The organism is Rhodococcus rhodochrous (assembly GCF_014854695.1).
Taxonomy (GTDB): Bacteria; Actinomycetota; Actinomycetes; order Mycobacteriales; family Mycobacteriaceae; genus Rhodococcus.
The window spans coordinates 3,317,558-4,240,303 of sequence record NZ_CP027557.1; the positions used below are offsets into that span (position 1 = coordinate 3,317,558).

The following is a 922,746-nucleotide window of genomic DNA, read 5'->3' on the forward strand; positions in this document are numbered from 1 at the left end:
GTCAATCGACCTGGAGGATCAACTTGCTCTCCGGTTCGGCCGACAGCGGCACGCCGTCGCGCTGCAGCAACCACGACGCGATGTTGCGGAACAGCGGCGCAGCCGATTGGCCGCCGCTGCCATCGGAGCTGCGGGTCGGGGCGTCGAGCATGATGCCCACGACGTAGCGCGGATCGTCGGACGGTGCGATGCCGGCGAAGGTGATCCAGTAGTCGGAGTTCGAGTAGCACTTGCAGTTCTGGTCGATCTGCTGGGCGGTACCCGTCTTGCCCGAGATCTGATAGCCCTCGATGGCGGCGCCCGCACCGGTGCCCTGCTGGTTGCCGGTGTCGGACTGGACGACGGAGCGGAACATGTCGCGCACCGTCGCGGCGGTCTGCGGGCTCACCACCCGCACCGGATCGGGGCGGGGCGTCTCGGTGCGCGTGCCGTCCGGCGCGACGGTCGCACGCACGACCCGCGGCGGGACACGCTCGCCGTCGTTCGCGATGGTCTGGTAGATCGCGGTCATCTGCAGCAGCGTCATCGACAGACCCTGGCCGATGGGGAGGTTCGCGAAGGTGCCGCCCGACCACTGCTCCCGGCTGGGCAGCAGACCCGCCGACTCGCCGGGCAGGCCGACATCGGTGCGCTGACCGAGACCGAACAGTCGCAGCATCTCGGCGAAGCGGTCCTCACCGATCCGCTCCGCGAGCATGAGGGTGCCGACGTTCGACGACTTCCCGAACACACCCGTCGTGGTGTACGGCACGACCCCGTGATCCCAGGCGTCCTTGACGGTCGCGCCGGCCATGGTGATCGTGCCGGGGACCTGCAGGACCTCGTCCGGGCGGGTCAGACCGTCCTCGATCGCCGCGGCCGCGGTGATGATCTTGTTCACGGATCCGGGCTCGAACGGCGAACTGACCGCGAGATTGCCCTGTTCGGCGTCGGGCGGGTTGTTCGCGACACCGATCGACGGGTCGAAGGTGCTGTCATTCGACATGGCGAGCACTTCGCCGGTGTGCGCGTCGAGCACCACCGCGGAGGCGTTCTTCGCCCCGGACAGGTCCTTCGCGCGCTGCACCTCCTGCTGCACGTGGTACTGCAGGTCGTTGTCGATCGTGAGCTCGACGGAGGAACCGTCGACGGCGGGCTGACGGTCGCGCCAGCTGCCCGGGATGACGGCGCCGTCGGACCCGCGGTCGTAGGTGGACGAACCGTCGGTACCCGCCAGCACGGCATCCATCGACGCTTCGAGCCCGATCAGGCCGTGGCCGTCCCAGCCGGTCGCGCCGACGAGATTGGCGGCGAGCGACCCGCCCGGATACAGACGGATGTCCTGACGCTCGGTGCCGACCTTGTCGTACTCGTCGACGATCTCCGCCGCGACCCCCGGATCGACGCCGCGGGCGAGGTAGACGAAGGTCTCGTCGCTCTCCAGCATCTCGAGCACGTCCTTCTCCGGCGCCGCAGCACCGAGCGCCTCGTGGACCGCCGACGCGACACCCTCGAGATATTCCGAGACCTCGGGCCGGGACGGATCCTTCGCGCGTTCCTCCTCGAGTTCCTTGCGCACCCGCACGGGTTGGAAGGTCAGCGCCTTCGCCTCCATGGTGTAGGCGAGCGGTTCGCCGTTGCGATCGGCGATGGTGCCGCGGGTCGCGGGTTCGACGAGTCGGGTGGTGCGCTGGCTGGCCGCTTCGGCGGACAGGGTGGGGGCCTGGACGAGCTGCACGGACAGCAACTGGGCGACGGCTACGCCCAGAACGCCGAACATGCCGATCCGGCCCCACTTGCTGCGGAACGCGAAACTCGTCCGGTCGCGCTGCTTGCGATCGCGCGGCGCGGGCATTCGAGCCCGGCCGCCGCGCGTCGCCGGAGTGGAACGTCGCTGCGGTGCACGCCGAGGGGTGGAGCGGTTGTTCACCGAGGCCCGCCCTCGGGTTCCGTCGGCACGGCCTGGACAGGTGCTTCGGGCGCCGCCTCACGGGGCGCTTCGGATTGCGGCAGTTCGCTCACGGGTACCGATTGTCCTGCCGCGGGCGGTACAGGTACGGCACCCTCGACGTCCGGCGTGGCGGCCGCGGGAGCCTCCGCCGCGGGTGCGGGCACGGGAGCCGGTGCCGGTTCCTCGCCCACCGGGCGGCCGTCGGCCGACGGCGCGGCCCGACGCGTGTCCTCGGTGTCGGTGCGCGGCCGGGGTTCCTCGCTCACGTCACCGAGCGGCCGCGGAGTCTCCGCCCCGGCGCTGCCGGCCAGCGGGGTCTGGACGCGGGCGTCCTCCCGGGCGGGCGGATCCAGCGGGACCGGCGGGGCACCCTGGGCCGGAACCGGATCGCCTACCACCTGCACCGAACCGTCCGGAGCGACGACGATCCGCGCGACCTGCCCCGTGGGGATCATCCCCAGTTCCGCCGCGGCGACCGCGAGCGCGGGAGCCGACTCGGCCGTGGCGACGTCGCGCTGGAGCACCGCGCGTTTCTGGGCGAGCTCCTCGTTGAGGGACCGCGCCGCGCTGAGCTCGTAGGAGTCCTCGGTCGCCCGGGTGGTCAGCAACAGCGTCACGGCCATGCCCACGCCCAGGAGCCCGATGATGGTGGCGACGAACGGGATCCGGGTGCGGACACGTCCGGTACCCGTCGTGCGCCCGCGAGTCTGCACCTGTTCGACCCCGAGCTGCGCTGCGCGCTGCGACCGTCGCTGATAGGCACGCTGCGCTGCGGTCGATCGCCCCGGGTTCCGGCGCTGCGGGGGTGCCACCTGTACGGTCATCGGTTACCTCCTGGCGATTCGTTCTGCAGCACGCAGGCGGACGGGCGCCGAACGTGGGTTGGCCTCGATCTCGTCGTCCGTCGCCCGCTCCGCACCGCGGGTGAGGATGCGCAGTTCCGGTCCCATCCCGGGCAGTTCGACCGGAAGCCCTTCGGGACTGCGGGACTTCGCACGCGGAGTCAGTTCCTGCTTGACGACCTTGTCCTCGAGCGACTGGTAGGACATGAAGACGATCCGGCCGCCCACCGCGAGAGCGTCGAGAGCGTCGGGGATCGCGTTGCGCAACGAGTCGAGCTCCGCGTTGACCTCGACCCGCAACGCCTGGAAGGTGCGCTTGGCCGGGTGACCACCGGTACGGCGGGTCGCGGCCGGGATCGTGCGGTACAGCAGTTCGACGAGTTCGCCGCTCGTCCGGAACGGGGTCTTGGCCCGGGTCCGCACGATCTCGGAGGCGATCTTGCCGGCGAAACGCTCCTCGCCGTAGGTGCTCAGGATGCGGGCGAGGTCGCCGTGACTGTAGGTGTTGAGGACATCGGCCGCGGTGATGCCGGTGGTGGCATCCATCCGCATGTCGAGCGGGGCGTCCTTGGAATAGGCGAAGCCGCGCTCCGCCTCGTCGAGTTGCATCGAGGACACGCCGAGATCGAACAGGGCGGCGTGGACCGAGCCGTACCGGTCGAGGCCGACGCTCTCGAGCGCGTCGGCGATCCCGTCGTAGCGGGTGTGGACGAAGTCGGTGCGGTCGGAGAACCGTGCGAGTCGCTCGCGGGCGATCGCCAGTGCGTCGGTATCGCGGTCGAGGCCGACGAGCCGCAGCTTCGGGTAGATCGTCAGGAAGTGTTCGGAGTGCCCACCGAGACCGAGGGTCGCGTCGACGTAGACCGCGCCCTCGCCGTCGGGACCGACGCTCTCGATGGCCGGACCGAGAAGGTCGACGGCGCGCTGGAGCATGACGGGCACGTGGCCGAATTCCGCCGCAGATGTCACATCGACACCGGTGGCCTCATCCGTACCATCGACGGATTCGCGCTCGCCGTCCACCATGTGTCCTCCGGAATCCTGCTCGGGCCGCTTACGGTCTGTGGGGTACTCGTCGGGTGGACGGTGGTGTGCCTCGTGCCTGCCTGTCGCTCGTCTCGATACCGTGCTCGCCGCCACGGGGGTGGATACGGAAGACGGCGAATGCCTCGAGGTCTCTGTCCGAGTCCGAAGAGACCTGACGCCGGGGAAGTGCGTCAGGGCCCTCCGGTCCGTACCTGGCGCTGGGGAAGTGCGTCAGGGCCGGCACATCGGGCAGAGGCCTCGCGGCACTCGCCGCGCAGCCCGAGCCGTAGTTACAAGATGTCGTGTAGTGCTTCGTCTCTCGCTTCCGAGAAGTCTTCTTCGTGCTCGGCGAGGTAGGTCTCCCATGCCGTCGCGTCCCAGATCTCGAGGTACCTGACCGAACCGATCACCACGCAGTCCTTGGTGAGACCGGCGTACTTGCGGTGGGCCGACGACAGCGTGATCCGGCCTTGTGAGTCGGGTCGCTGCTCCTCCGTCCCCGATGCGAGACTCCGCAGGAACGCACGTGCCTGAGGGTTGCTCCGTGAGGCACTCGCGGCGCGTTCGGCCAGAGCGGCGAACTCGTCGCGAGGGAACACGGTGAGGCTGTGATCCTGCCCCTTCGTGATCATCAACCCTCCCGCCAGCTCGTCTCGGTACTTCGCCGGCAGCGTGAGCCGGCCCTTGTCGTCCAACTTCGGGGTGTAGGTACCGAGGAACACTCGGCGCCTCCCCGCTGCCGGACGGATGCTTCGCGCGACAGGACACCTTGTCCCGCCGCGCCCCACATTACCCCACTTTGCCCCACCGGAAACGGATTACTGCCGCCCGGTCACGCGTGTTGTCGTCACATTCCCAGCTCAGAGCAGGTGGCGGAAAATGGGGACACGCGCTCGCGTGACGACGATGGATCCACCGCTGTCTGCACCCCGACGATCCGCCCCACCGGCGGAGCGAGGCGCGAGCAATCGGCGACCAGGGAAAACACTGCGGTCGGGGCCGAGGTGGGAGGCGGTGGGAAGACGGGGATCGCGCGAGTGGGGCGCGGTGGTGGAGGGACAGAGGGGCGGACGACGCCGGGTCGGTGAAAGGTCCGCAGACGAACGACGACGGCGCGACCCGTGGGTCGCGCCGTCGTCGATACACCTGATGGTCGAGGAGGTCAATCCTGCTCGAAACGCCTCCGGAACCGCTCTTCCATGCGGTTGGTGAAGCCACCACCCGAGGACTTCTTGCCGCCGCGGGAACTTCGACCGGTCTTTCCGGAACCGGAACTACCGCCCGTCGCTCCGGGAGTCGACGGCCGACGACCGCCGAGGAGCAACAGGACTCCGGCGGCGAACATCACGAGGAACCCGAGCAGACTGATGATCGGGAAGCCGCCCGGCTTGAGCGGCAGGGCAACGCCGGCGATCAACAGCGTCAGGCCCAACACGAACAAGGCGCCGGCCTGTAGCCGCCGCCGGTTCGACGCCATCCCCAACCGGCTGCCACGCACGGTCGAGGCGAACTTGGGATCCTCAGCATAGAGCGCGCTCTCGATCTGATCGAGCATGCGCTGCTCGTGCTCGGAGAGTGGCACGGTACCTCCCCCGGCACTAAACGGTGGCCACCGGATCCGTGGGGCGAATCCGGCGGGGGGCCGTCCGTACGGCCGCCTGAGTCAATAATACGAGCAGATGTCGCTGTGGACCACAAACTCCACACGTGAGTTCGATCCCCTCTTCGGCGAAGGCCCTCGTGAAGAGGCGAAAGTCACCCACCCACACCGACCTCCGGTTCTGCTTCGGCGTCGAGATAACCCTCCACGTCGTGCAGGAAGTGGCCCACCTCGTCGTAGAACGCACCGGATTCGTCGGCACCCACCGCCTGCGCGACCCCCGCCTCGACCGCGGTGCGAGTGGCGGAGCGATCGGCGAAGTAGTCGGCCCACACGGCGAAGGAGTCGTCGGCACGCGCCATGAGTGCCCATGCGTTGCGCGTGGCGGGGCGGCGGGGCCGGATCCCGGAACGCAGCTCCGCGGCGGCGACCACCGCACCGGCACCGCGCAGCGCCGCCAGATAGGCGAGACGGAACCGCTCGCCCGGATCGCCGGCACCGGCGGCAGCCGAGAGCAGATCGTCGGCCTTGCGCAGCAACGTCGCCGCGCGCGCCGAGGTGGCATGGTCGATGCATACGGACGGCCCGAGCGTGGGAGACGTTCGGCGCGGGCCTCGACTCGCGACCTGACCGTTGGCCATGTTCACGCACCTCCTCGGCGTGGTCTCACCACTCGTTACAACGAGCGGTATCCGGTGGCATTCCCGCCGAAACGCCGAGGAACGGAGATCACTGTCCTCGAGTGAGGCCCGACACGGACGCCGAGCGGGAGACCCCAGGGTGATCCGGGGATGTTCGCTTCCCTCGAACATCCCCGGATCACCGGTATCGAACATGCGTTCGACGTATTCAATATAGCTGGACCCACCGACAACCCGTCAAGAGAAAGTGGCCACGTCATCCCGAACGATCAGCGAGACCCGAGCACCTCCGACGCACCGCGAGCCACCCGAACGAGTCACGCATGACCACCGATCCCTGCCAGGACGCCCCGATCCTCACCGAGCTCTCCCCCGCGGACTTCCGTGCGCGCCTGCCCGCGCTGCTGACCGTCTACGTCGCGGCGATGCGATATCCCCGAGGCACGGAGTACCACCGCGCGCCGATGTGGTCCGAGCATTCGGCCCGCGCGGGTTGGCAGGCGTTCGCCGCGAGCCTCCCCGAGGATCCGGACACCGTCGTCGGGATCGCGTACGGCTACCGGGGCGACACCCGCCAGTGGTGGAACCAGCAGGTGCGCGCCGGCATGCGTCATTCGGGACGGTCCCCCGAGGAGATCGATCGCGTCCTCTCCGACTACTTCGAGCTCACCGAACTGCACGTCCGACCCGACATGCAGGGACGCCGCATCGGTGAACTGCTCCTGTCGGCGCTGCTGCGGGAACGCAGCGAAGCGGCCGTACTGCTGTCGACACCCGAGGTGCCGGGCGAGGACAACCGGGCGTGGCGGCTGTACCGTCGGTTCGGATTCCAGGACGTCGTCCGCCGGTTCGTCTTCACCGGCGACGCCCGCCCGTTCGCGGTCCTCGGCAGGAGCCTGCCCCTCGAGCCGGACCTCGTTCCGCACCACCATCACACGACCGACGATCCGGACGGAAGCGGTACCCCATGAACTCCACACTCGACGTCGTCATCGTGGGCTCGGGCCACAACGCGCTGGTCGCGGCGTGTTATCTCGCCCGCGACGGATGGTCGGTGGAGGTCCTCGAACGCGACACCGTGCCGGGCGGCGCCGTCTCCACCGTCGAACGTTTCCCCGGATATGCCGTCGACCGCGGCTCCTCGGCGCACATCATGGTGCGCCATTCCGGGATCGTCGAGGAACTCGATCTCGCCGCCCACGGCCTGCGCTACATCGACTGCGACCCGTGGGCGTACGCGCCACCGCCGGCGGACTCCGACCGTCCCGGCATCGTCTTCCACCGCGATCTCGACCGGACCTGCGCCTCCGTCGAGGCCGCCTGCGGACGCCGCGAGGCCGACGCGTACCGCCGCTTCGTGCAGGACTGGGGCCCGCGCAGCGCGGCGGTGATGAAGTCGTTCACCCATCCCCCGACCGGACGGCACCTGCTGTCCTCGTTCTGGGGACTCGACGCGGGTGAGGGCGGCAGCGCCCTGTCCCGCCGGTTCCTCACCACCGGCGACAGCCTGCTCGACGAGTACTTCGACGACGAACCCCTGAAGGCGGCCCTCGCCTGGTTCGGCGCGCAATCCGGCCCGCCCATGTCCGAACCCGGCACCGCGGCGATGGTGGGCTTCGCGGCCCTCATGCACACCCTGCCCCCGGGTCGTGCGATCGGCGGGAGCGGCGCACTCACCCAGGCCCTGCTGTCTCGGCTGCGGTCCGACGGCGGCACGGTGACCTGCGGCGACGCCGCCACCGAGATCCGCCGGACCGGCGACCTGTGGACCGTGCGCACCGAATCGGGACGCACGGTGCAGGCCCGCAGAGTCGTCGCCGGATGCCACGTGCTGACCACGCTGGATCTGCTCGACCGCGGCGGATACGACCGCGACCGGCTCGAGGGCTGGCGTCGCAGCATGCGGGTCGGCCCGGGCATCGGCATGGTCCTGCGCCTCGGCACCGACTCGCTGCCCCGCTACCGCGGCTGCGACGAGCCCGAACTGACGACCTCCGGTCTGCAACTGCTCGTCGACGACCGCGCCCACCTGCGCGCCGCGCACGGTGCCGCGATGGCGGGAGACCTGCCGCCGCGACCGGCAGTCCTCGCGATGAGCTTCTCCGCCCTCGACCCGACGATCGCACCCGACGGCAAGCACCAGATCACGCTGTGGTCCCAGTGGCATCCGTACGCGCTGCGCGGCGGACGTCGCTGGGCGGACATCGCCGGCGCCGAGACCGACCGCATCCTCGCCGAGATGGAGACGCGCTCTCCCGGCTTCACCGCGAGCGTGGAGCACTGCCACGTGCAGACCCCCGCGGACATCGAGAGCGAACTCGGCCTGCTCGGCGGGAACGTCATGCACGTGGAGATGTCGCTGGACCAGATGTTCCTGTGGCGCCCGCTGCCGGAGCTGTCCGGTTACCGGGTGCCCGACGCGCCCGGCGTCTACCTCACCGGCGCCTCCACCCATCCCGGCGGTGGTGTCTCCGGTGCGAGCGGACGCAACGCCGCCCGGGTCGCCCTCGCCGACGCCAAGGGAAGCCTCGTCGACCGCGTGAAGGGCTGGGTGTCGCGGTGACCGACACCCGCGTCCCCGCACCGCCCCGGCCGGCCCGTTGGCGGACGATCCTTCCGATCGTCCCGGCCGTCGCCGCGGTCCTCGCCCAGATCGCCTACCCCCTCACTGCGGGTGATGCCCGGGACGCCGCGACCGTCGCGGTCGTCACGCTGCTCACCACCGCGTGCCTCGTCCATGCCGCGCTGAACCGCGGCCTCACCTTCGCCGTCGTCCTGTTCGTCAGCTCGGCCGGCATCGGATATCTGTCCGAGGTGGTCGGCACGATGACCGGCTATCCCTACGGCTGCTACAGCTATGTCACCGACCGGCTCGGACCGGCCGCCTTCGACGTCCCGCTGGTGGTGCCGCTGGCGTGGTCGGCGGGTCTGTACCCCGTCTGGTGCGTGGCCTCCCGCCTCGTCCGCAACGGTCCCGGCCGGATCGCGGCGGTCACCGTCGGCATGCTGGGCTGGGATCTCTATCTCGACCCCCAGATGGTGGCGGACGGTCACTGGTCGTGGTGCAACGCCGGCGGCCTGCCCGGGATCGAGCACATCCCGCTCACCAACTACGCGGGCTGGCTCCTCGTCGCCGCGATCATGGCGACCGTGCTCGTGCTCGTCGACTCCCGTTCGGACCGCGCCGACACGCCCCGACACGACGCCGTGCCGATCGCGCTGTTCCTGTGGACGTGGCTCGGTTCGGCGCTCGCCCACAGCGTCTTCCTCGACGCTCCCGAACTCCGCTACTCCGCGGTGTACGGACTGGTCGTCATGGGTGTACTGGGTGTTCCCCTGCTGGTCTCGCTCGTCCGATCGTGGCGCGGACGCGTGTCCGGTCCCGGCCGGGACGAGGCACGACTCGCCGCGAGCGACCCGAACGACCGACGAGGATGACCGTGCCTGGCACCATGTTCTCCGTGCAGTCGTCCAACCTGTCCGTCCGCCGTCGTGTCGTCGCGGTCGTGGGGCTCGTGCTCCTCGGCCTCCCGCTCCTCACCGGCTGCCTGCGTGTGCAGGCGACGATGGGGATCTCCTCCGACGACCGTGTGTCGGGGCAGATCGTCGCCGCGACCATCCCCGCCGACGAGAACGATCCCGGTCCCGAGCTCACCGCTCCCTCGGCCCTGGCCGGGAAGGTGCGGGTGCAGGAGTACTCGCAGGACGGCTACGTCGGGAGCCAGGTCTTCTTCAACGACCTCACCTTCGGCGACGTCCAGCAGCTGGCCACGATGTCCGATCAGAGCGCCGGCATGTTCCAGCTCAATCTGCAGCGCTCGGGCGATCTGGTCGCACTGAACGGACGCGTGGATCTCGAGTCCGCTCCCACCCAGGGCACCGATGTGCAGTTCACCATCGCGTTCCCCGCCCGGGTGGCGACCACCAACGGCACCCGCGAGTCGGATTCGGTCGTGACCTGGAAGCTTCCGGCCGGTGAGGTGAGCACCCTCCGCGCGGAGGTGCGCTACGCCGACCCCAACACGCGCGGTTTCGCGGGCTGGGCCGGGATCATGGCCGGCGCCGCCTTCGGTGTCACGCTGATCATCGCCGGTGTGGCCTGGTTCACCCGCAATCCCGCGCCGCAGTGGTCGTCGGCGAACGGGACGCGGTCCTGACCCGCCTGCCGCGCGACCCGGCCCCCGGTCTCGCGCGGCTCGTCGCCGGTGGCACTCTCGTCGCCTCCTACGGCGCGGCCGTCGCCGTCGCGAACCGCGTCGCGCTCCCCCGTCTCGTGCCGGGTCCGGTGATCGACGAGCAGGTCACCGTCGTCGTCCCCGCCCGCGACGAGGCTCCCCGCATCGGCGCGATCGTCTCCGACCTGCGGACACAGACGGGACTGCGCGCCCTACGTGTGGTGATCCTCGACGACGACTCGTCCGACGGCACCGCCGACCTGGCCACGGCCGCGGCCGAGGGCGACGAGCGCATCACCGTCGTCCGATCGACGCAGCCGCCGCCCGAGGGATGGACCGGGAAGGCGGCCGCGTGTGCCGCGGCCGTCGCCCACGCCGGATCGACTACCGACAGCGGCATCGTCGTGTTCGTCGATGCGGACGTCCGGCTCGCACCCGACGCACTCGCCGCCGCCGTCGCTCTGCTGCGCCGCCAGGATGCCGCGCTCGTCTCACCGTTCCCGTACCAGCTCACCGGGTCGGTGCTCGAACGGCTCGTGCAGCCACTGCTGTTCTGGTCGTGGTTCTCGGCGCTGCCCGTCGCCGTCTCGCACCGCACCCACCGGCCGTCGATGGCGGTCGCGTGCGGACAGTTCCTCGTCTTCGACGCGCGCGCCTACGCAGCGATCGGCGGCCACGCCGCGGTCGCGGCGAGTCCCACGGAGGATCTGGATCTGGCCCGCGCACTGCGTTGCGCCGGACTGCGTACGACGGTCGCGGCCGCGGGCGGGCTGGCGTCGTGCCGGATGTACGACGGACCCCGCCCGCTGATCGGCGGTTACACCCGCTGGTTGTGGTCGGCGTTCGGCTCCCCGGTCGGGGCGGCCGCGGTGGTCGCGCTGTATCTCGTCGCCTATCTCGTGCCCCCGTCCGCGGCGCTTCTCGGCGAGGGGCGGACGCGGCGCTGGGGCGTGGCCGGTGCCGCGGCGGGAATGGCGTCACGGCTCCTCGCGCGCGTCACCGAACGGGGAGGACGCCGACACCCGGACGCTCCGGGCCGTCCCACCGACGACCTGCTGGACGCCGCGGCGCACCCGGCATCGGTCCTGGCCTTCGGTGCGCTCACGGCATCGTCCATCCGGGCCCGGCGCAGCGGACGCACGGCGTGGAAGGCCCGCGTCCTGCCCTGACCCCGAGCCGGGGCGGGCCGGACGTCAGGCCGGTTGAACCGCGGCGGGAGCTTCGAGTTCGTAACCGAGGCGGTCGAGCACCTCGCCCGTCGCGCGGGCGAAGTTGAGCGTGATGAAGTGCAGGCACGGTGCGCCTTCGGAGATCAGCCGCTCGCACATCTCCGTGGCCACCTCGATGCCCACCTCGCGCACGGCCGCGCGGTTCTCCTCCGGGCCGTCGCCCGCCGCGCGCCGCAGCCGCTCCTCGAGAACGGGGGGCAGATGCGAACCCGACAGTTCGAGGCTGCGTCGCGCCGACCGCAGCGACGTGATGGGCATGATCTCGGGGATGATCGGCTTGAGCCCCTGCTCGGCGTCGCACGCCACGACCCGGTCGCGCAGACGCAGGTAGTGCTCGACGTCGAAGAACATCTGGGTGATCGAGTACTCGGCGCCCGCGCGCAGTTTCTGCACGAGATAGCGGGTGTCGTGATCGAGGTCCGGGGACCGGTGATGTCCTTCGGGGAACGAGGCGACGCCCACGTGGAAGTCGCCGAGATCGCGCACCAGACGCACGAGTTCGTCGGCGTATTCGAGACCCTCGGGGTGCTTCTCCCACTCGCCGAGCGGGTTGCCCGGCGGGTCGCCGCGCAGGGCGAGGATGTTGGTGATGCCACGGTCGGCGTAGGCGCCGACCATCGCGCGCAGTTCGTCGATGCTGTGCCCGACGGCCGTGAGGTGCGCGACCGGCAGGAGGGTGGTCTCCTCGGCGAGACGTCCGGTGACCCGGACCGTGCGGTCGCGGGTGGAGCCCCCGGCGCCGTAGGTCATCGATACGAAGGCCGGGCCGAGACGTTCGAACGTCCGCACGGCGCGCCACAGTCGTCCCTCGGCCTCGGCGTCGCGAGGCGGGGAGAACTCGACGGAGAACGGAATGCGGCCCGAACGCGCAGACCCGAGACGGTCCACGATCGACGGGGTCCGAGAAATCCCGCCGTCCTCGGTTGCCCTGACGAAGTCGCTTGTCACCGGTCCAGCATAGGTGGCGCCCCCGGGGCGGTCGCTACCGGCGACGACTCGACTGTGCGGATAGGCTGGTCGCGGCACCTCCGGCTCACCCGCCTCCGAGGTGCCGTCACCCATCGACCTGGAGGTTTCGTCCTGTCTACCGGCGCCGATCATTTGTCTGCCGAGAAGCTCCCCCATCGGGTGGAGGACTCCCTCCGGCAGTTCTTCACCTCACGCTCCGACCTGGTCGACTCGGTGGGCGGTGGATACCGGCAGGCCGTCGACACGCTCGAGGCGTTCGTGCTGCGCGGCGGCAAGCGGGTGCGGCCGCGCTTCGCGTGGACGGGCTGGCTCGGCGCCGGTGGTGATCCGACCGGGCCGGACGCCGAGGCCGTCCTGCAGGCGTGCTCGGCGCTCGAACTCGTGCAGGCCGCGGCGCTCGTCCACGACGACATCATCGATGCCTCCACCACGCGCCGCGGGTTCCCCACCGTGCACGTGGAGTTCACCGAGCAGCACCGCAGCGCCGGTTGGCACGGTAAGGCGGAGCAGTTCGGCGAGTCGGTGGCGATCCTGCTGGGCGACCTCGCCCTGGTGTGGGCGGACGACATGTTGCACTCGGCGGGGCTCGACCCCGCGACCGTCGCGCGCGTGGTCCCGGCCTGGGCCGCGATGCGCACCGAGGTGCTCGGCGGGCAGTATCTCGACATCGCCAACGAGGTGGCGGCGGACGAATCGGTGGAGGCCGCCACGCGGGTCAACCGGTTCAAGACCGCGGCGTACACGATCGAACGCCCGCTGCACATCGGCGCTGCCCTCGCCGGCGCCGACGACGACCTCATCGATGCCTACCGCCGCTTCGGCACCGACATCGGCCTGGCGTTCCAGCTGCGCGACGACCTGCTCGGTGTCTTCGGCGACCCCGAGGTCACCGGTAAGCCCTCGGGCGACGACCTGCGCTCGGGCAAGAGGACGGTCCTGTACGCGCTGGCGCTCGAGACGGCCGACGCTTCCGATCCGGCCGCGGCCGAACTGCTGCGCACGACGATCGGGACCGATCTGTCCGACGCGCAGGTCGAGCAGCTCCGCTCGCTGCTCGTCGATCTCGGCGCGGTCGCCCGGATCGAGGACCGCATCACGGAACTGACCGACAGCGCGTTCGAGGCGCTCGAGTCGTCCGGCGCCACCGAGGAGGGCAAGGCCCTCCTGCGCGAGTCGGCGGTCGCGGCGACGCGACGGGTGGCGTGAGGACGGTGCGGACGGTTCCCGGCGCCGACCGGGTCGTCGTGGTCGGTGCCGGTCTCGCCGGTCTGTCGGCGGCGCTGTACCTGCGCGGCGCCGGTAGGGACGTGACGGTGCTCGAACGCGCCGATGACGTCGGTGGCCGGGTCGGCAGCTATCACGGCCCGGGCTACGAGATCGACAACGGCGCCACGGTGCTGACGATGCCCGAGTTGATCGACGACGCGCTCGCCGCGGTGGGCGCCGACCGGAATTCCGTCCGGCCGGCGCTGCACACCCGGCGACTGTCCCCCGCATATCACGCACGGTTCGCCGACGGCACCTCGATCGACGTGCACTCCGACCCCGACGCCATGGTCGCGGAGATCTCGCGGGTGTGCGGTGCGGAGGAGGCGCGCCGCTATCTGCGGTTGCGCGCGTGGCTCGCCGACATCTTCGACGCCGAGTTCGACCGCTTCATGGACGCGAGTTTCGACTCGCCGCTCGACCTGGTGTCGTCCCCGGCGGCGCTGCGCGACCTGGCGCGCCTGCTCCGGCTGGGTGGGTTCGGCAGGCTCGGCGCGCAGGTGAACCGTAGGATCACCGACCCGCGCCTGCGCCGCGTCTTCACCTTCCAGGCGCTGTACGCGGGGGTCGCTCCGGCGCGGGCCCTCGCCGTCTACGGGGCCATCGCGCACATGGACACCTCGCTGGGCGTGTACGCGGTGGACGGTGGTATGCGGTCGGTCGCCCGCGCGATGGCCGCGGCGTTCGTCGAGGCCGGCGGACGACTCGAACTCGGGCGGGAGGTGACCTCGCTCGATCTGTCCGGCGGTCGGGTCGACGGTGTCCGCACCCGCGACGGAGAGCGCTTTCCGTGCGACGCGGCCGTCCTGACCCCCGACACCCCGGTGGTCGACGGATTACTGCCGCGCCGACGGCGCCGTCGCACGCTGGCCGCGCCGTCGGCCGTGGTGCTGCACGGGTCGATCCCCACCGGGGTGACCCGCGGCTGGGCGGCGCAACACCACCACGTGATCGATTTCGGCGGCGAGTGGGACCGCACCTTCGCGGAGATCACCCGCAACCGCGGACGCGGTCGGCCGATGTCGGATCCCTCGCTGCTCATCACGCGACCGGCACTGTCCGATCCCGGCCTGCGGTTCACCCGTGAGGGCGTCGAGCACGAACCGTTGTCGGTGCTGGCGCCGTGCCCGAACCTCGACAGCGCGCCGCTCGCCTGGGCCGAGCTCGCGGTGCCCTATCGCAACGAACTGCTCGACGTCCTCGACCGCCGCGGATACGGCGGCATCGCGGACGGTTTCCGCGTCGACCACATCGACACACCGGCCACCTGGCACGCTCGTGGCATGCAGGCGGGCAGCCCGTTCTCGAGCGCTCACGTCTTCCGGCAGACGGGACCGTTCCGGCGCCGCAACCTCGATCCGGCCGTTCCCGGCGTGGTGCTCGCGGGGTCGGCGACGGTGCCGGGTGTCGGTGTCCCCACCGTGCTGTTGTCCGGAAGGCTCGCCGCCGAACGGCTCGGTGCTCCGCGAAGGCGGTGACACCGGGCGCACCACGCTCCGCGTCTCCACTAAACTGTCCTCGTTCGCCAGCTACCTGCGCGCCGCGCATCCACACGTCCACGGGGGAGGAACCGTACCGATGTCGTCCCCTGCCTCGCCCGACGCCGAGCCACAGACCTCGCCCGCGCCGGAGGGGACGGCCGCACCGAAGGGTGAGCGCCCGAAGCGCGCATTCCTGAGGAGTCCCGCCGGCCACGCCGCGCTGCTCGGCGCGTGGGGCGCGGTACTCATGACCTTCGGCAGTTTCGGGTCGGGCAGTGTCCGCCGGGTCGATCCGCTCCTCGAGGACATCTATCTGTCGTGGCTGCGGTTCGGCCACGGCCAGTTGCTCTCGCGGATCATCCTGTGGGTCGGTGTGCTCCTCATGATCGCAGCGTGGGTGCGTGTCGGCCGGGCGACCCTCGCCGGCCACGTCACGGTGCGCGATCTGTGGACGGTGCTGCCGGCGTGGACCGCTCCCCTGCTGGTCGCCACCCCGATGTTCAGCCGCGACGCCTACTCCTACCTCGCGCAGGGCGCACTGCTGCGCGACGGTTTCGATCCGTACGAGGTGGGCCCGGTCGTCAATCCGGGCGTCCTGCTCGACAACGTCAGCAATGTGTGGACGACGACGACCACGCCCTACGGGCCCGTCCACCTGCTGCTCGGTGCGGGCATCACGTCCATCACCGACGACAACGTGGTGACGGGCACCTGGTTGTGGCGCCTGACCATGCTTCCCGGCCTGGCACTGATGGCGTGGGCCGTGCCGAAACTCGCCCGTCGCATGGGCGGGAATCCCGCGATCGCCCTGTGGCTCGCGGTGTTGAACCCGCTCGTGTTGATCCACCTCGTCGGCGGTGTGCACAACGAGTTGCTGATGGTCGGTCTCATGATCGCCGGCATCGTGCTCGTGCTCGAGGGCCGGCACCTCGGCGGCATCGCCCTGGTCTCGCTCGGCGCCGCGATCAAGGCCACCGCAGGATTGGCACTGCCCTTCCTGGTGTGGGTGTGGATGATCCACGAACGCGATCGTGCGCTTGCCGAGGGACGCGAACCGGCAGCGCCCGTCCGTCTGTTCGTCAAGGCCGCCGGCCTGGGACTGGTGGTCTTCGCCGCAGTCTTCGGTGGCACCTCGCTGCTCGCGGGTGTGGGCATCGGCTGGCTCACCGCCCTGTCGGGCTCGTCGAAGATCATCAACTGGTTGTCGCTGCCGACGATGATGGCGCACGCCGTCACGTGGGTCACCCCGTGGCGACTCGGATCGGTCCTCGACATCACGCGCATGCTCTGCGCGATCGCGCTGGTGGTGATCCTCGTGTGGGCGTGGTGGCGCTTCCGCCGCACCGAGCGCGACGCGATCTTCGGGATCGTCGTGGCGCTGACCGCGGTGACCCTGCTCTCGCCCGCCGCGCTGCCCTGGTACTACTCCTGGCCGCTCGCCGTCGCCGCCGCCTTCGCGATGTCGCCTCGGGTGCTCATGGTGCTCGTCGGGCTGTCGACCTGGCTGATGTTGATCTTCAACCCCGACGGGTCGATCGGGATGTACAACATCGCGCACGTCGCACTCGCGGTGTTCGCTTCGATCGTCGCGGCCCGTTCGCTGGTCACCTACGACCCGCTGCGCCTGCGGTTACGACCGCGACCGGCATCGCCCGCCGGCGCTGCCCGGGACGACCGTGCCTGAGCGCCCCACGGGGATCGCGGCCGACGATCTCACCCGGGCCTACGCCTACTGCGCCGAGCTCACCGCCGAACACGGACGCACCTACAACCTCGCGACCCGGCTGCTACCCGCCTCGCGGCGACACGCCGTGCACGCGCTCTACGGCTTCGCCCGACACGTCGACGACATCGTCGACGTCACCGCCGTGGACGACCCGGAGGCCGCGATCCGCGGTGTCGACGACGCGCACACCCGCCTGCACGCCGCGCTCGCGGGCGATCCCGGCCCGCTCGACGACACGGGTCTCGTGGTCCGCGCGCTCGCCGACACGATCGAGCAGTACCGCATCCCGACCGGGTACTTCGAGGCCTTCATCCGTTCCATGCGCATGGACGTGCCGGGCACGCCCGAGTTCCGGCCCCGCTACGGGACCATGGAGGAACTGCGCGAGTACATGTACGGCTCGGCAGCGGTGATCGGTCTCGAACTGCTACCGATCCTCGACATCGACGATCCGGCCGCCCCGCCCGCCGCAGCAGCGCTCGGGGAAGCATTCCAGCTCACCAACTTCATCCGCGACGTGGGCGAGGACCTCGAACGCGGACGCGTCTACATCCCGCTCGAACTGTGGTCGGCGTTCGGGGTCGACATCGACCTGCTGCAGGAAGGCCGGCACACCGGCACGGTGGATCCGAAGGTCCGGCGGGCACTCGCCCACGCGGTCGCGTTGACCCGCGCCGAATATCGCAAGGCCGAACCCGGGCTGGCGGTACTCCCCGGCCGGATCCGACCGGGTATCCGCGCGGCCTTCACGCTCTACGGGCGGATCCTCGACGAGGTCGAACGCAGCGGGTTCCGGGTGCTCGACCGGCGCGCGACGGTTCCGCGCCGCACGCGCGCCGCGGTCATGCTCACCGAGTACGTCACCGGTTCGCTGCTCCGGCAGCGGTGACGATCTGCTGCTCGGCAAGCATCACGAACTCAGAAGGCGAGCGCCTGCGCCCGCCGCATGACCTCGCGCGCGGACTGCGTGTGCATCGCGGCCACGGGGCATCCACCGGGAAGAGAATCGTCCTCGGCGAAGAGCCACTGCAGGATCTCGTCGTCCTCGTAACCGCCGTCGTGCAGCACTGCGATCAGGCCGGGAAGACCCTTGAGAACGTTCCCCTCGTCGTCGAGGAAGGCCTCGGGCAGGACCGGCACGCGGTCGCGCTTGAACGCCAGCAACTGCCGGTCGCGCACCATCTGGTGCACGCGGGAAGTGGCGACGCCGAGGCTCTTGGCCACATCGACGAGCTGCACCACGGGGACGGAGCGGTCGAGAACGTCGTCGCAGTAAGGGATTGCACTCACCCCACCACGTTATCGCTGCGGCCGCGCGGGCAGCTACGCGGCTACCGTCCACGGGAGCTGGCTACGATCGACGGGGACGAAATCGCTCCGCACACGCGGAGCCGGACCTTCGTCACGTCGATACCTCGAAGGCCCGGGTACCGGCGTCCCACCATCACGCACGAGACACGGGGGTACACCGGGTGACCGCTGGAGGCGACCGACTGGTCGGCGTCGTGCTCGACCGGCGTTATCGCATCGAATCGCAGATCGCGCGGGGCGGCATGTCGACCGTCTACCGCGGCACCGACATGCGTCTCGACCGTCCCGTCGCCGTGAAGATCATGGATCCGCAGTTCGCGGCCGATCCCCAGTTCCTGGCACGGTTCGAGTTCGAGGCCAGGTCCGTCGCACGACTGACGCATCCCGGGCTCGTCGCGGTCTACGACCAGGGCCAGGACGGCGATCACGTCTTCCTCGTCATGGAGCTCGTCGAAGGCGGTACCCTGCGCGAACTGCTGCGCGAACGCGGACCGATGCCGCCGCACGCCGCGGCCGCCGTGGCCGCGCCGGTCCTCGGAGCCCTGGCCGTCGCCCACCGCGCGGGTCTCGTGCACCGCGACATCAAGCCCGAGAACATCCTCATCTCCGGCAACGGCGAGGTGAAGATCGCCGACTTCGGGCTCGTCCGGGCGGTCGCCGCCGCGACCACCACCTCGCGCAGCGTGATCCTCGGCACGGCGGCGTACCTGTCCCCGGAGCAGGTGACCGTCGGCAGCGCCGACGCGCGCAGCGACGTCTACTCCGCCGGTGTTCTCGTGTACGAGATGCTCACCGGTCGCACTCCCTTCACCGGCGACACGTCCCTGTCGGTGGCGTACCAGCGCGTGGAGAAGGACGTGCCGGATCCCAGTTCGGCTATCGACGGGGTCCCGCCGGAACTGGACGCCTTCGTCCGCCGGGCCACCGAACGCGAACCGTCGGAACGCTACGCCGACGCGCAGGTGATGGCCGACGCGCTCGGCGAGATCTGCGACACGCTCGATCTCCCCCGCTACCGGGTTCCGGCTCCGAGACGATCCGCGGTGCGGACGCCACCCGTGGTGGATCCCGATGCCGCGGCGCCGACCCGCACCGTCGACGGCGCCGCTTCCGGGCATGCCGATCCTGCTCCGCCGACGACGGTGCTCCCCGGCTCGGCCGCGACCTCGCATGCTCCGACGACCGTGCAGACCGCCGTGCCGGCCCCACCCGACCCGAATGCACCGGCCACGCCTGGCCCGAATACTCCGGCCACGCGCCCGCACCCGACCCGGGTCGCGACCCGCACCCATCCGCGTCCCGACACCGAACCGGTGGCGCCCCGGCCCGACTACGCCGCCGACCGTCGCCGTCAACGCCGGTCCGCCGCCGGCTGGATCGCCGCGATCATCGTGCTCGCGTTGTTCATGGGGATCGCCGGATGGTGGCTCGGCGCCGGCCGGCTCACCGACGTCCCGACCGTGCTGGGACTCGACCGGGCGGCGGCCGTGTCCGCGATCGAGACGGCCGGGTTGTCCAGCGAGATCCGGGGCGAGTACTCCGACGACGTTCCCGTCGACACCGTCCTCGGCACCGACCCCACCGCGGGCTCACGCGTGCCCGACGGCGACACGATCGCGTTGCTCGTGTCGCTCGGCAGACCCACCGTCCCGTCCATTCCCGGCGCCGGTGAGAGATCCGTCGTCGAGGACGAACTGCGGAGCCGCACCTTCGAACCGGTCGAGGGCGGTACCGCGTTCAGCACCACGGTGCCCGAGGGCGGAGTGGCCGCGCTCGACCCCGCGCCCGGCACCGTCCTGCCCGTGGGGGCGGAGGTCGCGCTCGTGATCAGCAAGGGATCGCCGCCCGTGACCCTGCCCGACCTGACCGGTCGGCCCGTCGACGAGGCGCGTCGCATCCTCGACGAGGCCGGCCTGACCGTCGGGGAGATCCGTGAGGTCTTCGACGCCGATGTCGACGAGGGGCGGGTCGTCGGCACCGACCCGGAGGAGGGCGAAGACGTCAGCGCCGGCGGAACCGTCACCCTCCTTGTATCCAATGCAGTGAAGGTGCCGTCGATGTTGGGACGCTCGGTGGGCTCGGCCCGCGACGAGCTCACCCGCCTCGGTTTCGAGGTCGAGGTGCGGCAACTCGGCGACTCCGACCGCTCGGTCGTGATCGGCCAGAATCCCGGGGCGGGCCGGAGAGCAGAACAGGGCAGCACGGTCACGCTGACCGCACTGCCCTGATCCGACCGCCTGTTCCCTACCCGCGGAGCATCTCCGCCACGAGGAACGCGAGTTCGATCGACTGCTGCGTGTTCAGCCGCGGATCGCACGCCGTCTCGTAGCGACCGTGCAGGTCGAGATCGGAGATGTCCTGGGCACCGCCGAGGCACTCGGTGACGTCCTCACCGGTGAGCTCGACGTGGATGCCACCCGGATGCGTGCCGAGCGCGCGGTGCACCTCGAAGAAGCCCTGCACCTCGTCGACGATGCGGTCGAAGTGACGGGTCTTGTAGCCGGTGGACGCCTCGTGGGTGTTGCCGTGCATCGGGTCGCACTGCCAGATCACCTTGTGACCGGAGGCCTCGACGCGCTCGATGATGCCGGGCAGCAGGTCGCGGACCTTCGAGTGACCCATCCGAGAGATCAGGGTCAGCCGGCCCGGCGTGTTGTGCGGATCCAGGCGCTCGACGTACTCGACGGCCATCTCCGGGGTGGTCGACGGACCGATCTTCAGACCGATCGGGTTCGACAGCAGCTCCGCGAACGCGATGTGCGCGCCGTCGAGCTGGCGGGTGCGATCGCCGATCCAGAGGAAGTGGGCCGACAGGTCGTACAGGCGCGGCTTGTCGCCCGAGTTGTCGAGGCGCAGCATCGCACGCTCGTAGTCGAGGACGAGGGCCTCGTGGCTGGCGTAGATCGTCGCCGCGCGCAGGTTCGGGTCGACGACACCGCACGCGTCCATGAACCGCAGACCGCGATCGATCTCGGAGGCGAGCGCCTCGTAGCGGGCACCGGCAGGCGAGGCCGAGACGAAGGCCCGGTTCCAGTCGTGCACGCGGTGCAGGTCGGCCTCACCGGCGGCGGTGACGGCACGCACGAGGTTCATCGCGGCGCTCGCGTTCGCGTAAGCGCGCACGAGGCGCGACGGATCGTGCCTGCGCACCTCGGCATCGGCGACCAGCGAGTTGACCATGTCGCCGCGGTAGGACGGCAGACCGAGCGCGTCGGTGTCGGACGAACGAGGCTTGGCGTACTGGCCGGCGATCCGCGCGACCTTCACGACCGGCGTCGACGCACCGTAGGTCAGCACCACCGCCATCTGCAGCAGCGTGCGGATGTTGCCCTTGATGTGCGGCTCGGTGTTGTCCGCGAACGTCTCGGCGCAGTCGCCGCCCTGGAGGAGGAAGGCCTCACCGCGAGCGACGGCGGCGAGCTGGTTCTGCAGCTCCTCGACCTCGCGGGGCACGGTGATGGGAGGCACGCTCTCGAGCACGGTGCGCATCGCCGCGGCCTGTTCCTCGGGCCAGCTGGGCTGCTGCAGCGCCGGCTTTGCGAGCGCCGCGTCGAGGTTGGCACGCAGCTCCTCGGGCAACGGGGGAAGTTCGGGCAAGCGGTCGATCGGCACGTCGACAGTCCAGTTCACCCGTCCAGGATATGGCGTGACGGCCGGAAGCGGCGCAGCACCCCGTTACCCGCGTCACCGCGACCGGCGAGCAGCCTCGATCGCTTCGAACTTCGCGAGGTTGTGGCGGGCGTCGGCGAGCGCGTCGTGGTTGTCGTCCGGCGCCGGGGGCAGGGGCGGTGAGCCCGAGTCCTCCCAGTACTGCCGGAGCTCGCGGGTGAAGCGGGGCAGGACGTCCGGGAGTTCGGGCATGGTGCCCCACAGCTGGACGAGCACGACGTGGTCGTAGGCCCCGATCCACGCCCACAGTTCGGGCCGGATGCCCGGTCGGGGCACGAGGAACTTCAGCAGGTCGTCGCGGATCCTCGATCGCGACTTCCAGGCGGGGTGCGCCGGGGGCGGGAGCTTCGGGAGGACGTTGCGGCGCACCCAGGCTCCGGCCCGGGTCGGGTCGAATTCGGTCGACACCGCGTAGAACTCGCGGCCGTCCTCGCAGGCGACACCGATCGAGACGAGTTCGATCGTGCGTCCGTCCTCGATGAACTCACAGTCGTAGAAGTAGCGCACCTGCTCACCCGGCACGCGTGTCGGGAACGCGGTCCGCGACGGAACCGTCCTGCGGCGGGGTCGCGGCACTGCCGTTCGTCGACGCGCCCGTGTCCCCGGCCCCCGACTCGTTCGCCGAGCCCTTGTTCTTGAGGGAGGCGGCGTAGATGTCGACGTACTCCTGACCCGACAACTGCATGAGCGAGTACATGACCTCGTCGGTGACGGTGCGCTCCACGAACCTGTTTCCGCCCATGCCCTCGAACCGGGAGAAGTCGATGGGCTCGCCGATCCGGACGGTGATCTTCGCCGGTCGCCACATCTTCGACCCGATGGGGTTCATCCGGTCGGTGCCGATCATGGCGACGGGGATCACGGGGACGCCGGTCTCCAGCGCCAGTCGCGCGAGGCCGGTCTTGCCCTTGTAGAGGCGTCCGTCGGGTGAGCGGGTGCCCTCGGGATAGATGCCGAGCAGCTTGCCCTGGCCGAGCACCCGGACCCCGGCGTTGAGCGCATCCTGCGCGGCGTCGGCGCCGGTGCGGTCGATGGGGACCTGCCCGACCGACGAGAAGAACCAGCGCTGGAAGGCGCCCTTGAGTCCGGTGCCGGTGAAGTACTCGCTCTTCGCGAGGAAGGTGATGCGCCGGCGTACCAGGAGGGGAAGGTAGAACGAGTCGAGGACGGCCCGGTGGTTACTGGCCAGGATCGCCGGTCCGTGCGCCGGAATGTTCTCGCCGCCTTCGAACTTCGGACGTCCTATGAGCCACAGCAGCGGTCCCAGGAGGACGTACTTGAACAGCCAGTACCACATGGCATCCTTCCCGAATCCGATCATCCCCCACACGGATCGGTGCAGCACCGCCCGCCGGTCGACTCTACGACGATGCGACTGCCACTCGCACATCGCCTCAGTGCCCGACCCCACCCTTTCCACGTCGACGTGACGATAATCTCACCTCCGGCGAATCTCACCTACAGGGAAATTCGACGACAGCGGTGGTCGTGAGGTTTCGATCGCGGAGCGGGCGAGATCGGCGGCACCGATGAGCCCGGCGGCGTCGCCGAGCTGCGCGACCCGGACGCGCGCGAGAGGACGATGGCCGGCGCCGGTGGTCACGGCCGCGTAGTGCTCGCGCGCGGCGTCGAGGAACAGCGGCGCGGAACCGGAGACCCCTCCCCCGATGACGACGAGCTCGGGGTCGTAGACGTCGGCGACGAGCGCGAGGCCGAGCCCGAGCCTGCGGGCGAAATCGTCGAAGGCCGCGAGCGCGACGGGGTCGCCGTCGTGGGCTGCGCCCGCGATCCGCCGGCCGGTGAGCGATCCGGGATCCGAGGCGATCTCGCCCGCGAGAACGGACCGCCCGGGTTCGGCCGCGAGCATCTCGACGGTCGTGTCCACGAGACCCGTTCCGCTGCAATACCGTTCCCAGCACCCCTGCTTGCCGCACGGGCAGGGCCGACCGTTGGGCACGACCTGCAGGTGACCGAGCTCGGGCGCCACACCGTAGGCACCGCGATAGATCCTGCCGTCGAGCAGCAGGGCGGCGCCGATGCCCGTTCCGAGCGCGACCATCACCGCGATCGTGCTGCCCGCGGCGGCGCCGAAGCGGTACTCGGCCCAGGCCGCGGCATTGGCGTCGTGTTCGAGGACGACCGGCAACCCGAAGCGTTCGGTGAGCGTCTCGGCGAGCGGCGTATCGCGCCAGGGCAGATGCGGCGCGAACCGCACGGTGGTGCGGTCCTCGGTGAGGAAGCCCGCGACCCCCAGCCCGACCGCTGCGATGTCGTTGCGGTCGCGCAGATGCTCGACGAGCCGGTGCAGCGCGTTCTCGAGGGCGACCGCGGAGGACGGCGTCTGCGTGCGCACACTGTCGACGACGTCGCCGTTACGGTCGACGGCCGCCGCGCGGATGCTCGTGCCCCCGATGTCGATCCCGACCGTGAGCCCGGGGTCGTGCGTGTTCACGTGCGGAGGTTGACGGAGATCGGCTCGAAGGCCGGGCGATCCCGCGTCGGCGGATCGGGTGTCGGCTCGGGCGGGACGCCACCGGTCGCGGGCAGGAACTGCGCGAGGAACTCCCGCAGCAGCGCGATCAACGCCGCCAGTTTCGACGCCAGCCTGCTGACCAGTTCGTGGTTCTCGCCGCGAACCAGGGCTGCGGCGGCGCAGAGCGGGCACCACGCGCACCCACTCGGGGTGGTTGCGGCCTCGGCGTCACCCGGCGCCGTCGAACCGGGCGCGGTATGAGCCGACGCGTCGCCGGTCGCGGCGACGAACTGCTGCACCGTGCCCTCGACGCGGTCGAGAACGGCGTCGGCGAGCAGCAACAACTCGGAGATCAGGGCTTCGTGATCGTCCCTCACAGCGGCCACACCGCCGGATCCGGTACGAATCGCACCACCAGATCGGTTCCGTCGAACTCGGCATCGGAGACGGTGCACCGGCGCAGCCCCGAAGCGAGTCGCACCCGGCGTCGCATCCCGTCGGCGCCGACGACGAGGTCGTCGCCGATCCGTCCGAGTGTCAGGGACGCGGGATCGGCGAGCGGCAGGTACATGCGCATCGCGTACACCGACTCCACCCCCGTTCCCGATTCGTGCTGCACCCGGACCGGCTCGTCGGTCTCCGACGAGGGAACGGGTGCGTCGCGGCGGAGCGCCGTGGCGAGCTCCTCCAGAGCTGCCAACCCTACCGGCTCCGCGGCGCGGCGCTCGCACACGATCACGGGAACGTCGGTGACGGCCGCCCCGATCTCGGCGACGATCGCCTCGTGCGCGGCCCGTTGGTCGGCGAGCAGCCGCGCGGCCGCACCCGAACCACCCACCGCGGGGACGACTCCGTTGACGACGACCGCGTCGACGCGCATGCCGGACAGAGCGAGCCACGACCGTACCCGTGCGAGCTCGGCACGACCGGCGCGGTCGGGCGTCGCCACGACCACCGCGGCGCTGCGTCCGCGATCGTCGAGCAGGTCGCGTACCGCGGTGATCCCCGACAGCAGCCGATCGAACAGCGCGACGAAGACACCCGTGCGGGGGTCCGGACCGGTGGCCGCTGCGACCCGGCTGTGCTGGGGCCAGATCCGTTCCAGCGAATCGGAGACCGTGCGCGGCGCGGTGAGGGTGCGCAGGGCGTCGGCGGAGGCCGGGGCGTCGACGACGACGAGAGCCCACCTCCCGCTGTCCGCGAGTCGCGCGACCTCGGTGAGCACGAGCAGTTCCTCGACGCCGGGAAGTCCGGTCAGTTCGTCGGGCTCGGGCAGGTCGAACCGATCGGCGTGCTCGTGCGTCCCGGCGAGCGCCGCCATCGACGCGAGGACCGCGTAGCGCGTGCGGAGCAGCTGCAGCGAGTCGATCTCCACCATGTCGAGGTTCTCCTCGACGGTGCGGATGTCCGTCGCGTCGGCGTCCCGGTTCGTGGCCGGGGGCAGGTCGAGCACGTCGCCGAGGGAGTGCGCCCGGTCGATGGACACGACGAGCACGGGCTCTCCCGCACGGGCGGCCGCGAGCGCCTCGGCCGCGGCAAGGGTCGTCTTCCCGGCGCCGCCCTTTCCGAGGAACCATCGCACGCGGGCCGGGGCGTGCCGGACGTTCAGCCCTCCACCTGCTTCTTGAGTTCCTTCAGCGCGGTGTCGGTGATGACCTTCTCCGCCTTGCGCTTGAACAGACCGATCATCGGGATCGTGAGATCCACGGTGAGCTGGTAGTCGACGACCGTCGTGCCGTCGGGGGCCTCGGTCAGCACGTACGAGCCGGACTGGGCCTTCTGGATCTCACCGCTCTCGAGCTCCCAGCTCACGGCACGGTTGTCGGGCGCCCACTTGTACCGCAGGACGTAGGTGTCCTTGACGATGCCGGCGTCGAGGACGAAGCGCACGCGTTCGGCCCGGCCGTCGGGTCGATGTTCCACGACCTCCACGGTCTTTGCCGCCGACACCCACGTCGGATAGGCATCGAAATCTGCGATGACCTCCATGACGCGCTCGGCCGGCGCGTCGATGGTGATCGACCTCTTCGTCTTCTCGGCCATGTGGTGACGGCTCCCTTTCTCGGTCCCTCGGGTGTGCACCGATCAGTCCCGCCCCGAGGGTCTATCACACCGTAGGAACAACGGTATCGGGACGACGCTCCTTCGGTGGCTTCAGTGTCGCGGCGGTTCACCGGCCGGACGACCGGCCTCGAGACGCTGCTTGACCTCGAAGGTCATCACCTTTCCCTGGACCCGGCGCGTACGGTTCATTCCCGCGAGGTCGAGCCCCGCCACCCGCTCGGGCGCGACACCGGCCGGTTCGCAGTGCAGGAAGTAGTGGAGCACCGCGCCGTCGAGAACCGGCTCGATCCACACCTCCATCGTTCCGTCGAGCGGACCCGACACCGTCCACCGGATGCCCTTCTCGGCTCGGTCCTCCCGCACGGTCAGTACGAGATCGGGCCACCATGCACGCCACCGATCGAGGGCCGCGATCTCCTCGGCGATGCGCTCCGGGGGCGCCGCTACGAAGGTCTGGTCCGCCACCTGAATGCTGCTCACGCAGGACAGCTTCACATATCGCGTCGGCGGCCCGTCCGGTCACCCCGCCGACGGCGTCACCGTCTCGTTCGGGGGCGCCGAGGCGTCGAGATAACCGCGCAATCTGGCGCCCAGGACGTCCCACCTCCAATCGGTGGAGACCCACTCGCGACCGGCCGCGCCCATCGCGGCGGCACGATCGGGATCGGCGAGGACACCGGACACCGCGGTCGCGACGGCCGTGACGGAGGTGCCGTCGACGACGTAACCGGTGCGACCGTCGCGCACCGTTTCCGGGGCACCGCCCGACCGGCCGGCCACGACGGGCACCCCGGTCGCGGACGCCTCGAGGTACACGATGCCCAGGCCCTCGACGTCGAGACCGCCGCCGCGGGTCCGGCACGGCATCGCGAACACGTCGGCGATGGTGTGGTGCGCGGCGAGTTCGGCCGACGGCACGGTGCCGGTGAACACGATGTGCTCCTCGACCTCCGTGCGGCAGGCGAGCTCCCGCAGACGCGACTCGTACGGTCCGCCGCCGACGATCACGAGGACGGCACCGTCGATCCGCTTCCGGATCGCGGGCAGCGCGCGGATGAGCACGTCCTGCCCCTTACGCGGCACCAGGCGCGACAGGCACAGCACGGTGGGCCGGTCGCCGAGACCGTAGCGTGCCCGCAGTTCGGCGCGTGCCGCCGGATCGGGCCGGAAGACGTCGGTGTTCACGCCGGACGGCAGGTGTTCGAGACCCGCTTCGGGGCCGAATGCCGAGGCGAACCGCCCCCTCGTGTAGCGACTGACGTAGGTGACGGTGTCGGTGTGCTCGCCGATCTGCCGCAGCGCCTGCCGGGCGGCGGGAAGCATCGACCATCCCACCTCGTGGCCGTGGGTGCTGGCGACGATGCGATGGGCGCCGGCACGGCGCAGCACGGGCGCCAGCAGAGCCAACGGCGCAGCCGCTCCGAACCAGACTGTGTCGCAGTCGTGTTCGGTGAGCAGCCGAGTGGCCCGTCGCGCGACGTCGGGGGTCGGCAGCATCAGCGTCGTGGGATGACGGACGACCTCGAAGGGGACCCGCGCGTCGAACTTCACGTGACTGTCGCCGCGCCACCGCGGCGCGTAGACGACCAGGTCGTCGGACGGCAGCTGATTCGCGAAGGCGTGCAGATAGGACTGGATGCCCCCGGGTCGGGGCGGGAAATCGTTCGTCACCAGCAAGGTCCGCGACATGGGACCACCGTAGAAGCAGCGCGACGGGAAGGCGTCGACGGGTCCCGGGCTCCGGACGGTGCCGATGGGCCCCGGTCCGGACCGTCCCGGTCAGCGGATGTCGCGGATGCGCTCCCCGAGCCAGCGGCTCCAACCGTCCACGAAGCCGGCGGTGTCGACGCCGAGCAGGTCGGTGAGCACGTCGTCGAGCCGCTCGTCGGTGACGGGACCCGCGGCGAGGGCGCGGTAGAGGGAGACGAGCCTGTCGTGTCCGAACTCGTCCGCGGTGTACGCGGCGATCGACCAGGAGCTCTCGTAGGCGAGCGCCGACCGGTCGCCGGTGAAGTCGCCGTCGGCGGGCAGCGACGTCGGTGCACCCGACGCCCGTACCTGCCGGGTCAGCGTCGGCGCGATCCGCTGCACGTCGAGTGGCCCTGTCTCGAGACCCTCTGCGGCCGTGCGGTGGCCGACGTAGTCGGCGAAGCCCTCGAGGACCCACATCGGTGAGCCGTCCACGGTGCCGGCGCGTGCGGCGACGTGCACCGTCTCGTGCGCGAGCACGATCCGGCGGGAGGTGTCGTCGAGCCGGTCGCTCGCGGCCGGGTTGAAGACGATGCGCTGCCCGGTGGCGATCCCGCGCTCGTGATCGACATCGTCGGAGACCGCGACGGCCGCGATGTCGTCGCCGTCGTGCCGGGGTCCGACGAGGTGCGAGAACTCCTCGCGTGTGGACGTCACGACCACCAGTGCGCGTCGCGGCCAGGAATCGCCCCACAGGTCGTCGACGGCCTCGACCACCGACGGCAGGTCGCCGGCCAGGTCGTCGACGAAGGCGGCGTTGTCCGGGTGTCCGATCACGAGCGAGCGACCACCCTCGGTCTGCGCGGTCGCGAGGTGGAGGCTGCCGTGGTCCCAGGGTCCTCGCCAGGTGACGGTCTGCGCCCCGGCGAGATCGGGTGCGTCGTCGGCGATCCGCCAGCCCTGCGGCCGGTGCACGAACAGCACGGTCACCGGCCGTCGGGTGGGTACGTCGTCGATTCCGTCCACGGCGTACCGCAGGTGGACGCGGTGCGCCCGTACCTCGTCGGCCGCGAACCGGGCGATCGTCTCGGGCGGCAGCGGCAGCGCGGGTTCGGAGGCGAGTTCGTAGCCGAGATCGGCGAGGGGAACGACGGCGATCGCTGCGATCCGCTCCCGTTCGGCGTCGAGGAGTTCCGGGGACGCGTCGTCGATCAACTCCGCGAGCGATCCGTCGTCGCCGGTCCGGACCGCATGCGCCCAGTCGTCGAGCACGACCTGCAGTTCGGCCCGTACCCGGCTGTCGGCGTCGTCGGTGTCCACCGGGTCGACGGCCAGTAGCAGTCCTGCCGTGACCAGCGCGACCACGAGTCCGGCCAGGCCGAGACGTTCCCACTTGCGGGTACCGGCGGTGAAGGGCGATCGCGCGGGCACCGCGTCAGTCTAGGTCGGCGTCCGAAGGCGGTCCCGTACGCCCTCGTCCACCGGCGGCGATCCCGCCTCTACCCGGTCAGTACCGCCGGGCGCTGTGGAACGGGAAGCGATCGATCGACTGCACCTTCACCGGCACACCGAAGGTCGAGGCGTGCACCATGTTGCCGTCGCCGACGTACATTCCGACGTGGGAGGCGTCGTCGTAGAAGATCACGAGGTCGCCGGGCTGCAGATTGTCGCGGGAGACGGGGATGCCGCCCTGCGCCTGGGCCTGACTCGACCGGGGCAGCGACTTGCCGACCTGCTGGTACGCCCACACCATCAGTCCCGAGCAGTCGAACTGGTCGGGGCCGGTCGCGCCCCACACGTACGGTGAGCCGATGCGCGACAGGGCGGCGCGCAGCGCGGCGCCGTTGCTGCCGGGGACGAGGTGCTGCAGGATCTTCTCGGCGTCGAGGCCCGGAGGGAAGGGAGTGCCGGCGAGTTCGGCCTTCTCCGCGTCGCTCAGCGCCTCGAAGGCGTTCAGGACCCCTTCGATCTGCTCCTCGAGGTCGGCCTGTCGCCGCTGGAGTTCGTCGCGGAGGGTCTGGGCCTGCTCGGCGGCGGCACGTGCCTCGTCGGCGGCATGCTGTGCGGCGACGGCCGCCTCGGCCGCAGCGGCGGTGGCCGCCCGGAAGCCCTCGACCTCACGCGAGGTCTGCTCGCCCAGGACGTCGAGCAGGACCATCTGGTCGAGCATCTGCTGGGGCGAGTCGCTCACCATCACGGCGAACAGCCGGTTGGTGCGCGCACCGCGGTAATTGGCCCGCGCGAGCTTGTCGACGGTGGGCTTGAAGCGGGCGATCTCGGCGCGAGCGGCGCCGAGCGCCTCGTCGGCCTGGCCGGCACGCACCTCGGCCTCGTGCTGCGCCGCGACCTTCGCTTCGAGATCCGCCCCGGCGGCGTGCAAAGCCTCGGTGGCCTGTTCGCTGCGACGTGACAGATCCGCGAGGTGCTCGAGGCGTGCGGCCGGACTCTCCCCTGCGGGTTGCGCCGTCGCCGGCGCCAGAGTGAAACCGAGGACCATCATCACGAGCGCGACGACGAGCACTGGACGGCCGGTCCGTCGCCTGTCCTGCACTCGTACGAGGTGCTTCGTCCTGTCGGAAACCACGTGGGCTCGCATCCTTTCCCAAAGGTCTCGATCAGGTTACGGAATTGCATAGGTTTGTGTCTACCTGCGAGTAGCCCTCCCACGCAGCGGCCGTTTGTGCAAGCAGTTCGCGCATCGGCAGGGACGTGCAGACACACGAGGAGGGTGGGTCCGGTACGTACCGGACCCACCCTCCTCGGCAGTGCGTCGGCGCTGGAGCGGGGGGGTGCTCAGACCGATCGGAAGCGACGGGGCGCCGTCGATCAGAAGCGACGGGCGCCGTCGACCGGCATCGAGTTCAGCGGTGCGATCTTGACCGGCTGGCTCGAGGTGGAGGCGTGCACGATGTTGCCGCCGCCGATGTAGATGCCGGTGTGGCTGCCGCCGTAGAACGACACGACGTCACCGGGCTGCAGAGCCGCGACGTCCACCGGGGCACCGGCGGAGGCCTGCTCGTAGCTGGTGCGCGGGACGCTCAGACCGGCCTGCTTGTAGGCCCACTGCACGAGACCCGAGCAGTCGAAGGAGCTCGGGCCGGCGGCGCCGTAGACGTAGGGGGCACCGATCTTCGACTGTGCGGCGTCGGCAGCGCGCTGGCCGACGGAGCTGAAGGGGGCGGTGAAGGAACCGGCCTGAGGCGCGGGGGCCGCCTCGGGGGCCGGCGGAACGATGTTGGCGATCTCCGGCGGCACGGTCACACCGGCCGGGAGGTCGAACGTTCCGACACCGGGAATGTTGATCGGCTCGGCCATCGCCGGGCCGGCCGAGACGGTGACTGCTCCGAGAGCAATGGCACCGGCGACGAGTGCGCGCCGGACGGTGCGCTTGCTGTTGTTCGAAACCACGAGGGGACGTTCTCCGTTTCTTCCGTTCACCCGCCGACCGAGTTAGCTGACGGGTTCGGGCCGGAAGATCAGCCCTACCCCTCCCCGCGAGCGGCGGAGGGGATTCACCCCGAGTACTACGTGTGGGTCCCCGGCTCGCTGCTCCCGCAGACGGGAGAAGCGATTAGGCGGTAACCGTGCGGCTCCGACCCGGGGGTGGGGCGGGAAACTCTCCGCTCGGTCTCGAAAAGATTACGAAACGGCATCGGTGAAGTCGACCGCCTCACCGTGCGGCCCGATCGTTTCGGCCCGCCCCTGGGGGAATGCCGCCGCGGGGCAACGGTCCGATAACGGCGCGGTAACGGGCACCGTTCGACGCGCCTCCACCAGAGGGAGGCTCGGCGCCCGTTTCATCCGAGTCCTTTCCGGAAGAACCAGGTCAGGACACCCTGACTCGCCGACCTTCGACGAGGCGATGCGCCCGATTCGCCGGAGTGCCGTCCTCGGAGGCCGATCGGTCTGTTTTCCGGCCTGCGCGTACCCCTCATCGAGCCGAAAAGAACGCAGTGTGATCCTCGTCTCCCCCTGCTTCGAACCCACTCCGAAGCCCGCTCGGCGGCGTGTCGGTGACGCTTCCTAGGCTCTGCCGCATGACCTCGCCGCGACCATCCGCCCTGGGCGTGCAACTCGGTTTCGACGAGCTCGACACTCCCCTGCGCGAGACCACCTTCGTCGTCGTCGATCTCGAGACGACGGGCGGGAAGGCAGCCGAGGACGCCATCACAGAGATCGGAGCGGTGAAGATCCGCGGGGGTGAGGTGCTCGGCGAGTTCGCGACCCTCGTCGATCCGGGACGACCCATCCCCCCGTACATCGTGCAGCTCACCGGCATCACCACCGCCATGGTCTACGCGGCCCCCAAGATCGAGGAGGTGCTGCCCGCCTTCCTGGAATTCGCGTCCGGAGCGGTGCTCGTCGCACACAACGCCGGATTCGACGTCGGCTTCCTCAAGGCCGCCACAGCGCAATGCGAACTCGCGTGGCCCCGCTTCCAGGTGCTGTGCACCGTCAAGCTGGCCCGCCGCGTCCTCGGACGCGACGAAGCGCCGTCGGTGAAGCTGTCCGCGCTGGCCGAACTGTTCCGGGTCTCCACCGTGCCCACCCACCGCGCCCTGGACGACGCGCGCGCCACCGTGGACGTCCTGCACGCCCTCATCGAACGGGTCGGCAACCAGGGCGTCCACAGCCTCACCGAGCTGCGCGACTACATGCCGGTGGTCACCGCCGAGCAGAGGGCCAAACGCGCACTCGCCGCGCATCTGCCGCGCAAACCGGGCGTCTACATGTTCCGCGGCCCGTCGGACGAGGTGTTGTACGTCGGCACGGCGGTCGACCTGCACCGGCGTGTCCGTACCTATTTCACGGGCTCCGAGACGCGACCGCGATTGCGCGAGATGGTCGCGCTCACCACACGCATCGATCACGTCGAATGCGCCCACGGGCTCGAGGCCGGCGTCCGCGAACTCCGGTTGATCGCGGCCCACACCCCTCCCTACAACCGCAGATCGAAGTATCCGATGCGCGGTTGGTGGATCATCCTCACGGACGAGGCGTTCCCGCGCCTGGCCGTGAGCCGCACCCCCGGACCCGACTCGGTCGGCCCGTTCTCGGTGCGCGCCGACGCCGCAGATGTCGCGGCACTGCTCGCGGAGATGTGCGGTCTGCGCACGTGTACGCGCAGGATCGGCCGTACGGCCCGCCACGGCGACCGCTGCCCGCCCGTCGCCGTCGGGGGCTGCGCCGCAGCCTCCTTCGGGGTTCAGGACGCCTCCGCCTACGCGGCCCAGGTCGAGCGTGCGCGCGCGGTCGTCCGCGGGACCACCGACGACGCCGTCGAGACGGCGCAGGAGCGCCTCGACGCCCTTGTGCGCGACCAGTTGTTCGAGAACGCAGCCCGCCTGCGCGACCGCCTCGCCGCCGCCCTCGTCGCGCTGCGGCGCACGCAACGCCTCGCGGCGCTGGCGGCCGTCGACGAACTCGTCGCCGCGCGACCGCGGGCCGAAGGCGGGTGGGAGTTCGCCGTCGTGCGCGCCGGTCGTCTCGCGTCCGCAGGGGTGGCGCCGCGCGGTATGCGGCCGATGCCCGTCGTCGACGCGATCGTCGCCGCAGCCGAGACCGTGCGGCCGTCACCCGGCCCGCTCCGGGGCGCGTCCCCGGAGGAGATCGGTCTGGTCGCTCGATGGCTCGACGGCGAGGGCATCCGCATCGTCCGGGCGAGCCAGGGCTGGTGCGAACCGACACGGGGCGCAGGTCGGTGGAGCGCGTGGGCCGAGCTCGCACGCGACGCCCGCGCGGTCCGCAGGCTCCTCTCCGCCGACGAGCCGTACCGCTTAGGCTGATGCAATCCCCGAGGAAGGTTGAAGGAGACCACATGATCAACGCGATCGTCCTGATCGACGCCGAGGCGAACCGTATCCCCGAGACCGCGCAAGCGGTGGCCGACCTCGACGGTGTCGACACGGTGTACTCCTGCGCAGGCGACGTCGACCTCGTGGCCGTGGTCCGGGTCCGCGACCACGAGAAGATCGCGGACGTCGTCACCCGGGGCATCAACAAGATCGACGGCGTGACGAAGACCGTCACCCACATCGCGTTCCAGTCGTACTCGAGCGCCGACGTCGAGGCCGGCTTCTCGATCGGGAACTGACACCCCGCAGCACCACCGACGAACGACGAGCCCGCACCGATGCAGTGCGGGCCCGTCGTTCGGTGTCCTTACTCTTCCCCGGTCACTTCTGTCCGGAACCGGCACCCAGCCGCGTGGTGACCTCTGCCCACTGCTCCAGGACGGCCGTGGCCCGGCCGCTGTCGATCGCCTCTGCCGCCGTCTCGAGCCCGGCCGTGAGGGCGTCCTCGAGAACGCCGTCGACGCCCCGGAAGGCTGCGATCGCCCCGGCGGCGTTGAGGAGCACGGCGTCGCGCACCGGTCCCGTCTCCCCCGCCAGGACGGCCCGCGCGATCGCCGCGTTCTCCGTGGCGTCGCCTCCGCGGAGCGCCTCGAGCGGAACCCGTTCGATGCCCAGATCGCGCGGATCGAGCGTCACGACCCGGACCTCGCCGCCGTGGACGATGTGCACGCGCGAGGTCGTGGAGGTGGTCAGTTCGTCGAGACCGTCGTCGCCGCGGACGACGAGCGCCGAATTGCCGCGCTGCGCGAGCACACCGGCGACGGTCGGGACGAGCGGTTCGAAGGCGCATCCGATCAGACCGGCACTCGGGCGGGCCGGGTTGGTGAGCGGGCCGAGGACGTTGAAGACCGTCGGGATGCCGATCTGCTTGCGCGGTGCGGCCGCGAAACGCAGCGCCGGGTGGTAGACCGGCGCGAAGCAGAATCCGATCCCGGCCTCGGCGACCGAGCGGGCCACCTCGTCGGGTCCGAGATCGATGTGCACCCCGAGCGCTTCGAGCACGTCGGCGCCGCCGCTCTTGGACGAGGCGGCGCGGTTGCCGTGCTTGACCACGCGGATACCCGCTGCGGCGACGACCAGCGAGGCCATCGTGGAGATGTTGACGGTGTTCGCCCGGTCGCCACCGGTGCCCACCACGTCGACCACGTCACCGTCGACCGGGACCAGCCGGGCGTAGTCGAGCATCGTGTCGGCGAGTGCCCGCACTTCCTCGGGTGTCTCGCCCTTCATCTTCAGAGCGACGCCGAAGGCCGCGATCTGGGCGGGGGTGGCGTTGTCGGAGAAGATCTCGCTCATCGCCCATCGCGCCTCGGCGGCGGACAGGTCCTGTCCGGCGGTGAGCACTCCCAGGACGGAGGGCCAGTTCTGCGTCACCTCGTCCGCGTCTCGCGTCGCGTTCATCGCACCTGCCCTCGCCGCATCTCGCTCCTCACCGGGCACCGGCGTGCCCTCCGACCGGTCAGCTTAGCCAGCGGCATCCTGCGGTTGCAGAGCGTCCCATCCCAGGGCCGTTCCACCGAGCCGCTGGGCGAGCGAGGCCATGCGCGACTTCTCCTGCGCACAGTGCAGTGCATCGAGGACCTGGACACGCTGCAGGATCACCGGAGCACCCTCGACGACGGCGGCGGGCGGGACGTTGCCGCCGCCGGTTCCGGCCACGACGTAGCCGTCCTGGCCGGCCAGTTCCACCGCCCGGTCCACCGTGTCGGCGGGCAGGACGAGGTGATGCCGCAGAACCGCCTCGTCCTCGGCCTGCCACGCAGGCGTCGCCTCGGCGGCGCGCTCGAGCGCCGTCGAACACGCCTCCGCGTCGTCGAATGACGAGACGACCACGACCAGGTCGGCCCGCTTCGCGTCGAGTGGTTCGCTGCGCCGGCCGACCAGGGACCGCAGCCACCCCCGAAGACCCTTTCCAGTACTCATGTCACCACGATCGCACGTGACCTCCGCGACCCTCCGAAATGTCCCGTGTGGCACCCTTCCGAGCACCCGCCACCGAGTGCCCACCTGGAGAAATGCAGGGCTGGGACCTGCACGGACGCGCCGATTTCGGCCCCGATTGCCCAAGACGTACTACGACGGGTCATACTAGCCAGCGTGACGAGCGCAGTAGGGACTTCAGGATCTGCAATCACACAGCGCGTGCACTCGTTGAACCGGCCCAACCTGGTCAGCGTCGGCACCATCGTGTGGTTGTCCAGTGAGCTCATGTTTTTCGCAGGGCTCTTCGCCATGTACTTCGTGGCACGGGCACAGGCCCCGGAGGGCATGTGGCCGCCCCCGCCCACCCACTTGAACCTGTGGTTGGCGGTACCGATCACCATGGTGCTGATCGCTTCTTCCTTCACCTGCCAGCTGGGCGTCTTCGCCGCCGAGCGCGGCGACGTCTTCGGCCTGCGCCGGTGGTACATCGTCACCCTCGGCATGGGCACCTTCTTCGTGCTCGGCCAGGGCTACGAGTACATCACCCTGGTGAAGGACGGCACGACCATCCCGGGCAGCGTGTACGGCTCGGTGTTCTACATGACCACCGGTTTCCACGGCCTGCACGTCATCGGCGGCCTCATCGCTTTCGTGTTCCTGCTGTTCCGCACGAAGGTCAGCAAGTTCACGCCTGCGCAGGCCACTGCAGCCATCGTCGTTTCGTATTACTGGCACTTCGTCGACATCGTTTGGATCGCGCTGTTTGCCACGATTTATTTCATCCGTTAGCCAGCTGAACGCCCAGGCAGCCCCCTGACGTCCAGTCCGTCCCGACATAAAAAAAGGGATACAGATGAGTTCATCCCCACCTCTCGCCTCCGAGGGTGACATGCCCGGTCGATCCTCTGCAGCCGATGCTGCGAAGTCCCGCCGCCAGCGCAAGATGCGCCGGCGCGTCACCGGAGCGTTGGTCCTCGCGCTCGGTCTCCTCAGCGCAGGCTTCATCGCCTCCGCGCTGACACCTGCCCCGCAGGTGGCTACAGCGCAGGACGACCAGAGCGCTCTGATCCGCGAGGGTCAGCAGCTCTACGAGACCTCCTGCGTGACCTGTCACGGTGTCAACCTCCAGGGTGTCCAGGACCGCGGTCCCAGCCTGATCGGTGTCGGCGAGGCCGCCGTCTACTTCCAGGTCTCCTCGGGCCGCATGCCGATGATGCGCAACGAGGCCCAGGCCCTCCGCAAGGACCCGAAGTTCGACGCCGCGCAGACCGACGCCCTCGGCGCGTACATCCAGGCCAACGGTGGAGGCCCGACCGTCATCCGCGACGAGAACGGCGAAATCGCCCAGTCGTCGCTGCGCGGCAACGACATCGGACGCGGTTCGGAGCTCTTCCGCCAGAACTGCGCGTCCTGCCACAACTTCACCGGACGCGGCGGCGCGCTCTCGTCCGGCAAGTTCGCACCGAACCTGGATCCGGCCAACGAGCAGCAGATCTACACCGCGATGCTCACCGGCCCCCAGAACATGCCGAAGTTCTCCGACCGTCAGCTGACGGTCGAGGAGAAGCAGGACATCATCGCGTACATCAAGTCCGCCAGTGAGACGAGAGACCCGGGTGGCTACGGGCTCGGCGGCTTCGGCCCCGGTGCCGAAGGGCCGACCATGTGGGTCGTCGGCATGGTCGCCGTCGTCGGCGCTGCACTGTGGATCGGAGCAAGGTCATGAGTGGCGGCGAAACGCCGAACAAGCACACGGTCGAAGATCTCGACCGGATGAGCCGGGACGACCTCGTCACGCTCGGCACGAACCTCGATGGTGTCGACGTCGCGTTCCGCAAGGACCGCTGGCCCGTCGAAGGCACCCGTGCCGAGAAGCGGGCCGAGCGCAACGTCGCCTTCTGGTTCGCCCTCGCGGGCATCGCGGGTGTCGCGTTCATCGCGATCTACCTGTTCTGGCCGTGGGAGTACCAGGGCATCGGCGACGAGAACTACGGCTGGTACAGCCTCTACACCCCGATGCTCGGCCTGACCCTGGGTCTGGCCATCCTCGGCATCGGTGTGGGCGCGGTGCAGTTCACCAAGAAGTTCATCCCGGAGGAGGTGTCGATCCAGGATCGGCACGACGGCGGCTCGCCCGAGGTCGATCGCAAGACGATCGTCGCCGAGCTCTCCGACTCGCTCGAGACGTCGACCCTGCCGCGTCGCAAGCTGATCAAGCGCACCGCGATCTTCGGTGGTGGCGCGCTCGGCCTCGGTCTGATCATGCCGCTCGGCGGCCTGATCAAGAACCCGTGGGCCGAGGGTGACCAGTCGTCGCTGTGGGTGTCGGGCTGGACCCCGCGCTACCCCGGCGAGACCATCTACCTGCGTCGCGACACCGGCCGCCCCCAGGACATCGTCCTGGTGCGCCCGGAGGACCTCGACGCCGGCGGTATGGAGACGGTGTTCCCGTTCCGCGAGTCCGATCGCGGCGACGACCACGCTCTGCTGCAGGGCCTGCGCGGCATCCGCAACGCCGTCATGCTCATCCGCCTGCGCACCGAGGACACCGAGCGTGTCGTCAAGCGCAAGGGCCAGGAGAGCTTCAACTACGGCGACTACTTCGCGTACTCGAAGATCTGCACGCACCTCGGCTGCCCGACCTCGCTCTACGAGCAGCAGACGCACCGCATCCTGTGCCCGTGCCACCAGTCGCAGTTCGATGCGCTGGAGTACGGCAAGCCGATTTTCGGTCCCGCTGCTCGCGCACTGCCGCAGCTTCCGATTACAGTGAACGAAGAGGGCTTCCTGGTCGCCAACGGTGACTTCATCGAGGCACTCGGCCCGGCATTCTGGGAGCGTCGCCCGTGAGTACTGCAACCCCGTCCCGCGCCGCACAGATCGGCGAGAATCTCGATTCTCGCTACCACCTGTCCGCGGGCATCCGCCGCCAGATCAACAAGGTGTTCCCCACCCACTGGTCCTTCCTCCTGGGTGAGATCGCGCTCTACAGCTTCGTCATCCTGTTGATCTCGGGTGTCTTCCTCACCCTGTTCTTCGACCCGTCGATGGCGCACGTCATCTACGACGGCGTCTACACGCCGCTGCGCGGTGTGGGTATGTCCCGCGCCTACGAGACGACCCTGAACCTCTCCTTCGAGGTCCGCGGTGGTCTGTTCGTGCGACAGATCCACCACTGGGCAGCACTGATGTTCGCAGCGTCGATCGTCGTCCACCTGCTGCGCGTGTTCTTCACCGGTGCGTTCCGGCGTCCGCGCGAAGCCAACTGGGTGATCGGCTCGCTGCTGCTCATCCTGGCGATGTTCGAAGGCTTCTTCGGTTACTCGCTCCCCGACGACCTGCTCTCGGGCACCGGCCTCCGCGCCGCGTTCTCGGGCATCACGCTCTCGATCCCGATCATCGGTTCGTGGATGCACTGGGCGATCTTCGGTGGCGACTTCCCGGGTGAGCTGATCATCCCGCGCTTCTACGTGCTGCACGTGCTGCTCGTCCCGGGCATCATCCTGGCCTTGATCGCCGCGCACCTCGCGCTGGTCTGGTACCAGAAGCACACGCAGTTCCCCGGCCCCGGCCGCACGGAGCAGAACGTCGTCGGCGTTCGTATCCTCCCGGTCTTCGCCGTCAAGTCGGGTGCGTTCTTCGCGATGACCTTCGCGGTGCTCGCCCTGATGTCCGGCCTGCTGCAGATCAACCCGGTCTGGAACATCGGCCCGTACAACCCGTCGCAGGTGTCCGCCGGCTCGCAGCCCGACATCTACATGATGTGGACGGACGGCATGGCCCGTATCTGGCCGGCATGGGAGCTGTACCTGTTCAACCGGTACACGATCCCGCAGCCGTTCTGGATCGCGCTGATCATGGGCCTGGTGTTCGTCGTGCTCACGGTCTACCCGTGGATCGAGAAGAAGTTCACGAAGGACGACGCACACCACAACCTGCTCCAGCGTCCGCGCGACGTGCCGGTCCGCACCGGTATCGGGTTCATGGCCCTGGCGTTCTACGCCGTTGCCACGATCATGTGCATCAACGACATCATCGCGTTCAAGTTCGACATCTCGATCAACGCGACGACCTGGATGGGCCGTATCGGTCTCGTCCTGCTCCCGCCGCTCGCCTACTACATCGCGTACCGGTTCTGCCTGGGTCTGCAGCGCAGCGACCGCCAGGTACTCGAGCACGGCATCGAGACGGGCATCGTCCGTCGCCTGCCGACCGGCGAGTACATCGAGATCCACCAGCCGCTCGGCCCGGTGGACGAGCACGGCCATCCCATCCCACTGGAGTACCAGGCGGCCCCGGTTCCGAAGCGTATGAACCGCCTCGGCAGCGCCGGCAAGCCCGGTGCCGGCAGCTGGTGGAGCCCGGACCCGGCCGACGAGGCCGCCGCTCTCGAGGCTGCCCACCACGAGGCCGAGCTCGAGCTGCGGAACACGCTCCGCGAGTACCAGGAGCGCGTCCACGGCAACGGAGACGGCGCAGCCCAGCTGCCCGACAAGTCGCAGCACTGATCCGCATCAGCGGCTCGTAACGGGGCCCCGGACCATCACGGTCCGGGGCCCCGTTCGTCGTTCGCGGGTCCTCCCCTCCCCCACCGGATATCGTCCGGAGCGTACGTCTTGACCTTGACACTGTGACAAGCGCTCGAATGGGTCGCGAAGGAGGTGCCTCCCATGCGCACACATCACGACCCCTCCACCCGCCTCGTCGAGGCCCTGTCCACCCGCCTCGTCGAGGCCCTGTCCACCCGCCTCGTCGAGGCCCTGTCCGCCGACGACGCCTCCGTGCGTCTGCGCGCCGCACTCGAGTCGGGTACGGCAGCCGAGTCCGGGACGGTGACGGCTCTCGTCGACCGTTGCGCGGTGGAGCCGGACTTCTTCGTCCGCGACATGCTGACCTGGGCGCTGTGCCGCCTGCCGGCCGGGGTGACGGTGCCGCGGCTGCTCGACGAGCTCGGTTCGGATGTCTCGCAGGCGCGCAGTCAGGCCCTGCACACGTTGTCGAAGATCGGCGATCCCGTCGCATGGCCGAAGGTCTCGGGGATGCTCCACGACGAGCACGACGAGGTGGCACGCAGCGCGTGGCGCGCGGCGGTCGCTCTCGTGCCACCGGGCTCGGAAAGCGGCCTCGCTGCGGCTCTCGGCGTCGAACTGGGCCGCGGCGACCACGACCTGCAACTGAGCCTCGGTCGCGCTCTCGCAGCGCTCGACGAGGCCGCAGTGCCGGTCCTGCACGCGGCGATGAACAGCTCCGACCCGCGCGTCCGTGCCCACGCAGAGGCCACCGAGCGGATCCGCGTCGACCCCGACAGCGCGTTCGTCCTCTCCGTGGAGTCGGCGAAACGCGTCGCCGCACTCGGCGCGGACGGGATCCGGGAGTGAGCCGGTGCTGATCGGTGAGGTCTCGCGGCGCTCCGGTGTCAGCACCCGCATGCTGCGGCACTACGACCGCCTGAGGCTGGTGACGCCGACGGGCCGCACCTCGGGCGGTTACCGCGAGTACACCGAGGACGACCTCCGGAGGCTCTTCCACGTGGAGAGTCTCCGGAGTCTCGGCCTGTCGCTGAACGAGGTCGGACGAGCGCTGGGGGAACCGGATTTCGCTCCGGTGGAACTGGTGCAGGAGCTGATCCGGCACACGCGCGAACGGATCGCCGCCGAGACCGAACTCCTCGCTCGTCTCGAAGGCGTCGACTCGGCCTCCCCCAGCGGTTGGGACGACGTCCTGCGCCTCGTCGCGCTGTTGCGCGCGTTCGAATCCGATTCCGGCTCCCGCCGCCAGCAGGCGATCCTGTCCCAGGACGAGGACACGACGCTGCCGGTCGCGGCGCTGGTCCGGGCGGCGCTGTCGGAGGAGGACCCGTTCGTCGCCGGCGCGTTGCGCTGGTCGCTCGCCCGAGCGGCGGACGAGGTCGACGCTGCGCTGCCGGCGCTCGCGGAGGGCCTTCACTCCGCCGAAGTGCCCGTGCGGCGACGGGCGATCGCGACACTCGCGGAACTCCGTGTGCCCGAATCGACGACGCTCCTGGAGAAGGCACTCGACGACGCCGATCTCGAGGCGCGCTCCACGGCAGCTCTGACGCTCGGGGCGCGAGGGGTGGACGCGGCCGTCCCCGTGCTCGTGGAGATGATCGTGAAGGGCCGGTCGGACGTCGAGGCCGCCGAAGTACTCGGCCTGCTCGCGGATCGGCCGCTGTCGTCCGCCGAGATCGTGCGGTCGCTGCAGCACGCGCTCGGCGGCTCGGACGATGCCGGTGTCCGGCTACGTCTCACGCAGGCACTCGCGGAGATCCCCGGGTCGGCCGCCGAGGATGCTCTCGAGGCTCTGACCGGCGACCCGGATCGCACGGTCGCAGCGACCGCGAGGGTCGTCCTCACCACCCGCGGGGCTTCCTGAAGAACGAAACCTCGAGAACGCCACCGGAAACGACACGGGCGCCGCACCCGAAGGTGCGGCGCCCGTGTGCGTCGAGAATGTCGGCTCAGTGCTTCTCGGGTCCGATGTGGTACTCGAACACCAGGCCGGCTGCGGCGGCGATGATGAGTGCGACCGCGAGGACGATCATCCAGGGCTGGTAGAAGGCCAGCGCGATGGCGGCGAAAGCGGCCGCACCGGCGAGCAGGATCGGCCAGTAGCTACCCGCACTGAAGAAACCGAGGTCGCCCGCACCGTCGCTGATCTCGGCGTCCTCGTAATCCTCGGGACGGGTGTCGAGACGACGCGCGACGAAGCGGAAGTACGTTCCGACGATCAGGGTCAGACCGGCGGAGAGGACGATGGCCGTGAGGCCGGCCCATTCGATGCCCTTGTCCGACAGCCCGGTGAACACGCCGTACACGATGGCGACGAGCACGAAGAACACCGTCACGACCTCGAAGAGCTTGGCTTCGATCTTCATATCAGCACTTGTCCTTGTCGGGTGGGGTGGCCGTCACTCGCCTGCGGCGACGGTCGCCGACCGGTCCGTGCGGTCGGTCTTGAATGGAGTCGTCGAGGTCGCGATCGGGCTCTGGCCGATGGCTTCGAGCGCACGAGCGTTCGACAGGCCTTCGCCGCCGTCCTCGACCGGCTTGCGGAGCTCGATGTAGCGGGCGAAGTCCTCCGGGCTGACGGCGCGGACCTCGAAGTTCATCATCGCGTGGTAGGTGCCGCACATCTCGGCGCAACGGCCGACGAACGCGCCCTCACGCTCGATCTCGGAGATCTGGAAGACCGGATCGGAGTTGTTCTCACGCGGGTTCGGGTTCACGTCGCGCTTGAACAGGAACTCCGGCACCCAGAAAGCGTGGATCACATCGGACGACGCGAGGTGGAACTCGATGCGCTTGCCGGTGGGAAGCACGAGCACCGGAATCTCTTCGCTGGTGCCGATCGTCTCGATCTTGTCGTAGTGGAGGTAGGACAGGTCCTCCGCCGGCTTGCCGTGGATGGGACCCGGAGCCTCGTGCTCGCCGCCTTCTCCACCACCGTGCTCACCTTCGGTGCCCGGCTCGTACGGCTGCAGTGCGACCGCGTCCTGGGCGACCTCGTCGGTGCCCTCGTACCGGGCGGTGCCGTCCTGCAGATCGATGGTCCGGTAACCGAACTTCCAGTTCCACTGGAACGCCGTCACGTCGACGACGACGTTCGGGTTGTCCTCCTTCTCCAGGACGTAGTTCTGGACCACGACCGTGAAGTAGAAGAGGACACACACGGCGACGAACGGCGCCGCGGTGTAAGCCAGCTCGAGCGGCACGTTGTACGCCGTCTGACGCGGGAACTCCGGATCGTCCTTCCGACGCCGGTAGGCGATGATCACCCAGAAGGTGAGTCCCCACACGAGAATTCCCATGACGAGGGCGGCGACAACCGACCACGTCCACAGTTCACGCATACGCTCGGCCTGAGGAGTGATGCCCTCCGGCCAGCCGAAACGAAGGATTTCTTCGCTCGAGCACCCGGTCAGCACCAAGGCTGCAATGCCGAGTGATGCTGCGAGCCCGAACCGCCGAAGGATCCGACCTTGCGCCACGTTCACGCCTTCCTGATCGCCGCAATTCCACTAGGGCACACCCGGAGGGCCGGCCCAATTACTACGCAGCGTAGACCAAACCCGGGCGCTATCCATCGCCGGGGCACGAAGAAAGTGTCGGACTGGGCGTTTCGACCGGAAGACCCGGCTCGTGACGTCGGTTTTCTCCTGTCGGGCGTGTGATCGTCGGTGGCGTCCGGGCGCGGCTGCCCGGTGTCGACCGTCTGCGGCATACTTCGGTAGAACCAACGCCGGACCCCGAGTGGTAGTTCCCGGTGTCATGCGCGGTGCGGTGTCCCGCGCTGGGCACCCACCGGGGTTCTTCGCGACACCCCCGACCGGAATGAGGTAACCCACGCGTGTGCGGATTGCTCGGGTTTCTGACCACTGACGGCACCAGCGACGACGCCGTCGCGAAGGTGGGCTCCGCGATGCACTGCCTGCGCCATCGCGGCCCCGACGAGCACGGCACCTGGCACGACGCCGACCTCGTCTTCGGATTCAACCGGTTGTCGATCATCGACATCGCGCACTCGCACCAGCCGCTGCGCTGGGGCCCGCCGGAACAGCCCGACCGCTACGCGCTGACCTTCAACGGTGAGATCTACAACTATCTCGAACTGCGCAAGGAGCTCACCGAGACCTTCGGCACCTCCTTCGCGACCGAGGGCGACAGCGAGGCGATCGTCGCGGCCTACCACCACTGGGGAGTGCGCGCGGTCCAGCGCCTGCGGGGCATGTTCGCCTTCGCGATCTGGGACACGCACACCCGCGAGCTGTTCGTCGCCCGCGACCCGTTCGGCATCAAGCCGCTGTTCCTCGCGACCGGCACCGGCGGTACGGCCTTCGGCAGCGAGAAGAAGAGCCTGCTCGAGCTCGCCGACGTGATCGGCATCGACACCGAGCTCGATCCTCGTGCGATCGAGCACTACACGGTGCTGCAGTACGTTCCCGAGCCCGAGACGCTGCACCGGCGGATCCGGCGCCTCGAGTCGGGCTGCTACGCGCGTATCACGCCCGGCGCCGAGCCCGAGATCACCCGCTACTTCCACCCCACCTTCCCGGTCCGGCCGTTCGCGGCGGGACGCGAGCAGGACCGCTACCGCGAGATCGCCGAGGCCCTCGAGGACTCGGTGGCCAAGCACATGCGCGCCGACGTGACCGTCGGGTCGTTCCTCTCGGGTGGCATCGACTCCACGGCCATCGCCGCGCTGGCGATGCGCCACAACCCGAAGCTCATCACCTTCACCGCGGGTTTCGAGCGGGAGGGCTACTCCGAGGTCGACGTCGCCGCGGAGTCGGCGGCCGCGATCGGTGCCCGGCACGTGGTGCGGGTGGTCTCCCCCAGCGAGTTCGCCGCGGCCATCCCGGAGATCATCTGGTACCTCGACGACCCGGTGGCCGACCCGGCGCTCGTGCCGCTGTGGTTCATCGCCCGGGAAGCCCGCAAGCACGTCAAGGTCGTGCTGTCCGGTGAGGGCGCCGACGAGCTGTTCGGCGGGTACACGATCTACCGCGAGCCGCTGTCGCTGCGTCCGTTCGAGTTCCTGCCGCCGGCGCTGCGCCGGGCCGCCGGGAAGCTGTCGGAGCGCATCCCCGAGGGCACCCGAGGCAAGAGCCTGCTGCACCGTGGCTCGATGACGCTCGAGGAGCGCTACTACGGCAACGCCCGCAGCTTCAACGACGCGCAGCTGCGCTCGGTGCTGCGCGACTTCCGTCCGGAATGGACGCACCAGGACGTCACCGCCCCGATCTACGCGCAGTCTGCCGGCTGGGATCCGGTGGCACGGATGCAGCATCTCGACCTGTTCACGTGGCTGCGCGGCGACATCCTCGTCAAGGCCGACAAGATGACGATGGCCAATTCGCTCGAGCTGCGCGTGCCGTTCCTGGACTCCGAGGTCTTCCGGGTGGCGTCGCAGGTTCCGCTGGACCAGAAGATCACGAAACAGACGACGAAGTATGCGCTGCGGCAGGCGTTGGAGGGCATCGTCCCGCCGCACGTGCTGCACCGCGCGAAGCTGGGCTTCCCGGTGCCGCTGCGGCACTGGCTGGCCGGCACGGAGCTGTTCGACTGGGCGCACGAGGTGATCGCCGAGTCGCAGACCGATCACCTGCTCGACAAGGCCGCGGTGGCGAAGATGCTCGACGAGCACCGGACCGGCCCGATCGATCACAGCCGTCGTCTGTGGACGGTGCTGTGCTTCATGGTCTGGCACGGCATTTTCGTGGAGAAGCGCATCGTGCCGCAGATCCAGGAGCCGGCCTACCCGGTCGAGATCTGATCACCCAACCCGTATGCGACGGCCGCGAATATCCCCAGGGATGCTCGCGGCCGTCGCGTTTCCAGGACGGGGTGTTCCGCCGCTCAGGCGCCGAGAACCGCGCCGATCTCGTCGGCGGCGGCGGTGCCGTAGGCGTCGGCGAGACGCTTGAGGGCGTCGGTGCGGTCGAAGGTCCATTCCTGCGTGCCGGTGGTCTCGAGGACGTGCACCGCGACCAGCGAGCCCAGCTGCGCGGCCCGTTCGATGCTCAGACCCGAGCGGTGTCCGAGCAGGAAGCCGGCGCGGAAGGCGTCACCCACACCGGTGGGGTCGACCTTGGCGCGCTCGGGCACCACACCGACCTGCACCTGGTTGCCGTCGCGGTCGACGATCTTTGCGCCGTCGCCGCCGAGGGTGGTGATACGCATGCCGACCTTCGCCTGCACCTCGTCCTCGGTGAGACCGGTCTTCTGCAGCAGCAGTCCCCACTCGTACTCGTTGGTGAACAGGTACTCGGCACCGTCGATGAGCTGCTCGGCCTGCTGCCCGTCCAGGCGGGCGAGCTGCTGGGACGGGTCGGCGACGAACGGGACGCCGAGCCGGCGGCACTCCTCGGTGTGCCGGATCATCGCGTCGGGATCGTTGGCGCCGACGAGCACGAGGTCGACGCCGTGCTTGCTCACCACGTCGGCGATGGAGATCTCGCGGGCCTCGGACATCGCACCGGGATAGAACGAGGCGATCTGTGCCATGTCCAGGTCGGTGGTGCACACGAAGCGGGCGGTGTGGGCGGTCTGCGAGATCCGCACCGACGAGCAGTCGACCCCGTGGTCCTCGAGCCAGGTGCGGTACTCGGTGAAGTCGGCGCCGACGGCGCCGACGAGCACCGGCGTTCCGCCGAGCACACCCATCGCGAAGGCGATGTTGCCGCCCACTCCGCCGCGCCGGACGACGAGATCGTCGACGAGGAAGCTCAGCGAGATGTGCGCGAGCTGGTCGGCGAGCAGCTGCTCGGCGAACCGGCCGGGGAAGCGCATGAGGTGGTCGGTGGCGATGGAGCCGGTCACGGCGATGGTCACGTGGCTGAGCCTTTCCGCGGATGTCGATGGTGTGGCTGCTCACACGGAGAGCCGTAGCGGTCCCACGGTACTACCGCGGAAACGACGGAACCCCGGCGCCGTGAAGCGCCGGGGTTCCGAAGTGCGTCCTCAGCTCAGTTGAACGAGTCGCCGCAGGCGCACGACCCCGTGGCATTCGGGTTGTCGATGGTGAAGCCCTGCTTCTCGATGGTGTCGACGAAGTCGATCGACGCACCCTCGACGTACGGCGCGCTCATCCGGTCGACGGCGAGCGTCACACCGGCGAATTCCTTCGTGAGGTCTCCGTCCAGCGTGCGGTCGTCGAAGAACAGCTGGTACCGCAGACCGGCACAGCCTCCGGGCTGCACGGCGATACGCAGTGCGAGGTCGTCGCGGCCCTCCTGATCGAGCAGTGCCTTCGCCTTCGCAGCGGCGGCCTCGGTCAGGATGACGCCGTGAGTATCGGTCTCTTGCTGCACAGTCATGGGCGCTCCCTGTCGTTCGTGTCGAAACCCGATGGTTCAACGGTACCGCGCCGGAATCTATTCCTCGTGGACGAGTCGGGCCGAGCGTGGTATGGCATATGGAATTTCCCGCTTCTCTCCACTATCCCATAGCCTGGTGGTGTGAAGTTGCTACGCCGCGGTGGTTCCGACGACTCCGCCGATCACCAGGTTCCTGCGACCGAGGACTCCCCGGCCGCGACTCCCGACGATTCCGCGTCCGCGAAGGCGACGACCGGTAAGGGGCGTCCGACGCCGAAACGGCGCGACGCCGAGAACCGTCGCCGCGGTCCCGTCGCCCCCGCTCCCCTGACTGCGAAGGAAGCACGCGAGCGTCGTAAGGCCGCGCGCAAGTCGCAGAGCAAGGAGGAGCGCAAGGCGGCCGCCGCGCAGCGTCGCGCCGACGCGTCCGAGCGTCGCAACCGGATGCTCGCAGGCGAGGAGAAGTACCTTCTCCCCCGCGACCGCGGCCCGGTGCGCGCCTACGTGCGCGACATCGTCGACAGCCGGCGCAATCTCGTCGGCCTGTTCATGCCGCTCGCGCTCGTGCTCATCATGTCGATGTTCCTCGGGCCGGTGGTACAGCAGTACGTCACGCTCGCGATGTTCGTGATGATGTTCCTGATGATCATCGAGGGCATCTACCTCGGGCGCATGGTCAACAGGAAGGTGCGCGAGCGCTTCCCGGATTCGACGGACGGTGGCTTCGGCCTCGGCTGGTACGCCTTCGTGCGCGCCTCCCAGATCAAGAAGCTGCGTGCACCGCTCCCCCGGGTCGGCCCGGGCGACGCCGTCTGACCGTCCGGCGACCCTCAGTTGTGAGGCGCCCCGCACACCACCGGCGGTAGCTGCCGGATCTCGGCCGCGGCCTGCATGTCCTGCGACATGCGGTGCCGCGGCCGAGTCGTCTGTGCGGGGCGTTCCCAGTGGAGCCGCCAGGGTGCGCGCCGGACCCAGGCCGGCGCGGGAGCGGTCCGTCGGCGGAGCACCTCGAGACCGATGATCAGGGTGGACAGGACCACGACGGTGACGGTGAGTTCGATCATGTCTCGATCCTCCGACCGAACCCGATCGCCGAAAAGTGGCAGTGATGACGCATAACGTCGAATTTCTGCCAGACCGGGCGGTTGATAGCGTTCTCGCGTGAAGATCCGTCCGAGAGGTGACCTGTGACCAGCGGTTCCGATTCCCCCGCCGACGTCGAGTTCCCGCGCGTCGACCTACCCGACCTCGAAGCACGCGTCGCCGCCGAGGAACGCCAGCGAGATCTGACGAAACCCGCCGGCTCACTCGGACGGCTCGAGGAACTCGGGTGCTGGGTCGCCGCCTGCCAGGGCGAGGTCCCGCCCCATCCCTTCCGCCGACCGCGGGTCGTGGTCTTCGCAGGTGACCACGGCGTCGCACGCAACGGGGTCTCGGCCTATCCGCCGGAGGTCACCGCGCAGATGGTCGCGAACCTGTCCGCAGGGGGCGCCGCCGTGAACGTGCTCGCCGCCGCCGCAGGCGCAGGAGTGCGGGTCGTCGACATGGCAGTCGAGAGCGACACCTCCCCCGAGGTGTCCGAGTTCAAGATCCGTCGCTCGAGCGGCAGCATCGACCGCGAGGACGCACTGACACACGACGAGACGGTCCGCGCGATCGAGGCCGGCCGTGCGCTCGCCGACCGCGAGGTCGACGAAGGTGCCGATCTGCTCGTCGCGGGCGATATGGGAATCGGGAACACCACTCCTGCAACCGTTCTCATCGCCACCCTTACCGCCACCGAACCCGTGGCCGCGGTCGGCCGCGGCACCGGCGTCGACGACGCGGGGTGGATGCGCAAGGTCACCGCGATCCGCGACGCCATGTGGCGGGCGCGGCCCCACGTACGCAATCCCGTCGCCCTGCTGCGCACCGCCGGTGGCGCGGACTTCGCCGCGATGGCGGGATTCCTCGCGCAGGCCGCGGTCCGCCGGACGCCGGTGATCCTCGACGGAGTCGTCGTCACCGCCGCCGCGATGGTCGCCGAGGAACTCGCACCCGGCGCGGCACGCTGGTGGGTGTCCGGTCACCGGTCGGCCGAACCCGCCCACGCCATCGCGCTGCGTCATCTCCGACTCGAACCGATCGTCGACCTCGGTATGCGCCTCGGCGAAGGATCGGGAGCCGTGACGACGCTGCCGGTACTGCAGGGTGCGGTCGCGATCCTCGCGCAGATGGCCACCTTCTCCGAGGCGGGCGTGAGCACCCGCGAGGAGAGCGCTCCGGCGACCGCGGACTGATGATCCGCGCCTGGATCGGCGGGGTCGCGCTGGCCCTGTCGTGGTTGACGGTCCTGCCCGCGCGAGGCCCGTCGGAGATCGACCGGACGGTCGCCGGACGTGCGATCTCCGCGGCGCCGATCGCCGGTGCCGTACTCGCCGCCGCGACCACGGCTGTCTGCCTGGTCGGTTCCGCCGTCGGGACGCCACCACTGGTGACGGGCCTGGTGTGTGTCGGGGTGTTGGCGGTCGGCACCCGGGGAATGCACGTCGACGGGCTGAGCGACACCGCCGACGGTCTCGGTTGCTACGGCCCGCCCGAGCGGGCGCGCGAGGTGATGCACAGCGGCGGCGCGGGTCCCTTCGGTGTCGCGGCGCTCGTCGTCGTCCTCGGTCTGCAGGCCGCCTCGTTCGGCGCGCTCGCCGACACCGACGCGTGGTGGGCGGTCGCGTTCGCAGTCTTCTCGGGACGTGTGGCCGTGGTCCTCGCGTGCCGGCGCGGTGTCCCGGCCGCGCCCGGCAGCGGCTTCGGCTCGCTCGTGGCAGGCACACAGGGCGTCGTGCCGATCGCGGTGTGGACGGTGGCCGCGGTGGCACTGTCGCTCGTGTGCCTGCCCGGTCCGCTCTGGGCGGGACCGCTCGTCGTCACGGTGGTACTGGTCGTCGCGGTGCTCTTCGCCCGGCACTGCGTCGCGCGCTTCGGCGGCATGAACGGCGACGTGCTCGGCGCAGTCACCGAGGGCACGGCCGCCGCCGTCGCGGTGGCAGCGTCGGGGCTCCTCTAGATCGCACTGCGTCCGGAAACGACGAAGGGGTGCTGCCGGAATCGGCAGCACCCCTTCGTCGTCGTTCGTGGCTACGTCACTTGCGCAGCGTCGTCATCCACCCGTGGGTGTCGGCGAAGGTACCGCGCTGGATGCCGGTCAGGGTGTCGCGCAGGGCCATCGTGATGGGGCCGGGCTCGCCGTCGGCGATGGTGAACTCGCCGTCCTTGTCCTTGACGCTGCCGACCGGCGTGATGACCGCGGCGGTACCGCACGCGAACACCTCGGTGATCTCACCGCTGCCGGCCTTCTCACGCCACTCGTCGGTGCTGATGCGCCGCTCCTCGACCGAGAGACCGGAGTCCTTGGCGAGGGTGAGCAGCGAGTCGCGGGTGATGCCGGGCAGCAGCGAGCCGGACAGCTCCGGGGTGACCAGACGCGCGTCGGCACCCGACCCGTACACGAAGTACAGGTTCATGCCGCCCATCTCCTCGACGTACTTGCGCTCGATGGCGTCGAGCCAGACCACCTGGTCGCAGCCTTGCTCGGCGGCATGCGCCTGCGCGACGAGCGAAGCCGCGTAGTTGCCGGCGAACTTCGCGGCGCCCGTGCCACCCGGGGAGGCGCGCACGTACTCGCGGGAGAGCCACACGTTGACGGGCTTCACGCCGCGCGGGAAGTAGGCACCCGCCGGGGACGCGATGACGAGGAACTTGTACTCCTTCGCGGGCCGCACGCCGAGAGCCGGCTCGGTCGCGAACGCGAAGGGACGCAGGTAGAGCGAATCCTCGCCGCCGGCGGCGGGAACCCACTCGTTGTCGACCTCGACCAGCTCGGTGATCGCCTTCACGAACAGCTCCGGCGGCAGGTACGGCATCGCGAGCCGCTCCGCGGACCGGTTCATGCGCGCGGCATTGGCGGTCACGCGGAACGACGCGATGCTGCCGTCGGCCTGACGGTAGGCCTTGAGGCCCTCGAAGATCGCCTGCCCGTAGTGCAGGACCATCGCGGCCGGGTCGAGCGGGATCGGCGCGTACGGCTCGACTTTCGCGTCGTGCCAGCCGATTCCGTCGGTGTAGGTGATCGACACCATGTGATCGGTGAAGTGCTGCCCGAATCCGGGATTCGACAGAACCTCCTGTCGCCGCTCCGCAGAGCTCGGTGAAGGATGCTGGACGCGGGCGAATTCGAGGACACCTGTCATGGGGGACAATGGTACAACCGCCCGCAGAACCGTTATCTGGTGTGGTCCTCGACGAACGGCGGAGCCACCACTTCGGCACGCAGCGATCGTCCGCGCACGTCCACGGCCACTTCGTCGCCCGGCTCGAGTCCGGCGGAGGTGTCGAGGAGCGCGAGGGCGATGCCGATCTTGAGGGTCGGAGAGAAGGTGCCCGAGGTGGTCCGCCCGACCTCGTCGCCGTCGCGTCGCACGGTCAGATCCTGACGCAGGACGCCGCGGTCGAGTGCCCGCAGGCCCCACAGTTTCCGCGCCGGGCCCGCCTCCTTCTCGCGGAGCAAGGCGTCGCGCCCCCAGAACTGCGGCTTCTTCCAGCCCACGGCCCAGCCGACCCGCGCCTCGAGCGGGGAGATGTCGACGGAGAGCTCGTGCCCGTGCAGCGCGTAGCCCATCTCGGTGCGCAGGGTGTCGCGGGCGCCGAGACCGGCGGCCTGGCCGCCCTGCGCACGGACGGCGTCGAGCAGGGCGCGGAAGACGCGTTCGGCGTCGTCCCAGCGCGGCAGCACCTCGTAGCCGCGTTCACCGGTGTAGCCGCTGCGGCACACGCGCACCGGAGCACCCTCGTACTCGGCGTCGGCGAAGCCCATGTAGGCGATGTCGGTGGGCAGGCCGAGCGCCTCGAGGACCTCGCCGGACTTCGGTCCCTGGACGGCGAACACCGCGTGATCGCGATGCTGGTTCGTCACTGTGACGCCGGCCGGCGCCGCGGCGGCCAGTGCTTCGACGACCGCCGCGGTGTTGGCCGCATTCGGAACGAGGAAGAGCTCGTCGTCGGAGACGTGGTAGACGATCAGGTCGTCGACGACACCGCCGTTCTCGGTGCAGCACAGCGTGTACTGCGCCTTGCCGGGACCGATCCGGGTGAGGTCGTTGCTGAGCGTGGTGTTGAGGAACTCGGCGGCACCCGGTCCGGCGACGAGCGCCTTTCCCAGGTGGCTGACGTCGAACAGTCCCACGTTCTCGCGCACGGCCGTGTGCTCGGCGACCGTCCCGGCGTAGGAGACCGGCATCTCCCAGCCACCGAACGGAGCGAAGGTCGCACCGAGTTCGACGTGCACGGTGTGGATGGGGCCCTGCTTCAGTTCCTCGTCGCTCATGGCGTACGACGCTATCCCACCGCCATGGTGTCCGACAGCGACGCCGGGCGTCGTTGTCATTAGGGTCGATGGCATCGAGGCGATTCCCCTCGCACCGAACGACGCCGCAAGAGAACGACTCGCTCGTTCCCGACCCAGCTCCAAGGAGATGCCCTGTGAGTGCACCCACTCCCGATCTTCCCGAACTCGTTCTCGCCGGTTCGGTTTCCACACGAGCCGATGTCCTGGTGATCGGCGTGACCTCTTCCGACGGCACCCCCGAGATCCTCGCGGGCGACGCCCCGATCGACGAGGCGGTCCTCGGCGAACTGCTCGACGCCCTGGTCGCCGTGGGCGCGAAGGGCCGCGGCGAGGAGCTCACCCGCGTGCCGGCACCCGCCTCCCTGCCCGTGGCGAGCGTGCTCGCCGTCGGTCTCGGCGACGCCGACAAGATCGACGCCGAGCAGGTCCGCCGCTCCGCCGGTACCGCGGCACGCGCACTGACGGGTGTGGAGACGGTCGCGACCACACTGTCCGCCGTCGACCTCGGTGCCGCGGCGGAAGGCTTCGCGCTCGGCGCCTACACCTACACCGAGTTCCGGTCGGAGAAGTCCGCACCCAAGGAGGACGCGCAGCCGGTCGCGCGGGTGGAGCTGCTCGTGCCCTCGACCCGCGACCGCGCGGCCAAGGCGGCGCTCACCCGCTCCGTCGCGATCGCCGAGGCCGTCGCGACGGCCCGGAACTTCGTGAACACCCCGCCGAGCCACCTGTTCCCGGCCGAGTTCGCCGAGCGCGCGAAGGCACTCGGCGAGGCCGCCGGTCTGAAGGTCGAGATCCTCGACGAGAAGGCGCTCGAGAAGAAGGGCTTCGGCGGCATCGTCGGCGTCGGCAAGGGCTCGTCGCGTCCCCCGCGTCTCGTGCGCCTGTCCTACTCGTCGAAGAAGCGCAAGGCCCCGAAGGTCGCGCTCGTGGGCAAGGGCATCACTTTCGACACCGGCGGCATCTCCATCAAGCCCGCCGCCGGTATGGAGGCGATGACCTCCGACATGGCCGGCGCCGCCGCGGTCGTCGCGACCGTCGTGCTCGCCGCGAAACTCGGTGTCGCTGCCGACGTCACCGCGACCGTGCCGATGGCCGAGAACATGCCGTCGTCGACCGCGCAGCGTCCGGGTGACGTGCTGACCCAGTACGGCGGAACCACCGTCGAGGTCATCAACACCGACGCCGAGGGTCGCCTGATCCTCGCCGACGCCATCGTGCGCGCATGCGAGGACGATCCCGACTACCTCATCGACACCGCGACCCTCACCGGCGCGCAGATGGTCGCCCTCGGCACCCGGACGCCGGGCGTCATGGGTCACGACGAGTTCCGCGACCGCGTGGCCGCGCTGTCCCAGGAGGTCGGTGAGAACGGCTGGGCGATGCCCTTCCCGAAGGAACTGCGCGGCGATCTCGAGTCCCGCGTGGCCGACCTCGCGAACGTCTCCCCCCACCGGTGGGGCGGCATGCTCACGGCCGGCATCTTCCTGAAGGAGTTCGTCGCAGAGGGCGTGCAGTGGGCGCACATCGACGTCGCCGGCCCGGCCTTCAACACCGGCGGACCGTTCGGTTACGTCGGCAAGGGCGGCACCGGCGTGCCCGTGCGCACGATGCTCGCCGTGATCGAGGACGTCGCCGCCAACGGATGATCTCCCGCACCGGTCCTCTCCCGACGGGCCCCGCCCGGGACGAGGGAGAGGACCGGTGTGATCGGCAACAGCGGAACCCCCGGTGTGAGGTGATCCGCCCCTCCCCGAACATCACCGAAAGATAGGTGCAAGGATGGGAGGGGCCATGCCCCGCCGGTATCGGCCCGACCGAACACGTGAACCAGCAGGCACGGGGTTCCTGCCCCGCGCACAATGGTCAACGACCACACAATGGTCGGCGACCACGAGTCGGTACAACTCAACACACACGAACACAACCGTCGAGGAGTCAACAGACATGGCCTTCTCCGTCCAGATGCCAGCGCTTGGTGAGAGCGTCACCGAGGGAACTGTCACGCGATGGCTCAAGCAGGAAGGAGACACGGTCGAAGTCGACGAGCCCCTGCTCGAAGTCTCCACGGACAAGGTCGACACCGAGATCCCGTCGCCTGCAGCCGGCGTGCTGGTCAAGATCGTCGCCCAGGAGGACGACACGGTCGAGATCGGTGGCGAACTGGCCGTGATCGGTGACGCCGGTGAGGAAGCCGGCGGAGATTCCGCACCCGCTGCCGAAGAGGCACCGGCCGAAGAGGCTCCCGCCGAAGAGCCCGCCGCGGAGTCCGCCCCCGCGCAGCCCGCATCCTCGGGTGGCAGCGGCGAGGGCACCCCGGTCACCATGCCCGCACTGGGCGAGTCGGTCACCGAAGGCACCGTCACCCGCTGGCTCAAGGCCGTCGGCGACGAGGTCGCCGTGGACGAACCGCTCCTCGAGGTCTCCACCGACAAGGTCGACACCGAGATCCCCTCCCCGGTCGCCGGCATCCTCACCGAGATCACCGCGCAGGAGGACGAGACCGTCGAGGTCGGCGGACAGCTCGCCGTCATCGGCAGCGAGGCTCCCGCCCAGCAGTCCGCCCCGGCCCAGCAGTCCGCCCCGGCCGAGGAGTCGGCTCCGGCCGCCGAGCCCACCACCGAGCCGTCCGAGGAGGCCGCTCCGGCTCCGTCCGAGCCCGCGCAGCCCGCATCGTCGGGTGGCAGCGGCGAGGGCACCCCGGTCACCATGCCCGCACTGGGCGAGTCGGTCACCGAAGGCACCGTCACCCGCTGGCTCAAGGCCGTCGGCGACGAGGTCGCCGTGGACGAGCCGCTCCTCGAGGTCTCCACCGACAAGGTCGACACCGAGATCCCCTCCCCGGTCGCCGGCATCCTCACCGAGATCACCGCGCAGGAGGACGAGACCGTCGAGGTCGGCGGACAGCTCGCCGTCATCGGCAGCGAGGCTCCCGCCCAGCAGTCCGCCCCGGCCCAGCAGTCCGCCCCGGCCGAGGAGAAGCCCGCGCCGAAGCAGGAGGCTCCGAAGCAGGAGACTCCGAAGCCCGCCGAGCAGAAGCCCGCCGCACAGCAGCAGGCCCCGAAGGTCGAGCAGGCCACCCCGGCTCCCGCACCGAAGCCGGTCGGAACCGCGGCGACGACCCCGAAGCCCGCACCTCAGGAGGAGTCCACCCCGAGCGGTGCGACCCCGTACGTCACCCCGCTCGTGCGCAAGCTCGCCTCGCAGCACGGCGTCGACCTGTCGACGGTCAAGGGCACCGGTGTCGGTGGCCGCATCCGCAAGCAGGACGTCCTCGCCGCCGCCGAGGGCGGCAAGGCCGCCGGTGGCGAGCAGCAGAAGCCTGCCGCTCCGGCCGGTCCGGCTCCGGGTGTCCGTCCCGAGCTCGCCAAGCTGCGCGGAACGACCCAGAAGGTCAACCGCATCCGCCAGATCACGGCGAAGAAGACCCTCGAGTCGCTGCAGACCACCGCGCAGCTCACCCAGACCTTCGAGGTCGACGTCACCAAGATCGCCCAGTTGCGGGCCCAGGCGAAGAAGACGTTCTCCGAGCGCGAGGGCGTCAACCTCACCTTCCTGCCGTTCTTCGCCAAGGCCGTCGTCGAGGCGCTGCGCGCGCACCCGAACGTCAACGCCTCCTTCGACGACGGCAAGAAGGAGATCACCTACCACGCGGCCGAGCACCTCGGCATCGCGGTGGACACCGAGCAGGGTCTGCTCTCCCCGGTGATCCACAACGCCGGCGACCTGTCGCTGGCCGAGCTCGCCCGCGCGATCGCCGACATCGCCGAGCGTGCCCGCAAGGGTGGTCTCAAGCCCGACGAGCTGGCCGGTGGCACCTTCACCATCACCAACATCGGTAGCCAGGGCGCATTGTTCGACACCCCGATCCTCGTGCCGCCGCAGGCCGCGATGCTCGGAACCGGCGCGATCGTCAAGCGTCCGGTCGTGGTGATCGACGAGACCGGCAACGAGTCCATCGGCGTCCGCTCGATGTGCTACCTGCCGCTGACCTACGATCACCGCCTGATCGACGGTGCCGACGCGGGCCGCTTCCTCAAGACGATCAAGCATCGTCTCGAGGAGGGCGCGTTCGAGGCCGATCTGGGACTGTAGGTTCCCGGGATCCGGACTACCCGTCCGGACGACCTCCGACGGGGGCATCACCGCTGCGGTGATGCCCCCGTCGGCGTCCGCGCCACAGCGGGTGCCCTCCCCCTGCGGTGCGGCGTAGAGTTCAGGAACATGAGTGATCCCTCGTCTTCCGCCCGTTCCGATTCGGCTCCCGTCGCCGTCGTACGGCTGGGAACCCTCGGTTATCTCGAGGCCTGGGAGAGGCAGCGCGAACTCGCGAACGAGCGCGCCGACGGCATCGGCGCCGACACCCTGCTGCTGCTCGAACACCCGCCCGTCTATACGGCCGGGCGCCGCACCGAGGACGGCGATCGCCCCACCGACGGCACGCCCGTCATCGACGTCGACCGCGGCGGCAAGATCACCTGGCACGGCCCCGGACAGCTCGTGGGTTACCCCATCGTCAAGCTCGCCGAGCCGATCGACGTGGTCGGCTACGTGCGTCGCATCGAGCAGGGTCTGATCCGCGTCTGCACCGATATGGGCCTGACCTGCGGCCGTGTGGAGGGACGTTCCGGCGTCTGGCTCCCCGCCGAGCTGCGCGACGGGCACTGGCTCCCCGAACGCAAGATCGCCGCGATCGGTATCCGGGTGCAGCGTGGGGTCGCCATGCACGGCTTCGCTCTCAACTGCAATTCGGCTCTCGACGCGTTCGACTCGATCGTCCCGTGCGGCATCCGCGACGCCGGAGTCGCGTCGCTCACCGGCGAACTCGGCCGGGAGGTCACCGTCGACGACGTGATCCCGGCCGTCACCGAGGCCGTCATCGCTGCTCTCGACGGTCGAATCCCCGTGACCGAGTGCGACATCGAGCGGGTCACCTTCGAGCAGGCGGTCGGGACGTCCGGAATTCCCACCACCACCCCGGAATTCACGACGCACCGGTTCTGAGGGGCGGTCGCACCCGCCGGGTCCGGGCGGGACCGGCGGCGTACGATCGAGGGCGTGACTGTGGCCCCAGAAGGACGCAAGCTGCTGCGGATCGAGACCCGAAACGCGCAGACGCCGATCGAACGCAAACCCAACTGGATCAAGACCCGGGCGAAGATGGGCCCGGAGTACACCGACCTCAAGGGCCTGGTGCGACGCGAAGGTCTGCACACGGTCTGTGAGGAAGCCGGTTGTCCCAACATCTACGAGTGCTGGGAAGACCGCGAGGCGACATTCCTCATCGGTGGCGAGCAGTGCACCCGTCGCTGTGACTTCTGCCAGATCGACACCGGTAAGCCCGCCGCGCTCGACCGCGACGAGCCGCGCCGTGTCGCCGAGTCGGTCCGCTCGATGGGTCTGCGCTACTCCACGATCACCGGCGTCGCCCGCGACGATCTGCCCGACGGCGGTGCATGGCTGTACGCCGAGACGGTGAAGCAGATCCACGCGCTCAATCCGGGCACCGGCGTCGAGAACCTCATCCCCGACTTCAACGGCAAGCCCGACCTGCTGCAGGAAGTCTTCGAGTCGCGTCCCGAGGTGCTCGCGCACAACGTCGAGACCGTGCCGCGGATCTTCAAGCGCATCCGTCCGGCCTTCCGCTACGAGCGGTCGCTCGATGTGATCCGGCAGGCCCGCGATTTCGGACTGGTCACCAAGTCCAACCTCATCCTCGGCATGGGCGAGACCCCCGAGGAGGTCACCGAAGCGCTGCACGACCTGCACGACGCCGGCTGCGACATCATCACGATCACCCAGTACCTGCGGCCCTCCCCGCTGCACCATCCGGTCGAGCGCTGGGTCAAGCCGCAGGAGTTCGTCGATCACTCCGAGACGGCCCGCGAGATCGGGTTCGCCGGTGTGATGGCCGGGCCGCTGGTGCGTTCGTCGTACCGCGCCGGTCGCCTGTACGCGCAGGCGATGGCTCACCACGGACGCGAACTTCCCGCCGACCAGGCGCATCTCGCCGAGGAGGGCACGGCGTCCCAGGAAGCCGGCGCCGTTCTCGCGCGCTTCGGCAACTGACCTCGCGCCGCTCGTCGCGGCAGGTCCTCAGGCGGCCCCGGTGGTGGTAAACGTGCCACCACCGGGGCCGTATCCTTGAGTACATGGCGAAGGGCAGCAAGACCGACAAGGAAGCGAAGGCTGCGGCGAAGGCCGCGCGCAAGCAGGCGTCGAAGGAGCGTCGAACCCAGCTGTGGCAGGCGTTCCAGATCCAGCGCAAGGAGGACAAGGCACTCCTGCCGTGGATGATCGGTGCCCTCGTCGGTTCGATCGTGGTGTTCTTCGTCGTCGGCCTGATCTTCGGCATCCAGTGGTTCCTGCTGCCGGTCGGTATCCTCGTCGGCGTCCTGTTGGCCTTCATCATCTTCGGGCGCCGCGTGCAGAAGAGCGTGTACGCGAAGGCCGACGGCCAGGCCGGTGCGGCCGCGTGGGCGCTCGACAACCTGCAGGGCGCGTGGCGCGTGAGTCAGGCGGTCGCGGGCACTACCCAGCTCGACGCCGTGCACCGCGTCATCGGACGTCCCGGCATCATCCTCGTCGGTGAGGGCAACCCCGGTCGCGTGAAGGGCCTGATGGCCCAGGAGAAGAAGCGGGTCGCGCGTCTCGTCGGCGACACCCCTATCTACGAGTTCGTCGTCGGCAACGAGGAGGGCCAGATTCCGCTCTCCCAGTTGCAGAAGCGTCTGAACAAGCTGCCTCGCAACATCGACACCAAGCGGATGGACACCATCGAGGGTCGCCTGTCCGCGCTGAGCACGAAGAAGTCCGGGCCGGCCATGCCCAAGGGTCCGCTTCCCGCCGGTGCGAAGATGCGCAGCGTGCAGCGCACCATGCGCCGCCGCTGATCTTCCGAAGTACGCCGGAGGCCGCCTCTCGTCCCGGGGACGAAGGCGGCCTTCGGTGTATGCGGAGCAGTTTTCGGGTGATCGGCTCGAACGGACGCGTGCGCGGTCAGCGCGAACGGACGACCGCGGTGCCCGTGGCGCGATCCTGCAGGCCGCGACCGTCGATGTCGGTGACGAGCGCCGGGGCGATGAACACCAGCAGCACCTGACGTGCGAGCGCGCGCACGATGCCGACCCGCACGGGGGCGTCCACTCGCACGACCTGCAGTCCGGCGACGAACTGGCCGGGGGTGAACGAGAACAGGCTCACGCATCCCACGCCCACCACGAACCAGATGATGAGGGTGTACGACGACAGCAGCGGGCTCTCGAGCGGGTTGCCACCGACGAGGCCGGCGGCGATCGCCATGGACATGAACCAGTCGACCGCGAGGGCGAGGACCCGGCGGACGGTGGGCACCATGGAGCCGGGGCCGTGTTCGGGGAGGCCGAGCAGTTGCCCGGGATAGTCCTGCTCCTGCTGGAGACCTTTGGGAAGCGCCGCAGCAGGCCCGGAAAGCCAACTGCCCGTCATGCGTGCCATGGCACCAGGATAAGCTCTCATGGGCGGACCAGCGTCGACCCGTGTTGGCCGCGGTGACTTATACCACCTTTTCGACCTCACAGCAGGACGAAAGCATGTGTAACACCCGCGAAACATAGGCTTGATGGACGGGCAACACCAGATCCATAACGTCTGATCCGACGCAGGCGCCCAGCACCCATGGCGCGCACCGACTGAAGGAGCACAAGCGTGGCGTTCACCACGGCCGAAGAGGTCATCAAGTACATCGCGGAAGAGAACGTCGAGTACGTCGATATCCGCTTCACGGACCTGCCCGGCATCGAACAGCACTTCTCGATCCCGGCGAAGGCGTTCAACGAGGACGTCTTCGAGGACGGCCTGGCATTCGACGGATCCTCCGTGCGGGGTTTCCAGTCCATCCACGAGTCGGACATGCTCCTGCTCCCCGATGTGACGACCGCCCGCATCGATCCCTTCCGTGCCGCCAAGACCCTGAACGTCAGCTTCTTCGTCCACGATCCGTTCACCCGTGAGTCCTACAGCCGCGACCCCCGCAACGTCGCGCGTAAGGCCGAGGAATACCTGATCAGCACCGGCATCGCCGACACCGCCTTCTTCGGTGCCGAGGCCGAGTTCTACATCTTCGACTCCGTCTCCTACGACTCGAAGATGAACGGCGCGTTCTACGAGCTCGATTCGATCTCCGGCTCGTGGAACACCGGCGCCGAGTACAACGCCGACGGCACCCCGAACCGCGGCTACAAGGTCCGCCCGAAGGGTGGCTACTTCCCCGTCGCTCCGTACGACCACTACGTCGACCTGCGCGATGAGATCTCCACCAACCTGCAGCTCGCCGGCTTCGAGCTCGAGCGCGGCCACCACGAGGTGGGCACCGGCGGCCAGGCCGAGATCAACTACAAGTTCAACACGCTGCTCTCCGCAGCCGACGACCTGCAGCTGTTCAAGTACATCGTCAAGAACACGGCGTGGAAGAACGGCAAGACCGCCACCTTCATGCCGAAGCCGCTCTTCGGCGACAACGGCTCGGGCATGCACGTGCACCAGTCGCTGTGGAAGGACGGCAAGCCGCTGTTCCACGACGAGTCCGGCTACGCGGGTCTGTCCGACCTCGCCCGCTGGTACATCGGCGGCATCCTGCACCACGCGCCGTCGCTGCTCGCCTTCACGAACCCGACGATCAACTCGTACCACCGTCTGGTGCCGGGCTACGAGGCTCCGATCAACCTCGTGTACAGCCAGCGCAACCGTTCGGCCGCCGTGCGTATCCCGATCACGGGCAACAACCCGAAGGCCAAGCGTCTCGAGTTCCGCGCTCCCGACTCCTCGGGTAACCCCTACCTGAACTTCGCGGCGCAGATGATGGCCGGCCTCGACGGCATCAAGAACAAGATCGAGCCGCTCGCTCCGGTCGACAAGGACCTCTACGAGCTCCCGCCGGAGGAGGCCAAGAACATCCCGCAGGCCCCCACCAGCCTGTCGGCCGTGATCGACAACCTCGAGCGCGACCACGAGTACCTCACCGAGGGCGGCGTCTTCACCACCGACCTCATCGAGACCTGGATCTCGCTCAAGCGCGAGCAGGAGATCGCTCCGGTCAACCTGCGTCCGCACCCCTACGAGTTCCAGCTGTACTTCGACTGCTGAGTCGAGTCCGGTAAGCACTCTTCGAGAGGCCGTTCGTCCCTTCCGGGACGGGCGGCCTCTCGCCTTGTCTGCGCCCCTTCCGCTCCGGGATCCTCGCGCGCCGAACCGGGGTTCGCCCCTGCTGCAGCAGTAGCAAGCCCCGGTTCGGCGCGCGAGATGCGTTCGTTCGTCATCGAATCCGGCGAAATCGCGACCGATTCCAGAAAAGTGGTCCATAGTGGGCACGTGCCCTCGACGCGGGATTTCTCCGAGCGGTTACGCGCAGCCGGTCTTCGCGTGACCCGACAGCGTCTGGCGGTGCTCGATGCGGCGCACGAGCACCCGCACGCCGATGCCGATCGCATCTTCGACGCGGTCGGCGACGTCGTTCCCGGCATCGGCCGGCACACCGTGTACGACATCCTTCACGCGCTCTCGGCACACGGCCTGCTCCGGCGAATCCAGCCCGCAGGTTTCCACGCGCGGTACGAGGTGCGTGTCGGCGACAGTCATCACCACCTCGTCTGCCGGTCCTGTGCCGCGATCTCGGATGTCGACCACACCATCGGCGACTCGCGTTGCCTGTCACCGGTGGACGACGCAGGTTTCGACGTCGACGAGGCGGATGTCGTCTTCTGGGGCCTGTGCCGCGACTGTTCGAGCGACGATCCACGACAACAGCCCTGAATCGGTCCGATCGACCCTGATCCGGAAGGAAACCGCAGTGTCCGAAAGCGAAAACCCGGCAGTCCCCTCCCCCGAGCCGTCACCGCACCGGCCGAGGACCAATCAGGACTGGTGGCCGGACCAGCTGGATCTCACGGTGCTGCACCAGCATTCACCGCTGTCCAATCCGTTGGAACCCGACTTCGACTACTCGAAGGAAGTCGAATCCCTCGACGTCGAGGCGCTCCGTCAGGATCTGATCGACCTGATGACGGATTCCCAGGATTGGTGGCCGGCCGACTTCGGTCACTACGGGGGTCTGTTCATCCGCATGAGCTGGCACTCGGCCGGCACCTACCGCATCGCCGACGGTCGCGGTGGCGGCGGCAAGGGTGCGCAGCGGTTCGCGCCGCTCAACAGCTGGCCCGACAACGTCAGCCTCGACAAGGCGCGTCGCCTCCTGTGGCCGATCAAGCAGAAGTACGGCCGCAAGCTCTCCTGGGCCGACCTGCTGGTCTTCGCCGGCAACTGCGCCTACGAGTCGATGGGGTTCAAGACGTTCGGCTTCGCGTTCGGCCGCGAGGACATCTGGGAGCCCGACGAGGTCTTCTGGGGCCCGGAGGACACCTGGCTCGGCGACGAGCGCTACGCCGGTGAGCGCGAACTCCAGGGCCCGCTGGGCGCCGTGCAGATGGGTTTGATCTACGTCAATCCCGAAGGACCCAACGGCAACCCGGAGATCCTCGCGTCCGGACGCGACATCCGCGAGACGTTCGCCCGGATGGCGATGAACGACGTCGAGACGGCTGCGCTCATCGTCGGTGGTCATACCGTCGGCAAGACGCACGGTGCCGCTCCCGCCGACAATCTCGGTCCCGAACCCGAGGGTGCCCCGCTCGAACAGCAGGGTCTCGGCTGGAAGAACTCGCACGGCACCGGCGCCGGTGGCGACACGATCACCAGCGGCCTCGAGGTCACCTGGACGCCCACTCCGACGAAGTGGGACAACACCTTCCTCGAGACGCTGTACGCCTACGAGTGGGAGAAGACCAAGAGCCCCGCCGGGGCGTGGCAGTGGACGCCGAAGGGCGGTGCCGGCGCGGACACCGTGCCCGACGCCCACGACCCGGCGAAGAAGCACGCGCCGGGCATGCTCACCAGCGACCTCGCGCTGCGCTACGACCCGATCTACGGCGAGATCACCCGGCGCTGGCTCGACCATCCGGAGGAACTCGAGCAGGAGTTCGCCAAGGCGTGGTTCAAGCTGCTGCATCGCGACATGGGTCCGATCTCGCGGTACCGCGGACCGTGGATCCCGGAGCCGCAGATCTGGCAGGACCCGGTGCCGGACGTCGACCACGAGCTGATCGACGAGAGCGACATCGCCTCACTCAAGGCGAAGGTCCTCGACTCGGGAGCGACGATCCCGCAGCTCGTCGCCACCGCGTGGGCGTCGGCGGCGAGCTTCCGCGGCACCGACAAGCGCGGCGGTGCGAACGGTGCACGCGTGCGGCTCGAGCCGCAGAAGGACTGGGAGGCCAACGAACCCGAGCAGCTCGCACAGGTGCTGCAGATCCTCGAGGGTATCCAGCAGGACTTCAACGGCTCGGGCGGCAACAAGAAGGTCTCCCTGGCGGATCTGATCGTGCTCGCCGGTAACGCCGCGGTGGAGAAGGCCGCCGAGGATGCGGGACACGACATCACGGTTCCGTTCTTCCCCGGCCGCACCGATGCGAGCCAGGAGTGGACCGACGTCGAGTCGTTCGAGGTGCTCGAGCCGAAGCACGACGGTTTCCGCAACTACCTGCGCGGTGGCGAGAAGCTTCCGCCCGAGAAGCTGTTCCTCGAGCGCGCCAATCTGCTGACGCTGACCGCGCCCGAGACGACGGTGCTCGTCGGCGGTCTGCGTGCGCTCGGCGCGAATCACGGCGGCAGCAAGCACGGGGTCTTCACCGACCGCCCGCAGACCCTGACGAACGATTTCTTCGTCAATCTGCTCGACATGGGGACCGAGTGGAAGGTCTCGCAGAACAGCGAGGGCGTCTACGAAGGACGCGCTCGGGGATCGGATCAGGTCAAGTACACCGCGACCGCCGTTGACCTGGTCTTCGGGCACAACTCGCAGCTGCGGGCGCTCGCCGAGGTCTACGCGACCGACGATGCCGGCCCGAAGTTCGTCCGCGATTTCGTCGCGGCCTGGACGAAGGTGATGAACCTGGATCGTTTCGATCTGAAGAAGTGACCGCGCCGGCGGTCCACGACCGCGCCTGACGCACCGTCCCGGAGCCACCCGTCGTGTTCGGCGGGTGGCTCCGTCGTGTGCAGGGGGTCGTGCGCAGGTCCGCCGAGCCGAAACCGACTGGACAGCCGTACTGCACACGGGTGTACCGTGAGGACACAGCTTTGGTGATGTTCGTCACACCCGCTCGCGGGGGAGTGGATGCGACGTGGTCCGTATCCGAACGACACGTCTCCTCGGGAGGCCACCATGCGTAGATCCCTCGTTTCGGCAGCATGCGCCGCTGTCATGCTGTCCCCCGTCCCTCTGTCCGTCGCATTCGCAGGCACCGCAGCGGCCCAGACCGACATCTCCGTCGTCGGCATGTCGCAGGAGCAGGCACAGCAGGTGCTCTCCGACGCGGGAGTCCCCTACATCATCCTCAACCGGTCCGGCAGCACCATGCAGAACTGCAGGGTGACCGAGCAACGCGACCGTGGCTACGACGTCGAGGTCGAGTACGACTGGGACCACGAGAACAAGGAGTGGGACAAGACCGAGGTCGAGGTCTGGCGAGGACTCGCACTCGTCGTCTTCTGCGACTGACGGTCCGTCAGTCCCAGAACACCCGCTCGACGACCGCCCGCGCCCGACGCGTGACGCGTAGGTAGTGGTCGAGGAACTCCGACGCGTCCTCACCACGCCACCCCGTCACGCGGGCAACGGCTTCGAGCAGCCGTCCCGGCCCCGGGAGCTGGTCGGTCGGTTTGCCGCGGACGAGCACGAGACAGTTCCGCGCATCCGTCGCGGTGATCCATGCCGTGCGCAGGAGTTCGACGTCGGTCGCGCTGAGCAGCTCGGCGGCGCCGATGCCGTCGAGGGCCTCGAGCGTCGAGGTCGTGCGGAGCGCCGGGAGCCGGTAGGCGTGCTGGAGTTGCAGCAGCTGCACGGTCCATTCGATGTCGGCGAGGCCGCCCCGTCCGAGTTTGGTGTGGGTGGCCGGGTCGGCCCCGCGCGGCAGCCGCTCGGAGTCCACACGTGCCTTGATGCGCCGGATCTCGCGGACGGCCTCCTGCGAGACCCCGCCCTCCGGATAGCGCACCTCGTCGATCATGTGCAGGAAGCGGGTGCCGAGTTCGCGGTCGCCCGCGACGGCGTGTGCACGCAGCAGCGCCTGCACCTCCCACACCTCGGCCCACTGCGTGTAGTACGCCCGGTAGGACGCGAACGTCCGGACGATCGGCCCGCTGCGACCTTCCGGACGCAGATCCAGATCGACCTCGAGCGGTGGGTCGGTGCTCGGCGCGCCGAGGAGTCGCCGCACCTGCTCGGCGATGCTCGTGGCCCACTTGACCGCATCGGTCTCGTCGGCGTCCGGCAGCGGGTCGCACACGAACAGCACGTCCGCGTCGGATCCGTAGCCGAGTTCGCCGCCTCCCAGCCGGCCCATCCCGATCACTGCGATACGCGCCGGCGCCGGTCCGCGGGACTGTTCCGAGCCCCGGATCACCGCGTCGAGCGCGGCTTCGAGGACACCCGCCCATACCGTGGACAACGCCCGGCACACTTGCGGCACGTCGAGCATGCCGAGGATGTCGGCACTCGCGACGCGCGCGAGTTCGGCGCGGCGCAGCGAACGCGCGGCGGCGATGGCGCGAGCGGGGTCGGAGTAGCGCGAGGACGATGCGACGAGGGCGCGCGCAACCTCGGGCGGGTTCGCCTCGAGCAGCCGCGGCCCGGTCGACGCGTCGGCATACAGGCGGATGACCTCGGGAGACTTCACCAGCAGATCGGCGACGTAGGCCGACGAGCCGAGCACCGTCATGAGACGTTCGGCGACGGCCGGCTCGTCGCGCAGCACCCGCAGGAACCAGACCGTGTCGTAGAGCGCATCGGACAGCCGCCGGTAGGCGAGCAGACCGGCGTCGGGATCGGTTGTCTCGCCGAGATATTCGAGCAACTGAGGGAGCAGCAGTGCCTGGATGCGCGCCTTGCGGGAGGCTCCCCCGGACAACGCCGCCAGATGTTCCATCGCGTGCTGCGGGCCGTTGTACCCCAGCGCGGCGAGCTGGCGGACGGCCGCGTCGGGCGACAACCGCAGCGCTTCCTTGTCGAGCTTGCTCACCGAGTCCAGCAGCGGCCGGTAGAACAGGCGCGCGTGCAGTTTCCGGATCCGCGACGAGTTGCGCTTGATCTCCGATTCGAGCACGCCGAGGGCGTCCTTGCGCCCGTCCGGCCGCATGTGCGCGGCGCGCGCGAGCCACCGCAGGGCCTCGCGGTCCTCGGGCGGTGGCAGGGTGTGGGTCCGCTTGAGCCGCTGGAGCTGGAGCCGGTGTTCGAGCAGGCGGAGGAACTCGTAGGACGCCCGCATGTTCGCGGCGTCGTCGCGCCCGACATAACCGCCGTCGGCGAGCGCGCACAGCGCTTCGACGGTGTTGGGCACGCGCAGCGATTCGTCGACGCGACCGTGCACGAGTTGGAGCAACTGCACGGCGAACTCGACGTCGCGGAGGCTGCCGCGTCCGAGCTTGAGTTCGCGTTCGCGTAATTCCGGGGGCACCATCTCCTCGACCCGGCGGCGCATCGCCTGCACGTCGGGCACGAAGTCCTCGCGTTCGGAGGCGGTCCACACCATCGGGCTCAGGGCGTCGATGTACCGGCGGCCGAGGTCGAGGTTCCCGGTCATCGGCCGTGCCTTGAGCAGTGCCTGGAACTCCCAGGTCTTGGCCCACCGGTTGTAGTAGGCGACGTGGGATTCGAGGGTGCGGACGAGCTCGCCGCGTTTGCCCTCCGGTCGCAGCGCGGCGTCGACCTCGAAGAAGGCCGACGTGCCGATGCGCATCATCTCGCCGGCGATCCGGCTCGCGCGGGCGTCGGCGGGTTCGGCGACGAAGACGACGTCGACGTCGCTGACGTAGTTCAGCTCGCGCGCACCGCACTTGCCCATCGCGATGACGGCGAGGTCGATCGGGCACGGGCCCTCCGGGATCACCGTGGACACGGCCACCGCAAGGGCCGCGGTCAGCGCCGCGTCGGCGAGGTCGGCGAGCAGCGCCCCGACCTCGAGATAGGGCAGCACCGGTTCGTTCTCGACGACCGCCGCGAGATCGGCGGCGGCGATCAGCATCAGTTGGTCGCGGTAGGTGGTGCGCAGCGCCGCGACCGCGTGCGGGCCGATGAGCCCGGCCCGGTGGATCAGCCGGCCGGGACGTCCGTCGGGCTCGGGTTCGGCGTCGACGCTGTCGAGCATCCGCGCCGTGAAGGTGTGCTTGTCGGGCAGCGCCGCGCTGCCCGCGAGCATCTTCCAGCGATCCGGGTTGGCGACGATGTGGTCGCCGAGCGCCGACGACGCCCCGAACAGACCGAACAACCGGCCGCGCAGGCGCGTGTCGGAGCGCAGCGCCGAGTCGAGTTCGGCCCAGTCGTCACCGAGCGCGTCTGCCAGGCGCGCGAGGGTGCGCAGGGCCAGGTCGGCGTTGGGGGCACGGGACAGCGCCCACAGCAGTTCGACGCTGTCGGCGTCGTTCCATCCGAGTCGAGCGAGCTCGGCGGGGGCGGTCGGCTCGACGAGGCCGAGCCGACCGGGGCCGGGAACTACCGAACGCGCGCTGGGCGGTCTCACCACGCTTCCATCGTCGCTTACAACCCCAGGTACTGCTCGAGTTCGAAGGGGGTGACCTGGCTGCGGTAGTTCTCCCACTCCCGCCACTTGTTGCGCAGGAAGTAGTCGAAGACGTGCTCACCGAGGGTTTCGGCGACGAGTTCGGACTTCTCCATCTCGCGCAGCGCGATGTCGAGATCGGTAGGCAGTTCGCGGTAGCCCATGGCGCGACGCTCGGCGGAGGTCAGCGACCACACGTCGTCCTCTGCTTCGGGGGCGAGCTCGTAGCCCTTCTCGATGCCGCGCAGACCGGCCGCGAGCAGCACTGCGAAGGTCAGGTAGGGGTTGCACGCCGAGTCGGGGGTGCGGATCTCCACGCGACGCGACGATGCCTTGTTCGGCGTGTACATCGGGACGCGCACGAGCGCGGACCGGTTCGACGGGCCCCAGCACGCGGCCGTGGGTGCCTCTCCCCCGTGCACGAGACGCTTGTAGGAGTTGACCCACTGGTTGGTGACGGCGCTGATCTCGTTGGAGTGCTCGAGGACACCGGCGATGAACGCCTTGCCGGTCGCCGAGAGCTGCAGCGGGTCGTCGGGGTCGTGGAAGGCGTTGGTCTCGCCCTCGAACAGCGACATGTGGGTGTGCATCGCGGAGCCGGCGTGGTCGCGGAAGGGCTTGGGCATGAAGGTGGCCCGCACGCCCTCCTGCATCGCGATCTCCTTGACCACGTAGCGGAAGGTCATGACGTTGTCGGCCATGGACAGCGCGTCGGCGTAGCGCAGGTCGATCTCCTGCTGGCCGGGCGCGGTCTCGTGGTGGCTGAACTCCACCGAGATGCCCATGGACTCGAGAGCGTCGATGGCGTGACGCCGGAAGTGCGGGGCCGAGCGGTGCACGGACTGGTCGAAGTAGCCGCCGATGTCGGCCGGGACCGGGGCGCTCCCCTCGGGGCCGTCCTCGACGAGGAAGAACTCGATCTCGGGGTGCACGTAGCAGCTGAAGCCGAGATCGGAGGCCTTGTTGAGCTGGCGGCGCAGCACGTGGCGGGGGTCGGCCCAGCTGGGGGTGCCGCCGGGCATGGTGATGTCGCAGAACATCCGGGCCGAGTACTGGTGACCCCGATCGTCGACCCAGGGCAGCACCTGGAAAGTGGTGGCGTCGGGACGCGCGACCATGTCGGCTTCGGAGATCCGGGAGAAGCCTTCGATGGCCGAGCCGTCGAAACCGATGCCCTCCTCGAAGGCTCCTTCGAGTTCGGCCGGCGCGATCGCCACCGACTTGAGGGTGCCGACGACGTCGGTGAACCACAGGCGCACGAACCGAATGTCGCGCTCTTCGAGGGTGCGGAGCACGAACTCCTTCTGGCGATCCATACTCGCGAGACTAGGCACAATCCGTTAATTCCGTGTTACATCAGGTGCCACTTGCGGATGGCGTGTCGCTCACGTTCGTCGACGGTCAGCAGTGAGGATCGTTTTCCGGCACCGTCGAATCCACAAGATAGCTGGTCACAGCGGTGTCGACGCATGCGTTGCCGTCCAGGACGACGGTGTGCTGCGTGCCCTCGAAGCTCACCAGGACACCACCGAGCCGGGCTGCCAGTTCGACTCCCGCATCGTAGGGCGTCGCCGGATCACCGGTCGTCGAGACCACGAGCACGGGCGGCAGATCGCGGACATCGGGGGTGTGCGGCTCCCCCGTGGCCGGAACGGGCCAGAAGGCGCACACGTCCAGGGCCGCCGATCCGGTGCCGCGGCCGTCGTCGAGGAAGGGCGCCGCCGTGCGGAACCGCATGTCGAGTTCGCCCGCGAGGGCGCGGTCGGTCACCGGCGGGTCGTCGACGCACCGGACGGCGTTGAACGCGTCGGTGATGTTGCTGTAGGTGCCGTCCTCACCGCGACCCTCGTAGAGGTCGGCGAGTCGCAGCAGGGTGTCGCCCGTGCCGGTCGTCGCGAGCGACTCCAGCCCGCCGCGCAGTGAACCCCACAGGGTCGGCGAGTACAGGCCCTGCTGCACACCGGTGATGGCGTCGCGGTGGCTCAACCCGCGCGGATCGGTGGTGGGTGCCGGAGCGTCGAGCAGAGGGTCGACGAGCGTACGGAACCGCTCCGCTGCCCGAGCCGGATCGCTGCCGAGCGGGCACCCGGCGTACTGCGCGCAGTACACCGCGAACTCGTCGAACGCCTTCTGGAAACCCTCGGCCTGCAGCACGATCTCCTCGACCGGGTCCTGCTCCGGATCGATCGCGCCGTCGAGCACCATCGCCCGCACCCGGCCAGGGAAGGCCTCGGCGTAGAGGGTGCCGAGCCGGGTTCCGTAGGAATAGCCGAGATAGGTCAATGCGTCGTCCCCGAGGACCCCGCGGAGGACGTCCATGTCCTGCACGACCTCTCGGGTGCCGAGGTGCGCGAGCAGATCCGTGCCGTTGCGTTCGGCGCACAACTCCGCGTACTCACGATTGCGTTTCTCCGTCGCGGCGATGCCCTCGGGGCTCGTGTCCCCGTCGTCCACAGCGCGGTCGGCGTCGAACTCGGCATCGGTGAGGCAGCGGACCGCCGGTTCGGACGATCCGATACCGCGGGGGTCGAAGCCGACCACGTCGAAGCGGTCGGCGAGGACGGTGCCGTCGGCCGCGAGCGCGGTGGACAGTCCCGAGGCGCCCGGGCCACCGGGGTTGACCAGCAGGGAACCGATCCGGTCGCCACCGGCGGGCAGTCGCGACACCGCGAGGGTGATCACCTCACCGTTCGGGTCCTCGTAGTCGAGGGGAACCTCGATGCGTGCGCACTCGACACCCTGCCGCACCATCATCGGCCCGTCGGCGCCGTACGGCCCGCACGACTCCCAGTCGACGTCCTGCTCGTAGAACCGCTCGAGTCCCGGAACCACTCCGACCGCCGACGGCTGTCGTTGTTCCTGCACCGTGTCACCGCACGCGGTCGCCGCGGCAGCGGCCACGAGCGCCAGGACGGACAGACGACGGATGCGCGCGCGAGCAGGGTGGGGCACGATCCGATCGTGCCACGCTTCGGCCGGCCTGCAGCGACACGACCTGCACTCCCCTCCGAGCGGTCGTGCGGTGTGACGAATCGCACCGCTGCGCGGCCTTCGCGCTCTCCGGGCGGAGTGGCAGACTGAGACAGTCATCACCCGACCCGGGGACCCCGAGGGCCTCGAGGAAGAAAGGGACAGTGATGTCCGACAACGTGACGTCCGTATACGGCGGCGCGGCCTCCGCTGCAGCCCCTGCCGACACCCCCAAGCGCAAGACACGAGTCCATCACCTGCAGGCGATGAAGGCCGAAGGCCGCCGCTGGGCAGAGTTGACGGCCTACGACTACTCCTCCGCCCGCATCTTCGAGGAGGCCGGTATCCCCGTCCTGCTCGTGGGCGATTCCGCAGCCAACGTCGTCTACGGCTACGACACCACGGTGCCCGTGACCGTCGACGAACTCCTCCCCCTCGTCCGCGGCGTCGTGCGCGGTGCTCCGCACGCGCTCGTCGTCGCCGACCTGCCGTTCGGCTCGTACGAGGCCTCGCCCGATCAGGCCCTCGCCACGGCCGTACGGTTCATGAAGGAGGGCGGCGCCCACGCGGTGAAGCTCGAGGGCGGCGAGCGGATGGCTCCGCAGATCGCCGCGATCACCGCCGCCGGCATCCCCGTGCAGGCCCACATCGGCTTCACCCCGCAGTCGGTGAACACGCTCGGCGGGTTCCGTGTGCAGGGCCGCGGCGACGGCGCCGAGCAGCTCGTCGCCGACGCGATCGCCGTCCAGGAGGCAGGTGCCTTCTCCGTCGTGATGGAGATGGTGCCGGCCGACCTGGCCGGGCAGGTCACCCGCAAGCTGAGCATCCCGACCGTCGGCATCGGTGCCGGCAACGAGTGCGACGCGCAGGTGCTCGTCTGGCAGGACATGGCCGGCTACACCAGCGGCAGGACCGCGAAGTTCGTCAAGAAGTTCGGGCAGGTCGGCGACGAACTGCGCCGCGCCGCCACACAGTACGCAGCAGAGGTTGCGCAGGGCACCTTCCCGGGGCCCGAGCACTCCTTCTGACGATCGCTCGTTTGCCGAGGGGCACCACCGACCGCGGTGGTGCCCCTCGTGCGTCCGGGATAACCGCCGTCCCGGGGTGCCCGCGGAAGCAACACTGAGTAAAGTATCGGTAATGAGCCACCCCTGGCACGCACTCGATTCCGGTGACACGCTCGCCCGGCTCGAGACCACCGAAGCGGGACTGACCACGGCCGAGGCGACCCGCCGGCTGGAGGTGTACGGACCCAATGCGCTGCCCGCTCCCCGCTCGGATCGCTGGTGGTGGCGACTGCTGCGACAGTTCCACAACGTCCTGCTGTACGTGATGATGGCAGCCGCTGTCGTCACCGCATTCCTGGGCCACTGGATAGACACGGCAGTCCTGATGGGCGCCGTGATCGTGAACGCGCTCATCGGTTTCGTCCAGGAGGGTCGCGCCGCGTCCGCGCTCGACTCGATCCGTGCCATGCTCGCGCCCCGGACGCGGGTCCACCGCGACGGCCGGATCGTCGACATCCCCGCGGCAGATCTCGTGCCGGGCGACGTGGTGCGCCTCGCCTCCGGTGACCGCGTCCCCGCCGACCTGCGGATCCTGAGCTCACGTGAGCTGCGCATCGACGAGGCCGCCCTGACCGGTGAATCCGTGCCCGTCGCCAAGACACCGGACCCGGTCGACGCCGACACCGAACTCGGCGACCGCAGATCGACGTGCTTCACCGGCACCGTCGCGGTTTTCGGCCAGGGTGACGGCGTGGTGATCGCGACCGGCTCCGACACCGAACTCGGCCGCATCAACACTCTGCTGTCGGGCGTCGACCGCGCGGCCACACCGTTGCTCGAGCAGATCGGCCGCTTCGGCCGGTGGCTGGCCGCGGTCATCCTCCTGGCGTCCGCCGTGACCTTCGTGCTCGGTGTCGTGTGGCGCGGCGAGAGCCCGGCGGAGATGTTCACACTCGTCGTCGCGTTGGCCGCCTCCGCGATCCCCGAGGGACTCCCGGCCGTGATGACCGTGGCCCTGTCCCTCGGCGTGCAACGCATGGCCCGGCGCAACGCCGTCATCCGGCGCCTTCCTGCCGTCGAGACCCTCGGCTCGGTGACGGTGATCTGCTCCGACAAGACGGGCACGTTGACCCGCAACGAGATGACCGTGCAGAAGGTCGTGTGTGCGCACCGCACCGTCGAGGTGGGCGGTGTCGGTTACGCGCCGATCGGTTCGATCATCGCCGCCGCGAGCGGCGATCCGGTCGATCCGCATACCGACCCGGCACTCGACCTGGCCGTCCGCGCCGGTGTCCTGTGCAACGACACCGAGGTGGTCGAGGAGGACGGCGTGTGGGAGGTGCACGGGAACCCCACCGAGGCAGCGCTCGTCGTCCTCGGCCGCAAGGCCGGCCTGCCCACCGCGGCGGCCCACGAGCGGTGGCCGCGCCTCGATGTCGTCCCGTTCGAATCCGAACACAAGTTCATGGCGACCCTGCACCCGCACGACGACGGTCGCCGCGAACGCATCCTGCTCAAGGGCGCCCCGGAGCGGGTCCTCGTCGCCTGCACCGGCCAGCTCGGCGCCGACGGCGTGGTACGCCCCGTCGACGAGGCCTACTGGACCCGCCGCGCCGACGAGATCGCGGCCCAGGGCCTGCGCGTGCTGGCCCTCGCGTTCCGCGACCGCGAACCGGAGGACGGCGTGCTCGCCTTCGAAGACGCCCGGCACGACTTCACGATGCTCGCTCTGGTCGGCATCATCGACCCGCCGCGCGAGGAGGCGATCACGGCAGTGCGCGAATGCCACCGCGCCGGGATCACGGTGAAGATGATCACCGGTGACCACGCCGCCACCGCCGCCGAGATCGGGGCGCAGATGGGTCTCGGCACGGGTTCGCGGGCGATGACCGGCGCCGAGATCGAGACCCTCGACGATGCGGAACTGCGCCGGGTCGTCGCGGAGACGGACATCTTCGCGCGCACCAGTCCCGAGCACAAACTCCGTCTGGTGCGTGCCCTGCAGGCCGGCGGTCACGTCGTGGCGATGACCGGGGACGGTGTGAACGACGCGCCGGCGCTCGCGCGGGCCGACGTCGGGGTCGCGATGGGCATGACCGGAACCGAGGCCGCCAAGGAAGCGGCCGACGTCGTTCTCGCCGACGACAACTTCGCGAGCATCGCCGCCGCAGTCCGCGAGGGCCGCGGCGTCTACGACAACCTGAAGAAGTTCGTCCTCTTCATGCTGCCCACCAACGGCGGTGAGGCGCTGGTGGTCATCGCCGCCATCCTCTTCCAGCTCACCCTGCCGCTCACACCCGCGCAGGTGCTGTGGATCAACCTCGCCACCGTCAGCACCCTCGGTCTGGCGCTCGCGTTCGAACCGACGGAGAAGTCGGTCATGCTCCGCAGGCCGCGACCGCCCGGGGAATCACTGCTGTCCCGCTTCTTCGTCTGGCGCGTGGTGATGGTGTCGGTGCTGATGATGGTCGGCTCGCTCGGCCTGTTCCTGTGGGAACTCGACCGCGGTGCACCGGTGGAGGTCGCGCGCACGCTCGCGGTGGACGCGATCGTCGTGGCCGAGATGTTCTACCTGCTCAACAGCCGCCGCATCCGCGACACGGTCCTCACCCGCGACGGGCTGTTCGGGAACCGGTACGTGCTTGCTGCGATCGCGGCGTGCGCCGCGTTGCAACTGTTGTTCACCTACGCCCCGTTCATGCAGGCGATCTTCGGGTCCGCCGCGATCTCGTGGGCGGACTGGGGCAAGGTGCTCGCGGCGGGCCTGCTGGTGTTCGTCGTCGCCGAGTTCGAGAAGTGGGTGGTCCGGCGCCTGCGACCGGCACCCGTGTCCTGACCGCCGACGGCCCCGTCCCCGGCCGGTGGCAGACTCGACGACGATCCGACCGTACGACCCGTGAGGTGTCCATGCAGATCCGCTCCAGTCTCGTTCCCGCCGTCGCCGTCGCGCTGGCAGGTGTTCTCGCGGCGTGCGCGCCGGCCCAGGACCCGGCACCGACCGGCACGTCCACCGAGTCCCCGGTGACGACGGAGACGACATCGGCTGCGGGGTCGAGCCCCGCGGAGGCCGGAGCGGGTGGCTTCACCGAGGCGCAGGCCGCAGATCTGTGTGCACGCCTCGAGGGCCAGCTGTCGAACTGGCGCACCTACACCCCCTCGGTGGGGCGCGGTGGCCTCAACATCCTCGTCGGCGAATGGGGTGCGGCGAACGGTGTCGACCTCGTCGCGCTCGCGGGCGACCGGGGCCGCATCGACGCGGCGACCTCCGCGCAGTGCCCGGAGGTGCGCGAGGAGGCCGTGCAGGCACTCGAGATCCCCAATCTCGCGTCGGGCCTCGTCGGGTTCTGATCCGTGGAGCGACGCGAACTGTATCCGCCGATCGAGCCGCACGAGACGGGCATGCTCGACGTCGGTGACGGCCAGCAGCTGTACTGGGAGGTCAGCGGTAACCCGCAGGGCAAGCCCGTGGTCTTCCTCCACGGTGGTCCGGGCGGGGGCACCGCGCCGCAGCACCGGCGCTTCTTCGATCCGGACGCCTACCGGATCGTGTTGTTCGACCAGCGCGGCTGCGGCCGGTCGCAACCCCACGTGGCCGACGGCGCCGACCTGTCGGTCAACACCACCGACCATCTGGTCGCCGACATCGAGCGGTTGCGCACCTTCCTCGGTGTGGACCGGTGGATGGTCTTCGGCGGGTCCTGGGGCTCGACGCTCGCCCTCGCCTACGCCCAGCGGCACCCGGAGCGCGTCACCGAACTCGTCCTGCGCGGGATCTTCCTGCTGCGCCGCAGCGAGATCGACTGGTACTACAACGGTGGCGCCGGGCAGCTGTTCCCCGAGGCGTGGGAGGGATTCTGCGCTCCGCTTGCGGCCGCCGGGCGGGGCGAGCATCCCGTGGACGTCTACCACCGTCTGCTGCACTCGACCGATCCGGACGTCGCTCTGGACGCGGCGATCGCGTGGTCCACCTGGGAGGGCGCCACGAGCTCACTGCTGCCGAACCCGGATCGCGTCGCGGAGACGGCCGAACCCCGTTTCGCGCTGGCCTTCGCGCGCATCGAGAACCACTACTTCCACCACCGCGGCTTCTTCGACGAGGGCGCACTCCTGCGCGACGCGCATCTGCTGCGCAACATCCCCGGGGTGATCGTGCAGGGCCGCTACGACGTGGTGTGCCCGGCGCGCAGCGCGCACGACCTGCACGAGGCGTGGCCGTCCTCCCGCCTGCACATCGTCGACGATGCGGGACACGCGGCGACCGAACCGGGGATCGTGCACCGGCTCGTCGAGGCCACCGACAGCTTCCGCTGACCCGGATCGGTCGGGCAGCCGCCGGCGCAGATAAGGCGGGCATCCGCCGGCGCGGATCAGGCGGGCAGCCGCCGGCGCGGATCAGGCGGGCAGCCGCCCGAAACCCACCACGGCGTCGTCCCCGGTCACGTCGAGTTCGTGGACGCGGATGCGGCCCATCTCGTTGCCGCCGACGGTGATCGCGGAATCACCGTCGACGGCGACGACGATGTTCGTGTGCTCGCGCTGACCGACGCCGATCCTGTTGTGGTACAGCACCACATCGCCGACCTCCGGCCGATAGCCCGTGCCCACCGGTTCGTAGCGGTCGGCCTGCTCGTAGAACTCACCGAGCGTGAACACGCCGGGGATCCGCCAGTGTCCCGAATGCGGATTGGACAGCGGCACACCGGCTTCCCGCATGATCCAGCTGACGAAGTCGGCGCACCACGGTTCGCGGACACCCTCCGAGTAGAACGTGCCGGGATTCTGCGCCTCGTGCTGTTCCTCGAGCAGTTCGACGATCCGCACCTGCGTCGGCGACAACGACGAGGTGTCGATCTCGGGGAATGCCGCACTGTCCCACGGGAACAGCCGGTTCGGCAGGATCCACCACACGAGCCCCGCGATCACCGCACACAGTGCGAGCACGACGGCGAGGACGGCAGCGACCGGCCGTCGCCGCCGCGTCGTCTCACCGGTCATGGTCGAAGCGGATCTTGCGTGCCTGCGGGTCGGCGAGCGTGAGCCGCACCCGCACCGTGCTGCCCTCCTCCGGCGCCCCGCCACACGGGCCGATGACGGTCTCGGAGGCGACGAACACCTCCGCGTCGCGCCGGTCGGTGGCCTCCTTCAGGACCGTCGCCTCGAAGGTCTCCCCCACCCGCGGCGCGAGGACGACGGCCTCGGTCAGGTCGACGCACGCTCGGTTCACCTTGCCGGCGAGCGAATCGGTCGACGACATGATCTTCGGCATCGCGGCCAGTGCTGCGCGGACCTCGTCCGGGACGTCCCGACCCGACGACACCGCGAGGCACACCTCGGTGGCGTAGCGGTCGGACAACCGGCGCAGCGGCGCGGTGACGTGCGCGTAGGGCGCACCGATCGCGCCGTGCAGGATCGTCTCGGGCAGGTCGCCGTCGAAGGCCGCGTAGGACGCGCCGCGCAGCAATGTCGGCGCTTCGCTCATCAGCACGAGTGTCTTCGGGTCGTTGGCGTCGAGCGAGGCGAGGAAGGCACCGACACCGAGCCCCGACGGCCACGGCACGTCGAGCGACCGCGCGGTGCGGCGCAGAGCATCGACCGCAGCAGGGTCGGCGGGCGGGAGCGTACGCAGCAGGCCGACCCGTGCGTCGATCATCATCTGCGCAGCGCACATCCCGGTGAGCAGCGAGATCTCGGAGTTCCACTCGTCGGCCTCGGTGCGCGGCTCGATCTGCAGCGTCCAGCCGTCGCCGTGCTTCACGACCTCCTGCGCGGGCAGGCGCAGTTCGATCGCCCCGCGGGCGAGCGCCGCGGCCGCTCGCAACCGCCCGAAGTCGGGCAACGCCTCGACGGACGGATGCAGCCGGCCCGCGTCGGCGTCGCGTTGCACTCCGGCGTAATCCATGCGTGCGACCGATCGGACGAGCACGCGTCGCACACTCACCGCGACGGGCTCGGCACGGTGGTCGGTCTCGATCCGCCACAGCGCCGCCGGGCGGACGGCGTCCGGCAGCAGGCTCGCGGTGCCCTCGGACAGCTCGCGCGGATGCAGCGGCACGGAGCCGTCGGGCAGGTAGAAGGTCTGCCCGCGGCGGTGCGTCTCGACGTCCAGCGCACCACCCGGTTCGACGAGTGCGTACACGTCGGCGATCGCGTAGTGCAGCACGAAGCCGTCGTCGGTGCGTTCGAGATGCAGGGCTTGGTCGAGGTCCATCGAGCCGGGTGGGTCGATGGTCACGAGAGGCAGATCGGTGCGGTCCTCACGGACGTCCGTGTAGCGGTCGGTCGCGTGTCGCGCATCGGCGAGGGCCTCCGGCGGGAACTCGCCGACGAGGTCGAATTCGGCGCGCACATCGGCGAAGTCGATCGCGGGCGCAACGACGATGGGAGTGGTCACCACGATGCTCGTGAACTCCTGGTGGTTCGGGTGCTCGTCGTCGAATTCAGCCGTTCTTCCAGTCGTCGTCGGCGGCGTCGGCCGCCTTGTTCCGTTCTGCCGCGATCTCCAGCGCCCGCTGAGCGGTCTCCTTGTCCGGGTAGGGACCCATGCGGTTGAGGGCGTGCGGATCCTTGCCCTGGGAGACCTTCCCGGTGCGCACGTCGTAGTACCAGCCGTCGTCGCTCATGGTCTCAGTGTGCCCGAATCGCGTCCGTCTGTACGGACAACCCGTCGGCAGGCGTGGCGCGGTACTGTCGGGCCGCACACCCGTGCTCGATGTCCGAACGAAGGAGCAAGCAATGTCCTACATCCTCTACGACGCGTTGCTGCCCTGGCTGGGTCCGGATGCGGCCTCGTACTGGGCGCACCTGCTGGTCATCGATCCGATCTGACCCGACCGGTAGCAACGCGGTGGGATCGGGAGACGCCGGGCGAACGAGCCGGCCTGTAAGCCGGATCCTGTCCCCCGCCGAAACGGGGTGGCGACCATCCATCTGGGCACACCGTCGCCGGGTACCTCGAGCGGTTCACCCGCAGGCTCGGGCGAGCAGCCCTCGAACACCTGCGCAGCCGCACCGCACGCGGTGCGACCTTCAACCTTGCTCCGGGCGGGGTTTACCTAGCCGCCCCGGTCACCCGGGGCGCTGGTGCGCTCTTACCGCACCCTTTCACCCTTACCTGCCGTACGGCAGGCGGTTTGCTTTCTGTGGCACTGTCCCGCGAGTCACCTCGGGTTGCCGTTAACAACCGCCCTGCTCTGTGGAGTCCGGACTTTCCTCGATTCAGGGCCTGGCACCGTGCGGTATCGGTTCCCTGCTCCGCGGCCGCCCGGCCGACTCGTTCGCTCGACCAGACTATCCCGCGGCGTATCGGCGCCGCCAACTACGGTGCACTCATGACGCGACTCGTGGCCCTGCTGCGCGGAATCAACGTCGGCGGCATCCGCATCCGAATGGCCGATCTGAAGGAGGTCTTCGGCGGCCTCGGATGCGAGAACGTCCGCACCGTCCTCGCATCCGGCAACGTGCTCTTCGACGCCGAGGACGACCCCGCCACCGCGAAAGCACGGATCGAGGCCGCACTCACCGAGCGGTTCGGTTACGAGGCCTACACCTTCGTCGTCGAGCAGTCGTATCTCGCACGGGTCGTCGAGGCGTATCCCTTCGACGACGCACGCACCGACCGGCATTCGTACGTCGTGTTCGTCTCCGATCCCGCAGTGCTCGAATCGCTGGTCGCCCTCGCGGACGATCTCGATCCGGACCTCGAATGCGTCGACGCGGGTGAAGGTGTCCTCTACTGGCAGGTCGTGAAGGGCTCGACCCTCGACAGTGCCGTGGGAAAGCAGTCGGGTTCGGCCCGGAACAAGGCGACGACGACCGTCCGGAACCTCAACACGCTGCGACGACTGGTGTGACGACCGTTGCATCTACCTACAGGCTGCAGGTAGCGTCCCTTCTCGACGTTCGTTCCGTTCGGAGGTCCAGGATGCGCAGACGCACCGGAGTATTCGCCTCGATCGCCGCGGCCGCACTCCTCGCGACCACACCGACGGTGGCGACCGCCGAGTCCGATACCGACTTCTACACGCCCCCTCCGGCCTTCGAGACGGCGCCGCTCGGCGACGTCCTGCGCACCGCACCGTCGGTCGCCGCCGTCGTCCCGAACACCCCGGCCGTCCTCGACGCGGCCGTCACCCGGGTGATGTACCGCAGCACGAACGCCACCGGAGGACCGGTCGCCACCGTCGGCACCGTGCTCGTCCCGTCGCAGCCGTGGACCGGTCCCGGACCCCGGCCCACCGTCGTGCTCGGTCCCGGCACGCAGGGCATGGGCGACCAGTGCGCACCGTCGAAGCTCATGACCTTCGGTCAGGAGTACGAGTACATCCACATCGGTCCGATGCTCGCGGCCGGTTACGCCGTCGCGGTCACCGACTACGAAGGACTCGGCACACCCGGCGTGCACCCCTATCTCAACCGCGAGTCGCAGGGACGCGCGATGCTCGACCTCGCACGCGCCACCCGGTCGCTCGGCGATCTCGGTCTCGACCCCGAGGGCCCGATCGCGTTCTGGGGATATTCGCAGGGCGGCATGGCGTCCGCCTCGGCCGCCGAACTCGCCGCGACGTACGCCCCCGAACTGTCGGTGGTCGGCGCCGTGGCCGGCTCACCACCCGCCGACCTGGGCGATCTCGCCGTGGCCGGCGACGGCTCCCTGCTCTCCGGCGGGGTCGGCTGGGTCGTCGACGGTTTCATCTCGGCCTATCCCGAGCACGCCCCGTCGCTACTGGCGGCGTTCGATCCTGCCGGACTCGACATCCTGCGTCGCGCCGAGACGGCCTGCGTCTTCGACGCGTTCACACTGAACCCGTTCGGGCAGACCTCGGCGTACACGGTCGACGGACGGCCCATCGCCGAGCACCTCGGCGACGAGCCGTGGGCGTCGCTGGTCGCCGAGCAGCAACTCGGCAACCGCACCCCGTCGATGCCGGTCTTCGTCGCGCAGAGCACCGGCGACGACTTCGTGCTCGTCCAGGGTGTCGACACGATGGTCGACAAGTGGTGCTCGGCCGGCGCCGACGTCACCTACCGCCGCTACGACGTCGGACCCGTCCTGACGAAGACCGGAACCGGCCACCTGATCGGCATGTTCCCGGCCGTCGTCGAAGGCCTCGACTGGCTCGCTCAGCGATTCTCCGGCCGGGAATCCCAGCCCGGCTGCACCGCCTGACATCCCGCCGGAAAAAATTTCCGGCAACCGTGTAACACCGTCGGTCGGCCGACAGATAAACCTGATGAGTGGCCGCGCAGGCAACCCCCCGACATGTCTGCGCGGCCACTTTTCGTTTGCGGCCGCTACCGGTTCACAGGTGCGAGGTGTCGTTGACGAGCCGCACCGACGACCCACCGTCCGCGTAGAACTCGGCGATGCTGAGCGACGCGAGATCCAGGTGCAGGCGGTACAGCAGCGATGGACCCGATTCGAGCGCCATCTGCAGGAACGTCTTGATGGGCGTGACGTGCGAGACGACCAGCACGGTCGTGCCGGCGTAGTCGGTCAGCAGGTCGTCGCGCACCGAGGCAATACGCTTGGCCACCTGGTCGAAGCTCTCGCCGTTCGGGGGCCGCACGGAGGTGTCGCCGAGCCAGCGCCGGTGCAGTTCGGGGTCGCGACGCGCGGCCTCGGCGAAGGTGAGACCCTCCCAGTCGCCGAAATCCGTCTCGATGAGCCCGTCGTGCACCGTGACCGGGAGATCGAGGGCGTCCGCCGCTGCGGCGGCCGTCTCCCGCGCGCGCCCCAGCGGTGACGACAGCACGGCGGTGATCCCACCGCGGGCACCGAGCCGCCGAGCCGCGGCGACCGCCTGCTCGCGACCGAGTTCGGTCAGTTCCGGGTTGCCCCGCCCCGAGTAGCGACGCTCGACCGACAGCGAGGTCTGCCCGTGACGCAGCAGCAGCAGACGGGTCGGTGTTCCGACCGCACCGGTCCAGCCGGGCGAGGCCGGAACAGCCGGGTCTGGCACCGGCACGACCGGCGGAGTGGTGACGTTCTCGGTCCGCGCGTTCACCTGGACCGGACGTGCCACGGTGTCGGATGCGACGTCCAGCAACGCTTCGGCGGCCGCGTCCATCGCGGCGTTGGCCAGCCGGTCGGCGTAGGCGTTCTCCGCACGCGGGATCCACGTGAAGTCGACGGTGCGGAACCGGCCGGCGAGCTCCCGCGCCTGCGCGGCCAGCGGGATCATGTCGGCATGCTTGACCTGCCACCGTCCGCTCATCTGTTCGACGACGAGCTTGGAATCCATGCGGACGTGCACCTCGTCGGCGCCGAGCTCGGCGGCGGCGGTGAGACCGGCGATCAGGCCCTTGTACTCGGCGACGTTGTTCGTCGCGCGCCCGATGCTCGCCTGGCGTTCGGCGAGGACGGTCCGATGGTCGACATCGAAGACCACGGCACCGTAACCGGCCGGTCCGGGATTCCCGCGGGAACCGCCGTCCGCTTCGACGACGACCGTCGTCACAGTCCGGATTCCTTGGTGCGGACCAGGATCGCGTCGCACTCCGGGCACCGGACGAGCAGATCGGCGGGTGCGGCCGCGATCCGGGCGATCTCACCGCGGTCGAGTTCGAGACGGCACGCGCCGCAGCGGCGGGCCTGCAACAATGCGGCGCCGATGCCGGACTTCTCGCGCTGCTTCTCGTACACCGTCACCAGTTCCGCGGGGAAGACGGCGAGCAATGCCTCGCGGTCGCTGCGGCACCGCTGCTCGGCCACCTCGATGTCGGCGAGCGCCTCGTCGCGGGCCCGGACGGCGTCGCCGAGCTGGTCGTCGACCTGCGAGACCTGCGCACCGGCATGGTCGTGGTCGGCCTTCGACGCCTCGCGACGCTCCATGACCTCGAGCAGGTCGTCCTCGAGTGCCGCCTGGCGACGCTCGAGGCTGGTGAGCTCGTGCTGCAGTTCGGTGAGCTGCTTCGATCCCACCGAGCCGCTCTGGAGCATCGACCGGTCGCGGTCGGCGCGCATGCGCACGGCCTCGATCTCGCCCTCGAGCTTCCGGATGTCCCGGTCGAGGTCGTCGAGGATGATCTCGACGGCCACCGCGGCGTCCTTGCGCGCGTTGCGCTCGGTCTGCAGGCGGTCCACCTCCTGCTGTTCGGGCAGTGTCCGACGGCGATGCGCGAGGCGGTTCAGCTCTGCGTCCACGGCGGCGAGGGACAGCAGCTTGGCCTGCACGGTGGGTTCGACGTTCACTCGGGTGGTTCCTGCTTTCGATGGTGTGTCGGTGGGCCGGGAGTCGGCGGCCACGCGGGACGTGTCGTAGCTGATTACCGTACCGCGCCCGCCGCGGTCGTCCAGGGATCGGTGCGCAACTCGCTGACCCGCGCCTGCCAGCCGTCCCGGTCGGCGAACGCCGCGTCGAGGACGTCGCGGGCCTGCGCGCACCACGGGTACTCGCTCGCCCAGTGCGCGACGTCCACCAGCGCGGGGCCTCCCGCGCGCAGATGTTCGTCGGCGGGATGGTGCCGCAGGTCGGCAGTGACGTAGACGTCGACACCGTGCGCGGTGGCGAGTCCGAGGAAGGAATCACCGGATCCGCCGCACACCGCCACGGTCCGCACCGGCCGGTCCGGATCGCCCGCGCCGCGCACGCCCCATTCGGTGGCCGGCAGAGCGGCGGCGACGTCGGCGGTGAACTCGCGCAGCGTGCGGGTCTGCGGCAGCTCCCCCACCCGGCCGAGCCCGCGATCGCTCGGCAGGTCGGCGAGCTCGATGATGTCGAAGGCCGGTTCCTCGTAGGGGTGCGCGTCGCGCAGGGAAGCGAGCACCGCCGCGCGCGACCGGCGCGGGGCGATGACCTCGATCCGGTCCTCGGGGACGCGCTCGAGGTCGCCGACCGAGCCGATGGCCGGGTCCGCGCCGTCGACCGGGCGGAACTGGCCGGTGCCCGTGGTCGACCAGCAGCATTCGCGGTAGTTGCCGAGGGCACCCGCGCCCGCCGCGAACAGTCCCGCGCGCACCGTGTCGGCGGCGTCGGACGGCACCATGACGACCCACTTGTCGGTCGCGGGTTCGGGCTTGGCCTCGAGCGGTCGCAGGCCGGTCAGGCCCAGCGCTCCGGCGAGGGCGTCCGAGACTCCGGGGTTCGCGCGGTCGGCGTTGGTGTGCGCGGTGAACAGGGCGCAACCGCCGCGGATGAGGCGGTGGATCAGCGCACCCTTGGGCGTGTGCGCGCCCACCGTGTCCACTCCGCGCAGCAACAGTGGGTGGTGCACGAGCAGCAGTTGCGCGCCCCACTCGAGCGCTTCGTCGACGACGGCCGCGGTCGCGTCGACGGCGAGCAGCACCTTGTGCACCGGCTCGTCGGGGTCGCCGACGACGAGTCCCACCGAGTCCCAGCTCTCCGCCAGCGACGGCGGGTAGGCCGTCTCCAGAACGTCGATCACCTCACGCAGCGTCGCCGCCGTCACGTCCACCTCCAGCTGATCCGCTCTCTCCTACGCGCACGACCCTACGCGGCGGAAGACCGGACGAACGGGGAGAATGGCCCGGTGACCGTTCTCGCTGCCACCCAGCCGCTCGTGCTCCCCGCTCCCGTCGTCCTGTTCGATCTGGACGGCACGCTCACCGATTCCGCGACCGGGGTGATCAACGGGTTCCTCCACGCCGCCGAGACGACCGGTTTCGAGGCGCCCGACGGCGACCTGCAGTGGCTGCTCGGACCGCCCATGCGCGACACCCTGCAGAATCTCGGGCTCGACGAGGAGCAGGTCGCTGCGGGACTCGCGGCCTACCGGGACTACTACTCCGCCACCGGCTGGGCGGAGAACGCGGTCTTCGACGGCATCGAAGCGGTGCTCGATGCCGTCCGGGAGGCAGGTAGTCGCCTGGCGGTCGCGACGTCGAAGTCCCAGACGTTCGCCGAGCGGATCCTCGACCACTTCGGTCTGACCGGATACTTCGAGTTCGTCGGTGGTGCGAGCGACGACGGCGCCCGGCGGCACAAGTGGGAGGTCGTCGCGCACAGCCTCACCGCTCTCGGGATCGATCCGCAGGATGCCGAAGCGGGCGGCACCACCGGTGTGGTGATGGTCGGCGACCGCGAGCACGACATCCACGGTGCAGGCCGGTTCGGCATCCCCACGGTCTTCGTCGAGTGGGGTTACGGGACCGAGACCGAGGGTCGTGCGGCGGCGCGGACGACCGCCTCGGTCGAGGAACTGCGCGAGGTACTCACGGGTGGACGCTGACGACCGCTTCCACGTGACCTTCGTGTGCACCGGCAACATCTGTCGGTCGCCGATGGCCGAGAAGATCTTCGCCGAGCACCTGCGGCGGGAGGGACTCGACGACCGGGTCCGGGTGAGCAGCGCCGGCACGCACGGCTGGCACGTCGGCTCCGAGGCGGATCCACGCACCGACGCGGTGCTGCAGCGGCACGGCTATCCCACCGGTCACCGCGCCGCCGAGCTCGGTGCCGAGCACCTGTCGGCCGACCTCGTCGTCGCCATGACCACCACCCACGAGCGGGCGCTGGCGCAGCTCGGTGTCCCGTCCGATCGCCGTGTGCTGCTGCGTTCGTTCGATCCCGACGCCGACGACGATTCCGTGCCCGATCCGTACTACGGCTCCCTCGACGAGTTCGAGCAGGTCCGCGAGCAGATCGAAGCCGCCGTTCCGGGCCTGCTCGAGCGGGTGCGGCAGCAGTGAGACGCACCTCACCGGCTACCGTGGATCTGTGCGCCGATTGACATTTCTCCTACGCCCCGGCTGGTTGGTCCTGGCACTGGTGGTCGTCGGCTTCGCCTACGCGTGCTTCACGGTCCTCGCGCCGTGGCAGCTCGGCAAGAACACGAACACCGAGGACCGCAACGGTCGCATCGCTGGGTCGATGGCACAGGATCCGGTTCCCGTCGGCGAACTGCTGGGCGGCGACGGTCCGACGATCGAGGACGAGTGGCGCCGTGTGCTCGCGCAGGGCTCCTATCTGCCCGAGTCGGATGTACTCGTGCGGTTGCGCAACGTCGAGTCGCGGCCGGCCTACGAGGTGCTGACCCCGTTCGTCCTCGATTCCGGCGGAACGATCCTGGTCAACCGCGGGTACGTGCGGCCCGTGCGCGGCACCGAGATCCCCGAGATTCCAGCCGCGCCGTCCGGCACCGTCACCCTCGACGCCCGCATCCGGATGTCCGAGGGAACGGTCGAGGACAAGGCCCCCTTCGTCGACGACGGCTACCAGCAGGTGTACTTCATCGACGCCCCGCAGGTCGCGTCCGTCACGGGTCTCGATCTCGAGGACGTCTACCTGCAGCTCGACGCCGACCAGCCCGGCGGTCTCGGCGTGATCCCGCTCCCCCAGCTCGATTCGGGCCCGTACCTGTCCTACGGCCTGCAGTGGCTGGCGTTCGGGATCATGGCCCCGCTGGGTCTGGGTTACTTCGTGTGGGCCGAGCTGCGGGAACGTAGGAAGTCCAAGGGTTCGCAAGACGGTGGTGACGCAGCCGAGGCCCCGGCGGAAGCGGCACCGCGCACCGCGAGCGAGAAGCTCGCCGATCGATACGGCCGGCCGCGGTGACCGAGCCGACCACCCTGCCCCGATTCGAGGAGCTCCCGATGTACGCGACCGTCGACGACTATCTGGCCGACAAGGATCCGGCCGCCGTCGATGTGTTCCGGCACGTGCGCGCGATGATCCTCGACCTCGGCGGCGACGTCACCGAGCACGTCCACGCGTCGGAGATCTCCTGGTCGCGGGGCCGTCCGTTCGCGGCGGCGTTCGTCTACGCCTCGCGTCTCGAGGTGGCCCTGGATCTGCCGCGGCGCATCCATCACGCGACGCTGCGTGAGGCGTTCCCGAAGAAGGGGACGGTGACGACGCACCGGCTGAGCGTCTCGTCGGTCGACGAACTCGACGACCACTTCGTGGAGTTGCTCGACGTGGCCTACCGCACCGCGGCGGAACCGCGCGACTGACGCCCCACGACTCCCTTCCGCACGAAGGAGACGAGATGGACGAGGTCAGCGGCGCGATCCGGTTCCTGTCGGCGTTCACGGCCATCGAGAACCACTTCAAGTGGCAGCTGCAGACGGACGAGGAGCACATGAGCTTCGTCCGGATGGCCAAGGAGTACGCCCGGCGCCACCGCACCCAGGTCGATCTGCCCGCCCTCCGGGCCTTCGCGGACCTGCGCAACGCGCTCGTGCACCAGGACTACTACGGGGGCAAGCCGGTCGCCGATCCGGTCCCGGAGGTCGTCGAGGCGATCGAGAGACTGCGCGACAGGATCATCGATCCGCCGAAGGTGCTGCAGGTCCTGCCGAGACGGGCACCCGCCGTGTTCGAGACGGGCACACCACTGAATCGGGTGCTCGACGAGATCCGGCGCCACGACTACTCGCAGTTCCCGATCTACGAGGACGACACCTATCTCGGGCTGCTGACGACGAACTGCATCGCCCGCTGGCTCGCGCATCGTCTCGCGACGGACGAGATCGTCGAGAGCGAGACCGTCGGAGCGGCCCTGGAGTTCGCCGAACCGCACGAGCGGGCCGCGCACCTGCCCCGAACCATCACGGTGCCGCAGGCGATCAAGAAGCTGTCCCCGCCCGCCGGCGGGCAACTGCCGCCGACGGCGTTGATCGTCACGCACAGTGGCAGCGCGAAGGAACGGCCGCTCATGATCGTCGTCGCCGACGACCTGCCGACGCTCGTCGCGGCGGTGAATGCGGGACATTAGATCCGTGCGGATCCGACCCCGCTGAGCGGGGCTCGATCCACTGGAATCGCACATGGGATTGTGGGCGCGGAGGGTTTCGAACCCCCGACCGCTGGTGTGTAAAACCAGAGCTCTACCACTGAGCTACACGCCCGAAAGACGGCGGCAGGTGCCGCCGACTTCGCATCAGGACTTTAGCGCGGCGAGCGCTCTGGCCCAAGCTCCCTGGTCACGGGCCTCTCCGGGCTGGTTCTCCTCCGCGAACTGCACGATGCCGTTCTTGTCGATGACGAACGTGCCGCGGTTGGCGAAACCGAACTTCTCGTTGAACACACCGTAGGCCTGCGCGACCTCGCCGTGCGGCCAGAAGTCGGACAGCAGCGGGAAGGTGTAGCCCTGCTCGGCCGCCCAGATCTTGTGGCTCGGCGACGGGCCGACCGACACCGCGAGGATGGCGGTGTCGTCGTTCTCGAAGGTGGGCAGGTCGTCGCGGACGGCGCACAGCTCGCCCTGGCAGACGCCGGTGAAGGCGAGCGGGTAGAAGACCAGGAGCACGTTCTTGCTGCCCCGGAAGCTCGACAGCGTCACTTCCTGGTTGTTCTGGTCCTTGAGGGTGAAATCGGGGGCTTCGGTGCCCACGGCGATCGGCATGCGTGTGGATCCTTACGTTCCGGGAGCCGGTTCAGCGGCGGGGACGGCCGGCCTTGGGCTGGACGAGGCGGCTGCCGATCCAGTCACCGAGGTTGGTGGCCGTGGTCTGGGTGAGGCCGGCCGTGGCGGCCGACTCGGCGATCTCGCTGGGCTCGACGTGATCGGGGCGCCCGGTCTTGGGGGTGAGCACCCATACGACGCCTTCGTCGGCGAGGGGGCCGATCGCGTCCATGAGGGCGTCGACCAGGTCGCCGTCGCTGTCGCGCCACCACAGCAGCACGACGTCGACGACCTCGTCGGAGTCCTCGTCGAGCAGCTCGGTACCGGTGACCTCTTCGATCGCAGCTCTCAACTCGTCGTCGGTGTCCTCGTCCCAACCGAGTTCCTGCACCACGTGGTCGTGAGTGATACCGAGCTTGGAGACATAGTTCTTGGCATCCGCCGCGGCGACCACGGTGGCTCCTCCTAAGGGTTGTGGTGCGCGAATCGGATCCGCGTACCGGCGTGACGATCAATTGGTCAAAGCGAACATCGTTGCGGGCCTCAACGCAACCCGAATCGCTGGGAAAAGCGGGAGAATCTTTCCAGAGGGACCCGTTGCACCGCCCCGCACCGTGTCCGATCCGTCCTGTTGGCCGGGCCAGGGCGTGATCCTTCGTCGCGGATGGGGGAAGATGAGGGGTGCATCATGTTCAGATGTCGATTGCGTCGGCTCCCACAAGAGCCGGCCGACGGAGAGGGCGCTCCACCTACGCGCCCACCACGATGAGGAGCAGACGTTGACAGACCTGATCCACGGATCCGACTCCCGAGAAGGCGCTGCACCGGGCGCGTCGGGACCGGATTCCTCGGCCAAGCCGGCATCGACCAAGGACAATCGTGTCCGGGTGATCCGCGAGGGCGTGGCCTCCTACCTGCCGGACATCGATCCGGCGGAGACCGAAGAGTGGCTCGAGTCGTTCGACGGGATGCTCGAGGCCGCGGGTCCCACCCGCGCGCGCTACCTGCTGCTTCGCATGCTCGAGCGTGCCAACGAGCGCAAGGTCTCGCTTCCCGCCCTGACCTCCACCGACTACGTCAACACCATCCCCACCGAGAGCGAACCGTGGTTCCCCGGTGACGAGGAGGTCGAGCGTCGCTTCCGCGCGTACATCCGGTGGAACGCGGCGATCATGGTCACCCGCGCGCAGCGCCCGGGTGTCGGCGTCGGTGGTCACATCTCCACCTACGCGTCGTCCGCCGCCCTGTACGAGGTCGGCTTCAACCACTTCTTCCGCGGCAAGGACCATCCCGGCGGCGGCGACCAGGTCTTCATCCAGGGCCACGCCTCCCCCGGTATCTACGCCCGAGCCTTCCTCGAGGGCCGCATCGGCACCGAGCAGCTCGACGGCTTCCGGCAGGAGCACAGCCACGCCTCGCTCGGTGGTGGCCTGCCGTCGTACCCGCACCCGCGCCTGCTCCCGACCTTCTGGGAGTTCCCGACCGTGTCCATGGGTCTGGGCCCGATGAACGCGATCTACCAGGCACGGTTCAACCACTACCTGCACGACCGCGGCATCAAGGACACCTCCGATCAGCACGTCTGGGCGTTTCTCGGCGACGGCGAGATGGACGAGCCGGAGTCGCGCGGTCTGGCGCACGTCGCGGCCACCGAGGGTCTCGACAACCTGACCTTCGTCGTCAACTGCAACCTGCAGCGTCTCGACGGCCCGGTGCGCGGCAACGGCAAGATCATTCAGGAGCTGGAGTCGTTCTTCCGCGGCGCCGGCTGGAACGTCATCAAGGTCGTGTGGGGCCGTGAGTGGGACGCCCTGCTGCACGCCGACAAGGACGGCGCGCTGGTCAATCTCATGAACGTCACTCCCGACGGCGACTACCAGACGTACAAGGCCAACGACGGCGCGTTCGTGCGCGAGCACTTCTTCGGCCGCGACCCGCGGACCAAGGAGCTGGTCAAGGACCTGTCCGACCAGGACATCTGGAACCTCAAGCGCGGCGGCCACGACTACCGCAAGATCTACGCGGCCTACAAGGCGGCGATGGAGCACAAGGGTCAGCCGACGGTGATCCTCGCGCACACCATCAAGGGCTACACGCTCGGTAAGCACTTCGAGGGCCGCAATGCGACCCACCAGATGAAGAAGCTCACCCTCGAGGACCTCAAGTACTTCCGCGACGTCCAGCGGATCCCGATCTCGGATACCGAGCTCGAGAAGGATCCGAAGATGCCGCCGTACTACCACCCCGGCTTCGAGTCGCCCGAGATCCAGTACATGCTCGAGCGTCGCCGGGCCCTCGGCGGCTTCCTGCCGGAGCGCCGCACCGCCGCGAAGCCGTTGGCGCTGCCCGCGGAGAAGACCTACGACGTCGTCCGCAAGGGTTCGGGCAAGCAGGAGGTCGCCACCACCATGGCGACGGTCCGCGTGCTCAAGGAACTGTTGCGCGACAAGGAGATCGGCAAGCGCATCGTGCCGATCATCCCGGACGAGGCCCGCACCTTCGGTATGGACTCGTGGTTCCCGTCGCTGAAGATCTACAACCGCAACGGTCAGCTGTACACCTCGGTCGACGCCGATCTGATGCTCGCCTACAAGGAGAGCGAGGTCGGCCAGATCCTGCACGAGGGCATCAACGAGGCCGGTTCGACGGCGTCGTTCACGGCGGTCGGGACGTCCTACGCGACGCAGGGCGAGCCGATGATCCCCGTGTACATCTTCTACTCGATGTTCGGTTTCCAGCGCACGGGCGACGGCCTGTGGGCGGCGGCCGACCAGATGGCACGCGGTTTCGTCCTCGGCGCGACGGCCGGTCGCACGACGCTGACCGGTGAGGGCCTGCAGCACGCCGACGGGCACTCGCTGCTGCTCGCGTCGACCAACCCGGCCGCGGTCACCTACGACCCGGCGTTCTCCTACGAGATCGCCCACATCTTCCGCGACGGTCTGCGGCGGATGTACGGCGGCACGGAGGGTGTCGACGGCTTCGGTGGCGAGGACGTCTTCTACTACATCACCATCTACAACGAGCCGTACTCGCAGCCGGCCGAGCCGGAGGACCTCGACATCGAGGGGCTGCTCAAGGGCATCTACCTGTACAAGCGGGGCCAGGAGTCGGGCCCGAAGGCGCAGATCCTGGTCTCGGGCGTGATGATGCCCGAGGCGCTGCGTGCGCAGGAGATCCTCGCCGACGAGTGGGGCGTGTCCGCGGATGTCTGGTCCGTCACCTCGTGGGGCGAGCTGCGTCGCGACGGCGTCGAGTGCGACCGGCAGGCGCTGCTGAATCCCGGTGAGGAAGCTCCGGTGCCGTACGTCGCGTCGGTGCTCAACGATGCGGCGGGTCCGTTCGTCGCGGTGTCCGACTGGATGCGCGCGGTGCCCGATCAGATCCGCAAGTGGGTTCCGGGCGACTACACGGTGCTCGGCGCCGACGGCTTCGGCTTCTCCGACACCCGTGGCGCCGCCCGCCGCGTGTTCAACATCGACGCCGAGTCCACGGTGGTCGCGGTGCTCTCGGCGCTCGGCCGCGAGGGCGCGATCGATCGTGAGAAGGCCGTCGAGGCGGCCCGCACCTACAAGATCGACGACGTGACGGCCGCCCCGGTCTCGATGGCGGATCCGGGCGTCGCCTGATCCCTCCGCCGGTCACGTCCGAGTGGCGTGACCGGCCGGCTCGCGGCCGCCGGGTACTTTCGTCCCATGGTCGACGAGCCGCAACCCCGCCGGATCGGGCAGGTACCGGGCGTTCACAGGGAGCGCCCGGTACCGCCGTCCCGTCCCGAGCGGGCACCGCTCCCCGACGCGCTGCTCCGTCGGGTCAAACAGTTCTCGGGGCGACTGTCCACCGAAGCGGTGCACGTCATGCAGGAGCAGTTGCCCTTCTTCGCCGATCTCGACGCGTCGCAACGGTCGACCGTGCAGCTGGTCATCCAGACATCGGTGGTCGACTTCCTCGAGTGGGTGCGCAATCCCGACAGCGACCTGCGGTTCAGCCTCGACGCCTTCCAGATGATCCCGCAGGATCTCGCCCGGCGGCTGACGCTGCGTCAGACGGTGGACATGGTCCGCGCGGCGATGGAGTTCTTCGAGCAGTGGCTGCCGGCCCTCGCCCGCAACGAGGAACAGCTCGTGGCGCTCACCGAGGCGATCCTGCGCTACGGGCGCGAGCTCGGTTTCGCCGCCGCGGCGGTCTACGCGGGGGCGGCCGAGTCGCGGGGCGCCTGGGACACGCGGCTCGAGGCCCTCGTCGTCGACGCCGTGGTGCGCGGCGACACCGGGCCCGACATGCAGTCGCGGGCCGCGACCCTCAACTGGGACGCGACCGCCCCGGCGACGGTGATCGTCGGAACTCCCCCACCCGACCAGGGCGTCTCGGTGATCACCACCGTGCACACCGTCGCCCAGGAGCACGGTCGCGCCGCCCTCGCGGTGGTGCAGGGCGAACGCCTGGTGATGGTCGTCAGCGGTGAACTGCACGGGACGGTCGACGCGGCGAACTTCCGCACCGAGTTGATGCGCGCGTTCTCCGACGATCCCGTGGTGATCGGTCCGACGACACCGACGCTGGCGACCGCACACGTCTCCGCCGTCGAAGCGCTCGCCGGCATGGAGGCGGTCGTGGGGTGGCCGGGGGCTCCCCGGCCGGTGCACGCCGCCGAGCTGTTGCCCGAGCGCGCGCTGCTCGGTGATCCCGGCGCGATCGCCGCGCTCGAGGACTTCGTCGTCGCCCCGCTCGCTGCCGCCGGGCCGTCCCTCGCAGACACGCTGGACGCATACCTCGACAGTGGGGGTGCTGTCGAGACTTGCGCCCGGAAGCTGTTTGTTCATCCAAATACCGTGCGGTATCGATTGAAGCGGATCACAGAAGTCACGGGTCGGGATCCCACAAATCCTCGCGATGCGTACGTGCTCCGAATCGCTGCCACGGTAGGTCGCCTGGCACGAAGCCATAACGAATTGAGATCGCCTGCACCACCTGCCACTCGATTCACAATTCGCGAATCGGACACGTAACGTCCCCGGCCTTTCCTCCGATAGCGAGCACCGACGTGCAGATTTGTGGGAACCCTACAAATCGAGGGGCAACCTTTCATCGCTACCGACATCTCGCAGGCACCCGCTCGCGGTGTTCCCTGGTGATCGTGATTTCGCTGCTTGCCCCCGGCCAGGGGTCTCAGACACCCGGAATGCTCGCCCCGTGGCTCGAGCAGTCCGGAGCGCGCGACCGCATCGACCGGTGGTCGCAGACGGCGGGACTCGATCTCGCGCGTCTGGGCACCACTGCCGCCGCCGAGGAGATCACCGACACCGCGGTGACCCAGCCGCTCGTGGTGGCCTCCGCCCTGCTCGCCTTCGAGGATCTCGACCGTCGCGGCCTCGTGCCCGCCGACACGATCGTCGCCGGCCACTCCGTCGGTGAACTCGCCGCGGCCGCCATCGCGGGTGTCATCAGCGCCGACGACGCCGTCGCCCTCGCCGCCGTCCGCGGAGCCGAGATGGCCCGCGCCTGCGCGCTCGAACCCACCGGAATGTCCGCCGTCCTCGGCGGCGCCGAGGACGAGGTGCTCGCGCGCCTCGCGGAGTTGGATCTGACCCCCGCGAATATGAATGCGGCCGGTCAGATCGTCGCAGCCGGGCGCCTGAGCGCGCTCGAGGAACTCGCTGCGAACCCGCCCGAGAAGGCCCGCGTCCGTGCCCTGCCGGTCGCCGGTGCCTTCCACACCCGATTCATGGCACCCGCCCAGGACGCCGTGGCCGCCGCCGCGGCGAAGATCACACCTTCGGATCCGACGCACACGCTGCTGTCGAACTACGACGGCAAGCCCGTCACCTCCGGAGCCGACGCCCTCGAACGTCTCGCAGCCCAGGTCACCCGGCCCGTCCGGTGGGACCTGTGCACCGCCTCCCTGCGTGAAGCGCAGGTGAGCCGGATCGTCGAGCTTCCCCCCGCCGGCACGCTGGTGGGCATCGCCAAGCGCGAGATGCGCGGCACGCCCACCGTCGCCCTCAAGACCCCCGCGGAGATCTCCGCTCTGGCCGAAAGTCTTCAACTCGGTTAGGTTGCTGCGCGCGCCGTCGCACAGCACGGGCACCTCACCGGGAACTCCCCGGACCCCCGGCCGGAAACATCCGGCCGGTTTCGAACGACATAGTCGACAGATCGAGAAGGGAGCCACATCGTGGCCGCCACCCAGGAAGAAATCATCGCCGGTCTCGCGGAGATCATCGAAGAGGTCACCGGCATCGAGCCCTCCGAGGTGACCGTCGACAAGTCCTTCGTCGACGACCTCGACATCGACTCGCTGTCCATGGTCGAGATCGCCGTCCAGACCGAGGACAAGTACGGCGTGAAGATCCCCGACGAGGATCTCGCCGGTCTGCGCACCGTCGGTGACGCCGTGAACTACATCCAGAAGCTCGAGGCCGCAGGCGTTCAGGCCACGAACGACAACGAATGAGTTCTGCTGTGACCTCCCCTTCTCCTCGGGCACTCCGCAACGTCGTCGTCACCAGCCTCGCGGCTACGACGTCGATCGCCGGCGACGTGGACGCCACCTGGAAAGCACTGCTGGCCGGTGAGAGCGGGATCGGCACCATCGACGGCGGTTTCGTCGACGAGTTCGACCTCCCGGTGCGCATCGGCGGAACCCTGAAGGTCAGCCCCGACGAGGGACTGTCCCGCGTGGAACTCCGTCGCATGAGCTTCGTCGAGCGCCTCGCGCTCACCCTCGGGCGCACCGTCTGGCAGAACGCCGGCAGCCCCGAGGTCGACCAGGACCGTCTCGGTGTGGTCATCGGTACGGGCCTCGGTGGCGGCGAGTCGCTCATCGACGCCGTCGACAAGCTCCGTGTCGGCGGCTACCGCAAGGTCTCGCCCTTCGCGGTGCAGATGATCATGCCGAACGGACCGTCGGCCACCGTCGGGCTCGAACTCGGTGCCCGCGCCGGGGTCATCACCCCGGTCTCGGCGTGCTCGTCCGGATCCGAGGCGATCGCCAACGCGTACCGCATGATCGCCTTCGGCGACGCCGACATCGTCGTCACCGGTGGTGTCGAGGGTCAGCTGGACGCGGTCGCCACCGCGGGCTTCGCGATGATGCGGGCGCTGAGCACCCGCAACGAGGACCCGAAGGGCGCCTCGCGTCCGTTCGACAAGGACCGCGACGGTTTCGTCTTCGGCGAGGCCGGCGCACTGATGGTCCTCGAGAGCGAGGAGCACGCCAAGGCACGCGGAGCGACCATCCACGCTCGTATCCTCGGCGCCGGCATCACCTCCGACGGTTACCACATCGTCGCCCCCGACCCGGAAGGTACGGGAGCGGCTCGGGCCATGCGGCGGGCGATCGAGACCGCCGGGCTCACCAAGGCCGACATCGGGCACGTCAACGCGCACGCGACGGCCACCCCGATCGGCGACGTGGCCGAAGCCAAGGCCATCAACGCGGCCGTGGGCAACCACGCCGCGATCTACGCCCCCAAGTCCGCGCTCGGTCATTCGATCGGTGCGGTGGGTGCACTCGAAGCAGTACTCACGGTCCTGACTCTGCGTGACGGGGTCATCCCGCCCACGCTGAATCTCGAGAACCAGGATCCAGAGATCGATCTCGACGTGGTCAAGGGCGAACCACGTTCCGGCCGGATCGATTTCGCGCTGAACAACTCGTTCGGTTTCGGTGGGCACAACGTGGCGCTCGCATTCGGTCGCGCCTGACCGTCGACGCCGGTCCGCCCCATGCGGTGGAGGCTCCACCCGGAGCCTCCACCGCAGCCCACCACCACCGCGTCTGCCCGAGGAGCACCCGATGACCATCCTGGATCCAGCCACCCCGCGTGAGACGACGGTGGACCCGAGAGATCCGTTGGCCCGTCTCGAGAAACTGTTCGACCCGGGCAGCCTGGAACTGCTGCACACCCGCGACAAGTCGGGCGTCCTCGCCGCCGTCGGCGAGGTCGACGGCATCCGCACCGTCGCATACTGCTCCGATGCCACCGTCATGGGCGGAGCCATGGGCGTCGAGGGATGCAAGCACATCGTCTCCGCCATCGACCACGCCATCGACCACGAGATCCCCGTGGTCGGCATCTTCCACTCCGGTGGCGCGCGTCTGGCCGAGGGCGTCGAGGCCCTCCACGCCGTCGGCCTGGTCTTCGAGGCCATGGTCCGCGCGTCCGGTCTGATCCCCCAGATCTCCGTCGTTCTCGGCTTCGCGGCCGGCGGTGCCGCCTACGGCCCGGCCCTGACCGACATCGTCATCATGGCCCCCGAGGGCCGTGTCTTCGTCACCGGACCGGACGTGGTCCGCAGCGTCACCGGTGAGCAGGTCGACATGGAGTCGCTCGGCGGCCCCGACACGCACACCAAGAAGTCCGGTGTCGCGCACATCGCCGCGCACGACGAGGCCGACGCCCTGCACCGCGCCCGCCGTCTGGTGTCGATGCTGGCCGAACAGGGTGAATTCGATGTCGCCGCAGCCGCGCTCGGCGACACCGACCTGCGGGCGTTGATGCCTGCGTCGCCGCGACGCGCATACGACGTGCGGCCGATCGTCCACCAGCTGGTCGACAACGTCGACGGCGAGTCCTCCTTCGAGGAACTGCAGGCCGGCTGGGCCCGCAGCATCGTCACCGGATTCGGCCGTCTCGGCGGCCGCACCGTTGGCGTCATCGCCAACAACCCGCTCCGTCTCGGCGGCTGCCTCAACTCCGAGAGCGCCGAGAAGTCAGCGCGTTTCGTGCGGATGTGCAATGCCTTCGGTGTTCCGCTCGTCGTCATCGTCGACGTGCCCGGTTACCTTCCCGGCGTGAGCCAGGAGTGGGAGGGCGTCGTGCGACGCGGCGCCAAGCTGCTCCACGCGTTCGCCGAGGCGAAGGTTCCCCGCGTCACGCTCGTGACGCGCAAGATCTACGGCGGCGCGTACATCGCGATGAACTCCCGGGCGCTCGGGGCCACCGCCGTCTACGCATGGCCGGAGTCCGAGGTCGCCGTGATGGGCGCGAAAGCCGCTGTGGGCATCCTCCACAAGAAGGCCCTCGCCGCGGCTCCCGAGGAGGAGCGTGAGGCGCTGCACGATCGTCTCGCCGCCGAACACGAGGCGATCGCCGGTGGCGTCGGGCGCGCGATGGCGATCGGTGTGGTCGACGAGATGATCGATCCCGCCACCACGCGGAGCACCCTGGCCGCCGCGCTCGCCGCCGCACCCGCGGTTCGCGGACGGCACAAGAACATTCCGCTCTGATCCGGACACAGCACGAGAACACCGGCATCGCTCCTCGGAGCGGTGCCGGTGTTCCCGTATCAGGAAGATGTGGGGGTGCGTTCCGGTCGTGTCGGACCGCGGTCAGCCGACGTCCCGGCGGAGCCACGTCACCTGCGCGCCTTCGTCGCCGCTGCGGTACGGCTCGAGCTCTTCGTCCCATGCCGTTCCGAGCGCGCGGTGCAGTTCGCTCGTGACATCGGCGGAGGACAGCATGGCGCGCAGACGCATCTCTCCTACGACGATGTCGCCGTTGGCGCTGGTGCATCCGCGCCACAGACCCAGTCGGGGGACGTAGCTGAAGCGTTCGCCGTCGACGCCCTCGCTGGGGTTCTCGGTGATCTCGAAGCGGAGCATCGGCCACGACCGCAGCACGTCGGCCAGTCGCGCGGCCGTGCCCACGGGCCCGACCCAGTCGACGCAGGTGCGCAGCAGCCCCGGTGCGGCGGGCTGGCCCGTCCACGCGAGATCGGGCCGGCAGTCGAGGATGTCGGCCAGTGCCCACTCGATGTGCGGGCACACCGCCGCCGGTGAGGAGTGGACATAGATCACCCCCGCCGTGGCATCCGCGAATTGGTTGGATGCGCGCATACATTCACCTCCGGTTCGACCAGGACGTCTTCCCCAACGACCTTCGTCGGCCAAGGCTTCTCCATGCAGGCTGCGTACAAGTGTGCCCGTGTGGCGTGTGTTTCGCCAGCGAACCAGAGAGGTTTATGTGAATTCGGTGATGATCGCGTCTCCGACGGCAGGCCAGAGCGGTTTCGCCCAGTCTCCGAAGGCACGATCAGTAAGTACCACAGCGGCGACGGAAATTTCGGGATCTACCCAAATGAATGTGCCCGATTGACCGAAATGACCGAAAGTACGCGGTGAATTACCGGTGGCGGTCCAATGCGGGTTCTTTTCGCCCCGGATCTCGAATCCGAGACCCCAGTCGTTGGGCTTGAACATCCCGTATCCGGGCACGAGTCCGTTCAGACCGGGGAACTGCACGCTGGTCGCCTCGGTGAGGGTTTCGTACGAGACCAGAACGGGATCGAGCAGCTCGCGCGCGAACAGTGCGAGATCGGCGACCGACGACTGCGCCCCGTGACCGGCCGGCCCCGGCAGGGACGAGGACGGCATGCCCAGCGGCTCGAAGACCGCCTGCCGGAGGTATTCCGGGAACTCGATACCGGTTTCCGTCTCGACGAGTTCGGCGAGCACTTCGAAGCCCGCACTCGAGTAGATCCGCTTCCGCTCGGGTTCGGTCTGCACCGTGCGCTCACCGAACGCCAGACCCGAGGCGTGGGCGAGCAGATGCCGCACCGTCGACCCCTCGGGGCCCGCAGGCTGATCGAGCTCGATCGCGCCCTCCTCGACGGCCACGAGCGCGGCGTACGCCACGAGCGGCTTCGTCACGGACGCGAGGGGAAAGACCTCGTCGAGGTCTCCCCTGGACGCGACCGTTCCGCCGTCGCGGGTCACCACCGCGGCGGCGGAACGGTCGACGGGCCAGTCGCTGAGCAGATCGAGGCTGTGCACGCGATCACCCTACGAGACGGCCCGGCGGGGCGGGGTCACCGGTCGGTACCGGTCACCAGTCGGCTTCGGTGTAGCGGATGACGCCGCGGATGTTCCTGCCCTCGAGCATGTCCCGGTATCCGTCGTTGATCTGCTCGAGGGTGTAGGTACGCGTGACCATGTCGGCCAGGTTCAGCTGACCGGACTTGTACAGGTCGAGCAGGTTCGGGATGTCGACGCGGGCATTGCACCCACCGAAGATGTTGCCCTTGAGGTCCTTCTGCAGCATCGAGAACAGGAACGAGTTCAGCTTGACGTCCATGTCGGACATGTAGCCCATCGCCGTGACGACGCACCGGCCACCCTTGGCCGTGAGTGTCAGCGCGGGATCGACCAGCTCCCCCTTCATCTCGCCGACGGTGATGATCGTCGAGTGGCACATGCGGCCCCACGTGATCTCCATGATCGGCACGATGGCCTCCTCGATGGAGGCGTAGGTGTGCGTGGCACCGAACTTGAGCGCCTGCTCGCGCTTGAACGGTTCCGGGTCGATCGCGAAGACGTGACGCGCACCGGAGGCCACGGCACCCTGCAGGGCGCTCATGCCGACGCCGCCGACGCCGATGATGGCGACCGAATCGCCGGCCTTGACCTCGGCGATGTTCGTCGCCGAACCCCAGCCGGTGGGCACGCCGCAGCCGACCAGCGCGGCGAGTTCGAAGGGTACGTCCTTGTCGATCTTGACGACCTGGCTCTGGTTGACCGTCATGTACGGCGAGAAGGTGCCGAGCAGGCACATCGCGATCACGTTCTGGCCGCGTGCCTGGATGCGGTAGGTGCCGTCGGAGATCGCCTGGCCGCTGAGCAGTCCGGCGCCGAGATCGCACAGGTTCGAGTGCCCCGAGGCACAGGACGGACACCGCCCGCATGCGGGGATGAAGGACAGCACGACGTGGTCGCCCACCTCGAGGCCCACCACTCCCTCACCGACCTTGGTGATCACGCCCGAGCCCTCGTGACCGCCCATGGCGGGGAAGGACGGCATCGGGGTTGCGCCCGTGACGATGTGGTGGTCGGAATGGCACATGCCGGCGGCTTCCATGCGGATCTGCACTTCGCCCGCGACGGGATCGCCGAGTTCGATCTCCTCGACCGACCACGGTTCGTCGATGCCCCACAGCACTGCACCCTTGGTCTTCATCTGGCTCGCCCTCCATCGCATTGCCGGTTGTGCACGTGACGATAGACACAATCGCACAGAATTGGAACAGGTTCTAGCCTTCGTCCCGGTCCGGTCGACCTGCGAACGCGGATACCGTGGGACCCGAGCACCGCGGGTCCCACCGCCCGACCGTCCGAGGAGATGCCGTGCCCGACAATCCGGAACTCACCTTCCACGGCGCGGCGAGAACCGTCACCGGCTCGTGCGCGATGATCGAACTCGCCGACGCCCGCATCCTGGTCGACTGCGGGATGTTCCAGGGTTCGCGCAGCCTCGAGAAGCTCAATGTCGCGGAGTTCGCGTTCGCTCCCGAGTCGATCGACGCGGTGATCCTCACCCACGCCCACATCGACCACTGCGGACTGCTCCCCAAGCTCGTCGCGCGTGGCTTCGAGGGCCGCATATTCTGCACTGCCCCGACGGCCGAGCTGCTCTCGTTCATGCTCGCCGACTCGGCGCGGATCCAGGAGTTCGAGGCCCAGCGCCGCAATCGGCGGCGCGACCGCGCGCACCGGGCGAAGTTCCAGCCGATCTACACCGAGGAGGACGCCCGGCTCGCCGCCGCGCGCGCCCGGCCGGTTCCACTCGAGGAGTGGTTCGAGCCGGCACCCGGTTTCCGGGTCCGCCTGTGGAATGCCGGACACATCCTGGGGTCGGCGTCGGCGGAGATCGAGGCCGGCGGTGTGCGCATGGTGTTCTCGGGAGATCTCGGCCCGGAGCAGAAGGCGTTCCACGCCGATCCGGAAGGTCCGACCGGACTCGACTACGTCGTCTGCGAATCCACCTACGGGGATCGCTCACGCCCTCGGCTCACGATCGCCGAGCGCCGCGACCTCCTCGCGCGGGAGGTGAACGAGGCGATGGAGCGCGGCGGCAACCTGATCGTGCCGTCGTTCGCTCTCGAACGCACCCAGGAGTTGTTGCTCGACATCGGATACCTGCTCGACGACGAGCACATTCCCGATGTGCCGGTCTTCGTCGACTCCCCGCTCGCGATCCGCGCCACCGACGTCTTCGCCGCACACGCCGGAGAACTCGAGGACCTCGACGGCCGGAACGTCTTCCGCCATCCGGGCATCCGATACACCGCCGAGGCCGAGGAGTCGATGCGGATCGACACCTACCGACGCGCGATCATCATCGCGGCCTCCGGGATGTGCGAGGCGGGACGGGTTCGGCACCACCTGCGGAACAACCTCGCCCGCCCCGACTCGACGGTGCTCTTCGTCGGCTATCAGGCGCAGGGCACGCTCGGCAGGGTGATCCTCGAGGGTGCGTCGAAGGTCCGGATCTCGGGTGAGGACATCGACGTCCGGGCGCAGATCCGGCGGATCGACAGTTACTCCGCACATGCCGACCGCGGCGAGCTGGTGCGCTGGGTCGGGCACCGCGCGCCGATCTCCGGCACGGTCTTCCTCGACCACGGCGAGCCCGATGCGCTCGCTGCCTTCACGGCGTCACTGCACGGACTCGATGCGGACCTGAACGTGGTCGTTCCGGAGATCGGTGCGCGGTACCGGCTCGTGGCAGGTGGCCCGGCCGAGTACGTCGCGACCGTCGCACCGCCGGCGCCGGTGCACGTCGGCCGCGACTGGCAGAACGAGTACGCCGAGTTCGCCACCGGCCTGCGCGACCAACTGCTCGAGATCGACGACCCGCGCACCCGGGAGCGTGCGATCGCTGCGATGCGGAAGGTGCTCGACGAATACCGCACGGGTGCCCAGAACCCGGAGGAGCACCGACGCCACTCGAGGCCGGGTCGACGCAAACCTCCACCCCGCCGGAGGCGCCGTTTCTGAGCCGCTCCTTTCACTTCCCGCGAGAATCGTCTCCCGCGATATCCGTCCTCTCATTGTAGAGAATGACATTTCCGTCTAACGTGATCCTCATGTTCGACCGCGGCGAGGGCCGCCGTATCGGCATCGGACAACGGAGGACGAACCATGACGACGAAGGCGCTCGCGCCCGACGTATCCACGTGGCCGGCAGAGAACCCGCAGCTCATCGGCAGCCGCTGCGACGACTGCTCCGCGACCACGTGGCCCACCCAGCCGCGCTGCCCCCGGTGCAGCGGGGCGAACATCTCGGAACTGTTGCTGCCGCGTCGCGGCACGCTCGTGGCATGGACCACGCAGGGATTCGTGCCGAAGCAGCCCTACGCGGGCAACGAGACGGCGGCGACCTTCACACCGTTCGCGTTCGGCCTCGTCCAACTCGATGACGTGGTCCGCGTCGAGGCCCGCCTCACCGAGACCGACCCCGAGAAACTGCACCCGGGCATGGAGCTCGAGCTCACCTTCGTCCCCTTCTACACCGACGAAGAGGGCACCGACATCGTCACGTGGGCCTTCGCGCCGATCTGATCCGCACACATCCCATCGAGGAGTTCCCGACATCATGAACGACGTTGCCATCATCGGGGTGGGCCTTCACCCGTTCGGTAGATTCGGCGCCAAATCGGCCATCGAAATGGCCGCAGACGCAATCCAGCTCGCACTCGAGGACTCAGGTGTCGCCTGGAAGGACATCCAGTTCGGCATCGGCGGCAGCTACGAGGTCGACAACACCGACGCCGTCACCCGCCTCGTCGGCCTGACCGGCATCCCCTTCACCAACGTATTCAACGCGTGCGCGACGTCCGCCAGCGCGATCGAACAGACCGCCGACGGGATCCGTTCCGGCAAGTACGACATCGGCATCGCGGTCGGCACCGACAAGCACCCCCGCGGCGCCTTCACCGCCGATCCCGCCATGCTCGGTCTGCCCGCCTGGTACGCCGAGAACGGACAGTTCGTCACCACCAAGTTCTTCGGTATGAAGGCGAACCGCTACGCCATCGATCACAACATCTCGCACGAGACGCTCGCACGGGTCGCGGCGAAGAACTACCGCAACGGCGGCCTCAATCCGAAGGCGTTCCGCCGCACGGAGTTCAGCATCGACGAGATCCTGTCGTCGCCCATGCTCAACTACCCGCTCACGGCGAAGATGTTCTGCGCGCCGGACGAGGGTGCCGCAGCGGTGATCATGTGCCGCGGCGACCTGGTGTCGAAGTACACCACGAACAAGCCGGTCTACCTGCGCTCCACTGCGATTCGTACGCGCACCTACGGCGCGTACGAGGTCCATGCGACGTGGGCGTCGGTCGAGGAGGACGTCTCCCCCACCGTCTACGCCGCCAAGGCCGCCTACGAGGCCGCCGGCATCGGCCCCGAGGACGTCGATGTCGCCCAGCTCCAGGACACCGACGCCGGCGCGGAAGTGATCCACATGGCCGAGACCGGCCTGTGCGCCGACGGCGACCAGGAGAAGCTGATCGCCGAGGGAGCCACGGAGATCGGCGGGTCCCTTCCGGTGAACACCGACGGTGGTCTCATCGCCAACGGTGAACCCATCGGCGCCTCCGGTATCCGCCAGGTCCACGAACTGGTGCTGCAGCTGCGCGGTCAGGCCGGCGAGCGGCAGGTTCCGGGCGAACCGAAGGTGGGCCTCGCCCAGGTCTACGGCGCACCCGGCACCGCCGCTGCGTCGATCCTGTCACTCTGAGTACCACGTAATCGTCCGAAAGTTCGGCCGCCGCACGAGATCCCGAGTGCGGTGGCCGAACTCGTCCCGGCGCCATCGCGAGTCCGGAATCACAACACCCCGGGGCGTTTTTCGCAACCGGAGGAAGGTACTGTCCAGCTCAGCGGGTCGAGTGTGGGGGAACGACTCATCAGCATCAATTCGAGTCGAGGAGTTCATCCGTGCGTCGATCCGTCGTGTCCCGTCGTGGCTTCCGCAGCCTTGCGATCGGTCTCGCAGGCCTCTCGGCGCTCGCGTTCGGCACCGCCACCGCGCACGCCGATCCCGAGCAACCCGACGCCGAGCCCGCTTCCGCCTACGTCGACGGCGTCGACGAGGTGACCGACCAGCACTGGACGGTCCGCGTCTACTCCCCGGCCATGGACACCGTCGTCCCTCTCGACGTCCTGCGTCCGGCCGATCCGAGCGAACCCCGGCCGGTCGTCTACGCCCTCGGCGGCGCGGGTGTCGGCGTGATCGACGGCACCGGATGGATGGAGAGCAGCGACATCGCCGAGTTCTTCTCGGACAAGAACGTCAACGTCGTCATCCCCGCCACCGGCAACTTCAGCTACTTCACCGACTGGGATCTCGACGATCCGGTTCTCGGTCGCAACCAGTGGCAGACCTTCCTCCTCGAGGAACTGCCGCCCGTCGTCGACGAACTGCTCGACACCGACGGCAAGCAGTCGATCATCGGGATGTCCATGAGCGCCGGCTCCGCGCTGGACCTCGCGATCCAGAGCGGCGACCTGTACTCCGGCGTCGCCTCTCTCAGCGGATGCGTGCGCACCAGCGACCCGGTCGGTCAGCTGTACGTGAGGCTCGTCGTCGAGCGCCGCGGCAAGGGCGACGTCGAGAACATGTGGGGTCCGGCCGACGGTCCGCGCTGGGCCGAGCACGACGTCTACCTCAACGCGGAAGGCTTGCGCGGCAAGGCCTTGTACCTGTCGAGCCGCAACGGCCTGCCCGGCCCGTACGACGTCCCCGGCCAGGAACGGGCGGCCGGCGAATCGTTCGCCACGCAGATCGTCGCAGGCGGAGCGATCGAGGCCGCCACGAATGCTTGCACGCACCAGCTGGTGGACCGCCTCGAAGCGCTCGACATCCCGGTCACGGCCGAACTCGATGCCGACGGAACGCATTCGTGGGGTTACTGGGAGGACGACCTGCGCAAGGCATGGCCGATCCTCGCCGAGTCGATGGGCGTCGAGGCCTGATCCCGAGGCGTCACTCGCCGGAGTCCAACCGGATCCGGGCGACCACCGAACGATGATCCGCCCCGGGAAGGTCGTCGGACTCGAACGCGACGGCCGTCCCGTTCCCGACGAGGATGTGATCGATCGCGACCAGCGGTGGGCCGGGTTTGTCGGTGGGGTAGGTACGCACCGTCCCCGCTCCCGCCTGCTCCGCGGCATCGGCGAAACGCCCCGAGAGCAACGCGCGGAACTGCGCATGGTCGTAGGTCGCGTTGAAATCGCCGCCCACGACTGCGGGGACGTCGGCCGGAGATCGATCGAGGATGTCCTGCAACCGTGACAGTTCGGCAGCCCAGTCCTGCGCGTCGAACACCGGTGGGACCGGATGGAACGCGTGGACCGCGACCGGTCCAGCTCCCGGTATGTCCGCGACCGCCGAGAGTTGGCGGAAGACGAATCCGTCGTGTTCGACGGTGTCCGACAGCGGAAATCGGCTCCAGATCCCCGTTCCCGACGCCAACTCTCCGGGGACGAGATACCGATGGGGCAACAGCGCGTCGAGACCGGCGCGGGTGAGTCCGTCGACCCCCGCAGAGGTGAGTTCGTTCACCGTGAGCAGGTCGACCTCGCGGTCCCGGACCCGGGACACCACGACCTCGGGATCGGCACCCCCGTCGAACAGGATATTCGCGTGCATCACCGTGAGGTCGGGACCGTCACCGGCCGCGGACGTCGCGACGTGGAGAGGCGCCTGGGTCCAGACCGCTGCCGCAGCAACCGCAAGCGCCAGGAGGGCCCCGAGTGGGCGTCGACGGACGGCGAAGACGATCAGCCCGATCACCGCACCGGCCATCAGATACGACGCGCCGGACGCTGCGAGCACCAGGGGCTGAGCCGACCACGTACCGAAGTGGAGCGCGAGACCGACCGCGCCTGTCGCGGTTGCCGTCCACCCGAGAACGTCCGATCCGAGTCGAAGCCACTTCGCTGTCACCACGCCACACAACCATGCCGTAGGTCCGTGCGCGAGGACCCGTCACCGATCGGAGCGGGAGACGATCGCGACGAGGCGCGCCGCGAGCCGATCCGCGGCCTCCCGAAGTTCGGGAGGCTCGAGGACGACCGCCTCGAAACCCATTCGCGCGACGTGCATCACGATCCAGTCCGGGTCGTCCGCGCCGACGACGAGTACGCACCACCCGTCCTCGTCGTCCTCGACCCGCCCGACCTGCGGTGGCACCATGTCGCGCACCTGGTCGGCGTCCGCCCGCAGGCGGATCCGCGCGATGTACCGGTAGGGCGACTCCGCCACGGACCGCTGGACGTACGACACCGGATCGGGATGCTGCCGCGGCCGGAACCTCCACGTCATGGGCGTCACGTCGCGCATCCGGTCGAGCCGGAAGGTGCGCCAGTCGTCGCGATCGACGTCCCATGCCATGAGGTACCAGCGCTGTCCGGCAGCGACCATCCGCACCGGTTCGACCGTGCGCTCGTCGTCCGCCTCCTGCCGGGTGGTGTACCGGAAGCGCACACGGGTCGCGTCGCGGCACGCGCGGGCCAACGCCAGCAGCGTATCGGCATCGATCTCGGTGCCCGCGCCGACGACGGTCTCGGTGGCACCGTAGATCGCCCGCACCTCCTCGCGCAGACGGGGCGGCATCACCTGGTCGAGCTTGGCCAGTGCACGCAGGGCCGCCTCGGCGGCACCGGCGATGGTGCTGCCCGACGCCAGTCGCAGCGACACCGCCGTCGCGATCGCTTCGTCGTCGTGCAGGAGCAGCGGCGGCAGTCTCGTGCCGGCACCGAGCTGATAACCACCGCCGACACCGGGGGTCGCGCGGACGGGATAGCCGAGAGCACGCAGACGATCGACGTCGCGGCGCACCGAGCGATCGGTCACGCCGAGTTCCGCAGCCAGTTCGTGAGCGGTCCACGACGGGCGGCTCTGCAACAGCGCCAGCACCCGCAGGACCCGTTCGGTGGTCGACTCGACGGTCACACGACGATCCTCGCATGGATCACGGACCGAATCTGTCCGGAATATGCGTCAGCCTGGTGCCATGACAGAACTCGACTGGAATCACCTACTGCGACAGCAACTCGACCATCCGGTACGCCGCCGCCTGGACGGCCTCACCGACGACGAATACTTCTTCGAACCCGCACCCGACTGCTGGAGTGTTCGGCCGCGCGGGACGGGCACCGCTCCCGTGCAGGGAGGCGCCGGGTCGATGACCATCGATTTCGCGTTCCCCGAACCCGATCCGCCGCCCTTCACGACCATCTCGTGGCGGCTCGGTCATGTGATCGTCGGCGTGCTGGCGATGCGCAACGCGAGCCATTTCGGACGCACCCCCACCGACTACATGTCGTTCGAGTACGCAGCGACCGCGGACGAGGCCCTCGCCCAGCTCGATGCCGAACTCGCCACGTGGATCGCGGGCGTCGAGTCCCTCGGGGAAGACGGACTCGCCCGGCCGTGCGGTGAAGCGGAAGGACCGTACGCGCAGTATCCGATGGGCGCGCTGGTCCTGCACATCAACCGCGAACTCATCCACCATCTGTCCGAGGTCTGCCTCCTGCGGGACCTCTACCTGCACACCCGTGCCCGAACCCGACAGGAGACGAGCTGACATGGCACGCGACATCCAGATCACGTTCGACTGCGCCGATCCCGCGGCTCTCGCGGATTTCTGGGCCGACGCCCTCGGCTACGAACTCCAGAAGCCGCCCGGCAATTTCGTCTCGTGGGACGACGCACTCGACGCGATGGGGGTGCCACTCGAACGACGCAACGACGCCTCCGGCATCGTCGACCCGGACGAGGCAGGGCCCCGGTTGTTCTTCCAGAAGGTGCCCGAGGGCAAGCAGGCCAAGAACCGGGTGCACCTGGACGTGCGTGCCGCCCCCGGACTCGACGGCGCCGAGCGCATGGCCGCTCTGGAAGCCGAGGCCGAACGGCTCGTCGCGCGCGGCGCCACGCGCCTGGAACGCCACGACCCGGCGCCGCCGTTCGGGGCCGGCCACATCGTCATGGCCGACCCCGAGGGCAACGAATTCTGCCTCGACTGAAACGTCGCGTGGTCAGGCCGGTTCCGAGACCCAGTGGACGAGCTGCCAGATGATCCCGTTGGGATCGGCGAACTGGCAGTACCGCTCGCCCCACGGCTCGGTCTCCGGCTTGGTCACCACCGTCGCACCGGCTTCCGCGATGCGCGCGAACTCGGTGTCGACGTCGTCGACGACGAAGGCGATGAGCATGCCCTGACCGGCTGGTCCGGCGACGGATTCCGGCTTGAAGGTCGACAGCCCGGTACGCAGGAACACGATGTTGAATCCTGCATCCGGGTGAGTCAACGAGACGAATCCGTCCGCCGACATCTCCTCGGTGAAACCGAAGTGCCGGATCGCGAAATCGGCCGATGCGGCCGTGTCGGCGACGTTGAGCGACAGTGCTGTGGACGTGATTTTCATAGGACCTCCCCGGGGCAGAAACATTGTACGAAGTATAGAGTAATCCCGAGAACGAGTTTTCGGGAGGCATTTATGGCGCGCGACCTGATCGACCTGCTGTGGCGCGAGCATCCCGACGCGCCGACCGGAGGTTCCCGCGGCCCGAAAGCCAAGGTCACCACCACATCCGCGGTGGACGCGGCCGTCACCGTCGCCGACGCGGAGGGCCTCGACGCGGTGACGATCCGTCGCCTCGCGACCGATCTGGGTGTCTCCGCCATGGCCCTCTACACCCACGTCGGGTCGCGCGACGACCTCCTCGTCCTCATGGTCGACCGGGTCCACGCCCGGCAACCCCGGCCGCCCTACGAGTCCCCGTCGTGGCGGGATCGGGTACGGCAGGTCGCCGAATCCGAACTCGAGCACTACGCCGCACACTGGTGGCTGCTGGACGTCAACGATCAGCGCACAGCCCTCGGCCCCGGCACGATCGCGAAGTACGACCACGAACTCCACGCTTTCGACGGGACATCCCTCGGCGACATCGATCGCGATGCTGCACTCACATTCGTCGCGGACTTCGTGCGCGGTGCGGCGCGAGCGCGACGTCCCGATCCGCACGCCGCCGACATCGCCGAGGCCTGGGTCAGGTGGAACGAGCGATTGGCGCACTATCTCGGTGACACCCACCCGCTCGCGCAGCGGGTGGGTGCGGTGGCCGGCGAAGCGATGAATGCCGCCTACAGCCCGGAGCACGCCTGGGAGTTCGGGCTGCGGCGCGTCCTCGACGGGCTCGAACCGCTCGTCTCGAATGGCGGGGTGCGACCCACGGGGGAATGATTTCCCCGAAGGTTCGTACGAGAGATTCGAGGTCTTCATGAAGCGATTCGCCGCGGGCGTGCTCGGTTGTGCCGCAATCGCCCTCGCAATGCCGGCCACGGCGTACGCAGATCCCGGCAGACCTACGCTCCCCACGGAGGACTACTCCGGGTGCCGTTTCGCGTCGATCTCCGCGGAATGCCGCTGGGAAACGCTCCTCGCCAGCTTGGCCGGCCTGTTACCGACCGGATCCGCGGAGGCCGGACCCGCCATCCGGTAAGAGCCGCCACGATTTCAGTGGATCCAACCCCGCTTTCCGGGGTCGGATCCACCCGAATCGCGTCACCCCTCGCGCACCTCTTCGAGCCTGCGGATCAGCGTCCCCGCGTCGAAAGGGCCGATGTGCCGGGTCAGATCCGAGCCGGTGACGCCGAGATAGAAGGTCGGCGTTCCGAACACCTCGCTGGTCTCGGCGTCGAGGTCATCGTCCTCGACACGGTGCCGGTGCCGTCCGAGGCGCAGGTCCTCGTCGAACCGGTCGATATCGAGACCCAACTGCTGTGCGTGTTCGTAGATCTCGTCGCGGGACAGGGCGTCGCTGTTGGCGAACAGATGGTCGTGCATGTCCCAGAACCGCCCCTGCGCCGCGGCGGCCTCGGCCGCTTCGGCGGCGAAACGCGCGTGCGGATGCGGCTCGTCGAGAGGCAGGTGCCGGAAGACGTACCGTAGGTCGTCGCCGAAGTGTTTGTGCACGTCGCGGATGCTGCCGGTGGCCTTGCTGCAGAACGGGCACTCGAAGTCGCCGTACTCGACGAGTGTGAGCGGAGCGTCGACCGGTCCCCGCACGTGGTCGCGGTCCGGGTCCACCGGACGCAGCAGCACGAGCCCGGCCGGTCCTTGCGGCGGATGCAGGCGGTCGGACAGCCGGAACAACGCCCAGCCCACTGCGGTGGCGAGAACCGCCGCGAGGAGTACGCCTATCCGGGCGTCGTTGGCTGCTTCGGGAGATTCGATTGCCAGATCCACGATGAACAGGGAGATCGTGAATCCGATGCCGGCGAGCGCGGCACCCCCACCGACACGCGAGAGGGTGAGTCCCGGCGGCAGGCTGCCCGGCCGCAGACTCGAGAAGACGGCGGTGGCCGCGGTGATGCCTACGAGTTTGCCGACGACCAGACCGAGGACGACCCCCCACGTGATCGGCGATCGGATGGCAATGCCGACGGTCTCGGCGGAGATCACCACACCCGCGTTGGCGAGGGCGAAGATCGGCACGACGAGGAACGCCGTGTACGGCTGGTAGAGCCGCAACAGCCGCTCGTTGACGGACACCGCGCGGAGCACCCCGAGTTGCGCGGCGCGCGCGTAGTCGGAGTTGGGCGATTGACGGAACGCCCGCGTGAGTTCGCCGGCGCGCTCCACTTCGCTGCGGCGCGGCGGATAGACGGGAAGGATCAACGCGATCAGCACACCGGCGAGGGTGGGGTGCACACCGGATTCGTAGAACGCCACCCATGTCCCTGCTGCGACCACGAAGTAGACGACGCCCCGCCACACCTCGAGTCGGCGGAACTGCAGGATCAGCAGTAGTCCGATCGCCGCGGGTATGAGGTAGACCGGCTGCAAGTTGTCGGTGTAGACGAAGGCGATGATGGCGAGGGCGCCGATGTCGTCGGCCACGGCCAGCGTGAGGATGAACACGCGCAATCGGGCCGGGCACCGAGGCCCGACCAACGCGAGCGCACCGAGCACGAAGGCGGTGTCGGTGGACACGACCACACCCCACGCTCCCGCGGCCTCCCCGCTGGGATTGAGCAGCAGGAACAGTGCTGCGGGCAGCGCCAGACCCGCGATCGCGGCCACGAGCGGGACCGCGGCGCGCGTCCGGTCGGTGAGCTCCCCCATGGTGAGCTCGCGTTTGACCTCGAGGCCGACGACGAAGAAGAACAGCGTCATGACGGCGTCGTTGACCCAGTGTTTGAGATCGAGGTCGATGCCGTAGTCGCCGATGCTGATGCTGAGCGGCGTGTGCCAGAACGCCTCGTACGAGTCGCCGAGGTTGGCCCAGACCAGAGCGATCAGGGTCGCCGCGAGTACGACGCCTGCCGCGAGCGTGTCGTCGTCCGTGCCGTCACGAACCCCTGCCAGCAGATCGGACGCCCGGCGGAGCGTCGTCGGTTTCTCGTCGACCGTCATGTGCTCCCTCGTTCCGCAGTCCGCTTCGAGCAACTCGGTGCCGGTGAGTACGCCGACGAAACCGCACAACGCCCGGCCCCGGGGCGATTATTTCCGGAACCGACCGTTCGGAACCGCATTGTCCGAACACAACAGTGCAACCGGATCTGCCGTCCAGGAGGCGGAATGCACCCCTCCGACTACCGTCCTCGTCCGAAACTAGACCGAATCGTTGTGCCAACAACCGACTTCGGCGGTTCGACAACCCGACCGTTACATTCCGCCGCTTCGTGTCACCTCCACGGACGATAGCCCTGCGCGTCCCCGCCGGGTATCGTCACGATCCACCGAAGCATCGGTTCCGAATAACCCTCGGCGAGAACAACTTTCCTAAGTTCTCTTACGGAGAGGAGGTGGATCCGTTGCTGCACAGGGGAACGATCCGAAGAACCCGATGGATGTTGATCACCGCAGCGGGAGCAGGGGTACTCGTCGCGGCGACGACACATCAGCCCGTCTCCGTGGACGGGACCGACCCGACGGTCGCGCATGCCCGGTCGTCGCACTCCTCGGTCCCGGCGTGTGCGCCGCCGGACGGCGCGCCCGCCTGGCGTCCGGACGAACTCGGCGACCACCCGGATCCACCGGCTGCGATCGGATCGGTGGCGAACGGGCGGATCGGAGGCGCCTTCCATCCGTCCACCACGGTTCGACTGATCGGCCTGGACGTGTGCGAGCAGTACATCGACCGCAGCATCGTCACCACGAACGAGGGTTGGTTCCTGTTCACCGGTCTCATGCCGGGTCGCTACACGCTGTTGGAAGACGACGGAACGGTGCTCACCGAGGTCGAGGTCTCCGTCGAGTCACCGGATCACTCCGGACTGGTGCTGGCTCCCGGCTAGGCCGTCAGCACGAGGAGGTAGCCGCCGCCGGCCGGCTCGATCCTGGTGTCGAACCGTACTCCCGGCTCGAGGCGCGACAAGCGGTCGAGGAGCCACTCGGAGGCTTCCTCCGCGTCCGACTTCTCGGGACACCGAGCGACGGCGACGCGACCACCCTTGCGCATGAGCTGCTCGACGACGCCGATGATGGGCGCCGGGTCGACGACGAACAGCCGGTCGGGCCACGGCACGACGGGTTTGACGGCACCCTTCTTGGTGTTGCAGGCGCGGTGCGCGAGCCGCTCGACTCCGCCCTTTCCCTTGCCACCCTTCTTGGCGGTGTTGATGCTGTCGATGCTGGGACCTCGCGGGTCGTTGACCGACATGTCGGGGTCCACGGGCTCGTCGCACAACCAGCAACGCCACGCCTCGCGCTCGCCGACTTCTCGAAGGGTGCTCATGGGGTCGAACGCTACCGTTCCGAGAAGGAGGAACATCTCGCGGCCACGAGCGGAGGATGTGGGGCGGGCGGGGCTCGAACCCGCGACCAGCGGATTATGAGTCCGCGGCTCTAACCGACTGAGCTACCGCCCCGTCGCGACGACACGCGTCGCACAGTGCCGCACTGCTCGCACGGCGCGATCGAATGCTACCCGGACACAGCGTGCAACACTCTGCCGGGTGCGGAGTAACAGAGATCACATCGGTGGATGTTCTGCCGCATAGGCGCCCCGGAAGCACAGAATCCTCCCACCCGTGACGGGTGGGAGGATTCTGTAGGCGCTCCCCCGGCTGGACTCGAACCAGCAACCGTTCGATTAACAGTCGAATGCTCTGCCAATTGAGCTACAGGGGATTGTCCTGCGGCGCTCCGCGGTTTCCCCCGGTGCGTGAAAAACCATAGCGTCCCACCCACCGCAGCACCAAATCGCCTGCTTGTGGGCATGCTGCGGGGTCATCGGGCAGGATGGGGACGACGCAGTCACGGGTGGAAGGACAACACATTGATGGGTTTGCTGGTCGGGGTCGCTGCGGGATACGTACTCGGCACCCGAGCGGGTCGCGCGAGGTACGAACAGATCAGCAAGACGGCCAAGGCGGTGGCCGCGAGCCCCGTCACGAAGAAGGCGATCGAGGTGGGCCGGCAGAAGCTCGCCGATTCGCTCAGTCCTCAGCCCAAGCTCGAGCCGATGAAGCCCATCGACGAGACGACGACAATCATGATCCCGCGGGACCAGTTGAAGAAGTAGACGGTCAGCCGGCCACGCCGTCACCGATGGCCTGGTCGAGCAGGCTCCGCCGGTACTGTTCGAGCGCCATGAGGTCGCCGAGCAAGGCGTGGAACTCCTCGGACTCGGTGGCCGGGGAGATCCGCTGCAGTTTGGACTTCAGTTCGGCCACCTGCTCGCCGACCCAGACCTCCTGCAGTCGGGCCAGCACGCCACCGATGTAGCGCGGCAGCCGGTCCTCTTCGGCGGGGACCGGTTCGACGGCGAGTTCCATCACGAGCGAATGCGCGACGGGGTCGGTCGCGGCCCTGCCGACGGCATCGACCCATTCGGCTCCCCCGAGCCCCGCTGCGGTTCCACCGGCGTCGGCGACGGCCTGCCGTACGGCCGCGTAGGCGGGGTCGGTGAAGGTTTCCGGCGGCAGGGAGTCGAAGACGGTCCCGGCGATGCCGGGATACTGCAGCGCGGCCTTCAGCGCGTCGCGCTGTGGCCACAGCGTCGGATCGTTGGGGCGGGGGCGTCGCAGGGCCGACACGGGCTCCGCCGTGGCCGTTGCAGGCCGCGTCCTAGCTTCCGGTGCACGGACTCCCCGTCGCGCTTCCTCCTGCACGCGCCGGCGCACGGTGGGGATGTCGTCCCATCCCGTCCAGTGCGCGAGTTGCACCGCATAGTTGTCGCGGATCGTGCGGTCCTTGATCCGGCCCACGACGGGGACACATCGGCGCAGGGCCTCGACGCGACCTTCGACGGTGTCGAGGTCGTGTTCGGCGAGAATCGATTTCACGACGAACTCGAACATCGGGGTGCGGCGGGCCACGAGGTCGCGCACCGCGCCGTCGCCCGACTGCTGCCGCAGCTCGCACGGGTCCATGCCCTTGGGGGCGATCGCGACGTAGGTCTTCGCGGCGGTCTTCTGGTCGCCCTCGAACGCCTTCATCGCCGCCGCGCGACCGGCGTCGTCGCCGTCGAAGGTGTAGATGACCTCACCGCGGAAGAAGCTGTCGTCCATGAGCAGGCGACGCAACAGCGCGAGATGTTCGTCACCGAAGGCCGTGCCGCACGCGGCGACCGCGGTCTTCACGCCGGCCAGATGCATGGCCATGACGTCGGTGTAGCCCTCGACGATCACGGCCTGGTGAGACTTGGCGATCTCGCGCTTGGCGAGATCGAGACCGAACAACACCTGAGATTTCTTGTACAGCACCGTTTCCGGTGTGTTCATGTACTTGGCGGTGATCTGGTCGTCGTCGTACAGACGGCGGGCACCGAAGCCGATGACGTCGCCCGCGAGATTGCGGATGGGCCACAGCAGCCGCCGGTGGAAACGGTCGATCGGGCCGCGCCGTCCCTGCCGGGACAGTCCCGCGGCCTCGAGTTCGGAGAAGTCGAAGCCCCGGCCGAGGAGGTGCTTGGTGAGCGCGTCCCAGCCGGCGGGTGCGTAGCCGCAGCCGAACGTCTCGGCGGCCGCCTGGTCGAAGTTGCGCTCGGTCAGGTAGTCGCGGGCGGCCTGGGCGTCGGGCGTGCGCAGTTGCTCGGCATAGAACTGCTGAGCGGCCGCGTTCGCCGCGACCAGCCGGGCACGCGTGCCCCGGTCGCGCTGGACGGATGGACCGCCACCCTCGTAGTTCAGTGTGTAGCCGACACGCTCGGCGAGCTGCTCGACGGCCTCGACGAAGCTGACGTGTTCGATCTTCTGCAGGAACGAGTAGACGTCGCCGCCCTCACCGCAGCCGAAGCAGTGGTAGTGCCCGTGATTGGGCCGCACGTGGAAGGACGGGGACTTCTCGTCGTGGAAAGGGCACAGGCCCTTGAGCGAGTCGGCGCCCCCGCGCTTGAGTGCGACGTACTCGCCGACGATGTCCTCGATGCGCACGCGGTCGCGAATGGCCGCGATGTCTCTGTCTGAAATACGGCCGGCCACGAGACGAGTCTAAGCCGCGCGGCAGACTGCCCGGCACGACGGTCCGGCGCAACCCACACCGGCGAGTGCGTCAGCGCGTCCCGCGGACAGATGCACCGCGCCGACCTCGTGCTTGTGTCCGTGAAGGGGTGCAAACGTCGGTGTCAGCCCCAGCTCGCCTGCGCGGCGAGGCTGTCGCGGTCGATCCGTTCGAGGCGCGATTCGGTGCACGAGGCGATCTGATCGACCACGACCCGCACCTTCGCAGCATCGTCGGGCGCAGCCTTCCAGGCGGCGACGAAGAACGGGTCGAGGCCGACCGGCGCGGTGCGCAGCAGCCACTCGGCGACGCGATGGATGCGTTCGCGTTGCGATTCCTGGCGGGTGCGGTGGGCGCGGTCGGACATGACGAACTGCAACGCCATCGTCTTGAGCAACGCGACCTCCGAGACCACGATCGGCGGGACGACGAGGTCGGCGTCGTACCGGGTGACGCGCCGGCCCTCCGTCGCCTCCCGAGTCCCGAGGATCGCTGCGTTGGCGAAGCGGCCCACCAGCTCGCTGGTCAGCTTCTTGAGCGCGACGGAGCAGGCGAGTGTGCCGTCGAAGGTGCCGACAGCCCGGACCACCGGCATGGAGGACAACCGCTTGGCCGCCTCGGTCAGCTCGGCCGGGTCGAGACCCGAGAACTCGCGCATACCCACCTCGATGAGCCCGGCGACATCGTCGGGTTCGTCGAGCATCCGCAGGTCGATGCGACCGTCGATCACGCCGTCCTCGAGGTCGTGCACCGAGTACGCGACGTCGTCGGACCAGTCCATGATCTGCGCCTCGAGGCACTTGCGGCGCTCGGGTGCACCTTCGCGGATCCAGTGGAGGACCTCGGCGTCGTCGTCGTACGAGCCGAACTTCGCGCCCGGGCGCGGACGCGTCCACGGGTACTTGAGCGTCGCGTCGAGGGAGGCCCGGGTGAGGTTGAGACCGGCGCTCGAGCCGTCCGGATAAAGGATCTTCGGTTCGAGGCAGGTGAGGATGCGCAGGTTCTGCGCGTTGCCCTCGAATCCGCCGCAGGACTCCGCGACCGCGTCGAGTGCCCGCTCGCCGTTGTGCCCGTAGGGCGGGTGCCCGATGTCGTGGGCGAGTCCGGCGAGGTCGACGAGATCGGGGTCGGCGCCGAGTCCTTCGGCGATGCTGCGGCCGATCTGTGCGACCTCCATCGAGTGTGTCAGACGGGTGCGCGGGGTGTCGCCGTCGCGGGGGCCGACGACCTGTGTCTTGTCGGCCAGGCGGCGCAGGGCCGCGCAGTGCTGCACGCGCGCACGGTCGCGTGCGAAGGCGGTCCGCTCGGATGCCGCTCCCTCGGACCCAGCGAGCGCTGAGGTCTTGCGCGACTCGGCGACGCGCCGTTCGAGATCGTGTTCGCTGTAGCCCTGCATCACACTGCCTTCCGTCACCGAAGACCCTACGTTCCGCCTCACTGCTGCGCCGTGTAGGGGAAATCGGCGGAGAAGTGGGTGATCTGGTACCAGATCAACGCGCCGGTCTCGCGGGCGATGCCGTGCAGCTGCGACTCGCGGGTGAACACCGCCGGACCCTGGCGGGTGGGAGCGGTCCAGGCGTCGAGACCGGCGTCGCGTGCCATGGTCCGGGTGCGCAGCGAATGCCACGGGTCGCTGACGAGCACGACCGACGACAGACCCAGATCCGACATCTCGCGGCTGACGGCCTCGACGCTGAGCAGTGTGTCCGAACCCTCCTCGACGGCGACGATCGACTCGGCGGGCACCCCGCGCGAGACGAGATAGTTCTTGCCCGCCGCGGCTTCGGTGAACAGGTCGCCCTCCTGCTTGCCGCCGACGGTGACGATCCGCGGCGACACTCCCGCTTCGTAGAGCTTGAGGGCCTGCTCGAGGCGTGCCTCGAAGACCGACGACGGTGTGCCCGAATACTGCGCGGCACCGAGCACGACGATGGCGTCGGCGGGGGTGCGGTCGTCGATCCGCGCGACCTGCCACACCCGCAGCGCCGTGCCGCCGACGACGAGGACGGCGGCGAGCAGCACCCCGACGATCAGTCGCCGGAGCCAGCGCGCGATGCGCGCGCCGACCCCGAGGTCGTCCCTGGTGTACGTCGCGGTGGTGCCGGTGCGGCGGGATGCGGTGCTCACCCCCTGATTCTGCCAGCGAACGAGAACGCGTCGACCGGACGACGCGCCGACCCCGTCCTCACCCCGCAGCCACTAGATTCGATTCCATGGCACACGTATCGGCCGCACCGCTCCGGCGACCTGCAGCACCGCTCCGGCGACCTGCAGCACAGTTCCGGCGACCTGCACGGTCCGCGCTCGCATTCGTCCCCGCCCTGCTGGCAGTGGCCGCGTGGTTGCTCCTTCCCGCGGCGGCCTCCGCGGAGCCACCTTCGCGGCTCCCCCAGCCGATCACCGACACCGCGGGCGTGCTCGACGATGCCGACGTCGCACGGATCCAGGAAGCGACGAACACCCTCTACGACGAGCACGGTCTGCAGCTGTGGGTGACCTACGTGTCGAGCTTCGACGGGCGCGACTACGACAGTTGGGCGCAGGCCACCGCGCAGGCGAGCAACTTCGGTCCCGACACCGCGCTGCTGGCCGTCGCGACCGACGACCGCGAGTTCGCGCTGTGGACACCGACGGGATCGGAGATCTCCGAGAGCGAACGCGACCGGATCAGCTCGTCCGACGTCGTGCCGGCCCTGCGCAACAGCGATTGGGCGGGCGCCGCCGTGGGCGCGGCCGACGGGTTGAGCAACGCCCTCACGCCGTCGGCTGCTCCGGTGACGACGCTGCTCGTCGGCGGCGGTGTCATAGCGGCCGGCGGTGCCGGTGTCTACGCCTACAACCGGCGGTCGAAGAAGAAGCGCGCCGAGGCCGGTGCCGCACAGGCCGCGCAGATCGATCCGGCCGACACCACGGCCCTGCGCGGTCTGCCGATCGAGGGTCTCGACCAGTACGCGCAGACCCTGCTGGTGGACACCGACAACGCGGTGCGGTCCAGCGCCGAGGCGCTCGAGCTCGCCCGGGGCGAGTTCGGGGATTCGGCGGTGGCTCCCTTCGACCGCGCACACCGGCAGGCACAGGTCGCGTTGGCGAACGCCTTCGAGATCCGTCAGCGCCTCGACGACGACATCCCCGAGACGCCCGAACAGCAGCGCGACATGCTCGTGCAGCTCGTCTCCTCGTGCGGGCAGGCGAACCGCGAACTCGACGCGCAGGTCGAGGCATTCGACAAGATGCGCAACCTGCTGCTCGACGCCCCGGCCCGGCTGGACGGACTCACGCAGCGCGCGATCGCGCTGCAGGCCCGCATTCCGGAGGCCGAGCGAATCCTCGGACAGCTGCACTCGGAGTTCCCCGCGGGCGCCCTGACCCCGGTGGTGGACAACGTCTCGCTGGCGCGGGAGGAGATCTCGTTCGCGGAGAACGCGATCGACCAGGGCCGCACCGCGGTGGCGCGACCGGTCGGTGAGCAGGGCGACGCCGTGCGCGCGATCCGCGAGGCCGAACGCGCGCTGGGGCACGCCGCGACGCTGCTCGACGCGCTCGACCATGCGGCGGAGGACATCCGGCGCGCGATCGCGACGCTCCCCGCCGCGGTGGAGGACGCCGAACAGGGCGTCGCCGACGCGAAGCAACTGCTCGACGCGGGCGGCCCCGAACTCGTCGACGCCCTGAAGGCCGTGCAGGAAGCCCTCGACCACGCTCGGGCCGAGCAGCACACCGACCCGCTGGGCAGTTTCACGCGGGTCGTCGAGGCCGATGCGCGTCTCGACGAGTTGCGTGCCCGGACGCGCCAGGCCAAGCAGCAGGCCGAGGAGATGCGTCGCCGCCTCCAGCAGGATCTGAGTGCGGCGCAAGCGCAGGTCACTGCCGCGGCCGACTTCATCGGGACGCGCCGGGGCGTCGTGGGTGCCCAGGCGCGCACCCGCCTGTCGGAGGCGCAGCGGCACCTGCAGGCCGCGCAGCAGGCAGCCGAGTCCGATCCGGCGGCCGCCATCCAGTACGCGCGGTCCGCCGCGTCGCTGGCCGCGCAGGCACTGCGCAGCGCGCAGAACGACGTGCAGCGCTGGAACAACCAGCACCGTCCGCCCCGCGGCGGTTCGGGCGGCAACGTCGCGGGCGCCGTGCTCGGCGGCATCCTCATCAACAGCGTGCTCAACAGCGGCCGCGGCGGTGGCTTCGGCGGGGGCGGTTTCGGTGGCGGCGGCTTCGGCGGCGGTGGTTTCGGGGGCGGCGGCTTCGGCGGATCGAGCGGAGGACGCTTCTAGACCATGCGCCCGATCGCAGCACGCGCACTGGGTGCCGGTCTCGGATCGACCGTCCGACTGTTGGATTCCGCCGCGTCGTCCGACGGAAAACCGTTCTCCGAACCCGACATCCTGCGCCCGCACGTCGACTCGCGCCGGTTCGGCTGGGTCCACTACGGCGTCATGATCCCGGATCTGCCGGAGCCGCACCGGTTCTTCTCGATGATGTCGCTGATCGGCGCGACCGGGTCGCTCGCCTTCGACAACGACCACGCGCTCGTGGCGCCGCCGCGCCGCAACGCCGCCGTGGTGACCGGCACGGCGGCGTCGCATCCCGCGCACTTCGGGAACTACGCCGCGGGCTACGATTTCGTGTCCTCCCCGGACGGGTCGCTCGTGAAATTCGGGGACGATCTGACCCTGACCGGACGCTACCCCCACTACGAACTCGTGGGCCGGCTCGGAACGGTCGATGTCGCGCTGACACTGACCAACACGGACACGGTCTCGTGGTTCTTCCGCAACCCGCTCTACAAGCACTTCGGGTTGCTCACCGAATACGAGGGCACCTTCACCCACGAGGGTCGCAGCGTCACGGCCGAGGGTCTGTGCTCGTTCGAGTACGGCGCGATGCCGAGCCCGTATCTGATGCGGTCCACTCCCCTGCCGCCCGCGGCGAAGGCTCCGCTCGACCATTTCGTCTACCAGATCGTCGATCTCGACGCCGACACGCAGATCCTGTTGAGCCGCTACGCGATCGGTGCCCGACCCTTCATGACGACGGCGATCCTGCGCACCCGCAGCGGCTACGGAACCCGTTTCCGGGACGTGGACTTCGAGATACTCGAACTGCGCGACGAACCCGAGCCGACTCCCTACGGCCTCCCGATGCCGGTGCCGAGCCGGACCCGGTTCCTGGTGAAGGACACCGCCGGTCGTCCCTGGCTGGATCTCGAAGGGATCATGGACACCCCGTTCACCTACGGACTGGGCACCGGATTCGTCACCGGTTTCGCGTGGTCGGCGACCTGGCGGGGTGAGGAGATCTCCGGCCGCGGGTATCTCGAGTACATCGATCGGCGCTCGGCGACCTGACCGTTACGGAACACCCGGCTACGAAGCGACAGATGCCCTCCGGTCCCGATGGACCGGAGGGCATCTGCGTCGATCGGATCGGTCAGCAGCCGATCAGGCGCTGCGCGAGGTAACCCTCGACCTGGTCGAGGCTCACGCGCTCCTGCGCCATGGTGTCGCGCTCACGGATCGTGACGGCCTGGTCCTCGAGGGTGTCGAAGTCGACCGTGATGCAGAACGGGGTACCGATCTCGTCCTGGCGACGGTAGCGGCGGCCGATGGCGCCGGCGTCGTCGAACTCGATGTTCCAGTTCTGACGCAGCTTCGCGGCGAGGTCCTTGGCCTTCGGGCTCAGGTCGGCGTTGCGGCTGAGCGGCAGCACGGCGGCCTTGACCGGCGCGAGACGGCGATCGAGGCGCAGCACGGTGCGCTTGTCGACACCGCCCTTGGCGTTGGGTGCCTCGTCCTCGGTGTAGGCGTCGACGAGGAAGGCCATGAGCGAACGGGTCAGGCCGGCCGCCGGCTCGATGACGTACGGCGTGTAGCGCTCGTTGGTGGCCTGATCGAAGAAGCTCAGGTCGGTGCCGGAATGCTTCGAGTGCGTCGACAGGTCGAAGTCGGTGCGGTTCGCGACGCCCTCGAGCTCACCCCACTCGCTGCCCTGGAAGTGGAAGCGGTACTCGATGTCGACGGTGCGCTTCGAGTAGTGCGACAGCTTCTCGAGCGGGTGCTCGTACAGGCGCAGGTTGTCCTTGTTGATGCCCAGATCGGTGTACCAGTTCATCCGGTAGTCGATCCAGTACTGGTGCCACTGCTCGTCTTCGCCCGGCTTGACGAAGAACTCCATCTCCATCTGCTCGAACTCGCGGGTGCGGAAGATGAAGTTGCCGGGCGTGATCTCGTTGCGGAAGCTCTTGCCGATCTGGCCGATGCCGAAGGGCGGCTTCTTGCGCGAGGTGGTGAGCACGTTCGCGAAGTTCACGAAGATGCCCTGCGCCGTCTCGGGGCGCAGGTAGTGCAGGCCTTCCTCGCTCTCGATCGGGCCGAGAAAGGTCTTGAGCATCATGTTGAAGTCGCGGGGCTCGGTCCACTGGCCCTTGGTGCCGCAGTCCGGGCAGACGATCTCGGTCATCGGCACGGCATCGGGGTCGTCGAGCTTGTTCTTCTCGGCATAGGCCTCCTGCAGGTGGTCCTGCCGGTGGCGCTTGTGACAGCTCAGGCATTCGACGAGCGGGTCGTTGAAGACACCGACGTGGCCGGAGGCGACCCAGACCTGACGCGGCAGGATCACCGACGAGTCGAGGCCGACGACGTCCTCGCGGCTGGTGACCATGTTGCGCCACCACTGCTTCTTGATGTTGTCCTTGAGCTCCACGCCGAGCGGCCCGTAATCCCACGCGGACCTGGTGCCGCCGTAGATCTCACCGCAGGGATAGACCAGGCCCCGGCGCTTGGCGAGGTTGGCGACGGTATCGATCTTGGATTTGGGTGCCACTCGGTTTCTCCATCTTCGATGCGGGTTTTCGCAGCATGCGTCGATCTGTAAGCCTATCGCTCCTCGTTCGCAGCTCGAATTCGCGCCGGTTGACATGCACAACTGTGCATATCAAAATGGAATCGATTTGCAATAAGGCCCGCCGACCGGCGGCCGTCCCCGCCCCGAGGAGCCCCGTGAGCATCGACGCCGATCCACGCGAGTGCAGCACGGGCGAGCGCGCCCGCGGCCCGATCGGCAGCGACGCCCTGCCGTCCCCGGTCGATGCCTCCCCCGCCGCCCTGATCGCGGCCGGTGAGCTGCTGCGCGCACTGTCGGCACCCGTCCGCATCTCGATCGTGCTCGAACTGCGCGAGTCGGCCCGCTGCGTGCACGAGCTCGTCGGCGCCCTCGGCGTCACCCAGCCGCTCATCAGCCAGCATCTCCGCGTGCTCAAGACCGCCGGCGTCGTGCGCGGCGAACGCTCGGGACGCGAAGTGCTCTACCACCTGGCCGACGACCATCTCGCCCGCATCGTCGTCGACGCCGTCGCTCACGCCCAGGAAGGACGATCGCAGTGACCTCCACCCGCAAACCTCTCGTGGGGGTCCGCTCGACCCGTCAACGCAGCGCCATCGTCGACCTGCTCGACAACACCGAGGAATTCCGGTCCGCCCAGGACCTTCACGACGAGCTGCGCAAGCGCGGCGAGGGCATCGGCCTGACGACCGTCTACCGCACCCTGCAGTCGCTCGCCGAGGTCGGCAGCGTCGACGTGCTGCGCACCGACAGCGGCGAGTCGCTGTTCCGGCGGTGCTCCTCCGGGCACCACCACCATCTCGTGTGCCGTCACTGCGGCTTCACGGTCGAGGTGGACGGCCCGGAGGTCGAACGCTGGTCGCACGAGGTGGCCGAGTCGAACGGCTTCGTCGACGTCAGCCACACCGTCGAGATCTTCGGCAACTGCCGCGATTGCGCCCTCGCTCAGGGCTGAACCGACCGCCCGCGGCCGTCAGCCGCAATCGCAGTCATCACAGCCGCAACCGTCGGCGAGCAGGTTCTCCTCGTCGTCCTCGGCCTCACCGTCGAAGACCGACGCTTCGCCACCGAGACGCTGCGCGAGCGCGCGTGCCTGCTCGACGACCGGCACGAGCGACGCGACGGCCCGCACGAGATGGATCGGGACGAGCGGCGACGCTGCGACCCGCAGTTCGACGGTGACCCGGTCCTTGTCGAGGACGAACTTCACCTCGGGGAACTCGACCTGCAGGTCGCCGAGGACCTCGGCGGCCCGGGTGCGACCCGTGATGCCCTCGACCAGGTAGGTGGTGAGCAGCACGAAGCCGCCCTCGGCGTCGACGGTCGCGTAGGTGAGCACATCGTCGATCCAGATCGGGATCTCGCCGTCCTCGTCGGGCTCGGGAGCTTCCTCGAGAATCTCCGACAGCGTCTCCACCACGGCAGCGCGCAGCGCGTCGTCGTCCTCGGTCGGGATCGCGACGGCGTGCGCCCCGTCTGCGGCGACGACCTCCTCGGTGGTGGTCTCGACGTCGATGTCGGTGGTGGTCACGAATTCTCCTTGGGGTCGGGGGTGCCGGCGACGGCGCCGCGCGCGTCGGCGGCACCGTCGAGCACGAGCAGCAGCATGGTGGTCAGCGCCGTGTCGTCGAGACCGGTCGCGGGGAACGAGTACCGCAGCACGACGTCGGCGTCGGTCTCGCGTTCGATGAGGTGGACCGAGCCGAACTGCAGGGCGTCGGCGGCGGCCGCGACCCGACCGCGCACGGCGTCGTCGAGCGGAAGATCCCACGCGAGCACTCCGGTGATGGAGACCACGTCGAGTCCTTCGGTGAGCGTGACGACCTGCAGGGCGAACGGCACAGCGCCGTAGTCGAATCCGAACGAGCCGTCGCCGTCGGTGGCAGACGACGGGGTGCGGACGTCGACGAAGGGCGTCAGCGCGCCCGCGATCCGCTCGCGCAGCGACGTCACTTCACACCACCGAACCGCCGGTCGCGCGAGGCGTATTCGACGCACGCCGCCCACAGATCGCGTCGGTCGAAGTCGGGGAACATCGTGTCCTGGAAGACGAGTTCGGCGTAGGCCGACTGCCACAGCAGGAAGTTCGAGGTGCGCTGCTCGCCCGAGGGCCGCAGGAACAGATCGACGTCGGGCATGTCGGGCTCGTCGAGGTACCGCGCAATGGTCGACTCGGTGATGCGTTCGGGATCGAGTTCTCCTGCCGCGACCCGGCGGGCGATCTCCCGTGCGGCGTCGGCGATCTCGGCGCGACCGCCGTAGTTGACGCACATCGTGAGGGTCATGACGTCGTTGTCCTTCGTCAGTTCCTCGGCGATCTCGAGTTCCTTGATCACGCTGCGCCACAGGCGGGGACGGCGACCGGCCCACCGGACCCGCACCCCCATCTCGTGCATCTCGTCGCGACGGCGGCGGATCACGTCGCGGTTGAAGCCCATGAGGAAGCGGACCTCGTCGGGGCTGCGCTTCCAGTTCTCGGTGGAGAAGGCGTAGGCCGAGAGCCACTTGACGCCCATCTCGATGCATCCGCACACCGTGTCCATCAGCACGGCCTCGCCGCGTTCGTGGCCGGCGGTGCGCGGCAGACCGCGCTCCTGCGCCCATCGACCGTTGCCGTCCATCACGAGCGCCACGTGCTGTGGGATCAGCTCGGGTTGCAGCACGGGAGGTCGCGCGCCCGACGGATGCGGGTCGGGCGGCCGGATCACCCGCTCAGGCGATGGGGGCGTGGTACGTCGTCGAATCACGGTCCCCATCCTGCCGGACACCCCGGGCGACGTCATCAACCCGGTTCCCCGTCGCAGGTTCGGTGCGACCGCGCTCGACGAGGGGCAGCGAGCGCAGTTGCCGTTCGAGATGCCACTGCAGGTGCGCGGCGACGAGGCCGCTGGCCTGGCGGCGCACCGCCGCGTCGGCGGCCTCGGTGTCGGCCCAGCGTCCGTGGTTGAGCGCGTCGAGCAACGCCAACACACCCGGGGCGGGGGTGGCCGCTCCCGGCGGACGGCAGTGCACGCACACCGCACCACCGGCGGCGACATGGAAGGCGGTGTGCGGGCCGGGACGGTCGCAGCGCGCGCAGTGGGTGATCGCCGGCGCCCATCCCGCGTAGGCCATGGCCCGCAGAAGATAGGCGTCGAGCACGAGTTCGGGCGGCCGGGTGCGGTCGCACACCGCGCGCAGCGCACCGACGGTGAGTGCGTGCAGGCGCGGCACGGGCGCGCGTTCCTCACCGGCGAGGCGTTCGGCGGTCTCGAGGATCGCGCACGCGGTGGTGTAGCGGGGGTAGTCGTCGACGATGCCCACCGCGAAGGCGTCGAGGGTCTGCACCTGGGTGATGACGTCGAGACTGCGGCCCGGGTGGAGCTGGACGTCGATGTGGGCGAACGGTTCGAGCCGTGCGCCGAACTTCGAGCGTGTCCGGCGCACGCCCTTCGCGACGGCCCGCACGAGTCCGTGCCGGCGCGTCAGCAGGGTGACGATGCGGTCGGCCTCGCCCAGCTTGTGCTGGCGCAGTACCACCGCGTTGTCCCGATAAAGCCTCACTCCCCGAGTCTGTCATGTCGCGGTGACAGGGGACGACCCGCGAAGGGACTCGACACCCAGAACTGGAACGCGTTATTGTTCGTTCGAACGAACGGGGGAACGAATGGACGCTCGAACCGACCTGCGCGACCTGAAGGCGACCGTCGAGGCACTCGACCGCGGCGAGACCACCTCCACGGATCTCGTCCGTGCGAGCCTCGGCCGGATCGACGAGTCGCAACCGCACCTGAACGCCTTCCGCGTCGTGCGCCGCACGGCCGCACTCGACGAGGCCCGCGAGGCCGACCGGCGCCGCGCGAACGGCGAGCGTCTCCCCCTGCTGGGCGTCCCCATCGCGATCAAGGACGACACCGACATCGTCGGTGAGACGACGATGTTCGGCTGCGCCGGCACCTTCAACCCGAAGGACACCGACGCCGAGGTCGTGCGCCGCCTGCGGGCCGCCGGCGCGGTGATCGTCGGCAAGACCCACTCCCCCGAACTCGGCCAGTGGCCGCTCACCGGCGGCGACGCCTTCGGGCACACCCGCAGCGCGTGGTCGCGCGACCATACCCCCGGCGGTTCGTCGGGTGGCAGCGCCGCGGCCGTCGCGGCGGGACTCGTGCCGGCCGCCCTGGGATCCGACGGCGCCGGATCGGTCCGCATCCCCGCCTCGTGGTCCAATCTCGTCGGCATCAAGCCGCAACGCGGCCGGATCTCCATGTGGCCCGACGCCGAATCCTTCAACGGACTCACCACGCACGGCCCACTCGCCCGCACGGTCGCCGACGCGGCCCTGCTCCTCGACGTCGTGTCCGGAAACCACCCCGGCGACCGGCACAGGTGCGCGCCGCTGACCGTCTCCGACGCCGTGGGACGAGATCCCGGCAGACTGAACATCGCTCTGTCGCTGAAGATCCCGTTCACCGCGACACCCACCCGCCTCGACGCCCGCGTCCGCACCCGCATCGCCGCACTCGCCGCGGTACTGCGTGATCTCGGCCACGAGGTGACCCTCGCCGATCCCGACTACGGAATGTCGTTCGGCCTCGCCTTCCTCCCGCGATCCATGGCCGGTATCGAGGACTGGCTGTACCGCCTGCCCGACCCGTCCCTCGCCGACGTACGCACCCGCGCCAATGCCCGCACCGGCCGATTCCTGCACGGTTATCCGCTGCGGGCGGCGCGCGCGATCGAACCGCGACTGCACCGTCGGGTCGGCCGCATCTTCGACCGGTTCGACGTCGTGCTCGCCCCCACCACCGCCACACCGCCGCTGCCGGTGACGGCGATCGACGGCATCGGCGGCTGGGCGACCGACAAGGTCATCACCGGGGCATGCCCCTATGCGTGGCCGTGGAACGTGCTGGGCTGGCCCGCGATCAACGTCCCCGCGGGTTTCACCGAGGAGCGACTGCCGGTGGGTGCCCAGCTGCTCGGCCCGGCGAACTCCGAACCGCTGCTGGTGTCCCTCGCCTCCCAACTCGAATCGGTGCTGCGCTGGCACGAACACACCCCGGAGCACTGGTGGTGACCACACGCGACGACACCCGCTCGCGGATCGTCCACGCCACCCTGTATCTCGTCGGCACCGACGGGGTCGCCGGGGTGACGAACCGGCGCATCGCGGCGCGCGCCGAGGTCTCGCTCGGTTCGATCACCTACCACTTCCCCACCCAGGCCGACCTGCTGCGCGCCGCGCTCGAGTTCTTCGTCGACGAGGAGACCCAGCGGCTGCGAGAGCTCGCCGAGCAGTATCGATCCCGGGTCCTGTCGCTGACGGAGGCCGCCGAACTCACCGAACGCGTCGCCCACGACCTGACCTTCACGGCCGAACGCATCGCCCCCTTCGAGCTCTACGTGCAGGCGGGGCGCGACGAGGAACTGCGGCGGGTCGCCGAACGCTGCTGGCGTGCCTACGACGCGTTGACCGTCTCCGTCCTTTCGGCGTTGGGAGTGCCGGATCCGGAGACGATCGCCCCGACGGTCGTCGCGACCATCACCGGGCTACAACTGCGCCGCCTGTCGACGGGTACGGAGCCGGATCTGTCGGAGGCCGTCCTGCTGTTGCTGCACGGCGCGACAGCCACCCGTCGCTGAGTTCCCCTCGGTCACCGGCCCCGGCGTGACGACGCGTTCACATCCGCCTCCGTGACGAAACACCCCCGTCACGAATTGTGCAGTGTGCACAGTTCTTTCCCGTCGCGAGTGGTCTGTCGGCCGATTGCCGAGTCCTGTCCGACTCTTCAAGATCGACATGTTCCGGCCGACGACGGCGGTGCCGCCCATCGATGTCGCGGCGCCCTTCGATCCGTCCACGGTCGTCGCCCGCCGCATGTTCACACGTCGAGGAGTCTCCCGTGACCGTCGCGCACATCGTCTTCCTGCTCGGACTGGTCGGCCTGATCGTCGCCATGGCACTACGCAAGAACGTCCTGATCCCGGCGGTCGTCGCCACTTTCGCCACCGCCCTCGCCTACGACGGCAACGTCGCCTCCGCCGTCATGGCGGTCTTCCGCGCCACCCTCACCGCCGGCGGAGCCCTCTTCGAGATTTTCGTCGTCATCGCCGCCGTGACATCGATGCTCGCGGCGATGCGCACCATCGGCGCCGACGAACCCATGGTGCGTCCCTTCGGACGCTGGATGATCAACGGCCGCGTCGCCTACATCGTGCTGTTCGTCGTCACCTACCTGCTGTCGCTGTTCTTCTGGCCCACACCCGCCCTCGCACTCATCGGTGCCGTGCTGCTCCCGGCGGCCATCAAGGCCGGGCTGCCGCCGCTCGGCGCCGCACTCGCCCTTGCGATCTCCGGGCAGGGCATGGCACTCGCCTCCGACTACGTCATCGGTCTCGCACCGTCGATCTCGGCGAGCGGCGCAGGTGTGCCGGCCGACGACATCGCCGACCGCGCGCTGGTCCTGTCCCTCATCGTGGGTCTGACCGCGGCCGTACTCGCCTGGTTCCTCACCATCCGCAAGGAGATCGTGCGCCACTCCGCGAATCTCGTGTCTGCGACGGACGATCCGGGCACCGGTGGCTCCGTTTCCGGAGGTCCGGCACCGCACCCGAACGGGGACCTCCCGACCCCCGAGAACGATCACACCGGGACCGACCACACCGCACCGGTGAGCACCGTGGCCGCCATCGACCTGCCCGGAACTCTCACCCCGGTCCTCACCCGCCCCACCCCGGCACGCGCCTGGGCTATCGGGGTTCCCGCGACCTTCGGTCTGGTGCTCGTCTACATGATGCTGGGGCGCTTCACCGATCTCGTGCCGTGGTCGGACGGCGCCGGTGCCTCGCTCGTCGGCGGCACCGCGCTCGTCCTCATGGCCGCCGTGACCCTGACGACGCGCCCGGCCGACACCCTCGAACACTGCGCCACCCATTTCGTCGACGGCCTGGTCTACGCGTTCAAGGCCATGGGAATCATCCTGCCGGTGGCCGGATTCGTGTACCTCGGCATCCCCGACTACTCCGGTTCGATCCTGGGACTCGAGGACGGCACCGGACCGGCCTTCCTGTTCGACACCGTCGAGAGCATCCAGACCTACATTCCCGACAACGGTCTCTTCGCCGCGTTCAGCATGCTCCTGATCGGCCTGCTCATCGGCCTGGACGGCTCCGGCTGGGCCGGTCTGCCGCTCACCGGTGGTATCGCCGCCGCCCTCGCCCCGCAGGCCGGCATGGACACCGCGACGCTCGCCGCCCTCGCGCAGAACGCCGCGACCTGGACCGGCGGCGGCACCCTCGTCATCTGGTCGTCGCTGATCGTGGTCGCGGGCTTCTGCCGCGTTCCGGTCGGGGATCTCGTGCGACGACTCGCGATCCCGGTGGTGAGCGGACTGCTCGTCGCCACCGTCGCCGCGGTGGTGATCTGGTGATCACCGCATCCGCACCGAACACCTTCGAGGAGAGGACCCCCGTGGACGAATCCGGTTTCCGCTACGACCCCCAACGCTGCGCCCTGGTCGTCGTCGACATGCAGAACGACTTCTGTTCCACCGACGGCGCTCTCGCCGGCTGCGGCTTCGACGTCTCCGCCGCGGTCGCCATGACACCGCGGCTGGCGGAACTGATCGACCGCGCCCGCCGCAGGGACGTGCCCGTCGTCTGGATCCGTACGGAGCACGACGAGACCACGGACACGCCCCAGTGGCTGGGCCGCGTCGGTACCGGTCCCGGCACGGCGCGGACCGCTCTGACCTGCCGGCCCGGTACTGCCGGAGCGGACTTCTACGGTGTCCGTCCGGAGCCGGGAGAACCGGTGATCGTCAAACATCGCTTCAGCGCGTTCGTCGGCACCGATCTCGACAGCGTCCTGCGGTCACGGGGCATCGAATCGTTGTTGTTCACCGGCGTCGCCACCGAGATCTGCGTCGAATCGAGCCTGCGCAGCGGCCTGTTCCACGAGTACTGGGTCTCGCTCGTCGAGGACTGCGCCGCGTCCTACAGTCCCGCCGCGCACGCCGCCTCGGTCGCGGTGGTCGCACAGAACTTCGGGACCGTGGTGACCGCAGACGACCTCGCGTCGATGTGGGTCGCCCGGCCGATCACCGCGTCCACCCCGTAGGGGCTCGACGTCAGAATCCCAGACGGCCCAGCTGTTTGGGATCTCGCTGCCAGTCCTTCGCGACCTTCACGTGCAGGTCGAGGTAGATCTTCACGCCGAGGAGCTTCTCGATCTGGGTGCGTGCGGCGGTGCCCACCTCGCGCAGCCGCGCACCCCCCTTGCCGATGACGATGCCCTTCTGGCTCGGCCGCTCGACGTAGAGCAGGGCGTGCACGTCGAGCATTTCGCCCTGCTTCTCGGTGCGACCCTCACGTTCGGTGATCTCCTCGATCACAACGGCGAGCGAGTGGGGCAGCTCGTCGCCGAGACCTTCGAGGGCGGCCTCGCGGATGAGCTCGGCCATCAGGGTCTCCTCCGGCTCGTCGGTGAGCTCGCCGTCGGGATAGAAGGCCGGTCCGGGCTCCATGTGCGAGACGAGGACGTCGACGAGGACCTCGACCTGCTCACCCGAGGCCGCGGAGACCGGCACGACCTCGCAGTTCTCGCCGAGGAGTTTCGACACGGCGAGCAACTGCGCGGCGACCTGCTGTTTGCCCACCTTGTCGATCTTCGTGACGATGCCGATAACCGGGGTCTTCGGCGCCATGTGGCGCACCTGCTCGAGGATCCAGCGGTCGCCGGGGCCGATCTTCTCGTCGGCGGGGAAGCACATGCCGATCGCGTCGACCTCGGAGTAGGTGTCCTGCACCAGATCGTTCAGCCGCTGGCCGAGCAGGGTGCGCGGGCGGTGCAGTCCCGGGGTGTCCACCAGGATGAGCTGGGCGTTGTCGCGGTGGACGATGCCGCGGATGGTGTGGCGGGTGGTCTGCGGGCGCGACGAGGTGATCGCGATCTTGCTGCCGACGAGTGCATTCGTGAGCGTCGACTTCCCGGTGTTGGGCCGGCCGACGAAACAGATGAAGCCGGAACGGAAGTCGGTGTCGGTCATGCATGCTCCTCGGTGGTGGCCGTATCGGTATCGGTGGGTTCTTCTTCGGGTGTCGCGCGCTGCACGAAGACGGTGCTCACACGCACCCGCCCGCGGACGTCCGGTCCGCCCTCGCCGCGGAGCAACAGGCCGTGGGTCCGTACCTCCGCACCCGGCAGAGGAACTCGGCCGAGTTCGTAGCCGAGGAGTCCGCCGACGGTGTCGACCTCGTCGTCCTCGATGTCGATGTCGAACAGTTCGCCGAGGTCCTCGACGGGAAGTCGCGCGGAGACGCGGTAGGTGTCGTCGCCGAGTTCCTCGACGTCGGGGATCTCCCCGGTGTCGTACTCGTCGGCGATCTCTCCGACGATCTCCTCGATGACGTCCTCGATCGTCACGAGACCGGCGATGCCGCCGTATTCGTCGACGAGGACCGCCATGTGGTTGCGGTCGCGCTGCATGTCGGCGAGCAGGTCGTCGAGGCGCTTCGAATCCGGCACGAAGACCGCCGGCCGCATGACGTCGGCAACGGAGACGCTGCGCCCGCCGTCGCGGTGGTAGTAGGTCTGCTGGACGAGATCCTTGAGGTAGACGACACCGCGGATGTCGTCGACGTTCTCGCCGATCACCGGGATCCGCGAGTGCCCGCTGCGGACGGCGAGCGAGGTGGCCTGACCGGCCGTCTTGGTCTCCTCGATCCACACCATCTCGGGGCGCGGAACCATGATCTCGCGGGCGGTGGTGTCGCCGAAGTCGAACACCGACTGGATCATCCGGCGTTCCTCGTCGGCCACGACCCCGCTCTCCTGAGCGAGATCGACCAGTTCGCGCAGCTCGATCTCGTTGGAGAACGGGCCGTTCCGGAAACCGCGACCGGGCGTGACCGCATTGCCGACGCTGATGAGGATCCGGCTGATCGGACCGAGCAGGACACCGAGGATCCGCAACGGTCCGGTGGCGGCGAGCGCGATCGGGTACGCGTGCTGGCGTCCGAGCGTGCGCGGACTGACACCGATGACGACGTAGTCGACGATGACCATCACCGCGGCGCCCACGACGAGCGCCCATGTGCGGTCGAGCACGGCGAGCAACGCGCCGACGAGCACGACGGTGGCGGTGATCTCGCAGAGGATGCGCAGCAGCACCGTCAGATTGACGTAGCGGGGCCGATCGTCGAGCAGACCGAGCAGGCGGCGCGCACTGGGGCGGCCCTCTTTCGCGAGTTCCTCGGCGCGCGCCGCGGATACGGTGTTGAGCGCGGAATCGACGGCGGCGAACAGGCCTCCGAGCACCACCAGGACGACCGCCAGGACGACGAGGGGCACGGTACTCACGCGATCGTCACTCCCTCGATCGGTGCCGTCCGATCACGATGGCTCGTACTGTCGCCGCTCATGATTCGGGGGTGTCGACGAAACCGGCCTTGCCCAGCAACTTCCGGTCGCGGGCGGCGAGCCGCGCCTCGTGCTCGGCGCGGCGGATCTCCTCGTACCACTCGGCGAGGAGCTGGTTCTGCAGGCCGAACATCTCCTTCTCCTCCTCCGGTTCGGCGTGGTCGTAGCCGAGGAGGTGGAGCATGCCGTGCACGGTGAGCAGGGCGAGTTCGTGGGCCACCGGGTGACCGGCCTTCGCGGCCTGGTCGGCGGCGAACTGCGGACACAGCACGATGTCGCCGAGCATCGACGGTCCCGGTTCGGGAGCGTCGGGGCGGCCGCCGGGTTCGAGTTCGTCCATGGGGAACGACATCACGTCGGTGGGGCCGGGCAGGTCCATCCACCGCACGTGCAGATCGGCCATGGTGTCGAGATCCACGAGCACCATCGACAACTCCGCCGCCGGATGCACATCCATCCGGGCGATCACGAAGCGGGCGACGTCGAGGAGTTCCTTCTCCGAGACGTCCATTCCCGATTCGTTCGAGATCTCGATGCTCATGACTGGAGTTCCTTCTGCACGACGGTATTCGGTTGATCTGCAAGGGTGTTCATCGACGCTGCACCCGCTGCGCGCGACGCTGGGCGCGGTTGCCGGGGATCCCGTCGCCGTCGCGGGTGGTGGCCTCGAAACGGCTGTAGGCGTCGACGATGTCGGAGACGAGCCGGTGCCGCACGACGTCGCTGCTGTCGAGGCGCGCGATGTGGATGTCGTCGATGCCGTCGAGGATCTCGGTGGCGGCGGCGAGACCCGAGCGGGCACCGCCGGGCAGGTCGATCTGCGTGATGTCGCCCGTCACGACGATCTTGGAGCCGAAGCCCAGGCGCGTGAGGAACATCTTCATCTGCTCGGCGGTGGTGTTCTGCGCCTCGTCGAGGATGATGAAGGCATCGTTCAGGGTGCGGCCACGCATATATGCGAGGGGCGCGACCTCGATGACACCCGCCTGCATGAGCTTCGGGATGGCCTCGGGATCCATCATGTCGTGCAGCGCGTCGTGCAGCGGACGCAGATACGGGTCGATCTTCTCGTGCAGGGTGCCCGGCAGGAAGCCGAGCCGCTCCCCTGCCTCGACGGCGGGACGCGTGAGGATGATGCGGTTGACCTGCTTGGTCTGCAGGGCCTGCACGGCCTTCGCCATGGCGAGATAGGTCTTGCCCGTACCGGCCGGTCCGACACCGAAGACGATGGTGTGGGCGTCGATGGCGTCGACGTACCGCTTCTGGTTCAGGGTCTTGGGCCGGATCGTCTTCCCGCGCCGCGACAGGATGTCGAGGCTGAGCACGTCGGCCGGCGACTCGGAGAGCCCCTGGGTGAGCATGCCCACGGTGCGACGCACGGCGTCGGGCGCGAGCGATTGTCCGCGACGGACGATGGTGACGAGCTCGGCGAGCGCACGTTCCGCGAGGGCGACGTCGGCGGGCGCTCCGGTCAGCGTGACGGTGTTGCCCCGCACGTGGATGTCCGCCGCCAGGAGGGCTTCGAGGGCGATCAGATTCTCGTCCGCGGCTCCGAGCAGGGGCGCTGCGGCCTCCGAGGGGAGGTCGAGGCTCGATTTGACCGTGGTCGGTTCGAATTCGGCGGGCTCGTGGGGTCGGTCTGGTTCACTCACGTGGACGGTACGTCCTGCTTTCGGTTCGGCTCCTGCACGACGGTCGTCGTGTTCGTGCCAGTCTAGCGCCGGACGAGGCGCACCCTCCCGCAACAGCGAGTTTCAGCGAGGTTCGGTTCCGCCTTCGCCTGAGGTGGCCTCCGCGAGCCACCGCCGTGCCTCGGCGAGGATCCCGGGTGCCCGGTCGGGTGAGACCCCGGCGAGCACGAGGTTGCCCAGGACGATCGTGTCGCCCGAGTCGTCCACCAGCCCGAGATTGGCCTGCTCGAGTGTGGCCATCGTCAGGCCTTCCATCATCCCCACGAGGACGGGCGCCGGCAGATAGTCGGAGAACTGGCTCTGCGCGAGGCCGCGTTCGACGTGTCCGAGGACACGCGAGCGCACCGGGGAGACGAGTTCGGCGATGCGCTGCTCTCCCATCTCCTTGCGCGCGAACGAGAGCAGCACGCGGTAGCGGTCGCCGATGGGCCAGGTCCGCAGCGCCACGACCGCGAGTGCGACCGCGGGATCGTCCGGTTCAGGATGGTCGAGAGCCTCGGCGAGTGCGGTCGAGGCGTCGTCGACGATCCCCTCGACGAGGGCTTCCCGGTTGGGGAAGTGCGCATAGACGGTGCGGCGGACGACACCTGCGGCCTTGGCGACATCGTCCATGCTCGCGTCGGAGTCGGCGGCGAAGCACATCACCGCAGCGTCGAGTATGCGCATGCGGTTCGCATTGAATCGGGTTCGCGGTCGTGTGACCGAGTTCTCCACGTTCTCGTCCTCTTCCGCCGACTGTGATCTGTCTTTCATTTTAGTTGCACACAGATGTGCAGCTGCGTAACTTGCACACCACCGTGTAGATCGGGGCTCCGGTCCCGGCCCGTGTCGCACCCGAGGAGAACCCATGACCACTGCCGTCACCCCCGCAGGAGGGACCGCAGCGAAGGAACCCTACCGGCTGCGCTGGGCCGGACTGGCAGTGCTGTGCCTGAGCCTGCTCATCGTCGTGATGGCCAACACCTCGCTCATCGTCGCCGCACCCGGCATGCTGCGCGACCTGCAGCTCACCAGCGCCGACATGCAGTGGATCATCGACGGCTACACCGTCCCCTACGCCGCGCTGATGCTACTGTTCGGCGTGCTCGGCGACCGGTACGGGCGACGCCGCGCGTTGCTGGCCGGCCTGGTCGCCTTCGCCGCCGGCGCGGTCTACGGATCGTTCGCCGACAGCGCCGGCGACGTGATCGTCGCGCGCATCGTCATGGGTGTGGGCGCAGCCGTGATCATGCCCGCAACGCTGTCGCTGCTCGTCGCGATGTTCCCCGTGCACGAGCGTGCCCGTGCGATCGCGGCCTGGGCGGCTACGTCCGGACTCGCCATCGCGCTCGGTCCCCTGCTCGCCGGATGGCTCCTCGAATCGAACTCGTGGGGTTCGACCTTCCTCATCAACGTGCCGATCGCGGCGTTCGCCGCGATCGCGGCCCTGATCCTCGTGCCGGCCTCGAAGGCGGACGATCTCACCCGCACCGACTGGGTCGGCGGCGCCCTGTCGGTCGCGGCTCTCGGCGGAATCGTCTACGCGATCATCGAGGGGTTCCACTTCGGTTGGGGCACCGGCGTGATCGCCACCTCGATCGGGTCGGTGATCGCCGCGGTGCTCTTCGTGGTGTGGGAACTTCGTCACCCCCGGCCGCTGCTGGACGTGCGCCGGGTCGCGGACCGGACCGTCGGCGGAGCCTGCGTGTCGGTGCTGTTGCTGTTCCTCGTCGCCTTCGGCGCCATCTACTTCGTCGCGCAGCAGTTCCAGTTCGTGCTCGGTTACGGCCCGCTCGAGACCGGCCTGCGTCTGCTTCCCCTCGCGGTGACGGTCTCGCTGGGTGCGGCGCTGAGCGGCCGGCTCGCACCCCGCCTCGGCGCGCGGATCCTCGTGGGCGCGGGCATGGTCGCTGCCGCGGCGGGCATCCTTACACTGACCGTCACGGACGCCGCGTCCGGTTTCACGCCCTTCCTGATCTCGTTGCTGCTGCTGGGGTTGGGCATCGGTCTGGCCACACCCCCGTCCACCGACCTGATCATGGGCGGTTTCCCCGACTCGGATCTCGGAGCTGCGGGCGGATTGAACGACACCGCAGTGGAATTCGGAGGTTCACTGGGCATCGCCGTGCTCGGTTCGATCCTCGCGACCACCTATCACCGCGAGATCTCCGGCTTCCTCGACGGATTGCCGCTCGCGGATCTGACGGGCCCGATGGCCGATCAGGCCGCGATGGCGATCGAGGCGGCCGGCGATTCGGTGGGCGGGGCGGCGATCGTCGCGGAAGAACTCGCGGCGAACCCGTTCGCGGCGTCGTACGCACAACCGCTGCTCGACGCGTCGTCCGCAGCGTTCGCCGAGGCGATCTCGTCCGCGAGCCTCGTCGCCGGCATCGTCCTGCTCGTCGGCGCCGCGGCGGTCACCGCGCTACTCCCCCGCGGACTCCGCACCCGCGCCGGCAGCGAGGCCGAGATCGGCAACTGACCGGACGGTGAGCAGGTCGAGCGATCGCGCCCAGGCACGGGTGGTCCGGTTCAGGAAGGCGACGTGATCCTCGCCGTCGAACAGTTCCAGCGACACCGGGTCGCCCGCCGCGTCGGCCGCGTCGACGTAACGGTGCGCGACACTCACCGGCACCTGCTCGTCGGCGGTGCCGTGCAGCACCGCGACCGGCACACCGATCGGCGGCCGGTGCGTCGGTGAGGCAGACCGGTAACGCTCGGGTGCATCCGCGTAGGACGCACCGAAGAGCGCCTCGAACGCCTCCACGCGACGACCACGTTCCCCGGCGGTGACGAGATCGAGCGCACCCGCCTGCGAGACCACGAATTCCGGTCGCACCGATGTACTCTCACCCGCGAGCCACACCGCCAGCTGACCTCCCGCCGAGTGACCGACGAGCCTCACACGGTCGAGATCGACCTCGACACCGCCGCGCTGCGCGTGCGGAACGACCTCGCTGAAGATCGTGTAGTACGCCGCGACCACATCGGCGGACATCTCGTCCCACGCGCCACCGGCCTCGAGACGGCGGTACTCGACGTTCCACGCCACCACACCGCGACGCGCGAGTTCCACGGACAGCGCGGTACCGAGGGTGAGCTGGTAGCGGCCGTGCCACGAACCGCCGTGAACGACCATGACGACGGGAACGGGCCCCGTCACCGTCGCGGGGTCGGGCAGGAAGACGTGCCCGAACTGCTGCGAGTGGGTGCCGTAGGCGATCTTCGTACGAGCCAAGAGAGGAAATTCCTTCGCTACAGAGAATCGGGACCCGCAAGCGATCCCTCAGTGCAAGGGCCTGGTCCGCCACCGGTCGGTCATCACACCGATCGCGCCGAGGGCGACGGCCGCGGCGGTCGAGGTGCGCAGCACCGTGGGGCCGAGACCGACCGCCACCGCTCCCGCGTCGACGAGGGTCTCGACCTCCGCGTCGTCGAGTCCCCCTTCGGGACCGACGATCAGCGTCAGCGAATCGGCGTCGCGCACCGGCAGATCGGCAAAGGGGATCGTGGCGGATTCGTGGAGCACCGCGACGACGTCGCCGCGCTCGACGGCCGAGCGGACCCGGGCGACGACCTCGGGTGTGCGGTGCAAGCCGACGACCGTCGGCACGTGCGCGCGCCGCGACTGCTTCGCCGCGGACGTCGCGACCGCCTGCCACTTGGCAACACCCTTGTCCGCCTTGGCATCCCACCGTGCGACGCAGCGCGCCGACTGCCACGGCACGAACTCGTCGGCGCCGGCCTCGGTGGCCAGTTCGACGGCGAGTTCGGACCGGTCGGATTTCGGCAGCGCCTGCACGACGGTCACGCTCGGACGGGGCGGATCGACGACGCGACGATCGAGCACGAGCGCTTCGAGCCGGTCCTTCGCGACCGCCGTGACCTCGACGTCGGCGACCTCACCGGCACCGTCGGACAACACGAGCCGCTCGCCGACCGCGATACGGCGCACCGTCGCGGCGTGCCGGCCCTCCTTGCCGTCGAGAACGGCCGTCTGCCCCTCGTCGGGCAGCGGGTCGAGGTAGAACAGTGTCGCGGCCACCCGAGCGACCTAGCGGGCGCTGAACGCGTCGCGCAGGCGCGAGAACAGGCCGCCGGTGTTCTGCGAACCCGTGGTCACGACCTCGACGTGCTCCCGGTCGCTGTGCCGGCGCAGGTCCTCGAGCAGCTTCGTCTGCTTGTGATCGAGCTTGCTCGGCACCACGACCTCGAGATGCGCGTGCAGGTCGCCGCGCGTACCCGAGCGCAGCTTCGGCATGCCGTGGCCGCGCAGCACCGAGACCGAACCGGGCTGGGTGCCGGGATCGATGGTGATCTCGGTGGGGCCGTCGAGGATGGTCTCGACCGTCACCTTGGTGCCGAGCGCAGCGTCGACCATGGGCACGCGGATGGTGCAGTGCAGGTCGTCGCCGTCGCGCACGAAGACCTCGTGCTGCTGTTCGAGCACCTCGACGTAGAGATCGCCGGCGGGTCCGCCGCCGGGGCCGACCTCGCCCTGGGCTGCGAGTCGGATGCGCATCCCGTTGCCGACACCGGCGGGCACCTTGACGGTGATCTCGCGGCGGGCACGCACGCGGCCGTCGCCGCCGCACTTGCGGCAGGGATCCGGGATCGTCTCGCCGACACCGCGACAGGTGGGGCACGGTCGGGAGGTCATGACCTGGCCGAGGAAGGAACGCTGGACGGACTGGACCTCGCCGGCACCGCCGCAGGTCTCGCAGCGCACGGGCTTCGAGTCGCCGTGGGTGCCGGAACCGGTGCACGCGTCGCACAGGATCGCGGTGTCGACCGTGACCGTCTTGGTGACGCCGCGAGCGCATTCCTCGAGGGTCAGGCGGGTGCGGAGCAGCGAGTCGGCGCCGGGCTGGACGCGGCCGCGCGGCCCGCGGGAACCGCCGGCGCCGCCACCGAAGAACGCCTCGAAGACGTCGCCGAGGCCACCACCGAAGCCGGCGCCGCCGAAGCCGCCCGCACCGCCGCCACCGGGTTCGAGCGGGTCGCCGCCGAGGTCGACGATGCGTCGCTTCTCGGGATCCGACAGCACCTCGTAGGCGGCCGAGATCTCCTGGAAACGCTTCTGCGCCGACTCGTCGGGGTTCACATCCGGGTGGTGCTCGCGCGCCAACTTGCGGTACGCCCGTTTGATCTCCTGGTCGGTCGCGTTCTTGGACACGCCGAGCGTCCCGTAGTAGTCCCGTGCCACGTTTGGTTCTCGTCCTTACGTCGTTCTACAGAGCAAAATGGACGGTGCTCAGCGTTCGCCGAGCACCTCACCGATATATCTCGCAACGGTGGCGACCGATGCGATGGTTCCCGGATAGTCCATCCGGGTGGGGCCGAGCACCCCCAGACCACCGAAGACCGTACCCGCGGCCCCGTAACCGGTGGACACGACCGAGGTGGTGCGCATCTCCTCGAACTGGGTCTCCTCACCGATGCGGACGGTGACCCGGCCGGCGTCCTGGCTGGACGCGAGCAGTTTGAGCACCACGACCTGCTCCTCGAGGGCTTCGAGGACCGTGCGCAACGAACCCGGCACTATCCCGTGGCCGTCGAAGTCGGCGGCGTTACGGGTGAGATTGGCGGTGCCTCCGAGCACGAGACGCTCCTCGGGGTGCTCGACGAGGGTCTCCACCAGCACGGTGGTGCACCGGATGAGCGCGTCGCGCAGATCGTCCGGTGCGTTGTCGGCGAGCTCGGTGACCGCGACGGAAGCCGCGGCGAGCCGCTTGCCCGTCAATGCCCCACCGAGCAGCTCACGCAGCCGCGACAGGCCGTCCTCGTCGATCACGTCGCCGAGTTCGACGATGCGCTGATCGACGCGGCCCGAGTCGGTGATGAGCACGAGCAGCAGCCGCGCCGGTGTCAGCCCGACCACCTCGAGATGTCGCACGGACGACGCCGAGAGCGTCGGGTACTGCACGACCGCGACCTGGCGGGTGAGCTGCGCGAGCAACCGCACCGCGCGGCGCAGCACGTCGTCCAGGTCGACGCCCGATTCGAGGAACTGCAGGATCGCGCGGCGCTCGGCCGACGAGAGCGGTTTGACCTCCGCGATCCTGTCGACGAACTGGCGGTAGCCCTTGTCGGTGGGCACGCGTCCCGAGCTCGTGTGGGTCTGTGTGATGTATCCCTCTGCTTCGAGCACAGCCATGTCGTTACGGACCGTGGCGCTGGACACACCGAGGTTGTGCCGGTCGACGAGAGTCTTGGAGCCGATCGGCTCCTTGGTGGACACGTAATCCGCCACGATGGCGCGCAAGACCTTGAATCTCCGCTCCTCGGTACTCGACAACCCGCCACCTCCGTTTCCGCCGCCTGCAGGACTGCACCTCTCGGGGCCGTACCCTGCCAGTCTAATCGCGCGACGACCTCGAAGGTGTCGGGCACGTGTGCGACACCACCCCGAACCGGAGGCGACGCCGTCGGCGCGTCCCCCGTAATGTGTCCGCATGATCTTCAAGGGCGTCCGGGACGGCAAACCGTATCCCGATCACGGACTGTCTCTGCGCGACTGGTCGAGGATTCCGCCCCGCCAGGTGCGCCTCGACGAGATCGTCACGACGACGAAGGTGCTCGAACTCGACCGGCTGTTGTCGGAGGACTCGACCTTCTACGGCGATCTGTTCCCACACGCCGTCCAGTGGCAGGGCGTGCTGTACCTCGAGGACGGGCTCCACCGTGCCGTGCAGTCCGCGCTGCGGAACCGGCCGGTGCTGCACGTGCGTGTCTTCGAGTACGACGTGCTGATTCCCGGTGGCGTGCCCGACCCGGGCGCCGAGGTTCGGGGCCCGTCTCCCGCATAGCCCGATCAGGGGTGGATTCGCCCCGTTTCGACCGACGTCCGACGGACCGCCCGAGCTCTCGGACACCGACCGGGAAGGAATGGCATGGGCGAGACGTTCGGCCGCTACGAACTGCAGACCCGGCTCGGCCAGGGCGGGATGGGTCAGGTGTGGTGCGCATTCGACTCGGTCACCGATCGTCAGGTCGCGGTCAAGGTCCTGCCGCCGGAACTCGCCGACGACGCCGGATACCGCGCGCGTTTCGATCGTGAGGCCCGGGCCGTCTCCAAGCTCCGCCATCCGAACATCGTCCCGATCCACAATTTCGGTGAGATCGACGGACGGCTGTACATCGACATGGCCCTGCTCGAGGGCGAGGATCTCGGCACCGTCCTACGACGTGAAGGTTCCCTGCCGCTCGACCGCACCGTGCGCGTGATCGGCCAGGTCGCTGCGGCTCTCGACGCCGCACACGATGCGGGACTGGTGCACCGGGACGTCAAACCGGCCAACATCGTGCTGCACCCCAGCGGCCATACCTATCTGATCGACTTCGGGATCGCACATGCCGACGGTCAGACCGCGCTCACCCGCGAGGCCGGGGCGATCGGCACTCTCGCCTACATGGCCCCGGAACGCTTCGACGGCCGATCCGGGCCGGGTTCCGACATTTACGCGCTGACCTGCGTGTTGTTCCAGTGCCTCACCGGACGAGCACCGTTCGCCACCGACAGCACCGCCCAGCACGTCGCCTCCCATCTGACGAAACCGCCGCCGCGTCCGACCGACCTCGTGCCCGGCCTCCCCGCCGCGCTGGACGGCGTCGTCGCACGTGGGATGGCCAAGCGGGTCGAGGATCGGTATCGCCGGGCCGGTGAACTCGCCGAGGACCTGGCTCGGAGCACGATGGACCGACGGCCGCCGCGCGGGGCACCGGTCCCGCTCCGGAAGGTCGAGCCCGGACCGCCGCCCACGGCGGTGATCCCGCCGACCGCGGTGAACCCGTCGAGCTGGACGGGCCCGCCGACCTTCCCGAACCGACCCCCGATGGGGCCTCCTCCCCCACCTTCGGCGCGTGCACCGCGCCGCGGTGCGGTCGTGGCACTCGCGGTCGCCGCCGCGGTGATCGCAGTGGGGGCGGTGCTCGCCTTCGTCCTCGGGCGGGACACCGGCGACTCGCCGTCCGCCGGTGCCACGAGTCCACTCCCGGCGGAGACCTCGACACCCTCCACCGTTCCGTCCTCACCCGGATCGACGTCACCCGAACCGACCTCGTCGGAGTCACCGCCGAGTTTCGAGCGCATGGCGACCTTCGTGCGGGACTACTACGCGTTGCTCCCGGACGACACCGAACAGGCCTGGGCGTTGTTCGATCCCCACTACGCGGGAAAGGTCGGCCGGGCCGGCTTCGAGGAGTTCTGGCCGACGATCCGGTCCGTCTCGGTGGATGCCGTGGAGCCCCGCGATGCGTCGAGTGTGATCGTCACCCTGACGTTCGTCACCGTCGACGGCCGGACCGAGTCGGAGAAGCGCTGGGTGTCGGTGGTCGAGAACCGTGGGCGGCTGTCGGTCTACGACTCGGAGCGCATCGGAGCGGCATGACGCGACCGGTCGGTCGGAGCGGCGTGACGCGACCGGACGGTCAGTCGTCCGCGCCGAGCAGGATGGTGCGGACCACCGCGTCGGCGAGCAGCCTGCCCCGGTCGGTCAGCACGAGATGATCGTCGCGCTCCACAGCGAGCCCGTCGGCGACCACCGTCTCCGCCGCGACGCGCTCACCGTCGTCGAGCTCCGACAACGGCAGGCCCGTGCGCAGCCGCACGGTGAGCATGACGAGTTCGGTGTGCCGGTCCTCGGCCGTGAGATGTTCGCTTCCCGCAACGGGCAGGGCTCCGTCGGCGAGGGTCGACGCGTAGCGGGCCGGATGCTTGACGTTCCACCAGCGCACGCCGCCGACATGGCTGTGCGCGCCCGGCCCGGCGCCCCACCAGTCGCCGCCGTCCCAGTAACCGAGGTTGTGGGCGCAGCGCGCCGACGGATCGTCGGCCTTCGCCCAGTTGGACACCTCGTACCAGGTCATCCCGGCGTCGGCGAGTCGCGCGTCGATCCGCTCGTACCGCGATGCGAGCACGTCGTCGTCCGGGGCCGGCAGCTCGCCGCGACGGACACGGCGGGCGAGGGCGGTGCCGTCCTCGACGATGAGCGCGTACGCCGAGACATGGTCGACCCCCGCTTCGAGCACGGCATCGAGGGAGGCGTCGAGGTCGGCGTCGCGCTCGCCCGGAGTGCCGTAGATCAGATCGAGGTTGACGTGGCCGAAACCGGCCGCGCGCGCTTCCTTCGCCGCCGCGACGGGACGCCCGGGTGTGTGGGTGCGGTCGAGGACCGCCAGCACGTGGGGCGCCGCGGACTGCATGCCGAGCGACACGCGGGTGTATCCGGCCTCGCGGATCGACGAGAAGAACTCCGTGGAGGTCGACTCCGGGTTCGATTCGGTCGTCACCTCGGCGCCGGGGGCGAGCCCGAACGAGTCGCGGATCGCGTCGAGTACCTGCGCGAGACCGTCCGCGCCGAGCAGCGAGGGCGTTCCGCCGCCGACGAAGACCGTCTCGGCGGCGGGAGTCCGTCGTCCGGATTCGGACAGCAGCCGGGCACCGGCGTCGAGTTCGCGGCGCAGACCCTCGAGCCAGGACTGCGGCGAGGCCGCGCTGCCGAGTTCCCCGGCCGTGTAGGTGTTGAAGTCGCAGTAGCCGCAGCGGGTCGCGCAGAAGGGCACGTGCACGTACACGCCGAACGGTCGCGTCCCCACGCCGGCGAGTGCCGAAGCGGGAAGTTCGAGACCGGCCGGACGACCCGCGATACCGATTTCCGTGCCGGTGCGTCGACCGATCTCAGTGCTGTTCACGCCCTCCAGTGTTCCAGAGACCCGAAGGGCGGTTCCGCGCGCGACGCCCCTACCTCGACATTTCCCGAAAATTGGGTGGAAATACCGCCCGCAATTCGGAATCGCCCCGGTGACATGGCACAATGGTCCGCATGACAGGACACGGAGTGCGACTCGTGGCGCGACGCCACGTCGACTTCAAGCGCGTCTGCGCATCCTGTTGTCTGCCTTGCGCCGCTTGTCTCTGCGCCGACTGTCTCTAGTCGGCACTCCCCGGCACATCCCAGATCCCGCCGGGTCGAAGCATGCGTGCACGAGGTCAGCCCCCTCCTGCGCTCGTCGATCCGGTTCCAGCGAATATCAGGAGACCCTGTATGTCGTCGACCACCGACGTCACGCCCGCCGACGAGTCGGCCACTCCCGCCCGCCGCGCGCGTCCCGCCAAGCGTCGCGCCGAGGGCCAGTGGGCCCTCGGTTACCGGGAGCCGCTCAACGCCAACGAGCAGACGAAGAAGGACGACAACCCGCTCAACGTCCGCAAGCGCATCGAGAACATCTACGCGCAAACCGGTTTCGACGGAATCGACAAGAGCGATCTGCGTGGCCGCTTCCGCTGGTGGGGTCTGTACACCCAGCGCGAGCAGGGCTACGACGGCACCTACACCGGTGACGAGAACATCGACCTGCTCGAGGCGAAGTACTTCATGATGCGGGTGCGCTGCGACGCCGGCGCCCTGAATCTCGCGCAGCTGCGGACGATCGCCGGTATCTCCACCGAGTTCGGTCGCGACACCGCCGACCTGTCCGACCGCGAGAACGTCCAGTACCACTGGATCGAGGTCGAGAACGTCCCCGAGATCTGGCGTCGCCTCGAATCGGTCGGCCTGAAGACCACCGAGGCGTGCGGCGACTGCCCCCGCGTCGTGCTCGGTTCGCCGCTCGCCGGTGAGTCCCTCGACGAGATCATCGACGGCACCCCGGCGATCGACGAGATCGTGCGCCGCTACATCGGCAACCCCGAGTACTCGAACCTGCCGCGCAAATTCAAGACCGCGATCTCCGGCCAGCAGGACGTCGTGCACGAGATCAACGACGTCGCCTTCATCGGCGTCGAGCACCCCGAGCACGGCCCCGGCTTCGACCTGTGGGTCGGCGGCGGCCTGTCCACGAACCCGATGCTCGCGCAGCGGGTCGGCGCGTGGGTGCCGCTCGAGGAGGTCGCCGATGTGTGGGAAGGCGTCGTCGCGATCTTCCGCGACTACGGCTACCGCCGGCTGCGGTCCAAGGCACGCCTGAAGTTCCTCATCAAGGACTGGGGCATCGAGAAGTTCCGCGAGGTGCTCGAGACCGAGTACCTGAAGCGTCCGCTGATCGACGGCCCGGCCCCGGCCGCACCGGAGCGTCCGATCGATCACGTCGGTGTCCAGAAGCTGCGCAACGGCCTCAACGCCGTGGGTGTCGCGCCGATCGCCGGTCGTGTCTCGGGCACGATCCTGTCGAAGGTCGCCGACGCCGCCGAACGTGCGGGTTCGGACCGGATCCGGTTCACGCCGTACCAGAAGCTGATCGTGCTCGACGTGGCCGACGACAAGGTCGAGCAGCTCGTCACCGAGCTCGAGGCGCTGGGTCTGCCGGCCTCGCCGTCGCCGTGGCGCAAGAACCTCATGGCGTGCACGGGAATCGAGTTCTGCAAGCTGTCCTTCGTCGAGACGCGCAAGCGTTCGCAGGCCCTCGTGCCCGAGCTCGAGGAGCGTCTCGCCGACATCAACGCGCAGCTCGACGTCCCGGTGACGATCAACATCAACGGCTGCCCGAACTCGTGCGCGCGCTCCCAGATCGCCGACATCGGCTTCAAGGGGCAGCTCGTCGACGACGGTGAGGGCAACCAGGTCGAGGGTTTCCAGGTGCACCTCGGCGGTGCGCTGGGCTTCGACGCGAAGTTCGGACGCAAGCTGCGCCAGCACAAGGTCACCAGCGCCGAGCTCGGCGACTACATCGAGCGGGTGGTGCGCACCTTCGTCAAGGAGCGCACGCCCGGCGAGCGCTTCGGCGAATGGGTCGTCCGCGCCGAGGAGGCAGACCTGCGATGACGGGCACTGCTGCAGCGGTCGACACGAAGACGGATCGGGAAGGGACGCGATGACGATCGATACGAACATCGACGAGCTCCGGAGTATTGCCGCGCAGGGGGCGGCAGAACTCGAGGGTGCGTCGGCGCAGGAACTCCTGCGGTGGACGGACGAGACCTTCGGTACCCCCACCACCGACGGTGGACGTAGCGGGTACATCGTCGCGTCCAACATGCAGGACGGTGTCCTGGTCCATCTGGCCGCGCAGCAGCGCCCCGGCGTGGACGTGCTGTTCCTCGACACCGGCTACCACTTCGCCGAGACGCTCGGCACGCGCGATGCGGTGGAGCAGGTGTACGGCGTGAACATCGTCGACGCCCGGGCGCAGCAGTCCGTCGCGGAGCAGGACGCCCTGCTCGGCAAGGATCTGTTCGCTCGCGACCCGAACGAGTGCTGCCGTCTGCGCAAGGTGGTGCCGCTGAAGGAGAGCCTGAAGGGCTACCGCGCCTGGGTGACCGGCATCCGCCGTGTCGAGGCGCCCACCCGCGCGAACGCACCGCTGATCTCGTTCGACGACGCGTTCGGACTGGTGAAGATCAATCCGATCGCGGCATGGTCCGACGAGGACATGCAGAACTACATCGACGAACACGGGATCCTCGTCAATCCCCTCGTCGACGAGGGCTACCCGTCCATCGGGTGCGCCCCGTGCACCACCAAACCACTTCCCGGAGCCGATCCGCGCAGCGGGCGCTGGGCCGGCCGAGCCAAGACCGAATGCGGGTTGCACGCCTCATGACACTCACCGATACGAATCCCACCGAGACCCGGACGCTGCTGGACGGCAACCGGTTCGACACCCTCGACGCCCTCGAGTCGGAAGCGATCCACGTCTTCCGCGAGGTCGCGGGCGAGTTCGAGCGCCCCGTCATCCTGTTCTCGGGAGGCAAGGACTCCACCGTCCTGCTGCACCTCGCGATCAAGGCGTTCTGGCCCGCGCCGCTGCCCTTCGCGCTGTTGCACGTCGACACCGGCCACAACCTCCCCGAGGTCCTCGAGTTCCGCGACCACGTCGTCGAGAAGTACAACCTGCGACTGCACGTCGCGAGCGTCGAGGACTACCTCGCCGACGGCCGGCTCACCGAGCGTCCCGACGGCATCCGCAACCCGCTGCAGACCGTGCCGCTGCTCGACGCGATCTCGGAGAACCGGTTCGACGCCGTCTTCGGCGGCGGCCGCCGCGACGAGGAGCGTTCGCGCGCCAAGGAGCGGATCTTCTCGCTGCGCAACGCATTCGGCCAGTGGGATCCGAAGCGTCAGCGTCCGGAGCTGTGGAATCTGTACAACGGGAAGCACGCACCGGGTGAGCACGTGCGGGTCTTCCCGCTGAGCAACTTCACCGAGCTCGACATCTGGCGCTACATCGCCCGCGAGAACGTCGAACTGGCGAGCATCTACTACGCGCACGAGCGTCCCGTCTACCGCCGCGACGGCATGTGGATGACCCCGGGTGTCTGGGGTGGTCCGGCCGAAGGCGAAGAGCTTGAGACGCGTTCGGTGCGCTACCGCACCGTCGGCGACGGATCGACCACCGGCGCGATCCTGTCCGAGGCCTCCACGAACGAGGAAATCCTCGCCGAGGTCGCGGCATCACGACTGACCGAGCGCGGCGCCACCCGCGGCGACGACCGGGTTTCCGAAGCGGCGATGGAAGACCGCAAGCGAGAGGGCTATTTCTGATCATGAGCGACCTTCACGAGCGGAGCGTGCAGAGCGACACGCAGCTGCTGCGCCTCGCCACCGCCGGTTCGGTCGACGACGGCAAGTCCACCCTGGTGGGCCGGCTGCTCTACGACACCAAGTCCGTGCTCGCCGACCAGATCGACGCCGTCACCCGCGCGTCGGTCGACCGCGGCCTCGACACCCCCGACCTGTCGCTGCTCGTCGACGGCCTGCGCGCCGAGCGTGAGCAGGGCATCACCATCGACGTGGCCTACCGCTACTTCGCGACGCCGAAGCGCAGCTTCGTCCTGGCCGACACGCCGGGTCACGTCCAGTACACCCGCAACACGGTGTCGGGTGCGTCCACCGCACAGCTCGTCGTCCTGCTGGTCGACGCGCGCAAGGGTGTCGTCTCGCAGACCCGTAAGCACGCCGCCGTGCTGGCCCTGCTCGGTGTGCCGAAGCTCGTCCTCGCGGTCAACAAGATCGACCTCGTCGAGGATCCGGCCTCGGTGTTCGCGCAGATCTCCGCCGAGTTCGGCGAACTGACGAGCTCGCTCGGCTGGGCCCCCGAGGACGTGCAGGAGATCCCGGTCTCCGCGCTGCACGGCGACAACGTGGCGGTGCGCAGCGAGAACACCCCCTACTACGACGGCCCGACCCTCATCGAGTACCTCGAGTCGGTCCCCGTCGACGCCGACGTGCACGGCCGGCACGAGACCGGTCTGCGCTTCCCGGTGCAGTACGTGATCCGTCCCCGCACCGCCGAGTTCCCCGACTACCGCGGCTACGCCGGTCAGGTCGCGGCAGGCTCCGTGCGCCCCGGCGACGAGGTCGTCGTGCTGCCGTCCGGTGTCCGCACCACCGTCGAGCGCATCGACAGTGCCGACGGCGCATTCGATGTCGCGCACGCCGGCCGGTCGGTGACCCTGGTGCTCGCCGACGACGTCGACGTCTCCCGCGGCGACATCATCGCCACCCCGGAGGCGGCACCCGAGCCGCTGTCGGAGTTCGAGGCCACCGTGTGCTGGCTCGCCGAGAAGCCGCTGCGTCCCGGCGCCCGGCTGCTGCTCAAGCACGGCACCCGCACCACGCAGGCCATCGTCGGCACGATCGACGAGCGGTTCGACGAGCAGAACCTCTCCTCCGTCCCGAGCCCGGACAGCATCGAGCTCAACGAGATCGCGCGCATCACGGTGCGTGTGGCCGAGCCGATCGCCGCGGACGACTACCGCGTCAACCGCCGTAGCGGCAGCTTCCTGCTCATCGATCCGGCCGGGGGCAACACCCTGGCTGCGGGTCTCGTGGGCGACGGACTCGCCGACATCGAGCTCGGGGACCGCGTCCCGGCATGATGCCGCTCGTCGCCGTCGCGCACGGCAGCCGCGACCCGCGTTCGGCGCGGGCCGTGGCTGCCGCGCTCGACACCGTCCGGGCCGAGAACCCCGGTCTGGACGTGCGACTCGCGTTCCTGGACCTGAACACCCCCTCGGTCGGGCAGGTCCTCGACGCGCTCGCCGCGGACGGGCATCGGCAGGTCGCGGTGGTGCCACTGCTGCTCGGCAGCGCCTTCCACGCGCGGGTCGATCTGCCGGCCCTGTTGCACGAGGCGCAGCAACGTCATCCGTTGCTCGAGGTGCTGTGCTCGCCGATCCTCGGCGACGATGATCTCCTCGTCGACGCGGCTCGCGACCTGATCACGGCCACGGGGGTGTCGGTCGATGATCCGTCCGTCGGTGTCGCGGTGTGCGCGGTGGGATCGCGGCGCCCCGAAGCGAACCGGGCGACAGAACTCGTCGTGCCCCGCATCCTCGCCGGGACGGCGTGGACGCAGGCCGCGGCGTGCTTCGCCACCACCGGCCCGTCGGTCGGAACGACCCTCGCCGATCTCACCTCCCGCGGCGCACGCACCGTCGTGCTGACGCCGTGGATCCTCGCCCCCGGACTGCTGTGGGACCGCGCCTGCGCCGAGGCCGAGAGTCTCGGGCACGTGCGGGTCGCGGAGACCCTCACCCGGCACGATGCCGTCGCGCGGGTGATCACCCAGCGCTACACCGAGGCCGTGCACCGCCGGCGCGGACTGCGCGTCGCCTGAGTCGCGTCCGACTCTCCGCCCGAGTTCACGCACGATTCGCATTCCTCCGCTACAACGGAGTCACAGTCGTCGTTCGACGACATCGGTGATCCGGGAGGACCTCGCGTGCAGAACGAACTCCGTCGCTACATCGACCGGCTCCGCACGGAGGGCTATTCGGTGCGCGACGACCACGGTGAGGACCCCGATCTGATCGACATCGAGGGCCGGGCCGTCGACACCTGGCGGGAGAACTATCCGTACGACACCCGGATGGACCGCGCCACCTACGAGGTCGAGAAGTACCTCCTGCAGATCGAACTGCTGAAGTTCCAGTCGTGGGCCAAGGACAACGGGTCCAAGCACATCATCGTGTTCGAAGGTCGCGACGCCGCCGGCAAGGGCGGCACCATCAAGCGGTTCCAGGAGTACATCAACGTCCGGCACGCCCGGACCGTCGCGCTCAACAAGCCGTCCGACCGCGAGCAGGGCCAGTGGTACATGCAGCGCTACATCCAGCACTTCCCCACCGCCGGTGAGCTCGTGCTGTTCGACCGCTCCTGGTACAACCGTGCCGGGGTCGAACGCGTCATGGGGTTCTGCAGCGACGACGAGTACGAACGCTTCATCACTCAGATCCCGATGTTCGAGCAGCTCATCGTCGACGCCGGGATCTCGCTGACCAAATTCTGGTTCTCGGTCACGCAGAACGAACAGCGCACGCGGTTCGCGATTCGCCAGCTCGACCCCGTCCGCCGCTGGAAGCTGTCGGAGATGGACCTCGAATCGCTCGACAAGTGGGACCAGTACACCGAGGCGAAGGAAGAGATGTTCCGTCGCACCGACACCGATCACGCCCCGTGGACGACGATCAAGTCGAACGACAAGAAGCGGGCCCGGATCAACGCGATGCGGTTCTTCCTGAACCAGTTCGAGTACGACGACAAGGACCGTCAGATCGTCTTCCCGGCCGACCCGAAGATCGTCCAGCGCGGCAAGGACGCCGTCGGCGACTAACTGCCGGGAGGTCGTGCTCCGGCGTGCCGAGGCGCGCAGGGCTGGCGCGCAGACTGTGATCCGTACCACACTGGACGGTGACGCGAGGAGGCAGCATGGGCACAGCCAATGTCGGTCACGGAATCGTCGTCGGCATCGACGGATCGGACAGCGCACTCGATGCGGCCCGGTGGGCCGCGTGCGTCGCCCGACGTCTCGGCGAACCGATCGACCTGGTGCACGTTCATCCCCCCACCTCCGACAACGGGACCGACCCGTCGGAGGCCGTTCTCACCGCCGCGGAAGCAGCCGTTCGTGGCGCAGTCGACCGGGTGGAGGTCCGGCGGTCCACCCCGTCGGGCAAGCCGGATCGCGTGCTCACCGACCTGTCGCGCGAGGCACGGATGATCGTCCTCGGTCACACCACCACCACCGAATGGCAGTCGATGGTGCGGCGCTCCGACGTCGTGTCGGTCGCCAACCACGCCGAATGCCCGGTGGTGACGTGGCGCAGCCGCGAGGGATTCCAGCCACCCGACGGCCGTCCGGTCGTCGTCGGCGTGGACGGCACCGAGGTCAGTGCGGAGGCCGTCGAGCACGCGTTCGCGACCGCAGCGGCGCTCGAGGCACCGCTCGTCGCGATCCACACGTGGACAGAGCAGTCCACGCTCACCTACGGCGAGGGATCACGGTTCACGGACTGGACTGCCTACGTCGAGCACCGGAGGGAGGAGATGAAGTCGCATACCTCCGGGCACACCGAGCGGTTCCCCGACGTCGAGGTCTCCTACCGGGTCGAGCGGGGCAAGCCCGACATCGTCCTGCTCGAGGAATCCAAGAGCGCCCAGCTCGTGGTGGTGGGCAGCCACGGCCGGAGTCCGCTGGCCGCTGCGGTGGTCGGCTCGAGCAGCCAGGGACTCATCCACCACAGTTGCTGTCCGGTCATGATCTGCCGGGCCCACCACCGGTCGGAGACCGAGGCCCACTGAGCCGACCCGCGTGACCCTCGAGTCCCCCGCTCGGTTACTGCGCGGCGGTACCGAGCGGGGCGGTCTCCGACGCGGCGGGAGCGTGCGCGTAGACCGTGTCGCCCGCGACGAGACCCAGGTCGTGGGCTTCGCCGCGGGTGATCTGCGTCGTGAACTGCTCACCGGTCGCGTCGTTGCGTAGTTCGACACGGACCTCGAAGCCCAGCCGGACCACACGCTCGACGGTCGCCCGCGTGACACCGACCGAACCGCCGGAGGTGTCGGAGAGCGCGGGTCGCCGGGCGAGCCGGATGTCGTGCGGCCGCACCAGCACGCCGTTGAGCTTGGACACCGTCCCGAGGAACGACATCACGAAGCTGTTCGCCGGGCGATCGTAGAGTTCCTCCGGCGTTCCGACCTGTTCGATGCGTCCGGCGTTCATCACCGCGATGCGGTCGGCGACGTCGAGCGCCTCTTCCTGGTCGTGCGTGACGAGCACGGTGGTCACGTGCACCTCGTCGTGCAGGCGGCGCAGCCAGGTCCGCAGGTCGGCGCGGACCTTCGCGTCCAGGGCGCCGAACGGTTCGTCGAGCAGCAGCACCTGCGGGTCGACGGCGAGGGCACGGGCGAGGGCCATGCGCTGACGCTGGCCGCCGGACAACTGCGCCGGATAGCGTCGCTGGAACCCCCCGAGCCCGACGATCTCGAGCAGGTCGTCGACCCGCTTCGTGATCTCGTCCTTGGGTCGCTTGCGGATCTTGAGTCCGAAGGCGACGTTCTCGCGCACCGTCATGTGCTTGAACGCGGCATAGTGCTGGAACACGAAACCGATGTCGCGCTTCTGCGGGGTGACGCCGGTGACGTCCTTGCCGGCGATGTGGACGGTGCCCGCGTCGAGGGTCTCGAGGCCGGCGATCGAACGCAGCAGTGTCGACTTCCCCGAACCGGACGGTCCGAGCAGGGCGGTGAGCGAGCCGGACGGGATGTCGATGCCGACGTCGTCGAGTGCGGCGAAGTCTCCGTAGTTCTTGCGCGCCCCGGTGACGGTGATCATTCGGTGCTCCTCTTCCGGTCGAGCAGGGTCATCAGCAGCAGGACGATCACCGCGATGGCCATGAGCAGGGTCGCGGCGCTGTAGGCGCCGAAGGTGTTGTGGTCGTCGATGTACCGGGCGTGCACGAGCAACGTCAGGGTCTGGGAGACGCCGGGGAAGCCGGACGAGACCATGATGACGGCGCCGAACTCGCCGAGGGCCCGGGCGACGGTGAGGACGATGCCGTAGGTCAGGCCCCAGCGGATCGCCGGCAGCGTGATCCGCCAGAAGGTCTGCCAGGTGTTCGCACCGAGGGTCGCGGCGGCCTGCTCCTGCTCCTCCCCGATCTCGCGCAGCACCGGTTCGACCTCGCGCACGACGAACGGCAGCGTCACGAAGATCGTCGCGAGCACCATGCCCGGCAGCCCGAAGATCACCTTGAAGCCGAGATCCTCGACGGCACCGAACCAGCCGTTGGCGCCCCACAGCATGATCAGGGCGACACCCACGACGATGGGCGAGACCGCGAAGGGCAGGTCGACGACGGCCTGCAGCAGTCCTCTCCCCGGGAATCTGCCGCGGACGAGGGCCAGCGCGACGACGATGCCGAAGATCACGTTCACGGGAACGACGATCGCGACGATCAGCAGCGACAGGTTCAGCGCCGAGATCGCGGCGGGAGTGCTGATCGACTCGGCGAACGCCACGATGCCGTTCTCGAAGGTGCGGTAGAGGATCACCCCGATCGGGACGAGCAGCAGCACGAACAGATAGGCGAGCGCGACGAAGCGCAGCGACAGTCGGGATGCGACGGACGGTTTCACCGGTCGTCCTCCTCTCGGCGCAGCCCCCGGTTCGCGACCAGGCGCAGGACGAACAGCACGACGAAGGCGATCACCAGCAGCGCGACGGAGACCGCGGCGGCGTTGACCGGCCGGTCGATCTCGATCTGCTGTTGGATGTACTGCGACGCGACCTGGGTCTTGTACGGGATGTTGCCGCCGATGAGCACGATCGAGCCGTACTCACCGATGGCACGGGCGAACGCCAGGCCGGTGCCGCCGAGGACGGCCGGTGCGAGCACGGGCAGCACGACCGTGCGGAAGATCGTGAAGTTGCCGGCTCCGAGCGAGGCGGCGGCCTCCTCGACCTCACGGTCGGCCTCGATGAGCACCGGCTGCACCGAGCGCACCACGAACGGCAGCGTGACGAATGCCAGCGCCACCACCAGTCCCGGCTCGGTCGCGTTGAGCTGCACACCGATCGGGCTCTGCGGCCCGTACAGCGAGAGCAGCACGATGCTCGCGACGATCGTCGGCAGGGCGAAGGGGAGATCGATGAGGGCGTTGACGAACTTCTTCCCCGGGAACTCGTCGCGGACGAGCACCCAGGCGATCACCGTGCCCATCACCGCGTTGATCGCCGCGACGACCAGCGAGACGACGACGGTGATCCGCAGGGTCGCCAGGGCGGCCGGAGCGGTGATCGCATCGACGAAGGTCCCGAGACCGTCCGAGACGGAGTGGAAGGCCAGGGCCGCGAGGGGAAGCAGGACGATCAGGCTCAACCACAGGGTGGCGATGCCGATACCGAGGGGCCCGACGGCGCCGGTGAACATCCGGCGACGCCGTCGGGCGGGGGCCGCGGCGGACGGCCCGCGACGCGAACCCGCCGGGGCGGGAGACGAATCTCCCGACCCGGCGGTGTGTTCCGAGATGGTCACGCGCGCGCTCTACTTCGTCGCGTTGTCGTAGATCACCGCGATGGTGCCGGTGCTGTCGGCGAACAGCTCCTCGTTCACGGTCTCCCAGCCACCGAGATCGGCGACGGTCCACAGCTTCTCCGGCTGCGGGAACTCGTCGGCGAACTCCTCGGCGACGGTCGGATCGACGGGCCGGAAGCCGGCCTCGGCCCACAGGCGCTGCGCCTCGGGGGTGTACAGGAAGTCGTTGAACGCCTGCGCGACCTCGACGTCCTTCGCGTTCTTCAGTACCGCTGCGGGATTCTCGATCTTGAAGGTGACGGGCGGGGTGACGTGCTCGACGGGGTCGCCGTTGCGCTCGATGAACAGTGCCTCGTTCTCGTAGCTCAGCAGCACGTCGCCGGTGCCCTGCAGGAAGGTCTCGGTGGCCTCGCGACCGGACTTCGGCTGCACCTTCACGTGGTCGGTGACCAATGCGGTGACGTAGTCGATGCCGGCCTGCGGGTCGGCGCCGCCGTTGCTCTTCGCGGCATAGGGCGCGAGCAGGTTCCACTTCGCCGAACCCGAGCTGAACGGGTTGGGGGTGACGACCTCGACGTCCGGACGGAGCAGGTCGTCCCAGTCGCGGATGTTCTTCGGGTTGCCCTCACGGACGACGATGGTGACGACCGATCCGAACGGAATCCCGTTGTAGGCGTTGTCGTTCCAGTTCTCGTCGACGAGACCGGCCTCGACGAGGCGGGTGATGTCGGGCTCGACGGAGAAGTTCACGAAGTTGGCCTCGGCGCCGTCGCGCACCTTGCGGGACTGGTCTCCGGAGGCGCCGTAGGACTGCTGGAAGACGACACCCTCGCCCTCTTCGGTCGCCTCGAATGCGGGGATCAGCGAATCGAATCCGACCTTGGGCACGGCGTAGGCGTAGAGGTTGATCGTGCCGCCGGACCCGTCGCCACCACTCTCGGCTCCGACGGTGTCGCTCGAACCGCCGGCGCAGGCGGTGAGGGAGAGGGCGGTGACCGCGGCGAACGCCGCGACGACGAACCTGGAACGTTTCATGACGAGCCTCCTGAGGGGCTGTTTCGAGGGGAATGAACGCGACCGGCACCGGACGAGGGGTTGCCGGAATCGGACCGGCCGGGATTCGCGAGGATGCGGCACCGACGGACGAGAGGGCCCGGAAGATGGGGACCGCGGAGAGAAGAAGGGTTCAGCGACAACAGTCGATGTCGGCGACCGAAGGCATGCCCACAGCGATCAACGCCAACTCGTGGCGGATGCGGGGCAGAGTGGTCGCGGACACGCGGCAGAGATTAGCAGAGGTCGAGGGTCGACCGAAATCGACGATTCGGACACCGGGCGTCGAGCACCGAACCGGATGCGCGAGCGGCGTGCTCACATGGAGACGAGCCATGCGACGACGACGATGATCAGCAGCGCGATCAGCGCCAGGGTCACGCGCGAACGCGGCATGTCAGCAATCCTCCGTCGTCGTGGCGGGCGAGTCCGTCTCTCCGCGGCCGAGCAGTGCGAAGACACCGGCCATCGCCCGATCGAGCAGCCATGCGACCCCGAAGCAGGCCGGCACCAGCACCGCCAGCACGAGGGCCACCTGGGGGACGAAGGACAGGCCCGCGAGCCACAGCTCGAAGCCGTCCCACCACGAAGCCACCCGATCCATTGCCTACACCCTAGTAGGTTCGGCAACCGCACTGCGATCCGCCCGGCCCGCAGTGATCATGGAGGAATGGATCACCACCACTCCTCACCGCTGTCGGGGTCACCCTTCCGACGGAGCGTGTTCCCGCCCATCGACGACTACGCATTCCTCTCGGACTGCGAGAGCACCTGCCTGATCGCGCGTGACGGCACCGTGGAGTGGATGTGCGTGCCGCGACCCGACTCCCCCAGCGTGTTCGGTTCGTTGCTGGATCGCAGCGCAGGTCATTTCCGGTTGTCGCCGCACGACCGCACCGTTCCCGCGGCACGCCGATACCTGCCGGGCGGGTTGGTCCTCGAGACGACCTGGCAGACCGACACGGGCTGGATGATCGTGCGCGACGCGCTGGTCATGGCGCCCTGGTACGACGTCGAGGAGCGCTCGACCACGCACCGCCGGACGCCGTCCGACTGGGAGGCCGAGCACATGCTGTTGCGGACGGTGCGCTGTGTGAACGGGACGGTGGATCTGTACGTCAGTTGCGAACCCGCCTTCGACTACCACCGGGGCCGCACCGAATGGCGGTACACCGGCAAGGTCTACGAGGAGGCCACCGCGGTGTGCCGGAACGCACCGGACGAGCATCCGACGCTGCGCATGACGACGGATCTGCGCCTCGGTATCGAGGACCGCGAGGTCCGCGCGCGACGCCGACTCCACAAGGGCGACACGGCCTTCGTCGCCTTGTCGTGGGCGGACTGTCCGATGCCGCACACCTTCGACGAGGCCGTCGCCAAGATGGTCTCCACCCAGGACTACTGGCGCGAATGGATCACGACGGGCCGCTTCCCCGACCACCCCTGGCGCACCTACCTGCAGCGCAGCGCGCTCACGCTCAAGGGACTGACCTACAGCCCGACCGGAGCGCTGCTCGCCGCGTCGACGACATCTCTTCCGGAAACACCTGGCGGAGAGCGAAACTGGGATTACCGCTATGCCTGGGTACGCGATTCGACCTTCGCACTGTGGGGTCTGTACACCCTCGGATTCGACCGGGAGGCGGACGACTTCTTCTCGTTCATCCTCGACGTCTCGCGCGACGCGGACGGCGTCCGCTATCCGCTCCAGGTGATGTACGGGGTGGGCGGCGAGCGCGAACTGCCGGAGTCGACCCTCGGGCATCTGAGCGGCTACGACGGCGCCACCCCGGTCCGCATCGGCAACGACGCCTATCACCAACAGCAGCACGACATCTGGGGCACGCTCCTCGACTCGGTGTACCTGCACGTAAAGTCCCGCGGACACTTCCCCCAGACGTTGCTGCACACCCTGCGGCGGCAGGTCGAGGAGGCGGCGGCCAACTGGCGCAAGCCCGATCGCGGCATCTGGGAAGTGCGCGGCGAGCCCCAGCACTTCGTATCGTCGAAGGTCATGTGCTGGGTTGCCCTCGATCGCGGAGCGAAACTCGCCGAGCTGCAGGGCCGCCCCGACTACGCCCGCAAGTGGGCGGCGATCGCCGAGGAGATCAAGGCCGACGTCCTCGAACACGGCGTCGACGAACGCGGTGTCTTCACCCAGCGGTACGGCCACCCCTCGCTCGACGCCTCGGCGCTGCTGATCCCCTTGTTGCGCTTCCTGCCCGCGGACGACCCCCGGGTGCGGGCCACGGTGCTGGCGATCGCCGACGAACTCACCGAGGACGGGCTGGTGCTGCGCTACCGGGTGGAGACCACCGACGACGGACTCGCAGGCAAGGAGGGCTCGTTCACCATCTGCTCGTTCTGGCTGGTCTCGGCGCTCGTCGAGATCGGTGAGGTCGAGCGGGCGGCCGCACTGTGCCAGCGCCTGCTCGACTACGCGAGCCCCTTGAAGCTCTATGCCGAGGAGATCGACACCGAGACCGGACGCCATCTGGGGAACTACCCGCAGGCGTTCACCCACTTGGCGCTCATCAATGCCGTCGTCCACGTCATCCGCGCCGAGCGGGAGATCGGGGCGGGCAACTTCCGGCCCGCGCATCTCGGGCCGTGAGCCGGTCTCAGGCGTTCGCGACCGCCTCGAGCTGCGGCCGGATCACGTCGAGCGCATAGTCGATCGACAGCGACGAGGGCGTGTTGAACGCGACGACCGTCGGGAAGTCGACGACAGCGAGACCGCCTCCGGTGACGGCGGGCAGCCGGTCGAATCCGGGCAGGGCCATCAGGTCCTGCTCGGTTCCGCCGCGCGGCAGGATGATCAGCAGATCGGCCACCAGAGCGTCGACGCGTTCGGGGCCGAGCACAACCCGCCCCTGGGACGCTCCGCCCTCCGCGACCAGCGTCGGCGGCAGCGTCATGCCCAGCTGCGTGAACAGCGCAGCGGCACCGTCGTCCGGATCGGCGACCACGACGACCTGTTGCTCGTTGGTGACGTACTGCGACAACGCGGCGGTCCGGCCCTCCAGTCCCGGCAGAGCGGCCTCCTCGATCTCGGCGTTGCGGTCGGCGATGATCCGCTCGGCGTCCTCGGTGCGGCCGAGAACCTCACCGAGCACGCGCACCTGTTCGTCCCAGCGGTCCACGCCGGTATCGCCGAGAGGTCCGATCGTCGGCGCGACCGCGGAGATCGTGTCGTAGTCGTTCTGCGAGACGATCTGCCACGCGCCGAGAATCAGATCGGGTTCGAGAGCGGCGACCTCCTCGACGGGCACCGACGTCTCCGCCGTCGGACTCAGCGCCACCGCATCCGGGGAGACGTCGGTCTGCCAGGGGTAGAGGCCGCGATCGTCGCCGTACGAGCCGGCGCTGTAGTACGCGACCGGCTGCACTCCGAGTTCGACGAGGGCGTCGAGCCATTGGCTGGAGGTCGCGACGATCCGCTCGGGTGTGCCCTCGATCGTCGTCGTGCCGTAGGAGTGCTCGACAGTGACGGTCTCGCCGCCGGCGGTCGCGGTTTCCTCGGTGTCCGACGAACACGCGACGAGACTCGGGACGGCGAACAGTACGAGCGCTACCGCGGAGAGAACGACTCGATGCATGGGCGACCTCCGTTTCAGGTAAGGCTCACCTTAACTCGAGTGGGGACGTCCGTGTGCCGATGCCGTCCTCAGCGGAAGCGGGACAGCAGGGTCTCCGCCTGCTCGGCGATACCCCGGATGACCTCGCCCGCGGGTCGCTCGGACCGCACCAGACCGGCAGCCTCCCCCGCGTAGACCACACCGATGTCGGGATCGTCGCCCGTGTACGCCGCGGCGAGGGCGTCCTCGTCGGCGCCCCGGCCGTGCCACTCGTCGGTGAAGGCGTTGCGCAGGGCACGTCCGCCCCAGCGCGCCGGCCACGGCTGGTGCCGGGCCTTGTCGAAAACATCGGTGTAGACGGTGTCGGCGCTGCCGGCCTCCACGAGTCGCCCACGGGCGTAGTCGGGGCCGACGGTCTCCGGGCTGGCGAGCAGCGCCGTCCCGACCAGAGCGCCCTGCCCACCGGCTGCGAGCACTGCTGCCAGACCGCGACCCGTGGCGATGCCGCCTGCGGCGAGCACGGGCAGCGACGTCGACTCGAGCACCTCCTGCAACAACGGGAGGGTACCGATCCGGCCCGTGTGCCCACCGGCCTCGTGGCCCTGCGCGATCACCGCATCGACACCCGCGGCCTCGACCACCCGCAGATCGTCGATCGTGTTGATCTGCGAGAGGACGACGGCCCCGGCCTCGTGGACGCGCTCGACGTAGGGCGCGGGATCGCCGAACGAGAGCGTGACCACCTGCGGCCGGTGCTCGAGCACTGCGGTGAGGAGGCTGTCGTCGTCGGCGAGCGCCCAGGTCATCAGACCGAATCCCACAGGCCCACCACCGATCTCGCGGGCGGTGCGCACCTCGCCCTCGATCCACTCGGCGGTGTTGTAGCGGGCGGCGCCGATGAGGCCGAGGCCGCCGGCCCGCGTCACCTCGCCCGCGAGCCGCCCACCGGCCCGGCCACCCATGGGCGCACCCAGCAGAGGAACGGAGATTCCGAGTTCACGGGTGAGCCAGGTGTCGAGCACGCGAATCCTTCCGGTGGGCGTCGCAGCAGGGACGACTACTTCTTCGGCTTGTCGGACGAGGCCTCGGACGACAGCGCGGCGACGAACGCTTCCTGCGGCACGTCGACGCGGCCGATCGTCTTCATCCGCTTCTTGCCTTCCTTCTGCTTCTCGAGCAGCTTGCGCTTACGGCTGATGTCGCCGCCGTAGCACTTGGCGAGAACGTCCTTGCGGATCGCCCGGATGTTCTCGCGGGCGATGATCTTCGAGCCGATCGCGGCCTGGACGGGCACCTCGAACTGCTGCCGCGGGATGAGTTCCTTGAGCTTGGTCGTCATCTTGTTGCCGTAGGCGGCAGCGGCGTCCTTGTGGACGATCGCGCTGAACGCGTCGACGGCCTCGCCCTGCAACAGGATGTCGACCTTGACCAGCGCGGCCTCCTGCTCGCCGGCCTCCTCGTAGTCCATCGAGGCGTAGCCACGGGTGCGCGACTTCAGCGAGTCGAAGAAGTCGAAGATGATCTCGGCCATCGGCAGCGTGTACCGCAGCTCGACGCGGGTCTCGGACAGGTAGTCCATGCCGCCGAGCTCACCGCGCCGCGACTGGCACAGTTCCATGATCGAACCGATGAACTCGCTCGGCGCGATGATGGTGCACTTGACGATCGGTTCGTAGATCTCGCGCGCCTTGCCCTCGGGCCAGTCGGACGGGTTCGTCACGACGACTTCCTGGCCGCCTTCGAGCACGACGCGGTAGACGACGTTGGGAGCGGTGGAGATCAGGTCGAGGCCGAACTCGCGCTCGAGGCGCTCGCGGGTGATCTCCATGTGCAGCAGACCGAGGAAGCCGCAACGGAAGCCGAATCCGAGGGCGACGGACGTCTCGGGCTCGTAGGTGAGCGCAGCGTCGTTGAGCTGGAGCTTGTCGAGCGCGTCGCGCAGCACCGGGTAGTCGGAACCGTCGACCGGATACAGGCCGGAGTACACCATCGGGCGCGGTTCGCGGTAGCCGGTGAGCGGCTCCTCCGCACCGTTGCGGGCGGTGGTGACGGTGTCGCCGACCTTCGACTGGCGCACATCCTTCACGCCGGTGATGAGATAGCCCACCTCGCCGACGCCGAGACCGGCGGTGGCCTTGGGTTCGGGCGAGACGATGCCGACCTCGAGCAGTTCGTGGGTCGTGCCCGTCGACATCATCTTGATCTTCTCGCGGGGCACGATCTTGCCGTCGACCACACGCACGTACGTCACGACGCCGCGGTAGGTGTCGTAGACGGAGTCGAAGATCATGGCGCGGGCGGGCGCGTCGGCGTCACCGACCGGCGGCGGCACCTGGCGGATCACGGCGTCGATGAGTTCGGGGACGCCCTCGCCGGTCTTGCCGGAGACCCGGAGCACGTCGGACGGCTCGCAGCCGATGATGTTCGCGATCTCACCGGCGTAGCGGTCGGGGTCGGCCGCGGGCAGGTCGATCTTGTTGAGGACCGGGATGATCGTCAGGTCCTTGTCGAGCGCGAGGTAGAGGTTGGCGAGGGTCTGTGCCTCGATGCCCTGCGCGGCGTCGACGAGCAGGACCGCGCCCTCGCACGCCTCGAGCGCGCGGGAGACCTCGTAGGTGAAGTCGACGTGGCCCGGGGTGTCGATCAGGTGCATCACATAGTCTTCGCCGTCGAGCTTCCACGGCAGACGTACGTTCTGCGCCTTGATCGTGATGCCGCGCTCGCGTTCGATGTCCATGCGGTCGAGGTACTGGGCGCGCATCTGCCGCTCCTCGACCACCCCGGTGAGCTGCAGCATCCGGTCCGCGAGCGTCGACTTTCCGTGGTCGATGTGCGCGATGATGCAGAAGTTCCGGATCTTTGCGGGGTCCGTGAACGTGGTGTCGGCGAAGGTGCTGATGTCGTGCTCCTGACTCGGACTGGCAGCGGCCTGCAGACCGCGGTCACCCTGCAGAATATCCAAGTCGGGTGGCGGCCGGGACTTCGCCCGGGTCAGGTCCGGTTAAGCTCGGTTCCCGTGGCCGGTACATGGAAGAAGTTGGGCAGGCAGCTGGGTCGTCTCGCCGTCGAGCAGGGTCCGAAGATCTACCAGCAGTTGCAGCAGTCCGGGGCGCTCGACAAGGCGCGCGCCGCGCTGAACGCGGCCGGCCAGGCCGGCGCAGCGAGCGGAACCTCGGGGAGCGGTACCACCGCGGCACCGAAGCCCGGCGCGGACCGGACGGCGGCGCCGAAGCCGGGTGCTGCGAAGACCCCGTCCGGTACGAAGCGTCCGGCCCCCGGTCGCCCGGTGGCGTCGCGCACCACGCCGACGGCGCAGCGTGCCCGCCGCCTCGAGTACTCCCCCGACCTCGACGGTCGCGCCGATCCGGGCGAGATCGTGTGGACCTGGGTGGCCTACGAAGAAGATCCGACGCAGGGCAAGGACCGCCCGGTGCTCGTCGTGGGCCGCGACGACTCGACGCTGCTCGGACTGATGCTGTCGTCGAACTCCGACCGCGACGGTCACCGCGACTGGCTCGGAATCGGCTCCGGACCGTGGGACGCGGAGAACCGCCCGAGCTGGGTGCGCCTCGATCGCGTGCTCGACGTCCCCGAGGACGGCATCCGCCGCGAGGGCGCGGTCCTTCCCCGCGCACGCTTCGATCAGGTCGCGGCCCGGCTCCGCACCGATTTCGGCTGGAGCTGAACCGGGCCGCGCCCCGAACGCAGGATCTCAGGAGGCCCGGAGCCCGTACCGCCGTCCGAAGAGGAAGGTGTAGACGAGGGCTCCGAGCGCGCCGCCGATGAGCGGGAACACGATGAACGCCCACAGCTGCCCCAGCGCACCGTCCTGGTAGAAGGCGACGGCGAGGCTGCGGGCGGGATTGACCGACGTGTTGTCGATCGGGATCGAGATCAGGTGGATCACGGCGAGGGTGAAGCCGATGGCGATACCGGCGATCGGTGCGTCGGCGACCTGATCGGTCGCGCCCAGCACCACGAACACCAGCACGGCCGTGAGCAGGACCTCGACGACGATCATCGCGCCGATACCGTAGCCGTTCTCGAGCACACCGCCGAGCGGGCCGTGCACCGCCGAGGGGCTGTGCGCGCCCCAGCCGTTCGCCCCGAGCCCGTCGGCGGCACGGTCGTAGCTCGGAAGCGACGACGCCACCGCGTAGAGCGTCAGACCGGCGATCAGACCGCCGACGACCTGCGCGATCCAGTAACCCACGGCGCGCACCGGGGTCACATGACCGACGATGAGCTGCCCGAGCGTCACCGCCGGGTTCACGTGACACCCGGAGATCGGGCCGATGGTGTACACGAGGAACAGCAGGGTCAGGCCGAACGCCAATGCGACGCCGAGCTGGCCGACATAGGTTCCGGCGAACACCGCGGTACCCACCGCGGAGAACACCAGGAGGAAGGTTCCGATCGCCTCCGCTACGTATTTCCGCAGATCGGAGAACTCACCGGGGTCTCTGATTTCCAGGGATGTCTGGCGTGCGAGATCTTCGTCGATTCGGGACTCGGGATCGCGTGGGGGTTCCATGGGTCACCTCGATGTTCGCGGTCCCGCACGCAGGCGGAACCTGGTGGTAGAACACTTCGAGTCGATGCACCGCAGCCGCGAACTCGCCGTTCGCGCTGTGAGGGAGATTACGCAAGCGCCGTGACCTCGACAACGACATCGTGCGCCGTGGCGTGTCCGCCCATGTAGATGCCCTCCCGCGGCGGCACGCAACAACAACAGTCAGGTGCGCGTCGTCCTGGCCGAAACGATCAGGCCGGTGAGAAGGGTGATTCGACGGCCGGTTTGGGCTTTGCGATCCATTCTTGGTAACCTTGTCCATCGGTGCTCAGATGCACCCAGAGCTTTCCTACCAGCTACCAGCAAGACGACAGGATTTTACGCGTGGCCAACATCAAGTCCCAGGTGAAGCGGATTCGCACCAACGAGCGCAACCGACTCCGGAATCAGTCGGTGAAGTCGTCGCTTCGTACGGCGATCCGTTCGTTCCGCGAGGCTGCGGCCGCCGGCGACAAGGACAAGGTCAACGAACTCCTCGTCGCCACCAGCCGTCAGCTCGACAAGGCTGCCAGCAAGGGTGTCATCCACCCCAACCAGGCCGCCAACAAGAAGTCTGCTCTCGCGAAGCTTGCCAACAAGCTCTGAGTTCATCGCTCCGAGGTAGTAGACGCAGGCTCTGCTTCACGAAGGCCGTCCCCCGCCGGGGACGGCCTTCGTGGCATTGAACGGCAGACATGACGCCGCCCCTGAAGCGGGATCGGCGCGGACGGCTCAGGCCGCCAGTTCGGAGATGACCCGCACGGCGTGCTCGAGAGCGTAGTCCGGATCGGCGGCCGCTCCCTTGACGTCGGCGTTGAGCGCAGCGACCACCGTGAGCGCGGTCCCGATCGACGCCGGCGCCCATGTGCGCGCCTGTGCCTGGGCCTTCTTCACCTTCCACGGCGGCATACCGAGCGACGACGCGAGGGAGAACGGGTCGCCGCGACCGGCGGAGCCGACCCGGGCGATGGTGTGCACGGCGTCGGCGAGGGCATCGGCGAGCAGCACGTGGGCGACACCGCGGTGCATCGCCCACCGCAGCGCTTCGAGCGCACCGGCCGTGTCGCCGGCCACGGCCTTCTCGGCCACGTCGAATCCCGACACCTCGGCCTTGCCCGAGTAGTAGCGCCGCACGGCCGCAGCGTCGATCTTGCCGCCGGTGTCGGCCACGAGCTGGCTGCACGCAGCGGCGAGTTCGCGCAGGTCGGATCCCACCGCTTCGATGACGAGTTGTTCGACGTCGCCCGAGACCCGTACGTCCGCGGCCTGGAACTCCTTGTGGACGAACGTGCGCACCCACGCGGCCTTCTCCCCCGCCTTCGCGGGAGCAGCGCACATGTGTTCCTCGGCGCCACACTTGCGCAGCGCGGGCACCATCGCCTTGGTGCGACCGCCGCCGCTGTGGAGGATCACCAGTGTCACGCCCGGAGGCGGATCGGCTGCGACGTCGAGGATCAGCGCCGCGGCGTCCTTCCCGGCGTCGGCCGTGGATTCGAGGATCACGATGCGTTCTTCCGCGAACAGCGACGGGCTCAGCAGCTCGGCGAGTTCGGGCACACCCGCGTCGCCGGCGCGGAGCCGGGAGACGGGGAGGTCGCCGGGAGTTCCGCTGCGCGTGCGGACATCGGACACGATCTGCGCGACGGCACGGTCGACGAGCAGTTCTTCCTCACCGAGGACCAGATGCAGGGACGCGTCGCTCACGGTTCGATCGTGCCACGCACGTCCGACACCACCGCGAGCGCCCCGGAACCGGCACGGACGACTGCGACGTCGCCGTGCAGGTCGGTGCGCAGCACCCGCGCTCCCATCCCGCTCAGGGTGGAGACGATCTCGGGATGGGGATGCCCGAACAGGTTGTCGCGTCCGGCGCTGACGAGGGCGACGCTCGGCCGCACGGCGGCGAGGAACCGTGCGGGTGTGGTGCGCGAGCCGTGATGCGGCACCTTCAGCACGTCCGCACGCACATCGGTGCCCGACCGCACGAGTGCGTCGAGCGCGGCCTCCTCCGCGTCGCCCGGCAACAGAACCCGACCGACGACGGTATCGACCGTCAACACGAGCGAGTCGTCGTTCTCGGAACCGCCCGTCCCGCGTCCGGCCGGACCCACCACCCGGATGTCGAGATCGCCTGCACGCAGAACCGCGCCGGCGCCCACTTCCCGCACGGGGACACCGATCTCGGTTGCCGGACCGAGCACGTCCGCCGCACCGTCACCGGCAGCGCCCGGCCCGACTACGACCGTCTCTACCGAGCGCCCTTCGAGGACACCGCGGACTCCGCCCACGTGGTCGGCGTGCAGGTGCGACACGACGAGCAGTGCGACGCGGCGAATCCGCAACCGGCGCAGGCACCGATCGACGGGTTCCGGTTCGGGGCCGGTGTCGACGACGACCGCGCGTCCGTCCCCCGTCGCCAGGACCAGTGCATCGCCCTGGCCGACATCGCATGCGACGAGAACCCATTCGGCTCCGGGCCAGCCCGGTCGCAGCATCCGCACCGGAAGCCACACCGCCGCGACCGCCACCGCGATCACGAGAGCCGTGATCCACACCCGCCGGTGACGAGCCACCGACCACACCACAGCGACCAGCACGGCCGCGACGAGTGCTCCCACCGGTCCGTCCGGCACCTCGAACTCGGCCGACGGCAACGACGCCGCCCGATCGGCCACCGTGATCAGCCACCACAGGAAAGGCCCGGTGCCGCGCGCGAGCACCTCCCCCGGCCACGGGACGACGGAGGCGGCCACCGCGACGAGTGAGCCGAGGACCGTCAGTGGCGCAAGTACCGGGGCCACGAGGACATTGGCCGCGACCGACACGACGCTCACCGTCCCGCTCACCCCCGCGACGAGAGGTGCGGTCGCCACGAACGCGACCAGCGACATCGCCGTGACCTCCGCGACGGGACGCGGCCACCCGCGATCGACGAGTCGGGTCACGACGGGCGGCGCGGCGACGATGAGCGCCGCCGTCGCGGACACCGACAGCGCGAACCCGACATCGACTGCGAGGTCGGGCATGAGCACGAGCAGCACGCCCACCGCGGTGCACAGGGCGGGAAGTGCCTGTCGCTCACGGCCCGTCACGAACGCCAGCAGCCCGATCGATCCCATCGCCGCCGCGCGCACCACACTCGCCGACGGACGGACCACGACGACGAAGGCGACGAGAGCCGTTGCGGCGAGGACGGCGCCGGAACGCGGGCCGAGTCCCACCGCGCGCACGAGGAGCAGTACCGCTCCGAGAACGATGCTGACGTTGGCTCCGGACACGGCCGTCAGGTGCGTCAATCCGGCAACCCGGAAGTCCTCGCGCACCTCGTCGGTCAGCGCCGTCGTGTCGCCCACCACGAGACCGGGCAGCAAGCCGGCCCGGTCGGCGGGAAGCACCGCAGAACTCACCTGCGCGAGGCGGTCGCGCACCGTGCCCGCCCACCGCTGCCACACCGGTGGCGGGCCGACAGCCGTCGGCGCCCGCTCCGCGCGGAGCACCGCCACCGTGGTGCCCGGCCCGGTGTTCGGCGCGACCCGCACACGTGCGGTGACCGACTGGCCGGGCAGGAGATCTCTCCACGAGTCGGCCGGCGCGAACACCACCACCGATCCCCCGGTGTCCATGGACCGTCCACCGACCGTCACGTGCTCGAGCCGTGCCGGAATGCGTACCCGGGGTGTGTCGTCGAAGGCCGCGGCCCGGATGCGTCGTGGGTCGTCGGTGGGGACGAGAACGACGCCGGCCCACGCTCCCCTCTCCGCTGCGGAGGCAATCGGGTGCTGGTCGGCGGCCCACATCCGGAGCCCGGCGGCCGGCCCGAATCCCGCGACGACGGCCAGTGCGGCGAGGAGGATCCGCGCACCTCCGCGAGGGATACGACCGGCCCCGACGAGACGGACCGTCACGGCGCATCCGACGACGGCCGCGACCGCCACGGCGGTGACGATCCGCCATCCCGTGTACAACCCGAGAAGCGTCACGGCCCACGCGGCCAGTGCGCACGGCACCAACCGGGCATCGACAACCGTTGCGGTGTCGGACCCGTCGTTCCGGACGGTCACACCGTCACCAGTTCACGCAGCCTGGCCAGGCGCGCCGGTCCGATCCCGTCGACCTCACCGAGTTGTTCGACGTCCGTGAACGGTCCGTTGGTGTCACGCCACGAGACGATCGCCGCGGCCGTCACAGGGCCGACTCCCGGCAGCGCGTCGAGCGCGGTCTCGTCGGCGGTGTTGAGGTTGACCAGCCCGCCTGCCTCCGGTGGAGCATCGCCCGGTGCCTGCGCCCCGACGATTCCACTGGCCTGCGGAACAGGTTGGGGCGGGGCGATTCCCACGACGATCTGGTCACCGTCGGCGACCCGCCGGGCCAGATTGAGGCCGATGAGGTCGGCACCGTCGAGGGCACCGCCGGCAGCGTCGAGCGCGTCGGCCACACGGGATCCCGCCGGCAACCGCACGAGTCCGGGCCGTGTCACCGCACCCACGACGCTGACGACGAACTCGGCGGAATCCGGCTGTGCCGTGTCCGTCTCCTTCGTGGCGGACGGCTCTGCGGTGTCCACGACTTCGACCCTCGGCAGCGGCGGTACCGGTTCGGGGACCGGCCGGTCGCGCCACACGACGACGAGGGCTACTGCGGCGGCGAGCACTCCGATCGCGGAGAGAGCAGCGGTCCCTCGTCGTCCCGTGTCCCATCGCGCAGCGGCCAGCCGATCGACGAAGCGTTCCCGGCCGGGACCGCTGCGGACGGGTTCGTCGCCGTCGTCGGGGTCCGCCCAGGGGTGGTCGTTCGTCGGCGTGTCGTCGGTCCAGGGCGGTTCCGCAGGCATCGCCGAGGAACGTGTGATCGCGCCGAGGCGGGTGCGCGCGAGATCACGGTGGTCACTGCTCGCCATGCCGCGACGCTAACCGCGTCCGCGACCGCCGGATTCGGTATCGGCGCCGATCCGCCCGGGGTTGTGGATGACCTCCACCCCTGTGGATGAATGCCCGGATCGGGCCTCTACCGGCATGGTCCGGGCCGGGAGGTGGTGTAGGTGGTCAGTCCTCGGAGACACCGGTCGCCGCGGACGCGACGACCACACCGACCGCGCCCGGTCCGACGTGCGCGCCGAGAACCGCGTCGAGTTCGGACACGACGATCTCGGTACCTTCCGGAAGACGCTGCGCGAGCTGATCGGCGAGGCTGCGCGCCCGTTCGGGTGCCCCGCGGTGGTGCACCGCGACGAGCGGTTCGTCGCCGACATCGGTTGCGGCTCCGTCGACGAGCTTGGCCATCGCCTTGGTCATCGTGCGGGTCTTCTCCCGCAGGACGAGCTTGCCGTCGGAGATGTGCAGCACGGGTTTCATCGCGAGCGCGGTACCCAACAGCGCGGTGGCCGTGCCGATCCGGCCACCGCGGCGCAGGTGGTCGAGCCGGTCGACGACGAGCAGGGTCCGGGCGGACGCCGCGACCTCCACGGCCCGCTCGTACACTCTCACCAGATCGGCTCCGGCCCGGGCGGCGCGCACCGCTTCGAGGACGGCGAAACCCGAACCCATCGCGGTGTTCCGCGAATCGACGAGCCGGATCCGGTCGCCCAGCGATTCGGCGGCGTGCCGGGCGGCGTCCCACGTCCCGGACAGCACACGCGAGAGGTGCACGGCGACGACGCCGTCTCCCCCGCTGGCCTCGAGCGCCTCGGTGTAGGCGTCGGTCAGTTCGGCGGGCGAGGGGCCGGAGGTGGTCACGGTCGACAGGTCCTCCGGCAACTCGTCGACGCCCTCGCGAAGGTCGCGTCCGCCCACGATGATGTGCAGTGGCACCACTCGGATGTCGTACCGACGGACCAGTTCGGGGTCGATACAACTCGACGAATCTGTGACGACGACGACGGACACGACGCCTACCGTAGGCCCTCCACCGGGACTTCCGCATCCCGATGCACGATCCGGACAGCGTCACCGACAGCGGCGGCGACGCGGCGGTGTCCTTCCCAACCCCAGTGGATCCCGTCGGGGTTGGCGTCGTCGGAGAAGACGTTCTCCCGCACCGCTTCGGCGAGATCGACGAGGGGAACCGACTTCTCGGCCGCCCAGTGGGTGATCGCGCGTGCCGCGGGGAGCCGGCCGGCATGCACCGACCGGTACTGCTCGCTGCGGTGCACCGACGGCAGGGTGCCGATGACGGGCAGGTCGGGTCGCATGTACGCCAGTGCGTCCCTGATCGTTTCGAGGTACTCGACACTGACCCGGGGCGGGAGCGCCACCGGGCGACCGAGCGGCGACAGTCGCGGCTGCAACCACCCGTAGGCGGTACGCGCCGCGCGACGCAGGGCCGGCGGGCGGATGTAACGCAGGCCTTCCCGCAGTGCGGTGGGCAGCGGGGACGGCAGGGTGTCCATCCCGCCCACGGCCAGGACGACGGCTCCGGCGTGCGGGATCGCGGCCCACACCCGCGGGTCCTGGGTCATGGCCCACCACGCGTCGCGTGTGGTCCACCCGATCCGGGCGACGAGTTCGACGTCCCAGCCGAGTTCGGCCGCGACCAGATTGGGCCAGATCTGCGGATGGTCGGCGGGCAGGCCGCCCTTCGGGCCGTAGTAGCTCAGCGAGTCGCCGATCACCAGCAGGACCGGGCGCCGCGGGGCGGCGTCGGTCTCGATCGGCGTCGGTTCAGAGGACGTCATCGGGCGCCACCATGGCCGACGCGTTCCACACGTCCAGGCGCCAGGACGGCACCTCTCCGTATCCGCTGAGCTGCACCCAGCCGGTGTTCCCGAGACCGCCGAGGACGGACCACCGGTCGACCGGCAGGTCGAGCAGGGCCGCGGTGAGCGCGGCGATCAGGCCCCCGTGCGCGACCAGCACGATGGGCCGATCGTTCCAGTCCTCGTACTTGTCGAGCAGTTCGCCGATGACGGCGATGCTGCGCCGCGCCACGTCGACGCGGTTCTCGCCTCCCGGGGGTGTCCAGGTCGCGTCGGCGCGCCACGCGCTGCGCGCGCCCGGGGCCACGGCGTCGACCTCGGTGTGGGTCAGGCCCTGCCATTCGCCGAGATGCGTCTCGCGCAGCCGCGTGTCGATCGCGACCGGCAGACCGATGCGGTCACCGAGCGCGGTCGCGGTGTCGTAGGCGCGGCGCAGATCGGACGAGACGACGGCGAGCGGATCGAACCGGGCGATCACGTCGGCGACGGCGAGCGCCTGCCGGCGGCCGAGTTCGGACAGATCGGTGTCGAGCTGCCCCTGCATCCGCCGTGTGGCGTTGTACTCGGTCTGGCCGTGGCGCAGCAGCACCAGCTGCCGCACCCGCGGGCTCTGCGCACCCTCCTCCGGACGGCTCACACGTCCTCCGGCGAGTCGGCGGCGTCGATCGCCGAACGGGGGCCACCCACACCGTCGACCTCGATGGTCGGGCAGTCCTTCCACAGGCGGTCGAGGGCGTAGAAGTTGCGCTCGTCCTCGTGCTGGATGTGCACCACGACGTCGACGTAGTCGAGCAGGGTCCACCGTCCTTCGCGGGTGCCCTCGCGGCGGACGGGCTTGTGGCCGGCCAGGCGCAGCTTCTCCTCGACGTTGTCGACGATGGCGTTGACCTGACGCTCGTTGGGTGCGGACGCGATGACGAAGCAGTCGGTGATCACCAGCTGCTCGGACACGTCGAGCACCACGACGTCGGTGGCGAGTTTCTCGTCGGCGGCCAGGGCTGCGATTCGGGCCATCTCCGTGGCTTCTGCCGTTGCGCTCACTGCGTGCTCTTTCTCTCGATGGTGCCGGGGGTGTTTCCGTCGAACACCGGGACGGGATCTCCGTCGAGGTGCGTATTCGTGCGGTAGAGCCGGCGTTTGCTGATGTACTGCACCACTCCGTCGGGCACCAGATACCAGACGGGACGGTTCTCGCGGGCCCTCCTGCGGCAGTCCGTGGAGGAGATCGCCAGTGCCGGGATCTCCACCAGGCTCACCGCCTCGGCCGGGAGATCGTCCAGATGCGGTGCCAGATGTTCGGCGTGCAGGTCGTATCCGGGCCGGGACACCCCGACGAAGCGGGCGAGGTCGAACAGGGTCTGCCAGTCCTGCCAGGACAGGATCGATCCCAGGGCGTCCGCGCCGGTGATGAAGTACAGATCCGCGTCGGGATACTGCTCGCTGAGGTCGCGCAGGGTGTCGACGGTGTAGGTGGGTTTGCGTCGATCGATGTCGACGCGGCTGACGGAGAACCGCGGGTTGGATGCGGTCGCGATCACCGTCATCAGGTAACGGTCCTCGGCGGGGCTGACGTCGCGCCCGGTCTTCTGCCAGGGTTGCCCGGTGGGCACGAAGATCACTTCGTCCAGGTCGAAGCTCGCGGCGACCTCGCTGGCCGCCACGAGGTGTCCGTGATGGATCGGGTCGAACGTTCCACCCATGACGCCCAGGCGGCGCCTGGGGGCCGAGGGCCGATCCGTTGGCTGATGCACGGTTGTCCAGCTTACGGGTTCACACGGGGAGCAGACTCGCCACCACCGTTGCGAGCTGCTGCGCCGACCGGCACTCGTGCATCGTGACGACCTCGCTGTAGACCCTGGCGGCCGAATCCCCCGAACCCCATTGTCCCTTCGGCTCGGGATTGAGCCAGTGCGCGTGCCGTGCGACGGACACGAGATGCTCGAGGACTTCGAGGTTCGGATTGCGGTAGTTCGTGCGGCCGTCCCCGAGGATCAGCAGCGAGCTGCGGCTGGTGAGGGCGTGGGCGTGGTTCTCGGCGAAGCTGCCGAGGGCGTGTCCGTAGTCGGAGTGACCGTCGTAGGTGATCAGCTCCGCTTCCTTCAGCATCCGCGACATGGACTCGCCCAGATCGGACCCCGCATTGAAATAGTGCGTGACCTCGTCGGCGGTGTCGATGAACGCGAACACGCGCACGCGGGAGAACTGTTCGCGCAGGGCGTGCACGAGCAGCAACGTGAAGTGGGAGAAACCGGCGACGGAACCGGAGACGTCGCAGAGCACGACGAGCTCGGGACGCGCCGGACGGGGCTTGCGGTTGACCAGATCGATGGGCACACCACCGGTGGACATGGACTTGCGCAGGGTGCGCCGCAGGTCGATGGCGCCGGCACGAGCGCGCCGGCGGCGCGCGGCGAGACGGCTCGCGAGCAGACGCGCGAGCGGCATGACGCTGCGGCGCAGGGCGACGAGTTCCGCGTCGGACGCGCGCAGGAAGTCGACCTCCTCGGCGAGCTTGGGCACCCCGTACTTCTCGACGCGTTCGCGCCCGAGCTGCTCGGCGGTGCGCCGGCGGGTCTCCCGTTCGACCATCGCCCGGAAATCGGCGATGCGCTGGGCGGCGGTGCGCCGCGCGACCTCGCTCTCGTAGGCAGCGTCGTCGCGTTCCTCGCGGGTGCCGTTGCCGAGCAGTCCCTCGAGGATCTTCGTGAGCAGGGTGTCCGGGGAGACGTCGCGCAGCGCCTGGTAGGCCGAGAAGGACGGACCGTTCGACGATGCGTACTGGCCGAGTTCCTCGACGATGGCGGAGACGAGCATCTCGGAGGCCTCGAGTGCCTCCGGCGACTCGTCGGACAGCAACTCGGCGATGAGGTCGCGCAGGGCCTCGAAGTCGACCTCCCCCGTGGGGGTGCGCGGGATGCTCACCTGCGGGCCGGTGGCCTCGCGACGTCCGATCGCGGGTGGGAACCACAGGTCGAACAGGGCATCGAAGGTCGGGCGGTGCGTGGACCGGCGGAGCAGGGTGCACGCGAGACCTTCGCGGAGGGCCTCCCGGTCGAGGAGATCGAGCACCGTCATGACCCGTCCGGCGTCGACCGTCTCGGACGGCCCGACCGCGATGCCGCGGCGACGCAGCGCCTCGACGAATCCGACCAGGTGCCCGGGCAGTCCGTGGGGAGCCGGGGGCGCCCCGGATCCGGGAAGGTGCGCGGCCGCCATGTCAGTTCAGCCGGAGCTCGGCGGCAGCGCGGACCTGGTCGGACTGGTGCTTGAGGATCACGCCGAGCGTGCTGCGCAGCGCGGTGTCGTCGAGGGTGTCGAGACCCAGCGCAAGCAGGGTGCGACCCCAGTCGATCGTCTCGGCCACCGAGGGCACCTTCTTGAGCTGCATGCCGCGCAGCACCCGGACGGTGCGCACGAGCTGTTCGGCGAGCGCGTCGGGCAGATCGGGGACCCGGCTGGCGAGGATGCGCCGTTCGAGATCGGCGTCGGGGAAGTCCAGGTGCAGGAACAGGCACCGGCGCTTGAGCGCTTCGGACAACTCGCGGGTGGCGTTCGAGGTGAGCACCGCGAACGGCTTGCGGGTGGCCCGGATGGTGCCGAGTTCGGGCACGGTGACCGCGAAGTCGCTGAGCACCTCGAGCAGCAGACCTTCGATCTCGACGTCGGCCTTGTCGACCTCGTCGACGAGCAGCACGGTGGGATCCTCGCGGCGGATCGCGGTGAGCAGCGGCCGCGACAGCAGGAACTCCTCGGAGAAGACGTCCTCCTTGGTGCGGTCCCACGACTCCCCCGCCGCGGCGGTCGCCCCTGCCGACTGGATGCGCAGGATCTGCTTGGCGTGGTTCCACTCGTACAGCGCGCGGGATTCGTCGACGCCCTCGTAGCATTGCAGGCGCACGAGTTCGGCCTCGGAGGTCTCGGCGACGGCGCGGGCGAGTTCGGTCTTGCCCACGCCCGCGGGTCCCTCGATCAGCAACGGCTTGCCGAGGCGATCGGCGAGGAACACCGCGGTCGCGGTGGACTTGTCGGCGAGATATCCGGTCCCGGCGAGGCGATCGACGACGTCCTGGACGTCCGCGAAGATCGGCGGGGTGGCGGGCAGCGCACGATCCACGCTGGTTCCTTTCGTCGGGCCGGTCTCGATCAGGCGGGGCGGGTGTGGCCGTCGCCCCACACCACCCACTTCGTCGACGTCAGTTCGGGCAGACCCATCGGGCCGCGAGCGTGCAGCTTCTGGGTGGAGATGCCGATCTCCGCGCCGAATCCGAACTGCTCGCCGTCGGTGAACGCCGTCGAAGCGTTGACCATAACGGCTGCGGCGTCCACGCGCGTCGTGAACTCCCGCGCAGCGGCGAGGTCCGAGGTGACGATCGCTTCGGTGTGGCCGGTGCCGTAACGGTCGATGTGGTCGACGGCGGCGTCGAGGTCGTCGACCACCGCGAGGGCGACGTCGAGCGAGAGGTACTCGTCGGACCAGTCCTGGTCGGTCGCGGGCACGAGGCCGGGCAGGTCGCCGTGGACCGTCACGCTGTGTTGCTGGAATGCCTGCAGGAGCTTCGGGACGGCGGTGTCGGCGATCGCCTTGTCGACGAGGATCGTCTCGGCGGTGTTGCACACGCTGGGCCGGCGGGTCTTCGCGTTGATCACGATCTTCTCCGCCATCTCCAGATCGGCCGCGGAGTGGACGTAGACGTGGCAGTTGCCGGTGCCCGTCTCGATCGTGGGGACGGTCGCGTCGCGGACCACTGCGGCGATCAGACCGGCGCCACCGCGCGGGATCACGACGTCGACCAGGCCGCGGGCCTGGATCAGATGTGTGACCGACGAGCGGTCGGCGCTCGGCAGCAGCTGTACGGCGTCGGCGGGGATGCCCCGGCTCTCGAGCGAGGCGCGCAGCACGTCGACGAGCGCGGCGTTCGAGCGCGCCGCGGACGACGAACCGCGCAGCAGCGCGGCGTTGCCGGACTTCAGGGCGAGACCGAAGGCGTCGACCGTGACGTTGGGCCGTGCTTCGTAGACCATGCCGACCACGCCGAGCGGGACGCGCACCTGGCGCAGCTCGAGACCGTTCGGCAGCGTCGAGCCGCGGACCACGCCGCCGATCGGGTCGGGCAGTCCGGCCACCTGGCGCAGGCCGGCGGCGATCCCGTCGATCCGGGCGGAGGTCAGGCGCAGCCGGTCGAGGATGGCCTCCTCGGTGCCACCGGCGCGGGCGGCCTCGATGTCCTCCGCGTTCGCGGCGAGGACGGTGTCGGCGGCGGCGAGCAGAGCGTCGGCCGCGGCGTGCAGAGCCGCGTCCTTCTCGGTGGTGGTGAGCAACGCGAGACGACGCGAGGCCACGCGGGCGCGACGCGCGGCCTCGTGGACGGCCTCACGGGTGTCCGTGCCGGCGTCGGTCGCAGCTGAGTCGGGGGTCACGGCAGTCATGTATCCAGCCTAGTCGGGTCCTGATGGAAGCCGACAGGCCGTGTGCCGTCAGCGCAGGCCGGTCCCCCGCGCGAGCGCCGTCTCCACCAGGATCGACAGCAGCTCGGCGTACTCCACGCCGGTGGCCTCCCACATCCGCGGGTACATCGAGATCGACGTGAAACCGGGCATCGTGTTGATCTCGTTGATCACCGGTCCGTCCTCGGTGACGAAGAAGTCGACGCGGGACAGACCGTGGCAGTCGAGGGCCCGGAACGCCCGGACCGCGAGCTCGCGGATCCGGTCGGAGATCTCCTCGTCGAGCTTGGCCGGGACGTCGAACTCGCAGACGTCGTCGAGGTACTTCGTATCGAAGTCGTAGAACGCCTCGTGGTCGCCGGAGGTGTCGGGCATGCGGATCTCGGCGACGACACTCGCGCGAACGTCGCCGTCCGGGAACTCGAGCACGCCGCACTCCACCTCGCGGCCGATGATCGCGGACTCGACGATGACCTTGGGATCGTGCTGCCGGGCCTTCGCGACGGCGTCGTCGAAGGCGGCCCAGTCGGCCACGCGGCTGATGCCGATCGACGATCCGCCGCGGGCGGGCTTGACGAAGACGGGCAGGCCGAGGCGGTTCTTCTGCTCCTCGGTGAGGTTCGCGGTGCCGGGACGCAGGACGATCTGGAAGCCGACGGGCAGGCCTTCGGCCGCGAGCAGTTTCTTGGTGAACTCCTTGTCCATCCCGGCGGCGCTGGCAAGAACCCCGGGACCGACGTACGGGATGTCCGCGAGTTCGAGCAGACCTTGGATGGTGCCGTCCTCGCCGTAGGCGCCGTGCAGGACCGGGAAGACCACGTCGACCGATGCGAGCACCCGGCCGTAGGAGCCCTCGTCGAGCGCGACGATGTCGCCGCTGCGGGTGGGGTCCGCGGTGAGCACGAGATCGGAGCCGTCACCGGCGACGACGGGCAGTTCGCGACCGGCCGCGGCGAGGCCGGCGGGGTCCGCGTCGCCGAGGACCCATGCGCCCTCGGGAGTGATGCCGATGGGCACGACCTCGTACTTCTCCGGATCCAGGTTGCGCAGGATGCTCCCTGCCGAGATGCAGGAGACGGAATGTTCGTTGCTGCGACCACCGAAGACGACGGCCACCCGGGTTCGGGGCGTACTCACGTGTCGAACGGTACCGGTTGACGATCTCCACGTGACGGGCGAGTCCTGCGCGAGTGGGATCGGACCCCTGCTATGTCTCCGCCGGCCCCGGTCCCCCTCAGTGCAGTGTCGTCTCCCTCAGCGCCGCGTCGAGATCGGCGAGCAGATCCGCGGTGTCCTCGATTCCGCACGACAACCGGACGAATCCCTCCGGCACCGCGTCGCCCCAGCGTGCGCGACGATCCGCTGTCGTGTGGATACCGCCGAAACTGGTGGCGGGTGCGACGAGCGTGGCCGCGCGGACGAAGCGGTGCACCTCGTCGCGGCCGGGCAGCCGGAACGTGACGAGGGGGCCGAAGCGGCTCATCTGGCCGGCTGCTACGGCGTGGGCGGGGTCGCCGGCGAGTCCGGGATAACGGACGTCCGTGACGGCGGGGTGCTCGAGCAGCATCCCGGCGACGGCGAGCGCGTTGGCGCACTGCCGTTCGAAGCGCAGTCCGGCGGTGCCGAGGCTGCGGTGCGCGAGCCAGGTCTCGAAGGGTCCCAGCACGGTTCCCGACAGCAGTCGTTCCCGGTCGATCGCGGACAGCAGGTCGGGATCGGCGACGGCGATGTATCCGAACAACAGATCGCTGTGTCCGCTGAGCGATTTCGTTCCGCTGGCCACCACGACGTCGGCGCCGAGGTCGAGCGGGAGCTGTCCGAGCGGGGTGGCGGTGGTGTTGTCGACGAGCAGCAATGCCCCGGTGCGACGGCACGATTGCGCGGTCTCACGCAGATCCACCGTGTCGAGACCGGGATTCGACGGCGTCTCGGCGAGGACCACCGCACCCCGGCCCGCACCGTCGAGCACCCGCTGCAGGGAGCCGTCGCCGAATTCGTCGACGGAGAGTTCGTGGACGTCGATACCGTGCGGCGCGAGATATTCGGTGGCGAACTTGCGCACCTGGTAGTAGCCGTCGGAGGGGACGACGACCGTGCCGCCCGGGGTCACGAGCGATCGCAGGGCGACCGTGATCGCCGACATTCCCGAGCCGACGACGCGGGCGGCCGAGGCGTGCTCGAGGTCCGCGAGCGCCGATTCGAGTGCGCGCCAACCGGGATTCGAAGCACGCGCATAGGTGTCGACGTCGTCGCGTTCGTCTTCCCCGAGTAGATACGGTGCGGCGAAGACCGGCCCCGCCTGCAGAGGAGAGCCCGGAACACCCTCGTGTGCAACCGCCTTCACACAACGTGTCGAATCGCCCGTCATGCCGCTCATTCCGGCTTGATCCGGCGCCCGAGCAACTGCCCGATCGCGTCCGGCACCGACATGCCCTCGTGGCACACACGGTGCACGGCGTCGGTCAGCGGCATCTCGACGTCGTAGCTCGCTGCGAGGGCGCGGACCGAGGTGCACGACTTGACCCCTTCGGCCACCTGACCGTGGGTGGCCTCCTGTGCGCTCTCGAGCGACTCGCCGCGGCCGAGGCGTTCGCCGAACGAACGGTTGCGGGACAACGGGGACGTGCACGTGGCGACGAGATCGCCGACGCCGGCGAGACCGGCGAGCGTGGCCGGCTTGGCTCCGAGGGCGGTTCCGAGCCGGGTGATCTCGGCGAGACCGCGGGTGATGATGCTCGCGACGGTGTTCTCACCGAGCCCGACCCCGGCGGCCATGCCGCACGCGAGGGCGATGACGTTCTTGCAGGCGCCGCCGATCTCGCAGCCGATGACGTCGGAGTTGGTGTACGGACGGAAATACTTTGTGGCGCAGGACTGCTGGATCTCCATGGCGCGGGTGGAGTCGGGGCACGCGATGACGGTCGCGGCCGGTTGCCCCTCGGCGATCTCGCGGGCGAGGTTGGGTCCGGACAGCACGGCGATCCGATTCTGCTCGGCGCCGGTGACCTGACCGATCACCTGACTCATGCGCATCAGGGTGCCGCTCTCGATTCCCTTGGCGAGACTGAGAAGTGTGACCTCCGGTCCGATATCCGCCTTCCACGCCTCGAGATTGGTGCGCAGGGTCTGGCTCGGGACGGCGAGGACCACGAAATCGGCACCCTTGACGGCCACCCGGTGATCGGCCGTCGCCTTCAGCGAGTGCGGCAGTTGCACACCGGGCAGATAGTCGGAGTTCTCGTGTCGTTCCGCGATGCCGCGCGCCACTTCTTCGCGCCGCGCCCAGATCGTCACGTCCGTTCCGGCGTCGGCCAGCACCTTGGCGTACGCCGTCCCCCACGAACCCGCGCCCAGAACTGCTGCTGTGGTCACGCGATCCTCACTCTCGTCCGATGCCCGGCACCCGCCGGTCGCGATCGGCCCGGAGCGGGCGGTCGCGACCGGTTCGGTCCGGGCGGTCACCACCCACGGTCGCACCCAGTATCGCGCAGGCGCCACCGACGCCGCGCCGGGTCGGAGGACGGACCGCACGACGCCGGTCGCAGCGGTGGTCGTGCGGTTCGTCACCTCGCACGATCGTGTCGTCGATCACTGATGGCACAATCGGGCAATGCCCGCGACGCACGTGCTCGTTCCCGTCAAGGCCCTCGGCCTGGCGAAGTCGCGGCTCTCGCACGTCCTCGACCCGGCGGCACGGGAATCACTGGTGCTCGCGATGCTGCAGGACACCGTCACGGCGGCCCTGTCCGCCGGAGACGTGACGGTCATCGTCGTCACCGCCGACGAGCGGGTCGCGGCCGCCGCACTGGACTGCGGCGCGGACGTCCTTCCCGACCCGGTGCGTCCCGACTCCCCCGACCCACTGAACTCCGCACTGCTCGCAGCGGCCCGCCGGGCGCGGGAGCACGCACCCGGCGCCGAACTCGTGGCGCTGCAGGCCGACCTTCCGTCCCTGCGGGCCGAGGAATTCGCGCTCGCACGCGAGACTGCGCGGCGGACCGGAACGGCCGTGGTCGTCGACCACACGGCGAGCGGTACGACGGCGTTGCTGCACTGCGTGAGCGGCACGCTGCCGCCACTGTCGTTCGGTCCGGGATCGGCCGGTCGCCACATCGATGCCGGTGCGTATCCGGTACCGGACGCCCTCCCCGGACTGCGACTCGATGTGGACACACCGGACGATCTCGCCGCCGCACTGCGACTCGGCGTCGGACGGGCCACCGCGGCCGTGCTCGACACGGTCGAGTTCCCGCTGCGCCATCGGTGCGACAGCGCTGCAGGGAGCCGTCGCTCTGCAACAATGAACTGGTGACCAACGGCGATTCCCCCGATCCCACGAGTTCCGAGCACGCGGCACCGTCCGGTGCCGCACGACCTGCCGGTCGCGTGGCGACCGCCACCAGCGCCCCTCCGGCCGCGACGGGACTGCAGTCGAGGACCGATCACGACAACACCCTTCCCGTCGACCGCTATCTCAACCGCGAACAGAGCTGGCTCGATTTCAACGCCCGCGTTCTCGCGCTCGCGGAGGACACCTCGCAGCCGTTGCTCGAACGCGCCAAGTTCCTCGCGATCTTCGCGTCGAATCTCGACGAGTTCTACATGGTGCGGGTCGCCGGGCTGAAACGTCGCGCCGAGACGGGGTTGTCGGTCCGGTCCGCGGACGGACTGACCCCGCGCGCCCAGCTCGCGCTCATCGCGTCGAGCACGCGCGAACTCGCCGGTCGCCACGCGCAGGTCTTCCTCGACTCGGTCATGCCCGCCCTGGCGGCCGAAGGCATCTCGATCATCCGATGGGCGGATCTGACGGAGGACGAACGCCGACGATTGACACAGTATTTCGCCGACCAGGTCTTCCCGGTCCTGACGCCGCTCGCCGTCGATCCCGCCCACCCTTTCCCCTACATCAGCGGCCTGTCCCTCAACCTCGCTGTCACGGTCAAGGATTCGCAGTCGTCCGGTGAACACTTCGCGCGCGTGAAAGTGCCCGACAACGTCGAACGGTTCGTCCGGGTCGATCGTGCGGGTTCGTCGCACGGACTGCCGGCCTTCCTCCCGCTCGAGGAGCTGATCGCCGCCCATCTCGACGTGTTGTTCCCGGGCATGGAGATCGTCGAGCACCACGCATTCCGCGTCACCCGCAACGCCGACTTCGAGGTCGAGGAGGACCGCGACGAGGATCTACTCCAGGCCCTCGAACGCGAACTCGCCCGGCGGCGCTTCGGATCTCCCGTGCGGCTCGAGGTGTCGGACGACATGACCGAGCACATGCTCGACCTCCTGTTGCGCGAACTCGACGTCGATCGGGTGGACGTCGTCCAGTTGCCCGGTCTGCTCGATCTGTCGTCGCTGTGGCAGGTGCACGCCGTCGACCGGCCGGATCTGAAGGACGCCCCCTTCGTGCCGGCGACCCATCCCGCCTTCGGCGAGCGTGAGACACCGAAGAGCGTGTTCTCCACCCTGCGCGAGGGCGACATCCTCGTCCACCATCCGTACGACTCGTTCTCCACGAGCGTGCAACGGTTCATCGAGCAGGCCGCCGCCGACAGCCAGGTCCTCGCGATCAAGCAGACCCTGTACCGGACGTCGGGTGACTCCCCCATCGTCAACGCCCTGGTCGCCGCCGCCGAGGCGGGCAAGCAGGTCGTCGCGCTCGTGGAGATCAAGGCACGCTTCGACGAGCAGGCCAACATCAAGTGGGCGCGCAAGCTCGAACAGGCCGGTGTCCACGTCGTATACGGACTCGTGGGTCTCAAGACGCACTGCAAGACCTGTCTGGTCGTGCGGCGCGAGGGTTCGATGATCCGCCGTTACTGCCACATCGGCACCGGCAACTACAACCCGAAGACCGCCCGTCTCTACGAGGACGTCGGCCTGCTCACGTCGTCACCCGAGATCGGCGCCGACCTCACCGACCTGTTCAACACCCTCACCGGATACTCCCGGAAGGCGCAGTACCGCAATCTGCTCGTCGCACCGCACGGAGTCCGCAAGGGCATCATCGAACGCGTCGAGCGTGAGATCGAGCACCACGCAGCCGGTCGCCCCAGTGGGATCCGGCTCAAGGCCAACGCTCTCGTCGACGAGCAGGTGATCGACGCGCTCTACCGTGCGTCGCGGGCGGGGGTACGGACCGAGGTGGTCGTGCGCGGGATCTGTGCCCTCAAGCCGGGCGTGCCCGGCCTGAGCGAGAACATCACGGTGCGCTCGATTCTGGGGCGGTTCCTCGAACATTCGCGGTTGTTCCATTTCCGGGGCAGCGACGAGTACTGGATCGGCAGCGCCGACATGATGCACCGGAACCTCGACCGTCGCGTCGAGGTGATGGTGCAGGTGAAGAACACCCGGCTCGCAGCGCAGTTGGACGGCATCTTCGATTCCGCGCTCGACCCGGTCACCCGCTGCTGGATTCTCGAGGGCGACGGCACCTGGACGGCGTCCCCCGAGCCGGGAACCGCTGCCCGCGACCACCAGGTCGAACTCATGCGTAGCCGTGCGTCCTGAGGTGGAGGGAACGTTGACCGAATCACGCGACAAGCCCGTGAAGGCCAACATCTTCGCGGCGGGCGCCGTCCTGTGGCGTCCTGTCGACGAGAACGCTCCGGGCGATGCACAGGTCGCGCTCGTGCATCGCCCACGCTACGACGACTGGTCCTTCCCGAAGGGCAAGCTCGACGCGGGTGAGACGGCCGTGGTCGCCGCGGTGCGGGAGATCGAGGAGGAGACCGGATTCCGCGCCGCACTCGGCAGTAGTCTCGGGAAGGTCGTCTACCCCGTGCCGGGGCACCGCAAACTCAAACGGGTGGACTACTGGGCCGCGCGGTGCCTCGACGGGCAGTTCGCGCCCAACGCCGAGGTGGACGAATTGCGTTGGGTGTCCCCCGAAGAGGCATTCGATCTGTTGTCCTATCCGATGGACCGCAGTATCCTGCGCCGGTTCCGCCGGGTGCCGCTGGACACGACCACGGCGCTGATCGTGCGGCACGCCAAGGCGGGTAGTCGCAAGAAGTACAAGGGCGACGACCGTTACCGGCCCCTCGATGCGTCCGGACGGGCACAGGCCGAGGCTCTCGTTCCGCAGTTGACGGCGTTCGGCGGCGACAGCGTGGTGTCCGCCGACCGCACGCGGTGCATCGCGACGGTCGAACCCTTCGCCTCCCGGAACGGGTTCGAGATCGCCATCGAGCCGGCCCTGTCGGAGGAGGAGTACCGCGCCGATCCGGACCGCGGCCGCAAGCGGGCGCTGGAGATCGCGTCCGGTCCCGGCACTCCCGTGATCTCCAGTCAGGGCAAAGTGATCCCGCCGCTGCTGGAGTGGTGGGCCGAGCGCGACGGTCTCGTGCTGCCTCCGGCACGGAACCGCAAGGCGAGCATGTGGGTGTTGTCACTGCGCGGCGATCGTCTCGTCGCGGCCGACCACATCGACAGCCCTCTTCCCACGGGCCGACCGCCGGCGGACGACGAGAGCATCTGACCGAGTACACACGACGGCGGCCACCGGATGTCCGGTGGCCGCCGTCGTCTCACCTGTGCGGCTCGCACATGTGCGAGCCGCATCGCGGGTGGGTGTTACTTCTTGGTGCTCTTGCGGGCCGTGGTCTTCTTGGCCGGGCTCTTCTTGGCCGCGGTGGTCTTCTTCGCCGCGGTCGACTTGGTGGCGGTGGTCTTCTTCGCCGGAGTCGACTTGGCCGCCGTGGTCTTCTTGGCCGCGGTGGTCTTCTTCGCCGCGGTCGACTTGGTGGCGGTGGTCTTCTTCGCCGGAGTCGACTTGGCCGCCGTGGTCTTCTTGGCTGCCGTGGTCTTCTTCGCCGGAGTCGACTTGGTGGCGGTGGTCTTCTTCGCCGCCGTGGTCTTCTTCGCTGCGGTGGTCTTCTTCGCCGCGGTCGACTTGGTCGCCGTGGTCTTCTTGGCCGCAGTCTTCTTGGCCGCCTTCTTCGCTGCCGCGGTCTTCTTGGCCGCTGCGGCCGCACCGCGCTTCACGGCCGGACCCGAAGCCGGAAGCTTCTGGGTGCCCGCGATGATGTTCTTGAAGGACTGGCCGGGACGGAAGGCCGGCACCGAGGTCGGCTTGACCTTGACCGTCTCACCCGTGCGCGGGTTCCGCGCGACACGAGCGGCCCGGCGACGCTTCTCGAAGACACCGAATCCGGTGATGGTGACGCTCTTACCGTCGTGCACGGCGCGAACGATCGCGTCCACGATGTGCTCGACGGCCGCGGTGGCGGTGCGCCTGTCCGAACCGAGTTTCTCGGTCAGAACGTCGATCAGTTCTGCCTTGTTCATTGATTTCCTCCGCACATACACGGTCCACCGTCAGACCGACTCCAGTCCACGGTAGACCCGCAAACGGGCAAGAGTCTATGTGCCACGCGGATTCTCATGCAAATAACCTCCGGGCCCGGCCCGACGGGAGCGTCGGACCGGGCCCGGAGAAGGCGCGTTCGGGGGGTGTTTTCAGGGCGCCGGAAGGGTACTCGGTTTCCATGACGGCCTTGACTTTTCGTACTCGGAAATCGCGTCTACCTGGCGCAATGTCAATCCGATGTCGTCGAGACCCTCCAGCAGACGCCACCGCGTGTAGTCGTCAATGGTGAACGGCACCACTGTGGTTCCGGCGGTCACCGTCCGGTTCTCGAGATCCACTTCCAGTTCGAGTCCGGGCTGCTGCTCGATGAGCTTCCACAGCAGTTCGACGTCGTCCTGCGAGACCTGAGCGGCGAGCAGACCGGCCTTTCCGGCGTTGCCGCGGAAGATGTCGGCGAAGCGGGACGAGATCACGACCCGGAATCCGTAATCCGACAACGCCCACACGGCGTGCTCACGCGAGGAGCCGGTGCCGAAATCCGGTCCGGCGACGAGAACGCTGCCGCGGTCGAAGGGCGGGGTGTTGAGGACGAAGGACGGGTCGTTGCGCCATGCGGCGAACAGACCGTCCTCGAATCCCGTACGGGTGACGCGCTTCAGGTACACGGCCGGGATGATCTGATCCGTGTCGACATTGGAGCGGCGCAGCGGGACGCCGATGCCCTTGTGAGTGGTGAAGGCTTCCATCGAAAATTCTCCTCGTCGGTCCTGTGGTCTAGTCCAGATCCGCCGGTGCGGAAAGCGTTCCCCGCACCGCGGTTGCGGCGGCCACGGCCGGCGAGACGAGATGCGTCCGTCCGCCCTTGCCCTGCCGTCCTTCGAAATTCCGGTTCGAGGTCGACGCGGAGCGTTCGCCCGGCGCCAACTGGTCGGGGTTCATGCCCAAGCACATCGAGCACCCGGCCTGCCGCCACTCGGCGCCTGCGGCGGTGAAGATCTCGCCGAGACCCTCCTCCTCCGCCTGTGCGCGCACCCGCATCGAACCCGGCACGACGAGCATCCGGACGCCGTCGGCGACCTTCCGGCCCTGCAGGACATCCGCCACGGCGCGCAGATCCTCGATGCGGCCGTTGGTGCACGAGCCGACGAAGACGGTGTCGATCTTCACATCGCGCAGCGGCATGCCCGGTTCGAGATCCATGTAGCGCAACGCCTTCTCCGCTGCAGACCGCTCGGTTTCGTCGGCGATCTCCGCGGGTACCGGAACGCTGGACCCGAGCGGAGCGCCCTGGCCCGGGTTGGTGCCCCACGTGACGAAGGGCGTCAGAGCGCTGCCGTCGATGTGGACCTCGGCGTCGAAAACCGCGTCGTCGTCGGTCTTCAGCTGCTCCCACGCCTCGACGGCGGCGTCCCAGTCGGCGCCCTTCGGGGCGTGCGGGCGACCCTTGATGAACTCGTAGGTGGTCTCGTCGGGGGCGATCATGCCGGCTCGGGCCCCCGCCTCGATCGACATGTTGCAGATGGTCATCCGCGCTTCCATCGACAGGGCGCGGATCGCCTCGCCGCGGTACTCGAGGACGTAGCCCTGTCCGCCGCCGGTGCCGATCTTCGCGATGATCGCGAGGATGAGGTCCTTGCTCGTCACTCCCGGCGCGAGGGTGCCGTCGACGTTGATGGCCATCGTCTTGAACGGACGCAGCGACAACGTCTGTGTCGCCATGACGTGTTCGACCTCACTGGTGCCGATACCCATCGCCAGTGCGCCGAAGGCGCCGTGGGTGGAGGTGTGGCTGTCGCCGCACACCACCGTCATGCCGGGCTGCGTGAGACCGAGCTGCGGGCCGACCACGTGGACGATGCCCTGATCGAGGTCGCCCATGGGGTGCAGACGGACACCGAACTCCTCGCAGTTGCGACGCAGGGTCTCGACCTGCGTGCGCGAGATCGGGTCGGCGATCGGCTTGTCGATGTCCACCGTGGGGACGTTGTGGTCCTCGGTGGCGATCGTGAGATCGGGACGCCGCAGCGGGCGTCCGGCCAGCCGCAGACCGTCGAAGGCCTGCGGGCTGGTCACCTCGTGTACGAGATGCAGGTCGATGTAGATCAGGTCCGGCTGTCGCGCCGATCCCTCTCCTTCACCGCGCACGACCACGTGCTGGTCCCACACCTTTTCCGCCAGAGTCTTTCCAGCCATCTTCTCCACCTTGTCGTACGTGACGAACGCGGGATCCCGGGGGCTGTCCGGCCGCGTATGGCGTCGTCCCCACCGTTCTCGGTATGCGATATGCTTCCCATTATGCGAGACGGAGGTATCGACCTATGAGACAGCATAGCGGGATCGGAGTGCTGGACAAAGCGATGACAGTCCTCCATACGGTTGCCGAACAGCCGTGCAACCTCAACGAGTTGTGCGCGCGGACCGGCCTGCCCCGTGCCACGGCGCACCGTCTCGCCGTGGGCCTCGAGGTCCACCGTCTCCTCATGCGCGACAGCGACGGACAGTGGCGCCCCGGCCCCGGATTGGCCGAATTGTCCGCGGGCGCAGGCGACACGCTCGTCGAGGCCGCCTCGCTCGTCCTCCCCCGCCTGCGCGAGATCACCGGCGAGAGCGTGCAGTTGTACCGCCGCGAGGGCACCCAGCGGGTCTGCGTCGCGGCTCTCGAACCGCCGACCGGTCTGCGCGATACCGTCCTCGTCGGCGCACGCCTTCCGATGACGGCCGGCTCCGGCGCGAAAGTTCTGCTCGCGTGGGCCGATACGGCGACCCAGCGCGCCATCCTCCCCGACGCGGCCTTCGGTGAACGCGTGCTCGTCGAGGTCCGCCGCCGCGGCTGGGCGCAGAGCGCCGCCGAACGCGAACCCGGTGTGGCGTCGGTCGCAGCACCCGTGCGCGACAACACCGGCGGCGTGATCGCCGCGATCTCCGTATCGGGCCCCATCGACCGCATGGGCCGCCGACCGGGCGCCCGCTGGGCAGCCGACCTCCTCGCCGCCGCAGAAGCGCTCCAGAAGCGTCTCTGAGGCCGACCGCATGACCGTGTCCCTCCCGTGTGGAGCCCAGGAGGGACACGGGCGGGACGGGAGGAAGACAGCCGTGCGGCCCCACGCTGTGCCAGAGTGCTTCGCATGGGAACCAACCGCCGCGCAGACATCACGATGACGGACTCGGAGATCGACGAGTTCCTCCGCCGCAGCCGGGTCGCGAACCTGGCGACCCTCGGACCGACGGGCACCCCGCACCTCGTCGCCATGTGGTACGCGGTGCTCGACGGGGAGATCTGGTTCGAGACGAAGGCGAAATCACAGAAGGTCGTCAACCTCCGGCGCGACGATCGCGTGACCGTCCTCGTCGAGGCCGGCGACACCTACGACCAGTTGCGCGGCGTCTCGATCGAGGGGCGCGCGGAGATCCTGGACGACCACGACCGCCTGTTCGAGGTGTGCCGCGATGTGTGGGAGCGGTATACCGCCCCGTACACCGACGAAGCGCGCCCCGCGGTGGAGCAGATGATGCACAAGCGGGTGGCCGTCCGGGTGGTGCCCGCGCGGGTGCGTTCGTGGGATCACCGCAAGCTCGGGATGCCCGCCATGGAGATCGGCGGCACGACGGCCGCCTATCTTCCGTCCGCTGCGCACTGACCGCACATACGCGAAAGGCTCTCCGATCGATGATCGGAGAGCCTTCGTTGTTGTACCCCCGATGGGATTCGAACCCACGCTACCGCCGTGAGAGGGCGGCGTCCTAGGCCGCTAGACGACGGGGGCCTGGAACTTTCCGAGGAATCGACGAATCGATACCTCCGAGAGAAGAACACCCACCGACCCGGAGATCGGTGGGTAGTCCGTTGTACCCCCGATGGGATTCGAACCCACGCTACCGCCGTGAGAGGGCGGCGTCCTAGGCCGCTAGACGACGGGGGCCTATGGAACTTCTTCTCTTCGCTTCCCGAAGGAAGCTCAGCCAGCATAGCTGGCCGAGACGTTGCGGGCAAACCGCCGCGTCTCAGCTGGGGTACCAGGACTCGAACCTAGAATGGCTGAACCAGAATCAGCTGTGTTGCCAATTACACCATACCCCAATGGTCTGTTCCTTCGGCCTGCCCTGCGGCGTTGTGGCCTCCGTTCCGAACCGAGAAGAAGATTAGCACCAACCCCGCCACCAACTACAAATCGGCTGGTCAGAGTCCTGAAATCGAGCTCGGAACGAGCTCGACGGCCCGAAATCGAGCTCGGAACGAGCTCGGCCCGTCGCCGGCGGGTGCCGACGACGGGCCGAGAGCAACCGGCGAAGGGTCAGGCGATACGAGCCCGTCCCGCACGCAGGCGCGCAAGGGTGCGCTCACGGCCGAGCAGTTCCATCGACTCGTAGAGCGGCGGGCTGATGTGCGAGCCCGTCACCGCGACCCGCACAGGAGCGAAAGCCTTCCTCGGCTTGAGTTCGAGACCCTCGATCAGTGCGCTCTTGAGCGCCTCCTCGATCTCCGGCGTGGTCCACTCGGACAGCCCCTCGAGGGCGGAGACGGAGGCGTCGAGTACGGGCGCGGCGTCCTCCTTGAGGTTCTTGGCCGCGGACGCCTCGTCGAGCGTGAAGTCGGCCTCGCCGACGAACAGGAACTTCAGCAGGTCCCATGCGTCCCCGAGGACGACGATGCGGGTCTGTACGAGGTCGGCGGCCGTCCGGAAGAGCGCCTCGTCGACGTCGGCCCCGATCCGGCCGTGCTCGACGAGATAGGACTTCAGCCGCGCCGCGAACTCCTCCGGCTCGAGCAGTCGGATGTGCTCGGCGTTGATGGCGTCGGCCTTCTTCTGATCGAACCGGGCCGGGTTCGAGTTGACCTTGGAGATCTCGAAGGCCGCGACCATCTCGTCGAGGGAGAACACGTCGCGGTCGTCGGCGAGACCCCAGCCGAGCAGGGCGAGGTAGTTGAGCAGGCCCTCGGGGATGAAACCGCGATCGCGGTGCAGGAAGAGGTTCGACTCCGGGTCGCGCTTGGAGAGCTTCTTGTTGCCCTGCCCCATCACGAACGGCAGGTGGCCGAACTCGGGTGTGAAATCGGTGACGCCGATGCGCTGCAGCGCCGCGTACAGCGCGAGCTGGCGCGGGGTCGACGACAGCAGGTCCTCGCCGCGCAGGACGTGTGTGATCTTCATCAACGCGTCGTCGACGGGATTGACGAGCGTGTAGAGCGGGATGCCGTTGCCGCGGGTGAGCGCGAAGTCGGGCACCGAGCCTGCCTTGAAAGTGGTCTCCCCGCGGACGAGGTCGTTCCAGGTGAGGTCCTCGTCGGGCATGCGCAGTCGCACGACCGGCTTGCGGCCCTCGTCGAGGAAGGCCTGCCGCTGCTCCGGGGTGAGGTCCCGGTCGAAGTTGTCGTAGCCGAGCTTCGGATCGCGGCCGGCGGCCTTGTGCCGCTCCTCGACCTCTTCCGGCGTCGAGAACGACTCGTAGGCCTCACCGGCGTCGACGAGCTTCTGCACGATCTCGAGGTGCAGGTCGCGTCGCTGCGACTGCCGGTACGGCTCGTACGGTCCGCCGACCTCCGGGCCCTCGTCCCATTCGAGACCCAGCCACCGGAGGGCGTCGAGGATCGCCTGGTACGACTCCTCGGTGTCGCGTGCGGCGTCGGTGTCTTCGATGCGGAACACGAAGGTGCCGCCGTGATGACGCGCGAAAGCCCAGTTGAACAGGGCGGTGCGCACCAGACCCACATGCGGGGTTCCGGTCGGTGACGGGCAGAAACGTACGCGTACTTCGCTGGTGGTCATGACTCGCTCAGGGTTGAGGATCGACGGGAGACCATCCCAGGCTATCCGCCCCGCTGCGAGCTCCGGTCAGGATCCCTTGGCGACGACGGGGTTCGTGAGCGTCCCGATGCCCTCGACGGTGATCGAGACGGTGTTGCCCGGCTCGATCGGTCCGACGCCTTCGGGGGTGCCGGTGAGGATGATGTCGCCCGGCAGCAGGGTCATGACACCGGAGATCCACTCGACGAGCTTCGGGATGTCGTGCACCATCTTCGAGGTGCGGCTGCGCTGGCGGGTCTGTCCGTCGACCTCCGCGGAGATCTCGAGATCGGAAGCGTCGATGTCGGTTTCGATCCACGGGCCGAGCGGGCAGAAGGTGTCGTGGCCCTTGGCCCGGCCCCACTGTCCGTCCTTGCGCTGGTGGTCGCGCGCGGACACGTCGTTGGCGATCGTGTAGCCGAGGATCGCCTCCCGGGCCTTCGCGGCGGGGACGTCCTTGCAGGGGCGTCCGATGACCACGGCGAGTTCGGCCTCGTGGTGGACGAGCGACGTGGTGGGCGGAATCACGATGGGAGCGCCCGGGCCCACGATCGACGTGTTGGGCTTGAGGAAGATCATCGGCTCGTCGGGGACCTCGTTGCCCGACTCGGCAGCGTGGGCGGCGTAGTTGCGGCCCACCGCGATCACCTTGGTGGCGAGGATCGGAGCGAGAATCCGCACGTCGGCGAGGGGCCAGCTCCGGCCCGTGAAGGTGGGGTTCCCGAAGGGATGCTCGGCGATCTCCTTCGCCGTCGCGGACTCCCCCTCCCCTTCGATGCTCACGAACGCGACACCATCCGGGCTGGCAATTCGACCAAGGCGCATGTCCGGAGTCTATCGGTGCGCGCTCACTGCGATCGACGCCCGGGTGCCGCGGGTATAGAGTCCGACTCGGATTTCACATAACGGTACGGCTTTCTCAGATAGCGGGACTCATGGACACTCCGGACATCGGTCGGCGTCGATGGTTGATCCTGGCCCTCGGCGTCCTCGCACAGGCCTCCCAGGCCACCGTCATCAACGGCATCGCCTTCCTCATCCCGACTCTGAACCAGGAAGGCGGCTTCACCCTCGCCCAGGCCGGAACCCTCGCCGGCGCACCGATCCTCGGCGGCGTGTTCACGCTCGTCGTGTGGGGCGCGATCGCCGACCGATTCGGCGAACGTCTCGCGCTGGCCGCCGGGCTCGGGATCGCGGCCGTCGCGATGGGGCTCGCGAGCGCGACCACCTCGCTGGACCTGTCCCACACCGCCTCCGCCGCACTGCTCGGCCTGTTGCTGATGTGTGCGGGAGCCGGCGCCGTGAGCGCCAATTCGGCGAGCGGACGCGTGGTGGTCGGATGGTTCCCGCCCCACCAGCGCGGCCTCGCGATGGGCATCCGGCAGATGTCGGTGCCGCTGGGTGTCGCCGCGGGCGCACTCGTCATCCCGACGCTCGCGGGCGACCACGGGATCGCCTGGGCACTCGCGTTTCCCATGCTCGCGTGCGGGCTCGCAGCCGTCGCCTGCGCGGTCGGCGTGGTGGATCCGCCGCGACCCGGGCGGGCGGAGGCCGAGCGCGCAGGCGTGCTCGGCAATCCGTACCGGAGTTCGATGTCGCTCACGCGGATCCATCTCGCGTCGATCCTGCTCGTGGTGCCGCAGTACGTCGTGTGGACCTACGCACTGGTCTGGCTCATCGCCGACCGCGGTTGGGACGAGGTCGGTGCCGGTCTCGTCATCACCGCTGCCCAGATCCTCGGCGCCCTCGGGCGTGTCGTCACCGGGGCCTGGTCCGATCGGGTGGGCAGCAGGCTGGGACCGATGCGCCTCGTCGCCGCATCGGTCGTCGTGTCGATGGTCGCGCTGTCCGTCACGGCGTGGACCGATTCGGCGATCGCGGTGGGTGTCCTGCTCGTCGCGTCGATCCTGACCTCGGCGCCGAACGGGTTGGCGTTCACTGCCGTCGCGGAGATCGCCGGCCCGTTCTGGGGCGGCCGCGCACTCGGGATCCAGAACACCGGACAGTTCGTGTTCGCCGCGGCCGTCGGACCGGTCTTCGGTGGGCTCATCGCCGCGGTCGGATTCCCCGCGGCGTTCGCCCTGGCCGCCATCGCTCCCGCAGCGGCGGTCCCGGTGGTACCGAAGGACTGATACGCGAAACGCGCGTGGCGCCGGACGGGACGTACCCGCCGGCGCCACGCGCGTTTGTGCCGAAGAACTCCGTGTCCAGAGAGAATCCGCGCTCAGAGATCAGAGAGAAGCCGCGATCCGATCGCCGATCTCGGTGGTCACGATCGGACCGGTGCCACGGTTCGCGAGGTCGGCCTCGACGGCCCGCTCGACGCGTGCAGCGTCCTCCTCGCGCCCGAGATGGCGCAGCAGCAGGGCGGTGGACAGGATCGCCGCAGTGGGATCGGCGATGCCCTTGCCGGCGATGTCCGGTGCCGAGCCGTGGACGGGCTCGAACATCGACGGGTTGGCGCCCGACGCGTCGATGTTGCCGCTCGCGGCCAGGCCGATACCACCGGTGACGGCGCCGGCGAGGTCGGTGATGATGTCGCCGAACAGGTTGTCGGTGACGATGACGTCGAAGCGCGACGGGTCGTCGACCATGTAGATGGTCGCGGCGTCGATGTGGCAGTAGGCCGTGGTGACCTCGGGGAACTCCTTGCCCACGGTCTCGACGGCGCGGGTCCAGATGGCACCCGCGTTCGACAGCACGTTCGTCTTGTGGATGAGCGTGACGTGCTTGCGGCGGGTCTGTGCGAGTTCGAAGGCGTAGCGGACCACGCGCTCGGCGCCGAACCAGGTGTTCACCGAGACCTCGGTGGCGATCTCGTGCGGGGTGCCGACGCGGATCGCTCCCCCGTTGCCGGTGTACGGGCCCTCGGTGCCCTCGCGGACGACGACGAAGTCGATGTCGTGGTCGGCGGCGAGCGGCGACTTCGCGCCCGGGTACAGGCGCGACGGACGCAGGTTGACGTGGTGGTCGAGCGCGAACCGCATGTTCAGGAGGAGACCGCGTTCGAGGACTCCGGGCGTGACCGACGGATCGCCGATGGCGCCGAGGAGGATCGCGTCGTGCTCGCGGATCGCGGCGAGATCGGCATCGGGCAGGAGTTCGCCGGTCGCGTTGTACCGGCGGGCGCCGAGGTCGTATTCGGTCGTCTCGAGATTCGGGACGAGGGCGCGGAGCACCTTGAGCGCTTCCGCCGTGACCTCGACACCGATGCCGTCACCGGGGATGACCGCAAGTTTCATGAGCACTACTCACTTCCTGTGCGACGGTGGCCGCGACCGTGCAGACGGTCGCGGCCACCGAATGATGGAGAACCGAAGGATCAGGACAGGTCGACCTGGGCGACGCGAGCGTCGAGTGCCTCGGTGATCTGTCCGACCTCGGCGTCGCCGACGACGCGGTCGACACGCAGGATCACGGTGGCGCCGGGGCCCTCCGCGTCCTGGCTGAGTGCCGCGGCCTGGATGTCGATGCTCGCGTTGCCGAGCACGGTGCCGAGCGTTCCGAGCACACCCGGGCGGTCCTGGTAGTGGACGATCAGGTTGTGGCCCTCGGCGCGAAGGTCGAAGCTGCGGCTGTTGATGTTGACGATCTTCTCGACCTGCTGCAGGCCGGTGAGCGCACCCGCGACGGAGGTGACGTGTCCGTCCGGCGACACCGCGCGGACCTCGACGGCACTGCGGTGCGTGGTGGCCTCGCTGACCTTCTCGACCTCGACGGTCACGCCGCGCTGCTCCGCGAGCTTGGGGGCGTTGACGAAGGTGACGGGCTCGTCGCTGCTCGCGGAGAACAGGCCGCGGAGGGCGGCCAGGCCGAGGATGTCGGTGTTCTCGGCCGAGAGCTCACCGCTGACGACGACCTGCACGTTCTGCACGGCCTCGGGCGAGAGGGTGCCGGCGAGCAGGCCGAGCTTGCGGACGAGCTCGAGCCACGGTGCGACCTCTTCGCCCACGGGGCCACCGGAGACGTTGACGGCGTCGGGCACGAACTCGCCGGCGAGGGCGAGCAGCACGCTCTTGGCGACGTCGGTACCGGCGCGGTCCTGGGCCTCGGCGGTGGATGCACCGAGGTGCGGGGTGACGACGACGTTGTCGAGGTCGAACAGCTTCGAATCGGTGCACGGCTCGGTCTCGAAGACGTCGAGGCCGGCGGCGCGGACCTTGCCCTCGACGAGCGCGTCGTACAGCGCGTCCTCGTCGATCAGGCCACCGCGGGCGGCGTTGACGATGATGACGCCGTCCTTGGCCTTGGCCAGACGCTCGGCGTTGATCAGGCCGGCGGTCTCCTTGGTCTTGGGCAGATGCACCGAGATGAAGTCGGCGCGGGCGACGAGTTCGTCGATGTCGACGAGCTCGATGCCGAGCTGTGCGGCGCGGGCGGCCGGCAGGTACGGGTCGTACGCGATGACGTGGGTCTCGAACGCCGCGAGACGCTGGGCGAACAGCTGGCCGATGCGGCCGAGACCGACGACGCCGACCGTCTTGCCGAGGATCTCGGTGCCGTTGAAGCTCGACCGCTTCCAGGTGCGCTCACGCAGGGTGCGGTCGGCGGCGGGAACCTGACGCGCCGCGGACATGAGGAGCGCGACCGCGTGCTCGGCGGCGGAGTGGATGTTGGAGGTGGGCGCGTTGACGACCATCACACCGCGCTCGGTGGCAGCGGCGATGTCGACGTTGTCGAGGCCGACACCGGCGCGACCGACGATCTTGAGGTTGGGCGCCGCAGCGAGCACCTCGGCGTCGACGGTGGTCGCGGAGCGGACCAGCAGCGCCTGGGCTTCGGGCACGGCCGCGAGCAGGGCGGGGCGGTCGGGGCCGTCGACCCAGCGCACCTCGACACCGTCACCGAGCGCGTCGACGGTCGACTGCGCAAGCTTGTCGGCGATCAGGACTACTGGACGGCCATTCTGGCTCACGTGCGGACTCCCTGTGTCGTGAATGTGTGAGTGGTCGACGGCGCTCGCGCCCGACAGCATGCATGGGCACCCGCGACCGCCCACAGTTTAGTGCCCCAGCCCTTCCCACGGGGCCACCGGGATCGGGATCACGGTGGTGCGGGCCCATCCTTCCGCGGGGGCGGGACGACGTCCCGCGGGGGTGCGTCGAGCACACTGCGCTCGATGCCGGGCTGGTTCCGGTGCCGGAAGGCCACCACGGCGGTGCGGACGGTCGGGTGGAATCGACCGTCCCGGAAGCGATTCCCCGTCTGCATCCGGTGCAACTTGTCCTTGACGGGACCCTTCATGGCGGCGAAGGCGAGCCGTATCCCCCGGTGGGCGAGATAGTCGTCGAGGCGTTCGATCTCCTCGACGGCACTGATGTCGAGATCGGTGATCGGTTCGGCCGCGAGAACCACCCACTCGATGCGGTCCTCGCGTTCGCGGACGAGTTCGCGGACGAACTTCGTGAGGATCACACCGTTCGCGAAGAACAGCGGGGCGTCGAACCGCACGAGCACGAGACCCGGGATCCGGTGACCCTCGGGATGCCGCTCCCGATCGTGATATCCGGCGACGTCCTCGAGTTCGACGAGTTCGGTCCGGTGGGGCTGCCACGCGCGTACGACGACGGCCGCCAGCGACAGTGCGATCGCGACGAGCACACCCTTCAGCACACCTGCGAGACCGACCGCCACGAATGCGGCGAAGGACAAACAGAATTCGATCTTGTTGACCCGCCACAGGCGACCGAGCGCCCTCACGTCGACGAGCGCGCTCGCCGCGACGATCACGACTGCACCGAGCGCCGCCTGCGGCAGGTACGCCGTCGCTCCCGGGGCCACCAGCAGGAAGATCGCGACCGTCACCGCTCCGACGGCACCCGCGAACTGGGTACGCGCTCCGGCCTGTTCCAGGACGGGAGTGCGGCTGCCGCTACCGCAGATCGGGAATCCGCCCGTCGCACCGGCTGCGATGTTCACCACACCGAGGGCGCGCATCTCGGAGCTGCCGTCCACGTCCTCGCCCCGTCGCAGCGCGAACGAGCGCGACAACACCGCGGTGTCGGCGAATGCGATGACGGCGACGGCGACGGCGGGTACGAACAGTTCGATCACGTCTTCCCGTTCGATACCGCCGAGAACGGGGGCGGGGATCCCGGAGGGCAACGCCCCCACCATCTCCACGCGATCGGTGAGCCCGAACACCGCGACCGCCGCCGAGGCGACGATCACCGCGACGAGCACCGCGGGTATGCGGGGAACGATCTTCTGCAGCACGAGGATGACGGCGAGGGTGCCGACGCCGAGGAGGAATCCGGCCGGCTCGACACCGTCCTCGAAGACGTCGTCGACGATGTCGAGAATCTCGGCGACGACGCCGGATTCGTCGTCCGAGGTGCCGAGGAGGAGTGGCAGCTGCCCGACGATGACGATGATCGCGATCGCATTGAGGAAACCGATCCGGATCGGTGTGGAGAGCAGATAGGTCAGGAATCCGAGGCGGAGTATCCCGCCGACCAGGAGGATCGCTCCGACGAGGAGCGCGAGCACACCGGCGAGGGCGACCGCGCGCTGCGGATCGCCGTCGGCGGCGAGTGGGATCACCGCTGCCGCGATGAGCGGGGCGAGCGCGGAATCCGGCCCGAGCACGAGGATCCGGGACGGACCGACCACTGCATACACCAGCATCGGCACGACGGTCGCATAGAGGCCGGTGTAGGGCGGTAGTCCCGCGGCCTGGGCGTATCCCATGCCGGTGGGGACGAGCAGGGCGCTGAGCGCGAGGCCCGCCGTGACATCGCTCCGCAGCCACCCCCGCCGGTAGGACCGTGCGGTGGCGACACCCGGGAGCCGCCCGAACGCGGCGCGGAGCCACATCAGCCAAGTATCCTCCGCCGCCCCGGCTCGTGGATGCGACATCGCTCACGCCGCACCGACGACGGCGGCCCGGCACCCCCGTAGGGGTACCGGGCCGCCGTGACCGGATCGGGTGGCTGTCAGGCCGTCTCGGTGATGGGGCGATCGACCCAGCTCATCAGGTCGCGCAGCTGCTTGCCGACGACCTCGATGCCGTGCTCGGCGTTCTGCTTGCGCAGACCCTCGAGCTCCTTGTTGCCGCCCTCGACGTTGGCGACGAGACGCTTGACGAAGGTGCCGTCCTGGATGTCCTTCAGGATCTCCTTCATGCGCTCCTTGGTGCCGGCGTCGATGACGCGCGGGCCGGAGAGGTAGCCGCCGAACTCCGCGGTGTCGGACACCGAGTAGTTCATGCGGGCGATGCCACCCTCGTACATGAGGTCGACGATGAGCTTGAGCTCGTGGAGAACCTCGAAGTAGGCCATCTCGGGGGCGTAGCCCGCCTCGACCATGACGTCGAAGCCGGTCTTGACGAGCTCCTCGGTGCCACCGCAGAGCACGGCCTGCTCGCCGAAGAGGTCGGTCTCGGTCTCTTCCTTGAAGGTGGTCTTGATGACGCCGGCGCGGGTGCCGCCGATGCCCTTGGCGTAGGACAGCGCGAGCGCCTGGCCCTCACCCTTGGGGTCCTGGTGGACGGCGATGAGCGCGGGAACGCCCTTGCCGTCGACGAACTGACGACGCACGAGGTGGCCGGGGCCCTTGGGGGCGACCATCGCGACGGTCACGTTCTCGGGAGCGGTGATGAGACCGAAGTGGATGTTGAGACCGTGGCCGAAGAACAGCGCGTCGCCGTCCTTCAGGTTGGGCTCGATGTCGTTGGTGAAGATCGACGCCTGGGCGGTGTCGGGAGCGAGGACCATGATCACGTCGGCCCACTCGGAGACCTCGGCGGGGGTGCCGACGGTGAGACCGGCTTCCTCGGCCTTGGCCCGGGACTTCGAGCCCTCCTTCAGACCGATGCGAACGTCGACGCCCGAGTCGCGCAGGCTCAGCGAGTGCGCGTGTCCCTGACTGCCGTAGCCGATGACGGCGACCTTACGACCCTGGATGATCGACAGGTCGGCATCGTCGTCGTAGAACATCTCGACTGCCACAGTGATTACCTCTTTCAGCAAGTATGGGTGTGTTAAGGCTAACGGGTAGCCGTGATGGACTTCGGACCGCGTCCGACGGCGACGACACCGGACTGGACGATTTCGCGGATTCCGTACGGTTCGAGCATGCGCAGCAGCGCGTCGAGCTTGGACCGCGTACCGGTCGCCTCGATGGTCAGCGACTCGGGCGAGACGTCGATCACCTTGGCGCGGAACAGATTCACCGTCTCGATGACCTGGGTGCGCACACTCGCGTCGGCGCGCACCTTGATGAGCACGAGTTCGCGGGCGACGGACGCCTCTCCCTCCTGCTCGACGATCTTGATGACGTTGACGAGCTTGTTGAGCTGCTTGGTGACCTGCTCGAGCGGGAACTCGTCGACGGTCACCACGATCGTCATCCGCGAGATGTCGGGCACCTCGGTGCCACCGACGGCAAGGGATTCGATGTTGAAGCCGCGTCGCGAGAACAGCGATGCGACTCGGGCGAGCACGCCCGGCTTGTCCTCGACGAGAACACTGAGGGTGTGACTCGTGCTCACTTGGTCTCCTCCTGGGCCGCAGCGTTCTCGCTGCGGGTTTCGAGCGCGTCGATGGTCTCGTGGATGACGGCGGGGTCGTCGGCAGCGGCGTCGTCGTCGAACAGCGGCCGGATATCGCGGGCCGCCATGATCTCGTCGTTGCTCGTGCCGGCGGCGACCATCGGCCACACCTGCGCGTCCTTGCCGACGATGAAGTCGATCACGACGGGACGATCGTTGATCTCCTGTGCCCGGCGGATCGCCGGCTCGACGTCCTCCTCGCGCTCGACGCGGATACCCACGCAGCCGAGGGCCTCGGCGAGCTTGACGAAGTCGGGGATGCGCAGCGAGTGCGTCGCCAGGTCGGTGTTCGAGTACCGCTCCTCGTAGAAGAGGGTCTGCCACTGCCGGACCATTCCGAGATTGCCGTTGTTGATGAGCGCGACCTTGATCGGCACACCCTCGACGGCGCACGTCGCGAGTTCCTGGTTGGTCATCTGGAAACAGCCGTCGCCGTCGATGGCCCACACCTCGGTGTCGGGACGACCCATCTTGGCGCCCAGAGCGGCAGGAACCGCGTAACCCATGGTGCCGAGACCGCCCGAGTTGAGCCACGTGCGCGGCTTCTCGTAGGCGACGAACTGCGCCGCCCACATCTGGTGCTGACCGACGCCTGCGCAGTAGATCGCGTCGGGACCGGCGAGCTTGCCGACGGCCTGGATGACGTACTGCGGCGACAGGGTGTCGTCGGTGGGACGGTCGTAGCTCAGCGGGTAGGTGCGACGGATGTCGTCGAGGTAGGCCCACCATGCCGTGTAGTCGAGCTTCGTGCCGGTCGCCAGGTCGGCGCGGATGGCCTCGAGCAGTTCGACGATGACCTCCTTGCAGTCACCGACGATCGGCACGTCGGCGTGCCGGTTCTTGCCGATCTCCGCCGGGTCGATGTCGGCGTGGATGACCTTGGCATCGGGCGCGAAGGAGTCGAGCTGACCGGTGACGCGGTCGTCGAAGCGGGCACCGAGGGTGATGAGCAGGTCGCTCCTCTGCAGCGCGGCGACCGCGGCGACGTTGCCGTGCATGCCGGGCATGCCGCAATGCAGGTTGTGGCTGTCGGGGAACGCACCGCGGGCCATGAGCGTCGTGACGACCGGGATGCCGGTCAGCTCGGCGAGCTCGAGCAGTTCGGCCGACGCCTCGGCCTTGATGACACCGCCGCCGACGTACAGCACCGGGTTCTTCGCGTCGGCGATCAGTCGCGCGGCCTCGCGGACCTGCTTGCCATGCGGCTTCGTCACCGGGCGGTAGCCGGGCAGGTGCATCTCCGGCGGCCAGCTGAAGGTGGTCTGTGCCTGAAGGATGTCCTTGGGGATGTCGACGAGGACCGCGCCCGGGCGGCCCGAGGAGGCGAGGTAGAACGCCTCGGCCAGGATGCGCGGAATGTCGGCGCCGTCGGTGACCAGGAAGTTGTGCTTCGTGATCGGCATCGTGATGCCGGAGATGTCGGCTTCCTGGAAGGCGTCGGTGCCGATGAGCGGACGACCGACCTGACCGGTGATCGCGACGACGGGCACGGAGTCCATCTGCGCGTCGGCGAGCGGGGTGACGAGGTTCGTCGCGCCCGGACCGGAAGTGGCCATGCACACGCCGACCTTGCCGGTGGCCTGGGCGTAACCGGTGGCAGCGTGCCCGGCGCCCTGCTCGTGACGGACGAGCACGTGGCGCACGCGCCGCGAATCGAAGAGCGGGTCGTAGACGGGCAGGATCGCGCCGCCGGGAATGCCGAATACCGTGTCGACCTCGAGTTCCTCGAGTGCGCGGACCACCGACTGGGCGCCGGTGACCCGCTCGGGGGCGACCTGGCGTCGGTTGGCGGGCTGCGTTGCGGCAGCTGCGGGAGTCGGGGTGGCGGACCCCGGCTTTCGCGGCGAGGGTTGAGGCCGTGCGGTTGGTGCGCTCACTGCGAATTCCTCTGATTCTGGCTCCGGGCAACAAAAAACCCTCGTCAGCGAGTCTGCTGTACGAGGGTGGCGCGTCGTGGGCGAGTTGCGAAATGCGGCTCAGGCGACGACGCGCCGGCCGATTACGAGCAACCCATTCTGATTCACGCGCTCGACGGTAGGCGCATGGTGTCCAGACAGTCAACTTGGTGCGGTTCACTGTCCCAGAATGTGAGATGCCGCGGCTGCAGTGCGAAGATGTAGAGGTGTCATCTTCCCAGCAGCCCGTGCCACCGACTCCATCATCCCACACGCCCGATTCGGCGACGCAGGTCATCCAGATCTCGCGACTGTCGTTCCTCGCGTGCGCTCTGCTGTTCCTCGCCCTCGCCTCGCCCGCGCTGGCGTGGCCGGAGGCCTTCGCATGGACGCTGATCATCCCGCTCCTCGTCGCCGCCTGGGTCGTGCGGGTACGCACCGTCGTCGGCCCCGAGGGCATCGTCGCGCGGGCGACCTTCAAGACCACGAACCTGAAGTGGGACGAACTCGACGGCCTTCGGTTCCCGAAGCGGGGCTGGGCCCGCGCGCGGCTCACCGACGGCAGCGAGGTCGCACTGCCGGTCGTCACCTTCGGCCGGCTGCCGCAGTTGTCGGAGGCGAGTGGGGGCCGCATCCCCGATCCGTATGCGGCCGCACAGCGCGCCGAGGAGAAGGCACACCGCGAGGAGGCGGCCGCCGAAGCCGGCTCGGACGCCGAAACCACCGACGACGCAGTCACCGTCGAGAAGAAGGACGACCGCTCCTCCTGATCCTCGCGACCGGGTGCGAATAGGTGCATCCGGACGCACGCGAGTAGATTCGTCGGTGCCGCTGCCCGGATCCGCCCCAGCCCGGCGACCGCACGCGGCCCGGCCGATTGCGCACACAGCCACCGTCAAGGAAGTCAGCCCATGCCCCCGTTGAGGTCACGCACCACCACCGTCGGACGAAACGCCGCGGGAGCGCGCTCCCTGTGGCGCGCCACCGGCCTGACCGATTCCGACTTCGGCAAGCCGATCGTCGCGATCGCGAACTCCTACACGCAGTTCGTACCCGGTCACGTCCACCTCAAGGACGTCGGCGAGATCGTCGCGAAGGCCGTGCGCGAAGCAGGCGGCGTGGCACGCGAGTTCCACACCATCGCCGTCGACGACGGCATCGCGATGGGCCACGGCGGCATGCTCTACTCGCTGCCGAGCCGCGAGATCATCGCCGACTCCGTCGAATACATGGTCAACGCGCACACCGCCGACGCGCTGGTGTGCATCTCGAACTGCGACAAGATCACGCCGGGCATGCTCAATGCCGCGATGCGCCTGAACATCCCGACGATCTTCGTCTCCGGCGGTCCGATGGAGGCCGGCAAGGCGGTCGTCGTCAACGGCGTCGCCCACGCCCCCACCGACCTCATCACCGCCATCTCGGCCTCCGCCAGCGAGGCCGTCGACGACGCGGGTCTCGACGAGGTCGAGCGCAGCGCGTGCCCGACCTGCGGTTCGTGCTCGGGTATGTTCACCGCCAACTCGATGAACTGCCTCACCGAGGCCCTCGGTCTCGCGCTGCCCGGCAACGGTTCGACCCTCGCCACCCACGAGGCGCGCCGCGCACTGTTCGAGACCGCCGGCACCACGATCGTCGAAGCGGCCCTGCGTTACTACCGCGACGACGACGAGTCGGTGCTGCCGCGCAACATCGCAACCCCGGCCGCCTTCCGCAACGCGATGGCGCTCGACGTCGCGATGGGTGGTTCCACGAACACCGTGCTGCACACCCTCGCCGCCGCGCAGGAGGGTGAGGTCGACTTCGACCTGTCCACCATCGACGAGATCAGCCGCCGGGTGCCCTGCCTGGCCAAGGTCTCCCCGAACTCCGACTACCACATGGAGGACGTGCACCGCGCCGGCGGTATCCCCGCGATCCTCGGCGAGCTGCGCCGCGGTGGCCTGCTCGAGACCGACGTCTCCACGGTCCACACGAAGAGCTTCGACGAGTGGCTCGACACCTGGGACATCCGTTCCGGCAAGGCGTCCGAGACGGCCCTCGAGCTGTTCCACGCCGCCCCGGGCGGTGTGCGCACCACCGAACCGTTCTCGACCGACAACCGTTGGTCGTCGCTCGACACCGATGCCGCGAACGGCTGCATCCGCGACATCGAGCACGCATACACCGTCGAGGGCGGCCTGTGCGTACTGCGCGGCAACCTCGCACCGGACGGCGCGATCCTCAAGACCGCCGGTATCGACGAGGACCTGTTCCACTTCGAGGGCCCGGCCTACGTCGTCGAGTCGCAGGAGGAGGCCGTCTCGGTCATCCTCGGCAAGAAGATCAAAGCCGGCGACGTGGTCGTCGTCCGCTACGAGGGCCCGGCCGGCGGCCCCGGCATGCAGGAGATGCTGCACCCGACCTCCTTCCTCAAGGGCATCGGTCTGGGCAAGGTGTGTGCCCTGATCACCGACGGCCGCTTCTCCGGCGGCACCTCCGGTCTGTCCATCGGGCACGTCTCCCCCGAGGCCGCTTCCGGTGGTGTGATCGGCCTGATCGAGCAGGGCGACCGGATCCGCATCGACGTCGCGACCCGCACCCTCGAGGTGCTCGTCGACGACGAGGTGCTCGCGGACCGTCGCGCGAAGATGGAGGCCTCCGAGCGTCCGTGGCAGCCCGTCGACCGTGAGCGCACGGTCTCGAAGGCACTGCGCGCCTACGCCGCTCTGGCGACCTCCGCCGACAAGGGTGCCGTGCGGCGCGTGCCGTAACACCTGACGACAGTAGGGGCGAGGGCCCCGCGATCCTCCGATCGCGGGGCCCTCGCCCTTCGTAATGTCCGGCTTGCGGTGTCTCAGCGTCCGAAGATCCACAGGCACACGCCGGCCGCCACACCCAGCAGCAGCACGACGAACGAGCCCAGGAACGGACGCGTCGCCCACCCGCGTCGTCCGTCGATCGCGATGCGTCCCGGTCCGGTGAGGGTGATCGCCACCGCGCAGGCGACGAGGAGGGCCTCGAATTCGAAGCCCGACGATTCGGCGGCGAAGAACTGGACGCCCGGTTCGAGTTCGTGCTTGAACAGCACCGCGTTGACCATGATCGCGACGATCGCGGCAGCGGCGAACGGGGTGAGCAGACCCAGGACGAGCAGTCCTCCGGCTGCGATCTCACCGACCGCGCCGACGATCGCGAGCACGGCGGGCTGCTGGTATCCCGCATCGCGGAGCAACGACTCGAAACCGTCGAGTCCAGGCCCGTTCCACAGACCCACCAGCTTCTGCAGTCCGTGGGCGACGAGGATCGCCCCGACCGCCGCACGCAGGACGAACAGACCGAGGTCGAGCGTTCCGCGGCGCACCTTCGCCGGGGCCTGTTCGCCGGCGACCACCGCGCCGCCCGTATCCGCACCGTAGACCGGCTCCGGCCGGTACATCTGCTCGGTGGGAGCGGCGTAGGCGTCGCTGCCGAGGGGAGTTCCGCCTGCGCCGAAGTCATCGTCGGATCCGAGATACGACTCGCGTGGTCGGCGCATCTCGAGTGTGTGTTCGTCGGGCTGGTCGCCGTAGGGATTCGAACCCGCGTCCGGTATGCCACCGTTCTTGTTGTCGGCCACGTCCTCAGCCTATGCCCGTGACCGTCCCCGCACCCGGCATCCGTGGGTGCGCGCGTCGTGCCGGTAACGTTTGCGGCATGACACGGGGTACGCGATGGACGGGTTCGTGGGGCGTACGTGCGGCAGCGGCGGTGCTCGCCGTCGGAGTCCTCGCCGTCCCGTCCTGCGCCCGCTTCGACGACTCCGCGTCGACCCCGTTCACTCCCGAGCCCACCTTCGACCCGGGACCGGGCGTCGGACCCCAGGACCCCACCGAGACGACGACGCCGAGCGCCTCCCCCAAGCCACCGGGGCCCTGTGTCGACCCCGATCCGTCCGTGATCGCGACCTGCCTCGACGTCACCGGCGGCCTGGTGACGATGCCCGACGGCAACTCCGCGCTCGTCACCGAGCGTCGGACGGGCCGGATACTGCAGGTCGCCCCGGAGACCGAGCCGGTGGAGATCGCGACCATCCCGGTCGACGGCTCCGGGGACGGTGGGCTGCTGGACGTGGCGCTCTCCCCCACTTTCGCCGAGGACCGACTGCTCTACGCCTACATCACCACGGCCTCCGACAACCGCGTGGTCCGCATCGCCGCGGGTGACACTCCCAAGGACGTGCTGACAGGGATCCCCCGCGGCGCGACGGGCAACTCCGGCGCCATCGAGTTCGTCTCACCCACCGAACTCGCCGTCCTGACAGGCGACGCCGGAAACGCAGCGGCCGCAAACGATCCGAACGTCTTGTCCGGCAAGCTCCTGAACCTGCCGCTCCCAGCCCCCGGCGCGGCACCCGCCCCGTCGGTGATGTTGTCGGGCATCGGCACCGCGGGCGATGTGTGCCGCGACCCCAACGGCAATCTGTGGGTCACCGACCGCACTCCCCTCGAGGACCGGCTCCAGCGGGTCGGGGTCGACGGCTCGACCGGCACCGGCCCGGCCTGGACGTGGCCCGAGCGGCCCGGTGTCGCCGGGTGCGCAGCGGCCCCCGACGGGATCGCGATCTCGCTCACCGACGCGAAGGCCGTCGCGGTCGTCGCCACCGATCCGGGCACCGGAGCGGTCACGGCGTCGCCCGTCCTCGCAGCGGAGGACCGTTACGGCATGCTGCGCGGCGCCGCGTCGTCGCCCGACGGCCTGCTGTGGGTCTCGACGGTCAACAAGTCCGGTTCCGAACCGGGACCGAACGACGACCGCGTCGTCCGCATCCAGTTCCCGGCCGGTGGCGGTGGATTCGACTGATCACGCCCGCTCCGGCGTCTCCACCGGTTCGGTGCGGTGGAGCAGTCCCGCGAGCATCGGGAGCACGAGGACGGTGACGGCGCCCGCCGCCACGAGGATCGACGCGCTCGCGTTCGACATCTGGTCGGCACTCACCGCCACGCCCGTGACCGCGACGATCAGGGGAAGACCCGTCGTCGAGTACAGGGCGATCTGCAACTGCTCCGCGGTTCCGAACATCCGCTTTCCGGTCTCGTCACGTTCGAGGCGCGATGCGACGAAGACCGGCACACCCCGCACCAGGACGAGCAGTCCGAGGAATGCCAGCAGGATCCCCGGGGCACTCACGACGGCACCGACGTCGATCGCCATGCCCGAGGTGACGAAGAAGATCGGGATGAGGAAGCCGTAGCCCAGACCATCGAGCTTCTTCTCGAGCCGTTCGTCGCCCGCCGGGATCGTGCGGCGCAGGATGAAACCGGCCGCGAAGGCACCGAGGATGATGTCGAGATCGAAGACGGCCGCGACGGCGATGAGTCCGACGAGCAGCAGCATCGTCAGGCGCACCGGGATCTGGGCGGTGGTGTCGGAACCGAGCCGGACGAACTGGGTGAACCGTGAGCCCTCCCGCAGGATCCAGGTCGGCAGCACGGCGACGACGACGGCCACGACCGCGAACGCCAGCAGGACGATCAGCGAGCCGAGTGCGCCGCGCGCACCGAGCAGGGTCGCCATGGCCACGACGGGCAGCAGCTCTCCGAACGCCCCGTGGTTGAGCACCGAGCGTCCGAGTGGGGTTGCGACGAGTCCGCGGTCGGCGAGGATCGGCAGGAGCGTCCCCAGCGCCGTGGACGTCAGCGCGATCGCCACGGCGATCTCGGCGTGCACCTGACCCGCCGCTCCCAGTGCGGCGACGGTGCCGAGAGCCAACAACATGCACACGCACCAGGTGAACATCGCGCGACGCCCACCCCGCCCGCGCAGCTCGGCGGGGTCGATCTCGTATCCGGCGAGCAGGAAGAGCATCCCCAGGCCGAGTTCGCGCAGGATACCGATCTCGCTGCCCGTCTCCGCGAGGTCGAGCGCGTAGGGACCGATGAGGACACCGGCCACCAGCAGCAGCACGACCTCGGGGACCAGCCGACGCGGAACGGCGCCGGCGATCAGCGGTGCCAGCACCGCCGCGACGGCGATCCAGAACAGCGAGGTGGCTACAGCAGCGTCCATGCGCCGCTACTCTAGCCGCGCAAGATCAACTGCACGCGGCGATGACGAGTTCCTTCACGCGCGCCGGATCGGCCTGTCCGCGAGTGGCCTTCATGACGTCGCCGACGATCTTGCCGGCCGCCTGAACCTTGCCGGACCGGATCTTGTCGGCGATGTCGGGGTTGGCGGCCAGAGCGGCGTCGACCGCGGCCTGCAGCGCCGAATCGTCGCGCACGACCTCGAGACCGCGAGCGGCGACCACCTCGTCGGGCTCGCCCTCACCGGCGAGCACACCGTCGACGACCTGACGGGCCAGCTTGTTCGTCAGCTTGCCGTCGGCCACCAGTGCGATGACGCGGGCGACCTGCTCGGGCGTGATGGGCAGTTCGGCGAGTTCGACACCGCGGGTGTTGGCCTGCTGGGCCAGGTAGGCGACCCACCACGAGCGGGCCTCCGAGGCGGGGGCGCCGGCCTCGGTGGTCGCGATGACGAGATCGAGCGCACCGGCGTTGACGAGGTCGCGCATCTCCTCGTCGGAGACACCCCAGTCGGCCTGGATGCGGGCGCGGCGCAGCCACGGCAGCTCGGGCAGCGTCGCGCGCAACTCCTCGACCCAGGCGGCGTCGGGCGCGATCGGCTCGAGGTCGGGCTCCGGGAAGTAGCGGTAGTCCTCGGCGGTCTCCTTGCGGCGACCGGGCGAGGTGGTGCCGTCGGCCTCCTGGAAGTGCCGGGTCTCCTGGATCACCTCACCACCGGAGACCAGCACGGCCGCCTGGCGGCGCATCTCGTAGCGCACCGCGACCTCGACGGACTTGAGGGAGTTGACGTTCTTCGTCTCGGTACGGGTACCGAACTCCTTCGCGCCGATGGGCATCAGCGAGATGTTCGCGTCGCACCGCATCGAACCCTGGTCCATGCGGACGTCGGAGACATCGAGGGCCTTGAGCAGGTCGCGCAGGGCAGTGACGTAGGCGCGGGCGACCTCGGGGGCGCGCTCGCCGGCACCGACGATCGGCTTGGTGACGATCTCGACGAGCGGCACACCGGCGCGGTTGTAGTCGAGCAGCGAGTGACTCGCACCGTGGATGCGACCGGTGGCGCCACCGACGTGCAGCGACTTGCCGGTGTCCTCCTCCATGTGCGCGCGCTCGATGTCGACGCGCCAGGTGGTGCCGTCGTCGAGCACGACGTCGAGGTATCCGTCGGTGGCGATCGGCTCGTCGTACTGCGAGATCTGGTAGTTCTTCGGCTGATCCGGGTAGAAGTAGTTCTTCCGCGCGAAGCGACCCCACGGGGTGATCGAGCAGTTCAGCGCGAGGCCGATGCGGATCGCGGACTCGACGGCAGCCTGGTTGACGACGGGCAGTGCCCCCGGCAGACCGAGGCAGACCGGGCACACCTGCGTGTTGGGCTCGGCGCCGAAGGCGGTCGGGCAGCCGCAGAACATCTTGGTGGCGGTGTGCAGCTCGACGTGCACCTCCATGCCCATCACGGGCTCGAACTTCGCGAGCACGTCGTCGTAGGCGAGCAGGTCAGCGGACACGGAGGCAGTCATGGTGTCGATTTTAGACGGCGCCGGGAGTGCCGACGCGCGGCCTCACCCGAACAGGATCCGCATCTCCTGATAGCGCTCGTCGGGCACGTACTTCGGTTCGGCGAGCTCGTCGAAATCGACCCGGGCGATGTCGGTGCCGTGCAGTGCGACCATGTGCCCCCAGTCCTCCTCGGCGACGAGATCGGTCACCGCCATGCCGAGTCGGGTGGCGAGCACCCGGTCGAATGCCGTGGGGACACCGCCTCGTTGGATGTGCCCGAGGACCGTCGCGCGGGCCTCGATGCCGGTGTGCTTCTCGATGAGCGGCGCGAGCACCTCCGCGATCCCACCGAGGCGCGGCCGGTCGAATCCGTCGAGTCCCTTGGTGGAGTATGCCTCCTCCATCTCGGGGAGTGTGAAGCCCTCGGCGACGACGACCATCGGCGAGCGCCCGCGGTTGCGAACACTCATCACCCACTCGCAGATCTGTTCGAGGCTCTCGGGGTGTTCCGGGATGAGGATGGCGTGTGCGCCGCCCGCGGTGCCCGCGTGCAGTGCGATCCATCCGGCGTGCCGGCCCATAACCTCGAGCACCATGCAGCGTTTGTGGGAGTTGCCGGTGGTGCGGAGGCGGTCGATCGCCACCGTCGCGATCTCGACGGCCGTGTCGAAACCGAAGGTGTAGTCGGTGTGGCTGAGGTCGTTGTCGATCGTCTTCGGCACACCGACGATGCGGATCCCTTCACCGAAGAGCCGCTTCGAGGCTGCGGCGGTGCCCTCTCCCCCGATGGCGATCACGGCGTCGATCCCGAGGCGGTCGAGGGTCTTCTGGATGTTCTGTGCCCCGCCGTCAGGTCCCTGGTACGGGCCGAACCGGCTCGTGCCGAGGATCGTGCCTCCCTGCTGGGCGAGACCGCGAACACGGCTGCGGTCCAACGGGATCACATCGCCCTCGACGAGACCGCGCCAGCCGTCGAGGAATCCGACGAACTCCTGTCCGTGCACCTCGGTCCCCTTGAGCACCGCTCCGCGGATGACCGCGTTGAGACCGGGACAGTCCCCGCCACTGGTGAGAATTCCGATCCTCGTCACGCACTACCTCCCGTCGGATGGACCAGTACCGCAGAACCGGTACTGCCCGGACCGGTGCTGCAGTGCCAATCCTGCCCGTTCGCAGTCGCGACGGCAGCCCGATTCAGCCGGGTGTGACGAGACCGGACTCGTAGGCGAGCACCACGGCCTGCGCGCGGTCGCGCAGATGCAGCTTCCCGAGCACCTTTCCGACGTGGGTCTTGACGGTCTGTTCGGCGACGAACAACCGCTCCGCGATCTCGGTGTTCGACAGGCCGTGCGCGATCAGTTCGAGCACTTCGAGTTCGCGCGGGGTGAGAGGATCGAGGACGCGGTCGCGTCCTCTCGCCGGTCGGCGCCGGCTGGTGACGTCGGCGATGAGACGACGGGTGACGGTCGGCGCGAGCAACGCCTGACCGTCGGCGACCACCCGCACGGCACGCACGAGTTCGTCGGCCGGCGCGTCTTTGAGCAGGAACCCGCTCGCTCCCATCCCCAGCGCCTCGTAGACATAGTCGTCGAGATCGAAGGTGGTGAGCATGAGCACCTTCGACCGCGGCTCACGGGTGTCGGCGAGGATGTGCCGCGCCGCGTCGAGACCGTTCATCTCGGGCATGCGCACGTCCATGAGGACGACGTCGGGTCGCAGGCGCGCGACCTCCGAGACGGCCGCTCGACCGTCGGGGGCATCGCCGACGACGCTGATGTCGGGCTGGGCTCCGAGCAGTGCTCCGAAGCCCTGCCGAACCATGGCCTGGTCGTCGGCGATGAACACGGTGATGGGAGGGTGCGGTTCGGTCATCGGCACCCACCTTAGGCCCCGGTCAGCACCGGGAGGACCGCTCGGACCTCGAAACCTCCTCCGGGCCGGGGATGGGCGACGAGTTGTCCGCCCACGACGGACGCGCGTTCGACCATGCCCAGGATTCCGTTGCCGCCGCTGCGGTCCGACGGACGAACGGTGGCGACGAGGTCGTCGACCGACGACTGTCCGTTGGTCACTTCCACCGTGACGGTCGCCGGCTCCCACAGCAGCCGCGCGCACACGCGGGCACCGGGAGCGTGCCGGGCCGCGTTCGCGAGCGACTCCTGCAGGATCCGGTAGACCGTCAGGCCGACACCGTCGGAGACACGCCCCGGCACTCCGTCGATTCGGGTCTCGAGCAACATCCCCGCGCGACGCGAGGACTCGAACAGGTCGTCGATGCGGTCGAGACCCGGCTGGGGTTCGTGCTCGGGGAGTTGCCCGTCGCTGCGGAGGACCCCGAGCAGGGTGCGGACCTCGTTCAGTGCTTCCCGCGCGGTCGCACCGAGGGCGTCGAATTCGGCGCGCACGTCGTCGTTCACGTCCGGAAGCCGATAAGGGGCGCTCTGTGCCTGCACGACGATCATCGACATGTGGTGGGCGACGATGTCGTGCAGGTCGCGTGCGATGTGCGCCTTCTCCTCGAGGATGGCGCGACGCGCACGTTCGAGCTCGCTGACCTCCTCCTCCCGGGCTAGTTGCCGTCGGGAGATCAGCAGCCAGCGCACCAGCAACCCGAAGACGACGACGGCGGTGATACCGATGCCCCATCCCCAGCCGTTGCGGCCGGGAACGAACGCCGCGAACAACAGTACGGTCGCGACCCACACGACCAGCACGAGGCGGATCTCCTCGCGGATCGCAACGGCGAACACCAGCGCAAGCATCACCAGGATGTGCACGACCTGCCACGGATAGTCGTAGCCGGGAACCAGGTCGAACGCTATCGGGATGACGAGTCCGGCCGCCGCGGCCACCGCCCACCCCAGAGCCGGCCGGACGAGCACGAGGAGGAACGGGAACACCGCCATCCCCGAGATCAGCGGCAACAGCGGTGGGGAGATGTCGTGGGTCAGGGGCAGCGTCGGCCACGCGATCGCATAGAGGATCAACGTCACGGTGACCACGGTGACGACGCTCCACCGTCCCCGGCCCAGGCGTCCCGCGGTTCTCACGCCGGACTTCGCAAGCTCTTTCACCTCACCCACGCTAGGAGCCTCGGTCTCGACTGTCCTCATACCTGGGGGTGAGATCCGCGTAGCTCTGCAGGTGGTGCCGGCCTGATCGAGATCGCTCCGGCGCGGGGTCCGGTGGAGGGCTGTGCGTTCCTAGCGTCGCCGGCATGACAGTGAAATCCGCAGTGGTCCGAGTTGCGTCGGTCGCCTTCCTCGCCACCGCGGCATATGCCGCCGTGCCGGGGGCGCTCGCCCACTCCGCCGCGCCCCCGACGGAAGACGCCGCGACCGCAGCGACGGTGACGGCGCTCGTCGCCGACGACGCGGAGCGAGCACTGTCGTCCCTGCCGACCGATTTCACCGCCGTGATGGGGTACACGCCGATCGTCGAACAGTGGGCGGACGGAACGACCGTCCTCGCCGATCCGGAGGGTGACTGCTCCACGCCGGTTCCGGTGCCGGCGGCGTTCGAATCGGCATGCCGGGTCCACGATTTCGGATACGACCTCCTGCGGTACGCCCACATCACCGGTGGCGAGCTGGTCACCGATGCCCGGCGCGAACTCGACGGGCTGTTCGCGCGACATCTCGACACCGTCTGTCGTTCCGAACCCGACATCGCGTCGTGCATGCCGGTCGCAGGAATCTCTTCTGCAGCAGTGGAATTCAATTCGTGGCGACAGGGTCACCGGACGCCTGTCGCGGAATCGCCGTGGGCCCTGGCCGTCGCTGCGGGCTCGGTCGCCCTGGGCTTCACGGCACGAAAGGTGCGGCGATGACGGTCCTCACGGTGGTTCTCGCGACGGTGATCTCCCTCGCCCCTCCCCTGCTGCCGCGACAGTCGGTCGTACAGGGCGTCGTCACAGGTTTGTCAGTGGTGATCGCGCTGGCGGTGCTTCGCATCGTCATGGCCGCGCGACGGCGGGCCGGGCGACCTCCGCGACCCGCGAGGCCGGAACTGCGTGTGCCGGTCGCGCTCGTCGGCGGGTCCGTCGTGCTGGTCGCGGCATCCGGTGCGCATCGGTGGCAGAACGGTCTGCGCGAGGTGATGTCGGTTCCCGCTGTGGATGTGCGCTGGTGGCTCGAAGCACTGGCGGTCGCGATCGTGGTCGTCGCCGCGGTGCTCGCCGTTCCGCGTCTCGTGCATCTTCTGTCGCGGCGCCGGGTGGCGGTGGCGGCCGTCACCGTGACGCTGGCGATCGGCGCCACGGTCGGGATCGGCGTCACGGTTGGGATCGGCACAGCCACGATGGCGTTCTCCCCCGGAGGGACGATCGACACGGTCGCCTCCCCCACCGCGCTCTCGGCGGGGCTGTCGGGCGGTGCGGGATCGGCACTGTCGTGGAACCGGTTGGGCCGCGAGGGGCAGAAGTTCGTGTCCCTGCCCGCCGAGGGGTCCCCGATCCGGATCTACGTGCCGTTGTCGGCCGCGCCGGATCCGTCTGCGCGCGCGGAGTTCGCAGTGGACGAACTCCGACGGTCGAGAGCCTTCGACCGACCGCATCTCGTGGTGGCCGTGCCGACCGGCTCGGGTTGGGTCGATGCCGCTGCGGTCCGTGGCTTCGAGCACCGGTGGGGCGACGACGTCGCCATCGTCGCCCAGCAGTACTCGGACATGCCGAGCTGGGCGACCTTCGTCCTCGACCGCGGTGCCGCGGAGGAGGAGGCCCGGGCGCTCGTCACCGCACTGCGAGCACACCTGTCCACGCTGCCCGACGAGCAACGTCCCGCCCTGCACGTCTACGGGCAGTCCCTGGGCGCGACCGGCGCGAGCGCCGTCTTCGACGACGAACCGGAGCCGTGTGCACTGTTCCTCGCGGGGCCGCCCGCGGGTGTCCGCACCGCCGGCGCGAGTGTCCGGGCGAACGCCTCCGACCCTGTGGTGTGGTGGCGGCCGTCGCTGCTGTGGTCGCCGCCGGATCTGTCGCATGCGCGCGCCGATGCCCCGATCCCGCGGTGGCTGCCGGTGGTGTCGTTCGTGAACACGACGGTGGACCTGCTCACCTCGCTCGAGGCCCCACCCGGTCACGGGCACCGCTACGGCGACGATCAGGCGCGGTGCACCTCCGCCCACGGATAGATCGCATCCGGATGGATCGGCGCCCGGATACACCGCGACCCGCCGGCCGACGAACGGCACGGCGGGTCGTGGTGTGGAGAGGATCAGGCGACGATGGGTCCTCGTGCCGCCTCGAAGGCCGCACCCACCCGGTACAGACGCTCGTCGGCGAGAGCCGGGGCCATGATCTGCAGGCCGACGGGAAGACCGTCGTCCGCCGAGAGACCGGACGGCACCGACATCGCGCAGTGTCCCGCGAGGTTGGTCGGGAGCGTGCACAGATCGGACAGGTACATCGCCAGCGGGTCGTCGACCTTCTCGCCGAGCTTCCACGGTGTGAACGGACTCGTGGGCGAGACCAGAACGTCGACCTGCTCGTAGGCCTTCTCGAAGTCCTGCGCGATGAGGGTCCGGACCTTGAGGGCCTGACCGTAGTAGGCCTCGTAGTAGCCGGAGGACAGCGCGTAGGTACCGATCATGATGCGGCGCTTGACCTCCTTGCCGAAACCGGCGGCGCGGGTCGCGGCCATGACCTGCTCGGCGCTCATCGTGCCGTCGTCGACGCGCATGCCGTACCGCATGGCGTCGAAGCGGGCCAGGTTCGAGGAGACCTCCGACGGCAGGATCAGGTAGTACGAGGCGAGCGCGTACTCGAAGTGCGGGCACGACACCTCGACGACCTCCGCGCCGAGCTTCGTGAGCATCTCGACCGCCGCATCGAACGACGAGAGCACGCCGGGCTGGTAGCTGTCGGAGTGCAGCTCCTTGACCACGCCGACCTTCAGGCCCTTCAGGTCGCCGGCCGCACCCTGGCGCGCCGCCTCCACGACGGGACGCACGGGGGCGTTCACCGACGTCGAGTCGCGCGGATCGTGCCCGGCGATGACCTCGTGCAGCAGTGCCGTGTCGAGGACGGTGCGGCCGCAGGGTCCACCCTGGTCGAGCGACGACGCGCAGGCGACCAGGCCGTACCGCGAGACCGTGCCGTAGGTGGGCTTGGTGCCGACGGTGGCGGTGACGGCGGCGGGCTGGCGGATCGAGCCACCGGTGTCGGTGCCGATCGCGAGCGGGGCCTGGTACGACGCGAGCGCCGCAGCGGAACCACCACCGGAGCCACCCGGGATACGGCTGGTGTCCCACGGGTTGCGGGTGGGACCGTAGGCCGAGTTCTCGGTGGACGAACCCATCGCGAACTCGTCCATGTTGGTCTTGCCGAGGATGGGGATCCCGGCTTCGCGCAGCTTCGTGGTGAGCGTCGCGTCGTAGGGCGAGACCCAGCCCTCGAGGATCTTCGAACCGCACGTGGTGGGCATGTCCGTGGTGGTGAACACGTCCTTGAGCGCGAGCGGCACACCGGCGAGCGCCGAGGCCGGCTTCTCGCCTGCGGCGACAGCACGGTCGACCTCGGCCGCGGCGGCGAGCGCCTGCTCGGAGGCGACGTGCAGGAAGGCGTTGTACTCGCCGTCCACCTCGGCGATGCGATCGAGGTGGGCCTGGGTGACCTCCACCGACGACAGTTCGCCGGCATGGATCTTCGACGCCAGGGTCGCGGCGTCGAGGCGTGTCGTATCCGTGCTCATTCGCCCTCTCCCAGGATCTGCGGGACCGAGAAGCGGTCCTCCTCGACGGCCGGCGCACCGGAGAGCGCCTGCTCGGGCGTGAGACCGGGGACGACGACGTCGGGTCGCGTCACGTTGGTGACGGCGTTCGGGTTCGCCATGGGAGCCACATCGTCCGCGGCCACCTCCGACACCGCCTTGACGTGGTTGAGGATCGAATCCAACTGACCGGCGAACTCGTCGAGTTCGGCATCGGTCAGCGCAAGCCGGGACAACCGGGCGAGATGCGCGACCTCGTCACGGGAGATGGCAGGCACCGTGAATGGCCCCTTTCCGATGGAGAGTGAACGTCCTGTCCAGGGTAATGCGTCCTGGAAGCGACGGCGCACGCGGTTCGGGCGACATCACTCGTCGCGCGGTCGGCGACGCATCCGGCCCGCCGATGTTGCCAGCTTCGCAACGCTGTGTTGCGTTCGTGTGACATGCCCCGTCGCGACCGGGGATTTTCGGTGGGGTCGGCATATTTTCGGGTCTGCACCGTCCCTGACGCCGTCGACGAGGTGCAAGGATGTGGTCTGCCAGAGGTCGACACGGACCCCTGGGCCGGCAGGCGGATGCCGGCGCACCACGTGCCGTCGATGCGACGTTCGTCGACGGCACGAAACCGACTGGGGAAAGGACTCACGTGTCGTACCTCTTGCGTGTCAGGCTCCCCGATCGTCCCGGCAGCCTCGGCTCGCTCGCCCTGGCACTCGGTTCGGTCGGCGCCGACATCCTGTCGCTCGACGTCGTCGAACGCGGCACGGACTTCGCGATCGACGATCTCGTCGTCGACGTCGAGCCGGGCAAGCTCCCCGACACGCTGCTCACCGCGGCCGAGGCCCTGCCCGGTGTGACGGTCGACTCGATCCGTCCCTACGCCGGAATCCTCGACACCCATCGCGAACTCGAACTGATCGATCACGTCGCCGCCGCCCGCGACGACCGCATCCAGATCCTCGTCGACGGCGCTCCCCGGGTGCTTCGTGTGGGCTGGGCGACCGTGCTCGGAGTCGGCCCGAACGGCGTCTTCCGCATCGCGGGGAGCCCGGGTTCGCCGGAGACCCACCTCGACGGCGTCCCCTGGATGCCTCTCGCCGAGGCCACCCTGCTCGACCACGACGGTGAGTGGGTGCCGCAGCTCTGGCGCGACATGGACACGATGCTCGCGGCGGCTCCCCTCGGCTCGCCCGAACGCGTCCTCGTCCTCGGCCGTCCCGGCGGACCGGAGTTCCGTCCGTCCGAGATCGCACGCATCGGTTACTTCGCGGGCATCGTCGGCACCGTCCTCCGATAGTCCCCCGAGGGCCTGGGACAGGATTCAGCCGACGACGAGCCTGCGTGCCTGCGCGATCGCTTCCTCACGCGAATGCACGCCCAGTTTCCGGTAGAGGGAACGCAACTGAGTCTTGACGGTGTTGAGGGTGACGAACTGTTCCTTGGCGATCGTGCTCGCCGTCCCGCCGGCGAGCAATGCGTCGAGGACCGCGCGCTCGCGCGGAGTCAGCCGTACGACGACACGGATCTCGCGGAAGATGCCGTACTCGGCCATCGCCGAGTCGAGATCGATCGGCAGTTCGACACCCAGGGACAGGATGTCGCGCACGGCCGACGGTGGGACACCGACGAACGGCCGCGTCACTCCTGCATGTTCCGCCAGCACCACGGCCCGCTGGAGATGCCGTCGCGCGTCGGTGCGGCGACCGAGTCGCAGCGCCGCCACCGAGCCGATCAGGGCGAGTTCCGCACCGACGGCCGGACAGTGCTCACGGGCCGCATCCCCGCGATGCACGATCACCTCGGCACCTCCGGGATCACCGCCGAGCAACCGCAATCGCGCACGGGCCGGAGCCGTGAGGGGATGCGTCGACCCGGCGAGCAACTCGCGCGCCGCGCCGGCCTCCCCGAGCGCGAGGTGCAGATCGGCACGCGCGGCATCGACCAACAGCGCGGAGATACCGATGAGGCGATGGGAGAAGTGCTGCAACTCCGAATCTATGTACAGCAGGCCGTCGGCGGGCACACCACTCAGCAACGCCAGTCGACCGCGCGCGTACAGGACGGCCGCCCACAGCTCTTCAGTGTGGCGGGGCGTGCCGAGCTCGGAGAGCGCGCGGAAGGCCGTGCCGGTGTCGAGCCGGTCGAGTGCCACGAGCGCGGCGGCGGCCAGACCCGCCGTACGGACGAGGACCTCGGCCTCTCCCAGGATCGGCGGATGCCGGCGTTCCTCCTCGATCCACCGGGTGGCCTCGTGCGTCCGGCCCCGGAGCGCTTCGAGGAGCGCGAGTTTGCCTGCGGCCTCCCGCTCGACGAACACCCCTCGCCCCGCCGTGTGGGCGTGGCGCAGCATCGTTCCGGCATCGGTGGTGCGTCCGCCGAGGAGGTAGACGGTGCCGAAGTTGAGGTACCTCAGTCCGTGGGCGTGCCGGGTCGCGGTGTCGAGCGTCTCGAAATCCGGCACGGGTTCGGTGGCCAGGCCGTCGCACACCTCCATCGCCTCGTCGTAGGAACCCTGCATCCGGAGACTTCCGAGGCGGAGGACCGCTTCGAAGGACTGCGGGAATGTCCACTCCCTCGGCTCTTCCGAGCCGTTCCGGGCACGGGTGATCGTTCGCAGCGATGCGACGGTGCGATCGTCGGCCGTCATGTCGTCGGGGAGCAACTCGAGCAGCACGACCCCCAGGGAGCGGAGTGATCCGCTCCCGTAGAGTGCCACCCAGTTCTTCTCGACGATGCCGATCGCGCACTGCCAGTCGCGCCGCTCCACGGCATGTTCGAGGGCGATGTCCGGACGCGCGCGCTGCAGCCAGTGGTCGATGAGAGCCGACTGCGCATCCCACAACTCGTCCGGGTATTCCGCGTTGCCCACCCGCAGGAGTGACCTTCGGACGACCTCGGGATAGCACCAACCGGTCTCGTCGTCCGTCGAGCCGTCGTCCGCCGAGCAGGCCTCGATCAGTCCCGATTCGACCAGTGCGGCAAGGAAGGCGTCGCTGTCGGAGATGTGCGGTAGGGCCGAGATCGACGTCCGGGTCACCGTGTTCGGTGCGGCGGAGACGAGGACCGAGCGGGAGGACAGTGCCGGTGAGGACTCCGCCGCCACCACATGCATGACGACGAGATCTACTGCCGAGTCGACGAGGACGTCGAGGGCGTCGGCGCCGTAGGCCCGGTGCGGCTTCTCGGCGCGCAACGTCGCGCACACCGCCGCGACGAACGCGGCTGATCCTTCGGTCCGGCGGATGATCCACTCGATGGTGCGTTCGTCGCGTGTGAGTCCGAAGAGGCGACACAGTGCAGCGGTCTCGTCCACGGTGAACGCCAGGTCGTCGGCGCCGACGATCGTCCTGCGCGGGTGTCCGTCGACATGTTCGGTCCACGATCCCGCAGCTCTGCTGGTGGCCACGACCCGCACCTGCGGACCGAGTTGCAGCAACTGCCCGACCCGGTCCTCGATCGACTCGACCGACCGGACGCCGTCGAGCACGAACATCACCGGTCGGGCGTGCCGGACCAGTACCGAACACACCGTGTCGAAGGAGCGTTCCGCTGCAACGGGTTCGTCGATTCCGAGGGAGTTGCACAGCGACGACGCCACCGTCGCCCAGTACGTCTCGGGTGTGACATCGTGCGCGGGTTCGGGAACCACGACGGGCACCATCTCGGGACACGGGTCGGTCGCCAGCCACGTGTTGACGAGTGTCGTCTTGCCCGAGAAGGGACCACCGACGAGCACGGCGAGTTCGGAATGTGCAGACAGAACGGAGAACAATCGGCGACGAGACAAGGGCATCGTTCTCGGCACGTCCACTATCCCTTTCGCATCCGGGCAGCATCGTCCCCGAAACGGACTCACAGATATGTGCAGATATTAGCAGCCTGCGGGTGAAATGACGGGTTTCACCGGAATTCCGTTCACGCGTCGAGAATCACACCGGAGTAATTCCGCACCTCCGTTCACGCGGTCCACGAACGGTTTTCACGCCGGCGGGGGAGAAACTCGGTGAGCTTCTCCCCCGCCGTGACATCGTTCAGTGTGCGAATGCCTGGTCGGTGTGGCCGCGGCCGACCCCCTTACGGAGATATTCGACGACCTCGGCGATGTCCTTGCCGAGCTTGTACGCGAGATCGCGACTGAATCCCTCACGGAGCACGATGCGCAACACCGCAATGTCCTCGGCGTCGGCCGGCATCGTGTAGGCGGGAACCTGGAATCCGCGGGCCCGCAGTTCGTGGGAGATGTCGAAGACCGTGTATCCCGGATCTCCCACCACCCGGAAGGACAGCACCGGGATCGCCGAACCGTCGGTGATGATCTCCATGTCGTCGATCTCGGAGATCATCTGCGACAACATCAGTGCGGTGTCGCGGAGGGACTCCATGATCTGGGTGTACCCGGCGACGCCGAGACGGATGAAGTTGTAGTACTGCCCGACCACCTGATTACCCGAGCGCGAGAAGTTCAGGGTGAAGGTCGGCATGTCGCCGCCGAGGTAGTTGACCCGGAAGACCAGATCCTCGGGCAGGTGTTCCTTCGACCGCCACACCACGAAGCCGATGCCCGGATAGGTCATGCCGTACTTGTGGCCACTGACGTTGATGGATACCACGCGCGGTACTCGGAAGTCCCATTCGAGTTCCGGATGGAGGAACGGGACGACGAATCCACCGCTGGCGGCGTCGACGTGCAGGGGCACATCGGGACCACCGGAACCGGCGAGTTCGTCGAGCACCGCCGCGATCTCCGCGACGGGTTCGAGTTCACCGGTGAAGGTCGTGCCGAGGATCGCGACCACCCCGATGGTGTTCTCATCGACCGCGTCGCGGACCTGTTCCGGGGTGATGACGTAGCGGCCGGGCTCCATCGGCAGGTACTTCGGTTCGACATCGAAGTAGCGGCAGAACTTCTCCCATACCACCTGAACATTGCTGCCGAGCACGAGGTTCGGTTTGGTCGCATCCTTGCCGGCCGCCTGCCGTGCCTGACGCCAGCGCCACTTGAGAGCGAGACCGGCCAGCATCACGGCCTCGGACGATCCGACCGTCGAGACACCCGTCGCCGAGGCGGGATCGGAGGGAGACAGATCCTCGGCGTGGAACAGTGCCGCCACCATGTTGACGCACCGGGTCTCGATCTCCGCCGTCGCCGGGTACTCGTCCTTGTCGATCATGTTCTTGTCGAACGTCTCCGCCATCAGGCGATCGGCCTGCGGATCCATCCACGTGGTGACGAAGGTGGCCAGGTTGAGCCGTGAGCTGCCGTCGAGCATCAGCTCGTCGTGGATGAACCGGTACGCCGCTTCGGGTTCGGTTTCCGACTTCGGGAGTCTCAGAGCGGGAATCGGGTCGGTACCGAGCCGGCCCGTGTAGGCGGGTGCGAGTGTCTCGCTCGGAGCGGTGGGATCTGACATGGCTACCTCCATTTTTCGCGCATCGAACACTCGTCCGATCCGGTGGACGTCGGGGTATTCGGGCGGTCCTCACACCTCGATCGGCGGGTACAGCCTCTCCATCGTGTAGCGGCGGTTGCGCCGGACCGACAGGGCACTCAGGGTCAACGATACGAGCAGGATTCCGGCCAGGACAGCGATTGCGGTCCACAATCGCGAATCGATGTTCTCGGCGACGGTGAGCTGCCGCAGACCGTTGACGGTGTAGGTCATCGGGTCGAACGGGTGGATGTACTGGAACGGCTTCGCGGTGGTCGGCACGGGGTAGATACCGCCGGCCGAGACCAGTTGCAGCATCAGGAAGGCCAAGGTCACCACCCGACCGACGGCGACGCCGAAGATCGCGTTGAATGCCTGGATCATGGCCAGATACGTCGCGGAGATCAACATCAGGAACAGGATCGTCCCCACCACGTGCTTCACGTCCAGTCCGACGCCGAAATGGACGACCGTGTACATCACGACCACCTGCAGGATGCCCACCAGCAGAGCCGGCCAGTACGACGCGAGGACCGTGCGGTAGGCACCGAGTCCCGCGACGGTGGGCCGCGACTGCAACGGGGTGAGCAGCATCCAGGTGATGATGCCGCCGACGAACAGGGCGAGCGACAGGAAGAACGGGGCGAAACCGGTACCGAAGGTGGGTGCCTCGTTCGTGTAGTTCTGTTGCAGAGCAACCGGAGTCGACAACGTCTCGGCGGTGGCGGTGCGTTGTTCGTCCGTCCAGCTCGGCACCTGGGTGGCACCCTGGCTCAAGGCCTGCGCGAGTTCTTGCGAACCCGACTGCAACTCGACCATCCCCGAGGACAGCTCTCCTGCTCCGTCGGCCAACTGGACACTGCCGTCGGTGAGTTGGACGAGACCGGAGTTCAGCGTGGCGGCACCGGAGCTCAGTTCGTCGACACCGCTGCGGAGTCGGTTCACCTCCGCCGCCAGTCCCCCGTTCGACAACGTCGCCAGGGCTCCCTGCAGCGGACTGTTCGGGTTGCCGAGTTGATACTCGAGTTGTTCGGCGTCTGCCTGCAGACGCATGATCTCAGCGCGTAGGGCGTCGGCATCGGAGGCCGCCTGTTGCGCCGTCAGCGGTGTCAACGCGGTGATCGCCTGCTGCACGACCGGATCGGAGCTCCGGTTCAGGATGTCGACGACCTGCTGTACGGCCTGGTTCACCGTCGACTGCGTGGTCTGCGGTACCCGCGATTCGAGGGCGTCGAGCGAGGCCCGCAGCTCCGCCGCCTGTCCGGCGACACCCGAGAGGGCACCGCTGTCGAGCGCGCTGAGCAGCGGACCCGCCACGCCGTCGATCGCGGTCGCGAGTTCGTTCGCGCCGGCGGCGAGCTGCGCCGACCCGTCTCGCGCCGTGACCATGTTCGTCGCGAGCTCCTGCGATCCCGAGGCGAGCTGGTCCGCGCCGCTCTTGGCCGTGTCGATGCCGTCGGCGAGCTGCCCGGCACCGTCGGCGGCCTGCTTCAGACCCGAGCCTGCGCTCTCGAGACCGGTGAGCACGGTCCCGACACCTTGGGCACCGATCGTGGAGTTCACCTGTCCGATCACCTGTTCGGACGCGTCCTGCCCGATGATCGTCGCGAGATAGTTGTTCGCATCGTTGAAAGTGAAGACCAGATTCGCCTTCTCCGGGTTGTCGCCGTTGGGGGATTCGACCGCTTCGGTGAAATTCTCCGGAATCGTGATGGTGTAGTAGTACTTTCCGTCGGCCAGACCCGCGACGGCGTCCTCTTCCGACACCTCCGCCAGATCGAGCTGGCCGGATGCGATGAGGGACTTCACGACCTGATCGCCGGCGTCGACCTGTTCCCCCGTCGACGAACGACCGGTGTCGTTGTTGACGATCGCCGCGGGAATCTTGTTCACCGCACCGAACGGGTTCCAGAAGGCCCACAGGTACATGGCGCCGTACAGCAATGGCATGAGAATGATCGTCGCGATCGCGATGCGCGGCATCGTGCCGCGGAAATATCGCTTCGAGTCGCTACCGAGAGAGACGCCTGCGAGCACTCGTCACTTCCTCTTCGTCAGGACGCCGATGTCACCGGGTCCGAGCAGATCGTGCATGTCCACCACGGCTCGCACCCGGACACCGGGTTCGACGGGGTTCACGTCGCCGATGATCACCGACTGGTTCTCGCCGAGTGCGACGAGCCGGTCGAGCAGGGTGGCACGCTCGACGTCGTCGGCGATCCGATCGATCCGGCCGACCACCAGCAATGGGGGACGCCGGGTGTTCGCCACCGAGATCCGCAGGAGCAACTGTTGGAGTTCGGGAAGATCGTCGACGAACGCCTCGAGCGGTGGCAGCGGTACGTCGCCGAAGATCTCCTCGCACATCTCGGCGACACCGTCCTCACGGACCCGCGGAACGAACCGGTACCAGGGGGAATCCCACCGCTTCTGCTCGGTGACGAGATCGCGCACGGTGACCGATGGGCGTACCTCGTCGAGTTCGTTCATGCAGGCGATCGCCGACCGCGCGATGATCTTCTGCGGTCTGTCCTCGCCGAGAACCGTCAGCGATCCTCGGGTCAGTCGCATCCGTCCGCACAGAGCCATGAGCAGAGCGGTCCGCGCAGCACCGGCCTGCGCGGCCAGAACCGTCACTCCCCCGGCGTCGAGGTCCAGGTCGAGGGGGCCGAAGACATGACCCCACGGTCCGTGGAGTTCGATCCCGCGCGCCGACACGAGTGTGCCCGGCGTCTGCCGTGCGGTTGCCCGCTGCACGACCGGAGTGCCGTACGGCGGAGTCTCGAGATCATCCGGTTCGGCTGCGCCCACCGGTGTTCCGCCGTAGTTTCCGTCCGCGACGAAAGGATCCTCGAGTTGCTCGTCCGACAACTCGTCCCATGCCTCTGCGTCGCTGTGCTGTCCGTAATGAGTCACCGACCGTCCTTGCGCCGAGCGAGTGGGGCGTGGTGCCGTGTCCGATGCGCCGCCACGGTCACAGGCTGTTCTTGACGACGTGACCGTTCTTCACGATGACCGACAGGTTCTTTGCCGGATCGGCGATCAGACTCAGATCCTCGAGCGGGTTGCCGTCGACGAGGAGCACGTCCGCCCAGGCGCCCTTGTCGATCACACCCCATCGGGCCTGACGGTAGGGATCGCGTTCGCCTGCGAGCCGGAACAGTTCGGCGTTGCCGGAGGTGAGCATCCTCAGCGCGTCGAGGTTGCTGTAGTGGTCGCCGAGCCGCGCGGCCATCTCGCTCTGGCGCGGCGCGATCTGCGGTTCGAGCAGCAGATCGGTTCCCCAGGCCGTCTTCACACCGTGCTTCTGTGCCCACTCGTAGACCTGGTCGGTGCCGGTGCAGATCTGCTTGTCCTTCTCCGCACGATCCGGATCGGGATAGTGGTGGTCGCCGAGCGCGAAGGGCTGCATCGACAACCACACCTCCTTCTCCGCGAGCAGTGCGACGGTCTCCTCGTCGGCGAGATGGCCGTGCTCGATCGACTTCACCCCGGCCGCGACCGCGCGGCGGATGCCGGTGACGTTGTAGACGTGGGTGGCCACGTAGGTGCCGTAGTCGGATGCGGCCTGGACGGCGGCCCGCAGTTCCCTGTCGATGAACTGGACGGTGTACAGCGGGTCGTACATGGACGCCGCTCCGCCGCCGACCATCAGTTTGATCTGCGATGCACCCTTCTTGAGTTGCTCGCGCACGGCTGCGAGGACCCGGTCCTCACCGTCCGCGACCCGCATGAAGCCGATCTGTTCGGCCCGGGCCTGATTTCCGCCGAGGGCGGTGGGGCATTCGTAGACGAAGCCGAAGTCGCCGTGCCCGGAGGTCTGCGAGATCGCGGCCTGGGACGGGTAGATGCGGGGTCCGTCGAACAGTCCCCGGTCGATCACCGATTTGATGCTGCCGGTGTCGCCGGCCATGTCGCGGACGGCGGTGAAGCCGCGCAGCAGCATGTTGCGGGCCTCGGCGAGGCCGTTGAGCGCGATGTGCGCTTCGCTGCCCATCACCATGTCGATGTAGGAGTTCGCGTTGCCGACGAGGTGGACGTGCGCGTCGGACATGCCGGGCATGAGGACCCGTCCGCCGCCGTCGATCACGTCGGTTTCGCGGCCGGGTTCGTCGCCGATCGGCGATTCGGATACGGCGACGATGCGGTCTCCGTCGATCAGTACGTCGCCGGTGACGAGCTCTCCGGAAATTCCGTCGAAAACTCGCACATTACGAAAAAGAATTCGATGAGGGGACTTGCCGGTTTCCGTCATGGCTGGGACGCTAACGCGCATCGAACACGACTTCCGACCAACCGAAAGGATCCCGAACCAATTCACCCCACCCGTTCACCCTTTTTCGAAAAAACATTCTGAACAGCACCTATCCGATCGGATAGCTTTTTCCGAAAACGCACAAATTTCCGATCTCCGACTTATACTGCGCCAATGCTGATTCACCCGACATTGCGCATGCAGTCCTGGGGATTCGCCATCGGGGCCGCCCTGTTCGCATTGGGTTCGGCACCCGGAATTGCAACGCTTCTCGGCACCGCCGGTGCAAATACTTCGTTCTTCGTGGGTTCCTGGTTCTTCACGGGTGCAGCATTCGTCCAGTTGATGCTCAGTGGGCCGGCGACCGTTTCCGACAAGGGCAACCCGGCGATCCGCGCCGACTGGCTCGCGTCGCTGATCCAGTTCATCGGGACACTGTTGTTCAACGTCAGCACGGGAGCAGCCCTGCACGCCCACACCGTCAAGGGTGAGATGCACCTGGTATGGAACCCCAATCTCGAAGGGTCCCTGTGCTTCCTGGTGTCGAGCGCTATTGCGTGCGCGATCCTCTGGCGGTCCGGCTCGCATTGGGCGCCGCGCTCGAAGGACTGGATCAGCGGGTGGCTGAACATGCTCGGATCGATCGCCTTCGGGGTCTCCGCCGTCGGTTCGTTCGTCCTCGACGACGGAAACACTCTCGACCCGAGCCTGGCCAACGTCGGCACATTCGTCGGGGCGATCTGCTTCCTGCTCGCCGCGGCGGTGTTCCTCGGCAGGCGCAGCGCCGAGGAACCCGAATCCGCAACGGCCACCTGAGAATCCGCCGACAGGGCACCTGCCGGCGGAAAGCGTCTCAGTTCTCCCCTTCGCGCCCTTCGAGATAGGCGCGAGCAGCGTCCGGTCCCTCGTCGAGCAGGATACGGAAACCGTCCTCGTCGAGCACGGGTACTCCGAGATCGGCGGCCTTGTCGGCCTTCGAACCCGGGTTGTCGCCGATGACGACGAAAGCCGTCTTCTTCGACACCGATCCGGCGGCCTTGCCTCCGCGCGCGAGGACTGCCTCCTTGGCCTGGTCGCGGGAGAATCCCGCGAGCGTGCCCGTGACCACGATCGACAGTCCTTCGAGGGTTCGTGGAATGGATTCGTCCCGTTCGTCGGCCATCCGCACGCCGGCTGCCGCCCACTTGTCGACGATGGCGACGTGCCAGTCGACGGTGAACCAGTCGGTCACCGCCGCGGCGATCGTCGGTCCGACGCCCTCGACGGCCGCGAGCTCGTCGACGGACGCGGCCCGGATCCGGTCGAGACTGCCGAACTCGGTGGCCAGCGCACGCGCAGCGGTAGGTCCGACGTGCCGGATCGACAGGGCGACGAGCACGCGCCAGAGCGGCTGTTCCTTCGCCTTGTCGAGGTTCTGCAGCAGGCGTTCGCCGTTCTTCGACAGCACGCCCTTGGTGGTGCGGAAGAACGGGATACGTTCGAGATCTTCCGTCGTGAGGGAGAACAGGTCGCCCTCGTCGACGATGATCTTCCCCTCGAGCAGTGCCGTGGCCGCCTCGTAGCCGAGCGCTTCGATGTCGAACGCTCCCCTGCCCGCGACGTGGAAGACCCGCTCGCGCAACTGCGCCGGGCACGACCGCGAGTTGGGGCAGCGCAGGTCGACGTCGCCCTCCTTCGCCGGGGCGAGGGTGGTACCGCATTCGGGGCACTGCGTGGGCATCTCGAAGGCGTACTCGGAACCGTCGCGCAGGTCGACGACCGGGCCGAGCACTTCCGGGATCACGTCGCCGGCCTTGCGGATGACCACGGTGTCGCCGATGAGCACGCCCTTGCGCGCCACCTCGGACGCGTTGTGCAGCGTCGCCAGCGAGACGGTGGACCCGGCGACGGTGACCGGCTCCATGTAGGCGAAGGGGGTCACGCGTCCGGTGCGCCCGACGCTGACGCGGATGTCGAGGAGCTTGGTGGTGACCTCCTCCGGCGGGTACTTGTAGGCGATCGCCCACCGCGGGGCGCGGGACGTGGCACCGAGGCGGCGGTGCAGCCCCATGTCGTCGATCTTGACCACCAGGCCGTCGATCTCGTGTTCGATGTCGTGGCGGTGTTCGCCCCAGTAGCGCATCCGCTCGACGACCGCCTCGGCGCCCTGCACGCGAACGGTGTGCGGGGAGACGGGCAGGCCCCAGGCCGCGAAGGCCGCGTAGGCGTCGGATTGCGAGCGGGGTTGGAAGCCCTCCATGCGGCCGTAGCCGTGGCAGTACATGCGCAGACGCCGGCGCGCGGTGACGGCCGGGTTCTTCTGCCGGAGGGAACCGGCGGCGGAATTGCGGGGATTCGCGAAGGGCGGCTTGCCCTCGGCCACCAGCCCGGCGTTGAGAGTCTGGAAGTCCTCGAGCCGGAAGAACACCTCGCCACGCACTTCGAGCAATGTCGGAATCGGGTATTCGCCGGTGCCGGTGAGCTTTTCGGGAACGTCGTCGATCGTGCGGGCGTTGAGGGTGACGTCCTCCCCGGTACGCCCGTCGCCGCGGGTGGCCGCGCGGACGAGTTTGCCGTTCTCGTAGACGAGGCTGAGCGCCACGCCGTCGATCTTCACCTCGCACAGATAGTCGGGGTGGGTGCCGGTCTCGGCCTCGGCGCGCGAGAGCCACGCGCGCAGTTCGTCCTCGTCGAAGACGTTGTCGAGGCTGAGCATGCGTTCGAGATGCTCGACGGCACCGAACTCGGTGGCGAAGCCGCCGCCGACCAGCTGGGTGGGCGAATCCGGCGTGCGGAGTTCGGTGTACTGCTCCTCGAGTGCCTGCAGTTCGCCGAGGAGCGCGTCGAACTGACCGTCGGAGATGATGGGGGCGTCGCGCACGTAATAGCGGAACTGATGCTCGCGCACCTGTTCGGCGAGATCCTGCCAGCGCTCACGCGCCTCCGGAGGAGCGGTGATGGGTGCGTCCGTCGGTTCACTCACAGCCTGCAAGCCTAGTCGAGGGGACCGACCGGAATACTCAGAGCGTGTCGGCTTCCTCGGCGAAGGCCGACGCGACGTCGCGCAGCGAACGCAGAGCGGCCCGTGCTCCCTCCGTGGAGGCCGTGGCCAGCCCGCAGACCGGGCTCACCGCCACCGATTGCAGCACCTTCCGGGGGAAGCCGAGCCGGTCGATCAGTTCGACGGCCGGTGCCGCGTACTCGCGCCAGCCCGTCGAAGCCGATGCGGTGGCGGGCACGATCCCCAGGATCGGGACCGTGCCGGAGTCGAACAGTTCGCCGAGTCCGTCGAGGTCGGAGCGTCGCACGCGTCCGACGTCGAAGGCCACGGCGTCGGCAGCGCTGCGTCGCAGGAAGTCGGCCGGGAAGGTGCCCGCGCAGCAGTGCACCGCGACGGAGAGCCCGGTGCCCCGGATCGTCGTGTCGAGCACGTCCAGCGCTTCCGGGTCCGGCACGGCAGGGACGGTCTCGAGGACGGTCCGGCCCTTCAGCGTCCCGGCGAGCACGTCCGGCAGCGACGGTTCGTCGAGTTGCGCGACGACGCGCACCCCGAGCCGGCGGGTGATCTCGGCAGCGTGTCGGGCCATGCCCTCCGCGAGCGATTCGGCCAGGTCGCGGACGGCGCCACGGTCGGTGAGCACCCGTCGTCCGGTGGCGAGTTCGACGTGAGCGGCGAGGGTCAGCGGCCCGGCGGCCTGCACCTTCACGGGACGGTCGGCGGCCGGTCCGGCGCGTTCCCAGGCCTCTTCGAGCGCGTCGAGGTCCTGGGCGAGCAGGTCGCGCGCCCGGGCGGCCACGCCGCCGCGTCGCGACACGAGGCGGTAGCCGGTGGTCGAGGTATCGAGGTACATGTCGACGAGCAGGGCGCTGACCCGCCCGATCATGTCGGCACCGAGGCCGCGGGCCGGCAGTTCGACGAGGTGGGGCATATCGGTGAGTTCGCCGACGACGACCGCCGCGGCCTCACGCGGGTCCGTCCCGGGCCACGAGCCGATGCCTGTCGCGAGACCGGACCACACCTCGCGGCCGGTGGCAGGTGCGGTCACCGGTCCCCTGCCGTGATGGTGCCGCTGCCGAGGACGATGTCGCCCGCGGCGTCGGGCCGGTACAGCACGGCGGCCTGACCGGCGGCGACACCGGTGAGCGGTTCGCGCAGCGAGATCTCGATGCCCGGACCCACCGCTTCGGCGACGGCCGGGGCCAGGCCACCGTGGGCGCGGACCTGGACGACGCACTCGATCGGTCCGACAGGAGCGGTGCCGGAGGTCCACACGGCGCGTTCGGCCCGGATCGACTCGACCTTCAGCTGTTCGGCGCTGCCGACCCGGACGGTGCCGCTCTCCGGTTCGATCGCGGTGACGTAGCGGGGGCGGCCGTCCGGTCCGGGCCCGGCGATACCGAGTCCCTTGCGCTGGCCGATGGTGAAACCGTGCACGCCCTCGTGCTGCGCGAGCACCTCACCCGAACGGTCGTCCACGACGGCGCCGGGACGCACACCGATCCGGGCCCCGAGGAAGGCGCGGGTGTCGCCCGACGGGATGAAGCAGATGTCGTGACTGTCGGGCTTGTTCGCCACCGCGAGTCCGCGTTCGGCGGCCTCCTCGCGGATCCGGCTCTTGGGGGTGTCGCCGACGGGGAACACCGCGCGCGACAACTGCTCCGCGGTGAGCACGGCGAGCACGTACGACTGGTCCTTGTCGGCGTCGACGGCGCGACGCAGCACCCCGTCGTTCAACTGCGCGTAGTGACCGGTGGCGACGGCGTCGAAGCCGAGCGCGACGGCACGGTCGGCGAGCGCCGAGAACTTGATCTTCTCGTTGCAGCGCAGGCACGGGTTCGGGGTCTCGCCGGCGGCATAGGACGCGACGAAGTCGTCGATCACGTCCTCCTTGAAGCGGTCTGCGAAATCCCAGACGTAGAAGGGAATTCCGAGCACGTCGGCGGCGCGGCGGGCGTCGCCGGCGTCCTCCTTCGAGCAGCATCCGCGCGAGCCGGTGCGCAGTGTGCCCGGCGCGGTCGACAACGCGAGATGCACTCCCACGACGTCATGTCCGGCCTCGACCATGCGGGCGGCGGCGACCGCCGAGTCCACACCGCCGCTCATTGCCGCAAGAATCCTCATCTCCGGTCACCTCCTCGTCCACCGGCGCTCGCCAGTCCGGCGGCGCGAGCCCTGTCCACCACGGAAGGGAGAGTTTCGATCAGTTTGTCGATGTCACTGCGGGTTGTGGTGTGCCCCAACGAGAATCGGAGCGAACCGCGTGCCGTGATCGGGTCCGCCCCCATCGCGACGAGTACGTGACTCGCCCGCGCGACCCCGGCGGTGCACGCCGAACCGGTCGAGCATTCGATACCGGCCGCGTCGAGCAACATCAGCAGCGAATCCCCTTCGCATCCGGGGAACGTGAAGTGCGCGTTGTTGGGCAGTCGTCCGGCCTCGCGAGGACCGTTGAGGATCGCGTCGGGGATCGCCGCCTCGACACCCGCGACGAGAAGATCGCGCAGGTGCGCGAGTTCGGCGGTGCGGCCGGGCAGATCCGAGGTGACCTCGCGCAGCGCGGCGACCATCGCCACGATGGACGCGGTGTCCTGCGTCCCGGACCGCACGTCGCGTTCGTGGCCCCCACCGTGGGCGAGCGGCACGCACGGTACCTGCCTGCCGAGCAGCAGCGCTCCCGCTCCCTGCGGACCACCGAACTTGTGAGCGGCCAGGGTCAGTGCCGCCAGTCCGCTCGCGGTGAAGTCGACCGGGAGATGCGCGACCGCCTGCACGGCGTCGCTGTGCATCGGGACGTCGAACTCGGCGGCGACCGCAGCGAGTTCGGTGATCGGCATGACGGTGCCGACCTCGTTGTTCGCCCACATCACGGACACGAGGGCGACCTCGTCGGCGTGGCGCGAGAGTTCCTCGCGGAGCGTGGTGGGATCGACGCGGCCGGACCCGTCCACCGGCAGCCACGTCACTTGGGCGTCCTCGTGCTCGACGAGCCATTCGACGGCGTCGAGCACGGCGTGGTGTTCGACCGCACTCGCGAGGATCCGGCGACGCCGGGGGTCCTGGGCGCGGCGTCCCCAATAGATGCCCTTGACGGCCAGATTGTCGCCCTCGGTGCCACCGGAGACGAAGATCACCTCGGAGGGTCGGGCGCCGAGGGCGGCCGCAATCGACTCCCGCGATTCCTCGACGCGCCGGCGCGCTGCGCGCCCCGATCCGTGCAGGGAGGATGCGTTTCCGACGGTGGTGAGGACCGACGTCATCGCCTCGACGGCCGCAGGAAGCATCGGCGTCGTCGCGGCGTGATCGAGGTAGACGGTCGTGGAGGTACCGGAGGGACCGGCGGCGGGCGAGGTCATGACCGATCCAGGATAGCGGGTCGGCGCAGGTGCCCGCCGCGCTCAGGGGGTCGCCCGTCAGGCGGCGTCCACCGTCCGTGCCGCTCCACCGACCGGTGAGCCGCCGACCGGCAGGAACGTCACGGCCTCGACCGGGCGCTCGTCACGGACCGCGCGGGCGCATCGGGCTGCGAGATCGTGCCGGTCCCGACCCGGATGTTCGAGCGGAGCGAGCACGACTTCGACGACGACACCGCGGTTCCGGATCATCCGCCGGATCGAGGAACCTATCGTCTCGTCGCCGACGAAGGCCGGCACGGCGGTGAGCTCTCCCCCGCGCTCGCCGTATCGCAGGCCCACGGGCTGGACGGGGCACTGCGCGTCCACGGCCGCCTGCAGCAGTGCGGGGCGGAAACCGCCGTGGGACCGGCCGCATCGGGTCGTGCCCTCGGGGAAGACCGCGACGCGTCCACCCTCCACCAGGCGGGTGTGAACTCGCTCGATCACGTCGGGCAGCAGTCGCAATCGTTCCCGTTCGATGGTGATGACACGCATCCGGCGTGCGAGTGCGCCCAGCAGACCCCAGTCGAGCAGATCCGCTCGTGCGACGAACTCCGCGGGAGCGACCGCGGTGAGGACGAGGACATCCGTCCACGAGACGTGCGGCGCAACGACGAGCACGCCCCCTGCGTGCGCCCGCCGGTCACGCCGGTCGTCGATCGTCGGACGGATGCCTACGCACCACAACAACACGCGCGCACTGCGGCGCACCGCGCTCTCCCGACACGTCGCGGGAATCATCCGCCCGGCCGGCAGGAGCGGCACCATCATCAGCACGACCGTGACGATCGCGATGCGCAACCACACCGTCGGCAGACCCACACGGTCCGTCCTGTCCGGCAGGCACCGGATCCCGCACGGACTCGACGGCATCCACGCGTGCACCGGTGTCGTACCGGCCCGAGTCACCACGACCCCCGCTCGGCACGCTCGGCGGCCGCGCGCAGGCGGGCGAGATAACGGGTGTCCGCCCGGTCCACGGCGAGGACCGCGACGAAGTCGGCTACCCCGAAGTCCGGGTCGTGGGCCGGTTCACCACAGATCCGGGCACCGAGCCGCAGGTATCCGCGCAGCAGCGGCGGGACGACCGGGCGCGGCAACGGAGCAATCTCGTCGAGCGGGTGGCCGTCGACCACCACGGGATTCAGCGGTCGGACCCGCGCTGCGGGTTCGACGGCGTGTCGTTCGAGCAGCAGGTCGCGCACGGCCCGGACGTTCGACGCCTCGGGCTCGTCGGGCGTCGTGCGCATGGGCACCGAGACGCATCCGACGACCTCGTTGTGTCCGGTCGCCTCGAGATAGTGCAGGATGCCGGCCCACATCAGGGTCAGGACCGACCCGGAACGGTGGGCGGGATCGACGCAGGCCCTGCCCATCTCCACCAGGCCGCGCCCGTGTGGGTCGAGTGCGGAGAGATCGAATTCGGTGGCGGTGTAGTACCCACCGGCCTCGCGGGCGGCTTCGGGTGGCAGCATCCGGTAACAGCCGACGACGTCGTCGGTGACCCGATCGCGCACCAGCACGTGGTCGCAGAACTCGTCGAACCGGTCGGCGTCGGATCCGTCCCCCGCATCGGGGATCCGGAAGCCGGGTTCACCGGAGAAGACCCGGTACCGAAGACGTTGCGCAGCCAGGCGATCCGACGCTTCGGTCGACACGACGAGGGAGTAGCGGGGGCCGGACAGGACGGGAGCGGTGAATCCACTCGGGCGGTACAGCACCGGCGATGTGGTCATGCCCCAAGGTGTAACGACCGTGGGAGGCGCGTCGGCGGCGACGGGGTGTCGCGGCGATGCATCGCCGATGAACACTCCCGCAGAATGCACGCGGCCCCGCTCCTTTCGAAGGAGCGGGGCCGCGCAGGGATCGATCTGCCGGAGCGGATCAGCCCTTGTGCTTCTTGACCTCTTCGGTCAGCTGCGGAGCGACGTTGAACAGGTCGCCGACGACGCCGTAGTCCGCGATCTCGAAGATCGGAGCCTCTTCGTCCTTGTTGACGGCGACGATGGTCTTCGACGTCTGCATGCCGGCGCGGTGCTGGATGGCGCCGGAGATGCCGAGCGCGACGTACAGCTGCGGGGAGACCGTCTTACCGGTCTGACCGACCTGGAACTGGCCCGGGTAGTAGCCCGAGTCGACGGCGGCGCGGGAAGCACCGACGGCGGCACCGAGCGAGTCGGCGAGCTCCTCGACGACGGAGAACTTGTCGGCCGAACCGACACCGCGGCCACCGGAGACGACGATCGACGCCTCGGTCAGCTCCGGACGGTCGCCGCCGACGATCGGATCGCGCGAGACGATCTTCACGGCGTTCTCTTCCTGGGCCGGAACCTCGACGGCCACGCGCTCGGCGGCGGCAGCCTCGGGCTTGGCCTCGATGGCACCCGGGCGGATGGAGATCACGGGGACCTCACCGTTGGCCTTGGCGTCGACGGTGAACGCGCCACCGAAGATCGAGTGCACGGCGGAGCCGTCGGCCTTGACGTCGACGACATCGACGAGCAGACCGGAGCCGATGCGGGCGGCGAGGCGGCCCGACACCTCCTTGCCCTCGACGGACGCGGCGGTGATGACGGCGGCGGGGCTGGTGGACTCGACGAGCGACGCGAGGACGTCGACCTTCGGGGTCACCAGGTAGTTGTCGACGTCTTCGGACTCGGCGGCGTAGACCTTGACCGCACCGGCGGCGGCGAGGGCGTCCTGCAGCGCGTCGGCGGTGCCGGGGGCACCTGCAACGACGGCGGAGGGCTCGCCGAGCACACGCGCGGCGGTGATGAGTTCGGTGCTGACCTTCTTGAGCGCGCCCTCGGCATGCTCGACGAGCACGAGTACTTCTGCCATTACTACTTCTCTCCTAGATATGTCAGATGTTGTCGCGGGGCGCGATCAGATGATCTTCTGGCCGACCAGGTACTGAGCGATCTTGCTGCCGCCGTCGCCCTCGTCGGTGACGCGCTCACCCGCGGTGCGCGGGGGCTTCGGGGTCACACCGGTGACGGTGGACGCAGCGTTTGCAACACCGAAGATCTCGGGATCGAGACCGATGTCGGCGAGGGTGAGGGTCTGAACTTCCTTCTTCTTGGCGGCCATGATGCCCTTGAAGGAGGGGAAGCGGGGCTCGTTGATCTTCTCGGTGACCGAGACGATGGCGGGGAGCGGAGCCTCGATGCCGAAGACGCCCTCGTCGGTCTCGCGCTCGCCGGAGGCCTTGCCGTCCGCGATCGTGAGCTTGCGCAGGTGCGTCAGGTGGGGCAGGCCCAGGTACTCGGCGATGATCGCGGGCACGGCGCCCACGCGACCGTCGGTGGCCTCGTTACCGGCGATGACCAGCTCGACACCCTCGATCTGGCCGAGTGCAGCGGCGATCGCGTACGCGGTCTGGATCGAGTCGGAGCCGTGCATGGCGGGATCGTTGAGGTGGATCGCCTTGTCGGCGCCCATGGACAGCGCCTTGCGGATGGCGTCGGTGGCGCGGTCCGGGCCGGCGGTCAGAACGGTGACCTCGCCGCCGTCGCGCTCCTTGATGAGCAGAGCTTCCTCGACGGCGCGCTCGTTGATCTCGTCGAGCACGGCGTCGGCGGCCTCACGGTCGAGCGTGTAGTCGCCGTCGCTGAGCTTGCGCTCGGACCACGTGTCGGGGACCTGCTTGATCAAAACGACGATGTTCGTCATGGGTCTGCGTCGACCTCCTGTGTGTAGCTGCCTTTGGTCGGCAAGGCGCTGCCTGAACCGAGCACTCGTGTCTTTCGCACGGCGTGTGCGATAGATTATCAGCCGCTAAGTTACCAGCCAGTAACTTGACGGGATTCCCGGTTCACCATAGCCGTACGGAAGGACGACGAAACCTGTGATCTGGAACACCGGAGACCACCCCTCCGGGGAGAGGTCTAATGTCGTGGCGGTGAGCGACACCCCCGCCCGCGCCGATGACGCGCACACCCTCCCCCTCACCGGCGAACGGACGGTCCCCGGCATCGCCGAGGAGAACTATTGGTTCCGACGTCACGAGGTCGTCTACCAGCACTTTCTCCCCCGTTGCGAGAACCGGACCGTGCTCGAGGCCGGTGCCGGCGAAGGCTACGGAGCCGACATGATCGCCGACGTGGCGACGCGCGTGATCGGCCTCGACTACGACGAGAGCGCCGTCGCACACATCCGCGCGCGCTACCCCCGCGTGGACATCCGGCACGGAAATCTCGCCGAACTTCCCCTCGAGGACGAATCGGTCGATACGGTCGTGAACTTCCAGGTGATCGAGCATCTGTGGGATCAGACACAATTCCTACGCGAATGTCACCGCGTTCTCACTCCCGGCGGCGAGTTGCTGATCAGCACTCCCAACCGCATCACCTTCTCCCCCGGCCGCGACACCCCGCTCAACCCCTTCCACACCCGTGAGCTGAACGCCGCCGAACTGACCGAACTTCTCGAGGACGCCGGCTTCCGCGTCGAACTCATGACCGGCGTGCACCACGGCCCCACGCTGCGCGCACTCGATGCCAAGCACGGCGGATCGTTCATCGATGCCCAGATCGAACGCGCCCTCGCCGGACAACCGTGGCCGGACGATCTCACCGCCGACGTCGCCATGGTCTCCACCGACGACTTCACCATCGTCCCCGAGAACATCGACGCCAGCCTCGATCTCGTCGCGATCGCCGTGAAGGACCCCGCAGCGAAGGACACCGCTCCGTGAGTGCCGCATCATCTCGCGAACCCGGCATGTTCGCGCTCGTCCTCCACTCCCACCTCCCGTGGCTCGCCCATCACGGCCGGTGGCCCGTCGGCGAGGAATGGCTCTACCAGTCGTGGGCAGCGACCTATCTGCCCGTCACCGACGTCCTGCGGCGGCTCGCCACCGAAGGCCGGACCCGGATGCTCACACTCGGCATCACCCCGGTACTGGCCGCGCAACTCGACGACCCGCACTGCCTCGCCGGAATGCACCACTGGCTCGGCAACTGGCAGCTGCGCGCGCACGAGGCCGCCGGCATGCGGGAGGAGTCCTACCGCGCGCTCGGCGCCCGCGAACACCGCGCCGCCACTGCGGCACTGGAGGACTTCGAAACCCATTGGCGCCACGGCGGATCCCCCGTCGTGCGACAACTGATCGATGCCGACGCGATCGAACTGCTCGGTGGCCCCCTCGCCCATCCGTTCCAGCCCCTCCTCGACCCGCGACTGCGCGCCTTCTCCCTGTCCGAGGGTCTCGCCGACGCGCACGCCCGCTGGAACCATCGCCCGCGCGGCATCTGGGGTCCGGAATGCGGTTACACCCCGGGCATGGAGAAGGGTTACGCCGCAGCGGGAGTCGAGCACTTCATGGTCGACGGTCCCGCGCTGCGCGGCGACACCTCGCTCGGCCGCACGGTCCGCGACTCGGACGTCGTGTGTTTCGGCCGCGACCTGCAGGTCTCGTATCGGGTGTGGTCGCCGAAGTCCGGCTATCCCGGCCACTCCGCCTACCGCGACTTCCACACCTACTGCCACGACACCGGACTCAAGCCGTCCCGCGTCACGGGCCGCACGGTGCCCTCCCACGAGAAGGCCCCCTACGACCCCGAACTCGCGTCACAGGCCGTCGACCGGCACGTCGCCGACTTCGTCGAGACCGTCCGGCAGCGACTGCGCAGCGAATCCGACCGCATCGGCCGGGACGCACTCGTCGTCGCGGCCTTCGACACGGAACTGTTCGGCCACTGGTGGTTCGAGGGCCCGGTCTTCCTCGAACGACTGCTCCGCGCTCTTCCCGAGGCCGGCATCGAGGTGGGTACCCTCGCCGATGCGCGCGACCGCGGATATGTCGGTGCCTCCGTCGATCTCGAGAACTCGTCGTGGGGGTCGGGCAAGGACTGGCGGGTCTGGGCCGGCAACCAGGTCGCCGATCTCGTGCGTCTGAACGACGAAGTGGTGCGCACGACCCTCGACAGCATCGACAAGTCCCGCGAGCAGAGCACGTCGTCGGTCGCGCTCCGCAACCGCGTGCACGACCAGATGGTGCGCGAAGCGCTGCTGACGGTCTCCAGTGACTGGGCGTTCATGGTCAGCAAGGACACCGCCGCCGCCTACGCCCGCGACCGCGCGCACAAACACGCCCACGCCCTGCGTGAGATCGCCGAGGCGGTCGACTCCGGACGCACCGAGACGGCACAGCGTCTGGCCGACGGATGGAACCGCGCCGACAATCTCTTCCCAGGACTCGACGCCCGACGACTGCCCGGACGCCACGGAGGCCCGCGATGAAGATCTTGCTCGTCTCATGGGAGTACCCACCCGTCGTCGTCGGCGGCCTGGGCAGACACGTCCACCACCTCGCCACCGAACTCGCCGCGGCGGGCAACGAAGTGGTGGTGCTGTCACGTCGCCCAACCGGCACCGATGCGTCGACCCACCCCACGATCAGCCACATCACCGACGGCGTGCTCGTGGTGGCGGTCGCGGAGGACGCACCCCACTTCGACTTCGGCGAGGACATGATCGCCTGGACTTTGGCGATGGGCCACGCGATGGTCCGCGCCGGGATCGGACTGAGCCGCGGCGGTATCGGCGAGGGCTGGTATCCGGACGTCGTCCACGCCCACGACTGGCTCGTCGCCCACCCGGCGATCGCGCTGGCCGAGTACTTCGACGTGCCGCTCGTGTCGACCCTGCACGCGACCGAGGCCGGTCGCCACAGCGGCTGGCTGTCGGGCCGGATCAACCGCCAGGTGCATTCCGTCGAGTGGTGGCTCGCCAACGAATCCGACCGTCTCATCACGTGTTCGGCGTCGATGCACGACGAGGTCACCGAGTTGTACGGTCCGGATCTGCCGGAGATCTCGGTGATCCGCAACGGCATCGACATCACCACCTGGTCGTACCGCGACCGCGAACCGCGTCCCGGGCCGGCACGACTGCTGTACGTCGGTCGCCTCGAATACGAGAAGGGTGTGCAGGACGCGATCGCCGCGCTCCCCCGCATCCGCCGCTCGCATTCCGGCACGACCCTCGTGGTCGCCGGTGAGGGCACCCAGTTCGAGTGGCTGCGCGAGCAGGCACGCGTGCACCGCGTCGCGCGCTCGGTGAGTTTCCTCGGCAACCTCGACCACACCGAACTGCTCGGTTGGCTGCACGGCGCCGACGCGATCGTGCTGCCGAGCCGGTACGAGCCGTTCGGCATCATCGCCCTCGAGGCCGCGGCGGCGGGTACCCCGCTCATCGCGTCCACCGCCGGTGGCCTGGGCGAAGCCGTGGTCGACGGCGTGACCGGACTGTCGTTCCGGCCCGGCGACGTGGCCGGACTCGTCTCGGCCGTCCGGGAAACCCTCGACGACCCCGAGGCCGCGCAGGTGCGTGCGCGGGCCGCCCGAGCACGACTGACCGACGACTTCGACTGGCGCCGCGTCGCCGAGGAGACCGCGCAGGTCTACTCGTCGGCGAAGCGGCGGGTGCGTCACCCGCTTGCACGCCCCACGATCCCCCAACGTCCCCTCCCGGACCGCGGATGAACGAGCAGCACACGGTCCAGGTCGAGCGCCTCGCACCGCACGAATCCGATCTCGTCGCCGTCACCGAACTGCTCAACGCGGTCTACGCGGTGGCCGAGGACGGCATGTGGGTGCCGGGCACCACGCGGACCGACACGGACGAGATCACCCGGTACGCGCAGGAGGGCAGCATACGCATCGCCCGCTCGCACGGCCGGGTGGTCGGCTGCATCCGCGTGACCCCGGTCGACGCGACGACGGCCGAGTTCGGGATGCTCGCCTCCGACCCGAAAGTCCGCGGCACGGGCGTCGGCCGCCTCCTGATCGACACCGTCGAGACGGAGTTCGCCGAGCGAGGTTTCGAGACGATGCAACTCGAGGTGATCCGTCCGCGCGACACCTCACACGAGTCGAAGGTGTTCCTCGACCGGCTCTACACCCGGCTCGGGTACGTGCCGGAGGAGCCCGCGCCCCTCGATACGCGCCATCCGGAACTCGTTCAGGTGCTTGCGGTTCCGTGCGAGACGGTCGTGTATCGGAAGGCTCTGCGCCGATCCTGAGTCGACTCCGTCTCAGGACGCGGTGCGCAACTCGGCGGGAGCGAGCGGCGGCTGCCGATCGAACCACGGCCGGGCCTTTTCGAGTTCGCCTGCGAGGGCGAGGAGCAGGCCCTCCCCACCGAGTGGGCCGACGAACTGCACCCCGAGCGGCAGACCGGACGCCGTCCAGTGCAACGGCACCGAGATCGCCGGGCGTCCGGTGATATTGGCCAGCTGCGTGTAGGGGGTGCGGCCCAGATTGTCGTCCACCACCCGGTCGATGAAACCGGCCCGGGTCGCGATCCACGCGGTGCGGGTACGCAGGAGCGCCTCGCCGGCACGCCGCATCCAGCGGGGCGTGTCGAGTTCGCCGATGCGCGACGGCGGGAAGGCGAGTGTCGGCGTGAGCAGCAGATCGTAACGTTCGTGGAACTGCGCGAGACCGCTCGCGTACTCGGCCCAGCGGGCATGTGCCGCAATGTAGTCCGACGCCGAGGTCGCCTTGCCCACGGCGGCGATGATGCGGGTGTCGAACTCGAAGTCCTCGGGTCGCGCTCCGGTGAGACGGCAGGCCTTGGCGACCTCCGCGGCGGCCGTGGCGAACCACATGGTGAGGAAGTCCTCGGCGAGGCGCCGTTCGTCGATACCCGTCGAGGCGGGTTCGACGTGATGGCCGAGTTCCTCGAGCACCGCGACGGCAGCATCGACCGCGGCCTTCGCCTCCTGATCGACCGGCGTCCCGATCGGTGACGCGGTCTCGTATCCGATCCGCAACCGCTTCGGCGCCGAGCGCGCGGCCTCCGCATACGACTGCGCACGCTCGACGAGATACGGCCCACCCGCATACGGACCCGCCATGACGTCGAGGAAGGCAGCGGCGTCGCGCACCGTCCGGCAGATCACCCCGTTGGTGGCCGCCCCGTGCAGCGGTTCCCCGCCGCGCATACCGGTGGGCACGAGTCCGCGACCGGGCTTGAGCCCGAGGAGCCCGCAGCAGGCGGCGGGAATGCGGATGGAGCCGCCTCCGTCGCTCGCTCCCGCAGCGGGAACGACGCCGGCCGCGACCGCCGCGGCGGAACCACCCGACGACCCGCCCGGCGTCACCGACGGATCCCACGGGTTGCGGGTGGCCCCGAAGGCCTCGGGTTCGGTGATGCCCTTCGCCCCGAACTCGGGGGTGTTGGTCTTGGCGAACGGGACCAGGCCCGCTCCGAGCCACCGGTCGACGATCACCGAGTTCTCGTCCATCGGCAGGTCCGCGAGGACGCGGGAACCGCAGGAGGTCGGCTCACCGGCCAGATCCTGCCCCAGATCCTTGAGCAGGAACGGCACCCCGGCGAACGGACCGTCGAGCGGTTCGCGTGCCCGGACACGGGCCTTGTCGTCGAGCCTGCGGACGACGGTGTTCAGTGTCGGTTCGACCGTGTCGAGCCGCGCGATCGCGGTCTCGAGCAGTTCGCTCGCCGACACCTGCCCTGTCGCGACGAGTTCGGCGAGGCCGGTCGCGTCGTGACTCCGATACTCCGAGTACTCCATTGCTGTCCCCCGACAGTGTCCGGCCCGCGTCGCTACTGGTGCACGTCCGCGGGCGTGTCTCCCGACTTCTTCCGTGCGATATCGGCGAGCGCCGCTTCCCGGGCGGCACGCTCGGCAGCGGCGCTCTCCCACGCCACCTTACGGTTCTTGACGACCTTGGCGGGCGAACCCACCGCGATACTGAAATCGGGGATGTCGCCCTTGACGACCGCGTGCGCTCCGAGCACCGAACCGCGGCCGACCCGGGTGCCGCGGAGCACGGTCACCTTCGCGGCGATCCAGGTGTCCGGACCGATCCGGACGGGGCTCTTCACGATGCCCTGGTCCTTGATCGGGTAGGTGACGTCCTCGGTGCGGTGGTCGAAGTCGCAGATGTAGCACCAGTCGGCGACCAGCGTGGATGCGCCGATCTCGATGTCGAGATAGGTGTTGACGACGTTGTCCTTGCCGAAGACGACCTTGTCGCCGATCCGGAGCGAGCCCTCGTGGCAGCGGATGGCGTTGCCGTCGCCGATGTGGACCCAGCGGCCGATCTCGAGGCGCGACAGTTCGGGAGTCGCGTGGATCTCGACGTTCTTGCCCAGGAAGACCATGCCGCGCAGCACCACGTGCGGATTGGCCAGGCGGAACTTCGCCAGGCGGTAGTACCGGACCAGGTACCAGGGCGTGTACGCCTTGTTGTCCAGCACCCACTTCAGAGAGGACAGCGTCAGGAATCGTGCCTGTTCGGGATCCCTGCGACGGGACCCGCGCCACCTCGCCGTCAGAGGTGCACCCCACATGCTCGTCATAGGGGCAGCCTACGGTCCGCCTCGTTCGCGGCTCACGACCCCCGGCCCGATACGCTGACACGTCGAATCGTTCGCCTGTGGAGGAGTTGAGTGATGCGGGGTGTCCTGCGGACCGCGGTCCCGGCGCTGACGGTGGTCTTCGCGCTGAGCGCGTGCGGCGGTGGGGCCGGCACCGACGACGTGTTGTCGAGTGGTGGCTGGCCGGGACGGCACTCCGATGCCCGCAACAGCAACACCGCGACCGCCGAGAGCGTCGACGACCTCGCGCCCGGCTGGACGCGTCCGCTGGGCGGCCCGGTCGGCTCCCCCGCCGGCATCGCGGCCAACGGTCAGATCTCGGTGACGGCCGGGACGGAAGCCGGATGCAATCTGTTCTCCTTCCAGATGGACACGGGCCGCAAGCGCTGGTGCACGCGTCTCGCCCCGGCCGTCACGACGATCACGCCCGTCTCCGACGGCGTCGCGAACATCTACGTCGGTGAGGACGGCGGACTGCTGTCGTTCAACGAGCACGGCCAGCGTCGCTGGCGCATTCCCGTGAGCGGCAGCCCCCGCAGCGCACAGTTCACCTCCGACGGAAGCTTGTTGGTGGTCACGCATTTCGGTCAGGTCAACGTCGTCGACCCGCAGACGGGACACCTCGAGGCACCGCTGTTCGATCTCGTGCCGGTGCCGACCGTCGAGGACGGACAGAACCTGCCGCGACTCGCGAGCGATCACGGTCTGCCCGCCTGCTTCGGTGGCTCGGCGGACTGCCCGGTCGCCACCACCCCGGCCGTCGACACCTCCACCGACCGCGTCTTCGTCACAGTGTGGCGTCCGGGTGCGGACAGGTCTGCGCTCGTGGCGGTGCGCTACACGGCCGGTGACGACGCCGTGGTGTCCGAGGAGTGGTCGGTACCCGACCTCCCCGGAGGTGCGGTGACGAGTCCGGTTCTGTCCGCGGACGGTTCGACCGTCTACGTCCACGACGGGGAGGGTGCCCTGTGGGCGCTCGACACCGAGACGGGCGAAGCGCGATGGACCCACGAGACCGGCCGTCCCACGGCGCTCGGTCCCGCCGTCACCGAGGACGGACTGCTGCTCCTCGCGTCGGCCGACGGCAGCGCCCCGCTGACGACCCTGCGCGACGCCGGCGACAGCGTCGAGGTCGAGTGGGAACGGGCGGACGTGACCCCGTACGGTGCGCCGGCGGTGACCGCCGACGGCCGGGCCTATGTGGTCGTCGACGGCGATCAGGGTCTCGCAGCGGCGGTGCTCGATCTCACGGACGGCGCGACGCTCGAGGAGGAACCGCTCGATCCCTCCACCGGATTGCCGGTCGGCACCGGCGTCGGCCCGGGCGGGGAGTTCGTGATCACGACCCTCGACGGCGACGTGGTGGTGCTGCGCGAACCGCAGTCCGTGTGAGGACAGCCGCCCGGGTGAGGGCGGTCAGCGCGACGGCGTGCAGACGAAGGCTTCCGGCGTCCGGCCGATGCGGGTGAGCACCACGCTGAGCGATGCCGACCCGCGCAGCTTCAGGCGCGGACGCAACACCGCAGGGTCGACGTCGACGCCCCGCACGAGGATCTCGACCGCGCCGCAATCGTGGCGAGCGAGCGCCTGACGGAGCGTCTTCTCGCTGTACTTGAGACGCTCGACGATCCGGAAACCCCGTACTCCGTCGGGCAGGCTGTCGCCGGTGAGATAGGCGATCCGCGGGTCGAGTTGCCACAGTCCGTGGGCTGCGGCGTAGTGGCGGACGAGACCGGCACGCACGATCGCACCGTCCGGGTCGACGATCCACTCCCCCGGCTCCCGTTCCGGGATGTCGTCGTCCGCGGCGTCGGTGATCTCGAAACCGGTTCCGTCCGAACGCAGTACCGCAGCCCGTCGGCGCACACCGGGAGTGCTCAGTCCCGGCGAGTACAGGCACGCTTCGCGGACTCCGCCGTCGAGCGAGACGACCTCGACCTCACCGGCCCAGTCGAGCGAATCGAAATCCAGTCCCGGTGCGCACTTCACGGCGAGATCGCGGCCCGCGTAGGCGTCGAGGAGGTCGGGCAGCGGTGGCTGCAACGCCGCCGGATCGTGAGTTCGTCGCCCGCCCGAACGGCGTGCGGGATCAGCGATGACCGTGGTGCCCCGCGTGACCGGACGCAGGGCGTCGGCACGCAGGAGGTACGCCCCGGGGACGTTGTGCGCGGCCATCGCCAGACGCACGTCGTCGAGATCGCTGCCGATCACGGTCTCGGCGACCCCGACGAGTTCGGTGAGTTCGGCGCCGATCGAACACGTCACGTCGTGCACTGTGCGGCCGCGCAACCGTCGGGCGCGGTGGGCCGCGACACGCGTGGGCGTCGACTGCTGCAGAGCGTCGTCGGTGAGCACCCACCCTGCGCCGCCGGCGATCTTCGCCTCCGCCTTGCGCCGCAGGAGGACGGTTTCGACGAGCATTCCGGCACGATCACCGAAACGCGTACGCGCCCAGCCGATGTCGGCAAGACGCGTACGCGTCGACAGTTCCCGGTCGGCGACGCTCGCGAGAGCGTCGCGGCCGTCGTCCGACGTCAGGTACTCGACGTCGGCGAGGGTGAAGTCGTAGCCCAACTACTTGCCGGGCTTCACACCGGTGATCATGACGTTGTAGAAGAAGCTGCGGGGCACGACGTGCTTGAGGATGTTCTCGTCGACCCAGCTCAGCGTCTTCCAGCCACCGAAGGCGAACTTCGCCCAGTTCCAGCCCAGCTTCTCCTGCGGGACGGCGGCCTCGAAGGTGCGCACCGGCCAGCCGAGCAGGGCCGCGGCGAACTCCTCGCTCGATGCCTCGACCTCGACGGCTCCGGCCGAGGAGGCCAGCTTCTCGAGATCGGAAGGATCGAAGGTGTGCAGATCGACGACGGCCTCGAGGGCGGCCGCCCGGGAGGACTCGTCGAGCTCGGTCTGCGGACGACGCCAGTCGCGCAGGAAGGGCAGCTTGGTGATGTTGGTGGTGGCCTCCCACGTGACCCGGCCGAGCATGCGGGCGTAGAAGTTGCCGATCGTGCTGGGCTCACCGGCGAAGACGAACCGGCCGCCGGGCTTGAGCACGCGCAGCACCTCGCGCAGCGACTGCTCGACGTCCGGGATGTGGTGCAGCACGGCATGTCCGACCACGAGGTCGAAGGTGTCGTCGTCGTACGGAATGGTCTCGGCGTCGGCGACGCGGCCGTCGACGTCGAGCCCGAGGTTCTCGGCGTTGCGCAGCGCGACCTTCACCATGCCGGGCGACAGGTCGGTCACCGAACCGGTCTTCGCGACCCCGCCCTGCATGAGGTTGAGGAGGAAGAAACCCGTGCCGCAGCCGAGTTCGAGTGCGCGCTCGTAGGGCAGCGGCTGATCGCCGGCCGCGGCGACGAACCGGCCCTTGGCGTAGTCGATGCACCGCTCGTCGTACGAGATGGACCACTTCTCGTCGTACGTCTCGGCTTCCCAGTCGTGGTAGAGCACCTGGGCGAGCTTGGTGTCCTCGAGCGCGGCTGCGACCTCTTCGGCAGTGGCGTGCGGATTCGGCACGGGGTCGACCCCGTCGGTCCTGCTGGCAGTCATGCGGTGATCCTACTCATCGGTAAGCTGTGGACAAGTGCAGGTGCCGGTCGGCATCACTCACCGACGAACTTCGCCTTGCCCGGCCCGTTCTCGATGAACGATTCGAGGCCGATGGTGCGGTCCTTCGTGGCGAACAGCGCGGCGAAGACGTGCTGTTCGATCTTCAGACCCGTATCCAGATCGGTGTCGAGGCCCTGGTCGATCGCGGCCTTCGCAGCGGCGAGCGCGCGCGAGGCGGCACCGGTGAACTGCCCGGCCCAGCGACGCGCAGCCTCGTAGACGTCGTCGGGGGCGACGACCTCGTCGACCAGACCGATCGACAGGGCCTCGTCGGCGCCGACGAAACGACCGGTGAAGACGAGATCCTTCGCCTTCGCCGGGCCGACGAGCCGAGCCAGTCGCTGGGTGCCACCGCCACCGGGGATGATGCCCAGCAGGATCTCGGGCGTGCCGAGCTTGACGTTGTCGCCGACGATGCGCCGGTCGGCGCCGAGGGCGAGCTCGAGGCCACCGCCGAGGGCGTAACCGGTGATCGCGGCGACAGTGGGCTTGGGGATGTCGGCGATCGAGCCGAGGGCCGACTGCAGGTCGTCGACGATCTCGCTCATCTGCACGTAGCTCAGGTCGGCCATCTCCTTGATGTCGGCGCCGGCCGCGAACACCTTCTCGCCGCCGTAGACGATCACCGACTTCACGTCGGATCGGACGGTCGCCTCGCGCGCAGCGGCCCGGATCTCCTCTTGGAGCTGCCGGTTCAATGCGTTCATCGGGGGGCGGTCGAGACGGATGGTGCCGATGCCGTCGGAGACGTCGAGGGTCACGAATTCAGCCATGGTCCTCAGCCTAGATGTCGGAGCGCTGGGCCCACGGATGAGTACCGACCTCGTAGTAGCCCTCGTCGCCGTCGAACGCGATGTGGACCGCACCGTCTCGGCGGCTCATGATCGGCAGGATCGGCTCGATGACCGGGTCCGCCGCCATGAGGTCGGCGACCGTGGCGAAGCCGGACAGGATCGACAACTGACTCCACGTGGGCGGGAGCAGGATGCACCGGCCCGACCGCCAGTCGGCGAGGGCCTCCTCCGCGGTCTGCCACTGCACCAGATCGGTCTCGCTGGTGTTGCCGTCGGCCCGCTGTCCTTCCGGTACCGCAGCGACGAAGAAGCGCGTGTCGTAGCGGCGCCGCTCCCCCAGCGGGGTGATCCAGTTCGCCTGGGGACGCAGCAGGTCGGCGCGCAGCACCAACTGTTCCTTCTCCAGGAAGTCGCCGAAGGACAGCTCGCGCGCTTCGAGCAGACGACGCGCCTCGGCGTAGTCGCCCGTGTCGGCCACGACCGAATCCGCGGTGGGGCCGGCGAGCAGCACGCCGCACTCCTCGAAGGTCTCACGCACGGCCGCGAGCACCAGCGCGCGTGCCTGCGCCTCGCCGATACCGAACCGCTCGGCCCACCAGGCCACGTCCGGGCCGGTCCACCGCACCTCGGCGTCGGTGTCGGAGGGGTCGACACCGCCGCCGGGGAAGACAGTCATGCCGCCGGCGAAGTCCATGCCGACGACACGACGCTGCAGGAACACCTCGACGCCGCGCGCGGAGTCCCGCACGAGCATCACGGTGGACGCGTCGCGGATGGGCACCGCGGTGGGATCGAAGGTGGATGCCGAGCGATCGTTGGACATGGCCTCAACCTAACCGATCGGTCCCGGCACCACCGACCCGGAGTTACCTGCGGTGCCGACCTGCCTGGCGGGTGCGGCGGGCGAAGAACCGGTCGTCGACCTTGTCGAGCGAGATGGACTGGCTGAACGCCGCGCTGAGGTTCTCGGCGGTGATCACATCGTCGAGCAGACCCTGGGCGACCACACCACCCTCCTTCAGGAGCAGGGCGTGCGTGAAGCCCGGCGGGATCTCCTCCACGTGATGAGTGACGAGCACGATCGCGGGGGCATCCGGGTCGGCCGCGAGCGTGCCGAGCCGGGCCACGAGTTCCTCGCGACCGCCGAGGTCCAGACCGGCCGCGGGCTCGTCGAGCAGGAGCAGTTCGGGATCGGTCATGAGCGCCCGGGCGATGAGCGCACGCTTGCGTTCGCCTTCCGACAACGTCCCGTACAGGCGGTCAGCGAGATGTTCCGCGCCGAGACTCTCGAGCATTTCCACCGCGCGGCTCGTGTCGATGTCGTCGTACTGCTCGCGCCACCGGCCCAGAACGCCGTAGCCCGCGGAGAGCACGAGATCGGTGACCTTCTCGTCGTTCGGCACCCGGTTGGCCAGGGCCGCGGAGGACAATCCGATCCGGGGTCGCAGTTCGGACAGATCCGTCCTTCCGAACGTCTCCGCGAGGACGTGCGCGGTGCCGGAAGTGGGGAACGTCTCGGCCGCCGCGATCCGCAGCAGCGAGGTCTTTCCTGCCCCGTTGGGTCCGAGAACCACCCAACGTTCGTCGAGTTCCACCTTCCAGGTCACGGGACCGACGAGGACGTTTCCGCCGCGCCGGACCACTACGTCGTCGAATTCGATGAGCAAATCGGGATCAGGTTGTGCCACGCGGACCATCTTCTCTTACGCCCGAGCCCGAAACGCGGCAGGATCGGTTCCCGTGTCGTCCTCCGCATCCGAATCTGCTGTCGTGTCCGGCTCGGTCGCGCTCCCCGACCGGGCCGCCTTCCCACTCGGCCCCACCCCGGTCGACGGTGGGACACGCTTCGCCGTCCACGCCCCGCACAGCGACCGCGTCCAGGTCTGCCTCGTCGACGACGACGGGAGCGAACACCGCGTGGACCTGCCCGACCGCACCTACGGGGTCTGGCACGGGGTGGTCCCCGGCGTCGGCGCCGGACAACGGTACGGCTACCGCGCCTACGGGCCGTGGCAACCGCAGTGGGGGCTGCGCACCAACCCGCACAAGATCCTGCTCGACCCGTGGGCCCGCCGGATCGTCGGCGACGTCGGTGATCCGGACCGACTGATCCCCCACCAGGGCGACCCGTTCGGTGCGATGTCGAGCACCGACTCACTCGGCCACACACCTCTGTCGGTGGTGACCCCCGTCCTGACACCCATGCACGACAAACCCCGCGTGCCGTGGGAGAACACCGTCGTCTACGAACTGCACGTCGGTTCGTACACGGCTCGTCATCCGCTCGTGCCGCCGGAGCTGCGCGGCACCTATCTCGGGCTCGCCCACCGGTCGGTGATCGACCATCTGGTGGGGCTGGGGGTGACGACCGTCGAACTGCTGCCCGTGCAGGCCTTCGTGACCGAGCCGTCGGTGCGTGCGCGGGGGATGCGCAACCACTGGGGCTACTCGACCGCCTCGTACTTCGCGCCGCATCCCGCCTACGCCGTCACTGCGGGCAACGAGATCGCCGAGTTCCGGACGATGGTCGACGCCTTCCACAGCGCCGGGCTCGAGGTGCTGCTCGACGTCGTCTACAACCACACGTGCGAAGCATCGGTCGACGGCCCGAGTCTGTCCTGGCGCGGTCTCGACGCACCCGGCTACTACCTGCTCGACACGCACGGGCGGGATGTCGACCTGACCGGGTGCGGCAACACCCTCGACGCGTCCTCACCGATCGTCGTGCGGATGGTGTGCGACAGCCTGCGGTACTGGGCGGACGTGATGGGGGTGGACGGTTTCCGCTTCGATCTCGCCAGTGCGCTGGCCCGTCCACGCGGTGGGGCGTTCGATCCGCGGGCGGCGCTGCTCACCGCGATCATCACCGATCCCGTCCTCTGCGACGTCAAGCTCGTCGCCGAACCGTGGGACGCGACCGCGCACGGTTACCAGCTCGGGAACTTCGGGGCGCAATGGGCCGAATGGAACGACCGCTACCGCGACACCGTGCGCCGCTACTGGGCGGGACGTTCCGGGATCCGCGAGATGGCGTCGCGGCTCACCGGTTCGGAGGACCTCTACGACCGGAACATCCGGCAGCCGTGGATGTCGGTCAACTTCGTCACCGCCCACGACGGTTTCACCCTCGCCGACGCGGTCTCGTACGAGCGCAAGCACAACGACGAAAACGGTGAGGAGGGCAGGGACGGGTCGAACAACAACGAGTCGGTGAACCACGGAGTCGAAGGGCCGACCGACGATCCGGAGATCCTCGCCGCCCGCGACCGGCACATTCGAGCGATGCTCGCGACGCTGCTGTTGTCGACGGGCACACCGATGTTGCTCGCCGGCGACGAGTTCGGGCACACGCAGAACGGCAACAACAACGCCTACTGCGTCCCCGAGGACGTCCCCGTCCGCGACGCCTGGCCGCTGGACTGGGCGGCCTCCGACCGTGCGCGAACGGATTACGTTCGCGAACTGCTCCGCCTGCGCAAGCGCGTCCCGGTGCTGCGGCAGCGACGCTTCTTCGAGGGCCGCGCCCGGTCCGTGGGCTATCCCGATCTCGTGTGGTTCGGCATCGAGGGGATCGAACTCGACGAGAATGCGTGGCACGACGACAGTCGCCGCACGCTGCAGGGCTGGGTCGACGGCTCGCAACTCGGCACCGTGACCCGCACCGGCGTCACTCTCGAGGACAGCAGTGGCCTGTTCGTTCTGCATTCGGGCGACGCCGCCGCAGTGACCCTCGCCGGACCCGAGTGGTATCGCGGCGACATCGTGTGTGTCTTCGATTCGAGTGCCCCCGACGGCAGACCCGCGGACACCTCCCCGATGCGGGTGGGAAGTTCGTACCCGGTCGACGGTCCGACGGTGTTGATCTTCCGGATCGCGGACGACGAACCCTTCGAGCGCGAATGATTCACGGCGCGGCTGGATTCCGCGTGCGTGTTCCCGCTCCCGACGAGGCCGAGGCGATCGCGCGCGTCCGGAACGTCACGTGGCGCGCCACCTACGGCCACCTGCTTCCCGCGTCGTTCTACGACCACCACGCGTTCGAGCAGAACGCGGCGTTGTGGCGGTCGATCCTCCGACGCCGTCCGCAGACCCTGCGCGTGCGCGTCGCGGAAATCGAAGGCGGGATCGTCGGGTTCGCGTCGGCGGGCGACCCCATCGGCGACGATGCTCCCGTTCGCGCGCTCCAGCTCCACACCCTGTACGTGCTGCCCGAGCACCACGGATGCGGTGCGGGACAGGCACTGTTCGACGCGGTCGTGGGCGCGGAACCGGCGCAGCTGTGGGTGGCCGAGGACAACCCTCGCGCCCACACCTTCTACCGGCGCAACGGCTTCCGGCCCGACGGGGCCGAGATGGTCCTTCCCGGCACGACGCTGGTCGAGGTCAGGCTCGTGCGTTGACCGTGCCGGGCACCGCGATCACGGTGATCGAACCCGGAGCCACCTCGGTGAAGCCCGCATCGCGGACCGCGACGGCCGTGCCCGCCTCCACGCGGGCGAGCAGCTCGCGCCAGGTGTCCTCATCCGCATCGCGGACGGCACACGGGAATCCGTCGGTCGCCCAGGCGCGTGCGGTGTCGACGTCCAGTGCTCCGGCGAACAGCATCGCGGCGTGACCGACCTGCGCGGCCGCCTTGCCGACGGTCATCTCGAGGTCCTTCTGCACCCAGAGGATCGGAACGCCGTCCGCCGGTGGGGGCGGATCGTCGTGGGGTAGGTCGGTGCCACCGATCTGCAGGCGGGAGATGCGCGGGTCCAGCTCCCCCACCGGGCCGGGCACGAACGCCCGGGCCTGGGCGCCGGCGTGGTCGACGGTGACACCGTCGACGTCCTGCGCCGCACGCCAGTGCGCTCCACGGGCGCGGCGGGCGACCTTCCGGATCCGCGCGTCGTTCCACGCGAGGAAGGGCTCCTGCCACGGACCGGGTTCACCGTCCGGGCCGGGACCGACCCTCGGGTCGAAACACAGTGCCACCGTGGCCGTCGCGGCTGCCTCGAGCACCGCGCTGCGGGCAGGCGGATCGACCTTGGGGATGTGCAGCACGATCGGCATCGCCTGCACCTTCGCCGGATCGTCGGGGTCGGGTCGGTGCCCGTAGCCGCGGGTGAGTACGCCGTGGCGCTCGGCGAAACCAGGATCCGATGCCGGGTCGAAGACCCGATCGGATGCGGCCCCGAAGACCGGCTCGGGTGCCGCGTCCGCGAAGTCGGAGTGCAGCTCAGACACTGCCGTCGATCGGGACGCGCCGCAGGGTTCCGTCGACGCGGTCGGCCGCCTCGATCTCCTCGCGGGTGACACCGAGGACGAAGAGCACCGCATCGAGGTAGGGATACGACAGGGCGGTGTCGGCGACCTCGCGCAGGGCCGGCTTGGCGTTGAATGCCACGCCGAGGCCCGCGGCCGACAGCATGTCGATGTCGTTGGCACCGTCGCCGACCGCGACGGTCTGCTCGACCGGAACGCCCGCCTCGTCGGCGAACTCGCGGAGGGCGCGTGCCTTGGCGGCGCGGTCGACGATGTCGCCGACCACTCGTCCGGTGAGCGTGCCGTCGACGATCTCGAGCGTGTTGGCGCGGACGAAGTCGAGCTCGAGTTCGTGTGCGAGCGGGTCGATGACCTGACGGAAGCCGCCCGAGACGACGCCGCAGCGGAAGCCGAGCCGGCGCAGCGTCCGGATCGTGGTGCGGGCACCGGGAGTGAGTTCGAGCTGCTCGGCAACTTCGTCGATGACGCTGGCCGGCAGACCCGCGAGGGTCGCGACGCGCTGTTCGAGGGACTGCGCGAAGTCGATCTCACCGCGCATCGCAGCCTCGGTGACCTCGCGGACCTTGTCCTCGACACCGGCGTGCGCGGCGAGCATCTCGATGACCTCGCCCTGGATGAGCGTGGAGTCGACGTCGAAGACGATCAGGCGCTTGGAACGACGCGCGAGACCGCCGCGCTCCACCGCGATGTCGACGTCGAGGCCCGCGGCGAGTTCGACGAGGGCGTGCCGCAGGGCGGCGTCGGCCTCGACGCTGGTGTCGGGCGCGGTGATCATCAGTTCGAGGCCGGTGAGCGGGTAGTCGGCGATGCCGCGGATCGAATCGATGTTCGCGCCCTGGGCCGCGAGGGTGCGGCCCACCGATCGCAGCGCCTTGGCACTGACCGGGCTGCCCAGCACGACGACCGCGTGGGTCGAGACGGTGCGGGCGCCGCGTTCGGCACCGATCTGGACGTCGGCGTGCATGCCGATGGTGGCCATCGCGGACTCGACCTCGTCCTGCATCGCTTCGACATCGGTCGGGCAGACGAGGAGGACACCGAGGGTGAGCCGGCCGCGGATCACGACCTGTTCCACATCGAGGAGGTCGACGTCGTGCCGTGTCAGCGCTGCGAAGAGCACCGAGGTCACGCCGGGATGGTCAGGTCCGGTCACGGTCACCAGCACCGTGCTGTCAGACGCCACTACGTCTCCGATCGCTTGTCTGTCGAGGTACACACGGACGCACGCGCGTACCGGCTCGCTCGTTCATTGTTGCAGGTCGAACCGTCGCTCCCGTTCGCGGGTCCGGACCCACGGAAAGGCCGAAGCCCCACCCGGGGAACGGGTGGGGCTTCGGTCGATCGTCGATCTGCGCTCAGGCGCGCGGATGGTCGCCGGGGGTACGGTCGGCACCCTCGAGGACGTTGACGTTGTGCTTGTCGCTGCCGGGGCCGACGTGCGCTTCGGCGCGCATCTTCTCGACCATGTGCGGGTAGTGCAGCTCGAAGGCGGGACGCTCCGAGCGGATCCGCGGCAGCTCGGTGAAGTTGTGCCGCGGGGGCGGGCAGCTGGTGGCCCACTCGAGCGAGTTGCCGTAGCCCCACGGGTCGTCGACCGTGACGACCTGGCCGTAGCGGTAGCTCTTGAAGACGTTCCACAGGAACGGCAGCGTCGAGGCACCGAGCACGAACGCACCGATGGTGGAGATCGTGTTCAGGGTGGTGAACCCGTCGGACGGCAGGTAGTCGGCGTAGCGACGCGGCATGCCCTCGTTACCGAGCCAGTGCTGCACCAGGAAGGTGGTGTGGAAGCCGATGAAGGTCAGCCAGAAGTGCCAGCGGCCGAGCTGCTCGTCGAGCATGCGTCCGGTCATCTTGGGGAACCAGAAGTAGATGCCGGCGTAGGTCGCGAACACGATGGTGCCGAAGAGCACGTAGTGGAAGTGCGCCACCACGAAGTACGAGTCGTGCAGGTGGAAGTCCAGCGGCGGGCTCGCAAGGATGACACCGGTCAGACCACCGAAGAGGAAGGTCACGATGAAGCCGACCGAGAACAGCATCGGCGATTCGAAGGTGATCTGGCCCTTCCACATCGTGCCGATCCAGTTGAAGAACTTCACACCGGTCGGGACGGCGATCAGGAAGGTCATGAACGAGAAGTACGGCAGCAGCACGGCGCCGGTGGCGTACATGTGGTGCGCCCACACGGCGATGGACAGCGCCGCGATGGCCATCGTGGCGTAGACCAGACCGGTGTAACCGAAGATCGGCTTGCGGGAGAAGACCGGGAAGATCTCCGAGACGATGCCGAAGAACGGCAGCGCGATGACGTACACCTCGGGGTGACCGAAGAACCAGAACAGGTGCTGCCACAGGAGCACACCACCGGTGGCCGGGTCGTAGATGTGGCCACCGAGGTGACGGTCGACGAACAGGCCCATGAAGGCAGCGGTCAGCAGCGGGAACACGAGCAGGATCAGCAGGCTGGTGATCAGGATGTTCCAGGTGAAGATCGGCATCCGGAACATGGTCATGCCCGGTGCACGCATGCACACCACGGTGGTGATGAAGTTGACGCCACCGAGGATGGTGCCCAGACCCATCACGCCGAGGCCGAGGATCCAGAAGTCGGCACCGACACCCGGGGAGTGGATCTCACTGGTGAGCGGCGTGTACGCCGTCCAACCGAAGTCCGCGGCACCGCCGGGGGTGACGAAGCCGAGCATGACGATCGTCGCGCCGAACAGGTACAGCCAGTAGCTGAAGGCGTTCAGGCGCGGGAAGGCGACGTCGGGGGCGCCGATCTGCAGCGGCAGGATGTAGTTCGCGAAGGCGAACACGACCGGCGTCGCGTACATCAGCAGCATGATCGTGCCGTGCATGGTGAACAGCTGGTTGAACTGCTCGTTCGACAGGAACTGCAGGCCAGGGACCGCGAGCTCGGTGCGCATCAGCAGGGCCATCAGGCCGCCGATGAGGAAGAAGGCGAACGAGGTGACCATGTACATGATCCCCAACATCTTGGGATCTGTGGTCGTGATCATCTTGTAGATGAACGAACCCTTGGGTCCCTGCCGCGGCGGGTACGGCCTTGCTGCAGCTATCTCTGGGACTGGCTGGGGCGCTACGGCAGTCACTAATCCTCCTGAATGCGCGCTCGACCTCGGGCTGGAGGCGAACGGTCTCTGGCTTGCGCTCATCGAATCGTAGACCCTGCCCGAAACGGTCGCCCTCCGGGTCCTACTCACTGTCGTACTCGACTCGCGAGGCTACCTGGAGCGGAGCCGACAACCACAATCGGAGCCTGTGCTGCACTTCACACGCAGGGGCGACAAGAGGTGACCTCACCACGCGCGAACAGCCCGGGTTAGGGTGCACTTCCCCCCGTATGACAGAAGGACGACCCGTGCCCGTTCTCTCCTCCCGCCCCGTCCGGTTCGCGGCAGCACTGCTGACTGCCGGACTGCTCGTCGCCGGCTGCAGTTCGGCCGACACCTCCGACGACGCGTCCACCGACACCGCGTCCGACTCGGCCGTCGGCTTCCCCCGGACGGTCGAACACTTCCGCGGTGCCACCACGATCGAGAGTGAGCCGACCCGCATCGTCGCGCTCGACACGAGCTACTCCGACGCCGTGCTCCTCCTCGAGGCACCTCTCGTCGGGTACGTCGACTACCGCACCGACGAGTTCCCCGACTATCTCGGCGACTCGCGGCAGTACGCGACCGACGCCGTGTCCGTCGGCAAGACCGCGGATGTGAGCCTCGAACAGGTGGCCGCGCTCGAACCCGACCTCATCCTCTCGGCGGAGGTGCGCGACGGAGAGAACTACGAGGAACTGTCCGCCATCGCCCCGACCGTCTTCTCCCAGTCGACCGGACCGACGTGGAAGGACAACATCCGTCTCGTCGCGCAGGCCATCGGCAAGGAGGACCTCGCCGAGCAGAAGATCTCCGAGTACGAGGAGCGCGCCGCGGCCATCGGTGCGGACATCAACGAAAAGGCCGGCAACCCGACGATCTCGATCGTGCGCTTCGCCGGTGAACCGACGGCCAGGCTGTACCGCACCACCTCGTTCAGCGGCATCGTGCTCGAGGACGCCGGTCTCGCCCGCCCCGCGAGCCAGGGTCCCGATCCGTCGGATCCGTCGAGCATCATGAATGCCATCAGCCCCGAACTGATCACCGAGGCCGAGGCGGACGTCATCTTCGTCACCACCTACGACCTCGGCGACGGCAAGGCGCAGGCGGCGGCCGAACCCTTCGTCACCAATCCGCTGTGGGAGAACCTGCAGGGACGGAAGGTCGAGGTCGACGACAGCGTGTGGATGATGCCGGTGAGCATCCAGGGTGCGCACCGCATCCTCGACGACCTCGCGGACACCTTCGGCGTCGACCGTCACACGACCGGATAGCCTGAGCCGTCCGATCCGAGCAGCGTCCTACAGGAGTTGGTCCGACGTGTTTTCCGTGCACCGGTCACGAGCAGTGCTCGTCGCAGCCGTCGCTGCGGTGACGACAGCCCTGGCCGGATGCTCCACACCTCCCGACGACGACGCATCGGAGATCGTGCGCACCACGACCCGCATCGCCGGTGCGTCGGTCGTGGGCATCGACCGGGACACGTCGACCGCGTGCGCACTCCCCTCCCCGCTCGATCCGGGACAGCCCACCACCGGCACCCGACCGGTCCTGCACACCGCAGGCCGGTCGGATGTGCCTGCCGACCCGCAGCGGATCGTCGTCCTCGACCCCGCGGCGCTCGACGCGGTGTGCGCCCTGGGCCTGTGGGAGCGCGTCGTGGGAGCGAGCGCCGAGGTCACCGGCCGGCCGGAATATCTCGGCTACGGGATCGGCGAACTCCCGCCCGTGGGTGCCGCAGGCAACCCGGATGTCGCGGCGATCGAACGCGCGCAGCCGGATGTGATCCTCGGCTCCTCCACCGCCCCGGACGTCTACGCCTCCCTCAGCGGCATCGCACCCACCGTGCTGGTCGGGTCCGATCCGGTCTTCTGGAGGGAACAGTTCGTGCGGGTCGGTGAGGCGCTCGGGCGCACGGAGGCCGCACGTCGCGTGCTCGACGACTACGCGACGGCTGCGCGCGATCTGGGCCGCGAGCTCGTGTCGTCCCAGACACAGGCGTCGATCGTCCGGTTCACGGCCGACGGCCCCAGGGTGGAGGGCACCGCGTCGTTCGCGGGACAGGTGCTGGGCGACGTCGGCGCTGCCCGGCCCCCGGCCCAGCGGTTCGCGGTGATCGACGGACAACCGTGGCAGGCCGTCGACACGGAGGACCCGGCCCCGGCGGACGGCGATGTGATCTTCGTCCGCTTCGCCGGTGAGGACGGGCTCGAAGCCGGCAAGGACTACATGCAGACCGACGAGTGGCTCGACCTCGGGGCCGTGCGCGACAACCGTCTGTTCTCCGTGACCGACGACGTGTGGTCGACCCCCGGACCGGTCGCCGCGCGGGCGATCCTCACCGACCTGACGTACACCCTCAACGGATATTCGAACTGATCGCCGGCTCGACCGGCGGCAGCACGCCTGCCGGTATAGAAACGAGGGCGTGCCGATACCCGATTTCGTCGTCCAGCTCCGCTCACACGTAGGAACCGCTCCCCTGTGGCTGCCGGGGGTGAGCGCGATCGTCACGGACGACGACGACCGCGTCCTGCTCACCCGCCGCGCCGACAACGGCATGTGGGCCGTGGTGTCCGGCATCCTCGAACCCGGTGAGGAGCCCGCCGTCGCCGCGGTTCGGGAGGTGCTCGAGGAAACGGGTGTCGCCGCCGAGATCGTGCGGCTGACGAGCGTGGACGTCACCGCACCGATCACTTATCCCAACGGCGACGTCGCGCAGTACCTCGACGTGTGTTTCCTGCTCCGCGCGACCGGCGGGGATGCACGCGTCGCCGACGACGAGAACCTCGAGGTGGCGTGGTTCGCGCCGGACGACCTTCCCGAGCCGCTCACCGAGACGTCGCGTCTGCGGCTCGGGAAGGCCCTCGCCGGTCGTGCGGAGGCGTGGTTCCGTCAGTAAGCGGTGTTGATCGGAGCGGGGCTCCACAGACCGCTGCGCGTGACCGTGGCGGTGCCGAGCTCCGCGGTCTCCGTCGACGGATCGATCGGTGTGTACTGCTCGATCGCTCCCCAGTCGCGGTCCCAGTCGTGATCGAGATACGACGGGATCGTGCGGGCCCGCAACAACTGGTCGGTCCAACCGAGAGGACCGCCACCGTTGTGGTCCTGCCACAGATCCGTGGAAATGGCACCGATGCGGTCCGGCAGGATCCGGTACTCGGGGATCTCGGCAATGCCGTTGCGGTGCACCATCTGCCGCTGGCACGGGAAGTTGAGACCGACAGCCCAGTCCAGCAGGACCGGTGTGTCGCTCCCGACGACCTGCTGCAGGGTCTGCGTCTGCGGCACGCGCGGCGGGGTGAACGCCAGCCACTGTTCGGGCGCGAGGTCGTTGTCGGAGGCGACGATCCGCACCGCGTCGACCTCGCCCGGCAGTGTGTCCATCGGGACACGCAGATTCCTCCACGAGGGCGACGGACCGATGTCGATCGGCAACGCCCGTCCCAGCGCGGTCACGCTGCCGTCGGCCGCGGTGGTCCCGTATTCGAGTTCGAGTCGCTGACCGTAGGTTTCGGTACCGTCGGCGTCGACGGAGAAGATCCGGCCGGCCGCGGCGATGGTGACGAGATCCCCGCGCGATCCGGTCGCGTCGGGCTCGGGCAACCGGAACCAGGCACTCGTGACGTCACCGAGCGACGATCCGTGGCTGCCCAGCACCGGTGTGGTCGCCGGATCGAGGCCGAACGGCAATGCGACGGTGCTGCCGTTGATTCCGACTCTGCCGGTACCGCCGCCGGTGCCACCGGTACCGCCGGTCGAGGTCTGGTCGTCGTTCGTGTCGACGGTGTTGGCGGTGCCGGCCGAGGCCGAGTCGTCGTCCGGGGTCAGATCGAGCGCGACACCGCCCGGCGTGAACCCGTCCCCTCCCCCGGCATCGAGAGCGGAGGCCGCGTCGGCGCCGATGGGGGTGAGCAACGAGGCGTTCGGGTTCGTTTCGAGCAACACGTCGTTCGCGAGTGCGCACGAGTTGCCGGTGAGCGTGTCGACGTTGGACCGTGCCACCGAATAACCCGGGTACTGCGAGATCGCGCCCTTGGCCAGTGACAGCACCTCGAACAGCACCATCGCTGCGGCGGCGACGGTCAACGGCGGCGCCGCCCACAACCGCGACGGGGTGTCGGTGCGGGTGGACGCGACGGGGTGGATGTGCCACCACGCGGCGAGCAGCAACGCGACGACGGTCACGGCGAAGAAGACGGTGGAGAAACCGAATCCGGCGACCGACGGCGGCTTGTCCCACCACGGAACCCCGTAGCTCGAGACGTACCACCAGCCGTTGGGGCCGATGAACGACATGGTCACCACGAACGACACCGCCGCGGCGAACAGGGCACGGTTGCGTCGCGAACGCAGCACCGCGGGCCCGGTGGCCGCGGCGGCGAGCATCGCCACCGCGGCGGCCAGACCTGCGTAGATACCGAAGTGGTGGGTCCACTTGGTGGGCGCGAACATCATCAGCACCAGCGCCCCGAGGGTGATGCCGACGATGCGGCGGGACGGCCCCTGCGCGGTGCCGGGGATGTGCCCACCGCGGCGCAGCATCGCCACGATCGCCACCGCCAGGCACAGCACCAGGGTGAAGACCGCGAACCTGCGGGCCAGCGAGCCGTCCACGGTGATCTGCAGCAGGTACTGGTAGCGCAGATACTCCTGGAACCACGGCACGTTCGGGCCGACGCCGTGCACGTGCTGCATCTCCAGCACCGCCGCGAGGGTCTGGTCGGCGAAGACCGGCACCAGGATCACCAGTCCGGCCGCGATCATCGGCACGAGAACCGGCAGCCATCCCAGGGTCTGCGCACGCCGATGGAGGATGCGGGCGATCGGGCGGGCACCGGCGATCAGCGCAGCGAAACAGATGATGCCCGACGGTCCCGCGGTCACGGTGAGCGCGGCGACGAGGATCGCGGCCGCCGCGGGCAGCAGACGCCGGGTGGCGATCGCGCGTTCGACCGAGCACCAGGTGAGCACGACGCCCGTCGCGACGATCGGTTCGGGGCGCAGACCGTTGTTGAGCGGCAGCCAGAACGCCAGGAAGACCAGCGCCCCGGTCCACAACGGAAGCCGGTTGCGGCGTAGCGCGACGCCGAGCCGTGGAGCGACCTCGCGGCTGAGCACCCACCAGCACAGGATTCCGGCGGTCAGTGCCGGTAACCGCATCCAGATGCTCGCCGTCGAGACCTGGGTCATCAGGGCCAGAACGTCGTAGAAGGGGGTGCCGAAGGGTGCTTCGGGCACACCGAACCACCGGAAGTAGTTCGCCATGTACCCGGCCTCGCCCGCGGCACGGGCCATCCCGAGCTGGTAACCGTCGTCGGCGGTGTTCGCCCCGATGACGTGCCAGACGAGCAACGTTCCGACGACCAGCGCATCGATGCGGGTGAACGACCACCACGACGCCGGCAACAGGCGGCGGTGGCGACGACCGTCGGCGCGGTCGAACCGGGCCAGTGTCCACAGCGCGAGTGCCGTGGCCACCACCGCGACGATCATCGCGACGATCTTCAGCACCGTCGGCGACGTCGTGAAGCGGGTGTCGACGGTCGCGGTGACCGAGACGCCGTCGAGTGCGGGACCGGGCAGGTCGGTGAAGATGCCGACCAGCTGGGGTCGCAGGTCGCGGTCGAAGGTCCGCTCCCCCGACGCCGCGGCCGAGCCGGTGATCGCCGCGACGGTGCGTTCGGAGTTCGAGGACAGGGTGACCGAGCAGTCCCCGGACAGGTCGTCCACCGGTGCCGAGGCGAGCAGCGTGTTGCGGGAGATCACCTCGAACATCGCCGGCCCGTCGTCACCGGCCGCCTGGACACGGGCGATCAGCCCGTAGCGCTCGCGGTCGGGGGCTCCTGCGGGAAGTGTGGAGAAGACGGTGCCGCCGTCCGGCAGCGCGTCGCGCACGGACCGGCACTCGATCGTGGCGTCGAGGTCGACCGGTGCGTAGGACACCAGCGGCGCCGAGATGCCGGCATTGCTCCCGCTCTGCGGCCAGTCGATGGTCGCAGTGGTCTGCGTCACGGGCAGGAACGGCATCGCGATGGATGCGGCAATCCCCACGACGGCGGCGAGCACCGCCCACAGACGGGTCCGCTGCTCGACCGACCGCCCGCCCGACGGCGCGCGTTCGGTTGTCACCGGCCGAGGCGAGCCCGACGCTTCTCTTGTCTCGGTCACGAGGAGCGATGCTATCGGGGACGGGCCGGGCCGCGAAAAGCACGCGATCCCGCACACGGGCGCTCCTGCGCCGGTGTGCGGGATCGATGCGTTCGGGCCGGTGACGGAGAACGTCTACGTCAGAAGTCCCAGTCCTCGTCTTCCGTGACGACGGCCTTGCCGATCACATAGGAGCTGCCGGAGCCCGAGAAGAAGTCGTGGTTCTCGTCGGCGTTCGGCGACAGCGCCGACAGGATGGCCGGGTTGACGTCCGTCTCGTCCTTCGGGAACAGCGCCTCGTAGCCGAGGTTCATCAGCGCCTTGTTCGCGTTGTAGCGCAGGAACTTCTTGACGTCCTCGGTGAGCCCGACCTGGTCGTAGAGGTCGGCCGTGTAGTGGGTCTCGTTGTCGTACAGCTCGAAGAGCAGTTCGAAGACCCAGTCCTTGAGTTCGTCGCGCTCGGCCTGCGTGATCGTCTCGAGGCCGCGCTGGTACTTGTAGCCGATGTAGTAGCCGTGGACGGCCTCGTCACGGATGATCAGGCGGATCATGTCGGCGGTGTTGGTGAGCTTGGCCCGCGACGACCAGTACATCGGCAGGTAGAAGCCCGAGTAGAACAGGAACGACTCGAGCAGTGTCGAGGCGGCCTTGCGCTTGAGCGGGTCGTCGCCCTTGTAGTAGTCGAGGATGATCTGCGCCTTGCGCTGCAGGTGCTCGTTCTCCTCCGACCACCGGAAGGCGTCGTCGATCTGGCGGCTCGAGCACAGTGTCGAGAAGATCTGCGAGTAGCTCTTCGCGTGCACCGACTCCATGAACGCGATGTTCGTCAGCACCGCTTCCTCGTGCGGGGTGACCGCATCGGGAATGAGTGAGACCGCACCGACCGTGCCCTGGATGGTGTCGAGCAGCGTCAGGCCCGTGAAGACCCGCATCGTCAGTTCCTGCTCGTATTCGGTGAGCGTTCCCCACGACTGGATGTCGTTGGAGACGGGCACCTTCTCCGGGAGCCAGAAGTTGCCGGTGAGGCGATCCCAGACCTCGGCGTCCTTGTCGTCGGGGACGCGGTTCCAGTTGATCGCGGAGACGCGATCGATGAGTTTGACGCGCACGCCGTCGGCCGGCGAGTGTGCTGCTGCAGTCATCGGTTACCTACCTGAATTGTGTGCTGGTGCAAGGACTGTCGTGGAGAACGGATCACAGCATGCAGGAGACGCAGTTCTCCACCTCGGTGCCCTCGAGCGCCATCTGCCGCAGGCGGATGTAGTACAGGGTCTTGATTCCCTTGCGCCACGCGTAGATCTGGGCCTTGTTCACGTCGCGGGTGGTGACGGTGTCCTTGAAGAACAGCGTCAGCGACAGCCCCTGGTCGACGTGCTGCGTCGCGGCAGCGTAGGTGTCGATGATCTTCTCGTAGCCGATCTCGTAGGCATCCTGGAAGTACTCGAGATTCTCGTTCGTCATGTAGGGCGCCGGGTAGTAGACTCGCCCGATCTTGCCCTCCTTGCGGATCTCGATCTTCGACGCGACCGGGTGGATCGAGCTCGTCGAGTGGTTGATGTACGAGATCGAACCGGTGGGCGGAACCGCCTGCAGGTTCTGGTTGTAGATGCCGTGCTTCTGCACGGACTCCTTCAGCTCGCGCCAGTCCTGCTGCGTGGGGATCGCGATGTTCGACTCGGTGAACAGCTGACGGACCCGCTCGGTCGCCGGCTCCCACACCTGATCGGTGTACTTGTCGAAGAACTCACCCGAGGCGTACTTCGACTCCGGGAAGCCCTTGAAGTACGAGCCGCGCTCGATCGCGATCGTGTTCGACGCACGCAGGGCATGGAACAGCACGGTGTAGAAGTAGATGTTCGTGAAGTCGACGCCTTCTTCGGACCCGTAGAAGATGTGCTCGCGGGCGAGGAAGCCGTGCAGGTTCATCTGGCCGAGGCCGATGGCGTGGGATTCGTTGTTGCCCCGCTCGATCGACGGCACCGACGAGATCGTCGTCTGGTCGGAGACGGCCGTCAGGCCGCGGATGGCGACCTCGATGGTCTGCGCGAAGTCGGGCGAGTCCATCGTCTTCGCGATGTTCAGCGAGCCGAGGTTGCACGAGATGTCCTTGCCCACATGGCTGTAGGACAGATCGTCGTTGAACTCCGAGGGGGTCGAGACCTGCAGGATCTCCGAGCACAGGTTCGAGTGCGTGATCTTTCCGGCGATCGGGTTGGCCCGGTTCACCGTGTCCTCGAACATGACATAGGGGTAGCCCGACTCGAACTGCAACTCGGCGACGGTCTGGAAGAACTCGCGCGCCTTGATCTTCGACTTGCGGATGCGCTTGTCGTCGACCATCTCGTAGTACTTCTCGGTGACGTCGATGTCGGCGAAGGGCTTGCCGTAGACCCGCTCGACGTCGTACGGCGAGAACAGGTACATGTCCTCGTTCTTCTTCGCCAGCTCGAACGTGATGTCGGGGATGACGACGCCCAGCGAGAGGGTCTTGATGCGGATCTTCTCGTCGGCGTTCTCGCGCTTGGTGTCGAGGAAACGGTAGATGTCGGGGTGGTGCGCGTGCAGGTAAACCGCACCGGCACCCTGACGGGCACCGAGCTGGTTGGCGTAGGAGAAGGAGTCCTCGAGCAGCTTCATGATCGGGATGACGCCGGAGGACTGGTTCTCGATCTTCTTGATCGGGGCGCCGTGCTCACGAATGTTGCTGAGCAGCAGGGCGACACCGCCACCGCGCTTGGACAGCTGCAGTGCGGAGTTGATGGAGCGGCCGATCGACTCCATGTTGTCCTCGATGCGGAGCAGGAAGCACGAGACGGGCTCGCCGCGCTGCTTCTTGCCCGAGTTGAGGAAGGTCGGGGTGGCCGGCTGGAAACGACCGGAGATGATCTCGTCGACGAGGTGACGGGCGAGGATCTCGTCGCCGTCGGCCAGCGTCAGTGCGACCATGCACACGCGGTCCTCGAAGCGCTCGAGGTAACGCTTGCCGTCGAACGTCTTGAGCGTGTACGAGGTGTAGTACTTGAACGCACCGAGGAAGGTCGGGAACCGGAACTTCTTCGAATACGCATGGTCGAACAGCGATTTGACGAACGCACGCGAGTACTTCTCGAGCACCTCGGGCTCGTAGTAGTTCTCCTCGACGAGGTAGTCGAGCTTCTCGTCGAGGTTGTGGAAGAAGACCGTGTTCTGGTTGACGTGCTGCAGGAAGTACTGGCGGGCGGCGGCCACATCCTTGTCGAACTGGATCTCGCCGTTGGGGCCGTACAGATTCAACATCGCGTTGAGCGCGTGGTAGTCGAGATCCTTGATCGAATCGTCGAGGTGTGCGCTCGTGGCGGGAGCGGGATCGGTAATGGTCACAGTGCTGTCCCCACTTGTCGGAGTTAGGAAACGGCCGCGCAGTCACGTCCGCGACGCGCGTCGAATACGGATACGGATGTGGCTCAGGCGTTCTGGAGAACGGACTCCCAGAATCGGGCGAGACCGTCGCGGACACGCTCGACGTCGTCGGTCGTGCCCATCAACTCGAACCGGTACAGATACGGCACCTTGCACTTGCGCGAGACGATGTCTCCCGCGAAACAGTACGAGTCGCCGAAGTTGGTGTTACCCGCCGCGATGACACCGCGGATCAGGCCCCGATTGTGCTCGTTGTTGAGGAATCGGATGACCTGTTTGGGAACGTAGCGGGTATCACGGCCCGTGGCGGTCGTCCCGCCACCGTAGGTCGGCACGATCAGCACGTACGGATCGTGGACCTCGAAATTCCCCTCACGATCGTGCAGCGGGATACGGCTGGCCGGAATCCCGAGTTTCTGCACGAATCGGTGGGTGTTCTCGGATGTACTCGAGAAGTACACCAGCGATGTTCCCGGGATCGACCCCAGCGAAGCCATCGGTAGTCACCACTCTTCATTCGATTGCGAAGACCGGCCCGAGGCGGACACGGAAGAACACGTCCGCCCGGAGACGACGATCGGGCCGCCGCGAACGCGGCCCGGGCTCAGGCAGCGACGGTGAGCGCCTTGATGCGGTCGGGGCGGAAGCCCGACCAGTGGTCGTCGCCGGCGACGACGACGGGCGCCTGGAGGTATCCCAGCGCCATGACGTAGTCGCGGGCCTCGGGGTTCTCACTGATGTCGACGACGTCGTACTCGATGCCGGCCTTGTCGAGGGCGCGGTAGGTGGCGGTGCACTGGACGCAGGCAGGCTTGGTGTAGACGGTGATGTTCATGAATGCCCCTTTTCCGACGGCCGTGGGCGGCCTGACGACTGACTGCTGTGCGTTACCCGGAAGCCCACTCATCCGTCCGATCCCGCTTCCCCGAGAGATCGTCGGCACTTGTGGCCCTCCAGCGGTCTAGACACTACACCTTGTGTCCGTCGGATACACAGAACCCAGGATGTTGTGACTTACAAAGGTGATATTCCCAGGTCGCGACCCTCCCTCCACGGCGTTTCGGGCGTGTCTCGGCGTGTCGCTGCAGCGCGTCCGAGAGAGACCTCGAGCACAGTGTGGCGGGCACCACCGACAACTTCGCGAGGTCACCGCGAGAACACCCTCCGGAGGGCCTGCGCGGGGAGCTCCGGGCGGGAAGAATGACTCCTCGTGCACCCGGTTCGCGCGATGCTTGCCGCACTGCTGGCACTGTCCCTGTGCGTCGCCTGCGACTCGCGCCGTGAGTGCGAACCGATCTCCGCCCCGCTCGACGAGACGAGCACCGCGTGTCCCCGCTTCGGCATCAGCACCCCCGGCGGCCCGGTGGCCGTCGACGAGTACCGCGCGGTCACCGAGGCGGTCGGCACCGCACCCGGCGCGGTGCTGTGGTTCGTCGACTTCCTCTCCCCGCCACCCCTCGGGGCCCTCGACATCGTGCGCACCTCGGGCGCCGACCCGATCGTCACGTGGGAGCCCTGGTTGCAGCGCGACGACGGGACGTACGACCGGACGTCGATCACGATGACCGACATCGCCGCGGGGATCCACGACGACCATCTCTACCGATGGGCGGACGAGCTCGCCGCCTGGGGCGGGACCGTGTTCCTGCGCTTCGCGCACGAGCCGAACGGGGACTGGTACCCCTGGGGTCCCGCCGGCGGTACCTCAGCGGAGACCTACGTCGCGGCGTGGCGACATGTGCACGACCTGTTCACCTCCAAGGGAGCCGTCAACGTGCGCTGGATCTGGACGGTCAACGTCCCACACGAGGGCAGCAGCCCCATCGCCCCCCTGTATCCGGGCGACGGTTACGTCGATGTCATCGGGGTCGACGGCTACAACTGGGGCACCACCCGGCCGTGGAGTCGCTGGCAGTCCCCCGAGGATCTGTTCGGACCGACCTTCGACGAGCTCGGTCGGCTCGCCCCGGAGCGTCCCGTCGCAGTCACCGAGGTCGCGAGCGCGGAGGCCGGTGGATCGAAGCCGGACTGGATCCGGGATCTGGTGGCTTACTTGGACAGTCACCCCGCGGTGACGACGTTCGTGTGGTTCCATCACAACAAGGAAACCGACTGGCGCCTGACCAGCACGGCCGAGTGCGCGGCGGCCCTGGACGACGCTCTGCACAGGAGACACACCGCACGATGACATCCGAGGCGCCGCTGCTCCCCGACCATCTCGAGGGCGAGCGCATGCGCGACGTCGAGCGGCTCGAGCTGCTCGACACCCCTCACGAAGAGCGCTTCGACAAGATCACCCGCATGGCGTGCCGCGTGTTCGGCGTCCCCATGGCGTCGGTGTCGCTGATGGACCACGACCGGCAGTGGTTCAAGTCGATCCTCGGACTGCAACTCTCCGAAGTTCCTCGCGAGAGGACGGTGTGCCGCACCACCATCGCGCGGGCGTACGAGCGGCCGGACGACCCCGCACTCGTCCTTCCCGATGCCGCAACCGATCCCGCCTTCATGGACATCCCCGGTATCGGTGGTGAGGGTGGGATCCGGTTCTACGCCGGTTATCCCCTGTTCGGCCCCACCGGTCACCCCGTGGGCACCTTCTGCATCTATGACACCGAGGAGAGGAGCCTCGATCCGGATCAGCTCGACACATTCGCGGAGCTGGCCGAGTGGGCTCAACGCGAACTCGATCGTTCCGACGAACTCGAGCGGGCCGCCGAGATCCAGCGGCAACTCCTGCCCCGGCCGCTCCCGGATCTTCCCGGTTACGGGATCGCCACGGTGTGCCTGCCCGCCTACATGGTGGGCGGCGATTTCTTCGACCACTACCGACTCCGCGACGGGGTCGTGATCACCGTCGCCGACGTCATGGGCAAAGGACTCGGTGCTGCGATACTGTCGTCGGCCGTACGTTCCTCGCTGCGCGGGGTCGGAAGAGTCTTCGACCGGTTCGGGCGGCCGGAAGGTGTCCTCGAGACCGGATTGGCGCTGTCGGTCGCCGCGGAACACCTCGCGGAGGACTTCGAGCACACCGGGACGTTCGTCACCGCCTTCGTCGCCGCGATCGACTTCTCGACGGGGCACATCGAGTTCGCCGATGCCGGCCACGGTCTGGCCGCGATCCGGCGTGCCGACGGCGAGGTCGAACCGCTCCACGGCGGCGGCCCTCCGCTCGGGATACTCCCCGAGACCACGTGGATATCGGCAACCGCGCAGCTGAATCCGGGCGACACTCTCGTGGTCTGCTCGGACGGTCTCCTCGACCTGCTCGACGAGCAGAGCGACCCTGCGGCACTGTGCCGATTCGTTGCGGCTCATACCACCCCGGAGGCACTGGTGGACGCTGCGCAAGCCTTGACGGAGAGCGAACCACCGCTCGACGACGTCACGGTCGTCGCGATACGACGGAACGAGGTGTTGTGAACGCCGTCACGAAAGAGGGCTACCCGTCCCCGTTCCTGCGTGTCCTCATCGTCCTCACGGTCGTCGTCGGTCTGAACTACATCGTCTGGCGCTGGTTGTTCTCGGTGAATTGGGACGCCTGGTGGATCGCGGTGCCACTGGTGCTTGCCGAGACATACAGCCTGATCGACTCCTTGCTCTTCGCCTTGACGATGTGGCGGCTGAGGAGACGCCCCGAGCCGCCGGCGGCACCCGAAGGGATGACGGTCGACGTCTTCATTACCACCTACAACGAACCCGTCGACCTGGTGCTGCGCACCGCCGCAGCAGCAAAGCGGATCCGCTATCCGCACCGGACGTGGATCCTCGACGACGGAGCCCGGCCCGAACTCGCCGCGGCCGCAGCCGAACTCGGTGTCGACTACATGACACGCTCGGCGAGCTGGACGAACAAGCCCCGTCATGCCAAGGCCGGCAATCTCATCAACGCCCTGCTGCACTCCGACGGCGAGTTCCTGTTGATCCTCGACGCCGACCAGGTGCCCGAACCCGAGATCCTCGACCGCACACTCGGATACTTCACCGACGAGAGCATGGCGCTGGTCCAGACCCCGCAGTACTTCACCAATGTCCCCGACTCCGATCCACTCGGCAGTCAGGCCCCGTTGTTCTACGGCCCGATCCAGCAGGGCAAGGACGGCTGGAACGCGGCCTTCTTCTGCGGGTCCAACGCGATCCTCCGACGTGAAGCACTCATGCAGCTCGGCATCGCCGGCTACGTCCAGGCCGTCGAGGACGGTGTGGAACGCACCCTGCGTACCGCCGGAAAGGTGGTCGATCGCGCGCGCCGGAAAGTGCCCGCCGATCAGCCCGATGTGGCCGCGGCACTCGACTCGGTGCGCCGTGCCGTGCGCACGGCACGCAGCGAACTCCGGACCGGTGTGGCACTCGCCGACGTCACCTTCCGCTTCCAGCAGACGGTCGACGCCGCTGCACGCAGCATCGTCGACGCCGACTTCGGTGGTATCCGCGCCGATCTCGAGGAGATCGCCGCGCTCGACGCACACGGTACCGACGCGCTCACCATCGACGACACCGTGCTCGAACGCCTGGCCGATCGCGAATGGTCGCCGCTCGGTGCGCTCGAATCGATCCGCGCGATGATCCGCGCGGTCGACGTCGACCGCGCGGAGGAGGCCGAACCGATGCTCGCGTTGGCGACCATCTCCGTGACCGAGGACATGGCCACCTCGATGCGCCTGCACGGCGCCGGCTGGAAGTCCGTCTACCACCACGAGATCCTGGCCTACGGGCTGGCCCCGGAGGATCCGAAGACGATGGTCACCCAACGACTTCGCTGGGCGCAGGGCACGATCCAGGTGATGCTCCGGGAGAACCCGCTCGTCCAGAAGGGCATGACCGTCGCGCAGCGCCTGATGTACTGGTCGACGATGTGGAGTTATCTCTCCGGATTCGCAGCCCTCGCCTATTTCGCGGCGCCGGTGATCTATCTCGTCTTCGGAGTCCTGCCGGTCGAGGCGTTCAGCCTCGACTTCTTCGCGCGACTCGTCCCGTTCCTCATCCTGAGTCAGTTGTTGTTCTTCATCGTGGGCCGCGGGACGCCGACCTGGCGTGGCCAGCAGTACAGCCTCGCCTTGTTCCCGGTGTGGATCAGGGCGTGTTGGACCGCCTTCCTCAACGTGTATTTCGACAAGCCGCTGGACTTCGCGGTCACTCCGAAGACGCGCCAAGGGGGCGAGGGTGTCCCGTGGTATCTGTTCCGGCAGCAGCTGCTCGTCATGGCGCTGTTGGTGGTCGCAGCGATCATCGGCACCGTGCGGTTGTTCCTCGGCGATATCTCGGTGCTGGGAGTCACCGCGAACCTCGTCTGGGTCGTGTTCGACCTGTTCATTCTCTCGGTGGTGATCCAAGCGGCTCGCTACCGTGGACCCGAAAGCAAAGGAGATCGATGAGCCACTACGAAACCCGCCAGGTGGGAACGAGCACCGTCGTGCAGCCCACGGGCCGCCTGAACATGGTTGCGGCACCGCGCCTTCGCGAGCAGCTACATGGTCTCGTCGAGAACGGATCCAGCCGGCTCGTGGTGGATCTCAGCCGGACCGACTTCATCGACTCCTCCGGTCTCGGCGCACTCGTCTCCGGGTTGAAGGCCGCCCGTCAGGCGGGCGGCGACCTGCGGATCGCCGCACCGACCGCCCAGGTACAGAGCGTCCTCGCGCTCACCCGGCTCGACCGGGTGCTGACGACACACGATTCCGCGGACACGGCGTTCGATGGCGACTGACCGGCCACCGGAAATGCAACCGGACCAGGGCCCCTCGATGCGGTGGGAGCTGTCGGCCACGACGAGTGAAGGCACCCTCGACAGGATCATGAACCTGGTCGCCGAGATGTTCGCCGCCGAGGAGCTCGACGAGTCCGACCGCATGCAGTTCGAGATCGCGGTCGCCGAGATCGGCGCGAACATCATCGAGCATGCCGGCCGGGGAGACGCGGTCTCGGTGACGCTGACCCTGGAACTCCATCCGGAGCGCCTGGAGGCCGTGTTCGTCGACGACGGCGCCCCGGCCCGGGTGGATCTGCGTTCGGTCGAACTTCCGGATGTCCTCGCCGAGCGCGGTCGAGGACTTGCCATCGCCCTCGCCGCGCTCGACGAACTTCGGTACCGGCGGCAGGCCGGCACCAATCGCTGGCTGTTGGTCTGTTACCGGTCCGACGCGTCAGGGCAGGCCGGGCAGTAGGTCGTCGAGGCGGGCCGGCAGGTTCCGGACCCGCACTCCGGTCGCGTGCCACAGGGCGTTGACGACCGCCGCGGCGCTGCCGACGATCCCGATCTCACCGATCCCCCGCGACCCCATGGGTGTCGCGTGCAGGTCCTCGTCGTCGAGCCAATCGGCTTCGATCCCACGGATGTCGGCGTGTGTCGGCACGTGGTATTCGGACAGGTCGTGGTTGACGACGTGCCCGAAACGCGCGTCGCGGATGCTCTCCTCGAACAGGGCCATCGAGATCCCGAACGACATCCCGCCGATGAACTGCGAACGCGCCGTACGTGGGTTGATCACCCGTCCCACGGAGAACAGACCGAACATCCGGGGCACCCGGATCTCGCCGGTGTCGGCGTCGACATACACCTCGGCGAAGTGCACACCGAAGGACTGCGCGGTGTAGTGCTCGAGTTCGCGGTTCTCGGCTGCCGACGCGGACAGTTCGGCACCCACCGGTGGGTCGTCGCCGAAGCGTTTGCCGAATTGCTCTGCGGCCGTGACGATCGCGGTACCCCAGGACGAGGTGCCCGACGATCCGCCGGCCACCGTGCCGTTGGGCAGTGCACTGTCGCCGATCTCGAGGTCCACGTCCTCCGGTCGGCATCCGAGTGCGTCGGCTGCGATGAGGGTCAGGGTCGTCCACGCACCCGTACCGAGGTCGGTGGCTCCGATGCGGACGGAGTAGCGCCCCTCCCCGAGGTGCCGGATCTGGGCTTCCGAACCGGGATTGACCATGTGGGGATAGGTCGCGACCGCCATGCCGGTACCGATCAGGGTGTTGCCCTGCCGCCGGGTGCCGGGTTCGCGGTCGGACGGATCCCATCCGAATCGCTGTGCTCCTTCGCGGAGGCATTCGACGAGCCGGCGCGACGACCACGGCTTTCCCGTCTCCGGATCGGACTCGGGTTCGTTGCGGATGCGCAGTTCGATCGGGTCGATCCCGAGTTCGGCGGCGAGCTCGTCCATCGCGACCTCGCCGGCGAACATGCCCGGCGCCTCGCCGGGAGCGCGCATCCAGAACGGCGCCGGCACGTCGAGGGTGATCGCGCGATGCGACGTACGGGCGTTGGCGACGTCGTAGAGATTGCGCAGCGGCACCCCCGCCTGTTCGACGAATTCGGTGACCCGGGACGACTGGGCGAACGCCTCGTGCACGAGACCGGTGAGCCTGCCGTCGCGGTCGGCCGCGAGCCGGATGTGCGAGGCGGTCGGAGCGCGGTAACCGACGTAACCGAACATATCGGGTCGGGAGACCGCGAACTTGACCGCCTTCCCCGGCAGGGCCCGCGCCGCGAGTCCGCCGAGGACGTCGTGCGCGTGAGGACCGCCCTTGGAACCGAATCCCCCACCGATGTACGGACAGACCACCCGCATCCGGGCCGCGTCGAGACCGAAGACCGGCGCGAGGGTCTCGACGACACCGTGCGGATGCTGCGTCGAGGTGTACAGCGTCAGGGTGTGTGCGTCGGTCTCACCGTTCGACGGCACGACGTCGTTCCGCCAGATCGCGACGACGGTGTGCGGTTCGAGCGGGTTGTTGTGTTCCTCGGGGGTGGAGTACCACTGATCGACGACCGTCTCGGCGCGGGCGAACGCCGCGTCGACGTCCCCTCGCTCGGTGTCGGGTTCGTAGCCGCCGTTGACGGTCTCGGGTGTGTACGCGTCGGGATGGTCGGCGCGGAAGAGCGCGTCGTGCGGTTCCTCGCTGTATTCGACCTTCAGGAGCGAGCATGCCTCCCGGGCGATCTCGAAGCTCTCCGCGACGACCGCGCCGATGATCTGGCCCCGGTACAGCACGTCGGGTGTCTGCAGGACGGAGTACTCGCCCTCGGCCTCCTCGGTGAGACGTGGGGCGTTCCAGGGAGTGAGGACCTTCAGCACCCCCGGCACCGCTTCGGCGGCGGCGGTGTCGATCCGGTCGACGCGTCCACGGGCGATGGTGGAGGTGAGCGGTACGAGGTAGGCGGGGTCGTCGACCGGGTGCTCGTAGGCGTACGGCGCCGTCCCGGCGACCTTCGCCGGTCCGTCGATTCGCGCGGTGGAGCGCCCACCTGCTCGGATCGGCTCGGGGCTCATGCGGATTCACCTCGTTCCCGTTCGTCGAGTTCGCGCAGGGTCGCCACCACGGTTCGCCGCAGCAGCGGGATCTTGTAGGCGTTGCCGTCGAGGGGGCTCGCGTCGGCGAGCTCGGCCTCGGCCGCGGTGGCGAAGACCTCGTCGGAGGGTTGGTGCCCGAGAAGTGCTTCCTCCGCGCGGTGTGCCCGCCAGGGCCGGTGGGCGACCCCACCGAATGCGATGCGGCACCCGGTGATCGTCCCGTCCGCAACGGTCATCTCGGCCGCTACGGAGACCAGCGCGAAGGCGTAGGACGCCCGGTCGCGCACCTTGCGATAGGTGGACAGCGAACTCTGCGCTGCGGGGATCCGTACGCCGACGATGAGATCGTCGCGTTCGAGCACGGTGTCGCGCTCGGGTGTGTCGCCCGGGAGTCGGTAGAAGTCCTCCACCGCGATGGCGCGCTCACCGTCCGGGCCGAGGACGAGGACTTCGGCGTCGAGTGCGAGCAGGGCGACCGCCATATCGGAAGGATGGGTGGCCACGCAGCGCTCCGAGGCGCCGAGGATCGCGTGGTAGCGGGTGTATCCGCCGATGGCGGAGCAGCCGCTGCCGGGTTCGCGCTTGTTGCAGGGGGTGCTCACGTCCCGGAAGTACGAGCACCGCGTGCGCTGGAGCAGGTTGCCGCCGGTGGTCGCGGTGTTCCGGAGCTGGGGTGAGGCACCGGCGAGCAGTGCGCGCGACAGCACCGGATAGTTGCGCCGCACGAAGGGATGCGCCGCGAGGTCGCTGTTGCGGACATTGGCGCCCACCCGGATTCCCCCGTCGGCCGCCTCCTCCACGGTGTCGAGCGGAAGATGCGAGACGTCGACGAGAAGATCGGGGGTCGCGACGCCGAGTTTGAGGTGGTCGACGAGATTCGTGCCGCCCGCGAGAAAGACCGCACCCGGTGTCTCGTGCACGACGGCGACGGCGGCGGCGGGATCTGCCGGTCGCTCGTAACGGAGAGAACTCATCGCGTCTCCTCCGTATCGAGTCGGCTGTCGCCGGCACCGATTCGGCTGTCGCCGGCGGCGACGGTGCGGATCGCCGAGACGATGTTGGGATAGGCCGCGCAGCGGCACAGATTGCCGCTCATGCGTTCCCGGATCTCGTCGTCGTCGAGTTCGGGTGCCTGTTCGAGATCGGCCGTGACGTGACTCGGTGCCCCGTCGGCGAATTCGTCGAGCATGCCGACGGCCGAACAGATCTGGCCGGGGGTGCAGTAGCCGCACTGGAAGGCGTCGTCCTCGATGAACTGCGCCTGGAGCGGATGCATCTCCCCATCGCCGAGTCCGGCGGCGGTGACGATCTCGGCGCCGTCGTGCGAGGCGGCGAGGGCCAGACACGAGAGGGTGCGCCGGCCGTCGATCAGTACGGTGCACGCTCCGCACTGACCGAGATCGCATCCCTTCTTCGGGGAGGTGATCCCGAGGCGGTCGCGCAGTGCGTCGAGCACGGTGGTGCGGACGTCGATCGGGACGCGACGCTCCACCCCGTCGACGTGGAGAACTATGTCGAGATCGGGTCGGTGGCCGGTATCGGTCCTCGTGTCCCCGCTTGTCATGGGCAAACCTCCGAACAGTGGGCTGTGTTCGGGGCATTCCCGCTGCAGGCGTCGTCGAACCGTCGAGATGCGACGAGCGGAGCGTCCGCGGCTCGGCCGGACCCTGCGGATACGCGCGGTGCCGGAGACCTCGCGGGTCTCCGGCACCGGGGGTGTCGGACGGTCCGCCGGGCCGACGGACGTCTCGATCAGGCGTTGGCGAGCACCTTGGTGGCGTCGGCCAGGGCGGTGACGACCGCTGCGATCTGCTGCGCGGTCTCGGCGTGCTCCTTGGCGTGCACGCCACCGAACTTGCCGAAGGTCTCGCCGATCGACAGCGAGCCGCCCTCGACGATCGTGCCGCCGGCGATCCCGATGGCCTTGACCGCGTCCTCGAGCGCCCACTTCGCGGCGTTCTGGCTGGGCGACTGACTGACGATGGCGACAGGCTTGCCGCTCAGTGCGCCGGCACCGTAGGGGCGCGACAGCCAGTCGACGGCGTTCTTGAGCACCGCGGAGACGGTGCCGTTGTACTCGGGAGTGACGACCAGCACGGCATCGACCTCGGCAGCGGCGTCACGCAGGGCCACGGCCGCGGCGGGGACAGCCTCGCCGTCGAGGTCCTCGTTGTAGAAGGGAACGTCGGCGAGGCCCTCGTAGAGGGTCACCTCGACGTTCTCGGCAGCGACCGCAGCGGCAGTCTCGGCGAGCTGGCGGGAGACGGAGCCGTCACGCAGGCTGCCGACGAGGGCGAGAACTCGGGTCATGGGAATATCCTCGGGTCGAAGTGGTTGACTACGCAATGTTAAACGGACCGCGGTCCGCTTTATTCCCCGCCCCGCTAGAGTGTGACCTTGTGAACACTCGCCCCCTCCCGCACGCGGACGGTCGGGCGCTGCCTGCGGCGAACAACCGGGCCCTCCCTCTGGCGGACGAACGACTCTCCGAACGGGGCGACGCAGCGCGCAATCGTTCCCGTCTGCTCGACGCCGCCGCGCTGCTCGTCGCCGAACGCGGCGTCGACGCCGTGACGATGGACGCCGTCGCGGCGCGGGCCGGGGTCGGCAAGGGCACCGTCTTCCGCAGGTTCGGCTCCCGCGCCGGACTCGTCCGGGCGCTGCTCGACCACAGCGAGCACGAGTTCCAGCAGGGTTTCCTGTTCGGCCCGCCGCCGCTCGGCCCGGACGCCGATCCCCTGGACCGGCTCATCGCCTTCGGTCGTGCGCGCATCGAACTCGTCGAGGTGCAGGGCGAACTGCTCCGCGCGGCCGAATCCGCCACCGACTCCCGCTACACCGCTCCCGCCCACCTGGTCTCGCTCGCCCACATCGACGCGTTGTTGCGTGCCGCCGGTGTCGCCGGCGACACCCGATTGCTGGCGACCTCGCTGGTCGCGTCGCTCGAGGCCACCCTCGTGCTCCACCAGTGGCGCGAGCTGGGACATCCGCTCCGCCGACTCGCCGACAACTGGGCCGAACTGGCACACCGTGTCGTGACCGGCCGAGGTATCCACGAAAACGGGTCGAGCGCCGTACCGTAACGGCATGATTCGCACATTCCGGGTGCTCACGGTCGTCTCCCTGGCGGCGATCGCTGCCGCGTGCACCACCGAGTCGGATTCAACCGACGGCAACTCCGCCGAGGACCTCACCGGCCGCACCTTCGTCTCGACGAGCGTGACCGGCACGCAGATCCCGGGCGACGGACCGATGGTCGTCGAGTTCCCGGAGGACGGACGCATCTCCGCGACCGCCGGCTGCAACCGCTTCGTCGGCGGCGTGGACCTGGCCGACGGGCGAGTGAAGGCATCGGACCTGGCGAGCACGATGATGGCCTGCCTGCCGGAACGCGAGGGAGCAGACGCGTGGCTCACCACGCTGTTCGACGCCGAGCCGCGCTGGTCGCTCGACGGGAACACCTTCACGCTCACCGGCGACGACATCACGGTCTCGCTCGAGGACGAGAAGGTCGCCGACCCCGCTCTGCCGATCACCGGTACCGAGTGGGTGGTGACCTCGCTGCGCACCGCCGACGCCGTCGTCAGGTCGGTCGCCCTGGAGAACGCCGCGCCGACACTCACCCTGGCCGACGACGGCACCCTCACCGGGAACACGGGGTGCAACGAGATCGGCGGCAGCGCCGAGGTCGGCGACGATGTCATCCTGTTCGAACCGCTCACCATGACCCGCGCAGGCTGCGCCGATCCCGAGGTCGCCGACATCGAGACGCACATCCTGAACGTGCTCGCAGGTGAGACCACCTACACCGTCCAGGGCTCGTCGATGACCCTCACCGCAGCGAACGGCACCGACGGACTGGAGTTCACGGCCCGCTGATCCCTCCTCGGTACCGTGAGACCCATGCCGGGAGCAGTCCGCGTGGTCGTCGTCCTCGCACTGGGTGCGCTGCTGTCCGGGTGCGGAATGTTCGGGTCGTCGCCGTCCGACCCGATCGGTCGCCGTTACGTCTCGACCGAGGTCGAGGGGCGGCCGATCCCCGGCGGCGGTCCGCTCCAGTTGTCGTTCCCCGCTCGGGAGCGGGTCGCGGCGTCCGCCGGATGCAACCGGTTCACCGGCACCGCCGACCTGTCCGGGAGCAGGATCCGCGCCGGGACGCTCGCGTCCACGAGAATGGCGTGTCCTCCCCCGCGCGACGGTGCCGACGACTGGGTGCGGACGCTGTTCGCGGGCACACCCCGGTGGACTCTCGACGGGGAGGTGCTCACCCTGACCACCAGCGCGGTGACCGTCACCCTCACCGAACGTACGGACGGGGGCTGAGATCGTTCGAGGGCGAATCGTTCAGTAACGCTCGACGAGCCAGCGGGCGAGTTCCTGCGCACTGCGGTCGACCTGCTGCGGCCAGTCGAGCGCCGAATCGTCGGCCCGGTCGCTCACGTGCTTGACGAGCCGGCACCGCGCACCCATGCGGCGGGCGGCATAGGCGACCGCGAAACCCTCCATGTCGACGAGATCGGCGCGCGCGGACAGCGCGTCGCGGATCTCGGCGTCCGAGACGAACGAATCACCGGTGGCGAGCACGCTGCCGTCACCGTCGTCGATCTGCACGACGTCCTGCACGGGGTGACCGAGGCTCTTCAGGATCTCGCTGCTGATGTCGTGGTTGATCGCGGCGGACGGCAGGAACAGTCCCGAGTGGTGGGTGTGCAATGCGCCGGCGGTGCCGATGTTCACGACGAGCGGCCGCGCGTCGGCCGGATACCCCGCGAGCGCCGCGGTGACGGCGACCGCCGCGTCGACCTTCCCGATCCCGGTGATCACCGTCTCGTAGCGTTCCGGGACGTGCGCCGCCTCGGCGCGGGTTGCGGATACGACGAGGATCCCGTTCACGTACTGCCTCCGAGTTCGAGGGTCGCGAGTGCCGCCCGGTGCAGCTCCCGCCCGTACCCGGCACCGTATCCCGCGGCGTGCACCGCCAGTGGATGCAGCTGGTGCACGGGCACCCGCTGCTCCCATCCGGCACGCAGCGGATGTGCCGACTCGTAGCCGTCGACGACCCCGCCCAGGTACGGGCAACCGAAGAGCGCGAGCATCGCCAGATCCGTCTCGCGGTGGCCACCGTGCGCGGCCGGATCGATCAGGACGACGCCGCGCGGCGACCACAGCACGTTGCCGTTCCACAGGTCTCCGTGCAGGCGCGCGGGCGGATCCTCGTCGTCGAAGGCGCCGGCGGCGACGAGATCGCAGGCGGCCTCGATGTCGTGGCGCTGACGGTCGGTGACGCTGCCCGCCTCGACCGCGATGCGCAGGAAGGGCAGCACCCGCTCTGCGACGTAGAACGTTCCCCAGGTGTCGTGCACGGTGCGGCTCATGGGGCGGCGGCCGATGAACAGCGGCCCGTCGTAATCGTCGGGTGCCGCACCGAAACCGGCGGCGCCCACGTCGTGCATCCGGGCGAGTGCGGCACCGAACTCCCGTGCGGCCTCGACGGACGGGGATGCCTCGGCGATCCGCTCGAGTTCGATGTGGTGCTCGCTCACCGACCGCACCGCCGCCACCGGCATACCGGCATCGGCGAGCCAGGCCAGACCGGCCGCCTCGGCCCGGAAGAAATCCGGTTGCGCGTGCGGGTCGTGTTTGCGGAAGACGTCTCCGGTGCTCACCCCGAAGAGTCTGCCCGACCGTACTCTTCGCCCCGCCCTCTTCGCCCCGCCCTCTTCTCCGTTGTATCACAGCAGTAACACGGGAACGCTAGGGTCGTGAAGATGACGAACCTTCGCGATCGGATCATCGAAGAACTCGGGGTGAAACCCTCCATCGACCCACGCGCCGAGATCGACGCGCGGGTGCAGTTTCTCGCCGACTACCTGCGCAGCACTCCCGCGAAGGGATTCGTGCTCGGCATCAGCGGCGGGCAGGACAGCACACTCGCCGGCAAGCTCGCCCAGCTCGCCGCGGAGAAGCTCCGCGCCGAGGGCCACACGGCGGAGTTCGTCGCGGTCCGCCTGCCCTACGGCAAGCAGGCCGACGAGCACGACGCCCTCGTCGCACTGGAATTCATCGGAGCCGACCGCACTCTCGGTGTGGATGTGAAGCCCGGCGCCGACGCGACCGCCTCGGAAGCAGCTCGCGCGCTGTACGGCACCGAGACCCGTCTGCGCGACTTCGTGCGCGGCAACATCAAGGCCCGCGAACGCATGATGATCCAGTACGCGATCGCCGGAGAACTCGGCTACCTCGTGGTCGGCACCGACCACGCCGCCGAAGCGGTGACCGGCTTCTACACCAAGTACGGCGACGGCGGCGTCGACATCACCCCCCTGGCCGGTCTCACGAAGCGGCAGGGTGCGGCGCTGCTGCGCGAACTCGACGCGCCCGAGAGCACCTGGATCAAGATCCCCACCGCTGATCTCGAGGACGACCGTCCCGCGCTGCCCGACGAGGAAGCGCTCGGCATGACCTACAGCGAGATCGACGACTATCTCGAGGGCAAGGACGTCACCGACGACCTCGCCAAGCGCCTCGAGACCAAGTTCCTCGACACGCGGCACAAGCGCGTGATGCCCGTGGCGCCCTTCGACACCTGGTGGCGCGAGGGTTAGCCACCCGCGAAGGGCGGCAGGACGTCCACTCGGGACCCGGCCGGTCGGCCGAGGTCCCGGGTGAGTTCGCCCGTGCCACCATCGCCGGGTTCGAGCAGAAAGGCCGCCACCGACAGGACCCGCTCCATGCCGGCGCCGTAACGATCGACGAGCACGGCACGCAGCGCGCCGAGATCGGCACCCTCCGGCAGGTCGATCGTGTCCTTCTCGCGTCCGGCCGCATCCGCTGCGGCCGCGAAGTACCGCACCTCGATCCCGGTCGTCACCTCAGCCACCGATAGCTCCCATGCTCCGCTGCGGCGGCGCGAAGTCCGCCGCGTCCATGCCGTGTCCGGCCCACTTGTTCCACATCGCCCCGCGCCACAGCGCGGCGAGTTCGTCGTCGGTGGCGCCGCCTCGCAGAGCGGCGCGCAGGTCGGTCTCCCGGTCGCTGAACAGGCAGGACCGGACCGTTCCCTCGGCCGTCAACCGCGTGCGGTCGCAGTCGCTGCAGAACGACCGCGTCACCGACGCGATGATGCCGACGGTCGCCGGTCCGCCGTCGACGAGCCAGCGTTCGGCCGGCGCGGACGGGTCCTCGCGTTCGGTCTCCGTGAGCGTGAACCGCTGCCCGAGCACGTCGAGCAACTGCTGGGCCGGCACCATCTGCGAGCGCGCCCAGTTCTGATCGGCGTCGAGAGGCATCTGCTCGATGAACCGCAGTTCCACGCCCTCGTCGAGGCACCACGCGAGCAGGTCGGCCGCGCCCTCGAGGGTCTCCGGCATCAGGACGGCGTTGACCTTGACCCGTCCCAGTCCGGCGGCCACCGCGGCGCGGATGCCGTCGAGCACCGAATCGAGCCGGTCGCGGCGCGTGAGCCGCGCGAAGTGCTCGCGGTCGATGGTGTCGAGGGAGATGTTCACGCGGGTCAGTCCGGCGTCCGCCAACGCCCGCGCACGGTGCCGGAGACCGACCGCATTGGTGGTCAGCGCGATCGGCAGCCCCGGGGTCTGCTGCGCACATCCGGCGACGATCTCCTCGAGATCGCGGCGCATGAGCGGTTCCCCACCGGTGAAGCGCACCTCGTGGACACCGAGCCGACCGGTCGCGATGCCCACCAGACGCACGATCTCGGCGCTCGTGAGCAGCTGGTCGCGCGGAATCTCGGGAAGTCCCTCGGCCGGCATGCAGTAGGTGCAGCGCAACGAGCACTTCTCGGTGAGGGACACACGTAGGTCGCGGGCGATGCGCCCGAAGCGATCGAGCAGCTCGGGCACGTCGGGCCGATCGGACACGTCGTCTGCGCGATCGCGCACGACCGGGATGCCCATGTCCACCGCTGTCATACGACCATCGCTTTCATACAGCCCAGTATGCCCACAACCGCCGACCGTGACATCGCATCCGGACAGACGGGGCACACGCGGCGCGTCGTCGGCGGCGGGACACGGCCCCCGTGTGCCTAGGATGGCGGCATGACGAGCGGCAGGCGGTCCGTGGAGGAACACGAACAGCACGTGGCGGCGTTGCTCGACCCGTTGCGGAAGAAGAGCCCGTTGCGTGTGCCGCTCGCGCACGCGCTGCACCGCACCCTCGCGGAGGACATCGAGTCGCCGCTGGACCTGCCGCCCTTCCGCAACTCCCAGATGGACGGCTACGCGGTCCGCGCCGGCGATCTCGCGTCGACCCCCACCGACCTGCCCGTCCAGGGCGTGCTGGCTGCGGGCGACACCGTCGCGGCACTCGAACCGGGACACGCGCTGAAGATCATGACGGGCGCGCCCGTCCCGGACGGCGCCGACGCCGTCGTCCCGGTCGAGGACACCCGTGCGACCACTCCCGACTCGGACGGCGTCGGCACGGTAACCGTGGAGCGCAGCGTCACGCCCGGCACCTATGTGCGTGAGGCGGGAACCGATGTCCGCAAGGGCGATCTGCTGCTTCCCGCGGGCACGGTCCTCGCTGCCCGTCACATCGCCGCGCTCGCCGCCGTCGGCCTGACCTCGATCCCCGTCCGCGCACGACCGCGGGTCGCGATCATCTCGACCGGCAGCGAACTCGTCACCGCAGGGAGCGAACTCGGGCCGGGCCAGATCTTCAACTCGAACGGACCGGCGCTGGCCGCGAGCGCGTCGGCCAACGGTGCCGACGTCGTGACCATCGACCACTGCCACGACGATCCGGAGGAGTTCGTGACGATGCTCGAACACGCCGTGGGCGTCGCCGACGTCGTGTTCACCTCGGGCGGAGTGTCGAAAGGCGACTTCGAGGTCGTGAAGGACACGCTCGCGCCGCGGGGCGGGCAGTTCGTCTCGGTGGCGATGCAGCCGGGCGGCCCTCAGGGCACCGCCGTGGTCGACGGCGTGCCGATCCTGACCTTCCCCGGCAATCCCGTCAGCGCGCTCGTCTCGTTCGAGGTGTTCGCGCGACCTGCACTGCGGGCCGCCGCCGGCTATCCGCCCGTCGTGTGCGAGAGCCTGCCGCTCACCGAGGATCTCACGTCGATCCCGGGACGCCGGCAGTTCCTGCGCGGGCGACTCGACGAGAACGGGGTGACCCCCTTCCGCGGGCACGGGTCGCATCTCGTCGCCGGACTCGCCGCCGCCGACGTGCTCCTCGACATCCCCGCCGACACCACCTCCCTCGAAGCCGGAGACCTCGTGAAAGTACGGATCCTGTGACCGACCTCAGCCACCTGGACGACCAGGGACGCGCCCGCATGGTGGACGTCTCCTCGAAGACCGACACCACACGGATCGCCGTGGCGGCAGGCGAACTCGTCACCACTCCCGAGGTGGTCGCGCTCGTCCGCGCCGACGACATGCCCAAGGCCGACGTCCTGGCCACGGCCCGCATCGCCGGCATCGCGGCGGCGAAACGCACCTGGGAGCTCATCCCCCTGTGCCACCAGCTGGCGCTGTCGTCGGTGAAGGTGATGTTCGACTTCACCGACACCTCGATCACGATCGAGGCCACCGCGAAGACCAAGGGCCCGACCGGAGTCGAGATGGAGGCGCTCACCGCGGTCGCCGTCGCCGGCCTGACCCTGCACGACATGGTCAAGGCCGTGGATCCGGCCGCCGTTCTCGACGGTGTGCGGTTGATCTCGAAGGAGGGCGGCAAGCGCGGCCACTGGACCCGCGACGACGCACCCGGCCGGGACGAGACCACCGGCACCGACGAACAGCCCGTGGAGGAGACCGGACGCTCCGCCGCGGTGGTCGTCGCGTCGACCGGTGTCGCCGCGGGCACCCGCGAGGACCGCACCGGACCGCTCATCCGGTCGTGGCTCGAGGACAAGGGATTCACGGTCCGCGGCCCCCTCGTCCACGCGGACGCCGACATCGCCGCAGGTCTCGCCGACGCGGTCCGCCCCGGCCCTGCCCTGGTCGTCACGACCGGCGGAACCGGGGCGTCGCCGACCGACGCGACCCCCGAAGCGACTCTCGCCCTGCTCGATCGTGAACTGCCCGGCATCGCGGAGTCGATCCGGCAGCGCGGACTCGAGGTCACCCCGCACGCCGTGCTCTCGCGCGGCGTCGCCGGTCTCGTCGGCCACACGGTCGTCGTGAACCTGCCCGGCTCGCCCGGCGGGGTGAAGGACGGTCTCGCCGCCCTCGACCCGATCCTCGACCATCTGTTGGCACAAGTCGCAGGAGGCGGCGCTCATGAGTGAACTACTGGCCCGGATCTCCTCGGAGCCGCTCGATCCCGCAGCGGTGGACGCCGCGGTGGCAGGCGCCGAACACGGTGCGGTGGTGCTCTTCACCGGTGTCGTCCGCAATCACGACGGTGGACAGTCGGTGACCGCGCTGCAGTACCAGGCCCACCCGGATGCCGAAGCGTTCCTGCGGCGGTGCTGCGAGGACGTCGCGATGAAGTCCGGGCTCCCGGTCGCGGCGGTGCACCGAGTGGGCGATCTCACCATCGGCGATCTCGCGCTGGTCGCGGCGGTCGCCGCCCCGCACCGCGCCGAAGCCTTCGCCACCTGCGCCGAACTGGTGGAACGTATCAAGGCCGAGGTGCCGATCTGGAAGCGTCAGCACTTCACCGAGGGCGCCTCGGAATGGGTGGGTCTGTAGTCACATCAGGGGACCGACGCACCCCGTGCGGTAGGGTGACATGGTTCGGGCGTCACGACGACGCCCACCGTCGTGGGATACCGGCGGCCCGGGATCGTGCCCGGCCCGCACGCACAGATGCAGTACGCACAGATGCACCGGCCTTCCTTGCGGCGATCGCACAGCACCACGGGCACACGGCCCGTCGAGTGCACACACGCCGCATCGAAAGGCAGCGCTGTTCCATGACCACATCATTTTCCGATCTCGGGGTGCCCCGCCCGCTCGTCGCCACGCTGAACGACGCCGGGATCACCAGCCCCTTCCCCATCCAGGTGGACACCCTCCCCGACACCCTCGCCGGTCGCGACGTGCTCGGACGCGGACGTACGGGTAGCGGTAAGACCCTGGCCTTCTCGATCCCGCTCGCTGCTCGCCTCGCCGGGCGGAGCACCCGGGCGGCCGGCCGTCCGCGCGGCCTGATCCTGGCTCCCACCCGCGAGTTGGCGACCCAGATCGCCGCGGCCATCGAACCGCTCGCGCATTCGTCCGGCCTGAAGGTCACCACGATCTTCGGTGGCGTGTCGCAGAAGCGCCAGGTCGAGGCCCTCCGTCGCGGCGTCGACATCGTCATCGCCTGCCCGGGCCGCCTCGAGGACCTCATGCGCCAGAAGTTCGTCGTGCTCGACGACATCGAGGTCACCGTGCTCGACGAGGCCGATCACATGGCCGACCTCGGCTTCCTGCCCGGCGTCACCCGCATCCTCACGGCGACGCCGAAAGACGGCCAGCGCCTGCTGTTCTCGGCCACCCTGGACAACGGCGTCGACAAGCTCGTCAAGCGGTTCCTGAAGAACCCGGTCATGCACTCGGTCGACGAGGCCACCTCCCCCGTCGCCGCGATGACCCACCACGTCTTCGACGTCGCGGGCATGGATGCGAAGAAGGACCTCGTCCGCGCCCTCGCCTCGGGTACCGGTCGCCGAATCCTGTTCATGCGCACCAAGCATCAGGCCCGCAAGCTCGCCAAGCAGCTCACCGACTCCGGCATCCCGGCGGTGGACCTGCACGGCAATCTCTCCCAGAACGCCCGCGACCGCAATCTCGCCGCGTTCTCGTCGGGTGAGGCCCGGGTGCTCGTGGCGACGGACGTCGCCGCACGCGGTGTCCACGTCGACGACGTCGAACTCGTCGTGCACGTCGATCCCCCGGCCGAGCACAAGGCGTACCTGCACCGCTCCGGTCGCACGGCCCGCGCCGGCAGCACCGGCGACGTCGTCACCGTCGTCCTGCCCGACCAGCGCCGGGATCTCGCGGCCATCATGCGCAAGGCCGCCATCGACGTCACCCCCGTCAAGGTGACGGCGGATTCCGAGCACGTGCTGAAGCTCGTCGGCGAGATCGCGCCGTACGTCGCGCCGGCCCCGAAGCAGGCTGCCGCGCCGTCGCGTCCGCAGCGCAACGGTGGTAGCCGCCGTTCGTCGGCTCCCCGCCAGGGCTCCGGTTCGGGTCAGCGTTCCTCGTCGAGCGGACAGCGTTCCGCCGGTGGTCAGCGATCCTCCGGTGGGCAGCGCGCGGCCGGCGGCCAGCGTTCGGCCGGTCAGGGCGCTGCAGCTGCCACCGGTGGCCGTCGTCGCCCCCAGCGCCGTACCTCCGCCGCTCGCTGAGCCGAAGGGCCGGCCTCCCGCGTCAGCCGGGTGAATCGGCCTTCCGCCTCAGCGGGGCGTGAATCGGTGTATCGCGTACATCGCGTCCGCGGACACCGGTTCGGTCGGCACACAGCGGCGTAGGCGCTCGCGTACGTCGTCGGAGTCCAGATCGGCACCGATGACGACGAGTTGCGTCCCGTCGGGCACGTCGTCGCCGCGACCCGCCGGTTCGAACCGGATGTGGTCGCCGACGGTGTGCAACAGATAGGTGCCGGTGTCCAATCCGGCAGCAACTCGCACGTATCCCTTGATACGGAACACCCCCGCGGGCTGGTTCTCGAGAAAATCCACCAGCACGCGGGGGTGCAGTGCATCTGCGGACTCGAAGGTGATCGCGTCGTAGCCGTCGTGCAGATGGGTGTGCTCGTGGTCGTTCTGCTCGTAGAGCAACTGGTCGAGGGTGAGCTGCTCCCCCGGCTGCGGCCCCGGCCGCTCCGGGATGTCGAACAGCAACGCCGGGTCGATGCGACCGTGGTCGGTCGAGACGACGGCGGCGCGGGAGTTGAGCCGGCACAGGCGGGTCAGCAGATCGTCGTGGGCGTCGCCGTCGATCCGGTCGGTCTTGTTGAGCAGCACCAGATCGGCGAGCGCCACGTGCTGTTCGAGTTCGGGATGCTGCTCCGCGGTCGCGTCGAACTCCACCGCGTCGACGACCAGGACGAGGCCACCGTAGGAGACGTATTCGTTCTCCGAGCCGGCGACGAGCCGGATCATGTTGCGGGGCTCGGCGAGTCCGCTCGCCTCGACGACGATCACGTCGAGATCGGACGAGCGGTGGGCGAGCTTGTCGAGCATCGCATCCATGTCGCTGACATCGACTGCGCAGCACAGACATCCGTTGCTCAGCGAGACCATCGAGTCGACCTGCCCCGCCACCATCATCGAATCGATGTTGACGGAACCGAAGTCGTTGACGATCACGCCGATCCGCGCACCCCGGGTGTTGCGCAGCAGATGGTTGAGCAGCGTCGTCTTCCCCGCGCCGAGAAATCCGGCCACCACGATCACCGGGATCTGCTTCTTCGCCATGATGGTGAGACTAGTCGTGCGCTCGTGCGCGGTTCCGGCGGCGATCGCCACCGGAACCGCGCACCGGCGGCGTCAGCTACCGCGCTTGATCCACTCCTCGAGATGCGGCGACTCGGTGCCGATCGTGGTCCCGTCGCCGTGCCCGGTGTGCACCTTCGTCTCCGCGGGCAGGACGAACAGCTTCTCGCGGATCGACCCGATGATGGTCGGGAAATCCGAGAACGAGCGGCCCGTCGCGCCCGGCCCGCCGGAGAACAGGGTGTCGCCGGTGAACAGCTCACCCGCCTCCGGCAGGTACAGGCAGGTCGAGCCCGGCGAGTGACCCGGGGTGGCGATCGCCTGGATGTCGGTGCCGGCCACACGGATCCGCTCCCCGTCCTCGAGCGTGCCGTGCGCGACGCCCGGGTGGGTCATCTCCCACAGCACGTCGTCGGCCGGGTTGAGCAGGATCGGCGCGTCGAGCTTCTCGGACAGTTCCGGCGCCACGGTGATGTGGTCGTTGTGCGCGTGCGTGCACACGATCGCCACGACCTTCCGCCCACCGACGGCGTCGATGATCGGCTGCGCGGTGTGCGCGGCGTCGATCACGACTACCTCGGAGTCGTCGCCGACGAGCCAGATGTTGTTGTCGACCTCCCATTCACCGCCGTCGAGCGCGAAGGTGCCCGACGTGACGACCCGGTCGACGCGGATCGGCGAGGTGCTCACAAGACCACCACCGAACGGAGGACCTCACCGCGGTGCATCGTCTCGAACGCCTTCTCGACGTCGTCGATGCCGATGCGCTCGGTGACGAACTTCTCGAGCGGCAGGCGTCCCTGCTGGTACAGGTCGACGTAGGTCGGGAAGTCGCGCTCGGGCAGGCAGTCGCCGTACCACGAGCTCTTGAGCGAGCCGCCGTGCGAGAAGAAGTCGATGAGCGGCATCTCGAGGGTCATGTCCGGGGTGGGCACGCCGACGAGGACGACGGTGCCGGCGAGGTCGCGCGCGTAGAAGGCCTGCTTGTAGGTCTCCGGGCGGCCCACGGCCTCGATGACGACGTCGGCGCCGAAACCGTTGGTCAGTTCCTTGATGGCCTCGACCGCGTCGGCCGAGGTCGAGTTGACGGTGTGGGTGGCGCCGAGGTCGGTGGCCCACTCGAGCTTCTTGTCGTCGCGGTCGACGGCGATGATCGTGCCGGCGCCCGCCAGGCGCGCACCCATGATCGCGGCGTCGCCGACACCGCCGCAGCCGATGACGGCGACGGACTGGCCGCGGGTGACCCCGCCGGTGTTCACGGCGGCACCGAGACCGGCCATGACACCGCAGCCGAGCAGGCCGACGACGGCCGGATCGGCGCTCGGGTCGACCTTGGTGCACTGGCCGGCGTGGACGAGGGTCTTGTCGGCGAACGCGCCGATGCCCAGCGCCGGGGAGAGCTCGGTGCCGTCCTCGAGCGTCATCTTCTGCGTGGCGTTGAAGGTGTCGAAGCAGTACTGCGGCTGGCCGCGCTTGCAGGCGCGACACTGGCCGCACACCGCGCGCCAGTTCAGGACGACGAAGTCGCCGACGGCAACCGAGTCGACGCCCTCACCGACGGACTCGACGACACCGGCGGCCTCGTGGCCGAGCAGGAACGGGAATTCGTCGTTGATGCCGCCCTCGCGGTAGTGCAGATCGGTGTGGCACACGCCGCACGCGGCGATCGCGACGACGACCTCACCGGGTCCGGGATCGGGGATCACGATGGGCACGACCTCGACGGGCGCTCCCTTCGAGCGAGCGACGACTCCGCGGACTGTTTGCGACATGGTGTCTCCGTTTCGTGATGCGACCGGCAGTGTCCGGTGTTTCCGACTTCCGGTGATTCCGACCCTAGCCACTCCCGCGGCGCTCTGCTCCTGATCGTTCGGCGGGCCCGACCCGGCCGAACGGCCAGGCGCTGAGCGGCGAACTCGAATTGTCCGATTAACGCATTTCCCTTGGATTTTGCGACTCGACGCTCGGGCGGCATTTCTCCGTCGCCACCTCGGGAAACTCGTGTCGATGTAACGCCGCGAGCGACCTTCACGAAATCCGTTACGACCCGCCGCACTTCGGCGGGCCGGCAATTCCTCGGTCAGAAACGGATTGGTAGAGGCCCATGGCACTTCGAAAGTCGCTGTCGCGTCGGCGGATTCTCGCCGGCGTCTTCGCCCCCACCGCGCTCGGAGTCGTGGCAGCGGCCGCGATCGTGCTTCCGCAACAGGACACCCCCACCGTTGCCGACCCGTATCTCGCCGGCCTGGCGAAGACCACCGAATGTCACGACATGGTCAGCCTGGGCATCGGTGGTCGCGGCGACATCCCTCGCGACGAGTCGAAGATGCTCGTCGACGAGAACGGCAACCGCCTTCCTGCCGCCCAGCAGGGCGCCTACAGCAGCCACTGGGTCGAGCCGGTCATCAGCGCACCGCTCGAGAACCACGAGGCCGGCGAGGGCTACGCCGCCATCTACATCGAGTACCCGGCCGACCTCGCCAGCTACGAGAACGCCGTGAACAAGGGTGCCGAGAACACCATCGAGGTCATGAAGGCCATCCGGCGGTCCTGCCCGGACACCCAGTTCGCCATCGTCGGCTTCAGCGAGGGCGCCGACGTCGCGCGCCGTGCCGCGATGGAGATCGGTGCGCAGGAGCAGGGCGAGGACGGTTCCTGGGACATCATCGATCCCGGTGCCGTCAGCGGCGTGGTCATCCTCTCCGACGCAGGCCGCGAGGCCGGAGAAGGCTTCTTCCCCGGCGCGGAGAACGGCGCGAACCCCGACGGCTTCGATCGCCCCTACCAGCCGGGCGGCGACCCCGTCCCGGGCCGCGGCGTCCTCCCCGACACGAACGGCGGTTTCGGTCATCTCGCCGGCAAGGTCGCGTCGTTCTGCTCCGAGGGCGACTTCACGTGCTCGGCACCCCAGAACATCGCGCTGATCGAACTGCTCGCGAACGTGGGCCGTCAGGTCAACGGCGACGCCCTGGAACGCGAGGGTCTCACCCCCGCGACCGGCGCCGACCTGGCCCAGGTCGTCGGCCGGGTCGCGCTGCTCGCCCTCGCCGACATCTCGGCGAATCCGGACTGGATGCGGTCCGACGAGACCTTCCTCGAGGTGCTGATCAAGGTCTCCGACCCGAGCTACGATCCCGCCGCCGCCCGCCCCACCACGCCTGTGGCTGCCGACGCCGACTCCGGCGCCACCGGTGGTGAGGACGGTGCCGAGGCGCCCATCCCCGCAGAGCGTCTGTCGAACCTCGCGTACCTGCCGGAGAAGATCGTCAAGGAGGTCGTCGGGTTCATCCGGAGCAACGAGAACACCCTCGCGGTGGTGCTCGCCGACCCGTACGACCAGACCTTCGGCTACAACGAAGAGACCCGAGACCACTACGGTCACCACTTCGACTACTGGGACGACGACATCGACGGCAAGGGCACGTCCACCGTCGAGTACGCCGCCGCTTGGCTCGAGCACCTGGCCCGCGAGGCCAAGGAGGGCAAGAAGGTGGATCCGAAGAAGGTCGACCAGGCCGCGGTGCTCATGATCGCCGAGGAGACGGCGAAGGCCGAGACCGCCGAGGCGTCCACCACGCCGGGGACCTCGCCGTCCTCGACCGTGACCGACGATGCGACGGTCGCCGACAGCAGCGTGCCCGCCCCCGTCGACGGCGCCCCGGCTCCCGCAGGCGACCCCGCTGCACCGGTGGCCCCGCCGGCACCCGAAGCGGGCGTGGCAGCCACGCCCACCCCGGTGACCACCACGGCTCCGGTCCCCACCCCGTCGGAGACCACGACTCCGGCCACGGGCGAGACCACCACGGGCGCCGGGTCGACCACCTCCTCCGGAACGCCCACGACGACCGTCGCCCCGACGACGACCACGTCGCCGGCACCGGCCGCCTGACCGTCCTCGACGGGCCACCCGACGACCGAGAACTCGGCGTCAGCCCGCGGCGCGGACCCCGGCCTCTGCACCGAGAGCCGCAGCCTCACCGCGAGTGCTGACGCCGAGTTTTCGTAGTACGCCGGCCACGTGGAACTTCACCGTCGACTCGCTCACGCCGAGGCGTTCGGCAATGACGCGGTTGCGCCGTCCGGCCACGAGATGTTCGAGGACCTCGATCTCCCGGGGCGCGAGCGCGGCGAGCGCATCGAGCGCGGGGCCGTCCGTCGCGGCGATCGGCAGGTCGAGCGGGAAGCTCATCGCGATCCGTGTCCCCCAACCGGGCGTCGACTCGGATTCGATTCCACCACCGAGGGTTTCGACGCGGTCGCGGAGCTGGCGTTCGAGTTCGACGACGTCGATCTCGCCGTGGCCGTCGTCGCGCACGTCCACCAGCAGGGTCGAGTCGTCGCAGGTCCACGCGACGCGCACCCGCGTCGCGTCGGCCTGACCGGACATCGCCAGCACCGCGCCCCGGGCGATCGCGCGGGCCGCGTGTGCGACCTCGCCGGGCAGTCCCCGTCCACCCACTGGCGGAGCGACCATCTGCAGGTCGAGCGGACGGTGCCGCACCAGATCGCGCAGCTCGCCGTGGAGTCGGGCGAACGCGGTGGTCAGCGCCTCCTCCGCGAGTTCGCGGTGCAGGTCCACCGCCGATCGCAGGCCGATCAGGGCCTCGGTCGCCGTCTCCCGCGCCGTGGTCCGGGCACGGGTGTCGTCGAGATCCTTCGACCGCAGGGTCGCGAGGATCGTCTCGAGGGTCACGGCATGGGATTCGGTGAGCTCGGCGACGGTGCGGGCCCGTTCCGCGGAGGCGGCCCGCGATTCCGCGAGATAGGCCGGGCTGGCGGTGTGCACCTGCAACCGGATGCCGGTGGCGACCACGCCGAATGCCGCCCGCACGAGATCGAGGGCCGCGGAGGTGGCCCGGCCCCCGCGCGGCACGAGCACCAGGAGCGTGTCGGTGCCGTCGAGGATCGCGCACACCTCACGATCGCGACCGGCGAGACGGAAGCTGCCGCGGCGGATCTCCCCCGCGGCGAGTTCGTTCCGCACCCGATCCAGCTCGGCGATGGTCACCCGGTCGACGATCGACGGGTCGCCGGCCACCTTCCGCGGCCGGCCGGTGCATTCCCTCGTGAAGATCACCAGGGCGCTGTGCGGAGCGAGGTCGTCGACATAGGTGGAGAATCGCTGCGCGATCTCCGCGAGCGGACCGGTGAGGACGTCGCGCAGCTCGGCGATCAGGACCTCAGGGCGACGGGCAGCGGGACTCACGTGCCCACGATATCGGCGTCCACCTGCGCCCTCCCGGAGGAGCCCCGGCCCCAGCCGACGCGTGCATCGCGTACTGCGCCACTTCGGCCCCTCGGACCCCGACCGGCGGTAACATTCCGACCACTGGGGCGACTTCGATTCCTCGTCCGTGGGAGGTGCTGCGAACAGTGGCGGACCCCCGCTCGACGACGGGCACCGCGACCGCGATCGACGGTCGCGACGGGTTCCCCGCGACCGTGCCCGGTCTGCTGCTCGACCGGGTGTCCCGCTCCCCCGACTCCGTCGCCTACCTGCGTCCGGACGGTGAACGGTGGCGACCTTCGACGTGGACGGACGTACGACGGGAGGTCTTCGACCTCGCGGCGGGACTGATCGGCCGGGGTGTGGAAGCCGGATCGCGGGTCGCGATCTGCGCGACGACCTGTTATCGGACCGTCGTCGCCGACCTCGCGATCGCGTGCGCGGGCGGTGCCACCGTCCCGATCTACCCGGCGACCCGCGACGACGAGGTGCGGTCGCAGATCCGGCGTGCGCACGCCGTCCTCACCGTCGCCGACCGGCCCGTCGCCGTCACCGACATCCTGGGCATCGACGGACTCGACGAGCTCGCCGCCGAAGGTCGTCGTCTGCTGCGCACCGACCCCGACGTCGTCGAGCGACGGATCGCTGCGCTGTCCCCGGACGACGAGGCCGCGCTGATCTACACGGCGTGCGAGGACGGCCGCACCAAGGGCGCGTGCCTGACCCACCGAGGCACGACCTACGGTGCCCGTGCCATCGCGCAGACCGGCATGATCTCCTCGTCCGACCGTCAGTTGCTGTGGTTGCCGCTCGCGCACGTCTTCGGGCGGTCGTTGCTGCTCATGGCCATGCACACAGGTGTGAGCACCGCCGTCGACGGTCGCGCCGACCGGGTCACCGCGAATCTGCGGACGGTCCGGCCGACCTTCCTGGGATCGGTCCCGCACGTGCTCGAGAAGGTCGCCCGGCTGGAACGGGACGAGCTCGGAGGTCGGCTCCGCTTCGTCATCTCCGGATCGGCGCGGCTGTCCGAGGCGGTCGCCCGGCGGTTCGAGCAACTCGGTGTACCGGTGCTCGAGTGTTACGGAATCACGGAGACGTCGGGACCGTCGTGCGCGAACCTGCTCGGCGCGCACCGCCCCGGCACGGTCGGCCGGCCGCTGCGCGGCACGGAGGTCCGGATCGCCGATACCGGCGAACTCCTCATCCGGAGTCCCGGAGTGATGACCGGGTACCACGACGATCCCGCGGAGAGCGCCGCCGCGCTCGACGCCGACGGCTGGTTCCACACGGGCGATCTCGCCGAGATCGACGCCGACGGATTCGTCGTCGTGACCGGTCACCGCAAGGACACCTTCAAGACCAGCACCGGAAAGTACGTCGGCCCCACCGCGCTCGCCGACCGCTGGCGGCGGGTGTGTCCGGGCAGCGAACTCGTCGTGGCCGGGGAGCTGCGCCCGTACTGCGTCGGCCTCGTGTTCACCACCGCGCCGGAGTCGGTCGTCGCGGCCGCGCTGGAGCAGCTCGACGCCCGCTCGGATCCGTGGGAACGCATCCGTCGTTTCGTCACGGTGAGCGCGCCGCCGGAGGCCGACGATCTCGACCCGACCGGGCGTCCGATCCGGGATCGCGTGCTCGCCCGGTACGCCCGTCTCGTCGACGAGATGTACGCGAACGGTCGTCGCGCGGGCCAGGACGGGTCGCGGCAGTCGAATGCCGTCTGAAGTAAGGTTCGCCTAAACGCAGGTCACCGCGCGGCCGGAAAGACCGGTCGTTCCGCCGTCCACGATCCCCTGCCGAGGAGAACGCACCCATGGCCCGTAGTCTTCGCCCCATCGAGGTCTTCCCGATCACCACCCGGTACCTGAAGGTGCTCCGCGTGACGGACGTGAGCCCCGGGATGCGGCGGGTGACCCTCGGGGGCGAACAGTTGCAGGCGCACGTCGCGTCGAACGGATTCCCGGTGGAGGCGTTCCGGTCCGACGGTGTGGACGACGAGTTCAAGTTGATGTTCAAGCATCCCGAACTCGACGAGGCCCTCGGCCCCACCCAGGCCGACGGCGTGGTGAACTGGCCGCGCGATCCGAAGCTGCTCATGCGCACCTACACCGTCCGGCGCTGGGATCCGGTCGCCGGCGAGATCGACGTGGACTTCGTGCGCCACGGCGTGGGTCCCGCGTCGAGCTGGTCGTACCGTGCGGAGCCCGGTGAGACGATCCAGATCGCCGGACCGAAGTCGTCGGCCGGACACCCGCAGGGCGTGGACTGGACGCTCGTGGCGGGCGACGAGACGGCGCTGCCTGCCATCGGGCGCTGGCTCGAGAACTGGCCCGCGGGTGCACGCGGCCGGATCTTCGTCGAGATCGCCGACGACTCGCATCGGCAGGATCTTCCCGTTCCCGACGGGGTGGAGCTGACCTGGCTGAGCCGCGACGGCGCCGAGCCGGGCACGACGACCCTGTTGTTCGATGCCCTCCGGGCCGCCGAGTGGTGGGAGGGCACGGTCTTCGCGTGGGTGGCCGGTGAGGCCCTCACGCTCACCCCCATCCGGCGGTGGCTGCGGAACGAGAAGGGTCTGCCCAAGGAACAGGTGGAGGTCACCGGATACTGGCGTCGTCAGGAGGTCTCGGTCTCGGAAACCGACGCCTCCCTGCCCGATTTCGAGGCGACCGAGGACGAACGCGACCGCTTCGACGAACTGGCCGAGATCGCACCGGGTTTCGCGCTGCGGGTCGCAGCGACCATCGGACTGGCGACGGCCTTCGACGCGTCGCCGCGCACCCTCGACGAGCTCGTGGCCAAGACCGGGACCGACCGCACCGGTCTGGGCAAACTGCTCCGTTATCTCGTCGCCGTGGGGGTGGCCGAGGATCTCGGCGAGGGCCGGTTCCGGCTCACCGGCGTCGGCCGTGAACTCGAGGACGACCACCACATCGAGGAACTGCGACTCGACGGTGTGCACGCGCAGCGGGAACTGGCAGGCATGCTCGCGCTCCTCGCCGCCGTCCGCACGGGTCGCGGGGACGACGCGCAGCGGTTCGGGAAGAGCTTCGCGCAGCGCGTCGCGGACGACACCGCTCTGCTGACGGACCGGTACGAGCAGGAGGCCGAGATGGCCGTCTACTTCGCCGGTGCCCTCGCGGCGAAGGTGCCTTCTGACGTGTCGACGATCGTGGTCTCCGGTGAGGCGGCCGGTTCCTATGCCCACGCCCTCGTCACGGCGAATCGGTCGGCACGGGCGACCGTGGTGGCCGCGCCGTCGGAGATCAAGGTCCTGCGTCGCGTCCACGGCGAGCACGAGCGCGTCGGCTATACGCCGGGCAGCATGCTCGAAGCCCGGCCCGAGCCGGTTGACGCGGTGCTGCTGAGCGGGCGGTTGAACGAACTGCCCGAGGCCGACGCCGTGCACGTGCTGCAGCAGGCGGCGGCCGGACTGAAGCCGGGCGGCCGGATCCTCGTCTTCGGCAATGTGCTCGACGACGTCGCCCGTGAGCACGACTACGAGGACGATCTCATCGACTTCGCACTCACCGGTGGCGGTGGTCGTACGCACGAGGACCACGTGGCACTGTTCGAGGCGGCCGGCCTCGCGGAACCCGAGCGCACGACGGTGGGCTGGGGCATGACGCTGTACACGTCCACCAGCTCGGCGGGCTGAGATCGTGAGAATGCAGCGGCCTCGCGACGCACGGGGCCGCTGCAGAACGACGAGAAGAGCTGCTGCGAGGAGTTTCCCGCGAGGAATGTCTTCCGAAGGGTGGAGCTAAGGGGACTCGAACCCCTGACCCCCACACTGCCAGTGTGGTGCGCTACCAGCTGCGCCATAGCCCCTTGCACGGCCCTGACGGGGACCGCCACCGAAGACTACAGGCGAGAGCGTGAACTCCCGCCTGTAGCGATCTTGTGGAGCTAAGGGGACTCGAACCCCTGACCCCCACACTGCCAGTGTGGTGCGCTACCAGCTGCGCCATAGCCCCGTATTCGGTTGTACCGTCGCGCTCCGGTGACCCCTTCGCGCTGAAAGAAAACTACACCATCGCGCTCGACGCCAACAAATCGGCTGGTAGACGGCGTGACTGTGGCGGGGGCACGCACCGTGTGCGGCCCCCGCCACCGCTCCGTCTATCCGACGAGTTCGGTCACCCAGTTCTCGTTGCCGAGGGCGTCGATGACGGTTCCCTCGTACACGACGGCCGGAGTGCCGGCCGCTCCGGTCGTCGCGAGCAGCCGGCGTCCCGCCTCCGCGTCGGCCGAGGCCTGCTCGATCCGGGCGCCGTCGGTGATGCACTGCGCGACGTCCTCGGAGGCACCCGCGTCGCGCGCCATCTGCGCGAGACCCGCGTTGTCGATGTCACCGTCGCCACCCTCGGCCGGCTGGTTGTCGGGCGACAGCAACGCGTCGTGGAATGCGGAGAACGCGCGGGCGTCCCCGCTCTCGGCGACGCACTGTGCCGCCGCCACCGCGCGGGTCGAGTAGTCGCCGCTGCTCGACGCCCGGTCGAGGAAGGCGAGCATCCGGTACCGGATCGCCAGCTGCCCGTCGTCGATCGCCTGGGCGAGCTCCTGTGAGTGCTTGTGTTCGAGTTCGGCGCAGTACGGGCACAGCGGGTCTTCGAACAGGTCGATGGTCCGCGGGGCGTCGGGGCGGCCCAGCAGGATCGCACCGTCGTCCTCGATAGACACCTCCACCGCGGCGTTCTGCACGGAGCCGTAACCGTCGTTGCGGGGATCGCCGCTACCCGACGACCACAGGACACCACCGACGACGAGCGCACCGATCACCAGGATCGCGATGCCGCCGAGAATGTAGGTGAACCTGTTCGACGTCGGCTCCGGTGTGTACTTGCCGGATGAGACCTTCTTCGCGCTCACGGATGCTGCCCTCTACTGCTCGTCGATGGGGAAGGACGATCTCACTCTGCCATCGACGGCTGAGGGGTCGCTGAGAGGGCAGCCCGTGAACCCGGACCGAGCGCGAACCAGGTGCGCGGCCGGACGACCAGCCATATCGACATCGCCAGGAAGCCGACGTCGCGGGCGATCTCGATCGCGTAGTCGCGGCCGTCGACGCCCTCGACCACACCTCCTCCCCCGAAACAGCCGCAATCGATCGACAGGCCGCGCGCCCACGCCGAGGCGATCGCGGCGACGAGCGCGACCAGCCCCAGCGCGCTGACGAGCGCTGCGGAGCGCGTCGCGAGACCCACGAGCAGGATCGACCCCAGGGCCAGTTCGAGAACGGGGAAGACGGCGGCGAACGGCCGCACCCAGTCGGTAGGGAAAATCTGGTACGCCCGTACCGCCACGACGGTCTGCGTCGGATCCGAGAACTTCACCCAACCGGAGACGAGCCACACCGCCGCCAGACCGTATCGGGCGAGCGTGGAGACGAGACCGACCCACATACCGGCGACAGTACCGCTCGGTCGCCTCACCGCGCCGTGTCGTCGGTCACCGGCGTCGCTTGCTCCGCGACGCGGGGCCGTCCGACGACGAACCACGGCAGCGTCGCCGCGAGCATGATCACGCCCGTGACCGCGAAGGCCGTCGAGTACGACAACCGGTCCGCGAGGAAGCCGGCGGCGACCGGGCCGATCACCGCGCCGACATCGGCGACCATCTGGAAGGCCGCGAGCACCGGCCCACCTCGAGCCTTACTGCCCACGACGTCGGCGACGGCGGCCTGCTGCGAGGGGTTCGACAGCCCGGACCCCATACCCGCCACGAACGAGGTGATGAGGAACCAGACGACGCTCTCGGTGAATCCCATCGCGATCGTGCTGACCCCGCACACCACCAGACCGGCCAGGACGAAGGGTCGCCGCCCGAACCGGTCGGACAGCTTGCCCGACTTGATGAGGACGAGAGCGTTGCCCACAGCGAAGGCGGTCAGCGCGACACCCGCGAACGCCTCACCCTCGTCGAGCGCCTCGACGACGAACAGCGGCACCATCGCCACGCGGACCCCGAACACCACCCAGCCGTTGGCGAAGTTCGATCCCAGCGCCGCGCGGTAGACCGGCGAGCGCAGCGCGTCGCGCAGGCGCATGACGGGCACGCCGTCCCCGCTGTCGGGACGGGCGAGCTCCGACGACCGCAGGCTGATCCCCACGACCGAGGCCGCCACGAGCAGCGCCACGGCGTAGATGAGAAAGGGTGCGCGCAGCCCCAGTCCGATCAGGGCACCACCGAAGAGCGGGCCGAGGATGTTGCCCATGAGGAAGCTGGTCGCGTACAGACCGGAGACGCGCCCGCGGGCGTCGGGGGGTGCGATCCGCACGAGCAGGCCGAGCGCCGACACCGTGAACATCGTCGACCCGATGCCGCCGAGGGCACGGAAGACGAGCAGCTGCCAGTAGCTCGCCGCGAATGCACATGCGCCCGTCGACAGGGCGACGATGAGCAGGCCCGTGATGTAGACGGGCCGCTCCCCCAGCTTCTGCACCAGCGACCCGCTCGCGGGCGCGAAGAGCAGTCGCATCGCGGCGAACGACGACACGACGACCGTCGCCGCCGTCACACCGACGTCGAAGCTGCGCGCGAATTGGGGCAGCGCGGGAGCGACGAGACCGAAGCCGAGCGCGATCACGAAACTCGCGACGACCAGAACCCAGATTTCCCGCGGCAACGCCGCGTCACGTGTCCGCATGATGCCCACGATGTTAGCGAGGCGCACGACCTCGCCCGGCCGCACGGTAGGCGAGCAGGCTCAGGACAGGACGGACGAGACGAGTTCGCGTGCCGCCTGCTGGACCTCGGCGAGATGGTCGGGGCCGCGGAACGATTCGGCGTAGATCTTGTAGACGTCCTCGGTTCCGGAGGGGCGGGCGGCGAACCACGCGTTCTCGGTGGTGACCTTGAGACCACCGATCGCAGCACCGTTGCCGGGGGCCGCGGTGAGCGTCGCGGTGATCGGTTCGCCGGCGAGTTCGGTGGCGCCGACCTGCTCGGGCGACAGCTTCGACAGCACCGCCTTCTGCTCGCGCGTCGCCGGCGCGTCCACGCGCGCGTAGGCGGGGTCGCCGTACCGGTCGACGAGTTCGGCGTAGTAGCGGGACGGGCTCTTCTCCGTCACCGCGGTGATCTCCGCCGCGAGCAGGGCGAGGACGATGCCGTCCTTGTCGGTGGTCCACACCGAGCCGTCGCGCCGAAGGAAGGACGCACCGGCGCTCTCCTCCCCGCCGAAGCCCAGCGAACCGTCGCTCAGGCCGGGGACGAACCATTTGAAGCCGACCGGCACCTCGAGCAGGTCGCGGCCGAGGCCGGCGGCGACCCGGTCGATCATCGACGAACTCACGAGCGTCTTGCCCACCTTGCTCGATTCCACCCAGCCGGGGCGGTTGCGGAACAGGTAGTCGATCGCGACGGCGAGATAGTGGTTCGGGTTGAGCAGACCGGCGTCGGGGGTGACGATGCCGTGCCGGTCGGCGTCGGCATCGTTTCCGGTCGCGAGGTCGTAGGCCTCGCGGTTGCCGATCAGCGACGCCATGGCGTTCGGCGACGAGCAGTCCATGCGAATCTTCCCGTCGGTGTCGAGCGTCATGAACCGCCAGGTGGCGTCGACGAGCGGATTGACGACGGTGAGGTCGAGGGCGTGCCGTTCGGCGATCTCGCCCCAGTAGTCGACGCTCGCACCACCCATCGGGTCGGCGCCGATCCGTACCCCGGCAGCGCGGACGACGTCGAGATCGACGATGTTCGGCAGATCGTCGATGTAGGCGGCGAGGAAGTCGTGTCGTCCGGCGGACGCGAGGGCCGAGGAGAGCGGCACCCGCTTCACCCCGCCGAGTCCGGCGGCGAGCAGTTCGTTGGCGCGGGCGGCGATGACCGACGTCGCGTCGCTGTCGGCCGGACCACCCGACGGCGGGTTGTACTTGAAGCCACCGTCGCGCGGAGGATTGTGCGAGGGGGTGACGACGATCCCGTCGGCGCGGGCACCGGAGCCGGAATTGTGCTGCAGGATCGCGTGACTGACGGCCGGGGTCGGGGTGTAGCGGTCGCGGGAGTCGACGACCACCTCGACGCCGTTCGCGACGAGCACTTCGAGCGCGCTCGCCCAGGCCGGTTCGGACAGGGCGTGCGTGTCGCGGCCGAGGAACAGCGGGCCCGAAGTGCCCTGCTGGGCGCGATATTCGACGATCGCCTGAGTGGTCGCGAGGATGTGGGCTTCGTTGAACGCACCGTCGAGGCTCGAGCCGCGATGACCGGACGTGCCGAAAGCCACCTGCTGCGAGGCGTTCTCGGGATCCGGTTGCACGGTGTAGTAGGCGGTGACAAGGTGTGCGAGATCTTCGAGATCCGCCGCGGTGGCCGGCTGTCCCGCTCGTTCGTGCGCCATGTGCTCTCCTCGTCGATGGTGGTGTTCTCATCTTGCCGCCGATCCGCGGCACGCGCGGGATGAGTACCCCGATCCGCGCGTCGATACGGATAACGGACGAAAAGGTCATCACGGTCGTGGGACCAAAGTTTCTGACTCGAAAGTAGTATTGGTACCTCACAATTAGGTGAGCTAACTTCAGTGAACGAAATGAAGACGATGCCGGGGAGGACATTCCTTCGTTTCGCTCTCGCTGTTTCGGCGCCGTCTCCGACGTCTCCGGGACCGACAGCGACCGTGCCCGTCGTCGAGAACACTCACACCCTGAGTCTCGACGGCGGGCACTGCCGTTTCCAGGACACTGCCGATCAGGCTCACCCGAACAACAAGAAACCCGGGTAGGTGATCGATGGTCGATCTCCTACCCGGGTCGATGGTGGAGCTGCCGGGAATCGAACCCGGGTCCTCCGCCGCCTCGCGAGGGCTTCTCCGTGTGCAGTTCGCTATGTCTCTACTCGGATCTCCCGTTCTCGCGAACAAGACGAGATGACGATCCCAGTCGCTGTTTGTTGTCCCGTACGACTCCGCGACCGAGCCGGACGGTAGAGCTCTCTAGTCGATGCCAGGATCCGGGTCGAGAGCAAACCCGGGCTGACAGAGACGCGCTCGCTTAGGCAGCGAGGGCGTACTCGCGCTGAGTGGACTCGGCGCTTAATTGGTTGCAGCGACGCTTACGGTGGTCTCTTGCCTGCACCGACACGCTTCCCCTTGCTCAACGTACGCAGTCGAAACCGTTCAGCCCCGTACGCACCTGCGACCTTCGCAGGACTACCTACTGTAACGACCCGAGGGCCCGATGTCATTCCCATTTCCGGAAACGATTCGCGGCGGGGTCATGAGCCTGCTCACACCGCCACTCACCAGCCGCGGAACCGCGTCGGGGTCACCCGGACGGGCACGGAGTTCCGTGCCTCGTGTTCTTCCTCATCCCGGAGGGATCAGCCGGGCAGGCTGACGAGTGCGACGGCAAGGCCGGCTGCGAGCAGGCCGAGCAGTTTCACCCGGCTCACCCGTTCACCGAGCACGATGACGGCGAGCAGGACCGTCACCGCCGGATACAGCGCCGCGATCACGCTCACCAGCGACAGCAGGCCGTGCTGGTAGGCGAACAGCAGTGCACCGTTCGCGATCACGTCGATCGCACCGATCCCGATCAGGATCGGCAGGAGCGACCGGATCGGCCACACCACGGTGCGCCACGAGAAGGCGATCACGAGCCAGACCACGAGGGTGGCGGTCGCGCGCGAGGCGGCGAGCGGCCACAGTCCGGTGCCGGTCTCGACCTGACCGAGGCCGACGAACGACAATGCGAAGGCGATGCCCGATCCGACCGTCCACCACGCGATCCTCGACGTGAAGCGCGGGTGTCCGACACCGGTGACGGTCTCGTCGGATTCGCGGCTGACCAGCCCCACCGCGATCACCGCGACGACGATGCCGAGATAGGCGAGCAGACCGGGCCGGTCCCCCGTCGCGATGCCGACGAACACGGGGATCCCGGCCACGACGACGGCGGTGACCGGTGAGACGACCGACATCGGCCCGTTCGCCAGCGCGAGATAGAACCACCAGACGGCGATGCCGCCGGCCACGCCCGCCGCGGCACCCCACGCGAGGGAGGCCGCGGTGAGGTCGCCACCGACGACCGACGCGGCGATCAGGGACACGACGAGCGAGACCGGGTAGGTGACGGCGACGACGCCGAGCGCGCTCGCGCGCCGGGAAGCGGCACCCCCGGCGAAATCGCTGAGGCCGTAACCGACCGCCGCAAGCAGCGCGAGCGCGACCGCGATCAGCGGCTCATGCCCTTCACCCGCCGGCCGAGCTCGCGGGTCACCTCACGTTCGGCGGTCCGGCGGGCGAGATCCTGACGCTTGTCGTAGTCCTGCTTGCCCTTGGCGAGCGCGAGCTCGACCTTGACCTTGCCGTCGGAGAAGTACATCGACAGCGGCACGAGGGTCTGGTTGCCCTCCCGGGTCTTGCCGACGAGCGCGTCGATCTCCCGGCGGTGCAGCAGCAGCTTGCGGGTGCGGCGCGGAGCGTGGTTGGTCCACGTGCCGTGCCCGTATTCCGGAATGTGCAGACCCCGCAACCACACCTCGCCGTCGTCGACGGTCGCGAACGCGTCGACCAGGGAGGCCTTGCCCTCCCGCAGGCTCTTGACCTCGGTACCGACGAGGGCGATGCCCGCCTCGTAGGTGTCGAGGATGGTGTAGTTGTGGCGCGCCTTCCGGTTGGTCGCGATGACCTTCCGGCCCTTTTCCTTCACGTGCAGGCCTTTCCGGTCCACGATCGATCGAACAGAACACCGTCCAGCATAGGAACCTCGCACAACACCTTATTCACGCACGTACAGACGCAAGGTCACATACGAGGTGAGAGCGGCCATCCCCACACCCACGAGCACCAGGAACGGCGAGACGAGAAGGATGTCGCTGTCGGTGATGCGGGCGACGATGTTCGCGTCGTAGACCTCGGTGAGCATGTCGTCGACGAACATGCTCTTGGCGACGAACAGGCCGCCGATGGCGAGCGCGGCACCGACGATCGCGGCGATCACCGCTTCGAGGAGGAAGGGCAGCTGCGTGTACCAGCGGGTCGCGCCGACCAGGCGCATGATGCCGACCTCGGTGCGGCGGGTGAAGGCCGCGATCTGCACCATGTTGGCGATCAGCAGCACGGCCGCGATCGCCTGGATCGTAGCGATGGCGAACGCGCCGTTGCGGATGCCGCCGAGCACACCGAACAGGCGCTCGACGAGATCCTGCTGGTTCAGCACGCTGTCGACGCCGGGTCTGGTGCCGAAGTCGTCCTGGATCGCCGCGAAGCGATCCGGATCGGACATCTTGATCTTGAAGGAGGCCGGGAAGCTGTCGGCGCTCACGAGTTCGGCGAGTTCGGGCTGATCGGCGAAGACGCGTTCGGTGGCGTCGGCGACGGCATCGTCGCGGCTCAGGTACTGGACCGACACCACGTCGTCGGTGCCCTCGAGGTCGCTGCGCAGAGCGGAGCAGAGGTCCTGCTCGCACTCCGGATCGAGCGAGGAGATGTCCTCGGTCAGGAACACCTGCACCTCGACCCGGTCGAGGAAGATCCGTTCCGTCTTGCCCGCCATCTGGACCACGAGCAGACCCGCACCGAACAGCGCGAGGGAGATCGCCGTGGTGAGGATCATCGCGATGGTCATGGTGAGGTTGCGGCGCAGGCCGGTGGTGACCTCGCTGAACAGGAAGCTGGCACGCATCGGGTGGGAATCCTTCGGTTGCCTGGTGGGGATGCTCGGGTGACGGGATCTACCGGCCGACGCCGTAGACGCCGCGTGCCTCGTCGCGCACGACGCGTCCGAGATCGAGTTCGACGACCCGCCGCCGCATCGAGTCGACGATGTGGTGGTCGTGGGTCGCCATGAGCACCGTCGTGCCCGTGCGGTTGATGCGTTCGAGCAGCAGCATGATGTCCTGGCTGGTCTCGGGGTCGAGGTTGCCGGTAGGTTCGTCGGCCATCAGCACGAGCGGCCGGTTGACGAACGCGCGCGCGATCGCGACGCGCTGCTGTTCGCCGCCGGACAGTTCGGCGGGCAGCCGGTCGGCCTTGCCGGACAGTCCCACCAGGTCGAGAACCTCCGGCACCGTCCGTTCGATCACTCCGCGCGGCTTGCCGATCACTTCGAGAGCGAACGAGATGTTCTCGGCGACCGTCTTGCGCTGGAGCAGCCGGAAGTCTTGGAAGACGCACCCGAGATTCTGGCGCAGCTTCGGCACGCGCCGCGCCGGCAGCCGATTGACGTGGAAATCGGCCACGTGGATGTCGCCGGTGGTGGGCTTCTCCTCGCGCAGGAGCAACCGGAGGAAGGTCGACTTCCCGGATCCGGAGGGACCGATGAGAAAGACGAACTCGCCCTTCTCGACGTGCACCGAGACCCCTTCGAGTGCGGGGCGCGTGGACGTCTTGTAGGACTTGGACACATTCTCCAGCCGGATCACGTGGACATGCTAACCGTTACCGGACGGTGACCTATTGACCCGGCTCGTCGACGCTCTACGACGGCGGGGCGTCGGTGTCCTCGGTCACCGTCGGGTTCTGCTGGTCGTTCACCCCGGGGATCCGCGGCAGATCGAACGGGAACTGCCTGTTCGTCGTGGTGGGAATCCCCGTGGTCGGCACGTCCTGCTGCGGCACGACCCCCTGTTCCGAACCCGGCGCATCGGTCGACGGCGTGGGCCGGGAGAGCGACGAGGTCGTCGGCGGATAGGGCGTGTCGGTGGTCTCCGGCACGTACTTCTCCTCCGGGACCGTGGTCGCCGGCGGCACGTACGGCACGTACGGGGTCTCGGAGATGAGCACGGCGGTCGACGGTGCCGCGGGGGTGTCCTCGGGCTGGTTCAGGAACAGATAGGTCACCCACAGCGCGAGCCACAGGGTGCACAACGCGAAGGTCGTGGTCCTGATCCGCCCACCCAGCAGGTGCGACGGGATGCGCCTGCGGTGCGTCTGCTCCGGCTCGGTCGCCGCGCCTCCACCCGAGGCCCCTCCACCCGGTGTCACTGTGCCTCCACTCGATCGACCACGCTGGCGGTGTCGAGCTGGGGCGTGACGGTGATGCCCTGTTCACGCAGCGCTCGCGCGATCCGCGCACGCAGCAGACGGCCCACCTGGAACTGCTTGCCGGGCAGCGTGCGCGCGACCATGCGGACGCTGAGCTGATCCACCTCGAGGCTCTCGACACCCATCACGCTCGGTTCGTCGAGCAACAGCTCCCGCAGGCGGGGTTCCTGGTATGCGGCGACACCCAGTTCGCGCAGGATCTCGGTGACGTCGGCGATGTCGGCGGTCACCGGGATCGGCACGTCCACCACGGCGCGCGCCCAGTCCTTCGACAGGTTGACGGCCTTGTTGATCTGCCCGTTGGGGACGGTGATGACCTCGCCCGCCGTGCTGCGCACCCGGGTGACACGCAGTGTGACGTCCTCGACGGTGCCGACTGCGTCCTCGGACGCACCGGTCACGGAGATCTGCACCGTGTCGCCGAAGCCGTACTGGCGTTCGGTGATGATGAAGAACCCCGCAAGGATGTCCTGCACGATGCGCTGGGCACCGAAGCCGAGCGCCGCGCCGAGCACGGTCGCCGGCGCGACCAGGCTGCCGATGGGCAGCTGGAGATAGTCGAACACCTTCAGGGTGGCGACGATGTACACGAACGAGATCGCCATCCACGTGACCACCTGGGCGACCGAGTGGCGGTGCTTCGTCGCTTCGGACCGCACGAGGTCGTCGGACTGCGTGTAGCGCTCGTCGATGCGCCGCGTGATGCGGCTGCCGATCCAGGAGACGAACCGGGCGATGAGAACCGCGCCCAGGATCGTGAGTGCGATCAGCAGCCCGCTCGTCGACAACCAGTCGAGCAGTCTAGCTCCGGGAAGAAACGGCACAGGGCCCTCTCCTGTTTCCGATCACGACTTCTGCTCTTCCCGCATACGCCAGCGGATGCCCGATTCGAGGAATCCGTCGATGTCGCCGTCGAGCACCGCCGACGGGTTGTTGACCTCGTACTCGGTGCGCAGGTCCTTGACCATCTGGTACGGGTGCAGCACGTACGAGCGCATCTGGTTGCCCCACGAGCTGCCGCCGTCGCCCTTGAGCGCATCCATCTCGGCCCGCTCCTCCTGGCGCTTGCGCTCGAGGAGCTTGGCCTGCAGGACGCGCATGGCCGCGACCTTGTTCTGCAGCTGCGACTTCTCGTTCTGACAGGTGACGACGATGCCGGTCGGGATGTGTGTCAGGCGCACGGCGGAGTCGGTGGTGTTGACCGACTGGCCACCCGGGCCGGACGAACGGTAGACGTCGACGCGGACGTCGTTCTCGTCGACGTCGATGTGGTCGGTGGTCTCGACGACGGGCAGCACCTCGACCTCGGCGAAGGAGGTCTGGCGGCGTCCCTGGTTGTCGAAGGGGCTGATGCGCACGAGCCGGTGCGTGCCCATCTCGACCGACAGGGTGCCGTAGGTGTAGGGCGCTTTGACCGCGAAGGTGGCGGATTTGATGCCGGCCTCTTCGGCGTAGGAGGTGTCGTAGACCTCGACGCCGTAGCCGTGCTTGTCGGCCCAGCGGATGTACATGCGCATGAGCATCTCGGCCCAGTCGGCCGCGTCGACGCCACCGGCTCCTGCGCGGATGTTGACGAGTGCGTCGCGCTGGTCGTACTCGCCCGACAGCAGCGTGCGCACCTCCATCGCCTCGATGTCGGCGCGCAGGCTCTCACGTTCGGCGTCGGCGTCGGCCATGGCGGCGGTGCGGGCCTCGCCCTCCTCGCCCTCGGCGAGTTCGTACAGGACCGGCAGATCCTCGAGTCGCTGACGCAGACCCTCGACCCGGCGCAGCTCACCTTGTGCGTGCGACAGCTCGCTGGTGACCTTCTGGGCGTGCTCCTGGTCGTTCCACAGCTCGGGATCGGCGGCCTGGTGCTCGAGTTCGTCGATGCGCCGTCGCAGCTCCTCGACATCGAGGACCGACTCCACGGTGCGGAGGGTCGTGTCGAGCTCGGTCAGGGCTGCGGAAACATCGGGATGCACGATTCAACAGGTTACCGGAGCGACGAACGGGCCCGCCGTGGGCGGCGATCGACACGGGCAGGGCCCGAGCCGGGTCGAGCATCGCCGACCCCGGAGTGGACGGCAAGCTGCTCGGCCCCGAGCGACGGCGGCTAGCGTTTCCGTCATGACCACCGACTACACCGCCGACCTGGACCTCGCCCTCCGACTCGCCGACGCGTCCGACTCCATCACCCGCGACCGCTTCGGTGCGCTGGACCTGAAGGTGGACGACAAGCCGGACCTGAGCCCGGTCTCCGACGCCGACCTCGCCGTCGAGCGCACCATCCGCGAGATGCTCGGCGAGCAGCGACCGGACGATGCGGTGCTCGGTGAGGAGTTCGGTGGCGACGCGGTCTTCCGTGGACGGCAGTGGGTCGTCGATCCGATCGACGGCACGAAGAACTTCGTGCGCGGTGTGCCGGTCTGGGCGAGCCTGATCTCGCTCCTCGAGGACGGTGTGCCCGTCGTCGGTGTGGTCAGCGCCCCGGCACTGAACCGTCGGTGGTGGGCGGCTGCGGGAGGAGGGGCCTGGGTGTCGCACGACGGCGCCGAGCCCCGGCGTATCTCGGTGTCGCAGGTGACCGATCTCGCATCGGCGTCGCTGAGCTTCTCGAGCCTGAGCGGCTGGCAGGAGCGCGGCATCCGGGATCGGTTCGTCGCCCTGACCGACGACGTATGGCGGGTGCGCGCCTACGGCGACTTCTTCTCCTACTGCCTGCTCGCCGAGGGCACCCTCGAGATCGCGCTCGAACCTGAGGTGTCGCTGTGGGATCTGGCCGCCCTCGACGTAGTGGTGCGCGAGGCCGGTGGCCGGTTCACGAACCTCGAAGGCGCGGACGGCCCGCACGGCGGTAGCGCGGTCGCGACCAACGGCACGCTGCACGACGAGGTGCTCGGTCGGCTGAAGTGAGAGGTCGCGTGAGGGGGTCGCCCCGTGGAACTTACCGCGTAGTAGACACCGACCTTACTCGGAAGTAAGATCGGAGCCGTCCGCTGCCGCATCGAGAGACATCTGGTGATCATGAGCAAGCAAGACAGCGTGGCCCGCCACACGCCTCGCGACACGTCCGCCGTCGGCCTCAATCCGATCAAACGCGACGCCATGGGCGCTGCCATGCGCGTGCTCACCCGGATCACGGGCTCCGAACTGGCCGACCGGTACAAGTTCCGCGAGACGATCGACCGGATCACGTATCAGTCCACGAAGACGGGCTTCAAGACCCTCGGTGCCGCCACGCGCACCTTCAAGAAGGTGTCGGGCGGCGCGAGCGGCCCGCAGCGTCTCACCACCGCGAAGAACGCCGACTTCTTCGACCTCACCCCCACCGACGATCAGCAGATGATCACGGAGACGGTGCGTGAGTTCGCCGCCGAGATCCTGCGGCCCGCCGCGCACGACGCCGACGAGGCCGCCGCGGCCCCGGCCGATCTGCTCGCGCGCGCAGCCGAACTCGGCATCACCATGGTCAACGTGCCCGAGGCGTTCGACGGCGCCGCCGACGAGCGCGGCGTGGTCACCAACGTGCTGGTCGCCGAGGCTCTCGCACACGGCGACATGGGTCTGGCCCTGCCGATCCTCGCGCCGAGCGGTGTGGCCGCGGCGCTGACGCAGTGGGGCACCGAGGACCAGCAGAAGACCTACCTGCCGGCCTTCGCCGGCGACGACGTCCCCCAGGCGTCCGTCGTCATCGCCGAGCCGCGCGCCCTGTTCGATCCCTTCGCACTGCAGACCAAGGCGGTCCGCTCCCCCAGCGGTTACCGACTCAACGGCGTGAAGTCGTTCGTCCCGGCCGCGGGTAGCGCCGAACTCTTCGTCGTCGCAGCCGAACTCGACGGCAAGCCCTCCCTCTTCCTCGTCGAGGCGAAGAGCAAGGGCGTCGTCATCGAGGCCGATCCGGGGATGGGCCTGCGCGCCGCCGGACTGGGCCGCCTGCTGCTCGAGGACGTCGCGGTGCCGGAATCGGCGCGTCTCGGCGACGACGACGCCGACGTCCGCGCCGAGCAGTACGCCGACGCCGTGCGCCTGTCGCGCCTGGGATGGGCCGCTCTGGCGATGGGCACCGGTCAGGCCGTGCTCGACTACGTGGTCCCCTACGTCAACGAGCGCGAGGCGTTCGGCGAGCCCATCAGCCACCGGCAGGCGGTGGCGTTCATGGTGGCCGATATCAAGATCGAGCTCGACGGTCTGCGCCTGGTCACGCTGCGCGGCGCGTCGCGGGCCGAGCAGGGCCTGTCCTTCGCTCGCGAGGCGGCCCTGGCCCGCAAGCTCGCCACCGACAAGGGCATGCAGTTCGGCCTCGACGGTGTCCAGCTGCTCGGCGGCCACGGCTACACCAAGGAACACCCCGTCGAACGTTGGTACCGCGACCTGCGAGCAATCGGAGTCGCCGAGGGCGTCGTCCTCGTCTGATCGGCCCGACCCGAACAAGGAACCTGTGATGATCAATCTCGAACTTCCCCGGAAGCTCAAGGCTTCCGCGAACCAGGCCCATCAGGTCGCCGCGCAGATCTTCCGGCCGATCTCCCGCAAGTACGACCTCGCCGAGCACGCGTACCCCGTCGAACTCGACACCATGGCCGCGATGGTCGAGGGGCTCAACGACTCCGGTCAGGGCGCGGCGGGCGCCACGCTCGGCCGCGACAGCAAGGCCAAGCAGGACGGCCCCGCCGGAAATGCCAACGGCGGCAACATGGCCGGTCTCCTCAACGTCATCGAGACGTGCTGGGGCGACGTCGGCCTGACCCTGTCGATCCCCTACCAGGGCCTCGGCAACTCCGCGATCGCCGCGGTGGCCACCGACGAGCAGCTCGAGCGCTTCGGCAAGGTGTGGGCCTCGATGGCGATCACCGAGCCCGGCTTCGGATCCGACTCGGCGGCCGTGACGACCACGGCCGTGCTCGACGGCGACGAGTGGGTCCTCAACGGCGAGAAGATCTTCGTCACCGCCGGTGAGCGTTCCACGCACATCGTCGTGTGGGCGTCCGTCGACAGGTCGAAGGGCCGCGCCGCGATCAAGTCGTTCGTCGTGCCGCGCGAGGCTCCCGGGCTCTCGGTCGCCCGCCTCGAGAAGAAGCTCGGCATCAAGGCGTCCGACACCGCCGTGCTCGTGCTCGACAACTGCCGCATCCCGAAGGACAACATCCTCGGCTCTCCGGAGGTGAACACCGAGAAGGGGTTCGCGGGGGTCATGCAGACCTTCGACAACACGCGTCCGATCGTGGCCGGCATGGCCGTGGGTCTCGGTCGCGCGGTACTCGAGGAACTGCGCACGATCCTGAAGGAGGCGGGCGTCGAGGTCTCCTACGACGTCCCCGCCAACAACCAGCACGCCGCGGCCGCCGAGTTCCTGGCGCTCGAGGCCGACTGGGAGGCCGCCTACCTGCTCGCTCTGCGCGCGACGTGGATGGCCGACAACAAGAAGCCCAACTCCCTCGAGGCATCGGTGTCCAAGGCGAAGGCCGGCCGCACCGGCACCGCGGTCTCGCTCAAGGCCGTCGAACTCGCCGGCACCTACGGGTACTCGCAGCGGCCCCTGCTCGAGAAGTGGGCACGTGATTCCAAGATCCTCGACATCTTCGAGGGCACCCAGCAGATCCAGCAGCTCATCGTCGCTCGACGGGTGCTCGGAAAGTCGTCCTCCGAACTGAAATAACGCCCGGGGCATGGGGTCCGTCCGCCGGCCCCGAAGGGATGGGACCGGGGCCGGCGACGGTACCGGGCGTTTCGGAGGATCCATCGGGGGACGAGCCCTCGCCGCAGGCGCGGCGAGGGCTCTACCCGTTCCAGGAAGATCATCCGGAGAAGATTGCCTGGAATGTGAGCTACGTCACGGCTACTGTGTGTCCTGACGCCGACACACAACCAGGGGGACGGATGCTCGGTCAGGACATTCTCGGCAGGATCACGGGCGGGCGGATCACGCTCGACGACACGATCGGCCAGGTCAAGGACACCGTCGGATCACTCGCGGTACTCCATCGCTCCGGTCTGCTGCACTTCCCGCGCGTGGACCACAGCATCGGGACGATCATGGCGGCCAACAAGTACGGTCCCTTCGCCGGTGCCGTGCACGCGCAGGCCGAACGCGGTCTGGACGCCGTCGCACTGATCGACGAGGCCGGCGACGTCACCTACAAGGAACTCGAGGCCCGCTCCAACGCCCTCGTGCGTGCGTGGCAGCGCGCCGGGGTCGAACCGGGATCGGTCATGGGCATCATGGCCCGCAATCACCGCGGTCTCGTGCTGACGATGCTCGCCACCGCCAAGCTCGGCGTGCGGCTCGTCATGATGAACACCGGCTTCGCCCCGCGCCAACTCGTCGACGTCGCCGCGCGCGAACAGGTCTCGACGTTCGTCTTCGACAGCGAGTTCGCCGATGTCGCCGCCGCGCTCCCAGACGACGTGCGCCGGTACGTCTCCTGGGTGGACGACGAGGTCCCCGATATCCCGACACTGGAGCACTCGATCGAAGGCATGGACGGATCGTCCCTGCCCGCCCCGGAGGTCTTCGGTGGATTCGTGCTGCTCACCAGCGGCACCACCGGCACCCCGAAGGGGGCGCCGCGCGGCCGCACGTCGCCGTTCGCGTCGGCCCAGTTCCTCGATCGGGTTCCGCTGCGCCCCGGGCAGACGATGCTCATGGCCGCCCCCGCCTTCCACGGCACCGGCGTCTCACAGTTCGCGCTCGCCCTCGCGCTCGGTCAGACCGTGGTGATGATGCGGCGCTTCTCCCCCGTCGACACCCTGGGCCTCGTCGAGCAGCACGGAGCGAACGTGCTGGTCGTCGTCCCGACCATGCTGCAACGGATCCTCGACCTCGGACCGGAGAAGATCGCCGAGTACGACACCTCGAGCCTGAAGATCGTCTTCTCCGCGGGTTCGTCGCTCTCACCCGACGTGTGTCGCCGGACCACGGAGGCCTTCGGGCACGTGCTGTACAACCTGTACGGATCCACCGAATGCGCCGTCGCGACGGTTGCGACCCCCGACGACATCCGGCAGGCGCCCGGCACGGCCGGTCGTCCTCCCGTGACCTGCCGGGTGGTGCTGTTCGACGACGACGGCCACCGCATCACCGAACCTCACGTTTCCGGCCGCATCTTCGTCTCGAGCGGCCTGTCCTTCGCCGGCTACACCGACGGTCGCGACAAGGAACGCATCGACGGACTGCTGTCGATCGGCGACATCGGGCACTGGGACGAGAACGGCCTGCTCTTCGTCGACGGCCGCGACGACGACATGATCGTCTCCGGCGGCGAGAACGTCTATCCGCTCGAGGTCGAGAACCTGCTCGCCGAACGGAAGGACGTGCTCGACGCCGCCGTGGTGGGGGTCCCCGATTCACAGTTCGGGCAGCGACTGCGGGCCTTCGTGGTCCCCTCACCCGATTCCTCCCGCGACGCCGAGGACATCAAGGCGTTCGTGAAGGCGAATCTCGCCCGGTACAAGGTCCCGCGCGAAGTGGTCTTCCTCGACGAGCTGCCGCGCAATGCCACAGGGAAGCTGCTGCGCCGGGTGCTGGTGGAGATGGATGTTCCCGAGGATCCCGAGAAGGGGCGCACCGCCGCCCGCGGGTGACCCACGAACGAACGAAGGCCGGTCGTCCGAGACGACCGGCCTTCGTGGTGGTAGCGGGGACAGGATTTGAACCTGCGACCTCTGGGTTATGAGCCCAGCGAGCTACCGAGCTGCTCCACCCCGCGTTGCATGAACGAACCTACACGAGCGCGGAAACGGAATGCAAATCGCCTTGTCGGACGCGGATATTCCTCGACGACACCCGGAATCACCGCCCCTTCCGGGTGACCCGGTTCACATTTCCACCATGACTATCACCACATAACGGAGGTGTAACGATCTTGCATCGAACCCCGTTATCACTGCCCTGAACTGGGAAAATCCCGCGACGTCATCCCATCAGGTGGATAGGAGACTCTCTCGGCACAGGGGTGACGAGCCGCGACACGCTTTGTACTGTCGGTCCCGGCTCGAAACAGCCGAGCCACCACCGGCCCGTCGCCGCCAGTCTGCCCCGCGGGATCCGGTGCCTACGAAGACCCGAGGGGCAGGGACGCGACCGACATGGTCCCCGATCCGGACGGAGACATTCTCCGTCGGCCGAGATCGACGAGGGCCGTCGCGCTCCGCGAGCGCGGGAAGGACTCCACAGCATGACCAACTTCAGCACGCGTGCATTCCGCACTGCCGTCGTCACCGGTGCACTCGCCGCGGTTCCGTTCGCGCTCGCCACCGGCACCGCGTCCGCCGCCCAGCACAACTGGGACGGCGTCGCCCAGTGCGAGAGCGGTGGCAACTGGGCCATCAACACCGGCAACGGCTACTACGGTGGCCTGCAGTTCTCGCAGAGCACCTGGGAGGCCAACGGCGGCAGCGGCCGCGCGGACCAGGCCTCGAAGGCGGAGCAGATCCGCGTCGCCGAGAACGTCCTGCAGACGCAGGGTCCCGGTGCGTGGCCCGTCTGCGGTCAGTACCTGACCACCGAATCCGCGCCGGCTCCCGCCGCGCCCGAGGCTCCCGCGCCGGCTCCCGAGGCTCCGGCACCCGCGGCCCCGGCCGCCCCCGAGCTGCCGGCCGAGGTCGCCCAGGCCGTCGACACCGCCAACCAGCTCGCCCAGCAGTACGGCTTCGGCGCCGAGTTCGCGCAGATCGTCGACATCACGCTGGCCGGTCGCTGACGCAGACCGCCTCCAAGAACACGACGAAGGCCCGCGGTTCGCACCGCGGGCCTTCGTCGTGTCCGTTTCCGTTACCGGATCAGCCGCCGGTGGACTCAGCCGCCAGTGGATTCGTAGGCGTCGACGGCCTGCTGCACCCGCCGCAGCGCCCGACCGTAGGCTTCGAAATCGCCGCTGGTCTGCGCGTTGGCCAGCTCCGCAAGTGCCGAATCGAGCTCCGCGACCGCGGCATCGCGATTCGCGGGAGCGGTCGGCGCCGGCGAGGCGGGCTGCTGTTGCTGCTGATCGGAAGGCTGGTTCTGCTCCTCCGTGCCCTCGCCGATCGCCTCACCGCGGGTCTCGTCCTCGACCTCGGCGGTGGGCAACGCCTCGCCACCGGGAGCGGTGGCCGCGTCGCCGACACCGGGACCGAAGACCTGGTCGAGCGCACCGGCGAGAGTGGGCGCGTAACCGATCCGGACACCACCGCTGGCACCCGGCTCCCGGTAGCTGACGAGCACGCGCGACAGCTGCGGGAAGGTCGACGTGCTGCCCGCCGTCGCATTGCGCTCGGTGTACATCGGCTGGACGTACAGGATGCCGCCGTCCGCGATGGGCAGGGTGAGCAGGTTGCCGTACTGGATCCGGTTGGACCGTTCGAGCAGGGTCCGCTCCGAAGCCACTCGGGTGTCGGAGATCATCGCGTTCTGCGTCTGCTCCGGACCGAAGGTCTGTGTGTCCGTCGGTAGCTGCAGGATCGTGAACTTGCCGTAGTTCTCCGGATCGGATTCGACCGAGATGTACGCCGACAGGAACTGCCGGTTGTAACCCACCATCGCCGAGGTCAGACGGAACCGCGGATCCGCCGTCTCACGATCGCCCATCAGCAGGTAGTAAGGCGGCTGGTTCGCGCTGGTGTCGACCGTCGGATCGGCCGGCACCGACCAGAACGCGTTGTTGGTGAAGAACTCGCGTGGATCGTCGACGTGGTACTTGGCGAGCATCTCGCGCTGCACCTTGAACAGGTCCTCCGGGTAGCGGAAGTGCGCCCGCAGTTCGTCGGAGATCTGGTCCTGCGGGGTCACCGCGTCGGGGAAGACACCCATCCAGGCCTTCAGGACCGGGTCCTGATCGTCGACCTGGTAGAGCGTGACGGTGCCGTCGTAGGCATCGACCGTCGCCTTGACCGAGTTGCGGATGTACGAGACCTCCTTGCGGGGCAGCAACCGGCCGGTGTTCTGGTCGATGCTGTCCTCGACGAGGCCCTCGAGCGACGCGCGCTGCGCGTACGGGTAGTAGTCGAGCGTTGTGTACGCGTCGACGATCCACTTGATGCGGCCGTCGATCGCGGCCGGGTAGGCGTCGCCGTCGGCCGTCAGCCACGGCGCGACCTTCGTCACGCGCTCACGCGGGTCGCGGTTGAACAGGATCTTCGAGTCGCTGCCGATGGCGCTCGAGAACAGGATGTTGCGTTCGCCGTACTTCGCGGCGAAGGCGAGCCGGTTGAACCAGTTGCCGATGTCGACGCCGCCCGAGCCGGTGTAGGTGTACTTCTCGGTGTCGGTGTCGTACTCGCGCGGCCCGGACGAGTCGGCGCTGTTGCCGACGATCGCGTAGTCCGGATCGGCCTCGGCGATGACCTCGCCGTAGTAGATGCGGGGCTGCTCGACGGGGATGACCTGGTTCTCCGCGGCGAGCGACGCCAGGTCGCTGACGAAGTAGACGGGATAGCCGCTGTTGCTGTTGGCGGCCTCCTCCGCCGACGCACTCGCGGCGGCGTTCACACGGTTGGCGGGCGCCGCGACGAGACCGTTGCCGTGCGTGTACACGGTGTGGCGGTTGATCCAGTCGGTCTGGTTACCGGTCAGGCTCGTCGGCGAGAGCTCACGCGCCGCGACGATGTAGTCCTCCATACGACCGTCGAGCTCGTACCGGTCGATGTCGAGCGACTCGGGGTAGCCGTAGAAGTTCTTCAGCTGCGTCTGCTGCGTGAACGTGCGGGGAAGCACGTTCGGGTCGAGCAGGCGGGCATTCGCGATCGTGGTGATGTCGGCCGGGATGTTCTCGGGCGAGGTGGTACCCACGCCCGGGTAGTCCTCGTACGCCACCTTGTCGTCGGTGATGCCGTACGCCTCGCGGGTCGCGGCGATGTTGCGCTCGATGTACTCGCTCTCCTTGTCGGCAGCGTTCGGGCGCACCGAGAACTGCTCGACCATGAGCGGGTACACCGCACCCACGAGGATCGACGACAGCACGAGCAGCGCCGTCGCGAGCGCGGGGATCCGCAGGTCGCGCAGGAAGATCGCCGCGAAGAACGCGATCGCGCAGATGACGGCGATCGCGAGCAGGATGAGCTTGGCCGGCAACACCGCGTTGATGTCGGTGAAGCCACCACCGGTGAAGGTGGGTTCCTTGCGGCTGCTCCACAGCAGTTCGTACCGATCGAGCCAGTAGGCGAACGCCTTGAACGCGACGAACAGGCCCGCGAGGACCGCCAGCTGCACACGCGAGGCCGTCGACATGCTTCCACCGCGACCGGCGAGACGGATGCCGCCGAAGATGTAGTGGGTGACGAGGTTCGCGATGAAACCGAGCACGATCGCGACGAAGAACCAGTTGAGCACGAAGCGGTAGAACGGCAGGTCGAAGGCGTAGAAGCCCACGTCGAGACCGAACTGCGGATCGGTGGTGCCGAAGTCGCCGCCGTTGAAGAACATCTGCACGGTGACCCAGCCGGCCTGGGCGACCAGACCGGAGAGCACACCGAGCACGACCGGGATGCCGATCCCGAAGGCGCGCATGCGCGTCATCACGGTGGTGCGGTAGCGCGCCACCGGATCGTTGGGTCCGGTGGTCGGCACGAAGACCGGGCGCGACCGGTAGGCGAGCAGCATCGCCAGCCAGACGACACCGCCGATGAACAACCCGACCACCAGGAACAGTGCGATCCGGGTCAGGAGAACCTTGACGTATACGTCCCGGAAGTCGACCTCGCCGAACCAGAGCCAGTTGGTGTAGGTGTCCACCAACCGTGGTCCGAGCAGCAGCAGCACTGCGGCCACCACTGCCAGGATCAGCAGAACTCTGCTCCGCTTCGACAATGTAGGTACTCCGGTCGGGGGCCTCATGCCCACGTGCCACGCTCCCAACTCGTCCGGCGGCGCGATCGCACCGCATCTGTACATCTCGCGCTCGACGAACGCGTACGAACGCGCCTCGTTGTCACGGAGTGACCGTTTCGCCCCACTCTACGGAATCCTCCTACCGGGGGTCGTACGACGCAGGTCCGGCAGCGCACACCCGCGTACGGGTGCCAGGATAGGCCGGTGAACCAACGTCTTCCCGTACCTTCCGAACAAGGACTCGCGCGCGCCGTCCACGAGATCATCGATTTCGCGGATGCGGAGGGTTGGGACCGCCCTCCCGTGATGTTCGCGCTCGTCCCGACCGTGCTCCTCGCAGCCGCCGAACCCACCCTCGCCGACCAGCTCGACGAGGGACACGAGTACACCCCGATCGCGCAGGAGGACTTCCCCGACGACGTCGAGGGCGGCAGTCCCGCACTCGAGGAGTTCCTCGCCACGACCACCTGGCCCGGCTCTGTCGCCGGGTGCGCGCTCGTGCAGGAGGTGGTGGTGCTGCCGCCGAGCGCCGAGAACGAACTCGACGACGCCTTCGCGCCGCTGCTCGCCGACACCCACGCGGCCGACGAGGCGGCACGACTCGCAGCGCACACTCACCCGGAACGACGCGCCGCCCGCCTCATCTCCGCGGTCCTGCGCGACGGGCCGTCGCTCTCGCTCCTGCAGTTGCGTCCGCTCGACGACGACGATCCGTTCGCGGGTGCCGAACTGCGGACCTACGACAACCTCGCCCCGCACGTCGTGGCGGCGTTGTACGCAACCCTGGAGGCGAGCGACGACGACTACTGAGCTGTCGGCCACCGCGCTGTCGCTCCCTCGGCGGCGGATGGGTCAGCTGCAGGTCGGCGCGTCGCGTCCGTCCGCGATCGCTGCCAGCGCGTCGATCGCGCCCTCGAGCGTCTCGACCTTCACGAGCTGCACACCCTCGGGGGCGCCGCTCTGCGCCTCCGCGCAGTTCTCGGCGGGCACCAGGAAGACGGTCGCGCCGTCCTCCGACGCCGCGGTGAGCTTGTGGGTGATCCCGCCGATCGGCCCGACCATCCCGTCCGAGTCGATCGTGCCGGTCCCGGCGACGTCCAGGCCGCCGTTGAGCAGGCCCGGGCTGAGCTTGTCCACCACGGCCAGACTGAACATCAGGCCGGCGGACGGGCCGCCGATGTCGGCCAGGTTGAAGGTGACCTCGAAGGGCACCTCGGGAACCTCCTCGGTGGCGATGCCCAGGAAGCCCTTGTCCGGGTCGCCGGGCCGTGGACCGACGGGGACGTCGAACGACTCCTCGGCATCGCCGCGCAGGACGGTGATGCCCACCGACTCGCCGGGCGGCACGTCGCCGACCGCGCGCTGGACCTGGCCGGCCGTGCGCATCTCCTCGCCGCCGACGGCGACGATCCGGTCGCCCGCTTCGAGCAACCCGGAGGCGGGAGCGTCCTGGCCCACCTCGGCGATCCGCAGGGTCACCGGCAGATCGAGATAGTGCAGAGCGGCGAGTTCGGCGGACCGCTCCGACTGGGCGAACTGCGCCTGGTCGACGGCCTGCACTTCGTCCTTGCTGCGGTCGGGCGGATAGACCTGCTCGCGCGGCGCGACGCCGTAGCGACCGCTGATCCAGGCGGTGAAGGTCTGCGCGAGGGTGAGATTGTCGGTGACCCCGACGGTCGTCATGAACAGACTGCCCTCGGTCTCGTCCGCCTCGATCCCCTCGAGCGCCACGACCGGGGTGCCCTCGATCTCGCCGAGCGTGTCGAAGACGGGGCCGGGGCCGAGCGCCACGTACGGCGCCCGGACGTTGAACGCCACGACCACGATGACGAGGATCGGGAGCACGAGCGCGAGCGGCAGGACGTAGCGACGATTCACCCGGCCAGGGTAGCGGTCGGCCGACGATGCCCCGCACCACGACCGTGCTGTGTCGCTCATGGCGTACCACGCCCCATCTGACGGCGTACCACGCCCCATCGTGATGGCGTACCACGCCGTGTTCGCCATGAGCGTGACCACGATGCCGGTCCCCGCCCGGGCCGCCTTGTACCGTTGGATACATGAGCGACACGCCCTTCGGATTCTCGAATCCCGACGACGACCCCGACCGCAGGAAGGACGAGGGTTCCGGTAGCGGCGGATCCGGTGGCGGTATCCCCTTCGGATTCGGACTGCCCGGCAGCGGCGGGGGCGACAACCCGTTCGGCGGTCAGGGCTTCGATCCCGCGCAGTTCGGTCAGATGCTCAGCCAGTTCGGCCAGATGCTCGCCGGCATGGGTAGCGCCATGGGTTCCGGCGGCGGCTCGGGCCCGGTCAACTACGACATTGCGACGAAGCTCGCACGACAGCAGATCGGGTCCGTCGACCCGGTCTCGCCCCGCACCGCCGACGCCGTGACCGACGCCGCGCGCCTCGCGGAACTGTGGCTCGACGCGGCCACCACGCTTCCCGCGGGTGCGTCGAAGGTCGTGGCGTGGACGCCCGTCGACTGGCTCGACAACACCCTCGAGACGTGGAAGCGCCTGTGCGATCCGATCGCCGAGCAGGTCAACGGGATGATGCTGAACGGTCTGCCCGAGGAGGCCCGCGCGATGGCCGGGCCCATGCTCGGCATGTTCTCCCAGATGGGCGGGGTCGCCTTCGGCTCCCAGCTCGGTCAGGCCCTCGGCCAGCTGTCGAAGGAAGTGCTCACCTCCACCGACATCGGTCTCCCGCTCGGCCCGGAGGGCACCGCTGCTCTGCTGCCGGCCGCGGTCGAGAGCTTCGGTGAAGGACTCGAGCAGCCCGCCCAGGAGGTGCTCGTCTTCCTCGCCGCACGCGAGACCGCCCACCAGCGCCTCTACAGCCACGTGCCGTGGCTGCGTCAGCGAATGCTGGCGACCGTCGAGGAGTACGCACGCGGCATCCGCATGGACATGTCGTCGATCGAGGATCTCGCGCAGGGACTCGATCCGTCGGCACTCACCGACCCGTCCAAGCTCGAGGAGATCCTCAAGCAGGGCGCGTTCGAACCCCAGACCACCCCGGAGCAGAAGGCCGCACTCGAACGACTCGAGACGATGCTCGCGCTCGTCGAGGGCTGGGTCGAGACGGTCGTCGCCGACGCGCTCGGCGAGCGGCTCCCGGGCGCCTCGGCCCTGACCGAGACCCTGCGCCGTCGCCGCGCCACGGGCGGACCGGCGGAACAGACCTTCGCCACGCTCGTCGGCCTCGAACTGCGGCCCCGGAAGGTGCGCGAGGCCGCCGCGCTGTGGCGACGTCTCACCACCGACGCCGGCACCGAGGCCCGCGACCACGTGTGGGCGCACCCCGACCTGCTGCCGGACTCGTCGGATCTCGACAACCCGGCAGCCTTCGTCGACCGTGTGATCGGCGGCGGTACCGGAGCCTTCGACGATCCGATCGCCCAGCTGCAGGCGACCATGGAACGCGAGCAGGCCGAACGGGATCGCGCCGCCGAGGAGGGATCCGACGAGGATCGTCCCGGGGACGACAGCACCTCCTAGAACGACCCGATAACGGTGCCCGCGCCTGTGGACAACTGCTCCTCGTGAGCCGTCCACGGGCGCGGGTGCTGTCAGTCTGTCTCCATGATCACCGCATCGCGCGAGACGACCACGAATCCCGTGCCGCCCGAGGCGGCGGTTCTCCGGCTCGATCCGGAACTGGCCGTGCTCGAACGGTCCGACGGCTCGATCCAGCTCGGCTGGGGTCCCGACACCGCGACCGTCGTCCTGCCACCCGAGGGCATGGACAGCTTCGACCTCGGCGTTCTCGTCCGGCTGCTCGACGGCCGGCTCACCCTCGACGAAGTGCTGGACGTCGTGGCGGAGCGTGGTCTTCCGTCCGGATGGGTCCGGCAGGTGCTCGACGAGCTCACTGCGACGGGCGCGGTCAGGCAGGTCCCCGCGTCGTCGGTCGGTCCGGCGCGACCGCGGCGGGTGCGGGTCCACGGCTCGGGTCCGCTCGCGGCGGCGATCGTCGAGGATCTCCCGGTGTGGGACGTGCGGTGGGTGCGCTCGTCGCCCGGTGACGAACCGCAGGGTCCGGCCGACTGTGTCGTCCTCGCCGACGGGCAGGTGCCCGACCCCCACCTCGTCGACATGCTCGTGCGGGCCGGGATCCCTCATCTCGCGGTGCGGATCCGGGACGGACGCGGCATCGTCGGTCCGTTCGTGCTCCCAGGCCGGAGCAGTTGCCTGCGCTGCGCCGATCTCGTACGGACCGATCTCGATCCGTCCTGGCCGCGATTGGCGAGTCAGCTGTACGGGCGGCAGGGCCAAGCCGGTCGGGCGGTGACGTCGGCGACCGCGGCGATGGCCGTCGGTCAGATCGAGGCGTTCCTCTCCGCCGATCCGTCGGTGACTCCGGCGGTCGACCGCACGCTCGAACTGGACCTGCGAACCCACCGCATCGTCACGCGTCGATGGTTCCGTCATCCCCGGTGCGACTGCTCGGCCATCGCTCCGGTCGGTCAGGCATGATGGGGGGCGTGCCAGACATCCCTCGCAGAAGCTCGTCCCGCACTGCCAAGCTCGCGAGCATTCCCCTGGGAATCGCCGGGCGCGCGGCCGTCGGTTTCGGTCGTCGGCTCGCCGGTGGGGATCGGGAGGAGATCGACGCCGAGATGACGGCGAAGGCCGCCGAACAGTTGTTCAGCGTGCTGGGCGAACTCAAGGGTGGCGCCATGAAGTTCGGCCAGGCCCTGAGCGTGATGGAAGCCGCCGTCCCGGAGGAGTTCGCCGAACCGTATCGGGAGGCGCTCACCAAACTGCAGGCCGAGGCCCCTCCCCTGCCCGCCCGGGCCGTGCACCGCGTGCTCGACCAGCAACTCGGCACGAAGTGGCGTGAGCGCTTCGAGTCGTTCGACGACGTGCCCGTCGCGTCGGCCAGCATCGGCCAGGTGCACCGGGCCGTGTGGTCGGACGGACGCGAGGTCGCGGTGAAGGTCCAGTACCCGGGCGCCGACGAGGCGCTGCGCGCCGACATGCGCACGCTGTCCCGGTTCGCCGGGTTGTTCGCCACGATGATGCCGGGCGCCGATGTGCGTGCGTTGCTCGACGAGTTGTCCGCACGCACCGAGGAAGAACTCGACTACCGGATCGAGGCCGACAACCAGCGGGCCTTCGCGAAGGCCTTCGCCGGCGACGAGAAGTTCCTGATCCCGCGTGTCGTCGCGAGTGCACCGAAGGTCGTCGTGACCGAATGGCTTTCGGCGACACCACTGTCGGCGATCATCAACGGTGGTACGCGCGAGCAGCGCAACCGGGCCGGTGCGCTGCTCGCGGAGTTCCACTTCTGTTCGCCCGCACGCGCCGGTCTGCTCCACAGCGACCCGCATCCGGGCAATTTCATGCTTCTCGACGACGGCCGTCTCGGGGTCATCGACTTCGGCGCCACGGCGGCGATGCCCGACGGCTTCCCGCCGGTGCTCGGGCGGATGGTCCGGCTCGCGCTCGAGGAACGTTTCGACGAACTCACCCGGCTGCTCTACGACAACAAGTTCGTGCTGCCCGGCCGCACGGTTACCGACGAGGAGATCGCCGATTACCTCCGGCCGTTCACCGATCCGATCCACACCGAGTCGTTCCACTTCACCCGCGCATGGCTGCAGCGGGTGGCGGGCACGGCCACGGACTTCTCGAGTTCGACCTTCAAGACGGCCCGGACACTGAATCTTCCGCCCGAGTACGTGGGTGTGTTCCGGGTGCTGCTCGGTTCGGTCGGCATCTGCGCTCAGCTCGACGCCGAAGCGCCGTACATGCGCATCCTCAGTGAATGGCTACCCGGCTTCGTCGAGGAGTGACGAAGCCGGGCAACCGTATTCACGCACAGACCAGTTCCTTGCGGGGTTCGGGCAGCGGATTCTTCCGCGGCCGGCCCCGCGGCCGCTTGCGGGCCACGACGACACCACGGTCGATGATCTCCCCGCCCCACACGCCCCAGGGTTCCTCCCGCTCGAGAGCTGCGTCGAGGCACTGGGCACGCACCGGGCAGCCCGCGCACAGCGTCTTGGCGTACTCGAGATCGGCCGGGTCTCGGCGAACCACAGGTCGGGGTCGTTGTCGTGGCACGGCAGGGTGTCGCGGTCGCGGTCGTTGCGTGACGCCGCGAAAGTGTCGCTGCGCGACAGGATGTCGTCGGTACGACGCATCTCGTCTCCTTCCGTTCGTTTCGACAGGCTCGACGGGTATTCGCTCGGCACGTGAGCTCCTTCGTTGGTTCGGTGGAATGCGATGCGAACCCGGCCGGAGAACGAGAAAGGCCACGGTCCGCTGGGCGGGGTCCGTGGCCTGGAGGAGACGAAGGTCTACCGGGAGATACTTCCCGATCGACTTCCGACCACGGACGAGACGGCAGCGGCGTACACACGTCGGCGTGCACGCGGCGCGGCGGCCACTACGGGAGCCACAGATGTGGCAGTGCGAGTGGTAGCGGCGGCCACAGCGACACGAGGGGCCGTTGCCACTGCACGAGCATCGAAGCCGAGCATCGGGGCCACCTCACTTTCTCGTCGCGCACGGGCCGTCTCCCGTGACATCGTCATCCAGCCTAGATTCGTGGACACGATCGGCACAAGTTATTTTCTACCTGCGGTTTCGTGTCGCGGTCTTCGTCCCGGCACTACAGTCGGAGGGCATGTCCCTCGCGACCACGAGATTCCTGCCCGTCCTCGACTGCCCGGATCCGCGCGCGCTCGCCGACTTCTACCGCCGGTTGCTCGGATGGACGATCACCAACGAGCGAGAGAACTGGGTCGAACTCGCCCGTGACGACTCGACCGCCATCGCGTTCCAGCGCGATCCCGACTTCACGCCGCGTCACTGGCCCGCCGACGGTGTGCACGCCCATCTCGACTTCCACGTGCCCGATCTCGACGAAGCCGAACGTCTCGTCCTTGGGCTCGACGCGCTGCGCGCCGACGACGGATCGAACAAGAGCACCTTCCGGGTGTTCCGCGACCCGGCGGGGCACTACTTCTGCCTGTGCGCCGAGTGAACCCGGCCGAGACGTCGGCCGGGTAGTTCTCAGAGGTCGAGGGTATCGACGGTGCGCTAGAGGTCGAGGGTGTCGACGGTGCGCTAGAGGTCGAGGGTATCGACGGTGCGCTCCCCCCGCACGAGGGCGAGCACGTCGGCGCCGTACTGCTCGAGCTTCTTCGCCCCGATCCCCGGGATGGCGACCAGCGCCCGATCGTCGCGCGGCTGCTGTTCGGCGATCGCGACGAGGGTGTTGTCGCTGAAGACGACGTAGGCCGGAACCTTCATCTCCTTCGAGCGCTCCCGGCGCCATTCCTTGAGCGCGACGAGCAGATTCTCGTCGAGATCGGAGGGGCAACCCTCGCAGCGACCGAGCATGGTCGAGGTGGTGCCCATGAGCGGCTTGCCGCAGACACGGCACTGCGGGCGCTTCTTCCGCGGGGAGGCCGGTTCGGCGATCTTCGACGCGGGTGAACTGTCGGGGATGAGCCCGTGCAGGAAGCGGGAGCGTCGCCGCGACCGGCGACCGCCCGCCGTGCGGGACAACGCCCACGACAACTGCAGGTGCACGCGGGCACGAGTGACGCCGACGTAGAGCAGCCGCCGTTCCTCCTCGATGCCGGCCTCGTCGGGCGGGGTGTCCTTGTCGCCGGTGACGTGGGTGATCGGCAGGGTGCCGTCGGTGAGCCCGACGAGGAAGACGGCGTCCCATTCGAGGCCCTTCGCCGCGTGCAGAGACGCGAGCGTGACGCCCTGGACGGTCGGTGGCTGACGCGCCTCGGCACGAGCCGCGAGATCGCGCAGCAGGCCCTGCAGATCGAGGTCGGGTTCGTGCTCGAGTAGTTCCTCGGTGAGCTGCACGAGCGCGACGAGCGACGCCCAGCGCTCGCGTGCCTGCGCACCCACCGGTTCGGTGTCGGTCAGGCCCAGCGGCACCAGGGTGGCCCGGACGAGGCTGAGCAGCCCGGCACCGCGACCGGCGTCCTCCGGCAGGTCGTCGCGTGTACCCACCTGACGCAGGGCATTGACCGCCTGCCGGACCTCCGCGCGGTTGAAGAAGCCTTCACCTCCGCGCACCTGGTACGGGATTCCCGCCTGCGTGAACGCCTGCTCGTAGGCCTCGGACTGGGCATTGATGCGGTAGAGCACCGCGATCTCGGCTGCCGGGACCCCCTTGCCCATCAGTTTCGCGACGGCCTTGGCGACCGCCTGGGCTTCGGCGGGCTCGTCGTCGAACTCGGCGAAGGTGGGCTCCGGTCCGGACGGACGCTGACCGACGAGCTTGAGCCGGGTGCCGGCGATGCGGCCCCGCGCCGCGCCGATCACGCGGTTGGCGAGGTCGACCACCTCCGGGGTGGAGCGGTAATCGCGTTCGAGGCGTACGACCGTGGCGTCGGGGAACCGGCGGGAGAAGTCGAGCAGGTGCTTCGGGGTGGCGCCGGTGAACGAGTAGATGGTCTGGTTGGCGTCGCCGACCACCGTGAGGTCGTCGCGCTCGCCGAGCCAGGCGTCGAGCACGCGCTGCTGCAGCGGAGTGACGTCCTGGTACTCGTCGACGACGAAGCAGCGGTAGCGGTCGCGGAACTCCTCGGCCACCGCGAGGTTGTCCTCGAGGGCCGCGGCGGTGTGCAGCAGCAGGTCGTCGAAGTCGAGATACATCCCGTCGCCCGACCGGGTCTTGAGCTGCTCGTAGGTCTCGTAGACGCGCGCGACCCGCTCTGGATCGGCCGGTGGGGTGCGGTGGGCGCGGGCGGCCGCGGCGGGATAGTCCTCGGGCGCGACGAGCGTGCCCTTGGACCATTCGATCTCCGACAGCAGGTCGCGCACGGTGTCGGTGTCGGTCGGGAAGCCGCACCGGTGCGCGGCCTGCGAGACCGCCGCGAACTTGCGGTCGAGCAGTTGCCACGGCGTGTCGCCGACGACCTGCGGCCAGAAGTACCGCAGCTGCCGCAGGGCGGCGGCGTGGAAGGTGCGGGCCTGCACCTGCGTGCCGTCGCCGCCGATGCCCAGGGCGCGCAGGCGTGAGCGCATCTCCCCTGCCGCGCGGGCAGTGAAGGTGACGGCGAGGACCTGGCCGGCGGAGACGTGACCGGCGGAGACGAGGTGGGCGATGCGGCGCGTGATGGTGCGGGTCTTGCCGGTGCCGGCACCGGCAAGCACGCAGACCGGTCCGCGTGGGGCGAGTACCGCTGCTGCCTGCTCGGGGTCGAGACCGTCCACCACATCCGCACACATGGCCTCCATCATGACAGCGACCGCCGACAGCGCAGCCCCCGGTGACCCCGCCCGCTGTGGTGAGGACCACAGCTCACCCCGGTCGCGGAACATGTTCGGCGGCTGTGATGTTCTCCAAGACATGACGACCACCGACGCACCCGCCCTGACCGTCTACTCCACCACCTGGTGCGGTTACTGCAGGCGGCTGAAGACCCAGCTCGACCAGAACGGCATCGCGTACACCGAGATCGACATCGAGTCGGATCCGGCCGCGGCGGAGTTCGTCGGCAGCGTCAACAACGGCAACCACGTGGTGCCCACCGTCAAGTTCGCCGACGGCAGCACCGCCACCAACCCGTCGCTCGCCGAGGTCCAGCGCGCTCTGGGTCTGTAGTTCCTGCTCGTTCGGAAAGGCCGGTCGCGTCCGCCGCGGCCGGCCTCTCTCGTGCCCGGACCCTCGATTTCGGGCCTTCTAGTCCTTGGCCCAGCCCTCGAGCATCCCGCGCGCGATGGAGATCGAGCCGGGCAGCAGCAGCGGGGCGTCCTCGGCGGAGGCCCAGTCGCCCGTCGCCAGCGCCGCACGGACCTCCTCGCGGGTGAACCACCGCGCCTCGGTGATCTCCCCGTCGCGGAAGTCCAGCGCCTGCTCGGGATCGGCAATCGCCGCGAATCCCAGCATGAGCGACCGGGGGAACGGCCAGGGCTGACTGCCGAGATATCGCACGTCGCGCACCTCGACACCGACTTCCTCGCGGATCTCCCGCACCACGCACGATTCGAGCGACTCACCGGCTTCGACGAAGCCCGCGAGAACGGAGAAGCGCCGTTCGGGCCACACCGGCTGCCGGGCGAGCAGGACCCGATCGTGTCCGTCGTGCACGAGACAGATGATCGCCGGGTCGGTGCGCGGGAACTCCTCGTGCCCGGTCTCGGTGCTGATCCGCGACCAGCCGGACATCGTCGGGCGGGTGGGCGAGCCGTCGACCGCGCTGTAGCCGGCGTTGTCGTGCCAGTTCAGCAATGCGACCGCGCTGACCATCAGGTCGGCGTCGGCATCGTCGAGACGCTCGCCGACGCGTCGCAGATCGGCCACCGTGCCCGTCTGCGCCAGGACGCGGGCCGCCCAGACGTGATGTCCGTCGCGGATACCCAGGAAGATCGCGCCCTCGACCGGTTCGGGACCGAGTTCCGACGCCTCACCGAGCACGAGAGCGCTGTCGGAGACGCGGACCTGGTTGCGTCGATCGACCCGCAGGAGTTTCGCGTCGGCCCAGCCGGCGCGCAGGGCGTCCTCGTCCGAACGCAGCTCCTCCGCCCGGTCGACGACGGTACGAGAGAGCAGCGGGGTACCCGACAGAGCGAAACCGGTCACATCAGCACCCTAGCCACGCATGGCGCCCGGCGGCGAACCCACCAGCCGGATGTAGAGCAGTTTGTCGCTCGCTTCGAGTGCGTCGACCTCGGGCGAACCGATCCGCCACATCCGCCCGTCGCGGACGACGGCGAGGACGATGTCCTTCAGATGCCGGGGAGATCCCCCGACCTCGCCGGGCTCGACGTCGCGTTCGGTGATGGCGAATCCGGCTTCCGGTGTGAGCAGGTCCTCGATCATCTCGACGACGTTCGGAGTGGTCGTGGCGATGCCGAGCAGGCGCCCCGCCGTCTCCGACGAGATGACCACCGAGTCGGCACCGGACTGACGCAGCAGGTGGGTGTTCTCCGACTCGCGGATGGCGGCGACGATCTTCGCGCGCGGGGCGATCTCGCGGGCGCTGAGGGTCACGAGCACCGCGGTGTCGTCGCGGTTCGCGGCGACGATCACCGCCGACGCGTGCTGCACCCCGGCGAGCCTGAGCACATCGGACTTCGTCGCCGAACCCTGAACCGTCACGAGGCCCTGGCCGGCCGCGGACTCGAGAACCACCGGATCGGTGTCGACCACGACGATCTCGGACGGGGGTACCCCGTCGCCGAGCATCGCGTCGACTGCGGTACGGCCCTTGGTGCCGTAACCGATGACGACGGTGTGATTACGCACGCGGCGCCTCCAACGCTGGATCTTGAATGCTTGCCGGGAACTCTCGGTCAGTGCCGACAGAGTGGTACCGACGAGCACGATGAGGAAGAACACCCGGAGCGGGGTGATCAGCAGGATGTTGATCAGGCGCGCTTCGGGTGTGAACGGGGTGATGTCGCCGTAGCCGGTGGTCGAGAGCGAGACCGTGGCGTAGTAGACGCAGTCCAGCAGCGACAGTTCGTCGCCCTGGGCGTCGCGGTATCCATCGCGATCGAGGTAGACCACGACGACCGCGAGGAACAGTGCAGCGAACGCGTAGCCGATGCGACGCGCGATCGCGAGTCCGGGACTCGTCTGTTCCTGGGGGACGCGCAGCACACCGACGAGCGCGAAGTCGGGGCGCTCGGTGAGCTGATCGGAGCGGCTGAACCGCGCACGCAACCTCCCGGGCATCGCGGTGTCCCACCTTCCTGCTGTCGGCCTCCACTGGCGGCCACCCTCGGTCGTCGCGGTACCGAACGGACTGCGCCCGATACCGGATCGCAGCGTACCGCCGCGCGTTAGTGTGGCACGCATGTCCACGAAAGCGGCACAGCGCTCTGCGATCCGGCTGTCAGGTCTTCTTCTCGGCGTCGGAATCCTGCACTTCGTGCGACCGGAACCCTTCGACGGCATCGTGCCGCGCGCCCTGCCGGGTGATGCCCGCACCTACACCTACGCCTCGGGGGTCGCGGAGATCGCCGTCGCCGGCGCGCTCGCCGTGCCCCGCACCCGGCGCCTCGGCGGTTCCCTGGCCGCGGCGCTGTTCCTGGCGGTCTTCCCCGCCAACGTGCAGATGGCCGTGACGTGGCTGCGCAGCCCGAAACTCTCACCCGCCGCCAAGGCGGTGTCGCTCGCCCGGCTCCCGCTGCAGATCCCGCTCGTCACCGAGGCACTGAAGGTCCGCCGCACATCCTCCCGCTGAGCTACCCACACGCGGTGATTGAGGTCACAGCGAGCGGGTATGCGTCGGTATGGACACCGGACGTGGTCTGAAGGTCGTCGTCGTCGGCGCGACCGGCAATCTGGGAACCGGGATCGTCGAGGCGCTCGGACGCGAACCCGACGTCGCCGAGATCGTCGGCGTCGCGCGACGACCGACGGAGTGGACGTCCCCCAAGGCGACCTTCACGGTCGCCGACACCACCACCGACGACTTCCGTCCGATCGTGCGGGGCGCCGACGCGGTGATCCACCTGTCCTGGCTGTTCCAGCCAACTCACCGCCCTGAGGTGACCTGGAAGAACAATGTGCTCGGCGCGATCTCTGTCTTCGAGGCGGCTGCCGCGGAGAAGGTTCCCGCGCTGATCTACTCGTCGTCGGTCGCGGCCTATTCGCCCGGAAGCTCGACGGATCGCGTCACCGAGGACTGGCCCACACACGGATGGCCGGGTGCCGCCTATCCCCGCGAGAAGACGTATCTGGAACGTTTTCTCGACACCCTCGAATTACGGGCGCCGGAGATGCGCATCGTGCGGATGCGGCCCTACTTCATCTTCAAGCGCGAATCGGCGACCTCCCAGGGACGCCTGTTCGTCGGCCCCCTGCTCCCGGGAAACCTGCTGCGCAGCGGACTGCTCCCCGTGATGCCGTTGGTCGAGGATCTGCGTGCCCAGGTACTACACACGAGCGACGTGGCCGACGCCTTCGTCCGTGCGACCGTCCGGCCCGTCCGCGGCGCGTTCAACCTCGCCACGGAACCACCCGTGGACGGCGCGTTCCTGGCAGAGATGTTCTCCGCCAGGAAGATCCCCGTACCGCGTGCAGCACTCCGCGAGGCCGTGAGGGCGGCGTGGCACGCGCATCTCGTTCCTGCCTCCCCCGGCCTGCTCGACACCGTTCTGCAACTTCCGCTGCTCGACAGCACGCGCGCCCGCACAGAACTGGGCTGGGAACCGCAGTATTCGCCGCCCGAGATCCTCGAGGAATTCCTGTCGGGACTGCGGGAAGGAGCCGGGATGCCCACCGCTCCCCTGACACCCGACACCGCCGGGCGCCGGGCACACGAAGTGGCCACCGGTATCGGGCAGCGCCCCTGAGTCGGTGTCACTCGCCGTCGGCACGCCCTCGCAGATTCCCCGCCTCGAGCACGAGGCGTTCGAGCATCGCCGCATTCGGCAGTTCCTCGGGTGCGACGGTGCGTCCGGTGCGGACGTAGTGGAAAGCCGCTCGAACCTTGTGTAGCGGTAGTTCGGCCGGCCGGCCGGTGAGCCGCTCGGTCCGCGCCGCCATCAACTGCGCCCAGGCGAGACGGTAGGCGGCGAGCTGCACACCCACCGCGGCGAGCTTCTCGCCTTCCGGTTCGGCGCCGGTCTTCCAGTCGATGACCGTCCAGCCCCCGTCCGGATCCTCGAAGACGGCGTCGATGCGTCCACGGATCACGGTGCCGCCCAGGGCCGTTTCGAACGGCACCTCGACCTCGACGGGGTTACGCGACGCCCACTTCGACCGCAGGAACGCCTCCTGGAGCCGGTCGAAGTGCGAATCGTCGCCGTCCTCGTCGTCGGCACCGGGAAGCTCGTCGAGGTCGAGCAGGCGTGTCGCGCCGAATCTGCGCTCGAGCCACGCATGGAAGGCGGTGCCGCGACGCGCGAGCGGATTGGGCCGGAACGGCAACGGACGACGTAGACGGGCAGCGAGGGCGTCGGGATCGGTGGCGAGATCGACGAGCTGACTGACGGACAGCTGTGCGGGCAGCACCACCTCGGCGCTCTGCTCGGCGCGCTGTTCGCGTTCGGCCAGGAGCGCATCGACGTCGGTGGCCCACTCGTCGGGATCGTCGTCGTACTCGGTCGGGAGGTCGGTCCGGTCGAACTCGGCAAGGACCAGTGCCGCGCCGCGTTCGACCTCGGTGCGCCGGGCACCGAGCGGGTCGCGCGGCCACAGTGCGCTGCGGGGTGAGGCCGTGAGCGGATTCTCCTCCTCCGGTTCGGGTTCCGGAGCCCAGTGGTCGACCGCACCGAGTTCGGGCCGGGCCGCGACGATCTCGTGCAGTTCTCCGAGGAACGGCGAGGGCCCCTTCGGTTCGGATCCGGTGTCGGCCCAGTGGTGGGCGGAGACGAACAGTGCCCGCTCGGTGCGGGTGAGAGCGACGTAGAACAACCGGCGGTCCTCGTCGAGCTTGCGGCGCTTGAGCGCGTCCTTGTGGGCGTCGATGGCCCGCTCGAGCATCTTGCGATCGGAGACGTCGTCGAGGTCGAGCACGGGCACACCGTCGGTGCTGCCCGGATCGTCGTCGGGCAGCACCCGGTCGCCCCGCAGATGCGGAGGCAGTTCGGTCGCCGAACCGAGCCAGGTCGCGGCGGCCGTGGACGACGGGAAGACCCCGGCGGCCACGTGCGGCACCGCGACGACCTCCCATTCGAGGCCCTTCGCGGAGTGGACGGTGAGGACCTGCACGCGGTCGGGGTCGACCTCCACCTCACCGGGTGCGAGTCCCTGCTCGATCTCCTCCGCCGCCGCGAGGTAGGACAGCAGACCGGGAAGCGTCGCGTTGGTGCGTCCCGCGTAGGACGCGACGACGGAGGCGAAGGCGTCGAGATGCTCGCGGCCGGCGACACCGCGCCTGATGCCCACGCGGGCCTCGGTCTCGATGCCGATACCGAGCACACGCTCGACCTCGGCGACGAGTTCGGTGAGCGGCTGACCGAGCCGCTCGCGCAGGGAGGTCAGCTCGCGGCCCAGCGCGACGATGCGCGCGTAGCCGAACTCGGAATAGCGGCTGCTGTCGCCGGGATCGGAGATCGCGTCCGCGAGACCGGCCTGATCGGCGTACTCACCGGGCAGCGCCGAATCGAGGGCGTCCTCGAGCGCATCGGGATCGGTCACCGCGCCGGCGACACCCCAGCGTCCCGCGATGGCCAGTTCCTGGGCGCGTTCCCACAACGCCTTCAGGTCGGCGGCACCGAGCTGCCAGCGGGCACCGGTGAGCACCCGCACGGCCGCGCTTCCGGCCAGCGGATCCGCCGCGAGACGCAGCATCGCGAGCACGTCGGCGACCTCCGGCGTGTGCAGCAACCCACCGATGCCCACGACCTCGACCGGAAGGTCGCGGGCGCGCAGCGCTTCGGCGATCGGCGCGGCGTCGGCGTTGCGCCGGACGAGGACCGCAGCGGTCGGCGGTGTGCGTCCGGCCTCGCGGGCGGCGGCGTACTCGGCGGCGATCCGGTCGGCGACCCAGTCGCGTTCGACCGCGACGTCGGAGTGCAGTGCAAGGCGGACGTCGCCGGCGGTCGCGTCGGGGCGGGGACGCAACCGGCTGACCGACACCCCGCGATCGCGCAGGGGCTCGGACGAGACGTTCGCCAGTTCGAGGGCCTGCGGCGGATTGCGCCAGCTGGTGAGCAGTTCGCGGGTGGGTGCCGGCTCGCCGTCGGCCGCCGGGAAGTCGGTCGCGAACCGCGGCAGGTTGGCGGCCGACGCACCGCGCCAGCCGTAGATGGACTGCATGGGATCGCCGACCGCGGTGACCGCGAGACCGGGATCGGCGCCACCGCCGAACAGGGCAGCGAGCAACACGCGCTGGGCGTGCCCGGTGTCCTGGTACTCGTCGAGCAGCACAGCCCGGAATCGTTCCCGCTCACCGGCTCCCACCTCGCGGTGATCGCGGGCGACCCGCGCGGCGAGCGACATCTGGCTGCCGAAGTCGAGGGCGCCTTCGCGGCGCAATGTCTCGGACAGCCGTTCGACGAGCGGAAGCAACTGCAACCGCGCGTGCTGGGTCTCGAGGTAGCCGAGCAGCGTCTTCGACGGTGCTCCGCGCTGCCCCGGACCGGGCGGGAGGGTGTGCACGAGCTGTTCGAGTTCGACGTGGGCGTCGCGCAGCAGATCCGGCTCGACGAGGTGCTCGGCGAGCTGGCCGGACAGGGCGAGCACGGCCTCGGTCACCGATGCAGGATTGCGGTCGGTGTCGAGTTCGCCGTCCCACGAGCTGACCACGCGGTGCGCGACCTGCCACAGCTCGGTCTCGGACAGCAGGGTCGCCGACGGTTCGATGGGCAGCAACAGACCGTGCTCGGTGAGCAGGCGACCGGCGTACGCGTGGTACGTGCTCACTTCGGGTTCGCTGCCGAGGATCCGCGCGCGCAACCCACCGCTCGGGTCGAGGTCGCGCAGGAGCGCCGATCCGGCGAGCTTGGCCAGGCGCGCCCGGATACGGGCCGTGAGCTGCTGCGCGGCCTTACGCGTGAAGGTCAGGCCCAGCACCTGCTCTGGTTCGACGAGACCGTTGGCGACGAGCCACACCACCCGCGCAGCCATGGTCTCGGTCTTGCCGGCACCGGCTCCGGCGACGACCAGCATCGGGCCGGGCGGGGCCTCGATGACGGCGGCCTGCTCGGTCGTCGGCGGCAACTGTCCCAGTGCCTCCGCGAGGCGCTTCGCGCTCACCCGTGGAGCACTCATTCCCCTGTCACCTGCCTGCCTTCGTCGTGTGCCGGGCAGCTCGACAGCACCGGGCAGTGCCGGCACCCGTCGTTGACCCTCGCGACGAAACGGGGGCCGCGGGTCGCGGCCGCTGCGTCGTGGATGATCTCCCGCCACTGGGCGAGACCGTCCTCGTCGAGGGGCGGCTGCACGCGCTGCGTCGCGCCTTCCTTGTTGTGGGGTTTGGCCACGAAGACCAGGCGCGCGCCACCGGGCTCCGATGCCGGTTCACCCTCGATCGCGCCGGCCGCCGCGGCGACCTGGTAGGCGGCGAGCTGGGCATGATCGCGCGCGGCGTCCTTCGACACCGGGTTCTTCGCGGTCTTGACGTCGATGACGACCGGACGGCCCTCGGCGTCGCGTTCGAGCCGATCGATGCGACCGCGGAGCCGCACGCGGGGCTTGTCGTCGGAATCGGGTTCGAGGATGCCGTCGACCTTGATCTCGACGCCGATCTCGGTGAGCTCTCCGCGCGTGCCCTGCAGCCACGTCGAGAAGGTGTCGAGCATGCGACGGGTGCGTTCGAGCTCGCGGCGGGCATACCATTCGGCGCCCAGATCGACCGAGTCCCATGCCTTCTCGAGGGCCTGATCGATGCGGTCGGGCGGGATCCGTCCGGCGAGCGCCTGGACGAGGGTATGGACGAGCGTGCCGGTGACGGCGTGGCTGTTCTCGCCGTCGGAACCGCCGTGCCGCTCGAACATCCACCGCAGCGGGCAGGTCGTGAGCTGCTCGACCGTGGACGGCGACAACCGCACCGCGTCGTCGTCGGGATCCCACAGCGGGTCGGCCGTGCTGGGATCGGCCGTGCCGTACCAGTCGTCGGGGTGGGCGCCGCGGACCCCGGCCCGCGCGAGCCGCGCGAGTTGCTGAGCGGCGCGCTGCTGTCGTTCGGGTTCGGTCTCGGCGATCTCCGGATCGCACACCACGCTGCGCAGTTCGGCGACGAGCGCGGGCAGGGCCAGCACGCGGGTGCGCACCTCGTCGGGCACGGGTTCGGCGAGGAGATCGTCGGACGCATCGAGCTCGTCGGTGTCGACACCGCGCAGTTCGTCGACGAAACGGGAACGGACCAGTTCGCTGTCGCCGCTCACCGAGTCGACGGCCGTCACCAGGAGGTGGGTGCGGGCGCGACTGCACGCCACGAGGAACAGGCGCCGCTCCTCGGCGAGCAGCGGTGCGGTGCGCGAGAGCCGCGCACCGGCCTCGTCGCCGCCGTCGGCGCCGGAGACGGCGTCGATCAGAGCTTCGATGCCGAGCAGGGTGCCGCGGGCTCGCAGGCTCGGCCACAGGCCCTCCTGGACACCGGCGACCACCACGACGTCCCATTCGCGACCGGCGGCGGAGTGCGCGCTGACGACCGTGACCGCTTCGGATTCGGCGGCGACGCGGGTGCGGGCCGTGGCGGGGATCTCCTGCTCGGTGAGGTAGTCGACGAACCCGGCGATGTGTGCGCGGGGCAGACGGTCGACGTAGTCGGCTGCGGCGTCGAACAGGGCCACGACGCCGTCGAGATCGCGGTCGGCCTGCGCACCGATCGGCCCACCCCAGGCCGACGCGGCGGCCCATCGCCGTTCGAGTCCGGTGGCCTGCCATGCCTCCCACAGCACATCCTCGAGACCGCCCCCGCGCAGCGCCGCCGAGCGGGCCTTGCGCAGCACACCGAGCACCTTCTTCAGCGGGGCGGCCTCGACGTCGGTCAGTCCACGGATCAGGTGCGCGTTCTCGGTGGTGTCGTCACCCTCGGTGAGCAGGATGCGCAGCAGTTCGGCGGAGTCGCGGTCGTTGCCCGACGCGAGTTCGACCCGTCGCAGGCCACGCCGCAATCTGCGCAGCGCGACCGGTTCGGCACCGCCGATGGGCCCGGACAGCAGGGCGAGCGCTTCGTCGCCGCCGAAGCCGCTGTCGGACACCGCGCGGAGCACGAGCAGCAGTCCCGCGACGCTGTGCTGACGGGCCAGCGGGAGTTCGGAGGCGGCGGTCGTCATCGGGACGCCCGCCGCGAGCAGCGCGCGGCGCAGCGGAGCGAGCACCCGCGGCACGGACCGGACCACGATCGCCATGCGCGACCACGGCACACCGTCGACGAGATGGGACCGGCGCAGGGTGTCGGCGACCAGTGCCGCCTCCTTGGCCTGCGACGAGCACACCGCCACGCGGACCCGCCCGGGATCGTTTTCCTCGACGCGGTGCCCGGCCATACCACGGTGCGGCGGCAGGCCCGGCAGTCTGCGGGCGATCCCGTCGGCGAGCGACGCCACCTCGGGAGCGGCACGATGATTGACACCCAATACGACCCGGCGCGATCCGTCGGCCTCGCCGAGGCTCTCCAGGAAGGAAGTGTCGGCGCCGCGGAAACCGAAGACGGCCTGATCGGGGTCGCCGGCGATCGTGCTCGTGCGAGTGCCGGTACCGATCACGCGGACCAGGTCGGCGGCCTGCGGATCGAGATGCTGGGCGTCGTCGACGAGCAGATGGCGGATCCGGCCGCGCTCGGCGGCCAGCAGATCGGGATCGGTCGCGAACGCCGCGAGCGCCGCACCGACCAGTTCGGCCGCGTCGAGTGCCGGAGCGGTGGCCTCCGGAGCTTCGAGACCGACGGCACCGCGCAGCAGCATCACCTGCTCGTAGCGCTCCGCGAAACGCCCGGCCGCGACCCACTCCGGTCGAGTGCGGCGCTCCCCGAGCGCCACCAGATCCTCCGGACCGAGACCGCGCTCGTTCGCGCGCAGCATCAGGTCGCGCAGTTCGACGGCGAAGCCCGTCATGCCCAGTGCCGGACGCAACCGCTCGGGCCACATCCCGGCGCCGTCGTCGATGTCGCCGCGCAGCAGTTCGCGCAGCACGGCGTCCTGTTCGGCGCCGGTGATCAGGCGCGGCGGCGGATTACCGTGCGCCGAGGCCTGCAACCGCAGCACCGCGAAGGCGTAGGAGTGGACGGTACGGACGAGCGGCTCGCGCGTCGCGCGGGGCACGGCGCCGTCGCCGAGCGCGATCAGACCGGCCGTGATCGCCTCGCGCACGGCGGTGGCGGCCCGCCGCGAATGCGTGAGGATCAGCACCGACTCGGGATCGGCGCCGCGTGCGATGCGGTGGACCGCGAGATCGACCAGCAGGGACGTCTTGCCCGTGCCGGGACCGCCGAGGACCTGCCACGGCCGCCAGCGGAGGGAAGGCGGGGCGTCGTCGAACAGCACGCGCACGTCGTCGGGCCACTCGCGGGCCACCGGCGCCTCGGCGGACCTGCGTACCAGGCGCGCGGCCGGGCGACGGACGCGATCGGGGATCTGCGGTTCGGACATGCGCGAGACGGTGGCAGGCAGGTCGGTGACCTGCGCCCGTGGTGGGTGCAGGTGGGGGGTGCCGGTATCGACGTCGAGCATGACCCCATCCCACCAGACGGGTACGACAGCGTCCGGGAGCACACCGCGTGGTCCCGACTGGGATAGTGGTCGGCGTGAGTGCCACGGAGCTTCTGCACACCCATCTGTTCGGGCCGGACGACGGGCCGGAGGTCCTCGCCCTGCACGGACTCACCGGTCACGGTCGACGCTGGCGGAACCTCGCCGAACGGCACCTGCCCCACCTGCGGTTCGTCGCTCCGGACCTGCGGGGACACGGCCGGTCGCCGTGGACTCCCCCGTGGTCGTTCGAGGCGCACGTCGCCGATCTGACGGCGGTGCTGGACGCGCACACCACCGGTCCCGTCACCGTGGTGGGCCATTCCTTCGGGGGTGCCCTCGCGCTGCATCTCGCCGCCGCGGTGCCCGACCGGGTGCGGGCGCTGGTGCTCCTCGATCCGGCGATCGGTCTCCCGGCCGACCGGATGCTCGAGATCGCCGACCTCACCCTCCACAATCCCGACTACACGGACGAGGCCGAGGCCCGGGCCGAGAAGGTCCACGGCGACTGGGGCGAGGTGGCACCCGAACTGCTCGACGAGGAGATCGCCGAGCACCTCGTCGAACTCGACTCGGGGCGCGTCAACTGGCGGATCTGCGTACCGGCGCTGGTGACCTCGTGGGGCGAACTGGCCCGCGGACCCGTCCTGCCGCCGGCCGGTATCCCGACGATCTTCGTACGGGCCGGGAAGGTGCAGCCCCCGTACACCACGGCGAATTTCCGTCGCGACCTCGCGGAACGACTCGGCGACGACCTGACCCTGCTCGAATTCGACTGCGACCACATGATCGACCAGGCCCGTCCCGCCGAGACCGCCGAACTCGTGGCCCGGATGGTGTAGCCGGTGGTCACCACGGACGAGCAGATCGAGCGGGTCCGCGAACTCGTGGCCTCCGTGCCCGCGGGCCGGGTCGTGACCTACGGCGACATCGCCGGTGCCGCGGGCCTGTCGAGTGCACGCACCGTCGGCTGGATCATGCGGACCGATTCCGCGGACCTGCCGTGGCACCGCGTGGTCCCCGCCTCCGGGCGACCGGCCGCGCACCTCGCACGCCGGCAACTCGCACGCCTCGAACTCGAAGGTGTCCCGATCTCCGGCGACCGGATCGATCTCACCCGGGCACGGCACCGGTTCCCGCCGGACTCAGGCGATCACGAGCGGAGCGGATGAGGCAGCATGAAGACATGAGCACGCTCACCCACGTCGAAGCCGTGATCGTCGCGGGAGGCCGCGCGACCCGCATGGGAGGCGTCGACAAGCCCGCTCTGACCGTCGGCGGCCGCACGATGCTGGACACCGCCCTCGACGCGGTCGAGGGGTGCGCGCGGGTGACGGTGGTGGGTCCGCACCGCGACGATCTCGACCCCCACGTGCTGCAGATCCAGGAGACACCGCCCGGCGCGGGTCCGGTCGCGGCACTGGCAGCGGCGGATCCGGTCGCCGATCTCGTGGTCACTCTCGCCGCCGACCTTCCGTTCGTCACCCCGAAGACCGTCGCGGCCCTGTTGAAGTCCCTGAACGAGGATGTGGCGGCCGAGGCCGCCTTCGCGGTGGACGACACCGGACGGGTGCAGTTCCTGCTCGCCGCGTGGCGGACACCGGCGCTGGCCGCGCGTCTGGACTCACTCGGTGGAGACGTCGCGAACCGGCCCATGAAAGCGTTGTTGCCCGAGCGGTACGTCACCGTCCCGGTCTCCGAAGCGACCGACTGCGACACCCCCGCCGATCTGGAGGCGGCGCGCGCCGGATCCGCGACCGCCCGTGTGGCCCCCGACCCCGACCACGCGCGGAGAATCCTACGAGAAGCATTGTCACCGTTGCCTTCCCGCACCGTTCCGGTCGAGGAGGCGCAAGGCGCCACGTTGGCGGCACCGCTCGTCGCGGCGGAGGCGCTGCCTCGCGTCCGGACCTCGGCCATGGACGGTTACGCGGTGGCGGGCGACGGACCGTGGTTGCTGCGCAACGAGATCCGCTACGCCGGTGACGGGGGCTCGCTCACGCTCGGCGACGGAGAGGCCGCCCGGATCGCGACGGGCGCCCACCTGCCGGCCGGCGCGACCGCTGTCGTGCGCGACGAGTTCGTCCGTGTGGAGGGCGGTTTCGTCACCCGTCTGCCCGATGCACCCGTGCGCGACGACGCGCGTCGCCGCGGGGAGGACTGGGAGTCGGGGACGGTCCTTGCCGAGGCCGGCACCGCCGTGAGCCCGGCGGTCGTCTCCGCAGCCGCCAGCGGTGAGGTCACCGAGCTTCGGGTGCGCGGTCCGCTGCGTGTGCACATCGCGCTTACCGGCGACGAGATCCGTCGCACCGGTCCTCTCCGCGAGGGGCAGACGCGCGACTCGCTGGGTCCGATACTTCCCGACTTCGTCCGCTGGTGCGGCGCTACGGTGGTCGGCGAAGGACATCTCCGTGACACCGCGGACGGATTCGACGCGTTGTTCACGGGCACCGACGCCGATGCGATCGTCATCGTCGGCGCGACGGGTGGTGGCGCCGCCGACCAGTTGCGCGGTGCGCTGGCGCGGGCCCGCGCGCAGGTGGTCGTCGAACGCGTCCGGTGCAAGCCCGGCGGATCGCAGGTCGCGGCGACGCTGCCGGACGGCCGTGCAGTGCTGGGACTGCCCGGGAATCCGGTGGCGGCGGTGGCGACGCTGCTGGTGATGCTGCCTGCGATCGCCGACGGCCGCACCCTCCGTACCCCGGCGACTCCTGTGACCGCTCCACTGGCGAATGCCTCGGAGGTCGTCGGCGACATCACGCGGTTGCTGCCCGCCCGTCAGGACGGGCAGGGACGATGGTTGTGCGACAACACGATTCGCACGGCGCATCTCGCCGGTCTCATCGGACGCAGCGCGATCGCCGTGGTGCCGCCGGGAGCGGTGGACGGCGATCGCGTCGAATTGTTGCCGCTCCCCCGCTGATTCAGTCGCAGTGGCGAGCCGCTCCCACAGGAGCGAGGCGCAACGCGTCGACTGCGGAGCGGTAGCGCCGGGCCACGAGGTCGACGACGGGTTCGGCGACACCGATCGGCGCGGCGACGCCGTCGGCGCCGACCTCCGACAGGCGACGGTGGAAAAGGCCGTCGGCGAGAAGATAGGACGCGACGAACACCCGACGCGCGCCGCCGGCACGGACCTCGTCCACGACTGTCGCGACCCGCGGTTCGCCGGTGGCGATCCACCCGACCCGCACCGGGGTCCGCACGAGCGACGAAACCATGCGGGCCGTCACGTGGACGTCGCGGCGGGCGCGAGGGTCGGAGGAGCCGGCTGCCGCAAGCACGACGTCGTCGCCCTCGACCCAGCCTGCCTGCCGCAACCGCTCGACGAGAACACGGGCGAGAGCAGGGTCGGGACCGAGCGCGGGGGTGATCGTCACCGCGTCGTTCCCACCGGCCGCGACCTCGCGCGGAACGTCGGTGTGCACGTGATAGCCGGAGGCGAGGAAGGCGGGGACGAGCACGGTCGGACGGTCGGTGTCGCGCAGGACCTCCGAGGGCGACGGGCCGAGGACGTCGACGAAGGCGACACGGGTGGGGCCGACGCGGGAGGAGACGGCATCGGCGAGCGCCGCGATCATGTCGACACCGCGCGGATTGCGGGTGCCGTGCGCGACGAGCAGCAATGCCGGGTCGGTGTGTGTACCGGTCATGGATGCATTCCTTCCGGGTCGACGGCGAGGCGGTAGCCACGCTTGACGACGGTCTGCACGATCGCCGGTGCGCCGAGAGCCGAGCGCACCCGGGCGACCGCGGTTTCGACGGCGTGGGTGTCGCCACCCCCACCGGGCAGGGCAGCGAGGAGTTCCTCGCGGGAGACGACGAGACCGGCGCGCGCGACGAGCGTGCGCATCAGGGCCATCCCGGCAGGGGGAAGGCACCGCACGGTGCCGTCGACGATCACGCAGCGCCCTCGCGGGCTGAGCACGTGACCGCCGGCCTCGATGCGCACGGCCCGCCGGGGAAGTTCCTCGGCGATGTGCCGGGCGAGCGAACCCAACCGGGATCGGTGGGGCATGCTGACGGGCACGTCGAGTTCGGTGAGCGGTGCCGCGGTGACGGGACCGACGCACACGGCGGTGACGCCGGTGCGCAGCGACCGCAGCATCGGCTCGAGCCAGCCGGTCTCCTTGGCCCGCATGAGCATCGACGCGACGGCCGGTGCGCTGGTGAAGCTCACGGCGTCGAGTCCACGTTCCACGATCTGCTCGATCATCCGGTCGAGCGCGGTGAGATCCTCGGGGGGCGTCCACCGGTAGACCGGGACGGGCACGACGTCGGCGCCCGCAGCGCGCAGCGCCTCGCACACGTCGGTCCCGGGTTCCCATTCGGTGCGCTCACCGTGCAACTGCACCGCGATGCGGCGGCCGGCGACACCCTCGTTCAGCAGGAGTTCGAGCACCTCGGCGGACGATTCCGAGGAAGGGGACCACTCCTCGCGGAGTTCGGCGGCCCGGATCGCGCCCGTGACCTTCGGGCCACGGGCGAGGATCCGGCTCGCGCCGAGTGCCTGCGCGAGGTCGTCGGCGAGTCCCCAGCCTTCCGCTGCGCCCATCCACCCGCGGAACCCGATCGCTGTGGTGGCGATCGTGATGTCCGGGGGCTGCGCGACGATGCAACGGGTGACACGCTCGAGTTCGTCGTCGTCGGACAGCGGGATGATGCGGATGGCGGGGGCGTGCACGACCTCGGCCCCACGCCTGGTAAGGAGCGTGGCGAACTCGTCGGCACGCCGAGCTGCCGTCACGCCGATGGTGAATCCCCGCAGCGGCACGTTGTCGTCGCTCACGAACCCTCTCCGGTCGCATCCTCGTGCCGCCGGTCGCGCGGGACGAGGCTGTGGATCTGGACGACTCCCGCCCACACGCGCACCTCATAGACGGGCAGACGCACCGACGGATCGTCGAGGCACCGGCCGTCGTCGAGGGAGAAGACCTGCTTGAGCAGCGGCGAGGCCACGGTGGGCTCTCCGCCCCGGTCGCCCACGATGCCGCGGGACATCACCGCGGCGCGGCCGAACGGATCGAAGTTGCCCACTGCGCGCAGGGTTCCGTCGTCGAGCAGGAACAGGGCCACCTGCTCGCCGCCGCGCAGCAGCACGGCCACGCCGCGGCCCGGAATGAGATGGCTGAGCGGACAGGCCGAGGTCCATTCCAGCCGCCCGTCGAACACGCTGTCGCGCGTCGATCCCCCTACGGTATGCGTCTCGATGACGGTCATCGCTGTCCTCCTTGAAACTGCTGTCCTGAAGTTTGGGCGCCCGGTGTTTCGAGCGCGTTACCCGCTCGTTCCCTCGGGGTAAGCGGTCGTCACGCCCCGGTTCCGGGTCCGATGCCCGGCATACCCACGAGGACGGGGACCTTGCGGGGGCCGCTGTCGTCGAAGCGGACGGTGGGGTCGGGCTGCTCGGGCGCGTTGACGAACGAGACGAACCGCGCCAGCTTCTCCGGATCCTCGAGGACGCCGGCCCACTCGTCCTTGTAGCCGTCGACGTGCTTGGCCATCGCAGCCTCGAGATCGTCGGCGATACCGAGGGCATCGTCGCACACGACCTCCTTGAGGTGCTCGAGGCCGCCCTCGAGTGCGTCGAGCCACGGAGCGGTGCGCTGGAGCCGGTCGGCGGTGCGGATGTAGAACATCAGGAACCGGTCGATGTACCGGACGAGGGTCTCGTCGTCGAGACCACCGGCGAGGAGCTGTGCGTGCTTGGGCGACTGGCCGCCGTTGCCGCACACGTACAGGTTCCAGCCGTTCTCCGTCGCGATGACACCGACATCCTTGCCGCGTGCCTCGGCGCACTCACGGGCGCATCCCGACACCCCCATCTTGAGCTTGTGGGGCGATCGCAGTCCGCGGTAACGCAATTCGAGAGCGACGGCCATCCCGACCGAGTCCTGCACGCCGTAGCGGCACCAGGTGGAGCCGACACAGCTCTTGACGGTGCGCAGCGACTTGCCGTACGCCTGCCCGGATTCCATGCCGGCGTCGACGAGACGCTTCCAGATCTGCGGGAGCTGTTCGACGCGGGCACCGAACAGGTCGATGCGTTGACCGCCGGTCATCTTCACGTAGAGACCGAAATCGCGTGCCACCTCACCGATCACGATGAGCTGCTCGGGGGTGCACTCGCCACCGGGCATGCGCGGCACGACCGAGTAGGTGCCGTTCTTCTGGATGTTGGCGAGGAAGTGGTCGTTCGTGTCCTGCAGACCGGCCTGCTTGGGGTGCAGGATGTGGTCGGAGTCGGTGGACGCGAGGATCGAGGCCACCACCGGCTTGCAGATGTCGCAGCCGTGTCCGGTGCCGTACTGGGCGATGAGCGCGGAGAAGGTGCGGATGCCGGTGGCCTGGACGATCTCGAACAGCTCGGCGCGCGACTGCTCGAAGTGCTCGCACAGGGCCTTCGACATCTGCACACCCGACTGGGCGAGCAGCTGCTTGATGCTCGGGAGACAACCGCCGCAGGTGGTGCCGGCGCTCGTGCACGACTTGACCTGCGCGATGTCGCAGGCACCTTCGGAGATCGCGCCGCAGATCGCGCCCTTGGTGACACCGTTGCACGAGCACACCTCGGCGTCGTCGGGTAGCGCACCGGCGCCCGGCTTCTCCCCCACCGGGGAGATCAGCGTGGCCGGATCCCCCGGCAGTTCGCGGCCCACGAGCGGTCGCAGGTTGCCGTAGGCGGAGGCGTCGCCGACGAGGATGCCGCCGAGCAGGGTCCTGGCGTCGTCGGAGACGACGAGCTTGGCGTAGGTGCCCTTCGCGGAGTCGGAGAGCACGACCTCGAGGGCGCCGGGCGTCGTCGCGTGGGCGTCACCGAAGCTCGCGACGTCCACGCCGAGCAGCTTGAGCTTCGTCGACAGGTCGGCGCCGGGGAACTCGGCGGTACCGCCGACGAGCCGGTCGGCGACGACCTCGGCGGTGCTGTAACCGGGGGCGACGAGTCCGTAGCAGGTGCCCTCGACGGCGGCGCATTCGCCGATGGCGTAGACGGCCTCGTCCGAGGTGCTCCGGCAGGTACGGTCGGTGAGCACACCGCCGCGGCCGCCGAGTTCGAGTCCGGCCTCCCGGGCGAGCTCGTCCTGGGGACGGACGCCGGCGGAGAAGATCACGAGTCCGGCCTCGAGGACGGTCCCGTCGGACAGGGTCACCTGCAGCGCCTCCGGTCCGGACTCGATCTTCTCGGTGCCCACCCCGGTGTGGGTGACGAGGCCGAGGTCGGTGACGAGACGGTCGAGGACCCGGCCGCCGCCCTCGTCGACCTGGGCGGGCATGAGCCGGTTGTTGTACTCGACGACGTGCGGCGTCACTCCCAGCAGGCGCAGCGCGTTGGCGGCTTCGAGTCCGAGCAGGCCACCACCGATGACGATGCCCGCGAGGCCGGCGGCCTTGGCGCGTTCGGCGGCGGCGCGGATGCCGTCGAGATCGTCGAGCGTGCGGTAGACGAAGCAGCCGGGCAGGTCGTGGCCGGGCACCGGCGGCACGAAGGGGTACGAGCCGGTCGCGAGGACGAGGCTGTCGTAGGGCAGAACGTCGCCGCCGGCGGTGGTGACGGTGCGGGCCGCGCGGTCGATTCCCACGGCGCGGGTGCCGACGCGCAGGTCGACGAGATCGTCTGCTGCGTAGTCGTTTCCGGCGAGAGCGAGTTCCTTGCGGTCCCAGGCTCCGACGTAGGACGACAGTCCCACGCGGTCGTAGGCGGCGTCGGCCTCCTCGCCGAGCACGGTCACCGACCAGCTGTTCTGCTCGTCGCGGACACGCAGGGCTTCGACGAAGCGGTGGGCGACCATTCCGTGTCCGACGACGACGACGTTCTTGCGGCTCATGATGTTCTCTTTCTTCGTGCCGGGGATCGGTCAGACTGCGACGCGGGCCGGGGCGGGAGCCTCGGTGGACGGCTCGCTCGCGGGAGTGGTGTGGGGGCGGCGGAGGAAGACGAACCAGGTCACCGCGATGCACACGAGGTAGAAGATCGCGAAGACCCAGAAGGCCATCGTCGCGGACTGCGCCTCGCCGCCGTAGGAGGCGCGGAAGACCAGGTTGATGCCGACGCCGCCGAGTCCACCGATGGCACCGGCGAAGCCGATGAGGGCACCGGACATGCTGCGCGACCAGGCGGCCTTCTCGTCGCGATCCAGTTCGTCGAGGTCCTGCGCACGGGCCTCGAAGATGGACGGGATCATCTTGTAGACCGAGCCGTTGCCGAGCCCGGAGAGCAGGAACAGGGCGATGAAGCCGAGCACCATGGCGGTCAGCACACCGCCGGTTGCGGCGCCGGTGGTGCGGTCGTCGAGGGTGCCGGCGACGATGAGCACCGCGGCGGCCAGGGCCATCGCGACGAAGGTGTAGAGGGTGATTTTCCCGCCGCCGATGCGGTCGGCGAGCTTTCCGCCGAGCGGACGGGAGATGGATCCGAGGAGCGGGCCGATGAAGGCGATCTGCGCGGCGTGCAGGGCGGCCTGGGCGGGGGTGTCGCCGCCGGCGAGGAAGTTGATCTGCAGGACCTGACCGAAGGCGAAGCTGAAGCCGATGAACGAACCGAAGGTGCCGATGTAGAGGAACGAGATGATCCACGAGTCGCGGAACTTCAGTGCGGCGCCCATGGCCCGCAGGTCGGCCTTCTGGTCACGGAGGTTGTCCATGAACAGGGCGGCGCCGAGCGCGGCGACGGCGCACAGGACCAGGTAGACCGCGCAGACGATCCAGGGCTCGGTGTTGCCGATGGTGGCGATGACGAGCAGGCCGATCAGCTGGACGGCCGGGACACCGATGTTTCCGCCACCGGCGTTGAGTCCGAGCGCCCAGCCCTTCAGGCGCTGCGGATAGAAGGCGTTGATGTTGGTCATCGACGACGCGAAGTTGCCACCACCGACGCCGGCAAGTGCCGCGACCAGCATGAACGTGGTGTAGGAGTGACCCGGGTTCAGCATCAGGTACAGCGCCCCGATGGTGGGGATCAGCAGTACGAGGGCACTGAAGATGGTCCAGTTGCGGCCGCCGAAGCGGGCGGTGGCGACGGTGTAGGGGATGCGGAGGATCGCGCCGACGAGCGTGGGGACGGCGACCAGGAAGAACTTGCCGGCGGCGTCGATGCCGTACACGTCGGTGGGCATGAACAGCACCATGACCGACCAGATCGACCAGACGGAGAAGCCGACGTGCTCGGCGATCACCGACCAGATCAGGTTGCGCTTGGCGACCTGCTTGCCGCCGGCCTCCCACGCCTCCACATCCTCGGCGTCCCACCGCTCGATCTTGTGACTGCGTGCGAATTTGTCTCTGAGACTTTCATTTTCGATGAAGGTCGTCATCGCCGTTCCTCCTCGGGTCCGTGTTGATCCCAAAGGTAGGAAACGGGTGTTGCTACGGTGCTGCCCGCGGTGACCGTCGCGTCAAGAGTTGCTCACCCCGGCCCCGGCCGCCCTGTGAGGTGTTACAGGAGGAACCGCACGAGGTCGGCGGTGTGCGCCAGGCCCGGGAAGGCGTCCTCGGTCGAGCGCGGGTGCAGCGCGTGCACGGCCAGCCGGAAGATCACCGCGCGCAGCAGCATCTGCGGCCACTCGGGAAGGTCCTCCCAGCGGCCGATGAGTCCTTCGTCGGCACCGCCCCACGACAGTGCGTCGACGACGGCGACGGCGGCCGCCCAGGAGGCCGGACGCCAGTAGGGGGTGATGTCGGTCAGCCCGGGCGCTGCGCGGCCGGCGAACAGGACGGTGCCGAACAGGTCTCCGTGGACGAGCTGGTCGGGCAGGTGCACGGGCTTGCGGAAGGTCGCGAGCTGGTTGATCAGGTCGAGGCTCTTACGGCCGTCGGGGGTCACCGTCTCGGGTGCACCCGCCGCGCGGGCGCTGCGCAGGGGTACGGTCTCCCAGGCCGCGCGGTCGGCGGCGACGAAGACGTCGACGTCCTCCCAGGGTGCGACGGGTGGCTGCATGAGGAAACGGGGACGTTCGAGCTGCGCGGTGGCGGTGTGCAGCCGTAGCGACAGCGAGACCACTTCGTCGTGCCGGGGCTCGGACGTGCCGACGATGTAGGTGTCGGCGCGCCATCCGGAGACCACGTAGCGACCATCGGTGGACCGCACCGGGCGGGCCAGCCGCACGCCGTCGACGGTCAGGGTCTCCCGCACTTTGGCGGACCAGGCCGCGCGAGCATGATCGGCGACTCGGGACAGCACGACGTCCCCACACCGGAAACCTCCGTCCCAGTCGGGCCCGAGCGGGACCGGTTCGACATCGCGGAGACCGAATGTGGAGCACACGTGCTGAGGCGGTTCGGGTGAGCTCACGACGCTCAACCTACCTTCGCAGACCGCCCGGATCGGGAAGGCACTCCGCTGTTTCAGGTCACAACGAGGTCACCGTCAGTAGACCGGCAGCGAGGTGTCGACCTGCTGCGCCCACGCGATCACGCCACCGTGCAGATGCGTCGCATCCGAGAAACCCGCTCGCGCAAGGACTTCGAGCGCTTCGGCCGAGCGGATACCGGTCTTGCAGTACAGCACGATCGGGGTGTTCTGCGGCAGGTCGGCGAGGGCCTCGCCGGAGAGGATGCGGTCCTTCGGCACGAGCCGTGCACCGTCGATACGGACGATCTCCCACTCGACGGGTTCGCGCACGTCGATCAGCGCGAGGTCGCGGCCCTCGTCGAGCATGCGGCGCAGTTCGGTGGGGGTGACGGCCGATCGCGCCGACGCAGCGGCGTCGGGAACGATCCCGCAGAAGGCCTCGTAGTCGACGAGTTCGGTGACCGGCACCCGTCCCGGATCGCGGCGCAGGGTCACCGTGCGGAACGACATCGCGAGCGCGTCGTAGATCATGAGCCGGCCGAGCAAGGGCTCACCGATCCCCGTGATGAGCTTGATCGCCTCGGTGGCCATGACGGTGCCGATCGTGCCGGGCAGGACACCGAGCACACCGCCCTCGGCGCACGAGGGAACCATGCCCGGCGGCGGCGCCTCGGGGTAGAGGTCGCGGTAGTTCAGGCCGCGCCCGTCGGGAGCGTCCTCCCAGAACACCGACACCTGACCTTCGAACCGGAAGATCGAGCCCCACACGTACGGCCTGCCGGCGAGGACAGCGGCGTCGTTGACGAGATAGCGGGTCGCGAAGTTGTCGGTGCCGTCGAGGATCAGGTCGTACTGCTCGAACAACTGCACGGCGTTGCTCGACTCCAGCCTCGTCTCGTACAGACGCACGGTGACACCGTCGTTGATTGCCAAGATGCTGTCGCGGGCGCTCTCCCCCTTGGGCCGTCCGACGTCGGAGCGGCCGTGGATCACCTGCCGCTGCAGGTTCGACGTCTCCACGTCGTCGAACTCGACGATGCCGATCGTGCCGACGCCCGCCGCCGCCAGATACAGCAGCGCGGGCGAACCGAGTCCGCCGGCGCCGATGCACAGCACCCGCGCGTTCTTCAACCGCCGCTGACCGGTGACCCCGACGTTCGGGATGATCAGGTGACGGCTGTACCGGGCGACCTCCTCGCGACCGAGCTCCGGGCCGGGTTCCACCAGCGGCGGAAGGGATCGGCGCGTCGACGGTGTCGTTGCGGTCACGGGTTCTCCTGTCGCGATGCGTCCTGCGTCACCGTCCATGGTGCCATTCGGTGCTGCAACCCCACCCCGCCCCGCCCGTCGACCCCCGCCCGGCCCGGCGACTACCGTGCTCGGCGTCTACGCCCGCGGGTACGGCCAGGGGTTGAACCGGCAGCGCAGCCCGTCGGCGGGGACCGCGCCGTCCGGGTCCAGGCGCGCGATGTCGTCGTTGGCGGTGCCGAAGGTCTGCTGCATCATGATCGGCGCGAGACCGCCGTCGGTGGTGCAGGCGTCGTGTTGCGCCAGGCCGATGGCGTGGCCGACCTCGTGGTTGACGACGTACTGGCGATACGACCCGATGTCACCCTGGAAGGCGACGGCCCCGCGCACCCACCGCGCTTCGTTGAGGAGCACCCGCTCCATCGAGGGGTTGAAGCACGATCCCTCGAGCGGGATGTCGTAGCCGCATCCTTCGCGGATGGTCATCTGCGAGGTGAGGGAGATCCGGAAGTCCGGCTCGCCGGTGTCGATGCGGCGGAAGGCGACCGCCTGGTCGCCGATCCAGCTCCGCGGATCGGCGAGGGTGCGGTCCACCATCGTCGCGAAGGCCGCGTCGCCGCCGTAACCGGTGGTGTCGATGCCCTCCTCGAGTTCCACCGTGTAGGTGAACACGCGGTTCTGCCCCGCACCGACCTGCCCGGTGGTGCCGGGCACGACCCGCCACTGCCGCGCACCGACTTCCGTGAACGGCCCGCCGTCCGGCAGGGCACCGGACTCGAGCGACTCGGGGAAGGCCCCATCGGGCTGCGGGGCCTCGACGATGATCTCGGTGACCTCGCTCGCGACGACCGGATCGGCGGGCTCCTCCGCTCCTCCCCCACGCGCGGCGTCCCACAGCACGACCAGGGTCACGACGGCGAGGATCGGGACGGCATAGGCGCGCCAGCCGTAGGTGGCGACGAATCTGCCCACGCGGGTCTGCTTGCGGACGTCGCGTTCGGGTCGCGGTCGGCGAGGCGGCCGGTCCGGCCGTCCCACCGGGTCCCACACGGCACGTAGAGGCTGGTGCGACCGGCGACCCGGCTCGGATCGTTCCGTTCCTCGCGACCGGGACGAACCGGACGACGTCGGGGAAGGATCTGTCTGCGAGGAGCCCTGCGGCCCCCTGCTCTCGCGCACTCCTCCACGCTCGATCACGGATGTCAGGATGTCATATCGAGACCATTTCGATATCCGAAGCGTCGAAGGCGTGCCCCCATCCGTGCACCGGGAACGGATACTGGTCGGTAGGCCGGTCCGTTCGATACGCAGGTTCACCTGTAACCTGCAAAGACGAGGAGCGCCGAGGTGGCACACGCCACTATCGGAGTAGTGCAGATTGGGAGCAAGCATGACCGACGTCACCGAACGAGCATCCGGCCGGGGTAACAACGGCAAACGGGGCGCCCGGATGCCGCGTGACGAACGTCGTGCACAGCTGCTCGAGGCTGCCAGTGAGGTCTTCGTCACACGCGGTTACCACTCGGCCGGCATGGACGAGATCGCCGAATGCGCCGGAGTGAGCAAGCCGGTGCTGTACCAGCACTTCCCCGGCAAGCTCGAGCTCTACTGCGCCGTGCTGCAGAACTATGTGGACACCCTCATCAACGGCGTCCGCCAGGCCCTGCGGTCCACGACCGACAATCGTCAGCGTGTGCGTGCCGCGGTGCAGGCCTTCTTCGATTTCGTCGACAACGACAGCCAGGGATTCCGTCTCGTCTTCGAATCGGACCTCATGGGCGAGCCGCAGGTGTCGCGGCGGGTCGAGCAGGCCACCGAGGCGTGCGTCGACGCCGTCTTCGACCTCGTGAGCCACGATTCGGGCCTCGATCCGTACCGGGCCCGCATCCTCGCGGTCGGCCTGGTGGGAACGAGCCAGTTCACGGCTCGTTACTGGCTCGACGCCGCGCGTCCGATCCCCAAGGAGGACGCCGTGGACACCACGGTCGCGCTGGCCTGGGGCGGTCTGAAGCACGTGCCGCTGCAGCCGGAACTCCGTCGTCGCTGACGACACATACCGAGAACGACGAACGGGCCGGGGCGACATGCCCCGGCCCGTTCTCGTCGGTCGCTCTCAGTTGGCGGCGAAGCCGACCTTGCCCAGCGTGGCAGGACCGATGTCCACGTAGCTGATCTTGGCGGCCTGCACGAGAACCTTGCGGCCCTTCTCGTCGACAAGTGCGAGCACCCCGTCGTCGGCGCCGTTCAACGCGGCCCGGACGAGCTTCTCCACCTCGTCGGGCGTCTGGTCGCTGACGACGACAACTTCGCGCGGGCTGTCCGCGACGCCGATCTTGACCTCCACGGTGGACCTCCGATTCTCATGCGTTGAAACCGAGCTGGTACTGCTGTCAGCCCCAGGCTAATGCAGTCCGAGCACCGACATCCGCTCGGCGTGCTCGACCTGCATGCGATCGAACAGTGCGGCGATGTTCGTCAGGTCGCCGGACGCGAGAATCACCAGCTCGGCGAGTTCCTCGTTCTGCGCGAGGACGTACTGCGCCTGGGTGATGGCCTCGCCGAGCAGCCGGCGTCCCCACAGCATCAGGCGGTCCTTCTGCAGCGGGCTGCGCTCGACGACCTCGCGGACCTCCTGCACCACGAACTCCGAGTGGCCGGTCTCGGCGAGGACCTCCCGGACCACCGTGGAGACCTCGGGAGCGAGCATGTCGGCGATCTCACAGTAGAAATCTGCGGCGATCCCGTCACCCACGTAGGCCTTGACGAGGACCTCGAGCCAGGTCGAGGGAGCGGTCGAGGCGTGGTAGGCGTCGAGCGCCTTGCGATAGGGCTCCATCGCCGCGTAGATCTCGACGCCGCGATCGGTGAGCGCGGTTCGGAGCGTCTCGAAATGGCTCATCTCCGCAGCTGCCATGCTTGCGAGCGCGACCCGCCCGCGCAGGGACGGGGAGAACCGGGCGTCCTCGGCGAGACGGTAGAACGCCGAGATCTCGCCGTACGCGAGCACTGCGAAGAGCTCTGCGACACCGGGGTGATCGGCGGGGACTGCGGGTCCGCCCGGCGTCGCGCCGGACTCGGAGGTGGACTGCGGCGTATCGGCTCCCATGACGACGAAGCGTAGTACTACCTCGTGGAATGCGCCGGAACCGGTACAATGGATCGGGAAGCCCGCGCTTCGAGCCGCCGACCGTGGCCCGCGAGCTTCCCAGATAATGTGCGCGCACCCGAACTGCGGATCGCTGCCGCGCTTCGCCGAGCCTGGTGGATACCGCTCGCGCTGAGGTGCAGGCCGGTCGCCTTTCCCCCTCGTGCGTGCGTGCCGAGACCAGGAAGGCCGGACCCCTGAGCAAGATCACCATCGACCACGAAGACGACGCGAGCGAAACGACCGTCTCCGCACAACTCGATTCCACCCACGTACCCCCCACCTTCGGCGAACTCGGCGTCCGCGACGAGATCGTCCGCGCCCTCGCCGAGGTCGGCATCGAACGCACCTTCGCGATCCAGGAACTCACCCTGCCGCTCGCCCTCGCCGGCGACGACCTCATCGGTCAGGCCCGTACGGGTATGGGCAAGACCTTCGGCTTCGGCGTTCCGCTCCTGCACCGCATCGCCACCGAGGGTTCCGGTACGACCACGCTCGACGGCACTCCCCGTGCGCTCGTGATCGTCCCGACCCGCGAACTGTGCATCCAGGTCACCAACGACCTCGTGAACGCCTCCAAGTACCTGCCCGGCAGCCGCAAGTCGGGCCTCGAGGTCCTGTCGATCTACGGTGGCCGCCCCTACGAGCAGCAGATCGACGAACTGAAGAAGGGTGTCGACGTCGTCGTCGGTACTCCCGGTCGTCTGCTCGACCTCGCCAACCAGGGTCATCTGATCCTCGGCAAGATCGGCGTGCTCGTCATGGACGAGGCCGACGAGATGCTCGACCTCGGCTTCCTGCCCGACATCGAGCGCATCCTCACGATGGTCCCCGACCGTCGTCAGACGATGCTCTTCTCGGCCACGATGCCCGGCCCGATCATCACTCTCGCCCGCACGTTCCTGAATCGCCCGACGCACATCCGCGCCGAGGAAGCCGAATCATCGGCCGTGCACGAGCGCACCCAGCAGTTCGTCTACCGGGCGCACGCGCTCGACAAGGCCGAGCTCGTCGCCCGCGTGCTGCAGGCCGAGGGACGTGGCGCCACCATGATCTTCACCCGCACCAAGCGCACGGCGCAGAAGGTGGCCGACGACCTCGTCGAGCGCGGTTTCGCGTGCGGCGCGGTGCACGGCGACCTCGGTCAGATCGCACGCGAGAAGGCACTCGACAAGTTCCGCAGCGGCAAGATCGACGTCCTCGTCGCGACGGACGTCGCCGCCCGCGGCATCGACATCGACGACGTCACCCACGTCATCAACTATCAGTGCCCCGAGGACGAGAAGACCTACGTCCACCGCATCGGCCGTACCGGTCGCGCCGGACGCACCGGTATCGCGATCACCCTCGTCGACTGGGACGACGTGCCGCGCTGGCAGCTCATCGACAAGGCTCTCGATCTCGGTATCCCGGATCCGATCGAGACCTACTCGAGCTCCCCGCACCTGTTCGAGGAGCTGAGCATCCCGTCCGACGCCACCGGACGCGTCCGCAAGGCCGCTCCCGCCGCCTCCGACAACGGTGAGAAGCGCGAGCGCGTCGAGCGCGAGGGCGGATCCCGACCGAAGCGCAACCGGGTCCGCCGCCGCACCGTCCGCGGAAAGTCGGCCGACGGCTCCGCGACGGATGCCGCCGCAACCGGTTCCGACGACTCGGCGAAGGCCGAGAACGAGTCTGCCGCAGCGGAGACGGGTGAGGACACCGGGGCTTCCGCTCCGGCACGTCGTCGCCGTCGTCGCCGTCGCACCCGCTCGGGCGAGGGCCCCGCCGGTCGCGCAGAGCAGCAGGACACGTCGAACGTGGAAGCGGTCTCGACGTCGTCTGCCCGATAACCACGTGCTCGCGCCCGAGCGCCGCACCCGCACCGACCTTCTCGTCGCAGCCGCACTCGTCGTCACCGCTCTGGTGGCGGCGAGTGTCGTCTGGCTGAACTCGGATGCGCGGGGCACCACGTCGACCACCTGGGACGGACCCGTCCCCACTCCTGCTGCCGCGCAGGCGCTTCCGCGCACTCTCGCCGAACTGTGGCGTGCTCCGAGTACGGCGACGACCGCGCCGGTGGTGTCCGGGGGCACGATCGCCACGGCCGACAGTGGTGCGGTGGTCGGCCGCGACCCGCAGTCGGGCGAGGAACGCTGGCGGTACGACCGCGACCGGGCGTTGTGCGCGGTCACCGAGGCCTGGGGCGACGTGGTCTCGGCCTACCGCGGCCCACGCGGATGCGGTCAGGTCACCGCGCTCGACTCCGGCAGTGGCGCTCGCGGCGCGCAACGGTCGAGCGACGCCGACGATCCGATCCGGCTCGTCGACGCCGGTTCGCACCTGATCGCCTTCGGCGAGTCGCGTCTCGAGATGTGGCGCTCCGATCTGGTGCGCACGGTCGAGTACGGGCGCGTCGACGCACCGGTGAACCCGAACGCCCAGCCCCGATCGGGTTGCGAACTGCGCTCGGCAGATTCGGGCGCCGAAGTGCTGGCCGTGCTCGAGCAGTGCGCAAACGAGCCGACCAATCGGCTCACCCTTCTCGATCCCACCCCCGACGACAGCACCAAGCCCGAGGAGTTCGCCTCGTCGGTGCTGCCGGAAGCGGGCGGGGACTCCCGCATCGTCGCGGTGGTCGGCGACCGCACGGCGGTCTACCTGGCCCCGGACGACAACGACGGGCCACGTATCGAGGTCTTCGACAGCGAGGGCGTCCTCGTCGACACGCACACCCTGCCGCGTCCTGCCGGCGAATCGGACGACCCCGCCCTCGAGCGCGGCGGCGTGCTGGTGTGGTGGACGGGCCGCGACACCGTCGCACTGTCCACCACCGATTTCGCTCCGCAGTGGACCGTCGAGGACACCCTCGGCAACGGCGACATCATGGCCGGTTCGCTGCTCCTTCCCGTCGAGGACGCCCTCGTGGGAGTCGACTCACGGACCGGCGAACCCGGCCCGCGCATCGACGTCGAGCGCGGAGCGGTCTCCACGGTGAACGTCGCCGTCGCCGGGGACGTCGTGGTCGAGCAACGCGACGACGAACTCGTGGTGTTGGGCTGATGTCTCAGTCCGCGACGGCGGTTTCGAAGGTCTCGAGTTCCGCCTCCCCCGACCAGTAGCGCAGCAGGTTCTCGGAGAGCGCCCGGTACGCCTCGGCGCCCTTGTTCTTGCGTCCCGCCAGCACCGTCGCGCCCGAGGCGGAAGCCTCCGCGAAGCGGACCGTGCGGGGTACGGGCGGGGCCAGCACCGGCAGGTCGTACCGGTCGGAGACATCGGCGAGCACGTCGCGACTGTGCGTGGTCCGCGAGTCGTACAGGGTCGGCAGCGCGCCGAGCAGCTCGAGATCCGGATTGGTGATCTGCCTGACCTCGTCGACGGTGCGCAACAACTGCCCCACTCCACGGTGTGCGAGCGTCTCGCACTGCAGTGGAACGAGCACCGACCGCGCCGCGGTGAGACCGTTGAGCGTGAGAACGCCGAGGGAGGGCGGGCAGTCGATCACGACGACGTCGTAGTCGTCCTCGACCGACGCCAGGGCCCGCTCGAGGGTGTATTCGCGTCCCGGCTTCATGAGCAGCATCGCCTCCGCACCCGCGAGGTCGATGGTCGCCGGCAGCAGCGACATCCCCTCCGCGGTGTCGAGCAGGACGTCCTTCGTCTCGACACCGCCCACGAGCACGTCGTGCACGGATTGTTCGAGCTTGTCGGGGTTGTGCCCGAGGGAGAAGGTCAGGCACCCCTGGGGGTCGAGATCGACGACGAGCACCCGCCGGCCCAGCGCCGACAGCGCGGCCCCCAACGACGCGACGGTGGTCGTCTTGGCGACGCCACCCTTCTGATTTGCCACTGCAAGTACCGTTGCCACGACCCCGATCCTCGCGCACTCGGCGGCGCAGCGCGAGGTGAATCCGCCCACGAGACCGCAGGAGGCAGCCCGTCGTGATCCGCAGAGCCACACCCGAGGACGTCCCCGCGATCACCGGGCTGATCTACGACCTCGCCGAATACGAGAAGGCCCGGCACGAGTGCACCGTGGTGCCCGAGCAGATCCACGAGGCTCTGTTCGGGCCGCAACCCTCGGTGTACGCGCACGTCGCCGAGGAATCCGGTGAGGACGGAGCCGCAGGTCAGGTCGTCGGGGTGGCGCTGTGGTTCCGGAACTTCTCCACCTGGGACGGCGTGCACGGCATCTACCTCGAGGATCTGTTCGTCCGTCCCGAACACCGCGGCAAGGGACACGGACGCGCACTGCTCGCGGCGCTCGCCCACGAATGCGTGGAGCGCGGTTACACCCGCCTGAGTTGGTCGGTGCTGGACTGGAACGAGCCGTCCATCGGTTTCTACCGCTCGCTCGGCGCCGTCGCGCAGGACGAGTGGACGACGTTCAGGCTCAGCGGCCCCGCGCTGCAGGCTCTCGGCAGCTGAGCCCGGATCACTCGTCGACGTCGGGCGCGTACTCGTGCGCAAGCCACCGCGTCGTGGGCGGGCTGAACAGCAGCACGAGCGTGGGGACCACGACGAGCCCCAGCACGGTACCGATGGCCGGCTGGTGCGAGTCGGTCAGCAGCGACCACACCACGGGCAGCAACAGCAACTGCGCCAGTACCGCCACGGCACGTCCCCAGCGCACCCCGCGCACGAGCGCGATCCCGCCGGCCAGTACCCCGCCGAACAGGACGAACAGCCACAGCGCGAAGCCGTAACCGTTGGTGACCGACTGATCGTGTTCGCCCGAGGCTGCGCGGATGATCGAGTACACCGCGAACCCCATCGCGACGACACCCTCGAGGACGACGAGCCAGCCGGCGGCACGCACGGTCGACGGAACGCTGCTGCGAGGTGTTTCGAGAGGCACCCGTCCAGCGTAGTGGACCCGCCGGGCACCACTTAGGCTGATGTTCCGTGCGCGCCCTGCTGATCGTGAATCCGAATGCGACGACGACCACCCCGGCCGGTCGCGACCGTCTCGCTCACGCCCTGAGAGGCCGGCTCGCACTGACCGTCGCACACACCACCCACCGCGGGCACGCCGCAGAACTCGCGCGTTCGGCGCACGCCGACGGGATGGACGTCGTCGTCGCGCACGGGGGCGACGGCACCGTCAACGAGATCGTCAACGGTCTGCTCGGCCCCTCCCCCGACCGATCCGCCGATCCGTCACTTCCGCGACTCGCGGTGGTGCCCGGCGGCTCGGCGAACGTGTTCGCGCGGTCCCTGGGGTTGTCCGCCGATCCGCTCGAGGCCACCGGGCAGGTGCTCGAGTCGTTGCAGGAGGGCAGGACCAGCCGGATCGGCCTCGGCCACTGCGACGGACGGTGGTTCACCTTCAACGCGGGCCTCGGCCTCGACGCCCAGGTGTGCGAGGCCATCGACCTGAGCCGCGCCGAGGGCAAGAAAGTGACGACGACGCGCTATGTGTGGCATGCGGTGGCCCGGTTCTTCGCGTCGAAGCGGGCCGAGCCGACGCTCACGCTCGAGATGCCCGGATCCGAACCTGTGTCGGGGGTGCACTACGCGTTCGTGTCGAACTCGAGTCCCTGGACCTATCTCGAGTCCCGGCCGGTGCACACGAATCCCGGCACATCGTTCGACACCGGGTTGGGTGTGTTTGCCATGACGACGACCCGGGTATTTCCGAGCCTGCGGGTGGTGAGGCAACTCCTGGCCGCCCGTGGCGAGCCGGCGTCGCCGCATCTGGTGCGTGCGGACGATGTCGCGCACGTGCGCGCCCGGGCCTCGCGCCCGATCGGACTTCAGGTCGACGGCGACTATCTCGGACTCCGCACCGAGGTCGAGTTCGTGGCCGTACCGTCGATCCTCGATGTCGTCGCGCCCCGCTGACGACCCCCTCTAGCGGGACAGCGACAGAAAGAAAAGCACGAATTCTGTGATTACCACTACCTTCTCGGCCCGAGTGGAGTAGAAAGAGGGATTGGCGAACTCGTAGCTCACAACAGCGTGAGCTTCCCCACGATCGTGGTCGATTCTATTGACTCCACGCTCGTTCGTGAAAGCATTCACAAGTAACCGCGCGGAAACACTCCGTGCCACAGGCGTGAACACGCATTGACCATCAGCCGGTGCACACGCACCATCGAAGGAGAGTAGAAGCATGGACTGGCGCCACAAGGCCATCTGCCGCGACGAGGATCCGGAACTGTTCTTCCCCGTGGGGAACAGCGGCCCGGCTCTCGCGCAGATCGCGGATGCCAAGCTCGTGTGCAACCGTTGCCCCGTCACCGCCGAATGCCTTTCCTGGGCGCTCGAGTCCGGCCAGGATGCCGGCGTCTGGGGCGGTATGAGCGAGGACGAGCGCCGCGCTCTCAAGCGTCGCAACGCCCGCACCCGCGCTCGCACGGCGGTCTGAGCAGCTCCGACAGACGTTCGAAGGCCCGGCCCCCTCACGGAGGCCGGGCCTTCTTACGTGCACAGGCCGAAGCGGTCAGGCGACCGGCACCTTGCCCAGCGGTAATTGCAGGCGCGCATCGGTCCCGCCGGTCTCGTTGGAGGTCAGTTCCAGCGATCCGCCGAGTTCGGCGGCCACGAGGGTCCGGACGATCTGCAGACCGAGCCGGTTCGACGCCTCGAGGCTGAATCCGTCGGGAAGGCCCTTCCCCTCGTCACGGACCACGACGTCGAGCATGCGGGCCGAACGCTGTGCCCTCACAGTGACCGTGCCGTTGACGCCCGGATCGAAGGCGTGCTCGACGGCGTTCTGGACGAGCTCGGTCAGCACCATGACCAGGGGCGTCGCGCGATCTGCGGGGAACACACCGAGGTTCCCCTCTCGCAGCACACGGATCTGACTGCCCACCGTCGACACGTCGACGACGATGGGGATCAGCTGGTCGAAGACACCGTCGAGATCGACCTCCTCGTCCACGGACATCGACAGCGCCTCGTGCACCAGGGCGATGGACGTCACCCGGCGAACCGCTTCGCCGAGGGCCTGCTGGGCTTCGGTGTTCCCGGTTCGGCGCGCCTGTAGTCGCAGCAGTGCGGCGACCGTCTGCAGATTGTTCTTGACGCGATGGTGGATCTCGCGGATCGTCGCGTCCTTGCTCAGCAGTGCGCGGTCGCGTCGTTTGACCTCGGTGACGTCGCGGACGATCACCGCGGCGCCCCTGATCTTGCCTCCCGGATTCAGGACCAACGCACGGATCAGAACCGTGGCACCGCGTGCCTCGATCTCCATGCGCTGCCCCAGACGGCCCTCCACGGCCCCGCGGAGGTAGTCGGTGACGTCGCGGCTCTCGAAGGGATCGGTGACCAGTGCGCGGGTCGTCTCCACGAGATCCTGACCGATCAGGTCGGAGTTCAGACCCATCCGGTGATAGGCCGACAGCGCGTTCGGGCTGGCGTAGACGACCTTGCCCTTCCGGTCGAGCCGGATGAATCCGTCGCCCGCACGCGGACTCGACTTGGTGTCCGAGCGCGCCTCGGGCGTGGGGAAGGTGCCCTCGCTGATCATCCGGTAGAGGTCGTCGGCGCATTCGAGATAGGCGGTCTCGAGCGCGCTGGCCGACCGTCGCGACACACGGGCGGCGTCGCGGCTGAGCACCGCGACGACCCGACCGTCCGAGCGCACCGGCACGGCCTGACGGATGTTGATCCCGGCGCCCGGGGACGACTTGACGTCGACGATCTCTCCGGTTTCGAAAGCCTCACGGACGTAAGGATGTTCGTTGTCGGAGACGAGCATGCCGACGGCGTCCTCGGGAATCACGGTCGAGGCGGTGGTGGGCCGGCACTGTGCGACGCACACGATTCCGGACGGCGCCGCGTCGACCCACAGGAGGACGTCGGCGAACGACAGGTCGGCGAGCAACTGCCACTCGCCCACGACACGTTGGAGGTGATCGACGGCCGCGCCCGGAAGATCCGTGTACCTTGCGAGCAACGAACTGAGTGTGGACACGGGAACCGCTTTCGTACTCAGGAGATATCCGCCGTCAGGAGATCACGGCGATGAGGTCGCCCTGCTGGATGACATCCCCCACCGAGACTCCGACGGAGGTCACGGTGCCCGCCGACTCGGCGAGCACGGGAATCTCCATCTTCATCGACTCGAGGATCACCAGCGTGTCGCCCTCGGCCACCACGTCACCCTCTCGCACGACGACCTCGAACACGGTCGATACCATCTCCGCGCGTACGTCTTCCGCCATCGAACACCTCGTTTCACGCTCCGGCGGCGGACCTGCCGACAGGACCACTCGACCGCACGTGAAACACTGTAATGAACGAGAAAGGAGATCCCACCATGGGTAAGCGAGGTCGCAAGAAGCGCAGCCGCAAGGGTAACGCCGCCAACCACGGCAAGCGTCCCAACGCCTGAGACGCGGACAGGGGCCGGAAAGCAGCAGCTTTCCGGCCCCTGTCACGTTCGGGGTGTCTCGTCTACGACTCGGTACGAGTGAACTCGTCTACGACTCGGCGTGAGTGGAACTCGCCTACGACTCGGCGTGAGTGGAACTCGCCTACGACTCGGTGCTGTCCGTCTCGGTGATCACCACGGTGCGGCGGATCTGCAGCATCAGCCGCTCCCGCAGGCCCTCGGGTGCGTGTTCCCCGCCGCACTTGCGGCTGAGCAGCGATTTGATCTTCTCCTCGATCCCGTAGGCCTCGAGGCAGGTGCCGCACTCGTCGAGGTGCCGCTGCAGCTTCTCGCGGGAACCGGCGTCGCACTCGGAATCGAGAAGCAGGTAGACGTCCGCGATGACCGCCGAGCAGTCGAGTCGATCGAAGTCGGGTTCGCTCACTGCGGTGCTCCCTTTCCGCTCTCGGGCCGATCCGATGTTCCGGTTGTCGCGTCCACGGCCTTCTCCCGCATGAAACCGCGATCGCGCGCCACGTCGGCCAACAGGCCCCGCAACTGCTTGCGACCCCGGTGCAGTCTCGACATCACAGTGCCGATCGGCGTCCCCATGATCTCGGCGATCTCCTTGTAGGGGAACCCTTCGACGTCGGCGTAGTAGACGGCCATGCGGAACTCCTCGGGAAGCTCCTGCAGCGCCGCCTTGATGTCGTCGTCGGGAAGCGCGTCGAGCGCCTCGACCTCCGCGGACCGCAGACCGGTCGACGAATGCTCGGCCGTGGCGGCGAGCTGCCAGTCGGTGATCTCGTCGGTCGGGTACTGCGCGGGCTGCCGCTGACGCTTCCGGTACGAGTTGATGTAGGTGTTGGTGAGGATCCGGTACAGCCAGGCCTTGAGGTTGGTGCCCTCGCGAAACGACCGGAAGGCGGAGAAAGCCTTGATGTAGGTCTCCTGCACGAGGTCCTCGGCGTCGGAGGGATTGCGGGTCATCCGCAGCGCAGCGCCGTAGAGCTGATCGAGCAGGGGAAGCGCATCCCGCTCGAACCGCTCGGTCAGTTCTTCCACAGACTCCTCGATCACACCGATCCCTTCATCGACGCCTGTCGAGAAGGCTACCGGTCCGTCGGGGTCCGGATCGGCGGGACGTCTGACGGCGTCCGGTCGAGGCGGGCACAGCACTGCCACGAATTCTCCGATCGTCGGGTGTCGGGTGGCCGGTGGATCCACCCGTCGGTGTGCAACGCCGTACCCGCCGCACTTGTTCCCCACCTCCGGTTTTCTAGAGTGATCGGATGGCCTCGACATCCACTCCCGCGACGGTGTTGTTGAAGCGCGAGAAGGTCGCGCACCGGGTCCACGAGTACGCACACGACCCGAGGTCGTCGTCCTTCGGCGCCGAAGCCGTCGAGGAACTCGGCGCACGTCTCGGGGTCTCCCCCGATCAGATCTTCAAGACGCTGGTGGTGTCGCTGTCGGACGGCAAGCTCGCCGTCGCGGTGATCCCGGTCCCGGCGACGCTGTCGCTGAAGGCCGCAGCAGGGGCACTGGGCGGCGGCAAGGCCGTGATGGCCGATCACACCGCCGCCGAACGCGCGACCGGATACGTCGTCGGTGGCATCTCTCCGCTCGGGCAGCGCAAGCGTCTGCGCACCGTGATCGACGTCTCCGCCGAGCAGTGGGACCGGGTGCTGTGCAGCGCGGGGCGGCGCGGACTCGAGATCGAACTGGATCCGCACGATCTGATCCGGCTGACCGGTGCGGTCGTGGCCCCGATCACGGCCGGGCCGTAGAGCACCGCGGCCCGGCGGCACCTACAGCAGCACCATCTGGTCGCCGGCGCCGTCGTCGGGTTGCAACAGTTCGGGGCCGTTGTTGCGGATGCTGTTGACCTTCGCGGACACGCGGCGGATCTCGATCGCCGAGATCGCCTCGAGGCTCGGCACGATCAGATCCGGGTGGCCGAGGCTGTCGGGGTCGAGCCACGCGTCCCATCGCTCCGCGGGGAGGATCAGCGGCATCCGCTCGTGCACGTTGCCGAGTTGCTCGACCGACTGCGCGGTGAGGATCGCCGTGCTCGACAGCGGTGGTGCCTTCGGGTTCCGCGGGTCGCGCCACTCCGCCCACACTCCGGCCATGCAGATCCGCGATCCGTCGGCGGGCGCCATGAAGTACGGCACCTTGCGGGGTCTGCCGTCCGGCGCGGGTTCGACCTGCCATTCGTACCAGCCGTCCATCGGGACGAGGCACCGCTTGTGGCGCAGCGACCGTGCGAAGCTCGGCTTGGTGGCGACCGACTCGGATCGTGCGTTGATCAGCGGTGCGCTTCCGCCCACCTCCTCGGCGAACGGCGGCACGAGTCCCCAGCGCATGCGCCGGACACGGCGGCGGACGGGACCGTCGGGATCGTCTCCGTCGTGCCGGGCGACGACGGTGAGCACCTCGGTCGTCGGCGCGACATTGTAGTCGGGCCCGCGCCGGTCCCGGCCGCTGTCGCCGGTCTCGTCGAGTGCGTCGAGTTCGACGGCGAGCGTCGCCGGGTCGGCCGTGGAGACATACCTTCCGCACATGCCGTCGAGTGTGGCATCGCCGGGTGACGGAACCGACACCGGCGCGCACCGGGTAGGCGAGGGTGCCCGCACCGGTCCGGATGGGCGAAGATGGTCGGGTGAGTCTGTGGAGAGCACCCCGCGCCGTGTCCCCGGTTCGAGCGTCGGTGACGCTGCCGGGATCGAAGTCGATCACCAACCGTGCCCTGATCCTGGCCGCACTCGCCGACGGGCCGTCCACCCTGACCGGCGCGCTGCGCAGCCGCGACACCGATCTGATGATCGGGGCCCTGCGCACGCTCGGCACGACCGTCACCGAGCGCGACGGCGGCACCACCCTCGACGTGACCCCCGGTGCCCTGCGCGGAGGTGAGGTCGCCTGTGGACTGGCCGGCACCGTCATGCGGTTCGTTCCGCCGCTGGCCGCACTGGCCGACGGCGACGTGCGGTTCGACGGCGACGAACAGGCCCGCGTCCGCCCGATGAGCACCGTGCTCGACGCCCTGCGCGCCCTCGGCGCCGACATCGACGGCGACCGGCTCCCCTTCACCGTGCACGGCCGCGGTGCGGTGCGCGGTGGTTCCGTCACCATCGACGCGTCCGCGTCCTCGCAGTTCGTCTCGGGTCTGCTGCTGTCCGGTGCCGCCTTCGACGAGGGCGTGGTGGTCCACCACGCCGGCGAACCGGTGCCCTCGATGCCGCACATCGAGATGACGGTCGAGATGCTCCGCACGGCCGGGGTCCCCGTCGACACCTCCGAGGCCGACACCTGGCGGGTGCCCCCCACGACCATCAAGGCCGTCGACGTCACCGTCGAGCCCGACCTGTCGAACGCAACCCCCTTCCTCGCGGCCGCGGCGGTCACCGGTGGTGTCGTCTCGGTGCCCCTGTGGCCGGAGTCGACCACCCAGGCCGGCGATGCGATCCGCGGCATCCTCGAGCAGATGGGCGCCGAGGTGACGTGGGCCGACGGGACGCTGACCGTGCGCGGCCCGGGCGAGCTGCGGGGTCTCGACGTGGACCTGCACGACGTCGGCGAGCTGGCGCCGACCGTCGCGGCCCTCGCTGCGGTCGCCGCCTCGCCCTCCGACCTGCGCGGTATCGCGCACCTGCGCGGTCACGAGACCGACCGGCTGGCGGCACTCGCCACCGAGATCGGTCGTCTCGGCGGTTCGATCACCGAGACCGAGGACGGGCTGCACATCGAGCCGGCTCCGCTGCACGGCGGCACCTGGCACTCCTACGCCGACCACCGGATGGCCACGGCCGGGGCGATCCTCGGGCTCGTCGTCGACGGGATCGAGGTCGAGGACATCGGCACCACCGCCAAGACGCTCCCCGACTTCGAGGGTCTGTGGGAGTCGCTACTGACGGGGAGCGACTCCTGAGGCGGCGGGAGTACGACGAGTCCGACGTCCGGGTTCGCCCCGGACGCGGCTCGCGGCCGCGCACGAAGGACCGCCCGGCCCATCTCGATGCCGAGGAGGGCATGGTCGTCTCCGTCGACCGAGGTCGGTGGGGTGTCGCGCTCGGCGGTGATCCCGATCGGATCGTGACGACGATGCGGGCACGCGAGCTCGGCCGGACCCCGATCGTGGTGGGCGATCAGGTGGGTGTCGTCGGCGATCTCTCCGGTCGCCCCGACACGCTCGCGCGCATCGTGCGGGTCGAGGACCGCAGCACCGTCCTGCGGCGCACGGCCGACGACACCGATCCGTTCGAGCGCATCGTCGTCGCCAATGCCGAACAGCTGCTCATCGTGGTCGCGCTCGCCGATCCCCCACCGCGGACCGGACTCGTCGAACGCGCACTCGTCGCGGCCTACGCCGGCGGTCTCGCTCCCCTGCTGGGACTGACCAAGAGCGACCTCGCCGATCCCGACGAGTTCGCCGCGCACTTCACGGATCTCGACATCCCGGTGCTGCTCGTCGGTCAGGACGACGATCTCACCGCCCTGCACGAGCGGATCGACGGTCGCGTGACCGCCCTGATCGGGCACTCGGGGGTCGGCAAGTCGACACTGGTGAACAGGCTCGTCCCCGACGCCGACCGCGCCACCGGTGAGGTCTCCGGGGTGGGCAAGGGACGGCACACCTCCACCCAGTCGGTGGCCCTGCACCTGCCCGAGGGCGGGTGGGTGGTCGACACCCCGGGCATCCGGTCGTTCGGGCTCGCGCACATCGGGCCCGACGACGTCGTCGCGGCGTTCGGGGACCTGGCCGAAGCGGTCGAGGACTGCCCGCGCGGGTGCACGCATCTCGGCCCGCCCGCCGATCCCGAATGCGCCTTCGACTCGTTGGAGGGCAAGTCGCACAACCGGGCGATGGCCGTGCGCGAACTGCTCACGGCGCTCGCGTCCAACGACCCTTGGTGAACCGACGAACCCCGGTTGAACGCACGAACCCCGGCACCTGTGGGTGCCGGGGTTCGTGCTCGTTCTCGTGACCGTCAGCGCATGCCGAGCGCGCGGCGGATGAATCCGCGCTTGCGGGTCTTCTCGATGGTGGTGGCCAGACCCACACGGCGGCCGGTGGCCGGATCGATCTCCGGCGCTCCGCCGAAGCCCCGCTCGGAGGCGGTCTCCGGGGCGGCGTCGCGGTCGTCCTTGAGGTACTTGTCGGGCAGCGACAGCTTCGCGATGGTGCGCCACGACTTCCAGTACTGCACCGCGAGCGGGCCGGTGGTGTACGGCAGGTCGTACTTCTCGCACAGCTCACGCACCCGCACCGCGATCTCCGCGTACCGGTTGGACGGCAGGTCGGGGTAGATGTGGTGCTCGATCTGGTAGCTCAGGTTGCCGGTCATGAAGTCCATGACCTTGCCGCCGGAGATGTTCGCGGAGCCGAGCATCTGACGCAGGTACCACTGGGCACGCGTCTCGGTCTCGATGTCCTGCTTCGTGAACTTCTCCGCACCGTCCGGGAAGTGACCGCAGAAGATCACCGCGTTGGTCCAGATGTTGCGCACGAAGTTGGCCGTGGCGTTGGCCTTCATCGTGGACTTCCACGACTTGCCGGTGAGCGCCGGATAGATCACGTAGTCCTTGAGGTGCTGCTTGCCGAGCTTGGCGAGCACCTCCTTGCCGCGTGCCTTGGTGAGCTCGCGGTCGTCGCGTCCCTGGATGACCTTGCCGAGCTCGAGCAGCTGGATGGCGATGCCGTACTGGAACAGCGCTGCGAGGATGGCGTTGTACGCGACGTTGCCGAGGTAGAACGGCTTCCATCGCTGGTCGCGGGTGACGCGCAGCAGTCCGTATCCCACATCGTCGTCCATACCGAGGATGTTGGTGTACTTGTGGTGCAGGTAGTTGTGGGTGATCTTCCAGTGCGCCGACGGGTCGACATTGTCCCACTCCCAGTTGGCCGAGTGCACCTCGGGGTCGTTCATCCAGTCCCACTGCCCGTGCATCACGTTGTGCCCGAGCTCCATGTTCTCGATGATCTTCGACAGGGAGAGCATGCCCGTGCCCAGCAGCCACAGCGGACGCTTGTTCGAGCCGAGCAGCACGAGGCGCCCGCCGATCTCGAGGCCGCGCTGCAGCCGGATCGTGTTGCGGACGTATCGAGCGTCGCGCTCACCGCGGGACTCCTCGATATCGCGCCGGATGGCGTCGAGTTCGCGGCCGATGGCCTCGACGTCCGCCTCCGTCAGGTGCGCGTACTCCTTGACATCCGATATCGCCATGCGGGCTACTCTACCGTAGGTTACGGGCCCGTAGGTTAGCCGGATTCGGAGCTGTGGCGCGAATCACACAGTGACGGAAGGTCGCCGGTGACCCGATTCACCACGGCGACGACGACGCTCTGCTACCGCATGCTCCGCGTGGACCCGCAGCGCCGTGAGGAGACCCCGGCGACGTCCGGTGGACGTCTCGGTGACCACCGCGGGCGCGTCCGGGCGCCACCTGTCGAACTTGCGCTCGGAGGAGGTCTCGGGAGCGTCATCGGCCGTCGCCTTGAGGAACCGGTCGGGCAAGGCGAGCTTGTGGATCGTGCGCAGGGCGAGCCAGTACTGCCGGGCGAGCGAGCCGGTCGTGTACGGCAGGTCGTACTTGCCGCACAGCGCCCGCACACGGGCGGCGACCTCCGGGTAGCGGTTGCTCGGCAGGTCCGGGAACAGGTGATGCTCGATCTGGTAACTGAGATTCCCGGTGAGGAAATCCATCGCACGCCCACCGGAAATGTTTGCGCTGCCGAGCAACTGGCGCAGATACCACTCCCCGCGCGTCTCGTTCTCGTAGTGCTCGGTCGTGAACTTCTCTGCGCCGTCGGGGAAGTGGCCGCAGAAGATCACGAGATACGCCCAGATATTGCGGATCACGTTCGCGGTGAGGTTCGCCGACAACGTGCTGCGCCAGGCCGGGCCGGTGAGCGCCGGGAAGAACACCAGGTCCTTGACGACCTGCCGGCCGGCCTTCGCCGCGAATTCCTTGTTGGGCCCCGAATTCCACTGCGCGGGCGGGACGCCCTCGAGTTCCTTCTTCGCCGAGAGGTCGTGCAGCGCGATCCCCCACTCGAAGGTCAGCGCGAGGACGATGTTCGCGATCGGCTGCGCGAGATTGCGCGGACGCCACTTCTCGTCGCGCGTCATCCGCAGGATGCCGAATCCCACGTCTTCGTCCATGCCCACGATGTTCGTGTAGGTGTGGTGCGCGTAGTTGTGGGCGCGCTTCCAGTGCTCGGACGGACCGGTCTGATCCCATTCCCACGAGGTCGAGTGGATCTCGGGGTCGTTCATCCAGTCCCACTGCCCGTGCATCACGTTGTGCCCGAGTTCCATGTTCTCGATGATCTTCGCGAGCGACAGCGCCGCGGTACCGATGATCCAGCGCGACCGTCGACGCGAACCGAACAGCGCGCAGCGTCCGACCACCTCCAGCACACGCTGCGCACGGATGACGGAATGGATGTAGCGGGCGTCCCGCGGGCCGCGCGAATTCTCCACATCCCGTCGAATCGCGTCGAATTCGTTTGCGAGAGCAACAATGTCGTCTTCGGTCAGATGAGAGAACGCGCGGATGTCGGTGATGGCCAAGCGGGATCCTTCGGAGGTTTGCTGTCGGTGTCTACACGTCCAGTGTGCAGTCGCCGGCAGCGGCGGAGATGCAGGTCTGGACGCGTTCGCCCTCTGCGTGCTCCTTGCCGGATCGCAGATCGACGACGTGCCCCTTCTCGAGCGGCACAACACAAGTCTGACAGATTCCCATCCGACAACCGAAGGGCATCAGCGCACCGACGCTCTCACCGGCCTCGAGAATCGTCGTGGCGCCGTCCACGGTGACGGTTTTGCCGGACTTCGCGAACGTGATCGTTCCGCCCGAGCCCGAGGTGTCGGCACGGCTGACGGCGAAGCGCTCGAGGTGGACCTGATCCTCGATGTCCTCCGCGGCCCAGTGCGCGGTGATGTCGTCGAGCATCTGCTGGGGACCGCACGCCCAGGTCTGACGCTCGCGCCAGTCGGGGCACACCTCGTCCAGCTCCGAGAGCGCGAACTTGCCCTTCTCACGGGTGTGACGCACGTGCACGCGGAACCGATCGTGGGTGGCGTCGAAACGCTCGAGCTCGGACCGGAACATCACGTTCTCGGCCGTCGGCGCGGAGTGGATGTGCACGACGTCGGGCAGGTCGAGTTCGCGCTCGACCGCACGCCGGTCGAGCGTCCGCAGCATCGACATGATCGGCGTGATGCCACTGCCGGCCGTGAGGAAGAGGATCTTCGCCGGCGGCGGGTCGGGCAGGACGAAATCGCCCTTCGGGGCGGCGAGGCGCACGACGGTGCCCTCGGGGACACCGCCGACGAGGTGGCTGGACAGGAAGCCCTCGGGCATCGCCTTCACGGCGATGGAGATGACCTTGTCGTCCCAGGTGGGCGAGGAGGTCAGTGAGTAGGAGCGCCAGTGCCAGCGACCGTCGATGTGCAGACCGATGCCGATGTACTGGCCGGGTGCGTATCCGAAATCGAAACCCCAGCCGGGACGGATGACGATCGTCGCGGAATCGGGGGTCTCCTGGCGCACCGACACGATTCGCCCGCGCAGTTCACGGGCGGACCACAGCGGGTTGACCAGGTGCAGGTAGTCGTCGGGGAGCAGAGGGGTGGTCAGCCGGGCCACCGCGCCACGCAGGACGTTGGAGAGCGACTTCTCTCCTGGCGCGACGTGTGCCGCAGGCTTCTCGATCCATTCCTTCAGGCCCATCCGACCGTTTCTCCTCACTCCGGTTACGGCTCCGTAGGTTATCAGAGGTTACGGAAGCGTAGGTTGCGCGAGAGACGGTCGTCACACCGATGGCGTGGCGATATGCGAGGTCAGAGCAGTTCGAGCAGGAAGGGCAGTTCCTGGGCCGCGTACCACGCCAGTTCGTGGTCCTCCGCGTCGCCGAGGACGAACTCGGCCTCCTCGTCGCCCAGTTCTGCGGCATCGACGATCTCGCGTGCCCGCGCGACGTCGGCCTCCGCCTCCTGCAGGTCGATGTGCACCGACGCGACCGCACGCATCGTGATCGGCCCGGTGAGCTTGACGACCGCATCGTCGAGATCCGGTCGCGGCTTCACCTCGTCGACGTCGGCGGCGATCACCACCCGACGGGACACGAAGGACGGGTGATCGTTCGGCTCCTCCGATCCGAGCAACCGCAGCGACGCGCGTGCCGCCTCGGCCATCGCGACCTCGGCGAGCTCCTCGTCGTCGCCCGCCGTGTAGGCCTCGCGCAGAGCGGGGGTCACCGCGAAGGCCGTCCGGCCCACCGCGTCGACCTCACTGTCGGCGACGAGGCCCTGCAACATCGCGAGCGTTGCCGGTACATAGACACGCGTCACTTCTCACCTGCCGGCATCCGTCAACTCCTCGAGAGATTCCTGGATCAGCGTCGCTGCCACGTCCACATCGGGCATCGCATCACGATCCGCATTCAAACCGTAGTAGATCTTGCCGTCGTAGGACGTCAACGCGATGCTCAGGGCCTGATTCTTCAGCAGCGGCGAGACTGGGAAGATCTCGAGCAGCCGAGCTCCGGTGAGGTAGAGCGGGTGCTGCGGCCCCGGCGCGTTGGTGATCATGAGGTTGAACATCCGCTGCGAGAAACCCATCGCGACCCGGGCTCCCACCGCGTGCATCGTCGCCGGGGCGAAGCCCGACAAGCGGACCATCGTCTGCGCCGCCACGCGTCGCCGTTGCCGCGAATAGGCCTCGCCGGCGTGCGCGATGTGCGACAGACGGACCACCGCGTTCGGCTCCCCTACCGGCAGATCCAGCAGGAAGGACGACACCTCGCCCTGCGGGTGCACCTGGATCGTGTCGTTGTCGCCGCAGTCGTCCGGATCCTGGGTGTACACCGACATCGGAACCATCGCCCGCACCACCGTCGCCTCGGTGACCGGCTCCCCGCGGGAGAGCAGCCAGTACCGCAGCGCGCCGGCGAGGACCGCGAGCACCACGTCGTTGATCGTGCAGCCGTAGCGGGAGTGGATCTTGCGGTAGGGCTCCAGATCGGAGTGCACCACGGAGAACCGGCGGCTCCTCGAGATCTGCGTGTTCAGCGGCGTCTCGGGCGCCGACTGCGCAGCCGTACGTGCGATCCGGCCCACTGCGTCGACGGTCTCGGTGAGCGTCGCCGTGAGATCGCCCACGGCCGATCGCACGGCGGCGATCCCCTCCCCCGGGCGCGCGACGAGTTCGGCGAGCGCTCCGACGAGTAGAGCGGACTCCGACGGTTCGCGTTCGGGCATCCACAATTCCTCGGGGACCTCACGCGGCACCGGCTCCTTGTCGAAGAGCACCTGGACGATGTCGAGGGCTTCCTCGCCGTCGACGAGCGCCGAATGCGACTTCGTGAACAGCGCCACCCGATCGTTCGCGAGCCCCTCGACGAGATACATCTCCCAGAGCGGTCGCGTGCGGTCGAGCGGTCGCGAGACCAGACGCGCGACGAGGTCGTGCAGCTGTTCGTCGGAGCCCGGTTTCGGCAGCGCGGAGCGTCGCACGTGGTAGGTGATGTCGAAGTCGCGGTCGTCGACCCAGACGGGTCGCGAGAGCCCGAATGCGACCTCCCGCACCTTCTTCCGGTAACGGGGCACCTCGGGCAGTCGCTGCTCGACCAACCGCAGCACGCTCTCGTAGTCGAGACCGCCCTCGGGGGGTTCGAGGATCGCGAGCGACCCGACGTGCATCGGCGTGTTGCTCGTCTCCAGGTAGTAGTACGACGCGTCCTGCGCCGTCATCCGGCTCGTCATCGACCCCGTTCCCCCTCCTGCCCCGAACCTCCCGAGCGCCGCCACCACGACTCGGTGCCGTCCACGGCTCCGATCCCGATCTCCTCGGGATCGAAATCGAAGAGTACGGCCAGTTCGCCCGGCGCGTCGTGTGAACCATCATGGTGTACGCCGACCATCCCCGCAGCGGCGGCGCCTCGCACGTTGCCGACCGAATCGTCGACGAAGACGCACTCGCCGGGTTCGAGGTCCAGCAGCCGGGCGACCAGCAGGTAGCTCTCGGGGTCGGGTTTGGCGACACGTGTGTCACCCGAGAGCACCACGCGGTCGACGAACGGGCCCTCGAGATCGCGCAGCCACTGCGCGCCGGGCCCACCGGGATCGTTGCTCAGCAGGGCGGTCCGCACCCCACGCGCGCGCAGGACCGTCACGGCCGCGCCGAAGGTGTCGGGGTCGCTTCCCGGTCCGACCAGGACGCCACCGACATCGAGTACGAGTCCTCGCATCACGACACCACCGTAGGTCCCGGACGTCCTGCTCGCGCAGCGCATCCCGCGCGCGTCGAACCGGGACCGTCGCCCGGCGATATGGCATCATGTGCGCGGTTCGTCCTCTCCCGAATCATCCGCCGTCACGGTGTCACCGTGACGATCCGTTCTCATGCCCTCCGGGAGAGTCCATGCCGCATCACACCGGGCGCTACGTGCGCCGCCTCACCCACCTCGAACCTCCTGTCGAGGTGACCTGCCACCGTCCCCGCAGCCACGTCGCCCGGCGGCCCACGCCGCACGACGGACGCTCGGGACGCGCCCCGCTCCGCCGCGACGGAACGGGACGTCCTGTCGACGGCCGGGGCACCGAAGGTCCGGCCACCGGACCGGGTGACCGGCCTGCGATCGTGCTCGATCCGGGTGTCGTGCGGGTCGCGGAGACGGCGGTGCGCCTGGTCCTCGAGGTCGTCGACGGCCGCCGTCCCGCGGTCCAGTCCACCACGGTCCTCGACCCACGTCTCGTCGCGACGATCACCGCGGCCCGGCCTCCGCGTGCCGGACGCAGCACCGCGGTGCTGTTGCGGACGCGGGTGCGTCCCGTCGACACCGACACCGTGGAACTGTTCGGCAGCTACGGCCGCGGGGACCGGGTGTTCGCCTTCGCCGGCCGGATGGTGCGCAAGCGTCCCCGTCCTCGTGCTCCGCACCGCTGGACGATCACGACCCTGTGGCTCGGGTGAGCCACAGGGTCGTGGGGTGGTCGTGAGTCTTCGACTCAGCACCGCATGTGAGTCTTCGACTCAGCACCGCATGTGAGTCTTCGACTCAGCGCGTTCAGCGCCGCCGGTTGGTCTTCGCGTCGCGCCGGGCCGCGGCACGACGCTCCTTGCGGGTGCCCGCCTGCCGAGGCGCGGAGCCCGCGTCGGAACCGGCGGTCGTACGCGCGACGTGGGCGCGGCCGTCCTCGTCGGGACCGGTGTAGGTCAGGCGCCGCTCGGTCTCGTCGAGACCCTTGGCCCGCAGCGCGGCCGGTGCGGGCTCCGCCTGCGCCGGTTGTGCCTGTTGTGCCGTCGGGGCCGGCTGTGCCGGTCGGGCGGGAGCAGCCTTGGCGAGGCTCGGGGCCGCCTGCGCGGCGGCCGCCGCAGAGGCCGGCGTGACCGCCACACCCGCGGACTGCTGCTGTTGCGCGGCCTCGACCTGGAGGTTGAACAGGAATCCGACCGATTCCTCCTTCAGGCCCTCGAGCATTGCGGTGAACATGTCGAAGCCCTCGCGCTGGTACTCGACGAGCGGATCGCGCTGCGCCATGGCGCGCAGGCCGATGCCCTCCTTGAGGTAGTCCATCTCGTAGAGGTGCTCGCGCCACTTGCGGTCGAGGACCGACAACAGCACGCGACGCTCGAGTTCGCGCATCGCATTCTCGCCGGCGATGGCCTCGAGTTCGGCCTCGCGACGTGTGTAGGCGGCGCGGGCGTCCTCGAGAAGGACCTCGAGCAGACCGTTGCGGTCGAGGTCCTCGTTCTCGGCGACGAGCGTCTTGTGGTCGACACCCACCGGGTAGAGGGTCTTGAGCGCCGTCCACAGCTGCTCGAGATCCCAGTCCTCGACGTAGCCCTCGGCAGTCGCACCGTCGACGTAGGCGGTGATCACGTCGGTGAGCATGTGCTGCACCTGACCCTCGAGGTCCTCGCCGCGCAGGATCCGGCGGCGCTCCTCGTAGATGACGGTGCGCTGCTGGTTCATCACCTCGTCGTACTTGAGGACGTTCTTGCGGATCTCGAAGTTCTGCTGCTCGACCTGCGTCTGCGCGCTCTTGATGGCCTTGGAGACCATCTTCGCCTCGATCGGCACGTCGTCGGGCAGGTTCAGCCGCGTCATGATCGACTCGAGCGCCGCACCGTTGAAGCGGCGCATCAACTCGTCGCCGAGCGAGAGGTAGAACCGCGACTCGCCCGGGTCGCCCTGACGACCGGAACGACCACGGAGCTGGTTGTCGATACGACGCGACTCGTGCCGTTCGGTGCCGAGCACGTACAGGCCACCGGCGGCCCGCACCTTCTCGGCATCGGCCTTCGACTCGGCCTTGATCCGCTCGAGGATCTCGTCCCAGGCCGCCTCGTACTCCTCCGGCGTGTTGACCGGGTCGAGGCCGCGCTTACGCAGCTCGATGTCGGCGAGGATGTCGGGGTTGCCGCCGAGCACGACGTCGGTACCGCGACCGGCCATGTTCGTCGCAACCGTCACCGCGCCGGACCGGCCGGCCTGCGCGATGATCTGCGCTTCCTGCTCGTGGAACTTCGCGTTGAGCACGCTGTGCGGAACACCGCGCTTGGTGAACTGCCGGGACAAGTATTCCGATCGCTCGACGCTCGTCGTACCGATGAGGACCGGCTGGCCCTTCTCGTGACGCTCGACGACGTCGTCGACGACGGCCGCGAACTTCGCTTCCTCGGTCTTGTAGATCAGGTCGCCCTGGTCGACGCGCACCATCGGGCGGTTGGTCGGGATCGGGATGACACCCAGGCTGTAGATCTGGTGGAGCTCGGCGGCCTCGGTCTCGGCCGTACCGGTCATGCCCGACAGCTTGTCGTACAGGCGGAAGTAGTTCTGCAGCGTGATCGTGGCGAGCGTCTGGTTCTCGGCCTTGATCTCGACGCCTTCCTTGGCCTCGATCGCCTGGTGCATGCCCTCGTTGTAGCGGCGGCCCGACAGGACGCGGCCGGTGAACTCGTCGACGATGACGACCTCGCCGTTGCGGACGATGTAGTCCTTGTCCTTGGCGTAGAGTTCCTTGGCCTTGATGGCGTTGTTGAGGTAGCTCACCAGCGGCGAGTTGGCCGCTTCGTACAGGTTGTCGATGCCGAGCTGGTCCTCGACGAACTCGACGCCGGCCTCGTGCACACCGACGGTCCGCTTGCGGATGTCGATCTCGTAGTGCAGCTCCGGCTCGAGCAGCTTGGCGATGCGCGCGAACTCGGAGTACCACTTGCTCGACGCGTCGGCGGGACCCGAGATGATCAGCGGGGTCCGGGCCTCGTCGATGAGGATCGAGTCGACCTCGTCGACGATCGCGAAGTTGTGGCCACGCTGGACGAGGTCGTCGAGCGAGTGCGTCATGTTGTCGCGCAGGTAGTCGAAGCCGAACTCGTTGTTGGTGCCGTAGGTGATGTCGGCGGAGTAGGCCGCGCGGCGCTGGGCCGGGGTCATTCCGGACAGGATCACGTCGGTCTCGAGTCCGAGGGAACGGTGCACGCGGCCCATCCACTCGGCGTCGCGCTTGGCGAGGTAGTCGTTGACCGTGACGACGTGGACGCCGTCGCCGGAGATCGCGTTGAGGTAGGCCGGCAGCACGCAGGTGAGGGTCTTGCCCTCACCGGTCTTCATCTCGGAGATGTTGCCGAAATGCAGCGCCGCGCCACCCATGATCTGGACGAGATAGTGCTTCTGGCCGAGCACACGGAAGGACGCCTCCCGGGCGGTCGCGAAGGCTTCCGGAAGCAGATCGTCGAGCGTCTCGCCGTCCTGATAGCGGCTCCGGAACTCATCCGTCTTGGCCCGGAGCTCGGCGTCGGTCAGGGCCTCGAAGTCCGGGGAGAGGGAATCGACATGCTCGGCGATGTGCTTGAGCCGCTTGACCATGCGACCTTCACCGATCCGGAGCAGCTTCGTCAGCGACAGCACTGGTGTGTTCGTCCTCAATCTCGGGTACCTGCACGGACAAGAAATCCGGCCGAGGCCTTGTCGGACCCCGGCCGGATTCCATGGTAGGCGCTGCGCGGGAGTGATCGCGATGGCGAGGTGCCTTCGGTCACTCCCGGCAGTGTCACACGAGCCTGATCAGACCGTAGTCGAAGGCGTGTCGCCGGTAGACCACGGACGGCTTGTCCGTCTCCTTGTCGTGGAACAGGTAGAAGTCGTGACCGACGAGTTCCATCTCGTAGAGGGCGTCGTCGACGGTCATCGGCTGAGCGTTGTGTTCCTTCGTCCGGACGATGCGACCGGGACCGTCCTGGGGTTCCTTCTCGCTGTCGCCGAGCGACAGGTCGGGCGAGATGGCGAGCTCGTCGTCCTGGGCGAGGGCCGCGGTGGCTTCCGCCACGGACACGGGCGTCTTCTCACCGTAGGAGACCTTGCGGCGCTCCTTCGTCCGTCGCAGGCGCGATTCGAGCTTGCTGATCACAGACTCGAAGGCAGCGTAGAAGCTGTCGGCACTGGCCTCGGCACGTACGACAGGTCCCTTTCCGCGGGCAGTGATCTCGACCCGCTGACAACTCTTCCTCTGACGCCTGTTGCGTTCGTGTTGCAACTCGACGTCGAAGATGAAGATCGTCGGATCGAAACGTTCGAGCCGAGCGAGTTTCTCGGAGACGTAGATCCGGAAGTGATCGGGGACCTCGACGTTGCGTCCTTTCACGACAACGTCGGCACGGGGGCCTTCCGTGGCGGCATCGGCCTCTGCAACGGAACCTCTGGACTTCGAAGGGGTCGTCACGCGTACCTCCCGAGTTACGGCCGGCGCAGCCCGCGCGCCGGCATGATGTATGAGCGCGAGAGCGCGCTCGCCCGGAATCGGAAGAACAGGCGTTTCCACCCGTCTACCTTGTTGTTTCCGGGTCTGATGGCGACGGTAGTACGTAACGCGGAGGTGTGCCACCGTTCCCGCGTGATTTCACATCGCGTCGCCTTCCGGTCACTCGGTGAGGTACTTTCCGGGCCCGTCCGCGGGCTCACGCGTGGGCGATCACGAGCACTCCGAGAGGGTCGAATCCGGCGCGTCGGAGTGCCTGCACCGACTCGCGCGCGGTGGTTCCGGTGGTGAGCACATCGTCGACGACGAGGACCGGGATCGTGCGCGGCAGACCGTCGGCGCGCACCCCGACACGGCCGGCGAGGTTGCGCTGCCGGTCGGCTGCCGAGAGCCCCACCGAATCACGCACCCCGGCCGCCACACTCAGGATCGGATGCACGTGGAGGCGACGGTCGTGGGTCGCGGCGGCCCGGGCGGCACGCGTGACGGGATCGCCTCCGCGTGCCCGCGCCGCACGCGCCCGGGTGGGGGCGGGCGTCACGATCAAGGGACCCTCGGGCAGCTCGCTCCATCGGCGCAGCCGCGCGATCGCGACGGCCCACGCGAGCCCGAGCGGCTCGGCGAGATCCCGACGGGCACGCTCCTTCGCGACGATCACCGCGCGGCGCCTGGGGCCGGTGTACGGGCCCAGACTCCACACCGGGATCCCGGGGTCGACGCGCGGCGCGACTGCCACGGGATGATCGGAGAGCTCGCGTGCGCACGCCCGGCACCAGCTCGCTCCGGGAGCGGCACAACCACCGCACCGGGCGGGCAGGACGAGATCGAGAAGGGCGGTGAGCACACCGGGAGTGTGCCCGAAGTCACCGACGCCCGGGCGTCACCGTCGGCACCGACGCCCGGGCGTCACCGTCGGCACCGACGCCCGGGCGTCACCATCGACACCGACGCCCGGGACGTCACCGTCGGCGCGCTCAGCCCGGGAGGACGGGGATGGCCGCCATGCCGGCCAGTCCGGGTACCTCGCGCCAGTACCGGTCGCCCGCGGGATCGCGGTTGTTGAGCTGGAAGACCGTCCGGGAATCGGCGACGAACTCGCTGGCCGTGGACGCCTCCACGGCGACCACCGGAGGGGTGAGATTGCGGCTCGGGAGTGCGTCGATGCGCGAGCCGTCCACCGCGACCTGCACGACGGGCACGTCGGCCGACGCGCGGGAGACGACGATGGTGTCGGCTGTGCTCCAGTCCAGGGCGAGCGCGGGACCGCCGAGGCCGAAGCCGATCTCGCGCGGATTGGTGAGCGAGTACTCGCCGGTCGTGGTCGGTACGATCGTTGCGACGAAGACCCGTCCGTCGATGATCAGGGCGGCGCGGACACCGTCGCGCGACAAACGTAACTCGGTGATGCGGCCCCCGAGGGCGCGGATCGCACCCGCTTCGACGCCGACCACGGTGACCCGCCCGGTGCCGGGTTCGCGCACCGCGCGCACCACCGCGGTGCCGTTGACGACGGCCCACACCGAGTTGTTGTTCGGCGACCAGGACGGCCGGGTGATCGACTCGCCGTCGACCGCGGGTTCGGCGGCGCCTTCGCTGTACGCACCGACCATCAGTTGCACGGCCGGCTCCGGTGCCGGTTTACCCGTGTTCTCGACCGCGGCGACGAGTTCCCCGTCCAGCGACAGGGCGACGGACTGCAGGTCGTCGGACATGCCGAAGAAGCTGCGGACCGGTGTCACGCCGGTCTCGGCGACGCTCACCAGCGTCCCGTCGAGCAGCGCGTGCAGACCCACCGTCACGCTCGACGCAGCGAGGGGGTTCATGGACGCCACGTCGGCGGTGGTCCAGCCGTTCGGGAACCGTTCGTCGAGGGGTTGGCCGTCGGCGAGGAGGTGGTACGGACCGCTGATGTCGGCGTTGGCGAGGGTCCAGATCACCTGCGCGGCGAGCAGTTCGCGATCCTGCCGGCCCATCGAGCCGACCCCCTGGAAGTCGATGCGGATGCCGCCGAGTCCGACGCCGACGTCGGTCGTGCGGCCGTCCGCCTTCGTCACCGAGCCGATGACGGTGACGTCCTCGAGGAGGTTCTTGACCGCGGGCGCGAGGACCTCCTTCGGCCCTTCGACGAGCAATCCGATCAGCTGCGAGGCCGTCTGTTCGGGTGTGCCCGTGATCCAGCGCGGGTCGGGGACGACGGCGTTGCCGGTCGGGTCGAGGAAGTACAGCGAGCGGCGTTGATAGGTGTTGAGGAAGCGGGGGCGGTCCATGATGACGCCGGCCGGCAACCGGTCGATGCGCCACTCCCCGTCGGCGCGGACGAGAGAGAAGCGTGCCTCGAACTCCCCGTCTGCGGGACGGTAGATGCCGCCCTCCTCGAGGTAGCCGACGGTGCTCGCCCGCACCACGTAGGTGGCGCTGTCGCCGTCGCGTTCCTCGACGAGGACGTCGACCTTGTCGACGATGGTCGCGCTCGCCGCGTCGTCCCAGGACTCGGACATCGTGGGGGTGAGGAACTGCCGGGCCGCGCGGTGGCGGTTGGTCGGATCCGTGCTCGCCTGCAGGAAGTCGCGCAGGAGCAGGTCGGGTTCGCGACCGGGTACGGGCGCGGCGACCTCGGTGGTCGCGGGGCCGCGTTCGAGGGTTCCGATGGCCTGCGGTGACGAGGAATCGGGCAGCGTGGCGCATCCCGACAGCACGAGTCCGGCCACGGTCAGGAGTACGACGAGCACGCCCGCTGCACGCGGAGTCGAGCGGCTCATGTACTGGCTCCTTCGGACGGTGTGCTCGCGGGGTCGGTCGGGGTCTCTCCCGTCGCCGGCCGCTCCGGGGTGTCGTCACCCGGCGGGGGCTTGCCCTGCACGGCCTTCGCGGCGCTGGGCACGAGAGGCAGGGGGCTGCGTCCCACCTTACGTCCGCGTTCGCGCGGGAGGGTCAGCCGGAAGCTGGCGCCTCGTCCCGGTTCGCCCCACGCTTCGAGCTTGCCGTTGTGCAGGTTGGCGTCCTCGACGCTGATGGCGAGACCGAGGCCGGTGCCGCCGGAGCGCCGGACCCGCGACGGGTCGGAGCGCCAGAACCGGTTGAAGACGAGCTTCTCCTCCCCCGGTCGCAGACCCACGCCCTGGTCGCGCACGACGAAGGCCGCGGCCGCGTCGTCGGCGCGCAAACGCAGCAGGATGGGCTTGCCCTCGCCGTGATCGATCGCGTTGGCGAGCAGGTTGCGTAGGATGCGTTCGACGCGGCGGGGATCGACGTCGGCCTCGACGGACTCGTCCGGCAGGTCGACGATCAGCTCGGTGGCGGTCTCGCGGGCGAGGTGCCGCACGGTCGAGACGGCGGCACGCGCGCACATCCGCAGATCGAGTCGTTCGGAGGCGAGTTCGGCGACGCCCGCGTCGTGCCGGCTGATCTCGAGCAGGTCGTTGAGGAGGCTCTCGAAGCGGTCGAGTTCGGCGACGAGCAGTTCGGAGGACCGCTTGAGGACGGGGTCGAGCTCGTCGCTGCCGTCGTGGATGAGGTCGGCGGCCATACGGACGGTCGTGAGCGGGGTGCGCAGTTCGTGGCTCACATCGGAGGTGAACCGTTTCTGCAGGTTGCCGTACTCCTCGAGCTGGGTGATCTGCCGAGACAGGCTCTCGGCCATCTCGTTGAACGACATCGCCAGGCGCGCCATGTCGTCCTCACCGCGGACCGGCATGCGTTCCTTGAGCCGTCCGTCGGCGAAGCGCACGGCGATCCGGGAGGCCGACCGGATGGGCAGCACGACCTGCCGCGCGACGATCATCGAGATCGCGGCCAGCAGTACGAGCAGGACCACGGCGCCGACGAGCAGTGTGCCGCGGACGAGGGCGAGGGTGCGTTCCTCACCGCCGAGCGGGAAGACGAGGTACAGCTCGAGTGTCGAGATGTCGGAGTCGGTGGGGCTGCCCATGATCAGGGCCGGCCCGGTGTAGCCGTCGGGATCGGCGACCGTCGCGAACTGGTACGCGATCTGCCCGTTCTGGACGAAGGCGCGCAGGTTCTGCGGGATCTGGTCGGCGGGTCCGCTCGAGGTGGGGGCCCGCGGACCGTCGCCGGGGACGATCAGGACGGGGTCGAAGGTTCCGGCGACGCCGGTGTCCTGTCCCCCGTCGCTGCCGCGGCTGGTGAGGATCGCCGCGGCACCGTCGAGGCGGACCGCGAGCGAGCCGGAGTCGTCGGCGCCCGCGAGTTGTCCCTCGACGAGTGCGCGCGAGCGATCCATCTCCTCGGTCGCCGCGTCGATCTTCACTTCGAGCAGTCGGTCGGTGATCTGGCTCGTGAGTACCACTCCGAGCACGAACATGACGATCAGCGACAGCGTGAGGGTCGAGGTCACGACCCGCAGCTGCAGCGATCGTCGCCAGGTGTGCGCGAGTCGGCTGCTCATCGACCGCGACCACCTCACCAGCGGCAGCGTCCTACGCGTGATACGCCGCCGAAGCCGGTAGGTTCGGATCACGGCGGTCCGGCCTTGTAGCCGACCCCCCGCACTGTGAGCACCGCCTCGGGATTCTCGGGATCCTTCTCGACCTTCGCGCGCAGACGCTGGACGTGGACGTTCACGAGCCGGGTGTCGGCGGCGTGCCGGTAGCCCCAGACCTGCTCGAGCAGGACCTCACGGGTGAACACCTGGCGCGGCTTGCGCGCGAGCGCCACGAGCAGGTCGAACTCGAGGGGCGTGAGCGAGATCGCCTCGTCGCCGCGGGTGACCTTGTGGGCGGGGACGTCGATGGTGATGTCCCCGATGGTCAGGACCTCCGCCGGTTCCTGCTCGGTGCGACGCAGCCGGGCCCGCACGCGTGCGACGAGCTCCTTCGGCTTGAACGGCTTGACGATGTAGTCGTCGGCGCCCGATTCGAGGCCGAGCACGACGTCGACGGTGTCGGACTTGGCGGTGAGCATCACGATCGGCACACCGGAATCCGCGCGGAGCACACGGCACACGTCGATGCCGTTCATGCCGGGGAGCATGAGATCGAGCAGGACGAGGTCGGGCCGGATCTCGCGCACGGCGCCCAGCGCCTGAGTGCCGTCCCCCACCACGAACGGTTCGAATCCCTCGCCGCGCAGCACGATCGTGAGCATCTCGGCCAGCGCGGTGTCGTCGTCGACTACCAGAATCCTCGGCTTCATAGCCTCTATCGTGTCACCCCTTCACCGTCGTGAAGCAGATTTGAGATGTCAACGGCGAGTTGTCGCGGGGAGGTCTGCGGGCCTGCGACCTCCCACGGAGACATCCACTGCTGCTGCGCGAGCTCGTCGTACACCTCGCCGGTGCGGTGTTGCAGGCCGGCATCGCGCTCGTAGGCGTCGCGATCGCGGTCGGCCTCGGTCGCGGCGCGGTTACGGGCACGCTCCGCGGCGAGGGCGACCGGAACGCGGAGAAGCACCTGCAGATCGGGCACCGGGAGCCCGAACCGTTCGAACTCGAGACGGCGGATCCACTCCACCGCCGGGCCGGTCGCGCCCTGGTTCCGGCGCGCCGCGGTGTACGCGGCGTTGGACGCGACGTACCGGTCGAGCAGCACGATGTCGTTGTCGGCGAGCAGCTTCCGCAGCTCGTCGGCAGCATCGCGTCGGTCGAGCGCCCACAGCAACGCCATCGCCTCGACGCTCGAGGCGGTGTCGCCGTGCTGCCCGCGCAACGCCTCCGCGCCCAGATCGGCGTGGATCGACTGCCCGTACCGCGGGAAGGCCAGCGTCGCGACCTTCCGTCCGGCCTCGCGCCAGGTCTCGACGAGACCGGCGGACAACGTCCGCTTGCCGGCCCCGTCGAGACCCTCGACGACGATCAGATCACCCATGTGCCCTGTGATTCCCGTCGAATCAACGGGATCAGTACCGGTAGTGCTCGGGCTTGTACGGGCCCTCGACGTCGACACCGATGTACTCGGCCTGCTCCTTGGTCAGCTTCGTGATCTGTCCACCGAGCGCCTCGACGTGGATCTTCGCGACCTTCTCGTCGAGGTGCTTGGGCAGGCGGTAGACCTCGTTGTCGTACTCGTCGGGCTTGGTCCACAGCTCGATCTGGGCGATCACCTGGTTGGCGAACGAGTTGCTCATCACGAAGGAGGGGTGGCCCGTGGCGTTGCCCAGGTTGAGCAGGCGGCCCTCCGACAGGACGATGATCGAATGGCCGTCGGCGAAGGTGAACTCGTCGACCTGCGGCTTGATGTTGATCCGCGTGACGTCGGCGGCCCGCTCGAGGCCGGCCATGTCGATCTCGTTGTCGAAGTGGCCGATGTTGCCGAGGATGGCCTGGTGCTTCATCGCCTTCATGTGCTCGAAGGTGATGATGTCCTTGTTGCCGGTCGCAGTGATGACGATGTCGGCCTGGCCGATGAAGTCCTCGACCGTCACGACGTCGTAGCCGTCCATCATGGCCTGCAGGGCGTTGATCGGGTCGACCTCGGTGACCGAGACGCGTGCGCCCTGGCCGCGCAGGGCCTCGGCGCAGCCCTTGCCGACGTCGCCGTAGCCGCACACGAGCGCGGCCTTGCCGCCGATGAGGACGTCGGTGCCGCGGTTGATGCCGTCGAGCAGCGAGTGCCGGGTGCCGTACTTGTTGTCGAACTTGCTCTTGGTGACCGAGTCGTTGACGTTGATCGCGGGGAACGCGAGCTCGCCGGCTGCGGAGAGCTGGTACAGGCGCAGGACGCCCGTGGTGGTCTCCTCCGTGACGCCCTTGACGGACTCGGCGACGGTGGTCCACTTCTTCGAGTCGGCCGCGAGCGAGCGGCGCAGCAGCTCGAGGAAGACCTTGTACTCGGCGGAGTCCTGCTCCTCGTCGATCGGCGGGACGACGCCGGCCTTCTCGAACTGGGCGCCCTTGAGCACGAGCATCGTGGCGTCGCCGCCGTCGTCGAGGATCATGTTGGCGGGTTCGCCGGGCCAGGTGAGCATCTGCTCGGCCGCCCACCAGTACTCCTCGAGGGTCTCGCCCTTCCAGGCGAAGACCGGGACGCCCTTGGGCTCTTCGGGGGTGCCGTGCGGGCCGACGACGACGGCCGCGGCGGCGTGGTCCTGGGTGGAGAAGATGTTGCACGACGCCCAGCGCACCTGCGCGCCGAGGGAGACGAGCGTTTCGATGAGCACAGCGGTCTGGACCGTCATGTGCAGCGAGCCGGAGATCCGTGCGCCCTTCAGCGGCTGCACTTCCGCGTACTCGCGACGCAGCGCCATCAGGCCCGGCATCTCGTGTTCGGCGAGCCGGATCTCCTTGCGCCCGAACTCGGCGAGGGACAGATCGGCGACCTTGAAATCGAGACCGTTGACCCGGTCGGCTACGAGCGTGGTGTCAGACACGTGCAGATGCCTCTTCCTGTCGGCAGACGATGTTGGTTCCAGGCTATACAACCTGCGCAAGAAGAGGCCCGGCAGATCGTCCCCCGACGGGATCCGTCCGTCGCACCTCCGTACGGCGCCCGGGCGTCAACCGCGTACGGCGGCCCGTTCGACGAACGGCACGAGCAGATCGGCGAGGTCGGCGGCGACATCACGCCCCGAGGCCGGGGGCATCGAGACGAAGCTCAGCGCGACCCGCACGACAGCGCGCGCGAGGATCCCGGCGTCGGACTCGGACGCCGCGATCCAGCTGTGGTGGAAGGTCTCCGTGAGGCGACCCGCGCCCCGTTCGAGGATGGGGGCGGCGTCGGTCGTGATCAACCGCAGCAGGTCGGGTTTGGCCTCCCCGCTCAGCAGCGACTGCACCAGGGGGTCGGCGGCGGACGCCTCGAAGAAGAAGGTGAATCCGTCCACGAGCGCGGCCCGCGCGTCGCCGACGTGGGCGTACACCGAATCGGCCACGGCGTCGACGAACTCGTCGACCAGACGCAGCGCATAGCCCTGGGCGAGCCCCTGCCGGGAGGAGAACTCCTTGTACAGGGTCTGCCGGCTGATGCCGGCAGCCCGGGCGACGTCGCTCATGGTGACGGCCGACCAGTCGCGTTCGTGCAGCAGCTCGCGCATGGCGTCGAGGATCGTCGAGCGCAGCAGCACCCGACTTGCCTCGTGGAAGGGAACCCGCGCGTTCGACATGGTGGGAACGCTCTCACGCGCGGAAGTGCTCGTCAAAGCAAGGCGGGTCGTGATCCCCCGGGCAGCGGTTCACCGGCGGACGATCTCGACCATCTCGAAGTCGGCCTTGGCGGCGCCGCAGTCCGGGCACGACCAGTCGTCGGGGATGTCCTCCCATCGGGTGCCGGGTCCGATGCCCTCGTCGGGCCACCCTTCGGCCTCGTCGTATTCGAATCCGCAGACGAGACAACGGAACAGACGGTAGTCGGTACTCACGGGGTGTGCTCCTCGAAATCGGTCTTCTCCCGGACTCCGCAGTCGGGACACGGCCAGTCGTCGGGTACGTCGGACCACGGGGTGCCGGCCGGAAAGCCCTCGCGGGGAACGCCGGCGGTCTCGTCGTACACGAACTCGCAGACGGGACAGCGGTAGGACGCCACGATCATTTTCCTTCCGCGGCAGCGGGATCCGATGCTCCGTAGCGGGCCAGGATCTTCTCGCGTCGACGCGGTTCGATATTGACGCGGGTGATGTCGCCGTCGTAGTGGTCGAGCACGCGGTGGTCCATGACCTTGCGCCACAGCGGTGGGATGTAGGCGAGGGTGATCATCGTCGCGTAGCCCGCGGGCAGTTGCGGTGAGATCTCCATGCTGCGCAGGGTCTGGTAGCGCCGCGTGGGATTGGCGTGATGGTCGCTGTGCCGCTGCAGGTGGTACAGGAAGATGTTCGTCACCAGGTGGTCGCTGTTCCAGCTGTGCGCGGGCGAGCAGCGCTCGTAGCGTCCCTTCGCCGTCTTCTGCCGCAGCAGACCGTAGTGCTCGAGATAGTTCACGACCTCGAGCAACGAGAACCCGAAGACCGCCTGGATCACGAGATACGGCGCGATCGACAGACCGAAGACGCCGAGGAGCACCGCGTACAGCACGACGGAGATCGCCCACGCGTTGAGGACGTCGTTGTGCACGCTCCACACCGGCTTGTCGAGCCGCTCGAGGCGGGCTCGTTCGAGGCGCCACGCCGACCGCAGACTGCCGACGACGCTGCGGGGCAGGAATCGCCAGAAGCTCTCCCCGAACCGGGCCGAGGCCGGGTCCTCCGGGGTGGCGACCCGCACGTGGTGGCCGCGATTGTGCTCGATGTAGAAGTGCCCGTAGAACGACGGGGCGAGCGCCCACTTCGACAGTCGCCGTTCGAATTCGACCTTCTTGTGGCCGAGCTCGTGCGCCGTGTTGATACCGATGCCCGCGACCACGCCGACCGAGATCGCGAGTCCGATCTTCGACATCACGCCGAGCCCGCCGTCGATGCCGAGCCAGGACAGGTCGCCGGCCGACCAGAGGTAGCAGGCGAAGACCAGCGACGCGAACTGGAAGGGCAAGTAGAGGTAGGTGCAGTAGCGGTAGAAGCGGTCGTTCTCGAGTTGCTCGAACAACTCGTCGGGTGGGTTCTCGCCGTCGGGCCCGACGAACAGGTCGAGCAGCGGGACGAGGACGTAGATCAGCAGGGGGCCGATCCACCACAGGATCGGGGTGACGCTCTGCAGGCCGAGTTCGTTACCGCCCCACACCAGGGCGGTGGCGACGAACAGCGCCGTCGGGGGCACCAGGCCCAGAAGCCACAGATGGCGCTTTCGGTCGCGCCACTGAAGGTCGGGTCGATCCACCGAATCCGCGGATGCCGTACTCATGTCGGGTCTCCTCATCACCGTCGATGGCGCCGGGCACGCCACCACACGGTGACGCACACCACTCATGCCTTGACTCTAGGCCGCTGTTCGTCCGAGGTCTAGACATTTGGAGGAATTTGTAAATCTCACGAAGATGCGTCCGGAAACGACGAAGGCGAGCCCGTGCGGGCTCGCCTTCGATTCGATTCCGTCCCTACCGGGACTCTGTTTCAGGACTCTGCTTCAGGACTCTGCTTCAGGACTCGTCGGTCGCCGATCCCGGTATCTCGCCGAGCCGGGCCCGGAAGACCTGGGTGTCCGCGGCACAACCGTGGACGGTCGGATTCCGGTCGCACGCCGACAACCACGCCGAGTCGCCGGGCCTCAGCGTCACCGACTCGCCGTCGCACTCGACGCGGGCATCGCCTGCGGTGCACAGCAGGATCTGTGGTCCGTCGGCACCGACCCCGAGGGCGTCGCCCGGGGCGAGATCGATGCGGGACAACGCGAACTCCGGTGCCGGGGTGCGGTAGCGGCGCTCGATCGGGCCCTGCCCCGTCCCGGTCTCCGCCGACTCCTCCGGTACGGCTTCGAGAATCGGCACCGAGGCCGCACCGAAGTCGAGCACCCGCAGCAGTTCGGGCACGTCCACATGCTTCGGGGTGAGACCACCGCGCAGCACGTTGTCGGAGTTCGCCATGATCTCGACACCCATGCCGTGCAGGTAGGCGTGCAGATTTCCCGCGTCGAGGTACAGACCCTGGCCCGGCTGCAGGGTGATGCGGTTGAGCAGCAGCGAGGCGAGCACTCCGGCGTCGCCGGGATAGAAGTCCGCCAGCTGCAGGGCCGTGCGCACCTCCGGAACGAAATCGCGTTCGCCGTTCCGTCCGGCTGCGAGATAGGTGACGCAACCGTCGAGCACACGCGGCAACAGCGCCGCGAGAGCGGGCGGGGGCAACGTGATCCAGGTGGTGAACAGTGCCCGCAGACCACTCGAATCGGGTTGGCCCGCGAGCAGTCCTACATAGGGGTCGAGTTCCGGCACGGCCAGCGCCTCGAACAGCTCCACGGTCCGTTTCGGATCGCGAAAGCCGGCCAGGGCCTCGAACCGGGTCAGAGCCACGACGAGTTCGGGCTTGTGGCTGGCGTCCTTGTAGTTGCGGACGGGCGAGTCGATCGGGATGCCGAGTGCTTCCTCACGAGCGAAGCCCTCGGCTGCCTGACCGGCGCTGGGATGCGCCTGCAGCGACAGCGGTTCCTCCGCCGCCAGCAGCTTGAGGAGGAAGGGCAGGCGGGGACCGAATGCCCCCACCGTGCGATCACCGAGGTGTCGCTGCGGATCGGCCGACAGTACGTCGAGCAGCGAGTGCTCGTCGCCGTCCGAATCCACCAGCCTGGCGGGATCGGCCGGGTGCGCACCGAGCCACAACTCGGCCTCGGGATGATGGGACGGCACATTGCGGCCACGCAGGGCGGCGATCGCGGTCCGCGATCCCCAGGCGTACGAGCGCACCGCACCTTCGAGTCGGTGCACTATCTCCCCCCTGCCAATCCGAGATATGCGGCCGCCATCTCTGTGCGGACGGTCAACACTGCCACCTGTTCCAGCACGGTCGGAACCGTGCTCGATTCGAACTCTCCGATCACGGACATCAATTCCACATCCGGAAGTGCCGCCGTCCTGCGCTGCGCCGCCGAGCGGTCGGGGTCGGTGCTGAGTACGAACACCCGTGCCGGTGCGATCGGTGCCGGTCCGTCCAGCTCCTCGTCGTGGAAGAACGGGTCGTAGTTCTCACCGCTCGCGGTGACGACGTTCGTGAGCCGGTCGCGCGCGACCAGCACGTCGCTCAGCGCCGCCGCGCCGGCAACCACACCCGCTTCCTGGAGCAGGGACTCCGACGCGTGCCGGGCGAGCACCGCAGTCGCGGCGGAATCACCCGCGAACACCACGCGGCGCGACTGCATGCGCACCGCGAGCGACTTGGCGGGATTGTGGAAGACCTCGTTCGCCGGGTGATTGCGCGCCGCTTCCTCGTCGGCCGTGTCGGCGACCTGGGCGAGCGGCGGGACACCGGTGATCCGGACGGCGCGCTGCAGCACACCGAGCACCGCACAGAACACCGCGACGTGCCGGGCGAGTACGTACCGGGTCTGGACCCGGACGCGCGGCGGCAACGACATCGCGCGACCGGCCGAGACCGCCCGCACCGGACCTTCGTCGGGGGCGTCGACGACGACCTCCGCGCTGCGACGCAGTCCGGCGTCGATGCTGCGCGCCAGCTCGGGATCGCCGGCGTCGTTCCCCGAGACCACCACGACGTCGAGCGCGCCGACCCACGGCGGGGTGGCCGGCGCGGAAACCAGGGGCACACCGGCCTGCCCACCGAACATCGCGACGACCAATTCGGCGGCCGAGCGGGCGCGGGCGTCGGTGCCGACGAAGACCACACTGCGGGGGTGCATATCGGTGAGCCGGCCGAGCAGACCTTCGTCGACCGCCGCGGCGACCGCGCGGATCTGGGCGCCGCCGAGGGCCGCGCTCCTGAGGATGCCGTCGACATCGGCGGCGAGAACACCGCCCGCATCGTCGAAGTCGAACAGCGGTGAGGGTGCCGTCACGACCGCATCACCTTCCTTCCGCCGCCGCGACCTCGGCGAGTCGGCTGACAGGGCCCGGTGGGGCCACCGACCCGAGATCGGTACTCCGCCGAACCGACACCGGCACGACCTGTACCGGCACTTCGATTATTCCCGTTGTCCCTCCGTCTACGCACGAACGACGGAAAGGATCTCCTTCACCAATGCCTCGACCTCACCGTCCGTGCGGGCCTCCACGTTGAGCCGCAGCAACGGCTCGGTGTTGGACGCGCGCAGGTTGAACCATGCGTTGTCGGGCAGGTCGACGGTGACACCGTCGAGCCGGTCGATCGACACCGCGCGGTCCTCGAACGCCGCGACGACGGCCTCGGTGCGCTCGGCGGCATCGGCGACCGTCGAGTTGATCTCGCCCGACGCCGCGTACCGGTTGTAGGAGCTCATCAGCTCGGAGAGCGGACCGTCCTGCGAGGCGAGTGCGGCGAGGACGTGCAGGGCCGCGAGCATGCCGGAGTCGGCACCCCAGAAGTCGCGGAAGTAGTAGTGCGCCGAGTGTTCCCCGCCGAAGACGGCACCGGTCTCGGCCATCTGCTGCTTGATGAACGAATGCCCGACCCGGGTGCGCACCGGCTTGCCGCCCTGCTCGGCGACGAGTTCGGGCACCACGCGCGAAGTGATGAGGTTGTGGATGATCGTCGAACCGGGTTCCTTGGCGAGTTCGCGGGCGGCGACGAGCGCCGTGACCGCGGACGGGGTGACCGGCTCGCCGCGCTCGTCGACGACGAAGCAGCGGTCGGCGTCGCCGTCGAAGGCCAGACCCACGTCGGCGCCGGACTCGACGACCAGACGCTGGAGGTCGACGAGGTTGGCGGGGTCGAGGGGGTTGGCCTCGTGGTTCGGGAAGGTGCCGTCGAGTTCGAAGTACAGGGGCACGAGATCGACGGGCAGGGCGCCGAAGACGGCGGGGACGGTGTGGCCGCCCATGCCGTTGCCGGCGTCGACCGCCACCTTCAGCGGCCGCATCTCCGCGAGATCGACCAGGCCGCGGACGAACGAGGCGTAGTCCTCGAGGACGTCCTGCTCGGTGATGCTGCCGCGCTCGCCGTCGTAGGCGGGCACACCCTCGACGAGGTCGGCGGAGATCTGTGCCAGACCGGTGTCCTGGCCGACGGGCTTGGCACCGGCACGGCAGAGCTTGATGCCGTTGTACTTCGCGGGATTGTGGCTGGCGGTGAACATGGCGCCGGGTGCGTCGAGCAGGCCCGACGCGAAGTAGAGCTGGTCGGTGGATGCGAGGCCGATCAGCACCACGTCGAGCCCCTGGGCGGTGACCCCGTCGGCGAAGGCCTGCGAGAGCGAAGGGGACGAGGCGCGCATGTCGTGCCCGATCACCACACGGTCCGCGCTGCCCTCACTGCGCAACAGGCGTGCGAACGATGCTCCGACCTCGCGGACGAACTCTTCGTCGATCTGCTCTCCGACGACTCCCCGTACGTCGTAGGCCTTGATGACTGCTGACACCGACTCGGCAGCTCTCGCCACTGTATTAGCTCCTGAACTCGACTCGTGCGATGCCGTCCTCCGCGACATCGCACTCGCTCAGCCTAGTGCGAACGGCTCAGGACGTGGGATCGGGAAGAACACGCAGGTGGCCGCGTCGGCCGGTGCGTGCGGTGGGCGGCACGACGGCCCGTTGGGGTTCCTCGGCGTCGTCGTCGCTCGAGTCGGAACGGGAACGCTCCCCCAGGCCGGCCTCGCGTACGGCCTCGGCGAGGGCGGTCAGATCGTCCTCGTCGGGGGTGGCCGACGAGAACGCTCCCTCGTATCGGACGAGTTCCCAGCCCTTGGGTGCCGTGATGCGCGAACCGTGCATCTCGCAGAGATCCCACGAGTGCGGTTCCGCGACGGTCGCCAGGGGACCGACAACGGCAGTGGAGTCCGAGTACACGTAGGTCAGCGTCGCAACAGCAGGGTTCTTGCACCCAGGCCGGCAGCATCGACGCAGTGTTCTCACGACTGGGAGCGTAGCGCGCCGGACGCGCCAGGACTATTCGGACACACCGAAAGGGTGGAGCGATTTTCGTGTCGTAGTGTCCATGGCATGGTCCGCGCACGACGTTCCCGCCCTGTGTCGTCCCGTTCCGTGGCACGCCGCGGCAGGGGAATCCGCGGTCCCCTGTTCCCGCAGAGCCTGCCCGCGTGGAAGACACGCGCCGAGAAATTCGACCTGCTCGTACTGGGGGCGTTCGCGCCGATCGACGCGCGCTGGCACGACCGCCTCACCAAGCTCGACATCGCCGTCGACGAGGTCCCGAAGATCCGGGCGCGCGACCCCGACTCGGTCAACTGGCCGGACGAGGTGGTTGCCGACGGGCCGGTGCCGCTGTCCCGGCTCGTGCCGGCGGGGATCGATCGACGAGGCGCTGCCACCCGGGCGCGGATCGTGTTGTTCCGCCGGCCTCTCGAGGTGCGCGCGAAGGATCCGGACGATCTGACGGATCTGGTGCACGACGTCCTCGTGCACCAGGTGGCCACCTATCTCGGCGTGGAGCCGGAAGTGGTGGATCCGACACTCGGTGAGGACGACGAGGACTGAAGAACCTTCCCGAAACATGACGAAGGCCGGGTTGCTCGTCCCCCACGGCCGCAACCCGACCTTCGTCGTCCGACTCGGTGTTTCACTCGGTCCCGTACTCCCCGTACCGGGCCGAACCCCTCGTCAGACTATTCCGCGCTTGAGGCGACGGCGTTCCCTCTCGGAAAGCCCGCCCCAGATACCGAACCGCTCGTCGTGGGCGAGTGCGTATTCGAGACAGTCGTCCCGGACCTCACACCCCATGCAGATGCGCTTGGCCTCTCTGGTGGAGCCACCCTTCTCGGGGAAGAATGCCTCCGGATCGGTCTGCGCACAGAGCGCACGCTCCTGCCACTGCTCCTCGCCATCCGCTGGGTCGCCGAATCCCGAGATCAAACTCAGGACGGGCACCCCGACGTCCGGGTAGTCACAGACAGCCTCGACTGCAGTATCGCTTCGAGTGAGCTCGAAGCTGTCGCGCTCGCCGGCCATTGTCCCTCCTCACCTGCAGCGCCGAATCATGACCGGGGATCAACCCGCTGCCACCCTTCGAATACTCGTTCGAATGCGGGTTCACCGCAAGGGATCTCGAATTCGATTATCGAATGACATGTATGTGATTAGACACTTCGGGTGTGTCGCGGTCAAGCGGAGCGGCGTTGTTCACATATCATCGGCCGCTTTGCCGAAACGCGTTTCGGACGGCGCGCGACCGGGTAGGCGACGCACCGCTTAGGCTTGGGCCGTGAATGTGACTGTATTGGTCGGAGGTGTCGGTGGGGCGCGTTTTCTCTCAGGTTTGCGCCGGCTTCTCGATATTTCCCCGGGCGTGGAGCCGAATCCGGACGCGGCACACCGCATCACCGCGATCGTCAACGTCGGCGACGACGTGTGGATGCACGGCCTGAGGATCTGTCCGGATCTCGACACCTGCATGTACACCCTCGGCGGTGGGATCGACACCGAACGCGGCTGGGGCCGCGCCGGTGAGACCTGGAACGCCAAGGAGGAACTCGCCGCCTACGGGGCGATCCCCGACTGGTTCGGTCTCGGCGACCGCGACATCGCCACCCACCTCATCCGGACGCAGATGCTGCGGACCGGCTATCCGCTCTCCGCGATCACCGAAGCGCTGTGCACGCGGTGGAAGCCGGGGGTGACCCTGCTGCCGGTCTCCGACGACCGCAGCGAGACCCACGTCGTCATCACCGATCCCGAGGACGGTGAACAGCGGGCCGTGCACTTCGAGGAATGGTGGGTCCGCCACCGCGCCCAGGTGCCGACCCACAGCTTCGCCCACATCGGCGCAGAAGAGGCCAAGCCGGCTCCCGGTGTGCTCGAGGCGATCGAGAACGCCGACGCCGTCGTCCTGGCTCCGTCGAACCCCGTTGTGAGCGTCGGGGCGATCCTCGCGATCCCCGGTATCCGCGGGGCGCTGCGCACCACCTCGGCGAAGGTCGTCGGCCTGTCCCCAGTCATCGACGGCAAGCCCCTGCGCGGCATGGCCGATGCGTGCCTGGACGTCATCGGAGTGGAGACCACCGCCGAGGCGGTCGGCCGGTACTACGGTGCCCGTTCGGGCACAGGCATTCTCGACGGCTGGCTCGTGCACTCGACCGACAGCGCCGAGGTGCCGGGCGTCGAGGTCCGATCCGTTCCCCTGCTCATGACCGACACCGACGCGACGGCCGAGATGGCCCGCGCCGCCCTCGACCTCGCCGGAGTGACCCTGTGATGCCGGACGCCGTCGCCGACCCCGCAGTGCGCGACCACGCGCCGGGCGGCCCGATCGAGATCCTGCCCGTCGCCGGACTTCCCGAGTTCCGGCCCGGCGACGACCTGGCCGCAGCCGTCGCTCAGGCCGCGCCGTGGCTGGCCGACGGGGACGTCCTCGTCGTCACCAGCAAGGTGGTCTCGAAGGTCGAGGGGCGGATCGTCGCCGCGCCCACCGATCCCGACGCCCGCGACGCGCTCCGCCGGCGCCTGGTGAACGAGGAAGCGGTGCGCGTGCTGGCACGCAAGGGCCGCACCCTCATCACCGAGAACAAGCTCGGCATCGTGCAGGCGGCCTCCGGCATCGACGGATCCAACGTCGACAGCGCCGAACTCGCGCTGCTGCCCGAGAACCCCGACGCGAGCGCAGCGGCACTACGCGAACGGATCGGTGCGCTGCTCGGCGTCCGGGTCGCCGTGGTGGTCACCGACACCATGGGCCGCGCCTGGCGCAACGGCCAGACCGACGCCGCGATCGGCTCGTCCGGGCTTCCCGTCCTGCACGGCTACGCCGGCTCGCACGACTCGCAAGGCAACGAACTGCAGGTGACGTCCGTGGCGGTCGCCGACGAGATCGCCGCCGCAGGCGATCTGGTCAAGGGCAAGCTCGGCGGTGTGCCCGTCGCCGTGGTGCGCGGACTCGACCTGCCCGACGACGGATCCACCGCCCGCGCCCTGATCCGCAGCGGCGAGGACGACCTGTTCTGGCTCGGCACCGAGGAGGCCCTCGAACGCGGTCGGCGCGAGGCACTGCTGCTGCGCCGGTCCGTGCGGCAGTTCGCCTCCGAACCCGTCGATCCCGAGGATCTGCGCGAGGCGGTCGCCGAGGCCCTCACCGCACCCGCACCCCATCACACCCGCCCGGTGCGGTTCGTGTGGGTGCGCACCGAGCAGGTGCGGCGCCGGCTCCTCGACCGCATGCGCGACAGGTGGGCCGAGGATCTCCACGGCGACGGACTCGACCCGGTGGCCGTCGAACGCCGACTCTCCCGCGGCGCGATCCTCTACGACGCACCCGAGGTGATCGTCCCGTTCTGGGTGCCCGACGGCGCACACCACTATCCGGATGCGCGTCGCACCGCGGCGGAGGCGACGATGTTCACCGTCGCCGCCGGCGCCGCGGTGCAGGGTCTGCTCGTGTCCCTCGCCACCCGCGGGCTCGGTAGCTGCTGGATCGGTTCGACGATCTTCGCTCCCGAGGTGGTCCGCGAGGAACTCGGGCTTCCTGCCGAGTGGTCGCCGCTCGGGGCGGTCGCCGTCGGTTACCCGCTCATCGAACCGGAGCCGCGCGAACCCGCGGACCCGGGCGACGCGCTCGTGGAGCTGTAGCCGTGTCGGCGCGTTCCCTGCACGCCTCGGCGATCGACCGGCTCACCGCCTGGCGCACCGACTCCGAGGACGCCGAATCGCTGCGGCACACGATGCTGGCGTTCCTAGATTCGGCGCCCGACGGGTGCCTGCGCGAACACGTGCCCGGGCACATCACGGCGTCGTCGATCGTGCTCGACGTCGACCACCGCAACGTGTTGCTCACCCTGCATCCGCGGGTGGGGCGGTGGATCCAGCTCGGCGGTCACTGCGAGCCGTCGGACGAGACGGTCGTCGACGCGGCCCTGCGCGAGGCCACCGAGGAATCCGGCATCGCCGATCTGGTGATCGATCCGGAACTGCTGTCGGCGCACACGCATCCGATCACGTGCTCCCTCGGCGTGCCCACCCGTCACCTCGACCTGCGGTTCCTGGTGACCGCACCCGTCGGTGCCCGGCCGGTGCGCAGCGACGAATCCACCGACCTGCAGTGGTGGCCCGTCGACGCGCTACCGCCGGAGGCCGAGCACGAGACGATCGCGCACATGGTCCGGCTCGCCGCGGCTCGACGGGCCTGAAACGACGCGGCCCGACGGGCCTGAAACGACCACGCTCGTCCCGGCGGGTCGCCGGGACGAGCGTGAGGTCGGAACCGGCCGTGAGGTCAGAACCGGACAGGGCCGAGTTCGGGGTATTTCGGGGTGATGCCGTCGCCGGAGGACACCCCGCGCAGCCGCCGGCCCACCCAGGGGACGAGGAACTCGCGCATCCACGCACGGTCTGCGGCGCGTTCCTGGGCCCGCGTGAGGACGGGCGCCTCGTCGAACTCCACCGGTCCGAGACCGTGTGCGACGCCCAGCAGGTCGAGCACGCGGATCGCCATGTTGTGGTGGCCGGCCGCGGACATGTGGAGCCGGTCGAAGTCCCACATGCGTAGATCGCGGTACTCGTCGAACCGCCAGAAGTCGACGATGGTCGCCCCGTGCCGGTCGGCGATCGCCCGGACGAGTTCGTTGTACACGGCCCAGCGGCCGCGCAGCATTCCGAAGACCGGCGCCCAGCTGCCGTCGTAGGCCGTCCACATCAGGATGCGGGCGCCGGTCGCGGCGAGCTTGCCGATCGCCTCGTCGTACTCGGCCGCGAGCGCGTCGAGGTCGAGCTTCGGACGCATGAGGTTGTTGCCGCCGGCGTAGATCGTCACGAGATCGGGACGCATCGCCACGGCGGTCTCGAGCTGCTCGTCGAGGATCGGTCGCAGCAACCGGCCCCGGATGGCGAGGTTCGCGTACGCGAAGTTCTCCGAGTGCCGCGCGAGCTCACCGGCGACGAGATCGGCCCAGCCGCGCAGCCCGTTGGGACGCGCCGGATCCGGGTCGCCGACTCCCTCGGTGAACGAATCGCCGAGGGCCACATACCGTTCGAAGCGCACTTCGTCCTCTCGACTCACACGTCGGTACTGAAGCGGATGCCGCCGTCGGGGATCTTCACCCCGGGCCACACCCGCGCACCGCGCAGGAGTTCGCACCGGGCACCGATGTCGGCGCCGTCGCCGATCACGCCGTCGCGGATCAGAGCGCGCGGACCGACCCGCACACCGAAACCGATGATGGTCCGCTCGATCACCGCACCGGCCTCGACCCGCGCACCGTCGAAGATCACCGCGCCGTCCAGGCGGGCGCCGGCACCGATCTCCGCGCCGCGGCCGACGACCGTGCCGCCGATCAGCAGTGCGCCGGGGGCGACGGAGGCTCCCGGATGCACGAGCGACTCGCCGCGTTGCGGCGGAAGCGCCGGCGACGGGGCGATACCGCGGACCAGATCGGCCGAGCCGCGGACGAAGTCCTCCGGGGTGCCCATGTCGCGCCAGTAGGCGGCGTCGACGTGCCCGTAGACCTTCTTGCCCTCGGTCAGCAGCGCCGGGAACACCTCGCGCTCCACCGAGACCGGGCGGCCCTCGGGGATCTGCTCGATGATCTCGCGGCGGAAGACGTAGCAACCGGCGTTGATCTGATCGGTCGGCGGATCCTGGGTCTTCTCGAGGAAGGCGGTCACCCGGCCGTCCTCGTCGGTCGGCACACAGCCGAAGGCACGCGGATCGCTCACCCGCACCAGGTGCAGGGTCACGTCCGCCTCGGTGCGCACGTGGGTGTCGAGGACGGCGCCGAGATCGGTGCCACCGAGCACGTCGCCGTTGAAGACCATGACGTTGTCGGCGCGCAGCTTCGGCAGCACGTTACGGATACCACCGCCGGTGCCGAGCGGCTCGGTCTCGGTGACGTACTCGATCTCGAGGCCGAAGTCCGACCCGTCGGCGAAGTACTCCTCGAAGACCTCGGCCTTGAACGAGGTGCCGAGCACGACGTGCTTGATGCCCGCCTCACGGATCCGCGCGAGCAGGTGGGTGAGGAAGGGCACCCCCGCGGTGGGCAGCATCGGCTTGGGTGCCGACAGCGTCAGCGGTCGTAGCCGCGTACCCTGTCCGCCGACCAGAATCACCGCATCGGTGTGCGGTGCCGAATCACTCGTCATCGTCTCCCCTGTTCACTGTCGTGCCGACCGGAATGTTCTGGTCGGTCCTCCCGTTCCGACGCTCCCGCACGGCCGCCGCGACCGTCACTCGCGATCGCACCGCGAGCCCCGCCCGCAACGCCCACCGCAGCGGTGCCTGCCACCCGTGGGGGTGACGGTCCGCCTGGAAGCGGTAGGCACTCTCATGATGTGCCGGAAGCATCAGTTCGGGGTGCCGTCCGGCCGCGTGGCCCTTGGCGTGCGTGACCACCGCGGACGGCACGTACACGTTGAGCCAGCCCGCTCGTCCGAGCCGGTCGCCCAGGTCCACGTCCTCCATGTACATGAAGTATCGCGAATCGAAGCCGTCGATCGAATCGAAGGCGGCGCGCCGCAGCAGCAGGCACGATCCGGACAGCCAGCCCACGGGGCGTTCGCTGATCTCCTCGTTCTCCTGCCGGTAGCGACGCGTCCACGGATTGGCCGGCCAGACGGTGCCGAGCAGCGCGTGACCGGCACCGGAGGCGAGGGTGGGGACGGTGCGCGCCGAGGGGTAGACGCTTCCGTCGGGTTCGTGGATCAGCGGCCCGAGCGAGCCGGCGCGCGGCCAGCGACGCGCCGCGTCGAGCATCTCGTCGAGCGAACCGGGATGCCACCGCACGTCCGGGTTCGCGACGACGACGAACTCCGCAGCCGGGTCGACCTCGGCGACCGCGCGGTTGATCGCACCGCCGTAACCGATGTTCCCGCCGGTCCGGAGCAGTCGCACGTTCTCGTGTGCCGCCTCGGCGGCCTCGGGAGCACCGTCGGTCGAACCGTTGTCGGCCAGGATCACCTGCGTCGGCAGAACGGTCGCGGAGGTGAGCGAGGTGAGAAAGTTCTCGAGGTGCTCTCCGGGCGAGTAGGTCACCGTCACCACGGCCAGCGTCGATTCCACGCCGGTCACCTTAGCGACCTCGACGGTGTGCGACACCTCACGGGCCGCTTCGTCGGATGTCATCGTGCAGGCGGCACGACTCCGTCACCGGCGATCGCCTCGTGCAGTGCCTCCCGCCACGGGCGGAAGGGTGTCAGGCCGGCGCCGATCCACGCGCTGTCGTCGAGCACCGAGTAGGCGGGCCGGGGCGCGGGGCGGACGAACTCGTCGCTGCGGCACGGGTGCACCCGCTCCGGATCGGCGCCGATCTCCTCGAAGACCGCTCGGGCGAGGTCGAACCACGTCGCTTCCCCGGCGTTGGTCGCGTGCAGGATCCCACCGGGGATGCCGTCGGCGCGGGAGGCGAGTTCGAGCAGGCCGTCCGCCAGGTCGCGGGCATAGGTGGGGCAACCACGCTGGTCGTCGACGACGCGCAGGGTGTCGCGTTCACCCTCGAGTCGCCGCATGGTCGCGACGAAATCGTTGCCGTCGCCCGTGTACACCCAGGCGGTGCGCACGACGTGCGCGGTGGGCAGCGCCTCCAGCACCGCTCGTTCACCTGCGAGTTTGGTGCGGCCGTAGGCCGTGCGCGGGCCGGTCGGCGCGTCCACCCGGTACGGCTCGGTCGCGTCGCCGGCGAAAACGTAGTCGGTGGAGACATGGACGAGACGGGCACCCTTGTCGGCGCAGACGGCGGCCAACACGCCCGGGCCCGTGCCGTTCACCACAGCGGCCCGGTCCTCGTCGGTCTCGGCCGCGTCGACGGCGGTGTACGCGGCGGCGTTGATCACCACGGATCCCGGTTCGACCGCGGCGGCCACGGCCTGCGGATCGGTGATGTCCACCTCGGACGATCCGACACCGCGGATCGGTATCCCCGCCGCGGTGCCGCGGTTCACGAGATGACGGCCGAGTTGGCCACGGGCTCCGGTGACGAGAACGCTACGCACTCGGAGAAGTCTGGCACGCCGGAGTGGTGCGCGCCGGGCGAGCGTCCCCACCAGTAGCCTTCAACCGAGAGCTACAGATACAGACCCCGTACCACCCACAGGAGGAGTACCAGGTGCCGCCAGAGCCGCGTCGCCGCACCGGCCGACGTCCCGATCAGACGGGACGTCGCACCCGCGCGGGCGATCCGACAGCTGCCGACGGCAGGTACGGGTCGGATCCCGGTCCCCGGCAGTCCCGGCGTTCCGCCCGGCGCGAGCCGCCCTCGCGCAGCCGCGGAGCACCGGCGGAGGCGCGGGTGTACAGCGGCAGGCCGTGGCAGATCGCCGTCGCGATCGCGGCGTGCCTGGTGCTGGTCGTCACCGGTGTGGCGTGGCGCAGCGTCGACGCGCTGCAGTCGTCGCTGGCGTCGGTCCGCGGCCTGGCCCTCGGCGACGGCGAGGACGGCGCCGTCGACATCCTGCTGGTGGGTACGGACAGTCGCACCGATGCGCACGGCAATCCCCTCTCCCAGCGCGAGCTCGACGCGTTGCGCGCGGGTGAGGAAGTGGCGAACAACACCGACACGATCATCCTGATCCGCGTGCCGAACGACGGCCGGTCTGCCACCGCGATGTCGATCCCCCGCGACACCTACGTCGAGGTGCCCGAGATCGGGATGTCGAAGATCAACGCGGCCTACGGCGCCACGAAGGCGAACCGGCGCGCCGAGCTCGTCGAAGCGGACGCCGACGCGACCGAGGCCGAACTCGAGAAGGAATCGACCCAGGCGGGCCGGGAGGCGCTCATCGAATCGGTCGCCGACCTGACGGGTGTGACGGTGGACCACTACGCCGAGGTCGGACTCCTCGGCTTCGTGCTGCTCACCGACGCCGTCGGCGGTGTCGACGTGTGCCTGAACGCACCGGTCGACGAGCCGCTCTCGGGTGCCCGTTTCGATGCCGGTGAGCAGACCCTGCAGGGTTCGGACGCACTGAGCTTCGTCCGCCAGCGTCACGACCTGCCGCGCGGCGATCTCGACCGGATCGTGCGGCAGCAGGTGTTCATGGCGTCGCTGGCGCAGAAGGTGCTCAGCGCGAAGACGTTGTCCAACCCGTCGAAGGTGAGTCAGCTGACCGCCGCGGTGCAGCGTTCGGTGGTGCTCGACTCCGATTGGGACATCATGGCGCTCGCGACCCAGTTGCAGGGCCTCGCCGGTGGCGACGTGACCTTCTCGACGATTCCGGTGCAGGACATCAACGCGATGACCGACTACGGCGAGTCGGTGGTGCAGGTCGATCCGGACGAGGTGCGCTCCTTCGTCGCCGAGCTGATCGGCCGCGAGCCGGACGGCAGCGAGACCACCTCGACCCCGGTGCCCGCTCCCGACATCGACGCGTCGACCGTCACGGTCGACGTCGCGAACGCCGGATCCGTGTCCGGCCTGGCCTCCCAGGTCTCCGCGGCCCTGTCCGAGGAGGGCTACGTCGAAGGCGAGGTGGGCAACTACACCGGTTCAGGGGTGGGCACGTCGACGGTCTTCGGTGCCGACGAGGACTCCGACGAGACCCGCGCGGTGGCCGCGGCGCTCGGTGGTCTCGCCACCGAGTCCGATCCCTCGCTCCCCGCCGGCACCGTGCGGGTCGTGCTCGCCGGCGACTACACCGGCCCGGGCTCGTCGTCGTACTCCGGTTCGTCCACCGCCGCATCCGCCTCCGACATCGGGGTGAGCCCGGCCGGTGGCACCGCCACCCCGGCTCCCGCCGCACCGCCCATCGACGCGGGCTCCGACGGCCCGCGCTGCGTGAACTGACAGTCGCGCGAACAGAATTCGAGAAGAAGGACATCGTGACCACCCTGACCGACGCACTGCTCGACCCGATCCTCACCGAAGATCCGGCGGGTCCGCGGATCACCTGGTACGACGACGCGACCGGCGCGCGGATCGAACTGTCGGCGCTCACCCTCGCCAACTGGGCTGCCAAGACGGCCAACATGATCCGCGATCAGTTCGGCGTTCTTCCCGGCGGTCGCGTCGCGGTGCTGCTGCCCGCGCATTGGCAGAGCGCAGCAGTGTTGCTCGGTGCGTGGTGGGCCGGAACCGAGGTCGTGCTCGAGGCCGACCCCGATGCCGATCTCGCTCTCGTCACCCCCGACCGGCTGGACGAGGTCGACACGGTCGCCGAGGTCGCGGCGTTGTCGCTCGACGCCTTCGGTGCCCCCGTGCGCGACCTGCCGCCCGGGATCACGGACTATGCGACGGACGTGCGGATGCACGGCGACCAGTTCCGATCCTCCGGTGCGGGCGACGCGGTGCTCGCCGGACGTTCGCAGTCGGACGTGCTCGCCGCCGCCACGGAGTCTGCGTCGGCGGCGGGTATCGGCAACGGCGACCGCGTGTTGTCGTCCCGGTCCTGGTCGCAGCCCGACGATCTCGCCGCCGGACTGCTCGCGGTGCTCGCGGCCCGGGCGTCGCTGGTGCAGGTGAGCAATCCCGACCCGGAGGCCACCGAGCGCCGCGTCGCGAGCGAGAAGATCACAGTTCGTCTGGACGGGTGATCCCGCGCTCCGCGCGGTAGCCGCCGTCGGCGAGTCCCGCCTCGATCTCGAACCTGTTGCGGGACCCCGGGTTGCGGAGTTCCTCCCACAGATAGCGCACCGCGAAGCCGGTGCCGTACCGCGCCCACTGGTCGACGTGGATCGCCTCGTGTCGCAACAACCGGCGCGGCGGGGCCTTCCGAGTGAGGAAGACCCCGCCGACGGTGGTGCCGCCGCGCGCGAACCCACCACGCATTCCGGTGGCGACGTAGAGGCCGTACTCGTGATCGAATGTCACGGTGCCGCCCCACATCCGGGCCCAGCACAACGCCAGCATCGTCACGACCCGCACGGCGGGCACTCCACGCGCTGCCCGGGTCGCACGATCGGGCATCCCTCTCGCCACGAGCCGAGTCTACCGACCCGACCGCACCACGACCTCAGCCCGCCGCGGCGGCGACCGGCGACACCCTGCTCGCACGTTGCGCCGGGATCAGCGAGGCGATCACGCCGGCACCGCCACCGGCGAGGACGATGCCTGCGAGCTGCCACCAGGGAACCGATCCCAGGCCGACATGCTCCGCCCCGATCACCGACGCGGTTCCGGCCGTCCCGAGCAGCAGTCCCAGAGCCACGCCCAGGACGGACGCCACGCCCGCGATGATCAGCGCCTCGCGGACGAGCACGCTCCGCACCCCCGCCCGCGACAGACCGACTGCCCGCAGCACCGCGTTCTCCCGGCGCCGCTCGAGCACCGACAACGCCATCGTGTTGCCCACCCCGATCAACGCGATCACCACCGCCACCGACAACAGCCCGCCGACGATCATCAGCATGGTATCGAGGACCTTCTCGAACATCTGACGCGTCTGCACCGCGCCCTCGACGGTGCTACCGGGGAACGCCGTCGCGGCGACTCGGGAGACCTCGTCGGAGACCGCAGCGAGATCGGCGTCGGACAACCCGTCGACCAGCTTCAACCACACCGTGTCCGCCGCGGAACGAGCTAGCGCACTCAGATCACCGATGTCCATCAGGTCCGGGCCACCATGTTCGGTGGTCGCGACCGTCAACGCGCGCGTACCGACTTCGCCGCCGACCGTCACGATCTCGCCGTCGCCCACCCCCAACTCGGCTGCGAGAGACTCCTCGAGCACGATCGTTCCCGGTTCCGGCAATCGGAGGTCTGCGCGGACGGTGGACGCCGCCGATCGCGCGTCGAGACCGAGCACCGAGAACTCCGTGTCCGCGACGGTGACCGAACCCGTCACGACCTCGACACCCGACCGGACGCCGTCGATCGCCGTCAATCGCTCGGCCGCACCGGCCGGAACCGCACCCGGCGCAGCCACCACGAGGTCCACCGGCAGGTTCTCGTCGAGGAGGTCGGGTGCGCCCGCCTTCACCGTGCCGATACCCACGACCAGGGTCGATGTGAGGGTGACGCCGATGAACAGGGCGGTCGCGGTCGAGGCGGTGCGACGCGGATTACGACGCGCATTGCCCGCCGCCAGTGCGGCGGTCGGACCACCGAACGGGGCCAGCGCATCCCCCACCGCTCCCACTGCGGCCGGCACCGTCCGCCGGGAGGCGAGAATCATCCCGACGAAGAGCGACAATCCTCCGGGGCATGCCAGGAGCACATTGGCGGTCACGACCCCGGCCACGAGCAACGCCGATCCCGCTGCGATCGCCACCGCAGCGCAGATGCGCCGGGCCCGGGAATCCGAAACCGGTTCGGGCTGCGTCTCGAGCGGTTGCATCGCCGCGAGCGCGGGGACCCGGGTCGCGGCGCGCGCCGCACCGTTCGCGGCGAGTACCGTCATCGCGGTCCCCAACACGAGGCCGAGCAGGATCGTCGTGACGGTCACCGAGATCGAGGTGAGGGGGAGCGGGACGTCCGCTGCACGAGCGAGGGTGACAACGGCCGCCGCGAGGCCGTACCCGGCCAGCACCCCGAGGACCGCGGAGACGAACCCGACGACGAGCGCCTCTCCCCGCACGCTGCGGCGTACCTGCACGGCGGTGACACCGACGCACCGCATGAGTGCGAGTTCGCGGGTGCGGGCAGCGAGCAACACGGCGAAGGTGTTCGCGATGACGAGGCCGGCGACGACCACGGCGATCGCCGCCAAGCACAGAAGGATATTGCGCAACAGAGCGATATCGCCCACGTAGGAGTCGGCGACCTCCGTGGCACGCTCGGTCCCCGACGTCACCACCGCTCCCGGGGTCAGTACCGCCGCTGCGTCGCGGACGATGTCGGGATCTCCGGTGACGCGCACCTCCCAGTCCGCGATCTCACCCGTCCACGAACGCACCGGCCCGGCATCGGCGAAGATCGTGCGCGAGTTCAACGCGAGGGGTGAGCCGTCGAGGTCGACGACGCCTACCACCTCGACGCTCGCCGGTGCTGTTGCACCGAGGACGTCGGTGATCGTCATCGACTCGCCGATCGCTCGCCCGGACGACGAACCGACGAGCACCTCACCGGGGCCCGCGGGCCACCGGCCGTCCCGGAGTCGCTGCCAGCGCAGGGTCTCATCGGATGCGACCGACATGGCCTCGCCGTATCCGGATCCGCCGTTCTCGTCCACGATGTGCACGGGTCCGGACACGTCCAACGCCGCCGCCCGCACTCCGGGGGTGCCGGTGATCTCGGCGAGCAGGTGGTCCGGCTCCGTATCGGACTCCCCCTCCGTCACGACGGTCGTGACCCCGTCGTAGCGAGCGGCGGTGGACTTCGTGATCGACGAGTCGACGGTGTCGCCGAGCACGAGTGTCGTGACGACGAAGGCCACGGCGACGAGTACGGCGAGCGCGGACGCGACGTACCGGCCGCGATGGGCGCGCGCCTGCGCCAGAACGAGCCGTCTCATCGCGCCGACACCACCGAGGGTGCACCGAGTCCGCGCATGGTGTCGAGGACGGTATCGGCGGTGGGGTGGGCGATCTCGCCCGCGAGTCGTCCGTCCGCGAGGAGGACCACCCGATCCGAGTACGAGGCGGCGACGGGATCGTGCGTCACCATCACCACGGTCTGCCCTGTCTCCCGCACACTCGACCGCAACATGGAAAGCACTTCCGCTCCGGCCTGCGAATCGAGGTTGCCGGTCGGTTCGTCGGCGAAGATGACGTCGGGCTGTGGCAGCAGTGCGCGGGCCACCGCGACACGTTGCTGTTGGCCGCCCGACATCTCGTGGGGCCTGTGGTCGAGACGCTCGGCCAGCCCGAGACGACCGGTCACCTCCTCGAACCAGGCCGCCGAGGGGCGGGTACCGGCGAGTCGCATCGGCAGGAGCGCATTGTCGCGGGCAGTCAGGACGGGGAGCAGGTTGAACGCCTGAAAGACGAAACCGATCCGGTCACGGCGCAACCCGGTGAGAACGGTGTCGGACGCGGCGCTGATCTCCACGTCCGCCCGGCGGCCGTCACCGTGCAGGACGACGCGGCCTGCATCGATGGCATCGAGACCGGCGAGCGCATGCATGAGGGTCGATTTTCCCGAGCCGGACGGACCCATGATCGCGGTGAAGCGGCCGCGCTCGAATGCCACGGACACCCCGTCGAGGGCACGCACCTCGGTGTCGCCGCGTCCGTAGACACGCACGACGTCCTCGGCGGAGCAGGCCGGGACGAAAGAACTGGTCGAAGTCATACTACGAACCGTAGAAGTTCTGCCGCACAAGAACATCGGAGAGCAGTGCGATCTTTCTCGCCACCCCGTCCGACCCGGGTAGGACCCGCTCGGGACGAGGTCCACCCGGAGTCCTACTCCCCCGCGCCGAGCAACTCGTCGGGCCTCACGAGTCCGGCTCGGAACGCGAACAGTACTGCTTGCACGCGATCTCGCGAACCGGTCTTCGCGAGGACCCGGCCCACATGAGTCTTCACCGTGGCAGCCGAGAGCACGAATCGTTCGGCGATCTCGCCGTTGGTCAGTCCGTGCGCCATCGCGACGAGCACCTCGAGTTCACGGGGAGTGAGATCCGCCGGCACCTCCACCCGCCCGGACGGCGCTTTCCTGCCGTGGAGCAGGGGGGAGACATGTTGCAGCAGGCGACGTGTCGCGCGCGGCGCCATGACGGCGTCACCGCGGTACACGGTGCGGACCGCGGACAGCAGGTCCTCGGGAGGGGCGTCCTTGAGCAGAAACCCACTGGCACCGGCCGCGATGGCCTGCACCACGTACTCGTCGTTGTCGAAGGTGGTGAGCACCACGACCTTCGGTGCATCCGGATCACGAAGCATGGTGCGAGTCGCCGAAATCCCGTCGAGGCGGGGCATCTGAACGTCCATGAGCACGACGTCCGCATGCACCCGCCCGAGTACCGCGATGGCAGCTTCCCCGTCGGATGCCTCGGTGACCACCTCGATGTCGGGCTGCGATTCGAGCACCATGCGGAAACCCGCTCGCACGAGTTGCTGGTCGTCGACGAGTGCGACGCGGATGGGAGCGGCGGATTCGGTCACGTCCGTCACCCTATGTGGGGAGTTCTGCGCAGACGCGATAGCCACCGCCCTGCCGGGGGCCGGCGTCGGCGCGGCCACCGTGCAGCCGAGCCCGTTCCTCGATGCCCGTCAGCCCCTGTCCGCCGGGTCGCGCCTCCACCAGTGCGGCGGCCCCACGGCCGTCGTCGACGATCTCCACGACGATGCGGTCGCTGTGCCACCGGAGTGTGACCTCGGCGTGCGCGCGAGGTCCGGCATGTTTGAGGACGTTCGTGAGGGACTCCTGCACGATCCGGTAGATCGACAGGCCGAGCCCTTCGGGCACCGCACAGGGCTCGCCGGCGACCGACAGTGTCACCTCGAGTCCGCTCGCCCGGATCCCGTCGACGAGCACCGGCACGTCGTCGACGCCCGGAGTGGTGGTGAACTCACGTGGCGAATCCTCGCGCAGCACCGACAGCAGTGAGCGCATATCCGTGAGCGCGCGTCGACCGGTTTCGGAGATCGTACCGAGGACGTCGGCTGCGGTCTGCGGGTTCGCCGCGGCCGCGTATCGTCCGCCGTCGGCCTGCGCGATGATCGCGGTGAGGGAATGAGCGACGATGTCGTGCATCTCCCGGGCGATCCGGGTGCGTTCCTGCGTCGCTGCGAGTTCCGCTTCCTTGAGACGCTCGAGTTCGAGCAGCCGATTACGTTCGGTCAGGGCGTCCATCTCCCGCAGCCGCAATCCGCGCATCCGGCCGAACGCCCACACGCCGGCGACGAACATCGCGACAAGCACCGCCGAGGTCACCGTGGCGAACACCGTGCGACCCTCGTACTGGTCGAAGTACCGCGCACCTGCTGCGGCACCGCCGACGACTCCCAGCACCAGTCCGGCGTTCGCGGACCAGCGCGGCGCGTAGGCGGCGAGCGCGTACACCGCCGCCGGGACCGCGAACGCCGCGACGGCATTCATCGCGGGAAGGACCGCCAGATGCGTGTAGGCGGCCACGGCGACTGCCCCACCGGCGATGACGGGACGCGTGCGCCGCCATGCCAGTGGCACCGTCATGGCGAGCGCGATGGCCGTCCCCGGAAGGCCGTAGTCGTCGACGGTCCCGGTCAGCCCTACGAAGACGAGCAGACCGGCAAGCGTCGCATCGATCGCCCATATGTGGGCACGACTCCAGCGATGCCACCGCTCGACGAGAGGCATCTCGGGCTCCGTCAGCCGAGCAGTTTCTGCCGCAGCGCCTCGTCCTTCTCGAGCACCATCTGCTCGAGACCCGCCTGGAACTTCTCCATCTGCTCGCGCAGCGCCGGGTCGGAGGCACCGAGGATGCGCGCGGCGAGCAGACCCGCGTTGCGGGCGCCGCCGATCGAGACGGTGGCGACGGGGACACCGGCGGGCATCTGCACGATCGACAGCAGTGAATCCATGCCGTCGAGGTACTTGAGCGGCACCGGGACACCGATGACCGGCAGCGGGGTCGCCGAGGCGACCATGCCGGGCAGGTGGGCGGCGCCCCCGGCGCCCGCGATGATGACCTTGATCCCGCGACCGGCGGCGTCCTTGGCGTAGTCGAGCATCCGCTGCGGCGTGCGGTGCGCCGAGACGACACCCACCTCGAAGCGGATCCCGAACTCGACCAGCGCCTCGGCCGCGGCCTGCATGGTCGGCCAGTCCGAGTCGCTGCCCATGATCAGGCCGACCTGTGCACCCTGTGCCACGTCACTCACCGCTTTCTCCCGTGTGTTCGTTCCAACCGTCGGTCCACACCGCGTGCGAGAGCCAGTGCGCCGCGCGTTCCGCGCGTTCGCGCACGGCGGCGACGTACTCCGGATCGTCGATCGATCCGGACGGCGCACCGAGCACGTTGACGTGGCCGATCTTGCGGTCCTTGCGCTCGCCCTTGCCGTAGAGGTGCACGTGCACGTCGGGCATCCGGGCGAACAGGTGGTGCAGCCGCTCGTCCATGCTCATCGCCGGCGCCTCGGGCGCGCCGAGCACGTTCGCCATCACCGTCACCGGCGCGATCGGGCTCGTATCGCCGAGCGGGTAGTCGAGCACGGCGCGCAGGTGCTGTTCGAACTGGCCGGTGCGGGCACCGTCCATGCCCCAGTGACCGGAGTTGTGCGGACGCATCGCCAGTTCGTTGACGATCAGCTCACCGGAGCGCGTCTCGAACAGCTCGACCGCCATGACACCGACGACGCCGAGCTCTCCGGCGATGCGCAGCGCGAGCTGCTCGGCGGCGGTGGCGACGTCCTCGGGCAGGTTCGGGGCGGGTGCGATGACGACGGCGCACTGGCCGTCGCGCTGGACGGTCTCGACGACCGGCCACGACGCGCCCTGGCCGAACGGGGACCGCGCGACCATCGCCGACAGCTCGCGCGTCCACTCGACCTTCTCCTCGGCGAGGAGCGGGACACCGGCGGCGAGCTGATCGGCGACGACCCTTTCGAGTTCGGCGTGGTCGTCGAGGATCCACACGCCGCGGCCGTCGTAACCGCCGCGTGCAGCCTTGAGCACGTACGGATCGCCGAGCGCGTCGAGGGCGGCGCGGGCGTCCTCGACGGAGGTGATCTCCGCGAACTTCGGCATCGGTGCGCCGAGCTCACCGAGCCGCTTGCGCATCGCGATCTTGTCCTGGGCGTAGATCAGGGCCTGCGGGGGCGGCAGCACGGCGACGCCTTCGCGCTGCAGGACCTCGAGATGTTCGGTCGGAACACCCTCGTGGTCGAACGTGAGTGCGTGCGCACCGGTCGCGGCGCGGCGGAGGGCGTCGAGGTCGTCGTGGCTGCCGAGCACCACGTTCGGGCTGACCTGCGCGGCGGGTTCGTCGGCGCTCCCGGCGAGGACGCGGAGTGTCTGACCGAGCGCGATCGCCGCCTGATGGGTCATCCGCGCGAGCTGTCCACCACCGATCATCGTGACGACCGGCATGCCCGTCGTCAGGGTGCGGGGCGTGTCGGATCTGGGGGACGATTCAGGTCTGCCTGTCACGGCTGTCCATGGTGTCACAGCATGTCGTGACGTCGTTCCGCTGCTCCCCCGCCGAGCGTCGAGGGACCTCTCACCGACCCGCGCGGCGGTGTGGGGATGCCGACATGTGTGGTCGGGTTTCGGAAATTCACCTCTTCGTTTCGTACACTTCTCCAAGTGACAATCGTCGATGAAGCGTTGAGCAGAGTTCCCCAGCCTTTCCGGGGGCTGTTGCTCCGGCATCGCGAATTGATCAAATTCGCCATCGTCGGCGGCACCACCTTCGTGATCGACTCGGCGATCTTCTACACGCTCAAGCTCACAGTTCTGTCCGAGAAGCCGGTGACCGCCAAGATCATCGCCGGTGTCGTCGCGGTGATCTGCTCGTACATCCTCAACCGCGAATGGTCCTTCCGTAATCGCGGCGGTCGCGAGCGCGCCCACGAGGCGTTCCTGTTCTTCTTCGTCAGCGGTATCGGCGTCGTGCTCTCGTTCATCCCGTTGTGGATCTCGAGTTACGTCTTCGACCTGCGCGTACCCGAGGTGAGCCTCGCGACGGAGAACATCGCCGACTTCGTCAGCGCGTACATCATCGGCAACCTGCTGCAGATGATCTTCCGCTTCTACTGCTTCAAGAAGTTCGTCTTCCCGGAGGAGATGGTCCCGGACGCTCCCCTGGGCGAGCCCAGCGAGCAGCTCGACCGCTCCTGAGGGGAAGAAGGTCTAGCGGGGTTCGCGCGTGCCGGTCGGCGTATAGGTGTCCCGATCGCGGGGCGCGCCGAGGAACAGCGCGAACAGTGCCGGCCGGCGTCGCTGCAGTTCGAGACGACCGCCGTCGGCCTCCGCGAGGGCACGCGCGAGCGCCAGTCCCACCCCGGTCGACCCGCCGCCGGAGAAGCCGCGGTCGAAGACGTACGGCGCGACCTCGTCGCTGACGCCCTCTCCCTCGTCGGCCACCTCGACGCACACCGTGACGTCGCCGCGGGTCGCAACCTGCCGCACCGAGACCGTGCACGTGCCGCCTCCGTGCACGAGCGCGTTGTCGACGAGCACCGCCACCGCCTCACGCAACCGCGAACCGGTCACCGCCGCCCGCAAGGACGGATCGCCGCGCAGCACCAGTTCCCGTCCCGCCTCCTCGTAGGGGCCGCGCCAGTCGGCGACGACACCGGTGAGTTCGCCGACCACCGAGACGTCGGTGCGCTGGTCGGCACTGCTGTCGCGGGACTGGCGCACGAGACCGTCGATCGCGGTGGTCAGCCGGTCCACCTGCGCCATGGCCGCCTCGGCCTCCTCCACCACGGCAGGATCGTCGTGGGTGGACAGCTCGTCGAGCCGCAGCCGGATCGCGGTCATACGGGAGCGGAGTTGGTGCGAGACGTCGCCGACGAGCGCGTGCTCGCGCTGCAGGCGGTGCGAGATCTCGACGGCGGCCGAATCCAGTACGTCGGAGACGCGATCGAGTTCGGGGATACCGTGCCGGCGGGCCACCGGGCGGAAGTCGCCCTCGGCGAGGCGGGCCGCCCGGTTCGCCACGTCGCGCAGCGGGTCGGCGAGTCTTCGGGCGGTCGCCACCGCGACCAGCGCTCCGGCCGCGACGGACAGCAGCACCAGCAGGCTCACCGCGGCGAGCACCTGCTGCTGCAGGGTGCGCATGCTCTCCGAGGGCACCTCGATGAGCAGCGAGCCGGACGTCCCCATCGACAGCGACTCGACGATCGACGCCCCGAGCACCGGCGTGCCGATGTCCAGCCGCGCCGCGACGTTCTCGGGTGTCGGGTAGACCACGACGGCCCGCCCGTCGGTGGGGACGAGCAGGCGCAGGGAACTCGTGTCGAGACCACCGACGACGAATCCGTCGGTGCCCTCCTGGGCGATGATCTCGTCGGCCATGCGCTCGAGCCGGTTCTGCAGGTCGCGGCGGGCGGTGTCCTCGACGAACAGGAACGCCGTGTAGGCCAGCGGAATGCCGAGCAACAGCGCGACGAGCAGCACGGTCGCCAGGACGGCGTTGAGGATGCGGCTGCGCACGCCGGAGACGCTAGTCGGTGTTCAGCCGGAAACCGACACCGCGCACCGTGGCGATGCGACGTTCCCCTGCCGGTCCCTCGTCGCCGATCTTGCGGCGCAGCCACGACATGTGCATGTCGAGCGTCTTCGAACCACGCAGGTCGGCGTCGCCCCACACCTCCTCGAGGATCGCGTCGCGGGAGACGACCTGCCCCGCGTGCTCGAGCAGCACGCGCAGGAGTTCGTACTCCTTGTTGGCGAGCGTCACCTCGGAGCCGTCCACGAGGACACGGCGCGCGGCGCGTTCGAGCCGGATCCCGGCGACGTCCACGATGTCGTCGTTCTCCGGGCCGCCGCGCCGGCGCAACAGCGCGCGCACGCGCGCCATGAGCTCGGCGAGACGGAACGGTTTGCCGACGTAGTCGTCGGCGCCGGCATCGAGACCGACGACGAAGTCGACCTCGTCGGTGCGGGCGGTGAGCATGAGCACGGCCAGATCGGAGCGGCTCGCCCGGATCTGGCGACACACCTCGAGTCCGTCCATCCCGGGCAGACCGAGGTCGAGGATGAGCAGTTCGAACCTGCCCGACAGTGCCTGTTCGAGCGCGGCCGGACCGTTGTCCTCGACGGTCACGTCGTACCCTTCGCGTCCCAGCGCGCGGGACAGCGGTGCAGCGATTGCGTCGTCGTCTTCGGCGAGTAGAACGGCAGTCACCACGCCAGCCTACGGATCGGGGTTCGCTTTGTCGGGATTACCGGCGGGTCGTGTCGGCACACCTGCGACTCGCGGTCACCACGCCTTGCGGTGCTCGTGCTCGTCGCGCCGGTAGCGGGTGGTGTGACGGTCGTCGGGGCGCTGGTCCTGCGCGTCGAAGGCCTGCCGGTAGAGCAGGGCGTGCACCTGCTGGACGTCGGGGATGTCGTCGAACTCGATGGGATCGTCGGCGGCGGAGACCACGACGAGCGTGCCGGTCCGGAGCATCCGGTCGACGAGGCCGTGCCGGAACTGGACGTTGCTGATCCGGCCCATCGGGATGTCGATACCCGTGTGGGTGAGCACACCGGTACGGACGAGGACGCGCCGGTCGGTGACGAGGAAGTGCGTGGTGAGCCACCCGACGAAGGGAGGGACGCACCGCCAGCCGACGAGGCCGATCCACGCCGCGGCCACGGCGAGGCCGCACCAGTTCGCGGCGGCACCGTCGAGCCGTGCCTGGACGAGTCCCAGCAGGAAACCGGCGACCATCGTCGACACGAGGAAGGTGGCCGTCGGCAGCACGAGAGACTTCCAGTGCGGATGCCGATGCAGCAGCAACTCTTCCTCGGGTGCGAGGGCGTCCTCCGGGTATCCCATACCGCCCACGATGGCATATGTCGGTCTTGTACCGATGCGAGCGGTCGCAGGGCGCTCAGACCGGTCGCAGATGTGTGATGTCGCCCGCAGCGACCGCCACGGACTCTCCCCCGCCGTCGGGGCGGATCACGATCCGTCCCTGGTCGTCGACGTCGGTCGCGATGCCGTGCAGTTCGGTGTCGCCGGGCAGGATCGCACGGACGCGCTGCCCGACCGTGCTGCACCGTTCGCGGTAGGCCGCGGCGAGTTCGGTGGTGTCCCATCCCGCGCGGGCCCACGCCCGGATCCGCTCGCCGAAGCCGGCGAGCAACGCTTGCGCGAGCGGCGTGCGATCGAGTTCGGTGGCGTCCTCGAGCAGCAGCGAGGTGGCGGTGGGGACGGGCAGTTCGTCGCGTCCGAGGGTGGCGTTGATGCCGATGCCCGCGACGACCGTGGGCACCGGCGAAGTGGCCGCGACCTCCACGAGGATCCCGGCGAGCTTGCGCCCGTCGACGAGGACGTCGTTGGGCCACTTCAGTTGTGCCGCAACGCCGGTCACGGATCGCACGGCGTCGACGGAGGCGATGCCGCACAGCAGCGGGAGCCAGCCGATGTTCTGCAGCGGGCACTCGGGCAGCCGCAGCAGGACCGACACGATGACCTGCGCGCCGGGCACACCGTTCCAGGTGCGCGAGTGGCGGCCGCGACCACCGTGCTGGAACTCGGCGAGCAGCACGCGACGGTCGTCGCCGGTCGCGGCGACGGCGAGCAGATCCGCGTTCGTCGAGGCCGTGTCGGCGACGACGTCGAGACGTGTGTAGAAACCTTCGCGCTCGACGCCGACGAGGGCATCGCGCAACGCCGCCTCGTCGAGCGGTGTGCGGAGGGCGAGGAGATCGGTCGTGGGCCGGTCGGATGCCATGTACACAGCCTAAAGTGGGCCTTCGCTACCTACCCGCCGGTAGGTCCGGAGCGGTGGTCCGGCCTTCGGGACCTCGATGCAGCGGCCTTGTATGACGATCGCTAAGCTGACTGGCCATGACCACTGTCCAGGAGCCGTCCGCGCCCGAGGCGGCGAGTACGCCCGATATCCACACCACCGCCGGCAAGCTGGCCGACCTGCGCAACCGTCAAGCACAGGCCAAGGTCCCGGTCGGTGAGGCCGCAGTCGAGAAGGTTCACGCCAAGGGCAAGCTGACCGCTCGCGAGCGCATCCAGGCGCTCCTCGACGAAGGATCGTTCGTCGAGCTCGACGCCCTCGCTCGCCACCGCAGCACCAACTTCGGCCTGGCCGACAACCGTCCGCTCGGCGACGGTGTCGTCACCGGCTACGGCACGATCGACGGCCGCGACGTCTGCGTCTTCTCGCAGGACGCCACTGTCTTCGGCGGCAGCCTCGGCGAGGTCTACGGCGAGAAGATCGTCAAGGTCATGGACCTGGCCCTCAAGACCGGCCGTCCGCTGATCGGCATCAACGAGGGCGCCGGCGCGCGCATCCAGGAGGGTGTCGTCTCCCTCGGCCTCTACGGTGAGATCTTCCACCGCAACGTGCAGGCCTCCGGTGTCATCCCGCAGATCTCGCTGATCATGGGCCCCGCGGCCGGTGGTCACGTCTACTCCCCCGCTCTCACCGACTTCGTCGTGATGGTCGACCAGACCAGCCAGATGTTCGTCACCGGCCCCGACGTCATCAAGACCGTCACCGGCGAGGACGTCACGATGGAGGACCTCGGCGGCGCCCACACCCACATGGTCAAGTCGGGTGTCGCGCACTACGTCGCCGACGGCGAGCAGGACGCCCTGGACTACGTCAAGGATCTGCTGTCCTACCTGCCGAGCAACAACCAGGCCGCTGCACCGCGCCTCGCGCCGAGCGACCCGATCGAGGGTGCGATCGAGGACTCCCTCACCGCCGAGGACATCGAGCTCGACACGCTCATCCCGGATTCGCCGAACCAGCCGTACGACATGCACGAGGTCATCCGTCGCCTGCTCGACGACGACGAGTTCCTCGAGGTCCAGGCCGAGCGCGCCAAGAACATCATCGTCGGCTTCGGTCGCGTCGACGGCCGCAGCGTCGGCATCGTCGCCAACCAGCCCACGCAGTTCGCCGGCTGCCTCGACATCGACGCGTCCGAGAAGGCCGCGCGTTTCGTCCGCACCTGCGACGCGTTCAACGTGCCGATCATCACGCTCGTCGACGTTCCCGGCTTCCTGCCCGGCACGGAGCAGGAGTACAACGGCATCATCCGTCGCGGTGCCAAGCTGCTCTACGCCTACGGCGAGGCGACCGTCGGCAAGATCACGGTCATCACCCGCAAGGCCTACGGCGGCGCGTACGACGTCATGGGTTCCAAGCACATGGGTGCCGACGTCAACCTCGCGTGGCCGACCGCGCAGATCGCCGTCATGGGTGCCTCCGGCGCCGTCGGCTTCGTCTACCGCAAGCGCCTGCTCGAGGCCGCCAAGAACGGTCAGGACGTCGACGCGCTGCGCCTCGAGCTGCAGAACGAGTACGAGGACACCCTGGTGAACCCGTACGTCGCCGCCGAGCGCGGTTACGTCGACGCGGTGATCCCGCCGTCGCACACGCGCGGTCAGATCGTCTCCGCACTGCGCCTGCTCGAGCGGAAGATGGTTTCGCTCCCGCCGAAGAAGCATGGAAACATTCCGCTGTGACGCTCGGCGGCAGGACCGGGCGCAGCTCGGTCCTGCCGCGACCGTACGGCGTAGCACGTCGCCGACGACGTGCGATGAACCCGAGAGAGGGATCGACATGACAGCGACCCGGTGGGCATCCGATGCCCGTGTGGACGCGTACCCGGGGGGTGCCCTGTGACAGCGACGGCAGAGGACAAGATCATCACCGAGTTCGAGGTCGAAGAGCAGTCGCCCGCGGTCGAGGCCACGGCCGCCGACGACGCGACCGAAGCCGCCCAGGAGAGCACCGCGGTCGCCGAGACCGCGGCCGCCATCCGCATCGTCAAGGGCAACCCCGCCGACGAGGAGATCGCGGCTCTCGTCGCCGTGCTCGCCGCTGCCGCTGCGTCGGCAGGCGACGAGGTGGTCGACACCCGGCCGCCCGAGACCTGGGGCGATCCGACGCGGATGCACCGGCAGTGGGCGCCGTTCTCGCCGTATTCGTACCCGAACCGCGGCTGACATGCCCCGGCTCGTTCTGGCCTCGGCTTCACCCGCCCGCCTCGCGGTTCTCCACGCGGCGGGCGTGAAGCCGTTGGTGCAGGTGTCGGAGGTCGACGAGGACGCACTCATCGCGTCCCTCGGCCCCGGCACGCCACCGGCGCAGGTCGTCACCGAGCTGGCCCGCGCCAAGGCCACCGACATCCTGCCCGTCCTACGCGAGCAGAAGCTGCGCGACGCCGTCGTCATCGGCTGCGACTCGATGCTGCTGATCGACGGCGCTCTGCAGGGCAAGCCCGGCACCGTCGAGGCGGCCCGCGAGCGCTGGCGGACGATGGCCGGCCGCAGCGGCGAGCTGCTCACGGGTCACGCCGTGCTCCGTATCCGCGACGACGAGGTCGTCGCGGAGGCCGCCGACCACAGCGGCACCGTGGTGCACTTCGGCACCCCCACGGACGAGGAACTCGAGGCCTATCTCGACAGCGGCGAGCCGCTCGAGGTGGCCGGGGCCTTCACGCTCGACGGTCACGGAGGCTGGTTCGTCGAGCGCATCGAGGGCGATCCGTCGTCGGTGATCGGCATCGGGCTCCCGCTGGTGCGGCGCCTCCTCGCCGAGGTCGGCATCTCCGTCGCACGCTTGTGGGCCGAGAACGCCGCGATCCCCGTCGAGGCGCTCGAGAACTGAGCCGTACCCGGCACTATCGAGCCGTGCCGCCGTACAGGGTCTTCTGCAACGAGCCCACCATCGCCTCGGCCTTGGTCTTCGCACGCTCGGCATCCACGCCGTGGAACATCTCGTCCACGGTCCCGCACCACAACTGCAACCACCGCTCGAACCGGGCGGGGGTCAGTCCGTGGTGTCCGTGCAGCGCCCGGTGCACCGGAACGAACGCTCCGCGATAGCGGGTCGTGCGGAAGAGGATCTGCTCCCAGAAGTCGCCGACGACCACCAGATGGTCGTCGAGTCCGACCACCGCGAGGACGTCGAAGACAGGCGCGAGCACGGGATCGTCGAGGGCCCGTTCGTAGAACCGCCGGACCAGCAGGTCGATGTGCTCCCGCGATGCGAGCTCGACCGGGGCCGGTCGGTCGCCGTGGGTGTCACTGCGGGTCACGTCCCGTCACGGTACCGCCTAGAATCGACGGCGCACCTGCCACCACAGCCTCAGGAGCCCATGTGCCCGTCGCACCCGATAGCAACCCTTCGTTCGCGGTATACGCCGATCCCAACCGTCTCGTGTCGACGGAGTGGTTGTCCGCTCATCTCGGCCATCCCGAAGTGAAGGTCGTAGAGTCCGACGAGGACGTCCTGCTCTACGACGTGGGGCACATCCCCGGTGCGGTGAAGATCGACTGGCATCTCGATCTCAACGACCCCGTCACCCGCGACTACATCGACGGCGAACAGTTCGCCGCGCTCATGGATCGCAAGGGCATCCGCCGCACCGACACCGTGATCATCTACGGCGACAAGTCCAACTGGTGGGCCGCCTACGCGCTGTGGGTCTTCACCCTCTTCGGCCACGAGGACGTCCGCCTGCTCGACGGTGGCCGCGACGCGTGGATCTCCGAGAACCGCGACACCACCCTCGACATCCCCGTCGCCACGACGAGCGGTTACCCGGTCGTCGAGCGCAACGACGCGCTGATCCGCGCGTTCAAGGACGACGTCCTCGCGCACCTGGGCAAGGGCCCGCTGGTCGACGTGCGGTCGCCGCAGGAATACACCGGCGAGCGCACCCACATGCCCGACTACCCGGAGGAAGGCGCCTTGCGCGGTGGCCACATCCCCACCGCGGTGTCGATCCCGTGGGCGAAGGCAGCGGCGCCGGACGGCCGGTTCCGTGCGCGGCCCGAGCTCGAGGAGATCTACGGCGACATCGACCAGGACGCCGACGTGATCGCCTACTGCCGGATCGGCGAGCGCTCGAGTCACACCTGGTTCGTCCTCACCTACCTGCTCGGATACTCGAACGTGCGCAACTACGACGGTTCGTGGACCGAGTGGGGCAACGCCGTCCGCGTGCCCATCGTCAAGGGCGACGAGCCCGGAGAAGTGCCGGCCGCATGAGCATTCCCGCCCCGCTCGCCGAGATCGTCGACGACTTCGCCGCCGTCGAGGGTCAGGACAAGCTGCAGTTGCTGCTGGAGTTCAGCCGCGAGCTCCCGCCCCTTCCCGCGGAGCTGGAGGAGGCGGCGATGGAACCGGTGCCCGAGTGCCAGTCGCCACTGTTCCTGTCCGTCGACGCCTCCGACCGGTCGCGGGTGAAGCTCCACTTCAGCGCACCCGCCGAAGCGCCGACCACCCGCGGATTCGCATCGATCCTGCAGCAGGGACTCGACGGTCTCAGCGCACAGGAGATCCTCGACGTGCCCGACGACTTCTATGCCTCGCTCGGTCTCGCCGAGGCGGTCAGCCCGCTGCGGCTGCGAGGGATGAGCGCGATGCTCACGCGCATCAAGCGGCATCTCCGAGCCTGACGCGGTCATGGAGTTCACCGAGCTCGCCGACTACCGGATCCCCCCGGGCGTTCTCACCGAATGGCTGCCGTGTGCGGCCGAGGACGACTGGCGCGAGGACCCTCGCCCCGCCTCGTACATCCACGAGGCGCATCTGCGGCGTACCTCGGGGGTCCGGTACGGCGGGGGCCGCGACTCCTGGCTCGGCACGGCCTTCGAGGTCCCCGGGCCGCTCGACACCGAGCGGTTCCGGCGGGCCCTGCAGCGCTGGATCGACCGGCACGAACCGCTGCGCAGCCACGCGCACCTCGACGAGGAGCAGAGCGGCGGCAGTCTGGTGCGGCGCACCGCTCCCCCGGGCCGGGTGTCGGTGCGGCCCATCCGGCACGATCCCGCCGATCCCGACACCATCCACGAGCACCTGCTCGGCCTGTTCGACGACTACACGACCCCGCACCTGTGGCCGTCCTACGTCTTCGCGACGCTCGAGCGGACACCGGACGGGAATCCCGACGATGCAGAAGGCGTGAAGGACACCGACGAGCGGTTCACGGTCTTCTTCGGCGCCGACCACTCCATCATCGACGGCTACTCGGTGGTGCTCGTAGCGCACGAGATCTCGGCGCTCTACGAGGAGGAGCGCACCGGTCGCGCCGCCGACCTGTTCCCGGTGGGCAGCTACATCGACTTCGGCGCCGCCGAACGCGACGAGTCCGCACATCTCGACGACGACGACGAGGCCGTGCAGATCTGGCGGCGGACCCTCACCGAATGCGGCGGCGAACCGCCCGCCTTCCCCCTCCCGATCGGGGCGCGACCCGCGCACGCCACACCCCAGCAACGACTGTCGGAGCGCTGGTTCGACGACGACGAGGCGAGCGCCTTCTCCGCATGCTGCCGACGCGCCGGGACGGGATTCTTCGCCGGCGTGCTGGCGTGCTTCGGTCGGGCGACGGCCGAACTCACCGGCGCGGATCGCTTCCGGACCGTCGCGCCCGCGCACACCCGCGCCGGCCCGATCTGGGCGGGTTCGCTCGGATGGTTCGTCGGCCTGCGTCCGATCGACCTGAAGCTCACGGACACAGCCGATTTCGAGACCCTGGCGATGCGGGCCGGCGACGAACTGCACCGCACCCGCGCGAGCGCACGAGTGCCGTTCGTGCGGGTGGGCGAACTCCTCGGCGTGCCCATCCGTCCACGTTTCGTCGTCTCGTACATGGACGTGCGGTTCGTGCCGATGGCCGCCCAGTGGCCCGAATGGAACGCTCAGGCGCTGCGCAGCCGCAGCTTCACCCACGACGTCTACGTCTGGATCAACCGCACGCCCGAGGGTGTGAACATGTCGGCGCGATTTCCCGACAATACGGTCGCGGGCGAGAACGTCCCGAGCCTTCTGACGCGTACCCGCGAACTGATGCACGAGGTCGCGGTGGGTGGACCGTGGATCGCACGGCCGGAAACGGCGGCAGTCCCACCTACCGGTGAGTAGCATTGTGTGCTCGAACGGCCGCCGTAATGTGTATGGGCATCCGGTTACATCGTCGATCCGAATGGCGCTTAGACTGCCCGTCGACGGAAATAACCTAACGATCGATCAACAGGAGGCTCCGTGCCCAGTCATGCCAGCGCGCAGATCACGAAGGTGCTCGTCGCGAACCGCGGCGAAATCGCTGTGCGGGTCATCCGAGCCGCCAAGGACGCGGGCTACGGCAGTGTCGCCGTCTACGCCGAACCGGACGCAGACGCACAGTTCGTGAAGCTCGCCGACGAGGCGTTCGCACTGGGCGGCACCACCTCGGCCGAGTCCTACCTGGTGTTCGACAAGATCCTCGACGCCGCGGCCAAGTCCGGCGCCGACGCCATCCACCCCGGCTACGGCTTCCTCTCCGAGAACGCCGACTTCGCCCAGGCCGTGATCGACGCCGGCCTCATCTGGATCGGCCCCTCGCCGCAGTCCATCCGCGACCTCGGCGACAAGGTCACCGCCCGCCACATCGCCGAGCGCGCCAAGGCTCCGATGGCCGCCGGCACCAAGGACCCGGTCAAGAACGCCGACGAGGTCGTCGAGTTCGCCGAGAAGTACGGCGTGCCGGTCGCGATCAAGGCCGCCTTCGGTGGTGGCGGACGCGGCATGAAGGTCGCGCAGACCATCGAAGAGATCCCCGAGCTGTTCGAGTCGGCCACCCGTGAGGCCGTCGCCGCCTTCGGTCGCGGTGAGTGCTTCGTCGAGCAGTACCTCGACAAGGCCCGCCACGTCGAGGCCCAGGTCATCGCCGACCAGCACGGCAACGTCATCGTCGCCGGCACCCGCGACTGCTCGCTGCAGCGCCGCTTCCAGAAGCTCGTCGAGGAGGCCCCCGCGCCGTTCCTGACCGACGAGCAGCGCAAGCGCATCCACGACTCCGCCAAGGCCATCTGCCGCGAAGCCGGTTACTACGGCGCCGGCACGGTCGAGTACCTCGTGCAGGGCGACACCGTCTCCTTCCTCGAGGTCAACACCCGCCTGCAGGTCGAGCACCCGGTCACCGAGGAGACCGCCGGCATCGACCTCGTGCGTCAGCAGTTCCGCATCGCCAACGGCGAGAAGCTCGAGCTCACCGAGGACCCGACCCCGCGCGGCCACTCCTTCGAGTTCCGCATCAACGGTGAGGACGCCGGTCGCGGCTTCCTCCCCGCCCCCGGCCCGATCACCGTCTACAAGGAGCCCACGGGCCCCGGTGTGCGCGTCGACTCGGGTGTGGTCCAGGGTGACGTCATCGGCGGCCAGTTCGACTCGATGCTCGCCAAGCTGATCGTCACCGGCGAGACCCGCGAGCAGGCGCTGCAGCGTGCTGCCCGCGCGCTGGCCGAGTTCGAGGTCGAGGGCCTGGCCACGGTCATCCCGTTCCACCGCCACATCGTCGAGAACCCGGCCTTCGTGGGCGACGGCGAGAAGTTCGACGTCTACACCAAGTGGATCGAGAACGAGTGGGAGAACACCATCGAGCCGTACACCGGTGGCGCCCCGATCGAGGACGAGGACGAGGCCCTGCCGCGTCAGAACGTCGTCGTCGAGGTCGGCGGACGTCGCGTCGAGGTGTCGCTGCCCGGCCAGTTCTCGCTCGGCGGTAACGGCGGCGGTGCCGGCGCGATCCGCAAGAAGCCGAAGCCCCGCAAGCGCGGTGGCGGCGGCGCGGGCAAGGCGTCGGGCGACGCGGTGACCGCACCCATGCAGGGCACGGTCGTCAAGGTCGCGGTCGCCGAGGGCCAGGAGGTTGCCGAGGGCGAGCTCATCGCCGTGCTCGAGGCCATGAAGATGGAGAACCCGGTCAACGCCCACAAGGCGGGCGTCGTCACCGGCCTGGCGGTCGAGCCGGGTGCCGCGGTCACCCAGGGCACCGTGCTCACCGAGATCAAGTAGGACGCCGCTCGAGCAACGCTCGGGCAATACGGCCGACGGTCCCCCGCATCTCTCACGATGCGGGGGACCTCGCCGTATCGGGTCCCTGGCGACCGGTTCACGCCGAATCTGTGTCCTCGCGGTCCCGCTCGTCCGCGCGAAAAACCACTAGCCTGGAGTCATGGCCGACCGCCCCGACATCCGCATCGGCACCGCCGAGCGTGAAGAAGCCGTAGCACTGCTCGGCGAACACTTCGCCGCGGGCCGTCTCAGCCTGGCGGAGTTCGACGAGCGGGTCGCACTCGCCACGCAGGCCACGGTGCGCGGCGACCTGATCCCCCTCTTCGCCGACCTGCCCTCGGCGCCGGCCGCGATGGCCTCGACAGGGCCGCGGGATCTGGCGGAGCAGCTGCTCACGCTGGTTCCGTTCATCCTGGTCGCGCTGCTCGTGATCGTCGTCTTCCGGCATCCGATCGCGCTGCTCATCGCCTTCGGTGTGCTGTTCGTCGCGGGTCGCCGGGCCTACCGACTTCTGGGCGAGGGCCGCGGGCCGTCCTGACCTCGCGGTGCTCGGCCGCGTCCTCCTGCCGTTGCGGAGATCCTGTAGTCGAGATCACAGCCCTTCGAGAGGCGCCCGTGCCTGTCGCCGGTCCGACGGCACAGGTTAGTGTGGCCGGCATGCCCGAACACCCCGACATCCGGATCGGCAACGCAGAACGCAGTGAGGCGCTCGACCTGCTCGGCGAACACTTCGCGCTCGGCCGGCTGACGCTGTCGGAGTTCGACGAACGCAGCGCGAAGGCATCGGCCGCGACGACGCGGGGCGATCTCCAGGTGCTGTTCACCGACCTGCCCGCCCACGTCACCGAGCTGCCCACCACGACCCGCGACGACCTCCCGGTGATCGCCCCGCGGAAGGATCCCGAGCGCTGGCGCGAGGTCGTGATGGGGCTGACGCCGCTCGTCGCGCTCGTGTTGTTCTTCACGTTCGACACGTGGTTGTTCTTCCTGTTGATCCCCGCCGTGGGCATCGTCCTGTTCGCCGGTCGCGACCGGGACGGGCACAGCACCGACGACAGGGGAGCCGACAGTCGCCGGGACGAGAAGAAGAACGCCTGAACCGTGCCGTCCACGCTTCTCCGGCACCGCGCTCTGCCGCTGATCGTCGCGGTCGTCGTCATCACCGCGATGCTGCTCTCCCCCGGCGGCACGGTGCCGAGCGGCCCACCGCACGCCGACAAGGTCACACACGCACTGATGTTCCTGGCCCTCGCGCTCTGCTCCCGTTACGCACGGATCTCCCCCGTCGTCACCGTGGTGTGGCTGGGCCTCTACGGCGTGCTGACGGAGATCCTCCAGGCCACCGTCGCGGTCCGGCGTTCCGGATCGTTCTGGGACTGGTGCGCCGATCTCGTCGGCGTCGCGATCGGCCTCGCCGTCGCGGCCGTCGTCGGCTCACGTTCTCGCACGCGGTCGAAACCGTAAGCATCAACCCGTGATTCGTCACAAAACCTGACGCTGGTAGCCTCCTCCGCGCCGACAGTCCGACGGGGGATCGGACGGGCTGTTCACGGGGGAACGAATGTCGCAGGAACAGGTCGCGGACGCACTACCGACGGTGCTCCCGCCGTATCTCTATCTACCGTGCGCGGAAGCGGTCCCGGATCCGGCCGATGCCACCGTCGACTATCGATATCTCAGCGACGGCCGCATCGCCCTGCTCGCCTACACGGCACTCGACCGTCTCCACTCCTGTTGCGGCGCCGGCCAACCGTGGCTGGCGTTGCCCACGCACGTGCTCCCGCGACTGCGTGAGGCACAGCCGTGGGATTCGCTGCTGCTCGACGTCCCGATACCCGAAGCGGAACGTCGACACCCGGCCTCCGGAGACGGGAGATGAGCCTGTACGTCGATCCCGCCGAACTCGATCGGGCCGCAGGCATCTACACGGGTGCGGCCACGGACACCGCGGCTCTCGTCGACACCTGCCCCACGAGCGTGGACGCGGGTCTCGCGACCGGCCCGCTCACCGGCATGATTGCCCAGATCGTCACCGACCTCGCCGGCATGGTCGAGGTGCTCGGCGGAACGGGTGGCCTGCTGACGACCACGGCGCAGACGTACCGGGACGCCGAGGACGAGGCCGCCGCCGCGCTCGTCCGGACCTGGTCGGAGTGACCGTGCCGATCGATACTTTCATCGCAGGCAACCCCACCGATATCCGACGGGTCGAGGACTGGATCCGCACGACGCTGGGCACCACGATCACGAGCGTCGCCGACGCCGCGGCCCGGGCGCGGCGCATCGCCGACGACGCCTGGGAGGGCGACGCTTCCAAGACCTACCTCGACAGGTCGAGCGAACACGTCCACGCCATCGACGATTTCCACGAGCGGACCTCGAGGACCGCCGATGTCTTCGCGGGCCTGGCGGGCGAACTGTCGCACGCCCTGTTTGACATGGCCGACATCCGCGCTCGCGCCGCCACTGCCGGTCTGTCCGTCTTCACCGACATGATCAGCGAGCCCCCACCGGCCTACGACGAAGCCACCACGCAAAGGGCTGCAGCGTACGAAGAGGCGCGCGGGGCGGCCGAGGCGGTTCACGCTCGCTGGTCGGTCGCAGTCGCAACCGCCACGAACACCTGGACCGGACACCCGTGGTCCGCGTCCTTCCTCGTGAGCACCGCGCTCGACTACGTCGACAAGACCCTGCAAGGCAGGATCGCGGACCTCCTCACCGTGCAGCAGCACCTCCGGACCGAGGCGATCCGTGAGATGGAGCGATTTCTCACGCTTTCGCCGGACACACCCTACGACGAGCTGCGACGCCTGTTCGGTTGTGCGCGGGAACCACTCGACGATCTGGTAGCGACCATCGGTCGCCTCGACGACATGGCGTCGATGTCCCGGACAGCCGGCCGAGCCGCGGGGGCCATAGGTCTCGTCGCCGGTGTAGGGCTCGACTATTTCGCGGGTGGTGAGTCCCTCGAACAGGCCGTGGTATCCAACGGTGTGGGTCTCGCTGCCTCGATAGCAACCGGCGCGGCGGTGGGAAGTGCGGTCGGGTCGATAGTTCCGGGCGCCGGCACGGCGTTCGGAGCGGTGGTCGGCGCGGGAGTGGGGACGGCCGCCGGAATCTTCACATCGGGAGCGGTCGGCAACCTCTACGAGTCGAGTACCGAGTCCGTGTGGAGAGCGATAGGCGCCGGTTGGGAAGAGGTCGAAAGTGCTGCCGCAGCTACCGGAAAGTTGGCCGGCGCCACCGTCGGTGGAACGTTGCGCCTGGGAAGAGGAATACTCGATGCCGTCTTCTGATCGTCCCGATCTCCGGACTTACGGGGATCCTCGAGCCACCCCCGTCATCGTGTTCACTGCCCTCGTGGGTCTGTTGTGCCCGCTGCTGATCGTCGCGGCCGTGATCGAACGGGTGGCGGCAGGACTACCGTTCGCGTTTCCCGACGCTACGGCCTTCCTTCTGACACTGGGCGCAACCATCCTGATGTATCCGGTGCTCGGTGTCCTCATGTACAGCCCCCGGATCAGCGCTGATCACATCGTCGCGGGCTCCGAGAGTTCTCAGCCGGTTCTCCTTCTCCGGCAATCCCCTTCGATATTCTGGAGCGTCGTCATTCAGATCGGGACATTCACGCTCATGCTCCTCGTGATCATCTGGGTCAGCGACGGGTCTCGGGAACAGCTATCCGGAAGCATCGTCCTGACCGTACTCGCCTGCGTGTGGCAGGTCGGCTACTGCTTCTTCATCGTCCGACACAAACTGCGCCCCGGTTACATCGCACTCTCCGCGGAGGGAATCCGCTTCAGCGATCACGCCACGGACACCTGGATCCCCTGGGAGGCATCGACGTCCGGAGTGCTGACCGACCCCCTCTACGTCGTGATCGTCGCCCTACCGGTGCGTGGCGCCACCACGAGTTCACGGGTTCCCCTGCCGTGGCGGATCATCGACGACCGCAAGGACAGCGACCTACGTCCCTCATCCCGACGTCGCCCCGGTCATACTGCCCGCATCGACCGGCGCCGGTTCGCGATCGCACCCGAACTCCTCGACGCCGTGCTCGACCACTATCTCCGCGACCCCGACGCCCGCGCCGAACTCGCCGATCCCGACGCTGTCGCAAGCCGAGTCGACGAGCTGCGCTCCTACGCACCCGGACCGCGGTGGCGACGCTACGGTCCGGTCCCCGTGCCGACCCTGAGCACGGCGGCGCCGAGGTGACGGTCAGGCGGTCAGGTTCGAATCGACAAGCCGGGTCCGCAGGGCCTGCAGGGTGTCGTCGTCGAGACCGAGTCCGGCGGCGAAGTACTGCTCGATGGTTCCGTAGCGCGACAACGCCTCGTCGATCGCCACCTCGAGGTACTCGCGACGCACACCGAGCAGGGGTGTGATCAGGTCCGGATCGCCGCCGAGCGATGCGAACCGGGCGAAGAAGTCGTCGAAATGCGGGAGCAGTTCGTCGTTCGTGCGCAGGTAGTCGGCGAACACGGCTTCCTGGTCGGCTCCGGCGAACATGAGCAGCGAGGCCGCCGCCCAGCCGGTGCGGTCCTTGCCGGCACTGCAGTGCACGAGCGCCGGGACCTCGCCGTGCGCGACGGTGCTCGCCAGGGTCCGGTACGACGCCACAGCGCTCGGCAGCGTGACGAACTCGCGGTAGCTCTGCCGCAGGTACTCGACGGCACGACCGTCCCCGAGCGTCTGGGCCACCAGCTCCGGGTTGGACACGAGTTCCGGCAGCGCGGCCGCGATCGATCCGCTCTGCCGGTCGGCGAGGACGTCGAGCCCGAGGTGCCGGGCACCGTCGGGGACGCGATCGGGACGGCGCTGCTGCTCCTCGAGCGTGCGCAGGTCGAAGACCGTCGCGATGCTCAGGGCGTCGAGGGTCTCGACGTCGGTGTCGGTCAGGCGGCTGAGGTCCGTCGAGCGGAAGACCACTCCGGTGCGGACCACGCCGCCGAACGAACTCCGGCAACCGCCGATGTCCCTCAGGTTGACCAGCGACGGAATCGCGAAGGATTCGCCCCCGGTTACGGTCTCGTCCAGTGCATCGGCCATGTCCGACAAGCTACCGCCGTCCGGCCGTGAACAGGTGGACCCACCCCTCATTCGTACTGCGAGGTCACCCTGTCGAGCGCGTCGAGGGCCTCGTCGAGCTCGTGGGTGGTGACGACGAGCGGCGGCCGGAAGCGGATGCCTCGCGTGCCTGTCCCGATCACGAGGACGTGTTCGTCGCGGTACAACCGTCGCAGCACCTCGTCGCGGATCTCCGGAGTCGGGAGGTCGACGGCGCACATCAGTCCGCGTCCGCGCGGCTCGGTGACGACCGGTCGTCGCGCGGCGAGCTGCTGCAACCCCGACAGCAGGTGCGCTCCGCTCAACCGGGCACGGTCGATGAGCCGGTCGTGCTCGACGACCTCGAGGATGCGGCGGGCCCGCACCATGTCGGTGAGATTGCCGCCCCACGTCGAGTTGATCCGCGAACTCACGGCGAACACGTTGTCGGGCACCTCGTCGATGCGTCCACCGGCCATGATCCCGCACACCTGCGTCTTCTTGCCGAAGGCGACGATGTCGGGGGTGACGCCGAGCTGCTGGTAGGCCCACGCGGTGCCGGTCGTGCCGGCGCCGGTCTGCACCTCGTCGAAGATCATCAGGGCGTCGTTCTCCCGGCACAACCGCGCGATCGCCCGGAAGAACTCGGGACGGAAGTGGTGGTCGCCGCCTTCGCCCTGGATCGGTTCGGCGACGAAGCACGCGATGTCGTGGGGACGTTCGGCGAAGGCGCGGCGTGCCTGTTCGAGGGCCATCTCCTCGGCCGCGGCGACGTCGCGTCCCTCGGTGAGATAGGGCGCATCGATCCGCGGCCAGTCGAACTTGGGGAACCGGTCGGTCTTGACCGGATCGGTGTTGGTCAGCGACAGCGTGTACCCGGTGCGGCCGTGGAACGCCTCGGTCAGGTGCAGCACCGATCCGCCCAGGTGGGCGGGCAGACCGCGGGCCTCGTTGAGACGGCTCTTCCAGTCGAACGCGACCTTGAGCGCGTTCTCCACGGCGAGCCCGCCACCGTCGACGAAGAACAGGTGCGGGAGAGCCGGGTCGCCGAGTACGCGCACGAAGGTCTCGACGAAGCGCGCCATGGGCACGGTGTAGATGTCGGAGTTGCTGGGTTTGTTCGCCGCGACGGCGGCGAGTTCGTGCGCTGCCTCAGGATCGGTCAGCGCGGGATGGTTCATTCCGAGCGTGGACGACGCGAAGAACCCGAACATGTCGAGCCACGTGGTTCCGTCCCGGGCGTCGACGAGGCGTACTCCGCGGGAACGGTCGAGATCGAGGACGAGGTCGAAACCGTCGGCGAGCATGTGCCGGTCGAGGATGCTGTGTACCCGGTCGGGGGCGAGGTTCTCGGCACCGTCCGGGTTTCGGAATGCAGTGCTCATGACCCCACCGTACGCGAGAATCAACGGGACAAACCCGGTATCACAGCAACACTTACGGTGTAGGGGCCTATCGTTCGTAAAATGTTTGCAGAACGACGGTGCTGCGGGTGGCGACGTTCGCGGTCGCGCGGATCTCCTGCAGCAACCGCTCGAGAGCGCGAGGAGACTCGACACGCACGAGGAGGATGTAGCTTTCGTCGCCCGCCACCGAGTGACACGATTCGATCGCGGAGATGTGCCGGAGGCGGGCCGGTGCATCGTCGGGTTGCGAGGGGTCGAGAGGGGTGATCGCCACGAAGGCCGACAACATCAGCCCGAGCGCTTCGGGATCGACGCGCGCACTGTATCCGCGGATCACGTTGCGCGCCTCGAGTCGGCGCACCCGCGACTGCACGGCCGAGACGGACAATCCTGCCTTCTCGGCGAGCGCCGCGAGCGTCGCACGACCGTCGGCGACCAGTTCGCGCAGCAGCATCCGATCGATGTCGTCCAGCGACTCCTTCGACGAGTCGTTTCTCGAGGATTCGGGCACCAGCGCAGGGTATCCGAGCAGTAAAGGAGCTCACCGATGAATGCGACCACCGATCTCGCCGATCGCGCGGCGACCGCCCTGAGGCAGTGCGGTGTCGGCGCCCTGTCCGACGACGGGGCGCTCGCGGTGACCAGCCCGATCGACGGCAGCGTGATCGGACACCTTCCGGTCCACTCGGCTGCCGAGGTCGACGCGACGATCACGGCGGCGGCACAGGCCTTCGAACAATGGCGCGACGTCCCCGCTCCGGTGCGCGGCCGCGTGGTGCGACGGCTCGGGGAACTTCTCGTCGAACACAAGTCGCATCTCGCCGAACTCGTCACTCTCGAGGCCGGGAAGATCCCGTCGGAGGCCGCGGGCGAGGTGCAGGAGATGATCGACGTCTGCGAGTTCGCCGTCGGTCTGTCGCGGCAGCTCTACGGGCGGACGATGCCGTCCGAGCGCCCCGGGCACCGGCTCATGGAGATCTGGCATCCGCTCGGCGTGGTGGGCGTGATCTCCGCGTTCAACTTCCCCGTGGCCGTGTGGTCGTGGAACACCGCGATCGCGCTGGTGTGCGGCGACCCGGTGGTGTGGAAGCCGTCGGAGACCACCCCGCTCACCGCGCTCGCCTGCGACGCGCTGCTGCGCCGCGCCGCCACCGATGTCGGCGCCCCCGAAGGGCTCCACCATCTTCTCCTCGGCGACCACACGGTGGGTGAAGCGCTCGTCGACGACCCCCGTATCGCGCTGGTGAGTGCGACCGGCTCCAGCCGGATGGGGCGGATCGTCGGGCCGCGCGTGGCGGCCCGGTTCGGCCGGAGCCTGCTCGAACTCGGCGGCAACAACGCGGCGATCGTCGCTCCGTCCGCCGATCAGGATCTCGCCGTCCGGGGCGTCGTGTTCGCGGCCGCCGGAACGGCGGGCCAGCGCTGCACCACCTTACGTCGGCTGATCGTGCACCGGTCGATCGCCGACGAGTTCGTCGAACGCATCGCGAAGGCGTACTCGGGTCTGCGGGTGGGGAATCCGCTGGACGAGGGTGTCCTCGTGGGTCCGCTCATCTCGGAACGGTCCTACGAGGCGATGACCGCGGCGCTCGACCGCGCGCAGGCCGACGGGGGCACGCTCGTCGTCGGCGGCGACCGGGTGGAGGTCGCCGGTGGTGGCGTGTACGTCTCGCCCGCGCTGGTCCGGATGCCCGCGCAGACCGAGGTGGTGCGCGAGGAGACCTTCGCCCCGATCCTGTACGTCCTCGACTACGACGACCTCGACGAGGCGATCGCCTTGCACAACGGTGTACCGCAGGGCCTGTCGTCGGCGATCTTCACGCTCGACCAGCGCGAGGCGGAACTGTTCCTCGCCCGATCGGACTGCGGCATCGCCAACGTCAACATCGGCACCTCGGGTGCCGAGATCGGTGGCGCGTTCGGTGGGGAGAAGCACACCGGTGGCGGGCGCGAATCGGGATCGGATGCGTGGAAGGCATACATGCGGCGGGCGACGAACACCGTCAACTACTCGACGGAGCTGCCGCTCGCCCAGGGTGTCGAGTTCGGCTGATCCCGAACGACGTTCGGGGGGCCGGGCGGCTAATGGTTGCGCAGTGCGTCGATCAGCTCGTCCTTCTTCATGTCGGAGTAACCGGTCATGCCCAGTTCCTTCGCACGCTTCTTCAGGTCGTCGACCGTCCAGTCGTCGTAGGAGCCGGACTTGCCGCCCTTCTTCCCGACCTGCGACTTGCCCTCGTTCGCAGCCGCGTTGGAGATCCGGGCCGCTTTCTCCTTCGAGGCGCCGTCCTCGCGGAGCTCCTCGTACATCTTCTCGTTCTTGATCGACGGATTCGGCATCGTCTTCTCCTTCCGTGGTCCTTCCGCACGGGTACCCGACGACACTGCGCCCAATCAGAGGCTATGTGGTCTGCACCACATGCTGTGGTAGACCTTGGGCATGTATCCAGGGAACTTCGTCGCCACCACGCCCGACAAACCCGCGATCATCCGCCCCGCCACCGGGGAGTCGCTGACCTATCGCGAACTCGACGAACGCTCGATCCGGCTGGCGAAGTACCTGAGGTCCCTCGGTCTCGAGCGCGGCGATCACATCGCCCTGATCTCGAACAACGACCTGCGGGTCATGGAGGTCTACTGGGCAGCCCTGCGCTCGGGCCTCTACATCACCGTCGTCAACTGGCACCTGACCCCGGCCGAAGCCGCCTACATCGTCGACGACTGCGGCGCGAAGGCCCTCGTCGTGTCGGCGCAGGCCGTCGGTGCGGTCGACCTGTCCCCCGGCGCGTATCCCGGCGTCACCCACCGGTTGGCGTTCGGTGGGTCGCCGGCCGGTTTCGAGGAGTACGACGCCGCGCTCGCCGGTTTCGACGCGACACCGCTCGACGACCAGCCCCGGGGCCAGGACATGCTGTACTCGTCGGGCACCACGGGCCGGCCCAAGGGCATCAAGCCGAAGCTCCCTGACGGGCAGGTCCAGGACATCCCCGACCCCTACACGGCGGTCTTCGCCCCGATGTACGGATTCGACGACAGCACCGTCTACCTGTGCCCCGCACCGCTGTACCACGCTGCGCCACTGCGCTTCTGCGGCACGATCCAGTCGGTCGGCGGCACCGTGATCCTCATGGACCACTTCGATCCCGAGGAAGCGCTCGCGCTCATCGACCGCTACTCGGTCACGGCGAGCCAGTGGGTGCCGACGATGTTCGTCCGGATGCTCGAGCTCCCCGAGGAGATCCGCGCGAAGTACGACGTGTCGAGCATGAAGGTCGCGATCCACGCCGCGGCGCCGTGCCCTCCCGAGATCAAGCGGGCGATGATCGAGTGGTGGGGGCCGGTGATCAACGAGTACTACGCCTCCACCGAGGGCGCCGGCGCGACGTTCATCGACTCCGCCCAGGCCCTCGCACATCCCGGCTCGGTGGGCCGTGACGGTGCCCTGGGCACCGTCCACATCTGCGACGACCAGGGCCAGGAACTGCCCACCGGCTCGATCGGCACGGTGTGGTGGGAACGCGACGAGCGTCCGTTCGAGTACCACAACGACCCGGTGAAGACCGAGGAGGCGACGCATCCCGAGCATCCGACGTGGACGACCAGCGGCGACATCGGTTATCTGGACGAAGAACGCTATCTCTACCTCACCGACCGGGCCGCGTTCACGATCATCTCGGGCGGCGTCAACATCTACCCGCAGGAATCCGAGAACGTCCTCACGCTGCATCCGAAGGTGTTCGACGTCGCGGTGATCGGCGTGCCGAACGAGGAGATGGGCGAGGAGGTCAAGGCCGTCGTGCAGCTCGTCGACGGAGTCGAGCCGAGCCCGGAGCTCGAGCAGGAACTGCTCGCCTACGTCCGCGACCGCGTGTCGCACTTCAAGGCGCCGCGCAGCATCGATTTCTCCGACGATCTCCCGCGCACTCCCACGGGCAAGCTCGTCAAACACAAGCTGCGGGCGCGTTACGTGGAGCCGGTGCGCGGATGAGCCGCCCGAACACCGACACGACCCCGGTGCTCGACGAACTCGCCGGACAGTTGCCCGCCGACGCGCTGGTCACCGATCCCGACATCCTCGCCGGCTACCGGCAGGACCGTGCGCAGGACCCCGATGCCGCGGTTCCGCTCGCGCTCGTGCGCGCGACGTCCACCGCGGACGTGCAGGCGACACTGCGGTGGGCGAACGCCCACAGGGTGCCGGTGGTGCCCCGCGGTGCCGGCACGAGCCTGTCCGGCGGGTCCGGTGGGCTCGCCGACGGGATCGTGCTCAGCACCGAGAAGATGCGGGCGATCACCGTCGACACCGCGACCCGCACCGCCGTCGTCCAGCCCGGTCTGCTCAACGTCGAGGTGAAGCAGGCCGCGGCCGAACACGGACTCTGGTATCCACCGGATCCGTCGTCGTTCGAGATCTGCACGATCGGCGGCAACGCGGCCACCAACGCCGGTGGGCTGTGCTGCGTGAAGTACGGGGTGACGACCGACTACGTGCTCGGACTCGAGGTGGTCCTCGCCGACGGCACCGCGGTGCGGCTCGGTGGTCCGCGGGTCAAGGACGTCGCGGGCCTGTCGCTGACGAAGCTGTTCGTCGGCAGCGAAGGCACCCTCGGGGTCATCACCGAGGTGACCCTGCGCCTCGTCCCACCGCCGCCACCGGCCTCCACGATGGTCGCGACCTTCGCCACCGTGCAGGCCGCCGCCGACGCGGTCGTCGCGATCACCGCAGTCCTGCGACCGGCGATGCTAGAGTTCATGGACAGGGCGTCGATCGGGGCGGTGGAGGACATGCTGCGTATGGGACTCGACCGCACCACCGAGGCCATGCTCATCGCACGCTCCGACGCACCCGGCAGCGCCGCCGCGGAGGAGATCGAGATCATGGTGCGGGCCTGCCGCGAGGCCGGTGCCGACGATGTCTTCGCGACCGACGACCCCGAGGAGGGTGAGGCGTTCACCGTCGCCCGCCGCATGGCGATCCCGGCCGTCGAGCGCACCGGCAGCCTGTTGCTCGAGGACGTCGGGGTGCCGATCCCCGCACTGCCGGAACTGGTGCGCGGAATCGCCGATCTCGCAACCGAACACGACGTCACCGTCGCCGTGATCGCCCACGCCGGGGACGGCAACACCCACCCGCTGATCGTCTACGACCCCGCCGACGAGGACATGACAGCGCGGGCGCAGATGGTCTTCGGGAAGATCATGGATCTCGCGATCGAACTCGGCGGCACCATCACCGGTGAGCACGGTGTCGGCCGGCTCAAGAAGGCCTGGCTACCCGATCAGGTGGGACCGGACGTGATGGCCTTGACCGAGCGGATCAAGGCCGCGCTCGACCCGAACGCGATCCTGAATCCCGGCGTGGTGATCTGATGACCCGCACCACATCGGCAGCGGTCATAATCGTCGCGTGAACACCCGTGTGCCCCCGTCGACGGCCGCCCTGCCGCTGCGCGAGACCAAGTACCGCGAGCTCGAACAGTATCCCGAGTTCGGCTCCGTCACGGCCTGGCTTCGCGATGTCGTGTCGTCGATCGTGCCCAACGCCCGCATGAGCGAATGCGAGTACTGGTCCGTCGTGTGTCTTCCCACCGGGGAGCCGGACGACCCGCGGAAGCCGCTGGTCTCGGTGCACGCCGGCAATATGGCGGTCGCCGGGGTGTTCCTCGACCTCTCCGACGGGCAGCGGAGCCTCGCCGGCTACGTCCGCGTGTCGGGGCCCGAGTTGGAGAAGGCCTCGGGCTCGACCCGCGAGCAGCTCGCGGCGGACTCCCCCGACCTCTCCTTCGTCGACGAGGGCTCCGTGGTGTCCGTGGTGTGGAGTGACGAACCCGCCGCGCGGGAGCAGTTCGAGGCGCTGCCGTGGCGGGCCCCGGCGCGGGCGCTCGTGACGGAACTGATGCGTGGCGGCCGCAACTGCTGGGCCGACGATCACTGCCGGCAGATCGCCCGGTTCGCGTACGACGACTGAGCGGGTTCACGTGCGGCGACTGAGTGTGTCGGTCGGCGGGTAGACGATGGGATGGTGACCGACATCCTCGATCGTTTCTCCGCGCCGACCCGGGCGTGGTTCGCCGGGGCGTTCGAGTCCCCGACCCCGGCCCAGCTCGGCGCGTGGGATTCGATCTCCTCGGGAGCCCACACGCTCGTCGTCGCCCCCACCGGCTCGGGCAAGACCCTGTCGGCATTCCTGTGGTCGCTCGACCGGCTCTCGTCCACCCCGGCCGACGAGCACGCAGCGCGCGAGCACCGCACCCGCGTCCTGTACGTCTCGCCGCTCAAGGCCCTCGCCGTCGACGTCGAGCGCAATCTGCGGTCTCCGCTCGTGGGCATCACGCAGACCGCGAAACGGCTCGGTCTGACGCCGCCCGACATCACCGTCGGTGTGCGTTCCGGCGACACCTCCCAGGCCGATCGTCGCGCCCTGGCGCGCACGCCACCGGACATCCTCATCACGACGCCCGAGTCGCTCTTCCTCATGCTCACCTCGTCCGCGCGGGAGAACCTCGTCGGTGTCGAGACGGTGATCGTCGACGAGGTCCACGCGGTGGCGGGGACGAAACGCGGGGCGCACCTCGCGCTGTCGCTCGAGCGTCTCGACCAGCTCCTGCGCGCGCCGGCCCAACGCATCGGGTTGTCGGCCACCGTGCGACCGCACGAGGAGGTCGGCCGGTTCCTCGCCGGTTCCGCCCCCATCCGGATCGTCGCGCCGCCCTCGGCGAAGACGTGGGATCTCGCGGTGCGCGTACCGGTCGAGGACATGACCGAACTCGGGGTCTCCGAGCCCGACGAGGAATCGTTCTCTCCCACACCGCAGGCCGGATCGATCTGGCCGCACGTCGAGGAGCAGATCGTCGATCTCATCACCGAGCACCGGTCGACGATCGTGTTCGCCAATTCGCGGCGACTGTCCGAACGTCTCACCGCCCGGCTCAACGAGATCCATGCCGAACGTCTCGGCGAGGAGGTGGACCGCGACGGCGCACCGCCTTCGCAACTCGGATCGCCCACCGAGACCACCGCCGGCGCTGCACCCGTGCTCGCCCGCGCCCACCACGGGTCGGTGAGCAAGGACCAGCGCGCCCTGATCGAGGACGACCTCAAGTCGGGCCGGTTGCGGTGTGTGGTGGCGACGTCGAGTCTCGAACTCGGCATCGACATGGGTGCGGTCGATCTCGTGATCCAGGTCGAGGCTCCGCCCTCGGTGGCCAGCGGTCTGCAACGCGTCGGCCGCGCCGGGCACCAGGTGGGCGAGACCTCACGCGGCGTGCTGTTCCCCAAGCACCGCACCGATCTCGTGCACTGCGCGGTGACCGTCGAGCGGATGGTCGAGGGGCACATCGAAGCGCTGCAGGTCCCGGCGAATCCGCTGGACGTGCTCGCCCAGCAGACGGTCGCGGCAACGGCCCTCGAGCCCGTCGACGTCGACGACTGGTTCGACACGGTGCGGCGCAGCGGATCGTTCGCGACGCTCTCCCGCGGCGTCTACGAATCCGTCCTCGACCTGCTCGCCGGTCGCTATCCGTCCGACGAGTTCGCCGAGCTCCGCCCCCGGGTGGTGTGGGACCGCACGGCCGGCACCCTCACCGGCAGGCCCGGCGCCCAGCGACTCGCGGTCACCTCCGGCGGCACGATCCCCGACCGCGGCCTGTTCACCGTGTACATGGTCGGCGAGAAGAACACGCGGGTGGGCGAACTCGACGAGGAGATGGTCTACGAGTCGCGGGTGGGCGACGTCTTCGCGCTCGGTGCCACCAGCTGGCGGATCGAGGAGATCACCTTCGACCGGGTGCTGGTCTCCCCCGCCTACGGCCGGCCCGGCCGGTTGCCCTTCTGGCACGGCGACAGTCAGGGTCGACCCGCCGAACTCGGTGCCGCGCTCGGTGCATTCCTGCGCGAGATGGGGCACGCCTCACCGGAGGACGCCGAGACCCGCTGCCGCAAGGGCGGTCTCGACGACTACGCGACCGGCAATCTCATCCGCCTGCTCGACGAGCAGCGCACCGCCACCGGGCACCTGCCCACCGACCGCACGCTCGTCGTCGAACGGTTCCGCGACGAACTCGGCGACTGGCGGCTGGTGCTGCACTCGCCGTTCGGGTTGCGGGTGCACGCACCGTGGGCGCTCGCGGTGGGCGCGCGACTGCTCGAACGCTACGGCGTCGAATCGCACCCCACGCCCTCGGACGACGGCATCATCGTCCGGTTGCCCGACACCGACGACGCCCCGCCCGGCTCGGAGATCTTCGTCTTCGACACCGAGGAGATCGACGACATCGTCACCGAACAGGTCGGCGGCTCGGCGTTGTTCGCGTCCCGTTTCCGGGAGTGCGCGGCGCGGGCCCTGCTCCTGCCCCGCCGCAATCCGGGCAAGCGCGCCCCGTTGTGGCAGCAGCGTCAACGATCGGCGCAGCTGCTCGACGTCGCTCGCCGCTATCCCGACTTCCCCATCCTGCTCGAGACGGTGCGCGAGTGCCTGCAGGACGTCTACGACCTGCCTGCTCTGCGCGACCTGCTCGGCAGCATCGCCCAGCGCAGGATCCGGCTGGTGGAGGTCGAGACCCCCACGGCCTCACCGTTCGCGACGTCGCTGCTGTTCTCCTATGTGGGCGAGTTCCTGTACGAGGGCGACAGCCCGCTCGCCGAACGTCGGGCGGCGGCACTGTCGCTCGACTCGACGCTGCTCGCCGAACTCCTCGGCCGGGTCGAGCTGCGCGAACTGCTCGACGCCGACGTCATCACCGAGGCCGAGCACGAACTGCAACGCCTGACCCCACAGCGACGCGCACGCGACGCCGAGGGCGTCGCCGATCTGCTGCGTCTGCTCGGTCCGCTCACCGACGCCGAGCTGCGCGAGCGCACCACCGACGACCCGACGTCCTGGATCGAGGATCTCGAAGCGCAACGACGCGCACTGCGTGTCTCGTACGCGGGGGAACACCGGTGGGCGGCGATCGAGGACGCCTCACGTCTGCGCGACGCGCTGGGCGTGCCCCTGCCGATCGGGGTCCCGACGGTGTTCGTCGAACCGGTCCCCGACCCGCTCGGCGATCTGATCGCCCGGCACGCCCGCACCCACGGCCCGTTCACCACCGCGCAGGCCGCCGCCCGGTTCGGACTGGGCACGGCGGTCGTCGAATCCGTCCTCGGCCGGCTCGCGTCCGAGAAGCGCGTCACGGCAGGCGAATTCCGTCCGGGTGCGAGCGGATCGGAATGGTGCGACACGGAGGTGCTCCGAAGGCTGCGGCGCCGGTCGCTCGCCGCCGCCCGGCAGGACGTCGAACCCGTCAGCACCACGACCCTCGGACGATTCCTGCCCGACTGGCACCACCTCGGCACCGGCCCGGGCACGAGCGCGCTCTACGGCATCGACGGTGTCCTCACCGTCGTCGAACAACTCGCCGGGGTACCAGTGCCCGCGAGCGCCCTCGAACCGCTGATCCTCGCTCCCCGCGTGCGCGACTACACCCCGACGATGCTCGACGAACTCACCACGACCGGCGAGGTCCTGTGGTCGGGCGCCGGATCCATCTCCGGGAAGGACGGCTGGGTGGCGCTGCATCCGGCCGATCTGGCTCCGGTGAGTCTGGCCCCGGTCGACGACATCGAGCTCGGACCGGTGCACCGGGCGATCCTCGACTCGCTCTCGGGCGGCGGCGCGTACTTCTTCCGGCAACTCGTCGACGCCGTCACCGCCCTCCACACCACGGCGAGCGACACGACGGTCGCCGACGCCCTGTGGGAGCTGGTGTGGAGCGGGCACGTCGCGGGCGACACCCTCGCCCCGCTGCGCGCCCTGATCGGCGACACCTCCCGCGCCAAGCCCGCCCACCGCACCCCGCGCCGGGCACCGCGCGCCCGGATGTACCGGGCCCGGCCCACGCTGCCGAGCCGCACCGGGCCACCGACCGTCAGCGGCCGATGGTCGATACTGCCCGCACGCGAGACCGACGCGACGGTCCGCGCGCACACCACCGCCGAACTGCTGCTCGAGCGGTACGGCGTGGTCACCCGCGGTGTCGTCGTCGGTGAGGGCGTGCCCGGTGGTTTCGCGACGATGTACAAGGTGCTCAGCCGGTTCGAGGAGACGGGCCGGTGCCGGCGCGGCTATTTCGTCGATTCGCTGGGCGGAGCGCAGTTCTCGACGCCGTCGGTCGTCGACCGTCTGCGGTCGTTCTCGGATTCGATCGAGGGCCGGCACTCGGAAACCGCGGCCGTCACCCTCGCGGCGTGCGATCCCGCCAACCCGTACGGTGCGGCACTGCCGTGGCCGAAGTCGTCGGCCGACGACGACGCGCCGCGGCACCGGCCGGGCCGCAAGGCCGGTGGACTCGTGGTGCTCGTCGACGGGACGCTCGTGCTGTTCGTCGAACGCGGCGGACGCACGCTGCTCACCTTCGACGACGATCCGGGCCGGTTGCGCAGTGCATGTGCGTCGCTCGCCGCGACCGTCAAACGGGGAGGTGTCGACAAGATCGTCGTCGAGAAGGTCGACGGTGAGACGATCCACGGGCACGAGTTCGCCGGATATCTTGCCGAAGCGGGATTCTCGGCGACGCCGCGCGGCTACCGGCTGAGGTTCTGACGTGCCCGAGGGAGACACCGTGTTCCGCGCCGCGCACCGCCTCCGAACGGCACTGGAGGGAAAGGTGCTCACCGAGACGGACTTCCGCGTGCCGCGTTTCGCCACCGCCGATTTCACCGGGTGCACGGTCGACGAAGTGGTCTCGCGGGGCAAGCACCTGCTCGTCCGCGTGGCCGACGTCTCGATCCATTCGCACCTGAAGATGGAAGGCGAATGGCACGTCTACCCGCGCGGAACACGGTGGCGCAAGCCCGGATACAAGGCGCGTATCGTGCTCGGCACCGAGGACGTGCAGGCGGTGGGTTTCGAAGTCGGCATCGTCGAGGTGCTCGCCCGCGATCGGGAGGACGACGCCGTGGGCCATCTCGGGCCGGATCTGCTCGGTCCCGATTGGGATCCCGAGCGTGCGGCGGTGAATCTCGTGCGCGACCCGGACCGCCCGATCGGGGTGGCCCTGCTCGATCAGCGCATCATGGCCGGCGTCGGGAACGTGTACCGCTCCGAACTGTGCTTCCTGAGGGGCGTCGATCCGTGGACGCCGGTCGCGCAGGCCGGGGATCCCGCGGCGTGGGTCGACCTCGCGCATCGGTTGCTGGTCGCGAACCGTGACAGGACGACCCGTATCACCACCGGCGACCGCCGTCCGGGCCGCAATCTGTGGGTGTACGGGCGTCGCGGGAAGCCGTGCAGACGCTGCCGGACTCCGATCCGGTTCGGCGAGATCGGCACCGCGACCGATCCCGAACGGGTGGTCTACCGGTGCCCGCGATGTCAGCCGCGCCCGGAAGGACCCCCGGCCTGATCGCCCTGCAGGCACGCCGCCCTGCCGGCGTCCTCGACGAGCGCGACGCAGTGCCGGACGAGGGTCTCTCGCGAGACCGCGAGGTCGCCTTCGAGATACCCCATGAACAGGCTGGTGAGGGCGCCGACGACACCCACGGCCACCATGTGGCGCTCCCCCTCGTCGCCGCGCGGCGGCAGTTGGTCGCGGACCAGCGCGACGAAGGCCGGCGCGAGTTCGATACCGCGCCGACTGATTGCGGGTTCGCGCAACGGAGCGAGGAGGAGCACGCGTCCCTTCGCAGGATCGTCGACCATGAGCTCGACGAACGCCCGCACCGCGGCCTCGGCCCGGCCGAGGGTGGGCGCGGACAGGACCGCCTCGGTCAGCGCGTCGCGGGCGCGGTCGGCGACGTGGGCGTAGACCTCGCGGACGAAGGTGTCGCGGTCGGTGAAGCTCTCGTAGAAGTACCGTTCGGTGAGTTCGGCGGCCCGGCACACGGCCCGGACGTTCGCCGCCGCGCCGTCGGGGGCTCCGAGCAGGTCGACGCCCACCGTGAGGAGGCGTTCCCTGCGCAGCCGACGGCGTTCGTCGATGCCGACGCCCGCCCAGCTGCGGCGCGTGGTGTCCACCCTGTCGCTTCCCGTCGTTGACTGCATGCCCGCCGAATCCTACTCTGACAACATGCGTAGTCAGGGTTCCGTCGGGCCGGACACCGCCGAGTCGTCGCACTTCGCGGCACCGCGCCCTGCACGGCCGGAACCACCGGAACCCCTGGGTCCCGATTCGCTGACCTGGCGGTATTTCGGCGGGTGGCGCGGCATGCTCTTCGGGCCGTGGGCCGGATCGATGCAGAACATGCATCCCGGCCTCGGCGCCGGGGTCGAGGAACACTCGCAGTTCTTCGACGAACGCTGGGAACGGCTCTACCGATCGCTGTACCCGATCTACGGCGTCGTCTTCGACGGACCCCGCGCCCCGGAGACCGCAGCGAAGGTACGCGGCTACCACAACACCATCAAAGGCCTCGACAAGAAGGGCCGCAGGTACCACGCGCTCGATCCCGACACCTTCTACTGGGCGCACGCGACCTTCTTCTACAGCCTCGTCGTCTCCATCGAGTGGTTCGACGGCCCGCTCACCCTCGAACAGAAGCACCGCCTGTTCGACGAGCACGTGCAGTGGTACCGGCTGTACGGCATGCCGATGCACTCGGTCCCCGCATCCTGGGAGGACTTCCTCGAGTACTGGGACCACATGTGCCGCACCGTGCTCGAGGACAACAAGGCCACTCGCGACGTGCTCGACCTGTCGAATCTCGACCGCCCGCCCTTCCTGCGGTGGTTCCCCGAAGGGGTCTGGAAACTGATCCGCCCACCGGTGACGGCCGGTTTCCTGTGGCTCACCGTCGGGCTGTACGACCCACCGGTACGCGAGCTGCTCGGCTACCGGTGGAGCCGACCGGAGGCGGCACTGCACGCTCTCGTCGGTCGCGCGATCGGACTGGGCACGAAACTCGTGCCGTGGCGGTACCGCTACCACCCGCGGGCGCGGGCCGGCTGGGACCGCGCGTTCGGGCGGATCCCGGCCGATACGGGCCTGCTCGAGACACCGGCGCGCAATCTGCCGCCCCTCGACCGCCGCGATTCACCGATGCACTACAGCCCGAAGGTGACGACTCGCCACCGCCCCACCACCGATTCATCCTGACGCGTCCTGCCGGTCGGCGCCTCGCCGAGGGTGTTCTGTGTCACGCTATCGAGGTGTCCACGCCCTCGTACCTGTTGTCTCGACGGCGCCGTCCCCTGCCGCCGAGTTCGGCGGCCTCCCGTATCAGTGCGTACGTCTACGGCAACATCCTGGTGCTGGCCGCGCTCGTCCCCATCACGACGTCCCCCGAGTACATCGGGATCGCGATCGTGGTCGGCACTGCGCTCTCGACGTTCATCGCCCATGTCTTTGCGGAGTCGGTCGCCCAATCCGTTCGTTCGGGTGAACAACTCTCGCGTAGCGAACGCATCGAGGAACTCCGCGACTCCGTTCCCATCCTGTCGTCGGCGGTGTTGCCCTGTCTCGTGCTCGCCACGGCCTGGATCGGCTGGCTCGAACCCCGTACGGCCCACATCCTCGCCGAGGTCGCCGTGCTGATCCGTATCGGCTCGACCGTGTTCGTCGTGCGCCGGTTGCAGAACCGCAGACCGAATCACCGGACCGTGATAGCCGCGGTGGGAGTGGCTCTGATCGCGACGATCGTGGTCGTCGTGAAGGTCGTGCTCACGCACTGACCACCGTGGAAGCGGTGCCCACGCACCGAGCCCCGTCAGGCGCCGCCCGCGGCTAGGTGATGGGCACCGGCTCGAGGATCTCCGGCCGGGCCTCGGGGGCCGCCGCCCTCAGTGCGTCCGCCGATTCGTCGTCGGGTCGGTTCTGCGACTCGATCTCGGCCTCGACGCGCGCCCGGTACGTCGCGACCTCCCGGTCGATCATCGCGTCGTCCCAGCCGAGGACCGGAGCGACCAGCCGAGCCGTCTGCTCCGCGCAGTGCAGACCGCGGTGCGGGTACTCGATCGAGATGCGGGTCCGGCGCGCCAGCAGGTCCTCGAGATGCAGAGCGCCCTCGGCAGCCGCACCGTAGACCACCTCGACCTGCAGGTACTGCGGGGCATCGGTCAGCGGTTCGAGCAGTTCGGGCCGGCCCTTCGCGAGACTCAGCACGTCCTCGACGAGGGAGCCGTAGCGGTCGAGCAGATGCTTGACGCGGTAGGGATGCAGGCCGTACTGCTCGGCGAGGTGCATGGTCTGGTTGACCAGCGCGAAGTACCCGTCGGCCCCGACGAGGGGCACCTTCTCGGTGATCGACGACGCGATCCGGGCCGGGATGTCCTCGGCTGCGAGATCGACGGCGTCCTCGGCCATGACGCGGTAGGTCGTGTACTTGCCGCCCGCGATGGCCACGAGCCCCGGCGCCACCCGCGCGACGGCGTGCTCACGCGAGAGCTTCGACGTCTCGTCGCTCTCCCCCGCCAGCAACGGTCGCAGACCGGCGTAGACACCGTCGATGTCGTCGTGGGTGAGCGGGACGACGAGCACGCGGTTGACGTGGTCGAGGATGTAGTCGATGTCGGCCTTCGTCGCCGCCGGGTGCGCCAGGTCGAGATTCCAGTCGGTGTCGGTGGTGCCGATGATCCAGTGGTTGCCCCACGGGATGACGAACAGCACCGACTTCTCGGTGCGCAGGATGATCGCCGAATCGCTGACGATCCGGTCGCGGGGCACGACGATGTGCACGCCCTTCGAGGCGCGGACCCGGAATCGGCCGCGCTGCCGCGACAACGACTGGATCTCGTCGGTCCACACACCGGTCGCGTTGATCACCGCGTGCGCTCGCACCTCGGTGACCGAACCGTCCTCGCTGTCGCGCACCCGCACACCCGACACGCGGTCGGCCTCGCGCAGGAAACCGACGACCTGCGTGGACGTACGCACGACCGCACCGTAGTGCGCGGCCGTCCGCGCGACGGTCATGGTGTGCCGGGCGTCGTCGACGACCGTGTCGTAGTAGCGGATTCCGCCGACGAGCGAATTGCGCTTGAGACCGGGAACCATCCGCAGGGCACCCGACCGGGTCAGGTGCTTCTGCGCCGGAACGGACTTCGCGCCGCCGAGACGGTCGTAGAGGAAGATCCCCGCCGCGACGTAGGGCCGCTCCCACACCCGATGGGTGAGCGGGAAGAGGAACTTCAACGGCCTGACCAGGTGTGGCGCCAGGGTCGTCAACGCGAGTTCGCGTTCGCGCAAGGCTTCCCGCACCAGACCGAATTCGAGCTGCTCGAGATAGCGCAGCCCACCGTGGAACATCTTCGACGACCGGCTCGACGTGCCGGACGCGAAGTCGCGGGCCTCGACGAGCGCGACCCGCAGACCCCGGGTCGCGGCGTCGAGCGCTGCTCCCGCCCCGACGACACCACCGCCGATGACGACGACGTCGAACTGTTCGGTGGCGAGACGACGCCAGGCGTCGGCGCGCTGTTGCGGTCCGAGGAGTTGCACACCCGATTGGTTGGTCACCGCACCGCTCCCGTGAGTCGCCGACGTATCCCGATCAAGGCTAGTAGCTTCGGACCCGCAGCGCGCAGCGGAAGCGTTGCCGAACCGAGCCGTCCCCTTCACCCGAGGACCACCTGTGAACCAGTTCATCGCGGCGATCGACCAGGGCACCACGTCCAGCCGGTGCATCATCTTCGACCACGACGGGCGCATCGTCTCGCTCGCGCAGAAGGAACATCGCCAGTTCTTCCCGCGGTCGGGATGGGTCGAACACGACCCGGAAGAGCTGTGGCTCAACACCCGTGAGGTGGGCGCCGCGGCACTCGCCAAGGCGGATCTGCGGCGCAACGACATCGCGGCGATCGGCCTGACGAACCAGCGCGAGACCACGGTGGTGTGGGACCGCACCACCGGAAAACCGGTGTACAACGCGATCGTCTGGCAGGACACCCGCACCGACAGGCTCGTCGAGGAGCTTGCCGGCGACGCCGGGCCCGACCGCTACCGCGAGATCACCGGACTACCGCTGTCGACCTATTTCGCCGGACCGAAGGTGCGGTGGATCCTCGACAACGTCGACGGTGCCCGAGAGCGCGCCGAGGCCGGCGACCTCGCGTTCGGCACCATCGACAGCTGGATCCTGTGGAATCTCACCGGTGGTGTCGGCGAGGAGGGCCAGCCGCCCGGACTGCACATCACCGATGTGACCAACGCCTCCCGGACGCTGCTGATGAATCTCGGGACGCAGCAGTGGGATCCGGCGATCTGTGCCGAACTCGGCATCCCGGAGTCGATGCTGCCGGAGATCCGCAGTTCGTCGGAGGTGTACGGGCACGCCCGCGAACGTGGACCGCTCGCCGGGGTCCCGATCGCCGGCATCCTCGGCGACCAGCAGGCCGCGACCTTCGGCCAGGGCTGCTTGTCCCCCGGCGAGGCGAAGAACACCTACGGCACCGGCAACTTCCTGCTGCTCAACACCGGCACGACCCCGGTGCACAGCGAGCACGGCCTGATCACCACCGTCTGTTATCGCATCGGTGACGCCCCCGCGGTCTACGCCCTCGAAGGTTCGGTGGCGGTGACCGGTTCGCTCGTGCAGTGGCTGCGCGACAATCTCGGGCTGATCCGGTCCGCCGACGAGATCGAAGCGCTCGCCGCGAGCGTCCCCGACAACGGCGGGGCCTATTTCGTGCCGGCCTTCTCGGGATTGTTCGCGCCGCGCTGGCGACCCGACGCCCGCGGCGTCATCGCCGGCCTGACGCGCTTCGTCGAGAAAGGCCACCTCGCGCGGGCGGCGCTCGAGGCGACGGCCTACCAGACGCGGGAGGTCATCGAGGCGATGAACGCCGACTCCGGGGTCGACCTGCGCACCCTCAAGGTCGACGGCGGCATGGTCGCCAACGATCTGCTCATGCAGTTCCAGTCCGACATCCTCGGTGTGCCGGTCGTGCGGCCCACCGTCTCCGAGACCACCGCGCTCGGTGCCGCCTACGCCGCCGGTCTCGCCGTCGGCTTCTGGGAGGACGAGGAGGACATCCGCCGCAACTGGACCGCGGACCGCACGTGGGAACCGGCGATGCCGGTCGACGAACGCGAGCGCCTGTTCGGCGAATGGAACAAGGCGGTCGAACGCACCTACGACTGGGCCTGAGCAGGGCGGGATCGCTGCCGATCCCGCCCCGTCCGGCGCCTAGTCCAGATCGTCGTGGCGCATCAGCTGGCGGGCGGCCTCGGTGACCGATCCGCTCAGCGACGGGTAGACCGAGAAGGTCTGCGCGAGGTCGTTGACGGACAGGTTGTTCTGCACCGCCAACGCGATGGGAAGGATGAGCTCGGAGGCGGTCGGGGCGACGACCACACCGCCGATGACCACACCGGTCGCGGGACGGCAGAAGATCTTCACGAAACCGCGCCGCAGGCCGGACATCTTGGCGCGCGGGTTGGTGTTGAGCGGGAGCATGACGGTGCGGGCGGGCACCTCCCCCTTGTCGATCGTCGCCTGACTGACACCGACGGCAGCGATCTCAGGACGCGTGAACACTGCGGCCGCAACGGTTTTCAGCTTGATAGGGCTCACGCCTTCGCCGAGCGCGTGATAGATCGCGATGCGGCCCTGCATGGCCGCGACCGACGCGAGCGGCAGCAGTCCGGTGCAGTCGCCCGCGGCGTAGATGCCGGGGACGGCGGTGCGGGAGACGCGGTCGACGGGAAGGTAACCGCCCCGGTCGAGTTCGAGCCCGACCTTGTCGAGACCGAGATCCCGGGTGTTGGGCACCGAGCCGACGGTCATCAGCACGTGGCTGCCCTCGACGATCCGGCCGTCGGCGAGGAGCACGCGGACGCCGTCCTCCGTGCGTTCGACCCGGTCGGCGCGGGCGTGCTTGACGAGGGTCACACCGCGCTCGGTGAGGACGTCCTCGAGCACGAGAGCCGCGTCCTCGTCCTCGTGCGGCAGGATCCGGTCGCGGCTCGACACGACGGTGACCTGCACGCCGACCTCGGTGTAGGCGGAGACGAACTCGGCGCCGGTGACACCCGAACCCACGACGACGAGGTGCTCGGGCAGCTTCTCGAGGTCGTAGAGCTGACGCCAGGTGAGGATCCGCTCACCGTCCGGCTCCGCGCCCGGCAGGATGCGCGGACTCGCGCCGGTCGCGATCAGCACGACGTCGGCGTCGAGCACCTTCTCCTCACCGGTCAGCAGCTTGGCGCGCACCTGGTGGGCGGCCATGCCGGGCTGCGTGTCGACGAGTTCGCCGTAGCCGGAGTACAGCTTCACCCCGGCGGCCTCGAGCTTGGTGCGGATGTCGGCGGACTGTGCGCGGGCCAGGCTCTTCACACGGCTGTGGACCTGCGGCAGCGACACCTCGGCGCGTTCGAGCTCGATGCCCAGGTCGGCGGCGCGGCGCATGTCGGTGCGCACGCCGGTCGAGGCGATGAAGGTCTTGGAGGGGACGCAGTCGAAGAGCACGCAGGCGCCACCGATCCCGTCCGAATCGATCAGTGACACCGTCGCGCCGTACTGGGATGCCACCAGCGCCGCCTCGTATCCTGCGGGGCCGCCGCCGATGATGACGATCCGGGTCATTGTTCTCCTCTGTATCGATTCCGAAGGGTGCCGGGTCGGGCTGCACGTGAGCGCCTGGTGGGCACACACGTCGGTCTCAACGCTATGCCAATGCCCCCACCTCGCGCACAGGGACCGGTGGACCCGGCACGCAACAGCCCTCCGACACTCCTCGTCCATCCCTGTGCCGCCCCTCCGACGACTCCGGTGGACGACGGGTTAGCCTTATCCTCGTGCCGATCTACGCCGCCTACGGGTCCAACATGCATCCGGAGCAGATGCTGACGCGCTGCCCGCATTCGCCGATGGCGGGAACCGGGTGGTTGCACAGTTGGCGACTGACCTTCGCCGGCGCCGACATCGGCTGGGAGGGTGCCCTCGCGACGGTCGTCGAGGATCCGGACGCAAAGGTGTTCGTGGTGCTCTACGACGTGCCGGAGGACGACGAGCGCAGCCTCGACCGCTGGGAGGGAGCCGAACTCGGTTTCCACCGCAAGATCCGCGTGCGTGTCGACACGGCCGACGGTCCGGTCCTCGCGTGGCTGTACGTCGTCGACGGATACGAGGGCGGCCTGCCGTCGGCACGCTATCTGGGCGTGATGGCCGACGCGGCCGAGATCGCCGGAGCACCCGCCGACTACGTGCGGGATCTGCGGACCCGCAACAGCCGCAACGTCGGACCGGGACGACCCGACAGTTTCTAGTCGGGCGCTCTCATCGAGCGCCGAGCGTGAAGCGCTCTCATCGAGCGCCGAGCGTGAAGCGCTCTCATCGAGCGCCGAGCGCCAGATTCGTCATCACCCGTACGCCCACGGCGAGCGCCCGCTCGTCGAGATCGAAGGTGGGCTGGTGGATGTCGAGTTCGGGCCCGACCCCCGGCCACACCCCGAGCCGCCCCATGGCGCCGGGGACGTGTTCGAGATACCACGAGAAATCTTCTCCCCCACCGGATTGCGGGGTATCTGCGAGGGCGTCGGGGCCGGTCGCGCGGATCGCGTCCTCGAACATGCGCGCCGACACCTCGTCGTTGACCACCGGCGGCACGCCGCGGCGGTAGTTCAGTTCGTAGCTGACACCGGTGGGCGCGAGCAGACCGTGCACGATCTCGCGGACCATCGGTTCGAGCAGCTCCCAGGTGTCGTGGTCGCCGGTGCGGACGGTGCCCGCGAGCATGCCGGTGCGCGGGATCGCGTTCGGTGCCTTGCCGGCGCTGACCGCACCCCACACCATCACGGTGCCGGTGCGCGGATCGATGCGACGGCTGAGCATGCCGGGAAGACCCGTGATGACGGCACCGAGGCCGTAGACGAGATCGCCCGTCAGGTGCGGCCGGGAGGTGTGCCCACCGGGTGAGTCGAGGACGAGTTCGACGGTGTCGGCCGCCGAGGTGATCGCCCCGACCCGCATACCGACCTTGCCCGCCTCGAGACGCGGGTCGCAGTGTAGTGCGAAGATCCGCGAGACCCCGTCGAGTCCGCCCGCCGCGACGACGTCGAGAGCCCCGCCCGGCATGACCTCCTCCGCGGGCTGGAAGACCAGCCGGACACCGATCGGCAGTTCGGGCATCGAGGCCAGCGCCAGACCTGCACCGAGCACGACGGTGGTGTGGGCGTCGTGCCCACACGCATGCGAGACACCGGGCACGGTGGATTCGAACGGCAGGCCGGTGGCCTCCTGCATCGGCAGGGCGTCCATGTCGGCGCGCAGGGCGATGCGCGGTCCGCCGGTCGGACCGAGATCGCAGATCAGACCGGTGCCGCGAGGCAGGACCTTCGGCTCCAGTCCGGCCGCGCGCAGGTGCTTCGCGACGAACTCGGTGGTGGCGTACTCCTGCCGGGCGAGCTCGGGATTCGCATGGATGTGACGGCGCCAGAGCGAGAGGTCCTCGGTGTGGCGGTCCAACCACTTCTCGACGTAGGGGTTCATCGGCGGCCGGCCTGTTCGAGGAGCCGTGCCCGGTGGACCGGATCGGTCGCCGCGCGTACAGCGGTCGCTGCGAGCGCGCGCGCTCCGTCGAGTACTGCCCGATCGGCGGACTCGGTGACACACGCGGCCGCGAATGCAGCCTGATGTGTCACCGCGCCACCGGAGTCGAGTCCGATGACCGGATGGATTCCCGGCACCACGTTCGTCACGTTTCCCATGTCGGTACTGCCCAGGGGGCGCGCTCCTTCCTCCTCGACGGGCAGCGGTCGGCGCCCGAGATCGATGATCTCCTCACGATATGCCTGCACCAGCCACGGGTCGGGAGTGAGTTCGGTATAAGTCGGCGAGACCGTCCGGATCCGGTGGTTGCATCCGGTGGCCAGCGCCCCGGCGGCGAAGCAGTTGCGTGCGCGTTCGACGAGGTCGTCGAGGAGTTCGCTCGTCCCGGCCCGCAGGTAGTACAGCAGTTCGGTGTGGCTGGGCACGATGTTCGGTGCCGTCCCGCCCTGCGCGACGATCCCGTGGATCTGTTGCCCGGGATGCAGGTGCTGCCGCAGCAGTCCGACCGCGACCTGGGCGACGGTCGCCGCGTCGGCGGCGTTGAGCCCGTACTCGGGGGCCGCGGAGGCGTGCGCCTCGCGGCCGTCGTACTCGACGGCGATGTCGGCGAGGGCGAGCGAGGTCGCCCCGGTGATGTCGAACGGGCCGGGGTGCACCATCATCGCCGCACCGACACCGTCGAAGACGCCGCGTTCGAGCATGAGGACCTTGCCGCCGCCGGTCTCCTCCGCGGGGGTTCCGATGACGCGGACGGTCACGTCGAGTTCGTCGGCGAGCGCGGCGAGGCCGATCCCGGCACCCACGGCCGACGCCCCGATGATGTTGTGGCCGCACGCGTGCCCGATGCCGGGCAGCGCGTCGTACTCGGCGCAGAACGCGAGGACGAGTTCGCCGCTGCCGAACCGCGCGTCGAAGGCGGTGGGCAGGTCGGCGATGCCGGTGGTGACCTCGAAATCGTGAGCACGCAGCACCTCGACGATCTTCGCGGCGCTCCGGTGTTCCTCGAACGCAAGTTCCGGTTCGGCGTGGATGGAATGCGACAGGCCGACGAGGGTGTCGGAAGCAGCCTCGATCGCCGCGGCGTAGTCGGTCGTCACGGGGTCCAGTCTGTCATGCTCACCGCGTCCCGATCGATCGGCGCGTGCGACCGGTTCGTCGACTTCGCGGCGGGGCGATCAGCCCAGCCGGAAGTTCGACGGGTCGGTCCGGATCTCCAGCGCCGAGATCAACGGTGCATGCAGACCGCGCTTGATGCCCGACAGATTCGGTCCGCGGGTGGCGGTGAGCGCCGCGGCCCGCTCGGCCGCCGCGGCGAGCACGTCGTCACCGGTGACGGCCTGCTCGGCGATGCCCGCGGCCACGGCGTCCTCACCGCCGTAGCGACGACCGGTGGTGATGGCCTCGACCGCCGTCTGGATCGGCAGGCGGGAACGGATCAGCGCGGACATCCCGACGGTGAACGGCATGTTCAGCTGCACCTCGGGCAGGCACCAGTAGCCGCGATCGGCGCGCATCACCCGGAAGTCGTGCACGAGCGCGAGCATCGCGCCGGCACCGAAGGCGTGTCCCTGCACGGCCGCGACCGTCGCCGCGGGGAAGGTGAGCAGCCGCACGTAGAGGTCGTGGACGGAGTCCAGATAGCCCGGCAGATCCGGCAGGTTCGCGCCGACCCAGTCGATGTCGAGTCCGTTGCTCCAGAACTTGCCGGTCGCCGCGGTCACGAGGGCAGCGGGCCCGTCGTGTGCCTCCACTTCGTCGAGGAGGGAGTGGATCGCGACCAGACGGTCGGGGTGGAAACGGTTCTCGGAGACCTCCGCGTCACGGTCACCGAGATGCAGGACGAAGACGTCGCCGTCACGTTCGAGGTAAGGCATGCGCGTCAGCATACCGCGCCTACTTACCCGTGAGTAACATGTCGGGAGCGATTAGGGTCCGATGCCATGGGAGAACCCGATCACGTCTTCGACCCCGCCGCGGCCGCCGACGCCGCAGCCGCCGCTCTCGCCGAACGGACGGGGGTCGCCGAACACTCCGTCGCCGTCGTCCTCGGGTCCGGCTGGCGGGCCGCGGTCGAGAGTTTCGGCATCCCCGTCGCCACGATCCCGATGAGCGAGCTGCCCGGCTTCGCACCGCCGACGGCGGCAGGGCATGCCGGGAACATCCACTCGGTGCGCGCCGGCGACAACGCCGTCCTCGTCCTCGCCGGCCGCATCCATGCTTACGAGGGGCACGACCTCGCCCGCGTCGTCCATCCCGTACGCACGGCAGTCGCAGCGGGTGCCCGCACCGTCGTCCTCACCAATGCGGCGGGCGGTATCGACCCCGAGTTCTCCGTCGGGCAGCCGGTTCTCATCTCGGACCACCTCAATCTCACCGGTCGCTCGCCGCTGGTGGGCGCCCAGTTCGTGGACCTCGTCGACGCCTACTCGCCGGATCTTCGTGCACTCGCCCGCGAGATCGATCCGTCGCTGCGCGAAGGGGTCTACGTCGGTCTGCCCGGGCCGCACTACGAGACCCCGGCGGAGATCCGGATGCTGCGCACCCTCGGCGCCGACCTCGTCGGCATGTCCACGGTCCACGAGACCATCGCGGCACGCGCGGCCGGAGCTCGGGTTCTCGCGGTCTCGCTGGTGACCAACGCCGCGGCCGGCATCACCGGCGCTCCCCTCGACCACACCGAGGTGCTCGCCGCGGGTCGCGCGGCCGCGACCCGGATGGGCGATCTCCTGCGCGATCTGGCGGCCCGGCTGTGACGCTGCGATTCGGTACCGCGGGTCTGCGCGGCCCGGTCGGCGACGGGCCGGACTGCATGAACGTGCCCGTCGTCGTCCGCACCACCGCCGGGCTCGCGGCGTGGCTCGAGGCGAACGGGCAGGGCGGTGGCACCGTCGTCGTCGGCCGCGACGCCCGCACGGGCTCCGTGGAATTCCACACTGCCGCCGCGGAAGTCCTCGCCGCGGCCGGCTTCGACGTCGTCGCCCTCGGAAAGCCGCTCCCCACCCCGGTGACCGCCTTCGCGGTACGGGCGCTGGGCGCCGTTGCGGGCGTGCAGATCACGGCGTCGCACAATCCCGCCGCCGACAACGGGTACAAGGTCTACCTCGCGGACGGGGCTCAGCTGGCGGCACCCGCCGATCGGGAGATCGAGGCGGCGATCGACGCCATCGGTGATGCCGCGGACGTGCCCCGGGTGCCGGTCGCGCCGTCGGGTGACGACCTCGTCGATCGTTATCTCGCCCGGGTCGCGTCGCTCCCCCGTTCCCCGCACCGCAGCGTGCGCGTCGCTCTGACGGCACTGCACGGTGTCGGCGGCGAGACGGCGGTCGCGGCCCTGCGTTCCGCGGGATTCGACGACATCCACGTCGTGGCGTCCCAGTTCGCGCCCGACCCGGCGTTTCCCACCGTCGCCTTCCCCAACCCCGAGGAACCGGGCGCGACCGATGCCCTGCTCGCGCTGGCGGCCGAGGTCGATGCCGACATCGCGCTGGCGCTCGATCCCGATGCCGACCGTTGCGCGGTGGGTGTCCCGGGCCCGCAGGGGTGGACGATGTTGCGCGGCGACGAGACCGGGGTCCTGCTCGGCGACCGGATCCTCGCGTCGTCGCCGCCCGGTTCGCTGGTCGCGACCACCATCGTCTCGTCGACCATGCTGGGACGGCTCGCGGCCGCACGTGGTGCGCGATATGCGCAGACACTCACGGGTTTCAAATGGCTCGCCCGCGCCGGCGACGGCCTCGTCTACGCGTACGAGGAAGCGATCGGACACTGTGTTGATCCGGACGCTGTGCGCGACAAGGACGGCATCGCGACCGCCGTGGTCGTCGCCGACTACGCGGCCGACCTGAAGCAGTCCGGCCGGACCCTGCTCGACGCACTCGACGACCTGCATCGCGAACTCGGTATCCACATCGGCGATCAGGTGTCGATCCGCGTCGACGACCTGCAGTGCATCGGCGCCGTGATGACGCGGTTGCGTGCGGAGCCGCCGACGACCCTCGCGGCTCTGGCGGTGACTGCGACCGATCTCGCCGGGAGTCCGGGACCGATGAGCACCGATGCTCTCGTCTTCGAAAGTCGCGCGGGCGCCCCGGACGGGCCGGCGGTACGCGTGGTGGTGCGTCCGTCGGGCACCGAGCCGAAGCTCAAGGTCTATCTGGAGGTGGTCACGGAGCGAGACCGCCCGACCGCGGAGGCGACACTCGACGCCCTGCGCGGATGGGCGGCCTCGCTCGGTGACGAGAGCCCCTGACCCGGCCGGATCCGACCGGGTCAGGATGCGATTCGATCAGACCTGCTGCGGCACACCGTAGGTGACGACGGTGTTCCGGTCGGCGGTGACGGCCTTGAGGTACGGCCGGATCATCACCGGTCCGATGGCTCCCGAGACCGAACCGTGCACGCCGGCGATCCGGATGGTCGTCGAGCTGCCGTCGAACTCGAAGCCCTCGACGATCGGGACGGACGTGATGCCGCCCGGCTCGAGCGGGATCTCGATCTCCTGGGACGGGATGATGTCGCCGCTGAGCGAACCACCCGAGTCGAAGCCGAGATCGAGCGTGGTCCCATCGGGACTGATCGAGACACCGACCCCCACATTGTTGTCCATGCCCCACGACAGGCTCGGGGTGATGACGGTGACCGTCGCCCCCGGCAGCGCGACCGGGTAGCCGACCTGGAAACCGACCTCCACCGCCGTCCCGGCGAAGTTCGCCGCGTTCGGACCCGTGATCCGAACGGTCGCAACCTCATCGTGGAAGAACTCGACGCTCAGCGGTGAGCTGTCGAGCGGCGGCACCGACTGTGTCGAGGTGTCGGCCTGGATCACTTCGATCGCGTGCCCTCCGTCCAACGGGAGGATCCGCGAGTTGTCGACAGCGGCCGCAGCCGTGCCGTGACTCGTCACTGCGGCGAGTACGGCGACCGCGCCCACCGAAGCCGCTCTGACGCTTCCACGAATCAGTTTGCGGGAGAAGATTTTTGCCATTCCGCCGACCCCATCTCTGGCTGTACCTACGCAGTGAACTTCACACGGAGCACACCGAGCGTAAGAAGAAAACGAGACCTGCGGGTTGTTCTTCGATAACGAGATGACTGCGGTCGGGTGTCACATCCGTACCGCCAGTCACACGAGTAACAGGCGACGCGCGATTTACCGCGGTCCGAACTGCCTGTCCCCCGCATCCCCGAGACCCGGCACGATGTACTTGTTCTCGTTGAGACCTTCGTCGACCGACGCCGTGACCAACCGGACCGGATGACCCGAGGCAGCAAGGGCCTCGACGCCCTGCGGCGCCGCGACCACACAGATCGCGGTGATATCCGTGGCACCGCGTTGGGCGAGGATGTCGAGGGTGTGCACCATCGACCCACCGGTCGCGAGCATCGGGTCGAGCACGAAGACGGGAAGACCCGACAGGTCCTCCGGCAGCGACTCCAGATAGGGCACCGGCTCGAATGTCTTCTCGTCACGAGCGAGACCGACGAAACCGACCTGCGCCTGAGGAATCAGGGCGTGGGCCTGTTCGACCATGCCGAGGCCGGCGCGAAGAACCGGGACGAGCAGCGGAGGCTGCTGCAGGCGCACTCCCGTCGTCACCGCGACCGGCGTCTTCACGTCGAACGTCTCGGTGGGCGCATCGCGCACCGCCTCGTAGACGAGCATCTGGGTGAGCCGCCTCAACGCGTGCCGGAAGGCAGCGTTGTCGCTGCGTTCGTCACGAAGGATGGTCAGGAGCGAAGCAGCGAGCGGGTGGTCGACGACGAGCGAATCCATGTCCGAAGGATAGAACGACGGAACCGATCGACAGTCGGGTGCGTCGTACCCGACAGGGACGGAACCGCCCGAAGGTGCCGAATCCCACAGGAACGACGCGAGAGGCGACGAGGTGACCGAGTACTCCGGTAGGGACGCGATACGGATCGACACGAGCGCCGTCGGGAGGTTCGGCGACGACGCCGCCGAACTTGCCGCCCGCCTGCACGAGGCCGCCGAACGGACACGGCACGGCGACCCCTCGTCGCTGAGCGCCGCACTGGGTCCGATCGGAGCACCGGTGCTCGCCGCACTCACCGCGACCCACACAGCCCACGTGCGCGATCTCGACCGGCTCGGTGACCTGCTCGGCGGGATGGGAGATGCCGCCAGGGCATCCGCGTTTGCTTACGCGCGGACCAGCGACGACACCGCCGCACGACTCGGCTCCGTCGCGGAGTCACTGTGATCCCGGCCGACGCGCTCGTCGCGCCGCTGACCGGCCTGCTCGACGCGTTCGGCACCGCGCTGCCACCCGGCGTGGATCCGGGTGAGATGGTGCGCATCGGTGCGCAATGGGCCGAGGAGGTGCACGCGGCCGGGCGCGACGCCGTCGCCGAGCTCGCCTGGGCCTGGGGTGGCCCGGCTGCCTCGCAGGCGATCGCGAGTGCCGAGCAGGTGCTCACCGACGTGCTCACGGCGGCCGATCGTGGGGTGGCGCTGGCCGGGATCGCGCTCGAGGCGACCGTCACGGTCGTCACCGGTGCGGTCGAGATCGCTCGTCTCGTCGATTCGTTCGTCACATTCGCCGAGCAGGCCGCACCCGCGACGTCGCTTCCGCAGGGTCAGCTCGCACTCCTCGCAGTGGCGATCGACCACCTCGTCACCGGGCTGGACGTGCTGACACGGGTGACCGGAACCCTCGCGGAGCTGACCGATCGGGCGTCCGCACTCCTCCCACCCGAGCCCTCCACTCCCCCGATCGGCTCCGGCGACCACCACGACCCCGACCCGGCCGGTGACGACCCACGCACGCTGCACACCTTCGGTGGAGGGTTCTCCGCGGGCGTGGAGGTGCGGCTCCCGGACGGTAGCGTCAGCCGGGCGCCGAACGAGACCGCGGCGACAGCGGTGCGTCACGCCCTCGCCCAGCAGGGCACCCCGTACGTGTGGGGCGGCACGAGCCCCGGCTCCGGGCTCGACTGCAGCGGGCTGACGCAGTACGCCTACGCGCAGGCCGGCGTCGAACTGCCGCGGTTGGCCCAGGAACAGGACGTCGGCACGCGGGTCGATCCTGCGGCCGCCCTGCCCGGAGACCTCGTCGTGTGGGACGGGCACGTGGCGATGGTGGTGGGCAACGGCCTCATGGTCGAGGCAGGCGATCCCGTCTCCGTGTCGCCGATGCGCACCACCAACGGCGCAATGGCCTTCCACGGCGTCTACCGACCGACCGCCGGTTGATTCCGGAGAATTCCGCACCGGAGGGGAACCGGCCGGGCTCGCGCTGCGTCCAACCCGGTATGGACAGCACGACGACGGAACCGATCACGGCCACCGCCCACAACTCGGCCGGAACGATCTCGGTGCGGACGACGGACGGTGGACTGCCGGTGGACCTTCGCATCGACCCCGGTGAGTTGCGTTACGGAGCACGGCAACTGGCCGATCAGATCCTCGCCCTGAACCGGCAGGCCGCCCTCGAGGCTGCGGTGGTCCGGGGCGAACGCCTCGCCGCCGAAGGTGTCCCCCGCGAGATCCTCGACCGGATGCGGCTGCCGTCCCGCGCCGACCTGGCGGACGGACCGACCGATCGTCGTGGAGGTCTCGTCCGATGAGCGAACGGATGGTGGAGGCGATCGTCGACCGGGCCCACATCCGGCTCGATGCGCTCGAACGCACGGTGGAGCAGCTCGGCGCGGTACGGGGTACCGCGAGCAGTCCCGACGGACGGGTGACCGCCCGCGTGGACGGTTCGGGAGCGCTCGAAGGACTCGAGCTGGCCGAGCCGATCGGCGGCACCGACCCCCGGGAACTGGCCGCGGTGATCCTCGCGACCGTTCACGAGGCCGCACGGCAGGCCGCTGCCGCGCGCGTCTCCGCGATCGACGAGCTCCGCGCGGCCCTCGCCGCGAGCGACGACGGTCCGGTCACCGTCGGCGACCGTCCGGTGACGCGATGAAACCGATAGCGAGCGGCCCCCGGCTATATTCTCGGCGCGGACATGGCTAGGCTTCGCGCCATGGCTGGAGACATCGTCCCGATCGAGCTCGGTCTCACCGACGGCAACCTCGTGACGCTCTGGGCGCCGCGCTGGCGCGAAGGCGACGACGAGTGGGAGGCATTCCTCGGCCACGGCGACGATCTGTACGCCTTCCCGTCGGTCCCCGAGCTCGTCGCGTTCGTGCGTTCGGGTGCCGACAACGACCTCGTCGAGCACGAGGCGTGGCCGATCGTGTCCAAACTCGCGGCCTCGGAGTTCGAACCCGACGAGCCGCACACCTACGACCTCGTCGGCGTCCCCGAGCTCGTGGCCGACGACCCGGATCCCGTCTCGGTGTCCGAACTGCAGGACACCTTCGACATCGTGAGCATCCTCGGCGACGTCTGCGATCTCGATGTCGTGACGAAGTTCTTCGAACGCGAGGAGATCGACCTCCTGCTGCAGCACGGTGTCTCGGCCTTCCGCACGCGTGAGGGCCTCGACCTGTGGAATCGCGTCGGGACCGCGGTCGCGCAGGACTGGGACGGCGTGATCGACGCGCTCGACGCCGTGATCTCCACTCCCGATGTCGACGCCGCAGTGGTCGCCGAGATCGAATCCGAGCTCGTCGCTGTCGACGAGAACGAGGTCGAGGCGGACGACACGGTCGAGGACGTCGATGCCGACGACGAGTACGAGTTCATCGACGGCGATGACGAGGACGACGGCTACGAGTTCTGGGCCCGGGTCGGCATCGATCCCATCCGGATCATCACGACCGACGGCACCTGGTACTCGCTGCGGTGCTACGTGAACGACGACGCCGTCTTCCTCGGCCACGACGGCACGATCGACGTCTTCCCCTCCGAGCGCGCGCTGGCCCGCCACCTCGCCGACAACCACGACCACGACCTCGCGACGCTCGAGCCGTACACGGAGATCCAGCTCGCCGCCGTCGACGGATCGCTCGACGTGACGGTCACCGACGACAACGTCTACGTGCTCACCGGAATCGCCGACGACATCGCCGGAGGTGTCGCGGCCGTCGACCCCGACCAGCTCGAACTCGCGGTCGAGTTGTTCGTCGACGCAGCGAACTTCGCGGACGACGACTCGACGGAGGCCGCGCTCGCCGCGTCCACGGAGCTCGGCTGGTTCGTCAACCACGTGATCGAACCCGATTCGGGACGCACGGCACCCAAGCCGCCGTTCGACACCGAGTCCCTTGCTTGGCGCGAACTCGAGCGCGAGTTCGAGGCGCGACTGCGCAAGCATTGACGCGACCCGCGTCGGGTCGGCTCCACTCCGGCGCGCGAAGTGGTCACAAGAGCGCGTTGTAGCGCGCTCCGATGACCATTTCCCGCTCCGCGCACCCATAGAGGTATCTGCGGGTCGCGGTCTCTACCCGACGAGGACGGCGTATCCAGGCTTGATGACGTCGTCGATCAGTTCCAGCCGCTGGTCGAACGGGAGGAAGGCCGACTTCATCGCGTTGATCGTGAACCTTTCGAGGTCGACCCAGCCGTAGTCGAAGGTCTCGACGAGCCGCACCATCTCCTGCGTCATCGTGGTGTCGCTCATCAATCGGTTGTCGGTGTTGACGGTGACACGGAAGCGCAGGCGGGCCAGCAGGTCGAAGGGATGCTCGGCGAGCGTGCGCACCGCGCCGGTCTGCACGTTCGACGACGGGCACAGTTCGAGCGGGATGCGCTTGTCGCGGATGTAGTTCGCGAGCCGGCCCAGAGTGGCGGTTCCGTCGTCGTGCACTTCGATGTCGTCGACGATGCGCACACCGTGGCCGAGCCTGTCGGTGCCGCAGAAGGCGACCGCTTCGTGGATGGACGGGAGACCGAACGCCTCACCGGCGTGGATGGTGAAGTGCGCGTTGGCCGCGCGGGTGTACTCGAAGGCGTCGAGATGACGGCTGGGCGGGTTGCCCGCCTCGGCGCCGGCGATGTCGAAGCCCGCCACGCCGCGGTCCCGGAAGCGCACGGCGAGTTCGGCGATCTCCAGCGAGCGTGCAGCGTGCCGCATCGCGGTGAGCAGGCAGCGCACCCGGATGCGACGACCTCCCGCCGCCACCTCCGATTCCCCGGCGCGGAAGCCTTCGAGGACATGCTCGACGACCTCGTCCAGCGACAGCCCTTTCTCCAGGTGCTGCTCGGGTGCGAAGCGCACCTCGGCGTACACCACACCGTCGTCTGCGAGGTCGAGGACGCATTCGCGTGCGACGCGTTCGAGTCCTTCTGCCGTCTGCATCACGGCGACGGTGTGCTCGAACGTCTCGAGATAGCGCTCGAGCGACCCGCTGTCGGCGGATTCGCGGAACCACCGGGCGAGATCCTCTTCGGTGTCCGCGGGCAACGACCATCCGCACGCGTCCGCGAGTTCGAGGACCGTCCGGGGACGGAGGCCGCCGTCCAGGTGGTCGTGAAGGACCACTTTGGGTGCGGTGCGAACGAGTTCGGGAGTCAGACGGCCGTTCATGATCGGGACGGTAGTCGGCGGCGGCCGGTTCCGCTCGGTCTCCGGCCGCCGGACCTCTACGCCCGGATCCGTTCGATCACGAGCGGCTGCCGAACGGGGGCCGTGTCGGAGATGCGGACACCGCCGCGGAGGGCGGCGAGCGCGTCGGGGATACGTCCCGGAGTGTCGGTGTGCAGCGTCGCGATCGGCTGTCCCGCGCGGACGCGATCGCCGAGGACCGCGTGCAGTTCGATACCGGCCCCGGGCTGGACGTCCTGACCCTGACGTTCGCGGCCGGCTCCGAGTCGCCACGCGGCGATGCCGACCTCGTACGCGTCGAGTTCGGAGAGCACTCCGTCGGCGTCGGCGTGGAAGGTCTCGGTGTGGGTCGCGACCGGCAACGTCGCTGCGGGGTCGCCACCCTGGGCGGCGATCATCGCGTTCCACCGGTCCATCGCGGTGCCGTCCCGCAGCCGGTCGGCGGGATCGACGTCATCGACACCGGCGGCGGCGAGCATCTCGCGGGCCAGGGCCAGGGTCAGCTCGACGACGTCGTCGGGTCCGCCGCCGGCGAGCACCTCGACGGCCTCCCGGACCTCGAGCGCGTTGCCCGCCGTGCGTCCGAGCGGGCTGTCCATGCGGGTGAGCAGGGCCGTCGTGGGCAGCCCTTCGTCGGTGCCGAGTTCGACCATGGTGCGCGCCAGCTCGCGGGCCTCGCCGAGTTCTTTCATGAAGGCGCCGCTGCCGACCTTCACGTCGAGGACGAGGGCTCCGGTGCCCTCGGCGATCTTCTTGCTCATGATCGAGCTGGCGATGAGCGGGATCGACTCGACGGTTCCGGTGACGTCGCGCAGCGCGTAGAGCTTGCGGTCGGCGGGGGCGAGATCGGCGCTCGTCGCGCACACGACCGCACCGACGGCCGGGTCGCTGAGGATCTCGGCGATCTCCGCGGTGGTCAGATCGGCCTTCCAGCCGGGGATCGCCTCGAGCTTGTCCAGGGTGCCGCCGGTGTGACCGAGACCGCGGCCCGACAGTTGCGGGACCGCGACGCCGCACGCCGCGACGAGCGGTGCGAGCGGCAGGGTGATCTTGTCCCCGACACCGCCTGTCGAGTGTTTGTCGACGGTGCGCAGGCCGAGAGCGGAGAAATCGAGGCGACGACCGGAGTCGATCATGGCGGTGGTCCAGCGTGCCGTCTCGGCCCGGCTCATGCCGCGGAACCAGACCGCCATCGCCAGGGCCGCCATCTGGGCGTCGGAGACGATGCCGTGGGTGAACGCTTCGATGACCCAGTCGATCTCGGCGCCGGAGAGTTCGTGGCCGTCGCGCTTGCGGCGAATGACGGTGACGATGTCAGGCACGGCGGTCCTCGTTCTCCCGCACGGCCGCGAGATCGTCGGGGCCGAACGCGTCGGGGAGGAGATCGGAGAGGCGACGCGGGCCGCCCTGGGCGTCGACCTCGAGATCGGGGCCGCCGTGTTCGAGAAGCACCTGCCGGCACCGGCCGCACGGGGTCAGGACGTGGCCTCGGGAGTCGCAGACGGCGACGGCCCGGAGACGGCCTCCACCCTGGGCGAACAAGTTACCGACGAGTACGCATTCGGCACACAGACCCAGTCCGTGTGAGACATTTTCCACATTGCACCCGAGGACCGTCCGACCGTCGACGGTGAGGCCGGCAGCCCCCACCGGGAACCCGGAGTAGGGAGCGTAGGCTCGACTCATCACCTCATGTGCTTTGGCGCGCAACATTTTCCAGTCGATGTCCGGCATGGTTCACCATCCTGTCACGGTGGCATGGACGACGGTAGGCGACCCCCACCGCGCCAAATCACAGTTGGAAAGGCAAACCTAACTTCGCATTTGGAGCCCTGTACGAACGGGGCAGGAGATTAGTTCCCGAGTTTGGGATGGGTCTAGAGTCGATCCAAGTCGGTTCAGGTTCACGTCGGGCCCGTACTGCGGAATCCCCCACAGGTAGGAGCAGCTCGACGCGTCCACCATTGACGTTGGAGGCACAGCACTCGATGAGCAGCACGACTGAAGCCGCCCCCGCAAAGGCGGGGCGCACACGGTCGCTTTACCGGGGAGACCCCGGCATGTGGTCCTGGGTATTGCACCGGATCACCGGCGTGGCGACATTCTTCTTCCTTTTCGTCCACGTCCTCGACACCGCACTCGTCCGGGTCAACCCCGAGACCTACGACGCGGTGATCGAAACGTACAAGAATCCGATCGTCGGCCTCATGGAGCTCGGCCTGGTCGCGATGGTCCTGTACCACGCACTCAACGGCCTGCGGGTCATGCTCGTGGACTTCTGGTCGAAGGGCCCGAAGTACCAGCGCGTGATGCTCTGGACGATCCTCGCGATCTGGTTCGTGGTGATGATCCCCGCGTCCGTTCGCATCCTCTACAACACGTTTGCGGGGCACTGACATGACCGAAGCGAAGACCCTCGGTAAGGAATACGACCGGCCCGCCGGTCTGGACAACCCGCGCTCGCCGCGTCGCGCCGCGAAGAACAACTTCGAGCTCTACGCCTGGTTGTTCATGCGCCTGTCCGGCCTGGCCCTGATCATCCTGGTCCTCGGTCACCTCTTCATCATGCTGATGCTCGATGACGGCGTGCACCGCATCAACTTCGCGTTCGTCGCAGGCCGCTGGTCCAGCCCGTTCTGGCAGATCTGGGACCTGTCGATGCTGTGGCTCGCGCAGCTCCACGGCGGTAACGGTCTGCGCACCGTCATCGCGGACTACGCACGTAAGGACTCCACCCGGTTCTGGCTCAACACGATCCTCGTCGTGTCGATGATCCTGATCATGGGCCTGGGCACCTACGTGATCTTCACCTTCGACCCGAACATCACGGCGAGCTAGGGGAGCCGAACCTTCATGCAGGAACATCGTTACGACGTAGTCATCGTCGGCGCCGGCGGCGCCGGCATGCGCGCGGCCATCGAAGCCGGCCCGCGTGCGCGCACCGCAGTGCTCACGAAGCTCTACCCCACCCGCAGCCACACCGGCGCCGCTCAGGGCGGCATGTGTGCCGCCCTCGCGAACGTCGAAGAGGACAACTGGGAGTGGCACACCTTCGACACCGTCAAGGGTGGCGACTACCTGGTCGACCAGGACGCTGCGGAGATCATGGCCAAGGAGGCCATCGACGCCGTTCTCGACCTCGAGAAGATGGGTCTTCCGTTCAACCGGACGCCCGAGGGCAAGATCGACCAGCGTCGCTTCGGTGGTCACACCCGCGACCACGGTAAGGCCCCGGTCCGTCGCGCGTGCTACGCCGCCGACCGCACCGGCCACATGATTCTGCAGACGCTGTACCAGAACTGCGTCAAGCACGACGTCGAGTTCTTCAACGAGTTCTACGCGCTCGACATCACCCTCACCGAGACCGAGAACGGTCCCGTCGCGACGGGTGTCATCGCGTACGAGCTCGCGACCGGCGAGATCCACGTCTTCCACGCCAAGGCCATCGTCTTCGCGACGGGCGGCTCGGGCCGTATGTACAAGACGACGTCGAACGCCCACACCCTCACCGGTGACGGCCTCGGCATCATCTTCCGCAAGGGCCTGCCGCTCGAGGACATGGAGTTCCATCAGTTCCACCCGACGGGCCTGGCCGGTCTCGGCATCCTCATCTCGGAGGCCGTGCGTGGTGAGGGCGGCATCCTCCGCAACGCCGACGGCGAGCGGTTCATGGAGCGCTATGCCCCCACCATCAAGGACCTCGCGCCCCGCGACATCGTCGCCCGTTCGATGGTGCTCGAGGTGCTCGAGGGTCGCGGCGCCGGACCGAACAAGGACTACGTCTACATCGACGTGACCCACCTCGGCGAGGACGTCCTCGAGGAGAAGCTCCCGGACATCACCGAGTTCTCCCGCACCTACCTCGGTGTCGACCCCGTCACCGAGCTCGTGCCGGTGTTCCCGACCTGCCACTACGTCATGGGCGGTATCCCGACCAACGTCGACGGCGAGGTCCTCCGCGACAACGAGAACGTCGTGCCCGGCCTGTACGCGGCCGGCGAGTGCGCGTGCGTGTCCGTCCACGGCGCCAACCGTCTCGGCACCAACTCGCTGCTCGACATCAACGTCTTCGGTCGTCGCGCCGGCATCGCCGCCGCGGAGTACGCCAACAGCACGAAGCACGTCGAGATGCCCGAGCAGCCGACGAAGTACGTCGACGACTGGCTCGATCTGATCCTGCACCAGGGCGGCAAGGAGCGGGTGGCCGACATCCGCACCGAGCTGCAGCAGACGATGGACAACAACGCGTCGGTGTTCCGCACCGAGGAAACGTTGACGCAGGCGCTCAACGACATCCACGAGCTGAAGAAGCGCTACAAGGAGATCACCGTCCACGACAAGGGCAAGCGCTACAACAGCGACCTGCTCGAGGCGCTGGAACTCGGCTTCCTCCTCGAGATGGCCGAGGTCACCGTCGTCGGTGCGCTGAACCGCAAGGAATCGCGTGGCGGACACGCCCGCGAGGACTACCCGAAGCGCGACGACGAGAACTTCCTCAAGCACACCATGGCGTACAAGGTGGGCGAGGAACTGATCTCCGACATTCGCCTGGACTACAAGCCGGTGGTCCAGACCCGGTACGAGCCCATGGAGCGTAAGTACTGATGACAACCATCGAGAAGACCGACACGGGCGCGTCGACACTGCCACCCGTGCCCGAGGGCGCGACGATGGTCACCCTCAAGATCGCCCGGTTCAACCCGGAGGACGACAAGGGTCAGCACTGGGATTCGTTCCAGGTGCCGGCACTGCCGTCCGACCGTCTGCTCAACCTGTTGGGCTACGTCAAGGGTTACCTCGACGGCACGCTCACCTTCCGTCGCAGCTGCGCCCACGGCGTGTGCGGCTCGGACGCGATGCGTGTCAACGGCGTCAACCGTCTCGCCTGCAAGATCCTCATGAAGGACATGCTGGACAAGAACGGCAAGGACGTCACGATCACGATCGAGCCGATCCGTGGCCTTCCGGTCGAGAAGGACCTCGTCGTCGACATGGAGCCCTTCTTCGACGCCTACCGCGCCGTGAAGCCGTTCCTCATCGCCTCCGGCAACGAGCCGACCCGCGAGCGCATCCAGTCGCAGGCCGACCGTGCCCGGTTCGACGACACCACCAAGTGCATCCTGTGCGCGTGCTGCACCACCTCGTGCCCGGTGTACTGGAGCGACGGCAGCTACTTCGGCCCCGCCGCGATCGTCAACGCGCACCGGTTCATCTTCGATTCGCGTGACGAGGGTGCCTCCGAGCGTCTGGACATCCTCAACGACAAGGAAGGCGTGTGGCGCTGCCGCACCACCTTCAACTGCACCGACGCGTGCCCCCGTGGCATCCAGGTGACGAAGGCGATCCAGGAGGTCAAGCGCGCGCTCATGTTCGCTCGCTGATCACCTCGCACGACAGCAGGTCCGTCCCTTCGGGGACGGACCTGCTGTCGTCTGTGCCCACTCCCCTGTGCTCTGTTTCCGGTGGCCGAGCTGATGGGGATCAGCGGCCGCGTGCGAACAGGAAACCCGCGACCCACCCGACCGCGAAGATGACGACGAGCACCAACCACAGCGGCGCCTGCAGCGAGATCCAGAAGAGGTCGATGCTCGTACTGTTGCGGTTCTGGAGGACGAACAGCGCAGCGAGCAGGACCAGGACGACTGCGAGCACTCTGCGCGGAGTCACCCGGAACGAGCGTCGGGGCGCGGCGGATCGCGTCTGTTTTGCCACGCCTCCATCGTCGTCCGTCCGCGGCACGATCGGCACCCCCGAACCGGGTTTTCACCCCGGGAGTTCGCTCATTTCCTCCGGAATCGCAGCCCGGCGAGGAGTCCACCGACCACGCCCGCACCGAGGAGCGCAGCACTGCGGCGCGCGTCGAGGCCCTCGTGCACCTCGAGGCGGGGCGTGATGACCGCCCCCGTAGGCGCGGGATGGTGGGCGAGTGCGAGGCTGGCCCGGGACGTCGCTGCGAATGCGGTGCAGAAGAGCACCAGCCGGGCCGTGAGGTTACCGAACACGAGGATGCCGAGGATCGGGCCGAAGGCGACGCCCGCCGGTCCGTTGAGGACACGTTCGAGGTAGATCGAGCCGGTCTGCTTGAGCAGCTCGAAACCGATCCCGGCGATCAGACCCGCGACGAGCGCACTACGGAACGGAACGGGTTCGCGGGGCAGGCGGGCGATCACCCAGGTGAATACCAGAGCGGTGGCGGCGGTGGCCGTCACCAGTGCCAGAATGCGCAGACCCACGCCGATGCCGACGAGATTCTCCATGTTGAGCAGCTCGACGATCCTGCGCGCGATCGGCCCACTGCTCAGCGCCGAGAGCCCCAGCGACACGGTCATCGCGAGGCCGAGACTGAGGAGTGCGCCGCCGTCGCGCAGCTTGACCACGAAGAAGTTGCCCTTGTCGCGCGGGTGCTCCCACATGGCGGTGAGGGCTTCGCGAAGATTCGTGATCCAGCCCAGACCGGCGTACGAGGCGGTGAACAGACCGATGAGACCGACGGCGCCGCGGGATTCGATCGCCGAGTCGATCAGGCTCTGCACGGTGCCGCCGAGCTGACCGGGGATGTTCTCGGAGATGATCTGCCGGATCTGGTCGAGCAGTTCGGGTCGCCCGGCGAGCACGAAACCGGCCAGAGAGAACACGACCATGATGATCGGGACGATCGCCAGCACCGTGAAGTAGGTCAGGCCGGCCGCGTAGTAGTCGCCCTTGTTCTCCTGGTACCGCACCCCGGCCCGAAGGACGCGGTCGAGCACCGGATGGGCCGCGCGTTGACGTTCGAGAAATCCCGGCTTCTCGTCGGGTTCGCCGGCCATCCAGATGCTCCTTCGTCTAGGTCCGCGGCAGGAAACCCACCTTGTCATAGACCTGCGCCAAGGTGCGGGATGCGACCTCGCGAGCGCGGTCCGCGCCGCCCGCGAGAATGCGGTTCAGTTCGGCCGGGTCGGCCAGGTACTCGTCGACCTTGGTGCGGATCGGCGTGACGAACTCGGTGAGGACCTCTGCGGTGTCGGCCTTCAGATCGCCGTAGCCCTTGCCCTCGTAGCCGGCGACGAGTTCGTCGATGCTGCGACCCGACAGCGCCGACTGGATCGTGAGCAGGTTCGACACACCGGGCTTGTTCTCCCGGTCGAAACGGATCTCACGCTCGTTGTCGGTGACCGCGGAGCGGATCTTCTTCGCCGAGACCTTCGGATCGTCGAGCAGGTTGATCAGGCCCGCGTCGGTCGCCGCGGACTTGCTCATCTTCGACGTCGGATCCTGCAGGTCGTAGATCTTCGCGGTCTCCTTGACGATCGTCGGCTCGGGGACGACGAAGGTCTTGCCGAAGCGGGAGTTGAAGCGCTGCGCGAGATCTCGCGTGAGTTCGAGGTGCTGACGCTGATCCTCCCCCACCGGCACGTGGCTCGCGCGGTAGAGCAGGATGTCGGCGGCCATGAGGATCGGATAGGTGAACAGGCCGACTCCGGCGTGCTCGGTGCCCTGCTTGGCCGACTTGTCCTTGAACTGCGTCATCCGGCTGGCCTCACCGAAACCGGTGATGCAGCTCAGGATCCAGGCGAGCTCGGCGTGCTCGGGCACCTGGCTCTGCACGAACAGCACGGACTTCTCCGGATCGATACCGATCGCGAGCAGCTGCGCCACGGAGACGAGCACGCGCTTGCGCAGCAACTTCGGCTCATGCGGAACGGTGATCGCGTGCAGGTCCGGGATGAAGTAGAAGGCGTCGTTCTCGTCCTGCGCCGGAACCCACTGTGCCAGCGCCCCGAGGAAGTTCCCGAGGTGGAACGAATCCGAGGTGGGCTGGATGCCGGACAGCACACGGGGGCGGGCCTTCGGCTTCGTGGCGTTCTGTTCTGCAGTGCTCGACATGCCGTCGATGATTCCACGCAGGCCACGCCGCGCTGCCACCGAGGTGGGCACTTCTGCGGCGATCCGCAGAAGCGGTCAGCGATCGAAGGTCACCGTCACCGGTGCATGGTCGGACCAACGCTGGTCGTAGCTCGCTGCGCGTTCGACGCGGGCCTCGGTTGCGCGGGCCGCCAGGCCCGGGGTCACGAGGTGGTAGTCGATGCGCCAGCCTGCATCGGTGTCGAATGCCTTGCCGCGGTACGACCACCACGAATAGGGGCCAGCGACGTCGCCGTGGAGGTCGCGTACCACGTCGCGCCAGCCGGCCTCGAGGAGGTCGCCGACCCACGCGCGCTCCTCGGGCAGGAAGCCGGACTTCTTGACGTTGCCCTTCCAGTTCTTGATGTCCCGCTCGGTGGGGGCGATGTTCCAGTCGCCGCACACCACCATGTCGCGACCTGCGGCCGTCACCGCGGCGTACCGCTCGGCGAGGTAGGTCGCGAAGCTCTTCATGAAGTGTTCCTTCTCGTCCTGCTTCGGCGTCTGCGCTTCACCGGTCGGCAGATACAGGCTCCCCACCGTCACATCGCCGAAGTCGGCCTCGATGTAGCGGCCGGCCGACGCGAACTCGTCGACGTCGAATCCGACGCAGACCGCGTCCGCCGGTACGCGCGAGAGGATCGCCACCCCGGCGCGGCCCTTGGCCGAGGACTCCGCGCCGACGCAGTGCCATCCGGCCTCGAGTGCCGGGGCGATCGCGGCGTGGAACTGCTTCTCGGTGGCCCGCACCTCCTGCAGGCACACGATGTCGGCGGCCGACGAGGCGAGCCAGTCGACGAGACCCTTGGCTGCGGCTGCGCGCACGCCGTTGACGTTCACGGTGGTGATCACGAGAGGCACCGGGTCACCGTAGCCGACGCCGGCGACGCGACTGCCCCACTGTGGGAGAAGCCTCCCGTGAGGATGGTTCACCCCACGACCGGACGTTCCACAAGACGGATCAGGAAGACCAATTTCTCTCATCCAACGGAACACATCAACAATATTCCAGGGCAAATGCTTCATTGATCCATTCTACGGATTGCCTGAACCGTTCTACGGACCTAGAGTGACTCGCATGACACAGGCATCGACGGTCACCGGAGCCGACGGCGGCGTGCGAAGCGTCGCCCGCGCGTTCGATCTGCTCAGCGCTTTCGACGCCGAGCATCCGATCCGGACGCTGCGCGAACTCGTCGAGATCACCGGGCTCCCCAAGTCGACGGTGGTGCGCCTCCTGGGCACCCTCACCACGCAGGGGATCGTCGCCACCCGCGGTGACTCGACGACCTACAGCGTCGGCCCCGCCTTCCTCCGCTGGATAGGTCTGGCCGACGCGATGTGGGAGATCGGTGCCGAGGCACGGCGATCGATGACGGAACTGCGCGATCGCTGTGGAGAGACCGTCAACGTCTACATCCGACAGGACCTGCACCGCCTCTCCGTCGCTCAGGTCGAGGGCACGACGACGGTCCGCAGCGTCGTCCAGGTGGGCGCGCAGTACCCGCTCGTCGTCGGCGCCGCCGGCCGGATCCTGCTCGGTGGCTGCCCGGACGACGTCCTCCAGGCTCTCGCCGAGCAGGAGGGCACGACGAGCACGGCGGACCTGAGGTCCGAGGCCGCCGGAGCGCGGGAGGCGGGTTACGCCATCACCCACGGCGATCGGGAGCTCGGCGCTTCCGCGGTCGCCGCGCCGATCCTGTCCGCCGACGGCCGTGTCATCGCAGCCCTGTCGATCAGTGGCCCCACGTCGCGCTTCACCGCCGACCGGGTCGCCGCCTATGTCGATGCCGTAACCGACACCGCCCGGCAGATCAGTGCTGCCGGGCTCGGAACCGTGGAGGCCTTCCTGTGACCACAAACCTTCTCGAGGGCGTGCGCGTCCTCGACATGACCAACGTTCTGGCCGGCCCCTTCGCGGGTTACCAACTGGCCCTGCTCGGCGCGGATGTCGTCAAGGTGGAGACCGCCGGCAGCGGCGACCTGGCCCGCCAGCTCGGCGCCGATCCCGACCTCAGCGCCGAATACATGGGGGTGTCCTTCCTCGCCCAGAACGCCGGCAAGCGCTCGGTCACGGTCAACCTCAAGACCGAAGGTGGCAAGAAGGTCTTCGAGCAGCTACTCGCGGACGCCGACGTGCTGCTCGAGAACTTCCGCCCGGGCGTGCTCGCCCGCCTCGGCTTCGACTGGGAACGCCTGCACGAACTCAATCCGCGCCTGATCTACTGCGCTGTCTCGGGATTCGGCGCCACCGGCCCGATGAGCAGCCGACCCGCCTACGACCAGGTGGTCCAGGGACTGTCCGGCATCATGAGCGTCACCGGCGACACCGAATCCGCGCCGCTGCGCGTCGGATATCCCGTCTGCGACAGCTTCGGCGGTATGGCCGCGGCCATGACGGTGTGCGCCGCCATCGTCCGCCAGCGACAGACCGGGCAGGGCGCGTATCTGGACACGTCGATGCTCGACGCGGCCATCACCTCGATGGGCTGGGTGGTCTCCAACCATCTGGTGACCGGCAAGGAGCCGGTACCGATGGGCAACGAGAACATGACCTCGGCGCCGTCGGGTGCGTTCCGGACTGCCGACGGTGTCCTCAACATCGCAGCGAACAAGCAGGAACAGTACGAGATCCTGTGCACGGTGCTCGGCCGCGAGGAGCTCGTCACCGACCCCCGTTTCGTCACCCGCGAGGACCGCAAGCGCAACCGCGAGATCCTGCGCGACGAACTGGAGATCTCGCTCAAGGAGAAGACGGCGGCCGAGTGGGACGAGATTCTGCTCGACACCGGCGTTCCTGCTGCGCCCGTCGCTCCGGTGTCGGAAGCGCTGCGCTCGGATCAGATCCGCCACCGCGGGTTGATCTCCGAACTGGATGTGGCGGCCGGATCCGGCACCGTCCAGGTCCTCGGTCTGCCCACGCACGTCGACGGTGAGTCGGTCCGTCCCGATACTGCACCGCCGACGCTCGGAGAGCACACCGACGAGATCCTCCGCGAGATCGGTTTCAGCGACGAGCAGATCACCCGCTTCCGGGAAGAAGGCGCGGTATGACGACCGATCCCTTCCGCTCTCTGACCGCGCTGCCGGTCGCGGACGAGGCCGGCACTCCCCTGCACTACTACAGCCTGGCCGAGGCCGAAGCGCACGGCGCCGGACCGATCTCCGACCTGCCGTGGTCGCTGAGGACGCTCGTCGAGGGCATCCTGCGTCACCAGGGTCATCCGCAGGCGCTGCCCGAGCACGTCCACGCCGTCACCCGCCGCGACGAGACGGCCGCTATCCCGTTCTTCCCGGGTCGCGTGCTGTTCCAGGACGCCTCGGGCATCCCGGTGCTGGCCGACATGATCACCCTGCTCGAACGTGCCCGGGCCGAGGGTCTGGACACGTCCGCACTGGAACCGGCGCTGCCCCTCGACCTGGTCGTGGATCACGCACTCGAGGTGGACGAATACGCGAATCCCGAAGCGGCACTTCGCAACATCGATCTGGAGTACGAGCGTCACCGCGATCGGTACCGCTTCCTGCGCTGGGCGCAGGACCGGCTTCCCGACCTCCGGGTCGTGCCTCCGGGGCTCGGCATCTGTCACCAGCTGAACCTCGAGGTCCTCGCACCGGTCGTGACCACGACCGAATCCGAATCCGAGGGCCGTCACGTCGCAGCGTTGGACAGCCTGGTCGGCACCGACTCGCACACCACGATGATCAACGCTCTCGGCGTCACCGGCTGGGGCGTCGGCGGCATCGAGGCCACCGCCGCCGCCCTCGGGCAGGCCGTCATGATCCGCGTGCCCCGCGTCGTCGGCATCGAGCTCACCGGACGTCTCGCCCCCGGGGTGTTCGCCTCCGATCTCGCCCTCACCCTCGCCGAGAAGCTGCGCGCACTGAACGTCGTCGGCGCCGTCGTCGAGTTCCACGGTCCGGGCCTGGAGGCATTGTCGGTGCCCGACCGCGCAACCGTCGCCAACATGGCACCCGAATACGGGGCGACGATGGCGTGGTTCCCCGCCGATCGCCGGACGATCGAGTACCTGGCCGCAACGGGCCGCTCCCCCGAGCGTGTCCGGCTCGCCGAGCAGTACCTGAGAGCCCAGGGTCTGTTCCGCACCCCGAGCAGCCCGGCACCCCGGTTCGAGACCGGTCTGTCGATCGACCTCGGGAGCATCACCACCACCCTCGCCGGACCGTCCCGGCCGCACGACGCCTTGTCGCCCGCCGAGGTTCCGGCCTCCCGCGGCGAGAGCGGACCGCTCGATGGCGACATTGCGATCGCCGCGATCACCAGCTGCACCAACACGTCCAATCCCCGATCGCTGGTCGCAGCGGGTCTGCTGGCGCGCAACGCCGTCGCGGCCGGTCTGCGTCCGCCGGCCTGGACGAAGACGTCGTTCACGCCCGGCTCGCGGGCGGCCGCCGATCTGTTGGCCTCGGCGGGTCTGCAGGACCACCTCGACCGGCTCGGCTTCCAGGTCGCGGGATTCGGATGCGGCACCTGCATGGGCAATTCCGGGCCGCTCAGCCCGGCCCTGTCCGGAGCCGACCGGGCGAAGGACACCGCGCTCGCGGCGGTGCTGTCGGGCAACCGCAACTTCACCGGACGCATCCACCCGGCCGTCGCACACGCCTACCTCGCCTCCCCCGCGATGGTCGTGGCCTACGCCCTCGCGGGCAACGTCCGCATCGATGTGACGAGCGAACCGATCGGGCGGGCCGAGAACGGCACCGACGTCACCCTCGCCGACCTGTGGCCCTCCGACGAGGAGATCGACGCGCTGCTGGCCGAGCACGAGGCCACCGCACTCGGGCGCGACGCGCACCGGGAGTTGACCACCACGCGCTGGCAGGAACTCGAGTACCCGCGCGGCGAGCACTACCGCTGGGACGGGGAGGCCGGCAGCATCCGTCGCCCGCCCTTCACCGACCCGGAGCTGACGTCTCCCACCCTCACGGGGGATCTGACCGCGCGGCCTCTGCTGGTCCTCGGCGATGCGGTCACCACCGACCACATCTCGCCGGTCGCACGGGTCCTGCCGGACTCCGCAGCAGGGCGTTGGCTCCGCGAGCGCGGTGTGGGCGACCGGGCGCTGGGCACTTTCAGCTCCCGGCGGCTCAATCACGACGTCATGATCCGGGGTGGCTTCGCCAACACCCGCCTCGCAAATCTGCTCGTGCCCGAGAAGCAGGGTGGCTGGACGCGCACGGCACCCGGTGAGGAGCCGGTGCCCGTCCACGAGGCCGCCGAGTACCACCGCCGGCAGGGCACGCCGGTCGTGGTGGTCGCCGGTGAACTGTACGGCGCCGGATCGGCGCGGGACTGGGCCGCGAAGGTCACTCGGCTGCTCGGCATCCGCGCGGTCCTCGCCCGTAGCTTCGAACGCATCCATCGCACCAATCTGGTCGCGATGGGCGTCCTGCCGATCCAGTGGCAGGGACCCACCCCGGAGACCTTCGACGGCAGTGAGGATATCGACCTGATCGGACTGGCCGATCTCGGATCGACCACCGAGATCACCGTCCGGGTCCGCCGTGCGGGCGAGATCGCGTGGGAGGGCACGGCGCTCTGTCGGATCGACACTCCCCTCGAGTGGGAATGGCTGCGCGCCGGGGGTCTGTTCGGCCACCTGCTGACCGAGCAGACGGAGCGGCAGCGGGCAACGGAGCCCGAACCGGTGGGCGCACACCGGTAGACGAGTGGATCGACGGGGACGTCCTCCGAGGAGGACGTCCCCGTCGTCATGTCCGGTCCGCCGGAGCGACACGGGCGACGGTGCGCGCCCGCACGATCAGATGACGGAGCGGCGGGACGGACCCCTCCGCTCGACCGTTCCTCCGGCCACCGTCGAGCTCGGCGCGCCGCACCCGGTACCGCTCGCGCAACACCGCGGCGCGCAGGGCGGCGATGACACCCGGGAACCGACCCCGACGGCCGACCCCGACGGTGCCGAGGAGCAGGACGGCGGCCGGCAGCACTATCCAGGCGTACAGGACGGCGGCGGAGGCGATCGCCTCGGCGACGGCGTCCTCGTCGAGTGCCGCCCACACGATTCCCGCACCGACCACGACGTAGAGGGTGCCACCCAGGGCCGCGGCCAGGACCGCGCCGACGTATCGGCGGAGCAACCAGCAGCGGACCGTCCACAGCACGAGGACGACAGCCGTGAACATCGTGATCGCGGACGTGACCACCACGAAAGCGACGTCCGAGGAGTCCAGGAGGGGCCCGGAACCCGACTCGTCGTCGAACACCACGATCATGAGGAGCCCCGTCACCACCGTGACGACGGCCAGGACCGCGAGTTCGACGGCGAGCGCCGCGAAGGGGTGGCCGGCGACCCGCGGGTCGTCCGGTCGCAGCCTCGCCGCCGTGGCGAGCAGTTCGCGTCGGCGCAGCAGTGACGCCTCCCGGCGCAGACGACGGCGGGCACCGACGCCGCGCTGGGTCGCGAGGAACAGATCCTGGCTGAGCACCACGATCACGAAGACCGCCGGGAACAGCAGCAGCGCCGCCAGATCCACGGAGTGCGGGAGGCCGTCGAGCAGCGCAGCGACGAAGGTCATCGTCGCCCCGACGCCGAACACCGACCCGCACAATTCGAGGTGTTCGAGGCGCAGCGCCTCGGTCGATCGGGACGAACCCTCGGCGGTGATGGCGGGGCCGAGCGACCACGCGATGAGATTGAGCGCAATGACGAGGGCGGCGAGCACCCCGAGGACGGCGGCGGCCTCACCCATCGTGAGGGTGGTGAGCACGCCGCTGCGCACCGGCGTGGACCGGTCGTAGGCCAGTTCGTCGGTGCGGCGGGCGATCGCATGGATCAGGTTGGGGGCGAGGGCGACCGGCAGGTAGGCCAGCGCCGAGCCGAACATCAGCATCCACACCCGCGTCCAGAACCGTCGGCGGGCGTGCGCTCCGCCGCGGCCTTCGGAGTCGGTGGCAGTGGTGGTCACGGCCGTCCTCCTCCCGGGCCCTACGGTGATGCGACTGACAGTGGTACACGAAACGGTAGCCGGTGCCGGGAGTGCTCGGGAAACACGACACGGGACGCCCGATTCGGGCGTCCCGTGTACATGCTGTCGAGAACGGAGCGGAAGATCAGGCGCGAGCCTTCTGCAGGTTCTCGTCGAGTGCGGCGAGGAACTCCTCGGTGGTCAGCCAGCCCTGCTCGGGGCCGACGAGCAGTGCGAGGTCCTTGGTCATCTGACCGGCTTCGACGGTTTTGATGACGACGTCCTCGAGCTGCTGCGCGAACTCGATGACCTCGGGGGTGTTGTCCAGCTTGCCGCGGTGCTCGAGTCCGCGGGTCCAGGCGAAGATCGACGCGATCGGGTTGGTCGACGTCGGCTTGCCCTGCTGGTGCTGACGGTAGTGCCGGGTGACGGTGCCGTGTGCGGCCTCCGCTTCGACGGTCTTGCCGTCCGGGGTCATCAGGACGGAGGTCATCAGACCCAGCGAGCCGTAGCCCTGCGCGACGGTGTCGGACTGGACGTCGCCGTCGTAGTTCTTGCAGGCCCAGACGTAGCCGCCCTCCCACTTGAGGGACGATGCGACCATGTCGTCGATGAGGCGGTGCTCGTAGGTGAGACCGGCGGCCTCGAACTCGGTCTTGAACTCCTCGTCGAAGATCCGCTGGAACTCGTCCTTGAACATGCCGTCGTAGGCCTTCAGGATCGTGTTCTTGGTCGACAGGTAGACCGGGTAGTTGCGCTGCAGGCCGTAGGAGAAGGATGCACGCGCGAAGTCCTGGATGGACTTCTTGTAGTTGTACATACCCATCACGACGCCGCCGTCCTCGGGGATCCGGCAGACCTCGTGCTGGATCGGCTCGCTGCCGTCCTCGGGCGTGAAGGTGATGGTGACGGTGCCCGGGCGGTCGACCTTGAAGTCGGTGGCGCGGTACTGATCGCCGAACGCGTGACGGCCGACGACGACGGGCTTGGTCCAGCCCGGCACCAGACGCGGTACGTTCGAGATGATGATGGGCGCGCGGAAGATGGTGCCGCCGAGGATGTTACGGATGGTGCCGTTGGGCGACCGCCACATCTTCTTCAGACCGAATTCCTCGACACGCGCTTCGTCGGGGGTGATGGTGGCGCACTTGACGCCGACGTTGTGCTTCTTGATGGCGTTCGCCGCGTCGACCGTCACCTGGTCGTCGGTGGCGTCGCGGTGTTCCACGCCGAGGTCGTAGTACTCGAGATCCACGTCCAGGTACGGGTGGATCAGCTTGTCCTTGATGAACTGCCAGATGATGCGGGTCATCTCGTCGCCGTCGAGTTCGACGACCTTACCTTCAACCTTGATCTTGGACATATGCGCTTCGTGTCCTCCTAGGACGTTTCTGTAGGTCCCCAATCGACCGCACTTTGTGGGTGCGATCGCCGTCGGCTCGCGAGCAGCGAGCATGGCCGTGTCCACGTCCTGGACCGCGGCCAAACATGACAAGCGTACTGCTATTGCCGATGACCGCAAAGCGCCTCGTCCCACCCCCACGCCCTACCGACCGGTAACTTTCCTGCTGGTCAGGGATGTTCAGAGGGTGCATAGGACCCTGCGACGGAGAGTCGCTAGACTGCCGGGAAAGTCATGAGTGCCAGCGTCAAGCCCCGGCTTGCTGGCCGGCAACCCTCCGACCGGGGTGGGGTGCTCCGGGTGATGACACGGTCGGTGGAACCCCACCGACAAGCCTGTTGTCGGGAGGACTGAGATGATGATGTGCTGTCGCACGCAAGCCACGATCACACCTCCCATCACCGCCGGAAGGACACGATGACCGACATCCGCAGCCGGCGCTGCCAGCCCACCGCGAGCCTCGAGGCGGTCATCTCTTGACGGCGGGCACCGAGCGGCGTCGCGTCGAACTGCCCCCGTCGGACGGACGCCTCGACACCATCGACATCGGCGATCTCGCGCTCGAGAGCGGCGAGACGCTGCCGAACGTCACGATCGCCGTGCAGAGGTGGGGCGAACTGTCCCCCGCCCGCGACAACGTGGTGCTCGTCGAACACGCCCTCACCGGCGACTCGCACGTCACCGGCCCCGCCGGACCGGACCATCCGTCCCCCGGTTGGTGGTCGGGCATGGTCGGCCCGGGCGCTCCGATCGACACCGATCGCTGGTGCGTGGTCTCGACGAACATCCTCGGCGGGTGCCGCGGCTCCACCGGCCCCGGCAGCACCGCACCCGACGGCAAGGCCTGGGGATCCCGCTTTCCGCTGATCACCGTGCGCGACCAGGTGGCGGCCGAGGTTGCGCTGCTCGACAGGCTCGGCATCGACGTCCTCGCCGCCGTGACCGGCGGGTCGATGGGCGGCATGCGCACCCTGGAGTGGATCATCGCGTACCCGGAGCGGGTGCGGGCGTCGCTCGTCCTCGCCACCGGTGCCCGCGCGACCGCCGACCAGATCGGCACCCAGAGCGCGCAGATGGCTGCCATCTCGGCCGACCCCGACTGGCAGGGCGGCGACTACTACGGCACGGGGCGGCGTCCCGAAGCCGGGCTCGCCATCGCCCGGACCATCGCGCACCTCACCTACCGGACCGAACTCGAACTCGACACGCGCTTCGGGAATCTCCCCCAGGACGACGAGGACCCGTGGCGCGGCGGCCGGTACGCCGTGCAGAGCTATCTCGAGCACCAGGCGCGCAAGCTCGTCGCGCGCTTCGATCCCGGTACCTATGTGGTGTTGTCCGACGTGATGAACCGGCACGACGTCGGGCGCGGACGCGGCGGCGTCGAGGCCGCACTCGCGTCCACCCCGGTCCCGACGATCGTCGCCGGCGTCGACTCCGACCGGCTGTATCCGCTGCGCCTGCAGCAGGAGATCGCGGATCTGCTCCCGGGATCGGGCGACCTGCGTGTGCTCGTCTCCCGCGACGGGCACGACGGATTCCTCACCGAGGCCGACGAGGTCGCGAAGCTCCTCGTCGAACTGATGAAGCTCGCCGAGGGCTAGTCGGTTCCCAGCGGGTCGATCGACGCGGCGAGCGCCACGACGATTCCGCCGACGACCATCATCGAGACGACATCGAACGTCTTGCCGCGTACCGCGAGGACACCGACCTTGTCCTCGTCGAGAGCCCAGCGGAACAGGCCGGCGAGGATGGTGGCGCCGCCGAAGACGAACGCTCCGCGTCGCCACCGGTCGGCGATCACCAGGATCACCGCTGCCGCGATCACCAGGGTGACCGCGAGCAGCGGCAGGTTCAGACGCGTGAATCGCAGAGCCTGAGCCATCTCGTCTCCCGGGGTCGTCGACCCGCTTATCGGGGCGCGAGCTGCTCGGCCCGCTCCACGACGTTGGTCAGGAGGAAGGCGCGGGTCAGCGGTCCGACGCCACCGGGGTTCGGGGACACGAAGCCCGCGACCTCGCGCACGTCGGCGGCGACGTCGCCGCGCAGTCCGTCCTCAGTGCGGGAGACACCCACGTCCAGCACCGCGGCGCCGGGCTTGACCATGTCCGCCGTCACCAGGCCGGGAACACCTGCGGCTGCGACGATGATGTCGGCGCGACGCACCTCTGCAGCGAGATCACGGGTGCCGGTGTGGCAGAGGGTGACCGTCGCGTTCTCCGAACGACGGGTCAGCAGCAGACCGATCGGGCGACCGACGGTGACGCCACGACCGACCACCACCACGTGCGCGCCGGCGATCTCCACGTCGTAGCGGCGCAGCAGGTGGATGATGCCGCGCGGCGTGCAGGGCAGCGGAGCCTCCTTGCCGAGCACGAGCCGGCCGAGGTTGACCGGGTGCAGTCCGTCGGCGTCCTTGCCCGGATCCATGCGCTCGAGCGCCGCGTTCTCGTCGAGATGCTTCGGCAGCGGGAGCTGCACGATGTAGCCGGTGCAGGCGGGATCGGCGTTGAGCTCGTCTATCGCCTCGAACAGCTGCTCCTGGGTGATGTCGGCGGGCAGATCCTTGCGGATCGACGTGATGCCGACCTTCGCGCAGTCGTTGTGCTTGCCGCGCACATAGGCCGCGGATCCCGGATCGTCGCCGACGAGGATCGTGCCGAGGCCGGGCGTGACGCCCTTGGCCTTCAGCGCATCCACGCGGACCTTCAGGTCCTCGAAGATTTCGTCGCGGGTTGCTTTGCCGTCCAGGATCGTCGCAGTCACGTCGTTCATTCTTCCAGGCGCCCGTCCGGCGTCGAATCGCGGCCGGTACCGGAAACCGTCCGGGCGCCCGGAGGCAGGCAGTCCCGGGACAGTTCCGCAAAGGCCTCGGCGAGATACCGCTCGTACTGCCCGGGGTCGGGCATGCAGGAGTCCGATACCAGAAAAGACAAGGTGAGAACCTCGCCGAGCGACGTCACGGAGTGGACGAGACCATAGTTCCGGTTGAGCATCGGAGTACCGATCGCCTCGACGGCGGGACTGTCACCGAAGCGGAGACTCTCGACCGGCCCGCGGGGCACGTTCGTCACGGTGGTGTTGGCCAGCGGCACCACGTCTCCCGTGGGCCCCACCCGCCTGCGGTGCGCTCGTCGGATCGTCATCGCCAGGTCGAACGCGGGCGATGCATCCACCGCTGCAACGGAGGCAGCCGACTCCGGACGCCGGATGCGCTGTTTCTCGAGAGCGGCCGACTCGTGGACTCGGCGGAGTCGCTCGCGCGGATCCGTCCGGTCGATGTGCAGGTCGACATACATGAGCGTGACCTTGTTCTCCGACTCCGTTCCCGCCCCGTCTCGGAGCGATCCCGGAACGATCGCCGCCGGCGAGTCGGCGGGAATCTCCTCGTAGGACGCGAGGTAGGCGCGAAGTCCGCCCGAGACGACCGTCAGGAGCAGGTCGTTCACCGAGGTGTCCGTGGCGCGCGCGACGGCACGCACCTCCGGCAGCGGCATACGGACGATGCCGAGCTGCCAGGGACCGCCGGCGTCGGTGTCGAAGCGGGTGCGGGGACGTTGCGGCCGGGGCGTGGTGATCTCCCCCGAGGCGGTGAGACCACCCAGCGCTCGTCGAGCGCGACGTGCTGCGACCAGGGCCGGGAGCATCCTCGCGTACCGGAAGGGCAAGGCTGCCGCCGCGCGGACCGTTCCGGGTACGGCGACAACTCGTCCTCCCGCCGAAGGGGTGGCAGACGGATCGTCGAGCAGCGCACGAGCGATCTCGACGGCTCCGAGCCCGTCGGTCACCGAGTGGTGCAGGAGCAGCGCGACGATCGTGGCGCCCTCGGGGAGGTCCTCGACGCCGCGAATATCGGTCAGGACGTGCACTTCCCACGGCGGTGCGGACAGATCGAGACGGCGTTCCTTCGTCGACGCGAGCATCCGATGCAATTCGCTGCGCGAGGTCGGTCCGATCGTCTCGTACCGGACGTGGTCGTCCGGGTCGACGTCCGTCTCCACCCAGTAGGGGAAGTCGAGGTCCGCCGGCACGCGGTGCAGACGTCGGGTGAGCGCCGGTGTGCGATGCAGACGTTCCCCGATCCAGGTGACGGCGTCTTCACGGGTACGGATCGGAGCCTCGCCTGCCCGGGCGTCGAACACGTAGAAACTCACCATGGTCGGCGGCGGGGCTTCGGGGTCGGTGTCCCCCACGAAGACGTGGAGCGCATCCCGCGCGGCCAGTCGGATTCCGCGTCGGCGTGTCATCGCGATGGTTCTCTCCCGGGTCGCCCGCTGCTCGTGCCTCTCGATTGAACCAGTTACCGCTCAGGGCCACATCCGATCGGAGATCCGCGTGACAAACGGCGCCGGCATCCGCGCTTGCGCTGCTGGAGGATTCGATGTTCCGACCCCGGCCGCACTGAACTTCTCCGCTCACATGACGGAATAGCCATCCGGCAGCGACGTCCGTCCGGTCAATGCCCGCAGCACGGTCGTACCGTCGCCGAATGCCAGCGCGATCCTTGTGGCGAGCAGGGTTGCCTCTTCGAGGACGTCGGCCGGAGGCTCGTAAGGGATACCTGCGGCAGCTGCGATGTCGAGACCGTGAACGGCGAGTTCGAAGGTGCGCGTCGGCAGATAGGAGTGCAACCGGATCCCCTTGTCCCCGATCACGCGGAGCAGACGGTCCTCGCCGGCACCGAGCCGGTCGATCACCGCGGTCGAGAGGGCATCGATCGTCGCCACCGGGTCGTCACCGAGGTCGGCACCGGCACGCCGTCCACGTTCGACGATGTCGTCCGCGCCGAGGACCGAGGTCAGTTCCTTGACGTGGACGTAGTACTGCTCCGCGCTCGCGAGGTCCTCGGTGTCGGCGGGACCGTCCAGATAGGTCGTGACGGTCGTCAACGAGCGCGAGGTGTGGCCGATCAGCGCTCGGAGGTTCCATTCACCCAGGCCCGGACCGTCCCAGCGATCCTCCGGCACGGTACGGACCAGCTCCGAGAAGCTGCGTACCGCCGAGACGTACGTCGCTACCGGTGATCCCATGACATCTCCCGCAGTCGACCGAATATCGAACCCGACACGAGAATGAAAACACGCGTCCCCCGGCTACGCCGACGGTGTGAGCACGCGGGTCAGCGCGAATCGCTCGCGCAACGTGAATCCCAGGTTCTCATAGAGCCGCATGGCGGTCGTGTCAGAGACCGAGCCCGGTGCCGTGGACGCCGTACTCGTCGATGACGGCGAGTTCGTCCTCGGTGAGCGGCGGGAAGCTCAGCGCCTCGAGGTTGTGGTCGAGCTGCCAGGTAGAGCTCGCGCCGACGAGCGCCGAGGTCACCGCCGGCTGCCGGAGCACCCACTGCAGCGCCAGCTGGGCCAGCGACTGCCCACGCGACCGGGCGAGCTTGTCGAGTTCTGTGACGCGCTGCCGGTAGGTCTCGTCGATCACGTCCGGGGAGAGGAACGCGCTGTCCACCGCTCGCGCACCGTCCGGAATGGTCTCGAGATACTTGTCGGTCAGAAGTCCCTGTGCGAGCGGCGAATACACGACGAGGCCGAAACCGTCCTGCTCGGCCGCGTCGAGCAGACCGTTCTGCTCGATGCTGCGGTCGAAGATCGAGTAGCGCGGCTGGTGAACGAGTAGTGGGACGCCGGCTTCCCGCAGAAGTGTCGCGGCCTCGTGCGCACGATCCGGTTGGTAGTTCGAGATGCCGACGTAGAGCGCCTTCCCCTGCTCGACGGCGGAGACGAGTGCCCCGACGGTCTCCTCGAGCGGCGTCGACAGGTCCGGGCTGTGGCTGTAGAAGATGTCGACGTAGTCGGTGCCGAGATCACGCAGGCTGTGCTCGAGCGAGCCCAGCAGCGACTTGCGCGACCCGCCCTTCTGGTAGGGACCGGGACCGATCGGATTGCCGGCCTTCGTCGACAGGATGATCTCGTCCCGGTAGGGCGCGAGGTCCTTGCCGAGGATCCGGCCGAAGTTCTTCTGCGCGGCACGGTGCGGCGGACCGTACCGGTCGGCGTTGTCGAAGTGGGTGATGCCGAGGTCGAAGGCGTGGAGGATGATCTCCCGCTGCGTCTCGAAGGGGTAGTCGGTGCCGAACTTCTGCCACAGCCCGAACGAGAAGGCCGGCAGGTCGAGCCCGGACCGCCCCGAGCGACGGTAGGGAATCGTCTCGTAACGATTCTCGGCTGCGGTGTACGGGGTTTCGACGGTGCCGTGCGACATCGGGCGGAGTTCGCCTTTCGGTTCCAGCGGAATTCGGGTCCACGCCACTCGATCACGGGCACTTCCGGACTGTCACCGGTTCCGCTCAGGCTGCGCACAATGATCCGCCGAGCGCCGGTGCACTGACGTCGACGGGTGGTTCTAATTCGGTGACTGCCAACGGTCCCGGCCATCCGAGCCGGGAGCGCACACCATCGGAGTCCCCTTGGTCGTGACTCCAGTGGCACCTGGGGTGGAACAGAACGAACCGCCGTGCACAGTGCCACCCGATTGCTGAGCAGGAGACGGAGGCGGCGTGTACGCAGGAGCGGGCGGGGGCGTGTACTGCGTCACCGGCGGCGGGGTGTACTCGGGCGTCGGGGGCGGCGTGTACTCCGTCGTCGCCGGCGGGGTGTACGCGGGAGCGGGCGGCGGGGTGTACTCCGTCGTCGTTTCCACGACGGTCGTTCCGACCTGGGGAACCAACGGCACCACGGCAGGCGAGTCGGAGGTCGTGGTGGGCGCCGATGTCGTCGTCCGGGGCGACGTTGTGGTGGGCTTCGCCGTCGTCGTGGTCGGAGCCGCCGAACTGCTCGTCGTGGACACCACCGAGGTGGTTTCCGTCTTCGGTTCCTCCTCACCGACAGCGGCGCCGAGCGCGACGAGTCCGACGAGGCCGGCGCCGAGCACCCACGGCCACTTGCGCCGCTTCTGCCCGCCTCCGGCAGGAGGATTGCCACCCTGGCCGACAGCCCCGAACACCTGTGTGGGGTCGCCGCTGCCCTTGGGCCTGGTCTGGTTCGTCCACTGCTGACCGTCCCAGTAGCGATCGATGGACGGGTCATAGGGGTCGGGATGCCAACCGGCAGGAGGATTCATGCTCGATCCGTTCTGAGGAATGCGTTCCGCAGAACGTCGCCGGTACCGATCGGTTTGTTACACCGACAATTCGGAACCTCACCGAGGCAGGTGGAAGGGGCGTGCGAGCCGGGACACACAGTGCCGACTTGTTAACCTGCATCGTGTTCAGAGTGATGTTCCACGAGCCGCGCATTCCCCCCAACACCGGCAATGCCATACGCATGGTCGCCGCGACCGGCGCGGAACTGCACCTGGTGGAACCACTCGGTTTCGACCTGTCCGAGCCGAAGCTGCGCCGCGCAGGCCTCGACTACCACGACCTCGCGTCGGTCACCGTGCACAGCAGTCTCGACGCCGCATGGGCGGCGCTGGCCCCCGAGCGGGTGTTCGCGTTCACCGCGCACGGCACGTCGAGCTACGCGGAGATCGAGTACCGGGCCGGCGACGTGCTGTTGTTCGGACCCGAACCGACCGGGCTGTCGCCCGAGGTGCTCGCCGACCCGCACATCACCGAGCAGATCCGTATCCCCATGCTGCCCGGGCGGCGTTCGCTGAATCTGTCGAACGCCGCAGCCGTCGCCTGTTACGAGGCGTGGCGACAGCACGGTTTCCCCGGAGGGTTTTAGGCGCCGCTCTCCACCGGACGACCCGAGCGGGCCCATCCGTCGGTGCCGCCCGCGACGGACACGGCGTCGACACCGCGACCGGCGAGATACTGCGCGGCCTGCAGGCTGCGGCCACCCACGGCGCAGACGACGTAGACGGTGCCCTCGGTGGGGATCTCGTCGATCCGCGCGACGAACTCGCTGAGCGGGATGTTCGTGACGCCGGGTACGCGCACCTGGGCGTATTCGTCGCGTTCACGCACGTCGATGACGGTCGCCCCGTCGGTGAGCGCGGATTCGAGTGCGGCCAGGTCGACCTCACGCATCGCTGTCGGTCCTCTCGGTATCGGGCGTCCCGGTGGTTCCGGACGAACGTCCCCGTCGGGTGATGAGCCGGATGACCAGGTAGAGGACACCTGCACACACGAACAGGAACGCCACCCACGGTAGCGCGGCGCCGATACCGACCACCGCTGCCCCCAGCGCGGCCCACAGACTGTTCCATCCCGCGACCAGCCCGTCCCAGAAACTGTCCTGCTCGGAGGGAAGACGATCGGTGGTGATGTCGACGGTGAGCGTGGACAGTTCGATCCGGTCGCCCAGCTGACGTCGCTGCGCCTCGAGACTGTCGAGTTCGGCTTGTCGTTCGGCCAGCGCGGTCTCTGCAGCGATCAGCGCTTCGACGTCCGCCGACGACTCGAGCAGCGCGCGCAGGCGGTCCACCGAGGCCCGCAACGCACCCACTCGGGCTTCGAGGTCGGTGTACTGCATCGTCACGTCGTCGCGAGTGGTGCTCAGGCTGGTGACTCGGCCGAGCGTGCGGATCTCGTCGACGACCTCGTCGAGTCGGTCGGCGGGCACCCGCACCGTGAGCACGCTGCTCGCCTCGGGTTGCTCGGTGAGCGAGTCGACGCGCCCACCGGCCTCCTCGACGACCGTCACGACCCGGCGGCCCGTCGCCACGGGATCGCCGGCATCCATCTCGAGGTAGCCGGTGACGACCTCCTTGCGGTCGGACTCCTCGACGGGTTGCGACTCGCGGAGACCGCCGTCGACGATCGCGGGTGCCGAGATCGCAGGCGCGGAGGCCGAGGAGCCCTCGCCTCCCCCACCCTCGTCGCAGCCGGTGACGACCAGCGCGAACAGAGCCAACGACACCAGCGACAGGCGTTTCACACTCGGCGATGCTAGCGAAAGTCGCGTGATCTGCTCGGCATTCGCAGATCCATGGCTTCGAGATGGTCGGCGAGGAGCGTGACCACCCCCTCGGCATTCTGGAGTCGGCCGCGAACGAGCAGGGCGGGAGCCGTGTGGGCCACGGTCCGGTAACGCGCCCACAGACCGACCGAGCACACCACGTTCACCATTCCGGTCTCGTCCTCGAGGTTGAGGAAGGTGACACCGGCGGCGGTCGCCGGTCGCTGCCGGTGGGTCACGGCCCCGCCGACGAGGATGCGTGTCCCGTCGGGGACCTGCAGCAGGTCCGCGGCCGGGATCACCCCGAGTTCGTCGAGCCTCTCGCGCAGGAACTGCGTCGGATAGCTGTCGGGCGAGATTCCCGTGGCCCAGACGTCGGCGGCGGCGAGTTCGAGAGCGCTCATGCCCGGCAGGGCCGGAGCCGGCACCGTCCCGATCCCAGGAAGCCGGCCGGGGCGTTGTGCCGCCGCCGGAGCCGCACCCCAGAGGGCTTCGCGGCGGGTGACACCGAACGAGGAGAACGCTCCCGCGGTGGCCAGTGCCTCGACCTGCGCGGTGGTGAGACCGACGCGGGCGGCGAGGTCGGCGGGCGAGGTGTACGGGCCGTGGGCACTGCGTTCGGTCACGATGCGTTCGGCGAGGTCGTCGCCGATGTGCCGCACCGTCGCCAGGCCGAGCCGGACCTCTCGCCCTTCGTTCTCGAGGGTGGCGTGCGCGAGGCTCGCCCCGATGTCGGGGCCGTGGACGACCACACCGTGACGGCGGGCATCGGCGACCAGCGATTGCGGCGAGTAGAAACCCATCGGCTGAGCACGCAGCAGACCCGCGCAGAACGCTGCGGGATGGTGCAGTTTGAACCACGCCGAATAGAACACCAGCGAGGCGAAGCTCTGCGAATGACTTTCGGGGAAACCGAAATTCGCGAAGGCGTAGAGCTTCTCGTAGATGCGGTCGGCGACGTCCCCCGTGATGCCGTGCAGGTCCCGCATGCCCTGATAGAGGCGTCCCCGCAGACGCTCCATCTTCTCCGTCGACCGTTTCGATCCCATGGCGCGACGCAACCGGTCGGCCTCCGCCGCGGTGAATCCCGCGGCGTCGACGGCCATCTGCATGAGCTGTTCCTGGAAGAGCGGAACACCGAGGGTGCGTTCGAGGGCCTTCTCGAGGCACGGATGGTCGTAGGTGACGGGTTCGAGACCGTTGCGCCGCCGGATGTAGGGGTGCACCGAACCGCCCTGGATCGGGCCGGGCCGGATGATGGCCACCTCGATGACCAGATCGTAGAAGCAGCGCGGCTTCAACCGCGGCAGAGTGGCCATCTGCGCCCGCGACTCCACCTGGAAGACACCCACCGAGTCGGCGCGGCACAACATCTCGTAGACCCCCGGCTCGGAGAGGTCGAGGTGCGCGAGATCGACTCGGATGCCTTCGTGTTCGTCGACGAGGTCGATCATGTAGTGCAACGCGGAGAGCATGCCGAGGCCGAGCAGATCGAACTTCACGAGACCCGCTGCAGCACAGTCGTCCTTGTCCCACTGCAGAACGGTGCGTCCTTCCATTCGCGCCCATTCGACGGGGCACACGTCGGCGACGGGCCGGTCGCAGATCACCATGCCGCCCGAGTGGATGCCGAGATGCCGTGGGAGACCTTCGATCTGTTCGGCGAGATCGAGAACCGTCTCCGGGATCCGTTCGTCGGTCTCTACCCGCACCCCACCCCACCGGCCGATCAGCTTGCTCCACGCGTCCTGCTGTCCCTGCGAGTATCCGAGAGCACGGGCCATGTCGCGGACGGCGGAACGACCGCGGTAGGTGATGACGTTCGCGACCTGCGCCGCATTGATGCGGCCGTACTTGCGGTAGACGTACTGGATCGCCTCCTCGCGCCGGTCGGATTCGATGTCGAGGTCGATGTCGGGTGGGCCGTCGCGTTCGGGCGACAGGAAGCGTTCGAACAGCAGCTTGTTGCCGACGGGGTCGACGTTGGTGATGCCGATCGCGTAGCAGACCGCCGAGTTGGCGGCCGATCCTCGTCCCTGGCAGAGGATGTCGCTCCGCTTGCAGAAGTCGACGATGTCGTGGACGACGAGGAAGTATCCCGGGAATCCCAGCCGGCCGACGACGTCGAGTTCGTGTTCGATCTGCCGATAGGCGTCGGGGCGGCGCTCGACCGGACCGTAGCGGCGACGCGCCCCGTCGTAGGTGAGTTCGCGCAGCCAGGTGAACTCGGTGTGCCCGTCGGGAACATCGAAGGGCGGCAGTTTCGGGGCGACGAGACGCAGATCGAAGGCGCATTCACGACCGAGTTCGGCGGCATGGTGCACGACACCCGGAAAGGCCTCGAACAGCCGCGTCATCTCCTCCCCCGACCGCAGGTGCCCGCCTCCGGTCGGGGGGATCCGGCCGACGGCGTCGTCGAGGCTCTGCCGGTCGGAGATCGCCGCCACGGCCATCGCCAGACGTCGCCGATGGGGATGCGCGAAGTGCGCCGCCGTGCTCGCGATGCACGGAATGCCATGTCGCGCGGCAAGTTCGAAGAGGGCTGCGTTGCGTTCGTGGTCGTCGGGATATCCGTGACGGGTGAGTTCGACGGTCACGCGGTCGGCACCGAACCGGTCGACGAGATCGAGCAATGCTGCTTCGGCGGCGGGGATCCCGCCCGTGGTGAGCGCCTGTCGCAGGTGCCCCCGACGACAACCGGTGAGGATCTGCCAGTGCCCACCGGCGGCGTCGGTGAGCGCGTCGTAGTCGTACCTCGGGTTGTTCTTCTCCCCTCCTGCGAGGTGGGCGTCGGCGATCTGCCGCGACAGGCGTCGATAGCCCTCCTGACCGCGGGCGAGGACGAGCAGGTGCGCATCGTCGAGGCCCAGCTCGGCTCCGAAGACGGTGCGGATGTCGAGTTCGCGTGCGGCTTCGGCGAATCGCACCGCCCCGTACAGTCCGTCGTGGTCGGTCACCGCGAGGGCCTCGAGTCCGAGTCGTGCCGCCTCCTCGGCGAGTTCCTCCGGCGTGGAGGCACCGTCGAGGAAGCTGAACGCAGAGTGGGCGTGCAGTTCGGCGTAGGGCACGACCGGCCCTTGTGGACGTCGGACCCGCGCCTCGTACTCGGCGCGGGTGCGCGACCACGCCGGGCTGTCGCTCCCGTCGCCGGGATGTTCGGCATCGCGACGGGAAGTGCCGGGTCGTCCCGAGAGCACACGTTCCATCTCCGACCAGGTCGGCGGACCGTTTCCCCATCCCACTCCGGCACCTCCTCGACCGATCCAGTATCGCACATGTGTTCGAACGAGACGTTCGAACACGCGCAGTTCTCGTCGCGACACGCCGGGAGTCGGCGACGAGAACTGCACGATCGACTGCAACCAGGGGGTTGCATCACGGGCCAGCAAGTGCAACCCTGGAGTTGCATTCCCATCGAAGGAGGCAATCATGACCGACGAACTCGACCGCATCGAACGCGACATCACCATCGACGCCCCCGTGGACCGGGTGTGGACACTCGTGGCCGAACCCGGCTGGTACATCAACGACAACGAGTGGACCGAGCACCGCCTCGAACACGACGGAGATCTCACCACCGTGCACGATCCGGTCCACGGCGCCTTCGTCTTCCGCACCGTGACCCTCGACGAACCGCACTACGCGGCCTTCCGCTGGCTCGCCGACCACACCGATCCCGACAGCCCGTCGACCCTCGTCGAGTTCCGGCTCACCGCCCTCGACACCGACACGACCGAATTACGCGTCACGGAAACCGGATTCGACTCCCTGCCCGGCGACGCGAGCGAACGCCGCACCCGCTTCGAGGAGAACTCCCGGGGCTGGACCACCGAACTGGAGATCGCCAAGCACCATCTCGAGAAGGACGGAAGCGTTGCCCGACGCTGAGTTCTCCGCCGACCTGCATCCCGTCTTCGCGGCCCTGGCCGACGACACCCGGTGGCGCATCCTGCAGCGACTGGGCCGATCCCCGGCGTCGGCGTCCGGGCTCGCGGCCGAGTTCACGGTCTCCCGTCAGGCCATCGCCAAGCATCTGGCGGTGCTCGAACGGTGCGGTCTCGTGACCTCCGAGCGCGCCGGACGGGAGATCCGCTTCTCCGCCGTCGGATCGCGGCTGAGCGCGGTCGGGCGTGCGATCGACGCCGTGGGGGCAGGCTGGGACCGCCGCCTGTCCGCGATCAAGAAGGCGGCCGAACGGCCTCAGTAACCCGCGTTCGGATCGACCCGGGCGATCAACTCCTCACCCGCGGCGAACCGGCGTACGTTCTCCTCGAGGGTCGGCGCGAACGTCTGCGTCAGCCGGCTGCGCGTATTGGCGATGTGCGGTGTGATCACGGCGTTGTCGAGATCCCACAGCGGATGACCGTCGGGCAACGGTTCGGGATCGGTCACGTCGAGGACCGCCCCGGCGATCGCACCGTCCCCGAGCGCCTTCACCAGCGCGTCGGTGTCGACGAGGTTGCCCCGCGCGACGTTCACGAGCCACGCCGACCCGGGCATCGCCGCGAGCGCGGCGGCGTCGACGAGATGATCGGTCTCGGCGGTCGCGGGTGCGGCGACGACGAAGTGATCGGCCATCGACCACACCTCCGACGTGCGGTCGGCCGGCAGCGTGACCTTCGCGCCGTCGACGGGACGGCCCGAACGATTGACCGCGACGACGGACGCGCCGAGGGCATGCAGGCGCGGGATCATCGCCCGGCCGATACCGCCGCATCCGACGATGGCCACGGTCGAGCCGTGGAGGGTCCGCACCCGCGGGTCGAGAACGTCCTTGGTCCACCGCTTCGCGGCAACCGAGGCGTGGAACTGCCGCAACCCCACGAGCAGCGCTCCCACCGCGTACTCGGCCACGTTGTCGGCGTACACACCGGACGCATTCGCCCACAGCCGGCGGTCGTCGATCACGCCCGCCCGGAAGAACGGTTCGATACCCGCGTAGGTGAGCTGCACCCAGCGCACCCGGTCGGGCAGATCCGGGAATTCCTCGGCGCTGCCGTCCCACACCAGGGCGTCGGCCTCGTCCAGTTCGGAGAGGGTTCCACCGCCGGAGACGATCGCGGCGGCGAGGTGTTCGTCGTGGCCCGGTCCGAGATGAATACGCATGCCGCGACCCTAACCTCGAATCGTTCGCGGAGGGATGTCGAGAATCCGGAAGCGGCTCCGTCTCCTCCATGAACGCGGCCACAATGGGCCGTACCGCACGGAGGAGAACATCATGGCCAAGTACCTGCTGCTCAAGCATTACCGCGGCGCCCCGGCAGCGGTGAACGACGTACCCATGGATCAGTGGGAGCCGGACGAGGTGTCGGCCCACATCCGGTACATGCAGGATTTCGCCGCCCGTCTCGAGAGCACCGGCGAGTTCGTCGACGCGCAGGCGCTCTCCCCGGAGGGCACCTTCGTCCGCTACGACGGTGAGGGACGTCCCCCGGCCACCGACGGGCCGTTCCCGGAGACGAAGGATCTCATCGCCGGGTGGATGGTGATCGACGTCGACAGCTACGACCGGGCACTGGAACTGGCCGGCGAACTGTCGGCCGCGCCGGGAGCCGGCGGGAAGCCGATCCACGAATGGCTCGAGGTGCGACCGTTCATGTCCGAACCGCCGACCGTCACGGAGTAGACGTGGACGAGGCGTTGCTGCGCACGCTCGTCCCCACGGTGATCGGCATCCTCGTCCGCCGCGGAGCGGATTTCGCGTCGGCCGAGGATGCCGTCCAGGACGCGCTCGTCGAAGCCCTGCGGGTGTGGCCGGAGGATCCGCCGCGCGACCCGAAGGGCTGGCTGGTCGCGGTGGCGTGGCGCAGATTCCTCGACACCGTGCGCGCCGACGCGTCCCGTCGACGCCGCGAGATCCTCGTCGACGCCGAGCCCCGGCCGGGGCCGGGCACACCGGTGGACGACACGCTCGCGTTGTACTTCCTGTGTGCCCACCCGTCGCTCACGCCCGGCTCGGCGGTCGCGCTCACCCTGCGTGCCGTCGGCGGGTTGACGACCCGGCAGATCGCGCAGGCCTATCTCGTTCCGGAAGCGACGATGGCCCAACGCATCAGCCGGGCCAAGCGCACGATCGCGGACGTCCGGCTGGATCGGCCGGGCGATGTCGCGACGGTGTTGCGGGTGCTCTATCTCGTGTTCAACGAGGGCTATTCGGGTGACGTCGACCTGGCCACCGAGGCCGTCCGGCTCACGCGCGGGCTGGCAGCGGTGATCGACCACCCCGAGGTGTCGGGTCTGCTCGCGCTGATGCTGCTCCATCACGCCCGGCGAGCGGCGCGCATCCGGCCGGACGGCAGTCTCGTTCCCCTCACCGAACAGGATCGCAGCCTGTGGGACACGCGTCTGATCTCGGAGGGCGTGGAGATCCTGCAGGCCGCGCTCGCCCGCGACCGGCTCGGCGAGTTCCAGGCGCAGGCCGCCGTCGCCGCCCTGCATGCCGACGCGCGTACCGCGGAGGAGACCGACTGGGTGCAGATCGTCGAGTGGTACGACGAGCTCCTGCGGTTCACCGACAACCCGGTGGCCCGTCTCAACCGTGCCGTCGCGGTCGGTGAGGCCGACGGACCCCACGCCGGTCTCGCAGCAATGGCCGAGCTCGACCCCAGCCTGCCCCGGTACACGGCGGCCGCGGCGTATCTCCACGAACGCGCCGGCGACACCGCGACGGCGGCCCGGCTCTACGCCGAGGCCGCGCACCTGGCGACCAGCGTGCCCGAACGCGACCATCTCGTGCGGCAGGCGGCACGCCTGCACAGCGTTTCCTGAGGTTCCGTCAGGGTTCTCCCCCACCACGAAATCCGGTGCCACGCCGGATGTGCCGACGGTGCGGGAGAACGAGCATGGGTGTCGTGAAACTCCTGGTGCGTCTGCTCGCCATACCCTTCGTGCTCTTCATCGCGTTCGTGGCGGTCATCGGTGGCCTGGCCGTCCACGCGTGGACCACGCGCGCGCTCGACACCACCGGACGCGTCGACTTCGACACCGCCCTGCGCATCCCTCCCGTCGAGTCGGGCACCGTCGACGCCGACGGCACGCGCGTGTTCGACCTGACCATGCGGCGCGGCACGACCGACCTCGGGCACGGCCCCGACACCCGGACGTGGGGCGTGAACGGCAGCTATCTCGGACCCACCCTCCGCGCCGTGCGCGGAGAGAACGTGCGCGTGAACGTCACGAACGAGCTCGGCGAGACGAGCACGATGCACTGGCACGGCATGCACCTGCCCGCGGCGATGGACGGCGGACCGCATCAGCCGATCGAGCCGGGAACGACGTGGTCGCCGTACTGGACCGTCGATCAACCGGCCGCGACCCTCTGGTACCACCCGCACCTGCACGGTTCCACCGCCGCGCACGTGTACCGGGGTGTCGCGGGCATGTTCCTGATCGACGAGCCCGGCACGTCGCCGCTCCCCCACGACTACGGGGTCGACGACATCCCCCTCATCGTCCAGGACCGGAAGTTCGACGGTGACCAACTCGACGACAGCAACGCGATCTTCGCCGATGTCGGCACGCTCGGCGACGAGATCCTCGTCAACGGCACACCGCGGCCGTTCCTGGACGTCGCTACCGAGACGGTCCGGCTCCGGGTGCTCAACGCGTCGAACGCGCGCGTCTACAACTTCTCGTTCGACACCGGGATGCCGTTCCTCGTCGTCGGCAGCGACGGTGGTCTGCTCGAGGAGCCGCGGGCCGTCCGCAGTCTCCAGTTGTCGCCGGGTGAGCGCGCCGAGATCGTCGTCCGGCCGGAAGCAGGTTCGAGGCACGTGCTGCGCAGCACCCCGCCCGAGCTGAAGGCCGGCTTCTGGCAGGACCGCTTCTCCGGTGGCGACGACCGCATGGACGTCCTCGAGCTGCGGGCGGCACCCGTCCTCAGGTCGTCGGCCGCGATCCCGGAGAGACTGACCACCCTTCCGGAGCTCGGGGAACCGAGCAGCACCCGCCGCATCGACCTGACCTCGTCGACGACCATCAACGATCGCGAGATGGACATGGGCCGGATCGACGAGGTGGTCGTCGCCGGCACCACCGAACTCTGGGAGGTGCGCAACGTCAGCGGCACGATCCACAACTTCCACATCCACGACGTGCAGTTCGAGATCCTCGGCATAACCGGGGTGAGTCCTGACCATCCGTCCCTGGCCGGTCGCAAGGACACCGTCTTCGTCCCGCCGGCGGCGACCGTGCGTCTGCTCGTTCCGTTCGGTAGCCACACCGATCCGGCGATGCCGTACATGTACCACTGTCACCTGCTCAAACACGAGGACAGCGGCATGATGGGACAGTTCGTGGTGGTCGGCGCCGACGAGGTGCACGACGTGACGCAGGCGGCCGGCACGGCCCACCATGCCCACGACGGCGGGTGAACCCGGTCACGTCCGGCAGGGCCGGGAATGGATCCTTGCCCACCCCTGTTGAGGAGTGTGGATCGGCGCGTCGCGTACGCCCCGGAGCCAATGAGAAACCGCCTTCGTGGAATACCGTCCGGCTGGAGCCACGTTGCGCAACGTGCCGTGAGGCATCCGGCGCGTCGGTCCACCTTCTTCCTCCCCTGATCTCGCGGCCGTTCCGGCCGAGCAGGGTGAAGCCCTCCCACTCCACGCCAGTACAGTTGCCGATCGTCACAATCGTCAGCGGAACCGGGAGTGGGCATGAGTCGCTGGGCCGAGATCGTCGTCACCAGGAGCCGATGGGTACTGGCGATCGTGCTGCTCGTCGTGCTCTTCGCCGGCGCCTGGGGCGTCGGGATCTTCGGCAAGCTGACCGGCACGGGCTACTACGACCCGAACAGCGAGGCCGTCGAGGTCGAGCAGATCATCTACGAGAACTTCGGGTCGCAGGCCGCGGACATCATCGCGCTCTACACCGCACCCGAGGGACGCACGGTCGACGGCATCCGTCCCGACATCGAAAGAACCCTCGCCGAGTTCCAGGACGCCGTCCCCGCCGAGTCGATCCAGACCTACTGGACCGCTCCGCCGCCGATGAACCAGCTGCTGCTGTCGACCGACCAACGCAGCGTGGCTGCCTCGATCACGCTCGGCGCGAACTCCGGGCTCACCGCCGCGAGCTTCCCCGAAGCCCTCGACCTGCTCGAGGTGCCCGGCGTGGAATCGCAGTTCGCCGGCAACACCGTGGTCGCGATCGAGTTCACCGACACCCTGGAGAGCGATCTCGTCCGGTCCGAGCTCATCGCGGTGCCCATCACGCTGGTGCTGCTGGTGTTCATCTTCGGCGGGGTGATCGCCGCCGCGGTCCCGGTCTTCGTGGGTGTGCTCGCGATCTTCTCGTCCCTCGCCACCCTGCGTCTGCTGTCGAATTTCACCGAGGTGTCGTCGTACGCGCTGAACATCACGTCGCTGATCGGTCTGGGCCTGGCGATCGACTACGGCCTGTTCATCGTCAGCCGCTACCGCGAGGAACTCGCGGCCGGTTCGGACGTCACCTCGGCGGTCAAGCGGACGATGTCCACCGCCGGTCACACCGTGATGTTCTCCGCTGCCCTGCTGATCTGCGCGTTCGCGGGCATGCTCGTCTTCCCGCAGACGGTGCTGCGGTCGCTCGGCCTCGGTGCCATGGCCGCCGTCCTCGGTGCCGCCGTCCTGTCGCTGACCGCGGTTCCCGCGCTGCTGACGATGCTCGGCCACCGCATCAACGCGTGGACCTGGGACCGTGAGACCTCCACCCGCGCCGAAGCGCGGGCGCGTCGTTTCTGGGGCGGGGTCGTCCGCAAGGTCGTGCGCCGTCCCGCCCTGATCGCGGTGGTGATCACCGGCGGTCTCCTCGTACTCGCGTCGCCTGTGTTCGAAGCACGGTTCGGGGAGATCGAATACACCGCGCTGCCCGAGGACAGCCAGGCCCGCGCGGCCACCCAGACCCTGCTCGACGAGTTCCCGAGCACCGGCAACGGCGCCACACTCGTCCTGCGCGGCGAGAACGGGCAGGCCCCGGACAGCACTGCCGTGCGCACGGTGTCCACCGAGGTCGCCAAGGTCGACGGCATCTCGCAGACCGTCATCGTCGGGCAGGAGTCCGACGTGGTGGTCCTGCAGGGCCTCTACGCGCAGGGCGTGGACGGCACCGCACGGGCGAGCGAGATCACCGGCGAACTGCGCGCCCTGGACGTGCCGGACGGCACCGATCTGCTCGTCGGCGGTGGCCGGGCCCTCGTCGACGACGCCAACCAGGCCGTCTCGGATTCGCTCCCCTGGATGATCACGATCATGGTGCTCTCGACCCTGGTGCTGCTGTTCCTGGCATTCGGGTCGGTGGCACTACCGATCAAGGCCGTGCTCATGGCGGCACTGAGCCTCGCCGCGACCTTCGGTGTGCTGACCTGGGTGTTCCAGCTGGGCCACGGTGCTTCGTGGCTGCACGTCGTTCCCGCGGCGATGGAGCCGACCTTCGTCGTCCTCATCCTCGCCGTGGTGTTCGGCCTGTCGACCGACTACGAGGTGTTCCTCATGTCGCGCATGATGGAGGCCCGCGCGGCCGGAGCGAGCACGGTCGAGGCCGTCGAATACGGCATCGCCCGCACCGGACGTGTCGTCACCGCCGCCGCACTGCTGCTGATCGTGGTCACCGGGGCCTTCACCATCTCCGGCCTGTCGATCATGCGGTTCCTCGGAGTCGGCATGATCGTCGCGCTCATCATCGACGCGACGATCGTGCGCATGCTGCTCGTGCCGTCGCTGGTCAAGCTCATGGGTGAGGCCAACTGGTGGGCACCGGCGTGGATGAAGCGCGTGCACGCGAAGGTCGGACTGGGGCATTAGACCGCAGAGCGGCCGGGTCATCAGACCGCAGGGCGGCCGGTGTTCGGGGTCGCTACAGCGGCGTGATCGTCGTCGCGACGACGGGACGCGCCGGCTTGGCCGCGGCACCGCAGCTCGCCGGCCGGGCCGGTAGTTCCGAGGTCTCCACCCGGACCCGCCATGCCCGGCCGTCGTGATGGCGCACGATCGGCTCGTCCCCGTCCTCGACCGTCACGGCGTCGATCGCGAACTCGTCGATCGCCTCGCGCACCGCGATCTCGGCGGCCTGCCCGGCCGCACCCCAGGTGCTGCGACCCCGCAGACCGGCCGCGTGGACCTGTCCCTTCCCGGCGTCGCGGACCGCGGCGAGACTGTCGTCCTCACCGAGCCGCCCGTAGGTGTAGCCGGTGGGCAGCATGATCATCGACGGCGCGAAACGGTGTCCGCCGGTGTGCGAGCACTCCCACACGTCCTGCCCGAACTCGGCGGTCAGAGCGGCCGCGATCGGGCGCCCCAGCACAGCGCAGCACCGGTCCCTCTTGCCGTGAGCGCACACCAGGGCGATCGGGTCCTGCACGGCGGCGCCGATGCCGGGGGCCGGACCTGCGACCACGCGGGGGACGATGTCGAGCAGCTCGGCCGGCTCGGTGATCTCGAGCCGCTCGCACCAGGTGTTCTCCGGTTCCGTGCGGGCCAGCAGGACGGTTCGGGTCTCCCGCACCACGTCGCGGCCGGGTCTCCGGATGAACAGGATCCGCACATCCGCGGCCTTCGCCCGGGCGGACAGTTCGTCCGACAACTCGGCGCCGAGGGCGGTGCCGTCGAGCACGTCGCGGCCCCAACCCGTCGGCACCTCGAGGCACACGTAGCCGGGCGCGGTGGCTGCCGTTCCGGGCAGCGGCTCGTCGAGCGCGGACAGTGCGGAACAGGTGGGGGCGGAGATGGTGGTCACGCGGACATTGTGGCCCGGACACCCTCGCGGCGGCTCGGCACCCCGTGGTGACGGGTCAGCCGCGGCGCAGTCGACGCAGTGCCACACCACTCCACATCCGCAGGAATCCCTGCGACAGGTACGCGAAGCTGCCCAGTGCCAGCACCCACTTGGTGACGCTGACGGTCGAGGCGGCCCGGACCGTCCGGTCGTCGATCCGGGTGCGCTGATCCAGCAGGTACAGGCCGACGATGTTCTCGACGTAGTCCCCCGCCGCGGCGACGACCGGCGCCGCCATCAGGATCCGACGCGTACTCGGCGACAACGGGCGGTGCTCGTCGAGTGATCGTGCGCCGGCCCGCAACGCGATCGCGAAGGTCGCCGGGTGGACCATGTCCCAGTAGTAGTGCTCCCGGTAGCGCTCGATCTCCTCGGGGCCGAGATCGTCGAGGATCTTCCGGTACTTCGCGGCCGAGAAGGTGGTCTGGACGGTGCCCACTGTCGGGGCCGTGGAACCGAGAACCCGACCGATGTTCGCCTGGGACACGAGGAAGATGGCGGCAGCACCGATGAGGACGCGGTCGGCCCGGGTGAGTGTCATGCTCGTGATGCTAGGGGCAGAGAATCCGCGACCCTACGGAAGGGAGACCCGTGCAGATCACCGGAGCAGTCCTGGAGGAGATCGGACGTCAGCGGCGGTACGAGGAGTCCACTCCGCTCAGCGTGGACCTTCTCGAACTCGACCCACCGGGACCGGGTGAGGCGCTGGTCGAGATCGAATGCGCCGGTGTGTGCCACTCCGATCTGTCCGTGGTCGACGGCAACCGGCCTCGCCCGGTGCCCATGCTGCTCGGGCACGAAGCGGCCGGACGCATCGTCGAACTCGGTGACGACACCACCGGATTCTCCGTCGGCGAGCGGGTCGTCATGACCTTCATGCCCCGCTGCGGTGAGTGCGAGGGCTGCGCGAGCAACGGCATCCGCCCCTGCATCCCGGGATCGGCCGCGAACGCTGCGGGAACCCTGCTGTCGGGCGCCCGGCGGCTGCACCGCGACGGGAACGACGTCCACCACCATCTGGGAGCATCGGCCTTCGCGACCCACGCCGTCGTCGACACGCGGTCGCTCGTCGGTGTCGGCGACGACGTCCCCGCCGAGGTCGCCGCGCTGATGGGCTGCGCCGTGCTGACCGGTGGCGGTGCGGTCGTCAATGCCGCTCGTCCTCAGGCCGGGGACACGCTGGTCGTCGTCGGTCTCGGTGGAGTGGGGATGGCCGCGCTGCTCGTGGCGCTGGCCCACGACGACGTCACCGTGATCGCCGTCGACACCTCCCCCGACAAGCGCGACACGGCCCGTTCGCTGGGAGCCCGACACGTCCTCTCACCGGACGAGGCCGTCGAGCAGGGCGTGAAGGCACGGCTGGTCATCGAGGCCGCGGGGAGCGTGCCCGCGCTCGCCACGGCGGTCGCGCTCACCGGACCGGGAGGCACCACGATCACCGTCGGACTGCCCGCCCCCGACGCCCGGCTCGAGATCTCGCCCACCGCTCTCGTCGGCGAGGGCCGCTCACTGGTGGGCAGCTATCTCGGATCCGCCGTCCCGGCCCGGGACATCCCCCGCTTCGTGGACATGTGGCGCGAGGGGCGACTGCCGGTCGAGCGGCTCGTCACCGACCGTCTGCCGCTGGGCCGGATCAACGAGGCGATGGACGCCCTGGCCGACGGAACCGCCCTCCGCCAGATCCTCACCATGGACTGATCACGAGCCCACACATCAGGTTCAGATGTCGTAGTCCACGACGGTGACTCAGATGTCGTAGTCCACGACGACCGGCGCGTGATCGCTGATCCTTCGGTCCGGTGCCGGATCGCGGTCGGTCCCTGCGGAGATCGCGGTCCGGGCCAGTTGCGGCGTGGCGAGGTGGTAGTCGATCCGCCACCCGGAATCGGAGGCGAACGATTCCCCCAGCCACGACCACCACGAGTAGGGACCGTCGACCTCGGGATGATGCCGGCGGACGACGTCGACGAGCGTGCGCGGTGACAGCAGCGAATCGAACCAGGCGCGTTCCTCGGGCAGGAAACCCTCGGCCTGCCCGCGACGCCGCCAGTTGCGCACGTCGTAGCGTGTGTGGGCGACGTTGAAATCACCCATGATCAGGAACTCGCGCCCCTGGGCGCGCGCCGCGAGCCGGCTACGGGTCAGCTGCCGGGCGAAGGCCGACAGGAACCGCATCTTGCGCTGGTAGCGCACCCCGCCGTCCGGTTCGTCGCGCATGCGCCCGGGCTTCTGGAGGTGCGCCGGGAGCCCACCCTTCGGCAGGTACAGCGACGCCACGGTGATCGGTGCGTCGGCGAGATCGACCTCGACGTACCGCCCCTCGTGGGCGAATTCGGACAGTCCGCGTGCCAACGCTCCCCGATCGAACTCGATCCGGTCGACGTGTTCCTCACCGGGAAGTCGCAGCAGTGCGGTGCCGCTCCAGGTGCGCACGGCGGCGGGTTCGTGCAGGGTCAGGATCCCGACGCCGTTGCGGCCGGGAAGGGTGCCCTCGTCGTAGGCGAGGTGGTACTTGCCGAAGACACCCTGCGGGATCGCAGCCGCCGGAGCGCGTACCTCCTGCAGGGCCACCACGTCGGGGTTGCGTTCACGCAGCCAGTCCTCGAATCCGCGGCGCTGTGCGGCGCGGATTCCGTTGATGTTGAAGGTCGCGATGCGCACGATCGTCCAGTCTAGGCAACCGATCGATCCGTGAGGAACGGGACGACGGCCGCTGCGAAATCGCGGGCACGGTCGCGGTGGATGCTGTGCCCGCAGCCGATCTCCTGCACGGAGGCCGAAGGCAGTGCCTCGACTGCCGCCGTCAGCAGTTGCGGGTCGACCATGCTGCCGCGCCGCACTCCGCGCAACAGCAGGGTCGGTGCGGCGAGGGACGGAAGGTGCTGCCACCACACCGGATTCGGCGTGTGGAACTGGGCGACGACCGACGGCGTCATCGAGCGGTCGAAGGCGGTGACCGCGCGAGGGTTGAGCGCCATGCTGGTCGCGGCGTGCCACAACTCCACCGGAGTCGGACGGTGGGCCGGCACCTCCGGAACGGGATCCCCCTCCCGCAGCGGCAGGGGTGTCTCCTCGAGGACCAGTCGCCGGACGAGTCCGGGATTCTGTTGCGCGACCAGCGATCCCACGTGCCCACCGAGCGAGTGCCCGACGAGATCGACGGTCTCGACACCGAGGTGGGCACACAGACCGGCGACGTCGGCGGCGAACTCGCCGAAACGATACGAGGCTGCCCGGCCGCTGCGTCCGTGTCCGCGCAGGTCGACGGTGATCACCCGTCGGCCCGCCTTCACCAGGGCTCCGGCGAACCGGGTCCACGTGCGCCCGTCGCCGCCCATCCCGTGCACCAGCAGGACGGGCACGGAACGGGCGGCGGCAGCGGACGGTGCGAACTCGCGATATGCGAGGGCGACCCCGTTCGGCGCGGCGGTGAGGACCGGAGATCTCATGATGCTCGAGCCTACTCAGTCGTAGACGCCCTCCACCCGCCAGCCGTCGGCACCGAAGAACACCAGCAGGGCCCGTGATTCCTCGAGCAGCACCTGCAGACGGGCGGCGCACCGGGCGACGGCCGGGTCCCACCAGTACTCGTCCACCGGCCACGGACCGGCCCATCCGATCACCGTCCAGCTGCGACTTCCCCATCGCAGCCGAGCAGGTGACCCGCTGAGCAGTCCGCGCTCGGTCACCGAGACCGGATTCCCCACGTCGTCGTCCAGCCGGATCGCGGGAGGTGTGTGCAACACCAGCGCGGGAGCGGGGGGCGGGAGCCGGCCCGGCCACGGTGCGTCCGGGTCGGAGTGCGGGATCGCCTCGTCGCCGACGGGCACGAGGACGATCCGTTCGGCGGGTCCCCGGCCACCACCGAGCACGCCGATCCGGACGGCGTCCCCACCGAGCAGGCCCTGCACCCGGACGAGCGCCCGACGTGCCCGTTCGTCCTCGTCGCCGACACCGCCCCACAACCCGAGTTGCAGCGCACCGGCGGCCACGACCTCGACCGGTTCGAGGCGCAGCAGCACGATTCCCGCCGTGGGCCGGTTGGTGTTGCGGCCGGTGAGCCATCCGTCGAGCTGCCATCGCACACGATCGGCCGTGCCCTCGGGGGTGAGCGGCTCGGCGCAGCGCCAGGTGCGCGCGCGTTCCTCACCGGCCCCGGTGCGGGCCGTCACGAGCAGTCGCGTGCACGCGACTCCCGCTGCGGCGAGCCGGGTGTGGAGCAGTTCGGCCAGTGCGCGACCGGCGAAGGCCGCGGCGTCGACCCGTTCCACCGGCGGGTCGCAGGGCTGTTCGACCGTCAGGTCCGGAGGGATCGGCCGTCCCGACGGGGGACGTTCCGGCAGGCCCCGTGCGCTCCGGTGCGCAGCCACGACGTCCGCGTCGAAGCGTGACGCCACATCGATCGAGGACAACGCGGCGAACGCTCCGATGGTGCGGATACCGAGACGGCGCAACAGATCCACCGTGTCGGCCCGCCGAGGAGCCGCCAGCGCCGGTTCCACCGCGAGATACGAGACGGGCAGCGGCGCCAGGAACTCGGCGCCCCTCCCCGTCGGGACCAGCGCGTTCCGGCGCGCGGCGAGGACCGCGGTGGACAACTCGTCGGCGACACCGACCTGGCATTCCACGCCGGTCGCCGCGACCGCGTCGATCAGGGCCTCCGCGGCGGCCTCCTCCGAGCCGAACCACCGGATCACACCGCGCGCGGCGAGGATCACCAGACCCGGGCGCAGCACCTCCACGCCCGGGGCCACCGCATCGATCGCGGCCACCACCGCCTCGAACGTCCGCGCTTCCAGGTCGGGATCCGAGCGGGCCACATGCAGTTCCGGGCAGCGGGCCTGCGCCTCACGTCGTCTCAGACCGCGCCGGACACCCGCGGACCGCGCCGAGGCCGAGCAGGCGACGACACGATTCGCCGAGACCACCGCCACCGGGACGGTCGCGGGCAACTCCGCGGCGGTGGCGGCGGCGACCGCGGGCCAGTCGGGGCACCAGAGGGCCACGACCCGCGCGGGCGCCCGTCGAGAGGACGAGTCGTTCACCGGACCGCTTTACGGAAACGCCCGTCCTCCAGCCGATTCCGCTCTTCGCTCGCCCACTCGACGGCACTGCGGTCGGCGCACACCTCCACGCGGGTGGCGCGCGGAGGGAACGCACGCCCGTGCGCCCGGACCGACAGGCGAGTCGCGCACAACCGGTCCCGGCCGGGACCGTCCACGCCCCGATAACCGTCGATCCGCGCCTCCAGTCGCACGTGGGCACCTTCCCAGCGACCGTCCGTGACCACGAGGACGGACTGCTTGCTCCGCGCCCGGGCGGCGACCGCACGAGCGCGGGACGGCGGCACCGATGCCCCGCCGAGTCCCAGCACCACCAGGTCGATCCCGTCGAGCAGCACCGCGGCGATCTCCACGGGATCCGGTCCGGGATCGGGGATCACGGCCAGCCGGTGCAGGTGGGCCCCCATCTCCGCGGCGGCGAGCAGACCCAGCCGACGCTGACCGATCACGGCGGCGTACCCGCCCGAGGCCGTCACGGACGCGAGCATCCCGAGGAGAAGGGAGGTGGCCCCCGACACCGAGACGACGCTGCCGCGCACCAATCCGCCCTGGGGCAACAGTTCCGCGAGCGGTGCCGGGACGGGCAGGATGCGGCCGGAGGGGGCCTCGACCCGGCCTCGCGCGACGGACGGGACCTCGCCCCGCGCCGGCACTGCCGCGATACGACGTCGCAACGCTTCGATCCGCTCCGCGCGACCCGCTTCCTCGTCGTCCACCGGAAATTCGGCCACCTCGCCCACTGTCACCCCTGTCATCCGCCTGCCGCCTGACACACACGACCGGCCGACCACGGGGAAGTCGTGGCCCGGCTCGCACTCTATTCGAACATACTTTCGATCTTCATCAAGTAGAACCGACCCGAATCCTTCCCGTCAAGCCGGAAGCACCGCCCCCGACGGTGACTACAGTGCAGCTCACACGTTCTTCGGCCGGGGCGAACACCTCCGATCGACTACTCTCGATCGAGTGGCGGAGCAGGCATGGGCAGGACGGGCCGTAGGGCCGGATCACTTGGTGGCCGGTCGATATCGGCTCGACTCCAAGCTCGGCGGTGGCGGCATGGGTGCCGTCTGGCTCGCCCGCGACAACCGTCTGGGCCGCGACGTCGCCGTCAAACAGGTGATCTCCACCGCAGACCTCGATCCCGACGAGGCCGAGGATCTCCGCCGCCGCGCGCTCCGGGAGGGCCGGGCCGCCGCCCAGCTCGCCCACGAGCACGCCATCTCGATGTACGACATGGCTCTGCACTACGGCGAACCGTGGCTCGTCATGGAGCACTTGCCGTCCCGCAGCCTGGCGCAGGTGATGAACGTCGTCGACACTCTCCCGCCGTACGTGGTGGCGCAGATCGGCGCGAACGTCGCCGACGCCCTGACCGCCGCGCACGCCGCCGGGATCGTCCACCGCGACGTCAAGCCCGGCAACATCCTCATCGCCGAACGCGGCCGCGACGCCGGCATCGTGAAGATCAGCGACTTCGGCATCGCCCGCGCGAAGGGCGACAACGACCCCGACGGCGTGATCATCGGCACCCCCGCCTATTTCGCGCCCGAGGTCGCACGCGGCAACGACCCCACCGAGGCCAGCGACGTCTTCTCGCTCGGCGCCACCCTCTACACCGCGGTGGAGGGGCAACCGCCCTTCGGTTTCGAGACCGACTCGATCGCGTTGCTGCACCGGGTCGCGCGGGCGGAGATCATCATGCCCACGCACACCGGTCCGCTCACCGAACCCCTGCTCGAGATGCTCCAGCCCGATCCGGCGCGACGCCCGACGATGGCGCAGGCGCGCGATCTCCTCGCCCGCGTGGTCCTCGGACCGGGCGGATCGGCGGCGGCCCTGCGCGGCCGTCCCATCCAGAACGAGGACGGCACGATCCCGTCGTGGGCACAGCGTTCCGCGCACTTCACCGAACCCGCACGCCCCCGTGGTTCCTTCGTCGACCGTCCCCTCGGTGCGGCGGCTCAGGCCACCGGTGGTCCGAAGAAGTCGGCGAAGGGTTTCGCCCCCGCGGATCTGCTCGACCGTCTGCTCCCGAAGGGTCCCGTGCCCGACAACCCGCAGGACCGCATCGTCGCCTATGCGCCCCTGGCGATGGCGGCGATGGTCGCGGTGATCCTGGTGGCGCTGCTCGTCGCCGTCATCATCGCGCTGGTCGTCTGAACCGACGTCACGCTCAGTCGATGCGGCGGCGGTGGGCCCACCGGGTCAGCGCGTTGCGGTTCGACTGCTGCGTCTTGCGCAACACGTTCGACGCGTGCGTCTCGACGGTCTTCACCGAGATCACGAGTTCCTCGGCGATCTCGCGGTAGGTGTAGCCGCGAGCGAGCAGGCGCAGCACCTCGAGTTCCCGGGGCGTCAGCGAGTCGAGCTCGGGATCGAGTGGCGGTTCCGGTGCGGCCGACCGGCCGGTGAACGAGTCGAGCACGAAACCGGCCAGACGCGGACTGAACACGGCGTCTCCCCCGGCGACCCGCCGGACGGCGTCGGCCAGATCCGGCCCGGAGATCGTCTTCGTCACGTATCCGCGGGCGCCGGCGCGGATGACGGCGATGACGTCCTCGGCCGCGTCGGACACGCTGAGCGCCAAGCAGACCGGCCCGTCCGGGATCCGCTGGAGGACGGCGACGCCGCCGCCGTCGGGCATGTGGACGTCGAGGAGCACGACATCCGGCTTGGTCGCCTCGATCCCGGCGACGGCCTCGGCGACTCCCCCGGCCTCGCCGACGATCTCCATGTCGGCCTCGCGCCCCAGTTCGGTGCGCACTCCGGAGCGGAAGACGGCGTGGTCGTCCACCAGGAAGACACGATAGGGACGGTTGTTCTCGGTGGCATCGGACGATGTCGCCGGAATCGAAGTCACTGTGTCTGCTCCTCGGGGTGGGGGTCGTTCACCCCCCACTCTAAGGTCGACTCGGTGTCCTGTTCGCGTTCGGTATCCGTCCGGCCGGCGCGCGGCACATGGATGCGCACCTCGGTTCCCTTTCCGGGACTCGACTTCACGACCGTCCGGCCGCCGCGACGTTCGATGCGCGCCCGGATGGACTTGGCCAGACCCTGCCGATCGGCCGGTACTTCGCCGGGATCGAATCCGACGCCGCGATCGCGCACGAACACGCTCACCTGATGCGGTTCCACCTCGGCGAAGAGGTCGACGCTGTCCACCCCGGCGTGCTTGGCGGCGTTGACGAGAGCCTCGCGGGTCGCGCCGAGCACGGCGGTCGCGGCCTCGGGGGTCAGATCGCTGTCGTCGGGCGCGACGTCGCCGACGATGACGGGTTGGACGGACAGACCGTACTGGTCCTCCACCTCACCGGCGATGGTGCGCAGCGTCTCGGCGAGCGAGGTGCTCGGCGTCTCGTCCCCACCGAACAGCCAGCGGCGCAGTTCGCGTTCCTGGCTGCGCGCCAGTCGCACGACCTCCTGCTGGTCGCCGGCCTGCTTCTGGATGAGCGCGAGGGTCTGGAGCACCGAGTCGTGCAGGTGCGACGCGATCTCCTCGCGCTCCTCGTTGCGCACCCGGGCGGCACGCTCGGTCTCGAGGGCACGCCACATCCGGATCCACAGCGGCACCGACAGCAGGGCGGCACCGACCAGCGTGACCACCACGGCGACCAGCGACGAGCGCAGCGCCGCGACGTCGACCTGCGCGATGACCATCACTCCGAGTCCGGTGACGACGAGGGTCAGGCCGCCGAGTACGCGGGCCCATGTGAGGACCGTCGGATGTGCGGGCAGACCGAGTACCGATCGGGGGCCTTCGACGTCGAATTCACGCCATACGAGCGCCGCACCGACGACCACCACGACGATCGGCAGCACCACGCCTGCGGCACCACCACTGAACAGCCACGAAAGACCCACCGCCAGGCCGATACCCATGAAGGCGAGGCCGATGGCGCGGCGCCGTTCGGGGCCGGTGGGGCGATCGGTGTCGGAGCCCGGAGGCACGAACATCCACAGCAGGCCGTAGGCCGCGATCCCGAACCCGCCGAGGGCGGCGAGCACCGTGAACGCGACCCGCACCTTGGTGGCGTCGATACCGAGATGGTCGGCGACACCGCCGGCCACACCGCCCACGATGCGACCGCCCACCCGCCGTTCGAGGCGGGGAACGGTCACGGGTAATCCAGGTACCGGTTGCACACCTCGATACTGGCACGGTGATCGCCGGCCCGGCATCGGGGACGAACCCTGATGTCCGGGTTCCGATCGGCCCCTCGGAAATCAGGGTTGGTCCCTGATGTGCCGCGCGCGGAAGCCCAGCAGGATGGGTGCCATGGACACGAGGAGCTTTCAGGACCAGGTGGCGGACATGTGGCGGACCCGCCCCGTGCGTCTGCCGAAGGAGGGGCACATCGCGGGTGTGTGCTCGGGTATCGGAGCGCGCTACGGCGTCGATCCCGTGCTGATCCGTGTCGTCTTCGTCGCGTCGGCGCTGTTCGGCGGTGGCGGTCTCGTCCTCTATCTGGCCGCCTGGCTGATGTTCCCCCGTCACGGCGACCAGGTCTCTTCGCTCGAATCGCTCGTCGGGCGGGGTGCGAGCTCGGACTCGACCACCAAGGTCATCGTGCTCCTCGTGGCCCTGGCGATCGCGGCGGGTGCCATCGGACCGGTGGGTGCGGGTTCGGGCGGCTCCGGATTCATCGGAACGCTCCTGCTGCTCGGCGGCTGGTGGCTGCTCTATCAGCGGCGTCCCGAACCGCCGGTGCTGCCGGCGCCCGAGGGAACCTCCTTCCCCACCCAGGCGGCCTTTCCTCAGCCTCCGGTGACGAACGCGTACTGCTCCCCGTGGGGCGCACACACCGGGGCATGGCACATGCAGGCGGGTCCGGCGGCCACGACGACACCGAGCGGGGAGGCGACCCCGCCTGCGCAGGCCACCGACGCGACGGAGGTCGTGGACACCACCCCGGCCTCGGGCACCGACACCCCCGCCTCGGGCACCGACGCCACAGCGCCCACCGAGACGACGGAGAGGAAGACGTCCCCGATGCCCGACCTACGCAAGGACACCGACCGCAAGGACACCGACGTTCCGCTCCCGGGTGTCGACGAGCTCTCGCCCCACCGTTCGGCACCGCCGGCATGGGATCCCCTCGGGGTCGCCCCGTTCGCATGGGATCTGCCCGAACCGGCACCGAAGCACGAACCCGCGATCGTCACGAATCGACGTTCGCGTCTGACCACGACGGTCCTCGGCCTGGCCGTGATCGCCGCTGCGGTGACCGGCGCGCTCGGTGCCGCCGCCGACCTGGCCTGGGTGACCCCCGCCCGGGTGGGTGCCGTGGCCCTCGCGGTCGTCGGTCTGGGCCTGCTGATCGGCGCGTTCCTGCACCGCGGTCACGGACTGCTCGTCGTCACCGGTCCCCTGCTCGGATTCGTCGTTCTCGCCTCGATCGCCGGCCCGGTCGACACCTCCAACTGGGGCGACCGGACCTGGGCTCCGACCAGTACCGATCAGCTCGAGTCCGAGTACAGCTTCCAGTTCGGGGCGATGACCCTCGATCTGCGGGGACTCGAACTCACCGAGGACCGCACGGTGCAGGTCGATGGCCGGTTCGGCAGCGTCGAGGTGCTGTTGCCGGAGAACCTGGACGTCCGCGCCGACTGCACGGTCGGCCCCGGTGAGATCAGGGGATGCCCCGCCCCCGGCATCGACGGCGGCGCCGACGGAGTCGACGACGGGCCGGTCCTGGACCTGAACGCGAACATGGAATTCGGATCTCTGGAGGTGCGTCGTGGCTGATCACGAAACCGGAACACACACCGAGGATCGGACCGAGTGCACCCGCAAGGGACCGTCGCTCCTGCTCCTGCTCGCCGCACTGGCAGCGCTGGTCGTGAGCGGATGGGCCATGATCGGGCCGTTCTCGGTCGAGTTCCTCGCCGCCGTCGACCTCGGATGGGTCCTGGTGGGCGCGGCCCTGTTGATCGGAGCGGTGCTGGTCTTCCTCCCCAACCGCCGGAGGTAACCCCCCCATCTACGCGACGTCCCCCGGACCTGATCGGTCCGGGGGACGTTCGTCGTCTCACCGCTCCCGGCGAGTGAGGATCACTCCCACTCGATCGTTCCCGGGGGCTTGCTCGTCACGTCGAGCACCACTCGGTTGACCTCCGCCACCTCGTTGGTGATGCGGGTGGAGATCCGCTCGAGAGTCTCGTAGGGCAGGCGCGTCCAGTCGGCGGTCATCGCGTCCTCGCTGGAGACCGGACGAAGCACGATCGGGTGGCCGTAGGTGCGGCCGTCGCCCTGCACGCCCACGCTGCGGACGTCGGCGAGCAGCACGACCGGGCACTGCCAGATCTGTCCGTCGAGGCCGGCGGAGGTGAGCTCTTCGCGGGCGATGGAGTCGGCACGACGCAGGATCTCGAGGCGTTCGCGGGTGACCTCACCGATGATGCGGATACCGAGGCCGGGGCCGGGGAACGGCTGGCGGCCGACGATCTCCTCGGGCAGGCCGAGCTGACGTCCGACCGCGCGCACCTCGTCCTTGAACAGCAGGCGCAGCGGCTCGACGAGCTCGAACTCGAGGTCCTCGGGGAGTCCACCGACGTTGTGGTGGCTCTTGATGTTCGCGGTGCCGGAGCCGCCGCCGGACTCCACGACGTCCGGGTACAGGGTGCCCTGCACGAGGAACTTCACGGTCTCGCCCTTGTCGGCACCCTCGCCGAGCACCTCGGAGACCGCGCCCTCGAAAGAACGGATGAACTCGCGGCCGATGATCTTACGCTTGGTCTCGGGGTCGGTGACGCCGGCGAGCTCGCGCAGGAAGGTCTCGGACGCGTCGACGGTGACCAGACGGGCACCCGTCGCGGCGACGAAGTCCTTCTCGACCTGCTGCCGTTCGCCCTCGCGCATGAGGCCGTGGTCGACGAACACACAAGTCAGACGGTCGCCGATGGCGCGCTGCACCAGCGCGGCCGCCACGGCGGAGTCAACGCCGCCGGACAGGCCGCAGATGGCACGACCGTCGCCGATCTGCTCGCGGACCTGCTCGACGAGCGCGTCGGCGATGTTCGCTGCGGTCCAGTCGCCCGGGATTCCGGCGATGTCGTGCAGGAACCGGCTCAGCACCTGCTGGCCGTGGGGCGAGTGCAGCACCTCGGGGTGGTACTGGACACCGGCGAGGCGACGGGCGCGGTCCTCGAACGCCGCGACCGGGGCGCCGGCGCTGGTGGCTGTGACCTCGAAGCCCTCGGGAGCCTCGGTGACGCCGTCGCCGTGGCTCATCCAGACGGGCTGCGTCTCGGGCAGGCCGTCGTGCAGCACACCGCCGGAGACCGACAGCTCGGTGCGGCCGTACTCGCGCGAGCCGGTGTGCGCGACCGTGCCGCCGAGCGCCTGCGCCATCGCCTGGAAGCCGTAGCAGATGCCGAAGACGGGGACGTCGAGATCGAACAGCGTGGGATCGAGACGCGGTGCGCCCTCCTCGTACACGCTGGCGGGGCCACCGGACAGCACCACCGCGCGCGGGTTCTTCGCCGCGATCTCCTCGACACCGGCCGTGTGGGGCACGACCTCCGAGTAGACGTTGGCCTCACGAACGCGCCGAGCGATCAGCTGCGCGTACTGAGCTCCGAAATCGACGACGACGACCGGTCTGGACTGCTGGCTTTGCGACGACACCCGAACAGTCTAAGCGGCCGCGCCGGGTGTTCCCGACGCGGCCGCTCATCCGATCACTTCCGGGTCGCTACGCGACGCCGCTGTGTTTGACCTCGACGACCGGCAGTCGCAACGCACCGGGTGCGTCGACGGGCACCACGGGGTTCTTCGGTTCGATCGGCGCGATACGACGGTAGGGCTGTCCCTGCTCGGGACGCTGGTCGTCCTCACCCTTGTTGGGCCACAACGATGCAGCGCGTTCGGCCTGCGCCGCGATGGTGAGCGAGGGATTCACGCCGAGGTTCGCGGAGACCGCGGCGCCGTCGACGACGCTCAGCGTCGGGTAGCCGTGGACGCGGTGGTACGGATCGATGACCCCGTGGTCGCGATCGGATCCGATCACGGCGCCGCCGAGGAAGTGTGCGGTGAGCGGAATGTTGAAGATCTCACCCCACGTGCCGCCCGCGACACCGTCGATCTTCTCGGCGATGCGGCGTGTGGCCTCGTTGCCGGCCGGGATCCAGGTGGGATTCGGCTGCCCGTGTCCCTGTTTGCTGGTGACCTTGCGGCGGCCGAACAGACCCTTGGTCGTGTAGGTGGTGATGGAGTTGTCGAGGTTCTGCATCACCAGCGCGATGATGGTGCGCTCGCTCCACCGATGCACCGAGAGCATCCGCAGCATCTTCACGGGGTTCCGTACGACCTGCCCGAGGAACTTCACCCAGCGCGGGGTGCGTCCGTCGCCGTCGGTCATGAGGGTCTGCAGCAGGCCCATCGCGTTCGATCCCTTGCCGTACCGCACGGGTTCGATGTGCGTGTCGGGGGTGGGGTGGAACGACGAGGTGATCGCGACACCCTCGGTGAGCTTCAGATCGGGGTCGATCCTCATCTTCCCGGCACCGACGATCGATTCGGAGTTGGTGCGGGTCAGTTCGCCGACCTTGTCGGACAGTTCGGGCAGCGCACCGGTGTCCTTGAGGTGGTGCAGCAGGTGCTGCGTGCCCCACGTTCCGGCAGCGAGGACGACGTGCGCGGCCGTGTAGGTGCGCCGCCGCTTGCGGACCCACGCGCCGGTGCGTTCGGTGATCACGTCCCAGGTGCCGTCGGCGGCCTGACGCAGATCGGTGACGGTGGTCAGCGGGACGATCTCGGCTCCCGCTCGCTCGGCGAGACCCAGATAGTTCTTCACGAGGGTGTTCTTGGCGCCGTGGCGGCATCCCGTCATGCACTCGCCGCACTCGATGCAACCGGTGCGGTCGGGGCCCACGCCGCCGAAGTAGGGGTCGGCGACCGTGCGGCCGGGTTCGCCGAAGAACACACCCACGGGCGTCTGGATGAAGGTCTCGCCGACTCCCATGTCGTCGGCCACCGACTTGATCACCTTGTCGGCGTCGGTCATCCGGCCGTACTGCACCACGCCGAGCATCCGCTTCGCCTGGTCGTAGTAGGGGCTCAGTTCGTCCTGCCAGTCGGTGATGTGCGCCCACTGGCGGTCCTCGAAGAACGGCGCCGGAGGCTTGTACAAGGTGTTCGCGTAGTTCAGCGACCCGCCGCCCACGCCGGCACCGGCGAGGATCAGGCAGTCGCGCAGCAGGTGCACTCGCTGGATGCCGAAGCAACCGAACTTCGGCGCCCAGAGGAAGCGGCGCAGGTCCCAGCTGGTCTTCGCGAAGTCGGCGTCGGCGTAGCGGCGGCCGGCCTCGAGAACGCCGACCTTGTAGCCCTTCTCCACGAGGCGCAACGCCGTGACGCTCCCACCGAAACCCGATCCGACGATCAGGACGTCGTAGTCCGTGACCCGTTGCTTACCCATGGAACCTCCAGCGACGAGAGTTGTTACCGGCCAGTATGCACCTCGGCGGTGTGACTACAGGCACATCTGAGACTCTACCCGTTACGTGGAGTTGCACGAAAACAAAGGGTGAGAAATGCCGATGGCCGGTCACCGCGTCCTGCGACGCTGTGACCGGCCATCGGGATGTACCGGGAAGGTCCTTATCCGCGGACCGACAGACCGACCTTCTGGAATTCCTTCAGATCGGAGTATCCGGCCTTCGCCATCGATCGACGCAGACCACCCACGAGATTGAGCGAACCGGAGGGGTCGTCGGAGGGGCCGAACAGCACCCGGCCGAGGCCCGGTCGTCCGTCCTCGGCGATCCGGACCGCAGCGCCGCGCGGCATCGACGGATGCCCGGCCACGGACGGCCAGTACCAACCCTTGCCTGCGGCCTCCTCGGCGAGAGCCAGGGGCGCGCCGAGCACCACCGCGTCGGCGCCGCACGCGATCGCCTTCGCGAGGTCGCCGGCGTTCTCGATGTCGCCGTCGGCGAGCACGTGGACGTAGCGGCCCCCGGTCTCGTCGAGGTAGTCGCGCCGGGCCGCAGCCGCATCGGCGATGGCCGTGGCCATCGGGATACCGATGCCGAGCGAAGAGGACGTGGTGGTCGCCTGCTTCGTGGAGCCGAAGCCGACGATGACACCGGCCGCACCGGTGCGCATCAGGTGCAGCGCGGTGCGGTGGTCGCTGACGCCACCGGCGATGACCGGCACGTCGAGCTCCGAGATGAACGTCTTGAGGTTCAGCGGCTCGTCCTCACCGTGGGCCACATGCTCGGCCGAGATGATGGTGCCCTGGACGACGAGGAGATCGATGCCCGCCTTCACGAGCTCGGGCGTGAGCGCGCGCGCGTTCTGCGGGCTGACGCGGACCGCGGTGGTGACACCCGCATCCCGCACCTGTGCGACGGCCGCGGCCAACAGATCGCCCTGCAGCGGAGCCGCGTGCAGTTCCTGCAGGTAGCGGACGGCTGCGCGCGGATCCGTGCTCGCGATCTCCGCGAGACGGGCGACGACGGCGTCGACATCGGCATGACGACCCCACAGGCCCTCGCCGTTGATGACGCCGAGACCGCCGGCCTTGCCCAGCTCGATCGCGAAGGTGGGCGACACCAGCGCGTCGGTGGGGTGCGCCAGCACCGGGATGTCGAAACGGTAGGCGTCGATCTGCCAGGCCGTCGACACCTCCTTCGACGAACGCGTCCGGCGCGACGGGACGATGTCGACGTCGCCCAGCTCGTACGTACGTCGGGCCGTGCGACCCATGCCGATTTCAACGAGGTCGCGCACGCGCGCCCCTTTCTCCTCTTGGACGATGCTCCCGTCCTACTCGGAACGAGACCCTGCTGCGAACGCGAAAACTACCGGACCACGTAGTTCGGTGCCTCGGCGGTGATCGTGATGTCGTGCGGGTGGCTCTCCTTGAGGCCGGCGGCGGTGATCTGCACGAACTGCGCCTCCTGCAGTTGCTCGATCGTCGTCGCGCCGGTGTAGCCCATCGCTGCGCGCAGGCCACCGATGAGCTGGTGCGTGACCTGCTGCAGCGGGCCGCGGAACGGCACGCGTCCCTCGATGCCCTCGGGCACGAGCTTGTCCTCGGAGAGCACGTCGTCCTGGAAGTAGCGGTCCTTCGAGTACGACTTGGCCTGACCGCGGCTCTGCATCGCGCCGAGCGAACCCATGCCGCGGTAGCTCTTGAACTGTTTGCCGTTCACCAGGATCAGCTCACCCGGGGACTCGGTGGTGCCGGCGAGCAGCGAACCGAGCATCGCGGTGGACGCACCGGCCGCCAGAGCCTTGGCGACGTCGCCGGAGAACTGCATACCGCCGTCGGCGATGACCGGCACACCGTGGGCGCGCGCCACCGTGGACGCCTCGAGGATCGCCGTGATCTGCGGCGCGCCGACACCCGCGACGACACGCGTGGTGCAGATCGAACCGGGGCCGATACCGACCTTGACCGCGTCGACGCCGGCGTTGATGAGCGCCTCGGTGCCCGCGCGGGTCGCGACGTTGCCGCCGATGATCTGCACGCGGTCGCCGACCTCGGTCTTGAGCTTGGAGATCATCGACAGCACGTTGGCCGAGTGGCCGTGGGCGCTGTCGACGACGAGAACGTCGGCTCCGGCGTCGACCAGGGTCATGGCGCGGGTCCAGGAGTCGTCGCCGACACCCACGGCGGCGCCGACGAGCAGACGGCCGTCGCGGTCCTTCGTGGCGTTGGGGTGCTGCTCGGTCTTGACGAAGTCCTTGACTGTGATCAGGCCGGTGAGCTTTCCCTGACCGTCGACGATCGGCAGCTTCTCGATCTTGTGGCGACGCAGGAGACCGAGCGCGGCCTCAGCGGTGACGCCTTCGCGGGCCGTGACCAGCGGAGCCTTCGTCATGACCTCGGCGACCGGACGGTTCTGGTCGACCTCGAACCGCATGTCGCGGTTGGTGATGATGCCGACGAGCTGACCCTCGTCGTCGGTGACCGGCAGACCCGAGATGCGGAATCGCGCACACATCGCGTCGACCTCGGCCAGCGTGTCGGTCGGCTTGCAGGTGACGGGATCGGTGACCATGCCGGCCTCCGACCGCTTGACGGTCTCGACCTGCGCGGCCTGCACCTCGGTGGGCATGTTGCGATGCAGCACGCCCATGCCACCGGCCCGGGCCATCGCGATGGCCATGCGGGACTCGGTGACGGTGTCCATGGCGGAGCTGACCAGCGGGATCCGCAGGCGGATCTCGCGGGTGAGCTGGCTCGACGTGTCGACCTGACTCGGGACGACGTCGGAAGCCGCGGGAAGCAGCAGCACGTCGTCGAAGGTCAGACCCAGCATTGCGACCTTGTTCGGGTCGTCACCGCCGGTGTGCACGCGCCCTCCGGTACTACTCATGCGGTTCGGACCCTCCGTGACAGTCGATGGGAGCGGACGGCAGAACCGTCCGGCAGCGGGAATGAATGAAGGCCGTGCACGCTCGTCGCACCGACGGGCGGTTGGAGAGCGGCACGCACCCATTCATGTTATCTGTTCGGAGGAACAAGCTCGGCTCCCACCCTGTTCCCCGATGTTCCTCACATCACCCCGTGTGATTTCACGGCGTGTCCCCTGGCGACCGCTGGCGCAGACCCCCTCGTTCTGCGTACCGTGGAGTCGTGCGTGATCAGTTGCCTCCCGGACTCCCACCGGACCCGTTCGCAGGAGACCCCGACGATCCGTCCGCAGCACTGGACGCGATCGAGCCGGGCCAGCCCCTGGATCCTGCGGAGCGGCTCGCGGTGGAAGAGGACCTCGCAGACCTGGCCGTCTACGAGGCGCTGCTGGCTCCCCGCGGCGTCCGCGGACTCGTGGTGTGCTGCGAGGACTGCCACCAGGACCACTACCACGACTGGGACATGCTGCGAGCGAACCTGCTGCAGCTGCTCGTCGACGGCACCGTCAGACCGCACGAGCCGGCCTTCGATCCGTCCCCCGACGCCTACGTCACCTGGGACTACTGCCGCGGCTACGCGGACGCGTCCATGAACGAGGCTCTTCCCGTCGACCCCTACGGTCTGGATTCCTGACCGACCGTTCCCCACGCGGACCACGCATCACGTCACTTCCACGAACGACCCGGGCCCGACAGCACATGCTGCCGGGCCCGGGTCGTTCGGTACTTCTAGCCGCCTTCCGAAGTGGTCACGGACCCCGGAGTGAAATCTGCTCCCGGTCCGTCCTGCGTCGACCGCGGCGACGACGCAGTCGTGGTGGGTGCAAGGGTCGCGGACTCCGACGTCGCCGGCGGCGGCGGTTCGCTCGGCGGAGGTGACGGCTGCGTGCTGGAGGACGGCGGCGGCGGCGCGGGCTGCGACGGCGTGGACGTGGCGGACACCGGAGGCGGCGCCTGCAGAATGGTCGAATCCACGGTCGTCGACGACGTGGGCGGGGCGGTGGTGCCCGTGTCGGTACCCGTTGTGGGAGCGGGCTGCTGCCCTTCCGTGCCGGGCGTCGTGACCGGCGGGGGCACGACGGCACCGGGAACCACCGGTGCCTCGGGTGCCACCGGCGCTGCCGGCGGCGGAGGCACCTGCGGCACCAACCGGCCGAGCTCCTCGGCGAGGCGTTGCGCCCAGTCGCCGAGCGCATCGCGCTCCTCTGCGTCCCGGACGTCGCCCGAACGGGACTCCGCGGACGTCAGCAACTCGCGTGCTTCTTCCGTGTGGCCCTCGGCGATGAGTTGTTCGGCACGTTGCAGGGTCGATGTGGTGTCGATCCGGGCCTCGGTGGATTGCGCCTGCTCACTGAACACGACCTGCTTGACGCCCCACAACGGGTCGCCGGGCTCGGCGCCGTAGGACACCGCGGTCGCGCTGCCGATGGCGACGGCGACGAGCGCTGCTGCACCTGCGAGCGGACGGAGCAACCGGAGTTGCCCCTTCGATCTCGGGCGCAGAGGGGTGACCTCCGGGGTCGGAGCGAGCGTTTCCCGCGTCCCCAGTTCGCGATGGACGGCGGCGACCACTTCGTCGAGGTCGGGGCCGGCGGGCATCGGTTCGGCGAGGATCTCTGCACGCCAGTCGGCAAGCAGCGTGGCGAGTTCGTACTCCTCGGTGTCCTTCGTCTCGACGAGCCCGTTACCGGAGATCGCATCGATCAGCGCGTCGTCACGACGCACGGCGGCAAGGTCCACGGAAGTTTCGTCGTCGGGAAACTCGTCGTCGAAGCCGTCGCCCGAGAAACGCCCCCTACCCATTCCGCTCACCTGCTCTCGTGACTTCCTTCTTGAGTCTCGCGATGGCCCGGTGCTGGGCCACCCTGATCGCTCCTGCAGTACTACCGACCGCTGCGGCCGTCTCCTCGGCCGACAATCCCATGACGAGACGGAGGATGAGGATCTCGCGCTGCTTCTCCGGCAGGATGCCCAGCAGCTGCTTCATCTGCCGGCCCGCCTCGGAGTTGATCGCGTATTCCTCGGGGCTGTCGTCGAGCGACATCACCTCCGGCACATCCGCCACGGGTTCCGCGCGGTTGCGGGCCGCACTGCGGTGCGCGTCGGCGACCTTGTGAGCAGCGATCCCGTATACGAACGCCATGAAGGGGCGGCCTTGGTCCTGATATCTCGGCAGAGCGGTCATCACGGCCAGGCACACCTCCTGTGCAACGTCGTCTGCAGAGAGCTGGCCGCGCTCTGCAGATCCGACCCGTGCGCGGCAGTACCGCACGACGAGGGGCCGGACACTTGCAAGAACCTGAGCGAGAGCCGCCCGGTCGCCTTGCGCAGCCGCAGCAACCGCGGAGTCCAACTCCTCACCCATAACAGTCATCGATTGCGCAAGTCCTGGCGTTACAGACGGCACCACCCCCCCGGGCGGGCTTCCACCTGACCGTGGAACACCCCCAGAGTAACTACAACGACCGACCGGTCGGGTCACCCCCCGCGCGCGAATGGAACTCAACAGGCAGACGAGGTCACGAAGCGACCCCCATGCCCCCTGATCACGGTCGCGCAGAAGTCACGGACGCGTCCCGCGTCGAGATCACGGCCGGGTGCCGCATCGTCGTCACGGACGCGACCCGCATCTCTCCCTGCCCCCAGCCCGTCGAGGAGCATCGCCGCGGCCCATTGCAACGGGATCAGTCCGTGTTCCTCCGCACGCGCGAGGACGTCGGCGGCCAGGTCCATGGCCGGACCTTGGTCGGGCAGTCCGGTCAGAGAGGCCGACCGCACGAGGTCCGACTTCACGGAGTGCCGGATCGATCCGAATCCGTCCGCAAGTTCCACCGCGCGGTCCGCCTGGCTGCGCGCACGGGTGAAGTCGCCTGCCGCGAGAGCGGATTCGGCCCCGACCCATGCGAGACGGATCCGCTGTCGCACGAAGGCCTTCTCCCCCGCTTCCGATTCGGCAGCGTCGAGAGCGGCTGCGCATCGGTCGAGGAGCGACCCGCACACCGCGAGACGGCCCCGCCCGAGCGCATCGGCCGCCAACCCCGTGGCGGCGTCGCACTGTGCAGCGACAGTGTTCCCGGAGCCGATTCGCAGCGACCCCGCCTCGGCGAGAGCACGTCCGTCCAGGACGGCGGCGGCGCGATGTCCGCCCAACTGACGGAGAAGGGAGGCCTCGGTGCTCGCGCCGAACGACGACCACACTCCTCCGGTTCCACGCACTCGGGCCAGCTCGGCCCGCGCGGCGGCGTAACGCCCCTGCCCACCGAGCGCGACGGCCCGCAACCAGTTCTGTTCGGGTCCGTGCGCCGCAGGGAGCGGATGTGCCCCCGGGGTCGGGCCGAAGGCCGCGGCGACCAGGATCGCGTGACGGTCGGACGGTGTCGGTGCCGTGTGCCGGCGGGCGTCGGAATGTGCCATCGCGGAATCATCGCACCAGCGGATACCGGCGATACGCGGGGCTCCGGGCCGACGCCGGGCATTTGCCGGAGAGAAATTATCACCGTGAGCGCAAATAGTCTCGATGATTGGAACGCAGGGATGCGCAGAAGACATTTCCGAACATTTTGTTAAACATCGCGTTAAAACATGCGCGGTGCATGTAGGGTGTCGCCCCTGCTCTCCGAGCCCGGGTCGGAGCCACATCAGGCCGCCGAAAGGCCGGGTTACCAGCGAGTAAAGGACCTTCTACCCACATCGGGAGCGGAGAATACCGCGGATCGCCCCCACCCGCAGCGCACAGGCACGACTCCTCACGAAAGTAAATATTTCCGCGGTTAAATCTTGGCCGTTCGGTTATGGACTATCCCACTCATCGAAAATATTGACGACGAATCGATACAGATCCTACGGTGAGTTTGTTTGATTCGGATCACAGCGGGAATCCCGATGTGTCCACGGTCCGCTCGCACAACTCACGCGAGCTTGCTGCAAAGGAGTGCCACATGCCTGCACCACACACACTGCCCGGCCCCAACGCGGACCTCTGGGATTGGCAGATGCACGGTAAGTGTCGTGGTGTGGACTCCTCGGTGTTCTTCCATCCCGACGGAGAGCGCGGTCGTGCCCGCGCCCAGCGGGAGAACCGCGCGAAGGAGCTGTGCCGCACCTGCCCCGTGCTGGCGCGTTGCCGCGACCACGCCCTCGCCGTCGCCGAGCCGTACGGCATCTGGGGCGGCATGTCGGAGACCGAGCGGGAGATGTACACGAGGCAACGACGGCGGAAGGTCGCTGTGTGAGGCGGTCACCCGCCCCGTGATGACGCCGTCAGGTCGTGACCATGTCGACACGACCGGGACGGTACGACCGGGACGGTACGACCGGGACGGTACGACCGGAGGCCGGTTGGAGGAGATGCGTCGATACGACGAAGGCCCCGCAGGGAATGCGAACATTCCTTGCGGGGCCTCGCTGTATTCGTGCCGTCCGGAACGACTTTCACGTCCGGCTCGACCTACGGACCCGCCGGGCGGCGGGTCCGCGGCCCTGACCGGTCGCTCAGTGCGCGTGACCGTGGCCGTGCCCGGCCTCGGCCTCTTCCTCCGGCTTGTCGACGACGGCGCTCTCGGTGGTGAGCACCATGCGTGCAACCGACGCGGCGTTGACGACAGCGGAGCGCGTCACCTTCACCGGGTCGACGACGCCCTCGGCGACGAGGTCGCCGTAGGAGAGGGTCGCGGCGTTGAAGCCCTGACCGCTCTCCTCGACCTTGCTCACGACCACCGCACCGTCGATGCCGGCGTTCGTGGCGATCCAGTACAGCGGCGCGGTGAGCGCGGTGCGCAGCGCGGCCACGCCCGTGGCGGCGTCGCCGGAGAGGGACGCCTGAAGCTCCTCGAGCGAGCGTGCGGCCTGTACGAGAGCCGACCCGCCACCCGGGACGATGCCCTCCTCGATGGCCGCCTTCGCGGCGTTGACTGCGTCCTCGACGCGGAACTTGCGCTCCTTGAGGTCCGTCTCGGTCGCCGCACCCACACGGATGACCGCGACGCCACCGGCGAGCTTCGCGAGGCGCTCTTCGAGCTTCTCGCGGTCCCAGTCGGACTCGGTGGCCTCGATCTCACGACGCAGCTGAGCGGCGCGCGCCTCGATGTCCTCGGCGGTACCGGCACCGTCGACGATCGTGGTGCTGTCCTTTGTCACCACGACACGGCGGGCCGAGCCGAGCAGGTCGAGTCCGGCCTCCTTGAGGGACAGACCCAGATCGGAGTTGATGACCGTACCCGCGGTGACGACGGCGAGGTCCTCGAGGAAGGCCTTCCGGCGATCACCGAAGTACGGAGCCTTGACGGCAACGGCCTTGAGGGTCTTGCGGATCGCGTTGACCACGAGGGTCGACAGCGGCTCGCCCTCGATGTCCTCGGCAATGATCAGGACCGGCTTGCCGGACTCTGCGATCTTCTCGAGGAGCGGGAGGAAGTCGGGAAGCGAGCTGATCTTCTCGCGGTACAGCAGGACGAGCGCGTCCTCGAGGACCGCTTCCTGCGCGTCGATGTCCGTGATGAAGTAGGGCGACAGGAAGCCCTTGTCGAACTGCACGCCCTCGGTGACGACCAGTTCGGTGCTCAGCGTGGAGGATTCCTCGACGGTGACGACACCGTTCTCCCCGACGCGGGTCAGCGCTTCGCCGACCATCTCACCGATCTCCTCGTCGCGCGAGGACACGGTGGCGACCTGCGCGATGGCGGTCTTGCCCTCGACGGGAGTGGCGGCAGCGAGCAGAGCCTCGCTCACCTTGTCCGCACCCTGGGCGATACCGGCACCGAGCGCGATCGGATTGGCGCCTGCGGCAACGTTCTTCAGGCCGACCTTGACCAGCGCCTGGGCGAGAACGGTCGCGGTGGTGGTGCCGTCACCCGCGACGTCGTTGGTCTTGGTCGCGACACTCTTGACGAGCTGGGCGCCGAGGTTCTCGAACGGATCCTCCAGCTCGATCTCACGGGCGATGCTCACACCGTCGTTCGTGACGGTGGGACCACCGAAGGCCTTGGCGAGCACGACGTGCCGGCCACGCGGGCCGAGCGTCACCTTGACGGCGTCGGCCAGCTGGTCGACACCGCGCTCGAGAGCCCGCCGCGCGGTCTCGTTGAACTCGATTTGCTTGGACATGTTCTGCGACTACTCCTGGACTCGGATGTTCCCCAACGTATTCCGCCCCGGGTCCGAAACGGGACACCGGGGCGGAATGCAAGCGGCCTACTTGGCGACGACAGCCAGGACGTCGCGCGCAGACAGGATCAGGTACTCCTCGCCGGCGTACTTGATCTCGGTTCCGCCGTACTTGCTGTAGATGACGACGTCGCCTTCCTTGACGTCCAGCGGGATGCGCTTGTCGCCATCTTCGTCCCAGCGGCCGGGGCCGACGGCGACGACGGTGCCCTCCTGGGGCTTCTCCTTCGCCGTGTCCGGGATGACCAGGCCGGAGGCAGTCGTCGTCTCGGCCTCGTTGGCCTGGACGAGGATCTTGTCCTCGAGCGGCTTGATGTTCACGCTCGCCACGATGAGCCCTCCACTTTCAGGGGTAATGAGGTCCGAGAACCGGTGTTCTCGAACACGGGTGTGTTCAGTCATCACGGTGACTCCGCACGCGTCCCGTCGTCGCGGGTGCCGGGCCGGCGCTCGGTGTCACTAGCACTCTATACACGCGAGTGCCAGCGCTCAAGGGCAACGGGTGCAAACACGCCGACCTGCGTCGAACCCGGCGTCATGTTACGGTTGAATAACGGAAACCCATGAGCGTGATCGTTCGGTGACCTCAGCCGAGGTAGGCCCTGGACGCCTGGTCGTCGATCACGCACGGAAGGTGAACAATGCCCACGTCGCTCGGCATCTCCGTCGGCGCCTCCGGCGTCGGCTCGGCCCTGCGCGTCGATGCTGCACACGCGCCCACAACGGAATTCCGCAGACTCGCCTCCGAGTCCCAGCCCGGGCGCGATCTCGGAGATCTCGTCTTCGACGCCGTCTCGCTCACGTCTCCTCGCGGAACCGCCCGCGGAGCCGACAGTCCCGACATCATCACAGTCGCATACCGCACCGAGGAACAGGCGAACGAGATCCGCACGGCCGCCGAGCGGACGGGCCACATGGTCCGCCTCGTTGCGGAGACCACCGCCGCCCTCGAATACCTCTACACCGTGGGGGTCCGTCGCGAACCCGGCGCGATCGCGCTCGTGGACATCGGAGCCACCGGCACGACCGTCTCCGTCCTCGACCGCGCGACCGGCACCCTGCTGCGGTCCGCACGCACCGAGACCGTCAGCGGCGACGCCCTGACCGCACGTGTGCTCGATCATGTCCGCAACGCCACCGAGCGGATGCGCACCCGGCGGCAGATCGACCCCGGCCTGCTGGCGGCCCGGTGCCAGGGCGCCCAGGAGGCACTCTCCTCGGCGACGACGACCCGCATCGACATCGCCGAGGCCGGTCCCGACGCGACGGTCACCCTCACCCGAGCGCAACTGGACGAACTGACGACCGATCTCGCCGACGAAGCGGCGGCGTTCACGCGGCGCATCTGCTCGAGCACCGATCCGGTTCCCGAGACCATGGCCCTCATCGGAGGCGCGGCCGCGTCCCCCGTCCTCGCCGCGGCGATCTCGGCGGAGTTCGACGGCGAGATCGTCACCGTCCCCGAACCGGGAGCGGCTGCCGCGATCGGTGCGGCGCTATCGGCCGATTCCCCGTCCTCGGTCGGATACACCGTGGTCGGTGCCCTGTCGCGCACCAGCAACCGATCCTCGGGTCGTGTCTCCGGTGCGGTCGCCGGGCTCCTGGTGCTCAGCGCGATCATGGCCGGCTTCGCCACCCAGCACTTCACCGAACGAGACAGCAGCGACGCCCAGGTGTCGCCGCGTTTCACGAGCGGCGACGTCCCCACGCAGGAGGCCGGTCCCGGCGGGTCGGCCGTCCCGTCCCACGACCCGCCGCCCGAACCCGTGACGTCCCGGAGCACCCAGGACGCACCCGCGCCCACGACGGTTCCCTGGCCGTTGCCGACCGTCGAGCACACCGTTCCGTCGACCCAGGATCCGTGGCCCACCGCGCCCGAGTCGTCGAGCACCACCGTGACACCCACGCCGATCGATCAGGTGCCGACACCCGGGTCGACAGCGGAGGAAGAGTCCGACACGGACCGACCGTTCACGTCGCCGGATTCCGAGACCGCACCGAGGCCCGATCCGGACTCCACGGCTCCGGACACCACCGCTCCGGACACCACAGCTCCGGACACGACGGCTCCCGACACCACCGAGCCGACCACGCCGCCGGAGACGACGAGCCCTGCGCCCACCGATCCGGAGACGACCGAACCGAGCACCGGCGTGAGCCCGACCCCCCCGTCGACCACATCGCCGACCGAGACGCCGTCCGCGTCGCCCACCGGCGCATATCCGACCGACGTGTCCTCCACGATCGCGTCCGTCACGGAGGAGAGCACGACCGTGCCGTCCACCGGACAGACCACGACGGGCGACACGACCACCGGGGAGACCACCACCGGATCCGGAACCTCGGAGATCGCCCCCACCTAGGCGGAGCGCCCTCCTCGGGCGACGGATCGGTCGGGAACGGTCAGGCGACGACCTGCGACACCGACACCGACAGGCCCGGATCCGTCGCAGCGCCCAGCGAGGACGGCTGCGCCCCCGCGGCGATGAGATGCGCGCCCAGCGACGCGATCATGACACCGTTGTCGGTGCACAGCTTCGGTCGCGGCACACGCAGGGTGATACCCGCGGCAGCGCACCGTTCCTCGGCGAGCGCGCGCAACCGGCTGTTGGCGGTCGCTCCACCACCGAGGACGAGCGTGTCGACACCGAGATCCTGGGCGGCCCGCACGGCTTTCATGGTGAGCACGTCCGCCACCGCCTCCTGGAAACCCGCAGCAACATCGGCGACCGGCACCGGTTCGCCCGCACGTTCCTTCGCTTCGACGAAGCGGGCCACCGCGGTCTTGAGACCGGAGAACGAGAAGTCGTGACGCGCGTCGCGCGGACCGGTCATGCCCCGCGGGAACACGACTGCGGTGGGGTCGCCCTGGCGGGCCAGCCTGTCGACCTCGGGACCGCCGGGATAACCGAGCCCCAGCAGTCGCGCGACCTTGTCGAAGGCCTCCCCGGCGGCGTCGTCGACGGTGGTGCCGAGTTCGACGATGGGCTTGCCGAGATGTTCGACGTGCAGCAGGTGGGTGTGACCACCGGAGACGAGCAGCGCCACGCAGGGCGGCATCGGTCCGTGCTCGAGGGTGTCGACCGCGACATGGCCCGCGAGGTGGTTGATCGCGAAGAACGGCACGTTCCACGCTGCCGCGTAGGCCTTGGCGGCGGCGACACCGACGAGCAGTGCTCCCGCGAGTCCCGGACCGATGGTCACGCACACCGCGTCCGGCTTCTCGATCCCGGCCTCGTCGAGGGCGCGCCGCATCGTCGGCCCCATGGCCTCGAGATGGGCGCGGGATGCGATCTCCGGCACCACACCGCCGAAGCGGGCGTGCTCGTCCACGCTCGACGCCACGGCGTCGGCCATCAGCTCGAGGGTGCCGTCACCCACCCAGCGGACGATGCCGACACCGGTCTCGTCGCACGAACTCTCGATGCCCATCACGACGGGGCGCTCGGGCAGCTCGAATCGGGGGCTGGTGGTGCTCACGCCGGTGACTCCTCTCGCGGATCCGGACGACGCATCGTGTACGCGTCCGCGCCGCTCGGCTGGTAGTAACGCTTCCTGGTTCCGACGATCTCGAAGCCCTCGCGCCGGTACAGGGCGATCGCCGCGTCGTTGTCGGTGCGCACCTCGAGGAAGACCGGTCCTCCCCAGCGGTCGGCGACGGCCAGCAACTCCCCCAGGAGGGCTCCGCCGATCCCCCGGCGGCGCGCGGCGGGGTCCACGCCGATGGTGTGCACCTCGGATTCGGGTTCGATGGCCGTACCGAGTCGCGCGAGTCCCGCGTAACCGATCAGCCGGCCCTGCGGATCGCGTGCCGCGAAGTAGCGATTGTGAGGCGAAGCCAACTCCGAACGGAAGGCATCGGCGCTCCACGGGTCGTCGCCGGGGAACAGGATCTGTTCGAGTTCGGCGCAGCGTGGTGCGTCCTCCGGACGTAGCGCGTCGATGACGACCGCGTTCTCCGCGGCCGTGTTCTCCTCGGGTGTACTGGTCATGCTCGGCGGTTCGCGGTCTCCACCGCGTCGGGGCGGCGCAGGTACAGGGGCACGAGCGGCTCCGGGGCGGCGCCCGCGCGCAGGGCGTCGGCGGCGACGATCACCAGGCCCGCCGGGGACGGCGTCTGCACGTCCACCGCCGGGAGGTCGAACAGCGCGACGTGCGACGGCGAGCCTGCCACCCGCACCGACGGCTCGGCGGGCACGTCGGCGGGCTTGCGCACCTCGGGTCCTTCGACACGGCAGCCACCGGAATAGCGTGCCCAGTAGATCTCGCGACGACGGGCGTCGGTGACGACGAGCAGATCGTCGTCCGTACCGTGTTCCCGGTGGACGTCCGCGGCGATCGCGTCGAGGCTGCACACACCGTGCACGGGGATTCCGAGAGCATCACCGAAGGCTGCAGCGGTGGCCATGCCGACACGGAGACCCGTGAACGGACCCGGTCCGATGCCGACGACGATCGCGTCGAGATCGGTGGGTGCGGCGCCGGCCTCGGCGAGGCATTCGAGGATCTGCGGGGTGAGAACTTCGGCGTGCGCTCGCGGATTGTCGAGCACGCGCGCAGCGACCGTCTCGGGCCGGGCATCGTCCCGACCGCGGTCGAGACGGACGACTCCCGAGGTCACGGCGGGGGTGGCGGTATCGACAGCGAGCACGAGCACGATGTACCAGCTTACCCCGCGCGACCTGCCCGGTCGGTGCGCAGTGACGGAAGCCACCGGCATGCGGGGTGCCGGTGGGTCAGCCGACCCACTCCCACGCGGCACGGCGGACGTCGGTGCCCGGGTCGCGCCGGAGCCGGACCCTCAGATGCCGTTCGGCGAGCTGCTCGACCAGGCCACCGCCCCATTCGACCACCACGACGGTGTCGGTCAGGTCGGTGTCGAGGTCGAGCGCGTCGAGTTCGTCGAGGGCGTTCGGTCCGTCGCCGAGACGGTAGGCATCGACGTGGACGAGCCCGACCGGTTCGCGTCCCTCCGGACTACCGGGACGGTGTTCACGGGCGATGACGAAGGTCGGGGAGGTCACGCGTCCCTCCACGCCGAGGCCGACGGCGATTCCGCGGGTCAGCGCCGTCTTGCCCGCGCCGAGCGGCCCGTCGAGCACGACGAGGTCGCCGGCCCGCAACTCGGCTGCCAGCCTGCGCCCGAACGCCTCGGTGTCCTCCACGGTCGGCAGTTCGATGCTCTGCGCCCCCACCTGCGGCCCACTCGATTGCGACTCACCCAATTGCGATCTGCCTTCCGCTCGCTCCCTGCGTGAAACTCCGCTGGATCAGGCGATCGAGGGCACGATCGACCACCTCGGGGAACTCCAGCTGCACGAGGTGCCCGGCACCACGTACCCGCTTGAGTTCGACGTCGGGCAGTTCCTCCGCCAGCGCCTCGGAACTCGCGTACGGGATGACCATGTCGGCGTCGCCGGACAGCACCAGCACGGGCACGGTGCCCAGGACCGGAAGCGCCGCGGACTCGTCGTGCAGTTCGAGGGTGCGGAGGAAGTTGACGATGGTGAGCACCGACGTCTCGTCGAGCATCCGGTCGGACAACTTCACCAGGCGGGGGCTCACGACCGTGCCGTAGGACGCCGCACGCAGGATCGGTGTCACGACGGCACGGGCCGCGCCGCGCGCGAACTGCACGAATCCCGGTGCGGTACGCGCCGCGTACCGGAACGCGTCGATCACCGGGTTCTCGAGATTGCGTCCGATACCGGTCTTGCTCAGACCTGCCGCGGTGGTCGCCAGGAGCCCGACGCCGACGATGCGTTCACCGAACAGGTCAGGTCGCTGGGAGGCGAGGGCGATCGCGGTCATGCCGCCCATCGAGTGGCCCACGACCACCACCGGACCGGTAGGCGCGACCTCGTCGATCACCCGGCCCAGGTCACGGCCGAGCTGCGCGATGGTGCACGTCGCGGCACCGGAGAAACCGGATTCGCCGTGACCACGCTGGTCGTAGAAGACGGCACGCACGTCGCGTCCCCACTGTTCGCGCAGGTGTCGGTACTGCATGTGCCAGGACTGCATGCGCAGGCAGTATCCGTGGACGAACACGACCGTGAGCGGAGCCAGCGACGAGCCGCTCTCACGGACCACGAGCGGCACACCGTCCTCGGTGGTCACGATGCGGCGCGGGAGCCGGAGGATCTCGTCGAAGTCCTCGTTCTGATAGATCTCGTGGGCGGGCGCGCCCGCGGTCTTGACCGCGTACAGTCCCGCCGACGATGCGAGCGTCGCGAGGCTCGCACCGAGGAGTCCCATCCTGTTCACGAGGGACATGACGTCACGCTCCCTTCGCTCCGACATAGGTCCGGACGGTCCGTCCGCCGATGCCGGTCACGATCTCGTAGTTGATCGTGTCCAGCTTGTCGGCCCAGTCCTGGGCGTTCGGTTCTCCATGACGCCCGTCACCGAAGAACAACGCCTCGTCGCCCTCGCTTACTCCTGCCCCGTCGGGGCCGAGGTCGACGACGACCTGATCCATGCACACGCGCCCGATCTGCGGGCACCGGCGCCCGCCGAGCTGCACCTCGATGCGCCCGCTGAGATTGCGGCGGATCCCGTCCGCATACCCCATGGGCAGCAGCGCCACCGTCGTATCCGCGGGAGCGGTCCAGGTGTGCCCGTAGGACACGCCGTCTCCCGCCTTCACCTTCTTCACCAGCACCACCCTCGCCCGCACGGTCATCACCGGCCGGAAGCCCAGGTCGCCGAGTTCCGGGATCGGTGTCAACCCGTACATCGCAATTCCGGGCCGAACCATGTCGAATCGCAGGTCGGGACGGGTGACGGTGGCCGCGGAGTTCGACAGATGCACCACTTCGGGAGCCAGATGGTGCCGCCGCAGATCCGCAACGGCCTCGCTGAGCCGGTCGCGCTGCTCGGCGTTGCCCGGATGCTCGGGTTCGTCGCCGTGGGCGAGGTGCGAGAACGCTCCACGCAAGCGCACGACACCTTCGGCCTGTGCCCGGCCCAGGTCGCGCAGCATGTCGTCCCACTCGTCGGCGGCGACACCGTTGCGGTTGAGACCGGTGTCGACCTTGACCGTGACGGTCGCGGTGACCCCGACCTGCCGGGCCGCCTCGACGACGGCCGCGAGGTGGCGCGGCGAGGACAGGCCCAGTTCGACCCCGGCCTCGACGGCGGGAGCGAAATCGGAGTCGGCGGTGTGCAGCCACGACAGGATCGGCGCCTCGATACCCGCGGCGCGGAGTTCGAGTGCCTCGCCGAGCGTCGTCACACCCAGTTCGCGGGCACCTGCGGCGAGCGCGGCGCGCGCGACCGGCACGGCTCCGTGGTTGTAGGCGTCGGCCTTGACGACGGCCATGACCGCAGCCGGACCCGCGTACTCCCGGAGCGCTCGTACGTTCTCCGCCACGGCGCCGAGATCGATGACGGCTTCGGCTTGGGGAAGGACGGTACGTGCAGGTCGCGGGGTGCGTTGGGTCGTGGTCACGTCTGTCGATCCTGCCACTGTGCCGTCGAACGCCGACGTCGTGTCCCCGTGTGCCACGTCACGATTCGGCAATGTGGGTGCGCAGCAGACGAATCGAGTCGCCGATGCGGGAGAGGATCGCGCTCGCCGAGATCGGCGCCGCTCCGGGAGAATCCGGGTCCTGCGCAGCGAGATTCGCGGCGAGCGCATGGGCCCGAGCACCGGCCGCCGCGGCCAGGTCCACCGGCATGCCCGACGAGAGCAACGAGCCGATGACACCGGCCAGCACGTCCCCGGCGCCCGCGGTCGACGCCCACGACCCGCCCGCGTCGTTGACGAAGACGTGCCCGTCGGGTCGTGCCACGAGAGTCGCGCGGCCCTTGAGCAGCACGTGCACACCCCAGTCGGCGGCGAGGGAACGTACCGCCGCGACCCGGTCCGGTTCGGGACGCTGCCCGGTCAGGCGTGCGAATTCGCCGGCGTGCGGGGTGAGCAGGGTGGGCGCGGACCGGCCCCGCACGAGACCGGGTTCGCGGGCGAGGAGCGTGAGCCCGTCGGCGTCGACGAGCACCGGCAGGTCGGTGGCGAGGATGTCGCGCAGGTTCGCGCAGGCCTCGTCGTCGGTACCGGCGCCCGGCCCCACGACCCAGGCCTGCACTCGCCCGGTCTCCGCCACCGAGGGCGACACGACGACCTCGGGGAACCGCGCGAGCACCTCGGAGGCACCCGATCCGGCGTAGCGCACCATGCCGGAGGTCGCAGCGACGGCCGCGCCCGTGCACAGCACACCGGCCCCGGGATACCGGGCGCTGCCGGCACGGATACCCACCACGCCCTGGGAGTACTTGTCGTCCTCGGCGCCGGGCACCGGCCAGATCGCACCGATCTCGGACGGTTCCGCCGCGACCAGCCCGGCCGCCGGGAGTGTGAGTCCGATGTCGACGAGTTCGACGCGGCCGCAGCGCGCGGCGGCGAGCGCATGGACCGGCTTGTAGGCGCCGAAGGTGACGGTCACCGCGGCCGTGATCGCCGGTCCGTCGACGGCGCCGGTATCGGGATCGACACCGCTCGGGGTGTCGACGGCGATGATCGGCGCGGTGATCTCGTCCACGACCGCGGCCGCCGCCGGTCGTAGCGGGCCGCGCCCGGAGATGCCGACGATGCCGTCGAGCGCGAGGTCCGGGTCGCCGACGTGCTCGGGAGTCGCCTGAACGATCCGCCCACCGGCCTTCCGCAGTGCCCGCAGACCCGCGGGGTGCACCCGGTCGGGGTCGAGCAGCAGTGCCGTGACGGACACGCCGCGGTGGCGCAGGAAGGTTCCCGCCCACAGCGCGTCGCCGCCGTTGTCGCCGGATCCGACGAGCAGGCTCACCCGCCGACCGGCGATTCCACCGGTGCGTTCGCGCAGTTCGGAAGCCACGACCCGCGCGAGTCCGTACGCCGCGCGCCGCATGAGCGTCCCCTCGGGGAGGGACGCCAGCAGCGGGGCCTCAGCCGCACGGACCACGTCGGACGGGTGAAAACTGCGCATTGTCCCCCTACCCTGTCCCTCCTGCACCGGCGGCGGGTGGGCCGCTACTCGACGGTGACCGACTTGGCGAGGTTGCGGGGCTTGTCGACGTCGTAACCGCGGGCCTGCGCGACCTCCGCGGCGAAGACCTGCAACGGCACCGTCGACAACAGCGGCTGCAGCAGCGACGCCGACGACGGGATCTCGACGAGGTGATCGGCGAACGGCCGGACCGTCTCGTCGCCTTCCTCGGCGATGACGACGGTGACGGCTCCGCGGGCCTGGATCTCGCGGATGTTGCTGAGCAGCTTGCTGTGCAGCACGGCGCGGCCCTTCGGCGACGGCATGACGACGATGACGGGCAGCCCGTCCTCGATCAGCGCGATCGGGCCGTGCTTGAGCTCACCGGCGGCAAAACCCTCGGCGTGCATGTACGCCAGTTCCTTGAGCTTGAGCGCACCCTCGAGCGCGACCGGGTAGCCCACGTGCCGACCGAGGAACAGCACGGCCGGCGAGGCCGACAGCTCCCGCGCCAGCGCCCGCACCGGCTCCATGCCGGTCAGCAGCTCGGCAATCTTCTCCGGCATCGCCGCCAGGTCCTGGTATTCGCGGGCCACCTCGTCCGGATACTTCGTGCCGCGCGCCTGCGCCAGCGCCAGACCCACGAGGTAGTTCGCGGCCATCTGCGCCAGGAACGCCTTCGTCGACGCCACACCGATCTCCGGGCCGGTACGGGTGTAGAGCACCGCGTCGGCCTCCCGCGGGATCTGCGCGCCGTTGGTGTTGCACACCGCCAGCACCCGCGCCTTCTGATCCTTGGCGTGCCGGACCGCTTCGAGGGTGTCGGCGGTCTCCCCCGACTGCGAGATCGCCACGACCAGCGTGGACCTGTCGAGCACCGGATCGCGGTAGCGGAACTCCGAGGCCAGCTCGACCTCGACGGGCAGGCGGGTCCAGTGCTCGATCGCATACTTGGCGACCAGGCCCGAGTGGTACGAGCTGCCGCAGGCGACGACGAACACCTTGTCGATGTCGCGCAGTTCCTGATCGGACAGGCGCTGCTCGTCGAGCACGATGCACCCGTCGACGAAGTGACCGCGCAACGTGTCGGCCACCGCGGCCGGCTGCTCCTCGATCTCCTTGAGCATGAAGTAGTCGTGGCCGCCCTTCTCGGCGGCGGCGAGATCCCAGTCGATGGTGAACGGACGCGTCGCCACGTCGGTGTTGCCGTCGAAGTCGGTGACCTCGTAGGAGTTGTTCGTGATCACCACGACCTGGTCCTGCCCGAGCTCGACCGCCTCCCGGGTGAACTCGATGAACGCCGCGACGTCCGAGGCGATGAACATCTCACCGTCGCCGACCCCGACGACCAGCGGCGTCGACCGACGCGCCGCGACGATCGTGCCCGGATGATCCGCGTGGGCGAAGACCAGCGTGAACGCACCCTGCAACCTGCGCAGCACACTGCGGGCGCTGTCGACGAAGTTGCCCGCCGTCGGGCCCTCGGCGTAGGCGCGGGCCACCAGGTGCACCGCGACCTCGGTGTCGGTGTCGCTGGCCAGCTCCACACCCGACTTCTCGAGCTCCTCACGCAGCGGCGCGAAGTTCTCGATGATGCCGTTGTGCACCACCGCGACCTTGCCGGTCGCGTCGCGATGCGGGTGCGCATTGCGGTCGGTGGGACGACCGTGGGTGGCCCACCGGGTGTGCCCCATCCCCGCGGTACCGGCGAAGTGCTCCTCGCCGATCTCGGCGAGCTCGGCCTCCAGATTGACCAGCCGCCCCGCCTTCCGCTCGACGGCCAGAGCACCCTTGCCGTCGAGGATGGCGATTCCCGCCGAGTCGTAACCCCGGTACTCCATCCGCCGCAGCGCTTCCACCACGACGTCGAGAGCACGACGGTGCCCGACATAGCCCACGATTCCGCACATGCCTAGCAGGGTACTGGTCGACCCCCGCCCGGGAACAACACACCGGTGAGCCCGTACACGTGCATCGGGGCACGCCGTCCGGTACGCACCGACCCCGGCGGGCAGCGCCATCCGCTAACGTTCAGGCCGTGGCGGCGAACCCCAAGAAACTGGCTCAGGAACTCTCCCGGCGCGGCCCGCACTCGGTGCTGCGCGGCGACCTGGCGCTCGCCGGTCAGCCGGGTGTCGTGTACACCCCCGCGGAAGGCTTCGACCTGCCCGCGATCGCGTTCGGGCACGGCTGGCTCACTGGGGTCACGAAGTACACGAAGCTCTTCGAGCACCTCGCGTCCTGGGGAATCGTCGTGGGCGCGCCCAACACCGAGCGCGGACCGGTGCCGTCGGCGATCGGGTTGTCGACCGACCTGCTCACCACCCTCGACATCTGCACCGGCGTGCGTCTCGGTACCGGGCGGATCAGTGTCCATCCGTCGAAGCTCGCGCTGGTGGGTCACGGTTCGGGTGCCGGGGCGGCGGTGCTCGCCGCAGCGAGACGTGAGGTCGCGGCCGTCGCTGCGCTCTATCCCTCGCCCGTCTCCCCCGCCGCCTCCGAGGCGGCCGGCCGCGTGCGGGCACCGGGCCTCGTCCTCGTCGGTGAGAAGAGCATCGGGTCGATGACCAGCGACGCCGTCGCGGTCGCCCAGGGTTGGGGCAGCGACGACGTGCAGCTGCGGGTCGTCGACAAGGCGAACGACGAAGGACTCGTCGAGGGGCGCCGCCTGTTCGGAGCTCTCGGCGTCGGTGGTGCCGAGCGTCGCACCCAGGAACGCACTCGTGCGCTGCTCACCGGCTTCCTGCTGCACCGTCTCACGGGCGACAAGACGTACGCGATCTTCTCCGACCTCACCACCGAGCTGCCCGGCTCCACGGTGATCTCCGACCCCGACGTCGTCGATCGCGATCTCGGCACGCAGGTCAACCTGCTCCTCGGGCGCTGACGCACCGTCGTTCGCGTCACAGCGGTCCGGCTTCCGCGAGCACGACTCCCGCATCGCCCGCGTCGTTCTCGTCCTGCCGGTGGTCGTCCTCGACCGGTCCTGAGGCATGTTCGCGTCTGCGTTCGCCCGGGCGGATCCCGGGAACCGTCAGCAGTGCACCTTGATTCGGCGGGTCGCTCGGTCCGTGCCGCATCGTCCCGTCGTCGACGACGGGAGCCACCGTCCCTGCACCGGACGCGCCCACGGCCACCCCGGCGCCCTCGGCAACGCGTTCGGTGGTCGTCGCCAGGTCGGTGACAGTGCCGGCGATCCGGTGGCCGGCCTCCTCACACGCCCCGAGCACCACGGCGACGGCGTCCCGGACGGCCGGGACCAGACGTTCTTCGACCCATCTCCGGCACTCGGCGGCAGGGTCGCCCACGTTGCTACCGGGCGGGTCGCCCACGTTGCTACCGGGCGGGTCGCCCACGTTGCTACCGGGCGGGTCGCCGAACCAGCGGGCATGCTCCTCTGGGCTCGGTCCGTGCGGGCCGCCGCTCGCTCCGGCGACGATCGTGTCGATCTCGTCCCTCGTGCGACCGTCGACGGCGCGTTCCGCGAGATCCCCGACAACGCGGGCCTTCTCACGCAACGCCGCGGCGATCGCGGTGGCGGCCGACTCCAGAGCGACCGCGAGATCGGTCAGCGACGCACACAACGCCACTCCGGCACGGACGGTGGTCGTCAGCTCGGCGCGAGCCCGGTCGGCGGCGGATCCGTCCCACGACTCGTCGAGTTGCTGCAGGAGGCGACGCTGTTCGTCGGTCCGACGACCGAGCGAGGTCGCGAGCGAGCGCGTCGTGACGGCGTCGTCGGCGAGGGCGGGCAACGAGAGAGCACGTTCCTCGTCGTAACGTGCCCGGACGTCTGCGACGCAACAGCCGGACTCGAGCCCGAGAGTGTGCAGGGACTGCACGAGGTCGATCAGACGGGCCAGGCCGGGCGCTCCCGCGTCGAGGATGTCGCCTGCGCTCTCGGGCGAGGTCCTCACGGCTGCCGGGTCCCTGCGTCGCCGAACCCGGCACTGTCGAGGTCGGCACCGGTCACAGCGGTGAGGGCGATGACGGTCGCGTCGTCCTGGTGCCGGTAGGTGTCCGCCACGACGCGCAACGCGTCGGCATGCGCCTGCACGGTCGCCGCCCAGCTCTCACACGCAGCACGCATCCTGCGATAGCCGGTCTCGACGCGGACGCCGGCCGCCCGATGCGTCGATCCGGCACCGCCGCCATCGAAGACGAGACCACCGAAGCCGCGACGGATCCCGGCGTCGGCGTCCTCGGCGACCTCCGCGAGTCGTGCCGCGACGGCGCGCACCGCCTCGTCGTCGAACCTGATCGTGCCGTGCTGTGTAGCTGTGTCGTGCTGCGCTGCCGTGTCGTGCTGCTGTGTGTCCATGTCCGCCCTTCGCCCACCGAACCCTCTCGAAGGGTTAGGACGCAGCGCGGGGCGATCCGGTTCCACCGCAGCGGCACTGCGAGCGGAAGGCGGCGGCGATGTGCAGGGACCGCGCAGGTCAGACGGCGGCGACGACTCCCGCGAGACGGTCGGCGACCGCCCGGGCGTGATCGTCGTCGGCGGCTTCGACCATGACGCGCACAAGCTGCTCGGTGCCCGACGGACGCAGCAGCACCCGGCCGGTCTCACCGAGTTCGCGCTCGGCCTCCGCGACCGCGTCCGCCACCGCAGGATCGTTCGCGACGGCGACCTTGTCGTGGACCCGCACGTTCACGAGGACCTGCGGAAGCGATGTCATCACCGAGGCGAGCTTCGCGAGCGGCAGACCCGTCGTGGCGATCCGCTCCATCAGGCGCAGACCCGTGAGCACGCCGTCGCCGGTCGTACCGTGCGCGGGCAGGACGATGTGACCGGACTGCTCACCGCCGAGGCCGTAGCCACCGCGGCGGAGCTCCTCGAGCACGTAGCGGTCACCCACACCGACGGTGCGCACCTGGATTCCCGCCGCCCGCATCGCGAGATGCAGACCGAGATTGCTCATCACCGTGGCGACGAGGGTGTCGTCGGGAAGTTCACCGGCTTCGTGCATGCCGAGGGCGAGGATCGCCATGATCGCGTCGCCGTCGACCACCGTGCCGGTCGCGTCGACGGCGAGGCAGCGGTCGGCGTCGCCGTCGTGCGCGAGACCGAGGTCGGCGCCGTGCTCGAGCACGGCCTGCTGCAGCACGGACAGGTGCGTGGATCCACAGCCGTCGTTGATGTTCAATCCGTCGGGTTCGGCGTTGATCGCGATCACCGTCGCACCCGCGGCCGCATAGGCGGCCGGGCCGGCCTGCGAGGCGGCGCCGTGCGCGCAGTCGACCACCACGGTCGTACCGGTGAGCGGCTTGTGCACGGCCGTCGCGAGATGCGCGAGGTAACGTTCGAGGGCGTCGGACACGACGCGTACCCGGCCGATGCCGGAGCCGGTGGGGCGTGCGGCGCTCTCGGCGTCGCCGTGCAGCACCGCTTCGATCCGGTCCTCGGCCTCGTCGTCGAGCTTGTGCCCGCCGGCCGCGAAGATCTTGATGCCGTTGTCGGGCATGGGATTGTGCGACGCGGAGATCATCACGCCGAGGTCGGCGCCGTAGTCACCCGTGAGGTACGCGACCGCAGGGGTGGGCAGCACGCCCACCGACACCACGTCGACTCCGGCTGCGGTGAGTCCGGCCGTGACGGCCGCCTCGAGCATCTCCCCGCTCGCGCGTGGATCTCGACCCACGACCGCGACCGGTCGCCGCTCGGCACCCTGCGGGGCCAGGACCGCTGCCGCAGCGCCTGCCAGGCGTACTGCCAGCTCCACTGTGAGCTCGGCGTTGGCCAAGCCCCGGACTCCGTCGGTGCCGAACAACCGACCCATGTACACAGCCTCCCAGTCGTGTGCGGCCCCCGCCGCGGGTGTCGATAGAGGACAGAATGCACGAAAGCAGGCGCCGGTAGGAGATGTCTACCGACGCCTGCTCTCGTGGTGGAACAGGTGCCGACTCTGACGAAATCAGCGTCGGCGGCACATCAGCGCTTGGAGTACTGCGATGCCTTACGGGCCTTCTTCAGGCCGTACTTCTTGCGCTCGACGGCACGCGGGTCACGCGTGAGGAAGCCGGCGCGCTTGAGCGCGGGGCGATCCTCGGGGGTGACCTCGGTGAGTGCACGCGCGATGGCGAGACGCAGCGCGCCGGCCTGGCCGGACGGGCCGCCGCCGTGCAGGCGTGCGTGGATGTCGAACGACTCGGTGCGCTCGACCGTCACCAGAGGCGACTTCACGAGCTGCTGGTGCACCTTGTTCGGGAAGTAGTCCTCGATGGTGCGGCCGTTGAGGGTGAAGTTGCCGGTGCCGGGCACGAGGCGGACGCGGACGACAGCCTCCTTACGGCGACCGACGGTCTGGACCGGACGGTCGAACACGATCGGGGCAGCAGGTGCCTCGACGACGTCCTCGACGTACTCGTCTGCAGCGACCTCGACGTTCTCGACGTACTCTTCGGGGTTCACGTTCTGTTCCTCGGGCGTCGTCACTGTGCCACCTGCTTGATCTCGAACGGCACCGGCTGCTGCGCGGCGTGGGGGTGGTTCGGGCCCGCGTAGACCTTCAGCTTCTTCGCGATGGCGCGACCGAGCTTGTTCTTCGGGAGCATGCCGGTGACGGCCTTCTCCACGAGGCGGTCGGGGTTCTTCTCGAGAACCTCGCCGACGGAACGAGCCCGCAGACCGCCCGGGTGACCGGAGTGGCTGTAGAGGAACTTGTCGGTCCGCTTGTTGCCGGAGACGGCAACCTTGTCGGCGTTGATGATGACGACGAAGTCACCACCGTCGACGTGCGGCGCGAATGTGGGCTTGTGCTTTCCGCGGAGCAGGTTTGCCGCCTGCACCGCGAGGCGGCCGAGCACCACGTCGGTGGCGTCGATGACGTGCCACTGATGGGTCACGTCGCCGGCCTTCGGTGTGTACGTAGACACAGATCTTCCTCGTCTATCGTTTCGCTGCTGGCCTGCATGCCGACGGTTGCCACGCCCGGCGGCCAGTTGGGACCCGGGAGAGGTGTTCGTCGCGCCACAGGGCACGACGACGTGCGACACGCCGAGGGGACACTCTACCGGGCGGACGCAGGGCCGGTCAAAGCGCCGCAGCAACCCTGACCCCGATCACCCCCGGCCGGAGCACCCCGGAAGCAGCAGCACGTCCCGGCGGCCTCTCCACCACCGGGACGTGACAGCGCCGGATCAGCTCGGATCCGGCGGACCCGGATCAGCCCGGGAAGCGCTGCTGGTTCAGTCGCTCGACCTCCTGCATGTTGTCGTTACCGGTCGAGACCACCCGACCGATGTCGTGCAGCACCTGGATGAGGCCGGCCTCGGCCTCGTTCCAGCGCGCCTGCGTGGCGGCGTAGCGCTCCTGCGCCCCGCTGTCCCAGGTGGCGATGAGGGGCGCCACCTGCCCCTCGATGCGGTCGAGCGTCGCCTCGATCGCCTTCTGACCGGACACGAGCTGGGCGTGCAGGTCGGCGACGCCGGCGAAGTTCTGATAGATCTCGGACACGGATCGTTCTCCTTGTTCTCGAATGTGTGCCGGAGGGGCTGTGTGCCGGAAGGAGCGGGGATCAGGTGAACGACCCGTTGAGCACCGAACCACCGTCGGGGTCGATCGCCGACAGGGACTGGGCCTGCTGGTCCTCGGCCGCGGCGTACGACCGTCCACTGGTGCGCACGGCTTCTGCCAGTTCGTCCAGGGCGTTCGACAGCTTGGTGTGGTTGACGTTCCAGCGCTCCATGATTCCGGCGAACTGTTCCGCCGAGCGGCTCCGCCAGACCGACGGCGCGGACTGCACCACGCCCGTCAGGCGACCGAGGATCGCGTCGAGTTCGGCGCGGGAGTCCTGGAGTTGTCCCGCGACGACCTCCATGGTCGTCACATCGGTGGTGAGGTGATTCGAATTGCCGGTCGGTTGGGTCAACGGCGTACTCCTTCGCTCGTGCGTGGATCATCCGGCTCGGCGTCGAGCCGGTCCTGGCTCCTACATGTGGTTGGACGCACCCGATCCGGTATCGGTTCCGCGCCTTCCGAAATTCGTGGACTTTCTTTTCTCACCCGACCCGGAGGGTGTGGACGGCCTGCTCGCACTCGCTGCGGATACGGGTCCATTCCTCCTCGAGGTACTGGCACCCCACCGAGACCTGAAGTCCCGGGAAGACCAGGACCGACCACCGCACCACCGAGTAGTCGTCGGGAACCTCGGTGTACGCCACGACCTTGCGGTCGGCGAAGGTCGTGTCGGTGTCGAGGTCGCGGATGACCGGTGCGCGTTCGGCGGCTCGTTCCGCCAACGCGGAGGCGACCGAGCGCTCGTCGGTCCCGTCTGGGAGATCGCGGTACACGACCAGGATCCGGCGATCGGTTCCGCCGACCGGTATCAGTTCCGCGCGACCCGCGGGCACGGTCGCGGGGTCGCGGACGCGCCAGCCCTCCGGCAGGTCGAGGTGCAGCGGACCGGCGTCGATCCGCGTCGACGGGGAGGGACCGGTGTCGGCGGCCGACTCCGGCTCACGAGCGTCGGTCGGTGTCTCCTCTGCAGCAACGACTTCCGGTGGATCCGGAATCTCCGCGTCTCCGCCTTCTCCGGTGAGTAGCAGCCAAAGGAAGATCGCAGCGGCGAGCAGGAACGGAACCGCCGCCCCGGCGACGACCAGGGTGCGCACCGTGCCGGCCCGCCCGGCACGAGGGGGATCCGGGCGTGCGCGCACCTCGCTCAACCACGGCAACGTCCTGTCGGGTACGTCGGTCGTCGGAGCGACGGCCGGGGCACTCGTGGTCGTTCCGGTTCCGGCCGGTGGCGTTGGAGGGCCGGTCACGGCGCCGAGCATCTCCGAGGCCGCGATGGGCACCACCCGCCGGCCCGCACCCACGAGATCGGTTGCAAGGGCGAACGATTCGACACCGTACGGTTCGCCCGGACCGCCGGTCACCACCACGACTTCCGGCCCTGCCCCGCCACACACCGAGGTCAGCAGGACCTCGAGTCGCGTCGCGGCGTCCGGGGAGTGCACGGACAGACCCGGATCGCGCGCGAGGCGTTCGACGGTCGGCCCGTCAGGTCCAGGCGGAGCGATGCTCACGGCGGTGGCTCCCCCGGCCGCGAATTCGAGCACCGCGCACCGCTCGTGCGGCGCAGGATCGGCGGCGCGCGCGGCAGCCACGGCGACCGGGAGCAGGATCGTATCGCCCGCGACCTGCCGCACGGCGGTCCGGAAGAGATCGCGTCGCCGCTCGTTCCACCAGGTGGGGTGTATCGCGCACGCCACCCCGCCGGTGTCCGGTGCACCCACGGTCGCTGCGGCGTAGGAGACGAGCCCGCTCAGCAGTTCTCCGAGTTCGGTCTCCCCTCCGACCGCGGCCGCATCCACGAGTTCCGTGACATCCACGACATCCACGACGCCTGCGACGCCGGCCGGCTCCGACTGTTCCTCCGCTGCCGCTCCGTAGACCCGCCGGTCGCCGAGTTCCGCTGCGAGAGCGGGCACGCTGCGCGTGGTTCCGGGCCACCCGATGTGGACGGACCCGGGTGTCAGCGTGAACGCGACCGCGACGACCGTCTCGTCCCCGATCGCCATCACACCTCCGGCGCCCAGGCGGTCTGGACGAGCGCCGTGCCGTCGCGTCGTACGAGCGTGCCGCGGCCCGGCGGCATCGGCGACGGACGGACCGCGCCGACGAGCGCTCCCTCGTCGCGGCTACCGCTCATGATCAGACCCGGAGTCGACAACTCCCGCAGGCGTCCGAGGATCGGTTCGTACATCGCGCGTCCGGCACCACCCGAGCGACGCGCGACCACCAGGTGCAGACCGACGTCGCGTCCCTGCGGGAGATAGTCGACCAACGGCAGCAGCGGGTTCTGGCCCGAGGTGGCGACCATGTCGTAGTCGTCGATCACCACGAAGACTTCGGGTCCGGTCCACCACGATCGATCGCGCAGCTGTTGTTGCGTCGTGTCGGGGCCCGGCAACCGGCGCTCGAAGATTCCGGCGAGTTCGCGGACCATGGCCGCGAAGACCGTCGCCGACGGGGCATATCCCCCCAGATGGTCGCCGCCGACGACGCCGAGCAGCGTGCGGCGGTAGTCGCCGACGATGATCCTGGTCTGCGCACCGCTGCCGGCTTCGACCAGTCCGCGGCACAGCCCTCGCAGCAGATTGGTCTTGCCGCATTCCGAGTCGCCGAAGATCAACAGGTGCGGATGGTCGGTGAAATCCACCGATACGGGCGCGAGTTCGGATTCGTCGATGCCGATCGGGACGGAGAGCCGGGTCGCCGGGGACGCGTCGGCCGGTGGCGGCCACCCTGCGGGCAGAGCTGCGAGGAGGTCGGATCGGTCGATGCGTTCGGGCAGCATGCGCACCGGCGGCGCCGAACGCCCCGGCGTGGCAGCACGGACGGCCTCGACCGCCGCCGCGACCCCGACCGCGAGATCGGCCGGATCGGAGCTTCCGTCCACCCGGGGCAGCGCCCCCAGGATGTGCAGGCCGTCGCGGTCGATACCGCGTCCCGGCCGCCCTTCCGGCACCATCGCCGCTCTCTTTCGGCCGTACTCGGAGTCGGACGGGTCGCCGAGGCGGAGTTCGAGCCGTGTACCCAGCAGGTCGCGCATGGCGGGCCTCACGTCACCCCAACGCGGGGCGCTGAGCACCACGTGGATGCCGTAGGACAGGCCCTGAGCGGCCAGGATCCCGATCGTCTGTTCCAGCGCCTCGAAGTCCTGCCGGATGCTGGGCCAGCCGTCGACGACGAGGAAGACGTCGCCGAACGGATCGTCGGTGGCCGGTGCGACCGCGTCGGCGCGCATCCGCCGCAGCTGGGCCATGGACTCGATACCGTTCTCGGCGAAGGACCGTTCGCGACGACGCAGCAGCGACATCATCTCCGCGACCGTGCGGCGCACCCGGTCGGTGTCGTGCCGCCCCGCGACGGAACCGACGTGCGGCAGGCCGGCCAGACCGGACAACGTGCCACCACCGAAATCGAGACCGTAGAACTGCACCTGTTCGGCGGTGTGCGTGAGGGCCATCGACAGGACGAGGCTGCGCAGCAGTGTGGACTTTCCGGACTGCGGGCCGCCGACCACCACGACATTGCCGGCCGACCCGGACAGATCGACCACCAGCGGGTCGCGGCGTTGCTCGAACGGCCGGTCGACGACACCGACGACGGTGCGCAGGACTGCGTGACGCGGCACGTCGCCGGTGAGCACCGACCTGGGCAACAGCATGTCGAGCGACGGGGAGTCGTCGAGCGGAGGAAGCCACACCTCGTGCGCCGGTGTTCCGTGCCCCCGGATCCGGTCGACGACCACCTCGAGCACGCTCCGACCGTCGCCCGCGGGAAGAACCGGGAGCGGCTCCGTGACCGGGGCGGGCGGACCGGCGTCGACCGGCACCGCCCGCGCGGTGAAGAGCCGGGGCCGGGACGTGCCGGCCGGCACCGCCGATCGGGTGCGCCGGGTGGGGCGGCCGGGCTCGTACGGTCCCGAGACGTACGCCGCGGAGAAACGCTGGATGTCGGCGGAATCGGTCCGCAGATATCCGGCGCCGGGTGTCGACGGCAGATGGTAGGCGTCGGGAACACCGAGGACGCTCCGCGATTCGTTGGCGGAGAAGGTCTTCAGGCCGATGCGGTACGACAGGTGGCTGTCGAGACCGCGGAGACGCCCCTCGTCGAGTCGTTGGCTGGCGAGCAGCAGGTGCATGTGCAGCGACCGGCCCAGACGTCCGATCGCCGCGAAGAGGTCGGCGAATTCGGGCTGTTGAGAGAGCAGTTCGGAGAACTCGTCGACCACGATGAACAGCGCGGGCAGCGGGTCGAGCGGTGCACCTGCAGCCCTGGCCTTCTCGTAGTCGCCGACGTTGGCGAAATTGCCTGCGGTCCGGAGTAGTTCCTGACGGCGGTTCATCTCGCCTTCGAGGGCGTCCTTCATGCGGTCGACCATCGCGATCTCGTCGGCGAGGTTGGTGATCACCGCCGCGACGTGCGAGATCCGGTCCAGACCGAGGAAGGTCGCGCCGCCCTTGAAGTCCACGAGGACCAGGTTGAGCGCCTCCGGTGGGTGCGTCGCCACGAGACCGAGGACCAGCGTCCGCAGGAATTCGCTCTTTCCCGAACCGGTTGCGCCGATGCACAATCCGTGCGGTCCCATCCCGTTCTCGGCGGCCTCCTTGAGGTCGAGTTCGACGGGCGCACCGTCGATGCCGACACCGATCGGTACCCGCAGGCGGTCTCGTCCGCGGCGCGGCGCCCATGCCTGCGCGGGGTCGAAGCGGGCCACGTCCCCGAGTCCCAGGAGCTCCTGCCAGTTCGACGGCCGGTCGTCGCCGGCGCTCTCGTCCATCGCCCCGCTCGTCACCCGGTACGGCGCGAGGAGTCTGGCCAGCGTCTGTGTCTGCGGAGTCCCGATGCCGTCGGCATCGGCGAAGATGTCGACATCGGTGCCGGTGGCGACCCCGACCCGTCCGTCCTCGACCACCAGGCGCAGGCCGCGCGTCGCGCTGAGCCGCGTGGCGTAACCGGAGAGGTCGAGCACGGTCATCGCGTCGAGACCGTCGTCGAGCACCCCCGAACCCGATCCCGTGACCCCGCCGTCGACGACCACGACGAGATGCACGGCCCCCTCGGTGGCCGGGGCGTTCCGGACGAATCTGCTGCGACCGGCGAGGACCGCCGCGAGATCGGTCTCGAGTTCGAACAGCGAACCGAACACCGTGCGTGCACTGCCCGCACCGTCGCGCAGGACGGGGTTCTGTGCGTGCGGCAGCCACTTGATCCATTCCCATTCCGCGGCGGTGTCGGGCCCGCACACGACGGCGACCTGCAGCGTGTCGGGACCGTGGAAGGTGCACGCCTGCGCGAGCATCGCCCGCGCGAGCGAGCGCGCCGCGCCGCGATCGCCCTCGATGCCGATCGCGGCGAAACCCCGCAGCGACACGGCCGTGGGCAGCGCCTGCACCACCGAGTGCGCACGCACGAACCTGCGCAGCGAGAGGGCGGCGACGGGTTCGAGATCCTCGACCGGTCCGGTGTCCGGAGGCACGAGCCGGGTCGCGAGTCGCTGCCCGCCGCGCCCCACCCTGAGGTGGCCGAAGTCGGGATCGGTGCTGCGTCGCTCCCACATCCGGACGGTGCCGGCGAGGGTCCACAGCAGGGCCGGGTCGGGATGCGACCATTCGAGCGCCCGACGTTGTTCGTGCGCCGTCTCGGTGACCTCGCGCCGGAGCTGGTCGAGATAGCGCAGATAGTCCTTGCGGTCCTCGTTCGCCTCGGCGGTCTTCGTTCCCCCGCTGCGACCACTGTTGGCGAGCATGCCCACCAGGGACACGACCATCATGAGGGGGAAGATCATCGCCATGGGGCTGCGTGCGGCGCCGGTGGTGAACATCAGCGCGACCATCCCGATCATCGCCGCGACCATCACGAGCGGGAGCAGTCTGGTCACCAGATTGCCGGGCGTGGCCCGGGGGATGTCCGGTGGCGGTTGGACACTCACCTCGCCGCTGGGAACGCGCGGTGCCTCCCGCCGTGCTCTGCGCACGAAACGCACGGTACTCACGTTCGTCACCCCCCGGAACGCCGTCGGCCGCCCCCTACGGCCCCACGGTCGTGGAAGACTAACCCATGGCGGCGACCTTCCGTGCTCCTGCTCGCCCGTCGGTCCCTCGACGGACAACTCGGGCACGACACCGGTCGGGACGATGTCGTATGGTCTGCGTCGTTCGGACTGCAGTGACGGGGGGAACCGAGGCCGATGACATCTGTGCGTGCGCGATCCGAGACCCCGGGGCAGGTGGGCGCCCCGGATCTGTGCCGGATCACCGTGCTCGCCCGCCACACCGAGGTCGATCTCGCGCTGCCCCTCGACGTTCCGGTGGCGCTGCTGCTCCCGGGGATCGTGGATCTCGTCGCCGGCCACCGGCCCGACAACGACTTCGACGCGACACCCGAACGCTCGGAACCCGACGGCTGGGCACTCGCCCGGATCGGTCGGGCCCCGCTGTCCGGTGTGCTGAGTCTCGACGAGCACGGCGTCCGCGACGGGGAGATCCTCGTCCTGGAGGATGCCGGATCCCCCGCTCCTCCACCGTTGTTCGACGACGTCATGTACAGCGTCGCGGCCTCGGACCGGACCACGACGCCGTGGGGTGCGGGCCCGTCGGGTCTCATCGCGGCCGTCCTGGGTCCGGTCGCCCTCGCCGCGGGCTGCGTACCGTTGCTGTTCCTGCCCGACGGCGCGAGCCGTCTCACCCTCGGAGCCGTGTGCGCCGCACTGCCTCTCCTGGTGCTGCTCGCCGCAGGCATCCTCGCCCGGCTCCACGACGATCGACGGACCGCGACCGCGCTGCTGTGGTGCACCTTCCCGCTCGCAGCGACGGCCGGTGCGCTGCTCGTTCCCGGCGAATCGCCGGCGCCGCGTCTCGTCCTCGCCGCGGCACTGACCGGTGCGGTCGCAGTGCTCGCCGTACGTGTCACCCGCATCGGCCTCGCACCGTGCACGGCGGTCGCCGCGACCGCCGCGGGTGTCGTCGTGACGGCCACCCTCGCATCGACCACCGATCTCGATGCGCGCGCCCTCGGAGCCGGAACGGTGGTGGTGGCGTTGCTGGTCGCCGGCACGGCACCGCGCCTCGCGGCGATGCTCGCGAAACTTCCCATCCCTCCTGTCCTCGCTCCGGGCGCTCCGCTCGAACCGGAGACCACCGAGAGCAACGTGTCCGGGTTGCCGTCACCGGCGGAGCTCGAGCACCGCGCGGACCGGGCGCGCAGCGCGCTCACCGGGATCGTCCACGCCGTCGTCCTACTCACGGCGGGCGGAGCGTGGTGCGCCGCATTCCCGTGGGACGGAGAGGTGTCCGTCCCCGCGGTAGCACTGGCCGTGGCGTCGGCCGTGGTCCTGGTCTTCCGAGGCCGCACCTACACCGCGACTGCGCAGGCGGCTCCCCTCGTGGCGGGTGGCGCGGTACTGCTGCTCGGGCTGCTCGTCGGTGCGGCAGCGAGCCGAGCGTTGCCGCCGTGGGCGGTGTTCGCATCGGCTACGGGTCTCGCATGCGCCGGTTTCCTCTTCGGGGTGGTCGCGCCGCGACGGACGTTCACTCCGGTGCAACGCCGGATCGCCGAGATCGCCGAGTACGCGACCATCGCCACCGTCGTGCCGTTGGCCTGCTGGGTCGCCGGTGTGTACGCAGCGATCCGCGGACTGTGACGGTGCGGCTGTCAGGTCGGTTCGCGGTCCTGGTCCTCACTGCCCTGGTAGCGACCGCCACTCCGGGTCTCGCGACCGCCGCGCCCCCGGTACCCGATCCGGCGCAACTACCCGTCGGCGCGACGCCTGCGCCTCCCGAGGCCACCGAGATGCGGGTGCTGTGCGCAGAACTGCCGGATGCTCCCGACGGACCGCAGACCCCTCGGGCACAACGCATCCTCGACTTCGCGTCCGTGTGGCCGATCACCCGGGGAGCCGGGCAGGTGGTCGCTGTCATCGACACCGGGGTCCATCCGCATCCGCGGTTGCCGGCCCCGATGCCGGGTGGCGACTACGTGTCCACGGGCGACGGCACCGAGGACTGCGACGCGCACGGCACCCTCGTCGCCGGGCTGATCGCAGCGCGGCCGACACCCGGATCGGGTTTCGCCGGTGGCGCACCCGACGTGGGGATCATCGCCATCCGCCAGTCGAGCGGCCATTTCTCCGACCGCTCCCGATCGGACGACGATGCCGCGCGCAACGCCTCCGGATACGGCGACGTACGGACCCTCGCAGCGGCCGTCCGACATGCGGTGGACCTCGGCGCCACCGTCGTCAACATCTCCGAGGTCGCCTGCCGGACGGTCGCAGAGGGCCTCGTCGACGGTCCGCTGGGAGCGGCGGTGCAGTACGCGACGGATGTGCACGACGCGGTCGTCGTCGCGGCGGCCGGCAACACCGACACCTGCCGCGAAGGCAATCCGCGCTCGGCGGATCCGGCCGATCCCGGTGCGGATCCGTGGGATTCGGTCGTCACCCTGGCATCACCGGCCTGGTACGACGAGTACGTCCTCACCGTCGGTGCGGTGGAGGACGACGGCACACCGGCGGAGTACAGCTTGCCCGGGCCATGGGTCGACGTCGCCGCTCCCGGGAGCGGGCTCGTCTCGCTCAATCCCGGCACCGATGGTCTGGCCGACCTGATCCCCGGCCCCCAGGGCGGCAGACCGGTGTCCGGGACGAGTTTCGCGGCGCCGCTCGTCGCGGCGACGGTCGCGCTGGTGCGCTCGCGGCACCCGCAGTTGTCCGCCCGGGAGGTGATGACGCGCATCGAGAACACCGCCCACTCCCCCGCGGAAGGATGGAATCCGCAGGTGGGGCACGGTGTCGTCGACCCGCTCGCCGCCGTCACCGCTCCGCTGCCGGCCGAGCGCGCGGAGCCGGTGCCGGCGGTTGCCGTCGCCGAGCCGACTCCTCCCCCGGTACCGGATCACCGGCCGCGCACCATCGCGCTGATCTCGGCTGCAGCCGTGATCGCCGCGACCGTCCTCGTTCTCGTCCTCACTGCACCGGCACGACGACTCGCCCGATCACGCACCTGAATCAGTTGCCCGCCCGGACGGGGACCGCCCCTGGGTCCGCGGCGACACCGTCGTGTGCGAGGAGTGCCTGTTCCCGGCCGAGCACGGGTCCCGGCGCGAGCAACTGCAGGATCGGCCACGGGACCCGGACGGGTGGATCCGTGAAGCCGAGCGCCGCAGCGGCGTCCGCATCGATGATGCCGTACCGCACACCGGTGTCGGCGACGTAGAACAACGAACCGAGACGGCCGGTGTCCGAGGTCAGCGAGGTGGTCTGCACGTATCTGCCGCGGCCCGGCGGAATGTGGATCGCGTCGACCTGCGGTCCGGCACCGTCGGCCTGGGCCGGGGCCACGGGCACCGCGTCCTTACCGGTGGGCAGGGCCGTCCCCGCGGACAACCGCAGAGCCGAGCGGTGCCGGTCGGCCTCGCCCGTGCCCGGCTGCCAGGTCGAGCACGCCACCGGTCTCTCCCCCGGATCGACGATCCGCGGGACGACCTCGGGAAAGGTGTCGACCGGCAGTTCGTGCACGACCGGCGCGGCCGCGAGGACGTCGGGCGGAACCACCGGAATCTCCGGTGCTCCTTGCGAATCCGAGAAGTGGATGAGATGCGCGGTGGCCCGCGAGACCTCCTGCACACCGTTCTCGAGCACCACGTGGAAACTCTGACCGTCCGGTTCGGACACCGCGACGACCGACCCGACTCGCACACCCGGAATCGACACGCCCGGGACACCTCCGGCGCCGGTGATGACGGGTGCCGTCAGTTTCGGCGACTCCGGCACGGCGGCGAGCAGTCCGGGGCTCGCGGGGCGCGCACGGGAGACGTCGATGCCCAGCAGGCGCACGAGCGACCGGTCGTTCGGGTCGATCTCGGCGCGCCTGCCCTCGTAGAGCAGGTGGTATCTGCCGTCCGCGGTCACGAGGAGCGCTTCGTCGCCGGCGAGTACCGAGCCTGCCCGGTGGTCGGGTGTGCCGGCGAGCACGGCGGTGGTCGAGGACTGCAGACCGTTCGGGTCGGCGACGTCGCACACCGTCCACGGCACCTCCTCTGCATCGTGGACCAGGGAGGATGGCGCACCCGGGATCCCCACCAGCGGTCCGCGTGGTCGTGTCGTCAGTTCCTCGTCGGCCACGACCGCCGGTTCGGCGGGCGATCCGAGGATCAGCCGCGCCGACGCGAGATTCAGGACGGGATGGAAGGTCGTGTCGATCGCGACGTAGAGCGCACCGGAGTCGCGTCCGACGACGACGGAAGCATCACCGATCCGGTCCTGGGGGCGGAACAGGGCAAGGGCGGCACAGCCTCCCAGCACGACACACGCGACGACGATTCCGACGACGAACGCCCGGAACTGGGAACGCATGGGATCGTGGATCATTCGTACGTCGCCCCGCACCAACGCATGATCCATGCGTCGTACCAGGAAACGGTATCCACTGACCTGCCATCGCGTGGTCGGTTGCGCTGCCATCGATCTCCCCCCGTACGGCACGCTCTCTGGCGCAACACAGTACAGTTCTGTCGGGCGCTCACCACAGGCGCTCCGCGCGGTCAGGGGGAAGGTCGGCACCGCGCCGGAATCATTGCCGGCCGTCGTTCGGGGGGATCGATGCAACGGACCGTATCCGAGACGGAGGATTCACGGGTCGGCACAGTGCCCAATGGTGCACGGATCAGCACAACAGCAGGTGAGACGAGAAATCATGTCGCCGTGCGGCTCGTGGGTGCGCAGTGCGTGGCCGTCCTCGTGTGGGCGCTGGCGGTGGTGTCGGGGGCGTCCGTGGGGGTGGCCTGTGCGATCGCCGTGCCGTCGGCCGCGCTGTGCCTCGTGCGGATCGGCGGGCGCGGCACAGCCGAATGGATCGCGACCGTTCTGCGCCGACGCACGGAGGCTGTCCCCGTCTCGGGTGTCCTCCGCGACTTCCATGTCGGGTCGGCGGTCCCGGTGGGGGTGCGATGGGACGGCCCGTACGCGACCGTCGTTCTCGAGCTGACCTCCCAGGCCGGCGCGATCACCCGGCTCGGGCGCGACAGCGAGGAGACGGGGCGAACCCTTCCTCTCGACGCGATCGCCGCCTGCCTGTACCGGCACGATGTCGTTCTGGACGGGATCGATGTCGTGGTGCAGGGGCGCCGGGTTCGCGACTCGACCCCCGCGGGCCACGCCTACGCGCAGTTGCTGGGCCCGCTTCCCGCCGCGGCCGAACGCACGGTGCGGGTGGTGCTCCGACTCGATGTCACGTCCTGCGCGGCCGCTGCCGCCCGTAGAGGCGGAGGCTCCGAAGGTGCGGCCCGGACCGTCGTCGCGGCGGCGCGGCGCGTGATCCGCGCGCTCGGCGACGCCGGGTACGGTGCGCGACTGCTCACCGCGAGCGAGATCGAACAGGCCGCGCTGCGTATCTCCCACGGGGTGCCGGCGACGGAGTGGGCCCCGACGCACCGGCACGTCGCCCTGTCCTCCGCCTTCGACTCGGGCGGCACCTTCGATCCCCGACGGATCGACCGCCACCACACGGCGGCGATCTGGTCGCATCCGACCCTGGCGTCGACTCTGGTCCTCCGGTTGCGACCGGGTGATGACGGGTCGGTTCGGGTCGGGGCGCTGGCACGGTTCACCACGCGCGAGGCGGACGTCCCCTCGGTGGCCGGGCTGCTCCCGGCGTACGGACGTCACGCCGAACTTCTCACAGCGGCACTGCCCCTCGGGGTTCCGCAGCTGGAGGACCGGGTTCCGTTGCGCGAATCGCGCACCGGGGAACTCGACGCCCTCGCTCTTCCGGCCGGTGGGTGTGGGCAGCTCGTCGGATCGGACGACGCCGGTCGCGCCGTCACCGCGCGTCTCACCGGTCCCGGAGTCCGCTCGGTCCACATCGCGGGTGAGTTGTATCTCGCCCAGCAGGTGGTCTTCCGCGCCGTCGCGGTGGGGGCGCGGGTCGTCGTCCACACCGACCGCCCCGGCGCGTGGCGCGGCCTGGTCGGATCCGCGGCCGGACCCGACCGGCTGCGTCTGGCGGGCGAGTACGCGGGCGACCGCGATTTCGACACGGTCGTCTACGACGGCGTCCCGCCCACCTCGTCCGTGCCGCACGCGACCGCGATCCACGTGCACATCCATCCGGACGGATGGCCGCGCGAGCGCCCCACGGTGTCGTTGCTCCAACCCGGAGCGGCCGGGGACCGTGTCGTGCTCACGGCGGGCGACGAACGCACGCCCCTCACACTCGTGACGATCGCGGCGGAGAGCACCCATCTCGGCCGGTCGCGCATGCCGGATCCGGCGTCTCAGCCGGGATAGCGGTCGAGAGCGGTTCCGGCGCGGACGGTGCGTGCCCACCACGCGAGCTGGTCGAGCATGCGTTCCGCGCCGTCGATCGCGGCCTCGTCGCTCGTGGTGCCGTCGGCAGCGAAGGCGTGCTTGACGCGGTGGAAGCTCACCGACTGCCGCACCGGCACCATGTGGACCTCGACGACGACCTGCCGCAACTGCTCGACCGCGCGCAGGCCGCCGGACAGGCCACCGTAGGAGACGAATCCGACCGGCTTGGTGCGCCATTCACGCTTGACGGTGTCGATGGCCGTCTTCAGCGCGGCGGGATAACCGTGGTTGTACTCGGAGGTCACCACCACGAAGGCATCCGCAGCACCGATGCGGCGGGTGAAGGCGTCGGCGTCGGGACCGCCCGAGAGGTCCTGCGGGAGCGGGGTGTCGGCGAGATCGAGGACGCCGACGTCGAACTCGGGGCGACGCCGCGCGGTGGCCGCGAACCAGTCGGCGACGACCGGCGCGATGCGACCGGCGCGGACACTCGCGACGACGACCTCGAGGCGGATCGGATCGTTCGGTGCAGCCGTGGTCATGGGGTCGATCGTAAATGCGGTGCGGCCGAGAGCCCGTGCGCGAGCAGCGCGGCGAGTTCCCGGTAGGCACGTGCGTCCTCGAGACCGGTTGCCTCGGCCACCTGCCGTTGCTGGATACGCACCATGACCGAGGCGACGACGTCGGCGACGAACGCCGCGTGGACGTCGCGCAGTTCGCCGGCCGTGACGCCGTCGGAGATGAGCTGGCGGACGCGGTCGGCGGCGAATCGGGTGTTGCGTTCGTAGACCTCGCGCGCGACCGGCGTGTGGGCGATGTCCTCCATGAACCGCGTGGAGGCGGGTTCGAGTTCGCGCCCCACGGCCTCGAGATAGACGCCGATGCGTGCCTGGGCGTCCGCGGCCCGCGCGACGTCGGCCTCGACCCGTTCGGCGGCACCCTTGAAGAAGTGGACGGTCGCCGCGTAGACGAGCCGGTCCTTGTTCTCCGCGAGTGTGTAGAGCGTCGATTTCGAGCAGCGCAGGCGCGCGGCGATGTCGTCGAGGGTCAGGTGCGCGAAGCCTTCTGCCAGGAACAACGCGACCAGATCGTCGAACAGTTGCGCCTGCCGGGCGGTGGGTCGCCGGCTACCGACTCTTGCCATACCTAAAACAGTACTGCAGTATCGTCCTCAGTACTATTTTCGGTCCCCAGCCTTCCAGGAGGAACCACCGTGCCCGTCGAGCGTCTGCTTCCCACCCGCGAGGCCTACGACCTGATCGACCTCACCCGCGACGTCGCCGACAAGGTACTCGCCCCGCGCGTCGACGAGCACGAGCGCAAGGAGACCTTCCCCGAGGGCGTCTTCCCCGCACTCGGCGCCGCAGGACTGCTGAGCCTGCCGTACCCCGAGGAGTTCGGCGGCGGCGACCAGCCCTACGAGGTCTACCTGCAGGTCCTCGAGGAACTCGGCGCCCGCTGGGCGGCCGTGGCGGTCGCGGTGAGCGTGCACGGACTGTCGTGTTTCGCGCTCGCCACCCACGGCACCGACGAGCAGAAGAACAAGTGGCTCCCGGAGATGCTTGGCGGCAACACCATCGGCGCGTACAGCCTTTCCGAGCCGCAGGCCGGATCCGACGCCGCGGCCCTCGCGTGCCGCGCGAAGCCCGTCGACGGCGGCTACCGCATCACCGGCTCGAAGGCGTGGATCACCAACGGCGGCAAGGCCGACTTCTACACCCTGTTCGCCCGCACGGCCGACACCGGCAGCAAGGGCATCTCGTGCTTCCTCGTGCCCGCCGGCACCGAGGGCCTGTCCTTCGGCAAGCCCGAGGAGAAGATGGGCCTGCACGCCATCCCCACCACCTCCGCCCATTACGACGACGCCTTCGTCCCGGCCGAGCGCCGGATCGGCGTCGAGGGACAGGGACTGCCGATCGCGTTCAGCGCACTGGATTCCGGACGCCTGGGAATCGCCGCCGTCGCGACGGGTCTGGCCCAGGCCGCGCTCGACGAGGCGACGGCCTACGCCAAGGAACGACAGGCCTTCGGCAAGCGCATCATCGACCACCAGGGCCTCGGGTTCGTCCTCGCCGACATGGCCGCGGCCGTCGACTCGGCCCGTGCCACCTATCTCGACGCCGCCCGGCGAAAGGACGCCGGCCTGTCCTACTCGCGACAGGCATCGGTGGCCAAACTCGTCGCGACGGATGCCGCCATGAAGGTCACGACCGACGCGGTCCAGGTCCTCGGCGGATACGGCTACACCCGCGACTTCCCGGTCGAGCGCTTCATGCGCGACGCGAAGATCACCCAGATCTTCGAGGGCACCAATCAGATTCAGCGACTCGTGATCGCACGCTCCCTCGCGGGGTGATCGATCGCGAGCCGGAAGTGGCAGGGGTTCCCGCGGCGAAAGATCGCTAGAGTGCCTGCATGCCGGACGCCCTGGAGCGGCTCACTCCACAGCAACGCCACCTGCTGACGCAACGGTTCGGCCGCATCGTCGTGGTCACCGACATGAGTTGGGGCCTGGTGTCGACCACCGTCCTCGCGGTCGACACCGACGACGGGCGACTGGTCGTGAAGGCGGGCGGAACTCCGGACCGGCACATCGGCCGCGAGATCAGCGCCCACGAACGGTGGACCGCTCCGTGGGTCCGGTGCGGTCGCGCCGCCCGGATGGTGTTCGCCGACCGCGCGGCGAAACTCGTCGTGACGGAATACCTTCCGGGCCGGCTCGTTCAGGGCACGGCCGCGTCGTCCCGTCCGGACGTCTACGAACAGGCCGGCGCGTTGCTCGCCCAGTTCCACTGCCAGGAGCGGGTCGTGGACGAGGGGTACGAGCGATCGGCGAACACGAAGACGCTGCGGTGGCTCGCGGCACCGCACCGCATCGGTCCCGACGTCGCCGGCCGGTTGCGCTCGATGGTCGAGGGGTGGCCGACACCGACGGCCACCCTGGTGCCCACCCACGGCGACTGGCAGAGCCGCAACTGGCTCGCCGACGACGCCGGCAGGGTGAAGGTGATCGACTTCGGACGTGCCGCGATGCGCCCGGCGGGTGAGGACTTCGAGCGGCTCGCGGTGCGCGAGTTCCTCCGGGTCCCCGGCGCCGAGGAGGCCTTCCTGCGCGGCTACGGCGAGGATCCCCGTGAGGAGGACGCGTGGTTCCGCCGACGTGTCCGCACGGCGGTCGCGGTCGCGGTGTGGGCTTTCCATGTGGGCGACGACTGCTACGAGGCCGAGGGCCACCGCATGATCGCCGAGGCGCTCGCTCGTGCGTCGACAGTCGCGCGTTAACAACTTCTCGACGGATATTTGTCACATTGGCCGAGGTTGCCCGTTACCGGCAGTTTCGCTTGAATCAGCTCTGGACATACGTCCAATTCGTTCTCTACACGGAGGTCACCACATGCTTCTCGGTTCGCTCGACGCGCTCATCAGCAACGTCCTCAATTTCCTGGACTGGCTGATCTGACGAGCATGTGAGAACGCCCGAGGGGGTGAGGTCGCGGACCTCACCCCCTCGGTGACTTTTCGAGCGCAGCGCTCTCGGCTCAGGCGCCGATGGCCTCACCGAGCACGGGCCACGAATCGTGCAGGGCCTCCTGCCAGTAGCCCCAGGTGTGGGTGCCGTCGGGCCGGACCGAGTAGGTCGCCTCGACCCCGGCTGCGTCCAGCGCACCGCGCAGTCGCGTCGTGCAGTCGTTCACGCCGGCCTCGATGAGCCCGAGCAGAGCCACATCGGGAAGGACGGCGACACCGTCCTGCTCCCATGCCTTCAATTCGTACGGACCCGGGACACCACTGCTCGTGGAGACGTACACGGCCTTGCCGCGCAGCTTCTCGGCGTTGAGCACGACATCCTGTTCGGTCCAGTGCTCACCGGCGACCGGTCCCCACATGTTCTCGACTTCGCCCCCGCCGAACGCGACGACGGTCTCCGCGTAGCGCGAACCGATATCCGACGCGGTCTCGGCGCATCCGCTGTACGAACCCACCGCCTGGTAGAGATCGGGCGCCTGCTGCGCCAGAGCCAGCGCCGACGTCGCCGACATCGACACACCGGCGATCGCGTTGCGGCCGCTCGCGCCGAGCGTCTCGTCGACCACCGACGGGATCTCCTCGGTGAGGAAGGTCGTCCACTTGTTGCGTCCGAGAACGGGATCGTCCTCGAGCCAGTCGGTGTAGTAGCTGAACGCGCCACCGACCGGAGTGACGACGTTGACGTTCTTGTCACCGAAGAATTCCACGATGTCGGTCTGCTCACGCCAGGTCGCGCGGTCCAGTCCCCCACCGGCACCGTTGAGCAGGTAGAAGACCGGTCGCGGCGCGCTCGTGTCGGCCGGGCGCAACACCTGAAGCTCGATGGTGCGTTCCATCGACGGCGAGTACACGAACAGCGACCAATCGCGGTCGGTGTGCTTCTCGATGCGTTCGACAGTCGCGCTCTGCGACCGGGTCTCGCCGGTCGCGGCGACCGGGAGATCCTCGGCGTGGGCGACCGCGGCACCGGGCAGGACCAGCGACGAGACGGCGACCGCCCCGATCGTCCCCATCAACGCAAACCGTCGTGCGCGCACATTCGTTCCCTTCATCCGCAACAGCCGGGCGTGATGGGCCCGCGCGTCTCCCGCGTCGCAGCGTTGCGCGCGGCCAGTTCCTCGTCAGCAGGGTAGTCGACGCGGACCAGTGACAGGCCGTGGGCCGGTGCCACCGCGACGGACGCCGCACGTTCGCGTTCGTCGAGCAGGGCCGTCATCCACTCGACACTGCGACGCCCTTCCCCCACGGCCAGGGCGGCACCGACGAGGCTGCGCACCATCGACCAGCAGAAGGCGTCGGCGCTGACGTAGGCGGTGAGGATGTCACCTTCGCGGGTCCAGTCGTATCGCTGCAGTTCGCGTACGGTCGTTGCACCCTCCCGCCGCTTGCAGAAGGCGGCGAAGTCGTGCAGGCCGAGCAGCGACTGCGACGCGCGTTGCATCGCATCGAGATCGACGGCCTTCGGCCACGCGACGGTGTCGCGGGCACGCAACGGTTCGGCGCCGTACACCGCTGTGGTGAGGCGGTATTCGTAATGACGCCGGATCGCCGAGAACCGCGCGTCGAAATGTTCGGGGGCGACGGAGATCCCGGTGACCCGCACGTCGCGGGGCAGGAACCGCGCGAGACGACGGACCCAGCGCGACGGATCGTCGGGCAACGCCGCGGTGGGGACGTCGACGTGAGCGACCTGCCCGGACGCGTGCACGCCGGCGTCGGTGCGACCGGCGACGGTGAGCAGCACGGGGGTACGGACGATCGCGGAGAGCTTCTCTTCGATCTCCCCGCACACCGTGCGACGTCCTGGTTGCCGTGCCCAGCCGGAGAAGTCGGTGCCGTCGTACGAGATGTCGAGTCGCAGACGAGTTGTCTCGTGAGAAGCCACGAGCCCGCCGCCCTCAAAAGGGACGGCGGGCTCGTGAGCTTCAGCAGATGCCGAAACCAAGTGGACTAGTCCTTCTTGGCCTCGTCCGCCTCGGGTGCGTCGGCAGCCGTGGCGTTGGTGTCCTCGACACCCTCGACGACGGCGTCGGCATTCGCGACCTCGGCGTCGGTGGCCTCGGCCTCGACGGCCTGGACCGCGTTGTCCTCGGCGGGTGCCTGCGAGGCGGCGACGCGGCGAGCGCGGTCGGCCTCGGAGGTGACGGTCTTCTCGCGCACCAGCTCGATGATGGCCATGGGGGCGTTGTCGCCCTTGCGCGGCATCGTCTTGATGATGCGGGTGTAGCCGCCGTTGCGGTCCTCGAAGGAGGGACCGATCTCCGCGAACAGCGAGTGGACGACGTCCTTGTTGCGGATGACCTTCAGCACCTCACGACGCGAGGCCAGGGTGCCGGCCTTGGCGTGCGTGACGAGCTTCTCGGCGTACGGGCGCAGGGCCTTGGCCTTGGCCTCGGTGGTGGTGATGCGGCCGTGCTCGAAGAGCGCGGTGGCCAGGTTGGCCATGAGCGCCTTCTGATGCGAGGCCGATCCGCCGAAGCGGGCGCCCTTCTTGGGCTTGGGCATGATTTTCTCCTAGTAACGGACCGTGAGCTGCTACAGCTGCTCGGTCTCGGCGTAGTCCTCGTTGCCGTCGTTGTCACCGAAGGAGCCGGCCTCGGTATCGCTCCAGGTACCGGTCGCGGCGTCGTAGCCGGCGACGGTGCTGGGATCGAACGATGCCGGGCTGTCCTTGAGGGACAGGCCGAGCGAGTGCAGCTTGACCTTGACCTCGTCGATGGACTTCTGGCCGAAGTTGCGGATGTCGAGCAGGTCGGACTCCGTCCGTGCCACGAGCTCGCCGACGGTGTGGACACCTTCGCGCTTGAGGCAGTTGTAGGACCGGACCGTGAGGTCGAGGTCCTCGATCGGAAGTCCGAAGGAGGCGATGTGGTCGGCCTCGGCGGGCGAGGGACCGATCTCGATGCCTTCTGCTTCGACGTTCAGCTCACGAGCCAGACCGAAGAGCTCCACGAGGGTCTTGCCCGCCGAGGCGAGCGCGTCCCGCGCGCTGATCGAGTTCTTGGTCTCCACGTCGAGAATGAGCCGATCGAAGTCGGTGCGCTGCTCGACGCGGGTCGCTTCCACCTTGTACGTCACCTTGAGCACCGGCGAGTAGATCGAGTCGACCGGGATACGGCCGATCTCGGCGCCGGACGCCTTGTTCTGCACGGCAGGAACATAGCCGCGACCGCGCTCGACGACGAGCTCGATCTCCAGCTTGCCCTTGTCGTTCAGGGTGGCGATGTGCAGATCCGGGTTGTGGATGGTGACACCGGCCGGGGGCACGATGTCGCCGGCCGTGACGGTGCCCGGTCCCTGCTTGCGGACGTACATGGTGACCGGCTCGTCCTCTTCCGAGCTCACCACGAGACCCTTGAGGTTCAGGATGATGTCGGTGACATCCTCCTTCACGCCGGGAACGGTGGTGAACTCGTGGAGAACGCCGTCGATGCGGATGCTGGTGACAGCGGCGCCCGGGATCGACGAGAGCAGGGTGCGACGAAGCGAGTTGCCGAGGGTGTACCCGAAGCCAGGCTCGAGCGGCTCGATGACGAACTTCGAGCGGTTTTCAGCGATGACCTCTTCGGTCAGTGTGGGTCGCTGAGAGATGAGCATCTGTTGCCTCCTTGTGGGCGTCCGCCATATGACGCCCTAGTGGAATGGAGCGGTGTCCTCCCGCCCGGACGGACCGGAGGACACCACGACACCGAAGTGTCTTACTTCGAGTAGTACTCGACGATCAGCTGTTCCTGCAGCGGGATGTCGATCTGCGCGCGCTCGGGGAGCTGGTGGACCAGCACCCGCAGACGCGGGCCGACGACCTGCAGCCAACCCGGAACCGGGCGCTCGCCCTGGGTTTCGCGGGCGACCTGGAAGGGCAGCGTGCTCAGCGACTTCTCGCGGACATCGATGATGTCGTACTGCGAGACGCGGTAGCTGGGGATGTCGACCTTCTTGCCGTTGACCAGGAAGTGGCCGTGGCTCACCAGCTGGCGGGCCTGACGACGCGTGCGGGCGAGGCCGGCACGGTAGACGACGTTGTCCAGGCGCGACTCGAGAATGACCAGCAGAACCTCACCGGTCTTGCCGGGGCGGCTGGCGGCCTCTTCGTAGTAGCGACGGAACTGCTTCTCCATGACGCCGTACGAGAAGCGGGCCTTCTGCTTCTCCTGCAGCTGGAGCAGGTACTCGCTCTCCTTGATCCGCGCGCGGCCGTGCTGGCCGGGCGGGTAGGGGCGACGCTCGAAGGCCTGATCGCCTCCGACCAGGTCGACACGGAGACGACGCGACTTACGGGTAACGGGACCGGTATAACGAGCCATTATTCTTTACCTTCCTTTCCCGTTAGACGCGACGCCGCTTGGGCGGACGGCAACCGTTGTGGGGCTGCGGGGTGACATCGGAGATGGTGCCGACCTCGAGGCCTGCGGCCTGGAGGGAACGGATCGCCGTCTCGCGGCCCGAGCCCGGGCCCTTGACGAAGACGTCGACCTTCTTGACACCGTGTTCCTGCGCCTTGCGGGCGGCGTTCTCGGCGGCGAGCTGCGCGGCGAACGGGGTCGACTTGCGCGAACCCTTGAAGCCGACGTGGCCGGAGGACGCCCAGGAGATCACGTTGCCCTGCGGGTCCGTGATGGACACGATGGTGTTGTTGAACGTGCTCTTGATGTGAGCGGCACCGTGCGGGACGTTCTTCTTGTCCCTGCGCCGTGCCTTCTGGGTCTTCTTCGGACCGGTGCTGCGTGACTTGGGAGGCATTACTTCTTCTTTCCTGCGACGGTGCGCTTCGGACCCTTACGGGTGCGGGCGTTGGTCTTGGTGCGCTGTCCACGCACGGGCAGACCACGACGGTGTCGCAGGCCCTGGTAGCAGCCGATCTCGATCTTGCGGCGGATGTCCGCCTGAACCTCGCGACGGAGGTCACCCTCGACCTTGTAGCTCTCCTCGATGTACTCGCGGAGCTTGGCGAGGTCCTCGTCCGTCAGATCCTTGCTGCGCAGGTCCGGGTTGACACCCGTGGCCTCGAGGATCTCCTGGGAGCGAGTACGGCCGATGCCGTAGATGTACGTGAGTGCGATCTCCATCCGCTTTTCGCGGGGAAGATCGACACCTGCGAGACGTGCCATGTGGCATTCCTATTCGGTGTGCGGAGGTCTGCTCCCAGCCCGTCCCCTGCGTCGAAGAACTGTGTGATTCAAAAACACAGTGGGGCCCCGGCCTCCGTACCGGGGGTTGATCGCGCAGCTCCTCGACGGATCGAGGATCGTAACCACGCGACTGGTGCTGGAAGGTCTTCGTGCTTGTTGCCAAGCAGATCTTCGAGACGAAGGTGGATCTAGCCCTGACGCTGCTTGTGACGCAGGTTCTCGCAGATCACCATGACCCGACCGTTGCGGCGGATCACCTTGCACTTCTCGCAGATCTTCTTGACGCTAGGCTGAACCTTCACGTAAGTCCGATCTCCTGTATGTGCGCCGCCGGACACGGCAGAGCCGGCCCGGCGACATGATTCTCCCCGACCGTGTGGCCGGGGAAGCTTCGTTACTTGTAGCGGTAGACGATGCGTCCACGCGTGAGGTCGTAGGGAGAAAGCTCCACGACAACGCGGTCCTCGGGAAGGATACGAATGTAGTGCTGACGCATCTTTCCGCTGATGTGGGCGAGAACCTTGTGCCCGTTCTCCAGCTCGATGCGGAACATCGCATTGGGCAGCGGTTCGATTACCCGGCCCTCGACCTCGATTGCCCCGTCTTTCTTAGCCATATCCTCCGCGATCCGTTGTTCGGCGTTGTGGTTGCATCGGCATCCGTTACCGTGACGCTCGGCAACTCCGGGACCGGACACGAACCGAGATTCGAAGGAATTCGACACGGGACCGATCGGAGCGCAGCGCGCACCACCGATCAATGGTACGGGAAGTTGACCGTCCAGGACAAATGAGCTCGGGCACACCCGTGCCCACGACCAGGAGGAGGACCGCACGTGCGGGCGTTGATCCAGCGGGTGACCACGGCGGCGGTGGCGGTGGACGGAGCCGAGGTGGCCCGTATCACGCCGGCCGAGGGTGGTCACGGCCTGCTCGTGCTGGTCGGCGTCACGCACGACGACGACGAGGCCAAGGCCGCGACGCTCGCCCGCAAGGTGTGGACGATGCGCATCCTCGAGGACGAACGCTCCGCCTCCGACGTCGACGCCCCGATCCTGGTGGTCAGCCAGTTCACGCTCATGGCCGACACGAGGAAGAGCCGGCGTCCGTCGTGGTCGGCCGCCGCTCCCCGCCCGATCGCCGAACCCCTCGTCGATGCGTTCGCGAATGCTCTCCGAGATCTGGGGGCGACGGTGGAGACCGGGAAGTTCGGGGCCCACATGGAGGTGAGCCTCGTCAACGACGGACCGGTCACGCTCCTCGTCGAGGTCTGAACCCGCGCGGCGTGACCGCGACCGTCACTCCGGACGGACGGTGAGGATGCGGGGGCCGTCCTCGGTGACCGCGACCGTGTGCTCCCAGTGCGCGGCCCGGCTGCCGTCGACGGTCACGACCGTCCACTCGTCGTCGAGGACCTCGGTCTCGTAGGTACCGAGGGTGAGCATCGGCTCGACTGCGAGCACCGACCCGACGACGAGCTTCGGGCCCTTGCCCGGCTTGCCTTCGTTGGGGAGGAAGGGATCCATGTGCATCTCGCGCCCGATCCCGTGACCGCCGTAGCCGTCGACGATGCCGTACGAGCGGCCGTGCAACTTCTCGGCGGCGTGCGTGCCCTGCTCGATCGCATGCGAGACGTCGGTCAGGCGGTTGCCCGGGAGCATCGCCGCGATACCGGCCTCGAGCGACAGACGGGTGGCCTCGCTCAGATCGATGTCGGCCTGCGACAGCTCCCCGATCCCGAAGGTCCACGCCGAGTCGCCGTGCCAGCCGTCGAGGATCGCACCGCAGTCGATCGACACGAGGTCGCCCTCGGCGAGCACCACCGACGCCGACGGGATGCCGTGGACGACGACCTCGTTGACCGACGAACAGATCGAACCGGTGAAGCCGTGGTAGCCCAGGAAGGACGGAACGGCCCCCGCATCGCGGATGACCGATTCCGCCACCTGGTCGAGTTCCAGGGTGCTCACGCCCGGCTTGGCGGCCTCGCGCACTGCGACGAGTGCGGCCCCGACCACGGCTCCCGCCGCTGCCATCGCGTCGAGTTCACCCGAGGTGCGGAACGGAACCACTGAGCGCTTGCGCCCGAAACCCATGTCGAACTACCCGTCTACTTTCCGAGTGCGGACAGAGCCCGCGAATTGATCTCCTCGACCTCACCGATCGCGTCGACCGTGATGATCGAGTCGGCGTAGTAGTCGAGCAGCGGGGCCGTCTCCTCACGGTAGACCCGGAGACGGTTGCGGATCACGTCTTCGGTGTCGTCGGCGCGACCGCGGGCGAGCATGCGCTCGACCACGACGTCCTCGTCGATGACGAAGGACAACACGCCGTCGAGCTCGACGCCGAGATCCTTCAGGATGTTCTCGAGTTCCTTGGCCTGCTCCACGCTGCGCGGGAAGCCGTCGAGGAGGAAGCCGTTGGCGGCGTCGGGCTCCGCCAGACGCTCACGCACCATGTTGTTGGTGATCTCGGCGGGAACGAGCTCCCCCGCGTCGATGTACTTCTTGGCCTCGACGCCGAGCGGGGTGCCCTGCCCGATGTTCGCGCGGAAAAGATCGCCCGTCGAGATGGCGGGGACGCCGAGCTTCTCGGACAGAATCGCGGCCTGTGTGCCCTTGCCGGCACCGGGAGGACCGAGCAGTACAAGTCTCACTTGAGGAACCCTTCGTAGTTGCGCTGCATCAGTTGACTTTCGATCTGCTTGACAGTGTCCAGCGCGACACTGACGAGAATGAGAACCGCGGCGCCACCGAAGATGCTCGAGGCCGTCTGGCTGCCGGACAGGAAGAAGTTCGGCAGCGTCGCGATGAGACCGAGGTAGATCGAGCCCGGAACCGTGATGCGGTTGAGCACGAAACTGAGATATTCGGCGGTCGGGCGACCGGGGCGGATGCCCGGGATGAAACCGCCGTACTTCTTCATCTCGTCGGCCCGCTCCTCCGGATTGAAGGTGATGGCGACGTAGAAGAAGACGAAGAACACGATCAGGGCGAAGTAGATCGCGATGTAGACCGGGTTGTTCGGATTGACCAGGTACTCGTTGATGATCCGCTGCCACCAACTCGGATCCGGGTTCGTCGTGGCACCGGTGAGCTGCGCAACGAGGTTGGGCAGGTACAGCAGCGACGACGCGAAGATCACGGGGATGATGCCCGCCTGGTTGACCTTCAACGGCAGGTAGGTCGACGACCCGCCGTACATACGACGGCCGACCATGCGCTTGGCGTACTGCACCGGGATCCGGCGCTGACCCTGCTCGATGAACACGACGCCCGTGATGAGCGCCAGGGCCACGACACAGACGATCGCGAAGACGAGGCCGCCGCGGGATTCGAGGATCATGCGACCCTCGCTCGGCAGCGCGGCCGCGATACCGGCGAAGATCAGCAGCGACATGCCGTTGCCGACACCGCGTTCGGTGATGAGCTCACCGAACCACATGACGACGGCGGCACCGGCGGTCATCACCAGCACGATGACGACCATCCCGAAGATGCTGTCGTCGGCGAGGATCGGCTCCGAACAGCCCTGCAGCAGCTGCCCTCGGGCGGCGAGGGCGACGATGCCGGTGGCCTGCAGGACGGCGAGCGCGACGGCGAGATAACGCGTGTACTGCGTCATCTTGGCCTGGCCGGACTGGCCCTCCTTGCGCAGTTCCTCGAATCGTGGAATGACCACGGTGAGCAGCTGGACGATGATGCTCGCGGTGATGAACGGCATGATGCCGATCGCGAAGACCGACAACTGCAGTAGCGCGCCGCCGGAGAACAGATTGATCAGCGAGTAGATGCCGGCCTGCTCGCTGCCGGCGAGCTGATCGACACAGGCCTGGACGTTGCCGTAGTCGACGCCCGGGGACGGCACGGTAGCACCGAGGCGGTACAGCGCCACGAGCCCGAGGGCGATGAGAATCTTCCGCCTCAGGTCCGGTGTCCTGAGGGCCGAGACGAAGGCGGAAAGCAAAGATCCTCCTGGCGGGCCGATCGGGGACGACGGATCGAGAGGGATCCGTCGGACGGTAGACAACTCTGAAACTCTAACAGTGGGCCCCGATGAGAGGGGTAGCCCGGTAGCCTATGTCACCGCTGCGAACGCAGACTATGACACCGCTGTGAACGCGCGAACGGCCGCGGTGCAGCTATCTGCACCGCGGCCGTTCGACAGCCGTGACTCACACGCGAAAGTACAGGTCAGGCCTGGACGGTCGCGCTGCCACCGGCTGCAGCGATCTTCTCCTGAGCGGAGGCCGAGAACTTGTCGGCGGTGACCTGCACGGCCACCGTCAGCTCGCCCTCGCCGAGGACCTTGACGAGCTGGTTCTTGCGAACCAGACCCTTCGCCACGAGGTCCGCGACACCGATCTGTCCACCCTCGGGGAACACGCGAGCGATGTCCCCGACGTTGACGATCTGGTACTCGGTACGGAATGCGTTCTTGAAGCCCTTGAGCTTCGGCAGACGCATGTGGATGGGCATCTGGCCACCCTCGAAGGCCGGCGACACGTTCTTGCGTGCCTTCGTGCCCTTCGTACCGCGGCCGGCGGTCTTGCCCTTCGAACCTTCACCGCGTCCGACGCGGGTCTTGTCCGTCTTCGCACCCGGAGCCGGGCGCAGGTGATGCAGCTTGATGGTCATTCTCAGACCTCCTCAACAGTGACGAGGTGACGCACCACGTTGATGAGGCCGCGGTTCTGCGCGTTGTCCTCGCGGACGACGGACTGGCGGATCTTCCGCAGACCGAGGGTCCGGAGGCTGTCGCGCTGATTCGACTTGGCCCCGATGGTGCTCTTGATCTGGGTGATCTTCAGCTCTGCCATTACTTCACGCTCCCAGCAGCCTGTGCACGGGCGCGCAGCATGCCGGCGGGGGCAACTTCCTCGAGGGTGAGGCCACGGCGAGCCGCAACTTCCTCGGGACGCTGCAGACCCTTGAGGGCCGCAACCGTCGCGTGCACCACATTGATGGCGTTGTCGGAGCCGAGCGACTTCGACAGGATGTCGTGGACACCCGCGCACTCCAGCACCGCGCGCACAGCGCCACCGGCGATGACACCGGTACCGGGGGAAGCCGGACGCAGCAGGACGACACCGGCTGCAGCCTCTCCCTGGACGGGGTGGGTGATGGTTCCGCCGATGAGCGGGACGCGGAAGAAGTTCTTGCGAGCTTCCTCGACACCCTTCTGGATGGCCGCGGGAACTTCCTTGGCCTTGCCGTAGCCGACACCGACCAGGCCGTTGCCGTCGCCCACGATCACCAGAGCGGTGAAGCTGAAGCGACGACCGCCCTTGACGACCTTCGACACACGGTTGATCGAGACGACACGCTCGATGTAATTCGACTTCTCGGCAGCGTTGCCGCCGCGCGAGTCGCGGTCGCGGCGGTCGCGACCGCCACGGTTGTCACCGCTGTTGGGGTTCTGTCCGGCGGGGCCGTTGCCGCCGTCACGCCGCTGACGTCCCGGCATCAGGCGTTCCTTCCGTTCGAGAAAATGGTCATCAGAACTTCAACCCGCTTTCGCGAGCCGCGTCCGCGAGGGCCGCGATGCGTCCGCTGTAGGTGTGGCCACCGCGGTCGAAGACCACGGCTTCCACGCCGGCAGCCTTCGCGCGCTCGGCGATCAGCTGACCGACCTTCGCGCCGCGAGCCTTCTTGTCGCCCTCGAGAGCGCGCACATCGGGTTCGATGGACGACGCTGCGGCGAGGGTGGTGCCCGTCAGATCGTCGACCAGCTGCACGTGCAGGTGGCGCGACGACCGGTTGACGACGAGGCGGGGACGCTCGGCGGTGCCGGAGATCTTCTTGCGGAGGCGGAAGTGACGACGCGTCTTCGAAAGGCGACGCGTGGTGGAGGCGTCCTTGCCGCGCGGGATGCGCTTGGCCTTCTGGTTCTCGGTCTGGCTCATGATCACTTACCCGTCTTTCCGACCTTGCGACGGACCTGTTCACCCTCGTAGCGGATGCCCTTGCCCTTGTACGGGTCGGACTTGCGCAGCCGGCGGATGTTGGCCGCGATCTGGCCGACCTTCTGCTTGTCGATGCCCGAGATCGAGAAGCGCGTGGGGTTCTCGACGGCGAACGTGATGCCCTCGGGAGCCTCGATCAGCACGGGGTGGCTGTAGCCGAGCGAGAACTCGAGGTCCTTGCCCTTGAGAGCCACGCGGTAGCCGACGCCGTGGATCTCCATCTTCGTGGTGTAACCCTCGGTCACGCCGACGATGAGGTTCTGCACGAGCGTCCGCGACAGGCCGTGCAGCGCACGGCTGCGACGCTCGTCGTTCGGGCGCGTGACGTTGATTGCCCCGTCCTCGCCCTTGGCGATGGCGATCGGCTCGGCGATCGTCAGGGACAGGTTGCCCTTGGGGCCCTTGACTGCAACATCCTGGCCGTCGATGGTGACCTCGACGCCCGAAGGAACTGCAACGGGGAGTTTTCCGATTCGCGACATTGTGGTGGCCTCCCTTTACCAGACGTAGGCGAGGACTTCCCCGCCCACTCCCTGCTTGGCCGCCTGGCGATCGGTGAGCAGACCGGAGGACGTGGAGATGATCGCCACGCCGAGGCCGCCCAGGACCTTGGGCAGGTTGGTGGATTTCGCGTACACGCGCAGGCCGGGCTTCGACACGCGACGCACGCCGGCGAGGCTGCGCTCACGGGAAGGTCCGTACTTGAGGTCGACGATGAGGGTCTTGCCCACCTCGGCGTCCTCGGTGCGGTAGTCGGAGATGTAGCCCTCGCGCTTGAGGATCTCGGCGATGTTCACCTTGATCTTCGAGGACGGGAGCTTGACCTCGTCGTGGTACGCCGTGTTGGCGTTACGCAGACGCGTCAAGAAGTCTGCGATGGGGTCGGTCATGGTCATGGCTGACCTGTTCACCTTTCTCGATGCGGTTCCCATGCAACGCCGGAACGTGCCGGCCGTGGGCCTACATCGAAACTCGGTTCGATAGCGGATTCGTCGGCCGGATCGGCGACGAACCCATGACAGCGTGACAGTGGGCGGAGAACTACTCGGTCCTCCGCCCACCGCTCACGTCACCAGGAGCTCTTGTGAACTCCCGGAAGTTCTCCGCGGTGTGCCATCTCGCGAAGGCAGATGCGGCAGAGTCCGAACTTGCGGAAGACCGAGTGCGGGCGCCCGCAGCGCTGGCAGCGGGTGTAGGCGCGCACCGCGAACTTCGGCTTCTTGTTGGCCTTGTTGACCAGTGCCTTCTTAGCCATGGGCTCAGTTCTCCTTGAACGGGAAGCCGAGGTGCTTGAGCAGGGCACGGCCTTCTTCGTTGTTGGTAGCGGTGGTCACGACAGTGATGTCCATGCCGCGCGGGCGGTCGATGCGGTCCACGTCGATCTCGTGGAACATCGACTGCTCGTTCAGGCCGAACGTGTAGTTGCCGTTGCCGTCGAACTGGTTGCCGTTGAGGCCACGGAAGTCCCGGATACGGGGAAGCGCGATGGACACGAGACGGTCCAGGAACTCCCACATGCGGTCGCCGCGCAGCGTGACGCGCGCACCGATCGGCATGCCCTCGCGCAGCTTGAACTGTGCGATGGACTTGCGGGCCTTACGGATCTCCGGCTTCTGACCGGTGATGAGCGCGAGGTCGTTGACGGCTCCGTTGATGAGCTTCGCGTCGCGGGCGGCGTCGCCGACACCCATGTTGACGACGACCTTCACGACGCCGGGGATCTGCATGACGTTCGCGTAGTCGAACTCCGCGTTCAGCGCGTCCTTGATCTCGGCGCGGTAGCGGGCCTTCAGGCGCGGCTGGGTCTTGTTCTCGGTGGAAGTCATGTCAGAGGTCCTTCCCGTTCTTCCGGGAAATCCGAACGCGCCTGCCGGTTCCCTCATCGGTGCGGTAGCCCACGCGGGTGGGGTTTCCGTCCGAGTCGACGACCGCAACGTTGGAAACGTGGATCGGGGCCTCCTGCGTCACGATGCCGCCGGAGGAGGCGCCACGCTCGTTCGCAGAGACGGCGGTGTGCTTCTTGATACGGTTCACGCCCTCGACGAGGACCTTGCCGGTCGCCGGGTAGGCCGCGATGACCTTGCCCTTGGCGCCCTTGTCCTTGCCCGAGATGACGAGCACGGTGTCACCCTTGTGCACCTTCATCACAGCACCTCCGGAGCGAGCGAGACGATCTTCATGAACCGCTTGTCGCGGAGCTCGCGACCGACGGGTCCGAAGATGCGGGTGCCGCGAGGATCGTTGTCGCCCTTGATGATGACGGCAGCGTTCTCGTCGAACTTGATGTAGGAACCGTCCGGACGGCGGCGCTCCTTGGCGGTGCGCACGATCACGGCCTTGACGACATCGCCACGCTTGACGTTGCCGCCGGGGATCGCGTCCTTGACGGTGGCGACGATGACGTCACCGATTCCGGCGTAGCGACGGGACGAGCCACCGAGAACGCGGATGCAGAGGATCTCCTTGGCACCCGTGTTGTCGGCGACGCGCAGTCGCGACTCCTGCTGGATCACTTACTTCTCCTTGACCTGGATTGGTGTGTACGTCAGATTTCCGACCTGGACGTACGCGGTCGTCGGCTGCCTGCAGCGCACGTGCGAATCACACACGGGTCCTGTAAGCAACCCGTCCAGAGTAGGCCATATACCGTACGCAGGGCAAATTCGCGAATTGTGATGTCACTCCCCACCCCGGCACCGGGCGTGTCGCAGCGACGTCCACCGTCCCCCACGCGAGGGCTGCACCTACTACCGGACGCACAGCACCCCACCACCCGCGGTGCGGGTGGTGGGGTGCTGCATGTTCTCGGTCCTCTCGAGGACGAGGAGGCCTTACTTGGCCTTCTCGAGCACCTCGACCAGACGCCAGCGCTTCGACGCGGACAGCGGACGGGTCTCCATCAGCTGCACGCGGTCGCCGATGCCGGCCAGACCGTTCTCGTCGTGCGCCTTCACCTTGGTCGTACGGCGGATGATCTTGCCGTACAGCGGGTGCTTCACACGGTCCTCGAGCTCGACGACGATGGTCTTCTCCATCTTGTCCGAGACGACGTAACCGATGCGGACCTTGCGGCTCGCGCGCTGTTCCTGGTTGCTCACTGCCTTTTCCTCACTCATGCCACGTCACCCGCATTCGGGCCGGTGGCCAGTCCGAGCTCGCGCTCGCGCAGCACCGTGTAGATACGGGCGATCTCGTTGCGCACGACGCGGAGCCGACGGTTGTTGTCCAGCTGACCGGTGGCCATCTGGAAGCGGAGGTTGAACAGCTCTTCCTTGGCTTCGCGGAGCTTGTCGGTCAGCTCTTCGTCGCTCAGCTCGCGGAGTTCCGCGGCGGGGGTACCGGTAGCCATCAGAACTGCTCCTCCCTCGTCACGATGCGGCACTTGCAGGGGAGCTTGTGCATCGCGCGACGCAGGGCCTCGCGCGCAATCTCCTCGTTGGGGTAGCTCATCTCGAACAGCACGCGACCGGGCTTGACGTTCGCGACCCACCACTCCGGCGAACCCTTACCGGAACCCATGCGGGTCTCGGCAGGCTTCTTGGTGAGGGGGCGATCCGGGAAGATGTTGATCCAGATCTTGCCGCCACGCTTGATGTGCCGGGTCATGGCGATACGAGCGGACTCGATCTGCCGGTTGGTGATGTAGGCCGGCTCGAGAGCCTGGATGCCGTAGTCACCGAAGGCCACCTGGGTTCCGCCCTTGGCGGCACCCGTACGGCTCGGATGGTGCTGCTTGCGGTGTTTGACCCGCCGGGGGATCAACATTGCGTCAGCCCTCCTTGTTCTCGGTCGAGGCAGGGGCGTCGCTCGATGCGGCGCGGCCGGCCTCGGTGCTCGTCGCGGTGGTGCCCGACGCGCCGGAACGACGCGGGCGGCTCGGACGCTCACGACGCGGCCGGTCGGCGGGAGCAGCTGCAGCAGCAGCAAGCTCACGACGGCCACCGACGATGTCGCCCTTGTAGATCCAGACCTTCACGCCGATACGGCCGAAGGTGGTCCGTGCCTCGTAGAGGCCGTAGTCGATGTCCGCGCGCAGCGTGTGCAGCGGGACGCGACCTTCGCGGTAGAACTCCGAACGCGACATCTCGGCGCCACCGAGGCGGCCCGAGCACTGCACGCGGATGCCCTTGACGTTCGGCTGACGCATGGCCGACTGGATGGCCTTGCGCATCGCACGACGGAAGGCGACACGGTTCGAGAGCTGCTCGGCGACGCCCTGCGCCACGAGCTGAGCCTCGGACTCGGAGTTCTTGACCTCGAGGATGTTCAGCTGGACCTGCTTACCGGTCAGCTTCTCGAGCTCGGCGCGGATGCGATCGGCCTCGGCGCCGCGGCGTCCGATGACGATGCCCGGACGAGCGGTGTGGATGTCCACACGCACACGGTCGCGGGTGCGCTCGATCTCGACCTTCGCGATGCCGGCGCGCTCGAGGCCGGAGGCCAGGAACTTGCGGATCGCGACATCTTCCTTGACGTAGTCCGCGTACTGCTTGTCCGCGTACCAACGAGACTTCCAGTCGGTGGTGACGCCCAGACGGAAGCCGTGCGGGTTGATCTTCTGGCCCACTACTGAGCTCCCTTCCGGCGGTTACGAGTCGAGGCCGACCCGACGCTTTCCACGATCACGGTGATGTGGCTCGACCGCTTGCGGATGCGGAACGCACGGCCCTGGGCACGCGGCTGGAACCGCTTCAGGGTCGCGCCCTCGTCCACGTACGCAGTCGCGACGACGAGCGTGCTGGGGTCGAGGTTGTAGTTGTTCTGCGCGTTCGCAGCGGCCGACGCGATCACCTTGGCGACCGGCTCGGCCGCGGCCTGCGGCGCGAACTTGAGGATGGCCAGGGCCTCCTCGACGGACTTACCGCGAACGATGTCGACGACGCGGCGCGCCTTCATCGGGGTCACACGCACGTGGCGCGCAACAGCCCGAGCGCTGTTGGTGGTGGTTTCAGTGCTCATCGACGCTTGCTCTTCCGGTCGTCCTTGATGTGGCCCTTGAACGTACGGGTCGGCGCGAACTCACCGAGCTTGTGACCGACCATGGACTCCGAGACGAACACCGGCACGTGCTTGCGTCCATCGTGGACAGCGAACGTATGACCGATGAAGTCGGGCAGAATCGTGGAACGGCGCGACCAGGTCTTGATGACCTGCTTGGTGCCCTTCTCGTTCTGCGTGTCCACCTTCGCCAGGAGGTGGTCGTCGACGAACGGGCCCTTCTTGAGGCTGCGTGGCATTCTCTAACTCCCTCCTTGACTAGCGCTTCTTGCCGGTACGGCGACGACGGACGATGAGCTTGTCGGACGCCTTGTTCTTGCGGGTGCGGCCCTCGGGCTTGCCCCACGGGCTGACCGGGTGGCGACCACCCGAGGTCTTGCCCTCGCCACCACCGTGCGGGTGGTCGACCGGGTTCATCACGACACCACGGACGGTCGGGCGCTTGCCCTTCCAGCGCATACGGCCGGCCTTGCCCCAGTTGATGTTCGACTGCTCGGCGTTGCCGACCTCGCCGACGGTGGCGCGGCAGCGCACGTCGACGCGACGGATCTCGCCGGAGGGCATACGCAGCGTGGCGTAGGTGCCTTCCTTACCGAGGAGCTGGATGCTCGCACCGGCGGAGCGGGCCATCTTGGCGCCGCCACCCGGACGCAGCTCGACCGCGTGGATGGTCGTACCCGTCGGGATGTTGCGCAGCGGCAGGTTGTTGCCGGGCTTGATGTCGGCGTTGGGGCCCGACTCGACCGGGGCACCCTGCACGAGGCCCTTGGGGGCGATGATGTAGCGCTTCTCGCCGTCCACGTAGTGGAGCAGCGCGATGCGCGCGGTGCGGTTGGGGTCGTACTCGATGTGAGCGACCTTGGCCGGCACGCCGTCCTTGTCGTTGCGACGGAAATCGATCAGGCGGTAGGCGCGCTTGTGTCCGCCACCCTTGTGACGGGTGGTGATGCGGCCGTGCGCGTTACGTCCACCGCGACCGTGCAGCGGGCGCACCAGCGACTTCTCGGGCGTCGACCGAGTGATCTCGGCGAAGTCCGCCACGCTGGCGCCACGACGGCCCGGCGTAGTCGGCTTGTACTTACGGATTGCCATGAGTCTTCTCGTCCTCTATCTCTCGAGAGTTCCGATCGCTAGGCGACCGGGCCTCCGAAGATCTCGATGGGCTTGCTGTCGGCCGTGAGGGTCACGAGCGCGCGCTTGGTGTTCTTGCGCTTGCCGTAACCGAACCGGGTCCGCTTGCGCTTGCCCTGACGGTTGGCGGTGTTGACGCTGCTCACCTTGACGCCGAAGACCTTCTCGACGGCAATCTTGATCTGCGTCTTGTTCGAGTCCGGGTGGACCAGGAAGGTGTAGGTGCCCTCTTCCATCAGCCCGTAGGACTTCTCGGAGACGACGGGAGCCAGCAGGATGTCGCGAGGATCGGCGATCGTGCTCACTTGCTCTCCTCCTTCACTTCCTGGCCGGACTCGGCCGGCCCGTGGATGAACGTGTTGAGCGCCTCGACGCTGAACACGACGTCATCGCTGTAGAGCACGTCGTAGGTGTTCAGCTGATCCGGCGCGAGCGCGTGGACGTTGGGAAGGTTCTGAACCGACTTCCACGCCGCCACGTCTTCACGGCCGACGACGAGCAGGACCTTCTTGCGGTCGCTGATCTCGCCCAGGAACGTGCGAGCACTCTTCGTCGACGGGGTCTGACCGGGGACGAGTTCGGTGATCACGTGGATGCGCTCGTTGCGCGCCCGGTCGGAGAGGGCTCCGCGCAGGGCGGCGGCCTTCATCTTCTTGGGGGTGCGCTGGCTGTAGTCGCGCGGCTGCGGGCCGTGGACGGTGCCACCGCCGGCGAACTGCGGCGCACGGGTCGAGCCCTGACGTGCGCGGCCGGTGCCCTTCTGGCGGTACGGCTTCTTGCCACCGCCGCGAACCTCGCCGCGGGTCTTGGTGGCGTGCGTTCCCTGGCGGGCCGCGGCGAGCTGCGCGGTGACGACCTGGTGCAGCAGCGCGATGTTCGCGGGAGCGTCGAAGATCTCGGCGGGGAGATCGACGGAGCCGGAGGTCTGGCCACCGGGGGCCTTGACGTCCAGGGTCAGCTTGGTTGCGGTCTCGGTGCTGGTCATGCCCGTGCACCACCCTTCACTGCGGTCTTGACGATCACGAGGCCGCCCTTGCGACCCGGGATCGCGCCCTTGATCAGCAGCAGACCGTTCTCGGCGTCCACCTTGTGGACCGAGAGGTTCTGCGTCGTGATGCGGTCGGAGCCCATACGGCCGGACATGCGCGTGCCCTTGAACACGCGGCCCGGGGTGGCGCAACCACCGATGGAGCCCGGACGACGGTGCACGGCCTGCGTACCGTGCGACGCACCCTGGCCGGCGAAGCCGTGACGCTTCATCGTGCCGGCGAAGCCCTTGCCCTTCGAGGTGCCGGTGACGTCGACGTAGGCGCCGTCCTCGAACACCTCTGCGGTGAGTTCCTGGCCGACCTCGTACTCGGAGGCGTCCTCGATCCGGAGCTCGACCAGGTGACGGCGCGGCGTGACGCCGGCCTTCTCGAACTGGCCGCGAACCGGCTTGTTGACCTTGCGCGGCGCGATGGCACCGTAGGCGAGCTGCACGGCGTTGTAGCCGTCGCGCTCCTCGGTGCGGATCTGCGTGACCACGTTCGGTCCGGCCTTGACGACGGTGACCGGAACGACCCGGTTGTTCTCGTCGAAGACCTGGGTCATGCCGAGCTTGGTGCCCAGGATTCCCTTGATCTGGTTAGTCATGTGTTGTCTCCGCTGCGTCTTTCACAAGCTCGCTGTAATCGAATGTCACTGAATGTTGACGTCGACACTCGCCGGGAGATCGATGCGCATGAGCGCGTCGACGGTCTTCGGCGTCGGGTCGAGAATGTCGATGAGCCGCTTGTGCGTCCGCATCTCGAAGTGCTCGCGCGAGTCCTTGTACTTGTGCGGCGAGCGGATGACGCAGTACACGTTCTTTTCAGTGGGCAACGGCACCGGGCCGACCACGCGGGCACCCGTACGGGTCACCGTCTCGACGATCTTGCGCGCAGATGCGTCGATCGCCTCGTGGTCATAGGCCTTGAGCCTGATGCGGATCTTCTGTCCCGCCACGCTTAGTGTCCTTTTCTTGCCGCGTTTCGTGATCCCCGGCGGAGCCGGAAACCACCTCGTCTGCACAGTTCCCCAGGGAACGGCGACCGAGAACAGCACTCGAAACACAGTGCGAGCCGGACGTATCCGATCCGCTTGCCGCTGTTCATCTGTCATTGTTCTCCGGTCCACGCGGTCGGGCGTGTCGGCCCGCCGCTCATTCCCCGGCGTCGATGCTCGAAGGCTTCGACACCGCAAGGAACGGAACCGGCTGCGCTCCGCAGGAGCGCACAGGGGTACTGCTTCCGTCTTGCATGTGGCCGCGACCAGGCCGTGAGGCTCGATCCGCGACTGTCACGTCTTTCCCGTTCCGAGCCGCGAAACATCCATGGCCCGGTCAAGGCAACCCGACCAGTATGCAGGAGCACGGCCGAGAGTTCAACTCACGACGGTGCGTGATGTGCACCTCGGCGATACGCCGCGCGGTCGGGTCCGCGTGGTCGAGCCTAGCCGATGGGGTTCATCGGCAGGGTCCGAACCGGAGCGGCCGCCCCGATCGTATTCGTCGGGTCGGGACCGGGGCCCGGCGGCACCAGCGCGACCTCGGGGACCCGTGCGCCGGCGGCGACGAGCTGCGGCTCGTCGCGCCAGATCGGCAGTGCCTCCTGCAGTTCGAGCCCGATGCCGATGAGACGTTCGTCCTGCCACGGCCGCGCACCGAGCTGCACACCGACCGGCATCCCCGTCGCGGCGGAGTACCCGGCAGGCAGGGTCACCACGGGGGCACCGGAGTAGTTCGCCCAGCGCACGGGGCCCGTCACTCCGGCCGTGACACTGATGCCGAGGAACTCCTGGCGTCGTGCGCCGTCGACGGAGGCGCCGGGCAGCATGATCGCGTCGAGATCCTGGTCGACGAACATCCGGTTGTAGTCGCTCTGGTAGCGCAGGCGGTCGCGTTCGAAGGTGAGGTAGTCGCCCACCGGCACGGCCAGCGAGGCCACCGCCGTGCCTGCGGCCACCGCGTTCTCGGGGCGGTACAGGCCGAGCCGGTCGGTGAACTGCTGGTGGTAGGCGCCCATCTCGACCTGATCGCCGGTCGCGAGAGATTCGGGCAGCGGCGGCATCGTCACCGGGACGGTGACCGCGCCGAGCGACTCCGCCACCCGCGCCGCGTCGTCGACGACGCGCTGCACGGCCTCGGGAGGTGCGGGATTCGTGTTCACGGGCAGCCCGATGCGCACGCCGGCGAGGGGACTCGCTCCCCCGGCCGCCGTCACCGGGTAACCGCCCTCGGGAACGTCGGGGCCGAGTGCCGTGATCGGGTCGGCCGGGTCCGCGCCCGCGAGCACGGTCATCATCAGGGACGCGTCCGCGACGCTGCGGCCCATCGGACCCACGTGGTCGCGGGTCCAGGTCAGCGGGATCATGCCGTGCGAGGTGATGCGCCCGTAGGTCGGCTTGATCGAGGAGACACCACAGGCGCTCGCCGGGAACCGGACCGAACCGCCGGTGTCGCTGCCGAGCGCGAGGGGCGCGAACCGCGCGGCGAGCACGGCCGCGCTGCCGCCGGACGATCCGCCGGGCGACATCTCGGTGTTCCACGGGTTGCCCACCTGCGGGGTGGCGACACCGATCGCGAATTCGTCGGTGTGCGCGTGCCCCATGAGCACCGCGCCGGCGTCCTCGAGTCGGCGCCACACACCCGAGTGCCCGGCCGCGATGTTGCCCTCGAGGACGCGACTCGACGCGGTGAGCGGAAGTCCGGAGACCGCGAAGATGTCCTTGAGAGCGATCGGAAGCCCGCACACGAGCGGTGCCGGGGCCTGGTCGCGGCGCGCGCGGGCGAGCCGCTCCCCCGCCGCGTCGGCCGCCGCGTAGGCGATCTCGGGGTAGAGCCGGATCCACGCACCGATCGCTCCGTCGTACGAGCGGGTGCGGTCCAGACAGGCGTCGAGCAGTTCCCGGGGGTGCAGTTCGCCGGCGTGCAGCAGCGCCGCCGCCTCGACCGCACTCATCCTCGCGGGATCGGTGACGGTGACGGTGTCGGGTGGAGGGAGCCTGCGTGGCGGAGCCGCACGACCGCTCCCCGCGGTCGCACCCCACGCGAACAATCCGCCGGCGGCCCCTCCCAGTAACCGTCGGCGTGATACTCCGGTGCTCACCCCGCCAACCAAACCACGAACTGCGTCACGATCCGGGCGAGGCGGGGAATGTGTGCCACATGTCACCCCCGGCCGTGATGCCGCCGAGACCGTGCGGTGATAATGCGAGCCGTCCATCAGAGGAAGGCGCATGCCATGAACTCGTCCGCTTCGTCCGGATCATCACGGTCCCCGAAGATTCGTCGGCGACCGCAGCTCTCGGACGACGTGGCGGCGCACGTGAGAAACCTCATCATGTCCGGCGGTGTGCGACCCGGCGATTTCGTCCGTCTGGACGAGACCGCGGCCGACCTCGGGGTGAGCGTGACCCCGGTGCGCGAGGCTCTGCTGACCCTCCGTGGTGAGGGGCTCGTCGAACTCGTCCCCCATCGCGGGTACGTGGTGTCCCCGCTCGACAGATCGGACATCGACGACATCTTCTGGCTCCAGGGCAGACTCGCCGAGCGGCTCGTGGAGCGCGCCGCGACCCTGATGACGGCCGAGACCCTCGCGGAGCTCGACGAGCTGGCCGCGCGTTTCGCCGAGGCCGTGCGGGCCGGTGACGGCGCGCGCATCGAGGACCTCGAATTCGAGTTCCACCGGACGTTGAACCGGGTGGCGCGTTCGCGCAAGCTCGCGTGGTTCCTCCACAACGCGACCCGGTACACCCCCGTGCACTTCTACTCCGACGATCGCAACTGGGGGACGGCGGCGATCGCCTCACACGAGCGGTTGCTGCAGGCGCTGCGCACCGGTGACGTCGAGGCCGCCGGACGCGAGACGCGCGAACACTTCACCGACGGGGCCCACCGACTCGTCGAACACCTCGAAGATCTCGGCGTCTGGTCCTGACCGACCGGCGTGAACACCCCGAGGGGAACGGACGTCGGCGCCGACGCGCATGTCCGTCCGCCCCTCCCGGGATCGTGCGCACCGGTACGATTCCGACGGTGACGGACCGACCCGTCCCCGACGGGGACCGAGATCTACGGCGGGGTGTGATGTGAGCGATCACGACCAGGCAGTTCTCGTGGAGGACGTCCACAAGTCGTTCGGCGACGTCCACGCACTCGACGGGATCAGCTTCTCTGCACCGCCGGGCCGTGTCCTCGGCATCCTCGGCCCCAACGGCGCCGGCAAGACCACGATGGTCAAGGTGCTGTCGACACTGTTGCGTCCCACCTCGGGTCGCGCCGTGGTCGCCGGGCACGATGTGGTCGCCGACGCCGCAGCGGTCCGGCGGTCGATCATGATGACCGGCCAGTTCGCCGCGCTCGACGACACCCTCACCGGCCGGGAGAACCTGATCCTGTTCGGCCGCCTGATGGGTCTGGACAAGAAGTCGGCCACCCGGCGAGCCGACGATCTGCTCCGGGAGTTCGATCTCGTCGACGCCGGTCGTCGCCCCGTGAAGGGTTATTCCGGCGGTATGCGCCGACGGGTCGACATCGCGTGCGGCCTCGTGGTCCGTCCCAAGGTGGTCTTCCTCGACGAGCCGACCACCGGTCTCGACCCGCGCAGCCGGCAGGGCGTGTGGTCGCTGGTGGGGGCGCTCAAGGACCAGGGCATCACGGTGCTCCTGACGACGCAGTACCTCGAAGAGGCCGACGTGCTGAGCGACAACATCATCGTCATCGACAAAGGCACCGTGATCGCGGAGGGCACCGCGAACCAGCTGAAGTCCTCCGCGGGTGGCACCCAATGCGAGATCGTTCCGGCCGACCCGCGGGCGATACCCGAGATCCTGCACGCCCTGAACGGTCTTCTCTCCCAGGACGTCCTGGTGGGTACGGTCCCCGACACGGATCGGGTGTCCGTCCCGGCACCGGACGGCGCCGCGACCCTCACCGAGGTGCTGCGGCGCATCGAACCCCTGGGCATCGAACTCGCCGACATCGGTCTGCGACGTCCCTCGCTCGACGACGTCTTCCTCCGCCTCACCGGGCACTCCGCTTCCGACGGCGGCGATCCGACGGACGGTGGCCCCACGAACGACGGCCCGACAGCGCCGCCCGAGGCGGAACGAGCGGAGCCTGCGCCGGCAGGTGAGCGGCCGTGACGGCCCGCACCGACGAGACGGTCCGCGGGACGGAAGCCTCCACGGTCTCGTTCACCGACTCCCCGTCCACCCTTCCCGCACGTCGGGGAGGGGTCCACCGCCGGATCACGCCGTCGGGCGTCGAGCAGTGGTGGGTGCTGACGCTCCGGTCGTTGCGCACGATGGCGCGGTACGGCGAGTTGGTCCTCGCGGTCCTGGCACCGTTCGTCTTCGGTCTCGGCTTCTATCTGCCGCTCAAGTTCGTGATGCAGTTGCAGGGCATCGACTACGCGCAGTTCCTGATGCCCATCATCGTGTTGCAGTCGATGGCGTTCACCGCCATCTCCGCGGCGCAGCTGGCAGCGCAGGAGGGCACGACCGGTGTGACCTCGCGTCTGCAGACGATGCCCGTCGCCCCGGCGGCGCCCCTGGCGTCACGGATGACGGCGAGCATGGTGCGGTCGGTCATCTCCTTGGCCGCGGCGATCGGATTCGGTTATCTCATCGGTTTCCGTTTCTCCGCCGGGCCCGGGCAGGCAGCGTTGTTCTGCGCGACCGCACTGATCATCAGCCTGTTGTTGTGCCTGGGCGCCGACGCGATCGGATGTCTGTCCCGGAGCCCCGAGGCCACAGCGCAGGCGCTGACCCTGCCGCAGCTGATCCTCGGGATGCTCTCGTGCGGTTTCGTGCCCGAGGAGGGATTCCCCGAGTGGATCAGACCGTTCGTCCGCAACCAGCCGATCTCGCAGTTCTCCTTCGCGATGCGCGACATGGCCCAGGACGGCGTGACCTGGGAGGTCTTCCGGCCGAGCCTGTTCTGGATGATCGGGCTGGCCGTGATCTGCATCCCGGGCGCCGTGTGGGCCGCGACGAGGCGGGAGTGAGTCGATGAGCAAGACCGTCGAGACACAGCGGGCACGGGCCCGATCGCGAGAGCGGGCAGGGACTCCGGGTCGCGCCTTCGCCTATCCCGAACCGGATCGCGTCCGCAGCGAGAGTTCCCTCGGCGCACTGTGGGAGCACAGCCGCCTGCAGTGCGGTCGCCTGCTGCTCCGGTGGGCCCGCGATCCGGCCACGATGATCCAGGCGCTCATCTATCCGGCGCTCACCCTGGTGATGTTCCGCATCGTGCTCGGCGACAGCATCACCGCCGCGACGGGCTATTCGTCGATCTTCGGCACCGTGCCCATGATCGTGCTCGTCGGCGCGATGTTCGGCTCGGTCGTCAGCGCGGTGGGGCTGCGCACCGAACGCGATTCCGGCCTGCTGAGCCGGTTCCACACGCTGCCCGTCCACCGCTCGTCCGGTCTGGTGGGACGATTGATGGCGGAGATGGTGCGTGTGTTCGTCACCTCTCTCGTGATCTTCGCCGCCGGCATGGCGTTGGGTTTCCGGTTCACGCAGGGCATCGGCCCCACCCTGCTCAGCCTTGTGGTCCCGCTGATCTTCGGTCTGGGATTCGCGATGATGGTGACGGCTCTGGCGACCCTGCCGGGACGCACACCCCTCGTCGAGACCGTCTCGATCCTGTGCACCCTGCTCATGTTCTTCAACTCGGGGTTCGTGCCGGTCATGGCATATCCGAGCTGGCTGCAACCCGTGGTGGCGAACCAGCCGATGTCCTGCGCAATCGACACCATGCGCTCGCTCGCGATGGGTGGTCCGATCGCGGAACCGTTCCTGAAGACCGTCCTGTGGTCGGCCGGGATGGTGGCGATCTTCGTGGTCCCCGCCGTCGTCGGATACCGGCGCTCGGCCGAACAGAATTGATCTTCCACTCTCCGGACCACCCCGCGACCTGCTGTTACGCTGTCCCGCGATCCCGACCCGTGTGAACGCCGTACCCAGAGCGTTCGCCGAGGAGTTTCGTATGTTCCGTTTTCGTCGCAGCACACTCGTGTCCGGCGTCGCCGTCCTCGCCGTCTCCGCATCGGCACTCGTCGCGCCGGCGATCTCGGCCGCCGATCCGATCCCGTCCGACCGGCGGGCCGCCGATCCGGCGGCCACCGCCCCCGCTCCCGTACCGCTCCCCACCTCGGCGGATGCGCCGGACAGTCGCCTCGCTGCCCTGCTGAGCACGATGGGCCAGGGCGTCGACGGTGCGAACGACCTCGGGTGTGTACCGTCGCCGGAGCATCCACGTCCGGTCGTCCTCGTGCACGGCACCGGGGCGGGCATGTACCCGACATGGACCTATGTCGCGCCCGAACTCGAACGGCTCGGGTACTGCGTCTACGCATTGAACTACGGCGCCGCGCAGGGATATCTCGATCCCGATCGCACGGTGTGGGGCGTGTCGAACATCGAGAGGTCCGCCGAGGAACTCGGAACGTTCGTCGACGCGGTCCTCGAGCACACCGGCGCCGGGCAGGTCGATCTCGTCGGTCACTCCCAGGGTGGTGTCGTCTCCCGCCAGTACCTGAAGTTCGAGGGCGGCGCGAACCCGGCCGATCCCGCCCTCAACCGCGTCCGGAACCTCGTGATGCTGGGTGCGACCAACCACGGCACCACCTTCAACGGTCTCCAGCAGCTCTACACGGTGCTCGCCGTGCTCGGCCTGACTAACGGCAGCGATGCGGTGGCCGAGTTGTTGTTCCGCGGCACCGATCTCGGTGCCGCCGGCCAGCAGCAGTTGATCGGCTCGCGCATGCTCAGCAATCTCAACAAGGACGGCGACACCCGTCCCGGCGTGACGTACACGTCGATCGCCACGCGCTACGACCAGATCGTCACGCCACCGGAGAGCTCGTTCCTGCGGCCCGGACCGGGCGCCGAGGTCCGCAACGTGTGGGTCCAGGACGGCTGCCCGAGTTCCCCCGCCGACCACTCCACGATCCTCATGCGGCCCGAATCGCTCCACCTGGTGAAGGCCGCCCTCGACCCCGACTACGCGGCCGGACACTCCGTGCCGTGCCCGGCGCCCGAGGCCGGATAGCGCCGTCGCACCTCGGTCGACCGTCGAACACCGAACACCGAACACCGAACGTCGAACACCGAACGCAGAAGGCCCCTACCGCTACGCGAGCGGTAGGGGCCTTCTGCTCTGCTCTGTCGCAGAGCCTGTCAGTCCGAGAGACCGAGGGCCTTTTCGAGGACAGGCCACGAATCCTTCAGGTCGTCCTGCCAGTAACCCCACGAGTGGGTGCCGGAGTCGCGGAAGTTGTAGGTGGCGGGGATGCCCAGCTGGTCGAGGCGACCACGGAGGTTGTGCGTGCAGTAGTTGGTCGCAGCCTCGATGACACCGCCGACGACGATCTGGTTGGCGAGCACGTCGACCTCACCGTCGATCTGCGGGCCGTTCAGGGTGTCGTGGACACCCGGCAGTCCGGTGCCGTTGGAGATGTACAGATCGAGCCCGCGCAGCTCCTCGGCGTGCACGTAGGGGTCGTTCTCGACCCAGGCCGGATCATTGAGCTCGCCCCACATGTTGCGGGTGTCGCCGCCACCCCAGGTCTCGACGACGAGCTTGACGAACTGCTGACCGATCGGGTCGGAGGTCTGCGCGCACCCGCTGTAGGCCGCGACGCCCTGGTACAGGCCGGGGGCAGCGATGGGCAGCTGAAGGACGGACGTACCCGAGGACGACAGACCGGCGATCGCGTTGACGCCGTTGGTGCCGAGCGCGGCGTCGATCAGCGGCGGGATCTCCTTCGTCAGGAAGGTCTCCCACTTGTTGACGCCGAGCTCCGGGTCCTCGTTCTTCCAGTCGGTGTAGTAGCTCCACTTGCCGCCGACCGGCGAGACGACGTTGACGTTCTTGTCCTTGAAGAACTCGATCGCGTCGGTACGGAAGCGCCAGGTCGCGCTGTCCTCGCCGCCGCCGGCGCCGTTGAGGAGGTACAGCGTCGGGCGCGGTTCGCTCGTGTCGGCCGGGCGCCAGACGTCGAGCAGGATCTCCTTGTCCATCGAAGCGGAGTACACGTAGACCAGCAGCTGCTGCTCGCCGTAGTTCTCGATACGGGTGATCTTGGAGCCGTTCTCGCTGGTCACCGACTCGATCGGCTGAAGCGTGTCCGCGACCGGGTCCGCCCCGGCGGTCACGCCGCCGAAGAACAACGGCAGGGCGACGACCGCCGCGGAGACCGCAGCGAACCTCACCTTCCGAGCTCGCGTCCTCGACTGGACAACCTTCATTCCGACAACCTCCTCAGACCCGCTTCCGGGCGTGGGCTACAGACCTCGGGCGGGGCCGAGGCGCGCCGTCCGGCGCAGCACAACGTGTATCGACGAATCGTTCGTGCACATTACCGCGACCGACGGTCTCCTCCACTTTCGGCGACCACCCGTGTGGTGGCGTCGAGCGCCGGCGCGATGATCTCGATGGCGGACGGCTCCATCATCTCGCCGTGCGCACCCGGCACGAACCGGGTCCGGATACGGCCCGACACGAACGGTCGCCACAGATCTGCGGCGTCCGCCTCCGTCGGGTGCTCTTCCGTCGCACTGAAGAACTCCATGTCGCCGGCGAACACCTCAGGGTCGTGACCGTTGATCAGTTCGGGCGAGGTCACGGCCGCGGAGAACAGGCCCTGCACCCGCTCCACGTCGAGGTCGATCAACCCGTCCGGCACGGCCCGGACCAGTGCTTCCGCAGCTTCCTGCGGAAGACCGCCGTCGAGTGCGGTGGTGTCCACAAAGACCCCGAAGGCACGCAGGTTCTCCGCGAGTTCGGTCGCGAACCGGTCGGTGTCGATCCGCGGGATGCTGTCGATGAGGGCGAGGCCCTCGACCTGCAGTCCGCGTGCCTGCAACTCGACCGCCACGGCGTGCGCGAGCACACCGCCGAGCGACCATCCGATGAGGCGGTATCGGCCGCCGGGTGCGGCGGCGACGATCTCGTCCGTGTACCTCCGCGCGAGATCGGCGAGCGAGGACGCGACGAAGCCGGGTTCGCTCAGGGCCGGCGTCTGTACGCCGTACACCGCGCTGCTCGTCGCGAGTCGCGCTGCCAGAGGCGCATACGGCCAGGCCAGTCCGATCATCGGGTGGAAGCAGAAGACCGGTGTCCTCGAATCGCCCGGACGCAGCGTGACGAGCACGTCCGACGCCGCGTTCGCGGTCCCTGCGGAATCGACGTCCGCTCCGTCCACGGCCGCGGCGAGCCGAGACGCGAGAGCCTCGACAGCCGGCGTCTCCAGCAGCCACGGGACACGGACCTGCAGTCCGGTCTCGTCGCGCAGCCTCGCGACCACCTGGGTGGCCACGAGGGAGTTGCCGCCGAGGTCGAAGAAGTCGTCGTCGAGACCGACCTGCTCGGCGTCGAGGGCGTCGGCGTACACCCGCGCGACGACCTCCTCGAGGTGGGTACGCGGAGCGCGGTACGGGCGGGTCCGTGTCTCCGGTTCCGGCAACGCCGCGCGGTCGAGCTTCCCGACGTGCGTCAGCGGCACGGCGTCGAGCACGACGATGTCGTCGGGAACCATGTGCTGCGGCAACGCTCGGGCGGCCGCGCGGAGCAGGTCGTCCGTGTCGACGAGGTGACCGGCCGTCGCGGTCACGTACGAGACGAGGCGGACACTGCCGGTGTCGTACCGGCGGGCGACGGTGGCGGCGAAGTCCACGCTCGGCTCGCGTCGCAGCACGGCGTCGATCTCGTCGAGTTCGATGCGGAAGCCGCGCACCTTCACCTGGAAGTCCGACCGTCCCACATAGGCGATCTTCCCGTCGTGGGTCCAGCGGACCACGTCGCCGGTGCGGTAGAGACGTCCACCGGATCCGAACGGATCGGCGACGAAGCGCTCCGCCGTGAGACCGGGCCTGCGGTGATATCCGCGTGCGATCTGCACTCCCGACATGTACAGCTCGCCGGGCACACCGACCGGCACCGGCCGCAGGCGCCTGTCGAGCACGAGCGCGCGGACGCCCCGGATCGGTCCTCCGATCGTGATCGGATCCCCCGGCGCCAACGGTTCACTGATCGTGGTCACGATCGTGGTCTCCGTCGGACCGTAGACGTTGTGGAACGCCCGTCCGGGCGCCCAGCGCGCGACCAGTTCCGGCGGCACGGCCTCGCCGCCGGCGGCGAGCACCCGGAGCCCGTCGAGCCCCTCCGGATCGAGGGTGGCGACGGCCGCGGAGGTGATGAACGCGTGCGTCACGCGCTCGGCCCGGATCAGCTCGGCGAGTTCGCTGCCTCCGTAGATTCCCGGGGACGCGACGACGAGGGTGCCACCCCCGCCCACGGCGAGGAGCAGTTCGAGCATGGAGGCGTCGAAACTCGGTGACGCGAAGTGCAGCGCCCGCGTGTCGGCATCCAGACCGTAGTGCTCACGTTGCGCCGCAGTGAAATTCGCCAGTCCGGAGTTCGACACCACCACGCCCTTCGGAAGGCCCGTGGACCCCGAGGTGTAGATGACGTAGGCGGTGTTGTCCGCTCGGACCGGACGGACCCTCTCGTGCGCGGCGAACGGTTCGTCGGACAGGGCCTCCAGCTCTGTGAGCGTGGCGGGATCGGTCAGGTCGACCCACTGCACGTCGCCGGGCAGCCGGTCCCGCTCGGCCGAGACGGTGAGGCCGAGGACGGCCCCCGAATCGGAGAGCATGTGGGCGACACGGTCGGCCGGGTAGTTCGGGTCGACCGGCACGTAGGCGGCTCCGGCGCGGGCGACCGCCCACACGGCGGTGATGGAGTCGAACGACCGCGTCAGTCCGAGCGCGACCACGTCCTCCGTCCCGATGCCTCGGCCGACGAGCAGCCTCGCCAGTCGCGACGACCGGGCATCGAGTTCGGCGTAGGTCAGCGAGCGTCCGTCGTGGACGACCGCGACGCCGTCGGGGTTGCGGGCGGCGGTCTCCGCGAGCAGATCACCGAGCGGCACCGCGGGCAGCGCGGGTCCGCCCCACCGGTCGGCGAGATCCTCGATCTCGGCCGCGTCGAGATACGGCAGCGAGTCCACCGAGGAGTCGGGATCGGCGACGAGCGCATCGAGGATGCGGACGTACCTGCCGGCCAGCGTCGCCACGTCCTCCGCGGCCAGGATGTCGCTGCGGTACTTGAACGCGAGCGTCAACGCCTCCTCGGAGGTGACGACGGCCGTGAGCGGATAGTGCGTCGCGTCCCGGGCGTTGACGCCCGCGACGACGAGGCCGTCGATCGATCCCGCAGCCTCGATCCCGCTGCGGTCGACCGGATAGGACTCGTACACGAGCAGCGTGTCGAACAGCGCTCCCGTACCGGCACGCTGCTGGATCTCGGCGAGCCCGACGTGATGGTGATCGAGCAGTTCGGCCTGCTCGCCCTGGATGCGGAGGAGCAGATCGTGCCCGGTCTCGCCGGCGCCGAGGCGCACCCGCACCGGGAGGGTGTTGATGAACAGTCCCACCATCGCCTCGACGCCGGGGAGGTCCGCGGGCCGGCCCGACACGGTGGTGCCGAATACGACGTCGTCGCGGTCGGTCGTGCGGGCCAGGAGGACGGCCCAGGCGCCCTGCAGCACGGTGTTGACCGTGACGCCGAGCCGCGTGGCCGTGTCCGCGAGGAGGTCGGACCGTTCACGACCGAGGTCGATCCGGTGCTCGTCCGGGGTGCCGCCCGTGCCGTCGGTGTTGCCCCCGGCCAGCAGGGTGGGCTCCTCGATCCCGTCGAGCGAGCGTATCCACGCTTCGACGGAGGTCTCGTGGTCGCGACGCGCGAGCCACTCGAGATACGCCCGGTAGGACGGTGCCCGGCCGAGGACGCCCGCATCACCGCGGGTCGCGTAGAGCACCAGCAGGTCCTTCATCAACAGCGGCATCGACCAGCCGTCGAGCAGGATGTGGTGACTCGTGACGGCGAGGGTCCAACTGTCGTCACCCGTGCGGACGAGGACGAAGCGGATCAGCGGCGGCTCGACCATGTCGAACGCGACGGCCTGTTCCGCTCGCAGCACATCGGCGAGTACTGCGGAGTCCTCGCCCCGGATGTCGACCTCGCGCCACGGCAGGGTGACCTCGTCGACGACGACCTGGACGGGGATGCCCGATTCGCTCGCGACGAATGCCGTGCGGAGGTTCGGGTAGCGCCCCAGCAGCGCCTCAGCCGCCGTGCGCAGCCGCTGCGCGTCGACCACTCCTGCGAGGTGCACGAGCACCTGCGTGCTGTAGGCATCGGAGTGCCCCTCCGCCAGGAGTGCGTGGTAGAGCAGGCCGGCCTGGAGCGGAGCGAGCGGCCAGGCGTCCGCCGCGCCGCGGTACCGCGACTCCCACAGGTCGATGTCGCGTTGGGTGACGTCGACCAGCGACAGGTCGGACGGGGTCCGTCCCCCGGCCTCCGGGCGCGTGGCGTGCGCCGCGAGGGCTTCGAGTGCACGCACCCAGCGCTGTGCGAGGTCCTCGACGTCGGCGCGGTCGAGCAGACCGGACGCGTAGCCGAAGTTCGCTCCGAGTTCGCCTCCGAGGACGACGGCGTTGATGTCGACGGCGGCGAGGGCCGGGGCGTCGGGATCATCGGTTCCGGACAGGTCCCCGAGGTCGCCGGCGGGCAGCCACCCGAGTTCCGGCACCCGGTCGGTCGAGACCTCACCGGCGTCGAGCCGGCCGAGATAGTTGAAGCTGATCTGCCCGGCGGGCGTCGCGGCGAGACGAGCGGACGTCTCGGGGTTGCAGTACCGGAGCAGGCCGTAGCCGATGCCCTTGTCGGGGACGCGGCGGAGATCCTCCTTGACCACCTTCAATGCCGCACCCGCGCTCGCACCACCGGCCGCCGCGTCGTCGAGGTCGACGTCGGACAGGTCGAGCCGCACGGGGAACATCGTCGTGAACCAGCCGACGGTGCGCGAGAGGTCCGAGCCCGGGACGACGTCCTCCTCGCGACCGTGGCCCTCGAGACGGATCAGTGCCGACCGCACGTCCGTGCCCCGCGCCCGACGCCACTCGGCCAGGGCCAGCGCGAGACCCGTGAGCAGCACATCGTTGACCGAGCCGTGGTAGAGCTCGGGCAGGGTGGTCAGCAGTGTCTCGGTGGTCGCCGCGTCGACCCGGACCGGCACCTTCACGACCGTCGACGCCAGGTCGACCGACGGGTCGAACGGGCGGTCGCCGAGCAGCGGGTCGGGTCCGTCGAGAACGGATGTCCACAACGGCAGCTCCGTCACTCGTCCGGCGGCACCGTCGACGAGGGCGTGAGCCCAGGTGCGGAACGACGTGCCGACGGGCTGGAGGGCGGGCTGCTGCCCGTGGCTGATCTGTGCCCACGCGGTGACGAAGTCGGGCACCAGGATCCGCCACGACACCCCGTCGACGACGAGGTGGTGCGCCACCACGATCAGCCGTCCGGTCCGTGCCGCCCCGGCAGCGGGGTCGAGCCAGACGAACTGCGTGACGATGCCCTGCGACGGAGCGAGACGCCCCTCGGCAGCGTCGACTTCGCGCGCGGCGATCTCCGCCCACTGCTCGTCGCCGGCCTCCGCGGGAACCTCGACGCGCGTCACGAGCGCGTCGACGTCGACACTTCCCGGCGCGGAGGTCGACAGCACCCACTCACCGGAACCGTCGTCCCGCAAGCATGCCCGGAGCATGTCGTGCCGGCCCACCACGGCGGCGATCGTCGCCACGACGTCGCTGCGTCCGATACCGGCGGGCAGTTCGAGTGCGATGGTCTGCGTGTAGCGGTCGAAACCGCCGCCACGCTCGACCATGTACCGCACGATCGGGGTGAGCGGGATCTCGCCGACGCCGCCGCCTTCGAGTTCGCGCAGCACCGGTTCGGATCCCGTTCCGGCGCGCGCCACTTCGGCGAGACCGGCCACCGTGCGCTGCTCGAACACCTCGCGCGGGGTGAACACGACACCGCGCGCCTTCGCCCGGGACACCAGCTGGATCGACACGATGCTGTCGCCACCGAGAGCGAAGAACGAGTCGTCGAGCCCGACCCGCTCGAGACCGAGCACGTCGGCGAAGACCTCGGCGATGGTCTCCTCCGTGGGGGTCCGCGGCGCCCGGAACTCGCGGTCGCTGGTGAACACCGGCTCGGGCAGCGACCTGCGGTCGAGCTTGCCGTTCGGGGTCAGCGGCAACTCGTCGAGCACGAGCACTGCGTCGGGAACCATGTAGCCGGTGAGGAACTCGCCCACCCGCTCGAGCACCTCGGACGGGGCGACCGTGTGCCCGGCCCGCGGCACGACGTAACCGACGAGCTTCTCCCCCGTGTGCTCGTCCGACCACACGGACGCGACGGCGTGCGCGACACCCTCCACACCGGTCAGTGCCGCCTCGATCTCGCCGAGTTCGATGCGGAAGCCACGCAGCTGTACCTGTAGGTCGCTGCGACCGGCGTATTCGAGCTGCCCGTGCGCGTTCCATCGGGCGACGTCACCGGTGCGGTACATGCGCGAGCCCGGCGCACCGTAGGGATCGGCGACGAACCGCCCGGAGGTCAGCTCGGCACGACCGAGATAGCCGCGTGCGAGCTGGCCACCGCGGACGTAGATCTCGCCGGGCACGCCCACCGGGACGGGCTGCAGACGGGCGTCGAGCACGTAGATGCCGAGACCGGGGATCGCGCGGCCGACGGTGCTCGCGGGGTTGTCGACGTCGGCGGAGGACAGTTCGAGATGGGAGACGTGCACGGTGGTTTCGGTGATGCCGTACATGTTGACCAGGCGCGGCGCTCGCCCTGAATCCCCGTGCCGCCGATACCAGCCGGCCAGGCGACGCAGATCGAGTGCCTCACCACCGAACACGACGTACCGCAGGGACAGCGGCTGCGCATCCGGATCCTGCTCGGCCACAACGGCGTCCGCCTCGGCGAGCTGGTAGAAGGCCGACGGGGTCTGGTTGAGCACCGTGATCTTCTCGCGCCGCAGGAGGGCGTGGAAGTCCTCCGGGGACCGGGAGGTGTGGTAGTCGACGACCACGAGGCGACCACCGTGGAGCAGCGGACCCCACAGTTCCCACACGGAGAAGTCGAAGGCGTAGGAGTGGAACAGGGTCCACACGTCGTCGGCGTCGAATCCGAAGGCGGGCGCGGTGTTCTCGAACAGTTCGAGCACCGTGCGGTGCGGGATCTGCACGCCCTTGGGCCGGCCTGTGGAACCGGAGGTGTAGATGACGTAGGCGAGGTTGTCGCTGCGCAGCGGTGCCGCGCGCTCGTCGTCGGAGAGCGGATCGGCCGACCGCGTCGACAGGTCGAGCCGTTCGAGGTCGATCACCGGGACGTCGGTGGCGGGCAGCGCATCCGGCTCCCCCGCCACGAGCACACACACCGGCGCCGCGTCCTCGAGCATGAAGGTCAGACGCTCGGCCGGGTAGGTGAGGTCGATCGGCAGATAGCCACCGCCGGCCTGCTGCACCGCGAGCAGCGCGACGACGAGTTCCTCCGTGCGCGGCAACGCGACTCCGACGAGGGTGTCGGGTCGGACACCGCGGTCGACGAGTTCGCGCGCCAGGCGGTTGACCCGCGCGGACAGTTCGGCGTAGGTGAGCTGCCGGTCGCCGAAGGTCACGGCGACCGAATCCGGATGTGCCTCGGCGGCCTCGCGGAAGCGGTCCACGAGCGTGACGTCGGGGACTCGGGTGCCGGGCTCGTTCCACGCCTCGAGCACCTCGGTGCGTTCCGCCGGGTCGAGCAGTGGGACGTCGCCGATCACGGACTCGGGATCCGTCGCCACCGCCGCGAGCATCCGGCCGAGACGCTCGCCGAAGAGGCGCATGGTCGCGTCGTCGAACAGGTCGACGGCGTAGGTCAGCACGACGTCGAGGCCGCCGGGAGTGCCGTCGGCGTCGAACCTCTCGACGACGGTGACCTGCAGGTCGAACTTGGCGTGGGCGACCGGGACGTCGAAGCCTTCGACGGCCAGGCCCGGCAGTTCGAAGCGGGACTGCCCGAGATTCTGGAAGGTCAGGGCGACCTGGAACAACGGGTGGCGTGCCTGCGATCGTTCCGGGTCGAGGACCTCCACGAGGCGCTCGAACGGCAGGTCGGCGTGCCCGAACGCGCCGAGGTCGCTCTCGCGCACCCGTCCGAGGAGATCGGCGAAGGTGTCGGCGGGGCGCACCTCGCTCCGCAGTACGAGCGTGTTGACGAACATGCCGATCATGTCGTCGAGCAGCTGCTCACCGCGTCCGGCGATGGGGGCGCCGATCACGACGTCCTCGGTGCCCGACAGCCGAGCGAGGAGGGCCGCCAGGGCGCTGTGGAAGACCATGAACAGCGACGCGCCGCGCTCCCGCGCGAGGCGGTCGAGTGCCGCGTGCGTCCGCGCGTCGATCTCCACGGCGGTGTTCGCACCCCGGCCCGAGGCGACGGCCGGCCGCGGACGGTCGGCGGGCAGGTCGATCTGCTCCGGGATGCCCTTCAGGGCGTGGCGCCAGTAGGCGAGCTGGCGGGCGATCGGCGACTCCGGATCGCCCTCGGAGCCGAGCACCTCCCGCTGCCACAGGGTGTAGTCGGCGTACTGGACCGGAAGCGGCGACCAGTTCGGCTGCAGCCCTTGGGTTCTGGCACCGTAGGCGACCATGACGTCGCGGGCGAGCGGGCCCATCGAGAAGCCGTCGCCGCTGATGTGGTGGAGCACCACGACGAGCACGTGGTCGTCGGCGGCGACACGCAGCAGCCGGATCCGCAGCGGGACCTCCGCCGTGACGTCGAAACCGGCGTCGAGAATCACGGCGACCTCGTCCAGGATGTCGGTGGGATCGACCTCGGACGGCTCGATGTCGGGAACGACGGATGCCGCCGGGAGGACGACCTGGTGGGCGATGCCGTCGGTCTCCGGGTAGACGGTCCGCAGGGATTCGTGCCGCAGCACCACGTCGCCGACCGCACCGCGCAGGGCGTCGAGATCCAGCGATCCGCGCAGCCGGATCACGAGCGGCAGGTTGTTCACCGCCGAGTCCGGTTCGAACCGGTTGAGGAACCACATCCGCTGCTGTGCCAGCGAGAGCGGCACCTGGTCGGGCCGGGGGCGTGCCGTGAGCGGGACGGCTGCGGCGCCGGCCGCCGACGACTCGATGTGGGCGGCGAGAGATTCGACCACGGGATGTTCGAAGAGCGACCGCACCGCGACGCGCGTGCCGAGGGCGGCACCGAGCCGCGCGGCGACCTGGGTGGCGACGAGCGAGTTGCCGCCGAGGTCGAAGAAGTGGTCGTCGCGTCCGACCCGATCGACGCCGAGGACGTCGGCGTAGACGTTCGCGACGATCTCCTCGATCGGGGTGCGGGGAGCGCGGAATTCGCGGAGCTCGAAGACGGGTTCGGGCAGGGCCTTGCGATCGAGCTTGCCGCTGGTGTTGAGCGGGAACGCGTCGAGCACGACGATCGCCGACGGCACCATGTACGACGGCAGGACGCTGCGCACCGCGTCGAGCAGCACCGCCTTGTCGACGGTGTGCTCGGGTGCCGGCACGACGTAGGCGACCAGCTGCTCACCGGTCGGTGTCGGCACGACGAGCGCGACGGCCTGGCTCACCTCGGCGCAGCCGAGCAGCGCCGTCTCGATCTCGCCGAGTTCGATGCGCTGACCGCGGAACTTGACCTGGAAGTCGGTGCGTCCGAGATAGTCCAGGACGAGGGCACCGTCGGCGGTGCGGCGCCACCGCACGAGGTCGCCGGTGCGGTACATCCTGCTTCCCCGCACCCCGAGGGGGCTCGCGACGAACCGGTCGGACGTGAGGTCGGGGCGCTTCTCGTAGCCGCGCGCGAGTTGCACGCCGCCGAGATACAGCTCGCCCGGCGTTCCCACGGGGGTGGGACGCAGACGCGAATCCAGCACGTACACCTGCACGTTCGCTTCGGGAACACCGATCGGCACGGAATGGTCGCCGTCCTCGGCGGGCCAGTAGGTCGCCGAGACCGCGGCCTCGGTGGGGCCGTAGAGGTTGTGGACCGCCGCGTCACCGAGACGCCGGAAGGCCGTCACGGTCTCCGGCGGCAGGGCCTCGCCGATGACGAAGACGTGGCGCAGGCCGGCGCAGCTGCCCGCCGGGGCGTGGGCGGCGAAGACGGTGAGCATGGACGGGACGAAGTCCGTGAGCGTGACGCCGTACCGGACGATCGCGTCGGCCACGTAGGCCGGGTCGCGGTGACCGTCGTGGGTCGCGACGACGAGCGTTCCGCCGGTGCACAGCGGCAGGAAGTAGCCCCACAGCGACACGTCGAAGGTCGTGGCGGTCTTCTGCAGGTACACGTCGTCGGCCGAGATGTCGTACTCCGCGGCCATCCACTCGAGCTGGTTGACGATCGCCTCGTGCGGGACGGACACACCCTTCGGGCGTCCGGTGGATCCGGACGTGAAGATGACGTAGGCCGGCGAGGCGGCCTGGACGGTGCCTCGCAGTTCGTCCTCGCGCACGGGCTCGGCCGGATGGTCGGACAGAGCCGGGTCGTCGACGACGATCGTGTCGACACCGGCGGGAAGGTCCCCGGCGTCGGCGGTGGTGCTCAGTACGCACACCGGTCGTGCGGTGTCGAGGATGTGGCCGATCCGGTCGGCCGGGTGATCGGGGTCGAGCGGCACGTAGGCGCCACCCGCCGTGACGACCGCGTACATGGCGACGACGAGATCGATCGAACGCCGGATGCCCAGTGCAACGAGCGATTCGGGTCCGACACCGACCGAGATCAGGTGACGGGCGAGTCGGTTGACCCGCGCGTCGAACGCCGCATAGGTGAGCGCGTCGTCGCCGAAGACGACCGCGGTGGCGTCCGGAGTCGAGGCGACCTGCGTGCGGTAACGCGAGAGCAGGGTCTGCGGGGTGACCGGACGTTCGGTGGCGTTCACCTCGACGGTGAGCGTCTGCCGCTCCGGCGCGGCCAGCAGGTCGACGTCGCCGACGACCGTGTCGACGTCGCCGGTGAGCGCTTCGAGAACCGTCACGAGGCGGGCGGCGAGCGACCGCACCGTCGTCTCGTCGAAAAGATCGGTGGCGTAGGTGAACTGGGCACCCATACCGGCCGGGCGTCCCTCGACCTCCCGCGGTCCGACGGTGAGTTGCAGGTCGAACTTGGCGATGCTGCCACCGAGATCCACCGGCTCGACATCCAGTCCGGGCAGGGCGAGTTCGGGCTGCTCCATGTTCTGGAAGAACAGGGCCACCTGGAAGAGCGGATGGTGACCGGCCGAACGAACGGGGTCGAGGACCTCCACGAGCCGCTCGAAGGGCAGGTCGGCGTGGGCGAACGCGTCGATGTCCGAGGCGCGGACCTCGCGCAGGACGTCGGCGAACGTCCGCTCGGCAGTGACGGTGGTCCGCAGCACGAGCGTGTTGACGAACATGCCGATCAGATCGTCGAGCGCCTGCTCGCCGCGGCCCGCGACGGGAGTGCCGATCGCGATGTCGCTCGCACCCGAGATCCGGGACAGGAGAACGGCGAAAGCGGCGTGGACGACCATGAACGGCGAACATCCCGCGGCCCGGCCGAGTTCGACGACGGCCTCGTGCAGAGCCGGCTCGATCTCGAACTCGACGGTGGCACCGCGACCCGACGCCTCGACCGGACGGGGCCGGTCGGTGGGCAGTTCGAGACGATCCGGCAGATCGGCGAGAACGGAAGTCCAGTAGGCGATCTCCTTCGAGACCGTCGATTCCGGATCGTCCTCGTCGCCGAGGACGGCCCGCTGCCACAGCGTGTAGTCCGCGTACTGCACGGCCAGCGGTTCCCAACCGGGCGCCGAGCCCGACGTGCGGGCGAGATAGGCGGTGACCAGGTCGCGCACGAACGGCTCGATGGAGGTGCCGTCGGCGGCGATGTGGTGGACGACGATGATCAGGACGTGTTCGTCCTCCACGGACGCGGCCTCGACGCCGTCGCGCGAGATGCGCAGCAGTTCGAGGCGCAGCGGTACCTCGGCGGTGACGTCGAAGCCGGTCGTCACCGCGCGCACCACGCGGTCGTGCACCTCGGTCTCCGTGACGTCCTCGGCACGCAGCGCCGGTGTCGCCTGCGAGGCGGGCAGGATCAGCTGGCTGCCCACACCGTCGTTGTCCGGGTAGACGGTGCGGAGCGTCTCGTGGCGTTCGACGAGGTCGGCGACCGCGGCGCCGAGCGCATCGGTGTCGAGTGTCCCGCGCAGCCGCAGCGCGACGGGGATGTTGTTCGCGGCCGAGGCGGTGTCGAACCGGCTCAGGAACCACATGCGCTGCTGCGCGAGGGAGAGGGGGATCGTCTCGGGGCGCGGCCCGGCCACGAGGGGGATCCGGTCGTCACCGGTGAGGGGTTCGACCAGCGCCGCGAGCTGCGCGACCGTCGAACCCTCGAAGAGCAGACGGGCGGGCACCCGCACGCCGAGGCGTTCGCTCAGCCGCGCCGCCACCCGCGTGGCGACCAGCGAGTTGCCGCCGAGATCGAAGAAGTCGTCGTCGAGGCCGACCCGCGTGGAATCGAGTCCCAGCACGTCGGCGAACACCGCGGCGATGGCGATCTCGGTGCCGGTTTCCGGGGCCCGGAACTCGGTGACGATCGGCCCCGGATCGGGCAGTGCATCGCGGTCGAGCTTGCCGGTGGGCGAGAGCGGGATCTCGTCGATCGGCACGATCGCCGAAGGCACCATGTGGGCAGGGAGCCGCTCGGCGGCGAGGGCCGACAGTTCCTGCAGGTCGACGGTCGCGCCGGGGGCCGCGTGCACGTACGCGACCAGCTGTGCCTGCCCGGACGGGCCCGTCCGCGCGAGCGTCGCTGCGAAGTCCACTGCCGGCGAGGAGGCCAGCACGGCGTCGATCTCGCCGAGTTCGATGCGGAAGCCGCGAACCTTGACCTGGAAGTCGTTCCGGCCGATGTAGACGATGGGTGATGCGGCGTCCCGAGGTCCGCGGACGAGGTCGCCGGAACGGTACATGCGCGTGCCGCCGGGGGCCGCGACGAACCGGGCAGCGGTCAGCTCCGGTCGGCGGTGGTATCCGCGGGCCACGCCCGGACCCGACAGGTAGAGCTCACCCGTCACCCCGGCCGGAACGGCGTGCAGTCGTGTGTCCAGCACGTGCGCGGTGGTGTTGCGGATGGGCGCACCGATCGTGATCTGCTCACCCGGAACCAGCGGGTCCGAGATGTTGGTCATGATGGTCGTCTCGGTCGGACCGTAGCCGTTGAAGAACCGCCGTCCCGACGCCCACCGCTCCACCAGGTCCGGAGGGCACGCCTCACCGCCGACGACGATGCAGTCGAGCACGTCCAGGCCCGTCGGGTCGACCGAGGCCAGCGCGGCCGGCGTGACGAAGGCGTGGGTGACCTGCTGTCGCACAACGAGTTCGGCGAACTCCTCGCCGCCGTACACGAAGGTCGGGGCGATCACCATCGTCGACGACGCGCCGATCGCCAGCAGCAGTTCGAGGATTGAAGCGTCGAAGCTCGGGGACGCGAAGTGCAGCGTGCGTGAGTCGGAGGTCAGGGCGTACCGCTCCACCTGCTCGGTGCAGAAGTTCCCCAGACCCGAATGGGTCACGACGACGCCCTTCGGCCGTCCGGTCGACCCCGAGGTGTAGATGATGTAGGCCGTGTTCTCGACCCGCAGGGTCCGGACCCGTTCGTCGAACGAGACGGGCTCGGACGGAAGAGCCGCGAGTTGCTGCGCGATCGCGGGGTCGTCGAGTGCGATCCACCGGGTCGTGGAGGGCAGGGCGGGCTCGTTCTCGGCGAGGGTCAGGCCGAGCGCCGCGCCGGAGTCGACCGTCATGTGCTCGACCCGGTCGGCGGGATAGTTCGGGTCGACGGGCACGAAGGCGGCACCGGTCTTCGCGACCGCCCAGGTGGCGAGCACCGAGTCGATCGACCGGGCGATCGCGAGCGCGACGACGTCCTCGGGACCGACACCGAGGCCGATCAGGTACCGCGCGAGTCGCGAGGACGCCTCGTCGAGCTCGGCGTAGGTGAGCGAACGGTCGTCCTCCACCACTGCCGTCGCGGAGGGGTCGCGTTCGACCGCCGCCGCGATCAGCTGAGGAAGCAGCGCGGCCCTGGCTCCGCGACGCTCGGGACGCCTGCGTGGCCGCCGCCGCTCGGCTGCCGCAGGTCGGGCATCACCGGAGGCTTCGATACGAGCACCGCCGGAGGCTCCACCGTTCCCCTCGGCCCCCTGCTCGCCGACCTTACGCAAGGCTTCACTCACCACTGGTCCCGATCCCTCGTACGTCCCGTTCCGGCCGCGGCCACCCGGTTGTTACCGGGCAGTCATGTGCCCATTAGAGCATCGGTGGCCGAAGAGCCATGTTACGGCCGTGGGCGCGCACGCCACGGTGGGACGACCCGGCGCGGGCCGCCCCACCGTGGCGGGATGTCGAGTTGTGGCCGGTCAGCGCCTCTCGTCGAGACGGCGACCGATGGCGGGTCCGATGACCGCCCACGCCTTCCTGGTGGCCATGTCCCAATGGGAGACCGGCACCTCACGTGTGGTCACCAGCCCGTTCACGTAGGGATACCAGGCCTCGGTGGAGGACATCGGACGATCGCTCTCGGCGACGAAGACCGTCAGGTCACCGTCGTAGACCTCGGGACGATGCGTCGCGAGGACCGAGTACGAGTGCCGGACGCCCTCGACGATCCGGGTGATCCGTTCCGGGGAGAGGCTGTCGAACGGCGCCGGCAGAGCCTGCACCACCTGCTGCGCGCTCTCGGCGGTGAGCTCGGTGAGGGGGATCTCCGCAGCCGGGCCCTCGGCCGGGATGCCGAGTACGTTCGCGACCGTCGGGGCGGTGGCCGCGGTGCGCTGCGCGTCGGCCCGCGCGGCCCCGGTCTCGGGGTAGGCGTCGAGGATCGCGAGGGTCGGGACCTGCTCCCCCGCCCGTCGCAGCCGGACCGCGACGGCGTGGGCCAGGATGCCGCCCATGGACCATCCGACGAGATGGTAGGGGCCGTGCGGGTGCGCCTGCCGGATGAGCCGGACGTACTCGTCCGCCCAGGCGTCGATGTCGCCGGGCAGGTCGCCCGCCTCGCCGAGAGCGGGCGACTGCAGACCGTAGACGGGACGGTCGCCGAGGTACGGCACGAGGCCGGCGAAGCCCCACGCGAGGCCGGTGACGGGGTGGATGCAGAACACCGGTGCACCGCCCCCACCGGAACGCAGCGGCAGCAGCGGGTCGAGACCGGCACTCCCGAGCGTGTCCGTCTCGGACGTGCTGTGCGAGTCGATCCGGGCGGCGAGTTCCTCCACACCCGGGTGCAGGAACAACCACGGCAGCTCGACGTGGGCGTCGAGCCGGTCGCGCAGGCGCGCGGCGACCTTGACCGCGCTGAGCGAGTTGCCGCCGATGCCGAAGAAGTCGTCGTCGAGACCGACCGGGTCGTCGCTGCCGAGCACTTCGGCGTAGACCGACGCGACCGTCGCCTCCGTGCCGGTGCGCGGGGCGCGGTAGGGCGCCGTGACGACCTCCGCCTCCGGGAGGGCCTTGCGGTCGACCTTGCCGTTGACGTTGAGCGGGAGGGCGTCGAGGATCACGAAGCCCTGCGGGACCATGTAGGACGGCAGCGTCCGCGCCAGCGCGCCGCGGATCGCGGTGATGTCGGGGGCTCCGCCGGTGGGGACGACGAAGGCGACGATCCGGTCGCCGTGCTGCACCGTCACCACCGCGTCGCGGATCTGCGACAGTGCCCGCAGCGCGGATTCGATCTCCCCGAGCTCGATGCGGAAGCCGCGCACCTTCACCTGGAAGTCGGCGCGATCGAGGTATTCGAGCGTGCCCGACAGCTGATCGTCGTCGAACCGCCAGCGCACGAGGTCGCCGGTCCGGTACAGGCGTGTGCCGGGGTCGCCGAAGGGGTTGGCGACGAACCGCTCGGCGGTCAGCTCCGGACGGCCGGAGTAGCCGCGCGCGAGCTGGGTTCCGGCGAGGTAGAGCTCCCCGGCCACTCCCGGGGGCACCGGGTGCAGCCGCTCGTCGAGGACGAAGACCTGCGTGTTGGGGATCGGGCCGCCGATCGGAACCGAGCTCTCCCCCGTCTCGGTGACGCGGTGCGCGGTCACCGAGACCGCCGCCTCCGTCGGCCCGTACAGGTTGACGAGGTCGGTGTGCGACCGTTCGAGGGTGCGTTCGGCCGTGTCGACGGGAAGCACCTCACCGATCGCGAGCACTCGTCGCAGCGAGTCGGGCAGTTCTCCGTCGGCGTCGTCGAGCAGCGCGTCGAGCATCGAGGGCACGACGTGCAGGGTCGTCACGTGCTCGCGGCGGATCAGGTCGTTGAGGTAGGCCGGATCGCGGTGGCCGTCGGGTGCGGCGACGACGAGTTTCGCGCCGGAGGTCAGCGACGACCAGAACTCCCACACAGACAGGTCGAAGGTCGCTGCGGTCTTGAGCAGGACGGCGTCGCCCACACCGAGGCGGTATTCCTTCCGCTTCCAGACGAGCTGGTTGACGATCGCCTCGTGCGGCACGACGACGCCCTTCGGCCGTCCCGTCGACCCGGACGTGTAGATCACGTAGGCGGCGTTGGTCGCGCGCAGCGGGGCGAGACGGTCGGCGTTGCGGATCTCCTTGCCGCTGTAGGCGGCGAGGTCGACGGTGTCGACCTCGATGGTCGGCCGGTCGCCGGGCAGGTCGAGGCGGTCGCGGCTCGTGGTGAGGATGCAGGCGGGGTCGGCGGATCCGAGGATGTACTCGACGCGTTCGCGCGGGTGGTCGGGGTCGAGCGGCAGATACGCGCCGCCGGCCTCGACGACCGCGTACATCGCGACGACGAGGTCGATCGAACGTCGGATCGGGAGCGCGACGACCGTCTCGGGACCGACGCCGTGTTCGATCAGCATCCGCGCGAGGCGTCGGACCCGGTCGGCGAAGTCCCCGTAGGTGAGTTCGCCGTTCGCGTCGACGAGCGCGCATGCCGTGGGCGTCGTGCGGGCCTGATCGTCGAACAGGTCGGCGAGGGTCCGGCCGGGGCCCACCGCGATCTGCTCGGCCTCCCAGGCTTCGAGCATCGCGGCGAGCTGGTCGGGCTCGTGCAGGTCGATGTCGCCGACGACGACGTCGGCGTCCTCGGCGACGGAGCGCAGGATGCGCAGGTAGCGGTTGACCATGCGCCGGATCGAGGCTTCCTCGAACAGGTCGGTGGCGTAACCGAATTCGATGTCGAATCCACCCGGTCCGCCGTCGATGCCCTTGTCGACGATCGTCACGTGCAGGTCGAAGCGGACCGACGAGGACGACGCGTCGAGCGCCTCCACACGCAGGCCCGGCAGCTCGAGCGTGTCGATGGTGAAGTTGTGGTACGACAACCCGACCTGGAAGAGGGGGTGCCGGGACGGCGACCGAACGGGGTCGAGCACCTCGACGAGCCGTTCGAACGGGATGTCGGCGTGGTCGAAGGCATCGATGTCGACGGTGCGGGCCTGCTCGAGCAGATCGGCGAAGGTGCCGCCGAGATCGACCTCGGTGCGCAGCGCGAGCATGTTGACGAACATGCCCACGACACCGTCGAGTTCGGGCGCCGAACGCCCGGCGACGGGGGTCCCGATCACGACGTCGTGGGTGTTCGACAGGCGTGCGAGGAGTGCGGCGAGTGCGGCGTGCACGACCATGAACGGGGTGGTTCCCGCCCGGCGGGCGAGGCCGGTGATCGCCTCGTGGACGTCGTCCTCGAGTTCGACGCGCACGGCACCGCCGCCCGCGCCGAGGATCGCAGGTCGCACGTGGTCGGTGGCGAGATCGAGATGCTCGGGGACACCGGCGAGCGCGCCCGTCCAGTACGCGAGCTGACGGCCCGCGATCGATTCGGGGTCGTCGTCGGTGCCGAGGACCTCCCGTTGCCACAGCGTGTAGTCGGCGTACTGCACCGGCAGGGGCACCCAGTCGGGCGCGTGCCCACCGACACGTGCGGTGTACGCGGTGACGAGGTCGCGCACGAGCGGCGCGAGCGAGGTGCCGTCGCCGGCGATGTGGTGCAGGACGAGGACGAGCACGTGCTCGTCGGGTGCGGTCGCGAACAGGTGCGCACGCACCGGAACCTCGGCCGTGACGTCGAATCCGCGGCCCGCGACGCGCGCGAGATGCTCCGGCAACTCGCCGGCGGGCACCTGCTCGACCGGAACGTCGACGACGCGTGCTCCCGGTTCGAGGATGCGCTGCTCACCCACACCGTCGATCTCGGGGTAGACGGTACGGAGGGTCTCGTGACGCTCGACGAGGTCGGCGAACGCCGCGCGCATCGCGTCGACGTCGAGCCCACCGGTCAGACGCACCGCGAGAGGGATGTTGTACAGGGCGGATTCGGGATCGAGGCGGTTGAGGAACCACATGCGCTGCTGCGCGTAGGACAGCGGCAGGTGTGCGGGTCGCGGGCCGGCGACGAGCGGTACCGCGCGATCGGAGCCGGCCGCGTCGAGGTGCCGGGCGAGTGCCGCGACGGTCGGCTCGTCGAACAGCGCGGCCGCGCGGACTGTGACGCCGAGACGCGCGCGGAGGCGGCCGACGACGGACGTCGCGAGGAGCGAGTTGCCGCCGAGATCGAAGAAGTCGTCGTCGAGTCCGACCCGGTCCACACCGAGGACATCGGCGAAGACATCGGCGACGGCCTTCTCGGAAGCGGTGACGGGAGCGCGGAATTCGGCGACGGTCGTTCCCACCTCGGGAAGCGCCGCGCGGTCGACCTTGCCGGAGGGGGTCAGCGGGATGCGGTCGAGGGGCACGACCGCGGCGGGGACCATGTACGTCGGGAGCACGCCGGCGACGTGTTCGACGAGGCTGCCCGGATCGAGCGGGTCGTCGGTGCCGTGCACGTAGGAGACGAGTTGGGTCTCGCCGGCAGGGGTCTCGCGGCCGACGGTGAGGGCGAAGTCGACCCCTGGGTGCGACGCGAGTGCGGCGTCGATCTCCCCGAGTTCGATGCGGAATCCGCGGACCTTGACCTGGAAGTCGTTACGGCCCACGTAGACGATGCCCGACGAGGGCGTCTCGGGTCCGCGCACGACGTCGCCGGTGCGGTACATCCGCGCACCTCCCGGCGCTGCGACGAATCGCGCTGCGGTGAGCCCTGGGCGACCGAGATACCCGCGGGCCACCCCCGGCCCTGCTGTGTAGAGTTCGCCCGCGACACCGACGGGGACGAGGTGGAGTCGCGAATCGAGCACGGTCTCCGTGACATTGCCGATCGGAGGTCCGATCGTCACCCGGTCGCCCGGGGTGAGGGGTTCGGAGATGTTCGAGACGATGGTCGTCTCGGTGGGTCCGTAGACGTTGTGGAAGCGGCGGCCCGGCGCCCATCGCGTCACGAGTTCGGGCGGGCACGCCTCGCCGCCCACCGCGACGGTGCCGAGTACCTCGAGACCGGCCGGGTCCACCGAGGCCAGCGCAGCGGGTGTGACGAATGCGTGTGTGACCCCGTGCTTCCGCACGACATCCGCGAACTCCGACCCGCCGAAGACGGTCAGCGGGGCGACGACCATCGTCGACGACGCACCCACCGCCAGCAGGAGTTCCAGCACGGAGGCGTCGAAACTCGGTGACGCGAAATGCAATGTGCGCGACTGCGACGAGAGTCCGTAGCGCTCCACCTGTTCGGCGCAGAAGTTGGCGAGCCCCGAATGCGTCACCACGACGCCCTTGGGGCGACCGGTGGAGCCGGAGGTGTAGATGACGTACGCCGCGTTCTCCGCACGGACGACACCGCGTCGCTCGTCGAAGAAGACGGGCTCCGAGGACATCCCGGCCGATTCGTCGCGCACCTCGGCCGTGTCGAGCACGAGTGCGGGTACCTCACCGGGCAGCGTGCCGGCGTGTTCCTCGGTGGTCAGGACGAGCCCGGCCCCCGAATCGTCCAGCATGTAGGCGATGCGATCGGCGGGATAGGTGGGGTCGACGGGCACGAACGCCGCGCCGGTCTTCGCCACCGCCCATGTCGCGAGGACGGATTCGAGCGAGCGCGTGAGGAACGGCGCCACGCGGTCCTCGGGACCGATTCCGCGCGAGATCAGAAGACGTGCAAGGCGTGACGATGCTGCGTCGAGTTCGCGGTAGGTGAGAGCGCCGGATTCGGAGACGACGGCGATACCGTCCGGATTCCGTTCGACGGCGACGGCAAGCAGATGGGGCAACGATGCGGTCGGTGCGCTGCGGCGCAATCTCCGAGGCCTGCTCGACGTGCGGATCCCGGAAACGGATCCCTCGTCCGAGTGGGCCGAGTCGAAGTCCATCGCATTCGTCGTCATACCACTCCCCGCTTCGCGCCGGGGGACGGTACGGCTGATCAACGCACGCCGAAACAGGCACGCGTCCTAGCGCATCGACGTGATCAGGCCCCCGACAGCCGGATCACGTTCGCCGAACTACACGAGTTTTGCACAGTAGTACAGACGCTGCCACTTCAATCGCCGACACGGAGTGTCGAGTCGCGCTCGTAGGCTTCACAATTCGGACATACGCGGCGGTTGCACCAGGCGGCGAGGAGCGGTCCGACGGTGCGACACGCATGCTCTCCCGTCATCGCCCAGTGGGACACGTCGATGTCGTGGCGATGTACCCGTCCGGTGACGAACTCGGTCCAGTCCCGCCGGGAATCGTCTTCCGGCGACGACGAACTCCGCGACCCCACGAAGAGCAGGTCGCCGTCGAAGCGTTCCGGCAGATGCCGTTCGAGGACGTCGAACGAGTGGCCGATACCGGCGAGGAACAACTCGACGGACGGGAAGACGTCGCCACCGTGTTCGACACGCTCGAGAATCGATGTGATATCCCCGACATGCGGCGTCGCGCGGTCGCCGTTGTCGAGACCGCTCAGCGCCGCGAGGGCCACCGACTGCGGATCGACGGACTCCGGCAGCGGGGCCGGGACGTGCGCGTCGAGCAGGACGAGGGAGCCGACGGAGCTCCCGCGTCGTTGCAGTTGCACGGCCATCTCGTGCGCGATCACTCCGCCCATCGACCACCCCACGAGGTGGTAGGGACCGTCGGGATGTGCGCGCCGGATCTCGTCCACGTACAGGGCCGCCCACTCCCGGATCGATCCGGGAAGCTCCTCGGTGCCCGACAGCGCGGGAGACTGCAGTCCGTAGACCGGACGACCGGCCTCGACGAACTCGGCGAGCCGCGAGAATCCCCAGGCGAGGCCGACGACGGGGTGGACGAAGAAGACCGGCTCACCGGTGGCGGGTCCCGTGCGCAGGGGGAACACGACGTCGAACGCCGTGGACGCCGACTCCTCACCCTCGCGCTCGCTACGTTCGATTCGTTCCGCCAGCTCGGCGACGACGGGGTAGGCGAACAGCCACTCGAGAGGCACGGGACGCTCCAGCGCCGCCGCGAGTTCGCTGACCGCCCGGACCGCGACCAACGAGGTACCGCCCGAGCGGAAGAAGTCGTCGTCACGTCCGACCGACTCGATGCCGAGGACCTTCCCGAACACCTTCGCAACGGCGGATTCGACGGCGGTGGCGGGCGGACGGTGCTCGGCCGGCGCGGCCGGGACGAGTGGGAGGGCGTTCCGGTCGAGTTTGCCGGTGCTCCCCTTCGGCAGGCAGTCGATCGCGCGGATGTCGGCCGGGACCATGTAGTTCGGTAACCGTTCGCCGAGTGAGGTCCGCAGGGCGGCGGTGTCCGGTGCGGTGCCGTCCGAGGTGACCACGAAGGCCACCACGCGGTCGCCACGATGTGCGTCCTGCTGCACCGTTGCCGCCGCGGCAGCGACGCCGGGGCATGCCCGGAGTGCGTCCTCGATCTCACCGAGCTCGATCCGGAACCCACGGATCTTCACCTGGAGATCCCGACGACCGACGTAATCGAGTTCGGGTCCGCGTGCGGTCGTCACCCAGCGCACCAGGTCCCCGGTCCGGTAGAGACGCCCTCCGCTGCCGAAGGGGTCGGCGACGAACCGGCCGGCGGTCTCACCTGCCCGCGCGACGTAGCCGCGCGCGAGTTGCTCGCCGGACAGGTACAACTCCCCGACCGCGCCGAGCGGGACCGCACCGAGACGGTCATCGAGCACGTGGACGCCCGTGTTCCACACCGGTGTCCCGATCGGCACGCCGTGGACGTCGGCGTCGGTCACCGGGTGATCGGTCACCGAGACGGCCGCTTCCGTCGGCCCGTAGAGATTCACCAGTTCGGCGTCGCTGCGGGCCGCGAACTCCCGCGCGGTCGCGGCGGGCAGGGACTCGCCGATGGACAGCACACGCCGAAGCGTCGACGGGAGTCGGTCCTCGACCCCCGACAGGAGCATGCCGAGCATCGTCGGGACCCCGTGGAAGGTGGTGACCCGTTCGCGTTCGAGCAGGGCGATCATGACGCGAGGGTCGGGGTGGCGTCCCCGGTCGGCGATCACCAGCCGGCCACCGCACGTCGACCAGCCCCAGAACTCCCAGACCGACAGGTCGAAGGTCGCCGGGGTGTGCAGGACCGACACGTCGTCGGGTCCGAGGTCGAACCGCTCCCGCAGCCAACGCATCTGATTGGTGACCGCACGATGGGTGACCGCAACACCCTTGGGGACCCCCGTCGAACCGGAGGTGAACAGGACGTACGCGATGTTCTCCGGTCGCAGCGGGGCGAGCCGCTCGGCATCGGTCACCGGCGCCGCAGACAGTCTCGCGTGGGTGGGATCGTCGACCTCGATCACCGCAGCACCGTCGAGATCGACGTCCGCGGACGCCCCACCCGCACGCACGACGACGGCGGGTTCGGCGGCCGCGACGATCTGCGCGATGCGCCCGGGCGGCAGGGAGGGGTCGAGCGGAACGTAGGCTCCGCCGGCGACGGATACCGCGTACATCGCGACGACCAGCTCGACGGATTGTCCGATCATGAGGCCGACCCGGGTCTCGGGGCCGACACCGGCCGCGATCAGCGCACGCGCACACCGGTTCACACGCTCGTCGAATTCCCTGTAGGACACCGACGTTCCCTCGTGGACGAGGGCGATCGCATCGGGGCGACGATCGGCGTGCGCCCGGAACGGATCGGGAAGGACGGATGCGTCCGGACTGCAGTGCTCTCCCCTGCCGATGTCGAGCAGCCGGGCCCGCTCGTCCTCTCCGATCATGTCGGCATCGCCGACGGGACGTGACGGGCAGTCCACGAGTGCGGCGAGCACGCGCGTGAACATGGACGAGAACGAGCGGGCGGTCTCCTCGTCGAACAGGTCGGCCGCGTACGTGAGCCGACCCGTCAACCCGCCGCACCGCCCGTCTTGGTCGACGCGTTCGCCGACGAGCAGATGCAGGTCGAACTGCGAGATACGGGTGTCGGGGACCAGACTCTCGACGGACAGGCCGGGAAGGTCGAGCCGGGACGGTGCGAGGTTCTGGAACGACAGGCCCACCTGGAAGAGCGGGTGCCGGGCCAAAGAGCGGGCTGGATCGAGCGCCTCGACGAGCCGCTCGAACGGCAGGTCGGCGTGGTCGAAGGCCTCCAGCACCGTCGCGCGACTGCGGTCGAGGAGTTCGTCGAAGGATTCGGCGGGGTCCACGACGGTCCGGAAGACGAGGGTGTTGACGAACATGCCGATGAGGTCGTCGAGCAGCGGATCGGTGCGCCCGGCGACGGGGGTGCCGATCGCGATGTCGCGCGTCGCCGACAGCCGGGCGAGCATCACCGCGAAGGCGGCCTGGGCGACCATGAACGGGGTCGCACCGTGACGCGCGGCGAGTTCGCGCAACTGCTCGTGGACGTGGGCGTCGACCTCGACGTCGACACTGCCCCCGCGGTGCGACTGCACGGTCGGCCGGGGACGGTCGGTGGGCAGATCGAGCTGGTCGGGCAACCCGTCGAGGGCGCGCCGCCAGTAGTCGAGTTGCCGCGCGGCGACCGATTCCGGGTCGGATGCATCACCGAGCGCATCCCGTTGCCACAGTGCGTAATCCGCGTACTGGACGGCCAGCGGCGGCAACTCCGCCGTGGTCCCGGTCGCGCGGGCGGCATAGAAGGCGGCGAGGTCGCGGGTCAGCGGCGCGAGCGACGCTCCGTCGGCGGCGATGTGGTGGACGACCACGACGAGCACGTGTTCCGTTGCGTCACGGCCGCTTTCGACACTGCCGCTGCACCGCAGCAGTCGGGCCAGAACCGGAACCTCACGGGTGACGTCGAACCGGGTCGAGAGGACTGCGTCGACCTCGGACTGCAGGGCGTCGAGTTCGACCTCGACCGGCAGGAGCTCCGGCAGGAACGCCTCGACCGGAAGGACCTCCTGCACCGGGACACCGTCGATCTCGGGATAGACGGTGCGGAGCGATTCGTGCCGAGCGACGAGATCGCGCACCGCCGCCTGCATCGCCTCGGCATCGAGATCTCCGGTAAGCCGGACGACGATCGGAATATTGTATGCCGCAGAAGAATCGAATCGTCCGAGGAACCACATGCGTTGCTGCGCCAACGACAACGGCACCCGATCCGGACGCCGCCGCGCCACCAACCGCGCCGCCCCCGCACCGGCACCGGCACCGGCACCGGCACCGGCCGCATCGATATCGACACGGGCCGCCAACTCCTGCACCGACGACGCCTCGAACACCACCGGCACCGCCACCCGATACCCCAACCGCGCCGACAACCGCGCCACCAACCGCGTCGCCGCCAACGAATTACCACCGAGATCGACGAACGAATCATCCAACCCGACCCGCTCGACCCCCAGAACCTGCGCAACCTCCTCGGCCACGGCCACCTCGACCGCCGACCGCGGAGCCCGATACTCGGCCACCTCGAACACCGGCGCCGGCAACGCCGCCCGATCCACCTTCCCCACCGGTGTCAGCGGCACCTCGTCGAGCACCGTCACCGACGACGGCACCATATAACCGGGCAACACCTCCCCCACCGACGCCCGCACCTGCGCCGGATCGAGCACCACCCCCGCCTCGGGCACCACATACGACACCAACGCCGACTCCCCCGACGCCAACGCCGCCCCCACCGTCACCGCGAAACCGACCCCCGGCACCGACGACAACACCGCATCGATCTCCCCCAGCTCGATCCGGAACCCCCGGATCTTGACCTGGAAATCACTACGCCCCACATACTCGAACACCCCATCGCCGCCGCGACGCACCAGATCCCCCGTCCGGTACATCCGACCACCCGGCGTGAACGGATCGGCCACGAACCGCGCCGCGGTCAACCCGAACCGACCGTGATAACCCCGCGCCACCTGCGCCCCGGCCACATACAACTCACCGACCACACCCTCGGGCACCGGACGCAACCGCTCATCGAGCACGAACGCCCCCACCCCCGCGATCGCCGACCCGATCACCACCGGCGCATCGGACACCAACTCCGCCGACGAGGTCGCCAGAATCGTCGTCTCCGTCGGACCATAGGCATTGAAGAACCGCCGCCGACCCGGCACCGACCACCGCCGCACCAGATCCGGGGTGAACGACTCCCCCGCCACCACCACCACACGCAGATCGTCCAAGCCCGCAGGATCCATCGACCCCAACGCACCCGGCGTCATGAACACATGCGACACCGACTGCGACGCAATCACATCCGCCAGATCCGGACCACCACCGACCCCCGCCGGCGCCACCACCACCGTCGCCCCCGCCGAGAACCCCACCCCCAACTCGAGCAACGACACATCGAAACTCGGCGAACACACATGCAACACCCGCGACGAAGCATCGACCCCGAAATGCTCACGCTCGGCCGACACCACCCCACCGACACCGGCATGCGAGACCACCACACCCTTCGGCCGCCCCGTCGACCCCGAGGTATAGATCATCCACGCCGCATCCGACAGCTCGAGCGAACGCACCCGATCCGCATACGACACCGGACGCGACGACAACTGCCCCACCTGCGCAGCCACCGACACCTCGTCGACCGCCACCACCGGCACCGACCCCGCCGCCTCAGCCACCACCTGCGCCACCGACGCCACCGTCAACGCCAACACCGCACCCGAATCGGCCACCATGAACTGCACCCGCTCGGCCGGATAACCCGGATCCACCGGCACGAACGTCGCCCCCGACTTCGCCACCGCCCACAACACCACCACCGACTCGAGCGACCGCGGCACCGCCACCACCACCGCATCCCCCGGCCCCACCCCACGACCGATCAACCACCGCGCCCACCGCGACGACACCGCATCGAGCTCCCGATACGACAACGACCGAGAACCCTCCACCACCGCCACCGCATCACCGGCCGACTCCACCGCCGACACCAACAACTGCGGCAACAACACACCACGACGACCGACACGTCGCCCTGATCGAACCGCACCCGACGGTCGAACACTGCGTGAGCCCGGCGCCCCTCCCCTTCCGAACGCCTGCACCTTTCGTTCGGATCCCGCATGGGTCACGTGACAAACTCCTCCCGACCCGAGGTCCCCGACGGCCCTCGGTCACAGCAAAGTTACCGGTCGGCCACGCCATATGCAGGACTTCCCCGGCGTTCGGCCAGGTAATTCACACTTTCCCGAGGCCGGAGGGTAACAATGAGATCTACGACACGTGCCGCTCATATAACCGGCGGGTAGTGGCCGCTCTCGGTACTGTGAAGAAATATGAATCGCGCGAGCCTATCCGTCGTCGTGCCGGCCTACAACGAGGAAAATTACATCGGTGAATGCCTCGCCACCCTGGCACGCAACCGGGAGTGGATCGATGAGGTCGTAGTGGTCGACAACAATTCGACCGATCGAACACGGGATATTGCAATGCGTTTTACTGACCGTTTCGATAAATTTGTCGTAATCGACGAGCCGGTCGCAGGCGTGGTTCATGCCCGAAATGCGGGGTTCGCAACATCGACTTCGGACATTATTGCGCGCGTTGATGCCGATACTCTCGTAGGCGACTCGTGGGCCCGTGCAATCCACGAATTCTTTGAGCGTGAGCCCGAATACGATGCTGTAACAGGAGTGTCGTATCTGTACGAATCACCGGCCTCCGGTCTGAAACGGAAGATCTCCGACGGAGTATCCCGTCGCTGGCGCTCTCGCGGCACGCGCCCGGTCGTCATGCTGTCCGGTGCGAACATGGCGGTGCGACGACGCGCATGGCTGGCCGTATACGACAGTACGGACACGTCGAAGGATGTCCACGAGGACGTAGACCTCTCTCTCTGCCTCCTCAAGGGGGGGTTCCGACTCGGACAGTCGGCCCATATGTGCCTGTTGGTCTCGGGTAGACGAGGGAACAGCAGTGTGAAGGACTACCTCCAGTACACGCAGGCCACGAAGCGGACCTTCTCGCGGCATGGATACGACTATCTGGGGCTACGGCTACTACTCGTTGCGAACATCTTCGTCCATGTGGGCTTCCTGCCCCTCTACAGGGCTCATGCATATGTTTCGCGTTCCCAGGGGCACCGCAAGCGCTCTCGTGCGCTCCCCATCGGCGAACGACATCCGATCTCCTAGACGGACGGCCCGCATCGTCCGACCACCGGCGGAACGGACGAACACCGGCGGAACGGACGAACACCGGAAACAATCCCCTATAAGTACGGAAAGGCTCCGATCAGGTCGTCCTGCAGCCGATCGAGATCGGGTACAGGACGGTATCTGCTTTCCAGTCTCCTGATCGCAGCCGTGTCCCAGACGATTTCCGCGTCGTGCAGCACCGCTTCCGCGTCGAAGGCCGAGTAGTAGTCCTCGAACTTGTATCGGCCGCCCCCGATCCGCCCGCTGAGAGCGATCCAGCCGTTCGGGACACCGAACGAATCGGCAACGATCAGGCCGTGGAGGCTGCTCGAGAAGACGAGCTCGCATGAGGTGATGTCGGCAGCAACGTCGGCAGGTTCCCTGGACGGATCGATAAGGGTGACGCGTCCTTCGCGCGCGAGCGCCTGCACGACGGGATCTTTCTGATCGATGTAGTGGTACACGAGTCCGATGCGACCGGGAATGACTTCCGCTCGCGGATATATCCGGCCGGCCAGGAGGCCGGGGTCTCCGAGCACGACCTCACGGGTCGGGCTGATGCGCTTCAAGGTGAGCTTCCCCCGGACCGCGTAGAAGTCGAAGTCCGGGTTGTCGAAGTTCCGTCGGGTCGGCGCGGTCATGAAGCCCGAGCCCCACACCTTTAGTCCCTTCGGCGCACCTGTAGTCTGCACCATCTCCAGGATCGAACCCGCCCCGATCAACTCACTCCTCTTGGGGTGGGCCCATGTGCAGGTCTCGCCTGAGATCTCGTGGACGATTCCGGGTGTCAGTTCGTCACCGAAGTTCGGACGATCGGTGAGGAGGCCCATTCGCCGCCACCAGAATGTCCGGATACCTTCACGGCCCGGTGTGAAGCGATCTGTGAGAAGCCTGCGCAGATAGGGGATCACGAGGTGCGATCGTATCGGTAACCCGAGGAACCTGCCGGTCGGACGTGTATCACGGTGCCGGGCTGCTCGTGATCACCGGCGCCACGGATCTGTCGTCGAGCAGATCACCCCATCGAGCGAGACCGGGATCTTCGACTCTATGCCGTCGGTCACCGAGACGAACTCGAGATCCTCGCATCCGGACAGCGCTGCAATGTCGGTGGAGGGGACGAAGGCATGGGTAGCCCACTCGTCGTGCGCTGCGCGCCCCAGATCGTCCGCCGACCGAGGGATGATCAGGACTGCACCCGCAAGAGCGGCAGCAAGCACCGCGTACACCGTCGCCGCGTCGGCATTCTCACCTGCCACGAGGACACGTGCGTCGTAGGTGAGGCCCGCGTCGTGGTTGCCTCGACGCAGTACCGCAACTGCCCGCCCCTGGGTCAGTTCGCTACCCCTCAACCGCAGGGACGGATTCTCTGCACCGAGTACCGACGTACGCTCGGTGTAGGCGATGGACCGTCCCGGAAGCGCGGACACCGTTGTCAGGAGCGCCGCATCATCCATCCGTATTGCGGTCACTGCCCCCTCCAGGTTGTTCTGCGAAGTCGTGAGAACCCAGCCGGAGTGTGGTGACGCGTCTGTCTCGAGTGTTGCCCCGGTCTTGGCGACAGCCCAGACAGCGAGCACCAGTTCGAGACCGACCATCAGATCCACCGCTACGGTCGTACCTGGTCCGGCTCCGAGTGCCACCAGGTGCCTCGCCCACTGGGACGACCGACGATCCACGTCGGCATAGGATATTTCGGTTTCCCCGATCACCACCGCGGGAGCATCCGGATCGGACTCGACCGCTACCCGCAGCTCCTGTTCGATGGTCACATCAGCGTCCGCCAGCGGTACCGAGGCCGAGGTGGAGACGACATCGGTGACCGCAGCGATCTCATCGGCGGTGCGGATCTCGATGTCGCCGACGACCGATGCCGGATCCGCAGCCACGGCATCCAGGATCGTGACGAAACGACGAGCGAACCCCGCGACCGTCTCACCGTCGAACAGATCGGTGGCATATGTGAAGGCGATGGCCATTCCACCCCGCTCACCGGTGACGTCGTCGCGCGGTTCCACCGTCACCTGCAGGTCGAATTTGGCCGACAGTTCACCGGTTCCAAGCGCTTCGACCGTGAGGCCGGGCAACGCCATACGAGGAGGCTCGATGTTCTGGAAGGACAGGACCGTCTGGAAGACCGGGTGCCGGGCGGAGGATCGCGTGATGCCGAGTTCGTCCACGACGCGTTCGAAGGGAACGTCGGCGTTCGCGAACGCCTCGAGATCGCCGGTCCGTACGGAGTCGAGCAGCGCGGCAAAGCGACCTGCGGGGTCTACATCCGTGCGAAGCGCCAGGGTGTTGACGAACATGCCGACCACGTCGTCGAGGGCGCGTGCCCCGCGCCCGGCCACCGGGGTGCCGACCACAACGTCGCGGGAGTTGCTCAACCGGGCAAGGAGCACCGCGAGAGCCGTGTGGACGACCATGAACAGCGAGGCTCGGTGCTCGGACGCGAGTTCGTCGAGGCAAGTGCGGGTCTGCGCGGACACCTCGATCGTGGTCGTTGCGCTCCCGCCGCTTGCTTGGACAGGACGCGGTCGGTCGGTGGGGAGGTCGAGCTGATCCGGTACTCCGGCCAGTTGTCGCCGCCAGTAATGAAGCTGGGCTCCCGCCGGGGAATCAGGGGCATCAGCGTCGCCGAAAACTTCCTGCTGCCACAACGCGAAGTCCGCGTACTGCACTTCGAGCGGCGCCCCGAAGGGTGTGTCCCCCGCCGTTCGTGCGAGGTATGCAGTCACGAGGTCACGGGCGAGCGGCGGGAGCGAGGCGCCGTCGGCGGAGATGTGGTGCACCACGAGAACCAGAACATGGTCGTCCGGGCCCAGCGAGACGAGCCGACCGCGCACCGGCACCTCGGCGGCCACGTCGAATCCGCGGGCTGCTACATCGGTGACAGCTTCGAGTGCCTCCCGCTCGGACGCGGCTTCGACGACGGACAGTTGCTCGACGACATCGGCGCTGAGGATCCGCTGGAATGGTCCGTCCTCGTCCTGGGGGTACATCGTCCGAAGCGTCTCGTGCCGTTGGACGACGTCGCGGACGGCCGCGGCGAAGGTCTCGGTGTCGAGTTCCCCACGCAGCCGGATCGCGAGCGGGATGTTGTAGGCAGCCGAGCCGGGATCGAGCTGGTTGAGCACCCACATGCGCTGCTGTGCGAGCGAGAGCGGGATGCGATCGGGACGCGGCCGTGCGACGAGCTCCGGCACGGCCCGATCGGACCCGCCGGCGTCGACGCGCGCCGCCAGACCCGCGACGGTGGGATCCTCGAACAGTTCCCGGATGGCCAGGCTCGCTCCGGTCGCCTCGTTGATGCGCGCGACGACCCGCGTCGCGACGAGGGAGTTACCGCCGAGGTCGAAGAACGAGTCGTCGGCGCCGACGCGTTCGATGCCCAGTACCTCGCTCCAGACCTGCGCGACGATCCGTTCGGATTCGGTGGCGGGTTCGCGGAAACGATCGGCGTCGATGTCGATGCGGGGCACGGGGAGAGCGCGACGGTCGAGCTTGCCGTTCACCGTGAGCGGGAGTTCGTCGAGCACGGTCACCACATCGGGAACCATGTACCCCGTGAGGAATTCGGACGCGTGCGCGCGCACCGCGGCCGCGTCGACGGTCTCACCGGTGCGGGCGACGACGTAACCGACGAGACGTTCGCCGAGTCCGTCGTCCCGGACCATGGCGACGGCCTGTGCGACACCCGGAGCCTGCAGCAGCTGCGACTCGATCTCGCCCAGTTCGATGCGGAAGCCGCGGAGCTGGACCTGCGAGTCGCTGCGACCCGCGTATTCGAGGATGCCTTCACCGTTCCACCGCGCGATGTCGCCGGTGCGGTAGAGGCGACCTCGACCGAAGGGGTTCGCGACGAAGCGCGCGACCGTCAGGTCGGGACGTCCGAGATATCCGCGGGATAGCTGGTCGCCGGAGATGTACAGCTCGCCCGGCACGCCGGCGGGCACGGGATGCAAGCGCCGGTCGAGGACGTAGGCGTCCAGTCCGGGAAGCGAGCGTCCGATCGCGCTGGCGGCACCGGCCTTCGCGAGGGCGCGGTCGATGGGCTGGTACGACACGTGCACCGTGGTCTCGGTGATGCCGTACATGTTCACCAGTTGTGGGCCGGCGGGGTGACGATCGAACCAGCCCGCGAGCCGGGCCGGGTCGAGGGCCTCGCCGCCGAAGACGACGTAGCGCAGCGCGAGCGGTGCGGTGTCGGCCGCGAGAGTGCGATCGGCCTCGTCGAACTGGTAGAACGCCGATGGCGTCTGGTTGAGCACCGTGACGCCCTCGCGGCGCACGAGCTGCGCGAACAGCTCGGGTGACCGGGAGGTGAGGTAGTCGACGACGACGAGGCGGCCCCCGTACAGCAGCGGTCCCCACAGCTCCCACACCGAGAAGTCGAAGGCGTAGGAGTGGAACAGCGTCCACACGTCGTCCGGGCCGAAGCCGAAGCGGGGTTCGGCGTTGGCGAAGAGGGTCAGCACGTTCCGGTGCGTGACGGCGACGCCCTTGGGGCGACCGGTGGAACCGGAGGTGAAGATGACGTACGCGAGATCGTCCGGCTGGGGCGATGCGATCCGGTCGTCGTCGGTGAGCGGATCGGCCGAGACCGAGTCGTCGTTCTGTGCGGCGGCGACGTCGAGCATGTCGATTCCGCTGCCGCGCAACGCGTCCGCTCCGGACTCGTCTCCGAGCGCATCGGAGGTGAGGATCACGCGGGGCTGGGCCTGGTCGAGGATGTATCGCACACGATCCTGCGGATGTGCGGTGTCGATCGGCAGGTAGGCGCCGCCGGAGAGCACGACCGCGGTGAGGGCGACCACGAGGTCCTCGGTCCTCGGCAGGGCCACCGCGACGAGAGTTCCCGGCCCGACGCCTGCGGCGACGAGCCGGCGTGCGATCCGGTTCGCGCGGGCACCGAGCTCGGCGTACGTGAGGGTCGTCTCGCCGTGGGTCACCGCGGCATTCGCGGCGTGCACGCGGACGGCGGCGTCGAAACGTGCAGCCAGCGTGGCCGGTTCGACGATCGGGACGGACTCGCCGAGTGTGTTCCACTCGGTGAGGATGCGGTCGAGCTCGTCGTCGGTGACGAGCGGAACGTCGCCGACCGCGACGCGCGGATCGGTGGTGACCGCCTCGAGGATCCGCGAGAATCGTTCTGCGACACCGGCGACGGTCTGCGGGTCGAACAGTTCGGTGGCGTAGTTGAACTCCACCACGAGACCGGAGGGATCGCCGGCGGCGTCGACGACGTCCGCGACGGTCACCTGCAGGTCGAACTTGGCGACCTGCGCGTCGAAGTCGATACCGGAGACGGTGAGCTCGGGCAGTTCAAGCTGCGAGACCGGCATGTTCTGGAAGGTGAGCATCACCTGGAAGAGCGGGTGACGCGCCTGCGAACGTGGCGGATCGAGCACCTCGACGAGCCGCTCGAACGGCACGTCGGCATGGGTGAACGCCTCGAGGTCGGCCGTGCGCACCGAATCGAGGAAGTCGCCGAAGGACGCATCGGGTTCGACGGGTGTACGCAGCACCAGGGTGTTGACGAACATGCCCACCAGATCGTCGAGCGCGGCGTCGCCACGGCCGGCGACGGGAGTACCGATGGTGATGTCGTCGTTACCGCCGAGCCGGGCGAGAAGCACGGCGAGCGCGGCGTGGACGACCATGAATTCCGTTGCGCCGCTGCGGCGGGCGAGATCGGCGATCGCTGCGCGGACCCGCTCGTCGAGGGTGAGGCGGTGCGAGGCACCCCGATAGCTCGCGACGGCCGGCCGGGGACGATCGGACGGCAGCGTCGCCTCTTCGGGCAGATCCGCGAGGGTCCGCGTCCAGAAGTCCGTCTCGCGCGCCATGAGCGACTCGGGGTCGGACTCCTCGCCGAGGACCTCGCGCTGCCAGAGTGTGTAGTCCGCGTACTGCACCTCGAGCGGTGCCCATCCGGGTTCCCCGCCCGCGACACGCGCGGCGTAGGCCGTCACCACGTCGCGGGTCAGCGGCCCCATCGAGTAGCCGTCGGCGGAGATGTGGTGCACCACGACGACGAGCACGTGCTCGTCCGGGGCCACGGCGAACAGACGCACTCGGATCGGAACCTGTTGCGTCACATCGAAGCCGGTAGTGACCGCTTCGGCGACCCGGGCCGGGACCTCGTCGGCCCCGACGGTCTCGGGACGGACCTCGACGACCGCGTCCGCGGCGGGCAGCACCTGCTGGTAGCCGACACCGTCGATCTCGGGGTAGACGGTGCGGAGCGATTCGTGACGTTCCACCACGTCGGAGACTGCTGCCTGCAGCGCATCGACGTCCAGACGTCCCGAAAGACGAATGGCCACAGGGATATTGTTCACGGCGGAATGCGGTTCGAGCCGGTTGAGGAACCACATGCGTTGCTGCGCCAACGACAACGGCACCCGATCCGGACGCCGCCGCGCCACCAACCGCGCCGCCCCCGCACCGGCACCGGCACCGGCCGCATCGATATCGACACGGGCCGCCAACTCCTGCACCGACGACGCCTCGAACACCACCGGCACCGCCACCCGATACCCCAACCGCGCCGACAACCGCGCCACCAACCGCGTCGCCGCCAACGAATTACCACCGAGATCGACGAACGAATCATCCAACCCGACCCGCTCGACCCCCAGAACCTGCGCAACCTCCTCGGCCACGGCCACCTCGACCGCCGACCGCGGAGCCCGATACTCGGCCACCTCGAACACCGGCGCCGGCAACGCCGCCCGATCCACCTTCCCCACCGGTGTCAGCGGCACCTCGTCGAGCACCGTCACCGACGACGGCACCATATAACCGGGCAACACCTCCCCCACCGACGCCCGCACCTGCGCCGGATCGAGCACCACCCCCGCCTCGGGCACCACATACGACACCAACGCCGACTCCCCCGACGCCAACGCCGCCCCCACCGTCACCGCGAAACCGACCCCCGGCACCGACGACAACACCGCATCGATCTCCCCCAGCTCGATCCGGAACCCCCGGATCTTGACCTGGAAATCACTACGCCCCACATACTCGAACACCCCATCGCCGCCGCGACGCACCAGATCCCCCGTCCGGTACATCCGACCACCCGGCGTGAACGGATCGGCCACGAACCGCGCCGCGGTCAACCCGAACCGACCGTGATAACCCCGCGCCACCTGCGCCCCGGCCACATACAACTCACCGACCACACCCTCGGGCACCGGACGCAACCGCTCATCGAGCACGAACGCCCCCACCCCCGCGATCGCCGACCCGATCACCACCGGCGCATCGGACACCAACTCCGCCGACGAGGTCGCCAGAATCGTCGTCTCCGTCGGACCATAGGCATTGAAGAACCGCCGCCGACCCGGCACCGACCACCGCCGCACCAGATCCGGGGTGAACGACTCCCCCGCCACCACCACCACACGCAGATCGTCCAAGCCCGCAGGATCCATCGACCCCAACGCACCCGGCGTCATGAACACATGCGACACCGACTGCGACGCAATCACATCCGCCAGATCCGGACCACCACCGACCCCCGCCGGCGCCACCACCACCGTCGCCCCCGCCGAGAACCCCACCCCCAACTCGAGCAACGACACATCGAAACTCGGCGAACACACATGCAACACCCGCGACGAAGCATCGACCCCGAAATGCTCACGCTCGGCCGACACCACCCCACCGACACCGGCATGCGAGACCACCACACCCTTCGGCCGCCCCGTCGACCCCGAGGTATAGATCATCCACGCCGCATCCGACAGCTCGAGCGAACGCACCCGATCCGCATACGACACCGGACGCGACGACAACTGCCCCACCTGCGCAGCCACCGACACCTCGTCGACCGCCACCACCGGCACCGACCCCGCCGCCTCAGCCACCACCTGCGCCACCGACGCCACCGTCAACGCCAACACCGCACCCGAATCGGCCACCATGAACTGCACCCGCTCGGCCGGATAACCCGGATCCACCGGCACGAACGTCGCCCCCGACTTCGCCACCGCCCACAACACCACCACCGACTCGAGCGACCGCGGCACCGCCACCACCACCGCATCCCCCGGCCCCACCCCACGACCGATCAACCACCGCGCCCACCGCGACGACACCGCATCGAGCTCCCGATACGACAACGACCGAGAACCCTCCACCACCGCCACCGCATCACCGGCCGACTCCACCGCCGACACCAACAACTGCGGCAACAACACACCACGACGACCACGCGCGCGCTCGCCGCGGGCCGGGCGCGCAGCGCGCTCGGGGCGGGCACCACGTTCGGGGCGGGGCGTGCGTTCGGGCCTGGGTGCACGCTCGGGACGGGACGCGCGCTCGGGACGCGGTGCACGTTCGGGACGCGGTGCCCGGCTGCGGGCACCGTCGGCCTGCGTCTCGCGGGGCTGCGTCTCCGACGGGAAATCGGACGAAGAGGATGCGTTCACCGGAGAGGCCCCGTTCGAGCTGCCGTCGTGTCGTGAACGCATGAAAAAGCCCATACCCTTCGCTTTCGATCCCAATGGTCGCGTCTGCGAACCGAGCAAGCATAGTCACCCGCCGGATACGGGCGAACTTACTCGGCAGTAACCCCATGGGGTTCATCTCTCCGACCACTCCCGACGTTACCGGCGCACCCCGCCTGCACTCATCCGCCGAGGTGGCGGGGCCGCCGAAGCGACCCCACCACGTCGTCAGTCCAGGTCGGAGAGCCGGTACAGGCGGTGTGCCGCGCCCCACTCCTCGAGCAACCCGTCGGGTGCGTCGTCCACCACGACGACGACCGCGAGGTCCTCGAGCGAACCGGGTTCGAGCGTGCTCAGCGACGCCTCGGGCAGGTGCACGTGGGTGACCCACTCGTTGTAGAGCACGCTGTCCAGTGCCGTACCCGACGACGCGCCCTCGGGCACGACCACGACGACGGCACCGGTCGCCGAGACGACCAGCGGTTCGAGCGCCACCGCCTCGATGTCGACGCCGCCCACCGCGAGGCTGCGCGACTCGTAGGTCAGCTCGTACCGATCCCGCAGCGTCCCGATCCGCTCGACCAGCTCGGCGTTCGTGAACGTCCGCGACGACAGCACGAGCGCCGGGTCCGCCGAGCCGACCGGACGCAACCGGTCGGCATAGGTCACCGGATCCGCCGGCTGGGCCGCCAGCTCGTCCCGCACACCGGGTTCGTCGACGACCAGCCAGCCGTCCGCACCGTTCATGGCGGTACCGGCGACCGTCAGTCCCAGACCGGCTCCGGCGGGCAGCTGCCCGTCGGAGCGGGTGGGATCGACCGGCGCGATCGCGGCACCGGTCTTGGCCACCGCCCACTGGGCGACCACGGACTCCACCGAGCGCGGGATCGCGATCGCGACCACGTCTCCGGTGCCGAGTCCCCGGCCGATGAGCAGCCGGGCCAGGCGGGAGGACCGTGCGTCGAGTTCCCGGTAGGCGATCTCCGTTCCCTCACCTCCGACCTCCGGATCGGCGGGGAGCGAGAGCGCCGGCGCCGCCGGGTCCTCCTCGACCACCTCGGCGAAGACGGTGGCCAGCGTCCGCGCGCCGGTGTCCACCGCCGCGGTGGACGGTCCGGACTCGGCGACGATGCGGGCGAGTTCCTCCGCGTCGACGAGGTCGATGTCGCCGACCGCAGACTCCGGATCGGTGGCGAACGCGTCGAGCACGCGCACCAGCCGCTCCGAGATGTTCCTGATCTCCGGCTCGGTGAAGAACCGCTCCAGGTACTTGAAGGTCAGGTCGATCCGAGTGTCGGCAACCGTCATGAGGGTGATCGGGTAGTGCGTGGCGTCCTTCACCCCGACCCCGGTGATCGTCATACCGTCGATCGACCCCGCCGCGTCGGACAGCGCCTCGCGGTCGATCGGGTACGACTCGAACACCAGCAACGAGTCGAAGCCGATCGGGCTCCCGACCCGCTGCTCGATCTCGGACAGCCCGACGTAGTGGTGGTCGAGCAGACCCGCCTGTTCGGACTGCAGACGCTGCAGCAAGCGCGCCACCGACTCGTGCGGATCGACCCGCACGCGCACCGGCAGGGTGTTGATGAACAGGCCGACCATCGACTCGACGCCGGGCAGGTCGGCGGGGCGGCCCGAGACCGTGGCGCCGAACACGATGTCCGGGTTGCCGGTGATGCGGCCGAGCAGCACACCCCAGGCGGCCTGCACGAGCGTGTTCACCGTGACACCGAGCTCGGTGGCCAGCGCGGTCAGCCGGGCGGTGTGATCGGTGTCGACCAGGACGGAGACCTTCGAGATGGCCTCGTTGTCGGGGTCGCGCTGGACCGGTGCGATCACCGTCGGCTCGGAGAGCCCCTGGAGGGTCTGCGCCCACGCGTCGAGCGAGGCGGCGTGGTCCTGCTCGGCGAGCCAAGCGAGGAAATTCCGGTAGGAACGCACGCGCGGCAGCACCGTGCGGTCTCCGCGCAGCACGTACAGGGCCATGAGGTCCTGCATGAGCAGCGGCATCGACCAGCCGTCGAGGAGGATGTGGTGGCTCGTCACCGCCAGGTGGTAGCGATCCGCCCCGGACCTCACGAGCAGGAACCGCATGAGCGGTGCCGTCTCCATATCGAAACGCCGGGCCTGCTCGTCGGCGAGCACGTCCGCGAGTTCGGCCTCTCGGACGTCGTCCGCGCGATCGGTGAGATCGACCGTCCGCCACGGCAGTTCGACCTCGTCGAGCACGAGCTGCAGCGACTGCCCCTCGTCGTCGGTGACGAATGCCGTGCGGAGGTTCGGGTACCGGTCGAGCAGTGCCTGTCCCGCGTCCCGCAGGCGGTCGGGATCCACCGCACCCTCGAGGTCGAGGACCGCCTGCATCGTGTAGACGTCGACGTGGTCATCGATCGTCATCGATGCGTGGAAGAGCAGACCGGTCTGCAGCGGCGACAGCGGCCACACGTCCGCCAGCGACGGGTAGCGCTGCTCCCACGTCTCGATCTCCTTCTGGTCGATGTCGACCAGCGGCAGATCGGACGGGGTCAGGCCACCTGCGGCCGGCGAGGCGGCGTGCCGCGCGAGGGCGCTCAACGCCTCGAGCCAGTGCTGCGCGAGTTCGTCGACGTCGTCGCGGTCGAGCAGACCCGCCGGGAACGCGATGTTCGCGCCGAGTTGCGGGCCGTCCGCACCGTCGGAAACGACGGCGTTGATGTCCACGCTCGCATTGGCCGGCATGTCGGCGTCCTGGGTCACGTCGAGCTTGCCCAGCGCGTCGGTGGGCGCCCAGCCGATCTCGGCGAGCCCCTCCGGCACGTCCGCCGAGGACACCCGGCCGAGGTAGTTGAAGCTGACCTGCGGCGAGCGGTGGATCTCGGCAAGGCGCGCCGACGATTCCGGATCGAGGTAGCGCAGCAGACCGAAGCCCATGCCCTTGTCCGGGATCCCGAGCAGCTGCTCCTTGACGGCCTTGACCGCCGAACCCATCGCGGCACCGCCGGCGAAGGCGTCGTCGACGTCCACTCCGGCGAGGTCGACCCGCACCGGGTAGGCGCTGGTGAACCAGCCGACCGTCCGGGACAGGTCGGCGCCCGGCACCACTGCCTCCTCACGACCGTGACCCTCGAACTTCACGAGGGCGGACGAGGACTCGACGCCACGGTCGCGGCGCCAGCGCACCATCGCCAGTCCGAGCGCGGCCACCAGACCGTCGGCGACACCGCCTCGGAACAGGGACGGCACCGACGTCAGCAACGCATCGGTGTCGGCTGCCGGGACGGAGATCTCGAGTCGCTGCACCGTCGCCATGGTGTCGACGGCGGGATCGAACGGGCGGGCACCCAGGTCCGGGTCCGGTCCCTCGAGGATCCGTTCCCACAGCGGCAGTTCGCTCCGCCGCGACGGAGCCGCCTCGACGAGGCCGTGGGCCCAGCGACGCAGCGACGTCCCGACCGCCTCGAGCTGCGGTTCCTGACCGGAGACGATCTGTCCCCAGGCCAGACCGAGGTCCGGCAGCAGGATGCGCCACGACACGCCGTCCACCACGAGGTGGTGGGCGACGACCGTGAGGATGCCCGGGCGCGTGTCGCCGAAATCGAACCACAGAAAGCGGATCACGGAACCGCTCGACGGATCGAGACGGCCGAGGGCCGCATCGATCTCCCGGTTGGCGATCTCCGTCAGCCCGGCGTCGTCGACGTCCGGGGACAGTTCGACACGGTCGAGGATCGCGCCGGGTTCGACCGTGCCGGCCGCGCGCACCCGCAGGACGTGCGTGCCGTCGGCACCCCGTTCGAGGATCGAGCGCAGCGCGTCGTGGTGGTCGATCACCGCACCGATGGTGCGGGTCAACACGTCCCGGTCGATGCCCTGCGGCAGTGTGACGGACACGAGCTGCGAGAACCGGTCGAAGCCGCCGGGCCAGCCGAGCACGTCGCGCATGATCGGGGTGAGGGGCACCTCGCCGACACCGCCGCCGGGCAGCTCGGCCAGGCGGATGGGGCCGGAACTCTCCGCCCGCGTGGCGACCTCGGCGAGGCCCGCCACCGACCGACGCTCGAAGACGTCGCGCGGAGTGAACACCACACCACGCGCCTTCGCCCGCGACACCAACTGGATCGACACGATGCTGTCGCCACCGAGCGCGAAGAACGACTCGTCGACACTCACCTTGTCCAGATGCAGGACCTCCGCGAAGACCTCCGCGATGATCTGCTCGATCTCGCTCTCCGCAGCGCGGTACTCGCGCTCCTCGATCACCGGCTCCGGCAGAGCATCACGGTCGAGCTTGCCCACCGGGGTCAGCGGCACCTCGTCGAGCACCACGATCGCCGACGGCACCATGTGCGGCGGCAACGACCGCGCCACGAACTCCGTCAGCTCCGCGGTGTCGACCGTGCGGCCGCGGACGGGCAGCACGTACGACACCAGCACGGTGGCGCCCGAGCCGGTCGTGCGACCCAGGGTCGCCGCGAAGTCCACCGTCTCGTGCTCGGTCAGCGCCGCGTCGATCTCGCCGAGTTCGATGCGGAAACCGCGCACCTTGACCTGGAAATCGCTGCGGCCGACGAACTCGAGTTCGACGGGGCCACCGTCGATCGAGCGCCAGCGCACCACGTCGCCGGTGCGGTACATGCGGGAGCCGTCGGCGCTGTACGGGTTGGCGACGAAGCGCTCCGAGGTCAGGCCGCTGCGACCGTGGTAGCCGCGTGCGAGCGCACCACCGGCCATGTACAGCTCACCGGCGACACCCTCGGGCACCGGCTGGAGCCGGGCGTCGAGGACGAGCGCGGAGACCCCGTGCGTGGGATTGCCGATGGTGATCGGCCGTCCCGGCTGCAGCTTGCCGAAGGACGAGATGATCGTCGTCTCGGTCGGGCCGTAGCCGTTGAAGTACTTCCGTCCCGGCGCCCACCGCGCGAGCAGTTCGGGCGTGGTGACGTCGCCGCCGACGGAGACCACCTCGAGGCTGTCGATGCCGGTCGGATCCATCGTGCCGAGCACCGCGGGCGTGATGATCGTGTGGGTCACGCGTTCGGTCTTCAGCAGTTCGGCGAGATCCGGCCCCCCGATGATCCCGGCGGGCACGATCACCAGCGTGGCGCCGCTGGAGAACGCCGCCATCCACTCGAGCACCGACGGGTCGAAGCTCGGCGAGCAGATGTGCAGGAAGCGGTGGCCGGTCCGCAGGTGGTAGAGATCCACCGCGGTGTCGACCACTCCCCCGAGTCCGGTGTGCGTGACGACGACACCCTTCGGTCGACCGGTCGAACCCGACGTGTAGATCACGTAGGCCGGCTGGTCGAGCCGGATCGGGCGCAGTCGCTCGGCGTCGGTGATCGGATCGGCCGACCGTGCCTCGAGTGCGGCGGCGGTCTCCGCCGAGTCGAGCACGAGCCAGTCGGCCTCGTCCGGCAGGCCGTCGATGTGCGTGCCGCCTGTGATGCCCAGTGCCGCACCGGAATCGGACAGCATGTAACGCACGCGGTCGGCCGGATAGGTCGGGTCGACCGGCAGGTGTGCGGCGCCGGTCTTCGCGATCGCCCACACGCTCAGCACCATCTCGTACGACCGCGGGTACGCGACCGCGACGATGTTCTCCGGTCCGACACCACGCTCGATGAGCAGGCGTGCCAGTCGCGACGAGGTCTCGTCGAGCTCCCGGTAGGTGATCGAGCGACCCTCGTAGCGCACCGCCACGGCGTCAGGGTCCATCGCGACACCGGTCGTGAGGATGTCGGTGAGGCTTCCCCCGGCACTGACACGGTCGCCGTGGACGTGGGTGAGCCGGTCGAACTCGTCCGCGTCGAGGATCGCCAGGTCGCCGACGGGCGACTGCGGATCGTCCAACGCACCGGTGAGCAGCATCGAGAACCTGCGCGCGAACTCTTCGACGGTCCGCCGATCGAACAGGGCCGTCGCGTAGGAGAACTCGGCTCCGATGCCGGCGGGCTCGCCCGTCTCGTCGTACTGCTCGCGCAGCGTCAGGGACAGGTCGAACTTCGCGGTGTCGACGTCGAAGGGAACCCCCGAGACCGTCAGGCCCGGGAGTTCGAGACCGGCCGACGGCAGGTTCTCGAACGACAGCGCCACCTGGAACAGCGGGTGGCGGGCGGTCGACCGCTCCGGCGCGAGGATCTCCACGAGCCGCTCGAACGGGATGTCCGCGTGGGCGAACGCCTCGAGGTCGGTCTCCCGGACCCGGGCGAGCAGCTCGGTGAAGCTCTCCCCGCCGTCCACCCGGCTGCGCAGCACGAGCGTGTTGACGAACATGCCGATCATGTCGTCGAGTTCGTGCTCACCACGGCCCGCGATCGGGGTACCGATCGCGACGTCGTCGGTGTCCGCCATGCGGGCGAGGAACACCGCGAGCGCGGTGTGCATCACCATGAACATCGTCGTGCCGGTCCGGCGTGCGAGTTCGGCGACGGCGCGGTGCGTCTGCGCGTCGATCGTGAGTCCGACCGTACCGCCGGCGAACGACTGCACCGGCGGGCGCGGACGGTCCATCGGCAGGTTCAGCTCGTCCGGAAGTGCGGCGAGGGCGTCCTGCCAGTACGCCGCCTGGGCGGACAGCACGCTCTCGGGATCGTCCTCGGAGCCGAGCACCTGGCGCTGCCACACCGCGAAGTCGGCGTACTGCACCGGCAGCGGCGTCCAGCCCGGTTCCTCCCCGTGTGCACGGGAGAGATAGGCGGTCATGACGTCCCGGGTCAGCGGAGCCATCGACCAGCCGTCGGCACTGATGTGGTGGACGACGAAGACCAGCACGTGGTCGGTCTCGCTCAGCCGCAGCAGCGCCACCCGCAGCGGCAACTCCGCGGTGACGTCGAAACCGGTGGTGACGATCTCGCGGATCCGATCCGGCACGTCCGCCGGGTCGACGTCCTCGGCGACGACCTGCGGTGCCGCATCTGCCGTGGGCAGGACGAGCTGGTAGGGACGCCCGTCGTCCTCGGGGTAGATCGTGCGCAGCACCTCGTGACGGTCGAGCATGTCGCGGACCGCCGCCTGCAGGGCCTCCACGTCGAGCGCACCGGTGAGCCGCACGGCGACCGGCAGGTTGTCGGCGGCCGACGAGTTGTCGAAGCGGTTGAGGAACCACATGCGCTGCTGCGCGAGCGACAGCGGGATGCGGTCGGTGCGCGGCTGCGGCACGAGCGGGGCACGCCCGGTCGTACCGGCCTGCCGTTCGGCGTGCGCGGCGAGCGCCTCGACGGTCGAGGCCTCGAACAGGGCCCGCACGGGGACCCGGACGTCGAGCGCAGATCCGAGACGGGCGACGAGCTGCGTGGCGATCAGCGAGTTGCCGCCGAGCGCGAAGAAGTCGTCGTCGAGACCCACGCGGTCGACGCCGAGCACGTCGGCGAAGGTGCCTGCCACGATCTCCTCGACCGGCGTGCGCGGTGCGCGGAACTCGCGCACCTCGAAGGTCGGCGCGGGCAGCGCCTTGCGGTCGAGCTTGCCCGAGGTGTTGAGCGGGAACTCGTCGAGCACCACCACGGCGGCGGGCACCATGTACGACGGCAGGGAGCCGGAGACGAACTCGATCAGCGCACCGCTGTCGATCTCGTGGCCCGGCACCGGCACGACGTAGCCGGCGAGCTGGTCACCGGTCTGGGTCTGGGTCACGACGACCGCGGCCTGATTGACCGATTCGTGTGCCAGCAGGGCGGTCTCGATCTCGCCGAGCTCGATGCGCTGACCGCGGAACTTCACCTGGAAGTCGGTGCGGCCGATGTACTCGAGCTCGCCGTCGCCGTTCCACGTCACCAGGTCGCCGGTGCGGTACATCCGGTCGCCCGGTGCACCGAACGGGGTGGCGACGAACCGGTCGGAGGTGAGATCGGGTCGCCGGACGTAGCCGCGCGCGAGCTGGACACCCGCGAGGTAGAGCTCACCCGGGACACCCACCGGCACCGGCCGCAGACGACCGTCGAGCACGTATGCGCGGACGTTCCACTCGGGCACACCGATCGGCACGACGTCGACCGGTCCCTCGGCGGGCGCCTGCCAGTAGGTGGCCGAGACCGCGGCCTCGGTCGGTCCGTAGAGGTTGTCGATGTCCGCGGAGCTGATCCGGCGCACACCGTCGACCGTCTCGGGCGGCAGGGCCTCACCGATGACGAAGATGTCGCGCAGCGTGCTGCACGAGGCGGCGTCGGCGTGCGCGGCGAAGACGGTGAGCATCGACGGCACGAAGTCGGTGATGGTCACCTTCTCGCGGGCGATGACCTCCGACAGGTAGGCCGGGTCGCGGTGACCGTCGGGGGTGGCGATCACGAGTTTCGCGCCCATGCTCAGCGGCATGAAGAAGCCCCACAGCGACACGTCGAAGGTCGTCGCGGTCTTCTGGAAGTACACGTCCTCCGAGGTCATCTCGAATTCGTGCAGCATCCACTCCGTCTGGTTGACGATCGCGCGGTGCGTCACGGCCACGCCCTTCGGCCGTCCGGTGGAACCGGAGGTGAAGATCGCGTAGGCGGTGTTGTCGGGACGCAGCGGCGAGAGCCGGTCCTCGTCGCGGATCGGTGTCGCCGGCACGTCCGCGAGGTCGAGACGGTCGATCTCCACCGCGTCGACGGCGATGCCCGACGGGATCTCGAACTCGTCGCGCGCCGTGGTCACGATGCACACCGGGTCCGCGGTGTCGAGGATGTGGCGGATGCGGTCGGCCGGATGATCCGGGTCGATCGGCACCCAGGCGCCGCCGGCCCGCACGATCGCGTACATGCCCACGAGCAGTTCCGTCGAGCGGCGGACGGCGAGGCCGACCAGCGACTCCGGTCCCACGCCGCGGCCGATCAGGTGCCGGGCGAGACGGTTGACCCGCGCGTCGAACTCGGCGTAGGTCAGTTCCTCGCCCTCGTAGGAGAGGGCGACCGCATCCGGGGTGCGTGCCACCTGCGCGTCGAAACGCGTGGTCAGCAGCGCGGTCCCGTCGAGGTCGTGATCGGAGTCGTTCCACGCGTGGAGGATCCGGTCGAGTTCCTCGGAACCGAGCAGCGCGATGTCGCCGACCGGCATCTCCGGTTGCTGCGCCATCGCCTCGAGTGCGCGGACGAAACGCTCGACGAGCGTCTCGACCTGGTCGCGGTCGAACAGTGCTCGCTGGTAACGCAATTCGACCTCGAGCGCGGACCGCAGGTGCACGAACAGGCTCAGCGGGTAGTGGGTCGCGTCGTGGGTGCCTACACCCGTGACGGCCATGCCGTCGATGGAGGCGGACTGCTCGGCGAGGGCCTCCTCGTCGAGCGGGTACGACTCGAACACCGTGAGCGTGTCGAAGGCGACCGACGGACTCGTCGCCCGCTGGATCTCGGTGAGTCCGAGATGGTGGTGGCCTAGCAGTGCGGCCTGCTCGCCCTGCAGGCGTTCGAGGAACGCCGAGACGGGCTCGTCCGGATCGAAGGCGACCCGCACGGGCAGCGTGTTGATGAACAGGCCGACCATCGACTCCACACCGGGCAGGTCGGCGGGGCGACCCGAGACCGTGGCGCCGAAGACGACGTCCTCGGCACCGGTGAGGCGGCCGAGCAGCACGCCCCAGGCGGCCTGCACGAGCGTGTTCACCGTGACGCCGAGGCGCGCGGCGGCGCCGCTGACGGCGGCCAGTCGCTCGGCGTCGAGTTCGACCTTGACCCGGTCGTCGCCCTGGAGTCCGGGATGGCGCGGGGTCTGCGGAGCGAGCAGCGTCGGCTCCTCGAAGCCTGCGAAGGTCTGCGCCCACGCCTCACGCGAGGATTCGCGGTCGCGGGCGGTGACCCATTCGAGGAAGGAGCGGTACGAGCGCACCCGCGGCAGCAGGGACACCTCTCCCCTCGTCGCGTACAGGGCCATGAGGTCCTGCATGAGCAGTGGCATCGACCAGCCGTCGACCAGCACGTGGTGGGTGGTCACGCCGAGCTGGTAGCGGCCGTCGCCGAGGTGCACGAGGACGAACCGCATGAGCGGTCCGGTGTCCATGACGAAGCGGCGTGCCTCCTCGTCCTTCCAGAACGGCACCGTGGCGGTGACGCCGTCCGCGGCGACCTCGGCGGACAGGTCGACGGTGCGCCACGGCACCTGCACGTCGTCGAGGACGAGCTGCACCGAGTCGCCGTCGGCGTCGGTCACGAAGACCGTCCGCAGGTTGGCGTGCCGGTCGAGCAGTGCCTGCGCGGCGCGGTGGAGCCGCTCGGGATCCACCTCTCCCTCGAGATCGAGGACGGCCTGCATCGTGTAGACGTCGACGTCGTCCTCGCCGGTCATCAACGCGTGGAAGAGCAGACCGGACTGCAGCGGCGACAGCGGCCACACGTCCGCCAGCGACGGGTAGCGCACGTGCCAGCGGTCGAGATCGGCCTGCGTGACCGACACGAGCGGCACGTCGGAGGGTGTGAGCCCACCGGCGGCGGGGTCGGCGGCGTGGGTGACGAGCGCCGCGAGGGCGGCCCGCCAATGCTGCACGAACTCGTCGACGTCCTCGCGGTCGAGCAGACCCGCCGGGAAGGCGATGTTCGCGCCGAGCTGCGGGCCGTCCGCGCCGTCGTTGACGATCGCGTTGATGTCGATCGCCGCGCTCGCGGGCATGTCGGCGTCGAGAGCGGCGTCGACGCGTCCCAGCGCGTCGGTCGGGGCCCAGCCGATCTCGGCGAGTTCCTCCGGCACGTCCGCGGAGGACACGCGACCGAGGTAGTTGAAGCTGATCTGCGGTGAGCGTGCGACGGCGGCGAGTCGTGCCGACGATTCCGGATCGAGGTAGCGCAGCAGACCGAAGCCCATGCCCTTGTCCGGAATGGCCAGCAGCTGTTCCTTGACGGCCTTGACCGCCGCACCCATCGCGGCTCCACCGGCGAAGGCGTCGTCGACGTCCACACTGGCGAGGTCGACCCGCACCGGGTAGGCGCTGGTGAACCAGCCGACCGTCCGGGACAGGTCGGCGCCCGGCACCACGGATTCCTCACGGCCGTGACCCTCGAACTTCACGAGGGCGGAGGAGGATTCGATGCCGCAGTCGCGGCGCCAGCTCACGAGTGCCAGTCCGAGCGCGGCCACCAGACCGTCGGCGACACCGCCGCGGAACAGGGCCGGCACCGTGGTGAGCAGTGCATCGGTCTGCGCGGCGTCGAGATTCATCTCGATGCGTTCGACGGTGGAGGTGACGTCGACGGCGGGGTCGAAGGGACGCTCGCCGAGCAGCGGGTCCGGTCCCTCGAGGATCCGTTCCCACAGCGGCAGTTCCGACCGGCGCTGTGCCGCGGCATCCACGAGGCCGTGGGCCCAGCGGCGCAACGACGTCCCGACGGCCTCGAGCCGCGGCTGCTCACCGGAGACGATCTGCCCCCAGGCCAGACCGAGATCCGGCAGCAGGATGCGCCACGACACGCCGTCCATCACCAGGTGGTGGGCGACGACGAGGAGCACGCCGCGACGTTCGGCCGAGCCGAAGTCGAACCACACGAATCGCAGCACCGAACCGGCGAACGGGTCGAGTGCTCCGAGCGCCGAATCGAGTTCGCGGGAGGCGATCTCGGTGAGCTCGGCGTCGTCGACGTCGGCCGCGACCTCGACCCGCGACAGCAGGGCGTCCGGGTCCACGGTGCTCGCGGAGCGGACCCGCAGGGTCACCTCTCCGTCGGCATCGCGTTCGAGGATCGAGCGCAGCGCGTCGTGGTGGTCGACGACCGCACCGATGGTGCGGGTCAGCACGTCCCGGTCGATGTCGGCCGGGAGGGTTACGGCGACGGTCTGCGAGAAGCGGTCGAAGCCGCCGGGCCAGCCGAGGACCTCGCGCATGATCGGGGTGAGCGGCACGTCGCCGACACCGCCGCCGGGGAGTTCCTCGAGTCGCTTCGCCTGCGTCTCGTCGGCGCGGGTGGCGACCTCGGCGAGGCCCGCCACCGAACGACGCTCGAAGACGTCGCGCGGCGTGAAGACCACGCCCCGCGCCTTCGCCCGCGACACCAACTGGATCGACACGATGCTGTCGCCACCGAGCGCGAAGAACGACTCGTCGACACTCACCTTGTCCAGATGCAGAACCTCCGCGAACACCTCCGCAATGATCTGCTCGACCTCGCTCTCCGCAGCCCGGTACTCGCGCTCCTCGATCACCGGCTCCGGCAGAGCATCACGATCGAGCTTGCCCACCGGCGTCAGCGGCACCTCGTCGAGCACCACGATCGCCGACGGCACCATGTGCGGCGGCAGCGAGCGCGCCACGAACTCCGTCACCTGTGCGGTGTCGATCGTGCGGCCGCGGACGGGCAGCACGTAGGACACGAGGACGGTCGCGCCGGATGGGGTGGACCGCCCCACCGTCGTCGCCCAGTTCACCGACTCGTGTGCACTGAGGACGGCGTCGATCTCCCCGAGTTCGATGCGGAAACCGCGCACCTTGACCTGGAAGTCGCTGCGGCCGACGAACTCGATCTCGAGCCGGTCCTCGACGGGCCGCCACCGGACGACGTCGCCGGTGCGGTACATGCGGTCGCCGGGTTCGCCGTAGGGGTTGGGGACGAACCGCTCGGCGGTCAGCGCGTTGCGGCGGTGGTATCCGCGGGCGAGTGCCCGGCCGGCCACGTAGAGCTCACCCGCCATACCGGCGGCCACGGGACGCAGACGCGAGTCGAGCACGAGGGCCGTCATGCCCACGATGGGTTCGCCGATGGTGATCGGACGTCCGGGTTCCATCTCGCCGAAGGTCGACACGATGGTCGCCTCGGTCGGGCCGTACGCGTTGACGTAGGTGGTGCGCTGCGACCATTCGGCCAGCAGTTCCGGCGTCGTCACGTCGCCACCGACGGAGAGCACTTCGAAGCTGTCGATGCCCGTGGAGTCCATCGTGCCGAGCACCGCCGGCGTGATGATCGTGTGCGTCACGCGCTCGGTCTTCAGCAGCTCGGCGAGATCCGGACCGCCGATGATCCTGGCGGGCACGATCACGAGCGTCGCGCCGAATGCGAAGGCCGCCATCCACTCGAGCACCGACGGGTCGAAGCTCGGCGAGCAGATCTGCAGGAACCGCGATTCGGAGGTCACCCCGTACAGATCGGTGACCATGTCCTTCAGGCCCGCCAGACCCGTGTGCGTGACGACGACGCCCTTGGGCTTGCCGGTCGACCCCGAGGTGTAGATCAGGTAGGCGGGGTGGTGGGCCCGGATCGGGCGTACCCGGTCGGCGTCGGTGATCGGTGCGGCGGAGCGGGATTCGACGTCCGCGGCGAACGCCGGGTCGTCGAGCAGCAGCCATTCCGCGTCGTCGGGCAGTCCGCCGACGAACTCGGACGACGTGATGCCCAGGGTGGCCCCGGAGTCGTCGAGCATGTAGCGCACGCGGTCGGCCGGATAGGTCGGGTCGACGGGGACGTGCGCCGCACCGGACTTGGCCACGGCCATGACGGTGACCGTCATGTCGTACGAGCGCGGGAACGACACGGCCACGAAGTTCTCCGGGCCGATGCCGCGATCGATCAGCACCCGCGCGAGCTTCGACGAGGTCTCGTCGAGTTCGCGGTAGGTGATCGACCGTCCTTCGTACCGCACCGCGACGGCGTCGGGATCCATCGCGACGCCGCGCGTGAGGAACTCGGCGAGGGTGCTCGGTTCGGTGATGACGTCGTGTCCGCGCATCGCCGTGAGCTGCGCGAACTCGTCGTCGGCGAGCAGCGGCAGGTCGCCGACCGGTGCGCGGTCGTCCGTGAGGATGCCGCCGACCAGTCGCGTGAACCGTTCGGCGAAACGCTGGACCGTGCTCTCGTCGAAGAGCGCACTGGCATACGAGAACTCGGCGGACAGGCCGGCGGGCGCGCCGGATCCGTCGATGTGTTCGCGCAGGGTCAGGCCCAGGTCGAACTTCGCGGTGTCGACCTCGAACGGGACGCCGGAGACGGTGAGCTCGGGCAGTTCCAGGGCGGTCTCGGGCAGGTTCTCGAACGACAGGACCACCTGGAACAGCGGGTGGCGTGCCGTCGACCGCTCGGGGTTGAGGATCTCCACGAGCCGCTCGAACGGAATGTCGGCATGGGCGAACGCCTCGAGGTCGGCCTCGCGCACCCGTGCGAGCAGGTCGGAGAAGCCCTCACCCGTGTCCACCCGGCTGCGCAGCACGAGCGTGTTGACGAACATGCCGATCAGGTCGTCGACCTCGGCCTCACCGCGACCCGCGATGGGGGTGCCGATCGCGACGTCGTCGGTGTCGGCCATCCGCGCGAGGAACACCGCGAGCGCGGTGTGCACGACCATGAACATCGTCGTGCCGGTCCGCCGCGCGAGCGCCGCGAGACCGCGGTGCGTGTCGGCGTCGAGGAGGAAGTCGACCTTGCCGCCGGCGAAGGACTGCACCGCGGGACGCGGCCGGTCCATCGGCAGGTTCAGCTCGTCCGGGAGTCCGGCGAGGGTGTGCTTCCAGAAGTCGGCCTGCGCCGCGAGCAGACTCGCGGCATCGTCCTCGTCGCCGAGCACGTCGCGCTGCCAGATCGCGAAGTCGGCGTACTGCACGGGCAGCGGTGCCCAGCCGGGAGCCTCGCCCTCGGCGCGGGACATGTAGGCCGTCATGACGTCGCGGGTCAGCGGCGAGATGGACCAGCCGTCGGCGCTGATGTGGTGGACGACGAAGACCAGCACGTGTTCGCGCTCGGAGAGCTCGAACAGTCGTGCGCGCAGCGGGATCTCGGTGGTGACGTCGAACCCGCGGGAGACGACCGCCGTCACCTTCTGCAGCAGGTCGTCCTCGGTGGCCGATTCGACGTCGATGTCGGGTGCGGCCTCCGCGACCGGGAGGATCAGCTGGTAGGGCTGCCCGTCGATCTCGGGATAGATGGTGCGGAGCACCTCGTGCCGGGCGAGCAGATCCTGGACCGCTACCTGCAGCGCACCGAGGTCGAGTGCCCCGGTCAGGCGGACCGCGACCGGGATGTTGTTGACCGACGACTCGGTGTCGAAGCGGTTGAGGAACCACATGCGCTGTTGCGCGAGCGACAGCGGCACACGCTCGGGCCGCGGCTGCGGCACCAGCGGCGGACGTGCCGCCGCACCGGTGTGCTGCTCGGCCGCGACGGCGAGCGCCGCGACACTGGGGGCCTCGAACAGCACGCGCACGGGGACGCGGGTGTCGAGTGCCGCGCCGATCCGCGAGACGACCTGGGTGGCGAGCAGCGAGTTGCCGCCGAGTTCGAAGAAGTCGTCGTCCACACCCACTCGGGTGAGGCCGAGGACGTCGGCGAACACGCCGGCGACGATCTCCTCGACCGGGGTGCTCGGAGCGCGGAATTCGCGGGTCTCGAAGACCGGTTCGGGCAGGGCCCTGCGGTCGAGCTTGCCGTTGACGTTCAGCGGCAGCGCGTCGAGCATCACGAACGCCGAGGGCACCATGTACGACGGCACCCGGGTGCCGAGCGCGGACCTGATCGACTCGATGTCCGCCTGCGCACCGTCCGCGGGCACGACGTAGGCGACCAATTGGGTGCCGACCCGCTCGTCCTCCCGGGCGATGACCGCGACGTCACGCAGCACATCCATCGCACGCAGGGCAGATTCGATCTCGCCGAGCTCGATGCGGAAACCACGCACCTTCACCTGGAAGTCGGTGCGCGACAGGTAATCCAACTGCCCCTCGCGGGTCCACCGCACCAGGTCACCCGTGCGGTACAAGCGTGCTCCGTCACCGAACGGCGAGGCGACGAACCGCTCCGCGCTCAGATCCGGGCGCCCGAAGTAACCGCGCGCCAACTGTGTGCCCGCGAGGTAGAGCTCACCGGCGACACCGGCCGGCACCGGATGCAAACGCTCGTCGAGCACGTAGACACGGGTGTTCCACTCGGGCACACCGATCGGCACCGACGCCCCCGAGGTATCGGTGACATCACCGGCGGTGACGGACACCGCGGCCTCGGTCGGGCCGTACAGGTTCACGAGCCGCGCCCGGTTGTGGGTCAGGAACCGCTGGGCGGTCGCCGGCGGCAGCGCTTCGCCGATGGCGAGGATGTGGCGCAGCGAGGGGGCCAGCACTCCGTCGGCGTCGACCATCAATGCTTCGAGCATCGACGGCACCACGTGCAGCGTCGTGACCGACTGCTCCGTCAGCAACCGGTTCAGATAGGCCGGATCGCGATGACCGTCGGCCGACGCGATGACCACACGCCCACCGGACACCAGAGCCGACCAGAACTCCCACACCGACAGGTCGAAGGTCGCCACCGTCTTCAACAACACCGCATCATCGGTACCGAGCTCGAAATGCTCACGCTTCCACAGCAACTGGTTGACGATCGCCGCATGCGGCACCGCCACACCCTTCGGCCGGCCCGTCGAACCCGACGTGAAGATCACGTACGCCGTGTTCGACGCACGCAGCGGCGCGATGCGCTCGGTATCGGTCACCGGCGCCGCGGACAGCTCGGACAGATCCAGGCTGTCGAGGAACAGGGTGGAGACAGACTTCTCCCCCGGCGCCGTGAATTCGTCGTGTTCGGTCGACAGGATCACCACGGGAGCAGCGGTGTCGAGGATGTAGGCGTTGCGCTCGTCCGGCTGATCCGGATCCACCGGAACGTACACGCCACCGGCCTTGACCACCGCATACATACCGACCAGCAACTCGACCGAGCGACGCATCGCCAACGCCACCGTCGACTCCGGACCCACACCCTCCGAAATCAACCTGCGCGCAAGACGATTGACACGCGTACCGAACTCGGCATAGGTCAGCGACTCACCCTCGAACACCAACGCCGTCGCATCCGGCACCCGCAAGACCTGCTCGTCGAACAGATCCACCAGGGTCGCCGAGGCGGTGGGCTGCACGGTGTCGTTCCACGCCTCGAGCACTCGCGTGGTTTCCACGGTGTCGAGGAGGGGCAGATCGCCGACCGGCAGGGCCGGGTCGTCGACCACGGCGTCGAGCACGCGGATGAACCGGGCGGCGAACTCCGCGACCGTCGATTCGTCGAACAGATCGGTCGCGTAGGTGAAGTAGCCGGTGATGCCCGTGGGCGTGCCGTCGTCGCTGTAGCGGTCGGTGACGATCAGGTGCAGGTCGAACTGCGAGATCTCCATGTCGGTGTCGAGACCGGAGATGGTGAGACCGGGGAGTTCGAGTGCGGCCTGCGCGAGGTTCTGGAACGACAGACCCACCTGGAACAGCGGGTGCCGTGCCGTGGACCGTGCGGGGTTGAGCACCTCGACGAGCCGCTCGAACGGCACGTCGGCGTTCGCGAACGCGCCGAGGTCGGCCTCACGGGTCCGTCCCAGCAGTTCGGTGAACGACGCGTCCGAATCGACGTGGGTCCGGAACACCAGCGTGTTGACGAACATGCCGATCAGGTCGTCGAGCTCGCGCTCGCCACGACCGGCCATCGGCGTGCCGATCGCGATGTCGTCGCTCGAGGACATGCGTGCGAGGAACACCGCGAGTGCGGTGTGCAGCACCATGAACATCGTGGTGTTCGTGCGCCGGCCGAGGTCGGCGAGGCGCCGGTGGAGTTCGGCCTCGACCGTGAAGTCGACGCGGCCGCCCCGGAACGACTGGACCGCGGGACGAGGCCGGTCGCTCGGGAGATCGAGCTGGTCGGGCAGGCCGGCGAGGGCCTGCTTCCAGTACTCGACCTGCTTGGCGGCCAGCGATTCGGGATCGTCCTCGTCGCCGAGCACCTCGCGCTGCCAGATGGCGAAATCGGCGTACTGCACCGACAACGGCTCCCACGCCGGGGCGTCGCCCTGCGACCGCGCGACGTAGGCCGTCATGAGGTCGCGTGTGAGCGGACCCATCGACGAACCGTCGGCGGAGATGTGGTGGACCACGAAGGCGAGGACGTAGTCGGATTCGCGGACCCGGAACAGTCGCGCGTTCAGCGGCACGGCGGTGGTGACGTCGAAGATCGTCGCCGCGAGTTCCTGGACGGCGGCGACGATGTCCGCCTCCGGCACGTCCACGGGGGTGAGGTCGGGAACCGCCTGCGCGGCGGGAACGATGACCTGGACGGGACCGTCCTCGGTCTCCGGGTAGAAGGTGCGCAGCGATTCGTGACGAGCCACGACGTCGCCGACGGCGGCCTGCAGCGCCTCGACGTCGAGATCGCCGGTGAGCCGGATCGCGATCGGCACGTTGTAGGCCGACGATTCGGTGTCGAAGCGGTTGAGGAACCACATGCGCTGCTGCGCGAGCGACAGCGGGATCCGTGCGGGCCGCTCGACGGCTTCGAGAGGCCGGCGGTCGTCGCCGCGCTGCGACTCGACCGCACCGGCGAGCGATGCGACGGTGGTGTTCTCGAAGAGGGCGCGCACCGGAACCTTCGCACCGAGCGCGGCTCCGAGGCGGGAGGCCACCTGGGTGGCGAGCAGCGAGTTGCCGCCGAGTTCGAAGAAGTCGTCGTCGAGGCCGACCCGTTCGACGCCGAGCACCTCGGCGAAGACCGCGGCGACGGCCTGCTCGGCCGGCGTGACGGGGGTCCGGAACTCGCGGGTCTCGAAGACCGGCTCGGGCAGCGCCCTGCGGTCGAGCTTGCCGTTGACGTTCAGCGGCAGCGCATCGAGCGTCACGAACGCCGACGGCACCATGTACGACGGCACCTGCGTCGCCAGGTCGCTCCTGACCGTCGCCACGTCGAGGGTGTTGTCCTCGGCTGGCACGACGTAGGCGACCAACTGGGTGCCGACCCGCTCGTCCTCACGGGCGATCACCGCGACATCACGCAGCACATCCATCGCCCGCAGAGCCGATTCGACCTCACCGAGCTCGATACGGAAACCACGCACCTTCACCTGGAAATCCGTGCGCGACAGGTAATCCAACTGACCGTCACGGGTCCACCGCACCAGATCACCCGTGCGATACAGACGCTCCCCGTCACCGAACGGCGAGGCGACGAACCGCTCCGCGCTCAGATCCGGGCGCCCGAAATAACCACGCGCCAACTGTGTGCCCGCGAGGTAGAGCTCACCGGCAACACCGGCCGGAACCGGATGCAACCGCTCGTCGAGCACGTAGATACGGGTGTTCCACTCGGGCACACCGATCGGCACCGACGCACCCGAGGTATCGGTGACATCACCGGCGGTGACCGACACCGCAGCCTCGGTCGGGCCGTACAGGTTCACCAACCGGGCGGCGTTGTGCTCGACGAACCGCTTCGCGGTCGCCGGCGGGAGGGCCTCACCGATCGCCAACACCTGTCGCAGGGACGGCGTGAGGGTGCCGCCCGCATCGACCATCAACGCTTCGAGCATCGACGGCACCACGTGCAGCGTCGTCACCGCCTGCTCGGTCAGCAACCGGTTCAGATAGGCCGGATCACGATGACCGTCCGCCGACGCGACGACCACACGCCCACCGGACACGAGAGCCGACCAGAACTCCCACACCGACAGGTCGAACGTCGCCACCGTCTTCAACAACACCGCATCATCGACACCGAGACCGAAATGCTCACGCTTCCACAGCAACTGGTTGACGATCGCCGCATGCGGCACCGCCACACCCTTCGGCCGGCCCGTCGAACCCGACGTGAAGATCACATACGCCGTGTTCGACGCACGCAACGGCGCAATCCGCTCGGTATCGGTCACCGGCGCCGCGGACAGCTCGGACAGATCCAGGCTGTCGAGCAGCAGGATGGGGACAGACTTCTCCCCCGGTGCCGTGAACTCGTCGCGTTCGGTGGACAGGATCACCACCGGAGCAGCCGTGTCGAGAATGTACGCATTGCGATCGTCCGGCTGATCCGGATCCACCGGCACATACACGCCACCGGCCTTGACCACCGCATACATACCGACCAGCAACTCGACCGAGCGACGCATCGCCAACGCCACCGTCGACTCCGGACCCACACCCTCCGAGATCAACCTGCGCGCAAGACGATTCACACGCGCATCGAACTCCGCATAGGTCAGCGACTCACCCTCGAACACCAACGCCGTCGCATCCGGCACCCGCAAGACCTGCTCGCCGAACAGATCCACGAGCGTCGACGCCTGCTCGACCGCACGGTCTGTGGCGTTCCACGACTCGAGGATCTCGACCCGTTCGGATCCGTCGAGCATGTCGATGTCGCCGACGGTCGTGGTCGGGTCGGCGACGATCGCCTCGACGACCCGCACGAAACGCTGCGCGAAGCCCTCGACCGTCGACTCGTCGAACAGATCGGTCGCGTACGTGAAGGTGGCGTCGATGACGTCAGGTGCACCGTCGTCGTCGTAGTGGTCGAACACCGTGAGCTGCAGGTCGGTCTTCGCAAGCTGCAACTCGAAATCGGTGGAGCTCACCGTCAGACCGGGCAGTTCGAGCTGGGTACGCGCCAGGTTCTGGAACGACAGACCCACCTGGAAGAGCGGGTTGCGGGCGGTCGAGCGCACGGGGTTCAGCACTTCCACCAGGCGTTCGAACGGCACGTCGGCGTTCGCGAAGGCACCGAGATCGGTCTCGCGGGTGCCTTCGAGGAGTCGTTCGAAGGACTGTGCCGGGTCGACGTCGCTGCGGAAGACCAGCGTGTTGACGAACATGCCGATCAGGTCGTCGAGCTCGCGCTCGCCACGACCGGCGATCGGGGTGCCGATCGCGATGTCGCGGGTGCCCGAGAGCCGTGCCAGCAAGGTCGCGAAGGCCGCGTTGACGACCATGAACAGCGTCGCGTTCTTCGATCGCGCGAGTTCCTGCAGGCCGCGGTGCAGTTCAGGTGAGATCGTGAACTGCAACGATTCGCCGCGGAAGCTCTGACTCGGCGGACGCGGGCGGTCGGACGGGAGGTCGAGTTGGTCGGGCAGGCCGGCGAGGGCCTGCTTCCAGTACTCGACCTGCTTGGCGGCCAGCGATTCCGGATCGTCCTCGCTGCCGAGCACCTCGCGCTGCCACAGCGCGTAGTCGGCGTACTGCACGGGCAGCGGTTCCCATGCCGGGGCGTCCCCGTGGGAGCGCGCTGCATAGGCCGTCATCAGGTCGCGGGTGAGCGGGCCGACCGACGCACCGTCGGCCGACACATGGTGCACGACCAGCGCGAGGATGTGCTCGTCGTCGCTGACGCGGAAGATGCGCACCGCGACTGGCACCTCGGAGGTCACGTCGAAGGTCGTCGACATGAAGGCGACGATCTCGGGTTCGAGTTCGGCCTCCGCGACCTCGCGCACGACGAGTTCGGGCAGCGCACCGTCGAGCGGGAGCACCACCTGGTGCGGGCCCTCCGGCGAGTCCGGGTAGATGGTGCGGAGCGATTCGTGTCGCGCGATGACGTCGCGTGCTGCCGCGCGGAGCGCCTCGACATCGAGGGTGCCGACGAGCCGCACGGCGATCGGGATGTTGTCGACCGCGGAGGACGCCGTGTCGAACTGGTTGAGGAACCAGTAGCGCTGCTGCGCGAGCGACAGCGGAACCCGATCAGGTCGTTCGGTGGCGACGAGGGGCCGGCGCGGACCGCCGGAGACCCCGCGTTCGAGGCGTGCTGCAAGCTCTTCCACGGTGGAGGCCTCGAACAGCAAGCGCAGCGGAACGGTGGCGTTCAGCGCGGCACCGATGCGGGAGACCACCTGGGTGGCGATGAGCGAGTTGCCGCCCAGCGCGAAGAAGTCGTCGTCGAGGCCGACGCGGTCGACACCGAGGACCTCGGAGTAGATCGACGCCACGACCTGCTCGGTGGAGGTGGTGGGAGCGCGGAACTCCTTGACCTCGAAGACCGGGTCGGGCAGTGCCTTGCGGTCGAGCTTGCCGGACGCACCGAGCGGCATGGCGTCGAGGAGCACGTAGGTGGCGGGCACCATATAGGCCGGCAACTGCGCGGACAGTGCCGCACCGGCCGCCACCTGATCGAAGGTCGCACCGGCCTGCGGGACGACGTAGGCGACGAGCTGGTCCTGACGGACGAGCACGACGGCCTGGTCGACCTCGTCGAGGACGAGCAGCGCGGTCTCGATCTCGCCGAGTTCGATGCGCAGACCGCGGAGCTTGACCTGGAAGTCGGTGCGGCCGATGTAGTCGAGCTCGCCGGCGCCCTCCGTCCAGCGCACGAGGTCGCCGGTGCGGTACAGCCGCTCACCGTCGCAGAACGGCGAGGCGACGAAGCGTTCGGCCGTGAGGTCGGGGCGCTGCATGTACCCGCGGGCGAGCTGAGCTCCCGCGAGATAGAGCTCTCCCGCGACCCCCACGGGCACGGGCGCGAGACGCTCGTCGAGGACGTAGACGCGGGTGTTCCACACGGGGGCGCCGATCGGCACGGAGACCGTGTCGGCGTCGGTGGCCTCGTGGTAGGTCACGTCCACGGCTGCCTCGGTGGGGCCGTAGAGGTTGTGCAGGCCGGCGTCGGACAGCAGTGCCCGCGTGCGTGCGGCCAGTGCGGGCGGCAGTGCCTCACCGGAGGCGAAGACGTGACGGAGCGAGGTGAGGTCGTCGGCCGATGCCTCGGCGACGAACACCGCGAGCATCGACGGCACGAAGTGCACGACGGTCACGCCGCGCCGCTCGATCACCGAGGCCAGGTACCGCGGGTCGCGGTGACCGTCGGGCACGGCGACCACCAGTCGGGCACCGATCTGCAAGGGCCAGAAGAACTCCCACACCGACACGTCGAAGGTGAAGGGGGTCTTCTGCAGCACCACGTCGGCGCCGGTGAGCGGGTATTCGTGCTGCATCCAGCGCAGGCGGTTGACGATCGCGCCGTGCGGCACCGCCACACCCTTCGGGCGCCCGGTGGACCCGGACGTGAAGATGACGTAGGCGGTGTTCGACGCCCGCAGCGGAGACGTCCGCTCGACGTCGGTGACCGGCTCGGACGCCGTCGCGGACAGGTCGAGGGTGTCGACGAGCAGGCTCGGGACGGACCTCTCCCCCGGTACGCGGAATCCGTCGCGCTCGGTGCTCAGCACCACCACGGGCGCGGCCGTGTCGAGGATGTACCCGTTGCGATCGTCGGGCTGATCCGGATCGATCGGCACGTAGGCACCACCGGCCGTGACGACCGCGTACATACCCACGAGCAGATCCAGCGAGCGGCGCATCGCCAGACCCACCCGCGCGTCGGGGCCGACGCCGAGCGAGATCAGGTGCCGCGCAAGACGGTTCACGCGTTCGGAGAACTCGCCATAGGTCAGCGACTCGCCCTCGAACTCCACCGCCGGCGCATCCGGCGACCGCCGGACCTGCTCGGCGAACAGATCGACGAGGGTCGAGGTGTCGTCGAGCGCGCGGTCGGTGTCGTTCCACTGCTCGAGGACCTGCACGCGTTCGGCGTCGTCGAGCAGGTCGACATCACCGATCGCGACGGAGAGATCGCCGGTGACCGCATCGAGGAGACGGACGAAGCGCTCGGCGACACGCTCGACGGTGCGGGTGTCGAACAGATCGGTGGCGTAGGTCAGGCCCACCGAGTACTCGGCCGCACCGGTCGCGGTCGGCGTCTCGGTGACGACGAACTGGAGGTCGAACTTGGCGGTCGCGATGTCGAGGTCGACGGCTTCGACAGTCAGCCGCGGAAGTTCGAGCGTGCCGGTCTCGAGGTTCTGGAACGACAGCATCACCTGGAACAGCGGGTGACGTGCGGTGGAGCGCTCGGGGTTGAGCACCTCCACGAGTCGTTCGAACGGCAGGTCGGCGTGGCCGAACGCCTCGAGGTCGGCGCCGCGCACCCGGCCGAGCACCTGCTCGAACGACTCGCCGCCCTCCACCCGGGTGCGCAGCACGAGGGTGTTGACGAACATGCCCACCAGATCGTCGAGCGCCGCGTCGCCACGACCGGCCACCGGAGTGCCGATCGCGATGTCGTCGGTGCCCGACAGACGCGCCAGCAACACCGCGAGCGCGGCGTGCACCACCATGAACGGGGTCGCGTTGTGTTCGCGGGCGAGCGTGACGATGCGGTCGTGCAGCGTCTCGTCGATGGTGAACTCGTGCAGGGCACCCCGGTTGGTGGCGACGGCGGGGCGCGGGCGGTCGGCCGGCAGGTCGAGCTGCTCGGGCAGACCCTCGAGCGTGTCCCGCCAGAAACCGACCTGCGAGGAGATGACCGACTCCGGATCGTCCTCCGAGCCGAGCACCTCCCGCTGCCAGATCGCGAAGTCGGCGTACTGGACCGGCAGCGGTTCCCAGCCCGGTTCTCCGCCGGCGGCGCGGGCCGCGTAGGCGGAGACGATGTCGCGGGTGAGCGGGCCCATCGAGAAGCCGTCGGCGGCGATGTGGTGCACGACGAGCGCGAGCACGTGTTCGGTCGCCGACACCGCGAACAGCTGCGCCCGGAAGGGTGCCTGGGTGGAGACATCGAAGCCGGACGAGACGAGATCGGTGATGCTCTGCACCAGCTGCGTCTCGGTGACGTCGACCGGCGTGAGGTCGGGTTCGACCTCGGACACCGGCAGCACCTGCTGGTAGCCCACACCGTCGACGTCCGGGTAGATCGTCCGCAACGACTCGTGCCGGCCGAGCACGTCGACCACCGCGGAGCGCAGCGCCTCGACGTCCAGGGCGCCGGTCAACCGGATCGCGCCGGGGATGTTGTTGACGGCCGATTCCGGTTCGAAGCGGTTGAGGAACCACATCCGCTGCTGCGCGAGCGACAGCGGGACCCGCTCGGGACGTTCCTGTGCGACGAGCGGCGTGCGACCCTGGGCCTCGCTCTGCTCGACGCGGGCGGCGAGGGCGGCCACGCCGGGCGCCTCGAACAGGACACGAACGGGCACAACGGTTCCCAGTTCGGAACCGAGGCGCGCGACGACCTGCGTCGCGATGAGCGAGTTGCCACCGAGAGCGAAGAAGTCGTCGTCGAGCCCGACACGGTCGACACCGAGGACGTCGGCGAACACGCCGGCGACGACCTCCTCGACCGGGGTCGTGGGTGCACGGAAGCCGCGAGCCTCGAAGACCGGGTCGGGCAGCGCCTTCCGGTCGACCTTGCCCGAACTGCCGAGCGGCATCTCGTCGAGGACCACGAACTGCGACGGCACCATGTAGGCCGGGAGCACCGCGCCCAGCGCGGCCTGCGCGCCGTCGCGGTCGAAGGTCGTGTTCGGGGCCGGAACCACGTAGGCGACGAGCTGATCGCGGCGCACCTGCGCGGCGGCCTGCGACACCCCGGTGTGGTCGAGCAGCGCGGTCTCGATCTCTCCCAACTCGATACGCAGACCGCGGAGCTTGACCTGGAAGTCGGTGCGGCCGAGATACTCGAGATCTCCGCTGCGGTCGTTGCTCCAGCGCACGAGGTCGCCCGTGCGGTACAGACGCTCACCCTCGCCGAAGGGCGAGGCGACGAAACGCTCGGCGGTCAGATCGGGGCGGCCGACGTAACCGCGCGCCACCTGCACACCCGCGAGATACAGCTCACCCACGACACCGGCGGGAACCGGCGACAGTCGCGAGTCGAGCACGTAGGCGCGGGTGTTCCACACCGGAGCACCCATCGCGACGGAACCACCCGTCGTTCCTGCGACCGGGCGGGCGGTGGCGTGCACCGTGGCCTCGGTGGGGCCGTAGAGGTTGTGGAGCTCGGCGTCGCTGCTCCGGGAGAACTGCTCGGCCACCGACAGCGGGAAGGCCTCACCGGCGACGAGCACGGTGCGCAGCGACGCGCACTCGTCGGACGACACCGACGCGGCGAACACCGCGAGCATCGACGGGACGAAGGAGGTCGCCGTCACCGCGCGCTCGCGGATGACGGTGCCGAGATAGGCGGGGTCGCGGTGCCCGTCCGGGACCGCGATCACCATGCGCGCACCGACGGCGAGGGTGCCGAAGAGTTCCCACACCGACACGTCGAAGGTGAACGGGGTCTTCTGCAGCACCACATCGTCGGGGCCGATCCCGTATTCGGTGGTGATCCACCGGATCTGGTTGACGACCGAGGCATGGGCGACCGCCACACCCTTCGGGCGTCCCGTCGAACCGGAGGTGAAGATCGAGTACGCGGTGTTCGACGGCCGCAACGGCGCGACGCGGTCGGCGTCGGTGACCGGCTCGGCCGGTGTCGCGGACAGGTCGAGGGTGTCGATCGCGAGCGACGGCACCGATGCCGTGACCGGCACGGAGAATCCGTCGCGCTCGGTGGTCAGCACCACCACGGGCGCGGCCGTGTCGAGGATGTAACCGTTGCGATCCTCGGGCTGATCCGGATCGATCGGCACGTAGGCACCACCGGCCGTGACGACCGCGTACATACCGACGAGCAGATCCAGCGAGCGGCGCATCGCCAGACCCACCGAGGACTCCGGCCCGACACCCATCGAGATCAGGTGTCGTGCAAGACGGTTCACACGCTCGGAGAACTCGCCGTAGGTCAGCGACTCGCCCTCGAACTCCACCGCGACCGCATCCGGCGACCGCCGTACCTGCTCGGCGAACAGATCGACGAGGGTCCCGGCGTCGCCGAGTGCGTGCTCGGTGGCGTTCCACGTGGCGAGCACATCGGTGCGCTCGGCATCGTCGAGCAGCGCGACATCACCGACCGGGAGTGCGGGTTCGGTCACGACCGCGGTGAGGATCCGGGTCAGGCGCTCGGCGAAGGACTCCATCGTCCGGGCGTCGAACAGATCGGTGGCATAGGTGAGGTCGACGAGATAGCCCTCGGCGGTGGCGTCGTCCGAGACGGTGACCTGCAGGTCGAACTTCGCGAGTGCCGCGTCGACGTCGAGCGCCGAGACGGTCAGGCCGGGCAGTTCGAGGGAGTCTGCGTCGAGGTTCTGGAACGCGAGGAGCACCTGGAACAGTGGGTGCCGTGCCGTCGACCGTTCGGGGTCGATGATCTCGACGAGCCGCTCGAACGGCAGGTCGGCCTGCCCGAACGCTTCGAGGTCGGCGCCGCGCACCTGTCCGAGCACCTGTTCGAACGACTCGCCGCCCTCCACCCGGGTGCGCAGCACGAGGGTGTTGACGAACATGCCCACCAGATCGTCGAGCGCCGCGTCGCCACGACCGGCCACCGGAGTGCCGATCGCGATGTCGTCGGTGCCCGACAGACGCGCCAGCAGCACCGCCAGTGCCGCGTGCACGACCATGAACTCGGTGGTGGAGGTGCGCCGGGCGAGATCGCGGACGGCGGAACGGAGTTCGGAGTCCAGGACGAACCGGTGCGAGGCACCGCGGTAGCTCGCGACGGCCGGTCGCGGACGGTCGGCCGGCAGATCGAGCTGCTCGGGCAGACCCGCGAGGGTCTCCCGCCAGAACGCGACCTGCGAGGAGATGATCGACTCCGGATCGTCCTCCGAGCCGAGCACCTCCCGCTGCCAGATGGCGAAGTCGGCGTACTGCACCGCGAGCGGTTCCCACTGCGGGGCGTCGCCCGAGACGCGTGCGGCGTAGGCCGTCACGACGTCGCGGGTCAGCGGACCCATCGAGAAACCGTCGGAGGCGATGTGGTGCACGACCAGCACCAGCACGTGCTCGGCCGCGGTCCCGGTCTCGGTGACGGCGAACAGCCTGGCCCGGAAGGGGACCTGCGTCGTCACGTCGAAGCCGGTGCCGACGATCTCGGTGGCCCGGGCGATCAGATCGGACTCGGCCACCGGGACCGGCGTCAGGTCGGGCACCACCTCGTCCACCGGCAGCACCTGCTGGTAGCCCACACCGTCGACGTCCGGGTAGATCATCCGCAGCGACTCGTGCCGGCCGAGCACGTCGGTCACCGCGGCTTGCAGGGCCGCCGCGTCGAGTGCCCCCGACAGGCGGATCGCCACGGGGATGTTGTTGACTGCCGATTCGGGCTCGAAGCGGTTGAGGAACCACATCCGCTGCTGCGCGAGCGACAACGGCACCAGTTCCGGACGCACCTGCGGGACCAGCGGTGCGCGTCCGTCGCCACCCGAGGCCATGGCGGCGTCGACGAGCGAGGCGAGTTCGGCCGCCGTCGGGGCGTCGAAGAACTCGCGGACGTCGATGCGGACCTTGTGATCGGCGCTGAGCCGCGCGACGACCCGCGTCGCGCTCAGGGAGTTGCCGCCGAGTTCGAAGAAGTCGTCGTCGACACCGAGCTGCTCGATGCCGAGGACCTGCTCGAAAGCGGCGACGACGGCGTGCTCGGTCGCCGTCGACGGCGCGCGGTATTCGCGCTGCAGGGAGCTGAAATCCGGTGCGGGCAAGGCCTTCCGGTCGAGCTTGCCGCTGCCGCCGAGCGGGAACTCGTCGAGTTCGACGAACAGCGACGGCACCATGTAGTCGGGCAGGCGCCGGCGCACGGCGTCGGCGAGCTCGGACCGTTCGATGTCGCGACCGTCGGTGACGAGATAGGCGACGAGGTGGTCGCCGAGCGCGGGGTCGGAGTGTACGACGACGACCGACTGCCGCACACCCGGGTGGTCGAGCAGCGCCGATTCGATCTCGCCGAGTTCGATGCGCAGACCGCGCAGCTTCACCTGGAAGTCGGTGCGGCCGATGTACTCGATCTGCCCGTCCTCGTTCGTCTTCACGAGGTCTCCGGTGCGGTACATGCGGTCGCCGGGCTCGCCGAACGGGTCGGCGACGAAGCGATCGGAGGTCAGATCGGGGCGACGGAGATAGCCGCGCGCGAGCTGGACGCCCGCGAGGTAGAGCTCGCCCTCGACACCGTCCGGGACGGGGCGCAGACCCTCGTCGAGGACGTAGAGACCGGTGTCGGCCACGGCGGCACCGATCGGCACGACGGTGTCGTCGGCGGAGGTCGCGAAATAGGTGACGTCGACCGCGGCCTCGGTGGGACCGTAGAGGTTGTGCAGACGCGCCGAGGAGATCTCGTAGAAGCGGGCGACGGTCTGCGGGGGCAGCGCCTCACCGGACGCGAAGACGTAGCGGAGTGTGCTCACCGACGCGGCGGTGGGCTCGGTGAGGTAGACGGCGAGCATCGACGGCACGAAGTGCGCGATCGTCACGCCGCGTTCGATCATCGTCTGCGCGAGGTAGGCCGGGTCGCGGTGCCCGTCGGGCACGGCGATCGTGAGGCGGGCGCCCACCTGCAGGGGCCAGAAGAACTCCCAGACCGACACGTCGAAGGTGAACGGCGTCTTCTGCAGCACCACGTCGTCGGCGCGCATGCCGTACTCGGCCTGACGCCAGTCGATGTTCGCGACGATCGCCCGGTGCTCGACGGCGACGCCCTTGGGTCGTCCCGTCGAACCCGACGTGAAGATGACATAGGCGAGGTGATCGGCCGTGAGCGCGCCACCGCGCTCCTCCGGAGTGATCGGCTCGTCCGATATCTCGGACAGGTCGAGGGTGTCGATCGTCAGGGCAGGGACGGAACCGGGGAGATCTACGGCGTCGCGTTCGGTGGTGACGACGGCGATCGGCTCGGCGATCTCGAGGACGTAGGCGAGGCGGTCGGCCGGGTGGTCGGGGTCGAGCGGCACGTAGGCGCCGCCGGCCTTGACGATTGCGTACATGCCGAGCAGCAGGTCGAACGATCGGCGGACAGCGAGACCGACACGTGCGTCGGGGCCCACACCGAGACCGATGAGGTGACGTGCGAGACGGTTGGCGCCGGCGTCGAATTCGCGGTAGGTCAGGGCCTGCCCGTCGAACTCGAGTGCGACCGCATCGGGGGTCCGCGCCACCTGGGCGTCGAAACGCGCTACGAGTGTGTCGGGATCGACCGTGACCGGTGCTGCCGCATCGTCGCCGAGCACCTCGACGGCGTCGGCCAGCAGGGCGTCGACCACGCCCGCGAGACCCGGAGCACCCAGCAGAGCGGGCGCGATGTTCGACAGGACGACCGGGAACAGCGCGTCGAAACCGAGCGCACCGCCCATGGCGGTGTCGAGCGTGGCGATCTCGTCGCGCAGGCGCGCGTAGCCGATTCGGGTGTCACCGTCGGTGAGGGCGACGCGGTCGGGTTCGATCTCCGCGACGGCGGCGAGCAACCGGGGAAGGTCCTCGATCGCCAGCGCCGGCTTGCCCGCCATGTCACCCGTCATCTACGTCAGCCTCCTGAAATAACCTGCGCTCGGCATCACGCTGTGCACGCGACACCGCCCCCCGCTGCCACCCGGCACCGTACTGGCCGGGCAGTCGAACGACAGCCGATCTTCCATTATCCCGAAGTGACCGACACAGGACTAATCCGCGTCTCCCACCGCATCGGCATCGGCGCCTTCCGCGACAGCGATCACATCGCGCACCAACTGTGCGAGACCGTCGGCGCCGAGTTGAGGCAGCATCCCCGGTACGAGGCCGTTCAAAACCACCGACACGAGCGCTTCGGCGGTGAGCGCACCGCCGGTCGTGGTGGCCATGGTGTCCAGACGCTGGGCGAACTCGCCGAGTGTGACCTCGCGCTCACCGTGCCGGAAGGCGACGGTGTCCGGGGCCACGGCGGCCGCTGCCGCCACGAGTGCCGGCAGATCGGCGACGGTGCGCGCCTTCTTCGGCCGGACCGCCCGCGCCCGCTCGGCATCCGTGCGGATATCGATCGACCGGAGGACGACCTGCGGGTCGGCGCTGACGGCCTCGAGGATCCGGACGAAGCGATCGCCGAAGGCCTCGACCGTCGCGGCGTCGAACAGTGCCGTGGCGTAGGTGAAGGTCACATCGAGCGCGGTCAGCGCTCCCGACTCGGAGAACCGTTCGACCACCGTGCACTGCAGGTCGAACTTCGCCTGGTCGGCGCCCGTCTCGAGCGCGGCCACCTCGAGCCCCGGCAGGGCGAAGGTGCCCGTGTCGATGTTCTGGAAGGTGAGCATCGCCTGGAACAGCGGGGTGTACGCGCTGTTGCGTCGCACACCGAGACGTTCGACGACCCGCTCGAACGGCACGTCGGCGTTGCCGAACGCCGCGAGGTCCTTCTCCTTGGCCTGTGCGAGCAGCTCCGCGAAGGTCGCCGAGCCGGCCACCCGGGTGCGGAGCACGAGGGTGTTGACGAACATGCCGACGAGGTCGTCGAGTGCTTCCTCCCCACGACCGGCGGTCGGTGTACCCACCGCGATGTCCTCGCTGCCCGACAGTCGGGCGAGCAACACCGCGAAGGCGGCGTGCATCGTCATGAAGACCGTCGCGTTGTGCTCGCGGGCGGTCTTCTCGATGCGCTGCGCGAGTTCCTCACCGATCGTGAAGGTGAACGACTCACCGACGGTGGACTGGCGGGCGGGACGCGGACGATCCGTGGGCAGGGCGAGAACCTCCGGGACACCGGAGAGTTCGTCGGCCCAGTAGTCGAGCTGACGCGACAGCTCGCTCTCGGGATCGTCCTCGGAGCCGAGGATGCTCTGCTGCCACAGCGTGTAGTCGGCGTACTGGACCTCGAGCGGTTCCCAGCCCGGGGTCTCCCCCGCGGCGTGCGCGAGATAGGCGGTCATCACGTCGCGCACGAGCGGACGCATCGAGTACCCGTCGGCGCTGATGTGGTGCGCCACGACCGCGAGGACGTGCTCGTCCGCGGCGAGACGTAGCAGCGCGACCCGCACCGGCGGGACCGATGCCGTCACGTCGAATCCGCTGCCGAGGACCTCGGTGAGGCGGTCGACGAGCTCGTCGGTGGTCACGTCCACCGGGGCGAGCTCGGGCACGGCCTGCGCGACCGGCAACACGACCTGCACCGGACCGTCCCCGCTGTCCGGGTAGACGGTGCGCAGCACCTCGTGCCGGGCGAACAGGTCGGCGACCGCTGCGCGCAGGGCGTCCACGTCGAGCGCACCGGTCAGGCGCACGGCGACGGGGATGTTGTAGACACCCGATTCGGGATCGACCCGGTTCAGGGTCCACATGCGCTGCTGTGCGAGCGAGAGCGGCACCTGCTCTGGGCGCGGGACGGTCGTGAGCGCCGGACGGGCACCCTCGCCCACCGACGGGCGGATGCGGGCGGCGAGCGCGGCCACCGTGGACGATTCGAAGACGGTCCGGACCGGCACGCGGGTGTCGAGTGCGGCACCGAGCCGGGCGGCGAGCTGCGTCGCGAGCAGCGAGTTGCCACCGAGTTCGAAGAAGTCGTCGTCGAGACCGGCCCGCTCGACACCGAGCAGTTCGGCGACGGTCGCGGCCACGATCTCCTCGACGGGATCGGTCGGGGCGCGGAACTGCCCCGCGTCGAGTTCGGGGTTGGGCAGGGCCCGCCGGTCGAGCTTGCCGTTGGTGTTCAGCGGCAGCGCGTCGAGTTCGACGAAGACCGACGGCACCATGTACGACGGTAGTCGCTCCGCGAGCGCCGTCCGTGTCGCACCGGAGTCGAACGCGTCGGTGGCCGGCACGACGTAGGCGACGAGACGGTCGCCGAGGTGGGCGGTGTTGCGCACCAGGACGGCGACGTCCTTCACGTCGGGCAGCTCGCGCAGGACGGTCTCGACCTCGCCGAGTTCGATGCGGTAACCGCGCACCTTGACCTGGAAGTCGGCCCGGTCGAGGTATTCGAGGCGACCGGCACGGTTCCACCGGACGATGTCGCCCGTGCGGTACATGCGTCCGCGCCCGTACGGGTCGGCGACGAACCGGTCCGCGGTGAGATCGGGACGGTCGTGGTAGCCCCGCGCGAGCTGGGCACCCGCGAGGTACAGCTCGCCGGCGACGCCCGGAGCCACCGGCCGCAACCGGTCGTCGAGGACGTAGACGGCCGTGTTCCACTCGGGCACACCGATCGGGACGACGGTGCGGTCGGCGTCGTCGACCTCGTGGACGGTCACCGAGACCGCAGCCTCTGTCGGCCCGTAGAGGTTGTACAGCGTCGCAGTGTTGTCCGCGCGGAACTGCTGGGCCACCGCCGCGGGCAGCGCCTCACCGATCGCGAGTATCCGCCGCAGCGACGGCGCCACCGGACCGGCCGCGACCGTCATCAGCATCGACAGCATGGACGGAACGGTGTGCAGCGTGGTCACCTGCTCGTCGCGCAGCAGCGTGAGCAGGTAGTCGGGATCGCGGTGTCCGTCGGCGGTGGCGATCACCAGGCGGGCACCGGAAGTGAGCGCCGACCAGAACTCCCACACCGACAGGTCGAACGTCGCGACGGTCTTGAGCAGCACCGCGTCGTCGGACCCGATGCCGAAATGCTCACGCTTCCACAGCAACTGGTTGACGATCGCGGCGTGGGAGACCGCGACACCCTTGGGGCGTCCGGTCGAACCCGACGTGAAGATCACGTACGCCGTGTTGCCCTGCCGCAGCGGAGCGGGCCGGTCGCCGTCGGTGATCGGGTCGTCCGGAAGCCCGGCGAGGTCGAGACGGTCGAGTTCGACGACCGGCGCGGTGCCGTGCTCGACCCGATCGCCACTCGTCGTGACGATCGCGACGGGAGCGGCCGTGTCGAGGATGTAGGTGTTGCGCTCGGCGGGCTGGTCCGGGTCGACCGGCACGTAGGCCGCGCCGGTCTTCGCGATCGCGTACATGCCCACGAGCAGCTCGGGCGAACGACGGATCGCCAGCGCGACCCGATCCTCCGGTCCCACACCGAGACCCAGCAGGTGCCGGGCGAGACGGTTGACAGACGAATCGAACTCGCCGTAGGTCCACTGCCGGCCCTCGTACACGAGCGCGACGTCGTCGCGGTGTGCGGAGACCTGCTCGTCGAACAGACCGACGAGGGTCGCCCCGGTGTCGATTCCGTGAGCGGTGTCGTTCCATGCGCCGAGCACCGCGTCGCGCTCCTGCGGCAGGAGCAACGCGTGATCGCCGACGGGCAGTGCCGGCGACTCGACGAGCGCTTCGAGCAGCTGCTCGAACCGGGCCGCGACGGCTTCCGCGGTCTCGCGGTCGAACAGATCCGTCGCGTAGGTGAGGATCGCGTCGATGCCCTGCGGCGCGCCTTCGTCGCCGTAGCTGTCGGCGACGATCAGGTGCATGTCGAACTGGGCGGTGCCGCCCTCGAGATCGATCGGTTCGATGTCGAGACCGGGCAGGGCGAGTTCGGAGCGGCTCTGGTTCTGGAACGAGAAGCCGACCTGGAACAGCGGGTGCCGGGCCGTCGAGCGGGCGGGGTTCAGGACCTCGACGAGACGTTCGAACGGCACGTCCGCGTGCGCGAAGGCCTGCAGATCGGTTTCCCGTGCCGCGGACAGCAGTTCGTCGAAGGACGCACCACCGTCGACCTCCAGCCGGAGCACCAGCGTGTTGACGAACATGCCGATGATGTCCTCGGTGGCCTGCTCGGTGCGACCTGCGATGGGGGTGCCCACCGCGATGTCCGTCGAGCCGGACAGGCGCGCGAGCAACGCCGCGAAGGCCGCGTGCACGGCCATGAACACGGTCGCGTTCCGGTTGCGCGCCAGGTCGCGCAGCTCCCGGTGCAGATCGGCGCCGATGGTGAACTCCACGCGGTCGCCGCGGAAACTCTGCTGCGCGGGCCGCGGACGGTCGAGCGGCAGGTCGAGCTGGTCGGGCAGGTCGGCGAGCGCAGTGCGCCAGTAGCCGAGCTGCTCGGCGGCGGTGGACTCCGGATCGTCCTCGGAGCCGAGGACCTCCCGCTGCCACAGCGCGAAGTCGGCGTACTGCACCTCGAGCGGCGCCCACGCCGGATCGCTGTCCGCGGACCGGGCGGCGTAGGCCGTCATCACATCGCGGACCAGCGGCACCATCGACGAGCCGTCGGCGCTGATGTGGTGGACCACGGTGACGAGGACGTGATCGTCGTCGGCGACGCGAAGCAGATGCATCCGCACCGGCACGTCGACGGTGACGTCGAAGCCGGCCGCGGCGATCTCCCGCATCCGCGGTTCGAGACCGGCGGCGGTGACGTCCACCGGTTCGAGCTCGGGCCGAACCTGAGAGGCAGGCAGGATGCGCTGCACCGGACCGGATTCGGTCTCGGGGTAGACGGTGCGCAGGGACTCGTGCCGTGCGACGAGGTCTGCGACCGCGGCACGCAAGGCGTCGACGTCCAGTGCGCCCGTCATCCGCAACGCGAACGGGATGTTGTAGGCCGTCGAGTCGGGATCGAACCGGTTGAGGAACCACATCCGCTGCTGCGCCAGCGACAGCGGGATCGACTCCGGCCGGGTCCGGGCCGTGAGCGGCACCCGAGCGCCGCGACCGGACTCCTGCTCGACCCGTGTCGCGAGTTCCGCGACGGTGGACGCCTCGAACAACGCCCGCACCGGCACCTGCGCATCGAGCGCGGCACCGAGCCGGGAAACCACCTGCGTCGCGATCAGCGAGTTGCCACCGAGCGCGAAGAAATCGTCATCGGCACCGATCCGGTCGACACCAAGCACATCGGCGAACACACCCGCCACGATCTCCTCGATCGGGGTGCTCGGCGCGCGGAAACCACGCGTCTCGAACACCGGCTCGGGCAACGCCCGCCGATCGAGCTTGCCGTTGACCGTCAGCGGGATCGCATCGATCACCACGAACGCCGAAGGCACCATGTACTCCGGCAGAACCACCGCGACACCGCTGCGCAGCGCCTCGGTATCGATCGACATACCCTCATGCGCAACCACATAAGCGACGATCCGCGCCGCCCCCGGAGTGTCCTCGCGTACGATCACCGCCGCGTGCGCGACCTCGTCCTGCGCGAGCACCGCAGCCTCGACCTCACCGAGCTCGATGCGGAAACCACGGATCTTCACCTGGTCGTCGGCGCGCCCGAGATATTCGAGATCACCCGAGACGACCCAGCGTGCGACGTCACCCGTCCGGTACAGCAACGCACCGTCGGACGAGAACGGATCGGCGACGAAACGTGCCGCCGACAACTCCGGACGGCGCAGGTAACCCCGCGCCAACTGGCCTCCGCCGACGTACATCTCGCCGGCCACACCCACCGGCACCGGCTTGAGCCGCCGGTCGAGCACGTACACCCGCAGACCCGCGATCGGCACACCGACCACACTCGCGGACGCGCCCTGCGCCAGCTCGGCACCGATCTCCCGGTACGACACGTGCACGGTCGTCTCCGTGATGCCGTACATGTTCACCAGGCGAGGAGCTGTGCCGATCCCCCGTCGCTGCGCTCGCCCCGCATCCCCGTGACGCTCGAACCACCCGGCCAGACGCCGTGGCTCGAGTGCCTCACCACCGAAGATCACGTACCGCAGCGACAACTGTGCCTCGTCGGCCGCCACCCGATCGGCCTCGACCAGCTGGTAGAACGCCGACGGGGTCTGGTTGAGCACGGTGACCCGCTCGCGGATCAGCAACTCGCGGAAGGCTTCCGGCGAACGCGACGTGAAGTAGTCGACGACCACGAGGGTTCCGCCGTAGAGCAGCGGCCCCCACAGCTCCCACACCGAGAAGTCGAAGGCATAGCTGTGGAACATCGTCCACACATCCGACGAGTCGAAGCCGTACACCGATTCGGTGTTGACCATCAGCCGCACCACATTGCGATGCGGGATCAGCACACCCTTCGGACGCCCGGTCGACCCCGACGTGTAGATCACGTACGCCAGATTCGTCGACGTCAGCGGGGCACGACGCTCCGCGTCGAGAATCGGTGCGTCGTCGACCTCCGACAAATCCAGACGGTCGATCTCGACGACCGGCACCGAGACAGGGAACGCCACCTCGACGCCCGAAGTGGTCACGACCGCGACCGGCGTCGCGTCCGAGACCAGGAACTCGATCCGGTCGGCCGGCGAGTTCGGGTCGATCGGCAGATAACCGGCACCGGCCTCGAGCACCGCCAACAGCGCCACGATCAGATCGAGCGAGCGCGGCATCGCGACCGCGACCAGATCCTCCGGTCCGGCACCGACATCGATGAGATGACGTGCCAGGCGGTGCACCCGCGCACCGAGTTCACGATAGGACAACTGCTCGTCACCGAACCGCACCGCCACCGCATCGCCGCGTTCGACGACGCGCGCCTCGAACATGTCGACGAGTGTCGTGCCGGCCGGTGCGACGTCGTCGCCCAGCGAGTTCCAACGCGAGACGACCAGTTCGCGTTCGAAGTCGTCGACGATCTCGATGTCGCCGACCACCGCCGCCGGATCCTCGGCCACCCCGCGCAGGATGCGCAGGAGCTGCTCCGCGAACGCCGCGACCCGCAGGTCGTCGAACAGGTCGGTCGCGTAGGTGACGGCGAAGTCCATACCGGCCGCCGAACCGTCCTCGCCGACGGTCTCGGCGAAGGTGAACTGCAGGTCGAACTTGGCGGTGGGCGCCTCGTAGTCGACCGCCGCGGCGGTGACGCCGTCGAGGTCGAACTCGACCCGGCCGGTGTTCTGGAAGGTCAGGGCCACCTGGAACAGCGGGTGACGCGCCTGCGAGCGCTGCGGGTCGAGGATCTCCACGAGCCGCTCGAACGGGACGTCGGCGTTCGCGAAGGCGTCGAGGTCGGTGTCGCGCACCTCGGCGAGGAGGTCCTGGAACCGGATGTCGTTGCGCACACCGACACGCAGCACGAGCGTGTTGACGAACATGCCGACGAGGTCGTCGAGGGCGGCCGCGCCGCGACCCGCGATCGGGGTGCCGATCGCGATGTCCTCGCTGTCGGACAGTCGCGCCAGCAGCACCGCCAGCGCCGCGTGCACGACCATGAACAGGGACGTGTTCCGCTCCCGGGCAAGGTTTTCCAGCGCCGAGTGCAGCTCGGGTTCGATACGGAACCGGCTGGTGCGTCCGGTGTTCGACGCGACCTCGGGGCGAGCACGATCCGACGGCAGGTCGAGCTGGTCGGGAAGGTCCGCCAGCTGCGCGGTCCAGTACTCCACCTGGCGCGAGAGCACCGAACGCGGATCGTCCTCGGAGCCGAGGACGTCGCGCTGCCACAACGCGTAATCGGCGTACTGCACCTCGAGCGGCGCCCAGTTCGGGGCCTCCCCGCGCGAACGGTTCGCGTAGGCGACCATGATGTCGCGCGCAAGCGGCCGCAGCGAGAAACCATCGGATGCGATGTGGTGGACCACGAGGAACAGCACGTGCTCGCGTGCGCCGAGCGAGAACAGCACGACCCGCAGCGGCACCTCGCTCGTGACGTCGAAGCCAGCCGAGGTGAGCTGCTCCGCCCGCTCGAACAGGCTGCTCTCGGCGACCCGCTCGACGGGCAGCTCCACCGCGTAGGGCGGCTGCACCGACTGGTGGCCGACGCCGTCGATGTCCGGGTAGACCGTCCGCAGCGACTCGTGCCGCTCGACGACGTCGCCGAGCGCGGCGCGCAGCGCGTCGACGTCGAGGTCCCCGGTGAGGCGAACACCGACGGGGATGTTGTTCGCCGCGGAGGCCGGATCGAACCGGTTGAGGAACCACATCCGCTGCTGCGCCAGCGACAGCGGGATCGACTCCGGCCGGGTCCGGGCCGTGAGCGGCACCCGAGCGCCGCGACCGGACTCCTGCTCGACCCGTGTCGCGAGTTCCGCGACGGTGGACGCCTCGAACAACGCCCGCACCGGCACCTGCGCATCGAGCGCGGCACCGAGCCGGGAAACCACCTGCGTCGCGATCAGCGAGTTGCCACCGAGCGCGAAGAAATCGTCATCGGCACCGATCCGGTCGACACCAAGCACATCGGCGAACACACCCGCCACGATCTCCTCGATCGGGGTGCTCGGCGCGCGGAAACCACGCGTCTCGAACACCGGCTCGGGCAACGCCCGCCGATCGAGCTTGCCGTTGACCGTCAGCGGGATCGCATCGATCACCACGAACGCCGAAGGCACCATGTACTCCGGCAGAACCACCGCGACACCGCTGCGCAGCGCCTCGGTATCGATCGACATACCCTCATGCGCAACCACATAAGCGACGATCCGCGCCGCCCCCGGAGTGTCCTCGCGTACGATCACCGCCGCGTGCGCGACCTCGTCCTGCGCGAGCACCGCAGCCTCGACCTCACCGAGCTCGATGCGGAAACCACGGATCTTCACCTGGTCGTCGGCGCGCCCGAGATATTCGAGATCACCCGAGACGACCCAGCGTGCGACGTCACCCGTCCGGTACAGCAACGCACCATCGGACGAGAACGGATCGGCGACGAAACGTGCCGCCGACAACTCCGGACGGCGCAGGTAACCCCGCGCCAACTGACCTCCGCCGACGTACATCTCACCGGCCACACCCACCGGCACCGGCTTGAGCCGCCGGTCGAGCACGTACACCCGCAGACCCGCAATCGGCACACCGACCACACTCGCGGACGCGCCCTGCGCCAGCTCGGCACCGATCTCCCGGTACGACACGTGCACGGTCGTCTCCGTGATGCCGTACATGTTCACCAACCGCGGAGAAGTGTCGCCGTGACGCTCGAACCACCCGGCCAGACGCCGTGGCTCGAGTGCCTCACCACCGAAGATCACGTACCGCAGCGACAACTGTGCCTCGTCGGCCGCCACCCGATCGGCCTCGACCAGCTGGTAGAACGCCGACGGGGTCTGGTTGAGCACGGTGACCCGCTCGCGGATCAGCAACTCGCGGAAGGCTTCCGGCGAACGCGACGTGAAGTAGTCGACGACCACGAGGGTTCCGCCGTAGAGCAGCGGCCCCCACAGCTCCCACACCGAGAAGTCGAAGGCATAGCTGTGGAACATCGTCCACACATCCGACGAGTCGAAGCCGTACACCGATTCGGTGTTGACCATCAGCCGCACCACATTGCGATGCGGGATCAGCACACCCTTCGGACGCCCGGTCGACCCCGACGTGTAGATCACGTACGCCAGATTCGTCGACGTCAGCGGGGCACGACGCTCCGCGTCGAGAATCGGTGCGTCGTCGACCTCCGACAAATCCAGACGGTCGATCTCGACGACCGGCACCGAGACAGGGAACGCCACCTCGACGCCCGAAGTGGTCACGACCGCGACCGGCGTCGCGTCCGAGACCAGGAACTCGATCCGGTCGGCCGGCGAGTTCGGGTCGATCGGCAGATAACCGGCACCGGCCTCGAGCACCGCCAACAGCGCCACGATCAGATCGAGCGAGCGCGGCATCGCGACCGCGACCAGATCCTCCGGTCCGGCACCGACATCGATGAGATGACGTGCCAGGCGGTGCACCCGCGCACCGAGTTCACGATAGGACAACTGCTCGTCACCGAACCGCACCGCCACCGCATCGCCACGCCCCGAGACCTGCCGCTCGAACAGATCCACCAACGTCACATCCGCCGGCGCCACATCAGCACCCAACGAATTCCACCGCGAGACAACCAACTCCCGCTCGACATCATCGAGAATCTCGACATCACCGATCGGCATCTGAGGCTTCGCGACCACTCCGCTCAGGAGGGACACGAACTGGCGTGCCAGTTTCTCAATGGAGTCAGCGTCGAACAGGTCGACGGAATAAGTGATCTCGAATTGAGTACCGGTCTCGTCGTGCTGCCCGGAGAACGATTCGAGTGCTGTGAACAACAGATCGAACTTGGCGATCTGGTTCTCGAGAGGAACAGGTTGAGCACTCAGGCCTGGCAGCTCCAACTCTGCATCGCCGACATTCTGGAAAGCGAGCATGACCTGGAACAACGGGGTGTGAGCCTGCGTGCGGACGGGAGCGAGCACATCCACCAGACGCTCGAACGGAAGCTCCGTGTGCCCGAAGGCACCGAGGTCCACATTTCTCACCTGGGTGAGAAATTCGTCGAAGGGAACCGACGGATCCGTACGGGTACGCAACACGAGCGTGTTGACGAACATGCCGACCAAGTCGTCGAGCGCAGTCGCACCGCGACCCGCGATCGGCGTGCCGATCGCGATGTCTTCAGTGGAGGAAAGGCGGGACAGCAACACTGCGAGAGCTGCATGGATCACCATGAAAGCGGTCGTACCGGTCTCGCGCGCCAACTCGTCGATTCCTGACCGGATGCGGGCATCGACGGTGAAACTGTACGTCGCACCCGTCTCGGACGAACGTTCGCTTCGGGGACGGTCCGTGGGGAGCGGAAGGCTGTCGGGTAGATCTTCGAGAACTTCCGTCCAATAACGCACTTGTTGCGTGAAGAGCGACTCGGGGTCATCCTCCGAACCGAGGACCTCACGCTGCCACAGCGAGTAGTCGGCATACTGCACCTCGAGCGGAGGCCACGCCGGAGCGTCACCTTTCGATCTCGCGGCATATGCAGTCATGATGTCCCGGGTGAGCGGAATCATCGAGAACCCGTCCGCAGCAATATGGTGCAGAACTGCGACAAGGACATGCGATTCAGGACCGGTCCGGAAGAGCCGAACCACCATCGGTACATCCTGAACGACATCGAAACTCGTTGCCGCAACTACCCTCAGTTCCGCGGGCAGGCGATCCGCCTCGATCGCGGTGACGGTCAGCGTGACCGGAACCTCTGACACCGGAAGTATCTTCTGGTAGCCGTAACCGTCGACGTCCGGATAAACGGTGCGCAGCGACTCGTGCCGTGCGATCACGTCACGCAGGGCGGTTTCGAGTGCCGTCACGTCCAGGATGCCGGTGAGGTGCACTGCGACGGGAATGTTGTTGACCGCCGACTCCGGGTCGAATCGGTTCAGGAACCACATCCGTTGCTGCGCCAGCGACAGCGGCACCCGCTCGGGTCGCGGTCCAGCGAGCAACGGAATCCGGTGCGCTTCGGAGGCGTTCTTCTCGATAGTCGCTGCGAGAGCCTCGACTGTGGACGCTTCGAAGATCTCGCGCAACGGCACACGTCCACCGAGGGATTCGCCGAGCCGCGAGACCGCCTGCGTCGCGATCAGAGAGTTGCCACCGAGCGCGAAGAAGTCGTCGTCGAGACCGACTCGTTCCAGACCGAGCAGATCGGCGAAGACCGCGGCGACGGTGTGCTCGATGGATGTCGTGGGGGCGCGGAACTCCTTGGTCTCGACAACAGGGGCCGGAAGCGCCTTGCGGTCGAGCTTGCCCGACACTCCCAGCGGAAGTGTATCGAGCACCACGTATGCAGTCGGAACCATATAGGCGGGAAGACGAGCCCCCAGGCTCCGTGACACCACAGCGGTATCCACCGTCGTACCCGCGACCGGCACGAGGTAGGCGACAAGTTGCTCCCCGGCGTTCCCGTCGGTGCGTACGAGCACCACAGCTTGGTCGATATCGGCGAGATCGAGTAAGGCCGTCTCGATCTCGCCGAGTTCGATGCGCAGACCGCGCAGCTTGACCTGGAAGTCGGTGCGGCCGATGTATTCGAGTTCGGCACGCGCCGTGCGTGCGTCGGAGGCCTCCCGGGCGACCCACCGCACGAGATCGCCCGTGCGGTAGAGCCTCTCTCCAGCCCCGTACGGCGAAGCGACGAAGCGTTCCGCCGTCAGGTCCGGCCGCGCCACGTAACCGCGCGCCAGCTGGACACCCGACAGGTAGAGCTCACCCGCGACACCGACCGGCACCGGATGCAGTCGGCCGTCGAGGACGTGGACGCCGGTGTTCCAGACCGGGATGCCGATCGGCACCGACACCGCGTCGGCCGCGGTGACCTCGTGGTAGGTCACGTCGACGGCCGCCTCGGTGGGGCCGTACAGGTTGTGCAGGCGAGCGCCCGGCAGGATCGACCGCAGGCGTGCGGCGACCGAGGCGGGCAGGGCCTCACCCGAGGCGAAGACCATTCGCAACGACGAGGCCGAAGCCGCGGCGTTCTCGGCGACGAAGACCGCGAGCATGGACGGCACGAAGTGCGCGACCGTGACGCCGCGGTCGGCCATGACCCGGGCGAGATAGGCCGGGTCCCGATGACCGTCGGGAAGTGCGATCTCGAGTCGCGCACCGATCTGCAGGGGCCAGAAGAACTCCCACACCGACACGTCGAAGGTGAACGGCGTCTTCTGCAGCACCGCGTCGTCGCGGGTGAGGCCGTACTCGTCCTGCATCCACAGCAGGCGGTTGACGATCGCGCCGTGCGGCACCGCGACGCCCTTGGGTCGTCCCGTCGAACCGGACGTGAAGATGACGTAGGCGGTGTTCGCCGGCGTGAGCGTGGCGATGCGATCGGCGTCGGTGATCGGGCCGGACGGCAGGTCGGACACATCGAGCGTGTCGATCTCGATCGTGTGCGCGGCCGCGGTCGACCCGAAGGCGTCGCGGGTGGTGGTCAGCACCGCGACCGGCGCCGCCGTGTCGAGGATGTACGCGTTGCGGTCGGCGGGCTGATCGGGGTCGAGCGGCAGGTAGGCGCCGCCGGCTTTGACGATCGCGTACATGCCGACGAGGAGGTCGAGGGAGCGACGTACGGCGAGCCCGACGGTCGACTCCGGCCCGACACCCTGCGAGATCAGATGGCGGGCAAGGCGGTTCACGCGTGCGTCGAAGTCCGCGTAGGTCAGATGCTCGCCCTCGAAGGCCACAGCCACGGCGTCGGGATCTCTCGCCACGCGGGTGTCGAACAGGTCGACGAGAGTGGCCGGTTCCATCTCGTGCGCGGTGTCGTTCCACGATTCGAGGACCGCGAGACGCTCGTCGGCGTCGAGCAGGTCGATGTCGCCGACGACGACCTCCGGCTCGCGCACCACTGCCTCGAGGATGCGGACGAAGCGATCGGCGAATCTGCGCACCGTCGCGCGATCGAACAGGTCGGTCGCATAGCTGAACGACGCACCCAGACCGTCGGGCGTGCCGTCCTCCGCGAAGTCCTCGGTGAGGGTGAGCTGGAGATCGAACTTGGCGACCGCAGTGTCGATGTCGAGCACGTCGAGCGTGAGTCCACGTAGTTCGACGTGCCCAGCCCGAAGGTTCTCGAACGAGAGCAGCACCTGGAACAGCGGGTGTCGGGCGGTGGAGCGGGCCGGGTTGAGCACCTCGACGAGCCGTTCGAACGGCACGTCGGCGTGGCCGAAAGCACCGAGCGCCGCGTCGCGCGCCCGTGCGAGATGCGCAGTGAACGGCGTGCCCGAATCGACCGCCGTACGCAGCACGAGCGTGTTGACGAACATGCCGATCAGATCGTCGAGTGCCTGCTCCCCGCGACCTGCGACGGGTGTACCGATCGCGATGTCGTCCTGACCGGACATCCGCGCGAGCAGGACGCTCAGGGCCGCGTGTACCACCATGAACAGCGACGCATTGCGGATGCGCGCGAGCGTCACGAGCTCGCGGTGCAACTCCGGATCGATCGAGAAGTCTACGGTCGCACCGGAGTACGACTGCATCGCCGGTCGCGGACGGTCGGCCGGCAGATCCAGCTGGTCGGGCATGCCGGCGAGGGCACGGCGCCAGTAGTCGAGCTGTCGGGAGATCAAGGACTGCGGATCGTCCTCGGAGCCGAGGACGTCGCGCTGCCACAACGTGTAGTCGGCGTACTGCACCGGTAGAGGCGCCCATGAAGGCGCCTCCCACTCGGTGCGGGCGGTGTAGGCAACCATGATGTCGCGCGCCATCGGGCCCGTGGACCAGCCGTCGGCCGAGATATGGTTCACGACCAACGCCAGGACGTGCTCGTCGTCCCCGAGTTCGAACAACTCGGCCCGTATCGGTACATCCGACGTCACATCCAGCCCCGTCGAGGCCAGACGGCGAACCGCCCATGGCAATTCGTTGTGAGCGATCCGTGTGGGAGTCAAATCCGGGACAACCTCCGCCGCAGCACGAATCACCTGATGCGGGCCGTCCGAGGAATCGGGGTAGACGGTGCGCAACGATTCGTGCCGATCGATCACATCCATGATCGACACCTGTAGAGCCGCAACGTCCAGCTCGCCTGTGAGCCTCAGGGCCATCGGAAGGTTATAGGTGGCCGACTGTGAATCGAACTGGTTGAGGAACCACATCCGCTGCTGCGCCAGCGACAGCGGGATCGACTCCGGCCGGGTCCGGGCCGTGAGCGGCACCCGAGCGCCGCGACCGGACTCCTGCTCGACCCTCACTGCAAGCGAGGCGACGGTGGACGCCTCGAACAACGCCCGCACCGGCACCTGCGCATCGAGCGCGGCACCGAGCCGGGAAACCACCTGCGTCGCGATCAGCGAGTTGCCACCGAGCGCGAAGAAATCGTCATCGGCACCGATCCGGTCGACACCAAGCACATCGGCGAACACACCCGCCACGATCTCCTCGATCGGGGTGCTCGGCGCGCGGAAACCACGCGTCTCGAACACCGGCTCGGGCAACGCCCGCCGATCGAGCTTGCCGTTGACCGTCAGCGGGATCGCATCGATCACCACGAACGCCGAAGGCACCATGTACTCCGGCAGAACCACCGCGACACCGCTGCGCAGCGCCTCGGTGTCGATCGACATACCCTCATGCGCAACCACATAGGCGACGATCCGCGCCGCCCCCGGGGTGTCCTCGCGTACGATCACCGCCGCGTGCGCGACCTCGTCCTGCGCGAGCACCGCAGCCTCGACCTCACCGAGCTCGATGCGGAAACCACGGATCTTCACCTGGTCGTCGGCGCGCCCGAGATATTCGAGATCACCCGAGACGACCCAGCGTGCGACGTCACCCGTCCGGTACAGCAACGCACCGTCGGACGAGAACGGATCGGCGACGAAACGTGCCGCCGACAACTCCGGACGGCGCAGGTAACCCCGCGCCAACTGGCCTCCGCCGACGTACATCTCGCCGGCCACACCCACCGGCACCGGCTTGAGCCGCCGGTCGAGCACGTACACCCGCAGACCCGCGATCGGCACACCGACCACACTCGCGGACGCGCCCTGCGCCAGCTCGGCACCGATCTCCCGGTACGACACGTGCACGGTCGTCTCCGTGATGCCGTACATGTTCACCAGGCGAGGAGCTGTGCCGATCCCCCGTCGCTGCGCTCGCCCCGCATCCCCGTGACGCTCGAACCACCCGGCCAGACGCCGTGGCTCGAGTGCCTCACCACCGAAGATCACGTACCGCAGCGACAACTGTGCCTCGTCGGCCGCCACCCGATCGGCCTCGACCAGCTGGTAGAACGCCGACGGGGTCTGGTTGAGCACGGTGACCCGCTCGCGGATCAGCAACTCGCGGAAGGCTTCCGGCGAACGCGACGTGAAGTAGTCGACGACCACGAGGGTTCCGCCGTAGAGCAGCGGCCCCCACAGCTCCCACACCGAGAAGTCGAAGGCATAGCTGTGGAACATCGTCCACACATCCGACGAGTCGAAGCCGTACACCGATTCGGTGTTGACCATCAGCCGCACCACATTGCGATGCGGGATCAGCACACCCTTCGGACGCCCGGTCGACCCCGACGTGTAGATCACGTACGCCAGATTCGTCGACGTCAGCGGGGCACGACGCTCCGCGTCGAGAATCGGTGCGTCGTCGACCTCCGACAAATCCAGACGGTCGATCTCGACGACCGGCACCGAGACAGGGAACGCCACCTCGACGCCCGAAGTGGTCACGACCGCGACCGGCGTCGCGTCCGAGACCAGGAACTCGATCCGGTCGGCCGGCGAGTTCGGGTCGATCGGCAGATAACCGGCACCGGCCTCGAGCACCGCCAACAGCGCCACGATCAGATCGAGCGAGCGCGGCATCGCGACCGCGACCAGATCCTCCGGTCCGGCACCGACATCGATGAGATGACGTGCCAGGCGGTGCACCCGCGCACCGAGTTCACGATAGGACAACTGCTCGTCACCGAACCGCACCGCCACCGCATCGCCACGCCCCGAGACCTGCCGCTCGAACAGATCCACCAACGTCACATCCGCCGGCGCCACATCAGCACCCAACGAATTCCACCGCGAGACAACCAACTCCCGCTCGACATCATCGAGAATCTCGACATCACCGACCACGACCGACGGGTTGTCCACGACCGCTCGAAGGATGCGCAGGAACTGCTTCGCGAATCCGGCAATCGTGGCTTCGTCGAACAGATCTACCGCGTACTCGAAGACAGCGCGATGGGTGGATCCGGTATTGCTGTGATGAACGTCCGGCACGGTCAATTGCAGGTCGAACTTGGCTGTCCCGATCTCGATCTCGGTTGCATCAACATCTATTTCGCCGAGACGAGCCGTGGGTATCTCCGGTGTGAGATCCACCGCAAGGACAACCTGGAACAACGGGTGGCGCGCCGCAGAGCGTGTCGGACTCAGAAGGTCGACCAGCCGTTCGAACGGGAGATTCGCATGTGCATATGCTGCACTGTCCACATCCCGAACGTGGAGTAGCAAATCCTCGAAGGTACTGCGATCGTCGACATCCGAGCGAAGAACGAGTGTGTTGACGAACATGCCGATCAAGTCATCGAGTTGCTCGTCGTCCCGGCCGGAAACCGGAGTCCCGATCGCGATGTCGCGGGTTCCTGAGAGCCGACACAGAAGTACGGCAAAGGCAGCATGCAGGACCATGAACGGCGTCACACCGTGGCCACGCGCCAGTGAGCGTACGCCCTGTACCAGGTCGGGCCCGAGATCGAACGAGAGGCGTGCACCCCGGTTCGTAGGCGTCTCCGGCCGACTCCGATCGAACGGAAGGTCGAGTTGTTCGGGCAGATCGGAAAGAGTCCGCTCCCAGAACGCCAGTTCGCGACTTGCGACTGATGCCGGGTCGTTCTCGGATCCGAGGAGTTCCCAGTGCCACAGGGTGTAGTCGGCGTACTGCAGAGAGAGGCGGGGGAGGTCGGGCTCTGCAGCGCCGCTCCTCGCACCGTAGGCAGCCAGGAGGTCTCGTCCAAGGGGCTCGAAGGATGCACCGTCGGCGGCGATGTGGTGGAGCACGATGATCAATACGTGCTCGTTCGGCGCAGTCCTCAGGACGGATGTTCGGATCGGTACCTCGAGCGTGAGGTCGAATCCTCTAGACGCGAGCGATGCCATCTCCGCCTCGAGCGCGGAGGCTGCTACATCTCGCGGCTTCGACTCCAGGTCGATCTCGTCCGGAGAAAGTACACGCTGCTGCGGGGATCCGTCGACATCGACGAAGAGAGTACGCAGAATTTCGTGGCGGGAAATCAAGTCGTACAGTGCCGCGTGGAGCGCGACTTCGTCGAAAGGCCCCTGCATCCGGATTGCGAACGGCAGGTTGTACAACGCACTCGAAGGGTCGAACCGATTCAGGAACCACAGTCTTTGCTGCGCAGTCGACAACGGCAGCACGTCGGGTCGCGGCCGAGCGACGAGCGGGGACCGCGCGCCGGTACCGATCTGCTTGGCGAGCCGGGTCGCGAGACCCACGACGGTGGACGCCTCGAACAGCACGCGCACGGGCACCTGGGTGTCGAGCGCGGCTCCGATGCGGGAGACCACCTGAGTGGCGACGAGGGAGTTGCCGCCGAGTTCGAAGAAGTCGTCGTCGAGACCGACACGTTCGACACCGAGGACCTCGCCGAACGCTTCGGCGACGGCACGCTCGGCGGGAGTGCGCGGCTCACGGAAGATGCGGGTGCTGCTGAAGACCGGCTCCGGCAACGCCTTCCGGTCGAGCTTGCCGCTCGTGTTGAGCGGCAGCGCGTCGAGCACCATGAGCGACGCCGGAACCATGTACGACGGCAGCGACCGGCCGGCGTGGTCGGCGAGATCGGAGGTGTCGATGGTGCGGCCGGGAGCCGCGACGACGTACCCCACGAGCTGGTCGCCGGTGGGGGTCGCCACCACGAGCACGACGGCCTGCGAGACCGCGGGGTGCGCGAGGAGCACCGCTTCGATCTCGCCGAGTTCGATGCGCTGGCCGCGGAACTTGACCTGGAAGTCGGTGCGGCCGATGTATTCGAGCAGACCCGTGCCGTCGGCGGCGGTCTCCCACCGCACCAGGTCGCCGGTGCGGTACATCCGCTCGCCGGGCGCCCCGAAGGGATCGGCGAGGAAACGGTCGGAGGTCAGGTCGGGACGGTCGAGATACCCGCGCGCGAGCTGGATTCCGGCGAGGTACAGCTCGCCGGGGCGGCCCACCGGCACCGGACGCAGCCGCCGGTCGAGGACGTATGCGCGGCTGTTCCACTGCGGGACGCCGATCGGGACGCTGTGCACGTCGCCGGGAGCTGCCCGGTGGTAGGTGATGGAGACCGCCGCTTCGGTGGGGCCGTACAGGTTGTGGAGCCCGGCCGGGCACATCCGCGCGAAGTCCGCGGCGGTCTCGGACGGCAGGGCCTCACCGATGACGAAGACGTGGCGCAGCGAATCACACGTTCCCGCAGGCGCGTTCGCGACGAAGACGGTGAGCATCGACGGCACGAAGTCGGTGATCGTGACGCCGTGCTCGGCTATCTTGTTCGCCACGTAGACCGGGTCGCGGTGTCCGTCGGGTGTCGCGATCACGAGGGTCGCGCCGACGCGCAGGGGCATGAAGAAGCCCCACAGCGACACGTCGAAGGTCGTCGCGGTCTTCTGCAGGTACACGTCGGTGGAGGTCAGACCGTACTGGTCGTTCATCCACTGGATCTGGTTGTCGATCGCCACGTGGCTCACGGCCACGCCCTTCGGTCGGCCCGTCGAACCGGAGGTGAAGATGACGTAGGCGGTCGTGTCCGGCAGGATCGGTCCGCGTCGTTCGGCGTCGGTGAGCGGCGTCGTGCCGAACCGCGAGTGGTCGAAGGTGTCGACGTCGATCGTGGGGATGCCTTCGGGCAGCGTCACGTCGTCGCGTGCCGTGGTGAGCACCGCCGCGGGGCGGGCGGTCTCGAGGATGTAGGCGGTGCGATCGGCCGGGTGGTCGGGGTCGATCGGCACCCAGGCGCCACCCGCCTCGACGATCGCGTACATGCCGACGACGAGCTCGAGCGAGCGTCGGATCGACAGGCCGACGAGGGACTCGGGACCGACACCGAGACCGACCAGTGCCCGGGCGAGGCTGTTCACCCGCGCGGCGAATTCGGCGTAGGTCAGCGATTCGCCTTCGAAGACCAGCGCGGTTGCCTCGGGGGAGGTCGCGACCCGGTCGTGGAACTCCGCGAGCAGGTCACGGCGATGCACGGGATGGTCGGTGCGGTTCCAGTCACGGACGACCCGGTCGAGTTCGGTGCCGCCGGCGAGCGGGATGTCCCAGACGGGCCGGTCGGAAGCCGAACCGACGAAGCGGTCGAAGAACTCGACGAACCGCGCGTGGTCGGAGGCGGCCCGATCGGGTCCGTAGAGATTCGGGTTCGACTCGAAGTCGATGTGGGTGTTGTCGCCGCTGGTGTAGACATTGACGCCGAGATCCTCGATCAGACCGGTCGACAGGATGTTGATCCGTCCCACCATGTCGCCGAGTCGGACCTCGTTGTCGAACAGCATGATGTTGACCCACGGCCCGAAGAAGGTGGACTGTGCTCCACCCGCGGAGGTCGCGGCGCGGTCGCGGACGATGTCCTCGTGCCGGTAGCGCTGGTGGCGCAGCGCGCCCGAGACGGCAGCACCCGACGCCGCGATGAGGTCGTGCACGGTGGTCTCGTCGGTCACGCTCAGCCGGAGCGGGACGACGTTCGAGACCATGCTGCCGGAGCGGCGCAACAGGGCGGTCGTGCGAGCCGCGACGGGCAGGCTCAGGACGACGTCGGTCTGCCCGGTCATCTGGGCGACGTAGGCCGCGAACGCCGCGATGACGGCGGTCGCGAGGCTCGTGTTCTCCCGCTCGGACAGCTGCTCGACACGGCGTTCGGTCCCGTCCGACAACGCCGCGCTGTCGATGCGGCTGACCGGCGCGGGCGCCGCGGTGCGGCCGGCGAGGCTCGTGGGCTCCTCGATGCCCTCGATCTGCTGCGCCCAGTACTCGCGGTCGTCGGCGAACCGCTTCGATCCGCGGTACTCCATCTCGACGTCGTAGACCTTGCGCAGATCGGACGCGAGGCTCGGGGACGGTTCGACGTCGTCGACCGACGCCGTGTAGAGCTCGGCGATGCGGGTCATGAAGGTCGCGGCGGCGAAACCGTCGAGCGCGAGATGGTGGACGCGGTTGTACCAGAAGTAACGACGGTCACCGATGCGCAGGACCGTCGCGGAGATCAGCCGGTCGCGGAGGACGTCGACGGGGCGGCTGCGGTCGTCGCGCATCCAGTCGAGGGCGGCCTGACGGGGGTCGGGTTCGCCCCGCAGGTCCTCGTAGCCGACGGAGTCGTCGAGGGTGGGATCGACGAGCTGGTAGGGCTGGGCGTCGACCTCGATGAACCGGAGGAAACCCGATCCCATCTCGCGGGCGGCGCGGACGCTCGCGGCGTGCAGCAGGTCGAGGTCGAGGTCGCCCTCGAGTTCGACGTACTGAGCGATGTTGGCGGGCACCGTCGGGTCGACGTGCTGGGCGAACCACATTCCCAGCTGTGCCGGCGAGAGCGGAAAGGCACCGGGCGGCACGACGCCCCGCGAGTTCCCCGCTTCCGATCCGCCGTTACCCAGCGAGTCCAATCCCCAACCTTTCTCTCACCGTCGCGCAATCCCCCATCGGCGGTAGCTTGCGCAGCGCACAACCCTCTCGGTTTATCTGCTGAGCAGGTGAGGATCGTTACGGCGTGGTCGGGCGGTAGAACTCTCCGCAGGACCGGACGCAGCAACGGATCCCCAGCCTGTCGGCCGAGGCGCCCGAAGCAGGTTACCCGCCGGTCATCACCGGAGCCCATGACATACGCATCGGCCCCAATCTACAGGGTGCCCGCCCGGGCGCCGACCGACTGTCACCGAGTGCCGACGGTCACGTCCACGCTACGGCGATGATCACATTGAGAATGCCCAGACCACCGGCGACATGGGCGAGGGTCGCGGTCGAGCCGGGATTCTGCTTCTCCTTCTTCAGGCCGATGAACGCGACGACGAGCACGGCGAGGGCGACCAGCAGCTTGATGCCGATCTTCATGTGGTTCACCTCGACGACGTCCTGCGCCTCCCGGAGACCGACCAGGGCCAGACCCGTCACGACCTGCAGGATGGCGCCGTGCAGCATGCCGGCGACGACGCGCGGTTCCTTGATGACCGCGAGCCACGAACCGATGATGCCCGCGAGGCCGATGAAGTGCAGGATGAGGAAGATCTTGATGGCGATGTCCATGGGCGCAATCCGACCATTCCGGGCGTGGGCTGTCCAGTAAGGCGACACTCAGCGAGTGCCCGGGATCACGCCTGGCTGCGGTACCAATCGAGCAGGTCCGGGTCGTCGATCGCGGTGCGGTCCACCGCCCTGGCGGGATCGGCTCCCTGCAGGATCCGTTTGAGGGGAACCTCGAGCTTCTTACCGGTGCGGGTGTGCGGCACCCCGGGCGCGGCGACGATCTCGTCGGGCACGTGCCGGGGCGAGGCGTGCTCGCGCACGGCCGCACGGATCCGTTCCTTCAGGTCGTCGGTGAGCGTGGCGCCCTCGGCGAGGACGACGAACAGCGGCATGCGGTACGTGCCGTCGGGTCGTTCGATGCCGAGCACGAGCGACTCGACGATCTCGGGGAGGGTCTCCACGGCCTGGTAGATGTCGGCACTGCCCATCCGCACGCCGTGACGGTTGAGCGTGGAGTCGGACCGGCCGTGCATCTCGAATGTGCCGCGCTCGGTGATCGTGATCCAGTCGCCGTGCCGCCACACGCCCGGATAGACGGAGAAATAGGAGTCGCGGTAACGACTACCGTCCGGGTCGTTCCAGAACCGCACCGGCATGGACGGCATGGGAGCGGTCACGACGAGTTCGCCGACCTCTCCGCGCACCGGTCGGCCCGCCTCGTCGAAGGCGTCGACCGCCACACCGAGGCAGGGCACCGAGATCTCCCCCGGCCACACCGGCACGGTGGGGACGGCCCCGACGAAGGCCGTGACGACATCGGTCCCGCCGGAGATGGACATCACCTGCACGTGATCCCCCGCGTTGTGCGTCAGCCACGACGACGAGGAGGCGGGCAGCGTCGACCCGGTGACTCCGACGCCTCGGAGGGCCGACAGATCGTGGTCGTCCTGCGGAACGACACCGGCCTTGATGCAGGCCAGCACGTATCCGGGGCTCGTCCCGAGTACCGTGACGTTCTCGTCGGCCGCGATCCGCCACAGGCGATCGACCTCGGGATGGGACGGGGCGCCGTCGTAGGTGACGACGGTGCACCCCACGAGCAGCCCCGAGAGCAGGAAGTTCCACATCATCCAGCTGGGGCTGGTGTACCAGAGGAAGCGGTCGCCGGGACGGAGGTCGAGGTGCAGCGACAACGCCTTGAGGTGCTCGAGCAGCACACCGCCGTGGCCGTGCACGAGGCCCTTCGGCGGGCCGGTGGTGCCCGAGGAGAAGACCACCCACAGCGGGTGGTCGAAAGCGACGGGCAGGGGGTCGAGGTCGGCGTCGCCGGAGACGGCGTCCTGCCAGTCCAGGACGGTCCCGTTCCGTCCGGCCGTGTCCGATGGCGGCTCGCCGGCCGTGTCGAAGGACGTTCCGCCGTCCGACACGACGACGGTCAGGGCGAGGCCGGGCATCGCGGCGCGGAGGCGATTCACCTCGTCGACGCGGTCGTGCCGCCGTCCTGCGTAGCGGTACCCGGTCGCCGTGACGAGTGCCCGCGGTTCGATTCGGCCCAGACGGTCGATCGCCGCGGGCACGGCGTAGTCCTGTCCGCAACCCGCCCAGACGGCCCCGATGCTCGCCGTGGCGAGCAGGGCGACGATCGCTTCGGGGATGTTCGGTAGGTAACCGACGACACGGTCGCCCTCCCCCACCCCGTGCGCTCGGAGGGTCGCGGCGAGCGCGGCCGTGCGGCGTTCGAGTTCGGCCCAGCCGATCTCGCGCCGGTGTCCCTCCTCGTCGAGATGGACGACGGCGGCCTCGTCCGGGGGACGCTCCCGGAAGACGTACTCGGCGAAGTTCAGTCTCGCGCCCGGGAACCACACGGCGCCGGGCATGGCGGCGTCGGCCAGAGCCGGGCCGGGATCGGTGTGGGAGACGACGTCGAAGGCGTCCCACACGGCCTGCCAGAAATCACCGGGTTCGTCGACGGACCACTGCCACAACGCCCGGTAGTCGGGCAGGTCGAGTCCGTGTCTCTCCTCGACGAACCGGGTGAACCCGGTGACGTTCGCCTGCTCGATATCGACGTCTGTCGGCGTCCATTGCGGTTCCACCACAGTTCACCTCCGGTCCGGGACCGTATCCGAACACGCCCGAAGGCCCCGCTCGGGCCCGACAGGAGGTGGTGCACGGCCGATCGCCGTGCACCACCTCCCGGTCGTCCGGGCGGAGCCCCGCGCGACGGGCTCTCGGCTATCTCCTCTCGCGCGTCGCAGAGGTGTAGATGAGAGTGAGAACCACCGCGACGGCAATGGAGATGATCCAGCGGATCCAGTCGATGCCGGAGGTGTCCTCGTTGCCTTCGGACGAGATCATCCCCCAGATCCAGTAGCCGATCAGCGCGCCGATGATGCCGATGATGATCGTGATGATCATGCCCATCGCCTGCTTACCCGGGATCACCAACCGGGCGAGGATGCCGATGACTGCGCCGAAGATGATGGTGCCGATGATTTGTCCCATGGTGAGCCTCTCTGTTCGGCGCCGCACCTGCGGGCGGCGCAACCTCGACGACCATGTACCTCCTCAGTGTCGATCATGAACAGCGCACGCGGAGGCCGAATCGACGTCCCTTCCGGGTGAATTTCCTTCTCCGGCAGGCCGGGATCTCACCGGCCCCCGTCTGCTCCGGCCGCCGCGAGCAGCGCGATCGCCTGCTCGCGCATCTCCACCTTGCGGACCTTTCCGGTCACCGTCATCGGGAACTCGTCGACCACGTGCACGTAACGCGGGATCTTGTAGTGGGCGAGTTTCCCGGTGCAGAACGCCCGGAGCGACTCGGCGTCGAGCGGCTCCGCGCCTTCGCGCATCCGGATCCACGCCATCAGTTCCTCGCCGTACTTCGTGTCGGGCACGCCGACCACCTGGGCGTCGAGGATGTCCGGGTGGGTGTAGAGGAATTCCTCGATCTCGCGGGGGTAGATGTTCTCCCCACCCCGGATGACCATGTCCTTGATCCGGCCCGTCACCGAGACGTACCCGTCCTCGTCCATGACGCCGATGTCGCCGGTGTGCATCCATCGGGCCGCGTCGATCGCCTCGGCGGTCTTGTCGGGCTGATCCCAGTAGCCGAGCATCACCGAGTAACCGCGGGTGCACAGTTCGCCGGGTTCGCCGCGCGGCACCGTCAGTCCGGTGACGGGGTCGACGATCTTGACCTCGAGATGCGGGCCGACACGACCGACGGTGCTCACGCGCCGCTCGATGCTGTCGTCGCTGCGGGTCTGCGTCGAGACCGGGGAGGTCTCGGTCATGCCGTAGCAGATGGAGACCTCGCTCATGCCCATCCGGTCGATGACCTGCTTCATCACCTCCACCGGGCACGGTGATCCCGCCATGATGCCGGTGCGCAGGCTCGACAGGTCGTAGTTGTCGAATCCCGGGTCGGCCAGTTCGGCGATGAACATCGTCGGCACGCCGTACAGCGACGTGCACTTCTCCTCGGCGACGGCGCTCAGCGTCGCGGCGGGATCGAAGCCCGGCGCCGGCAGCACGATGGTCGCGCCGTGACTCGTGCACGCGAGATTGCCCATCGTCATCCCGAAGCAGTGGTACAGCGGGACGGGGATGCAGACCCGGTCGCGTTCGGTGTAGTGGCACAGCTCGCCGACGAAGAAACCGTTGTTGAGCACGTTGTGGTGACTGAGGGTGGCGCCCTTGGGGAAACCGGTGGTGCCCGAGGTGTACTGGATGTTGATCGGATCGTCGGGCGACAACGAGGCCTGGGCCGCGTCGAGCGGTGCCCGGTCCTCGGTGAGCGCGGCGCGGCCGGAGTCGACGAGTTCGTCCCACCGCGGCGAGTCGAGCAGGACGACGTCCTCGAGGTCGGGACAGTTGGGCCGCACGGTCTCGATCATCTGCGCGTAGTCGGAGGTCTTGAACGTCGGGGCGGACACCAGCATCCGCACACCGGCCTGCTCGAGGACGTACTGCAGCTCGTGCGAGCGGTAGGCGGGGTTGATGTTGACGAGGATCGCTCCGATCTTCGCGGTCGCGTACTGCACGAGCACCCACTGCCAGCAGTTGGGTGCCCAGATGCCGACGCGGTCGCCCTTGGTGATGCCCGCCCGCAGCATACCGAGCGCGAGCGTGTCGACGTCCGCGACGAATTCGCTGTAGCTCCAGCGCTTTCCGGCGGCGGAATCGACGAGCGCCTCACGGTCGCCGAAGCGGGCGGCGGTGCGGTCGAGGTTGTCGCCGATGGTGTCGCCGAGCAGCGGGACGTCCCAGGCACCCTGGGCGTAGCTGGGCAGACGGTCGACGTCGAGGCCGGACATCGCATTCTCCTTCACGAGACGGGGATACGGCTGTGGTGGCGGTCGTCGGGCTGCTGCCGGACGACCGCCACCGGGGGTGGATCGGGGTGGAACGGATCCACCGGGTGTGGATCGGTGCGCGACGGATCCGCCTACTGCGGATCAGAGAGCCCGGTCGCGGGTCTCCACGAGCGCGGCGGTGCAGACCAGGCTCACGAGGCCGATCGCGGCCAGCATGATCCCGATCGCGATACCGCCGTAGGAGGCGGCGAGCGGTGCGGCGATCATCGGCGGGATGGCGCCGCCGAGGACACCGGCGAAGTTGTAGCCCAGACCGGCACCGGTGTAGCGGTAGCGGGTCGCGAACATCTCGGGCAGCAGTGCTCCGCACGGTCCGTAGGCGATACCGAAGATCGCGAGGGTGATCATCATCCCGAGCACGAACGCGATCGGTGAGCCGGTGTCGAGGAGCGGGAACAACACCAGTGCCCAGACCACGGAGAAGGCGCACGAGACCATGATGACCTTCTTGCGACCGAAGCGGTCGGAATACAGCGCGGACAGCACGATCGCGAGACCGAAGACGAGCGACGAGGCGATGCCCACCATCAGGACGAACGGCCGGTCGAATCCCAGCTTGGACGTCGCGTAGCTGGTCAGGTAGGCCGTGCCCATGTAGAAGAAGGCGAACATGATGGCCAGCGCACCGCCGGCGAGGAAGATCTCCTTGGCCTGGTAGCGCAACGCGTCGAGGAAGGGCAGCCGGCGCGGGGCCTCGACCTCGGCGGCCGGGGCACTACGGCGGGCTTCCTGCTCCGCACGAAAGACAGGAGTCTCTTCGATGGCGAGGCGCATGTAGAGGCCGATGCCGACGAGAACGATGCTGAGCAGGAACGGGATCCGCCAACCGTAGTTCAGGAAGGCGTCGTTGGTGTCGCCGAGGGCGAGACCGGTGAACAGGAAGGTGCCGCTCGACAGGGCGAAGGCGATGGCGGGACCGAGCTGCGGGAACATCGCGTACAGACCGCGTTGGCCCGGTGGCGCGTATTCGGCGGTGAGCAGGGTCGCGCCGGCCCACTCACCGCCCACTGCGAAGCCCTGGGCGAATCGCAACAGCACGAGGATGATCGGGGCGGCGACACCGATGGTCTCGGCGCCGGGTAGAAGGCCGATGAGCAGGGTGGAGATACCCATCAGCAGCAGCGTGGAGATCAGCGTCTTCTTGCGTCCGATGCGGTCGCCGAAGTGCCCGAACAGCATTGCGCCCACGGGGCGGGCGATGAAGGCGACGGCGAAGGTCGCGAAGGAGGCGACGGTACCCGCGGTCGATCCGAGTGCGGGGAAGAAGACCGTCGGGAAGACGAGCGCTGCGGCGGTGCCGTAGATGAAGAAGTCGTAGAACTCGATCGTCGTGCCCATGCAGCTGGCGACGGCGACGCGCCGGATACCGGGCCCTTCCTTCGAGGGTCCCGCGTGGCGGGGTGTGGATGGATCGGGACGCGAACGTCCCACCGGTCCGGCGACGGGGGGTTCGGCAGCCCCCGGGGTCGACACACTGGTCACGTGAGTCCTCCGTTGTCCGTTCGAACCGCGGGCGTGATCGCCTCGGCGGATGAACGAAACGTAGTGATGCCGGTCACCCCCTCGCCACCCCCGAAAGGGGGGTGCGGGTGACCGGCATCACATAGTGTGCCGAACGAACGAAGTTGTCAGCGGCCGGCGGCGCCCGCGATCTCCTGGCGCATCTCGCCCCACACGGAGGCGTAGGAGTCGATGTTGGCGGCCGTGGCCCACGCCAGCGAGCCGCCCTTGATCTTCTCCAGGGCCTCGGCGAACAGGTCCTGGTAGCGCGACAGGCGCGGCACGAACGCCGACACGTCGTCGAACAGACTCTGTGCCCGGCGGTCGAGGCCGATGAGGCCGTCGACGAATCCGTCGGCGTCCGCGTCCTCGAGAAGCGTGTTCAGCTCCTCGTCGAGCGGGAGGAACTGGTCGTAGAGTTCCGAGATCGAATCCTCGTCGATGGAAACCCGTTCGGCATCGAGCTGATCGTTCAGCTCGGAGGTGCCCTTGTCGGTGAGGCTGATGCCGCCGTCGTTCTCCGACGCCTTGCCCTGCTCGAGGAGCGCGGCCACCGCGGCCTGACCGGCCGACACCGACACCCCGAGGTGCGCGGCGATCACCTCGGCCGTGACCTGCTTCTTCAGACGCACCGTCTGCAGCAGTGCCAGTTCGTCCACGTTGCCTGCGAAGGCCATGCCCACTCCTCGTCGCACCCGCCGGGCGCCCACGTCGTCGTCCGGAATCCGGACGGATTCCGTCCCGATTCTGACGCACACCGGCAACCGGCAGGTGAGTCACCCTCCTCCCGATGGGATCACGCAGAGGGGATCACGGGGACAGGCCGGGCACCGGGCACGCATCGGCGGCCTCGGCGACCACGGTGGGCACATCGGACACGGCGGCCTCCACTCCTGCCTCCCGGTCCCGCCCGGTGAGCGGCCGGTCGGCTTCCAGGAGGGCCAGTTCGTCGGGAGTGAACGCGCGCCCCCTGCTGAGGAAACGCACCCCCTCCGGACTTTCGAGACTGAACCCGGAGCCGCGCCCGGGCACCACGTCGAGGACGAGACAGGTGTGCTTCCACGCCTCGAACTGCGAACCGGAGATCCACACCGGCACGGCGTCGGCGCCGACCGGCGGATCGGAGCGGGTCTCCCCTGCCCCGAGACGCAGGTCGAGGACTCCGAGGAGCACGTCGCGGTCGCCGACGACGAAATCGCCCTCGGGATAACACATCGGCGCGGAGCCGTCACAGCATCCGCCGGACTGGTGCATCATGAGCGGTCCGTTGCGCTGCGCGAGGCGGCGCAGCAGGGCGACGGCATCGACGGTCGCCACGATTCGCGGGACGGTCACAGTCCTGCCTTTCCGTTGGGGTGCACGATGTTCCGAACGTATGGCAACGGCGCCTGCCACGTCGTGCGGACGTGACAGGCGCCGAAGTTCGGATCAGAAGAAGCCCTGTGCCTTGGGAGCGTAGGACACCAGGAGGTTCTTCGTCTGCTGGTAGTGGTCGAGCATCATGTGGTGGTTCTCGCGGCCGATGCCGGACTGCTTGTAACCACCGAAGGCCGCGTGCGCGGGGTACTGGTGGTAGGTGTTCGTCCACACCCGGCCGGCCTGAATGGCGCGACCGGCACGGTAGGCGACACCACCGTCACGGGACCACACACCGGCACCGAGACCGTAGAGGGTGTCGTTGGCGATCGAGATCGCGTCGTCGAAATCGGAGAAGGACGTCACGGACACGACCGGGCCGAAGATCTCCTCCTGGAAGATGCGCATCTTGTTGTCGCCCTGGAAGATCGTCGGCTGCACGTAGTAGCCGCCCGAGAGGTCGCCGCCGAGATCGGCGCGCTCACCACCGGTGATGACCTTGGCACCCTCGCTCTTGCCGATCTCGATGTACGACAGGATCTTCTCGAGCTGGTCGTTCGAGGCCTGAGCGCCGATCATCGTGTCGGTGTCGAGCGGATCGCCCTGGCGGACGGCCTTGGTGCGGACCGCGGCGAGCGAGAGGAAGTCGTCGAAGATGTCCTGCTGGATCAGCGCACGCGACGGGCACGTGCACACCTCACCCTGGTTGAGGGCGAACATCGTGAAGCCTTCGAGCGCCTTGTCCTGGTAGTCGTCGTTCGCCGACAGCACGTCGGAGAAGAAGATGTTCGGGCTCTTGCCACCGAGTTCGAGGGTGACCGGGATCAGGTTCTGCGAGGCGTACTGCATGATCAGCCGGCCGGTGGTGGTCTCACCGGTGAACGCGATCTTGCGGATGCGCGGGCTCGACGCGAGGGGCTTACCCGCCTCCACACCGAAACCGTTGACGATGTTGACCACGCCGGGCGGCAGCAGGTCGCCGATGATCGAGATCAGGTGCAGGATGGACGCCGGGGTCTGCTCGGCGGGCTTGAGGACCACCGCGTTGCCGGCGGCCAGGGCCGGCGCGAGCTTCCACACGGCCATGAGGATCGGGAAGTTCCACGGGATGATCTGGCCGACGACGCCGAGCGGCTCGTGGAAGTGGTAGGCGACCGTCTCGGAGTTGATCTCGGAGATCGAACCCTCCTGCGCGCGAATGGCTCCCGCGAAGTAGCGGAAGTGGTCGATCGCGAGCGGGATGTCGGCGTTGAGGGTCTCGCGGATGGGCTTGCCGTTGTCCCACGACTCGGCGAGGGCGATCGACTCGAGGTTCTCCTCGATGCGGTCGGCGATCTTGTTGAGGATCACCGCGCGTTCGGCGGGCGAGGTCTTCCCCCAGGCCGGTGCGGCGGCGTGGGCTGCGTCGAGCGCGAGTTCGATGTCCTCCTCGGTGCCGCGAGCGACCTCGGTGAACACCTGGCCGGTGACGGGGGTGACGTTCTCGAAGTACTCCCCCTTCACCGGAGGCACCCACTGGCCGCCGATCCAGTTGTCGTACCGGGACCGGAAGGACATGAGGGCGTCGGGCGAACCGGGACGGGCGTACACGGTCATGTGCATCTCCTGCAGCGTCGAGCGGTCGGTATGTGATCCGGAACACTACGAACGCGAGGGTTGCAACTACGTTGCGAGCTGCCTGTCCAATCGGGTCAATGTGGCATCGACCTGCGCGAAGCGGGGCGACCGAGGATCGATCGATGCCCGGTAGGCCGCCCAGGCGGTGATGTCCTCGCGGCCGTGGACGGACGAGGTCCATTGCGCGAGCAGATGCTCCTCGCCGCAGCGCAACAGCGCCGCCCGCACGCCCGAGCGGAGTTCGTCGCGGATCTCCTCGATGCCCGGCGCCATCGATCCGGGCAGGATCTCCCCGGTACAGAGGCGGACCGCCGAGGCCACGTCGCCGCGGTCGAGTGCGCGACGCACGTCCGCGACATCGGTGTCGAGCGTGGTGAGCAGCCGGTAGGGCCGCGAGCCGAGGTGTTCGGCCCCGAGCACCTTGCGCAGGCGCGACATCTCGGCGCGGATCGTCACCGAGTCGAGTTCGTTCTCGTCGAGCAGCACCGCGAGCCGGTCGGAGCTCAGGCCCTCGGGGTGATCGGCGAGGATCAGCAGGATCTCGGCGTGCCGACGGGACAGGCCGACGCGTTCGCCTCCGCGGTGCAGGGCGGGCCGCCCGGCGCCGATCGTCTCGATGCGCGGCGTCGCCGAGGGGAACAGCGGGCGGCCGCTCAGGGCATGCAACCGCAGTTCGGCCTCCGCCGCCGCGACCGTCGCGCGAACGAGTTGCAGGACCTCGGGCGCGGCGACGCGGTGACCACCGGTGATGTCGATGGCACCGAGGACCCGGCCGCTGGTGGGGTCGTGCACGGGAGCGGCCGAACAACTCCATTCGTGCACCGTGCGGTTGAAATGCTCGGCGCCGAAGATCTGCACCGAATGATCCACGGCGAGAGCCGTTCCCGGAGCGTTCGTGCCGACGCGGTCCTCGCTCCAGTCGGCACCTTCGACGAAGCTCATCGACAGGGCGCGGTCGCGCGCGGCGTGGTCGCCCTCGACCCACAGCAGCCGTCCCTGACCGTCGGTGACGGCGACCAACAGTCCGCTGTCGGCGGCGTCCTCGACGAGGAGCTTGCGCACCACCGGGCGGATCAGCGACATGGGGTGGCCGGCGCGGTACTCCTCGAGTTCGTGCCCGGAGAGCAGTGCGGGTTGTTCGACGACGTCGGGATCGATGCCGCGTTGCAGGCTCCGGCTCCACGAGTCGCGGACCACCGAGCGCACCCCGTCGAGCCGATCCTTGCCGCGCGCGGAGACGAATGTGCCGTGCGCGCGCAGCACCGCACGTGCGTGCGCGGCCACGTCCGCTCCCGGGTCGAGTGCCACCCACGGGTTGGTCGTCGCGATTCCACGATCCGTCATGTACCGGCGCCTCCTCCCCCGACACTGTAGTCGGGATCACACCGTGTGCGGCAGGGCATCCCTCGCGGTCGCGGCGACCCGGTGGGCGAGCATCACCGCGGTGGCGTGCGGTCCACGGCTCGGGACCTGCGGAAACACCGAGGTGTCGACGACGCTCAACCCATCGATCCCGCGCACGCGGCACCACTCGTCGACCACGGCGTGCTCGTCGTCGCCCATCCGGCACGTTCCGGACAGGTGCAGCGACGTTCCGAGCCTGCCACCACGCGCGTCCACGCTGCCGGCCTCGACGACGCCGGTGGTCGCGGCGAGGAGGTCGGCGGCGAGCCGGACACCCTCTTCCAGAGCTCGCCGGTCGGCCGCGTCGGTCAGGTATCGATAGTCGAGCAGAGGTGGACGTCGCGGGTCGCGTTCGTCGAGCACGATGCGTCCGCGACTGCGTGGGCGCGTCAGGACGACGCCGAGCACCGGATCGGCGACACCACTGCCGGGGATCGCCGCACCGAATGCCGCGGTGTACGGGCGCAGTTCGAGGTTCTCGGTGTGCAGGACCGTCTCGAGCAGCACCGTGTGCGACGGGAGACCCGGGCGGAACCGGTAGGGGACGGTGAACTCCGGGTGGTCGGAGAAGTCGCAGCCCACCCCGGGAAGGTCGTGCAGCGGATCGATGCCGAGCCGGCGCAGTTCGTCGGCCGGTCCGATGCCGGAGAGCATCAGCAGCTGGGGGGACCTCACCGCGCCCGCGGCGACGATCACGTGTCCGGCCGAGATCGTGCGTGGTCCGTCGGGTCCGGCGATCTCGACGCCCACCGCGCGACCGCCCGCCATCACGATGCGGGTCGCGGACACCCCGCCGGCGACCGTCGGATTCGGCCGGTCCAGGACGGGCGCGAGGTACGCGAGGAACGGACCCACCCTCGTGCCGTCACGCACGTTCGACGGAACCGCACCCACCCCGTCGGGTCCTGGAGCGTTGAGGTCGGCGACCGGTGTGAATCCCGCACCTTCGGCGGCGTCGACGAAGGCACGCGAGAGCGGATGCATCCGTTCGCGCGGCACCCGGGCGACCGGTATCGGGCCGGAACTTCCGTGCAGGTCGCCGGGGATATCCGCGTCGGTCTCGACGGCCCGGAAGTACGGCAGCACCTCCTCGTACGACCACGAGGCGGGCCACGACGCGAAGTCGTCCGGCCGCGCACGCACGAAGTAGGCGCCGTTGACCGCGCCGGAACCGCCGAGCCCCCGGCCCCGCGTCACGGTCGCCTCGACGTCCGGGGTCAACCGTGCGGGGAAGTCCGCCGCCCACGGGCTCTCCGGACCCACCGGGAGGACGGCAGCGTCACAGATCTCGCGTGGAACAGCGGACGCCGATCCGAACGCCGCGCCCTCCTCGAGCAGCAGCACGGTGCGGTCCGGATCGTCGCTGAGCCCGGCGGCGAGAACGCAGCCGCAGCTTCCACCGCCGACGATCACCACATCGGCGTGCGCCGGGATCATGTCACTTCCGGATGTCGGGTACGAGCGCGGCCGCCGCGCGGGCGTCGAGCGCGCCCTTCCACAACCCCGCGCCGTACGCGAGGTCGTCGAGGCGCTTGTAGAGCAGGTACCGGACGGGATCGAGCCCGCCGCTCTCGCGGTGCGTCTTCCAGTCCCAGATACCTTCGGCCACAGCGCAAGCCAGCACGGCCCGACGAACCTTGCGGGAGAACACCGCTGCGACGACCGTGACCGGCCAGTAGTGCCGGCACACCGCCGACGCCACCTGCCACAGACCACCGGCGAATCCCTGGGCCGTGAGCAGCGCGGCGATGCGGTCGGGCCGGTCGAGTTCGGAGAACATCCGCCGCAACCGCACGAAGGTGACCACCTGGGTCAGCACCGCTGCCATCACCCCCACGCGGGTGAAGCTCGCGATCGCGACGCACGCGAGGAGCGTCCAGATCGACATCACCATCGGTGGGACGGAACCCGGATGCCGCTCGGCGAGCGGGGCCGCACCGGTTCCGTAGAATGCCTTGCGCGTCAACCACGTCCGGAAGCGGGTGCGATGGTCGTGCGCGACCCGCGAGATGGGCTCGTACCGCAACCGCCACCCCGAGGTCTGCAGTCGCCGGCACAGATCGACGTCCTCGGCCACGTGCAGCGCCTCGTCGAAACCACCGCAGGCGACGAGCGCGTCGCGACGGACGAGCAGCGCCGCGCTCGGCACGTACGAGACAGGACCACCCGCGACCACGGCGGATTCCCGGCTGCCGAGGTCGAGCGACGAGCGTGCGTGCTCGTACTTCGCGAGCGCGCTGCTGTCGGGTTCGAGGGCCACGATGCGCGGCGCGACGAGTGCGACCGCGGGATCGGTGAAGTGCCCCAGCGATCGTTCGAGCCAGCCGAGTTGTGGTACCACATCGGAATCGAGGAAGGCGACGAATTCCGTTGTCACCTGCTGCAATCCGGTGTTCCGGGCCGCTGCGGGCCCACGGGAGGTCTCGTGCCGGATCACCCGGACACGACCGCGTTCCGGCGCCTCGACCGGCTTCTCGGAACCGTCGTCGACGACCACGACCTCGTGCCCTTCGACGGCGGCGAGCAGACGGGCGAGGCCGGAAGGATTGTCCTTGACGGGGACGACGACGGTGACGGCGGAACTCGGCGGCAGCTTCGTCGGCCGGGGGTTCCCGATGCCCGAGTCCAGCAGACGGCGCGCGACCGCGGCGCTCTGCGCGTCGACGACCTCGACGAAGTCCTCGTCGATCATCGCTACGGCGGCGGGCGCGAGTGTGAGCATGCGCGTGGGCGATCCTCCGACGAGGACACGCCCTCCGGCGAAGCTGCGCACCCGTGCGTCGATGCGCACACCGAAACCGTCGGGGAGCCGGGTCGCCCGGGGCTGCGCCGCCTCCGGAGACGTCGCCTGTGGAGTGATAGCCCGACTCACCGAAGCCTTCCTTCCGTTCCCGGCTGCCACCGGGCGACCTGTGCACTCGCCCGCTCGACCAGACTCGCGAACAGGCGCGCGCCGAGTTCTGCGGTGGCCTCGGTGGGGTCTCCCAGCACTCCGTTCGCGGACACCGAGACGATACCGGCTTCGCGCAGTCGTGGCATCAGTGCTCCGATCGGTTCCGTCGCCCCGACCGCAGCCCGTGTCATGTCGACCGTCCCGGGTGCCAGGTGCAGCAGCAGACTCGTCTCGGTGACACCGGCATGGGCGTCGGATCCGGGCACCGCGCACGGAAGCCAGGCAGCATCGCGGCCTTCGTATCGCAGGAGACTCACCGCCTCGATCAGCGGATAGGCGTTGCCGCCGTGCCCGTTGACGAAGACGACCCGCTTCGCCCACCGGCACACCGACCTGCCGTATTCGACGAGCAGCGCCTTCGTCACCTCGGCTCCGATCGAGACGGTGCCGGCGAAACCTTCGTGTTCCCCGCTCGCTCCGTAGGGCAGCGGCGGGGCGAGGACCACCTCGGGCAGCTCGGCAGCGACAGCAGTCGCGATCCGGGTGTCGGTGTCGAGGGGAAGATGTGGGCCGTGTTGTTCGAGCGCACCGATCGGGACGGCCACCGTCACCCGGTCGGGTTCGATGTCCGTCCAACAGGCGTCGGCGAGCTCCCGCATCACCGCTCCGATGCTAAGGGTTTCGCGGGCGTGCACGAAACCCGGAGGTCCCGGTAGGTCCGCCGGACGCCGAGATCCGATCGGTACGCTTTCCCGGTGCTGATCGAACCTCGTCCGCTGGACGACCCGGACGTGCAGGACCTCATCGGCGAAGTCCAGCTCGAATACGTGCGGAGGTACGGCGGACCCGACGACACCGAACTGTCGCCGCACGAATTCGAGCCACCGAGCGGGGTGTTCCTCCTGGCGGTGGCCGACGGGATTCCGGCCGGGATCGGCGGCTGGCGTGCACCGGAGCATTCGCATCGAGGGGTGCGCGACGGTGATGCCGAGATCAAGCGAATGTACGTGCGGGCGAGCATGCGGCGTCGCGGTGTGGCCGAACGGGTGCTGGGTGCGCTGGAGCGGACGGCGACCGATGCCGGTCGCCGTCGCATGATCCTCGAGACGGGCAGCGAGCAACCCGAGGCGATCGCGTTGTACGCGAAGGCCGGGTACGTACCGATGAACGAGCGCTTCGGGCTCTACGCGGAATCACCGACCGCCATGTACTACTGCAAGGAACTGCCCCCGATCCGTCTGGCGACCGACGACGACCTGCCGGTGCTGCAGGAGATCGAACGCGCTGCGGGCAAACCCTTCGCCGAGATCGGAATGGCGTTCGTCGCCGACGACGATCCTCCGTCCGTCGAGGAACTGCGCGCCCACCGGGACGCGGGTCGCTGCTGGGCGTGGTTCGACGAGCACGGACGAGCGGTCGCGTATCTGGCGGCCGACATCGTCGACGACGGCGTCCACATCGAGCAGGTGTCGGTGCATCCCGATCACGCGCGTCGCGGGATCGGTCGCATGCTGATCGACCACGTCGCGGGGTGGGCGCGGGACGCCGGTTTCGGATCGCTGTCGCTGACCACCTACCGCGACGTGCCGTGGAACGCCCCGTACTACGCGCGTCTCGGCTTCCGGACGGTCGCGGCCGATGCACTCTCCCCCGCACTCACCCGGATCCGCGCGGAGGAACGGAGACACGGCCTCGACCGCTGGCCGCGGATCGTCATGCGCCGCGGGCTGGAGACGTAGGAGCCAGGTTCCTGGCGGCCCGCTCCCCCTCGACGATCGCGGCGTGCAGGCGGCGTGGCGTCACCGCGTCGCCCACGCGGATCACTCTCGTGCCCGGTACGGTGAGTTCCCGCCACAGTTCGTCGACGGGTTCCTGATGGGTGGCGACGACGACCGCGTCCACGGTGAGCGTCGTCTGCTCGCCGGTCGCGTGGTGGACCAAGGTGACCTCGGCGCCGTCCGGCAGGTCCACGACACCGCCGACGGCGACGCCGGTGAGTCGTTCGATCCGCTTGTCGTGGGCACGGCGCAACCAGCCGTCGAGCTCGAGCGTCAGGCCGAGGTCCTGACCCACGAGCATCCCCGGCGTGCACACCGTCACCGCGCATCCGCGGTCCGCCAACAGTTCGGCGACCGAGGTCGCCTGATGGAAACCGAGATCGTCGACGACGAGGACGCGGCCGGAGGGTGCGGCGCTACCGGTGAGCACGTCGCGCACGTCGCTCACCCGCGCCGACGAACCCGCCCAGGCGGGCCGGTGTGGGCGCGCACCCGTCGCGACGACCACGACGTCGGGCGCGAGCGCGTGCAGCGTCGCGGCATCGGCGGTCACACCGGTGCGGATGTCCACTTCCCTGCGGCGACATTCGGCGTCGAGGTGCGTCACCGCGCCGAGCAGTTCGGCACGGTGCGGCGCGGCGGCCGCCTCACGGATCTGGCCACCCGTGCACCGGTTCCGTTCGAACAGAGTGACCGAATGTCCCTGTCCGGCAGCCGTTGCCGCCGTCCGGAGACCGGCGGGTCCGCCACCGACCACGACGACCCGCTGCGGTACGGCAGCCTCGGCAGGGCCGTCGGATTCGTATCCGGCGTGAGGATTGACCGCGCATGCGATGGGACGGTTGAGTCCGACCCTGCCGATGCACTCCTGATTGCAGCCGATGCACGGCCGTATCTCGTCGTCGCGTCCGGAGAGGATCTTGTTCGCGAACTCCGGGTCGGCGATCTGCGCGCGCACGGCGCCGACCAGATCGCACACTCCGTCGGCGAGCGCGGCACCGACCTGTTCGGGTCGGGTGAAGCGCCCGACCCCGACGACGGGCAGCGACACTGCGGCCCGGATCGCGTCGGGGACGAACAGCGAGTAACCGTGCGGGGTGGACATCGGGGCTTCGACCAGATGCAACGTCTCGGTTGCGACGCCCACGGACGTGTTGAGGTAGTCGACGTCGCCGCTCGCTTCGAGCATCCGCGCGACCTGCACGGCATCGTCGATGCCGACACCGCCGTCGGTGCCGTCGTGACCCGTCAGTCGCACCCCCACGACGCGGTCGCGCCCGACGGCGAGCCTCACGGCGGACACGACCTCGAGCAGCAGACGGGCCCGCCCGGCGAGATCCCCGCCGTAGCGGTCGGTGCGACGGTTCGTCGCGGGTGCGAGAAAAGCGCGCAGGACGGATGCCTGGGAGCACTGGATCTCGACACCGTCGAGGCCGCCCTCGGCGCAGCGGCGGGCGACGTCGGCGTAGCCCGCGACGAGTTCGGTGATGTCGGATTCCGTCATCGCGCGCGGGACCTCGCGGAAGAGCGGGTCGGGTTCGGGGCTCGGTGCCCACAACGGTTGCCCCGTGTACATCGAGGTCCCCTGCGCGCCGTTGTGGTTGAGCTGCGCGAGGATCCGCGTGCCGTACCGGTGCACGGCGTCGGTGAGGCGTCGGTAACCGGCGAGGACGTCCTGGTCCCAGCCCCGGATCAGCTTCTCGTAGGGCCGGTCCGAGGGGTGCACGGTGTGCTCCTCGGTGACGATCATCGACGCGCCACCGCGTGCTCTGGCTTCGTAGTACGCGATGTGCCGGTCGGTGACGGTGCCGTCGACCGAGAAGTTGGTCAGGTGCGCCGGGAAGACGATGCGGTTGCGCAGGGTGACCGGACCGATCCGCAACGACGCGTGCGGAACGGTGCCGGCCCCCGTGCGCGTCACGGTCAGACCTTCGAGTTTCCCTGGTCGACGGCCATCTGGCTGCCGGTGATCGTGGAGGCCCGATCGCTCGCGAGGAACAACACGGTCTCCGAGATGTCGTCGGGGTCGGCGGCGGGCTTCTCGGTGAGGATGGGGACGAAGTTCGGTCCCCACGAGGGGTTCTTCTCGAACAGCTTCAGGACGCTGACGTCGGTGCCCATCGGGGTGTTCACGCCGTAGGGGTGGATGGAGTTGACCCGGATCCGGTACGGGCCGAGTTCCTTCGCCGCCGCCTGCGTGATACCGACGAGACCGAATTTCGCTGCCGCGTAGTTGATCTGACCGGGCATCGCCTTGAGTCCCGCCACCGAGCTGACGACGATGACGGATCCGCCGTTGCCGGCCTCGATCATCGCGGGGGCGGCTGCCTTGAGGGTCTTGAAGACACCGGTGAGATTGATGTCGATCAGCTCTTCGAACTGGTCGTCGGGCATCTCCCAGAAGCGGTTCCAGCTGCAGATGCCGGCATTGGCGACCACCACGTCGAGCCGTCCGAACTGGGCGACGCCCTCGTCGACGACGGCCTTCAGCGCCGCGCTGTCGCGCACGTCCGCGACGCGCGCAAGGATCTTCCCGCCGGCCTCCTCCACGAGCCGAACCGTTTCGTGGAAGTCGTCCTCGGTGGCCTGCTCGTAGGTCACGTACTCCGAGACCGGGGCCGCGATGTCGACGCCGATGACGGACGCACCCTCGCGCGCGAAGCGGATGGCGTGGTTGCGGCCCTGTCCGCGTGCGATCCCGGTGATGAAGACGACTTTGCCGTCGAAATCTCCCATGTCAGCCCTTCCCGTCGACCCAGATCAGAACACGTTTCAGTGTGCCCCACGTTACAGTGCCGTGGCGACCCGGTATCCCTCTCGGACGGCCTCGCGCACGGTCCTCGGGGCCGCGCGGTCGCCGATCGACCACGATCCCGACTGTTCGGACACTTCGTGCGGTAGCAGGGGTGCGCAGTCGACCAGGACCGCGTCCGCGACCGGCGTGGTTTCCCCGGACACCCGGTCGACAACGACGACTCCGTCGGCATCGACGGAACCGATCCGGCATCCGAGATGTCTCGCCACGCCCGCCCGCTGCATGCGGACGTCGAAGGCGACGAGGTCGCCCGTCGGCGCGAGTCGTGATCCGGCGACCGGATCACCCGTCGCGTAGTGGACCTCCACGCCGCGCTCCACGAGACGGTCGACGACGGTCCTCGCCACCGGACCACCCATCGGATCCCACACGACCATCCGGGACGCAGGCGGCCGAATCCCCGACAGCACCTCCGCGGCGGTCGCGTACCGCTCGGGCGCGGTCACCTGAAAAGAGGGTGGACGTGGAAGCCCGCCGGTGGCCTGCACGACCTCCGTACCCGCGGCGAGCGCACCCTCGATGTCGGCAGCACTCACTTCCGTGCCGGTACGGATGTCGACGCCGGACTCCAGGCATTGCTGTTCGAGCCAGTCGACGAGCGCAGCGAAGTCTGGCCGGCCACCGCGCGAGACGGCGGCGATCGTCCCACCGACCCGCTCGTCCGCCTCGACCAGGACGACACGGTGACCGCGCGTCGCTGCCACGCGGGCTGCTTCCAGGCCGGCCGGTCCGGCACCCACCACGAGTACGTCGCGTGCGGAGGTCACCGGTCGGGGAGAGTCCCGTGTCTCGGCGCCGGCCTCCGGGTTCGCGATGCACCCCACGATCGGGTTGTGGAAATCGTCGACGAGGCACGCCTGGTTGCAGCGCACGCAGGGACGCGGCCGACGACCGCGACGGGCGGCGACGACGAGGCCGGGGTCGGCGATCTGTGCGCGGGTCATCTCGACCAGGTCGCACGTGCCGTCGGAGAGTGCCCGCTGCGCGTGTCCGAGGTCGGCGACGCTGCCCTGCAGAGCGATCGGAACCGATCCGGCGACCGCCTCCCGGATGCGGTTGCACAGTTCGTCGTTGAATCCGGCAGAGATATGCGCGGCGGGCCGATACGACTCGGGTGAGAACAATCCGCCGCGCACCACCGTGAGCAGATCGATCGACGGTGCGATCGCGCGGACGTATCCGGCGGCGATGTCGGGAGTGATGCCCGCCCACGGCGCGTTCTCGTCGCACGAGAGTCTCAGGGCGAGGATGCGATCCGCACCGATCCGCGTGCGAACGGCGGCGATCACTTCGCGGAGCAGCCGCACACGGTCGGTGCCGTAGGTGTCGTCGCGGTGATTGGTCAGCCCGGAGAGGAACTGCCGCAGCAGCGAGGTCGGTCCCGCGTCGAGTTCCACTCCATCGAGATCGGAGTCCACGGCGACGACGGCGACGCGGGCGAAGGACTCGACGAGCTCGGCGATCTCACGCTCGGTCGCCTCGGCGGGCAGTTCGCGTGTCACCGGGTCCGGCACGCGCGAGGGTGCCCACAGCGGTGCGCGGGTCCACGCGCTCGAACCCTGGAGGCCGCGATGGCCGAGGCCTGCGAGCACGAGTGTCCCGTGCGGACGGCAGGCCTCGACGATCCGCCGGTAACCGTCCCCGCAGCGCTCGGCCAGCGGCGCGCGTTCGTAGGGATGGTCGGAGGGGTGTACCGAGGCCGTTTCCGTGACGACGATCCCGCACCCACCCCGTGCACGTCGCGCGTAGTACGCGACGTGACGGTCCGAGAACGACCGGCCGTCACCGAGATTCGTGACGTGCGGACCGAAGATCACCCTCGACGGAGCGGTGCGTCCGGCGAGGGTGATCGGTTCGGTGAGCGCGGGGCCCATGTCGTCGGTTCGGTCAGATGCCGAGGTCGCGGCGGAAACCGTCCGGCACGAACACATCGTCGGGGGTGAGCTCGTGGATCGAGTTCTTGCCCAGACCCATCAGTGCGGAACCGATTCCGCCGGACAGGATGTCGAGGACGTTCTCCACACCGGCCTGACCGTTCGCGGCCAGACCCCACAGGTACGCGCGACCGATGAGCACGGCCCTGGCGCCGAGCGCGATCGCCTTGACGACATCGCTGCCGCGGCGGATACCACCGTCGAGCAGCACCTCGACGTCCTTGCCCACCGCCTCGGCGATCGCCGGCAGCGCCCGGATCGGCGCCGGGGTGCCGTCGAGGTTGTTGCCGCCGTGGTTGGACACCGAGATGGCGGTGACCCCGGCGTCGACGGCGCGCTTGGCGTCGTCGACGCGCATGACGCCCTTGAGCATGAACGGTGCGTCACCCCACTGCTCGCGCAGCCACGCGACGTCCTCCCAGGTGGGCAGGGGCGTGGTCATCCACTCACCGTAGGCACCGAAGAAGGTCGGGGCCTGACCCTCCGGCGGCGTGAGGTTGGGGGTGGTCAGATCCGGCACACCGCCGGTCTTCGCCCATTCGAGAAGCCACTTGGGGCGGGTGATGCCCTCGGGGGCGAACTTGACCATCGCCTCGAGGTTCATCCGCTCCGGGATGGCGGGACTACCCCAGTCGCGACCGTTGGAGAACGACCAGTCCAGGGTCATGATCAGGCCCTTCGCACCGGCGGCGCGGGCACGTTCCATGCGCTGGATCAGCGTGTCGCGGCTGCCCACCCAGTACATCTGGAAGAAGGTCTTGTCGTTGACCGCCGCGACTTCTTCGATGGATTTGCTCGCGAACGACGACAGACCCATCGCGGTGCCGCGGGCGGCGGCGGCGCGGGCCACGGCGACCTCACCGTCGGGGTGTACGGCCTGCACGCCGGTCGGCGAGATCATCACGGGCAGGGACACATCCTGTCCCATGATGGTCGTGGCCATCTCCCGCTTGTCGGACAGCCCCGCGACGTGCGGGGCGAATCCGAGTTCGCGGAAGGCGGTGGTGTTGTCGTCGACCGTGATGCCGGCCTCGGACCCGGCGACGAGCGCGCCGTAGACGGACTTGGGCAGGCGTTTGCGGGCGCGCTGCTGTGCGATTGCGACGGTCTCGAACCACGGGTCCTGGGCCCACGGATTCTTCAACCAGGAAGGCTTGGCCATCGTCGGTCGTCTCCTCGAAGATCTAGAGCCCTGCGAGCGGATTCTCGTCGCAGAACTTGGCGGGGGGCTTGGTGAGCAGGGTCAGCGGTACCGGTGCGGCCGGGGTGCGCCGTTCGGCGCGCTTGCCGGTACGCGAGTGGTCGACGCTCGACTGCGGCACGGTGCGTTCGGCCTCGAGCGCGGACTGTCCGTAGCCCTGCACGCATTCGGGATCGGGGCCGTCCATCGGCAGGCCGGTGAAGAACTTCGCGGCCATGCAACCGCCGCGGCACGCGTCGAAGAAGTTGCACGACGCGCACGCACCGGCGGACTGCGGTTCGCGCAGTTCGCGAAACAGCTCGGAGTTCTTCCACACCGACGCGAAACCACCGTCGGTCAGGATGTTTCCGGCGTGGAAGTTCTCGTGGATCGCGAACGGGCACGCGTAGACGTCGCCGACCGGGTCGATCAGACACACCACGCGTCCCGCACCACACAGATTCAGTCCGGGCAGCGAGCCACCGCCCTCGCCGCCGAAGGCGGACAGGTGGAAGAACGAGTCGCCGGTGAGCACGCCCTCGCCGTGGGCGACGAGCCAGTCGTAGAGCTGCCGCTGCTGCTCGTGGGTGGGATGCAGGTCGTCCCACACGTCCACGGCGCGGCCGGACGGGCGCAGTCGCGTGATGCGCAGGGTCGCGCCGTAGCGGTCTGCGAGAGCCTTGAACTCGTCGAGCTGGTCGACGTTCTGGCGGGTGACGACGACGGAGATCTTCGCGTCGCGAAAACCCGCCTCGGACAGGTTCTCCAGCGCGCGCACGGCCATCGCGAACGAACCCGGCCCACGCACGGCGTCGTTGACCTCGGCGGTGGCACCGTCGAGGGAGATCTGCACGTCGACGTAGTCGGAAGCGGCCAGCCGGGCGGCGACCTTCTTGTCGATGCGCACACCGTTGGTCGAGAACTTCACGCCCACCTGATGTTCGGTGGCGTAATCGACGAGTTCCCAGAAGTCCGATCGCACGGTGGGTTCGCCGCCACCGATGTTGACGTAGAAGACCTGCATGCGCTGCAGCTCGTCGATGATCGCCTTGCACTGTTCGGTCGACAGTTCGCGCGGGTCGCGCTTGCCAGACGAGGACAGGCAGTGCACACACGAGAGGTTGCAGGCGTAGGTGAGCTCCCAGGTCAGGCAGATCGGGGCGTCGAGGCCCTTCTCGAACTGGTCGACGAGGCGACCGACCTTCGGTGGGGCGGAGGTGGTGGGCGGTTCGAGCAGCGAGGTCATGGGCTGGTCCTTACAGACGTCAGGCAGGAACGATCATGTGCGAATCGGCCAGGGTGCCCAGGGCACGCACGTAGGGCCGCTCGGCGTTCTCGTCGATCCCGTGCGCTCGCAACGCTTCTCGCACCGAACCGTGGTCGCCGAGGGATCGGACGACGTCGACGATGACGGTGTTCTTCAGGAACGACAACTTGCGGGTGCCGAAGTGGTAGAGCAACGCCCCGAACGGCTCGGGGCGAAGCGCTACCTGCGGGTGGAGCCGCCAGCCGGCACCCGGATCGAACATCTCGGTGTCCATTGCTACGGGGGACACGTCGGTGGCTCCGGGCGCGGTCATGTCAGTACACGCCGCACATGCCGTCGATGGAGACCTCTTCGACGAGGGACTCCTCGATCAGATCGGATTCGATCACGGCGTTGTCACGATCGGACATGTTTCCTCCTCGGTTTCTTCTCCTGGATCGGAGTCGGTCGTCACAGCGGACTTGCGCTGTGAGCCGGTTCACCACTGTAATGGCATCGAGTGCAGAATGTCACGCCTCCGGGAGGAAGAATGACGCGTAGCCGCGGGAAACCGTCCGCTCGGATAGGTCGCCGCCCGTCCACCTCGAAGGAGGAACTCGCCGCAATCGGCATCGAACTGTTCATGGAGGCGGGCTTCGACGAGACGAGCATCGACGACATCGCCGAGGCGGCCGGCATTGCCCGACGCACCTTCTTCCGCTACTTCCCGTCGAAGAACGAGGTGGCCTGGGGAAACTTCGACGAACACCTCGCCGGCATGCGCGCGAGCCTCGAAACGATCCCCGAGGACGTCCCGCTCTCGGCAGCGCTCACCACCGCCCTGCACGACTTCAACACCTTCCCCGACAGCGAGACCGAACGACACCGCGCGCGGATGGGGCTCATCCTGCACACGCCCGCACTGCAGGGCTATTCGTCGGTGATGTACCAGGGCTGGAGACGTGTCGTCGCCGAGTTCGTCGCCCGTCGCATCGGGGCCGATCCCGACGACCACATCCCCCGCACCGTCGGCTATCTGCTGCTCGGTGTCGCGATCTCCGCCTACGAGGCGTGGCTCGACGAACCCGGATCGGACCTGCACGAATTACTGGCCACCGGGATGGGGACACTGACGGCCGGTCTCGACTACTACAGTGACCCGCACTCCCCTTCCACGCCGCCCCCTGCCACGCCTCCCCCTGCCACACCTCCGAAAAAGGTTGCGAAACAATGACCCTGCTCGATTCGCTCGCTCCCTGCAGCCCGGGCCGGTGGACACACGACCACGTGACGGTCGAACGCGTACCCGCCGGACCGCTGAACGTCCGGCGCGAGGACGACCGGCTCCACGTCACGCATTCCCTCACGGCCGAGCAGATCAGCGAGCGCCTCGTCGCCGAGGTGACCGCCTCGATCCAGGACGCCGAGTTCGGCCAGGACGAGTTCGAACTGACTATGGTGGGACTCGTCCGTTCCACGGTGCCGGGTGCCCTCGACTCGTGGGTCACCTACTACCGCAACTCTCTCGGCGAACTGCTCGACGGTACAGCCGATTTCGCGCCCATCCACGATCGCGCGGCCGAACTCGTCCGTGGGAGCGTGCTCGACCTGGGGTCGTGTTTCGGTTTCCTGCCGCTGCGACTCGCGGCCGCCGGCACCGCCGTCACCGCCACCGACATCCTGCCCGGCACGATGCGCCTGCTCGATGCGGTCGCACCGCGGCTCGGACTGCACGTCGACACGCTCGTGTGCGACGCGGCGAACGTCCCGGTCCCCGACGGCAGCGCCGACACCGTCACCGCGATCCACCTGCTCGAGCACGTCGACGACGCCCTCGGTGCCACGATCCTCGCCGAGGCGCTGCGGATCGCCCGGGAGCGGGTGGTGGTCGCGGTGCCGTTCGAGGACGAGGCCACGGCCTGCCACGGACACGTGCGCACCTTCGACCTGCCTGCGCTCGAGGAACTCGGGCGCAGCACCGGGCGTCCCTTCGAGGTGTTCGAACACCACGGCGGTTGGCTCGTCATCGGGTGATCCACCCGGGCCATCCGCCTGCCCGCCCATCCGATTCCCGTCCGGCGACGAATACCCGGTGTGGACGGAAGGAGGTGGCGCGATGGACCAGATCGTCGAGAGCCACTTCGGCTGGACGACCCGTCGCGTCGTCCTCCCCCGCCGCGCCGCGGACCGGGAGATGTCATCGTCGTCCGGAGTGGTAACGGACTGTCGGCCGCTCCCCGAGCGACCGGACGTGCGACTGCTCGTCTACCACGACGACGCGGACGACTCCGACTACGACGCCGTGGCGATCGGAAAGACCGACGGCGCGAACGACATTCCGGTACTCACCACCGTCGAGGAGTGCCTGCTCGTCACCGCGGTCCGGCCCGGGACAGGTCCCGCGATCGTGCTCGCCGCGCCGCCGGGTGAGGACGAGGGCCGACGGGTCCGGGAGATCACCCGGCAGCTTCTTCGAGGCGGACCGCTACTGCGCCTGATCCTGTACACCGGCGCACTGTCGGTACTCGTGCCGCTTCACTCGCCTGCTCCGACCGGACGCTGACGCGGTGTGGACGTCGGGTCCGTACTCGCCCGGGCAGACGTGGTCGACCAGCACGTGTTCGCGGTCGTACTCTCCTCCGCGCAGCGGCCTGTACGGGATCCCGGATTCCGACGACAAGCCGTCGAGACGATTGTGCAACCGATGCTCCTCGCGCAGGAAGTCCTCCTCGTCGAGTCGGTCGGCGCTCGCGACGAGATGCGGTCGGAGTACCCGCATTCCGGTGTAGAAGCCCGTGCCGTGCAGGAGCTGCCACAGCACGTGATCGATCGACCCGCTGATTCCGCGCGGTCCGAGCGCTGCGGCCCGATCGCCCGCCGTGACGACGGCGAGCATCGTTCTGCCCGCCAGTCCCCCGTCGCCGTATTTGCGGACGCGCCCGTGCTCGTCGCGGACACCGAACGCGAAACCGTTGGTGAACACGCGGTCGAACCATCCCTTCAAGATCGCCGGCGTGCCGTACCACCACAGTGGGAACGACACCACGAGATGGTCGGCGGCGCGCAGCGCGTCCTGTTCGCGGCGGATGTCGTCGGCGAGGAGCCCGGTCGCCGTGGCGTTCTTCTGCCGCTCCGACAACGTTCTCCCCGGCGCCGCACCGAAGTCGGCGTCGGAGAGCACCGGATTCCAGTTCATCGCGTAGAGATCCGAGATCGCGACGTGCGTGCCCGATTCGCGTAGTCGTGCCGCCCCCGAGCGGACGAGGGCGTGCCCCAGTGAGGCGTCGTCCGGATGGGCGTGCACCCACAGAACGCTGCCCTTCTCGACGCTGCCCTTCTCGACGCTGTCCTTCTCGGCACTGTCCTTCTCGACACTGTCCTTTTCTGCACTGTTCTTCTCGGTCATGTCTCCATAGTCTGGGGACGGGAACGGTATGGGAAGTACGCACTTTGCGATCACATACGGACCGAAAGGTAACGATCGGCGATGACCAGGGGTTTCGATGACACAAGGGTTTCGATGACACGGAAGGCCGTGGAGACGGCGATGCTGGTGTGCCCGGTGGAGATCGCCGTGGCGGTTCTCGGGGGCGCGTGGAAGCTCACGATCGTCAAGAACCTGATCGACGGGCCCTGCCGGTTCGGCGAACTGGGCCGGCGGGTCGGTCCCGTCAGCGCGCGGGTGCTCACCCGGCAACTCCGCGAACTGGAGGCCGACGGTATCGTGTCGCGCACGGTCTTCGCCGAGGTGCCGCCGCGGGTGGAGTACGAACTGACCGAACTCGGCCGGACCCTCGAGCCGGCCGTCGCGTGGCTCGACGACTGGGGTGCGGCCTACAGCAGCAGGCTCACCGAGCGCAGCTGAGTGTCGGGAGAGCGGGGGTCAGATCAACCCCTGCTTGCTCGCGGCGTAGACCGCCTCGGCCCGGCGGCTCACCCCGAGTTTGCGCATGATGTTGCTGACGTGGAACTTCACGGTGGTGGCCGAGATGAACAGCTGCTCACCGATCTTCACGTTCGACATGCCGGCGGCGAGAAGCTTCAGCACCTCGAGTTCGCGGCCGGTCAACTGTTCGGCGGGCGCACCCTGCCCGTTGAGCGAACGCACGACCGCCGCGGCGCTGCGCGAGTCGAAGGCGCTCTCGCCGCGGGAAACCGCGCGGATGGCGCGCACCAGCTCGGTGGTGTCGACGTCCTTGACGACGTAGCCGCGCGCGCCGGCGTGCACGGCCCGCACGACGAGCTGTTCGTCGAGGAAGGTGGTGAGGACGAGCAGGCCGATACCCGGATGCGCCGAGGACAACCGACCGCACAATCCCAGTCCCTCGAAGTCCGATCCGGCCGAGAGCTTGAGATCGAGCAGCACGATGTCGGGGCGCATGCGGTCGACGAGTGCGAGCGCCTCCGCGTCCGTCGAGGCCTCCCCCACCACTTCGAGGTCCGGTTCGCGGTCGAGGATCGAGCGGAGTCCCTGGCGGAGGATCGCGTGGTCGTCGACGAGTGCGATGCGCACCGTGCCGGGCCGCGCCCGCGGGGTCGCCTGCGGTGGTGTGACGGTCATGACGGTTCTCCCACCTGTTGAGCTACAGCATTGTCCTGCAACGGGATACGGGCCGCGATCCGCACTCCACCGAACCGGGAACGACGCACCTCGAGGGTGCCGCCGAGTTCGCGGGCGCGGGCCTGCATGTTCGCGAGACCGCGATGGCGCCCGTCGAGATCGTTGGCGGCGAGTCGCAGCATCACCCGCAGACGCGCCGGGTCGCCGTCGCCGTCGTCGGCCACCGACAGCAGGACCGCATCGCGTCCGTAACTCAGCCGCAGCACCACGCGACTCGCGTTGGCGTGCACCGCCGCGTTGAACAGCGCTTCGCCGGCGATCCGGAGCAGGGCGTGCTCGGCCTCGCCGCTCAACTCGACCGGTGTGCCACCCATCCTCGTCTTGACCTCGAGTTCGCCCGGCATGTGGGCCACGCTGAGCTGTTCGAGCATCTCCGGCAACGACATCCGTTCGGAATCGGACGGCCGGTTCAGCGCGTAGATCGCCGACCGCAACTGCTCGACGGCACCGCGGGTGAGTTCCTTGGCGAGGTCGAGTCGTTCGCTGCGTTCGGCGTCGGGGATGTCGCTGCGGCACACCTCGATCTGCATGCCCGCCGAGAGCACGGCCTGCGTGACGCTGTCGTGGAGTTCGCGCGCGATGCGGTGGCGTTCCTCGTCGAGGGCCTGGTTCCGGTGGGCGACGCCCAGCTGCCGTTGCGTGAGAGCGAGTTTTTTCAGGGTCGCTTCGAGTTCCTCGTTGCGCGCCTGCAGATCGGCGGCGGAGCGGTTCGCTTCGCGGTAGGCCTGCTCGGCGCGTTCGAGCAGGAGTTGTCCGCGTTGGTAGAGCGCCGAGTTCTGCAGCGCGACCGCGGTCTGGCTGGCGAGGATCGACAGGACGGCGCGGTCGGTGGTGTCGAGGACGCGGTGGTCCGGCGTCCACGCGGCGATGGCACCGGCGACTCCCCCGTCGAGGACGATGGGCACGAACACGTGGTGGTTCTCGACCAGCTCGCGACGTTCGACGGCACCGGTACGCACGGCGTCGAGCAGGGCCACGACCTCGTCGGGCAGGGGCGGACCCTCGACGTTGTCGACGAGGAAGGGAGTGGCGTCGGGGCCGAGCACGAGCCTGCGCGGCCCGGCATCGGGCAGGACACCGTCGGCGAGGGCGAAGGCAACCCACGTCGCGCTCAGGTGCGCACGGGCGGCTTCGGCGACGGCGCAGATGAGCGTCTCCGGCCCCTCGACCGTACGCACCAGTGCCCGGGAGATCAGTTCGAGGGCGTGGACGACGCGTTCGAGTCGTTCGGCAGCGCCGCGGTACTGCGGATAGAAGGTCGACTTCCCGGAGCGGAGTCCGGTCAATGCCGACAGGTCGGGAGCACTCACAGCGCCGTCCGGAACAACTCGATCATCTGGTCGCGGGTCGCGGTGCGCGGATTCGTCGACATGCACGCGTCGCGCAGTGCTCCCTCGGCTAGTCGCGGCAGGTCTTCCTCCCGCACACCGAGTTGGCGCAGTCCACGCGGCACGCCCACCTGGCGGGCGAGCGCGTCGATGCGCGACGCGACGGCCTCGACGGCCTCGGGCGCGGCACCGCGCGCCTCCTCCAGACCGAGGGTCGCGGCGACCTGGACGAACGGCTCGGGATCGTCGGCACCGTTGAACCGGATGACGTGCGGCAGGAGCACGCCGTTGATGACCCCGTGCGGCAGGTCGAGCAGACCGCCGACCTGATGGCTCATCGCGTGGGCGGCACCGAGGATCGCGTTGGTGAACGCGAGTCCGGCCTCGAGACTGGCCTGGGCCATAGTGGCGCGAGCGGGCATGTAGGTCGGGTCGTCGATCGTGCGCACGAGCGTTCCGGTGACCATGCCGACCGCCCGCAGTGCGTGATGGTCGGTGAGGGGGTTGTGGGCGCGGGAGACGAACGCCTCGATGCCGTGGGTGAGGGCGTCGAGTCCGGTGGCGGCGTTGAGGTCGGCGGGCATGGTGGTGAGCAGTCGCGGATCGATCACCGTGAGGTCGGGGACGAGCGACCGGCCGATGATGGTGATCTTGCTGCCGCGCGCGGTGTCGGTGACCACGCAGAACTGGGAGACGTCGGCTCCCGTCCCGGACGTCGACGGCACCATGACCATCGGCGGGATGGGCAACGGCGCACGGTCGACGCCCTCGTAGTCGAGGATGTTGCCGCCGTTGGCGGCGAGGATCGCGACGCCCTTCGCAGCGTCGATCACGGAGCCACCGCCCAGCGCGACGAGGACGTCGCAACCCCGCGACCGGTACAGCTCGTGGCCGGCCGCGACCTCGTGGTCCTTGGGATTGGGGGTGAGACCGGCCCACACGGTGGCGTCGATCCCCTGATCACGCAGGTGCTGCAGGAGTTCGTCGACCCACCCGGCCTCGATCAGCCCCGGGTCGGTGACGAGCATGGGGCGGACACCGCCGAGCCGGACGGCGGCGTGGGCCGCTTCGACGAGCGAGCCCTCCCCGAAGACGATCTCGGGAGCGTGGAACTTGACCAGGGCCGGCCCCGAAGCGGGGTGGTCGTCCCGAGGGGTCGCGGAAGCACGGGGATGGGTGGTGTTCTGGTGTCCCGGCATGACGACGGCCACTGTTCACTCCTGACGATCCGCACGATCCGCGCACCTGTGTGATCCAGCTTACGGTGCACGGGTTGTCGGGCGGAGCGGGCACGGGACGCACCGGACCGATGGGGAGGTCGGCACCTATCCGACAGGGTAGGTCACGGGCGTCGATCAGCGCTCGGCGCCGACTCCGTCACTGCCCGCCGGTGTCGCCCATCACGGCGCCCTCGCGGCGGGGGTCGGCGCCACCGACCCATCCCTCCCCCTGACGCAGCAGCGCGCTCAGTCCACTGGACTGCGGGGCGACGGACACCTCGTGGCCCATGTCGCGGAGCTGCTGCACGAGTGGATCGTTCGCTCCGTCGTCGGCACCGTCGATCGCTGGATGTTCGCCGCCGACCCCGGTGACGGGGGTGTTCGCGGCGCCGAACGACACGGCCGAGACGGCCTGCTGCGGGTCGAGTCCCCAGTCGAGGGTGTTCACGAGTGTCTTGACGACGAACTGGATGATCACCGAGCCGCCCGGCGACCCGACCACCATCCGGATGTCGCCGCGACCGCCGTCGGGGGTGCGATCGAAGACGAGCGTCGGGGCCATCGAGCTGCGCGGCCGCTTGCCGGGTTCGACGCGGTTGGCGACGGGCAGTCCGTCTTCGTCGACCGGTTCGGCCGAGAAGTCGGTGAGCTGGTTGTTGAGGAGGAAGCCGTCGGTCATGTGGAACGAGCCGAAGGCCGACTCGATGGTGGTCGTCATGGATGCGACGTTGCCGTAGCTGTCCGCGACCGAGATGTGGCTGGTGCCGTGCTCGGGGCTCTGCGGCGGCATGCCGAGCGGGACCGGACCGAAGTCGCCGGGCTGCGCCTTGCCCATGCTCTTGCCGGGGTCGATCAGCCCTGCGCGTTCGGACAGGTAGTCCGGGTTCACCAGGGTCTCCAGCGAGCCACCCGGCAGGGGCACGAAATCGGCATCGGCGACGTACTTGTCGCGATCGGCGTAGGCGAGTCGTTCGGCCTCGGAGATCAGGTGCACCGCGTCCGCGTCGGGGACGCCACCGTCCGCGTCGACGTCGGACGGTGGCAGTGACGCGAGGTCGAAGTTCTCGAGGATGCCGAGCGTCGCCGCGACCGCCATGCCACCCGAGGACGGGTTGGGCATCCCGCAGATCTCGTACTCGCGGTAGGGCGTGCACAGCGGTTGCCGTTCCTTCGCCTCGTAGACGGCGAGATCCTCGAGGGTCATCGTTCCGGGTGTACGCCCGCCGGAATCGGTGCCGGTGGACTCGACGATGCCGGCCGCGATGTCACCGGTGTAGAAGGCGTCGGCGCCGTCGGTGGCGATCGCCGAGAGTGTCTTGGACATCGCCGGATTCGTGAGGATCTCACCTTCGGGCTTGGGCGAGCCGTCGGCCTGCAGGAAGTAGGCGCGGGCCTCGTCGTCGACGGCGAGCTGCTCGGCGGAATCGGCGATCGACTGTGCCAGACGGTCGCTGATCACGATGCCTTGATCGGCGAGATCGATGGCGGGGCGGAACAATTCGCCCCAGGCGGCACTCCCGTGCTCCGCGTGGACGGTTCCGAGCATCCGCACGACGCCGGGCACGCCGATCGAGCGGCCGCTCGCACGCGCGTCGGGGCGGGGTTCGGCGCGATCGGTGTCGCTGATCCAGCGCAGATAGTTCTCGGTCGCGGACATCGGTGCCGTCTCGCGGCCGTCGTATGCCTTCATCTCACCGGACTCGGCGTCGTAGTACACCAGGAACGCTCCGCCGCCGATACCCGACGACTGGGGTTCGACGAGACCGAGGACCATCTGGGCGGCGACGAGTGCGTCGGCCGCGGTCCCACCGTCGCGCAGGACCTCGCATGCCGCTTCGGTGGATGCGGGATTGGCCGTCGACACGGCGAAGGAGGAGGTGGTCACCGCGGTCATGCCGGCGCGGTAACCGGTCGCGATCTCGGGGTTCGTGGAGATGTCGCGATCCCCGGTCTCCGTCGCCGGCTGCGTATCGGTGATCGGGGTGCCGTTGGGTTCGGCGGTGCAGGTCGCGGCTGCCGCGGTCTCCTGCACGTCAACCGTACCGCCCGACTCCATATCGCCCGCTTCCGAATCGCCCGACGCGGACGTACACGCGCCGAGGAGGGTGATCGAGACGGCCGCGGCGAAGGCCGCGCGGACACCGGACCGGGCTCTCGAGGGCAGGACCATTCACCGACCGTAGCCGGGCGCGTGAGTGCCCGTCGGGAATTCGACCGCGATCGGTTCGCGTCCGCGCTCCGAACCCCTTGACACGGTCGTCGTCCGGGGAGCATCCTTTATTCAACCGGATGGTTGATAAACCGGAAGGTTCATAAACGGAGGCGATCGTGTACGACGACACGGACGACACCGCGCTCGACCTGGCGTTCACCGCCCTGGCCGATCCGGTCCGCCGCCGCATCGTCGCCCGGCTCAGCCGGGGCCCGGCCACGGTCACCGAACTCGCGGAACCCTTCGCGATCACCACACAGGCGATCTCGAAACACATTCGGGTGCTCGAACACGCAGGGCTCGTCACGCGCACGCGCGACGCCCAGCGCCGGCCCGTCCACTTGAACCCCGCACGGCTGGAGATGCTGACCTCCTGGATCGACCGCTACCGGCTGGTGAAGGAGCAGCAGTTCCGCGGTCTCGACGCCGTGCTGGCCCGGGAAGCGGCCCCCGATCGGCCACGGGGTGCGTAGCCCACCCCGATCCACACAGCGTGTGTAGCCCACCCCGATCCTTGGAGGACCATCATGAGCAGCAACGCAGTCACCCTCTCGATCCCGGAGGGCGTCCCCTTCATCGATTACGAGCGGGAGTTCGACTTTCCCGTCGAGGACGTCTTCCGCGCCCACAAGGACCCCGATCTCGTCGCACAGTGGCTCGGCCCGCGCGGCCTGGAGATGAAGATCGAGGAGTACGACCTCCGCACCGGCGGTTCGTACCGCTACGAACACTCCGACGACAGCGGCAGCTACCGCTTCGCGGGTGTCTTCCACACCGTCCGCGAGAACGAGCTCATCGTCCAGACCTTCGAATATCTCGGGTTCCCGGACGTGGTGAGCCTCGAGACGCTCACCTTCGTCGACCTCGGGAACGGCCGCTGCAGGCTGGTCGGCCATTCCGTGTACCCGAGCCAGGAGGCCCGCGACGGCATGGCGGAATCGGGTATGGAGACCGGCCTGACCGAGGGCTTCGAACGACTCGAGGAGCTGTTGGCCGGGTCCACGAAACGGTGAGCGCCGTTCACCGCAGGGCGTGGCCGAGTTCGGCGGCGCGCGCGAGCAGTTGCGCGCCGTCGCGGGCGACGACCACCTCGTCGCACAGTTCGGCGTAGTCGGGCATCGCGCAGGTCGCCTGTGTCCAGTACCGCTCGGGTTCGGGCGTGATCCACGCGAGGCGGTGCACGCGGCGACGGAGTTCCTCGAGCCGGTCGGTGCGCGGGGGCAGGCCGTTGCAGCGCCCGTCCCCCACGACCAGCACCGATGTCCGGCCGTCGATCGATCCGGAGTGCTCGGTGAGCAGTTCGTCGAACGTCCGGCCGTAGTCGCTGCTCGCTTCGAGATCGACTGCGGGATGGGCGAGTACGGCGGCCAGGGCACCGTCACCGCCGGCGGCGAGCAACTGTGTCGTCACGTCCACCGGACGATCGACGAAGGCGATCACCCGGCACCGGTGCGCCCGCCCGTGCATCGCCTGGGCGAGCCGGAGCGTGAACGCGGTGATCGGACGGACCGACAACGAGACGTCGGCGAGGACGAGCAGTCGCACCCGGTCGGGGCGGGGCGCGCGGACGACGAGCCGGAACGGCACCCCGTCGGTCCGCATCCCCGCTCGGGCGGTCCTGCGCATGTCGAGCCGTCCGCGGGTCCGCTCACGAGGATGGGGCCGGACCGGTCCGCGCATGCGGCGCAGCACCTCGTGGCACGCGAGTTCGATCTCGGCACGATCGATGCCGGCGGCGTCGTGCGATTCGGGTGCCTCGACGCCCTCGGCGCCCGGCACCGCGGCGGCGAGCGAAGCCACGAATGCCTCGACCGCGTCCACGAGTCGCGCGAGTTGTGAGGCGGAGAGAGGTTCGTCGAGGACCTCTCCCCCGTACGTGCGGTGCGGGTCGTAGGCGTCGAGCCACGCGAGGATCGACGCCGGGTCGTCCCACGACAGCGATCCGACGACCGCGGCCCCGGGTTCACCGGACAGATCACCCACCGTCGTGGTCGCCGCATTCTCGACGTCGATGGTGTAGGTGACGCCGCGACGGCCCGAGTCCGCACCCGTGTCCACCGACAGATCGGCGTCGGACGACGTCATCGACACATCGTCGTCGTCCTTGTGCGGGTTGAACCCCTTGCGGGCCTCCGGGGTGTCGAAGTGGTCGCCGACCTCGGCTGCGCGGTCGTTGTACTCGGCGTAGCGCGCGATGCTCGGGTCGTCGCCGATCTCGAGTGCCGCCGGTAGGGATTCGGCGAACTGCGCCCGGGCGGGGCCGCCGCCGCTCGCGGCGACGGCGGCGTCGACCGCACCGAACAACTCGTCGAAGGCGCGCTCGAAACCGGCCCGCTCGTGCGGGTACTTGACGCACACCGCCCGCAGGCACGAGCGCAGTGAATCCCGTTCACGGACGGGGACCAGGTCGAGCACCCGGCGCACCTCGATGCTCTCCGCCGGTGACGCCGCGACACCGTGGCGTCGCAGGAGCAGGCCGAACACCGCCGCTACCACGTCGAGCACGTAGCGGGGGCGACGCTCGTCGAGCGCGGTCACCCGTGTGACCCGGGATGCGTGCATCGCGGGGTCACCCCCGCAGTCCGCTGCCGGCGGCGTCGCGACCGCCACCACCGCGTCCCCGGAAGACGGCGGTCGTGGTGTTCGCCGGGCGTGATGCGACCGTCACGCGTTCACGCACCGGAACAGCTTCGGGCGCACTCGCTTCGGACGCGATCGGTTCGGACACCGCGGTTGCCGGTGCCGCACCGCCGAGCCGGGTCTTCGCGAGGTCGACGTCGCCGGTGTACTTGAGCAGCGTCGCCAACAGCACGTCGCGCATGCCGCCCAGCGAATCGGGGTCGTCGGCGTCGTGCCCCATCACCGTCGCCGCACGCGCGGCGTCGATGACCTCCGAGATCGAGGGCCTCTTGCGCAGCGGCAGGTCGCGCAGGCTCCGGGACAGGTCGACGATCTGGTGGGCCGTTCCGGGGCGCACGTCCGGCACCCGCGCGGTGACGATCTCGCGTTCACGCTCGGGTGTCGGGTATCCGACGTGGTAGTGCAGGCAGCGACGCTTGAGCGCGGGCGACAACTCGCGAGTGTCGTTGGAGGTCAGGATCACCCACGGTGTGGACCGGGCCGTGAACGTGCCGACCTCGGGGATCGTCACCTGCCGTTCGGCGAGCACCTCGAGCAACAGCGCCTCCATGGACTCCTCGGTGCGGTCCACCTCGTCGACGAGCAGGACCACCGGCTCCTCCGAGAGCACGGCCTCGAGCAGCGGACGGACCGACAGGAAGGTCTCCGAGTACAGCCCGAAGTCCTGCTGCGCGAGAAACGTCGACGCGTCCGCGAGGTCGGCGTGACCGGCGAGCAGTTCGCCGATGCGGTCGCGCAGCATCTGCACGTGCAGCAGCTGTTTGGCGTAGTCCCACTCGTAGAGGGCGCGGCTGTCGTCGAGCCCTTCGTAGCACTGCAGTCGAACCAGTTTCCGGTCGCCGACCGCGGCGAGTGCCTTGGCCAGTTCGGTCTTGCCGACCCCGGCGGGGCCTTCGAGCAGCAGGGGCCGCTCGAGTGCGGTGGCGAGGTGCACGACGGTCGCGAACTCGTCGTCGGCGATGTAGTCGTGCCGGCGCAGCGCATCCTTCAACTCGGCGCCCGAGGCGAACGGGGTCATCCGGGGTCTCCTTCTGTGGCGTGGTCGCAGCGGAGCAGGGCGCTCCCGGGGCGCAGGGGACGCCCCGGGAGCGCGGGTTCTCAGTAGGACCGGTTGATGCAGTGGTCGACGACCGGGATCATCGAGTCGACGGTGACCTCGCGGGGATTGCCCGGGGTGCACCAGTCGTCCTGGATGTGCTCGGAGATGGCGCGCACGGTCTTCTCGTCGCCGCGGATCGTGTCTCCGCGACCCGCGTACTTCTTGGTGTTCATCTGGTTCTTCTCGTACGAGTCGGTGCGCACCTGACCGAAGTTGTCGGGGATGCCGACGTCCTTCGCGAGACGGATCGCCGCTTCGACCGCCGCGTCGGCGGCCTGGACGGTGGTCATGTTGCGGGTGTCCACGCCCATCGCGGTGGCGATGCGGGCGTAGTGCTCGTAGCGGGAGGGCAGGTTGTACTCCCACACGCGCGGCAGGGCGATGGCGTTGTTGAGGCCGTGGTGGCTGTCGAAGAAGGCCGAGACGGCGTGCGAGATGGAGTGCACGATGCCGAGGCCGCCGGAGTTGAAGGCCTGCGCGGCGATGTACTGGGCGTTCATCATGCCTTCGCGGGCCTTGAGGTTGCGCGGCTCGAAGACCGCTTCACGCAGGTGCTTCGCGACGAGCTCGATCGAGTACAGGGCGTTGCCGAGCGACGGGGCGAAGTCAAGCCGGGAGACGTACGGCTCGGAGCCGTGGGCGAGGACGTCGAAGCCGCAGTAGGCGGTGAAGTGCTGGGGGCAGCTGTAGTAGAGCAGCGGGTCGTCGATCGCGAGGGTGACGATCGTGGCCTCGTCGAAGCCGACCCACTTGTGTGGGTGGTCCATGTCGGAGGTGTCGGTGATGACGTAGGCCCAGGACGTCTCGGAGCCGGTGCCGGCGGTCGTGGAGACGGCGATGTGCGGCGGATTCTCCTTGTTGGTGGACTTCGCGAAGCCCTCGAACTCGTTGATGTTGCGGCCGTCGTGGGCGATCACGACGCGGGCGCCCTTCGCGGCGTCGTGGCTCGATCCGCCACCGACGGAGATGATCGAGTCGCACTTCTCCTTCTGGTAGAGCGCCGCGGCCTCCATAACGTTGTAGTCCTTGGGGTTGGACTCGACCTTGTCGTAGAGGACGACCTCGACGCCCTGGTACTCGATCTTGCCGATGAGCTCCTCGATGATCCCCGATCCGCGCAGGCCGGTGGTCATCAGCAGGGCGCGTTTGAAGCCGAGGTTCTTCGCCTCGACGCCGAGGATGTCGTGGGCGCCGACACCCATCAGCGCGCGGGGGAAGGGATGGAATTCCTTGATCGGGAAGTCCCAGATCTGATTGAGCTCGATTGCCATGGTGTATCTCCTCGCAGAGGGGGTGGAGCGGATCGGGAGTGTGATGTGGACCTCATCCGCGATTCACCATCGACCAGAGCTGCGAGGCGTGAAAGACGTAGCGGCCGAAACCGTCCGGTCGCCGTGGGGGTCACCGTCCGTTCGGGTAGGGCACCTCCCGCTGACCGGGTGGGCGCCGCACCCGCCCGAGCAGTGCCGGTACCGTTTTCCTCATCCCATGCGCGCTGGTAACCTTAATTAGAACACGTTCTAGATTCGGTCGTGCGCGGCCATCTTTGCAGGAGAGGACGAGACCCACCCATGACGACTGTCGAGGTGCCCCACGGCTCACGCTCGGTGATCCTCACCGTGTCCGCCGTCGTCGAGGAGACCGCCGACACGCGGTCGATCGTGTTCGCCGTCCCGGACGAGCTGCGCGACAAATTCGCCTACCGGCCGGGCCAGTTCCTCACCCTGCGCATCCCGAGCGACCGGACGGGCTCCGTGGCCCGCTGCTACTCGCTCGCGAGCTCCCCGTTCACCGACGACGCCCCCAAGGTCACCGTCAAGCGCACCGCCGACGGTTACGGATCCAACTGGCTGTGCGACAACATCGCGGCCGGACAGACCATCGAGGTGCTGCCGCCCGCGGGTGTCTTCACCCCGAAGTCGCTCGACCACGACTTCCTGCTGTTCGGCGCCGGCAGCGGCATCACCCCGGTGATCTCGATCCTCAAGTCCGCGCTCACCCAGGGCGGCGGCAAGGTGGTGCTGGTCTACGCCAACCGCGACGAGAAGTCCGTCATCTTCGCCGAGGAGCTGCGGGCTCTCGCGGAGAAGTACCCGACGCGCCTGACCGTCGTGCACTGGCTCGAGTCCGTCCAGGGTCTGCCCACCGCCGACCAGCTCGCTGCGATCGCAACGCCCTACGAGTCGTACGAGGCGTTCATGTGCGGTCCCGGACCGTTCATGGACACGGTCCACCAGGCACTGAACATCGTGGGCATGCCCCGCGCCCGCGTGCACGCCGAGGTCTTCAACTCGCTGTCGGGCGACCCGTTCGCCGACCAGGCGCCGGTCGAGGTCAGTGACGAGGACGCCGCCGACGCCGCGACCGTCGAGGTCGAGCTCGACGGCGAGGTCCACAAGCTGTCGTGGCCGCGCAAGCAGACCCTCGTCGACATCATGCTCGCGAAGGGCATCGACGTGCCGTATTCGTGCCAGGAGGGCGAATGCGGATCGTGCGCGTGCACCGTGCTCGAGGGCAAGGTCGAGATGGAGAACTGCGACGTGCTCGACCCCGAGGACATCGAGGCGGGCTACATCCTCGGTTGCCAGGCGCGGCCGGTGACCGACCACCTCAAGATCGAGTTCTGATCCGGCGGACTCACGCCCCGCTGCTCACTCTCTCTGCGGAAGTGCCCGGCCCCTACGAACGTGCGGGGACGGGCACTTCCCGCATCCCGGCGGAGTCGGGTTTCGGCTTGCGCACGAGCACGCCGACCCCGGCCACGAGCGCCAGCACGGCGACGATCACGCCGTAGCCGACGGCGGTGGACATCAGGCCGAACGATCCGGCCGCCACCCCGGCGGCCATCGCGGGCACCGAGAACGCGAAGTAGCAGACGACGAAGGTCGTCGCGAAGATCCGGCCGCGCTCGTGGGGTCGGCCGAGGGAGCCGACCACGCCCATGGCCGCGACGAAGGTCGAACCCCAGCCGAAGCCGGCGACCGCGGTACCCGCGTAGTACACCGCGACCCATCCCGTGAGGAGCGCGGTGATCACCGCGGCCAGTCCCGTCGCGAGCAACACGGCCCCGAGGATCACGATGCGATGGGGGTCGCGGCGGGCCGTGGTGGTCGCCGCGACCGTTCCCGCCGTGAACAGCGTGCCGATCGCCAGACCCGCGGCGAGCCGGTTGTCGATGCCGAACACCGAGTCGACGATCGACGGCCCCAGCGACATGTACAGCCCGCCGAGCGCCCACGCCGACATCAGACTGGGCAGGATGAGCAGATAGCGGCCCCGGACCTCACGCGGCACCGACGCGCTCGGCACCAGGCTGCGCAGGGCGTCGCGTCGCGACGGGAAACCCACCGACGGCGACGTCTCCGGTACGAAGATCAGCGCGATCGCCAGCACGACGGCGAGAACGCCGACGACCGCATAACTCAGGACCGTCGGGAACGGCGCGAACTGTACGAGTACGCCGGCTCCCGCCGCACCGAGCGCGAGGCCGAGCGACGGCGCCGCGGTGTTGATCAGCGGACCGATGTGCCTGTTCGGCTGCATCTCGATCACGGCCGCCGCCAGCGCGCTCGTCGCCGCGCCCACCGCGAGACCCTGCAGGATCCGCGCGACGATCAGCCACCCCACCCCCGGGGAGGCGATGAAGACCATCATGCTCGCCGCGAGCAACAGCAGGGCCGTCACGATCACGGGTCTGCGCCCGACGTGGTCGGACAGCGACCCCACCGTCACGAGCGCCGCGAGCAGTGCGAGCACGTAGACCGCGAACACCACCGTGAGCATCGCCGCGGAGAATCCCCACATCTGCTGGTAGACGGGGTACAGCGGTGACGGTGCCGACGACGACGCGGTGAGGGTGAACGCTCCCAGGCCGACCACGGCGAAACCGAACGAGCGGATGCGGCCGCGGGGCTGTACGGGAGCAGTCATCGAACCTCCATAAGGTGATCGGCGTGTTCCACGCGGGAAACGAACGGCGTGTCCCACGCGGACACGAACGATGCGCCCCCGCGCGAATCGGTGAACACCCCTTCACCAACATACTTCGCTCGGCGAAGTATTCCTCCGGCCGCCCACAGGGCGCTCGGACACTCAGAGGGAGGTCGCGTCCTCGACGTCCTCGTCCCGCATGTCGCCGGGCGCCGCGAGCAGGGCGCGACCGGCCGCGAAGACCGTCGCGGCCGACGGCAACTCTCCGGGCACACCGCTGCGGAAGACCTCGACACGGCCCGACCCCGAGGCGGGTCGCCCGAGCGCATCGATCCGGCGCAGCGTCTGCCGTGCGACGGCCTCGGCGCTGTCGAACAGGCGCACTCCGGCCGGCAGGTGTTCGGTGATGGTGTCGGCGACCAGCGGGTAGTGGGTGCAGCCGAGAACCACACCCTGGACGTCCCGAGGGGTGCGCTCGGCCGCGGAGGCGACCGCTGCGGCGACGGCCACCCGATCACCCGCATCGATCGCGTCGGCAAGTCCGTGACACGCCACGCCGACGACCTCGGACCCGTTCGCGAACTGTTCGATCAGATTCGCCTGGTACCTGCTCGCGGTGGTCGCCGCGGTGGCCCAGATCGCCACCGAATCGCACGCGGCGGCCGCGGGCTTGACGGCGGGGACCGTGCCCACCACGGGCACCGACGGACCGAGATCGGCCCGGACGTGTTCGAGGGCGGTCACCGATGCGGTGTTGCACGGGAGCACGACCACCTCGGCGCCGCGATCGACGGCGCGACGGGCGGTGGTGACGACCCGGTCGATCACCCAGTCCGGAGACTTCGGGCCCCACGGGGCGCCGTCGGGATCCGTCGACAACATGAGGTCGAGCTCGGGACGCAACCGTCGCAGCCACGCGGACGTCGGCAAGAGCCCGAGACCCGAGTCGATGAGCGCAACGATCACCCTACGAATCTAGCGGGTCGCGCGCGGCCGGCCCGACGGCGGTCGGTGCGGCGCGCAGCACCACTCCCCTAGACCGCCGCGGTGAGCAGCTCGTCGATCGGGGCGCCCGCGGCGATCTTCGCGCGCGACTTCATGACCAGCGCGGGCAGGCCGCCGCCCACAGCGCCGACGAGCCTGCCGTCGCGCTCGTAGTACGCGAGGAACTTGCGGCCGTCGTCGCGTACGACGTGCACCGTGTCGTCGGCGGTGACCGCACCGAGGCCCTGGATCTTGATGTCGTACTGGTCGCTCCAGAAGTAGGGCACCTGCGCGGCCGCCCCGGCCTCGACACCCATGATGGTCTTCGCGAGGACGGATGCCTGCTCGCCGGCGTTCGTCCAATGCTCGATGCGCCTGCGCCCACCGGCCGGTACCTGCCAGGACGCGACGTCGCCGACCGCCCACACGTGCGGGGTGGAGGTGCGGCCCGTGCCGTCGCACACGACACCGTTCTCGACCTCGACACCCGATCCCTCGAGCCACTCGGTGGCCGGGGTCGAACCGATGCCCAGCACCACGAGGTCGACGTCGATCTCGCTGCCGTCGCCGAGGACGGCGGAGGTGACACGTTCGTCGCCGCGGATCTCCGACAATCCGACGCCGGCACGCACGTCGACACCCTCGGCGGTGTGCAGGCGGGTGACAAGAGCACCGACCTCGGCACCGAGCACCGACGCGAGCGGAGTGGGCTGCGGTTCGACCAGCACGACCTCGACCTCGCGCGCCCGCAGGCTCGCCGCGACCTCGCACCCGATGAAACCGGCGCCGACGACGAGGGCGCGGGCACCCGGAACGATCGCCTCGCGCAGCGCGCGGCTGTCCTCGAGCGACCGCAGGACGTGGACTCCGGCAAGATCCGGCAGACCGGGGATGCGGCGGGGCCGCAGACCCGTGGCGACGACGAGTTCGTCGTAGCCGAGTTCGGTGCCGTCGCTGAGCGTGAGGGTGCGCGACGCGGTGTCGACAGAGCGGGCCGCGGCACCGAGCATCAGTTCGATGCGGTTCTCACCGAAGAACTCGCTCGGCCGGAGGGTCGTGTCGTCGCGATCGCCTCGCAGGACCTCCTTCGACAGGGGCGGGCGGTCGTAGGGCAGGTGCGTCTCGTCGCCGACGAGCACGAGTTCGCCCTCGTATCCGGCGCGGCGCAGCTCCTCGGCGGTACGTACCGCCGCCAGGCCGGCGCCCACGACGACGACGCGCTCCGGCGTACTCTCGGTCTCCCGCTCGTTCGACACCCTCGGCCCATCCTTCGCTTCGTCTGTGACACGCATGCGCGTGCCGCGCGGTAGTGATGCATCCCACCCTGCGTCCCACGTTCTTACCAAACGGCGACGGCGGGCGACAGACCTACGTCGGCCGTTAGAGTTCGAGGCACCGTGAGGACAATGGGATCCAGCACAGGATCGAGCACGGACCACGACCGGTACACCTACCTGGGAGCCCTCATGACCAGCGACAGCGGCGCAGGTATCAGCCGCATACAGTTCGGCGCCGGAACCTCCACCGGACCCGCCGACCCGCAGGGCCGCACGATCATCGCGGACGCGGTGGTGGCCAAGATCGCGGGGCTCGCGACCCGCGAGATCAGCGGCGTCATCGAGGTGGGCGCCGGCACCGCCCGCGTCGTGGGCGCACTGCGCGACCGCATCCCCGGTGCGCGCATCAACCACGGACAGGGTGTCGCCGTCGAGGTCGGTGAGCGTCAGGCCGCGATCGACATCGGCATCGTCGCCGAATACGGCGTTGCGCTGCACGAACTCGCCGTCGCCATCCGGCACAACGTCATCGCCGCGGTCGAGCGCATGACGGGACTCGAGGTCACCGAGGTCAACATCACGGTCTTCGATGTCATGCTCCACGAAGAGGCCGCGGCCCTCACCGACGACGCCAAACCCCGCGTGCAGTGAACCCCGGATCCGCAGCGCAGGCGAACGCGGCCGACCTGGTCGCGGACGCCGCGCTGTCCGTTCCCGGCGTCGTGGGTCTGCACCGCGGCGCATTCGGGGAGGTCGCCACGTATCTGCCCGGCCGACGGGTCGAAGGTGTGCGGCTGACCGATCAGCTGTGCGCCGTGCACATCGTCGTGCGGATCCCCGCCGATCTCCCGGCCGTCGCCGACGCCGTCCGCGTCCGGGTGTCCCCGCTGGTGGACGTGCCCGTCCAGGTGACGATCGAAGACGTCCACGCCGGTGAACGAGAAGGAGCCCCATCGTGAACCACACACCCGTCAGCAACACCGTCGTCGGACTCCTCGCGGGGCTGCTCCTGGCCCTCGCCGGCATCATCGGCGGGTTCAGCGGTCTGCTGTTCGCCGTGCTGCTCGGCGCGCTCGGTGCCGCGATCGGCGCCCATCGCGACGGCCACCTCGACCTCGGCGCCCTGCTGAGGAGTCGGGGCCGTGGCTGACCCCACCGCGTCCGACGTCGGGACATCCGACGACACCGGGACCGGGGTCGTTCCCCCGGGCGAACGCGGCAGCCTCGTCGTCAAGGACCGTGCGATCGAACGCATCGCCGCGGCCGCCGCGCTCGGCGTTCCCGGTGTGGTGCGGCACAGCGGAGGTGGCATCCTGCGTCTCACCGGCCGCGACCTGCCCCGGGCCGACGTCACCACCGGCGCGAAGGCCGTCGCGGTGAATCTCTACATCGCCGCCGAATGGCCGTACGACGCGGCGATGCTCACCCGCCGGGTCCACGACGCGGTCGAACGTCAACTGCACGACCTGACGGGCATGCGCATCAGCGAACTCAACGTGCTCATCGTCGCGACCGCGCTCGTCGAGGAGGGCGAGACCGACGAGGCGCAGCCACCCGTCGAGTACCTGGAATCCGACATCGTCGCGGCGCGGACCACTCCGCATCCCGACATCCCCACCGTCGCTCCTCTGCCGCCGCTGGCGCCGCCTGCGGCCGCACCCGCCGCCGCGATCGTGGCGATCGCGGCGCTCGCCCTGTCGTTCGTCGCCGCCCGGGAACTGCTCATCGTCAACGGGACGTACGGCGGTGCCCCGTGGCTGCGCAACTCCTTCGAGTGGTTCGGCCGCCTGCACTGGCACACCTGGCTCGCACCCGTCGCGGGCGTCTGCCTCGTCCTCGGGATCGTCCTGATCGTCGTCGCCCTCAAACCCCGCCGCCGGACGCATGTGCCGCTGCAGGTCGCGGGGCCGGTGCCCACGGTGTGGATGCGGCGCACGGACGTCGCACGCATGTGCAGCGCCCACGCGTCCGCGCTCACCGGCGTGCGCACGGCCCGCACGGTCGTCGACCGTCGCCGTGCCCTGGTGCGCATCTCGATCGAGGACGAGACACCGATCGACGAGATCACCGCTTCCGTGCGCGGCGCGGTCGCCCCGAACCTCGCGGCGCTCGCCGACCCCGTCGAACTCGTGGTGGAGGTGGCTCGGTGAAACTCCGTACCGTGCTGGCGAATCGGCTCGTCACCTTCCTGGCGGGCCTCGCCCTCGCCGGTGCCGGCGCGTTCGCCCTCGCGTGGGTGTGGCAGGTTCCCCTGGCCCGAGAGCAACTCTCGCGTCTCGACCGTCCCCGCGTGACCGACGTCCCGGACCAGTCGTGGTGGACACCTGCCCTGTGGTCGGTCTTCGCGGGCGGACTCGTGCTCGGCATCGCGTTGCTCGCCGTCAACCTGTCGCGCCGGCGCACGTCGACCGTGCAGCTCTACGACCAGGTCACCGACGCCACCCTCGGTGTCGAACTCGGTCCCGTCGCCGACGGTGTCGCAGCGGAACTCGCCGCCCTGCCCGGTGTGCGGGCCGTGCGCGGGCGTGCGGTCGTCGAACGCCACCTGCCGACGCTCTCGGTGGTGGTGCACGCCGACCCGACCATCGACGTCACCGAACTGACGGAAGCGGCGGAGGACGCCGCCCAGCGGGTCGCGCGGGCTCTCGGTGGGGCGCACGTGGCGACGCAGGTCCTCGTGCATCTCGACCCGGCCGTGGACGTCCACTGAGCCCCCCCGGGGGTCCGGAGCCCATCCGGCCCGGGGCGGCTCAGCTTCGGGCCGCGTCCACGAGGTCGTGCTCGACGCGGTAGTCCACGCGCATCCGGTCCATCGCCACATCGCGCACCTTGTACGCCCGCTGTGTGGTGCGTTCGAGGTCCGGATAGCGGAGTTCCTGGACGCGGTTGACGAGCGCGAGCAGCGGCCCGACGCGCCCGAGGACGTGCTTGAGCGGGCTGTCGGGGATGTGCAGGGCGTCGGCGTCGGCGTCACCGATGAACACCCGCTGCAGCGAGTGCATCACCGTGCGGGCGACCGTCGTCCGGATCGGCGCGGTGCCCGGCAGCAGGTTCGCCAGCTCCGGGACGAGATATTGCTCGGTCAACGCGGTGACGAACTCCCGGTCCTCGTCGCTGGGGCCGGGCGAGGTGAGCCGGTAGAGGTCCTCGACCGCGATGTGGTCGCGTTCGGTGCGCAGGCCCAGTTCCTCGCCCATCCCGATCACGTGCCCGACATATCGCCACAGGTGGTAGATGTCGTCGAGTTCGCGATCGGTGAAGCGCACCCCGAGGATCTGCATCGCCTCGACCGCGATGTGCCCGAACTCGGCCATCGTCAGCGCCATGTACGACTGCGGGATCGGCACTCCCCAGGCGTCCTCGTCCCACACTCCGCTCGCGAGGATGCCCTTGCGCACGTGGGCGTGGATCAGGCGCACCCGCACCGTGAACGCGAATCCGCCTCCGTCGCGGCGCATTCCGCCGCGAGTGAGGACGTGCCGCAGCCACTCCCCGACCTCGACCGACCGCACGGCCGGCTGACTCACATAGCGGCCTGTGAGCGCGAGAGGCTTTCCGGCGATGAAGTTTCCGGCACCGCGCAGCAGCGACGCGGCACCGAGCACCATGCCGAGGATCGGGGTGTGCCGCACGAGCGCGTCGGCGGCGTTGTCGATGCGGTCGTGGTCGACCCAGGCGGGTTCGTCGTCGAGGAAGGCGAACAGCTCTCGCAGGGATTCGGGTGCGTCGGGGACCGCGTCGACACCGTCGGCGAGTGCGACGCGCACGGCGTCGGTCGCGGAGGTCGGACCGAAGTCGTCGTTCACCACGGCGTCGGCCGGCGGGTCGGCCTGCCACATGCCGTCGAGCCAGCGCTCGCCGAGATCTGCGTATCGGCGCACAGCAAGGTCGGCGTTGACGAGATCACGTGGGATACGTCGCTCCATGCATCCATGGAAACACGAGGAATCCTCACTTACTATTCACTTTTCATGAGCTCCCCGCGCAGCAACAGAACCACAGGCAGAACCCCTCGGAAACGTCCTGTGCAACAGCGGAGTCACGACACTCGTAAGTTGCTCCTCACCTCTGCGTACGAGTTGCTCGAGCGCAGCCCCACCGCGCGGATCAGCACCACAGCACTCGCCGAGCACGCCCATGTGAGCATCGGGACGGTCTACCGGTACTTCCCCGACGTCGACGCCGTGCTCGACGAACTCCGCATGACCGCCGTCCACGCGATCACCACCTCACTGTCCACCGCCATCGGGCGGGCGATGGACCAGGAGCCGGAGGAGGCCATGGTGACGGTCGTGGAAAGTCTCACCGCCGCGTTCGAGAAACACGCCGCGGTACTCCGGGTGTCGTACACCTCGGAGGAGATCGAGTTCGGGCTCGCGTGGGCCGAGGTCGAAGGTCCGCTGCGGCCGCTGGGACGCATCATTCCGGCGCGGCTGCGACCGGATCTCGACGACGCAGCACTCGACGATCTCGTGTTCATCGTGATGGGAGCGACAGCGAGCCTGTGCTCGCGGATCGCTCTCCTGCGGCCCCGGAGATCCGATCGGACGCGGATGATCGCGGTGACGGCGCGGATGCTCCTCGCCGCGATCGAGAGCGCCTGATACACGACGCTGGATTCACTTCGGGTCGAAAACAGACCCGACGTCCTGCAGAGCGGCACATACTGATGACTGCCGTCTTCACACCGTCGTCCCGACCGGGGAGAGTGCCGTGCGTCGACTACCGATCGTGTTGTCCGCCGTGATCCTCACCGTCGTGGCCGCCTGCGGCAACGACACCTCGGGCGAATCACCGCCCGCCACAACGTCCGAATCGACAACCTCCGATTCGGCCGCCACCGGCGCGGCGCCCGCCGACGAATTCCAGGACGTGCTCGACCGCGTCCGCGAGGACGTCGGGTTCCCTGGAGTCGTTGCGCGCGTGGTCACCCCGGACTACGAGTGGACCGGTTCGTCCGGCACGATCGGTGCGGGTCGATCGGAGGAGCCCGGCCCCGACGACCACACCCGCATCGGCAGCATCACGAAGACGATGACGATCACCGCTCTGCTGCAACTGGCGGAGGACGACCGCCTGTCGCTGGAGGATCCGATCGGTCGCTACGTGCCGGGCCTGCCGAACGGCGACGTCGCCACCCTGGGGCAGCTGGCCTCGATGGTGAGCGGTATCCCCAGCTACACCTTCGACGAGGAGTTCCAGCAGCAACTCTTCGACGATCCGGAGGCACCGTGGACCCCGGACGAACTCCTCGACTACGTACGCGGTGACGCACCGAACTTCGCTCCCGGGGAGCAGTTCGAGTACTCCAACACCAACACGATCGCGCTCGGGCTGGTCGTCGAGCAGGTTTCCGGGCAGAGCCTGCACGAGTACTTCCGGGCGAATGTCTTCGAGCCCCTGGGCATGGCCGACACCGTCATGCCCACCGACGCGGCCATCGCGTCACCGCACCTGTACGGGATCACCGAACAGGGACAGCCGGACGGGCAGACGGCCGATGCGACCGGATGGAACCCGTCGTGGGGATGGTCTGCCGGCGCGGTGATCTCCACCGTCGACGATCTCGAACTGTGGGGCACGGCCCTCGGGACGGGCGAGGGCGTCCTTTCCCCCGAGATGCAGCAGCTCCGCCTCGATTCGTTCCTGTTCGACGTCCCCGGTGCGACCGACACCCGCGCCTACGGCCTCGGGCTCGGTATCGAGAACGGCTGGCTCGGCCACACGGGCGAGCTCCCCGGTTTCAACACCTACGTGGGATACCTGCCCGAACGCCGGGCCGTGGTCGTCGCCGCGGTGAACAGCGACATCCCGACGGCAGACGGGGAAGAACCGGTGACCCCCGTGGCGAACCGGCTGAAGGAGATCGTCGGCTGATCGCCTGTGACCCCGAAACGCCGAACGGCGTCCACGCCGGAGCAGAAACGCCGAACGGCGCCCACCCCGGAGGGTGGACGCCGTTCGAGCGTCAGTGAGGACTAGCTCACTTGATGATCTTCGTGACGCGACCGGCGCCGACGGTGCGGCCACCCTCGCGGATCGCGAAGCGGAGGCCCTCGTCCATGGCGACCGGCTGGATCAGCTTGACGGACATCTCGGTGTTGTCACCGGGCATGACCATCTCGGTGCCCTCGGGGAGGGTAACAACGCCCGTCACGTCCGTGGTACGGAAGTAGAACTGCGGACGGTAGTTGTTGAAGAACGGCGTGTGGCGGCCGCCCTCCTCCTTGTTGAGGATGTAGGCCTGGCCCTCGAACTCCGTGTGGGGAGTCGTGGTGCCCGGCTTGACGACGACCTGGCCGCGCTCGACGTCCTCGCGCTTGATGCCGCGGACGAGGAGACCGACGTTGTCGCCGGCCTGGCCCTGGTCGAGCAGCTTGCGGAACATCTCGATGCCGGTGACCGTGGTCTTGGTCGACTCGGGGCGGATGCCGACGATCTCGACCTCTTCGTTGACGTTGATCACGCCACGCTCGATACGGCCGGTGACGACGGTGCCACGACCCGTGATGGTGAAGACGTCCTCGACGGGCATGAGGAACGGCTTGTCGGTCTCACGGACCGGGTCCGGGATGGAGTCGTCGACGGCCTGCATGAGGTCGACGATCGACTGGACCCACTTCTCGTCACCCTCGAGAGCCTTGAGAGCGGAGATCGGGACGACCGGAGCGTTCTCGTCGAACTCCTGCGAAGCGAGGAGCTCGCGCACCTCCATCTCGACGAGCTCGAGGATTTCCTCGTCGTCGACCATGTCGGCCTTGTTCAGGGCGACGAGGATGTAGGGAACGCCGACCTGGCGGGCGAGCAGCACGTGCTCACGCGTCTGGGGCATCGGGCCGTCGGTGGCGGCCACGACCAGGATCGCGCCGTCCATCTGGGCGGCACCGGTGATCATGTTCTTGATGTAGTCCGCGTGACCCGGGGCGTCGACGTGCGCGTAGTGGCGCTTGTCGGTCTGGTACTCGACGTGGGAGATGTTGATCGTGATACCACGAGCCTTCTCCTCAGGTGCCTTGTCGATCTGATCGAAAGCGAAGCTCTCGTTCAGGTCGGGGAACTTGTCGGCAAGCACCTTGGTGATCGCAGCCGTGGTGGTGGTCTTGCCGTGGTCGACGTGACCGATGGTGCCGATGTTCACGTGCGGCTTGGTCCGCTCGAACTTCGCCTTCGCCACTGGATGTCCTCCTGGACTGTTGTTGCTTGCTGTATGCAGCAGTGCGGTTTGTATTACTTGGTCGTGCAGGTGACCGAGGGATAACCCGGAGGCTACTCGCCGGTCGCCTTGGCGATGATTTCCTTCGCGACGTTCGAGGGAACCTCTGCGTAGGAATCGAACACCATGGAGAAGTTCGCACGACCCTGGGTCTTCGACCGCAGATCGCCGATGTAACCGAACATCTCCGAGAGCGGAACCAGCGCCTTCACGACACGGGCACCACTGCGTTCCTCCATGGCCTGGATCTGGCCACGGCGGGAGTTCAGGTCGCCGATCACTTCACCCATGTAGTCCTCGGGCGTGGTGACCTCGACCGCCATGAGGGGCTCGAGGATCACCGGGGCGGCCTTGCGGGCCGCTTCCTTCAGTGCCTGCGAGCCGGCGATCTTGAACGCCATTTCGGACGAGTCGACGTCGTGGTACGCACCGTCGATGAGGGTGACCTTCAGGTTCACCAGCGGGTAGCCGGCGAGCACGCCGTACTGCATGGCGTCCTGAGCACCCGCGTCGACCGACGGGATGTACTCGCGGGGGATGCGACCGCCGGTGACCTTGTTCTCGAACTCGTAGGTCGCGCCGTCCTCGCCGACGAACGGCGAGAGGCCGATGATGACCTTTGCGAACTGGCCCGAGCCACCGGTCTGCTTCTTGTGCGTGAACTCGAGCTTCTCGACCGGCTTGGTGATCGTCTCGCGGTACGCGACCTGCGGCTTGCCGACGTTGGCCTCGACCTTGAACTCGCGCTTCATGCGGTCGACGAGGATGTCGAGGTGGAGCTCGCCCATACCGCCGATGACGGTCTGGCCGGTCTCGTCGTCGAGCTCGACCGAGAAGGTCGGGTCCTCTTCGGCGAGCTTCTGGATGGCCGTCGACAGCTTCTCCTGGTCGGCCTTCGACTTCGGCTCGATGGAGACCTGGATGACCGGGTCCGGGAAGGTCATCGACTCGAGGACGATCGGGGCGTCCTGCGCGCACAGGGTGTCGCCGGTCGTGGTGTCCTTCAGGCCGATCATCGCGTAGATGTGGCCCGCGACCGCCTCGTCGACCGGGTTCTCCTTGTTGGCGTGCATCTGGAACAGCTTGCCGACGCGCTCCTTCTTGCCCTTGGTCGAGTTGAGCACCTGGGTGCCCGAGTCGATCCGGCCGGAGTACACGCGGACGAAGGTCAGCTTGCCGAAGAAGGGGTGCGCAGCGATCTTGAAGGCGAGAGCAGAGAAGGGCTCCTCCTTCGAGGGCTTACGACGCAGCTCCTCTTCTTCGTTCCCGACCTGATGGCCGATGACGTCGCCGATGTCGAGCGGGTTCGGCAGGTAGTCGATGACCGCGTCGAGCATGGGCTGGATGCCCTTGTTCTTGAAGGCGGAGCCGCACAGCACCGGGTAGAGCTCGGAGTTGACGGTCATCTTGCGGATGGCCGCCTTGATCTCGGCGACGGTGAGTTCCTCGCCGCCGAAGTACTTCTCCATGAGCTCTTCGTCGGACTCGGCGACCGTCTCGAGCAGCTTCTCGCGGTACTCGGCAGCCTTGTCGGCGAGGTCGGCCGGGATCTCCTCGACCGTGGCCTCGGTGCCGATGTCGGTGGTGCCACGCCAGGTGAGCGCCTTCATCTCGACGAGGTCGACGACGCCGTCGAAGGCATCCTCGGCACCGATGGGGAGCTGGAGGACCAGCGGCTTCGCGCCCAGGCGATCGATGATCGTCTGCACGGTGAAGTAGAAGTCCGCGCCCATCTTGTCCATCTTGTTGACGAAGCAGATGCGCGGAACGTCGTACTTGGCAGCCTGGCGCCAGACCTGCTCGGACTGGGGCTCGACGCCCTCCTTGCCGTCGAACACGGCGACTGCGCCGTCGAGGACGCGCAGCGACCGCTCGACCTCGACCGTGAAGTCGACGTGGCCGGGGGTGTCGATGATGTTGATCTGGTTCTTGTTCCAGAAGCAGGTCACAGCAGCGGAGGTGATGGTGATACCACGCTCCTTCTCCTGCTCCATCCAGTCGGTGGTCGAGGCACCGTCGTGCGTCTCACCGATCTTGTAGTTGACACCGGTGTAGAAGAGGATGCGCTCGGTGGTGGTGGTCTTGCCGGCATCGATGTGCGCCATGATGCCGATGTTGCGGACCTTGTTCAGGTCGGTCAGCACTTCCTGTGCCACAGGTAACCCCGCTCGTAGCTCGTGTCGGTCCTTGGGTGCGGACCACATGTTCTTGTGTTGTCAGCCGGCCTTTACGGGACCGACACAGTTGTGCGAGCAGCCGACCGGGAGGTCCGTGATGACGGCATCTCCCGGTCGGCGACGACTCACCAGCGGTAGTGCGCGAACGCCTTGTTGGCTTCAGCCATCTTGTGCGTGTCCTCGCGGCGCTTCACGGAGGCGCCGAGGCCGTTGCTCGCGTCGAGGAGCTCGTTGGCGAGCCGCTCGACCATGGTCTTCTCGCGACGCTGACGCGAGAACGTCACCAGCCAGCGCAGCGCGAGCGTGGTGGAACGACCGGGGCGAACCTCGACCGGCACCTGGTAGGTGGCACCACCGACGCGACGGCTGCGGACCTCGAGGGCGGGCTTGACGTTGTCGAGCGCGCGCTTGAGGGTGACGACCGGATCGGTACCGGTCTTCTCGCGAGCCTGCTCGAGCGCCTGGTACACGATGCGCTCGGCGGTGGACTTCTTGCCGTCCAGCAGGATCTTGTTGACCAGCTGGGTGACCAGCGGCGAACCGTAGACCGGATCGGCGATCAGCGGACGCTTGGGAGCGGGACCCTTACGTGGCATCAGCCCTTCTCCTTCTTCGCTCCGTAGCGGCTGCGGGCCTGCTTGCGGTTCTTGACACCCTGGGTGTCGAGCGAGCCGCGGATGATCTTGTAGCGCACACCCGGGAGGTCCTTCACACGACCGCCACGCACGAGCACCATCGAGTGCTCCTGGAGGTTGTGGCCCTCACCGGGGATGTAGGCGGTGACCTCGACCTGGGAGGTCAGGCGCACACGGGCGACCTTACGGAGAGCCGAGTTCGGCTTCTTCGGGGTGGTGGTGTACACGCGAGTGCACACACCGCGACGCTGGGGGCTGCCCTTGAGCGCCGCGCTCTTGACCTTGGCGGCCTTGTCGCGGCGGCCCTTGCGGACCAGCTGATTGATGGTTGGCATTAACCGGCTTTCTTCGTTGTCTGAAGCTGCTCACTTCGAGCAACCTCGGCTGTTCTGAAATTAGGGATCCATCGGTTGGGGCAAGAAAGCTGCTGCCCCGCACTCGCCCCTCGTGTGCACACGAGGTCGGGTGTGTCGCGTACCCCCACACAGGCAGCCGGGGGCTCGCTCCTGCAGATATCCACAGACCGCGCGCACGGCACTACCTCGCATAGGCACACAGACCGGCCCGGGCATGCCGGACACGACCCACAACGATACCCGGCGTGCGCGCATGAGGTCAAAGTGAGGAGCGCGCACCCTCCCGAGGATCCGCACACACCGTCAACTGCTGAGGTTCAGTGTGAGCCGGGCCAACGTAGCAGCAGCTTCACACGGGTCCGCTCCCCCGGAGGTGTACTGCACCCACCAGCCGAAGATGCCGGTCGTCGACGCCCCGGAACTGACCCCGCACGACAGCGGATCGCCGGGTCGGCGCATCTGCAGTGCCCGCCGGCCCTCGATGGTCGTGTTCTCGATCTCGTAACCGAGTCCCTCGGCGGCGGCGCGTTCGTGGTCGAGGGAACCGGTCTCGAACCAGTTGAAGGTGACCTTCACTACTCCCGTGGGTCCCTCACCGTCCCAGCGGCAGATCGCACCGAAGAATCCGCGATAGACGTAGTCCGCGCCCACGGCCTCGGCGATCTTCTCGTCGGCGACGGCATCGCACTCGGTGAGCAGCCGGGTGAACTCGGCGCCCGTGCCGCCGCCGATCCCCTCCGGGACGGCCCGCCCCTCGATGGTGCGGGTACATCCGGTGAGCAGAGCACCCGTCGTGAGGACGGTCGCGAATGCGGCGCACCAGCGGCGGGCGTTCACTTCTGCACCCTTTCCACACTCGTGGTGGCCAGGCCGCGAGCGACGACGCAGGCGTCGGCGACGGGCGTGAGGTTCGAGTACGAGACCGACCAGTGGACGAAGTCGCCGCCGAACTCCACGCCGATCTCGCACAGCGTCGTCTGCCCCAGGTCGTTCTGATAGGACCCCATGAAGCCGGACCGTCCCCCGATCTCGACGTCGGCGGCGGGCCTGCCGATGAGATCGGAGCCGGCGCGTTCGCGACCGATGGGACTTCCCCGGTACCACGAGAAGCTCACACTGGGGCCGCCGACGTAGATCTCCCACTCGCAGCCCACCGAGTTGCGCGTCACCGTCGTGAAACTGCCGAGACCGAAGGCCGCCGCCACCTCGTCGTCGGACATCGCGCCGCACTCGTCGAACAGCGGGCCGGGGTCGGTGACGGACGCGGTCGGCGAGGTCTCGACCTGTCCGGCGTCGTCGGAGTTCCCGCACGCCGCCGCACCGAGACCCATGAGACCGGCCGTCGCCACGGCAGCCGCCGTCCTTCCGATGCGCGGGAGAGGCATGGCGGGAAGACTACCGAGCCGGGCCCGCCTGTGTGCGACGACCCGAGGACTCCCGGAGCACCTCGTCGAGCTGCGCGGCCCAGTGCCGGACGATCTCCCGCCGGCGGGCCGAGTCGTCCGTCAGCACGTCGGCCAGGCCGAGGCCGCGCGCGAGATCCAGGGTCGCCTGCACCGTCCGGTGCACGACCGGGTCGGTGTCGTCGGCACCGAGCTGCTCGACGGCCACGGCGTGCGAGACACGCCCGAACTTCTCCTCGAGCGGCAGGAGCATCTCGCGCAGAGCCGGATCGGCCGCCGCGGCCGTCCACACCTGCAGGGCGGCCTTGAACATGTTGCCGGTGCACTGGTCGACGATGCGCTCGACCACCGCCTCCGTGCGGCCGACGCCCTCGGGCACGTCGAACGGCTCGGTGCGGACCCGTTCGATGCGACTGTCGAACATGAACTCGAGCGATGCGGTGATGAGATCCTCCCGGGTCGGGAAGTGATGCTGGGTGGCCCCGCGCGACACTCCTGCCCGCTCGGCGACCACACTCACTGTGGTTGCAGCCCAACCGGATTCGACGAGGCAGTCGATCGTCGCCTCGAGCAGTCGCCGCCGCGTGGCGCGGCTGCGGTCCTGCTTCGGTTCTCGCGCCATCGGGACTCCTGTTCCTGGCTGTCCTGTCACGACCCCCTGGTCACGACCGTTCCGTCACGACTGATCTTCCGCCGTGCGGGTATTCGTGCGACCCCGAGACCGTACGCAAAGCTCATCATCCGTACACTCGTATAACAGGTCGGGGTGAAAGGGGGAGCACCACGTGGCGACCATCGTCAGGCGCGAGGACTACTTCGACGCCGCGCTGGCCATCCTGGCCACCAACGACCATGCCGGACTCAAGCAGGCACGGTTGTGCAGTCACCTCGAGGTGACGACCGGCTCGTTCTACAACTATTTCGAGAGCTGGGCGCAGTTCAAGACCGAATTCCTCCAGCACTGGCTCGAGAGCCAGACGCTCCAGCTCGCCGCCGCGGCGCGCCTCGAGGGTTCGATGACCCGGCGGCTCCGGTTGCTCGTCGAATTCGCGTGCAGCCTCCCCCACTCCGCCGAGTCCGCGATCCGCGGTTGGTCGCACAGCGACTCCGGCGTCTACGAGGTGCAGAGCAAGGTCGACGACCTGCGGTACGCGGTGGTGGCCGAAGCGGTGGCCCGGTACCTCGGTTCGAGGGAACAGGCCGAGCGGTTCGCGCGACTGGCCCTGTACACGCTCGTGGGCTACCAGCAGACCGTGCCGCTGCAGGACGTGAGCTCGTTGCGGTGGTCCCTCGCTTACCTACTGGGCACCCTGCTTCCGGCGGAGGAAGCCAAGGGCCTCTTCCCGCCGGATTCCTTCCCGCCGAACGTCGGAACCTCCGGGTCCGAGGTATCGAACCCGGAAGTGTCCGACTCGGAAGCATCGAACACCGAAGCGTCGGCCTAGTACGACTTCGGCAGGCCCAGCGAGTGTTGGGCCACGAAGTTGAGGATCATCTCCCGGCTGACCGGCGCCACGCGTGCGATGCGCGCGGCGCCGAGCATCGCCGCGAGGCCGTACTCCCGGGTGAGACCGGCACCGCCGTGGGTCTGGATCGCCTGGTCCAGCGAGGCGATCGCGGCCTCACCCGCGGCGTACTTGGCCATGTTCGCGGCCTCGGCGGCCCCGAAGTCGTCGCCGCTGTCGTAGAGGACGGCGGCCTTCTGCATCATGAGCTTGGCGAGTTCGAGCTCGATCTTGCGCTGCGCCAGCGGGTGCGCGATGCCCTGGTGCGCACCGATGGGCTGTTTCCAGACGGTCCGCTCGTTGGCGTAGCGCACCGCGGCGTCGAGGGCGTACCGGCCCATACCCACCGCCATCGCCGCGCCCATGATCCGCTCGGGGTTCAGTCCGGCGAACAGCTGCATGAGCGCGGCCTCCGGCTCACCGACGAGTGCGTCGGCGGGAAGCCGGACGTCGTCGAAGAACAGGGAGAACTGGTAGTCCGGCTCGAGGATGTCCATCTCCATGGGCGTCTTCGTGAAGCCCGGAGCGTCGGTCGGCACGATGAACAGGGCCGGACGGAGCTTGCCGGTCTTCGCGTCCTCGGTGCGGGAGACGACGAGCACGGCGTCGGCCTGGTCGACACCGGAGATGTACACCTTGCTGCCGGAGAGGATCCAGTCGTCACCGTCACGGCGCGCGATCGTGGTGATGTTGTGCGAGTTGGATCCGGCATCGGCCTCGGTGATGCCGAAGGCCATGATGCGGGAGCCGTCGGCGAGCCCGGGCAGCCATTCCTGCTTCTGGGCGTCGGTGCCGTACTTGGAGATGATCGTGCCGCAGATGGCCGGCGAGACCACGACGAGCAGCAGCCCGGCGCCCTTCGCGGAGAGTTCCTCCTGCACCAGCGCGAGTTCGTAGATGCCGGCGCCGCCGCCTCCGTATTGCTCCGGAAGGTTCACGCCGAGGAAGCCGAGCTTGGCCGCCTCCGCCCACAATTCGGTGAGCGGCTGGTGCGCGCGCGACTTGGGAAGTACGTAGTCGACGTAGTTGTAGCGCTCGGCCAGAGCCGCTACCGCAGCGCGCAGTTCCTTCTGTTCTTCGGTCTCGATGATGCTCACGAGGATGCCTTCCGGGTCGGGTGAGAGGACGCGCGGCCGTGGACGGTCGCGTGAAGGATCAGGTGGGTCGGACGCCGTAACCCAGCCGCTTGGCTGCGAGTTCGGTGAGGATCTCGGTGGTGCCACCGCCGATGCCGAGGATGCGCATGTCGCGGTACTGCCGTTCGACCTCGGATTCGGCCATGTACCCGAGGCCGCCGAACAACTGGACCGCTTGGTTGGCGACCCACTCGCCGGCCTCGACCGCGGTGTTCTTCGCGAAACACACCTCGGCGATCAGGTCGGTCTCCCCCGCCACGGCGCGCTCGGTGACGTGGCGGGTGTAGACGCGCGCGACGTCGATGCGACGCGCCATCTCGGACAGCGTGCGCTGCACGGCCTGGCGGGTGATCAGTGGCCGGCCGAAGGTCTCGCGGTCGCGGCACCACGCGACCGTCAGGTCCAGGCACCGCTGCGCACCCGAATAGGCCTGGGCGGCGAGGGCGATCCGCTCGGAGACGAAACCCTGTGCGATCTGCCAAAATCCGGTGTTCTCCGTGCCGACGAGGTTGGTGACCGGTACGCGGACGTCGGCGAAGGACAACTCGGCGGTGTCCGACGCGCGCCAGCCCATCTTGTCGAGCTTGCGGGAGACGGTGAAACCCGGTGTGCCCTTCTCGATCACGAGCAGCGAGACTCCCCCGGCGCCGGGACCTCCGGTGCGGACGGCGGTGACCACGAAGTCGGCGCGGCATCCCGAGGTGATGTAGGTCTTCGCGCCGTTGACGACGTAGTGGTCGCCGTCGCGCACCGCAGTGGTGGTCAGATGGCCGACGTCCGATCCTCCGCCCGGTTCGGTGATCGCGAGGGACCCGATGAGTTCGCCTGCGAGAGTGGGCCGTACCCACCGGTCGATCTGATCGGGATCACCGGCCGCGATGAGGTGCGGCAGCGCGATGCCGCACGTGAACAGCGACGCGAACGCACCGCCCGAGGCACCCGCCTCGTGGAACGCCTCACACACGGTGAGCGTGTCGGCACCGTCACCGCCGGAGCCACCGACCTCCTCGGGGAATCCCGCGCCGAGCAGGCCGATCTTCGCGGCCTCGACGTGCAGTTCGCGGGGCAGTTCGCCGGCGCGCTCCCAGTCGTCGAGGCGGGGCAGGATCTCGCGCTTCACGAAACCGGTGACGGTCTCGCGCAGGGCGAGGCGCTCGGGGGTGGTCCACATGCTCACGATGTCTCCGATGGTGTTCGGGCCGAAGAAGTCTCGGCCGGAGGTGTCTCGACTGTGGGGCGGGTGGTCTCAGGAGGCGGGCGCGCCGGGCTCGCGCCCGGCGCCGGGGGCACCGGCGAAGGCCTGCGCGAGGCCGAGCCATTCCTCCGCGTCCGGGCCGTCGGTGACGAGGGCGGTGTCGTCGCGGTGGATGCGCTGGGTGACGAGCAGGCAGAAGTCGAGGGCCGGGCCGGTGACCGACTGCGCCGCGTCCTCCGGACCCCATTCCCAGCTGTCCCCGCCGGGGGCGGTGAGCACCACACGGAACGGCTCGGCCGGAGGCTTCCGGTCGCGGATGACGTACGCGAAGTCGCGCGTCCGCACACCCAGGTGCGCGATGTTCTTCAGGCGCGCGGTGGGCGTGCGGGTGACGCCGAGGGCGTCTGCGACGTCTCCCCCGTGCGCCCAGGTCTCCATGAGCCGGGCGGTTGCCATCGACGCCGGGGACATCGGCGGCCCGAACCACAGGATCTTCGTACCGCGCGGGAGCTCGGCGAGCGCGTCGGCGAGTTCGCGTCGGGTGTCACGCCAGTCGGCGAGCAACTCCGCGGGCGGCCGCCCCGCCTGTTCCTCGGCACCGACGTCGACGAATCCCAGCGGGTCGCCGAATGCCGCTTCGACCATCTTCACGAAGGCGTCCGGGTCGCGCACGGCGGTGAGCGCCGCCCGGTCGGTCCACAGCAGGTGACCGATCTGGTGAGCGATGGTCCAGCCCTCCGCCGGGGTGGGCAGTGCCCAACTCCCATCGGGCAGGTTCGCGACGAGAGCGTCGAGATCGTCGCCCTCCGCGCGGAGATCGTCGAGCACGGTGCGCAGATCGGACATGCGGCAAGCGTCACACGTCACAGCCCCAAAATCAAGCACTGGTGATTGTTTTTGCGGCAGGCGTCGTCCGGGCCCGTCGGACAGACTGACGGGATGGCCGACGATTCCCGCACGCACACCGTCGGGCCTGTCGTCGCGGTCCTCACCGCGGTGCTGTCGATGCAGTTCGGGGCGGCCTTCGCCGCGACGCTGTTCGACCGGGCGGGCGCCCTCGGCACGGTGACCCTGCGCCTGCTGTTCGCGGCCGTGATCCTCTGCGCGTTCACCCGGCCCCGGCCGCGGACGTGGACACCGGCACAGTGGCGGGCGGTGGTGACACTGGGCGCGAGTCTCGCGCTGATGAACACGGCGTTCTACGGGGCGTTGACGCGACTGCCGCTCGCCGCGACCGTCACCATCGAATTCCTCGGCCCTCTCGGGCTGGCCGCGATCCTGTCCCGACGTGTGCGCGACGCTCTGTGGGTGGTGCTCGCGCTGAGCGGGGTGGTCCTGCTCGGCGTCGGCGACGGTGCCGGGTTGTCCACCGGTCTCGATCCGCTCGGAGTCGCCTTCGCGCTGGTCGCCGCATCGGGGTGGGCCTGGTACATCGTCGCCGGCTCACGTATGGCGACGACCCTGCCCGGGTCTGCAGGGCTGGCCGGGGCCACGACGATCGCGGCCGTCGTCGTCCTGCCGTTCGGCGCGGCGACGGCCGGCACCGAACTCCTCCGGCCCGACCTCGTGCTCGCAGGACTCGCCGTGGCGCTGCTGTCGTCGGCGATCCCGTACACCCTCGAGATCCGTGCCCTGCGCGACCTGCCGAAGAAGGTGTTCGCGATCCTCATCGCGCTCGAGCCCGCCGCCGCAGCGCTCGCCGGAGCTCTGGTGCTGGGGCAGGTCGTCGAACCTCTCGCCCTCGCGGGTATCGCACTCGTGGTGGTCGCCGGGGCCGGTGCGTTGCAGCACTCGCGCGCGTGACCCGGCGCCGGACGTAGGACCGGTCAGCGGGTACGGGTGATCAGTCGGACCAACTCCCCCGCCGGACCGGACAACGCCCGCGGCGGCCTCCAGACCGCGCGGAGCACACGCTGTAGGTCGAGTCCGTCCACCGCGACCGCGACGAGCCGACCGGACTCCAGGTACTCCTCCACCGCGAGGGTGCTCAGCACCGCCGGGCCCGTGCCCCCGAGCACGCTCGTGCGGACCGCGGCTCCGCTCCCGAGTTCGAGCAGCGGTGCGGCCCGGTCGTACTCCTGCAACGCGAGGTCGAGGGTGCGGCGGGTACCGGACCCCTCCTCACGGACGACCAGTGGTGTCGCCGCGAGTTCGGCCACGGTGAGCGGGCGCCGCCGCCGCGCCCAGGGATGCTGCGGCGGGACGACCACGACCAAGCGGTCGCGTGCCACCGCGACACTGTGCAGTCCCTCCGGAACCGTCGGCCCCTCGACGAACCCGACGTCGCATCCGCCCTCGGCGACGACATCACACACCCGCATCGAGTTGTGGACCTGCAACTGGATCTGGACGTCGTCGCGGAGCGTGCGGAAGGCGCCGAGCCACCGCGGGATGAGGTGTTCGGCGACCGTCATCGACGCCGCGACCACCAGTTCGGGTTGCTGCTCGACACGCAGTGCTGCAGCGGCGTCGAGGAGGCGTTCCGCATCGGCCAGGACCTCCCGCGCCCAGTGCGCGACCACCGTGCCCTCCGGGGTGAGCACCGAACCCGTCCGGCCCCGCCGCACGAGGACCGCGCCGAGTTGCCGTTCGAGCCGGCGCAGCATGCGGGTCGCGTTGGGTTGGGCGAGACCGGCCGCGCGGGCCGCGGCGCCGAGCCCACCCCGGTCGTCGACCCCGACGAGCAGTTCCAGAGCGACGAGATCCGGCCAGTTGGTCATGCACGAACGATATGCCGTACCCGCTACTCATATCCATTCGATATGACCTCATGTCCGATCGGCGGCTGGTGCGGACACCGCTGCGACGGAAGAGTCGAGGCATGCTCACCGTCCACGCGCCCGCATCCCGGCCCACCGTCGTCCCGGGGCTCCTGGTGGCCGCGGCAGGCGCGGTCGTCGCGTTGGGAACGACGCACCTGATCCCCGGGGCGAGTCCGCTGCTCGTCGCGATCGTCCTGGGTGTGGTCGTGGCGAACGTCGGTCTGCCCGCCCCGGTGGTCGAGGTTCTGGAGCCGGGCCTGGGTATGGCGGCGAAGCGTCTCCTCCGAGTGGGCGTCGCCCTGCTCGGCGTGCAACTCGCGGTCTCCGATCTCGTCGGCCTCGGGTGGGGCACAGCGGTCGTCGCGGCGGCCGTCGTCGTCGCGGGCATCTGCGGGTCGCTCGCCTTCGGCCGGTGGCTCGGGGTGGGCTGGACCCAGCGCCTGCTCATCGCGTGCGGTTTCTCGATCTGCGGAGCTGCGGCCGCGGCGGCGGTCGACGGTGTGATCGATTCGCGCAAACGCGAACTCGTCACCACCGTCGCATTGGTGGTCGTCTTCGGCACCGCGATGATCCCGCTCGTTCCGCTCGCCGCGGGCATGCTCGGGCTGACTCCCGGGACCGCCGGTCTGTGGGCGGGTGCGGCGATCCACGAGGTCGCCCAGGTGGTCGCGACCGGCACCGCCCTCGAAGCCACCGCCGGTGGGGTGCTCGCCGCGGCGGTGACGGTCAAGCTCGCGCGGGTGGCACTGCTGGCCCCGGTCGTGGCGATCGTCGGGGTGATCGCCCGACGGCGCGGTGACGGTCGCCGAGACGAGCGCACTCCCCCGATCGTGCCGGTCTTCCTGCTCGGCTTCCTCGCGTGCGTCGCACTGCGCTCGACCGGACTGCTCGATCCGATCGTGGTGGAGACTACGGGGACGGTGCAGCGCGCGTTGCTGACCGTCGCCATGTTCGCCCTGGGCGCCGGGGTGCGCCGGGAAGTCCTCCGCGGCGTCGGATGGCGCCCGATCGCACTCGCGGCAGCGGCGACCGTCTGGGTCGCCGCGATAGCGCTGATCGGCGTGTCGTCACTCGGCGGGCAGTGAGTATCGGCGGGCAGTGAGGATCAGCGGGCGGTGACGATCAGCGGGCAGTGACGATCAGTACGGCCGACGAGATCGCGAGCACCACGACCGTGGCGGAGACCGAGACGTTGCGCCACCAGAAATAGGGCGCGCGACCCGCGACCAGACCGCGCACCCGCGCGCGGTGACCGATCCGGGAGGCGAGCAGCACCGCGAGCACGGGCACGAGGCAGATCAGGCCGATCGTCGCGACCACGGCACCCGGGCCGGGCACGAACCGCATGAATCCGAGCACCACCGCACCGAGCACCGAGGCGGTGCGCAGCCACGCCAGACTCGTCCGTTCGGGCTGCAGACCTGCGTCGCCGTGCCGCAGATCGTCCCCGCTCACGATGCCGCTCGTCTCACCGGGCGATCGCGACGGCGAGCACGACCCCCGAGACCCCCAGGGCCAGGGCGAGGAAGTAGGCCACCCACGGCACCGGGAGTGCGCGTCCGGTGCGCATCGCGTGCTCGACGCGGTGCCAGCGGATCAGCGCGAACACCGTGAGCACGGCGGCGAATCCGAGCAACGCACACGCCAGCACCGTGCGGAGCCCCTCCGACACGATGCCGCCCGCGAAGGTCTCCAGCGCGACCGCCGCGGCGATGACGCCGAGCGCGGTCCGCACCCACGCCAGGAAGGTGCGCTCGTTGGCCAGCGTGAAACGAGGGTCCGGGTCCGTACCGTCACGCAGCGCCTTCGGGCGCCAGCCTCCGCTGGTCTCCACGGAGCGGACTCTATCCCGGACCGATCAGCCCACGACGAGATCGGACCCGCGCGCCGCCACGGGACGGGTCTTCAGCGGCCGCTTCGCAGGTCCTTCGACCGGGGCGCCGTCGAGGTCGTACCGGCTGCCGTGGCACGGGCAGATGATGCGCTCACCCTCGACACCGCTGAGATTGCAGCCCTGATGGGTGCAGATCGCGATGAACGCGCGGAAGTCGCCCTCTGCGGGCTGAGTGACGACGAGCCTCTTCGATTCGAGCATGACGCCCCCGCCGACCGGCACGTCCGCGACGGCGGCGACGACCTCCGCGTCGGGTCCGGGAGGCGCCGTCGTGGTCGGTGCGGGCACCGCCGATCGCGCCTCGCCGGTGTCGCCGGACGATCCGCAGGCCGTGAGGGCCGCGCCGGCCGCCACCACACCGGCGCCGCCGATGAGAGTGCGGCGTGTGAGCGCCGTGCGGTCGAGATTGTCGCTGCTCATGCACATGTCCGTTCGGGTCGGGATTCGGTTCTCCCGAGCCTATCGACGAACGCCCGGGCGGGCCGCGACCTGCGTCACCCGCAGCTCGGTCAGCGGCGCAACGAGGCGAGCAGCGGAAGACGGCGTCGGCGACGACCGAGTTCGACGAGGGTCTCGCGATCGGTGATCTTGACGCGGGGCCGGCCCTGGGCTCGTCCGGCCTGCCGCTCGGCGGCGTCGATGGTCTTCCAGCCGTGCAGGTCCACTCGATCGGGCCTGCGCTGTGTGAGCAACCGGTTCAGCGCCCGGCGGTCTCCGCGGGGAGCGGCGAGTGCACCGGAGTCGAAGTCGGCCAGCAGCGCCGCGACGGTCTCCTTCGCGCATCCCTTGTTGGTGCCGATGACGCCGCTCGGCCCGCGCTTGGCCCACCCGGTGACGTAGACGCCGGCGCCCACACGACCGCCGGTGTTGGGAACGACCCCGCGGACGTCGTCGAAGGGCACACCCGGAAGCGGAACGCCGCGATAGCCGATCGACCGGAGTACGAGCGTGGCGGGTGAGTCCTCGAACCGGCCGGTGGGGCGGGCGGTGAGGCGGCCACCGTCGTCGACGAGTTCGGTGCGTTCGATCCGCACGCCGGTCACGTGGTCGTCGCCGAGCAGTTCACTCGGCGCGGCGAGGTACCGGAAGACGATGCGGCGGTGCCCGGGACGGACGGGCCGTCCGGCGTACTCACGGGCGAGACGGACACGCAGCGCGGTCGCGGCGTCCTCCTCCACGGCCCGGGCGCTCACCGGATCGAGTTCGAGGTCGGCGTCGTCGACGACGACGTCGACCCCGGTGAGGTCGCCGAGTGCGAGGAACTCCGGATTGCTGTACGCGGCCTGCGCCGGGCCGCGTCGGCCGAGCAGGACGACCTCGCGGATGTTGCTCTCCCGCAGCGCCTTCAAAGCGTGGTCGGCGATGTCGGTGCGCGCCAGTTCGTCGACGTCCATGGTGAGGATCCGCGCGACATCGAGGGCGACGTTGCCGTTGCCGACGATGACGGCGCGTTCGCCGGACAGATCGAAGGTGCGGTCGGCGTAGTCGGGGTGGCCGTTGTACCAGGCGACGAACTCGGTGGCGGCGTGGCTGCCGGGCAGGTCCTCGCCCGCGATCCCGAGTCGGCGGTCGGACGACGCACCGGTCGCATAGATCACGGCGTGGTGATGCTCGAGCAGTTCGGCGTGAGTGATGTCGCGTCCGATCTCGGTGGCGAGGTGCAGGGCGAACTCCTCGCGCCGGAACGACCATTCGAACGATTCCGTGACCGCCTTGGTCCCCGGATGGTCGGGGGCGACACCGGCGCGCACGAGGCCGAAGGGAGTCGGGAGCCGGTCGAACATCTCGACCTCGACGTCGGACCGTTCGAGCAGTTCCTGGGCGGCGTAGCAGGCCGCGGGGCCGGCGCCGACGATGGCGACCCGCAGCGTTCCGCGATCGCGCGGAGGCGCCGGGACGGGCACGAGGGGCTGCCACCCCTCCGGCGCCGGGTGATCCTCGTACCAGGCCGCGTTGATCTCGGCGAACCGCTTCTGGGAGGGATCGAGCTTGTCCTCGGGCAGGATCGCCTCGACCGGGCACGCGTCGGCGCAGGCGCCGCAGTCGATGCAGGTCTTCGGATCGATGTGCAGCATCTCGGCGGTGGCGAACTCGGGCTCGTCCGGCGAGGGGTGGATGCAGTTCACGGGGCAGACCGCGACGCAGCTCGCGTCGTTGCAGCAGGTCTGGGTGATCACATAGGCCATGGGAAGAGTCCTCGGCAGCCGGGCGGAGCGTCCGCGATTTTCATGTAACGATCCGTAACAGTTAATTCGACTGTAGCGGCTGCCACCGCGGGTTCGCAAGAGAACCTGCGACCCACCCACCGAAGCTGCGAGAATCGCACGATCGGACATCCGAACCGGGGGGACACATGGCCACGTCGACGCCGAGCACCGACCTGCCTCGGACACGACCGCTGACGGAACTGCCCGAGGAGGCGGACCCCTTCTCCACCGAGCGCACCGTCCGCACCGGCGACGTCGACACCGGCAAGCGACTGCGACTCGACGGCATCGCCCGCTATCTCCAGGACATCGGCACCGACAACCTCGCCGCCGTCGGCGCGTCCGAGACCGACCCGCTCTGGATCGTCCGGCGCACGATCGTCGACGTGCACCGCCCCGCCGAGTACGGCCGCACGCTCCGGCTGCGACGCTGGTGCGACGCCCTGTCGACACGATGGGCGAACGTGCGGGTCCGCCTCGACGATCCCGACGACGCCCCGAACGGCCCACTGATCGAGACCGCGGCGTTCTGGATCGACATCGGCCCCACCACCGGAGCCCCCACCCGGATCAGCGACGGCCTGTTCGAGCACATGGCCCGCTATGCGCACGACACGCGCCTGAAGTGGACGGCGTGGCTGCCCGGTCGCGCACCCGACGCGGCCGACGACGAACGGGTCTTCCCTCTGCGCGCCACCGACCTCGATCCGTTCGGGCACGTCAACAATGCCGTCTACTGGCACGGCCTCGAGGAGCTCCTGCCCCTCCGGCCGGACGTCCCGGACGCGCCGTACCGGGCGGTGATCGAACACCTGCACCCCGTCGCCGCCGGTGAGACCCTCACACTGCGGACGACCTTGCGAGAGGACGGACTGACGGTCTGGTTCACGGTCGAGGATCACACTCGCGCGGTCGCGTGGATCGGCCGGGAACCGGACGCTCTACGGTGGACCCCATGACCCGTACCCTGATCTTGCTGCGCCACGGCAAGTCCGCGTACCCGGACGACGTGGACGATCACGAGCGTCCCCTCTCTCCCCGCGGACGCCGCGAGGCCGGACTCGCCGGTCGCTGGATCCGGGCGAACCTGCCCGAGGTGGACGCCGTTCTGTGCTCCACCGCGACCCGGACGCGCAAGACACTCGCCGAGGCGGCGGTCGAGGCTCCCGTCGAGTACCGCGACAGCCTGTACCACGCCGATCCGGAATCCCTGGTCGCCGAGATCCGGGGAACGGCCGACGACGTGCAGACCCTGCTCGTCGTCGGGCACGAGCCGACCCTCTCCGCGACCGTCCTCGGGCTCATCACGGATCACAGCACCGACGCTGCCCATCAGGTGGCCGAGAAGTTCCCCACCTCCGCGATCGCGGTCCTCACGGTGAGCGGATCCTGGTCCGAACTGTCGCGAGGCACGGCCGAACTCGTGGACTTCCACATCCCACGCTGACCCACCCCGAGCGCAACCGCCGCGGCACCTCTCGGTATGGCATTCTCCTGCATGAGAATGACCTTTCCGAATCATCAGGAGATGCCGTGACCGATGTCGAACGACTCGCCGCGACCGTCGAACAGCTGACCGAACGTGTCCGCCTGCTCGAGGACCGGATCGAGATCATGCAGCTCGTCGCCCAGTACGGACCCGCCGTCGACAGCGGTTCCGGCGACGCCGCTGCCGCGCTGTGGACCGAGGACGGACTCTTCGACGCCGTCCCCCAACGACGGATGGAGGGTCCCGCCGAGATCGCCGCCATGGTGCACGGACCCGGCCACCGCAGCCTCATCGAGAACGGATGCGGGCACGTCCTGACGGTTCCGCACATCGAGATCGACGGCGACGAGGCGACCGGCAGAAGCTACGCGCTCAACATCCGGTGGGACGCCGAGAACGACCTCTTCCGGGTCGCGCGAGTCTCCGCCAACACCTGGCGCTGGGTCCGCACCCCCGAGGGATGGCGGACCGCCGAACGCATCAATGCCAACCTCGACGGCACCCCCGCCCACCGCGAGATGCTCGCACCGAAGCAATGACGGCCCCCCACACATGACGAAGGCCCCGCCCCCGAAGAGAAGAGGGCGGGACCTTCGTCGTCTACTACGGCAGCGAACTACCGGTAGTCGTTGGAGTAACCGTAGTCATCCAGCGGCACTGCAGCGCCGGTGTTCTGGCCGAAGCCGTCCGGCGAGTAGTACTGGTCGTCGTACGCCGGGATGGCGTACGCGGCCGCGCGGGCCTCCTCGGTCGGCTGAACCTCGATGTTCCGGTACTTGTTGATACCGGTACCGGCGGGGATCAGCTTGCCGATGATCACGTTCTCCTTGAGACCGATCAGCTTGTCCGAGCGGCAGTTGATCGCCGCGTCGGTGAGCACGCGAGTGGTCTCCTGGAAGGACGCCGCCGACAGCCACGAGTCGGTGGCCAGCGACGCCTTCGTGATGCCCATGAGGACCGGACGGCCGGCAGCCGGCTCGCCACCCTCCTGGACCACACGACGGTTCGCAGCCTCGAACTCGCTGCGCTCGACGAGCGAACCGGGCAGGAACTCCGTCGAGCCCGAGTCGATGATCGTCACGCGACGCAGCATCTGGCGCACGATGACCTCGATGTGCTTGTCGTGGATCGACACGCCCTGGCTCCGGTAGACCTCCTGGACCTCGTGGACCAGGTGCACCTGAACCTGACGCGGGCCCATCACGCGCAGCACCTCGTGCGGATCGGCAGAGCCCTCGAGGAGCTGCTGACCGACCTCCACGTGGTCGCCGTCCGCGAGCACGCCCTCGGTGCCGTCGGCCTTGCGGATGACGTGCAGACGCTGACGCTTGGACAGCTTGTCGTACACGACCTCCTCGCCACCGTCGTCGGGGATGATCGTGATCTTGTAGAAACGATCGTCGTCCTCGAGACGGATGCGGCCGGAGACGTCGGCGATCGGGGCCTTGCCCTTGGGGACGCGGGCCTCGAACAGCTCCTGGACGCGGGGCAGACCACCGGTGATGTCCTCACCGACGCCACCCTGGTGGAAGGTACGCATCGTCAGCTGCGTACCGGGCTCACCGATCGACTGGGCGGCGACGATACCGACGGCCTCGCCGATGTCGACGAGCTTGCCCGTCGCCATCGAGCGTCCGTAGCAGGTCGCGCACACGCCGGTGCCGGTGTCGCAGGTCAGGACCGAGCGGACCTTGACCTTCTGGATACCGGCCTCGAGCAGCGCCTCGATCGCCGGGTCGCCCAGGTCGGAACCACGCTCGACGACGACGTTGCCGTTCGCGTCGACCGCGTCCGTCGCCAGCGTACGGGCGTAGGTGCTGGTCTCGATGTGAGCGTCGCGCACGAGCTCACCGGTCGGCTGACCGGTCGCGTCGCGTGCGAGCTCGGCGATGGTCATCTCGATGCCGCGCGGCGTGCCGCAGTCGACCTCGCGGACGATGACGTCCTGCGAGACGTCGACCAGACGACGGGTCAGGTAACCCGAGTCGGCGGTACGGAGAGCGGTGTCGGCCAGACCCTTACGCGCACCGTGCGTGTTGATGAAGTACTCGGCGACGGTCAGGCCCTCACGGAAGGAGGACTTGATCGGGCGCGGGATGAACTCGCCCTTCGGGTTCGTCACCAGACCCTTCATGCCCGCGAGCGATCGGATCTGGGTCATGTTGCCCGCAGCACCGGACTTGACGATCGTGGGGATCGGGTTGTCGTCCGGGTAGTGCGCCTCCATGACCTGACCGACCTCTTCGGTCGCTTCCTGCCACAGCTTGACGAGCGAATCGCGACGCTCGTCCTCCGAGAGCTTTCCTCGGTCGTACTGCCGCTGGATGGCGTCGGCCTGCGTCTCGTACCGCTCGAGGATGTCCTTCTTCTCCGGCGGAACGAGCACGTCCGCCATCGAGATGGTGACACCCGAACGCGTGGCCCAGTAGAAGCCGGCGTCCTTGAGCTTGTCGACGGTCTGCGCGACGACGATCATCGGGTACCGCTCGGCCAGGTCGTTGATGATCGCGGCCTGGCGCTTCTTCGGCATGATGTCGTTGACGAACGCGTAGTTCGCCGGCAGCAGCTCGTTGAACAGCACGCGACCGAGAGTGGTCTGCGTGGTCCACGGCTGACCGAACTTCCAGCCCTCCGGGAACAGCTCGTTCTCGACGTCGCGCGGCGGACGCAGCTGGGTCAGGCGCACCTTGATCGGAGCCTGAACCGACAGCACGCCGCGGTCCACCGCCATCTGGGCCTCGGCCGGCGACGAGTAGACGCCCTGCTCGGGCTCGTCGGCGGTCGCGGCCTTGTAGGCGCCGGGGGCGTCCTCGACCAGACGGGTCAGGTGGAACAGACCCGTCACCATGTCCAGACGCGGCATGGCGAGCGGGCGGCCCGATGCCGGCGACAGGATGTTGTTCGACGACAGCATCAGGATGCGGGCCTCGGCCTGCGCCTCCGCGGACAGCGGGAGGTGCACGGCCATCTGGTCGCCGTCGAAGTCGGCGTTGAAGGCCTCACACACGAGGGGGTGCAGCTGGATGGCCTTGCCCTCGACGAGCTGCGGCTCGAACGCCTGGATACCGAGGCGGTGCAGCGTGGGAGCACGGTTCAGCAGAACCGGGTGCTCATTGATGACCTCTTCGAGGACGTCCCACACCTGCGGGCGCTGACGCTCGACCATGCGCTTGGCGGACTTGATGTTCTGCGCGTGGTTGAGGTCGACGAGACGCTTCATCACGAACGGCTTGAACAGCTCGAGCGCCATGAGCTTCGGCAGACCGCACTGGTGCAGCTTGAGCTGCGGACCGACGACGATGACCGAACGGCCCGAGTAGTCGACGCGCTTACCGAGCAGGTTCTGACGGAAGCGGCCCTGCTTGCCCTTGAGCAGATCGGACAGCGACTTGAGCGGACGGTTACCGGGACCGGTGACCGGCCGGCCACGACGGCCGTTGTCGAACAGGGCGTCGACCGACTCCTGCAGCATCCGCTTCTCGTTGTTGACGATGATCTCGGGGGCACCGAGGTCGATCAGTCGCTTGAGGCGGTTGTTGCGGTTGATGACGCGGCGGTACAGGTCGTTGAGGTCGGAGGTCGCGAAGCGGCCACCGTCGAGCTGCACCATCGGACGCAGTTCCGGCGGGATCACCGGCACGGCGTCGAGCACCATGCCCATGGGCGAGTTGCCGGACTGCTGGAACGCCGCCACGACCTTCAGGCGCTTGAGAGCACGGAGCTTCTTCTGGCCCTTGCCGCTGCGGATGGTCTCGCGCAGCGACTCGGCCTCGGCGTCGATGTCGAAGTTCTCGATGAGCTTCTGGATCGCCTCGGCACCCATGGCACCGGTGAAGTACTCGCCGTAGCGGTCCTGGAGCTCGCGGTAGATCATCTCGTCGACGATCAGATCCTTCGGCTTCAGCTTCGTGAAGGTCGTCCAGATCTCGTCGAGACGGTCGAGCTCGCGCTGCGCACGGTCGCGGAGCTGACGCATCTCGCGCTCGCCGCCGTCCTTGACCTTGCGGCGGACGTCGGACTTGGCGCCCTCGGCCTCGAGTTCGGCGAGGTCGGCTTCGAGCTTCTGCGCACGGGCCTCGAGGTCGGCGTCGCGCTGGTCGGCGACCGACTTCTTCTCGACCTCCATCTCGGCTTCGAGAGTGGAGAGCTCGTTGTGGCGCAGCTCGTCGTCGACCGACGTGATGACGTACGCGGCGAAGTAGATGATCTTCTCGAGATCCTTCGGCGCGAGGTCGAGCAGGTAGCCGAGACGGCTCGGCACACCCTTGAAGTACCAGATGTGCGTCACCGGAGCGGCGAGCTCGATGTGGCCCATGCGCTCACGGCGGACCTTGGCGCGGGTCACCTCGACGCCGCAGCGCTCGCAGATGATGCCCTTGAAGCGGACACGCTTGTACTTGCCGCAGTAGCACTCCCAGTCCCGGGTGGGACCGAAGATCTTCTCGCAGAACAAGCCGTCCTTCTCGGGCTTGAGCGTGCGGTAGTTGATTGTCTCGGGCTTCTTGACCTCGCCGTACGACCAGTTACGGATGTCCTCGGCGGTGGCCAGGCCGATCCGGAGTTCATCGAAGAAGTTGACGTCGAGCACGTAACTTCCTTTCCCCTGTGCGGGTTGTATTGCTGCTAGTTGTCGCTATCGCTGCCGGGGCCCGACGCGGTACGCGCCCGGTGGTGTCGGGGTGCGTACCGCATCGGCTCGGCTCCTAGTTCGCGAGGTCGTCGACCGTGGCCGACTCGTTGCGGGAAAGGTTGATGCCCAGGTTGGCGGCCGCCCGCTCGAGGTCCTCGTCGTCGCCGTCGGCCATCGCGATGGCCGCGCCGTCGCTGGAGAGGACCTCCACGTTCAGGCACAGCGACTGGAGTTCCTTGAGGAGCACCTTGAACGACTCGGGGATACCCGGCTCGGGGATGTTCTCGCCCTTGACGATCGCCTCGTAGACCTTGACGCGACCGACCACGTCGTCGGACTTGATCGTGAGCAGCTCCTGGAGGGTGTAGGCGGCGCCGTAGGCCTGCATCGCCCAGCACTCCATCTCACCGAAGCGCTGACCACCGAACTGCGCCTTACCACCGAGCGGCTGCTGCGTGATCATCGAGTACGGACCGGTCGAACGCGCGTGGATCTTGTCGTCGACCAGGTGGTGCAGCTTGATGATGTACATGTAGCCGACCGACACCGGGTACGGGAACGGCTCGCCGGAGCGACCGTCGAACAGCGTCGCCTTGCCGTCGGGGCCGACCATGACCTCGCCGTCGCGGTTCGGCAGCGTCGAGGACAGCAGACCCGTCAGCTCCTCCTCGCGGGCACCGTCGAACACCGGCGTGGCGATGTTGGTGTCGGGCTCGGCGGCGAGCATCTCCTCGGAGAGGTTCTGTGCCCACTCGGGACGGCTGCCGTCGTCGGCCACCTGGATCTGCCAGCCGGCCTTGCCGATCCAGCCCAGGTGCGTCTCGAGGACCTGGCCGATGTTCATACGACGCGGAACACCGTGGGTGTTCAGGATGATGTCGACCGGGGTGCCGTCGGGCAGGAACGGCATGTCCTCCTGCGGGAGGATCTTGCCGATGACGCCCTTGTTGCCGTGGCGGCCGGCGAGCTTGTCGCCGTCCTGGATCTTGCGCTTCTGCGCCACGTACACGCGGACGAGCTCGTTGACACCCGGAGGCAGATCGTCGTCGTCCTCGCGCGAGAACACGCGAACACCGATGACCTTGCCGTTCTCACCGTGGGGCACCTTCAGCGAGGTGTCGCGGACCTCGCGCGCCTTCTCACCGAAGATCGCGCGGAGCAGGCGCTCCTCGGGGGTCAGCTCGGTCTCGCCCTTCGGCGTGACCTTGCCGACGAGGATGTCGCCGTCGCGGACCTCGGCACCGATGCGGACGATGCCACGCTCGTCGAGGTCGGCGAGGACCTCGTCGGAGACGTTCGGGATGTCGCGGGTGATCTCCTCGGCACCGAGCTTGGTGTCGCGGGCGTCGATCTCGTGCTCCTCGATGTGGATCGAGGTGAGCACGTCCTCCTCCACGAGGCGCTGCGACAGGATGATCGCGTCCTCGTAGTTGTGGCCCTCCCACGGCATGATCGCCACGAGCAGGTTCTTGCCGAGCGCCATCTCACCGTTCTCGGTGCAGGGGCCGTCGGCGAGGACCTGGCCGGACTCGACGCGCTGTCCCTCGTCCACGATCGGACGCTGGTTCGAGCAGGTGCCCTGGTTCGAACGGTCGAACTTGCGCAGACGGTAGGTCTTGCGGGTTCCGTCGTCGGCCATGACGGTGATGAAGTCGGCGGAGACCTCTTCGATCACGCCGCTCTTCTCGGTGACGATGACGTCGCCGGCGTCGACGGCGGCACGCAGCTCCATGCCGGTGCCGACGATCGGCGACTCGCTACGCACCAGCGGGACGGCCTGACGCTGCATGTTCGCGCCCATGAGGGCACGGTTGGCGTCGTCGTGCTCGAGGAACGGGATCATCGCGGTCGCGACCGACACCATCTGGCGCGGCGAGACGTCCATGTACTCGACCTGGTCGGCGCCGACGTACTCGATCTCCGCACCCTTCTTACGGACGAGGACACGCTCGTCCGAGAAGCGGTTGTCGGAACCGATCGGCGAGTTGGCCTGCGCGATGAGGTAGCGGTCCTCCTCGTCGGCCGTGAGGTACTCGACCTCGTCGGTGACGACACCATCGACGACCTTGCGGTAGGGCGTCTCGATGAAGCCGAACGGGTTGACCCGCGCGTACACCGACAGCGAACCGATCAGGCCGATGTTCGGGCCTTCCGGGGTCTCGATCGGGCACATGCGGCCGTAGTGCGACGGGTGGACGTCGCGGACCTCGAGGCCGGCGCGCTCACGCGACAGACCGCCGGGGCCCAGCGCCGACAGACGACGCTTGTGCGTCAGGCCCGACAGCGGGTTGTTCTGGTCCATGAACTGCGAGAGCTGGGAGGTTCCGAAGAACTCCTTGATCGCGGCCACGACCGGACGGATGTTGATCAGGGTCTGCGGCGTGATCGCCTCGACGTCCTGGGTGGTCATGCGCTCACGGACCACGCGCTCCATGCGGGACAGGCCCACGCGGATCTGGTTCTGGATGAGCTCACCGACCGTGCGCAGACGACGGTTGCCGAAGTGGTCGATGTCGTCGACCTCGACGGGAACCTCGACGCCGCCGGGGACGGTCATCTTGTTCTCGCCCGCGTGCAGACGCACGAGGTACTCGATCGTGGCGACGATGTCTTCCTCGGTGAGGGTGGACGCCTCGATCGGCTGACCCGTGTTCAGGCCGAGCTTCTTGTTGATCTTGTAACGACCCACGCGCGCCAGGTCGTAGCGCTTGTCCTTGAAGAAGAGGTTCTCCAGCAGGGTCTGCGCGCTCTCCTTGGTCGGCGGCTCGCCCGGACGGAGCTTGCGGTAGATGTCGAGGAGCGCCTCGTCGGTGCCCGCCGTGTTGTCCTTCTCGAGCGTCGACATCATGATCTCGGAGAACCCGAAACGCTCGACGATCTGCTCGGTGGACCATCCCAGCGCCTTGAGCAGCACGGTGACCGGCTGACGGCGCTTGCGGTCGATACGCACACCGACGGTGTCGCGCTTGTCGACGTCGAACTCGAGCCAGGCACCGCGGCCCGGGATGACCTTGACGCTGTGCAGGTCCTTCTCGGTGCTCTTGTCGACATTCCTGTCGAAGTACACGCCCGGCGAACGGACGAGCTGGGACACCACGACACGCTCGGTGCCGTTGATGATGAAGGTGCCCTTGTCGGTCATCATCGGGAAATCACCCATGAAGACCGTCTGGCTCTTGATCTCACCGGTGTTGTTGTTGATGAACTCGGCAGTGACGAACAGCGGAGCCGCGTACGTCATGTCCTTGTCCTTGCACTCCTCGACGGAGGCCTTGACCTCGTCGAAACGAGGATCGGAGAAGGACAGGGACATCGAACCCGAGAAATCCTCGATCGGCGAGAGCTCGTCGAGGATCTCCTCCAGGCCACCGACGACGTGACCGTCGCCGCGCTCGGCAGCCTTCGCGCGCCAGCGCTCCGAGCCGATCAACCATTCGAAGGAATCGGTCTGTAGATCGAGGAGCCCGGGAACTTCGAGGGGTTCGCGAATCTTCGCGAACGACACCCTCGTCGGGGCTCCGGGGATTCCGGCTACTGCCTTGGTCTGGCTAGAGACTGCCAAGATGCGTCCTTCCAGCACCTCACGCGGGCCGCTCCAACCGGTGCGACCGCCGCTGTACCTGCTTCTTCATGTGGGGCGTTTTCGCTGGTCGCAACCCGAACGAGAACCCCACCGACGCACCGAAACGGTCTCGCCCGAAAGGGCGAATTCCGACTCGACGATCAGAAGGTGAACAGGAGGCAGCCAGCGCAAAGAACTAACCTACACCTGAGTAGGCGAAATGTCCACAGGGGTGCCTCAAAGAAACCTGGCAAACGACCTCGAGCGGCTCACGAGGAAGCCTTCAGTCGAACAGGCGTACCGATAGAGTGACCCCTCGCGTCGCCTGCGTCAAGACTGCGAGTCCGGAACGATCTGCGCGTCGCGGCCGCGGACGCTCCCGGTGAGGGGGCGATCCGCAGCCGTCGTCACCGGTCGCGGATCTCCGAGACCAGCCATCGTCCGTCCGACTTCTCCATCCTCACCAACAGCGGTGCGGCCGCGCTCCCCTGGGCGATCCCGTCGCCGGTGGCGCTGACGTTGATGTAGGCGGCGACCTCGGCGCGGGTGTCGTCGAGCATCGTCGCGCCGATGTGCTCGACCATCACCTCGGTGACCGTGCGGGTGTCGATCGCGGCCTTCTTGGTGACGTCCGCAGTCGAGTCGAACTCCTCGAGCCGCTCCGGGGTCAGCAACTCCCGGATCCGGCCGAAGTCCTCGTCGATGGTGCGGTAGTCGTAGCCGTGCATGGTCTCGATCGCGACCTTCGCGGCCTCGGTGACCTCGCGCGTCTCCGCGGTGTCGACCCACGCGATGTTCGAGACCTCGGCGCCGGGACGGAAGGCGGCGACCGCGGCGATCACCGCGAGCACCACCGCCACCGCACCGACGACGATCACCGGGCGCCATCCACCGGAGGCGCGCGACCCGCCGTCGTCACCGGCGGGAGGCTCGGGCGGATCCACCGGCTCGGCCGGAGACTCCGTCGGGTGCTCTGCGGGAGTTCCGTCGCCGGCCGCCGGGGCCGGCTTCTCCTGCTTCTCGTCCTGCTTGTCGAGCGTCACCTCGGAGGGTCGCGACTGCTCGGCAGAAGTTTCCTCGGCAGGCTTTTCCCCTGCCCGGGTCGGGCGTTCGTCCTCTGCCCGGGTCGGGCGTTCGTCCTCTGCCCGGGTCGGGCGTTCGTCCTCTGCCCGGGTCGGGCGTTCGTCCTCTGCCCGGGTCGGGCGTTCATCCTCTGCCGGAGTCATCCGAGGCGGTCGGGACGTGCCGGCGACCTTCGGCCGACGGCGCGGGGGCCCACTGGGGCCGGTCTTCCGTCGCTGCGGGGGCACTACACGTTCTCCTTCGTCGACTTGCCGAACATCACGGACCCGCCTCGCCCTCGGGCGCGGGCGCCCCGGTATCTCCCGGCGCGGGCGCCCCGGTATCTCCCGGCGCGGGCGCCCCGGTATCTCCCGGCGCGGGCGCCCCGGTATCTCCCGGCTCGGGCGCCCCGGAATCTCCGGGCGCGGGCGCCCCGGAATCTCCGGGCGCGGGCTGCGCGCCGGGATCGGAGGCCGGCGCACCGGGGACCGGTCCCGACTCCATCTCGACGGAGGCGAGCGGTTCGATGGTCTCGGCCTTCCACACGTCGCCGTCCTTGCGCAGCGACACGAGCACCGGGACCTTGTTGGTCACGAAGTACTCGGGGGTCTGGGTGCGCACGGCCAGGACGACGAGCGCCTTGCCCAGATCGTCGTCGGTGTTGAGTTCGGTGAGCGTTCCGAACAGCACCTCGGCCGACATGCTGGTGCCGGTCTCCGCGACCCGGGCCCGGATGTCCTCCTCGGTCGCCGCGAGATCGTTGCGCAGGGCGTCGCCGGTGATCGACGATCGCATGTTCTCGATCGACAGGTCGACGTCGTTCGCGTCGACGCTGTTCAGGTTGACGGCCGCCTGCATGGCTCCCGAGAGCGCGGCGTCGCGCGCCTCGGCAGCCGAGCGGTCCACCAGGAGCGCACGCCCCCAGCCGTAGCCGAACCACACCGCCGCCGCGAGGGCGACGACGGCGAGCACCGAGACGACGGCGAGGGCCGCCCTGCGTGCCCCGCCCGGTCCCCGCCCGTCCGCGGACGAGTTGCCGTCGGCGGAGGGAGGTGGGGTGGGCGGAGCGTCGGAGGAAATTGGTGCACTCACTCCACAAACCTACTAACTGCTCACTTCGGGGTGACTCCGAGCAACGGCGCGAGCTGCGTCGCGATCGGATTCAGGTTGAGCTTGTCGGGGTCCTTCTTCGGCTTGAAATCCCAGGGCTGGATCGTGTTCGGATCGGCGAAGACGATGCGGTTCGCGCTGCGTACGCCGGTGACACTGCCCTGCGGCACCTCGCACGAGGCGTTCGTGTTGAACGGGAAGTCCTGCTGGGTCTCGTCGAAGTTCGGATCCTGCGCGCGCATCTGCGCGAGGATCTCCTGCGTCCCCTCGTACCCGATGGTGCACGAAGGCGGATTGTTGGTCTCGAGCACGATGCCCTGACGCACCGCGCCGTCGCCCGGAGCGACCGTACTCGCACTGCCCGCGACGGCGGGAAGGAAGGCCAGCAGCGGCTGCAGAGCGATCGACTGCGGGGCTGCCGCTTCCGCCACCGCCGCGAGATTGGCGAGGTCGGTGGTCAGGCCCGGGCCGGAGCCCTCGATCAGCTGGGAGAGCTGGTCGCTCGCATCGGTGCCGGTGTCGATCAGGCGCCGCAGATCGGGGTCGCTGTCGCGAAGCTGCGCGGTCACCAGATCCAGATCCGAGCTGAACTGCTGGATCGCCGACGACTGGTCGGACTGCGTGTCGAGCACCGTGAGGCTGTCGCGGATGAGCGTGACGGTCTGCGGCAGGTATTCGGTGCCCTTCTCGCTGAGACCGGCGAGCGCGTCGACGAGCACCTGCAGGTCGTCGCCGCGGCCGTCGAAGGCCGCGCCGAGCTCGGTGACGACGGTGCGCAGCGGCTCGAGCGGAACCGAGTACACGAGGTCGTTCGTGCTCAACAGCAGGTCTTCGACCGGCGTGGGCAGATCGTCCTCGGTGCCCTCGATGACGGAGCCCTGTTCGAGATAGGGACCCTCGTCGTTCGGTGGCTGCAGATCGACGTACTGCTCACCGATCGCCGACCGGTTCGCCACGACCGGTCGCGCCGACGCCGGGATCTGCGGGCCACCGTTGTCGAGGCGCAACTCGACATTGATGCCGTCGTCCGTGAGGGTCATCGGCCCGACGCGGCCCACCGGCACACCGCGGTAGGTGACCTCGGCGTTCGGGAAGATGCCGCCGCCGGTGGGGAACCGCGCGTCGACGGTGTACTGGCCGAAGCCCATGAGGTTGTCGAGCCGCACATACCGGGCACCGACGAACACGATGCCGAGCAGCGCGATGACCACGAACAGCGCGAGCTGCACTTTCACAAGGCGCGATCTCACTGCCCACCCCCGAGTCCGAGCTGATTCAGCAAACCTTCCAGCGGCCCCGGCGGCGGGGCATCGTCGCCCTCGGTGCCGGTGCCGGTGCCGGTGTCCGTGTCCGTGTCCGCGCCGGCCTCGGTGACCCCCGGGATCTCGATGCCGTCGGGCAGCGACACCCCTTCGGGCAGCGTCACCCCTTCGGGCAGGGTCACACCGGGCAGACGCGGAGTGGGAAGCACCGGCAGCAACGACACGGTGGGCCAGCCCGGGGCAGGTCCGTTCCCGTCGTAGTACGGGTTGGACGGGTCGACGAGCGGCTTCGGATTGCCGAACTTCGGCTGGCGGTAGACCGGGTCGCCCTGACCCACACCGAGCGCGGCCAGCGCGTTGCCGATCTGCAGGTCGACGACGAGGAAGAGGTTCACCGAGTTGCCCAGCGCGACCTTTTCGACACCGTCCGGGAACGGCACCGTGGGCACGAAGGCGAGCGCCTCGACGAGGTCGTCGCCCGACGCCGCGAGTGCCTGGAGGGTCGGGCGCAGCGCCAGGAGGTCGGCGATCAGATCCTCCTTGGACTGATCGAGGACGTCGACACCTGCGGTGCCGAGCCGGTCGAGCTGGCCGAGCAGCTGCGTCAGCTGCGGCCGCTGCTGCTCGAGCACCTCGGTTGCGACCGGCAGTTCGTCGAGCACGGCGGCGATCTTGTCGTTCTGCTCCGCGACCCGCACCGTGAGCTCGTCGAGTCCGTCGAGCGCCCGGGTGATGTCGTCGCGTTGCTGTTCGAGACCGGTGATCAGGGTCTCGGCCTGCTCGATGAGGCTGCGCGTGGTTCCCTCGCGGCCGTCGAAGGCCGTCGACAACTCGCTGACGATCGGCGCGAGCTGGCCGACACCGCCACCGTTGAGCAGCAGCGACAGCGCGCCGAGCACCGGTTCGAGTTCGGTGGCGTGCCGGGTGCGGTCGAGCGGGATCACGTCGCCGTCGGCGAGCCGACCAGTCGGGGGCTCGTCCTCCGGAGGCGTGAGCTGCACGAACTTCTCACCGAGCAGACTCGACTGTTCGACGCTCGCGAGCGCGTTCGCCGGCAGGTCGACACTCGAGTCGAGCACGATGCCGACGTCGGCGGTCCATCCGAAATCGGATGCGACCGAAATCGATTCGACGCGCCCGACCGGCACACCGTCGACCTTCACGCTCGACTGCGGAACCAGGTCGAGCACGTCGTCGAACTGGATGGACAGACGGATCGGATCGCTACCCACATCGGCGCCGCCGGGCAACGGGACGTCGGACAGACCTCCGCACCCCGTGACCGTCACCGCGACCACGCACGCGGCCGCTCCGAAGACACCTGTGCGGCCCATCCTCTTCGCGCCGCTCACCGATCTCCTCCCTGGAGGTCGAGCCGGGGCGAGACCACGCCGGGCACCGTGCCCGGAGTGACCTGCCGCTGGATGTTCTCGCCGCTCAGGACACCGAACGGCAGGATCAGATCCGGGGACCGCTGGTCCTCGGTGATCTGCGTGGCGACATCGCGGCACCGGTCGATCAGCGGCTGCATCTGCCGGCCGAGCTGCTCGAAACGCTCGTCGCCGGGCACGAGATTGCCGAGATCGATGAGCTTGCACACTGCTCCCGCAGGATCCTGCAGGTCGGGCAGCACGAGCCGCGATGCAAGCACACCCGCTTCGGCGTCGTACGAGTTGACGAGGTTGCTCACCGCGAGCGGTAGCAGCGTCAGCGAATCCACGAGTTCCTGCCGGCGGTTCGCCAGCGTCTCCGTGATCGGCACGAGTGCGTCGACGTTGTCCTTCACCGCCGCCTGGTTGTCGCGCACGAACGTCGCGACGTCGCCGAGCGTGACCGACAGCGTGTTCAGCGCCTCACCGAGGTTCTGCCGCTCCCCCGCCAGGAATCCCGACAGGTCCGACAGTTGCGCGTTGAACTGGCGCACCTGCTCGTCGTTGGCCGCGAGAGCACTGACGAACAGCTGCAGATTCTCGATCGTGCCGTAGAGGTCGTCGCGCGACTGGTCGAGCGTGCGCGCGGCGGCCGACAGGTTCTCGATGCTCTGCCCGAGGGCCTCACCGTTGCCGGCGAGGTTCTCCGCACCGACCTCGACGAAATCGGTCAGCGCGCCCTCGCGGTTCGCGCCGTCGGGACCGAGCGCGCGGGAGAGTTCGTCGATGCTCGCGTAGAGCTCGTCGACCTCCACCGGGGTGGCGGTGCGCTCGCGGTCGATCACCGCACCGCTGCTCATCGTGTCGCCACCGGTGTAGGCGGGGGTGAGCTGCACGTAACGATCGGCGACGACCGAGGGGGTGATCTGCACGGCGCGGGCGTCGGCAGGAATGTCGACGCCGCGGTTCACCCGCAGACCGACCTTGACCAGGTCGCCCTGCGGTTCGACGGAGGTAACCTTCCCCACCTCGACGCCGAGCACCCGCACGTCGGAACCCTCGTAGATGCCGACGGCCTTGTCGAAGTAGGCGGTGATCTCGGTGGTGCCCAGTCGGGTGAACAACCACCAGCCCACTCCGGCCAGGGCCACCGCGACCGCCACGACGGCCGCGATCAGCGCGATGCGCCCGCGATTGCTGCGGGACTCGCCGTTCTCGGCGTGTGCCATCAGTTGCCCCCTTCCAGGCGGCGACCGGGTTCGCGGTAACCGGGGATCTCCGGCAGGCCCGGCGGGGTCAGGTTCACGACGACCTGGTCGAACCACCGGCCGTTGCCGACGACGTTGGTGTAGACACGCACGAACGGCTCGTACAGCTCCATGGCCCGATCGAGGTTGTCGTTGTTCTCCTGGAGGACGTCGACGACGCCGCGCAACTGCTGCAGGGCGGGACCGATGGTCTCGCGGTTCTCCTCGACGAGCCCGGAGAGCTCCGCCGACAACCGCTTGGTGCCGTCGAGCAACTGGGAGATCGCCTCCTGCCGGTTGTTCAGTTCCGCGACGAGCAGCGCACCGTCGGAGAGCAACCGGTTGAACTCGGCGTTGCGGTCGGCGAGCACCTTCGATACGTTGCCGGTCGCGTCGAGGAGTTTCTTCAGCTCCTGGTCACGACTCGCGACGGTCTCGGACAGGCGACTGATGCCGTCGAGCGAGGCCCGGATGTCGTCGGGTGTCTCCGAGAAAGCCTCCGACAGGGTCTGGAAGCCGGTCGCGAGCTGCTCGGAATCGATCTCGCCGAGGGTCGTGGCCGCAGACGAGAACGCCTCGATCACGTCGTACGGCGCGACCGTCCGGTCGAGCGGGATCCGGTCGTCCGGGTCGAGCACCTCCGTACCCCGCGGCTCGAGTGCCAGATACTTCTGCCCGAGGATCGTCTTGATCTGGATGGAGGCCGCCGTGTCGTTCCCGACCCAGGCGTCCTGGACCTTGAACGAGACGATCACGCGATCGCCATCGAGGTCGACCCCGGTGACCTTGCCGACCTTCACGCCGGCGATACGCACCTCGTTGGTGGGTTTGAGACCTGCGGCCTCGCTGAACTCGGCCTTGTAGGTCGCGCCCGCCCCGATGATGGGCAGTTCGTCGAGGAAGAAGGCGGACAGTGTCCCCAGCAGCACCACGACGATGCCCAGGGCACCGGCGGCGGCCGGACTGCGACGTTTGCTCATCGTCCCTGCAACTCCTGCATCCCCTCCTGCGAGCAACGCTTCGCCGCATTCGTGTAGATGGGTTGGTTCACGGTGGGCAGCCCCGTCGGCAGATTCAGATACGGGACCGAACCGGGACCTGCGACGATGTCGATACCGCACAGGTAGAACTGGAACCACGAACCGTAGCTGGCCACGCGCCCGAGCTTGTCGAGCTTGACCGGCAACGTCTCGAGGACGCGGTCGACCTCGTCGCGGTTCGCGTTGAGATTCGAGGTGACCTGTTCGAGCGCTGTGATCGACTGCGCGATCGACGGGCGGGTGGGCTCGAGGACGTCGGAGACCGCGTCGGTCAGTCCCGCCATCGACGCCACCGCCGAACCGACGGTCGCCCGGTCGGCCGACAACCCGCTGACGAGTGCCTGCGTGTTGACCAGCAGCGAATCGAGCTGCTCGTCGCGCTGGTCGATCGTGGCCAGGACGGTGTTGAGGTTGTCGATCACCGCACCGATCACGCGATCCTTGTCGGCGATGGTGTTGGTCAGCGACGCGGTGCTGCGCACCAGATCGTCGATCGTTCCGGCCTCCCCCTGGAAGACCTGGATGATCTGGAACGAGAGCTTGTTGACGTCGTCGGCGCTAAGCGTCTGGAACAACGGCCGGAAGCCGTCGAAGAGCGTCGTGAGATTCACCGCCGGCTTCGTGCGCTCGATCGGGATCGTGTCGCCACCCGTGATCTTCTCGCCCTGGGCGCCCTCACCCTGACCGAGCGCGATGTAGCGCTGGCCGACGAGATTGCGGAACCGGATGGTCGCGGTGGCACCGGCCGGGAGCCAGTCGCGTTCCTCGAGCGAGAAGGTGACCCGCGCCTGCCGTTCGTCGAAGACGGAGATCTCCTCGACCTGCCCCACGCGGACACCCGCGATGCGGATGTCGTCGCCCTTGTTGAGCGAGGTGACGTCGGAGAAGATCGCGTGGAACTTCGTTCCTCCCCCACCGCCGACACTGGCGATGGTCGCGGCGAGGACACCGGTCGCGATGACGGTGACCACGGCGAACACGATGAGTTTGATCAGGGGTGCTGCCAGACCTCTCACTGGAAGCTCACCTCCGTACCGCGGATCGCCGGAGCGCCGAGCCGGGTGGTCCAGGACGGGACCTCCTCGGGGTCGACACCGGTGGCCTGTCCGTAGATCACATCGAGCGTGTCCTGTTCCAGACGCGAGCCGGCGTACGAGACGGGAGTCGCGCCGCCGTCCGAGGTGCCGATGATCTCACCGACATCGTCGGGGACGCCGGATCCTGCCGGGGCAGGGAAGAAATCGATGGTCTCGGGACCGGGATTACGCGACGGCACCTGATACGAACCGTCGTTGACCGAACCGCCCGGATACTGCGGGAAGTTGCGGCCGGGCGCGGTCACGTCGCCGTAGCAGGCCGGTCCGCGATCGTCGAGCAGACGCGGCTCGTCCTGGTTCGGCAGGTAGCGGCCCTTCGGGTTCGTGAACTGGATGTTCGCGCGCACACCCGGGAACGGATCGTCGGCCGCGAGCAGGTCGACGGCGGCCGGTTTCGCGTCGGCGAATCCCTCGAAGGTGCACGGGAAGGACGGCGAGTAACGGGCGAGCAGCTGCAGCGCCTCCTTCGAATCGGCGGACAGCGTGATGATCGAGTTCGAGTTCTGCTCGATGAAATCGGCCGTCTGCGACGACGCTCCCGTCGCGCTCGCGAGCAGCGTGCGGATCTGGTTCTGCTGTTCGACGACCGTGCCACCCGTCGTGCGCAGATTGTTCAGCGCCTCGACGAGATCCGGTGCGGCCTCGGAGTAGGTCTGCGAGAAGTCGGCGAGTCCGCGCAGATCCTCCTGCAGCGTGGGCAGTTCGACGTTCACCTCGCGGAAGATCTGTTCGAGGTCGTCGACCGTCTGCCCCAGCTTCTCGCCACGTCCGCTCAGCCCCTGGGCCAGGGCGCCGAGCGTGTTGGCGAGGTCCTGCGGCGGGACGGCCTCGAGGAGCGGGAGCAGCCCGTCGAGCACGTCACCGAGTTCGACGGTGCGCTCGCTCGTGTCCTGCACCAGCACATCGCCGTTCGTGACGGGACGGCCCGGATCGTCGGGGATGATCAGCGAGACGTAGCGCTCACCGAAGAGGGTCTTCGGCAGCAGCTGTGCGGTGGCGTTGACCGGGATCAGTTCGGCCTTGTCGGGGTCGAGAGCGAGATGCGCGGTGACATCGCCGCCGTCCGCGCTCGTTCCGCGGACCTCGCCGACGAGCACACCGCGTGCCTTGACGTCGGCGTTGAGCGGCAGGGCGTTGCCGATGCTGTCGGTGCGGAGGTCGACCTTCACGACCTTCGTGAACGTCTTGTTGTACATCGCGATCGTGACGTACAGGAACAGCGCCAGCACCACGAAGAAGATCAGTCCCAGGGTGCGGCGACGCAAGGGCGAAGTGGTCGTGTCACTCATCCGGCCACCCTCACCGTGGTCGTCGTGCCCCAGATCGCGAGGCTGAGGAAGAAGTCGAGGATCGCGATCGTCACGATCGCGGTACGCACCGCGCGGCCCACGGCCACCCCGACGCCGGCGGGACCGCCGCTGGCGTGGAAACCGTAGTAGCAGTGGATGAGGATGACCACGAACGCGAAGACCAGCACTTTCGCGAACGAATACAACACGTCCTCCGGTGGGAGGAACAGATAGAAGTAGTGATCGTACGAGCCGCTCGACTGGCCGTTGAACAGCGTGCTGATCGTGCGGGTCGCGAGATAGGCCGCGAGGAGACCGATGATGTACAGCGGGATCACGGCGACGAAGCCGGCGATCATCCGGGAGGTCACCAGGAACGGCAGCGACGGCACGGCCATCACCTCGAGGGCGTCGATCTCCTCGCTGATCCTCATGGCACCGAGCTGTGCTGTGAAGCCACAACCCACGGTCGCCGACAACGCGAGCGCCGCGACGATCGGGGCCAGTTCACGGGTGTTGACGTAGGCCGAGAGGAAGCCGGTGAGCACCGACGAGCCGAGCTGCTCGAGCGCGGCGTAACCCTGCAGACCCACGACGACGCCGGTGAAGCCGGACATCATCGCGATGACGCCGATGGTGCCACCGATCACGGCGAGTGCACCGCTGCCGAAGGTGACCTCGGCGAGCAACCGCAGGACTTCCTTGCGGTAGTGGGTGAGGGTTCGCGGGGTCCACGCGACGGCACGCGCGTAGAAGGACATCTGGTCCCCCGCGCGGTCGAGCACGTTCAGCGGTGCGCGCACCGCTCGGCGACCCCGGAGAAGAACGAGATCTCCGCGGCCTCTGGAGACTGTCATCTGGTCAGGATCCCTTCGCAGGAACGATCTGCAGGTACACCATCGTCAGGATCAGGTTCGCGAAGAAGAGCAGCAGGAACGTGATGACGACGGTCTGGTTCACGGCCTCCCCCACACCCTTCGGGCCCGCACCGGGGTGCAGCCCCTTGTAGGACGCGACGACACCGGCGATCAACCCGAAGATCGCAGCCTTGAGTTCGGCGACGTAGAGGTCGGGTAGCTGCGCGAGGGCGGAGAAGGAGGCGAGGTAGGCGCCGGGGGTACCGCCCTGCAGCACCACGTTGAAGAAGTAGCCGCCGGCGATGCCGATCACGGAGACGAGACCGTTGAGCAGGAGCGCGACGAGCACCATCGCCAGTACTCGCGGGACGACGAGGCGCTGGATGGGATTGATGCCCAGCACTTCCATCGCGTCGATCTCCTCGCGGATCGTCCGCGATCCGAGGTCGGCGGTGACCGCGGAACCGGCGGCACCGGCGATCAGCAGGGCCGTCACGATCGGACTGCCCTGCTGGATGACCGCCAGGACGCTCGCGGCGCCGGTGAACGATTCGGCGCCGAGCTGCTTGATCAGCGAGCCGGTCTGCAGCGACACGACGGCGCCGAACGGGATCGCGACGAGCGCCGTCGGAAGAATCGTGACGCTCGCGATGAACCACGCCTGTTCGATGAATTCCCGGAACTGGAACGGTCGGCGGAAGGTGTTCCGCACGACGTCGACGAACAGTTCGACGATGTTGCCGGCCTGGGTGAGTGCGCCGTGAACCGGCCGCACGAGCGAGCTGCCCGCCCCCATCTAGTCTCCTACTTCTCCAGCCTGCGGCTGTACCACTACTGACGCTGTACCACTGCTGCGGCTGTTGTTACTGCTGAGCCTGCTGCTCGTATCCCTCTCCGGTGTAGGCGGGAATGATCTGGGTGTCGTCGTCGGCGTAGCCCCGGGCGGTGTGGGGAGCGCCGTTGTGATCGAGCGACTCGAGGATGGCGCTCTGGGCGGCCGGGGGCAGAGTGTGCAGGATCGAGCGCACCCGCTCCTGCCGACGCGCCACCGCCTGCCGCTCCGGCATCCCCGGCGTGGCCTGCATCTGCGGCACGATCCCCTCGACATCATCGACACCACCGGCATGATGACCCGCCTCGACGAGCGCCTGCTCGTGCGCCATCGTCGCCTCGTCCTTCTCCTCCGACATCCCGATCGGACCGATCATCGTGCCGTTGAGGAACTGCTTGACCACCGGCTCATCCGAAGTCAACAACACCTCCCGCGGACCGAACATCACCAACTGCCGACGGAACAACATCCCGATATTGTCCGGCACCGTGCGCGCCAGATTGATGTTGTGCGACACGATCAGGATCGTCGCATCGATCTCCGCATTGATATCGACCAACGTCTGCGAAATATAGGTCGTGCGCACCGGATCGAGACCCGAATCCGGCTCGTCCACCAGGATGATCTCCGGATCGAGCACCAACGCCCGCGCCAGCCCGGCGCGCTTGCGCATCCCCCCGGAGATCTCCCCGGGCAGCTTGTCCTCGGCGCCGAGCAGACCGACGAGCTCGAGCTTGCTCATCACGATCTGCCGGATCTCCGACTCGGACTTGCGGGTGTGCTCGCGCAACGGGAAGGCGACATTGTCGTAGAGGTTCATCGACCCGAACAACGCACCGTCCTGGAACAGCACCCCGAACAACTTGCGGATCTCGTAGAGCTCCTTGCTCGAGCACTGCAGAATATCGGTGCCGTCGATGACGATCGAGCCCTCCTCCGGGCGCAGCAGACCGATCAACGACTTGAGGAACACCGACTTACCGGTACCCGACGGACCGAGCAACGCACTGACCTCACCGGCCGGCAACGTCAACGTCACGTCCTGCCAGATACGTTGCGAGCCGAAGGACTTGGTCAGCCCCTCGACGGAAACCTCGACTCCCACGATTACCTCCGCTGTCCGATACCGTCGCCCCCGTGTGGGTTGGGCCACTCTATCGCATGGATAGTGGTACCTGTGACTAGCGATCCTACTCATGAGTAAGGATCTCGTACAGGGGGTTCTACATATCTCGACTTACGGTGTGACCTGCGTGAACACCGGGTGGAATGCAGTTCGGATATACCGGACATATAGCTCGGAGTTCTTTTTCCACGATATGCAGAAGGGCCGTTTCCGCGAAGTGAATTCGCGGAAACGGCCCTTCTGCGGAACCGTCCCGGAGAGCGTCGGAACGCTCGACGGGGAAGGTCGGAAACCGTCTTACTTGACGGTGACCTTGGCGCCGGCCTCTTCGAGCTTGGCCTTGGCAGCGTCGGCAGCGTCCTTGGCGACCTTCTCGAGGATCGGCTTCGGAGCACCCTCGACGAGGTCCTTGGCTTCCTTCAGGCCCAGGCCGGAGACGATCTCGCGAACGACCTTGATGACCTGGATCTTCTTCTCGCCGGCACCCTCGAGGATGACGTCGAACTCGTCCTGCTCGGACTCGGCCTCGGCAGCAGCGGCCGGAGCACCGGCGGCAGCGACGGCAACCGGAGCAGCAGCGGTGACCTCGAAGGTCTCCTCGAATGCCTTAACGAACTCCGAGAGCTCGAGCAGGGTCAGTTCCTTGAACGCGTCGAGCAGCTCTTCGGTGGTGAGCTTCGCCATGGTGGCGGTCCTTCCTGATAAGTCCCATGTCGCTGATCCGCGACCGGATGGGATGGTGCGTGCCGGAGCACGCGTGGATGTATCTTTCGCGGTGATGCAGATTCGCAGTGATGCGGATCAGCGTCAAGCGGCTTCTTCGCCCGCCTTCTTCTCCTGCAGAGCGGCCGCGAGGCGGGCCACCTGAGAAGCGGGGGCGTTGAACAGGCCTGCGGCCTTTGCCAAGTTGCCCTTCATCGCGCCGGCGAGCTTGGCCAACAGCACCTCGCGGGACTCGAGGTCCGCGATCTGGTTGACCTGCTCCACGGACAGCGCAGCGCCGTCCATGTAGCCGCCCTTGATGACGAGAGCCTTGTTGTCCTTCGCGAAGTTCTTCAGAGCCTTCGCAGCGTCCACCGCTTCGCCCTTGACGAACGCGATGGCGGTCGGACCGACGAACAGGTCGTCGAGACCCTCGACGCCCGCCTCAGCGGCGGCACGCTTGACCAGGGTGTTCTTGGCGACGGAGTAGGTGGCACCCTCTCCGAGAGCGCGACGCAGCTCGGTCAGACTTCCCACCGACAGACCACGGTATTCCGTGATCACGGCAGCGGTGGAGGTCTTGAACTGCTCGGTGATCTCCGCAACTGCGGAAACCTTCTCGGGCTTTGCCATACTTCGCCTCCTCTCAGTAACAGTCGTTTTCCCGGTGTCCCGAGTGGGACGCCCCACCGGACGACCGCCGGGACCGGAAAACGACGAACGCCCCGGCGCAGGGCACACGGGGCGTACAAGGAGGAGGAACTCGAATGCACCCGGAAGGCACATCGCGGTTCACATCTCCCCTAACCTCGTCCTCCTGCGTGGGCCGCCGGACAACTCCGGACCTTCAACCGATCCGCACGCGGATTCGGTGACCAACGGTCTTGGGTAGAACATGATCGGGGTGAAGATCGGCGCACGCCGAACTACCCGACCACTGTAGCGGACGATGTCCGCGAAATGCAAAACGGCCGGCACAGCGATGCTGTACCGGCCGCCTCAGGACGCAAATCCATTGCGTGCAGTGCGAATTACTCCGCGGTCTCGAGGAGGTTGCGGGTGCGCTGCGGGTCCACCGGGATGCCCGGGCCGGTGGTCGTAGCGATCGTGACCTTCTTGATGTAGCGGCCCTTCGCGCTGGACGGCTTGGCGCGGAGCACCTCGTCCAGAGCAGCAGCGTAGTTCTCGACCAGCTTGGTCTCGTCGAACGAGGCCTTGCCGATCACGAAGTGCAGGTTGGCGTTCTTGTCGACGCGGAAGCTGATCTTGCCACCCTTGATGTCGGTGACGGCCTTCGCGACGTCCGGGGTGACCGTGCCCGTCTTCGGGTTCGGCATCAGACCACGGGGACCGAGGACGCGGGCGATACGACCGACCTTCGCCATCTGGTCGGGGGTCGCGATCGCGGCGTCGAAGTCCAGCCAGCCGCCCTGGATGCGCTCGATCAGATCCTCGGCGCCCACGACGTCGGCACCTGCGGCCTCGGCCTCGGCAGCCTTCTCGCCCACCGCGAAGACGATGACGCGAGCGGTCTTACCCGTGCCGTGCGGCAGGTTGACCGTGCCGCGCACCATCTGGTCCGCCTTGCGGGGATCCACACCGAGTCGCATCGCGACCTCGACGGTGGCGTCGTAGTTCTTCGAGGTGGTCTCCTTCGCGAGCTTCGCAGCTGCGAGGGGGCTGTACAGGTTGTCCGAGTCGATCTTCTCGGCCGCGGCGAGGTATGCCTTGCTGCGCTTTGCCATGTTCTTTCCTAACTTCTCACCGGCAGGTGAATGGTTCGGGCGTGGTAGCGGGCCTGGCCGGCCCTCCCACGAGTGCTACTGCAGGCCCGGGGACGGAGCCCCGGAACAGCGAGGGGCTCAGCCCTCGACCGTGATGCCCATCGACCGAGCGGTGCCGGCGATGATCTTCGCGGCAGCCTCGATGTCGTTGGCGTTCAGGTCTTCCTGCTTGGTCTTGGCGATCTCGCGCACCTGATCCATGGTCACCTTGGCGACCTTGGTCTTGTGCGGCTCGCCGGAGCCCTTCTGCACGCCTGCGGCCTTGAGCAGGAGCTTCGCGGCCGGCGGGGTCTTCAGCTTGAAGTCGAACGAGCGGTCCTCGTAGACCGTGATCTCGACCGGCACGACGTTGCCACGCTGCGACTCGGTCGCCGCGTTGTACGCCTTGCAGAACTCCATGATGTTGACGCCGTGCTGACCCAGCGCGGGGCCGACCGGCGGAGCCGGGTTGGCCTGGCCGGCCTGGATCTGGAGCTTGATGAGCCCGGCGATCTTCTTCTTCTTGGGGGGCATCTCTATTCCTAGTTTCTTGCTCGGTGTGGTTCTTGCGTACTGCTACTGCAAGCTTGTGCGCGCCGGATGCCGGCGCCGTCGGATCCTGGGGATCGTCAGATCTTCGACACCTGGTTGAACGACAACTCCACGGGAGTCTCACGGCCGAAGATCGACACCAGGACCTTGAGCTTCTGCTGCTCGGCGTTGACCTCGCTGATGGAGGCGGGCAGCGTCGCGAACGGGCCGTCCATCACGGTGACGGACTCGCCGACCTCGAAGTCCACCTCGATGGCGGGCTTCGCAGCGGCGGCGGGAGCCTGCTCGCCTGCGGTCGGAGCACCGGCCGCCGGCTTCTTCTTCGCCTGCTGCGGGAGGAGGAACTTCACGACCTCCTTGATCGTCAGCGGCGACGGACGCGACGTGGCTCCGACGAAGCCGGTCACGCCGGGCGTGTTCCGGACGGCGCCCCACGACTCGTCGTTGAGTTCCATCCGGACGAGGATGTAGCCGGGCAGGACCTTGCGGTTGACCTGCTTGCGCTGACCGTTCTTGATCTCGGTGACCTCTTCGGTCGGCACCTCGACCTGGAAGATGTAATCGGCGAGGTCGAGGTTCTGGACGCGAGTCTCGAGGTTGGTCTTGACCTTGTTCTCGTAGCCGGCGTAGGAGTGCACGACGTACCAGTCGCCGGGCTCGCGCCGCAGCTGCTTCTCGAGGGCCTCGGCCGGGTCGACCTCGTCCTCTTCGGCGGCGGCGTCGGTGCCCTCCGCTGCGTCGGAGACCTCGACCTCGGCATCGGTGCCGGACTCGACAGCAGCGTCGGACTCGGAGACCTCGGTGTCCGCATCCGCCGACTCGGCCGTCACGTCGTCAACCAAGGCCTCGTCCGAAACGTGCTCCTCGGCCGAAGCCTCGTACGAGTCGTTCTCGGGGGTGCTCACCGGGCACTTTCCTCTCGTCGATCACATTTTTCGTCTCGCGCGGACAGGCGCTAACCGAACAACCAGCTGACGCCCTGTACGAACGCCAGATCCAATCCGAAGATGAACGCCGTCATGACGGTCACGAACGCAAGGACCACGAGTGTGTAGGTGGTCAACTGCTTGCGGTTGGGCCAGATCACCTTGCGGAGCTCGGCGACGACCTCACGGAAGAAGCGCACGAGTCGCTTGAAGATGTTCTCGGACTTCGCGGCGGGACGATCGCTCACGGCCGTGGCCGAACGCGACGTCTTCTTCATGGACACCGCGCTCGTCGTGGATGCCGAGGAATCGGCTGCACCACGACGGGTGGCCCGCTTGCCGGTCGGCCGAGCAGCCGCGGAGGAACCGTCGGGGGTCGCGCCGGTAGCCGTTCCAGCGTCGCCGGGGATGTTCCCTGCGGTGCCGCTGTGGCGCTGACCGCGCTCCTCGCTCACATCGTTCCTCTCGGTCGCTGGCAGTCCGGGGGCAGGGGCGACAGGACTTGAACCTGCAACCTGCGGTTTTGGAGACCGCTGCTCTGCCAATTGAGCTACGCCCCTCTGGTCGGACATCCACACTCGTACGAAGCGAGTGTCCGGAACCGACCCATCTGCGACCACATGACACGCGCGCTACCCCGTCGGGCCGTTACGGCCTTCGTAGAGCAGCGCGCTGCTATGCGATCCCAGAAGCCTAAGTGTACTGCATTGCCCCGGGACAAACCCAATCCGCTCGGCCGTCAGGCCAAACGGACCGTTGCCGTGGCGCGACCGAAGATCTTACGACCGTCGGACTTCGCCACGATAGCGACCACTGCTGTCTTGCTCTCCGCGTCCACCGACTTGATCTTGCCGGTGAACTCGATCTCGGCGGCCTTGTCGGCCTCCACATATACCGGACTGGTGAACCGAACGTTGTATTCGGTCACCGCGCCGGGGTCTCCCAGCCACTCCGTGACGAAGCCGGCCGCGATGCCCATCGAGAGCATGCCGTGCCCGACGACGTCGCGCAAGCCGGCCAGTTCGGCCACCTTGTCGCTCCAGTGGATCGGGTTGGGATCACCCGACACACCTGCATAGTTGACCAGATTTCCGCGCGTGAGCGTGACGACCTTCGACGGAAGCTCGTCCCCTACCGCGACATCCGCGAAACTACGGAGTGTCACTGTGCATCACCGGTGTCACTGTGCATCACCACATCCTTGACCGCGTGCGCGATGTTGTCGTCGACCTCGCCACCGGAACGGGCGACGAGCGTCGTCCACGAGGTGAGCACGAGATTGTCGTACTGATCCGTGATCACGTTCTTGGTGGTGATGATGTCGCTGCCGGCCGCCTGGCGGAAGTCGTCGAGGTAGACGTCGCAGAACAGCCTGTCGCCGGCCTGGATCGGGCGGTGGTAGACCATCCGCTGGTCGGTCTGCATGATCTGGCTCAGGTCGTAACCGGTGACGACCTCTTCGAACAGCTTGCGCTGCGCGATCATGCCGACGATCGAGACGAAGGTCAACGGCGCGATCACTCCGTCGTATCCCAGCCCGCGGGCTGCGTCGTCGTCGTGATGGGCCGGATGCGAATCGCGCACGGCACGGGCGTACTCGCGGATCTTCTCGCGACCGACCTCGTAGTAGTCGTCCACCCGGTAGTGGTGACCGACCATGGACTTGGCGTGCGCGGCGGCATCGAACGGGATCCCGGCCTGTTCGGTCGCGTCCACCGATTCCTGGTTCTCGAGTACGTTCGTCATACGCAAAACCTCCGCAATTCCGACGACGCCAACTGGCACGGTCGGTATTGCGGAGACCTTACGCGTCGACGTCGTTCCGACCGGCTACTTGGACTCGCGGTGCGACTGGTGCGTACCGCAGTTCGGGCAGAACTTCTTCAGTTCGAGCCGGTCGGGGTCGTTGCGACGGTTCTTCTTCGTGATGTAGTTGCGGTGCTTGCACACCTCGCAGGCCAAGGTGATCTTCGGCCGAACGTCAGTAGAGGAGGCCACGGGATGCCTTCTTTCGCGTCAATCCGATCAGTATCGATCAGGGTGGATCAATGAACTTTTGGTAGCGGTGACCGGACTTGAACCGGCGACGCAACGATTATGAGTCGTTTGCTCTACCAACTGAGCTACACCGCCTCGGTGCCGAGTGTCGCTACGAAGGCGGCACCTCAATCCAGCGAGCCCCCTGACGGAATCGAACCGTCGACCTTTTCCTTACCATGGAAACGCTCTGCCGACTGAGCTAAGGGGGCGTGGCCTCCGGAGCATCTCTGCTCGCTGCGGCCTCCAAAAGATTACACACACTCGGTCCTGGTGCAAAATCCGCTGGTAGAGGCCCATAAACGCCGCTCCCCTCCGAGCGCTGCACACCGGCACGCACCCGTGCCCACACGTACGTGCGCGGCGGGCCGGCGGCGGGCACCGGGCGCGAGGCGGAACGGCACGGCGTGCCGAGCCGCCCGGAACCTCGGGGAGAGCAGGACCCACACTCCGGAGCCCGCACCGTAAGGGCCCCGGAATGCAGAACGGCCCCGGTTCCGAAGAACCGGGGCCGTTCCGGTGGCAGGTGTAGGATTCGAACCTACGTAGGCGTAAGCCGACGGATTTACAGTCCGCTCCCATTGGCCGCTCGGGCAACCTGCCGGGTGCGATCGGGACCGCGTCCTCGATGCGTTTGGAAGAATACAACGCATACCCCCCCGAAACGCAAACCGAGTGGTCACAGCCCCGCGCGACCCGATAGCGTCGGGTGGACAGAACCCTTACAGACCAACCCGGAAGTGGAGTGAGACGTGGCTGATTCGTCGTTCGATGTGGTGAGCAAGGTCGACCGCCAGGAAGTGGACAACGCGCTGAACCAGGCGGCGAAGGAGATCGCCAACCGCTTCGATTTCCGGAACACCGGGGCGCACATCGAGTGGTCGGGCGACGAAGCCATCACGATCTCGGCCGAGACCGAGGACCGCGCGCTCGCCGCGCTGGAGGTCTTCAAGGAGAAGCTGATCCGCCGCGACCTGTCGCTCAAGTCCTTCGACGCCGGTGAGCCGACCCAGTCCGGCAAGGTCTACAAGATCACCGGCACGCTGGTGCAGGGCATCAGCCAGGAGAATGCCAAGAAGATCTCCAAGCTCATCCGTGACGAGGGCCCGAAGGGCGTCAAGGCGCAGATCCAGGGCGAGGAGCTGCGTGTGAGCAGCAAGAAGCGCGATGACCTGCAGGCCGTCATCTCGCTGCTCAAGAACGCCGACCTCGACATCGCCCTGCAGTTCGTCAACTACCGCTAGTTCGTCGGCCGCGGCCGACGAAGCCCTCCCTACGACTCCGCCCGCGACCTTCGTCGCGGGCGGAGTCGTCTGAGGTGTCGTCTGTGGGGTGCCGTCCGTCAGCGGATCCCGGCCATGCGCTCGAGTCGTTCGATGCGGTCGGCCATCGGCGGATGCGTCGAGAACAACCGGCTCATCTTGTCGCCCGCCCGGAACGGGTTGGCGATCATCAGGTGCGACTGGGCCGCGAGCTTCGGTTCGGGCGGCAGCGGCGCGGCCTGCGTGCCGAGAGCGAGCTTGCGCAGTGCCGACGCGAGGGCCAGCGGATCGCCGGTGAGCTCGGCACCGGACTGGTCGGCCTGGTACTCCCGCGACCTCGACACGGCGAGCTTGACGACCGATGCCGCGATGGGGCCGAGCAGGGAAACCAGCAGCAGCGCCAGTGGATTCGCGCCACCCTCCCGGTTGCCGAAGGCCGACGCGAAGAACGCGAAGTTCGCCAGACCCGAGATGACGGCGGCCATCGCGCCGGCGACCGACGAGATGAGGATGTCGCGGTTGTAGACGTGCGCGAGTTCGTGGCCGAGCACCGCGCGCAGTTCCCGTTCGTTCAGGATCTCCAGGATGCCCGTCGTGCAGCACACGGCGGCGTTGCGCGGGTTACGTCCCGTGGCGAAGGCGTTGGGGGCGTTGGTGGGGCTGATGTAGAGCCGCGGCATGGGCTGGTGCGCCGCGGTCGCGAGCTCACGCACGATCCGGTACATCGCCGGTGCCTGCACCTCCGTGACCGGCTGGGCGTGCATCGCTCGCAGGGCGAGCTTGTCGCTGTTGAAGTACGCGTAACCGTTCATGCCGACGGCGAGCACGATCGATATCAGCAGGATCGTCGAATTGCCGAACAACGCTCCGACGAACACGATCAGCGCGGACATTCCGATCAACAGACCGGCCGTCTTGAGACGGTTCGAGTATCCGTGCACGTCGCACCCCTTCCGCACCACGATTCCCCACTCGTTCGTCCAACGAACGAGCGCACGGCGCGGTTCCCGCCCCGATCGGGGCGGGACGACACGACGGTCCGTCAGCCGACGCGGGCGACGGTGAAGTCCACGAGGCGACGCAGCGCCTCGTTCGCCGGGCCCTGCGGCAGGGCATCGAGTTCGGCGTGGGCGCGGGCGGCGTAGGTCGCGAGAGTCGCCTTCGCCGCATCCATCCCCGGCGAGCGGACGAGCAGTTCGAGCGCCTCGGCGACGTGTGCTTCGTCCTCGATGGGACCGACGAGCAGTTCGCGCAGGCGATCCGCCTCCGGTCCGGTCTCCCGCAGCGCGTAGAGCACCGGCAGGGTGTACACACCCTCGCGGAGATCGGTTCCGGGGGTTTTGCCCGACTCCGTGGTGTCGGACGCGATGTCGATGATGTCGTCGACGATCTGGAAGGCGGTGCCGACGGCGTCGCCGAGCCGTTCGAGCCGCTCGACGTGCTCGGAATCGGCACCCGAGAACGTTCCGCCGAAGCGCCCGCTGGCGGCGATCAGCGAACCGGTCTTCTCCCAGATCACCCGTAGGTAGTGCTCGACCGGGTCGTCGTTGGTGCGCGCACCGATGGTCTCGCGCATCTGACCGGTGACCAACTCGGCGAACGTCTCCGCGATGATCTGCACGGCCGACGGACCCAGGGTCGACACCAGCCGTGAGGCGTGCGCGAACAGATAGTCGCCGGCGAGGATCGCGACGCTGTTGCCCCAGCGCACGTTGGCGCTCGGGGCACCGCGACGCATCGTCGCCTCGTCCATCACGTCGTCGTGGTAGAGCGTCGCGAGGTGCACGAGCTCGACGACGGTCGCCGCCGTCACCACGGCGGGATCGGTGGGTTTCGGCCCGAGCTGCGCGGTGAGGATCGTGAACAGCGGCCGGAATCGCTTGCCACCCGCCTTCGCCAGGTGCAGCGCGGCCTCCGTCAGGAAGTCCTCACCGTCGGACAGTTCCTCGACCAGGAGTTTCTCGACGCTCGCGAGGCCGTCCCCGACTGTCGCGGCGAGGACCGGATCGCCGAGTTCCACACCGGCCACGACGGTGCTCGGCGCCGCATCGGCCGAACCGGCGGTCCGAGCCGCCCCCTCAGTGCTCACGATGACGTACCCATCCTGTTCTGTCGCCTCGACTTCACCGTAGTGAACCTAGCCGTTCGTTCGCCGATCCACCTCGTCGAGGCGGCCGATCGCGGCCTGAGAAGATGGAGCGGTGGTGGCCGAACACTCCGCGCGAGATCCGCGGCAATCCCAGTCCTGCGTTCCCGACAGTACCGATGTTCTCGTCGTCGGTGCCGGTCCAGCCGGTTCCGCCGCCGCAGCGTGGGCTGCCCGCGCCGGCCGTGAGGTGTTGCTCGTCGATGCCGCGACCTTCCCTCGCGACAAGACCTGCGGTGACGGACTGACCCCACGCGCCGTCGCCGAACTCGACGAACTCGGCCTCGGCGACTGGCTGCGCACCCGCACCGTAAACCGCGGTCTGCGTCTCGAGGGCTTCGGTGGCCGCTTCGAACTCCCCTGGCCCGACTCGTCGTTCCCGGTCGTGGGCAGTGCCGTGCCGCGCACCGAACTCGACGCCCGGATCCGGCAGGTCGCGCTCGACTCGGGTGCCCGCGCCGTGGACGGAACGAAGGCCGTCGACGTCGAACGCGAGGGCGACCGGGTCTCGGCCGTGATCTTCCGCACCGCCGACGGACCGCGGACCGTTCGGTGCCGCATGCTGATCGTCGCGGACGGGGTGCGCTCTCCCCTCGGTAAGGTGCTCGGTCGTCGCTGGCACCGCGACACCACCTACGGCGTGGCCGCGCGGGCCTACGCCACCTCCCCGCGCAGCGACGATCCGTGGATCACCTCGCACCTCGAACTGCGCGACGACGCGGGCGCCGTCCAGCCGGGCTACGGCTGGGTGTTCCCGCTCGGCACCGGCGAGGTGAACCTGGGAGTGGGAACCCTCGCGACCGCCTCGCGACCCGCGAGCGGATCGCTGCGACCGCTCATCGACCTCTACGCGCGGCAACGCCGCACCGAATGGGAGCTCGGCGAGGTGACGCGCGTGGCGTCGGCGCTGCTGCCCATGGGCGGAGCCGTGTCGGGGGTCGCGGGCAGGAACTGGGCGCTGATCGGCGACGCCGCGGCGTGCGTCAATCCGCTCAACGGCGAGGGCATCGACTACGGACTCGAAGGTGGTCGGCTGATCGCCGGGCTGCTCGACTCCGACGACCTCACCGACCTGTGGCCGACGACGCTGCGCTCCCACTACGGCCGCGCGTTCTCCACCGCGCGTCGCCTCGCGAGCCTGCTCACGATCCCGAAGTTCCTGCCGGCGACCGGCCCGATCGCGATGCGGTCGCGGACGATGATGTCGGTCGCGGTGCGGGTGATGGGCAATCTCGTCACCGACGAGGACGCCGACCTCGTGGCCCGGGTGTGGCGGACGAGCGGTCATCTCTCGATGCGCTGGGATCGGCAACCGCTCTTCGCCTGAGTGCCGCGCGACTACTGCGGCTACTTGCGTACCGCGCGGTGCAGGGCGGTGATTCCCCCGGTGAGATTGCGCCACTTCACGTCGCTCCAGCCCGCGGCCTCGATGCGCCGGGCGAGCTGTTCCTGATCGGGCCAGGCCCGGATCGATTCGGCGAGGTAGACGTAGGCGTCGGGATTGCTGCTGACCGCCCGCGCGACCCGCGGCAACGTCCGCATCAGGTACTCCATGTAGACGGTGCGCAGCGGTTCCCGCACCGGCGTGGAGAATTCGCACACCACGAGGCGTCCACCCGGCTTGACCACCCGGGCGATCTCGCGCAGTCCCTCGTCCGGGTCGGCGACGTTGCGCAGGCCGAAGGAGATGGTCGCGGCGTCGAAGACCGCGTCGGCGAACGGCAGTTTCATCGCGTCGCCCGCGACCATCGGGACGTTGCGGAACTCACCGGCGTGCAACATGCCCTTGGAGAAATCGGTGGCGACGACCCACGCGCCGGACCGCCCGAGTTCGACGGTGGAGACCCCGGTGCCGGCGGCCAGGTCGAGCACCCGCTCGCCCGGCTTCAGGTCGAGAGCCGCACGGGTCGCGCGACGCCACCCGCGGTCCTGCCCGAACGACAGGACGGTGTTGGTCAGGTCGTAGCGTGCAGCGACCCCGTCGAACATGGACGCGACCTCACGCGGGTCCTTGTCGAGCGACGCGCGCGATCCGTGAGTTGTTGCCACGGCCGAAACGTTACCCGCTCCCCTAGTGGACGCCGGCGCTCACGCGGCGCGGCGGAGCGCGTGCGCGGGCAGTCCCTGCACCCGCCGGTAATGGGCGAGCAACTCGTCGCACAGCACGGGCCAGGTGCGTCCGAGCACTCCACGGCGTGCCGCACCCCCGAACTCGTCCCGGACCCCGGGAGCGAGCAGAGCATCGACGGCTCGGGGCAGCAGTTCGACGAAGCGGTCCACCGGCAGGCGGTAACCGTTGCGGCAGTGGGCGACGAGATCGCGTGGTCCGCCCGCGTCCGGCACGATCGCCGGGATCCCGCTCGCCAGGGCTTCCTGCACGGCCTGGCAGAAGGTCTCGTGTTCACCGGGATGGACGAAGACGTCGAGGCTCGCGTGGGCGCGGGCCAGTTCCTCTCCCCCGAGCTGCCCGGTGAACACGGCCGACGGCAACTGTCGTTCGAGCCGCGACCGTTCGGGACCGTCGCCGACGACGACGAGCTGCAGCCGCGGGTCGTGGGCGAGGATCGCGAGCCGCTCGACGTGCTTCTCGGGCGCGAGGCGTCCCACGAAACCGACGATCGGGCGGCCGTCCGGCGACCAGCGGGCGCGCAGGTCCTCGTCCCGCCGGGACGGCGCGAAGCGGTCGGTGTCGACGCCCCGCGACCAGCGCCGCACGCGCGGGATGCCGTGGGCCACGAGGTCGTCCACGGCGGCGGTCGAGGGGGCGAGGGTGAGATCGCAGCCGCGGTGCAGGCGACGAGTCCACCGCCAGGACGCACGCGCCGCGAGGCCGAGCCCGTAGCTGGAGGCGAATCCGGCCACGTCCGTCTGATAGATCGCGACCGTCGGAACGTCGAGGCGTCCCGCGGCGGCGAGACCGCCGGCACCGAGCACGAACGGGGACGCGAGGTGCACCACGTCCGGCGCGAAGGTGCGCAGCACCGGAAGGAGTTCCGGTCCTGGCACGCCCACCGGGAGGGAGCTGATCCTCGGTACGCGCACCGCCGGTACACGGTGGACGGGTGTCCCGCGATGGTCGGACGGAGCGGGTGGCCGGCCTGCGATCGTGTCGGGTGCGACGACCAGCGCGTCGTGTCCGGTGCGGTCGAGGTGCTCGAGGACGCGGAGCACCGAGTTGGTGACGCCGTTGACGTTCGGGAGGAAGGATTCCGCGACGATGGCTACTCGCACGCCGACAGCGTGGCGAGCCTGCGAGTCGAGCAGGTGCGAGCCCGGTGACCGAGGGACGAAGTCGCGACGAACGTTTCGTTCGTCACATCTGCAGCTGTCGATCCTTCACGTCGGGAGCGACAGCGGGTGCGGCGGTCGCCCTCCGCCGCAGCCACATCAGCACCGGCGTGGCGATCAGCCATGTGACGACGATCACCGACCCGGTGGGGATCAGGGCGACGCGGGCGTCGCGACCGGTCACACGAACGAGATCGGGATCACTCCGGGCGTACTCCACGGCGATCCGCTGCCCGGCGGTCAACCCCGTCGGATACAGAACACCGAGCTCGGGATTGTGCGTCACACCATCGGGAGTGACGAAACTCACGGCGGACCGCAGGGAGCCGGCCGAGAGCACCTCGGCGACGGCCGTGCCCGTGTCGGAGCGGATGGTGAGGTCGTTGCGGAGGGCGCCGAGGAACAGGATCACCGCGAGGGCGGAGATCGCCGCCGCGACGATGACAACCGCGCGCCGCGCGCGCTCGGGTCCGCTCACAGCTGCGCTCGCACCGCCGCGTGCAGTTCGCGCAGCCCGGCCCGATCCGTGGTGACCTCGACCACACGGATGCCCGCGGGCGGCGCAGCGTCGTCCGCAAGGACGAGCGCGAGTCCCTGCAGATCCACCCGCTCGTGCGGAACGCGGTAGGCCGCGCACAGTGCCGCGAGGTCCATGCCGTGCGGGGTGCCGAAAACACGCTCGAAGACACCTGCGTACTGCGGGTCGCCCTGTTCGAGCAGTTCGAAGATTCCGCCGCCGTCGTCGTTCGCGACGACGATGGTGAGGTTCTGCGGCCGCGGCTCCGACGGCCCGATGAGCAGGCCCGATGCGTCGTGCAGGAAGGTCAGGTCGCCGAGCAGCGCGACGGTCCGTCCCTGCTCGTAGGCGAGTGCGGCACCGACGGCGGTGGAGACCGTACCGTCGATCCCGGCGACACCGCGGTTGGACAGCACCTTCACGTCGGGCTTCGGGTAGCTCACGAGCGCCGCGTCGCGCACCGGGTTCGACGCCCCGAGCAGCAGCTGGTCGCCGGGCTTCAGCGAATCCGTGACCACCGCGGCGACGTGCAGTCCGGTGGCCTTCGGGTGCCCGTCGAGCTGGGCGCGCACGGCCTTGTCGGTGTGCGCCGACAGCTGGCGGCATCGTTCGAGCCACGCCTCGTCGGGTGTTCCCGACACCATGGCGCGGGTGCCGGTCGCGATGACGTTGCCCGAGACGTCGGGCCAGCGCGGGCCGGTGGTCAGCGCGTACACGGTGACGGCGGGGTCGGCGAGCAGGTTCGACACCGGGCGGTGCAGGGTGGGTCGTCCGGTGATGATCGCCTGGCGCGGCTTCAGGTGCGGCAGCGCCATCGGATGCACCGGGATGCCGTGCAACGGTGCGGTGGGTTCGGCGACGGTCGGCAGCCCGGACAGCTCGGGGCGGTGGGCGGAACCGTGACCGGAGACGACGATCGTGTCGGGGGTCAGGTCGATCTCGAGCGGGACGTCGAGGGTGGCGTGCACCGTGGTGGTCCAGGCCTTGCCGTCGGGACGGCCCTCGGGCACCGGGCCCTTCGCGTCGAGCTCGGGCACGAGCGGTTCGCGCAGCGGGATGTCGAAGTGGACCGGGCCTGCGTTGCCCGATCGGGTCCCGCGGGCGGCGGCGAGAACCCGGGAGACCGCCGAACGCCACTGGCTGTTCTGTTCGATGCCTTCGGCGAGGCCGAGGCTGATGGTGGCGCGCACCTGGCTGCCGAACAACCCGAGTTGTTCGACGGTCTGGTTCGCACCGGATCCGAGCAGTTCGTAGGGGCGATTGGCGCTGAGCACGACCAACGGGACGCGAGCATAGTTCGCCTCGAGCACGGCCGGCGCGAGGTTGGCCACGGCGGTACCGGAGGTCATGACGACCGGGACGGGACGCCCCGAGGCGAGGGCCAGGCCGATCGCGAGGAATCCGGCGGTGCGCTCGTCGATACGCATGTGCAGGCGCAGACGTCCTGCGCTGTCGGCGGCCTGGAGCGCGAAGGCGAGCGGCGCGTTGCGCGAGCCCGGGCACAGCACGACGTCCCGAACACCGCCCCGGGCGAGTTCGTCGACGACAGCAGTGGCCTGGGCAGTGGACGGATTCACGGAGTCCAGGGTAATTGCGCCGGAAATGTGGCCGGGTAGAGGTGCGGTCAGAATGGAGGCCGTGCGCACAGTCTTCGATCCCGACGAGTCGAGTCCCGGCCGCTTCTACCGCCTTCTCACCGCGACAATCGTGCCGAGACCGATCGCGTGGGTGTCCACCGAGGCCGAGGACGGTGTGTTCAATCTCGCTCCGTACAGCTTCTTCACGGTGGCGAGTACGGCCCCGCCGGTCGTGCAGTTCACGTCCGTGGGCCGGAAGGACAGTCTGCGGAACATCGAGCAGACGGGCGAGTTCGTGATCAACATCGCGACCGTGTCGTTGATGGAGAAGGTCAACGCCTCGTCGGCGGCGTTCCCGCATGACATCGACGAGTTCACCGAGGTGGGTCTGCACGCCGAGCCGAGCGAGCGGGTGCGGCCCCCGCGGGTCGCGGAGGCACCCGCCTCGATCGAGTGCCGGTTGCACCGTGTGATCGAGATCGGCGACTCGTTCGTCGTGATGGGCGACGTCCTCGCCGTGACCGTCGATTCGGAGGTGCTGGCGGAGGACGGTGCCCCCGACTTCGCGGCGCTCGGCGCGGTGAGCCGGTTGGGACGGACGGAATGGGGACTGACGCCCGCGGTGCGGAGACTGCACCGGCCCGGCACTCCTGGGTGAGGACACAGGTTAGGCTCCGCTGAACGATCGTCGGGATGCTGCACGTCGTCAGTGGTGGCATCCGAGCAACCTCGGAGGGCCGTATGGCGAAGAGCACCGGAACCGCACGGCGCAATCCCTATCTCAAGCCCGAGTCGCGGCGGATGGTGCGCGCGCAGGTACTCGCCGCCGAACGGATCAGCCCGACCTTCGTGCGCATCACCGTGGGCGGCGACGACGTCGACTCGATCGCACCGATGGGCTTCGACCACTGGTTCCGCATGTTCTTCCCCACCCCGGAGCAGCGGGAACTGACCCTCCCCGGTGCGACCGACGACCGTTGGTGGCCCGAATACCAGGAGCTACCCGAGGATCGGCGTCCGGTGCTGCGGAACTACACGTTCCGCCGCGTGCGACCTGCGGGCACCGCGCTGTTCGGCCCGACCTCCGAGATCGAGATCGATTTCGCGTCGCACGGTGATCTGGGCCCGGCCTCGGCGTGGGCGGAGCGGGCGCAGCCCGGTGACGAGATCGGCATCCTCGACGAGGGCATCAGCAACCTGCCTCTCGACGAGGCACGGTCGTGGCTGCTCGTCGGCGACGAGAGCGCGGTGCCCGCCGTGGCGGGCATTCTCGACTCGATTCTTGCTCTCGACCCGCTCGCGGCCGTGGAGGTCTTCGTCGAGGTTCCGCACCCCGACGACCTCACCGCCCAGGCCCTGCGGACGGGCGAGAACGTACGGGTGCATCCGGTGATCAGGACGGATGGCGAGGCGGTTCCGGGCAGTCTCGTCGCCGACGAGGTGCGGGAGTCGACCCCGTCGTCGGATTCCGCCCACGCGTTCGTCGCGGGCGAGTCGTTGCTCGCGACCGGTGTGCGCCGTCATCTCGTGCGCGAGTGCGGCTGGGACCGGTCGGCGGTGACCTTCATCGGCTACTGGAAGTACGGCGAGCCCGTCTACTGACGGCCCGAACTTCCCCGGAACGACGAACGTCGCGGTACCGACCGGCGAACCGGTTCGGGACCGCGACGTCCGGATGTCGCTGGTGTCGGCTCAGCCGGCGTGCTTCTGGATGAGATCACCCAGGCGCGGCAGGGCCTCGACGACGTGCTTCTTGGCCGAGGGGCGCAGCGAGTCGTAGACCTTCTTGACGCCGGACTTCGACGTGCCGGCGATGCGCTCGTCGGTCACGCCGAGGAGAGCGTCGGCGACGACCTCGCCGCGGGCGACCAGGAAGTCCGCGAACGAACCGTTGCCTGCGTACTCCACCCAGAACGGCTGGAGCTTCTCGACGAATTCGGGCAGCAGACCTTCGACGGCACCCGGCACGATGCCCGGGCCGACCTTCTTCACTGCTGCGTAGCCACCCTTGAGGGCGAGACCGGACGCACCCTTCTTGTCCGACACCTCAGCATCGATCAGGGCTTCGACGTCTGCCTTGACCGCCGGGAACTTGTCGGCGCCGAGGAGGGCATCGCCCAGAGCTGCAACCACTTTCACTGCCTCCGTAGATGTGACACTTGTGACCGTTGGGACGCGGGGAACGATATACGACGATTCCGCCTCATCACAGTCCGCGTCCGGCCAGCACCGTACGGCACCGACGCACCCGCTCGCACCACCACTCGACTCGGTCGGGTTCGGCCCGCAGCGCATCGAGCCGCCCGGGTTCGGGCTCGACCGCAACGACATCGAGCGCTCCGTCGGACATGTGCAGAGCCGGCGCGACGTCGGCCTCGAAGAAGCCGCCCGTGCCCAGGCCGCAGGCGTACGGGAGGTCGGGTAGGGCCGCGGCCGCCGCGAGACCGGTGGCGATCCCCACCGCGGAGTCGAGAGCGCTCGAGACGACCACCTCGACGCCGTGCCCGGCGAGTTCGTCGGCGAGCGCGACGAGGCGTCGGACCCCGCCGAGCGGTGCGACCTTCACGACGGCGACGTCCGCTCCCCCGGCCCGCACGACCCGCAGGGGATCCTCGGCGCGGCGGATGCTCTCGTCCGCCGCGATGCGCACCCCGGGCAGGCGGCGGCGAACCTCGACGAGTTCGGGGACGGTCGCGCACGGCTGCTCGGCGTATTCGAGCGGACCGTCGGCCGTGAGTGCCGTGAGCGCGCGGACCGCCTCGGCCACGCTCCAGCCTCCGTTCGCGTCGATCCGGACATTGGGCACGTGTTCGCGCACGGCCCGGACACGAGCGACATCCTGCGCGAGATCCTGGCCCGGTTCGGCGACCTTCACCTTCGCGGTGCGCGCGCCGGGGAACCGGGCGAGGACCTCGGGGACGCGCTCCGGGCCGATGGCGGGCACGGTCGCGTTGACCGCGATCCGGGCGCGGCGCGGGGCCGGATGCCCCTGCCAGGCCGCTTCGATCGCCGACTGCAACCAGTGCGCCGCCTCGTCGTCGCCGTATTCGGGGAACGGCCCGAACTCACCCCACCCTGCGGGTCCGCGCAGCAACAGCACCTCGCGTTCGGTGATGCCGCGGAACCGGACGCGCATGGGCAGCGAGATAACGACTGCCCCGTCGAGCAATTCGTCCGCGGACGGGAGGGGCAGCGAGGACGGGAGGGGCAGGGAGATCACGGTTGGCCCGGCAGCAACTGGACCATCAGTGCCTCGCAGTCGGCGAGGAGGTTGCCGTCGACATCGCGCAGTTCGGCCTTGCAGAAGGCCTTGCGTCCGTCCACCCGCTCGACCCAGCCGTCGACGACGAGTTCGGTCTCGATCGGGGTGATCCTGCGATAGTTGACGTGAAGATAGGCGGTGCGGGCGATCGGCCGGCCGTTGGCGTGGATGACCATGCCGAACAGGTCGTCGAACAGCAGCGGCAGCGTGCCGCCGTGCGCGGCCCCGTTGCCTCCGAGGTGGTAGCGACGGAAGACGCCGCGCTCACGGACACCGTCCGGTCCGTACTTCTCGATCGTCCACGGCAGCAGCAGCGCGCTGCCGCGTCCGGGCAGGTCGACGTTGAATCCGGCGGGCGAGCGGCCCTCGGGCACGGCGTGCTCGGCGAGCAGGTCGACGAGTGCCTCGGTCTGCTCGATCGCTCGGTCGACGACCTCGTCCGGCGGGTTCGTGGAGACCATCAGATCCTGCAGACGCCGGAAGGTCTCGACGAAGCGACCGTAGTTCGGCCCCGCCTTCACCGGTTCGTAGACCGGGAATCCGCCGTGGTGTTCGTAGTCGTCGCGGGGATCGGTCTGCTCGCTCATGGTTGTGCACGTTATCGGGCGGCAGCGCACGTCGCCGCGATGCCCGGCCCTTTATGGTGACGAGGTGACCTTCGATCCAGAATTGTGGCGCCCGGTACCCGGGTTCGAGAACCTCACCGACATCACCTATCACCGACACGTCACGCAGGGCACGGTCCGCGTCGCGTTCGATCGTCCCGAGGTGCGCAACGCCTTCCGTCCGCACACCGTCGACGAGCTCTACCGCGTGCTCGACCATGCGCGGACCACCTCCGACGTCGGCGTCGTGCTGCTCACGGGCAACGGTCCGAGCCCGAAGGACGGCGGATGGGCGTTCTGCTCCGGCGGCGACCAGCGGATCCGTGGCCGCAGCGGCTACCAGTACGCGAGCGGCGAGACCGCCGACACCGTCGACAAGGCCCGCGCCGGCCGGCTGCACATCCTCGAGGTCCAGCGGCTGATCCGGTTCATGCCGAAGGTCGTCATCGCTCTGGTCAACGGCTGGGCCGCCGGTGGCGGGCACAGCCTGCACGTCACGTGCGACCTGACGCTCGCCTCCCGCGAGCACGCCCGCTTCAAGCAGACCGACGCCGACGTGGGCAGCTTCGACGGCGGCTACGGCAGCGCCTACCTGGCCAAGATGGTCGGCCAGAAGTTCGCGCGGGAGATCTTCTTCCTCGGCGACACCTACACGGCCGAGGAGATGCACCACATGGGTGCGGTGAACAAGGTCGTCGACCACGACGAGCTCGAGAACGTCGCGCTGGAGTGGGCGCAGAAGATCAACGGCAAGTCGCCGCAGGCGCAGCGCATGCTCAAGTACGCCTTCAACCTGCAGGACGACGGCCTCGTCGGTCAGCAGTTGTTCGCGGGCGAGGCCACGCGTCTGGCCTACATGACCGACGAAGCGATCGAGGGTCGCGACGCCTTCCTCGAGAAGCGCGAGCCCGACTGGTCGCCCTACCCGCACTACTACTGATCCTGACGCGGCGAACCGGGCTTCGCCCCTGCTACAGCAGGTGCAAGGCCCGGTTCGCCGCGCAAGGAGGGTCGTCGGACGGAAGGTCAGACGCAGTCGCGGCAGTAGGCCTGCTCGCCGTCGCCCGTCGCGCGACGGCTGTGGTGCTGGACGAGGAAGCAGCCCATGCAGGTGAACTCGTCCGACTGCTTCGGCAGGACCTGGACCGAGAGCTCCTCCGCGGACAGTGCCGAGAGGTCGGCGCCGGGCAGGTCGAGGGTCTCGAGGATCTCGCCCTCGTCGGTGTCGGCGGCCGCGATGGGCTTGATGTCCAGCTCGTCCAGGGCAGTGCCACCGCCGCCCAGGATGTCGGTGGTGCGGGGAGCGTCGTAGTCGGTCGCCATGGCAGTTCTCCTCACTCGTTGTCGGCGGTGCCGCGCAGCCGCGGGTCACGGCTGCATCGGACCCGCTGTGGCAGGCCGGCGCTGTCATGGGCACCGTTGCCGTCAGTAATGTCCCACCGGAAGCTTCGTCAAACACATATGTCCAGTTACGGTCGAACCGTGTGCTCTCGGGCACACTGTGGGACATGACCGATCGCCAGAGTCCGCGAACCGCCCACACCCGCCCGGAAGGCGTCTCCGACGCCACTGTGAAAGCGACCGGCAAATTGTCCGAGGCTCTCGAGACCGTCGAGCAGGCGCGGGGCCATCTCTATGCCTTCCATCAGCTGATGGGTCGCGCCGATCTGCTCACCGGCGACGCCGAGGAGTTGTTCCGCGAGGCCGGGCACGACGAGATCGCCGAGCGTCTCGGCACCGAGATCATCGGACGCAACATCGCCGAGGGTCGCTGGACCTTCCAACTCGTCGAGGAATTCGACGACGGCTACTGGTCGGACTTCCGCACTTTCGAGAAGCAGGTGCGCGACGAACTCGTGCAGGGCCGACGTCACCTTTTCGAAGCCGAGATGAAGGAATCGCGGCGCACACACGGCCGCCGCCATCACGAGGCCTGCCCGGCCGAGGAGCAGTGACGGTGGAGATCCTCAGCAGCCGCACCATCCTCCGTCCGCGCGACCACGAGGCCGCCCTCGAGTTCTACGGCTCGACGCTGGGACTGGCGATCGCCCGCGAGTATCCCGGCGGAACCGTCTTCTTCGCGGGGCAGTCGCTCATCGAGATCGCCGCGCACGGCCGATCCGACGACAGCGACGAGGTGTTCCACGGCGCCCTGTGGCTCCAGGTGCGCGACGTCTACGACGCCGAGGCCGAACTGGCGCTGAAGGGCGTGCGCATCGTCCGGGGCGCGAAGCAGGAGCCGTGGGGACTGCACGAGCTGTGGATCGCCGATCCCGACGGGATTCCGATCGTCCTGGTGCAGATCCCCGAGGACCATCCCTTGCGGCGCGACCTCCGTTGACGAACGGAGATACCCGGGCACGGCCGGAGGCAGTCGCGCGGCGCCGGTGATCTTGCACACAAGCCGCGCGGTCTGCTCTGCACTCCGCTCATGGTCGGAGTCCGAAAGAACCGGTCGGGCGTCACGGCGAGACGCAGAATTCACACCCCCGTCGCTGTACATTCACCTGCCCGCTACCCCACAATCGACAGACGTGACCGCAGAGTTCGTCGTGCTCCTGGTGGTGGTCGTCACTGCCCTCGCATTCGATTTCACCAACGGCTTCCACGACACCGGCAATGCCATGGCGACATCCATCGCCACCGGCGCCCTCAAACCCAAGACCGCGGTCACTTTGTCCGCGACCCTCAACCTCGTCGGCGCCTTCCTGTCCGTGGAAGTCGCCGCCACCGTCGCGAAGGGTGTCGTCGACCTCGACACCGTCGGCGGTACCGATCTGTTGCTCATCGTCTTCGCCGGCTTGGTCGGAGCGATCCTCTGGAACATCGCAACCTGGCTGTTCGGCCTGCCGTCCAGTTCGTCGCATGCCCTGTTCGGTGGCCTGGTCGGCGCGGCGCTCGCGTCGATCGGCGTCCAGGGCGTCGTGTGGGACGGAGTGCTGGGCAAGGTCCTGCTTCCCGCCGTGCTCGCGCCCGTCATCGCGGCGCTGGTGTCCACGGTGGGCATCTGGTCGATGCACCGCCTGACCCGGTCCGTCTCCACCGAGCACCGCGATCGCGGCTTCCGGATGGGCCAGATCGGCACCGCATCCCTGATGTCGCTCGCCCACGGCACCAACGACGCACAGAAGACCATGGGCGTGATCTTCCTGGCCCTCGTCGCCCACGGCACCATCACCGCCGACACCGAAATGCCGTTCTGGGTGAAGGTCGCCTGTGCCGTCGCGATCGCCCTCGGCACCTATCTCGGTGGCTGGCGCATCATCCGCACGCTGGGCAAGGGCCTCGTCGAGATCGCCCCGCCGCAGGGCCTGGCCGCCGAGTCGTCGTCGGCCGCCATCATCCTCACCTCGAGCCATTTCGGTCTGCCGCTGTCGACCACGCACGTCGCCACGGGATCGATCCTCGGCACGGGCCTGGGCACCAAGGGCGCCGAGGTGCGCTGGTCGGTGGCACGACGGATGGTCGTCGCGTGGGTCATCACCCTGCCGTGTGCCGCGGTCGTCGGAGCGATCTGCTGGGCGCTCGCCCACCTCATCGGCGGCATGTCCGGCGTGCTCGTCGTGTTCGCGATCCTGTGCGCCCTGGCCCTGCTCATGTGGCTGCGCTCGCGCCGGCAGCCCGTCGACGCCTCCAACGTCACCGCCGACTGGGACGACAAGCTCGCCCCGGCACCGGGTGCCTCCGAAACGGTCGGCGGGGAAGGACGCTCGTGAACCTGTTGACGCACACCCTCGACTCCCTGTGGCAGGTCGTTCTCGTGGGCCTGCTGCTCGGCGCCGGCCTGCCCTCCCTGTTCGCCCTCGGAGTCCGCGCACTCGACACCGGTCGCGGCAGCGACGGCACACCGAATCCGGTGGCACGGACCGCCGCGGTGCTGTGCTTCGCCGTGGTCGCCTGCGCGATCCTGGCGGGAATTCTCCTGCTGGCGTCCGATTTCCTCGCCGGAACGTTCGGCATCGACATCTTCTGATCGGAGTGACGGGTGGCCCTCCCGCCGTTTCTCGCTTCCATCGTCGAGTGGCTCCGTGCCGGTTACCCCGAAGGGGTGCCGGAACAGGACTACGTACCCCTTTTCGCACTTCTCGCGCGGCGCCTGTCCGACGAGGAGGTCGCCCAGGTCGCCGACACTCTGATCGAGGACGGTGACCTCTCGATCAACCGCATCGACATCGCGGTCCTGATCAGCAAGATCACCAACAACATGCCGTCGCCCGACGACGTGGACCGGGTCCGCCGCCAGCTCGAGGCGGGCGGATGGGACACGACACAATACGATCTGTGACCACACTCGCGCTTCTTCCCGTCCCCGCCGGGTCCGCCGTCCGCTCCGTGCTGCCCGCCCTGCAGCGCATGCTCGACGGTGACGGACCGGCACTGCTCCCCGTCCCCGCCGGGGACGAGCGGGAGACGCTCCGGCTCACCAGCGCCCTGAGCCCCGGCGAACCCGTCGTGGACGGTGTGGGACTGGTGGTCGCGACCTCCGGCACGACCGGGACCCCCAAGGGCGCCCTGCTCTCCGCGCAGGCGCTGCGCGCGAGCGGCGATGCCACCCACACCCGGCTGGGCGGGACGGGCTCGTGGCTGCTCACCCTGCCCGCCCATCACATCGCGGGCATGCAGGTCCTGCTGCGCAGCCTGCTCTCCGGAACCGAGCCCGTCGTCGTCGACGTGTCCGCCGGTTTCGACCCCGCGGATCTGCCGGCGGCGGTGGACGCCATGCCGGGCCCCCGCCGGTACAGCTCGATGGTCCCCACCCAGCTGATCAAGGCCCTCGATCATCCCGACGCCACCGCGGCGCTCGCCCGCCTCGACGCGATCCTGCTCGGTGGGGCCGCGACTCCCGTGCCGGTCCTCGACCGCGCCCGCGCGAGCGGCATCACCGTCGTGCGCACCTACGGCATGAGCGAGACCTGCGGCGGCTGCGTCTACGACGGCGTGCCGCTCGACGGGGTACACGTGCGCGTCGACGGCGACTCGCGAGTGTGGCTCGGCGGCGCCACGCTCGCCTCGGGCTACCGCAACCTGCCCGAGCATCCCGCCTTCGCCGAACCCGGCTGGTTCCGCACCGACGACGCGGGCACGCTCGACGACGGGATCCTGCGCATCCTGGGACGGCTCGACGAGGCCATCTCGACCGGTGGACTCACCGTGGTCCCGCAGGTGGTCGAGGCCGTACTCGTCGAGCACCCGGCCGTTCGGGAGGTCGCGGTGGTGGGTCTGCCCGACGCCCGGCTCGGTCAGCGCGTCGCGGCGGTCGTCGTGCCCGTCCCCGGTGCGACGCCGACGCTCGCCGAACTCCGCGACCACGTCGAGGCCACGCTCGATCCCACTGCTGCGCCGCGTGAGCTGCAGGTCGTCGACGCGTTGCCGCTGCGTGGGCCGGGCAAGGTGGATCGCCGCGCCCTCGTCTCGCGCTTCTCCTGACGGGTGCGCACGACGCGGCGGGCAGCCCCGGGTGCGAAGATCGATCCATGGCAACGGCTGGTCAATGGCTCGAAGGCGCTCGTCCGCGCACCCTCCCCAACGCGATCGCACCCGTCCTGGCAGGCACGGGCGCTGCGGCGTGGCTCGGTGAGGCCGTGTGGTGGAAGGCGCTGCTGGCACTGGTCGTCGCGCTGGGCCTGATCATCGGCGTGAACTTCGCCAACGACTACTCCGACGGCATCCGCGGCACCGACGACGAGCGGGTCGGCCCGATGCGGCTGGTCGGTTCGGGGGCTGCGAGCCCCGGCGCCGTCAAGCGCGCGGCGTTCGTGTGCTTCGGCATCGCGGCCGTCGCGGGACTCGCCCTCGCCGTCACGACCGCCTGGTGGCTCGTGCTCGTCGGCGCGGTCTGCATCGCCGGGGCCTGGTACTACACCGGCGGGAAGAATCCGTACGGCTACAGCGGCTTCGGGGAGATCGGCGTCTTCGTCTTCTTCGGGCTGGTCGCGGTGCTCGGCACCCAGTTCGTGCAGGCCGGTCGCGTCGACTGGGTGGGTCTGGCCTGCGCGGTCGCCGTCGGCTCGATCTCGACGGCCGTGCTGGTGACGAACAATCTCCGCGACATCGCGACCGACGCGGAGACCGGCAAGCGGACTCTGGCGGTCAAACTGGGCGACCCGAGTACCCGCACGCTGCACCTGGTGCTGGTCGTGGTGCCGTTCGTGATGTCGCTCGTGCTGGTCGCGGCGACGCCGTGGGCGCTCGCCGGTTTCCTCGCCGCACCGTTCGCGGTCCGCGCGCACAAGCCGGTGCGGGCCGGTGCCCTCGGGCTCGCGCTGATCCCGGCGCTCAGCGATTCGGGTGTCGCGATGCTCGTGTGGGCGGTGGCCACCGCGCCCGCGCTGGCCTTCGGCTGACCATGACGCGGGCGCGGCGGAACCGGTCGCGGGCGGACGGGCTCAGTCGCGGTCCGGGACGACCAGGCCGAGGACGAAGTTGACGATCGCGATGATCACGCCGCCCCACAGCGCCGCCCAGAAACCGTCGATCGTGAGGCCGTACTCGGTGAAGCCGCTCAGCCACGCGGTGAGCATGAGCATCAGCGCGTTGACGACGAGCAGGAACAGCCCGAGGGTGAGGATCACCAACGGCAGCGACAGCAGCTTCACCAGCGGCTTCACGAGTGCGTTGACGACGGTGAAGATGGCGGCCAGCACGACGAGCGAGATGACCTTGCGGGTCGTGTCGGAGGTGCCCGCAGGATCGGTGAAGTCGATTCCGTCGACGAGCTCGACCGCGAGCCACAGACCGACCGCGTTGATGATCAACCGCAGTATCAGAGAAATCATGGTGCCACTGTGGCACACGGAACCCGGTCTCGTAACGGGCAAATCGGACTCCTCCGATGTCGCCCCTCCCCCTCAGGGGCCTCTCAGCGACGGACGGTAGCGTCGGCCGGCGTGCGTTCACGTCTTCTCCCCCTGTTTCTCGCTGTAGCCGGACTGCTCCTCGTGGGCACGGGTTCGGTCTTCGCCTGGCTCGACCGCCCCGAGACGACGGTCGCAACCGTCGCGGAAGAGCCGAGTCCCTCGGCGGACGGCGTCGACGAGGCGCGGAGCAATCTGCAGCGGGCCGGACTGCCGCTGTCGGTGCTCGACGGCGGGGTCGGGCAGCTGACGGAGGGCAGCACCCAGCTCGACGACGGTGCCCACCAGCTCTCGGACGGCCTCCGGCAGGCCCGTGACGGTGGGGAGCAGCTCGCCGACGGCCTCGGGCAACTCGACGGCGGTGTCGACATGCTCGGCGACGGTGCTCGCCAGGTGAGCGGTGGCGTCGACGAGGTGGTCGACCGTCTCTCCGGTTTCGGGGAGATGCAGGGCGACGTCACGGCGCGGCTCACGGCCGTCGCCGACACGCTCGGCGCGTCCGCGGATCCGGTCTCGCAGGGCGCGGCCGGCCAGTTGCGCGGACTCGTCGAGACCCTCGACACGCAGGGCCTCGGGCCGGACACCCTCGATCAGCTCGGGCAGTTGCGCGACGGTGCACGGCAGCTCGCCTACGAACTCACCGATCCGAACGCGCAGTTCGTCGCGGGCATGGCGCAGGCCGCCGACGGCTCGCGACAGCTCCGCGACGGCCTCGTTCTCCTCGACGACGGTGGCCGGGCCCTGACGGACGGCACCGGACAGCTGGTCGACGGCGTCGGGCCGGTGGCCGATGTCGTGAGTGGCATCGCCGACAACGTCCGGTCGGCCACCGAAGCGCTGCCGCGCACCGCGCCGGCTGCTCCGGACACGCAGGCAGCGGAAGCCGTGGCCACGTCGGATCGTCAGTGGTGGCCGTTCGCGACGATCGCGGCCGGCACGCTGCTGCTCGTCGCGGCGGCGGTCGTCCCGCTCGTCGCCGGGCGCCCACTCGCCGTCGCTCCCGCACAGCCGACCCGGTAGCCGCCCGAAGGATCAGGCTGCGGCGTCGAGGTGGCCGTTCAGGCGCTGACGGAGCTGCTCGCGCGGCACGTGTGCTTCCACGAGGGCTCCGGTCGCCGGGTCGTCGCTGCGCAGCAGTCCGAGCAGGATGTGCTCGGGGCGGATGACCCGTTCGCGGCGTGCGACCGCCTCCCGCAGCGCGAGCTCGAGCGATTTCTTCGCTGCCCGGTCGAACGGGATGTGACCGAGGCGGTTCGCGATGCCCCGCCGATCGGTGCTCTTCCCGTCGAGCACCCCCTTGCCGAAGGCGGCTTCGAGACGGCTCCGGACCTCGTCGAGATCGATCCCGATCGCTTCGAGCGCCGCGGCGTCCTCGTCACCGAGCGGGGCGTCGGCGGTGCGGGCGGCCCGGTCGGAGCGGAGCCCGTCGACCGTGAGACCTTCCTCCGCGAGCAGGACCCGCAGCGGTTCATCCGCGGCGACAGCGGCCCCGATGAGCAGGTGCGATGCCTCGATCCGGGGATCGCGCACCCGGATCGCCTCCTGTTGCGCTGCGACGACGGCAGATCTGGCACCGTCGGCGAATCGTTCGAACATGACGATCACCTGCGCTTCCGATTGTGCTTCTGATGGACCGCCTGGCGGCTGACGCCGAGTTCGTCGGCGATGGCCTGCCAGGACCAACCCCGCTCGCGGGCATTCGCGACCTGGACCTCCTCGAGTCGTTCCAGCAACCGGCGCAGGGCACGCACGGCGCGCAGGCCTACTGCGGGATCGGAGCTCGCGGCGGCAGCGGCGAGGGTGGTGGCTTCACTCATGTTGTCAATATAGGTTGACACCGAGGGCGCGTCAACGAAAATTGACAGAAACGGAATCTGCGCAGGTGAAGGCTCTACCGGGGCCAGCCGCCGGTGGTCGCGAACTTCTCCAGGACCGCGAGCGGCCCAGCGAGGTCCATCCCCTCCGCAGCGACCCACTCGTCGGAGAAATAGGTGTCGGCGTAGCGCTCGCCGCCATCGCACAGCAGCGTCACGACGCTGCCCTCCCGGCCCTCCGCGAGCATCTCGGCGATCAGGCCGAAGGCTCCCCAGAGGTTCGTGCCGGTCGAGCCGCCCACCTGACGTCCGAGCGCGGTACTCGCGTGCCGCATGGCGGCGATGGACGCCGCGTCGGGCACCCGCACCATCCGGTCGACGACCTCGGGCACGAAGGACGGCTCGACGCGCGGACGCCCGATCCCCTCGATGCGCGAGGGCATGCCGGTCGCGTAGTCGGCCGATCCCGTCTCGAACCCGCCGAAGAACGCCGAGTTCTCCGGGTCGACGACGGCCAGCCGCGTCCGGTGACGGCGATAGCGGATGTAGCGGCCGAGGGTCGCGCTCGTGCCGCCGGTCCCGGCGCCGACGACGATCCACTCCGGCACGGGATGACGCTCGAGACGCATCTGCGAGTAGATGCTCTCGGCGATGTTGTTGTTGCCCCGCCAGTCGGTGACCCGCTCGGCGTTCGTGAACTGGTCCATGAAGCAGCCGCCGAGCTCGTCGGCGAGCCGCTGCGCCTCGGTGTAGATCTCGGGTGGGCGGTCGATGTAATGGCACCGGCCGCCCTGGGCCTCGATGAGCGCGACCTTCGCCGGCGAGGTGCGGCGCGGTACGACGGCCACGAAGTCGAGGCCGAGGAGTCGCGCGAAGTACGCCTCACTGACCGCGGTGGACCCGGAGGACGCCTCGATGATCGGGGTCCCTTCACGGATCCAGCCGTTGCACAGGGCGTAGAGGAACAGCGAGCGCGCGAGACGGTGCTTGAGGCTGCCCGTGATGTGCGTCGACTCGTCCTTCAAGTACAGGTCGATGCCCCAATCCGCGGGGAGCGGGTAGCGGAGCAGGTGGGTGTCGGCGCTGCGCTGGGCGTCGGCCTCGATGAGCCGGACCGCGTTGTCGACCCAGTCCCGGGGTGCACTGCGGTCGACGACCGCGCCGGTCGCCGTCACCGCCCGTTCTCGCCGCGCATGCGCTTCTCGAGGTCGGCGCGTTCGGTGCGTCGACGCTCGTCGACCGCGGCGATGCCCTCGTTGACGCGACGCCGCAGCGACGCGAAGAGCACGAGCGAGACGGGCAGGGCGATGAGCACGGCGAACAGGGCCGCGACGAGGAGGGGGATTTCCACCCCGAATGCCCGAGGAACGTAGAGAATGAGCAGGGTGAGCACGACCACGAGGGCGAGTCGCGCCACCGAGTACAACGCGACGTCCCGGATCAGGGACCCGGTCCCCGCCTGACCGCCGGCGGCCGTGGCGCCCTCACCGTGAGGGTGTGGAGTGCGCTGGGAGGGGGTATCCGAGGGTTCGTTCCGGCGTTCGTCGTTCACCACTCCAGGTTAACCGGCGGCCCGGACGACGAGCCCCGCGACGATTTCCGGAAGTCGGACATCCGTCCGTTTTGTCTATTACTTCCGCTTTACCAACCGTAGACCGTTCGAGCAACCAGGGGTATCGGTGCCACCATGGGCTTGGACATCCCGATCGAACAACTCGATCGCGTCGAACAACACGATCACGACAACCGGGAGGACATTCGCAATGAGCGCACCCACTTTCAACGGCGCGAAGGAATCCCTGCTGACCCCGGGCCAGGTGGCGGCACTGTTCCATGTGGATCCCAAGACCGTCACCCGGTGGGCCCACGCCGGCCGATTGGGCTCGCTGCGGACCCCCGGTGGCCATCGCCGCTTCCGTGAGTCCGAGGTCCTGGCGCTTCTCCGCTCCCTCACGACCGAAGCGACGCGCTGATCCGAGACAGCAGAATCCGCACTTCCGGCGTGCACCTGCCGGACCCCGGCCGACCACCCGCGGAGCCCACGTGCCGGACCGGGTTCCGCCCACCTAGAATGTGGACGAACCGGTCTGCGGTCGCCGCGGCCCGGAGGTGCACGGCGAGGGCACGTCCTCGTCCGGCACCGCCACGGTCAGGAGGTGCAACGTGCTCTATCTGTTGGCACTCATCGGTGCGGTGACACTCGCCGTCCTGCTGTGGAAGGCGTACGGTCCCACATCTCGTCCGCCGAGCCGCGTGATGGGTCCGGACGACGATCCCGACTTCCTGTGGAAGGTCGATCGCGAGGTGCACCGCCGCCGCAGTGGCGACGGCACCGGCGAGTCCGATCAGGAGCAGGGCGACTGACCGTGCGCGTCACGCCGAGCGGTCTGTCACCGCGCGGCGAAACCGTCGGCGATATCGGCGGCGAGTCCGAGCAGGGCGCGCCGCGTACCCGACTGCAATCGGTCCAGATCGATCTCCGCCCCCTCTTCGAGGTGGGGGTCGAAGGGTAGGACGTGGACCGCGCGGCACCGCTGTTCGAAGTGCCGCACCACGAGGTCGAGATCGACCTTGCCCGACCTCGGCCGCACCGCGTTGACGACGGCCACCGACCGCTCGACGAGTTCGCGATAGCCGTGCGCGTCGAGCCAGTCGAGCGTGGCCGACGCGCTGCGGGCGCCGTCGACCGAACCGGAACTGATGACGACCAGCGTGTCGGCGTTCTCGAGGATCGCGCTCATAGCGGAGTGCATGAGCCCGGTCCCGCAATCGGTGAGCACGATGCTGTAGAACCGTTCGAGCAGACCCAGCGTCCGTTCGTAGTCGTCGGCGCTGAAGGCCTCCGAGACCGCCGGATCGGTGTCCGAGGCGAGTACCTCGAGACGATGCGTGTTCTGCGAGGTGTAGGCGCGCACGTCCGCGTAGGTCTCGAGAAGCTTCTGATCGCGCAGCAGCGTGCGCACCGTGGCCGGCGTCTGTTCGGCCACCTTCTGACTCAACGTCCCGCGGTCCGGATTCGCGTCGACCGCGACGATCCGATCGCCACGCAGCTCCGCGAAGGTCGAGCCGAGCGTGACCGTGGTGGTCGTCTTGCCCACCCCGCCCTTGAGACTCAGCAGGGCGATCCGGTGGCAGCCGTGCAGCGGTGCACGCACCCGCTCGGCCGTTTCCTCCTTGCGCTGCTGCCGGGAACTCTCCCCCACGTGGACCCGACCACCCGTCGCCCGGTAGACGACCCGCCGCCAGCCCTTCCGCGGCGGCGCGGCGACCGGGCGTACCAGTAGCGACGAGTCCAGCGCCGTCGCGTCCAATGCGTGTCCGTCGAGCCCCGACGAACCGTTACCGGCCCCATCCACCGCGTTCCCCCCGTCGACTGTCACGGACGACGGCGCGACGATAGCAGCCTCAGTTGAGCCCGGCGTACGAGTGCAGGCCCGAGACGACCATGTTGATGATGAACAGGTTGAACAGCATCGCGACGAAACCGGCGATGTTGATCCAGGCCGCGCGGGTGTTGCGCCAACCGGAGGTCGCACGTGCGTGCAGGTAGGCGGCGTAGACGACCCACGTGATGAACGAGACCGTCTCCTTGGGATCCCAACCCCAGAAGCGTCCCCAGGCCGCCTCGGCCCAGATGGCACCGAGGATGATGCCGGCACCGAACAGCGGGAAACCGATGATCGTGGTGCGGTAGGCGAGCCGGTCGAGGGTCTGGGCGTCGGGCAGACGCTCGGCGAGCGCCGCGAAGACGCCGCTGCGCTCCTCACCCTTGGGGAAGCGGATGCGCAGCAGGAACAGCAGGCTCGCGACACCCGAGACGAGGAAGATGCCACTGCCGACGCTGATGATCGTCACGTGGATCGGCAGCCAGAACGAGCGCAGTGCGGGAACCACGGGAGCGGCGTCGGCATAGAGCACGGTCGCCGCGAGGAACATGAGGATCAGGACGGGGACCAGCAGGTACACCCACATGGTCCGGTAGGCCGGCTTGCGCAGGACGATCAGGCCGAAGACCACGGCGGCGGCGCACGCCATCGCGACGAACTCGTACATGTTGCCGAGGGGGAACCGCTCGGTGGCCAGGCCACGCAGCACGATCGAGGCGACCTGCAGTCCGGCGACCACGACGACGAGCGCGCGGCCCATGTTGCCGAGGCGCTGCGACAGGGCGCGCTTCGGCGCCTCCTCGACACGACCCGGGCCGGCGGTGCGGTCGACGGTGCCGGAGGCCGCTCGGCGGCCGGCGGCGACGAGTTCGCGTTCCCGCTCGGCCACGACGTCGGCGCGGTGGGTCGCATATTCGGCGACGAGCAGCACCAGCGCCAGCACGAGCACCGCGAACGCCGATTCGAAGGCCCAGTCGCTGTACCGCGCCAGGGTGTCGTTCTCTGTCATCAGTTCTTCTTCTCCTGTGCCGCCGGGGCGGAGGGTGCATCGTCACCGAGAAGACGCTCGACCAGTCGGTCGAACTCGTCTCCCCATCCGGCCTGATCGGTCCGTGCGAGACCACCGAGTTCTACTACGGTTCGTCGTTCACCGTCGTTCACTGTACCGCTCGGGTACGCACGCGCCCACACTCTGCGTCGCTTGACCAGCAGCGACACGAGCAGACCGGCCATCATCGCGATCGCCGCGACGAGCACCCACTGCTGCGCCGGGTCGTGCGAGACCTGCAGGTTGACGAAGTCGGTGGCCTTGTCGAACCGCACCTCGGTGCCGTCGGCGAGCGTCACGCTCTCCCCCGGACGCAGGTTCACGCGGTCCTGCTTCACGAGGCGGCCCTGGTTGATCAGTTCCTTGTTGAGCGAGAACAGCGACTGTGGGCTGCCGGTGTCGAGACCGGAGTCGCCCTTGTAGACGTCGATGGCGACGGCGGGGTCCATCATCGACGGGAAGATCGATGTGAGCAGCGTGCCGTGGAAGGACGCCGTCGGCGCGAACAGTCCCTCGAGCGCGATCTGGTTCTTCCGGCGCTCGTCGGCGTCGGGGTACATGCCGCCGGGCGGGTCGAAGCGCATGGCGCCGCTGCTGAGGAAGGTCGTCGCATCGTCGGGTGCCCACTGCAACGTCTCGGTGCGGGTCTCGCCGTTCGGCCAGGTGACCGTGAAGGTCGGGGCGTAACCGTGACCCTGCAGATACACGCGATCGCTACCGACCCGCAGTGGATGGTTGACCTTCAACTGCGCGTCGCGCCAGGTGTTCGTGACGAGGTCGTCGCCGTACTGGTACTCGATGTCGGAGGTGAACATCTCGGCCTGACCGTTGTCGAGATAGTCGGCGACGAAGGTGTTCACCCGCACGCACATGGGGTTCAGGCCGGTGCCGTCGAGCGTGCTGCCGGCGCGGAACGAGTCGAAGGAGGCGGGCGAGGTGGTGCAGAACTCCTCGCCGTTCGCGACGAGGATGCGCTGTCCCTCGTAACCGAAGAGCTTGCCGGCGGCGACGGCGACGAGCAGCCCCACGAGAGAGATGTGGAAGACCAGGTTGCCGGCCTCACGCAGATAACCCTTCTCGGCGGACAGGGTCACCTCGCCGTCACGCCCGCGGGCACCGCCCTCGCGGCGCACGACCTTCCACCCGCGCAGCTCCTTCTGGATGCGGTCGAGGGCGTCGGCGGGGGCCTCGGCCACGGTCGTCTGCGTGTGGTGCGGCAGGCGCTGCAGGTTGCGCGGCGCGGGGACCGGCGGGGTGCGCAGGGCGTGGAAGTGCTCGACGCAGCGCGGCAGGATGCAGCCGACCAGCGAGACGAACAGCAGCACGTAGACGGCGGTGAACCAGAAGCTGCCGAAGACGTCGAACAGTTCGAACCGGTCCATGATCGGTCCGAGCGTCGGGCGGGCCGCGATGTACTCCTCGACCTTCTGGGTGTTGAGGCTGCGCTGCGGCAGGAGTGCGCCCGGGATCGCGGCGAGCGCGAGCAGGAACAGCAGGACCAGTGCGGTCCGCATCGACGTCAGGCCGCGCCAGGTGTTCCGCACGAAGGCCGTGGCACGTCCGAGCGCGCCCTGTCGCGGCGGAGGCGACGGCTGCGGTGCGGGGGTCGGGGTGTGTGTCGCGGTCATACGGGCAGAGTCACTTCCGAGATGAACGAGTCACGGACCCAGGACACGAACAGGTCCCACGCACCGGTGACGAGAGCGATGCCGACGGCCATGAGCATCAGGCCACCGACGATTTGCACGGTCCGCGCGTGGGTGCGCAACCAGCCCACCCCGCGCAGCGCCCGCGCCGAACCGAGCGCGAGCACGACGAACGGCAACCCGAGGCCGAGGCAGTAGGCGACGATCAGCGTCACCCCGCGTGCCGCGGTGGTGCCCTCGGTGCCCGCCGCGAGCGAGATGACGCCGGCGAGGGTGGGGCCGAGGCACGGGGTCCACCCGAGCGCGAAGACCGCGCCGAGCAGCGGGGCTCCCGCGAGGTTCGAGATGCGCCGGGGCGCCGGACGCGTGTCGCGCTGCAGGGCCGGGATGAGACCGATGAAGACCAGGCCCATCACGATGGTGACGACACCGCCGATCCGCATGAGCAGTTCTCGGTTCACGGCGAGCGCGGAGATCGCCCCGAACACCGAGGCCGTCGCGAGGACGAACACGACGGTGAATCCGAGGACGAACAGCCCGGCGGCACCGGCCACCCGGAGGCGGCCGTCGCTGCGGACGGTCGTGGTGCGGGCACCGGCCTGCTCGGCGGTGACGGCGGGGGCCTCGGCTCCCACCACTCCGGCGAGATAGGACAGATAGCCGGGAACGAGCGGCACGACGCACGGCGATGCGAAGGAGACGAGACCGGCGAGCAGGCACGCACCCATCGCCAGCAGCAGCGGACCCGAGAGGGCCGCGTTCTGGAAGGTCTCCCCGACACCCGACGCAAGGATCACTGTTACTGCTCCGAATCCGGTTCCGCCGCGACCCGCTCGACGACCGGTTGCAGGTCGTCGGCGAGCAGTTCGGTCAGATAGACCGCAGCCACGCGGTGCTCCCGGTCGAGGACGACCGTCGTCGGCACGACCGAGGTCGGGTAGTTCCGGCCGAGGGCGAGCAGCGAACGCATCGGCGGGTCGTAGATCGACGGGTAGCCGATCTGCTGGTCGGTGACGAAGTCCTGGGCCTTGTCGCGTTGGTTGTCGCGGACGTTGATGCCGAGGAACTGCACACCGAGGTCCTTGGTGGCCTCGTAGACCTCTTCGAGATCGTCGGCTTCGCTGCGGCAGGGGGCGCACCACTGGCCCCATACGTTGAGCACGACGACCTGGCCCTCGTAGTCGTCGAGGGAGATGGTCTCGCCCTCGTTCATGAGGTCCTCGCCGGTGAGTTCACCGAGGGTGCCCCGGTCGGCCGGGGGGTCGTAGAAGATGCGGGTCTGCCCGCCGGGCGAGACGAAGTCGAACGTTCCCCCGGTGGCGACGGCGTCGTCCCCGGTGGCGCAGGAGGTGAGAAGGACGGCACCGCAGATCGCGGCGACCGTCGCCCGGAACACCTTTCTCATGCGCCGTGGACGTTCGGGTCGGAGGCGCCGGCCGGCTCGGAGTAGACCAGGTCGACGAGGGTGTCGCCCTCGTAGACCAGGGAGGTCAGCGAGGCGAGGCTGCACTGGCGGCGACGCGGGTCGTGCCACAGTCGCTCGCCCTCGAGGAAGCGGCGCAGCGTCCACACCGGGAGCTGGTGGCTCACGCACACCGCTTCCCGTCCCACTGCGGCCACGCGGGCCGCGTTGACGGCGGCGAGCATGCGGTGGGCGATCTGCAGGTAGGGCTCGCCCCAGGAGGGGGTGAACGGATCGCGCAGTTTCCACCAGTGGCGCGGGCGGCTGAGCGCACCGTCACCGACCGAGACCTTCAGGCCCTCGAAGTCGTTGGCCGCCTCGATGAGGTTCTCGTCGGTGCGGATCTGCAGCCCGTGCTTCTCCGCGATCGGAGCGGCCGTCTGCTGGGCCCGTTCGAGCGGGGACGCGACCACGTGAGCGATGTCGTGGTCGGCGAGTGACGCCGCGACCGCCCGTGCCTGGGCCTCACCGGTCACCGACAGCTTGAAGCCGGACAGGCGACCGTAGAGGATTCCGGAGGGGTTGTGGACCTCTCCGTGGCGGAGCACGTGCACGATCGTGCGGGTCTCGGACGGGGCGGCGTCGGTCACGTCGATGTTCCTCGAGGGGTGTGGGAGGGGCGGGTCGGGCTGGGCAGGCAGAAGAGCGGTGTTACGGCGCGGTCGCCGCGGCGGCCGCGCGAGCGGCGTGCGGCAGCGCGTCGGCGATCCTCGAGAACGCGTCGTCGTCGAGCGCGGACGAGACGAACCACGTCTCGAAGGCGCTCGGGGGCGCGTAGACGCCGCGCTCGAGCAGCGCGTGGAAGAAGGCCGGGAAGCGCCAGGTCTGCGCGGCCTTGGCCTGCTCGTAGTTCGTCACCGGCTCGGCGGTGAAGAAGACGCTCAGCAGCGTGCCGGCGTTCTGGACGCGGTGCGGCACCCCTTCGGCGGCGAGTGCATCGCCGAGCAGACGCCCGAGGGTCTCGGCGTTGCGGTCCAGTGCGGCGTAGACCTCGGCGTCGGCGGCACGCAGGCTCGCGAGGCCGGCGGCGACGGCGACGGGATTACCGGACAGGGTGCCGGCCTGGTAGACCGGTCCGCTCGGGGCGAGATGGGCCATGACGTCGGCGCGACCACCGAAGGCCGCGGCGGGCAGACCACCGCTCATGACCTTGCCGAAGGTCATCAGGTCTCCGGAGACCCCGTCGATGCCGTGCCAGCCGGTCGCGCTCGCGCGGAAGCCGGTCATCACCTCGTCCATGATCAGCAGCGCGCCGTGCTCACGGGTGAGGTCGCGCAGGCCCTCGTTGAAGCCGGGCACCGGGGGGACGGTGCCCATGTTGCCGGCGGCGGCCTCGGTGATGACCGCAGCGATCTCGCCGGGGTTCGCCTCGAAGGCGGCACGCACGGCGGCGAGGCCGTTGTAGGGGACGACGATGGTGTCGCCCGCCTGGGCGCCCGTGACGCCGGGCGAGGTGGGCAGACCGAAGGTGGCGACGCCGGAACCGGCGTCGGCGAGCAGCGCGTCGACGTGACCGTGATAACAGCCCGCGAACTTCACGATCTTCGACCGTCCGGTGAATCCGCGCGCGAGACGGACGGCGCTCATCGTCGCCTCGGTGCCGGAGTTGACGAGCCGGACCTGCTCCACCGGCGCGATGCGGGCGACGATCTCCTCCGCGAGTTCGACCTCACCCTCGGTGGGGGCACCGAACGACAGACCCGCCACGGCGGTGGATCGGACGGCCTCGACGACCGCCGGATGCGCGTGCCCGAGAATCATCGGACCCCAGGAACACACCAGGTCGACGTAGGTTTTTCCGTCGACGTCGGTGAGCAGCGGACCCGATCCCGATGCGAAGAAAGGAGGATTGCCGCCGACCGATCCGAACGCGCGGACCGGAGAGTTGACGCCCCCCGGTGTCACCTTCGATGCCCGGTGGAAGAGTGCGGCGGATCGAGTGTCGTGGGTGGACGAAGCATCGGGGGTCGCAGTCACGACTTCCAGTGTCCGTAGTTTCGCGAGATTTGCCAAAAACAGCGGTCCCCAAACCTCCTGTGTTTTTTCTCCCTTACCAGGAAAAAGGGACACCGTGAGTGACTTGTCGCACCTATCGTCTGAGGCATGCCGACGACAGCCGAACACCTGCGCATCGCACTCGACGGTGCGTGGCACGAAGCCCGCGAACGCGCCCGCAAGGATCTCGCGCACGAGAAGTTCGCGCCGCACTACACTCCCGAGACCGACAAGGCCCGCGCCATCACGCTCGAGCAGATGCGCATCCTCGCCGAGCACGGCTACGCCGCGTCGGGTTTCTCCGTCGAGTCCGGTGGCACAGGCGACGCGGGCGGTGCGGTCGCCTCCATCGAGATGCTCGCGATGTCCGACCTGTCGCTCATGGTCAAGGCCGGCGTGCAGTGGGGCCTGTTCGGCGGTGCCGTCGAGAACCTCGGCACCGAGCGGCATCACGAAAAGTACGTCAAGCGGCTCATCGATCTCGACGTGCTGGGTTGCTTCGCGATGACCGAGACGGGTCACGGCAGCGACGTGCAGTCGCTCGAGACCACGGCGACCTACGATCCGGACACCCAGGAGTTCGTGATCCACTCCCCCACCCCGTCGTCCCGCAAGGACTACATCGGGGGCGCGGCGCAGCACGCCCGGTTCGCGGCCGTCTTCGCGCAGCTCGTCACGCAGGGCGAGACGCACGGCGTGCACTGTTTCGTCGTCCCGATCCGCGACGAGAGCGGCAACGACCTGCCGGGTGTGACGACCTCCGACTGCGGTTACAAGGGCGGCCTGCCGGGTGTCGACAACGGCCGCATCGTCTTCGACCAGGTGCGCATCCCCCGGGAGAACCTGCTCAACAAGTACGCGGACGTCGAACCGGACGGCACCTACGCCTCGGACATCGACAACCCGAGCCGACGGTTCTTCACGATGCTCGGCACACTGGTCCGCGGGCGCATCACCGTCGGCGGCTCGGCGGGTGCGGCGGCGCGGGTCGCGCTGAGCATCGCCACTCGCTACGCCGAGAAGCGTCGCCAGTTCGACGCCCCCGGACGCGACGGCGAGGTGCCGATCATGGACTATCTCGTCCACCAGCGGCGCCTGCTCCCGCTGATCGCCCGCTCGTACGCGCTCGGTTTCGCCCAGAACGAGCTGCTCACCACGATGCACCGGCTGCAGTCGACGTCGTTGCAGGAACTCGACGCGCAGGAACAGCGCGAACTCGAGGGCCGCGCGGCCGGTCTCAAGGTCGCCAACACCTGGCACGCGTCGCGAGCGATCCAGGAGTGCCGCGAGGCGTGCGGTGGTGCCGGCTACATGGCCGAGAACCGGCTGACGGCGCTGCGCGCGGACGTCGACGTGTTCACGACCTTCGAGGGCGACAACCACGTCCTGACCCAGCTGGTCGCGAAGGAACTGCTCACGGCCTACGCCGACGAGGTGCAGGGCATGAGCCCGGTGGAGTGGATGCGCTTCGCCGCGACCACCATCTCCGACATCGTCAAGAAGCGCACCGCAGCGCAGCAGATCATCCAGACGATCGTCGACACCCGCCAGGACAACGAGGAGGACGGCAGCCTCTTCGACCGCGGCACCCAGGTGACGATGTTCGAGGACCGGGAGCAGTACCTGCTGTCCACTGCGGCCCGGCGCCTGCAGGCCGCGATGAAGCGCGAGGACAACCCGTTCGACGCCTTCAACTTCGTGCAGGACCACGTTCTGCACGCCGCCCGCGCGCACATCGACCGGGTCGTGCTCGAGGCGTTCGTCGCCGCGATCGAGGACTGCAAGGACGAAACCGCCCGCGACCTGCTGTCGGAGCTGTGCGATCTCTACGCGCTGACGATCATCGACGAGGACAAGGCGTGGTTCATGGAGCACCGCCTGCTGTCGGTCGAACGCGCCAAGGCCGTCACGCGCGGGATCAACGAGCGGTGCCGCAGCCTGCGTCCGCACGCGCTGACTCTCGTGGACGGGCTGGGTGTGCCCGACTACCTGCTCGGCTCGGCCATGCTCGAACGTGAGGGAGCGGTCGTCCCGCCTCAGGACGTCGCGGTCTGACCGGGGTCGCCGACGAGCTCGCCGAGCCGTGCTCGCAGCTCGTCGGCGTCCTTCGCCCACGCCCGCACGAACGTTCCTCCGATGAGCCGCAGTCCGACGGGTTTGCGGCCGCGCGGCACATCCGCCAGCTCGCCGAGGCTCCGGGCGGTCTCCCAGCGTTCCGGATCGCGCCGGTCGTCCGGTGGCGGCGGCAGCACCGCCTCGATCTCGGCGACCGGCAGTTCCTCGGTGCCCTGCCGCAGGACCGTGGAGGTGAGCTCGACGCTGACGTGCCGACGAGCAGCCACGACCATCACGTAGGAGAAACCGGCGAGCACGATCGCGATGATCGGCAGCGCGACCCAGTGCACGACAGGGCCGGTGAGCAGTTCGACGACGAGGGCCACGACGCAGACCAGCGGGCCGATGGCGACCGTGCGCCGGCGCGCTCCGGGTTCGTGGAACAGCGGCCCGGCCGGGTCGGTACCCATCGGATCGGTGCCCATCGGATCAGGGATCGCCGGATCGGGGACCGTCGGGTCGGTCAAGCGGCGAACGCGCCGGGGATCACCAGTAGCACGGTGGTCACCAGGCCGAGGAGGGCGATGAGAGCGATCAACACCAATTCGCGACGGCGCCCATAGGGCCGCGGTTCCACCTGCATGACGTCCTTTTCGCTCGACGGGAAGGGCCTTGCGGCCCACATGGTGAGCCCACCGTACTCTTCCGTCGCGCCGGACGAAACCGAGTGGTACGTCTATTCTTCCGGCAGTCGCAGGAAGAAGCGATTGGCATCCCGCCGGTGCATCAGCACGATCGCTCCGACGGTCGCGACGGCTTGCAGAATGCCCACCACACCGAGTATCCAGCCCGCCCCGCCCTCCCCGACGCCCACACCGAAGACGGTGGGCAGCGTCGACAGCGACATGAACACCCCGAGCAGGGTCAGCAGCATCCGGGCCCAGTTCTTGGCCTTCAACAGCTGCCTGACCACCAGATACAGCAGTCCGACGATCACCAGGCCGATGCCGGCGGTCAGCGCCACCAGCACCGGTACCGCCGACTCGAGTTGCTCCGTGCTGACACCCTCGACGGCCTGATCGGCGGCCATCGTGGTCATGAGATCGAGCAGTTCGTCGCGTCGGTTCAGCAGGTCGGCGAGACTTGCCGCCAAACTCACGACGGCGAGAGCGAGTACCCCGCACCACAATTGGTAGGCCGTCGTGACGTCTCCGGGAACGGGACGATTCGCCGCGGGGCCGGGCCCGACAGGAGGCGCGGGGAAGCTCATGACAGGCGACCCGCGACCTCGGCGGCCCAGTAGGTGAGGACGACGTCCGCACCGGCTCGCCGGATGCCGACCAGCGATTCGAGGATCGCCGCATCGCGATCGATCCAGCCCTTCTGCGCGGCCGCGGTGATCATCGAGTACTCCCCCGAGATCTGGTAGGCGGCCACCGGGACGGGCGAGCGGTCGGCGACCTCGCGCAGCACGTCGAGATACGACATCGCCGGCTTGACCATCACCATGTCGGCGCCCTCGGCGAGGTCGAGATCCACCTCGTGCAGCGACTCGCGACGGTTCGCCGGATCCTGCTGGTAGGTGCGGCGATCTCCCTCGAGGGACGAGCCGACGGCGTCGCGGAAGGGACCGTAGAACGCCGAGGCGTACTTCGCGGAGTAGGCGAGCTGACCGACCTCGGTGTGCCCCGCCTCGTCGAGCGCGGACCGGATGAAACCGATCTGGCCGTCCATCATGCCGCTCGGGCCGAGCAGGTGCGCCCCGGCCTCGGCCTGCGCGACGGCCATCTCGGCGTAACGCTCGAGGGTCGCGTCGTTATCGACGACGCCGGTGTCGGTGAGCACACCGCAGTGGCCGTGATCGGTGAACTCGTCGAGGCAGGTGTCGGCCATGATCACCGTGGAGTCGCCGAGTTCGCTGCGCAGCGACCGCAGCGCGCGGTTGAGCACACCGTCGGGATCGCTCGCCGCGGAACCGCGGGCGTCCTTGTCCTCGGGGCGGGGCACACCGAAGAGCATCAGGCCGCCGACACCGGCGGACACGGCCTCGGCCGCGGCCTTGCGCAGCGAATCGGCGGTGTGCTGGTACACCCCGGGCATCGACGCGATTTCGCGCGGCTCGTCGAGGCCGTCGGCCACGAACATGGGGAGCACGAGGTGGCGGGGTTCGAGGGAGGTTTCTGCCACGAGCCGTCGGATGGCGGGTGTGCTGCGCAGCCGGCGGGGACGGATGTCGGGAAACATGGGGAGAACACCTTCCATACGGGTCGTGCGCGGCCCCGGTAGTGGCGACTACCGGGACCGCGCACGGATCATCGGATCACGAGAGATCAGCGGCGGGCGCGGGACTTCTTCCGCGGCGGAGGCAGTGCGCCTTCCGCGCGGAGCCGGGCCGCGTGCTCGGCGAGCGCGTCGACCAGGGGCCCGATCTGCGCGGTCTCGGGCTGCACGTCCACCCGCAGGCCGAACTCGATCGCCGTCTCGGCCGTCTTCGGGCCGATGCACGCGACGATCGTGCGGGCGTGGGGCTTGCCGGCGATACCGACGAGATTGCGGACGGTCGACGACGAGGTGAAGCACACCGCGTCGAAGCCACCGGTCTTGATCATCTCGCGGGTCGCGGCCGGCGGCGGAGCGGCACGCACGGTGCGGTAGGCGGTGACGTCGTCGATCTCCCAGCCGCGCTCGCGCAGGCCCTCGGCGAGGGTCTCGGTGGCGATGTCGGCGCGCGGCAGCAGCACCCGGTTGACCGGGTCGAAGACGTCGTCGTACGGGGCGAACTCGGCGAGCAGGCCGAGGCTGGACTGTTCGCCGCTGGGCACGAGCTCGGGGATGATGCCGAACGAGCGCACCTTCGCGGCGGTGGCCTCACCGACGCACGCGATCTTGACGCCGGAGAACGCGCGCGCGTCGAGACCGAACGCCTCGAACTTCTCCCACACCGCACGCACCGCGTTGGTGGAGGTGAACACCACCCACTGGTACCGGCCGTCGACCAGGCCCTTGACCGCACGTTCCATCTGCGCGGGGCTGCGCGGCGGCTCGACCGCGATGGTCGGCACCTCCATCGGGATCGCGCCGTGGGTGACGAGCCGCTCGCTCATCTCGCCGGCCTGATCCTTGGTGCGGGGCACGAGCACGGTCCAGCCGTACAGGGCGCGCGACTCCCACCACGACATCTTGTTGCGGTGCGAGACGACCTTGCCGACGGTGACGACGAGCGGCCCGACGAGCTCGGAACCCGCATCGTTCAGGGTCGCGAGGGTGGCCTCGACGGTGCGCTGCTGACGGGTGGTGCCGCGCACGGTGATCGCGGCGGGGGTCTGCGGCGCCAGGCCGTGCTCGACGAGCGCGCTGGCGGTCTCGGCGAGGTGACCGGAGGTCGCGTGGAGGACGAGGGGGCCGGGGGCTGCGGCGAGCGCGGCCCAGTCGACCTCTCCGCGCACGTCGACCTCGGTGTGGCACGAGCCGAGCGCCATACCGGCGTAGCTCGGCACCGACGACCCGGCGGGCAGGCCCGGCAGGACCTCGAAGACCACCTGGGTGCGGGCGACGGCGTTGACCTCGGCGATCACCGAGTCGGTGGTGAGCGGGTCGCCGGCGACGAGGCGCACCACGTCGCGTCCGGCCTTCGCCTCGGCGACGAGCGTCTTGGCGACCTCGGCGGGCTCGCCGAGCGCGGGACGGACCTCGGCGACGGGCTCACCGGTCTCCGGGTCGGTGCCGTGGTCGACACCGACGAGGGCCACGACACCCTTGTCGACATCGGGGTCGGTGAAGGCGATCGTGGCGCCCGCCAGCACGTCACGCGCGCGCACGGTGAGCAGCGCAGGATCGCCCGGACCCGATCCCACGAACAGGATGCGCCCGGGGTTGTGCTTACGGACTCGGCTCATCGGTCATTCTCCAGTGCGGTCAAATCAGCGGTAAGGGCAAATCGGGTGACGGTGACGGCTGGGTCAATCATCGGCAGGTCTCGTCTCGGGGACGACGCCGTGCTCGACCATGAGCTCGCGCGCACCGAGGTCGAGCAGTTCGCGGGCGATACGGCGACCGAGTTCCTCGGCCTTCTCCGGCGCCCCCACCGCGCTCGCTCGCAGCACATCCGATCCGTCCAGGGCGGCGGCGCATCCGCGCACCGACAGTTCCTCGATCACCCGGCCGTCGTCGTCGAGCGATTCGACGACCTCGGCGATCGCCCCCACCGGTGCGGTGCATCCGGCTTCGAGTTCGGCGAGCAACGAGCGCTCCGCGACGACGGCGGCGCGGCTCGGCGCATGGTCGAGTCCGGCGAGCAGCTCGATCATCTCGGGATCGTCCGACCGGCACTCGACGGCGAGCGCACCCTGCGACGGCGCGGGCAGCATCTGCACCGGTTCGAGGGACTCGGTGACGCGGTCCAGGCGTCCGATGCGCGACAGTCCGGCACGCGCGATGACGATCGCGTCGAGTTCGCCGGAGTCGACCTTGCCGATGCGGGTGTCGATGTTGCCGCGCAGCGGTTCGATCTGCAGTCCCAGACCGAGCGCGGCGAGTTGTGCCCGCCGGCGCGGCGCCGAGGTACCGACCTTCGAGCCGGGCGGCAGCTCGCCGAGGACGAGTCCGTCGCGGGCGACGAGCGCGTCGCGCGGGTCCTCCCGCTCGGGGACGGCCGCGACGACGAGGCGCGGATCCTGGAAGGTCGGCAGGTCCTTGTAGGAGTGCACGGCGACGTCGACCTCACCTGCGAGCAGCGCCTCGCGCAGCTCGGCTGTGAACACGCCGACACCGATGCGCTGCACCGGGCCGGGCGTCACGTCGCCTTTCGTGGTGATGATGACGAGCTCTGCCGGGCGACCGGCGGCGATGAGTGCGTCGCGCACGGTACCGGCCTGGGTCGTGGCGAGCACGCTGCCGCGGGTACCGATCCGCAGGGGACGATCCTGCCGAGCAACGTCGTCGCGGGAAACCGATGCGGCTTCGGTGCTCATGCGGTGCCGTCCTTTCGTGAGGCCTGGAGTTCGGTGGTGACAGCGGGATCCAGTGCGGCGGACAGATCCCCCGAGAGGGTGGGATCGGTCAGCGTGCTCAGTTCCAAATCCTTGGTGGGTGTCGCGACCGCTTCGGCCGAACCCGGGCTCAGCTCGAAGAGTTCGCGCAGAGCCTCGGCGTACTGGTCGCCTCCCGGCGTCGACGCGAGTTGCTTGACGCGCACCGTCGGTGCGTGGAGGAGCTTGTCGACGACCCGGCGCACGGTGCGAGCGACCTCGCCGCGCTGACCGTCGTCGAGATCGGGCAGTCGCGATTCGAGGCGCATCAGTTCGCCCTCGACCACCTCGGCGGCGCGCTGACGCAGTGCCGTCACGGTGGGGGTGACCTCGGCGAGTCGCTGCGCGGTGAGGTACTGCGACAGTTCGGCGGCGACGATCTTGCGGGCGGCCTCCGCGTCGGTCGCGGCGGCGCCGGCCGACGGATCGCGCTGCAGCGACTCCATGTCGAAGACCTGCACGCCGGGAAGACCGGCCACGGCGGTGTCGACGTCGCGCGGCAGACCGAGATCGCAGATCGCGAGGGGGCGTTCGCCGCGGCCGGGCTGCGCGAGTGCGCGGTGCGCGTCGGCGAGGGTGACGACGGCCCCCACCGCTCCGGTGCAGGTGACGGCGACGTCGGCGCGGCTCAGCGCGGTCGCGAGATCGTCGAATCCGACGACCTCGGCGTCGACACCGGCGGCCCGTGCGGTCTCGGCGAGTCGCTCGGCGCGGTCGCGGGTGCGGTTGGCGACGACGATCGAGCCGACCTCGGCCCGGACGAGATGCGCGACGGCGAGGCCGCCCATGGCGCCGGCACCGATCACCGCGGCGGTGCGGCCACGGAGGTCGCCTCCGAGGAAGTTCGCGGCCTTGTCGAGCGCGACCGACACGACGGACGCACCGGCGGCGTCGATGCCGGTCTCCGTGTGCACCCGCTTGCCGACGCGCAGCGCCTGCTGGGCGAGTTCGTGCAGGGTGCGGCCGGCGGCCTGCTGGGCGTCGGCGGCGGCGTAGGCGGTGCGGATCTGGCCGAGGATCTGCTGCTCCCCCACGACCATCGAGTCGAGTCCGCTGGCGACGGAGAAGAGGTGTTCGGCAGCGGCCTCGCTGTACCGGACGTAGGCGTGCTTGTGCAGTTCGGTGACGGGCAGACCCGAGTGCTCGGCGAGCAGTTCGCTGACCGCGGCGAGTGCGCCGTGGAAGGCGTCGACCACCGCGTAGATCTCCACCCGGTTGCAGGTGGAGACGATCATCGCTTCGGAGATCTTGTCCGACGCCAGCATCTTGTCGGTGAGCTTGGGGCGGTCGGTGTCCGTGACCGCCACCTTCTCGAGCACCGGGACCGGTGCGCTCCTATGCGATATCCCGACGAGGAGAACACTCACGGTGCGATCACCGATCCGTTTCTGGTCGCGGCCGAGCCCATCGGACCCGCCTTTCCTGTTGTGGTATGCCGAGCAGAGCTTCGGGTGGACACCCGCGGGATGCCGGCGGGGCGTACGTCGCCGGCAGCAGGACGAACGTCAGCCGTCGCGGCGCGGGGGGTCTCCCCGTTACGCGTGCTGTTGAAGGACAGGACCTGCATCTCGACGGACAGATCGACGCGTCGGATCTCGACGTGGTCGGGGACATCGAGTTCGACGGGAGCGAAGCTCAGGATGCTGCGCACTCCTGCGAGCACGAGCCGATCGCACACCTGCTGCGCTGCCTCGTCGGGGGTGGCGACGACACCGATGGTCGCGCCGAGTTCACGGGCTCCGTTCTCGAGATCGTCGACGTGACGCACGACGAGATCGCCCACACGTGTGCCCACCACGTCGGGATCGGAATCGAAGAGGCCGGCCATCGTGAAACCGCGGCGGTCGAAGCCGGGATATCGGGCGAGGGCGCGTCCGAGACTGCCCACTCCGACGAGCACGACGCGATGGCCCCGGTCGAGTCCGAGCGCTGCTTCGATGCGGGACTGGAGGCGCAGGACGTCGTAGCCGACGCCGCGCACTCCGTTGGGTCCGAGGAAGGACAGATCCTTGCGCAGTTTCGCCGAACCGACCCCGGCGGCGGCCGCGAGTTCCTCACTGGAGACGATGAGCGTGCCCGCTTCGGCGAACGCACCGAGGACCCGGAGGTAGGTCGCGAGACGCGTCACAGTAGCCTGTGGGATATCGCGGACCGGAGGGGTGGGAGTGGCACCCTCGCCGGACTCGGCGGTGCCGCGAGCGTCCTCGCCCTGCGGTGGGTGCAACTGCGTCACGGTACGTGGCTCCTCGTCCGGCCGGTGGATACACGCCTGGCCTCACGGTGATCCGGGAATTCGTTCACACCACGGTAACCGCTTGTGAAGCCATGCACAAAGTTGCTCGAAGCACCCCGAATGTGCTTCCCACCTGCTGTACGACGAGGACCTGCCGACTCAGCGAGCGAGATCTGCGCGCAGTCGCGGCTCGTCGACCTCCCAGTAGCTGTGCTCGCGTCCGTCGAGCAGAACGACGGGCAGACGGTCCCCGAATTCGGCCCGCAGATCGGGATCGGTTGCGGCAGCGACATCCACGTCGATGCAGGTGACCTCGACGCCGAGCTCCTCCGCGAGCGCCTCGAGCTGCTCGCGCGCCGGACCGCACGCACCGCACCCGGCGCGCACGAGAAGGGTCAGGTGATGACGGCTCGCAGAGCCGCTCGTTGCCGATGACGATTGCTCACTCATGCCTCCACTGTGCGGCACGGCCTGTCGAGATGAACGTCACACCCGGTCACGGGGGCGACGGCCTCCCGGTGAGGGGCGGTATCGCGGGCTAGGCTTGGCGCGGGTCGCCCGTGCATGCGGTCGTCGTGTGGGCGGCGCCCGGAGCGCTGGGGTCACACGGAGCCCGCCCGTTTCGACAGCCCCGCCCGTTACGACACCGGAGGTGCGAGTGCCAGGACGTTCGTTTCCCTACGGATGGGGCATGGGTGAGACGTGGGCGCGCATCATCCGTCCCGGACGTCGGCTCTTCTCTCGCAAGTTCGGGCCCAGCGAGGAAGAGGTCCGCGCCAATCTCGCAGGTGAGGCGAGCGCCGATGCCGCCCTCGCGTTGCAGGAATCACGCGTCGAGCCCGAGCCCTCCCCCGACACCGCTCCCGTCCCGCGTGATCTGACCGCGGCGGCGTTCTTCGATGTCGACAACACGATGGTGCAGGGCGCGTCGATCATCCACTTCGCCCGCGGCCTCGTCGCCCGGGACTACTTCGACAAGTCCGACCTGTTCGAGTTCGCCTGGCAGCAGGTCAAGTTCCGCCTGACGGGCAAGGAGAACATGAACGACGTCGCGTCCGGTCGCGACAAGGCGCTGTCGTTCGTGCAGGGCCGCTCCACCGAAGAACTGCGCCGGCTCGGCGAGCAGATCTACGACGACATCATCGCCGACAAGATCTGGCCGGGCACCCGCGCGCTCGCGCAGAGGCACCTCGACGCGGGCCAGCAGGTGTGGCTCGTGACCGCGACGCCGGTCGAACTGGCCGACGTCATCGCCGAACGCCTCGGCCTCACCGGTGCGCTCGGCACCGTCGCCGAGTCGGAGGACGGCGTCTTCACCGGCCGCCTCGTCGGCGACATCCTGCACGGTCTCGGCAAGGCGCACGCAGTGCGGGCCCTCGCGATCCGCGAGGGTCTGAATCTCAAGCGGTGTACGGCCTATTCGGACAGCCACAACGACGTGCCGATGCTCTCGGTGGTCGGCACGGCCGTCGCGATCAATCCCGATCCGGATCTACGGCAGGTCGCCCGCACACGCGGGTGGGAGATCCGCGACTTCCGGACGGCGCGCAAGGCCGCGAAGGTCGGGGTGCCGACGGCGCTCGGTCTGGGTGCCGCGGGTGGTGCCGTCGCGGTCCTCGTGGGTCGCCGCCGCGACCGAGCGGCCTGACAGTACAGTCGCGATCGAGCGGCCTGACAGTACAGCCGCGACCGAGCGGCTCGATTTTCGAGGTGCTCAGCCGAGGAAGACGTTCCGCCTGCGTGTGAGCAGCTTGTAGAGGGTCTGCTGGATCGTCTCGCGCACGTGGTCGGTGACCTCGAACAACACCATCGGATCCTCCGCCGAGGCGTCGTCGTACACGTCGGTGACGATGGGGGTGCCGAACTCGATGTACCACTTCGACGGCAACGGCACGATCCCGAGCGGGCCGAGCGCCGGGAACAGCGGGGTGATCGGGAAGTAGGGCAGTCCGAGCAGGCGCGCGAGCGAGGTGAGGTCGGCGATGTTCGGGTAGATCTCCTCGGAGCCGACGATCGAGCACGGCACGATGGGCGCCTGGGTGCGCAGAGCCGCCGACACGAAACCGCCGCGGCCGAACCGCTGCAGTTTGTAGCGCTCCTTGAACGGTTTGCCGAGGCCCTTGTAGCCCTCGGGGAAGACCGCGACCACCTGGTCCTGGCGGAGGAGTCGTTCGGCGTCGGGATGGCACGCGAGGGTGTGGCCCGCCTTGCGGGTCACCGTCCCCACCACGGGCAGACCGAAGGCGAGGTCGGCGGCGAGCATCCGCAGGTGACGATCCGCATGGTCGTGCACGGCGACGGAGGTCATCAGTGCGTCGACGGGGAGCGTGCCGGCGTGGTTGGCGACGACGAGTGCGCTGCCCTCGGCGGGGATGTTCTCCACGCCGCGGACCTCGACGCGGAACCATTTGTCGAACAGGGGTCGCAGCACCGGCAGGACGACGTTCTCGGTGAAGTGCGGGTCGAAACCGAAGTCGTCGACCTCGTAGTCGCCGGTCATCCGGCGGCGGACGAACTCGGCGGTGGCGGTGACCTGGTGCGCGAGGGTGCCGCGCAGGTCGTCGAGGAACCGGTCGGTGCGGCTCATCTGCTCGGGGGTGGGCGGTGGCCCCATCGACGGATGGGGTGTGCGTGTGACCCGTTCGCCGGGACGGCGGTTGCCGGCGTGCAACGGGATGACCTTCGCGACCTCCGTCATCGCGTCTCCCTCGTCTCTCCGAGCACGGAGAGCGCCATCGACTCGGCCTTGTCCACCCATTCGGTCTTCACGATGCGGGTGAGGGCGAGGCCCCGGGCGAAATCGTCGAGCGCTTCTCTCGTGGTCCAGCGTGGTTCGAATCCGAACTCGTTGCGCATGCGCGTGGTGTCGAGTCCGCATCCGAAATGGAAATAGTCGAGTTCTTCCTTGGTGAAGGAGTTCATCACCGAACCCATGAGTGCGTGCCCGACCGTGCGGAACAGCGCATAGGGCATCGGCACCGTCATGCCCCCGGCCCGGCGTACTGCCTGGGTCATCATGACGATCCCTTCACCGGCGATGTTGTACGTCCCGGGCGGTCCGGCGACGACCGCGTGTTCGAGCGCACCGAGCGCGTCCTCCTCGTGCAGCAACTGCAGTCGCGCGTCGCGGCCGAGCACGTTGGGGACGAGCGGGGAGGTGAGATAACTCGACACCGAGCCGGGCAGCCGGGTCCCCACGGTGGGGGCGAGCCGGAGGATGGTGGTCGCGAGGTCGGTGCGCCGCCGGGCGACGCCGCGCAGATACCCCTCGACTTCCATCATGTCGCGGGCGAAAGCGCCCGTGGGCCGGCGGCGGGCGCTCATCTCCTCCGTGAACTTCGCGGGGTCCTTGGCACTCGAGCCGTAGACGACGGACGACGAGCGCAGCACGATCCTGCGCACCGAGGGCGCCTTCTGGCACACCGCGAACAGTTGCATCGCGCCGAGGACGTTCATGTCCTTCATCGCCGTGCGGCTCCCGGACTTCGGGGCCTTCGTGACGGCGGACGCGTGGACGACGGTGTCGACGTCCATGTTGCGGATGATCTTGCCGATGAGAGGGTTGCGGATGTCGGCGAGCACGAATTCGGCCCGGCCCATGCGTCGGAGCATGTCCTTCGACGGCGACTGGGTGTCGACGCCGATCACCCGCTCGATGTCCGGATTCTGGGCGAGCCTGGTGACGAGGAAACCACCCAGGAACCGACTCGCTCCGGTGACCAGCACGGCTCGTGGACGTGCCACTTCGTGCCCCTGCGAAACCACTCGTGAAACCCCCTGCTGCACCACACGCGTCATCGGTCACATTCGCCCCGACGCGGTATGCCGTCCCACAATACGGCCACTTCGCTGCCATCGCACGACTCGCGGGTGAACTTTCGGGTGTGGGGATGCGCAGACGAACGATGCCCGCCACCATGGAAGGTGACGGGCATCGGACAGGCGCAGGGCTTACTTGCCGAGTTTACGACGCTGCACTCGGGTGCGGCGGAGCAGCTTGCGGTGCTTCTTCTTCGACATGCGCTTACGGCGCTTCTTGATCACAGATCCCATGTGGGCATCCCTCACGTTCCTTGTAGCGTTCCTGCGCACGCCGGTGACGTACGCCTGATGTATGTCGACGCTGGGCCTCGTGGCGACGAGTAACAGCGCCTCACGACACCGGCTGGCCGGTACGACGACAAGCAATCCTACCGGGGCGGCCCACCCGGCGTGAAACCGAGGTCCGCCCCGGAACGCGACTTCCCTCGCGCACCGGATCCGTTCGTCGTACCGTCGTCCCCCGACGACGCGCCGATCGTCCCTGTCCGACCTCTATCCGACGTCGAAGTACGACGTCTCGAGGTAGTCGTGGACGGCCTTCGCATGCACGCGGAACGAGCGTCCCACGCGCACTGCGGGTAGTTCGCCACTGTGCACCAGCCTGTACACGGTCATCTTCGACACCCGCATGAGAGCTGCCACTTCGGCAACCGTCAGGAACTGGGTACCGGCGAGAACCGACTGTCCGTCTTGAGGTTGACCCTTCGACGGCGTGTTTCCTGAAACCATTACACACCTCCGGCACGCCCGCGCCGCCGGCTTCCCCTCCGGCGGAACAGACACGCACGTGCTGATTCGAGCTTAGCGTGACGAATGGTTCCTGTGCGACGATGCAGCCGGGGAATTTCCGGCGGGCGGCTGTTCGTCGCCACGCTACGCCCCGCAGTGACGTCTGTCAGCGTTCCGCAGGGACGTCTGTGAGCGTTCCGCAGTGACACCTGTCGGCGTTCCGCAGGGACACCTGCGAGAGCCTCGGGTGGATGCCCTGTCAGGCCGTCCCGGAGAGCCCCTCGCGGGCCGCGGGCGACGGCTGATCCGATGCCGCCCCGAGTTGCGCGGAGCGGCGCTTCGCGGCGTCGAGCGCCTCGTAGAAGGCCGTACGCAGGCCTCCACGCTCGAGTTCGCGGATCGCGGCCGCCGTGGTGCCACCCGGCGAGGTGACCGCGGCGCGCAGGTCGGCAGCGTTGTCCCCCGAACGCGCGAGCATCGCGGCCGAGCCGGTCATCGTCTGCACCACCAGATCGGTGGCCACCGCCCGCGTCAGGCCGAGCGAGACACCCGCGTCGATCATCGCCTCCGCGACGAGGAAGAAGTAGGCGGGGCCGGATCCGGAGACCGCGGTGACCGCGTCGATCTGCGATTCCGGGACCACCGAGACCGTTCCCACGCTCGCGAGGATCTCGCGGACCGTGTCGAGATGCTGCTGCTTGACGTACCGACCGGCGGACAGCACGCTCGCGCCCTCCCCGACGAGCATCGGGGTGTTCGGCATCACGCGCACGACGGGGAAGCCGGCCGGGAGCTTGGTCTCGTAGCGGACCGTCGGGATGCCCGCGGCCAGCGACACCAGGATCTGCTCGTCGTCGTTCCCGGCGTCGACCGCCGCGAGAGCGGTGACGACGACGTCCACGTCGTTGGGCTTGACGGCCACGACCACCACGTCGGCGCCTTCCGCGGCGTCGGCGGTGCTGTCGGTGACCCGGATCGAGTAGGCCCGGGACAGTTCCTCACGCCGTTCCTCGAACTTCTCGGCGACCACGAGATCCTTGGTCGCGAAGCCGTTCTTCAGCAGACCCGAGACCAGCGCCTCGCCGATCCTGCCGCCACCGATCACTGCGATTCTCGTCATGGGGACAGCCTGCCACGACCGCCCGTGCGGCCTACACCACGGTCACCGCCTGTCGGAACCTGCCGCGCTCCGGCGCATCAGCGCGGCATCATGGCCAGCTGACGCGATTGCACGACCACCTGGCCGGTCGAGTCGACGACGGTGTGGTCCTCCTCGAACCAGGTGTTGCCGAGCACGCTGCTCTCCGCGATGACCCGCAGCCATCCCGGAGCCGGAACCCGCCGCAGATAGGCGGTGAGCTGCACCGTCGGCGCCCAGCCGAATCGGCCGAGGTTCATCGCGACGGGAGCCGACACGTCGCCGCACATGAGCGCGAACAGCACCGAGGTGCCGACGTCGGCCTCGTCGCCCGGCGACGGCCGCGTCCACATCGACACGAGCGGTTCACCCTGCTGCCCGTCGAGGAAACGCGCGGTCGAGGCGTCGATCCGGAGCCGGGAGGTGGCGGCGAACTTCACGATCTGCCCCATGGGGTGCTCGGGGGTGACGAGCACCGACTCGGCCGGCGGGTCGACGGGCATGGTGGTCGCGCGGTGCGGCACCGTGTGGAAGGGCTCCTCGGAGTCCGGCGTACCGAGGGTGACACTCGCCCGCACCGCCACACGTCCGGCCTGGGACAGTTCGACGTCCACAAGGGTGATCTGCTTGCCCTGCTTGCGCAGGAGGGTGGTGAGTTCGACGTCACCGGGGTCGGGCGCGGCGACGAACGAGGCACTCACGGCGAGCGGCTGGGTGAGCGGGTCGACGCCGGCGTCGAGCACCGACCTGCGCGCCGCGGACGCGCAGACCGCGAGCATGCATCCGCCGTGCACCTTGGGTCCGATGGTCCACACCGGATCGATGTGCGCCTGCCAGGCATCGGTGCCATCCGGGTGCTCCCCCGGCACTCGGGTGACCGAGGTCAGGTCGAGGAAGGGCTGGTCGGTGGGGGTCACTGCTGCTCCTGGTCGTCGTTCGGGGCCGGATCGGCGCCGGTGGTGGGGAGTTCACCGGACCCGAACATGCGGGCGGCGAGATGCTGATGGGCCAGTCGGCGCATGGCCGTGAGGACCGGTTCGTACAGAGCCGTCCCGAGCACGGCCGCTTCCACGGTGGCCTCCCGGGAGTGCGTCGGCAGCAGTTCGAGGTCGAGTTCGGCGATGGCGCGGACGTGACGGCCGTAGGCGTCGATCCGGCGGTCGTCCATCCGCAGGCCGGCGGCTTCGAGTGCCGTGAGCGCGTGTTCGAGTTGCGCCACGGCCGCGAACCGGGGGTCGTAGATCTGGCCGAGGTGCTCGAGCACGCGGCGGGCGCGGGGATAGTCGAGACCGGCCGAGTCCTCGACGTAGGGCGGCAGCGCGGCGATGGCGTGGCCGAGTTCGACGAACAGGTCGTCGCGGGGGTTGTCGACGAGATCCACGACGGTCTTGATCTTCTCGAGAGGCAGACCCTGCGCGGCAAGTGCCCGGACCAGGCCCAGGCGCCGCACGTGCCGGTCGTCGTAGGTCGCCGAGGTGACGCTCGTCGCCACGCCCGGCATGAGCAACCCCTCGCGCAGGTAGTACTTCACCGTCGGCAGCGGTATGCCGCAACGCTCGGCGAGTTCCGAGATACGCACCGATCACCTCCGTCCCTTGACACCGGATACTACAACTATCCAGTATTGGATAGTGAAGCTATCCAGCAACGGACAGTGGAACCGTCAGTCACGGAGTACCGGCCGAGGAGGCCCTCATGCATCCGATCGTGACCATCGTTCTCGGGAGCACCGTGCTCACCGTCGCAGGCATCGCCTTCGGAGGCACCTTCCTGCTACGCGTCGCCGCGGGCGGCGTACCCACCAACGACCTGCAGAAGACGTTCTTCCGTGCCGGTCACGCCCACGCGGGAGTACTCGTCACGCTGGGGCTGCTCATCGCCGTTCTCACGCACGTCGTGGGCGCATCACCCGGTTGGTCGGCGGCCGGCGCCATCGCCGTGCTCGTCGCCGCGATCCTGATCCCGGCAGGCTTCTTCCTGTCGGTTCTCGGGCCCGATCCGACGCGGCCCGGCCGGATGTTCGCGGCGGTCCGGCTCGGCGCCGTCTCCCTCACCGCGGGCGTGCTGATCTCAGGTGTCGCCGTGCTCGCCGCCGGAATCGCTGCCCTCTGAGGCGGGGACGCGCGCGATGTCCGTGTGCCGGGGACTCTCGGGGCCGGCGGTGATCGCGCGCGTCGCCGAGCGATCCAGGTGCGTGCGCGCGAAGGCCAGCGAACGCGCCAGCATCCCGGCGCGCTCCGCACGCGTCCGTGCGCTCTGGGTGCTGATCTCGAGCACCACGTGACCGCCGAAGTCGCTCGCGGCGAGCCGGCGGCACACGTCCGCACACGGCTGCGTGCCCGTTCCCGGGACGAGGTGTTCGTCGAGCGAGGAACCCCGGCCGTCGGCGAGATGGAGGTGGGCGAGCCCCTCCCCCATCCGATCCGCGAGCGCGAGGGCGTCGGCCCCCGCGGTCGCGGTGTGCGACAGGTCGAGCGTGTAGTGCGCGAAACCGGTGTCGGTGGGGTCGAGTGACGGACTGTAGGCCGAGACCGCGCGGCCGGGACCGCGTCGGCGCAGACGTTCGGCGCCGCGATCACGACCGCCGAAGACGACGTCGGCCCTCATCGGGTACATGTTCTCGACCGCGACCACCACGTGGCTGTCGGCCTCGAGCGCCGCGACCTGGTCGGAGAATCCCTCCGCATAGCGACGCTGCCACCGGAAGGGCGGATGGACCACGACGGTCTCCGCACCGAGGATCTCGGCGACACGCACCGAACGGTCGAGTTTGGCGGCGGGATCGGATCCCCACACGCGCTGCGAGATCAGCAGGCACGGCACGTGTACGGCGAGCACCGGCACGCCGTACTCGCGGACCAGGCGCTCCACCGAGGTGGGGTCCTGGCTCACCGGTTCGGCCCACACCATCAGCTCGACCCCGTCGAAACCGAGATCGGCCGCGAAGCGGAACGCCGCTTCGGTGTTCTCCGGATAGACCGAAGCGGTGGACAGCCCTACCCGGATTCCCTGCGCGGTCGGCATCGGCTCACCCGGGCAGCAGGAACAACAGCGGCCCGAAGGCCACGAATGCTCCCACCGCGAGCGCGATGAGCTGACTCGTGATGTCGTCGGTGCGCCGCAGGACACGCACCAGCGCGACCAGGCCCACGATCACCAGCAGCGCGAGTGCGAAGGCGACCCACGGCATGAGGTCCCACAACCGCTCGAAGCCCTTGAAGAGCAATCCGCCCGCGACGATCGCGGCGACGCTCTCGCCGATCAGCAACGCCCACTGCTTGAGGCCACTGCCCTGCTCTGCATCGGTGGACTCGTCGTCCGCACTCTTCCGTGCCGAGTCGTCGGCGGCGTCGGACGTCGCCTTCCCGCCCTTGCCGCGGGACTTCCGCGACCGCGACGATGCCGATCCCTCGGAAGCGTCGGACGCGGCATCCGCAGCACCGATGGTGTCGGTGGAGTCGTCGGCGTCGGAACCGGTGCCCTGCAGGTCGCTGGCCGGGCCGGACAGCAGTCGAGGTTCGGCGACGTCGGCCTTGCGCACCGACACCGCAGGGGCGCTCGCCTTCTCGGACTTCTTGTCGGCGACCGCCGCTCCCTCACCGGACGGCGAGCCCGTCGCGACCGCTCCGAGATGCGCCCGCGCACGCCGCGGAAGCGCCTCGGGGCGGATGACCTCGGTCGGCGACTCGATCTTGGGTGGAGCCGCCGCGGCCGCCTTGGACGCTGTCTCCGTCGACGCAGCCGCCTTGGACGTTGCACCCGCCTTCGACACTGCATCCGTCGATGCGGGCGCCTTCGACACTGCGTCCGTCGATGCGGGCGCCTTCGAGGCCGGGCCCGGCGGTGTCTTCGCGGCGGGCGGTGTCTTCGCGGCGGGCGTCTTCGGGACGGACGGCGCCTTCGTGACGGCAGGCGTGCCCGTTCCGGCCTTCGGCGGGGGCGTCTTCGTCTCGACGGCGACCCGCGGGGTCACGGTGGTCTTCTCGATGTCGGACAGCGCGAAAGTCGCCGTCTTCGGCGTCTCGAGCTTCGGTGTCTCGCTGTTCGGGGTCTCGGCCTTGCGCGGCGCCGGGACGACCTTCGGCGGGGTCCTCACATCGGTAGCCGCGGCAGAGGAAGCCGAATCCGACTGTCCGGCAGCACTTTCCGCGTCGGCGGCGGTGTGTCGCTCGCCCTTGCTGTCTGCGCGGTCGTCGGCCGCGCGCGTGATCGGGATCTCGCCCGTCAGTTCGGCGACGGAGATGCCGCCGCTCGCGCCTCGTCGGCGTCGTCCCCCGGCCCGCGTTCCCACCTTCTGGCCGTTACGCGCCAACAGCTCGGCCACGGAGATCTGCCCCGTGTCGTTGCTGCGATTCTCGCTCATCCGGTTGCCACCACCAGTTCGCCACCCATATCCGTATCGAGCTTCCGAAGAATCAGGCCTTCGCGCAACGCCCACGGGCAGATCTGCAGCGTCTCCACTCCGAGGGCACGCATGCTGGCCTCCGCGACGAGGGCGCCGGCGACGAGTTGCTCGGACCGGTCCGAGCTGACACCTTCGAGTTCTGCCCGGTCCGCCATGGTCATCCGGGAGATGAAGGCGATGAGCTGGCGCAGGCCGCTGGCCGTCAGGGTCCGTTGTACCCGCAGGCCGGCGGACGAGGGGGCCGCGCCGGTCAGGCGGGCGAGAGTCCGGAAGGTCTTGGAGGTCCCCACACACAGGTCGGGGTCGCCCGCGTTGCGTATGACCTTCGCCGGCTCGGCGAGTTCGGCGTCGAGCCAGTCGCGCAGCGCCGAGATCCGGCGCTTGCCGGGCGGGTCCTCACGGAACCAGTCACGGGTGAGCCGTCCCGCACCGAGCTGGAGCGAGTAGGCGATCTCGGGGTCCTCGTCGCCGCCGAAGGTGAGCTCGAGCGAACCACCGCCGATGTCGAGGTCGAGGATGTTCCCGGCGCTCCAGCCGTACCACCGGCGCACGGCCAGGAAGGTCAGCCGCGCCTCGTCCTCGCCGGAGAGCACGTCCAGCGACACCCCGGCCTCCCGGCGCACCCGCTCGAGGACGGCCTCGGAGTTGCCGGCGTCGCGCACCGCGGACGTCGCGAACGCCATGAGCTCACCGCATCCCGAGGTGCGGGCGATGCTGGCGAATTCGGCGGTGGTCTCGACGAGCCGCTCGGCCCCCTTGGAGGTGATGTCGCCGTTGTCGTCCATGTTCTCGGACAGCCTCAACGTGGCCTTCGTCGAACTCATCGGCGTGGGGTGCCCACCACGATGGGCGTCCACCACCAACAGGTGAACGGTGTTGCTTCCGACGTCGAGTACCCCTAAGCGCACATCAATACGGTACTGGGTCTACCGTCGGGACCTGTGACAGCAGGTATGTCCCATGCCCCACACAAACTCGACCCGGCCCCCGAAGTCCCTCTCGACTTTCCTCGGGAATGGGTGGAGTTCACCGACCCCGACAACGACGAACACGTCATCGCTGCAGACATGACATGGCTGCTCTCGCGGTGGACCTGCGTGTTCGGCACTCCGGCGTGCCAGGGCATCATCGCCGAGCGACCCGACGACGGGTGCTGCTCGCACGGTGCGTTCCTGTCCGACGACGACGATCGCAAGAAGCTGGCGAAGGCAGTGAAACACCTCACGCCGGCCGATTGGCAGTTCATGGACAAGGGCCTGGGCAAGAAGGGCTACCTCGAAGAGGACGAGATCGACGACGAGCCCGCCCTGCGCACCCGCCGCTACAAGGGTGCGTGCATCTTCCTGAACCGTCCCGGATTCGAGGGCGGCCAGGGCTGCGCCCTCCACACCATGGCGTTGCGACGCGGCATCGAACCGCTCGAGATGAAGCCCGACGTGTGCTGGCAGCTCCCGATCCGGCGCACCCAGGACTGGGTCGAGCGTCCCGACGGCACCGAGATCCTGCGCACGGTCATCACCGAGTACGACCGGCGCGGCTGGGGTGAGGGTGGCCACGACCTCGACTGGTACTGCTCCGGCTCTCCCGACGCGCACGTCGGCGAGCGTCCGGTCTGGCAGTCGTACGCCCCCGAGCTCACCGAACTCCTCGGTGCGGCGGCCTACGACGAGCTCGCGCGCCTGTGCCGGCGACGCCAGGGGCTGGGGCTGATCGCGATCCATCCCGCGACGTCGGCAGCACAGGCGGGCTCCGGTGCCGGTTCCGATCAGGCCTCGAGCTTGTAACCCAGGCCGCGCACCGTCACGAGGTGACGTGGCTTGGCAGGATCCTCCTCGATCTTCGAGCGCAGACGCTTGACGTGGACGTCGAGGGTCTTGGTGTCGCCGACGTAGTCGGCGCCCCACACCCGGTCGATGAGCTGTCCGCGGGTGAGCACCCGCCCGGAGTTCCGCAGGAGATATTCGAGCAGGTCGAATTCCTTGAGCGGCATGGCAACCGGCTCACCGTTGACGTGCACGACGTGACGGTCGACGTCCATCCGCACGGGCCCGGCCTCGAGTAGTCCGTCGTCCGCCGCTACCTCGCTCTCGGTGTCGGCCCCGCGTCGCAGGACCGCGCGGATGCGGGCGATGAGTTCGCGCGCCGAGTACGGCTTGGTGACGTAGTCGTCGGCGCCGAGTTCGAGCCCGACGACCTTGTCGATCTCGCTGTCGCGAGCGGTGACCATGATGACCGGCACACCCGAGCGGGTCCGCAACTGCTTGCACACGTCGGTGCCGCTCATCCCGGGGAGCATCAGATCGAGCAGGACGATGTCGGCGCCCTCCCGGTCGAACTCGGCGAGGGCCGAGGGGCCGTCGCCGGCGATAGTCGTCTCGAACCCCTCCTTCCGCAGCAGGAAGGCGAGCGGATCCGCCAACGATTCCTCGTCCTCGACGATCAGCACACGCGTCACGAGCTGGTCCTCCGTCTGTTTCTCGATATCCGTCCGCCCGGGAGCCCGGGTGGGGTCTGCGTCACGATCCGACCACCTTCTCGGTGCGGTCGGCGGTGTGGTTCTCGTCGTCCTCGGCGTCCTCGACGTGGGCCGGGACGAGAAGGGTGAAGGTGGAGCCGGTACCGGGCTTGCTCCACAGGGTGATCTCGCCGTGATGGTTCGCGGCGACGTGCTTGACGATGGCCAGCCCGAGGCCGGTGCCTCCGGTGGCCCGCGACCGGGCCTTGTCGACGCGGAAGAAGCGCTCGAAGACCCGTTCCTGGTCCTCCTTGGCGATACCGATCCCCCGGTCGGTGACGGCCATCGCGACCTTCCCGTCGCGCAGCGACCTGCTGATCGTCACCGGTGAGCCGGCCGGCGAGTAGGCGATCGCGTTCTCGATGAGGTTGGTGAGGGCGCTGACGAGCAGCGTCCGGTCGCCGAGGATCTCGAGGCCGCTCGGCCGGTCGGTGCTGATGGTGATCGAGGCGTTCTCGGCGGTCAGGCGCGTGCGGTCGAGGGCCTCGTCGACGACGGCGTCGACGTCCACGACCTCGAGATCGGGCAGTTTCTCGGCGCCCTGGAGCTTGGAGAGGGCGATCAGTTCGGTCACCATGTTGCCGAGGCGCGTCGCCTCGCGTTGGACCCGTTCGCCGAAGTGACGGACGGTCTCGGGATCGTCGACGGATTCGAGCAGCGCCTCCGCGAGCAACGCCATCGCGCCGACGGGGGTCTTCAGTTCGTGGCTGATGTTGGCCACGAAATCGCGCCGGGTGGCCTCCATGCGGACGTGTTCGGAGTCGTCGAAGGCGTAGAGCACGACGAAGCGCGGGTCCTGGTCGAGCAGCGGCCGGACGGTGCAGCGCACCGCGACGGGCTCGCGGCCGAGCAATGCCTTCGCGCCCAGGTCGAGTTCGATCGACTTCCTCGTCTCGAGCACCTGGCAGGCGGCCACCCAGGCCCGGTCGTCGATCTGCCGGTTGCGGACGAGGCCGAGTTCCTCGGCGCGCGGGTTCGACAGGACGACGTCGTGGAACTTGTCGACCACCGCGATACCGGTCGACGCCCCGTGCACGACCCGGTCGAGCACGTCGAACATCGTGAGGTCGGTTTCGTCGCTACCGTGGGCCCGGCGCTGCACCAGCCTCCCGACGGCGACGGTGACGATCCCGCCGAGGACCGCTGCGACCACGGCCAGCAACACGGCCTGCGTAACACTCACACTTCGAATCGTAATGACACCGGTACCCCACCGGACAGCGGGTCGACGGCATTTCCCGCACGTCACACCCCATTTTTCGGGTGTTGGAGTGTTGTTCACCCTTTGTTCGCCCAGAACCGACCACTCCGCGACGGACCTGCACGAACGAACCGACCCCGTCACCGAACGGCAACGGGGTCGGGTCTCGCTTCCGTGGAGCTGCTACTTGGCGCCCTGGTTCGCGACCGCTGCCGCACCGGCAGCTGCGGCCTCGGGGTCGAGATAGGTGCCACCCGGGTTCAGCGGGCGCAGGTTCTCGTCGAGGTCGTAGCGCAGCGGGATGCCCGTCGGGATGTTGAGTCCGGCGATGTCGTCGTCGGAGATCCCGTCGAGATGCTTGACGAGCGCGCGCAGCGAGTTGCCGTGCGCGGTGACCAGCACCGTCTTGCCCGCGAGCAGATCCTTGGAGATCGTCGACTCCCAGTACGGGATGAAGCGGGCGACGACGTCCTTCAGGCACTCCGTCAGGGGGACCTCGTCGACGTCGGCGTAGCGCGGATCGGTGTCCTGGCTGTACTTCGAACCCGGCTCGATCGGCGGCGGCGGGGTGTCGTAGCTGCGACGCCACAGCATGAACTGCTCCTCGCCGAACTCGTCCTTGATCTCGGACTTGTTCTTGCCCTGGAGCGCGCCGTAGTGGCGCTCGTTGAGACGCCAGTCGCGGATGACGGGGATCCAGTGCCGGTCGGCGGCGTCGAGCGCGAAGTTGGCGGTGCTGATCGCGCGGCGCAGCAGGGAGGTGTAGGAGACGTCGGGAAGCACGTTGTGCTCGGCGAGGAGGGCACCGGCCCGCTTGCCCTCGGCGATCCCCTTGTCGGTCAGATGCACGTCCACCCAGCCGGTGAACAGGTTCATCGCATTCCATTCGCTCTCGCCGTGGCGGAGCAGAACAAGTGTTCCGATAGTCATGACCCAATCCTGACATGCACGGATGGCGATTTCGCCACGGGCGCCCCCCTTCGTGGGCTATATCTGACAACGCGTGTTGCCAAGAACACGGGAGTCGGCGCCGCGCACGACAGTTCGTCATCACCGACACACACGGGGGTTCGATGTCACACGGGGGTCGGCAGTCACACGGGGGTCGGCAGTCATATGGGGGTCCGCAGCCCGACGGACGTATGTCCCGCCGCACCGTCCTCACCGCTCTCGGGGCCCTCGGGGCCGCCGCAGCCCTGCCGGCCACGGCGAGCGCACAGCCGAGCCGCCGCGCGCCGGCGGTGCACTCCGGGGGACGCCGGGTCGCGATCCTCGGCGGCGGGATGGCCGGACTGGCCGCCGCACACGAGTTGATCGAGCGCGGCTTCGAGGTCACCGTCTTCGAGCCGACCGCGCTCGGCGGCAAGGCGCGCAGCATCCCTTCCCCCGGCACCGCGGCAGGCGGCCGCCTCGATCTGCCCGGTGAACACGGCTTCCGCTTCTTCCCCGGCTTCTACCAGCACATCCCCGACACGATGCGACGGATCCCGTTCCCCGGAAACCCGAACGGTGTGTTCGACAACCTCGTTGCGGGACACGGCTTCCGGATGGCGATCCCCGGCGCGCCCGACCTCACCGCCCCGGCCTCCATCGCACCGCTGCGCTTCGACATCTACGACCCGCTGAGTCTGCAGGAGAGCCTGACGGCGGCCTTCTCCCTCGGCGGTTCGATCCCGCCACACGAACTCGCTGTCTTCATGCGCAAACTCGTCATGTTCCTCACCAGCAGTCTCGAACGTCGCAACGACCAGTGGGAACACGAGACGTGGGCGCAGACCCTCGAGGCCGACGGCAAGTCGAAGGGGTACCGCGAGATCCTCGTCTCCGCACTGACGCGACAGCTCGTCGCGGCACGGCCGCAGACGGTCTCGACCCGCACCATCGGCATCATGGGCCAGGCCTTCGTGTGGAACGCGATGGGCACCGTGCCGCAGTACGGACATCTCGACCGCCTGCTGTCGGCACCGACGAACGAGGCGTGGATCGATCCGTGGGCGCAGCTCCTGCGCGACCTCGGGGTGAAGTTCGAGATGGGCTGGGCGGCCGAGGCTCTGGAGATCTCCGGCGGACGGATCACCGGTGCACGGGTCGTCGACGGGTCGGGCAACCGGGCCCGCGCCGAGGCCGACTGGTTCGTCGCGGCCATGCCGGCCGAACGCGCCGTCTCGCTGTGGTCGCCCGAGATCCTCGCGGTCGATCCCGGCCTCGAACGGATGAACGCTCTGGTCACCGACTGGATGGTCGGCATCCAGTACTTCCTGCGCCGGCCCACCCCCATCACGCCGGGCCACGTCGCCTATCTCGGTTCGCCGTGGGCGCTCACGTCGATCAGCCAGGCCCAGTTCTGGCGCGGCGACTTCGCCCGACGGTACGGCGACGGTTCGGCGCACGACTGCCTGTCGGTGGACATCGCCGACTGGGACACCCCCGGCATCCTCTACGGCAGAACCGCCAAGCAGTGCACGCCCGAGGAGATCGCCCGCGAGGTGTGGGCGCAGATGTCGGCCTGCCTCGAGGACGGGACGGGCGCGATCGACGAGAACGACATCGTCTCGTGGTTCCTCGATCCCGGCGTGAGGTGGGGAGCCGGCGGCATCACCAACGACACCCCGCTGCTCATCAACACCGCCGGGTCGCTCGCGAACCGGCCCGAGGCACACACCGCGATCCCGAACCTGTTCCTCGCGGGCGACTACGTCCGCAACGACATCGACCTCGCCACGATGGAGGGCGCGAACGAATCGGCGCGGGCAGCAGTGGGTGCGTTGCTGCAGACGGCCGGCTCCCCCGCCGCACCGCCGGCACTGTACAAGCTGCACGAACCGCCCGAACTGGAACCGTTGCGGCGCATCGACGCCGACCGGTACCGGGCAGGGCAACCGCACATGCTGGCCTGACGGTACGGCGAAGGGCGCGGCTCCGATGCGACGGCACCGGAACCACGACCTCCGCGAGTCTCAGGCGTTCAGGGCACGCAGATCCTTCCGAAGGATCTTGCCCGCAGAGGATTTCGGCACCGTGTCGATGAACTCGACCTGGCGGACCTTCTTGTGCGGCGCGACCCGCGCGGCCACGAACTCGATGACCTCGTCCTCGTCGATCGTCGAATCCGGCTGCCGGACGACGAAGGCCTTCGGGACCTCCTCGCCCTCGTCGTCACGGACGCCGATCACCGCGGCGTCGGCGATCTGCGGGTGCGTGAGCAGCAGAGCCTCGAGCTCGGCCGGCGGCACCTGGTAACCCTTGTACTTGATGAGTTCCTTGAGCCTGTCGACGATCCGGACGGCACCCTTCCCGTCGACCGTGGCGATGTCGCCGGTGTGGAGGAAGCCGTCCTCGTCGAGGGTGTCGGCCGTGGCCTCGGGATTGCCGAGATAACCGACCATGACGTTCGGCCCCTTGCACCACAGTTCGCCGGGCGCCGAAACACCGTCGCCGGTGGGATATTCGACTTCCTCGCCGGTCGCGGGATCGACGATCTTGCATTCCATGTTCGCGATCGTCGGACCCACCGAATCGAGTTCGGTCTCATTGTCCTCGAAGGGAATTGCATGCGACACGGGCGACATCTCCGACATGCCGTAGCCCTGCCGGACGTTGCAGCCCAAGCGCTTCGCGACCGATCCGGCGAGTTCCTTGTCGAGCGGTGCGGCACCGGAGAAGACCGTGTGCACGCTCGACAGGTCGTACTGGTCGACGAGGGGGTGCTTGGCGAGCGCGACCGCGACCGGCGGCGCGATGAACACGTACGTGCACTTGTGTTCCGAGATGTAGGTGAGGAAGTCGACGAGGTCGAACTTCGGCATCGTCACCAGCGACGCGCGGTTGTACAGCGCGGCGTTCAGCAGCACCGTCATGCCGTAGATGTGGAAGAACGGCAGCAGTGCGAGCACACGGTCGTCGGCGGCGATACCCATCCGCGGGGTGATCTGGCAGACGTTCGCGACGAGGTTGCGGTGCGTGAGCATCACGCCCTTGGGCCGGCCGGTCGTGCCCGAGGAGTACGGCAGTACCGCAAGGTGGGTGGCCGGATCGAACTCGACGGCGGGAGCCGGTGAACCCTCGGTGAGTACGTCGCGCAGGGACGGATGGCCCTCGGCGCCGTCGAGCACGAAGAGCAGCTCATCGGGGATCCCGGCGGCCTCGGCGGCCTCCTTCGCCTGCGGCAGGAACGGGGACACCGTGAACAGTGCGACGGCCCCCGAGTCGTCGAGCTGCTTCGAGATCTCCCCGGCCGTGTAGAGGGCGTTGATCGTGGTCGCGGTGGCACCGGACCTCAGGATGCCGTGGAAGACCGAGGCGAAGGCCGGCACGTTGGGTGCGAGCAGCCCGACGACCTTCCCCACACCGATACCCCGGGCGGCCAGCGCTCCGGCGACGGCGTCGATGTGGGCCACGAGCGTGCGGTAGTCCGTCACGGTGCCGGACGCGCCGTCGATCAGCGCGGGTCGATCGAGCTCGGACTCGTCGAGCGAACCGAACAGGAAGTCGTAGACACTCGATGCCGGGATGTCGACGTCGGGAAAGGGACTGCGGAAACTCATTACTCATCCTCCGAGCATTCTGCCGGCACGCCGTGCCGACTTTCGGTCGAGTTCACACTACCGCAGCGGCTGTGAAGCCCATCACACCCGCTGTGTGAGGATTGCGAGGATACCGTTCCCGGCGCGATTCGCCTGCCGGAGAGCACGAACCCCGCGTGCGACGGGTCGCACGCGGGGTTCGGAAGCTACTGGAGCTGCACTCACGATGTCGTGTGAGCTGCGCTCGCTACGCCCGAGGGCGCTGCGGTCAGAGGTACTGACCGCAGACCGGCCATGCACCGACGCCCTGTCCGGCGAGGACGTTCTCGGCGACGCGGATCTGCTCCTCGCGGGAGGCGTTGTTCGCGGTTCCCGAGCCACCGTAGGCCTCCCAGGTGCTCTGCGAGAACTGCAGACCGCCGTAGTAGCCGTTACCGGTGTTGATCGCCCAGTTTCCACCGCTCTCGCACTGCGCGACGGCATCCCAGTTACCGGATGCGGCGTTGGCGGTACCGGCACCCAGAGCGAACGGGGTCGCAACGAGTGCAGTGGAGGCAGCGAGGGTGCCCAGGGCGCGCTTGATCGTGAACTTTGCCATGTGGATGAATCCTTTCCGGCTGCTTGCGAGGCCCCCGACGCAATGGGTCCGCCACATGTGGGCTGGACGGTCGGTGCCGGCAACACGGTGCGGTGCTGGCGCACGCCCGGTCGCTCTCTCGCTCCACCCCTCGGCAGGTTGTGGATCCGACAATCCCGCGGGGGTGGAACGAGCGGCTGCGGGGCCGGTGTGTAACGCCCGTCGGTATCGGGCCTACATCGACGGTAAGGGTTCATCACGGCGAGGTCACGGGTCGATTTTCCGGTACGCCTGTGCGAGAAACCGGACCGGCGATCGACAAAACCCCAGGTCGCGTCGCGGGAACGCACCGTTTCCCGGACGTTTCCAGCGGATTTCGATTGTGGGGATGGTCACACCGTACGGCCGTGCAGACCTCTCCAACCGGACATGTTCACGGCGAGATAACGGTGTCCGGCAACGCCGTCACCCGTTCGCTTCGCGCCGATCCTCGGTTTCGTCGTCGTCCACATCGGGCTCGAACGGCGTGCCGGTCTCCTCCTCGATGAGGTGACGGAACGGCTCGAGATTGCGCAACGGTTCGCCGCGCGAGACCCGCCACTCCCATTCGCGCTTGATGGACGTGATGAACCCGATACCGAGGATGATGTTGAAGTCGTGGTCCGCCGCCTCGAGGACCTGCCCGAGGACCGCGTCGATCTCCTCGGGGGTCACCGCGTGCGCGGCGATGCGGCCCACCAGATAGATGTCGCCGACCTTGTCGAGCGTGTACGCCACGCCGTAGAGGCGACGGTTGCGGCGCAACAGGTAGCGGTATACCGATTCGAAGTTCTCGTCCGGCTTGCGGCACACGAACGCCTCGACCCGCACACCGTGCTGTCCGACGCTGAGCAGGGTGGTCGTCTTCAGCTTCTTCTCGCCCGGGAGCTCGACGACGAAGTGCCCGCCCTCCTTGACGGAGAACTCGAGCTCGCGATCGCGCAGCGTCGATTCGATCAGTTCGATGAGCCGGTCGCTCATGCCGTGACTCCCCTCGTCCGTCGCAACTTCCACACTCCACGCTGCCGTCGCAGCGAGTGCTCGCCGGTACCGAAGGCGCGGTTGCGACGCATCCCGGCCCGTCGGTAACTGTCGAGCAGTCCTTCCGCGGTGTGTTCCCACGAGAAGGACTCCGCATGCACGGGCGCGGTCGCCGCGAATCGGGCGAGACGATCCGAATCGCCGACGAGCGACCGCAACGCCGTCGCCCAGTCGTCGATGCGGTGCCCGTCGACGAGCACGCCGGTCTCCCCGTCGCGCACGGCGACGCCGAGACCACCGACGTTCGCGGCCAGCACGGGCGTGCCGCAGGCCTGCGCCTCGATCGCGACGAGACCGAACGACTCCGAATAGCTCGGCACCGCAACGAGATCCGCAGCCCGGTAGACCTGGACGAGGCGGTCCGGCGGCTGCGGCGGGAGGAAGGTGACCCGCGATGCGATACCCAGTGCGGACGCGAGTTCGATGAGCGCGTCGGGGCGCTCGAGACCCGTTCCCGAGGGACCTCCCACCACGAGCACCCGCAGCGGCATACCGGGGTCGTCGGCGAGTGCCCGCGCAGCGGCCTCGAGCAGTACGTCGGGGGCCTTGAGCGGCTGGATACGGCCCACGAACGCCACGACGGTCTCGCGCGGATCGAGTCCGAGCTCGGCGCGGGCGGCCGCGCGGTCGCCGGGCCGGTAGCGGTTCAGGTCGGCGCCCGGTGCGACGACGTCGATCTTCGCGGGATCGGCACCGTAGATGCGTTCGAGCTGCCCCGCTTCGTCGGCGGTGTTGGCCACCAGGCGGTCGGACTCCGCGACGACCTGCTGTTCCCCGATCTGCCGCGCTGCGGGTTCGGGGGTGTCGCCCTCGGCGAGCGACGCGTTCTTCACCGCGGCGAGAGTGTGGGCGGTGTGCACGAGCGGCACACCCCAGCGGTCGCGGGCGAGCCAGCCGACCTGCCCCGACAACCAGTAGTGCGAGTGCACCAGGTCGTAGTAGCCCTGCGGGTGCCGTGCTTCCTCGCGCAGCACGCCGGCGGCGAAGGCACACAGCTGCGTCGGCAGGTCGTGTTTGTCGAGTCCTTCGAACGGACCGGCCTCGATGTTGCGGACGAGCACCCCGGGCGCGGCCTGCTGGACGGCCGGATCGGCCGACGAGGTCGCGCGGGTGAAGATCTCGACTTCGACGCCGCGACGCGCGAGCTCGACGGCGGTCTGCAGGACGTACACGTTCATACCGCCTGCGTCCCCGGTTCCGGGCTGCGCCAGCGGCGAAGTGTGGACCGAGATCACGGCCACGCGGTGCGGGCGGCTGGGCTGGGACGTCACCCCTCCATACTGCCCTGCTGCCGATCTTCGCGTGTCGCCGCCTCCGTCGTCGCGGCGCGAGCGAACTCTCCGACCTCCGACACGAACCGGTGGGGATCCTCGACGAACGGACCGTGGTCGACGCCCTCCCAGATCGAGGTCGTGGCGCGACGCAACAGCGACGCCGCGTGGTGCGCCGCGGAGACGTCGACGACCGAGTCGGCGTCGCCGTGCAGGAGGAGAACCGGCACGTCCAGGCCGGCGAGCAGGTCGTCGTTGCCGACCGCCCGGTCGAACAGCGCCGCACGGACGCGCGGCGGGGTGGACAGGCTCGCACCGAACAATGCCTGCGACACCGCGCCCTTGCCTTCGAGGAGAGCGCTGCCCTCGACGACAGGACCGGTGAGGGCGTTGCCGAAGGAGCCGAGCGCGCGCACCGCTTCCTTCGGGTCCTCCGACATCGCGGCGGGGATCGCGGCACGCATCGAGGCACCGACGCGTCCGCCCTTCTCGCCACGGCCGATGCTCGTGATGGCACCCACGAGGACCAGGCCCGCGACGGCTCCCGCGCCGTGTTCGGCGAGATAGTCGCAGATCACCAGGCCGCCGTACGACCAGCCGAGCAGCACCGCCGGGTTCGTCTCGGAGACGTTCTCGGCGGCGAGCACCGCGGCGAGGTCGCCGGCCCACAGGCCGCGATCGGCGTATCCGGTCTCGGGAGCCTGCGAATAACCGTGTCCGCGCAGGTCGACGGCGACCACCCGGAAGTCGCGGGCGAGCGCGTCGAGAACCCCGTCGCCCCAGCACCGCGACGACTGCGCCCACCCGTGGAGCAACACCAGAACCGGTGCCGTCTCGGAGCCGAATGCGCGATAGACGAGGGAGGTGCCGTCGATACCGGCCACTTCACGAACTGCCATGCGCGTCACTCTAACCGTGCCCGCACATGGATCCCGCCGGCACAGGTGACCGCGAGGATGCCCGCGGCGACCGCCACGAGATATCCGGTGCCGGCGTCGGTCCGGTCGATGACCTGTCCCACCAGCGCCGACCCCCCGGCGACACCGACGCCGAGACCCGCAACCGTCCACGTGATGCTCTCGGTGAGCCGGTCGGGCGGCACGATCTGCTGCGTCAGCGACGTCGCCACGATCATGATGGGCGAGATCGCGCATCCGGCAACGAAGTACAGCACCGTGAGCATCGGCACCGAACCGGCGAGCAGCAACGGGCACAGCAGGACGGCGAGAATGCCGGTGGCGGCGAACAACTGGCGGGTCGGAGCACTCGATCCCACCCGGCTACCGAAGATCAGGCCGCTCATCGCCGAACCCGTCGCGAACAGTGCGAGCGCGAAGGTGGCCGATCCCGGAGAGTTCTGTTCGGCCGTGAACGCGACGGCCGCGACATCGATCACCCCGAAGACCACACCCATCGCGACCATCACCACGACGATCGACAGGAGGACGGGCATGCGCAGGATGTTCGTCCGCGCACGGTCGTCGGTGTGCGGTTGCACGGGAGGCTCCGTGCTGCGCAGCGCCGCGAGGGCGAGGGTCCCGACGAGCAGCAGGACCGCGCCGAGCAGCGGGCCGGCCTCGGGGAAGACCGCCACGCTCAGGCCCACCGACAGGACGGGGCCGACGATGAAGCACACCTCGTCGACCACCGCTTCGAGCGCGAAGGCGGTGCGCAGTCGTGGAGTGCCGCCGTAGAGCTGCGTCCACCGCGCCCGCACCATCGCGCCGATCGTGGGCATGAGTCCTGCCGGGATCCCGCAGACGAACAGCCATATCGTGGGCACCTCGAACCGGACGCCGGCGAGCATCGCGAGGGTGGCGACCGCACTGACGGCCGCGGCCGTGGGCAGGACCCGTCGCTGGCCGTACCGGTCGACCGCGCGGGAGACGATCGGGGTGAGCACGGCGTACGACAGCGCGAACACCGCGGACAGTGCGCCGCCGACCGCGTAGTTCCCCTCGAGCTGGGAGAACATCGTGACGATGCCGATCCCGACCATCGCGATCGGCAGGCGCGCCACGAATCCCGCCAGGCAGAACGCGGCTGCACCCGGCGCTGCGAACAACTCGCGGTACGAGCCGCCCTTCTCTCCTGTCACGTACTTCTCGCGTTCTCTTCGGTCCGATCCGGTCCGGTCAACGTTATGGCCGACCGACCACGCGAGGTGCAGGTACCTCCCGGCCTCCGGACGTCGCCGCCCGATTCCGCACGTTCCGTGACGGGAACGGCCATGCTGGGTACATCCGGGGAACGGACAGGACGGATCTACGGAACGGAGCGGGCATGGCGGTGCACGAACGACACGGGCGGCTCTCACCGAAGGAACTCTCACCGAGGAGTCTGTGGACCCGTTACCGCGCGTCGGGAGCGGATCTGCCCTTCGGGAATCCGCTCGCCGCGCACGGCGTCGCGATGGAGGGTTACTTCTGGCGCTTCACCCAGCCCGGAACCGGCCGCGTCGTCATCGCCCTGTGCGGGGTCAACCGTGCGGACGACTCGGGAGGGCCCGGCTCGCACTGGGCGACCCTCGGCCTGGCCGCCCATCCCGGGGGTTTCCTGCGCACCGCCGCGCATCCGGTGGCCGCTGCCGATCCCGATCGGCTCGGCGCGTCGGCCGGCGACGTCTTCTGCGGCGACAGCGAACGCGTGTGGATGGATCTCGGCGACGACGCCCGTCTCGACATCCGGTTGTCGGATCTGCGGTCCTGGCCGCGACGCCGCTTCGGCGCGTCGAGTGTGTTCCATTCCGTCCCCGGCCTCAACCAGTACTGGCATTCCTGGCTGCTCGGCGGCCGGGTGGAAGGGCACGCGATTCTCGGCGACGAGAAGTGGGATCTGACCGGAGCCCAGGTCTACGGCGAGAAGAACTGGGGCAAGGGCGGTTTCCCCGAGTCGTGGTGGTGGGGTCAGGCACAGGGATTCGCCGACCTGCAGGCGTGTGTGGCGTTCGCCGGCGGGCAGGTGCATTCGGGTCCACTGCGCACGGAGGTCACGGCGGTCGTCGTCGCACTACCGGACGGGCGCATCGTGCGGCTGGGCAATCCCGTCACATCCCCGGTCCGGGCGACGGTCACCGACGAGAGCTGGAACCTGCGTGGTCGCAATGCCCGTTGGAGCGTGGAGATCTCGGGAAGCTCACCCCTCGGAGCGGCGCACGTCCTGCCGGTCCCCCTGCCCGCGGAACGACGGAACGTCGCCGGTTCGATCGAGCATCTCGGCGGTCGCATGACCGTGACGGTCCACGAACGCGGGAAACTGGTGTGGGCCGACGAATCGCACTCGGCCGCACTCGAACACGGCGGGCTGGACCGGGCCCGGGCGGAACTCGACCGGCGGGGCGCCGCTGCGGATGCGACGGACGCCCCACCGAGCGTGTGAATCCGACGGGATCGCTCAGAGTTCGGTGCGCTTCATCGCCGCGATGGGATCCGAGAACAACGAGCTGAGCGAGACGACACCCGCAGCGTGGGCCTGCACCCGGTTGCCGAAGCCGGTGATGCGGATGTCCTTGCGCGGCAGGGTGGTCGACGCGGCGAACGCGCGGGCGACGTGCGGAACCGCGGCCGGGTACTCGGTGAAGGCCTGTCCGCCGAGAATCACGCGGTCGGGATTGAACAGGTCGCGCAGCATTCCGACGGTGCGGCCGAGCACGGTGGCCCGCTCGACGAGCAGACCGTGAGCGACCTCGGAACCGTCCCGCGCGAGGCGGTAGAGCGACTGAATGGTGTCGTCGCCGTCGGCGAAGATGCCCTCGGCCACCGCGCGCTGCACGACCGCCCGATCGCTCACCGTCGCTTCGAGGCAACCCGTGCCACCGCACGAGCACCGGGCCGACGAACCGGTGGGGAAATGCGTCACCGAACCCGGACCGCCGGCAGGGGTGTGCACCTTGCCGTCGAAAGTGATTGCCACACCGGCCGTCTCCCGAACGTAGAAGTACAGGCCGGTGCCCTTGGCCTCGGGGGCGTCGCGATCGGGAGTGAGGAGCAGCTCGGAGGCGGCCATCGCCTCGACGTGCGCGGCCACCGAGACCGGAAGCCCCATACCGCCACCGACGATCGCGCCGACACGGGCGTCGACCCAGCCGAGTCGCGGGTGCGTCACGACGGCGGTGTTCGAGTCCACCCGTCCGCCGAGTGCGACGCCGACCCACAACGGGGTGCGGCGGTGCCACCGTCCGGCAAAGGCCTTGGCGCTCGCGGTGATCGACGCGAGCGCGGCGTCCTGGTCGCCGGTGGGCGTGGGGACCTCGACGGCGCCGATGATGCGACCGCGCAGGTCACTGGCGACGATACCGGTGGTGACGGCACCGATGTGGATGCCGACCGTCAGGTACCGCTCGTGGTCGACCTCGACGGGAACACGCGGCCGGCCGACGGCGCCGGGTTCGGTCAGGTCGGCGCGCTCACGCAGCAGACCTGCCGAGAGCAGGGCCGACACCTGGCGGTTGACGGTGGCGATGCTCGCCCCGGTGACCTTCGCGATCACGTCGCGCGAGACGGGGCCGCGATTGGCGGCGACACGGAAGACCGACGCCCCGGTGCCGTCGGCGATACGCAGGTCCGGCGGAACGATCCTGACCGGGCTCGACACACGGGAGGTGCGGGGACGGACGACCGTCGCACGCGTGGATCCACGGACGGCGGAACCGGTGGCGCGACGAGGCGCGGACGACCGCGAGGGAAGGGAAACGGACGGCGAGAGAGTGGGAACCGACACGGCGCTGATCCTTGGCTGCTGATCCGGACGTGATGACCGGAGAACGGGCGGGAGACGATCGACGCACCGAGACCCGACGTGGAGAACACGATCGGAGACGGACCCGCACGACGAGGGCGGGATCGGTGCGGAGTTACTTTCCGCAGCAGCGACAACAGAGTTCGCGCGCCAGAGGCAGCCGTGATCCCAGCGCGGCGGTCACATAGGTGACCCGCGGTGCGGAGGTGTGGCCGACTGACATGTCGATCAAACTATCGCCCGAACCGCGTCGTGTCCAATCCTCACCGATCCGGTGGGAAACCTTCCTGCACGTCCCCGCGTGCGTGCGCGGTCTCCGCCGACACCGGGGCGAGCAGCAACGCCTCCCACGCGTCGACGAGCGCCGCGAGTTCTGCCGTGGTGGGTGATTCGCCTGCACGGTGACACCGCGCCAGCGCACCGACGGTGCCGGAGTAGACCAGCCGCAGACGCTGCCCGGCGATGTCGTCGGGCAACGGCCCGAGGAGGGTCCGTAGCGCGGTGTCGGACCGGCGGCCGCTCTCGGTTCCCGTCGGTCCGGTGACGCGGAAGCACTCGGCGAACCGGTCGTGGTTCGACAGCCGGTCGAGGAAGGCGACGTAGTGGTTGTTGCGGCCGAGCGTGCCGGCCAGGGGGCGGATGATCACCCACAGCAGGTCGCGTACCGAGAGAGTCTCCCGCGTCCGCAGCATCTCGGCGAGGAGCGCTTCCCGTTGGGAGTTCAGGGCGGGCAACCGGTGGGAGAAGACCGCCTCGAGCAGCCCCTCCTTGGTGCCGAAGTAATAACCGACCACCGACGAGTTGTGCTGTCCGGCGGCCTTGCGGATGTCGGCGAGGGTGACCCCGTCGTATCCACGGCGGGCGAAGAGCCGCTCGGCGGCTTCGACGAGCCGGATCCGGGTCTGTTCGCCCGAACTGTATCGACCGCGGATGGTGGTCATACGCCGCAGGGTAGCCGCACGGAGAGGACTTCGCAGGCCGGGACGTGCGGCGGCATCCGGTGCCCGACACTACGATTGCCCCATGAGTATCTCTCCCGATTCCCGCGTCGCCGTCGTCACCGGAGCTTCCTCCGGAATCGGCGAGGCGACCGCCCGCACGCTTGCCGCACAGGGCTTCCACGTCGTGGTGGGCGCACGCCGACTCGACCGCCTGCAGAAGCTCGCCGACGAGATCGGCGGTACCGCGCTCGAGCTCGACGTCACCGACGAGGATTCGGTCGAGGCCTTCACCACGGTGCTGCCGCGGGTCGACGTGCTGGTCAACAATGCCGGTGGCGCCAAGGGCCTCGCGCCCGTGGCCGAGGCCGTCGAGGACGACTGGCGCTGGATGTGGGAGACCAACGTCATCGGCACCATGCGCATCACCAAGGCGCTCATCCCCAAGCTCATCGCCTCGGGCGACGGCCTGATCGTCACCATCACCTCGGTCGCGGCCTTCGAGGCCTACGACAACGGCGCCGGTTACACCTCGGCCAAGCACGCGCAGGCCGTGCTGCACCGCACACTGCGCGGCGAACTGCTCGGCCGGCCGGTCCGTCTCACCGAGATCGCGCCGGGCGCGGTCGAGACCGAGTTCTCGCTGGTGCGCTTCGAGGGCGACAAGGATCGGGCCGACAAGGTGTACGAGGGCATCACCCCGCTGGTCGCCCAGGACATCGCCGACATCATCGGCTTCGTCGCGTCGCGTCCGTCGCATGTCAACCTCGACCAGATCATCGTCAAGCCGCGCGATCAGGCCAATGCCGGCCGGTTCCACCGCGTCACCGACTGACCGACCGCGGTGGTGGGCGCGGCGAGGCGGTCGCGCCCACCACCGTCGGTACTGTCACGGGATATGCGCCAACGACGCCTCGCGCCCGGACCGTTGCTCGACGACGACGGGAGGCTCGCCGAAGCCGGCTGGAGCACCTCCGAGGTCCGCACCTACGACCGGCAGCGGGTCGCAGCGTCACGGTTCCGCATCAAGGAGTGGGACTACTACTGCGTCCTGGCCGACAGCGAGGACGGACCGTTCGGGATCGCGCTGACCGTCGCCGACAACGGTTACGTCGGGCTCCTCGGAGTCAGCGTGCTCGACCTCGCGGGTCGCTCCGAGACCACCGAGAACGCCCTCGTCCCCTTCCCGCTCGGCCGGATGCGCCTGCCGCGCACCGCCGACGGCGGCGATGTCGTCGTCCACCACGGCGGACTCCGCATCGAGTACCACCACGAAGGAACGGCCCGGCGGCTGGTCGTCGACCATCCCCGTTTCGGCGGCGGGCGCGGACTGTCCGGAGAACTCGTGCTCACACAGCCGTCCGACGATCGGATGGTGATCGCGACACCCTTTCCCCGCGCACCGAAGGCCTTCTACTACAACCAGAAGATCAACTGCCTGCCCGCGCAGGGCACGGTCACCGTGGATGGGCGGGAGCTGGTCTTCGATCCCGCCACCGCCTTCGGGGTGTTCGACTGGGGTCGAGGGGTGTGGACCTACGACAACACCTGGTACTGGGGGTCGGCCTCGGGGATCCACGAGGGTGTGCGATTCGGGTTCAACATCGGCCACGGCTTCGGCGACACCACCGCGGCGAGCGAGAACATGCTCTTCCACGACGGTGTGGCGCACAAGCTCGACCGCGTGCACTTCCATCTGCCCCGCGGCACCTACGACGGGGCCCCGTGGCGGTTCACCAGCAACGACGAGCGGTTCGAGATGGAGTTCGAACCGATTCTCGACCGCGCGGCCGACGTGAACGCCCTGCTCGTGCGGTCCACGCAGCACCAGGTCTTCGGACGGTTCACCGGCAGCGTCGTGCTCGACGACGGCACCCGGCTCGAGATCGAGAACCTGCTCGGCTTCGCGGAGGAGGTCCGCAACCGCTGGTGACGGGCCGGGCCGTCCGTCAGATCACGCAGTTCACGGTGACGGGTTCGGGATGCAGCCGCACCCCGAAGGCGTCCTCGACGCCGTCGCGCACCGTCCGCGCCAGCGCCACGAGATCCGCGGCCGATGCCGCTCCCCTGTTGGTGAGCGCCAGCGTGTGCTTCGTCGACAACCGTGCCGGTGCGTCGGCGGCGGGGAAACCCTTCGCGAAACCGGCCCGCTCGATGAGCCATCCGGCCGACAGCTTGGTGCCACCGTCCGCAGGGAACTGCGGGATGCGCACGTCCTCCCCCACCTTCGCCGCGATGGCCGCGAGCACCTGCGGCAACCGGTCGTCGGGGACGACGGGGTTCGTGAAGAACGATCCGGCGCTCCACGTGTCGTGGTCGTCGGCGTCGAGCACCATGCCTTTGCTGCGGCGGAGCGCGAGCACGTGCTCGCGGACCTGCGCCGCCGGCCGGCGTTCGCCCTCCTCCGCGCCCAGCGCGACCGCGAGCTCCCGGTATGCGAGGGGCGCGGACGAACCGTCGCTCCGCACGTCCAGTTCCACCTCGAGGACGACCGCCGCGTCGGTGTGCTTGAGGATGCTGGTCCGGTAGCCGAGACCGAGCGCCTCGGGGCCGACCCACGAGTCCTGTCCGGTTGCGCGGTCGAGCAGGCGGACGCGGCGCAGGATCGAGCCCACCTCGACGCCGTACGCCCCGACGTTCTGCACCGGCGTCGCTCCCGCGGAGCCCGGGATGCCCGACAGGCATTCGAGTCCGCCGAGGCCGGCCTCCACGGTGGCCGCGACGACGGCGTCCCACCCGGCTCCCGCGTCCACCCGGACGTGGTCGTCGCGGAGGTCGACACCGGTGGTCGCGACACGCACCACGACGCCGTCGAAACCCTCGTCGCCGATGACGAGGTTGGAGCCGCCCGCGAGGAGCAGCAGCGGCACTTCCTGCTCGTCGAGCAGGCGCACGACCTCGATCAACGACGCGGTGGACGTGCATTCGACGAGATACCGGGCAGGGCCGCCGAGCCGGAGGGTCGTGAATTCCGACAGCGACACCTGCTCGGACACCGTGGCTCCCGTTTCGACGAGCCGGGCCCTGGTACGTGGATCAAGCACTAGCAAACGGTAGCGTGCCCCGTATGGGCAGCCCTATCGACCACACTGCGAACTACTCGTCCCCGCCTGCTGCGGTCCACGCGGCGTTCGTCGATCCGCAGTACTGGCAGACCCGGCTGCGTGAGGTCGGGGGCCCGGGCGCGGCGGTCGAACGCGCCGACACCGGCGACGGCACGATCGAACTCGACCTCCACCAGGCCATCCCGGCCGAGCACCTGCCGAGCATGGTCACGAGCCTCCGCCCGGGCGATCTCGTCATCCGGCGTCACGAATCGTGGGGCGCGTTCGCCGACGGTCGCGCCGAGGGCAGGTTCTCGGCCCACGTCGACGGTATGCCCGGCGAGGTCACCGGCGGGATGACACTCATCACCGACGGAGCGGGCTCGTCCGTCGTCATCGAGGGCACCGTCGAGGTGAAGATCCCGTTCCTCGGTTCCAAGATCGAGGGGATGATCGTCGAGCAGCTCGTCGAGCTCTTCGACGCGGAGCGCACCTTCACCGAACAGTGGTTGAACGGGGCTCACTCGGCCTGATCGCACCCCCGCGGGGCTCCCCCGTGGACGGTCGCGATTTCCGGGCAGGCCGCCCGGCGCGGTAACCTGGCCGGTCGTGGCACGGCGTATCGACTACTCCGCCCGCTTCCCTCATCCACCGGAGCGGGTGTACGAGGCTCTCGCCGACCCCGCCCACTGGGAAGCGCGGATGACCGAGATGCGCAAGTACTCGGAGAACCACGTCCGCGAGTTCACGGTCTCCGGATCGGGCATCGCGCTGGTGTTGCACCACGTCCTGCCGCGTTCCGACCTGCCGGAGATCGCCCGCACGGTGATCAAGAAGGACATGGTCATCACGCGCAAGGAGAACTACGGGCCGTTCACCGACGGCGCGACCGGCACCTACCAGGCGTCGATCCCCGGCGGTCCGGGCAGCCTCACGGGCACGATGGAGCTCTTCGCCGACGACCACGGCGCCACGCTCCGCACCACCTCCGAGGCCAAGGTGCACATCCCGTTCGTCGGCGGCAAGCTCGAAGAACTCATCCTCACCAATCTCGTCGACGTGTTCCGCACCGAAGCGGCCATCACCGCCGACTGGCTCGCCGGTCGGTAGCGCGTGCGGAATCGAGGACCCGTCGGTGTCGTCACGCGCGGCACCACCGGCATCAACAGGCTGCGCCGCAGCGACCGCTGGGCGATGCACGACCCCCACATCACGAGGGCGTTGACGCACGCCACCGACCCGCTGGTGGTCGATCTGGGTTACGGCGCCATGCCGGTGACGACCCTCGAACTCGCCGCGCGCCTGCGTCGGGTCCGCAGCGATCTGCGCGTGGTCGGTCTCGAGATCGATCCGGACCGTGTGGTCCCGGGCCGCGACGGTGTCGAGTTCGCCCGGGGCGGCTTCGAGCTCGCGGGCCTGCGCCCGACCCTGGTCCGGGCCTTCAACGTGCTCCGGCAGTATCCGGAGGAGGCGGTCGAACCGGCGTGGGCGCACCTGCGTTCCGGCCTCGCTCCCGGCGGCCTGCTCATCGACGGCACGTGCGACGAGCTGGGCCGGCGCTGCGCCTGGGTGCTCCTCGACGAGCACGGTCCCCGTTCGCTGACCCTGGCGTGGAGCCCGTTCCACGTGGAGAGACCGTCCGACGTCGCCGAACGGCTGCCGAAGGCGCTGATCCACCGGAACGTCCCGGGCGAGCCGATCCACGCGCTGCTCCGCGCGGCCGACCGGGCGTGGGCGACGAGCGCTCCGCACGCGGCGTTCGGGCCGCGGATCCGATGGAAGGCGACGCTCGAGTTGCTGCGGGATCAGGGCTTCCCGGTGTCCCAGCCCCGCCGTCGTCTGCGCGACTGTGTACTGACGGTGCCCTGGGACGCGGTCGCACCCGCCGGTGCACCTGTCGTGTCCGAGCTCGTGGCGGTCTGAGACCGTCCACCCGAGCTCGTCCCGGTCGTTCAGCCCGCGGCGAGGAGTGCCAGCTCGATCCGGTCGGCCACGGCGGCCGGCTGGTTCGCCACCGCGGCGTGCAGCCGGTCGGAGTCGACCCGGCCGAGCGCGATCGCGTCGCCGACGAGTTCGTCGAGCACTTCCTGGGACACGCCACCGGCCGCGAGGTCGACCGCGGTACGGGCGGGTGTGGTGATCCGGAAGGCCCCGACGACCTCGCAGTCCTCCTCCGCCAGCGTCCGGTGATGCAGCGCGAGCCGGTTGCTCGGCACGGTGCGCTGGTCGGGGGTGGACAGGTGCAGGAAGCGCGGCTGCAGGTGGCCCATGCCGTGCAGGTCGGCGGCGCTCTGGTGCGAGACGACCGCCTCCCCCTCGTACCAGGTGCACCACTGGGCGAATTCGTCGAACTTCGTCCGTGGGCTGTCGCTGAGGCGGAACAGTTCGGTCTCGACGCGGATCCACAGTCCCGCCTCGATGCGTTCCGCGAAGTCGTGAGCTGCTATCCCGTGACCGACGGCCTGGCGTGCGGTGAAGAACCCGGCTTGCGTGGCGGCGAGGCGCCGCAGCGAGTCGTCGGCATCGGCCCGCCCGGTTGCGTCGTAACCTGAATCCGTCCACCCTGTCATGGCGCCCAGCGTAGCCGACGAATGTGGTACACCTCACATATTTTCCTCATCCTGTGGCCGTGTGCTCAGTCGATCCTCAGCGTCGTCCGGAAGAATCGGCGACCATGACGCAACGGAAGCGCAACCGCACCGTCACGATCGCCGTCGTTCTCGTCGCGGCGCTGGTCGCAGTCCTGGTGGGCGCGGAGGTCTACGTCCGCAACCGCGCGACGACCTGCCTCGCCCAGTCCTTCGAGAGCGAGCTCGGCACGGGAGTCGACGTCGACCTGAGCTGGAAGCCGGTGCTGCTCCAGCTGCTCGACCGACAGGTTCCCTCGGTCGCCCTCGACAGCGACGACACCGCCTTCGGTCCGGCCCAGCAGATGCAGGTGCACGCCGAGGTCAAGGACGTCGACCTGCGCGACTCCGCCGAGGGTGCCGGCACCATCGGCAGCTCGAGTGCCGACGTCTCGTGGCCCACCTCCGGGATCCTCGCGACCGTGCAGAGCCAGTCGGTCGGTGGCCTCGTCACCGATGTCACGGCCGACGAGAACGCGGGCACCCTGACGTTCACCGTCGGCGGCCAGGGCCTCGCGGAGTTCACTGCGCGACCGGTGGTGAACGGCGGTGTGGTGACGGTCGAGACGACCGACGCGACGATCCTCGGCATCGGGCTCCCGACGGCCCTCGTCGACGGCGTCGTGGAGATCCTGACCTCGGGTCTGCAGCAGTACCCGCTGGGTATGCAGGCCACCGAGGTGAACGTCACCGACAGCGGCATCGACCTCCGCCTCGAGGGGGGCCGCTTCGTGTTGCCGGAGGCCCCGCAGGGACAGCAGCAGCAACAGCAGGAGGGCAGCTGCGGCCTCCTGTCGTAACCGAAGAGAGACCCTCGAGAGCTGTCGTCAGCTCTGCAGCCCCTCGAGAGCTGTCGTCAGCTCTGCAGCCCGTCCAGCACCGCGCGGCTGCCGGACAGTCCGAGGCGCGTCGCTCCGGCCTCGATCATTGCGACCGCGTCCTCGGCGGTGCGGATGCCGCCGCTCGCCTTGATGCCGAGCTTGCCGCCCACCGTCTCCGCAATGAGCGCGACCGCGTGGGTCGTGGCACCACCCGCGGGGTGGAAACCGGTGGAGGTCTTCACGAAGTTCGCACCGGCCTTCTCCGCGGCGCGGCACACCTCGACGATGGCCTCGTCGGAGAGCACGGCGGATTCGATGATGACCTTGAGGACGGGGTCGAAACCGATCGATTCACGCACGGTGAGGATGTCGGCGAGGACGGCGTTGTAGTCGCCGGCCACCGCTGCGCCCACGTCGATCACCATGTCGATCTCGCGCGCCCCCTCGTCCACGGCGAGTCGCGCCTCGGCGCCCTTGATGAGCGAATGGTGCTTGCCGGAAGGGAAACCGACGACCGTCGCGACCGTGACCCCCTCGGCCCGCAGGGGCAGCATCGATGGCGACACGCACACCGCGTACACGCCGAGTTCGACGGCTTCGTCGACGAGGGCCCGCACGTCCTGCGAGGACGCTTCGGGCTTGAGGAGGGTGTGGTCGATCATCGACGCGACCTGCGCGCGGGTCAACGTGGTTCCGGACATGACTGCAGCTTTCCACACGGCGAGATCCGACGGCCGTGCTCGGCATGCGTCGCCCCGTGCCGGGTAGCCGATTCCCATGGAAATCCTGGTGATCGCGCTTCTCGTTGCAGTCGTGGCCGTCGTGGTGGTCCGGAGGAACAGCAGACGGCGATAAATCGATACCGCAGCGCCGCTTCGGCCACGACAATGATCGCGTGCTGATCCGTCGAGAGCTCCCCGCCGACGTCCGTGCGATCGCCGACGTGCATCGCGCCGCCTTCGCGCCGTTCGCCCCGGAAGGTCGCGAGCCGGTCGAACCCGGCCTGGTCACGTCGTTGCGGGCGAGTGATGCATGGCTGCCGTCGTTGTCGCTCGTGGCCGAGGACGCCTCGGGCGCGATCGTCGGCCATGTCGTCGCCACCCGGGGTCACGTCGGCACCATCCCTGCCCTGGGCCTCGGTCCGCTCGGTGTCCGTCCCGATTCCCAGCGCTCCGGAGTGGGCGCCGCTCTCATGCACGCCGTGCTCGGTGCGGCGGACGCCCTGGACGAGTCGATCGTGCTCCTGCTCGGACATCCCGACTACTACCCCCGCTTCGGTTTCGTGCCCGCCGCCGAACTCGGGATCTCCCCCGACGTCGAGGAGTGGGCGTCCCACTTCCAGGCACGGGCGCTCACGGCACACGACCCCGAGCTGCGGGGCACCTTCCGGTACGCCGAGCCGTTCTACACCCTCGAGGAGCAGGCATGAACGACGATCCCGGGAACCCCTGGGCCGATTCCGCCGAGACCGCACGCACCTTCGACGCGGCGAGCGGGGATTTCGACGAGCTGACCCCGACGGTGTGGGGACCGGCCGGGCAGGCGCTGGTCTTCCAGCTCGGCGTCGCCCCCGGCGAGGCGGTGCTCGACGCGTGTTGCGGAACGGGATCGTCCGCGCTTCCCGCCGCCGCAGCCGTCGGACCCGAAGGTCTCGTCCACGGCGTCGACGTCGCCGACGAGATGCTCGAACACGGCCGCCTGACCGCGGAACGCCGCGGCCTGAAGAACATCGAATTCGTCTGTGCGGACGCCTCGCAGTGGGAGGCGCCGTCGGACGTACCCGAGGCCGGCTACGACGTGCTGTCGATCTCCTACGGGGTGTTCTTCCTCCCGGACATGGACCGCACCTTCTGGCGTCTGGTCTCGCTCGTGCGGCAGGGCGGACGCGCCGGCGTGACGGTCTGGCGACGCGGCGCGATGGAGGAGTTCTCGTCGATCGTGTTCGACGTCGCGTCGCGCTACTCCCCCGAACTGCGCGAGCGCGGTGCCCTGCGCGACCGCACACCGCTGCACCGGATCGACACGCCGGACACACTCGAGACGTGGCTCGCGGACGCCGGAACCGATTCCGTGGAGGTGCGCACGCTGTCGAATCTCCTTCCGGCGACGGACGAGTTGTGTTGGTCGCTGGTGACGGGCACCGGTCTGCGTGCGGCGCTGACCGGGCTCGACTCCGGGCAGGTGGCGTCGGTGCGGCAGCAGATCGCCGAGGAGGTCACCGCTCGCGGACTGCACACGATCGACGCGACCACCCTCGTCGCCACGGGCACGGTCCGGCGTCCTCCGGTCTCGGGCTGACGACCGGCGGCAGGGTCTACCAGGAGCAGGGCCGACCGGAAGTAGGACGCCGTATGTCACCTGAGACAATCGGGGCATGACGCTCGCCTCATCCGCCGACGATCGACGTTACGTTCTGACCCTGGGCTGCCCGGACACCACCGGGATCGTCGCCCGCATCGCGACCTTCCTCGCGGAGGTCGGTGGTTCGATCGTCGAGGCGGCCTATCACGCCGATCAGGACACCGGTTGGTTCTTCACCCGGCAGGCCGTTCGGGCGTCGTCGATCCCGTTCGGCCTCGACGAGCTGCGCGAGAAGTTCGCGAGTGTCGCCGCCGACATCGGCCCTCAGACCGAATGGACACTCTCCGACACCGGCAAGCGCAAGCGCGTCGTACTGCTCGTCAGCAAGGAAGGGCACTGCCTGCACGACATCCTCGGACGGGTCGCCGCAGGGGAACTCGACGCCGAGATCTGCGCGGTCATCGGCAACCATCGCGATCTCGAACCGGTCGCGCAGCGACACGGCATCACCTTCCATTACGTGTCGTTCCCGAAGGATCCCGCCGAGCGCGGACCGGCCTTCGAGCAGGTCCGCAAGCTCGTCGACGCCCACGACCCTCACGCGGTGGTCCTCGCCCGGTTCATGCAGGTGCTCCCGGAGGATCTGTGCGAGCACTGGGCCGGCCGCGCGATCAACATCCACCACAGCTTCCTGCCGTCGTTCATCGGCGCACGGCCCTACCACCAGGCCTTCACGCGCGGCGTGAAGCTCATCGGCGCGACCTGCCACTACGTCACCGCCGAACTCGACGCGGGCCCGATCATCGAACAGGACGTCATCCGTGTCAGTCACAGCGACAGCGTGAGCGACATGGTCCGTCAGGGCCGTGACGTCGAGAAGCTGGTCCTCTCCCGCGGTCTGCGCTGGCATCTCGAGGATCGGGTGCTGGTGCACGACAGCAAGACCGTCGTCTTCCGGTAGATCCCCAGCGGTAGACCCCGGACCCGGAACCGGTCCATCCGCGAGCGGATGGACCGGTCTTTCGTGTGTGCGAGTGATCGACTCAGCCGACGGGCACACCGGCTCGTTCGACGAGGTGCGCGAGCTCCTCGTCGAACCGGTCGATCGCTTCGACCGAGCTCATGTGGCCGATGCCGTCGAGCACCACGAGACGTTCGAGGTTGCCCGCACGGTCGAGTTCCTCGGCGAGACGCCGGGCGTGGACGGGCGGGGTGAGACGGTCGGCGGTCCCGACCAGCACCGTCGTCGGCACGGTGAGATTGCGCAGGCCCTCACGGATGTCGAGGGCACTCAGGGCCCTGCCCCAGCCGCCCCGCGTGCGCGGCGGGCAGCCGAGCACGATCTTCTCGCAGAACTGCACCTCCGCGGCGCTCGCGCCGGGCGAGAGGGCCACGTAACGCAGGGCCCGCGTCGTCACCGGGGACGCCGCCAGCGGAACCGTCGCACCCATGAGCCGGCTTGCGACGGGCACCGGCACCCGCGGGAAGCGTTGCGGCAGTGGCACGATCGCCGAGTCCGCGACCAGCCGGTCGGTGCCGGTGCTCGCGAGCAGCACGCCCCCGACCGTGCGGTCGACGTTCTCCGGGTACTTCTCGGCCCACGCGATGATGCTCATCCCGCCCATGCTGTGACCGGTGAGCACGGCCTTCGAACCGGGCCGGACCACGGCGTCGAGGACCGTCTGGAGATCGTCGGCGAGCACGTCGGCTCCCAGCGGTCGCGCCCCGGCCTCGCTGTCGCCGTGCCCGCGCTGGTCGTAGACCACCACCCGGTAGTTCTCCGCGAACGCGTTGATCTGCGGGGTCCAGTACGCGGCGTTGCACGTCCAGCCGTGACAGAACACCAGCACGGGAGCGTCCGCGTCGCCGTAGGCGAGCACGTTCAGCCGGGCACCGTCCTCTGCGCGGACATCGAGGATCTCGGGTTCGAGTTCCGGTTCGCGCAGCAACTCGTGCGGCGCGACGTCCTCGGTACGGACGACCGTCCGACGACGCCGCCGGACGAGCACGGCAGTGGTGGCCGCGGCAGCGAGGACGATCGAACCCGCGACGATCGACGCGGTCGGGGACGGCTTTCTCACGGGTGGGATTCTCCTGTCGATTCGGTGGAGGAGCGCCGCGTCACAGGACGTGCGCGCGGCGCAGAAGCAGAGTGGACGGACCGCCGATCAGCCCCACCTCGTCGAGGAACTCGACCGTGCGGCGAGTGCCCTGACGGAGCTTGTCGTGGTAGTGCCTGTTCTTCCGCGCGACTTTCTTCGCTTCGGCGATGTCGAGTCCGGCCGCGGCGTAGACCTGGTCGTTCACGAGGCTGGTGACGACGAAGTACGCGCTCACCCCGAGGTGGATCCGGATCCATGCCCGCTCGAGACGACCGAGCCGGGCCGAGCGCCTGCGGGTCTCCTCGCGGGCGTAGCGGATGTGCCGCGATTCCTCCACGACGTGGACGTGGCTCACCGTCCGGGTGATGGGCTGCACCCGCTCGTCGCGCATGAAGTCGCGCTGCATCATGTCGAGGATCTCCTCGGCGAACAGGGTGCCGCCGTAGGCGAGGGCGCCGCGCGCGACGGCCTTGAACAACCGGCCGGTCTCCCGGATCCAGCGCTTGGGCCGGTACGAGGGGATACCGTATCGCTGCGCCGACCGCGCGAACATGATCGAGTGTCGGCATTCGTCGGCGATCTCGGTGAGCCCGAACTGCACGTAGGGGGTCGCCGGATCGTGCCGGTAGAGATCGCGGACGAGCATCTGCATGAGGATCATCTCGAACCAGATCCCGGTGCCGGCGATGCTCGCGGCCTCATGCTTGGTGAGGGTGATGCGCTGGTCCTCCGACATGCGTTCCCACAGGTCGGTGCCGTAGAGACTGCACCATTCCGGGGTCATGCCGTACTTGCCGTCCACGAGCGGCGCGTCCCAGTCGATCTCGAGCCCGGGATCGTAGGAGAGCCGTGCCGACGAATCGAGCAGGCGCTGCGCGGTTTCCTGCCGGTGATCCGTGGAATGTTCACCCGGCAGGCTGTCGTGCTTTCGCAGGAGCGTCATCGTCGACCACCTCGTCTCGGAAATTATCCGTTACCCGAAGTGTCATTATCTGGATCACACTTGTCAAGCGAAAGGGAGGCCCACCCGCCCTACCACCGAGGACGACGGACCTCCCTGATCACCACCGCGAAGTTCGGGCTCCGCAGTCACCACCGCGAAGCTCGGGCTCCGCAGTCACCACCGACGGCGTTGAACCTCCTCGACCCGCGGGCGGACGTCCACGAGGTACACGCACACCGCGACAACCGCGATGATCCCGAGCAGACCCACCGCGCCGAAGACGACGAGGACGAGCAGCGCGGCCACGAGGATGCCGAGCCAGACCGGCTTGGTCAGCTTGTCGACGGCCGGAAACGCCTCGGCGGGCTGGCGCACGACGTGGAACAACGCGAATCCCGCCCCGGCGATGGCGATGATCTGCAGCGCGAGGATGATCAGACCGGCAAGTGAATCGACATTCGTCACCACCCCAGTCTACGAGAATCGGCCCCCGTGCGAGTTTGCACGAGGGCCGATCGATCGCTGCAGGTCAGGAACCGCTGGTCTTGCGCGGCGCTGCCTTCTTGGCAGGGGCCTTCTTGGCCGGAGTCTTCGCCGGAGTCTTGGCAGCGGCCTTGGCCGGAGCCTTCGCGGCGGGCGTCTCGGCAACCGTCTTGGCCGGCATCTTCGCGGGGGTCTTGGCCGGAGCCTTCTTGGCCGGAGCCTTGGCCGGGGTGACCTCGACCGGCTCGACCGGGGTGGCCACCGACTCGACCTTCTCCGCAGCCTTGTCGGCCGCCTCGCGGACCTCGCCGCGGGCCGACTCGACCCGTCCGGCGGTCTCGGAGCCCGTCGCCTCGGCACGCTCACCGAGCTCGACGACGCGCTCGGCAGCCTTGTCGCCGGCGTCGGACACGGCCTCGCTCACCTCATCGCTCGCCTCGGAGATGCGGCCGGCTGCGCGACCCGCGAGCTTCGCGGCCTGCTCACCGACCTCGCGGGTCCGGCGGGCCACCGTCCCGAGTGCTTCCTCGGTGAGGTCGGCGGCGTCGCCGAGTACGGCTTCGGCGCGACCGAGGCCGTCCTCGAGGGCCGGCTGGGAACGCAGACGCTCGATGGTCTCCTCACCGCGCTCGGCGAGAGCGGTGTAGAGGTCGGAGGCGACCTTCAGGTACGCCTCGGCGACCTTACGCAGCTCCTCGGCACTGAAACGCTCGCGCAGGTCCGCGATCTCCTCGGGCAGCTCGGCCGGGAGTTCGGCGAGACGCTCGCGGAGGGACTCGACGGTCTCGGTGAGATCGGCGGGCAGGGTCGCGAAGCGGTCGCGGGCGGTCTCGACCCGCTCGGCCACCTCGTTGCGGTTGGTCTCCGCACGTCGGCGCGCCTGGGCCACGAGGTCGGCGACGGCCTGGACGACGGCGTCGCCGGCACCGACCGCGGCGTAGAGGGAGGTACGGATGCTGGTGGGATCGGTCATGAAGATTTCTCCTCGTCGAAGTCTGTCGGGTGGTCGGGCCGGGCATCGCCGGTGTTCTGCTGGTTCTCCCGGCAGAACGAGTCGTAGATGTCGAGCAGGACCTGCTTCTGCCGCTCGGTGAGAACGGTGTCGACGAGCACCGCATCGCGCACGGCGCTCTCCGCTCGATGCTCGAGGATCCCCGCTCGTACGTAGAGAACCTCGGCCGAGAGCCGCAACCCCTTGGCGATCTGGGCGAGCACTTCCGCGGACGGCTTGCGCAGGCCCCGTTCGATCTGGCTCAGGTACGGGTTGCTGACACCGGCCAGTTGCGACAACTGCCGGAGCGAGACCTGTGCGGCCTCGCGCTGCGACCGGATGAAGGCGCCGATGTCCTGGGCGGCGTTGTTGACCACCCGGGCGGCGATATCCCCCGGTCCGGCGCTGTCGTCCGGCGTGTCCGAGCCCTCGATCGGATCTGGTTCCGTGGACACACCGACCACTCTACGGACAAGTGCTAGCTACAGCAAGCACTCTGCTAGCACGTGACCGTCGTCACGCGAACAGCAACTCCGACACCGTGTAGATCGTCAACCCGGCGAGCGAACCGACCACCGTGCCGTTGATGCGGATGAACTGCAGGTCGCGCCCCACGGCGAGCTCGATCTTGCGGCTGGCCTCCTCGGCGTCCCAGCGCTCGACGGTCTCGCGGATGACGGAGGTGATCTCGTCGGCGTAGTTGGACGCGACGAAGCGCACCGCGTCGAGCAGCCAGCCGTCGATCTTGGTGCGCAGCTCGGCGTCCTCACGCACCCGGATGCCGAACGCCATGACGTTCTCCGCGATCTTCGTGCGCAGGGTGCTGTTCGGGTCGTCCACCGAGTCGAGGATCATCCGCTTGGCCGTCCGCCAGGTCGCCGCGGCAAGGCCGGTGATCTCGTCGCGGCCCATGATCTCGGCCTTGACCTTCTCCGCCTTGGCAATGGTCACGGGATCGTTCTGCAGGTCGCGGGCATAGTCGGCGAGGAACTTGTTGACCGCGAGGCGCACCTCGTGGTCGGGATTCGACCGCACCTTCCACGTGAACTCCACGAGTTCGCGGTGGATCTTCTCGCCGAGCAGCAGGTCGACGAACTTCGGCGACCACGACGGCGAGTCGCGGCTGATCACGCGGTCGATGGTCTCCTGGCTCCCGAGCGCCCACTGGTGCGCGCGTTCGGCGAGCATGTCGACGAGCGGCAGGTGGCGGTTCTCGGCGAGGAGTTCGGTGAGGACACGCCCGATGGGCGGTCCCCATTCCGGTTCGGCGATCCGCTTGACGATGGTGTGGTCGATGATCTGCTGGATGTCGTCCTCCCGCAGGATTCCGACCACACCGCGCAGGACCGTCGACGTCTCCTTGGCCACGCGCTGGGCGTTCTCAGGTTCGGCGAGCCAGGTACCGACCCGCAACGGGATCTGCGCCGACTCGACCTTGGCCGACACCACCTCCGGTGCGAGGAAGTTGTTGCCGACGAACGAGCTCAGGTTGGCGCCGAGCTGGTCCTTCTTCCGCTTGATGATCGCCGTGTGCGGGATCGGTATCCGCAGTGGGTGCCGGAACAGGGCGGTCACGGCGAACCAGTCGGCGAGCGCGCCGACCATGCCGGCCTCGGAGGCCGCGCGCACGTAACCCACCCATGCACCGGCGCCGCGGGTTTCCTGCCAGCGGCAGAAGAGATAGATGATCGCGGCGGCGACGAGGAAGCCGGTCGCGACCGCCTTCATACGGCGGAGTTCTCGGCGTTTGATCTCGTCGTCGGTCGTCAGGAGCTGCACCCGATCGATTGTGCCGAAAGTCGGCACTCGGCGGACGGATCGCCCTCGAGTTCTGAAGGACGGGAGGCCGGATCGTAGACTGAGCCGACGATCGAAACCGAACGGATGTGCCACACAGTGTCCAGCAGACCGCAGACGACTTCGAACCCGACCTCGAGCGAGGCCGCCCCGCCCGTGAAGCAGGACGGCCGCAAACGGCGCTGGCACGAGCACAAGATCGCCCGCCGGGAAGAGCTCGTGGACGGCACCATCAACGCGATCCGCTCGCGCGGCCACGAGATCGGTATGGACGAGATCGCCGCCGAGATCGGCGTGTCGAAGACGGTGCTCTACCGCTACTTCACCGACAAGAGCGACCTGACGACCGCGACGATGCTGCGGTACGTCGAGACGGTCCTCGCTCCCCGGATCTACGCGGCGGTCGCGGAGGATCTCGACGAGTACGAGCTCACCCGGGAGGCGATCACCGCCTACGTCGAGACCGTCGCCGACGATCCCGAGGTCTATCTGTACGTGATGAGCAACAGCGCGTCGGCGGGACGCGACGTGGTGGCCGATTCGGAGCGGATGATCGCCGAGCTCGTCGCTACCGTCCTCGGGGAACGGCTGCGGTTGTTCGAGATGGATTCGGGCGGTGCCGTGCCGTGGGCGTACGGGATCGTCGGTGGCATTCAGCTCGCGACGCACTGGTGGATCTCGAACAAGTCGATGACCACCGAGGACCTCATCGACTACCTGACGATGATGATCTGGGGCGGCATGACCGGCATCGCCGCAGTCGCCGGATCCCCGGTGCGCTTCAAGTCGCAGCCGCATCCGCTCCTGCCGGAGTCGTCGGCCACCTGCTGACCGACACCTTTACCGTTACTCGAAGTTGCACGTATAGTGCGGGCATGAGCGACCACGCCGACGACCTGCACGACGAGGACGACCCCGGCTACCGCGGTCCCGCCGAGGTCACCGTGGGCGACCGCACGGTCGCCGTCGACGTCGAGATCTCCGGCCGGTTCGACCCTCTGCTCGGCCGGCACGTGTGGCGCGGCCGGCTCCGCAGACTCGCCGAGACCCTCGGCACCGACGCCTCGCCCGCTCCCGGCACCACCGTGACGATTACGGTGCCCGACGCCCCCGAGGCCGCGACTGCCCGCATCTCGGAGGTCGACCTGTGGGGCAGCCACATGGTCGACGGCGTCTCGCGTCCGCCCTACCCTCTGCCGACCGAGACCGACGGTGTCGATCCCGCCTGATCGCCACTGCGTGTGGCACACGCCCGATCGCCACCGCGTGTGGCACACGCCCGATCGCCACCGCGTGTGGCACACGCCCGATCACGACTGCGTGTGGCACACGCCCGATCACGACTGCGTGTGACACGCTGGCGGGATGACGAAGGACGACGTCTTCCGGCCCGCATCGATCGTCGAAGCCCTACGGGCGACGCCCGAGACCCGCGTCGCCGACATCGACACGAACGGCACTCCGGGATTCGACGGCGACAAGGCGCTCGGCGAACGTCTGCTCGCCGAACGTGGTGCCGTGCTCTCCGACCTGCAGGAAATGCTGTTCGCCGAGGGGCGGACCGGCGGCACCCGCTCGGTGTTGCTGATTCTGCAGGGCATGGACACCGCCGGGAAGGGCGGCATGGTGCGTCACGTCATCGGCCACGTCGACCCGCAGGGCGTCGACCACACGGCCTTCGGGGTGCCCACGGAGGAGGAGAAGCGGCACCATTTCCTGTGGCGGATCAACAAGGCCCTCCCCCGCAACGGCCAGCTCGGTGTCTTCGACCGGTCGCACTACGAGGATGTGCTGGTCGCGCGGGTGAGATCACTGGTGCCGGAGAGTGTCTGGCGCGGACGCTACGACGAGATCAACCGGTTCGAGAGCGAAGTCGTCCGCGAGGGCACGACCATCGTGAAGGTCGCCATGTTCGTCTCGTTGGACGAGCAGAAGAAGCGCCTCGCCGAGCGCCTCGAGCGCCGCGACAAGCACTGGAAGTACGACCCGAGCGATGTCTCGGAGCGCGCCCTGTGGCCGCAGTACCAGCAGGCCTATCAGGACATGCTCGATCGGACCAGCACCGACGAGGCGCCCTGGTACGTCGTACCGTGCGACCGCAAGTGGTACGGCCGCCTCGCGGTGACGGAACTGCTCATCGACGCGTTCGAACGCCTCGACCTCGATTGGCCGGAGCCGACTTTCGACATCGAAACGGAGAAGCGCCGACTCGCAGAGTCGTGATGTCACCGACTCGCAGAGTCGTGATGTCACCGACTCGCAGAGTCGTGATGTCACCGACTCGCAGAGTCGTGATGTCACCGACTCGCAGAGTCGTGATGTCACCGACTCGCAGAGTCGTGATGTCACCGACTCGCGTCGGATACCACCCTCAGAACAGGTGCGGGGTGTCGTAGTGCCGTCTGTGGTCTCGACGCACGGTTCCGGCGACCATGCCGAATGCCGCTCCGAGCGCGACGACTGCCGCGACTGCCGCGACCATCGCCCAGCCCGTGAATCCGTACCCTACGGCGACGATCGTCAGCGCGATCATCAGGACCGAGGTGAGTGCGAGCGCATAGGCGCTCCAGGCTACGAACAGATTGAGTTTCACGACCGGCCTCCTCGGACGAGGTGTGTCCCTCTCGATGCCGACGGTACCTGCAGGTGATGCACATCACAACCGGCCGGTGGCGTCCTTCAGCACTTCGTAGCGGACGACGGCGAACTCTCCGCTCTGCCCGAGCTCGGTGAGGCGCATCTCCACGTGTCGCGGGAGCAGTGGACGGCCGGAACCGATGGTCACCGGTGCGAACGAGACGACGAGCTCGTCGAGCAGACCGCGCTCGGCGAACTGTCCGGCGAGATCACCGCCGCCCACCATCCACAGGTCGCGGCCGTTCGCGGCCTCGGCCATCTCGTCGTAGACCTGACGGACGTCCTTCTGCGTGAAGCGGATGTCGCCGGGTTCGTCGCCTGCCCGGGCGACGGGCAGGTCGTCGCGATGCGTGAACACCCAGCAGGGCAGGTCGTACTCCCACTTGTCCTCGCCTGCATGGTCGAGCACCCAGCGGTAGGTGGACGATCCCATGGCGATGGCGCCGATACCGGCGATGAACTTCTCGTAGTCGAACGGCCCGCCGTCGCCGGACTCCCGGGTGAGCAGCCAGTCGAGCGAATGATCCTCGGTGGCGAGGAAGCCGTCCAGTGTGCTTGCGGTGTAGTAGATCATCCGGGTCATGAGTTGCTCCTGTTCCAGTCGAGTGGATCTCCGTGATCGACGTCGAGGCCGGCCGCCCGCATCATGTGCCGCGCGAGTTGACGGCGGTGTGCGGCGAAGGTGAGGACGTGGGCGACCACTCCTCCGAGGACGAAGCTCTCGGGAGGGTCGCACAGGGCGTCGATGAGCACGTCACCCCAGGCGCCACGGCGATGGATGTCGCGGATCGTCTCCACCCAGCGCGGAGCGATGTCCTCGAAACGCGCCGTCAGAGAGTCGATTCCGTCGTCCGCATCCTCGGGGTGGTCGGCGCCCACCATCGAGGCCAGCCACATCTCCTTGGCGCGTACCAGGTTGCCGAGCACACGTGAGACGGATTCCTCGGGACCGTCCCATGCGAGAACCACCAGTCCGGGGAACCTGATCCGGTCGCGCTCGTCGTCGTCGAGTTCGGTGGCGCGCTCGAGGAGATAGCGGGTGTCCGCGAGATCGTGCTGCACCATCTGCGCGAGGACCTCGGCGGCCGGGTAGGCGGGCGCGGTGGGCCGTCGCCCGTCCTCCTCGACCCAGAGATTGGTGGGCGGATGGAAGTGAACGCCGTTGGGGGCGGGCAACCAGTGATCGACGGGCGCGGGCGCCCAATGATCGGCGGGCGCGGGCGCCCAATGATCGACGGGCGCGGGCGCCCGGTTGCCACCGCCGCCGGTGCCGAGCACCCGGGCGGCCGCGCTGGGTGGATATCCGTAGGCGCGGGCGAAGGCGCGGGCGAACCCTTCGACGCTGTCGTAGCCCGCGGCGAACGCGGCATCGGTGACCGAACTGCCGTGACGCAGTTGCCAGGCGGCGCGTTCGAGCATGACCCGGCGCCGCAACGCTACCGGCGACTCGCCGGTGCCCACCGCGAAGGTGCGGCTGAAGTGCCACTGCGACGCGTAGGCGTGCTGCGCCATCCGTCCGAGGGTCGCGTTGTTCTCGTCGAGAACGGCGTCGAGCAGTTCCCGGAGTCGGTCACGGCCGAAGGTCATGCATTCAGTGTCGCGCGCAGACCCCGGCCGCCGCCCGACCGTTCTTGCTCTCCTGGCTCACCCGGTCAGCCGGGCATGGTCTCGCCGCCGAGCGGGGCGAGCACTTCACCGCTGTAGTACGAGGACATCGTCTCCGATGCGAAGAAGACGTAGGACGGGGCGATCTCGTCGGGTTGCGCGGCGCGGCCGAAGGGCGCCTGCTGTCCGAACTCGGAGACCTTCTCTGCGTCCATGGTCGCCGGGATCAACGGGGTCCACACCGGTCCGGGCGCCACGCAGTTCACGCGGATCTGCCTGTCCTGCAGCGCCTGCGCGAGTGAGTAGGTCAGGGCGATCACCGCGCCCTTGGTCGCCGAGTAGTCGATGAGCGTCTTGTTGCCGCGCAGACCGTTGACCGATGCGGTGTTGATGACGGAACCGCCCGGCGTCAGGTGCGGCAGGGCCACCTTCGTCACGTGGAAGAAGCTGTCGATGTTCACGGCGAAGGTGTGGCGCCACTGCTCCTCGCTCAACTCGGCGAAATCGTCGACGGGCTGCTGGGTGCCGGCATTGTTGACGAGGATGTCGAGGCCACCGAGTTGTTCGACCGTCTCGGCCACCACTGCCCGGCAGTGCTGCGCGTCGCCGAGGTCGCCCGCGATCACGTGACATGTGCGGCCCTCGCGTCGCACGAGGTCGGCGGTGTGTTCGGCGTCGCGGTGTTCCTCGAGGTACGCGATCGCGACGTCGGCACCTTCCTTCGCGAAGGCGACGGCGACCGCCCGTCCGATGCCGGAGTCACCGCCCGTGACGAGGGCCTTGCGGCCGGACAGCAACCCGCGGCCGACGTAATCGCGCATCTCGTCGGTGGGGCGCTCGGCCATCTCGTCGGTCTCACCCGGATAGTCGATGGTGTGTGGTTCTCGTTCGCGGTCCTCGCTCATGGCCGCCGGATACCCACAGGCTGCACCGATATTCACGCCCTTTTCCCCGGTCCGCACCGACCGAGGGGTCGCTTCTGCACCGACCGACGGGTCGTTTCTGTACTGCTCCGAGAGGGTAACCCCGGCATATGGCTCATGAGACCCGGATGTGCGACGTGCACGACGCTCCGCTTCCCACGCCCCGCGGCCCCATCTCCGCCGAGATCGTCGAGCGACTCGGCGGCCCGGTGGACGATGCCGTGTGGGACGTCGCGACCGACGGCGCGGATGCCTACGGCGAGGACGTCCAACTCGCTCTGGCCGTTCTCTACGAGCTCCACTACCGGGGGTTCGCGGGCGTCGATCCCGCCTGGGAATGGGCACCGGGCCCGCTCGGGGTCCGGGCGCGTCTCGAGCGCATCTTCCTCGATCGGCTGCGCGCCGACGTCCCGGCTTCCGACGATCCGCAGGGTGTCCTCGAGGACCTGTGCCGCGAGCCGGACGACTCGTGGGGTGTCTCCCACGAGCTCGCCGCGAACGGCACGTGGGAGATGATGCGCGAGTTCTTCGTCCATCGCTCGATCTACCACCTCAAGGAAGCGGACCCGCACGCCCTCGCGATCCCGCGACTGTCCGGTCGCGCCAAGGCGGCGCTGGTCGCTGTCGAGTTCGACGAGTACGGCGGAGGTCGGGCCGAGCGCATGCACTCGCGGTTGTTCGCCGACCTGTTGCTCGCCGCCGGCCTGAAGGACGACTATCTGGGCTATCTCGACGTCGTTCCCGCCGTCACCCTTGCAACGGTGAACTTCATGTCGTTGTGCGGTCTGCACCGCGCGTATACGCCGATGCTGGTCGGGATGTTCGCCGCGGCCGAGATCACCACCGCTCCCAGCGCCGGCCGCATGGTCGAGGCTCTCGAGCGTCTGGGCGCCGACGACGCGTGCGTCCTCTTCTACTCCGAGCACATCGAGGCCGACGCTGTCCACGAGCTCGTCCTGCGGCACGACGTGGTGGGTTACATGGTCGAACAGGATCCGGCTCGGGCGCAGGACATCTCGTTCGGTGCGCAGGCCATCGAGTTCCTCGAGGGCCGGCTCGGAAGCCATCTGCTGGGCAGCTGGGCCGCCGGTCGCAGCTCGCTCCTCGCGTCGGCGGAGGCACCGGCCTGACGCTCGGGTACGAGACAGCGAGGGGAGCCCCGGGACAGTGCGTCCCGGGGCTCCCTCGTCGGCGCCGGGGTCCCGGCTCAGTCGATGAGGCCGGGTTCGTGCGTGGGGGTACCGCCGGACCCGCGGAGGCGGCGTCGACGGAGGTTGAGCGCGGACATCACCACGCCGACGACGATGAGCACGGCCGCAGCGATGGCTCCGACGATCACCCATCCCTCGAATCCGTCGCCCGCCGCGTAGAGGACGAGAGCGACGACAGCGATCCCCGCGAGGATGCAGGCGTATCCGACCCAGCCCGAAGCTCGGGACGCAGTGGTGGGAGCGTGAGCTCGATTCGATGGTTTCGTCATGGTGGTGGATACCGCATCCGGCCCTCCATGAAACCAGCCCTCCACGAACCAGCCCTCCACGACCCAGCAGGGACGGCGGAGGGCGGCGGATGGCTCTGCGCAGGAGAGCGTTGCGGCCGAGAGTATTACGGCGGGATCCGCCGGCCGATGGGTCCACGTTCGACGAGCGCGGCGAGTCGTTCGCGCGCGCTGCGCGGAGAGAGGACGGGGCTGTCGGTGCCCGTTGCGCTGCGCATGCCGCGCACCGTCTCGGACCATACCTCGGGACCGTCGTACTTCGGCGACCATCCGAGTTCCTCGCGGGCCCTGCTGCAGTCGAGCATCGGGCAGGTGTAGGCCAGGTCGATCCAGCCGCCCTGCACCGGTTGCAACCGTAGGCGCCAGGTCGCTTCGGCGAGCGCCGACAGACCCCATCGCGGCACGGGAATCGTCGGGCAGTCGAACGGAGCGGCGAAGTCCCGCGCTCCCACCGGGGTCGGTGCTCCCAGGTTGAACGGACCGGGCACCCGTCGCTCGAGCGCTGCGACCAGCGCGTCCGCTACATCGTCGGAGTGCACGGCGGGGATGGCGAGCCCGTGATCGATCGGGATCAACGGCAGATGGTTCGTGATGCCGGCGGGCACGAACTCGGGCAGCACGTAGCGTTCGAGACCGGAGCCGGAGACGAGTTGCCCGATGAATCCCGGGCGGAAACGGGTGAGGACGGGCACGTTCGTGCCGGACTCGAAGTCGTCGAGGAATGTCTCCGCCGCAACCTTGTCGACGCTGTACACACAGGTGGGCACGCCTTCGCGGGCCCACGACTCGTCGACCTCCCGACCGTAGGCGCCGTCGGAGTACACGGCGGCGGAGGACATGTGGATCACGTGTGCGACACCGGCGTCGGCGGCGGCCGTCATGACGGCGCGGGTGCCGTCCACCGCCACCCGCCGGAGATAGTCGCGACGGTGCGAGGGCTGGAATCCCCAGGCCAGATGCACGACGGCGTCGACCTCCGCGAAGATCGGAGTCAGGATGCGGGCGGCGTCGGGAGCCGCGAGGTCCACGGCGCACCACTTCGCCACCGCATACGGATCGCGCGCCGGGGGAATCCGGCGCGCGATCGCGACGATATCGAGTTGTGCGGGATGAGCGGCCAGCCGGCGCAGGAGCGCCGTGCCGACATTTCCGCTCGCTCCGGTGACGACGATGCGTCGTGGCAGACCGGTTCGGGATGTGGAAGCCATCGGCATCGTCGGTATCGTCCGAGTGTCCCGGTCAGCGGGCCGATTCCGCTGCGTCCTTCTCCGTCTGCGCATCGGCGTTCGGGAGAGTACCGGCAGCGTTCTCGAGGTGGGCGCGGACGAACCACTGGAACTTCTCCAGCTGGCCGGTCTGGCCGATCAGGACGTCCTCGGTGATCGGGTCGAGCTTGCCGACCTCGTCGATCGCCTTGCGGTTGTCGGTGATGATGCCGTCGTAGACGAGGTCCAGCGCGGCGAGGTGCGCCTGCGCGGTGTCGCGGCCGACCGAGTAGTCGTCCCACGTGCGGTTCTTCTCGATGGCGCCCGGCGTGCCCTTGGGCGACGCACCGAGCGCGGCGATACGCTCGGCGACCTCGTCCGCGTATCCGCGCACGAGTTCGACCTGCGGATCGATCATCTCGTGGACGCCGATGAAGTTCGGGCCGACGACGTTCCAGTGGATGTGCTTCAGCGTGAGGTGCAAGTCGTTGTAGGCACTCAGGCGCTCCTGGAGAATCTGCGCGGTGCGCGAGCCGTCGGCATCGCTCAGACCGGGAACCGTGTAGCTCGAGTTCGACATATTCTTCCTCCAGAATGCTCTCGGGTGTGTCGGAAGGCGGATACCCGAGGCACGGTGGAATTCAAACATCCGGGCGCGCCGGACGTCCCGTGACCTGCATGGAAGAATTTGTCCGGATTCGGCGAGTCACAAACGTTTGGAAACGGACCAACCCGGTTATTCGATCGCCGGGCACCGAGGCTTCCAGGTTTCGGTCATGACATCTGAGGTGGCGACAATGATCATTCTGGGTCTGATTCTGTTGGTGGTGGGGTTCTTCACGGGTATCTCGATCCTCACCACACTCGGAGTGATACTTCTGGTGATCGGCGTGATCCTTGCGATCCTGGGTGCGACGGGCCGGGCGATCGGCGGACGCGCGCACTGGTACTGACCCCCTGTCGATCGTCCGTGCCGGAAGGAGACGTCCGGCACGAGGCAGAACCGCGGATCCCGGGTGCTCACGGCACCCGGGATTCGTCGTTTCCGGATCCCTACGACCCTGTCCCGATAGACAGGCCGGCCGGTCGACCGGTTCCGGAACGACGTCCGGGCCGGCCCCTGTGCAGGGACCGGCCCGGACCGGCAGGTTTGTCCGGTGACTAGGTGTCGGTGCGCGCCGCCGCCTTCGGCGTACGGAGGGCGCGATGGCTGGTGTCGCAGAGGGGGTACAGGGCGCTGCGGTGACACCGGCACACGGCCACCACGAAACGGTCCGAGACCGTCTCGGCGCCGTCGTCCTCGACGATCCGCACCGGGCCCTCGACGAGGGTCGGACCACCCCTCACCTGCCGCACGACCCGTGCTTCGCACTCCCCGTCGGCGGTGAGCTGCGTGATCTTCGGTGCCCTGCTCACGTTCTCAACTCCTCGTGCGGGGGCGATCGGCGCGAACGACGACCACCTCCTCGGTCAGTGCCCCCGGCTCCGCCAGCTGCGACGAGTACAGATAGTCCGTGCGGCTGCGAAGGACCGGTCCGAAGGGAATACGGCTGCGGGCCACGACGGATGCCTTGAGATCCGCGTCGCGCAGCCGGGACAGTGTCGCCTCCACACCGGTGAACTCGGAGTGCACGATCAGCGCGAATCCGCCGGGCGTGAGCAGGGTGGGCAGGCTGTCGCACAACGGATCGAGCACGCAGCGACCGTCGGCGCCGGCATCCCAACGCGGGTCGCGGTTCTCCCCGTCGCACGGAACGTACGGCGGATTCGACAACACGATGTCGAACGGACCGTGGCGCAACGCCGCGTCCAGGCCTCCCTGCCGGGGACGGATCGGCAGCCGGCGCGACCACGCGTTGACGCGGGCACTGAACACCGCTCGCGGGTTGATGTCGAAGGCCGTCACCGAGGAAGCACCGAGCATGGCGGCGTTCACCGCCAGAAATCCTGTCCCCGTGCAGAAGTCGAGTACCTTCGCACCCTTCGTACCGCCTGCGTCCGCAAGCGCGCCTGCGAGCAGATACGAATCCTCCTGGGGGCGGTACACCCCCGGAAGACGCCATACCCGCGGCGAATCCGATCCGTCCAGCGCCAGGGAAGCTGTCACGTCACACCACCTCGGTATCTCGAGTTCGACGGCATCTCCACCACCCCGGGCCGAAAACCCGGATCCGTCCGTTCGCGGGCGGATACCCGCGCGACTTCCGTGTGAAACACGCCACCGTTCCGCGAGGGAGGCCCGGCTGTCACGAGAACAGCACCCGGCGAGCGGCATTTCGCACGCGTCGGGTCACCGGAGCGGTGCGTTTGTCGTCCGCGAGTGCGGCGTGAGCGGCGTTCCAGCCGCCCATGCCGTGGACTCCCCCGCCCGGATGCGCACCCGAGCTGGCGAGATACACCCCTTCGACCGGGGTTCGCGGTCCGCCGAAACCGGGAGTGGGCCGCAGGAACAACTGCTGGTGGACCTGCGCGGTTCCACCGTTGACGGCTCCGCCTACGAGATTCGCGTCGGCCGCCTCGAGGTCGCCGGGTCGCTGGACGTGCCGGCCGACCACGCGCGCACCGAAACCCGGTGCGTAGGCCTCGAGTTGCGCGTCGACGCGTTCGGCGAGGTGGTCGGCGGACGCGTCGTCGGTGATGCCCCGCGGCAGATGTGTGTAGGCCCAGCAACTTTCGGTTCCCTCGGGCGATCGCGTCGCGTCGGTCGTCGTCATCTGTCCGAAGAGCAGGAAGGGCGACTCGGGGACGACCCCGGTGGACAGATCGGCCGACCACCGGATCATCGCGTCCGTATCGGCACCGACGTGCACCGTGCCGGCCCCGCTCAACGAGGGCGAACGCCACGGCACGCGGCCGTCGAGCGCGTAGTTCACCTTCACGACCGGGGTGTCCCATTCGAACTTGCGCAGGTCGTCGAGTACCCGCGACCCGACGGCGTCGGCCGGGAGGAGCCGCGTGTACAGGGCCGGGGCCGAGGTGTCGGCGAGGACGGCGCGTCGCACCTTCACCCGCTCGCCGCCGGCGGTCCGGACTGCGGCGACCTTCCCGCCCTGCACCTCCACACCGACGACCGGCGAGTCGCACCGCAACTGGGCACCTGCCGAGGCGCCGCGACGGACCAGTGCGTCGGTGAGCGCTCCCGCGCCGCCGACCGGCGCGGGGAATCCGACGTCCTGCGCGAGCATCGTGAGCATGTAGCCCATGACGCCGCTACCGGGCGCCTCGGGCGGTGTGTCGGCATGCATGGCGTTGCCCAGAAGCAACAGCCGCGCCGCCGAACCGCCGAACAACTCGGACGACATCCGGGTGACGGGCAGCGCGAGCATGCGCGCGTAGCGCAGCAGATCTCCCGTCTTCATCGTGCGCAGCAGGTCCACGGAACCCCGGACGGGCGGGAACGGGCCGAGGAGCAGTTCGAGCAGCGCGCCGCGTACCTGCTTCCACTGGTCGAACAGCGCCAGCCACGCTTCCCCGTCACCGACGCAGCGACGCTCGAGGTCGGCCGCCGTGTCGGTCGGATCCGGAGAGACGACGATCGCGTCCTCGTCGTCGGGGCCGAGCGGGTGACCGAAGGCCTTCGGGGAACGCGCCCAGCGGAGGCCGTGCGACGCGAGATCGAGGGCCTGGAAGGCCGGTGAGGCGACACCGAGCGGATAGAACGCGCTGAACAGATCGGCGCAGTATCCCGGGTGGAGTTCTGCGCTGCGCACCGCTCCGCCGGGTTCGGGTTGCTCCTCCAGCACGAGGACGTCCCATCCGGCGTCGGCGAGCACCGCGGCAGCGGTCAGACCGTTGGGTCCGGCACCGATGACGACCGCATCGACCGTCGCGTCGCTCATTCGGTGGCGCCTTCGGCGAGCAGCACCAGCCGTCTCAGGCATTCCTGGTTCCGTGGCAACACCATTTCCTCCTGTACACGATCGGGGACGAGGGCGTACGGCCCTTCGACGACGTGTTCGGCCATCGTGATGCGGGTGCCGCCGTCGTGGGTGGGTTCGAGCGAGATCGCGATCTCCGCCTTGCCGAACAGCCAGGCACGTGCGCGCAGCACCAGTTGCCGTTCGGGCACCACCTCGCGGACCTCGGTGTGGTCGTCGAGCAGGAGAGGCCACAGACCCACCGAATGATGGATCCGGGTGTCCCGTTGCGGCCAGGCCGGGTCGACGGCCCGGATGCGGGACGCCCCCACCACCCACGCTGCGTACCGCCAGCCGTCGGCGAGGATCTCCCACACTCGTGCCGGCGCCACCGAAGTCTCGATCGTCGCGATCCTGGCCATGCCCGCTCCTCATCCCCTGGACGACAGCTCGCTTGCGGCAGACGCATACCCCGCCACCGTAGGTGTCACACGACGTCGGGTGTCATCGCTGTTCGGAGGGGGTATCCCGGCGGGCATGGAAGCCGAGAACACCCCCTCCTCGAACCCGTACGCCTTCGTCTTCGCACCGTCCCCGCTCCTCACGGTGACACTCGAGAAGGCACCCGACGGAAGCACCGAATTGCACGTCCACCCCGGCGGGCAGGGATTCTGGATCGGCCGCATGGCATCGACCCTGGGAATGGACGTGCACCTGTGCGGACCGTTCGGCGGCGAGTCCGGCACGATCCTCGTCGACATGATGAACCGCGAAGGCGTGACGGTGCACGCCGTGGAGACCGCGTCGCCCAACGGTTCCTACATCCACGACCGTCGCGAGGGCGAACGGAGGGAGATCGTGGAGATCGATCCGCCCACGCTCACCCGGCACGAAACCGATGATCTGTTCAGCGCGTCGCTGGCGTCCGCGATGTGCGCGAAGGTCGCGATGCTGGGTGGACCGCACTGCGACGACGCCGTGCCGACCGAGGTGTACACGCGACTGTGCTCGGATCTGGGCGCCCTCGGCATCCCGGTCGTCGCCGATTTGTCCGGCCCCACCCTCGGTGCGGCCCTCGAAGGCGGGGTGACCGTACTGAAGGTGAGCCACGAGGATCTCATCGAGGACGGTCGCGCGAAGTCCGAGGACCTCGACGATCTCGTCGAGGCCATGCACCGTCTCCACGACGAAGGTGCCGCGTCGGTGGTGATCTCGCGGGCCGGTGATCCGGCGATCGCACTGGACAACGGGACCATCTGGGAGGTGGAGGCGCCCTCGGTGCAGACGGTGGACCATCACGGCGCCGGTGATTCGATGACAGCGGGTATCGCGTCGGTCTATGCCGCGGGCGCGAAGTTCGAGGACGCGCTGCGTCTCGGCGCCGCAGCAGGCGCGGTCAACGTCACGCGTCGCGGGCTGGCGACGGGACATCGAGCCGCGGTCGAGAAGATGGCCGAGAAGGTGGAGGTCCGGAAGTTGAAGGGGAAGCGTTCATGAGAGCACTGATCGTCAACGACGACGGCATCGACAGCCCCGGTCTGGCGCTGCTCGCCCGGATCGCCGTCGAAGCAGGTCTCGACGTGCAGGTCGCGGCGCCCCATGTCGAGCGCAGCGGTGCGAGTGCATCGCTGACCGCTCTCCAGGACGAAGGAAAGCTCCTGCTGAGCCGTCGCCCGCTCGACGACCTGCCCGAGGTGGAATCCTATGCGGTGGAAGCCTCTCCGGCGCTGATCACCTTCCTCGCCTCGTACGGCGCGTTCGGGACGGCACCGGACATCGTGCTGTCCGGAATCAACCTGGGTCCCAACACCGGTCACGCGATCCTGCACTCGGGCACGGTCGGTGCGGCGCTGACCGCTGCCAGCCACGGCGCTCGCGCAGTTGCGTTCTCGCTCAACGGCACCGCTCCCTCGCAATGGGAGACCGCCGAACTGGTGGCACGTCGCGCTCTCGACTGGGCGATCGAACACAGCCGTCCGGGTGCGGTTCTCAACGTCAACATCCCCGACATACCCGTCCACGAGTTGCGCGGATTGCGCAGCGCCCCGCTGGCGGAGTTCGGTGCCGTCCAGGCGGAGATCGGGGAGGTCGAGGACGACGGCGACATCTCCCGCGCCCTGCCGATCACCTTCCGGGCGGTCGAACTCGACGAATCCAACGACAGCGACGCCGTTCTCGTGTGTCAGGGGTGGGCGACCGCGACCGTGCTGACGATGCCTTTCGAGGTGGCGGAGGCCGATCTCGGCACTCTGGAGTTCGCCCACTCGGACAGTTCGCAGCAGTAGGCTCGGATCCCGCTCGGTCACGGACGCCGTGACCGAGCGGTCCCGACCGTCAAAAAGACTCAGGCTCTGCGATTCTCAGGCCACTGCGGTTCTCAGGCCACTGCGGCTCTCAGGCCACTGCGGAATTCGAGACGAAGCCGGGAATCGGCGTCACGACGGACCGTTCCGTACGACCGGCCGTGTCCGTCACGGACTGCACGAACCTGCCGGCCTCGGCAAGCGCGCGCCGACTCTCGGGAAGACTGTCGGCGAAGATCGGGAACGCATGCACCTGGTGTCGCCACAAGTGGAGGTCGCAGCTCACGCCGGCCTCCCGCACGGCCCGAGCCATGGATTCGGCGTCGCTGCGCAGCAATTCGTCGTGACCGGCGTGGATCATCACCGGGGGCAGCACACTGAGGTCGTTGTCCAGCGGGCACATCAGTGGTCCGGGCTCCCCGTCGACGGTCAGGCGGGTATGAGTGCCCTCGATATAGCGCACGAGCGACTGCACCGCCGATCCGGGGAACATGGGGCAGGCCGCCTGCATGTCGTGTTCGGCGCGACGATCCGAATCGAGGTCGACCAGCGGCGACAGCGCGACGATTCCAGCCGGTCGGGGCAGGTCGGATTCCGCGATGGCCAGGGCCGTCATGAACGACAGGTATCCACCGGCAGAGTCGCCTGCGATGACGATGTCCTCTCCGCGATAGCCCTTCTCGCACAACCACTCGTAGCCGCGTACCGCGTCGTCCACCGCGTGCGCGATGGGAGCGTTCGGCAGCATCCGGTAGTCGACGCTGAGAACCGCGCCGTCGGCGCGATCCGACAGGCTCACGGCGAGCGAACGGTGAGTGTTCAGTCCGCACATCAGGAAAGCGCCGCCGTGGAGATACAGCACCGCGCGCTTGGTCGATCGCCCTTCCGCGCGGATCCACTCGGCACTGCACGTGCCCAGGTCGACGTCCACGTACTGCGCCCCGGAGGGCTTGGGGAGCAGGGACGCAGCGCCGTCGACGACCGACAGTGGCCACGCGAGGTCCGGCCGGGCCATCCATGCCCCGACGACCGGCTTCGCGAGTGCACGCACCGCGCCCCGAACGACTCGGGAGCGCACGCTACCGCCTCGGTGGGTGCGGCTGACGCCCTCACATCCACCGAAGTCGTCGATCTCCGAAGACAGCACTGGAACCTCCCGTGGATCACCCCACGAAACCGGTTGATTTCTTTCGTCTTACGAGGCGTGGTACTGCGGTTTACCCACGCTTGTCCGGAATCGAAACACCCGGTTTCGGGCAACGAACCGGAAAAGTCGGGTGCTACGCCCTCTTACAGGACCCGTTTACCGACCCGGTCGGGGAGGGTAACCAGCGCGTATGCCTACCGAGACCACGGTGTCCCTCTGGCGGGATCGCGCTTCACGGACCGCGATGTCCGACCGGACTGCGCCGACTGCGCTGTACGACGACTGGACGGCCCGCCGGGAGCGCTACGACGTCGTGGTCGTCGGTGCCGGGATCACGGGCACCGTGACCGCCCTGCTCCTCGCCGAACGGGGACTGCGCGTCGCGGTGGTCGAAGCCCGGGACATCGGGGCCGTGACCACCGGAAACACCACCGGCAAAGTGAGCGTCCTGCAGGGCACGCGCCTGTCGCAGATCGGCCGCAGACATTCCGGGGCGATCCGTCAGGGATACGTCGACGGCACCCTCGCGGCGCAACGGTGGGTGGTCGACTTCTGCACGCAGCACGGACTCGACTTCGATCGTGCGGACGCCTATACCTACGCGCAGGACCCGTCGAACGTGAGCATGATCGACGCGGAGTACCACCACTGCCGCGCCGCCGGACTGCCGGCCGAACGGGTCGGCGAGATCCCGCTGCCCTTCGGCGTGGCCGCGGCGGTCACCATCCCCGACCAGGTGCAGGTCGATCCCATGCCCATCCTGTTCACGGCGGTCGACCGGGCACGCACGGTCGGCGCCGAGGTGTTCGTCGGGCGTCGCGTGAAGACCGTGGACACCGAGGACACAGGATGCATCGTCCGCACCGACGACGGCGACATCCGTGCAGATCGCGTGGTACTCGCGACCGGCATCCCCATCCTCGACCGTGGCGCGTTCTTCGCCCGTCTGGAACCCGATCGCTCGTACTCCATCGCCGTCGAGGTGCCCGGTGGGCCTCCGGAGGGGATGTTCCTGTCCGCCGACAGTCCCACCCGATCGCTCCGCACCGCCTCCGCGGTGGGAACGTCCTCGTCGGCGGACCGGCTGCTGCTCGTCGGCGGCAACGGGCACGTCGTCGGCCGGCACGATTCGACCCGTTCCGCGTACGACGACCTGCTGCGGTGGACTCAGCGGACGTTCCCCGGCGCCCACGAGCTGTACCGCTGGTCGGCGCAGGACTACACGAACATGGACAGCCTCCCCGAGGTCGGGCCCGTCCTGCCCGGCGCCGACCGGATCTGGGTGGCGACCGGCTTCGGCAAGTGGGGCATGACCGGCGGGGTCGCGGCGGCCCACATCATCGCGTCCCGGTTCTCGGAGTCGCCGGATCCCGAGGTCGAGGCGTGGGCGCCCGCCATGGCGGCCTGGCGCACCGAACTGGTGACCGGCACTCCCACCGCAGCCAAGCTCAATGCCACCGTCGCATTGCACATGGCCAAGGGCTGGCTGCAGGCCGCGACGTCCTCCGGATCGGAGCCGGAAGAAGGACAGGGACGGGTGGTACGCAGTTGCGGACGTCCCGTCGGCGTGTCCACGGTCGACGGCCGGACGCACCGCGTGAGCGCGGTCTGCCCGCACCTCGGCGGAATCCTGCGGTGGAACGACGCGGAGTCGTCGTGGGACTGCCCGCTGCACGGCTCCCGATTCGCCGCCGACGGCGCTCTGCTGGAGGGCCCCGCTACCGGCAACCTCTCCCCCAGGTGACGCCGCGGGTGGAAGAAGGCGTGAGAGCCCGCGTTTCACGCCCACCCGAGCCGGGTAGTTCTGACAGCAGCCGAGAAAGGACACACGAACATGAATTCCGCCGATGGGGCACGACTGTCCGGACTGACCGTCGCAATTCTCGCGACGAACGGAGTCGAGGAGGTCGAGCTCGTCGAGCCGCGTAAAGCTCTCGAGGACGAGGGCGCCACCGTCCGACTCGTCTCGATCGAGCAGGGCGAGATCCAGGCCATGGAGAAGGACGTCAACGCCGCAGGGAAGTACACCGTCGATCACCTCGTCTCGGAGGTAGCCCCCGGCGACTTCGACGGCCTGGTGCTTCCCGGTGGAACCACGAATCCCGATCAGCTGCGCCAGGACGACAAGGCCGTGTCGTTCGTGCGGGAGTTCGTCACCTCCGGGCGTCCGGTCGGGGTGATCTGTCACGGGCCGTGGACACTCGTCGAGGCCGACGTGGTGCGCGACCGCACCCTCACGTCGTACCCGAGCGTTCGTACCGATATCCGCAACGCCGGCGGAAATGTCGTCGATCAGGAGGTGGTCGTCGATCGCAACCTCGTCTCGAGCCGCAATCCCGGCGACCTGCCGGCATTCTGCAAGGCACTCGTCGACCTCTTCGCCGCGAACCCCGCGAGCTGAGTTCCTCGGGCCGCGCACCACGCCGGCCGATCCTCTTTCCCTCACCGACCGCGACCGCAGAGGTCTCGGTCCGTCCCCACCTGCTTGTCGAAAGGACCTCGACGATGCTCGAGCAGAGCCCCGTTACCGGCGCCACCACCTCTCCCTCCGCGGCCCTCCCCCAGGGCGTGCGATTCAGTACCGCGGAAATCAAGAAGCGCATCGACGAAATGTTCGACAACCCGGCCGCTCCCGTCCCGAGCGAAAGCTGATCTCCGAAGAACCGCTGGTCGACGGCCCACAGCAGCGCTCGCGGTTTGCGGCCACCTACCCGCCTTGATAACAAGAAGTAGTCGATTTCGAACATTTGGGATTGGTTCGCCGTGAGGCAGTTTCAAGAAGGCGGGATTATGAACGAAACGAACTCCGACGATTTCGTCGTGGTCGCCAACCGTTTGCCGGTGGATCTGGAGACGCCGACCGACGGCGGTCCGCCGGTCTGGCGACGCAGCCCCGGCGGTCTGGTGACCGCCATGGAGACCGTCCTGAGGTCAAGCGGCGGTGCCTGGGTCGGTTGGCCCGGCACTCCCGACGTGACGGTCGAACCCTTCGAGGAGGACGGACTCTCGCTGTATCCGGTGGAGTTGTCCGCCCAGGAGGTCGAGGAGTACTACGAGGGTTTCTCGAACGACACCCTGTGGCCGCTCTATCACGACGCGCTCATCCCACCCACCTTCGATCGCCGCTGGTGGCGTACCTACCGCGCGGTCAACAAGCGATTCGCCGAGGCCGCGGCGCGCGCCGCCGCCCCCGGGGCGACGGTGTGGGTGCACGACTACCAGCTCCAGCTCGTTCCCCGGATGCTGCGCGAGCTCCGGCCCGACGTCACCATCGGCTTCTTCCTCCACATCCCCTTCCCGCCCACCGAGCTGTTCCTGCAGTTGCCGTGGCGGAAGGCGATCGTCGACGGTCTGCTCGGCGCCGATCTCGTCGGTTTCCATCTCCCCGGTGGGGCACAGAACTTCGTCTACCTCGCCAACCGGCTCTTCGGACTTCCGGCACCGCGCGGGACCTCGTCCGGTGGCACCATCGATCTCGGCGACCGGCAGGTCCGCGTCGACGCCTACCCGATCTCCATCGACGCCGCGCAGCTCCGGGAACGTTCCGGAGACAAGGACATTCGAGAGCGCGCTGCCGAGATCCGCAGGGATCTGGGCGATCCGGAGGTCATGCTGCTCGGCGTCGACCGTCTCGACTACACCAAGGGAATCGACGTACGCCTCGAGGCTCTGTACGAGCTGTTCGCCGAAGGCACCCTCGATCCAGAGAAGGTCGTGATGGTGCAGTTGGCCACGCCGAGTCGCGAGCGGTTGACGGCGTACGCACAACTCCGCGACCAGGTGGAGCGCGAAGTCGGCCGGATCAACGGCGAGTTCGCCCGCCTCGGTTCGCCCGTCGTCCACTACCTCCACGCCTCGGTCGACCGCGACGAACTCCTCGCGATGTACGCCGGCGCCGACGTCATGCTGGTCACTCCCCTGCGCGACGGCATGAACCTCGTCGCCAAGGAGTACGTCGCCTGCCACGGCGACGGCAGCGGTTCACTGGTGCTCAGCGAATTCGCCGGGGCGGCAGCGGAACTCCGTCGCGCCCTCCTCGTCAACCCGCACGATCTCGAAGGCGTCAAGCGCGCGATCGTAGAGGCGATCGAGGAGGACCCCACCGAACGGAAGAGGCGAATGAAGACCATGCACGCGCACGTCATGGAGCACGACGTCGCCCGCTGGTCGCGTACCTTCCTCGAGGACCTGCGGGCCACCTCGGGTGCGCACGTCGCGGCCTCCGAAAGCTAGGCCACCGAAAGTCGGGCCACCGAAAGCCGGACCGCGGGTCCCTCTCCAACACTTACCGGGAAGGGACCCGCGTGCCCTGAACCTCGACGAGCTGCAGACCCGAAGGAATGCAGACCTACTGACTCGGCTGCGGCACCTCGCACTCGATCTCGGGATTGATGCCCGCATAGTTGAGCGGCCCGGCCACCACCGTGACCGCCACCGTCGCGAGACTGCTGCAGTTCTGGTCGGAGTCGCTGAAGTAGCCGCGCTGACCGGCCGCCACCGCACCGATGATCAACCAGACCAGGACCACGAGACTCAACAATCGCACGATCTCACCTCGATCCGTCCCACACGCCGGACCGTCCGGCCGGGTAGCAGTACCCGAGACGGAAACCGAACAAACGCACCGAGGAACATGATCCGGTCGTAACGGACGCAACATCTCTCATCCGTACCTCCGGGGTCTGAAACATCGTGTGGGAGTAGCGGCATAATCATTCTTATGACCGATTCGCCCCCCGGATGAAGTGTTGAGCCGGCTCCTCGCCGACGACGTCTCCCGGCACGTCGGCAGTTTTCCGGTATCTGCTGCCCGACGACTCGTGGGAATGGTCGGCTTCCGTCGGCCGGATGCACGGCTACGAACCGGGGCACGGTCAGGCATGTCGTCGTGATCGGCGATCGCATCGTGGACGACGACGGCACGGTTCTCGGCACGTCGGGGTTCTATCTCGACCTGACCGATGCCCTCGAAGAGGACCTGCGGGCAGCGGTCGACGCCGCGATGTCGTCCTTGGCGGACGCCCGCGCCGTCATCGAACAGGCCAGGGGTGTTCTCATGCTGGCGTACATGATCCCGGCCGAGCGACCCACCGCACATCTCGATTGAGCGACCTGCTCGGGGGTACCCGAAGGTGGAGTCGCGCCCGGCACCGCGCGGTCGCTGCGCGCGCCCTTCGACGTGAGGAGAGCCATGACCCAGGATGTGGAGAAACGTTGGAACGACCCCCGCACGGCCCGTAAGGCCACGATGTACGCAGGGGGCGTGATCGTCGCCGCTCTCGTGGTGATGGGCGTCGCCATCCTCTGGGGCACGAATTCCGGACAGGACTGCAGCGACGCCGCATTCGCGGTGTGCACCGATCCCGCCCGCCAGATCCTGGTCTTCGGACCCACACTCGTACTCCTGCTCGGCGGACTCGGCGCACTGCTGACGGCCTACCGCACCTGGAAGCGCGGCGGTCGCTGGCCGATCTGGCAGGGTGCAGGATGGGTACTGCTGGTGCTGATGGTCGTCTACGCCACCGTCTCGGCCCGCGCCATCATCTGATCCGGCGCCCGGTTGTCCCGGCCCGGAGCGGCCGGAGCCACCGGCCCCACACGAACGAACAGGCGGGACAGCAGCGTATTTCGGTTCGTACCGGCACGACGTGACCGGTTTATCCCCCACCACACACGGGAATACCGCTGTGGTGAAGATCGCGATGGTTGCCGGACAAGTGAATCCCCTGCTCGGTTACGGCGCGCACGCAGGTGCGCCGCCGCAAGGACTGCACGTCCACCTGGCCGAACTGTCCTCCGCCCTCGCCGGGGCCGGCCACGAGGTGGTGGTCTACACCCGCCGCGAGGACCGCGACGGCCCCGACCGGATCTCCACCCCCGGCGGATACGAGGTGGTGCAGGTACCGGCAGGACCGCCGTCCCCGCTGCGCCCCGACGAAACCGCCTCGGCAATGGGGGAATTCGGGAGCTTTCTGGATCGGGAGTGGCGTCAGCGGCCACCGGACATCACCCACGCCCACTACTGGCTGTCGGGTCTGGCCACCCAGCTCGCCACCCGTTCGCTGGGTATTCCCACGGTTCAGACCTTTCACTCCCTCGGCACGGTCGAGCACCGCATCCGGGAGAAGACGGCGATGGACGCATCCGCGCGCGACCGAATCCGCTTGGAGCGACTCATCGCCCGGGGCGCGACGCGCATGATCGCGACGAGTTCCGATGAGGTGTTCGAACTGGCGCGCATGGGCCTCCCCCGCACGCGGACCACAGTCGTGCCGAGCGGAGTGGACGCCGCGCACTACAGCACCGCCGCCGCTCCCGACACCACGAGGACCCGCAAGCATCGTCTGCTCGCAGCCGGCCCTCTCGAGCCGGGCTCCGGGTTCGACATCGCCATCGAAGCGCTGGCGGGCATTCCCGATACCGAACTCGTCATCGCTGCGCATCCCGCTCCCCCGTACCTGTCGCGTCGATCCGACGAGCAGGAGAAGTCCCGTCTCGTGAAGCTCGCGCGCGTACGCGGTGTGCAGGGACGCGTTCGGATCCGACGCGATGTCGGTCGGGACGAGATGCCCGGTCTGCTTCTGTCCGCCGACGCCGTGGTCTCGACTCCCTGGCACGATCCGTCGGGGATGCTCGCCCTGCAGGCGATGTCGTGTGGTCGCCCGGTGATCGCGACCGCTTCCGGAGGAATGCTCGATACCGTGCTCGACGACGCCACCGGTCTTCTCGTGCCTACCCGTTCCCCCGAGGCCGTCGCGGCAGCCGCGCGCCGGCTCCTCTCCGATGCGACGACACGCGCCACCTTCGGGATCGCCGGACGCGACCGCGTGCTCGCCCGGTACACCTGGGATCGCGTGGCGGAGGACACCCTTCGCGCCTACGAGCGGTGTGTGCCGGTTCGGCGTACTGCACACCGGACCGCACGGACCGGTGTGCAGTAGCGCCTGTCGAACTCGGCACATGCGCCGGAACGATCAGCGACGGAAGTCCTGATCGTTCCGGTGCGCACCCGCCCCGCCGGCATCGCCGATCCGGCCCTCGCCGCCGGGCACCGAGTTCGACGTCGGCGAACCTGCCGTTCCCGGAGCCGATTCCCCGCGGTGGTCACCGCGATCGGCACGCTCTGCGGAACGGGGATCCAGTTCCTCCGCACGGCGACGACGCTCGTCGAGTTCGGCGCGGGCCGCTTCGGCGGTACGGCGTTCGTCCTCGGAGCGAGCACGCAGCCGCTCGGCCTCGGCTGCCTTGGCTTCGGCTTCCGCCGCGACGCGGCGGGCCTCCGCTTCGGTGCGTTCTGCCGACGCGGTCCGTTGTTCGACACCGGGCCTGTTCTCTTCGACGCTGCGACGCAGACGTTCGGCTTCGGCACGCCGTCGCTCGGCACGCCGGTTGCGAAGCGTCCACACCAGCACGGCCAGCACCACCAACGCGACGACCACCGCTATCACCAGCAGAATCCAGTCGTTCGTGCTCATCTCGACCTCCTCGGGTTCACCAGCGGGTTCCCCCGGCTCGAAGTGACGAAACGGGCAGGTCGGGCCGATCGGTGTATCGGAGGTGGCCCCGAACGAACCGTTGCCGCCCGGGTATCCCGAACGGCAACGGTATGGAGGGGCGTAGCGGATTGCGTGCCACGCCGCGTAGTCGGCTCTCCCCGAGTCCCTCAGGTCATAGGAGCGACGGCAGCGAGCGCTGCTTCACGTGTCTTGCAGGCCTTGGCGGCGATGGCCGCATCGGCGACCCGGAGCAGCCGTTCCACCGGCCGCCCACTCAGCAAGGCCCAGCGGACATTCAGGGCACGCGCCCGTTCGTCGAGATCGTCGAAGACCGACAACCCCGCCGCACCGAAGAATTCGACTGCTCCGAGATCGACGACCATACGGATGGATTCTTCGAGCTGCCGGTGGGTGAACGCGTGCAGAGCGTGTGCGTTACGGATGTCGATCTCACCTCGTACGTCGATCCAGACGAGGTCCGGTTCGATCTTCTGAGCACTGAACTCCGCCCCGACGACCCGCTGTGCGGGAATGTCGGACCTGATCGGCTGAGCCGACCACGTGGAAGGGGCGGAATCGACCTGTGCGGCAATTCGCTGAGGAACGGTCATAGCACTTCCCAACATCGAAAATTGCAGGAAGCGCGACCGACGAGACAGGCACAACCGGTGACCGATCGGAACCCTCCCGCAAGGGATGGCGCTTCCGTGTTCTCGGCTGTGTGCTCAACCTGTCCCCAACAGTAGTCCACCGGCCATCGGCACTCAACACGTCGAACGTGCATTCCGGGCGTGTTGCCAACCCCCGCCCAGGTCACGGCGGATGGATTGAATTCGCGGTATCTGGGTAATCTCTCCGACGACCAGACAGACACGACCCGCTCGTACCCCCACTCCCCGTACTGGAGACATCAGGCTCATGGCAAAATCCGCGTCGATCGAATCGGCACGCGACCACAATCCCCCGGTAGTCGAACTCCGAGTAGAGGCCCATCCCGATCAGCTCGCAGTGCTCCGAGCGGTAGCCGCTGCGATCGCGCTGCAGCACGACTTCGACCTCGATACCGTGGCGGACGTGAAGCTCGCCGTCGACGAAGCGGCCACACGGCTGATCATGGGCGCTCCCGAGGACGCGGTTCTGGCCTGCTCCTTCCGGGCGGCCCTTCCGCTGCTGCACATCAGCCTGTCTGCCCCGACGAACGACGCATCCGCGATCGGGCAGCCGCGATCCTTCGGATGGCACGTGCTCAACTCGCTGACCGAGTCCATCTCGGTGACCAGCGACGACTCGCGCGCCACGATAGACATGTCCATCGCCGAAGGCAGCGCCGATCGGTGACGCGCAACACGGGTAGGTCGAGCGACGAGTATGCCGACGTCACCGAAACGCTGAGAACGCTCCTCGCCCTCGAGGAGGACGACCCCGGTCGTGTCCGCATCCGCGACGAAGTGGTCGAGCGGTGTCTTCCGCTCGCCGAGCACATCGCCCGACGCTTCGACGGCCGTGGTGAGGCCTTCGAGGACCTGCTGCAGGTGGCGCGTCTGGGCCTGGTCAACGCGGTCGACCGGTTCGACCCCGAACGCGGCTCGGATTTCGTCTCCTTCGCGGTCCCCACGATCATGGGTGAGGTGCGCCGGCACTTCCGCGACGCCGGCTGGGCCGTTCGTGTGCCGAGGCGCATGAAGGAACTGCATCTGTCCCTGAGCAAGGCCACCTCCGAGCTCTCCCAGCGCCTCGGACGCGCGCCCACCGCCTCCGAGCTCGCCGAGGAACTCGGCATCGATCAGGAGGAGGTGCTGCAGGGTCTCGTGGCCGGCAACGCCTACCAGACGGTGTCGGTCGACCGGTCGTCCCCGTCCGGCGACGACGGGCTCACCCTCGCCGACACCCTCGGCGACTACGACACCGCGCTCGACGAGGTCGAGAACCACGAGGCGCTGCGACCGCTGCTCGAGGCCCTTCCGGCCCGTGAACGCACGGTCGTCCTGCTGCGCTTCTTCGGCAACATGACGCAGACGCAGATCGCCGAGCGCGTGGGTGTCTCGCAGATGCACGTGTCGCGTCTGCTCACGAAGACCCTCGCGCAGCTCCGCGAGCAGCTCGGCGACAACTTCTGAGGAGTCGACGTCCCGGGTACTCGTACCCGGGACGTCGACACGCTCAGAACGTCGAGGCGTCGATCACGAACCGGTAGCGCACGTCACTGGCGACCACACGGTCGTATGCTTCGTTGATACGGTCCGCGGAGATCAGCTCGATCTCCGCCCCGATGCCGTGCTCTGCGCAGAAGTCGAGCATCTCCTGCGTGTCGGGGATGCCGCCGACATTCGATCCGGCCATCGCACGATCGTTCATCGCGAGCGAGAACGCCCGCACCGACAGCGGCTTCTCGGGCAGGCCGAGGCCGACGAGGGTGCCGTGCAGCCGCAGCAACGACAGGTAGCGGTCGAGGTCGAGGTTGACCGAGACGGTGTTGAGGATCAGGTCGAACTTTCCGCGCAGCTCCTTGAACGTCGACTCGTCCTCGGTCGATCGGTAGTCGACCGCCCCGAAACGCAGGCCGTCGTCCCGCTTCGACAGCGAGTGGCCCAGCACGGTCACCTCCGCGCCCATCGCTGCAGCGATCTTCACACCGACGTGTCCGAGACCGCCCATGCCGATGATCGCGACCTTGCTGCCCGGTCCCGCATTCCACCGCTTCAGCGGCGAGTACAGGGTGATTCCCGCGCACAGCAGAGGTGCCGCGGCGGCCGGGTCGAGTCCGTCGGGAATCCTCAGGACGAAGTGTTCTGTGACGACGATGTGCGTGGAGTAGCCGCCCTGGGTGACGGTGCCGTCGCGGTCGACGGAGTTGTAGGTCCCCGTCACCCGATTGGTGCAGTGCTGTTCGAATCCTGTTCGGCAGGGATCACATTCGCCACAGGAGTTCACGAAGCAGCCCACGCCGACCCGGTCTCCGACGGCGTGTTCCGTGACATCGGAACCGACGGCGGCGACGGTGCCGACGATCTCGTGACCCGGCACGATCGGGTACTTGGTCCCGCCCCATTCGTTCCGGGCGGTGTGGATGTCGGAATGGCAGATGCCGGCGAACTCGATGGCGATGAGTACGTCGAGCGGACCGAGCGCACGTCGTTCGACGGTGGTCTTCGACAGGGGCGCGTCGGGCGCGGTGGCGGCGTAGGCGGCGACGGTGGTCGTACCGGTGGTGGACGTCATTCCTCCACAACTACTCCGCCTCACGACGACGTGCACCCGCGGGGGACTCCCGCGGGGGCACGTCGTCGATACGGTTCGGCTATCCGGCCTGATCGGACTGCTGGGCCGCCCGGCGGCGCAAGCGCCGCGCCGCAGCGACGAGATTGCGCAGCGACGGTTCGAGCTGCCAGTGGTGACGGGTCTTGAGACCGCCGTCCGGATTGGCCCACAACCGGTCGAGTTCCACCGATTCCGCCGCTTCGGTGAGCAACTCGTCGAGCTCGTCGATGTCCGGGATCCGGGCCGACCGCGACTCGTAGACACCGGGGCCGACACCGTGGGACAGCGCGCGGTCCTTGATCGCTTCGAGCACCCAGCGGATCGAGCGCGTCGCCACGATCGCCGTGACGTCGGCGTCGAGCCGCTCGATCGCGTCGACCACCGAGGCCTGACCCGAATAGGTCAGGTGCGTGTGGATCTGCGTCTCCGGCTTCGCACCACCGGTGGCGAGACGGAAGGCGTCGACGGCCCAGTCGAGGTATTCGGCACGCCCGTCCTGGCGCAGCGGCAGCAGTTCGCGGATGGCCGGTTCGTCGACCTGGATGATCGCGATGCCCGCCCGCTCGAGATCGGCGATCTCGTCGCGGATGGCCAGTGCGAGCTGGTCGGCCGTCTCGTGGAGCGGCTGATCCTGACGCACGTAGGAACGCGCCAGCATCGTCACCGGACCGGTGAGCATGCCCTTGACCGGCTTGTCGGTCAGCGACTGTGCGAACGAGATCCACTCGACCGTCATCGGCTTCGGACGCACGATGTCGCCGTAGAGGATAGGCGGTCGCGTGCAACGTGAACCGTAGGCCTGCACCCAGCCGAAGTGCGTGGTGGCGAAGCCCTCCATCAGCTCGGCGAAGTACTGCACCATGTCGTTGCGTTCGTGTTCGCCGTGGACGAGGACGTCGAGACCGATGTCCTCCTGCAGACGGATGGTGGACTCGATCTCCTCCTGGATCCGCTTGACGTACTCGTCGTACGACATCCGGCCGCGACCGAGTTCTGCTCGTGCCCTGCGGATCTCCGCGGTCTGAGGGAACGACCCCAGCGTCGCCGTCGGCACCGGCGGCAGATCCAGGCGCTTCTGCTGCGCGACGCGGCGCTCCTCGTACGGCGCGCGCACCCGATGAGCGGGAGTGACCGCGTTCAGACGTGCACGGACGGTGTGCTTCTGCTTGAAGTGCACCGACACGGGCGGCTTGCGCCACCGCTCCTCGGCTCCGGTGGTGAGCGCCTTGGCGAGGGAGACCACCTCCCCCACCTTCTGCTTCGCGAACGCGAGACGATCGGCGACGTCGCCGGGGATGTCGTACTCGACGAGCACGTCGTAGGGCACGTGCAACAGCGAGGACGAGGTCGACACGACGAGATCCGGTGCGACCGCGGCGATGGACTTCAGGTACTCGAGCGTGCGGTGGCGGTCGACCTTCCACACGTTGCGGCCGTCGACGACACCGGCGTAGATGCGCTTGCGCTTCAGTCCGGGCACGGCGGCCAGTTCGTCCGCGCTGATGCGGCCGTCGACCAGGTCCAGGCCGATCGCCTCGATCTTCGACGCGGCCAGGATCGGCAGCGCCTCACCGAGATGCCCGTACGGGCCGGTCACGAGCAGACGCGGCCGCAGCGGAGCGTGGGAGAGCACGTCGTAGGCACGCGCGAGGGCTGCGAGCTCCTCCTCGCTGCGGTCCTCGGTGAAGGACGGCTCGTCGAGCTGCACGCAGGTCGCGCCGGCGCGGGCGAGCTGCTCGAAGAGCTTCTCGTACTCGGGGAGCAGCGCGTCGAGCAGGTCGAGGGTGCGGAAACCCTCCTTCGTCGACGTCGGCGCGACCTTCGACAGCAGCAGCAGCGAGGCCGGGCCGAGCACCACCGGACGCAGCTCGACGCCCTCGGCCTTCGCACGCTCGAACTCGTCGAGCACGGCCGCCGAGTTCAACTCGAAGACGGTGTTCTCGTCGAGTTCGGGCTGGCGGTAGTGGTAGTTGCTGCCGAACCAGCGCACCAGCTCGAGCGGCGGGAAGTCCTCGCGTCCACGGCACAGCGTGAAGTACAGATCGAGCGGGTCGAGCTCGTCGACCAGCGGACGGAACCGGTCGGGCAGCGCTCCGAACAACAGGGCGTTGTCCAGGACGTGGTCGTAGTAGGAGAACGTGTTGCCGGGTACCTGGGTCAGACCCGTGGCTGCGAGCTCGCGCCAGGTGTTCTCCTGGAGCTCGCGAGCGACCGCGACGAGTTCGTCGCGCGTGCCCTCACCGTGCCAGTAGGCCTCGAGGGCGAACTTGAGCTCGCGGCGGGGTCCGATGCGCGGGTACCCGAGGATGCTCGATCCGTATCCGTCGGCGAGAGTTGCCATGTCGGCGTCGACCTTTCCCTCATGCACACCGCGCCCGTGCACCGGTGACCAGTGCTTGGAACACTGTCGCCGGGCACGGGCGCCGTGTGCGGTGGTGCTACCTGGCTAGCCGGCCTTCTTGACCGTGCGGCCGTTGTCGGCGTACTCGTAGAAGCCGGCGCCCGACTTCTTGCCGACGAGTCCCGCCTCGACCATGCGCTGCAGCAGCGGCGGGGCCGAGTACAGGGGCTCCTTGAACTCCTCGTACATGGAGTCGGCGATCGACTTGACGGTGTCCAGACCGACGAGGTCGGTCAGGGCGAGCGGACCCATCGGGTGGGCGCAGCCCAGGACCATCGTCTTGTCGATGTCCTCCTTGGTGGCGAAGCCGGACTCGACCATCCGGATCGCCGAGAGCAGGTACGGCACCAGCAGTGCGTTGGCAATGAAACCTGCGCGATCGGAGGACCGCACGACCTGCTTGCCCAGTACGTCGGCGGCGAAGGCCTCGGCGCGCTCGGAGACGGTGGGGCTGGTCTTCAGAGTGGTGACGAGCTCGACGAGCGGGAGCACCGGCACGGGGTTGAAGAAGTGCATGCCGATGACACGTTCGGGGGCACCGGTCGCGATACCGAGCTTCATGATCGGGATCGACGAGGTGTTCGAGGCGAGCACCGCGTTGGGATCGGTGACGATCTTGTCGAGCTCGGCGAAGATCTCGCTCTTGAGCTTCTCGTCCTCGACGACGGCCTCCACGACGAGCTGCCGATCGGCGAAGTCACCGAGATCGGAGGTGAAGCGCAGACGCCATGCGGCCTGCTCACGCTCACGCTCGGTGATCTTTCCGCTGCTCACACCCCGGTCCAGCGACCGGAGGATGCGGGCGCGTCCGGCGGCCGCGAGTTCGCGGGTCTGCTCGAACACCAGTACGTCGACATGAGCGCGTGCGCACACCTCGGCGATACCTGCGCCCATGATGCCGGCGCCGATCACGCCGACGCGCTGAATCTTTTCGCTGGTCACGTCAGCTCCTTCTCGTTGTGGGGGTCGTGGCCGAGGCCGGAAGTACAGGTGCGGACCCATCGGGTACGCGCGTTTCGAACTGCTCCGGATACGCACGCACCCCGCGGCAGGACATGGGGACCTGTGGATCCCGCCGCGGGGTGGTGGACCTCGGGGTGGCGCTTGTTCCTAGTGGAACTGGCCTTCCTCGGTGGAGCCCTTCAGGGCAGCCGTGGAGGTGTTGGGATCGACGGTGGTGGCGATGGTGTCGAAGTAGCCGGCACCGACCTCACGCTGGTGCTTGATAGCGGTGAAGCCGCGCTCCTTGGCCGCCTTGAACTCGCGCTCCTGCAGGTCGACGAAGGCCGTCATGCCCTCGCGGGCGTAGCCGTGGGCCAGGTCGAACATGCCGTAGTTGAGCGAGTGGAAGCCGGCGAGGGTGATGAACTGGAACTTGAAGCCCATCGCGCCGAGCTCCTTCTGGAACTTCGCGATGGTCGCGTCGTCCAGGTGAGCCTTCCAGTTGAAGGACGGCGAGCAGTTGTAGGCCAGCAGCTGGTCCGGGAACTCGCTGCGGACGCCCTCGGCGAACTTCTTGGCGACCTCGAGGTCCGGAACACCGGTCTCCATCCAGATGAGGTCGGAGTACGGAGCGTAGGCCTTCGCACGGGCGATGCAGGGCTCGATGCCGTTCTTGACGTGGTAGAAGCCCTCGGCGGTGCGCTCACCGGTGATGAACGGGCGGTCGCGCTCGTCGACATCGGAGGTGATGAGGGTCGCGGCCTCGGCGTCGGTGCGGGCGATGACCACGGTCGGAACGTCCGCGACGTCGGCCGCGAGGCGAGCCGAGGTCAGGGTGCGGATGTGCTGCTGCGTGGGGATGAGCACCTTGCCACCGAGGTGGCCGCACTTCTTCTCCGACGCGAGCTGGTCCTCCCAGTGCGAACCGGCGACGCCGGCCGCGATCATGGCCTTCTGCAGCTCGTAGACGTTGAGGGCACCACCGAAGCCGGCCTCACCGTCGGCGACGATCGGAGCGAGCCAGTTGTCGACGGAGGTGTCGCCCTCGACCTTGGCGATCTCGTCGGCGCGCAGCAGCGCGTTGTTGATGCGGCGGACGACCTGCGGAACCGAGTTCGCCGGGTACAGCGACTGGTCCGGGTAGGTGTGGCCGGACAGGTTGGCGTCGCCTGCGACCTGCCAACCGGAGAGGTAGATGGCCTTCAGGCCGGCGCGGACCTGCTGGACCGCCTGGTTACCGGTGAGGGCGCCCAGCGAGTTGATGTAGTCCTCGTTGTTGACGAGGTCCCACAGGATCTCGGAACCGCGGCGGGCGAGGGTGGCCTCCTCGACGACATTGCCCTGCAGCTTGGCGACCTGCTCGGCGGTGTAGTTGCGGGTGATCCCCTTCCAGCGCGGATTGGTGTCCCAATCCTTCTGGATCTCTTCTGCAGTCCTCGGGGTGCCGGTGGTCGACATCAAATCTCCACTCTCTAGATCTGCCCCGCTCGGGATGAAGCAGTACGCGTGTACGACTTCACATCCTTTGCGTGCCGTTCGGATGTACAAGAACGACAATGACACAGACCAAAAAGCCCGTCTACCTGTTGCTAATGCCAATCTCGGCTATTTTCGTTGCAGGCATTGCGAAGATTGCTAATCGATGGTCGGTCCAACTACCCGAATCGGACACAGGTTTATTACCCGCGAGTAGCAACTACCTCGGCTTTTGCCGCTACCACCCGGCCCCCGCGCCGAAACACCCCACCCCGCCGAATCACCCAGTGCGGGACGGATCGGACACCTGCCTGTGACTGCCTTCACAGGAGCCGACCGCCCGCTGTGATCCCCATTGACCTCTCGAATCCCACCCGTAACATGTCTCGGGCCGGATCGGGGCCGGCGCGTCGTAGTGCCTTCGTGTGTCGGGCCCCGCCGAACAGCCCCCCGAACACGAGGAGTCGACATTCTCTCGAGTACGTCGCGGTCGATCGTCGAAGCGACCCTGCCGGTGGTCGGCGCCGAGATCGGCACGATCTCACGTGTCTTCTACAACCGGCTCTTCCGGGCCGTCCCGTCGCTGCGGGACACCTTCAACCGCACCAACCAGGCGAACGGGACCCAGCAACGGGCACTCGCCGACTCGGTCGCCGCCTTCGCATCACTGCTGGTCACCCATGCACCGACCGACATCGACCCCATCATGGAGCGGATCGCCGCCAAGCACGCGTCCCTCGGTGTGCAGGCAGCGCACTACGGGATCGTGCGGACGCACCTGTTCGCCGCGATCGCCGAGGTCCTCGGTGACGCCGTCACACCGCAGGTCGCCGTGGCCTGGCACGAGGTGTACACGCTGATGGCGAACTCGCTCGTCGAGCAGGAGACGGAGCTGTACCGGCGGGCCGGTGTGGCGCCCGGCGACATCTGGCGTCGCGTGGTCGTCACCGAGCACGAGTACGACGGCGCGCACGCGGCCACCCTCCACCTCCGTTCCATCGACGGTGAACCGCTGCCGGCCTTCCTTCCCGGCCAGTACATCTCGGTGCGGGTCGCGCTGTCCGACGGCTCCGAGCAGATCCGCCAGTACACCGTGTTCCCCGGCAGGGTGAGCGGCGAGTGGGCCGTCACCGTCAAGCGCGTGCCGGGCGGACTCGTCTCCCCCGTGCTCTGCGACGGCCTGCGCGTCGGCGATCACCTCCTCGTGTCGCCGCCCTTCGGCAGCGTCGTGGTCGATCGGGGCAGCGAACCGCTGCTGCTCGTCTCGGCGGGCGTGGGCGTGACGATGACCGTCGCGGCGCTGCGCGACATGCAGTCCCGAGGCGACGGCCGGAGCGTCGACGTCGTCCACATCGACCGCACCCCTTACGAGCAACCGCACCGGACCGAGATCGGCATCCTGGTCGACTCGTTGCCGGACGCCCGGCTGCACGTGCGCTACACCGAGTACGACGAGATCCGCAGCGACGGGCGAACTCCCCTGTCCGGGCTGACGATTCCGGGCGACGCCCGCACCTACGTGTGCGGTCCGATCCCGTTCATGCGTGCGATCCGCTCCGATCTCGTCGCGTCGGGCCTGTCCCCGGGGTCGATCCACTTCGAAGCGTTCGCGCCGGGCTCGTGGTTCGGTCTCGAGGCTCCACCGGTGCCCGTCGATTAACACGCTGCGAACGCCACCTTGCGAAGGCTGCGAGGCAGTTCTACCCTGGGCGAATGGCCAAGACCTATGTAGGCGCCCGGTTGCGGCAGCTACGCACCGAGCGAGGACTCAGCCAGGCTGCGCTCGCCAAGACCCTCGAGATCTCGGCAAGTTATCTCAACCAGATCGAGCACGACGTCCGGCCCCTGACCGTGCCCGTCCTGCTGCGCATCAGCGAGGTCTTCGGGGTGGACGCCACCTTCTTCTCCTCGCAGGACGACACCCGTCTGATCGCGGAGATGCGGGAGGTCGCGCTCGATCAGGAGATGGGCATCGAGGCCGACGCGCAGGAGATCGCCGAGATGGTCGCAGCCCATCCCACTCTGGCGCGCGCAATGGTCAATCTCCATCGGCGCTTCCGCAACACCACCGCGCAGCTCGCCGTCGCGACCGAGGAGAGGTACAGCGACGGCAGCGGCAGCGGGGCGATCACCATGCCGCACGAAGAGGTGCGCGACTACTTCTACCAGCGGCAGAACTACCTGCACGATCTCGACACCGCGGCAGAGGAGCTGGCCGATCGCATCCGGTTCCACCGCGGCGACGTCGGCGGCGAGATCGCCCGCCGCATGGCGACGGTCCACGACGTGCAGATCGTCAAGCGCATCGATCTGGGCGAGAACATCCTGCACCGCTACGACCCCGAGACCCGTGTCCTCGAAGTCGCGCCGCAGCTGTCCGGTGGGCAGCAGGTCTTCAAGCTGGCCATCGAACTCGCGTACCTGGAGTGCGGGGAGCTCATCGACCGCCTCGTTGCGGAGGGTTCGTTCACGAGCGACGCCTCGCGGGCGTTGGCCCGGCTCGGGCTCGCCAACTACTGGGCGGCCGCACTGATCCTGCCGTACACACAGTTCCACGAGATCGCCGAGGACTTCCGCTACGACGTCGAGCGTCTGTCGGCCTTCTACGGCGTCAGCTACGAGACGATCGCGCACCGTTTGTCGACTCTGCAACGTCCGAAGCTGCGGGGCGTCCCGTTCTCGTTCGTGCGCGTCGACCGCGCGGGGAACATGTCGAAGCGACAGTCCGCCACCGGTTTCCACTTCTCCACCAGTGGCGGCACGTGCCCGCTGTGGAACGTCTACGAGACCTTCGCCTATCCCGGCAAGATCATGACGCAGATCGCACAGATGCCCGACGGTCGTCGCTATCTGTGGGTCGCGCGCACGGTCGAGCGTCGCGCCGCACGCTACGGTCAGCCGTCGAAGACCTTCGCGATCGGTCTCGGCTGCGAACTGCGGCACGCGCATCGCCTCGTCTACGCCGACGGTCTCGACCTCGACGAGTCCAACCCCGGCACGCCGATCGGCTCGGGTTGCCGCGTGTGCGAGCGCATGAACTGCCCGCAGCGTGCCTTCCCGCCGCTGGGCAAGGAGATCGACATCAACGAGCACCGCTCGTCGGTCTCGCCGTATCTGGTGCGTTGAGCGTCGGTAGGCTCGTCGCATGGCACGCACCCCCGACGCGATAGGCGCGAAGGCACTCGAGTTCCTGTCCGAGTACCACCTCGCGACGCTCACGACCCTTCGCAAGGACGGCTCGCCGCACGTCGTCGCCGTCGGGTTCACGTGGGACGGCGAGGCCGGCCTCGCCCGCGTCATCACCTTCGAGGGCTCCCAGAAGACCCTCAACGTCGAACGCGGGGGTTACGCCGTCGTCAGCCAGGTCGACGGCGGTCGCTGGCTCACCCTCGAGGGCCCGGCCCGCGTGACCCGCGAGCCGGCCGACGTCCGCGAGGGCGAGCGTCGCTACGCCGCCCGCTACCGCGAACCCCGCCCCAACCCCCGCCGCGTCGTCATCGAGATCGCAGTCGAGCGCGTGATGGGCTCGGTCCTCGACCCCGCCTGACGCATCAGCTACAGGTTTTGCCATCAGCTACCGCGATTCGCTGTAGCGGATGGCCGAGAAGGTAGCGGTTACCGCCGCGCACGGACGACGGCACGGTCGAAGCGAGCGCGGACGACGTCGAACCGGAACAGTTCGGGCCACGTCCACCTGACCACTTCGAAGCCGAGGTCGCGCAAGGCGTCCTCCCGTCGCTTCTCGTTCCGCAGGGCCTCGACACCTCCCTCGTCGTACTTGCCCATCCCGTCGAACTCACCGACGACTCCTTCGTCCTCCCAGAGGAAGTCGACCCGGGCGACGAACTGCCCGTCGGGTGTTCGTATCTCCTTCTGGAGCGTCGGTGCGGGCATGCCGGCCTGATGCATCCGGATGCGACTCAACGACTCCCCCGGACTCTCGCTGCGACCGTCGAGAAATGCAGCCACGCGTCGCGCGGCAGCGATACCTCGACGCGGCCCGGACTCGTCGAGACAGCACAGCAGCGCGGAGCCGAACTCCGCATCGAGAGCCGCAGCGCAATCACCGGCGATCACTGCTTCGTCGAAGTCGAGTGTGCAGGCGAGGTCCACGACGGTCCGGGCGAGCGAGGTGCACGGTATGCCCGCGACCTCCGACAGATCGTGAGGACGAAGAGGGGCGACGTGCAGGTGACGGTTCGCGTCCCTCCGACCGCCACCCGATCTGTCGCGAGTGACGTGGACCCGCGTGAGATCGGGCTTCCACAGGGCGAGCCCGTACAGGACTGCGGCAGACTCGTGGCTGACCACTGTGCCGGGCGCGAGCACTGCCCCGACGGATCGCACGCGCACGCGATAGCGATCGAGTTCGTCGAGGGAGTCGTCGCTGTGGAGGTAGATGCCGGGTTCGAGTCGCTCGAGTTCGCCGGCGCGTACTGCACGACGGATTTCGGAGTCGGTCATCCCGGAGGCGAGAGCGGTGGTCCGCAGGAAAGGCGTCGGTCGCATGCGGACCACCGTGCCCGATCGTCGTGACGCAGATCCGGTGCGAACACCGGTATTCGCGTCGCCTGTGGATGATCCCGGCCCCTGTGGACAAACAGTTCGCTACACCTTCAGCTATCCGCTACCGCAAATTGCCGTAGCGGATGGCGAAGTCCGTAGCTGCTGCTTGTGCGCACTTTGTAACACCCGCGAAATCTGTGTCACGAGACCGTGACCGGAAGATATTCCCGCGCAACAACTCCCTTCTACTGTGGCCTCACGGATACAGCGCTGTATACGCCTCCCGGATACACCGGGGTCCTCTCCGGCCACACCTTCGAAGGAAGGGCTCTACATGTCTGTTGTCAGGTCCAGGCTCGCCACCCGCGCCATCGCGGCCCCCGCAGCACTCGTCGCAGTCGGACTCGTGCTGTCCGCCTGCGGAAGCCGCGCGGGTGACGAGGGCAGCACGACCGCCTCCGGTGCTGCGTCGTGCGTCGACACCTCGGGCGACACCATCAAGGTCGGCTCGCTCAACTCCCTGTCGGGCACGATGGCCATCTCCGAGGTCACCGTCCGCGACTCGATCGCGCTGGCCGTCGAGGAGATCAACTCCGACGGCGGTGTGCTCGGCAAACAGATCGAGATCGTCTCCGAGGACGGCGCATCCGAGCCGACGGTGTTCGCGGAGAAGGCCGAGAAGCTCATCGGATCCGACTGCGTCGCAGCGGTGTTCGGCGGCTGGACGTCGTCGAGCCGCAAGGCGATGCTGCCGGTCTTCGAGGACCGCAACGCGCTGCTGTACTACCCCGTCCAGTACGAGGGCCTCGAGTCGTCGTCGAACATCTTCTACACCGGCGCGACCACCAACCAGCAGATCGTGCCCGCCCTGGACTACCTGAAGGAACAGGGCGTGAAGTCGCTCTACCTCGTCGGTAGCGACTACGTCTTCCCGCAGACCGCCAACCGCATCATCAAGGCGTACGCCGAGGCCAACGGCATCGAGATCAAGGGCGAGGACTACACCCCGCTCGGCTCCACCGACTTCTCCACCATCGTCAACAAGGTGCGCACCGCCGACGCCGACGCGGTGTTCAACACCCTCAACGGCGACTCCAACGTCGCATTCTTCCGCGAGTACACCAACGCCGGCCTCAACGCGAAGGATATGCCGGTCGTGTCGGTGTCCATCGCCGAGGAGGAAGTGGGTGGCATCGGTGCACAGAACATCGAGGGCCAGCTCACCGCGTGGAACTACTACCAGACCGTCGACTCCCCCGAGAACACCTCCTTCGTCGAGGCGTACAAGGCGAAGTACGGCGCGAACAAGCCGACCTCCGATCCCATGGAAGCCGCCTACACCTCGGTCTACCTGTGGAAGAACACCGTCGAGAAGGCCGAGTCCTTCGAGGTCGACGACGTCATCGAAGCCGCCGACGGCGTGACCTTCGACGCCCCCGAGGGCACCGTGACCATCGACGGCGACAACCACCACATCACCAAGACCGCCCGCATCGGTGAGATCCGTGGCGACGGCCTGATCTACACCATCTGGGAGTCCGACGGCGCCATCGAGCCCGACCCGTACCTCGAGTCCTACGACTGGGCGTCGGGCCTGTCCGGTAACTGAGCGCGGAAGCCGAAGAGGGAGACGACATGGATGTCCTTGTAGGGCAGCTCTTCACAGGATTGAGTATCGGATCGATCCTGTTGCTGGCAGCGCTGGGGCTGTCGCTGACGTTCGGCCAGATGGGCGTGATCAACATGGCCCACGGCGAATTCATCATGGCCGGCAGCTACACGGCGTTCGTCGTACAGCAGGTGATCTCGTCGGCCGGGGTGTCCCTGTTCGTCTCCCTCCTCGTCGGTTTCCTGGTGGGCGGCGTGATGGGCGTGATCCTCGAGGTCACCCTCATCCGCCGCATGTACCACCGCCCGCTCGACACCCTGCTGGTCACCTTCGGTGTGGGCCTGCTGCTCCAGCAGGCCGCCCGCGACATCTTCGGCGCTCCCGCCGTCAACGTCGTCGCACCGTCCTGGCTCTCCGGCGGCGTGGAGATCTTCGGGGCCGTCGTCCCGAAGACCCGCCTGTTCATCCTCGCCCTCGCCGTGGTCTGCGTGGTCGCCCTGATCGCGTCGATGAAGTACACGCCGATGGGACGACGGATCCGCGCCGTCGTGCAGAACCGCGATCTCGCCGAGACGGTGGGCATCTCGTCGCGCCGCACCGACATCACGACCTTCTTCCTCGGCTCCGGACTCGCCGGCCTCGCCGGTGTGGCCCTGACACTCATCGGCTCGACCAGCCCGACGATCGGCCAGTCCTACCTCATCGACGCCTTCCTCGTGGTCGTCATCGGCGGTCTCGGCCGCATCGAAGGCGCGGTGCTCGCGGCCGTCGCACTGGGCCTGCTCAATTCGTTCATCGAGTACTCCACGACCGCGTCGATCGCGAAGGTCATCGTGTTCGTGCTCATCGTGATCTTCCTGCAGGTCCGTCCGCAGGGCCTGTTCGCCGTCAAGACGAGGAGCCTGGTCTGATGTCGTCGACATTCCCGGTCCGCAACTTCACGAAACCCGGACCCGTACGCACAGCAAGCGGATTCGCGATCGCCGCGATCGTCCTGTTCGGTCTCGCCCCCGCCGTCCTCTCCGATTTCCGTCTCGGCCTGCTCGGCAAGTTCCTGTGCTTCGCGATCGTCGCCGTCGGCATCGGCCTGGCCTGGGGTCGCGGTGGCATGCTCACCCTCGGCCAGGGTGTCTTCTTCGGCCTCGGCGCCTACATCATGGCGATGCACCTGAAGATCTCCGACGCCGAACTCCGCGGCGACACGGTCCCCGACTTCATGCAGATCGCGGGCATCCGCGAACTACCCGCCTACTGGGTGCCGTTCGCCTCCCCCGCCGTCACGCTGCTGGCGATCCTGATCGTGCCGGCCCTGATCGCCGCCCTGCTCGGCTTCGGTGTGTTCGCCCGCCGCGTCAAGGGCGCCTACTTCGCCATCCTCTCCCAGGCACTGGCCGCGGCCTTCGCGATCCTCCTCGTCGGCCAGCAGTCCACCGGAGGGTCCAACGGTCTCAACCGTTTCCGCACCTTCTTCGGCTACGACCTGTCCGATCCGGTCAACAAGCGGATGCTGTTCTTCATCGTCGCCGCGATCCTGCTGCTCGTCGTCGCCGCGACCCGCCAGCTCATGCAGTCCCGCTACGGCGAACTGCTCGTCGCGGTCCGCGACCAGGAGGAGCGGGTCCGCTTCCTGGGCTACGACCCCGCCCTGATCAAGGTGGCCGCCTACACCGTCGCCGCCTTCTTCGCCGGCATCGCCGGTGCGATGTTCGTGCCCATCGTCGGCATCATCTCCCCCGCCGACGTCGGCATCGTCCCGTCCATCGCGTTCCTCATCGGTGTCGCCATCGGCGGACGCACCACGCTGCTCGGCCCGGTCCTCGGCGCGGTGGGCGTGGCGTGGGCACAGACCACCCTGTCGGAGAACTTCCCCTCTGCCTGGACCTACGCGCAGGGCCTGCTGTTCATCGTCGTCGTCGGCTTCTTCCCCGCCGGCCTCGCCGGGGTGATCACCCTGCTCCGCCGGCGCCGCCGCGCCACCCCGGCGGAACCCACACCGCCGGCCGAACCCGAGCCCGCCGACCTTCCCGAGATGGAGCCCGTGCGATGAGCAAACCCGTCTACGGCGGCAACGCCGGAATGAGCAGCGACTACCTCGAGATCCGCGACCTGCGTGTCACCTTCGACGGCTTCACCGCCGTCGACGGCGTCGACCTCACCCTCCTCCAGGGCGACCTGCGGTTCCTCATCGGCCCCAACGGCGCCGGCAAGACGACCCTCGTCGACGCCGTCACCGGCCTGGTCCCGGCAACCGGCTCGATCACCAAGTCGGGCGTCGAACTGCTCGGCAAGAAGACCCACAAGATCGCGCGCCTCGGCGTGGGCCGTACCTTCCAGACCGCCTCGGTCTTCGAGGAGCTGTCGGTCCTGCAGAACCTCGACATCGCCGCCGGGGCGGGCCGCTCCCCGTGGCAGTTGTTGCGTCGCCGCAGGGACGTGCTGCCCGAGATCGAGGAAGCGCTCGAGACGATCGGCCTGACCACCCACCGCGACACCCCCGCGGGCATCCTCGCCCACGGGCAGAAGCAGTGGCTCGAGATCGGCATGCTGCTCGTGCAGAACGCCGACGTGCTGCTCCTCGACGAACCCGTCGCCGGCATGAGCCACGACGAACGCGAGGAGACCGGGCAGCTGCTGCGCCGCATCGGTGCGCAGCGCACGGTGGTCGTCGTGGAGCACGACATGGACTTCATGCGCGCCTTCGCCACCTCTGTCACCGTCCTCGCCCGCGGCAAGGTCATCGCCGACGGCACCGTCGACCAGGTCCAGAACGACCCGCAGGTCCAGGAGGTCTACCTCGGGACCGCCACCGCTCCCCAGGAGGCATGATGCTCGAACTCGTCGACGTCCGCGCCGGTTACGGTCGCACCGAGATCCTGCACGGCATCTCCCTCACCGTCCCGACCGGGAAGACCGTCGCGGTCATGGGCCACAACGGCGCCGGCAAGACCACGCTACTGCGCGCCGCCGTCGGCCTGCTGCCCGTCACGAAGGGGAAGATCCTCTTCGACGGTGAGGACATCACGTCGCTGCGACCGTCCGCGCGGGTCGCCCGCGGTCTGGCCTACGTCCCACAGGGGCAGCAGTCCTTCGGGCAGCTCACCTGCCGTGAGAACCTGCAGGTCGTCGCCGACACGCGACGCAACGGCCGGCAGCTGGTCGCCGACATGCTCGATCTGTTCCCCGCCCTCGTCCCGCTGCTGGACCGGCGGGCCGGCCTGCTCTCCGGTGGTCAGCGCCAGCAGCTCGCCATCGCCCGCGCCCTGATCACCGAGCCGCGCATGCTCATCCTCGACGAGCCCACCGAGGGCATCCAGCCGTCGGTGGTCGCCGAGATCGAGAACACCATCGTCGAACTCGGCCGCAGCGGCGACCTCGGGGTGCTGCTCGTCGAACAGCACATCGGTTTCGCCCTCGACAACGCCCTGCACTACTACGTCCTCGAATCCGGGCGCATCACCTCGACGGGTGACGGTGGTGTCGACGCCGCCTCCACCGTCCGTGCGGCGATGGCGATCTGATGGCCGCCGACACACGGCGCGAGAGGGTCTACAAGGCCCTGCGCGATCGTCTGATGTCCGGGACCCCCTCCCCCGACGAACGACTCAGTGAAGAACGCCTCGCCGAGCAGTACGGGGTGTCGCGCACGCCGGTGCGCGAGGCCCTCGCCCGACTGGTCTCCGACGGACTCGTCGAACGCCGCGACCAGGGACTGTACCCCTACCGTCCGCGCTTCGACGACCTCGCCGACCTGTACGAGCTGCGGACCACCTTGGAGCTGCGCGGGATCCGACGCGCGCTCGACGGCGAGTCGGTGCGGCACGATCCCGACGTCCTCGGTCCCGAACTCGACCGCTGGTACGAGATCCGCGAGGAGCCGCCCGAACCCGACGCCGGGTTCGTCACGCTCGACGAGCGCTTTCACATGACGCTGCTCGCCGCCTCCGGCAACCGTGCGCTGTGCGACGCGCTGGCCTCGGTGAACGCGAAGGTGCGCCCGGTGCGGATGTTCGACTATCTGACCCCCGACCGCATCGTCGCGACCGTCGACGAGCACATCGAGGTCGCCGAGCTGGTCCTCGCCGACAAGCTCGACGACGCCCACGATCTGCTGCTCGCCCACATCGACACTTCGCGATCGGTGGTCGTGCGCCGGGCCGAGGAGGCACGCGCCTTCGCCCGGATGGCCCGCGCCGTCCGAGACTGACTTCCGGTCGTGTCACGTGACCGGACGGGTCCGGTGCGGCACACTGGCGCTCATGACACCCCGCATCCCGCCCGGACGTTTCAAGGAACTCGGCCCGATCAACTGGGTGACATGGAAGGCCCTGTCCGCCGCCGGCGGCACCTCTGATGCCCACCTGTTCAGCACCCTCGGCCGCACCGGACGACTGTTCCGCGGGTGGTTGCACTACGCCGGCATGCTCATGCCGTTCGGCCGTCTCGGCCGGTTCGAATCGGAGATGGTCATCCTGCGCGTCGCGCATCTGCGCGAGTGCGGTTACGAATTCGACCACCACACCCGCCTGGGTCGCCGTGCCGGCATCACCGACGAGGTGCGCGAGCGTATCGTCGCCGGACCCGATGCTCCCGGCTGGCAGGCGAGGCATCGCGCACTTCTGCTCGCCGTCGACGAACTCATGGCGACGAAGAATCTGTCCGACGAGACGTGGGCGTCGCTCGTGCAGTTCTACGACGACCGCAGGCTTATCGAGTTCTGCCTGCTGGTCACGCAGTACGACGCTCTCGCCACGACCATCGGGGTGCTGCGGATCGAACGCGACTTCTGATCCGTCCGCACCGGCCGGCATCCGGCCGGCGGCGCGATCCCTAACAAGGCTGTTACACAACGTCACAGCGGCGTCATTGCTGGTCCATAGCGTATACAGCCATGTCCACAAAGACGTATACAGAAGCGTCGGTCCCCTCGACCTTCGCCTTCGACACCCTGCTGGTCGCCAACCGCGGCGAGATCGCGTGCCGCATCATGCGGTCCGCGCACAAGCTGGGTCTGAAGACTGTTGCGGTCTACTCGGACGCCGACGCAGCGGCCGCACATGTCGAACTCGCCGACATCGCGGTCCGGCTCGGCCCGGCTCCCGCAGCCGAGTCCTACCTGCGGGCCGATCTCGTCGTCGAGGCGGCCCTGGCCACCGGTGCGGGAGCGATCCACCCCGGCTACGGGTTCCTCTCGGAGAACGCCGAATTTGCCGCTGCCTGCGAAGCGGCCGGAATCGCCTTCGTCGGGCCGACCCCCGACCAGCTGCGCGTCTTCGGCGACAAGCACACCGCCCGTGAGGCCGCCCGTGCGGTGGGCGCGCCCCTCGTCCCCGGTAGCGGCCTGCTCGATTCGCTCGACGACGCGCTCGCCGCGGCCGAGGACATCGGCTATCCCGTGATGCTCAAGGCCGTCGGCGGGGGCGGCGGTATCGGGATGCAGGCCTGCCACAGCGCCGACGACCTGCGTGGGGCGTACGAACGCGTCATCCGGCTCGCCACGGCGAACTTCTCGTCCTCCGGTGTCTTCCTCGAACGGTTCGTCCCCCGCGCCCGGCACGTGGAGGTGCAGGTCTTCGGCGACGGGCACGGCCGGACGATCAGCCTCGGCACCCGCGACTGCTCGTTGCAGCGCCGGAACCAGAAGGTCGTCGAGGAAGCGCCCGCGCCGAACCTCCCCGACCACATCGTCGAGCAGATGCTCTCGTGCTCACGCGCTCTCGCGTCGTCGGTGCGGTACCGATCGGCGGGCACGGTCGAATTCGTCTACGACGTCGACCGCGGCGAGGTGTCCTTCCTCGAGATGAACACCCGACTGCAGGTCGAGCATCCGGTCACCGAGGAGGTCACGGGCGTCGACCTCGTCGAGTGGATGCTGCGTCTCGCGCGCGGCGACGACAGCATGCTCGACGGCGTGCCCGATTCCGGACCCGAGATCACCGCGCACGCCGTGGAAGCCCGTGTGTACGCCGAGGATCCGGGACGCGATCACCGGCCGAGCGCGGGTCTGCTCACCCACGTCGAGTTCCCCGCCCACACCCGCATCGAGACGTGGGTGGACACGGGCACCGAGGTCGGCACCTTCTACGACCCGATGCTCGCGAAGGTGATCGTGCGCGGCGAGTCGCGGCGTACAGCATTCGCCGGGTTGGCGGAGGCACTCGACGACACCCGGATCCACGGCGTGCAGACGAACCTGTCACAGTTGCGCAGGATCTGCTCCGAGGCAACGGTTCTCGACGCGGAGCATGTCACCACGACGCTGGCGGACATCCACCCTGCCGGACGTCGCATCGACGTGCTGCGCGCCGGCACGATGACGACCGTCCAGGACTTCCCGGGGCGGATCGGACTGTGGGAGGTCGGGATTCCGCCGTCCGGCCCGATGGACGATCTCTCCTTCCGCGCCGCGAACGTCGCCGTCGGCAACCCCGAGGGCGCACCCGGTCTCGAATGCACCCTGCTCGGCCCGCGCCTCGAGTTCTCCGATCCGACGATCGTGTGTGTCACGGGCGCCCCCACCGAGGTCACCGTCGACGGTGTGCCGGTGCCGATGTGGGAGCCCGTCGAGGTCCCGGCCGGCTCCGTTCTCGAGGTCGCCGCCCCCGTCGACGCCGGTCTGCGCACCTATGTCGCGGTCCGCGGCGGACTCGACGTGCCGCTCTATCACGGCAGCGCATCGACGTTCACGCTCGGCGGCTTCGGTGGGCCGACCGGCAGGGCGCTCGCGACCGGCGACGTGCTCGGTCTCGCGTCCGGCGAGACACTCACCGATCCGGCGGCGGTCCCCACCGGGATCCGCCCCGCCTTCGGACACACCTGGCATCTCGCGGTGACCGAGGGCCCGCAGCCGGCCCCGGCCTACTTCACCGCCGACGACCTGCAGCAGTTCTACGACGCGACGTGGACGGTGCAGACGCACGCCAACCGCACCGGCATCCGGCTCGACGGCCCGAAGCCCACCTGGTCGCGCACCGACGGTGGCGACGCCGGTCTGCACCCGTCGAACCTGCACGACAATCCGTACAGCGTCGGCGCGCTCAACGTCTCCGGCGACACCCCGATCCTGCTCGGCCCGGACGGTCCGAGTCTCGGTGGTTTCGCGTGCCCGCTCACCGTGGTCTCCGGCCACCGCTGGAAGCTCGGCCAGATCCGCCCCGGCGACTCGCTGCGGTTCGTGCCGGTCACCGACGAGGGGGCCGTCGAACTGCGCAACAGTGCGGCCCGCGGCGCCGACCTCCCGCCGGTCGCCCGGCAGAGCGCACCCGATGGTGGGCGCCTCGGTCGCATCGAGCCGTTCCTGGACCATCCCGAGGTCGTGTACCTGCGCGGCGGCGACGACAACATCCTCGTCGAATACGGCGATATGGTGCTCGATCTCGGTCTGCGTATGCGGGTGCACGCACTGTCGGAGGCGCTGGCCGCCACGCGTCTGCCCGGCATCGTCGACGTCACACCCGGGGTGCGTTCGCTGCACATCCACTTCGATCCCGGCGTGCTGCCGCAGTACCGCCTGCTCGGGGTGCTGCAGGATCTCGAGACGGAACTGCCCGCGACGCGCGATCTGGTGGTGCCGAGCCGCACCGTCCGCTTGCCGCTGTCGTTCGACGACCCGTCCATCGCGGAGGCCATCTCGCGCTACCGCAGCGGGGTGCGCGACGAGGCGCCCTGGCTCCCGTCGAACACCGAGTTCATCCGGCGCATCAACGGTTTCGACTCGGTCGAGCAGGTCCGCGACACCGTCTTCGACGCCGAATATCTGGTCCTCGGTCTCGGCGACGTCTATCTCGGTGCGCCCCTGGCCGTTCCGCTCGATCCGCGGCACCGGCTGGTCACGACGAAATACAACCCGGCCCGCACGTGGACGCCGTCCGACGCGGTGGGCATCGGCGGCAAGTACCTGTGCGTCTACGGCATGGAATCGCCCGGTGGATACCAGCTGGTCGGACGGACGATACCCATCTGGTCGGGCTACCGGCAGACGGGGCCGTTCGAGGAGGAAAAGCCGTGGTTGTTCCGGTTCTTCGACCGCATCGTCTGGGAGGCGGTGACGCCCGAGCAGTTGCTCGAGCACCGGGCCGCGGCGAAGGCGGGCCGGTTCGACGCCGACATCTCCGACGGCATCTTCGCTCTCGCCGACCACCTGCGTTTCCTCGAGGACAACGTCGACTCCATCGACGCCTTCCATGCCGCGCAGTCCCGCGCGTTCGACTCGGAGAAGCAGGCCTGGCTCGAGGCCGGAGAGTTCGACCGCGTCGACAGCGAACCGATCGAGGTGTCCACCGTCGGTGACCCCCTCGACGGGATGCCGCCCGGCGCCGTCGTCGTCGAGGCGCCGATGGTCGGCAACGTGTGGCGCGTGGAGGTCGCCGAGGGCGACACCGTCGCCGCCGGGGACACCGCGGTGATCCTCGAGGCGATGAAGCTCGAGATGCCCGTGCCGTCGAAGACCACCGGCACGGTCCTGAAAGTTCTCGTGAGCCCGGGCACGAAGGTTGCACCCGGGACCCCCCTTCTCGTGATCGGAGCAGTCTGATGAGCATCGGCAGTACCCTCGACAACCCGGGTGTCGGATTCACGGCGCCCGCCCCCTCGGTGAGGGTGTCCGCCACCGATCGCGTTCGTGCCGCACTGGGCCGCATCGACGAGGTGGACCGACCCGAGGTGTGGATCACGCTGCGCAGCGCCGACGATCTCCTCGCCGACGCCGCCGCCGTGGACGCGCGGGTCGCCGCCGGTGAGTCGCTTCCTCTCGCCGGTCTGGTCGTGGCGGTCAAGGACAACGTGGACGTCGCAGGAATCCCCACCACCGCGGCATGTCCCGAGTTCGCGTACGTCCCGGAGGAAACCGCTTCGGGTGTCGAGCGTCTGGTCGCCGCCGGCGCCGTCGTGCTGGGCAAGACCAATCTCGACCAGTTCGCCACCGGCCTCGTCGGCACCCGCAGCCCCTACGGGGCGGTGCGGTGCGCGTGGAATCCCGAGAAGGTCTCGGGCGGTTCGAGTTCCGGTTCGGCAGCCGCGGTGGCGCTCGGCATCGCCGACATCGGACTGGGCACCGACACGGCCGGTTCGGGACGCGTCCCCGCCGCGCTACACGGGATCGTCGGCATCAAGGCCACTCTCGGCGTGATCCCGGCGCACGGTGTGGTCCCGGCCTGCGTCGACTACGACTGCCTCACGGTCTTCGCCACGTCGCTGGACCTGGCGGCGACCGCCGTCCGAATCATGGCCGGACCCGAACCCCGCGACCCGCGTAGCCGGACCTGGCCCGCGGATGTGCGACTCGCCGCGCCGAACACCCTGCGCGTCGCGGTGCCGCGCGCCGAGGACCTCGAGGCGCTGTGCGAGGAATACCGCGACGCCTTCACCCGCACGGTGGCCGCGGCACGCGAGTCCGGCATCGAGATCGCGGAAGTGGATGTCTCACCGCTGCTCGACGCGGCCCTGCTCCTGTACGACGGTGCCGTCGTGGCCCAGCGTTACGCGGCCGTCGGCGAGTTCCTGTCGACCGCACCGTCGGGCGCAGATCCCACCGTCGCCGCGATCGTCGCCGGGGCGAAGAAGCCCGCCGCCTACGAACTCGTCGAGGACCTCGACACCCTCACCCACGTGAAGGCGTTCGCGAGTGAACTGCTCGCCGGGTTCGACGGGTTGCTGCTCCCGACGACGACGGAACATCCGACGATCGCCGCAGTGCAGGCCGATCCGGTCGCCATCAATCGTCGGATGGGCACCTACACGAACTTCTGCAACCTGCTGGACATGGCGGCGGTGGCCGTTCCGGGCGCGCCCACGGCGGCCGGCGAGCCGTTCGGGGTCATGGTCGTGGTCCCGGCCTTCGGCGACCAGGTAGCCGTGGACGTCGCGGCCGCGCTGAACGGTGTGGATGCGCCGCGCGTCGTCGAGTCCGGCGTCGAACTTGCGGTCTTCGGAGCACACCTGAGCGGTCAGCCGCTGCACTTCCAGCTCGAGGAACTCGGGGCGCGTTTCGTCGAGGAGGTGTACACCTCCGACGCGTACCGCCTCGCCGCGTTGAACACGACGCCGCCGAAGCCGGGACTGGTGCGTCACGCACCGGGCGAGGGCGCCGCGATCGTCGGTGAGCTGTTCCGGTTGTCGGAGGCCGGTCTGGGCCGGTTCCTCGCTGCGCTGCCCGCCCCGATGACGTTGACGAGTGTCGAACTGGCGGACGGACGGTGGGTCGTCGGCTTCGGGTGCACGCAGGACGCAGCCGCCGACGCGGTGGACATCACCGAGTTCGGCGGCTGGAAGGCCTACCGGGCGTCCTGACTCCGAGGCTCCGGAGTGATCAGCGGGGTGGCGGATCGACCTTCACGCCGCCGCCCTCGTGTTCCGGTCCGGCGTCGGGATGGTCCGCCGGCAGGCGGTCGCGGAACCGTGCGGCCTCACTGGGAACGAGACCGCCGGTGGGGTCCTGCGAACGACGATACGGTCCGGGCTTCGGACGGGGCTTGCCGCCCGGGAACGCGAGCCGGGCGATGGTGCGGTGCACCATGAACCATTGCTTGCCCAGTCTGCCCGAGTTGTAGGGCAGTTCGTAGCGCTCGCAGATGTCCTTGACCTTCGGCGCGACCTCCGCGTAACGGGTGCTCGGCATGTCGGGGAACAGGTGGTGCTCCACCTGGTATCCGAGATTGCCGCTGAGGATGTGGAACAGCGGGGTGCCTTCGATGTTCGCGGCGCCGACGAGCTGCCGCACGTACCATCCTCCGCGCGACTCGTTCTCGACCTCCTTCTTCGAGAAGGTGTAGGTCTGGTCGGGGAAGTGCCCGCAGAAGATGATCGCGTGCGCCCACACGTTGCGGATGATATTGGCCGTGATGTCGGCGAGAACCGTCGCGAGGAAGGTCTTCTCGACGCCGGGCAGATACCGGTCGGCGAGATGGGCTGCGGTCCGGAACTTTCCGGACCGGCCCTTGCCCATCGGCCCCTTGCTCATCGCTCGCAGTCGTCGACCCAGACGCGAGGTCTTCGGCTGGGGCAACCGGCCCTGCAGCGCGACCTGCGCGAGACCGAACAGCGCGGCGCTCACCAGCGGCCAGCCGACGTAGTCCTTGACGAACTGCGCGCGGGCCTTGCCGAAGATGCCCTTCAGCTCCTCGATCACCTGACCGGTCGACTTCTCGCCGGCCCACAACGCCTCGAGATCGAGGTCGTGCAGCGCCACACCCCATTCGAAGAGCACGGTGAGCAGCGCGTTGTAGAGAGGTTGCGCCAGATAGACGGGGTGCCACTTCTGGTGCGGGTCGATCCGCATGATCTCGTAGCCGAGATCCTTGTCGAGACCGCGGATGTTCGTGAACGTGTGGTGGATGTAGTTGTGCGAGTGCTTCCACGCTTCCGCGGTGGAGGCGGTGTCCCAGTCCCACACCGACGAGTGGATGTCCGGATCGTTCATCCAGTCCCACTGGCCGTGCATGACGTTGTGGCCGATCTCCATGTTCTCGAGGATCTTCGCCACTCCGAGACAGGCCGTCCCGGCCACCCATGCGGGCTTGTACGACGACGCGAAGAGCAATACCCGCCCCGCGACGACCAGCTGACGCTGCGCGGCGATGACGTTCTTGATGTACTGCCGGTCCTTGTCGCCGAGACTCGAGTACACCTCGTCGTGGATGGCGTCGAATTCCTTGGCGATCTGCTCGAGATCGTCGTCGCTCAGATGCGCGAGCGGGCTCTGTGGTTCCCGCGTCCCGGTATCGGTCCTGTCGATGCTTCTCGTCACGACGCCCCCTGCTTCGAAGCCGGTTGCTTCACAGTTCTATTTCGATGTCGCCCTCCGCGGTGTGGATGCAGGTACGCACCGCAGCCCCGGTGGGCTCGCTCACCTCGTCGGTCCGCAGGTCCCGGAGTTGCCCGGATTTCAGCGTTCCGACACACGTGTGGCAGATGCCGATACGGCAGCCGTACGGCAACTTCAGGCCGGCGTTCTCGCCTGCGACCAGGATGGGTGTTCCCCCGTCGCACTCCACCTCTTTCTCGCTGTCGAGGAAGTGGATGGTGCCGCCCTCGCCGCTCCCGGCATTCCCACCGATGATCGGCTGGAAACGTTCGAGGTGGAATCTTTCGGGATCACCGTGTTCGTCCCAGTGTTCTTCGAGGGCGTCGAGCAGGTCGCGCGGACCCGAGCAGAAGGCGTCGCGTTCGCGCCAGTCGGGGCACAGATCGTCCAGGTCGGCGGGGGTGATGCGGCCGCGGTCGCCGCTGAGCCACAGCTCGAGACGCAGTCCGGGATGCCGATCGTCGAGGTCGCGCAGGGTCGAGCCGAAGATCACCTCGTCCTCGGTGTGGGCGGAATGCACGACGACGACGTCGTCGATGCGGTCGCGGTGGTCGAGGCTGCGCAGCATGCTCATGATCGGCGTGATCCCGCTGCCCGCGCTGATGAACAGCATTTTCGCGGGCAGCGGGTCGGGCAGGGTGAACACGCCCTCGACCTCACCGAGGCGGACGATGTCGCCGGGCTCGAGTTTGCGGACCAGGTACGGCGAGACCACGCCGTTCTCGACGAGTTTGGGTGTGACGCTGATGAGCCCGTCGACCGGATCGGGATCGGAGGTGAGCGAGTACGCCCGCCAGTGGTAGACCCCGTCGATGATCACCCCGAGCCGCACGTACTGGCCCGGCTCGTGTCCGCGCCACTCGTAGGCCGGACGGATGAGCACCGATGCGGCGTCGCCACCCTCGGGGACGACCCGCTCCACACGGCCGCGCAGTTCGCGGGTCGTCCAGAGCGGGTTGATCATCTCGAGATAGTCGTCGGGCCGCAGAGGTGTGAACAGGTGCCGCACCGTGCGCAGCAACCATCTCCGAACCGGGTGCACGTGTGGGCGAGCGCCGCGTTCCGCCATGGCGCAACACTACGCGGGCGCGCACACCTCACGTGCGCATTCGTCGCCGATGTGGGATCGGTGACAGCTCAGCGCAGGATCGTCAGCTGCACCACGGAATCGGCGTTCGCGACGAGACGGTGCACGATGCCGGCATCGACGTGGACGGCGGTACCCGGCACGAGCGACACGGTCTCGTCGGCGGTGCTGAACGAGATGTCCCCGGTGACGGCCTGCACGAGGATCGGAGCGCCGGCCTTGTGGTCGTCCATCGTCTGCCCGGCGAGGAAGGACAGACGTACCACGGTGGCACCGGTGACCGCCGCGAGCTTCTCGATGCGCGGCCCGCTCCCCTCACCCGCGTTGAGCTCCGCGAGCCCCTCGATACGGGTGAGCTTGCCCTCGACCTGCTGTGTACTCATCACGCTTCCTTCTTCGTGGCGACGATTTCGATCGCGACCAGATGCTTCTTGTACTTCGTGAACGTCGACCGCATCCGGAGCACCCGCCTGCGGGCGTCGGAGTCGCGAAGGACGTTGCGGACGAACTTCAACGTGCCGGGCAGGCCCTCGTCGGCGAGGATGCGCTTGGGTTCGAGCAGCGCCATGGGGGCGAAACCGATCTTCTCGACCTCGAATCCGTTCTTCTCGAACAGGCTCCGCCATTCCGCCACCGTGAGTGGGCGGGCGTTGACCTTGATCGAGCGCGCGAGCGACTTGCGGATCTCGGTCTCGACCTCGTCGTCGACCTCGTCGGGTTCGATCGCAAGTTCGTGGATGGCGTACCGGCCGCCTGCCCGGAGCACCCGGCGGGCCTCCTGCACGATCTCCACCTTGTGTCTGTCGGTCTGCATGGTGAGCATCGCCTCGCCGACCACGACGTCGGCGACCTCGTCGTCGAGTCCGGTCTTCGACGCCTCGCCGCTGACCACCCTGCCGCCACCGGCGATGGCCTTGCGCGTCAGTTCGGCTGCCGTCTCGTCGGATTCGACGCCGATGTAGCTGCCGGGCGAGTACGCGAGGATCTCCTGCGCCGTCCGGCCGAGGCCGGGCGCGAACTCGACGACGTCCGCGCCGTGCAATCGCGCGTCGGCGAGCACGCGTGCCGTCAGTTCCTTGCCGCCGGGCCGCAGCACACGCTTGCCCAAGCGGGCGAGCAGCCAGTGTCCCGGCAGGTGGGCGGTGTCCCTATCCGAAAGGGGCAGAGCGTCTTCCGACGCATGCTTGTCCGCCATGTTCTGCACTCCTTCTCGCGAGGGCAAGGGTGGCCACGGTTCCGAGGCTCTTCCGTGACGGCCGTAACGTGGACGGTGAGTCGGTCGTCGCCTCCATGGCGCCGACTATAGAGGATTTTCCTCCTTTTAATAAGGTGACCCTCACCTGAGAGTCACCGCGGGCGCGACGGGAGAGCGGACTTGGCACGGCGGGTGAAGCAACGCGAGCGGATTCTCGGACTGTTGCGGGAGTCCTCGGGCCCGGTCGACGCCCATCACCTCGCCGCCACGCTCGACCTGCACGTCACGACCGTCCGCTTCCATCTCGCAGGCCTCGAGGAAGAAGGTCTCGTCCGCACCCGGCAACTTCCGGCCGAGCGGGTCGGGCGCCCTCGCCTCGGCTACGTCGCGGTGAAGGAACCGTCCTACACCGATCTCGTCGCGCTGCTCGCCGCGCGGATCGGGGGCACCCCGAGCGAGCGCGAGGACAAGGCGTTCGAGGTGGGCTCGGACTGGGCGGGCATGCTCGCCTTGGCACCCGCACCGACCGTCGACGCCGGCACGCTCGTCATCGGCGCTCTGCAGCAGTTGGGTTTCGAGACGCAGAGCGCGACGAACGCCTTCGGCACCCACAGCCTCACGCTGTGCACGTGCCCGCTCGCGGAGATCGCCCGCACGAATCCCGAAGTGGTGCGCGGCATCCAGCGCGGATTGATCCAGCGCGTCCTCGACGACCACGCCGACCTGCTGCGCAGCCGCTACGCCGTCGACGTCCGGCCCGACCCGCAGGACGGTAACTGTCTCGTTCAGCTGGTGCTGCGCCCGGAGAAGGGCGGAACGACGTCAGCCCGCGACGACGGTCGGGTCGTCACGGGCTGAGCCGGTACATCCGAGCGGGGATCCGCCCACACGGAAGAAGGGTGAACGCGGGGCCTCGGGTCGGCCCCGCATCCTCAGAAGTTGATCATGTGTCCTGCGAGACCGTGAATGGCCTCCTGCAGCGCCTCGCTGAGAGTGGGGTGCGTGTGGACGTTGCGCGCGAGCTCGTTGACCGTGAGGTCCCACTTCTGGGCCAGGGTCAGCTCGGGCAGCAGCTCCGAGACGTCGGGGCCGATGAGGTGGCCGCCGATGAGCTCACCGTGGGTCTTGTCGGCGATGAGCTTGACGAAGCCGTTGGGATCGCCCAGACCGTGCGCCTTGCCGTTGGCGGTGAACGGGAAGGTCGCGACCTTCACGTCGTAGCCCTCGGCCTTCGCCTGCTCCTCGGTGAGACCGAAGGAGGCGACCTGCGGCTGGCAGAAGGTCGCGCGCGGCATCATGCGGTAGTCGCCGAGTTCGAGGGTCTCGGCACCGCCGATGGTCTCGGCCGCGACCACGGCCTGCGCCTCCGCGACGTGCGCGAGCTGCAGCTTCGCGGTGACATCGCCGATGGCGTAGATGCCCTTGACGTTGGTGCGCATGCGCTCGTCGATCGCGATGGCACCGCGGTCGGTGAGCTCGACGCCGGTGTTCTCGAGGCCGTAGCCCTCGACGCGCGGCGCGAAGCCGACCGACTGCAGCACCTTGTCGACCGTGACGGTCTCGACGTTGCCGGACTTGTTGTCCTTGATCTCGACGGTCACCTTCGAGCCGTCGTCCGAGATCTTCTGCACGGCGGCACCGGTCTTGATGGTGATGCCGAGCTTCTTGTACGCCTTGGCGATCTCCTTGGAGACGTCGGCGTCCTCGTTGGGCAGTGCGCGGTCGAGGAACTCGACGATGGTGACGTCGACCCCGTAGTTCTTCAGGACGTAGCCGAACTCCATGCCGATGGCACCGGCACCGACGATGACGATGGATTCGGGAAGATCGCGGGTGAGGATCTGCTCCTCGTAGGTGACGACGTTGTCACTGAGCTCGGTGCCCGGCAGCAGCTTGGTGACGGAACCGGTGGCGATGATGACGTTGTCGAAGGTCACCTGTTCGGTGCCGCCCTTGGTGAGGGCCACCTCGATGGTCTTGGCGTCGACAAACGAGCCCTTACCGTCGTATTCGGTGATCTTGTTCTTCTTCATGAGGAAGTGCACGCCCTTGGTGCGCCCGTCCGCGACCTTGCGGCTGCGGTCGTAGGCGGCACCGAAGTCGAAGGACACGTCTCCCGAGATGCCGAAGGTCTTGGCCTCTTTGTTGAAGAGATGTGCCAGCTCGGCGTTGCGGAGAAGCGCCTTCGAGGGGATGCAGCCGACGTTCAGGCAGACACCACCCCAGTACTTCTGCTCGATGATGGCGGTGCTCAGTCCCAGCTGTGCCGCGCGGATAGCAGCGACGTACCCACCGGGACCGGCTCCGAGGACAACGACGTCATAGTGTGAGGTCACGGATATACAGGGTAGTCCCGCCCGATTCCGGTGTCTGCCGATGGTCCGGTTACCGGCCGGTAGCTACCGGATCCGGTGATCGGCCGTGTATCGGCGCACGGCGTTCGGCTAACCCAGGATCCCCCGGTCGTAGGCGGCTGCGACCGCCGCTGCCCTGTCCTTCACCTCGAGCTTCGCGAAGACGTGGGCCAGGTGGGTCTTCACGGTCGCCTCGCTGACGAACAGTTCCTGGGCGATGGCCCGGTTCGAGGTGCCCTTCGCGACGAGCGCCAGCACCTCACGCTCCCGGGCGCTGAGCGTCTGCGGGACGGTGGGTGTCCGCATGCGGTTCATCAACCGCGACGCGACCACCGGCGACAACACCGCCCGCCCCTCCGCCGCGGCCCGCACCCCGGCGAACAGGTCGTCGCGCAGAGCGTCCTTGAGCAGGTAGCCGGTCGCGCCGGCCTCGATCGCGGGAACGGTGTCGGCATCCGTGTCGTAGGTCGTCAGCACCAGGACGTGACTGCGCGCACCTCGTGTGACGAGCTCGGTGATCGCCTGCACTCCCCCGCCTCCCGGCATCCGCAGGTCCATGAGCACCACATCGGGATCGAGTTCGAGCGTGAGCGCCACGGCCTCCGGACCGGAGGCGGCCTCCCCGACCACGTCGAATTCCGGGGAGGCCGAGAACATCCCGCGCAGGCCGTCCCGCACGACGGGGTGATCGTCGACGATCAGCACGGTGATCTCGCCCCCTCCCCTCACGACACCCTCCCCACCCTGATCAGCGGCACCCGCACCGAGACTGCGGTCCCCACTCCCGGTTCGGACTCGACGTCCACGACACCGGCGATCCGGTCGGCACGGGATTGCATGCCCCGCAACCCGAATCCGTCGCCCGCGTTCACGGTCGGGTCGAACCCGCACCCGTCGTCCCGGATGTCCACACTCACCTCGTCGTCCATGTACGACACCGTGACACCCGCGCGGCACGCCGAGGAATGCTTCGCGACGTTCGCGAGCGCCTCCTGGGTGATCCGGAACAACGTCACCCCGATGTCGTCGTGCAGCGGTTCCGAGGAACCCGTGACCGTGAGATCGGCTCGGATTCCGTGTTCGGTGGACCATTTCGCCACCTCGTGGGCGAGCGCGTCGTCGAGCGTGCGGTGTTCGAGTACCTCGGGAGCGAGATTGCGCACCGAACGACGGGCGTCGCCGAGGCTGCGTCGGGCGAGGTCCGTCGCCCTCTCGACGTGGCGCCGCGCCGCCTCCGGGTCGGTGGTGTCCTGCGCGGCCTGCAGCTGCGTGACGATCCCGGCCAGGCCTTGGGCGAGGGTGTCGTGGATCTCCGCGGCGAGTCGGCGACGCTCGTCGTCGATCCCCGCTTCCCGGGCGTGGACCAGCAGCTGCGCGTGCAGAGCCTCGTTCTCGGACAGCGCGTTCTCGAGTTGCACGTTGGTGCGTTCGAGTTCGGCGATCGCAGCCAGCCGTTCGAGACTGCGTTGCTCGTCGCGTTCGGCGAGCCTCATCATCAGCATGGAGATCGACGCGTTGAGCACGACGAGGAGCCCGAACGCGATCCACATGGTCGTGTCCTCCGGTGGCAGACCGCCCGCCTGCGAACCCGCCACCGTCACGGCGGTGACGAGCAGCCCGAACCGGATCCAGCGGTCCGGCAGCATCGCGTGGGCATCGAAGTAACCGGAGGCCGCGTAGATCGCAAAGAACGGGTTGAGCCAGCTCAGGACGAACGCCAAGGCGGACCGGAGGAGGTAGTAGACCGCGTCGCCCTCCGGCATCGACCGACGGCGACGGCCCCGCCACAGTTCCAGACCCACCGCCACCGCGGTGAGCACCGCTGCCGTGTACCGCTCGGCGGAACTCATCAACAACGTCGCGGTGCCGACGGACAGGACGGTGCCGGTGGCGAGCATCCCCACCGGCGCCCATCTGTAGGTCCGTTGCCACGGATCGTCGGTGGTCGTCGAATCCGTCATGGCTTCCAGGATGACGGTCGACGCGGTCACTGCCAACGGAACCACCGGATCGCCACGCCGGTCAGGACGACGGTCCAGCACACCACGACCGCGATCCCACCGAGATTCGGCCAGTCGCCCGCGGCGGTCTCGTCGAGCAGTTGCGCTGCGGCACCGAAGGGTGTCAGCTCCACGATCCTCCGCAGCAGCTCGGGCATCGCCTGCACCGGAAGCCACACGCCCGCACTGAACATCAGCGGGAAGAACACGATCGTGCCCAGCGTCTGGGCGATCCGCACCGACGGTGCCACCGCAGCCAGTGTCGCTCCCGCGCTCAGTGCCGCAGCGAGAGTGACGAGTACCGCGAATGCGTATCCCCAGGGCTGGGCGGGGAAGGCGACTCCGAAGGCCGCCCGACCGACGATCAGCGCGAGGACCACCGACGCCAGGACCGCGATCGCGTGCACCACGATCTGTGCGGTCAGCAGGTGCGACGGATTCGCCGGGGTCACGGCGAGCCTGCGGAGGATGCCCCGTTCGCGATACGACGACAGCACCGCGGGCATCGTCTGGACACCGGCCACGATCATCGCCACAAGGATCGCCACGGGGACGTACAGATCGATCACCCGCAGACCACCGAACTCCGGATCCGGTTCCCGGAAACCGGGAATCATGCCGAGGATCACGAGCAACAGCGTGGGGAAGACGAGGATCCAGAAGAGCGCCCCGGGTTCCCGTGTGAACAATCGTGCCTCGGTACGCAGAACGGCGGTCGAGGCGGACAGCGCCGGGGCGCTCGTCGTCGATGTCTCGACGAGCCGGGTGCGGACGGTCGGGTCGGTCATGACGTGCTCCTGCTGTCGGTGAGATCGAGGTAGGCATCGTCGAGGGTCGCTTCGGCGATGCGGAGGCGTTCGGCCGTGACGCCGAGGCGTCCCAACAGGGCGAGTACCGCGTGGATCGACTCCTCGCTGCCTTCGACGGCCACCCGCTCCCGGGTGGTGTGCACGGAGACGACGCCGGGCAGGGCCTCGAGGAGCGCCTGGTCGAGCGGACCGGACGGGTGGAACGAGACGACGATCGCTGCGGACGATTGCCCGATCAGCTGGGCCGGGGTCCCCAGTGCACGGATGCGCCCGGAATCGAAGACCGCGACACGGTCGCAGAGGCGCTGCGCCTCTTCCATGAAATGGGTGACGAGCAGGACGGTGACGCCGGAATCGCGCACTTCCTCGATCAGTTCCCAGGTGTCACGGCGTCCACGCGGGTCGAGTCCGGTGGTGAGCTCGTCGAGGACGACGACGCGCGGTGAACCGATGAGTGCCAGTGCGATGAACAACCGCTGTTTCTGGCCCCCGGACAGTTTCGTGAACCGGGTGTCGAGCATGCGGCCCAGGCCGAGGCGTTCGGCAAGCGCATCACCGTCCGCGGGCCGGGCGTAGAAGGCCGCGTACAGCCGGAGCGCCTCGCGCACGGTCAGTTTCGGTTGCAGCTCGCTCTGCTGCAGCTGCGTGCCGAGCAGTTCGGTGACGGCCCGGTGGTCGCGGACCGGGTCGAGGCCGGCGACGCGGACGGTGCCCTCGTCGGGTTTTCGAAGACCCGAGATGTGTTCGACGGAGGTCGTCTTCCCGGCCCCGTTCGGGCCGAGGATCCCGAATATCTCACCTTCGTGGACTTCGAAGCTCACGCCGTCCACGACGGCGCGACCTCCGTAGGACTTGTGCAGATTGTTCACTTCGACGATCGGCATGCATCGAGCGTCGCGCGGAGTACCGGTCGCGCACATCCTCCGACCGTCGCTATCGGATGTCCCCCGATCGGATGATGGCGAGGGTCGTCCGGGTCGGGCATGATGTCGCCGTGCGTGTTTCCCGTCGAGGCCTACCCGCGCGGCGCGAGGCCGCTCGGGTGTTCGACACGGGAGAACACACATGGAATACAACGCGATGATCGAACTCGACGCCGACCTCGATCGCCTGACCGACGACGAGACGGTCGACCTCATCGAACCGATCGTCCCGCACCACGGGGCGGTGGGGCGCAGCGACAACGGTCGCGCCCAGCTCACGATCACCGTCGACGCCGTCGACGCGATCCACGTCCTGCGGTTCGTGCGCGACCTGATGCAGAACTCGTACCCGTCCTACCGCGTGAACGCAGTGGATGTATTGCCCACCAGCGCGTTCGACGCGATCTACGGATTCGGCGACTGCTTCGCCTGATACGGGAGCCCGGTGAGGGTCCGCACTGCGCGGACCCTCACTTGCGGCGCCCGAACCTGCGCATACCGAGCAGGTAACGCGGGATCGACCGGAACGGGACCCGCACCGGCCAGTCGTCGGGACGGAAGTACGCCTCGGTCCCGCCGTCGACCACCACGACGCTGCCCGTCATGAAGTCCGCTGCCGGCGACAGCATGAATTCGACCCACTGCGCGATCTCCTCGGGCTTCCCGAAGCCCCCGAGCGGAACGGGGAAGCTCTCCACCGCCTTCTTGAGCGGGCTCTCGAGTTGCGCGTCGAGCAGCGGGGTGGAGATCGCTCCGGGCGCGAGGATGTTGAGGCGGATGCCGGCACCCGCCCACTGGGGGGTGACCGCGGCGCGTCGCGCCCATCGGGTCACGGCGATCTTCGACGCCGCGTAGGTGAACGGCGGACCCGCCTGCGGGATGCGCGTGGTGCGCGCGACGCCCTTGTCCAGGTCGCCGGCGAGGAAGGCCTTCACCGCCGAGTTCGGCACGCCGGGAGTCGTGGTCGTCGAATTGGACCCGAACACCACCACCTTGCTGTTCGCGGAGGCGGCCAGAGCCGCTCGCCAGCCGACGAGCAGGTCGATCACGCCGCGCACGTTGACCTGGGCGATGATCTTCTCCTTGCCGGGGGTGGGGCCCAGGCCCGCGGCGAGCACGGCACCGTCGAGACGGCTGCCTGCCAGCTCGAGCGTGGCCCGGACGGCGTGGGAACGGCCCTCCGGGGTGGACAGGTCCGCCGTGACCTCGGTGTCCTTCAGGTCGATGCCGATCACCGTGTGCCCGGCGGCCCGCAACCGCTCCGCGCTCGCCCGACCCATTCCCGACGCGGCACCCGTCACCGCATATACCGCCATGTGCCCCTCCATCGTTGGATTCGGGGCACGTTACAGCGAGGCGACCGCCTCGTGCAGCAGGGCGACGTACCGAGCGAGACCTGCCGCGTCGAGGACGTCCGGGGAGGTCGTCACCGACAGGGTCACGGTGTCGCCGATCCCGTGCACGCCGTGGGTGAGTGCCTGCACGGGTGACAGGCCGGGGAAGCCGGAGGTGAACCGCACCCGTCCACCGCCGAGTTCGAGGTCTGCCGGCCCGCGGTCGACGCTCGACACGACGGTGTTGCCCGTGACGGTGGGTGGGACGGCGGACAGATCGAGGCGGTCGGTACCGAATCGCAGCAGCGGCGCCGGGACGTGGTCGTCGGTGCGGGCCCGGATCGCCATGGCGGGGTGCCGCGCGCGGATCCGCTGCAACGCCAGGTCCGCGGCGATCGCCGCGGCACGCTCGTGCGGGTCGCGGATCGCGCAGTGCAGGTCGACGCCGACATTGCGGTAGCTGTTGCGGGCCGTGCCCGGCGCCACCGCGACCGGCACCTCTGCGGACAGTTCGTCGACGCCGAGGAATTCCGACAGGGCAGCGCCGATCGCGGTGAGCGCGCCGACGGTGACCGTACCGACGCGGCGCAGGTCCGCTGCGTCGAACACGAGTGTGCGCACCGTCCGGCGCGGTCCGGGCGCAGTGTTCACGGCGACCAGCGGCCTCCCCGGTGTCGGTTGCGGGACCGACGGATCGGCCAGCCGACGCTGCGCCTCCACGGCCCGTCGTCCGTCGGCGATCACCCGCGGGATCGAGAACGGCAGCCGCAGGACGGCTCGAGCGAGCATCCCGACGGGCGAAGGGGCACGCGGCGGTGTCGTGGGAGTCGCGGTGCCCGACAGCAGGTCGCGGGCGAGCGCCGAGGTGCGCACCCCGTCGGCGAAGGCGTGCGACATCTGCAGGACGACGACGAGCGCGGGACCGTCCCCGCGTGGAGCACCCGTGACCTGCGGGAAGACGTGCAGTCGCCACGGCGAGACGGTGACGTCGACGCGGGTCGCGACGAGCTCGGACAGCGTGTCGAGCATCTGTTCGTAGCTGCCGGATCCGTGGACGACGAACCGGTCTTCTGCAGGGGTGTGCGCTGCCCAGTAGGGATAGTCGAGGCCCGCGGGTACCTCGACCATCCGTACCTGCAGCTCCCCCATCACCGTGGCCCGCGACCGCAGTTCGTCGAGCACGTCGGCGACCGGAGTCGCGGGGGCGTCGAAACAGTAGAGGGCGAACAGGTCGCCCGGGATGCGGTCGCCGAGCCATTCCCGGCGCGCGTCCGACGGATGGATCTGCACGAGGTCACAGTCTGCCTGCCGCCCGAGGTACGTGCGGGGCGGGTATGAATGGATCATGAGCGACGACACGACCGATCCGTACCTGTGGCTCGAGGACGTCACCGGCGAGGAACAACTCGACTGGGTGCGTGCCCGGAACGACCGAACGGTCGAGGAGTACACCCGCACCGAGAACTTCACCGACCTCGAATCCCGCATCCGCGAGATCCTCGACACCGACGCCCGCATCCCCTATGCGCGTCGGCGGGGTGAGTACCTCTACAACTACTGGCGGGACGCCGAGCACGTGCGCGGTCTGTGGCGTCGCACGACGATGGAGCAGTACCTGCGCGACGAACCCGAATGGGACGTCCTCGTCGACCTCGACGCCGTCGCCGAGGAGGAGGGCGAGAACTGGGTGTGGTCGGGTGCCCAGGTGCTGCGGCCCGATCAGACCCGCGCGCTCATCAGCCTGTCGCGCGGTGGTGCCGACGCGAGCGTGATCCGCGAGTTCGACCTCGTCGAGCGTCGATTCGTCTCGGGCCCGGACAGTTTCGAACTGCCCGAGGCGAAAACGGACATCGGGTGGATCGACGCCGACACCGTCTATGTGGGAAGCGATTTCGGCGACGGATCGCTCACGGACTCGGGTTATCCGCGACTCGCGAAGAAGTGGCGGCGCGGCACTCCGATCGAGGAGGCCGAGACGGTCTTCGAAGGTGAGCGCACCGATGTCGCCGTCTCCGCCTGGTACGACAACACTCCCGGCTACGAACGCAGCTTCGTCGACCGCGCGATCGACTTCTACCGGGCGCAGCGTTTCGAACTCACCGCGGACGGCGAACTCGTCGAGCTCGACGTTCCCGACGACGCACGGGTGAGCGTGTACCGCGATCACCTGCTCGTGCGCACCCGCTCCGAATGGCTCGGCCATCCCGCCGGCACCCTGCTCGCCGCGAACTATCCGGCCTTCCTCGCCGGGTCGCGCGAGGTGACGGTGCTGTTCGCCCCGGACGAGCACACCTCGCTCGAGCAGTACGCGTGGACGCAGAATCACCTGCTCGTCGTCACACTGCGCGATGTGCAGACCCGCGTGCGGGTGCTCACGCCGGGTGAGGACGGCTGGTCGGACGAGGAGCTGCCCGGCATCCCCGATGCCACGTCGACTTCGATCATCGACGTCGATCCGCTCAACAGCGACGACTTCTTCCTCAACTCCAGCGGTTTCACGATCCCCGCGACCCTGCTGTCGGGGACGGTCGGCGGCCCGGTGGAGGCGATCAAGCAGGCCCCGTCGTTCTTCGACGCCGAGGGCATCACCGTCGAGCAGTTCTTCGCGACGTCCGACGACGGCACGCAGGTGCCCTATTTCGTGGTCGGCAGCAACACCGGAACCCCGTCGCCCACACTGCTGTACGGATACGGCGGATTCGAGAACTCGATGGTGCCCGCCTACAGCGGCGGCGTCGGGCGGGCATGGCTCGGGAAGGGCTACACCTACGTCATCGCGAACATCCGTGGTGGCGGCGAGTACGGACCCACCTGGCACACGCAGGCCCTGAAGGAGAACCGGCACAAGGTCTTCGAGGACTTCGCCGCGGTCGCGAAGGATCTCGTCGCCCGTGGGATCACCACGGCCGAGCAGCTCGGCACCCAGGGCGGCAGCAACGGCGGTCTGCTCATGGGCGTGATGCTCACCCGCTATCCCGAACTGTTCGGGGCGATCGTGTGCCAGGTGCCGCTGCTCGACATGAAGCGCTACCACCTGCTGCTCGCCGGTGCGTCGTGGATGGCCGAGTACGGCGACCCCGACAACCCCGCGGAGTGGGAGTTCCTGTCGAAGTACTCGCCGTACCAGAACACCGACCCGGACGCCGACTATCCGCCGATCCTCGTCACCACGTCGACGCGCGACGACCGGGTGCATCCCGGCCATGCGCGGAAGATGGTGGCGCGGCTCGAGGAGCAGGGTCACGAGGTCCGGTACTACGAGAACATCGAGGGCGGCCACGGCGGCGCGGCGGACAACGCCCAGGCAGCGTTCAAGTCGGCGCTGACGTTCACCTTCCTGGCCGACAAGCTCGCGAACCGGTGAACTTCGGGGAGGTCGTGTGCGTTTTCGTCGAGAAACACGCACACAACCTCCCTCATCTCGCCGGTCCGGTGGACTCGCGGACGACGAGCTGCGTCGGGAGTACGAGTTCGTCGGCCACCGCGACCCGCTCGTAGGCCTGCCGGGCGAGCATCTCGATGGCGCGCGCCCCGGCGTCCTCGGTGCGTTCGGCGAGCGTGGTGAGCGACGGCTGGCACAGGTCGGAGCCGAAGATGTTGTCGAAGCCGACCACACTCACGTGCTCCGGCACGGACACCCCGCGTTCCCGCATCCGGCGCAGCACGCCGATGGCGAGCATGTCGTTGTGGCACACCACCGCGGTGGCACCGGCGGCCACGGCGGCGTCGGCCGCGGCGGCACCGCCACCGAGCGTCGGCGAGTAGGGGCCGAAGCGACGCACCGCGATGCCGTGGGCCTGCGCCGCGGCCTGCAGACCGGCCCAGCGTCGCGCTCCCGACCACGACTCGGGCGGACCGCCGAGGAACAGCAACGAGCGGTGCCCGAGCGACGCGAGGTGGTCGACGATCTGCCGCGTTCCCGTCTCGTAATCGGCGACGACGCAGGAGATTCCGCGGATCGCGCGATTCACCAGGGTCACGGCGTCGAGTTCGGCGACGCGCCGCAGTTCGTCGTCGGGCATGCGGGCGGCCGCCAGGACGAAACCGTCGACGGCCGGCCCCAGCCGCCGGATGATGTGCGCTTCGGTGGTCGCGCTCTCCTGGGTGTCGGCGAGGACGAGGGTCCGGCCGGAGGCGACGGCGGCACGTTCGGCCCCTTTGATCACGCCCGAGAAGAAGGGGTTGGTGATGTCGGGGACGAGCAGCGCCAACGTGTTGGTGCGTCCCGATTCGAGGGCGCGGGCGGCGGGGTTGGGTGCATAGCCGAGCCGGTCGGCGACTTCGAGGATGTGGTCGCGGGTGGCGACGTTGACACGACCGGGGTTGGTGAAGGTCCGCGAGACCGTCGACGCCGCGACCCCTGCCTCGCGGGCCACATCGGTGATGGTGGCGCGTTTCCGGGAACGCGGGGAGGCCGACATACGGACAGTATGGCAAAAAATGGCAAACGATTGCCGTGGGCTGCGCCACACCCCTACCGTCCCTGTATCCGATACTGAAGACCCACCCCCGAGGCATCCGATGACTGAAAACACCACCGTGCAGCGCACGCCCCGCAAGGCGGCCCTCGCCGCGTGGAGCGGCAGCGCACTGGAGTACTACGACCTTGCGATCTACGGCACCGCCGCCGCGCTCGTCTTCCCGAAGATCTTCTTTCCGGAGGGCAACCAGGCGGTCGCGACCGTCGCGTCGCTCGCAACCTTCGGCGTCGCCTACGTCGCCCGCCCCTTCGGTTCCATCCTGATGGGGCACATCGGCGACCGTTTCGGCCGCAAACTGATCCTCGTGGGCACGCTGCTGCTCATGGGTGTCTCGACCTTCCTCATCGGCTGCCTGCCGACCTACGGGCAGGTCGGCATGCTCGCGCCGATCCTGCTGGTCACTCTGCGACTGCTCCAGGGCCTGTCGGCCGCGGGTGAGCAGGCCGGCGCGAATTCCATGTCGTTCGAACACGCCCCCGACGACAGACGCGGCTTCTTCACCAGCTGGACGCTGAGCGGCACGCAGGGCGGGCAGGTGCTCGCACCGCTGATGTTCCTGCCCGTGATCGCTCTCCTGTCCGAGGAGCAGCTGCAGTCGTGGGGCTGGCGTGTGCCCTTCTGGATCAGCGCCGTGATCGTGCTGGTCGGTTTCCTCATCCGCCGCAGCCTCGACGAGACGCCCGAGTTCCACGCCGAGAAGGCGCACGACGAGGCACCCAAGGCACCGCTCGCCGTGCTCTTCCGCCACCACTGGACCGGCGTCCTGCGCGTCTTCTTCGCAGCCTTCATCGCCATGGTCAACACGGCCTTCCAGGTGTTCGCCCTCAACTTCGCCACGGCCGACGAGTACGGCATCGGCATCAGCGACACCACGATGCTGTGGCTGGCGATCGTCGCCAACATCATCGCCGTGGGCACCATCCCCATGTGGGCCCTGCTGTCCGACCGCATCGGCCGCAAGCCGGTCTTCGTCACCGGCCTGATCGGCAGCGCCGTCATGGTGACGGCCTTCCTGTGGTCGATCTCCCGGGGCGACGTGCCGCTCGTGCTCGTCACCGGCATCCTGCTCGCCGGCGTGATCTACAGCATGCCGAACGCGGTGTGGCCCGCCACCTACGCCGAGTACTTCCCCACCAGCGTCCGCCTGTCGGGCATGGCGATCGGCACCCAGTTCGGCTTCGCGCTCGCCGGCTTCACCCCGGCCATCGCCGGGTCGCTCATGGACGGCAACGCCGACAACTGGTACCGCGTGGCCCTGTTCTGCGTCGGCGCCGTCGCCATCTCGCTGATCGCGGTGGCCACCGGACCGTCCGGAACCCACAAGATCCCCACCCGTGAGATCGGCCTGCTCCCCCACGATCGGAACACCGCGCCGGTCCCCGCCGGAGCGGCATCGTGAGTGTTCGTCCGACGATCGCCGTCCTCAACGGACCCAATCTCAACCTGCTCGGCACGCGTGAACCTCATCTCTACGGCACCGCGACGCTGGCGGACATCGAGAAGTCGTGCCGCCGCACCGCCGACGACCTGGGCTTCGACATCGACTTCCGGCAGAGCAACCACGAGGGCGCCCTCATCGACGCCGTCCACGAACTCCGCGAATCGGCGGCCGGTTTCGTGGTCAACGCCGCGGCCTACACGCACACCTCGGTCGCACTGCACGACGCGCTGGTGACCGTCGCGGCACCGATCGTGGAAGTGCACCTGACCAACGTCCACGCCCGCGAGGAGTTCCGGCACCACTCGTTCGTCGCTCCCGTCGCGAAGGCCGTGATCGCCGGATGCGGCCCCGACGGATACGACTTCGCCGTCCGTCACCTGGCCGCGCTCGCACTCGATACCGAGAAGAAGGAAAGCTCCCGATGACCACCGCAGCGCCCGCACGTACGTCCTTCCTGCTGGGCCTGTTCGGCGCCGGGATCGGCGGTTCGCTCACCCCCGCCATGCAGGAACGGGAAGGCTTCGCCTCGGGACTGAACCTGACCTACCGCCTCGTCGACGCCGAACGTCTCGGCTACGGCGCCGAGAACCTGGCCGAGATGCTCGACTGGGCACAGCGTTTCGGCTTCGACGGGCTCAACATCACGCACCCCTTCAAGCAGGTCGTCATCCCCCTGCTCGACGAGTTGTCCGACGACGCCCACGATCTCGGCGCGGTCAACACCGTGGTGTTCCGCGACGGTCGCGCACTCGGCCGCAATACCGACTGGTCCGGCTGGGGACGTGCGTTCCGCCGCCGGCTGCCCGAGGCCGTCTCCGACCGCGCCGTGCTGGTCGGGGCCGGCGGTGCCGGTTCGGCCGTCGGGTATGCGCTGCTCGAACAGGGCTCCGCGCACGTGTCCATCGTCGACGTCGACGTCGAGAAGGCGCAGGCCTGCGCGACCCGCCTGGCCAAGCGCTTCGGCGACGACCGGGTCCGCGCGACCACCGATCTCGCCGGGGCGCTGGCCTCGGCGCAGGGTCTGGTCAACGCGACCCCCACAGGCATGACCGGCCACCCCGGGCTGCCCGTCCCCGCCGAGCTCGTCCGCGAGGACCTGTGGGTCTCCGACGTCGTGTACTTCCCGCTCGAGACCGAACTGATCCACCTCGCCCGCTCCCGCGGATGCCGCGTGGTACCCGGTGGCGGCATGGCCGTCTTCCAGGCCGTGGGTGCCTTCGAGTACTTCACGGGCGTCGAACCCGACGCCGAACGAATGGTCCGACACTTCGAGGAGCTGACCAGCTGATGCGCCGCGGAATCGCCACCGTCTCGCTCTCCGGTGTTCTCGCCGACAAACTCGACGCGATCGCCGCTGCAGGATTCGACGGGATCGAGATCTTCGACAACGACCTGATCGCGTCGCCGCTGTCACCCGCCGAGGTGGCGAGGCGCTGCGCCGATCTCGGTCTGTCGATCGACCTGTTCCAGCCGATCCGCGACATCGAGGGCGTCGACCCGCGGCGGTTCCCCGACGTCCTGCACCGTGTCCGCCGCAAGCTCGAGGTGATGAACGAGCTCGGCGCGACGACCTTCCTGGCGTGCTCGAACGCGCTGCCGACCGCGATCGACGATCCGGGACTGTCCGCCGAACAGTTGCGCGCCGTCGGTGATCTCGCCGCCTCGCACGGGGTCACCTTCGCCTACGAGGCCCTCGCCTGGGGACGTCACGTCAACCGGGTCGGGCAGGCGTGGAATCTCGTCGAACGCGCCGACCACCCGGCCGTGACGCTGGCCGTGGACACCTTCCACATGCTCGCACGCGGCGATGACGGACGCGCCCTGGCCGGTATCCCCGGCGAACGCATCGGCTTCCTGCAGGTCGCCGACGCCCCGGTGCTCGACATGAACGTCCTCGAATGGAGCCGCCACTTCCGGTGCTTCCCGGGGCAAGGCATGCTCGACGTCTCCGGGGTGGTCGCGGCCGTGCTCGACGCCGGCTACGACGGGCCGCTCTCGCTCGAGGTCTTCAGCGACGTGGTGCGCGAAGCGGATCCGCATGTGACCGCGCGCGACGCGATGCGGTCGCTGCTGTTCCTCGAGGACCGGCTCGGTACGCGGGTCACCGGACCCGCACGCGAGAAGGTGACGGTCGCACCGCCGCTTCCGGCGCGGACCGACGCGGCGTTCGTCGAATTCGCCGACCCCGACCGCTCCGATTACCCGGCACTGCTCACCGGACTCGGATTCCACGTCGCCGGCCGGCACCGCAGCAAGCCCGTCGTGTGGTGGCGCAACGGCGGCGCGAACATCGTCCTCAACGAGGAGCCCGCGCCGGGCCCCGCCGCGACCGCGCTGGGTCTCGTCGCCCCCGACGTCGCCGCGGTGGCCGAACGCGCCGCGAGCCTGCTGTGGCCCGCGGTCGACCGCACCCGAGGGGAGGGCGAAGCAGGCCTGCCGGGCATCACCTCCCCCTCCGGACTGCACGTCTTCGTCAGCGCCGAGCCGGGGCAGCCCGACGACTGGCACAACGACTTCGTGTCCGACGATGCCGCGGGCACTTCCGTGGCCGACGAGGGGTGGCTCGGTCTCGACCACGTCGACGTGACGGTCGCGGCGGACGATCTGAACCAGGAGCTGTCGTTCTTCCGCACTCTGTTCGGACTGCGGCCGGAGGACCCCGAGGAGTACATCCAGCCGCAGGGCCGCCTGCGCATCCGCGCACTGCGCGCGGAGAAGGGTGACCTGCGGGTCGCGCTGAACGTCTCCGAGACCGGTGCTGCGCCACAGCCGCACGGCGTGACCCAGCTGGCCTTCGCCACGGCCGACGTCGTCGACGCGGTACGGCACGCACGTGCGCGCGGCGTGGAGTTCCTCCGGCCGCCCGCGAACTACTACGCCGATCTCGACGCGCGGTTCGTGCTCGACCCCGACCTGCTCACCGTCCTGCAGGACAACGGACTGCTCTACGACCGCAACGACGACGGCGGCGAATTCCTGCACGCCTACACACTCCCGGTGCAGGGCGGTTTCCAGGTCGAACTCCTCGAACGGCGCGGCGGCTACACCGGATACGGCTCCCCCAACGCGCACGTCCGGCTCGCCGCTGCTGCCCGCGCAGGATCAGCGGTCGCGTAGCCAGGCCACGATCGTCGCTACGGTGTCGTCGTTGTCGCGGATCCATCCGTTGTGGCCCAGTGCCCGCGGGTTGTGCCACCGGGCGACGTCGGCGGAGGGCAGCTTCTCGAGCAGGTGCTGCGCCGACGCGACCGGGGTGAGGTCGTCGTCTTCGATCGTGATCGACAGGACGGGCAGCGTGAGACGCCCGACCCGTTCCTCGTAGTCGATGTCCGCACCGGCCGGTTCGAACCGGCCGGTGCGGGCCAGTCGCGCCCAGTCGGAGATCAGCACGCGCGACTGCCGGCCGAAACCGGCGACGTCGATGCGGTCGCCGGGCCAGAAACCGGCCACCGCGGCGGTCAGCGACATCGCCGTCGACCCGAGCCACAGTCCCGGTCCGCGGATGCCCGCGTGGTGGCGGTAGTAGGGCGTGCCCGAGGCGACGAGGATCAGTCCGCCGAGTCGGCCGCGGATGCGTGCGGCGTAGAGCACCCCGAGTTGGCCGCCCATGGAGTGGCCGAGCAGGTACGGCGTCGAGTCGGGGAAGCGCTCCCGCACCACCTCGAAGACAGCGGGGAAGTGCGTCGCGACGATCTCGTGGTAGCCGTAGGTGCTGTCGGGTCCGGGCCTCGGACGGCTGTCGCCCTGGCCGGCCAGTTCACAGATCGCCGCGTCGAATCCGTGCTCGGTGATCGCCTGCGCGAACGGCTCGTAGTAACCGGCCGGGATGCCGAGCCCCGGCACGATCACCACGACGACGCGGGAGGCGTCGCGACGTGTCTCGTGCTCGTGGTCGGGTCCCGCGAAGAGGCGCACCGGGGCCGTGGTGCCCCCGGGAAGCTGGATCGGTACGGTCTCCACCGGCCCAGACTAGGCCGATCCGGACGCGGCGGGTGCCGGTTTCCCCAGTGTCCCTGCCATCCCGAGTCCGGAATTCAGGGTCGGGATGGGGGTCGTGCCCGGATGTGCTCGGGCCGGGTCGCGGCGGACGATCGAAATGTCCGGTCCAGCACCCCTTCGGAGGAACCCATGCGTACTCTTGCCACCCGCTCCCATCTCGCGACCGCAGCCGTCCTGTCGCTCGGCACCACCGCAGTACTGCTCGGAACAGGAACTGCCGCAGCACAACCCGCGCCCGGTGTGGTCGGCATGAGCGAGCAGGCCGCGGTCGCCGTGCTCGCCGCGGAGGGTGTGCCGTACTCGATCGTCAACCGGTCCGGTTCCGCCGGCGGCGACTGCACCGTGACCGCTCAGCGCGACCGGGGATACCGGACCGAGGTCGAGTACGAATACGACAGTGACGACAACGACTTCGATCGTGTCGAACGTCAGGTGTGGCGCGGGGTCGGCCTGACGGTCGTGTGCCGCTGACGACTCCCTGCGGTCAGTCCAGACCGAAACCGCGCTCCCGCAGAGCTTCCCGCATCTGTTCCCTGCTCCCGAGCGCGCCGGGCGACGCGAAGCGCCCGAGTACACGTTCGACCCAGCTCTCCGCCAGACCCTGATCGCGGTAGAAGCCGGAGATCTCCTCCTCGTATACGGCGAGGCCGGCATCCCGCTCCTCGGTCGAGTACTGCTCGCGATGCAGCACCACATCCTGACCCAAGCGCGGCTTGACCTCCGACTCCACCTCGGGATCGGGACGGCCCACCACCAGCCCGACCACAGCGAAACTGTGGTCGGGCAGAGCCAGTTCTGCGGCCACGTCACGCGGATGGTTGCGGATGGCCCCGATGTAGACGGTGCCGAGACCGAGCGATTCCGCGGCGAGCACCGCATTCTGTGCGGCGAGCGCGGCATCGACCACCCCGAGCAGCGCGGACTCCACGTAGTCGACGTTGACGAGGTCCTTGTCGTGCTGCTCGGCGACCCGCGCCGCGCGGGCGAGGTCGGCCACCCACACGAGCAGCAGTGGAGCGTCACGCACCGCCGGCTGGTTGCCGGCGAGAGTCGCGATCCGGGCGAGCCGGTCGCGGTCGGTGACGGCCACGACGCTCCACAACTGCAGGTTGCTCGAGCTCGCGGCGGAGGAGGCCGCGGCCACGATCGCGCGCAGATCGTCCTCGGAGACGGCCTCGGGAAGGAACTTTCGCACGGAGCGATGCGCCAGCTGGAGAGCGATGACGTCGTTCCACGCGCCGGAACCACCGCGGCCGGCCACCTGCTCGGCGGCCCGGGTGCCGTACCTGCGGCGCAGTGCGGCGAGCTGTTCGTCCAGGACGACGTCGGTCATGGTGGGAGATCTCCTTCTGATCGGCAATACCGACGGTCGAGTCTGCCTCCTCGCGTCCCGGCCGCCGAGCATTGCCCTCAGCATGATTTCAGCGTTGTCCGGGCCGGCTCGTCCGACCGACCCCGAGACGAAGATCAGGGTGAAGATCCGGGCCGTTCCCGGATGTGCCGAGACCGTTACGGCGACAGGATGAATACATGAACTTCGAGAACCAGGCCCCCCGTCCCTTCACCCGCTCCTCGTCCCAGCGCATGCTCGGTGGTGTGTGCGCCGGACTGGCCGAGTACTTCAACGTCGACCTCAACCTCGTGCGTGCAGGCGCAGTCCTCGCAGCCTTCGTCACGGGCGGCACCGCCGTGTTGCTCTACCTCGCCCTGTGGATGCTGATCCCCGAGAACTGATCCGGGTCACGGGGTCGGCCGAGACGACGACACCCCCGGCGGAGATCCGCCGGGGGTGTCGTATTCCGCTGCGAGGCAGCGGCACAGCTGTTCAGCTCAGCAGGAACTACTGGCCGAGGCCGAGAACGGCACTGCCGGTCTCGAGCAGGGTGCCGAGCAGTTCGGTGCCGCCGAGCAGTTCGAGGGCAGAGCCGATGAGTTCGATGACGTCCATGTGAATCTCCTTCGTCCGATCACATACCGGACGGGTCTCGTCCGATTGCTTTTCGCCTACCCGGAATTCCGATCGGAATTCCGTCGGGCTCGCCTCAATTCTCAACACATTCGACGTGCCTGCGCGACCCGAGAATACGCAAATCGGATGTGATGACATTCACACTTGCAGAGAAGCTGGGAAGAGCTCACATATGCCCAGCTCACAGCGTCAAGGAAAGAAAACGGAACGTCCGTACCCAATTATTTCTGTTTGAATTCGACATTTCCGTTCGACCCGATTCATCCCGTTCGCCGACCGATTACGGCGAATCGACCGATCCATCGGTCGAATAACGACCGAAAGAAGATGCCCGATTCGACCGGGATCGAATCGGGCATTTCCGGTGGATCGTCCGGGACCTCTACAGTCCGACCGCCTGCGACAGAAGCGGCCACGAGTTGCGCAGATCGTCCTCCCAGTAGTCCCAGGAGTGCGTACCCGCCGGACGCAGGTCGATCCGGGCGGGGATGTCCAACTCCTCGAGTCGCTGGGCCATCCGCCGGGTGCAGTGGTGGACCGCCGCCTCGATGCTGCCGCCGACGACCACCTGCCCGACGAGCCCGATCGGGTCGTTGTTCACCGACCGCGATCCGAGCCGCTCGTACTGCCCGGGCAGACCCGAACCCGACGAGATGTACAGGTCGATACCGCGGAGCTTCTCGGCCTGGAGGTAGGGATCGTTCTCGATCCAGGCCGGATCACCGACCGGGCCCCACATGTTCTCGGGGTCGCCACCCTTGACGCGTACGACGGCCTGCACGTAGGACTGCCCCAGCGGCGTGCTCGTCTCGGCGCATCCGCTGTATGCCCCGACCGCCTCGTACAGCTCGGGGGCCGTCGTGGCGAGGCCGAGCACCGACGTCCCCGACATCGACAGACCCGCAATCGCGTTGCGTCCCGACGTCCCGAACTCCCTGTCGATGACCGGCGGGAGTTCGTGCGTCAGGAAGGTCGTCCACATGTTGCGGCCGAGCGCGGGATCGTCGTTGCGCCAATCGGTGTAGTAGCTGTAGCCGCCGAGGAGCGGCGTGACGACGTTGATGTTCTTGTCCGAGAAGAAGTTCTCGACGTCGGTCTGCTTCTCCCAGGTGGCGATTCCCTGCCCGCCTCCCGAGCCGTTGAGCAGGTAGAGGGTGGGGCGCGGTTCGCTCGCGTCGGCGGGCGTCCGGACCCGGAGGGGGATCACCTTGTCCATCGACGGCGAGTAGACGTTGGCGATGACGGTGCGGTCGCTCTCGCGCTCGACAGAGGTCAGCTCCCCCACCGGTCGCTGATCGTCGGCTTCCACCGGCTGCGCGAGAGCACCTCCGGGAGCCGCGAGGACCATCGACGTTCCCATCGCCACCGTGAGCAGTACCCGCCGTAACCAGGACGACCGCATATTCTCTTCCCCTCGTCGATCCGTCTGTCTGCGCACCTCGGACCGGTTGCGGATCGGTACGAACCTCCGGAACCGCATGAAGTGACACTTTCGTGACATTCATCGTCCGCGGAGCGCGTTTCGTAACGAATATGTGATCGTTCGGTACGGGAGGCCGGAACGATCGGGGAAGAGCACGAGGCCCGACCCCACCGGAGTGGGATCGGGCCTCGTGTGGCTCAGCGGCGGATCGGAAGTCCTCTCCGCCCGCAGGGGCGGATCAGAAGTCCTCTCCGTCCGCAGGGGCGGATCAGAAGTCCATGCCGCCCATGCCGCCGGTCGGGTCGCCCGCGGGAGCGGCGGCCTTCTCCGGCTTGTCGGCGACGACGGCCTCGGTCGTCAGGAACAGAGCCGCGATCGACGCAGCGTTCTGCAGCGCCGAGCGGGTGACCTTGACCGGGTCGTTGATGCCCGCTTCGAGCAGGTCCTCGTAGTCGCCGGTCGCAGCGTTGAGGCCGTGGCCGGCCTCGAGGTTGCGGACCTTTTCGGCGACGACGCCGGGCTCGAGGCCGGCGTTGAAGGCGATCTGCTTCAGCGGCGCCTCGAGAGCGACCTTGACGATGTTGGCACCCGTGGCCTCGTCGCCCTCGAGCTTGAGGTCGTCGAGAACCGGAGCGGCCTGCAGCAGGGCCACGCCACCACCGGCGACGATGCCCTCTTCGACGGCAGCCTTCGCGTTGCGGACGGCGTCCTCGATGCGGTGCTTGCGCTCCTTGAGCTCGACCTCGGTCGCGGCACCGGCCTTGATGACGGCGACGCCGCCGGCCAGCTTCGCGAGGCGCTCCTGCAGCTTCTCACGGTCGTAGTCCGAATCCGACGCCTCGATCTCGGCGCGGATCTGGTTGACGCGACCGGCGATGGCGTCGGGATCGCCCGCGCCCTCGACGATGGTGGTCTCGTCCTTGGTGACGACGACCTTGCGGGCCTGGCCGAGCAGCTCGATGCCGGCGGTCTCGAGGGAGAGGCCGACCTCTTCGCTGACGACCTCGCCACCGGTGAGGATGGCGATGTCGGCGAGCTGGGCCTTGCGGCGGTCACCGAAGCCCGGAGCCTTGACGGCAACCGACTTGAAGGTGCCGCGGATCTTGTTGAGGACCAGGGTGGACAGAGCCTCACCCTCGACGTCCTCGGCGATGATCAGCAGCGGCTTGCCCGACTGGATGACCTTCTCGAGCAGCGGCAGCAGGTCCTTGACCGTGGAGATCTTGGAGCTGACGAGCAGGATGTAGGGATCCTCGAGCACGGCCTCCTGACGCTCTGCGTCGGTGGCGAAGTAGAGGGAGATGTAGCCCTTGTCGAAGCGCATGCCCTCGGTCAGCTCGAGCTGGAGGCCGAAGGTGTTGGACTCCTCGACGGTGATGACGCCTTCCTTGCCCACCTTGTCGATGGCCTCGGCGATGAGCTCACCGATCGCGGGGTCGCCGGCGGAGATGCCTGCGGTGGCGGCGATCTGCTCCTTGGTCTCGACCTCCTTGGCGGTGTCGAGCAGCTTGGCGGTGACGGCCTCGACGGCCTTCTCGATGCCGCGCTTCAGGCCGAGGGGGTTGGCGCCCGCAGCAACGTTGCGCAGACCCTCACGGACGAGCGCCTGGGCGAGCACGGTAGCGGTGGTGGTGCCGTCACCCGCGACGTCGTCGGTCTTCTTGGCAACTTCCTTGACCAGCTCGGCGCCGATCTTCTCGTACGGATCCTCGAGCTCGATCTCCTTGGCGATGGACACACCATCGTTGGTGATCGTGGGGGCGCCCCACTTCTTCTCGAGAACGACGTTGCGACCCTTGGGGCCCAACGTCACCTTGACTGCGTCGGCGAGGCTGTTGAGGCCCCGCTCGAGGCCGCGACGGGCCTCTTCGTCGAACGCGATGATCTTGGCCATTGCGAAGTGATCCTCCGGGTATGGGGGTGACACCGGAGCGATCGCTCGTCGGATCGCTCCATGTACGCCTTCGGCCGGAAGCAGTGCCCGCGACGGACGACCAGGGGTGTCGAAAACCCGGTCTCACCCTACCGACCTGGCACTCACGTGTTGCGAGTGCTAAGTGCATTCTTAGCACTCGGGGGTGGCGAGTGCAAGATTACCGGCGCCTGCCACCCCCGTCACGAAATCCGCGAAGACCGACTACACGGTCGTCCGGATCATCGGTGCGGCGCTCGCTCAGCGCGGCGTCGAACCGACCCCCACGGCGCACCACTGCCCCGTCGCGGTGTTGACCGCGAACGACTGGGCTCCGACGCACGTGACGCCGGTGGTGTCGGCCGTGGCGCCCGACCCGTAGCCGGCCACCGACAGGGTCGTCGCCGGACCCTGCGCCCACGAGTGGCTCAGTCCGCCGCCGAGCGCGTAGGCGAACGAACGGCCGCCGTCACGGGCTGCACTGAGCGCCGTGCCGAAGCCCGTCGCGTGGGCTTCGGCGGCACCGGCCGACTCGGCGACCGACACCGCGGTGCCGCTGTCGGCCGCATACGCGCGAGCGAAGGCGTCCTCGGCGGTGGCACCGCAGCTGGCGGTATCGGACACCAGGATGTCGTTGGCAGAAGGAGGCGACACACAGGTCACCGGCGCCGCTGCGGCGGTACCCCCACCGAACAGCGCAGCCGAGGCCACACCGACGGCGACGAGCACACCGGCCCGGAACGAACGGCGCGCGGTGAGAACGGATCGGAAGGAACGAATGGACAAGAACGGGCTCCTCTGCACTGGAGTGCCTCTTCGCGAAAGGCTGCGTCTGCGCGAACTGGGGAACGAGCGCCCCGCGCGAACGGGGGGCCGGCGCCCCGGCGGTAGGGTACCGATCACATGCGTCTCACGCGAGACCACGTGTCACAGACTGTCGAGGAGCCCCGGGAGATCGGCGACGGAGTCGATGACGTGGTCGGGACGATCGACCGCCAGGTCCAGGACGGATTGCCGAAACTTTCCGGTACGCACCAGGATTCCCGTCATACCGAGGCGTTGCCCCGGGACGACCTCGCCAGCGATGTCGTCGCCGACGACCACCATCCGATCCGGTTCGACACCCATCCGCTCCGACGCGACGAGGAAGCCGCGCAGCGACGGCTTGCCCACCGCCACCACCGACCGGCCGGTGAGCTCCTCGAGTCCGGCCAGGTAGACCCCGGTGTCGATGCGCAACCCGTCGGCGGCCTGCCACGCGAGAGCCCGGTGCATCGCGACCACCGGGACGTCCTCGAGCATCAGTTCGGCGACGCGACTCATCGCCCGGTGCGTGAAGGCATCCCCCGCGCCACCGAGGATCACCACTTCCGGATCGTCCTCGTCCAGCACGAGACCGTCGAGATCGGCGGCGATGTCGCCCTCGTTGAGGACCCAGCAGCGCAGACCCGGATAGGTCTGCCGAACGTGGTCGACGGTGAGGGACACCGCGGTGACGATCTCGTCCGGCGAGACCTCCATCCCGAGATCGGTGAGCCGCTGCGCGATCTCGGCGCACGTCCGGGAGGTGGTGTTGGTGAGGAAGGCGCGACGGACGCCGTCGGCACGCAGTCGTGCCAGGACGTCCGCCGCGCCCGGGACGGGCTGCCACTCGGTGACGAGCACGCCCTCGATATCGAACAACACCCCGTCCACACGCGTCATGCATCGAGCCTATCCGCGTGCGTGCCCACGGCGACAGGCTCGGCTCACACGCTTCCGGCGAGACGTTCGGCGAGCAGGCGGGTGAACCGCGCCGGATCCTCCACCTCGCCACCCTCGGCGATCAGCGCCATGCCGTGGAGCAGCTCGGCGACGTCGGCGAGCGAGGCATCGTCCGGACGCTGTTCCCGGGCCGTGCGCAGACCCGACACGAGCGGGTGACCGGGGTTGAGTTCGAGGATCCTCTTGACCCGCGGCACCGGCTGACCGGACGCCTTGTACATCCGCTCGAGCGCGGGCGACATGCTGAAGGTGTCGCCGACGATGCACGCCGGGGAGGACGTCAGGCGCGACGAGAGCCGCACGTCCTTGACCTGCTCGTCGAGGGTCTCCTTCATCCACGACAGCAGGTCGCCGAACTCCTTCTCCTTCTCCTCGCGTTCGGCTTCGGCGGCCTTCTTCTCGTCCTCGGTACCGAGGTCGACGTCGCCCTTGGCGATCGACTGGAAGCGCTTGCCCTCGAACTCCGGAACGGAGGTCACCCACATCTCGTCGACGGGGTCGGTCAGGAGCAGCACCTCGATGCCCTTGTCGCGGAACGCCTCCATGTGCGGGGAGCTCTCGAGCAGCTGGCGCGACTCGCCGGTCAGGTAGTAGATCGCGTCCTGGCCGTCCTTCATACGCTCGACGTAACCGGCGAGCGTGGTCTGCTCCTCCTCGCTCGCCGTCGAGTCGAACGACGAGATCGCCAGCAGCGTGTCGCGGTTGTCGGTGTCGGAGATCAGGCCTTCCTTGACGACCCGGCCGAACTCGCGCCAGAACTTCGTGTACTTCTCGGGTTCCTTCGCGGCCATGTCCTTGACGGTCGCGAGGACCTTCTTCGTCAGGCGGCGACGGATGGCCCGGATTTGCCGGTCCTGCTGCAGAATCTCACGAGAGACGTTGAGCGACAGGTCCTGTGCGTCGACCACACCCTTGACGAAACGCAGGTACTCGGGGACGAGATCCTCGCAGTCGTCCATGATGAACACGCGCTTGACGTACAACTGCACGCCGGTGCGCCGTTCGCGGGCGAACAGGTCGAAGGGCGCGTGCTCCGGGATGAACAGCAGCGCCTGGTATTCGAAGGTGCCCTCGGCCTTGAGCGGGATGATCTCGAGCGGCTCGTCCCAGGCATGGGCGATGTGCTTGTAGAAGTCCTTGTACTCGTCCTCGGAGACCTCGTCCTTCGAGCGCGCCCACAACGCCTTCTGCGAGTTGAGGGTCTTGGTCTCGAAGGTCACCTCGTCGGTGCCGTCCTCCGACTTCGTGGTGCGCGAGACCTCCATGCGGATCGGCCACGCGATGAAATCCGAGTACTTCTTGACGATCTCCTCGAGCTTCCACTGCGAGGTGTAATCGAACAGGTGGTCCTCGGCATCCTCGGGCTTGAGATGCAGGATCACCGAGGTGCCCTGGGGCGCGTCGTCGACCTCGGCGATCGTGTAGGTGGATTCGCCGCTGGACTCCCAGCGCGTACCGGTCTTCTCCCCGGCCTTGCGGGTGACGAGCGTGACCTTGTCGGCGACCATGAACGACGAATAGAAGCCGATACCGAACTGGCCGATCAACTCCTCGGAAGCGGCGGCGTCCTTGGCCTCGCGCAGCTTCTGCCGGAGTTCGCCGGTGCCGGACTTCGCGAGGGTGCCGATGAGATCGACGACCTCGTCGCGGTTCATGCCGATGCCGTTGTCGCGCACGGTCAGGGTGCGCGCATCCTTGTCCACCTCGAGCTCGACGTGCAGGTCGGAGGTGTCGACGTCGAGATCCTTGTTTCGGAACGACTCCAGCCGGAGCTTGTCCAGGGCGTCCGACGCGTTGGAGATCAACTCGCGCAGGAAGGTGTCCTTGTTCGAGTAGATCGAGTGGATCATCAGATCCAGCAACTGCCGCGTCTCGGCCTGGAATTCACGCTGTTCGACGTTCGTACTCATTCCGGGTTCCCTTTCCACAAGCAGAACTTCCCCGGAAATAGTAAGCCGTCCGCGAGTCCGGCCCGCTTGCGCTTCCAGGTCCATGATGGAAGGTGCAGGCTTCGTCGTTCACAGGAGGTTGCGATGACGGTTCGTCGGACGGTGGTCGTCGGTGCGGGCATCGTGGGTCTGTCCACCGCGTGGTTTCTGCAGGATCGAGGCATCGAGGTCACGGTGCTCGATCGAGTCGGCGTGGCGGGTGACGCCTCGTGGGGCAACGCCGGATGGCTCGCGCCGGCACTGACCCTGCCGCTACCCGAGCCGGGGGTGCTGCGTTACGGCGTGCGCTCGATGTTCCGGCCGTCGTCGCCGGTGTACGTGCCGCCCACGACGGATCTGCGGTTGCTGCGCTTCCTCGCCGACTTCGCCCGGCACTGCACGAGGCGGCAGTGGACGTCGTCGATGGAGGTCTTCGCGCGCGCCAACCGCCTCGCCCTCGATGCCTACGACGATCTCGCCCGCGGGTCGGGCGACACGATCGTCACCGAGCCGACGCGGGTCGCCGATCCGTTCCTCGCGGCGTTCACCTCGGACGACGACCGTCGGCTGCTGGTCGAGGAGTTCGAACACGCGCGTGCGGCCGGCAGCGAGATCGACTTCGACCTGCTCGACACCGACACACTGCATTCGCTCGAACCGCTGCTCGGGGACTCGGTGCGGGTGGGTCTCCGGATCCGGGGGCAGCGGTTCATCGATCCGCCGCGGTTCGTCGCCGCGCTGGCGCACGCGGTCCGCGCCCGGGGTGCGGAGATCGTCACCGACGTCGACGTCGAGGAGGTGCGCGACACCGGTCGCGGGGTGGATGTCGTCGTGGCCGGTGGGGACTCGCGGTCGGCGGATGCGGTGGTGCTCGCGAACGGAGCGTGGCTCGGGTCGCTCGCCCGGCCGTTCGGTGTGCGCACGCAGGTCCAGGCCGGTCGCGGCTACAGCTTCAGCGTGCGACCGCCGAGCCTGCCGAAGAACCCGGTCTACTTCCCTGCCCAGCGGGTGGCGTGCACACCCCTCCAGGACCGTTTCCGGGTCGCGGGAATGATGGAGTTCCGCAGCCCCGACGCCCCGCTCGACCCGCGACGCATCCGGGCGATCGTCGACGCGACCCGTCCGCTGTTGCGCGATGTCGACTGGGACGGGCGCAGCGAGGAGTGGGTGGGCTCGCGGCCGTGCACGGCGGACGGGCTCCCGCTGATCGGCCGCACCCGTTCGGAGCGGGTCCACGTCGCCGGCGGGCACGGGATGTGGGGTGTGGCGCTCGGTCCCCTCACCGGACGGCTGCTCGCCGGGTCGATGACCGGCGAGCCGGATCCGTTGCTCAGGTCGTTCGATCCGCTGCGCTGACCGGCCCGGGTTCGAGACGGTCGCGCACGCGGTCGAACCATTCGAGGACGGCCCGTTCGTAGAGGATGCCGAAATCGAGGGTCGCCGCGGCGTGCGGCGGAAGGATGTCGGCCGCCGCCTGCTGTTCGTAGGCGGCGAGCTGCTCCTCGTGTCTGCGGCGATGGTCGGCAAGCATCTCGGTGAGGCGCTCGGGCGGGAGGTGATCGCCGAAGGCGACGGTCAGCAGCAGGGGGTGGCGGATGTTCTCGTCGCCCGGTTCGCGGTCGATCCATTCGGCGAAGGCCGTGCGTCCGGCCTCGGTCAGCACGTAGGGCTTGCGGTCGCGCGGGCCCTTCTCCCCTGCCTCGATCAGTCCCCGCCGTTCCATCGCGGCCAGTTCCCGGTAGACCTGGCTCGTCGTCAGCGACCAGAACTTGCCGATGCGCGTCTGTGCGGTGGACACCAGGTCCCAGCCCGTTTTGGGGCCTTCGTGGAGGAATCCGAGCAGTGACGCGGCGGTGGCGTTGAGCGGTCGTCCGGTCATTGCCGGTTCCTTTCGCGATTCGGGTACGGAAAAGACTTGACATTCCACTGTGGCATATCCACCCTGGAATCAGGTGACATTCCATTGTGGAAGATCCCGGAGGGCACCATGGAACACACATCCACCACCGGCCCCGGTACTGCGACATTGCCGCTGCGCATCTCCGATGCCGAGCGTGAAACGATCGTGGAGGAGCTCGGGCGCCATCTCACCGCCGGACGGTTGACGATCGGCGAGTTCGACGAGCGTGTGGCCCGGGTCTACCGCGCCGTGACGCAGGACGACGCCGGCGCCGTTCTCACCGACCTGCCGTCGACACCCGTTCCCACCCCGTCCCCGCCGGCCGGCAAACCGTTCCCACGTCTGCGCCTGCCGCTCCACCAGCGCATCGAGTGGGGAGCCTGGGCCACCGTGGGATCGATCAATCTCGCGGTGTGGGCCCTGGTCTCGCTCGGAACGGCCTCACTGATCTACTTCTGGCCGATCTGGGTCATCGTTCCCTGGGGTCTCGTCCTGGCGGGACGCACCGCACTCGGACTCGAAGGCGGTCCGGACCGCCGCGGGGCCGACGACCACATCCGTAACGCCCCGCGACTGCACCGCGAACACATGCGCCGCGCGGCCGTCGTCCACCGGCGTGCCGTCATGCACCGGCGTGGACTGAATCCGCACTGCGAGCGATCGAGTCGTACCTGGTACTGATGTTCCCGAGATAGTGCGGGTGCGTGAGGATGTAGGGGGCGTCGATCGAGATGCCGCGGACGACGATCTCCCCCGCCGTCCCCGGTGCCATACCGGCGTTCCCGCCCTTGATGTGGTCCACGCGCCGGACCTCGCCGCCGAGCCGGGCGGTGCTGTCGTCGAGTCCCGAACGCACCAGCCCCGGGCACAGGACCGACACCCCGACACCGTGCGGGGCGAGTTCGGCGCGTAGCGCTTCGGACATCGCGACGACGGCGGCCTTCGCTGCGCTGTACACACCGCGGCCCGGCACACCCGCGGTCAGTCCCATGACCGAGGCGGTGTTGACGATGTGCCCACGCCCGCGTGTCCGCAGGTCACCCGCGAAGGTCGAGACGCCATTGAACACCCCGGTGACGTCGATGTCGATGACCGTGTCGAAGACCTGAGGATCGAGGTCGGCGAAATCCATTCCGTTGAAACCGATCCCGGCGTTGTTGACGAGGATGTCGACCGGGCCGAAGGCGTCCTCCGCCTCCTGCTTGACGCTGCGCCAGCCCTCCCGGTCGCGTACGTCGAGGACGGCTCCGCGGAAGAGCCGGAAGACTCCCGTCCGGCCGGCGAGCGTGGATTCGATTGCCGCATCGTCGATGTCCGCGATCGTCACGGCCACTCCGCGGCGGGCCAGGGCGTCGGCGATACCGCGGCCGATGCCGCTCGCACCTCCGGTGACGAGCGCGTGGCGCGCCGAGACGATGTTCATGGGAGCTCCGTTCGTCGAGGTCGGTGGTTCGTCGAAATCAGCGCGACCGGCGGATCTTCCCGAAGTCCCAGCTGCGCACGCTGCGCGGAGTGACCCGCAGCCACGCGTGACGGCCGTCCGTCGTGAACTCGTCGCGACCGGCGTACTTGCGGGCGAAGGACAGTTCGACGCCGCGCAGCAGTTCGTCCTCGACGGTGCGCGCCACGACCTCGGGGCGGGAACCGCGCGGCACGTCACCGACGCTCACCGCGGTTCCGCGCACCTCCACGCCGCGCAGATCCGTGAACTGCTCCCCACCATCGACGACGACCGCGATGCGCGGATCCTTCTGCAGGTCGGTCCAGCGGCGGCTGCGGACGACGGAGTTGAGCCACAGGAAGGCGCCGTCCCAGACGAACCACAACGGAGCGACGTGCGGGCTTCCGTCACCGCCGATCGTGGCGACGCGGCACGTCCGCTCGGCGGAGAGGAAGAGATCGATCTCCTCCTTCGTCATCGAGATCCCGGCGCCGCGCGTGCGCAGCGTGCCGTTTCCAGTCATCAGGCCTCCTACCTGCACGAATCCTCGTCAAGAATTTTATTCTCTTTGATGAGAGAGATGTTCTCACCCGCCGAGTGCGAACACAACAGTCCGATGGGTCCGACCGGTCTGCGATAGTCGGGACCAGCCGTGCCCAGCCCGGGCATCCCGCACGCCGGAGACGGAGCTGCCGATGTTTCTTCTCGACGACAGGCTGGTCTTCGGCGCCGGAGATCTCACCCGCGCCGCCTCGTGCGAGTTCGCACTGCTCCGCAACCTCGACTCGACGCTCGGTCGCCTCCCGCGCCCCGACACCGAACCCGATGCGATGCTCGACCGCGTCGCGGCGCTCGGCGGTCGTCACGAGCAGCGCGTCCTCGACCGGTTCCGCGCGCAGGTGGGTGCCGAGAAGGTCGTCGAGATCGCCCGGCCCGAGTACACCGCGCAGGCGCTCACCGAGGCGGCGCAGGCCACCCTCGACGCCGTCCGGGCCGGCGCGCCCGTCGTCTATCAGGGCGCTTTCTTCGACACCGGCTCCTCGGACGCCGCCCCCGATCCGCTCGGCATGATCGGCTTCTCCGATTTCCTCGTCCTCGAAGATGACGGCTACGCCGTCTACGACAGCAAACTCTCCCGGCACGCGAAGGTCGAGGCCCTGCTGCAGCTCGCCGCCTACGCAGACGCACTCGCGCGCACCGGGACGGCAGTCTCTTCGCACGCGCATCTCGTCCTCGGGGACGGCTCGATCGCCTCCTACCCACTGGCGGAGATCCTGCCGGTCTACCGGCACCGACGCGCCTGTCTCGAAACCCTTCTGGCGTCGCACCGCGCTGCCCCCGAGCCGGTGCGGTGGGGAGCGGGTGGGCACACCGCCTGCGGTCGCTGCGACGACTGCACCCCGGAACTGGAACGTCACCGCGACCTGCTGCTGGTCGCGGGGATGCGCAGTACCCAGCGGCTGCGGCTGATCGAGGCGGGCGTGTCGACCATCGACGACCTCGCCGCATGCGCGGCACCCGTCGACGGGATGGCCCGCCGCACCTTCGAGGTCCTGCGCGCGCAGGCACGGGCGCAGCTCGAGGAGGAGAGACGGGGCAGTCCCTACGCGGAGGTCTACGACGCCACCCCGCTCGGCATCCTGCCCGCGCCCGACGAGGGCGACATCTTCTTCGACTTCGAAGGCGACCCGCTGTGGTCCGAGGGCGGCAGTTCCGAGTGGGGACTCGAGTACCTGTTCGGCGTCGTGGAGGGACCGGCCGACGCACCGGTCTTCCGGCCCTTCTGGGCACACGACCGCGAACAGGAACGGCAGGCGCTGCTGGACTTCCTCGACTACGTCACCGACCGCCGGCGTCGCCACCCGAGGATGCACGTCTACCACTACGCCCCGTACGAGAAGACGGCGCTGCTGCGGTTGGCCGGTCGCTACGGCGTCGGCGAGGAGATCGTCGACGACCTGCTGCGCGAGGGTGTGCTCGTCGACCTGTATCCCGTGGTGCGCAACTCGATCCGGGTGGGCGCCCGGGCGTACGGGCTGAAGAAGCTCGAACCGCTCTACACCGACGTCGACGAGGCGCGCGACGGCGATGTCGTGGACGCGGGCGCCTCGATCGTCGCGTACGCCGACTACTGCGCACTGCGCGACGCCGGGCACCTCGAGGAGGCGGACCGCGAACTCGCGTCGATCGCCTCCTACAACGAGGCCGACTGCATCTCCACCCTGCGTCTGCGCGACTGGCTGCTCACCCACGCCCGCGACCACGGCATCTCCCCCACCGAGACGACCCACGACGAGGCCGCTCCCGACGCGGAGGCGCACCCCGTCGAGACGAAACTCCTCGACTACGTCGGCGGTGCACTGGCGGGTGACCGCACCCCGGAACAGCAGGCGGCCGCACTCGTCGCCGCGGCCATGGGCTATCACCGGCGCGAACGGAAACCATTCTGGTGGGGGCACTTCGACCGTCTGTCCACGGCTCCGGACGAGTGGGCGGACGCCCGCGACACGCTGGTCGCGGCGACGTGCACGCTCGAGACCGACTGGCACAAGGCCACGCCCCGCCAGCGACTGCTCCGGCGCCGGCTGCGCCTCGCGGGCGAGTTCGAGCCGGGCAGTACGTTGCGCGACGGCCAGGACGTCTTCCTGTTGTACGACGCTCCGGGACCGGACGGACTGCCCGACGGCGGCACCGGGACGCGCGCGTGGTCGCGCGGCGTGGTCGTCGAACGCACCACGGGGACGGACCATCCCGACGTGCTCGTCGTGGACGAATCGCTGCGGACGGACGAGGAGTACTCCGTGCTGCCGATCGCCGTCACACCCGGCGCGCCGATCTCGTCGAAGAACATCGAAGCGGCCATCGCCTCCGCCGCCGAGGCGATGTGCGACGAGTTGCCGGCTCTGCCGTCGACCGCGGCCGTGGACGTGCTGCGCCGCGTCCCGCCCCGACTGCGCTCCGGTGCCGCGCTGCCGGCGCTCGGCGACGACGCGGCCGGCACGATCGTCACGGCCGTTCTCACCCTGGAGAATTCGTACCTGGCGGTGCAGGGACCACCCGGCACCGGCAAGACGTACACCGGGGCCCGGGTGGTGGCGGCGCTCGTGAACGAGCACGGTTGGCGGGTCGGCGTGGTCGCGCAGTCGCATTCGGTGGTCGAGAACATGCTGGCCGGCATCGTCGCCGCGGGAGTGTCGCCGGAACGGGTCGCCAAGGCGAAATGCCAGAGCCCCGAACCGACGTGGACCGCCTTCCCGGACGCGAAGACCCTTGCGGCCCATATCGGTACCTCCACCACCGGTTACGTGGTGGGTGGAACGGCCTGGGACTTCACGAATCCGAACTGCATCGAGCCCGGCAGCCTCGACCTGCTGGTGGTCGACGAGGCCGGTCAGTTCTGCCTCGCCAACACCATCGCCGTGGCCACGGCGGCGTCGAATCTGCTGCTGCTCGGCGATCCCCGCCAACTGCCGCAGGTCTCGCAGGGCACCCACCCCGAGCCCGTGGACGAGTCCGCCCTCGGATGGCTCGCCGAAGGGCACGGGGCGTTGCCCGCCGATCGTGGCTACTTCCTTCCGGTGACCTGGCGGATGCACCCGGATCTGTGCGCGCGGGTGTCCGAGCTGTCCTACGAGGGACGCCTGCGGTCGAAGTCCGAGATCACCACGCGTCGCGCGCTCGACGGCGTCCCGCCCGGCGTCCGGCTCGTGGAGGTCGCGCACGAGGGCAACGCGACCTGCTCGCCCGAGGAGAGCGCCGAGATCGTGCGCGCCGTCGCGGCCGTGCTCGGCTCGGCGTGGACGGACGACGCCGGCTCCCCGTCGCGGCCCCTCGGCGAGGAGGACGTCCTGGTGGTCGCGCCGTACAACGCTCAGGTCACCCGCCTGCGGCAGGATCTCGCCGCCGCAGGTCTGCACCGCGTCCAGGTGGGCACCGTCGACAAGTTCCAGGGCCGCCAGGCGGCGATGGTGTTCGTGTCGATGACGGCCTCCGCCGTCGAGGACGTGCCGCGGGGCA

General features: G+C 68.9%; 811 protein-coding genes, 13 tRNA genes, 2 other RNA genes, 4 pseudogenes and 2 riboswitches (1 of these 832 running past the window's edge). Of the genes and pseudogenes, 310 read left to right on the top strand and 520 right to left on the bottom strand.

From position 1 onward, the window contains the following. Window position 1: 1 nt before the first annotated feature. From C6Y44_RS15435 to C6Y44_RS15460, 6 genes are all read right to left on the bottom strand, one after another. Window positions 2-1,834: a peptidoglycan D,D-transpeptidase FtsI family protein gene (locus C6Y44_RS15435; protein WP_159418052.1), complete on the bottom strand. Its 1,833-nt coding sequence runs from the start codon at window positions 1,832-1,834 to the stop codon at window positions 2-4. Between the two features lie 71 nt (window positions 1,835-1,905). Continuing rightward, a complete protein-coding gene (locus C6Y44_RS15440; protein ID WP_159418051.1) occupies window positions 1,906-2,754 on the bottom strand; it encodes a hypothetical protein in 849 nt (282 codons plus the stop codon). A gap of 3 nt (window positions 2,755-2,757) precedes the next feature. Continuing rightward, complete coding sequence (rsmH, locus tag C6Y44_RS15445; RefSeq protein ID WP_159418050.1) at window positions 2,758-3,798, bottom strand: 16S rRNA (cytosine(1402)-N(4))-methyltransferase RsmH; 1,041 nt, start codon at window positions 3,796-3,798, stop codon at window positions 2,758-2,760. A gap of 290 nt (window positions 3,799-4,088) precedes the next feature. Then, window positions 4,089-4,520, bottom strand: coding sequence for a division/cell wall cluster transcriptional repressor MraZ (mraZ, locus tag C6Y44_RS15450; protein WP_159418049.1), 432 nt, complete (start codon window positions 4,518-4,520; stop codon window positions 4,089-4,091). Window positions 4,521-4,960: 440 nt separating this feature from the next. Continuing rightward, on the bottom strand, window positions 4,961-5,380 hold the full coding sequence (locus tag C6Y44_RS15455) for a DUF3040 domain-containing protein (RefSeq protein WP_060652805.1): 420 nt from the start codon (window positions 5,378-5,380) through the stop codon (window positions 4,961-4,963). Window positions 5,381-5,553: 173 nt separating this feature from the next. Further along, window positions 5,554-6,039, bottom strand: a complete 486-nt coding sequence (locus tag C6Y44_RS15460; RefSeq protein ID WP_159418048.1) for an SAV_6107 family HEPN domain-containing protein — start codon at window positions 6,037-6,039, stop codon at window positions 5,554-5,556. Window positions 6,040-6,362: 323 nt separating this feature from the next. Here C6Y44_RS15460 and C6Y44_RS15465 point away from each other — a divergent pair, with 323 nt between their 5' ends. Genes C6Y44_RS15465 through C6Y44_RS15485 form a run of 5 tightly spaced genes read left to right on the top strand, consistent with a single transcriptional unit; the run spans window position 6,363 to window position 11,383 of the window. Continuing rightward, window positions 6,363-7,010, top strand: a complete 648-nt coding sequence (locus C6Y44_RS15465; RefSeq protein ID WP_159418047.1) for a GNAT family N-acetyltransferase — start codon at window positions 6,363-6,365, stop codon at window positions 7,008-7,010. Then, window positions 7,007-8,602 (top strand): phytoene desaturase family protein, encoded by a 1,596-nt coding sequence (locus C6Y44_RS15470; protein WP_159418046.1) that lies wholly within the window; start codon window positions 7,007-7,009, stop codon window positions 8,600-8,602. The genes C6Y44_RS15465 and C6Y44_RS15470 overlap by 4 nt, the downstream gene beginning before the upstream one ends. Next, window positions 8,599-9,477, top strand: coding sequence for a carotenoid biosynthesis protein (locus C6Y44_RS15475; RefSeq protein ID WP_159418045.1), 879 nt, complete (start codon window positions 8,599-8,601; stop codon window positions 9,475-9,477). The genes C6Y44_RS15470 and C6Y44_RS15475 overlap by 4 nt, the downstream gene beginning before the upstream one ends. Next, window positions 9,474-10,196: an LppM family (lipo)protein gene (locus C6Y44_RS15480; protein WP_159418044.1), complete on the top strand. Its 723-nt coding sequence runs from the start codon at window positions 9,474-9,476 to the stop codon at window positions 10,194-10,196. The genes C6Y44_RS15475 and C6Y44_RS15480 overlap by 4 nt, the downstream gene beginning before the upstream one ends. Beyond that, entirely contained in the window at window positions 10,166-11,383 is a 1,218-nt protein-coding gene (locus C6Y44_RS15485; protein ID WP_159418043.1) for a glycosyltransferase, read from the top strand. The genes C6Y44_RS15480 and C6Y44_RS15485 overlap by 31 nt, the downstream gene beginning before the upstream one ends. Before the next feature lie 24 nt (window positions 11,384-11,407). Here C6Y44_RS15485 and metF read toward each other — a convergent pair whose 3' ends face one another. Continuing rightward, a complete protein-coding gene (gene metF / locus C6Y44_RS15490) occupies window positions 11,408-12,352 on the bottom strand; it encodes a methylenetetrahydrofolate reductase [NAD(P)H] (protein WP_174247133.1) in 945 nt (314 codons plus the stop codon). 219 nt (window positions 12,353-12,571) lie between these two features. Here metF and C6Y44_RS15495 point away from each other — a divergent pair, with 219 nt between their 5' ends. From C6Y44_RS15495 to C6Y44_RS15510, 4 genes are all read left to right on the top strand, one after another. Further along, a complete protein-coding gene (locus tag C6Y44_RS15495; RefSeq protein WP_159418042.1) occupies window positions 12,572-13,618 on the top strand; it encodes a polyprenyl synthetase family protein in 1,047 nt (348 codons plus the stop codon). Window positions 13,619-13,623: 5 nt separating this feature from the next. Then, complete coding sequence (gene crtI, locus C6Y44_RS15500) at window positions 13,624-15,156, top strand: phytoene desaturase family protein (protein WP_159418041.1); 1,533 nt, start codon at window positions 13,624-13,626, stop codon at window positions 15,154-15,156. A gap of 100 nt (window positions 15,157-15,256) precedes the next feature. Beyond that, a complete protein-coding gene (locus C6Y44_RS15505; protein ID WP_174247023.1) occupies window positions 15,257-16,843 on the top strand; it encodes an alpha-(1->6)-mannopyranosyltransferase A in 1,587 nt (528 codons plus the stop codon). Further along, complete coding sequence (locus C6Y44_RS15510) at window positions 16,836-17,774, top strand: phytoene/squalene synthase family protein (RefSeq protein WP_159418039.1); 939 nt, start codon at window positions 16,836-16,838, stop codon at window positions 17,772-17,774. Before C6Y44_RS15505 ends, C6Y44_RS15510 begins: the two co-directional genes overlap by 8 nt. Window positions 17,775-17,803: 29 nt before the next feature. Here the strand turns inward: C6Y44_RS15510 and C6Y44_RS15515 are convergent, their stop codons facing one another. Next, the gene (locus C6Y44_RS15515) at window positions 17,804-18,175 is read right to left on the bottom strand and encodes an Rv2175c family DNA-binding protein (protein WP_225623576.1); all 372 of its coding nucleotides are present in this window, start codon (window positions 18,173-18,175) and stop codon (window positions 17,804-17,806) included. Between the two features lie 182 nt (window positions 18,176-18,357). On the opposite strand from C6Y44_RS15515, the gene pknB reads away from it, so the two are divergent. Beyond that, window positions 18,358-20,424: a Stk1 family PASTA domain-containing Ser/Thr kinase gene (pknB, locus tag C6Y44_RS15520; protein ID WP_159418038.1), complete on the top strand. Its 2,067-nt coding sequence runs from the start codon at window positions 18,358-18,360 to the stop codon at window positions 20,422-20,424. 16 nt (window positions 20,425-20,440) lie between these two features. Here pknB and C6Y44_RS15525 read toward each other — a convergent pair whose 3' ends face one another. The 12 genes from C6Y44_RS15525 to C6Y44_RS15580 all read right to left on the bottom strand — a co-directional run bounded on the left by C6Y44_RS15525 (window position 20,441) and on the right by C6Y44_RS15580 (window position 31,499). Then, the gene (locus C6Y44_RS15525; RefSeq protein ID WP_060652794.1) at window positions 20,441-21,826 is read right to left on the bottom strand and encodes a class II 3-deoxy-7-phosphoheptulonate synthase; all 1,386 of its coding nucleotides are present in this window, start codon (window positions 21,824-21,826) and stop codon (window positions 20,441-20,443) included. A 54-nt stretch (window positions 21,827-21,880) separates the two neighbouring features. Next, the gene (locus C6Y44_RS15530) at window positions 21,881-22,372 is read right to left on the bottom strand and encodes a polyadenylate-specific 3'-exoribonuclease AS (protein ID WP_026061497.1); all 492 of its coding nucleotides are present in this window, start codon (window positions 22,370-22,372) and stop codon (window positions 21,881-21,883) included. Between the two features lie 4 nt (window positions 22,373-22,376). Continuing rightward, complete coding sequence (locus C6Y44_RS15535; protein ID WP_120284373.1) at window positions 22,377-23,162, bottom strand: lysophospholipid acyltransferase family protein; 786 nt, start codon at window positions 23,160-23,162, stop codon at window positions 22,377-22,379. A gap of 141 nt (window positions 23,163-23,303) precedes the next feature. Next, a complete protein-coding gene (locus tag C6Y44_RS15540) occupies window positions 23,304-24,317 on the bottom strand; it encodes an ROK family glucokinase (protein WP_192378487.1) in 1,014 nt (337 codons plus the stop codon). Further along, window positions 24,314-24,724, bottom strand: coding sequence for a hypothetical protein (locus C6Y44_RS15545; RefSeq protein ID WP_120283275.1), 411 nt, complete (start codon window positions 24,722-24,724; stop codon window positions 24,314-24,316). The genes C6Y44_RS15540 and C6Y44_RS15545 overlap by 4 nt, the downstream gene beginning before the upstream one ends. Further along, a complete protein-coding gene (locus C6Y44_RS15550; RefSeq protein ID WP_159418036.1) occupies window positions 24,712-25,920 on the bottom strand; it encodes an ArsA family ATPase in 1,209 nt (402 codons plus the stop codon). Before C6Y44_RS15550 ends, C6Y44_RS15545 begins: the two co-directional genes overlap by 13 nt. 23 nt (window positions 25,921-25,943) lie before the next feature. Further along, window positions 25,944-26,381, bottom strand: a complete 438-nt coding sequence (locus C6Y44_RS15555; RefSeq protein WP_060652790.1) for an SRPBCC family protein — start codon at window positions 26,379-26,381, stop codon at window positions 25,944-25,946. A 111-nt stretch (window positions 26,382-26,492) separates the two neighbouring features. After that, a complete protein-coding gene (locus C6Y44_RS15560; protein WP_192378488.1) occupies window positions 26,493-26,882 on the bottom strand; it encodes a polyketide cyclase / dehydrase and lipid transport in 390 nt (129 codons plus the stop codon). Window positions 26,883-26,921: 39 nt separating this feature from the next. Beyond that, window positions 26,922-28,091, bottom strand: a complete 1,170-nt coding sequence (locus tag C6Y44_RS15565) for a glycosyltransferase family 4 protein (protein ID WP_159418034.1) — start codon at window positions 28,089-28,091, stop codon at window positions 26,922-26,924. 90 nt (window positions 28,092-28,181) lie between these two features. Beyond that, complete coding sequence (locus C6Y44_RS15570) at window positions 28,182-29,522, bottom strand: hypothetical protein (protein ID WP_159418033.1); 1,341 nt, start codon at window positions 29,520-29,522, stop codon at window positions 28,182-28,184. Window positions 29,523-29,598: 76 nt separating this feature from the next. Next, entirely contained in the window at window positions 29,599-30,642 is a 1,044-nt protein-coding gene (locus C6Y44_RS15575; protein WP_159419191.1) for a C40 family peptidase, read from the bottom strand. A 275-nt stretch (window positions 30,643-30,917) separates the two neighbouring features. Then, on the bottom strand, window positions 30,918-31,499 hold the full coding sequence (locus C6Y44_RS15580; RefSeq protein WP_059380920.1) for a C40 family peptidase: 582 nt from the start codon (window positions 31,497-31,499) through the stop codon (window positions 30,918-30,920). A gap of 15 nt (window positions 31,500-31,514) precedes the next feature. Further along, window positions 31,515-31,679: riboswitch (cyclic di-AMP (ydaO/yuaA leader) on the bottom strand. 449 nt (window positions 31,680-32,128) lie between these two features. On the opposite strand from C6Y44_RS15580, the gene C6Y44_RS15585 reads away from it, so the two are divergent. Further along, the gene (locus tag C6Y44_RS15585; RefSeq protein WP_159418032.1) at window positions 32,129-33,877 is read left to right on the top strand and encodes a DEDD exonuclease domain-containing protein; all 1,749 of its coding nucleotides are present in this window, start codon (window positions 32,129-32,131) and stop codon (window positions 33,875-33,877) included. A 32-nt stretch (window positions 33,878-33,909) separates the two neighbouring features. Next, the gene (locus C6Y44_RS15590; RefSeq protein ID WP_016693842.1) at window positions 33,910-34,185 is read left to right on the top strand and encodes an Lrp/AsnC family transcriptional regulator; all 276 of its coding nucleotides are present in this window, start codon (window positions 33,910-33,912) and stop codon (window positions 34,183-34,185) included. Between the two features lie 82 nt (window positions 34,186-34,267). Here the strand turns inward: C6Y44_RS15590 and trpD are convergent, their stop codons facing one another. Both trpD and C6Y44_RS15600 read right to left on the bottom strand, forming a co-directional pair. Further along, window positions 34,268-35,347 (bottom strand): anthranilate phosphoribosyltransferase, encoded by a 1,080-nt coding sequence (trpD, locus tag C6Y44_RS15595; RefSeq protein WP_120283289.1) that lies wholly within the window; start codon window positions 35,345-35,347, stop codon window positions 34,268-34,270. A 63-nt stretch (window positions 35,348-35,410) separates the two neighbouring features. Beyond that, entirely contained in the window at window positions 35,411-35,869 is a 459-nt protein-coding gene (locus tag C6Y44_RS15600) for a hypothetical protein (protein WP_159418031.1), read from the bottom strand. 174 nt (window positions 35,870-36,043) lie between these two features. Here C6Y44_RS15600 and ctaE point away from each other — a divergent pair, with 174 nt between their 5' ends. From ctaE to C6Y44_RS15630, 6 genes are all read left to right on the top strand, one after another. Further along, window positions 36,044-36,658 carry an aa3-type cytochrome oxidase subunit III gene (gene ctaE / locus C6Y44_RS15605; protein WP_120283293.1) on the top strand — a complete coding sequence of 205 codons (615 nt, stop codon included), beginning with the start codon at window positions 36,044-36,046 and terminating at the stop codon, window positions 36,656-36,658. A gap of 100 nt (window positions 36,659-36,758) precedes the next feature. After that, window positions 36,759-37,595, top strand: a complete 837-nt coding sequence (qcrC, locus tag C6Y44_RS15610) for a cytochrome bc1 complex diheme cytochrome c subunit (protein ID WP_174247132.1) — start codon at window positions 36,759-36,761, stop codon at window positions 37,593-37,595. After that, the gene (qcrA, locus tag C6Y44_RS15615) at window positions 37,592-38,719 is read left to right on the top strand and encodes a cytochrome bc1 complex Rieske iron-sulfur subunit (RefSeq protein WP_120283295.1); all 1,128 of its coding nucleotides are present in this window, start codon (window positions 37,592-37,594) and stop codon (window positions 38,717-38,719) included. Before qcrC ends, qcrA begins: the two co-directional genes overlap by 4 nt. After that, entirely contained in the window at window positions 38,716-40,377 is a 1,662-nt protein-coding gene (qcrB, locus tag C6Y44_RS15620; RefSeq protein WP_120283297.1) for a cytochrome bc1 complex cytochrome b subunit, read from the top strand. Before qcrA ends, qcrB begins: the two co-directional genes overlap by 4 nt. A 162-nt stretch (window positions 40,378-40,539) precedes the next feature. Then, window positions 40,540-41,247, top strand: coding sequence for a HEAT repeat domain-containing protein (locus C6Y44_RS15625; protein ID WP_225623577.1), 708 nt, complete (start codon window positions 40,540-40,542; stop codon window positions 41,245-41,247). Between the two features lie 4 nt (window positions 41,248-41,251). Further along, window positions 41,252-42,262, top strand: a complete 1,011-nt coding sequence (locus C6Y44_RS15630) for a MerR family transcriptional regulator (protein ID WP_120283299.1) — start codon at window positions 41,252-41,254, stop codon at window positions 42,260-42,262. 85 nt (window positions 42,263-42,347) lie between these two features. On the opposite strand, the gene C6Y44_RS15635 is transcribed toward C6Y44_RS15630, so the two are convergent. Both C6Y44_RS15635 and ctaC read right to left on the bottom strand, forming a co-directional pair. Continuing rightward, window positions 42,348-42,764, bottom strand: coding sequence for a cytochrome c oxidase subunit 4 (locus tag C6Y44_RS15635; RefSeq protein ID WP_006554396.1), 417 nt, complete (start codon window positions 42,762-42,764; stop codon window positions 42,348-42,350). 33 nt (window positions 42,765-42,797) lie between these two features. Next, window positions 42,798-43,883, bottom strand: coding sequence for an aa3-type cytochrome oxidase subunit II (ctaC, locus tag C6Y44_RS15640; protein ID WP_120283301.1), 1,086 nt, complete (start codon window positions 43,881-43,883; stop codon window positions 42,798-42,800). 353 nt (window positions 43,884-44,236) lie between these two features. Between ctaC and asnB the strand changes: the two genes are divergently transcribed. After that, complete coding sequence (gene asnB, locus C6Y44_RS15645; RefSeq protein WP_159418029.1) at window positions 44,237-46,162, top strand: asparagine synthase (glutamine-hydrolyzing); 1,926 nt, start codon at window positions 44,237-44,239, stop codon at window positions 46,160-46,162. An 83-nt stretch (window positions 46,163-46,245) separates the two neighbouring features. On the opposite strand, the gene C6Y44_RS15650 is transcribed toward asnB, so the two are convergent. Continuing rightward, a complete protein-coding gene (locus tag C6Y44_RS15650) occupies window positions 46,246-47,220 on the bottom strand; it encodes a carbohydrate kinase family protein (RefSeq protein ID WP_159418028.1) in 975 nt (324 codons plus the stop codon). A 134-nt stretch (window positions 47,221-47,354) separates the two neighbouring features. Then, entirely contained in the window at window positions 47,355-47,705 is a 351-nt protein-coding gene (locus C6Y44_RS15655) for a HesB/IscA family protein (protein WP_006554400.1), read from the bottom strand. Between the two features lie 141 nt (window positions 47,706-47,846). On the opposite strand from C6Y44_RS15655, the gene C6Y44_RS15660 reads away from it, so the two are divergent. Continuing rightward, window positions 47,847-48,521 carry a DUF3043 domain-containing protein gene (locus C6Y44_RS15660; protein WP_024101301.1) on the top strand — a complete coding sequence of 225 codons (675 nt, stop codon included), beginning with the start codon at window positions 47,847-47,849 and terminating at the stop codon, window positions 48,519-48,521. A gap of 14 nt (window positions 48,522-48,535) precedes the next feature. Here C6Y44_RS15660 and C6Y44_RS15665 read toward each other — a convergent pair whose 3' ends face one another. Then, on the bottom strand, window positions 48,536-48,769 hold the full coding sequence (locus tag C6Y44_RS15665; RefSeq protein ID WP_024101302.1) for a hypothetical protein: 234 nt from the start codon (window positions 48,767-48,769) through the stop codon (window positions 48,536-48,538). A 123-nt stretch (window positions 48,770-48,892) separates the two neighbouring features. Between C6Y44_RS15665 and cobT the strand changes: the two genes are divergently transcribed. Both cobT and C6Y44_RS15675 read left to right on the top strand, forming a co-directional pair. Beyond that, on the top strand, window positions 48,893-49,984 hold the full coding sequence (gene cobT / locus C6Y44_RS15670; RefSeq protein ID WP_120283305.1) for a nicotinate-nucleotide--dimethylbenzimidazole phosphoribosyltransferase: 1,092 nt from the start codon (window positions 48,893-48,895) through the stop codon (window positions 49,982-49,984). Beyond that, window positions 49,984-50,748 carry an adenosylcobinamide-GDP ribazoletransferase gene (locus C6Y44_RS15675; protein ID WP_159418027.1) on the top strand — a complete coding sequence of 255 codons (765 nt, stop codon included), beginning with the start codon at window positions 49,984-49,986 and terminating at the stop codon, window positions 50,746-50,748. The genes cobT and C6Y44_RS15675 overlap by 1 nt, the downstream gene beginning before the upstream one ends. A gap of 76 nt (window positions 50,749-50,824) precedes the next feature. Here the strand turns inward: C6Y44_RS15675 and C6Y44_RS15680 are convergent, their stop codons facing one another. Together C6Y44_RS15680 and gcvT are read right to left on the bottom strand one after the other, a co-directional pair. Then, window positions 50,825-51,931 carry a branched-chain amino acid aminotransferase gene (locus C6Y44_RS15680; protein WP_060652772.1) on the bottom strand — a complete coding sequence of 369 codons (1,107 nt, stop codon included), beginning with the start codon at window positions 51,929-51,931 and terminating at the stop codon, window positions 50,825-50,827. 32 nt (window positions 51,932-51,963) lie between these two features. After that, complete coding sequence (gcvT, locus tag C6Y44_RS15685; protein ID WP_024101306.1) at window positions 51,964-53,064, bottom strand: glycine cleavage system aminomethyltransferase GcvT; 1,101 nt, start codon at window positions 53,062-53,064, stop codon at window positions 51,964-51,966. Window positions 53,065-53,219: 155 nt separating this feature from the next. Between gcvT and C6Y44_RS15690 the strand changes: the two genes are divergently transcribed. From C6Y44_RS15690 to C6Y44_RS15710, 5 genes are all read left to right on the top strand, one after another. After that, complete coding sequence (locus C6Y44_RS15690; protein ID WP_120283309.1) at window positions 53,220-54,731, top strand: leucyl aminopeptidase; 1,512 nt, start codon at window positions 53,220-53,222, stop codon at window positions 54,729-54,731. 298 nt (window positions 54,732-55,029) lie between these two features. Then, a complete protein-coding gene (gene sucB / locus C6Y44_RS15695; RefSeq protein ID WP_159418026.1) occupies window positions 55,030-57,177 on the top strand; it encodes a 2-oxoglutarate dehydrogenase, E2 component, dihydrolipoamide succinyltransferase in 2,148 nt (715 codons plus the stop codon). 129 nt (window positions 57,178-57,306) lie between these two features. After that, a complete protein-coding gene (lipB, locus tag C6Y44_RS15700) occupies window positions 57,307-58,086 on the top strand; it encodes a lipoyl(octanoyl) transferase LipB (RefSeq protein WP_120283312.1) in 780 nt (259 codons plus the stop codon). Window positions 58,087-58,140: 54 nt separating this feature from the next. Beyond that, the gene (gene lipA / locus C6Y44_RS15705; protein ID WP_024101310.1) at window positions 58,141-59,151 is read left to right on the top strand and encodes a lipoyl synthase; all 1,011 of its coding nucleotides are present in this window, start codon (window positions 58,141-58,143) and stop codon (window positions 59,149-59,151) included. Window positions 59,152-59,234: 83 nt separating this feature from the next. After that, a complete protein-coding gene (locus C6Y44_RS15710) occupies window positions 59,235-59,975 on the top strand; it encodes a DUF4191 domain-containing protein (RefSeq protein ID WP_159418025.1) in 741 nt (246 codons plus the stop codon). 106 nt (window positions 59,976-60,081) lie between these two features. Here the strand turns inward: C6Y44_RS15710 and C6Y44_RS15715 are convergent, their stop codons facing one another. Continuing rightward, window positions 60,082-60,558 carry an RDD family protein gene (locus tag C6Y44_RS15715; RefSeq protein WP_016694972.1) on the bottom strand — a complete coding sequence of 159 codons (477 nt, stop codon included), beginning with the start codon at window positions 60,556-60,558 and terminating at the stop codon, window positions 60,082-60,084. A 210-nt stretch (window positions 60,559-60,768) separates the two neighbouring features. Between C6Y44_RS15715 and glnA (C6Y44_RS15720) the strand changes: the two genes are divergently transcribed. The 4 genes from glnA (C6Y44_RS15720) to C6Y44_RS15735 all read left to right on the top strand — a co-directional run bounded on the left by glnA (C6Y44_RS15720) (window position 60,769) and on the right by C6Y44_RS15735 (window position 65,674). Beyond that, a complete protein-coding gene (glnA, locus tag C6Y44_RS15720) occupies window positions 60,769-62,205 on the top strand; it encodes a type I glutamate--ammonia ligase (RefSeq protein ID WP_006554411.1) in 1,437 nt (478 codons plus the stop codon). Between the two features lie 225 nt (window positions 62,206-62,430). Then, the gene (locus C6Y44_RS15725; RefSeq protein ID WP_192378489.1) at window positions 62,431-62,871 is read left to right on the top strand and encodes a Fur family transcriptional regulator; all 441 of its coding nucleotides are present in this window, start codon (window positions 62,431-62,433) and stop codon (window positions 62,869-62,871) included. Window positions 62,872-62,908: 37 nt separating this feature from the next. Beyond that, window positions 62,909-65,092 carry a catalase/peroxidase HPI gene (katG, locus tag C6Y44_RS15730; protein ID WP_174247021.1) on the top strand — a complete coding sequence of 728 codons (2,184 nt, stop codon included), beginning with the start codon at window positions 62,909-62,911 and terminating at the stop codon, window positions 65,090-65,092. A 246-nt stretch (window positions 65,093-65,338) separates the two neighbouring features. Next, window positions 65,339-65,674 (top strand): hypothetical protein, encoded by a 336-nt coding sequence (locus C6Y44_RS15735; RefSeq protein ID WP_024101314.1) that lies wholly within the window; start codon window positions 65,339-65,341, stop codon window positions 65,672-65,674. A 7-nt stretch (window positions 65,675-65,681) separates the two neighbouring features. Here C6Y44_RS15735 and C6Y44_RS15740 read toward each other — a convergent pair whose 3' ends face one another. The 3 genes from C6Y44_RS15740 to C6Y44_RS15750 all read right to left on the bottom strand — a co-directional run bounded on the left by C6Y44_RS15740 (window position 65,682) and on the right by C6Y44_RS15750 (window position 71,681). Beyond that, entirely contained in the window at window positions 65,682-68,693 is a 3,012-nt protein-coding gene (locus tag C6Y44_RS15740; protein ID WP_024101315.1) for a bifunctional [glutamine synthetase] adenylyltransferase/[glutamine synthetase]-adenylyl-L-tyrosine phosphorylase, read from the bottom strand. A 14-nt stretch (window positions 68,694-68,707) separates the two neighbouring features. Further along, window positions 68,708-70,045 (bottom strand): type I glutamate--ammonia ligase, encoded by a 1,338-nt coding sequence (gene glnA / locus C6Y44_RS15745; protein WP_024101316.1) that lies wholly within the window; start codon window positions 70,043-70,045, stop codon window positions 68,708-68,710. A gap of 85 nt (window positions 70,046-70,130) precedes the next feature. Further along, window positions 70,131-71,681 (bottom strand): alpha/beta hydrolase, encoded by a 1,551-nt coding sequence (locus C6Y44_RS15750; protein ID WP_159418024.1) that lies wholly within the window; start codon window positions 71,679-71,681, stop codon window positions 70,131-70,133. A gap of 185 nt (window positions 71,682-71,866) precedes the next feature. Here C6Y44_RS15750 and panB point away from each other — a divergent pair, with 185 nt between their 5' ends. The 4 genes from panB (at window position 71,867) to pip (ending at window position 77,017) form a co-directional block, all read left to right on the top strand. Continuing rightward, window positions 71,867-72,727 (top strand): 3-methyl-2-oxobutanoate hydroxymethyltransferase, encoded by an 861-nt coding sequence (gene panB, locus C6Y44_RS15755; protein ID WP_159418023.1) that lies wholly within the window; start codon window positions 71,867-71,869, stop codon window positions 72,725-72,727. Between the two features lie 112 nt (window positions 72,728-72,839). After that, window positions 72,840-75,542 carry a cation-transporting P-type ATPase gene (locus C6Y44_RS15760; RefSeq protein ID WP_159418022.1) on the top strand — a complete coding sequence of 901 codons (2,703 nt, stop codon included), beginning with the start codon at window positions 72,840-72,842 and terminating at the stop codon, window positions 75,540-75,542. Between the two features lie 71 nt (window positions 75,543-75,613). Continuing rightward, complete coding sequence (locus tag C6Y44_RS15765; RefSeq protein WP_159418021.1) at window positions 75,614-76,054, top strand: hypothetical protein; 441 nt, start codon at window positions 75,614-75,616, stop codon at window positions 76,052-76,054. A 51-nt stretch (window positions 76,055-76,105) separates the two neighbouring features. Further along, window positions 76,106-77,017: a prolyl aminopeptidase gene (pip, locus tag C6Y44_RS15770; RefSeq protein ID WP_269072839.1), complete on the top strand. Its 912-nt coding sequence runs from the start codon at window positions 76,106-76,108 to the stop codon at window positions 77,015-77,017. An 81-nt stretch (window positions 77,018-77,098) separates the two neighbouring features. Here pip and C6Y44_RS15775 read toward each other — a convergent pair whose 3' ends face one another. The 4 genes from C6Y44_RS15775 to rnpB all read right to left on the bottom strand — a co-directional run bounded on the left by C6Y44_RS15775 (window position 77,099) and on the right by rnpB (window position 79,979). Beyond that, entirely contained in the window at window positions 77,099-77,701 is a 603-nt protein-coding gene (locus C6Y44_RS15775) for a CHAP domain-containing protein (protein ID WP_159418019.1), read from the bottom strand. Further along, window positions 77,691-79,100, bottom strand: a complete 1,410-nt coding sequence (locus tag C6Y44_RS15780; RefSeq protein WP_159418018.1) for an RNB domain-containing ribonuclease — start codon at window positions 79,098-79,100, stop codon at window positions 77,691-77,693. The genes C6Y44_RS15775 and C6Y44_RS15780 overlap by 11 nt, the downstream gene beginning before the upstream one ends. 43 nt (window positions 79,101-79,143) lie before the next feature. After that, window positions 79,144-79,326 (bottom strand): hypothetical protein, encoded by a 183-nt coding sequence (locus C6Y44_RS15785; protein WP_059380879.1) that lies wholly within the window; start codon window positions 79,324-79,326, stop codon window positions 79,144-79,146. Window positions 79,327-79,571: 245 nt separating this feature from the next. Next, window positions 79,572-79,979, bottom strand: an RNA gene (rnpB, locus tag C6Y44_RS15790) — RNase P RNA component class A. 55 nt (window positions 79,980-80,034) lie between these two features. Here rnpB and C6Y44_RS15795 point away from each other — a divergent pair. Beyond that, window positions 80,035-80,556, top strand: a complete 522-nt coding sequence (locus C6Y44_RS15795) for a DUF1697 domain-containing protein (protein WP_120283328.1) — start codon at window positions 80,035-80,037, stop codon at window positions 80,554-80,556. Between the two features lie 71 nt (window positions 80,557-80,627). Further along, entirely contained in the window at window positions 80,628-81,872 is a 1,245-nt protein-coding gene (locus C6Y44_RS15800; RefSeq protein ID WP_159418017.1) for a lipase family protein, read from the top strand. Window positions 81,873-82,005: 133 nt separating this feature from the next. Here the strand turns inward: C6Y44_RS15800 and C6Y44_RS15805 are convergent, their stop codons facing one another. The 3 genes from C6Y44_RS15805 to C6Y44_RS15815 all read right to left on the bottom strand — a co-directional run bounded on the left by C6Y44_RS15805 (window position 82,006) and on the right by C6Y44_RS15815 (window position 85,120). Then, a complete protein-coding gene (locus C6Y44_RS15805) occupies window positions 82,006-83,163 on the bottom strand; it encodes a bifunctional RNase H/acid phosphatase (protein WP_159418016.1) in 1,158 nt (385 codons plus the stop codon). Further along, the gene (locus C6Y44_RS15810; RefSeq protein ID WP_120283333.1) at window positions 83,160-83,897 is read right to left on the bottom strand and encodes a zinc ribbon domain-containing protein; all 738 of its coding nucleotides are present in this window, start codon (window positions 83,895-83,897) and stop codon (window positions 83,160-83,162) included. The genes C6Y44_RS15805 and C6Y44_RS15810 overlap by 4 nt, the downstream gene beginning before the upstream one ends. 74 nt (window positions 83,898-83,971) lie before the next feature. Beyond that, window positions 83,972-85,120 (bottom strand): Nif3-like dinuclear metal center hexameric protein, encoded by a 1,149-nt coding sequence (locus C6Y44_RS15815; protein WP_159418015.1) that lies wholly within the window; start codon window positions 85,118-85,120, stop codon window positions 83,972-83,974. Between the two features lie 75 nt (window positions 85,121-85,195). Between C6Y44_RS15815 and C6Y44_RS15820 the strand changes: the two genes are divergently transcribed. Genes C6Y44_RS15820 through C6Y44_RS15840 form a run of 5 tightly spaced genes read left to right on the top strand, consistent with a single transcriptional unit; the run spans window position 85,196 to window position 88,381 of the window. Beyond that, a complete protein-coding gene (locus C6Y44_RS15820; protein WP_159418014.1) occupies window positions 85,196-85,894 on the top strand; it encodes an HAD hydrolase-like protein in 699 nt (232 codons plus the stop codon). Beyond that, window positions 85,884-86,354, top strand: a complete 471-nt coding sequence (locus C6Y44_RS15825; protein WP_033097780.1) for a low molecular weight protein-tyrosine-phosphatase — start codon at window positions 85,884-85,886, stop codon at window positions 86,352-86,354. The genes C6Y44_RS15820 and C6Y44_RS15825 overlap by 11 nt, the downstream gene beginning before the upstream one ends. Before the next feature lie 28 nt (window positions 86,355-86,382). Continuing rightward, entirely contained in the window at window positions 86,383-87,219 is an 837-nt protein-coding gene (locus C6Y44_RS15830; RefSeq protein ID WP_033097779.1) for an SURF1 family cytochrome oxidase biogenesis protein, read from the top strand. Beyond that, window positions 87,216-87,617: a DUF5655 domain-containing protein gene (locus tag C6Y44_RS15835; RefSeq protein ID WP_159418013.1), complete on the top strand. Its 402-nt coding sequence runs from the start codon at window positions 87,216-87,218 to the stop codon at window positions 87,615-87,617. The genes C6Y44_RS15830 and C6Y44_RS15835 overlap by 4 nt, the downstream gene beginning before the upstream one ends. 35 nt (window positions 87,618-87,652) lie before the next feature. Then, a complete protein-coding gene (locus C6Y44_RS15840; RefSeq protein ID WP_159418012.1) occupies window positions 87,653-88,381 on the top strand; it encodes a CBS domain-containing protein in 729 nt (242 codons plus the stop codon). 61 nt (window positions 88,382-88,442) lie between these two features. On the opposite strand, the gene C6Y44_RS15845 is transcribed toward C6Y44_RS15840, so the two are convergent. From C6Y44_RS15845 to C6Y44_RS15855, 3 genes are all read right to left on the bottom strand, one after another. Continuing rightward, window positions 88,443-88,514: transfer RNA gene (locus C6Y44_RS15845), tRNA-Val, on the bottom strand. A gap of 32 nt (window positions 88,515-88,546) precedes the next feature. Then, window positions 88,547-89,011 carry a peroxiredoxin gene (locus C6Y44_RS15850; RefSeq protein WP_159418011.1) on the bottom strand — a complete coding sequence of 155 codons (465 nt, stop codon included), beginning with the start codon at window positions 89,009-89,011 and terminating at the stop codon, window positions 88,547-88,549. Window positions 89,012-89,042: 31 nt separating this feature from the next. Further along, window positions 89,043-89,465, bottom strand: coding sequence for a DUF3052 domain-containing protein (locus tag C6Y44_RS15855; RefSeq protein WP_006554437.1), 423 nt, complete (start codon window positions 89,463-89,465; stop codon window positions 89,043-89,045). Between the two features lie 325 nt (window positions 89,466-89,790). Between C6Y44_RS15855 and aceE the strand changes: the two genes are divergently transcribed. The 6 genes from aceE (at window position 89,791) to C6Y44_RS15885 (ending at window position 98,243) form a co-directional block, all read left to right on the top strand. Further along, complete coding sequence (gene aceE / locus C6Y44_RS15860; protein WP_159418010.1) at window positions 89,791-92,640, top strand: pyruvate dehydrogenase (acetyl-transferring), homodimeric type; 2,850 nt, start codon at window positions 89,791-89,793, stop codon at window positions 92,638-92,640. Between the two features lie 66 nt (window positions 92,641-92,706). After that, entirely contained in the window at window positions 92,707-94,020 is a 1,314-nt protein-coding gene (locus C6Y44_RS15865) for a PucR family transcriptional regulator (protein ID WP_174247019.1), read from the top strand. 128 nt (window positions 94,021-94,148) lie between these two features. Further along, window positions 94,149-95,066: an ACP S-malonyltransferase gene (locus C6Y44_RS15870; RefSeq protein ID WP_159418009.1), complete on the top strand. Its 918-nt coding sequence runs from the start codon at window positions 94,149-94,151 to the stop codon at window positions 95,064-95,066. A 120-nt stretch (window positions 95,067-95,186) separates the two neighbouring features. Then, complete coding sequence (gene acpM, locus C6Y44_RS15875) at window positions 95,187-95,465, top strand: meromycolate extension acyl carrier protein AcpM (RefSeq protein ID WP_006554441.1); 279 nt, start codon at window positions 95,187-95,189, stop codon at window positions 95,463-95,465. Beyond that, entirely contained in the window at window positions 95,462-96,718 is a 1,257-nt protein-coding gene (locus tag C6Y44_RS15880; protein ID WP_174247018.1) for a KasA/KasB family beta-ketoacyl-ACP synthase, read from the top strand. The genes acpM and C6Y44_RS15880 overlap by 4 nt, the downstream gene beginning before the upstream one ends. A gap of 91 nt (window positions 96,719-96,809) precedes the next feature. Further along, window positions 96,810-98,243 carry an acyl-CoA carboxylase subunit beta gene (locus C6Y44_RS15885; protein WP_159418008.1) on the top strand — a complete coding sequence of 478 codons (1,434 nt, stop codon included), beginning with the start codon at window positions 96,810-96,812 and terminating at the stop codon, window positions 98,241-98,243. 102 nt (window positions 98,244-98,345) lie between these two features. Here the strand turns inward: C6Y44_RS15885 and C6Y44_RS15890 are convergent, their stop codons facing one another. From C6Y44_RS15890 to C6Y44_RS15900, 3 genes are all read right to left on the bottom strand, one after another. Then, window positions 98,346-98,852 carry a DUF3145 domain-containing protein gene (locus C6Y44_RS15890; RefSeq protein ID WP_060651510.1) on the bottom strand — a complete coding sequence of 169 codons (507 nt, stop codon included), beginning with the start codon at window positions 98,850-98,852 and terminating at the stop codon, window positions 98,346-98,348. Between the two features lie 123 nt (window positions 98,853-98,975). Next, entirely contained in the window at window positions 98,976-99,788 is an 813-nt protein-coding gene (locus tag C6Y44_RS15895; protein WP_120283377.1) for a serine hydrolase domain-containing protein, read from the bottom strand. Window positions 99,789-99,840: 52 nt separating this feature from the next. After that, entirely contained in the window at window positions 99,841-100,968 is a 1,128-nt protein-coding gene (locus C6Y44_RS15900; RefSeq protein ID WP_016691368.1) for an NDMA-dependent alcohol dehydrogenase, read from the bottom strand. Between the two features lie 167 nt (window positions 100,969-101,135). Between C6Y44_RS15900 and C6Y44_RS15905 the strand changes: the two genes are divergently transcribed. The 4 genes from C6Y44_RS15905 to C6Y44_RS15920 all read left to right on the top strand — a co-directional run bounded on the left by C6Y44_RS15905 (window position 101,136) and on the right by C6Y44_RS15920 (window position 105,773). Continuing rightward, window positions 101,136-102,788 carry an MBL fold metallo-hydrolase gene (locus tag C6Y44_RS15905; RefSeq protein ID WP_159418007.1) on the top strand — a complete coding sequence of 551 codons (1,653 nt, stop codon included), beginning with the start codon at window positions 101,136-101,138 and terminating at the stop codon, window positions 102,786-102,788. Window positions 102,789-102,932: 144 nt separating this feature from the next. Next, the gene (locus tag C6Y44_RS15910; RefSeq protein ID WP_159418006.1) at window positions 102,933-103,352 is read left to right on the top strand and encodes a Zn-ribbon domain-containing OB-fold protein; all 420 of its coding nucleotides are present in this window, start codon (window positions 102,933-102,935) and stop codon (window positions 103,350-103,352) included. Window positions 103,353-103,383: 31 nt separating this feature from the next. Next, window positions 103,384-104,535, top strand: coding sequence for a thiolase family protein (locus C6Y44_RS15915; RefSeq protein ID WP_060651569.1), 1,152 nt, complete (start codon window positions 103,384-103,386; stop codon window positions 104,533-104,535). A 200-nt stretch (window positions 104,536-104,735) separates the two neighbouring features. Next, window positions 104,736-105,773 (top strand): alpha/beta hydrolase, encoded by a 1,038-nt coding sequence (locus C6Y44_RS15920; protein ID WP_159418005.1) that lies wholly within the window; start codon window positions 104,736-104,738, stop codon window positions 105,771-105,773. A gap of 10 nt (window positions 105,774-105,783) precedes the next feature. On the opposite strand, the gene C6Y44_RS15925 is transcribed toward C6Y44_RS15920, so the two are convergent. Continuing rightward, window positions 105,784-106,749: an endonuclease/exonuclease/phosphatase family protein gene (locus C6Y44_RS15925; RefSeq protein WP_159418004.1), complete on the bottom strand. Its 966-nt coding sequence runs from the start codon at window positions 106,747-106,749 to the stop codon at window positions 105,784-105,786. Window positions 106,750-106,788: 39 nt separating this feature from the next. Beyond that, complete coding sequence (locus C6Y44_RS15930) at window positions 106,789-107,754, bottom strand: helix-turn-helix transcriptional regulator (RefSeq protein WP_159418003.1); 966 nt, start codon at window positions 107,752-107,754, stop codon at window positions 106,789-106,791. A gap of 61 nt (window positions 107,755-107,815) precedes the next feature. On the opposite strand from C6Y44_RS15930, the gene C6Y44_RS15935 reads away from it, so the two are divergent. Further along, window positions 107,816-108,388 (top strand): DinB family protein, encoded by a 573-nt coding sequence (locus tag C6Y44_RS15935; RefSeq protein WP_159418002.1) that lies wholly within the window; start codon window positions 107,816-107,818, stop codon window positions 108,386-108,388. 1 nt (window position 108,389) lies between these two features. After that, the gene (locus C6Y44_RS15940; RefSeq protein ID WP_088897234.1) at window positions 108,390-108,827 is read left to right on the top strand and encodes a VOC family protein; all 438 of its coding nucleotides are present in this window, start codon (window positions 108,390-108,392) and stop codon (window positions 108,825-108,827) included. A gap of 12 nt (window positions 108,828-108,839) precedes the next feature. Here C6Y44_RS15940 and C6Y44_RS15945 read toward each other — a convergent pair whose 3' ends face one another. After that, entirely contained in the window at window positions 108,840-109,229 is a 390-nt protein-coding gene (locus C6Y44_RS15945; RefSeq protein WP_159418001.1) for a VOC family protein, read from the bottom strand. 72 nt (window positions 109,230-109,301) lie between these two features. On the opposite strand from C6Y44_RS15945, the gene C6Y44_RS15950 reads away from it, so the two are divergent. Next, entirely contained in the window at window positions 109,302-110,048 is a 747-nt protein-coding gene (locus C6Y44_RS15950; protein ID WP_159418000.1) for a TetR/AcrR family transcriptional regulator, read from the top strand. A 321-nt stretch (window positions 110,049-110,369) separates the two neighbouring features. Here C6Y44_RS15950 and nhaA read toward each other — a convergent pair whose 3' ends face one another. Further along, a complete protein-coding gene (gene nhaA / locus C6Y44_RS15955; RefSeq protein WP_159417999.1) occupies window positions 110,370-112,223 on the bottom strand; it encodes a Na+/H+ antiporter NhaA in 1,854 nt (617 codons plus the stop codon). Window positions 112,224-112,660: 437 nt separating this feature from the next. On the opposite strand from nhaA, the gene C6Y44_RS15960 reads away from it, so the two are divergent. Then, entirely contained in the window at window positions 112,661-113,107 is a 447-nt protein-coding gene (locus C6Y44_RS15960; RefSeq protein WP_159417998.1) for a hypothetical protein, read from the top strand. Here the strand turns inward: C6Y44_RS15960 and C6Y44_RS15965 are convergent. The 3 genes from C6Y44_RS15965 to C6Y44_RS15975 all read right to left on the bottom strand — a co-directional run bounded on the left by C6Y44_RS15965 (window position 113,104) and on the right by C6Y44_RS15975 (window position 113,942). Further along, window positions 113,104-113,547, bottom strand: coding sequence for a hypothetical protein (locus tag C6Y44_RS15965; protein ID WP_174247017.1), 444 nt, complete (start codon window positions 113,545-113,547; stop codon window positions 113,104-113,106). The two genes, C6Y44_RS15960 and C6Y44_RS15965, sit on opposite strands and share 4 nt — an antisense overlap. A gap of 59 nt (window positions 113,548-113,606) precedes the next feature. Then, window positions 113,607-113,680: transfer RNA gene (locus C6Y44_RS15970), tRNA-Ile, on the bottom strand. A 189-nt stretch (window positions 113,681-113,869) separates the two neighbouring features. After that, a tRNA-Asn gene (locus C6Y44_RS15975) sits at window positions 113,870-113,942 on the bottom strand. 148 nt (window positions 113,943-114,090) lie between these two features. Between C6Y44_RS15975 and C6Y44_RS15980 the strand changes: the two genes are divergently transcribed. Then, entirely contained in the window at window positions 114,091-114,336 is a 246-nt protein-coding gene (locus C6Y44_RS15980) for a hypothetical protein (protein ID WP_024101344.1), read from the top strand. A 4-nt stretch (window positions 114,337-114,340) separates the two neighbouring features. On the opposite strand, the gene dnaG is transcribed toward C6Y44_RS15980, so the two are convergent. From dnaG to C6Y44_RS15995, 3 genes are all read right to left on the bottom strand, one after another. Further along, window positions 114,341-116,236 carry a DNA primase gene (gene dnaG / locus C6Y44_RS15985; protein ID WP_192378490.1) on the bottom strand — a complete coding sequence of 632 codons (1,896 nt, stop codon included), beginning with the start codon at window positions 116,234-116,236 and terminating at the stop codon, window positions 114,341-114,343. A gap of 143 nt (window positions 116,237-116,379) precedes the next feature. Continuing rightward, window positions 116,380-117,651: a deoxyguanosinetriphosphate triphosphohydrolase gene (locus C6Y44_RS15990; RefSeq protein ID WP_159419186.1), complete on the bottom strand. Its 1,272-nt coding sequence runs from the start codon at window positions 117,649-117,651 to the stop codon at window positions 116,380-116,382. A 38-nt stretch (window positions 117,652-117,689) separates the two neighbouring features. Beyond that, the gene (locus C6Y44_RS15995; RefSeq protein WP_159417997.1) at window positions 117,690-118,382 is read right to left on the bottom strand and encodes a YdcF family protein; all 693 of its coding nucleotides are present in this window, start codon (window positions 118,380-118,382) and stop codon (window positions 117,690-117,692) included. Window positions 118,383-118,468: 86 nt separating this feature from the next. Between C6Y44_RS15995 and C6Y44_RS16000 the strand changes: the two genes are divergently transcribed. Both C6Y44_RS16000 and C6Y44_RS16005 read left to right on the top strand, forming a co-directional pair. After that, window positions 118,469-120,520 carry a TPM domain-containing protein gene (locus tag C6Y44_RS16000; RefSeq protein ID WP_159417996.1) on the top strand — a complete coding sequence of 684 codons (2,052 nt, stop codon included), beginning with the start codon at window positions 118,469-118,471 and terminating at the stop codon, window positions 120,518-120,520. A gap of 3 nt (window positions 120,521-120,523) precedes the next feature. Next, window positions 120,524-121,594: a DUF6670 family protein gene (locus C6Y44_RS16005; RefSeq protein WP_159417995.1), complete on the top strand. Its 1,071-nt coding sequence runs from the start codon at window positions 120,524-120,526 to the stop codon at window positions 121,592-121,594. A gap of 82 nt (window positions 121,595-121,676) precedes the next feature. On the opposite strand, the gene C6Y44_RS16010 is transcribed toward C6Y44_RS16005, so the two are convergent. Next, window positions 121,677-123,068: a glycine--tRNA ligase gene (locus tag C6Y44_RS16010; protein WP_006554466.1), complete on the bottom strand. Its 1,392-nt coding sequence runs from the start codon at window positions 123,066-123,068 to the stop codon at window positions 121,677-121,679. A gap of 116 nt (window positions 123,069-123,184) precedes the next feature. On the opposite strand from C6Y44_RS16010, the gene C6Y44_RS16015 reads away from it, so the two are divergent. Continuing rightward, window positions 123,185-123,628, top strand: a complete 444-nt coding sequence (locus C6Y44_RS16015) for an ArsR/SmtB family transcription factor (protein ID WP_404817760.1) — start codon at window positions 123,185-123,187, stop codon at window positions 123,626-123,628. Then, complete coding sequence (locus C6Y44_RS16020; protein WP_120279695.1) at window positions 123,625-124,041, top strand: Fur family transcriptional regulator; 417 nt, start codon at window positions 123,625-123,627, stop codon at window positions 124,039-124,041. The genes C6Y44_RS16015 and C6Y44_RS16020 overlap by 4 nt, the downstream gene beginning before the upstream one ends. Window positions 124,042-124,059: 18 nt before the next feature. Here C6Y44_RS16020 and C6Y44_RS16025 read toward each other — a convergent pair whose 3' ends face one another. Genes C6Y44_RS16025 through recO form a run of 4 tightly spaced genes read right to left on the bottom strand, consistent with a single transcriptional unit; the run spans window position 124,060 to window position 126,629 of the window. Then, a complete protein-coding gene (locus C6Y44_RS16025; protein WP_159417993.1) occupies window positions 124,060-124,617 on the bottom strand; it encodes a T3SS (YopN, CesT) and YbjN peptide-binding chaperone 1 in 558 nt (185 codons plus the stop codon). Beyond that, complete coding sequence (locus tag C6Y44_RS16030; RefSeq protein ID WP_159417992.1) at window positions 124,614-125,039, bottom strand: hypothetical protein; 426 nt, start codon at window positions 125,037-125,039, stop codon at window positions 124,614-124,616. Before C6Y44_RS16030 ends, C6Y44_RS16025 begins: the two co-directional genes overlap by 4 nt. Next, window positions 125,036-125,842: an isoprenyl transferase gene (locus tag C6Y44_RS16035; RefSeq protein WP_051032947.1), complete on the bottom strand. Its 807-nt coding sequence runs from the start codon at window positions 125,840-125,842 to the stop codon at window positions 125,036-125,038. Before C6Y44_RS16035 ends, C6Y44_RS16030 begins: the two co-directional genes overlap by 4 nt. Continuing rightward, window positions 125,799-126,629 (bottom strand): DNA repair protein RecO, encoded by an 831-nt coding sequence (gene recO / locus C6Y44_RS16040; protein ID WP_192378491.1) that lies wholly within the window; start codon window positions 126,627-126,629, stop codon window positions 125,799-125,801. Before recO ends, C6Y44_RS16035 begins: the two co-directional genes overlap by 44 nt. A 103-nt stretch (window positions 126,630-126,732) precedes the next feature. On the opposite strand from recO, the gene C6Y44_RS16045 reads away from it, so the two are divergent. The 4 genes from C6Y44_RS16045 (at window position 126,733) to C6Y44_RS16060 (ending at window position 131,184) form a co-directional block, all read left to right on the top strand. After that, on the top strand, window positions 126,733-128,142 hold the full coding sequence (locus C6Y44_RS16045; protein ID WP_159417990.1) for an amidase: 1,410 nt from the start codon (window positions 126,733-126,735) through the stop codon (window positions 128,140-128,142). Continuing rightward, complete coding sequence (locus C6Y44_RS16050; RefSeq protein WP_404817761.1) at window positions 128,139-128,708, top strand: TetR/AcrR family transcriptional regulator; 570 nt, start codon at window positions 128,139-128,141, stop codon at window positions 128,706-128,708. Before C6Y44_RS16045 ends, C6Y44_RS16050 begins: the two co-directional genes overlap by 4 nt. Before the next feature lie 260 nt (window positions 128,709-128,968). After that, entirely contained in the window at window positions 128,969-130,495 is a 1,527-nt protein-coding gene (locus tag C6Y44_RS16055) for a permease (protein WP_159417989.1), read from the top strand. Window positions 130,496-130,536: 41 nt separating this feature from the next. Next, a complete protein-coding gene (locus tag C6Y44_RS16060; RefSeq protein WP_174247131.1) occupies window positions 130,537-131,184 on the top strand; it encodes a cysteine hydrolase family protein in 648 nt (215 codons plus the stop codon). 10 nt (window positions 131,185-131,194) lie between these two features. Here the strand turns inward: C6Y44_RS16060 and era are convergent, their stop codons facing one another. The 5 genes from era to C6Y44_RS16085 all read right to left on the bottom strand — a co-directional run bounded on the left by era (window position 131,195) and on the right by C6Y44_RS16085 (window position 135,842). Beyond that, window positions 131,195-132,112, bottom strand: a complete 918-nt coding sequence (gene era, locus C6Y44_RS16065; protein ID WP_024101353.1) for a GTPase Era — start codon at window positions 132,110-132,112, stop codon at window positions 131,195-131,197. After that, a complete protein-coding gene (locus tag C6Y44_RS16070) occupies window positions 132,109-133,425 on the bottom strand; it encodes a hemolysin family protein (protein ID WP_159417987.1) in 1,317 nt (438 codons plus the stop codon). Before C6Y44_RS16070 ends, era begins: the two co-directional genes overlap by 4 nt. A 58-nt stretch (window positions 133,426-133,483) precedes the next feature. Then, window positions 133,484-134,026, bottom strand: a complete 543-nt coding sequence (ybeY, locus tag C6Y44_RS16075) for an rRNA maturation RNase YbeY (protein WP_159417986.1) — start codon at window positions 134,024-134,026, stop codon at window positions 133,484-133,486. Between the two features lie 49 nt (window positions 134,027-134,075). Further along, window positions 134,076-135,137, bottom strand: a complete 1,062-nt coding sequence (locus C6Y44_RS16080) for a PhoH family protein (protein WP_016691337.1) — start codon at window positions 135,135-135,137, stop codon at window positions 134,076-134,078. A gap of 102 nt (window positions 135,138-135,239) precedes the next feature. Beyond that, the gene (locus C6Y44_RS16085) at window positions 135,240-135,842 is read right to left on the bottom strand and encodes a TetR/AcrR family transcriptional regulator (protein ID WP_174247016.1); all 603 of its coding nucleotides are present in this window, start codon (window positions 135,840-135,842) and stop codon (window positions 135,240-135,242) included. Between the two features lie 181 nt (window positions 135,843-136,023). Here C6Y44_RS16085 and C6Y44_RS16090 point away from each other — a divergent pair, with 181 nt between their 5' ends. Further along, a complete protein-coding gene (locus C6Y44_RS16090; RefSeq protein WP_159417984.1) occupies window positions 136,024-137,637 on the top strand; it encodes an MFS transporter in 1,614 nt (537 codons plus the stop codon). On the opposite strand, the gene C6Y44_RS16095 is transcribed toward C6Y44_RS16090, so the two are convergent. From C6Y44_RS16095 to hrcA, 4 genes are read right to left on the bottom strand one after another with little or no spacing between them, the layout of a single operon-like run. Further along, complete coding sequence (locus C6Y44_RS16095) at window positions 137,581-138,393, bottom strand: alpha/beta hydrolase family protein (RefSeq protein ID WP_159417983.1); 813 nt, start codon at window positions 138,391-138,393, stop codon at window positions 137,581-137,583. The two genes, C6Y44_RS16090 and C6Y44_RS16095, sit on opposite strands and share 57 nt — an antisense overlap. A 48-nt stretch (window positions 138,394-138,441) precedes the next feature. After that, on the bottom strand, window positions 138,442-139,200 hold the full coding sequence (locus C6Y44_RS16100) for a 16S rRNA (uracil(1498)-N(3))-methyltransferase (RefSeq protein ID WP_159417982.1): 759 nt from the start codon (window positions 139,198-139,200) through the stop codon (window positions 138,442-138,444). 9 nt (window positions 139,201-139,209) lie between these two features. Continuing rightward, window positions 139,210-140,361, bottom strand: a complete 1,152-nt coding sequence (dnaJ, locus tag C6Y44_RS16105) for a molecular chaperone DnaJ (protein ID WP_059380830.1) — start codon at window positions 140,359-140,361, stop codon at window positions 139,210-139,212. A gap of 48 nt (window positions 140,362-140,409) precedes the next feature. Then, on the bottom strand, window positions 140,410-141,453 hold the full coding sequence (gene hrcA / locus C6Y44_RS16110) for a heat-inducible transcriptional repressor HrcA (protein WP_088897214.1): 1,044 nt from the start codon (window positions 141,451-141,453) through the stop codon (window positions 140,410-140,412). Window positions 141,454-141,610: 157 nt separating this feature from the next. Between hrcA and C6Y44_RS16115 the strand changes: the two genes are divergently transcribed. Together C6Y44_RS16115 and C6Y44_RS16120 are read left to right on the top strand one after the other, a co-directional pair. Beyond that, window positions 141,611-141,964: a type II toxin-antitoxin system VapB family antitoxin gene (locus tag C6Y44_RS16115; protein WP_060651486.1), complete on the top strand. Its 354-nt coding sequence runs from the start codon at window positions 141,611-141,613 to the stop codon at window positions 141,962-141,964. Window positions 141,965-142,048: 84 nt separating this feature from the next. Then, window positions 142,049-143,545: a serine/threonine-protein kinase gene (locus C6Y44_RS16120; RefSeq protein WP_159417981.1), complete on the top strand. Its 1,497-nt coding sequence runs from the start codon at window positions 142,049-142,051 to the stop codon at window positions 143,543-143,545. A gap of 40 nt (window positions 143,546-143,585) precedes the next feature. Here the strand turns inward: C6Y44_RS16120 and hemW are convergent, their stop codons facing one another. Next, window positions 143,586-144,809: a radical SAM family heme chaperone HemW gene (hemW, locus tag C6Y44_RS16125; RefSeq protein WP_174247130.1), complete on the bottom strand. Its 1,224-nt coding sequence runs from the start codon at window positions 144,807-144,809 to the stop codon at window positions 143,586-143,588. Between the two features lie 392 nt (window positions 144,810-145,201). On the opposite strand from hemW, the gene C6Y44_RS16130 reads away from it, so the two are divergent. The 7 genes from C6Y44_RS16130 (at window position 145,202) to C6Y44_RS16160 (ending at window position 152,677) form a co-directional block, all read left to right on the top strand. Continuing rightward, window positions 145,202-146,917, top strand: a complete 1,716-nt coding sequence (locus C6Y44_RS16130; protein ID WP_159417979.1) for a nitrite/sulfite reductase — start codon at window positions 145,202-145,204, stop codon at window positions 146,915-146,917. A 49-nt stretch (window positions 146,918-146,966) separates the two neighbouring features. Further along, on the top strand, window positions 146,967-147,695 hold the full coding sequence (locus tag C6Y44_RS16135) for a phosphoadenylyl-sulfate reductase (protein ID WP_159417978.1): 729 nt from the start codon (window positions 146,967-146,969) through the stop codon (window positions 147,693-147,695). Beyond that, window positions 147,692-148,636: a sulfate adenylyltransferase subunit CysD gene (cysD, locus tag C6Y44_RS16140; protein ID WP_060651483.1), complete on the top strand. Its 945-nt coding sequence runs from the start codon at window positions 147,692-147,694 to the stop codon at window positions 148,634-148,636. The genes C6Y44_RS16135 and cysD overlap by 4 nt, the downstream gene beginning before the upstream one ends. Window positions 148,637-148,638: 2 nt before the next feature. Then, the gene (locus C6Y44_RS16145; RefSeq protein ID WP_120279711.1) at window positions 148,639-149,973 is read left to right on the top strand and encodes a sulfate adenylyltransferase subunit 1; all 1,335 of its coding nucleotides are present in this window, start codon (window positions 148,639-148,641) and stop codon (window positions 149,971-149,973) included. Further along, window positions 149,970-150,713: a sirohydrochlorin chelatase gene (locus C6Y44_RS16150; protein WP_120279712.1), complete on the top strand. Its 744-nt coding sequence runs from the start codon at window positions 149,970-149,972 to the stop codon at window positions 150,711-150,713. The genes C6Y44_RS16145 and C6Y44_RS16150 overlap by 4 nt, the downstream gene beginning before the upstream one ends. Before the next feature lie 105 nt (window positions 150,714-150,818). After that, complete coding sequence (gene ppk2, locus C6Y44_RS16155; protein WP_120279713.1) at window positions 150,819-151,709, top strand: polyphosphate kinase 2; 891 nt, start codon at window positions 150,819-150,821, stop codon at window positions 151,707-151,709. A gap of 95 nt (window positions 151,710-151,804) precedes the next feature. Further along, window positions 151,805-152,677 carry a universal stress protein gene (locus C6Y44_RS16160; protein WP_120279714.1) on the top strand — a complete coding sequence of 291 codons (873 nt, stop codon included), beginning with the start codon at window positions 151,805-151,807 and terminating at the stop codon, window positions 152,675-152,677. Between the two features lie 34 nt (window positions 152,678-152,711). On the opposite strand, the gene C6Y44_RS16165 is transcribed toward C6Y44_RS16160, so the two are convergent. The 6 genes from C6Y44_RS16165 to C6Y44_RS16185 form a co-directional block, all read right to left on the bottom strand. Then, complete coding sequence (locus C6Y44_RS16165) at window positions 152,712-153,710, bottom strand: sulfate/molybdate ABC transporter ATP-binding protein (protein WP_159417977.1); 999 nt, start codon at window positions 153,708-153,710, stop codon at window positions 152,712-152,714. Continuing rightward, window positions 153,707-154,513 (bottom strand): sulfate ABC transporter permease subunit CysW, encoded by an 807-nt coding sequence (gene cysW, locus C6Y44_RS16170; RefSeq protein WP_016694106.1) that lies wholly within the window; start codon window positions 154,511-154,513, stop codon window positions 153,707-153,709. Before cysW ends, C6Y44_RS16165 begins: the two co-directional genes overlap by 4 nt. Beyond that, window positions 154,510-155,307 (bottom strand): sulfate ABC transporter permease subunit CysT, encoded by a 798-nt coding sequence (gene cysT / locus C6Y44_RS16175; RefSeq protein WP_016694104.1) that lies wholly within the window; start codon window positions 155,305-155,307, stop codon window positions 154,510-154,512. Before cysT ends, cysW begins: the two co-directional genes overlap by 4 nt. A gap of 114 nt (window positions 155,308-155,421) precedes the next feature. Then, the gene (locus tag C6Y44_RS16180; protein ID WP_120279717.1) at window positions 155,422-156,447 is read right to left on the bottom strand and encodes a sulfate ABC transporter substrate-binding protein; all 1,026 of its coding nucleotides are present in this window, start codon (window positions 156,445-156,447) and stop codon (window positions 155,422-155,424) included. Between the two features lie 151 nt (window positions 156,448-156,598). After that, window positions 156,599-156,691 carry an Ms4533A family Cys-rich leader peptide gene (locus C6Y44_RS28420; protein WP_315899260.1) on the bottom strand — a complete coding sequence of 31 codons (93 nt, stop codon included), beginning with the start codon at window positions 156,689-156,691 and terminating at the stop codon, window positions 156,599-156,601. A 171-nt stretch (window positions 156,692-156,862) separates the two neighbouring features. Beyond that, entirely contained in the window at window positions 156,863-157,069 is a 207-nt protein-coding gene (locus tag C6Y44_RS16185; protein WP_120279718.1) for a hypothetical protein, read from the bottom strand. Between the two features lie 66 nt (window positions 157,070-157,135). On the opposite strand from C6Y44_RS16185, the gene C6Y44_RS16190 reads away from it, so the two are divergent. Next, window positions 157,136-159,079, top strand: coding sequence for a glycoside hydrolase family 15 protein (locus tag C6Y44_RS16190; RefSeq protein WP_159417976.1), 1,944 nt, complete (start codon window positions 157,136-157,138; stop codon window positions 159,077-159,079). A gap of 7 nt (window positions 159,080-159,086) precedes the next feature. Here C6Y44_RS16190 and C6Y44_RS16195 read toward each other — a convergent pair whose 3' ends face one another. From C6Y44_RS16195 to lepA, 3 genes are all read right to left on the bottom strand, one after another. Next, a complete protein-coding gene (locus tag C6Y44_RS16195) occupies window positions 159,087-160,064 on the bottom strand; it encodes an ABC transporter substrate-binding protein (protein WP_159417975.1) in 978 nt (325 codons plus the stop codon). A gap of 68 nt (window positions 160,065-160,132) precedes the next feature. Continuing rightward, window positions 160,133-161,065, bottom strand: coding sequence for an NAD(P)H-dependent flavin oxidoreductase (locus C6Y44_RS16200; RefSeq protein WP_120279721.1), 933 nt, complete (start codon window positions 161,063-161,065; stop codon window positions 160,133-160,135). A 35-nt stretch (window positions 161,066-161,100) separates the two neighbouring features. Beyond that, on the bottom strand, window positions 161,101-162,996 hold the full coding sequence (gene lepA, locus C6Y44_RS16205) for a translation elongation factor 4 (protein WP_237451241.1): 1,896 nt from the start codon (window positions 162,994-162,996) through the stop codon (window positions 161,101-161,103). A 63-nt stretch (window positions 162,997-163,059) separates the two neighbouring features. Between lepA and C6Y44_RS16210 the strand changes: the two genes are divergently transcribed. Beyond that, window positions 163,060-163,728 carry a type II toxin-antitoxin system PemK/MazF family toxin gene (locus C6Y44_RS16210; RefSeq protein WP_159417974.1) on the top strand — a complete coding sequence of 223 codons (669 nt, stop codon included), beginning with the start codon at window positions 163,060-163,062 and terminating at the stop codon, window positions 163,726-163,728. Between the two features lie 27 nt (window positions 163,729-163,755). Here C6Y44_RS16210 and C6Y44_RS16215 read toward each other — a convergent pair whose 3' ends face one another. Further along, complete coding sequence (locus tag C6Y44_RS16215; RefSeq protein WP_059380811.1) at window positions 163,756-164,577, bottom strand: aquaporin; 822 nt, start codon at window positions 164,575-164,577, stop codon at window positions 163,756-163,758. Between the two features lie 363 nt (window positions 164,578-164,940). On the opposite strand from C6Y44_RS16215, the gene rpsT reads away from it, so the two are divergent. Beyond that, the gene (gene rpsT, locus C6Y44_RS16220) at window positions 164,941-165,201 is read left to right on the top strand and encodes a 30S ribosomal protein S20 (RefSeq protein ID WP_006554505.1); all 261 of its coding nucleotides are present in this window, start codon (window positions 164,941-164,943) and stop codon (window positions 165,199-165,201) included. Window positions 165,202-165,327: 126 nt separating this feature from the next. On the opposite strand, the gene holA is transcribed toward rpsT, so the two are convergent. From holA to C6Y44_RS16290, 14 genes are all read right to left on the bottom strand, one after another. Beyond that, complete coding sequence (gene holA, locus C6Y44_RS16225; protein WP_059380810.1) at window positions 165,328-166,299, bottom strand: DNA polymerase III subunit delta; 972 nt, start codon at window positions 166,297-166,299, stop codon at window positions 165,328-165,330. Next, window positions 166,296-168,656: a DNA internalization-related competence protein ComEC/Rec2 gene (locus C6Y44_RS16230; protein WP_159417973.1), complete on the bottom strand. Its 2,361-nt coding sequence runs from the start codon at window positions 168,654-168,656 to the stop codon at window positions 166,296-166,298. The genes holA and C6Y44_RS16230 overlap by 4 nt, the downstream gene beginning before the upstream one ends. Beyond that, window positions 168,653-169,492 carry a ComEA family DNA-binding protein gene (locus C6Y44_RS16235; RefSeq protein WP_159417972.1) on the bottom strand — a complete coding sequence of 280 codons (840 nt, stop codon included), beginning with the start codon at window positions 169,490-169,492 and terminating at the stop codon, window positions 168,653-168,655. Before C6Y44_RS16235 ends, C6Y44_RS16230 begins: the two co-directional genes overlap by 4 nt. 145 nt (window positions 169,493-169,637) lie before the next feature. Next, entirely contained in the window at window positions 169,638-170,477 is an 840-nt protein-coding gene (locus tag C6Y44_RS16240) for a DegV family protein (RefSeq protein ID WP_159417971.1), read from the bottom strand. A 5-nt stretch (window positions 170,478-170,482) separates the two neighbouring features. Further along, the gene (gene octT, locus C6Y44_RS16245) at window positions 170,483-171,265 is read right to left on the bottom strand and encodes a diglucosylglycerate octanoyltransferase (protein WP_159417970.1); all 783 of its coding nucleotides are present in this window, start codon (window positions 171,263-171,265) and stop codon (window positions 170,483-170,485) included. Next, window positions 171,252-171,923 (bottom strand): histidine phosphatase family protein, encoded by a 672-nt coding sequence (locus C6Y44_RS16250; RefSeq protein WP_159417969.1) that lies wholly within the window; start codon window positions 171,921-171,923, stop codon window positions 171,252-171,254. The genes octT and C6Y44_RS16250 overlap by 14 nt, the downstream gene beginning before the upstream one ends. Continuing rightward, window positions 171,920-172,327, bottom strand: coding sequence for a ribosome silencing factor (gene rsfS / locus C6Y44_RS16255; RefSeq protein ID WP_016694085.1), 408 nt, complete (start codon window positions 172,325-172,327; stop codon window positions 171,920-171,922). Before rsfS ends, C6Y44_RS16250 begins: the two co-directional genes overlap by 4 nt. Beyond that, window positions 172,324-173,037 (bottom strand): nicotinate-nucleotide adenylyltransferase, encoded by a 714-nt coding sequence (gene nadD / locus C6Y44_RS16260; RefSeq protein WP_225623578.1) that lies wholly within the window; start codon window positions 173,035-173,037, stop codon window positions 172,324-172,326. The genes rsfS and nadD overlap by 4 nt, the downstream gene beginning before the upstream one ends. Before the next feature lie 19 nt (window positions 173,038-173,056). Beyond that, window positions 173,057-174,502, bottom strand: a complete 1,446-nt coding sequence (locus C6Y44_RS16265) for a vWA domain-containing protein (protein ID WP_159417968.1) — start codon at window positions 174,500-174,502, stop codon at window positions 173,057-173,059. A 1-nt stretch (window position 174,503) separates the two neighbouring features. Continuing rightward, window positions 174,504-175,400: an AAA family ATPase gene (locus tag C6Y44_RS16270; protein WP_120279733.1), complete on the bottom strand. Its 897-nt coding sequence runs from the start codon at window positions 175,398-175,400 to the stop codon at window positions 174,504-174,506. A 29-nt stretch (window positions 175,401-175,429) separates the two neighbouring features. Beyond that, window positions 175,430-176,713, bottom strand: a complete 1,284-nt coding sequence (locus tag C6Y44_RS16275) for a glutamate-5-semialdehyde dehydrogenase (RefSeq protein WP_159417967.1) — start codon at window positions 176,711-176,713, stop codon at window positions 175,430-175,432. Window positions 176,714-176,761: 48 nt separating this feature from the next. Beyond that, complete coding sequence (locus tag C6Y44_RS16280; protein WP_174247015.1) at window positions 176,762-177,868, bottom strand: D-alanine--D-alanine ligase family protein; 1,107 nt, start codon at window positions 177,866-177,868, stop codon at window positions 176,762-176,764. Window positions 177,869-177,965: 97 nt separating this feature from the next. After that, window positions 177,966-179,099: a cystathionine gamma-lyase gene (locus tag C6Y44_RS16285; protein ID WP_159417966.1), complete on the bottom strand. Its 1,134-nt coding sequence runs from the start codon at window positions 179,097-179,099 to the stop codon at window positions 177,966-177,968. A gap of 5 nt (window positions 179,100-179,104) precedes the next feature. Beyond that, window positions 179,105-180,103: an NAD(P)H-dependent glycerol-3-phosphate dehydrogenase gene (locus C6Y44_RS16290; RefSeq protein WP_159417965.1), complete on the bottom strand. Its 999-nt coding sequence runs from the start codon at window positions 180,101-180,103 to the stop codon at window positions 179,105-179,107. Here C6Y44_RS16290 and C6Y44_RS16295 point away from each other — a divergent pair. Genes C6Y44_RS16295 through C6Y44_RS16310 form a run of 4 tightly spaced genes read left to right on the top strand, consistent with a single transcriptional unit; the run spans window position 180,096 to window position 184,205 of the window. Next, the gene (locus C6Y44_RS16295) at window positions 180,096-180,326 is read left to right on the top strand and encodes a hypothetical protein (protein ID WP_159417964.1); all 231 of its coding nucleotides are present in this window, start codon (window positions 180,096-180,098) and stop codon (window positions 180,324-180,326) included. The two genes, C6Y44_RS16290 and C6Y44_RS16295, sit on opposite strands and share 8 nt — an antisense overlap. Window positions 180,327-180,341: 15 nt before the next feature. Then, entirely contained in the window at window positions 180,342-181,043 is a 702-nt protein-coding gene (gene cofC, locus C6Y44_RS16300) for a 2-phospho-L-lactate guanylyltransferase (protein WP_159417963.1), read from the top strand. Beyond that, on the top strand, window positions 181,040-183,235 hold the full coding sequence (locus C6Y44_RS16305) for an RNA degradosome polyphosphate kinase (protein WP_120279739.1): 2,196 nt from the start codon (window positions 181,040-181,042) through the stop codon (window positions 183,233-183,235). Before cofC ends, C6Y44_RS16305 begins: the two co-directional genes overlap by 4 nt. A 13-nt stretch (window positions 183,236-183,248) precedes the next feature. Continuing rightward, window positions 183,249-184,205 (top strand): NUDIX hydrolase, encoded by a 957-nt coding sequence (locus tag C6Y44_RS16310; protein WP_159417962.1) that lies wholly within the window; start codon window positions 183,249-183,251, stop codon window positions 184,203-184,205. 95 nt (window positions 184,206-184,300) lie between these two features. Here the strand turns inward: C6Y44_RS16310 and C6Y44_RS16315 are convergent, their stop codons facing one another. From C6Y44_RS16315 to leuC, 3 genes are all read right to left on the bottom strand, one after another. Beyond that, window positions 184,301-185,014 (bottom strand): HU family DNA-binding protein, encoded by a 714-nt coding sequence (locus C6Y44_RS16315; RefSeq protein WP_088897189.1) that lies wholly within the window; start codon window positions 185,012-185,014, stop codon window positions 184,301-184,303. 171 nt (window positions 185,015-185,185) lie between these two features. Further along, entirely contained in the window at window positions 185,186-185,782 is a 597-nt protein-coding gene (leuD, locus tag C6Y44_RS16320; protein WP_016935315.1) for a 3-isopropylmalate dehydratase small subunit, read from the bottom strand. Window positions 185,783-185,810: 28 nt separating this feature from the next. Further along, entirely contained in the window at window positions 185,811-187,238 is a 1,428-nt protein-coding gene (gene leuC, locus C6Y44_RS16325; protein ID WP_159417961.1) for a 3-isopropylmalate dehydratase large subunit, read from the bottom strand. Between the two features lie 116 nt (window positions 187,239-187,354). Here leuC and C6Y44_RS16330 point away from each other — a divergent pair, with 116 nt between their 5' ends. Both C6Y44_RS16330 and C6Y44_RS16335 read left to right on the top strand, forming a co-directional pair. Continuing rightward, window positions 187,355-188,056 (top strand): IclR family transcriptional regulator, encoded by a 702-nt coding sequence (locus tag C6Y44_RS16330; protein ID WP_159417960.1) that lies wholly within the window; start codon window positions 187,355-187,357, stop codon window positions 188,054-188,056. A 105-nt stretch (window positions 188,057-188,161) separates the two neighbouring features. After that, on the top strand, window positions 188,162-188,674 hold the full coding sequence (locus C6Y44_RS16335) for a pyridoxamine 5'-phosphate oxidase family protein (protein ID WP_060651455.1): 513 nt from the start codon (window positions 188,162-188,164) through the stop codon (window positions 188,672-188,674). Window positions 188,675-188,727: 53 nt separating this feature from the next. On the opposite strand, the gene C6Y44_RS16340 is transcribed toward C6Y44_RS16335, so the two are convergent. The 5 genes from C6Y44_RS16340 to C6Y44_RS16360 form a co-directional block, all read right to left on the bottom strand. Further along, window positions 188,728-188,800, bottom strand: a tRNA-Glu gene (locus C6Y44_RS16340). A gap of 83 nt (window positions 188,801-188,883) precedes the next feature. After that, window positions 188,884-188,956: transfer RNA gene (locus tag C6Y44_RS16345), tRNA-Glu, on the bottom strand. Between the two features lie 86 nt (window positions 188,957-189,042). Continuing rightward, window positions 189,043-189,114, bottom strand: a tRNA-Gln gene (locus C6Y44_RS16350). Window positions 189,115-189,328: 214 nt separating this feature from the next. Beyond that, window positions 189,329-190,801 (bottom strand): glutamate--tRNA ligase, encoded by a 1,473-nt coding sequence (gene gltX / locus C6Y44_RS16355; RefSeq protein WP_159417959.1) that lies wholly within the window; start codon window positions 190,799-190,801, stop codon window positions 189,329-189,331. Between the two features lie 66 nt (window positions 190,802-190,867). Next, a complete protein-coding gene (locus C6Y44_RS16360) occupies window positions 190,868-191,644 on the bottom strand; it encodes a fumarylacetoacetate hydrolase family protein (RefSeq protein WP_060651453.1) in 777 nt (258 codons plus the stop codon). 110 nt (window positions 191,645-191,754) lie between these two features. On the opposite strand from C6Y44_RS16360, the gene C6Y44_RS16365 reads away from it, so the two are divergent. After that, complete coding sequence (locus tag C6Y44_RS16365; protein ID WP_120279743.1) at window positions 191,755-192,951, top strand: MFS transporter; 1,197 nt, start codon at window positions 191,755-191,757, stop codon at window positions 192,949-192,951. 99 nt (window positions 192,952-193,050) lie between these two features. Here C6Y44_RS16365 and C6Y44_RS16370 read toward each other — a convergent pair whose 3' ends face one another. The 6 genes from C6Y44_RS16370 to C6Y44_RS16395 form a co-directional block, all read right to left on the bottom strand. Then, a complete protein-coding gene (locus tag C6Y44_RS16370) occupies window positions 193,051-194,061 on the bottom strand; it encodes a 3-isopropylmalate dehydrogenase (protein WP_120283497.1) in 1,011 nt (336 codons plus the stop codon). Between the two features lie 80 nt (window positions 194,062-194,141). Then, a complete protein-coding gene (gene serA / locus C6Y44_RS16375) occupies window positions 194,142-195,734 on the bottom strand; it encodes a phosphoglycerate dehydrogenase (RefSeq protein ID WP_120279744.1) in 1,593 nt (530 codons plus the stop codon). 128 nt (window positions 195,735-195,862) lie between these two features. After that, on the bottom strand, window positions 195,863-197,635 hold the full coding sequence (locus C6Y44_RS16380; RefSeq protein WP_159417958.1) for a SulP family inorganic anion transporter: 1,773 nt from the start codon (window positions 197,633-197,635) through the stop codon (window positions 195,863-195,865). Window positions 197,636-197,754: 119 nt separating this feature from the next. Further along, window positions 197,755-198,756 carry a ketol-acid reductoisomerase gene (ilvC, locus tag C6Y44_RS16385; protein WP_016691198.1) on the bottom strand — a complete coding sequence of 334 codons (1,002 nt, stop codon included), beginning with the start codon at window positions 198,754-198,756 and terminating at the stop codon, window positions 197,755-197,757. A gap of 50 nt (window positions 198,757-198,806) precedes the next feature. Beyond that, entirely contained in the window at window positions 198,807-199,310 is a 504-nt protein-coding gene (gene ilvN / locus C6Y44_RS16390; RefSeq protein ID WP_120279746.1) for an acetolactate synthase small subunit, read from the bottom strand. Continuing rightward, window positions 199,307-201,247, bottom strand: coding sequence for an acetolactate synthase large subunit (locus C6Y44_RS16395; protein ID WP_159417957.1), 1,941 nt, complete (start codon window positions 201,245-201,247; stop codon window positions 199,307-199,309). The genes ilvN and C6Y44_RS16395 overlap by 4 nt, the downstream gene beginning before the upstream one ends. Window positions 201,248-201,513: 266 nt before the next feature. Here C6Y44_RS16395 and C6Y44_RS16400 point away from each other — a divergent pair, with 266 nt between their 5' ends. Then, window positions 201,514-202,035: a PH domain-containing protein gene (locus C6Y44_RS16400; protein ID WP_159419183.1), complete on the top strand. Its 522-nt coding sequence runs from the start codon at window positions 201,514-201,516 to the stop codon at window positions 202,033-202,035. A 141-nt stretch (window positions 202,036-202,176) separates the two neighbouring features. Further along, complete coding sequence (ilvD, locus tag C6Y44_RS16405; protein ID WP_060651447.1) at window positions 202,177-204,018, top strand: dihydroxy-acid dehydratase; 1,842 nt, start codon at window positions 202,177-202,179, stop codon at window positions 204,016-204,018. A gap of 83 nt (window positions 204,019-204,101) precedes the next feature. Here ilvD and C6Y44_RS16410 read toward each other — a convergent pair whose 3' ends face one another. Next, window positions 204,102-204,863, bottom strand: a complete 762-nt coding sequence (locus C6Y44_RS16410; protein WP_039585118.1) for a DoxX family protein — start codon at window positions 204,861-204,863, stop codon at window positions 204,102-204,104. Window positions 204,864-204,940: 77 nt separating this feature from the next. Between C6Y44_RS16410 and C6Y44_RS16415 the strand changes: the two genes are divergently transcribed. Next, a complete protein-coding gene (locus C6Y44_RS16415) occupies window positions 204,941-206,086 on the top strand; it encodes a PQQ-dependent sugar dehydrogenase (RefSeq protein ID WP_039585117.1) in 1,146 nt (381 codons plus the stop codon). On the opposite strand, the gene C6Y44_RS16420 is transcribed toward C6Y44_RS16415, so the two are convergent. The 5 genes from C6Y44_RS16420 to C6Y44_RS16440 all read right to left on the bottom strand — a co-directional run bounded on the left by C6Y44_RS16420 (window position 206,087) and on the right by C6Y44_RS16440 (window position 211,856). Further along, window positions 206,087-207,292, bottom strand: a complete 1,206-nt coding sequence (locus tag C6Y44_RS16420; protein WP_159417956.1) for a cation:proton antiporter — start codon at window positions 207,290-207,292, stop codon at window positions 206,087-206,089. Window positions 207,293-207,317: 25 nt separating this feature from the next. Further along, window positions 207,318-208,826, bottom strand: a complete 1,509-nt coding sequence (gatB, locus tag C6Y44_RS16425) for an Asp-tRNA(Asn)/Glu-tRNA(Gln) amidotransferase subunit GatB (protein ID WP_016691191.1) — start codon at window positions 208,824-208,826, stop codon at window positions 207,318-207,320. Between the two features lie 42 nt (window positions 208,827-208,868). After that, on the bottom strand, window positions 208,869-209,897 hold the full coding sequence (locus C6Y44_RS16430) for a 6-phosphofructokinase (RefSeq protein WP_120279751.1): 1,029 nt from the start codon (window positions 209,895-209,897) through the stop codon (window positions 208,869-208,871). 103 nt (window positions 209,898-210,000) lie between these two features. Then, entirely contained in the window at window positions 210,001-210,678 is a 678-nt protein-coding gene (locus tag C6Y44_RS16435) for a response regulator (protein ID WP_120279752.1), read from the bottom strand. 11 nt (window positions 210,679-210,689) lie between these two features. Continuing rightward, window positions 210,690-211,856 carry a sensor histidine kinase gene (locus C6Y44_RS16440; RefSeq protein ID WP_404817802.1) on the bottom strand — a complete coding sequence of 389 codons (1,167 nt, stop codon included), beginning with the start codon at window positions 211,854-211,856 and terminating at the stop codon, window positions 210,690-210,692. A 167-nt stretch (window positions 211,857-212,023) separates the two neighbouring features. On the opposite strand from C6Y44_RS16440, the gene C6Y44_RS16445 reads away from it, so the two are divergent. Then, window positions 212,024-212,635, top strand: coding sequence for a hypothetical protein (locus C6Y44_RS16445; RefSeq protein ID WP_120279754.1), 612 nt, complete (start codon window positions 212,024-212,026; stop codon window positions 212,633-212,635). After that, window positions 212,632-213,936 carry an alpha/beta-hydrolase family protein gene (locus C6Y44_RS16450; RefSeq protein ID WP_159417954.1) on the top strand — a complete coding sequence of 435 codons (1,305 nt, stop codon included), beginning with the start codon at window positions 212,632-212,634 and terminating at the stop codon, window positions 213,934-213,936. Before C6Y44_RS16445 ends, C6Y44_RS16450 begins: the two co-directional genes overlap by 4 nt. An 83-nt stretch (window positions 213,937-214,019) precedes the next feature. On the opposite strand, the gene gatA is transcribed toward C6Y44_RS16450, so the two are convergent. Both gatA and gatC read right to left on the bottom strand, forming a co-directional pair. Beyond that, complete coding sequence (gene gatA, locus C6Y44_RS16455; RefSeq protein WP_120279756.1) at window positions 214,020-215,495, bottom strand: Asp-tRNA(Asn)/Glu-tRNA(Gln) amidotransferase subunit GatA; 1,476 nt, start codon at window positions 215,493-215,495, stop codon at window positions 214,020-214,022. Beyond that, window positions 215,492-215,791: an Asp-tRNA(Asn)/Glu-tRNA(Gln) amidotransferase subunit GatC gene (gene gatC, locus C6Y44_RS16460; protein WP_006554549.1), complete on the bottom strand. Its 300-nt coding sequence runs from the start codon at window positions 215,789-215,791 to the stop codon at window positions 215,492-215,494. Before gatC ends, gatA begins: the two co-directional genes overlap by 4 nt. A 368-nt stretch (window positions 215,792-216,159) precedes the next feature. On the opposite strand from gatC, the gene C6Y44_RS16465 reads away from it, so the two are divergent. Further along, on the top strand, window positions 216,160-216,810 hold the full coding sequence (locus tag C6Y44_RS16465) for an ACT domain-containing protein (RefSeq protein ID WP_120279757.1): 651 nt from the start codon (window positions 216,160-216,162) through the stop codon (window positions 216,808-216,810). 24 nt (window positions 216,811-216,834) lie between these two features. On the opposite strand, the gene C6Y44_RS16470 is transcribed toward C6Y44_RS16465, so the two are convergent. The 5 genes from C6Y44_RS16470 to C6Y44_RS16490 form a co-directional block, all read right to left on the bottom strand. Continuing rightward, window positions 216,835-219,318 carry a LuxR C-terminal-related transcriptional regulator gene (locus C6Y44_RS16470; RefSeq protein WP_225623579.1) on the bottom strand — a complete coding sequence of 828 codons (2,484 nt, stop codon included), beginning with the start codon at window positions 219,316-219,318 and terminating at the stop codon, window positions 216,835-216,837. 226 nt (window positions 219,319-219,544) lie between these two features. Beyond that, on the bottom strand, window positions 219,545-220,924 hold the full coding sequence (locus C6Y44_RS16475) for a glutamate decarboxylase (protein ID WP_225623580.1): 1,380 nt from the start codon (window positions 220,922-220,924) through the stop codon (window positions 219,545-219,547). Between the two features lie 69 nt (window positions 220,925-220,993). Continuing rightward, window positions 220,994-222,979: a YhgE/Pip domain-containing protein gene (locus tag C6Y44_RS16480; protein WP_159417953.1), complete on the bottom strand. Its 1,986-nt coding sequence runs from the start codon at window positions 222,977-222,979 to the stop codon at window positions 220,994-220,996. A gap of 3 nt (window positions 222,980-222,982) precedes the next feature. Then, entirely contained in the window at window positions 222,983-223,858 is an 876-nt protein-coding gene (locus C6Y44_RS16485) for a hypothetical protein (RefSeq protein ID WP_120279761.1), read from the bottom strand. Between the two features lie 58 nt (window positions 223,859-223,916). Then, the gene (locus tag C6Y44_RS16490) at window positions 223,917-225,152 is read right to left on the bottom strand and encodes a metal-dependent hydrolase family protein (RefSeq protein WP_372473362.1); all 1,236 of its coding nucleotides are present in this window, start codon (window positions 225,150-225,152) and stop codon (window positions 223,917-223,919) included. A gap of 219 nt (window positions 225,153-225,371) precedes the next feature. On the opposite strand from C6Y44_RS16490, the gene C6Y44_RS16495 reads away from it, so the two are divergent. Continuing rightward, a complete protein-coding gene (locus C6Y44_RS16495; RefSeq protein ID WP_159417952.1) occupies window positions 225,372-226,013 on the top strand; it encodes a hypothetical protein in 642 nt (213 codons plus the stop codon). A 37-nt stretch (window positions 226,014-226,050) separates the two neighbouring features. Here C6Y44_RS16495 and ligA read toward each other — a convergent pair whose 3' ends face one another. The 8 genes from ligA to C6Y44_RS16535 all read right to left on the bottom strand — a co-directional run bounded on the left by ligA (window position 226,051) and on the right by C6Y44_RS16535 (window position 235,241). Next, window positions 226,051-228,159, bottom strand: a complete 2,109-nt coding sequence (ligA, locus tag C6Y44_RS16500; RefSeq protein ID WP_159417951.1) for an NAD-dependent DNA ligase LigA — start codon at window positions 228,157-228,159, stop codon at window positions 226,051-226,053. Window positions 228,160-228,196: 37 nt separating this feature from the next. Then, window positions 228,197-229,222, bottom strand: a complete 1,026-nt coding sequence (locus C6Y44_RS16505) for a methionine synthase (protein ID WP_159417950.1) — start codon at window positions 229,220-229,222, stop codon at window positions 228,197-228,199. Then, window positions 229,219-230,298 carry a tRNA 2-thiouridine(34) synthase MnmA gene (gene mnmA, locus C6Y44_RS16510; RefSeq protein ID WP_120279766.1) on the bottom strand — a complete coding sequence of 360 codons (1,080 nt, stop codon included), beginning with the start codon at window positions 230,296-230,298 and terminating at the stop codon, window positions 229,219-229,221. The genes C6Y44_RS16505 and mnmA overlap by 4 nt, the downstream gene beginning before the upstream one ends. Next, on the bottom strand, window positions 230,295-231,530 hold the full coding sequence (locus C6Y44_RS16515) for a cysteine desulfurase family protein (RefSeq protein ID WP_159417949.1): 1,236 nt from the start codon (window positions 231,528-231,530) through the stop codon (window positions 230,295-230,297). Before C6Y44_RS16515 ends, mnmA begins: the two co-directional genes overlap by 4 nt. A gap of 57 nt (window positions 231,531-231,587) precedes the next feature. After that, window positions 231,588-232,442 (bottom strand): lysophospholipid acyltransferase family protein, encoded by an 855-nt coding sequence (locus C6Y44_RS16520; RefSeq protein ID WP_120283499.1) that lies wholly within the window; start codon window positions 232,440-232,442, stop codon window positions 231,588-231,590. A gap of 32 nt (window positions 232,443-232,474) precedes the next feature. Further along, the gene (locus C6Y44_RS16525; RefSeq protein ID WP_159417948.1) at window positions 232,475-233,305 is read right to left on the bottom strand and encodes a GNAT family N-acetyltransferase; all 831 of its coding nucleotides are present in this window, start codon (window positions 233,303-233,305) and stop codon (window positions 232,475-232,477) included. A 148-nt stretch (window positions 233,306-233,453) separates the two neighbouring features. Beyond that, on the bottom strand, window positions 233,454-234,410 hold the full coding sequence (locus C6Y44_RS16530) for an electron transfer flavoprotein subunit alpha/FixB family protein (RefSeq protein WP_006554564.1): 957 nt from the start codon (window positions 234,408-234,410) through the stop codon (window positions 233,454-233,456). 45 nt (window positions 234,411-234,455) lie between these two features. Continuing rightward, window positions 234,456-235,241, bottom strand: a complete 786-nt coding sequence (locus C6Y44_RS16535) for an electron transfer flavoprotein subunit beta/FixA family protein (protein WP_019288406.1) — start codon at window positions 235,239-235,241, stop codon at window positions 234,456-234,458. A 223-nt stretch (window positions 235,242-235,464) separates the two neighbouring features. Between C6Y44_RS16535 and C6Y44_RS16540 the strand changes: the two genes are divergently transcribed. From C6Y44_RS16540 to C6Y44_RS16555, 4 genes are read left to right on the top strand one after another with little or no spacing between them, the layout of a single operon-like run. Beyond that, a complete protein-coding gene (locus tag C6Y44_RS16540; RefSeq protein ID WP_159417947.1) occupies window positions 235,465-236,265 on the top strand; it encodes a class I SAM-dependent methyltransferase in 801 nt (266 codons plus the stop codon). Between the two features lie 26 nt (window positions 236,266-236,291). Then, a complete protein-coding gene (locus C6Y44_RS16545; protein WP_159419181.1) occupies window positions 236,292-237,812 on the top strand; it encodes a 1,4-alpha-glucan branching protein domain-containing protein in 1,521 nt (506 codons plus the stop codon). Further along, window positions 237,809-239,056, top strand: coding sequence for a glycosyltransferase family 4 protein (locus tag C6Y44_RS16550; protein WP_159417946.1), 1,248 nt, complete (start codon window positions 237,809-237,811; stop codon window positions 239,054-239,056). Before C6Y44_RS16545 ends, C6Y44_RS16550 begins: the two co-directional genes overlap by 4 nt. Then, on the top strand, window positions 239,053-239,595 hold the full coding sequence (locus tag C6Y44_RS16555) for a GNAT family N-acetyltransferase (RefSeq protein WP_159417945.1): 543 nt from the start codon (window positions 239,053-239,055) through the stop codon (window positions 239,593-239,595). Before C6Y44_RS16550 ends, C6Y44_RS16555 begins: the two co-directional genes overlap by 4 nt. 12 nt (window positions 239,596-239,607) lie before the next feature. On the opposite strand, the gene C6Y44_RS16560 is transcribed toward C6Y44_RS16555, so the two are convergent. Next, window positions 239,608-241,110, bottom strand: coding sequence for an amidase (locus C6Y44_RS16560; RefSeq protein ID WP_159417944.1), 1,503 nt, complete (start codon window positions 241,108-241,110; stop codon window positions 239,608-239,610). Between the two features lie 32 nt (window positions 241,111-241,142). Continuing rightward, complete coding sequence (locus C6Y44_RS16565) at window positions 241,143-241,901, bottom strand: acyltransferase (protein ID WP_059380749.1); 759 nt, start codon at window positions 241,899-241,901, stop codon at window positions 241,143-241,145. A gap of 93 nt (window positions 241,902-241,994) precedes the next feature. On the opposite strand from C6Y44_RS16565, the gene C6Y44_RS16570 reads away from it, so the two are divergent. Further along, entirely contained in the window at window positions 241,995-243,311 is a 1,317-nt protein-coding gene (locus C6Y44_RS16570) for an outer membrane protein assembly factor BamB family protein (protein ID WP_159417943.1), read from the top strand. A 24-nt stretch (window positions 243,312-243,335) separates the two neighbouring features. Here the strand turns inward: C6Y44_RS16570 and C6Y44_RS16575 are convergent, their stop codons facing one another. Genes C6Y44_RS16575 through C6Y44_RS16595 form a run of 5 tightly spaced genes read right to left on the bottom strand, consistent with a single transcriptional unit; the run spans window position 243,336 to window position 248,022 of the window. Continuing rightward, the gene (locus tag C6Y44_RS16575) at window positions 243,336-244,493 is read right to left on the bottom strand and encodes a THUMP-like domain-containing protein (RefSeq protein ID WP_159417942.1); all 1,158 of its coding nucleotides are present in this window, start codon (window positions 244,491-244,493) and stop codon (window positions 243,336-243,338) included. Further along, complete coding sequence (locus C6Y44_RS16580) at window positions 244,494-245,471, bottom strand: class I SAM-dependent methyltransferase (protein ID WP_159417941.1); 978 nt, start codon at window positions 245,469-245,471, stop codon at window positions 244,494-244,496. 53 nt (window positions 245,472-245,524) lie between these two features. Continuing rightward, window positions 245,525-246,304 carry an enoyl-CoA hydratase-related protein gene (locus tag C6Y44_RS16585; protein ID WP_120279777.1) on the bottom strand — a complete coding sequence of 260 codons (780 nt, stop codon included), beginning with the start codon at window positions 246,302-246,304 and terminating at the stop codon, window positions 245,525-245,527. A 10-nt stretch (window positions 246,305-246,314) separates the two neighbouring features. Continuing rightward, window positions 246,315-247,148 (bottom strand): NUDIX hydrolase, encoded by an 834-nt coding sequence (locus C6Y44_RS16590; RefSeq protein ID WP_120279778.1) that lies wholly within the window; start codon window positions 247,146-247,148, stop codon window positions 246,315-246,317. 43 nt (window positions 247,149-247,191) lie between these two features. Beyond that, entirely contained in the window at window positions 247,192-248,022 is an 831-nt protein-coding gene (locus C6Y44_RS16595; RefSeq protein WP_120279779.1) for an ABC transporter ATP-binding protein, read from the bottom strand. A gap of 43 nt (window positions 248,023-248,065) precedes the next feature. Here C6Y44_RS16595 and glgX point away from each other — a divergent pair, with 43 nt between their 5' ends. After that, a complete protein-coding gene (glgX, locus tag C6Y44_RS16600; protein ID WP_225623581.1) occupies window positions 248,066-250,228 on the top strand; it encodes a glycogen debranching protein GlgX in 2,163 nt (720 codons plus the stop codon). Between the two features lie 23 nt (window positions 250,229-250,251). Further along, window positions 250,252-250,725, top strand: coding sequence for a GNAT family N-acetyltransferase (locus C6Y44_RS16605; protein ID WP_120283501.1), 474 nt, complete (start codon window positions 250,252-250,254; stop codon window positions 250,723-250,725). On the opposite strand, the gene C6Y44_RS16610 is transcribed toward C6Y44_RS16605, so the two are convergent. The 3 genes from C6Y44_RS16610 to ctaD all read right to left on the bottom strand — a co-directional run bounded on the left by C6Y44_RS16610 (window position 250,709) and on the right by ctaD (window position 254,706). Next, a complete protein-coding gene (locus C6Y44_RS16610; RefSeq protein WP_159417940.1) occupies window positions 250,709-251,551 on the bottom strand; it encodes a peptidyl-tRNA hydrolase in 843 nt (280 codons plus the stop codon). The genes C6Y44_RS16605 and C6Y44_RS16610 overlap by 17 nt on opposite strands. Further along, the gene (gene serB, locus C6Y44_RS16615; protein WP_120279782.1) at window positions 251,544-252,773 is read right to left on the bottom strand and encodes a phosphoserine phosphatase SerB; all 1,230 of its coding nucleotides are present in this window, start codon (window positions 252,771-252,773) and stop codon (window positions 251,544-251,546) included. Before serB ends, C6Y44_RS16610 begins: the two co-directional genes overlap by 8 nt. 172 nt (window positions 252,774-252,945) lie before the next feature. Continuing rightward, window positions 252,946-254,706, bottom strand: coding sequence for an aa3-type cytochrome oxidase subunit I (gene ctaD / locus C6Y44_RS16620; protein ID WP_072740429.1), 1,761 nt, complete (start codon window positions 254,704-254,706; stop codon window positions 252,946-252,948). Window positions 254,707-254,975: 269 nt separating this feature from the next. On the opposite strand from ctaD, the gene C6Y44_RS16625 reads away from it, so the two are divergent. Genes C6Y44_RS16625 through C6Y44_RS16635 form a run of 3 tightly spaced genes read left to right on the top strand, consistent with a single transcriptional unit; the run spans window position 254,976 to window position 257,611 of the window. After that, complete coding sequence (locus C6Y44_RS16625; RefSeq protein WP_159417939.1) at window positions 254,976-255,983, top strand: ABC transporter substrate-binding protein; 1,008 nt, start codon at window positions 254,976-254,978, stop codon at window positions 255,981-255,983. 46 nt (window positions 255,984-256,029) lie between these two features. After that, window positions 256,030-257,088, top strand: a complete 1,059-nt coding sequence (locus tag C6Y44_RS16630) for an iron-siderophore ABC transporter substrate-binding protein (RefSeq protein ID WP_372473355.1) — start codon at window positions 256,030-256,032, stop codon at window positions 257,086-257,088. Window positions 257,089-257,137: 49 nt separating this feature from the next. Then, complete coding sequence (locus C6Y44_RS16635) at window positions 257,138-257,611, top strand: NUDIX hydrolase (protein ID WP_159417938.1); 474 nt, start codon at window positions 257,138-257,140, stop codon at window positions 257,609-257,611. Here the strand turns inward: C6Y44_RS16635 and C6Y44_RS16640 are convergent. The 5 genes from C6Y44_RS16640 to C6Y44_RS16660 form a co-directional block, all read right to left on the bottom strand. Beyond that, window positions 257,605-260,841 (bottom strand): arabinosyltransferase domain-containing protein, encoded by a 3,237-nt coding sequence (locus tag C6Y44_RS16640; protein ID WP_192378492.1) that lies wholly within the window; start codon window positions 260,839-260,841, stop codon window positions 257,605-257,607. The genes C6Y44_RS16635 and C6Y44_RS16640 overlap by 7 nt on opposite strands. 158 nt (window positions 260,842-260,999) lie before the next feature. Then, window positions 261,000-262,001 carry a class 1b ribonucleoside-diphosphate reductase subunit beta gene (gene nrdF / locus C6Y44_RS16645; protein WP_026061338.1) on the bottom strand — a complete coding sequence of 334 codons (1,002 nt, stop codon included), beginning with the start codon at window positions 261,999-262,001 and terminating at the stop codon, window positions 261,000-261,002. Window positions 262,002-262,053: 52 nt separating this feature from the next. Continuing rightward, a complete protein-coding gene (gene nrdE / locus C6Y44_RS16650) occupies window positions 262,054-264,219 on the bottom strand; it encodes a class 1b ribonucleoside-diphosphate reductase subunit alpha (RefSeq protein ID WP_159417936.1) in 2,166 nt (721 codons plus the stop codon). A gap of 83 nt (window positions 264,220-264,302) precedes the next feature. Then, window positions 264,303-264,755 (bottom strand): class Ib ribonucleoside-diphosphate reductase assembly flavoprotein NrdI, encoded by a 453-nt coding sequence (gene nrdI, locus C6Y44_RS16655; RefSeq protein ID WP_106199297.1) that lies wholly within the window; start codon window positions 264,753-264,755, stop codon window positions 264,303-264,305. Between the two features lie 107 nt (window positions 264,756-264,862). Continuing rightward, on the bottom strand, window positions 264,863-265,093 hold the full coding sequence (locus C6Y44_RS16660) for a redoxin NrdH (protein ID WP_006550390.1): 231 nt from the start codon (window positions 265,091-265,093) through the stop codon (window positions 264,863-264,865). A gap of 393 nt (window positions 265,094-265,486) precedes the next feature. Between C6Y44_RS16660 and C6Y44_RS16665 the strand changes: the two genes are divergently transcribed. From C6Y44_RS16665 to C6Y44_RS16685, 5 genes are read left to right on the top strand one after another with little or no spacing between them, the layout of a single operon-like run. Next, window positions 265,487-266,446 carry a glycoside hydrolase family 26 protein gene (locus C6Y44_RS16665; RefSeq protein ID WP_159419178.1) on the top strand — a complete coding sequence of 320 codons (960 nt, stop codon included), beginning with the start codon at window positions 265,487-265,489 and terminating at the stop codon, window positions 266,444-266,446. Then, window positions 266,443-267,678, top strand: a complete 1,236-nt coding sequence (locus tag C6Y44_RS16670; RefSeq protein WP_106199295.1) for a PP2C family protein-serine/threonine phosphatase — start codon at window positions 266,443-266,445, stop codon at window positions 267,676-267,678. Before C6Y44_RS16665 ends, C6Y44_RS16670 begins: the two co-directional genes overlap by 4 nt. Beyond that, complete coding sequence (locus C6Y44_RS16675) at window positions 267,675-269,630, top strand: glycosyltransferase family 2 protein (protein WP_159417935.1); 1,956 nt, start codon at window positions 267,675-267,677, stop codon at window positions 269,628-269,630. Before C6Y44_RS16670 ends, C6Y44_RS16675 begins: the two co-directional genes overlap by 4 nt. Continuing rightward, entirely contained in the window at window positions 269,627-269,962 is a 336-nt protein-coding gene (locus C6Y44_RS16680) for an STAS domain-containing protein (protein WP_106199293.1), read from the top strand. The genes C6Y44_RS16675 and C6Y44_RS16680 overlap by 4 nt, the downstream gene beginning before the upstream one ends. After that, complete coding sequence (locus C6Y44_RS16685) at window positions 269,952-270,419, top strand: ATP-binding protein (protein ID WP_159417934.1); 468 nt, start codon at window positions 269,952-269,954, stop codon at window positions 270,417-270,419. Before C6Y44_RS16680 ends, C6Y44_RS16685 begins: the two co-directional genes overlap by 11 nt. Here the strand turns inward: C6Y44_RS16685 and C6Y44_RS16690 are convergent. From C6Y44_RS16690 to C6Y44_RS16705, 4 genes are all read right to left on the bottom strand, one after another. Continuing rightward, window positions 270,399-272,522, bottom strand: a complete 2,124-nt coding sequence (locus tag C6Y44_RS16690; RefSeq protein ID WP_120279789.1) for a xanthine dehydrogenase family protein molybdopterin-binding subunit — start codon at window positions 272,520-272,522, stop codon at window positions 270,399-270,401. The genes C6Y44_RS16685 and C6Y44_RS16690 overlap by 21 nt on opposite strands. Beyond that, window positions 272,519-273,517, bottom strand: coding sequence for an FAD binding domain-containing protein (locus tag C6Y44_RS16695; RefSeq protein WP_159417933.1), 999 nt, complete (start codon window positions 273,515-273,517; stop codon window positions 272,519-272,521). The genes C6Y44_RS16690 and C6Y44_RS16695 overlap by 4 nt, the downstream gene beginning before the upstream one ends. Continuing rightward, the gene (locus C6Y44_RS16700; protein WP_159417932.1) at window positions 273,514-274,107 is read right to left on the bottom strand and encodes a 2Fe-2S iron-sulfur cluster-binding protein; all 594 of its coding nucleotides are present in this window, start codon (window positions 274,105-274,107) and stop codon (window positions 273,514-273,516) included. The genes C6Y44_RS16695 and C6Y44_RS16700 overlap by 4 nt, the downstream gene beginning before the upstream one ends. Window positions 274,108-274,295: 188 nt before the next feature. Beyond that, window positions 274,296-274,859, bottom strand: coding sequence for an NAD(P)H-dependent oxidoreductase (locus C6Y44_RS16705; RefSeq protein WP_174247129.1), 564 nt, complete (start codon window positions 274,857-274,859; stop codon window positions 274,296-274,298). Window positions 274,860-274,942: 83 nt separating this feature from the next. On the opposite strand from C6Y44_RS16705, the gene C6Y44_RS16710 reads away from it, so the two are divergent. Genes C6Y44_RS16710 through C6Y44_RS16720 form a run of 3 tightly spaced genes read left to right on the top strand, consistent with a single transcriptional unit; the run spans window position 274,943 to window position 276,866 of the window. Next, on the top strand, window positions 274,943-275,626 hold the full coding sequence (locus C6Y44_RS16710) for a TetR/AcrR family transcriptional regulator (protein ID WP_159417931.1): 684 nt from the start codon (window positions 274,943-274,945) through the stop codon (window positions 275,624-275,626). Between the two features lie 4 nt (window positions 275,627-275,630). Beyond that, window positions 275,631-276,422, top strand: a complete 792-nt coding sequence (locus C6Y44_RS16715; RefSeq protein WP_159417930.1) for an META domain-containing protein — start codon at window positions 275,631-275,633, stop codon at window positions 276,420-276,422. Between the two features lie 24 nt (window positions 276,423-276,446). Next, on the top strand, window positions 276,447-276,866 hold the full coding sequence (locus C6Y44_RS16720; protein WP_225623582.1) for an META domain-containing protein: 420 nt from the start codon (window positions 276,447-276,449) through the stop codon (window positions 276,864-276,866). A gap of 21 nt (window positions 276,867-276,887) precedes the next feature. Here C6Y44_RS16720 and C6Y44_RS16725 read toward each other — a convergent pair whose 3' ends face one another. Further along, window positions 276,888-277,436, bottom strand: coding sequence for a nucleosidase (locus C6Y44_RS16725; protein WP_120279795.1), 549 nt, complete (start codon window positions 277,434-277,436; stop codon window positions 276,888-276,890). Beyond that, on the bottom strand, window positions 277,433-278,209 hold the full coding sequence (locus tag C6Y44_RS16730; protein ID WP_159417929.1) for a fructosamine kinase family protein: 777 nt from the start codon (window positions 278,207-278,209) through the stop codon (window positions 277,433-277,435). Before C6Y44_RS16730 ends, C6Y44_RS16725 begins: the two co-directional genes overlap by 4 nt. 102 nt (window positions 278,210-278,311) lie before the next feature. Here C6Y44_RS16730 and nadE point away from each other — a divergent pair, with 102 nt between their 5' ends. Further along, a complete protein-coding gene (gene nadE / locus C6Y44_RS16735) occupies window positions 278,312-279,148 on the top strand; it encodes an ammonia-dependent NAD(+) synthetase (RefSeq protein ID WP_159417928.1) in 837 nt (278 codons plus the stop codon). On the opposite strand, the gene C6Y44_RS16740 is transcribed toward nadE, so the two are convergent. Then, window positions 279,145-279,423, bottom strand: a complete 279-nt coding sequence (locus tag C6Y44_RS16740; RefSeq protein WP_024101433.1) for a MoaD/ThiS family protein — start codon at window positions 279,421-279,423, stop codon at window positions 279,145-279,147. The genes nadE and C6Y44_RS16740 overlap by 4 nt on opposite strands. Next, window positions 279,416-280,474, bottom strand: coding sequence for a GTP 3',8-cyclase MoaA (gene moaA, locus C6Y44_RS16745; RefSeq protein ID WP_026061344.1), 1,059 nt, complete (start codon window positions 280,472-280,474; stop codon window positions 279,416-279,418). Before moaA ends, C6Y44_RS16740 begins: the two co-directional genes overlap by 8 nt. Window positions 280,475-280,603: 129 nt before the next feature. On the opposite strand from moaA, the gene C6Y44_RS16750 reads away from it, so the two are divergent. The 4 genes from C6Y44_RS16750 to C6Y44_RS16765 all read left to right on the top strand — a co-directional run bounded on the left by C6Y44_RS16750 (window position 280,604) and on the right by C6Y44_RS16765 (window position 284,856). Then, a complete protein-coding gene (locus C6Y44_RS16750; protein ID WP_159417927.1) occupies window positions 280,604-281,809 on the top strand; it encodes a molybdopterin molybdotransferase MoeA in 1,206 nt (401 codons plus the stop codon). Beyond that, window positions 281,806-282,804, top strand: a complete 999-nt coding sequence (moaCB, locus tag C6Y44_RS16755) for a bifunctional molybdenum cofactor biosynthesis protein MoaC/MoaB (RefSeq protein WP_159417926.1) — start codon at window positions 281,806-281,808, stop codon at window positions 282,802-282,804. The genes C6Y44_RS16750 and moaCB overlap by 4 nt, the downstream gene beginning before the upstream one ends. Then, window positions 282,797-283,210 carry a molybdenum cofactor biosynthesis protein MoaE gene (locus C6Y44_RS16760; RefSeq protein ID WP_120279800.1) on the top strand — a complete coding sequence of 138 codons (414 nt, stop codon included), beginning with the start codon at window positions 282,797-282,799 and terminating at the stop codon, window positions 283,208-283,210. Before moaCB ends, C6Y44_RS16760 begins: the two co-directional genes overlap by 8 nt. A 224-nt stretch (window positions 283,211-283,434) precedes the next feature. Continuing rightward, complete coding sequence (locus C6Y44_RS16765; protein ID WP_159417925.1) at window positions 283,435-284,856, top strand: DEAD/DEAH box helicase; 1,422 nt, start codon at window positions 283,435-283,437, stop codon at window positions 284,854-284,856. A gap of 48 nt (window positions 284,857-284,904) precedes the next feature. Here the strand turns inward: C6Y44_RS16765 and C6Y44_RS16770 are convergent, their stop codons facing one another. From C6Y44_RS16770 to C6Y44_RS16780, 3 genes are all read right to left on the bottom strand, one after another. Next, entirely contained in the window at window positions 284,905-285,927 is a 1,023-nt protein-coding gene (locus C6Y44_RS16770) for a CobW family GTP-binding protein (protein ID WP_159417924.1), read from the bottom strand. 72 nt (window positions 285,928-285,999) lie between these two features. Further along, entirely contained in the window at window positions 286,000-286,635 is a 636-nt protein-coding gene (locus C6Y44_RS16775) for an MBL fold metallo-hydrolase (RefSeq protein WP_064060010.1), read from the bottom strand. Continuing rightward, window positions 286,632-287,717: an S-(hydroxymethyl)mycothiol dehydrogenase gene (locus tag C6Y44_RS16780; RefSeq protein WP_159417923.1), complete on the bottom strand. Its 1,086-nt coding sequence runs from the start codon at window positions 287,715-287,717 to the stop codon at window positions 286,632-286,634. The genes C6Y44_RS16775 and C6Y44_RS16780 overlap by 4 nt, the downstream gene beginning before the upstream one ends. Before the next feature lie 332 nt (window positions 287,718-288,049). Here C6Y44_RS16780 and C6Y44_RS16785 point away from each other — a divergent pair, with 332 nt between their 5' ends. Then, window positions 288,050-289,834 carry a cutinase family protein gene (locus C6Y44_RS16785; RefSeq protein ID WP_159417922.1) on the top strand — a complete coding sequence of 595 codons (1,785 nt, stop codon included), beginning with the start codon at window positions 288,050-288,052 and terminating at the stop codon, window positions 289,832-289,834. A 39-nt stretch (window positions 289,835-289,873) separates the two neighbouring features. Here C6Y44_RS16785 and C6Y44_RS16790 read toward each other — a convergent pair whose 3' ends face one another. Beyond that, the gene (locus tag C6Y44_RS16790; RefSeq protein ID WP_192378493.1) at window positions 289,874-291,151 is read right to left on the bottom strand and encodes a LuxR C-terminal-related transcriptional regulator; all 1,278 of its coding nucleotides are present in this window, start codon (window positions 291,149-291,151) and stop codon (window positions 289,874-289,876) included. Between the two features lie 167 nt (window positions 291,152-291,318). Here C6Y44_RS16790 and C6Y44_RS16795 point away from each other — a divergent pair, with 167 nt between their 5' ends. Then, complete coding sequence (locus tag C6Y44_RS16795) at window positions 291,319-292,896, top strand: AMP-dependent synthetase/ligase (RefSeq protein WP_159417920.1); 1,578 nt, start codon at window positions 291,319-291,321, stop codon at window positions 292,894-292,896. A gap of 89 nt (window positions 292,897-292,985) precedes the next feature. Continuing rightward, window positions 292,986-294,830 carry a siderophore-interacting protein gene (locus C6Y44_RS16800; protein ID WP_159417919.1) on the top strand — a complete coding sequence of 615 codons (1,845 nt, stop codon included), beginning with the start codon at window positions 292,986-292,988 and terminating at the stop codon, window positions 294,828-294,830. A gap of 100 nt (window positions 294,831-294,930) precedes the next feature. On the opposite strand, the gene C6Y44_RS16805 is transcribed toward C6Y44_RS16800, so the two are convergent. From C6Y44_RS16805 to prfB, 14 genes are all read right to left on the bottom strand, one after another. Next, a tRNA-Ala gene (locus C6Y44_RS16805) sits at window positions 294,931-295,003 on the bottom strand. A 73-nt stretch (window positions 295,004-295,076) separates the two neighbouring features. Then, window positions 295,077-295,149 (bottom strand) — tRNA-Ala (locus C6Y44_RS16810). A 145-nt stretch (window positions 295,150-295,294) separates the two neighbouring features. Then, complete coding sequence (locus C6Y44_RS16815) at window positions 295,295-296,044, bottom strand: DsbA family protein (protein ID WP_120279807.1); 750 nt, start codon at window positions 296,042-296,044, stop codon at window positions 295,295-295,297. Between the two features lie 41 nt (window positions 296,045-296,085). Next, window positions 296,086-296,577, bottom strand: coding sequence for a MauE/DoxX family redox-associated membrane protein (locus C6Y44_RS16820; RefSeq protein WP_120279808.1), 492 nt, complete (start codon window positions 296,575-296,577; stop codon window positions 296,086-296,088). A 26-nt stretch (window positions 296,578-296,603) separates the two neighbouring features. Next, window positions 296,604-297,821 (bottom strand): MFS transporter, encoded by a 1,218-nt coding sequence (locus C6Y44_RS16825; RefSeq protein ID WP_174247012.1) that lies wholly within the window; start codon window positions 297,819-297,821, stop codon window positions 296,604-296,606. Between the two features lie 60 nt (window positions 297,822-297,881). Beyond that, window positions 297,882-299,510 (bottom strand): phosphoglucomutase (alpha-D-glucose-1,6-bisphosphate-dependent), encoded by a 1,629-nt coding sequence (gene pgm / locus C6Y44_RS16830; RefSeq protein ID WP_159417917.1) that lies wholly within the window; start codon window positions 299,508-299,510, stop codon window positions 297,882-297,884. A gap of 413 nt (window positions 299,511-299,923) precedes the next feature. Continuing rightward, window positions 299,924-300,292, bottom strand: a transfer-messenger RNA (tmRNA) gene (gene ssrA / locus C6Y44_RS16835). Between the two features lie 195 nt (window positions 300,293-300,487). After that, complete coding sequence (locus C6Y44_RS16840; RefSeq protein ID WP_174247127.1) at window positions 300,488-301,345, bottom strand: DMT family transporter; 858 nt, start codon at window positions 301,343-301,345, stop codon at window positions 300,488-300,490. After that, window positions 301,342-301,818 (bottom strand): SsrA-binding protein SmpB, encoded by a 477-nt coding sequence (gene smpB / locus C6Y44_RS16845; protein ID WP_024101458.1) that lies wholly within the window; start codon window positions 301,816-301,818, stop codon window positions 301,342-301,344. The genes C6Y44_RS16840 and smpB overlap by 4 nt, the downstream gene beginning before the upstream one ends. Window positions 301,819-301,887: 69 nt before the next feature. Beyond that, window positions 301,888-302,793, bottom strand: coding sequence for a permease-like cell division protein FtsX (gene ftsX / locus C6Y44_RS16850; protein ID WP_120279813.1), 906 nt, complete (start codon window positions 302,791-302,793; stop codon window positions 301,888-301,890). Between the two features lie 49 nt (window positions 302,794-302,842). Next, the gene (gene ftsE / locus C6Y44_RS16855; RefSeq protein ID WP_006550350.1) at window positions 302,843-303,532 is read right to left on the bottom strand and encodes a cell division ATP-binding protein FtsE; all 690 of its coding nucleotides are present in this window, start codon (window positions 303,530-303,532) and stop codon (window positions 302,843-302,845) included. A gap of 55 nt (window positions 303,533-303,587) precedes the next feature. Continuing rightward, window positions 303,588-304,094 (bottom strand): hypothetical protein, encoded by a 507-nt coding sequence (locus C6Y44_RS16860; protein WP_159417915.1) that lies wholly within the window; start codon window positions 304,092-304,094, stop codon window positions 303,588-303,590. Continuing rightward, window positions 304,091-304,978, bottom strand: a complete 888-nt coding sequence (locus C6Y44_RS16865; protein ID WP_225623583.1) for a mechanosensitive ion channel family protein — start codon at window positions 304,976-304,978, stop codon at window positions 304,091-304,093. The genes C6Y44_RS16860 and C6Y44_RS16865 overlap by 4 nt, the downstream gene beginning before the upstream one ends. A 21-nt stretch (window positions 304,979-304,999) precedes the next feature. Then, window positions 305,000-306,118, bottom strand: a complete 1,119-nt coding sequence (gene prfB, locus C6Y44_RS16870; RefSeq protein WP_016693130.1) for a peptide chain release factor 2 — start codon at window positions 306,116-306,118, stop codon at window positions 305,000-305,002. Window positions 306,119-306,263: 145 nt separating this feature from the next. Here prfB and hisN point away from each other — a divergent pair, with 145 nt between their 5' ends. The 4 genes from hisN to C6Y44_RS16890 all read left to right on the top strand — a co-directional run bounded on the left by hisN (window position 306,264) and on the right by C6Y44_RS16890 (window position 311,717). Next, window positions 306,264-307,049, top strand: coding sequence for a histidinol-phosphatase (hisN, locus tag C6Y44_RS16875; RefSeq protein ID WP_159417914.1), 786 nt, complete (start codon window positions 306,264-306,266; stop codon window positions 307,047-307,049). Between the two features lie 105 nt (window positions 307,050-307,154). Further along, entirely contained in the window at window positions 307,155-308,549 is a 1,395-nt protein-coding gene (locus C6Y44_RS16880; protein WP_159417913.1) for an acyl-CoA dehydrogenase family protein, read from the top strand. Window positions 308,550-308,577: 28 nt separating this feature from the next. Next, the gene (locus tag C6Y44_RS16885) at window positions 308,578-309,792 is read left to right on the top strand and encodes an acyl-CoA dehydrogenase family protein (protein ID WP_159417912.1); all 1,215 of its coding nucleotides are present in this window, start codon (window positions 308,578-308,580) and stop codon (window positions 309,790-309,792) included. A 221-nt stretch (window positions 309,793-310,013) separates the two neighbouring features. After that, on the top strand, window positions 310,014-311,717 hold the full coding sequence (locus C6Y44_RS16890; protein WP_159417911.1) for an acyl-CoA synthetase: 1,704 nt from the start codon (window positions 310,014-310,016) through the stop codon (window positions 311,715-311,717). A gap of 48 nt (window positions 311,718-311,765) precedes the next feature. Here C6Y44_RS16890 and C6Y44_RS16895 read toward each other — a convergent pair. Next, window positions 311,766-311,842, bottom strand: a tRNA-Met gene (locus C6Y44_RS16895). A gap of 468 nt (window positions 311,843-312,310) precedes the next feature. Between C6Y44_RS16895 and C6Y44_RS16900 the strand changes: the two genes are divergently transcribed. Then, a complete protein-coding gene (locus C6Y44_RS16900; protein WP_120279820.1) occupies window positions 312,311-312,835 on the top strand; it encodes a transglycosylase family protein in 525 nt (174 codons plus the stop codon). 95 nt (window positions 312,836-312,930) lie between these two features. Here the strand turns inward: C6Y44_RS16900 and C6Y44_RS16905 are convergent, their stop codons facing one another. Then, window positions 312,931-315,948 (bottom strand): UPF0182 family protein, encoded by a 3,018-nt coding sequence (locus C6Y44_RS16905; RefSeq protein WP_174247011.1) that lies wholly within the window; start codon window positions 315,946-315,948, stop codon window positions 312,931-312,933. Between the two features lie 192 nt (window positions 315,949-316,140). Here C6Y44_RS16905 and C6Y44_RS16910 point away from each other — a divergent pair, with 192 nt between their 5' ends. Beyond that, window positions 316,141-316,746, top strand: a complete 606-nt coding sequence (locus C6Y44_RS16910; protein WP_159417910.1) for a PPA1309 family protein — start codon at window positions 316,141-316,143, stop codon at window positions 316,744-316,746. A 42-nt stretch (window positions 316,747-316,788) separates the two neighbouring features. Here C6Y44_RS16910 and C6Y44_RS16915 read toward each other — a convergent pair whose 3' ends face one another. Then, on the bottom strand, window positions 316,789-317,814 hold the full coding sequence (locus tag C6Y44_RS16915; RefSeq protein WP_120283515.1) for a YlbL family protein: 1,026 nt from the start codon (window positions 317,812-317,814) through the stop codon (window positions 316,789-316,791). Window positions 317,815-317,996: 182 nt separating this feature from the next. Between C6Y44_RS16915 and C6Y44_RS16920 the strand changes: the two genes are divergently transcribed. From C6Y44_RS16920 to C6Y44_RS16930, 3 genes are all read left to right on the top strand, one after another. Next, window positions 317,997-319,442 carry a zinc-dependent metalloprotease gene (locus C6Y44_RS16920; RefSeq protein ID WP_159417909.1) on the top strand — a complete coding sequence of 482 codons (1,446 nt, stop codon included), beginning with the start codon at window positions 317,997-317,999 and terminating at the stop codon, window positions 319,440-319,442. An 84-nt stretch (window positions 319,443-319,526) separates the two neighbouring features. After that, complete coding sequence (locus tag C6Y44_RS16925) at window positions 319,527-320,420, top strand: hypothetical protein (RefSeq protein ID WP_159417908.1); 894 nt, start codon at window positions 319,527-319,529, stop codon at window positions 320,418-320,420. Then, a complete protein-coding gene (locus tag C6Y44_RS16930) occupies window positions 320,417-321,742 on the top strand; it encodes an ABC1 kinase family protein (RefSeq protein WP_159417907.1) in 1,326 nt (441 codons plus the stop codon). Before C6Y44_RS16925 ends, C6Y44_RS16930 begins: the two co-directional genes overlap by 4 nt. 19 nt (window positions 321,743-321,761) lie before the next feature. On the opposite strand, the pseudogene C6Y44_RS16935 reads toward C6Y44_RS16930, so the two are convergent. Further along, window positions 321,762-322,090, bottom strand: a pseudogene (locus C6Y44_RS16935) (WhiB family transcriptional regulator). Between the two features lie 485 nt (window positions 322,091-322,575). On the opposite strand from C6Y44_RS16935, the gene C6Y44_RS16940 reads away from it, so the two are divergent. After that, window positions 322,576-322,935: a VOC family protein gene (locus C6Y44_RS16940; RefSeq protein ID WP_159417906.1), complete on the top strand. Its 360-nt coding sequence runs from the start codon at window positions 322,576-322,578 to the stop codon at window positions 322,933-322,935. 83 nt (window positions 322,936-323,018) lie between these two features. Here C6Y44_RS16940 and C6Y44_RS16945 read toward each other — a convergent pair whose 3' ends face one another. Continuing rightward, the gene (locus C6Y44_RS16945) at window positions 323,019-325,163 is read right to left on the bottom strand and encodes an ATP-dependent DNA helicase UvrD2 (RefSeq protein WP_120279826.1); all 2,145 of its coding nucleotides are present in this window, start codon (window positions 325,161-325,163) and stop codon (window positions 323,019-323,021) included. Window positions 325,164-325,272: 109 nt separating this feature from the next. Between C6Y44_RS16945 and C6Y44_RS16950 the strand changes: the two genes are divergently transcribed. Next, window positions 325,273-325,527, top strand: a complete 255-nt coding sequence (locus tag C6Y44_RS16950; protein WP_016693351.1) for a mycoredoxin — start codon at window positions 325,273-325,275, stop codon at window positions 325,525-325,527. Window positions 325,528-325,605: 78 nt separating this feature from the next. On the opposite strand, the gene nudC is transcribed toward C6Y44_RS16950, so the two are convergent. Both nudC and C6Y44_RS16960 read right to left on the bottom strand, forming a co-directional pair. Continuing rightward, entirely contained in the window at window positions 325,606-326,505 is a 900-nt protein-coding gene (gene nudC, locus C6Y44_RS16955; RefSeq protein ID WP_159417905.1) for an NAD(+) diphosphatase, read from the bottom strand. A gap of 9 nt (window positions 326,506-326,514) precedes the next feature. Continuing rightward, window positions 326,515-327,603, bottom strand: a complete 1,089-nt coding sequence (locus C6Y44_RS16960; RefSeq protein WP_120279828.1) for a potassium channel family protein — start codon at window positions 327,601-327,603, stop codon at window positions 326,515-326,517. 121 nt (window positions 327,604-327,724) lie between these two features. Here C6Y44_RS16960 and C6Y44_RS16965 point away from each other — a divergent pair, with 121 nt between their 5' ends. Both C6Y44_RS16965 and C6Y44_RS16970 read left to right on the top strand, forming a co-directional pair. Then, complete coding sequence (locus tag C6Y44_RS16965; protein WP_120279829.1) at window positions 327,725-328,114, top strand: DoxX family protein; 390 nt, start codon at window positions 327,725-327,727, stop codon at window positions 328,112-328,114. Between the two features lie 49 nt (window positions 328,115-328,163). Beyond that, on the top strand, window positions 328,164-329,228 hold the full coding sequence (locus C6Y44_RS16970; protein WP_159417904.1) for an NAD-dependent epimerase/dehydratase family protein: 1,065 nt from the start codon (window positions 328,164-328,166) through the stop codon (window positions 329,226-329,228). 7 nt (window positions 329,229-329,235) lie between these two features. Here C6Y44_RS16970 and C6Y44_RS16975 read toward each other — a convergent pair whose 3' ends face one another. Beyond that, window positions 329,236-332,592: an ATP-dependent helicase gene (locus C6Y44_RS16975; RefSeq protein WP_159417903.1), complete on the bottom strand. Its 3,357-nt coding sequence runs from the start codon at window positions 332,590-332,592 to the stop codon at window positions 329,236-329,238. After that, window positions 332,589-335,915 (bottom strand): ATP-dependent helicase, encoded by a 3,327-nt coding sequence (locus tag C6Y44_RS16980; protein ID WP_174247125.1) that lies wholly within the window; start codon window positions 335,913-335,915, stop codon window positions 332,589-332,591. Before C6Y44_RS16980 ends, C6Y44_RS16975 begins: the two co-directional genes overlap by 4 nt. A gap of 155 nt (window positions 335,916-336,070) precedes the next feature. Between C6Y44_RS16980 and C6Y44_RS16985 the strand changes: the two genes are divergently transcribed. The 3 genes from C6Y44_RS16985 to C6Y44_RS16995 are packed head-to-tail and all read left to right on the top strand — an operon-like array spanning window position 336,071 to window position 338,937. Further along, complete coding sequence (locus C6Y44_RS16985) at window positions 336,071-336,856, top strand: alpha/beta fold hydrolase (RefSeq protein ID WP_174247010.1); 786 nt, start codon at window positions 336,071-336,073, stop codon at window positions 336,854-336,856. 3 nt (window positions 336,857-336,859) lie between these two features. Next, entirely contained in the window at window positions 336,860-337,186 is a 327-nt protein-coding gene (locus C6Y44_RS16990; protein WP_120279834.1) for an MGMT family protein, read from the top strand. Window positions 337,187-337,200: 14 nt separating this feature from the next. Further along, window positions 337,201-338,937, top strand: a complete 1,737-nt coding sequence (locus C6Y44_RS16995; protein WP_159417901.1) for an NTP transferase domain-containing protein — start codon at window positions 337,201-337,203, stop codon at window positions 338,935-338,937. Between the two features lies 1 nt (window position 338,938). Here the strand turns inward: C6Y44_RS16995 and C6Y44_RS17000 are convergent, their stop codons facing one another. The 8 genes from C6Y44_RS17000 to C6Y44_RS17035 all read right to left on the bottom strand — a co-directional run bounded on the left by C6Y44_RS17000 (window position 338,939) and on the right by C6Y44_RS17035 (window position 348,747). Continuing rightward, a complete protein-coding gene (locus C6Y44_RS17000) occupies window positions 338,939-339,667 on the bottom strand; it encodes a sirohydrochlorin chelatase (RefSeq protein ID WP_120279836.1) in 729 nt (242 codons plus the stop codon). Continuing rightward, window positions 339,664-340,803: a uroporphyrinogen-III synthase gene (locus C6Y44_RS17005; RefSeq protein WP_120279837.1), complete on the bottom strand. Its 1,140-nt coding sequence runs from the start codon at window positions 340,801-340,803 to the stop codon at window positions 339,664-339,666. Before C6Y44_RS17005 ends, C6Y44_RS17000 begins: the two co-directional genes overlap by 4 nt. Beyond that, window positions 340,800-341,234 carry a nitrite reductase small subunit NirD gene (nirD, locus tag C6Y44_RS17010; protein ID WP_060651360.1) on the bottom strand — a complete coding sequence of 145 codons (435 nt, stop codon included), beginning with the start codon at window positions 341,232-341,234 and terminating at the stop codon, window positions 340,800-340,802. Before nirD ends, C6Y44_RS17005 begins: the two co-directional genes overlap by 4 nt. A gap of 89 nt (window positions 341,235-341,323) precedes the next feature. Then, entirely contained in the window at window positions 341,324-343,840 is a 2,517-nt protein-coding gene (gene nirB, locus C6Y44_RS17015; RefSeq protein ID WP_159417900.1) for a nitrite reductase large subunit NirB, read from the bottom strand. Window positions 343,841-343,870: 30 nt separating this feature from the next. Then, window positions 343,871-345,325: a nitrate/nitrite transporter gene (locus tag C6Y44_RS17020; protein ID WP_159417899.1), complete on the bottom strand. Its 1,455-nt coding sequence runs from the start codon at window positions 345,323-345,325 to the stop codon at window positions 343,871-343,873. Window positions 345,326-345,447: 122 nt separating this feature from the next. After that, window positions 345,448-346,302 carry a TIGR02569 family protein gene (locus C6Y44_RS17025; RefSeq protein WP_026061392.1) on the bottom strand — a complete coding sequence of 285 codons (855 nt, stop codon included), beginning with the start codon at window positions 346,300-346,302 and terminating at the stop codon, window positions 345,448-345,450. A 75-nt stretch (window positions 346,303-346,377) separates the two neighbouring features. Further along, complete coding sequence (gene moeZ, locus C6Y44_RS17030; protein ID WP_225623584.1) at window positions 346,378-347,610, bottom strand: adenylyltransferase/sulfurtransferase MoeZ; 1,233 nt, start codon at window positions 347,608-347,610, stop codon at window positions 346,378-346,380. A 78-nt stretch (window positions 347,611-347,688) separates the two neighbouring features. Then, complete coding sequence (locus C6Y44_RS17035; RefSeq protein ID WP_404817763.1) at window positions 347,689-348,747, bottom strand: DUF3152 domain-containing protein; 1,059 nt, start codon at window positions 348,745-348,747, stop codon at window positions 347,689-347,691. A 193-nt stretch (window positions 348,748-348,940) separates the two neighbouring features. Here C6Y44_RS17035 and C6Y44_RS17040 point away from each other — a divergent pair, with 193 nt between their 5' ends. Then, complete coding sequence (locus C6Y44_RS17040; protein WP_120279840.1) at window positions 348,941-349,597, top strand: TetR/AcrR family transcriptional regulator; 657 nt, start codon at window positions 348,941-348,943, stop codon at window positions 349,595-349,597. Window positions 349,598-349,663: 66 nt separating this feature from the next. Here C6Y44_RS17040 and C6Y44_RS17045 read toward each other — a convergent pair whose 3' ends face one another. Together C6Y44_RS17045 and C6Y44_RS17050 are read right to left on the bottom strand one after the other, a co-directional pair. After that, window positions 349,664-349,894: a DUF3107 domain-containing protein gene (locus C6Y44_RS17045; protein ID WP_006550244.1), complete on the bottom strand. Its 231-nt coding sequence runs from the start codon at window positions 349,892-349,894 to the stop codon at window positions 349,664-349,666. Window positions 349,895-349,951: 57 nt separating this feature from the next. Beyond that, window positions 349,952-350,656: a ferritin-like fold-containing protein gene (locus C6Y44_RS17050; protein ID WP_060651355.1), complete on the bottom strand. Its 705-nt coding sequence runs from the start codon at window positions 350,654-350,656 to the stop codon at window positions 349,952-349,954. 206 nt (window positions 350,657-350,862) lie between these two features. Between C6Y44_RS17050 and C6Y44_RS17055 the strand changes: the two genes are divergently transcribed. Further along, the gene (locus tag C6Y44_RS17055) at window positions 350,863-352,527 is read left to right on the top strand and encodes a DEAD/DEAH box helicase (protein ID WP_159417896.1); all 1,665 of its coding nucleotides are present in this window, start codon (window positions 350,863-350,865) and stop codon (window positions 352,525-352,527) included. A 4-nt stretch (window positions 352,528-352,531) separates the two neighbouring features. Continuing rightward, window positions 352,532-353,737: an Rv3212 family protein gene (locus C6Y44_RS17060; RefSeq protein ID WP_159417895.1), complete on the top strand. Its 1,206-nt coding sequence runs from the start codon at window positions 352,532-352,534 to the stop codon at window positions 353,735-353,737. Window positions 353,738-353,741: 4 nt separating this feature from the next. Here C6Y44_RS17060 and C6Y44_RS17065 read toward each other — a convergent pair whose 3' ends face one another. Next, entirely contained in the window at window positions 353,742-354,542 is an 801-nt protein-coding gene (locus tag C6Y44_RS17065; protein WP_159417894.1) for a ParA family protein, read from the bottom strand. Between the two features lie 74 nt (window positions 354,543-354,616). Between C6Y44_RS17065 and C6Y44_RS17070 the strand changes: the two genes are divergently transcribed. Next, entirely contained in the window at window positions 354,617-355,102 is a 486-nt protein-coding gene (locus C6Y44_RS17070) for a GNAT family N-acetyltransferase (RefSeq protein ID WP_159417893.1), read from the top strand. Between the two features lie 7 nt (window positions 355,103-355,109). Here C6Y44_RS17070 and C6Y44_RS17075 read toward each other — a convergent pair whose 3' ends face one another. After that, window positions 355,110-355,532: a hypothetical protein gene (locus tag C6Y44_RS17075; protein WP_372473337.1), complete on the bottom strand. Its 423-nt coding sequence runs from the start codon at window positions 355,530-355,532 to the stop codon at window positions 355,110-355,112. Between the two features lie 47 nt (window positions 355,533-355,579). Between C6Y44_RS17075 and C6Y44_RS17080 the strand changes: the two genes are divergently transcribed. Both C6Y44_RS17080 and C6Y44_RS17085 read left to right on the top strand, forming a co-directional pair. Further along, a complete protein-coding gene (locus C6Y44_RS17080) occupies window positions 355,580-356,518 on the top strand; it encodes a diacylglycerol/lipid kinase family protein (protein ID WP_159417892.1) in 939 nt (312 codons plus the stop codon). Between the two features lie 271 nt (window positions 356,519-356,789). Next, window positions 356,790-357,044 carry a WhiB family transcriptional regulator gene (locus tag C6Y44_RS17085; RefSeq protein ID WP_006550236.1) on the top strand — a complete coding sequence of 85 codons (255 nt, stop codon included), beginning with the start codon at window positions 356,790-356,792 and terminating at the stop codon, window positions 357,042-357,044. A gap of 75 nt (window positions 357,045-357,119) precedes the next feature. On the opposite strand, the gene C6Y44_RS17090 is transcribed toward C6Y44_RS17085, so the two are convergent. Together C6Y44_RS17090 and C6Y44_RS17095 are read right to left on the bottom strand one after the other, a co-directional pair. Beyond that, complete coding sequence (locus C6Y44_RS17090; RefSeq protein ID WP_120279845.1) at window positions 357,120-358,595, bottom strand: sensor histidine kinase; 1,476 nt, start codon at window positions 358,593-358,595, stop codon at window positions 357,120-357,122. Between the two features lie 34 nt (window positions 358,596-358,629). After that, on the bottom strand, window positions 358,630-358,845 hold the full coding sequence (locus tag C6Y44_RS17095; protein ID WP_006550234.1) for a biotin/lipoyl-binding carrier protein: 216 nt from the start codon (window positions 358,843-358,845) through the stop codon (window positions 358,630-358,632). 95 nt (window positions 358,846-358,940) lie between these two features. Between C6Y44_RS17095 and C6Y44_RS28460 the strand changes: the two genes are divergently transcribed. Beyond that, window positions 358,941-359,015 (top strand): 50S ribosomal protein bL37, encoded by a 75-nt coding sequence (locus tag C6Y44_RS28460; RefSeq protein ID WP_022597109.1) that lies wholly within the window; start codon window positions 358,941-358,943, stop codon window positions 359,013-359,015. Window positions 359,016-359,157: 142 nt separating this feature from the next. Here the strand turns inward: C6Y44_RS28460 and rsrA are convergent, their stop codons facing one another. Both rsrA and C6Y44_RS17105 read right to left on the bottom strand, forming a co-directional pair. Beyond that, window positions 359,158-359,439, bottom strand: coding sequence for a mycothiol system anti-sigma-R factor (gene rsrA / locus C6Y44_RS17100; protein WP_088897715.1), 282 nt, complete (start codon window positions 359,437-359,439; stop codon window positions 359,158-359,160). Beyond that, complete coding sequence (locus C6Y44_RS17105; protein ID WP_120283527.1) at window positions 359,436-360,074, bottom strand: sigma-70 family RNA polymerase sigma factor; 639 nt, start codon at window positions 360,072-360,074, stop codon at window positions 359,436-359,438. Before C6Y44_RS17105 ends, rsrA begins: the two co-directional genes overlap by 4 nt. A gap of 212 nt (window positions 360,075-360,286) precedes the next feature. Between C6Y44_RS17105 and ybaK the strand changes: the two genes are divergently transcribed. Further along, on the top strand, window positions 360,287-360,784 hold the full coding sequence (gene ybaK, locus C6Y44_RS17110) for a Cys-tRNA(Pro) deacylase (RefSeq protein WP_059382246.1): 498 nt from the start codon (window positions 360,287-360,289) through the stop codon (window positions 360,782-360,784). Between the two features lie 21 nt (window positions 360,785-360,805). Here the strand turns inward: ybaK and C6Y44_RS17115 are convergent, their stop codons facing one another. Continuing rightward, window positions 360,806-361,561, bottom strand: a complete 756-nt coding sequence (locus tag C6Y44_RS17115; RefSeq protein ID WP_059382386.1) for an SOS response-associated peptidase — start codon at window positions 361,559-361,561, stop codon at window positions 360,806-360,808. 80 nt (window positions 361,562-361,641) lie between these two features. Between C6Y44_RS17115 and aroA the strand changes: the two genes are divergently transcribed. Together aroA and rsgA are read left to right on the top strand one after the other, a co-directional pair. Beyond that, window positions 361,642-362,928: a 3-phosphoshikimate 1-carboxyvinyltransferase gene (aroA, locus tag C6Y44_RS17120; protein ID WP_174247124.1), complete on the top strand. Its 1,287-nt coding sequence runs from the start codon at window positions 361,642-361,644 to the stop codon at window positions 362,926-362,928. Then, the gene (rsgA, locus tag C6Y44_RS17125) at window positions 362,895-363,914 is read left to right on the top strand and encodes a ribosome small subunit-dependent GTPase A (RefSeq protein WP_120279849.1); all 1,020 of its coding nucleotides are present in this window, start codon (window positions 362,895-362,897) and stop codon (window positions 363,912-363,914) included. The genes aroA and rsgA overlap by 34 nt, the downstream gene beginning before the upstream one ends. 74 nt (window positions 363,915-363,988) lie before the next feature. On the opposite strand, the gene C6Y44_RS17130 is transcribed toward rsgA, so the two are convergent. The 6 genes from C6Y44_RS17130 to C6Y44_RS17155 all read right to left on the bottom strand — a co-directional run bounded on the left by C6Y44_RS17130 (window position 363,989) and on the right by C6Y44_RS17155 (window position 370,254). Continuing rightward, window positions 363,989-365,224, bottom strand: coding sequence for a fatty acid desaturase family protein (locus C6Y44_RS17130; RefSeq protein WP_059382247.1), 1,236 nt, complete (start codon window positions 365,222-365,224; stop codon window positions 363,989-363,991). A 63-nt stretch (window positions 365,225-365,287) separates the two neighbouring features. Then, window positions 365,288-366,574 (bottom strand): fatty acid desaturase family protein, encoded by a 1,287-nt coding sequence (locus C6Y44_RS17135; RefSeq protein WP_120279850.1) that lies wholly within the window; start codon window positions 366,572-366,574, stop codon window positions 365,288-365,290. A gap of 31 nt (window positions 366,575-366,605) precedes the next feature. Then, complete coding sequence (locus C6Y44_RS17140) at window positions 366,606-367,736, bottom strand: ferredoxin reductase (protein ID WP_120279851.1); 1,131 nt, start codon at window positions 367,734-367,736, stop codon at window positions 366,606-366,608. Window positions 367,737-367,846: 110 nt separating this feature from the next. After that, the gene (locus C6Y44_RS17145) at window positions 367,847-368,356 is read right to left on the bottom strand and encodes a DUF6912 family protein (RefSeq protein WP_159417889.1); all 510 of its coding nucleotides are present in this window, start codon (window positions 368,354-368,356) and stop codon (window positions 367,847-367,849) included. 3 nt (window positions 368,357-368,359) lie between these two features. After that, a complete protein-coding gene (locus tag C6Y44_RS17150) occupies window positions 368,360-369,769 on the bottom strand; it encodes a WS/DGAT/MGAT family O-acyltransferase (protein ID WP_120279853.1) in 1,410 nt (469 codons plus the stop codon). After that, entirely contained in the window at window positions 369,766-370,254 is a 489-nt protein-coding gene (locus C6Y44_RS17155; protein ID WP_159419175.1) for an HAD-IA family hydrolase, read from the bottom strand. Before C6Y44_RS17155 ends, C6Y44_RS17150 begins: the two co-directional genes overlap by 4 nt. Window positions 370,255-370,427: 173 nt before the next feature. Between C6Y44_RS17155 and C6Y44_RS17160 the strand changes: the two genes are divergently transcribed. Next, window positions 370,428-370,979, top strand: coding sequence for an Rv3235 family protein (locus tag C6Y44_RS17160; protein ID WP_192378495.1), 552 nt, complete (start codon window positions 370,428-370,430; stop codon window positions 370,977-370,979). Window positions 370,980-371,073: 94 nt separating this feature from the next. Here C6Y44_RS17160 and secA read toward each other — a convergent pair whose 3' ends face one another. The 16 genes from secA to C6Y44_RS17240 all read right to left on the bottom strand — a co-directional run bounded on the left by secA (window position 371,074) and on the right by C6Y44_RS17240 (window position 389,076). Continuing rightward, window positions 371,074-373,878, bottom strand: a complete 2,805-nt coding sequence (secA, locus tag C6Y44_RS17165) for a preprotein translocase subunit SecA (RefSeq protein WP_230789046.1) — start codon at window positions 373,876-373,878, stop codon at window positions 371,074-371,076. A gap of 184 nt (window positions 373,879-374,062) precedes the next feature. Further along, on the bottom strand, window positions 374,063-374,731 hold the full coding sequence (gene hpf / locus C6Y44_RS17170) for a ribosome hibernation-promoting factor, HPF/YfiA family (RefSeq protein ID WP_060651341.1): 669 nt from the start codon (window positions 374,729-374,731) through the stop codon (window positions 374,063-374,065). Between the two features lie 235 nt (window positions 374,732-374,966). Next, on the bottom strand, window positions 374,967-375,611 hold the full coding sequence (locus tag C6Y44_RS17175; protein WP_159417885.1) for a ComF family protein: 645 nt from the start codon (window positions 375,609-375,611) through the stop codon (window positions 374,967-374,969). Window positions 375,612-375,741: 130 nt separating this feature from the next. Next, window positions 375,742-377,526: an MtrAB system accessory lipoprotein LpqB gene (lpqB, locus tag C6Y44_RS17180; protein ID WP_159417884.1), complete on the bottom strand. Its 1,785-nt coding sequence runs from the start codon at window positions 377,524-377,526 to the stop codon at window positions 375,742-375,744. Continuing rightward, window positions 377,523-379,172, bottom strand: coding sequence for an MtrAB system histidine kinase MtrB (gene mtrB / locus C6Y44_RS17185; protein WP_225623585.1), 1,650 nt, complete (start codon window positions 379,170-379,172; stop codon window positions 377,523-377,525). The genes lpqB and mtrB overlap by 4 nt, the downstream gene beginning before the upstream one ends. Window positions 379,173-379,240: 68 nt before the next feature. Continuing rightward, the gene (gene mtrA, locus C6Y44_RS17190; RefSeq protein WP_006550216.1) at window positions 379,241-379,918 is read right to left on the bottom strand and encodes an MtrAB system response regulator MtrA; all 678 of its coding nucleotides are present in this window, start codon (window positions 379,916-379,918) and stop codon (window positions 379,241-379,243) included. A 5-nt stretch (window positions 379,919-379,923) separates the two neighbouring features. After that, window positions 379,924-380,589 carry a dTMP kinase gene (locus tag C6Y44_RS17195; protein WP_006550215.1) on the bottom strand — a complete coding sequence of 222 codons (666 nt, stop codon included), beginning with the start codon at window positions 380,587-380,589 and terminating at the stop codon, window positions 379,924-379,926. A gap of 31 nt (window positions 380,590-380,620) precedes the next feature. Beyond that, window positions 380,621-382,090 carry an adenosylhomocysteinase gene (ahcY, locus tag C6Y44_RS17200; protein WP_019288500.1) on the bottom strand — a complete coding sequence of 490 codons (1,470 nt, stop codon included), beginning with the start codon at window positions 382,088-382,090 and terminating at the stop codon, window positions 380,621-380,623. Between the two features lie 126 nt (window positions 382,091-382,216). Continuing rightward, window positions 382,217-382,822: a TetR/AcrR family transcriptional regulator gene (locus C6Y44_RS17205; RefSeq protein ID WP_019288501.1), complete on the bottom strand. Its 606-nt coding sequence runs from the start codon at window positions 382,820-382,822 to the stop codon at window positions 382,217-382,219. Window positions 382,823-382,891: 69 nt separating this feature from the next. Beyond that, the gene (locus tag C6Y44_RS17210) at window positions 382,892-383,077 is read right to left on the bottom strand and encodes a rubredoxin (protein WP_019288502.1); all 186 of its coding nucleotides are present in this window, start codon (window positions 383,075-383,077) and stop codon (window positions 382,892-382,894) included. Next, window positions 383,074-383,241 (bottom strand): rubredoxin, encoded by a 168-nt coding sequence (locus C6Y44_RS17215; protein WP_174247009.1) that lies wholly within the window; start codon window positions 383,239-383,241, stop codon window positions 383,074-383,076. Before C6Y44_RS17215 ends, C6Y44_RS17210 begins: the two co-directional genes overlap by 4 nt. A gap of 2 nt (window positions 383,242-383,243) precedes the next feature. Further along, the gene (locus C6Y44_RS17220) at window positions 383,244-384,488 is read right to left on the bottom strand and encodes an alkane 1-monooxygenase (protein WP_112320082.1); all 1,245 of its coding nucleotides are present in this window, start codon (window positions 384,486-384,488) and stop codon (window positions 383,244-383,246) included. Window positions 384,489-384,723: 235 nt separating this feature from the next. Further along, the gene (gene manA, locus C6Y44_RS17225; protein ID WP_120279861.1) at window positions 384,724-386,001 is read right to left on the bottom strand and encodes a mannose-6-phosphate isomerase, class I; all 1,278 of its coding nucleotides are present in this window, start codon (window positions 385,999-386,001) and stop codon (window positions 384,724-384,726) included. Continuing rightward, window positions 386,001-387,086: a tobH protein gene (locus tag C6Y44_RS17230; RefSeq protein WP_120279862.1), complete on the bottom strand. Its 1,086-nt coding sequence runs from the start codon at window positions 387,084-387,086 to the stop codon at window positions 386,001-386,003. Before C6Y44_RS17230 ends, manA begins: the two co-directional genes overlap by 1 nt. A 147-nt stretch (window positions 387,087-387,233) precedes the next feature. Continuing rightward, window positions 387,234-388,604: a phosphomannomutase/phosphoglucomutase gene (locus C6Y44_RS17235; RefSeq protein WP_024101508.1), complete on the bottom strand. Its 1,371-nt coding sequence runs from the start codon at window positions 388,602-388,604 to the stop codon at window positions 387,234-387,236. 76 nt (window positions 388,605-388,680) lie between these two features. Continuing rightward, window positions 388,681-389,076: a DUF3499 domain-containing protein gene (locus C6Y44_RS17240; RefSeq protein WP_172414905.1), complete on the bottom strand. Its 396-nt coding sequence runs from the start codon at window positions 389,074-389,076 to the stop codon at window positions 388,681-388,683. Window positions 389,077-389,163: 87 nt separating this feature from the next. Here C6Y44_RS17240 and C6Y44_RS17245 point away from each other — a divergent pair, with 87 nt between their 5' ends. Further along, window positions 389,164-389,658: a metallopeptidase family protein gene (locus C6Y44_RS17245; RefSeq protein ID WP_059382262.1), complete on the top strand. Its 495-nt coding sequence runs from the start codon at window positions 389,164-389,166 to the stop codon at window positions 389,656-389,658. 123 nt (window positions 389,659-389,781) lie between these two features. On the opposite strand, the gene C6Y44_RS17250 is transcribed toward C6Y44_RS17245, so the two are convergent. Further along, window positions 389,782-390,048: a WhiB family transcriptional regulator gene (locus C6Y44_RS17250; RefSeq protein ID WP_167388378.1), complete on the bottom strand. Its 267-nt coding sequence runs from the start codon at window positions 390,046-390,048 to the stop codon at window positions 389,782-389,784. A gap of 334 nt (window positions 390,049-390,382) precedes the next feature. Here C6Y44_RS17250 and cofD point away from each other — a divergent pair, with 334 nt between their 5' ends. Genes cofD through C6Y44_RS17265 form a run of 3 tightly spaced genes read left to right on the top strand, consistent with a single transcriptional unit; the run spans window position 390,383 to window position 393,296 of the window. Next, a complete protein-coding gene (gene cofD, locus C6Y44_RS17255) occupies window positions 390,383-391,372 on the top strand; it encodes a 2-phospho-L-lactate transferase (protein ID WP_085468524.1) in 990 nt (329 codons plus the stop codon). Next, the gene (locus C6Y44_RS17260) at window positions 391,372-392,739 is read left to right on the top strand and encodes a coenzyme F420-0:L-glutamate ligase (RefSeq protein WP_159417883.1); all 1,368 of its coding nucleotides are present in this window, start codon (window positions 391,372-391,374) and stop codon (window positions 392,737-392,739) included. The genes cofD and C6Y44_RS17260 overlap by 1 nt, the downstream gene beginning before the upstream one ends. Window positions 392,740-392,741: 2 nt before the next feature. Next, window positions 392,742-393,296 (top strand): NUDIX hydrolase, encoded by a 555-nt coding sequence (locus C6Y44_RS17265; protein ID WP_159417882.1) that lies wholly within the window; start codon window positions 392,742-392,744, stop codon window positions 393,294-393,296. Window positions 393,297-393,382: 86 nt separating this feature from the next. Here the strand turns inward: C6Y44_RS17265 and C6Y44_RS17270 are convergent, their stop codons facing one another. The 4 genes from C6Y44_RS17270 to rfbD are packed head-to-tail and all read right to left on the bottom strand — an operon-like array spanning window position 393,383 to window position 397,092. Further along, entirely contained in the window at window positions 393,383-394,147 is a 765-nt protein-coding gene (locus C6Y44_RS17270; RefSeq protein ID WP_159417881.1) for an SGNH/GDSL hydrolase family protein, read from the bottom strand. A gap of 14 nt (window positions 394,148-394,161) precedes the next feature. Next, the gene (gene manB, locus C6Y44_RS17275; RefSeq protein ID WP_059382268.1) at window positions 394,162-395,247 is read right to left on the bottom strand and encodes a mannose-1-phosphate guanylyltransferase; all 1,086 of its coding nucleotides are present in this window, start codon (window positions 395,245-395,247) and stop codon (window positions 394,162-394,164) included. Next, window positions 395,237-396,163: a glycosyltransferase family 2 protein gene (locus C6Y44_RS17280; protein WP_159417880.1), complete on the bottom strand. Its 927-nt coding sequence runs from the start codon at window positions 396,161-396,163 to the stop codon at window positions 395,237-395,239. Before C6Y44_RS17280 ends, manB begins: the two co-directional genes overlap by 11 nt. A 59-nt stretch (window positions 396,164-396,222) precedes the next feature. Further along, window positions 396,223-397,092: a dTDP-4-dehydrorhamnose reductase gene (gene rfbD / locus C6Y44_RS17285; RefSeq protein ID WP_159417879.1), complete on the bottom strand. Its 870-nt coding sequence runs from the start codon at window positions 397,090-397,092 to the stop codon at window positions 396,223-396,225. A 296-nt stretch (window positions 397,093-397,388) separates the two neighbouring features. Between rfbD and C6Y44_RS17290 the strand changes: the two genes are divergently transcribed. Beyond that, window positions 397,389-398,882, top strand: a complete 1,494-nt coding sequence (locus C6Y44_RS17290; protein ID WP_159419174.1) for an LCP family protein — start codon at window positions 397,389-397,391, stop codon at window positions 398,880-398,882. A 35-nt stretch (window positions 398,883-398,917) separates the two neighbouring features. Beyond that, window positions 398,918-399,628, top strand: coding sequence for a TIGR03089 family protein (locus tag C6Y44_RS17295; protein ID WP_159417878.1), 711 nt, complete (start codon window positions 398,918-398,920; stop codon window positions 399,626-399,628). Here C6Y44_RS17295 and C6Y44_RS17300 read toward each other — a convergent pair. From C6Y44_RS17300 to C6Y44_RS17330, 7 genes are all read right to left on the bottom strand, one after another. Next, complete coding sequence (locus C6Y44_RS17300) at window positions 399,606-400,001, bottom strand: hypothetical protein (protein ID WP_159419173.1); 396 nt, start codon at window positions 399,999-400,001, stop codon at window positions 399,606-399,608. The genes C6Y44_RS17295 and C6Y44_RS17300 overlap by 23 nt on opposite strands. A 46-nt stretch (window positions 400,002-400,047) precedes the next feature. After that, window positions 400,048-402,486 carry an FtsX-like permease family protein gene (locus C6Y44_RS17305; RefSeq protein WP_159417877.1) on the bottom strand — a complete coding sequence of 813 codons (2,439 nt, stop codon included), beginning with the start codon at window positions 402,484-402,486 and terminating at the stop codon, window positions 400,048-400,050. After that, the gene (locus C6Y44_RS17310) at window positions 402,483-403,265 is read right to left on the bottom strand and encodes an ABC transporter ATP-binding protein (RefSeq protein ID WP_159417876.1); all 783 of its coding nucleotides are present in this window, start codon (window positions 403,263-403,265) and stop codon (window positions 402,483-402,485) included. The genes C6Y44_RS17305 and C6Y44_RS17310 overlap by 4 nt, the downstream gene beginning before the upstream one ends. Before the next feature lie 113 nt (window positions 403,266-403,378). Next, entirely contained in the window at window positions 403,379-404,080 is a 702-nt protein-coding gene (locus tag C6Y44_RS17315) for a response regulator transcription factor (protein WP_159417875.1), read from the bottom strand. 10 nt (window positions 404,081-404,090) lie between these two features. Then, window positions 404,091-405,257, bottom strand: coding sequence for a sensor histidine kinase (locus C6Y44_RS17320; protein WP_159417874.1), 1,167 nt, complete (start codon window positions 405,255-405,257; stop codon window positions 404,091-404,093). 11 nt (window positions 405,258-405,268) lie between these two features. Next, entirely contained in the window at window positions 405,269-405,781 is a 513-nt protein-coding gene (gene purE / locus C6Y44_RS17325; protein WP_019288515.1) for a 5-(carboxyamino)imidazole ribonucleotide mutase, read from the bottom strand. Then, window positions 405,774-407,048 (bottom strand): 5-(carboxyamino)imidazole ribonucleotide synthase, encoded by a 1,275-nt coding sequence (locus C6Y44_RS17330; RefSeq protein ID WP_159417873.1) that lies wholly within the window; start codon window positions 407,046-407,048, stop codon window positions 405,774-405,776. The genes purE and C6Y44_RS17330 overlap by 8 nt, the downstream gene beginning before the upstream one ends. A gap of 156 nt (window positions 407,049-407,204) precedes the next feature. Between C6Y44_RS17330 and C6Y44_RS17335 the strand changes: the two genes are divergently transcribed. Further along, window positions 407,205-407,738 (top strand): GtrA family protein, encoded by a 534-nt coding sequence (locus tag C6Y44_RS17335; RefSeq protein WP_024101520.1) that lies wholly within the window; start codon window positions 407,205-407,207, stop codon window positions 407,736-407,738. A 12-nt stretch (window positions 407,739-407,750) separates the two neighbouring features. Here C6Y44_RS17335 and C6Y44_RS17340 read toward each other — a convergent pair whose 3' ends face one another. The 4 genes from C6Y44_RS17340 to C6Y44_RS17355 all read right to left on the bottom strand — a co-directional run bounded on the left by C6Y44_RS17340 (window position 407,751) and on the right by C6Y44_RS17355 (window position 411,292). Further along, window positions 407,751-409,058, bottom strand: coding sequence for a sensor histidine kinase (locus C6Y44_RS17340; protein ID WP_159417872.1), 1,308 nt, complete (start codon window positions 409,056-409,058; stop codon window positions 407,751-407,753). Between the two features lie 10 nt (window positions 409,059-409,068). After that, on the bottom strand, window positions 409,069-409,752 hold the full coding sequence (locus tag C6Y44_RS17345) for a response regulator transcription factor (protein WP_024101522.1): 684 nt from the start codon (window positions 409,750-409,752) through the stop codon (window positions 409,069-409,071). 75 nt (window positions 409,753-409,827) lie between these two features. Beyond that, window positions 409,828-410,391: a PH domain-containing protein gene (locus C6Y44_RS17350; RefSeq protein ID WP_120279875.1), complete on the bottom strand. Its 564-nt coding sequence runs from the start codon at window positions 410,389-410,391 to the stop codon at window positions 409,828-409,830. 55 nt (window positions 410,392-410,446) lie between these two features. After that, entirely contained in the window at window positions 410,447-411,292 is an 846-nt protein-coding gene (locus C6Y44_RS17355) for a biotin--[acetyl-CoA-carboxylase] ligase (protein ID WP_120279876.1), read from the bottom strand. Window positions 411,293-411,408: 116 nt separating this feature from the next. On the opposite strand from C6Y44_RS17355, the gene C6Y44_RS17360 reads away from it, so the two are divergent. The 3 genes from C6Y44_RS17360 to C6Y44_RS17370 all read left to right on the top strand — a co-directional run bounded on the left by C6Y44_RS17360 (window position 411,409) and on the right by C6Y44_RS17370 (window position 414,196). After that, window positions 411,409-413,049: an acyl-CoA carboxylase subunit beta gene (locus C6Y44_RS17360; protein WP_019288520.1), complete on the top strand. Its 1,641-nt coding sequence runs from the start codon at window positions 411,409-411,411 to the stop codon at window positions 413,047-413,049. Window positions 413,050-413,205: 156 nt separating this feature from the next. Continuing rightward, window positions 413,206-413,532 carry an acyl-CoA carboxylase subunit epsilon gene (locus C6Y44_RS17365; RefSeq protein ID WP_016696115.1) on the top strand — a complete coding sequence of 109 codons (327 nt, stop codon included), beginning with the start codon at window positions 413,206-413,208 and terminating at the stop codon, window positions 413,530-413,532. Window position 413,533: 1 nt separating this feature from the next. Continuing rightward, a complete protein-coding gene (locus C6Y44_RS17370; protein WP_039584823.1) occupies window positions 413,534-414,196 on the top strand; it encodes a Maf family protein in 663 nt (220 codons plus the stop codon). A gap of 13 nt (window positions 414,197-414,209) precedes the next feature. Here the strand turns inward: C6Y44_RS17370 and C6Y44_RS17375 are convergent, their stop codons facing one another. Then, window positions 414,210-414,626, bottom strand: coding sequence for a group III truncated hemoglobin (locus C6Y44_RS17375; protein WP_039584824.1), 417 nt, complete (start codon window positions 414,624-414,626; stop codon window positions 414,210-414,212). A 62-nt stretch (window positions 414,627-414,688) separates the two neighbouring features. On the opposite strand from C6Y44_RS17375, the gene C6Y44_RS17380 reads away from it, so the two are divergent. From C6Y44_RS17380 to C6Y44_RS17430, 11 genes are all read left to right on the top strand, one after another. Beyond that, complete coding sequence (locus tag C6Y44_RS17380) at window positions 414,689-415,582, top strand: sulfurtransferase (protein ID WP_060651314.1); 894 nt, start codon at window positions 414,689-414,691, stop codon at window positions 415,580-415,582. Further along, window positions 415,579-415,992: a SufE family protein gene (locus tag C6Y44_RS17385; RefSeq protein WP_120279880.1), complete on the top strand. Its 414-nt coding sequence runs from the start codon at window positions 415,579-415,581 to the stop codon at window positions 415,990-415,992. The genes C6Y44_RS17380 and C6Y44_RS17385 overlap by 4 nt, the downstream gene beginning before the upstream one ends. A 7-nt stretch (window positions 415,993-415,999) precedes the next feature. Then, the gene (locus C6Y44_RS17390; RefSeq protein ID WP_159417871.1) at window positions 416,000-417,460 is read left to right on the top strand and encodes a condensation domain-containing protein; all 1,461 of its coding nucleotides are present in this window, start codon (window positions 416,000-416,002) and stop codon (window positions 417,458-417,460) included. 120 nt (window positions 417,461-417,580) lie between these two features. Further along, window positions 417,581-419,371: an acetyl/propionyl/methylcrotonyl-CoA carboxylase subunit alpha gene (locus tag C6Y44_RS17395; protein ID WP_120279882.1), complete on the top strand. Its 1,791-nt coding sequence runs from the start codon at window positions 417,581-417,583 to the stop codon at window positions 419,369-419,371. Window positions 419,372-419,531: 160 nt separating this feature from the next. Then, window positions 419,532-419,909, top strand: coding sequence for a DUF1707 SHOCT-like domain-containing protein (locus C6Y44_RS17400; RefSeq protein WP_088897686.1), 378 nt, complete (start codon window positions 419,532-419,534; stop codon window positions 419,907-419,909). 119 nt (window positions 419,910-420,028) lie between these two features. Then, window positions 420,029-420,469: a DUF1707 SHOCT-like domain-containing protein gene (locus C6Y44_RS17405; RefSeq protein ID WP_120283535.1), complete on the top strand. Its 441-nt coding sequence runs from the start codon at window positions 420,029-420,031 to the stop codon at window positions 420,467-420,469. Window positions 420,470-420,472: 3 nt separating this feature from the next. Next, complete coding sequence (locus C6Y44_RS17410; protein ID WP_120279883.1) at window positions 420,473-420,835, top strand: VanZ family protein; 363 nt, start codon at window positions 420,473-420,475, stop codon at window positions 420,833-420,835. Window positions 420,836-420,932: 97 nt separating this feature from the next. After that, window positions 420,933-421,250, top strand: a complete 318-nt coding sequence (locus C6Y44_RS17415; protein WP_088897684.1) for an SAV_915 family protein — start codon at window positions 420,933-420,935, stop codon at window positions 421,248-421,250. Continuing rightward, complete coding sequence (locus tag C6Y44_RS17420; protein ID WP_159417870.1) at window positions 421,247-421,528, top strand: hypothetical protein; 282 nt, start codon at window positions 421,247-421,249, stop codon at window positions 421,526-421,528. Before C6Y44_RS17415 ends, C6Y44_RS17420 begins: the two co-directional genes overlap by 4 nt. 2 nt (window positions 421,529-421,530) lie before the next feature. Then, window positions 421,531-422,667 (top strand): hypothetical protein, encoded by a 1,137-nt coding sequence (locus C6Y44_RS17425; protein ID WP_263869915.1) that lies wholly within the window; start codon window positions 421,531-421,533, stop codon window positions 422,665-422,667. 49 nt (window positions 422,668-422,716) lie between these two features. After that, window positions 422,717-423,589: a hypothetical protein gene (locus C6Y44_RS17430; RefSeq protein ID WP_225623586.1), complete on the top strand. Its 873-nt coding sequence runs from the start codon at window positions 422,717-422,719 to the stop codon at window positions 423,587-423,589. A gap of 3 nt (window positions 423,590-423,592) precedes the next feature. On the opposite strand, the gene C6Y44_RS17435 is transcribed toward C6Y44_RS17430, so the two are convergent. The 3 genes from C6Y44_RS17435 to C6Y44_RS17445 form a co-directional block, all read right to left on the bottom strand. Continuing rightward, window positions 423,593-424,423, bottom strand: coding sequence for a tyrosine-protein phosphatase (locus C6Y44_RS17435; RefSeq protein ID WP_159417867.1), 831 nt, complete (start codon window positions 424,421-424,423; stop codon window positions 423,593-423,595). Window positions 424,424-424,470: 47 nt separating this feature from the next. Further along, window positions 424,471-425,805: an L-lysine 6-transaminase gene (lat, locus tag C6Y44_RS17440; protein WP_159417866.1), complete on the bottom strand. Its 1,335-nt coding sequence runs from the start codon at window positions 425,803-425,805 to the stop codon at window positions 424,471-424,473. Window positions 425,806-425,872: 67 nt separating this feature from the next. Next, a complete protein-coding gene (locus C6Y44_RS17445) occupies window positions 425,873-426,337 on the bottom strand; it encodes an Lrp/AsnC family transcriptional regulator (RefSeq protein WP_016692799.1) in 465 nt (154 codons plus the stop codon). 36 nt (window positions 426,338-426,373) lie between these two features. On the opposite strand from C6Y44_RS17445, the gene amaB reads away from it, so the two are divergent. Beyond that, window positions 426,374-427,879 (top strand): L-piperidine-6-carboxylate dehydrogenase, encoded by a 1,506-nt coding sequence (amaB, locus tag C6Y44_RS17450; protein ID WP_120279889.1) that lies wholly within the window; start codon window positions 426,374-426,376, stop codon window positions 427,877-427,879. Between the two features lie 29 nt (window positions 427,880-427,908). Here amaB and C6Y44_RS17455 read toward each other — a convergent pair whose 3' ends face one another. Beyond that, window positions 427,909-428,166 carry a DUF7218 family protein gene (locus C6Y44_RS17455; protein ID WP_059382299.1) on the bottom strand — a complete coding sequence of 86 codons (258 nt, stop codon included), beginning with the start codon at window positions 428,164-428,166 and terminating at the stop codon, window positions 427,909-427,911. 100 nt (window positions 428,167-428,266) lie between these two features. On the opposite strand from C6Y44_RS17455, the gene C6Y44_RS17460 reads away from it, so the two are divergent. Genes C6Y44_RS17460 through C6Y44_RS17480 form a run of 5 tightly spaced genes read left to right on the top strand, consistent with a single transcriptional unit; the run spans window position 428,267 to window position 437,210 of the window. Continuing rightward, window positions 428,267-429,814: an AMP-binding protein gene (locus tag C6Y44_RS17460; RefSeq protein WP_120279890.1), complete on the top strand. Its 1,548-nt coding sequence runs from the start codon at window positions 428,267-428,269 to the stop codon at window positions 429,812-429,814. Further along, window positions 429,811-431,196, top strand: a complete 1,386-nt coding sequence (locus C6Y44_RS17465; RefSeq protein WP_159417865.1) for an FAD-binding oxidoreductase — start codon at window positions 429,811-429,813, stop codon at window positions 431,194-431,196. Before C6Y44_RS17460 ends, C6Y44_RS17465 begins: the two co-directional genes overlap by 4 nt. A gap of 37 nt (window positions 431,197-431,233) precedes the next feature. Then, a complete protein-coding gene (locus C6Y44_RS17470) occupies window positions 431,234-431,794 on the top strand; it encodes a hypothetical protein (protein WP_088897675.1) in 561 nt (186 codons plus the stop codon). Window positions 431,795-431,845: 51 nt separating this feature from the next. Beyond that, on the top strand, window positions 431,846-436,408 hold the full coding sequence (locus C6Y44_RS17475; protein WP_159417864.1) for an ATP-dependent helicase: 4,563 nt from the start codon (window positions 431,846-431,848) through the stop codon (window positions 436,406-436,408). A 1-nt stretch (window position 436,409) separates the two neighbouring features. Further along, window positions 436,410-437,210: a DNA-formamidopyrimidine glycosylase family protein gene (locus C6Y44_RS17480; protein WP_159417863.1), complete on the top strand. Its 801-nt coding sequence runs from the start codon at window positions 436,410-436,412 to the stop codon at window positions 437,208-437,210. Here the strand turns inward: C6Y44_RS17480 and C6Y44_RS17485 are convergent. Beyond that, the gene (locus C6Y44_RS17485; protein WP_174247008.1) at window positions 437,180-437,848 is read right to left on the bottom strand and encodes a TetR/AcrR family transcriptional regulator; all 669 of its coding nucleotides are present in this window, start codon (window positions 437,846-437,848) and stop codon (window positions 437,180-437,182) included. The two genes, C6Y44_RS17480 and C6Y44_RS17485, sit on opposite strands and share 31 nt — an antisense overlap. Window positions 437,849-437,873: 25 nt before the next feature. Between C6Y44_RS17485 and C6Y44_RS17490 the strand changes: the two genes are divergently transcribed. Both C6Y44_RS17490 and C6Y44_RS17495 read left to right on the top strand, forming a co-directional pair. Further along, window positions 437,874-438,899 carry an oxygenase MpaB family protein gene (locus tag C6Y44_RS17490; RefSeq protein WP_192378497.1) on the top strand — a complete coding sequence of 342 codons (1,026 nt, stop codon included), beginning with the start codon at window positions 437,874-437,876 and terminating at the stop codon, window positions 438,897-438,899. A 53-nt stretch (window positions 438,900-438,952) separates the two neighbouring features. Then, the gene (locus tag C6Y44_RS17495) at window positions 438,953-439,474 is read left to right on the top strand and encodes a hypothetical protein (RefSeq protein ID WP_120279895.1); all 522 of its coding nucleotides are present in this window, start codon (window positions 438,953-438,955) and stop codon (window positions 439,472-439,474) included. Window positions 439,475-439,526: 52 nt separating this feature from the next. On the opposite strand, the gene glpD is transcribed toward C6Y44_RS17495, so the two are convergent. Beyond that, entirely contained in the window at window positions 439,527-441,257 is a 1,731-nt protein-coding gene (gene glpD, locus C6Y44_RS17500; protein WP_039584835.1) for a glycerol-3-phosphate dehydrogenase, read from the bottom strand. 115 nt (window positions 441,258-441,372) lie between these two features. On the opposite strand from glpD, the gene glpK reads away from it, so the two are divergent. Continuing rightward, window positions 441,373-442,887, top strand: a complete 1,515-nt coding sequence (glpK, locus tag C6Y44_RS17505; protein WP_120279896.1) for a glycerol kinase GlpK — start codon at window positions 441,373-441,375, stop codon at window positions 442,885-442,887. Window positions 442,888-442,926: 39 nt separating this feature from the next. On the opposite strand, the gene C6Y44_RS17510 is transcribed toward glpK, so the two are convergent. Continuing rightward, window positions 442,927-444,324, bottom strand: coding sequence for an NAD(P)H-quinone dehydrogenase (locus C6Y44_RS17510; RefSeq protein WP_060651291.1), 1,398 nt, complete (start codon window positions 444,322-444,324; stop codon window positions 442,927-442,929). A 212-nt stretch (window positions 444,325-444,536) separates the two neighbouring features. Here C6Y44_RS17510 and C6Y44_RS17515 point away from each other — a divergent pair, with 212 nt between their 5' ends. Beyond that, a complete protein-coding gene (locus C6Y44_RS17515; RefSeq protein ID WP_159417861.1) occupies window positions 444,537-445,007 on the top strand; it encodes a gamma-glutamylcyclotransferase in 471 nt (156 codons plus the stop codon). Window positions 445,008-445,071: 64 nt separating this feature from the next. Here C6Y44_RS17515 and C6Y44_RS17520 read toward each other — a convergent pair whose 3' ends face one another. From C6Y44_RS17520 to C6Y44_RS17530, 3 genes are all read right to left on the bottom strand, one after another. After that, a complete protein-coding gene (locus tag C6Y44_RS17520; RefSeq protein WP_120279899.1) occupies window positions 445,072-446,229 on the bottom strand; it encodes a M20 family metallopeptidase in 1,158 nt (385 codons plus the stop codon). Continuing rightward, a complete protein-coding gene (locus C6Y44_RS17525) occupies window positions 446,226-447,386 on the bottom strand; it encodes a M20 family metallopeptidase (protein WP_120279900.1) in 1,161 nt (386 codons plus the stop codon). Before C6Y44_RS17525 ends, C6Y44_RS17520 begins: the two co-directional genes overlap by 4 nt. A gap of 78 nt (window positions 447,387-447,464) precedes the next feature. Continuing rightward, on the bottom strand, window positions 447,465-448,163 hold the full coding sequence (locus C6Y44_RS17530; protein ID WP_159417860.1) for an enoyl-CoA hydratase/isomerase family protein: 699 nt from the start codon (window positions 448,161-448,163) through the stop codon (window positions 447,465-447,467). Between the two features lie 66 nt (window positions 448,164-448,229). Here C6Y44_RS17530 and C6Y44_RS17535 point away from each other — a divergent pair, with 66 nt between their 5' ends. Together C6Y44_RS17535 and C6Y44_RS17540 are read left to right on the top strand one after the other, a co-directional pair. Beyond that, the gene (locus tag C6Y44_RS17535) at window positions 448,230-449,042 is read left to right on the top strand and encodes a purine-nucleoside phosphorylase (RefSeq protein ID WP_192378498.1); all 813 of its coding nucleotides are present in this window, start codon (window positions 448,230-448,232) and stop codon (window positions 449,040-449,042) included. After that, window positions 449,039-450,538, top strand: a complete 1,500-nt coding sequence (locus C6Y44_RS17540) for a phospho-sugar mutase (RefSeq protein WP_159417859.1) — start codon at window positions 449,039-449,041, stop codon at window positions 450,536-450,538. Before C6Y44_RS17535 ends, C6Y44_RS17540 begins: the two co-directional genes overlap by 4 nt. Window positions 450,539-450,574: 36 nt before the next feature. Here the strand turns inward: C6Y44_RS17540 and C6Y44_RS17545 are convergent, their stop codons facing one another. Continuing rightward, window positions 450,575-451,219, bottom strand: coding sequence for an MspA family porin (locus C6Y44_RS17545; RefSeq protein WP_159417858.1), 645 nt, complete (start codon window positions 451,217-451,219; stop codon window positions 450,575-450,577). A 219-nt stretch (window positions 451,220-451,438) separates the two neighbouring features. After that, entirely contained in the window at window positions 451,439-452,062 is a 624-nt protein-coding gene (upp, locus tag C6Y44_RS17550; protein WP_024101551.1) for a uracil phosphoribosyltransferase, read from the bottom strand. Between the two features lie 112 nt (window positions 452,063-452,174). On the opposite strand from upp, the gene C6Y44_RS17555 reads away from it, so the two are divergent. The 5 genes from C6Y44_RS17555 to C6Y44_RS17575 are packed head-to-tail and all read left to right on the top strand — an operon-like array spanning window position 452,175 to window position 455,519. Then, complete coding sequence (locus C6Y44_RS17555; protein WP_159417857.1) at window positions 452,175-452,510, top strand: type VII secretion target; 336 nt, start codon at window positions 452,175-452,177, stop codon at window positions 452,508-452,510. Beyond that, the gene (locus C6Y44_RS17560) at window positions 452,507-453,502 is read left to right on the top strand and encodes a C40 family peptidase (protein WP_120279905.1); all 996 of its coding nucleotides are present in this window, start codon (window positions 452,507-452,509) and stop codon (window positions 453,500-453,502) included. The genes C6Y44_RS17555 and C6Y44_RS17560 overlap by 4 nt, the downstream gene beginning before the upstream one ends. A 59-nt stretch (window positions 453,503-453,561) precedes the next feature. Next, window positions 453,562-453,876 (top strand): hypothetical protein, encoded by a 315-nt coding sequence (locus C6Y44_RS17565; protein WP_120279906.1) that lies wholly within the window; start codon window positions 453,562-453,564, stop codon window positions 453,874-453,876. Continuing rightward, window positions 453,873-454,220 (top strand): YbaB/EbfC family nucleoid-associated protein, encoded by a 348-nt coding sequence (locus C6Y44_RS17570; protein ID WP_120279907.1) that lies wholly within the window; start codon window positions 453,873-453,875, stop codon window positions 454,218-454,220. The genes C6Y44_RS17565 and C6Y44_RS17570 overlap by 4 nt, the downstream gene beginning before the upstream one ends. A gap of 60 nt (window positions 454,221-454,280) precedes the next feature. Beyond that, a complete protein-coding gene (locus C6Y44_RS17575; protein WP_120279908.1) occupies window positions 454,281-455,519 on the top strand; it encodes a primosomal protein in 1,239 nt (412 codons plus the stop codon). Window positions 455,520-455,642: 123 nt separating this feature from the next. On the opposite strand, the gene C6Y44_RS17580 is transcribed toward C6Y44_RS17575, so the two are convergent. Genes C6Y44_RS17580 through C6Y44_RS17590 form a run of 3 tightly spaced genes read right to left on the bottom strand, consistent with a single transcriptional unit; the run spans window position 455,643 to window position 458,480 of the window. Then, window positions 455,643-456,728 (bottom strand): adenosine deaminase, encoded by a 1,086-nt coding sequence (locus C6Y44_RS17580; protein ID WP_159417856.1) that lies wholly within the window; start codon window positions 456,726-456,728, stop codon window positions 455,643-455,645. A gap of 56 nt (window positions 456,729-456,784) precedes the next feature. Then, window positions 456,785-458,068 (bottom strand): thymidine phosphorylase, encoded by a 1,284-nt coding sequence (locus C6Y44_RS17585; protein WP_192378499.1) that lies wholly within the window; start codon window positions 458,066-458,068, stop codon window positions 456,785-456,787. Further along, window positions 458,061-458,480: a cytidine deaminase gene (locus C6Y44_RS17590; RefSeq protein ID WP_159417854.1), complete on the bottom strand. Its 420-nt coding sequence runs from the start codon at window positions 458,478-458,480 to the stop codon at window positions 458,061-458,063. The genes C6Y44_RS17585 and C6Y44_RS17590 overlap by 8 nt, the downstream gene beginning before the upstream one ends. 254 nt (window positions 458,481-458,734) lie before the next feature. Here C6Y44_RS17590 and sdhC point away from each other — a divergent pair, with 254 nt between their 5' ends. From sdhC to C6Y44_RS17610, 4 genes are read left to right on the top strand one after another with little or no spacing between them, the layout of a single operon-like run. Further along, window positions 458,735-459,142 carry a succinate dehydrogenase, cytochrome b556 subunit gene (gene sdhC, locus C6Y44_RS17595; protein WP_159417853.1) on the top strand — a complete coding sequence of 136 codons (408 nt, stop codon included), beginning with the start codon at window positions 458,735-458,737 and terminating at the stop codon, window positions 459,140-459,142. Between the two features lies 1 nt (window position 459,143). Next, window positions 459,144-459,584, top strand: coding sequence for a succinate dehydrogenase hydrophobic membrane anchor subunit (locus tag C6Y44_RS17600; protein ID WP_159417852.1), 441 nt, complete (start codon window positions 459,144-459,146; stop codon window positions 459,582-459,584). Between the two features lie 15 nt (window positions 459,585-459,599). Then, window positions 459,600-461,351 (top strand): succinate dehydrogenase flavoprotein subunit, encoded by a 1,752-nt coding sequence (gene sdhA, locus C6Y44_RS17605; RefSeq protein ID WP_006550126.1) that lies wholly within the window; start codon window positions 459,600-459,602, stop codon window positions 461,349-461,351. Next, on the top strand, window positions 461,351-462,127 hold the full coding sequence (locus tag C6Y44_RS17610; protein ID WP_006550125.1) for a succinate dehydrogenase iron-sulfur subunit: 777 nt from the start codon (window positions 461,351-461,353) through the stop codon (window positions 462,125-462,127). Before sdhA ends, C6Y44_RS17610 begins: the two co-directional genes overlap by 1 nt. Before the next feature lie 100 nt (window positions 462,128-462,227). On the opposite strand, the gene C6Y44_RS17615 is transcribed toward C6Y44_RS17610, so the two are convergent. From C6Y44_RS17615 to C6Y44_RS17630, 4 genes are all read right to left on the bottom strand, one after another. After that, the gene (locus tag C6Y44_RS17615; protein ID WP_225623587.1) at window positions 462,228-462,458 is read right to left on the bottom strand and encodes a LapA family protein; all 231 of its coding nucleotides are present in this window, start codon (window positions 462,456-462,458) and stop codon (window positions 462,228-462,230) included. Window positions 462,459-462,526: 68 nt separating this feature from the next. Further along, window positions 462,527-463,555 (bottom strand): YhjD/YihY/BrkB family envelope integrity protein, encoded by a 1,029-nt coding sequence (locus C6Y44_RS17620; RefSeq protein WP_159417851.1) that lies wholly within the window; start codon window positions 463,553-463,555, stop codon window positions 462,527-462,529. Between the two features lie 16 nt (window positions 463,556-463,571). Then, complete coding sequence (trpS, locus tag C6Y44_RS17625; protein WP_120283541.1) at window positions 463,572-464,612, bottom strand: tryptophan--tRNA ligase; 1,041 nt, start codon at window positions 464,610-464,612, stop codon at window positions 463,572-463,574. Between the two features lie 75 nt (window positions 464,613-464,687). Further along, entirely contained in the window at window positions 464,688-465,491 is an 804-nt protein-coding gene (locus C6Y44_RS17630; RefSeq protein ID WP_159417850.1) for an exodeoxyribonuclease III, read from the bottom strand. A gap of 217 nt (window positions 465,492-465,708) precedes the next feature. Here C6Y44_RS17630 and C6Y44_RS17635 point away from each other — a divergent pair, with 217 nt between their 5' ends. From C6Y44_RS17635 to acnA, 3 genes are read left to right on the top strand one after another with little or no spacing between them, the layout of a single operon-like run. Beyond that, entirely contained in the window at window positions 465,709-466,485 is a 777-nt protein-coding gene (locus tag C6Y44_RS17635; RefSeq protein WP_159417849.1) for an IclR family transcriptional regulator, read from the top strand. Further along, complete coding sequence (locus C6Y44_RS17640; RefSeq protein ID WP_120279914.1) at window positions 466,482-467,684, top strand: CaiB/BaiF CoA transferase family protein; 1,203 nt, start codon at window positions 466,482-466,484, stop codon at window positions 467,682-467,684. Before C6Y44_RS17635 ends, C6Y44_RS17640 begins: the two co-directional genes overlap by 4 nt. Then, complete coding sequence (gene acnA, locus C6Y44_RS17645; RefSeq protein WP_159417848.1) at window positions 467,681-470,317, top strand: aconitate hydratase; 2,637 nt, start codon at window positions 467,681-467,683, stop codon at window positions 470,315-470,317. The genes C6Y44_RS17640 and acnA overlap by 4 nt, the downstream gene beginning before the upstream one ends. A gap of 46 nt (window positions 470,318-470,363) precedes the next feature. Here the strand turns inward: acnA and C6Y44_RS17650 are convergent, their stop codons facing one another. Together C6Y44_RS17650 and C6Y44_RS17655 are read right to left on the bottom strand one after the other, a co-directional pair. Further along, window positions 470,364-471,578 (bottom strand): hypothetical protein, encoded by a 1,215-nt coding sequence (locus tag C6Y44_RS17650; protein WP_159417847.1) that lies wholly within the window; start codon window positions 471,576-471,578, stop codon window positions 470,364-470,366. Between the two features lie 145 nt (window positions 471,579-471,723). Next, a complete protein-coding gene (locus tag C6Y44_RS17655; protein ID WP_120279916.1) occupies window positions 471,724-472,941 on the bottom strand; it encodes an NADP-dependent isocitrate dehydrogenase in 1,218 nt (405 codons plus the stop codon). A 269-nt stretch (window positions 472,942-473,210) separates the two neighbouring features. Then, a riboswitch (SAM riboswitch) is annotated at window positions 473,211-473,322 on the top strand. 134 nt (window positions 473,323-473,456) lie between these two features. Between C6Y44_RS17655 and metX the strand changes: the two genes are divergently transcribed. Then, window positions 473,457-474,584 carry a homoserine O-acetyltransferase MetX gene (gene metX, locus C6Y44_RS17660; RefSeq protein ID WP_159417846.1) on the top strand — a complete coding sequence of 376 codons (1,128 nt, stop codon included), beginning with the start codon at window positions 473,457-473,459 and terminating at the stop codon, window positions 474,582-474,584. Here metX and C6Y44_RS17665 read toward each other — a convergent pair. The 5 genes from C6Y44_RS17665 to C6Y44_RS17685 all read right to left on the bottom strand — a co-directional run bounded on the left by C6Y44_RS17665 (window position 474,581) and on the right by C6Y44_RS17685 (window position 479,193). Next, a complete protein-coding gene (locus tag C6Y44_RS17665; protein WP_120279918.1) occupies window positions 474,581-474,865 on the bottom strand; it encodes a DUF3017 domain-containing protein in 285 nt (94 codons plus the stop codon). The genes metX and C6Y44_RS17665 overlap by 4 nt on opposite strands. A 26-nt stretch (window positions 474,866-474,891) precedes the next feature. Next, window positions 474,892-475,746 carry a bifunctional methylenetetrahydrofolate dehydrogenase/methenyltetrahydrofolate cyclohydrolase gene (locus C6Y44_RS17670; protein ID WP_192378500.1) on the bottom strand — a complete coding sequence of 285 codons (855 nt, stop codon included), beginning with the start codon at window positions 475,744-475,746 and terminating at the stop codon, window positions 474,892-474,894. Between the two features lie 5 nt (window positions 475,747-475,751). Beyond that, window positions 475,752-477,227: a wax ester/triacylglycerol synthase domain-containing protein gene (locus tag C6Y44_RS17675; protein WP_192378501.1), complete on the bottom strand. Its 1,476-nt coding sequence runs from the start codon at window positions 477,225-477,227 to the stop codon at window positions 475,752-475,754. 168 nt (window positions 477,228-477,395) lie between these two features. Then, window positions 477,396-478,010 (bottom strand): maleylpyruvate isomerase N-terminal domain-containing protein, encoded by a 615-nt coding sequence (locus tag C6Y44_RS17680; protein WP_120279920.1) that lies wholly within the window; start codon window positions 478,008-478,010, stop codon window positions 477,396-477,398. 151 nt (window positions 478,011-478,161) lie between these two features. Continuing rightward, window positions 478,162-479,193, bottom strand: a complete 1,032-nt coding sequence (locus C6Y44_RS17685; protein ID WP_120283546.1) for an aldo/keto reductase — start codon at window positions 479,191-479,193, stop codon at window positions 478,162-478,164. 295 nt (window positions 479,194-479,488) lie between these two features. On the opposite strand from C6Y44_RS17685, the gene C6Y44_RS28140 reads away from it, so the two are divergent. Beyond that, on the top strand, window positions 479,489-479,986 hold the full coding sequence (locus tag C6Y44_RS28140; protein WP_225623854.1) for a hypothetical protein: 498 nt from the start codon (window positions 479,489-479,491) through the stop codon (window positions 479,984-479,986). Here C6Y44_RS28140 and C6Y44_RS28145 read toward each other — a convergent pair. Beyond that, window positions 479,986-480,051 (bottom strand): annotated as a pseudogene (locus C6Y44_RS28145) (DUF2510 domain-containing protein); the annotation flags it as partial. The gene C6Y44_RS28140 and the pseudogene C6Y44_RS28145 sit on opposite strands and share 1 nt — an antisense overlap. A gap of 143 nt (window positions 480,052-480,194) precedes the next feature. On the opposite strand from C6Y44_RS28145, the gene C6Y44_RS17695 reads away from it, so the two are divergent. Then, entirely contained in the window at window positions 480,195-480,659 is a 465-nt protein-coding gene (locus tag C6Y44_RS17695; protein ID WP_159417844.1) for a tRNA (cytidine(34)-2'-O)-methyltransferase, read from the top strand. Here C6Y44_RS17695 and C6Y44_RS17700 read toward each other — a convergent pair. Genes C6Y44_RS17700 through C6Y44_RS17710 form a run of 3 tightly spaced genes read right to left on the bottom strand, consistent with a single transcriptional unit; the run spans window position 480,656 to window position 485,077 of the window. After that, window positions 480,656-480,964 (bottom strand): rhodanese-like domain-containing protein, encoded by a 309-nt coding sequence (locus C6Y44_RS17700; protein WP_016692855.1) that lies wholly within the window; start codon window positions 480,962-480,964, stop codon window positions 480,656-480,658. The two genes, C6Y44_RS17695 and C6Y44_RS17700, sit on opposite strands and share 4 nt — an antisense overlap. Beyond that, window positions 480,957-481,814, bottom strand: coding sequence for a DUF4349 domain-containing protein (locus tag C6Y44_RS17705; RefSeq protein WP_159417843.1), 858 nt, complete (start codon window positions 481,812-481,814; stop codon window positions 480,957-480,959). Before C6Y44_RS17705 ends, C6Y44_RS17700 begins: the two co-directional genes overlap by 8 nt. 11 nt (window positions 481,815-481,825) lie before the next feature. Further along, window positions 481,826-485,077 (bottom strand): error-prone DNA polymerase, encoded by a 3,252-nt coding sequence (locus tag C6Y44_RS17710; RefSeq protein WP_192378502.1) that lies wholly within the window; start codon window positions 485,075-485,077, stop codon window positions 481,826-481,828. 187 nt (window positions 485,078-485,264) lie between these two features. Here C6Y44_RS17710 and C6Y44_RS17715 point away from each other — a divergent pair, with 187 nt between their 5' ends. Then, window positions 485,265-485,723, top strand: a complete 459-nt coding sequence (locus tag C6Y44_RS17715; protein WP_006550101.1) for an SRPBCC family protein — start codon at window positions 485,265-485,267, stop codon at window positions 485,721-485,723. Then, window positions 485,710-486,042: an ArsR/SmtB family transcription factor gene (locus tag C6Y44_RS17720; protein WP_006550100.1), complete on the top strand. Its 333-nt coding sequence runs from the start codon at window positions 485,710-485,712 to the stop codon at window positions 486,040-486,042. Before C6Y44_RS17715 ends, C6Y44_RS17720 begins: the two co-directional genes overlap by 14 nt. On the opposite strand, the gene C6Y44_RS17725 is transcribed toward C6Y44_RS17720, so the two are convergent. Then, window positions 486,036-486,941 carry a D-isomer specific 2-hydroxyacid dehydrogenase family protein gene (locus tag C6Y44_RS17725; RefSeq protein WP_064063847.1) on the bottom strand — a complete coding sequence of 302 codons (906 nt, stop codon included), beginning with the start codon at window positions 486,939-486,941 and terminating at the stop codon, window positions 486,036-486,038. The two genes, C6Y44_RS17720 and C6Y44_RS17725, sit on opposite strands and share 7 nt — an antisense overlap. 112 nt (window positions 486,942-487,053) lie before the next feature. On the opposite strand from C6Y44_RS17725, the gene C6Y44_RS17730 reads away from it, so the two are divergent. The 4 genes from C6Y44_RS17730 (at window position 487,054) to C6Y44_RS17745 (ending at window position 492,616) form a co-directional block, all read left to right on the top strand. Then, window positions 487,054-487,461, top strand: coding sequence for a YciI family protein (locus C6Y44_RS17730; protein WP_064063887.1), 408 nt, complete (start codon window positions 487,054-487,056; stop codon window positions 487,459-487,461). A 2-nt stretch (window positions 487,462-487,463) separates the two neighbouring features. Further along, window positions 487,464-488,603, top strand: coding sequence for an RNA polymerase sigma factor (locus C6Y44_RS17735; protein WP_120279925.1), 1,140 nt, complete (start codon window positions 487,464-487,466; stop codon window positions 488,601-488,603). Between the two features lie 74 nt (window positions 488,604-488,677). After that, a complete protein-coding gene (locus tag C6Y44_RS17740) occupies window positions 488,678-490,207 on the top strand; it encodes a multicopper oxidase family protein (RefSeq protein ID WP_159417841.1) in 1,530 nt (509 codons plus the stop codon). A 285-nt stretch (window positions 490,208-490,492) separates the two neighbouring features. After that, window positions 490,493-492,616 carry an MMPL family transporter gene (locus C6Y44_RS17745; protein WP_159417840.1) on the top strand — a complete coding sequence of 708 codons (2,124 nt, stop codon included), beginning with the start codon at window positions 490,493-490,495 and terminating at the stop codon, window positions 492,614-492,616. 52 nt (window positions 492,617-492,668) lie between these two features. Here C6Y44_RS17745 and C6Y44_RS17750 read toward each other — a convergent pair whose 3' ends face one another. Together C6Y44_RS17750 and C6Y44_RS17755 are read right to left on the bottom strand one after the other, a co-directional pair. Further along, window positions 492,669-493,547 (bottom strand): sucrase ferredoxin, encoded by an 879-nt coding sequence (locus C6Y44_RS17750; RefSeq protein WP_159417839.1) that lies wholly within the window; start codon window positions 493,545-493,547, stop codon window positions 492,669-492,671. Window positions 493,548-493,602: 55 nt separating this feature from the next. Next, window positions 493,603-494,127, bottom strand: coding sequence for a hypothetical protein (locus tag C6Y44_RS17755; protein ID WP_159417838.1), 525 nt, complete (start codon window positions 494,125-494,127; stop codon window positions 493,603-493,605). Window positions 494,128-494,177: 50 nt separating this feature from the next. Between C6Y44_RS17755 and C6Y44_RS17760 the strand changes: the two genes are divergently transcribed. Next, complete coding sequence (locus C6Y44_RS17760; RefSeq protein WP_120279929.1) at window positions 494,178-495,284, top strand: alcohol dehydrogenase catalytic domain-containing protein; 1,107 nt, start codon at window positions 494,178-494,180, stop codon at window positions 495,282-495,284. Window positions 495,285-495,332: 48 nt separating this feature from the next. Here the strand turns inward: C6Y44_RS17760 and C6Y44_RS17765 are convergent, their stop codons facing one another. Genes C6Y44_RS17765 through C6Y44_RS17780 form a run of 4 tightly spaced genes read right to left on the bottom strand, consistent with a single transcriptional unit; the run spans window position 495,333 to window position 499,389 of the window. Further along, a complete protein-coding gene (locus tag C6Y44_RS17765; protein ID WP_159417837.1) occupies window positions 495,333-496,247 on the bottom strand; it encodes an exodeoxyribonuclease III in 915 nt (304 codons plus the stop codon). Between the two features lie 11 nt (window positions 496,248-496,258). Further along, window positions 496,259-497,035: an alpha/beta fold hydrolase gene (locus tag C6Y44_RS17770; protein ID WP_159417836.1), complete on the bottom strand. Its 777-nt coding sequence runs from the start codon at window positions 497,033-497,035 to the stop codon at window positions 496,259-496,261. A 15-nt stretch (window positions 497,036-497,050) separates the two neighbouring features. After that, a complete protein-coding gene (locus C6Y44_RS17775; RefSeq protein WP_159417835.1) occupies window positions 497,051-498,631 on the bottom strand; it encodes a DNA polymerase Y family protein in 1,581 nt (526 codons plus the stop codon). Continuing rightward, the gene (locus C6Y44_RS17780; protein ID WP_159419169.1) at window positions 498,628-499,389 is read right to left on the bottom strand and encodes a hypothetical protein; all 762 of its coding nucleotides are present in this window, start codon (window positions 499,387-499,389) and stop codon (window positions 498,628-498,630) included. The genes C6Y44_RS17775 and C6Y44_RS17780 overlap by 4 nt, the downstream gene beginning before the upstream one ends. 274 nt (window positions 499,390-499,663) lie before the next feature. On the opposite strand from C6Y44_RS17780, the gene C6Y44_RS17785 reads away from it, so the two are divergent. Next, window positions 499,664-500,812 carry a serine/threonine-protein kinase gene (locus C6Y44_RS17785; RefSeq protein WP_159417834.1) on the top strand — a complete coding sequence of 383 codons (1,149 nt, stop codon included), beginning with the start codon at window positions 499,664-499,666 and terminating at the stop codon, window positions 500,810-500,812. A gap of 13 nt (window positions 500,813-500,825) precedes the next feature. On the opposite strand, the gene C6Y44_RS17790 is transcribed toward C6Y44_RS17785, so the two are convergent. Next, the gene (locus tag C6Y44_RS17790; protein ID WP_120279934.1) at window positions 500,826-501,512 is read right to left on the bottom strand and encodes a response regulator; all 687 of its coding nucleotides are present in this window, start codon (window positions 501,510-501,512) and stop codon (window positions 500,826-500,828) included. After that, window positions 501,509-502,831, bottom strand: coding sequence for an ATP-binding protein (locus C6Y44_RS17795; protein WP_225623588.1), 1,323 nt, complete (start codon window positions 502,829-502,831; stop codon window positions 501,509-501,511). Before C6Y44_RS17795 ends, C6Y44_RS17790 begins: the two co-directional genes overlap by 4 nt. 97 nt (window positions 502,832-502,928) lie before the next feature. On the opposite strand from C6Y44_RS17795, the gene C6Y44_RS17800 reads away from it, so the two are divergent. Together C6Y44_RS17800 and C6Y44_RS17805 are read left to right on the top strand one after the other, a co-directional pair. Continuing rightward, a complete protein-coding gene (locus tag C6Y44_RS17800; RefSeq protein WP_172414903.1) occupies window positions 502,929-504,398 on the top strand; it encodes a PspC domain-containing protein in 1,470 nt (489 codons plus the stop codon). Beyond that, window positions 504,391-504,624 (top strand): hypothetical protein, encoded by a 234-nt coding sequence (locus tag C6Y44_RS17805; protein WP_159417832.1) that lies wholly within the window; start codon window positions 504,391-504,393, stop codon window positions 504,622-504,624. Before C6Y44_RS17800 ends, C6Y44_RS17805 begins: the two co-directional genes overlap by 8 nt. An 80-nt stretch (window positions 504,625-504,704) precedes the next feature. Here the strand turns inward: C6Y44_RS17805 and guaA are convergent, their stop codons facing one another. The 4 genes from guaA to guaB all read right to left on the bottom strand — a co-directional run bounded on the left by guaA (window position 504,705) and on the right by guaB (window position 510,982). Beyond that, complete coding sequence (gene guaA / locus C6Y44_RS17810) at window positions 504,705-506,279, bottom strand: glutamine-hydrolyzing GMP synthase (protein ID WP_024101587.1); 1,575 nt, start codon at window positions 506,277-506,279, stop codon at window positions 504,705-504,707. Window positions 506,280-506,346: 67 nt separating this feature from the next. Then, window positions 506,347-508,071 (bottom strand): GMC oxidoreductase, encoded by a 1,725-nt coding sequence (locus C6Y44_RS17815; RefSeq protein ID WP_159417831.1) that lies wholly within the window; start codon window positions 508,069-508,071, stop codon window positions 506,347-506,349. A 182-nt stretch (window positions 508,072-508,253) separates the two neighbouring features. Beyond that, the gene (locus C6Y44_RS17820) at window positions 508,254-509,387 is read right to left on the bottom strand and encodes a GuaB3 family IMP dehydrogenase-related protein (RefSeq protein WP_159417830.1); all 1,134 of its coding nucleotides are present in this window, start codon (window positions 509,385-509,387) and stop codon (window positions 508,254-508,256) included. A 71-nt stretch (window positions 509,388-509,458) separates the two neighbouring features. After that, window positions 509,459-510,982, bottom strand: coding sequence for an IMP dehydrogenase (guaB, locus tag C6Y44_RS17825; protein WP_159417829.1), 1,524 nt, complete (start codon window positions 510,980-510,982; stop codon window positions 509,459-509,461). A gap of 260 nt (window positions 510,983-511,242) precedes the next feature. On the opposite strand from guaB, the gene C6Y44_RS17830 reads away from it, so the two are divergent. Further along, window positions 511,243-511,653, top strand: a complete 411-nt coding sequence (locus tag C6Y44_RS17830; RefSeq protein ID WP_006550077.1) for a DUF5319 domain-containing protein — start codon at window positions 511,243-511,245, stop codon at window positions 511,651-511,653. A gap of 95 nt (window positions 511,654-511,748) precedes the next feature. On the opposite strand, the gene C6Y44_RS17835 is transcribed toward C6Y44_RS17830, so the two are convergent. The 3 genes from C6Y44_RS17835 to C6Y44_RS17845 all read right to left on the bottom strand — a co-directional run bounded on the left by C6Y44_RS17835 (window position 511,749) and on the right by C6Y44_RS17845 (window position 514,433). Next, complete coding sequence (locus C6Y44_RS17835; RefSeq protein ID WP_159417828.1) at window positions 511,749-512,822, bottom strand: anti-sigma-D factor RsdA; 1,074 nt, start codon at window positions 512,820-512,822, stop codon at window positions 511,749-511,751. Continuing rightward, window positions 512,815-513,393, bottom strand: coding sequence for a sigma-70 family RNA polymerase sigma factor (locus C6Y44_RS17840; protein ID WP_019288580.1), 579 nt, complete (start codon window positions 513,391-513,393; stop codon window positions 512,815-512,817). Before C6Y44_RS17840 ends, C6Y44_RS17835 begins: the two co-directional genes overlap by 8 nt. Before the next feature lie 128 nt (window positions 513,394-513,521). Continuing rightward, window positions 513,522-514,433, bottom strand: coding sequence for a hypothetical protein (locus C6Y44_RS17845; protein WP_159417827.1), 912 nt, complete (start codon window positions 514,431-514,433; stop codon window positions 513,522-513,524). 524 nt (window positions 514,434-514,957) lie between these two features. On the opposite strand from C6Y44_RS17845, the gene C6Y44_RS17850 reads away from it, so the two are divergent. Continuing rightward, the gene (locus C6Y44_RS17850) at window positions 514,958-515,251 is read left to right on the top strand and encodes a WhiB family transcriptional regulator (protein WP_006550073.1); all 294 of its coding nucleotides are present in this window, start codon (window positions 514,958-514,960) and stop codon (window positions 515,249-515,251) included. Window positions 515,252-515,510: 259 nt separating this feature from the next. On the opposite strand, the gene groL (C6Y44_RS17855) is transcribed toward C6Y44_RS17850, so the two are convergent. Together groL (C6Y44_RS17855) and groES are read right to left on the bottom strand one after the other, a co-directional pair. After that, on the bottom strand, window positions 515,511-517,121 hold the full coding sequence (gene groL / locus C6Y44_RS17855) for a chaperonin GroEL (RefSeq protein WP_120279941.1): 1,611 nt from the start codon (window positions 517,119-517,121) through the stop codon (window positions 515,511-515,513). Between the two features lie 87 nt (window positions 517,122-517,208). Beyond that, window positions 517,209-517,511: a co-chaperone GroES gene (gene groES / locus C6Y44_RS17860; RefSeq protein WP_006550071.1), complete on the bottom strand. Its 303-nt coding sequence runs from the start codon at window positions 517,509-517,511 to the stop codon at window positions 517,209-517,211. 311 nt (window positions 517,512-517,822) lie between these two features. Here groES and C6Y44_RS17865 point away from each other — a divergent pair, with 311 nt between their 5' ends. After that, a complete protein-coding gene (locus C6Y44_RS17865) occupies window positions 517,823-519,544 on the top strand; it encodes an Hsp70 family protein (RefSeq protein WP_159417826.1) in 1,722 nt (573 codons plus the stop codon). Between the two features lie 40 nt (window positions 519,545-519,584). Here the strand turns inward: C6Y44_RS17865 and tsaD are convergent, their stop codons facing one another. The 8 genes from tsaD to glmS form a co-directional block, all read right to left on the bottom strand. Next, the gene (tsaD, locus tag C6Y44_RS17870) at window positions 519,585-520,613 is read right to left on the bottom strand and encodes a tRNA (adenosine(37)-N6)-threonylcarbamoyltransferase complex transferase subunit TsaD (RefSeq protein WP_159419168.1); all 1,029 of its coding nucleotides are present in this window, start codon (window positions 520,611-520,613) and stop codon (window positions 519,585-519,587) included. A gap of 44 nt (window positions 520,614-520,657) precedes the next feature. Next, the gene (gene rimI, locus C6Y44_RS17875; RefSeq protein WP_159417825.1) at window positions 520,658-521,173 is read right to left on the bottom strand and encodes a ribosomal protein S18-alanine N-acetyltransferase; all 516 of its coding nucleotides are present in this window, start codon (window positions 521,171-521,173) and stop codon (window positions 520,658-520,660) included. Continuing rightward, entirely contained in the window at window positions 521,170-521,838 is a 669-nt protein-coding gene (gene tsaB / locus C6Y44_RS17880; RefSeq protein WP_159417824.1) for a tRNA (adenosine(37)-N6)-threonylcarbamoyltransferase complex dimerization subunit type 1 TsaB, read from the bottom strand. The genes rimI and tsaB overlap by 4 nt, the downstream gene beginning before the upstream one ends. A gap of 79 nt (window positions 521,839-521,917) precedes the next feature. After that, window positions 521,918-522,376: a tRNA (adenosine(37)-N6)-threonylcarbamoyltransferase complex ATPase subunit type 1 TsaE gene (tsaE, locus tag C6Y44_RS17885; RefSeq protein WP_159417823.1), complete on the bottom strand. Its 459-nt coding sequence runs from the start codon at window positions 522,374-522,376 to the stop codon at window positions 521,918-521,920. 22 nt (window positions 522,377-522,398) lie between these two features. Beyond that, window positions 522,399-523,457, bottom strand: coding sequence for an alpha/beta fold hydrolase (locus C6Y44_RS17890; protein WP_159417822.1), 1,059 nt, complete (start codon window positions 523,455-523,457; stop codon window positions 522,399-522,401). Window positions 523,458-523,461: 4 nt separating this feature from the next. Next, on the bottom strand, window positions 523,462-524,634 hold the full coding sequence (alr, locus tag C6Y44_RS17895) for an alanine racemase (protein ID WP_159417821.1): 1,173 nt from the start codon (window positions 524,632-524,634) through the stop codon (window positions 523,462-523,464). A gap of 58 nt (window positions 524,635-524,692) precedes the next feature. Then, window positions 524,693-526,144 (bottom strand): NAD(P)H-hydrate dehydratase, encoded by a 1,452-nt coding sequence (locus C6Y44_RS17900; RefSeq protein ID WP_159417820.1) that lies wholly within the window; start codon window positions 526,142-526,144, stop codon window positions 524,693-524,695. A 44-nt stretch (window positions 526,145-526,188) separates the two neighbouring features. Then, window positions 526,189-528,054 carry a glutamine--fructose-6-phosphate transaminase (isomerizing) gene (gene glmS, locus C6Y44_RS17905; RefSeq protein WP_120279948.1) on the bottom strand — a complete coding sequence of 622 codons (1,866 nt, stop codon included), beginning with the start codon at window positions 528,052-528,054 and terminating at the stop codon, window positions 526,189-526,191. Between the two features lie 128 nt (window positions 528,055-528,182). On the opposite strand from glmS, the gene C6Y44_RS17910 reads away from it, so the two are divergent. Then, window positions 528,183-529,031, top strand: a complete 849-nt coding sequence (locus C6Y44_RS17910; protein WP_159417819.1) for an alpha/beta hydrolase family protein — start codon at window positions 528,183-528,185, stop codon at window positions 529,029-529,031. Window positions 529,032-529,047: 16 nt separating this feature from the next. Here C6Y44_RS17910 and C6Y44_RS17915 read toward each other — a convergent pair whose 3' ends face one another. The 9 genes from C6Y44_RS17915 to eccCa all read right to left on the bottom strand — a co-directional run bounded on the left by C6Y44_RS17915 (window position 529,048) and on the right by eccCa (window position 539,652). Continuing rightward, a complete protein-coding gene (locus C6Y44_RS17915) occupies window positions 529,048-530,061 on the bottom strand; it encodes a hypothetical protein (protein ID WP_159417818.1) in 1,014 nt (337 codons plus the stop codon). Continuing rightward, window positions 530,058-530,465 carry a hypothetical protein gene (locus C6Y44_RS17920; protein ID WP_120279951.1) on the bottom strand — a complete coding sequence of 136 codons (408 nt, stop codon included), beginning with the start codon at window positions 530,463-530,465 and terminating at the stop codon, window positions 530,058-530,060. The genes C6Y44_RS17915 and C6Y44_RS17920 overlap by 4 nt, the downstream gene beginning before the upstream one ends. A 118-nt stretch (window positions 530,466-530,583) precedes the next feature. Continuing rightward, window positions 530,584-531,924, bottom strand: a complete 1,341-nt coding sequence (gene glmM / locus C6Y44_RS17925; protein WP_120279952.1) for a phosphoglucosamine mutase — start codon at window positions 531,922-531,924, stop codon at window positions 530,584-530,586. Window positions 531,925-532,076: 152 nt separating this feature from the next. Beyond that, the gene (gene rpsI / locus C6Y44_RS17930) at window positions 532,077-532,580 is read right to left on the bottom strand and encodes a 30S ribosomal protein S9 (RefSeq protein ID WP_006550056.1); all 504 of its coding nucleotides are present in this window, start codon (window positions 532,578-532,580) and stop codon (window positions 532,077-532,079) included. Continuing rightward, window positions 532,577-533,020, bottom strand: coding sequence for a 50S ribosomal protein L13 (rplM, locus tag C6Y44_RS17935; protein ID WP_006550055.1), 444 nt, complete (start codon window positions 533,018-533,020; stop codon window positions 532,577-532,579). The genes rpsI and rplM overlap by 4 nt, the downstream gene beginning before the upstream one ends. 289 nt (window positions 533,021-533,309) lie before the next feature. Next, entirely contained in the window at window positions 533,310-533,600 is a 291-nt protein-coding gene (locus tag C6Y44_RS17940; protein WP_016690931.1) for a WXG100 family type VII secretion target, read from the bottom strand. A gap of 61 nt (window positions 533,601-533,661) precedes the next feature. After that, complete coding sequence (locus tag C6Y44_RS17945) at window positions 533,662-534,015, bottom strand: WXG100 family type VII secretion target (protein ID WP_225623589.1); 354 nt, start codon at window positions 534,013-534,015, stop codon at window positions 533,662-533,664. Window positions 534,016-534,145: 130 nt separating this feature from the next. Continuing rightward, complete coding sequence (locus tag C6Y44_RS17950) at window positions 534,146-535,669, bottom strand: type VII secretion-associated protein (RefSeq protein ID WP_225623590.1); 1,524 nt, start codon at window positions 535,667-535,669, stop codon at window positions 534,146-534,148. Then, the gene (eccCa, locus tag C6Y44_RS17955; protein WP_159417817.1) at window positions 535,669-539,652 is read right to left on the bottom strand and encodes a type VII secretion protein EccCa; all 3,984 of its coding nucleotides are present in this window, start codon (window positions 539,650-539,652) and stop codon (window positions 535,669-535,671) included. The genes C6Y44_RS17950 and eccCa overlap by 1 nt, the downstream gene beginning before the upstream one ends. 195 nt (window positions 539,653-539,847) lie before the next feature. Here eccCa and eccD point away from each other — a divergent pair, with 195 nt between their 5' ends. Next, window positions 539,848-541,299, top strand: coding sequence for a type VII secretion integral membrane protein EccD (gene eccD / locus C6Y44_RS17960; protein WP_225623591.1), 1,452 nt, complete (start codon window positions 539,848-539,850; stop codon window positions 541,297-541,299). Next, window positions 541,296-542,663: a type VII secretion-associated serine protease mycosin gene (gene mycP, locus C6Y44_RS17965; RefSeq protein WP_159417816.1), complete on the top strand. Its 1,368-nt coding sequence runs from the start codon at window positions 541,296-541,298 to the stop codon at window positions 542,661-542,663. Before eccD ends, mycP begins: the two co-directional genes overlap by 4 nt. A 1-nt stretch (window position 542,664) precedes the next feature. Here the strand turns inward: mycP and eccB are convergent, their stop codons facing one another. After that, window positions 542,665-544,119 (bottom strand): type VII secretion protein EccB, encoded by a 1,455-nt coding sequence (eccB, locus tag C6Y44_RS17970; RefSeq protein ID WP_120279955.1) that lies wholly within the window; start codon window positions 544,117-544,119, stop codon window positions 542,665-542,667. Between the two features lie 240 nt (window positions 544,120-544,359). Between eccB and eccE the strand changes: the two genes are divergently transcribed. Continuing rightward, window positions 544,360-545,943, top strand: coding sequence for a type VII secretion protein EccE (eccE, locus tag C6Y44_RS17975; RefSeq protein ID WP_225623592.1), 1,584 nt, complete (start codon window positions 544,360-544,362; stop codon window positions 545,941-545,943). Here the strand turns inward: eccE and C6Y44_RS17980 are convergent. Both C6Y44_RS17980 and C6Y44_RS17985 read right to left on the bottom strand, forming a co-directional pair. Continuing rightward, complete coding sequence (locus C6Y44_RS17980) at window positions 545,931-546,506, bottom strand: NADPH-dependent FMN reductase (protein WP_120279956.1); 576 nt, start codon at window positions 546,504-546,506, stop codon at window positions 545,931-545,933. The two genes, eccE and C6Y44_RS17980, sit on opposite strands and share 13 nt — an antisense overlap. After that, window positions 546,503-547,108, bottom strand: coding sequence for a TetR/AcrR family transcriptional regulator (locus C6Y44_RS17985; protein WP_145693362.1), 606 nt, complete (start codon window positions 547,106-547,108; stop codon window positions 546,503-546,505). Before C6Y44_RS17985 ends, C6Y44_RS17980 begins: the two co-directional genes overlap by 4 nt. 69 nt (window positions 547,109-547,177) lie before the next feature. Between C6Y44_RS17985 and C6Y44_RS17990 the strand changes: the two genes are divergently transcribed. Both C6Y44_RS17990 and C6Y44_RS17995 read left to right on the top strand, forming a co-directional pair. After that, the gene (locus tag C6Y44_RS17990) at window positions 547,178-548,320 is read left to right on the top strand and encodes an acyl-CoA dehydrogenase family protein (RefSeq protein ID WP_120279958.1); all 1,143 of its coding nucleotides are present in this window, start codon (window positions 547,178-547,180) and stop codon (window positions 548,318-548,320) included. A 59-nt stretch (window positions 548,321-548,379) separates the two neighbouring features. Continuing rightward, on the top strand, window positions 548,380-549,246 hold the full coding sequence (locus C6Y44_RS17995; RefSeq protein ID WP_159417815.1) for an aminoglycoside phosphotransferase family protein: 867 nt from the start codon (window positions 548,380-548,382) through the stop codon (window positions 549,244-549,246). Window positions 549,247-549,503: 257 nt separating this feature from the next. Here the strand turns inward: C6Y44_RS17995 and C6Y44_RS18000 are convergent, their stop codons facing one another. The 9 genes from C6Y44_RS18000 to infA form a co-directional block, all read right to left on the bottom strand. Then, window positions 549,504-550,505: an alpha/beta hydrolase gene (locus tag C6Y44_RS18000; RefSeq protein ID WP_192378503.1), complete on the bottom strand. Its 1,002-nt coding sequence runs from the start codon at window positions 550,503-550,505 to the stop codon at window positions 549,504-549,506. Window positions 550,506-550,540: 35 nt separating this feature from the next. Beyond that, entirely contained in the window at window positions 550,541-551,377 is an 837-nt protein-coding gene (truA, locus tag C6Y44_RS18005; RefSeq protein ID WP_225623593.1) for a tRNA pseudouridine(38-40) synthase TruA, read from the bottom strand. A gap of 65 nt (window positions 551,378-551,442) precedes the next feature. After that, on the bottom strand, window positions 551,443-551,997 hold the full coding sequence (gene rplQ, locus C6Y44_RS18010; RefSeq protein ID WP_006554582.1) for a 50S ribosomal protein L17: 555 nt from the start codon (window positions 551,995-551,997) through the stop codon (window positions 551,443-551,445). A gap of 30 nt (window positions 551,998-552,027) precedes the next feature. Further along, entirely contained in the window at window positions 552,028-553,089 is a 1,062-nt protein-coding gene (locus C6Y44_RS18015) for a DNA-directed RNA polymerase subunit alpha (protein WP_016694607.1), read from the bottom strand. 101 nt (window positions 553,090-553,190) lie between these two features. Then, entirely contained in the window at window positions 553,191-553,796 is a 606-nt protein-coding gene (gene rpsD, locus C6Y44_RS18020; protein WP_006554584.1) for a 30S ribosomal protein S4, read from the bottom strand. Window positions 553,797-553,818: 22 nt separating this feature from the next. Beyond that, window positions 553,819-554,232, bottom strand: coding sequence for a 30S ribosomal protein S11 (rpsK, locus tag C6Y44_RS18025; RefSeq protein ID WP_006554585.1), 414 nt, complete (start codon window positions 554,230-554,232; stop codon window positions 553,819-553,821). Beyond that, window positions 554,232-554,600, bottom strand: a complete 369-nt coding sequence (gene rpsM, locus C6Y44_RS18030; RefSeq protein WP_006554586.1) for a 30S ribosomal protein S13 — start codon at window positions 554,598-554,600, stop codon at window positions 554,232-554,234. The genes rpsK and rpsM overlap by 1 nt, the downstream gene beginning before the upstream one ends. A 209-nt stretch (window positions 554,601-554,809) precedes the next feature. Then, window positions 554,810-554,923: a 50S ribosomal protein L36 gene (gene rpmJ, locus C6Y44_RS18035; protein WP_003938068.1), complete on the bottom strand. Its 114-nt coding sequence runs from the start codon at window positions 554,921-554,923 to the stop codon at window positions 554,810-554,812. 92 nt (window positions 554,924-555,015) lie between these two features. Continuing rightward, on the bottom strand, window positions 555,016-555,237 hold the full coding sequence (gene infA / locus C6Y44_RS18040) for a translation initiation factor IF-1 (RefSeq protein WP_006554587.1): 222 nt from the start codon (window positions 555,235-555,237) through the stop codon (window positions 555,016-555,018). Window positions 555,238-555,456: 219 nt separating this feature from the next. Here infA and dtd point away from each other — a divergent pair, with 219 nt between their 5' ends. Further along, window positions 555,457-555,894 (top strand): D-aminoacyl-tRNA deacylase, encoded by a 438-nt coding sequence (dtd, locus tag C6Y44_RS18045; protein WP_159417813.1) that lies wholly within the window; start codon window positions 555,457-555,459, stop codon window positions 555,892-555,894. A gap of 24 nt (window positions 555,895-555,918) precedes the next feature. Here the strand turns inward: dtd and map are convergent, their stop codons facing one another. From map to C6Y44_RS18170, 25 genes are all read right to left on the bottom strand, one after another. Continuing rightward, entirely contained in the window at window positions 555,919-556,716 is a 798-nt protein-coding gene (gene map / locus C6Y44_RS18050; protein WP_026061662.1) for a type I methionyl aminopeptidase, read from the bottom strand. Window positions 556,717-556,730: 14 nt separating this feature from the next. Beyond that, a complete protein-coding gene (locus tag C6Y44_RS18055; protein WP_006554590.1) occupies window positions 556,731-557,276 on the bottom strand; it encodes an adenylate kinase in 546 nt (181 codons plus the stop codon). After that, on the bottom strand, window positions 557,273-558,586 hold the full coding sequence (gene secY, locus C6Y44_RS18060; RefSeq protein ID WP_006554591.1) for a preprotein translocase subunit SecY: 1,314 nt from the start codon (window positions 558,584-558,586) through the stop codon (window positions 557,273-557,275). The genes C6Y44_RS18055 and secY overlap by 4 nt, the downstream gene beginning before the upstream one ends. 227 nt (window positions 558,587-558,813) lie before the next feature. Beyond that, entirely contained in the window at window positions 558,814-559,257 is a 444-nt protein-coding gene (rplO, locus tag C6Y44_RS18065) for a 50S ribosomal protein L15 (RefSeq protein ID WP_006554592.1), read from the bottom strand. Between the two features lie 2 nt (window positions 559,258-559,259). Then, window positions 559,260-559,439: a 50S ribosomal protein L30 gene (gene rpmD, locus C6Y44_RS18070; RefSeq protein WP_006554593.1), complete on the bottom strand. Its 180-nt coding sequence runs from the start codon at window positions 559,437-559,439 to the stop codon at window positions 559,260-559,262. Next, complete coding sequence (gene rpsE / locus C6Y44_RS18075) at window positions 559,439-560,086, bottom strand: 30S ribosomal protein S5 (protein ID WP_006554594.1); 648 nt, start codon at window positions 560,084-560,086, stop codon at window positions 559,439-559,441. The genes rpmD and rpsE overlap by 1 nt, the downstream gene beginning before the upstream one ends. Before the next feature lie 31 nt (window positions 560,087-560,117). Next, a complete protein-coding gene (gene rplR / locus C6Y44_RS18080; RefSeq protein ID WP_006554595.1) occupies window positions 560,118-560,525 on the bottom strand; it encodes a 50S ribosomal protein L18 in 408 nt (135 codons plus the stop codon). A 2-nt stretch (window positions 560,526-560,527) separates the two neighbouring features. Further along, window positions 560,528-561,067, bottom strand: a complete 540-nt coding sequence (gene rplF, locus C6Y44_RS18085) for a 50S ribosomal protein L6 (protein WP_060654861.1) — start codon at window positions 561,065-561,067, stop codon at window positions 560,528-560,530. Between the two features lie 15 nt (window positions 561,068-561,082). Next, the gene (gene rpsH / locus C6Y44_RS18090; RefSeq protein WP_006554597.1) at window positions 561,083-561,481 is read right to left on the bottom strand and encodes a 30S ribosomal protein S8; all 399 of its coding nucleotides are present in this window, start codon (window positions 561,479-561,481) and stop codon (window positions 561,083-561,085) included. A gap of 173 nt (window positions 561,482-561,654) precedes the next feature. After that, window positions 561,655-561,840 (bottom strand): type Z 30S ribosomal protein S14, encoded by a 186-nt coding sequence (locus C6Y44_RS18095; RefSeq protein WP_006554598.1) that lies wholly within the window; start codon window positions 561,838-561,840, stop codon window positions 561,655-561,657. Between the two features lie 4 nt (window positions 561,841-561,844). Then, window positions 561,845-562,411 carry a 50S ribosomal protein L5 gene (rplE, locus tag C6Y44_RS18100; RefSeq protein ID WP_120279963.1) on the bottom strand — a complete coding sequence of 189 codons (567 nt, stop codon included), beginning with the start codon at window positions 562,409-562,411 and terminating at the stop codon, window positions 561,845-561,847. Between the two features lies 1 nt (window position 562,412). Continuing rightward, window positions 562,413-562,730, bottom strand: a complete 318-nt coding sequence (gene rplX, locus C6Y44_RS18105) for a 50S ribosomal protein L24 (RefSeq protein WP_159417812.1) — start codon at window positions 562,728-562,730, stop codon at window positions 562,413-562,415. Continuing rightward, window positions 562,730-563,098, bottom strand: a complete 369-nt coding sequence (gene rplN, locus C6Y44_RS18110; RefSeq protein WP_006554601.1) for a 50S ribosomal protein L14 — start codon at window positions 563,096-563,098, stop codon at window positions 562,730-562,732. The genes rplX and rplN overlap by 1 nt, the downstream gene beginning before the upstream one ends. Window positions 563,099-563,416: 318 nt before the next feature. Next, window positions 563,417-563,701 carry a 30S ribosomal protein S17 gene (rpsQ, locus tag C6Y44_RS18115; RefSeq protein WP_024101619.1) on the bottom strand — a complete coding sequence of 95 codons (285 nt, stop codon included), beginning with the start codon at window positions 563,699-563,701 and terminating at the stop codon, window positions 563,417-563,419. Further along, window positions 563,698-563,934: a 50S ribosomal protein L29 gene (gene rpmC, locus C6Y44_RS18120; RefSeq protein ID WP_006554603.1), complete on the bottom strand. Its 237-nt coding sequence runs from the start codon at window positions 563,932-563,934 to the stop codon at window positions 563,698-563,700. The genes rpsQ and rpmC overlap by 4 nt, the downstream gene beginning before the upstream one ends. After that, complete coding sequence (gene rplP, locus C6Y44_RS18125) at window positions 563,934-564,350, bottom strand: 50S ribosomal protein L16 (RefSeq protein WP_006554604.1); 417 nt, start codon at window positions 564,348-564,350, stop codon at window positions 563,934-563,936. Before rplP ends, rpmC begins: the two co-directional genes overlap by 1 nt. 4 nt (window positions 564,351-564,354) lie before the next feature. Further along, window positions 564,355-565,152, bottom strand: coding sequence for a 30S ribosomal protein S3 (gene rpsC, locus C6Y44_RS18130; protein WP_006554605.1), 798 nt, complete (start codon window positions 565,150-565,152; stop codon window positions 564,355-564,357). Beyond that, window positions 565,152-565,544 (bottom strand): 50S ribosomal protein L22, encoded by a 393-nt coding sequence (gene rplV / locus C6Y44_RS18135; protein ID WP_006554606.1) that lies wholly within the window; start codon window positions 565,542-565,544, stop codon window positions 565,152-565,154. The genes rpsC and rplV overlap by 1 nt, the downstream gene beginning before the upstream one ends. Then, complete coding sequence (gene rpsS, locus C6Y44_RS18140) at window positions 565,541-565,822, bottom strand: 30S ribosomal protein S19 (RefSeq protein WP_003938088.1); 282 nt, start codon at window positions 565,820-565,822, stop codon at window positions 565,541-565,543. The genes rplV and rpsS overlap by 4 nt, the downstream gene beginning before the upstream one ends. A 19-nt stretch (window positions 565,823-565,841) precedes the next feature. Continuing rightward, window positions 565,842-566,675 (bottom strand): 50S ribosomal protein L2, encoded by an 834-nt coding sequence (gene rplB, locus C6Y44_RS18145; RefSeq protein WP_024101620.1) that lies wholly within the window; start codon window positions 566,673-566,675, stop codon window positions 565,842-565,844. Window positions 566,676-566,713: 38 nt separating this feature from the next. After that, complete coding sequence (rplW, locus tag C6Y44_RS18150) at window positions 566,714-567,019, bottom strand: 50S ribosomal protein L23 (RefSeq protein WP_006554608.1); 306 nt, start codon at window positions 567,017-567,019, stop codon at window positions 566,714-566,716. Further along, complete coding sequence (gene rplD / locus C6Y44_RS18155) at window positions 567,016-567,699, bottom strand: 50S ribosomal protein L4 (protein ID WP_159417811.1); 684 nt, start codon at window positions 567,697-567,699, stop codon at window positions 567,016-567,018. Before rplD ends, rplW begins: the two co-directional genes overlap by 4 nt. Continuing rightward, window positions 567,696-568,349, bottom strand: a complete 654-nt coding sequence (rplC, locus tag C6Y44_RS18160; RefSeq protein ID WP_006554610.1) for a 50S ribosomal protein L3 — start codon at window positions 568,347-568,349, stop codon at window positions 567,696-567,698. The genes rplD and rplC overlap by 4 nt, the downstream gene beginning before the upstream one ends. A 45-nt stretch (window positions 568,350-568,394) precedes the next feature. Beyond that, a complete protein-coding gene (rpsJ, locus tag C6Y44_RS18165; protein WP_003938093.1) occupies window positions 568,395-568,700 on the bottom strand; it encodes a 30S ribosomal protein S10 in 306 nt (101 codons plus the stop codon). A 485-nt stretch (window positions 568,701-569,185) separates the two neighbouring features. Further along, entirely contained in the window at window positions 569,186-570,694 is a 1,509-nt protein-coding gene (locus C6Y44_RS18170; RefSeq protein WP_041803423.1) for an amidase, read from the bottom strand. A gap of 282 nt (window positions 570,695-570,976) precedes the next feature. Here C6Y44_RS18170 and C6Y44_RS18175 point away from each other — a divergent pair, with 282 nt between their 5' ends. The 5 genes from C6Y44_RS18175 to C6Y44_RS18195 all read left to right on the top strand — a co-directional run bounded on the left by C6Y44_RS18175 (window position 570,977) and on the right by C6Y44_RS18195 (window position 575,793). Then, window positions 570,977-571,672 (top strand): GntR family transcriptional regulator, encoded by a 696-nt coding sequence (locus C6Y44_RS18175; RefSeq protein ID WP_051424840.1) that lies wholly within the window; start codon window positions 570,977-570,979, stop codon window positions 571,670-571,672. Window positions 571,673-571,823: 151 nt separating this feature from the next. After that, window positions 571,824-572,879 carry an ATP-binding cassette domain-containing protein gene (locus C6Y44_RS18180; RefSeq protein ID WP_159417810.1) on the top strand — a complete coding sequence of 352 codons (1,056 nt, stop codon included), beginning with the start codon at window positions 571,824-571,826 and terminating at the stop codon, window positions 572,877-572,879. Beyond that, on the top strand, window positions 572,876-573,742 hold the full coding sequence (locus C6Y44_RS18185; RefSeq protein ID WP_159417809.1) for an ABC transporter permease: 867 nt from the start codon (window positions 572,876-572,878) through the stop codon (window positions 573,740-573,742). The genes C6Y44_RS18180 and C6Y44_RS18185 overlap by 4 nt, the downstream gene beginning before the upstream one ends. A gap of 4 nt (window positions 573,743-573,746) precedes the next feature. After that, complete coding sequence (locus tag C6Y44_RS18190) at window positions 573,747-574,628, top strand: ABC transporter permease (protein WP_088897611.1); 882 nt, start codon at window positions 573,747-573,749, stop codon at window positions 574,626-574,628. A 100-nt stretch (window positions 574,629-574,728) separates the two neighbouring features. Continuing rightward, window positions 574,729-575,793, top strand: coding sequence for an esterase/lipase family protein (locus C6Y44_RS18195; protein ID WP_159417808.1), 1,065 nt, complete (start codon window positions 574,729-574,731; stop codon window positions 575,791-575,793). A 128-nt stretch (window positions 575,794-575,921) separates the two neighbouring features. On the opposite strand, the gene C6Y44_RS18200 is transcribed toward C6Y44_RS18195, so the two are convergent. From C6Y44_RS18200 to C6Y44_RS18215, 4 genes are all read right to left on the bottom strand, one after another. Then, entirely contained in the window at window positions 575,922-576,992 is a 1,071-nt protein-coding gene (locus tag C6Y44_RS18200) for an alpha/beta hydrolase (RefSeq protein WP_174247007.1), read from the bottom strand. A gap of 110 nt (window positions 576,993-577,102) precedes the next feature. Further along, on the bottom strand, window positions 577,103-590,803 hold the full coding sequence (locus C6Y44_RS18205; protein ID WP_455431352.1) for an amino acid adenylation domain-containing protein: 13,701 nt from the start codon (window positions 590,801-590,803) through the stop codon (window positions 577,103-577,105). Window positions 590,804-591,058: 255 nt separating this feature from the next. Further along, window positions 591,059-596,899: an amino acid adenylation domain-containing protein gene (locus tag C6Y44_RS18210; protein ID WP_159417807.1), complete on the bottom strand. Its 5,841-nt coding sequence runs from the start codon at window positions 596,897-596,899 to the stop codon at window positions 591,059-591,061. 155 nt (window positions 596,900-597,054) lie between these two features. Continuing rightward, window positions 597,055-602,877 (bottom strand): amino acid adenylation domain-containing protein, encoded by a 5,823-nt coding sequence (locus tag C6Y44_RS18215; protein WP_192378504.1) that lies wholly within the window; start codon window positions 602,875-602,877, stop codon window positions 597,055-597,057. 330 nt (window positions 602,878-603,207) lie between these two features. Here C6Y44_RS18215 and C6Y44_RS18220 point away from each other — a divergent pair, with 330 nt between their 5' ends. Then, window positions 603,208-604,065 (top strand): glycosyltransferase, encoded by an 858-nt coding sequence (locus C6Y44_RS18220; RefSeq protein WP_159417804.1) that lies wholly within the window; start codon window positions 603,208-603,210, stop codon window positions 604,063-604,065. Window positions 604,066-604,142: 77 nt separating this feature from the next. Here the strand turns inward: C6Y44_RS18220 and C6Y44_RS18225 are convergent, their stop codons facing one another. From C6Y44_RS18225 to mftE, 16 genes are all read right to left on the bottom strand, one after another. Next, window positions 604,143-604,898: a polysaccharide pyruvyl transferase family protein gene (locus C6Y44_RS18225; protein WP_192378505.1), complete on the bottom strand. Its 756-nt coding sequence runs from the start codon at window positions 604,896-604,898 to the stop codon at window positions 604,143-604,145. Between the two features lie 153 nt (window positions 604,899-605,051). Continuing rightward, complete coding sequence (locus C6Y44_RS18230) at window positions 605,052-612,251, bottom strand: amino acid adenylation domain-containing protein (protein WP_436839533.1); 7,200 nt, start codon at window positions 612,249-612,251, stop codon at window positions 605,052-605,054. Between the two features lie 507 nt (window positions 612,252-612,758). Next, window positions 612,759-642,341: a non-ribosomal peptide synthase/polyketide synthase gene (locus C6Y44_RS18235; RefSeq protein ID WP_159417801.1), complete on the bottom strand. Its 29,583-nt coding sequence runs from the start codon at window positions 642,339-642,341 to the stop codon at window positions 612,759-612,761. 141 nt (window positions 642,342-642,482) lie between these two features. Beyond that, complete coding sequence (locus C6Y44_RS18240) at window positions 642,483-663,461, bottom strand: non-ribosomal peptide synthase/polyketide synthase (RefSeq protein ID WP_192378506.1); 20,979 nt, start codon at window positions 663,459-663,461, stop codon at window positions 642,483-642,485. 283 nt (window positions 663,462-663,744) lie between these two features. Further along, on the bottom strand, window positions 663,745-664,098 hold the full coding sequence (locus tag C6Y44_RS18245; protein WP_016696138.1) for a hypothetical protein: 354 nt from the start codon (window positions 664,096-664,098) through the stop codon (window positions 663,745-663,747). Between the two features lie 65 nt (window positions 664,099-664,163). Beyond that, window positions 664,164-666,134, bottom strand: coding sequence for an acetoacetate--CoA ligase (locus tag C6Y44_RS18250; protein WP_159417799.1), 1,971 nt, complete (start codon window positions 666,132-666,134; stop codon window positions 664,164-664,166). 139 nt (window positions 666,135-666,273) lie between these two features. Beyond that, on the bottom strand, window positions 666,274-666,543 hold the full coding sequence (locus tag C6Y44_RS18255; protein ID WP_059383259.1) for a GlsB/YeaQ/YmgE family stress response membrane protein: 270 nt from the start codon (window positions 666,541-666,543) through the stop codon (window positions 666,274-666,276). A gap of 146 nt (window positions 666,544-666,689) precedes the next feature. Continuing rightward, entirely contained in the window at window positions 666,690-668,357 is a 1,668-nt protein-coding gene (locus C6Y44_RS18260) for an AMP-binding protein (RefSeq protein WP_159417798.1), read from the bottom strand. Window positions 668,358-668,498: 141 nt separating this feature from the next. Next, window positions 668,499-669,899, bottom strand: coding sequence for an MFS transporter (locus C6Y44_RS18265; RefSeq protein ID WP_159417797.1), 1,401 nt, complete (start codon window positions 669,897-669,899; stop codon window positions 668,499-668,501). A gap of 146 nt (window positions 669,900-670,045) precedes the next feature. Further along, window positions 670,046-670,594 (bottom strand): hypothetical protein, encoded by a 549-nt coding sequence (locus C6Y44_RS18270; RefSeq protein ID WP_159417796.1) that lies wholly within the window; start codon window positions 670,592-670,594, stop codon window positions 670,046-670,048. Window positions 670,595-670,727: 133 nt separating this feature from the next. Next, on the bottom strand, window positions 670,728-671,252 hold the full coding sequence (locus C6Y44_RS18275; RefSeq protein WP_159417795.1) for a DUF779 domain-containing protein: 525 nt from the start codon (window positions 671,250-671,252) through the stop codon (window positions 670,728-670,730). Between the two features lie 93 nt (window positions 671,253-671,345). Continuing rightward, entirely contained in the window at window positions 671,346-672,869 is a 1,524-nt protein-coding gene (gene adh / locus C6Y44_RS18280; RefSeq protein ID WP_059383407.1) for an aldehyde dehydrogenase, read from the bottom strand. A gap of 66 nt (window positions 672,870-672,935) precedes the next feature. Further along, on the bottom strand, window positions 672,936-674,234 hold the full coding sequence (locus C6Y44_RS18285; RefSeq protein ID WP_120279976.1) for a GAF domain-containing protein: 1,299 nt from the start codon (window positions 674,232-674,234) through the stop codon (window positions 672,936-672,938). A gap of 36 nt (window positions 674,235-674,270) precedes the next feature. Further along, complete coding sequence (gene mftG, locus C6Y44_RS18290; protein WP_159417794.1) at window positions 674,271-675,731, bottom strand: mycofactocin dehydrogenase MftG; 1,461 nt, start codon at window positions 675,729-675,731, stop codon at window positions 674,271-674,273. 1 nt (window position 675,732) lies between these two features. Next, window positions 675,733-677,166: a mycofactocin biosynthesis glycosyltransferase MftF gene (mftF, locus tag C6Y44_RS18295; protein ID WP_159417793.1), complete on the bottom strand. Its 1,434-nt coding sequence runs from the start codon at window positions 677,164-677,166 to the stop codon at window positions 675,733-675,735. Next, a complete protein-coding gene (mftE, locus tag C6Y44_RS18300; RefSeq protein ID WP_120279979.1) occupies window positions 677,163-677,846 on the bottom strand; it encodes a mycofactocin biosynthesis peptidyl-dipeptidase MftE in 684 nt (227 codons plus the stop codon). The genes mftF and mftE overlap by 4 nt, the downstream gene beginning before the upstream one ends. Before the next feature lie 96 nt (window positions 677,847-677,942). Between mftE and C6Y44_RS18305 the strand changes: the two genes are divergently transcribed. After that, on the top strand, window positions 677,943-678,926 hold the full coding sequence (locus C6Y44_RS18305) for a GNAT family N-acetyltransferase (protein ID WP_159417792.1): 984 nt from the start codon (window positions 677,943-677,945) through the stop codon (window positions 678,924-678,926). Here C6Y44_RS18305 and C6Y44_RS18310 read toward each other — a convergent pair. From C6Y44_RS18310 to mftA, 7 genes are read right to left on the bottom strand one after another with little or no spacing between them, the layout of a single operon-like run. Beyond that, window positions 678,901-680,886, bottom strand: coding sequence for a mycofactocin system FadH/OYE family oxidoreductase 2 (locus tag C6Y44_RS18310; protein ID WP_159417791.1), 1,986 nt, complete (start codon window positions 680,884-680,886; stop codon window positions 678,901-678,903). The genes C6Y44_RS18305 and C6Y44_RS18310 overlap by 26 nt on opposite strands. A gap of 2 nt (window positions 680,887-680,888) precedes the next feature. Beyond that, window positions 680,889-681,701, bottom strand: coding sequence for a mycofactocin-coupled SDR family oxidoreductase (locus C6Y44_RS18315; protein WP_120279982.1), 813 nt, complete (start codon window positions 681,699-681,701; stop codon window positions 680,889-680,891). Window positions 681,702-681,752: 51 nt separating this feature from the next. After that, a complete protein-coding gene (locus C6Y44_RS18320; RefSeq protein WP_159417790.1) occupies window positions 681,753-683,654 on the bottom strand; it encodes a mycofactocin system FadH/OYE family oxidoreductase 1 in 1,902 nt (633 codons plus the stop codon). Between the two features lie 13 nt (window positions 683,655-683,667). Further along, window positions 683,668-684,876 (bottom strand): pre-mycofactocin synthase MftD, encoded by a 1,209-nt coding sequence (mftD, locus tag C6Y44_RS18325; protein WP_120279984.1) that lies wholly within the window; start codon window positions 684,874-684,876, stop codon window positions 683,668-683,670. 22 nt (window positions 684,877-684,898) lie between these two features. Beyond that, window positions 684,899-686,140 carry a mycofactocin radical SAM maturase gene (mftC, locus tag C6Y44_RS18330; RefSeq protein WP_059383270.1) on the bottom strand — a complete coding sequence of 414 codons (1,242 nt, stop codon included), beginning with the start codon at window positions 686,138-686,140 and terminating at the stop codon, window positions 684,899-684,901. A gap of 19 nt (window positions 686,141-686,159) precedes the next feature. Then, the gene (mftB, locus tag C6Y44_RS18335) at window positions 686,160-686,474 is read right to left on the bottom strand and encodes a mycofactocin biosynthesis chaperone MftB (RefSeq protein WP_060650754.1); all 315 of its coding nucleotides are present in this window, start codon (window positions 686,472-686,474) and stop codon (window positions 686,160-686,162) included. Between the two features lies 1 nt (window position 686,475). Next, complete coding sequence (mftA, locus tag C6Y44_RS18340) at window positions 686,476-686,571, bottom strand: mycofactocin precursor MftA (RefSeq protein WP_006553546.1); 96 nt, start codon at window positions 686,569-686,571, stop codon at window positions 686,476-686,478. A 119-nt stretch (window positions 686,572-686,690) separates the two neighbouring features. Between mftA and mftR the strand changes: the two genes are divergently transcribed. The 3 genes from mftR to C6Y44_RS18355 all read left to right on the top strand — a co-directional run bounded on the left by mftR (window position 686,691) and on the right by C6Y44_RS18355 (window position 688,703). Next, window positions 686,691-687,374, top strand: coding sequence for a mycofactocin system transcriptional regulator (gene mftR / locus C6Y44_RS18345; protein WP_159417789.1), 684 nt, complete (start codon window positions 686,691-686,693; stop codon window positions 687,372-687,374). Next, entirely contained in the window at window positions 687,371-688,174 is an 804-nt protein-coding gene (gene mftM, locus C6Y44_RS18350) for a mycofactocin oligosaccharide methyltransferase MftM (protein ID WP_060650752.1), read from the top strand. The genes mftR and mftM overlap by 4 nt, the downstream gene beginning before the upstream one ends. Window positions 688,175-688,256: 82 nt before the next feature. Next, window positions 688,257-688,703, top strand: a complete 447-nt coding sequence (locus C6Y44_RS18355) for a hypothetical protein (protein ID WP_159417788.1) — start codon at window positions 688,257-688,259, stop codon at window positions 688,701-688,703. On the opposite strand, the gene C6Y44_RS18360 is transcribed toward C6Y44_RS18355, so the two are convergent. Next, entirely contained in the window at window positions 688,626-689,546 is a 921-nt protein-coding gene (locus C6Y44_RS18360; protein ID WP_159417787.1) for an NAD(P)H-dependent oxidoreductase, read from the bottom strand. The two genes, C6Y44_RS18355 and C6Y44_RS18360, sit on opposite strands and share 78 nt — an antisense overlap. 114 nt (window positions 689,547-689,660) lie before the next feature. Here C6Y44_RS18360 and C6Y44_RS18365 point away from each other — a divergent pair, with 114 nt between their 5' ends. Next, window positions 689,661-690,005, top strand: a complete 345-nt coding sequence (locus C6Y44_RS18365) for a winged helix-turn-helix transcriptional regulator (protein WP_174247006.1) — start codon at window positions 689,661-689,663, stop codon at window positions 690,003-690,005. A gap of 18 nt (window positions 690,006-690,023) precedes the next feature. Here C6Y44_RS18365 and C6Y44_RS18370 read toward each other — a convergent pair whose 3' ends face one another. The 4 genes from C6Y44_RS18370 to ggt all read right to left on the bottom strand — a co-directional run bounded on the left by C6Y44_RS18370 (window position 690,024) and on the right by ggt (window position 695,479). Next, window positions 690,024-690,701 (bottom strand): MadR family response regulator transcription factor, encoded by a 678-nt coding sequence (locus C6Y44_RS18370; RefSeq protein ID WP_016690913.1) that lies wholly within the window; start codon window positions 690,699-690,701, stop codon window positions 690,024-690,026. Next, a complete protein-coding gene (locus C6Y44_RS18375) occupies window positions 690,698-692,071 on the bottom strand; it encodes a MadS family sensor histidine kinase (protein WP_159417785.1) in 1,374 nt (457 codons plus the stop codon). Before C6Y44_RS18375 ends, C6Y44_RS18370 begins: the two co-directional genes overlap by 4 nt. Further along, on the bottom strand, window positions 692,068-693,300 hold the full coding sequence (locus tag C6Y44_RS18380) for an iron-containing alcohol dehydrogenase (RefSeq protein WP_159417784.1): 1,233 nt from the start codon (window positions 693,298-693,300) through the stop codon (window positions 692,068-692,070). The genes C6Y44_RS18375 and C6Y44_RS18380 overlap by 4 nt, the downstream gene beginning before the upstream one ends. Before the next feature lie 166 nt (window positions 693,301-693,466). Continuing rightward, entirely contained in the window at window positions 693,467-695,479 is a 2,013-nt protein-coding gene (ggt, locus tag C6Y44_RS18385) for a gamma-glutamyltransferase (protein WP_159417783.1), read from the bottom strand. 158 nt (window positions 695,480-695,637) lie between these two features. Here ggt and C6Y44_RS18390 point away from each other — a divergent pair, with 158 nt between their 5' ends. Together C6Y44_RS18390 and C6Y44_RS18395 are read left to right on the top strand one after the other, a co-directional pair. Beyond that, complete coding sequence (locus tag C6Y44_RS18390) at window positions 695,638-695,994, top strand: ArsR/SmtB family transcription factor (protein WP_060650745.1); 357 nt, start codon at window positions 695,638-695,640, stop codon at window positions 695,992-695,994. A 54-nt stretch (window positions 695,995-696,048) separates the two neighbouring features. Continuing rightward, window positions 696,049-696,534, top strand: coding sequence for an SRPBCC family protein (locus C6Y44_RS18395; protein ID WP_159417782.1), 486 nt, complete (start codon window positions 696,049-696,051; stop codon window positions 696,532-696,534). A gap of 7 nt (window positions 696,535-696,541) precedes the next feature. On the opposite strand, the gene madC is transcribed toward C6Y44_RS18395, so the two are convergent. The 3 genes from madC to mdo form a co-directional block, all read right to left on the bottom strand. Beyond that, the gene (gene madC / locus C6Y44_RS18400) at window positions 696,542-698,083 is read right to left on the bottom strand and encodes a MadC family VWA domain-containing protein (RefSeq protein WP_159417781.1); all 1,542 of its coding nucleotides are present in this window, start codon (window positions 698,081-698,083) and stop codon (window positions 696,542-696,544) included. A gap of 7 nt (window positions 698,084-698,090) precedes the next feature. Then, window positions 698,091-699,179: a MadB family AAA-type ATPase gene (locus tag C6Y44_RS18405; protein WP_159417780.1), complete on the bottom strand. Its 1,089-nt coding sequence runs from the start codon at window positions 699,177-699,179 to the stop codon at window positions 698,091-698,093. Window positions 699,180-699,259: 80 nt separating this feature from the next. After that, on the bottom strand, window positions 699,260-700,531 hold the full coding sequence (gene mdo, locus C6Y44_RS18410) for an NDMA-dependent methanol dehydrogenase (protein ID WP_159417779.1): 1,272 nt from the start codon (window positions 700,529-700,531) through the stop codon (window positions 699,260-699,262). Window positions 700,532-700,831: 300 nt separating this feature from the next. On the opposite strand from mdo, the gene C6Y44_RS18415 reads away from it, so the two are divergent. Beyond that, the gene (locus tag C6Y44_RS18415; protein ID WP_120279996.1) at window positions 700,832-701,887 is read left to right on the top strand and encodes a ferredoxin--NADP reductase; all 1,056 of its coding nucleotides are present in this window, start codon (window positions 700,832-700,834) and stop codon (window positions 701,885-701,887) included. A gap of 52 nt (window positions 701,888-701,939) precedes the next feature. Here C6Y44_RS18415 and C6Y44_RS18420 read toward each other — a convergent pair whose 3' ends face one another. From C6Y44_RS18420 to C6Y44_RS18430, 3 genes are all read right to left on the bottom strand, one after another. Further along, on the bottom strand, window positions 701,940-703,190 hold the full coding sequence (locus C6Y44_RS18420) for an MFS transporter (protein WP_159417778.1): 1,251 nt from the start codon (window positions 703,188-703,190) through the stop codon (window positions 701,940-701,942). Window positions 703,191-703,352: 162 nt separating this feature from the next. Continuing rightward, entirely contained in the window at window positions 703,353-704,156 is an 804-nt protein-coding gene (locus C6Y44_RS18425) for a glutamate racemase (RefSeq protein WP_159417777.1), read from the bottom strand. 68 nt (window positions 704,157-704,224) lie between these two features. Next, on the bottom strand, window positions 704,225-705,430 hold the full coding sequence (locus tag C6Y44_RS18430) for an NAD(P)/FAD-dependent oxidoreductase (RefSeq protein WP_159417776.1): 1,206 nt from the start codon (window positions 705,428-705,430) through the stop codon (window positions 704,225-704,227). A gap of 210 nt (window positions 705,431-705,640) precedes the next feature. Between C6Y44_RS18430 and C6Y44_RS18435 the strand changes: the two genes are divergently transcribed. The 5 genes from C6Y44_RS18435 to C6Y44_RS18455 are packed head-to-tail and all read left to right on the top strand — an operon-like array spanning window position 705,641 to window position 708,161. Then, complete coding sequence (locus tag C6Y44_RS18435) at window positions 705,641-706,102, top strand: Asp23/Gls24 family envelope stress response protein (RefSeq protein WP_120283568.1); 462 nt, start codon at window positions 705,641-705,643, stop codon at window positions 706,100-706,102. Next, entirely contained in the window at window positions 706,099-706,410 is a 312-nt protein-coding gene (locus C6Y44_RS18440) for a hypothetical protein (protein ID WP_006552247.1), read from the top strand. The genes C6Y44_RS18435 and C6Y44_RS18440 overlap by 4 nt, the downstream gene beginning before the upstream one ends. Next, window positions 706,407-706,601 (top strand): hypothetical protein, encoded by a 195-nt coding sequence (locus C6Y44_RS18445; RefSeq protein ID WP_006552248.1) that lies wholly within the window; start codon window positions 706,407-706,409, stop codon window positions 706,599-706,601. The genes C6Y44_RS18440 and C6Y44_RS18445 overlap by 4 nt, the downstream gene beginning before the upstream one ends. Further along, window positions 706,594-707,601, top strand: a complete 1,008-nt coding sequence (locus C6Y44_RS18450; protein WP_120280001.1) for a DUF6286 domain-containing Asp23/Gls24 family envelope stress response protein — start codon at window positions 706,594-706,596, stop codon at window positions 707,599-707,601. Before C6Y44_RS18445 ends, C6Y44_RS18450 begins: the two co-directional genes overlap by 8 nt. Further along, window positions 707,598-708,161 (top strand): hypothetical protein, encoded by a 564-nt coding sequence (locus C6Y44_RS18455; RefSeq protein ID WP_060650735.1) that lies wholly within the window; start codon window positions 707,598-707,600, stop codon window positions 708,159-708,161. The genes C6Y44_RS18450 and C6Y44_RS18455 overlap by 4 nt, the downstream gene beginning before the upstream one ends. 40 nt (window positions 708,162-708,201) lie before the next feature. Here C6Y44_RS18455 and C6Y44_RS18460 read toward each other — a convergent pair whose 3' ends face one another. Continuing rightward, window positions 708,202-709,377, bottom strand: coding sequence for an oxygenase MpaB family protein (locus C6Y44_RS18460; RefSeq protein ID WP_120280002.1), 1,176 nt, complete (start codon window positions 709,375-709,377; stop codon window positions 708,202-708,204). Between the two features lie 99 nt (window positions 709,378-709,476). Between C6Y44_RS18460 and C6Y44_RS18465 the strand changes: the two genes are divergently transcribed. Together C6Y44_RS18465 and C6Y44_RS18470 are read left to right on the top strand one after the other, a co-directional pair. After that, window positions 709,477-710,055 carry a TetR/AcrR family transcriptional regulator gene (locus tag C6Y44_RS18465; RefSeq protein ID WP_033096098.1) on the top strand — a complete coding sequence of 193 codons (579 nt, stop codon included), beginning with the start codon at window positions 709,477-709,479 and terminating at the stop codon, window positions 710,053-710,055. A 109-nt stretch (window positions 710,056-710,164) separates the two neighbouring features. Further along, entirely contained in the window at window positions 710,165-711,328 is a 1,164-nt protein-coding gene (locus C6Y44_RS18470) for a serine hydrolase domain-containing protein (RefSeq protein WP_159417775.1), read from the top strand. Window positions 711,329-711,434: 106 nt separating this feature from the next. On the opposite strand, the gene tuf is transcribed toward C6Y44_RS18470, so the two are convergent. From tuf to C6Y44_RS18505, 7 genes are all read right to left on the bottom strand, one after another. Then, window positions 711,435-712,625 (bottom strand): elongation factor Tu, encoded by a 1,191-nt coding sequence (tuf, locus tag C6Y44_RS18475; protein ID WP_016690893.1) that lies wholly within the window; start codon window positions 712,623-712,625, stop codon window positions 711,435-711,437. 92 nt (window positions 712,626-712,717) lie between these two features. After that, window positions 712,718-714,820 carry an elongation factor G gene (gene fusA, locus C6Y44_RS18480; protein WP_024101663.1) on the bottom strand — a complete coding sequence of 701 codons (2,103 nt, stop codon included), beginning with the start codon at window positions 714,818-714,820 and terminating at the stop codon, window positions 712,718-712,720. Window positions 714,821-714,966: 146 nt separating this feature from the next. After that, window positions 714,967-715,437 (bottom strand): 30S ribosomal protein S7, encoded by a 471-nt coding sequence (rpsG, locus tag C6Y44_RS18485; RefSeq protein WP_006552257.1) that lies wholly within the window; start codon window positions 715,435-715,437, stop codon window positions 714,967-714,969. Beyond that, window positions 715,437-715,811, bottom strand: a complete 375-nt coding sequence (gene rpsL / locus C6Y44_RS18490; protein ID WP_006552258.1) for a 30S ribosomal protein S12 — start codon at window positions 715,809-715,811, stop codon at window positions 715,437-715,439. Before rpsL ends, rpsG begins: the two co-directional genes overlap by 1 nt. A gap of 324 nt (window positions 715,812-716,135) precedes the next feature. Continuing rightward, a complete protein-coding gene (locus C6Y44_RS18495; RefSeq protein WP_064060460.1) occupies window positions 716,136-716,669 on the bottom strand; it encodes a DUF3558 domain-containing protein in 534 nt (177 codons plus the stop codon). Further along, window positions 716,666-717,217: a DUF3558 domain-containing protein gene (locus tag C6Y44_RS18500; RefSeq protein ID WP_404817767.1), complete on the bottom strand. Its 552-nt coding sequence runs from the start codon at window positions 717,215-717,217 to the stop codon at window positions 716,666-716,668. Before C6Y44_RS18500 ends, C6Y44_RS18495 begins: the two co-directional genes overlap by 4 nt. A gap of 10 nt (window positions 717,218-717,227) precedes the next feature. Further along, entirely contained in the window at window positions 717,228-717,857 is a 630-nt protein-coding gene (locus tag C6Y44_RS18505; protein WP_120280005.1) for a TetR/AcrR family transcriptional regulator, read from the bottom strand. Between the two features lie 163 nt (window positions 717,858-718,020). On the opposite strand from C6Y44_RS18505, the gene C6Y44_RS18510 reads away from it, so the two are divergent. Continuing rightward, the gene (locus C6Y44_RS18510; RefSeq protein WP_159417774.1) at window positions 718,021-718,680 is read left to right on the top strand and encodes a TetR/AcrR family transcriptional regulator; all 660 of its coding nucleotides are present in this window, start codon (window positions 718,021-718,023) and stop codon (window positions 718,678-718,680) included. On the opposite strand, the gene C6Y44_RS18515 is transcribed toward C6Y44_RS18510, so the two are convergent. From C6Y44_RS18515 to C6Y44_RS18525, 3 genes are all read right to left on the bottom strand, one after another. Continuing rightward, complete coding sequence (locus C6Y44_RS18515; RefSeq protein ID WP_192378507.1) at window positions 718,677-719,837, bottom strand: acyl-CoA dehydrogenase family protein; 1,161 nt, start codon at window positions 719,835-719,837, stop codon at window positions 718,677-718,679. The two genes, C6Y44_RS18510 and C6Y44_RS18515, sit on opposite strands and share 4 nt — an antisense overlap. Before the next feature lie 58 nt (window positions 719,838-719,895). Continuing rightward, window positions 719,896-721,053, bottom strand: coding sequence for an acyl-CoA dehydrogenase family protein (locus C6Y44_RS18520; RefSeq protein WP_120280007.1), 1,158 nt, complete (start codon window positions 721,051-721,053; stop codon window positions 719,896-719,898). A 69-nt stretch (window positions 721,054-721,122) separates the two neighbouring features. Next, complete coding sequence (locus C6Y44_RS18525) at window positions 721,123-721,917, bottom strand: TIGR03084 family metal-binding protein (RefSeq protein WP_159417772.1); 795 nt, start codon at window positions 721,915-721,917, stop codon at window positions 721,123-721,125. Window positions 721,918-722,010: 93 nt separating this feature from the next. Here C6Y44_RS18525 and C6Y44_RS18530 point away from each other — a divergent pair, with 93 nt between their 5' ends. After that, entirely contained in the window at window positions 722,011-722,874 is an 864-nt protein-coding gene (locus C6Y44_RS18530; RefSeq protein ID WP_174247005.1) for an EamA family transporter, read from the top strand. A 23-nt stretch (window positions 722,875-722,897) separates the two neighbouring features. Here C6Y44_RS18530 and C6Y44_RS18535 read toward each other — a convergent pair whose 3' ends face one another. Continuing rightward, on the bottom strand, window positions 722,898-723,791 hold the full coding sequence (locus C6Y44_RS18535) for a LysR family transcriptional regulator (protein WP_159417771.1): 894 nt from the start codon (window positions 723,789-723,791) through the stop codon (window positions 722,898-722,900). 101 nt (window positions 723,792-723,892) lie between these two features. Between C6Y44_RS18535 and C6Y44_RS18540 the strand changes: the two genes are divergently transcribed. Then, window positions 723,893-724,918: a YeiH family protein gene (locus tag C6Y44_RS18540; RefSeq protein ID WP_159417770.1), complete on the top strand. Its 1,026-nt coding sequence runs from the start codon at window positions 723,893-723,895 to the stop codon at window positions 724,916-724,918. Between the two features lie 37 nt (window positions 724,919-724,955). On the opposite strand, the gene C6Y44_RS18545 is transcribed toward C6Y44_RS18540, so the two are convergent. The 4 genes from C6Y44_RS18545 to C6Y44_RS18560 form a co-directional block, all read right to left on the bottom strand. Next, on the bottom strand, window positions 724,956-725,288 hold the full coding sequence (locus tag C6Y44_RS18545) for a DUF202 domain-containing protein (RefSeq protein WP_120280011.1): 333 nt from the start codon (window positions 725,286-725,288) through the stop codon (window positions 724,956-724,958). A gap of 13 nt (window positions 725,289-725,301) precedes the next feature. Next, window positions 725,302-725,667 carry a YidH family protein gene (locus C6Y44_RS18550; RefSeq protein WP_120280012.1) on the bottom strand — a complete coding sequence of 122 codons (366 nt, stop codon included), beginning with the start codon at window positions 725,665-725,667 and terminating at the stop codon, window positions 725,302-725,304. Window positions 725,668-725,691: 24 nt separating this feature from the next. Then, on the bottom strand, window positions 725,692-726,147 hold the full coding sequence (locus tag C6Y44_RS18555; protein WP_120280013.1) for a Rieske (2Fe-2S) protein: 456 nt from the start codon (window positions 726,145-726,147) through the stop codon (window positions 725,692-725,694). Window positions 726,148-726,236: 89 nt separating this feature from the next. Continuing rightward, window positions 726,237-727,913 (bottom strand): FAD-dependent oxidoreductase, encoded by a 1,677-nt coding sequence (locus C6Y44_RS18560; protein WP_159417769.1) that lies wholly within the window; start codon window positions 727,911-727,913, stop codon window positions 726,237-726,239. 167 nt (window positions 727,914-728,080) lie between these two features. Here C6Y44_RS18560 and C6Y44_RS18565 point away from each other — a divergent pair, with 167 nt between their 5' ends. The 3 genes from C6Y44_RS18565 to C6Y44_RS18575 all read left to right on the top strand — a co-directional run bounded on the left by C6Y44_RS18565 (window position 728,081) and on the right by C6Y44_RS18575 (window position 729,962). Further along, window positions 728,081-728,893 (top strand): acyl-[acyl-carrier-protein] thioesterase, encoded by an 813-nt coding sequence (locus tag C6Y44_RS18565; RefSeq protein ID WP_159417768.1) that lies wholly within the window; start codon window positions 728,081-728,083, stop codon window positions 728,891-728,893. Beyond that, entirely contained in the window at window positions 728,890-729,381 is a 492-nt protein-coding gene (locus C6Y44_RS18570; RefSeq protein WP_120283572.1) for a SixA phosphatase family protein, read from the top strand. Before C6Y44_RS18565 ends, C6Y44_RS18570 begins: the two co-directional genes overlap by 4 nt. An 86-nt stretch (window positions 729,382-729,467) precedes the next feature. Further along, window positions 729,468-729,962: a nuclear transport factor 2 family protein gene (locus tag C6Y44_RS18575; RefSeq protein ID WP_159417767.1), complete on the top strand. Its 495-nt coding sequence runs from the start codon at window positions 729,468-729,470 to the stop codon at window positions 729,960-729,962. A gap of 77 nt (window positions 729,963-730,039) precedes the next feature. Here C6Y44_RS18575 and C6Y44_RS18580 read toward each other — a convergent pair whose 3' ends face one another. From C6Y44_RS18580 to C6Y44_RS18705, 26 genes and pseudogenes are all read right to left on the bottom strand, one after another. After that, window positions 730,040-734,011, bottom strand: a complete 3,972-nt coding sequence (locus C6Y44_RS18580; RefSeq protein WP_120280017.1) for a DNA-directed RNA polymerase subunit beta' — start codon at window positions 734,009-734,011, stop codon at window positions 730,040-730,042. 115 nt (window positions 734,012-734,126) lie between these two features. After that, window positions 734,127-737,633 carry a DNA-directed RNA polymerase subunit beta gene (rpoB, locus tag C6Y44_RS18585; protein ID WP_159417766.1) on the bottom strand — a complete coding sequence of 1,169 codons (3,507 nt, stop codon included), beginning with the start codon at window positions 737,631-737,633 and terminating at the stop codon, window positions 734,127-734,129. A gap of 389 nt (window positions 737,634-738,022) precedes the next feature. Beyond that, a complete protein-coding gene (locus C6Y44_RS28150) occupies window positions 738,023-738,658 on the bottom strand; it encodes a hypothetical protein (protein ID WP_174247004.1) in 636 nt (211 codons plus the stop codon). Window positions 738,659-739,061: 403 nt separating this feature from the next. Further along, window positions 739,062-739,649, bottom strand: a pseudogene (locus C6Y44_RS18595) (hypothetical protein); the annotation flags it as partial. 140 nt (window positions 739,650-739,789) lie between these two features. Next, complete coding sequence (locus C6Y44_RS18600) at window positions 739,790-741,037, bottom strand: MCE family protein (protein WP_120280021.1); 1,248 nt, start codon at window positions 741,035-741,037, stop codon at window positions 739,790-739,792. Continuing rightward, on the bottom strand, window positions 741,034-742,383 hold the full coding sequence (locus C6Y44_RS18605; protein WP_159419159.1) for an MCE family protein: 1,350 nt from the start codon (window positions 742,381-742,383) through the stop codon (window positions 741,034-741,036). The genes C6Y44_RS18600 and C6Y44_RS18605 overlap by 4 nt, the downstream gene beginning before the upstream one ends. 14 nt (window positions 742,384-742,397) lie before the next feature. Next, window positions 742,398-743,648: an MCE family protein gene (locus tag C6Y44_RS18610; protein WP_120280023.1), complete on the bottom strand. Its 1,251-nt coding sequence runs from the start codon at window positions 743,646-743,648 to the stop codon at window positions 742,398-742,400. Further along, window positions 743,648-744,646, bottom strand: a complete 999-nt coding sequence (locus C6Y44_RS18615; protein ID WP_159417764.1) for an MCE family protein — start codon at window positions 744,644-744,646, stop codon at window positions 743,648-743,650. Before C6Y44_RS18615 ends, C6Y44_RS18610 begins: the two co-directional genes overlap by 1 nt. Further along, on the bottom strand, window positions 744,643-745,722 hold the full coding sequence (locus C6Y44_RS18620; RefSeq protein ID WP_120280024.1) for an MCE family protein: 1,080 nt from the start codon (window positions 745,720-745,722) through the stop codon (window positions 744,643-744,645). Before C6Y44_RS18620 ends, C6Y44_RS18615 begins: the two co-directional genes overlap by 4 nt. After that, window positions 745,719-747,092 (bottom strand): MCE family protein, encoded by a 1,374-nt coding sequence (locus C6Y44_RS18625; protein ID WP_159417763.1) that lies wholly within the window; start codon window positions 747,090-747,092, stop codon window positions 745,719-745,721. The genes C6Y44_RS18620 and C6Y44_RS18625 overlap by 4 nt, the downstream gene beginning before the upstream one ends. Then, window positions 747,089-747,949, bottom strand: a complete 861-nt coding sequence (locus tag C6Y44_RS18630) for an MlaE family ABC transporter permease (protein ID WP_024101684.1) — start codon at window positions 747,947-747,949, stop codon at window positions 747,089-747,091. Before C6Y44_RS18630 ends, C6Y44_RS18625 begins: the two co-directional genes overlap by 4 nt. A gap of 4 nt (window positions 747,950-747,953) precedes the next feature. Then, window positions 747,954-748,745, bottom strand: a complete 792-nt coding sequence (locus C6Y44_RS18635; protein WP_006552286.1) for an MlaE family ABC transporter permease — start codon at window positions 748,743-748,745, stop codon at window positions 747,954-747,956. A gap of 67 nt (window positions 748,746-748,812) precedes the next feature. Next, on the bottom strand, window positions 748,813-749,889 hold the full coding sequence (locus tag C6Y44_RS18640) for an ABC transporter ATP-binding protein (protein ID WP_318653682.1): 1,077 nt from the start codon (window positions 749,887-749,889) through the stop codon (window positions 748,813-748,815). A 315-nt stretch (window positions 749,890-750,204) separates the two neighbouring features. Further along, window positions 750,205-750,591, bottom strand: coding sequence for a 50S ribosomal protein L7/L12 (gene rplL, locus C6Y44_RS18645; RefSeq protein WP_024101686.1), 387 nt, complete (start codon window positions 750,589-750,591; stop codon window positions 750,205-750,207). A gap of 123 nt (window positions 750,592-750,714) precedes the next feature. Further along, on the bottom strand, window positions 750,715-751,242 hold the full coding sequence (rplJ, locus tag C6Y44_RS18650; protein WP_006552288.1) for a 50S ribosomal protein L10: 528 nt from the start codon (window positions 751,240-751,242) through the stop codon (window positions 750,715-750,717). Window positions 751,243-751,640: 398 nt separating this feature from the next. After that, window positions 751,641-752,354, bottom strand: coding sequence for a 50S ribosomal protein L1 (gene rplA / locus C6Y44_RS18655; protein ID WP_016932671.1), 714 nt, complete (start codon window positions 752,352-752,354; stop codon window positions 751,641-751,643). A 117-nt stretch (window positions 752,355-752,471) separates the two neighbouring features. Further along, window positions 752,472-752,906 (bottom strand): 50S ribosomal protein L11, encoded by a 435-nt coding sequence (gene rplK, locus C6Y44_RS18660; protein ID WP_006552290.1) that lies wholly within the window; start codon window positions 752,904-752,906, stop codon window positions 752,472-752,474. Between the two features lie 95 nt (window positions 752,907-753,001). Beyond that, on the bottom strand, window positions 753,002-753,829 hold the full coding sequence (gene nusG, locus C6Y44_RS18665) for a transcription termination/antitermination protein NusG (protein ID WP_159417762.1): 828 nt from the start codon (window positions 753,827-753,829) through the stop codon (window positions 753,002-753,004). A gap of 50 nt (window positions 753,830-753,879) precedes the next feature. Continuing rightward, window positions 753,880-754,305, bottom strand: a complete 426-nt coding sequence (secE, locus tag C6Y44_RS18670) for a preprotein translocase subunit SecE (protein WP_120280027.1) — start codon at window positions 754,303-754,305, stop codon at window positions 753,880-753,882. 32 nt (window positions 754,306-754,337) lie between these two features. After that, window positions 754,338-754,410 (bottom strand) — tRNA-Trp (locus tag C6Y44_RS18675). Window positions 754,411-754,589: 179 nt separating this feature from the next. Next, complete coding sequence (gene hadB / locus C6Y44_RS18680) at window positions 754,590-755,015, bottom strand: (3R)-hydroxyacyl-ACP dehydratase subunit HadB (RefSeq protein WP_019291230.1); 426 nt, start codon at window positions 755,013-755,015, stop codon at window positions 754,590-754,592. Then, window positions 755,012-755,596, bottom strand: coding sequence for a (3R)-hydroxyacyl-ACP dehydratase subunit HadA (gene hadA / locus C6Y44_RS18685; RefSeq protein ID WP_159417761.1), 585 nt, complete (start codon window positions 755,594-755,596; stop codon window positions 755,012-755,014). The genes hadB and hadA overlap by 4 nt, the downstream gene beginning before the upstream one ends. An 84-nt stretch (window positions 755,597-755,680) precedes the next feature. Beyond that, on the bottom strand, window positions 755,681-755,848 hold the full coding sequence (gene rpmG, locus C6Y44_RS18690) for a 50S ribosomal protein L33 (protein WP_003941903.1): 168 nt from the start codon (window positions 755,846-755,848) through the stop codon (window positions 755,681-755,683). A 59-nt stretch (window positions 755,849-755,907) separates the two neighbouring features. Beyond that, window positions 755,908-755,983 (bottom strand) — tRNA-Met (locus C6Y44_RS18695). 43 nt (window positions 755,984-756,026) lie between these two features. Then, window positions 756,027-756,099, bottom strand: a tRNA-Thr gene (locus tag C6Y44_RS18700). Between the two features lie 308 nt (window positions 756,100-756,407). Then, window positions 756,408-756,490 (bottom strand) — tRNA-Tyr (locus C6Y44_RS18705). A gap of 149 nt (window positions 756,491-756,639) precedes the next feature. Between C6Y44_RS18705 and C6Y44_RS18710 the strand changes: the two genes are divergently transcribed. Continuing rightward, window positions 756,640-757,131 carry a YajQ family cyclic di-GMP-binding protein gene (locus tag C6Y44_RS18710; protein ID WP_006552295.1) on the top strand — a complete coding sequence of 164 codons (492 nt, stop codon included), beginning with the start codon at window positions 756,640-756,642 and terminating at the stop codon, window positions 757,129-757,131. Window positions 757,132-757,229: 98 nt separating this feature from the next. On the opposite strand, the gene htpX is transcribed toward C6Y44_RS18710, so the two are convergent. Continuing rightward, window positions 757,230-758,090, bottom strand: coding sequence for a zinc metalloprotease HtpX (gene htpX, locus C6Y44_RS18715; protein WP_024101689.1), 861 nt, complete (start codon window positions 758,088-758,090; stop codon window positions 757,230-757,232). Between the two features lie 101 nt (window positions 758,091-758,191). Further along, window positions 758,192-759,238 carry a polyprenyl synthetase family protein gene (locus tag C6Y44_RS18720; protein ID WP_159417760.1) on the bottom strand — a complete coding sequence of 349 codons (1,047 nt, stop codon included), beginning with the start codon at window positions 759,236-759,238 and terminating at the stop codon, window positions 758,192-758,194. Window positions 759,239-759,350: 112 nt separating this feature from the next. Here C6Y44_RS18720 and C6Y44_RS18725 point away from each other — a divergent pair, with 112 nt between their 5' ends. Next, window positions 759,351-760,622, top strand: a complete 1,272-nt coding sequence (locus C6Y44_RS18725; protein WP_120280031.1) for a geranylgeranyl reductase family protein — start codon at window positions 759,351-759,353, stop codon at window positions 760,620-760,622. A gap of 20 nt (window positions 760,623-760,642) precedes the next feature. On the opposite strand, the gene C6Y44_RS18730 is transcribed toward C6Y44_RS18725, so the two are convergent. The 4 genes from C6Y44_RS18730 to menD form a co-directional block, all read right to left on the bottom strand. Beyond that, on the bottom strand, window positions 760,643-761,344 hold the full coding sequence (locus tag C6Y44_RS18730; protein ID WP_071935515.1) for a demethylmenaquinone methyltransferase: 702 nt from the start codon (window positions 761,342-761,344) through the stop codon (window positions 760,643-760,645). A 39-nt stretch (window positions 761,345-761,383) separates the two neighbouring features. Further along, window positions 761,384-762,526 (bottom strand): glycosyltransferase family 4 protein, encoded by a 1,143-nt coding sequence (locus C6Y44_RS18735; RefSeq protein ID WP_159417759.1) that lies wholly within the window; start codon window positions 762,524-762,526, stop codon window positions 761,384-761,386. 82 nt (window positions 762,527-762,608) lie between these two features. Next, entirely contained in the window at window positions 762,609-763,061 is a 453-nt protein-coding gene (locus tag C6Y44_RS18740; protein ID WP_159417758.1) for a DUF3592 domain-containing protein, read from the bottom strand. Beyond that, window positions 763,058-764,677 (bottom strand): 2-succinyl-5-enolpyruvyl-6-hydroxy-3-cyclohexene-1-carboxylic-acid synthase, encoded by a 1,620-nt coding sequence (gene menD, locus C6Y44_RS18745; RefSeq protein WP_159417757.1) that lies wholly within the window; start codon window positions 764,675-764,677, stop codon window positions 763,058-763,060. Before menD ends, C6Y44_RS18740 begins: the two co-directional genes overlap by 4 nt. A 52-nt stretch (window positions 764,678-764,729) precedes the next feature. Here menD and C6Y44_RS18750 point away from each other — a divergent pair, with 52 nt between their 5' ends. Continuing rightward, window positions 764,730-765,335: a flavin reductase family protein gene (locus tag C6Y44_RS18750; protein WP_159417756.1), complete on the top strand. Its 606-nt coding sequence runs from the start codon at window positions 764,730-764,732 to the stop codon at window positions 765,333-765,335. An 83-nt stretch (window positions 765,336-765,418) separates the two neighbouring features. Next, the gene (locus C6Y44_RS18755; RefSeq protein WP_174247003.1) at window positions 765,419-766,279 is read left to right on the top strand and encodes a siderophore-interacting protein; all 861 of its coding nucleotides are present in this window, start codon (window positions 765,419-765,421) and stop codon (window positions 766,277-766,279) included. A gap of 90 nt (window positions 766,280-766,369) precedes the next feature. Here the strand turns inward: C6Y44_RS18755 and C6Y44_RS18760 are convergent, their stop codons facing one another. From C6Y44_RS18760 to C6Y44_RS18770, 3 genes are all read right to left on the bottom strand, one after another. Continuing rightward, window positions 766,370-766,810 carry a DUF6918 family protein gene (locus tag C6Y44_RS18760; protein ID WP_006552306.1) on the bottom strand — a complete coding sequence of 147 codons (441 nt, stop codon included), beginning with the start codon at window positions 766,808-766,810 and terminating at the stop codon, window positions 766,370-766,372. Between the two features lie 73 nt (window positions 766,811-766,883). After that, window positions 766,884-767,870, bottom strand: a complete 987-nt coding sequence (locus C6Y44_RS18765) for an o-succinylbenzoate synthase (RefSeq protein WP_159419158.1) — start codon at window positions 767,868-767,870, stop codon at window positions 766,884-766,886. A 23-nt stretch (window positions 767,871-767,893) separates the two neighbouring features. Continuing rightward, window positions 767,894-768,526: a PaaI family thioesterase gene (locus C6Y44_RS18770; protein ID WP_120280038.1), complete on the bottom strand. Its 633-nt coding sequence runs from the start codon at window positions 768,524-768,526 to the stop codon at window positions 767,894-767,896. Between the two features lie 64 nt (window positions 768,527-768,590). Between C6Y44_RS18770 and C6Y44_RS18775 the strand changes: the two genes are divergently transcribed. Next, window positions 768,591-769,484: a 1,4-dihydroxy-2-naphthoyl-CoA synthase gene (locus C6Y44_RS18775; RefSeq protein WP_024101698.1), complete on the top strand. Its 894-nt coding sequence runs from the start codon at window positions 768,591-768,593 to the stop codon at window positions 769,482-769,484. Between the two features lie 86 nt (window positions 769,485-769,570). Here the strand turns inward: C6Y44_RS18775 and C6Y44_RS18780 are convergent, their stop codons facing one another. Further along, complete coding sequence (locus C6Y44_RS18780; protein ID WP_120280039.1) at window positions 769,571-769,867, bottom strand: DUF4193 domain-containing protein; 297 nt, start codon at window positions 769,865-769,867, stop codon at window positions 769,571-769,573. A gap of 185 nt (window positions 769,868-770,052) precedes the next feature. On the opposite strand from C6Y44_RS18780, the gene C6Y44_RS18785 reads away from it, so the two are divergent. The 7 genes from C6Y44_RS18785 (at window position 770,053) to C6Y44_RS18815 (ending at window position 774,888) form a co-directional block, all read left to right on the top strand. Further along, window positions 770,053-770,499 (top strand): hypothetical protein, encoded by a 447-nt coding sequence (locus C6Y44_RS18785; RefSeq protein ID WP_060650869.1) that lies wholly within the window; start codon window positions 770,053-770,055, stop codon window positions 770,497-770,499. A 2-nt stretch (window positions 770,500-770,501) separates the two neighbouring features. Beyond that, window positions 770,502-770,885 (top strand): VOC family protein, encoded by a 384-nt coding sequence (locus C6Y44_RS18790; protein WP_159417754.1) that lies wholly within the window; start codon window positions 770,502-770,504, stop codon window positions 770,883-770,885. Between the two features lie 193 nt (window positions 770,886-771,078). Then, the gene (locus C6Y44_RS18795; protein WP_159417753.1) at window positions 771,079-772,260 is read left to right on the top strand and encodes an inorganic phosphate transporter; all 1,182 of its coding nucleotides are present in this window, start codon (window positions 771,079-771,081) and stop codon (window positions 772,258-772,260) included. Next, window positions 772,257-772,517: a hypothetical protein gene (locus C6Y44_RS18800; RefSeq protein ID WP_060650701.1), complete on the top strand. Its 261-nt coding sequence runs from the start codon at window positions 772,257-772,259 to the stop codon at window positions 772,515-772,517. Before C6Y44_RS18795 ends, C6Y44_RS18800 begins: the two co-directional genes overlap by 4 nt. Before the next feature lie 12 nt (window positions 772,518-772,529). Continuing rightward, window positions 772,530-772,829 (top strand): DUF3349 domain-containing protein, encoded by a 300-nt coding sequence (locus C6Y44_RS18805; protein ID WP_120280042.1) that lies wholly within the window; start codon window positions 772,530-772,532, stop codon window positions 772,827-772,829. Then, on the top strand, window positions 772,802-773,971 hold the full coding sequence (menE, locus tag C6Y44_RS18810) for an o-succinylbenzoate--CoA ligase (RefSeq protein ID WP_404817768.1): 1,170 nt from the start codon (window positions 772,802-772,804) through the stop codon (window positions 773,969-773,971). The genes C6Y44_RS18805 and menE overlap by 28 nt, the downstream gene beginning before the upstream one ends. 47 nt (window positions 773,972-774,018) lie before the next feature. After that, window positions 774,019-774,888, top strand: a complete 870-nt coding sequence (locus C6Y44_RS18815) for a 1,4-dihydroxy-2-naphthoate polyprenyltransferase (protein WP_120280044.1) — start codon at window positions 774,019-774,021, stop codon at window positions 774,886-774,888. A 42-nt stretch (window positions 774,889-774,930) separates the two neighbouring features. On the opposite strand, the gene C6Y44_RS18820 is transcribed toward C6Y44_RS18815, so the two are convergent. Beyond that, window positions 774,931-775,320 (bottom strand): phage holin family protein, encoded by a 390-nt coding sequence (locus tag C6Y44_RS18820; RefSeq protein WP_033096110.1) that lies wholly within the window; start codon window positions 775,318-775,320, stop codon window positions 774,931-774,933. A 111-nt stretch (window positions 775,321-775,431) separates the two neighbouring features. Here C6Y44_RS18820 and C6Y44_RS18825 point away from each other — a divergent pair, with 111 nt between their 5' ends. Next, window positions 775,432-776,418 (top strand): hypothetical protein, encoded by a 987-nt coding sequence (locus C6Y44_RS18825; RefSeq protein ID WP_159417751.1) that lies wholly within the window; start codon window positions 775,432-775,434, stop codon window positions 776,416-776,418. Window positions 776,419-776,430: 12 nt separating this feature from the next. Here C6Y44_RS18825 and C6Y44_RS18830 read toward each other — a convergent pair whose 3' ends face one another. The 4 genes from C6Y44_RS18830 to C6Y44_RS18845 form a co-directional block, all read right to left on the bottom strand. Further along, on the bottom strand, window positions 776,431-776,994 hold the full coding sequence (locus C6Y44_RS18830) for a Clp protease N-terminal domain-containing protein (protein WP_174247002.1): 564 nt from the start codon (window positions 776,992-776,994) through the stop codon (window positions 776,431-776,433). Window positions 776,995-776,999: 5 nt separating this feature from the next. Then, window positions 777,000-777,215 (bottom strand): helix-turn-helix domain-containing protein, encoded by a 216-nt coding sequence (locus C6Y44_RS18835; RefSeq protein WP_016694332.1) that lies wholly within the window; start codon window positions 777,213-777,215, stop codon window positions 777,000-777,002. Window positions 777,216-777,289: 74 nt separating this feature from the next. Continuing rightward, window positions 777,290-778,387: an L-cysteine desulfhydrase Cds1 gene (cds1, locus tag C6Y44_RS18840; protein ID WP_159417749.1), complete on the bottom strand. Its 1,098-nt coding sequence runs from the start codon at window positions 778,385-778,387 to the stop codon at window positions 777,290-777,292. Further along, the gene (locus tag C6Y44_RS18845) at window positions 778,384-778,767 is read right to left on the bottom strand and encodes a DUF4229 domain-containing protein (RefSeq protein ID WP_120280049.1); all 384 of its coding nucleotides are present in this window, start codon (window positions 778,765-778,767) and stop codon (window positions 778,384-778,386) included. Before C6Y44_RS18845 ends, cds1 begins: the two co-directional genes overlap by 4 nt. Window positions 778,768-778,975: 208 nt before the next feature. Here C6Y44_RS18845 and C6Y44_RS18850 point away from each other — a divergent pair, with 208 nt between their 5' ends. After that, the gene (locus C6Y44_RS18850) at window positions 778,976-779,185 is read left to right on the top strand and encodes a BldC family transcriptional regulator (RefSeq protein ID WP_006552323.1); all 210 of its coding nucleotides are present in this window, start codon (window positions 778,976-778,978) and stop codon (window positions 779,183-779,185) included. Between the two features lie 190 nt (window positions 779,186-779,375). After that, entirely contained in the window at window positions 779,376-779,576 is a 201-nt protein-coding gene (locus C6Y44_RS18855) for a hypothetical protein (protein ID WP_120283578.1), read from the top strand. 26 nt (window positions 779,577-779,602) lie between these two features. On the opposite strand, the gene C6Y44_RS18860 is transcribed toward C6Y44_RS18855, so the two are convergent. From C6Y44_RS18860 to hemL, 7 genes and pseudogenes are all read right to left on the bottom strand, one after another. Continuing rightward, window positions 779,603-780,748 (bottom strand): nucleotide-binding protein, encoded by a 1,146-nt coding sequence (locus C6Y44_RS18860; RefSeq protein ID WP_436839530.1) that lies wholly within the window; start codon window positions 780,746-780,748, stop codon window positions 779,603-779,605. Then, window positions 780,690-781,607 (bottom strand): annotated as a pseudogene (ccsB, locus tag C6Y44_RS18865) (c-type cytochrome biogenesis protein CcsB); the annotation flags it as partial. The pseudogene ccsB and the gene C6Y44_RS18860, both read right to left, overlap by 59 nt. Then, the gene (gene resB, locus C6Y44_RS18870) at window positions 781,607-783,274 is read right to left on the bottom strand and encodes a cytochrome c biogenesis protein ResB (RefSeq protein WP_159417747.1); all 1,668 of its coding nucleotides are present in this window, start codon (window positions 783,272-783,274) and stop codon (window positions 781,607-781,609) included. The gene resB and the pseudogene ccsB, both read right to left, overlap by 1 nt. After that, window positions 783,271-784,089: a cytochrome c biogenesis CcdA family protein gene (locus C6Y44_RS18875; RefSeq protein ID WP_060650691.1), complete on the bottom strand. Its 819-nt coding sequence runs from the start codon at window positions 784,087-784,089 to the stop codon at window positions 783,271-783,273. Before C6Y44_RS18875 ends, resB begins: the two co-directional genes overlap by 4 nt. A gap of 2 nt (window positions 784,090-784,091) precedes the next feature. After that, on the bottom strand, window positions 784,092-784,697 hold the full coding sequence (locus C6Y44_RS18880; protein WP_159417746.1) for a TlpA disulfide reductase family protein: 606 nt from the start codon (window positions 784,695-784,697) through the stop codon (window positions 784,092-784,094). Further along, complete coding sequence (locus C6Y44_RS18885) at window positions 784,694-785,344, bottom strand: histidine phosphatase family protein (RefSeq protein ID WP_060650690.1); 651 nt, start codon at window positions 785,342-785,344, stop codon at window positions 784,694-784,696. The genes C6Y44_RS18880 and C6Y44_RS18885 overlap by 4 nt, the downstream gene beginning before the upstream one ends. 61 nt (window positions 785,345-785,405) lie before the next feature. After that, entirely contained in the window at window positions 785,406-786,731 is a 1,326-nt protein-coding gene (hemL, locus tag C6Y44_RS18890) for a glutamate-1-semialdehyde 2,1-aminomutase (RefSeq protein ID WP_159417745.1), read from the bottom strand. 126 nt (window positions 786,732-786,857) lie between these two features. On the opposite strand from hemL, the gene C6Y44_RS18895 reads away from it, so the two are divergent. Continuing rightward, the gene (locus C6Y44_RS18895) at window positions 786,858-788,804 is read left to right on the top strand and encodes an acyl-CoA dehydrogenase family protein (RefSeq protein WP_159417744.1); all 1,947 of its coding nucleotides are present in this window, start codon (window positions 786,858-786,860) and stop codon (window positions 788,802-788,804) included. On the opposite strand, the gene C6Y44_RS18900 is transcribed toward C6Y44_RS18895, so the two are convergent. From C6Y44_RS18900 to C6Y44_RS18935, 8 genes are all read right to left on the bottom strand, one after another. Continuing rightward, entirely contained in the window at window positions 788,786-789,274 is a 489-nt protein-coding gene (locus C6Y44_RS18900) for a hypothetical protein (RefSeq protein WP_120283580.1), read from the bottom strand. The genes C6Y44_RS18895 and C6Y44_RS18900 overlap by 19 nt on opposite strands. 266 nt (window positions 789,275-789,540) lie before the next feature. After that, window positions 789,541-790,074, bottom strand: a complete 534-nt coding sequence (locus C6Y44_RS18905; protein WP_225623599.1) for a hypothetical protein — start codon at window positions 790,072-790,074, stop codon at window positions 789,541-789,543. Further along, complete coding sequence (gene hemB / locus C6Y44_RS18910; protein WP_060650866.1) at window positions 790,071-791,048, bottom strand: porphobilinogen synthase; 978 nt, start codon at window positions 791,046-791,048, stop codon at window positions 790,071-790,073. The genes C6Y44_RS18905 and hemB overlap by 4 nt, the downstream gene beginning before the upstream one ends. 86 nt (window positions 791,049-791,134) lie before the next feature. Next, entirely contained in the window at window positions 791,135-792,700 is a 1,566-nt protein-coding gene (locus C6Y44_RS18915) for a bifunctional uroporphyrinogen-III C-methyltransferase/uroporphyrinogen-III synthase (RefSeq protein ID WP_016693742.1), read from the bottom strand. Window positions 792,701-792,763: 63 nt separating this feature from the next. Then, window positions 792,764-793,774, bottom strand: coding sequence for a hydroxymethylbilane synthase (gene hemC, locus C6Y44_RS18920; RefSeq protein ID WP_159417743.1), 1,011 nt, complete (start codon window positions 793,772-793,774; stop codon window positions 792,764-792,766). Further along, window positions 793,771-795,198 carry a glutamyl-tRNA reductase gene (locus C6Y44_RS18925; protein WP_159417742.1) on the bottom strand — a complete coding sequence of 476 codons (1,428 nt, stop codon included), beginning with the start codon at window positions 795,196-795,198 and terminating at the stop codon, window positions 793,771-793,773. Before C6Y44_RS18925 ends, hemC begins: the two co-directional genes overlap by 4 nt. Next, window positions 795,195-796,064, bottom strand: a complete 870-nt coding sequence (locus tag C6Y44_RS18930) for a redox-sensing transcriptional repressor Rex (protein WP_120280059.1) — start codon at window positions 796,062-796,064, stop codon at window positions 795,195-795,197. Before C6Y44_RS18930 ends, C6Y44_RS18925 begins: the two co-directional genes overlap by 4 nt. A 159-nt stretch (window positions 796,065-796,223) precedes the next feature. Continuing rightward, a complete protein-coding gene (locus C6Y44_RS18935; RefSeq protein ID WP_006552340.1) occupies window positions 796,224-796,514 on the bottom strand; it encodes a glutaredoxin family protein in 291 nt (96 codons plus the stop codon). Between the two features lie 241 nt (window positions 796,515-796,755). On the opposite strand from C6Y44_RS18935, the gene C6Y44_RS18940 reads away from it, so the two are divergent. Continuing rightward, window positions 796,756-797,712 (top strand): HAD family hydrolase, encoded by a 957-nt coding sequence (locus C6Y44_RS18940; protein ID WP_159417741.1) that lies wholly within the window; start codon window positions 796,756-796,758, stop codon window positions 797,710-797,712. A 66-nt stretch (window positions 797,713-797,778) separates the two neighbouring features. Here C6Y44_RS18940 and C6Y44_RS18945 read toward each other — a convergent pair whose 3' ends face one another. The 7 genes from C6Y44_RS18945 to C6Y44_RS18975 all read right to left on the bottom strand — a co-directional run bounded on the left by C6Y44_RS18945 (window position 797,779) and on the right by C6Y44_RS18975 (window position 803,332). Further along, window positions 797,779-798,762 carry a lysophospholipid acyltransferase family protein gene (locus C6Y44_RS18945; RefSeq protein ID WP_120280061.1) on the bottom strand — a complete coding sequence of 328 codons (984 nt, stop codon included), beginning with the start codon at window positions 798,760-798,762 and terminating at the stop codon, window positions 797,779-797,781. After that, entirely contained in the window at window positions 798,759-799,790 is a 1,032-nt protein-coding gene (locus C6Y44_RS18950; protein WP_120280062.1) for an NAD-dependent epimerase/dehydratase family protein, read from the bottom strand. Before C6Y44_RS18950 ends, C6Y44_RS18945 begins: the two co-directional genes overlap by 4 nt. A 225-nt stretch (window positions 799,791-800,015) precedes the next feature. Further along, window positions 800,016-800,117, bottom strand: coding sequence for a 30S ribosomal protein bS22 (locus tag C6Y44_RS18955; RefSeq protein ID WP_003402602.1), 102 nt, complete (start codon window positions 800,115-800,117; stop codon window positions 800,016-800,018). Window positions 800,118-800,378: 261 nt separating this feature from the next. Further along, complete coding sequence (locus C6Y44_RS18960) at window positions 800,379-800,615, bottom strand: helix-turn-helix domain-containing protein (protein ID WP_006552345.1); 237 nt, start codon at window positions 800,613-800,615, stop codon at window positions 800,379-800,381. A gap of 259 nt (window positions 800,616-800,874) precedes the next feature. Next, window positions 800,875-801,735: a pyrroline-5-carboxylate reductase gene (gene proC, locus C6Y44_RS18965; RefSeq protein ID WP_120280063.1), complete on the bottom strand. Its 861-nt coding sequence runs from the start codon at window positions 801,733-801,735 to the stop codon at window positions 800,875-800,877. Between the two features lie 77 nt (window positions 801,736-801,812). Then, window positions 801,813-802,670: a thioesterase family protein gene (locus C6Y44_RS18970; protein ID WP_159417740.1), complete on the bottom strand. Its 858-nt coding sequence runs from the start codon at window positions 802,668-802,670 to the stop codon at window positions 801,813-801,815. After that, window positions 802,667-803,332, bottom strand: coding sequence for a MerR family transcriptional regulator (locus C6Y44_RS18975; protein WP_120280065.1), 666 nt, complete (start codon window positions 803,330-803,332; stop codon window positions 802,667-802,669). Before C6Y44_RS18975 ends, C6Y44_RS18970 begins: the two co-directional genes overlap by 4 nt. Before the next feature lie 116 nt (window positions 803,333-803,448). On the opposite strand from C6Y44_RS18975, the gene C6Y44_RS18980 reads away from it, so the two are divergent. Beyond that, on the top strand, window positions 803,449-803,865 hold the full coding sequence (locus C6Y44_RS18980) for a hypothetical protein (protein WP_016693729.1): 417 nt from the start codon (window positions 803,449-803,451) through the stop codon (window positions 803,863-803,865). On the opposite strand, the gene C6Y44_RS18985 is transcribed toward C6Y44_RS18980, so the two are convergent. The 3 genes from C6Y44_RS18985 to C6Y44_RS18995 are packed head-to-tail and all read right to left on the bottom strand — an operon-like array spanning window position 803,824 to window position 807,066. Then, a complete protein-coding gene (locus tag C6Y44_RS18985; RefSeq protein ID WP_120280066.1) occupies window positions 803,824-804,777 on the bottom strand; it encodes a sugar phosphate isomerase/epimerase family protein in 954 nt (317 codons plus the stop codon). The two genes, C6Y44_RS18980 and C6Y44_RS18985, sit on opposite strands and share 42 nt — an antisense overlap. A gap of 4 nt (window positions 804,778-804,781) precedes the next feature. Continuing rightward, window positions 804,782-806,116, bottom strand: a complete 1,335-nt coding sequence (locus tag C6Y44_RS18990; RefSeq protein WP_159417739.1) for a hypothetical protein — start codon at window positions 806,114-806,116, stop codon at window positions 804,782-804,784. Continuing rightward, the gene (locus tag C6Y44_RS18995) at window positions 806,113-807,066 is read right to left on the bottom strand and encodes a Ppx/GppA phosphatase family protein (protein WP_120280068.1); all 954 of its coding nucleotides are present in this window, start codon (window positions 807,064-807,066) and stop codon (window positions 806,113-806,115) included. Before C6Y44_RS18995 ends, C6Y44_RS18990 begins: the two co-directional genes overlap by 4 nt. Before the next feature lie 45 nt (window positions 807,067-807,111). Between C6Y44_RS18995 and C6Y44_RS19000 the strand changes: the two genes are divergently transcribed. Beyond that, the gene (locus C6Y44_RS19000; RefSeq protein ID WP_174247121.1) at window positions 807,112-807,942 is read left to right on the top strand and encodes a hypothetical protein; all 831 of its coding nucleotides are present in this window, start codon (window positions 807,112-807,114) and stop codon (window positions 807,940-807,942) included. Here the strand turns inward: C6Y44_RS19000 and C6Y44_RS19005 are convergent. The 3 genes from C6Y44_RS19005 to C6Y44_RS19015 form a co-directional block, all read right to left on the bottom strand. Beyond that, a complete protein-coding gene (locus C6Y44_RS19005; RefSeq protein WP_006552355.1) occupies window positions 807,924-808,613 on the bottom strand; it encodes a response regulator transcription factor in 690 nt (229 codons plus the stop codon). The two genes, C6Y44_RS19000 and C6Y44_RS19005, sit on opposite strands and share 19 nt — an antisense overlap. A gap of 61 nt (window positions 808,614-808,674) precedes the next feature. Then, complete coding sequence (locus C6Y44_RS19010; protein WP_120280070.1) at window positions 808,675-809,856, bottom strand: sensor histidine kinase; 1,182 nt, start codon at window positions 809,854-809,856, stop codon at window positions 808,675-808,677. 201 nt (window positions 809,857-810,057) lie between these two features. Continuing rightward, window positions 810,058-810,804, bottom strand: a complete 747-nt coding sequence (locus C6Y44_RS19015) for a phosphoglyceromutase (protein WP_060650675.1) — start codon at window positions 810,802-810,804, stop codon at window positions 810,058-810,060. A 212-nt stretch (window positions 810,805-811,016) separates the two neighbouring features. Between C6Y44_RS19015 and C6Y44_RS19020 the strand changes: the two genes are divergently transcribed. After that, a complete protein-coding gene (locus C6Y44_RS19020; protein WP_159417738.1) occupies window positions 811,017-812,771 on the top strand; it encodes a hydroxysqualene dehydroxylase in 1,755 nt (584 codons plus the stop codon). Window positions 812,772-812,831: 60 nt separating this feature from the next. On the opposite strand, the gene C6Y44_RS19025 is transcribed toward C6Y44_RS19020, so the two are convergent. From C6Y44_RS19025 to C6Y44_RS19050, 6 genes are all read right to left on the bottom strand, one after another. Further along, window positions 812,832-814,418, bottom strand: coding sequence for an AMP-binding protein (locus C6Y44_RS19025; protein WP_120280072.1), 1,587 nt, complete (start codon window positions 814,416-814,418; stop codon window positions 812,832-812,834). 247 nt (window positions 814,419-814,665) lie between these two features. Further along, on the bottom strand, window positions 814,666-814,995 hold the full coding sequence (locus C6Y44_RS19030) for a transglycosylase family protein (protein WP_006552360.1): 330 nt from the start codon (window positions 814,993-814,995) through the stop codon (window positions 814,666-814,668). A 444-nt stretch (window positions 814,996-815,439) separates the two neighbouring features. Continuing rightward, entirely contained in the window at window positions 815,440-815,994 is a 555-nt protein-coding gene (locus C6Y44_RS19035) for a type III secretion system chaperone family protein (protein ID WP_159417737.1), read from the bottom strand. After that, window positions 815,991-817,325 carry a D-inositol-3-phosphate glycosyltransferase gene (mshA, locus tag C6Y44_RS19040; protein WP_060650672.1) on the bottom strand — a complete coding sequence of 445 codons (1,335 nt, stop codon included), beginning with the start codon at window positions 817,323-817,325 and terminating at the stop codon, window positions 815,991-815,993. Before mshA ends, C6Y44_RS19035 begins: the two co-directional genes overlap by 4 nt. Then, the gene (locus C6Y44_RS19045; protein ID WP_225623600.1) at window positions 817,322-818,224 is read right to left on the bottom strand and encodes an alpha/beta fold hydrolase; all 903 of its coding nucleotides are present in this window, start codon (window positions 818,222-818,224) and stop codon (window positions 817,322-817,324) included. The genes mshA and C6Y44_RS19045 overlap by 4 nt, the downstream gene beginning before the upstream one ends. 5 nt (window positions 818,225-818,229) lie before the next feature. After that, on the bottom strand, window positions 818,230-819,423 hold the full coding sequence (locus tag C6Y44_RS19050; RefSeq protein WP_159417735.1) for an MFS transporter: 1,194 nt from the start codon (window positions 819,421-819,423) through the stop codon (window positions 818,230-818,232). A gap of 185 nt (window positions 819,424-819,608) precedes the next feature. Here C6Y44_RS19050 and C6Y44_RS19055 point away from each other — a divergent pair, with 185 nt between their 5' ends. After that, window positions 819,609-820,703, top strand: coding sequence for a tocopherol cyclase family protein (locus C6Y44_RS19055; RefSeq protein WP_192378509.1), 1,095 nt, complete (start codon window positions 819,609-819,611; stop codon window positions 820,701-820,703). Between the two features lie 15 nt (window positions 820,704-820,718). Here the strand turns inward: C6Y44_RS19055 and C6Y44_RS19060 are convergent, their stop codons facing one another. After that, on the bottom strand, window positions 820,719-822,044 hold the full coding sequence (locus C6Y44_RS19060) for an ROK family transcriptional regulator (protein WP_159417733.1): 1,326 nt from the start codon (window positions 822,042-822,044) through the stop codon (window positions 820,719-820,721). Window positions 822,045-822,325: 281 nt separating this feature from the next. Beyond that, complete coding sequence (locus C6Y44_RS19065) at window positions 822,326-823,003, bottom strand: TetR/AcrR family transcriptional regulator (RefSeq protein WP_120280076.1); 678 nt, start codon at window positions 823,001-823,003, stop codon at window positions 822,326-822,328. Window positions 823,004-823,085: 82 nt separating this feature from the next. On the opposite strand from C6Y44_RS19065, the gene C6Y44_RS19070 reads away from it, so the two are divergent. Continuing rightward, the gene (locus C6Y44_RS19070; RefSeq protein ID WP_120280077.1) at window positions 823,086-823,835 is read left to right on the top strand and encodes an SDR family NAD(P)-dependent oxidoreductase; all 750 of its coding nucleotides are present in this window, start codon (window positions 823,086-823,088) and stop codon (window positions 823,833-823,835) included. A gap of 63 nt (window positions 823,836-823,898) precedes the next feature. Beyond that, complete coding sequence (locus C6Y44_RS19075; protein ID WP_159417732.1) at window positions 823,899-824,933, top strand: DUF2804 domain-containing protein; 1,035 nt, start codon at window positions 823,899-823,901, stop codon at window positions 824,931-824,933. A gap of 16 nt (window positions 824,934-824,949) precedes the next feature. Here the strand turns inward: C6Y44_RS19075 and C6Y44_RS19080 are convergent, their stop codons facing one another. Continuing rightward, window positions 824,950-826,044, bottom strand: coding sequence for a UDP-N-acetylmuramate dehydrogenase (locus tag C6Y44_RS19080; RefSeq protein ID WP_120283586.1), 1,095 nt, complete (start codon window positions 826,042-826,044; stop codon window positions 824,950-824,952). Between the two features lie 23 nt (window positions 826,045-826,067). On the opposite strand from C6Y44_RS19080, the gene C6Y44_RS19085 reads away from it, so the two are divergent. The 3 genes from C6Y44_RS19085 to C6Y44_RS19095 all read left to right on the top strand — a co-directional run bounded on the left by C6Y44_RS19085 (window position 826,068) and on the right by C6Y44_RS19095 (window position 827,967). After that, window positions 826,068-826,577 carry a DUF2505 domain-containing protein gene (locus C6Y44_RS19085; protein ID WP_120280079.1) on the top strand — a complete coding sequence of 170 codons (510 nt, stop codon included), beginning with the start codon at window positions 826,068-826,070 and terminating at the stop codon, window positions 826,575-826,577. 76 nt (window positions 826,578-826,653) lie between these two features. Continuing rightward, window positions 826,654-827,154 carry a DUF2505 domain-containing protein gene (locus C6Y44_RS19090; protein ID WP_120280080.1) on the top strand — a complete coding sequence of 167 codons (501 nt, stop codon included), beginning with the start codon at window positions 826,654-826,656 and terminating at the stop codon, window positions 827,152-827,154. Between the two features lie 3 nt (window positions 827,155-827,157). After that, entirely contained in the window at window positions 827,158-827,967 is an 810-nt protein-coding gene (locus tag C6Y44_RS19095) for a class I SAM-dependent methyltransferase (protein WP_120280081.1), read from the top strand. A 29-nt stretch (window positions 827,968-827,996) separates the two neighbouring features. On the opposite strand, the gene C6Y44_RS19100 is transcribed toward C6Y44_RS19095, so the two are convergent. Then, window positions 827,997-828,614: a type IV toxin-antitoxin system AbiEi family antitoxin domain-containing protein gene (locus tag C6Y44_RS19100; protein ID WP_060650660.1), complete on the bottom strand. Its 618-nt coding sequence runs from the start codon at window positions 828,612-828,614 to the stop codon at window positions 827,997-827,999. Between the two features lie 104 nt (window positions 828,615-828,718). Between C6Y44_RS19100 and C6Y44_RS19105 the strand changes: the two genes are divergently transcribed. Next, entirely contained in the window at window positions 828,719-829,471 is a 753-nt protein-coding gene (locus C6Y44_RS19105) for an LmeA family phospholipid-binding protein (RefSeq protein ID WP_120280082.1), read from the top strand. 56 nt (window positions 829,472-829,527) lie between these two features. On the opposite strand, the gene deoC is transcribed toward C6Y44_RS19105, so the two are convergent. Beyond that, on the bottom strand, window positions 829,528-830,193 hold the full coding sequence (gene deoC, locus C6Y44_RS19110) for a deoxyribose-phosphate aldolase (protein ID WP_159417731.1): 666 nt from the start codon (window positions 830,191-830,193) through the stop codon (window positions 829,528-829,530). A 194-nt stretch (window positions 830,194-830,387) separates the two neighbouring features. Here deoC and C6Y44_RS19115 point away from each other — a divergent pair, with 194 nt between their 5' ends. From C6Y44_RS19115 to purU, 3 genes are all read left to right on the top strand, one after another. Further along, the gene (locus tag C6Y44_RS19115) at window positions 830,388-830,921 is read left to right on the top strand and encodes a GNAT family N-acetyltransferase (protein ID WP_159417730.1); all 534 of its coding nucleotides are present in this window, start codon (window positions 830,388-830,390) and stop codon (window positions 830,919-830,921) included. Then, window positions 830,918-831,790, top strand: a complete 873-nt coding sequence (locus C6Y44_RS19120; protein WP_159417729.1) for a class I SAM-dependent methyltransferase — start codon at window positions 830,918-830,920, stop codon at window positions 831,788-831,790. Before C6Y44_RS19115 ends, C6Y44_RS19120 begins: the two co-directional genes overlap by 4 nt. Before the next feature lie 76 nt (window positions 831,791-831,866). After that, a complete protein-coding gene (gene purU, locus C6Y44_RS19125; protein ID WP_192378510.1) occupies window positions 831,867-832,754 on the top strand; it encodes a formyltetrahydrofolate deformylase in 888 nt (295 codons plus the stop codon). An 82-nt stretch (window positions 832,755-832,836) separates the two neighbouring features. On the opposite strand, the gene C6Y44_RS19130 is transcribed toward purU, so the two are convergent. From C6Y44_RS19130 to C6Y44_RS19155, 6 genes are all read right to left on the bottom strand, one after another. Beyond that, window positions 832,837-833,874 (bottom strand): alpha/beta fold hydrolase, encoded by a 1,038-nt coding sequence (locus C6Y44_RS19130; protein WP_159417727.1) that lies wholly within the window; start codon window positions 833,872-833,874, stop codon window positions 832,837-832,839. A gap of 40 nt (window positions 833,875-833,914) precedes the next feature. Continuing rightward, on the bottom strand, window positions 833,915-834,838 hold the full coding sequence (locus C6Y44_RS19135) for an AurF N-oxygenase family protein (RefSeq protein WP_159417726.1): 924 nt from the start codon (window positions 834,836-834,838) through the stop codon (window positions 833,915-833,917). 174 nt (window positions 834,839-835,012) lie between these two features. After that, a complete protein-coding gene (locus C6Y44_RS19140) occupies window positions 835,013-835,303 on the bottom strand; it encodes a DUF2516 family protein (protein WP_174247001.1) in 291 nt (96 codons plus the stop codon). 64 nt (window positions 835,304-835,367) lie between these two features. After that, window positions 835,368-836,294: a heparin-binding hemagglutinin gene (locus C6Y44_RS19145; RefSeq protein ID WP_159417724.1), complete on the bottom strand. Its 927-nt coding sequence runs from the start codon at window positions 836,292-836,294 to the stop codon at window positions 835,368-835,370. Then, window positions 836,291-836,767 carry a helix-turn-helix domain-containing protein gene (locus C6Y44_RS19150; protein ID WP_059383424.1) on the bottom strand — a complete coding sequence of 159 codons (477 nt, stop codon included), beginning with the start codon at window positions 836,765-836,767 and terminating at the stop codon, window positions 836,291-836,293. Before C6Y44_RS19150 ends, C6Y44_RS19145 begins: the two co-directional genes overlap by 4 nt. A gap of 61 nt (window positions 836,768-836,828) precedes the next feature. Then, window positions 836,829-838,040 (bottom strand): DUF445 domain-containing protein, encoded by a 1,212-nt coding sequence (locus C6Y44_RS19155; protein WP_404817805.1) that lies wholly within the window; start codon window positions 838,038-838,040, stop codon window positions 836,829-836,831. Window positions 838,041-838,196: 156 nt separating this feature from the next. Here C6Y44_RS19155 and C6Y44_RS19160 point away from each other — a divergent pair, with 156 nt between their 5' ends. From C6Y44_RS19160 to C6Y44_RS19170, 3 genes are all read left to right on the top strand, one after another. Beyond that, complete coding sequence (locus tag C6Y44_RS19160; RefSeq protein ID WP_159417723.1) at window positions 838,197-838,940, top strand: TetR/AcrR family transcriptional regulator; 744 nt, start codon at window positions 838,197-838,199, stop codon at window positions 838,938-838,940. Between the two features lie 44 nt (window positions 838,941-838,984). After that, the gene (locus C6Y44_RS19165; protein ID WP_159417722.1) at window positions 838,985-839,338 is read left to right on the top strand and encodes a DUF4873 domain-containing protein; all 354 of its coding nucleotides are present in this window, start codon (window positions 838,985-838,987) and stop codon (window positions 839,336-839,338) included. Window positions 839,339-839,474: 136 nt separating this feature from the next. Then, the gene (locus C6Y44_RS19170) at window positions 839,475-840,332 is read left to right on the top strand and encodes a polyphosphate kinase 2 family protein (RefSeq protein WP_159417721.1); all 858 of its coding nucleotides are present in this window, start codon (window positions 839,475-839,477) and stop codon (window positions 840,330-840,332) included. 148 nt (window positions 840,333-840,480) lie between these two features. Here C6Y44_RS19170 and C6Y44_RS19175 read toward each other — a convergent pair whose 3' ends face one another. The 4 genes from C6Y44_RS19175 to C6Y44_RS19190 all read right to left on the bottom strand — a co-directional run bounded on the left by C6Y44_RS19175 (window position 840,481) and on the right by C6Y44_RS19190 (window position 843,256). Further along, window positions 840,481-840,702, bottom strand: a complete 222-nt coding sequence (locus tag C6Y44_RS19175) for a hypothetical protein (protein WP_120280090.1) — start codon at window positions 840,700-840,702, stop codon at window positions 840,481-840,483. A 63-nt stretch (window positions 840,703-840,765) separates the two neighbouring features. Beyond that, window positions 840,766-841,329 carry a dihydrofolate reductase family protein gene (locus C6Y44_RS19180; protein WP_159417720.1) on the bottom strand — a complete coding sequence of 188 codons (564 nt, stop codon included), beginning with the start codon at window positions 841,327-841,329 and terminating at the stop codon, window positions 840,766-840,768. Continuing rightward, entirely contained in the window at window positions 841,326-842,333 is a 1,008-nt protein-coding gene (locus C6Y44_RS19185) for a helix-turn-helix transcriptional regulator (protein ID WP_192378511.1), read from the bottom strand. The genes C6Y44_RS19180 and C6Y44_RS19185 overlap by 4 nt, the downstream gene beginning before the upstream one ends. 65 nt (window positions 842,334-842,398) lie before the next feature. After that, entirely contained in the window at window positions 842,399-843,256 is an 858-nt protein-coding gene (locus C6Y44_RS19190; protein WP_120280093.1) for an SDR family oxidoreductase, read from the bottom strand. 128 nt (window positions 843,257-843,384) lie between these two features. Here C6Y44_RS19190 and C6Y44_RS19195 point away from each other — a divergent pair, with 128 nt between their 5' ends. After that, complete coding sequence (locus C6Y44_RS19195) at window positions 843,385-844,404, top strand: iron-containing redox enzyme family protein (RefSeq protein ID WP_120280094.1); 1,020 nt, start codon at window positions 843,385-843,387, stop codon at window positions 844,402-844,404. A 77-nt stretch (window positions 844,405-844,481) separates the two neighbouring features. On the opposite strand, the gene C6Y44_RS19200 is transcribed toward C6Y44_RS19195, so the two are convergent. The 3 genes from C6Y44_RS19200 to C6Y44_RS19210 form a co-directional block, all read right to left on the bottom strand. Beyond that, complete coding sequence (locus tag C6Y44_RS19200; RefSeq protein WP_006552395.1) at window positions 844,482-844,754, bottom strand: hypothetical protein; 273 nt, start codon at window positions 844,752-844,754, stop codon at window positions 844,482-844,484. Between the two features lie 125 nt (window positions 844,755-844,879). Next, on the bottom strand, window positions 844,880-845,986 hold the full coding sequence (locus C6Y44_RS19205; protein WP_120280095.1) for an NAD-dependent epimerase/dehydratase family protein: 1,107 nt from the start codon (window positions 845,984-845,986) through the stop codon (window positions 844,880-844,882). A 25-nt stretch (window positions 845,987-846,011) separates the two neighbouring features. Then, a complete protein-coding gene (locus C6Y44_RS19210; protein ID WP_059383385.1) occupies window positions 846,012-846,557 on the bottom strand; it encodes a Dps family protein in 546 nt (181 codons plus the stop codon). A gap of 217 nt (window positions 846,558-846,774) precedes the next feature. Between C6Y44_RS19210 and C6Y44_RS19215 the strand changes: the two genes are divergently transcribed. Next, complete coding sequence (locus C6Y44_RS19215) at window positions 846,775-846,930, top strand: DUF6131 family protein (protein WP_006552398.1); 156 nt, start codon at window positions 846,775-846,777, stop codon at window positions 846,928-846,930. A gap of 208 nt (window positions 846,931-847,138) precedes the next feature. Here C6Y44_RS19215 and C6Y44_RS19220 read toward each other — a convergent pair whose 3' ends face one another. The 4 genes from C6Y44_RS19220 to C6Y44_RS19235 all read right to left on the bottom strand — a co-directional run bounded on the left by C6Y44_RS19220 (window position 847,139) and on the right by C6Y44_RS19235 (window position 850,256). Further along, entirely contained in the window at window positions 847,139-847,393 is a 255-nt protein-coding gene (locus C6Y44_RS19220) for a CDGSH iron-sulfur domain-containing protein (RefSeq protein ID WP_174247000.1), read from the bottom strand. Between the two features lie 4 nt (window positions 847,394-847,397). Then, on the bottom strand, window positions 847,398-848,024 hold the full coding sequence (locus C6Y44_RS19225) for a HemK2/MTQ2 family protein methyltransferase (protein ID WP_159419156.1): 627 nt from the start codon (window positions 848,022-848,024) through the stop codon (window positions 847,398-847,400). A 199-nt stretch (window positions 848,025-848,223) separates the two neighbouring features. Further along, window positions 848,224-849,816 carry a phytoene desaturase family protein gene (locus C6Y44_RS19230; protein WP_159417718.1) on the bottom strand — a complete coding sequence of 531 codons (1,593 nt, stop codon included), beginning with the start codon at window positions 849,814-849,816 and terminating at the stop codon, window positions 848,224-848,226. Then, window positions 849,813-850,256 carry an SRPBCC family protein gene (locus C6Y44_RS19235; protein ID WP_120280098.1) on the bottom strand — a complete coding sequence of 148 codons (444 nt, stop codon included), beginning with the start codon at window positions 850,254-850,256 and terminating at the stop codon, window positions 849,813-849,815. Before C6Y44_RS19235 ends, C6Y44_RS19230 begins: the two co-directional genes overlap by 4 nt. Before the next feature lie 115 nt (window positions 850,257-850,371). Here C6Y44_RS19235 and C6Y44_RS19240 point away from each other — a divergent pair, with 115 nt between their 5' ends. Next, complete coding sequence (locus tag C6Y44_RS19240; RefSeq protein WP_159417717.1) at window positions 850,372-851,331, top strand: 1-phosphofructokinase family hexose kinase; 960 nt, start codon at window positions 850,372-850,374, stop codon at window positions 851,329-851,331. Beyond that, window positions 851,328-852,119, top strand: coding sequence for a 5'/3'-nucleotidase SurE (gene surE / locus C6Y44_RS19245; RefSeq protein WP_120280100.1), 792 nt, complete (start codon window positions 851,328-851,330; stop codon window positions 852,117-852,119). The genes C6Y44_RS19240 and surE overlap by 4 nt, the downstream gene beginning before the upstream one ends. 109 nt (window positions 852,120-852,228) lie before the next feature. On the opposite strand, the gene C6Y44_RS19250 is transcribed toward surE, so the two are convergent. Next, window positions 852,229-853,284 carry an alpha/beta hydrolase gene (locus C6Y44_RS19250; RefSeq protein WP_120280101.1) on the bottom strand — a complete coding sequence of 352 codons (1,056 nt, stop codon included), beginning with the start codon at window positions 853,282-853,284 and terminating at the stop codon, window positions 852,229-852,231. 190 nt (window positions 853,285-853,474) lie between these two features. Between C6Y44_RS19250 and C6Y44_RS19255 the strand changes: the two genes are divergently transcribed. From C6Y44_RS19255 to C6Y44_RS19270, 4 genes are all read left to right on the top strand, one after another. Next, window positions 853,475-855,028: an FAD-dependent oxidoreductase gene (locus tag C6Y44_RS19255; RefSeq protein ID WP_159417716.1), complete on the top strand. Its 1,554-nt coding sequence runs from the start codon at window positions 853,475-853,477 to the stop codon at window positions 855,026-855,028. 90 nt (window positions 855,029-855,118) lie between these two features. Beyond that, window positions 855,119-855,685, top strand: coding sequence for a type 1 glutamine amidotransferase domain-containing protein (locus tag C6Y44_RS19260; RefSeq protein WP_120280103.1), 567 nt, complete (start codon window positions 855,119-855,121; stop codon window positions 855,683-855,685). Between the two features lie 104 nt (window positions 855,686-855,789). Next, window positions 855,790-855,936 carry a hypothetical protein gene (locus tag C6Y44_RS19265; protein WP_174246999.1) on the top strand — a complete coding sequence of 49 codons (147 nt, stop codon included), beginning with the start codon at window positions 855,790-855,792 and terminating at the stop codon, window positions 855,934-855,936. A gap of 138 nt (window positions 855,937-856,074) precedes the next feature. Then, the gene (locus C6Y44_RS19270; protein ID WP_159417715.1) at window positions 856,075-857,517 is read left to right on the top strand and encodes an alpha,alpha-trehalose-phosphate synthase (UDP-forming); all 1,443 of its coding nucleotides are present in this window, start codon (window positions 856,075-856,077) and stop codon (window positions 857,515-857,517) included. Window positions 857,518-857,632: 115 nt separating this feature from the next. Here C6Y44_RS19270 and C6Y44_RS19275 read toward each other — a convergent pair whose 3' ends face one another. Continuing rightward, window positions 857,633-857,833, bottom strand: a complete 201-nt coding sequence (locus tag C6Y44_RS19275; protein WP_159419155.1) for a hypothetical protein — start codon at window positions 857,831-857,833, stop codon at window positions 857,633-857,635. 339 nt (window positions 857,834-858,172) lie between these two features. Between C6Y44_RS19275 and C6Y44_RS19280 the strand changes: the two genes are divergently transcribed. The 3 genes from C6Y44_RS19280 to C6Y44_RS19290 all read left to right on the top strand — a co-directional run bounded on the left by C6Y44_RS19280 (window position 858,173) and on the right by C6Y44_RS19290 (window position 860,225). Further along, complete coding sequence (locus C6Y44_RS19280) at window positions 858,173-858,391, top strand: hypothetical protein (RefSeq protein ID WP_159417714.1); 219 nt, start codon at window positions 858,173-858,175, stop codon at window positions 858,389-858,391. A gap of 84 nt (window positions 858,392-858,475) precedes the next feature. Further along, on the top strand, window positions 858,476-858,832 hold the full coding sequence (locus C6Y44_RS19285; protein ID WP_159417713.1) for a hypothetical protein: 357 nt from the start codon (window positions 858,476-858,478) through the stop codon (window positions 858,830-858,832). Between the two features lie 139 nt (window positions 858,833-858,971). Beyond that, window positions 858,972-860,225: a glycosyltransferase gene (locus C6Y44_RS19290; protein WP_159417712.1), complete on the top strand. Its 1,254-nt coding sequence runs from the start codon at window positions 858,972-858,974 to the stop codon at window positions 860,223-860,225. Between the two features lie 33 nt (window positions 860,226-860,258). Here C6Y44_RS19290 and C6Y44_RS19295 read toward each other — a convergent pair whose 3' ends face one another. Further along, window positions 860,259-860,759 carry a hypothetical protein gene (locus C6Y44_RS19295; RefSeq protein ID WP_120280107.1) on the bottom strand — a complete coding sequence of 167 codons (501 nt, stop codon included), beginning with the start codon at window positions 860,757-860,759 and terminating at the stop codon, window positions 860,259-860,261. 188 nt (window positions 860,760-860,947) lie between these two features. Then, entirely contained in the window at window positions 860,948-861,391 is a 444-nt protein-coding gene (locus tag C6Y44_RS19300) for an STAS domain-containing protein (protein WP_159417711.1), read from the bottom strand. Window positions 861,392-861,698: 307 nt separating this feature from the next. Here C6Y44_RS19300 and C6Y44_RS19305 point away from each other — a divergent pair, with 307 nt between their 5' ends. Together C6Y44_RS19305 and C6Y44_RS19310 are read left to right on the top strand one after the other, a co-directional pair. Beyond that, window positions 861,699-862,118: an ATP-binding protein gene (locus C6Y44_RS19305; RefSeq protein WP_026061321.1), complete on the top strand. Its 420-nt coding sequence runs from the start codon at window positions 861,699-861,701 to the stop codon at window positions 862,116-862,118. Next, entirely contained in the window at window positions 862,115-862,897 is a 783-nt protein-coding gene (locus C6Y44_RS19310; RefSeq protein ID WP_120280109.1) for a SigB/SigF/SigG family RNA polymerase sigma factor, read from the top strand. The genes C6Y44_RS19305 and C6Y44_RS19310 overlap by 4 nt, the downstream gene beginning before the upstream one ends. A 43-nt stretch (window positions 862,898-862,940) precedes the next feature. Here C6Y44_RS19310 and C6Y44_RS19315 read toward each other — a convergent pair whose 3' ends face one another. From C6Y44_RS19315 to aceA, 4 genes are all read right to left on the bottom strand, one after another. After that, on the bottom strand, window positions 862,941-863,999 hold the full coding sequence (locus C6Y44_RS19315) for an NAD(P)-dependent alcohol dehydrogenase (protein ID WP_225623602.1): 1,059 nt from the start codon (window positions 863,997-863,999) through the stop codon (window positions 862,941-862,943). 79 nt (window positions 864,000-864,078) lie between these two features. Beyond that, window positions 864,079-866,379: a 5-methyltetrahydropteroyltriglutamate--homocysteine S-methyltransferase gene (metE, locus tag C6Y44_RS19320; protein WP_120283594.1), complete on the bottom strand. Its 2,301-nt coding sequence runs from the start codon at window positions 866,377-866,379 to the stop codon at window positions 864,079-864,081. Between the two features lie 105 nt (window positions 866,380-866,484). After that, complete coding sequence (locus tag C6Y44_RS19325) at window positions 866,485-867,381, bottom strand: 3-hydroxybutyryl-CoA dehydrogenase (RefSeq protein WP_120280111.1); 897 nt, start codon at window positions 867,379-867,381, stop codon at window positions 866,485-866,487. 168 nt (window positions 867,382-867,549) lie between these two features. Continuing rightward, a complete protein-coding gene (aceA, locus tag C6Y44_RS19330) occupies window positions 867,550-868,839 on the bottom strand; it encodes an isocitrate lyase (protein WP_006553580.1) in 1,290 nt (429 codons plus the stop codon). A 532-nt stretch (window positions 868,840-869,371) separates the two neighbouring features. Between aceA and C6Y44_RS19335 the strand changes: the two genes are divergently transcribed. The 3 genes from C6Y44_RS19335 to C6Y44_RS19345 are packed head-to-tail and all read left to right on the top strand — an operon-like array spanning window position 869,372 to window position 872,404. Continuing rightward, window positions 869,372-870,517, top strand: a complete 1,146-nt coding sequence (locus tag C6Y44_RS19335) for a globin domain-containing protein (RefSeq protein ID WP_254072935.1) — start codon at window positions 869,372-869,374, stop codon at window positions 870,515-870,517. A 53-nt stretch (window positions 870,518-870,570) separates the two neighbouring features. Continuing rightward, window positions 870,571-871,983 carry an acetate metabolism transcriptional regulator RamB gene (gene ramB, locus C6Y44_RS19340; RefSeq protein ID WP_120280112.1) on the top strand — a complete coding sequence of 471 codons (1,413 nt, stop codon included), beginning with the start codon at window positions 870,571-870,573 and terminating at the stop codon, window positions 871,981-871,983. Between the two features lie 19 nt (window positions 871,984-872,002). Beyond that, the gene (locus tag C6Y44_RS19345; protein ID WP_120280113.1) at window positions 872,003-872,404 is read left to right on the top strand and encodes a PPOX class F420-dependent oxidoreductase; all 402 of its coding nucleotides are present in this window, start codon (window positions 872,003-872,005) and stop codon (window positions 872,402-872,404) included. Between the two features lie 68 nt (window positions 872,405-872,472). Here C6Y44_RS19345 and C6Y44_RS19350 read toward each other — a convergent pair whose 3' ends face one another. Beyond that, entirely contained in the window at window positions 872,473-873,366 is an 894-nt protein-coding gene (locus tag C6Y44_RS19350) for a type IV toxin-antitoxin system AbiEi family antitoxin domain-containing protein (protein WP_225623604.1), read from the bottom strand. A gap of 331 nt (window positions 873,367-873,697) precedes the next feature. Here C6Y44_RS19350 and urtA point away from each other — a divergent pair, with 331 nt between their 5' ends. The 9 genes from urtA (at window position 873,698) to atzF (ending at window position 885,256) form a co-directional block, all read left to right on the top strand. Beyond that, window positions 873,698-874,972, top strand: a complete 1,275-nt coding sequence (gene urtA, locus C6Y44_RS19355) for an urea ABC transporter substrate-binding protein (RefSeq protein WP_159417709.1) — start codon at window positions 873,698-873,700, stop codon at window positions 874,970-874,972. A 26-nt stretch (window positions 874,973-874,998) separates the two neighbouring features. Beyond that, window positions 874,999-875,883, top strand: coding sequence for an urea ABC transporter permease subunit UrtB (gene urtB / locus C6Y44_RS19360; protein WP_016693074.1), 885 nt, complete (start codon window positions 874,999-875,001; stop codon window positions 875,881-875,883). Then, the gene (gene urtC, locus C6Y44_RS19365) at window positions 875,883-877,019 is read left to right on the top strand and encodes an urea ABC transporter permease subunit UrtC (protein WP_159417708.1); all 1,137 of its coding nucleotides are present in this window, start codon (window positions 875,883-875,885) and stop codon (window positions 877,017-877,019) included. The genes urtB and urtC overlap by 1 nt, the downstream gene beginning before the upstream one ends. Further along, the gene (gene urtD, locus C6Y44_RS19370) at window positions 877,016-877,798 is read left to right on the top strand and encodes an urea ABC transporter ATP-binding protein UrtD (RefSeq protein ID WP_159417707.1); all 783 of its coding nucleotides are present in this window, start codon (window positions 877,016-877,018) and stop codon (window positions 877,796-877,798) included. The genes urtC and urtD overlap by 4 nt, the downstream gene beginning before the upstream one ends. Next, a complete protein-coding gene (urtE, locus tag C6Y44_RS19375) occupies window positions 877,798-878,490 on the top strand; it encodes an urea ABC transporter ATP-binding subunit UrtE (protein WP_159419152.1) in 693 nt (230 codons plus the stop codon). Before urtD ends, urtE begins: the two co-directional genes overlap by 1 nt. Continuing rightward, the gene (locus C6Y44_RS19380) at window positions 878,490-879,176 is read left to right on the top strand and encodes a GntR family transcriptional regulator (RefSeq protein ID WP_039585441.1); all 687 of its coding nucleotides are present in this window, start codon (window positions 878,490-878,492) and stop codon (window positions 879,174-879,176) included. The genes urtE and C6Y44_RS19380 overlap by 1 nt, the downstream gene beginning before the upstream one ends. Window positions 879,177-879,228: 52 nt before the next feature. Beyond that, complete coding sequence (locus C6Y44_RS19385) at window positions 879,229-879,759, top strand: carboxymuconolactone decarboxylase family protein (RefSeq protein ID WP_159417706.1); 531 nt, start codon at window positions 879,229-879,231, stop codon at window positions 879,757-879,759. Between the two features lie 101 nt (window positions 879,760-879,860). Continuing rightward, window positions 879,861-883,502 carry an urea carboxylase gene (gene uca / locus C6Y44_RS19390; RefSeq protein WP_159417705.1) on the top strand — a complete coding sequence of 1,214 codons (3,642 nt, stop codon included), beginning with the start codon at window positions 879,861-879,863 and terminating at the stop codon, window positions 883,500-883,502. Further along, window positions 883,502-885,256 carry an allophanate hydrolase gene (gene atzF, locus C6Y44_RS19395; protein ID WP_225623605.1) on the top strand — a complete coding sequence of 585 codons (1,755 nt, stop codon included), beginning with the start codon at window positions 883,502-883,504 and terminating at the stop codon, window positions 885,254-885,256. Before uca ends, atzF begins: the two co-directional genes overlap by 1 nt. Before the next feature lie 19 nt (window positions 885,257-885,275). On the opposite strand, the gene C6Y44_RS19400 is transcribed toward atzF, so the two are convergent. The 4 genes from C6Y44_RS19400 to C6Y44_RS19415 form a co-directional block, all read right to left on the bottom strand. Next, the gene (locus C6Y44_RS19400; protein WP_159417704.1) at window positions 885,276-886,712 is read right to left on the bottom strand and encodes a fatty acid desaturase family protein; all 1,437 of its coding nucleotides are present in this window, start codon (window positions 886,710-886,712) and stop codon (window positions 885,276-885,278) included. A gap of 28 nt (window positions 886,713-886,740) precedes the next feature. After that, window positions 886,741-887,838, bottom strand: a complete 1,098-nt coding sequence (locus tag C6Y44_RS19405) for a ferredoxin reductase (RefSeq protein ID WP_159417703.1) — start codon at window positions 887,836-887,838, stop codon at window positions 886,741-886,743. A 68-nt stretch (window positions 887,839-887,906) separates the two neighbouring features. Next, a complete protein-coding gene (locus C6Y44_RS19410) occupies window positions 887,907-888,239 on the bottom strand; it encodes a cupin domain-containing protein (RefSeq protein WP_159417702.1) in 333 nt (110 codons plus the stop codon). Then, window positions 888,239-889,051 carry a class I SAM-dependent methyltransferase gene (locus tag C6Y44_RS19415; protein ID WP_174246998.1) on the bottom strand — a complete coding sequence of 271 codons (813 nt, stop codon included), beginning with the start codon at window positions 889,049-889,051 and terminating at the stop codon, window positions 888,239-888,241. Before C6Y44_RS19415 ends, C6Y44_RS19410 begins: the two co-directional genes overlap by 1 nt. 180 nt (window positions 889,052-889,231) lie before the next feature. Between C6Y44_RS19415 and C6Y44_RS19420 the strand changes: the two genes are divergently transcribed. Then, complete coding sequence (locus tag C6Y44_RS19420) at window positions 889,232-889,909, top strand: helix-turn-helix transcriptional regulator (protein WP_225623606.1); 678 nt, start codon at window positions 889,232-889,234, stop codon at window positions 889,907-889,909. Between the two features lie 74 nt (window positions 889,910-889,983). Here the strand turns inward: C6Y44_RS19420 and lpdA are convergent, their stop codons facing one another. The 5 genes from lpdA to C6Y44_RS19445 form a co-directional block, all read right to left on the bottom strand. After that, window positions 889,984-891,387, bottom strand: a complete 1,404-nt coding sequence (lpdA, locus tag C6Y44_RS19425; RefSeq protein ID WP_059384716.1) for a dihydrolipoyl dehydrogenase — start codon at window positions 891,385-891,387, stop codon at window positions 889,984-889,986. Between the two features lie 108 nt (window positions 891,388-891,495). Beyond that, window positions 891,496-892,134: a response regulator gene (locus C6Y44_RS19430; protein ID WP_192378512.1), complete on the bottom strand. Its 639-nt coding sequence runs from the start codon at window positions 892,132-892,134 to the stop codon at window positions 891,496-891,498. After that, entirely contained in the window at window positions 892,131-893,366 is a 1,236-nt protein-coding gene (locus tag C6Y44_RS19435; RefSeq protein WP_225623607.1) for a sensor histidine kinase, read from the bottom strand. The genes C6Y44_RS19430 and C6Y44_RS19435 overlap by 4 nt, the downstream gene beginning before the upstream one ends. Window positions 893,367-893,392: 26 nt before the next feature. Then, complete coding sequence (locus C6Y44_RS19440; RefSeq protein WP_159417699.1) at window positions 893,393-894,193, bottom strand: ABC transporter permease; 801 nt, start codon at window positions 894,191-894,193, stop codon at window positions 893,393-893,395. Further along, window positions 894,190-895,098 carry an ABC transporter ATP-binding protein gene (locus C6Y44_RS19445; RefSeq protein ID WP_174246997.1) on the bottom strand — a complete coding sequence of 303 codons (909 nt, stop codon included), beginning with the start codon at window positions 895,096-895,098 and terminating at the stop codon, window positions 894,190-894,192. The genes C6Y44_RS19440 and C6Y44_RS19445 overlap by 4 nt, the downstream gene beginning before the upstream one ends. A gap of 181 nt (window positions 895,099-895,279) precedes the next feature. Between C6Y44_RS19445 and C6Y44_RS19450 the strand changes: the two genes are divergently transcribed. Further along, on the top strand, window positions 895,280-895,570 hold the full coding sequence (locus C6Y44_RS19450; RefSeq protein WP_159417698.1) for a hypothetical protein: 291 nt from the start codon (window positions 895,280-895,282) through the stop codon (window positions 895,568-895,570). Window positions 895,571-895,607: 37 nt separating this feature from the next. On the opposite strand, the gene C6Y44_RS19455 is transcribed toward C6Y44_RS19450, so the two are convergent. Together C6Y44_RS19455 and C6Y44_RS19460 are read right to left on the bottom strand one after the other, a co-directional pair. Beyond that, window positions 895,608-896,453: an SDR family oxidoreductase gene (locus tag C6Y44_RS19455; protein ID WP_159417697.1), complete on the bottom strand. Its 846-nt coding sequence runs from the start codon at window positions 896,451-896,453 to the stop codon at window positions 895,608-895,610. A 30-nt stretch (window positions 896,454-896,483) separates the two neighbouring features. Then, window positions 896,484-897,818: a wax ester/triacylglycerol synthase domain-containing protein gene (locus tag C6Y44_RS19460; protein ID WP_159417696.1), complete on the bottom strand. Its 1,335-nt coding sequence runs from the start codon at window positions 897,816-897,818 to the stop codon at window positions 896,484-896,486. On the opposite strand from C6Y44_RS19460, the gene C6Y44_RS19465 reads away from it, so the two are divergent. Then, window positions 897,817-899,835 carry a prolyl oligopeptidase family serine peptidase gene (locus C6Y44_RS19465; RefSeq protein WP_159417695.1) on the top strand — a complete coding sequence of 673 codons (2,019 nt, stop codon included), beginning with the start codon at window positions 897,817-897,819 and terminating at the stop codon, window positions 899,833-899,835. The two genes, C6Y44_RS19460 and C6Y44_RS19465, sit on opposite strands and share 2 nt — an antisense overlap. 52 nt (window positions 899,836-899,887) lie before the next feature. Here the strand turns inward: C6Y44_RS19465 and C6Y44_RS19470 are convergent, their stop codons facing one another. After that, window positions 899,888-900,892 carry a LacI family DNA-binding transcriptional regulator gene (locus C6Y44_RS19470; RefSeq protein ID WP_120280132.1) on the bottom strand — a complete coding sequence of 335 codons (1,005 nt, stop codon included), beginning with the start codon at window positions 900,890-900,892 and terminating at the stop codon, window positions 899,888-899,890. Window positions 900,893-900,992: 100 nt separating this feature from the next. Here C6Y44_RS19470 and C6Y44_RS19475 point away from each other — a divergent pair, with 100 nt between their 5' ends. Genes C6Y44_RS19475 through C6Y44_RS19490 form a run of 4 tightly spaced genes read left to right on the top strand, consistent with a single transcriptional unit; the run spans window position 900,993 to window position 905,510 of the window. Then, entirely contained in the window at window positions 900,993-902,351 is a 1,359-nt protein-coding gene (locus C6Y44_RS19475; protein ID WP_159417694.1) for an MFS transporter, read from the top strand. Further along, window positions 902,348-902,818 carry a type II 3-dehydroquinate dehydratase gene (gene aroQ / locus C6Y44_RS19480; RefSeq protein ID WP_159417693.1) on the top strand — a complete coding sequence of 157 codons (471 nt, stop codon included), beginning with the start codon at window positions 902,348-902,350 and terminating at the stop codon, window positions 902,816-902,818. The genes C6Y44_RS19475 and aroQ overlap by 4 nt, the downstream gene beginning before the upstream one ends. Continuing rightward, window positions 902,815-903,681: a shikimate dehydrogenase gene (locus tag C6Y44_RS19485; protein WP_019291127.1), complete on the top strand. Its 867-nt coding sequence runs from the start codon at window positions 902,815-902,817 to the stop codon at window positions 903,679-903,681. The genes aroQ and C6Y44_RS19485 overlap by 4 nt, the downstream gene beginning before the upstream one ends. Further along, complete coding sequence (locus C6Y44_RS19490) at window positions 903,681-905,510, top strand: bifunctional sugar phosphate isomerase/epimerase/4-hydroxyphenylpyruvate dioxygenase family protein (RefSeq protein ID WP_159417692.1); 1,830 nt, start codon at window positions 903,681-903,683, stop codon at window positions 905,508-905,510. The genes C6Y44_RS19485 and C6Y44_RS19490 overlap by 1 nt, the downstream gene beginning before the upstream one ends. Here the strand turns inward: C6Y44_RS19490 and C6Y44_RS19495 are convergent. Next, window positions 905,496-906,353, bottom strand: a complete 858-nt coding sequence (locus tag C6Y44_RS19495; protein ID WP_159417691.1) for an alpha/beta hydrolase family protein — start codon at window positions 906,351-906,353, stop codon at window positions 905,496-905,498. The genes C6Y44_RS19490 and C6Y44_RS19495 overlap by 15 nt on opposite strands. A gap of 168 nt (window positions 906,354-906,521) precedes the next feature. Between C6Y44_RS19495 and C6Y44_RS19500 the strand changes: the two genes are divergently transcribed. Beyond that, on the top strand, window positions 906,522-906,863 hold the full coding sequence (locus C6Y44_RS19500) for a hypothetical protein (protein WP_159417690.1): 342 nt from the start codon (window positions 906,522-906,524) through the stop codon (window positions 906,861-906,863). Between the two features lie 13 nt (window positions 906,864-906,876). Here C6Y44_RS19500 and C6Y44_RS19505 read toward each other — a convergent pair whose 3' ends face one another. Then, complete coding sequence (locus C6Y44_RS19505; RefSeq protein ID WP_159417689.1) at window positions 906,877-907,725, bottom strand: NADPH-dependent oxidoreductase; 849 nt, start codon at window positions 907,723-907,725, stop codon at window positions 906,877-906,879. A gap of 197 nt (window positions 907,726-907,922) precedes the next feature. Between C6Y44_RS19505 and C6Y44_RS19510 the strand changes: the two genes are divergently transcribed. Continuing rightward, a complete protein-coding gene (locus C6Y44_RS19510; protein WP_006553621.1) occupies window positions 907,923-908,126 on the top strand; it encodes a PspC domain-containing protein in 204 nt (67 codons plus the stop codon). A gap of 617 nt (window positions 908,127-908,743) precedes the next feature. Here the strand turns inward: C6Y44_RS19510 and C6Y44_RS19515 are convergent. The 5 genes from C6Y44_RS19515 to htpG form a co-directional block, all read right to left on the bottom strand. Continuing rightward, entirely contained in the window at window positions 908,744-909,763 is a 1,020-nt protein-coding gene (locus C6Y44_RS19515; protein WP_120280139.1) for an alpha/beta hydrolase, read from the bottom strand. 289 nt (window positions 909,764-910,052) lie between these two features. Continuing rightward, the gene (gene groL / locus C6Y44_RS19520; RefSeq protein ID WP_016932760.1) at window positions 910,053-911,678 is read right to left on the bottom strand and encodes a chaperonin GroEL; all 1,626 of its coding nucleotides are present in this window, start codon (window positions 911,676-911,678) and stop codon (window positions 910,053-910,055) included. 279 nt (window positions 911,679-911,957) lie between these two features. Then, on the bottom strand, window positions 911,958-912,482 hold the full coding sequence (locus C6Y44_RS19525) for a DUF6764 family protein (RefSeq protein WP_016691625.1): 525 nt from the start codon (window positions 912,480-912,482) through the stop codon (window positions 911,958-911,960). Window positions 912,483-912,623: 141 nt separating this feature from the next. Beyond that, window positions 912,624-913,400 carry an HAD-IIA family hydrolase gene (locus C6Y44_RS19530; RefSeq protein ID WP_088897001.1) on the bottom strand — a complete coding sequence of 259 codons (777 nt, stop codon included), beginning with the start codon at window positions 913,398-913,400 and terminating at the stop codon, window positions 912,624-912,626. 44 nt (window positions 913,401-913,444) lie between these two features. Next, window positions 913,445-915,370 (bottom strand): molecular chaperone HtpG, encoded by a 1,926-nt coding sequence (gene htpG / locus C6Y44_RS19535; protein ID WP_192378513.1) that lies wholly within the window; start codon window positions 915,368-915,370, stop codon window positions 913,445-913,447. A 123-nt stretch (window positions 915,371-915,493) separates the two neighbouring features. Here htpG and C6Y44_RS19540 point away from each other — a divergent pair, with 123 nt between their 5' ends. Next, complete coding sequence (locus C6Y44_RS19540) at window positions 915,494-916,744, top strand: NAD(P)/FAD-dependent oxidoreductase (RefSeq protein ID WP_159417688.1); 1,251 nt, start codon at window positions 915,494-915,496, stop codon at window positions 916,742-916,744. Here the strand turns inward: C6Y44_RS19540 and C6Y44_RS19545 are convergent. Then, window positions 916,719-917,267: a PadR family transcriptional regulator gene (locus C6Y44_RS19545; protein ID WP_159417687.1), complete on the bottom strand. Its 549-nt coding sequence runs from the start codon at window positions 917,265-917,267 to the stop codon at window positions 916,719-916,721. The two genes, C6Y44_RS19540 and C6Y44_RS19545, sit on opposite strands and share 26 nt — an antisense overlap. A 108-nt stretch (window positions 917,268-917,375) precedes the next feature. Between C6Y44_RS19545 and C6Y44_RS19550 the strand changes: the two genes are divergently transcribed. Beyond that, a complete protein-coding gene (locus tag C6Y44_RS19550; protein WP_192378514.1) occupies window positions 917,376-917,969 on the top strand; it encodes a DUF1707 SHOCT-like domain-containing protein in 594 nt (197 codons plus the stop codon). Here the strand turns inward: C6Y44_RS19550 and C6Y44_RS19555 are convergent. Both C6Y44_RS19555 and C6Y44_RS19560 read right to left on the bottom strand, forming a co-directional pair. Next, window positions 917,911-918,711 carry an SDR family oxidoreductase gene (locus C6Y44_RS19555; RefSeq protein ID WP_159417686.1) on the bottom strand — a complete coding sequence of 267 codons (801 nt, stop codon included), beginning with the start codon at window positions 918,709-918,711 and terminating at the stop codon, window positions 917,911-917,913. The genes C6Y44_RS19550 and C6Y44_RS19555 overlap by 59 nt on opposite strands. 37 nt (window positions 918,712-918,748) lie before the next feature. Further along, the gene (locus C6Y44_RS19560) at window positions 918,749-919,252 is read right to left on the bottom strand and encodes a pyridoxamine 5'-phosphate oxidase family protein (protein WP_159417685.1); all 504 of its coding nucleotides are present in this window, start codon (window positions 919,250-919,252) and stop codon (window positions 918,749-918,751) included. Window positions 919,253-919,424: 172 nt separating this feature from the next. On the opposite strand from C6Y44_RS19560, the gene C6Y44_RS19565 reads away from it, so the two are divergent. Beyond that, a protein-coding gene (locus C6Y44_RS19565; RefSeq protein WP_159417684.1) for a TM0106 family RecB-like putative nuclease crosses the window boundary here: on the top strand, window positions 919,425-922,746 show its 5' portion. It continues 173 nt past the right edge of the window; 3,322 of the gene's 3,495 nt are visible here — the first part of the coding sequence; it begins with the start codon at window positions 919,425-919,427; its stop codon lies off the right edge, out of view.

Bases quoted from the DNA above. Each gene is read 5' to 3' on its own strand.
- C6Y44_RS15435 (WP_159418052.1), bottom strand. From the start codon at position 1,834: ATGCCCGCGCCGCGCGATCGCAAGCAGCGCGACCGGACGAGTTTCGCG.
- C6Y44_RS15440 (WP_159418051.1), bottom strand. From the start codon at position 2,754: ATGACCGTACAGGTGGCACCCCCGCAGCGCCGGAACCCGGGGCGATCG.
- rsmH (WP_159418050.1), bottom strand. From the start codon at position 3,798: ATGGTGGACGGCGAGCGCGAATCCGTCGATGGTACGGATGAGGCCACC.
- C6Y44_RS15460 (WP_159418048.1), bottom strand. From the start codon at position 6,039: ATGGCCAACGGTCAGGTCGCGAGTCGAGGCCCGCGCCGAACGTCTCCC.
- C6Y44_RS15465 (WP_159418047.1), top strand. From the start codon at position 6,363: ATGACCACCGATCCCTGCCAGGACGCCCCGATCCTCACCGAGCTCTCC.
- C6Y44_RS15470 (WP_159418046.1), top strand. From the start codon at position 7,007: ATGAACTCCACACTCGACGTCGTCATCGTGGGCTCGGGCCACAACGCG.
- C6Y44_RS15480 (WP_159418044.1), top strand. From the start codon at position 9,474: ATGACCGTGCCTGGCACCATGTTCTCCGTGCAGTCGTCCAACCTGTCC.
- C6Y44_RS15505 (WP_174247023.1), top strand. From the start codon at position 15,257: ATGTCGTCCCCTGCCTCGCCCGACGCCGAGCCACAGACCTCGCCCGCG.
- C6Y44_RS15535 (WP_120284373.1), bottom strand. From the start codon at position 23,162: ATGTGGTACTGGCTGTTCAAGTACGTCCTCCTGGGACCGCTGCTGTGG.
- C6Y44_RS15555 (WP_060652790.1), bottom strand. From the start codon at position 26,381: ATGGCCGAGAAGACGAAGAGGTCGATCACCATCGACGCGCCGGCCGAG.
- C6Y44_RS15565 (WP_159418034.1), bottom strand. From the start codon at position 28,091: ATGTCGCGGACCTTGCTGGTGACGAACGATTTCCCGCCCCGACCCGGG.
- C6Y44_RS15585 (WP_159418032.1), top strand. From the start codon at position 32,129: ATGACCTCGCCGCGACCATCCGCCCTGGGCGTGCAACTCGGTTTCGAC.
- C6Y44_RS15590 (WP_016693842.1), top strand. From the start codon at position 33,910: ATGATCAACGCGATCGTCCTGATCGACGCCGAGGCGAACCGTATCCCC.
- trpD (WP_120283289.1), bottom strand. From the start codon at position 35,347: ATGAACGCGACGCGAGACGCGGACGAGGTGACGCAGAACTGGCCCTCC.
- C6Y44_RS15600 (WP_159418031.1), bottom strand. From the start codon at position 35,869: ATGAGTACTGGAAAGGGTCTTCGGGGGTGGCTGCGGTCCCTGGTCGGC.
- qcrC (WP_174247132.1), top strand. From the start codon at position 36,759: ATGCCCGGTCGATCCTCTGCAGCCGATGCTGCGAAGTCCCGCCGCCAG.
- qcrA (WP_120283295.1), top strand. From the start codon at position 37,592: ATGAGTGGCGGCGAAACGCCGAACAAGCACACGGTCGAAGATCTCGAC.
- C6Y44_RS15625 (WP_225623577.1), top strand. From the start codon at position 40,540: ATGCGCACACATCACGACCCCTCCACCCGCCTCGTCGAGGCCCTGTCC.
- C6Y44_RS15635 (WP_006554396.1), bottom strand. From the start codon at position 42,764: ATGAAGATCGAAGCCAAGCTCTTCGAGGTCGTGACGGTGTTCTTCGTG.
- C6Y44_RS15655 (WP_006554400.1), bottom strand. From the start codon at position 47,705: ATGACTGTGCAGCAAGAGACCGATACTCACGGCGTCATCCTGACCGAG.
- C6Y44_RS15665 (WP_024101302.1), bottom strand. From the start codon at position 48,769: ATGATCGAACTCACCGTCACCGTCGTGGTCCTGTCCACCCTGATCATC.
- C6Y44_RS15675 (WP_159418027.1), top strand. From the start codon at position 49,984: ATGATCCGCGCCTGGATCGGCGGGGTCGCGCTGGCCCTGTCGTGGTTG.
- C6Y44_RS15680 (WP_060652772.1), bottom strand. From the start codon at position 51,931: ATGACAGGTGTCCTCGAATTCGCCCGCGTCCAGCATCCTTCACCGAGC.
- gcvT (WP_024101306.1), bottom strand. From the start codon at position 53,064: ATGAGCGACGAGGAACTGAAGCAGGGCCCCATCCACACCGTGCACGTC.
- sucB (WP_159418026.1), top strand. From the start codon at position 55,030: ATGGCCTTCTCCGTCCAGATGCCAGCGCTTGGTGAGAGCGTCACCGAG.
- lipB (WP_120283312.1), top strand. From the start codon at position 57,307: ATGAGTGATCCCTCGTCTTCCGCCCGTTCCGATTCGGCTCCCGTCGCC.
- C6Y44_RS15710 (WP_159418025.1), top strand. From the start codon at position 59,235: ATGGCGAAGGGCAGCAAGACCGACAAGGAAGCGAAGGCTGCGGCGAAG.
- C6Y44_RS15715 (WP_016694972.1), bottom strand. From the start codon at position 60,558: ATGGCACGCATGACGGGCAGTTGGCTTTCCGGGCCTGCTGCGGCGCTT.
- C6Y44_RS15735 (WP_024101314.1), top strand. From the start codon at position 65,339: ATGCGTAGATCCCTCGTTTCGGCAGCATGCGCCGCTGTCATGCTGTCC.
- glnA (WP_024101316.1), bottom strand. From the start codon at position 70,045: ATGGATCGCCAGAAGGAGTTCGTGCTCCGCACCCTCGAAGAGCGCGAC.
- panB (WP_159418023.1), top strand. From the start codon at position 71,867: ATGTCCGACAACGTGACGTCCGTATACGGCGGCGCGGCCTCCGCTGCA.
- C6Y44_RS15760 (WP_159418022.1), top strand. From the start codon at position 72,840: ATGAGCCACCCCTGGCACGCACTCGATTCCGGTGACACGCTCGCCCGG.
- C6Y44_RS15765 (WP_159418021.1), top strand. From the start codon at position 75,614: ATGCAGATCCGCTCCAGTCTCGTTCCCGCCGTCGCCGTCGCGCTGGCA.
- pip (WP_269072839.1), top strand. From the start codon at position 76,106: ATGCTCGACGTCGGTGACGGCCAGCAGCTGTACTGGGAGGTCAGCGGT.
- C6Y44_RS15775 (WP_159418019.1), bottom strand. From the start codon at position 77,701: ATGACCGGTGAGACGACGCGGCGGCGACGGCCGGTCGCTGCCGTCCTC.
- C6Y44_RS15785 (WP_059380879.1), bottom strand. From the start codon at position 79,326: ATGAGCGACGACGGCTGGTACTACGACGTGCGCACCGGGAAGGTCTCC.
- C6Y44_RS15795 (WP_120283328.1), top strand. From the start codon at position 80,035: ATGACGCGACTCGTGGCCCTGCTGCGCGGAATCAACGTCGGCGGCATC.
- C6Y44_RS15800 (WP_159418017.1), top strand. From the start codon at position 80,628: ATGCGCAGACGCACCGGAGTATTCGCCTCGATCGCCGCGGCCGCACTC.
- C6Y44_RS15840 (WP_159418012.1), top strand. From the start codon at position 87,653: ATGGACGAGGTCAGCGGCGCGATCCGGTTCCTGTCGGCGTTCACGGCC.
- C6Y44_RS15850 (WP_159418011.1), bottom strand. From the start codon at position 89,011: ATGCCGATCGCCGTGGGCACCGAAGCCCCCGATTTCACCCTCAAGGAC.
- C6Y44_RS15865 (WP_174247019.1), top strand. From the start codon at position 92,707: ATGGTCGACGAGCCGCAACCCCGCCGGATCGGGCAGGTACCGGGCGTT.
- C6Y44_RS15880 (WP_174247018.1), top strand. From the start codon at position 95,462: ATGAGTTCTGCTGTGACCTCCCCTTCTCCTCGGGCACTCCGCAACGTC.
- C6Y44_RS15885 (WP_159418008.1), top strand. From the start codon at position 96,810: ATGACCATCCTGGATCCAGCCACCCCGCGTGAGACGACGGTGGACCCG.
- C6Y44_RS15890 (WP_060651510.1), bottom strand. From the start codon at position 98,852: ATGCGCGCATCCAACCAATTCGCGGATGCCACGGCGGGGGTGATCTAT.
- C6Y44_RS15900 (WP_016691368.1), bottom strand. From the start codon at position 100,968: ATGAAGACCAAGGGTGCAGTGCTGTGGGGCATCGACGAACCGTGGTCG.
- C6Y44_RS15910 (WP_159418006.1), top strand. From the start codon at position 102,933: ATGACGACGAAGGCGCTCGCGCCCGACGTATCCACGTGGCCGGCAGAG.
- C6Y44_RS15935 (WP_159418002.1), top strand. From the start codon at position 107,816: ATGACAGAACTCGACTGGAATCACCTACTGCGACAGCAACTCGACCAT.
- C6Y44_RS15940 (WP_088897234.1), top strand. From the start codon at position 108,390: ATGGCACGCGACATCCAGATCACGTTCGACTGCGCCGATCCCGCGGCT.
- C6Y44_RS15945 (WP_159418001.1), bottom strand. From the start codon at position 109,229: ATGAAAATCACGTCCACAGCACTGTCGCTCAACGTCGCCGACACGGCC.
- C6Y44_RS15950 (WP_159418000.1), top strand. From the start codon at position 109,302: ATGGCGCGCGACCTGATCGACCTGCTGTGGCGCGAGCATCCCGACGCG.
- nhaA (WP_159417999.1), bottom strand. From the start codon at position 112,223: ATGACGGTCGACGAGAAACCGACGACGCTCCGCCGGGCGTCCGATCTG.
- C6Y44_RS15960 (WP_159417998.1), top strand. From the start codon at position 112,661: ATGTTGATCACCGCAGCGGGAGCAGGGGTACTCGTCGCGGCGACGACA.
- C6Y44_RS15965 (WP_174247017.1), bottom strand. From the start codon at position 113,547: ATGAGCACCCTTCGAGAAGTCGGCGAGCGCGAGGCGTGGCGTTGCTGG.
- C6Y44_RS15990 (WP_159419186.1), bottom strand. From the start codon at position 117,651: ATGCAGGGCTACAGCGAACACGATCTCGAACGGCGCGTCGCCGAGTCG.
- C6Y44_RS16000 (WP_159417996.1), top strand. From the start codon at position 118,469: ATGGCACACGTATCGGCCGCACCGCTCCGGCGACCTGCAGCACCGCTC.
- C6Y44_RS16005 (WP_159417995.1), top strand. From the start codon at position 120,524: ATGCGCCCGATCGCAGCACGCGCACTGGGTGCCGGTCTCGGATCGACC.
- C6Y44_RS16015 (WP_404817760.1), top strand. From the start codon at position 123,185: ATGGAATCGATTTGCAATAAGGCCCGCCGACCGGCGGCCGTCCCCGCC.
- C6Y44_RS16035 (WP_051032947.1), bottom strand. From the start codon at position 125,842: ATGGGGACCGTGATTCGACGACGTACCACGCCCCCATCGCCTGAGCGG.
- C6Y44_RS16045 (WP_159417990.1), top strand. From the start codon at position 126,733: ATGGACGCTCGAACCGACCTGCGCGACCTGAAGGCGACCGTCGAGGCA.
- era (WP_024101353.1), bottom strand. From the start codon at position 132,112: ATGACCGACACCGACTTCCGTTCCGGCTTCATCTGTTTCGTCGGCCGG.
- ybeY (WP_159417986.1), bottom strand. From the start codon at position 134,026: ATGAGCATCGAGATCTCGAACGAATCGGGAATGGACGTCTCGGAGAAG.
- C6Y44_RS16085 (WP_174247016.1), bottom strand. From the start codon at position 135,842: ATGCGCATACTCGACGCTGCGGTGATGTGCTTCGCCGCCGACTCCGAC.
- C6Y44_RS16090 (WP_159417984.1), top strand. From the start codon at position 136,024: ATGACCACTGCCGTCACCCCCGCAGGAGGGACCGCAGCGAAGGAACCC.
- C6Y44_RS16115 (WP_060651486.1), top strand. From the start codon at position 141,611: ATGATCTTCAAGGGCGTCCGGGACGGCAAACCGTATCCCGATCACGGA.
- C6Y44_RS16120 (WP_159417981.1), top strand. From the start codon at position 142,049: ATGGGCGAGACGTTCGGCCGCTACGAACTGCAGACCCGGCTCGGCCAG.
- C6Y44_RS16130 (WP_159417979.1), top strand. From the start codon at position 145,202: ATGTCGTCGACCACCGACGTCACGCCCGCCGACGAGTCGGCCACTCCC.
- C6Y44_RS16135 (WP_159417978.1), top strand. From the start codon at position 146,967: ATGACGATCGATACGAACATCGACGAGCTCCGGAGTATTGCCGCGCAG.
- cysD (WP_060651483.1), top strand. From the start codon at position 147,692: ATGACACTCACCGATACGAATCCCACCGAGACCCGGACGCTGCTGGAC.
- C6Y44_RS16145 (WP_120279711.1), top strand. From the start codon at position 148,639: ATGAGCGACCTTCACGAGCGGAGCGTGCAGAGCGACACGCAGCTGCTG.
- C6Y44_RS16150 (WP_120279712.1), top strand. From the start codon at position 149,970: ATGATGCCGCTCGTCGCCGTCGCGCACGGCAGCCGCGACCCGCGTTCG.
- C6Y44_RS16160 (WP_120279714.1), top strand. From the start codon at position 151,805: ATGGGCACAGCCAATGTCGGTCACGGAATCGTCGTCGGCATCGACGGA.
- C6Y44_RS16165 (WP_159417977.1), bottom strand. From the start codon at position 153,710: ATGATCACCGTCACCGGGGCGCGCAAGAACTACGGAGACTTCGCCGCA.
- cysT (WP_016694104.1), bottom strand. From the start codon at position 155,307: ATGTTCACCGGCGCCGTCGGGCCCCTCGGTATCGGCATCGCCACCCTG.
- C6Y44_RS16180 (WP_120279717.1), bottom strand. From the start codon at position 156,447: ATGAAACGTTCCAGGTTCGTCGTCGCGGCGTTCGCCGCGGTCACCGCC.
- C6Y44_RS16185 (WP_120279718.1), bottom strand. From the start codon at position 157,069: ATGGATCGGGTGGCTTCGTGGTGGGACGGCTTCGAGCTGTGGCTCGCG.
- C6Y44_RS16190 (WP_159417976.1), top strand. From the start codon at position 157,136: ATGGATCACCACCACTCCTCACCGCTGTCGGGGTCACCCTTCCGACGG.
- C6Y44_RS16195 (WP_159417975.1), bottom strand. From the start codon at position 160,064: ATGCATCGAGTCGTTCTCTCCGCGGTAGCGCTCGTACTGTTCGCCGTC.
- C6Y44_RS16215 (WP_059380811.1), bottom strand. From the start codon at position 164,577: ATGGAACCCCCACGCGATCCCGAGTCCCGAATCGACGAAGATCTCGCA.
- C6Y44_RS16235 (WP_159417972.1), bottom strand. From the start codon at position 169,492: ATGGCGAGCAGTGACCACCGTGATCTCGCGCGCACCCGCCTCGGCGCG.
- octT (WP_159417970.1), bottom strand. From the start codon at position 171,265: ATGACGTCCTCTGAACCGACGCCGATCGAGACCGACGCCGCCCCGCGG.
- C6Y44_RS16265 (WP_159417968.1), bottom strand. From the start codon at position 174,502: ATGGCGGCCGCGCACCTTCCCGGATCCGGGGCGCCCCCGGCTCCCCAC.
- C6Y44_RS16275 (WP_159417967.1), bottom strand. From the start codon at position 176,713: ATGACTGCCGTGACCCCCGACTCAGCTGCGACCGACGCCGGCACGGAC.
- C6Y44_RS16285 (WP_159417966.1), bottom strand. From the start codon at position 179,099: ATGACGGGCGATTCGACACGTTGTGTGAAGGCGGTTGCACACGAGGGT.
- cofC (WP_159417963.1), top strand. From the start codon at position 180,342: ATGCCCGCGACGCACGTGCTCGTTCCCGTCAAGGCCCTCGGCCTGGCG.
- C6Y44_RS16315 (WP_088897189.1), bottom strand. From the start codon at position 185,014: ATGAACAAGGCAGAACTGATCGACGTTCTGACCGAGAAACTCGGTTCG.
- leuD (WP_016935315.1), bottom strand. From the start codon at position 185,782: ATGGAAGCCTTCACCACTCACAAGGGCATCGGCGTCCCGCTGCGCCGC.
- C6Y44_RS16330 (WP_159417960.1), top strand. From the start codon at position 187,355: ATGAGACAGCATAGCGGGATCGGAGTGCTGGACAAAGCGATGACAGTC.
- C6Y44_RS16335 (WP_060651455.1), top strand. From the start codon at position 188,162: ATGGGAACCAACCGCCGCGCAGACATCACGATGACGGACTCGGAGATC.
- gltX (WP_159417959.1), bottom strand. From the start codon at position 190,801: ATGACCACCAGCGAAGTACGCGTACGTTTCTGCCCGTCACCGACCGGA.
- C6Y44_RS16360 (WP_060651453.1), bottom strand. From the start codon at position 191,644: ATGCGCCTTGGTCGAATTGCCAGCCCGGATGGTGTCGCGTTCGTGAGC.
- C6Y44_RS16365 (WP_120279743.1), top strand. From the start codon at position 191,755: ATGGACACTCCGGACATCGGTCGGCGTCGATGGTTGATCCTGGCCCTC.
- C6Y44_RS16370 (WP_120283497.1), bottom strand. From the start codon at position 194,061: ATGAAACTTGCGGTCATCCCCGGTGACGGCATCGGTGTCGAGGTCACG.
- C6Y44_RS16380 (WP_159417958.1), bottom strand. From the start codon at position 197,635: ATGTGGCTCCGCGCCGCGTTCGGGCGGCTCCCGGGTGTCGCCACCGCA.
- ilvC (WP_016691198.1), bottom strand. From the start codon at position 198,756: ATGTTCTACGACGACGATGCCGACCTGTCGATCATCCAGGGTCGTAAG.
- ilvD (WP_060651447.1), top strand. From the start codon at position 202,177: ATGCCCCCGTTGAGGTCACGCACCACCACCGTCGGACGAAACGCCGCG.
- C6Y44_RS16415 (WP_039585117.1), top strand. From the start codon at position 204,941: ATGACACGGGGTACGCGATGGACGGGTTCGTGGGGCGTACGTGCGGCA.
- C6Y44_RS16420 (WP_159417956.1), bottom strand. From the start codon at position 207,292: ATGGACGCTGCTGTAGCCACCTCGCTGTTCTGGATCGCCGTCGCGGCG.
- gatB (WP_016691191.1), bottom strand. From the start codon at position 208,826: ATGACTGCCTCCGTGTCCGCTGACCTGCTCGCCTACGACGACGTGCTC.
- C6Y44_RS16435 (WP_120279752.1), bottom strand. From the start codon at position 210,678: ATGACCGAACCGCACCCTCCCATCACCGTGTTCATCGCCGACGACCAG.
- C6Y44_RS16445 (WP_120279754.1), top strand. From the start codon at position 212,024: ATGACAGTGAAATCCGCAGTGGTCCGAGTTGCGTCGGTCGCCTTCCTC.
- C6Y44_RS16450 (WP_159417954.1), top strand. From the start codon at position 212,632: ATGACGGTCCTCACGGTGGTTCTCGCGACGGTGATCTCCCTCGCCCCT.
- gatA (WP_120279756.1), bottom strand. From the start codon at position 215,495: ATGAGCACGGATACGACACGCCTCGACGCCGCGACCCTGGCGTCGAAG.
- C6Y44_RS16475 (WP_225623580.1), bottom strand. From the start codon at position 220,924: ATGTCAGATCCCACCGCTCCGAGCGAGACACTCGCACCCGCCTACACG.
- C6Y44_RS16495 (WP_159417952.1), top strand. From the start codon at position 225,372: ATGCTGATTCACCCGACATTGCGCATGCAGTCCTGGGGATTCGCCATC.
- mnmA (WP_120279766.1), bottom strand. From the start codon at position 230,298: ATGAGGATTCTTGCGGCAATGAGCGGCGGTGTGGACTCGGCGGTCGCC.
- C6Y44_RS16515 (WP_159417949.1), bottom strand. From the start codon at position 231,530: ATGACCTCGCCCGCCGCCGGTCCCTCCGGTACCTCCACGACCGTCTAC.
- C6Y44_RS16520 (WP_120283499.1), bottom strand. From the start codon at position 232,442: ATGCCGTCGAGTCCGTGCGGGATCCGGTGCCTGCCGGACAGGACGGAC.
- C6Y44_RS16525 (WP_159417948.1), bottom strand. From the start codon at position 233,305: ATGACCACATCGCCGGTGCTGTACCGCCCGAGTGGATTCACCGCTCCC.
- C6Y44_RS16530 (WP_006554564.1), bottom strand. From the start codon at position 234,410: ATGGCAGAAGTACTCGTGCTCGTCGAGCATGCCGAGGGCGCGCTCAAG.
- C6Y44_RS16535 (WP_019288406.1), bottom strand. From the start codon at position 235,241: ATGACGAACATCGTCGTTTTGATCAAGCAGGTCCCCGACACGTGGTCC.
- C6Y44_RS16545 (WP_159419181.1), top strand. From the start codon at position 236,292: ATGTTCGCGCTCGTCCTCCACTCCCACCTCCCGTGGCTCGCCCATCAC.
- C6Y44_RS16550 (WP_159417946.1), top strand. From the start codon at position 237,809: ATGAAGATCTTGCTCGTCTCATGGGAGTACCCACCCGTCGTCGTCGGC.
- C6Y44_RS16555 (WP_159417945.1), top strand. From the start codon at position 239,053: ATGAACGAGCAGCACACGGTCCAGGTCGAGCGCCTCGCACCGCACGAA.
- C6Y44_RS16560 (WP_159417944.1), bottom strand. From the start codon at position 241,110: ATGGAGTACTCGGAGTATCGGAGTCACGACGCGACCGGCCTCGCCGAA.
- C6Y44_RS16565 (WP_059380749.1), bottom strand. From the start codon at position 241,901: ATGACGAGCATGTGGGGTGCACCTCTGACGGCGAGGTGGCGCGGGTCC.
- C6Y44_RS16570 (WP_159417943.1), top strand. From the start codon at position 241,995: ATGCGGGGTGTCCTGCGGACCGCGGTCCCGGCGCTGACGGTGGTCTTC.
- C6Y44_RS16580 (WP_159417941.1), bottom strand. From the start codon at position 245,471: ATGACTGCCAGCAGGACCGACGGGGTCGACCCCGTGCCGAATCCGCAC.
- C6Y44_RS16585 (WP_120279777.1), bottom strand. From the start codon at position 246,304: ATGGCTGAATTCGTGACCCTCGACGTCTCCGACGGCATCGGCACCATC.
- C6Y44_RS16590 (WP_120279778.1), bottom strand. From the start codon at position 247,148: ATGTCCAACGATCGCTCGGCATCCACCTTCGATCCCACCGCGGTGCCC.
- C6Y44_RS16595 (WP_120279779.1), bottom strand. From the start codon at position 248,022: ATGGTCCGCGTGGCACAACCTGATCCCGATTTGCTCATCGAATTCGAC.
- nrdF (WP_026061338.1), bottom strand. From the start codon at position 262,001: ATGACTGCAGCAGCACACTCGCCGGCCGACGGCGTGCGCGTCAAACTC.
- nrdI (WP_106199297.1), bottom strand. From the start codon at position 264,755: ATGGCTTCGCTGGGGTCGATCCCGGGAACATCGCTGGTGTACTTCTCG.
- C6Y44_RS16660 (WP_006550390.1), bottom strand. From the start codon at position 265,093: ATGAACATCACCGTCTACACCAAGCCTGCCTGCGTCCAGTGCACCGCC.
- C6Y44_RS16665 (WP_159419178.1), top strand. From the start codon at position 265,487: ATGCTTGCCGCACTGCTGGCACTGTCCCTGTGCGTCGCCTGCGACTCG.
- C6Y44_RS16670 (WP_106199295.1), top strand. From the start codon at position 266,443: ATGACATCCGAGGCGCCGCTGCTCCCCGACCATCTCGAGGGCGAGCGC.
- C6Y44_RS16680 (WP_106199293.1), top strand. From the start codon at position 269,627: ATGAGCCACTACGAAACCCGCCAGGTGGGAACGAGCACCGTCGTGCAG.
- C6Y44_RS16685 (WP_159417934.1), top strand. From the start codon at position 269,952: ATGGCGACTGACCGGCCACCGGAAATGCAACCGGACCAGGGCCCCTCG.
- C6Y44_RS16690 (WP_120279789.1), bottom strand. From the start codon at position 272,522: ATGAGCCCCGAGCCGATCCGAGCAGGTGGGCGCTCCACCGCGCGAATC.
- C6Y44_RS16695 (WP_159417933.1), bottom strand. From the start codon at position 273,517: ATGAGTTCTCTCCGTTACGAGCGACCGGCAGATCCCGCCGCCGCCGTC.
- C6Y44_RS16700 (WP_159417932.1), bottom strand. From the start codon at position 274,107: ATGACAAGCGGGGACACGAGGACCGATACCGGCCACCGACCCGATCTC.
- C6Y44_RS16715 (WP_159417930.1), top strand. From the start codon at position 275,631: ATGATTCGCACATTCCGGGTGCTCACGGTCGTCTCCCTGGCGGCGATC.
- C6Y44_RS16720 (WP_225623582.1), top strand. From the start codon at position 276,447: ATGCCGGGAGCAGTCCGCGTGGTCGTCGTCCTCGCACTGGGTGCGCTG.
- nadE (WP_159417928.1), top strand. From the start codon at position 278,312: ATGACGAACCTTCGCGATCGGATCATCGAAGAACTCGGGGTGAAACCC.
- moaA (WP_026061344.1), bottom strand. From the start codon at position 280,474: ATGACAGCGGTGGACATGGGCATCCCGGTCGTGCGCGATCGCGCAGAC.
- C6Y44_RS16750 (WP_159417927.1), top strand. From the start codon at position 280,604: ATGACGAGCGGCAGGCGGTCCGTGGAGGAACACGAACAGCACGTGGCG.
- C6Y44_RS16760 (WP_120279800.1), top strand. From the start codon at position 282,797: ATGAGTGAACTACTGGCCCGGATCTCCTCGGAGCCGCTCGATCCCGCA.
- C6Y44_RS16765 (WP_159417925.1), top strand. From the start codon at position 283,435: ATGACCACATCATTTTCCGATCTCGGGGTGCCCCGCCCGCTCGTCGCC.
- C6Y44_RS16770 (WP_159417924.1), bottom strand. From the start codon at position 285,927: ATGGCGAAGAAGCAGATCCCGGTGATCGTGGTGGCCGGATTTCTCGGC.
- C6Y44_RS16780 (WP_159417923.1), bottom strand. From the start codon at position 287,717: ATGTCGCAAACAGTCCGCGGAGTCGTCGCTCGCTCGAAGGGAGCGCCC.
- C6Y44_RS16785 (WP_159417922.1), top strand. From the start codon at position 288,050: ATGGCACTTCGAAAGTCGCTGTCGCGTCGGCGGATTCTCGCCGGCGTC.
- C6Y44_RS16800 (WP_159417919.1), top strand. From the start codon at position 292,986: ATGGCCCGTAGTCTTCGCCCCATCGAGGTCTTCCCGATCACCACCCGG.
- C6Y44_RS16820 (WP_120279808.1), bottom strand. From the start codon at position 296,577: ATGTGGGTCGGTCTCGTCTCCACGCTCGCCCGATACGGTCTGGCGGCG.
- C6Y44_RS16825 (WP_174247012.1), bottom strand. From the start codon at position 297,821: ATGCGGACACGTGACGCGGCGTTGCCGCGGGAAATCTGGGTTCTGGTC.
- pgm (WP_159417917.1), bottom strand. From the start codon at position 299,510: ATGGCGCACGAACGAGCGGGACAGCCGGCCACCGCGGCGGATCTCGAA.
- ftsX (WP_120279813.1), bottom strand. From the start codon at position 302,793: ATGCGTGCCAGCTTCCTGTTCAGCGAGGTCACCACCGGCCTGCGCCGC.
- hisN (WP_159417914.1), top strand. From the start codon at position 306,264: ATGACCACCGACTACACCGCCGACCTGGACCTCGCCCTCCGACTCGCC.
- C6Y44_RS16885 (WP_159417912.1), top strand. From the start codon at position 308,578: ATGATCAATCTCGAACTTCCCCGGAAGCTCAAGGCTTCCGCGAACCAG.
- C6Y44_RS16890 (WP_159417911.1), top strand. From the start codon at position 310,014: ATGCTCGGTCAGGACATTCTCGGCAGGATCACGGGCGGGCGGATCACG.
- C6Y44_RS16900 (WP_120279820.1), top strand. From the start codon at position 312,311: ATGACCAACTTCAGCACGCGTGCATTCCGCACTGCCGTCGTCACCGGT.
- C6Y44_RS16920 (WP_159417909.1), top strand. From the start codon at position 317,997: ATGAGCGACACGCCCTTCGGATTCTCGAATCCCGACGACGACCCCGAC.
- C6Y44_RS16925 (WP_159417908.1), top strand. From the start codon at position 319,527: ATGATCACCGCATCGCGCGAGACGACCACGAATCCCGTGCCGCCCGAG.
- C6Y44_RS16930 (WP_159417907.1), top strand. From the start codon at position 320,417: ATGATGGGGGGCGTGCCAGACATCCCTCGCAGAAGCTCGTCCCGCACT.
- C6Y44_RS16940 (WP_159417906.1), top strand. From the start codon at position 322,576: ATGTCCCTCGCGACCACGAGATTCCTGCCCGTCCTCGACTGCCCGGAT.
- C6Y44_RS16945 (WP_120279826.1), bottom strand. From the start codon at position 325,163: ATGATGGAGGCCATGTGTGCGGATGTGGTGGACGGTCTCGACCCCGAG.
- C6Y44_RS16950 (WP_016693351.1), top strand. From the start codon at position 325,273: ATGACGACCACCGACGCACCCGCCCTGACCGTCTACTCCACCACCTGG.
- C6Y44_RS16960 (WP_120279828.1), bottom strand. From the start codon at position 327,603: ATGCCCGGGAGGTTGCGTGCGCGGTTCAGCCGCTCCGATCAGCTCACC.
- C6Y44_RS16965 (WP_120279829.1), top strand. From the start codon at position 327,725: ATGTCCACGAAAGCGGCACAGCGCTCTGCGATCCGGCTGTCAGGTCTT.
- C6Y44_RS16970 (WP_159417904.1), top strand. From the start codon at position 328,164: ATGGACACCGGACGTGGTCTGAAGGTCGTCGTCGTCGGCGCGACCGGC.
- C6Y44_RS16975 (WP_159417903.1), bottom strand. From the start codon at position 332,592: ATGAGTGCTCCACGGGTGAGCGCGAAGCGCCTCGCGGAGGCACTGGGA.
- C6Y44_RS16980 (WP_174247125.1), bottom strand. From the start codon at position 335,915: ATGTCCGAACCGCAGATCCCCGATCGCGTCCGTCGCCCGGCCGCGCGC.
- C6Y44_RS16995 (WP_159417901.1), top strand. From the start codon at position 337,201: ATGAGCACGCTCACCCACGTCGAAGCCGTGATCGTCGCGGGAGGCCGC.
- C6Y44_RS17000 (WP_120279836.1), bottom strand. From the start codon at position 339,667: ATGACCGGTACACACACCGACCCGGCATTGCTGCTCGTCGCGCACGGC.
- nirD (WP_060651360.1), bottom strand. From the start codon at position 341,234: ATGACCGTCATCGAGACGCATACCGTAGGGGGATCGACGCGCGACAGC.
- nirB (WP_159417900.1), bottom strand. From the start codon at position 343,840: ATGAGCCGCAAGAACGTCGTCGTCGTCGGACACGGAATGGTCGCCCAC.
- C6Y44_RS17020 (WP_159417899.1), bottom strand. From the start codon at position 345,325: ATGACGACCTTCATCGAAAATGAAAGTCTCAGAGACAAATTCGCACGC.
- moeZ (WP_225623584.1), bottom strand. From the start codon at position 347,610: ATGGACGGTGACGCAGGACGCATCGCGACAGGAGAACCCGTGACCGCA.
- C6Y44_RS17040 (WP_120279840.1), top strand. From the start codon at position 348,941: ATGACCGACGTCACCGAACGAGCATCCGGCCGGGGTAACAACGGCAAA.
- C6Y44_RS17050 (WP_060651355.1), bottom strand. From the start codon at position 350,656: ATGGGAGCCGATACGCCGCAGTCCACCTCCGAGTCCGGCGCGACGCCG.
- C6Y44_RS17085 (WP_006550236.1), top strand. From the start codon at position 356,790: ATGGACTGGCGCCACAAGGCCATCTGCCGCGACGAGGATCCGGAACTG.
- C6Y44_RS17095 (WP_006550234.1), bottom strand. From the start codon at position 358,845: ATGGCGGAAGACGTACGCGCGGAGATGGTATCGACCGTGTTCGAGGTC.
- ybaK (WP_059382246.1), top strand. From the start codon at position 360,287: ATGGCCTCGACATCCACTCCCGCGACGGTGTTGTTGAAGCGCGAGAAG.
- C6Y44_RS17115 (WP_059382386.1), bottom strand. From the start codon at position 361,561: ATGTGCGGAAGGTATGTCTCCACGGCCGACCCGGCGACGCTCGCCGTC.
- aroA (WP_174247124.1), top strand. From the start codon at position 361,642: ATGGGCGAAGATGGTCGGGTGAGTCTGTGGAGAGCACCCCGCGCCGTG.
- C6Y44_RS17130 (WP_059382247.1), bottom strand. From the start codon at position 365,224: ATGGCGATATCGGATGTCAAGGAGTACGCGCACCTGACGGAGGCGGAC.
- C6Y44_RS17140 (WP_120279851.1), bottom strand. From the start codon at position 367,736: ATGGGCCTGAAGGAATGGATCGAGAAGCCTGCGGCACACGTCGCGCCA.
- C6Y44_RS17150 (WP_120279853.1), bottom strand. From the start codon at position 369,769: ATGACGAGCCGGATGACGGCGCAGGACGCGTCGTACTACTACCTGGAG.
- C6Y44_RS17155 (WP_159419175.1), bottom strand. From the start codon at position 370,254: ATGCGAGGACTCGTACTCGATGTCGGTGGCGTCCTGGTCGGACCGGGA.
- C6Y44_RS17160 (WP_192378495.1), top strand. From the start codon at position 370,428: ATGCCGCATCACACCGGGCGCTACGTGCGCCGCCTCACCCACCTCGAA.
- secA (WP_230789046.1), bottom strand. From the start codon at position 373,878: ATGGTCAAGCGGCTCAAGCACATCGCCGAGCATGTCGATTCCCTCTCC.
- lpqB (WP_159417884.1), bottom strand. From the start codon at position 377,526: ATGAGCCGCTCGACTCCGCGTGCAGCGGGCGTGCTCGTCGTACTCCTG.
- mtrB (WP_225623585.1), bottom strand. From the start codon at position 379,172: ATGAGCAGCCGACTCGCGCACACCTGGCGACGATCGCTGCAGCTGCGG.
- mtrA (WP_006550216.1), bottom strand. From the start codon at position 379,918: ATGAAGCCGAGGATTCTGGTAGTCGACGACGACACCGCGCTGGCCGAG.
- C6Y44_RS17195 (WP_006550215.1), bottom strand. From the start codon at position 380,589: ATGGGTGATCTGATCGTCGTCGAGGGTCTCGACGGGGCCGGCAAGCGG.
- C6Y44_RS17205 (WP_019288501.1), bottom strand. From the start codon at position 382,822: ATGTCGAACGCGCGGGTTCCCTTCCACGAGGCAAGTCGGGTGCTGCTG.
- C6Y44_RS17220 (WP_112320082.1), bottom strand. From the start codon at position 384,488: ATGAGTACGGCATCCGCGGATTCGGTGGATCGACCCGACCTTCAGTGG.
- C6Y44_RS17245 (WP_059382262.1), top strand. From the start codon at position 389,164: ATGGTCCGCGCACGACGTTCCCGCCCTGTGTCGTCCCGTTCCGTGGCA.
- C6Y44_RS17260 (WP_159417883.1), top strand. From the start codon at position 391,372: ATGCCGGACGCCGTCGCCGACCCCGCAGTGCGCGACCACGCGCCGGGC.
- manB (WP_059382268.1), bottom strand. From the start codon at position 395,247: ATGACGAGTGATTCGGCACCGCACACCGATGCGGTGATTCTGGTCGGC.
- C6Y44_RS17300 (WP_159419173.1), bottom strand. From the start codon at position 400,001: ATGCCCGATCGTGCGACCCGGGCAGCGCGTGGAGTGCCCGCCGTGCGG.
- C6Y44_RS17305 (WP_159417877.1), bottom strand. From the start codon at position 402,486: ATGAGACGGCTCGTTCTGGCGCAGGCGCGCGCCCATCGCGGCCGGTAC.
- C6Y44_RS17310 (WP_159417876.1), bottom strand. From the start codon at position 403,265: ATGACTTCGACCAGTTCTTTCGTCCCGGCCTGCTCCGCCGAGGACGTC.
- C6Y44_RS17320 (WP_159417874.1), bottom strand. From the start codon at position 405,257: ATGCCTCTCGTCGAGCGGTGGCATCGCTGGAGTCGTGCCCACATATGG.
- C6Y44_RS17350 (WP_120279875.1), bottom strand. From the start codon at position 410,391: ATGGGATACCCGGAGGACGCCCTCGCACCCGAGGAAGAGTTGCTGCTG.
- C6Y44_RS17355 (WP_120279876.1), bottom strand. From the start codon at position 411,292: ATGGCATCCGACCGGCCCACGACCGATCTCCTCGCCCTCCGCACACCG.
- C6Y44_RS17360 (WP_019288520.1), top strand. From the start codon at position 411,409: ATGACCACTGTCCAGGAGCCGTCCGCGCCCGAGGCGGCGAGTACGCCC.
- C6Y44_RS17370 (WP_039584823.1), top strand. From the start codon at position 413,534: ATGCCCCGGCTCGTTCTGGCCTCGGCTTCACCCGCCCGCCTCGCGGTT.
- C6Y44_RS17385 (WP_120279880.1), top strand. From the start codon at position 415,579: ATGAGCATTCCCGCCCCGCTCGCCGAGATCGTCGACGACTTCGCCGCC.
- C6Y44_RS17390 (WP_159417871.1), top strand. From the start codon at position 416,000: ATGGAGTTCACCGAGCTCGCCGACTACCGGATCCCCCCGGGCGTTCTC.
- C6Y44_RS17400 (WP_088897686.1), top strand. From the start codon at position 419,532: ATGGCCGACCGCCCCGACATCCGCATCGGCACCGCCGAGCGTGAAGAA.
- C6Y44_RS17405 (WP_120283535.1), top strand. From the start codon at position 420,029: ATGCCCGAACACCCCGACATCCGGATCGGCAACGCAGAACGCAGTGAG.
- C6Y44_RS17415 (WP_088897684.1), top strand. From the start codon at position 420,933: ATGTCGCAGGAACAGGTCGCGGACGCACTACCGACGGTGCTCCCGCCG.
- C6Y44_RS17420 (WP_159417870.1), top strand. From the start codon at position 421,247: ATGAGCCTGTACGTCGATCCCGCCGAACTCGATCGGGCCGCAGGCATC.
- C6Y44_RS17435 (WP_159417867.1), bottom strand. From the start codon at position 424,423: ATGGCCGATGCACTGGACGAGACCGTAACCGGGGGCGAATCCTTCGCG.
- lat (WP_159417866.1), bottom strand. From the start codon at position 425,805: ATGAGCACTGCATTCCGAAACCCGGACGGTGCCGAGAACCTCGCCCCC.
- amaB (WP_120279889.1), top strand. From the start codon at position 426,374: ATGAATGCGACCACCGATCTCGCCGATCGCGCGGCGACCGCCCTGAGG.
- C6Y44_RS17455 (WP_059382299.1), bottom strand. From the start codon at position 428,166: ATGCCGAATCCGTCGATCAAGAACGAGAAGATGTACGAGGAGCTCCGC.
- C6Y44_RS17460 (WP_120279890.1), top strand. From the start codon at position 428,267: ATGTATCCAGGGAACTTCGTCGCCACCACGCCCGACAAACCCGCGATC.
- C6Y44_RS17465 (WP_159417865.1), top strand. From the start codon at position 429,811: ATGAGCCGCCCGAACACCGACACGACCCCGGTGCTCGACGAACTCGCC.
- C6Y44_RS17475 (WP_159417864.1), top strand. From the start codon at position 431,846: ATGGTGACCGACATCCTCGATCGTTTCTCCGCGCCGACCCGGGCGTGG.
- C6Y44_RS17485 (WP_174247008.1), bottom strand. From the start codon at position 437,848: ATGCAGTCAACGACGGGAAGCGACAGGGTGGACACCACGCGCCGCAGC.
- C6Y44_RS17490 (WP_192378497.1), top strand. From the start codon at position 437,874: ATGCGTAGTCAGGGTTCCGTCGGGCCGGACACCGCCGAGTCGTCGCAC.
- C6Y44_RS17510 (WP_060651291.1), bottom strand. From the start codon at position 444,324: ATGACCCGGATCGTCATCATCGGCGGCGGCCCCGCAGGATACGAGGCG.
- C6Y44_RS17520 (WP_120279899.1), bottom strand. From the start codon at position 446,229: ATGAACCCCTACGTCGAGAAGTGGTTGGACCGCCACACCGAGGACCTC.
- C6Y44_RS17530 (WP_159417860.1), bottom strand. From the start codon at position 448,163: ATGCCTTACCTCGAACGTGACGGCGACGTCTTCGTCCTGCATCTCGGT.
- C6Y44_RS17535 (WP_192378498.1), top strand. From the start codon at position 448,230: ATGGGAGAACCCGATCACGTCTTCGACCCCGCCGCGGCCGCCGACGCC.
- upp (WP_024101551.1), bottom strand. From the start codon at position 452,062: ATGGATTCGCTCGTCGTCGACCACCCGCTCGCTGCTTCGCTCCTGACC.
- C6Y44_RS17565 (WP_120279906.1), top strand. From the start codon at position 453,562: ATGGACAGCACGACGACGGAACCGATCACGGCCACCGCCCACAACTCG.
- C6Y44_RS17570 (WP_120279907.1), top strand. From the start codon at position 453,873: ATGAGCGAACGGATGGTGGAGGCGATCGTCGACCGGGCCCACATCCGG.
- C6Y44_RS17575 (WP_120279908.1), top strand. From the start codon at position 454,281: ATGGCTGGAGACATCGTCCCGATCGAGCTCGGTCTCACCGACGGCAAC.
- C6Y44_RS17580 (WP_159417856.1), bottom strand. From the start codon at position 456,728: ATGAACGGCCGTCTGACTCCCGAACTCGTTCGCACCGCACCCAAAGTG.
- C6Y44_RS17590 (WP_159417854.1), bottom strand. From the start codon at position 458,480: ATGCCGGACATCGACTGGAAAATGTTGCGCGCCAAAGCACATGAGGTG.
- sdhC (WP_159417853.1), top strand. From the start codon at position 458,735: ATGAGCAGCACGACTGAAGCCGCCCCCGCAAAGGCGGGGCGCACACGG.
- C6Y44_RS17600 (WP_159417852.1), top strand. From the start codon at position 459,144: ATGACCGAAGCGAAGACCCTCGGTAAGGAATACGACCGGCCCGCCGGT.
- sdhA (WP_006550126.1), top strand. From the start codon at position 459,600: ATGCAGGAACATCGTTACGACGTAGTCATCGTCGGCGCCGGCGGCGCC.
- C6Y44_RS17610 (WP_006550125.1), top strand. From the start codon at position 461,351: ATGACAACCATCGAGAAGACCGACACGGGCGCGTCGACACTGCCACCC.
- C6Y44_RS17620 (WP_159417851.1), bottom strand. From the start codon at position 463,555: ATGGCCGGCGAACCCGACGAGAAGCCGGGATTTCTCGAACGTCAACGC.
- trpS (WP_120283541.1), bottom strand. From the start codon at position 464,612: ATGTCGAGCACTGCAGAACAGAACGCCACGAAGCCGAAGGCCCGCCCC.
- C6Y44_RS17635 (WP_159417849.1), top strand. From the start codon at position 465,709: ATGACACAGGCATCGACGGTCACCGGAGCCGACGGCGGCGTGCGAAGC.
- acnA (WP_159417848.1), top strand. From the start codon at position 467,681: ATGACGACCGATCCCTTCCGCTCTCTGACCGCGCTGCCGGTCGCGGAC.
- C6Y44_RS17655 (WP_120279916.1), bottom strand. From the start codon at position 472,941: ATGTCCAAGATCAAGGTTGAAGGTAAGGTCGTCGAACTCGACGGCGAC.
- C6Y44_RS17665 (WP_120279918.1), bottom strand. From the start codon at position 474,865: ATGGCTCAGGCTCTGCGATTCACGCGTCTGAACCTGCCGCTGCTCGCG.
- C6Y44_RS17675 (WP_192378501.1), bottom strand. From the start codon at position 477,227: ATGACACGCCGACGCGGAATCCGACTGGCCGCGCGGGATGCGCTCCAC.
- C6Y44_RS17680 (WP_120279920.1), bottom strand. From the start codon at position 478,010: ATGGGATCACCGGTAGCGACGTACGTCTCGGCGGTACGCAGCTTCTCG.
- C6Y44_RS17685 (WP_120283546.1), bottom strand. From the start codon at position 479,193: ATGTCGCACGGCACCGTCGAAACCCCGTACACCGCAGCCGAGAATCGT.
- C6Y44_RS17700 (WP_016692855.1), bottom strand. From the start codon at position 480,964: ATGCGTGAGGTCGACCTGGCCGCACTCGAATCCGCGCTCACCGACGGG.
- C6Y44_RS17715 (WP_006550101.1), top strand. From the start codon at position 485,265: ATGACCGACGAACTCGACCGCATCGAACGCGACATCACCATCGACGCC.
- C6Y44_RS17725 (WP_064063847.1), bottom strand. From the start codon at position 486,941: ATGCGTATTCATCTCGGACCGGGCCACGACGAACACCTCGCCGCCGCG.
- C6Y44_RS17730 (WP_064063887.1), top strand. From the start codon at position 487,054: ATGGCCAAGTACCTGCTGCTCAAGCATTACCGCGGCGCCCCGGCAGCG.
- C6Y44_RS17740 (WP_159417841.1), top strand. From the start codon at position 488,678: ATGGGTGTCGTGAAACTCCTGGTGCGTCTGCTCGCCATACCCTTCGTG.
- C6Y44_RS17745 (WP_159417840.1), top strand. From the start codon at position 490,493: ATGAGTCGCTGGGCCGAGATCGTCGTCACCAGGAGCCGATGGGTACTG.
- C6Y44_RS17755 (WP_159417838.1), bottom strand. From the start codon at position 494,127: ATGACACTCACCCGGGCCGACCGCGTCCTCATCGGTGCTGCCGCCATC.
- C6Y44_RS17770 (WP_159417836.1), bottom strand. From the start codon at position 497,035: ATGAGATCTCCGGTCCTCACCGCCGCGCCGAACGGGGTCGCCCTCGCA.
- C6Y44_RS17795 (WP_225623588.1), bottom strand. From the start codon at position 502,831: ATGCCGGGCCGGCGATCACCGTGCCAGTATCGAGGTGTGCAACCGGTA.
- C6Y44_RS17800 (WP_172414903.1), top strand. From the start codon at position 502,929: ATGGACACGAGGAGCTTTCAGGACCAGGTGGCGGACATGTGGCGGACC.
- C6Y44_RS17815 (WP_159417831.1), bottom strand. From the start codon at position 508,071: ATGGGTAAGCAACGGGTCACGGACTACGACGTCCTGATCGTCGGATCG.
- guaB (WP_159417829.1), bottom strand. From the start codon at position 510,982: ATGAGTAGTACCGGAGGGCGCGTGCACACCGGCGGTGACGACCCGAAC.
- C6Y44_RS17835 (WP_159417828.1), bottom strand. From the start codon at position 512,822: ATGGGTAGGGGGCGTTTCTCGGGCGACGGCTTCGACGACGAGTTTCCC.
- C6Y44_RS17840 (WP_019288580.1), bottom strand. From the start codon at position 513,393: ATGACTGTTATGGGTGAGGAGTTGGACTCCGCGGTTGCTGCGGCTGCG.
- C6Y44_RS17845 (WP_159417827.1), bottom strand. From the start codon at position 514,433: ATGGCACATTCCGACGCCCGCCGGCACACGGCACCGACACCGTCCGAC.
- C6Y44_RS17850 (WP_006550073.1), top strand. From the start codon at position 514,958: ATGCCTGCACCACACACACTGCCCGGCCCCAACGCGGACCTCTGGGAT.
- groL (WP_120279941.1), bottom strand. From the start codon at position 517,121: ATGTCCAAGCAAATCGAGTTCAACGAGACCGCGCGGCGGGCTCTCGAG.
- C6Y44_RS17865 (WP_159417826.1), top strand. From the start codon at position 517,823: ATGCCCACGTCGCTCGGCATCTCCGTCGGCGCCTCCGGCGTCGGCTCG.
- tsaD (WP_159419168.1), bottom strand. From the start codon at position 520,613: ATGGGCATCGAGAGTTCGTGCGACGAGACCGGTGTCGGCATCGTCCGC.
- rimI (WP_159417825.1), bottom strand. From the start codon at position 521,173: ATGACCAGTACACCCGAGGAGAACACGGCCGCGGAGAACGCGGTCGTC.
- C6Y44_RS17890 (WP_159417822.1), bottom strand. From the start codon at position 523,457: ATGTCCCTCGTGAACAGGATGGGACTCCTCGGTGCGAGCCTCGCGACG.
- C6Y44_RS17900 (WP_159417820.1), bottom strand. From the start codon at position 526,144: ATGCGCAGTTTTCACCCGTCCGACGTGGTCCGTGCGGCTGAGGCCCCG.
- glmS (WP_120279948.1), bottom strand. From the start codon at position 528,054: ATGTGCGGAATCGTGGGCTATGTCGGGCACCGTCGTGCTCTCGACGTC.
- C6Y44_RS17920 (WP_120279951.1), bottom strand. From the start codon at position 530,465: ATGGACACACAGCAGCACGACACGGCAGCGCAGCACGACACAGCTACA.
- glmM (WP_120279952.1), bottom strand. From the start codon at position 531,924: ATGGGTCGGTTGTTCGGCACCGACGGAGTCCGGGGCTTGGCCAACGCC.
- C6Y44_RS17950 (WP_225623590.1), bottom strand. From the start codon at position 535,669: ATGGCGATCGGGGACGAGACGGTCGTCGCGGTCGCGTTCACGCTGACA.
- eccD (WP_225623591.1), top strand. From the start codon at position 539,848: ATGACATCTGTGCGTGCGCGATCCGAGACCCCGGGGCAGGTGGGCGCC.
- eccB (WP_120279955.1), bottom strand. From the start codon at position 544,119: ATGGCAGCGCAACCGACCACGCGATGGCAGGTCAGTGGATACCGTTTC.
- C6Y44_RS17980 (WP_120279956.1), bottom strand. From the start codon at position 546,506: ATGACCACGGCTGCACCGAACGATCCGATCCGCCTCGAGGTCGTCGTC.
- C6Y44_RS17985 (WP_145693362.1), bottom strand. From the start codon at position 547,108: ATGGCAAGAGTCGGTAGCCGGCGACCCACCGCCCGGCAGGCGCAACTG.
- C6Y44_RS17995 (WP_159417815.1), top strand. From the start codon at position 548,380: ATGCCGGACGCCCTGGAGCGGCTCACTCCACAGCAACGCCACCTGCTG.
- C6Y44_RS18000 (WP_192378503.1), bottom strand. From the start codon at position 550,505: ATGGGGACGATCGGGGCGGTCGCCGTCTCGTCGCTGGTCCTGCCCGGT.
- rplQ (WP_006554582.1), bottom strand. From the start codon at position 551,997: ATGCCCAAGCCCAAGAAGGGCGCCCGCTTCGGCGGATCGGCCTCGCAT.
- C6Y44_RS18015 (WP_016694607.1), bottom strand. From the start codon at position 553,089: ATGCTCATCTCTCAGCGACCCACACTGACCGAAGAGGTCATCGCTGAA.
- rpsD (WP_006554584.1), bottom strand. From the start codon at position 553,796: ATGGCTCGTTATACCGGTCCCGTTACCCGTAAGTCGCGTCGTCTCCGT.
- rpsK (WP_006554585.1), bottom strand. From the start codon at position 554,232: ATGCCTCCCAAGTCACGCAGCACCGGTCCGAAGAAGACCCAGAAGGCA.
- rpsM (WP_006554586.1), bottom strand. From the start codon at position 554,600: ATGGCACGTCTCGCAGGTGTCGATCTTCCCCGCGAAAAGCGGATGGAG.
- infA (WP_006554587.1), bottom strand. From the start codon at position 555,237: ATGGCTAAGAAAGACGGGGCAATCGAGGTCGAGGGCCGGGTAATCGAA.
- map (WP_026061662.1), bottom strand. From the start codon at position 556,716: ATGGGTTTCGGGCGCAAGCGCTCAGTGGTTCCGTTCCGCACCTCGGGT.
- rplO (WP_006554592.1), bottom strand. From the start codon at position 559,257: ATGACCATCAAGCTGCATCACCTGCGCCCGGCTCCGGGTGCGAAGACG.
- rpmD (WP_006554593.1), bottom strand. From the start codon at position 559,439: ATGGCAGAGCTGAAGATCACCCAGATCAAGAGCACCATCGGGGCCAAG.
- rpsE (WP_006554594.1), bottom strand. From the start codon at position 560,086: ATGCCGGGACGTCAGCGGCGTGACGGCGGCAACGGCCCCGCCGGACAG.
- rplR (WP_006554595.1), bottom strand. From the start codon at position 560,525: ATGAGCCAGACCGAGAACCAGAAGGCCAAGCGCATCCCGCGCGGCAAG.
- rplF (WP_060654861.1), bottom strand. From the start codon at position 561,067: ATGTCGCGAATCGGAAAACTCCCCGTTGCAGTTCCTTCGGGCGTCGAG.
- rpsH (WP_006554597.1), bottom strand. From the start codon at position 561,481: ATGACCATGACCGACCCCATCGCAGACTTCTTGACGCGTCTGCGTAAC.
- C6Y44_RS18095 (WP_006554598.1), bottom strand. From the start codon at position 561,840: ATGGCTAAGAAGGCACTGGTCAACAAGGCCAACAAGAAGCCGAAGTTC.
- rplE (WP_120279963.1), bottom strand. From the start codon at position 562,411: ATGACTTCCACCGAGAACAAGACCCAGCCGCGCCTGAAGGCCCGCTAC.
- rplX (WP_159417812.1), bottom strand. From the start codon at position 562,730: ATGAAGGTGCACAAGGGTGACACCGTGCTCGTCATCTCGGGCAAGGAC.
- rpsQ (WP_024101619.1), bottom strand. From the start codon at position 563,701: ATGAGTGAGGAAAAGGCAGTGAGCAACCAGGAACAGCGCGCGAGCCGC.
- rpmC (WP_006554603.1), bottom strand. From the start codon at position 563,934: ATGGCTACCGGTACCCCCGCCGCGGAACTCCGCGAGCTGAGCGACGAA.
- rplP (WP_006554604.1), bottom strand. From the start codon at position 564,350: ATGTTGATCCCCCGGCGGGTCAAACACCGCAAGCAGCACCATCCGAGC.
- rplV (WP_006554606.1), bottom strand. From the start codon at position 565,544: ATGAGCACTGAAACCACCACCAACAGCGCTCGGGCTGTTGCGCGCCAC.
- rpsS (WP_003938088.1), bottom strand. From the start codon at position 565,822: ATGCCACGCAGCCTCAAGAAGGGCCCGTTCGTCGACGACCACCTCCTG.
- rplB (WP_024101620.1), bottom strand. From the start codon at position 566,675: ATGGCAATCCGTAAGTACAAGCCGACTACGCCGGGCCGTCGTGGCGCC.
- rplD (WP_159417811.1), bottom strand. From the start codon at position 567,699: ATGACCAGCACCGAGACCGCAACCAAGCTGACCCTGGACGTCAAGGCC.
- rplC (WP_006554610.1), bottom strand. From the start codon at position 568,349: ATGACTAACCAGATCAAGGGAATCCTGGGCACCAAGCTCGGCATGACC.
- C6Y44_RS18170 (WP_041803423.1), bottom strand. From the start codon at position 570,694: ATGAGTGCGGTCGAGGCGGCGGCGCTGCTGCACGCCGGCGAACTGCAC.
- C6Y44_RS18175 (WP_051424840.1), top strand. From the start codon at position 570,977: ATGAACTCGTCCGCTTCGTCCGGATCATCACGGTCCCCGAAGATTCGT.
- C6Y44_RS18190 (WP_088897611.1), top strand. From the start codon at position 573,747: ATGAGCAAGACCGTCGAGACACAGCGGGCACGGGCCCGATCGCGAGAG.
- C6Y44_RS18195 (WP_159417808.1), top strand. From the start codon at position 574,729: ATGTTCCGTTTTCGTCGCAGCACACTCGTGTCCGGCGTCGCCGTCCTC.
- C6Y44_RS18200 (WP_174247007.1), bottom strand. From the start codon at position 576,992: ATGAAGGTTGTCCAGTCGAGGACGCGAGCTCGGAAGGTGAGGTTCGCT.
- C6Y44_RS18210 (WP_159417807.1), bottom strand. From the start codon at position 596,899: ATGACGACGAATGCGATGGACTTCGACTCGGCCCACTCGGACGAGGGA.
- C6Y44_RS18220 (WP_159417804.1), top strand. From the start codon at position 603,208: ATGAATCGCGCGAGCCTATCCGTCGTCGTGCCGGCCTACAACGAGGAA.
- C6Y44_RS18225 (WP_192378505.1), bottom strand. From the start codon at position 604,898: ATGGGCCTCCTCACCGATCGTCCGAACTTCGGTGACGAACTGACACCC.
- C6Y44_RS18235 (WP_159417801.1), bottom strand. From the start codon at position 642,341: ATGACGGGTGACATGGCGGGCAAGCCGGCGCTGGCGATCGAGGACCTT.
- C6Y44_RS18245 (WP_016696138.1), bottom strand. From the start codon at position 664,098: ATGGACATCGCCATCAAGATCTTCCTCATCCTGCACTTCATCGGCCTC.
- C6Y44_RS18255 (WP_059383259.1), bottom strand. From the start codon at position 666,543: ATGGGACAAATCATCGGCACCATCATCTTCGGCGCAGTCATCGGCATC.
- C6Y44_RS18260 (WP_159417798.1), bottom strand. From the start codon at position 668,357: ATGTCCGGCCTCGACGTCGACCGTCTGCCCAGCTACGCCCAGGGTGCC.
- C6Y44_RS18270 (WP_159417796.1), bottom strand. From the start codon at position 670,594: ATGGCCTTCGCAGGCAACGTGGACGAACTGGCACTGCTGCAGACGGTG.
- adh (WP_059383407.1), bottom strand. From the start codon at position 672,869: ATGACCGTGTACGCCCGTCCCGGTTCGCCCGACGCCCTCATGTCCTTC.
- C6Y44_RS18285 (WP_120279976.1), bottom strand. From the start codon at position 674,234: ATGACGGATCGTGGAATCGCGACGACCAACCCGTGGGTGGCACTCGAC.
- mftG (WP_159417794.1), bottom strand. From the start codon at position 675,731: ATGATCCCGGCGCACGCCGATGTGGTGATCGTCGGCGGTGGAAGCTGC.
- mftE (WP_120279979.1), bottom strand. From the start codon at position 677,846: ATGCGGGAGCTCGCCGACGCCTGTTGGACGGACATCGAACCCGACCGG.
- C6Y44_RS18315 (WP_120279982.1), bottom strand. From the start codon at position 681,701: ATGGGAGATTTCGACGGCAAAGTCGTCTTCATCACCGGGATCGCACGC.
- C6Y44_RS18320 (WP_159417790.1), bottom strand. From the start codon at position 683,654: ATGGGCCCCGCGCTCACCGAACCGATCACCCTCGCCGGACGCACCGCT.
- mftD (WP_120279984.1), bottom strand. From the start codon at position 684,876: ATGGCCAAGCCTTCCTGGTTGAAGAATCCGTGGGCCCAGGACCCGTGG.
- mftC (WP_059383270.1), bottom strand. From the start codon at position 686,140: ATGACCTCGCTGCTCGAACCGCCCACCACCTCCGCCCCACCGAAGGTC.
- mftB (WP_060650754.1), bottom strand. From the start codon at position 686,474: ATGACCGCGCCCGGAGCCACCGACGTGTCCCCCGTAGCAATGGACACC.
- mftA (WP_006553546.1), bottom strand. From the start codon at position 686,571: ATGTCCGATCGTGACAACGCCGTGATCGAATCCGATCTGATCGAGGAG.
- mftR (WP_159417789.1), top strand. From the start codon at position 686,691: ATGACGCGTAGCCGCGGGAAACCGTCCGCTCGGATAGGTCGCCGCCCG.
- mftM (WP_060650752.1), top strand. From the start codon at position 687,371: ATGACCCTGCTCGATTCGCTCGCTCCCTGCAGCCCGGGCCGGTGGACA.
- C6Y44_RS18355 (WP_159417788.1), top strand. From the start codon at position 688,257: ATGGACCAGATCGTCGAGAGCCACTTCGGCTGGACGACCCGTCGCGTC.
- C6Y44_RS18360 (WP_159417787.1), bottom strand. From the start codon at position 689,546: ATGACCGAGAAGAACAGTGCAGAAAAGGACAGTGTCGAGAAGGACAGT.
- C6Y44_RS18365 (WP_174247006.1), top strand. From the start codon at position 689,661: ATGACACGGAAGGCCGTGGAGACGGCGATGCTGGTGTGCCCGGTGGAG.
- C6Y44_RS18370 (WP_016690913.1), bottom strand. From the start codon at position 690,701: ATGACCGTCACACCACCGCAGGCGACCCCGCGGGCGCGGCCCGGCACG.
- ggt (WP_159417783.1), bottom strand. From the start codon at position 695,479: ATGGTCCTGCCCTCGAGAGCCCGGTCCGGTGTCCGCGCGGCCTTCGCC.
- C6Y44_RS18395 (WP_159417782.1), top strand. From the start codon at position 696,049: ATGAGCAGCAACGCAGTCACCCTCTCGATCCCGGAGGGCGTCCCCTTC.
- madC (WP_159417781.1), bottom strand. From the start codon at position 698,083: ATGCACGCATCCCGGGTCACACGGGTGACCGCGCTCGACGAGCGTCGC.
- C6Y44_RS18405 (WP_159417780.1), bottom strand. From the start codon at position 699,179: ATGACCCCGTTCGCCTCGGGCGCCGAGTTGAAGGATGCGCTGCGCCGG.
- mdo (WP_159417779.1), bottom strand. From the start codon at position 700,531: ATGGCAATCGAGCTCAATCAGATCTGGGACTTCCCGATCAAGGAATTC.
- C6Y44_RS18415 (WP_120279996.1), top strand. From the start codon at position 700,832: ATGACGACTGTCGAGGTGCCCCACGGCTCACGCTCGGTGATCCTCACC.
- C6Y44_RS18420 (WP_159417778.1), bottom strand. From the start codon at position 703,190: ATGACTGCTCCCGTACAGCCCCGCGGCCGCATCCGCTCGTTCGGTTTC.
- C6Y44_RS18435 (WP_120283568.1), top strand. From the start codon at position 705,641: ATGACCAGCGACAGCGGCGCAGGTATCAGCCGCATACAGTTCGGCGCC.
- C6Y44_RS18460 (WP_120280002.1), bottom strand. From the start codon at position 709,377: ATGGAGCGACGTATCCCACGTGATCTCGTCAACGCCGACCTTGCTGTG.
- rpsG (WP_006552257.1), bottom strand. From the start codon at position 715,437: ATGCCACGTAAGGGTCCCGCTCCCAAGCGTCCGCTGATCGCCGATCCG.
- rpsL (WP_006552258.1), bottom strand. From the start codon at position 715,811: ATGCCAACCATCAATCAGCTGGTCCGCAAGGGCCGCCGCGACAAGGCC.
- C6Y44_RS18500 (WP_404817767.1), bottom strand. From the start codon at position 717,217: ATGCCTCTCCCGCGCATCGGAAGGACGGCGGCTGCCGTGGCGACGGCC.
- C6Y44_RS18505 (WP_120280005.1), bottom strand. From the start codon at position 717,857: ATGGCGCGAGAACCGAAGCAGGACCGCAGCCGCGCCACGCGGCGGCGA.
- C6Y44_RS18525 (WP_159417772.1), bottom strand. From the start codon at position 721,917: ATGTCCGATCTGCGCACCGTGCTCGACGATCTCCGCGCGGAGGGCGAC.
- C6Y44_RS18530 (WP_174247005.1), top strand. From the start codon at position 722,011: ATGGCCGACGATTCCCGCACGCACACCGTCGGGCCTGTCGTCGCGGTC.
- C6Y44_RS18535 (WP_159417771.1), bottom strand. From the start codon at position 723,791: ATGACCAACTGGCCGGATCTCGTCGCTCTGGAACTGCTCGTCGGGGTC.
- C6Y44_RS18540 (WP_159417770.1), top strand. From the start codon at position 723,893: ATGCTCACCGTCCACGCGCCCGCATCCCGGCCCACCGTCGTCCCGGGG.
- C6Y44_RS18555 (WP_120280013.1), bottom strand. From the start codon at position 726,147: ATGAGCAGCGACAATCTCGACCGCACGGCGCTCACACGCCGCACTCTC.
- C6Y44_RS18560 (WP_159417769.1), bottom strand. From the start codon at position 727,913: ATGGCCTATGTGATCACCCAGACCTGCTGCAACGACGCGAGCTGCGTC.
- C6Y44_RS18565 (WP_159417768.1), top strand. From the start codon at position 728,081: ATGGCCACGTCGACGCCGAGCACCGACCTGCCTCGGACACGACCGCTG.
- C6Y44_RS18570 (WP_120283572.1), top strand. From the start codon at position 728,890: ATGACCCGTACCCTGATCTTGCTGCGCCACGGCAAGTCCGCGTACCCG.
- C6Y44_RS18605 (WP_159419159.1), bottom strand. From the start codon at position 742,383: ATGGGCCGCACAGGTGTCTTCGGAGCGGCCGCGTGCGTGGTCGCGGTG.
- C6Y44_RS18610 (WP_120280023.1), bottom strand. From the start codon at position 743,648: ATGGCACACGCCGAGAACGGCGAGTCCCGCAGCAATCGCGGGCGCATC.
- C6Y44_RS18615 (WP_159417764.1), bottom strand. From the start codon at position 744,646: ATGAGCAAACGTCGCAGTCCGGCCGCCGCCGGTGCCCTGGGCATCGTC.
- C6Y44_RS18625 (WP_159417763.1), bottom strand. From the start codon at position 747,092: ATGAGTGACACGACCACTTCGCCCTTGCGTCGCCGCACCCTGGGACTG.
- C6Y44_RS18630 (WP_024101684.1), bottom strand. From the start codon at position 747,949: ATGACAGTCTCCAGAGGCCGCGGAGATCTCGTTCTTCTCCGGGGTCGC.
- C6Y44_RS18635 (WP_006552286.1), bottom strand. From the start codon at position 748,745: ATGGGGGCGGGCAGCTCGCTCGTGCGGCCGGTTCACGGCGCACTCACC.
- rplL (WP_024101686.1), bottom strand. From the start codon at position 750,591: ATGGCGAAGCTCACCACCGAAGAGCTGCTCGACGCGTTCAAGGAACTG.
- rplJ (WP_006552288.1), bottom strand. From the start codon at position 751,242: ATGGCAAAGCCCGAGAAGGTTTCCGCAGTTGCGGAGATCACCGAGCAG.
- rplA (WP_016932671.1), bottom strand. From the start codon at position 752,354: ATGGCAAAGCGCAGCAAGGCATACCTCGCCGCGGCCGAGAAGATCGAC.
- rplK (WP_006552290.1), bottom strand. From the start codon at position 752,906: ATGCCCCCCAAGAAGAAGAAGATCGCCGGGCTCATCAAGCTCCAGATC.
- hadA (WP_159417761.1), bottom strand. From the start codon at position 755,596: ATGACGAACGTACTCGAGAACCAGGAATCGGTGGACGCGACCGAACAG.
- C6Y44_RS18750 (WP_159417756.1), top strand. From the start codon at position 764,730: ATGGAGGCCGTGCGCACAGTCTTCGATCCCGACGAGTCGAGTCCCGGC.
- C6Y44_RS18755 (WP_174247003.1), top strand. From the start codon at position 765,419: ATGGCGAAGAGCACCGGAACCGCACGGCGCAATCCCTATCTCAAGCCC.
- C6Y44_RS18770 (WP_120280038.1), bottom strand. From the start codon at position 768,526: ATGAGCGAGCAGACCGATCCCCGCGACGACTACGAACACCACGGCGGA.
- C6Y44_RS18780 (WP_120280039.1), bottom strand. From the start codon at position 769,867: ATGGCGACCGACTACGACGCTCCCCGCACCACCGACATCCTGGGCGGC.
- C6Y44_RS18785 (WP_060650869.1), top strand. From the start codon at position 770,053: ATGACCGATCGCCAGAGTCCGCGAACCGCCCACACCCGCCCGGAAGGC.
- menE (WP_404817768.1), top strand. From the start codon at position 772,802: ATGGGACACGACACAATACGATCTGTGACCACACTCGCGCTTCTTCCC.
- C6Y44_RS18815 (WP_120280044.1), top strand. From the start codon at position 774,019: ATGGCAACGGCTGGTCAATGGCTCGAAGGCGCTCGTCCGCGCACCCTC.
- C6Y44_RS18820 (WP_033096110.1), bottom strand. From the start codon at position 775,320: ATGATTTCTCTGATACTGCGGTTGATCATCAACGCGGTCGGTCTGTGG.
- C6Y44_RS18830 (WP_174247002.1), bottom strand. From the start codon at position 776,994: ATGTTCGAACGATTCGCCGACGGTGCCAGATCTGCCGTCGTCGCAGCG.
- C6Y44_RS18835 (WP_016694332.1), bottom strand. From the start codon at position 777,215: ATGAGTGAAGCCACCACCCTCGCCGCTGCCGCCGCGAGCTCCGATCCC.
- C6Y44_RS18850 (WP_006552323.1), top strand. From the start codon at position 778,976: ATGAGCGCACCCACTTTCAACGGCGCGAAGGAATCCCTGCTGACCCCG.
- resB (WP_159417747.1), bottom strand. From the start codon at position 783,274: ATGACCGCGACACACACCCCGACCCCCGCACCGCAGCCGTCGCCTCCG.
- C6Y44_RS18880 (WP_159417746.1), bottom strand. From the start codon at position 784,697: ATGAGAAAGGTGTTCCGGGCGACGGTCGCCGCGATCTGCGGTGCCGTC.
- C6Y44_RS18895 (WP_159417744.1), top strand. From the start codon at position 786,858: ATGCCGACGACAGCCGAACACCTGCGCATCGCACTCGACGGTGCGTGG.
- C6Y44_RS18900 (WP_120283580.1), bottom strand. From the start codon at position 789,274: ATGGGTACCGACCCGGCCGGGCCGCTGTTCCACGAACCCGGAGCGCGC.
- C6Y44_RS18905 (WP_225623599.1), bottom strand. From the start codon at position 790,074: ATGAGCTTCCCCGCGCCTCCTGTCGGGCCCGGCCCCGCGGCGAATCGT.
- hemB (WP_060650866.1), bottom strand. From the start codon at position 791,048: ATGTTTCCCGACATCCGTCCCCGCCGGCTGCGCAGCACACCCGCCATC.
- C6Y44_RS18915 (WP_016693742.1), bottom strand. From the start codon at position 792,700: ATGAGCCGAGTCCGTAAGCACAACCCCGGGCGCATCCTGTTCGTGGGA.
- hemC (WP_159417743.1), bottom strand. From the start codon at position 793,774: ATGAGCACCGAAGCCGCATCGGTTTCCCGCGACGACGTTGCTCGGCAG.
- C6Y44_RS18935 (WP_006552340.1), bottom strand. From the start codon at position 796,514: ATGAGTGAGCAATCGTCATCGGCAACGAGCGGCTCTGCGAGCCGTCAT.
- C6Y44_RS18940 (WP_159417741.1), top strand. From the start codon at position 796,756: ATGGGTGAGACGTGGGCGCGCATCATCCGTCCCGGACGTCGGCTCTTC.
- C6Y44_RS18945 (WP_120280061.1), bottom strand. From the start codon at position 798,762: ATGACGGAGGTCGCGAAGGTCATCCCGTTGCACGCCGGCAACCGCCGT.
- C6Y44_RS18955 (WP_003402602.1), bottom strand. From the start codon at position 800,117: ATGGGATCTGTGATCAAGAAGCGCCGTAAGCGCATGTCGAAGAAGAAG.
- C6Y44_RS18960 (WP_006552345.1), bottom strand. From the start codon at position 800,615: ATGGTTTCAGGAAACACGCCGTCGAAGGGTCAACCTCAAGACGGACAG.
- proC (WP_120280063.1), bottom strand. From the start codon at position 801,735: ATGACGAGAATCGCAGTGATCGGTGGCGGCAGGATCGGCGAGGCGCTG.
- C6Y44_RS18980 (WP_016693729.1), top strand. From the start codon at position 803,449: ATGCATCCGATCGTGACCATCGTTCTCGGGAGCACCGTGCTCACCGTC.
- C6Y44_RS18985 (WP_120280066.1), bottom strand. From the start codon at position 804,777: ATGCCGACCGCGCAGGGAATCCGGGTAGGGCTGTCCACCGCTTCGGTC.
- C6Y44_RS18990 (WP_159417739.1), bottom strand. From the start codon at position 806,116: ATGAGCGAGAATCGCAGCAACGACACGGGGCAGATCTCCGTGGCCGAG.
- C6Y44_RS19000 (WP_174247121.1), top strand. From the start codon at position 807,112: ATGTCCCATGCCCCACACAAACTCGACCCGGCCCCCGAAGTCCCTCTC.
- C6Y44_RS19015 (WP_060650675.1), bottom strand. From the start codon at position 810,804: ATGACTATCGGAACACTTGTTCTGCTCCGCCACGGCGAGAGCGAATGG.
- C6Y44_RS19020 (WP_159417738.1), top strand. From the start codon at position 811,017: ATGTCCCGCCGCACCGTCCTCACCGCTCTCGGGGCCCTCGGGGCCGCC.
- C6Y44_RS19025 (WP_120280072.1), bottom strand. From the start codon at position 814,418: ATGAGTTTCCGCAGTCCCTTTCCCGACGTCGACATCCCGGCATCGAGT.
- C6Y44_RS19030 (WP_006552360.1), bottom strand. From the start codon at position 814,995: ATGGCAAAGTTCACGATCAAGCGCGCCCTGGGCACCCTCGCTGCCTCC.
- C6Y44_RS19035 (WP_159417737.1), bottom strand. From the start codon at position 815,994: ATGAGCGACCGGCTCATCGAACTGATCGAATCGACGCTGCGCGATCGC.
- C6Y44_RS19045 (WP_225623600.1), bottom strand. From the start codon at position 818,224: ATGGCAGTTCGTGAAGTGGCCGGTATCGACGGCACCTCCCTCGTCTAT.
- C6Y44_RS19055 (WP_192378509.1), top strand. From the start codon at position 819,609: ATGGCGGTGCACGAACGACACGGGCGGCTCTCACCGAAGGAACTCTCA.
- C6Y44_RS19065 (WP_120280076.1), bottom strand. From the start codon at position 823,003: ATGACCACCATCCGCGGTCGATACAGTTCGGGCGAACAGACCCGGATC.
- C6Y44_RS19070 (WP_120280077.1), top strand. From the start codon at position 823,086: ATGAGTATCTCTCCCGATTCCCGCGTCGCCGTCGTCACCGGAGCTTCC.
- C6Y44_RS19075 (WP_159417732.1), top strand. From the start codon at position 823,899: ATGCGCCAACGACGCCTCGCGCCCGGACCGTTGCTCGACGACGACGGG.
- C6Y44_RS19085 (WP_120280079.1), top strand. From the start codon at position 826,068: ATGGGCAGCCCTATCGACCACACTGCGAACTACTCGTCCCCGCCTGCT.
- C6Y44_RS19100 (WP_060650660.1), bottom strand. From the start codon at position 828,614: ATGACAGGGTGGACGGATTCAGGTTACGACGCAACCGGGCGGGCCGAT.
- C6Y44_RS19105 (WP_120280082.1), top strand. From the start codon at position 828,719: ATGACGCAACGGAAGCGCAACCGCACCGTCACGATCGCCGTCGTTCTC.
- deoC (WP_159417731.1), bottom strand. From the start codon at position 830,193: ATGTCCGGAACCACGTTGACCCGCGCGCAGGTCGCGTCGATGATCGAC.
- C6Y44_RS19120 (WP_159417729.1), top strand. From the start codon at position 830,918: ATGAACGACGATCCCGGGAACCCCTGGGCCGATTCCGCCGAGACCGCA.
- purU (WP_192378510.1), top strand. From the start codon at position 831,867: ATGACGCTCGCCTCATCCGCCGACGATCGACGTTACGTTCTGACCCTG.
- C6Y44_RS19135 (WP_159417726.1), bottom strand. From the start codon at position 834,838: ATGACGCTCCTGCGAAAGCACGACAGCCTGCCGGGTGAACATTCCACG.
- C6Y44_RS19145 (WP_159417724.1), bottom strand. From the start codon at position 836,294: ATGACCGATCCCACCAGCATCCGTACCTCCCTCTACGCCGCGGTCGGT.
- C6Y44_RS19155 (WP_404817805.1), bottom strand. From the start codon at position 838,040: ATGAAGGCGGTCGCGACCGGCTTCCTCGTCGCCGCCGCGATCATCTAT.
- C6Y44_RS19160 (WP_159417723.1), top strand. From the start codon at position 838,197: ATGTGCCACACAGTGTCCAGCAGACCGCAGACGACTTCGAACCCGACC.
- C6Y44_RS19165 (WP_159417722.1), top strand. From the start codon at position 838,985: ATGAGCGACCACGCCGACGACCTGCACGACGAGGACGACCCCGGCTAC.
- C6Y44_RS19170 (WP_159417721.1), top strand. From the start codon at position 839,475: ATGACGAAGGACGACGTCTTCCGGCCCGCATCGATCGTCGAAGCCCTA.
- C6Y44_RS19180 (WP_159417720.1), bottom strand. From the start codon at position 841,329: ATGACCCGGATGATCTACTACACCGCAAGCACACTGGACGGCTTCCTC.
- C6Y44_RS19185 (WP_192378511.1), bottom strand. From the start codon at position 842,333: ATGACCTTCGGCCGTGACCGACTCCGGGAACTGCTCGACGCCGTTCTC.
- C6Y44_RS19190 (WP_120280093.1), bottom strand. From the start codon at position 843,256: ATGAGCGAGGACCGCGAACGAGAACCACACACCATCGACTATCCGGGT.
- C6Y44_RS19195 (WP_120280094.1), top strand. From the start codon at position 843,385: ATGGCTCATGAGACCCGGATGTGCGACGTGCACGACGCTCCGCTTCCC.
- C6Y44_RS19200 (WP_006552395.1), bottom strand. From the start codon at position 844,754: ATGACGAAACCATCGAATCGAGCTCACGCTCCCACCACTGCGTCCCGA.
- C6Y44_RS19205 (WP_120280095.1), bottom strand. From the start codon at position 845,986: ATGCCGATGGCTTCCACATCCCGAACCGGTCTGCCACGACGCATCGTC.
- C6Y44_RS19210 (WP_059383385.1), bottom strand. From the start codon at position 846,557: ATGTCGAACTCGAGCTACACGGTTCCCGGTCTGAGCGATGCCGACGGC.
- C6Y44_RS19215 (WP_006552398.1), top strand. From the start codon at position 846,775: ATGATCATTCTGGGTCTGATTCTGTTGGTGGTGGGGTTCTTCACGGGT.
- C6Y44_RS19230 (WP_159417718.1), bottom strand. From the start codon at position 849,816: ATGAGCGACGCGACGGTCGATGCGGTCGTCATCGGTGCCGGACCCAAC.
- C6Y44_RS19235 (WP_120280098.1), bottom strand. From the start codon at position 850,256: ATGGCCAGGATCGCGACGATCGAGACTTCGGTGGCGCCGGCACGAGTG.
- C6Y44_RS19240 (WP_159417717.1), top strand. From the start codon at position 850,372: ATGGAAGCCGAGAACACCCCCTCCTCGAACCCGTACGCCTTCGTCTTC.
- surE (WP_120280100.1), top strand. From the start codon at position 851,328: ATGAGAGCACTGATCGTCAACGACGACGGCATCGACAGCCCCGGTCTG.
- C6Y44_RS19255 (WP_159417716.1), top strand. From the start codon at position 853,475: ATGCCTACCGAGACCACGGTGTCCCTCTGGCGGGATCGCGCTTCACGG.
- C6Y44_RS19260 (WP_120280103.1), top strand. From the start codon at position 855,119: ATGAATTCCGCCGATGGGGCACGACTGTCCGGACTGACCGTCGCAATT.
- C6Y44_RS19265 (WP_174246999.1), top strand. From the start codon at position 855,790: ATGCTCGAGCAGAGCCCCGTTACCGGCGCCACCACCTCTCCCTCCGCG.
- C6Y44_RS19270 (WP_159417715.1), top strand. From the start codon at position 856,075: ATGAACGAAACGAACTCCGACGATTTCGTCGTGGTCGCCAACCGTTTG.
- C6Y44_RS19285 (WP_159417713.1), top strand. From the start codon at position 858,476: ATGACCCAGGATGTGGAGAAACGTTGGAACGACCCCCGCACGGCCCGT.
- C6Y44_RS19295 (WP_120280107.1), bottom strand. From the start codon at position 860,759: ATGAGCACGAACGACTGGATTCTGCTGGTGATAGCGGTGGTCGTCGCG.
- C6Y44_RS19300 (WP_159417711.1), bottom strand. From the start codon at position 861,391: ATGACCGTTCCTCAGCGAATTGCCGCACAGGTCGATTCCGCCCCTTCC.
- C6Y44_RS19305 (WP_026061321.1), top strand. From the start codon at position 861,699: ATGGCAAAATCCGCGTCGATCGAATCGGCACGCGACCACAATCCCCCG.
- C6Y44_RS19315 (WP_225623602.1), bottom strand. From the start codon at position 863,999: ATGACGTCCACCACCGGTACGACCACCGTCGCCGCCTACGCCGCCACC.
- metE (WP_120283594.1), bottom strand. From the start codon at position 866,379: ATGGCAACTCTCGCCGACGGATACGGATCGAGCATCCTCGGGTACCCG.
- aceA (WP_006553580.1), bottom strand. From the start codon at position 868,839: ATGTCGACCACCGGCACCCCGAGGACTGCAGAAGAGATCCAGAAGGAT.
- ramB (WP_120280112.1), top strand. From the start codon at position 870,571: ATGGCCAAGACCTATGTAGGCGCCCGGTTGCGGCAGCTACGCACCGAG.
- C6Y44_RS19345 (WP_120280113.1), top strand. From the start codon at position 872,003: ATGGCACGCACCCCCGACGCGATAGGCGCGAAGGCACTCGAGTTCCTG.
- C6Y44_RS19350 (WP_225623604.1), bottom strand. From the start codon at position 873,366: ATGCGACCGACGCCTTTCCTGCGGACCACCGCTCTCGCCTCCGGGATG.
- urtA (WP_159417709.1), top strand. From the start codon at position 873,698: ATGTCTGTTGTCAGGTCCAGGCTCGCCACCCGCGCCATCGCGGCCCCC.
- urtB (WP_016693074.1), top strand. From the start codon at position 874,999: ATGGATGTCCTTGTAGGGCAGCTCTTCACAGGATTGAGTATCGGATCG.
- urtC (WP_159417708.1), top strand. From the start codon at position 875,883: ATGTCGTCGACATTCCCGGTCCGCAACTTCACGAAACCCGGACCCGTA.
- urtD (WP_159417707.1), top strand. From the start codon at position 877,016: ATGAGCAAACCCGTCTACGGCGGCAACGCCGGAATGAGCAGCGACTAC.
- urtE (WP_159419152.1), top strand. From the start codon at position 877,798: ATGCTCGAACTCGTCGACGTCCGCGCCGGTTACGGTCGCACCGAGATC.
- C6Y44_RS19380 (WP_039585441.1), top strand. From the start codon at position 878,490: ATGGCCGCCGACACACGGCGCGAGAGGGTCTACAAGGCCCTGCGCGAT.
- C6Y44_RS19385 (WP_159417706.1), top strand. From the start codon at position 879,229: ATGACACCCCGCATCCCGCCCGGACGTTTCAAGGAACTCGGCCCGATC.
- uca (WP_159417705.1), top strand. From the start codon at position 879,861: ATGTCCACAAAGACGTATACAGAAGCGTCGGTCCCCTCGACCTTCGCC.
- atzF (WP_225623605.1), top strand. From the start codon at position 883,502: ATGAGCATCGGCAGTACCCTCGACAACCCGGGTGTCGGATTCACGGCG.
- C6Y44_RS19405 (WP_159417703.1), bottom strand. From the start codon at position 887,838: ATGGCGGAACGCGGCGCTCGCCCACACGTGCACCCGGTTCGGAGATGG.
- C6Y44_RS19410 (WP_159417702.1), bottom strand. From the start codon at position 888,239: ATGAGTACACAGCAGGTCGAGGGCAAGCTCACCCGTATCGAGGGGCTC.
- C6Y44_RS19415 (WP_174246998.1), bottom strand. From the start codon at position 889,051: ATGGCGGACAAGCATGCGTCGGAAGACGCTCTGCCCCTTTCGGATAGG.
- C6Y44_RS19435 (WP_225623607.1), bottom strand. From the start codon at position 893,366: ATGACGGATTCGACGACCACCGACGATCCGTGGCAACGGACCTACAGA.
- C6Y44_RS19440 (WP_159417699.1), bottom strand. From the start codon at position 894,193: ATGACCGACCCGACCGTCCGCACCCGGCTCGTCGAGACATCGACGACG.
- C6Y44_RS19445 (WP_174246997.1), bottom strand. From the start codon at position 895,098: ATGCCGATCGTCGAAGTGAACAATCTGCACAAGTCCTACGGAGGTCGC.
- C6Y44_RS19450 (WP_159417698.1), top strand. From the start codon at position 895,280: ATGGAATACAACGCGATGATCGAACTCGACGCCGACCTCGATCGCCTG.
- C6Y44_RS19455 (WP_159417697.1), bottom strand. From the start codon at position 896,453: ATGGCGGTATATGCGGTGACGGGTGCCGCGTCGGGAATGGGTCGGGCG.
- C6Y44_RS19465 (WP_159417695.1), top strand. From the start codon at position 897,817: ATGAGCGACGACACGACCGATCCGTACCTGTGGCTCGAGGACGTCACC.
- C6Y44_RS19460 (WP_159417696.1), bottom strand. From the start codon at position 897,818: ATGATCCATTCATACCCGCCCCGCACGTACCTCGGGCGGCAGGCAGAC.
- C6Y44_RS19470 (WP_120280132.1), bottom strand. From the start codon at position 900,892: ATGTCGGCCTCCCCGCGTTCCCGGAAACGCGCCACCATCACCGATGTG.
- C6Y44_RS19475 (WP_159417694.1), top strand. From the start codon at position 900,993: ATGACTGAAAACACCACCGTGCAGCGCACGCCCCGCAAGGCGGCCCTC.
- C6Y44_RS19485 (WP_019291127.1), top strand. From the start codon at position 902,815: ATGACCACCGCAGCGCCCGCACGTACGTCCTTCCTGCTGGGCCTGTTC.
- C6Y44_RS19490 (WP_159417692.1), top strand. From the start codon at position 903,681: ATGCGCCGCGGAATCGCCACCGTCTCGCTCTCCGGTGTTCTCGCCGAC.
- C6Y44_RS19500 (WP_159417690.1), top strand. From the start codon at position 906,522: ATGCGTACTCTTGCCACCCGCTCCCATCTCGCGACCGCAGCCGTCCTG.
- C6Y44_RS19505 (WP_159417689.1), bottom strand. From the start codon at position 907,725: ATGACCGACGTCGTCCTGGACGAACAGCTCGCCGCACTGCGCCGCAGG.
- C6Y44_RS19510 (WP_006553621.1), top strand. From the start codon at position 907,923: ATGAACTTCGAGAACCAGGCCCCCCGTCCCTTCACCCGCTCCTCGTCC.
- C6Y44_RS19515 (WP_120280139.1), bottom strand. From the start codon at position 909,763: ATGCGGTCGTCCTGGTTACGGCGGGTACTGCTCACGGTGGCGATGGGA.
- groL (WP_016932760.1), bottom strand. From the start codon at position 911,678: ATGGCCAAGATCATCGCGTTCGACGAAGAGGCCCGTCGCGGCCTCGAG.
- C6Y44_RS19530 (WP_088897001.1), bottom strand. From the start codon at position 913,400: ATGACGCGTGTGGACGGGGTGTTGTTCGATATCGAGGGCGTGCTCGTC.
- htpG (WP_192378513.1), bottom strand. From the start codon at position 915,370: ATGAGTACGAACGTCGAACAGCGTGAATTCCAGGCCGAGACGCGGCAG.
- C6Y44_RS19540 (WP_159417688.1), top strand. From the start codon at position 915,494: ATGACGGTTCGTCGGACGGTGGTCGTCGGTGCGGGCATCGTGGGTCTG.
- C6Y44_RS19545 (WP_159417687.1), bottom strand. From the start codon at position 917,267: ATGACCGGACGACCGCTCAACGCCACCGCCGCGTCACTGCTCGGATTC.
- C6Y44_RS19550 (WP_192378514.1), top strand. From the start codon at position 917,376: ATGGAACACACATCCACCACCGGCCCCGGTACTGCGACATTGCCGCTG.
- C6Y44_RS19555 (WP_159417686.1), bottom strand. From the start codon at position 918,711: ATGAACATCGTCTCGGCGCGCCACGCGCTCGTCACCGGAGGTGCGAGC.
- C6Y44_RS19560 (WP_159417685.1), bottom strand. From the start codon at position 919,252: ATGACTGGAAACGGCACGCTGCGCACGCGCGGCGCCGGGATCTCGATG.